851 protein-coding genes, 12 tRNA genes, 3 rRNA genes, 1 other RNA gene, 18 pseudogenes and 1 riboswitch (1 of these 886 cut by a window edge) are annotated in these 922746 nt (G+C 58.0%); of the genes and pseudogenes, 385 read left to right on the top strand and 500 right to left on the bottom strand.

Features of this window, described 5'->3' with window-relative positions; all coding sequences use genetic code 11:
- Window positions 1-26: 26 nt before the first annotated feature.
- The 3 genes from cysN to RGU44_RS15495 all read right to left on the bottom strand — a co-directional run bounded on the left by cysN (window position 27) and on the right by RGU44_RS15495 (window position 3748).
- Window positions 27-1922: a sulfate adenylyltransferase subunit CysN gene (gene cysN / locus RGU44_RS15485; RefSeq protein WP_322217966.1), complete on the bottom strand. Its 1896-nt coding sequence runs from the start codon at window positions 1920-1922 to the stop codon at window positions 27-29.
- 14 nt (window positions 1923-1936) lie between these two features.
- A complete protein-coding gene (gene cysD / locus RGU44_RS15490) occupies window positions 1937-2854 on the bottom strand; it encodes a sulfate adenylyltransferase subunit CysD (protein ID WP_219062283.1) in 918 nt (305 codons plus the stop codon).
- A 135-nt stretch (window positions 2855-2989) separates the two neighbouring features.
- Window positions 2990-3748 carry a Nif3-like dinuclear metal center hexameric protein gene (locus RGU44_RS15495; RefSeq protein WP_322181857.1) on the bottom strand — a complete coding sequence of 253 codons (759 nt, stop codon included), beginning with the start codon at window positions 3746-3748 and terminating at the stop codon, window positions 2990-2992.
- A 114-nt stretch (window positions 3749-3862) separates the two neighbouring features.
- On the opposite strand from RGU44_RS15495, the gene algW reads away from it, so the two are divergent.
- Complete coding sequence (gene algW / locus RGU44_RS15500; protein ID WP_322181860.1) at window positions 3863-5020, top strand: Do family serine endopeptidase AlgW; 1158 nt, start codon at window positions 3863-3865, stop codon at window positions 5018-5020.
- A 70-nt stretch (window positions 5021-5090) separates the two neighbouring features.
- Here the strand turns inward: algW and hisC are convergent, their stop codons facing one another.
- The 10 genes from hisC to RGU44_RS15550 form a co-directional block, all read right to left on the bottom strand.
- Window positions 5091-6134 carry a histidinol-phosphate transaminase gene (hisC, locus tag RGU44_RS15505; protein ID WP_322217968.1) on the bottom strand — a complete coding sequence of 348 codons (1044 nt, stop codon included), beginning with the start codon at window positions 6132-6134 and terminating at the stop codon, window positions 5091-5093.
- Window positions 6131-7465: a histidinol dehydrogenase gene (hisD, locus tag RGU44_RS15510; protein ID WP_322181864.1), complete on the bottom strand. Its 1335-nt coding sequence runs from the start codon at window positions 7463-7465 to the stop codon at window positions 6131-6133. The genes hisC and hisD overlap by 4 nt, the downstream gene beginning before the upstream one ends.
- 141 nt (window positions 7466-7606) lie before the next feature.
- A complete protein-coding gene (hisG, locus tag RGU44_RS15515; protein ID WP_322181866.1) occupies window positions 7607-8242 on the bottom strand; it encodes an ATP phosphoribosyltransferase in 636 nt (211 codons plus the stop codon).
- A gap of 107 nt (window positions 8243-8349) precedes the next feature.
- Complete coding sequence (gene murA / locus RGU44_RS15520; RefSeq protein ID WP_219062289.1) at window positions 8350-9615, bottom strand: UDP-N-acetylglucosamine 1-carboxyvinyltransferase; 1266 nt, start codon at window positions 9613-9615, stop codon at window positions 8350-8352.
- Window positions 9616-9637: 22 nt separating this feature from the next.
- Window positions 9638-9877, bottom strand: a complete 240-nt coding sequence (locus RGU44_RS15525) for a BolA family protein (RefSeq protein ID WP_219062290.1) — start codon at window positions 9875-9877, stop codon at window positions 9638-9640.
- 103 nt (window positions 9878-9980) lie between these two features.
- Window positions 9981-10295, bottom strand: coding sequence for an STAS domain-containing protein (locus RGU44_RS15530; protein ID WP_322217971.1), 315 nt, complete (start codon window positions 10293-10295; stop codon window positions 9981-9983).
- Complete coding sequence (locus tag RGU44_RS15535) at window positions 10288-10944, bottom strand: ABC transporter substrate-binding protein (RefSeq protein WP_322181871.1); 657 nt, start codon at window positions 10942-10944, stop codon at window positions 10288-10290. The genes RGU44_RS15530 and RGU44_RS15535 overlap by 8 nt, the downstream gene beginning before the upstream one ends.
- An 11-nt stretch (window positions 10945-10955) precedes the next feature.
- Window positions 10956-11423: an outer membrane lipid asymmetry maintenance protein MlaD gene (gene mlaD / locus RGU44_RS15540; protein ID WP_322181873.1), complete on the bottom strand. Its 468-nt coding sequence runs from the start codon at window positions 11421-11423 to the stop codon at window positions 10956-10958.
- On the bottom strand, window positions 11423-12220 hold the full coding sequence (gene mlaE / locus RGU44_RS15545; RefSeq protein WP_322181875.1) for a lipid asymmetry maintenance ABC transporter permease subunit MlaE: 798 nt from the start codon (window positions 12218-12220) through the stop codon (window positions 11423-11425). The genes mlaD and mlaE overlap by 1 nt, the downstream gene beginning before the upstream one ends.
- Complete coding sequence (locus tag RGU44_RS15550; RefSeq protein ID WP_322181877.1) at window positions 12220-13029, bottom strand: ABC transporter ATP-binding protein; 810 nt, start codon at window positions 13027-13029, stop codon at window positions 12220-12222. Before RGU44_RS15550 ends, mlaE begins: the two co-directional genes overlap by 1 nt.
- Window positions 13030-13345: 316 nt before the next feature.
- Between RGU44_RS15550 and RGU44_RS15555 the strand changes: the two genes are divergently transcribed.
- From RGU44_RS15555 to RGU44_RS15600, 10 genes are all read left to right on the top strand, one after another.
- Window positions 13346-14320 (top strand): KpsF/GutQ family sugar-phosphate isomerase, encoded by a 975-nt coding sequence (locus RGU44_RS15555; RefSeq protein WP_322217973.1) that lies wholly within the window; start codon window positions 13346-13348, stop codon window positions 14318-14320.
- Window positions 14320-14856, top strand: a complete 537-nt coding sequence (kdsC, locus tag RGU44_RS15560) for a 3-deoxy-manno-octulosonate-8-phosphatase KdsC (protein ID WP_322217976.1) — start codon at window positions 14320-14322, stop codon at window positions 14854-14856. The genes RGU44_RS15555 and kdsC overlap by 1 nt, the downstream gene beginning before the upstream one ends.
- 9 nt (window positions 14857-14865) lie before the next feature.
- Window positions 14866-15438: an LPS export ABC transporter periplasmic protein LptC gene (gene lptC, locus RGU44_RS15565; protein WP_322181883.1), complete on the top strand. Its 573-nt coding sequence runs from the start codon at window positions 14866-14868 to the stop codon at window positions 15436-15438.
- Window positions 15425-15967, top strand: a complete 543-nt coding sequence (lptA, locus tag RGU44_RS15570; RefSeq protein WP_322181885.1) for a lipopolysaccharide transport periplasmic protein LptA — start codon at window positions 15425-15427, stop codon at window positions 15965-15967. Before lptC ends, lptA begins: the two co-directional genes overlap by 14 nt.
- Window positions 15967-16692 (top strand): LPS export ABC transporter ATP-binding protein, encoded by a 726-nt coding sequence (gene lptB / locus RGU44_RS15575; RefSeq protein ID WP_219062300.1) that lies wholly within the window; start codon window positions 15967-15969, stop codon window positions 16690-16692. The genes lptA and lptB overlap by 1 nt, the downstream gene beginning before the upstream one ends.
- A 187-nt stretch (window positions 16693-16879) precedes the next feature.
- The gene (locus tag RGU44_RS15580) at window positions 16880-18376 is read left to right on the top strand and encodes an RNA polymerase factor sigma-54 (protein ID WP_322181888.1); all 1497 of its coding nucleotides are present in this window, start codon (window positions 16880-16882) and stop codon (window positions 18374-18376) included.
- Between the two features lie 80 nt (window positions 18377-18456).
- The gene (gene hpf, locus RGU44_RS15585; RefSeq protein ID WP_322181890.1) at window positions 18457-18765 is read left to right on the top strand and encodes a ribosome hibernation-promoting factor, HPF/YfiA family; all 309 of its coding nucleotides are present in this window, start codon (window positions 18457-18459) and stop codon (window positions 18763-18765) included.
- Window positions 18766-18777: 12 nt separating this feature from the next.
- The gene (ptsN, locus tag RGU44_RS15590) at window positions 18778-19239 is read left to right on the top strand and encodes a PTS IIA-like nitrogen regulatory protein PtsN (RefSeq protein ID WP_322181893.1); all 462 of its coding nucleotides are present in this window, start codon (window positions 18778-18780) and stop codon (window positions 19237-19239) included.
- A 2-nt stretch (window positions 19240-19241) separates the two neighbouring features.
- On the top strand, window positions 19242-20099 hold the full coding sequence (gene rapZ / locus RGU44_RS15595; RefSeq protein ID WP_322182860.1) for an RNase adapter RapZ: 858 nt from the start codon (window positions 19242-19244) through the stop codon (window positions 20097-20099).
- A 16-nt stretch (window positions 20100-20115) separates the two neighbouring features.
- Window positions 20116-20388 (top strand): HPr family phosphocarrier protein, encoded by a 273-nt coding sequence (locus RGU44_RS15600; protein ID WP_322181895.1) that lies wholly within the window; start codon window positions 20116-20118, stop codon window positions 20386-20388.
- Window positions 20389-20663: 275 nt separating this feature from the next.
- Here RGU44_RS15600 and pmbA read toward each other — a convergent pair whose 3' ends face one another.
- Window positions 20664-22010 (bottom strand): metalloprotease PmbA, encoded by a 1347-nt coding sequence (gene pmbA, locus RGU44_RS15605; RefSeq protein WP_322181899.1) that lies wholly within the window; start codon window positions 22008-22010, stop codon window positions 20664-20666.
- 107 nt (window positions 22011-22117) lie between these two features.
- Between pmbA and yjgA the strand changes: the two genes are divergently transcribed.
- Window positions 22118-22639 (top strand): ribosome biogenesis factor YjgA, encoded by a 522-nt coding sequence (yjgA, locus tag RGU44_RS15610; protein WP_322181902.1) that lies wholly within the window; start codon window positions 22118-22120, stop codon window positions 22637-22639.
- A 50-nt stretch (window positions 22640-22689) separates the two neighbouring features.
- Here yjgA and tldD read toward each other — a convergent pair whose 3' ends face one another.
- The 8 genes from tldD to mreB all read right to left on the bottom strand — a co-directional run bounded on the left by tldD (window position 22690) and on the right by mreB (window position 33985).
- A complete protein-coding gene (gene tldD / locus RGU44_RS15615; RefSeq protein ID WP_322217981.1) occupies window positions 22690-24129 on the bottom strand; it encodes a metalloprotease TldD in 1440 nt (479 codons plus the stop codon).
- 2 nt (window positions 24130-24131) lie between these two features.
- On the bottom strand, window positions 24132-24983 hold the full coding sequence (locus tag RGU44_RS15620) for a carbon-nitrogen hydrolase family protein (RefSeq protein WP_322217983.1): 852 nt from the start codon (window positions 24981-24983) through the stop codon (window positions 24132-24134).
- 45 nt (window positions 24984-25028) lie between these two features.
- Complete coding sequence (locus RGU44_RS15625) at window positions 25029-28844, bottom strand: YhdP family protein (RefSeq protein ID WP_322217986.1); 3816 nt, start codon at window positions 28842-28844, stop codon at window positions 25029-25031.
- 149 nt (window positions 28845-28993) lie between these two features.
- A complete protein-coding gene (rng, locus tag RGU44_RS15630; protein WP_322181910.1) occupies window positions 28994-30451 on the bottom strand; it encodes a ribonuclease G in 1458 nt (485 codons plus the stop codon).
- Window positions 30448-31059, bottom strand: a complete 612-nt coding sequence (locus RGU44_RS15635) for a Maf family protein (RefSeq protein ID WP_322217989.1) — start codon at window positions 31057-31059, stop codon at window positions 30448-30450. The genes rng and RGU44_RS15635 overlap by 4 nt, the downstream gene beginning before the upstream one ends.
- A 100-nt stretch (window positions 31060-31159) precedes the next feature.
- Window positions 31160-31651 carry a rod shape-determining protein MreD gene (gene mreD, locus RGU44_RS15640; RefSeq protein ID WP_219062313.1) on the bottom strand — a complete coding sequence of 164 codons (492 nt, stop codon included), beginning with the start codon at window positions 31649-31651 and terminating at the stop codon, window positions 31160-31162.
- Window positions 31651-32760, bottom strand: coding sequence for a rod shape-determining protein MreC (gene mreC / locus RGU44_RS15645; RefSeq protein WP_322278456.1), 1110 nt, complete (start codon window positions 32758-32760; stop codon window positions 31651-31653). The genes mreD and mreC overlap by 1 nt, the downstream gene beginning before the upstream one ends.
- Before the next feature lie 187 nt (window positions 32761-32947).
- Window positions 32948-33985 carry a rod shape-determining protein MreB gene (gene mreB / locus RGU44_RS15650; protein WP_020292894.1) on the bottom strand — a complete coding sequence of 346 codons (1038 nt, stop codon included), beginning with the start codon at window positions 33983-33985 and terminating at the stop codon, window positions 32948-32950.
- A gap of 209 nt (window positions 33986-34194) precedes the next feature.
- Between mreB and gatC the strand changes: the two genes are divergently transcribed.
- From gatC to RGU44_RS15680, 6 genes are all read left to right on the top strand, one after another.
- Complete coding sequence (gene gatC / locus RGU44_RS15655) at window positions 34195-34482, top strand: Asp-tRNA(Asn)/Glu-tRNA(Gln) amidotransferase subunit GatC (protein ID WP_219062314.1); 288 nt, start codon at window positions 34195-34197, stop codon at window positions 34480-34482.
- Between the two features lie 15 nt (window positions 34483-34497).
- Complete coding sequence (gatA, locus tag RGU44_RS15660) at window positions 34498-35949, top strand: Asp-tRNA(Asn)/Glu-tRNA(Gln) amidotransferase subunit GatA (protein ID WP_322181919.1); 1452 nt, start codon at window positions 34498-34500, stop codon at window positions 35947-35949.
- Between the two features lie 148 nt (window positions 35950-36097).
- On the top strand, window positions 36098-37543 hold the full coding sequence (gene gatB / locus RGU44_RS15665) for an Asp-tRNA(Asn)/Glu-tRNA(Gln) amidotransferase subunit GatB (protein WP_322217991.1): 1446 nt from the start codon (window positions 36098-36100) through the stop codon (window positions 37541-37543).
- Window positions 37544-37712: 169 nt separating this feature from the next.
- Window positions 37713-38084, top strand: a complete 372-nt coding sequence (locus RGU44_RS15670; RefSeq protein ID WP_322181923.1) for a septal ring lytic transglycosylase RlpA family protein — start codon at window positions 37713-37715, stop codon at window positions 38082-38084.
- 45 nt (window positions 38085-38129) lie between these two features.
- Window positions 38130-39191: a calcium/sodium antiporter gene (locus RGU44_RS15675; RefSeq protein WP_322182864.1), complete on the top strand. Its 1062-nt coding sequence runs from the start codon at window positions 38130-38132 to the stop codon at window positions 39189-39191.
- Between the two features lie 10 nt (window positions 39192-39201).
- The gene (locus tag RGU44_RS15680) at window positions 39202-39582 is read left to right on the top strand and encodes a carboxymuconolactone decarboxylase family protein (RefSeq protein ID WP_322217993.1); all 381 of its coding nucleotides are present in this window, start codon (window positions 39202-39204) and stop codon (window positions 39580-39582) included.
- On the opposite strand, the gene RGU44_RS15685 is transcribed toward RGU44_RS15680, so the two are convergent.
- The 4 genes from RGU44_RS15685 to ptsP all read right to left on the bottom strand — a co-directional run bounded on the left by RGU44_RS15685 (window position 39579) and on the right by ptsP (window position 46474).
- Entirely contained in the window at window positions 39579-40520 is a 942-nt protein-coding gene (locus tag RGU44_RS15685; RefSeq protein ID WP_322181927.1) for an AEC family transporter, read from the bottom strand. The genes RGU44_RS15680 and RGU44_RS15685 overlap by 4 nt on opposite strands.
- A gap of 358 nt (window positions 40521-40878) precedes the next feature.
- Complete coding sequence (locus RGU44_RS15690; protein WP_322217995.1) at window positions 40879-42618, bottom strand: PTS fructose-like transporter subunit IIB; 1740 nt, start codon at window positions 42616-42618, stop codon at window positions 40879-40881.
- A gap of 11 nt (window positions 42619-42629) precedes the next feature.
- Window positions 42630-43571 (bottom strand): 1-phosphofructokinase, encoded by a 942-nt coding sequence (gene pfkB, locus RGU44_RS15695; protein ID WP_322217999.1) that lies wholly within the window; start codon window positions 43569-43571, stop codon window positions 42630-42632.
- On the bottom strand, window positions 43571-46474 hold the full coding sequence (ptsP, locus tag RGU44_RS15700; RefSeq protein ID WP_322181933.1) for a phosphoenolpyruvate--protein phosphotransferase: 2904 nt from the start codon (window positions 46472-46474) through the stop codon (window positions 43571-43573). Before ptsP ends, pfkB begins: the two co-directional genes overlap by 1 nt.
- Window positions 46475-46834: 360 nt before the next feature.
- Here ptsP and cra point away from each other — a divergent pair, with 360 nt between their 5' ends.
- Together cra and RGU44_RS15710 are read left to right on the top strand one after the other, a co-directional pair.
- Window positions 46835-47830, top strand: coding sequence for a catabolite repressor/activator (gene cra, locus RGU44_RS15705; protein ID WP_322181935.1), 996 nt, complete (start codon window positions 46835-46837; stop codon window positions 47828-47830).
- Window positions 47827-48636, top strand: coding sequence for a TatD family hydrolase (locus tag RGU44_RS15710; protein ID WP_322182866.1), 810 nt, complete (start codon window positions 47827-47829; stop codon window positions 48634-48636). Before cra ends, RGU44_RS15710 begins: the two co-directional genes overlap by 4 nt.
- A gap of 6 nt (window positions 48637-48642) precedes the next feature.
- Here RGU44_RS15710 and RGU44_RS25120 read toward each other — a convergent pair whose 3' ends face one another.
- The 5 genes and pseudogenes from RGU44_RS25120 to RGU44_RS15730 all read right to left on the bottom strand — a co-directional run bounded on the left by RGU44_RS25120 (window position 48643) and on the right by RGU44_RS15730 (window position 54654).
- Window positions 48643-49572: a methyl-accepting chemotaxis protein gene (locus RGU44_RS25120; protein ID WP_416194651.1), complete on the bottom strand. Its 930-nt coding sequence runs from the start codon at window positions 49570-49572 to the stop codon at window positions 48643-48645.
- Window positions 49549-50640 (bottom strand): annotated as a pseudogene (locus RGU44_RS25125) (methyl-accepting chemotaxis protein); the annotation flags it as partial. The pseudogene RGU44_RS25125 and the gene RGU44_RS25120, both read right to left, overlap by 24 nt.
- A gap of 231 nt (window positions 50641-50871) precedes the next feature.
- The gene (gene ampE, locus RGU44_RS15720; protein ID WP_322181939.1) at window positions 50872-51708 is read right to left on the bottom strand and encodes a regulatory signaling modulator protein AmpE; all 837 of its coding nucleotides are present in this window, start codon (window positions 51706-51708) and stop codon (window positions 50872-50874) included.
- Between the two features lie 15 nt (window positions 51709-51723).
- Window positions 51724-52272: a 1,6-anhydro-N-acetylmuramyl-L-alanine amidase AmpD gene (ampD, locus tag RGU44_RS15725; RefSeq protein WP_322218004.1), complete on the bottom strand. Its 549-nt coding sequence runs from the start codon at window positions 52270-52272 to the stop codon at window positions 51724-51726.
- Window positions 52273-52419: 147 nt separating this feature from the next.
- Window positions 52420-54654: a DUF1631 domain-containing protein gene (locus RGU44_RS15730; RefSeq protein ID WP_322181944.1), complete on the bottom strand. Its 2235-nt coding sequence runs from the start codon at window positions 54652-54654 to the stop codon at window positions 52420-52422.
- Window positions 54655-54989: 335 nt separating this feature from the next.
- Between RGU44_RS15730 and nadC the strand changes: the two genes are divergently transcribed.
- Window positions 54990-55838, top strand: coding sequence for a carboxylating nicotinate-nucleotide diphosphorylase (gene nadC / locus RGU44_RS15735; RefSeq protein WP_322181946.1), 849 nt, complete (start codon window positions 54990-54992; stop codon window positions 55836-55838).
- Between the two features lie 53 nt (window positions 55839-55891).
- Here nadC and RGU44_RS15740 read toward each other — a convergent pair.
- Both RGU44_RS15740 and RGU44_RS15745 read right to left on the bottom strand, forming a co-directional pair.
- Window positions 55892-55968: transfer RNA gene (locus tag RGU44_RS15740), tRNA-Thr, on the bottom strand.
- A gap of 162 nt (window positions 55969-56130) precedes the next feature.
- Window positions 56131-56562, bottom strand: a complete 432-nt coding sequence (locus RGU44_RS15745) for a pilin (protein ID WP_322181948.1) — start codon at window positions 56560-56562, stop codon at window positions 56131-56133.
- A gap of 221 nt (window positions 56563-56783) precedes the next feature.
- Here RGU44_RS15745 and pilB point away from each other — a divergent pair, with 221 nt between their 5' ends.
- From pilB to yacG, 5 genes are read left to right on the top strand one after another with little or no spacing between them, the layout of a single operon-like run.
- Window positions 56784-58484: a type IV-A pilus assembly ATPase PilB gene (gene pilB / locus RGU44_RS15750; protein ID WP_322218007.1), complete on the top strand. Its 1701-nt coding sequence runs from the start codon at window positions 56784-56786 to the stop codon at window positions 58482-58484.
- Between the two features lie 2 nt (window positions 58485-58486).
- The gene (locus RGU44_RS15755; RefSeq protein ID WP_322218009.1) at window positions 58487-59704 is read left to right on the top strand and encodes a type II secretion system F family protein; all 1218 of its coding nucleotides are present in this window, start codon (window positions 58487-58489) and stop codon (window positions 59702-59704) included.
- Window positions 59705-59706: 2 nt separating this feature from the next.
- Complete coding sequence (locus RGU44_RS15760; protein WP_322218011.1) at window positions 59707-60579, top strand: A24 family peptidase; 873 nt, start codon at window positions 59707-59709, stop codon at window positions 60577-60579.
- Entirely contained in the window at window positions 60576-61199 is a 624-nt protein-coding gene (coaE, locus tag RGU44_RS15765; protein WP_322181956.1) for a dephospho-CoA kinase, read from the top strand. The genes RGU44_RS15760 and coaE overlap by 4 nt, the downstream gene beginning before the upstream one ends.
- On the top strand, window positions 61196-61399 hold the full coding sequence (gene yacG, locus RGU44_RS15770; protein ID WP_322181958.1) for a DNA gyrase inhibitor YacG: 204 nt from the start codon (window positions 61196-61198) through the stop codon (window positions 61397-61399). The genes coaE and yacG overlap by 4 nt, the downstream gene beginning before the upstream one ends.
- Before the next feature lie 26 nt (window positions 61400-61425).
- Here yacG and RGU44_RS15775 read toward each other — a convergent pair whose 3' ends face one another.
- The 3 genes from RGU44_RS15775 to RGU44_RS15785 form a co-directional block, all read right to left on the bottom strand.
- Entirely contained in the window at window positions 61426-62124 is a 699-nt protein-coding gene (locus tag RGU44_RS15775; RefSeq protein WP_322181961.1) for an energy-coupling factor ABC transporter permease, read from the bottom strand.
- A complete protein-coding gene (locus RGU44_RS15780; RefSeq protein WP_322181964.1) occupies window positions 62121-62582 on the bottom strand; it encodes a hypothetical protein in 462 nt (153 codons plus the stop codon). The genes RGU44_RS15775 and RGU44_RS15780 overlap by 4 nt, the downstream gene beginning before the upstream one ends.
- Before the next feature lie 103 nt (window positions 62583-62685).
- A complete protein-coding gene (locus RGU44_RS15785) occupies window positions 62686-63120 on the bottom strand; it encodes a DUF393 domain-containing protein (protein ID WP_322218013.1) in 435 nt (144 codons plus the stop codon).
- 407 nt (window positions 63121-63527) lie between these two features.
- Here RGU44_RS15785 and folE point away from each other — a divergent pair, with 407 nt between their 5' ends.
- Window positions 63528-64088 carry a GTP cyclohydrolase I FolE gene (gene folE, locus RGU44_RS15790; protein WP_322181968.1) on the top strand — a complete coding sequence of 187 codons (561 nt, stop codon included), beginning with the start codon at window positions 63528-63530 and terminating at the stop codon, window positions 64086-64088.
- A gap of 149 nt (window positions 64089-64237) precedes the next feature.
- Here the strand turns inward: folE and RGU44_RS15795 are convergent, their stop codons facing one another.
- Together RGU44_RS15795 and RGU44_RS15800 are read right to left on the bottom strand one after the other, a co-directional pair.
- Entirely contained in the window at window positions 64238-65584 is a 1347-nt protein-coding gene (locus RGU44_RS15795) for a glutamine synthetase family protein (protein ID WP_322218015.1), read from the bottom strand.
- A gap of 32 nt (window positions 65585-65616) precedes the next feature.
- Window positions 65617-66174 carry a helix-turn-helix domain-containing protein gene (locus RGU44_RS15800; protein WP_322181972.1) on the bottom strand — a complete coding sequence of 186 codons (558 nt, stop codon included), beginning with the start codon at window positions 66172-66174 and terminating at the stop codon, window positions 65617-65619.
- A gap of 291 nt (window positions 66175-66465) precedes the next feature.
- Here RGU44_RS15800 and RGU44_RS15805 point away from each other — a divergent pair, with 291 nt between their 5' ends.
- From RGU44_RS15805 to RGU44_RS15815, 3 genes are all read left to right on the top strand, one after another.
- Window positions 66466-67095, top strand: coding sequence for a DUF1780 domain-containing protein (locus tag RGU44_RS15805; RefSeq protein WP_322181974.1), 630 nt, complete (start codon window positions 66466-66468; stop codon window positions 67093-67095).
- Window positions 67092-67601 carry an MOSC domain-containing protein gene (locus RGU44_RS15810; protein WP_322218017.1) on the top strand — a complete coding sequence of 170 codons (510 nt, stop codon included), beginning with the start codon at window positions 67092-67094 and terminating at the stop codon, window positions 67599-67601. The genes RGU44_RS15805 and RGU44_RS15810 overlap by 4 nt, the downstream gene beginning before the upstream one ends.
- Window positions 67602-67685: 84 nt before the next feature.
- The gene (locus RGU44_RS15815; protein ID WP_322181978.1) at window positions 67686-67859 is read left to right on the top strand and encodes a DUF3094 family protein; all 174 of its coding nucleotides are present in this window, start codon (window positions 67686-67688) and stop codon (window positions 67857-67859) included.
- 328 nt (window positions 67860-68187) lie between these two features.
- Here RGU44_RS15815 and RGU44_RS15820 read toward each other — a convergent pair.
- From RGU44_RS15820 to rluD, 7 genes are all read right to left on the bottom strand, one after another.
- A tRNA-Pro gene (locus RGU44_RS15820) sits at window positions 68188-68264 on the bottom strand.
- A gap of 101 nt (window positions 68265-68365) precedes the next feature.
- Window positions 68366-68441: transfer RNA gene (locus RGU44_RS15825), tRNA-Lys, on the bottom strand.
- Between the two features lie 5 nt (window positions 68442-68446).
- A tRNA-Pro gene (locus RGU44_RS15830) sits at window positions 68447-68523 on the bottom strand.
- A gap of 26 nt (window positions 68524-68549) precedes the next feature.
- A tRNA-Asn gene (locus tag RGU44_RS15835) sits at window positions 68550-68625 on the bottom strand.
- Window positions 68626-68907: 282 nt separating this feature from the next.
- Window positions 68908-71472 (bottom strand): ATP-dependent chaperone ClpB, encoded by a 2565-nt coding sequence (gene clpB, locus RGU44_RS15840; protein ID WP_322181981.1) that lies wholly within the window; start codon window positions 71470-71472, stop codon window positions 68908-68910.
- Window positions 71473-71623: 151 nt separating this feature from the next.
- Complete coding sequence (gene pgeF / locus RGU44_RS15845; RefSeq protein WP_322278458.1) at window positions 71624-72346, bottom strand: peptidoglycan editing factor PgeF; 723 nt, start codon at window positions 72344-72346, stop codon at window positions 71624-71626.
- Between the two features lie 8 nt (window positions 72347-72354).
- The gene (rluD, locus tag RGU44_RS15850; protein ID WP_219062582.1) at window positions 72355-73317 is read right to left on the bottom strand and encodes a 23S rRNA pseudouridine(1911/1915/1917) synthase RluD; all 963 of its coding nucleotides are present in this window, start codon (window positions 73315-73317) and stop codon (window positions 72355-72357) included.
- Between the two features lie 149 nt (window positions 73318-73466).
- Between rluD and RGU44_RS15855 the strand changes: the two genes are divergently transcribed.
- The 4 genes from RGU44_RS15855 to RGU44_RS15870 all read left to right on the top strand — a co-directional run bounded on the left by RGU44_RS15855 (window position 73467) and on the right by RGU44_RS15870 (window position 77787).
- Window positions 73467-74483: an outer membrane protein assembly factor BamD gene (locus tag RGU44_RS15855; protein WP_322218020.1), complete on the top strand. Its 1017-nt coding sequence runs from the start codon at window positions 73467-73469 to the stop codon at window positions 74481-74483.
- Window positions 74484-74601: 118 nt separating this feature from the next.
- Window positions 74602-74862 (top strand): PP0621 family protein, encoded by a 261-nt coding sequence (locus RGU44_RS15860; protein WP_322182870.1) that lies wholly within the window; start codon window positions 74602-74604, stop codon window positions 74860-74862.
- Window positions 74852-76441 carry a sensor histidine kinase gene (locus RGU44_RS15865; protein ID WP_322218022.1) on the top strand — a complete coding sequence of 530 codons (1590 nt, stop codon included), beginning with the start codon at window positions 74852-74854 and terminating at the stop codon, window positions 76439-76441. Before RGU44_RS15860 ends, RGU44_RS15865 begins: the two co-directional genes overlap by 11 nt.
- Before the next feature lie 2 nt (window positions 76442-76443).
- Entirely contained in the window at window positions 76444-77787 is a 1344-nt protein-coding gene (locus RGU44_RS15870; RefSeq protein WP_322218024.1) for a sigma-54 dependent transcriptional regulator, read from the top strand.
- 153 nt (window positions 77788-77940) lie between these two features.
- Here RGU44_RS15870 and thiO read toward each other — a convergent pair whose 3' ends face one another.
- Genes thiO through RGU44_RS15905 form a run of 7 tightly spaced genes read right to left on the bottom strand, consistent with a single transcriptional unit; the run spans window position 77941 to window position 84768 of the window.
- Complete coding sequence (thiO, locus tag RGU44_RS15875) at window positions 77941-79044, bottom strand: glycine oxidase ThiO (protein ID WP_322218027.1); 1104 nt, start codon at window positions 79042-79044, stop codon at window positions 77941-77943.
- A gap of 27 nt (window positions 79045-79071) precedes the next feature.
- Window positions 79072-79494 carry a type IV pilin protein gene (locus tag RGU44_RS15880; RefSeq protein ID WP_322218030.1) on the bottom strand — a complete coding sequence of 141 codons (423 nt, stop codon included), beginning with the start codon at window positions 79492-79494 and terminating at the stop codon, window positions 79072-79074.
- A 12-nt stretch (window positions 79495-79506) separates the two neighbouring features.
- Window positions 79507-82596, bottom strand: a complete 3090-nt coding sequence (locus RGU44_RS15885; protein ID WP_322218033.1) for a pilus assembly protein — start codon at window positions 82594-82596, stop codon at window positions 79507-79509.
- On the bottom strand, window positions 82571-83089 hold the full coding sequence (locus RGU44_RS15890) for a pilus assembly PilX family protein (RefSeq protein WP_322181997.1): 519 nt from the start codon (window positions 83087-83089) through the stop codon (window positions 82571-82573). Before RGU44_RS15890 ends, RGU44_RS15885 begins: the two co-directional genes overlap by 26 nt.
- Window positions 83090-83099: 10 nt before the next feature.
- Window positions 83100-83810 (bottom strand): PilW family protein, encoded by a 711-nt coding sequence (locus RGU44_RS15895; protein WP_322218036.1) that lies wholly within the window; start codon window positions 83808-83810, stop codon window positions 83100-83102.
- Window positions 83807-84301: a type IV pilus modification protein PilV gene (pilV, locus tag RGU44_RS15900; protein WP_322182001.1), complete on the bottom strand. Its 495-nt coding sequence runs from the start codon at window positions 84299-84301 to the stop codon at window positions 83807-83809. The genes RGU44_RS15895 and pilV overlap by 4 nt, the downstream gene beginning before the upstream one ends.
- The gene (locus RGU44_RS15905) at window positions 84301-84768 is read right to left on the bottom strand and encodes a GspH/FimT family pseudopilin (RefSeq protein ID WP_322182003.1); all 468 of its coding nucleotides are present in this window, start codon (window positions 84766-84768) and stop codon (window positions 84301-84303) included. Before RGU44_RS15905 ends, pilV begins: the two co-directional genes overlap by 1 nt.
- A 134-nt stretch (window positions 84769-84902) precedes the next feature.
- On the opposite strand from RGU44_RS15905, the pseudogene RGU44_RS15910 reads away from it, so the two are divergent.
- Window positions 84903-85474 (top strand): annotated as a pseudogene (locus RGU44_RS15910) (GspH/FimT family pseudopilin).
- Here RGU44_RS15910 and ispH read toward each other — a convergent pair.
- The 6 genes from ispH to murJ all read right to left on the bottom strand — a co-directional run bounded on the left by ispH (window position 85428) and on the right by murJ (window position 92880).
- Window positions 85428-86375 carry a 4-hydroxy-3-methylbut-2-enyl diphosphate reductase gene (ispH, locus tag RGU44_RS15915; RefSeq protein WP_322182007.1) on the bottom strand — a complete coding sequence of 316 codons (948 nt, stop codon included), beginning with the start codon at window positions 86373-86375 and terminating at the stop codon, window positions 85428-85430. The pseudogene RGU44_RS15910 and the gene ispH sit on opposite strands and share 47 nt — an antisense overlap.
- An 84-nt stretch (window positions 86376-86459) precedes the next feature.
- Window positions 86460-86912: a peptidylprolyl isomerase gene (locus RGU44_RS15920; protein WP_322182008.1), complete on the bottom strand. Its 453-nt coding sequence runs from the start codon at window positions 86910-86912 to the stop codon at window positions 86460-86462.
- The gene (gene lspA / locus RGU44_RS15925) at window positions 86905-87423 is read right to left on the bottom strand and encodes a signal peptidase II (protein WP_322182010.1); all 519 of its coding nucleotides are present in this window, start codon (window positions 87421-87423) and stop codon (window positions 86905-86907) included. The genes RGU44_RS15920 and lspA overlap by 8 nt, the downstream gene beginning before the upstream one ends.
- Window positions 87416-90247: an isoleucine--tRNA ligase gene (gene ileS / locus RGU44_RS15930; RefSeq protein WP_322218042.1), complete on the bottom strand. Its 2832-nt coding sequence runs from the start codon at window positions 90245-90247 to the stop codon at window positions 87416-87418. Before ileS ends, lspA begins: the two co-directional genes overlap by 8 nt.
- Before the next feature lie 35 nt (window positions 90248-90282).
- Window positions 90283-91209 carry a bifunctional riboflavin kinase/FAD synthetase gene (gene ribF, locus RGU44_RS15935; protein WP_322182014.1) on the bottom strand — a complete coding sequence of 309 codons (927 nt, stop codon included), beginning with the start codon at window positions 91207-91209 and terminating at the stop codon, window positions 90283-90285.
- Between the two features lie 132 nt (window positions 91210-91341).
- Window positions 91342-92880, bottom strand: a complete 1539-nt coding sequence (murJ, locus tag RGU44_RS15940; protein ID WP_322182016.1) for a murein biosynthesis integral membrane protein MurJ — start codon at window positions 92878-92880, stop codon at window positions 91342-91344.
- Window positions 92881-93129: 249 nt separating this feature from the next.
- Between murJ and rpsT the strand changes: the two genes are divergently transcribed.
- Complete coding sequence (gene rpsT / locus RGU44_RS15945) at window positions 93130-93408, top strand: 30S ribosomal protein S20 (RefSeq protein WP_219062599.1); 279 nt, start codon at window positions 93130-93132, stop codon at window positions 93406-93408.
- A gap of 164 nt (window positions 93409-93572) precedes the next feature.
- Here rpsT and RGU44_RS15950 read toward each other — a convergent pair whose 3' ends face one another.
- The 5 genes from RGU44_RS15950 to rplU form a co-directional block, all read right to left on the bottom strand.
- The gene (locus RGU44_RS15950; RefSeq protein ID WP_322182018.1) at window positions 93573-94040 is read right to left on the bottom strand and encodes a CreA family protein; all 468 of its coding nucleotides are present in this window, start codon (window positions 94038-94040) and stop codon (window positions 93573-93575) included.
- Window positions 94041-94081: 41 nt separating this feature from the next.
- The gene (gene proB / locus RGU44_RS15955; RefSeq protein WP_322182872.1) at window positions 94082-95200 is read right to left on the bottom strand and encodes a glutamate 5-kinase; all 1119 of its coding nucleotides are present in this window, start codon (window positions 95198-95200) and stop codon (window positions 94082-94084) included.
- 92 nt (window positions 95201-95292) lie between these two features.
- Entirely contained in the window at window positions 95293-96516 is a 1224-nt protein-coding gene (gene cgtA / locus RGU44_RS15960; protein WP_219062601.1) for an Obg family GTPase CgtA, read from the bottom strand.
- 208 nt (window positions 96517-96724) lie between these two features.
- Window positions 96725-97000 carry a 50S ribosomal protein L27 gene (gene rpmA, locus RGU44_RS15965; protein ID WP_048359284.1) on the bottom strand — a complete coding sequence of 92 codons (276 nt, stop codon included), beginning with the start codon at window positions 96998-97000 and terminating at the stop codon, window positions 96725-96727.
- 34 nt (window positions 97001-97034) lie between these two features.
- Window positions 97035-97346: a 50S ribosomal protein L21 gene (gene rplU, locus RGU44_RS15970; protein ID WP_219062603.1), complete on the bottom strand. Its 312-nt coding sequence runs from the start codon at window positions 97344-97346 to the stop codon at window positions 97035-97037.
- A 239-nt stretch (window positions 97347-97585) separates the two neighbouring features.
- On the opposite strand from rplU, the gene RGU44_RS15975 reads away from it, so the two are divergent.
- Both RGU44_RS15975 and RGU44_RS15980 read left to right on the top strand, forming a co-directional pair.
- Complete coding sequence (locus tag RGU44_RS15975) at window positions 97586-98554, top strand: polyprenyl synthetase family protein (RefSeq protein ID WP_322218045.1); 969 nt, start codon at window positions 97586-97588, stop codon at window positions 98552-98554.
- 199 nt (window positions 98555-98753) lie between these two features.
- Window positions 98754-98996, top strand: a complete 243-nt coding sequence (locus tag RGU44_RS15980; RefSeq protein ID WP_322218047.1) for a hypothetical protein — start codon at window positions 98754-98756, stop codon at window positions 98994-98996.
- An 89-nt stretch (window positions 98997-99085) separates the two neighbouring features.
- On the opposite strand, the gene RGU44_RS15985 is transcribed toward RGU44_RS15980, so the two are convergent.
- The 4 genes from RGU44_RS15985 to RGU44_RS16000 form a co-directional block, all read right to left on the bottom strand.
- The gene (locus tag RGU44_RS15985; RefSeq protein WP_322218050.1) at window positions 99086-99703 is read right to left on the bottom strand and encodes an FKBP-type peptidyl-prolyl cis-trans isomerase; all 618 of its coding nucleotides are present in this window, start codon (window positions 99701-99703) and stop codon (window positions 99086-99088) included.
- Window positions 99704-99846: 143 nt separating this feature from the next.
- Window positions 99847-100152: a DUF6482 family protein gene (locus RGU44_RS15990; protein ID WP_322182027.1), complete on the bottom strand. Its 306-nt coding sequence runs from the start codon at window positions 100150-100152 to the stop codon at window positions 99847-99849.
- A 366-nt stretch (window positions 100153-100518) separates the two neighbouring features.
- Window positions 100519-100848 carry a hypothetical protein gene (locus RGU44_RS15995; RefSeq protein ID WP_322182029.1) on the bottom strand — a complete coding sequence of 110 codons (330 nt, stop codon included), beginning with the start codon at window positions 100846-100848 and terminating at the stop codon, window positions 100519-100521.
- Between the two features lie 170 nt (window positions 100849-101018).
- Entirely contained in the window at window positions 101019-103469 is a 2451-nt protein-coding gene (locus tag RGU44_RS16000; protein ID WP_322182031.1) for a Lon protease family protein, read from the bottom strand.
- 281 nt (window positions 103470-103750) lie between these two features.
- On the opposite strand from RGU44_RS16000, the gene RGU44_RS16005 reads away from it, so the two are divergent.
- From RGU44_RS16005 to RGU44_RS16015, 3 genes are all read left to right on the top strand, one after another.
- A complete protein-coding gene (locus RGU44_RS16005; protein ID WP_322182032.1) occupies window positions 103751-104239 on the top strand; it encodes a DUF3015 domain-containing protein in 489 nt (162 codons plus the stop codon).
- Window positions 104240-104328: 89 nt separating this feature from the next.
- On the top strand, window positions 104329-106197 hold the full coding sequence (locus tag RGU44_RS16010) for a DUF4105 domain-containing protein (RefSeq protein ID WP_322218053.1): 1869 nt from the start codon (window positions 104329-104331) through the stop codon (window positions 106195-106197).
- 94 nt (window positions 106198-106291) lie between these two features.
- Window positions 106292-106789 carry a GreA/GreB family elongation factor gene (locus RGU44_RS16015; protein WP_322218055.1) on the top strand — a complete coding sequence of 166 codons (498 nt, stop codon included), beginning with the start codon at window positions 106292-106294 and terminating at the stop codon, window positions 106787-106789.
- Window positions 106790-106986: 197 nt separating this feature from the next.
- Here the strand turns inward: RGU44_RS16015 and ettA are convergent, their stop codons facing one another.
- Window positions 106987-108651: an energy-dependent translational throttle protein EttA gene (gene ettA / locus RGU44_RS16020; protein ID WP_322182038.1), complete on the bottom strand. Its 1665-nt coding sequence runs from the start codon at window positions 108649-108651 to the stop codon at window positions 106987-106989.
- A 385-nt stretch (window positions 108652-109036) separates the two neighbouring features.
- Here ettA and RGU44_RS16025 point away from each other — a divergent pair, with 385 nt between their 5' ends.
- The gene (locus RGU44_RS16025; protein ID WP_322218057.1) at window positions 109037-112894 is read left to right on the top strand and encodes an EAL and GGDEF domain-containing protein; all 3858 of its coding nucleotides are present in this window, start codon (window positions 109037-109039) and stop codon (window positions 112892-112894) included.
- A gap of 121 nt (window positions 112895-113015) precedes the next feature.
- Window positions 113016-114269, top strand: coding sequence for a serine hydroxymethyltransferase (gene glyA / locus RGU44_RS16030; protein ID WP_322182043.1), 1254 nt, complete (start codon window positions 113016-113018; stop codon window positions 114267-114269).
- Window positions 114270-114428: 159 nt separating this feature from the next.
- Here the strand turns inward: glyA (RGU44_RS16030) and yjiA are convergent, their stop codons facing one another.
- The 3 genes from yjiA to RGU44_RS16045 all read right to left on the bottom strand — a co-directional run bounded on the left by yjiA (window position 114429) and on the right by RGU44_RS16045 (window position 117814).
- The gene (gene yjiA / locus RGU44_RS16035; protein ID WP_322182046.1) at window positions 114429-115415 is read right to left on the bottom strand and encodes a GTPase; all 987 of its coding nucleotides are present in this window, start codon (window positions 115413-115415) and stop codon (window positions 114429-114431) included.
- 104 nt (window positions 115416-115519) lie between these two features.
- Window positions 115520-115717, bottom strand: coding sequence for a YbdD/YjiX family protein (locus RGU44_RS16040; RefSeq protein WP_219062619.1), 198 nt, complete (start codon window positions 115715-115717; stop codon window positions 115520-115522).
- Between the two features lie 27 nt (window positions 115718-115744).
- Window positions 115745-117814: a carbon starvation CstA family protein gene (locus RGU44_RS16045; protein WP_322218060.1), complete on the bottom strand. Its 2070-nt coding sequence runs from the start codon at window positions 117812-117814 to the stop codon at window positions 115745-115747.
- A 203-nt stretch (window positions 117815-118017) separates the two neighbouring features.
- On the opposite strand from RGU44_RS16045, the gene RGU44_RS16050 reads away from it, so the two are divergent.
- A complete protein-coding gene (locus RGU44_RS16050; protein ID WP_322182050.1) occupies window positions 118018-118386 on the top strand; it encodes a PilZ domain-containing protein in 369 nt (122 codons plus the stop codon).
- A 70-nt stretch (window positions 118387-118456) separates the two neighbouring features.
- Here RGU44_RS16050 and RGU44_RS16055 read toward each other — a convergent pair whose 3' ends face one another.
- The 5 genes and pseudogenes from RGU44_RS16055 to RGU44_RS25135 form a co-directional block, all read right to left on the bottom strand.
- Window positions 118457-119116 (bottom strand): DUF799 domain-containing protein, encoded by a 660-nt coding sequence (locus RGU44_RS16055; protein WP_322182053.1) that lies wholly within the window; start codon window positions 119114-119116, stop codon window positions 118457-118459.
- Between the two features lie 2 nt (window positions 119117-119118).
- Complete coding sequence (locus RGU44_RS16060) at window positions 119119-119484, bottom strand: DUF4810 domain-containing protein (protein ID WP_322182055.1); 366 nt, start codon at window positions 119482-119484, stop codon at window positions 119119-119121.
- 24 nt (window positions 119485-119508) lie between these two features.
- Window positions 119509-120141, bottom strand: a complete 633-nt coding sequence (locus tag RGU44_RS16065) for a CsgG/HfaB family protein (protein ID WP_416194652.1) — start codon at window positions 120139-120141, stop codon at window positions 119509-119511.
- 600 nt (window positions 120142-120741) lie between these two features.
- Window positions 120742-121617, bottom strand: a complete 876-nt coding sequence (locus RGU44_RS25130) for a methyl-accepting chemotaxis protein (protein ID WP_416194653.1) — start codon at window positions 121615-121617, stop codon at window positions 120742-120744.
- Window positions 121600-122688, bottom strand: a pseudogene (locus RGU44_RS25135) (methyl-accepting chemotaxis protein); the annotation flags it as partial. The gene RGU44_RS25130 and the pseudogene RGU44_RS25135, both read right to left, overlap by 18 nt.
- Before the next feature lie 295 nt (window positions 122689-122983).
- Between RGU44_RS25135 and RGU44_RS16075 the strand changes: the two are divergent.
- Entirely contained in the window at window positions 122984-123481 is a 498-nt protein-coding gene (locus RGU44_RS16075; RefSeq protein ID WP_322182061.1) for a TonB-dependent receptor domain-containing protein, read from the top strand.
- Window positions 123482-123709: 228 nt separating this feature from the next.
- Here RGU44_RS16075 and RGU44_RS16080 read toward each other — a convergent pair whose 3' ends face one another.
- The 3 genes from RGU44_RS16080 to RGU44_RS16095 all read right to left on the bottom strand — a co-directional run bounded on the left by RGU44_RS16080 (window position 123710) and on the right by RGU44_RS16095 (window position 127497).
- A complete protein-coding gene (locus tag RGU44_RS16080) occupies window positions 123710-123907 on the bottom strand; it encodes a hypothetical protein (protein ID WP_322183164.1) in 198 nt (65 codons plus the stop codon).
- A gap of 528 nt (window positions 123908-124435) precedes the next feature.
- Window positions 124436-125803, bottom strand: a complete 1368-nt coding sequence (radA, locus tag RGU44_RS16090) for a DNA repair protein RadA (protein ID WP_322182062.1) — start codon at window positions 125801-125803, stop codon at window positions 124436-124438.
- A 152-nt stretch (window positions 125804-125955) separates the two neighbouring features.
- Window positions 125956-127497, bottom strand: a complete 1542-nt coding sequence (locus tag RGU44_RS16095; RefSeq protein ID WP_322218068.1) for a catalase — start codon at window positions 127495-127497, stop codon at window positions 125956-125958.
- A 269-nt stretch (window positions 127498-127766) separates the two neighbouring features.
- On the opposite strand from RGU44_RS16095, the gene mscL reads away from it, so the two are divergent.
- On the top strand, window positions 127767-128216 hold the full coding sequence (gene mscL / locus RGU44_RS16100) for a large-conductance mechanosensitive channel protein MscL (protein WP_322182067.1): 450 nt from the start codon (window positions 127767-127769) through the stop codon (window positions 128214-128216).
- A 36-nt stretch (window positions 128217-128252) separates the two neighbouring features.
- Here mscL and RGU44_RS16105 read toward each other — a convergent pair whose 3' ends face one another.
- Window positions 128253-129029, bottom strand: a complete 777-nt coding sequence (locus RGU44_RS16105) for a ferredoxin--NADP reductase (RefSeq protein ID WP_322182069.1) — start codon at window positions 129027-129029, stop codon at window positions 128253-128255.
- Between the two features lie 382 nt (window positions 129030-129411).
- On the opposite strand from RGU44_RS16105, the gene RGU44_RS16110 reads away from it, so the two are divergent.
- Both RGU44_RS16110 and RGU44_RS16115 read left to right on the top strand, forming a co-directional pair.
- Entirely contained in the window at window positions 129412-129879 is a 468-nt protein-coding gene (locus RGU44_RS16110) for a helix-turn-helix transcriptional regulator (protein ID WP_322182071.1), read from the top strand.
- Between the two features lie 129 nt (window positions 129880-130008).
- Window positions 130009-131133, top strand: a complete 1125-nt coding sequence (locus RGU44_RS16115; protein ID WP_322182074.1) for a class I SAM-dependent methyltransferase — start codon at window positions 130009-130011, stop codon at window positions 131131-131133.
- Window positions 131134-131221: 88 nt separating this feature from the next.
- Here RGU44_RS16115 and RGU44_RS16120 read toward each other — a convergent pair whose 3' ends face one another.
- Genes RGU44_RS16120 through RGU44_RS16130 form a run of 3 tightly spaced genes read right to left on the bottom strand, consistent with a single transcriptional unit; the run spans window position 131222 to window position 133856 of the window.
- Window positions 131222-131389: a DUF2474 domain-containing protein gene (locus tag RGU44_RS16120; protein WP_322182076.1), complete on the bottom strand. Its 168-nt coding sequence runs from the start codon at window positions 131387-131389 to the stop codon at window positions 131222-131224.
- 16 nt (window positions 131390-131405) lie between these two features.
- Complete coding sequence (cydB, locus tag RGU44_RS16125) at window positions 131406-132413, bottom strand: cytochrome d ubiquinol oxidase subunit II (protein WP_322182078.1); 1008 nt, start codon at window positions 132411-132413, stop codon at window positions 131406-131408.
- A gap of 3 nt (window positions 132414-132416) precedes the next feature.
- Window positions 132417-133856, bottom strand: coding sequence for a cytochrome ubiquinol oxidase subunit I (locus RGU44_RS16130; RefSeq protein WP_322218072.1), 1440 nt, complete (start codon window positions 133854-133856; stop codon window positions 132417-132419).
- Window positions 133857-134193: 337 nt separating this feature from the next.
- On the opposite strand from RGU44_RS16130, the gene RGU44_RS16135 reads away from it, so the two are divergent.
- The gene (locus RGU44_RS16135) at window positions 134194-135441 is read left to right on the top strand and encodes an MFS transporter (RefSeq protein ID WP_322182082.1); all 1248 of its coding nucleotides are present in this window, start codon (window positions 134194-134196) and stop codon (window positions 135439-135441) included.
- 31 nt (window positions 135442-135472) lie between these two features.
- Here RGU44_RS16135 and RGU44_RS16140 read toward each other — a convergent pair whose 3' ends face one another.
- On the bottom strand, window positions 135473-136024 hold the full coding sequence (locus RGU44_RS16140) for a DJ-1 family glyoxalase III (protein WP_322182084.1): 552 nt from the start codon (window positions 136022-136024) through the stop codon (window positions 135473-135475).
- A 256-nt stretch (window positions 136025-136280) separates the two neighbouring features.
- On the opposite strand from RGU44_RS16140, the gene RGU44_RS16145 reads away from it, so the two are divergent.
- From RGU44_RS16145 to RGU44_RS16160, 4 genes and pseudogenes are all read left to right on the top strand, one after another.
- The gene (locus tag RGU44_RS16145) at window positions 136281-137576 is read left to right on the top strand and encodes an NCS2 family permease (protein ID WP_322182086.1); all 1296 of its coding nucleotides are present in this window, start codon (window positions 136281-136283) and stop codon (window positions 137574-137576) included.
- Window positions 137573-138658 carry a tRNA (uridine(54)-C5)-methyltransferase TrmA gene (trmA, locus tag RGU44_RS16150; protein ID WP_322182088.1) on the top strand — a complete coding sequence of 362 codons (1086 nt, stop codon included), beginning with the start codon at window positions 137573-137575 and terminating at the stop codon, window positions 138656-138658. The genes RGU44_RS16145 and trmA overlap by 4 nt, the downstream gene beginning before the upstream one ends.
- A gap of 179 nt (window positions 138659-138837) precedes the next feature.
- Window positions 138838-139059 (top strand): annotated as a pseudogene (locus RGU44_RS16155) (neutral zinc metallopeptidase); the annotation flags it as partial.
- A 4-nt stretch (window positions 139060-139063) separates the two neighbouring features.
- Window positions 139064-140047 (top strand): alpha/beta hydrolase, encoded by a 984-nt coding sequence (locus tag RGU44_RS16160; protein WP_322182090.1) that lies wholly within the window; start codon window positions 139064-139066, stop codon window positions 140045-140047.
- Between the two features lie 107 nt (window positions 140048-140154).
- Here RGU44_RS16160 and RGU44_RS16165 read toward each other — a convergent pair whose 3' ends face one another.
- The 3 genes from RGU44_RS16165 to RGU44_RS16175 form a co-directional block, all read right to left on the bottom strand.
- Window positions 140155-140748, bottom strand: coding sequence for an HAD family hydrolase (locus RGU44_RS16165; protein WP_322182092.1), 594 nt, complete (start codon window positions 140746-140748; stop codon window positions 140155-140157).
- Window positions 140745-141614 (bottom strand): acyl-CoA thioesterase II, encoded by an 870-nt coding sequence (tesB, locus tag RGU44_RS16170; protein WP_322218075.1) that lies wholly within the window; start codon window positions 141612-141614, stop codon window positions 140745-140747. Before tesB ends, RGU44_RS16165 begins: the two co-directional genes overlap by 4 nt.
- A gap of 150 nt (window positions 141615-141764) precedes the next feature.
- Complete coding sequence (locus RGU44_RS16175) at window positions 141765-142334, bottom strand: GNAT family N-acetyltransferase (protein WP_322218078.1); 570 nt, start codon at window positions 142332-142334, stop codon at window positions 141765-141767.
- A 132-nt stretch (window positions 142335-142466) separates the two neighbouring features.
- Here RGU44_RS16175 and RGU44_RS16180 point away from each other — a divergent pair, with 132 nt between their 5' ends.
- Entirely contained in the window at window positions 142467-143387 is a 921-nt protein-coding gene (locus tag RGU44_RS16180; protein ID WP_322182098.1) for a histone deacetylase, read from the top strand.
- Window positions 143388-143610: 223 nt separating this feature from the next.
- Complete coding sequence (locus RGU44_RS16185; protein ID WP_322182874.1) at window positions 143611-144855, top strand: TIGR03862 family flavoprotein; 1245 nt, start codon at window positions 143611-143613, stop codon at window positions 144853-144855.
- 39 nt (window positions 144856-144894) lie between these two features.
- Here RGU44_RS16185 and RGU44_RS16190 read toward each other — a convergent pair whose 3' ends face one another.
- Together RGU44_RS16190 and yedA are read right to left on the bottom strand one after the other, a co-directional pair.
- Entirely contained in the window at window positions 144895-146229 is a 1335-nt protein-coding gene (locus RGU44_RS16190; protein ID WP_322182100.1) for a DEAD/DEAH box helicase, read from the bottom strand.
- Between the two features lie 39 nt (window positions 146230-146268).
- Window positions 146269-147210, bottom strand: coding sequence for a drug/metabolite exporter YedA (gene yedA, locus RGU44_RS16195; protein WP_322182102.1), 942 nt, complete (start codon window positions 147208-147210; stop codon window positions 146269-146271).
- Window positions 147211-147371: 161 nt separating this feature from the next.
- On the opposite strand from yedA, the gene RGU44_RS16200 reads away from it, so the two are divergent.
- Complete coding sequence (locus RGU44_RS16200) at window positions 147372-147827, top strand: Lrp/AsnC family transcriptional regulator (protein WP_322182876.1); 456 nt, start codon at window positions 147372-147374, stop codon at window positions 147825-147827.
- 10 nt (window positions 147828-147837) lie between these two features.
- Here RGU44_RS16200 and RGU44_RS16205 read toward each other — a convergent pair whose 3' ends face one another.
- From RGU44_RS16205 to RGU44_RS16215, 3 genes are all read right to left on the bottom strand, one after another.
- Window positions 147838-148449 (bottom strand): 3'-5' exonuclease, encoded by a 612-nt coding sequence (locus tag RGU44_RS16205; RefSeq protein WP_322182104.1) that lies wholly within the window; start codon window positions 148447-148449, stop codon window positions 147838-147840.
- A gap of 55 nt (window positions 148450-148504) precedes the next feature.
- Window positions 148505-148984, bottom strand: a complete 480-nt coding sequence (locus RGU44_RS16210) for an NYN domain-containing protein (RefSeq protein WP_322182106.1) — start codon at window positions 148982-148984, stop codon at window positions 148505-148507.
- Window positions 148985-149111: 127 nt separating this feature from the next.
- Complete coding sequence (locus tag RGU44_RS16215; RefSeq protein ID WP_322218081.1) at window positions 149112-149921, bottom strand: DUF2076 domain-containing protein; 810 nt, start codon at window positions 149919-149921, stop codon at window positions 149112-149114.
- 209 nt (window positions 149922-150130) lie between these two features.
- On the opposite strand from RGU44_RS16215, the gene RGU44_RS16220 reads away from it, so the two are divergent.
- Together RGU44_RS16220 and RGU44_RS16225 are read left to right on the top strand one after the other, a co-directional pair.
- Window positions 150131-150793, top strand: a complete 663-nt coding sequence (locus tag RGU44_RS16220) for a YciC family protein (RefSeq protein ID WP_322182110.1) — start codon at window positions 150131-150133, stop codon at window positions 150791-150793.
- A gap of 100 nt (window positions 150794-150893) precedes the next feature.
- On the top strand, window positions 150894-151976 hold the full coding sequence (locus RGU44_RS16225; protein ID WP_322182112.1) for an endonuclease/exonuclease/phosphatase family protein: 1083 nt from the start codon (window positions 150894-150896) through the stop codon (window positions 151974-151976).
- A 150-nt stretch (window positions 151977-152126) separates the two neighbouring features.
- Here the strand turns inward: RGU44_RS16225 and RGU44_RS16230 are convergent, their stop codons facing one another.
- Together RGU44_RS16230 and RGU44_RS16235 are read right to left on the bottom strand one after the other, a co-directional pair.
- Complete coding sequence (locus tag RGU44_RS16230; RefSeq protein ID WP_322182114.1) at window positions 152127-152444, bottom strand: hypothetical protein; 318 nt, start codon at window positions 152442-152444, stop codon at window positions 152127-152129.
- 86 nt (window positions 152445-152530) lie between these two features.
- Complete coding sequence (locus RGU44_RS16235) at window positions 152531-153265, bottom strand: response regulator transcription factor (RefSeq protein WP_322218085.1); 735 nt, start codon at window positions 153263-153265, stop codon at window positions 152531-152533.
- Window positions 153266-153413: 148 nt separating this feature from the next.
- Between RGU44_RS16235 and RGU44_RS16240 the strand changes: the two genes are divergently transcribed.
- The 4 genes from RGU44_RS16240 to RGU44_RS16255 all read left to right on the top strand — a co-directional run bounded on the left by RGU44_RS16240 (window position 153414) and on the right by RGU44_RS16255 (window position 157500).
- Window positions 153414-154106, top strand: coding sequence for a response regulator transcription factor (locus RGU44_RS16240; RefSeq protein WP_322182118.1), 693 nt, complete (start codon window positions 153414-153416; stop codon window positions 154104-154106).
- Window positions 154084-155451 (top strand): sensor histidine kinase, encoded by a 1368-nt coding sequence (locus tag RGU44_RS16245; protein ID WP_322218088.1) that lies wholly within the window; start codon window positions 154084-154086, stop codon window positions 155449-155451. The genes RGU44_RS16240 and RGU44_RS16245 overlap by 23 nt, the downstream gene beginning before the upstream one ends.
- Before the next feature lie 395 nt (window positions 155452-155846).
- Window positions 155847-156050, top strand: a complete 204-nt coding sequence (locus RGU44_RS16250) for a co-regulatory protein PtrA N-terminal domain-containing protein (RefSeq protein ID WP_322182122.1) — start codon at window positions 155847-155849, stop codon at window positions 156048-156050.
- A gap of 709 nt (window positions 156051-156759) precedes the next feature.
- Window positions 156760-157500 (top strand): hypothetical protein, encoded by a 741-nt coding sequence (locus RGU44_RS16255; protein ID WP_322182877.1) that lies wholly within the window; start codon window positions 156760-156762, stop codon window positions 157498-157500.
- A gap of 102 nt (window positions 157501-157602) precedes the next feature.
- On the opposite strand, the gene hrpB is transcribed toward RGU44_RS16255, so the two are convergent.
- Entirely contained in the window at window positions 157603-160149 is a 2547-nt protein-coding gene (gene hrpB / locus RGU44_RS16260; RefSeq protein ID WP_322182124.1) for an ATP-dependent helicase HrpB, read from the bottom strand.
- A gap of 123 nt (window positions 160150-160272) precedes the next feature.
- Between hrpB and RGU44_RS16265 the strand changes: the two genes are divergently transcribed.
- Both RGU44_RS16265 and RGU44_RS16270 read left to right on the top strand, forming a co-directional pair.
- On the top strand, window positions 160273-160692 hold the full coding sequence (locus RGU44_RS16265) for a polyribonucleotide nucleotidyltransferase (protein ID WP_322218091.1): 420 nt from the start codon (window positions 160273-160275) through the stop codon (window positions 160690-160692).
- Window positions 160693-160706: 14 nt separating this feature from the next.
- Entirely contained in the window at window positions 160707-161600 is an 894-nt protein-coding gene (locus RGU44_RS16270; protein WP_322218094.1) for a cation diffusion facilitator family transporter, read from the top strand.
- Here RGU44_RS16270 and RGU44_RS16275 read toward each other — a convergent pair.
- On the bottom strand, window positions 161593-162312 hold the full coding sequence (locus RGU44_RS16275) for a DUF6515 family protein (RefSeq protein ID WP_322218097.1): 720 nt from the start codon (window positions 162310-162312) through the stop codon (window positions 161593-161595). The two genes, RGU44_RS16270 and RGU44_RS16275, sit on opposite strands and share 8 nt — an antisense overlap.
- Between RGU44_RS16275 and RGU44_RS16280 the strand changes: the two genes are divergently transcribed.
- The 3 genes from RGU44_RS16280 to RGU44_RS16290 all read left to right on the top strand — a co-directional run bounded on the left by RGU44_RS16280 (window position 162304) and on the right by RGU44_RS16290 (window position 164009).
- Window positions 162304-162732: a hypothetical protein gene (locus tag RGU44_RS16280; RefSeq protein WP_416152010.1), complete on the top strand. Its 429-nt coding sequence runs from the start codon at window positions 162304-162306 to the stop codon at window positions 162730-162732. The two genes, RGU44_RS16275 and RGU44_RS16280, sit on opposite strands and share 9 nt — an antisense overlap.
- A 522-nt stretch (window positions 162733-163254) precedes the next feature.
- Window positions 163255-163734 carry an Lrp/AsnC family transcriptional regulator gene (locus tag RGU44_RS16285; RefSeq protein WP_219062658.1) on the top strand — a complete coding sequence of 160 codons (480 nt, stop codon included), beginning with the start codon at window positions 163255-163257 and terminating at the stop codon, window positions 163732-163734.
- 74 nt (window positions 163735-163808) lie between these two features.
- A complete protein-coding gene (locus tag RGU44_RS16290; protein ID WP_219062813.1) occupies window positions 163809-164009 on the top strand; it encodes a DUF2788 domain-containing protein in 201 nt (66 codons plus the stop codon).
- Between the two features lie 30 nt (window positions 164010-164039).
- Here the strand turns inward: RGU44_RS16290 and RGU44_RS16295 are convergent, their stop codons facing one another.
- From RGU44_RS16295 to RGU44_RS16310, 4 genes and pseudogenes are all read right to left on the bottom strand, one after another.
- The gene (locus tag RGU44_RS16295) at window positions 164040-164606 is read right to left on the bottom strand and encodes an rRNA large subunit pseudouridine synthase E (protein WP_322182879.1); all 567 of its coding nucleotides are present in this window, start codon (window positions 164604-164606) and stop codon (window positions 164040-164042) included.
- Between the two features lie 140 nt (window positions 164607-164746).
- On the bottom strand, window positions 164747-166219 hold the full coding sequence (gene amn, locus RGU44_RS16300) for an AMP nucleosidase (protein WP_407074619.1): 1473 nt from the start codon (window positions 166217-166219) through the stop codon (window positions 164747-164749).
- A 101-nt stretch (window positions 166220-166320) separates the two neighbouring features.
- Window positions 166321-167970 (bottom strand): acyl-CoA dehydrogenase family protein, encoded by a 1650-nt coding sequence (locus RGU44_RS16305; RefSeq protein WP_322182135.1) that lies wholly within the window; start codon window positions 167968-167970, stop codon window positions 166321-166323.
- 173 nt (window positions 167971-168143) lie between these two features.
- A pseudogene (locus RGU44_RS16310) lies at window positions 168144-170096 on the bottom strand (7TM diverse intracellular signaling domain-containing protein); the annotation flags it as partial.
- 401 nt (window positions 170097-170497) lie between these two features.
- Here RGU44_RS16310 and RGU44_RS16315 point away from each other — a divergent pair.
- From RGU44_RS16315 to RGU44_RS16330, 4 genes are all read left to right on the top strand, one after another.
- On the top strand, window positions 170498-171295 hold the full coding sequence (locus RGU44_RS16315) for a hydroxymethylpyrimidine/phosphomethylpyrimidine kinase (protein ID WP_322182137.1): 798 nt from the start codon (window positions 170498-170500) through the stop codon (window positions 171293-171295).
- Between the two features lie 41 nt (window positions 171296-171336).
- Entirely contained in the window at window positions 171337-171963 is a 627-nt protein-coding gene (gene thiE, locus RGU44_RS16320; RefSeq protein ID WP_322182139.1) for a thiamine phosphate synthase, read from the top strand.
- 42 nt (window positions 171964-172005) lie between these two features.
- Window positions 172006-173289: a glutamate-1-semialdehyde 2,1-aminomutase gene (gene hemL / locus RGU44_RS16325; protein ID WP_322182142.1), complete on the top strand. Its 1284-nt coding sequence runs from the start codon at window positions 172006-172008 to the stop codon at window positions 173287-173289.
- Between the two features lie 286 nt (window positions 173290-173575).
- Entirely contained in the window at window positions 173576-174124 is a 549-nt protein-coding gene (locus RGU44_RS16330) for a tetratricopeptide repeat protein (RefSeq protein WP_322218100.1), read from the top strand.
- A 35-nt stretch (window positions 174125-174159) separates the two neighbouring features.
- Here RGU44_RS16330 and RGU44_RS16335 read toward each other — a convergent pair whose 3' ends face one another.
- On the bottom strand, window positions 174160-174486 hold the full coding sequence (locus RGU44_RS16335) for a DUF1820 family protein (protein ID WP_322182146.1): 327 nt from the start codon (window positions 174484-174486) through the stop codon (window positions 174160-174162).
- Between the two features lie 131 nt (window positions 174487-174617).
- Between RGU44_RS16335 and miaB the strand changes: the two genes are divergently transcribed.
- The 5 genes from miaB to lnt all read left to right on the top strand — a co-directional run bounded on the left by miaB (window position 174618) and on the right by lnt (window position 180081).
- A complete protein-coding gene (miaB, locus tag RGU44_RS16340) occupies window positions 174618-175946 on the top strand; it encodes a tRNA (N6-isopentenyl adenosine(37)-C2)-methylthiotransferase MiaB (protein ID WP_322182148.1) in 1329 nt (442 codons plus the stop codon).
- A gap of 244 nt (window positions 175947-176190) precedes the next feature.
- Window positions 176191-177213, top strand: a complete 1023-nt coding sequence (locus RGU44_RS16345) for a PhoH family protein (RefSeq protein WP_322218104.1) — start codon at window positions 176191-176193, stop codon at window positions 177211-177213.
- On the top strand, window positions 177206-177706 hold the full coding sequence (gene ybeY / locus RGU44_RS16350; RefSeq protein WP_322182152.1) for an rRNA maturation RNase YbeY: 501 nt from the start codon (window positions 177206-177208) through the stop codon (window positions 177704-177706). The genes RGU44_RS16345 and ybeY overlap by 8 nt, the downstream gene beginning before the upstream one ends.
- Window positions 177707-177711: 5 nt before the next feature.
- Entirely contained in the window at window positions 177712-178551 is an 840-nt protein-coding gene (locus RGU44_RS16355) for an HlyC/CorC family transporter (RefSeq protein WP_219062670.1), read from the top strand.
- 9 nt (window positions 178552-178560) lie between these two features.
- Window positions 178561-180081: an apolipoprotein N-acyltransferase gene (gene lnt, locus RGU44_RS16360; RefSeq protein WP_322182155.1), complete on the top strand. Its 1521-nt coding sequence runs from the start codon at window positions 178561-178563 to the stop codon at window positions 180079-180081.
- Between the two features lie 97 nt (window positions 180082-180178).
- On the opposite strand, the gene RGU44_RS16365 is transcribed toward lnt, so the two are convergent.
- Together RGU44_RS16365 and RGU44_RS16370 are read right to left on the bottom strand one after the other, a co-directional pair.
- Complete coding sequence (locus tag RGU44_RS16365) at window positions 180179-180940, bottom strand: YdcF family protein (RefSeq protein ID WP_322182157.1); 762 nt, start codon at window positions 180938-180940, stop codon at window positions 180179-180181.
- A 114-nt stretch (window positions 180941-181054) separates the two neighbouring features.
- Window positions 181055-181402 (bottom strand): hypothetical protein, encoded by a 348-nt coding sequence (locus RGU44_RS16370; RefSeq protein WP_322182159.1) that lies wholly within the window; start codon window positions 181400-181402, stop codon window positions 181055-181057.
- A gap of 292 nt (window positions 181403-181694) precedes the next feature.
- On the opposite strand from RGU44_RS16370, the gene leuS reads away from it, so the two are divergent.
- The 5 genes from leuS (at window position 181695) to RGU44_RS16395 (ending at window position 187759) form a co-directional block, all read left to right on the top strand.
- Window positions 181695-184301 (top strand): leucine--tRNA ligase, encoded by a 2607-nt coding sequence (leuS, locus tag RGU44_RS16375; protein ID WP_322182161.1) that lies wholly within the window; start codon window positions 181695-181697, stop codon window positions 184299-184301.
- Window positions 184302-184390: 89 nt separating this feature from the next.
- Window positions 184391-184996: an LPS assembly lipoprotein LptE gene (gene lptE, locus RGU44_RS16380; protein ID WP_322182163.1), complete on the top strand. Its 606-nt coding sequence runs from the start codon at window positions 184391-184393 to the stop codon at window positions 184994-184996.
- A gap of 42 nt (window positions 184997-185038) precedes the next feature.
- The gene (gene holA / locus RGU44_RS16385; protein WP_322182165.1) at window positions 185039-186076 is read left to right on the top strand and encodes a DNA polymerase III subunit delta; all 1038 of its coding nucleotides are present in this window, start codon (window positions 185039-185041) and stop codon (window positions 186074-186076) included.
- A gap of 112 nt (window positions 186077-186188) precedes the next feature.
- A complete protein-coding gene (arfA, locus tag RGU44_RS16390) occupies window positions 186189-186344 on the top strand; it encodes an alternative ribosome rescue factor ArfA (protein WP_219062677.1) in 156 nt (51 codons plus the stop codon).
- Window positions 186345-186427: 83 nt separating this feature from the next.
- Window positions 186428-187759 (top strand): lytic murein transglycosylase, encoded by a 1332-nt coding sequence (locus RGU44_RS16395; RefSeq protein WP_322218110.1) that lies wholly within the window; start codon window positions 186428-186430, stop codon window positions 187757-187759.
- A 119-nt stretch (window positions 187760-187878) separates the two neighbouring features.
- Here the strand turns inward: RGU44_RS16395 and lipA are convergent, their stop codons facing one another.
- The 12 genes from lipA to RGU44_RS16455 form a co-directional block, all read right to left on the bottom strand.
- On the bottom strand, window positions 187879-188898 hold the full coding sequence (gene lipA / locus RGU44_RS16400) for a lipoyl synthase (protein WP_322182170.1): 1020 nt from the start codon (window positions 188896-188898) through the stop codon (window positions 187879-187881).
- Between the two features lie 2 nt (window positions 188899-188900).
- Complete coding sequence (gene lipB, locus RGU44_RS16405; protein WP_322182172.1) at window positions 188901-189548, bottom strand: lipoyl(octanoyl) transferase LipB; 648 nt, start codon at window positions 189546-189548, stop codon at window positions 188901-188903.
- Window positions 189548-189823, bottom strand: a complete 276-nt coding sequence (locus RGU44_RS16410) for a DUF493 domain-containing protein (RefSeq protein ID WP_219062680.1) — start codon at window positions 189821-189823, stop codon at window positions 189548-189550. Before RGU44_RS16410 ends, lipB begins: the two co-directional genes overlap by 1 nt.
- 80 nt (window positions 189824-189903) lie before the next feature.
- Complete coding sequence (locus tag RGU44_RS16415; protein ID WP_322182175.1) at window positions 189904-191064, bottom strand: D-alanyl-D-alanine carboxypeptidase family protein; 1161 nt, start codon at window positions 191062-191064, stop codon at window positions 189904-189906.
- Window positions 191065-191298: 234 nt separating this feature from the next.
- Complete coding sequence (locus tag RGU44_RS16420; protein WP_322218111.1) at window positions 191299-192303, bottom strand: septal ring lytic transglycosylase RlpA family protein; 1005 nt, start codon at window positions 192301-192303, stop codon at window positions 191299-191301.
- Window positions 192303-193313 carry a lytic murein transglycosylase B gene (gene mltB / locus RGU44_RS16425; RefSeq protein WP_322182177.1) on the bottom strand — a complete coding sequence of 337 codons (1011 nt, stop codon included), beginning with the start codon at window positions 193311-193313 and terminating at the stop codon, window positions 192303-192305. The genes RGU44_RS16420 and mltB overlap by 1 nt, the downstream gene beginning before the upstream one ends.
- 17 nt (window positions 193314-193330) lie before the next feature.
- Window positions 193331-194434 carry a rod shape-determining protein RodA gene (gene rodA, locus RGU44_RS16430; RefSeq protein WP_322182881.1) on the bottom strand — a complete coding sequence of 368 codons (1104 nt, stop codon included), beginning with the start codon at window positions 194432-194434 and terminating at the stop codon, window positions 193331-193333.
- A 31-nt stretch (window positions 194435-194465) separates the two neighbouring features.
- Complete coding sequence (mrdA, locus tag RGU44_RS16435; protein ID WP_322182179.1) at window positions 194466-196361, bottom strand: penicillin-binding protein 2; 1896 nt, start codon at window positions 196359-196361, stop codon at window positions 194466-194468.
- Between the two features lie 19 nt (window positions 196362-196380).
- The gene (gene rlmH / locus RGU44_RS16440; protein WP_322182181.1) at window positions 196381-196848 is read right to left on the bottom strand and encodes a 23S rRNA (pseudouridine(1915)-N(3))-methyltransferase RlmH; all 468 of its coding nucleotides are present in this window, start codon (window positions 196846-196848) and stop codon (window positions 196381-196383) included.
- Between the two features lie 9 nt (window positions 196849-196857).
- Window positions 196858-197289 (bottom strand): ribosome silencing factor, encoded by a 432-nt coding sequence (rsfS, locus tag RGU44_RS16445; RefSeq protein WP_257604395.1) that lies wholly within the window; start codon window positions 197287-197289, stop codon window positions 196858-196860.
- 58 nt (window positions 197290-197347) lie between these two features.
- Window positions 197348-198007, bottom strand: a complete 660-nt coding sequence (nadD, locus tag RGU44_RS16450) for a nicotinate-nucleotide adenylyltransferase (protein WP_219062819.1) — start codon at window positions 198005-198007, stop codon at window positions 197348-197350.
- A gap of 49 nt (window positions 198008-198056) precedes the next feature.
- Window positions 198057-199328 (bottom strand): glutamate-5-semialdehyde dehydrogenase, encoded by a 1272-nt coding sequence (locus RGU44_RS16455; RefSeq protein ID WP_322182184.1) that lies wholly within the window; start codon window positions 199326-199328, stop codon window positions 198057-198059.
- 279 nt (window positions 199329-199607) lie between these two features.
- Between RGU44_RS16455 and RGU44_RS16460 the strand changes: the two genes are divergently transcribed.
- Window positions 199608-200291: a DNA-3-methyladenine glycosylase gene (locus RGU44_RS16460; protein WP_322182186.1), complete on the top strand. Its 684-nt coding sequence runs from the start codon at window positions 199608-199610 to the stop codon at window positions 200289-200291.
- 3 nt (window positions 200292-200294) lie between these two features.
- Window positions 200295-201635, top strand: coding sequence for a bifunctional DedA family/phosphatase PAP2 family protein (locus RGU44_RS16465; RefSeq protein WP_322218117.1), 1341 nt, complete (start codon window positions 200295-200297; stop codon window positions 201633-201635).
- 4 nt (window positions 201636-201639) lie between these two features.
- Here RGU44_RS16465 and RGU44_RS16470 read toward each other — a convergent pair whose 3' ends face one another.
- The 3 genes from RGU44_RS16470 to RGU44_RS16480 are packed head-to-tail and all read right to left on the bottom strand — an operon-like array spanning window position 201640 to window position 203316.
- The gene (locus RGU44_RS16470; RefSeq protein ID WP_322182190.1) at window positions 201640-202230 is read right to left on the bottom strand and encodes an LON peptidase substrate-binding domain-containing protein; all 591 of its coding nucleotides are present in this window, start codon (window positions 202228-202230) and stop codon (window positions 201640-201642) included.
- A gap of 10 nt (window positions 202231-202240) precedes the next feature.
- Window positions 202241-202957: an LrgB family protein gene (locus tag RGU44_RS16475; protein ID WP_322182192.1), complete on the bottom strand. Its 717-nt coding sequence runs from the start codon at window positions 202955-202957 to the stop codon at window positions 202241-202243.
- The gene (locus RGU44_RS16480) at window positions 202954-203316 is read right to left on the bottom strand and encodes a CidA/LrgA family protein (RefSeq protein ID WP_219062691.1); all 363 of its coding nucleotides are present in this window, start codon (window positions 203314-203316) and stop codon (window positions 202954-202956) included. Before RGU44_RS16480 ends, RGU44_RS16475 begins: the two co-directional genes overlap by 4 nt.
- 205 nt (window positions 203317-203521) lie before the next feature.
- On the opposite strand from RGU44_RS16480, the gene RGU44_RS16485 reads away from it, so the two are divergent.
- The 3 genes from RGU44_RS16485 to RGU44_RS16495 all read left to right on the top strand — a co-directional run bounded on the left by RGU44_RS16485 (window position 203522) and on the right by RGU44_RS16495 (window position 206529).
- Window positions 203522-203977: a MaoC family dehydratase gene (locus tag RGU44_RS16485; RefSeq protein ID WP_322182195.1), complete on the top strand. Its 456-nt coding sequence runs from the start codon at window positions 203522-203524 to the stop codon at window positions 203975-203977.
- A gap of 149 nt (window positions 203978-204126) precedes the next feature.
- Window positions 204127-205860 carry a C13 family peptidase gene (locus RGU44_RS16490; RefSeq protein ID WP_322218121.1) on the top strand — a complete coding sequence of 578 codons (1734 nt, stop codon included), beginning with the start codon at window positions 204127-204129 and terminating at the stop codon, window positions 205858-205860.
- Between the two features lie 27 nt (window positions 205861-205887).
- The gene (locus tag RGU44_RS16495; RefSeq protein ID WP_322218124.1) at window positions 205888-206529 is read left to right on the top strand and encodes an oxidoreductase; all 642 of its coding nucleotides are present in this window, start codon (window positions 205888-205890) and stop codon (window positions 206527-206529) included.
- Window positions 206530-206556: 27 nt separating this feature from the next.
- Here RGU44_RS16495 and RGU44_RS16500 read toward each other — a convergent pair whose 3' ends face one another.
- The 4 genes from RGU44_RS16500 to RGU44_RS16515 all read right to left on the bottom strand — a co-directional run bounded on the left by RGU44_RS16500 (window position 206557) and on the right by RGU44_RS16515 (window position 210855).
- Window positions 206557-206844 (bottom strand): YceK/YidQ family lipoprotein, encoded by a 288-nt coding sequence (locus RGU44_RS16500; protein WP_322182202.1) that lies wholly within the window; start codon window positions 206842-206844, stop codon window positions 206557-206559.
- Window positions 206837-207466, bottom strand: coding sequence for a flavin prenyltransferase UbiX (gene ubiX, locus RGU44_RS16505; RefSeq protein ID WP_322182205.1), 630 nt, complete (start codon window positions 207464-207466; stop codon window positions 206837-206839). The genes RGU44_RS16500 and ubiX overlap by 8 nt, the downstream gene beginning before the upstream one ends.
- Complete coding sequence (mpl, locus tag RGU44_RS16510) at window positions 207463-208812, bottom strand: UDP-N-acetylmuramate:L-alanyl-gamma-D-glutamyl-meso-diaminopimelate ligase (protein ID WP_322182207.1); 1350 nt, start codon at window positions 208810-208812, stop codon at window positions 207463-207465. Before mpl ends, ubiX begins: the two co-directional genes overlap by 4 nt.
- A gap of 138 nt (window positions 208813-208950) precedes the next feature.
- A complete protein-coding gene (locus tag RGU44_RS16515) occupies window positions 208951-210855 on the bottom strand; it encodes a sigma-54-dependent Fis family transcriptional regulator (protein ID WP_322182209.1) in 1905 nt (634 codons plus the stop codon).
- 299 nt (window positions 210856-211154) lie between these two features.
- On the opposite strand from RGU44_RS16515, the gene RGU44_RS16520 reads away from it, so the two are divergent.
- The 12 genes from RGU44_RS16520 (at window position 211155) to RGU44_RS16575 (ending at window position 222909) form a co-directional block, all read left to right on the top strand.
- A complete protein-coding gene (locus RGU44_RS16520) occupies window positions 211155-212675 on the top strand; it encodes an aldehyde dehydrogenase family protein (protein WP_322182211.1) in 1521 nt (506 codons plus the stop codon).
- A gap of 134 nt (window positions 212676-212809) precedes the next feature.
- Window positions 212810-214180: an ethanolamine permease gene (eat, locus tag RGU44_RS16525; RefSeq protein ID WP_322182215.1), complete on the top strand. Its 1371-nt coding sequence runs from the start codon at window positions 212810-212812 to the stop codon at window positions 214178-214180.
- Between the two features lie 102 nt (window positions 214181-214282).
- Window positions 214283-215677 carry an ethanolamine ammonia-lyase subunit EutB gene (locus RGU44_RS16530; protein ID WP_322182218.1) on the top strand — a complete coding sequence of 465 codons (1395 nt, stop codon included), beginning with the start codon at window positions 214283-214285 and terminating at the stop codon, window positions 215675-215677.
- Window positions 215678-215688: 11 nt separating this feature from the next.
- Window positions 215689-216549 (top strand): ethanolamine ammonia-lyase subunit EutC, encoded by an 861-nt coding sequence (eutC, locus tag RGU44_RS16535; protein ID WP_322278459.1) that lies wholly within the window; start codon window positions 215689-215691, stop codon window positions 216547-216549.
- Window positions 216550-216653: 104 nt separating this feature from the next.
- Window positions 216654-217112 carry a GNAT family N-acetyltransferase gene (locus RGU44_RS16540; RefSeq protein WP_322182886.1) on the top strand — a complete coding sequence of 153 codons (459 nt, stop codon included), beginning with the start codon at window positions 216654-216656 and terminating at the stop codon, window positions 217110-217112.
- A gap of 245 nt (window positions 217113-217357) precedes the next feature.
- Window positions 217358-218005: a DedA family protein gene (locus RGU44_RS16545; RefSeq protein ID WP_322182220.1), complete on the top strand. Its 648-nt coding sequence runs from the start codon at window positions 217358-217360 to the stop codon at window positions 218003-218005.
- A gap of 6 nt (window positions 218006-218011) precedes the next feature.
- Window positions 218012-218824 (top strand): M90 family metallopeptidase, encoded by an 813-nt coding sequence (locus RGU44_RS16550; RefSeq protein WP_322182222.1) that lies wholly within the window; start codon window positions 218012-218014, stop codon window positions 218822-218824.
- 115 nt (window positions 218825-218939) lie between these two features.
- Entirely contained in the window at window positions 218940-219467 is a 528-nt protein-coding gene (gene ppa / locus RGU44_RS16555; protein ID WP_219062705.1) for an inorganic diphosphatase, read from the top strand.
- 238 nt (window positions 219468-219705) lie between these two features.
- Window positions 219706-220437: a helix-turn-helix transcriptional regulator gene (locus RGU44_RS16560; RefSeq protein ID WP_322218131.1), complete on the top strand. Its 732-nt coding sequence runs from the start codon at window positions 219706-219708 to the stop codon at window positions 220435-220437.
- A gap of 435 nt (window positions 220438-220872) precedes the next feature.
- Window positions 220873-222117, top strand: coding sequence for a tyrosine-type recombinase/integrase (locus RGU44_RS16565; RefSeq protein WP_322218132.1), 1245 nt, complete (start codon window positions 220873-220875; stop codon window positions 222115-222117).
- A 69-nt stretch (window positions 222118-222186) separates the two neighbouring features.
- Window positions 222187-222441 (top strand): hypothetical protein, encoded by a 255-nt coding sequence (locus tag RGU44_RS16570; protein ID WP_322218134.1) that lies wholly within the window; start codon window positions 222187-222189, stop codon window positions 222439-222441.
- 81 nt (window positions 222442-222522) lie between these two features.
- Window positions 222523-222909: a hypothetical protein gene (locus tag RGU44_RS16575; protein WP_322218135.1), complete on the top strand. Its 387-nt coding sequence runs from the start codon at window positions 222523-222525 to the stop codon at window positions 222907-222909.
- A 116-nt stretch (window positions 222910-223025) separates the two neighbouring features.
- Here the strand turns inward: RGU44_RS16575 and RGU44_RS16580 are convergent, their stop codons facing one another.
- Entirely contained in the window at window positions 223026-224459 is a 1434-nt protein-coding gene (locus RGU44_RS16580) for a YfjI family protein (RefSeq protein ID WP_322218138.1), read from the bottom strand.
- Entirely contained in the window at window positions 224456-224752 is a 297-nt protein-coding gene (locus RGU44_RS16585) for a helix-turn-helix transcriptional regulator (RefSeq protein WP_322218141.1), read from the bottom strand. Before RGU44_RS16585 ends, RGU44_RS16580 begins: the two co-directional genes overlap by 4 nt.
- 466 nt (window positions 224753-225218) lie before the next feature.
- On the opposite strand from RGU44_RS16585, the gene RGU44_RS16590 reads away from it, so the two are divergent.
- Window positions 225219-225554 (top strand): hypothetical protein, encoded by a 336-nt coding sequence (locus RGU44_RS16590; RefSeq protein ID WP_322218144.1) that lies wholly within the window; start codon window positions 225219-225221, stop codon window positions 225552-225554.
- Between the two features lie 139 nt (window positions 225555-225693).
- A complete protein-coding gene (locus tag RGU44_RS16595) occupies window positions 225694-226662 on the top strand; it encodes a DUF932 domain-containing protein (RefSeq protein WP_322218146.1) in 969 nt (322 codons plus the stop codon).
- 110 nt (window positions 226663-226772) lie between these two features.
- Here the strand turns inward: RGU44_RS16595 and RGU44_RS16600 are convergent, their stop codons facing one another.
- Both RGU44_RS16600 and RGU44_RS16605 read right to left on the bottom strand, forming a co-directional pair.
- On the bottom strand, window positions 226773-227018 hold the full coding sequence (locus RGU44_RS16600) for a hypothetical protein (protein ID WP_322218147.1): 246 nt from the start codon (window positions 227016-227018) through the stop codon (window positions 226773-226775).
- Between the two features lie 38 nt (window positions 227019-227056).
- Window positions 227057-227404, bottom strand: a complete 348-nt coding sequence (locus RGU44_RS16605) for a helix-turn-helix transcriptional regulator (RefSeq protein ID WP_322218150.1) — start codon at window positions 227402-227404, stop codon at window positions 227057-227059.
- Window positions 227405-227672: 268 nt separating this feature from the next.
- Between RGU44_RS16605 and RGU44_RS16610 the strand changes: the two genes are divergently transcribed.
- The 4 genes from RGU44_RS16610 (at window position 227673) to RGU44_RS16625 (ending at window position 230942) form a co-directional block, all read left to right on the top strand.
- Entirely contained in the window at window positions 227673-228104 is a 432-nt protein-coding gene (locus RGU44_RS16610) for a DUF4339 domain-containing protein (protein WP_322218153.1), read from the top strand.
- Window positions 228105-228658: 554 nt separating this feature from the next.
- A complete protein-coding gene (locus tag RGU44_RS16615; protein WP_322218154.1) occupies window positions 228659-229777 on the top strand; it encodes a GTPase in 1119 nt (372 codons plus the stop codon).
- A 112-nt stretch (window positions 229778-229889) separates the two neighbouring features.
- Complete coding sequence (locus RGU44_RS16620) at window positions 229890-230351, top strand: hypothetical protein (protein WP_322218156.1); 462 nt, start codon at window positions 229890-229892, stop codon at window positions 230349-230351.
- A 444-nt stretch (window positions 230352-230795) separates the two neighbouring features.
- Window positions 230796-230942 carry a hypothetical protein gene (locus tag RGU44_RS16625; protein WP_322218159.1) on the top strand — a complete coding sequence of 49 codons (147 nt, stop codon included), beginning with the start codon at window positions 230796-230798 and terminating at the stop codon, window positions 230940-230942.
- Between the two features lie 207 nt (window positions 230943-231149).
- On the opposite strand, the gene RGU44_RS25140 is transcribed toward RGU44_RS16625, so the two are convergent.
- From RGU44_RS25140 to RGU44_RS16645, 5 genes and pseudogenes are all read right to left on the bottom strand, one after another.
- Window positions 231150-231527 carry a pYEATS domain-containing protein gene (locus tag RGU44_RS25140; RefSeq protein ID WP_416194654.1) on the bottom strand — a complete coding sequence of 126 codons (378 nt, stop codon included), beginning with the start codon at window positions 231525-231527 and terminating at the stop codon, window positions 231150-231152.
- 1143 nt (window positions 231528-232670) lie between these two features.
- Window positions 232671-233843, bottom strand: a complete 1173-nt coding sequence (locus RGU44_RS16630) for a PAS domain-containing sensor histidine kinase (RefSeq protein WP_322218162.1) — start codon at window positions 233841-233843, stop codon at window positions 232671-232673.
- 127 nt (window positions 233844-233970) lie between these two features.
- On the bottom strand, window positions 233971-234309 hold the full coding sequence (locus tag RGU44_RS16635; protein WP_322178697.1) for a hypothetical protein: 339 nt from the start codon (window positions 234307-234309) through the stop codon (window positions 233971-233973).
- A gap of 61 nt (window positions 234310-234370) precedes the next feature.
- Window positions 234371-234783: pseudogene (locus RGU44_RS16640) on the bottom strand (YSC84-related protein); the annotation flags it as partial.
- Between the two features lie 419 nt (window positions 234784-235202).
- Window positions 235203-235385 (bottom strand): annotated as a pseudogene (locus RGU44_RS16645) (transposase); the annotation flags it as partial.
- Window positions 235386-235524: 139 nt separating this feature from the next.
- Between RGU44_RS16645 and RGU44_RS16650 the strand changes: the two are divergent.
- The gene (locus tag RGU44_RS16650) at window positions 235525-244203 is read left to right on the top strand and encodes a GH36-type glycosyl hydrolase domain-containing protein (protein ID WP_322218165.1); all 8679 of its coding nucleotides are present in this window, start codon (window positions 235525-235527) and stop codon (window positions 244201-244203) included.
- Window positions 244204-244456: 253 nt separating this feature from the next.
- On the opposite strand, the gene RGU44_RS16655 is transcribed toward RGU44_RS16650, so the two are convergent.
- A complete protein-coding gene (locus RGU44_RS16655) occupies window positions 244457-244612 on the bottom strand; it encodes a hypothetical protein (protein WP_322178695.1) in 156 nt (51 codons plus the stop codon).
- Between the two features lie 73 nt (window positions 244613-244685).
- On the opposite strand from RGU44_RS16655, the gene RGU44_RS16660 reads away from it, so the two are divergent.
- The 3 genes and pseudogenes from RGU44_RS16660 to RGU44_RS16670 form a co-directional block, all read left to right on the top strand.
- Window positions 244686-245825, top strand: a complete 1140-nt coding sequence (locus tag RGU44_RS16660) for a glutathione-independent formaldehyde dehydrogenase (protein WP_322218168.1) — start codon at window positions 244686-244688, stop codon at window positions 245823-245825.
- Window positions 245826-245958: 133 nt separating this feature from the next.
- Window positions 245959-247062 carry an alpha/beta hydrolase gene (locus RGU44_RS16665; protein WP_322218172.1) on the top strand — a complete coding sequence of 368 codons (1104 nt, stop codon included), beginning with the start codon at window positions 245959-245961 and terminating at the stop codon, window positions 247060-247062.
- A 140-nt stretch (window positions 247063-247202) separates the two neighbouring features.
- Window positions 247203-247732 (top strand): annotated as a pseudogene (locus tag RGU44_RS16670) (transposase); the annotation flags it as partial.
- A gap of 400 nt (window positions 247733-248132) precedes the next feature.
- Here the strand turns inward: RGU44_RS16670 and RGU44_RS16675 are convergent.
- The 8 genes from RGU44_RS16675 to RGU44_RS16710 all read right to left on the bottom strand — a co-directional run bounded on the left by RGU44_RS16675 (window position 248133) and on the right by RGU44_RS16710 (window position 258697).
- Entirely contained in the window at window positions 248133-248795 is a 663-nt protein-coding gene (locus tag RGU44_RS16675) for an inovirus Gp2 family protein (protein ID WP_322218175.1), read from the bottom strand.
- Between the two features lie 491 nt (window positions 248796-249286).
- Window positions 249287-250462, bottom strand: a complete 1176-nt coding sequence (locus RGU44_RS16680) for a GIY-YIG nuclease family protein (RefSeq protein WP_322218178.1) — start codon at window positions 250460-250462, stop codon at window positions 249287-249289.
- Entirely contained in the window at window positions 250455-252569 is a 2115-nt protein-coding gene (locus tag RGU44_RS16685; protein ID WP_322218181.1) for a DEAD/DEAH box helicase, read from the bottom strand. The genes RGU44_RS16680 and RGU44_RS16685 overlap by 8 nt, the downstream gene beginning before the upstream one ends.
- Complete coding sequence (locus RGU44_RS16690) at window positions 252566-253627, bottom strand: PDDEXK nuclease domain-containing protein (protein WP_322218184.1); 1062 nt, start codon at window positions 253625-253627, stop codon at window positions 252566-252568. The genes RGU44_RS16685 and RGU44_RS16690 overlap by 4 nt, the downstream gene beginning before the upstream one ends.
- On the bottom strand, window positions 253624-256473 hold the full coding sequence (locus RGU44_RS16695; protein ID WP_322218187.1) for a class I SAM-dependent DNA methyltransferase: 2850 nt from the start codon (window positions 256471-256473) through the stop codon (window positions 253624-253626). The genes RGU44_RS16690 and RGU44_RS16695 overlap by 4 nt, the downstream gene beginning before the upstream one ends.
- 1028 nt (window positions 256474-257501) lie before the next feature.
- Window positions 257502-257771, bottom strand: a complete 270-nt coding sequence (locus RGU44_RS16700) for a hypothetical protein (protein ID WP_322182230.1) — start codon at window positions 257769-257771, stop codon at window positions 257502-257504.
- Window positions 257772-257797: 26 nt separating this feature from the next.
- A complete protein-coding gene (locus tag RGU44_RS16705) occupies window positions 257798-258322 on the bottom strand; it encodes a HipA N-terminal domain-containing protein (protein ID WP_322218189.1) in 525 nt (174 codons plus the stop codon).
- Window positions 258323-258430: 108 nt separating this feature from the next.
- Window positions 258431-258697: a helix-turn-helix transcriptional regulator gene (locus RGU44_RS16710; protein WP_322182234.1), complete on the bottom strand. Its 267-nt coding sequence runs from the start codon at window positions 258695-258697 to the stop codon at window positions 258431-258433.
- A 320-nt stretch (window positions 258698-259017) separates the two neighbouring features.
- Here RGU44_RS16710 and RGU44_RS16715 point away from each other — a divergent pair, with 320 nt between their 5' ends.
- From RGU44_RS16715 to RGU44_RS16795, 17 genes are all read left to right on the top strand, one after another.
- Window positions 259018-260766, top strand: coding sequence for a PAS domain-containing sensor histidine kinase (locus RGU44_RS16715; protein WP_322218192.1), 1749 nt, complete (start codon window positions 259018-259020; stop codon window positions 260764-260766).
- On the top strand, window positions 260751-261164 hold the full coding sequence (locus RGU44_RS16720; protein WP_322182238.1) for a response regulator: 414 nt from the start codon (window positions 260751-260753) through the stop codon (window positions 261162-261164). The genes RGU44_RS16715 and RGU44_RS16720 overlap by 16 nt, the downstream gene beginning before the upstream one ends.
- The gene (locus RGU44_RS16725) at window positions 261161-263308 is read left to right on the top strand and encodes an EAL domain-containing protein (protein WP_322182240.1); all 2148 of its coding nucleotides are present in this window, start codon (window positions 261161-261163) and stop codon (window positions 263306-263308) included. The genes RGU44_RS16720 and RGU44_RS16725 overlap by 4 nt, the downstream gene beginning before the upstream one ends.
- Before the next feature lie 307 nt (window positions 263309-263615).
- Entirely contained in the window at window positions 263616-264764 is a 1149-nt protein-coding gene (ssuD, locus tag RGU44_RS16730) for an FMNH2-dependent alkanesulfonate monooxygenase (protein WP_322218195.1), read from the top strand.
- Window positions 264761-265606, top strand: coding sequence for an amidohydrolase family protein (locus RGU44_RS16735; protein WP_322182244.1), 846 nt, complete (start codon window positions 264761-264763; stop codon window positions 265604-265606). The genes ssuD and RGU44_RS16735 overlap by 4 nt, the downstream gene beginning before the upstream one ends.
- Before the next feature lie 103 nt (window positions 265607-265709).
- Window positions 265710-266882, top strand: a complete 1173-nt coding sequence (locus tag RGU44_RS16740; RefSeq protein WP_322218198.1) for an acyl-CoA dehydrogenase family protein — start codon at window positions 265710-265712, stop codon at window positions 266880-266882.
- Window positions 266883-267139: 257 nt separating this feature from the next.
- On the top strand, window positions 267140-268567 hold the full coding sequence (locus RGU44_RS16745) for an LLM class flavin-dependent oxidoreductase (RefSeq protein ID WP_322182246.1): 1428 nt from the start codon (window positions 267140-267142) through the stop codon (window positions 268565-268567).
- 31 nt (window positions 268568-268598) lie between these two features.
- The gene (locus RGU44_RS16750) at window positions 268599-269840 is read left to right on the top strand and encodes an acyl-CoA dehydrogenase family protein (RefSeq protein WP_322182248.1); all 1242 of its coding nucleotides are present in this window, start codon (window positions 268599-268601) and stop codon (window positions 269838-269840) included.
- 299 nt (window positions 269841-270139) lie between these two features.
- Complete coding sequence (locus RGU44_RS16755; RefSeq protein ID WP_322182250.1) at window positions 270140-270742, top strand: OmpW/AlkL family protein; 603 nt, start codon at window positions 270140-270142, stop codon at window positions 270740-270742.
- Between the two features lie 11 nt (window positions 270743-270753).
- Window positions 270754-272001, top strand: a complete 1248-nt coding sequence (locus RGU44_RS16760; protein WP_322182252.1) for an SfnB family sulfur acquisition oxidoreductase — start codon at window positions 270754-270756, stop codon at window positions 271999-272001.
- A 183-nt stretch (window positions 272002-272184) separates the two neighbouring features.
- Window positions 272185-272427, top strand: coding sequence for an exodeoxyribonuclease VII small subunit (locus RGU44_RS16765; RefSeq protein WP_322182254.1), 243 nt, complete (start codon window positions 272185-272187; stop codon window positions 272425-272427).
- A complete protein-coding gene (locus tag RGU44_RS16770) occupies window positions 272424-273311 on the top strand; it encodes a farnesyl diphosphate synthase (RefSeq protein ID WP_322182256.1) in 888 nt (295 codons plus the stop codon). The genes RGU44_RS16765 and RGU44_RS16770 overlap by 4 nt, the downstream gene beginning before the upstream one ends.
- Before the next feature lie 152 nt (window positions 273312-273463).
- Complete coding sequence (gene dxs, locus RGU44_RS16775) at window positions 273464-275371, top strand: 1-deoxy-D-xylulose-5-phosphate synthase (protein ID WP_322182258.1); 1908 nt, start codon at window positions 273464-273466, stop codon at window positions 275369-275371.
- Between the two features lie 70 nt (window positions 275372-275441).
- Window positions 275442-277325, top strand: a complete 1884-nt coding sequence (locus RGU44_RS16780) for a TonB-dependent receptor domain-containing protein (protein ID WP_322218201.1) — start codon at window positions 275442-275444, stop codon at window positions 277323-277325.
- A 182-nt stretch (window positions 277326-277507) separates the two neighbouring features.
- Window positions 277508-277993, top strand: coding sequence for an Hcp family type VI secretion system effector (locus RGU44_RS16785; RefSeq protein ID WP_322218204.1), 486 nt, complete (start codon window positions 277508-277510; stop codon window positions 277991-277993).
- On the top strand, window positions 277990-279462 hold the full coding sequence (locus tag RGU44_RS16790; RefSeq protein WP_322218207.1) for a hypothetical protein: 1473 nt from the start codon (window positions 277990-277992) through the stop codon (window positions 279460-279462). The genes RGU44_RS16785 and RGU44_RS16790 overlap by 4 nt, the downstream gene beginning before the upstream one ends.
- Window positions 279459-279845 (top strand): hypothetical protein, encoded by a 387-nt coding sequence (locus tag RGU44_RS16795; RefSeq protein WP_322218210.1) that lies wholly within the window; start codon window positions 279459-279461, stop codon window positions 279843-279845. The genes RGU44_RS16790 and RGU44_RS16795 overlap by 4 nt, the downstream gene beginning before the upstream one ends.
- A gap of 590 nt (window positions 279846-280435) precedes the next feature.
- Here the strand turns inward: RGU44_RS16795 and RGU44_RS16800 are convergent.
- From RGU44_RS16800 to nrdR, 11 genes are all read right to left on the bottom strand, one after another.
- Entirely contained in the window at window positions 280436-281248 is an 813-nt protein-coding gene (locus RGU44_RS16800; protein ID WP_322182268.1) for a cobalamin-binding protein, read from the bottom strand.
- Entirely contained in the window at window positions 281248-281667 is a 420-nt protein-coding gene (locus RGU44_RS16805) for an MFS transporter (protein WP_322182270.1), read from the bottom strand. Before RGU44_RS16805 ends, RGU44_RS16800 begins: the two co-directional genes overlap by 1 nt.
- Window positions 281664-282281 carry a GTP cyclohydrolase II gene (gene ribA, locus RGU44_RS16810; protein ID WP_322182272.1) on the bottom strand — a complete coding sequence of 206 codons (618 nt, stop codon included), beginning with the start codon at window positions 282279-282281 and terminating at the stop codon, window positions 281664-281666. Before ribA ends, RGU44_RS16805 begins: the two co-directional genes overlap by 4 nt.
- 140 nt (window positions 282282-282421) lie before the next feature.
- On the bottom strand, window positions 282422-282925 hold the full coding sequence (locus RGU44_RS16815) for a phosphatidylglycerophosphatase A (RefSeq protein ID WP_322182274.1): 504 nt from the start codon (window positions 282923-282925) through the stop codon (window positions 282422-282424).
- Window positions 282922-283887: a thiamine-phosphate kinase gene (gene thiL, locus RGU44_RS16820; RefSeq protein ID WP_322218214.1), complete on the bottom strand. Its 966-nt coding sequence runs from the start codon at window positions 283885-283887 to the stop codon at window positions 282922-282924. Before thiL ends, RGU44_RS16815 begins: the two co-directional genes overlap by 4 nt.
- 72 nt (window positions 283888-283959) lie before the next feature.
- Window positions 283960-284457: a transcription antitermination factor NusB gene (nusB, locus tag RGU44_RS16825; protein ID WP_322182278.1), complete on the bottom strand. Its 498-nt coding sequence runs from the start codon at window positions 284455-284457 to the stop codon at window positions 283960-283962.
- Window positions 284454-284930, bottom strand: coding sequence for a 6,7-dimethyl-8-ribityllumazine synthase (gene ribE / locus RGU44_RS16830; RefSeq protein ID WP_322182280.1), 477 nt, complete (start codon window positions 284928-284930; stop codon window positions 284454-284456). Before ribE ends, nusB begins: the two co-directional genes overlap by 4 nt.
- A 133-nt stretch (window positions 284931-285063) precedes the next feature.
- Window positions 285064-286155: a bifunctional 3,4-dihydroxy-2-butanone-4-phosphate synthase/GTP cyclohydrolase II gene (ribBA, locus tag RGU44_RS16835; RefSeq protein WP_322182282.1), complete on the bottom strand. Its 1092-nt coding sequence runs from the start codon at window positions 286153-286155 to the stop codon at window positions 285064-285066.
- A gap of 18 nt (window positions 286156-286173) precedes the next feature.
- Window positions 286174-286842 (bottom strand): riboflavin synthase, encoded by a 669-nt coding sequence (locus RGU44_RS16840; RefSeq protein WP_322182284.1) that lies wholly within the window; start codon window positions 286840-286842, stop codon window positions 286174-286176.
- 46 nt (window positions 286843-286888) lie between these two features.
- Window positions 286889-287989 carry a bifunctional diaminohydroxyphosphoribosylaminopyrimidine deaminase/5-amino-6-(5-phosphoribosylamino)uracil reductase RibD gene (ribD, locus tag RGU44_RS16845; protein ID WP_322278460.1) on the bottom strand — a complete coding sequence of 367 codons (1101 nt, stop codon included), beginning with the start codon at window positions 287987-287989 and terminating at the stop codon, window positions 286889-286891.
- A gap of 41 nt (window positions 287990-288030) precedes the next feature.
- Window positions 288031-288495: a transcriptional regulator NrdR gene (gene nrdR, locus RGU44_RS16850; protein ID WP_322182286.1), complete on the bottom strand. Its 465-nt coding sequence runs from the start codon at window positions 288493-288495 to the stop codon at window positions 288031-288033.
- Window positions 288496-288722: 227 nt separating this feature from the next.
- Here nrdR and RGU44_RS16855 point away from each other — a divergent pair, with 227 nt between their 5' ends.
- The 3 genes from RGU44_RS16855 to trxA (RGU44_RS16865) all read left to right on the top strand — a co-directional run bounded on the left by RGU44_RS16855 (window position 288723) and on the right by trxA (RGU44_RS16865) (window position 290774).
- On the top strand, window positions 288723-289172 hold the full coding sequence (locus RGU44_RS16855; protein ID WP_322218217.1) for a hypothetical protein: 450 nt from the start codon (window positions 288723-288725) through the stop codon (window positions 289170-289172).
- Window positions 289169-289831, top strand: a complete 663-nt coding sequence (locus RGU44_RS16860) for a class I SAM-dependent methyltransferase (RefSeq protein WP_322218219.1) — start codon at window positions 289169-289171, stop codon at window positions 289829-289831. Before RGU44_RS16855 ends, RGU44_RS16860 begins: the two co-directional genes overlap by 4 nt.
- A gap of 70 nt (window positions 289832-289901) precedes the next feature.
- The gene (gene trxA, locus RGU44_RS16865; protein WP_322182292.1) at window positions 289902-290774 is read left to right on the top strand and encodes a thioredoxin; all 873 of its coding nucleotides are present in this window, start codon (window positions 289902-289904) and stop codon (window positions 290772-290774) included.
- Here the strand turns inward: trxA (RGU44_RS16865) and RGU44_RS16870 are convergent.
- Window positions 290771-291112 (bottom strand): hypothetical protein, encoded by a 342-nt coding sequence (locus RGU44_RS16870; RefSeq protein ID WP_322182294.1) that lies wholly within the window; start codon window positions 291110-291112, stop codon window positions 290771-290773. The genes trxA (RGU44_RS16865) and RGU44_RS16870 overlap by 4 nt on opposite strands.
- Window positions 291113-291255: 143 nt before the next feature.
- Between RGU44_RS16870 and RGU44_RS16875 the strand changes: the two genes are divergently transcribed.
- From RGU44_RS16875 to RGU44_RS16895, 5 genes are all read left to right on the top strand, one after another.
- Entirely contained in the window at window positions 291256-291855 is a 600-nt protein-coding gene (locus RGU44_RS16875) for a DUF2796 domain-containing protein (RefSeq protein ID WP_322218222.1), read from the top strand.
- A 24-nt stretch (window positions 291856-291879) separates the two neighbouring features.
- The gene (locus RGU44_RS16880; protein WP_219062753.1) at window positions 291880-292590 is read left to right on the top strand and encodes an ABC transporter ATP-binding protein; all 711 of its coding nucleotides are present in this window, start codon (window positions 291880-291882) and stop codon (window positions 292588-292590) included.
- Between the two features lies 1 nt (window position 292591).
- Window positions 292592-293857 carry an ABC transporter permease gene (locus RGU44_RS16885; RefSeq protein WP_322182300.1) on the top strand — a complete coding sequence of 422 codons (1266 nt, stop codon included), beginning with the start codon at window positions 292592-292594 and terminating at the stop codon, window positions 293855-293857.
- Between the two features lie 11 nt (window positions 293858-293868).
- Entirely contained in the window at window positions 293869-294405 is a 537-nt protein-coding gene (locus RGU44_RS16890; RefSeq protein ID WP_322182302.1) for a DUF3299 domain-containing protein, read from the top strand.
- 104 nt (window positions 294406-294509) lie between these two features.
- Complete coding sequence (locus RGU44_RS16895; protein WP_322182304.1) at window positions 294510-295178, top strand: OmpW/AlkL family protein; 669 nt, start codon at window positions 294510-294512, stop codon at window positions 295176-295178.
- 61 nt (window positions 295179-295239) lie between these two features.
- On the opposite strand, the gene RGU44_RS16900 is transcribed toward RGU44_RS16895, so the two are convergent.
- Together RGU44_RS16900 and RGU44_RS16905 are read right to left on the bottom strand one after the other, a co-directional pair.
- Window positions 295240-296169, bottom strand: coding sequence for an NAD-dependent epimerase/dehydratase family protein (locus RGU44_RS16900; protein WP_322182307.1), 930 nt, complete (start codon window positions 296167-296169; stop codon window positions 295240-295242).
- On the bottom strand, window positions 296162-297046 hold the full coding sequence (locus RGU44_RS16905) for a sugar nucleotide-binding protein (protein WP_322182309.1): 885 nt from the start codon (window positions 297044-297046) through the stop codon (window positions 296162-296164). The genes RGU44_RS16900 and RGU44_RS16905 overlap by 8 nt, the downstream gene beginning before the upstream one ends.
- 200 nt (window positions 297047-297246) lie before the next feature.
- On the opposite strand from RGU44_RS16905, the gene RGU44_RS16910 reads away from it, so the two are divergent.
- Entirely contained in the window at window positions 297247-301560 is a 4314-nt protein-coding gene (locus RGU44_RS16910) for a DEAD/DEAH box helicase (RefSeq protein ID WP_322218226.1), read from the top strand.
- A gap of 9 nt (window positions 301561-301569) precedes the next feature.
- Here RGU44_RS16910 and RGU44_RS16915 read toward each other — a convergent pair whose 3' ends face one another.
- Window positions 301570-303759: a mechanosensitive ion channel family protein gene (locus RGU44_RS16915; protein WP_322218228.1), complete on the bottom strand. Its 2190-nt coding sequence runs from the start codon at window positions 303757-303759 to the stop codon at window positions 301570-301572.
- Window positions 303760-304006: 247 nt separating this feature from the next.
- On the opposite strand from RGU44_RS16915, the gene moaA reads away from it, so the two are divergent.
- Genes moaA through mobA form a run of 3 tightly spaced genes read left to right on the top strand, consistent with a single transcriptional unit; the run spans window position 304007 to window position 306607 of the window.
- The gene (gene moaA / locus RGU44_RS16920; RefSeq protein WP_322182313.1) at window positions 304007-305005 is read left to right on the top strand and encodes a GTP 3',8-cyclase MoaA; all 999 of its coding nucleotides are present in this window, start codon (window positions 304007-304009) and stop codon (window positions 305003-305005) included.
- Window positions 305006-305055: 50 nt separating this feature from the next.
- Window positions 305056-305955: a bestrophin family protein gene (locus tag RGU44_RS16925; RefSeq protein ID WP_322182316.1), complete on the top strand. Its 900-nt coding sequence runs from the start codon at window positions 305056-305058 to the stop codon at window positions 305953-305955.
- Window positions 305956-306013: 58 nt separating this feature from the next.
- On the top strand, window positions 306014-306607 hold the full coding sequence (gene mobA / locus RGU44_RS16930) for a molybdenum cofactor guanylyltransferase MobA (protein ID WP_322182318.1): 594 nt from the start codon (window positions 306014-306016) through the stop codon (window positions 306605-306607).
- A 20-nt stretch (window positions 306608-306627) separates the two neighbouring features.
- Here mobA and RGU44_RS16935 read toward each other — a convergent pair whose 3' ends face one another.
- Window positions 306628-307878: an aspartate aminotransferase family protein gene (locus RGU44_RS16935; RefSeq protein ID WP_322218231.1), complete on the bottom strand. Its 1251-nt coding sequence runs from the start codon at window positions 307876-307878 to the stop codon at window positions 306628-306630.
- 151 nt (window positions 307879-308029) lie between these two features.
- The gene (locus tag RGU44_RS16940) at window positions 308030-308860 is read right to left on the bottom strand and encodes an IclR family transcriptional regulator (protein ID WP_322218234.1); all 831 of its coding nucleotides are present in this window, start codon (window positions 308858-308860) and stop codon (window positions 308030-308032) included.
- A 242-nt stretch (window positions 308861-309102) separates the two neighbouring features.
- Between RGU44_RS16940 and RGU44_RS16945 the strand changes: the two genes are divergently transcribed.
- The 7 genes from RGU44_RS16945 to RGU44_RS16975 are packed head-to-tail and all read left to right on the top strand — an operon-like array spanning window position 309103 to window position 315682.
- Window positions 309103-310131, top strand: coding sequence for an ABC transporter ATP-binding protein (locus tag RGU44_RS16945; RefSeq protein ID WP_322182324.1), 1029 nt, complete (start codon window positions 309103-309105; stop codon window positions 310129-310131).
- A complete protein-coding gene (locus tag RGU44_RS16950; RefSeq protein WP_322182326.1) occupies window positions 310128-311000 on the top strand; it encodes an ABC transporter permease in 873 nt (290 codons plus the stop codon). Before RGU44_RS16945 ends, RGU44_RS16950 begins: the two co-directional genes overlap by 4 nt.
- A gap of 3 nt (window positions 311001-311003) precedes the next feature.
- A complete protein-coding gene (locus RGU44_RS16955) occupies window positions 311004-311798 on the top strand; it encodes an ABC transporter permease (RefSeq protein WP_322182328.1) in 795 nt (264 codons plus the stop codon).
- A 14-nt stretch (window positions 311799-311812) separates the two neighbouring features.
- The gene (locus RGU44_RS16960) at window positions 311813-312103 is read left to right on the top strand and encodes a (2Fe-2S)-binding protein (protein WP_322218237.1); all 291 of its coding nucleotides are present in this window, start codon (window positions 311813-311815) and stop codon (window positions 312101-312103) included.
- Window positions 312100-313461: an FAD/NAD(P)-binding oxidoreductase gene (locus RGU44_RS16965; protein WP_322218240.1), complete on the top strand. Its 1362-nt coding sequence runs from the start codon at window positions 312100-312102 to the stop codon at window positions 313459-313461. The genes RGU44_RS16960 and RGU44_RS16965 overlap by 4 nt, the downstream gene beginning before the upstream one ends.
- Window positions 313458-314642 carry an FAD-dependent oxidoreductase gene (locus tag RGU44_RS16970; protein WP_322218242.1) on the top strand — a complete coding sequence of 395 codons (1185 nt, stop codon included), beginning with the start codon at window positions 313458-313460 and terminating at the stop codon, window positions 314640-314642. The genes RGU44_RS16965 and RGU44_RS16970 overlap by 4 nt, the downstream gene beginning before the upstream one ends.
- Window positions 314639-315682 carry an ABC transporter substrate-binding protein gene (locus RGU44_RS16975; protein WP_322182339.1) on the top strand — a complete coding sequence of 348 codons (1044 nt, stop codon included), beginning with the start codon at window positions 314639-314641 and terminating at the stop codon, window positions 315680-315682. The genes RGU44_RS16970 and RGU44_RS16975 overlap by 4 nt, the downstream gene beginning before the upstream one ends.
- Window positions 315683-315935: 253 nt before the next feature.
- On the opposite strand, the gene RGU44_RS16980 is transcribed toward RGU44_RS16975, so the two are convergent.
- The 3 genes from RGU44_RS16980 to RGU44_RS16990 all read right to left on the bottom strand — a co-directional run bounded on the left by RGU44_RS16980 (window position 315936) and on the right by RGU44_RS16990 (window position 318702).
- A complete protein-coding gene (locus RGU44_RS16980) occupies window positions 315936-316424 on the bottom strand; it encodes a hypothetical protein (protein WP_322182341.1) in 489 nt (162 codons plus the stop codon).
- Window positions 316425-316761: 337 nt separating this feature from the next.
- Window positions 316762-317295, bottom strand: a complete 534-nt coding sequence (locus RGU44_RS16985) for a single-stranded DNA-binding protein (protein WP_219062767.1) — start codon at window positions 317293-317295, stop codon at window positions 316762-316764.
- Between the two features lie 9 nt (window positions 317296-317304).
- The gene (locus RGU44_RS16990) at window positions 317305-318702 is read right to left on the bottom strand and encodes an MFS transporter (protein WP_322182345.1); all 1398 of its coding nucleotides are present in this window, start codon (window positions 318700-318702) and stop codon (window positions 317305-317307) included.
- Between the two features lie 129 nt (window positions 318703-318831).
- On the opposite strand from RGU44_RS16990, the gene uvrA reads away from it, so the two are divergent.
- Complete coding sequence (gene uvrA / locus RGU44_RS16995; RefSeq protein ID WP_322182348.1) at window positions 318832-321675, top strand: excinuclease ABC subunit UvrA; 2844 nt, start codon at window positions 318832-318834, stop codon at window positions 321673-321675.
- A 72-nt stretch (window positions 321676-321747) separates the two neighbouring features.
- Here the strand turns inward: uvrA and bfr are convergent, their stop codons facing one another.
- The 56 genes from bfr to tyrS all read right to left on the bottom strand — a co-directional run bounded on the left by bfr (window position 321748) and on the right by tyrS (window position 365269).
- The gene (gene bfr / locus RGU44_RS17000) at window positions 321748-322212 is read right to left on the bottom strand and encodes a bacterioferritin (RefSeq protein WP_322182350.1); all 465 of its coding nucleotides are present in this window, start codon (window positions 322210-322212) and stop codon (window positions 321748-321750) included.
- Between the two features lie 155 nt (window positions 322213-322367).
- A complete protein-coding gene (locus RGU44_RS17005; RefSeq protein ID WP_322218246.1) occupies window positions 322368-323822 on the bottom strand; it encodes a catalase in 1455 nt (484 codons plus the stop codon).
- Window positions 323823-323992: 170 nt separating this feature from the next.
- Window positions 323993-324379: a 50S ribosomal protein L17 gene (rplQ, locus tag RGU44_RS17010; protein WP_219062771.1), complete on the bottom strand. Its 387-nt coding sequence runs from the start codon at window positions 324377-324379 to the stop codon at window positions 323993-323995.
- Between the two features lie 42 nt (window positions 324380-324421).
- Window positions 324422-325423, bottom strand: a complete 1002-nt coding sequence (locus RGU44_RS17015; protein WP_003176403.1) for a DNA-directed RNA polymerase subunit alpha — start codon at window positions 325421-325423, stop codon at window positions 324422-324424.
- A 22-nt stretch (window positions 325424-325445) separates the two neighbouring features.
- Window positions 325446-326066 carry a 30S ribosomal protein S4 gene (rpsD, locus tag RGU44_RS17020; RefSeq protein WP_322166322.1) on the bottom strand — a complete coding sequence of 207 codons (621 nt, stop codon included), beginning with the start codon at window positions 326064-326066 and terminating at the stop codon, window positions 325446-325448.
- Between the two features lie 18 nt (window positions 326067-326084).
- Entirely contained in the window at window positions 326085-326474 is a 390-nt protein-coding gene (rpsK, locus tag RGU44_RS17025; protein ID WP_002555466.1) for a 30S ribosomal protein S11, read from the bottom strand.
- A 30-nt stretch (window positions 326475-326504) separates the two neighbouring features.
- Window positions 326505-326861 carry a 30S ribosomal protein S13 gene (rpsM, locus tag RGU44_RS17030; RefSeq protein ID WP_002555467.1) on the bottom strand — a complete coding sequence of 119 codons (357 nt, stop codon included), beginning with the start codon at window positions 326859-326861 and terminating at the stop codon, window positions 326505-326507.
- A 131-nt stretch (window positions 326862-326992) separates the two neighbouring features.
- The gene (gene rpmJ, locus RGU44_RS17035; protein WP_002555468.1) at window positions 326993-327109 is read right to left on the bottom strand and encodes a 50S ribosomal protein L36; all 117 of its coding nucleotides are present in this window, start codon (window positions 327107-327109) and stop codon (window positions 326993-326995) included.
- A 28-nt stretch (window positions 327110-327137) separates the two neighbouring features.
- Window positions 327138-328466, bottom strand: a complete 1329-nt coding sequence (gene secY / locus RGU44_RS17040; protein WP_219062775.1) for a preprotein translocase subunit SecY — start codon at window positions 328464-328466, stop codon at window positions 327138-327140.
- The gene (gene rplO / locus RGU44_RS17045) at window positions 328467-328901 is read right to left on the bottom strand and encodes a 50S ribosomal protein L15 (protein WP_002555470.1); all 435 of its coding nucleotides are present in this window, start codon (window positions 328899-328901) and stop codon (window positions 328467-328469) included.
- Between the two features lie 3 nt (window positions 328902-328904).
- On the bottom strand, window positions 328905-329081 hold the full coding sequence (gene rpmD / locus RGU44_RS17050) for a 50S ribosomal protein L30 (protein WP_003186033.1): 177 nt from the start codon (window positions 329079-329081) through the stop codon (window positions 328905-328907).
- A gap of 2 nt (window positions 329082-329083) precedes the next feature.
- Complete coding sequence (gene rpsE, locus RGU44_RS17055) at window positions 329084-329584, bottom strand: 30S ribosomal protein S5 (RefSeq protein ID WP_003186035.1); 501 nt, start codon at window positions 329582-329584, stop codon at window positions 329084-329086.
- Window positions 329585-329587: 3 nt separating this feature from the next.
- Window positions 329588-329938, bottom strand: a complete 351-nt coding sequence (rplR, locus tag RGU44_RS17060; RefSeq protein ID WP_219062777.1) for a 50S ribosomal protein L18 — start codon at window positions 329936-329938, stop codon at window positions 329588-329590.
- A 10-nt stretch (window positions 329939-329948) separates the two neighbouring features.
- Window positions 329949-330482: a 50S ribosomal protein L6 gene (gene rplF, locus RGU44_RS17065; RefSeq protein WP_219062778.1), complete on the bottom strand. Its 534-nt coding sequence runs from the start codon at window positions 330480-330482 to the stop codon at window positions 329949-329951.
- A 12-nt stretch (window positions 330483-330494) separates the two neighbouring features.
- Window positions 330495-330887, bottom strand: coding sequence for a 30S ribosomal protein S8 (gene rpsH / locus RGU44_RS17070; RefSeq protein ID WP_065833640.1), 393 nt, complete (start codon window positions 330885-330887; stop codon window positions 330495-330497).
- Between the two features lie 214 nt (window positions 330888-331101).
- Window positions 331102-331407, bottom strand: coding sequence for a 30S ribosomal protein S14 (gene rpsN / locus RGU44_RS17075; RefSeq protein WP_219062780.1), 306 nt, complete (start codon window positions 331405-331407; stop codon window positions 331102-331104).
- A gap of 13 nt (window positions 331408-331420) precedes the next feature.
- On the bottom strand, window positions 331421-331960 hold the full coding sequence (rplE, locus tag RGU44_RS17080) for a 50S ribosomal protein L5 (RefSeq protein WP_219062782.1): 540 nt from the start codon (window positions 331958-331960) through the stop codon (window positions 331421-331423).
- Between the two features lie 20 nt (window positions 331961-331980).
- Window positions 331981-332295 (bottom strand): 50S ribosomal protein L24, encoded by a 315-nt coding sequence (gene rplX, locus RGU44_RS17085; RefSeq protein ID WP_219062783.1) that lies wholly within the window; start codon window positions 332293-332295, stop codon window positions 331981-331983.
- Between the two features lie 11 nt (window positions 332296-332306).
- On the bottom strand, window positions 332307-332675 hold the full coding sequence (gene rplN / locus RGU44_RS17090) for a 50S ribosomal protein L14 (protein ID WP_002555479.1): 369 nt from the start codon (window positions 332673-332675) through the stop codon (window positions 332307-332309).
- 23 nt (window positions 332676-332698) lie between these two features.
- The gene (gene rpsQ, locus RGU44_RS17095) at window positions 332699-332965 is read right to left on the bottom strand and encodes a 30S ribosomal protein S17 (RefSeq protein ID WP_003444370.1); all 267 of its coding nucleotides are present in this window, start codon (window positions 332963-332965) and stop codon (window positions 332699-332701) included.
- A 2-nt stretch (window positions 332966-332967) separates the two neighbouring features.
- The gene (rpmC, locus tag RGU44_RS17100; protein WP_002555481.1) at window positions 332968-333159 is read right to left on the bottom strand and encodes a 50S ribosomal protein L29; all 192 of its coding nucleotides are present in this window, start codon (window positions 333157-333159) and stop codon (window positions 332968-332970) included.
- Window positions 333159-333572 (bottom strand): 50S ribosomal protein L16, encoded by a 414-nt coding sequence (gene rplP, locus RGU44_RS17105; protein WP_095080428.1) that lies wholly within the window; start codon window positions 333570-333572, stop codon window positions 333159-333161. The genes rpmC and rplP overlap by 1 nt, the downstream gene beginning before the upstream one ends.
- A 12-nt stretch (window positions 333573-333584) precedes the next feature.
- Window positions 333585-334271, bottom strand: a complete 687-nt coding sequence (rpsC, locus tag RGU44_RS17110; RefSeq protein WP_003176422.1) for a 30S ribosomal protein S3 — start codon at window positions 334269-334271, stop codon at window positions 333585-333587.
- Window positions 334272-334284: 13 nt separating this feature from the next.
- The gene (rplV, locus tag RGU44_RS17115; protein WP_002555485.1) at window positions 334285-334617 is read right to left on the bottom strand and encodes a 50S ribosomal protein L22; all 333 of its coding nucleotides are present in this window, start codon (window positions 334615-334617) and stop codon (window positions 334285-334287) included.
- A 13-nt stretch (window positions 334618-334630) separates the two neighbouring features.
- Complete coding sequence (gene rpsS, locus RGU44_RS17120) at window positions 334631-334906, bottom strand: 30S ribosomal protein S19 (RefSeq protein ID WP_002555486.1); 276 nt, start codon at window positions 334904-334906, stop codon at window positions 334631-334633.
- A gap of 16 nt (window positions 334907-334922) precedes the next feature.
- Window positions 334923-335747, bottom strand: a complete 825-nt coding sequence (gene rplB / locus RGU44_RS17125) for a 50S ribosomal protein L2 (protein WP_322182370.1) — start codon at window positions 335745-335747, stop codon at window positions 334923-334925.
- 14 nt (window positions 335748-335761) lie between these two features.
- A complete protein-coding gene (rplW, locus tag RGU44_RS17130; RefSeq protein ID WP_017129879.1) occupies window positions 335762-336061 on the bottom strand; it encodes a 50S ribosomal protein L23 in 300 nt (99 codons plus the stop codon).
- Complete coding sequence (rplD, locus tag RGU44_RS17135) at window positions 336058-336660, bottom strand: 50S ribosomal protein L4 (protein WP_219062785.1); 603 nt, start codon at window positions 336658-336660, stop codon at window positions 336058-336060. The genes rplW and rplD overlap by 4 nt, the downstream gene beginning before the upstream one ends.
- Before the next feature lie 12 nt (window positions 336661-336672).
- Entirely contained in the window at window positions 336673-337308 is a 636-nt protein-coding gene (rplC, locus tag RGU44_RS17140; protein WP_219062787.1) for a 50S ribosomal protein L3, read from the bottom strand.
- 81 nt (window positions 337309-337389) lie between these two features.
- Window positions 337390-337701: a 30S ribosomal protein S10 gene (gene rpsJ / locus RGU44_RS17145; RefSeq protein WP_003186070.1), complete on the bottom strand. Its 312-nt coding sequence runs from the start codon at window positions 337699-337701 to the stop codon at window positions 337390-337392.
- A gap of 140 nt (window positions 337702-337841) precedes the next feature.
- A complete protein-coding gene (gene tuf / locus RGU44_RS17150; protein WP_219062788.1) occupies window positions 337842-339035 on the bottom strand; it encodes an elongation factor Tu in 1194 nt (397 codons plus the stop codon).
- A gap of 31 nt (window positions 339036-339066) precedes the next feature.
- Entirely contained in the window at window positions 339067-341169 is a 2103-nt protein-coding gene (gene fusA / locus RGU44_RS17155; protein WP_322182373.1) for an elongation factor G, read from the bottom strand.
- Between the two features lie 30 nt (window positions 341170-341199).
- Window positions 341200-341670, bottom strand: coding sequence for a 30S ribosomal protein S7 (gene rpsG / locus RGU44_RS17160; RefSeq protein WP_003400433.1), 471 nt, complete (start codon window positions 341668-341670; stop codon window positions 341200-341202).
- A gap of 124 nt (window positions 341671-341794) precedes the next feature.
- Complete coding sequence (rpsL, locus tag RGU44_RS17165; RefSeq protein WP_003186084.1) at window positions 341795-342166, bottom strand: 30S ribosomal protein S12; 372 nt, start codon at window positions 342164-342166, stop codon at window positions 341795-341797.
- A gap of 201 nt (window positions 342167-342367) precedes the next feature.
- Window positions 342368-346567 carry a DNA-directed RNA polymerase subunit beta' gene (gene rpoC, locus RGU44_RS17170; RefSeq protein WP_219062790.1) on the bottom strand — a complete coding sequence of 1400 codons (4200 nt, stop codon included), beginning with the start codon at window positions 346565-346567 and terminating at the stop codon, window positions 342368-342370.
- Between the two features lie 64 nt (window positions 346568-346631).
- Complete coding sequence (gene rpoB, locus RGU44_RS17175) at window positions 346632-350705, bottom strand: DNA-directed RNA polymerase subunit beta (protein ID WP_322182396.1); 4074 nt, start codon at window positions 350703-350705, stop codon at window positions 346632-346634.
- Between the two features lie 221 nt (window positions 350706-350926).
- The gene (gene rplL / locus RGU44_RS17180; RefSeq protein ID WP_219062792.1) at window positions 350927-351292 is read right to left on the bottom strand and encodes a 50S ribosomal protein L7/L12; all 366 of its coding nucleotides are present in this window, start codon (window positions 351290-351292) and stop codon (window positions 350927-350929) included.
- A gap of 77 nt (window positions 351293-351369) precedes the next feature.
- Window positions 351370-351870, bottom strand: a complete 501-nt coding sequence (rplJ, locus tag RGU44_RS17185) for a 50S ribosomal protein L10 (RefSeq protein ID WP_219062794.1) — start codon at window positions 351868-351870, stop codon at window positions 351370-351372.
- Window positions 351871-352064: 194 nt separating this feature from the next.
- Window positions 352065-352760, bottom strand: a complete 696-nt coding sequence (gene rplA, locus RGU44_RS17190) for a 50S ribosomal protein L1 (RefSeq protein ID WP_219062796.1) — start codon at window positions 352758-352760, stop codon at window positions 352065-352067.
- Complete coding sequence (rplK, locus tag RGU44_RS17195; RefSeq protein WP_219062797.1) at window positions 352760-353191, bottom strand: 50S ribosomal protein L11; 432 nt, start codon at window positions 353189-353191, stop codon at window positions 352760-352762. Before rplK ends, rplA begins: the two co-directional genes overlap by 1 nt.
- Window positions 353192-353308: 117 nt before the next feature.
- A complete protein-coding gene (gene nusG, locus RGU44_RS17200) occupies window positions 353309-353842 on the bottom strand; it encodes a transcription termination/antitermination protein NusG (RefSeq protein ID WP_219062798.1) in 534 nt (177 codons plus the stop codon).
- 9 nt (window positions 353843-353851) lie between these two features.
- On the bottom strand, window positions 353852-354220 hold the full coding sequence (gene secE / locus RGU44_RS17205) for a preprotein translocase subunit SecE (RefSeq protein WP_219062800.1): 369 nt from the start codon (window positions 354218-354220) through the stop codon (window positions 353852-353854).
- A 47-nt stretch (window positions 354221-354267) separates the two neighbouring features.
- A tRNA-Trp gene (locus tag RGU44_RS17210) sits at window positions 354268-354343 on the bottom strand.
- Between the two features lie 54 nt (window positions 354344-354397).
- On the bottom strand, window positions 354398-355591 hold the full coding sequence (gene tuf / locus RGU44_RS17215) for an elongation factor Tu (protein ID WP_322218254.1): 1194 nt from the start codon (window positions 355589-355591) through the stop codon (window positions 354398-354400).
- A 76-nt stretch (window positions 355592-355667) separates the two neighbouring features.
- Window positions 355668-355743: transfer RNA gene (locus RGU44_RS17220), tRNA-Thr, on the bottom strand.
- Between the two features lie 26 nt (window positions 355744-355769).
- Window positions 355770-355843: transfer RNA gene (locus tag RGU44_RS17225), tRNA-Gly, on the bottom strand.
- 25 nt (window positions 355844-355868) lie between these two features.
- Window positions 355869-355953 (bottom strand) — tRNA-Tyr (locus tag RGU44_RS17230).
- A 142-nt stretch (window positions 355954-356095) separates the two neighbouring features.
- Window positions 356096-356536 carry a hypothetical protein gene (locus RGU44_RS17235; RefSeq protein WP_322182402.1) on the bottom strand — a complete coding sequence of 147 codons (441 nt, stop codon included), beginning with the start codon at window positions 356534-356536 and terminating at the stop codon, window positions 356096-356098.
- A gap of 7 nt (window positions 356537-356543) precedes the next feature.
- Entirely contained in the window at window positions 356544-357293 is a 750-nt protein-coding gene (locus RGU44_RS17240; RefSeq protein WP_322182404.1) for a pantothenate kinase, read from the bottom strand.
- Entirely contained in the window at window positions 357283-358242 is a 960-nt protein-coding gene (gene birA / locus RGU44_RS17245; RefSeq protein WP_322182894.1) for a bifunctional biotin--[acetyl-CoA-carboxylase] ligase/biotin operon repressor BirA, read from the bottom strand. Before birA ends, RGU44_RS17240 begins: the two co-directional genes overlap by 11 nt.
- A 132-nt stretch (window positions 358243-358374) precedes the next feature.
- Window positions 358375-358490 (bottom strand): 5S ribosomal RNA (rrf, locus tag RGU44_RS17250).
- Window positions 358491-358636: 146 nt separating this feature from the next.
- A 23S ribosomal RNA gene (locus RGU44_RS17255) occupies window positions 358637-361527 on the bottom strand.
- A gap of 236 nt (window positions 361528-361763) precedes the next feature.
- Window positions 361764-361839: transfer RNA gene (locus RGU44_RS17260), tRNA-Ala, on the bottom strand.
- 30 nt (window positions 361840-361869) lie between these two features.
- Window positions 361870-361946 (bottom strand) — tRNA-Ile (locus RGU44_RS17265).
- An 83-nt stretch (window positions 361947-362029) separates the two neighbouring features.
- Window positions 362030-363568: ribosomal RNA gene (locus RGU44_RS17270) — 16S ribosomal RNA — on the bottom strand.
- Together the 16S, 23S and 5S rRNA genes with 2 tRNA genes alongside form the textbook arrangement of a ribosomal RNA operon.
- 501 nt (window positions 363569-364069) lie before the next feature.
- Window positions 364070-365269, bottom strand: a complete 1200-nt coding sequence (gene tyrS / locus RGU44_RS17275; protein ID WP_322182406.1) for a tyrosine--tRNA ligase — start codon at window positions 365267-365269, stop codon at window positions 364070-364072.
- Window positions 365270-365479: 210 nt separating this feature from the next.
- Here tyrS and RGU44_RS17280 point away from each other — a divergent pair, with 210 nt between their 5' ends.
- Together RGU44_RS17280 and RGU44_RS17285 are read left to right on the top strand one after the other, a co-directional pair.
- On the top strand, window positions 365480-366910 hold the full coding sequence (locus RGU44_RS17280; RefSeq protein WP_322182408.1) for a peptidoglycan DD-metalloendopeptidase family protein: 1431 nt from the start codon (window positions 365480-365482) through the stop codon (window positions 366908-366910).
- A gap of 3 nt (window positions 366911-366913) precedes the next feature.
- Window positions 366914-368017, top strand: coding sequence for an anhydro-N-acetylmuramic acid kinase (locus RGU44_RS17285; protein WP_322182410.1), 1104 nt, complete (start codon window positions 366914-366916; stop codon window positions 368015-368017).
- Between the two features lie 55 nt (window positions 368018-368072).
- Here RGU44_RS17285 and erpA read toward each other — a convergent pair whose 3' ends face one another.
- On the bottom strand, window positions 368073-368423 hold the full coding sequence (gene erpA, locus RGU44_RS17290; RefSeq protein ID WP_219064335.1) for an iron-sulfur cluster insertion protein ErpA: 351 nt from the start codon (window positions 368421-368423) through the stop codon (window positions 368073-368075).
- Between the two features lie 83 nt (window positions 368424-368506).
- Window positions 368507-369541, bottom strand: a complete 1035-nt coding sequence (argC, locus tag RGU44_RS17295) for an N-acetyl-gamma-glutamyl-phosphate reductase (RefSeq protein ID WP_322218257.1) — start codon at window positions 369539-369541, stop codon at window positions 368507-368509.
- A gap of 136 nt (window positions 369542-369677) precedes the next feature.
- Between argC and hemJ the strand changes: the two genes are divergently transcribed.
- From hemJ to coq7, 6 genes are all read left to right on the top strand, one after another.
- Window positions 369678-370106 (top strand): protoporphyrinogen oxidase HemJ, encoded by a 429-nt coding sequence (gene hemJ, locus RGU44_RS17300; RefSeq protein WP_322182414.1) that lies wholly within the window; start codon window positions 369678-369680, stop codon window positions 370104-370106.
- A gap of 29 nt (window positions 370107-370135) precedes the next feature.
- Complete coding sequence (locus tag RGU44_RS17305) at window positions 370136-371104, top strand: nitronate monooxygenase family protein (RefSeq protein ID WP_322182416.1); 969 nt, start codon at window positions 370136-370138, stop codon at window positions 371102-371104.
- An 87-nt stretch (window positions 371105-371191) separates the two neighbouring features.
- Window positions 371192-372088, top strand: coding sequence for a DUF805 domain-containing protein (locus RGU44_RS17310; protein ID WP_322218259.1), 897 nt, complete (start codon window positions 371192-371194; stop codon window positions 372086-372088).
- 78 nt (window positions 372089-372166) lie between these two features.
- Window positions 372167-372955, top strand: a complete 789-nt coding sequence (locus tag RGU44_RS17315) for an SDR family oxidoreductase (protein WP_322182420.1) — start codon at window positions 372167-372169, stop codon at window positions 372953-372955.
- A 63-nt stretch (window positions 372956-373018) separates the two neighbouring features.
- Window positions 373019-373357, top strand: a complete 339-nt coding sequence (locus RGU44_RS17320) for a histidine triad nucleotide-binding protein (protein ID WP_219064341.1) — start codon at window positions 373019-373021, stop codon at window positions 373355-373357.
- A gap of 124 nt (window positions 373358-373481) precedes the next feature.
- Window positions 373482-374129, top strand: a complete 648-nt coding sequence (gene coq7 / locus RGU44_RS17325) for a 2-polyprenyl-3-methyl-6-methoxy-1,4-benzoquinone monooxygenase (RefSeq protein ID WP_322182423.1) — start codon at window positions 373482-373484, stop codon at window positions 374127-374129.
- An 80-nt stretch (window positions 374130-374209) separates the two neighbouring features.
- On the opposite strand, the gene speD is transcribed toward coq7, so the two are convergent.
- Both speD and RGU44_RS17335 read right to left on the bottom strand, forming a co-directional pair.
- A complete protein-coding gene (gene speD, locus RGU44_RS17330) occupies window positions 374210-375004 on the bottom strand; it encodes an adenosylmethionine decarboxylase (RefSeq protein ID WP_322182425.1) in 795 nt (264 codons plus the stop codon).
- A 253-nt stretch (window positions 375005-375257) separates the two neighbouring features.
- Window positions 375258-375680: an OsmC family protein gene (locus tag RGU44_RS17335; RefSeq protein WP_322182427.1), complete on the bottom strand. Its 423-nt coding sequence runs from the start codon at window positions 375678-375680 to the stop codon at window positions 375258-375260.
- A 207-nt stretch (window positions 375681-375887) separates the two neighbouring features.
- Between RGU44_RS17335 and crp the strand changes: the two genes are divergently transcribed.
- Complete coding sequence (gene crp, locus RGU44_RS17340) at window positions 375888-376532, top strand: cAMP-activated global transcriptional regulator CRP (RefSeq protein ID WP_322182429.1); 645 nt, start codon at window positions 375888-375890, stop codon at window positions 376530-376532.
- 14 nt (window positions 376533-376546) lie between these two features.
- Here the strand turns inward: crp and RGU44_RS17345 are convergent, their stop codons facing one another.
- From RGU44_RS17345 to RGU44_RS17415, 15 genes are all read right to left on the bottom strand, one after another.
- Window positions 376547-377242, bottom strand: coding sequence for a lipoyl protein ligase domain-containing protein (locus RGU44_RS17345; RefSeq protein WP_322182431.1), 696 nt, complete (start codon window positions 377240-377242; stop codon window positions 376547-376549).
- Window positions 377243-377280: 38 nt separating this feature from the next.
- Complete coding sequence (gene trpC / locus RGU44_RS17350) at window positions 377281-378105, bottom strand: indole-3-glycerol phosphate synthase TrpC (protein WP_322182433.1); 825 nt, start codon at window positions 378103-378105, stop codon at window positions 377281-377283.
- Entirely contained in the window at window positions 378102-379151 is a 1050-nt protein-coding gene (gene trpD / locus RGU44_RS17355; RefSeq protein ID WP_322182435.1) for an anthranilate phosphoribosyltransferase, read from the bottom strand. The genes trpC and trpD overlap by 4 nt, the downstream gene beginning before the upstream one ends.
- 21 nt (window positions 379152-379172) lie before the next feature.
- Entirely contained in the window at window positions 379173-379772 is a 600-nt protein-coding gene (locus tag RGU44_RS17360) for an aminodeoxychorismate/anthranilate synthase component II (protein WP_322182437.1), read from the bottom strand.
- 333 nt (window positions 379773-380105) lie between these two features.
- Entirely contained in the window at window positions 380106-381428 is a 1323-nt protein-coding gene (locus RGU44_RS17365; protein ID WP_322182439.1) for a nitrate/sulfonate/bicarbonate ABC transporter ATP-binding protein, read from the bottom strand.
- Window positions 381429-381442: 14 nt separating this feature from the next.
- On the bottom strand, window positions 381443-383185 hold the full coding sequence (locus tag RGU44_RS17370; protein ID WP_322182442.1) for an ABC transporter permease subunit: 1743 nt from the start codon (window positions 383183-383185) through the stop codon (window positions 381443-381445).
- A gap of 651 nt (window positions 383186-383836) precedes the next feature.
- Complete coding sequence (gene trpE / locus RGU44_RS17375; RefSeq protein ID WP_322182444.1) at window positions 383837-385318, bottom strand: anthranilate synthase component I; 1482 nt, start codon at window positions 385316-385318, stop codon at window positions 383837-383839.
- A gap of 71 nt (window positions 385319-385389) precedes the next feature.
- Window positions 385390-386208 (bottom strand): phosphoglycolate phosphatase, encoded by an 819-nt coding sequence (locus RGU44_RS17380; protein ID WP_322182446.1) that lies wholly within the window; start codon window positions 386206-386208, stop codon window positions 385390-385392.
- A complete protein-coding gene (rpe, locus tag RGU44_RS17385) occupies window positions 386205-386879 on the bottom strand; it encodes a ribulose-phosphate 3-epimerase (RefSeq protein WP_322182448.1) in 675 nt (224 codons plus the stop codon). The genes RGU44_RS17380 and rpe overlap by 4 nt, the downstream gene beginning before the upstream one ends.
- A 133-nt stretch (window positions 386880-387012) precedes the next feature.
- Window positions 387013-387837 carry an ABC transporter permease gene (locus tag RGU44_RS17390; RefSeq protein WP_322182450.1) on the bottom strand — a complete coding sequence of 275 codons (825 nt, stop codon included), beginning with the start codon at window positions 387835-387837 and terminating at the stop codon, window positions 387013-387015.
- An 11-nt stretch (window positions 387838-387848) separates the two neighbouring features.
- A complete protein-coding gene (locus tag RGU44_RS17395) occupies window positions 387849-389096 on the bottom strand; it encodes an ABC transporter permease (protein WP_322182452.1) in 1248 nt (415 codons plus the stop codon).
- Window positions 389097-389192: 96 nt separating this feature from the next.
- On the bottom strand, window positions 389193-390227 hold the full coding sequence (locus RGU44_RS17400; protein ID WP_322182454.1) for an ABC transporter substrate-binding protein: 1035 nt from the start codon (window positions 390225-390227) through the stop codon (window positions 389193-389195).
- 66 nt (window positions 390228-390293) lie between these two features.
- Window positions 390294-391418, bottom strand: coding sequence for an ABC transporter ATP-binding protein (locus RGU44_RS17405; RefSeq protein WP_322218263.1), 1125 nt, complete (start codon window positions 391416-391418; stop codon window positions 390294-390296).
- Between the two features lie 217 nt (window positions 391419-391635).
- Window positions 391636-392265, bottom strand: a complete 630-nt coding sequence (locus RGU44_RS17410; RefSeq protein ID WP_219064357.1) for a response regulator transcription factor — start codon at window positions 392263-392265, stop codon at window positions 391636-391638.
- A gap of 32 nt (window positions 392266-392297) precedes the next feature.
- The gene (locus RGU44_RS17415) at window positions 392298-394721 is read right to left on the bottom strand and encodes a PAS domain S-box protein (RefSeq protein WP_330200947.1); all 2424 of its coding nucleotides are present in this window, start codon (window positions 394719-394721) and stop codon (window positions 392298-392300) included.
- Between the two features lie 121 nt (window positions 394722-394842).
- On the opposite strand from RGU44_RS17415, the gene RGU44_RS17420 reads away from it, so the two are divergent.
- Window positions 394843-395826 carry an alpha/beta hydrolase family protein gene (locus RGU44_RS17420; protein WP_322218266.1) on the top strand — a complete coding sequence of 328 codons (984 nt, stop codon included), beginning with the start codon at window positions 394843-394845 and terminating at the stop codon, window positions 395824-395826.
- Window positions 395827-396028: 202 nt separating this feature from the next.
- Here RGU44_RS17420 and RGU44_RS17425 read toward each other — a convergent pair whose 3' ends face one another.
- From RGU44_RS17425 to RGU44_RS17435, 3 genes are read right to left on the bottom strand one after another with little or no spacing between them, the layout of a single operon-like run.
- Complete coding sequence (locus RGU44_RS17425; protein ID WP_322218269.1) at window positions 396029-396796, bottom strand: DnaJ domain-containing protein; 768 nt, start codon at window positions 396794-396796, stop codon at window positions 396029-396031.
- Entirely contained in the window at window positions 396797-397480 is a 684-nt protein-coding gene (gene murU / locus RGU44_RS17430) for an N-acetylmuramate alpha-1-phosphate uridylyltransferase MurU (protein ID WP_322182465.1), read from the bottom strand.
- A gap of 19 nt (window positions 397481-397499) precedes the next feature.
- Window positions 397500-398525, bottom strand: a complete 1026-nt coding sequence (locus tag RGU44_RS17435; RefSeq protein ID WP_322218272.1) for an aminoglycoside phosphotransferase family protein — start codon at window positions 398523-398525, stop codon at window positions 397500-397502.
- A gap of 128 nt (window positions 398526-398653) precedes the next feature.
- On the opposite strand from RGU44_RS17435, the gene RGU44_RS17440 reads away from it, so the two are divergent.
- From RGU44_RS17440 to RGU44_RS17490, 11 genes are all read left to right on the top strand, one after another.
- Window positions 398654-401452, top strand: a complete 2799-nt coding sequence (locus RGU44_RS17440) for an LPS-assembly protein LptD (RefSeq protein WP_322218275.1) — start codon at window positions 398654-398656, stop codon at window positions 401450-401452.
- The gene (gene surA, locus RGU44_RS17445; protein WP_322182471.1) at window positions 401433-402773 is read left to right on the top strand and encodes a peptidylprolyl isomerase SurA; all 1341 of its coding nucleotides are present in this window, start codon (window positions 401433-401435) and stop codon (window positions 402771-402773) included. Before RGU44_RS17440 ends, surA begins: the two co-directional genes overlap by 20 nt.
- On the top strand, window positions 402770-403759 hold the full coding sequence (pdxA, locus tag RGU44_RS17450) for a 4-hydroxythreonine-4-phosphate dehydrogenase PdxA (RefSeq protein WP_322182473.1): 990 nt from the start codon (window positions 402770-402772) through the stop codon (window positions 403757-403759). The genes surA and pdxA overlap by 4 nt, the downstream gene beginning before the upstream one ends.
- Window positions 403756-404562 carry a 16S rRNA (adenine(1518)-N(6)/adenine(1519)-N(6))-dimethyltransferase RsmA gene (gene rsmA / locus RGU44_RS17455; RefSeq protein ID WP_219064366.1) on the top strand — a complete coding sequence of 269 codons (807 nt, stop codon included), beginning with the start codon at window positions 403756-403758 and terminating at the stop codon, window positions 404560-404562. Before pdxA ends, rsmA begins: the two co-directional genes overlap by 4 nt.
- A 142-nt stretch (window positions 404563-404704) precedes the next feature.
- On the top strand, window positions 404705-405085 hold the full coding sequence (gene apaG / locus RGU44_RS17460; protein ID WP_322182477.1) for a Co2+/Mg2+ efflux protein ApaG: 381 nt from the start codon (window positions 404705-404707) through the stop codon (window positions 405083-405085).
- Window positions 405085-405966, top strand: a complete 882-nt coding sequence (locus tag RGU44_RS17465) for a symmetrical bis(5'-nucleosyl)-tetraphosphatase (RefSeq protein WP_322182479.1) — start codon at window positions 405085-405087, stop codon at window positions 405964-405966. The genes apaG and RGU44_RS17465 overlap by 1 nt, the downstream gene beginning before the upstream one ends.
- 37 nt (window positions 405967-406003) lie before the next feature.
- A complete protein-coding gene (glpE, locus tag RGU44_RS17470) occupies window positions 406004-406333 on the top strand; it encodes a thiosulfate sulfurtransferase GlpE (RefSeq protein ID WP_322182481.1) in 330 nt (109 codons plus the stop codon).
- Between the two features lie 285 nt (window positions 406334-406618).
- Window positions 406619-408541, top strand: a complete 1923-nt coding sequence (locus RGU44_RS17475; protein WP_322182483.1) for a PrkA family serine protein kinase — start codon at window positions 406619-406621, stop codon at window positions 408539-408541.
- Window positions 408542-408732: 191 nt separating this feature from the next.
- A complete protein-coding gene (locus RGU44_RS17480; protein ID WP_322182485.1) occupies window positions 408733-410004 on the top strand; it encodes a YeaH/YhbH family protein in 1272 nt (423 codons plus the stop codon).
- A complete protein-coding gene (locus tag RGU44_RS17485; protein WP_322218280.1) occupies window positions 410001-411563 on the top strand; it encodes a SpoVR family protein in 1563 nt (520 codons plus the stop codon). Before RGU44_RS17480 ends, RGU44_RS17485 begins: the two co-directional genes overlap by 4 nt.
- Before the next feature lie 78 nt (window positions 411564-411641).
- Window positions 411642-412871: a multifunctional CCA addition/repair protein gene (locus RGU44_RS17490; RefSeq protein ID WP_322218283.1), complete on the top strand. Its 1230-nt coding sequence runs from the start codon at window positions 411642-411644 to the stop codon at window positions 412869-412871.
- 30 nt (window positions 412872-412901) lie between these two features.
- Here RGU44_RS17490 and folK read toward each other — a convergent pair whose 3' ends face one another.
- Complete coding sequence (gene folK / locus RGU44_RS17495) at window positions 412902-413435, bottom strand: 2-amino-4-hydroxy-6-hydroxymethyldihydropteridine diphosphokinase (RefSeq protein ID WP_322218286.1); 534 nt, start codon at window positions 413433-413435, stop codon at window positions 412902-412904.
- On the bottom strand, window positions 413426-413779 hold the full coding sequence (gene folB / locus RGU44_RS17500) for a dihydroneopterin aldolase (RefSeq protein WP_322182494.1): 354 nt from the start codon (window positions 413777-413779) through the stop codon (window positions 413426-413428). Before folB ends, folK begins: the two co-directional genes overlap by 10 nt.
- 74 nt (window positions 413780-413853) lie before the next feature.
- Between folB and plsY the strand changes: the two genes are divergently transcribed.
- A complete protein-coding gene (gene plsY, locus RGU44_RS17505; protein WP_322182496.1) occupies window positions 413854-414423 on the top strand; it encodes a glycerol-3-phosphate 1-O-acyltransferase PlsY in 570 nt (189 codons plus the stop codon).
- A 34-nt stretch (window positions 414424-414457) separates the two neighbouring features.
- On the opposite strand, the gene tsaD is transcribed toward plsY, so the two are convergent.
- Window positions 414458-415483, bottom strand: a complete 1026-nt coding sequence (tsaD, locus tag RGU44_RS17510) for a tRNA (adenosine(37)-N6)-threonylcarbamoyltransferase complex transferase subunit TsaD (protein ID WP_322182498.1) — start codon at window positions 415481-415483, stop codon at window positions 414458-414460.
- A gap of 187 nt (window positions 415484-415670) precedes the next feature.
- Here tsaD and rpsU point away from each other — a divergent pair, with 187 nt between their 5' ends.
- The 6 genes from rpsU to RGU44_RS17540 all read left to right on the top strand — a co-directional run bounded on the left by rpsU (window position 415671) and on the right by RGU44_RS17540 (window position 425251).
- The gene (rpsU, locus tag RGU44_RS17515) at window positions 415671-415886 is read left to right on the top strand and encodes a 30S ribosomal protein S21 (RefSeq protein WP_002551877.1); all 216 of its coding nucleotides are present in this window, start codon (window positions 415671-415673) and stop codon (window positions 415884-415886) included.
- A 365-nt stretch (window positions 415887-416251) separates the two neighbouring features.
- The gene (dnaG, locus tag RGU44_RS17520) at window positions 416252-418201 is read left to right on the top strand and encodes a DNA primase (protein ID WP_322218289.1); all 1950 of its coding nucleotides are present in this window, start codon (window positions 416252-416254) and stop codon (window positions 418199-418201) included.
- A 67-nt stretch (window positions 418202-418268) separates the two neighbouring features.
- Entirely contained in the window at window positions 418269-420122 is a 1854-nt protein-coding gene (rpoD, locus tag RGU44_RS17525; protein WP_322218292.1) for an RNA polymerase sigma factor RpoD, read from the top strand.
- Window positions 420123-420251: 129 nt separating this feature from the next.
- Window positions 420252-423995 (top strand): bifunctional diguanylate cyclase/phosphodiesterase, encoded by a 3744-nt coding sequence (locus RGU44_RS17530; protein WP_322218295.1) that lies wholly within the window; start codon window positions 420252-420254, stop codon window positions 423993-423995.
- Between the two features lie 15 nt (window positions 423996-424010).
- Window positions 424011-424087, top strand: a tRNA-Ile gene (locus RGU44_RS17535).
- Window positions 424088-424192: 105 nt separating this feature from the next.
- A complete protein-coding gene (locus RGU44_RS17540; RefSeq protein ID WP_322218298.1) occupies window positions 424193-425251 on the top strand; it encodes a site-specific integrase in 1059 nt (352 codons plus the stop codon).
- Window positions 425252-425525: 274 nt separating this feature from the next.
- On the opposite strand, the gene RGU44_RS17545 is transcribed toward RGU44_RS17540, so the two are convergent.
- A protein-coding gene (locus tag RGU44_RS17545) for an IS3-like element ISPpu4 family transposase (RefSeq protein ID WP_250690811.1) occupies window positions 425526-427078 on the bottom strand; the annotation gives its coding sequence in 2 pieces (ribosomal slippage) (window positions 425526-426616 and window positions 426616-427078; 1554 coding nt in all).
- Window positions 427079-427284: 206 nt separating this feature from the next.
- On the opposite strand from RGU44_RS17545, the pseudogene RGU44_RS17550 reads away from it, so the two are divergent.
- Window positions 427285-427530 (top strand): annotated as a pseudogene (locus tag RGU44_RS17550) (serine recombinase); the annotation flags it as partial.
- Here the strand turns inward: RGU44_RS17550 and RGU44_RS25145 are convergent.
- Window positions 427530-427707: pseudogene (locus RGU44_RS25145) on the bottom strand (site-specific integrase); the annotation flags it as partial. The pseudogenes RGU44_RS17550 and RGU44_RS25145 overlap by 1 nt on opposite strands.
- Before the next feature lie 551 nt (window positions 427708-428258).
- Here RGU44_RS25145 and RGU44_RS17555 point away from each other — a divergent pair.
- Window positions 428259-429251, top strand: coding sequence for a retron St85 family effector protein (locus RGU44_RS17555; protein ID WP_322218300.1), 993 nt, complete (start codon window positions 428259-428261; stop codon window positions 429249-429251).
- The gene (locus RGU44_RS17560) at window positions 429248-430186 is read left to right on the top strand and encodes a retron St85 family RNA-directed DNA polymerase (protein ID WP_322218303.1); all 939 of its coding nucleotides are present in this window, start codon (window positions 429248-429250) and stop codon (window positions 430184-430186) included. The genes RGU44_RS17555 and RGU44_RS17560 overlap by 4 nt, the downstream gene beginning before the upstream one ends.
- Before the next feature lie 92 nt (window positions 430187-430278).
- On the opposite strand, the gene RGU44_RS17565 is transcribed toward RGU44_RS17560, so the two are convergent.
- Window positions 430279-431202 carry a phage integrase N-terminal domain-containing protein gene (locus RGU44_RS17565; RefSeq protein WP_322218306.1) on the bottom strand — a complete coding sequence of 308 codons (924 nt, stop codon included), beginning with the start codon at window positions 431200-431202 and terminating at the stop codon, window positions 430279-430281.
- 1004 nt (window positions 431203-432206) lie between these two features.
- Between RGU44_RS17565 and RGU44_RS17570 the strand changes: the two genes are divergently transcribed.
- The 3 genes from RGU44_RS17570 to RGU44_RS17580 are packed head-to-tail and all read left to right on the top strand — an operon-like array spanning window position 432207 to window position 433469.
- Window positions 432207-432530 (top strand): hypothetical protein, encoded by a 324-nt coding sequence (locus tag RGU44_RS17570; protein ID WP_322218309.1) that lies wholly within the window; start codon window positions 432207-432209, stop codon window positions 432528-432530.
- Window positions 432531-432590: 60 nt separating this feature from the next.
- Window positions 432591-432875 carry a hypothetical protein gene (locus RGU44_RS17575; RefSeq protein WP_322218312.1) on the top strand — a complete coding sequence of 95 codons (285 nt, stop codon included), beginning with the start codon at window positions 432591-432593 and terminating at the stop codon, window positions 432873-432875.
- Window positions 432876-432917: 42 nt separating this feature from the next.
- Entirely contained in the window at window positions 432918-433469 is a 552-nt protein-coding gene (locus RGU44_RS17580) for a hypothetical protein (protein ID WP_322218315.1), read from the top strand.
- 394 nt (window positions 433470-433863) lie between these two features.
- Here RGU44_RS17580 and trfA read toward each other — a convergent pair whose 3' ends face one another.
- Together trfA and RGU44_RS17590 are read right to left on the bottom strand one after the other, a co-directional pair.
- The gene (gene trfA / locus RGU44_RS17585) at window positions 433864-434715 is read right to left on the bottom strand and encodes a plasmid replication initiator TrfA (RefSeq protein ID WP_322218318.1); all 852 of its coding nucleotides are present in this window, start codon (window positions 434713-434715) and stop codon (window positions 433864-433866) included.
- A complete protein-coding gene (locus RGU44_RS17590; RefSeq protein WP_322218321.1) occupies window positions 434708-434935 on the bottom strand; it encodes a hypothetical protein in 228 nt (75 codons plus the stop codon). The genes trfA and RGU44_RS17590 overlap by 8 nt, the downstream gene beginning before the upstream one ends.
- A gap of 152 nt (window positions 434936-435087) precedes the next feature.
- Here RGU44_RS17590 and RGU44_RS17595 point away from each other — a divergent pair.
- Window positions 435088-436640 (top strand): IS3-like element ISPpu4 family transposase gene (locus tag RGU44_RS17595; protein ID WP_250690811.1). Its coding sequence is split into 2 segments (ribosomal slippage): window positions 435088-435550 and window positions 435550-436640, totalling 1554 coding nucleotides; the frame shifts between segments, so codons are not numbered across the junction.
- Window positions 436641-436829: 189 nt separating this feature from the next.
- Window positions 436830-437348, top strand: a complete 519-nt coding sequence (locus RGU44_RS17600; protein WP_322218324.1) for a hypothetical protein — start codon at window positions 436830-436832, stop codon at window positions 437346-437348.
- A gap of 577 nt (window positions 437349-437925) precedes the next feature.
- Here RGU44_RS17600 and RGU44_RS17605 read toward each other — a convergent pair.
- The 8 genes and pseudogenes from RGU44_RS17605 to RGU44_RS17635 form a co-directional block, all read right to left on the bottom strand.
- The gene (locus tag RGU44_RS17605; protein WP_322218326.1) at window positions 437926-438702 is read right to left on the bottom strand and encodes a hypothetical protein; all 777 of its coding nucleotides are present in this window, start codon (window positions 438700-438702) and stop codon (window positions 437926-437928) included.
- 50 nt (window positions 438703-438752) lie between these two features.
- Window positions 438753-440435 carry an AAA family ATPase gene (locus tag RGU44_RS17610; RefSeq protein WP_322278462.1) on the bottom strand — a complete coding sequence of 561 codons (1683 nt, stop codon included), beginning with the start codon at window positions 440433-440435 and terminating at the stop codon, window positions 438753-438755.
- A 490-nt stretch (window positions 440436-440925) separates the two neighbouring features.
- Window positions 440926-442164: an HD-GYP domain-containing protein gene (locus RGU44_RS17615; RefSeq protein ID WP_322278464.1), complete on the bottom strand. Its 1239-nt coding sequence runs from the start codon at window positions 442162-442164 to the stop codon at window positions 440926-440928.
- Window positions 442165-442253: 89 nt separating this feature from the next.
- Window positions 442254-443933 (bottom strand): methyl-accepting chemotaxis protein, encoded by a 1680-nt coding sequence (locus tag RGU44_RS17620; RefSeq protein WP_416152020.1) that lies wholly within the window; start codon window positions 443931-443933, stop codon window positions 442254-442256.
- A gap of 33 nt (window positions 443934-443966) precedes the next feature.
- Window positions 443967-444671, bottom strand: coding sequence for a methyl-accepting chemotaxis protein (locus tag RGU44_RS25150; protein WP_416152021.1), 705 nt, complete (start codon window positions 444669-444671; stop codon window positions 443967-443969).
- 153 nt (window positions 444672-444824) lie between these two features.
- Window positions 444825-445541, bottom strand: a pseudogene (locus RGU44_RS25155) (HAMP domain-containing protein); the annotation flags it as partial.
- A 405-nt stretch (window positions 445542-445946) separates the two neighbouring features.
- Window positions 445947-446261 carry a cupredoxin family copper-binding protein gene (locus RGU44_RS17630; RefSeq protein WP_322218329.1) on the bottom strand — a complete coding sequence of 105 codons (315 nt, stop codon included), beginning with the start codon at window positions 446259-446261 and terminating at the stop codon, window positions 445947-445949.
- A gap of 13 nt (window positions 446262-446274) precedes the next feature.
- Window positions 446275-447245: pseudogene (locus RGU44_RS17635) on the bottom strand (metallophosphoesterase family protein).
- 162 nt (window positions 447246-447407) lie between these two features.
- On the opposite strand from RGU44_RS17635, the gene RGU44_RS17640 reads away from it, so the two are divergent.
- The gene (locus RGU44_RS17640; RefSeq protein ID WP_322182551.1) at window positions 447408-447920 is read left to right on the top strand and encodes a sigma-70 family RNA polymerase sigma factor; all 513 of its coding nucleotides are present in this window, start codon (window positions 447408-447410) and stop codon (window positions 447918-447920) included.
- The gene (locus RGU44_RS17645; protein ID WP_322218332.1) at window positions 447913-448668 is read left to right on the top strand and encodes an anti-sigma factor; all 756 of its coding nucleotides are present in this window, start codon (window positions 447913-447915) and stop codon (window positions 448666-448668) included. Before RGU44_RS17640 ends, RGU44_RS17645 begins: the two co-directional genes overlap by 8 nt.
- A 16-nt stretch (window positions 448669-448684) precedes the next feature.
- On the opposite strand, the gene cysC is transcribed toward RGU44_RS17645, so the two are convergent.
- Together cysC and RGU44_RS17655 are read right to left on the bottom strand one after the other, a co-directional pair.
- Window positions 448685-449293: an adenylyl-sulfate kinase gene (gene cysC, locus RGU44_RS17650; RefSeq protein ID WP_322182556.1), complete on the bottom strand. Its 609-nt coding sequence runs from the start codon at window positions 449291-449293 to the stop codon at window positions 448685-448687.
- Window positions 449294-449334: 41 nt separating this feature from the next.
- Window positions 449335-450663, bottom strand: a complete 1329-nt coding sequence (locus RGU44_RS17655) for an MFS transporter (RefSeq protein WP_322182558.1) — start codon at window positions 450661-450663, stop codon at window positions 449335-449337.
- Window positions 450664-450839: 176 nt separating this feature from the next.
- On the opposite strand from RGU44_RS17655, the gene RGU44_RS17660 reads away from it, so the two are divergent.
- The 10 genes from RGU44_RS17660 (at window position 450840) to RGU44_RS17705 (ending at window position 461730) form a co-directional block, all read left to right on the top strand.
- Window positions 450840-451301: an Lrp/AsnC family transcriptional regulator gene (locus tag RGU44_RS17660; protein ID WP_322278466.1), complete on the top strand. Its 462-nt coding sequence runs from the start codon at window positions 450840-450842 to the stop codon at window positions 451299-451301.
- 178 nt (window positions 451302-451479) lie between these two features.
- Window positions 451480-453159, top strand: a complete 1680-nt coding sequence (locus RGU44_RS17665; protein ID WP_322182560.1) for a flavin monoamine oxidase family protein — start codon at window positions 451480-451482, stop codon at window positions 453157-453159.
- 15 nt (window positions 453160-453174) lie between these two features.
- A complete protein-coding gene (locus RGU44_RS17670) occupies window positions 453175-453975 on the top strand; it encodes a carbon-nitrogen hydrolase family protein (protein ID WP_322182563.1) in 801 nt (266 codons plus the stop codon).
- A gap of 97 nt (window positions 453976-454072) precedes the next feature.
- Window positions 454073-456478: a pyrroloquinoline quinone biosynthesis protein PqqF gene (gene pqqF, locus RGU44_RS17675; RefSeq protein ID WP_322218335.1), complete on the top strand. Its 2406-nt coding sequence runs from the start codon at window positions 454073-454075 to the stop codon at window positions 456476-456478.
- A gap of 155 nt (window positions 456479-456633) precedes the next feature.
- On the top strand, window positions 456634-456705 hold the full coding sequence (pqqA, locus tag RGU44_RS17680; protein WP_008365141.1) for a pyrroloquinoline quinone precursor peptide PqqA: 72 nt from the start codon (window positions 456634-456636) through the stop codon (window positions 456703-456705).
- Window positions 456706-456798: 93 nt separating this feature from the next.
- A complete protein-coding gene (gene pqqB, locus RGU44_RS17685) occupies window positions 456799-457710 on the top strand; it encodes a pyrroloquinoline quinone biosynthesis protein PqqB (RefSeq protein ID WP_322182567.1) in 912 nt (303 codons plus the stop codon).
- Window positions 457711-457718: 8 nt separating this feature from the next.
- On the top strand, window positions 457719-458474 hold the full coding sequence (pqqC, locus tag RGU44_RS17690; RefSeq protein ID WP_322182569.1) for a pyrroloquinoline-quinone synthase PqqC: 756 nt from the start codon (window positions 457719-457721) through the stop codon (window positions 458472-458474).
- Window positions 458471-458746 (top strand): pyrroloquinoline quinone biosynthesis peptide chaperone PqqD, encoded by a 276-nt coding sequence (gene pqqD, locus RGU44_RS17695; RefSeq protein ID WP_322182571.1) that lies wholly within the window; start codon window positions 458471-458473, stop codon window positions 458744-458746. Before pqqC ends, pqqD begins: the two co-directional genes overlap by 4 nt.
- Entirely contained in the window at window positions 458718-459890 is a 1173-nt protein-coding gene (pqqE, locus tag RGU44_RS17700) for a pyrroloquinoline quinone biosynthesis protein PqqE (protein ID WP_374029324.1), read from the top strand. The genes pqqD and pqqE overlap by 29 nt, the downstream gene beginning before the upstream one ends.
- Window positions 459856-461730: a S9 family peptidase gene (locus tag RGU44_RS17705; protein ID WP_322218338.1), complete on the top strand. Its 1875-nt coding sequence runs from the start codon at window positions 459856-459858 to the stop codon at window positions 461728-461730. The genes pqqE and RGU44_RS17705 overlap by 35 nt, the downstream gene beginning before the upstream one ends.
- Here the strand turns inward: RGU44_RS17705 and RGU44_RS17710 are convergent.
- Window positions 461700-462308: an aminotransferase class III-fold pyridoxal phosphate-dependent enzyme gene (locus RGU44_RS17710; RefSeq protein WP_322218341.1), complete on the bottom strand. Its 609-nt coding sequence runs from the start codon at window positions 462306-462308 to the stop codon at window positions 461700-461702. The genes RGU44_RS17705 and RGU44_RS17710 overlap by 31 nt on opposite strands.
- Window positions 462305-463003, bottom strand: a complete 699-nt coding sequence (locus RGU44_RS17715; protein ID WP_322182577.1) for an MOSC domain-containing protein — start codon at window positions 463001-463003, stop codon at window positions 462305-462307. The genes RGU44_RS17710 and RGU44_RS17715 overlap by 4 nt, the downstream gene beginning before the upstream one ends.
- A 102-nt stretch (window positions 463004-463105) precedes the next feature.
- Between RGU44_RS17715 and RGU44_RS17720 the strand changes: the two genes are divergently transcribed.
- Window positions 463106-464023 carry a LysR family transcriptional regulator gene (locus tag RGU44_RS17720; RefSeq protein WP_322182579.1) on the top strand — a complete coding sequence of 306 codons (918 nt, stop codon included), beginning with the start codon at window positions 463106-463108 and terminating at the stop codon, window positions 464021-464023.
- A 276-nt stretch (window positions 464024-464299) separates the two neighbouring features.
- Here RGU44_RS17720 and RGU44_RS17725 read toward each other — a convergent pair whose 3' ends face one another.
- The 10 genes from RGU44_RS17725 to bioB all read right to left on the bottom strand — a co-directional run bounded on the left by RGU44_RS17725 (window position 464300) and on the right by bioB (window position 476784).
- Entirely contained in the window at window positions 464300-466078 is a 1779-nt protein-coding gene (locus tag RGU44_RS17725; RefSeq protein ID WP_322218345.1) for an acyl-CoA dehydrogenase C-terminal domain-containing protein, read from the bottom strand.
- Between the two features lie 148 nt (window positions 466079-466226).
- Window positions 466227-468023 carry an acyl-CoA dehydrogenase C-terminal domain-containing protein gene (locus RGU44_RS17730; RefSeq protein WP_322218347.1) on the bottom strand — a complete coding sequence of 599 codons (1797 nt, stop codon included), beginning with the start codon at window positions 468021-468023 and terminating at the stop codon, window positions 466227-466229.
- Window positions 468024-468112: 89 nt separating this feature from the next.
- Complete coding sequence (locus RGU44_RS17735) at window positions 468113-469402, bottom strand: GGDEF domain-containing protein (protein WP_322218349.1); 1290 nt, start codon at window positions 469400-469402, stop codon at window positions 468113-468115.
- A 193-nt stretch (window positions 469403-469595) separates the two neighbouring features.
- The gene (locus tag RGU44_RS17740; protein ID WP_219064565.1) at window positions 469596-471401 is read right to left on the bottom strand and encodes a phenylacyl-CoA dehydrogenase; all 1806 of its coding nucleotides are present in this window, start codon (window positions 471399-471401) and stop codon (window positions 469596-469598) included.
- A 321-nt stretch (window positions 471402-471722) separates the two neighbouring features.
- A complete protein-coding gene (locus RGU44_RS17745; protein WP_322218352.1) occupies window positions 471723-472019 on the bottom strand; it encodes a pyrroloquinoline quinone biosynthesis protein PqqE in 297 nt (98 codons plus the stop codon).
- Window positions 472020-472218: 199 nt separating this feature from the next.
- The gene (gene bioD / locus RGU44_RS17750; protein WP_322182591.1) at window positions 472219-472899 is read right to left on the bottom strand and encodes a dethiobiotin synthase; all 681 of its coding nucleotides are present in this window, start codon (window positions 472897-472899) and stop codon (window positions 472219-472221) included.
- A gap of 15 nt (window positions 472900-472914) precedes the next feature.
- Window positions 472915-473739, bottom strand: coding sequence for a malonyl-ACP O-methyltransferase BioC (gene bioC, locus RGU44_RS17755; RefSeq protein ID WP_322182593.1), 825 nt, complete (start codon window positions 473737-473739; stop codon window positions 472915-472917).
- A complete protein-coding gene (locus RGU44_RS17760; protein ID WP_322218355.1) occupies window positions 473732-474478 on the bottom strand; it encodes an alpha/beta fold hydrolase in 747 nt (248 codons plus the stop codon). Before RGU44_RS17760 ends, bioC begins: the two co-directional genes overlap by 8 nt.
- Window positions 474471-475661: an 8-amino-7-oxononanoate synthase gene (gene bioF, locus RGU44_RS17765; protein ID WP_322218358.1), complete on the bottom strand. Its 1191-nt coding sequence runs from the start codon at window positions 475659-475661 to the stop codon at window positions 474471-474473. The genes RGU44_RS17760 and bioF overlap by 8 nt, the downstream gene beginning before the upstream one ends.
- Before the next feature lie 64 nt (window positions 475662-475725).
- Window positions 475726-476784 carry a biotin synthase BioB gene (gene bioB, locus RGU44_RS17770; protein WP_219064559.1) on the bottom strand — a complete coding sequence of 353 codons (1059 nt, stop codon included), beginning with the start codon at window positions 476782-476784 and terminating at the stop codon, window positions 475726-475728.
- A 102-nt stretch (window positions 476785-476886) separates the two neighbouring features.
- On the opposite strand from bioB, the gene RGU44_RS17775 reads away from it, so the two are divergent.
- From RGU44_RS17775 to rarD, 5 genes are all read left to right on the top strand, one after another.
- Window positions 476887-477621, top strand: a complete 735-nt coding sequence (locus RGU44_RS17775; RefSeq protein ID WP_322182599.1) for a ComF family protein — start codon at window positions 476887-476889, stop codon at window positions 477619-477621.
- 80 nt (window positions 477622-477701) lie between these two features.
- Window positions 477702-478466: a TOBE domain-containing protein gene (locus RGU44_RS17780; RefSeq protein WP_322218361.1), complete on the top strand. Its 765-nt coding sequence runs from the start codon at window positions 477702-477704 to the stop codon at window positions 478464-478466.
- Between the two features lie 81 nt (window positions 478467-478547).
- Window positions 478548-480455 (top strand): PhoX family phosphatase, encoded by a 1908-nt coding sequence (locus tag RGU44_RS17785; protein ID WP_322182603.1) that lies wholly within the window; start codon window positions 478548-478550, stop codon window positions 480453-480455.
- Window positions 480456-480560: 105 nt separating this feature from the next.
- Complete coding sequence (locus tag RGU44_RS17790) at window positions 480561-481535, top strand: serine/threonine protein kinase (RefSeq protein WP_322182605.1); 975 nt, start codon at window positions 480561-480563, stop codon at window positions 481533-481535.
- 97 nt (window positions 481536-481632) lie between these two features.
- Window positions 481633-482514: an EamA family transporter RarD gene (rarD, locus tag RGU44_RS17795; RefSeq protein WP_322182607.1), complete on the top strand. Its 882-nt coding sequence runs from the start codon at window positions 481633-481635 to the stop codon at window positions 482512-482514.
- A gap of 236 nt (window positions 482515-482750) precedes the next feature.
- On the opposite strand, the gene RGU44_RS17800 is transcribed toward rarD, so the two are convergent.
- Window positions 482751-483269, bottom strand: coding sequence for a glycine cleavage system protein R (locus RGU44_RS17800; RefSeq protein ID WP_322182609.1), 519 nt, complete (start codon window positions 483267-483269; stop codon window positions 482751-482753).
- A 479-nt stretch (window positions 483270-483748) separates the two neighbouring features.
- Here RGU44_RS17800 and RGU44_RS17805 point away from each other — a divergent pair, with 479 nt between their 5' ends.
- Entirely contained in the window at window positions 483749-485926 is a 2178-nt protein-coding gene (locus RGU44_RS17805; protein ID WP_322218365.1) for a malate synthase G, read from the top strand.
- A 115-nt stretch (window positions 485927-486041) separates the two neighbouring features.
- Here RGU44_RS17805 and RGU44_RS17810 read toward each other — a convergent pair whose 3' ends face one another.
- On the bottom strand, window positions 486042-486488 hold the full coding sequence (locus RGU44_RS17810; RefSeq protein ID WP_322218368.1) for a response regulator: 447 nt from the start codon (window positions 486486-486488) through the stop codon (window positions 486042-486044).
- Between the two features lie 262 nt (window positions 486489-486750).
- Between RGU44_RS17810 and RGU44_RS17815 the strand changes: the two genes are divergently transcribed.
- From RGU44_RS17815 to RGU44_RS17825, 3 genes are all read left to right on the top strand, one after another.
- Complete coding sequence (locus RGU44_RS17815; protein ID WP_322218371.1) at window positions 486751-488685, top strand: putative nucleotidyltransferase substrate binding domain-containing protein; 1935 nt, start codon at window positions 486751-486753, stop codon at window positions 488683-488685.
- A 2-nt stretch (window positions 488686-488687) separates the two neighbouring features.
- Window positions 488688-489395: a 3'-5' exonuclease gene (locus RGU44_RS17820; protein WP_322182907.1), complete on the top strand. Its 708-nt coding sequence runs from the start codon at window positions 488688-488690 to the stop codon at window positions 489393-489395.
- Between the two features lie 220 nt (window positions 489396-489615).
- Window positions 489616-490245: a glutathione S-transferase gene (locus tag RGU44_RS17825; RefSeq protein ID WP_322218374.1), complete on the top strand. Its 630-nt coding sequence runs from the start codon at window positions 489616-489618 to the stop codon at window positions 490243-490245.
- Between the two features lie 65 nt (window positions 490246-490310).
- Here the strand turns inward: RGU44_RS17825 and RGU44_RS17830 are convergent, their stop codons facing one another.
- Together RGU44_RS17830 and RGU44_RS17835 are read right to left on the bottom strand one after the other, a co-directional pair.
- Window positions 490311-490808, bottom strand: coding sequence for an ATP-dependent zinc protease (locus tag RGU44_RS17830; RefSeq protein WP_322182620.1), 498 nt, complete (start codon window positions 490806-490808; stop codon window positions 490311-490313).
- 138 nt (window positions 490809-490946) lie between these two features.
- Complete coding sequence (locus RGU44_RS17835) at window positions 490947-491492, bottom strand: DUF2780 domain-containing protein (RefSeq protein WP_322218377.1); 546 nt, start codon at window positions 491490-491492, stop codon at window positions 490947-490949.
- A 172-nt stretch (window positions 491493-491664) separates the two neighbouring features.
- Here RGU44_RS17835 and RGU44_RS17840 point away from each other — a divergent pair, with 172 nt between their 5' ends.
- Both RGU44_RS17840 and RGU44_RS17845 read left to right on the top strand, forming a co-directional pair.
- Window positions 491665-492303, top strand: coding sequence for a sigma-70 family RNA polymerase sigma factor (locus RGU44_RS17840; RefSeq protein ID WP_416194644.1), 639 nt, complete (start codon window positions 491665-491667; stop codon window positions 492301-492303).
- Window positions 492300-492974, top strand: a complete 675-nt coding sequence (locus tag RGU44_RS17845; RefSeq protein ID WP_322218380.1) for an anti-sigma factor domain-containing protein — start codon at window positions 492300-492302, stop codon at window positions 492972-492974. The genes RGU44_RS17840 and RGU44_RS17845 overlap by 4 nt, the downstream gene beginning before the upstream one ends.
- Window positions 492975-493051: 77 nt before the next feature.
- On the opposite strand, the gene fdhA is transcribed toward RGU44_RS17845, so the two are convergent.
- From fdhA to RGU44_RS17885, 8 genes are all read right to left on the bottom strand, one after another.
- On the bottom strand, window positions 493052-494251 hold the full coding sequence (gene fdhA, locus RGU44_RS17850; protein ID WP_219064051.1) for a formaldehyde dehydrogenase, glutathione-independent: 1200 nt from the start codon (window positions 494249-494251) through the stop codon (window positions 493052-493054).
- Window positions 494252-494330: 79 nt separating this feature from the next.
- Window positions 494331-495188, bottom strand: a complete 858-nt coding sequence (gene purU, locus RGU44_RS17855; RefSeq protein ID WP_322182628.1) for a formyltetrahydrofolate deformylase — start codon at window positions 495186-495188, stop codon at window positions 494331-494333.
- Window positions 495189-495275: 87 nt separating this feature from the next.
- Window positions 495276-495908 (bottom strand): sarcosine oxidase subunit gamma, encoded by a 633-nt coding sequence (locus RGU44_RS17860; protein WP_322182630.1) that lies wholly within the window; start codon window positions 495906-495908, stop codon window positions 495276-495278.
- Between the two features lie 62 nt (window positions 495909-495970).
- A complete protein-coding gene (locus tag RGU44_RS17865; RefSeq protein WP_322218383.1) occupies window positions 495971-498988 on the bottom strand; it encodes a sarcosine oxidase subunit alpha in 3018 nt (1005 codons plus the stop codon).
- Window positions 498985-499299, bottom strand: coding sequence for a sarcosine oxidase subunit delta (locus RGU44_RS17870; RefSeq protein ID WP_219064047.1), 315 nt, complete (start codon window positions 499297-499299; stop codon window positions 498985-498987). Before RGU44_RS17870 ends, RGU44_RS17865 begins: the two co-directional genes overlap by 4 nt.
- A gap of 22 nt (window positions 499300-499321) precedes the next feature.
- Complete coding sequence (locus tag RGU44_RS17875; RefSeq protein ID WP_219064046.1) at window positions 499322-500572, bottom strand: sarcosine oxidase subunit beta family protein; 1251 nt, start codon at window positions 500570-500572, stop codon at window positions 499322-499324.
- Window positions 500573-500587: 15 nt separating this feature from the next.
- A complete protein-coding gene (gene glyA, locus RGU44_RS17880; RefSeq protein WP_322182635.1) occupies window positions 500588-501841 on the bottom strand; it encodes a serine hydroxymethyltransferase in 1254 nt (417 codons plus the stop codon).
- 260 nt (window positions 501842-502101) lie between these two features.
- Window positions 502102-502845, bottom strand: a complete 744-nt coding sequence (locus tag RGU44_RS17885; RefSeq protein ID WP_322182637.1) for a TraX family protein — start codon at window positions 502843-502845, stop codon at window positions 502102-502104.
- 105 nt (window positions 502846-502950) lie between these two features.
- On the opposite strand from RGU44_RS17885, the gene RGU44_RS17890 reads away from it, so the two are divergent.
- Window positions 502951-503994 (top strand): low specificity L-threonine aldolase, encoded by a 1044-nt coding sequence (locus tag RGU44_RS17890; RefSeq protein WP_322182639.1) that lies wholly within the window; start codon window positions 502951-502953, stop codon window positions 503992-503994.
- Between the two features lie 112 nt (window positions 503995-504106).
- Here the strand turns inward: RGU44_RS17890 and RGU44_RS17895 are convergent, their stop codons facing one another.
- On the bottom strand, window positions 504107-504409 hold the full coding sequence (locus RGU44_RS17895) for a cell division protein ZapA (protein WP_219064042.1): 303 nt from the start codon (window positions 504407-504409) through the stop codon (window positions 504107-504109).
- Window positions 504406-504639 (bottom strand): hypothetical protein, encoded by a 234-nt coding sequence (locus RGU44_RS17900; RefSeq protein ID WP_322218385.1) that lies wholly within the window; start codon window positions 504637-504639, stop codon window positions 504406-504408. The genes RGU44_RS17895 and RGU44_RS17900 overlap by 4 nt, the downstream gene beginning before the upstream one ends.
- A 333-nt stretch (window positions 504640-504972) precedes the next feature.
- Here RGU44_RS17900 and RGU44_RS25160 point away from each other — a divergent pair.
- Both RGU44_RS25160 and RGU44_RS25165 read left to right on the top strand, forming a co-directional pair.
- A pseudogene (locus RGU44_RS25160) lies at window positions 504973-505728 on the top strand (MCP four helix bundle domain-containing protein); the annotation flags it as partial.
- Window positions 505720-506583 (top strand): methyl-accepting chemotaxis protein, encoded by an 864-nt coding sequence (locus RGU44_RS25165; protein WP_416194655.1) that lies wholly within the window; start codon window positions 505720-505722, stop codon window positions 506581-506583. The pseudogene RGU44_RS25160 and the gene RGU44_RS25165, both read left to right, overlap by 9 nt.
- Before the next feature lie 71 nt (window positions 506584-506654).
- On the opposite strand, the gene gbcB is transcribed toward RGU44_RS25165, so the two are convergent.
- Window positions 506655-507755: a glycine-betaine demethylase subunit GbcB gene (gene gbcB / locus RGU44_RS17910; protein WP_322182646.1), complete on the bottom strand. Its 1101-nt coding sequence runs from the start codon at window positions 507753-507755 to the stop codon at window positions 506655-506657.
- Window positions 507756-508093: 338 nt separating this feature from the next.
- On the opposite strand from gbcB, the gene gbcA reads away from it, so the two are divergent.
- Together gbcA and RGU44_RS17920 are read left to right on the top strand one after the other, a co-directional pair.
- A complete protein-coding gene (gbcA, locus tag RGU44_RS17915; protein WP_322182648.1) occupies window positions 508094-509392 on the top strand; it encodes a glycine-betaine demethylase subunit GbcA in 1299 nt (432 codons plus the stop codon).
- Between the two features lie 675 nt (window positions 509393-510067).
- Window positions 510068-510625: an RBBP9/YdeN family alpha/beta hydrolase gene (locus RGU44_RS17920; protein WP_322182650.1), complete on the top strand. Its 558-nt coding sequence runs from the start codon at window positions 510068-510070 to the stop codon at window positions 510623-510625.
- Window positions 510626-510725: 100 nt separating this feature from the next.
- Here RGU44_RS17920 and RGU44_RS17925 read toward each other — a convergent pair whose 3' ends face one another.
- The 6 genes from RGU44_RS17925 to RGU44_RS17950 form a co-directional block, all read right to left on the bottom strand.
- On the bottom strand, window positions 510726-511529 hold the full coding sequence (locus RGU44_RS17925; protein ID WP_322182652.1) for an electron transfer flavoprotein subunit beta: 804 nt from the start codon (window positions 511527-511529) through the stop codon (window positions 510726-510728).
- Window positions 511519-512739, bottom strand: a complete 1221-nt coding sequence (locus tag RGU44_RS17930) for an electron transfer flavoprotein subunit alpha/FixB family protein (RefSeq protein WP_322218389.1) — start codon at window positions 512737-512739, stop codon at window positions 511519-511521. The genes RGU44_RS17925 and RGU44_RS17930 overlap by 11 nt, the downstream gene beginning before the upstream one ends.
- Window positions 512739-514700, bottom strand: coding sequence for a dimethylglycine demethylation protein DgcB (gene dgcB / locus RGU44_RS17935; protein ID WP_322182657.1), 1962 nt, complete (start codon window positions 514698-514700; stop codon window positions 512739-512741). The genes RGU44_RS17930 and dgcB overlap by 1 nt, the downstream gene beginning before the upstream one ends.
- A gap of 161 nt (window positions 514701-514861) precedes the next feature.
- Window positions 514862-516922: a dimethylglycine demethylation protein DgcA gene (dgcA, locus tag RGU44_RS17940; RefSeq protein ID WP_322182660.1), complete on the bottom strand. Its 2061-nt coding sequence runs from the start codon at window positions 516920-516922 to the stop codon at window positions 514862-514864.
- 15 nt (window positions 516923-516937) lie between these two features.
- A complete protein-coding gene (locus tag RGU44_RS17945; protein WP_219064030.1) occupies window positions 516938-517468 on the bottom strand; it encodes a DUF5943 domain-containing protein in 531 nt (176 codons plus the stop codon).
- A gap of 84 nt (window positions 517469-517552) precedes the next feature.
- Entirely contained in the window at window positions 517553-518530 is a 978-nt protein-coding gene (locus RGU44_RS17950; RefSeq protein ID WP_322218392.1) for a dipeptidase, read from the bottom strand.
- 240 nt (window positions 518531-518770) lie between these two features.
- Here RGU44_RS17950 and RGU44_RS17955 point away from each other — a divergent pair, with 240 nt between their 5' ends.
- Window positions 518771-519163: a lysozyme inhibitor LprI family protein gene (locus tag RGU44_RS17955; RefSeq protein ID WP_322182665.1), complete on the top strand. Its 393-nt coding sequence runs from the start codon at window positions 518771-518773 to the stop codon at window positions 519161-519163.
- Window positions 519164-519182: 19 nt separating this feature from the next.
- On the opposite strand, the gene RGU44_RS17960 is transcribed toward RGU44_RS17955, so the two are convergent.
- The gene (locus RGU44_RS17960) at window positions 519183-520127 is read right to left on the bottom strand and encodes a GlxA family transcriptional regulator (protein ID WP_322182911.1); all 945 of its coding nucleotides are present in this window, start codon (window positions 520125-520127) and stop codon (window positions 519183-519185) included.
- A 189-nt stretch (window positions 520128-520316) separates the two neighbouring features.
- Between RGU44_RS17960 and choX (RGU44_RS17965) the strand changes: the two genes are divergently transcribed.
- The 5 genes from choX (RGU44_RS17965) (at window position 520317) to RGU44_RS17985 (ending at window position 525062) form a co-directional block, all read left to right on the top strand.
- A complete protein-coding gene (gene choX, locus RGU44_RS17965) occupies window positions 520317-521264 on the top strand; it encodes a choline ABC transporter substrate-binding protein (protein WP_322182667.1) in 948 nt (315 codons plus the stop codon).
- Window positions 521265-521347: 83 nt separating this feature from the next.
- A complete protein-coding gene (locus RGU44_RS17970) occupies window positions 521348-522235 on the top strand; it encodes a 3-keto-5-aminohexanoate cleavage protein (protein WP_322182669.1) in 888 nt (295 codons plus the stop codon).
- Window positions 522236-522376: 141 nt separating this feature from the next.
- Entirely contained in the window at window positions 522377-523342 is a 966-nt protein-coding gene (locus RGU44_RS17975; RefSeq protein WP_322182671.1) for an L-carnitine dehydrogenase, read from the top strand.
- Between the two features lie 48 nt (window positions 523343-523390).
- Complete coding sequence (locus RGU44_RS17980; protein WP_322218396.1) at window positions 523391-523861, top strand: thioesterase family protein; 471 nt, start codon at window positions 523391-523393, stop codon at window positions 523859-523861.
- Window positions 523862-523901: 40 nt separating this feature from the next.
- Complete coding sequence (locus RGU44_RS17985) at window positions 523902-525062, top strand: gamma-butyrobetaine dioxygenase (protein WP_322278470.1); 1161 nt, start codon at window positions 523902-523904, stop codon at window positions 525060-525062.
- A 74-nt stretch (window positions 525063-525136) separates the two neighbouring features.
- On the opposite strand, the gene fba is transcribed toward RGU44_RS17985, so the two are convergent.
- The 6 genes from fba to tkt all read right to left on the bottom strand — a co-directional run bounded on the left by fba (window position 525137) and on the right by tkt (window position 531394).
- Entirely contained in the window at window positions 525137-526201 is a 1065-nt protein-coding gene (fba, locus tag RGU44_RS17990) for a class II fructose-bisphosphate aldolase (RefSeq protein ID WP_219064023.1), read from the bottom strand.
- Window positions 526202-526332: 131 nt separating this feature from the next.
- Window positions 526333-526656, bottom strand: a complete 324-nt coding sequence (locus RGU44_RS17995; protein ID WP_219064022.1) for an MliC family protein — start codon at window positions 526654-526656, stop codon at window positions 526333-526335.
- 109 nt (window positions 526657-526765) lie between these two features.
- Window positions 526766-526990 (bottom strand): hypothetical protein, encoded by a 225-nt coding sequence (locus RGU44_RS18000; RefSeq protein ID WP_322176832.1) that lies wholly within the window; start codon window positions 526988-526990, stop codon window positions 526766-526768.
- 28 nt (window positions 526991-527018) lie between these two features.
- Complete coding sequence (locus RGU44_RS18005) at window positions 527019-528182, bottom strand: phosphoglycerate kinase (protein ID WP_322218399.1); 1164 nt, start codon at window positions 528180-528182, stop codon at window positions 527019-527021.
- Window positions 528183-528197: 15 nt separating this feature from the next.
- A complete protein-coding gene (gene epd / locus RGU44_RS18010; RefSeq protein WP_322176834.1) occupies window positions 528198-529247 on the bottom strand; it encodes an erythrose-4-phosphate dehydrogenase in 1050 nt (349 codons plus the stop codon).
- A gap of 149 nt (window positions 529248-529396) precedes the next feature.
- Window positions 529397-531394, bottom strand: a complete 1998-nt coding sequence (gene tkt, locus RGU44_RS18015) for a transketolase (RefSeq protein ID WP_322218401.1) — start codon at window positions 531392-531394, stop codon at window positions 529397-529399.
- A 278-nt stretch (window positions 531395-531672) separates the two neighbouring features.
- On the opposite strand from tkt, the gene RGU44_RS18020 reads away from it, so the two are divergent.
- From RGU44_RS18020 to RGU44_RS18035, 4 genes are all read left to right on the top strand, one after another.
- Complete coding sequence (locus tag RGU44_RS18020; RefSeq protein WP_322218404.1) at window positions 531673-532668, top strand: metalloregulator ArsR/SmtB family transcription factor; 996 nt, start codon at window positions 531673-531675, stop codon at window positions 532666-532668.
- Between the two features lie 19 nt (window positions 532669-532687).
- Window positions 532688-533878 (top strand): methionine adenosyltransferase, encoded by a 1191-nt coding sequence (gene metK / locus RGU44_RS18025; RefSeq protein ID WP_219064016.1) that lies wholly within the window; start codon window positions 532688-532690, stop codon window positions 533876-533878.
- Between the two features lie 180 nt (window positions 533879-534058).
- Window positions 534059-535741, top strand: coding sequence for an NAD-dependent DNA ligase LigB (gene ligB, locus RGU44_RS18030; RefSeq protein WP_322218406.1), 1683 nt, complete (start codon window positions 534059-534061; stop codon window positions 535739-535741).
- Window positions 535742-535812: 71 nt separating this feature from the next.
- The gene (locus RGU44_RS18035) at window positions 535813-536226 is read left to right on the top strand and encodes a DUF1090 domain-containing protein (protein WP_322176838.1); all 414 of its coding nucleotides are present in this window, start codon (window positions 535813-535815) and stop codon (window positions 536224-536226) included.
- A gap of 33 nt (window positions 536227-536259) precedes the next feature.
- Here the strand turns inward: RGU44_RS18035 and RGU44_RS18040 are convergent, their stop codons facing one another.
- The 3 genes from RGU44_RS18040 to RGU44_RS18050 form a co-directional block, all read right to left on the bottom strand.
- The gene (locus RGU44_RS18040) at window positions 536260-536709 is read right to left on the bottom strand and encodes a c-type cytochrome (RefSeq protein WP_219064013.1); all 450 of its coding nucleotides are present in this window, start codon (window positions 536707-536709) and stop codon (window positions 536260-536262) included.
- Window positions 536710-536797: 88 nt separating this feature from the next.
- Complete coding sequence (locus tag RGU44_RS18045) at window positions 536798-537184, bottom strand: MAPEG family protein (protein WP_322176839.1); 387 nt, start codon at window positions 537182-537184, stop codon at window positions 536798-536800.
- A gap of 10 nt (window positions 537185-537194) precedes the next feature.
- Window positions 537195-538034 (bottom strand): DMT family transporter, encoded by an 840-nt coding sequence (locus tag RGU44_RS18050; protein ID WP_322176840.1) that lies wholly within the window; start codon window positions 538032-538034, stop codon window positions 537195-537197.
- Between the two features lie 249 nt (window positions 538035-538283).
- On the opposite strand from RGU44_RS18050, the gene RGU44_RS18055 reads away from it, so the two are divergent.
- On the top strand, window positions 538284-539447 hold the full coding sequence (locus tag RGU44_RS18055) for an MFS transporter (protein WP_322218409.1): 1164 nt from the start codon (window positions 538284-538286) through the stop codon (window positions 539445-539447).
- A gap of 24 nt (window positions 539448-539471) precedes the next feature.
- Here the strand turns inward: RGU44_RS18055 and RGU44_RS18060 are convergent, their stop codons facing one another.
- Window positions 539472-539873 (bottom strand): acyl-CoA thioesterase, encoded by a 402-nt coding sequence (locus RGU44_RS18060; protein ID WP_322176842.1) that lies wholly within the window; start codon window positions 539871-539873, stop codon window positions 539472-539474.
- A 217-nt stretch (window positions 539874-540090) separates the two neighbouring features.
- A riboswitch (S-adenosyl-L-homocysteine riboswitch) is annotated at window positions 540091-540210 on the top strand.
- Between the two features lie 21 nt (window positions 540211-540231).
- On the opposite strand from RGU44_RS18060, the gene ahcY reads away from it, so the two are divergent.
- The 4 genes from ahcY to RGU44_RS18080 all read left to right on the top strand — a co-directional run bounded on the left by ahcY (window position 540232) and on the right by RGU44_RS18080 (window position 545836).
- Window positions 540232-541641, top strand: a complete 1410-nt coding sequence (ahcY, locus tag RGU44_RS18065; protein WP_322176843.1) for an adenosylhomocysteinase — start codon at window positions 540232-540234, stop codon at window positions 541639-541641.
- A gap of 173 nt (window positions 541642-541814) precedes the next feature.
- Window positions 541815-542660, top strand: a complete 846-nt coding sequence (gene metF / locus RGU44_RS18070) for a methylenetetrahydrofolate reductase [NAD(P)H] (RefSeq protein WP_322176844.1) — start codon at window positions 541815-541817, stop codon at window positions 542658-542660.
- A gap of 235 nt (window positions 542661-542895) precedes the next feature.
- Complete coding sequence (locus tag RGU44_RS18075) at window positions 542896-543726, top strand: substrate-binding periplasmic protein (RefSeq protein WP_322218411.1); 831 nt, start codon at window positions 542896-542898, stop codon at window positions 543724-543726.
- A 223-nt stretch (window positions 543727-543949) separates the two neighbouring features.
- Window positions 543950-545836: a DEAD/DEAH box helicase gene (locus tag RGU44_RS18080; protein ID WP_322218414.1), complete on the top strand. Its 1887-nt coding sequence runs from the start codon at window positions 543950-543952 to the stop codon at window positions 545834-545836.
- A gap of 122 nt (window positions 545837-545958) precedes the next feature.
- Here RGU44_RS18080 and RGU44_RS18085 read toward each other — a convergent pair whose 3' ends face one another.
- Window positions 545959-546540, bottom strand: a complete 582-nt coding sequence (locus RGU44_RS18085; RefSeq protein WP_219064003.1) for a YceI family protein — start codon at window positions 546538-546540, stop codon at window positions 545959-545961.
- A gap of 26 nt (window positions 546541-546566) precedes the next feature.
- Window positions 546567-547115: a cytochrome b gene (locus RGU44_RS18090; protein WP_322218416.1), complete on the bottom strand. Its 549-nt coding sequence runs from the start codon at window positions 547113-547115 to the stop codon at window positions 546567-546569.
- Window positions 547116-547413: 298 nt separating this feature from the next.
- On the opposite strand from RGU44_RS18090, the gene RGU44_RS18095 reads away from it, so the two are divergent.
- Both RGU44_RS18095 and RGU44_RS18100 read left to right on the top strand, forming a co-directional pair.
- Window positions 547414-548820, top strand: coding sequence for an adenosylmethionine--8-amino-7-oxononanoate transaminase (locus RGU44_RS18095; RefSeq protein ID WP_322176848.1), 1407 nt, complete (start codon window positions 547414-547416; stop codon window positions 548818-548820).
- A 61-nt stretch (window positions 548821-548881) separates the two neighbouring features.
- Complete coding sequence (locus tag RGU44_RS18100) at window positions 548882-549601, top strand: 16S rRNA (uracil(1498)-N(3))-methyltransferase (protein ID WP_322176849.1); 720 nt, start codon at window positions 548882-548884, stop codon at window positions 549599-549601.
- Window positions 549602-549759: 158 nt separating this feature from the next.
- Here the strand turns inward: RGU44_RS18100 and trhA are convergent, their stop codons facing one another.
- Window positions 549760-550377: a PAQR family membrane homeostasis protein TrhA gene (gene trhA, locus RGU44_RS18105; RefSeq protein ID WP_322176850.1), complete on the bottom strand. Its 618-nt coding sequence runs from the start codon at window positions 550375-550377 to the stop codon at window positions 549760-549762.
- Between the two features lie 190 nt (window positions 550378-550567).
- Here trhA and RGU44_RS18110 point away from each other — a divergent pair, with 190 nt between their 5' ends.
- Window positions 550568-551494 carry a LysR substrate-binding domain-containing protein gene (locus RGU44_RS18110; RefSeq protein ID WP_322176851.1) on the top strand — a complete coding sequence of 309 codons (927 nt, stop codon included), beginning with the start codon at window positions 550568-550570 and terminating at the stop codon, window positions 551492-551494.
- Window positions 551495-551555: 61 nt separating this feature from the next.
- On the opposite strand, the gene madM is transcribed toward RGU44_RS18110, so the two are convergent.
- The 17 genes and pseudogenes from madM to pilG form a co-directional block, all read right to left on the bottom strand.
- Entirely contained in the window at window positions 551556-552323 is a 768-nt protein-coding gene (gene madM / locus RGU44_RS18115; RefSeq protein WP_322176852.1) for a malonate transporter subunit MadM, read from the bottom strand.
- Between the two features lies 1 nt (window position 552324).
- Window positions 552325-552741 carry a malonate transporter subunit MadL gene (gene madL, locus RGU44_RS18120; protein ID WP_322176853.1) on the bottom strand — a complete coding sequence of 139 codons (417 nt, stop codon included), beginning with the start codon at window positions 552739-552741 and terminating at the stop codon, window positions 552325-552327.
- A 64-nt stretch (window positions 552742-552805) separates the two neighbouring features.
- Complete coding sequence (gene mdcH / locus RGU44_RS18125; RefSeq protein ID WP_322218420.1) at window positions 552806-553741, bottom strand: malonate decarboxylase subunit epsilon; 936 nt, start codon at window positions 553739-553741, stop codon at window positions 552806-552808.
- The gene (locus RGU44_RS18130; RefSeq protein ID WP_322176855.1) at window positions 553738-554382 is read right to left on the bottom strand and encodes a malonate decarboxylase holo-ACP synthase; all 645 of its coding nucleotides are present in this window, start codon (window positions 554380-554382) and stop codon (window positions 553738-553740) included. Before RGU44_RS18130 ends, mdcH begins: the two co-directional genes overlap by 4 nt.
- The gene (gene mdcE / locus RGU44_RS18135) at window positions 554383-555186 is read right to left on the bottom strand and encodes a biotin-independent malonate decarboxylase subunit gamma (protein WP_322278471.1); all 804 of its coding nucleotides are present in this window, start codon (window positions 555184-555186) and stop codon (window positions 554383-554385) included. It abuts the gene before it with no gap.
- Window positions 555187-555200: 14 nt separating this feature from the next.
- The gene (locus RGU44_RS18140; RefSeq protein WP_322176856.1) at window positions 555201-556052 is read right to left on the bottom strand and encodes a biotin-independent malonate decarboxylase subunit beta; all 852 of its coding nucleotides are present in this window, start codon (window positions 556050-556052) and stop codon (window positions 555201-555203) included.
- On the bottom strand, window positions 556045-556344 hold the full coding sequence (locus tag RGU44_RS18145) for a malonate decarboxylase subunit delta (protein ID WP_219063991.1): 300 nt from the start codon (window positions 556342-556344) through the stop codon (window positions 556045-556047). Before RGU44_RS18145 ends, RGU44_RS18140 begins: the two co-directional genes overlap by 8 nt.
- Before the next feature lie 2 nt (window positions 556345-556346).
- On the bottom strand, window positions 556347-557222 hold the full coding sequence (locus RGU44_RS18150) for a triphosphoribosyl-dephospho-CoA synthase (RefSeq protein WP_322218422.1): 876 nt from the start codon (window positions 557220-557222) through the stop codon (window positions 556347-556349).
- On the bottom strand, window positions 557222-558898 hold the full coding sequence (gene mdcA, locus RGU44_RS18155; protein ID WP_322218424.1) for a malonate decarboxylase subunit alpha: 1677 nt from the start codon (window positions 558896-558898) through the stop codon (window positions 557222-557224). The genes RGU44_RS18150 and mdcA overlap by 1 nt, the downstream gene beginning before the upstream one ends.
- A gap of 293 nt (window positions 558899-559191) precedes the next feature.
- Window positions 559192-560340 (bottom strand): Fic family protein, encoded by a 1149-nt coding sequence (locus RGU44_RS18160; RefSeq protein WP_322218426.1) that lies wholly within the window; start codon window positions 560338-560340, stop codon window positions 559192-559194.
- A 111-nt stretch (window positions 560341-560451) separates the two neighbouring features.
- Entirely contained in the window at window positions 560452-560916 is a 465-nt protein-coding gene (locus RGU44_RS18165; RefSeq protein ID WP_219063987.1) for a chemotaxis protein CheW, read from the bottom strand.
- Window positions 560909-563239 (bottom strand): annotated as a pseudogene (locus RGU44_RS25170) (response regulator); the annotation flags it as partial. The gene RGU44_RS18165 and the pseudogene RGU44_RS25170, both read right to left, overlap by 8 nt.
- A gap of 80 nt (window positions 563240-563319) precedes the next feature.
- Window positions 563320-566953: pseudogene (locus tag RGU44_RS25175) on the bottom strand (Hpt domain-containing protein); the annotation flags it as partial.
- A gap of 49 nt (window positions 566954-567002) precedes the next feature.
- Window positions 567003-569033: a methyl-accepting chemotaxis protein gene (locus RGU44_RS18175; RefSeq protein WP_322176861.1), complete on the bottom strand. Its 2031-nt coding sequence runs from the start codon at window positions 569031-569033 to the stop codon at window positions 567003-567005.
- A gap of 79 nt (window positions 569034-569112) precedes the next feature.
- The gene (locus RGU44_RS18180; RefSeq protein WP_322218430.1) at window positions 569113-569652 is read right to left on the bottom strand and encodes a chemotaxis protein CheW; all 540 of its coding nucleotides are present in this window, start codon (window positions 569650-569652) and stop codon (window positions 569113-569115) included.
- Between the two features lie 12 nt (window positions 569653-569664).
- Window positions 569665-570030, bottom strand: coding sequence for a twitching motility response regulator PilH (gene pilH, locus RGU44_RS18185; RefSeq protein WP_322176863.1), 366 nt, complete (start codon window positions 570028-570030; stop codon window positions 569665-569667).
- A gap of 51 nt (window positions 570031-570081) precedes the next feature.
- Window positions 570082-570492: a twitching motility response regulator PilG gene (pilG, locus tag RGU44_RS18190; RefSeq protein WP_219063982.1), complete on the bottom strand. Its 411-nt coding sequence runs from the start codon at window positions 570490-570492 to the stop codon at window positions 570082-570084.
- A 260-nt stretch (window positions 570493-570752) separates the two neighbouring features.
- Between pilG and gshB the strand changes: the two genes are divergently transcribed.
- The 7 genes from gshB to RGU44_RS18225 all read left to right on the top strand — a co-directional run bounded on the left by gshB (window position 570753) and on the right by RGU44_RS18225 (window position 576716).
- Window positions 570753-571706 carry a glutathione synthase gene (gshB, locus tag RGU44_RS18195; RefSeq protein WP_322176864.1) on the top strand — a complete coding sequence of 318 codons (954 nt, stop codon included), beginning with the start codon at window positions 570753-570755 and terminating at the stop codon, window positions 571704-571706.
- Window positions 571707-571837: 131 nt separating this feature from the next.
- A complete protein-coding gene (locus tag RGU44_RS18200) occupies window positions 571838-572740 on the top strand; it encodes an energy transducer TonB (protein ID WP_407074604.1) in 903 nt (300 codons plus the stop codon).
- 64 nt (window positions 572741-572804) lie between these two features.
- A complete protein-coding gene (locus RGU44_RS18205) occupies window positions 572805-573374 on the top strand; it encodes a YqgE/AlgH family protein (RefSeq protein ID WP_322176865.1) in 570 nt (189 codons plus the stop codon).
- Window positions 573374-573811 carry a Holliday junction resolvase RuvX gene (ruvX, locus tag RGU44_RS18210; protein WP_219063978.1) on the top strand — a complete coding sequence of 146 codons (438 nt, stop codon included), beginning with the start codon at window positions 573374-573376 and terminating at the stop codon, window positions 573809-573811. Before RGU44_RS18205 ends, ruvX begins: the two co-directional genes overlap by 1 nt.
- 94 nt (window positions 573812-573905) lie before the next feature.
- On the top strand, window positions 573906-574421 hold the full coding sequence (gene pyrR / locus RGU44_RS18215; RefSeq protein ID WP_322176866.1) for a bifunctional pyr operon transcriptional regulator/uracil phosphoribosyltransferase PyrR: 516 nt from the start codon (window positions 573906-573908) through the stop codon (window positions 574419-574421).
- A gap of 22 nt (window positions 574422-574443) precedes the next feature.
- Window positions 574444-575448 carry an aspartate carbamoyltransferase catalytic subunit gene (locus tag RGU44_RS18220; protein WP_219063976.1) on the top strand — a complete coding sequence of 335 codons (1005 nt, stop codon included), beginning with the start codon at window positions 574444-574446 and terminating at the stop codon, window positions 575446-575448.
- Complete coding sequence (locus tag RGU44_RS18225; protein WP_322218434.1) at window positions 575445-576716, top strand: dihydroorotase; 1272 nt, start codon at window positions 575445-575447, stop codon at window positions 576714-576716. Before RGU44_RS18220 ends, RGU44_RS18225 begins: the two co-directional genes overlap by 4 nt.
- Window positions 576717-576773: 57 nt before the next feature.
- Here RGU44_RS18225 and RGU44_RS18230 read toward each other — a convergent pair whose 3' ends face one another.
- Window positions 576774-577193 (bottom strand): TM2 domain-containing protein, encoded by a 420-nt coding sequence (locus RGU44_RS18230; protein ID WP_322218436.1) that lies wholly within the window; start codon window positions 577191-577193, stop codon window positions 576774-576776.
- Between the two features lie 250 nt (window positions 577194-577443).
- On the opposite strand from RGU44_RS18230, the gene RGU44_RS18235 reads away from it, so the two are divergent.
- Window positions 577444-578127, top strand: a complete 684-nt coding sequence (locus tag RGU44_RS18235) for a C40 family peptidase (protein WP_322218438.1) — start codon at window positions 577444-577446, stop codon at window positions 578125-578127.
- A gap of 81 nt (window positions 578128-578208) precedes the next feature.
- On the opposite strand, the gene RGU44_RS18240 is transcribed toward RGU44_RS18235, so the two are convergent.
- Window positions 578209-579243 (bottom strand): type IV pilus twitching motility protein PilT, encoded by a 1035-nt coding sequence (locus tag RGU44_RS18240; RefSeq protein ID WP_322176874.1) that lies wholly within the window; start codon window positions 579241-579243, stop codon window positions 578209-578211.
- A 55-nt stretch (window positions 579244-579298) separates the two neighbouring features.
- Between RGU44_RS18240 and RGU44_RS18245 the strand changes: the two genes are divergently transcribed.
- From RGU44_RS18245 to RGU44_RS18285, 9 genes are all read left to right on the top strand, one after another.
- Window positions 579299-579985 (top strand): YggS family pyridoxal phosphate-dependent enzyme, encoded by a 687-nt coding sequence (locus RGU44_RS18245; protein ID WP_322218441.1) that lies wholly within the window; start codon window positions 579299-579301, stop codon window positions 579983-579985.
- A gap of 27 nt (window positions 579986-580012) precedes the next feature.
- Window positions 580013-580831 (top strand): pyrroline-5-carboxylate reductase, encoded by an 819-nt coding sequence (gene proC / locus RGU44_RS18250; protein WP_322176876.1) that lies wholly within the window; start codon window positions 580013-580015, stop codon window positions 580829-580831.
- 27 nt (window positions 580832-580858) lie between these two features.
- Window positions 580859-581449 (top strand): YggT family protein, encoded by a 591-nt coding sequence (locus tag RGU44_RS18255; RefSeq protein ID WP_322176877.1) that lies wholly within the window; start codon window positions 580859-580861, stop codon window positions 581447-581449.
- Window positions 581450-581551: 102 nt separating this feature from the next.
- Window positions 581552-582691, top strand: coding sequence for a homoserine O-succinyltransferase MetX (gene metX / locus RGU44_RS18260; RefSeq protein WP_322218443.1), 1140 nt, complete (start codon window positions 581552-581554; stop codon window positions 582689-582691).
- 7 nt (window positions 582692-582698) lie between these two features.
- The gene (gene metW, locus RGU44_RS18265; RefSeq protein WP_322176879.1) at window positions 582699-583319 is read left to right on the top strand and encodes a methionine biosynthesis protein MetW; all 621 of its coding nucleotides are present in this window, start codon (window positions 582699-582701) and stop codon (window positions 583317-583319) included.
- Between the two features lie 23 nt (window positions 583320-583342).
- The gene (locus RGU44_RS18270; RefSeq protein ID WP_322176880.1) at window positions 583343-583777 is read left to right on the top strand and encodes a DUF4426 domain-containing protein; all 435 of its coding nucleotides are present in this window, start codon (window positions 583343-583345) and stop codon (window positions 583775-583777) included.
- A complete protein-coding gene (rdgB, locus tag RGU44_RS18275; protein WP_322176881.1) occupies window positions 583774-584370 on the top strand; it encodes an RdgB/HAM1 family non-canonical purine NTP pyrophosphatase in 597 nt (198 codons plus the stop codon). Before RGU44_RS18270 ends, rdgB begins: the two co-directional genes overlap by 4 nt.
- On the top strand, window positions 584367-585596 hold the full coding sequence (hemW, locus tag RGU44_RS18280; protein WP_322218446.1) for a radical SAM family heme chaperone HemW: 1230 nt from the start codon (window positions 584367-584369) through the stop codon (window positions 585594-585596). The genes rdgB and hemW overlap by 4 nt, the downstream gene beginning before the upstream one ends.
- Window positions 585597-585605: 9 nt before the next feature.
- The gene (locus RGU44_RS18285) at window positions 585606-585929 is read left to right on the top strand and encodes a DUF3392 domain-containing protein (RefSeq protein WP_322176883.1); all 324 of its coding nucleotides are present in this window, start codon (window positions 585606-585608) and stop codon (window positions 585927-585929) included.
- A 76-nt stretch (window positions 585930-586005) separates the two neighbouring features.
- On the opposite strand, the gene trmB is transcribed toward RGU44_RS18285, so the two are convergent.
- From trmB to RGU44_RS18305, 4 genes are all read right to left on the bottom strand, one after another.
- Window positions 586006-586653, bottom strand: coding sequence for a tRNA (guanosine(46)-N7)-methyltransferase TrmB (gene trmB / locus RGU44_RS18290; RefSeq protein ID WP_322278472.1), 648 nt, complete (start codon window positions 586651-586653; stop codon window positions 586006-586008).
- Between the two features lie 97 nt (window positions 586654-586750).
- The gene (locus tag RGU44_RS18295; protein WP_219062850.1) at window positions 586751-587545 is read right to left on the bottom strand and encodes a thiazole synthase; all 795 of its coding nucleotides are present in this window, start codon (window positions 587543-587545) and stop codon (window positions 586751-586753) included.
- A 78-nt stretch (window positions 587546-587623) separates the two neighbouring features.
- The gene (gene thiS, locus RGU44_RS18300; protein ID WP_322182924.1) at window positions 587624-587824 is read right to left on the bottom strand and encodes a sulfur carrier protein ThiS; all 201 of its coding nucleotides are present in this window, start codon (window positions 587822-587824) and stop codon (window positions 587624-587626) included.
- A gap of 114 nt (window positions 587825-587938) precedes the next feature.
- Entirely contained in the window at window positions 587939-588316 is a 378-nt protein-coding gene (locus tag RGU44_RS18305; RefSeq protein ID WP_322176884.1) for a DUF423 domain-containing protein, read from the bottom strand.
- Window positions 588317-588397: 81 nt separating this feature from the next.
- Here RGU44_RS18305 and mtgA point away from each other — a divergent pair, with 81 nt between their 5' ends.
- Window positions 588398-589108: a monofunctional biosynthetic peptidoglycan transglycosylase gene (gene mtgA / locus RGU44_RS18310; protein ID WP_322278473.1), complete on the top strand. Its 711-nt coding sequence runs from the start codon at window positions 588398-588400 to the stop codon at window positions 589106-589108.
- Window positions 589109-589211: 103 nt separating this feature from the next.
- On the opposite strand, the gene rpoH is transcribed toward mtgA, so the two are convergent.
- The 4 genes from rpoH to ftsY all read right to left on the bottom strand — a co-directional run bounded on the left by rpoH (window position 589212) and on the right by ftsY (window position 593297).
- Window positions 589212-590069, bottom strand: coding sequence for an RNA polymerase sigma factor RpoH (gene rpoH, locus RGU44_RS18315; RefSeq protein WP_219062854.1), 858 nt, complete (start codon window positions 590067-590069; stop codon window positions 589212-589214).
- A 113-nt stretch (window positions 590070-590182) separates the two neighbouring features.
- Window positions 590183-591211, bottom strand: a complete 1029-nt coding sequence (ftsX, locus tag RGU44_RS18320) for a permease-like cell division protein FtsX (protein ID WP_322176885.1) — start codon at window positions 591209-591211, stop codon at window positions 590183-590185.
- Window positions 591208-591876 carry a cell division ATP-binding protein FtsE gene (ftsE, locus tag RGU44_RS18325; protein ID WP_219062857.1) on the bottom strand — a complete coding sequence of 223 codons (669 nt, stop codon included), beginning with the start codon at window positions 591874-591876 and terminating at the stop codon, window positions 591208-591210. Before ftsE ends, ftsX begins: the two co-directional genes overlap by 4 nt.
- Entirely contained in the window at window positions 591873-593297 is a 1425-nt protein-coding gene (gene ftsY, locus RGU44_RS18330) for a signal recognition particle-docking protein FtsY (protein ID WP_322218450.1), read from the bottom strand. Before ftsY ends, ftsE begins: the two co-directional genes overlap by 4 nt.
- A gap of 288 nt (window positions 593298-593585) precedes the next feature.
- Here ftsY and RGU44_RS18335 point away from each other — a divergent pair, with 288 nt between their 5' ends.
- From RGU44_RS18335 to RGU44_RS18360, 6 genes are all read left to right on the top strand, one after another.
- Window positions 593586-594941 carry a pitrilysin family protein gene (locus RGU44_RS18335; protein ID WP_322176887.1) on the top strand — a complete coding sequence of 452 codons (1356 nt, stop codon included), beginning with the start codon at window positions 593586-593588 and terminating at the stop codon, window positions 594939-594941.
- Window positions 594934-596445, top strand: a complete 1512-nt coding sequence (locus tag RGU44_RS18340) for a pitrilysin family protein (RefSeq protein WP_322218452.1) — start codon at window positions 594934-594936, stop codon at window positions 596443-596445. Before RGU44_RS18335 ends, RGU44_RS18340 begins: the two co-directional genes overlap by 8 nt.
- The gene (rsmD, locus tag RGU44_RS18345) at window positions 596445-597044 is read left to right on the top strand and encodes a 16S rRNA (guanine(966)-N(2))-methyltransferase RsmD (RefSeq protein ID WP_322218454.1); all 600 of its coding nucleotides are present in this window, start codon (window positions 596445-596447) and stop codon (window positions 597042-597044) included. Before RGU44_RS18340 ends, rsmD begins: the two co-directional genes overlap by 1 nt.
- Window positions 597045-597240: 196 nt before the next feature.
- Window positions 597241-598272 carry a hydrolase gene (locus tag RGU44_RS18350; RefSeq protein ID WP_322218456.1) on the top strand — a complete coding sequence of 344 codons (1032 nt, stop codon included), beginning with the start codon at window positions 597241-597243 and terminating at the stop codon, window positions 598270-598272.
- Between the two features lie 82 nt (window positions 598273-598354).
- On the top strand, window positions 598355-599083 hold the full coding sequence (locus RGU44_RS18355; protein ID WP_322176891.1) for an AzlC family ABC transporter permease: 729 nt from the start codon (window positions 598355-598357) through the stop codon (window positions 599081-599083).
- Complete coding sequence (locus RGU44_RS18360; RefSeq protein ID WP_322176892.1) at window positions 599080-599403, top strand: AzlD domain-containing protein; 324 nt, start codon at window positions 599080-599082, stop codon at window positions 599401-599403. The genes RGU44_RS18355 and RGU44_RS18360 overlap by 4 nt, the downstream gene beginning before the upstream one ends.
- A 29-nt stretch (window positions 599404-599432) precedes the next feature.
- Here RGU44_RS18360 and RGU44_RS18365 read toward each other — a convergent pair whose 3' ends face one another.
- Complete coding sequence (locus tag RGU44_RS18365; protein ID WP_322218458.1) at window positions 599433-600287, bottom strand: sulfurtransferase; 855 nt, start codon at window positions 600285-600287, stop codon at window positions 599433-599435.
- A gap of 50 nt (window positions 600288-600337) precedes the next feature.
- Window positions 600338-601009 (bottom strand): TetR/AcrR family transcriptional regulator, encoded by a 672-nt coding sequence (locus RGU44_RS18370; RefSeq protein ID WP_322218460.1) that lies wholly within the window; start codon window positions 601007-601009, stop codon window positions 600338-600340.
- A 194-nt stretch (window positions 601010-601203) separates the two neighbouring features.
- Here RGU44_RS18370 and RGU44_RS18375 point away from each other — a divergent pair, with 194 nt between their 5' ends.
- The 6 genes from RGU44_RS18375 to ggt all read left to right on the top strand — a co-directional run bounded on the left by RGU44_RS18375 (window position 601204) and on the right by ggt (window position 607612).
- On the top strand, window positions 601204-602634 hold the full coding sequence (locus tag RGU44_RS18375; protein WP_322176895.1) for a coniferyl aldehyde dehydrogenase: 1431 nt from the start codon (window positions 601204-601206) through the stop codon (window positions 602632-602634).
- 54 nt (window positions 602635-602688) lie between these two features.
- Window positions 602689-603234, top strand: coding sequence for a twin-arginine translocation pathway signal protein (locus tag RGU44_RS18380; protein ID WP_322218463.1), 546 nt, complete (start codon window positions 602689-602691; stop codon window positions 603232-603234).
- Window positions 603235-603282: 48 nt separating this feature from the next.
- Window positions 603283-604878 (top strand): GMC family oxidoreductase, encoded by a 1596-nt coding sequence (locus RGU44_RS18385; protein WP_322218465.1) that lies wholly within the window; start codon window positions 603283-603285, stop codon window positions 604876-604878.
- 149 nt (window positions 604879-605027) lie between these two features.
- Window positions 605028-605507: a pantetheine-phosphate adenylyltransferase gene (gene coaD / locus RGU44_RS18390; protein WP_322218467.1), complete on the top strand. Its 480-nt coding sequence runs from the start codon at window positions 605028-605030 to the stop codon at window positions 605505-605507.
- 82 nt (window positions 605508-605589) lie between these two features.
- Window positions 605590-605841 (top strand): YfhL family 4Fe-4S dicluster ferredoxin, encoded by a 252-nt coding sequence (locus RGU44_RS18395; RefSeq protein WP_219062877.1) that lies wholly within the window; start codon window positions 605590-605592, stop codon window positions 605839-605841.
- 64 nt (window positions 605842-605905) lie between these two features.
- Entirely contained in the window at window positions 605906-607612 is a 1707-nt protein-coding gene (gene ggt, locus RGU44_RS18400) for a gamma-glutamyltransferase (RefSeq protein ID WP_322176899.1), read from the top strand.
- 18 nt (window positions 607613-607630) lie between these two features.
- Here ggt and RGU44_RS18405 read toward each other — a convergent pair whose 3' ends face one another.
- The 3 genes from RGU44_RS18405 to RGU44_RS18415 form a co-directional block, all read right to left on the bottom strand.
- The gene (locus RGU44_RS18405; protein ID WP_322176900.1) at window positions 607631-607969 is read right to left on the bottom strand and encodes a multidrug transporter; all 339 of its coding nucleotides are present in this window, start codon (window positions 607967-607969) and stop codon (window positions 607631-607633) included.
- Window positions 607970-608096: 127 nt separating this feature from the next.
- Window positions 608097-608909: a bifunctional DNA-formamidopyrimidine glycosylase/DNA-(apurinic or apyrimidinic site) lyase gene (gene mutM, locus RGU44_RS18410; protein ID WP_322218470.1), complete on the bottom strand. Its 813-nt coding sequence runs from the start codon at window positions 608907-608909 to the stop codon at window positions 608097-608099.
- Between the two features lie 32 nt (window positions 608910-608941).
- Entirely contained in the window at window positions 608942-609754 is an 813-nt protein-coding gene (locus RGU44_RS18415) for an HDOD domain-containing protein (RefSeq protein ID WP_322182928.1), read from the bottom strand.
- 216 nt (window positions 609755-609970) lie between these two features.
- On the opposite strand from RGU44_RS18415, the gene RGU44_RS18420 reads away from it, so the two are divergent.
- Window positions 609971-611167, top strand: coding sequence for a class I SAM-dependent rRNA methyltransferase (locus RGU44_RS18420; RefSeq protein ID WP_322176902.1), 1197 nt, complete (start codon window positions 609971-609973; stop codon window positions 611165-611167).
- A gap of 287 nt (window positions 611168-611454) precedes the next feature.
- A complete protein-coding gene (ilvD, locus tag RGU44_RS18425; RefSeq protein WP_322218473.1) occupies window positions 611455-613302 on the top strand; it encodes a dihydroxy-acid dehydratase in 1848 nt (615 codons plus the stop codon).
- A gap of 69 nt (window positions 613303-613371) precedes the next feature.
- Here the strand turns inward: ilvD and RGU44_RS18430 are convergent, their stop codons facing one another.
- Together RGU44_RS18430 and RGU44_RS18435 are read right to left on the bottom strand one after the other, a co-directional pair.
- On the bottom strand, window positions 613372-614439 hold the full coding sequence (locus tag RGU44_RS18430; protein WP_322176905.1) for a haloacid dehalogenase-like hydrolase: 1068 nt from the start codon (window positions 614437-614439) through the stop codon (window positions 613372-613374).
- A 159-nt stretch (window positions 614440-614598) separates the two neighbouring features.
- Window positions 614599-615111: a dihydrofolate reductase gene (locus RGU44_RS18435; protein WP_322176906.1), complete on the bottom strand. Its 513-nt coding sequence runs from the start codon at window positions 615109-615111 to the stop codon at window positions 614599-614601.
- A gap of 87 nt (window positions 615112-615198) precedes the next feature.
- On the opposite strand from RGU44_RS18435, the gene RGU44_RS18440 reads away from it, so the two are divergent.
- The 3 genes from RGU44_RS18440 to RGU44_RS18450 all read left to right on the top strand — a co-directional run bounded on the left by RGU44_RS18440 (window position 615199) and on the right by RGU44_RS18450 (window position 618486).
- A complete protein-coding gene (locus tag RGU44_RS18440) occupies window positions 615199-616578 on the top strand; it encodes a DUF2868 domain-containing protein (protein WP_322176907.1) in 1380 nt (459 codons plus the stop codon).
- Window positions 616571-617944 carry a DUF3482 domain-containing protein gene (locus RGU44_RS18445; RefSeq protein WP_322218476.1) on the top strand — a complete coding sequence of 458 codons (1374 nt, stop codon included), beginning with the start codon at window positions 616571-616573 and terminating at the stop codon, window positions 617942-617944. Before RGU44_RS18440 ends, RGU44_RS18445 begins: the two co-directional genes overlap by 8 nt.
- Before the next feature lie 107 nt (window positions 617945-618051).
- A complete protein-coding gene (locus RGU44_RS18450) occupies window positions 618052-618486 on the top strand; it encodes a YkgJ family cysteine cluster protein (protein ID WP_219062893.1) in 435 nt (144 codons plus the stop codon).
- Window positions 618487-618528: 42 nt separating this feature from the next.
- On the opposite strand, the gene RGU44_RS18455 is transcribed toward RGU44_RS18450, so the two are convergent.
- Entirely contained in the window at window positions 618529-620463 is a 1935-nt protein-coding gene (locus RGU44_RS18455) for an ATP-dependent DNA helicase RecQ (protein ID WP_322218479.1), read from the bottom strand.
- A 236-nt stretch (window positions 620464-620699) separates the two neighbouring features.
- Between RGU44_RS18455 and RGU44_RS18460 the strand changes: the two genes are divergently transcribed.
- Window positions 620700-620951: a hypothetical protein gene (locus RGU44_RS18460; protein WP_322176910.1), complete on the top strand. Its 252-nt coding sequence runs from the start codon at window positions 620700-620702 to the stop codon at window positions 620949-620951.
- A gap of 50 nt (window positions 620952-621001) precedes the next feature.
- Window positions 621002-621775 carry a hypothetical protein gene (locus RGU44_RS18465; protein WP_322176911.1) on the top strand — a complete coding sequence of 258 codons (774 nt, stop codon included), beginning with the start codon at window positions 621002-621004 and terminating at the stop codon, window positions 621773-621775.
- Window positions 621776-621860: 85 nt separating this feature from the next.
- On the opposite strand, the gene RGU44_RS18470 is transcribed toward RGU44_RS18465, so the two are convergent.
- The 3 genes from RGU44_RS18470 to RGU44_RS18480 form a co-directional block, all read right to left on the bottom strand.
- The gene (locus tag RGU44_RS18470) at window positions 621861-623405 is read right to left on the bottom strand and encodes a phosphoenolpyruvate carboxykinase (protein WP_322218482.1); all 1545 of its coding nucleotides are present in this window, start codon (window positions 623403-623405) and stop codon (window positions 621861-621863) included.
- A 180-nt stretch (window positions 623406-623585) separates the two neighbouring features.
- Window positions 623586-624488, bottom strand: coding sequence for an Hsp33 family molecular chaperone HslO (gene hslO / locus RGU44_RS18475; RefSeq protein ID WP_322176913.1), 903 nt, complete (start codon window positions 624486-624488; stop codon window positions 623586-623588).
- Window positions 624489-624668: 180 nt separating this feature from the next.
- Window positions 624669-625076 (bottom strand): RNA-binding S4 domain-containing protein, encoded by a 408-nt coding sequence (locus RGU44_RS18480; RefSeq protein ID WP_322176914.1) that lies wholly within the window; start codon window positions 625074-625076, stop codon window positions 624669-624671.
- 120 nt (window positions 625077-625196) lie between these two features.
- Here RGU44_RS18480 and RGU44_RS18485 point away from each other — a divergent pair, with 120 nt between their 5' ends.
- The 3 genes from RGU44_RS18485 to rimK are packed head-to-tail and all read left to right on the top strand — an operon-like array spanning window position 625197 to window position 627380.
- Complete coding sequence (locus RGU44_RS18485; RefSeq protein WP_322176915.1) at window positions 625197-625979, top strand: EAL domain-containing protein; 783 nt, start codon at window positions 625197-625199, stop codon at window positions 625977-625979.
- A 16-nt stretch (window positions 625980-625995) separates the two neighbouring features.
- The gene (locus RGU44_RS18490; RefSeq protein WP_219062902.1) at window positions 625996-626478 is read left to right on the top strand and encodes an ATP-dependent zinc protease; all 483 of its coding nucleotides are present in this window, start codon (window positions 625996-625998) and stop codon (window positions 626476-626478) included.
- Complete coding sequence (rimK, locus tag RGU44_RS18495) at window positions 626475-627380, top strand: 30S ribosomal protein S6--L-glutamate ligase (protein WP_219062904.1); 906 nt, start codon at window positions 626475-626477, stop codon at window positions 627378-627380. Before RGU44_RS18490 ends, rimK begins: the two co-directional genes overlap by 4 nt.
- A 129-nt stretch (window positions 627381-627509) precedes the next feature.
- Here the strand turns inward: rimK and RGU44_RS18500 are convergent, their stop codons facing one another.
- Window positions 627510-628823 carry an ATP-binding protein gene (locus RGU44_RS18500; protein WP_322176916.1) on the bottom strand — a complete coding sequence of 438 codons (1314 nt, stop codon included), beginning with the start codon at window positions 628821-628823 and terminating at the stop codon, window positions 627510-627512.
- Between the two features lie 170 nt (window positions 628824-628993).
- Entirely contained in the window at window positions 628994-629734 is a 741-nt protein-coding gene (ompR, locus tag RGU44_RS18505; protein ID WP_219062907.1) for a two-component system response regulator OmpR, read from the bottom strand.
- A 232-nt stretch (window positions 629735-629966) separates the two neighbouring features.
- On the opposite strand from ompR, the gene RGU44_RS18510 reads away from it, so the two are divergent.
- The 3 genes from RGU44_RS18510 (at window position 629967) to gshA (ending at window position 634463) form a co-directional block, all read left to right on the top strand.
- Entirely contained in the window at window positions 629967-632294 is a 2328-nt protein-coding gene (locus tag RGU44_RS18510) for a Tex family protein (RefSeq protein ID WP_322218486.1), read from the top strand.
- Window positions 632294-632677: a PaaI family thioesterase gene (locus tag RGU44_RS18515; protein WP_322176918.1), complete on the top strand. Its 384-nt coding sequence runs from the start codon at window positions 632294-632296 to the stop codon at window positions 632675-632677. The genes RGU44_RS18510 and RGU44_RS18515 overlap by 1 nt, the downstream gene beginning before the upstream one ends.
- Window positions 632678-632876: 199 nt before the next feature.
- Window positions 632877-634463, top strand: coding sequence for a glutamate--cysteine ligase (gshA, locus tag RGU44_RS18520; protein WP_322218489.1), 1587 nt, complete (start codon window positions 632877-632879; stop codon window positions 634461-634463).
- 57 nt (window positions 634464-634520) lie between these two features.
- Here the strand turns inward: gshA and argA are convergent, their stop codons facing one another.
- Both argA and argE read right to left on the bottom strand, forming a co-directional pair.
- Entirely contained in the window at window positions 634521-635819 is a 1299-nt protein-coding gene (gene argA / locus RGU44_RS18525) for an amino-acid N-acetyltransferase (protein ID WP_322176920.1), read from the bottom strand.
- Window positions 635820-635965: 146 nt separating this feature from the next.
- A complete protein-coding gene (argE, locus tag RGU44_RS18530) occupies window positions 635966-637114 on the bottom strand; it encodes an acetylornithine deacetylase (RefSeq protein WP_322176921.1) in 1149 nt (382 codons plus the stop codon).
- A 142-nt stretch (window positions 637115-637256) separates the two neighbouring features.
- Between argE and RGU44_RS18535 the strand changes: the two genes are divergently transcribed.
- Entirely contained in the window at window positions 637257-638624 is a 1368-nt protein-coding gene (locus RGU44_RS18535) for an inorganic triphosphatase (protein ID WP_322176922.1), read from the top strand.
- Between the two features lie 99 nt (window positions 638625-638723).
- On the opposite strand, the gene RGU44_RS18540 is transcribed toward RGU44_RS18535, so the two are convergent.
- A complete protein-coding gene (locus tag RGU44_RS18540; protein ID WP_322176923.1) occupies window positions 638724-639194 on the bottom strand; it encodes an Lrp/AsnC family transcriptional regulator in 471 nt (156 codons plus the stop codon).
- A 128-nt stretch (window positions 639195-639322) separates the two neighbouring features.
- On the opposite strand from RGU44_RS18540, the gene RGU44_RS18545 reads away from it, so the two are divergent.
- From RGU44_RS18545 to RGU44_RS18565, 5 genes are all read left to right on the top strand, one after another.
- Window positions 639323-639670: a hypothetical protein gene (locus RGU44_RS18545; protein WP_322176924.1), complete on the top strand. Its 348-nt coding sequence runs from the start codon at window positions 639323-639325 to the stop codon at window positions 639668-639670.
- Window positions 639671-639787: 117 nt separating this feature from the next.
- Window positions 639788-641572 carry a GspE/PulE family protein gene (locus tag RGU44_RS18550; RefSeq protein WP_322176925.1) on the top strand — a complete coding sequence of 595 codons (1785 nt, stop codon included), beginning with the start codon at window positions 639788-639790 and terminating at the stop codon, window positions 641570-641572.
- A 194-nt stretch (window positions 641573-641766) separates the two neighbouring features.
- Window positions 641767-642687, top strand: coding sequence for an SPFH domain-containing protein (locus tag RGU44_RS18555; protein ID WP_219062944.1), 921 nt, complete (start codon window positions 641767-641769; stop codon window positions 642685-642687).
- A 13-nt stretch (window positions 642688-642700) separates the two neighbouring features.
- Window positions 642701-643150, top strand: a complete 450-nt coding sequence (locus RGU44_RS18560) for an NfeD family protein (protein WP_322278474.1) — start codon at window positions 642701-642703, stop codon at window positions 643148-643150.
- 71 nt (window positions 643151-643221) lie between these two features.
- Window positions 643222-643542 carry a DUF2388 domain-containing protein gene (locus tag RGU44_RS18565; RefSeq protein ID WP_322176926.1) on the top strand — a complete coding sequence of 107 codons (321 nt, stop codon included), beginning with the start codon at window positions 643222-643224 and terminating at the stop codon, window positions 643540-643542.
- A gap of 66 nt (window positions 643543-643608) precedes the next feature.
- Here the strand turns inward: RGU44_RS18565 and gcvP are convergent, their stop codons facing one another.
- From gcvP to RGU44_RS18610, 9 genes are all read right to left on the bottom strand, one after another.
- On the bottom strand, window positions 643609-646482 hold the full coding sequence (gene gcvP / locus RGU44_RS18570; protein WP_322218492.1) for an aminomethyl-transferring glycine dehydrogenase: 2874 nt from the start codon (window positions 646480-646482) through the stop codon (window positions 643609-643611).
- A gap of 125 nt (window positions 646483-646607) precedes the next feature.
- A complete protein-coding gene (gene gcvH / locus RGU44_RS18575) occupies window positions 646608-646991 on the bottom strand; it encodes a glycine cleavage system protein GcvH (protein WP_322176928.1) in 384 nt (127 codons plus the stop codon).
- Between the two features lie 46 nt (window positions 646992-647037).
- Window positions 647038-648120: a glycine cleavage system aminomethyltransferase GcvT gene (gene gcvT, locus RGU44_RS18580; RefSeq protein WP_322176929.1), complete on the bottom strand. Its 1083-nt coding sequence runs from the start codon at window positions 648118-648120 to the stop codon at window positions 647038-647040.
- A 155-nt stretch (window positions 648121-648275) separates the two neighbouring features.
- Window positions 648276-649892, bottom strand: coding sequence for an iron ABC transporter permease (locus RGU44_RS18585; protein ID WP_322218494.1), 1617 nt, complete (start codon window positions 649890-649892; stop codon window positions 648276-648278).
- 123 nt (window positions 649893-650015) lie between these two features.
- Window positions 650016-651017 carry an extracellular solute-binding protein gene (locus RGU44_RS18590; RefSeq protein ID WP_322218497.1) on the bottom strand — a complete coding sequence of 334 codons (1002 nt, stop codon included), beginning with the start codon at window positions 651015-651017 and terminating at the stop codon, window positions 650016-650018.
- 104 nt (window positions 651018-651121) lie between these two features.
- Window positions 651122-652342, bottom strand: a complete 1221-nt coding sequence (locus tag RGU44_RS18595) for a 2-octaprenyl-3-methyl-6-methoxy-1,4-benzoquinol hydroxylase (protein WP_322218500.1) — start codon at window positions 652340-652342, stop codon at window positions 651122-651124.
- Between the two features lie 52 nt (window positions 652343-652394).
- Window positions 652395-653582 (bottom strand): 2-octaprenyl-6-methoxyphenyl hydroxylase, encoded by a 1188-nt coding sequence (ubiH, locus tag RGU44_RS18600; RefSeq protein ID WP_322218503.1) that lies wholly within the window; start codon window positions 653580-653582, stop codon window positions 652395-652397.
- Window positions 653579-654913 (bottom strand): Xaa-Pro aminopeptidase, encoded by a 1335-nt coding sequence (pepP, locus tag RGU44_RS18605; RefSeq protein WP_322176934.1) that lies wholly within the window; start codon window positions 654911-654913, stop codon window positions 653579-653581. The genes ubiH and pepP overlap by 4 nt, the downstream gene beginning before the upstream one ends.
- 84 nt (window positions 654914-654997) lie before the next feature.
- The gene (locus tag RGU44_RS18610) at window positions 654998-655552 is read right to left on the bottom strand and encodes a YecA family protein (RefSeq protein ID WP_322176935.1); all 555 of its coding nucleotides are present in this window, start codon (window positions 655550-655552) and stop codon (window positions 654998-655000) included.
- A 180-nt stretch (window positions 655553-655732) separates the two neighbouring features.
- Here RGU44_RS18610 and RGU44_RS18615 point away from each other — a divergent pair, with 180 nt between their 5' ends.
- The 4 genes from RGU44_RS18615 to RGU44_RS18630 all read left to right on the top strand — a co-directional run bounded on the left by RGU44_RS18615 (window position 655733) and on the right by RGU44_RS18630 (window position 657152).
- Window positions 655733-655942, top strand: a complete 210-nt coding sequence (locus RGU44_RS18615) for a TIGR02449 family protein (protein WP_322182934.1) — start codon at window positions 655733-655735, stop codon at window positions 655940-655942.
- A complete protein-coding gene (locus RGU44_RS18620; RefSeq protein ID WP_219062964.1) occupies window positions 655939-656256 on the top strand; it encodes a cell division protein ZapA in 318 nt (105 codons plus the stop codon). Before RGU44_RS18615 ends, RGU44_RS18620 begins: the two co-directional genes overlap by 4 nt.
- 32 nt (window positions 656257-656288) lie before the next feature.
- Window positions 656289-656467: non-coding RNA, 6S RNA (gene ssrS, locus RGU44_RS18625), on the top strand.
- An 88-nt stretch (window positions 656468-656555) separates the two neighbouring features.
- Entirely contained in the window at window positions 656556-657152 is a 597-nt protein-coding gene (locus tag RGU44_RS18630; RefSeq protein WP_322176936.1) for a 5-formyltetrahydrofolate cyclo-ligase, read from the top strand.
- Between the two features lie 35 nt (window positions 657153-657187).
- On the opposite strand, the gene RGU44_RS18635 is transcribed toward RGU44_RS18630, so the two are convergent.
- Window positions 657188-657340: a hypothetical protein gene (locus tag RGU44_RS18635; protein ID WP_322176937.1), complete on the bottom strand. Its 153-nt coding sequence runs from the start codon at window positions 657338-657340 to the stop codon at window positions 657188-657190.
- A 194-nt stretch (window positions 657341-657534) separates the two neighbouring features.
- Here RGU44_RS18635 and RGU44_RS18640 point away from each other — a divergent pair, with 194 nt between their 5' ends.
- The 4 genes from RGU44_RS18640 to RGU44_RS18655 all read left to right on the top strand — a co-directional run bounded on the left by RGU44_RS18640 (window position 657535) and on the right by RGU44_RS18655 (window position 662932).
- A complete protein-coding gene (locus tag RGU44_RS18640; RefSeq protein ID WP_322218507.1) occupies window positions 657535-657984 on the top strand; it encodes an EVE domain-containing protein in 450 nt (149 codons plus the stop codon).
- 141 nt (window positions 657985-658125) lie between these two features.
- The gene (locus RGU44_RS18645; RefSeq protein ID WP_322176939.1) at window positions 658126-659091 is read left to right on the top strand and encodes an HlyD family secretion protein; all 966 of its coding nucleotides are present in this window, start codon (window positions 658126-658128) and stop codon (window positions 659089-659091) included.
- Window positions 659088-661814: a ribosome-associated ATPase/putative transporter RbbA gene (gene rbbA, locus RGU44_RS18650; protein ID WP_322218510.1), complete on the top strand. Its 2727-nt coding sequence runs from the start codon at window positions 659088-659090 to the stop codon at window positions 661812-661814. Before RGU44_RS18645 ends, rbbA begins: the two co-directional genes overlap by 4 nt.
- Window positions 661814-662932: an ABC transporter permease gene (locus RGU44_RS18655; RefSeq protein ID WP_322218513.1), complete on the top strand. Its 1119-nt coding sequence runs from the start codon at window positions 661814-661816 to the stop codon at window positions 662930-662932. The genes rbbA and RGU44_RS18655 overlap by 1 nt, the downstream gene beginning before the upstream one ends.
- A gap of 19 nt (window positions 662933-662951) precedes the next feature.
- Here the strand turns inward: RGU44_RS18655 and RGU44_RS18660 are convergent, their stop codons facing one another.
- Window positions 662952-663368, bottom strand: coding sequence for a flagellar basal body-associated protein FliL (locus RGU44_RS18660; protein WP_322176942.1), 417 nt, complete (start codon window positions 663366-663368; stop codon window positions 662952-662954).
- A gap of 142 nt (window positions 663369-663510) precedes the next feature.
- Between RGU44_RS18660 and RGU44_RS18665 the strand changes: the two genes are divergently transcribed.
- Window positions 663511-664488, top strand: coding sequence for an NADPH:quinone oxidoreductase family protein (locus RGU44_RS18665; RefSeq protein ID WP_322218515.1), 978 nt, complete (start codon window positions 663511-663513; stop codon window positions 664486-664488).
- A gap of 36 nt (window positions 664489-664524) precedes the next feature.
- Here the strand turns inward: RGU44_RS18665 and RGU44_RS18670 are convergent, their stop codons facing one another.
- A complete protein-coding gene (locus tag RGU44_RS18670; RefSeq protein WP_407074610.1) occupies window positions 664525-665196 on the bottom strand; it encodes a gamma-glutamylcyclotransferase in 672 nt (223 codons plus the stop codon).
- A gap of 375 nt (window positions 665197-665571) precedes the next feature.
- Between RGU44_RS18670 and RGU44_RS18675 the strand changes: the two genes are divergently transcribed.
- Window positions 665572-666060 (top strand): sn-glycerol-3-phosphate transporter, encoded by a 489-nt coding sequence (locus RGU44_RS18675; protein WP_322176944.1) that lies wholly within the window; start codon window positions 665572-665574, stop codon window positions 666058-666060.
- Between the two features lie 18 nt (window positions 666061-666078).
- On the opposite strand, the gene RGU44_RS18680 is transcribed toward RGU44_RS18675, so the two are convergent.
- The 4 genes from RGU44_RS18680 to trxA (RGU44_RS18695) form a co-directional block, all read right to left on the bottom strand.
- Complete coding sequence (locus RGU44_RS18680) at window positions 666079-667047, bottom strand: CDP-6-deoxy-delta-3,4-glucoseen reductase (protein WP_322176945.1); 969 nt, start codon at window positions 667045-667047, stop codon at window positions 666079-666081.
- Complete coding sequence (gene ubiD, locus RGU44_RS18685) at window positions 667047-668513, bottom strand: 4-hydroxy-3-polyprenylbenzoate decarboxylase (protein WP_322176946.1); 1467 nt, start codon at window positions 668511-668513, stop codon at window positions 667047-667049. The genes RGU44_RS18680 and ubiD overlap by 1 nt, the downstream gene beginning before the upstream one ends.
- Window positions 668514-668665: 152 nt before the next feature.
- Window positions 668666-669925, bottom strand: a complete 1260-nt coding sequence (rho, locus tag RGU44_RS18690; RefSeq protein WP_219062987.1) for a transcription termination factor Rho — start codon at window positions 669923-669925, stop codon at window positions 668666-668668.
- A gap of 229 nt (window positions 669926-670154) precedes the next feature.
- Window positions 670155-670484, bottom strand: coding sequence for a thioredoxin TrxA (gene trxA, locus RGU44_RS18695; protein WP_219062988.1), 330 nt, complete (start codon window positions 670482-670484; stop codon window positions 670155-670157).
- Window positions 670485-670776: 292 nt separating this feature from the next.
- Between trxA (RGU44_RS18695) and ppx the strand changes: the two genes are divergently transcribed.
- Window positions 670777-672279 carry an exopolyphosphatase gene (gene ppx, locus RGU44_RS18700; RefSeq protein ID WP_322176947.1) on the top strand — a complete coding sequence of 501 codons (1503 nt, stop codon included), beginning with the start codon at window positions 670777-670779 and terminating at the stop codon, window positions 672277-672279.
- Here ppx and ppk1 read toward each other — a convergent pair.
- Together ppk1 and hemB are read right to left on the bottom strand one after the other, a co-directional pair.
- Window positions 672266-674479, bottom strand: coding sequence for a polyphosphate kinase 1 (ppk1, locus tag RGU44_RS18705; protein ID WP_322176948.1), 2214 nt, complete (start codon window positions 674477-674479; stop codon window positions 672266-672268). The two genes, ppx and ppk1, sit on opposite strands and share 14 nt — an antisense overlap.
- 18 nt (window positions 674480-674497) lie before the next feature.
- A complete protein-coding gene (hemB, locus tag RGU44_RS18710; protein WP_322176949.1) occupies window positions 674498-675508 on the bottom strand; it encodes a porphobilinogen synthase in 1011 nt (336 codons plus the stop codon).
- A gap of 207 nt (window positions 675509-675715) precedes the next feature.
- Between hemB and RGU44_RS18715 the strand changes: the two genes are divergently transcribed.
- Complete coding sequence (locus RGU44_RS18715) at window positions 675716-676336, top strand: DedA family protein (protein WP_322176950.1); 621 nt, start codon at window positions 675716-675718, stop codon at window positions 676334-676336.
- Here the strand turns inward: RGU44_RS18715 and RGU44_RS18720 are convergent.
- Window positions 676314-677552 carry a sterol desaturase family protein gene (locus RGU44_RS18720; RefSeq protein ID WP_322176951.1) on the bottom strand — a complete coding sequence of 413 codons (1239 nt, stop codon included), beginning with the start codon at window positions 677550-677552 and terminating at the stop codon, window positions 676314-676316. The genes RGU44_RS18715 and RGU44_RS18720 overlap by 23 nt on opposite strands.
- A 173-nt stretch (window positions 677553-677725) precedes the next feature.
- On the opposite strand from RGU44_RS18720, the gene elbB reads away from it, so the two are divergent.
- Entirely contained in the window at window positions 677726-678394 is a 669-nt protein-coding gene (elbB, locus tag RGU44_RS18725) for an isoprenoid biosynthesis glyoxalase ElbB (RefSeq protein WP_322176952.1), read from the top strand.
- Window positions 678395-678418: 24 nt separating this feature from the next.
- Here elbB and RGU44_RS18730 read toward each other — a convergent pair whose 3' ends face one another.
- The 4 genes from RGU44_RS18730 to RGU44_RS18745 form a co-directional block, all read right to left on the bottom strand.
- Complete coding sequence (locus tag RGU44_RS18730) at window positions 678419-678877, bottom strand: YaiI/YqxD family protein (RefSeq protein ID WP_322176953.1); 459 nt, start codon at window positions 678875-678877, stop codon at window positions 678419-678421.
- A gap of 9 nt (window positions 678878-678886) precedes the next feature.
- Window positions 678887-680782, bottom strand: coding sequence for a cytochrome c/FTR1 family iron permease (locus RGU44_RS18735; protein WP_322176954.1), 1896 nt, complete (start codon window positions 680780-680782; stop codon window positions 678887-678889).
- 226 nt (window positions 680783-681008) lie between these two features.
- Complete coding sequence (locus tag RGU44_RS18740; protein ID WP_322218520.1) at window positions 681009-681641, bottom strand: LysE family transporter; 633 nt, start codon at window positions 681639-681641, stop codon at window positions 681009-681011.
- 109 nt (window positions 681642-681750) lie between these two features.
- The gene (locus RGU44_RS18745) at window positions 681751-683661 is read right to left on the bottom strand and encodes an ATP-binding cassette domain-containing protein (protein ID WP_322176956.1); all 1911 of its coding nucleotides are present in this window, start codon (window positions 683659-683661) and stop codon (window positions 681751-681753) included.
- A 46-nt stretch (window positions 683662-683707) separates the two neighbouring features.
- On the opposite strand from RGU44_RS18745, the gene RGU44_RS18750 reads away from it, so the two are divergent.
- Complete coding sequence (locus RGU44_RS18750; RefSeq protein ID WP_322278477.1) at window positions 683708-684172, top strand: TIGR02444 family protein; 465 nt, start codon at window positions 683708-683710, stop codon at window positions 684170-684172.
- Here RGU44_RS18750 and RGU44_RS18755 read toward each other — a convergent pair.
- Complete coding sequence (locus RGU44_RS18755; protein WP_322218523.1) at window positions 684169-685047, bottom strand: AlgP family protein; 879 nt, start codon at window positions 685045-685047, stop codon at window positions 684169-684171. The genes RGU44_RS18750 and RGU44_RS18755 overlap by 4 nt on opposite strands.
- Before the next feature lie 214 nt (window positions 685048-685261).
- Here RGU44_RS18755 and RGU44_RS18760 point away from each other — a divergent pair, with 214 nt between their 5' ends.
- On the top strand, window positions 685262-685939 hold the full coding sequence (locus RGU44_RS18760; RefSeq protein ID WP_322176959.1) for an FKBP-type peptidyl-prolyl cis-trans isomerase: 678 nt from the start codon (window positions 685262-685264) through the stop codon (window positions 685937-685939).
- 54 nt (window positions 685940-685993) lie between these two features.
- Here the strand turns inward: RGU44_RS18760 and rsd are convergent, their stop codons facing one another.
- From rsd to RGU44_RS18800, 8 genes are all read right to left on the bottom strand, one after another.
- Window positions 685994-686467 (bottom strand): sigma D regulator, encoded by a 474-nt coding sequence (gene rsd / locus RGU44_RS18765; protein WP_322176960.1) that lies wholly within the window; start codon window positions 686465-686467, stop codon window positions 685994-685996.
- Window positions 686468-686674: 207 nt separating this feature from the next.
- Complete coding sequence (locus tag RGU44_RS18770; RefSeq protein WP_322218526.1) at window positions 686675-687190, bottom strand: disulfide bond formation protein B; 516 nt, start codon at window positions 687188-687190, stop codon at window positions 686675-686677.
- 209 nt (window positions 687191-687399) lie between these two features.
- Complete coding sequence (locus RGU44_RS18775; protein WP_322218529.1) at window positions 687400-688638, bottom strand: heme biosynthesis protein HemY; 1239 nt, start codon at window positions 688636-688638, stop codon at window positions 687400-687402.
- A complete protein-coding gene (locus tag RGU44_RS18780; protein WP_322182938.1) occupies window positions 688635-689693 on the bottom strand; it encodes a uroporphyrinogen-III C-methyltransferase in 1059 nt (352 codons plus the stop codon). The genes RGU44_RS18775 and RGU44_RS18780 overlap by 4 nt, the downstream gene beginning before the upstream one ends.
- 134 nt (window positions 689694-689827) lie before the next feature.
- Complete coding sequence (locus RGU44_RS18785) at window positions 689828-690595, bottom strand: uroporphyrinogen-III synthase (RefSeq protein ID WP_322176963.1); 768 nt, start codon at window positions 690593-690595, stop codon at window positions 689828-689830.
- Window positions 690592-691533, bottom strand: coding sequence for a hydroxymethylbilane synthase (hemC, locus tag RGU44_RS18790; RefSeq protein ID WP_322218532.1), 942 nt, complete (start codon window positions 691531-691533; stop codon window positions 690592-690594). The genes RGU44_RS18785 and hemC overlap by 4 nt, the downstream gene beginning before the upstream one ends.
- Before the next feature lie 163 nt (window positions 691534-691696).
- Window positions 691697-692443 carry a LytTR family DNA-binding domain-containing protein gene (locus RGU44_RS18795; RefSeq protein WP_322176965.1) on the bottom strand — a complete coding sequence of 249 codons (747 nt, stop codon included), beginning with the start codon at window positions 692441-692443 and terminating at the stop codon, window positions 691697-691699.
- Window positions 692440-693522, bottom strand: coding sequence for a sensor histidine kinase (locus RGU44_RS18800; RefSeq protein ID WP_322218535.1), 1083 nt, complete (start codon window positions 693520-693522; stop codon window positions 692440-692442). The genes RGU44_RS18795 and RGU44_RS18800 overlap by 4 nt, the downstream gene beginning before the upstream one ends.
- Window positions 693523-693667: 145 nt before the next feature.
- Here RGU44_RS18800 and argH point away from each other — a divergent pair, with 145 nt between their 5' ends.
- From argH to RGU44_RS18820, 4 genes are all read left to right on the top strand, one after another.
- On the top strand, window positions 693668-695062 hold the full coding sequence (gene argH, locus RGU44_RS18805) for an argininosuccinate lyase (RefSeq protein ID WP_322176967.1): 1395 nt from the start codon (window positions 693668-693670) through the stop codon (window positions 695060-695062).
- Between the two features lie 69 nt (window positions 695063-695131).
- Window positions 695132-695416, top strand: a complete 285-nt coding sequence (locus RGU44_RS18810) for a hypothetical protein (protein WP_322176968.1) — start codon at window positions 695132-695134, stop codon at window positions 695414-695416.
- A gap of 209 nt (window positions 695417-695625) precedes the next feature.
- Complete coding sequence (locus RGU44_RS18815) at window positions 695626-695871, top strand: TIGR02647 family protein (protein ID WP_322176969.1); 246 nt, start codon at window positions 695626-695628, stop codon at window positions 695869-695871.
- A gap of 204 nt (window positions 695872-696075) precedes the next feature.
- On the top strand, window positions 696076-698925 hold the full coding sequence (locus tag RGU44_RS18820; protein ID WP_322218539.1) for a class I adenylate cyclase: 2850 nt from the start codon (window positions 696076-696078) through the stop codon (window positions 698923-698925).
- 60 nt (window positions 698926-698985) lie between these two features.
- Here the strand turns inward: RGU44_RS18820 and rnk are convergent, their stop codons facing one another.
- The 3 genes from rnk to cyaY form a co-directional block, all read right to left on the bottom strand.
- A complete protein-coding gene (gene rnk, locus RGU44_RS18825; RefSeq protein WP_322176971.1) occupies window positions 698986-699396 on the bottom strand; it encodes a nucleoside diphosphate kinase regulator in 411 nt (136 codons plus the stop codon).
- A 151-nt stretch (window positions 699397-699547) separates the two neighbouring features.
- Window positions 699548-699784 carry a DUF1289 domain-containing protein gene (locus RGU44_RS18830; protein ID WP_322176972.1) on the bottom strand — a complete coding sequence of 79 codons (237 nt, stop codon included), beginning with the start codon at window positions 699782-699784 and terminating at the stop codon, window positions 699548-699550.
- 2 nt (window positions 699785-699786) lie between these two features.
- Window positions 699787-700119 carry an iron donor protein CyaY gene (cyaY, locus tag RGU44_RS18835; protein ID WP_322218542.1) on the bottom strand — a complete coding sequence of 111 codons (333 nt, stop codon included), beginning with the start codon at window positions 700117-700119 and terminating at the stop codon, window positions 699787-699789.
- Window positions 700120-700361: 242 nt separating this feature from the next.
- Here cyaY and lptM point away from each other — a divergent pair, with 242 nt between their 5' ends.
- From lptM to RGU44_RS18865, 6 genes are read left to right on the top strand one after another with little or no spacing between them, the layout of a single operon-like run.
- Window positions 700362-700523, top strand: a complete 162-nt coding sequence (gene lptM, locus RGU44_RS18840; RefSeq protein WP_219063018.1) for an LPS translocon maturation chaperone LptM — start codon at window positions 700362-700364, stop codon at window positions 700521-700523.
- Between the two features lie 9 nt (window positions 700524-700532).
- On the top strand, window positions 700533-701780 hold the full coding sequence (lysA, locus tag RGU44_RS18845; protein WP_322176974.1) for a diaminopimelate decarboxylase: 1248 nt from the start codon (window positions 700533-700535) through the stop codon (window positions 701778-701780).
- A gap of 4 nt (window positions 701781-701784) precedes the next feature.
- Window positions 701785-702615, top strand: a complete 831-nt coding sequence (gene dapF, locus RGU44_RS18850) for a diaminopimelate epimerase (RefSeq protein WP_322176975.1) — start codon at window positions 701785-701787, stop codon at window positions 702613-702615.
- A 13-nt stretch (window positions 702616-702628) separates the two neighbouring features.
- Entirely contained in the window at window positions 702629-703366 is a 738-nt protein-coding gene (locus tag RGU44_RS18855) for a DUF484 family protein (protein WP_322176976.1), read from the top strand.
- A gap of 2 nt (window positions 703367-703368) precedes the next feature.
- Window positions 703369-704271 carry a tyrosine recombinase XerC gene (xerC, locus tag RGU44_RS18860; protein WP_322176977.1) on the top strand — a complete coding sequence of 301 codons (903 nt, stop codon included), beginning with the start codon at window positions 703369-703371 and terminating at the stop codon, window positions 704269-704271.
- Window positions 704264-704956 (top strand): HAD family hydrolase, encoded by a 693-nt coding sequence (locus tag RGU44_RS18865; RefSeq protein ID WP_322218545.1) that lies wholly within the window; start codon window positions 704264-704266, stop codon window positions 704954-704956. Before xerC ends, RGU44_RS18865 begins: the two co-directional genes overlap by 8 nt.
- Before the next feature lie 67 nt (window positions 704957-705023).
- On the opposite strand, the gene RGU44_RS18870 is transcribed toward RGU44_RS18865, so the two are convergent.
- The 4 genes from RGU44_RS18870 to glnK all read right to left on the bottom strand — a co-directional run bounded on the left by RGU44_RS18870 (window position 705024) and on the right by glnK (window position 707768).
- Window positions 705024-705350, bottom strand: coding sequence for a hypothetical protein (locus RGU44_RS18870; RefSeq protein WP_219063024.1), 327 nt, complete (start codon window positions 705348-705350; stop codon window positions 705024-705026).
- A gap of 100 nt (window positions 705351-705450) precedes the next feature.
- Entirely contained in the window at window positions 705451-705876 is a 426-nt protein-coding gene (locus RGU44_RS18875) for a secondary thiamine-phosphate synthase enzyme YjbQ (protein WP_322218548.1), read from the bottom strand.
- 178 nt (window positions 705877-706054) lie between these two features.
- Window positions 706055-707395: an ammonium transporter gene (locus RGU44_RS18880; protein ID WP_322176980.1), complete on the bottom strand. Its 1341-nt coding sequence runs from the start codon at window positions 707393-707395 to the stop codon at window positions 706055-706057.
- Window positions 707396-707429: 34 nt separating this feature from the next.
- Window positions 707430-707768 carry a P-II family nitrogen regulator gene (gene glnK / locus RGU44_RS18885; RefSeq protein WP_002555808.1) on the bottom strand — a complete coding sequence of 113 codons (339 nt, stop codon included), beginning with the start codon at window positions 707766-707768 and terminating at the stop codon, window positions 707430-707432.
- 419 nt (window positions 707769-708187) lie between these two features.
- Here glnK and RGU44_RS18890 point away from each other — a divergent pair, with 419 nt between their 5' ends.
- A complete protein-coding gene (locus tag RGU44_RS18890) occupies window positions 708188-708448 on the top strand; it encodes an accessory factor UbiK family protein (RefSeq protein WP_322176981.1) in 261 nt (86 codons plus the stop codon).
- Window positions 708449-708632: 184 nt separating this feature from the next.
- Complete coding sequence (locus RGU44_RS18895; protein ID WP_322176982.1) at window positions 708633-710126, top strand: YifB family Mg chelatase-like AAA ATPase; 1494 nt, start codon at window positions 708633-708635, stop codon at window positions 710124-710126.
- A gap of 188 nt (window positions 710127-710314) precedes the next feature.
- Here RGU44_RS18895 and RGU44_RS18900 read toward each other — a convergent pair whose 3' ends face one another.
- Together RGU44_RS18900 and RGU44_RS18905 are read right to left on the bottom strand one after the other, a co-directional pair.
- A complete protein-coding gene (locus RGU44_RS18900; protein ID WP_322218551.1) occupies window positions 710315-712291 on the bottom strand; it encodes a methyl-accepting chemotaxis protein in 1977 nt (658 codons plus the stop codon).
- A gap of 191 nt (window positions 712292-712482) precedes the next feature.
- Entirely contained in the window at window positions 712483-713403 is a 921-nt protein-coding gene (locus RGU44_RS18905; RefSeq protein ID WP_322176984.1) for a LysR substrate-binding domain-containing protein, read from the bottom strand.
- Window positions 713404-713583: 180 nt separating this feature from the next.
- On the opposite strand from RGU44_RS18905, the gene RGU44_RS18910 reads away from it, so the two are divergent.
- Window positions 713584-714966, top strand: coding sequence for a NorM family multidrug efflux MATE transporter (locus RGU44_RS18910; RefSeq protein WP_322278478.1), 1383 nt, complete (start codon window positions 713584-713586; stop codon window positions 714964-714966).
- 18 nt (window positions 714967-714984) lie between these two features.
- Here RGU44_RS18910 and RGU44_RS18915 read toward each other — a convergent pair whose 3' ends face one another.
- Window positions 714985-716658, bottom strand: a complete 1674-nt coding sequence (locus RGU44_RS18915) for a bifunctional diguanylate cyclase/phosphodiesterase (RefSeq protein WP_322218553.1) — start codon at window positions 716656-716658, stop codon at window positions 714985-714987.
- Window positions 716659-716861: 203 nt separating this feature from the next.
- Here RGU44_RS18915 and rep point away from each other — a divergent pair, with 203 nt between their 5' ends.
- Both rep and RGU44_RS18925 read left to right on the top strand, forming a co-directional pair.
- On the top strand, window positions 716862-718871 hold the full coding sequence (rep, locus tag RGU44_RS18920) for a DNA helicase Rep (RefSeq protein WP_322176986.1): 2010 nt from the start codon (window positions 716862-716864) through the stop codon (window positions 718869-718871).
- 44 nt (window positions 718872-718915) lie between these two features.
- Entirely contained in the window at window positions 718916-719488 is a 573-nt protein-coding gene (locus RGU44_RS18925; RefSeq protein ID WP_219063034.1) for a xanthine phosphoribosyltransferase, read from the top strand.
- Between the two features lie 20 nt (window positions 719489-719508).
- Here RGU44_RS18925 and RGU44_RS18930 read toward each other — a convergent pair whose 3' ends face one another.
- The 6 genes from RGU44_RS18930 to dadA form a co-directional block, all read right to left on the bottom strand.
- Window positions 719509-721440: an acetyl-CoA hydrolase/transferase C-terminal domain-containing protein gene (locus RGU44_RS18930; protein WP_322218556.1), complete on the bottom strand. Its 1932-nt coding sequence runs from the start codon at window positions 721438-721440 to the stop codon at window positions 719509-719511.
- 133 nt (window positions 721441-721573) lie between these two features.
- Window positions 721574-722002 (bottom strand): c-type cytochrome, encoded by a 429-nt coding sequence (locus tag RGU44_RS18935; protein ID WP_322176988.1) that lies wholly within the window; start codon window positions 722000-722002, stop codon window positions 721574-721576.
- Window positions 722003-722191: 189 nt separating this feature from the next.
- Window positions 722192-722740 carry a cupin domain-containing protein gene (locus RGU44_RS18940; RefSeq protein WP_219063036.1) on the bottom strand — a complete coding sequence of 183 codons (549 nt, stop codon included), beginning with the start codon at window positions 722738-722740 and terminating at the stop codon, window positions 722192-722194.
- A gap of 160 nt (window positions 722741-722900) precedes the next feature.
- Window positions 722901-723974, bottom strand: coding sequence for an alanine racemase (gene alr / locus RGU44_RS18945; protein ID WP_322176989.1), 1074 nt, complete (start codon window positions 723972-723974; stop codon window positions 722901-722903).
- Between the two features lie 78 nt (window positions 723975-724052).
- Window positions 724053-724406, bottom strand: coding sequence for a RidA family protein (locus RGU44_RS18950; RefSeq protein ID WP_219063038.1), 354 nt, complete (start codon window positions 724404-724406; stop codon window positions 724053-724055).
- Complete coding sequence (dadA, locus tag RGU44_RS18955) at window positions 724378-725679, bottom strand: D-amino acid dehydrogenase (protein WP_219063039.1); 1302 nt, start codon at window positions 725677-725679, stop codon at window positions 724378-724380. Before dadA ends, RGU44_RS18950 begins: the two co-directional genes overlap by 29 nt.
- A 156-nt stretch (window positions 725680-725835) precedes the next feature.
- Here dadA and dadR point away from each other — a divergent pair, with 156 nt between their 5' ends.
- Window positions 725836-726324 carry a transcriptional regulator DadR gene (dadR, locus tag RGU44_RS18960; RefSeq protein ID WP_219063040.1) on the top strand — a complete coding sequence of 163 codons (489 nt, stop codon included), beginning with the start codon at window positions 725836-725838 and terminating at the stop codon, window positions 726322-726324.
- 3 nt (window positions 726325-726327) lie between these two features.
- On the opposite strand, the gene RGU44_RS18965 is transcribed toward dadR, so the two are convergent.
- The gene (locus tag RGU44_RS18965) at window positions 726328-726681 is read right to left on the bottom strand and encodes a YkgJ family cysteine cluster protein (protein ID WP_219063041.1); all 354 of its coding nucleotides are present in this window, start codon (window positions 726679-726681) and stop codon (window positions 726328-726330) included.
- A 149-nt stretch (window positions 726682-726830) separates the two neighbouring features.
- Between RGU44_RS18965 and RGU44_RS18970 the strand changes: the two genes are divergently transcribed.
- A complete protein-coding gene (locus RGU44_RS18970) occupies window positions 726831-728144 on the top strand; it encodes an FAD-binding oxidoreductase (RefSeq protein WP_322176990.1) in 1314 nt (437 codons plus the stop codon).
- Between the two features lie 14 nt (window positions 728145-728158).
- On the opposite strand, the gene RGU44_RS18975 is transcribed toward RGU44_RS18970, so the two are convergent.
- Window positions 728159-728392, bottom strand: coding sequence for a DUF1127 domain-containing protein (locus RGU44_RS18975; protein ID WP_322176991.1), 234 nt, complete (start codon window positions 728390-728392; stop codon window positions 728159-728161).
- A 177-nt stretch (window positions 728393-728569) separates the two neighbouring features.
- Between RGU44_RS18975 and RGU44_RS18980 the strand changes: the two genes are divergently transcribed.
- The gene (locus RGU44_RS18980) at window positions 728570-730003 is read left to right on the top strand and encodes a PLP-dependent aminotransferase family protein (protein ID WP_322176992.1); all 1434 of its coding nucleotides are present in this window, start codon (window positions 728570-728572) and stop codon (window positions 730001-730003) included.
- A 38-nt stretch (window positions 730004-730041) separates the two neighbouring features.
- Here RGU44_RS18980 and RGU44_RS18985 read toward each other — a convergent pair whose 3' ends face one another.
- Entirely contained in the window at window positions 730042-731187 is a 1146-nt protein-coding gene (locus tag RGU44_RS18985; RefSeq protein WP_219063045.1) for an MFS transporter, read from the bottom strand.
- Between the two features lie 174 nt (window positions 731188-731361).
- Window positions 731362-732855: an aldehyde dehydrogenase gene (locus RGU44_RS18990; RefSeq protein ID WP_322218559.1), complete on the bottom strand. Its 1494-nt coding sequence runs from the start codon at window positions 732853-732855 to the stop codon at window positions 731362-731364.
- 169 nt (window positions 732856-733024) lie between these two features.
- On the opposite strand from RGU44_RS18990, the gene RGU44_RS18995 reads away from it, so the two are divergent.
- Entirely contained in the window at window positions 733025-733387 is a 363-nt protein-coding gene (locus RGU44_RS18995) for a cupin domain-containing protein (RefSeq protein WP_322218562.1), read from the top strand.
- Between the two features lie 80 nt (window positions 733388-733467).
- Here the strand turns inward: RGU44_RS18995 and rpmG are convergent, their stop codons facing one another.
- Together rpmG and rpmB are read right to left on the bottom strand one after the other, a co-directional pair.
- On the bottom strand, window positions 733468-733623 hold the full coding sequence (rpmG, locus tag RGU44_RS19000) for a 50S ribosomal protein L33 (RefSeq protein WP_219063048.1): 156 nt from the start codon (window positions 733621-733623) through the stop codon (window positions 733468-733470).
- Between the two features lie 11 nt (window positions 733624-733634).
- Window positions 733635-733871: a 50S ribosomal protein L28 gene (rpmB, locus tag RGU44_RS19005; protein ID WP_219063049.1), complete on the bottom strand. Its 237-nt coding sequence runs from the start codon at window positions 733869-733871 to the stop codon at window positions 733635-733637.
- A 364-nt stretch (window positions 733872-734235) separates the two neighbouring features.
- On the opposite strand from rpmB, the gene RGU44_RS19010 reads away from it, so the two are divergent.
- Entirely contained in the window at window positions 734236-735834 is a 1599-nt protein-coding gene (locus RGU44_RS19010) for an ABC transporter substrate-binding protein (RefSeq protein ID WP_322218565.1), read from the top strand.
- A 79-nt stretch (window positions 735835-735913) separates the two neighbouring features.
- Here the strand turns inward: RGU44_RS19010 and radC are convergent, their stop codons facing one another.
- Window positions 735914-736588: a RadC family protein gene (gene radC / locus RGU44_RS19015; RefSeq protein WP_322176996.1), complete on the bottom strand. Its 675-nt coding sequence runs from the start codon at window positions 736586-736588 to the stop codon at window positions 735914-735916.
- Window positions 736589-736720: 132 nt separating this feature from the next.
- Between radC and coaBC the strand changes: the two genes are divergently transcribed.
- From coaBC to argB, 4 genes are all read left to right on the top strand, one after another.
- A complete protein-coding gene (gene coaBC / locus RGU44_RS19020) occupies window positions 736721-737929 on the top strand; it encodes a bifunctional phosphopantothenoylcysteine decarboxylase/phosphopantothenate--cysteine ligase CoaBC (protein WP_322176997.1) in 1209 nt (402 codons plus the stop codon).
- A 6-nt stretch (window positions 737930-737935) separates the two neighbouring features.
- A complete protein-coding gene (dut, locus tag RGU44_RS19025; RefSeq protein WP_322176998.1) occupies window positions 737936-738391 on the top strand; it encodes a dUTP diphosphatase in 456 nt (151 codons plus the stop codon).
- Between the two features lie 1309 nt (window positions 738392-739700).
- Window positions 739701-741098 carry a phosphomannomutase/phosphoglucomutase gene (gene algC / locus RGU44_RS19030; protein WP_322182942.1) on the top strand — a complete coding sequence of 466 codons (1398 nt, stop codon included), beginning with the start codon at window positions 739701-739703 and terminating at the stop codon, window positions 741096-741098.
- 29 nt (window positions 741099-741127) lie between these two features.
- Window positions 741128-742033, top strand: coding sequence for an acetylglutamate kinase (gene argB, locus RGU44_RS19035; protein WP_219063054.1), 906 nt, complete (start codon window positions 741128-741130; stop codon window positions 742031-742033).
- 75 nt (window positions 742034-742108) lie between these two features.
- Here argB and RGU44_RS19040 read toward each other — a convergent pair whose 3' ends face one another.
- Window positions 742109-742699 carry a DUF4124 domain-containing protein gene (locus tag RGU44_RS19040; RefSeq protein WP_322176999.1) on the bottom strand — a complete coding sequence of 197 codons (591 nt, stop codon included), beginning with the start codon at window positions 742697-742699 and terminating at the stop codon, window positions 742109-742111.
- 13 nt (window positions 742700-742712) lie between these two features.
- The gene (gene pyrE / locus RGU44_RS19045; RefSeq protein ID WP_322177000.1) at window positions 742713-743354 is read right to left on the bottom strand and encodes an orotate phosphoribosyltransferase; all 642 of its coding nucleotides are present in this window, start codon (window positions 743352-743354) and stop codon (window positions 742713-742715) included.
- An 82-nt stretch (window positions 743355-743436) separates the two neighbouring features.
- Here pyrE and RGU44_RS19050 point away from each other — a divergent pair, with 82 nt between their 5' ends.
- A complete protein-coding gene (locus tag RGU44_RS19050; RefSeq protein ID WP_322177001.1) occupies window positions 743437-744216 on the top strand; it encodes an exodeoxyribonuclease III in 780 nt (259 codons plus the stop codon).
- A 62-nt stretch (window positions 744217-744278) separates the two neighbouring features.
- Here the strand turns inward: RGU44_RS19050 and RGU44_RS19055 are convergent, their stop codons facing one another.
- Entirely contained in the window at window positions 744279-744647 is a 369-nt protein-coding gene (locus RGU44_RS19055; RefSeq protein ID WP_322177002.1) for a DUF4870 domain-containing protein, read from the bottom strand.
- A gap of 48 nt (window positions 744648-744695) precedes the next feature.
- The gene (gene rph, locus RGU44_RS19060; RefSeq protein WP_322177003.1) at window positions 744696-745418 is read right to left on the bottom strand and encodes a ribonuclease PH; all 723 of its coding nucleotides are present in this window, start codon (window positions 745416-745418) and stop codon (window positions 744696-744698) included.
- Between the two features lie 289 nt (window positions 745419-745707).
- Here rph and RGU44_RS19065 point away from each other — a divergent pair, with 289 nt between their 5' ends.
- The 6 genes from RGU44_RS19065 to RGU44_RS19090 all read left to right on the top strand — a co-directional run bounded on the left by RGU44_RS19065 (window position 745708) and on the right by RGU44_RS19090 (window position 750992).
- Window positions 745708-746571 (top strand): YicC/YloC family endoribonuclease, encoded by an 864-nt coding sequence (locus RGU44_RS19065; protein ID WP_322177004.1) that lies wholly within the window; start codon window positions 745708-745710, stop codon window positions 746569-746571.
- A gap of 12 nt (window positions 746572-746583) precedes the next feature.
- Entirely contained in the window at window positions 746584-747204 is a 621-nt protein-coding gene (gene gmk, locus RGU44_RS19070) for a guanylate kinase (RefSeq protein ID WP_322177005.1), read from the top strand.
- A gap of 155 nt (window positions 747205-747359) precedes the next feature.
- Window positions 747360-747623: a DNA-directed RNA polymerase subunit omega gene (rpoZ, locus tag RGU44_RS19075; protein ID WP_322177006.1), complete on the top strand. Its 264-nt coding sequence runs from the start codon at window positions 747360-747362 to the stop codon at window positions 747621-747623.
- 60 nt (window positions 747624-747683) lie between these two features.
- Window positions 747684-749792: a bifunctional GTP diphosphokinase/guanosine-3',5'-bis pyrophosphate 3'-pyrophosphohydrolase gene (spoT, locus tag RGU44_RS19080; protein WP_219063063.1), complete on the top strand. Its 2109-nt coding sequence runs from the start codon at window positions 747684-747686 to the stop codon at window positions 749790-749792.
- Window positions 749793-749817: 25 nt separating this feature from the next.
- Window positions 749818-750198, top strand: a complete 381-nt coding sequence (locus tag RGU44_RS19085; protein WP_003229509.1) for a RidA family protein — start codon at window positions 749818-749820, stop codon at window positions 750196-750198.
- A 56-nt stretch (window positions 750199-750254) separates the two neighbouring features.
- Complete coding sequence (locus RGU44_RS19090; protein WP_322177007.1) at window positions 750255-750992, top strand: hypothetical protein; 738 nt, start codon at window positions 750255-750257, stop codon at window positions 750990-750992.
- Between the two features lie 90 nt (window positions 750993-751082).
- Here the strand turns inward: RGU44_RS19090 and RGU44_RS19095 are convergent, their stop codons facing one another.
- Window positions 751083-751940 (bottom strand): SDR family oxidoreductase, encoded by an 858-nt coding sequence (locus tag RGU44_RS19095; RefSeq protein WP_322218568.1) that lies wholly within the window; start codon window positions 751938-751940, stop codon window positions 751083-751085.
- Between the two features lie 227 nt (window positions 751941-752167).
- Here RGU44_RS19095 and exbB point away from each other — a divergent pair, with 227 nt between their 5' ends.
- From exbB to RGU44_RS19125, 6 genes are all read left to right on the top strand, one after another.
- Complete coding sequence (gene exbB, locus RGU44_RS19100; protein ID WP_322177009.1) at window positions 752168-753124, top strand: tonB-system energizer ExbB; 957 nt, start codon at window positions 752168-752170, stop codon at window positions 753122-753124.
- 3 nt (window positions 753125-753127) lie between these two features.
- Window positions 753128-753556 (top strand): TonB system transport protein ExbD, encoded by a 429-nt coding sequence (gene exbD / locus RGU44_RS19105; RefSeq protein WP_322177010.1) that lies wholly within the window; start codon window positions 753128-753130, stop codon window positions 753554-753556.
- The gene (locus RGU44_RS19110; protein WP_322218571.1) at window positions 753553-754296 is read left to right on the top strand and encodes an energy transducer TonB; all 744 of its coding nucleotides are present in this window, start codon (window positions 753553-753555) and stop codon (window positions 754294-754296) included. Before exbD ends, RGU44_RS19110 begins: the two co-directional genes overlap by 4 nt.
- A 93-nt stretch (window positions 754297-754389) precedes the next feature.
- Window positions 754390-755313 (top strand): hydrogen peroxide-inducible genes activator, encoded by a 924-nt coding sequence (locus RGU44_RS19115; RefSeq protein WP_322177012.1) that lies wholly within the window; start codon window positions 754390-754392, stop codon window positions 755311-755313.
- Between the two features lie 8 nt (window positions 755314-755321).
- Entirely contained in the window at window positions 755322-757397 is a 2076-nt protein-coding gene (recG, locus tag RGU44_RS19120; RefSeq protein WP_322177013.1) for an ATP-dependent DNA helicase RecG, read from the top strand.
- A gap of 76 nt (window positions 757398-757473) precedes the next feature.
- Entirely contained in the window at window positions 757474-758868 is a 1395-nt protein-coding gene (locus RGU44_RS19125) for an aminoacyl-tRNA deacylase and HDOD domain-containing protein (protein WP_322218575.1), read from the top strand.
- A gap of 76 nt (window positions 758869-758944) precedes the next feature.
- On the opposite strand, the gene RGU44_RS19130 is transcribed toward RGU44_RS19125, so the two are convergent.
- The 4 genes from RGU44_RS19130 to RGU44_RS19145 form a co-directional block, all read right to left on the bottom strand.
- On the bottom strand, window positions 758945-759322 hold the full coding sequence (locus RGU44_RS19130) for a helicase (protein WP_322218578.1): 378 nt from the start codon (window positions 759320-759322) through the stop codon (window positions 758945-758947).
- Window positions 759323-759566: 244 nt separating this feature from the next.
- On the bottom strand, window positions 759567-759842 hold the full coding sequence (locus RGU44_RS19135) for an HU family DNA-binding protein (RefSeq protein ID WP_219063073.1): 276 nt from the start codon (window positions 759840-759842) through the stop codon (window positions 759567-759569).
- A gap of 189 nt (window positions 759843-760031) precedes the next feature.
- Window positions 760032-761180 carry an NAD(P)/FAD-dependent oxidoreductase gene (locus tag RGU44_RS19140; protein WP_322218581.1) on the bottom strand — a complete coding sequence of 383 codons (1149 nt, stop codon included), beginning with the start codon at window positions 761178-761180 and terminating at the stop codon, window positions 760032-760034.
- 40 nt (window positions 761181-761220) lie between these two features.
- Complete coding sequence (locus RGU44_RS19145; protein WP_017528588.1) at window positions 761221-761388, bottom strand: rubredoxin; 168 nt, start codon at window positions 761386-761388, stop codon at window positions 761221-761223.
- A gap of 203 nt (window positions 761389-761591) precedes the next feature.
- Here RGU44_RS19145 and RGU44_RS19150 point away from each other — a divergent pair, with 203 nt between their 5' ends.
- Window positions 761592-762167 (top strand): chorismate--pyruvate lyase family protein, encoded by a 576-nt coding sequence (locus RGU44_RS19150; protein ID WP_322218584.1) that lies wholly within the window; start codon window positions 761592-761594, stop codon window positions 762165-762167.
- Window positions 762167-763057, top strand: a complete 891-nt coding sequence (gene ubiA, locus RGU44_RS19155; RefSeq protein ID WP_322218587.1) for a 4-hydroxybenzoate octaprenyltransferase — start codon at window positions 762167-762169, stop codon at window positions 763055-763057. Before RGU44_RS19150 ends, ubiA begins: the two co-directional genes overlap by 1 nt.
- A gap of 42 nt (window positions 763058-763099) precedes the next feature.
- On the opposite strand, the gene RGU44_RS19160 is transcribed toward ubiA, so the two are convergent.
- Complete coding sequence (locus RGU44_RS19160; RefSeq protein ID WP_322218590.1) at window positions 763100-763477, bottom strand: hypothetical protein; 378 nt, start codon at window positions 763475-763477, stop codon at window positions 763100-763102.
- A 150-nt stretch (window positions 763478-763627) separates the two neighbouring features.
- Between RGU44_RS19160 and phoB the strand changes: the two genes are divergently transcribed.
- The 3 genes from phoB (at window position 763628) to RGU44_RS19175 (ending at window position 767136) form a co-directional block, all read left to right on the top strand.
- Window positions 763628-764317: a phosphate regulon transcriptional regulator PhoB gene (phoB, locus tag RGU44_RS19165; RefSeq protein ID WP_219063077.1), complete on the top strand. Its 690-nt coding sequence runs from the start codon at window positions 763628-763630 to the stop codon at window positions 764315-764317.
- 107 nt (window positions 764318-764424) lie between these two features.
- The gene (gene phoR, locus RGU44_RS19170) at window positions 764425-765690 is read left to right on the top strand and encodes a phosphate regulon sensor histidine kinase PhoR (protein WP_322182947.1); all 1266 of its coding nucleotides are present in this window, start codon (window positions 764425-764427) and stop codon (window positions 765688-765690) included.
- Between the two features lie 105 nt (window positions 765691-765795).
- The gene (locus RGU44_RS19175; RefSeq protein ID WP_322177021.1) at window positions 765796-767136 is read left to right on the top strand and encodes a hemolysin family protein; all 1341 of its coding nucleotides are present in this window, start codon (window positions 765796-765798) and stop codon (window positions 767134-767136) included.
- 96 nt (window positions 767137-767232) lie between these two features.
- Here RGU44_RS19175 and RGU44_RS19180 read toward each other — a convergent pair whose 3' ends face one another.
- The 8 genes from RGU44_RS19180 to RGU44_RS19215 all read right to left on the bottom strand — a co-directional run bounded on the left by RGU44_RS19180 (window position 767233) and on the right by RGU44_RS19215 (window position 777702).
- Window positions 767233-768129, bottom strand: coding sequence for a peptidoglycan DD-metalloendopeptidase family protein (locus RGU44_RS19180; protein WP_322182949.1), 897 nt, complete (start codon window positions 768127-768129; stop codon window positions 767233-767235).
- Between the two features lie 160 nt (window positions 768130-768289).
- The gene (locus tag RGU44_RS19185; RefSeq protein ID WP_322218593.1) at window positions 768290-769201 is read right to left on the bottom strand and encodes a response regulator; all 912 of its coding nucleotides are present in this window, start codon (window positions 769199-769201) and stop codon (window positions 768290-768292) included.
- Between the two features lie 158 nt (window positions 769202-769359).
- Window positions 769360-770121: a phosphate signaling complex protein PhoU gene (gene phoU / locus RGU44_RS19190; protein WP_322177023.1), complete on the bottom strand. Its 762-nt coding sequence runs from the start codon at window positions 770119-770121 to the stop codon at window positions 769360-769362.
- Between the two features lie 70 nt (window positions 770122-770191).
- The gene (gene pstB, locus RGU44_RS19195) at window positions 770192-771025 is read right to left on the bottom strand and encodes a phosphate ABC transporter ATP-binding protein PstB (protein WP_219063106.1); all 834 of its coding nucleotides are present in this window, start codon (window positions 771023-771025) and stop codon (window positions 770192-770194) included.
- A 73-nt stretch (window positions 771026-771098) separates the two neighbouring features.
- A complete protein-coding gene (pstA, locus tag RGU44_RS19200; protein WP_322278480.1) occupies window positions 771099-772715 on the bottom strand; it encodes a phosphate ABC transporter permease PstA in 1617 nt (538 codons plus the stop codon).
- A gap of 69 nt (window positions 772716-772784) precedes the next feature.
- The gene (locus RGU44_RS19205; RefSeq protein ID WP_322218596.1) at window positions 772785-775070 is read right to left on the bottom strand and encodes an ABC transporter permease subunit; all 2286 of its coding nucleotides are present in this window, start codon (window positions 775068-775070) and stop codon (window positions 772785-772787) included.
- Window positions 775071-775242: 172 nt separating this feature from the next.
- Entirely contained in the window at window positions 775243-776232 is a 990-nt protein-coding gene (locus RGU44_RS19210) for a phosphate ABC transporter substrate-binding protein PstS family protein (RefSeq protein WP_219063083.1), read from the bottom strand.
- Between the two features lie 180 nt (window positions 776233-776412).
- Window positions 776413-777702 carry an MFS transporter gene (locus RGU44_RS19215; RefSeq protein WP_322218599.1) on the bottom strand — a complete coding sequence of 430 codons (1290 nt, stop codon included), beginning with the start codon at window positions 777700-777702 and terminating at the stop codon, window positions 776413-776415.
- A gap of 442 nt (window positions 777703-778144) precedes the next feature.
- On the opposite strand from RGU44_RS19215, the gene RGU44_RS19220 reads away from it, so the two are divergent.
- Entirely contained in the window at window positions 778145-778546 is a 402-nt protein-coding gene (locus RGU44_RS19220; protein WP_322177026.1) for an acyl-CoA thioesterase, read from the top strand.
- 83 nt (window positions 778547-778629) lie between these two features.
- Window positions 778630-779550, top strand: coding sequence for a D-hexose-6-phosphate mutarotase (locus RGU44_RS19225; RefSeq protein WP_322177027.1), 921 nt, complete (start codon window positions 778630-778632; stop codon window positions 779548-779550).
- Window positions 779551-779553: 3 nt separating this feature from the next.
- Here the strand turns inward: RGU44_RS19225 and RGU44_RS19230 are convergent, their stop codons facing one another.
- The 4 genes from RGU44_RS19230 to purE all read right to left on the bottom strand — a co-directional run bounded on the left by RGU44_RS19230 (window position 779554) and on the right by purE (window position 782100).
- A complete protein-coding gene (locus RGU44_RS19230) occupies window positions 779554-780087 on the bottom strand; it encodes a DUF3299 domain-containing protein (RefSeq protein WP_322177028.1) in 534 nt (177 codons plus the stop codon).
- A 74-nt stretch (window positions 780088-780161) separates the two neighbouring features.
- Window positions 780162-780407: a GlsB/YeaQ/YmgE family stress response membrane protein gene (locus tag RGU44_RS19235; protein WP_322177029.1), complete on the bottom strand. Its 246-nt coding sequence runs from the start codon at window positions 780405-780407 to the stop codon at window positions 780162-780164.
- A 109-nt stretch (window positions 780408-780516) separates the two neighbouring features.
- Window positions 780517-781599 carry a 5-(carboxyamino)imidazole ribonucleotide synthase gene (locus RGU44_RS19240; protein ID WP_322218602.1) on the bottom strand — a complete coding sequence of 361 codons (1083 nt, stop codon included), beginning with the start codon at window positions 781597-781599 and terminating at the stop codon, window positions 780517-780519.
- Between the two features lie 9 nt (window positions 781600-781608).
- Window positions 781609-782100 (bottom strand): 5-(carboxyamino)imidazole ribonucleotide mutase, encoded by a 492-nt coding sequence (gene purE / locus RGU44_RS19245; protein ID WP_219063090.1) that lies wholly within the window; start codon window positions 782098-782100, stop codon window positions 781609-781611.
- 400 nt (window positions 782101-782500) lie between these two features.
- On the opposite strand from purE, the gene RGU44_RS19250 reads away from it, so the two are divergent.
- The gene (locus RGU44_RS19250) at window positions 782501-783142 is read left to right on the top strand and encodes a hypothetical protein (RefSeq protein ID WP_322177031.1); all 642 of its coding nucleotides are present in this window, start codon (window positions 782501-782503) and stop codon (window positions 783140-783142) included.
- Between the two features lie 4 nt (window positions 783143-783146).
- On the opposite strand, the gene RGU44_RS19255 is transcribed toward RGU44_RS19250, so the two are convergent.
- Complete coding sequence (locus RGU44_RS19255; protein WP_322177032.1) at window positions 783147-784058, bottom strand: LysR substrate-binding domain-containing protein; 912 nt, start codon at window positions 784056-784058, stop codon at window positions 783147-783149.
- 225 nt (window positions 784059-784283) lie between these two features.
- Between RGU44_RS19255 and aspA the strand changes: the two genes are divergently transcribed.
- The 5 genes from aspA to RGU44_RS19280 all read left to right on the top strand — a co-directional run bounded on the left by aspA (window position 784284) and on the right by RGU44_RS19280 (window position 790298).
- Window positions 784284-785708 carry an aspartate ammonia-lyase gene (gene aspA / locus RGU44_RS19260; RefSeq protein ID WP_322177033.1) on the top strand — a complete coding sequence of 475 codons (1425 nt, stop codon included), beginning with the start codon at window positions 784284-784286 and terminating at the stop codon, window positions 785706-785708.
- Window positions 785709-785873: 165 nt separating this feature from the next.
- Window positions 785874-786878: an asparaginase gene (locus RGU44_RS19265; protein WP_322177034.1), complete on the top strand. Its 1005-nt coding sequence runs from the start codon at window positions 785874-785876 to the stop codon at window positions 786876-786878.
- Between the two features lie 95 nt (window positions 786879-786973).
- The gene (locus RGU44_RS19270; RefSeq protein WP_322218605.1) at window positions 786974-787972 is read left to right on the top strand and encodes an AraC family transcriptional regulator; all 999 of its coding nucleotides are present in this window, start codon (window positions 786974-786976) and stop codon (window positions 787970-787972) included.
- 169 nt (window positions 787973-788141) lie between these two features.
- On the top strand, window positions 788142-789170 hold the full coding sequence (locus RGU44_RS19275) for a histone deacetylase family protein (RefSeq protein ID WP_322218608.1): 1029 nt from the start codon (window positions 788142-788144) through the stop codon (window positions 789168-789170).
- A 27-nt stretch (window positions 789171-789197) separates the two neighbouring features.
- Window positions 789198-790298, top strand: a complete 1101-nt coding sequence (locus tag RGU44_RS19280) for a polyamine ABC transporter substrate-binding protein (protein WP_322177037.1) — start codon at window positions 789198-789200, stop codon at window positions 790296-790298.
- An 88-nt stretch (window positions 790299-790386) separates the two neighbouring features.
- On the opposite strand, the gene RGU44_RS19285 is transcribed toward RGU44_RS19280, so the two are convergent.
- A complete protein-coding gene (locus RGU44_RS19285; RefSeq protein ID WP_322218611.1) occupies window positions 790387-791946 on the bottom strand; it encodes a PLP-dependent aminotransferase family protein in 1560 nt (519 codons plus the stop codon).
- 90 nt (window positions 791947-792036) lie between these two features.
- Between RGU44_RS19285 and RGU44_RS19290 the strand changes: the two genes are divergently transcribed.
- The 3 genes from RGU44_RS19290 to RGU44_RS19300 are packed head-to-tail and all read left to right on the top strand — an operon-like array spanning window position 792037 to window position 793807.
- Window positions 792037-792660, top strand: a complete 624-nt coding sequence (locus RGU44_RS19290; RefSeq protein ID WP_322177039.1) for an FMN-binding negative transcriptional regulator — start codon at window positions 792037-792039, stop codon at window positions 792658-792660.
- 10 nt (window positions 792661-792670) lie between these two features.
- On the top strand, window positions 792671-793117 hold the full coding sequence (locus tag RGU44_RS19295) for a GNAT family N-acetyltransferase (RefSeq protein ID WP_322177040.1): 447 nt from the start codon (window positions 792671-792673) through the stop codon (window positions 793115-793117).
- Window positions 793118-793132: 15 nt separating this feature from the next.
- Window positions 793133-793807 carry a GNAT family protein gene (locus tag RGU44_RS19300; RefSeq protein ID WP_322218614.1) on the top strand — a complete coding sequence of 225 codons (675 nt, stop codon included), beginning with the start codon at window positions 793133-793135 and terminating at the stop codon, window positions 793805-793807.
- Window positions 793808-793913: 106 nt separating this feature from the next.
- On the opposite strand, the gene oadA is transcribed toward RGU44_RS19300, so the two are convergent.
- Together oadA and RGU44_RS19310 are read right to left on the bottom strand one after the other, a co-directional pair.
- Window positions 793914-795734 (bottom strand): sodium-extruding oxaloacetate decarboxylase subunit alpha, encoded by a 1821-nt coding sequence (gene oadA, locus RGU44_RS19305; RefSeq protein WP_322218616.1) that lies wholly within the window; start codon window positions 795732-795734, stop codon window positions 793914-793916.
- Window positions 795735-795745: 11 nt separating this feature from the next.
- Window positions 795746-797161 (bottom strand): acetyl-CoA carboxylase biotin carboxylase subunit, encoded by a 1416-nt coding sequence (locus tag RGU44_RS19310; protein ID WP_219064594.1) that lies wholly within the window; start codon window positions 797159-797161, stop codon window positions 795746-795748.
- Between the two features lie 191 nt (window positions 797162-797352).
- On the opposite strand from RGU44_RS19310, the gene RGU44_RS19315 reads away from it, so the two are divergent.
- On the top strand, window positions 797353-798315 hold the full coding sequence (locus tag RGU44_RS19315) for a LysR family transcriptional regulator (protein WP_322218617.1): 963 nt from the start codon (window positions 797353-797355) through the stop codon (window positions 798313-798315).
- On the opposite strand, the gene RGU44_RS25180 is transcribed toward RGU44_RS19315, so the two are convergent.
- The 3 genes from RGU44_RS25180 to RGU44_RS19330 form a co-directional block, all read right to left on the bottom strand.
- Entirely contained in the window at window positions 798257-798418 is a 162-nt protein-coding gene (locus RGU44_RS25180) for a PA3496 family putative envelope integrity protein (protein WP_407074662.1), read from the bottom strand. The two genes, RGU44_RS19315 and RGU44_RS25180, sit on opposite strands and share 59 nt — an antisense overlap.
- A gap of 223 nt (window positions 798419-798641) precedes the next feature.
- Window positions 798642-799508 carry a transcriptional regulator HexR gene (hexR, locus tag RGU44_RS19325; RefSeq protein ID WP_322182953.1) on the bottom strand — a complete coding sequence of 289 codons (867 nt, stop codon included), beginning with the start codon at window positions 799506-799508 and terminating at the stop codon, window positions 798642-798644.
- 203 nt (window positions 799509-799711) lie between these two features.
- Complete coding sequence (locus RGU44_RS19330; protein ID WP_322218619.1) at window positions 799712-802597, bottom strand: EAL domain-containing protein; 2886 nt, start codon at window positions 802595-802597, stop codon at window positions 799712-799714.
- A 244-nt stretch (window positions 802598-802841) separates the two neighbouring features.
- Here RGU44_RS19330 and uvrD point away from each other — a divergent pair, with 244 nt between their 5' ends.
- From uvrD to RGU44_RS19345, 3 genes are all read left to right on the top strand, one after another.
- Window positions 802842-805025, top strand: coding sequence for a DNA helicase II (gene uvrD, locus RGU44_RS19335; protein WP_322218621.1), 2184 nt, complete (start codon window positions 802842-802844; stop codon window positions 805023-805025).
- 177 nt (window positions 805026-805202) lie between these two features.
- Entirely contained in the window at window positions 805203-806057 is an 855-nt protein-coding gene (locus RGU44_RS19340) for a Tim44 domain-containing protein (protein ID WP_322177046.1), read from the top strand.
- Window positions 806058-806200: 143 nt separating this feature from the next.
- Window positions 806201-806608 (top strand): SMI1/KNR4 family protein, encoded by a 408-nt coding sequence (locus RGU44_RS19345; RefSeq protein ID WP_322218623.1) that lies wholly within the window; start codon window positions 806201-806203, stop codon window positions 806606-806608.
- Window positions 806609-806654: 46 nt separating this feature from the next.
- Here RGU44_RS19345 and RGU44_RS19350 read toward each other — a convergent pair whose 3' ends face one another.
- Window positions 806655-808418 (bottom strand): cation:proton antiporter, encoded by a 1764-nt coding sequence (locus RGU44_RS19350; RefSeq protein WP_322218626.1) that lies wholly within the window; start codon window positions 808416-808418, stop codon window positions 806655-806657.
- Between the two features lie 239 nt (window positions 808419-808657).
- Between RGU44_RS19350 and RGU44_RS19355 the strand changes: the two genes are divergently transcribed.
- Together RGU44_RS19355 and RGU44_RS19360 are read left to right on the top strand one after the other, a co-directional pair.
- Window positions 808658-809143, top strand: coding sequence for an acyl-CoA thioesterase (locus RGU44_RS19355; protein ID WP_322177048.1), 486 nt, complete (start codon window positions 808658-808660; stop codon window positions 809141-809143).
- A 143-nt stretch (window positions 809144-809286) separates the two neighbouring features.
- Window positions 809287-809679 carry a DUF3301 domain-containing protein gene (locus tag RGU44_RS19360; protein ID WP_322177049.1) on the top strand — a complete coding sequence of 131 codons (393 nt, stop codon included), beginning with the start codon at window positions 809287-809289 and terminating at the stop codon, window positions 809677-809679.
- A gap of 40 nt (window positions 809680-809719) precedes the next feature.
- On the opposite strand, the gene RGU44_RS19365 is transcribed toward RGU44_RS19360, so the two are convergent.
- Window positions 809720-810682 carry a CobW-like GTP-binding protein gene (locus RGU44_RS19365; RefSeq protein WP_322177050.1) on the bottom strand — a complete coding sequence of 321 codons (963 nt, stop codon included), beginning with the start codon at window positions 810680-810682 and terminating at the stop codon, window positions 809720-809722.
- Window positions 810683-810721: 39 nt separating this feature from the next.
- Between RGU44_RS19365 and RGU44_RS19370 the strand changes: the two genes are divergently transcribed.
- Window positions 810722-811078, top strand: a complete 357-nt coding sequence (locus tag RGU44_RS19370; protein ID WP_322177051.1) for an NADH:ubiquinone oxidoreductase — start codon at window positions 810722-810724, stop codon at window positions 811076-811078.
- Here the strand turns inward: RGU44_RS19370 and zigA are convergent.
- Entirely contained in the window at window positions 811075-812283 is a 1209-nt protein-coding gene (gene zigA / locus RGU44_RS19375) for a zinc metallochaperone GTPase ZigA (RefSeq protein WP_322218629.1), read from the bottom strand. The genes RGU44_RS19370 and zigA overlap by 4 nt on opposite strands.
- A 100-nt stretch (window positions 812284-812383) precedes the next feature.
- On the opposite strand from zigA, the gene folE2 reads away from it, so the two are divergent.
- Window positions 812384-813289 carry a GTP cyclohydrolase FolE2 gene (gene folE2, locus RGU44_RS19380; RefSeq protein ID WP_322177053.1) on the top strand — a complete coding sequence of 302 codons (906 nt, stop codon included), beginning with the start codon at window positions 812384-812386 and terminating at the stop codon, window positions 813287-813289.
- Here the strand turns inward: folE2 and RGU44_RS19385 are convergent.
- Window positions 813273-813794, bottom strand: coding sequence for a DUF3617 domain-containing protein (locus tag RGU44_RS19385; RefSeq protein ID WP_322177054.1), 522 nt, complete (start codon window positions 813792-813794; stop codon window positions 813273-813275). The genes folE2 and RGU44_RS19385 overlap by 17 nt on opposite strands.
- Before the next feature lie 160 nt (window positions 813795-813954).
- Between RGU44_RS19385 and cls the strand changes: the two genes are divergently transcribed.
- Entirely contained in the window at window positions 813955-815394 is a 1440-nt protein-coding gene (gene cls, locus RGU44_RS19390; RefSeq protein WP_322218632.1) for a cardiolipin synthase, read from the top strand.
- A gap of 58 nt (window positions 815395-815452) precedes the next feature.
- Here the strand turns inward: cls and cfaB are convergent, their stop codons facing one another.
- The 5 genes from cfaB to RGU44_RS19415 all read right to left on the bottom strand — a co-directional run bounded on the left by cfaB (window position 815453) and on the right by RGU44_RS19415 (window position 822945).
- On the bottom strand, window positions 815453-816637 hold the full coding sequence (gene cfaB / locus RGU44_RS19395) for a C17 cyclopropane fatty acid synthase CfaB (protein ID WP_322218634.1): 1185 nt from the start codon (window positions 816635-816637) through the stop codon (window positions 815453-815455).
- Window positions 816638-816915: 278 nt separating this feature from the next.
- On the bottom strand, window positions 816916-818838 hold the full coding sequence (locus RGU44_RS19400) for a cation-translocating P-type ATPase (protein WP_322218636.1): 1923 nt from the start codon (window positions 818836-818838) through the stop codon (window positions 816916-816918).
- The gene (locus tag RGU44_RS19405; protein ID WP_322218639.1) at window positions 818835-819893 is read right to left on the bottom strand and encodes a protease modulator HflK; all 1059 of its coding nucleotides are present in this window, start codon (window positions 819891-819893) and stop codon (window positions 818835-818837) included. Before RGU44_RS19405 ends, RGU44_RS19400 begins: the two co-directional genes overlap by 4 nt.
- Window positions 819890-820939 (bottom strand): protease modulator HflC, encoded by a 1050-nt coding sequence (locus RGU44_RS19410; protein WP_322177058.1) that lies wholly within the window; start codon window positions 820937-820939, stop codon window positions 819890-819892. Before RGU44_RS19410 ends, RGU44_RS19405 begins: the two co-directional genes overlap by 4 nt.
- A gap of 11 nt (window positions 820940-820950) precedes the next feature.
- The gene (locus tag RGU44_RS19415) at window positions 820951-822945 is read right to left on the bottom strand and encodes a protease modulator HflK (protein ID WP_322218642.1); all 1995 of its coding nucleotides are present in this window, start codon (window positions 822943-822945) and stop codon (window positions 820951-820953) included.
- A 553-nt stretch (window positions 822946-823498) separates the two neighbouring features.
- On the opposite strand from RGU44_RS19415, the gene RGU44_RS19420 reads away from it, so the two are divergent.
- The 11 genes and pseudogenes from RGU44_RS19420 to RGU44_RS19475 all read left to right on the top strand — a co-directional run bounded on the left by RGU44_RS19420 (window position 823499) and on the right by RGU44_RS19475 (window position 837430).
- Complete coding sequence (locus tag RGU44_RS19420) at window positions 823499-825118, top strand: glucan biosynthesis protein D (protein ID WP_322177060.1); 1620 nt, start codon at window positions 823499-823501, stop codon at window positions 825116-825118.
- A gap of 162 nt (window positions 825119-825280) precedes the next feature.
- Window positions 825281-826833, top strand: a protein-coding gene (locus RGU44_RS19425; protein ID WP_250690811.1) for an IS3-like element ISPpu4 family transposase whose coding sequence is annotated in 2 segments (ribosomal slippage) — window positions 825281-825743 and window positions 825743-826833 — 1554 coding nt in all. Because the reading frame shifts where the segments join, the coding sequence is not laid out codon by codon here.
- 332 nt (window positions 826834-827165) lie between these two features.
- A pseudogene (locus tag RGU44_RS19430) lies at window positions 827166-828472 on the top strand (hypothetical protein).
- Window positions 828473-828480: 8 nt separating this feature from the next.
- The gene (locus tag RGU44_RS19440; protein ID WP_322177062.1) at window positions 828481-829779 is read left to right on the top strand and encodes a hypothetical protein; all 1299 of its coding nucleotides are present in this window, start codon (window positions 828481-828483) and stop codon (window positions 829777-829779) included.
- 515 nt (window positions 829780-830294) lie between these two features.
- Window positions 830295-832412, top strand: coding sequence for a type VI secretion system tip protein TssI/VgrG (gene tssI, locus RGU44_RS19445; RefSeq protein WP_322218651.1), 2118 nt, complete (start codon window positions 830295-830297; stop codon window positions 832410-832412).
- A 39-nt stretch (window positions 832413-832451) separates the two neighbouring features.
- Window positions 832452-832928, top strand: coding sequence for a DUF4123 domain-containing protein (locus RGU44_RS19450; protein ID WP_322218654.1), 477 nt, complete (start codon window positions 832452-832454; stop codon window positions 832926-832928).
- An 87-nt stretch (window positions 832929-833015) separates the two neighbouring features.
- Window positions 833016-833261 (top strand): hypothetical protein, encoded by a 246-nt coding sequence (locus RGU44_RS19455; protein ID WP_322218657.1) that lies wholly within the window; start codon window positions 833016-833018, stop codon window positions 833259-833261.
- Window positions 833258-833779: a DUF3304 domain-containing protein gene (locus tag RGU44_RS19460; RefSeq protein ID WP_322218660.1), complete on the top strand. Its 522-nt coding sequence runs from the start codon at window positions 833258-833260 to the stop codon at window positions 833777-833779. Before RGU44_RS19455 ends, RGU44_RS19460 begins: the two co-directional genes overlap by 4 nt.
- Window positions 833764-834321 carry a DUF3304 domain-containing protein gene (locus RGU44_RS19465; RefSeq protein WP_322218663.1) on the top strand — a complete coding sequence of 186 codons (558 nt, stop codon included), beginning with the start codon at window positions 833764-833766 and terminating at the stop codon, window positions 834319-834321. Before RGU44_RS19460 ends, RGU44_RS19465 begins: the two co-directional genes overlap by 16 nt.
- Entirely contained in the window at window positions 834306-834863 is a 558-nt protein-coding gene (locus RGU44_RS19470) for a DUF3304 domain-containing protein (RefSeq protein WP_322218666.1), read from the top strand. Before RGU44_RS19465 ends, RGU44_RS19470 begins: the two co-directional genes overlap by 16 nt.
- Complete coding sequence (locus tag RGU44_RS19475; protein WP_322218669.1) at window positions 834848-837430, top strand: DUF2235 domain-containing protein; 2583 nt, start codon at window positions 834848-834850, stop codon at window positions 837428-837430. Before RGU44_RS19470 ends, RGU44_RS19475 begins: the two co-directional genes overlap by 16 nt.
- Window positions 837431-837654: 224 nt before the next feature.
- Here the strand turns inward: RGU44_RS19475 and RGU44_RS19480 are convergent, their stop codons facing one another.
- The 37 genes and pseudogenes from RGU44_RS19480 to rpmH all read right to left on the bottom strand — a co-directional run bounded on the left by RGU44_RS19480 (window position 837655) and on the right by rpmH (window position 879015).
- Window positions 837655-838536, bottom strand: coding sequence for a serine/threonine-protein kinase (locus RGU44_RS19480; protein ID WP_416194645.1), 882 nt, complete (start codon window positions 838534-838536; stop codon window positions 837655-837657).
- Window positions 838533-839249, bottom strand: a complete 717-nt coding sequence (locus tag RGU44_RS19485) for a PP2C family serine/threonine-protein phosphatase (protein WP_322218672.1) — start codon at window positions 839247-839249, stop codon at window positions 838533-838535. Before RGU44_RS19485 ends, RGU44_RS19480 begins: the two co-directional genes overlap by 4 nt.
- Window positions 839249-842746, bottom strand: coding sequence for a type VI secretion system membrane subunit TssM (tssM, locus tag RGU44_RS19490; RefSeq protein WP_322218674.1), 3498 nt, complete (start codon window positions 842744-842746; stop codon window positions 839249-839251). Before tssM ends, RGU44_RS19485 begins: the two co-directional genes overlap by 1 nt.
- Window positions 842743-843639 carry a type IVB secretion system protein IcmH/DotU gene (gene icmH, locus RGU44_RS19495; protein WP_322177071.1) on the bottom strand — a complete coding sequence of 299 codons (897 nt, stop codon included), beginning with the start codon at window positions 843637-843639 and terminating at the stop codon, window positions 842743-842745. The genes tssM and icmH overlap by 4 nt, the downstream gene beginning before the upstream one ends.
- Complete coding sequence (gene tssK / locus RGU44_RS19500; RefSeq protein ID WP_322177072.1) at window positions 843636-844967, bottom strand: type VI secretion system baseplate subunit TssK; 1332 nt, start codon at window positions 844965-844967, stop codon at window positions 843636-843638. Before tssK ends, icmH begins: the two co-directional genes overlap by 4 nt.
- Window positions 844968-844969: 2 nt before the next feature.
- Window positions 844970-845470 carry a type VI secretion system lipoprotein TssJ gene (tssJ, locus tag RGU44_RS19505; protein WP_322177073.1) on the bottom strand — a complete coding sequence of 167 codons (501 nt, stop codon included), beginning with the start codon at window positions 845468-845470 and terminating at the stop codon, window positions 844970-844972.
- 5 nt (window positions 845471-845475) lie between these two features.
- The gene (gene tagH, locus RGU44_RS19510; RefSeq protein WP_322177074.1) at window positions 845476-846654 is read right to left on the bottom strand and encodes a type VI secretion system-associated FHA domain protein TagH; all 1179 of its coding nucleotides are present in this window, start codon (window positions 846652-846654) and stop codon (window positions 845476-845478) included.
- A gap of 19 nt (window positions 846655-846673) precedes the next feature.
- Window positions 846674-846814, bottom strand: coding sequence for a type VI secretion protein (locus RGU44_RS19515; RefSeq protein ID WP_322218678.1), 141 nt, complete (start codon window positions 846812-846814; stop codon window positions 846674-846676).
- A gap of 79 nt (window positions 846815-846893) precedes the next feature.
- Window positions 846894-848411: pseudogene (locus RGU44_RS19520) on the bottom strand (sigma-54 interaction domain-containing protein).
- Window positions 848412-848421: 10 nt separating this feature from the next.
- The gene (gene tssH / locus RGU44_RS19525; protein WP_407074613.1) at window positions 848422-851034 is read right to left on the bottom strand and encodes a type VI secretion system ATPase TssH; all 2613 of its coding nucleotides are present in this window, start codon (window positions 851032-851034) and stop codon (window positions 848422-848424) included.
- A gap of 12 nt (window positions 851035-851046) precedes the next feature.
- A complete protein-coding gene (gene tssG / locus RGU44_RS19530) occupies window positions 851047-852054 on the bottom strand; it encodes a type VI secretion system baseplate subunit TssG (RefSeq protein ID WP_322177077.1) in 1008 nt (335 codons plus the stop codon).
- A complete protein-coding gene (gene tssF / locus RGU44_RS19535; protein ID WP_322218680.1) occupies window positions 852018-853808 on the bottom strand; it encodes a type VI secretion system baseplate subunit TssF in 1791 nt (596 codons plus the stop codon). Before tssF ends, tssG begins: the two co-directional genes overlap by 37 nt.
- 120 nt (window positions 853809-853928) lie before the next feature.
- The gene (gene tssE / locus RGU44_RS19540) at window positions 853929-854336 is read right to left on the bottom strand and encodes a type VI secretion system baseplate subunit TssE (RefSeq protein WP_322218682.1); all 408 of its coding nucleotides are present in this window, start codon (window positions 854334-854336) and stop codon (window positions 853929-853931) included.
- A gap of 13 nt (window positions 854337-854349) precedes the next feature.
- Window positions 854350-855825: pseudogene (gene tssC / locus RGU44_RS19545) on the bottom strand (type VI secretion system contractile sheath large subunit).
- A 28-nt stretch (window positions 855826-855853) separates the two neighbouring features.
- Window positions 855854-856360, bottom strand: coding sequence for a type VI secretion system contractile sheath small subunit (gene tssB / locus RGU44_RS19550; RefSeq protein WP_322218684.1), 507 nt, complete (start codon window positions 856358-856360; stop codon window positions 855854-855856).
- A 32-nt stretch (window positions 856361-856392) separates the two neighbouring features.
- A complete protein-coding gene (gene tssA, locus RGU44_RS19555) occupies window positions 856393-857949 on the bottom strand; it encodes a type VI secretion system protein TssA (protein WP_322218688.1) in 1557 nt (518 codons plus the stop codon).
- Between the two features lie 776 nt (window positions 857950-858725).
- A complete protein-coding gene (gene glmS / locus RGU44_RS19560; protein WP_322177101.1) occupies window positions 858726-860561 on the bottom strand; it encodes a glutamine--fructose-6-phosphate transaminase (isomerizing) in 1836 nt (611 codons plus the stop codon).
- A 9-nt stretch (window positions 860562-860570) separates the two neighbouring features.
- Window positions 860571-861338 (bottom strand): DeoR/GlpR family DNA-binding transcription regulator, encoded by a 768-nt coding sequence (locus RGU44_RS19565; protein ID WP_322177102.1) that lies wholly within the window; start codon window positions 861336-861338, stop codon window positions 860571-860573.
- A gap of 196 nt (window positions 861339-861534) precedes the next feature.
- Window positions 861535-862896: a bifunctional UDP-N-acetylglucosamine diphosphorylase/glucosamine-1-phosphate N-acetyltransferase GlmU gene (glmU, locus tag RGU44_RS19570; protein WP_322218691.1), complete on the bottom strand. Its 1362-nt coding sequence runs from the start codon at window positions 862894-862896 to the stop codon at window positions 861535-861537.
- A 112-nt stretch (window positions 862897-863008) separates the two neighbouring features.
- Window positions 863009-863434: a F0F1 ATP synthase subunit epsilon gene (locus RGU44_RS19575; protein ID WP_219063395.1), complete on the bottom strand. Its 426-nt coding sequence runs from the start codon at window positions 863432-863434 to the stop codon at window positions 863009-863011.
- 44 nt (window positions 863435-863478) lie between these two features.
- Window positions 863479-864858, bottom strand: coding sequence for a F0F1 ATP synthase subunit beta (gene atpD / locus RGU44_RS19580; RefSeq protein ID WP_322177104.1), 1380 nt, complete (start codon window positions 864856-864858; stop codon window positions 863479-863481).
- A gap of 28 nt (window positions 864859-864886) precedes the next feature.
- Window positions 864887-865747 (bottom strand): F0F1 ATP synthase subunit gamma, encoded by an 861-nt coding sequence (gene atpG / locus RGU44_RS19585; protein WP_219063393.1) that lies wholly within the window; start codon window positions 865745-865747, stop codon window positions 864887-864889.
- Between the two features lie 50 nt (window positions 865748-865797).
- Window positions 865798-867342 carry a F0F1 ATP synthase subunit alpha gene (atpA, locus tag RGU44_RS19590; RefSeq protein ID WP_322177106.1) on the bottom strand — a complete coding sequence of 515 codons (1545 nt, stop codon included), beginning with the start codon at window positions 867340-867342 and terminating at the stop codon, window positions 865798-865800.
- Between the two features lie 21 nt (window positions 867343-867363).
- Complete coding sequence (locus tag RGU44_RS19595) at window positions 867364-867900, bottom strand: F0F1 ATP synthase subunit delta (RefSeq protein ID WP_322177107.1); 537 nt, start codon at window positions 867898-867900, stop codon at window positions 867364-867366.
- Window positions 867901-867912: 12 nt separating this feature from the next.
- Entirely contained in the window at window positions 867913-868383 is a 471-nt protein-coding gene (locus RGU44_RS19600; protein ID WP_322177108.1) for a F0F1 ATP synthase subunit B, read from the bottom strand.
- A 58-nt stretch (window positions 868384-868441) separates the two neighbouring features.
- Window positions 868442-868699 (bottom strand): F0F1 ATP synthase subunit C, encoded by a 258-nt coding sequence (gene atpE / locus RGU44_RS19605; protein ID WP_019694395.1) that lies wholly within the window; start codon window positions 868697-868699, stop codon window positions 868442-868444.
- 135 nt (window positions 868700-868834) lie between these two features.
- Window positions 868835-869704, bottom strand: a complete 870-nt coding sequence (gene atpB / locus RGU44_RS19610) for a F0F1 ATP synthase subunit A (protein ID WP_322218696.1) — start codon at window positions 869702-869704, stop codon at window positions 868835-868837.
- 16 nt (window positions 869705-869720) lie between these two features.
- A complete protein-coding gene (locus RGU44_RS19615) occupies window positions 869721-870128 on the bottom strand; it encodes a F0F1 ATP synthase subunit I (protein ID WP_219063388.1) in 408 nt (135 codons plus the stop codon).
- Window positions 870129-870274: 146 nt separating this feature from the next.
- A complete protein-coding gene (locus tag RGU44_RS19620; protein WP_322177110.1) occupies window positions 870275-871156 on the bottom strand; it encodes a ParB/RepB/Spo0J family partition protein in 882 nt (293 codons plus the stop codon).
- Window positions 871157-871165: 9 nt separating this feature from the next.
- Window positions 871166-871957, bottom strand: a complete 792-nt coding sequence (locus RGU44_RS19625) for a ParA family protein (RefSeq protein WP_219063386.1) — start codon at window positions 871955-871957, stop codon at window positions 871166-871168.
- Between the two features lie 18 nt (window positions 871958-871975).
- Window positions 871976-872611, bottom strand: coding sequence for a 16S rRNA (guanine(527)-N(7))-methyltransferase RsmG (gene rsmG / locus RGU44_RS19630; protein ID WP_322278481.1), 636 nt, complete (start codon window positions 872609-872611; stop codon window positions 871976-871978).
- A 5-nt stretch (window positions 872612-872616) separates the two neighbouring features.
- The gene (mnmG, locus tag RGU44_RS19635; protein ID WP_322177111.1) at window positions 872617-874509 is read right to left on the bottom strand and encodes a tRNA uridine-5-carboxymethylaminomethyl(34) synthesis enzyme MnmG; all 1893 of its coding nucleotides are present in this window, start codon (window positions 874507-874509) and stop codon (window positions 872617-872619) included.
- A gap of 580 nt (window positions 874510-875089) precedes the next feature.
- A complete protein-coding gene (gene mnmE / locus RGU44_RS19640; protein ID WP_322177112.1) occupies window positions 875090-876460 on the bottom strand; it encodes a tRNA uridine-5-carboxymethylaminomethyl(34) synthesis GTPase MnmE in 1371 nt (456 codons plus the stop codon).
- A 79-nt stretch (window positions 876461-876539) separates the two neighbouring features.
- Window positions 876540-878222, bottom strand: coding sequence for a membrane protein insertase YidC (gene yidC / locus RGU44_RS19645; RefSeq protein WP_322177113.1), 1683 nt, complete (start codon window positions 878220-878222; stop codon window positions 876540-876542).
- A gap of 2 nt (window positions 878223-878224) precedes the next feature.
- A complete protein-coding gene (gene yidD / locus RGU44_RS19650; RefSeq protein WP_219063382.1) occupies window positions 878225-878470 on the bottom strand; it encodes a membrane protein insertion efficiency factor YidD in 246 nt (81 codons plus the stop codon).
- Complete coding sequence (gene rnpA, locus RGU44_RS19655; RefSeq protein ID WP_322177114.1) at window positions 878463-878864, bottom strand: ribonuclease P protein component; 402 nt, start codon at window positions 878862-878864, stop codon at window positions 878463-878465. Before rnpA ends, yidD begins: the two co-directional genes overlap by 8 nt.
- Window positions 878865-878880: 16 nt before the next feature.
- Complete coding sequence (gene rpmH / locus RGU44_RS19660; protein WP_002551315.1) at window positions 878881-879015, bottom strand: 50S ribosomal protein L34; 135 nt, start codon at window positions 879013-879015, stop codon at window positions 878881-878883.
- A gap of 593 nt (window positions 879016-879608) precedes the next feature.
- Here rpmH and dnaA point away from each other — a divergent pair.
- The 4 genes from dnaA to gyrB are packed head-to-tail and all read left to right on the top strand — an operon-like array spanning window position 879609 to window position 885809.
- Window positions 879609-881117: a chromosomal replication initiator protein DnaA gene (gene dnaA / locus RGU44_RS19665; protein WP_322177115.1), complete on the top strand. Its 1509-nt coding sequence runs from the start codon at window positions 879609-879611 to the stop codon at window positions 881115-881117.
- A 38-nt stretch (window positions 881118-881155) separates the two neighbouring features.
- Window positions 881156-882259, top strand: coding sequence for a DNA polymerase III subunit beta (gene dnaN / locus RGU44_RS19670; protein ID WP_322177116.1), 1104 nt, complete (start codon window positions 881156-881158; stop codon window positions 882257-882259).
- A gap of 24 nt (window positions 882260-882283) precedes the next feature.
- The gene (recF, locus tag RGU44_RS19675) at window positions 882284-883387 is read left to right on the top strand and encodes a DNA replication/repair protein RecF (protein WP_219063378.1); all 1104 of its coding nucleotides are present in this window, start codon (window positions 882284-882286) and stop codon (window positions 883385-883387) included.
- Between the two features lie 4 nt (window positions 883388-883391).
- Complete coding sequence (gene gyrB / locus RGU44_RS19680; RefSeq protein WP_322177117.1) at window positions 883392-885809, top strand: DNA topoisomerase (ATP-hydrolyzing) subunit B; 2418 nt, start codon at window positions 883392-883394, stop codon at window positions 885807-885809.
- A gap of 382 nt (window positions 885810-886191) precedes the next feature.
- On the opposite strand, the gene RGU44_RS19685 is transcribed toward gyrB, so the two are convergent.
- The 3 genes from RGU44_RS19685 to RGU44_RS19695 form a co-directional block, all read right to left on the bottom strand.
- Window positions 886192-886368, bottom strand: coding sequence for a hypothetical protein (locus tag RGU44_RS19685; RefSeq protein WP_322218702.1), 177 nt, complete (start codon window positions 886366-886368; stop codon window positions 886192-886194).
- A 129-nt stretch (window positions 886369-886497) separates the two neighbouring features.
- On the bottom strand, window positions 886498-886908 hold the full coding sequence (locus RGU44_RS19690) for a DUF4440 domain-containing protein (RefSeq protein ID WP_322177120.1): 411 nt from the start codon (window positions 886906-886908) through the stop codon (window positions 886498-886500).
- The gene (locus tag RGU44_RS19695) at window positions 886889-888256 is read right to left on the bottom strand and encodes an MFS transporter (protein ID WP_322218704.1); all 1368 of its coding nucleotides are present in this window, start codon (window positions 888254-888256) and stop codon (window positions 886889-886891) included. Before RGU44_RS19695 ends, RGU44_RS19690 begins: the two co-directional genes overlap by 20 nt.
- Before the next feature lie 105 nt (window positions 888257-888361).
- Here RGU44_RS19695 and RGU44_RS19700 point away from each other — a divergent pair, with 105 nt between their 5' ends.
- Window positions 888362-889249: a LysR family transcriptional regulator gene (locus RGU44_RS19700; RefSeq protein ID WP_322218705.1), complete on the top strand. Its 888-nt coding sequence runs from the start codon at window positions 888362-888364 to the stop codon at window positions 889247-889249.
- 181 nt (window positions 889250-889430) lie between these two features.
- Here RGU44_RS19700 and RGU44_RS19705 read toward each other — a convergent pair whose 3' ends face one another.
- The 6 genes from RGU44_RS19705 to glyQ all read right to left on the bottom strand — a co-directional run bounded on the left by RGU44_RS19705 (window position 889431) and on the right by glyQ (window position 895827).
- On the bottom strand, window positions 889431-889706 hold the full coding sequence (locus RGU44_RS19705) for a type II toxin-antitoxin system MqsA family antitoxin (protein ID WP_322278482.1): 276 nt from the start codon (window positions 889704-889706) through the stop codon (window positions 889431-889433).
- On the bottom strand, window positions 889601-890878 hold the full coding sequence (locus tag RGU44_RS19710; protein ID WP_322182963.1) for a divalent metal cation transporter: 1278 nt from the start codon (window positions 890876-890878) through the stop codon (window positions 889601-889603). Before RGU44_RS19710 ends, RGU44_RS19705 begins: the two co-directional genes overlap by 106 nt.
- A gap of 591 nt (window positions 890879-891469) precedes the next feature.
- On the bottom strand, window positions 891470-892240 hold the full coding sequence (locus RGU44_RS19715; RefSeq protein WP_322218707.1) for a lysophospholipid acyltransferase family protein: 771 nt from the start codon (window positions 892238-892240) through the stop codon (window positions 891470-891472).
- A gap of 31 nt (window positions 892241-892271) precedes the next feature.
- A complete protein-coding gene (gmhB, locus tag RGU44_RS19720; RefSeq protein WP_322218709.1) occupies window positions 892272-892811 on the bottom strand; it encodes a D-glycero-beta-D-manno-heptose 1,7-bisphosphate 7-phosphatase in 540 nt (179 codons plus the stop codon).
- Window positions 892812-892828: 17 nt separating this feature from the next.
- Complete coding sequence (glyS, locus tag RGU44_RS19725; protein ID WP_322218712.1) at window positions 892829-894883, bottom strand: glycine--tRNA ligase subunit beta; 2055 nt, start codon at window positions 894881-894883, stop codon at window positions 892829-892831.
- On the bottom strand, window positions 894880-895827 hold the full coding sequence (gene glyQ, locus RGU44_RS19730) for a glycine--tRNA ligase subunit alpha (protein WP_219063354.1): 948 nt from the start codon (window positions 895825-895827) through the stop codon (window positions 894880-894882). Before glyQ ends, glyS begins: the two co-directional genes overlap by 4 nt.
- Window positions 895828-895906: 79 nt before the next feature.
- On the opposite strand from glyQ, the gene RGU44_RS19735 reads away from it, so the two are divergent.
- Complete coding sequence (locus RGU44_RS19735) at window positions 895907-896458, top strand: DNA-3-methyladenine glycosylase I (RefSeq protein WP_322177127.1); 552 nt, start codon at window positions 895907-895909, stop codon at window positions 896456-896458.
- A 38-nt stretch (window positions 896459-896496) separates the two neighbouring features.
- Window positions 896497-897384 (top strand): lysophospholipid acyltransferase, encoded by an 888-nt coding sequence (locus RGU44_RS19740; RefSeq protein ID WP_322218715.1) that lies wholly within the window; start codon window positions 896497-896499, stop codon window positions 897382-897384.
- Window positions 897385-897505: 121 nt separating this feature from the next.
- Here RGU44_RS19740 and trkA read toward each other — a convergent pair whose 3' ends face one another.
- The 4 genes from trkA to def all read right to left on the bottom strand — a co-directional run bounded on the left by trkA (window position 897506) and on the right by def (window position 901995).
- Window positions 897506-898879 (bottom strand): Trk system potassium transporter TrkA, encoded by a 1374-nt coding sequence (trkA, locus tag RGU44_RS19745; protein WP_322177129.1) that lies wholly within the window; start codon window positions 898877-898879, stop codon window positions 897506-897508.
- A 178-nt stretch (window positions 898880-899057) separates the two neighbouring features.
- A complete protein-coding gene (rsmB, locus tag RGU44_RS19750; RefSeq protein ID WP_322177130.1) occupies window positions 899058-900377 on the bottom strand; it encodes a 16S rRNA (cytosine(967)-C(5))-methyltransferase RsmB in 1320 nt (439 codons plus the stop codon).
- Window positions 900374-901348, bottom strand: coding sequence for a methionyl-tRNA formyltransferase (fmt, locus tag RGU44_RS19755; RefSeq protein WP_322218717.1), 975 nt, complete (start codon window positions 901346-901348; stop codon window positions 900374-900376). The genes rsmB and fmt overlap by 4 nt, the downstream gene beginning before the upstream one ends.
- Window positions 901349-901488: 140 nt before the next feature.
- A complete protein-coding gene (gene def / locus RGU44_RS19760; protein ID WP_322177132.1) occupies window positions 901489-901995 on the bottom strand; it encodes a peptide deformylase in 507 nt (168 codons plus the stop codon).
- Window positions 901996-902136: 141 nt separating this feature from the next.
- On the opposite strand from def, the gene RGU44_RS19765 reads away from it, so the two are divergent.
- The 3 genes from RGU44_RS19765 (at window position 902137) to RGU44_RS19775 (ending at window position 905004) form a co-directional block, all read left to right on the top strand.
- A complete protein-coding gene (locus RGU44_RS19765; RefSeq protein ID WP_322177133.1) occupies window positions 902137-903162 on the top strand; it encodes a LysM domain-containing protein in 1026 nt (341 codons plus the stop codon).
- 121 nt (window positions 903163-903283) lie between these two features.
- Complete coding sequence (dprA, locus tag RGU44_RS19770) at window positions 903284-904408, top strand: DNA-processing protein DprA (RefSeq protein WP_322218720.1); 1125 nt, start codon at window positions 903284-903286, stop codon at window positions 904406-904408.
- A gap of 38 nt (window positions 904409-904446) precedes the next feature.
- Window positions 904447-905004, top strand: a complete 558-nt coding sequence (locus tag RGU44_RS19775) for an L-threonylcarbamoyladenylate synthase (RefSeq protein ID WP_322177135.1) — start codon at window positions 904447-904449, stop codon at window positions 905002-905004.
- Window positions 905005-905014: 10 nt separating this feature from the next.
- Here the strand turns inward: RGU44_RS19775 and RGU44_RS19780 are convergent, their stop codons facing one another.
- Complete coding sequence (locus tag RGU44_RS19780; RefSeq protein WP_322177136.1) at window positions 905015-905989, bottom strand: NADPH:quinone reductase; 975 nt, start codon at window positions 905987-905989, stop codon at window positions 905015-905017.
- A gap of 182 nt (window positions 905990-906171) precedes the next feature.
- Here RGU44_RS19780 and hemF point away from each other — a divergent pair, with 182 nt between their 5' ends.
- Together hemF and aroE are read left to right on the top strand one after the other, a co-directional pair.
- The gene (hemF, locus tag RGU44_RS19785) at window positions 906172-907086 is read left to right on the top strand and encodes an oxygen-dependent coproporphyrinogen oxidase (RefSeq protein WP_322177137.1); all 915 of its coding nucleotides are present in this window, start codon (window positions 906172-906174) and stop codon (window positions 907084-907086) included.
- Window positions 907087-907112: 26 nt separating this feature from the next.
- Window positions 907113-907937 carry a shikimate dehydrogenase gene (gene aroE / locus RGU44_RS19790; RefSeq protein ID WP_322177138.1) on the top strand — a complete coding sequence of 275 codons (825 nt, stop codon included), beginning with the start codon at window positions 907113-907115 and terminating at the stop codon, window positions 907935-907937.
- 25 nt (window positions 907938-907962) lie between these two features.
- On the opposite strand, the gene RGU44_RS19795 is transcribed toward aroE, so the two are convergent.
- The 3 genes from RGU44_RS19795 to betC form a co-directional block, all read right to left on the bottom strand.
- The gene (locus RGU44_RS19795) at window positions 907963-909531 is read right to left on the bottom strand and encodes a SulP family inorganic anion transporter (protein ID WP_322177139.1); all 1569 of its coding nucleotides are present in this window, start codon (window positions 909529-909531) and stop codon (window positions 907963-907965) included.
- A 140-nt stretch (window positions 909532-909671) separates the two neighbouring features.
- Window positions 909672-910592: a choline ABC transporter substrate-binding protein gene (choX, locus tag RGU44_RS19800; RefSeq protein ID WP_322177140.1), complete on the bottom strand. Its 921-nt coding sequence runs from the start codon at window positions 910590-910592 to the stop codon at window positions 909672-909674.
- Window positions 910593-910628: 36 nt separating this feature from the next.
- Window positions 910629-912134: a choline-sulfatase gene (gene betC / locus RGU44_RS19805; protein WP_322177141.1), complete on the bottom strand. Its 1506-nt coding sequence runs from the start codon at window positions 912132-912134 to the stop codon at window positions 910629-910631.
- 114 nt (window positions 912135-912248) lie between these two features.
- Between betC and RGU44_RS19810 the strand changes: the two genes are divergently transcribed.
- The gene (locus RGU44_RS19810; protein ID WP_322177142.1) at window positions 912249-913199 is read left to right on the top strand and encodes a choline sulfate utilization transcriptional regulator; all 951 of its coding nucleotides are present in this window, start codon (window positions 912249-912251) and stop codon (window positions 913197-913199) included.
- A gap of 25 nt (window positions 913200-913224) precedes the next feature.
- Here the strand turns inward: RGU44_RS19810 and RGU44_RS19815 are convergent, their stop codons facing one another.
- On the bottom strand, window positions 913225-913878 hold the full coding sequence (locus RGU44_RS19815) for an NAD(P)-binding oxidoreductase (RefSeq protein WP_322177143.1): 654 nt from the start codon (window positions 913876-913878) through the stop codon (window positions 913225-913227).
- A gap of 101 nt (window positions 913879-913979) precedes the next feature.
- Here RGU44_RS19815 and RGU44_RS19820 point away from each other — a divergent pair, with 101 nt between their 5' ends.
- Complete coding sequence (locus tag RGU44_RS19820) at window positions 913980-914312, top strand: DOPA 4,5-dioxygenase family protein (protein WP_322177144.1); 333 nt, start codon at window positions 913980-913982, stop codon at window positions 914310-914312.
- Between the two features lie 74 nt (window positions 914313-914386).
- On the opposite strand, the gene RGU44_RS19825 is transcribed toward RGU44_RS19820, so the two are convergent.
- From RGU44_RS19825 to trpB, 3 genes are all read right to left on the bottom strand, one after another.
- The gene (locus RGU44_RS19825) at window positions 914387-914851 is read right to left on the bottom strand and encodes an anti-virulence regulator CigR family protein (RefSeq protein WP_322177145.1); all 465 of its coding nucleotides are present in this window, start codon (window positions 914849-914851) and stop codon (window positions 914387-914389) included.
- Between the two features lie 121 nt (window positions 914852-914972).
- Complete coding sequence (trpA, locus tag RGU44_RS19830) at window positions 914973-915785, bottom strand: tryptophan synthase subunit alpha (protein WP_322177146.1); 813 nt, start codon at window positions 915783-915785, stop codon at window positions 914973-914975.
- Window positions 915782-917011, bottom strand: a complete 1230-nt coding sequence (gene trpB, locus RGU44_RS19835; protein ID WP_322177147.1) for a tryptophan synthase subunit beta — start codon at window positions 917009-917011, stop codon at window positions 915782-915784. Before trpB ends, trpA begins: the two co-directional genes overlap by 4 nt.
- Window positions 917012-917135: 124 nt before the next feature.
- Here trpB and RGU44_RS19840 point away from each other — a divergent pair, with 124 nt between their 5' ends.
- The gene (locus RGU44_RS19840; protein WP_219063332.1) at window positions 917136-918035 is read left to right on the top strand and encodes a LysR family transcriptional regulator; all 900 of its coding nucleotides are present in this window, start codon (window positions 917136-917138) and stop codon (window positions 918033-918035) included.
- Here RGU44_RS19840 and RGU44_RS19845 read toward each other — a convergent pair whose 3' ends face one another.
- Window positions 918036-918362: a DUF883 family protein gene (locus tag RGU44_RS19845; RefSeq protein WP_322177148.1), complete on the bottom strand. Its 327-nt coding sequence runs from the start codon at window positions 918360-918362 to the stop codon at window positions 918036-918038.
- A 155-nt stretch (window positions 918363-918517) separates the two neighbouring features.
- On the opposite strand from RGU44_RS19845, the gene RGU44_RS19850 reads away from it, so the two are divergent.
- Both RGU44_RS19850 and RGU44_RS19855 read left to right on the top strand, forming a co-directional pair.
- On the top strand, window positions 918518-918733 hold the full coding sequence (locus RGU44_RS19850) for a dodecin (protein ID WP_322177149.1): 216 nt from the start codon (window positions 918518-918520) through the stop codon (window positions 918731-918733).
- A 137-nt stretch (window positions 918734-918870) separates the two neighbouring features.
- A complete protein-coding gene (locus tag RGU44_RS19855; RefSeq protein WP_322177150.1) occupies window positions 918871-919095 on the top strand; it encodes a DUF1161 domain-containing protein in 225 nt (74 codons plus the stop codon).
- 91 nt (window positions 919096-919186) lie between these two features.
- Here RGU44_RS19855 and RGU44_RS19860 read toward each other — a convergent pair whose 3' ends face one another.
- Window positions 919187-920188 (bottom strand): LLM class flavin-dependent oxidoreductase, encoded by a 1002-nt coding sequence (locus RGU44_RS19860; RefSeq protein ID WP_322218725.1) that lies wholly within the window; start codon window positions 920186-920188, stop codon window positions 919187-919189.
- Between the two features lie 238 nt (window positions 920189-920426).
- Here RGU44_RS19860 and RGU44_RS19865 point away from each other — a divergent pair, with 238 nt between their 5' ends.
- Window positions 920427-920858 carry an OsmC family protein gene (locus tag RGU44_RS19865; RefSeq protein WP_322177152.1) on the top strand — a complete coding sequence of 144 codons (432 nt, stop codon included), beginning with the start codon at window positions 920427-920429 and terminating at the stop codon, window positions 920856-920858.
- A 174-nt stretch (window positions 920859-921032) separates the two neighbouring features.
- A complete protein-coding gene (locus tag RGU44_RS19870) occupies window positions 921033-921266 on the top strand; it encodes a DUF1161 domain-containing protein (RefSeq protein WP_219063326.1) in 234 nt (77 codons plus the stop codon).
- Here RGU44_RS19870 and RGU44_RS19875 read toward each other — a convergent pair whose 3' ends face one another.
- The gene (locus RGU44_RS19875) at window positions 921267-921677 is read right to left on the bottom strand and encodes a hypothetical protein (protein ID WP_322177153.1); all 411 of its coding nucleotides are present in this window, start codon (window positions 921675-921677) and stop codon (window positions 921267-921269) included.
- Between the two features lie 95 nt (window positions 921678-921772).
- Between RGU44_RS19875 and RGU44_RS19880 the strand changes: the two genes are divergently transcribed.
- Window positions 921773-922746, top strand: the 5' portion of a protein-coding gene (locus RGU44_RS19880; RefSeq protein WP_322177154.1) for an aminopeptidase. It continues 91 nt past the right edge of the window; 974 of the gene's 1065 nt are visible here — the first part of the coding sequence; the start codon lies at window positions 921773-921775; the stop codon falls past the right edge of the window.

Consider the following 922746-nt stretch of genomic DNA (forward strand, 5'->3'; position numbering starts at 1 on the left):
AGGGTCTTTTTGTCAGCGGACAGCGATCAGATCGCGCCGCGGCTGCGCAGGAGTTCCAGGACTTGCTTGACGCTGTCGTCGAGTGACAGCGATTGAGTGTCGATCACCAGATCGGCATTCAATGGCACGTCATACGCGAAGGACTCACCCGGGATGTTGTCGCCATTGGCGGCATACAGACCCTGCGGATCACGCTCGCGGCAGACCGCTGGCGAAGCCTGGACGTAAACGGTGATCAGACGATCATCACCGATCAGCGACTTAGCCTGTTCGCGACCTTCGGCGTCCGGCGCAACGAATGCTGCCAGTGTCAGCAGGCCCGCTTCGTTGAACTGGCGTGCGACATGCGCGGCACGTCTCCAGTTTTCGGTACGCCCGGCACGGTCCTGCGGCAAACCTTTGTTCAGGTCATGGCGCAGGTTCTGGCCGTCAAGCACGTAAACCGCACGCCCCATGTCGAACAGCTTGCGCTCCACGGCATAGGCCAGAGTGCTTTTGCCAGCGCCGGACAAGCCGCTGAACAATACGGTGGCAGGCTGCTGGCCGAAACGGCGCGCACGCTCTTCAGTGGCAACGTGAGCCTTGTAGTCATGATGGCTACCACCGACAACGACTGGGCGAGCGATGATCATGCCCGCGGCAACGGTGCCGTTGGTCAACCGATCAATAACAATGAAAGAACCCGTGGTGCGGTTGCTGTCATAGCCATCCAGCGCAATCGCGCTGTCGAGACTGATCTTGACCCGACCGATTTCGTTCAGTTGCAACGCGCTGGCCGGGCCTTCGGCCAAGGTGTTGACGTCGACCCTGTAGGCGATGCTGGCAACAGAACCCTGCACGTAGCTGGTGGCGCGCTTGATGTCGTACTTCTTGCCCGGCAGCATTGGCTCTTCAGCCATCCAGACCATCATCGCGTCGAAGCTGTCAGTGATCTGCGGAATGCTGTCGGCATGCACCAGCAAGTCGCCACGGGAGATGTCGACTTCGTCTTCCATGGTCAGGGTCACGGCCTGGCCTGGACCGGCGTGTTCCAGTTCGCCATCAAAGGTGACGATGGATTTAACCCGACTGGTCTTGCCGGACGGCAACACGATGATTTCATCGCCTTTGTGCACGATGCCGCTGGCCAGGGTGCCGGCGAAACCACGGAAGTTCAGGTTCGGACGGTTAACGTACTGCACCGGGAAACGCAGGTCGGTGAAGTTACGATCCGCCGCAAACTCTACGGTCTCGAGAATTTCCATCAGCGTCTGGCCGGTGTACCACGGCGAACGCTCGCTGTGATTGACCACGTTGTCGCCCTTCAGCGCGGACATCGGGACGAAATGCATGGTGGTCGGCTTGAGCGCGATGCCATCGGCAAACTTCAGGTAATCGGCCTTGATCGACTCGAAAACCCCTTCATCGAAGTTCTTCAGGTCCATCTTGTTGATGGCGACGACGATGTGCTTGATGCCCAACAGCGACGCGATGAAGCTGTGGCGGCGGGTCTGGGTCTGCACGCCGTAACGGGCGTCCACCAGAATGATCGCCAGGTCACAAGTCGACGCACCAGTGGCCATGTTGCGGGTGTACTGCTCATGGCCTGGGGTATCGGCAATGATGAATTTGCGTTTGGCGGTGGAGAAGTAGCGATACGCGACATCGATGGTGATGCCCTGCTCACGCTCGGCCTGCAGGCCGTCTACCAGCAATGCCAGGTCGATATCGTCGCCGGTGGTGCCGACTTTTTTCGAGTCGCGGGTAATGGCTTCCAGGTGATCTTCGTAGATCATCTTGGAGTCATGCAACAGGCGGCCGATCAGCGTGCTCTTGCCGTCGTCGACGTTACCGCAGGTGAGGAAGCGCAGCAGTTCCTTGCGTTCGTGCTGGCCCAGATAGGCGAGGATGTCCTCGCTGATCAATTCTGATTGATGCGACATGTGAGACACCCTGTTTAGAAATAGCCCTGACGTTTCTTGTCTTCCATGGAACCGGCGCCATCGTGATCGATGACTCGGCCCTGGCGTTCGGACGTTCGCGTCAGGAGCATTTCCTGAATGATATCCGTGAGGCTGGTCGCCTCGGACTCAACCGCGCCCGTTAACGGGTAGTCGCCGAGTGTACGGAAACGCACTTTCTTCTTGACGATACGCGCCTTGTCCTCATCGCTGAGGTGGTTCAGGAGACGCTCGTCGTCGATCATGACCAGGGTGCCATTCATCTCGATCACATCACGCTCGGCCGCAAAATACAGCGGTACGATCGGGATGCCTTCGAGGTAGATGTACTGCCAGATATCCAGCTCGGTCCAGTTCGACAGCGGGAATACCCGGATCGACTCGCCCTTGTTGACCTTGCCGTTGTACACGTTCCACAGCTCGGGACGCTGGTTCTTCGGGTCCCAACGATGCTTGCTGTCACGGAAGGAATACACACGCTCTTTGGCGCGAGACTTCTCTTCATCGCGGCGAGCACCACCAAACGCGGCATCGAAGCCGTATTTGTCGAGGGCCTGTTTGAGGCCTTCGGTCTTCATGATATCGGTGTGTTTGGAGCTGCCGTGAGTCAGAGGGCTGATGCCCTGCGCCACGCCGTCCGGATTGACGTGCACGATCAGATCCAGGCCCAGTTCTTCGACCATACGATCGCGGAAGCTGTACATTTCCTTGAACTTCCACCGGGTATCGACATGCATCACCGGAAACGGCAATTTTCCCGGGAAGAACGCTTTACGCGCCAAGTGCAGCATTACGGCGGAATCTTTACCGACGGAGTACAGCATCACCGGGTTATCAAACTCGGCGGCGACCTCGCGGATGATGTGGATGCTTTCCGCCTCCAGCTGTTTCAGATGCGTCAGTTTGTCGACCATAGCTACTCACGAAAACGTACGGATGGACGGCCAGCGGGCCGTGTTCGAGCCGGGCACTCTAGCACAGCGCCTGCTTCTATTCAGGGGGCCAGCTAGATCGAAACGTTCTATGAATAGATCGCCTCGTTTGGGTCTTCAAATCGGATTAGGACAATCGATGAACAGATGCTCCAGTGCAAAGCGTCGCGCCAAATAATCCCCCAGCGCTTGAACACCATAGCGCTCGGTGGCGTGGTGACCGGCGGCGATAAAACTGATGTCGTTTTCCCGCGCGCTATGAAACGTCTGCTCCGATGCCTCGCCACTGAGGTACAGATCGACACCGGCCAGCACACCCTGATCGATATAACCCTGACCACCCCCGGAGCACCACCCGACCCGACGAATCATTTTGCTGCCTTCGATCAGCAACGGCTCTCGACCCAGCGCGTCCTGCACTCGCCGGGCGAAGTCACGGGGCGTCACAGGCTCGGCCAACGAACCCACCAGCCCGACGATGCGCGGATTGTCCGGATCCAGGGGGCCTTCGACGGTGATGTCCAGCTGGCGAGCCAGTTGCACGTTATTCCCGACTTCGGGGTGCAGGTCCAGCGGCAGGTGGTAAGCCAACAAGCTAATGTCATGCTTGAGCAACGTTTTCAGGCGACGCTGCTTGATGCCCGTGACGCAAGGATTCTCGCCCTTCCAGAAGTAGCCATGATGCACCAGGATCAAATCAGCCTGAGCCTCGACCGCGGCATCGAGCAAGGCCTGACTGGCAGTGACACCGCTGACGATCCTCATCACTTGCGGACGGCCCTCGACTTGTAATCCGTTGGGGCAATAATCCTGGATCCGCGAGCTGCTCAGATAGCGGTCCGCTTCCTCGACCAGGGTGCTCAGGGCAACAGCCATAAAAGACTCCTAAATATGCAGTTCAGCGCTGCTCGGTACTCGTATAATGCCCGCCATTATGGCGCAGCTCAGGCAAAAAGCTGCTGCGCTTGGCAATCATCAGGACTTTGCTCAATGCTCAAGGCACTGCGTTTCTTCGGCTGGCCATTGCTGGCTGGCGTGCTCATCGCTCTGCTGGTTATTCAGCGCTACCCGCAATGGGTGGGGTTGCCTAGCCAAGACGTCAATCTACAACAGGCGCCGCAGTCGTCTACGGTACAGAAGGGGCCGGTGTCCTATGCCGATGCGGTTATCATCGCGGCACCTGCCGTGGCCAACCTGTACACGACCAAAGTGGTCAACAAGTCGAATCACCCACTGTTCGAAGACCCGCAATTTAGACGCTTCTTCGGCGACAACCTGCCCAAACAGCGGCGTATGGAGTCGAGCCTCGGCTCAGCCGTAATCATGAGCCCGGAAGGCTACCTGCTGACCAACAACCACGTGACCGCTGGCGCTGATCAGATCGTGGTGGCACTCAAGGATGGTCGTGAAACATTGGCCCGGGTGATCGGCAGCGACCCCGAGACCGATCTGGCAGTCCTGAAAATAGACCTGAAGAATCTGCCCGCGATCACCATCGCCCTCTCGGACAACATCCGTATCGGCGACGTCGCGCTGGCAATCGGCAACCCGTTTGGGGTCGGCCAGACCGTGACCATGGGCATCATCAGTGCCACTGGGCGCAATCAACTGGGCCTCAATACGTACGAAGACTTCATCCAGACCGATGCGGCGATTAACCCCGGCAACTCCGGCGGGGCGTTGGTGGATGCCGCCGGTAATCTGACCGGGATCAACACGGCGATTTTCTCCAAGTCCGGCGGTTCGCAAGGCATAGGCTTTGCGATCCCGACCAAACTGGCGCTGGAGGTGATGAAAGCAATCATTGAGCACGGCCAGGTGATTCGCGGCTGGCTAGGGATCGAAGTTCAACCACTGACCCAGGACCTGGCCGAGTCTTTCGGCTTGAAAGACCGCCCAGGCATTGTGGTGGCCGGCATTTTCCAGGACGGCCCGGCGCAAAAAGCGGGTCTGCAACTCGGCGACGTGATCCTGAGCATCAACGGCGAACCTGCCGGCGATGGTCGGCGTTCGATGAATCAGGTAGCGCGCACCAAGCCAAGCGACAAAATCGACATTGAGGTAATGCGCAACGGTAAGGATATCAAGCTGACCGCTGAAGTCGGCTTGCGTCCGCCGCCGCTGACGAAGCCAGCAACAGAAGAATAACGCGGTAAATCAACTAGACCGTGGGAGCGAATGAGTTCGCTTCCACGGCTTTTCTAGCAAACCTTATAAATCAGAGCTCGCCCAACCCCTCGAGCAACGCCTGATTCTGCTCTGGCGTACCAATGCTGATCCGCAGGAACTGCGCGATGCGTTCTTGTTTAAAGTGCCGAACGATAACGCCCTGCTCCCTCAACCTGGCCGCCAGCCCCGCTGCGTCATGCTTCGGGTGACGCGCGAAGATGAAGTTGGCCGCTGAAGGCAATACGTCGAAACCCTTGCCCTTCAACTGCTCGACCAACGCGTCACGACTGTCGATAACTGCCTTGCAGGTGGCGTCGAAATACTCACGGTCTTCAAACGCAGCGGCCGCACCGACAATCGCCAAGCGATCCAGTGGATAAGAGTTGAAGCTGTTCTTGACCCGCTCCAACGCCTCGATCAGATCCGGATGCCCCACCGCCAAGCCCACCCGCAGCCCAGCCAGCGAACGCGACTTGGATAGGGTTTGCGTGACCAGCAGGTTCGGGTAACGGTCCACCAGACTGATCGCGGTTTGGCCACCAAAGTCGATGTATGCCTCGTCCACCACCACTACCGATTCGGTATTGGCCTTGAGCAACTGCTCAATGGCGTCCAGCGCCAGCAGGCAACCGGTTGGCGCATTCGGATTAGGGAAAATGACGCCGCTGTTAGGCTGCGCGTAATCCTCAAGACGAATCTGGAAGTGCTCGTCCAGCGGCACTGCGGTGAAATCGATCCCGTATAAACCGCAATACACCGGATAGAAGCTGTAGCTGATATCCGGAAAAAGCAGGGGTAGATCGTGCTTGAAAAACGCGTTGAAGGCGTGAGCAAGCACTTCATCGGAGCCATTGCCGAGGAACACTTGATTACCCTGCACGCCGTAATACCTGGCAACCGCCTGCTTAAGCAGGTCGCTGTTCGGGTCCGGGTACAGGCGCAGGTCGTCGGACAGCTCGGCGCGCATCGCCGCCAATGCTTTTGGCGATGGCCCGTACGGATTTTCGTTGGTGTTGAGCTTGGTCAGCTTCGGCTGCTCACCCGGCACGTAAGGCACCAGACCGCTAACGAAAGGACTCCAGAATTTGCTCATGCTTTTTTTTCCTGTTCTTTGCTGTCGACGATCCGGTATTCGGCGCTACGGGCATGGGCGGTCAGGGACTCACCGCGCGCCAACACCGAGGCCGTTTTGCCCAACTCGGAAGCACCTTGTTCCGAGCAATAAATGATCGACGAACGTTTCTGGAAGTCATACACCCCCAGCGGTGACGAGAAACGCGCGGTGCCGGAGGTCGGCAATACGTGGTTCGGACCGGCGCAGTAATCGCCCAGCGCTTCGCTGGTGTGACGCCCCATGAAGATCGCACCCGCATGGCGAATCTGCGGCAACCAGGCTTCAGGATCGGCCACCGACAACTCAAGGTGTTCCGGGGCAATACGGTTGGCCACTTCAATGGCCTGCTGCATGTCGGCCACTTTGATCAGGGCGCCACGGCTGGTGATCGAGGTCTTGATGATCTCGGCGCGCTCCATGGTCGGCATTAACCTGGCGATACTCGCCGCCACTTTGTCGAGGAACTCGGCATCCGGGCTGACCAGAATCGCCTGAGCGTCTTCGTCGTGCTCGGCTTGGGAGAACAGGTCCATGGCGATCCAGTCCGGATCTGTCAGGCCATCGCACACCACCAGAATTTCTGAAGGACCGGCGATCATGTCGATGCCGACCTGGCCGAAGACGTGACGCTTGGCGGTGGCAACATAGATGTTGCCAGGGCCGACGACTTTATCGACCTTGGGTACGCTTTCGGTGCCATAGGCCAGCGCGGCCACTGCCTGAGCGCCGCCGATGGTGAACACGCGATCAACACCCGCAATGCAGGCCGCCGCGAGGACCAGCTCATTGATTTCGCCACGAGGCGTCGGTACGACCATGACCACTTCGGCCACGCCAGCCACTTTGGCCGGAATCGCATTCATCAATACCGATGACGGATAAGACGCCTTGCCACCGGGCACATACAGACCTGCACGGTCCAAAGGCGTGACCTTCTGGCCCAGCACCGTGCCGTCGGCTTCGGTGTAGGTCCAGGAGTCCTGTTTTTGCTTTTCGTGGTAGATGCGCACGCGGTCGGCGGCTTTTTCCAGCGCTTCGCGTTGCGCAGCAGTGATGCGGGTCAGGGCCAGCTCCAGGCGCTCGCGGGGCAGAATCAGCTCTGCCATGGTGGCCACTTCAAGCCCGTCGAAACGCTGAGTGAATTCCACCAGCGCCGCGTCACCACGCTCACGCACAGCCTTGATGATGTCGAGTACACGCTCATTAACTGAGTCGTCAGACACACTTTCCCAGCTCAGCAGATGATCCAGATGGCGTGCAAAGTCTGAGTCAGCAGCATCAAGTCGGCGTATTGCAGTGGAAGCGGTCATAGCGAAGCCTCAATAATTGGCGATTTGCTCAGGTGCCGGGTGGGCGTGATCGCCCTAAGCTACCAAGCCATCCGCGCGGGCACCTGAGAAATTTGGCTATGACACGGATAGATGGGCGCGACTTAACGTCGCGCAGGTGGATCAGCCGCGGTGTCGCGACTCAACTGCTTTACGCAGCGTATCGATCAGCGCCTGAATGCGCGCATGTTGCATCTTCATCGAAGCCTTGTTCACCACCAGACGCGAACTGATAGTTGCAATCAGCTCCTGGGGTTCGAGGCCGTTGGCACGCAGCGTGTTGCCGGTGTCGACAACGTCGATGATTTTGTCGGCCAAACCGATCAGGGGAGCGAGTTCCATCGAGCCATAGAGCTTGATGATATCGACCTGACGGCCTTGCTCGGCGTAGTAACGCTTGGCAACGTTGACGAACTTGGTCGCCACACGCAGACGGCCTTTTGGCTCAATCGCGCCAATGGCACCGGCAGTCATCAGACGGCACTGGGCAATTTGCAGGTCCAGTGGCTCGTAGAGGCCCTGGCCGCCGTATTCCATCAGCACATCTTTACCGGCAACGCCCAGGTCGGCGGCGCCATGTTCGACATACGTTGGCACATCGGTGGCGCGCACGATCAGCAGGCGTACATCTGCCTGAGTCGTGGGGATAATCAGCTTGCGGCTTTTGTCCGGATTCTCGGTCGGCACAATGCCTGCTTCAGCGAGAAGCGGCAGGGTGTCGTCAAGAATGCGGCCCTTGGACAGTGCGATGGTTAACATGGGAAACGTAGGTCCTTAGCAATCGGGCACATCCGTGTGCCTCACGTGTCCTGCGCTGAACGAATTCAGGTCCAGGACATTAGTGCAGAACGATCAGTACGCAGGCCCTAGCCCGGAACGCGACGGATCTTGGCGCCGAGCATCTGCAGTTTTTCTTCGATGCATTCATAACCACGGTCAATGTGGTAAATGCGATCGATCAACGTGTCGCCCTGAGCAACCAATGCTGCGATCACCAAGCTGGCCGAAGCACGCAGGTCGGTCGCCATGACGGGCGCGCCTTTGAGTAGATCAACACCGGTCACGACCGCGGTATTACCTTCAACCAGGATCTGTGCGCCCATGCGTTGCATCTCATAGACGTGCATGAAACGGTTTTCGAAGACCGTTTCAATCACGGCACCGGTGCCTTCGGCGATAGCGTTCAGCGCAACGAACTGCGCCTGCATATCGGTCGGGAACGCCGGGTAGGGTGCGGTGCGCAGGTTCACGGCTTTAGGCCGCTTGCCGTGCATGTTCAGTTCGATCCAGTCAGCGCCAGTAGTGACTTCAGCGCCCGCTTCCTGGAGCTTGAGCAACACAGCTTCCAGAATGGTTGGATCGGTGTCCTTGAGCTTGACGCGACCGCCAGTGGCCGCCGCCGCTACCAGGTAAGTGCCGGTCTCGATGCGGTCAGGCATCACTTTATAGGTGGCACCGTGCAAGCGCTTAACGCCATCGATGGTGATGGTGTCAGTGCCCGCGCCGGTGATGTTCGCACCCATGGCGATCAGGCAGTTGGCCAGGTCGACCACTTCCGGTTCACGGGCAGCGTTCTGCAACACGCTACGGCCGTTGGCCAGACTGGCTGCCATCATGATGTTTTCGGTACCGGTCACGCTGACGGTATCAAAGAAGAAGTTCGCTCCACGCAGGCCGCCTTCTGGCGCCTTCGCTTTGATGTAGCCGCCTTCGACGTCGATGGTCGCGCCCATGGCTTCAAGGCCACGGATGTGCAAATCGACCGGACGCGAGCCGATGGCGCAACCACCAGGCAACGCCACTTCTGCTTCGCCGAAACGAGCAACCATCGGACCCAGCACCAGAATCGAAGCACGCATGGTTTTCACCAATTCGTACGGGGCGATCAGGGTCTTGATGGTGCGCGCGTCGATTTCAACGCTAAGCTTTTCGTCGATCACAGGCTCAATGCCCATGCGCCCGAACAGCTCGATCATGGTGGTGATGTCGTGCAGGTGCGGCAGGTTGCACACTGTCACCGGCCCATCGGCCAGCAACGTTGCAGCAAGAATCGGCAGGGCAGAGTTCTTTGCCCCGGAAATGCGGATTTCGCCATCAAGACGAACGCCGCCAGTAATAATCAGTTTATCCATTAGAATCTCGACGCCAATTGGCTCAGGTGCGCTCGGCCCATGCAGCGCGGCTGAAAAATTTCATAGTGATCGCATGGATGCTGCCATCGGCGATCCAGGGGTTCAAATGGGCATAGATCTGCTGCTGACGCTTGACTGGGCTAAGGGTCGCCATCTCGTCACTGATCACATTCAGCTGAAAATTGCAGCCTTCACCTTCAACTTCTACCTGGATTTCCGGCAGCTTTCCTTCAAGGAAGCTTTTAACTTCTACGGCCTGCATGCTTAACCTCGATCGGCGCCCTACGCGCGCGGGTCGGCCATCATACAAAAAAGCCCCCTCGCTGCGAACCCCGGAATGACAGACTCGGACGGAAAGCTTTCTTTTATGACGGCTGATTCGGTTCCAGCAACTCAATCAAGCCGGACACTTGGGCAATTTGGCGCATATCTTCCGGCAGCGACTGAACGCTGACAGCTTTTCCGGCAACGTCGGCATCGCGCATGAACGCGAGCAGCAAAGCCAGGCCGACACTGCTGGATTTTTCCACTGCGGAACAGTCCAGAATCAACGCCGGCGCGGTGCAGGCCTTGATCAGGGCCTGACCTTGCTTGCGCAAGGCCGGCCCGGTGCGGAAGTCGAGCACGCCACTCAGGTACAACTCACCTGCAGCGCCAAGACGAACACCTGATTCACTCATTGACAGGTTTCTCGGCCGCTTGATCGATGGTGCTCTTGGCCTTGGCAACTTCGCCCGCCCAACCGTTGATGGTTTTATCAAGGTCATTGCCATTGTGCTGCATGGCGTCAGCAAACTGATCACGGAACAGCTTGCCAATGTTGATGCCGTTGATAATGACGTTACGCACTTTCCACTCGCCGTTGATTTTCTCGAGTGTGTAGGACACGGGATACAGGGCGCCGTTGTTGCCCTTGACCTGCATATCGACGCTGGTGCGGGTGTCATTTTCTTCTTTGGCTGCGGCGACTGTAATGCCCTGATTGTTGTATTCGAGCAGTGCGTTGCCATAGAACTGCATCAGACTCCGCTTGAAATTATCCTGAAAACGCAGCATTTGTTCAGGTGTCGCTTTGCGAGAGTACTTGACCGTCATGATGCTTTTCGAGATGCCCTCGGCATCCACTACTGGGCCGACGATGCGATTCAATGCATCGTAAAAGGCGCTCGGATTGGTTTTGTATTGCTCTTTATGAGCCGCCAGATCGCTCAGCAACTCCTTGGTCGTGCGATCCACCAGATCATGGGCGGACGGCGCGGCCACAGCATTCGCAACCAATGGAAGCGCAGCCAGCAATACAAGCAGGCCACGGCGCAAGATCGATATCATGGAAAAGCTCCTCATTTGGCGTCTTTACTCACAGTATTGAGCAGGAATTTACCGATCAGATCCTCCAGCACCAGCGACGACTGGGTATCGTGGATCGTGCCGCCGTCTTTGAGCAGCGCCTCTTCCCCGCCCACGCTGAGACCGATGTACTTCTCGCCCAGCAAACCGGCGGTAAGAATGGAAGCCGTGGAGTCCGATGGCAGGTTATTCACCCGTTTTTCAACCTCCATTGTCACCCGACCGGTAAAACTGTCGCGATCCAGATCGATAGCAGTGACCTTGCCGATTGTAACGCCCGCCAAGGTCACCTTGGCTCTGACAGTCAAACCGGCAATATTGTCGAAGTAGGCATAAAGTTTATAGCTGTCGTTGGTCGCGCTTACGCTCAAACCACTGACCCGCAAGGCCAGCAACAGCAAAGCCAAGATCCCGGCCAGCAGGAATAGGCCGACACCGGTTTCCAGGGTGCGGTTTTGCATCAAAAGTCTCCAAACATCAGGGCAGTCAGAATAAAGTCCAGGCCTAATATGGCCAACGAGGCATACACCACTGTTTTAGTGGTGGCACGACTGATCCCTTCCGAAGTGGGCTCACAGTCGTAACCCTGAAACACGGCAATCCAGGTAACCACAAAAGCAAAGATTACGCTTTTAATAACACCATTGAGCACGTCATCCCTGAAGGACACGCTGTTTTGCATATTTGACCAGAATGAGCCTTCGTAAACGCCCAGCCAGTCGATCGCAACCCAGGAGCCACACCAGATTCCGACCACACTGAAGATCATCGCCAACAACGGCAGAGAGATGAAACCAGCCCACAGACGCGGCGCAACGATGTACTTGAGTGGATCGACGCCAATCATTTCCAGACTGGACAATTGCTCAGTGGATTTCATGTTGCCGATTTCAGCGGTCAACGCGGAACCCGCGCGCCCGGCGAACAGCAGAGCCGCAACCACAGGCCCCAACTCACGCAACAGGGTCAACGCAACCATCTGCCCGACGGCCTGCTCCGAGCCATATTTAGTCAGGATGTTGAAGCCTTGAAGCGCCAACACCATGCCAATGAAACCCCCCGAGACCACAATGATCAGCAGGGACATGACGCCGATTGAATGCAGCTGCCTGACCAGCAGTTGAAAGCTGCCGCCAATGCCGCCTCGGCCGAACAACACATGAACCAGAAATATGCCCGAGCGCCCCAGCACCGTAATGCTATCGATCGCAGCGTGCCCGAATAGACGAATCCGCTCCAGTAGTGACTTTCTGCGCATCAGCGCTTCCCCAAAAGTTCGTCGCGATAATCCGGTGCCGGATAGTGAAATGGCACAGGGCCATCAGGTTCGCCGGTCATGAATTGGTGAATACGAGGGTTGTCCGAGTTCATCAGCTCCTCAGGGGTCCCCTGCCCCAATACCTCGCCATCGCCCACTACATACAGGTAGTCCGCGATACTCGCTGTTTCGGCAAGGTCGTGGGACACCACAATACTGGTGATCCCCAACGCATCGTTGAGCAACCGAATCAAGCGCACCAGCACCCCCATGGCAATAGGGTCCTGGCCCACGAAGGGTTCGTCGTACATCAGGATTTGCGGGTCAAGGGCAATCGCCCGAGCCAATGCCACACGGCGCTTCATGCCGCCGGACAACTCGTCGGGCGTCAGCTCGATGGCACCGCGCAGTCCGACCGCTTGCAATTTGAGCAAGACGATGTCGCGGATCATTTCTTCCGGCAAATCGGTGTGCACGCGAAGCGGAAAAGCCACGTTTTCGAACACATCGAGGTCCGTGAACAAGGCGCCACTCTGAAACAGCACGCCCATTTGCTTGCGTGCGTCGAACAGGTCGCTGCGCGACAATTTCGGCAGATTCTGGCCGTTGACCCACACTTCGCCTTTGCTGGGACGCAACTGCGCACCCATCAAACGCAGCAAGGTCGTTTTGCCACAGCCGGAAGGTCCCATGATGCCGGTGACCTTGCCCCGAGGAATACGAATATCAACATTATTGAAAATGCTGCGCGTCCCGCGCATGAAGGTGACACCCTTCAGCTCGACCGCGTAGGCGTTATCGGCACTCATCTAAACTCCTTGCGATGCAGCCTCACACTCTGACGCCAGGTCCGTGCCGCAAGACACGCGCAGTGGCTGTCCGGGGGGCAGAACCGGCGGCGAACTATACCACCGCCCGCGCGCGCGGCCCACGGTAGAAGCCTCTTTCGTTAAGGTGCGAGACAGATAATTCGAACAATTGCAAAACGTCCTACAAAGGACACAATCAGTCTGCGTATACCTGACCTGATTTACGGCGCACAACAAAGTAGGACGATCAAGCGTGAGGGATTGAGCCATTACCGCTATAATCGCCGCCTTTTCATCAGGCTGACCGATTTTTGACATGAGCCAATCCTGCGACCTGATTCAAACAGCACAACGCACCATCCGCCTCGAAATAGAAGCCGTAGAAGGCTTGCTGGCCCATATCGACGCAGATTTCGTACGCGCTTGCGAGATGATTCTGGCCGGTACAGGCCGTGTCGTAGTGGTCGGCATGGGCAAGTCCGGGCACATCGGCAACAAGATTGCCGCCACCCTGGCAAGCACGGGCACCACCGCGTTCTTCGTCCACCCGGCTGAAGCGAGCCATGGCGACATGGGCATGATCACCCGCGACGACATCATTCTGGCGATTTCCAACTCGGGTTCGACCGCCGAAATCGTCACCTTGCTGCCACTGATCAAACGCTTGGGCATCAAGATGATCAGCCTGACCGGCAACCCTGATTCGCCGCTGGCCAAGGCCGCAGAAATCAATCTCAACGTTTACGTCACGCAAGAGGCCTGCCCACTGAACCTGGCCCCTACGTCCTCGACTACCGCCGCACTGGTGATGGGCGACGCACTGGCGGTCGCCCTGCTCGAAGCGCGCGGGTTCACGGCGGAAGACTTTGCCTTCTCCCACCCTGGCGGCGCGCTTGGCAGACGTTTGTTGCTCAAAGTCGAACACGTCATGCATACCGGTGAAAATTTGCCAAAGGTTCAACGCGGCACGCTGCTGCGTGATGCGCTGATGGAAATGACCCACAAGGGCTTGGGCATGACTGCCGTTGTGGAGGCCGATGGCCGCCTCGCCGGGATATTTACCGACGGCGATTTGCGCAGAACCCTGGACCGCAGCATCGATATTCGTCAGGCGAGCATCGACGAAGTGATGACACTCCATGGCAAGACTGCTCGCCCCGAGATGCTTGCAGCCGAGGCGTTGAAAATCATGGAAGACCACAAAATTGGAGCCTTGATCGTGGTCGACAAGAACGACCACCCTATTGGCGCCTTCAACCTGCAAGACCTGCTGCGCGCGGGGGTTATGTAATGAGCGAAGCGACGATGCAGGATCTGCTGCAACGCGGCAAGAACATCAAACTGGCCATTTTCGACGTCGATGGCGTGCTGACGGACGGACGCCTGTACTTTCTCGAAGACGGCAGTGAGTTCAAAACGTTTAATACACTCGACGGCCAAGGCATAAAAATGCTGATTGCCTCGGGCGTGCACACCGCTATCATCAGCGGGCGTCGCACACCGGTGGTCGAACGCCGCGCGCAGAATCTGGGCATCCAGCACTTGTATCAAGGCCGCGAAGATAAACTGGTCGTTCTTGACGAACTACTTGCCCAACTCAATCTAAGCTATGAACAGGTCGCGTACTTGGGTGACGACCTGCCAGACTTGCCTGTCATTCGGCGCGTTGGCCTTGGCATGGCGGTCGCCAATGCGGCCAGTTTTGTTCGCCAACATGCCCACGGCATTACTCAGGCTCGCGGCGGCGAAGGCGCGGCGCGCGAATTTTGCGAGTTGATCCTTAACGCTCAAGGCAGCCTTGAAGCGGCCCACGCCGCCTACTTATAGAAGTCATTTATGCTGAGTAAAAAGATTCGCCGGTTTTTGATTCTGGGCGTGCTTGCGCTGATGCTGGCGGCCGCAGGCTACTGGAACATCAGCCCTGAAACCTTTCTGGAGCAGCGGGCTGCACCCGTTGACCCGGCCGCCATCGACTTTTATGCGATGAATGCTCACAGCCTGCAGTTCCTGCCGGACGGCAAGCTTCAATACGACATGACCGCCGACAAGGTCGAACATGTGCAGATTTCCGACATCACCCTGCTGACCAATCCAGATCTGCAACTGTATCGCGGCGCCCTCTTTCCCTGGCATGTCCAGAGCAAGAAGGGAGAAGTGTCTCCCGGCGGCACCGAGGTCGAGCTCATCGATTCAGTACGTATCGCACGCACTGACGAAAAAAACCGGACAACGATTATTACCAGCAGTCGAATGACTGTATTCCCACAGAAGCAATATGCGCAGACCGAGCAAGCCGTTAGAATCGACGGTTTCGGCGGCGTATCCACTGGCACGGGTATGAAAGCGTATTTGAACGACGGCAGGATGCACCTGCTGTCCAACGTAAGAGGACAGTATGAGGCTCGTTAAAACCCTCCCTTTTTTGCTCGGTTTGGGCGCAGCACTGGGAAGCGTGAGCGCCTGGGCTTTGCCGACGGACCGCGATCAGCCTATTCATATTCAGTCTGACGATGCGCAACTCGATGACAAGCAGGGCATTGCCACCTACAAAGGCAATGTCATCATCACCCAAGGCTCCATGAAGATCACGGGCAACACCGTGACCATCACCCGGACGCCAACAGGTGAAGTCGACGTATTTACCGCCGTTGGCAATCTTGCTTACTACGAACAGAAACCTGCCGTCGACAAGCCTATCGTTCAAGCGTACGGCGTGACCATCCAGTACTTCGCCGCCCTTGACCGGATCATCCTGATCGACAAGGCCAAGGTCATCAACGACGGCAATACGTCCGAAGGCGAGAAAATCGTCTATGACACGACGAAACAAATCGTCAATGCCGGCCGCGCCAACGGAGCCAAGGTGACGGCACCACGTCCGCGGATCGACATGGTCATCCAGCCGAAAAACAAACCCGCACCGCAGAAGGCTCCGTAATGGCGACGCTTAAAGCCCAGCATCTGGCTAAAAGCTATAAGGGTCGCCAGGTTGTGCGCGATGTCAGTCTCTCGATCGAGAGCGGGCAAATCGTGGGGCTGCTTGGCCCTAACGGTGCTGGCAAAACCACCTGTTTCTACATGATCGTAGGTTTGGTCCAGGCCGATCAGGGTCGCGTCTTGATCGACGATCAAGACGTCAGCCATCAACCCATGCACGGTCGCGCACGCGCCGGGATCGGCTATCTGCCGCAGGAAGCCTCGATTTTTCGCAAACTGTCGGTTGCCGATAACATCATGGCGATCCTCGAGACCCGCAAGGAACTCGACCGTACAGCGCGTCGCAAGGAGCTGGAAAGCCTGCTGCAGGAGTTCCACATCAGCCACATACGCGACAACCTGGGCATGAGCCTGTCCGGCGGTGAACGCCGTCGTGTGGAAATCGCTCGCGCCCTGGCGACTTCGCCAAAATTCATCTTGCTCGATGAACCGTTTGCCGGTGTCGACCCCATTTCCGTCGGCGATATCAAGCAAATCATTTATCACTTGAAAGCCAAGGGCATCGGCGTACTGATCACCGATCACAACGTACGTGACACCCTGGATATTTGTGAAACCGCTTACATCGTCAACGACGGGCAACTGATCGCTGAGGGTGATTCAGAAACCATTCTGGCTAACCAACTGGTTAAAGAGGTTTACCTCGGCCATGAATTCCGCCTGTAAGCTCTGCGGTGTTTCGCTCTTCATCGGCGACGGACGCTAGGGTGCAGTGCTGACAAGAACATTAATTGTCATCACACTCTAGGCAAACACTTAGGTTTCAGGCATATAATTTGCTTAAGTTGGCGCTTCGGCGCCCTGTAGTGGATGGCGCATGTGCGCCGGCGAAATAAGGTGTTAAGCCCCTGCCATGAAACCATCGCTAGTCCTGAGAATGGGCCAGCAGCTGACGATGACACCGCAGCTGCAACAGGCCATCCGCCTCCTCCAATTGTCGACCCTGGACCTTCAACAGGAAATCCAGGAAGCGTTGGAGTCGAACCCTATGCTGGAACGCCAGGAAGAAGGCGACGACTTCGACAATGCCGATCCGTTGGCCGACAACATAGAGAAACCCAATCCTGACGTACAGGAACCTACCTACCAGGAGCCCGCCCCGACGGTGGACAACCTGGAAGAAGGCGACTGGAACGACCGCATCCCCAACGAGCTGCCCGTTGATACCGCTTGGGATGACGTGTATCAGACCAGTGCCAGCAGCCTGCCCAGCAGCAACAACGACGATGACGAATGGGACTTCACCACTCGCACATCGGCCGGCGAGAGCCTGCAAAGCCATCTGTTGTGGCAATTGAATCTGGCCCCCATGTCCGATACTGATCGGTTGATCGCCGTCACGCTGATCGACTGCATCAACAATCAGGGCTACCTGGACGAGTCGCTTGAGGAAATCCTCGATGCCTTCGACCCGGAAATGGATGTCGAACTGGATGAAATCGAAGCAGTACTGCACCGTATCCAGCAATTCGAACCCGCGGGTATCGGCGCTCGCAACCTGAGCGAATGCCTGTCACTGCAATTGCGTCAGCTCCCCGCGAAGACTCGCTGGCTGGCCGAGGCACAACGCTTGGTCGGAGACTTCATCGACCTGCTTGGCAGCCGCGACTACGCTCAGCTGATGCGGCGCATGAAGCTCAAGGAAGACGAACTGCGCCAGGTCATTGAACTGGTGCAGAGCCTCAACCCGCGCCCAGGCTCGCAGATCGAGTCGAGCGAGGCCGAATACGTTGTGCCCGACGTGATCGTGCGCAAAGACAACGAGCGCTGGCTGGTAGAGCTCAATCAAGAGTCCGTGCCCCGTCTGCGGGTCAACCCCCAATACGCAGGGTTCGTCCGCAGGGCCGACACCAGCGCTGACAACACCTTCATGCGCAATCAGTTGCAAGAGGCACGCTGGTTCATCAAGAGCCTGCAGAGCCGCAACGAAACGCTGATGAAAGTGGCCACGCAGATCGTCGAGCACCAGCGCGGCTTTCTTGAGTATGGCGACGAAGCCATGAAACCCTTGGTTCTGCATGACATCGCCGAAGCGGTAGGCATGCACGAATCGACGATTTCACGTGTGACCACGCAAAAATTCATGCATACCCCGCGCGGTATTTACGAACTGAAATATTTCTTTTCCAGTCACGTAAGCACCTCAGAGGGCGGAGAGTGTTCGTCCACGGCCATTCGCGCGATCATCAAAAAACTGGTAGCTGCGGAAAATCAGAAAAAGCCGTTGAGTGACAGCAAGATCGCTGGTTTACTGGAGGCACAAGGCATTCAGGTAGCTCGACGCACGGTCGCTAAATACCGCGAATCACTTGGGATAGCACCTTCAAGCGAACGCAAGCGATTGATGTAAGGGTGGCCGTACGCCGTAGCGTTCCAGTGGTAGGCATTCAAGCCTGCCTCTTTATGTACTGGCAACGAAGGAGACGCTGTATGCAAGTCAACATCAGTGGACACCAATTGGAAGTGACCAAGCCCCTGCGCGAATACATCGAGCTCAAATTCAAGAAGCTCGAAGGGCACTTTGACAAGATTACCAATGTGCAGGTAACGATGGCAGTCGAGAAACTGAAACAGAAAATCGAAGCCACACTGCACATCCACGGTGGAGAGGTGGTCGCTAACGCAGAACATGACGACATGTATGCGGCAATCGACCTACTCACTGACAAGCTGGACCGACAATTGCTCAAGCATAAGGAAAAGCAGCAGAACATCCTGAAAGGTGCGACTGCTCGCTAACACCCACAACCCATGATCCGACTTGAAAATATCCTGACTGCCGGCCGTTCACTCGTGAACGTGCCGAGCAGCAGTAAAAAAAATGTTCTTGAGCAAGTTGCCAAACTGATCGGCCGTGAAACGGAGCTTGATTCGGACTTGGTACTCACGAGCCTTATTGCCCGCGAAAAACTCGGCTCGACCGGTTTCGGCAATGGCATCGCCATCCCGCATTGCCGGCTGGCGGGCTGCCCAATGCCCATCAGCGCCCTCCTGCACCTCGACACCCCCGTAGATTTTGACGCCATCGACGGCAGGCCTGTAGACCTGCTTTTTGTCCTTCTAGTCCCGGAAGCCGCCACCGACGAACACCTGGAGCTGCTGCGTCAGATAGCCAGCATGCTCGACCGCGCCGATGTGCGCGACCGCCTACGCAGCGCCCAAAGCGATGAAGCGCTTTATCAAGTGGTGCTGGACGTGCAGAACGGCCATTAATGATGCGCATGATCATCGTCAGCGGCCGATCCGGCTCCGGCAAGAGCACAGCACTGGATGTACTGGAAGACAACGGCTTCTATTGCATCGACAACCTGCCTGCAGGCCTGCTCCCGGAGCTGGCTGAACGTGCCCTGATTCATACCGAACTGGCTCAGCCGCTGGTCGCCGTGTCCATCGACGCGCGCAATCTGCCGAGCCATCTGTCGCGTTTTCCCGAATTACTGGAAGAGGTCCGCAGCCGCCACATCCAATGCGATGTGCTGTACCTCGACGCCGATGAAGAGACCCTGCTAAAACGATTCTCTGAAACCCGTCGTCGCCACCCCCTGAGCAGCACCAACCGCTCGCTTGCCGAAGCGATACGTGACGAGAGCAACCTGCTTGGGCCGATCATCGATCTGGCCGATCTGAAAATCAACACCACGCACCTGAACCTCTATCAACTACGTGACATGCTCAAACTGCGCCTGCTGAACAAGCCGGAGCCAGGCACCGCGTTTCTGGTTGAGTCGTTTGGTTTCAAACGTGGCATGCCAGTAGATGCTGATCTGGTATTCGATGTGCGCTGCCTGCCCAATCCCTACTGGAAGCCGGAGTTGCGCGAACTGTCCGGGCTCGACCAGCCCGTAGCCGATTATTTGGCGGCACAGCCGGATGTAGAAGAGATGTTCCAGGACATCTACGCGTACCTGAACAAATGGTTGCCACGCTTTGCAGCCAGCAACCGCGCCTACGTGACTATTGCCATTGGCTGCACCGGCGGGCACCACCGCTCTGTCTACCTGACCGAGCGCCTGGGTCAGGTCTTGCAACAATCCCTCAAGAACGTTCAGGTCCGCCACCGCGACCTCAGCTGAAAGGACCCTCATCGCGATGCCCGTTCGTCAAATCACTATCATCAACAAGCTTGGCTTGCACGCGCGCGCCGCCGCTAAATTCGTCGGCGTCGCCGGAAGATTCCCCTGCCAGATCAGAGTAGGTCGCGCGCCCGACAGCATGGTCGACGGCAAAAGCATCATGGCCGTGATGATGCTGGCAGCAGGAAAAGGCACCGATATCCACCTGCATACTGAAGGCGAAGACGAACAGGCAGCACTCGAAGACTTGATTGAGCTGATCAACAATCGGTTTGATGAAGGCGAGTGACAGCAGGCGACGGACCGTATTGACTCATTCGCGGGCAGGCCTGGAGCTATTAAAAAAATCTATGTGATTGGAATACGAGAGGTGAGCTTTCGTAAATCTGTAGACCCCGGGTCAAACCCAAACCTGCCGGAAGCCCGTGCCGGGCTTATTCGCAGACAAGTCAGCGCCTACCTCGACCGAGTTTACTGTGTGACAGTGCCGCGTATTGAGGCCGCTCGTACATTAAGATTAAGGCGCTTCGTGCAGCGAGCATGAAGCGCCTTTTTTAATGCAGATCAGCTACCCGCAACCGTCATGCGCTCGATCAACACAGAGCCTGTGCGGATATTGCTGCGCAGTTCGAGATCGCTGCCGACGGCGACGATTTGTTTGAACATGTCGCGCAGGTTGCCGGCGATGGTGACTTCCTGAACCGGGAACTGGATTTCGCCGTTCTCGACCCAAAAGCCTGCCGCTCCACGAGAGTAGTCGCCGGTGACCATATTCAAACCACTGCCCATCAACTCAGTGACCAGCAAGCCGCGACCCATGCGGCGCAGCAGCGCTGCCTGATCTTCCACACCGTGGGTGACGAACAGGTTATGCACGCCGCCTGAGTTGGCTGTACTCGGCAAACCTAGCTTGCGGCCTGAGTAAGTACCCAGAACGTAGGACACTAAATCGCCATTCTCCACAAATGGTTTGGCATAGGTTGCCAAGCCATCACCGTCGAACGCCGAGCTCCCCATGGCGCGCATCAGGTGCGGCCGTTCGTCGAGAGTCAGCCATTCAGGAAACAGGCGCTGCCCCATCGCTCCTTCCAGAAAGGATGATTTGCGATACAGATTGCCGCCGGAAATGGCGGACAAAAGATGGCCAAACAAGCTGCCCGCCAATTCCGCAGCGAACAACACCGGAACTTCACACGTCGGTACCGGGCGCGCACCCAAGCGGCTGGCCGCACGCTGTGCCGCGCGACGGCCAATGCTTTGTGCGTCCGCCAACAACTCGCCCTGGCGACTCACGTCGTACCAGTAGTCGCGCTGCATCTGCCCTTCGCCCTCGGCGATCATCACGCAGCTCAAGCTGTGGCGTGTCGAGGCAGAGCCGCCAACAAAACCGTGGCTATTGCCATACACGCGACACCCTTGATGGGTGTTGAGCGTGGTGCCGTCGGCATTTTTGATCCGGCTGTCGGCATCGAACGCCGCCGCCTCACAGATCAAGGCACGCTCAATGGCTTGTTCCGGGGTGATATCCCACGCGTGGAATAGATCAAAGTCTGGCTGTTCTTTAGCCATCAGCGCAGCGTCGGCGAGGCCGGAGCATTCATCTTCGGAGGTGTGTTTGGCAATCGCCAACGCCGCCGCTACGGTTTCGCGAATAGCGTCAGCGCCACTGGCGGAGGTACTGGCCGAGCCTTTGCGCTGACCGACATACAAGGTGATACCAAAGCCCTGATCGCGATTGAACTCGACAGTTTCCACTTCACGCTGGCGAACCGTGGTCGACAAGCCCTGCTCCAGGGACACCGCCACTTCACAGGCGCTTGCGCCCTGACGCTTGGCTTCGGCAATGATTTGCTCGACCTGTTCTTGCAGTGCAGGCAAGGCTTGCGGGCCTACGCTTTGAGCTGTACTCATGACTTTCTCCATCAAATTCTGCTTTCGGCACAAGCCGAATACCGACCGGGCCGGACAAGTGGCCCCTGACTGGTTATCATGGCGGCGTTTATTAGCGGACTGCCCCCATGGTTGATTCTTACGACGACTCCCTCGATGAGGGTAAAAGCAAAACTCAGGTCAAACGCGAGCTTCATGCTCTGGTTGACCTTGGCGAGCGCCTGACAACACTCAAGCCTGACTTGCTGGCGAAACTGCCCTTGACCGACGCGCTGCGCCGGGCCTTGGCCGAAGCGCCCAAGCACACCGCAAACATTGCGCGTAAACGGCATATCCTGTTCATCGGCAAGCTGATGCGCGATCAAGACCTGGACGCCATTTTGGTGTTGCTTGATCAACTTGATGCCTCCACTCGCCAATACAACGAACGTTTTCACGGTCTGGAACGCTGGCGTGATCGCTTGATCACAGGCACCGACGACGTACTCGAGAAGTTTGTCGGCGACTATCCGGAAGCAGATCGTCAGCAACTGCGTTCGCTTATACGCCAGGCCCAGCATGAACTTGCCCAAAGCAAGCCACCTGCCGCCAGCCGCAAACTGTTCAAGTACATCCGCGACCTGGACGACATAAAGCGCGGCCTGCGCTAGTGTTCAAGCACCGAATGAGTCGCACCCTGCGATTCATTCGGCGCAGTCTTTCAGGACCCCGTACCGCCTACCGTGATCGCATCGATCTTCAAGGTCGGCTGACCGACACCTACTGGCACTGACTGACCGTCTTTGCCGCAGGTGCCCACGCCGCTGTCCAACGCCAGGTCGTTACCGACCATCGACACTCGACTCATGGCTTCAGGCCCATTACCGATCAAGGTCGCACCTTTGACTGGCGCAGTGATTTTACCGTCTTCGATCAAATAGGTCTCACTGGTCGAAAACACGAATTTGCCGCTGGTGATATCAACCTGACCGCCGCCGAGGTTGGCGCAGTAGATACCCCTCTTCACCGACGCGATGATTTCCTCCGGGTCGCTTTGCCCGGCCAGCATGTAAGTGTTGGTCATGCGGGGCATTGGCAGGTGCGCATAGGACTCGCGACGACCGTTACCGGTACGTGCCACGCCCATCAACCGAGCGTTGAGCTTGTCCTGCATGTAACCCTTGAGCACGCCGTTTTCGATCAGCGTGGTGCAGTGGGTCGGCGTGCCTTCATCGTCCACCGTCAACGAGCCTCGACGACCGGCCAGCGTGCCATCATCGACGATAGTGCACAGCTTGGACGCCACCATTTCACCCATTCGCCCGCTATATGCCGAGCTGCCTTTGCGGTTGAAATCGCCTTCCAGACCATGGCCAACCGCTTCGTGCAGCAGTACGCCGGACCAACCGGAACCGAGCACCACCGGCAACGTGCCAGCAGGTGCGGGGATCGCTTCAAGATTCACCAGTGCCTGACGCAACGCTTCACGGGCATAACCCATGGCACGGTCATCCGTGAGGAAGTACCGGTAATCGGTACGCCCGCCACCGCCATGGCCACCTCGTTCGCGTCTGCCATTCTGCTCGACGATGACGCTGACATTAAAACGCACCAACGGACGCACATCCGCCGCCAGGCTGCCATCGGTGGACGCGATCAGAATCCGCTCCCAAACCCCGGCCATGCTGACCGTGACCTGCTGAATACGTGCATCCAATGCTCGCGTGGCAACGTCGATGCGCTTGAGCAGTTCGACCTTTTCCGCGCGCGTCATCACGTCCAGAGGGTTGTCCGGCGCATACAACTGGGCCACGTCCTGCGTGGTGAATGCTTGCACCTGACCTTCCTGCCCGGCGCGGGAAATCGAACGCGCAGCACGTGCGGCAAGGCTCAGTGCCTCAGGGGTAATCGCATTGCTGTAGGCAAATCCGGTTTTCTCACCCGATTGCGCCCGTACACCGACGCCCTGATCGAGGTTGAAACTGCCTTCCTTGACGATGCCGTCTTCCAACGACCAGGACTCGGAAATCTGCCCCTGGAAATACAGGTCAGCCGCATCGATCCCTGGGCCAGCCAGCTCGCCCAGTACCGACTGCAAGCTGTCGAGGCTCAGGCCGCCAGGCGCTAAAAGGTGTTCGCTGACAGAGGACAAGTCGCTCATATTCACTCCGAGGTGTGCGCAGGCCGCAATGCGTCCCGCGAAAAAAATCGCCGGTGATCAGACACCGGCATCCGCGCCCGTATGGACGCCTGTTCATCGCTATCACGTTCGGCCAGCAGCACCGCTTCGCCCTGGGCCTGCTCAGCCAGTACGCGCCCCCAAGGGTCGATGATCGCAGCATGCCCGTAGGTTTCCCTTGGACCGGGGTGCAGTCCCCCTTGCGCCGCCGCCAGCACATAGCACTGGGTCTCTATCGCACGCGCCCGGATCAGGATGTCCCAATGCGCGGCACCGGTGACAGCAGTGAAGGCCGACGGTGCAGTGATCAATTGCGCACCCGCTTCACGCAGCGCGCTATACAACTCAGGGAAGCGCAGGTCGTAACACACGCTCAAACCCAGGCGCCCCACCGGCGTATCGGCGACCACCACATTGTCACCATGGGCGTAATCATCCGACTCCCGATAACGCCCACGGTTGTCGGCAACGTCCACATCGAACAAATGCAGTTTGTCATAGCGTGCCACTTGCTCGCCGTGTTCATCGATCAGCAATGAACACGCGGTGACTTTACCCCGCGGCCGATCAGCCGGTGGTAGCGGTAACGTGCCAGCCACTATCCATAATTTGAGGTCGCGAGCGGCCAGTTTCAACCATGGCAGGATCGGACCCTGGCCTTGAGCCTCGGCGCGACCGATATCGGCAACGTCGCGACGGCCCATGGCGGCAAAATTTTCCGGGAGCACCGCCAGGCGCGCTCCAGACTCGGCAGCCTGTTCAAGCAGGCGGCGAGCGTGAGTCAGATTGACCAGGACATCGCTCTGGCTGACCATTTGAACTACAGCAAAAGACATGGCGCGCTCCGGACAAGACGTGCCACCACTGTACTCCATGGCGCGCTATTGAGGTTTTTCAAAGGGTTTGTCGAACGTGATCTTCGGCTCTTTCCAAGGGCCTTCAACGCGGTACTGCACACTGGCGAATCGCGCCACGCGGTCACCCAGCAGTTTGTCGACCAGGAACAAGGCCCCACCAATGGCCGGCGCGCCGACGAGTAACGCCGCAATCGGCAAGTTATTGGTCACCGGCAATGTCACCAGTAGCTTGGCATCGACCCGGTCGTTGACCATGTCCAGCGTGCCCTCAAGTTCAATATTGCTCGACGGTCCGGTCAGGGTGATCGGGTTACGGGTCACGTACACCCCATCACTGGAGACCAGCAGCCCTTTGACCCGGTCGTAACTCAAGCCCTTGCCAAGCAAGTCCGAGAAGTCCAGGCGCAAACGACGACCTATGGAGTTGAAGTTGAGCAGACCGAACACCCTCAGGGCTTGGGCGCCCCCCTCCACTTCAACGAACTGGCCGGAGCGCAACGTGGCATCCAGGCTGCCCGAGTAGCGCTTGATCCCAATCCAGGCAGGCGAACCGGGCCAACGGCCGTCGGCGTTCAGCTCGAACGTATCGCTGGTCACGGTGGGTGCAAAACCCCAAGCCTTCAGTACATCCGCAATATTCTTGCCGCCGACACGGCCCTTGTACCAGCTGCTGGTCGATCCCGGCGCGCCTTCCCAGCCACCGTCGCCCTGTAACAACATCCCCTTGAGCCCCATACTCAAATCGGAAAGCCGCACGCCCGCAGCGGTTGGCCTGGTTTTGAGCGACCACGCTCCGATCAACTGATCACCCTGGAACAACTGAGAGACCTTGATATCCATCGCCGGAATCTGCCGTGGATCGACATCGACCAGTGGGTCCTTGCCATTCTCTACCGCCGCTGCATTGGGATCAGGCGCAGGCAAACGCACGTAGAGAAGGTCAATGCCAATAGGGGCGGCTTTTGCATCGGGCAGGCTGGCCGTGCCCTTGAGCAAGGCGCTGTCGACCGCCAAAGACCAGGAGGCGTCTTTTCGATTGAGCTGCACATCGACCTGATCAAGCGTGGTGCCCAGCGCATTCAATTTTCCAATCTGCAGGTTTGCGCTACGCAGTAACTGCTTGGCGCTGCCCCCGGGATCATTACCAGCGTAGCGTTCGACGATGGTTTTCCATGGCGCAATGTCCAACTCGGACAGTGCCCCGCGCACTCTTAAACCTTTAGGGTCAGGCAGAACCGCAGCGTCCGTGCCGAGAAAAAGCTCGCCCCGGCCTTCTGCGATATTGCCGCCTGGCGCCACGAATGCCAGATTGGCCAAAGCATCGTAAGTGGCCCAGTAACGCCGGTCAGCGCCGCGCAAGGTCATGCGAAACTCGCTCTCTCGCACGTCATCAGCCGTTTTGCCAAAGGGTGCAGGAAGATCGACAGCCAAACCTTTTAGGTTTGAGTTGACCCGCAGTTGACTGTCGGCCCCGTCAAGGGTGATCTGCACCTGGTACGGCAAGTCACCGGACACCGGCAACGGCTGAGTATCGCCGAGCCAATCGGTGAGTTTCTTCAGTGCAACCTGACCATTGGCGACGACTCGGGTGGTGATCGCCCCCGGTTTTCCTTCCGCATAAATCTGCGCGGTGATCGGCCGCTCAAACGCTTGAGCGCGTATGCCGCTGCCGCTCAAGCCCTTGGCGTTGTCGAAACGGAATGCCCCCTTGAGCTGAGTCAACTCCAGCGGCGGCTCGCTCAGCTTCAAGCGTGCAGCGGCGGTATTGAAGTCCACTGCAATCTTCTGCCCTTCGCCTTTAGCCAGGGGAATGTCCAACTTCAGCTTGCCCTGCAACGAACCGTCGCCTTGCCAGCCCGCAAACATATCCGCCGTGCCGATGGGGGCCTCCTGAAGAATCTTCAGGCCATCACCCAAACCACCGACGAAATCACCGTCGACCAGCAAGTGACTGACTTGCCCGTTAGTCACATGCGGAATATTGACCTGGACATTGCTGACCTGGGTATCCAGAAGCCTGCCCTTGCTGGCTTTGATGCGGACTCCGCTGTCCTCGACGAATACATCCCCGTCCACGCCATTGAGCTGTGGCCAGCCCGGCTGGAACGCCAGCGAGGCGTCGTGCACCTTGAAAAACAGACTGATGCTGCGCGCAGCGGCTGTTGCATCGCTTCTGAGCGAGCCTTGATACTGGAAGAACCCCTGATCCACCGCGCCTCCCAGGATCGCGGTGCGCAGCCATCCGTCCAGCGCCGGGCTGAGCACGGCTGGCAGGTACTTGGCAGTGTAACGACCGTCACCCTCGACCATGCCGACCCGAAGATCCATGTAGTCTTCCTGGGTGCTATCGAAATGCAGGCGAATCAGAAAGTCGCTGGCGATTTTTCCTTCGTCGCCCACCACTTGGATGTATGGGGCAATCAGGGTAAAGCCTTGCTCATCCAGCTTCCAGGTCAGCCGGGCATTGGCCTTTCGGTATTGCCAGGGATGAGTGAATATCGGGTACAAATGCAGCATGAAGTCATCCGTAGCCAGGCGCAGTTCGCCTTGCCCCAGATCACCGCTGATACTGCCGCTGACATTCCCGGCCGCCGGTGCGCCGTGATAGGCATTGAAGCCGACCTTGTCCAGATTGGCCGCAAAGCTTAGACGTTTGTCGCCCTCGGCTTGTGGCCGGTAATCGAGCAGCACGTTGCGCAATCCACCCGTGACTTTCAGGTTGTCGAGCACCGTCATCAGCGCGTCCGGTAATGGCGCCAGGGAATCGAGTATCGGGGTGATCGGCGTCAGGTCCAGGCGATCGGCCTGCACATGCCAAAGCTCTTCAACGTCCGGGGTCGCGTCCTGCTGCTTGAGCTGAATGCGGCTTTCCCAACGTTTGTCGCCAAGGTTCATGGCCAATGACTCAAGCGACAGGCTGAAACCACTGTTACTGCGCTGGAACCAGGCGTTGAGTGCCAGATTATCGATTTTCGTCGCCTTGCGAGCGGCATAGACCCCTTTCAACAGCGGGGCATTGACTCGCGCCACAGCACTTTGCAGCGTGCCTTTGCCCCAGGTCAGCCAGAACTCACCGCCAGCCTTGAGTGTGGAGACCGTCCATTGCCGGGTCAGGCTGGCCGGCAACCAGCGCGCCCAGTCACTCTGCGGCAGGCTCAAGTAGACATCGGCCTCGCCATCACGCCAGTTTTCCGCCTGCACCCGCGAGCGCAGGTTGAGCGCCATCGGCTGACCATCAGGCAAAGTCATACGCGCGTCCAGGCGCTGACTGCTGCTCCCGGTGCGCAAACTGAAGCTGACGTACGTGAGGGTCGAAGGCGCCTGTTCGTATGGCTGAAAGGTGATCTGGCTGTCGAGCAACGACAGCTCTGCAACCGCCTGCATCTGGGTCAACAACTGTTCCGGGTCGAAGGGCTTATCGTCCTTGACCGGCAAACCCTGAAGCGCCCAATGGCCATCCTTGTCTTCTTTGAGACTCAGTTGCAGGCCATTGAATTCCAGGTGAGCGATGCGCACTTCACGGGCCAACAGGCTGGCCCAGATGTCAGGCACCGCCCGCACATTGTCCAGCCGCAGGGCACTGGCGCCCTCGCCCACCATCACATCGTGAGCCAGCAGTGTTGGGGTAAAACCGTGCCAGCGACCTTCGAGGCTGCCAATACTCAACGGCATATTCAGCGCCGCGCGGGCCTCGGTTTCAACTTCACCACGGTACTCGGCCACCAACGGCACTAGCTGTCGGCCGAGGCTGACATACAGCGCCGTCAAGACTAACCCCAAAGCGCACACGCCCAGACTCCAGCGAGTCAAGGCGGCAAGAAAACGCGTCAGACGCTCCATGTCAGCTGGCCCTCAGGGCTGAAGGCTGCGCGTGCAGGCGACGCGGCCGTGCAGTCATCGATAGGGTCAGGAATTGCTCATTTGCCACGCAGAGTTCTCATTAGAAGGCTTCCTGCCATTAGTACTGAAGCTGACGGATTGTTGGTGAGTTAGAGCAACACCACGTCATATTGTTCTTGGGAATACATGGTCTCGACCTGAAAACGAATGGTACGACCGATAAAACCTTCCAGCTCGGCAACGTTACCCGACTCTTCATCGAGCAAACGGTCCACGACTTTCTGATTGGCTAATACACGATAGCCTTCCGCTTGATAAGCGCGGGCTTCACGCAATATTTCGCGAAAAATTTCATAACAGACCGTCTCGGGCGTCTTCAACTTGCCGCGCCCCTGGCAACTACTGCAAGGCTCGCACAGCACTTGTTCAAGGCTTTCGCGGGTGCGCTTGCGGGTCATCTGCACCAGGCCCAACTCGGTAATACCGATGATGTTGGTTTTGGCGTGATCACGCTCCAGTTGTTTCTCCAACGTACGCAGGACCTGGCGTTGGTGCTCGCCATCCTCCATGTCGATGAAGTCGATGATGATGATCCCGCCCAGATTGCGCAGGCGCAATTGACGGGCAATCGCGGTGGCCGCTTCCAGGTTGGTCTTGAAGATGGTCTCTTCGAGGTTTCGATGACCGACGAACGCCCCGGTGTTCACGTCAATGGTGCTCATCGCTTCAGCTGGATCGATGACCAGATACCCGCCGGATTTGAGTGGCACTTTGCGGTCTAGGGCTTTCTGGATTTCATCTTCGACACCGTACAGGTCGAAAATGGGTCTCTCCCCCGGGTAATGCTCCAGGCGATCCGCGATTTCCGGCATCAGCTCGGCGACAAATTGGGTGGTCCGCTGGAAGGTCTCGCGCGAATCGATACGGATCTTCTCGATGCGCGGGCTGACCAAATCCCGCAGGGTGCGCAGGGCCAGGCCCAGGTCTTCATAAATAACGCTGGGGGCTCCCACGGTCTTGATCTGCTCGCCGATCTGATCCCAGAGACGGCGCAGGTAGCGGATATCCATCAGGATTTCATCCGCACCAGCGCCTTCAGCTGCCGTGCGCAGGATGAAACCGCCGGCCTCCTTGATACCTTCCAGCGCAACGCAATCGGTGACCACCTTTTTAAGGCGCTCGCGCTCGGCTTCGTCTTCGATTTTCAAGGAGATCCCGACGTGGGAGGTTTTGGGCATGTACACCAGATAGCGCGACGGGATCGACAATTGCGTGGTCAGACGCGCACCTTTGCTGCCAATCGGGTCTTTGGTGACCTGCACTACCAAGCTCTGGCCTTCATGCACCAGCGCACTGATGCTTTCAACGGCCGGACCTTCGCGCATTGAAATTTCCGACGCATGAATGAACGCTGCGCGGTCCAGGCCGATGTTGATGAAGGCCGCTTGCATGCCGGGTAGAACCCGTACGACTTTGCCTTTATAAATGTTGCCGACGATGCCGCGACGCTGGGTCCGCTCAACGTGAACTTCCTGCAGCACACCGTTCTCAACCACGGCCACACGCGACTCCATCGGCGTGATGTTGATCAGAATCTCTTCACTCATGGTTTATTACCTTCCAGGCGTTGCCAACAGGGTATGCCGAAACGGCCAAGAAGTTCTGCGGTTTCGCACAACGGCAATCCGACCACCGCCGAATAACTGCCGTGCAGATCGGCGACAAAAATAGCCGCCAGCCCCTGAATCGCGTAACCGCCTGCTTTGTCGTGTGGCTCGCCGCTGGCCCAGTAAGCCTTGGCTTCCTCAACCTGAATCGAGCGAAAGCGCACCAGACTGCGGACCACACGGGTTTCACAACGCTGGTTGTTGATCACAGCAATGGCAGTCAGCACTTCGTGTTCATGGCTGGACAAGGCGCTCAATATCGCCAGGGCATCGGCTTCGTCGACCGGCTTGCCGAGGATTTTTCCATTGAGCACCACGGCGGTGTCAGCACCGATCACACAAGGGTTGGAGCCCCCTTCGCTGACTGCCAGCAACGCCAGACCGGCCTCGGCTTTGCCTCGCGCAAGCCGTTCGACGTAGACCATCGGGGCCTCGTCGGGCAAAGGGGTTTCATCGATCTGTGCACTGAGCGAAGTAAACGGCACGCCTATCTGCGTCAGCAGTTCACGGCGACGGGGTGAGCCCGAAGCCAGATAGAGCGGGGGCATAAGGACATCTCCCTGTCAGTGATCGTGGGCGTTGCCACTCTGCAATACGCGCTACGCAAAACATGTCACGGGGCGAAACGTCAGGCGAATGTGAATCCGCCTAATTGATACTCAAGCGGTTACGCAACCCTCGCAGGCCATAACTCACCCACGGCCACAATAACGCGCTGACCAGCGCTGGCAACACCAGTGCAAGCGTCGGCTGACGATTGCCGGTCAAGGCGCTGAGCCAGAGCTGAGCCAACTGCGCCAGACCGAAAATCACCAGAATCACCAGACTTTGTTGCCACATCGGGAACATACGCAAGCGCTGCTGCAACGACAACACAAGGAAGGTAATCAGGGTCAGGATCAGCGCGTTCTGCCCCAGCAACGTGCCATACAGCACGTCCTCGGCCAGACCGAGCAGCCAGGCGGTGGTCATACCGATTTTGTGCGGTAACGCCAATGCCCAGAAAGCCAATAGCAGTGCCAGCCATAGCGGGCGAAAGATTTCCATGAACTGCGGCAATGGTGAAACGCTCAGCAGTAAACCTACCGCGAACGTGAACCAGACCACCCAGCCGTTTTTTGCACGGGCGAGATTAACCATTATTGCCTCTCCCGAGGGGTAGCAGGCGCGGCGACCGCTGGCTTGGACGTAGCGGGCTTGGCGACCGGTTTCGACACAGCGGTTGCCGGTGAATGAGTGGCAGACGCTGCAGGCGCGTGGGCAGGCGCAGCGGACGCAGGATTTGCATGCGTAGCCGCCGGGATCGTCGGCGCAGTAGCGGGTGCATGGGCCGCAGCGGGATTGGCTGGGGTTGCGGCAGGGTCGGCTGCTTGCCGATCAATCGCTTCCTGGGCTTGCGCCGCATCGGCGGCGCGCTGCTCAGGCGAGCGGCTATCACTGAACACCAGCAACAGGTAACGACTGCGATTCAGCGCAGCGGTCGGCACCGCACGCACGATGGCGAACGGCTGACCGGAGTCATGGATCACTTCTTTGACCGTCGCCACCGGATAACCTGCCGGGAAGCGCTGACCGAGGCCGGAACTCACCAGCAAATCGCCTTCCTTGATATCAGCGGTGTCGGCGACGTGGCGTAATTCCAGGCGCTCCGGGTTACCGGTGCCGCTGGCAATGGCACGCAGACCGTTACGATTGACCTGCACAGGAATGCTGTGGGTCGTGTCTGTCAGCAGCAGGACCCGTGAGGTGTAGGGCATCAGTTCGACCACCTGCCCCATCAAGCCACGGGCATCGAGTACCGGCTGACCGAGGACCACCCCATCGCGCTCGCCTTTGTTGATGATGATGCGATGCGTGAAGGGGTTGGGGTCCATGCCGATCAACTCGGCCACTTCGACCTTTTCATTGACCAGTGCGGAAGAGTTGAGCAACTCGCGCAGACGTACGTTCTGCTCGGTCAAGGCCGCCAGTTTTTGCAGGCGCCCTTGCAGGAGCAAGGCTTCGGTCTTGAGCTTTTCGTTTTCGGCGATCAGTTCGGTACGACTGCCGAACTGGCTGGCGACACCCTGGTACAAGCGCTGTGGTAGATCAGCGACCCAGTACGACTGCATCAACACCAGTGACATCTGACTGCGAACGGGCTTGAGCACCGTAAAGCGGGCATCCACCACCATCAGCGCAACCGACAACACCACCAGCACCAACAGGCGCACGCCCAGAGAGGGACCTTTTGCGAAAAGCGGTTTAATAGGCCGCTCCTCCCAGGCATGTTTTTGCTGGGTTGAGCTTCAACGGGTTGTGCTTATTCGGCATGGAACCGGCCTGGACGCAGATTGAGAAGTTGAACACCAAATGTTGGCGTCAGCCCAACGCATACAGGTAGCACTACTGAGTGCTACCTGTAAACGGGGCCACGTGGAGAGTCGTCCGGCGAACTTATTCGCTGGAGAGCAGATCCATGGTGTGCTTATCCATCATTTCCAGGGCACGACCACCGCCACGAGCAACGCAGGTCAGCGGGTCTTCGGCAACGATCACCGGCAAACCGGTTTCCTGAGCCAGCAGTTTGTCCAGGTCACGCAGCAACGCGCCACCACCCGTGAGCACCAGACCGCGTTCGGCGATGTCCGAAGCCAGTTCCGGCGGCGATTGTTCCAGGGCGCTTTTCACCGCCTGAACGATAGTCGCCAAGGACTCCTGCAGTGCTTCAAGCACTTCGTTGGAGTTCAGGGTGAAGGCACGTGGAACGCCTTCGGCCAAGTTACGACCACGTACGTCGACTTCACGTACTTCACCGCCCGGGTAGGCCGTACCAATCTCCTGCTTGATGCGTTCTGCAGTCGACTCACCGATCAGGCTGCCGTAGTTACGGCGCACATAGGTGATGATCGCTTCGTCGAAACGGTCGCCGCCCACGCGCACGGATTCGGCATACACCACACCGTTGAGGGAGATCAGCGCGATTTCAGTGGTACCACCACCGATATCGACCACCATCGAACCGCGAGCTTCTTCAACCGGCAGACCTGCACCGATTGCCGCAGCCATTGGCTCTTCGATCAGAAACACTTCGCGAGCGCCCGCACCCAGAGCTGATTCACGGATCGCCCGGCGCTCCACCTGGGTGGATTTGCACGGTACGCAGATCAGCACACGAGGGCTAGGCTGCAGAAAGCTGTTTTCGTGAACCTTGTTGATGAAGTACTGCAGCATTTTTTCGCACACACTGAAATCGGCGATAACACCGTCTTTCATTGGGCGAATAGCTGCAATATTGCCTGGAGTCCGGCCCAGCATACGCTTGGCCTCCATCCCGACAGCAACGACGCTCTTCTGATTACCGTGGGTGCGAATGGCCACAACCGACGGTTCATTCAGAACAATACCGCGCTCTCGCACGTAAATAAGGGTGTTGGCAGTGCCCAGGTCGATAGACAGATCGCTGGAAAACATGCCACGCAGTTTCTTGAACATGGGAAAGGGACCCTAGGCAACGCGTGGGTAAAAAAGTGCGGCAAACTCTAACAACGACAGGGATTTTGGGCAAGGAGCCAATATGTTAAATTGGCTGTTTTTCCGAGCACGACCCTAGACGTTCGCGGCCTTATGACCGTAGAAATGCGATAGTGTTCCGACAATCTACCACACGGATGACATCCGTTTGCTTTCCACTGGAGAATCCCATGGCGCTTGAACGCTCCGACGTGGAAAAAATCGCTCATTTGGCTCGACTTGGCCTCAATGACGCCGATATTCCGCGTACTACCGAAGCACTTAATAGTATCCTCGAACTGGTCAGCCAGATGCAGGCCGTCGATACCAGCGGTATAGAGCCCCTTGCGCACCCGCTGGAGGCCTCTCAACGTCTGCGTGCGGACGTCGTGACCGAGCGAAATAATCGCGAGACTTACCAAGCCATCGCACCAGCGGTCGAAAAAGGCCTGTATCTGGTTCCGAAAGTCATCGAGTAAGGGAAAGAGCCTGCAATGCATCAATTGACTCTGGCCGAGATCGCCCGCGGACTCGCCGACAAAAAGTTTTCTTCCGAAGAATTGACCCGGGTTCTGCTGGCGCGTATCGCCCAGCTCGACCCGCAGCTCAATAGCTTCATCACACAGACCGAAGCGCTGGCGATCAGCCAGGCGCAAGCTGCCGATGCTCGCCGCGCAGCCGGTGAGAGCGGCCCGCTGCTGGGCGCGCCACTGGCGCATAAAGACTTGTTCTGCACTGAGGGCGTACGCACCAGCTGCGGCTCGAAGATGCTCGACAACTTTACATCACCGTATGACGCAACCGTAGTTGCCAAGCTCGCGGCTGCCGGCACGGTCACGCTGGGCAAGACCAACATGGACGAATTCGCCATGGGTTCTGCCAATGAATCGAGCTACTACGGCCCGGTGAAAAACCCGTGGAACCTCGAATACGTTCCCGGCGGTTCGTCCGGTGGTTCGGCAGCCGCCGTTGCCGCTCGTCTGATACCTGCTGCAACGGGCACTGACACCGGCGGATCGATTCGCCAACCGGCAGCGCTGACCAACCTTACCGGCCTGAAACCGACGTACGGTCGCGTTTCGCGCTGGGGCATGATCGCTTATGCCTCCAGCCTCGATCAGGCCGGCCCGCTTGCGCGTAACGCGGAAGACTGTGCCCTGCTCCTGCAAGGCATGGCCGGTTTCGATCCAAAGGACTCGACCAGCATCGACGAGCCTGTGCCGGATTATTCCGCCTGCCTCAATGGCTCGCTGCAAGGCCTGCGCATCGGCATCCCGAAAGAATACTTCGGCGCGGGTCTCGACCCGCGCATCGCCGAGCTGGTACTTGAAAGCGTCAAGGAGCTGGAAAAGCTCGGTGCCGTGGTCAAGGACGTCAGCCTGCCGAACCTGCAACACGGGATCCCGGCCTATTACGTGATCGCCCCGGCGGAAGCATCCTCCAACCTCTCGCGCTTCGACGGTGTGCGGTTTGGCTATCGCTGCGAAGACCCGAAAGACCTGACCGATCTGTACAAGCGCTCACGCGCCGAAGGCTTCGGCCCGGAAGTTCAGCGGCGGATCCTGGTCGGTGCTTACGTACTGTCGGCCGGTTACTACGACGCTTATTACCTGCAAGCGCAGAAAGTCCGGCGCCTGATCAAGAACGACTTCATGAACGCGTTCGCTGAAGTCGACGTGATCCTCGGCCCGACCACGCCTAACCCGGCCTGGAAAATCGGCGCCAAGAACAACGACCCGATTTCTGCCTATCTGGAAGATTTCTACACCATTACCGCCAACCTCGCGGGCCTGCCGGGCTTGTCCATGCCTGCCGGTTTCGTCGAGGGCCTGCCGGTCGGCGTGCAACTGCTCGCCCCGTACTTCCAGGAAGGCCGCCTGCTCAACGTCGCGCATCAGTACCAGCAAGTCACTGACTGGCACACCCGCGCCCCCCAGGGATTTTGAAAGCTGCTGCGCTCGGTAATACTGCGTTGAAAACTGGCTCGCAATGCTCATTGACTAAAGTCAACTCCGCTTGCTCGCCAGTTTCCGCCTTGTCTTGCCGTCGCTCGCTACACTTTCAAATCTCCCTGGCATTTTTTGAGGAATGAACATGCAATGGGAAGTTGTGATCGGGCTGGAAATTCACACCCAGCTCGCCACCCAATCGAAGATTTTCTCCGGCAGCAGCACCACATTCGGTTCTGAGCCCAACACCCAGGCCAGCTTGATCGACCTGGGCATGCCAGGCGTGTTGCCGGTGCTGAACGAAGAAGCGGTGCGCATGGCGGTCAAGTTCGGTCTGGCGATTGATGCCGAGATCGGTCAGCACAATGTGTTCTCGCGCAAGAACTACTTCTACCCGGACTTGCCCAAGGGCTACCAGATCAGCCAGATGGAGCTGCCAATCGTCGGCAAAGGCCACCTGGATATCACGCTGGAAGACGGCACGGTCAAACGGGTCGGCATTACCCGCGCGCACCTGGAAGAAGATGCGGGCAAAAGCCTGCATGAAGACTTCAGCGGCATGACCGGGATTGACCTCAACCGCGCTGGCACGCCATTGCTGGAAATCGTGTCCGAGCCGGACATGCGCACCGCCAAGGAGGCCGTGGCTTACGTCAAGGCGATCCACGCGCTGGTTCGTTACCTGGGCATCTGCGATGGCAACATGGCCGAAGGTTCGCTGCGCTGCGACTGTAACGTGTCGATCCGGCCAATGGGTCAGGTCGAATACGGCACGCGTTGCGAGATCAAGAACGTCAACTCGTTCCGCTTCATCGAGAAGGCGATCAACACCGAAGTACAACGCCAGATCGAGCTGATCGAAGACGGCGGCCGGGTCATCCAGCAAACCCGCCTATACGACCCAGCCAAAGACGAAACCCGCTCCATGCGTAGCAAGGAGGAAGCCAACGACTACCGTTACTTCCCCGATCCGGACCTGCTGCCCGTGGTGATCGAAGACGCGTTCCTGGTTGAAGTGCGCGCCACCCTGCCTGAGCTGCCGCCGCAAAAGCGCGAGCGCTTCCAGGCGCAATTCGGTCTGTCGGCCTATGACGCAAGCGTGCTGGCGTCGAGCCGCGAGCAAGCCGATTACTTCGAAAAAGTAGTCACCATCGGCGGCGACGCCAAGCTGGCGGCCAACTGGGTCATGGTCGAACTGGGTAGCCTGTTGAACAAACTGGGCCTGGAAATCGAGCAAGCACCGGTCAGTGCCGAGCAGTTGGGCGGCATGTTGCTGCGCATAACCGACAACACCATCTCCGGCAAAATCGCCAAAATGGTGTTCGAGGCCATGGCCAACGGTGAAGGCAGCGCTGACGAGGTCATTGCCCAACGCGGTCTGAAACAAGTCACCGACAGTGGCGCCATTGAGTCGATGCTGGACGAGATGCTGGCCGCCAACGCCGAACAGGTCGAACAGTACCGTGCCGCCGATGAAGCCAAACGCGGCAAAATGTTCGGTTTCTTCGTTGGTCAGGCAATGAAGGTATCCAAGGGCAAAGCCAACCCACAACAAGTGAACGAATTGCTCAAAAGCAAGCTCGAAGGCTGATACATCGGCCCAGGGTAGTAACTGACTTGTCTGCGAAGGCCATACGGCGCGGAGTATCTGACCGACCGCGCTGCCTGGTCTTCACAGCGGGACGCGTAGTTGCGCGTCAACTCCTGTATCAGGGGATTTGTGCCGACCCAAACCTGCTCAACATGAAGGACCAAAATCCATGTGGCGGCTCTTCAGCGCTTGTGCACTGCTTACTCTACTGGCCGGTTGCGCCAGCCATAACATCGACCCACGCGGTTACAACGAAGTCGGCGGCGCCAGCTATTACGGCGCCAAACATCAAGGCAAACGTACCGCCAGTGGTGAACGCTTCGATCAAAACGCCCTGACCGCCGCCCATCGCGAGCTGCCTTTCGGCACGCGGGTGTTGGTCACCGATCTGGACAACGACAAGACCGTCGTAGTACGTATCAACGACCGAGGCCCGCATGTCCGTGGGCGCTTGATTGATTTGTCACGCAAAGCCGCTGCACAACTGGGTATGCTGCACAGCGGCGTAACGCGAGTGCGCGTGCAAACCTTGAGCGACTGAAGGGTGATCTGAATTCTCGAGCTATCGACGCTTCCGCTGCCAAGCCTGCTTCAGCTGTTTGGTGGCTTGCTCCTGCTGGTGATCGGTGCCGAGCTGTCGGTACGCGCTGCTGTGCGTCTGGCCGCCAGCCTTAAGGTCCGCCCGCTCATCATTGGCCTGACCGTGGTCGCACTGGGCAGTAGCGCCCCGCAAATGGCGGTCAGCCTGCAAGCAGCCTTTTCCGACAGCCCGGACATCGCCGTGGGCAGCGTGATCGGCAGCAATATCTTCAATATCCTGGTAACCCTTGGTTTCTCGGCGCTAATCATTCCGCTACGGGTGGCCAGACAGTTGGTGCGCGTGGATATTCCACTGATGATCGGCGCCAGCCTGTTGGTCTTCGGCCTCTCGTACAATGGTGAGCTCAGCCCGCTGGATGGCTCGATCCTGCTGATTACCCTTTTGATTTATCTGTTGATCCTGCTGCGTCGATCCGCGCATGGCAGCAGCCACAGTCATCTTCAGAAAAATACCCTGACAGAGGCACTGCACAAGAAAGCTCCATGGTTCAGCAGTCTGGTGGTAATGGCCTGCGGTCTGGCCTTGCTGGTGGTCGGCGGACGCTTATTGGTGGAAGCCGCCGTGGTGATCGCCCAGGACCTGGGCCTCTCCGAACGGATAATCGGACTGACCGTGATCGCCGTCAGCACCTCGCTGCCGGCATTGACCACCTCGTTGATCGCCGCGTGGCGTGGCGAGCGGGACATTGCCGCCGGCAACGTGATTGGCAGCAATCTGTTCAACCTGCTGGGGGTGCTCGGCCTGACCGCCTTGATCGCGCCGGCCCCTCTATCGGTCTCGCCCAACGCGCTGAGTTTCGATATACCGGTCATGCTGGCTGTCGCGACACTCTGCCTGCCAGTGTTCTATTCAGGTCTGCGGGTAACCCGCGCTGAAGGCTTGCTGCTCCTGGCCCTGTATGGCGCCTATGGGCTGCATATTATTTCGTTCACCACCGGCATGCCGCTGGCTGACACCCTTGAAAAACTGATGATTCATTTCGTGCTACCCCTGCTTGCCGCCTTGCTTGCGCTCAGTACAGTTCGAGCCTGGCGGCGCCAACATTGAGGAGATTGCCATGACTGACAGCAATAACAGCGGCGTAAACATGCGCCGCCAGGTAATGGGTGATGCATTCGTCGACCGGGCGCTGAACAACGCCACCGACTTCACCCAACCGCTGCAGGATTTCGTCAACGAACATGCGTGGGGCAGCGTCTGGAACCGCGAAGGTCTGCCGCTGAAAACCCGCAGCATGATCACCCTTGCTGCCCTTACCGCGCTCAAATGCCCGCAAGAACTCAAAGGCCATGTGCGCGGCGCGTTGAACAATGGCTGTACGGTCGAAGAGATTCGCGAAGCGCTGCTGCATTGCGCGGTGTACGCCGGCGTACCGGCGGCGATCGATGCGTTTCGTGCAGCGCAGGAAGTGATCGACACCTACCAGAAAGCGGACTAGATCCAACCGCCCCATTGCAGAATGAAAATGCCGAGGTTAGTCGTCACCGCTGCCGCCAGGGTGGTGATGACGATGATCGCCGCAGCCAGCTCATGATTGCCATTGGCCGCACGCGCCATGACAAAGCTGGCCGCAGCGGTCGGGCTGCCGAAGTACAGGAACAGAATCCCCAGCTCCGCCCCGCGAAAACCACACAGCCAGGCGCCCAAGGTACAGAACACCGGCAGCCAGACCATCTTCACCAGACTGGCGCTGACTGCCATGTCACCACTCTTGCGCAATGCCGCCAGTGACAAGGTGCCGCCGATGCAGATCAATGCCAGCGGCAAGGTCATCTGCGCCAGGTACTTGCCGGACGTTTCCAGCCAACCCGGTAAGCCGATGTTGAAATAGGCAAAAGGCGCGGCTGCCAGCACGCTGATGATCAAGGGGTTGCACAGGATGCTTTTGAATACGCTCCACGGATCGGACTTGATCACCGGGCTGTAGACTGCCAATACGATGGTCGACAGCGTGTTGTAAAACAGGATCACCAGCGCAGCGAGAATCGCCCCCAGAGAAATGCCATAGTCGCCGTACATGCTGGCAGCCAGGGCCAGGCCGATGACGCCGTTGTTCCCGCGAAAGGCGCCCTGGGTATAAATCCCGCGATCCTCATGTGGGCAACGCCAGATCGCCCACCCCCAGGACAAGGCAAAACTCAGCAACGTCGCCACGACAAAATAAGCGAGCAGCCTGGGCTGCAAGGCCGCATGCAGATCCGCATGAATAATGCCGAGAAACAACAGCGCAGGCATGGTGACGTTGAACACCAGCGCGGAAGCTGTATGGATAAAGCTGTCGTTGATCCAGCCCACCCGCTTGAGCAACACGCCCAGAAACAGCATGGCAAACACGGGCGCGGTGATGTTCAGGGTTTCAAAAAATATACCCAGCATGCGGTTCAAACCCTGACCTGTCGTTAGGTGGCTAATGATAGGCCAGCCAGGATTCTAAAGCCGCAGGGAATTTGCGTTTTGTAGAGCGCCCCCGTCCCTTTTCTGAGGCGTACTGGCAATCCACCACGCGAGGGTAGTGGAAGTGGAAGTGGAATCGTGCAATAGGCCCATGGACGTAGGAGCTGACTTGTCTGCGAAAAGGGCGGGACGACCTTCATGCGGGGGTGAATCCAGCCATTTTACGACTGCTGCGTAGCCGATTCGCAAACAAGTCAGCGCCTACATGGGATCATTTTATTTTTTAAAAATTACTTATCAATCAATTTGTTATAGGTTTTTTGATAGGAGGCTCGGTCCGTCAGACCACCGGCACCCCTTCCATTTCCACCCCTTCCGGCCGCTTCAAAACCGCATACGCTACCCCCGTCAGTAAACTCCCTGCGACGATGGCGACTAAATACAACAGCGCATGGTTGATCGCGTTGGGGATCAGCATGACGAACAGGCCGCCGTGAGGCGCCATCAGTTTGCAGCCGAAAAACATCGACAAAGCACCGGTCAACGCGCCGCCAGCGACACTCGCGGGAATCACCCGCAACGGGTCCTTGGCCGCAAAAGGAATCGCGCCTTCGGAGATGAAGCACAACCCCAACACCAGCGCAGCTTTACCGGCCTCGCGTTCACTCTGTGCAAACTTGTGCCGCGCGATAAAGCTGGCGATCCCCATGCCAATCGGCGGCACCATGCCCGCTGCCATCGCGGCGGCCATCGGGGCATAACTCTGCGACGCCAACAGCCCGACCGAGAATGCGTAAGACGCCTTGTTGATCGGCCCGCCCAGGTCGACGCACATCATCGCGCCAAGCAACACACCGAGCAGGATCGCGTTGGTCGTGCCCATGCTGTCGAGGAAATGCGTCAACGCCTCGAGCATGCCCGCCACCGGCTTGCCGACCACGTAGATCATCACCAGCCCGGTGAACAGACTCGACAGCAGCGGGATGATCAAAATCGGCTTGAGCGCCTCGACACTGGCGGGCAATCGCGCATAACGATTGATCGCCCATGCGCTGTAACCGGCCAGGAAGCCGGCGATGATCCCGCCAATAAAACCGGCGCCCAGGGTGCTGGCGAGCAACCCGCCGATCATCCCCGGCGCCAGGCCCGGACGGTCGGCGATGGAATAGGCGATGTAACCGGCGAGCAACGGCACCATCAGTTTGAACGCAGCGTCTCCACCGATCTGCATCAGCGCGGCAGCCAGGGTGCCCTGTTCCTTGAACGCGGTGATGCCGAAAACGAACGACAGCGCAATCAATAAGCCCCCCGCCACCACCATCGGCAGCATGAACGACACGCCCGTCAGCAGGTGTTTATAGACCCCGCTTTTCTCTTGTCTCGGGGCGACTTGACCGGCGGCGGCCGAGGACTCGACCTGCCCGTCAGCCAAAGCTTTTTTCAGCGTGGCCTCAGCCTGTTTGAGGGCAATGCCGGTGCCGCAACGATAAATGCGCTTACCGGCGAAACGCTCGGTGTTGACCTCGATGTCTGCGGCAAGCAACACCACATCGGCGTCGGCAATGGCTTGGGCACTGAGCGGGTTACGCGCGCCGACCGAGCCCTGGGTTTCGACCTGCAGGTCGTAGCCGAGGCGCTTGGCCGCTTGCTGGATGGCTTCGGCGGCCATAAAGGTATGGGCAACCCCGGTCGGGCAAGCAGTGACCGCGACCAGCTTTGGCTTTGCGCCAGTACTTGCGACCGTTTGCAGTGGCGCCGTTTGCGGGGCGACATAGACCGTCGCCTGCTCGGCTGCCATGCGCAAAAAGCTTTCGACATCCTGCAACGCTTGGGCCGGTGACGTCTGAAACAGACGCTTGCCGACAAACCGGCTCAGGTCCAGCGGACCGGTATTGACGACCAATACCCAATCCGCCGCCGCTACGGCCTCGGGCGATAAACGATTGCCGGGCGTGTGCGGATCATGGATTTCAACGTTGGTGCTCCAACCCTGACGCTGCGCTGCCGCGTCCAGCAACCGGGCGCTGAGCACGCTGCTGACCTTGCCGTTCGGGCAGGCCGTAACAATGGCTAACTTCATCACAATCCCTCTTATTGTTCTGTCAGGGCGCGCACGCTGACGCCTTTTTCCAGCAGCTTCAGGTGTGCGACATCGCTGATGCCAAAGCCAATCTGTGTCACCGCCATCGCCGCAATGGCGGTGGCCGTGCGCAAAATCTGTTGCGGCGGATGGCCGCCGAGCAACCCGTGAACCATCCCGGCCAACAGCGAATCACCGGCACCCACGGTGCTGGCAACCACCACCTTGGGCGGCAAGGCTTGCAGGGCCACACCGGTACTGAACCAGTGCACACCCTCCGACCCTTGGGAAATCACCACATGTTCGACGCCCTGTGCCCGCAAGCGGCTCGCCACCTCAGCCTGTGCCGCGATGGAAATGATCGGCGCATCCAGAGCGTCGGCCAGCTCTTCGGTATTGGGTTTGATCAGCCACGGGCCCGCCGACAATCCAACCCGCAATGCCTCGCCACTGGTATCCAGCGCCACTTTCAAGCCCAGTGCTTTCAGGCGCAGTAGCAGCGCGTGCAACCATTCAGGACTGACGCCACGCGGCAAACTGCCCGCGACCACCACCACATCGAAGTCGGGAGCGATCTGTTCAAGACGGGCCATCAGCGCCTGCTGCGCGTCTTCGCTGACGAACGGACCTGGACCATTCAGATCGGTAATGCGTCCACTGCTTTCCGCCAGTTTGATGTTGCTGCGGGTTTCCCCGGCCACGCGAATGAACTCGTCGGTGAACTGTCGATGCGCAAACAGCGATTCGAACGCCTGCTGGTTATCGACACCAAGAAAGCCCGCCACCGTCAGGTCATGCCCGAGGTCAGCCAGCACTTGCGCAACATTCAGGCCCTTGCCTGCCGCATGGCTGAGCATGGCGTTGCTGCGATTGACCTGGCCGACCTGCAACTGATCCAACTGCACAGTCAGGTCCAGCGCCGGGTTCAGGGTCAGGGTCAGAATTTTCGCCATTACATGACCTCCATGAACATGGCTTCCACCATTGTGCGCACTTCGCCAGCAGTCCCCAGGGTCAGCGCCTGCTGCGCCAACTGCTGCGTCGTACGCAGGTTCAACTCGCGCACGCAGGCCTTGACCTCGCCAATGCTGCGCGCGCCAACACTCAGCTCATCCACGCCCAGGCCGACCAGGATCGGCACCGCCAACGGGTCCGCCGCCAACTCGCCACACACCCCCACCCATTTGCCATGGGCGTGGGCGGCACGCACGGTGATGTCGATCAATTGCAAGACGGCCGGGTGCAAACCATCGGCCTGCCCGGACAACGTCGGATGACCCCGGTCGATGGCCAGGGTGTATTGGGTCAGGTCATTGGTGCCCACGCTGAAGAAGTCCACCTCACGGGCCAGCACCGGGGCCAAGAGTGCCGCCGACGGTACCTCGATCATGATGCCCAACTGCAAATCCGCGACCGGGATCTCTTCGCGCAAACGCAACGTCATGTCCCGCGCCTGGCGCCATTCTTCGACGGTGCCAACCATGGGAAACATGATTCGCAGCGGGCGATTGTCTGCTGCGCGCAACAAGGCGCGCAGCTGGCTTTCCATGATGTGGGGGCGTTGCAAGGTCAGACGAATCCCGCGCACACCGAGGAAAGGGTTCTCCTCTTTATCGATCGGCCAGTACGGCAGGGGCTTGTCGCCACCCACATCCAGAGTCCGGACAACCAAAGGCCGCCCGGCGAGCGCATCAAGCACACGGCGGTATTCGGCTTCTTGGGTCGCTTCGTCCGGCGCCTGGGTGTGGGCCATGAAAATCAGTTCAGTGCGCAACAAGCCAATGCCCTCGGCACCCTGCTCGACCGCAATGGCCGTGCTCGCGCTGTCGCCGATATTGGCGAACACGTCGACGGCATGCCCGTCCCGGGTCAACGCAGGCTCCAGACGCAACGCCGCCGCAGCCTGCAAACGTTGGTCGCGGGTATCACGTTCTTGCGTGGCACGCTGCAAGGCCGCCGAATCCGGTGCGACACTCAGACGTCCCCGCTGACCATCCAGCAGCAGCAACGTGCCCGGCGCGATCAGCAGCACCGCATCACCCGCCCCCACCAGCGCCGGAATGCCCAAGGCACGGGCGACAATCGCACTGTGCGCCGTCGCGCCGCCCCGGGCTGTCAGAATACCCGCCACTCGTGCCGGATCCAGGCGCGCCACGTCCGATGGCCCCACTTCCTCCATCACCAGAATGTAGGGTTGTTCAGGCTCGACTATGGTCTCGACACCACACAGCTGAGCCAGCACCCGACGTCCGATGTCACGCAGGTCCGCAGCGCGCTCGGCCAGCAGGGCGTCCTGCAACAGCTCCTGTTGCCGTGCGGCGGCGTCAATCACGCCAATCCAAGCCGCTTCCGCGCTTTCGCCCTGCTCCAGGCGGCTGCCGACTTCATCGGTCAGGCCGGGGTCATCGAGCATTTCCTGGTGGGTGGTGAAAATCTCGCGAATGGCTTGCGCCTGACTGTGCTGGATCAGCCTTTCAAGATCCTGGCGAACCTCGCCCAGCGCCTGCTGCAAACGCTCACGTTCGACAGAGAAGGACTCTCCGCGTAGCGGATAATCGAAGGTCTGTGGCACCTGAATGTGCGCCGGCCCCATGGCGATACCGGGGGCCGCTGCGATGGCCTGAATCAGGCTGCCCTCGGCCGGTGCAACCAGACTCGGGCCCCATGCCTCAGCCTCAGATACGGTGGTGATTACAACATCAACTTCAACGGCCAGGGCTTCCTGTGGCAACGCCTCGACGTCTTCGCCCAGACCTTCTCGCACAGCGGCGAGTATCGCGGGTAAGGCATCGGCGGCGATGCTCGGTTCAGCAATAAACTCCAGCACCTGACCACGGCGCGCACCCAGGCTGAGCAGCTTGCTCAGGCTCTTGACCGAGACGGCGGCTTCACTACTGTCGACGATGCGCACCCGAATCTCGCCTTCAAAACCTTTAGCCAATTGCGCGAGGTTTTTCGCCGGGCGTGCATGCAAGCCATGGGCGTTAGCCAGTGCAATACGCTCACTCGGCCAATCCTGCGGCAGTTCACCCCCCAATACCGCGAGCACCGCACGGCTGCTGGTGGCGTGGCCCAACTCGTGGCCACGGCCTTCGATCAGCAGCGCACATAGACGCTCAAGCAATGCCTGATGGGCCTCGCCCAGGCTGGCGAGACAGAACAAGCCATTGAGTGGCTGACCCAGAAAGCGAATCGGTTTATCTGGCGTGACAAACGCCAACCCTGGACGCTTGACCGTCTGCTCGCTGTGCAGCCACCACAAACCATCGCCTAGAGGCAGCGCTTCAACCTGTTGCAGTACGGCCGCGAAGCCATTACTGACGCAATCGGCCTTGCGCAACAGCCGCGCGCCACGCCATACCAGCTCTTCAAAGTCATCCGCCGACACGCCAAGGCTGATCATCTGCGCATCGAGCGCCAACTCCTGCGGCGCACCCTGAAGTAATTTCAGCAACGCCTCGGGGCTCTTCGCCCGACGCAACGCTTCGCCCAGATCGGTTTCGCCCAATGCACGCGTGAGCAATTGCAGTAAACGCAGATGCTCGTCGGATTTCGCAGCTATACCTATGGCCAGATAAACCATCTGCCCATCGCCCCAGTCCACGCCCTCGGGGAACTGCAGCAAGCGCACGCCTGTGGCGAAGACCAGGTCACGGGTTTCGGGAGTACCGTGGGGAATGGCGATGCCCTGGCCCAGAAAAGTCGAGCCTTGTGCTTCACGGCCCTGTAAACCCTCAAGGTAGCCCTCGGCGACCAGTCCATCGGCAGCCAGCTTATCGGCAAGCAGGTGCAATGCGGCGGACTTATCCACAGCCGTCTGGGCCATGGATATTTGCTCTACGGTGAGTTCGAGCATGCCTTTCTCCTTTGTAGCGCCGTTGGGCGCTTGCTTCTTGTTTTAGGAACCGATGAACAAGAACGGGTTGAATTGAACGACAGCTTAGGCGATGAAGGGATAACTGTCTGACAGTCCCGTGTTGTAGATTACGGCAGAAAATTTGCCTTGCTGAATCGTTTAATCTATCAAGTCCGGCACGTTACTCGATAATCTGCTGCCGTTGAAGTCCAACCGTCAGATGGCAGGCGGAAGTTTTTTCAAAGCCCCACGAAAAAGCAGGGAGCTTCATGAGGAGTGATTGACGCAGAACATTCACCAGGCAACATAGAATTTCCACACAGATCGGCGCGCACACAAACAACGAAAGGAACTCTCGGCTTGAAACTCACTGATATTGCCCGTCTGGCCGGTGTATCCGTTACGACCGCCAGCTATGTGATCAACGGCAAGGCCGAACAGCAGCGCATCAGCAGCGCTACGGTCGAGCGCGTGCGCAAGGTGGTCGAGGAGCATGACTTCCGCCCCAATCCGCAGGCCGCCGGTTTGCGCAGCCGCCACACCCGCACCCTCGGTTTTATCCTGCCTGACCTGGAAAACCCCAGCTACGCCTGCATCGCCAAAGCGTTAGAGCAAGGCGCCCGCGCCCACGGCTATCAACTGCTGATCGCCAGCTCCGATGATGCGCCTGTCAGTGAATTGCAATTGTTACAGCTGTTTCGCGCCCGACGCTGCGATGCCCTGTTCGTCGCCAGCTGCCTGCCAGACAGCGATGACAGCTACGGCGAGCTACAGAAAGCCGGATTGCCGATCATCGCCATCGACCGGGAAATGGACGCCACGCGCTTTTGCTCAGTGGTCAGTGACGACCATGAAGCCAGCCTGCAACTTACCCGCAGCTTGCTCAAGCCGCTGCCACGACACATTGCGCTGATCGGTGCGCGCCCTGAGCTCAGTATCAGCCGCGCTCGCGCCTCCGGCTTTCAACACGCGCTCGAAGGTTTCGAGGGCGCAGTGATACTCGAACAGGGCGAGGCCTTCAGCCGTGCCTGCGGTCGGCGTCTGGCCGGCGATTTGCTCGAACGGCTCGGGCATTTACCCGATGCGTTGGTCACCACTTCATACGTGCTGTTGCAGGGTGTTTTCGACCTGCTGCAAAGCCACGCGCTCAACCCTGCACACTTGCACCTGGGCACGTTCGGCGACACGCAGTTGCTGGATTTTTTACCCCTGCCGGTCAACGCCATGGCCCAGCAGCATTACCTGATCGCAGAGAAAGCACTGGCCCTGGCGCTGGCGGCCATCGAGAAGGATGACTACCAACCTGGCGTCCACGCCATCGCGCGGACCTTCAAGCAGCGGATTCGCGAGGCCTGAGCATGGCGCTGATCGACACCCACACCCACCTGGACTTCCCGGATTTCGACGCAGATCGTCAGACAGTCCTGGCCAATTGTCGGGCCATGGGTGTGCAACGGTTGGTGGTGCTGGGCGTGTATCAGCGCAACTGGCAGCGCGTGTGGGATCTGGTGCAAAGCGATGCGGGACTGTACGCCGCGTTCGGCCTGCATCCTGTGTTCCTCGATGAGCATCGTCCGGAGCATTTGACGGAGCTAGGCGACTGGCTGACACGGCTGAAGGGCCATAGGCAAGTCTGTGCAGTCGGTGAAATCGGCCTGGATTATTACCTGGAAGCCCTGGACCGCGAACGTCAGCAAGTGCTTTTCGAGGCGCAACTGCAACTCGCAGACGACTTCAAACTGCCCGTCCTGCTGCATGTGCGGCGCAGCCATGCACAGGTGATTGCCACGCTCAAACGCTACACACTGCAACGCAGCGGGATCATCCACGCCTTTGCCGGCAGTCGGGAAGAAGCCCGGGAATACATCAAGCTGGGGTTCAAACTTGGCCTGGGCGGTGCCGCGACCTGGCCGCAAGCACTGCGCATGCACAGGGTCATCGCCGACCTGCCGCTGGACAGTGTGGTGCTGGAAACCGACGCGCCGGACATGCCCCCGTCGATGTACCCGAACCAACGTAACAGCCCGGAGCACCTGCCCGATATTTGCCGGGTGGTCGCAGACTTGATGGGCGTGCGCGCCGACGATCTGGCCGATGCCAGCACCCGTAATGCATGCGAATTGTTCAACTGGGAGTCAGTGGCGACTCCCATTGCTGGCTGAATACCCTCAGACCCGAAACGCGCTAATCAGCTGCTTCAACTCCACCACCTGCGCAGACAGTTGACGGCTGGCGTGTTCAGTCTGATTCGCCCCCTCCGCCGTACGCTCGCCAGCACGGTTGATCTCGACGATGTTTCGATCAATATCGTGGGCGACCGCTGTCTGCTGCTCAACGGCAGTCGCAATCTGCTGGTTCTGATCGACGATCATGCCCACTGCGCCAAGGATATTTTCCAGCGCCCGCTGGACCTTTTCCGATTGGCCCACCGTGCCGTTGGCCACCTCATGACTGACGCCCATGGCCTTGACGGCCGCGCCAACGCCACCTTGCAACCTGGCGATCATTTGTTCAATTTCTTCGGTGGACTGTTGCGTGCGCTTGGCGAGGGTGCGCACCTCATCGGCGACCACCGCAAACCCTCGGCCTTGCTCACCCGCACGCGCAGCCTCGATGGCCGCGTTGAGCGCCAGCAGGTTGGTTTGTTCTGCGATGCTTTTGATCACGTCCAGCACACGACTGATCGATGCGCTGTCGCTGGCCAACTGATTGATCACCAGTACCGACTGATCAATCTCACTGGCGAGCCGGGCGATGCTGCCCTGCTGTGATTCGACCAAGCCACGACCACTCACGGTTTCCTGATTGACACTGTGCGCACTGCTCACTGCCGCTGCCGCACTGCGCGCCACTTCCAGCGCGGTCGCCGACATCTGATTCATCGCGGTGGCAACCTGCTCGATCTGGCTGCGCTGCCCCGCCACCGCCTGATTACTGACTGCCGATACAGACTCGACCTGACTGGCCTGACGTTCGACCTCGACAACGGTTTGGCCCACCCGCTCGATCAAGTCATGAATTTTCATCACGGTGCCATTAAACACCATGCCCAGCTCACCCAACTCGTCGCGGCTGTCAGCCTTGAAACTGGCGGTCATGTCGCCCGCCGCAACTTTGTCCATCACAGCGCCCAGTCGTTTCAACGTCGTCCGGGTCGACGCATAGAAGCCGCCGTACAGGTAAAAGATCAGGAAAAAGACCACCGCCAGTGCCGTCACCAGCAACATCATGTGCGAGCGGTTCTGCACCAGTCGCCCTTGCAGTTCCTGGTTGAGAAACACCAGGGTTGCATCATTCAGTTGATAGGTTTGCGCCATCAGCCCGGTGGTGCGCTGATAAAATTTCTGCCACGGCATATCCAGCGTGTCGGCCGAAACCACCTGTTCTTCGAACAGCTCACTGCTTTGCTTGAGTGTTCCCAGGCTGGCTTTGGCTAACGCCTCAAGTGCCCTGCGCACGGCCGGGCTGGCGTCCATGGCATCTTGCAGTTTCAAACCGTAATCGGCCTGAAGTTTTTCCAGATTCTGCAACAGCTCATCGAAGCGGGTGCTGGCCGATGAGTTAAGCACGCCCTGGCCCAACGAATACGAGCCCATGGCGCGACCATCGCCAATCATCTGCGTAACCATCGGGGTCACACTGGTGACCAGTTCGATCAGTTGCCGCACATCGCTGCTGTCGTCCTGGCCGAGTCCGGCCTGGCTGGCAATGACTTTACTGAAGGTCTGAGCCTTGTTCCGCAGTTTCTCCATCAAGGCACTTTTGTTTTGCAACGAAGATTCTCCCCGTTGCGCCTTGAAGTCGGCGATCAATTCGTCCCGTTTGGTGTTGAAAGCCGCGACCTGAGCGACGTCTGTCGTCAGCGGCGTCAGGCTCTGCAGGGTGTTGAGCAGTGTGGTTTCAAGGGCGCTGATCTGCGCCTCGAGTTCAGCGGCTTGCACGGACTGGCCAAGAATGGCGTTGATCTCGACCAGATCGGTCAGGGTTTCCAGGTCCCGGCGCAGGGACAGACTAGTGCCCAGCAGCTCAAGGCTTTCCAGCTCGGTGCGGGTACCGACCAGCTCGTGATACGCATCACGCACCAGATAAAAGTTGGTGACGAGCATGGGCAGGAAAAACAGGATGCTGATGAGGGTGAACTTCATCGCAAAGCTCAGACGGTTCATCAACGCGATAGCCGGGTACAAAAGGCTCTTCACAAGAAGTCTCCCTTTTCTTTTATTTTTATTGGGTGCCGCGAATCATCCAAATAGCGCAAAGCCACTATTTAGCGATAGAACCTGTATACCTGATATCGACTGGGGGTTTTGTAACTAAAGGTAAACGCGACAGACGCCGCGGGCAGGCGGCGTCGAAGACGGGGGTAATCGTTTACAGGGAATGTCGGCGGTCGTTGATCAGACCAGCAACGTCCACAAGGCAAAGCCTGCATACCAGACTACCGCTGAACGCAGCAGCAGTTCCCAGAGCGCATCAAGGCTGGCGACGCCGTCGGCGCCCACCACCGGCGCGGGTATTTCGCCCGCAACCCGACCGATTTTCGTGACCAACTGGGCAGCACTGATGTTCCAGTTGAGCAGCTCATGCAGCATCACTCGGGTGACGGCGACAAAGTTGCCGACCAACGCAAAACTGGCGGCCAACAAACGCACCGGCACCCAATCGAAAGCATGCCGCAACTGCCCGGCGCGCTCGACCAGTGCCGGGGTTTTCCCATGTTCAGCGGCCAGAGCCAACAGCCGATAACTCAGGGCCGCAGCCGGGCCAAGCAGGAAATACCAGAAGATCACCGCAAAGAAGCTTTGATAGGCCTGCCACAGCAAATAACTCTGAACGCCTTCGAGCAGTTGCTCGCTGTTATCGGCGACCACCCTCATGTCACGCTCCGCTACATGGCTGCCAGCCTGCTCGTCGCCTCTGCGCCAGGCATCGCGAAAGGGCCCCAATGCGGCCAACAGATCGCCACGCCCCAAGCTGTAAATCAACACCAGCAGGTGCACCGGAAACGCCAGCCAGCCATACGCCACCGACTGCAGCACAATCAACACCAGCCCCAGCAGCAACACCGGCAATAGCACCATCAACGCCAGGATCAGCCAAGGCCGAGTGCTCATGCCTGGGCCGGCTTCCATTTTGGCCAACTCCCGCAGCCACACACCGTCACGCTGAACGCGCTGGCGCAGGGCCGAAAACTTCTCTATCCAGACTGCCAGCAGCAACACCAGAAAACTCATTACCCGTCCCTCACTTCAATCCTGCAAAGCAGCTCGATAACGCGCCCAGTCGAAACAGGGGCCCGGATCGGTCTTGCGCCCCGGGGCAATATCGCTATGGCCGCAGATTCGCTGCGTGGTGATACCCAAAAACGTCGCCTGCAACTGCCGGGTCAACTCGATCAGCGCAGCATACTGGGCGTCGGTAAACGGCACATCATCGGTGCCCTCCAGCTCGATCCCGATAGAAAAATCATTGCACGTCTCACGCCCTTCAAAGCTGGACACACCGGCATGCCAGGCGCGGTCCAGACAGGAGACAAACTGAGTGACCACCCCGTCTCGCTCGATCAAAAAATGCGCCGACACGCGTAAATCAGCAATACCTGCAAAATAGGGGTGTTCTGTGACATCCAGTTGATTCTGAAAGAAGGCCTGGACTTTACCGGTCTTGAACTGAGCGGGCGGCAAACTGATGTTGTGGATCACCAGCAGAGAAATGTCAGCGACGGGTCGCGCATTGAAATTGGGCGACGGGCAGTGATGCGCGCCGTGGCACCAACCGCTTGCGGAGTCCAGCTGCATGAAAGGTTCCCTGAACAGACGAATCGATGAGCACAAGTATGCCCTCGATAAGGGGAAGTGGGGCAGCAATATTCAGTGTCTGAAAATACTTTCACCCATGAATTTGCTGCCACTGCCTGCACAGTGGGCCTGTGTCAGGCAGGCAGGTTAATCGCGCTTGAGCCGACGCAGATTGCTGATTACCGATTCCAGCGCTCGATCAAACAGCAACGCATCGTCCAGCAGGCGGATGGCGCCACGACGAAACTCCACAGCCAAGCCCATGCGGGTCTTTTCCAGGACTTTCATGCCTCTGCGGTTAACGAAAATATAACGGCCCGTGGGCTCAATGATGGTCGCCAGCTTGCAACGCATTGCCTGATCGTCATCTTCTTGCATTTCCACCCAGCAGCCCACCCGCAGTGTGTCGACCTGAAGCAGGGCGACATCGTCATCCGCCAAGCGAACCAAGGGCTCGCCTACCGGTTGTTCACCGGCGGCAATCAGGACGATTTCCTCAACCACCTGAACCATTTCAGACGCTGGCTCAGAGGCTGCCAGGTTGTCTTCTTGATGGTCCTGCTGACGTGCGAAGTGGTGAAAGGCCTGCACATGCAAGGCTTCCAGTTGACTGAAAAACTCGCCGGTGGCAAACGGATCAAACGCGGCACTGGTCAGACCATCACGTAACGACTTGAGTAAACCGGGGACCAGATCCAGTAATCGCTGGCGAGCATCGGCTTCCGAATGCAGCTCGACGCTCCAGATCAGATCGTCCATGGCAGCCAGGCCCGCACTCCACTCCGTTGACTGTTCACCGTGCTTCAGGCAGGTCAACAACAGCACCTTGCTCCAGGCTTCCTCCAGCAGGCGCACCACCGCCTCAGGCAATGTCTTGCCCAGCAGACGCTGGTTCAGTTCCTGCTGCACGCGCTGGCGAGCCAACTCGGCCCTGGCGCGACCCTCTTCAGCATCGCGAGTACGCTGTTCCAATAATTCACTGCGCCGACGTTCATCGTTGGTGAACGTCAGAAAGTCCGCGAGCAATTCCGAAAAAATCGCCGGGTCATCAACGAAGTCATTCAGCAGCCGTTGCACGATGTGTTCGACACGCAGGTACAGGCTGTCGCGCAGATTATCGTCACGCCCGCCCCAGCCCAGCGCGGCTGAAGCGATTTCGTTGAGCAGCCGCCGCGCCGGATGGGTGCCGCGGCTGAAAAAACTTTTGTCGAGTACCGCGACCTTGAGCATCGGGATTTGTAGCCGCCCGATCAAAACCTTGAGCGAATCCGGCAAATTGCGGTCATCAAGGATGAACTCGAAGAGCATCGCGATCAGGTTGATCACGTCCTCATCGACCAAGGCCACCACGCGAAACTTGCCACTTCTCATACTGACCCGGGCCAACAACTGATCCAGCTGATTGCGCAGATCGAAATCATCCTGCGCTTCCGGGGTCGGCACGTACTGCTGCAGATGCGACAACAGGCGCAACAGGTCTTGACTGGAAATCGGCTTGGTTTCGGTGCTGGCTTCATTCGGGGGTGTGACGCGGCCACGCACGAGCAAGAGTAACTCCTGCAATGCCGCAAACACCTCTTGCACGTCCTGCTCGAATTTCTGACTGACGCGTGCCGAAACGTCCTCTTCAGCGCCCTGAGACAAACGTCCGCTGGGTGCCGAACGATCAGCGGCACGACGCACAGGCGCGGCTTTGAGTTCAGGAAGAATGCCGTTGTCGATCAACAACTGGTTGGCTTCGGCGTACAGCTGATCAGCATCGGCCAGCACGTACTTTTCAAACAGCTTGAAGATGATCAGTTTGACCTTGATTTCCACGCCAAGGCTGCGCCCTGCCTGCAAAAAGAAATCGCACAACAAGGTCGGCCCCATGGGGTTGGTTTCGTCGCTCAAACGCTTGGGGATGAGGGTGTTCAAACGCGTGGTCAACTGGCCCAAGGCAAAGCCATCGCGGCTCAGCACTTTGGAGACCATCGCCTCCACGGCCACCGTCCTTTCCAGATCGTCGTTGTGCACCAATGCCAGCTTGTCGAAGGACACGGGCGGCGCAACGACCGGTTCGTTCACCTCGTATTGCCCCAGACGCAGGAAGGCCTCAAAAAACTTGTCGAGAAAACCGCGTTCAATGCTTTTGCGCTTGAGGCGCAGGTCGCGCATGGCCTCGAAGAAAATATTCTGTTCTGCGTTGTTGTGCGCTCGATCCGCCATTTCGAACAACGTGTCGTCAGCGTTATCGAACAAGGTTTGCAGCGCGTCTTTGAGTTGCTGTGCGGCTTTATCACGGACTTGCAAGAGTACGACGGGCAACCTGGCCAGCGACGAACTCGCCGTTTGCTCAGGGGTCACCTTATTCAACGGCACCACTTTTCCGTCGTTTTGCATGCAAGCTTCCTCTTGAATACAGTCAAAACCCCTCTACAGACAAGACGTGTAAGCCCCGTCCGTAAAGCGATTTCCTTTAAATTCGATTTTCGTCAAAGTCATGACGTCAATTGCAAGGCGGAGTATCTTGCAAAAGATGTCTGTTGCGCCAGTGAACTCTTCGCCCCGCATAAAATGACCTGCGCTGGGTAGACCTTCAAAAACGCCATCTATCGCACCGCCGTCGATAAAACCGACCAACTGCACGCCAAGGCTTTAGACAAGGGGCGTGTCACGGGGTGGGTTGCGGCGGTGGGGTGCCTTATACTCCGGCCACTTAGAAAGTGGAGCCCGCTATGCCAAATCTACGCCTCGCCCACCTGACTGCCGAAATCGAAGCCAACGTGCGCCGTGCGTTGCTTGAGGACGTTGGCAGTGGCGATATCACCGCCCAATTGATCCCTGCAGAACGCCTCGCCAAAGCCACCATCATCACTCGCGACGCGGCGGTGATCAGTGGCTCTGCGTGGGTGGATGCGGTTTTTCGTCAGCTGGACCCTCGCGTTGCCGTGCACTGGCAGGTCACCGATGGTGATCGGGTCAAGCCCAACCAAGCGTTGTTCCACCTCGAAGGCCCCGCGCGTTCATTGCTCACCGGCGAACGCAGCGCGCTGAACTTTCTACAAATGCTGTCGGGCGTTGCGACGTGCGCACAGTTCTACGCGGACAAAGTCGCCGACACCCAGGTGAAGCTGCTGGACACCCGTAAAACCCTGCCGGGCCTGCGCCTGGCGCAAAAGTACGCCGTCACCTGCGGCGGCTGCCATAACCACCGCATTGGCCTGTTCGATGCCTTCCTGATCAAGGAAAACCATATCGCGGCCTGCGGCGGCATTGCCCAAGCCGTCAGCGCAGCCCGTAAAATCGCCCCCGGCAAGCCGGTGGAAGTCGAAGTCGAAAGCCTCGACGAACTCAACCAGGCCCTCGCTGCCGGCGCTGACATCATCATGCTCGACGAACTGAGCCTGGACGACATGCGCGAAGCCGTCCGCCTCACCGCCGGCCGCGCCAAACTCGAAGCCAGCGGCGGCATCAACGACACCACCCTGCTGCCGATTGCCGAAACCGGCGTCGACTACATCTCCATTGGGGCGCTGACCAAAGACGTAAAAGCCGTGGACCTGTCGATGCGCTTGAGCCTCTGACGTTTCGCCAGGCATGAAAAAGCCCGATCAGTTGATCGGGCTTTTTTTGACGCTGGTGCCGAAAATAGGAATCGAACCTACGACCTTCGCGTTACGAGTGCGCTGCTCTACCGGACTGAGCTATTTCGGCGATGGGGTGAGGCTAGCATCGAGTCGCAAAGCAGGCAATCCGCAGGTTGCAGATAAGATGCGGTATGACCAGAGCTATGTGGGAAGTGACTAAAATCAAAAAGCCCCTGCGAAGAACAGAGGCTTTTTGAATAGATCAAATCTACACGCTCTTCTGGAGTTTTTAGACGCCAGTCTGGGCCTTAGTACACCCACCGGACGTTACACCCACCCAGGTAATTTTGTTTGCGTCGCCCACGTTTGGAGTCCAAGTAACCACACAGGAATTCACGAGCGGAGTACCTGTGACCACAATTGCTGCAGTAGCTGCGGTCAAAGTCAGGCTAGTGAGGTTAGTAGTAGCAGTCGGCAAACCAGGATAACCAACTTGAGTAAGCAATTTGGCTGCTGTATCACAACTTGCAAGGGTGCTGTTATTAATCTGCAAGCACTCAGCAATGGCGGCCTTGACCGGCGCAATAATTGTGTTGTTCTCAGCGAATCTAGCACGAGTGACATAATTCTGATATTGCGGAATCGCGATGGCCGCCAGAATCCCGATAATCGCTACGACGATCATCAACTCGATAAGTGTAAAACCTTTTTGTGCATTCATCGATACTTCTCCACGCGTCAAATAGATGTGCCGTACTCTGTACGAAGCATAGGACGTGCCAATTCCAATGGTCCCATGTAACCGACTTTTCAACGCAGCATTCCCCAACAGCCCTCTCAAGACAAGCAGAAACTGACAATTTTGGTCACTTTCTCGCCTGACATTTGGCAGCACAGCCCGACTGCGCTATAAACCTCCCACTGTCTGTGTCTGGTGGTTTTATGACTGATGTTGTCCTTACCGGTTTGGCCAAGCAATTAGTGCTGACCAACCTGCTAAACGAAAAAGCGGCGCAACAGGCGTATCAACAAGCCCAACGTGGCAAGGTTTCGCTGGTCAGCTACCTGGTGCAAAACAAGCTGGTGAAAAGCCTGGTGCTTGCCGAGATCGCTTCCGAGCAATTTGGGGTGCCGTTCCTGGACCTGAGCAGCCTGGACAAAGACAGCCTGCCAAAAGGCCTGGTCAGCGAAAAGCTGATTCGGCAGCACAATGTCTTGCCGTTGTGGCGTCGCGGTAATAAATTGTTCATCGGGATATCAGACCCCACTAACCACCAGGCCATCACCGATATACAGTTCAATACCGGGCTGACCACCGAAGCCATTCTGGTGGAAGACAACAAGCTCACCGACGCCATCGACAGATTTTTCGACAGCCAATCCTCCGGGATGGGTGATCTCGCCGATGTCGATCTCGAAGGATTGGACGTCGGGCTCGCTGACGATAAAAAGCAGGACGCGATCGCAGGACAAGATGCCGACGACGCGCCAGTGGTGCGCTTCGTCAATAAGATGCTGCTGGACGCCATCAAGCTGGGCTCATCGGACTTGCACTTCGAACCTTACGAAAAGTCTTACCGGGTCAGGCTGCGCACCGACGGCATTTTGCATGAAGTCGCCAAACCACCGATCCAGCTGGCCGGCCGAATCGCGGCGCGCTTGAAGGTGATGGCCGGGCTGGATATTTCCGAGCGGCGCAGGCCGCAGGATGGCCGGATCAAGCTGCGTATCTCAAAAACCAAATCGATCGATTTTCGGGTCAACACCCTGCCGACCCTCTGGGGCGAAAAGGTGGTGATGCGGATCCTCGACTCGTCCAGCGCGCAAATGGGCATTGATGCCCTAGGCTATGAGCCCGAGCAAAAAGCGCTGTACCTGGAGGCGCTGAAACAACCGCAAGGGATGATTCTGGTGACCGGCCCCACGGGCTCGGGTAAAACCGTTTCGCTGTACACCGGCCTGAACATCCTCAATACCGAAGACATCAACATTTCCACCGCGGAAGACCCGGTAGAAATCAACCTGGAAGGCATCAATCAGGTCAACGTCAACCCAAAACAAGGGATGGATTTCGCCCAGGCATTACGTGCGTTTCTGCGTCAGGACCCGGACGTGATCATGGTCGGCGAGATCCGCGACCTGGAGACAGCCGAAATTGCGATCAAGGCTTCGCAAACCGGGCACATGGTCATGTCCACGCTGCACACTAACAGTGCGGCGGAAACCCTGACCCGCCTGCATCATATGGGCGTCGCGGGGTTTAATATAGCGACCGCGATCAACTTGATCATCGCTCAACGTCTGGCGCGCAAGCTCTGCCCCCACTGCAAAAAAGAAATTGATATTCCGCGTGAAACTCTGATCAAGGAGGGGTTCCCAGAGGACCGTATCGGCAGTTTCAAGATTTATGCACCGGTCGGTTGCGAACACTGCAATGGCGGTTACAAAGGCCGTATCGGGATTTACGAAGTGGTGAAAAACACCCCTGCCCTGGCACGGATCATCATGGAGGAAGGCAACTCCATGGATATCGCGATCCAGATGCGTAAAGATGGCTTTAACGACCTACGCACCTCCGGCCTGATGAAGGCCATGCAGGGCATCACCAGCCTTGAAGAAATCAACCGCGTGACCAAGGACTAGACATGGCAACAACAGCAGTTAAGGTCAGTGTTTACGCTTGGGAAGGTATCGACAGGAAAGGCACCAAACTGAAGGGCGAATTGAGTGGGCACAACCCTGCGCTGATAAGGGCCCAGCTACGTAAACAAGGCATTACTCCGAGTAAAGTGCGCAAAAAATCCACGTCGTTTTTTAGTGCTGGAAAAAAAGTAAAATCACTGGATATCGTACTGTTTACCCGACAGATGGCGACCATGATGAAAGCGGGGGTTCCGCTGCTGCAGTCTTTCGACATCATCGGTGAAGGGTTCGATAACCCCAATATGCGAAAGCTGGTGGAGGGGGTTAAACAGGAGGTGGCTGCGGGTAATAGTTTTGCCTCGGCGTTGCGCAAAAAGCCACAATATTTCGACGATCTGTACTGCAGTCTGGTGGACGCCGGAGAGCAAGCGGGCGCGCTAGAAACTTTATTGGAAAGGGTTGCGACCTATAAAGAGAAAACCGAAGCGCTGAAAGCCAAAATTAAAAAAGCCATGACCTACCCCCTCGCGGTATTGGTCGTAGCCTTTATTGTGTCAGCGATTCTTCTGATAAAAGTGGTGCCGCAGTTTCAGATGGTGTTTGCTGGCTTCGGTGCAGAATTACCGGCATTCACCCTGATGGTGATAGGCCTGTCCCAGATACTGCAGGACTGGTGGTGGATCGTCATTGCCGCTGTTGTCGCAGGCATATTCGGCTTCAAATATGCCCATAAACATTCGCAACGGTTTCGCGACGGGCTGGACAGAGGCCTGCTGAAAATACCAATCATTGGGCCCCTTATTTATAAATCGTCGATCGCTCGATACGCTCGCACGCTGTCCACTACATTTGCCGCTGGCGTGCCCTTGGTTGAGGCGCTGGAGTCAGTCGCAGGCGCGACAGGCAATGTTGTATTCAAGAATGCAGTCAATAAAGTAAAGCAGGATGTGTCCACTGGCATGCAGCTGAATTTTTCCATGCGCAGCACAGGTGTTTTCCCCACCTTGGCGATTCAGATGACGGCCATCGGTGAAGAATCAGGCTCTTTGGACGGAATGCTCGACAAGGTTGCGACCTATTACGAAGACGAAGTCGACAACATGGTCGATAGCCTGACCAGCCTGATGGAGCCATTCATCATGGTGATCCTTGGCGTCGTCGTTGGCGGCCTGGTCGTCGCCATGTACCTTCCCATCTTCAAGCTCGGCTCTGTGGTCTAAACATGCCCCTCCTCGACTTCCTGGCCTGCTCACCGCTGGCCTTTGTTTTATCCACCCTGATCCTGGGCCTTCTGATCGGTAGTTTCCTCAACGTCGTCATCTACCGCTTGCCCAAAATGCTCGAACGCGAGTGGAAAATTCAGGCGCGGGAGGTATTGGCGTTACCCCCCGAGCCCATCGGCGAAACGTTCAACCTGATGCTGCCCCACTCCCAGTGCCCGCAGTGCGCGCACACGATTCGTGCCTGGGAAAACCTGCCAGTGATCAGCTATCTGTGTCTGCGCGGTAAATGCTCTGGCTGCAAGGCGCCGATCAGCAAGCGTTACCCTTTGGTTGAGCTGGCCTGCGGTGTGCTCTCGGGGTTTATCGCCTGGCATTTCGGCTTTGGCTGGCCAGCGGCGGCGATGCTGGTGTTGAGCTGGGGTTTGTTGGCGATGAGTCTGATCGATGCGGATCACCAACTACTGCCTGATGCACTGGTGCTGCCGCTGTTGTGGCTGGGTTTGATCGTGAATACCTTCGGCCTGTTCACCAGCCTGCATGACGCTTTGTGGGGCGCAGTGGCCGGGTACATGAGCCTGTGGCTGGTGTTTTGGCTGTTCAAGCTGGTCACGGGCAAGGAAGGCATGGGTTACGGTGACTTCAAGTTGCTGGCGATGCTCGGCGCCTGGGGGGGCTGGCAGATTCTGCCGTTGACGATTCTCCTGTCGTCGCTGGTGGGTGCGGTGCTGGGCCTGATTATGCTGCGGCTGCGCAATGCCAAGACCAGCACACCGATCCCCTTTGGTCCCTATCTGGCGATTGCAGGGTGGATTGCTTTGCTCTGGGGTGGTCAAATAACCGCCTCCTACATGCAGTTTGCCGGTTTCAAATGACCAACCCTGCTTTCAAACCCTGGATTCTCGGCCTTACCGGCGGCATCGGTAGCGGCAAAAGCGCTGCGGCGCAGCACTTTATCGACCTCGGCGTTCATTTAGTGGATGCTGACAATGCCGCACGCTGGGTGGTTGAACCTGGGCGTCCAGCCTTGGCGAAGATCGTCGAGCATTTCGGCCCTCAGGTGCTGCAGGCCAGTGGTGAACTGGATCGTAGCGCGTTGCGCGGCCTGATCTTTCAGGACCCCGAGCAGCGCCGCTGGCTGGAAACGTTGCTCCATCCGCTGATAGGTCAGGAGATCATCAGTTACCTGGCACGCGCCGAATCGCCCTATGCGATTCTGGTGTCCCCGCTGCTGGTGGAGTCCGGTCAGTACAAGATGACTCAACGCGTGCTGGTCATTGATGCCCCGGAGCAGTTGCAGATCCAGCGCACGATGCAGCGCGACAGTACCAGCGAGGAACAGGTGCAGGCCATTCTCAAGGCTCAAGCCAGCCGCGAGCAGCGCCTGCGTCACGCCGATGATGTGCTGATCAACGACCGCGATCCCGCGTGGCTGAAGAGCGAAGTCGAGCGCCTGCATCACTTTTATTTAACCTTGCGTGGAGGCCAACCATGAGCAAACCTTTGACCATCGACTGCCCAACCTGCGGCGCGCCCGTGGAATGGGGCGCTGTCAGCCCGTTTCGTCCCTTCTGCTCTGATCGCTGCAAGCTGATCGACCTGGGCGCCTGGGCTGCCGGAGAAAATACGATCCCTGTCAGCCCGGATGCCGAAGACGAACTGTTTTCCGGCGACTTGCCGTCACACGACCATTGATCAAACGCGACAGCTGATAACCTCAATCAGCTGTCGCCTTTGCGCGGCCCGTCATCGTTCCACGGCGCTTGCAGGTAACGGGTTCGATTGAACGTTTCGAGCCATTCGGGGCAAAAAACCACCAGTGCACTGATCACTATGCCGTTGATAAACGCCTCGGGGAAAATGATCAACCACAGGTAGCCGATAAAATCCTCCAGCCACTCCGGCATGGCGAACAGGCCGTCCCACCACAACACACCTAGTCCCAGCAGCAGGCAGAGCAAGGCCGACAATGCCGCGGCAAAAAAGCCCGAGCAAAAGATGTACACGAAAGGGTTTTTCGGTTGGGCCCGCTCCACCACTACCGCGCAGGCTTCAGTCACAAGCACCGGCAGCACAACCAGGAGCATGCCGTTCACCCCCAGAGCCGCAAGATCCTGCCGCCCCAGCGCCAACAAGCCCAGCTGCGCCGCCAGCCCACCGACAATTGCCAGCGGCCAATCGAGCAGCAAGGTCACCGCAGTCATGCCAATGAAGTGGTACGACACACCGGTATCAAAATCACGCCGCACCAGCCATAGCAGAAACAACGCGAAGACGGTCCCGAACAGCAGGTGTTGACGCCGGCTGTCGGTAAACAGTTCAACCCACGGCGAACGCCACACCGCCCACAACAGCACGGGCAGATAAAGCAGCCAGCCAACAGTCATGGTTTCCGTGGACAGGACCTGTGCGCTGATCATGGTTGATCAAGCGCCTTACGCAATTCATCGGCCGTGCTGAATTGCTGTTCTTTGACCAGCTGCCCGTTATGCAGTTGCAGCCACAGCACTTTGTCGGGGTCACCGGCATAACGCGGCACGACCCGGGCATCGCGATCAAGCATGACCCGGTAGGAGTAAGCGCGCATGGCCGGCACCGCGAACAGCTTGGCGACCAACGCGGGCATCTTCTCGATATCGGCAACGAATACGGTATTGCGCGCTTCCAGGTAGCCCTTGGGCTTGCCCTGCAAAGCGGCGTTCACCAGCTTGGCGGCGCCCATGCTCCGAGCGACCAGCAAGGTTTGCGCCTGGTCATTCAAGGTGTAGGCCTGATCGAACTGATCCAGCAGCGTCCATGGGGCCACCTGCTCGCCGACTTCAAGCGCCTGCGCACCCAGTGGCAAAAGGCAGAGCATTAATACTGACCAAAATTTCACCCGACGCTCTCCTCTGGTACCGGTTTAATTCTTGCTCGCAGTCTACACCGACGCCGGGGCGCTAAACTCAACGTAATCGTAGACCTGAACGCAGACATACGGCTCAATCAGGTATTTTGCATTTACCTGTGGAGTTGCAGCGTCTGGAGCCTTCAGGGTGAGGTAACCATGCAAGATGTGGCCGCAATACGCTGAATAACGTGTAGCCGATCAAAAGTACCGGTCGCAACAGAGGCCAAGCCAAGGGCGCAGCCCATCGTCCAAGGCCTGCTGCGCGCCAGCTCCATAAGGTGGCGTCAATACCTGTCAGCCAGGTGCCGTTGGCAGTGCGCGCATGAAGCCGATCGCGCAACGCTTTTACATCTCGATCAAGGCCTCCCGCGTCGAACTCAGGCACGCTGATATCAATCAGTATCAACCGGGTCGGATCGGCATGACGCCGTAGCCAGGCAATCTCTCGAGCGCACAACGGGCAATCTCCATCGACATAGAGCGCCAGTGGCAGAGTGGGTGACCCGCAAAATGCTTTAGTCCTCATTACAGCTCTCCTCATCCGTACCAACAGGCCGTCAGGCAATAATTCACAGGCGTACACCGTGACAGTCACACCGCAAAATGTTGTACGCGGCCGTCTAAAAATTATCAACATGTACAAGTTTATCCGCTATTTTCGAGAGATTAACGTCAAATAATTGTACAAGTAGTTATTTTTCGTATAAGTTTTTATCCGGAGGGCAGTTGGCAACGTGTCGTACTGGTCAGGTACCCAGCACTGCGCCACTGCCCTCTTCCTGTCATCGACCTTAAGCGAACATCCCGATGACTGCGGTGCCAAGCCCAGCTTCATTCCTCTGTTGCCCCGATACCTCCGAGTCCAGCCCCCTTCATGAATTTTCGGCATTTAAAGACCCTTACCAAAGGCCGAGCCTGCGAGGACGACATTCAATGAATGACCAACTGCCTAATCAGTACCGTGAGATTCTCTCGGGCATTGGCGAAAATCCTGAGAGAGAAGGCTTGCGCGATACCCCAAAGCGTGCCGCCAAGGCCATGCAATACCTGTGTAACGGCTATGGAAAAAGCCTTGAGAGCGTGGTCAACGGCGCACTCTTCAGCTCTTCAAGCGATGAAATGGTGATTGTCCAGGACATCGAGCTCTACTCGCTGTGCGAGCACCATTTGCTGCCTTTCATCGGCAAGGCACACGTGGCCTACATTCCCACCGGCAAGGTCCTGGGACTCTCGAAAATCGCACGCATCGTCGATATGTATGCCCGGCGTTTGCAGATTCAGGAAAACCTTACCCGACAGATTGCCGAGGCCATTCAAGAGGTCACCCGTGCCGCCGGTGTGGCGGTGGTGATCGAGGCCAAGCATATGTGCATGATGATGCGAGGGGTGGAGAAGCAGAACTCGGTGATGAACACATCGGTCATGCTGGGCGCATTCCGTGAGTCCAGCACGACCCGTCAAGAATTCCTGCAACTGATCGGACGGCACAAGTAAGTACTCACACCGAGTCTCTGCACGTGCCCCGTCATATTGCTTTGGTTGAAGAGTTGATGGTGGTGTTCGCTGACAAGTCATCCGCTAAAACCTGCCGTCTTTCAGGCGACAGAGTTACCCGTCAGCGCACAACAACCATCAGCCGTCGTTTACAGGTACCAGCGGTATTCCCGCGCGTTGATTTCTTGCATGAAGGCCAAGTGGTCCTGGCGTTTATTTTCGCAGTAGACGTCGACAAACTCCGCGCCCAGGCCCTCGCGGATCCGTGGTTCGTCTTGCATGGCACGCACTGCGTCGAGTATTTCCAGAGGAAAGTCGATGCCGCTGCTGCGGTCTTCGTTGAGTGGCGCGATGGGTTCATGGCCGTTGGCCAAGCCGTTCTCCAGCCCGATCAGGATCGCCGCCAGAACCAGATAAGGATTGGCGTCGGCGCTGGCCAGACGATATTCGATTCGCAGGTTCTGCGGGTCCGACTCGGGAATCCGCACACAGGCATCGCGATCCTCAAAACCCCAACTGGCCCGCGTCGCTGCGTTCACTGTGCCGCCCAGACGGCGAAAGGCATTCTGGTTAGGTGCGAAGATCGGCATGCAATGGGGTAGCAGCTCCAGACAACCGGCCACCGCATGACGCAGCGCTTGTTGTTGGTTGGCTGCCAGCAGGTTATTGCCCTTATCATCGTAGAGGCTGACATGTACGTGCATGCCACTGCCCGGGTGCTGCAAATACGGCTTGGCCATGAAGCTGGCGCGGTAACCGTGCTTGAGGGCGACACCGCGAGTGCTGCGGCAAAACAAAGCGGCCCAGTCGGCGGCACGCAGGCCGTCATCAAGGTGACCAAAGTTGATCTCGAATTGACCCGGGCCTAGCTCGGCCGTGATCACCGTGGTATCGATGCCCTGGGCCCGCGCCGTCTCGACCATGTCATCGAGCACCGGAGCAAAACGCGACAAGCGTTCGATGTGCATATTCGGCTGATCATCGGCATCGTCCGTCAACAGATCGCGTGGGAACTGTGGCTGTCCGTCGCGCAGCTGTTTATCGAACAAATAGAACTCCAGCTCGAAGGCCACCACAGGGTGAATACCCTTGCTGCGCAGGCGATCCAGCACCTGTGCCAGGACTTCACGCGGTTCGAACTCGATAGGCGCCTCGGTACCATCGGAGGTAATCAACATCTGCCCCAAGGGTTGTGCTTCCCAGCTCACTGGCTTGAGTGTGCCGGGCACCAGACGGCGACGGGCATCCGGGTCGCCGTCGTTGAAGCAGTAGTCGCCAATCTTGAACAGCCCGCCCTGGACACCCAGCAGCACGCAGTTCTGCGGCAGTTTAAGGGCACTGCCCGCGGCGACTTTCTCAAGCATATCCAGCGGATAGCGCTTGCCGTAAAAATGCCCGGGAATGTCCAGGGAAATCAGGTCGACGTAACGCACCTCGGGGTAGCGTTGGCGAAAAGCACGAACCTCAGCCAGCAGATCAGAGCACTCAGCATCCATCGTTGTTCTTCCTTTGATTTTTGTCGGTGTTATCAGGTGTAAACCCAGAGAACCCGGGTGAGCTGATCGGTGAGGTTGCCGTAGCGACAATGGGCATGGCTGGCCAGTTGAAAACTGTCGCCGGGGTACAAGGTGACCGGCGCCTCGTCATCCTTCAGCCACAGCGTCAACTCGCCTTCCAGAACATAGCCGCCCTGCTCGGAGCTATCGCTCAAGTGCCGCTCGCCACTGCTGGCACCAGCCTCCAGTTGGCTTTCGAGCATGGAGAAGGCGGCCTTCATCTTCGGCGAAACCAAAATGTCGGTAATCCCGTTGGCGTAATACAGCGTGCGTCGCTCATCCGGCCGGGTAACCCAAGGCAACTCCTTGAGTTTTGGCAAACTGTAAAAATAGGTGGTCGGTACCCCAAAGGTTTCACTGATCGCCGTCAAGTCAGCCACGGTGGGCCGTGACAAGCCACGCTCGACTTGCGAGAGAAAGCCGACAGAACGACCGATTTTGTCTGCGAGTTCCTTCAGGGTGTATTTCTTGTGCTTGCGTAAATCGTGAATAAGGATCGCCAAGGCAGCGATTTCTTCTTGCTTGTTCATGCCGGACGCTCCAAAGGATGAGCGTAATAGCTGGCAATGTGCTGGGTCGATTGCTGAAACATACAGGCGCCTGTGAAATTATTATTTAATAATTTCATGAAAAACTATCATTTAAATTTCACGGACGCAACTTTCCATTCCAACCACTCAAACAACCTCTTCGAATCCAAGTCCTGAAGACGGATGAGCCTCAATCTTTACCGTAAGCCTAACGCCGCAGGCAGGGGCTACTCGGTAAAAAGTCTGAGAGACTCTATTTTTCAGGACTCAAATGAACGCTAAGCTTGGCTCATGGATGACTCAGATTATTTACGCCTGCTTACGGTCCAGGCCGAACAAGCCAACGCGTTCCTCTCCAATGCGCGTAAGTGGGAGCGTGAGCGTTGGGTTTGCCAGCGTTTGCTGCAAGGCCTGAACATCACGCACCGCAATGAAGACTTCACCCCGGCCGGGCAAGAACCGCCAGACGTGCTGTTTCGCGATGCGAGTTTCGAAGTGTTCTTTGTTCTCGATGAAGGCCGTCGGTTGAACGACGAGTGGCGCGAAGAATTACAGCGGCGGCGCAGTGCGTTTTCGTTAAGCCAATTGGTGCGGCGCGAGGCGAAACCCAAGCGCATTGCGGCCCATGAGCTGTTGCAGCGCCTCGCACCCACCTTGCGTAAAAAAGCACACAACTACCGCGAACGCGGGCTGGACCTGGGCGAACTGGACATCATTGCTTTCGCCAGCCTCAAGCGTGAAGTGCTCGATCTGAACAGTCATTTCCCGCCGCCCACTGAATACCTGCGCCAAGGCTGGCGCTCGTTATCCTTGGTCGGACCAACCTTCGCCCGCGTACTGTTCGCACACCCGGATGCACCGGATTTCCTGCGAACCAATCTAGGTCGCAGTGTCGTTTTCGATGTTGGAATCAGCTTATGAACCCGTTACAGACCAGCCCACTGCAAGCACTGTTGGCGGATGTCCCTCAACAGGGCCTGGTCCGCTGGATTGGCGTGCGCCCCGAATCCCGTGTCGACATGATTGAGCTTGAAGCGGTGGAAGCACGCCGCGAGGCTGGCCTGACGGGCGATCATTCGCGGCCAGGCCCGCGTAACGCACGGCAAGTGACGCTGATCCAGTGGGAACATCTGGCGGTGGTCAGCTCGTTAATGAGCCGCACGGAGAAACACCCCATCGTGCCCCAAGACCTGCGACGCAATCTGGTGATCAGCGGCATCAATCTGTTCAGCCTCAAGGGACGGCGCTTCAAAGTCGGCCAGGCGATTCTGGAAACCACCGGCTGGTGCCAACCCTGCGCCCGGCTCGAGCAACGCTTGGGACACGGCACCTTTCAAGCCTTACGCGGCCATGGCGGAATCACCGCACGGGTGCTGCAAAGCGGAATTATTCGCCTGGACGACACCCTGTGCGTCGAACCCCTTTAGATCATTCATGCCTGACGCTCAGAGAGTCCGGTTTTCACGACTAGACTCCCACTCATGTGTTTTCGCCGACCGAATGAGGCTCAAATGACCAGCCGCCTGAATCCTGAAGATCAACAACGTGTCGAAGAGTATCTGCAAACACCCGTGCACACCGTCGAGCGCAGGCCTTTCAAGCCTTGGCTGCTCCTTGCGGTGGTACTGATCGTGGTGATTGGTCTGGGCCTGTTGAGCCGCTTGTTGAGTTATCTGACGCTATGAGCTGCCCTTTCGCAGAGAAGTCAGCCCTATCAAAATCAGAAAAGCGCTGATCCCTTGTGAATACCGTCTTGACCCTCACCGCGCAAGCGCAAGTTGCGGGTCAAACCCAGCCCCGCCGGAAGCTCGTGCCGGGCTTATTCGCAGACAAGTCAGCTCCTACATGCAGATCAAAAGCCCCAGCCTCTGCCCGCTAGGCCGTAGATACCCTGCTTACCCCTCAAATCAAAGGCATAAAAAAAGGCGTCCCGAAGGACGCCTTTTTTATTTGGCTTCGATGCGCATGGCATCTGGCCTTGATCTTCAACTCATGTACAGCCTGAGTAGAATATGGTCGGGGTAAGGGGATTCGAACTCCTGACATCCTGCTCCCAAAGCAGGCGCGCTACCGGACTGCGCTATACCCCGGTTGAAACTTTAAAGACACCTCAACAAGCTGTCTTGCGACCTGATACTCATGGCATCAGATCTATAAGATTCGGCTTCAAGGGTTACCTTGAAGCCAAAAATGGTGGGTCGTGTGGGATTCGAACCTACGACCAATTGGTTAAAAGCCAACTGCTCTACCAACTGAGCTAACGACCCAAAAATGGTCGGGGTAAGGGGATTCGAACTCCTGACATCCTGCTCCCAAAGCAGGCGCGCTACCGGACTGCGCTATACCCCGATAATACAGCTACATCTTGATGAAAATGGCTCCACGACCTGGACTCGAACCAGGGACCCAATGATTAACAGTCATTTGCTCTACCAACTGAGCTATCGCGGAACTATGCATTTCAGACGTAACTTCTACAACTACAGCGCTGAATTAACTGCTTATTTCAGCCTCAATGACCCGTTTGCATCGCTACGTTCGCGTCTCTGAGGCGCGCTATTCTACAATTTTAAAAAAGACTGTCAACCCTTAAAACTGCATTTAAGACAATGATTTGCGATTTTTTTCGGATCGCCGCGCTTACACCTGATATCTCGGTTTCTTGCCCCTTATGCCGCGCTGATAAAAAGACCCTCACGAGGAGGGTCCTTCTATATAGAGGTAATGAACGAATCAGCCGAAAGTAATCTCGTCGCCAACCACAGTACCGGTCACGGTGGCGCCAGGCAGGAAGCGCCCGGACAAAATCAACTGCGCCAACGGGTTTTCGATCCAGCGCTGTATTGCACGCTTCAGAGGCCGTGCGCCGTACACCGGGTCGTAACCCACCGCGATCAGTTTATCCAGTGCCTCGGCGCTCAACTCCAGCTTCAGCTCGCGCTCAGCCAGACGACCACGCAAACGGCCGAGCTGAATGTTGGCGATGCCAGCAATCTGATCGCGCGCCAATGGCTCGAACACCACGACTTCATCGATACGGTTGATGAACTCTGGACGGAAGTGCGAACTGACCGCGTCCATCACCGCCGCACGCTGTGCCTCGCGATCACCGACCAACTCCTGGATCTGCACCGAGCCCAGGTTGGAAGTCATCACGATCACGGTATTGCGGAAATCCACCGTGCGCCCGTGGCTGTCGGTCAGACGACCATCCTCAAGCACCTGCAGTAGCACGTTGAACACGTCCGGGTGAGCCTTTTCCACTTCATCCAGCAAGATCACTGAATAAGGCTTCCGTCGCACAGCTTCGGTAAGGTAACCGCCCTCTTCATAACCCACGTAGCCCGGCGGCGCACCGATCAGGCGGGCCACGGAGTGCTTCTCCATGAACTCGGACATGTCGATACGCACCATCGCCTCTTCGGTATCGAACAGGAACTCAGCCAGCGCCTTGCACAGCTCCGTCTTGCCGACGCCGGTAGGGCCGAGAAACAGGAACGAACCGCTCGGACGATCCGGGTCGGACAACCCGGCACGCGAGCGCCGCACTGCGTTGGATACCGCGACCACGGCTTCGTCCTGGCCAATCACACGTTGGTGCAACAGGCTTTCCATCTTCAGCAGCTTGTCGCGTTCGCCTTCGAGCATTTTCGAGACCGGGATCCCGGTCCACTTGGACACGACTTCTGCAATCTCTTCTTCGGTCACTTTGCTGCGCAGCAACTGGTTTTCGCTTTTGCCGTGCTGATCGACCATCTGCAGGCTGCGTTCCAGATCAGGAATGATCCCGTACTGCAACTCTGCCATCCGATTCAGATCACCACGACGACGGGCCGCTTCCAACTCCTGACGCGACTGTTCGATTTTCTGCTGAATTTGCGCCGAACCTTGAACCTCGGCTTTTTCCGAGGTCCAGATCTCTTCGAGATCGGCGTACTCACGCTCAAGCCGGGCGATTTCCTCCTGAAGTTTCTCCAGACGCTTGATTGCGGCTTCGTCGTCTTCTTTTTTCAGGGCCTGGGATTCGACCTTGAGTTGAATCAGGCGCCGCTCAAGACGGTCGAGCACTTCCGGCTTGGAGTCGATTTCCATCCGAATGCGGCTGGCCGCTTCGTCGATCAAGTCGATGGCCTTGTCCGGCAATTGACGATCAGTGATATAGCGATGACTCAGCTTGGCCGCCGCAATGATCGCGCCGTCAGTAATAGCAACCTTGTGGTGAACCTCGTAGCGCTCTTTCAAGCCACGCAGGATCGCGATGGTGTCTTCTTCGCTTGGCTCATCCACCAGCACTTTCTGGAAGCGCCGTTCAAGGGCTGCGTCCTTCTCTATATATTGGCGGTATTCGTTGAGCGTGGTCGCGCCGACGCAGTGCAGCTCGCCGCGAGCCAGCGCAGGCTTGAGCATGTTGCCCGCATCCATCGCGCCTTCACCTTTACCGGCGCCGACCATGGTGTGCAGTTCATCAATGAACAGGATGATCTGACCTTCCTGCTTCGACAGCTCGTTCAGCAGCGCTTTCAACCGCTCTTCGAATTCACCACGGAACTTGGCGCCGGCAATCAGCGCGCCCATGTCCAGCGACAGCACGCGCTTGCCTTTAAGGCCATCCGGCACTTCACCGTTGACGATCCGCTGGGCCAGGCCCTCGACAATCGCGGTTTTACCCACGCCAGGCTCACCGATCAGTACCGGGTTGTTCTTGGTCCGGCGCTGCAGTACCTGAATGGTTCGACGAATTTCGTCATCACGACCGATCACAGGGTCGAGCTTGCCTTCTTCGGCGCGCTTGGTGAGATCGATGGTGTATTTATCCAGCGCCTGACGCGACTCCTCGACGTTGGCATCATTGACCGCCGCACCGCCACGCAGATTGGTAATGGCATTTTCAAGGGCCTTTTTACTAACGCCCTGGCCCAGCAAGAGCTTGCCAAGCTTGTTGTTCTCGTCCATTGCCGCCAGCAGCACCAACTCGCTGGAGATGAACTGGTCGCCCTTCTGCTGCGCCAGGCGATCAGCCTGATTGAGCAGACGCGCCAAATCCTGCGACATATTCACGTCACCGGTAGGATTCTGGATTTTCGGCAGTTGGTCGAGCTCTTTGCTCAACGCCTTGCGCAGGCTGTTGATGTCAAAGCCGACCTGCATCAGCAGCGGCCTGATTGTACCGCCCTGCTGTTCAAGCAGCGCCTGCATCAAGTGCGCAGGCTCGATGCCCGAATGATCTAACCCCACAGCCAAGGACTGAGCATCAGATAAAGCCAACTGCAATTTGCTGGTTAACTGGTCTATACGCATTAGTTACCTTCCTTATTAAGCAGGCCGGAGCGATGGACACACCTATGAAGAAAACCTGCTGGATTGCCCATTAGATGCGGTCGATTTTGCAGGATTCAAGCGCTGTTTAATTGACGTAAGTCAGCAATTATGATGAGTAAGCGTAGTCGACTCAGTCAATCCAGACCAGAGAGGCGAAACGACCGGTGCGAGCGCTTCGGCGATAGGAATAAAAGCGTGGATCATTGACCGTGCAGAAGCCGCCGCCATACACCGCCGTCACACCACATGCCGCCAGACGCAGACGCGCCAGGGCATAGATATCGGCCATGAAGCGACCGGCATTGAGGCTTGGCACAAATGCCTGGGCAGTTTCAGGATGAGTGCTTATAAAAGCCTCACGAACTTCCGGTCCGACTTCGAATGCTTGCGGACCAATGGCCGGGCCGAGCCAGACAAGAATATCGCTCGCTGGCACCGCCAAATGATCGACCGTCGCTTCCAGTACGCCAGCAGCCAACCCACGCCAACCGGCATGGGCCGCTGCGACACGACTGCCCGCACGATCACAAAACAGCGCCGGCAAGCAGTCCGCGGTCATGATGGCGCACGCAACACCGGGAGTCATCGTCCAGCTAGCATCAGCTTCGACAACACGAAGAGGATCGGCTTGAGCAACGACGACACCGTGCACTTGGCGTAGCCAGGCAGGCTGGACATTCAGGCTGGATGTCAGACGCTGGCGATTGGCAGCCACCGACTCAGGGCGATCATCGACGTGATCACCCAGATTGAAGCTGTCGAACGACGCCTGACTGACGCCGCCCACACGGGTAGTGACGCACGACTTGACCCCTGCCGGCGCAGGCCAGTCAGGGATCAGCCAGTCCGTCACGAACGTGTTCACCCGATGAACGCCTCGCGATCCTGCTTCAGCAGCGACAACAGCCAGACAAAATCGTCTGGCAGCGGCGATTCCCACTTCATTCGCTTACCGGTCGTCGGATGATCCAGCTCCAGGAAACGCGCATGCAGCGCCTGACGCGGGAAATGTTTCAACGATTCGACCATGGTCACGCTGGCAGCAGGCGGAATACGGAAGCGACCACCGTAGGCGGGATCACCGACCAACGGGAAGTTGATGTGCGCCATGTGCACGCGAATCTGGTGAGTACGACCGGTTTCCAGCTTGACCCTTACATGGGTGTGGGAACGGAAACGCTCAAGCACCCGGTAATGACTCACCGCCTGCTTACCACCCTCCATGACCGCCATGCGCTGACGCTGCTGGCCGTGACGGCCGATCGGTGCGTCGATCTTGCCACCTGCGGTGACAACACCAATGACGATGCATTCATAGATCCGGCTGACGCTGCGATTCTGCAACTGCGTCACCAACTGGGTCTGCGCCTGGATTGTCTTGGCCACCACCATCAGACCAGTGGTGTCCTTGTCCAGACGGTGCACGATGCCAGCGCGCGGAACATTGACGATGTCCGGAAAGTGGTGCAGTAGAGCGTTAAGCAGCGTGCCATCGGCATGACCCACTGCGGGGTGAACCACCAAACCGGAAGGTTTGTTGATCACCATGATTTGATCGTCCTCGTAGACGATATCGAGCTCAATATCCTGCGCCACCCATTCACCTTGGGCTTCCTGCTCTGCGGACAGTTGCAGAACAGCGCCGCCATGAACGATGTCACGTGGGCGCAAAACGCCTCCGTCCACAGTCAGGCAGCCGTCTTTTATCCAGGCGGAAAGGCGCGAGCGCGAGTGCTCAGCGAATAATTGTGCGGCGACTTGATCGAGGCGTTGACCGCCCAATTCGGACGGCACCTCTGCGCGGAGTTCTATATTCTCGGACATGCTCAGACTAGGCTGCGGCGTAGCCTTTGGTTTCGGCTGCGCGCTTGTGGTTAAATACGGCGTCTTTTGCCCCGGGGTTTCACGGGGTGCCCATCATAACAGGACGGCCCCGCCCAAGACAGCGGGCCGTCATAGGGACGCTAGCCGCCATGCAAGTGAAACACCTGCTGCTGATCGCCATCCTCGCACTCACCGCTGCTTGTTCATCGAAAGAAGTCATCGACGAAAATCTGAGCGAAGTCGAGCTGTACCAGCAGGCGCAGGCCGACCTGGACAACAACAACTACAACAGTGCAAGCAACAAGCTTAAGGCACTGGAGTCGCGTTATCCCTTTGGACGCTATGCCGATCAGGCACAGCTGGAGCTGATCTACGCCAACTATAAAAACGGTGAGCCGGAGGCTGCGAAGTCTGCCGCTGAACGTTTTATTCGTTTGCACCCACAGCACCCCAACGTCGACTACGCCTACTACCTGAAGGGTCTGACCTCCTTCGACCAGGACGTTGGCCTGCTGGCTCGCTTCCTGCCGCTGGACATGACCAAGCGTGACCCGGGCGCTGCCCGCGACTCCTACAACGAGTTCGCCCAGCTCACCAGCCGCTACCCCAACAGCCGTTATGCGCCGGATGCCAAGCAGCGCATGATCTACCTGCGCAACCTGCTGGCTGCCTATGAGATCCACGTCGCGGACTACTACCTGACCCGTCACGCTTACGTTGCAGCCGCCAACCGTGGTCGCTACGTGGTCGAGAACTTCCAGGAAACGCCGTCCGTCGGCGATGGCTTGGCAGTGATGATCGAGTCCTATCAGCATATGCACCTGGACGAACTGGCTGCCAGCAGCCTGGAAGTCCTCAAGCTGAACTACCCGAACCATCCAAGCCTGGTCGATGGTCAGTTCGTGCCGCAGATCGCCGACGAAGACAACCGCTCATGGCTGTCGAAGGTAACCCTAGGCCTGATCAACACCAATACGCCGTTGCCGCCAGGTGAAACTCGCGCCAACCAGGACGTGCTCAAACAGTACCAAGATTCCAAGGACGCTATTCCTTCGGAACTGCTGCCTGCCAATCAGGACGAGGTCGACGAGCAGAATCATCAAGCGGAAGGCAACAGCAAAGACCGCTCGTGGTTCAGCTACATGACGTTGGGTATTTTCGACTGATTCAGTCGTATTGAAAAAAGAGACCTTCGGGTCTCTTTTTTTATTGGGCATTTCTCCACTGTGCGCCCGACAGCTCCTTGGCTACACTGCCGAATCTTCAATCAGAAAGCTGGTAGACATGGGTATCTTCGTACGCTTAATTTTATTGATCGCCTTAATCGCGGCGGCGATGCACTTCTTCAAACGAATAGGTAAACACCCTGCGCCCTCCAAACAGGCAGAATCGCCTGAAATCGCAGCCGAGCCCATGGTCCGCTGCGCCCACTGCGGCGTCCATTTGCCCCGTGACCGTGCGTTGAGCCTGGAATCGAACGCGGGGAAACAGTGGTACTGCAGCCAGACACACCTGGAACAAGGCCCAGGCTCTCGTGACCGCTGAGACACTCTCACTGAGCGGCAATCAGGCCCAGCGTATCCTGCGGCTTTATCACCTTTATCGTTTGGTCATCGGCATCACGCTGGTCCTGATGATCTCCAGCAATCTGGATGATGACCTGCTGGAGCTGGCCAACCCGATCCTGTTCAGGACAGGTTGCTGGCTGTATCTGGTTTTCAATATCCTGGTCGTCGTGCTGCTGGACAGACCGAACAATGCTGTACAGACATTCAGCTTGGCGCTGGCCGATGTCGTGATGCTTTCGGCGTTGTTTTACGCAGGCGGTGGCGCACCCAGCGGCATCGGCAACCTGCTGATTGCATCGGTCGCCATCAGCAACATATTGCTGCGAGGGCGCACTGGGTTGTTGATTGCCGCGGTTGCAGCCATCGGCATCATTTACCTGACCTTCTATCTCAGCTTCAATCGACCGTCGGCGTACAACCACTATCTCCAGGCTGGCTCGCTGGGCGCCATGTGCTTTGCCGCCGCGTTATTGGTACAGGCATTGACCCATCGCCTGCACCTTAGCGAGTCGCTGGCAAAAGAACGCGCGGCAGATGTCGACAACCTCGAAGAACTCAACGCGTTGATCCTGCAACGCATGCGCACCGGCATTCTGGTGCTCGACGCCCAACGCAAGGTGCTGCTGGCCAATCACGGCGCCCTGACCCTACTGGGCCAGGAACACCTGATCGGCAAAACCATCGACGACTATTGCCCACCGCTGGTCGACCGGCTACAGCAATGGCAGATCAACCCGATGTTGCGTCCGCAGAGTGTGGCGACGTCCCTCGGACCGGTGCTGCAACCGAGCTTCATCGCCCTCAATCGCGACGAACGGCGTCACACCCTGATCTTTCTCGAGGACCTGTCGCAGATATCCCAACAGGCCCAGCAACTCAAGCTCGCCGCATTAGGCCGCCTGACCGCCGGTATCGCCCACGAAATTCGTAATCCACTGGGCGCCATCAGCCATGCCGCCCAACTGCTCAAAGAATCAGAGGACCTGACGGCGCCTGACCTGCGCCTGGGTCAGATCATCCACGATCAATCCCGGCGGATGAATCTGGTGATTGAAAACGTCCTGCAACTGTCTCGCCGACGCCAGGCCGAACCGCAGCGGCTCGATGTCAGGCACTGGCTGGAGCCGTTTCTCAGCGATTTTCGCAGTGCCGCCACGACCAACCAGCAGTTGCATGTCGACATTGGCATTGGGACCCTGACGACGCGCATGGACCCCGAGCAACTGACGCAGGTGCTGACCAACTTGCTGCAGAACGCATTACGGTATAGCGCCAAGGTCAATGAACAGGCGCAGGTCTGGCTAAAACTGTGTCACGATCCGATCAGCGACTTGCCGATCCTGGAAGTGCTCGATGACGGCCCAGGCGTGGCCAGCGAGCATCTGACAAAGATTTTCGAACCCTTCTTCACCACGGAAAACAAAGGCACCGGGCTGGGCCTTTATATTTCCCGCGAGCTGTGCGAAAGCAATCAAGCACATCTGGATTACAGTCCCCGGGAAGGTGGCGGGAGCTGTTTCCGCATCACCTTCGCCCATCCGCTCAAACTGAGTTGAACATGAGCACACGGCAAAAAATCCTGATCGTCGACGATGAACCGGATATCCGCGAACTTCTGGAGATCACGCTGGGGCGGATGAAGCTCGACACCCGCAGCGCGCGCAACGTCAAAGAAGCGCGTGACTGGCTGCTGCGCGAGCCTTTCGACCTGTGCCTGACGGACATGCGCATGCCCGATGGCAATGGCCTGGAGCTGGTGCAGCACATCCAGCAACGTCATCCGCAGGTGCCAGTGGCGATGATTACAGCGTATGGCAGCCTCGACACCGCTATCAATGCACTAAAAGCCGGGGCCTTCGACTTTTTGACTAAACCGGTGGACCTCACCCTACTCCGCGAACTGGTGACCAGCGCCCTGCGCCTGCACCCCCCGACCACAACTGACAGCAGCAGCATCGACAACCGCTTGCTGGGCAACTCGCCGCCCATGCGTGCACTGCGCAACCAGATCAGCAAACTGGCCCGCAGTCAGGCTCCGATCTACATCAGTGGCGAATCGGGCAGCGGCAAAGAGCTAGTGGCACGCTTGATTCACGAGCAAGGTCCGCGCATCAGCCAACCCTTTATTCCGGTCAACTGCGGCGCCATTCCTTCTGAACTCATGGAAAGCGAGTTCTTCGGCCATCGTAAAGGTAGCTTCAGCGGTGCGGTCGAGGACAAGCCCGGATTGTTTCAGGCTGCCAACGGCGGGACGCTGTTCCTTGATGAAGTCGCAGACCTGCCGTTGGCCATGCAGGTCAAGTTACTGCGCGTGATCCAGGAAAAAGCCGTGCGCTGCGTGGGTGGACAGCAAGAGTTGGTGGTGGACGTGCGCATTCTCTGCGCGACCCACAAAGACCTGAGCGCCGAAGTCGCTGCCGGGCGTTTCCGCCAGGATTTGTATTACCGCCTGAACGTCATCGAACTGCGCGTACCGTCCTTGCGCGAGCGCCGGGAAGACATCGGCCAACTCGCCGATAACGTCCTCCGACGCCTGTCCGACGGCTCGGGACAGCCTGAGGCGAAGCTCAACGCACACGCGCTGGATACCCTGAAAAACTATCGATTCCCAGGCAATGTGCGCGAGCTTGAAAACATACTCGAACGCGCCTACACCCTGTGCGACAACGACCAGATCGACGCCAGCGACCTGCGCCTGGCCGACTCACCCGGCGCCCACGACCCCGACGGCCCCAACCTGGCCGAGATCGACAACCTGGAAGACTACCTGGAAAGCGTCGAACGCAAACTCATCCTCCAGGCCCTGGAAGAAACCCGCTGGAACCGCACCGCCGCCGCCCAACGCCTGAACCTGACGTTTCGGTCCATGCGCTATCGGCTGAAAAAGTTGGGGCTGGATTGACGGATACCACGCGGTCACGGCGCAAACTGGGTCCCTGTAGGGGCTGCCGAAGGCTGCGATTGGCCGCCAAACGGCAGCTCCCCTAATTAACATAAAGGTCGTTCCGACCTTATCGCAGCCTTCGGCAGCGCCTACATGAGGCAGCCAAGCATCTCAGCCCACCAATCTTCCATCCGGCGCATACGGCGCGGCATCGATAATCGGCTTGCGCTCGGACAACAGGTCCGCCAGCAGTTGGCAAGACGCTGGCGCCAGCACCAGGCCGTTGCGGAAATGCCCGCAGTTCAGCCACAACCCGTCAAAGCCAGGCACAGGCCCGATATAGGGGATGCCTTCAGGCGAGCCAGGCCGCAGCCCGGCCCAATGCCCCACAACCTCGGCGTCCGCCAGCGCAGGGATCAGCTCAACGGCCGAGGCCTTCAGGCTCTCCAATGCGCTGTCCGTGGTGGTTTTGTCGAAGCCCTCATATTCCAGCGTGCTGCCGACCAGTATGTGCCCGTCACGTCGCGGAATCGCGTAGCGACCCTTGGCAAGGATCATCCGCGGCAGGAAGTCCGAGGCGCACTTGTACAGGATCATCTGGCCCTTGACCGGCTCGACCGGCAGCTCCAGGCCAAGGGTCTTCAGCAGTTCACCACTCCAGGCACCCGCCGCCAGCACCACGCGATCCCCGAGCACATCACCGGCCGCCGTGCGGACGCCAAGCACCTTGTCGCCCTCGCGGATAAAGCCACTGACTTCACACTGCTCATGAAGCGTGACGTTGGGCAGCGCCAGCAACGCCGCTTTCAGCGATTTCACCAAGCGGGGGTTACGCACATTGGCGACGTTAGCCATGTAGATAGCGCGAGAATATCCCTCGCCCAGCACCGGCACCGCAGCGTAAGCCGCCGAAATATCCACCGCACTCAACGGCCGGTTCTCCCGAACCGCCCACTCCAGCGCTTCTTTTTCATCATCCAGATCGAGCCAATACAGACCGGTCGTGTGCACCTCGGGATCGATGTCCGTGGCCGCAAACAAACGCTCGGCCAATTGCGGATAAAAATCCTGCGACCAATGCGCCAATGCGGTCACCGCCGGGCTATAGCGCCAAGGGTAAAGCGGCGAAACAATACCGCCACCGGCCCAAGACGATTCCTGACCGACATCGGCACGATCAAGCAAAACAACGCTTTCCACCTCGGCTGCCAGAGTAAACGCGGTCAACAGACCGATCACCCCACCGCCGACGATTACTACTTGCTGCTTGGACATCTTGGACTCGATGTAAAAAGGAAAAGGTTAACGGCTCCAGCACAGCAGGGTCGTAGCCCCACTCGTCAGGTTAAGATTGCTGCGCGCACCGGTATTGTTGATAACAAAACTGCCACATTTGTCGCCGTTCATCATCGCAGCTGCGACCGGGGCAGCGGTCAGCGTGAAATCTTGTGCGTTGCGGACAGCGGCAACAGTGTAATAAGTGTTTCCTGCGGAGATCACGAGGGCTGCTGCAGGCGGACCGGTGACATCGGAATATTGCCCATTACGCGAATAAAATCGCTCAAGATTCTGTGCCTGTTCGGAGAGCAATCCGGCGATTTCTGAGCGATGGGTTTTCTTCACGTACTCCGTGTAGCTGGGGTAGGCGATAGCCGCCAGAATGCCGACTATCGCCACGACGATCATGAGTTCTATCAGGGTGAAGCCCTTACTCTGCCTTCGCATAAAGCCTCTTGATTACTGAATTTGTCGCCACATGACGCGCCGATTGAAAACACCGCCAAGCTCCGTCTGTGGCGTTGGAAGCATCAGGTTTTGAGTGCCCGATGAGTTGCTGACAGCTCCCGACAGGTTAGGCACCCCCCCACTGAACATGATGCCACTGGTAATCGAGTCACTGCTATCAACCACTCGATCACCCGTGGTATCCAGCACAGCATAATTGAGCATGGCGCCACTGACTGCATCGATATCCACGAATCGCCCTGAACCTGAGCTTGAACAGGGGTCCGCTGTATCGATGATCGCAGTGGTGAAGAACAACCTGCCAAAGCTTAATTGAGCCTGATAGAGCACCCGCTCACCGGCCAAAACACCACTCACCACCAACGGTAGGTAGAACCCTTTCTGGGTTGTGTAGTCCACCGGGGTCTGGCTGGTGGTGAAGTACTGACTGCCCGTCACTGTGGCCCCTGTAAACGACTGAGCTTGAAGTTGGCTTTCGCCATAGCGGGCACTGGCACCATCGTTGTCCAAGACCGCGTAGAAAGCCTGGCGAGCCGTGCTGGTTTTATCGGCGACCTCACTGAGTTTCCCAGTCCCGAAATACACAAGGTACCCAAGAGAAGGCAGGTTACCAATCACCGGCTGGGCCGTAATCGGTTGACTCGTACCTCCCGGCGCGATGAACAACGGCGTGTTGGAGAACGAGATCCCGCTGGCTGGCGCACTACTGGTAAAGTCGAACTTCCACATCTGGCCTTTCAAGTCACCACCATAAGCGTACTGCACTACGCTCTGGGCATTGACCCGCAACTTCACCGAGCTCAGGCCATTACCGCCAGTGCTATCGACAATGATTTTCCTGATCAGCGAACCGTCGCGGATATCCACCACATATAACGCCGCTACGCCGGTACTACTGCCATAACCGTTACCAATGAACGCCGCCCAGCGTCCGTCTGCTAGCTGCGCAACTTCAGGCTTGGCATAGGCATAACCCAAGTCATTAAAATCATTGGCTGTATTGGCGATATCGGGAGCACGAATCTCCCACAATGCGCTGATCGAGTTGCCAGCAGTGCCATCGTATAGTTGAATCGCATAGAACGCCTTGCCGCCAGCCCCTACGCCGCCTATAGCGAGGGTTTTCCAGGCGGTACCGAGCTGAGCATCGACAATAGATATCTGGCCGTCGGCGAGGAACTTGTGGGTCACACCATTGATGTAGGCGGGGTCTGCGACATAATGCAAATTGTTCAGCACGCTCGACGGCATATAGGCGTAACGTCGAGTGCCGTTGCTGGGGTCGATCACATTGACCAAACCGTCGTTGGCATTGACCACCAGACTCGGGCTCATGCCTACAACTTTCTTATCCAGGAAAGCCGAATAACTGGTATCACCGGTGCTGTCCGAGGCGGTGGCGTCGCTCGGAGACGCATACATAAGCCGTGAGTTGATAATATCGCCCAACAGCACCGTACGCACTTTGAAGCCACTCTTGTTAGTGCCCTTGCTCCACTCGATCAAGTCGCTGCCGTTAGTCCCCGTCGGTAAATTGAGGGTGGCTTGCTGGGCAATAGAGAAGTTGCTGTAGGCCAAGGTAATTGCGGCATTGGAGGTGGTATTCCACGACTGATAGGTCGGACTGATGCCTGGGACAATCGTCGTGTCGGTCGTCCAGCTAGGCGTTGTACTGACCGAACCATCGGTGTTGAAGTTGAATGCCTTGATCGTGCCACGCCAATCAGCGGAGTCATAAACCGACGTGTAGGTCTGGGAGGTGCTGGACAAGTTCGACGAACTGACTGCCCCGCCGCCACCCGAGCCCGCCTTGGAGGTGATGTCGTTCAACGCTGAAGAAAGCGCCGCGTTCAAACCTGCGCTGTCAGTGGCTTGATAGTAAGTGCCATGTCCATAACGCGCCGCATCAGACAGCATTTGGTTTGCTGCCGTAAAACCTACCGTGTAGGTAGACAGGTTCTGCGTGGGGTAATCCACCGAATCCCAGCTCTTCCCGGCAGCATCATTGCCGGTGGAGCGCAGGTCAATGTCATACGCGAACTTGGCAATGTCATCCAGGTACAGCGTGTCACCTTCATTATCGCCACTCAGATTAGCGCCGTCATTCGCACTATTACCGTCCCAGTTGGGCAGCCTGCTTCCGCCCAACGGATCGTTGGTTGGAAACGTGCGGTCATAGGTCGGTAGGCCGTCGGTGATTACCACTCCGTAGTTTTTCTGGCAGCGATATTGAATGGGGCTGGTATAGGTACTCGGTGTCGAATTGTAATAGGGCGTCATGCCACGGAAGTAACGAGTGATCTCGTAGTAGGTTTCGGCCAATGGCGTGTTGGCGATAGCACCCAAGCCTTTGATCGCGGAGATCAGTGCATTGTAGTTGGTATCTGCCTGGGTTTGAGTGACAGAGCCGGTGACCACCGACAAGTCACTGATTGACCGGGAGATATTACCGCCTGGGCCCGAATCACTATAGTTGGGTGGATTGAAGGTAGCCAGACCAATACGCAAGTTGCGGTTGCTGGTGACGAGCGCAGAGGACACGTTACGTGCAACGTTGATCCGGTAGTCATTGGGGATCGAACCGTCTGTGTAGTCTTTCGTCAAGGTGGTCATCAACCCAATCAGATAGGCAATGTACCGTGTTGAAATACGAGTGTTACCACTGCCCACTGGGTCCGGCAGCTTGAGGCAGTACACGCTGGCGCTACCGCTAATCGATAGTTTAAATCCGTCATAACCCGTCGTGCAGGTACCCTGATTCAAGGTACTGAGGAATTGGTTTTCACTGGTCATGTCCAGCGCGACGAGGCTGCTGCAGTTGCTGTTCGAACTGCAGTTATAGACTTGTGTTTGAGTCGCAGTCTGATCAAAGCCTGTCGCCCGAATCAGGTTATTCATACTTCCTGAGTTATCCACTAACAGAATCACGTTTGGCGCCACTGCCCCCGCGCTCAGCAGCGGCGAGTCCGAGGGGCTGAACGCATAGGCGGGAGTGGCCAGGAACAGACCTAAAAACACGCCAGTAAGAAAATAACCGAATCGCGACCGAGACACGTTAAGCCCCACTTCTTTTCTTGACATAAATACTCTCAAGTACGGTCCGCGAATTGCCTTGAATGCCCACGCCGGTTAGCCGGAAAAAGGTCCAATGAGTATTAACGTCCAAGCCCCCCGTGTAGATGTTGGCTGGCGCTCCTACCGTCGTCCCCACTGATTGTATTGAGTAAAAGCCATGGCCCGTCGCCACCCAGGTCACCCCTGAAACGCTGCTTGCTCCCGCTGCCACAACAGTATTCGAGTCCGAGGGTGGTACACACAAGGGGGGGACGCATACGGCTTTGGCGTAAGTACTGACTTGCACCAGCGTTTCGGCCATGCGCAAGGCAGACTCGGCGAACTGGAATGATTCGTTGCGCAGCTTCACGCTCCCGGACATTTTTTCTTGCAGGGTGGCATTCTGCATTGACGAGATACCAATCAGGGTCAATAGCAGCAAAAACACCAAACTGACCACCAGCGCCATGCCCTGCTCCCCCCCATTGAGTCGGACAGGGATGCGATCAAAATTTTTCATATTGAACCCCTTACCTGAGCCTGTTACGCAAGGCAGCCACTACGTTGAACGTCTGATTCCTGACCTTGTTGGTCGGGTCGGTCAGTGTCATGGTCAGTCGCACACTGCGGATCAATGCGGGATTGCTCGGGTTGGTGGAGTAACTGGTCGCCACTGTGTCCGATGCCGAATTGGCGATACCGAAAGAAACGCTGAAGGCACTGACATTGTTCACCAGTGCCGATTGATTACTGGTCGGACCGAGAAATATCTGGTTGTTCTTGTAGGTGTAAACCAGCTTCCTGATTGGTATTGCTATCTGGCCACTAACCGGAGCTTTAACGCCAGTGTAGGCGGTGGAAGAGGTCAGGCAATCCGAGACAATGCTCCAGGTTGGAGCGCCGCCATTTGAGCCAACGTCAGCCGTGACCAAAGTCAAAATCTGATTGGCATTGTCCCAGCTGATCGGGGTCAAGGATGCAGCTGCAAAATCATTGGCGGTACTTGAGTCCTTTATCGTCGACGACGACAAACAGCCGAACATGCCTACCATACGAATTTCCTGGAGCATTTTGCTGAAGACGAAACGCGCATCCTCCTGCATGCCGGCTGAGACAGTCTGATTTACAAAAGTGGTTTTGGTCGACAGGAATATTTGCGTGATACCCAGCACAACGATCAACCCGAGAGTCAGGGCCACCATAATTTCAATCAGGCCAAAGCCCTTGGACAGTTTCTTCATAACCCGCTCCACACGGTCGAGGCAGCACTGACCAAGGTGAATGTTTGCAGGGTACCGACAACATTGGCCGCCCGTGAGTCATTCCAAGTGATGGTGATGGTGACTACACCGGCCGCTACGGAAATAGACCCGTCCGCCCCAGTGCCAGCGAAGTTTTTCACATTGGTAGCAAAGTCGAACCAGTCCTGGTTTCGTATTGCGCCACTGGTGAACGACGTCGGGGCCGAGGCCAGAGACGCTAGCGCATAGTCCGCTGCGGGATTCGAACAGGGGTTTTGCAGAGCGTTCGAACATGGATTGGCACGAATCCGATCCATCATGTCGTATGCAATGAAACTCGCCTGACTGCTCATCGTCGAACTGTCGGTATATTTCAAAGAATTGAGTTGCAGTGCCGCGGCTCCGAGCAGTCCGATAGCCAGAATTAGCACCGAGACCAGCACTTCAATCAGGCCGATCCCGGTCTGGGTGCGCCTATTCCCATAAACCATTAACAACTTCCGCCCAAAACGATTCGTCCATTCAAGCAAACATTCACTGTTTTGCTGATCGTACCTAACAAGTAGGCAATTGCCAGATTAGCCCCTGGCGCAGCCTGACCACCCAAGTTATTGAAGTCGATAACGGCAGGGCTGTTAGGGACAGTCAGCGTCGCGCCGCTAGTCATGGCCGGCACGATACGCAAGGCTTTGGTGGTGTCCGAAACGAGGAAGACACTCAACTCGGTATTCCATGCAGAGCCTGAGACACTCGGCGTGATGCGAGTACTTACCCCACGATTGATCGCCTCCAGCCGCGCATAGTTGAGTGCGCGCTGCAAGTCGCTGACCTCGGTATCGGCCTTTGAACTCTGGATCGAACTCTGAAAGCTCGGCACAGCAATCGCCGCCAGTATCCCGATGAGCGACACAGTGACTAACAATTCAATCAGGCTAAAGCCCTTGGAGCGGTGGCGCATTAGGTGTCTCCTTGAGGACCTGACTATAAGGCAGCACTGCGACGCGAAAATCTACAGCTAGATGTAAGGTTATTTAACAGGGATGAATGCCCGGATGACGCTCGACACCCCATTTCCAGGAAGGAAGCCACCACATGAAGCAAGCAGGTTTTAGCCTCGTCCAACTACTGACAGGCATCACGCTGATCGCGATTGTCGCCCAGTTTGCCGTTCCGGGGTTTGTTCAGTTGATTGAAGCCCAGCGTCGTGATGACGCAGCCCGGCAGTTGGCCAGCGGAATGCGTTCAGCGCGCACCGAAGCGATCATGCGCAATCAAGTGGTGTTGATCCACGCGATAGACGATGACTGGAGTCTGGGCTGGAGGATTATTGTCGACCACAACGGTGCCGGCGCGGGAGACGACAGTAACCCGGTGCTGGTGGAGCGGGCGAGCAGTGGAAAAATCCCGATTGTCGGCAATGCCCCGGTGAAGCGTTTCGTGCGGTTCAACGGCTTGGGGGCACCGCTGCATGCCAGTGGCGGCTTTTTGGCCGGGACGCTTCATGTTTGCGACGCGAAACAATCCACCAGTGACTACCAGGTGGTGCTATCGAAAACCGGGCGGGTCAGTCTCAGAAACAACAAAACCGAAAACAAGCTTTGCCGCCCGGTATAAGCCTCAAAGCAACGACTTCACCCGCAGTTCCTTGGGCATTGAGAACGTGACGTTCTCTTCGCGGCCAACCAGCTCATCAGCGCCGGTTGCACCCCAGGCGTGTAGCTGCTGAATCACGCCGCGCACCAGCACTTCCGGGGCCGAGGCGCCAGCGGTGATGCCGATCCGCGCTACCCCGTCAAACCAGCTGCGTTGCAGGTCTTCCGCGCCGTCGATCAGGTAGGCCGGAGTGGACATGCGTTCCGCCAGCTCGCGCAGGCGGTTGGAGTTGGAGCTGTTCGGGCTACCGACCACTAACACCACGTCGCATTCATCGGCCAGTTGCTTGACCGCGTCCTGGCGGTTTTGCGTGGCGTAGCAGATGTCGTCCTTGCGTGGACCGCCAATGCTCGGGAAGCGCGTGCGCAGGGCATCAATGACGCGACTGGTGTCGTCCATGGACAGCGTCGTCTGGGTCACGAACGCCAGGCTTTCCGGGTTGCGCACCTGCAGGTTGACGACGTCTTCTTCGTCTTCGACCAGGTAGATCATCCCGCCATTGCTGACGTCGTATTGGCCCATGGTGCCTTCGACTTCAGGGTGTCCGGCATGGCCGATCAGAATGCACTCGCGACCGTCACGGCTGTAGCGTGCAACTTCGATGTGCACTTTGGTCACCAGCGGGCACGTGGCGTCGAACACTTTCAAGCCACGACCAGAGGCCTCGGTGCGCACGGCCTGGGACACGCCGTGGGCGCTGAAAATCACGATGACGTCGTCCGGCACCTGATCCAGCTCTTCGACGAAGATCGCGCCACGTGCGCGCAGGTCTTCGACGACGAATTTGTTGTGAACCACTTCATGGCGCACGTAAATCGGCGGGCCAAACACTTCAAGGGCGCGATTGACGATTTCGATCGCACGGTCAACACCCGCGCAGAAGCCGCGTGGGTTGGCGAGTTTGATTTGCATGCGGTGCCTCGTGTCTACGCGCAGGAAAACAGGACGTCCAACCCCGCCCGACCGAAGCCATGCACGGGGTTGGGCTCTAGAAGATCAGAGCGCTTTGACCTCGAAGATTTCCACTTCGAAACTCAGCGTCTTGCCAGCCAACGGGTGATTGAAGTCGATGGTCACTTGAGCATCGTCGAACGCTTTGACCACGCCCGGCAGCTCAGTATTGGCCGCGTCGTTGAAGATCACCAGCAGGCCTTCGGACAGCTCCATGTTCTGGAACTGCGAACGCGGGATGATCTGCACGTTTTGCGGATTAGGCTGACCGAAAGCGTTTTCCGGCAACACTTCGACGGTGCGTTTGTCACCCGCCTTGAAGCCGAACAATGCTATTTCAAAACCCGGCAACAGGTTACCGTCGCCGACCTTGAAGGTCGCAGGAGCCTTGTCGAAGGTACTGTCGACGGTGTCGCCGTTCTCCAGGCGCAGGGCGAAATGCAAGGTGACTTCCGTGTTCTGGCCGATGCGTTGCTCAACCAATAACTGCTCAGTCATGAACGGGTTCTCCGGACTTTTTACTTTTGAACATATCCAGCGCCAACATGACCGCGCCGACGGTAATCGCGCTATCGGCAATGTTGAACGCCGGGAAATACCAGCGATTCTGCCAATGCACCAGAATGAAATCGATCACATGCCCCAACACAATGCGGTCATAGAGGTTGCCAAGTGCGCCCCCCAATACCAGCGCCAGCGCCACGGCCAACCAGGTTTCACTTGAACCCAGGCGTTTGAGCCAGACCACCAGCACCGAACTGACCACTACCGCGATCAACGCGAACAACCAACGCTGCCAGCCGGAGCTGTCAGCGAGGAAGCTGAACGCAGCGCCAGTGTTGTAGGCCAGGGTCCAGCTGAAGTAATCAGGGATCACGACAATTTGCTGATACAAGGTCAGCCCATGCTCGAAATAGAACTTGCTGGCCTGGTCAATGACCAGTACCAGCACGCTCAACCAGAGCCAGCTCAGACGGCCGATACGGCTCGCCGTGCCCGCATTAGGCATAGTGACGCACCTCGCCCTTGCCGCTGATATTGTCTACACAACGACCGCAGATTTCCGGATGCTCTGGATCGACACCCACGTCTTCGCGGTGGTGCCAGCAACGGGCGCACTTCGCGTGCCCGGACTTGACCACTTTGAGCTTCAGACCGCTGACTTCGGTGACTACGGCATCGGCCGGAGCATCGAGCAGAGGGGCGACAGTGGCCGTGGAGGTGATCAGCACGAAGCGCAATTCATTGCTCAGCTTAGACAGGTCGGCGACCAGCGAGTCTTCAGCGTACAAGATGACTTCAGCCTGCAGGTTGCCACCAATCGCTTTGGCTGCACGCAGGTTTTCCATCTCTTTGTTGACCGCGACTTTGACCGCCATGATCCGCTCCCAGTAGGCGCGGTCCAGCTCGAAACCTTCTGGCAACTCGCTGAGGCCTTCGTACCAAGTGTTGAGCATCACAGATTCGTTGCGCTCGCCCGGCAGGTACTGCCACAGCTCGTCGGCGGTGAAGGCCAGGATCGGAGCGATCCAGCGCACCAGCGCTTCAGAGATGTGGAACAGCGCGGTCTGGCAAGAGCGACGCGCAGTGCTGTCGGCCGCCGTGGTGTATTGACGATCCTTGATGATGTCCAGGTAGAAACCGCCCAGTTCCTGCACGCAGAAATTGTGCACCTTGGAGTAGACGTTCCAGAACCGGTATTCGCCGTAATGCTCTTGCAGCTCGCGTTGCAGCAGCGCGGCACGGTCAACCGCCCAACGATCCAGCGCCAGCATTTCTTCGGCCGGCAGGATGTCGGTGGCCGGGTTGAAGCCGGTCAGGTTGGAAAGCAGGAAGCGCGCAGTGTTACGGATACGCCGGTAGGCGTCCGCGCTGCGTTGCAGGATCTGGTCGGAAACCGCCATTTCGCCCGAGTAGTCGGTGGCTGACACCCATAGACGCATGATATCGGCGCCCAGGGAGTCGTTGACCTTCTGCGGCGCGACGACGTTATTCAGCGACTTGGACATCTTGCGACCGTTCTCGTCGACGACGAAACCGTGGGTCAACAATTCGCGGTACGGCGCGTGGTTGTCGATGGCGCAACCGGTCAACAGCGACGAGTGAAACCAGCCACGGTGTTGATCCGAACCTTCCAGGTACAGGTCAGCGCGCGGACCGGTTTCGTGGCCCATCGGATGCGAGCCACGCAGGACGTGCCAGTGCGTGGTGCCGGAGTCGAACCAGACGTCCAGGGTGTCGGAGATCTTGTCGTACTTCGACGCTTCGTCACCGAGCAGCTCGGACGCGTCCATTTTGAACCAGGCTTCAATGCCTTCCTGTTCGACGCGCTGGGCAACTTCTTCCATCAGCTCGACGGTACGCGGGTGCAGCTCGCCGCTTTCCTTGTTCAGGAAGAACGGGATCGGCACGCCCCAGTTACGTTGACGCGAGATACACCAGTCCGGGCGGTTGGCGATCATCGAATGCAGACGCGCCTGACCCCAGGCCGGGATGAACGCGGTCTCTTCAATGGCTTTGACGGCACGCTCACGCAAGGTAGCGCCCGTGACCGGCTGCTTGTCCATGCCCACGAACCACTGCGCCGTCGCGCGGTAGATCAGCGGCGTCTTGTGACGCCAGCAGTGCATGTAGCTGTGAGAGATGGTTTCGGTATGCAGCAAGCTGCCGACTTCCGCCAGCTTGTCGACGATGTTCTGGTTGGCCTTGAAGATGAACTGGCCACCGAAAAACTCCAGCGAGTCGACATACACACCGTTGCTCTGCACCGGGCTGATGATGTCGTCGTTGGTCATGCCGTAACTTTTGCTGATCACAAAGTCGTCGACGCCATAGGCGGGCGAGCAGTGAACCACACCGGTACCGGCGCTCAGTTCGACGTAGTCAGCCAGGTACACCGGCGACAGGCGATCATAGAACGGGTGACGGAAGTTGATCAGCTCCAGCGCCTGGCCTTGAGCGGTGGCGATCACTGAACCTTGCAGGTTGTAGCGTGCAAGGCAGGACTCGACCAGTTCTTCGGCCAGCACCAGCAGTTTGTCGCCGACATCGACCAGCGCGTAGGTGAACTCCGGGTGGACGTTCAGCGCTTGGTTGGCCGGGATGGTCCACGGCGTAGTGGTCCAGATCACGACGGAGGTCGGTTTGCTCAGCGCAGTCAGACCGAAAGCCGCCGCCAGCTTTGCTTCATCAGCAATCGGGAATGCGACGTCGATGGTCGCGGATTTTTTGTCGGCGTATTCGACTTCAGCTTCAGCCAGTGCCGAGCCACAGTCAAAACACCAGTTGACCGGTTTCAAGCCCTTGAACACGAAACCGCCCTTGACCATTTCAGCCAGCGCGCGGATTTCCCCGGCTTCGTTGGCAAAGTCCATGGTGCGGTAAGGGTTACTCCAGTCGCCCAACACGCCAAGCCGGATGAATTCGGCTTTTTGCCCTTCAATCTGCTCGGCAGCGTAGGCACGGCACAGCTCACGCGTCTTGTCCGCAGGCAAGTTCTTGCCGTGGGTGACTTCGACTTTGTGCTCGATTGGCAGACCGTGGCAGTCCCAACCCGGAACATAAGGCGCGTCGAAACCCGAAAGGGTTTTCGAGCGGATGATCATGTCCTTGAGAATCTTGTTGACGGCGTGACCGATGTGAATATTGCCGTTGGCATAGGGAGGACCGTCGTGCAGAACGAACTTTGGACGATCCTTGCCAATTTCGCGCAGCTTCTGGTACAGGCCAATGCTGTCCCAGCGCTGCAGAGTTTGCGGCTCGCGCTGGGGCAGGCCGGCCTTCATTGGGAAGGCGGTGTCCGGAAGGTTTAGCGTGGCTTTATAGTCGGTCATTTAAGGCTCTTAATTAGCGATTAGCGCTACTTATGTTACTGGCGCCAATGGGCACGGGCGGCGGCGACATCCGCATTGATCGCCGTCTTCAGCGCCTCCAGAGAGGCGAAACGCTGCTCATCACGCAGCTTTTGGTGGAAAGCCACCGTCAAACGCCGGCCATAGAGATCACCGGTAAAATCCAGAATATGTATTTCCAGGTGGGCACTGCCATCACCTGACACGGTCGGACGTACGCCAATATTGGCGACACCCGGCCATGTTTTGCCATCAATTTCCGTGCTGACCAGATAAACCCCGGTCAACGGCACACGACGACGTTTGAGCTGTACGTTGGCGGTGGGCGTACCCAACTGCCGAGCCAGTTTCTGGCCGTGCAAGACCCGCCCGGCAATCTGAAACGGGCGCCCCAGCAAACGTTCGGCCTGGACGAAATCCGCCGCAGCCAAGGCATCACGAACCTTGGTGCTGCTGACCCGAACCCCGTCTATTTCAACAGTCTGCGCCGCTTCTACGGTGAACCCTTGGGCCGCGCCCGCTTGCTGCAGAAAATCGAAATCGCCGAGCCGATCACACCCGAAACGGAAATCGTCGCCGACTTCCAGATGCTGTACGCCCAGGCCGCCGACCAGAATCGTATCGACGAACTCGGCGGCACTGAGTTTCCTCAGGCGCTGATTGAACGCCAGGCATAACACCAGGTCGACACCCTCACCTGCCAACAACTCGAGTTTGTCACGCAAACGTGTCAGGCGCGCTGGCGCAGTGTCGGGGGCAAAAAATTCACGCGGTTGCGGTTCAAAAATCACCACGCAGCTGGGCACGCCCAACTCGACCGCTCGCTCACGCAAGCGCGCCAGAATAGCCTGGTGGCCACGGTGAACACCGTCAAAGTTGCCAATAGTGGCGACACAGCCCCGATGCTGGGGGCGCAGATTGTGGAGGCCTCGAACCAGCTGCATAACACGCTTCTTGCTCATAAAGTGGCCGATTATAACCACACACAGCCCTGGACGACAGGCAACAGTCCGAGGCAAAACGCAAGCAGTCGGCCTTCAGCCCGAAAAACCGACGATTGCCCCTCCTCTCACCCCCTACATAATCGCCTTGCGAGCGAAGTCCTTCAGGCGAAAACCTAGCAACAGCAACGCACCGAAATAGACCGCGACACCCGCCGTCACCAACGCCCCCAGACGAATAAGGCGCTCAAGCATGTGCCCTTCGTCCCACGCTGGCATGACGTGCATCAGGCCGAGCAACACGCCGGACATCAACAACACCGCGACGACCAGCTTGAATAGAAATTTCGTCCAGCCTGGCTGCGGCTGAAACAGCGCCTGCTTGCGCAACTGCCAAAACAGCAGCCCGGCATTGATGCAGGCGCCCACGCTGATCGCCAGTGCCAGCCCGGCGTGCTGCAGCGGGCCAATGAACGCGAGGTTGAGCAGTTGAGTGACGATAAGCGTGAAGATCGCGATTTTCACCGGGGTGCGAATATTTTGTTGCGCATAAAACCCCGGCGCCAGGACCTTGATCACAATGATGCCCAGCAGCCCCACCGAATAGGCGATCAAGGCACGCTGAGTCATGACGGCGTCCAGCGCATCGAATTTGCCGTACTGAAACAGCGAAACCGTGAGCGGCTCGGCCAGAATCCCCAGCGCCAGGGTGCACGGCAAGACCAGCACGAAGCACAGGCGCAGGCCCCAATCGAGTATCCGCGAATACTCTTGACGGTCTTTGCTGGCGTAGGTTTTCGACAGGACCGGCAGCAGGATGGTACCCAGCGCCACGCCGAGGACGCCGGAAGGCAACTCCATCAGGCGGTCGGCGTAATACATCCAGGACACAGAGCCGGCAACCAGAAACGAGGCAAAAATCGTGTTGATGATCAGGGATATCTGACTGACGGAAACACCCAGAATCGCTGGCAACATCTGCTTCATAACGCGCCAGACACCGCTGTCGCGCAGGTTCAGACGCGGCAGGACCAACATGCCGATTTTTTTCAGGTGTGGCAGCTGATACAGCAATTGCAGAAGCCCGCCGGCCAGCACTGCCCACCCCAACACCATGACCGGCGGATCGAAATACGGCGTCAGGAACAGCGCAAACCCGATCATAGCGACGTTAAGCAGGGTTGGAACGAAGGCCGGTACTGCAAAGCGGTTCCATGTATTGAGGATCGCTCCCGCGAGCGATGACAGGGAAATGAGCAATATATAAGGAAAGGTCACTCGCAACAGGTCAGTGGTGAGCGCGAATTTTTCCGGCGTATCGGCGAAGCCGGGGGCGGTTACCCAGATCACCCAAGGTGCCGCGACGATCCCCAGCAGCGTAACCAGCGCCAGCACCAGGGTCAGCAAGCCACTGACGTAGGCAACCAGCGTGCGCGCCGCCTCCTCGCCTCGCTGGCTTTTATATTCGGCCAGAATCGGCACGAAGGCTTGAGAGAAAGCGCCTTCGGCGAAGATCCGGCGCAACAGGTTGGGCAGCTTGAAGGCGATAAAAAAGGCATCCGTCGCCATTCCAGCACCGAAAGCACGCGCAATAATCGTGTCCCGCACAAAGCCCAATACGCGGGAAAGCATCGTAATAGAGCTGACGGCGGCTAATGATCGAAGTAGGTTCATTGAAAGAGTTGTGCGCCTTGGCTAAAGGACGGGCCCTTAAGCTGCCCGTTTATGCGATACTCCGCGCCGCAGCAGCACAGAGCCAAAGTCCGCGAGTTTACAGGTCGTACGCTGGAAATAAATAACCCGGCGATATACCAGGACCACTCAGCGGAGCGCATCATCTGCCCTTGACAAGACATCAACTCGTCGGCATGATTCGCGGCCTTATTTGTTTGCTATTTCACAAGTCTTTCGAGGAGCTCGACGGTGGCCAACACACCTTCCGCCAAAAAACGTGCAAAACAGGCTGAGAAGCGTCGCAGCCACAACGCCAGCATGCGTTCCATGGTTCGTACCTACATCAAGAATGTAGTTAAAGCCATTGACGCAAAAGACGCTGAAAAAGCGCAAGCTGCTTATGTTCTGGCTGTGCCAATCATCGACCGTATGGCCGATAAAGGCATCATCCACAAGAACAAAGCTGCTCGTCATAAGAGTCGCCTGAACGGCCACGTCAAGGCTCTGAACCTTGCTGTAGCTGCGTAAGCGATAAGCTTGTTAAAAAACCGACCCCAGGGTCGGTTTTTTATTGTCTGCGATTTGATCAGCACACCGAACATTTGCAGGCGTGACCGGAACGCGCAGACTAGCCTTCGCAGACAAAACTACACGCCTCGATCCCTCTTACAGGACGAACGCCAGGCGCACCCTCAAGGCGCGCTGTGTGTCCACGGCAAAATCGGAATGGCTGTCACCGCGTTCTGCGGGCTGCCTTCGATGATTCGGTCGCTATAGACCAAATACACCAGCGTATTGCGCTTTTTGTCGAAGAAGCGAACGACCTGCATGGTTTTGAAAACCAGCGAGGTGCGCTCTTTGAAAACCTCTTCGCCATCCCTCAACGGTTCCTGGAAGCGAATCGCCCCCACCTGCCGGCACGCAATGGAGGCTTCGGCGCGATCTTCTGCCAGACCCAGACCACCTTTCAACCCACCGGTCTTGGCGCGGGACAGGTAGCACGTCACACCTTCGACTTTCGGATCGTCGAATGCCTCGACCACGATTCGATCATTGGGCCCGACAAACTTGAACACCGTCGACACCTGACCGATCTCTTCGGCCGAAGCCATCAAGGGCAACGCCAACAGCACGCCCAACACACCTTTTAAAACTCGCATCACACCTTCCTGCTTCTTAATAGGGGCCGGATCGCAACCGTTCACACCAGAATCAGGTTATCCCGATGCACCAACTCCGGCTCAGCCATATAGCCCAATACACGGACGATGGCCTCGGATGATTGGCCGATGATTTTTTGAGCCTCCAGCGCACTGTAGTTGCTCAAGCCTCGGGCAATCTCACGACCGTCCGGCGCCACGCACACCACCATTTCACCGCGACGGAAGCTGCCCTGCACCAACTTGACGCCCACCGGCAGCAAGCTTTTATTGCCTTGTGCCAAAGCGACCACCGCACCTGCATCGAGCACCAGGGTGCCGCGCGTTTGCAGATGCCCGGCCAGCCACTGTTTACGCGCTGCCAGCATTTCCCGCTCAGGTGACAGCAGTGTGCCCAGCCGCTCGCCCGCTTTAAGCCTCGCCAGCACGCGCTCGATACGCCCACCAACGATAACGGTGTGCGCCCCGGAACGCGCAGCCAGACGCGCCGCGCGCAGTTTGGTCTGCATGCCACCACGACCCAACGCGCCGCCGGTACTGCCCGCAACAGCGTCCAGTGCCGGATCATCGGCACGCGCTTCGTGAATCAGTTTCGCATCAGGATTGTTGCGCGGATCAGCATCGAACATGCCGTCGCGATCAGTGAGGATCACCAACAGATCAGCTTCAACCAGGTTCGCCACGAGCGCCGCCAGCGTGTCGTTGTCACCGAAACGGATCTCGTCAGTGACCACCGTGTCGTTTTCGTTGATCACCGGGACCACGCCCAGCTCGACCAAGGTGCGCAACGTGCTGCGTGCATTCAGATAGCGTTTACGGTCAGACAGGTCGTCGTGAGTCAACAGGATCTGCGCGGTATGGCGACCATGCTCGGCGAAACTCGACTCCCACGCCTGCACCAGGCCCATCTGACCGATGGCCGCAGCGGCTTGCAACTCGTGCATGGCCGTGGGTCGCGCCGTCCAGCCCAAACGACTCATGCCTGCCGCGACAGCACCGGAAGAAACCAGTACCAGTTCGACGCCCGCCTCGTGCAACGCCACCATTTGCTCGACCCAGACACCCATTGCCGCCCGATCCAGGCCCTTGCCATCAGCGGTCAGCAAGGCACTGCCGATTTTCACGACCCAGCGCTGGGCACCCGTCACTTTGCTGCGCATCATCTTCCAACCTTAGCCAGAGAATTTTGGTTAATACAAATCCGAGATACTAAAACGCCGCTATTAAGCGGCGTTTAGTTTACTGCACCCGATCAGTCACGGACGTAAATGATTTCCGGACCATCTTCATCGTCCTCTTCATCATCGCCCCAAACATCTTCTTCGGCATCATGCACGCTCTTCACGCCGCTACGGCGCAGAGCACGCTGATCGTCCAGCGCTTGCAGCTGCGCACGCGCCTCGTCTTCGATGTTCTGATCCAGCTCGGCCAGCTCACGGGCGAACGCCGGATCTTCAGCGATACGCAGGTTACGCTCTTCGAGGTAACGCATGATGTCGCGGCTAAGCTGCTCGGTGCCTTGCTTGGAGATCGCTGAAATGACGTAGACCGGACCGGTCCACTCCAAACGATCCACGATTTCCTTGACCCGCTCTTCGTGCTCCTCTTCGAGGATCTGGTCGCACTTGTTGAGTACCAGCCAGCGATCACGCTCAGCCAGTGACGGGCTGAACTTGATCAGCTCGTTGACGATGACTTCAGCCGCGTCCGGTGCACTGGTGTCATCCAGCGGCGCCATGTCGACGAGGTGCAGCAGCAAACGCGTACGCGCCAAATGCTTGAGAAAACGAATCCCCAGACCGGCACCGTCGGAAGCACCTTCGATCAAGCCTGGAATATCGGCTACCACGAAGCTCTTCCAGCGATCGACGCTGACCACACCCAGGTTCGGAATCAACGTGGTAAACGGATAATCCGCCACTTTCGGTTTGGCCGCAGACACAGAACGAATAAAGGTACTTTTGCCCGCGTTTGGCAGGCCCAGCAGACCGACGTCCGCCAACACTTTCAATTCCAGCTTGAGATCACGCTGATCGCCGAACTTGCCTGGCGTGGTCTGACGTGGCGCACGGTTGGTGCTGGATTTGAAACGGGTGTTGCCCAGGCCGTGCCAGCCACCGCTGGCCACCAGCAAGCGCTGACCAGCCTTGGTCAGGTCACCAATGATTTCCTGAGTAGCCGCATCGATCACCGTGGTGCCGACCGGCACACGCAGCACCATCTCTTCGCCTTTCTTACCGGTGCAGTCAGCACTGCCGCCGTTGGAACCGCGCTCAGCATCGAAGTGCCGGGTGTAACGGTAGTCGACCAAGGTGTTCAGGTTTTCGTCGGCGATCATGTAGATCGAGCCGCCATCACCGCCGTCGCCGCCGTTAGGGCCACCGTTCTCGATGAACTTTTCCCGACGGAAGCTCATGCAACCGTTGCCGCCATCACCTGCTTTTACTCGAATCGAAACTTCATCTACAAACTTCATAACGCACGCCTCCCGCCACAGGGACGAGCTGAAAAACACAAAGACATAAGACTCTTGCAAAAATGAGCGTTGCGATACCGATCAGAAACCAGCAGCCCCAGGGGCCCACATCACAACAGCCCGCACAAACAGTTTTGCGAGAGACTCACCTACATCTACAAACAAAAAAGCCCCGTCGCTAGACAGGGCTTTTCCAGCAACTACGTGATTATGCCGCGACGACTACAGTCTTCGGGACAATGCTCACATAACGGCGACCGAAGGCGCCTTTAACCTGGAACTTGATCACGCCTTCCACTTTCGCGAACAGGGTGTGATCTTTGCCCATACCAACGCCGTAGCCAGCGTGGAATTGGGTGCCGCGCTGACGCACGATGATGTTGCCCGGAATGATTGCCTGGCCGCCATACATCTTGACGCCAAGACGCTTGGCCTCTGAGTCGCGACCGTTACGGGTACTACCACCAGCTTTTTTGTGTGCCATGAGTTCAATACTCCAAATAGTGGATTAGGCTGAATTAAGCCTGAATACCGGTGATTTTGATCTCGGTGTACCACTGGCGGTGGCCCATACGCTTCATGTGGTGCTTACGACGACGGAACTTGATGATGCGAATCTTGTCGTGGCGACCTTGGGAGATCACTTCAGCGACTACAGTGGCGCCAGGAACGACTGGAGCGCCGATGCTGACGTCGTCGCCGTTGCCGATCAACAGAACACGATCAAAAGTCACTGATTCGCCGGTAGCGATTTCCAGCTTTTCGATCTTCAGGTATTCGCCCGGGGCGACTTTGTACTGCTTGCCACCGGTAACAATTACTGCGTACATGGTATTTCTCCGTTAATCCTGCTCACCCAGCTCTTTATAAGTAGAGTATTGGCTGGCATGGCTGCATTGGGCTGGAACGGCCCGTTGCAATTGCGTAAGGCAGGTGCTGCCCAGGAAAGTTAGGGTGCGCGATTGTACGCAAGGCGCAAAAGCGATGCAAGTGCCTAATCAGGATACCTTGACAGGGTCAGGCCCTAGACCTAGCATGCCGCGCAACCCTTTTGGAGCGCCTGTCGCTGATGCAACCCCAAGCTTTCTACCGCACGGTGGCGGACGACTTTAGTGCCGTTGACGTCATTATCAAAAAGCAGCTGGCGTCACGCGTGCCGTTGGTGTCGAAAATCGGCGACTACATTACCTCGGCCGGCGGTAAACGCCTGCGTCCTTTATTGGTACTGTTGTGCGGCAAAGCGCTGGGGCGCGAAGGCGATGACCTGCGTCTGCTGGCGGCTACCATCGAGTTCCTGCACACCGCCACCCTGCTGCACGACGACGTGGTCGACATGTCCGGTATGCGCCGTGGCCGCTCCACCGCCAACGCCTTGTGGGGCAACGCCCCCAGCGTATTGGTCGGCGACTTCCTGTACTCGCGTTCTTTCGAGATGATGGTTGAACTGGGCTCGATGCCCGTGATGAAAATCCTCTCCAAAGCCACGCGCGTCATCGCAGAAGGCGAAGTGCTGCAGTTGTCGAAAATTCGCGACGCCAGCACCACTGAAGAAACCTATATGGAAGTGATTCGCGGCAAGACAGCCATGCTGTTCGAAGCCTCGACTCATAGCGCTGCAGCCTTGTGCGGCGCCACCCACGAGCAAAGTGAAGCCCTGCGCACGTTCGGCGATCACTTGGGCGTGGCCTTCCAGCTGGTCGACGATCTGCTGGATTATCGCGGCGATGCCGAAACCCTGGGCAAAAATGTGGGTGATGATCTGGCAGAAGGCAAACCTACCCTTCCGCTGATCTACACCATGCGCGAAGGCACGCCAGAACAGGCTGCACTGGTGCGCCAGGCTATCCAGAAAGGTGGCCTGGAGGACCTGGAAAGCATTCGCGAAGCCGTCGAAAACGCGGGCGCCCTGGATTACACCGCACAACTGGCCCGTGATTACGTCGCCAAGGCCATTGCTTGCCTTGAAGTGCTGCCAGCGAGCGAATACCGCGATGCGTTGATCGAGCTGAGTGAGTTCGCGGTAGCGCGCACGCACTGAGACACAGCGGCACCCCATTTACAGACACGTCAGCTCCAGAATCGCGTACACCGCGACAGGTGCACCCGGCACAGATTATGTGCGAGAACTGACGTGTCTGCGAATGCGACCTCGCTCCCCCGCCAATCAAATATCCAATAGTCCCTTGCTATTATATTAATAAGAATTATTCTCATCTAAACCCAGAAGGAGATGAGACATGACTTATTTGATTGATGCCTGGCTGGACCGCCCACACCCTTACCTGCGAATCATCCATCGTGAAACCGGAGAGGTTTGCACGGTGCTGGAAGAGGACGCGCTGGACGAACTGCGTGATCAGGGGGATCTGGACGTTACAGGACTGTGTTCGAGCGAACCCTGCGTACTGAAGGAGATGGTGCGAAATCTGTTTTTATTTTGCTACGCGCGGGCGCTACGCCCTGCCGGTGAACTGCACTGAACATGCGCGCTGAACGCAACATGCCTGCCTGTCATGATTGAACGGATCAGGACGATCCGTTCAACCATCATCTGCTTACAACGCGACGGTTACAGAACGTCCAGCAGCTCGACGTCAAATACCAGAACGCTGTGCGGAGGAATGCCGCCGACGCCTTGTGCGCCGTAAGCCAGTTCGCTCGGAACGTGCAGACGCCATTTGCTACCGGCGTTCATCAGTTGCAAGGCTTCAGTCCAGCAGGCAATCACGCCACCAACCGGGAATTCAGCAGGCTCGCCGCGATCGTAAGAGCTGTCGAACACCGTACCGTCGATCAGCGTGCCGTGGTAGTGGGTGCGAACCTGATCTTCGCGCGATGGCTTGGCGCCTTCACCGGCGTTCAGGATTTCGAATTGCAGACCTGAAGCCAAGGTTGTAACGCCCTCACGCTTGGCATTCTCAGCCAGGTAAGCCAGGCCAGCACCCGCAGCTTGTTCAGCCTTGGCCGCTGCTTCTGCCTGCATGATTTCGCGGATGACTTTGAAGCTGGCAGACATTTCGTCCTGACCTACACGGCTTTCTTTACCGTGGAAGGCGTCATTCAGGCCCGCCAGGATCGCGTCCAGGCTGATGCCCGGTGGCGGGTTATCACGCAGCTGGTCACCCAACTGACGACCAATGCCGTAGCTGACGCGGGTTTCGTCGGTGGACAAGTTAACTTCGGACATAACACTGCTCCGCTGAGGGGGCGCCTGGAAAAGACCGGACGTGGGCACGCTGAGCGGCTAATCCACGGCTCGCCTGAAGACGCCCCGAACCAAAAGGGCAAGCAGCCTAGCACAGATGAGCAAGCGCTCCCTACCCGCAGGTATCACCACGCAGAGTGGAAGGCTATCGGCACACTCAGGGGTTGTTCGTCGACATTGTGCAGACCGCACATTTCGTCGTGAACCACGGCGTGCACCAGATTGAACGGCACCTTTGGCAAGGTGTGCAGCAGATCCCGAGCATGCTCCACGGAGCGTAAGTGCAAGGTTTTGCCGTTCAAGTCATTGAGCGGGTACGCCACGCCACGTACGCGGGCCTCCAGTAAATAGATGCCCCCTTCCATAGAGATCAGATTCAATTCATCCACAAGCCCTGCATGGGCAAAAGCGGTCAGTTCCTGGAGATTCATGAGAAGGCCCTGTCAAACTGTACCGATGAGTCAGAAGTATAAGTCTTGTACAGGACGGCGAAATCACAACCTGGAAATGACACCGCCCGTCCATTACCTCTCCGAAGAACGCAAAGGCCAGACGTCTGATGGTGGATGGTCAAAACTCTTAGCACTTTCATCGTCCCAGCCAAGCTATTCACACATGCTTAAAAAATCGTGGCCGTTTGTGCAAAATGGTTGATAGGTACTGTAAGAAAGATTCACTCGAGCAAAACTATAACCAAGGATATAGAAGCAGGGAGCGCCCCGGGGGGCTCCCTGACACACGTTAAAAACAACAGCACCCGACGAGAACGTGTAACGAACCTCGTCAGCGCCGCGAACTCAAACCGGGGACATTCGCTGACAACGCGAACCTTCTCCGTTTATGCGACGCAACTCGCCTTGCAGGTGTACCTGCCAAATGGGGACGTCTTCGGCCACCTGATAGCCGTGCAACGTCAGGCTTTCGGCAATGGCCATCAATACCGATTCAGCGGCCAGTGGCCCATGGAAAGGCCCTTGAGCCTTGAGTGCGGAGGGTTGCTCGTCAGACATGCCGGCGGCGAACAGTAACGTCCACATACCGTTATCTCCTGAGAGCGGGCGAATCACACATTCGATACGGGTGACCAGACCCAGACATTGGCGGGTAAGACAGAGGCTGCGCGACATGGCGAGCTCCTCGATAGATACAGTGTTCGCCCCTCGAACCGCAGGAAGGAGCGCGTCAGTCCTTTTGACAACTGTGATATGTGCCAGAGTAGAACAAAAGCAGAATTCGAAAAGCACCCGCAGTGACTGGGCGCCGAATGGTCATGCCACCACTGCGGCGCCCTGCCCTTTCAATCCGCTTTTTTTGCCAAGGCCTTGAGTTCCGGCTGCAACTGCGCCGGCTCTTTCCCCAGCTCCTTGAGCTCTTCATCACTGAGCATCTCGGCAATGTCCCGCAAACGCTCAACCACACGGGCGTTAACGCTGCCTTCCGGGAACTGACCGTCTTCATCTGGCGCACCGGCAGGCTCGCCAACCAACAGGCTCAGCGCCTCATCGGCCTGACGCACCGCGTACACATGGAACTGCCCGGCACGCACGGCTTGCAGCACACGCTCGTCGAGCATCAGGGTGGCCACGTTCGCCTGCGGAATGATTGCGCCCTGCTCGCCAGTCAAGCCACGCGCTTCGCAGAGACGGAAGAAGCCTTCGATTTTTTCGTTGACCCCGCCCACCGCCTGCACTTCACCAAACTGATTGATTGATCCGGTAATGGCGAAACACTGCTTAAGCGGTGTTTTCGACAGTGCCGAAATCAAGGTGCACGCTTCGCCCAGTGACGCACTGTCGCCATCCACATAACCGTAGGATTGCTCCAGAGCGATGCTCGCGGAAATCGCCAGCGGGAATTCCTGCGCGTAGCGGCTGCCCAGATAGCCCGTGAGAATCATCACCCCCTTGGAGTGGATAGGCTGACCCAGGTTGACCTCGCGTTCGATATCGACAATACCGCTGCCTCCGGGATAAACCGTCGCCGAAATCCGCGCAGGTACGCCAAACGCCGAGTCGCCGACTTCCAGCACCGTCAGCCCGTTGCACTTGCCCACGGCCGCACCGGCGGTGTCGATCAGGATGATGCCCGCGAGCATGTCGTCGAGAATCCGCGCCGACACCCGGCCCGTGCGCGTGGCCTTGGCCTTGAGCGCGCGCTCGATGTGCCCGGCATCGGTCTTGTCGTCACTGGCCAGTTGGCGAATGAAATCCGCCTCGCTGACCAATTGGAACAGGTCTCCGATGCGCGCCGATAACCGGCCCTGATGCTCAGCCAGGCGGGCGCTGTACGTGGCCAGGCGGGCGACAGCGTCAGCGGTCAACGGCGCCATGCCTTCTTCGGAGGTGCGGGTTTTGAGCAACTGGGCGAACTGCTCCAGCGTCTCGTCGCCCATCGGGATGTCTTCATCGAAATCCACCAGTACCCGGAACATCTCCTGAAAATCCGGATCGGCGTCTTGCAACGCGTAATACAGTGAACGCGCACCAATGATGATGACTTTGACCTGGAGCGGAATCACTTGCGGGGTCAAAGTCACCGTCGCCAGACGACCCAACTCGCCCAGAGGCGATTCCATTTTCAACTTGCGCGATTGCAAGGCGCGCTTGAGCGCATCCCAGACAAACGGCTCGCTGAGCATTTTTTCGGCTTCGAGCACCAGAAAACCACCGTTGGCCCGATGCAGTGCACCGGGGCGCAGTTGACGGTAGGTGGTGTATAGAGCGCCTTGATCGGTGCTGTATTCGATGCGCCCGAACAGGTTGTCGTAGGTGGGATGCGGTTCGAAAATCACCGGCGCGCCCGAATTGACCGGATGGTCGACCACTAAACTCGGGCAGTATTGTTCTTCGAGCAGCTTGCGCGCCTCGGCGTCGGTCTTGCTATCGTCGACCAACTGCTCGACCACGGTTTTCAGCAGGTAGACCTGCACCCCTTGCAGGTAAGCGCAGACCCCGGCGTTCTCGTCGTACTTCTCGGACAACGGCGCCAGCAACGGCTGCAAGGCCAGGGTGATGGTTTCTTCATTCAACTGACGCATCTGGTTGCTGGATTCACGCTTCCATTGCGGCAGGCTGGCCAGCTCCTCGTTGAGGCGCTCTTCCAGACCGGAAATGTCGGTATGAAAACGCTCACGGTCCACTTCAGGCAACTGCGAAAATTCGGCCTCGTCCAGCGCCTTGCCTTCGCTCATCGGCGTAAAGGCAATGTTGGTGCTGTCGCGGTAAAGGGCGACTTCTTTTTCCAGGGCCAAACGCTCGATAACGTCCAGCGCTCGGTCATAACGTTGATTGAATGCGCGGTCGATGGCGCTTTTTTTCTGTTGGTACGACGGGTGTTCGAACACCGCCGGGAAGGTCGCCAGCAGGTTATCGATCAGGCCATTGATATCCGCAATGAACGCACCCGCGCTGCCAGGAGGCAACTCCAGTGCGCGCGGCTCGCGCGGTTCATCGAAATTATTGACGTAAACCCAGTCCGACGGCGTCTCCATGCGCTTGCCTTCGGCTTTGAGGTAGCGCTTGACGAAGGAGAAGCGGCCGGTACCGGGCTCGCCCATCACAAATACGTTGTAACCGGGGCGCGGCATGGCCACGCCAAACTGTAAGGCTTCGACTGCTCGCTCTTGGCCGAGCACACCGCGAAAGGGTTCCAGATCATTGGTTGTCGTGAAGCTGAACTGTTCAGCGGAGAAAGGACGTGTCAGCGCTTCAGGCGCAAGACGCAAGCTGGCAGCAACAGGATCGGGCATCGGACATCCTTACATCGAGCGGGGCAGATAGCGGCATTCTGGCGCTCGCTGTACCCCGCTGGCAAGGCACGGTGCGGCCGATTTTTTTGCACGTAAAAGCTTCACTCTCCTTAATGGGAGAAAAGTCTCCAACCCTATAACAATTTGCAATAAATCACGGAACCCCTGGATCGGACCTAAACTCAAACTTGCGCAGCCAGTCATAACAACTCTGGCTTGCCCTGGCGCAATGACCGGCCAGGAACCTTGACCCTTGGTTGATCACAAAAGAGACTAAAGCTATGAAACGGATTCTTCTTGGTACTCTCTTCACCGTCGCATCCCTCAACGCCATGGCCCAAGCGCCAGGTGGCCCGGATTGCGGCTGGGGCAATATGCTGTTTGAAGGCCAGCGTGGAACTCCAGCCCACTTTCTGGCTTCCACCACCAACGGCACATCGGGTAACGCCACCTTCGGCATGACCTCCGGTACAAACGGCTGCTCCACCAACGCTGCCTTGACCTACGGCGGTAAATCCTGGCTTTCCATGAACGGCATGATGGACGAGCTTTCCAAAGACATGGCCATGGGTCAGGGCGAAGCGCTGACCACGTACGCGGTCGTGTTGGGCGTTGCACCACAAGACCGTGCGCATTTTGCCGCAGTCACCCACGAGCACTTCCAGCAGATTTTCAGCAAAGCAGATACAACGGCCGAAGATGTCCACAACAACACCCTCGCGGTGTTGAAAAACGACCCTCTTCTGGCGAAATACGCAACTCAGGCTTAAGCTCGCACCGCCTGCCCCCGCCTCAGGGGGCAGGCCCCTGTTTACGACCCCGAACATTGATTGCCCTGCCTCCTGACTAGTTGCCCTCTATGCTCAAACGCCTTGGTTATGTGGCGCTCTGTATCTGCGCCCCGCTGTATGCCTCGCCGCATATCGACAATGATCGCTTGCAGCAACTGGCAAATACGCAGTTCTGGATATCCCTGGGGCACTATGAAACGGCCAAGCTGGGTGGCTGGCGCAGCTATGTAGATGACCCCAAATTTTTTCTTGCTGCCAACGGTGCCCACGATCCTGCAGCGGAACTGAGCGCCACGCTCGATGCGATTTATGCCCCCGTCAGCAGCTTCGACACCCTGGCTCAAAATAACCACGCCCAATGCGTTTACCCGGCACGGACCCGCTGGCTGCGTGACCAATTGCAGCTGAGCGACCTGCCCGCCGTAGACTGCAAAGAATTCAAGCAATGGTTCAAGGACGTGGCACCCGACAGCGCCGTGTTGATCTTTCCGGCCGCTTACTTGAACAGCCCTTCCTCCATGTTCGGTCACACCCTGTTGCGCATCGACCAGGCTGACGTGCAGACCAATCACACCGCCCTGCTCAGCTATGCAATTAACTTTGGCGCGTACATCGAAGGCATGGACAACAGTATTCTGTACGCGTGGAAAGGCTTGATGGGCGGTTATCCAGGCCTCTTCGCACTGGTGCCTTACCAGGAAAAACTGTCCGAATACCGCAGTCTGGAAAACCGTGACCTTTGGGAATACCGGCTGAACCTGACCCACGAAGAAACCGGGCGGATGGTCGAGCATGTCTGGGAGCTCAAGCAGATTCGCTTCAGCTATTTTTTCTTCGACGAAAACTGCTCGTATCGCTTGTTGGAGCTGCTACAAGTCGCACGACCCGGCCTGAACCTGACCCAGCACTTCCCGCTGACAGCGATCCCGACCGACACCGTACGCGCCGTGAAAGACGCAGGTCTGGTGGAGAGAACCGACTATCGCCCGTCCCGCGAGCGAGAGTTGCTCAGCCGCGCCGCGCCCCTTGAGAGTGAAGAACAGCAATGGGTGCTCAAGGTCAGCGCCGATCAGAAGCAATTGCAAAACAGCGATTATCTGACCCTGTCCAAAGAACGCCGCGCGTTGATTCAGGACGCCGCCTACCGCCTCGAACGCTATCGCGCAAATGGTCTGGAACGCGATACAGAACGCTCACAGCGCAGTTTCGAGCTGCTGCGTGCGATCAACCAGAATCCCCCGCCACCACTGGACATCGCACGCCCCGGTTTAACGGAAGACGGCCATGAGTCTCGTACCTGGCAATTGGGCGCGGGCAGCCGTGATGACAAGGCGTTCGCCGAATATGGCCTGCGCATGGCGTATCACGACCTGAACGACAATGCCTATGGTTTCCCGCTGGGCGCGCAGATCGAGATTCTCCAGCTAAAATTACGTCAATACGAAGGGAATCACTGGCAGGTCCAACAGTTCGATCTGGCAACCATTCGCTCGCTGACTCCACGCAACGCCCTGCTCCAACCCTGGTCCTGGCAAGTCTCCGGCGGACTGGAACGGGTGCTGGGTAAACATGCCGATGAAACCCTGGTCAGCCACGTCAACGGTGGCGGCGGCGGCACTTGGCAACTGACCGACGACATGCTCGGTTTCGCATTGGGCACCGTGCGCATCGAACACAACGCCGACTTCGCGGCCCTGGTTTCGCCTGCTGCAGGCTTCAACACTGGCCTGCTGTGGCGCAACCCGCTGGGCAACCTGAGCCTGGAAGCCAAGGGAGATTACTTCACCAATGGCGAAGTACGCCGCAGCATCAGCCTGAACCAGCAATGGGAACTGTCACGTAACCTCGGTCTGCGCCTGAGCGCCCAACGCGAGTACAGTCAACTGGCTTCGCCGGTCAACGAAGTGATGCTGGAAATGAAGTGGTATCACTATTGATCTTCAGCGTCTTCACGAACGCTTTCGCGGATAAATTCGCGGGTAATGCGACGCGACCATCACCGTTCTAAAGCCCACTAAAGGGAGAAAAGCCATGAGCCGCGCCTTCGTCAATGAAGATCAAGCCGCCGAGCAAGCCGACCAACCGGTGGAACGACGAGTCAGCGAGCAGCCCAACTACGTGACCGCCCGCGGCCTCGTGCAGTTACAGACGCATGTGGCCGAGTTGCAAGCGCAGTACAGCGAACAATCGGCCCTGGGAGATCAAGCTGACAAACAACGTCAGGCCGACATCGAGCGCGATCTGCGCTACTTCAACCAGCGCCTGCAAAGCGCCCAAGTGGTCGTACCGGCCCTCTCGACTGACAAGGTATACATAGGTAGCTGGGTGACGTTCGCCGATGAGAGCGGCGCAGAGCAACGGGTGCAGTTGGTGGGTGAGGACCAGGCCGATGCGGCCAGCGCCTTGATCAACTGGGGCTCACCGCTGGGCCGAGCGTTGCTGGGCGCGCAACCGGGCGATGAGGTGCTATGGAAGCGCCCTGCGGGGGATCAGTTGATTGAGGTGATCAGGATAGAGGCGGAGGCTTGATTTATTGCGATCACTTCGTGATCGTTCGCAGACAAGTCAGCTCCCACGGCCTAGCGGTCAGACGCGGAGGCCGTGTGGGCAATGCTTTTAGGAACTGACTTGTCTGCGAAGACGGCATCTCAGACACAAGCGATATGCCTGAACTAAACCCCACATGAAAACGGAGCCCGAAGGCTCCGTTTTCATGGCAGATCAAATCACGCCAGTTTCTTGTGACGTACCCGGTGCGGCTGGGCCGCGGCTTCGCCGAGGCGTTTTTTACGGTCAGCCTCGTACTCGGTGTAGTTACCTTCGAAGAACACGGCTTGCGAGTCATCTTCGTACGCGAGGATGTGCGTCGCTACCCGGTCCAGGAACCACCGATCGTGGGAGATCACAATGGCAGCGCCCGGGAAGTCGAGCAACGCTTCTTCCAGCGAACGCAGGGTTTCCACGTCGAGGTCGTTTGACGGTTCGTCGAGCAGCAGCACGTTGCCGCCCTCTTTGAGTGTCAATGCCAGGTGCAAGCGACCGCGCTCACCGCCAGAGAGGTCCTTGACGAACTTCTGCTGATCGCCACCTTTGAAGTTGAAGCGGCCAACGTAGGTGCGCGACGGGATTTCATAGTTGCCGATGCGGATCACATCGGAACCATCGGAAACCGCCTGGAACACCGATTTGCTGCCGTCCAGATCGTCGCGGCTCTGATCCACGCACGCCAGCTGCACGGTTTCACCGACTTCAATCGTGCCGGAGTCCGGTTGTTCCTTGCCCATCAGCATGCGGAACAAGGTCGACTTACCTGCACCGTTACCACCAATAACCCCGACGATAGCGCCTTTAGGCATGGAGAACGACATGTTGTCGATCAGCACGCGATCGCCATAGCCTTTGGAAACGTTCTTGAACTCGATGACCTTGTCGCCCAGACGTGGACCGGCGGGGATGTAGATCTCGTTGGTTTCGCTGCGCTTCTGGAATTCCTGCGATTGCATTTCTTCGAAGCGTTGCAGACGGGCCTTGGATTTCGATTGGCGCGCCTTGGCACCTTTGCGAACCCACTCCAACTCGTCTTTCATGGCCTTTTCATGAGCCGACTGCTGCTTGGATTCCTGGGCCAGACGATCGGACTTGGCTTCAAGCCAACCCGAATAGTTGCCCTCGTAAGGAATACCGGCACCGCGGTCGAGCTCAAGAATCCAGCCAGCGACGTTATCCAGGAAGTACCGGTCGTGCGTGATCGCAACCACTGTGCCCGGGAAGTCGTGGAGGAAATGCTCCAGCCAGGCGACGGAATCGGCGTCCAGGTGGTTGGTCGGTTCGTCGAGCAACAGCATATCCGGCGCGGACAGCAGCAGACGGCAAAGGGCCACACGACGCTTTTCACCACCGGACAGGAATTCGATCTTCGCGTCCCAGGCCGGTAGACGCAGCGCATCGGCGGCGACTTCCAATTGACGGTCCAGGTTATGACCGTCGCTGGCTTGCAGGATGGACTCAAGCTTGGCCTGTTCGGCAGCCAGCTTGTCGAAGTCGGCATCCGGCTCGGCGTATTCGGCATACACCTGATCAAGGCGCGCCTGTGCATTTTTGATCACGCTGACCGCTTCTTCGACCACTTCACGCACGGTCTTGGTCGGGTCCAGCTGTGGTTCTTGCGGCAGATAGCCAATGTTGAGCTCAGGCATTGGCCGAGCTTCACCGTCGAACTCAGAGTCGACACCGGCCATGATTTTCAACAGTGTGGATTTACCCGAACCGTTCAAGCCCAGCACACCGATCTTGGCGCCAGGGAAAAACGACAGGGAGATATTTTTCAAAATTTCCCGCTTCGGCGGCACAACTTTGCTCAGCCGATGCATGGTGAAGACGTATTGAGCCATGGAAAGAAAACCCGGTATCTGTAACTGTGATAAAGCGCGGGCTTAGAGCGCGCCTCGGAAATAGCGGTGCAATTTTATTTATCTCCGGCGCTTGCCGCCAGAGAGATTGACCCTTTGATTGAAAATGCGCCGACCGGACATCGATTGCCGACATCACGTTATCTGGATATGGATCAATGCTTGCAGGCAGTGAAATCACTATCGTTAGAAACGGCCTAAACCGCACATCAAGCAAAGCTACCCGAATGCATCCGTCAGGGCAAACCATCCGGCCTAATGGGACTGGCACTTAGCCACGCATCAAGGCATGCTAGCCGCCCTTTGGGCGCCCGGTTTATAGTGCATCTCGCATTCGCCGCTTCAGTCCCGTCGTCAGGATTAGAGTTTGTCCACATCACTCCCCCCTGTTCCCCTGCGCACCTCTAGAGGCGCACCCACCGCGCATTTTCGCGGCTCATTAAAAGCTGCGCTCGCAGCCTTGGTGTTGCTGATGGTTGTGCTGCTGTTCTGGCAACTGATGGATCAGTTCCAGCAGACCCAGGACCGCCAGCGTCAGCGTAGCCTCGACTACAGCGCACAACTGGCCGATCGTTTGGGCCTGAACATGGCGCTCAGTGCACAAAGCGCACTCAACGTCCTGGATAATACGAAAGCGCAAACCCAAACCGCCGCACAACAAGCGCTGATGCTGGACACCCTGCGCCAGACCCTGCCGTCATTGCACAGCGCTGTCTGGTTGAATGCCGAAGGCGAAGTGCTTAAAGACAGCGCCCGCAGCGATGCAGGCTCATCCAGCGACGCACCCATCCTCGCGCAATTGATGCAGCGCGGTCAGGCGTATCCTTATTATTTCGGCAACGCGCCGGATGGCTCACGCGTCTATTTGTTGGTGCGCCAGCCTGGCGAAACGACAAAAGGCTACTGGGTACTGCGCCTCGCGCCCAACGTGCTGACGAAACTTACTCACCAGACAACTCAGGATTTCCAGCCCATGTGGCTGCTGGAAAACAGCATCACCCAAACAGTGATCCATCGTGATGCCGCTGGCATGGACAGCCCGGAAGACGCCAGCCGTGATGGTATCCAGAATGTGTTGCTGTCACGGTTGACCCATAGCGACTGGCAATTACGTGGCTTGTTCGATGCCAGCAAGGCACGTCAAGAATTGCTGCCAGCGCTGATCGGCAAATGCCTGATCGGGCTGTTGTGTTCCCTGTTGCCGCTGCTGGCCCTTGCCGGTCTGCGCCGTCGTCAACGGCAAATGCTTGAGAGCAAACGTCGTTATCAGGACATTTTCGACGGCACCGGCGTCGCGCTCTGCGTGCTCGACCTGTCAGGGCTTCATGGCTATTTGAGTAAGCTGCAAGTACACAGCAGCGATGATCTGGACCGTGTGCTAAAGACACAACCGCAGCTGTGCCCGGAACTGCTACAGCAACTGCACATTACCGAGGTCAATCAGGTCGCACTCGATCTGCTGAAAATCGAATCTGGCGCCGAGGCGTGGCAGCACCTGATAGAGGGGTGCCCGAGCACCCAACAAGGGATTGGCCTGCAGCTGATTCACGCGGTGCTCACCCGGCAGAGTCAACTCGAACTGGAAATCCGCCTGGCCAGCCCACAAGGCGACGATCAGTACCTGTGGCTGGTGATGCGATTGCCTGAACCGGCCGACTATAAGGCGGTGATCCTCAGCATCAGCGACATCAGCAGCCGCAAGCGCGTCGAACTGTCGTTGGTCGAGCGCGAAGGTTTCTGGTCCAATGTGGTGCGTACCGTACCGGATCATCTGTACGTGCAGGACGTCATCAGCCAGCGAATGATTTACAGCAACCACCATCTTGGTGAAACGCTGGGCTACGACAAGGCCGAGCTACAGAAGATGGGCGAGTACTTCTGGGAGATCCTGCTACACCCGGACGACGCCGAACACTATCAGTCCATGCGCCAACTGCAGCGGCAAACCGGGCATGCCGAGCTGCTGCAATGCCAGCTACGGTTTCGTGATCACAATAACCACTGGTGTCGCTTCGATATACGCGAGCAAGCATTGGTGCGCGACAAGAACGGGGTTGTGACGCGCATCATCGGCGTTGCAAAGGACATTACCGAACAGCTCGAAGCCAGCGAGTCCCTGCGTGACAGCGAACAGCGCTACCGGATGCTCGCGGAAAGCATCAGCGATGTAATTTTTTCCACCGACAGTGCGCTGAAACCCAATTACGTCAGCCCGTCGGCGCAGACAGTCCTGGGCTACAGCGCTGAATGGATTCTTGAGAACGGGTGGCAACCGACCATCGCCAACCCGCAGCAATTGACCAAGATGAATGCGCTGCTTGAGCACGTCGCCAAGGCCCTGGGCAAACCCGACGAGTTGGCGAAACTGCGCGCGGGCCTGCCGACCCAGCTGTTCCTCTTCGACTGCCTGCGAGCCGATGGACGCAAGATCCCGATCGAGCTGCGCCTGATTCTGGTGTGGGATGAGCACGGAGCCTTCGAAGGCATCCTGGGTGTCGGGCGCGACATCAGCCAGCAACGTCGTGCCGAGAAAGACCTGCGTATGGCCGCCACGGTATTCGAACATTCCACGTCGGCGATCCTGATCACCGACCCGGCTGGCTACATCGTGCAGGCCAACGAAGCGTTCAGTCGCGTCAGCGGTTATGACGCGTCACAAGTACTCGATCAACTGCCCACCCTGCTGACCGTCGATGATCAGCAGGAAGCGCACTTGCGTTACATCATCAAGCAACTGCACCAACGCAGCAGTTGGGAAGGCGAAGTCTGGCTCAAGCGTCGCAGTGGCGAGCATTACCCGGCGTGGGTCGGCATCACTGCGGTGCTTGACGACGAGGGCGATCTTGCCAGCTATGTGTGCTTCTTCAACGACATCAGCGAGCGCAAGGCCAGTGAACAACGCATCCATCGGTTGGCCTATTACGACGCCCTGACGCACCTGCCCAACCGCACCCTGTTCCAGGACCGTCTGCACACTGCACTTCAGCAAGCCGAGCGCCAGCAGGCGTGGGTGGTGCTGATGTTCCTCGACCTGGACCGTTTCAAGCCTATCAACGACTCCCTCGGCCACGCCGCTGGCGATCGCATGCTCCAGGAAATGGCATCGCGACTGCTGGGTTGTGTTGACGACGACGACACCGTGGCGCGCATGGGGGGGGACGAGTTCACCCTGCTGCTGCAACCGCGGGCCACCCGGCAGATCGCCCTGAACCGTGCGATCAATGTTGCTGAACAGATCCTCGGCAGCCTGGTGAAACCGTTCGTCCTCGAAGGTCGTGAGTTTTTTGTGACCGCCAGTATCGGCATCGCGCTCAGCCCGCAAGATGGCAACGAGCTGAGCCAGCTGATGAAAAACGCCGACACGGCCATGTACCACGCAAAAGAACGCGGCAAAAACAACTTCCAGTTTTATCAAGCCGACATGAACGCCACGGCCCTTGAGCGACTGGAGCTCGAAAGCGATTTGCGTCACGCCCTCGAGCAAAAAGAGTTCACGCTGTATTACCAACCGCAGTTCAGTGGTGACGGTAAGCGCCTGACAGGTGCCGAAGCCCTGCTGCGCTGGAACCACCCCCGACGCGGTCTGGTACCGCCGGGCGACTTCATTCCGGTGCTTGAAGAACTCGGACTGGTCGTGGAAGTCGGAGATTGGGTACTGACCCAGACATGCCGTCAGCTCAAGAGCTGGCACCAGGCCAAGGTCCGCGTGCCCAAAGTATCAGTCAACATTTCCGCACGGCAGTTCTCCGACGGTCAGTTGGGCACGCGCATTGCCGACATTCTCAAAGACACCGGCCTGCCGCCGGCCTGTCTCGAGCTGGAGCTGACCGAAAGCATCCTGATGCGTGAAGTCAACGTGGCCATGCTGATCCTAGACGGTTTAAAACGTCTGGGCCTGAGCATCGCGGTGGACGACTTCGGCACGGGCTATTCATCGCTGAACTACCTTAAGCAATTCCCGATTGATGTGCTGAAAATCGACCGGACGTTCGTCGACGGCCTGCCATCGGGTGAGCAGGACGCGCAGATCGCTCGCGCCATCATCGCCATGGCCCACAGCCTCAACCTGTCGGTCATCGCCGAGGGCGTGGAGACCCATGAACAGCTGGAGTTCCTGCGCGAACACGGTTGCGACGAAGTTCAGGGCTACCTGTTCGGCCGCCCAATGCCACCTAATCGCTTCGAAGCGCAATTCAGCAATGATGCGTTGTTCATGTTTGATTGATGGTGGCGGTGATCCTCGTGAAAACCGCTTGTCTCCGACATGACTGCCTTTCATATGCCAGATAAAAGCCGATGGGTTAGAATGCCCTCCTTTTCTACTGCCCCGATCCTTGAGGACCGCCATGTTCAGCCGTGATTTGACTCTCGCCAAGTACGACTCCGATCTCTTTGCCGCCATGGAGCAAGAAGCTCAGCGCCAAGAAGAGCACATCGAGCTGATCGCTTCGGAAAACTACACCAGCCCTGCCGTGATGGAAGCTCAAGGCTCGGTCCTGACCAACAAGTACGCTGAAGGCTACCCAGGCAAGCGTTACTACGGCGGCTGCGAATACGTCGACGTGGTTGAGCAACTGGCTATTGATCGCGCTAAACAGCTGTTCGGTGCCGATTACGCGAACGTTCAACCACACGCGGGCTCCCAAGCCAACAGCGCGGTCTACCTGGCGTTGCTGCAAGCGGGCGACACCATTCTGGGCATGAGCCTGGCCCACGGTGGTCACCTGACTCACGGCGCCAGCGTCAGCTCGTCCGGCAAGCTGTACAACGCCGTACAGTACGGCATCGACGGCAACGGCCTGATAGACTACGACGAAGTCGAGCGTCTGGCGGTTGAACACAAGCCAAAAATGATCGTGGCGGGTTTCTCCGCGTACTCGCAAATCCTGGACTTCCCGCGCTTCCGCGCAATCGCTGACAAAGTCGGCGCTTACCTGTTCGTCGACATGGCGCACGTGGCCGGTCTGGTTGCTGCAGGCGTGTACCCGAACCCGGTTCCATTCGCTGACGTGGTCACCACCACGACTCACAAAACCCTGCGCGGTCCACGTGGCGGTCTGATTCTGGCCAAAGCCAACGCCGACATCGAGAAGAAGCTGAACTCGGCCGTCTTCCCAGGCTCCCAGGGCGGTCCGCTGGAACACGTAATCGCAGCCAAGGCCGTCTGCTTCAAAGAAGCCTTGCAGCCTGAGTTCAAGACTTACCAGCAACAAGTGGTCAAGAACGCCAAGACCATGGCCAGCGTGTTCATCGAGCGCGGCTTCGACGTAGTGTCTGGCGGTACCGAAAACCACCTGTTCCTGCTGTCGCTGATCAAACAGGACATCTCCGGCAAAGACGCTGACGCTGCCTTGGGTCGCGCGTTCATCACCGTGAACAAGAACTCAGTGCCGAATGACCCACGCTCCCCGTTCGTGACCTCCGGCCTGCGCTTCGGCACCCCAGCCGTGACCACTCGCGGCTTCAAAGAAGCAGAATGCAAGGAACTCGCTGGCTGGATCTGCGACATCCTGGCTGACCTGAACAATGAGGCCGTGATCGACGCCGTACGTGAAAAAGTCAAAACCATCTGCGCTAAATTGCCGGTATACGGCGCTTAATCGCCCCGTATTACTGGCGACATAAAAAAACCGGCTCTTAGAGCCGGTTTTTTTTGCAGAATCCCCAGTGTTTGGCCTGTCGCATTCGCGCCCACAAATTCTGCGATCCATCCCGACCTCGTGACGACTTAACCGGAAATAGCTGACACTCCGCAGCCGTTAAGCCATCTCAACTCGCGCAAACCCCGTACGGATTTTCTCTTCCGGCAAGTCATCGGCAATGAACACAATCACACTTTCGCGCTTTTCGTCTTCAGCCCACTCCGTGTCCCAGTCAAAGCCATACAACTTCAGCACGCCTTGAAACACCATGCGTCGGGGTTCGTTGGCGATGTTGAGGACGCCTTTGTAGCGCAGCAGTTGTTTGCCGTGGTCTTCCAGCAGTTCATTCATGAACTCGCTGAGCTTGTCGATATCCAGCGGTTTGTCGGTGCGCAGAACGAGGCTGGTGATGCGGTCAATGTTGCCTGCGCTGCTCACTGGTTTCAGCGGACGCAGCATCATGCCGCCGCCAACGTCAGCGTTGAGGTTGAAACCGCGCACGTCCAGCAATTCAGCCAGATCAATATTGCCGTGTTCAACCACTCGAATCGGAGCGCGACGGTTGATCCGGGTCAGCCGTTCGCTCAGGGCATTAAAAGCGGCGTCATCCACCAAATCGCGCTTGCTCACCAACAGGCGATCAGCGAAACCGATTTGCGCCTGGGCGATGGTTTGGGTCAGGTGCTGCTCGGCATGGGCCGCGTCGACCAAGGTGATGATGCCGTCGAGGAGGTAGCGCTCGCGCAACTCCTCGTCAATGAAGAAGGTTTGCGCCACCGGTGCCGGATCAGCCAGCCCGGTGCATTCAATCACCAGACGGTCAAAGGCAATCTCACCGCTGTCGAGCCGCTCAAGCAGCAAGTACAAAGCCTTGGTCAAATCGGTGTGAATGGTGCAGCACACGCAGCCATTGGACAGGGTCATGACCTGTACGGGCTCGGTGCCAAGCAATTGGGTGTCGATCCCGGCATCGCTGAATTCGTTCTCGATGACGGCGATTTTCAGGCCGTGTTCAGCCTTGAGCAAATGACGCAGCAAGGTGGTTTTGCCGGCGCCGAGAAAGCCACTGAGTACAGTGACCGGAATGGGTTGCGAAACAGTCATGCGTACTCCTGCGTTTAAATGCGCTTCATAACCAGACCCCATAAACGAAAACGCGCCACGACTGGCGTGGCGCGCGGGATCAGAGATGACTATCCATCAGAGGCTCAGCAGCATTTCGGGCCACCTTTGCCGCCGTAACGAGCCTCCTGGCGTTCACGAAAGAACGCTTCGTAGGTCATCACCGGCTTGTCCGGGTGCCTGATCTGCATATGCTCGACGTAATTATCGTAGTCAGGCATCCCCACCATCAGGCGCGCGGCCTGGCCGAGGTATTTCCCGAGGCGACTCAGGTCATTGAACATGTGCAATTCCTCCGTTGAAGCCCGGGTTCATAGTGCGTTCGGCAGCGCCTGGAAAGGCGCCTCTTTGTCCGTACGCCCTTTGGTGCCCCATGCTGCCACACCGACCTTGATCGCATAGAACAGGATCGCGAACACCACCACCATGAACAGCGCGGTCAGGGTAGCGTTGGTGTAGGCGTTGAAAATCACGTGCTGCATCTGATCAATGCTGTTAGCCGGAGCCAACACCTGACCCGCGTCCAGGGCTGTACGGTACTTGGTCGCCAGTGCCAGAAAACCAACCGCAGGGCTCGGGTCGAACAGCTTGATGTAGCCGGCGGTGGTGGTGCAGATCAGCAGCCACACCGCTGGCAGCATGGTGACCCAAATGTAGCGTTGGCGCTTCATTTTGATCAGCACAACAGTAGCGAGCATCAGCGCGATACCGGCCAGCATCTGGTTGGAGATACCGAACAATGGCCACAAGGTGTTGATCCCGCCCAATGGGTCGATCACGCCTTGATAGAGCAAGTAGCCCCACATCGCGACGCAGCCTGCGGTGGCGATCAGGTTGGCAGGCCATGAATCCGTGCGCTTGAGCGACGGCACAAAAGTACCCAGCAAATCCTGGAGCATGAAACGACCGGCTCGGGTCCCCGCATCCACGGCGGTGAGAATGAACAGCGCCTCGAACAAAATCGCGAAGTGGTACCAGAACGCCATGGTGTCTTTGCCCGGCAGTACCTGGTGCAGGATCTGCGCGATACCGACCGCCAGGGTCGGCGCACCGCCAGCACGGGCCAGCACAGTGGTTTCACCGATGTCTTTAGCCACCGCAATCAGCGCGTCCGGGGTAATGGCAAAGCCCCAACTGCTGACGGTTTGCGCAACCGTGACCGCGTCGCTGCCGACAATCGCTGCAGGGCTGTTCATCGCGAAATACACGCCCGGATCAATCACCGAAGCCGCCACCATGGCCATGATCGCCACGAAGGACTCCATGAGCATCGCGCCGTAGCCGATGTAACGGGAGTGGGCTTCACTGTCGAGCAGCTTCGGCGTGGTACCCGACGCAATCAACGCGTGGAACCCGGACACCGCACCGCAGGCAATGGTAATGAACAGGAAGGGAAACAGCGCGCCTTTCCAGACCGGACCGGTGCCGTCGGTAAACTGAGTCAGCGCAGGCATTTTCAACTCAGGCGCAATGATCAGGATGCCAATCGCCAAGGCGAGGATGGTGCCGATTTTCAGGAACGTCGACAGGTAATCCCGGGGTGCCAGCAACAGCCAGACCGGCAGTACCGCCGCGACGAAGCCATAACCGACCAGCATCCAGGTGATTTGTATGCCGGTGAAGGTGAAGGCCTTGGCCCAGACCGGGTCCGCAGCAATCTGCCCGCCGGTCCAGATCGACGCCAGCAGCAGAATCACACCCACCAATGAGATCTCGCCAATGCGACCCGGACGGATGTAGCGCATGTAGACACCCATGAACATCGCAATCGGGATCGTCGCCAGCACCGTGAACATACCCCACGGGCTACCCGCCAGCGCTTTAACCACGATCAGTGCCAACACCGCGAGGATGATGATCATGATCAGGAAGCAACCGAACAAGGCGATAGTGCCGGGCACACGGCCCATTTCTTCACGCACCATCTCGCCCAGGGAGCGACCGTTGCGCCGGGTGGACAGGAACAGAATCATGAAATCCTGCACCGCACCGGCGAACACCACACCGGCAATCAGCCAGAGCGTACCGGGCAGATACCCCATCTGCGCCGCAAGCACCGGGCCGACCAGAGGACCGGCGCCAGCGATGGCGGCAAAGTGGTGACCAAAAAGAATATGTTTGTTGGTCGGCACATAGTCCAGACCATCGTTATTGAGGACCGCAGGGGTGGCGCGATTAGGGTCCAGCTGCATCACGTTGGTGGCGATGAACAGGCTGTAATAACGGTAAGCAACCAGATAAATCGCGATAGACGCGACCACGATCCAGAGTGCATTGATGGCTTCACCGCGACGTAAAGCCACGACCCCCAAGGCAAACGCCCCAACAACTGCAAGGATCAGCCAGGGCACATGACGCAGCAGGCTAGTATTGGTTTTCATTTTTTTTATTTTCCAGCGAGTGATCTAGGAACAGACCTCCGAGTTTAGACTCAACAGCGCGAAAGGCCACCCCCCGAACAGGGTCCTGCGCGGGTTTTCGGCGACGAAAGACCAAGAACGGGTCGCAATCAACCTGCGGGGAAAATGTCGGCAGGTACAGGTCGGTTTATGAAGCTATAGTCAGCGCTTCAGAGGGTGAAACCATGACCGAATCCAACGCAGAGCGTCGACGCTTCAAACGCATCGCCTTCGACGCCAAAACCGAACTCAGCCAAGGCCCGAACCGCTGGCCGGTTCGGCTGCTTGACCTGTCCCTCAAAGGCCTGCTCATCCAACGCCCAACCCCATGGCTCGGCAACCCGGATCAACCCTTCGCCGTCGACATCCACCTGAGCGAAGACGTCGATGTGCGCATGGACGTCCAACTGACCCACGAAGACAATCAACAACTGGGGTTTGTTTGTTTGCATATCGGGCTGGAGTCGATCAGCCACCTGCGCCGTTTGATCGAACTGAACCTGGGGGATATGCAGGAGCTGGAGAGAGAGATAAAGGCGTTGGTTGAGGGTTGAGGTACCACTTCAAAGCACCTCAACTCCTCGCTGATGATTAGCACCCACCGAGGCGGGCCCCATCCCTTTTTCAGTCGGTGCCAAACTTCGGCGAACGCGGCCCGTATAGGAGACCTGCGTTGTGCCCAGCGGACAATAGGCGCTGGCTTGTAATGCCAGCAATGGGATGGCTGGCGTCCGTCGAGCTGTTGATAATCTGTTTCACCGCAGCCGTGATCAACATACCGACTAGTCCGCCGCCGCTATTATTATTGCCTTCATCGCTCGACGCAGTTGCAGTCCCGGTCCAAAGCGTCGTTCCGGTTTTTAGGTCCACAAGCTTCGCGGTCGCCGTTACGACCGTCTGACTGCTGATCACTATATAGCTAGTGCCATACTTGATGACGGAGATATACAGGGCTGCGTCAGCACCAAAAATCTCCCTCAGCTTGGCAGGCGCCACTTGATGAATATCATTTGGTGTGGTCAGGCCATTATGCCGGAACGTTTCATCCACCAGCGCCACCGGCATCACATAATACCCAGCCTCGGCCAACGGATACGTGATCTGCGACAGCATGCTGTAGGTGGCCTTTACATCCGGCGACTCATTCAGCGGTGGCAATACCACAATGCTACTCGGCCGGCTCTGCTTGAATGCCGAGTAATCAATTGTTTTCTGGGGCGCACAGCCAGCGACCACGGCCACGACCCATAAACCGATACACAACTTGAGAAATCGCGACATCACGTCTAGCTTCCTTTCTTAGCATTCTTCAGCAAAAAATCCATGTACGTTGCCGATTCCGGGAACAGTACTTTCTCGGTCCGAAACTCTTGCACCATCTGATCATCTTTACCGACGCTCAGGTACAGCAGCCCCAACTGCGCGTGATAACCAGGCGGCGCCAAACTGTTGGTCGAACGGATCTTTTGTATGTCCCGTTCCAATGCTTCAATCTGGGCTTCTTTAGGGTCCCCTTCAAAGTATTGATACACCTGCGGCTGGTAGCTTTCCCACTGGTATAACGTTTTCGGTGCCGGCACGCATCCCGCCAACAAACCACTGCCCATTACCCCGGCAACCATCACGCCCCACGACACAAACACCTTGCCCATAACTTTCATCCTTGTTGTTGCCCGTTACTGGTTTCCTGGTTTCCAGGCGCCATTGTCGAGTGCATTGACCAGGTTGTTCACTGCCTCACGCATAGCAAGATCGAGAACCTTTCCGTTGAGAGTCGAGTCATAGCTGGCGGTGCTGCCGAAGCCAATAATCTCGCGGTTCGACAGCTCATACTCACCCGCGCCCTGGCTGGAGAACACCACCTCAGACGTAGAAACATTGACGATATTCAGCGCGACCTTGGCGTAAGCCACCTGCGACTTGCCACGCCCGAGGAGACCGAAGAGTTGGCGGTCGCCCGTTTCCTTACGGCCAAACTCAGTGACATCCCCGGTCACGACATAATCAGCGCCCTTGAGCCGCTGCGCTTGGCCCTTGATCAGGGCTTCTTGCTGGATTTCGCCCATGTTGTCGCGATCAAGCACATTGAAGTGATTGGTCTGCTGCATATGAGTAATCAGGATGGTCTTGGCCTGCCCTCCGAGGCGATCAACACCGTCGGAAAAAATCCCGCGCATATAGCTCGAACGGTTATCGAACTTACCGACCGCAATCGGCGTGCGCATACTGCTGTAGGCGCGGCTGGCGCTTTCAACCTTCAGAACCGGCAAAGCCCTAGCGCTTTCCGTGACGGAACAACCCGCCAACATACCGAGCGCTACAGGGAGTGCTCCCAGCAACAACAGCCGTGTTGTTTTGCTCACTTAAATCTCCTTGAAAAGGCCCACGCTGAGCGCTGCTCAGCCAGCCAAGGCGGGCGAACCGGACGCCGATGGTTTTATCGCCCAACAGGGACAGGTTTACTTTCTGGACAAACAGGCCAAAAAACAAACGAGAGCCTTTTAATCTTATTGACGATTACAACGTCATTTAGTTTGTTTGGTAAGCGTGCCGAGGGAGGCCTCTTTGACGAAGTAACAAACTTCCGTATCGCCTAACAGGCTCAGGCTGTTCCTTGCCATCACAACGTAGACAATCTCCCCTGCACGCACACAATCACGTAATACAGAGACCTGACTTATTCAAATGCCTTGGGAGGTAATCTATATAACCGATATCCTCTTCCGCCCCATGGAAAGAGCCACAATCCGTCTAGCCACCATAGATATCAAAGTGCCACACATGGTAGCTCGACGGATTTGTGACGTCAATTTATCAGTCACTGGACAAACTTGATTGCCTGCACACCTTGGCTAAGAAGGGTGACAGCCTGCACCTGGCAGGCCTTGAATCCGCGTAACGGCCTGGTCTCAGGTGCGAAAATGGCTGACCATGACCTGCAGCTCGTTGCCCAAGCGCGCCAGTTCGACGCTTGAGGCCGCCGTTTCCTCGCTGGCGCCAGCAGTTTGCTCGGAGATGTCGCGCACGTTGAGTACGCTGCGATTGATCTCCTCGGCCACGGCGCTCTGCTGCTCGGCGGCGGCGGCAATTTGCTGGTTCATCGACTGGATCGTCGACACCGTGCGCGTGATACTTTCCAGAGATGTGACGGCGCGACGGGTCAATTCGACGCTGCTGTCCGTGAGGACACGGCTGCTTTCCATTACGGTCGACACTTCCTGTGTACCGCTTTGCAGGCTAGTGATTAGCCCTTCGATTTCTTCGGTGGATTTCTGAGTGCGCTGAGCCAGGCTTCGGACTTCGTCTGCAACGACAGCGAAACCCCGTCCAGCCTCTCCCGCTCGCGCGGCTTCAATGGCGGCATTGAGCGCCAACAGATTGGTTTGTTGAGCCACGGCCTTGATCACATCGAGTACGCCGCCGATTTTTTCGCTTTCCTCCTTCAGATGATTCATCGCTTTGTTAGAGTTATCGACCTCGACGGCCAACAGTTCGATTTGATCTATAGCCTCACCAATAACTTTTTCACCTGCTCGCGCCTCTTTATCAGCGGCGGCGGCGGCGGCATTTGAGGCTTCTTCGGCGTTACGTGACACTTCTTGTACGGTGGCGGTCATTTCGTTCATGGCGGTCGCGACTTGATCGGTTTCGACTCGCTGGCTGTTCACACCCGCACTGGTCTGCTCGGTAACGGCGGACAACTCTTCCGCCGCACTGGCAATCTGGGTGACACCCTTGCTGATGCCACCGATCAGCTCGCGCAAACTCACCGTCATACCCTGCATGCTGCGCTGTAACTGGCCAAGTTCGTCACGCCGCTCGGTCTTGATGTCGTGACTAAGATCACCCGCAGCGATGCGTTCTGCGGCTTTCAGGGTTTCCAGCAGCGGATGGACTATCTGTGCCGTGATGACCCATGCCGCGAGAATGCCCAGGGCCAACGCCAGCAGCGTGCTGATCACCAGCAATTGGCGAGCACTTTGCGCCTCGCTGTCGCGCGCCTGACTCTGGCTGTCGATGAGTTTCTGGCTAAGCGCCTCGAGACTGACGCCAGAAACAGCCATCTGATCAAGCGTTTCCAGGCTGGTGTGTACCTGTGCAGCATAGTTCTGCACATCCTTGCGGTACTGTTGCAGCACGAGTTCCGCTTGCATCAGGCGGGTTTGTTCGCGAGGTGCAGTCGCGTCGCGGACCTTGATCAGTTCGGCTGTGACCTGATCAATAGTCGCCAGAGTTCCTTGCTCTTTGCTCGGATCATTGGTGTAGATGAAGCTGTACACCACTATGCGGGCCTGCTGGATATGCACGGCGAGTTGGCCGATGGCCTGAAACTGGCTCAAGCGCAGAGTGTCATTTTGATCTTCAACCGCAGGGGCGCTGACAAGGTCCTGGGTGGCTTCATTTAGCGCCTCGGTAATTTCTGCAGCGCTCTGCACCAACTTCGCGAGCGCTGATTCACGGTCTTTAAAGGTTCGCTCAAGCGTGCTGAAGCGGGTCCGGTAGTCCTCAACGATGCGGCCTTGCTCCTCGATAAGTTGCAGGTCCACAGGATTACTCACCACGCCGCTCAGAGACCGTTGATTGTCCTGGATACGTTCCAGCACGCCTGACACTGCGGCGCTGTTTTGTTCGTTGCGCTCAGCCAGATAGCGCAGGCGGTTAACGCGTAAATCTTTAGTCAGGGCGCTTAGGTTCGCAATGGCGCTGATCTTGTTACCGCGGTCGACCATGTTATTGGCGCTGTGCCAGCCGGTCAGCGCGATCAATAAGGTCAGTAACACCAAGAGGCCGAAGCCCAAGGCAAGCTTGGCCTTTACACCGACATGACCCAAGGCCTGACTAAAACGTTTGAACATTGCATTTCCTCAAAGTGCTGCGAACTGACGGCCATAGGCTGCTGATATGACCACTATCGGCAATGTCTAAGTGGAACTGTAGGGTATGAGGGCGAGACTTTAGTCTGCTTGTGCACGTGTGCCATAAGACACTACGGGGCAACAGAATGAGTGCGGCATAGCCTGTGCCGAGCAAGCGATTGCGACAAAGTGTCGACAGACACTCGATCGCTGATTTCTGATGATTTCGATCGCAATAAATCAGCTTCAGTGCTGGATACGCTGTCTCAGCAGACGCCTGGCATGGTGATCTCCGATGTACAGGGCAACCCGTTTTCGCAGGACATCAACTTGCCTGGCCTATGTCGATGCCACTTATCAATCCAAGTTAACCCTGACGTTGGCCAATAACCCCGATGCCGATGCAAACGGTAATATTCTTGTCACCCCAGGCAACAAGATCCCTGGCATTTCGCCCCTACAGTTCAAGTTGGGCGGCGACTATAAGATGACGTCTGCATGGACCCTGGGTGGAGACGTGATAGCCAACAGCGGCCAGTATTATGTGGGTGACGATTCAAACAAAAATGCCAGGTTGGGCGGGTATACGGTTTTCAATGTCCACAGCGCCTACCAGCTTACCGACAACATCAGACTGTTCGCCAAACTTGATAACGCGCTTAATCGGCAATATGCCACCCATGGTGGATTCGCCGCCGTTGGCGACATCCCCTCCCTTGGGCTATCAAACCCCCAATCAACCACCCCAGCGGCGCCTCGCTCGATGTTTGCAGGCTTCAACATCAAGTTCTGAGGCCTTCAAAACGGGGAGCAGTGTTTAGAGCGGGCAGCTAACGAAAATCGCCCGTTCTGTGGGTGAGGTCGAACACAGCACAGAGCGTCGAGCAATATGTCGAAGGTAAGGTAAGGTAAGGTAAGGTAAGGTCTGCAAAGTAAGTTAGACGCGGGTCATAGGGGCAGCTAAAGAGACGCAGAGCAATTCCCCCCCTCACACCGCGCCCCATTTTCAATCCGGTTTTTTTCAACCCACCGGTGTCTCGGTTCTTGACCGAGGGCGGGGGGTCGATACCAATGTGGCATCGACGATGGTGCCTTGATCCCATCCGCCCTGAGCTGGCTGAATGGCGGCGAACGGCTTGTACCACAGTAAGTGATTGTCTCGCAGGTCGATCACCACACCGGTGCCGCCGACTTGGGGTGTGGGAACACTGGTGGGCACCACACTTTAAAAATCCGGTCACTGGATTACCGAGGCGGGGCCGGGTCAGCTGTTCGCGATCAGCTTCGGAGAGCTGATCGGCACCTTTGATTTCGATGTCTTTGATGGTGAAGCAGCGAGTCTCGGCAGGGGCTGTCGGCGCGCTGGGAGTACTTGGCTTGCCGGGGAGCTCTCGAAGGCCCTCAAGACGCCTGCATTGTTTTTCCAATAAACGGTCTGACGCTCACGAATCAGGTCCGGCTCTCCTGGTGTGGGTCCGAGAGCTGCCAATGCAGGGCTCAACGTACTCAAAAAAAACAACAATACAGCCATCCACAACCTCATCCCGACGGTGAGTCTCCACATGTTCGTTCCCTCGAGACAGCATTTAATGTCAATATGACACTAATGGTAATTCGCCAGCTTTATGGCGTCAATTTGTTGTTTCGAGTCGATTCACACATTTCAGTAAGCGATTACCTTTCAAGCAACCTGCCGAAAAAAAAGCCAACCCGTAGGGCTGGCTTTCGATTTCAAACGGCGATTACGTTATTCGAACAGCGCATCCAGCGCCTGTTCCAGACGGCTCACGGCAATGATCTGCAACCCCGGAGGCGCTTCCTTGGGGGCGTTGCCTTTGGGGACGATGGCGCGTTTGAAGCCGTGTTTAGCCGCTTCTTTCAACCGTTCCTGACCGCTGGGCACCGGGCGGACTTCGCCGGAGAGGCCAACTTCACCGAACACCAGCAAGTCGTGGGGCAGCGGGCGGTTGCGCAGGCTGGACATGACAGCGGCCATCAAGGCGAGGTCGGAGGCGGTTTCCAGTACTTTCACCCCGCCGACCACGTTGAGGAATACGTCCTGATCATGGGTAGGAATCCCGCCGTGGCGATGCAGGACGGCCAGCAGCATGGCCAGACGGTTCTGATCCAGACCAAGGGTGACCCTGCGTGGATTGGCCAAGTGACTGTCGTCGACCAGCGCCTGAACTTCCACCAGCATTGGTCGGGTGCCTTCCCACGTCGCCATGACGACACTGCCGGGAACTTCTTCTTGAGCGCGGGTCAGAAAAATCGCTGAAGGATTGGAGACCTCTTTCAAGCCCTTATCGGTCATGCCGAACACGCCCAGTTCGTTGACCGCGCCGAAACGGTTTTTCACGGCGCGCAACAAACGCAGACGCCCGTCGGATTCGCCTTCGAAATACAGCACGGTGTCGACCATATGTTCAAGCACGCGAGGACCGGCCAATGAGCCTTCTTTAGTGACATGCCCAACCAGGAAAATCGCGGTACCGCTCTGTTTCGCGTACCGCACCAACAGCGCCGCGCTCTCGCGCACTTGCGACACGCCGCCCGGCGCCGATTGCAGTTGTTCGGTGAAGATGGTCTGGATCGAGTCGATCACCATGACTTTGGGCTGCTCGATGCGGGCCGTGGCGATGATGGTTTCGATGCAGGTTTCGGTCATGACCCGCAGCTTGTCCTGGGGCAAACCCAAGCGTCGGGCGCGCATGGCGACCTGTTGCTGCGACTCTTCGCCGGTGACATAAAGCGCGGGCATCCGCTCGGCGATGGCGCACAGGGTTTGCAGGAGAATGGTGGATTTGCCAATGCCAGGGTCGCCGCCAATCAGCACCACCGACCCATCGACCAGGCCACCGCCCAGCACACGATCTAGCTCGGCAGAGTTGGTGGAGAACCGGGGGACTTCCTGGACGCTGACTTCAGCCAGGGTCCTGATTTGCGCTTGCTGCCCGGTCCAGCCAGAGCGACCGCTCGGAGGGGTTGCGGCACCGCTTCCCAGGAGGGTCTCGACCAGGGTGTTCCAGGCACCACATTCGCCGCACTGGCCCGCCCACTTTGGAAAAGTCGCACCGCACTCGGTACAGCCGAACATGCGCTTAGCCTTGGCCATAACCACCCCAGTCTTAAAAGGGGGCAATCATAACGCAGGTTTGCGCGCCTGAGCGGGTGCGAAACATGAGTACGCTCATGGGATTCCTTTGCGCGCATCGCTCCCGCCCAAGCTGCACCGGAGCAGAAGTGACGCGACGCGACCCGCCTGAATCAGTCCGTCAGTTTTTTCGCCAGCGCTCTTACCCGAACGAGATCGCCCATCGCAACCTTGGTGACGCCGGTGCCGTATTCCGGATCTGCCTTGTAAAGGAACGAAAGGATGATGTGCTTGCTTTCATCGTCGGAGGAAGATAATGAGCCGCCGAAATTCTCAATCAGATCGGCCCGCTCTTTTTTGCTGTAGGAACGGTACAGCTCTCCCGCTTGCTTGAAGTTCTGCTCACGCTGGATTTTCGCTTGCTGGGTTGTACCTGCCAACGGCAGTTGACTGTAACGGGCATCGGCCTGCTCTTCACGCGGGTTAAGGCGACTCGGCTGACAGTTGACACCCGACGTGCTGTGACCAGCGTTCATCGCACCGTCCTGATTACCGTTATTAACCGGCACTTTTGGCGCATTGACCGGCAGTTGCTGCGCGTTTGCACCCAAGCGGTACAACTGCGTGTCGGAATACGAGAAGACCCGTCCTTGCAGCAGGCGGTCTTCGGACGGCTCAATGCCCGGCACCAGATTGGAAGGCGCCATGGTGACCTGCTCGGTTTCCTGGAAAACGTTGCCCGGGTTCTTGTTCAAGACCATCTGCCCGACCTTGCGCTGAGGAACGTCTGGCCAGATTTTGGTGGCATCCAGCGGGTCAAAATCGAACGCCGCCAACGCTTCAGGCTTAAGCACCTGCACATACAGGTCCCATTTCGGAAAGTTGCCTTGGTTGATATGGGTCACCAAGTCGTTGGTCATGTGGCTGTAATCACGGCCTTGCACTTCAGCCACCTGCTTCGAGTTGAGGTTATTTATGCCTTGCAAACTCTTCCACTGGAATTTCACGTAGTGAACCTGGCCCCTGGCATTCACCAGTTTGTAGGCATGCACACCGTTACCGTCCATTTCACGGTAGCTGGCTGGCGTACCGTTATTGGAGTACAGCTCGGTCAACGTGCGGGTGGCCTCCGGGACATGGGAGAAGAAATCAAACCGACGAGAGTCGTCGTCAAGGTTGGTCCTCGGGTCCGGCTTGAACGCATGCACCATGTCCGGGAACTTGATGGCATCGCGAATAAAGAAAGTCGGAAAGTTATTGCCTACCAAATCCCAATTGCCTTCACGGGTATAGAACTTGGTCGCGAAACCTCGCGGATCGCGCAAGGTCTCAGGGGAATGATTGCCATGCACCACGGCGGAAAATCGCACAAACACCGGGGTCGTCTCACCCGCTGCGAAAACGTGGGCTTTGCTCAAGTCGCTCAGGTCGTCCGTTACCGTGAACTGACCATGGGCCCCTGTGCCGCGAGCATGCACGACACGCTCGGGGATACGCTCGCGATCGAACCGCTGAAGCTTCTGGATCAACTGCACGTCTTGCAGCAAGACCGGGCCGTGCTCGCCCGCGGTTTGCGAGTTTTGATTGTCACCGACGAGCGCCCCGTTATCGCGGGTCAGGTTTGCGGCTTGCACTGAAACGGAAAGCAGGCTGACCGTCAAAAGGCTCAGAAGTCTTCGGCGGGAAACAATTCCGAGCGCGAGGGTGGCGTTCATGCTTAAAGTCCTTTTATTAAGATTTTTAGGCGCATTCAACTGCGCCCTTCAATCCTAAAAGCAATCGCCGCTTTTTTTCGCAAAACTCACCCTATGAAACACATCTGAAAACTTGTTTATTTTCAAAAAGATAGCTTGATACAGAATCCATCTGAAAACCCTGGTAAAACTAATCAGGCAATTTTCGGTCGATTGCCAAGTCGCAGGGCGCGATGCGTATAGCTGAATTACACTGCGTTAACCCACTCATCTGTAACAAGGAACAACCTATGAGCGTACTAAGCGAGTTCAAGGCATTCGCCGTCAAAGGCAACGTGGTCGACATGGCGGTCGGGATTATCATTGGCGCGGCCTTCGGAAAAATCGTTTCGTCGTTCGTCGGCGATGTTGTCATGCCACCTATTGGGCTGTTGATCGGCGGAGTGGATTTCAGCGATCTGACCGCTACCCTCCGACCTGCAGAAGGCACTCTGCCGGCCGTGGTCGTGTCTTACGGCAAGTTTATCCAGTCGATTATCGACTTTGTGATCGTGGCGTTCGCCATCTTCATGGGCGTCAAGGCCATCAATCGCCTCAAACGCGAAGAGGCTGTCGCGCCAACGCTGCCGGCCACCCCTAGCCCGGAAGAAGTGCTATTGAGCGAGATCCGTGACTTGTTGAAAGTGCAGAACGGCAGACCGCTGGAAAGTGTGATTGCCGATCCAACCCGGCTGGGTTGATGCACCACTGATCGTTCCCCGCGTGGGAGCGGCCACTTACCAATAATTTTCCACCGCCACCTGCCCCGGGCGGCGGCTCAGACTGAGTTGCATGTCGCGCAGTTTGAGCATCTGGCGGGTGTCGTCGATCATTTGCGGGTTACCACACAGCATGACTCGCGAGTGCTCGGGGGTCATTTTCAGCCCCGCCGCCCGCTCCAGCTCGCCGCTTTCAATAAGCTGAGTAATGCGTCCGCCCAATGCGCCGGGGTAATGCTCGCGGGTGACGGTCGGCAAAAACAGTAACTTGCCGGCGTAGTCGGCCAGATAGTCCCGCTCGGTGAGTCCGGCGATCAGTTGCTGATAGGCCAGCTCGCGGGCTTCACGCACGCTATAGACCAGAATGATGCGCTCGAATTTTTCCCACACCTCAAAGTCCTGCAGGATCGACAGGAACGGCGCAATGCCAGTGCCCGTGGATAACATCCACAGGTCACGCCCGTCGACGAAGCGGTCCAGGGTCAAGAAGCCGAATGCCTGACGATCGATCAGCAACGTGTCGCCTTCACGCAGGCGGCTCAGTTCGCTGGTGAATTCGCCGTCCGGTACCACGATGGAAAAGAACTCGAGAAATTCATCGTGGGGCGACGACACCATCGAATACGCCCGCCAGACAATGCTGCCATCGGCCTTGGTCACGCCCAGCCGTGCAAACTGACCGGCCCGAAAGCGAAAACCGGGATCGCGGGTGGTACGCAAGGTGAACAGATTCGAGGTCAATGGCGTGACGTTGAGCAGCGTCTGGTGGGTGTATTTCTCTGCGCTGGCAGTCATGGGCGCTCCTGGCTCCTGCAATTAAAAAGAGGAGCGCCCAGTGTCCCGCAAAGCGACGTCGATAAACACCGGCGGTTTGTAGTGGCATTTAGAAGAAAAGAGCGTGTTGACCATAAGCAAATGCTCTAAATACAAAAACGTATAACACCACGCCGAATCATTCCAATCTGGACTTAACAGGGCCCGTTTTTTTCGAGAGTCGTGGCCTCCTCCCGCACAAGCAGGGGGTCTATGGCAAAGTGAACCAAAAAATATCGTTCATTTGAATAGCGTGTAACGGCCAAGCCATTCACCCGATGACTTGATGCCCCCTACTGACCTCCCAGTGCAGGAAATCCCTCCTACACTGGGAATCGTATGTATCGAGTATGGAAGCTCAATCATGAACAGCTTGAACCCGGATCAACTAGAGACATTGATGGCCACTGTGGAAGAATCCGTTTGGGAAAATGCCTTTTCCTCTCGGTTAAGGCGGGGCGAAGTCCACTCTATTCAGGACCTTCGTGGCGTCAAAAAAAGACTGACACAGACACGTAATCACGAAACGACTTCATCCACAGAGTGCTACAAGAAAGTCGAACAAACTTTATGGCTGTGCCACCTGCTACGGACCTTCATGACAGAACGGTTGTTGACCCAAACCCCGCCCTCCATCAGTCCATCGCTGTCGATCCGGGAAACTGAAATACTCAAATGGTCTGCCAAAGGCAAAACGGCAGATGACATCAGTACCATCCTCAAGTTGAAAACACGCACGATCAATTTTCATATCGCCAACGCGATTAAAAAAATGGGTGCGACCAACAAAACCTCGGCCGTGGTGCAGGCTGCCTTGAACGGCATTCTCTGAGCGTTTTTTTAGCCCCTCGGAAATCCAGCAGATGTCCGGGTGCAAAAACACGTAAAATCGACGGCTTCTGCGCGCGTCTTGACATCAGAGACGTGCGCAATAGTCTCCGAAAACAGAGTTCCCCTGCCCATGCCCCTGCTTAACAGCCCTTTCGCTCAGCTCGATCTCATCCGCCAGCCTGACCAACAGAACGAGCCGTTGCAGGCGTTCGACGCAGCCGATGAATACCTGCTCAGTCATGTGGCGGAGCAGGGCCTGACTCCAGACAGCCGCGTGCTGGTGCTCAACGACAGCTTTGGCGCGCTGGCAGCCAGCCTCGCCAGCCACGCGCAGGTGATGAGTAGCAGCGACTCCTTTCTCGCCGCGCTAGCACTGGAAAAAAACCTCGTGCGCAACGGCCAGGCCTTTGATGCAGTGCCGATGATTCCGGCCAGTGACATGTTCACCGGACCGTTCGATTGGGTACTGATCCGTGTCCCGAAGACCCTGGCCTTGCTCGAAGAACAACTGATTCGCTTGCAGGGGCAACTGGCACCCGGCGCGCAGGTGATTGCAGCTGCGATGATCAAGCATCTGCCGCGCGCGGCGGGCGATTTGCTGGAGCAATACATCGGACCGGTGCAGGCGTCATTGGCGGTGAAAAAAGCGCGCTTGCTGTTTGCCACCCCGCACATCAAAGGCGTGCAGCCCTCACCCTACCCGAGCCGTTACACACTTGAAGACCCGGTCATCGAACTGGTGAATCACGCCAACGTATTCTGTCGCGAAGGACTGGATATCGGCACCCGGGCGTTTCTACCGCACCTGCCGAAAAACCTCGGCTCGGCACGTGTAGCGGACCTGGGCTGCGGCAACGGAGTGCTGGCCATTGCCAGCGCACTGGCCAATCCGCAAGCGCATTACACGCTGGTGGATGAGTCGTTCATGGCCGTGCAGTCAGCCACTGAAAACTGGCGGACCGCATTGGGTGAGCGCGAGGTTATTGTGCGGGCCGGCGACGGGCTGGCCGGTCAGGAAGCTGACTCGCTGGACGTGGTGCTGTGCAATCCGCCCTTCCATCAACAACAGGTGGTCGGTGATTTCCTCGCCTGGCGTATGTTCCAGCAAGCGCGCGATGCGTTGGTGGTCGGCGGCGCACTGTACATCGTCGGTAACCGCCATTTGGGCTACCACAGCAAACTGGCGCGACTGTTTCGCGGCGTCGAGCAAGTGGCCACAACCCCGAAGTTCGTGGTGCTTAAAGCGCGCAAGTAAAGGCACCGCCGCGATGGCGGTGCTTCAGGCAAACCGCGGCGGGACGCGTAGTTGCAAGCGCGCTCCTGCCAGGAACTTGCGCAAGCCCTCAGTGCGTGGTCAGCCCTGCCGCGTTCATGAACAGCCGCATACCGTAAGCGACTATCCCCAACGCCAGCACACTGCCGGCGTAGATCCCAACCAGCCAGGCTACGCGCTGCCAGACCGGCTTTTTCAGCGCCGGGTCCGGTTCATGGGAAGATTCTTCAGCAGACATCGTCATCCCCTCCTCACTAGTGATAGCCGTCTTCGTGGGTGACCTTGCCACGGAACACGTAGTAGCTCCAGAAGGTGTAGCCCAGGATGAACGGGATGATGAACAGCGTGCCCACCAGCATGAAGCCCTGGCTTTGTGGCGGCGCGGCGGCCTCCCAGATAGTGATCGACGGCGGCACGATGTGCGGCCACAGGCTGATGCCCAACCCGCTGTAGCCGAGGAAGATCAACACCAGCGTCAGCAAAAACGGCGTGTAGTGAGCATTGCGTGCCACGGCACGCAGCAGACCATACATCGTCACCAGTACCAGAATCGGCACCGGCAGGAACCAGAACAGGTTCGGCAGGCTGAACCAGCGGGTGGCAATTTCAGGGTGGGTCAGCGGCGTCCAGATGCTGACGATAGCGGTCACCGCCAATACCACCAAGGCTAACGGCCGAGCCAGATCGTGCATCTGCTTTTGCAGCTTGCCTTCGGTTTTCATGATCAGCCAGGTGCAGCCCAATAGCGCATAAGCGACGATCAGGGCGACGCCACAGAACATCGTGAACGGCGTCAGCCAGTCCAGTGCCCCCCCGGCGAACTGGCGATTGACCACTGGAATACCATCGATGAACGCCCCCAGCGCTACGCCCTGGAAGAAGGTCGCGGTCAACGAGCCGCCGATGAACGCTTTGTCCCACAAGTGGCGCTTATCATCTTTGGCCTTGAAGCGGAACTCGAAGGCTACCCCGCGAAAGATCAAACCGATCAGCATCAGGATCAGCGGCAGGTACAGCGCCGACAACACCACCGAATAGGCCAGCGGGAAGGCGCCAAACAATGCTGCGCCCCCCAGGACCAGCCAGGTTTCGTTACCGTCCCACACGGGGGCCACGGTGTTCATCATCACATCGCGCTCGGAATCGTCCTTGATGAAGGGGAAAAGAATCCCGATCCCCAGGTCGAAGCCGTCCATGACCACATACATCATGATCCCGAAGATGATGATCACAGCCCAGATAAGCGGAAGATCAATACCCATGACTCAATTCCCCTTGCTCAGGCTGTGAGTGTCATCACCGTCGGAGCCGTCTTCGGCAGCGGAGAGAGGACGTGCAGGCGTGCGTTGCTGGCCCGGACCACCGGGGTTCTGTTCCTTGCCTTCGTTGCTGACCGGGCCTTTGCGCACCAGGCGCATCATGTAGCCCAGACCAACGCCGAACAGCGTGAAGTAGACCACCACGAACAATCCCAGGGTCAGGCTCATCTGCCCGAAACTGTGCCCGGAAGACGCATCGGCGGTGCGCATCAGGCCGTAGACGACCCACGGTTGACGGCCGATTTCAGTGGTAAACCAGCCCGCCAACATCGCAATCAGACCCGACGGGCCCATCCACAAGGCGAGGTACAGGAATGCCCGCGAGTGATAAAGCTTGCCGCGCATGCGCAGCCACAGGCTCCACAAACCGGTAAAGATCATCAGGAAGCCCAACCCGACCATGACCCGGAACGACCAGAACACGATGGTCGAGTTAGGCCGGTCTTCAGGTTTGAAGTCCTTCAACGCGGGCACTTGCTCGGTCAGCGTGTGGGTCAGGATCAAGCTGCCCAAGTAGGGGACTTCCACGGCGAAACGGGTTTTTTCAGCCTTCATGTCCGGCCAGCCGAACAGGATCAGCGGGGTCGGCTCATTGCCGACATTTTCCCAGTGACCTTCAATCGCGGCGATTTTAGCCGGCTGGTACTTGAGCGTATTGAGGCCGTGGAAGTCGCCGATCACTGCCTGAACAGGCGCCACCAGCAACGCCATCCACATCGCCATGGAGAGCATGGTGCGAATTTGCGGGGTGTCGCGACCGCGCAATAAATGCCAGGCCGCCGAGGAACCCACAAAAAACGCCGTCGCCACAAATGCCGCCGTGGCCATGTGTGCCAGACGGTAGGGGAACGACGGGTTGAAAATCACCGCGAACCAGTCCACCGGAATCACTTGGCCATTGACGATTTCAAAGCCCTGCGGGGTCTGCATCCAGCTGTTGGACGCGAGAATCCAGAACGTCGAGATCAGCGTGCCGATGGCAACCATGACCGTGGCGAAGAAGTGCAGGTTGCGCCCGACCTTGTTCCAGCCGAACAACATCACCCCGAGGAAGCCTGCTTCAAGGAAGAATGCGGTGAGCACTTCATACGTCAGCAGCGGCCCGGTGATCGACCCGGCGAAGTCAGAGAACCGACTCCAGTTGGTACCGAATTGGTAAGCCATGACCAACCCGGAGACCACGCCCATGCCGAAGTTGACGGCAAACACCTTGGACCAGAAGTGGTATAGATCACGGTACACATCGTTCTGCGTTTTCAGCCACAACCCCTCAAGCACCGCCAAGTAACTTGCCAGACCGATAGTGATGGCAGGAAACAGGATGTGGAATGAGATGGTGAATGCGAACTGAATTCGGGCGAGATCGAGTGCCTCTAAACCGAACATAGGACTTCCTCTAATCAAGTGGTACCGGCTACTGACCCGAGGTCAGCAGCGACTGCCCCCACGGATATGGAGTGCTGCGGGGTGAGATTGTTCTGTTTTACTTCACAACGCGGGGATTCGTGCAGCCGACGAGCATGCAAAGCCAGCAAATGCTTTGACGCAGATCAACCATTGATCAAAGAGTAGCCCTGTTTTGGATGGCGAACTGTGTGGTCGATTGTCGCGTGGCGAGTTGCCCCACGTTCGCAACACCGGATTGCTGTGTGCCCGCAGTGGCAAACAAATGTTACAAAGCACGTGATAATCTCTCGCATTCACCGCCGAGGCCGCCTTTCCAATGCCTGATCAAGCACCTGCGTTGCTGCGTCATCATCGACCCTTCCTGGCTTTCTGGTTTGCGCGAATTTTCACCGCCAGCGGCTTTCAGATGTTGACCGTGGCCATCGGCTGGAACCTCTACCAACTGACCGGCAACGTTTTGGATCTGGGCCTGGTGGGCCTGGCCCAATTCATCCCCCGGGTGATTTTCATGCTGCACACCGGGCATGTGGCTGACCGTTATGACCGACGCAAGGTCTCTGCGATCTGCCAGGCGGCCCAGGCCTTGATCGCCCTGGCACTGGTGATCGGCAGCACCACCAACAGCGTCACCCCGGAAATGATCTTCATCCTTTCGTTTTTGCTCGGTGCCGCCCGCTCTTTCGAAATGCCGACCACCCAAGCGCTGTTGCCCTCCATCGTGCCCACCTCGCTGTTTCCGCGGGCGGTGGCGGCAGCACAGTCAGCGCAACAGTCGGCGACCATTGTCGCGCCGGCGCTGGGCGGCTTTCTGTTTGCGTTCGGTAGCACCTGGGTCTACGGCCCGACGGTGCTGCTGTATGTCATTGCCTGCGCGCTGATGCTCAATCTGCCTGCGCGGCAGACGCCATTGAACAAAGCCAAGGCCACCCTGGACTCGCTGCTGGCCGGGATTCGTTATATTCGCAGCCGTCCGGACATCCTCGGCGCAATTTCGCTGGACCTGTTCGCGGTCTTGCTCGGGGGCGCCACGGCACTGCTGCCGGTATTCGCCAAAGACATTTTACTGACCGGCCCTTGGGGGCTTGGTCTGCTGCGCTCGGCTCCCGCAGTGGGTGCACTGCTGATGTCGTTGTGGCTGGCGCGCTTCTCGGTCGAGCGCAACGTGGGGCGGGTGATGTTCACCGCTGTGGGCATCTTCGGCGTCGCCACCATTGCCTTCGGCCTGTCGACCTCGTTCTGGTTTTCCCTGGCGGTGCTGGTCGTACTCGGCGCGGCGGACATGATCAGCATGGTGATTCGCGCCTCGTTCGTGCAGCTCGAAACACCGGACGAAATGCGCGGCCGGGTCAGTGCAGTGAATGGCTTGTTCATCGGCGCGTCCAACCAGCTCGGTGAGTTCGAGTCCGGCCTCACTGCCCACTGGATGGGGACTGTGCCTGCCGTGGTACTCGGCGGCATCGGTACACTTGCCGTCACAGGGACCTGGATCAAACTCTTCCCTAGCCTGGCCAGGCGCGACCGAATGCGCGATCTGGTGATGGAGCAAGAGAAACAGCCAGCCTGACAGATCGCGTTGTCTTACACGACGGGCGACATTAGATAAGCAGCAACTTACCCATGGCCGCCCGCTTACCTTTACCGCACAGCTGTTCCACCAGCGTGAGTGCAAACGCCAACGCTGCACCAGAACCTTGCGCGGTGATGCAATTGCCATCGACCACCACCGGTTGATCGACGTACGTACACCCCGACAACCGATCACTGAATCCCGGATGACAGGTCATGCGCCGTTGTTTGAGCACGCCGTACACCTGCAGTGCCACGGCAGGTGCTTCACCGATAGCGGCGTAAAACCGTCCTGCTTTCGCCTGTTCATTCACCCGCTGGGCCAACGGCTGATGATCAGCCAAGCGCTGTGCGCCTGGCATGCCACCGGGCAAGACGATCAGGTCGAAGCTTTGCGCCAGCACATCGACCAGCATCGCATCAGCGGTCAACCGCGTGCCACGCGCGCCCGTCAACATGCGTCGGGACTCGACGCTGGCGACCAGCACTTCAATCTCGGCGCGGCGCAGCACATCGATCAGGGTCACACTTTGCAGATCGTCGATGCCGTCGGCGACGGTGATCAGGGCTCTTAACGTCATACACGAATCCTTTGCAGTGATGCGTTGAGTCTAGTCAGCTTTATATGGCCCGACAGCTTCGAGCGTCGATAACGTGCAGGGCCGAAATCCGGCCTGCTTTCCACAAAGCATCTGCTCGCCCCCATCCACACACGCTGCTGTTATGATGCGCGGCTTTTTCCGACCTACAGAAAATGTACAGGCCAGTGGCACAGTCTGTGCTTTGCTGCTTTAGTCGATTCATTCAAGGCGCAGGACGCGTCACGGGGAGCCAGGCATGCTGGAAAGGCTGTTTCAACTCAAAGCACACAACACCAATGTGCGCACCGAGATTCTTGCGGGCGTTACCACCTTCCTCGCCATGGCCTACATCCTGTTCGTCAACCCGAGCATTCTCGGCGAAACCGGTATGGACAAGGGTGCGGTGTTTGTCGCCACCTGCCTGGCAGCCGCCATCGGTTCGGCCGTGATGGGCCTGATCGCCAACTACCCGATTGCGCTGGCGCCGGGCATGGGCCTCAACGCCTTCTTTACCTACACCGTGGTTCTGCACATGGGCCACACCTGGCAAGTGGCGCTGGGTGCGGTGTTCATCTCGGCGGTGATGTTTTTCCTGCTGTCGATCTTCAAGATTCGCGAATGGATCATCAACAGCATTCCGCTGGCGCTGCGCTCGGCGATTGCGGCCGGTATCGGTTTGTTCCTGGCGCTGATCGCCCTGCACAACGCCGGTATCGTGGTCGGCAGCCCGGTCACCATGGTGGGCATGGGCGATCTGAAACAGCCGGCACCGATCCTCGCCACCCTGGGCTTTTTCCTGATCGTCGCGCTGGAAGCCCTGCGCGTGCGTGGTGCGGTGTTGATCGGCATTCTGGCCGTGACCATCGCGTCCATCGCGCTCGGCTTCTCCCCGTTCGGCGGCGTGATGTCGATGCCGCCATCGCTGGCACCGACCTTCTTGCAACTGGACATCCGGGGCGCACTGGATATCGGTCTGTTCAGCGTGATTTTCGCCTTCCTGTTCGTCGATCTGTTCGACAACTCCGGCACCCTGATCGGCGTCGCAAAACGCGCGGGTCTGATGGGCAAGGACGGCTACATGCCGAAAATGGGCCGCGCCCTGATCGCCGACAGCACCGCCGCCATGGCCGGTTCGCTGCTGGGCACCTCGACCACCACCAGTTACATCGAATCGGCAGCCGGCGTGAGTGCGGGCGGACGTACCGGCCTGACCGCCGTAGTGGTCGGGATCCTGTTTCTGCTGGCGTTGTTCTTCGCACCGTTGGCCGGTAGCGTTCCAGCATTCGCCACGGCACCCGCCCTGCTGTTTGTTGCGGTGTTGATGATGTCGGGCCTGGCTGAAATCGACTGGGACGACATCACTGTTGCCGCACCGGTGGTGATTACCGCCCTGGCGATGCCGTTCACCTACTCCATCGCCAACGGCATCGCCTTTGGTTTTATCTCCTGGACGGCTATCAAGCTGTTGTCCGGGCGCCGGCACGAACTGAATTCGGCGCTGGTGATTCTGTCCATCCTGTTCGTGATCAAGTTGGGTTGGTTTAACGCATGAGTGTCCCTTTCGACCCTACGAGCTACAGCCATCAGCTCGCAGAAAAAACCACGCGCCTGCGTGAATTGCTGGCACCGTTCGATGCACCCGAGCCGCAGGTATTCGACTCGCCGCGCGAGCACTATCGCCTGCGCGCCGAGTTCCGTTTGTGGCGCGAGAATCAGCAGCGCTTCTATGCGATGTTTGTCCCCGGCAACAACCACACGCCGATTCTGGTCGACGACTTCCCTATCGCCAGCCAGCGCATCAATGACTTGATGCCGCTGCTGCGTGCACGATGGGAAGCCAGCGCGACCTTGAACTTCAAGCTGTTCCAGGTGGATTTCCTGACCACGCTGGCAGACGATGCGATTATCACCCTCTGCTATCACCGGCCACTGGATGACGACTGGCAGGCGGTTGCGGAACAGCTCGCGGCCGACCTTAATGTGTGCGTGATCGGCCGTTCAAAGGGCCAGCGCATCGTCATCGGTCGGGACTATGCGATCGAAGAGCTTCAGGTAGCCGGGCGCACCTTCAGCTATCGGCAACCGGAAGGCTCCTTCACCCAGCCCAACGGCGCGGTGAATCAGAAGATGCTCAATTGGGCATTCGATGCCCTCGGCCAGCGCGACGACGACTTGCTGGAGCTGTATTGCGGCAACGGCAACTTCACCCTGCCCCTGGCGACTCGCGTGCGCAAAGTACTGGCGACAGAGATCAGCAAGACCTCGGTCAACGCCGCCCTGAGCAACCTTGCCGACAACGGCGTGGACAACGTGACCCTGGTTCGCCTGTCTGCCGAAGAGCTGACCGAAGCATTGAATGAAGTTCGCCCGTTCCGCCGTTTGTGGGGCGTCGACTTGAAGAGCTACGAATTTGGAAGCATCTTCGTCGATCCGCCTCGCGCCGGCATGGACCCGGACACCTGCGAACTCAGCCGGCGTTTCGAGCGCATCCTGTATATTTCCTGCAACCCGGAGACCCTTGCGGCGAACATCGCGCAACTGCATGACACCCACCGCATCGAACGCTGCGCACTGTTCGACCAGTTTCCCTATACACACCATATGGAATCAGGGGTGATGTTGGTTCGGCGATAACCGCCGACGGGGGCGCCGTAGCGATAAAGTCTGCACGCGCCCCAGTCTTCAGAACTATTTGCACTAACCCCCCCTCTATATCCGCAACAAGTCTCTGTTATGTGTAACCCTTGCCCCAGGCTTAAAATGAGGTGCATGCGCTTCAGACTGATGGTCCGACAGGGATTTGAGCCTAGGACGCACAAAAGCGTTTGAATTGGTGGGTGCCGGATGATATTGAAGAAGCGCTTAACGCAGCCAACACCATTGGCGATGATCACTTGCAACAACAGGGTCAAGGCCGCGTAGTACCCGATTCGTTTACTCACGGCTCCTCTGCACAGCGCGTGCGCTGGTTCAAAACAGGTTTCGCTCAGGGCCAACTCAATCAGTGCGACACTTTCGCCGCAAAGAGCCTTTAATCACATGATAAAACCGCTATTGGTCTTGTTGTTGAGCACCCTCCTAAGCCTTACGGCGAATGCAGCGGATACCGCGGTGAAAGCCCTCAGCCCCCAGCGACTGGCCATCAATGGCGGTCTAGCGACTGTCGGCCTGAGCAAAGACTGGAAAACGCCACAACCCAATACCCGACGCGCCGTGATCGTCATTCACGGTCGCTTGCGCAACGCGCAAACCTACCTGCGTAGCGCTGAACGAGCGGCCTATCGGTCCGGGTATCGCAGCACTACCCTGCTGATCGCTCCGCAGTTCCTGGATCGAAAAGACATCGTCAAACACCAACTGCCGGATTCGATACTGCGCTGGCACAAAGACGACTGGATGGAGGGTGACGCGGCCATCGGGCCGGTGCCGGTGAGCTCCTTTACCGTCATTGACGAGATTCTGACAAAGCTGAGTGATCGCAAACTGTTCCCTGCCTTGCAGGAAGTGGTTATCGCCGGGCATTCGGGTGGCGCGCAGGTGGTTCAGCGCTACGTATTGATTGGCAAGGGCGGGGCCGCTCTGGAGAAAGCCGGGGTCACCCTGCGTTACGTGGTCGCCAACCCGTCGTCATACGCGTATTTCGACGCACAGCGGCCTGGACCGGTGGACAAGGCGTCTTGCCCGGGGTTCGATACCTGGAAATACGGGATGAACAAGTTGCCGCCTTACGCTGGCAAGCAAACCGTCGAGCAGATCGAACAGAATTATGTGAAGCGTGACGTCACTTACCTGCTGGGTCAGCTCGATACCGACATCGATCACCCGGCACTGGATAGAACCTGCGCCGCCGAAGCCCAGGGCGCCTACCGCCTGATTCGTGGTCACAACTTCTTCAATTATCTGCAGCAGCGCCACCCTGAAGGGCTGAACCAGCGGTTAATTGAAGTGCCTGGCGTAGGCCATGACGGCGACGCGATCTTCACCTCGCCTGAAGGGCAGGCCGCATTGTTCAGGCCGCAGTGAGCGACTCAACAGACGTCGGTTCGCAGCGGGACGCGTAGTTACACGTCAGCGCCAACATAATGTTCTATTTCAAATGGTTGTTGGTTGCTTGATAGATAGATGCTGGCTTAAAACGCCAGCATCTCGCGCAATGCAAAGCAATCGCTGGCGTACCAGTCGGTCAGTTCCGGCCATGGATTTTCGGGCAGGTTGACCAATATGGTATGGGTGCCTGCCGCACGACCACAATCGAGGTCGAAGCGGTAGTCGCCGACCATTACCATCTGTGATGGGTCGACATTCCACGCCTGAGCCAGTTTCAGCAGCCCTCCGGGATCAGGTTTTGGCGGTGCTTCGTCGCGCCCGAGAACGTCATCGACGGCAAAACAATCCGCCAGGCCAATCGCTCCGAGCGTTACATGCGCCAACTCGCGGGCATTGCGAGTGAGGATGCCCAGCCGATATCCGCGCGCCGCCAACTCACGCACCAGCTCGACAGCGCCAGCTGCAGGCTGCGACGCCAGTGCCAGCTCACGTTCGTGCTCCAGCAGCCAGGCATGCTTGGCCGCTGAAATCTCGGGCGGCAGCGCGGCCAGATGGCTGAGAATGTCATCCTGCTGCGGAATCTCCAGGGCGCGCTTGATCGCCGGAAAATCGTGCACGGCCAAGGTCAGGGTGCCATCCATGTCGAACACCCAATGCCGAACCTCCGCCAGGCTCATGCCCAATCCTTGCGATGACGGATCAAGCCTTCCTGGGTAACAGAGGCCACTAACTTGCCTGCGCGGGTGTACACGTTGCCACGCGAGAAACCACGGGAATTACCGGCCCAAGGGCTGTCCATCACGTACAGCAACCAGTCATCGGCGCGCAGATCGGCGTGAAACCAAAGGGAGTGATCAAGGCTGGCAACCTGCATATCTTTCTGCCAGACCGACTTGCCGTGAGGCTGCAACGCCGTCGTCAGCAGATTGAAATCCGAGGCGTACGCCAACATATACTTATGCAGCGCTGGAACATCCGGCAGCGGGCCGTCGGCGCGAAACCAAACGTATTTGATCGGCTCTGTCGGCTTAGGGTTGTAAGGATCAATGTCAGTTACCGGGCGGAACTCGATCGGCTTGGGGCACAGCAGTTTTTCACGCATGTGATCCGAGAGCAGGTGCGCACGCTGGCGGGTCAATTCAAGTTCCGAGGGCAGGTTTTCTGGCCCGACGACGTCCGGCATCGTGGACTGGTGCTCATAACCTTCTTCGTCGTACTGGAACGATGCGCTGCACGTGAAAATCGGTTGCCCCTTCTGGATCGCCGTGACCCGGCGGGTGCTGAAGCTGCCGCCATCGCGCACCCGGTCGACCTGATACACCACAGGCAGGGTGACGTCGCCGGGACGCAGGAAATAGCCGTGCAGCGAATGCACGTGGCGCTCGTCTTCGACCGTCTGACTGGCTGCCGACAGGGATTGGCCCAGCACTTGCCCGCCGAACAACTGGCGAAAGCCAAGGTCCTGACTACGCCCACGAAAGAGGTTCTCCTCAATGGGTTCCAGGGTTAGCAGTTCAACCAGATCATCCAGCACTTGGCTCATTCAGGGACTCCTCTCACAAAAACAATGCTGCGCCTTCAAGACTGCGGCGGGCGACGTATTCAGGCAGAGACCGAGGGTATCCCTAAGGGTTTATTCCGGTCTGCACGGCCAATGGCCAAATGATACAGAATTTGTCGACGCCAGCCTTACTCATCCCTTCAGGGTTTGCAGCCATTGTTGCCGAGTGATTCGATACAACACATGAGGTTTCAACAGATCGCCGTCAGCCAGTTTTGGATGCTCGAAGTCATCCGACAGATCATGCTGCATGCCAATGGCCTGCATGACTTTCTGTGACGCGAGATTGTTCTGCGCAGTGAAAGACACAATCTGATCCAGATCCAGCCGCTCGAAACCGCAACGCAGAGCGGTCCAGGCGGCCTCGATGGCAAAACCCAAACCCCAATGTTCCCGCGCCAGACGCCAGCTGATCTCGACAGCCGGAGTGAAGTGAGCGTCAAAACTCACCACTTCCAATCCGGTAAAGCCGATAAATGCCCCTGTGTCCTGGCGTACCAATGCCCACAGGCCAAAACCCAGCTCGGCGAAATGCCCACGCATTCGTCCGATCTGGGCCGCGCTTTCCAGCCGACTCATGGGTGTTGGAAAATAACGCATCACCTGCGGGTCGGCACACATCGCCGCGAACGCCGGCAAATCGTCATCTCGCCACTGCCGCATCAGCAGCCGGGCACTGTTGAGTTCGAGTATCCGCTCCATCGGGTTGCTCCTATCACCATCCGGTAAATGACTTGCCGAAGTAGTACACCGCTCAGCAACCCTCAATCAAGGTGCTGGGCGGGCATGGACAATGCTGGCAACATTCAGTTTCGACCCCTGACCGGAAGTAAAATGCCCCTGCCACTCATCTACCACGATGATTACAGCCCGGATTTCCCGGCTGAGCATCGCTTTCCGATGGATAAATTCCGTTTGCTGCGCGACCACCTGATTGAAAGCGGCCTGACCACCGACGCTCAACTGTTGCGCCCGGACGTCTGCCCGAGCGATGTTCTGGCCCTGGCCCATGATCCGGCGTACATCCAGCGCTACATGAGCGGTGACCTGTCCCGCGAAGACCAGCGCCGCCTCGGCCTGCCGTGGAGCGAGGCCCTGGCGCAGCGCACAGTGCGTGCGGTGGGCGGCTCGCTGCTGGCGGCCGAGCAGGCGCTGCAACACGGCATGGCGTGCCACCTGGCGGGCGGCACGCACCATGCGCACTATGACCACCCCGCCGGCTTCTGCATTTTTAACGATCTGGCAGTGATCAGCCACTATCTGCTGGAAAGCGGTCGAGTCGGACGCATATTGATCTTCGATTGTGACGTGCATCAGGGCGACGGCACCGCACGCATCCTCGCCAACACGCCCGATGCGATTACCGTTTCCCTGCATTGCGAAAAAAACTTCCCGGCGCGCAAGGCCGAAAGTGACTGGGACATCCCGCTGCCCATGGGCATGGGCGATGACGATTACCTGAAAGTGGTCGACGATTTATTGAACTACTTGCTGCCGTTCTATCAGCCGGACCTGGTGCTGTATGACGCCGGGGTCGACGTGCACAAGGACGATGCCCTGGGTTATCTGCAACTTACCGACGCCGGGGTGGCAGCTCGCGATGAAGCCGTGCTGCGCCATTGCCTGCACCGGGACATTCCGGTGATGGGCGTGATCGGCGGAGGCTACAGCAAGGACCGCAAGGCGCTGGCGCGACGGCACGGGATTCTGCACCACAGTGCGCAAAAGGTATGGCTGTCGGCCGGATTGAACTGAGTCTTTACCGCTGCCGTCCCGCCTTAACTGTCCACAATGGCTGTGGAACTGCCTGTGGATAACCTGAGCGAAAGCCTCTCAAGGCCTTATTCTGCGTGGCCTGGCGACAGCTGTATGTTTTTTGAACAAGAGTTTTCCACAGGCTGATCCTGCGCACAGCCCTGAACAGAGCGTCTGTCCTCCGGTAGAATGCACGGCTTACTTCGCCGACCCGCAGTGCGCCATGACCCACGTCCCTCCAGCTGTTGCTCATTCAGTCGCGATCATTGGCGGCGGCCCTGCGGGATTGATCGCGGCCGAGGTCTTGAGCCAGGCCGGAATCAAGGTCGACCTGTACGATGCCATGCCCTCGGTAGGTCGCAAGTTCCTGCTGGCAGGTGTTGGCGGAATGAACATCACCCACTCCGAACCCTACCCGGCGTTTCTCTCCCGTTATGCCGAACGCGCGCCCTTCATCGCGCCGTTACTGCGCAGCTTTGGCGCCGATTCGTTGCGCAACTGGATTCACGAACTGGGCATCGAGACTTTTGTCGGCAGTTCGGGCCGGGTGTTCCCCACGGACATGAAAGCGGCGCCGCTATTGCGGGCCTGGCTCAAGCGCCTGCGCGAATCAGGCGTCACCCTGCATACCCGCCATCGCTGGCTGGGCTGGAACGCCCAAGGTGAGTTGCGCATGGCTCACGCTGACAGCGAACAAACGATAAAACCCGACGCGGTCCTGTTGGCGTTGGGCGGCGCCAGTTGGGCGCGGCTCGGTTCGGATGGCGCCTGGCTGCCCTGGCTGGAACAACGGGGTATCGGCATCACAGCCCTGCAACCGAGCAACTGCGGGTTTGAGGTAGCGGACTGGAGCGAACTGATGCGCAGTAAATTTGCAGGCGCCCCGCTGAAGAACATCGCCATCGGCCTGCAAGGACAAACGCCTCGCTTGGGCGAATGTGTACTGACCGAGTCCGGCGTCGAGGGCAGCCTGATTTATGCGTTGTCGGCGCACATCCGTGAGCAGATCAATCAACAGGGCTCGGCGACCGTAAACATTGACCTTCTGCCAGGCAAGGAGATTGGAAAAGTCCAGGCAGCGCTGGCCAAACCACGCGGCTCGCGCTCAATGTCCAAGCACCTGCACAGTCAGTTGGGGATAGATGGGGTCAAGGCGGCGTTATTGCGCGAACTAGCGCCAGCTGAGTCGTTCGCCGATCCGGCGCTACTGGCCAAGGCGCTGAAGGCTTTGCCGCTGACACTGGTCAAAGCACGACCGCTGGATGAAGCCATCAGCACCGCAGGCGGCGTGCCGTTCGAAGCGCTGACGGAAAACCTGATGTTCAAACAGCTACCGGGCGTGTTCTGCGCCGGAGAAATGCTCGACTGGGAAGCACCCACCGGTGGCTACCTGCTGACTGCGTGTTTCGCCAGTGGCCGTGCGGCGGGGTTGGGCATGCTGGAATGGCTTCACAGCAACGCCCTGTAGCCGCGCGCTTGCCCGCTATGGTGGGCAGCTCGCTCTACATCAAGGCTTTTTCTTGCGTGGCCCAGTATTGAACACAGGGACTTTGCGCACCGCCTTGACCATCGGCACGTCAGCGGCTGTTTCGCCGCTGTCGACCCATTTGCCCAGGTTACGTTTGCCACCGCCTGACACTTTAGGTTTTTTCGGCTTCTTCGGTTTTTTCAGAATCTGGCCGCTGGCGTCGGTGGTCGGCACGCGATGCTCCGGCTCGAAATCCTGTTCTTCATGACGCTCCAGAGTCTGGCGGGTCAAGGTTTCGATGGCAGACAGCAGCTCCACTTCGTCGGCGCAGACAAACGAAATCGCTTCGCCAGTCAAACCCGCACGCCCGGTACGACCGATCCGGTGGATGTAGTCCTCGGCCACAATCGGCAGGTCGAAGTTGATCACGGTCGGTAAATCGTCGATGTCCAAACCGCGTGCGGCAACGTCGGTAGCGACCAGAATCTGGACCTCGCGGGCCTTGAAACGGTCAAGCGCACGCTGACGGGTTGCCTGCGGTTTGTCACCATGAATACCATCGGCGTTGATGCCCAAGCCTTGCAAGCGCTCGACCAGTTGATCAACACCCACGCGGGTCTTGGCGAATACCAGCACCTGACTCCAGTGCTGCTTTTTCAGCAGATGGATGAACAGTTCGGTCTTGCGCTTTTTGTCTACCGGGATCACCCACTGCTTGACCGAACTCGCCGCGACGTTGCGCGGGCTGACTTCAATGGTCAGTGGATCATCAAGCATCTGCCCGGCCAGTTGGCGGATTGCGTCGGAGAAGGTCGCGGAGAACAGCAAGGTCTGACGACGCTTGGGCAGGGCCGCATAGATATCACGCAGCTCTTCGGAAAAACCGAGGTCGAGCATACGGTCAGCTTCATCGAGAACCAGGATTTGCAATTGATTAAACTTCAGCGCTTTCTGCCGATAGAGATCCAGCAGGCGACCTGGGGTTGCCACCAGTACATCGACCCCGCTGCGCAGCTTCATCATCTGCGGATTGATGCTGACGCCGCCGTACACCGCGTAAGTTTTTAGCGGCAGGTTTTCGTTGTACTGCTCAATGTTTTCATGAACCTGTTCCGCCAGTTCGCGGGTCGGCACCAATATCAGTGCGCGCACCGAGTTGGCCGCCACTTTTGGGCCTTCCATCGTCAGGCGTTGCAGCAACGGCAGGGCAAAGCCTGCGGTCTTGCCGGTGCCGGTCTGGGCGGCGGCCATCAAGTCGCGGCCGGCCAGCACCGGAGGAATCGCCTGTGCCTGCACAGGCGTCGGAGTCTGGTAGCCGAGGGCCGTAACGGCACGCAACAAGGGTTCGATCAGGCCGAGAGTGGCGAATGTCATGGGGATACCGTAGGGAAAATTCAGCGCAAGGCGCGCAGTTTACCCTGTCCGCACCGATCCAGCCTGTTCCTGTTTTTGTTCCGGCTGTTGTTCCAGGGCAGGTTGCTTGCGCCACTGTGGCAAACCGATCAGCACCACCGCGCTGATGATGACTGCCATCGCCATGCACTCTTCGACGCCGATGTGTTCACCCGCGAACAAAGTACCCAGCAGCACCGCCACGGCTGGGTTGACGTACGCATAGCTGGTCGCGGCCGCCGGGCGCACGTTTTTCAGCAGGTACATGTACGCGCTGAACGCCACGATCGAGCCGAACACCACCAGGTACGCCAAGGCGCCCCAGCCTGCTGCGCTCGGCATTGTGTGCAGATGCTCACCGCTCAAGGCGCTGCCGATCAACAGCACCACACCGGCGACGATCATTTCCGCCCCGCTGGCGATGGGACCGACGGGCAACGGCAGGCTTTTACTCCAGACCGAACCGAACGCCCAAGAGGCTGCCGCGAAAATCACCAGCGCAGCGCCATACGGGCTGGACTGCAGATTGGACCCCATATTAAGCAGGCCGATACCGATCAAGCCCAGGAAGATTCCGGCCCATTCCAGACGGGTGTTGCGATGCCCCCATAACAGACCAAACAGCAGTGTGAACAAGGGCACAACCGCCACAGACAGGGCCGCGACACTGGACGTCACGCCCAAATGTTCGGCCACCGTGATCCCTCCGTTGCCACAGGCGAGCAGCAAAAAGCCGATCATCCCCGCCGCCTTCCATTGCGTCCAGGTCGGTGCAGGGGTCCCGCGAAAGCGCATGAAGGCATAGAGCAGGCACCCGGCAATCAGAAAGCGCACCCCGGCCATCATCAATGGCGGCCAGGACTCGATGCCGATGCGAATCACCAGGTAGGTCGATCCCCAAATCACATACAAAGCAAAGAAAGCGCCAATCAGGAGCAATGGAAAGCGGCGTGAGTTCGACATACCAGGCTCTTAAGTCAGTTTTTATGATGACTTATCTTATGAAAGTGGCAGCGTAAAAATAAGCAGTAAACCCTGTTTATTCACAGCCAATACTTTTCAAAGAACGGATGTTTGGCTTATAAACAGTACTTTCGAAAGTTGGCCAAAGGTGCGTGATGACCCTGGATAAATACGATCGAGTCTTGCTCGATGCGCTGCTGAAAAACGGTCGCGCTTCTTTTGCGCAATTGGCGCGCCTGGTCAACCTGTCGGCCCCCGCAGTGGCCGAACGCGTGGCCAAGCTGGAGGCCTGCGGCGTCATCACCGGCTATGAGGCGAAAGTGGACATGGCCAAGGTCGGCCTGCCGATTCAATGCGTGATCGAGTTGCGCCTGGCCAGCCATGGTAATCAGCAGGCCTACGATGATCTGGTGCGGATTCCCGAGCTGACCCAATGCCACCGCGTCACGGGGGACCCGTGCGTGATCATGCAGGCGGCTGTCGGTTCGATGCCGGAATTGGAGGACCTGATCAACCGGGTGGCACAGTTCGGTTTCAGCAAAACCTCAATCGTGCTGTCGACAGCGATTGATCGGCGCATGCCGCTGGGCCATCTGGACGGTAACGGGAAAGCCTGAAAGGCCGCGCTTAAAAACCGCGCTGACGCTTCAGGGCTTCGCTGATTTTAGCTGCGGGGACTTTCTGCAAGGTGCACAGGAACTGATGGGACACCCCGGCGATGCCATGAGTCTGCCGCAGTTCATTGGCCAGGTGCGCCGTGAGGTTGGCCGCCATCTCCGCATCGGCCATGGCCCTGTGCGCCTTGCCCGTGTGCGGTAGCTTGGCCCACGTAGTCAGGGTGCCCAGTTTGTGGTTCGGTGCACCCGGCATCAAGCGGCGCGCCAACAGCATCGAACAGGCAAAGCTTTGTTCGCGACTGCGTTGAATGCGCGACAGTTCGTAGTCCCAGAACTTCTGGTCGAATGAGGCGTTATGCGCCACCAGCGGCGTGGTGCCGACAAAATCTGCCACTTCATTCATGACCTGAGTCGCCGACGGTGCCGTGCGCAGCATGCTGTTGCTGATGCCGGTCAGCCCTTCGATAAACGCGGGGATACGCACCCCGGCATTCATCAGGCTTTGGTAACGCTCGACAATGCGCCCCTGCTCCATGATCACCACGGCAATCTCGGTGGCCCGACAGCTGTTGTTGGGGGAAATGCCGGTGGTTTCAAAGTCGATGACTGCAATGCGTTCCAAACGTGATCCAACCCGTCAAAAATTTCAAAAACAAAAAAGTCAGTGTTTCAGCCGATCAGTTTTTCAACAGCAGCGCGCCTTCGATCGGCACATAACGGCTGGCGGCGCGAATCAGTGAGTTGGCGGTCAACCCTGGCACGCCATAGGCGATGGCCTCAACCCCGTGTTTGCTGATGATACGCTCAAGCAGCAGATCGAAGTCGCCATCACCCGACGCCAACACCACCTCATCGACATGCGGCGCGGCGTCCATGATATCGATGGTGATACCTACGTCCCAATCGCCCTTGGCCGAGCCGTCGCTGCGCTGGATGTAAGGTTTGAGTTTCACGGTAAAACCCAGATTGCGCAGAATCTGCTGGAACTGCTGCTGTTTGCTGTCACCCCGATCAATGGCGTAGGCATACGCCTCGACAATCTGCCCGCGCTGGCTGATATCGGCCCACAGGGCGGCGTAGTTGAAGTGGCAACCATAAGCCTGGCGCACGGTGTAATAGAGGTTCTGTACATCGGCGAACACCGCAATTTTCTTCACCGGAAATCCTCATGGCGCAGGCGTGCGCAAGCTGGCAGCAACGACCCGGGAATTGGGTCGGTGCTCAGTATGCCAGCTTGGGGGATATTTGAAGAGAAGGGGTGTTACCCCTGTAGACGTACTTCAATCAGACGAACGAGTCGTCATCGTCGGAAAACGAACCGCCGTCATCATTGCCGTAGTCGGTATCGGCGAAGCCACCCTGGTCGTTGCCATAGCCACTGTTGTCGGTCACGCGCTGATTGTCGTTACCCCAGTCATTATTGCTGCTGTTGTCATTGGCCTGGCTTGGCTCTTCCTTGATCACCTCGACCACTTCTTGCGGTTGCTGGTTGTTATGGAACAGGCTACTGATGCCTTGTGCCAACATCACACCACCCGCTACACCGGCTGCCGTCTTCAATGCGCCACCGAGAAATCCACTGCCGATAGGCGCGGCAGGTGCTTGTGGTTGAAACTGGCCTTGAGGCGGGGCAGCGTAATTGCCTTGTGGAGCGTTGTATGGTGGTGGGCTTGCCGAAGGTGCTGGTTCGCGCCAGCCACCGGAAGAAGGCTGCGCGGCTGCCGGACGAGGTTGCGAGAACGATTGTGGCTGGGCTTGAGGCTGGGCATCGCGCGAGCCACCAAAGATGCTCGACAGGAAACCGCCGCCGCTTGGCGCCGGAGCCGCCGCCTGAGCTTGCGCTTGCGCTTGTTGCAGTTGGGCCTGCAGTTGCTTGACCTGCTCGGCGAGCTGTTTGCCGTGCTCATCGAGTTGTTTGATCGCCGCTTCTTGCACCAGGATCGCCTGCGCCATGTAGTACGGGGCGGCTGGCTGCTGGTTCAGGTGCTCCTTGATCCGTGCTTCAGCCTGGGCATCCCGGGGGGCTGAATCCGCTTCGGCTTGTCTCACTTTCGAGAACAGGCCATCGATCAGGGTTTGTTCTTCGCTGTTCATGGCGACCTCGTTAGATTGCCGTTAAAAAACATCGCCCAGTCAGATTGACCAGACGTAATCAAGATAATGGGGTTGATCGACGCCGTTTCAATAGAGGCTTCAAAAAGTTGCCTCACCCGTGGATAGGTCTCTGGGTAAAGTGCGCGGTTGGCCCGCCATCGGCCATACGCTAAAGTGTGGCACCGCTTTTTGCCTTGCGATCCCGATCAATGAATCCGCTGACCGTTCTACAAGACTCGCTGTATTTTTTTCGGCGCAACCTGACCAGCATCCTGATGCTGTGCCTGCCGCTGGTGGTGGTCGAGGCATTGAGTAAACAAATGCTCAGCAATGCACTGGCCGCTGACGCCTCGCCTGCTTACGAATTACTCGTTGGCCTGCTGTTCTACCCGCTGTATACCGGCGCGCTGATTCTGTTCCTGGACGCCCGCACGCGCAGCGAACAACCGCGTAAACGCGATTTGATGGCCATGGCGTTGCGGCTGTGGCCGACCTTTGCCGTACTGTCGGCCTTGAGCACGCTGCTGATCATGTTTGGCTTGTCGATGTTCGTCATTCCCGGCATCTGGGTGATGGTCAAACTGGTGTTCTCCGAGTACCTGCTGGTCTTGCGCGGGATGACGCCACTGGCGGCCATGCGCGAGAGCATCAAGATGACCCAAGGTCATTTTCTGCGGATCCTGGCCTGCGTGCTGTGCGTCTACGTGCCCTTGTCGGTACTTGAAGGGGTCAGCCTGTTCATCCTGCCAGAACCGCTGAGCATGCCGGTTTCCTTGATCATCGACAGCACCAGCAGCTTTTTGCAGTTATTTACCAGCGTCGTGATGTTCCGCTTGTTCATGCTGATCGACGACGCCCCGGAAAAGGTTTGACCTGCCAAGCCTCTGCCCCTTTGGCAACACCTCAGCTATGCTCAGGCTCATCTTGCAACGCGATTCAGTCATTGAACGTTCTGCGTTCTAAGTTGAGCCGATGACCCGTTTATTGCGCTACATCTTGATTGGCCTGTTGGCGATTGGCTTGATGTGCCTGCTGATCTACAACCTGACCTGGCATCCCGCAGCACGCGAGCTGCTGCAGGCCAGTTGTAAAAACCCGGCACCGGTATTGGTGCCCGGCCAAGCACTGAAAGTCATGACCTGGAATATCCAATACCTGGCCGGCAAGCGTTATGTGTTCTGGTACAACATGGCCGATGGCAGCGGCCCGGATGATCGCCCTACGCAGGAAGACACTGCCTACAACCTCGATGAAGTGGTTCGAGTGATCCGCGATGAACAGCCGGACATTATCCTCCTGCAAGAGGTGAACGACGGCGCCAAAAGCACTCACTACGACAACCAGCTGACGTTGCTGCAAGAGCGGCTCAGTGACCTGTTCCCCTGCAGTTCGGAGGCGTTTTACTGGAAGGCCGACTTCATTCCGAGCCCGCATATCTTTGGCAGCGTCGGGATGAAACTGGCCACCCTGAGTCGCTACGAAATCGAACACGCTGAACGCATCCAGCTACCGCAACCCTCGACCCATCCGATTCAGCGCCAGTTCCAGCCCAAACGCGCCCTGCTCGTGAGTTACCTGCCACTGCGCGATGGCGGACAACTGGCAGTGATCAATACGCACCTGGACACCTTCACTCCGAACGACGACACGCTGCAGCGCCAGATAGAGGCGACCGGCAAACTGCTGGATACATTCGAGAGTCGCGGCACGCCTTGGTTGATCGGGGGCGATTTCAATCTGTTGCCCCTCGGACAATACCAACGGCTGGCCCCGGAACTGCGCAGTGAATACATGCCAGACAGTGCATTGCACAGCCTGTGGGACAAGTACCCGATGATCCCGAGCAACACTGAAGTCGGCGGTGTTGATCGCGGCAAGTGGTTGACCCACTTCCCCAACGACCCGCGCATCAGTGGCCCGGACCGGACCGTGGATTACTTTTTCTACAGCCCGCGACTCAAGCGCATAGACGCTCAGGTGCGCGGGGACGACACCCTGTTGATCTCTGATCACTTCCCGGTGATAGCGCGGTTCCTGCTGCCGATGCTGCCTTAAGACCGCATCGCCCACTTCGCGGGTAGCCCGCGCGGTCGTGCCCAGCAAAGAGTTCGAATAGCTTCCTGTTAACCGGGCACCAGGAAATGTTCGTAGCCAAGGACAGGCGCCTGCCTTGCCGATCCAGATCTGAGCAGAGCAGAGCCATCCTCAGAGTTGCCCTATAGCGCCAATGGAGACCAACTCGAAAAATCTATACTTTTCTTTGGCCGCCGCTTTTCTGGCTAGCTGCTCGGCATCAAAACGACTCAACGTATTGGCATCGTGAATGAACAGGCTCTCTTCGCCTTCGAACTCCCGTGTCACCCGAAGGGTAACGCGAAGCCCGGTGGAAGCTCTTTTTTTAGGCTTCGGTACTGCTGCGGGCGGTGAGACCTGTCTTTGCTCTGGTTCCTCTGGTGCAGCTTCGGCTTTGATATCAAGCCCCAAAGCGTTTCGCATTTCTTGCTCAGTCAGTCCTGTATTCATTACGACATCTTTTTGGGGGAGTTAAGTGCCACTTTATAGACACGAGAGGAGATTGACGCAATGCCCTTTGACGGCATTGTGCAACTCTAACTATTACCCATCTTTTCTGCCCCCGTTTCGATGCTGTCATCACGAGGAGATTTAACGTCTACCTCAAGACGATACCCTGCACTTGGCACGGTCTGTATCAACGAACTGGCAAAACCTTCGTCGAGTTTGCAGCGCAAGCGATAAATATGCTTATCGATCACATTGTCGTTAGGGTCAAACTCGTAATCCCAGGCGCTCTCCAGAAGCATGCTGCGGGTCACGATCTCACCGCTGTGGCGCATCAGCTTTTCCAATATCAAGGTTTCCCGATAGGCTAATGCGATGGTACGCCCCTGGCGAGTTGCCTGGCGTGTAGCACAATCAAGATGGAGTTCCCCCGCCCGGAGTGTTCGCGAAGGGCCAGGAACCTGACCCCGTGTCCGCAGCAAGGCGTCCACTCGGGCCAGCACTTCAATAAAGGCATAGGGCTTGGCAAGATAGTCATCGCATCCGGCCTGCAGACCTTCGACCCGTTGAGCGGTCGAGGCCAGCGCGCTTAGCATCAGTATCGGCGTGTGCAACTGCCGGCGGCGTAATTCACGCACAAGCGCCAAGCCATCCATTCCCGGCAACTTGCGATCGACGACAAGCACGTCATACAACTCCTCGAGCGCCATCGCCAAGCCTTGTCGGCCTTCTTCGGCGACATCGACGATATGGCCGCTTTCACTCAAGCCGCGTAACAGATAAGCCGACGCGCGAGCATCGTCTTCAATTACCAGGATGCGCACACGCAGCCCTCCGATAGCGAACCTAAACTTTCTTTCATGTTCACGCGACCTGTGCGTTTACTTCGGTTTGGCACACTATGCCACTGAAAGGGTCGAGGGCCAGCGCCACGCCCCATCTGTCCGCCCAACCGAGGCCTGTGCAACGCTCATGACCCATGTTCTAGTCGTCGAGGACGACCCCACCACTGCCCGCGAAATCGAAGCAGCCTTGCAGGATCATGGCTTTGACGTGACCTGCTCCAACAACGGTCGCGACGGCCTGTTAAAAGCCATTGGCGACACGTTCGACATTATCGTCTTGGATCGTATGCTTCCCGGTGCCCTGGATGGACTAGGCATGCTCACCGCCTTGCGCGCATCAGGTGTCGCGACGCCGGTGCTGATTCTCAGTGCGCTGAGCGCACTCGACGAACGGGTTCGCGGCTTGCGTGCTGGCGGTGATGATTACCTGACCAAGCCATTCGAGTTCATCGAGTTGACCGCACGTCTGGATGCCCTGAGCCGACGGCGTATCGCGCAACCGGACCAAGAGCGGGAAAGTCGTCTACGGGTCGCCAATCTTGATCTTGATCTGTTACGTCGCACCGTGCGCCGAGGTGATAGGCAGATAGACCTCTTACCCCGGGAGTATGCCCTGCTTGAATACCTGGTTCAGCATGCAGGCCAAGTGGTGACCCGCACGATGATGTTCGAAGCCGTCTGGAATTACAGCTACGACGAGCGCACCAACGTGATTGAAGTACATATCGGGCGCTTGCGCCGCAAGATCGATGCCGAAGGCGAAGAACAGATGATCCATACCATTCGCGGAGCCGGCTATGTTCTCCGCTCACCTGCGTGAAATACCGCGCACCATCAGCTTTCGTACCGCGCTGATGTTTCTGGCGCTGTTCGGCTGTTCGTTCCTTGCCCTGTTTGGCTACATATATTGGCAGACGACCGGCTATTTGAAGTCAGAAGTTGACGCATCGCTGTACCACCAGATCGACATCCGCAGCCGACAAGCGCCTGCATTGCGACAACAGGAAATCCGTCAGCATACCGAACAGGACACAGAGAGTCGTACCCCACACGCCTTATTCAGCGCCGATGATCAGCTGATAGCGGGTGCGATCCAGACGTTACCCGATTTCAAGCGTTACGACAGACCCTATCAGGTCGTATGGCATAAACAGAACGAACACAGTCGTCCCATTCGCTTCATGGTTCACCAACTGGAAAACGGGCAAAAACTGCTGGTGGCTCAAGACATCTACGATATTCATGAATTCGACGAGCTGTTGATTAATGCGTTGATCTCTGGGGGCGCGCTGCTGGTGGTGGTCGGCCTGCTCGGAGCGATCACTCTTGGCTATTCCGCCAGACGCCGGCTGGACGCCCTTAGTCGTTCGATAGAACGGATCATAGAGGGTGATCTCAGCAAGCGTTTGCCGACTCGCGGTAACCGGGATGACATTGACCGTACAGCCAGCGTCGTCAACGGTATGCTCGATGAACTCGAACGTCTGATGAGTGAAGTCAAAGGTGTCTGTGACGACATCGCCCACGATCTGCGCACTCCACTCACCCGCCTGATCGCCGGACTGGAACGCGCCCAGCGACGCAGCCTGAGCAAGGATGAATATGCGACAGCCATTGACTCGGCCATTGAAGAGGCCATGGGTCTTTTGCAGACATTTCGAGCGCTGCTGCGCATCTCCGAAATTGAAAGCAGTGCCCGACGCAGCAACTTCGCCATGGTCGACCTGAACCGGATCGCGGCAGATGCCACGGAACTGTTCGAGCCGCTGGCCGAAGAGCGAGGCATGACTCTGGAACTGGTTCCCAGCAAAAAACCGGCAAATCTGTCAGGGGATCCTCAGTTGCTGTTCGATGCCGCCTGTAACCTGCTCGACAACGCCATCAAGTTCTCACCCGATGGCGGCCGCGTTCAGGTCATCGTGGTTGCTGACGCGACCCATAGCGGAATCCGCGTCAAAGACAATGGGCCTGGCATTCCGCAGGCTGAGCGCGAAGCCGTGTTCCGTCGACTATACCGTTCCGAGTCCAGCCGCCACATGGCGGGCAATGGACTCGGCTTAAGCATGGTGTCTGCGGTTGCCCGCCTGCATGACATGACATTACAGGTGCAGGACGCGCAGCCGGGGTGCCAGATCGACCTGGTGGGTAAAGCGCTGTCAGTTTGAGAGCGCGGTATCGCCAGCGTCGGTATTTTGGCTGCTGACCACGGTCAGTGGCATGCCCGGACCCATATTGCGCCATCGGCTTCTGCCATGGCGCTGACGGAAACACCCAATCACTCGGTCTGCTCGCTCGACAGCACACGTTTTTTGTTCACGTGGGCAATAGCCTAATAACCTTTTTCAATTTCGTATTGATAAGCCAGTTTCAGGCAACCCTGAACTTGATGCTCACGGTGATCCCCTATCTGCATGGACATCGAACCTATAAAACAATCCTGTCGAAAAGTTTATGCACCGGGGAACAGCCTGAAAGGTTGCCCGCTTTAGAATGAGCGCAAGCCTGAAGCTTATGCCAGTCACCTTCGAACTGGCATTACCTTAACCGTGGAGATTCCCCAATGAAAACCCTTAAAGCTCTTTTGATCGTCAGCCTGATGAGTGCCTCCGTAGCGGCGTTGGCTGAAGGTGGTGGAGACCGCGTAGTAGCACGGATGGACGCCGCTCGTGAGGTCTCAATGACGCACTACCAGCAGGCCAAACATGACCAGGCCGTAGTGATTGCACAGAAAGCGGTCAACCACGATGTTGAACGTTCCAACTAACAATGAACCGCCCATTCATTCAACGGGGTCGCCATGCGCTTGAAGTGTCATGGGATTCAGTGGGCCGCCGTATAGAACCTGAGGTGAATCGAGGACTTGCTCGCCATATGGCGGCAGGACTCGACGTGGTAACGGCGATAGACGTATCGGGCCCCAGGCGTAGTCCAACCGGCCCGGATTGCACGTTCAAATGGACGAGCGTCATCCCGGTTATGCGCGGCAAGACAGAATGGCAGCGCTGAACCATAAGATCAGTTTCATGTCACCACGGAACATCATTCCGTTACCTGAATCATATTCAAAGCGGAGCAGTTTCCGCGATGGCGCGCGTTACGCGAATGATCATCAACGTGTCAAAATCTACAATCCATTTACCCAAGAAACTCTATTAAAGCCCTCTTCACCTGAGCTAACTACTCACGGGGGCTTCATCAACAAACACAGACACTCAGGCGTACTTCTTACATCAGAGAGACTCACTTAATGAATTAACTCTGGTTTGGCTTTGACGGAACGTTGACCTTCCACAGCGTACATTGCGCCCGCCTGTACTTCGCGCTACCGCTTGTTCGTTGCCCCCTAACATAGACATGGCGTCCGCAGTGGATATAGGTTGATCCGGGGCGAACGGCGGCTTTTTAAAACGCTGTACTTCATAGTTCTAATCCGATTTCAGGAGCACATCCCCCCTATGAGCACCCCTCTCCATCTGAACAAGTTGCCGGAAATAACCCTGGCGTTCTGGGTGATGAAAATCTGTGCCACCACCCTCGGCGAGACCGCTGGCGATTTACTGTCGATGACACTGAATGTGGGGTATGCGATCAGCTCGCTGATTCTGATAAGCGCCTTCCTGATTACACTTGGCTTGCAGCTGTTTTCGAAGAGCTATAAGCCGGTGTTGTACTGGATCGTTATTCTCTCCACCAGTACCGCAGGCACCACCATGTCGGACTTTATGGATCGCACCCTGGGCCTGGGCTATGCGTCCGGCTCGCTGATTCTGATCAGCCTGTTGATCGCGATTTTTGCCGTCTGGCGATTGAGCGAAAAAAGCCTGTCGGTGAACAACATCCACACCACTAAAGGCGAGCTGTTCTATTGGGCGGCCATTCTGATTTCCAACACGCTGGGGACAGCGTTAGGCGATTACCTGGCGGATGACTCCGGCCTGGGCTTTGCCGGCGGCGCACTGCTGATCGGGACGGCAATTGCCGCAGTGGTGTTGGCCAAGTTCTACACGCGGATTTCCACCGTGCTGCTCTTCTGGTTGGCGTTTGTCCTGACCCGACCGTTCGGCGCGACACTCGGTGACTTCCTGACCAAGTCTCATGAAAAAGGTGGTCTGGATTTTGGCACCGTTGGTTCATCGTTAGTACTGGCCGGTGTATTGGTCGTACTGGTGTTCTTCGCCGCCAAGGCCCGCAGCGCCGAAGAAGTGTACGGCTAAACGGTTTATGGAGCAGTGCGAAAATGAAGCCCCGTGTCGAAAAAACGCACAACATAATGTGGTCACTTTTCCAGCACATTTGAGGACGTGTTCGGAGAGCCCCTAGGGCTTACGCGGCTTGATCCGCGCTGTAGCTTCAGCCACCAGAGGGTCTTCGGGCCAGTAGTGTTTCGGGTAACGCCCCTTGAGGTCTTTTTTTACCTCTAGATAGGTGCTGCGCCAGAAGCTGGCCAGGTCCTGAGTCACCTGCACCGGGCGGCGGGCAGGTGACAGCAGGTGCAGTTTGATAATTTGTCGGCCGCCCGCAATGCGCGGGGTTTCAGCCAAGCCGAACAGCTCTTGCAAACGCACCGCCAGAATCGGTGGATGTTCGCTGTAATCCAGACGCACTGAAGAACCGGACGGCACGCTCAGGTGATGCGGCGCCAGCTCATCCAGGCGTTGCGGTAACGGCCACGGCAGCACGTTGTGCAGGATCGACGATAGGTCCAGGTTGGCGAAATGACTGAGGCGCGACACCTTGCCCAGGTAAGGCTGCAACCAGTTCTCCAGGCTCGCGAGCAACGCCGCATCACGCACATCCGGCCATTCGCTATCGGCCTGTTTGTCCAGATCCAGCTGACGCAGCAACGCCACCCGCGCCTGCCATTGGCGCAGCTCGGGGGTCCACGGCAACAGTTCCAGCCCTTTACGCCGAATCAGTGCCAATAACGCCTGGCTGCGGGCGGATTCGTCGAGGCCGGTCAGTGGCTCGCGACTGAGGATCAGTTCGCCCACCTTGCGCTGACGCTCGGCACGGAACACTCCTTCTCGCTCGTCCCACTCCAGATGATCGAGGGCAATCACTTGTTCTGCGAGTACTGAGTCGAACAGTGCCGGATCAAATTCCGCCGCCAGATAAATACGTTCTTCGCGCTGGCCCTGGCGACTACCGAGGTCGGCGACCACCAGCCAGGGTTGTTTCATCAAGGCATCGGCTTCCGCGAACAACGCGGCGCGGCCGTTGGCCAGGCGATATTCAGCGCCACCGGCACGCCGCTGTTGGGCCACGCGATCCGGATAGGCCAGCGCCAGCAAGGCGCCCAACCAGCGTGGGTGATCCGGATCGCTGACCGGGGTGTTCGCCGCTCCGCGCTGCTGCCGCTGCAAAAGACTTCGGTACTGCCGCGCCAGTTGTTTTGCCCGCTGCACCCCGCCTTGAGCGCCACGCGCCGCACGCTCGGTGCCGGCCAGCAAGGTCAGGCGGGAGTGCAGGTCCGCACCGCCGCCACGCAAGATGTCACGCTCGCCGAGCAAGGCCGCGACGTCACAGGCCAGTTCGCCCAGACCCAACGCCTGACCGCGCAACAGTAAATGCGCGATGCGTGGATGCGCGGGCAGCTCAGCCATGGCCTGGCCGTGCCCGGTGAGTTTCCAGTCTTCACCCGATTTCCGGGTCAGCGCGCCCAACCGGCCGAGCAGGTCCTGAGCTTGCGCATAGGCCGCCGCCGGTGGCTGGTCGAGCCACACCAATTGCGCCGGCGTAACGCCCCAGCGCGCCAGTTGCAAGGCAAGCCCTGCCAGATCCGCCTGAAGAATTTCTGCCGTGCCATAGGCGGCCAATTGATCGTGCTGGGCTTCGGACCACAGCCGATAACACACGCCCGGCTCCAGTCGCCCCGCCCGCCCAGCGCGCTGGGTGGCACTGGCGCGGGAGATGCGCTGAGTGTCGAGACGCGTCATGCCGCTGCCGGGATCGAAACGCGGCACGCGCGCCAATCCCGCATCGATCACCACCCGCACCCCATCAATGGTCAGACTGGTCTCGGCGATATTGGTCGCCAGCACCACTTTGCGTGTGCCGCTCGGCGCGGGCTCGATAGCCGCGCGCTGGGCATTCAAGTCCAGCTCGCCGTGCAACGGACACAGCAAAATATCGTGGCGCTCGCCAAGAACCTCGGCCAATTGTTGATTGACCCTACGAATCTCGGCCTGCCCCGGCAGGAACACCAGCACGCTGCCCGACTCATCACCCAGCGCATCGAGTACGGTTTGCACCACCCTAGGCTCGATAAATTCACCGACCTGAAAGGTTCGCCCCCAGCGCATCGCCACCGGAAACATGCGCCCGTCACTGCGGACAACAGGCGCATCGCCCAGCAGACTGGACAGCCGTTCACCTTCCAGCGTCGCCGACATCAACAGAATCTTTAGCGGTTGCTCGTCCCGGAACAGCCCCCGTCCATTCAGACTCAAGGCCAGTGCGAGGTCGGCATCCAGGCTGCGCTCGTGGAACTCATCGAAGATCAGCAGGCCGACGCCTTCCAGCGCCGGATCGTCCTGCAAGCGACGGGTGAGAATACCTTCCGTGACCACTTCGATTCGGGTCGTGGGACCAACTTTGCTTTCCAGGCGGATCCGATAGCCGACGGTTTCACCGACTTTTTCGCCCAACTCCCAGGCCAACCGCTCAGCCGCCGCTCGCGCTGCCAACCGCCGCGGCTCAAGCATCAGGATGGTCTGCCCGGCGAGCCACGGCTCTTGCAACAGCGCCAGGGGCACACGCGTGGTTTTACCGGCACCGGGCGGTGCTTCGAGCACCGCTTCGTGGCGCGCCGCCAGGGCATCGCGCAAGGCAGGCAGGACAGCATCGATTGGCAGAGAAATCATGGCAGCTCCAGAACAGGCTACCGATTATACGGGGCCGGCGTCATCGCACGAAGGGCGACTGCAATAGTCTTAGCCATGAAGCATTTGCCTTGTATAGTTACCCCCATCATTCAGGAGATCTTTATGCGCATTCCTTCCCGCATTATCGGCGGCGTTCTGGTCGCTGCCTTACTGACCCAAATGACCGCCTGCGGCAGCATTTTCTTCCCCGACCGCCGTGGACAAATCGACGGCAAGGTCGACCCCCTGGTGATCGGTCTTGATGCAATCGGCCTGTTGTTCTACATCATTCCCGGTTTGATCGCCTTTGGCGTCGACTTTGCCACCGGTGCTATCTATTTGCCCGGCGGCAGCACCGCCCAGGTCAGCCCTGAAAAGCTGCAACCGGCGATCAAGGCTGACGGCAGCGTCGATAACAGCAAACTGCAAGCAATCCTCGAAAAAGAGCTGGGCCGCAGCCTGCCGCTCAATGACCCACGCCTGATCCAGCACCGTGGCAGCGCGCAACAGTTGGCGATGTACGGCCTGCAACCGTCCGCCTGATTTAGGAAAGCACCATGACCACCCTCCCCGAACACGCGCGCCTGTTGCGTCTGGCGACCCGTGCTTCACTGGCTGTCGCGAGCATCCTGATCGTCACCAAAGGCATTGCCTGGTGGCTGAGTGGCTCGATCAGCCTGCTGGCCGGGTTGACCGACTCGGCGCTCGATGGCGTGGCGTCGTTCCTCAATCTGCTGGCGGTGCATTATGCGTTGCGTCCGGCCGATGACGATCACCGGTACGGCCACGGCAAGGCGGAAGCACTGTCAGGCATTGCCCAGGCGCTGTTCATCGCCACGAGTGCGATGCTGATCGCCTATCAAGCGGTCGAACGGATTCTCCACCCGGAGCCGTTGGGGGCGCCGGGGTTGGGGATTGCGGTGATGGTGTTGTCGATAGTGCTGACGGTGGCACTGCTAATGCTGCAGTACAAGGTCATCCGCGAAACCGGCTCGACCGCCATCCGCGCCGACTCCCTGCATTACCGTTCCGACCTGCTGCTGAACGCCAGTATCCTGCTGGCGCTGATCCTTGCCCTGTTCGGCTGGCAACAACTGGACGCGTATTTTGGTCTGACAATCGCCGTGTACATTTTGTGGAGCGCGGTCCAGATCGCTCGCGAAACCGTGTCGGTGCTCATGGATCAAGAACTACCGCCGGATGTCAGCCAGAGCATGCTGGACATGGCGTGCAGCGTGCCCGGCGTACTGGGCGCCCATGACATACGCACCCGGATATCGGGCAATCATTGGTTCGTTCAGTTGCACCTGGAACTGCCAGGGCATTTGACCCTGTCCGTCGCCCACGCTCTGTGTGACCAAGCAGCCGATGCCATCCAGGAAGCGTTCCCGAAGGCCGAAGTGCTGGTGCACGCCGACCCGCGAGAAGTGCTCGAACCCAGCGTTAGTTGACGCTGTAACCGCGCCCTGCAAGGCAAGCAGCCATCGAACGGCGGTAGATGTCCGCAACCGAGGCCGGAGGCGCATAGGCTGCGGCTGCCGGGTCAAAGCCGCTTTGGTTCACGCCCCACATATGGCACTCGTACATATCCTGCTGTTGCTGCTCGGGACCCTGACCGTTGGCGGGGTAAGCCACGGGATCATAGCCATTGGTTTGCACCTGCTGCGGTGGCGGACCTGGGGCATAGATGGGCTCGATACCCTGCGGCGGAGTGGCGACAACATAGTCCTGAGTCTCCGCCTGATACACGTAATAGGTACCCGCAGCCAGGAAGAACAACGTGCTGCCCAGCCAGACCTCTTGCGAAAACGACGGCAAGCTGCGCACATGAATCCCGTAGGGCGGCGTCACTATCACGTAGCGCGGGCCTTGTGGGCGATACCAGTAACCACCGGAATAAAAGTAATCCTGTCCACGCCAGCCAATACGCGAATGGCTGCTTGGCATACGGTCTATCTCATACCCGGGACGGTACTGCGGGCCTGAGCCCCAACCGTTGCCATGCCCATCGGGCCGGCCTTGCCAATGGTCATTACCAGGTCGCCCGTCGCCACCGCCAGGGCGCGGCGAGTTGCCGCTCTGCCAGTGTTGATTCTGGTTTGAATTGCCCTGACGAGGATTGTCCTGGTAATAACCCTGACGCGGTTGCTGGGTTTGCCGCACCTCGTCGGGGCGACTCTGGATGGGCAGGCGCTGTTGCTGCTCACGTTGTTGATCCTGCTGACGCTGTTGGTCTTGCTGCTGGCGCTGTTGTTGCTGTACTTGCTGCTGCCGCTGTTGGTCTTGCTGCTGGCGCTGTTGTTGCTGTACCTGCTGCTGACGCTGTTGGTCTTGCTGCTGGCGCTGTTGTTGCTGTACTTGCTGCTGACGTTGTTGGTCTTGCTGCTGGCGCTGTTGCTGCTGTACCTGCTGCTGACGTTGCTGGTCTTGCTGCTGGCGCTGTTGCTGCTGTACCTGCTGCTGACGTTGTTGGTCTTGCTGCTGGCGCTGCTCTTGCCCGAATTCTGGGCGGCCCTGGCCCGAATTGCCCGGACGCTCATGATTCTCGCCGTTACGGCCGTTATCGTTTTGGTTCGGCCCTGAATCATTTCGTTCGTCCGCCAGCACCTGAGCGTTGACACTCAAACACAGCAAACTTACACCTGCCAAACGCCAGATGCGCGATTTCATGCTTTCCTCACTATGGTGCAAATGCCCATTGATAAAACTGCTTTTTGGATGCGCCAGAAGCAGCACTTTAACAGCCCATTCGACATGTGGCGGACGCTTTTAGCTAAAGGTCGCGCACATAAAAAAAGGGAGCCAGTGATGGCCCCCTTCGGGAATTTCGTCCGTGCTCAACGCTTTTGACGCTGGCTCACCTCACGCCGTCTTCTGGACAGTGTGTAGCCCGGGGGCCTGCCCAACCCTGTGGGGTTGGCGGCCGCGGCTGACCTGATTCGGAGAGCCGCGCTGGACGCTATGTCCGGGCAGTGATTCTGGTGTTAAGAATAGGCTTGAGGCAGCAGCAGAGGATTGCGAATATTGCTCAATAAAACATGACTTGCGCAATTTTTAACTTCAGATAGATAATTCAGCGCAATAGATATTATAAAGGGGCATTTAGTGAGCAAACTCGACAGATATGACCTGAACATATTGGCTGAGCTGCAACGTGACGCGCGCATCTCCAACCAAGAACTGGCCGAACGCATCGGCTTGTCGCCATCACCGTGCTCACGACGGGTCAAACAGCTGGAAGACGACGGCTATATTTCCCGCCAGGTTGCGCTGCTAGACCGCAAAAAGCTGGGCCTGAACCTGACCGCCTATGTGCTGATCGGCATGGATCGACACACGCCCGAGCGTTTCGAGCATTTCGAGCAGCAGATTCGCACCCTGCCTCAGGTACTCGAATGCAGTCTGGTGACCGGGATGGACGCTGACTATCAGCTGAAAGTCGTAGTGCCAGACATGGATCATTATCAGAAACTGCTGCTGGGCCATCTGACCCGTATCGACGGCGTCACCAGCGTGCGCTCGAGCTTTGTACTCAATCAGGTGCTGGCCAGTACGGAACTACCGTTGACGCACCTGCGCGGTTAAGCCTCACGCAGCGCCCCGGACTTTCCCGTATAATCGTCGCCCCATTGCCATCCGGTTGGAGATTAATGATGGATATCGATCCTGCGCTATTTGAAGAGTGGATGATGACGATCCTGGTCACCATCCTCGTCGGCTTCATGGGTTTCATCGTCTGGGATCTGGCGAAGAAGTCCAAGGCTGGCAAGTTCGGCACCTTTATTCTGTTCTTCGCACTCGGACTGGGTATCTTCGCCTTTGTGGTCAAAAGCGTTGTGATCGCGTTTATTGAAGCCTGACCGGACAGTCGATCAGCAACAAACCACGCCTCAGAGCGACGCCGGCACTTCCCGCCACTGCCCTTGATCCAGCCCTTCTATAGTCCAGTCGCCGATGCGCACGCGCACCAGCCGCAGGGTTGGCAAGCCGACTGCCGCAGTCATGCGCCGAACCTGACGGTTGCGACCTTCCTTGATCACCAACTCCAGCCAACTGGTCGGTATGCTCTGGCGAAAGCGCACCGGCGGATTGCGCGGCCAAAGCTCAGGCTCGTCCAACTGCCGCGCTTGTGCAGGCAAGGTCGGGCCATCGTTCAGTTCGACACCCTCACGCAAACGCTGCAACTGCTCAGCCGTCGGCTCGCCTTCGACCTGGACCCAGTAGGTCTTCGGCAGCTTGTGTTTGGGATCGGCAATACGCGCCTGTAGCTGACCGTCGTTGGTCAGCAGCAACAAGCCTTCGCTGTCACGGTCCAGTCGCCCAGCCGGGTACACGCCCGGGATCGCAATGAAGTCCTTGAGTGTCGCCCGCCCTTCTCCGTCGCTGAATTGCGTCAGCACATCAAACGGTTTGTTGAACAGGATCAGTTTGGGTTCGGCGGGCGGGGCTTTGGCCACGCGCCGGGTACTCCCTGAGTTGTTGGCGGCAGGACGGCGGGACACTGGGCGTTGGGTGCGGGACATGACGATTCAATATTCGAAAACAGAAAGGGCCACTTTAGTGGCCCTTTCTGTAAATGACTAACCTAACCGATCAATTAACGGAACGGCGGCTCATCGAAGCTGCGCAGTTTGCGTGAGTGCAGCGAGTTGAGTTCGGTGCGCAGCAGGTCCAGGGCGGCGATACCGATTTTCAAATGCTGACTGACCGCACGCTCGTAGAAAGCGTTGGCTGCACCCGGCAGTTTGATTTCACTGTGCAGCGGCTTGTCCGACACACACAGCAGCGTGCCGTAGGGCACCCGCAAGCGATAACCCTGGGCGGCAATCGTGCCGCTTTCCATGTCGACCGCAACCGCCCGTGAGAGGTTGATCAGCGGACGTTCCTGCGCCCAGCGCAATTCCCAATTGCGGTCGTCGTAGGTCAGCACGGTGCCGGTCCGCAAACGCTTCTTCAGTTCATCGCCGCGCTCGCCAGTGACTTGTGCTGCCGCTTCCTGCAACGCGACCTGCACTTCAGCCAGTGCCGGAATCGGGATATTCGGCGGCACGACCCGGTCGAGAATACCGTCGCGGCGCATATACGCATGAGCCAGCACGTAGTCGCCGATGGTTTGCGATTGGCGCAAGCCGCCGCAGTGACCGATCATCAACCAGCAATGCGGGCGCAGTACGGCCAAGTGGTCAGTGATGTTTTTCGCGTTGGACGGGCCGACGCCGATGTTGACCAGGGTTACGCCATGACCGTCGGTCGCTATCAAGTGATAGGCCGGCATCTGGTAGCGGTGCCAGACCACGCCCGCGACGATGGCCTGCGCCTCGCCGTGATCCATGCCTTTGTCGACAACCACGTTGCCTGGCAAGACCATGCGCACGAAGCGCGGGTCATCGCGCAGTTTTTCCAGGCCATGGACGATGAACTGATCGACATAGCGGTGGTAGTTGGTCAACAGAATCCACGGCTGCACATGACGCCAGTCGCTGCCGGTGTAATGCACCAGTCGGCGCAGGGAAAAGTCCACCCGCGCGGCATCGAACAGCGCCAGGGGCAACGGGTCGGTGTTGGCCCAATCGTACAGACCGTCGGCAATACCATCGGTCGCAGCGGACAAGTCAGTACTCGGGAATACCCGCGCCAGCGCCGCAGCGGTAACGCCGGAGCCGGCCAGCTCATCGCCCTGCTCGACCACGTACGGATAAGGAATGTTCTGCTCGCTGACGCCCACTTCCACCGTGATGGTGAAGTCGTTCATCAACGGCACCAATTGCTCGAGCAAATAGTTACGAAACGCCGACGGATGGGTCACGGTGACACTGTAGGTGCCCGGCAACTGGACCTTGGCGTAGGCCCGAGTCGTCAGTGGCACTTCGCCCTGGCACAGATACGTCAGGCGCAATTCCGGGTAGTGGAACAGTTCACGCTCAGCCGCATCCGGCTCGACCCGATCTTTGAGATAGCGCTTGAGCGCCTGACTCAGCGCCCTGGTTGCGCGCTCATGCAGTACAGCAAGCCGGTCCACGGCTTGCTCGGCGGTTTCAACGACAATAAAAGCTTCGGTCACGGTACGCATCCTGTCTGATCTTGCAGACTTGTATCTTGCCTGCATCGTCGGACTAAGGCACTAAGGGCTTTGATGGACAACACGCAAAACCCTGTAGCGGCTACGCTGGATCACCCCACCTGCGGCGACGACCTTGCCACCAGCGCCTCGACATCAATCCCTCGCGGCAACGTGCCATACACCCGGCCCGAGGCTGCCAGTCGACTGGCGATGAACCCGTCGCTGACGCTGGCATTGCCGGCTTCCAGCAAGAGCTTGGCTTGCAGCCCTATGGCGATGTCTTCAGTCAGTTGTCGTGCGCGGTACTGGATGTCAGCGGTGTCCTTGAACGCCGCTTTAAGGTGCTCGATGTGCGCAGCCAACCGTTTGTCGCCGTGGCCATCGCCCAGCTCGTCAAACAACGCATCCAGCACACCGGGTTCTTTGGACAGCGCACGCAGGACGTCCAGGCATTGCACATTGCCAGAGCCTTCCCATGTCGAGTTGACCGGCGCCTCACGGTACAGGCGCGGCAAAATGCTCTCTTCGACATAACCGGCACCGCCCATGCATTCGGCTGCTTCGTTGATCATTGCCGGGGCGCGCTTGCAGATCCAGTATTTGCCCACGGCCGTGACCAATCGGGCGAAGCGTCCTTCTTGCGAGTCTTGCAGATGGTCCAGCGCGCGCCCCATACGCATCGTCAACGCCAGCGCCGCTTCGCTTTCCAGCGCCAGATCGGCCAGGACGTTTTGCATCAACGGCTGCTCGCTGAGCACACGCCCGCCGACGCTGCGATGCGCGCAGTGATGTGCCGCCTGAGTCAGGGCCTGACGCATCAGGGCGCTAGAGCCGACCATGCAATCGAAACGGGTCATGGCCACCATCTCGATAATGGTCGGCACGCCGCGCCCTTCTTCACCGACCATCCAGGCGAGCGCGCCTCGGAACTCGACCTCGCTGGAGGCGTTGGACCAGTTGCCCAGTTTGTTCTTCAGGCGCTGGACGTAGAACTGGTTACGACTGTCGTCAGGACGATGGCGCGGCAGCAAGAAGCAGGTCAGTCCTTTATCGGTCTGTGCCAACGTCAGAAACGCATCGCACATCGGCGCCGAACAGAACCACTTATGCCCAACCAACTCATACGCCTGGCCCGGCCCAGTCACACCGACCGGATAAGCCCGCGTGGTGTTGGCGCGCACGTCGGTGCCACCCTGTTTCTCGGTCATCGCCATGCCGATAGTCACACCCGCCTTGTGGCTGATGCCTACATTGCGTGGGTCATATTCGGTGGCAAGGATTTTTGGCAACCAGATCTCAGCCAGATCAGGCTGGATTTTCAGCGCTGGCACACTGGCAAACGTCATGGTCAACGGACAACCACTGCCAGCTTCAGCCTGACTGTGCAGGTAGCTCATGGCCGCACGTGCGACGTGGGCCCCTGGTTGCGGATCAGTCCAGGGCAGAGACGGCAATCCATGCTCGACCGCCGTGCGCATCAGTTCGTGATAAGCCGGATGAAACTCCACCAGATCGATGCGATGCCCGTAGCGGTCATGACTGACGAACACCGGCTTGTTCTGATTGGCAAGGAACCCGGCCGCCATCAACGGCCCTCCGGCCAGCGCGCCGTAGGTGTCGATCCTCGACTGCGCCCAACCGGCATCGTAACGCTGCGACCACTCTTGCAGGGGCAGGTCGATGCGGTACAAATTGATGCCGTCCAGTGAAGGCGGCTGGTTGGTGACCTCATGGGTCTCGGCGAACTGATGCAGGTTCATTCCTGAGCGCTCCTGTCTTCGCGGACGTGCCAAAGGACACGCCCATGAAACTCAGTGAATCACGCACACAACCCTATAAAAAGTGACATATCCGACTAAATGCCGGCGCTTTCACCCTGCAATTCATCTCAACTTGCTCACCACTGGCCGTGAATAACTGCTGATCCGCACTGCGGCGCCTCTACTTCGCGCTGAAGTTCAACCCGGAGCCTGAAGCAGCTGCCCCGCCCCGGCTCGGACTCATGACTCAAACGGCCGCCCATCCGCTCGACCAATTGCCGGCAGATCGCCAGGCCAATGCCCAAGCCACCGTATTCGCGGGTTATGGAGCCATCGACTTGGAAAAAAGTCTGATACAAGGTCGCCTCATCCAGCCGATGAAAACCAATGCCGGTGTCGATCACTTCAATCAACAAGCTCAGGGTTGCCACATCGTCAGACTGACCCGTCACCCGAACCATGATCGCCCCAGTCTTGGTGAATTTTATCGCGTTATCCAGCAGGCACCCGACGCATTGCTGCAATTTGCCGACATCGCCGAGCACGTTATCAGGCAGCTGCTCATCCAGTTCAATGGCGAAATCCAGGTGCCTATCCTCTGCCAGGCTGGCGTACTGGCCATGCACGCTGGAGAGCAATTGACGCAAACTGAAGGGGCTATTTACCGCGCAAAGCCTGCCGGCCTGCAATTCAGTCAACGTCAAAATCCCATTGATCATACCCATCATGTCTTGGGCAGAGTCGGCAGCGGTCTGTTGATAGAACGTCAGTTCGCTGTCCATCGGTACCGTTTGCATCAATTCCAACGAACCGATCACCCCATTCATTGGCGTACGCAGCTCATGGGTGAGCGTGGCAAGAAACTCGTCCTTCAACCGGTTACTGGTGGCCAACTGCTGATTCAAACGTTCAAGGCTTTGCCCCGCTTCAAAGAGGGTCTGCGCCTGTTGATCCCGCATCATGTTGATTCGGTCAGCCAAGGCCAGCGACAGCAGCGCCACTTCCAGTACCGAGCCGATCTGACTGGAATACATGGTCAGGAAGTTATTGGGCAAATAGCCGAGCAGCATGAACGCATTGATCAGGCCTCCGGTGAGAAACACCGACCAGGCAATGACGAAGTAGCGCGCAACACGCAACCCGTGCAGCCAGGCAGTGATGCCGGTGGCGACCATCACCAGGGTAAACAGCAGCACCAATGCCGTTGCCAGTCGCAGCGCCAAACCGTAGCCGGTAGCCACCGCCAGGACCATGACCACCGAGGCAAAAGCTATCATCAACACGAGCAAGCGATCAAGCCAGCGGCCCCAGACGGGCGTCTGTAAAAAGTGCCGAGAGAACTGACTGGCGAATAACACCGACGCGCCCACCAGAAACGGGGTTGCCGCATTCGCCCACCACGGATTGTTCGGCCACAAGAACTCGATGCCCGCGCCATTCACCGAAATCTGATACAGCCCGAACGAGGCGATATAAAGGATGTAGTACAGGTAACTGGTGTCGCGCACGCTGAGGTAGATGAACAGGTTGTAGACCAACATCCCCAGCAACATGCCGTAAATCAGACCCAACACATAGATGCGCGCAGGTTGCGCTGCGATATAGGCGTGGCTGGACCAGAGGGCGAGTGGCGCCTGGATCGAGCCTTGGCTGGTCAGGCGCAGGTACACCGTCTGCACTTGATTGGCCGGCAGGTCGAGTGCAAAGAGGTAGTTATTCTGTTCAATCTGGCGACTGGAGAAAGGCAGCATATCCCCAGTCTGCCAAGCCACCCGAAAGCGACCGGAAGCGTCGGCGGTGAAGAGGTCGACGTGGTCCATGGGTGGATAGGCCAGCTCCAGCAGCCAATCCCGCTGAACGTCTGGACGTTTGGGGCGAAACTGCAGGTCCAGCTTCAGCCAGAACGCCGAACGTGAATAGCCCGCATTGAGGGTGTCGGCATCCAGCCCACGAAAGAGCGCAGCCGTGGCCGGAGCGCTGACCTCATCGATGGTCGCCTCGCCCGTTACATCTTCGAACACCTGCACCGCCCGCCCTAAAGGCAAGGTACCGGTATCCTCGTCAAACTCAATGGCGCTGGCAAAAAGAGGCACCCAGGCGACCAGCATTATCAGCAAATAGCGCATACAACCCCAGCATGGCCTGTCCGGCTGATCGCAAAGCCCCCTCTCCCTGTGAGACACCGTCAACCTGCAGGTCCTGTTATTAGTATTGAACACGTCAAGGCACGGCTTCATACCCGCGGTCCATTGTGCGTGAGACGGTGTTTTTTGCAAATGTGCTTAGTCGTCCGCAACTGAAGGCACTGTTGCCTCGGTGAGGCTGGCGTGAGCATAGCGGTGAATGACCATGAGGCACCACTCTTTTAATTAAACAAAAGGCTCTATTCCGGGCCTTTCAGGAGAATACGCGCGCAACCGTCGACGTATTCGAGCCATTCAAACAAGCGACGGTCCGGTTCAGCTGTATGAAAAATCCGACACCGGCTAGCGGCTCCGGAAAAAGTTTGGTGGTAAGCTCGCGCACCATGAATACCTATAGCTCCCGCCCCGTTGTCCTCTGTCTCTCCGGCCACGATCCTAGTGGTGGTGCCGGCCTGCAGGCAGATATCGAAGCCCTTCTCGCTCAAGGCTGCCATGCCGCACCGGCAATCACCGCCCTGACCGTGCAAGACACCGTCAATGTCAGCAATTTCCGGGTCCTGGACCGCGAGTGGGTGTTGGCACAAGCCAACGCCGTGCTCAACGACTCGACCGTGGCCGCCGTCAAGCTGGGCATGCTCGGCTCGCTGGAGATGGTCGACACCGTTGTCGAACTGCTCCTGGCGCATCCGCATTTACCCCTGGTCTGCGACCCGGTGCTGCGTGCCGGCGGTGGCGGTCGTCTGGGCAAGGACGAAGTCGGTTACGCCATGCGCGAACGACTGCTGCCACTGGCCACCATCGCGACCCCAAACTTGCCTGAAGCGCGCATCCTTGCCGAACTGCCCGAAGGCACCGCCGATGAATGCGCGGAAAAGCTTCTGCCCTTTTGCCAGCACCTGCTGATCACTGGCGGTCACGGTGACGAAGAACTTATCCACAACCGCCTGTACATCCGCAACGGCGAAACCCGTACGTTCACCTGCCAACGCCTGCCCGGCAGCTACCACGGTTCTGGCTGCACATTGGCCAGTGCACTGGCCGGACGCCTGGCATTGGGGGAACATCTGGTGAGCGCCGTGCAAACGGCGCTCACCTATACTTGGCGTACGTTGCGCGATGCCGAGCAGTTGGGCAAAGGCCAATACGTGCCGCGACGTCTGCCCCTTGATTTCTGCTCGTAAGACCCTGTTTGCCCGTAATGCCGCGCCATGAGGTTTGACCGATGAAACTACGTGGCTTGTACGCCATTACCGACAGCCAACTGCTGGCTGGCAAGTTCCTGTCTTACGTCGAGGCCGCCCTTGAGGGCGGCGTCACTCTGTTGCAGTACCGCGACAAAAGCACCGACGAAACCCGTCGTTTGCGCGAAGCCGACACCCTGCTCAGGCTGTGCGAGCGCTACAACACCAAACTCATCATCAACGATGATGCCGAGCTGGCTGCGCGCCTCGGCGTCGGCGTGCATTTGGGCCAGACTGACGGCTCGATGCCGGTTGCACGTGCCCTGTTACGGCACAAAGCGATCATCGGCGCGACCTGCCATGGCCAACTGGAGCTGGCTGAAAAAGCCAAAGCCGACGGCGCCAGCTACGTCGCGTTCGGGCGTTTCTTCAATTCCAACACCAAACCCGGCGCGCCCACTGCAACCCTTGATCTGCTGGACCAGGCTCGCGCCCGCCTCCATCTGCCGATTGCGGTCATTGGCGGAATCACCCTGGAGAATGCCGCGCCACTGGTGGCCCACGGTGCCGACCTGCTGGCGGTGGTCCACGGCCTGTTCGGCGCGGACAACACCCAGGAAGTCACCCGACGCGCCCGCGCATTCAACGCTTTGTTCAAAACCGCCTGACGCCGATTCAGACCTTTTTCCGATTCAAATAGAGACCCGACCATGTCCCGTTCTGAAATCCTGTTCGCCAACGCCCAAAAACACATCCCTGGCGGTGTCAACTCGCCGGTTCGTGCCTTCAAAAGCGTGGGCGGCACGCCGTTGTTCTTCAAGCACGCTGTCGGCGCCTACGTGACCGACGAAGACGATAAGCGTTATGTTGATTACGTCGGCTCCTGGGGCCCGATGATTCTCGGCCACAGCCACCCGGACGTGCTTGATGCCGTGCGCAAGCAACTGGAACACGGCTTGTCCTACGGTGCCCCAACGGCCATGGAAACCGAGATGGCCGATCTGGTCTGCGCCATCGTGCCGTCGATGGAAATGGTGCGCATGGTCAGCTCCGGCACCGAAGCGACCATGAGCGCGATTCGTCTGGCCCGAGGTTTCACTGGCCGCGACAGCATCATCAAATTTGAAGGCTGTTACCACGGTCACTCCGACAGCCTGCTGGTCAAGGCCGGCTCCGGCGCGCTGACCCAAGGCGTTCCAAGCTCGGCGGGCGTCCCCGCTGCGTTCGCCAAACACACGCTGACCGCCCCCTTCAACGATATCGACGCGGTCGAGCAACTGCTCAACGAAGTCGGCCAGGAAGTGGCGTGCATCATCGTCGAGCCGGTCGCCGGCAACATGAACTGCGTACCGCCAGCGCCGGGTTTCCTCGAAGGCTTGCGCAGGCTCTGCGACAAACATGGCGTGGTCCTGATTTTCGACGAAGTGATGACCGGGTTCCGTGTTGCACTGGGCGGCGCGCAAGCGTTTTACGGCGTGAAGCCGGACCTGAGCACCTTCGGCAAGATCATCGGTGGCGGTATGCCGGTCGGCTGTTTTGGCGGCAAACGCGAAATCATGTCGCACATCGCGCCGCTGGGCCCGGTCTATCAGGCGGGCACTCTGTCAGGCAACCCGCTGGCCATGGCTGCAGGTCTGGCGACTTTGCGCCTGATCAGCCGTCCAGGCTTCCATGACGAACTCAGCAGCTTCACCAGCCGCCTGCTCGATGGCCTGCAACAACGCGCCAACGCTGCAGGCATTCCGTTCGTGACCACTCAGGCGGGCGGCATGTTTGGCCTGTACTTCAGCGGTGCTGACGACATCGTCACCTTCAAGGACGTGATGACCAGCGATGCCGAGCGCTTCAAGCGCTTCTTCCACCTGATGCTCGAAGGCGGTGTATACCTGGCACCGAGCGCATTCGAGGCCGGCTTCACCTCCATCGCCCACGGCGACACTGAACTGCAACTGACCCTCGATGCTGCTGAAAAAGCGTTTGCCGCATTGAAATAATGCCTCAGCCAATCTCCTGTAGGAGCTGCCAAAACGCGGTTTTCTGGAAGAATCTTGATACCGGTTTTCGACCGTTTCACGGTCGATCGGGGGCAAGCGCGCTCCTACAAGGGGATTTATGGGGGCTTGATCGGCCTTTTCCCTCGCAAAATCAGGCACATCAAGCCCGCGCAGCAGAAAAGCTGTAAAGACTTTGTAAGGTTGGCCCTGCTTATTTCATAATGTGCCGCCAGCACGTTCCGCTGGACGGGTACGCCCGCACCTTTTCAGAGGCAAGTCGATTCCCATGAACCGCACCGGCCGGGCCCTTGCTTTGGGCTGCCTGTTGCTTCTTCATCCCCTGCTGGCGAATGCAGGCGGCAACTCGTTGTTAATCCCAGCGGTGGGTCGTTGCACCCTCAATACCCAGCCAGATAATCTGCCTGAGGCGTTGGCGGCATGCCAAAAAGCTGCGCAAGCCGGGGATGCACAAGCACAATTCGAGTTGGGCGAGTTTTACTACGACGGCAAAAACGCACCGCGTGATCTCACCCAGGCACTGAACTACTTTGAGCAGGCCTCGCTGCAAGGCCATGCCCAGGCGCAATACCGGCTGGGTTTGATGTTTTATCGGGGCGAAGGCGTACAAGCCAATAACATTCAGGCTTATATCGTGCTGAAGATGGCGGCGGTCAATGGTGCCGAGGACGCGCTGGATACGGCCGATGAAGTATCTGCACAGATGCAGCGCGATGAGCTGGAAATCGCAACCCAGGTACTGGGACAGATTTTCCGCAATTACCTGCTGGAGTTGCAATCAGCGGAAGGTCGTACGCCGTTCGCGCCATTGCCCTGAGTCACTGATTCAATCCTTGAACCCTGAACCGCCTCTTACTTGTCCGGCATCGGCATCGGGAATGGCATTACATTGCTGGTGCCCCGGGCCTCGCTGATCTTCGCCGTGCCCATGCGCTCGACCTCATCAATGCGCACAATCGAATGCATCGGCACGAAACTGCGCACCACACCTTCGAACTGAGCCTTGAGTTTCTCTTCGCTCGGGTCCACGACCACGGTCGTGCGCTCGCCAAAGACGAACTCTTCCACCTCCAGAAAACCCCACAAATCGCTTTGATAGATTTGCTTGGCGTACATTTCGAACACCTGGCCCTGGTTGAGGAAAATCACCTTGTAAATTGGAGCATCACGTTTGGTCATAACGGCAGGTAACAATCGGGGGATATAAAAGAGGGCGCAAACTATAGCATGTCCACTGGACAGGCAACGCTAGGAACCGAAGGCCGGCGCCACTATAATGTGCGGTTCTTCGAATCACCTGATGATCACGCATGGCCAAGAAGCTTTATATCGAAACCCACGGTTGCCAAATGAACGAGTACGACAGCTCGCGCATGGTCGATCTGCTGGGCGAACATCAAGCCCTGGAAGTCACTGCTCGCGCAGAAGATGCCGACGTCATCCTGCTCAATACCTGCTCGATCCGCGAACGTGCCCAGGACCGGGTTTACTCCCAGCTAGGCCGTTGGCGCGAACTGAAACTGGCCAAACCGGACATGGTGATCGCCGTCGGCGGTTGCGTGGCCAGCCAGGAAGGCGCAGCGATTCGTGATCGCGCGCCCTACGTGGATGTGGTCTTCGGCCCACAGACCCTGCACCGTTTGCCGGAAATGATCGACGCCGCGCGCACCACACGCCTGCCTCAGGTCGATGTGTCGTTCCCGGAAATCGAAAAATTCGACCACCTGCCCGAGCCTCGCGTCGATGGACCGAGTGCCTATGTGTCGGTAATGGAAGGTTGCAGCAAATACTGCACCTTCTGCGTGGTGCCCTACACCCGAGGCGAAGAAGTCAGCCGTCCGTTCGATGGGGTTGTTGCCGAAGTCATGCACCTGGCCGAAAACGGCGTGCGAGAAGTGACGCTTCTGGGGCAGAACGTCAACGGCTATCGTGGCGCGATGCACGACGGGCGCGTGGCCGATCTGGCCGAGTTGATCCGAGTGGTCGCGGCAATCGACGGCATCGACCGTATTCGCTACACCACCTCGCACCCGCTGGAATTTTCCGACAGCCTGATCCTGGCCCACGCTGAAGTGCCCGAGCTGGTCAAACACCTGCACTTGCCGGTGCAATCGGGCTCCGACAGGATTTTGTCGGCGATGAAGCGCAATCACACCACCCTCGAATACAAATCCAAGCTGCGCAAATTGCGGGCCGCGGTACCGGGCATCAGCATCAGTTCGGACTTCATCGTCGGCTTCCCTGGCGAGACCGAAAAAGATTTCGAGCAGACCATGAAGCTGATCGAAGACGTGGGTTTCGACTTTTCGTTTTCCTTCGTCTACAGCCCACGACCGGGTACGCCTGCGGCCGACTTGAAAGATGAAACCCCTGAAACGCTGAAAAAACAGCGCCTGGCAGCCTTGCAGCATCGCCTGAATCAGCAGGGTTTCGAGATCAGCCGACAGATGGTGGGCAGTACTCAGCGAATCCTGGTGACCGATTACTCGAAAAAAGACCCTGGCGAGTTGCAGGGTCGCACCGAGAATAATCGAATCGTCAACTTCCGCTGCGACAATCCCAAGCTGATCGGTCAGTTCGCCGACGTCTATATCGACGACGCACAGCCGCACTCGCTACGGGGGTCATTGTTGCAATAAGCCGACGCACACAACTTTGTAGGCGCTGGCTTGCCTGCGACAAGGTCGGTACGACCTTCCGGCGGTGGTGAGTTCAACGAATCTGCGACTGCTTCGCAGCTGATCGCGGGCAAGCCCGGTCCTATAGTTTTGCGGTGCGCGTTAATCGACCCAACCACCATTAGTAAGTCAGAGCTTTCGTACCTAAGTGAGTGGGGTTATCCTTGATCCCATCTCCATTGCCATAGGGCGGCTAAAAACGACCTTGAACGCACCCATAGCACCTCATCGTTTCATCCTCGAACCTTTTGAGGCCCATCGCTTCGCAAATCTGTGCGGGCAGCTCGACGAGCATTTGCGCTTGATCGAACAACGCCTGGATATCGAAATCCGCAATCGCGGTAATCAATTCGAATTGATTGGCGAACTTAAACACACCACTTCTGCCGAAAACCTGCTGCGCCGTCTGTACCGGGAAACCCAAGGTACGGATCTGTCGCCAGACATGGTTCACCTGTTCCTCCAGGAATCGGGCGTAGACGAACTGGACAACCACCCTGCTGCCGAAGTCGGCGTAGCCTTGCGCACGAAAAAGGGCATGATTCGCCCGCGCGGCTTGAATCAGCAGCGTTACGTCAAAGAGATTCTGAGCAACGACATCAACTTCGGCATCGGCCCTGCAGGTACAGGCAAGACTTATCTTGCGGTTGCCTGCGCGGTGGACGCACTGGAGCGCGAGCAGATTCGACGCATCCTGCTGGTGCGCCCGGCGGTCGAAGCGGGCGAAAAGCTCGGCTTCCTGCCCGGCGATCTGGCACAGAAAATCGACCCGTACCTGCGCCCGTTGTATGACGCGCTGTATGAAATGCTCGGTTTCGAATACGTCGCCAAGCTGATCGAACGTCAGGTGATCGAAGTTGCGCCGCTGGCCTACATGCGCGGTCGCACGCTCAATAACTGCTTCATCATTCTCGACGAAAGCCAGAACACCACCGTCGAACAGATGAAGATGTTCCTGACCCGCATCGGCTTCGGCTCCACGGCCGTCATCACCGGCGACATCACTCAGGTCGACTTGCCCAAGGGCACCAAGTCGGGTCTGAACCATGTCATCGATGTGTTGAAAGACGTGCCGGGCATCAGCTTCACCCACTTCAAGCCCAAGGATGTGGTACGCCACCCGTTGGTGCAGCGCATTGTCGAGGCCTATGAGCGCTTCGAAGATCGCTTCAGCGACGAGCCGCCGGCCAGAGCCTCCTCCAACAGGGGCAATCGCCGCGATGCTTGAGCTGGACCTGCAACTTGCCAGTGAAGCGCCTGCCCCTAACGAAAACCAGTTCCGCCAATGGTGTGAACTGGCATTACGTCAACGCAGCGCTGATTCGGAGCTGACCATTCGCCTGGTCGACGAAGCTGAAGGCCGCGAACTCAATCACACCTGGCGCCACAAGGACTACGCGACCAACGTGTTGTCCTTTCCCGCCGATGTGCCTGACGAGTTCCTGGATATTCCGCTGCTCGGCGATCTGGTGATTTGTGTACCTGTGGTGGTTCGCGAAGCGGCCGAACAGGGCAAGACACTCGACGCCCACTGGGCGCATCTCGTCATTCACGGCTGCCTGCATCTGCTGGGTTACGACCACATAGACGATGCCGAAGCCGAAGAAATGGAAGCACTGGAACGAACGTTGCTTGAGGAACTGGGCTACCCCGATCCTTACGCCGACGACGAAACCACTGACCATCATCATCCAGAGACAACCAGCAAGGACCACGAGTAAGGGCTATGAGCGAAGACCGATCGAGCACCGGGCAAAAGTCATGGCTGGGGAAAATCACCCAAGCTTTTGCCCACGAGCCGAAAAACCGCCAGGAGCTGCTTGAACTCCTGCGCGAAGCCCACCAGAACAAGCTATTGGACAGCGAAGCGCTGGCCATCGTCGAAGGCGCCATTCAAGTGGCTGACCTGCAAGTGCGCGACATCATGGTGCCGCGTTCGCAGATGATCAGCATCAAGGCGACCCAGACCCCTCGTGAGTTTCTCCCAGCCGTCATCGACGCCGCGCACTCGCGCTATCCGGTGATCGGCGAAAGCCACGATGACGTTCTCGGGGTGTTGCTCGCCAAGGACTTGCTGCCGCTGATCCTCAAGGAAAACGGCGAAAACGAAAGCATCACCAACCTGCTGCGCCCGGCGACGTTCGTGCCTGAGTCCAAGCGTCTGAACGTGCTGCTGCGTGAGTTCCGCGCCAACCACAACCACATGGCCATCGTCATCGACGAATACGGCGGCGTGGCCGGTCTGGTGACCATCGAAGACGTGTTGGAACAGATCGTCGGCGATATCGAGGACGAACACGATGTCGAGGAAGACAGCTATATCAAACCGCTGCCCAGCGGCGACTTCCTGGTCAAGGCCCTGACCCCCATCGACAGCTTCAACGAGTTCTTCGACAGCGAGTTCTCCGACGATGAATTCGATACGGTTGGCGGTCTGGTGATGAGTGCGTTCGGTCACTTGCCAAAGCGCAATGAAACCACGGAAATCGGTGCGTATCGCTTCCGTATCCTCAATGCCGACAGCCGTCGCATCCACTTGTTACGCTTGAGTCCCATCTCCCGCTAAGGAATGTAAATGCGCTGGATCACCCGCCCCGGCTGGCCCGGTAACCTGCTGGCCATGGCGGCCGGCGCGATTACCACCCTGGCCCTGGCGCCTTTTGATATCTGGCCATTGGCCCTCGTATCACTGGTCGTTTTTTACCTTGGTTTGCGTGAAGTGAATCCCCGCCAGGCCTTGGGCCGTGGCTGGTGCTATGGCTTCGGCTTGTTCGGCGCAGGCACCAGCTGGATCTACGTCAGCATCCACACCTATGGCGAAGCGTCGGCGCTGCTGGCCGGTTTTCTGATGCTGGCGTTCATCGCAGCCATCGCCCTGTTCTTCGCCCTGCCCGCCTGGATCTGGACGCGCTGGATTCGGCGCAATGAAGCGCCGCTGGCCGATGCCCTGGCCTTCGCCGCGCTGTGGCTGGCCCAGGAAGCCTTTCGCGGCTGGTTCCTGACCGGATTCCCTTGGCTTTACTCCGGCTACAGCCAGCTTGACGGCCCTCTGTCCGGCCTTGCCCCGATGGGCGGTATGTGGCTGGTCTCCTTTACCCTGGCGCTGACCGCCGCCCTGCTGTGCAACCTGCCACGGCTGCGGGCGCGCAAAGCGTTTCTCGGTGCTGGCGTGCTGCTGTTATTGGCACCATGGGCACTGAGCCTTGCCCTGAAAAACCACGAATGGACCTCACCGGCGGGCCCACCATTGAGCGTTGCAGCGATTCAGGGCAACGTTGAACAAAGCATGAAGTGGGACCCGGCGCAGTTAAACGCACAATTGGCCCTCTACCGCGACATGACGTTCCGTTCCAGACGTGCGGACCTGATCATCTGGCCAGAGACTGCGATTCCGGTGCTGAAGGAGTCGGCGGAAGGCTTCCTTACAATGCTGGGCAGATTTGCGGCTGATCGCGACTCTGCACTGATCACCGGCGTGCCGCTTCGCCAGCGAGGCGGACACGGCGAGTACCACTACTACAACGCGATCACCGTGGCCGGCGAGGGTGACGGTACGTACCTGAAGCAGAAGCTGGTGCCGTTTGGTGAATATGTACCCTTGCAGGACCTTCTGCGCGGACTGATCACCTTCTTCAATCTGCCGATGTCGGACTTTGCTCGCGGACCAAGCGATCAGGCGCTGCTGCAAGCCAAGGGCTACCAAATCGCACCGTACATCTGCTACGAAGTGGTCTACCCCGAGTTCGCCGCTGGCCTGGCCGCCCAAAGCGAATTGCTGCTGACCGTCAGTAATGACACGTGGTTCGGCACCTCAATCGGCCCACTGCAGCATTTGCAGATGGCGCAGATGCGAGCACTTGAGGCTGGGCGCTGGATGATCCGCGCCACCAACAACGGCGTGAGTGGACTAATCAACCCGTTCGGCAAGATCACCGCGACCATCCCGCAGTTCCAGCAGGGGATTTTGTATGGCGACGTAGTGCCGATGCACGAACTGACGCCCTACCTGCGCTGGCGTTCGTGGCCGTTGACGATTTTCTGTGTATTCCTGTTTGGCTGGGCCTTGTTGGCCGGTCGGATTGCCAAGACAGTCTAACGCTCTACGGTGCTCCCACAGCCGAACTGCGCTGTGGGAGTAGATTCATCCGCGAAGGCGTCGTCATGGCCAGGCCGGACCAGAAGCACATCCAGCCCTACCGATACACCAACGGATACATCAACAAACCCACCGCCTCATTGAGCAACAACCCACTCTGCCAAACCGCTTTGCTCTCTGGCAGCCAGCCTTTGAACGGCCGGGCATTGTCTACGCCAACAAACCCCACTGGCGCACTGATCACCGTAAAACCAGCCTGTTCGAAACTCCAGCGCGCCCTTGGCATGTGCCAGGCCTGGGTCACCAGCACCACCCGTTTGATCCCCAACGGTTGCAACACCGCAGCGGTCATCGTGGCGTTTTCCCACGTGGTCCGGCTGAGCCCTTCTTGCCAGCGCACCGTAACGCCAAAGTCATTTTGCAACGAGTCCGCCATGATCGCCGCTTCACTTGGCGGTTCGTCGTAGTGCAGGCCGCCGGTGGTCAAAATCGGCAGCCCTGAGTCTTTCGACAAACGTGCAGCAAAGCGCATGCGTTCAAGTGCCAGGCCGGTAGGGATGTCGCTGCCCCACGTAAGGTCTTTGCGCTCACGCCCGGAACCCAACACAACAATGGCATCGGCCTGTTGCCCAAGGGTCGCCCATTGGGCTTGCGCCAACGGTGGCTCTTGCTCAAGCCCGCGCGCCGCCCACTCCACGGCAATCGGCAGGCTCATCACCCACAACCCGACAAAACCCAGAACGAAGAACAGCCCGGCGAGGCGCGGGCGAGAACGACGAAACCACCAGGCAAGCAAAAGCAGGAGCAAAAGAATGCCCGGCGGCAGGAGCAATTGTTTGAGCAAGTATCGAATAGGCATTGAGCATCTCCAGAGATGCTCAAAGCCTAGAAGGAATAACGCTAAGCAACAATGCTTATCAAGCAGGCCCGCAGCCTGCGCAGGCTAACGTGTAACGGTTGCTGACTATCACAATCACCTGAAAGACAACGATTTAACCTTTGTCGAAACCTTGTCGCGCTTTTTATCCTTCAACCAGATGACCTCGGCTGAACGACGCGGCGTCGAAATCGACCCTTCAAGCTCCGGTGCAGGAGAAGAACTCCTCCACACATCATCAGCCTTAAAACCAAAAGCGCCCGAGTCCAGATAGGCTTCGATCAACTCGAATTCAGCAAGACTCAGACCACGTAATTCCAGATCAACAGGTACTTCATCACGAAGCCAAACTGCTGTTTTGGCCACATCCAGAGCGATCCCCAGACGATTAATCAAGCGGTCGTATAGCTCGGGTTTTACTGCTGTTTGCTGCAACTCTGCCATCCGCTCACCTCATTGAAGATAAAACATGCACCCTCATTCAACAGCTTAGCGCTGCTCTCCGATTCAGCCCGGTGCCGCGACCAACGGCCTCGGAGGGCACCGACGAAGCAATCAGGGTTTCCCTCGATAGTCGGCGCTCATGTATGCTACGGCGCTTCCTGTAATTCCACTTCCCGCTCTCTTGAGCCCGAACGCACCGCACAGGCAGTCTCAATCTTCCGGCAAGCGGTGCCGACCGATTCAGAGTTGCAACGAAGAGGTTAAGGTCACCCCTTTTTAGTAAAAAGTAGCCATGCACGAACTCTATCAGCCCCGCGAAATCGAAGCCGCCGCCCAAACCTTTTGGGACGAGCAAAAATCCTTTGAAGTCAGTGAACAGCCAGGCAAAGATACTTTTTATTGCCTGTCGATGTTCCCTTACCCCAGCGGCAAGCTGCACATGGGTCATGTGCGCAACTACACCATCGGTGACGTGATCGCCCGCTACCAGCGCATGCAGGGCAAAAATGTCTTGCAACCCATGGGTTGGGACGCGTTCGGCATGCCGGCGGAAAACGCCGCGATGAAAAACAACGTGGCCCCGGCCAAGTGGACCTACGAAAACATCGCCTACATGAAAACCCAGCTGCGAAGCCTGGGCCTAGGCGTTGACTGGTCGCGTGAAATCACCACCTGCAAACCCGATTACTACCGCTGGGAACAATGGCTGTTCACTCGCCTGTTCGAAAAAGGCGTGATCTACCGCAAGAACGGCACCGTCAACTGGGACCCGGTGGACCAGACCGTACTGGCCAACGAGCAAGTGATCGATGGCCGCGGCTGGCGTTCCGGTGCGCTGATCGAGAAGCGCGAAATCCCGATGTACTACTTCAAAATCACTGCGTACGCGGAAGAGTTGCTGGAAGGACTCGACGAGTTGCCGGGCTGGCCTGAGCAAGTCAAAACCATGCAGCGCAACTGGATTGGCAAATCCCGTGGCATGGAAGTGCAATTCCCGTATCACCAGGCTTCGATTGGTGAAGCAGGCGCACTGAAGGTGTTTACGACCCGTCCGGACACCCTGATGGGCGCGACCTATGTCGCTGTTGCAGCAGAACACCCCTTGGCGACCCTGGCGGCGAAAGGTAATCCTGAGCTGCAAGCGTTCATCCACGAATGCAAAAGTGGCAGTGTCGCGGAAGCGGACATCGCCACCCAGGCGAAAAAAGGTTTGCCGACCTCGCTATTCGTCGAACACCCACTGACTGGCGAAAAATTGCCGGTGTGGGTCGCCAACTACGTATTGATGCATTACGGCGATGGCGCCGTAATGGCCGTCCCGGCTCACGACGCGCGCGATTTCGAGTTCGCCACCCAGTACAACCTGCCGATCAAGGCTGTTGTGCGCACCAGCGCTGGCGATGAAACGCCTGCACCGTGGCAGGACGCGTATGGCGAACACGGCGAACTGATCAACTCCGGCATTTTCGACGGGCTGGATTTCGCAGGCGCCTTCGACGCCATTGAAGTCGCCCTGCAGAAAAAGAACCTCGGTCAATCGCGCACACAGTTCCGCCTGCGCGACTGGGGCATCAGCCGTCAGCGCTACTGGGGCTGCCCGATCCCGATCGTGCATTGCGATACCTGCGGTGACGTACCGGTCCCCGAAGACCAGTTGCCGGTTGTATTGCCAGAAGACGTAGTGCCCGATGGCGCCGGTTCGCCGTTGGCGCGCATGCCTGAGTTCTACGAATGCACCTGCCCTAAATGCGGTGCACCGGCAAAACGCGAAACCGACACCATGGACACCTTCGTCGAGTCCTCGTGGTATTACGCTCGCTATGCCTCGCCACACTATGAAGGTGGCATGGTCGACCTGGAAGCAGCCAACCACTGGTTGCCGGTGGATCAGTACATCGGCGGCATCGAACACGCGATCCTGCACCTGCTGTATGCGCGCTTCTTCCACAAGTTGATGCGCGATGAAGGCCTCGTCAGCTCTAACGAACCGTTCAAAAACCTGCTGACCCAAGGCATGGTCATCGCCGAAACGTACTATCGACTTGAGGCCAACGGCAGCAAGACCTGGTTCAACCCGGCCGATGTCGAGCTCGTGCGTGACAGCAAAGCCAAGATCATCGGCGCCACACTGATCAGCGACGGCCAGCCAGTCGAAATCGGCGGCACCGAGAAGATGGCCAAGTCGAAGAACAATGGCGTCGATCCGCAGTCGATGATCGATCAGTACGGCGCCGATACCTGCCGTCTGTTCATGATGTTTGCCTCGCCACCCGACATGAGCCTGGAATGGTCCGACTCGGGCGTCGAAGGTTCACACCGGTTCTTGCGTCGGGTCTGGCGTCTGGCGCAGGCCCATGTCAGCCTGGGTTCAACGGTCAAACTTGCCATCGCCGCCTTAAGCGACGAGCAGAAAGTCATTCGCCGCGCGATTCACCTGGCCATCAAAAACGCCAGTCAGGACGTCGGCCAGCACCAAAAATTCAACACGGCCATCGCTCAGGTGATGACGTTGATGAACGTGCTGGAAAAAGCCCCGCACACGACCGAACAGGACCGCGCACTGCTCCAAGAAGGTCTGGAAACCGTCGCCCTGCTGCTGGCCCCGATCACCCCGCACATCAGCCATGAACTGTGGGGCCACTTGGGTCACAGCGGCGCAATCATAGACGCTGGCTGGCCGGTACTGGATCAGACTGCGCTGGTGCAGGACAGCCTGCTATTGGTCATACAGGTCAACGGCAAGCTGCGTGGACAGATCGAAATGCCTGCCAGTGCTACTCGAGAAGAAGTCGAAGCAGCGGCGCGCATCAATGAAAACGTGCTGCGTTTCACCGAAGGCCTGACGATCCGCAAAGTGATCGTGGTCCCTGGCAAGCTGGTCAATATCGTCGCAAGCTAATGGCATCAAGCGCCCGGTATCGATCGGGCGCTGAACACAACTTTCAGGGGACGCAACGTCGGCCCCTACGGATTCAAGGGGAGCATCAAATGATCAAACGCAATTTGCTGGTGATGGGTCTCGCCCTGTTACTGGGCGCCTGTGGTTTCCAGCTGCGTGGCACGGGTACTAACCAGCTGACGATCAAAGAGATCGATCTGTCTGCGCGTAACGCTTACGGCGAAATCGTGACTCAGTTGCGTCAGACGCTGGAAGGCAGCGGCGTGAGGATTCATTCGGGTGCCCCGTACAAACTGATTCTGGTTGATGAAAACGAATCGCAGCGCTCCCTCAGCTACACCGGCGCGTCAGGTTCGGCCGAATATGAAATGACCACCCAGCTCAACTATCAGATCCATGGCGCTCACGATCTGTCGCTGCTGGACGGCAAACTGCAAGTGCAGAAAGTCTACGTGCATGACGGCAACAACTTGATGGGCTCTGATCAGGAAATGGCGCAGGTTCGTAAAGAGATGCGCAACCAGCTCGTCCAGAACATGATGGTTCGTCTGCAACTGCTGACGCCTACCCAATTGGAGCAACTGCAGCAGACCGCAGACAACAAAGCAAAAGCAGATGCTGATGCCCTGGAAGCTGCGCAGAGGATCGAAAACGAGACACCTCGACAGTCACCTATTGAAATCCCTTCCCGATAAATGCCGCGGGGCCGGTTCGCTGGCTCCGGCATCTTCTGACCTATGAAGCTCACTCCAGCCCAACTCGGCAAACACCTCCAGGGCAACCTTGCCCCGGTGTATGTCGTCAGCGGCGATGATCCGTTGCTGTGCCAGGACGCGGCAGACGCCATCCGCGCAGCCGTACGCCTGCAAGGCTTTGACGAACGCCAAGTGTTCAGCGCCGATGCCAGTTTTGATTGGGGCACGCTGTTGCAGGCGGGCGCCAGCATGTCATTGTTCGCGCAAAAGCGTCTGCTGGAACTCCGCTTGCCTTCGGGCAAGCCCGGTGACAAAGGCGCGGCGGCGTTGATCGAGTATTGCTCGCGCCCGGCCGAAGATACGATCCTGTTGATCAGCCTGCCAAAACTCGACGGTAGCGCGCAAAAAACCAAGTGGGGCAAGGCACTGGTTGAGGGTCCACACACGCAGTTCGTGCAAATCTGGCCGGTGGATGCCAGCCAGTTGCCGCAGTGGATTCGCCAGCGCCTGTCACAGGCCGGCTTGACGGCCAGCCAGGATGCGATCGAACTGATCGCCGCCAGGGTCGAAGGCAACTTGCTGGCCGCGGCTCAGGAAATCGAAAAGCTCAAACTGATGGCCGACGGTGGTCAGATAACCGTCGAAACCGTGCAAGGGGCTGTGGCCGACAGTGCACGTTTCGATGTTTTCGGTTTGACCGATGCCATTCTCAACGGCGAAGCCGCCCATGCGCTGCGCATGCTTGAAGGCCTGCGTGGCGAAGGGGTGGAAACGCCGGTGATTCTTTGGGCACTGTGTCGCGAACTGCGGGTGCTGGCCAACCTGGCGTTGCAGTTCAGCCAGGGCATCCCACTGGACAAGGCCTTCAGCCAGGCCCGCCCGCCGATCTGGGACAAGCGCAAGCCGCTGATGAGCAAAGCCCTGCAACGCTACTCCGCAGAGCGCTGGGGCCAACTGCTGATGGATGCTCAACGCATCGACGCACAAATCAAGGGCCAGGCCGCCGGTTCTGCCTGGAGCAGCTTGAGCCGACTGGCATTGTTGATGGCCGGACAGCGGCTGAATTTGCCTGCTGAGTAAATCCAGATCCCTGCAGGCGCTGGCTTGCGCGATAGCAGACATCTATTAGACAGATCCCTCCGTCAAGCGGATGATTTGCATCGATTCAACCCCCACTGAGAGAGTATCCGCCATGAGCAAGCCGTCCAGGCCCAACAAGGCCAAGTCCATCATCGCCCAGCCGTTGTTCCGCAGTCGTCAGGAACCCGCCGGCAAGGGCAAAGGCAGCTACCGCCGCGAAGCCTTCCAGTCTAAAAGCTGGGAGGCTTCTTACTTTCTGGCCGCCTGAACCGTAGCCAGCCTTGCCAAGGCCCCTTCGAACGTACAGGCATGATAAGGTCTGCGTTTGTCGGTAATACCCTGGACCCAAGCATGCCCTCTAGTTTTTCCCGTCGTTGGCATTTTCGCCAACTGATCACCGCCTCCAGCTTCATCCTGTTAGTCGCCTGCGCGGAAAAACCGACCGCAGCAGACGCCACGCCTCTTCAAGTCGCTAACACCCCTGCGGCCGCCGCTTTGCCTGCGAGCCCGCCCGCCAATCCGCCTGGCGATAGCGAGTTCGATTTTCAGCCCACCATGAGCTTCAGCGATTGGGAAGCCGGTTTCCGAAGCGAAGCGTTGAAGGCTGGCATCCGGGCCGATATTTTCGACAGAGCCTTTGCCGGCGTCGTGCCGGACATGACCGTGGTCAAATTTGACCGCAGTCAGCCCGAGTTCACTCGCCCTGTCTGGGAATACCTGGACGGCGCCATGTCTGCGGTGCGCGTGCGCAAAGGTCAGGCCTTACTCACGCAATACGCCGATGTGTTGCAAAGCATCGAGCAACGCTATGGCGTAGACCGCCAGGCACTTGTCGCGATCTGGGGCATGGAAAGCAGCTTTGGCCAGTTCCAGGGCACACAATCGGTGATTCGCTCGCTTGCGACGCTGGCCTACGAAGGCCGTCGTCCAGGCTTTGCGCAAAGCCAGTTGCTGGCGGCGCTGGAAATTCTTCAGCACGGCGATATCGCACCCGAAAACATGCTCGGTTCGTGGGCGGGTGCCATGGGCCAGACGCAGTTCATCCCCACCACGTATAACACCTATGCCGTGGACTTCGATGGCGACGGTCGTCGCGATATATGGAATACCCCGGCCGACGCCCTGGCCTCGACAGCTCACTACCTGCAAAGCTCGGGCTGGCAAAAAGGTCAGCCATGGGGGTTTGAAGTCAAACTGACGCAAGGCTTTGACTACGCGCTGGCCGATGCCTCAACACGCAAAACCGTAGCCGAATGGCAGCAGATGGGGCTGAAGCTACCGAGCGGCAGCGCCCTGCCCACCAACGTCGCGCAACTACAGGCCGCCCTGCTATTGCCAGCGGGTTACAGAGGCCCGGCATTTCTGGTGCTGGATAACTTCCGCACGATCCTCAAGTACAACAACTCGTCGTCCTACGCCATGGCCATCGGCCTGCTGTCCGAGCGCTTCAACGGCGGCGGCTATGTACTGGGCGATTGGCCGCGCGGAGACCTTCCTCTGAGCCGCTCTGAGCGCATTGAGCTGCAAACCCTGCTGTCATCACGGCAGTACGACGCCGGCGCGTCTGACGGCATCATCGGTGCCAATACGCGCAAAGCAATCCGTAGCGCGCAACAGTCGTTCGGCTGGCCGGCCGACGGTTACCCGACTCATGAGCTGCTGGACAACCTGCGCAAGCCGTAACGCACGGCGGCAGCGGATGTATTCGCGTAAGTCTCAGCGGTAGCCACATAAAAAAACGGGTCGGACATCACTGTCCGACCCGTTTTGCTTTCAGGCTAACGCATCGAAGGCTATTCGCCTCAGATCATGGCCTTGATAGCGGCACCCGCTTGCTCATCGGCATGGTACGAAGAACGCACCAGAGGGCCTGAGGCGACGTTCTTGAAGCCCATTTTGTAGCCTTCTTCAGCAAACCAGGCGAAGACATCGGGGTGCACGAAGCGCTCCACTGGCAAGTGGCTGCGCGACGGTTGCAGGTACTGGCCTAGAGTCAGCATGTCGATATTGTGTTCACGCATACGCTGCATGACTTCGATGACTTCCTCGTTGGTTTCGCCCAGACCCAGCATCAAGCCGGATTTGGTCGGTACGTGCGGGACCATCTCCTTGAAGCGTTGCAGCAAGGTCAGCGACCACTGGTAATCCGACCCCGGACGCGCAGCCTTGTACAGGCGCGGCACGGTTTCCAGGTTGTGGTTGAACACATCTGGCGGCTCTGCAGCCGTGATTTCCAGCGCGATGTCCATGCGCCCACGGTAGTCCGGGACCAGGGTCTCTAGCTTGACGTTTGGCGACAACAGGCGAATTTCACGAATGCAATCGGCAAAGTGCTGGGCACCGCCGTCACGCAGGTCATCCCGGTCAACCGAGGTGATCACCACGTACTTGAGGCGCAGATCGGCGATGGCAACGGCCAGGTTTTTCGGCTCGTCGACGTCCAGGGCTTTCGGTCGGCCGTGGCCAACGTCACAGAACGGGCAACGACGGGTGCAGATATCACCCATGATCATGAAGGTCGCGGTGCCACCGGAGAAGCATTCGCCCAGGTTCGGGCAGGATGCCTCTTCGCATACGCTGTGCAGCTTGTGCTTACGCAGCAGTTGTTTGACGCGGTCTACTTCGGGAGAAACCGGGATACGTACACGAATCCAGTCGGGCTTTTTCGGCAAGTCGACGGTCGGAATGATCTTCACCGGAATCCGCGCGACTTTTTCCGCGCCGCGCAGCTTCACGCCGGCTTCCACTTTCGGACGGGCCGCATGCTCAGCGATGTCGAGCGTCGGGATCAGGGTTGGCGCAGTGTCAGTCGCAATAGTCATAGTCAGTCGATTCCGCCCGTTAGGGTCGTCTGCTCAGCATAGTCGAGGTGTTTGACGAGCTGCGCACGCAGCCGGGCACTTACCTCGGCAAATTCAATCGGGCCTGCATGATCGCGTAGCTGGGTCATTGCCAGCCCCGCATACCCGCAGGGATTAATCCGTCGAAACGGCTCAAGGTCCATGTCCACATTCAGCGCCAGGCCGTGGAATGAGCAACCGTTGCGAATCCGCAGGCCGAGGGAGGCGATTTTCGCTCCATCGACATAGACACCCGGCGCATCCGCTTTCGCTACCGCTGTTACGCCGTAGCTGGCCAACAGTGCAATCAGGCTGTGCTCGATCCGGGTGACCAGTTCGCGCACCCCGAACCCCAGACGCCGTACATCCAGCATCAGGTAGGCGACCAGTTGGCCGGGCCCATGATAGGTCACTTGACCACCACGATCGACCTGTACCACCGGAATATCACCCGGCAGCAACAAGTGTTCGGCTTTGCCTGACTGACCTTGGGTAAACACAGGAGGGTGCTGCACCAGCCAGACCTCGTCACCCACCTCGCGAGCACGCTCGTCGGTGAAACGTTGCATGGCGTGCCAGGCCGGCTCGTAAGCGACCAGACCCAGGTCACGGAAGCCCAGGCTGCCGGACATCAGAGCACCATGTGCACGAAACCCGTAGCGCGCAATGCACTATTGATATCGCGCAATTGTTCTTCGCCAGTCGCGGTGATGTGCAGCTGTACGGTGGTGTATTTGCCATTGCTGCTTTGACGCTCGGCGAGCGTGGCGATATCGAGCGTGGCGTGCTTGGCCAACGTCTCGATCACAAGGGCAGTGAAACCTACGCCGGTATCGCCGATCACCTTGATCGGGTAGTCGAGGCAGGGAAATTCGATTTTATGCGACTTTACGTCGGTATCAGTCATGGCAGTAACGGCCTCGTAAGCCGTGACGAGCGGCACGCACCGCGCTCTGGGTCAGAGCCGGTGCACGCCGGTCGGCAATATCAGTTGAACAAACCGTAGAAGAACAGGCGGATGCTGTCCCACACGCGACGGAAGATTCCACCCTGGTCGACAGCGTCGAGGGCGATAAGGTCGGAAGTGTGCACGATTTTGTCGTCCATTTTCACTTCAACTTTACCGATCACGTCGCCCTTGGCGATAGGTGCAACCAGCTGTGGATTCATAGTCATGCTTGCGGCCAGCTTTTTCAATTGGCCTTTAGGCAATGTCATGGTCAGGTCATCAGCCAGACCGGCTTTGACTTGATGCTCGACGCCTTTCCAGACAGCTGCCTGAGCCAGCTCGGTGCCCTTCTGATAGAACGTCTGGGTTTCGAAGAAGCGGAAACCGTAAGTCAGCAGCTTTTGAGTCTCGGCAGCACGAGCCTGTTCACTGTTGGTGCCAAACACCACGGCGATCAGACGCATACCATCACGTACTGCCGAAGACACCATGCAGTAACCCGCTTCGTCGGTGTGACCGGTTTTCAGACCATCAACGGTCTTGTCACGCCACAACAGCAGGTTGCGGTTAGGCTGTTTGATGCCGTTCCAGAAGAACTCTTTCTGCGAGTAGATCGCATAGTGAGCAGGGTCTTCATGGATGATCGCGCGTGCCAGCACGGCCATGTCATGAGCCGACGAGTAATGCTCCGGGTTTGGCAGACCGGTCGGGTTCATGAAGTGGCTGTTGGACATGCCGAGGTCGCCGGCGGTTTTGTTCATCATGTCGGCGAAAGCATCTTCGCTGCCGGCAATATGCTCGGAAAGCGCGACGCTGGCGTCGTTGCCCGACTGGATGATGATGCCGTGCAGCAGATCGCTGACGGTCACCTGGGTGCCCACTTTGATGAACATCCGCGAACCGCCGGTGCGCCAGGCGTTCTCGCTGACGGTCACTGGATCGTTTTCGCCGATCTGGCCGCGACGGATTTCCAGGGTCGCAATGTAAGCCGTCATCAGCTTGGTCAGGCTTGCGGGTGCCAAACGCTGGTCGCCGTTATTCTCGACCAGAACGTTACCGCTGGAGGCGTCCATGAGCACGTAGGCTTTGGCGGCCAGTTGCGGCGGCGATGGCATCATCTGTTCAGCCGCCCAAGCGGCAGGGGCGATGATAAGCGGAACTAGCAGGCACAGGCGTTTTGCAAAGGTGGTGATGTTCATCCGTCTCTCGAAATTGCTAATGGGCAAACATGCCCTCGCGGGCAAAGCTAATCTGACTGGCGAAAAAATGACGTTTTCATCCGGTCTGCGACGCCAGGCATTACCCCTGGCTTACAAAACAGCCTGATTGATCAGACTGCCCTGTGAACAGTTGCATGTATCGCTTGCTCTGTCGGCAAGTCACCGTCGGCCAAACAACTGCACATCAACCCTGAACCAACCCGGGTTGAATTATTAATCCGACGTCACCACGCTCGGCTGGCCAAGATTGGCCGACCGGACGCTGGCTTGTAATTGCTGGGCTTCACCCTGAGTGTCTATCGGCCCCATCCGCACCCGATACAGCGTTTGCTGACTGCGTACTGTCGAGCTGACGAACACTGGAGTTTGCACCATCCCGCTCAACTTCGACCTCAGGAGTTCCGCAGCGTCCGGGTTGGCGAAAGCGCCCACCTGGAGATACAGCCCAGAGGCTTGTGCGGAAGCGTTTTTTTTTGCATCAATTTGCATGGCTGGAACTGCCACAGCATGCTGCTGGGGCGGTGGCGTATATTGCTCGACCGTTCCAGTGGAAGCCGTAAAGGCAGGCGGCGCAGCCTGGGCGATGACTTGCGGTTGTTCAAGCATCAGCGGCGCTGGACGTCCGCGCTGCGCCCACCATTCCTGGGGGTCGATACCTTCAACCTTGACCCGCGCAGTACCGATTTCGGCGTAACCGAGCTTTTTAGCGGCCGCGTAGGACAGGTCGATAATCCGGTCGGAATAGAACGGCCCACGGTCATTGACCCGCAGGATCACGCTCTTGTTATTGTCCAGGTTGGTCACGCGAACATAGCTGGGCAACGGTAACGTCTTGTGGGCGGCACTCATGCCGTACAGGTCGTACTTTTCACCGTTGGCTGTGTCCTGGCCGTGGAACTTGGTGCCATACCAGGACGCGGTTCCCGACGCTACGTAGCGCTTGGAGTCAGACAGCGGGAAATAAGTCTTGCCCAATACGGTGTAGGGGTTGGCCTTGTAGGGGCCGTTATGCAGGGTCGGCACTGCGTCCGGAATCCGCGAGACATCGACATCCCACCATGGCGCACCATCTTTATGCGCACGGTTGATATCCAGACCTGGGGCCGAACGCACAGCCGTACTCTGTGGCGAGCGGCTGGTCGAACAGCTGGCCACCAGGATGGTCAAGGCTGCGAAGGCCAGGAACTTTAGTGGTTTGCGAATCGGCAATGCCCGCATTACTTGACGCCCCGTGCTTGGACCAGCAGTTCAGACAGTTGATGCACGGCCATGGCGTACATCACACTGCGGTTGTAGCGCGTGATTGCATAAAAATTCTTCAGGCCCATCCAGTATTCAGGGCCATTTTCACCATCGAGCCGGAAAGCGGTCACCGGCATATCATCGCGCAGCGCATCATGACTCGACCACCCCAACGCTCGCAACTCCCCAACATTCTTTACCGGATCGATTCCAGGGCTCAAACCTTCGTCGGCATGCTCACCGCGCACCGTCGCCAGGCTCACAACCGGCTCGCCCGCGACCCAACCGTGACGTTTGAAATAGCTGGCAACGCTACCGATCGCATCGTCCGGATCGGTCCAGATATTGATGTGGCCATCACCGTCGAAATCCACGGCATACGCCCGAAAGCTGCTGGGCATGAACTGCGGCAATCCCATAGCACCGGCGTACGAGCCTTTAAGCGTCAGGGGGTCGACTTGCTCTTCACGGGCCAGCATCAGGAACTCGCGCAGCTCCTTGCGGAAGAAGTCGGCACGCGGCGGATAGTCGAAGCCCAACGTCGACAAGGCGTCTATTACGCGGTAGTTGCCGGTATTGCGACCATAAAACGTTTCCACGCCGATGATCGAAACGATGACTTGTGCCGGTACGCCGTACTCCTGCTCGGCACGTGCAAGGACCGCTTCGTGTTGACGCCAGAAGTCCACGCCACGCGCAATACGCGCATCAGTGACGAAAATCGGCCGGTAGTCCTTCCATTGTTTTACCCGTTCGGCCGGACGAGAAATTGCGTCGAGAATGGCCTGTTTACGTTCTGCTTCGCGAAAAACAGCCATGAGCTGTTCACCGGCAAACCCATAGTCGCGGGTCATTTCACCGACGAACTCAGCCACTTGCGGCGAGCCGTCGTAATCGCCTGCGGCCGCCTCCTGCACTGAACCAAGGATGCCCACCAGGCCGACCAACGGAGCATATCGAGCAGCCCAGCTACGCATTACTTGCATTGAGTTGTTCACCTTAATCAAACCTGTGCGATCCACTTACGATGGGTATGGACCGACATCAAAACCCCAAACGCTGACAACAGTGTTACCAGCGAGGTTCCGCCATAGCTAATGAATGGCAATGGGACACCTACAACCGGCAACAGGCCACTGACCATACCGATGTTGACGAAAACGTAAACAAAAAACGTCATTGTCAGGCTACCGGCCAACAATTTGCCAAACAGCGTCTGAGCTTGAGCGGTGATCACCAGCCCTCGACCGATCAACAGAACATAGATCAGCAACAGGGCGCAAATACCCACCAAGCCAAACTCTTCACCCAACACAGCAATAATAAAGTCGGTGTGGCTTTCCGGCAAAAAGTCCAGGTGCGACTGCGTACCCAGCAACCAGCCCTTGCCAAATACGCCGCCCGAACCAATTGCCGCCTTGGACTGAATGATGTTCCAGCCAGTGCCCAGCGGGTCACTTTCCGGGTCGAGGAACGTCAGGATTCGTTGTTTCTGGTAGTCGTGCATGAAGAAAAACCACATGCCGACCGCCACCGGCACGGCTGCGGTGAGCACACCAATGATCCAGCGCCAGCGCAGGCCGGCCATGAACAGTACAAACGTACCCGACGCCAGGATCAGCAAAGAAGTGCCCAGGTCCGGCTGGCGCACGATAAGGATGAACGGAAGACCGATCAGCCCCAGGCTCAAGGCCACGTGCTTCAAGTGCGGCGGCAACGTGTGCTTGGCCAGGTACCAGGCGATGGTCGCCGGCATGATGATTTTCATGAATTCGGAAGGCTGGAAGCGAATGACGCCGGGGATGTTGATCCAGCGGGTCGCGCCCATGGCGTTGTGGCCCATGACGTCCACCACCACCAGCAGCATCAGCCCCACTACGTAGGCGGCCGGTACCCAGCGCGCCATGAAACGCGGCTCGAGCTGCGCGATGATGAACATCGACACCAGGCCGATACCAAAGGAGGTCGCCTGCTTGATCAGCAGATCCCAATTCTTGCCACTGGCCGAATACAGCACGAACAAACTGCCGGCGGCCAGGGTCAGCAACAGGATCAGCAGCGGCCCATCGATATGAATGCGCTGGAGGAAACTGGCGCGACGGCGCATCACGTCCTCGCTGGAAAGGATGCGGTCGAAATTACTCTTCACGGGCCGAAGCCTCCGCATTTGAGGTGCTGGCGTACTCAGGTTTGAGCAAACCGTCCGGGCCAAGCAACCAGGCATCCATCACCTGGCGGACCACGGGGGCCGCGACGCCAGAACCGGACTCGCCGTTCTCCACCATCACTGCCACGACTATTTTCGGGTTATCCGCCGGGGCGAAGCCGACGAACAGGGCATGGTCACGGTGACGCTCCTGAATCTTGGAGCGGTCATACTTCTCACCCTGCTTGATTGCCACCACTTGAGCGGTACCGCTTTTGCCGGCAATTCGGTATTGCGAACCGATCGCAGCCTTGCGCGCAGTACCACGGGCGCCGTGCATCACTTGTTGCATGCCGTGATTGACCTTGTTCCAGTCCGAGGCGTCACGCAGCACGATGTCCGGCATCGGGTTTGCGTCTACCGGCGGCAAGCCCTCGATGGTTTTTGCCAGGTGCGGACGATTCCACTTGCCCTTGTTGGCCACCAGTGCGGTCGCTTGCGCCAGTTGCAGCGGGGTCGCCTGCATATAGCCCTGACCGATACCGAGGATCAGCGTCTCGCCAGGAAACCAGGCCTGACGCCGGGTAATCCGCTTCCAGTCTCGCGACGGCATCAAGCCTGGCGACTCTTCGAACATGTCCAGCGACACCTTCTGCCCGATCCCGAACTTGTTCAGGTACGACGACAGCCGGTCGATGCCGAGCTTGTGCGCCAGGTCGTAAAAGTAGGTGTCGTTGGAGCGCATGATCGCCGTGTCCAGATCGACCCAGCCATCGCCCGTGCGGTTCCAGTTGCGATATTTGTGGTCGTAGTTCGGCAATTGGTAATAGCCCGGGTCAAACACCCGAGTGGATGCCGTGACGACGCCACTGTCTAGCCCGGCGATAGCAACAGCCGGTTTGATCGTCGAACCCGGCGGGTACAAGCCACGCAGAATACGGTTGAACAAGGGCCGGTCAATGGAGTCCCGCAGCTCGGCATAGGCTTTAAAACTGATGCCAGTGACAAACAGGTTAGGGTCGAAACTCGGCTGACTGACCATCGCCAGCACTTCGCCAGTACGCGGATCAAGCGCGACCACCGCACCGCGACGCCCGGCCAATGCAATTTCGGCGGCTTCCTGCAGTTTGATGTCGAGGCTCAGGACGATGTCTTTGCCTGGCGAAGGATCGGTGCGCTTGAGCACACGCAATACTCGCCCGCGGGCGTTGGTTTCAACTTCTTCGTAGCCCACCTGACCATGCAGCTCCGGCTCGTAGAAACGCTCGATGCCGGTTTTGCCGATATGGTGGGTGCCGCTGTAATTGACCGGGTCGAGCACCTTGAGCTCTTTCTCGTTGATCCGCCCCATGTAACCCACCGAGTGCGCGAAGTGCGCACCCTGCGGATAGTGGCGAACCAGCTGCGCAACCACCTCAACGCCGGGCAGACGGAACTGGTTGACGGCAACGCGGGCAATTTGCTCTTCAGTCAGCTCAAACAGAATGGGCACCGGCTCGAATGGCCGTCGCCCCTGCTTCATGCGCTTCTCGAACAGCACCCGATCATCAGGCGTCAATTCCAGCACGCTGACAATGACGTCCAGCACCTGTTCCCAGTCGCCAGAACGCTCGCGGGTCATGCTCAAGCTGAAACTGGCCCGATTATCGGCGACGACCACCCCATTGCGGTCGTAGATCAACCCACGGGGTGGCGGAATCGGCTGAACATGAACCCGGTTGTTCTCCGACAGGGTCGAGTGATACTCGTACTGGATGACCTGCAGGAAATACAGCCGCGCAATCAGCACGCACACCAACACCACCACCGCCACAGCCCCGACCACGACTCTGCCGCGCACTAGGCGGGCATCTTTCTCATGGTCCTTGAGGCGAATCGGCTGGGACATTTAGGGCGTGTTCACACGACTACTTGTGATAAGGGTGCCCGGACAGAACAGTCCAGGCGCGATACATCTGCTCACCAATGAGGATGCGCACGAGTGGATGCGGCAAGGTCAGCGGGGACAACGACCAGCGTTGTTCGCTACGCGCGCAAACCTCCGGCGCCAGCCCTTCCGGGCCACCGACCATGAGATTCACCGTGCGCGAATCCAGACGCCAGCGATTGAGTTCGACCGCCAATTGCTCGGTGCTCCACGGTTTACCGTGCACTTCGAGGGTGACGATACGCTCGCCCGGCTGCACTTTTGCCAGCATGGCTTCGCCTTCCTGACGGATGAAGCGCGCCACGTCGGCATTCTTGCCCCGGGTATTGAGCGGAATTTCCACCAGTTCGAGCGCCAGTTCGGATGGCATACGCTTGGCGTATTCATGCCAACCTTCTTCCACCCACTTTGGCATGCGCGAACCGACAGCGATCAAACGCAGACGCACAGCAACCCCTTACTCTTTGTCAGACGGCGTGTTGTCGAATGACATTTTGTCGGCTGCCATTGGGTCAAACGGGTTCGCATCGTGGCTGCCATGGCTTGCACGGCTTTGCTCGGCACCATGCCACAGACGCTCAAGGTCGTAGAACTGACGGGCGCTGGCGGTCATTACGTGCACGATGATGTCGCCCAGGTCCAACAGAACCCAATCGCTGTCGCCCTTGCCTTCTTCACCCAGTGGCTTGAAGCCCTGAGCCTTGACCTTGTCGCGCACGTTCTCGACCATCGAGGCGATGTGGCGGTTGGAGGTACCTGTGGCGATGAGCATGTAATCAGTGATGCTGGTCTTGTCGCGCACGTCGATCGCCAGGATGTCCTGGGCCTTGATGTCTTCCAGTGCAGCCGTTGCCAGCTTGATCAGGATTTCGCTATTTTGCTTCGTCATAAAAAACTCATTCAGCTCGTGTGTATGAGGACCTGAAACGCCATCTAGAGAGGCTGTTTCAAAGGGTCCCCTGAGTGTTCGGCGCATGGTACAGCCCGTGCGCGTCGATATAGGCCAGTACCGCGTCTGGCACCAGAAAACGTACCGACTTCCCGCTGGCCAGCAGTTGGCGGATCTGGGTGGCAGACACCGATAACGGCGTCTGCCAGACGAATGTAATGTGTCCACCCGGCCCTTTCAGGGCCTTCGGATCGCTGACTGCGCGCCCCGCCAGCAAGTTACGCATGGCGTCAGGCGACTCGCTGTCGGCGTCCGGGCGTTGCAGCACCACGATATGGCAGTGCTCCAGCAGTTCTTCCCAGCGATGCCAGGTCGGTAGCCCGCAAAAGGCATCCCAACCCAATAACAGGAATAACTGGTCATCTGCGGCCAACTCGGCCCGCATCAGTTCCAGGGTGTCGATGGTGTACGACGGTTTGTCCCGTTGCAGCTCTCGGTCATCCACCGTCAAAGGAGGCACACCGGCCACCGCGCACTTGACCATCGCTAGTCGGTGCTGCGCACTGACGCTTGGCATGTCGCGATGAGGCGGCCTGGCACTGGGTGTCAGGCGTAACTCATCAAGCCCCAGCAACTCGGCGACTTCCAGCGCACTGCGCAAATGGCCGATGTGCACGGGGTCGAACGTGCCGCCCAGCATACCGATACGTCTGGGCAGGCCTGGCGTCTGTGGCACCTGCGCAGCGGGTTTTTCGGGATCGGCCAAGTCAGACAGGCTCCTGGCCACGCAACTGACCATCGCCGACCACGATGTACTTCTCGCAGGTCAAACCTTCCAGACCGACCGGACCGCGGGCGTGCAGCTTATCAGTAGAAATGCCGATCTCGGCACCCAATCCGTATTCAAAGCCATCAGCGAAGCAGGTCGGGGCGTTAATCATCACCGAACTGGAGTCCACTTCGGCCAGGAAACGCCGAGCCTGGCCCTGATGATCAGTGACGATGGCATCGGTATGGTGCGACCCATAGCGGTTGATATGTTCGATGGCCTGATCCAGATCCGCCACCACAAGGATCGACAAAATCGGCGCAAGGTATTCGGTGTTCCAGTCTTCTTCGGTTGCTGGCAGGGCATCAATCAGCTCGCGGGTGCGTTCGCAACCGCGCAGCTCGACACCTTTTTCGCGAAATTGCGCGGCCATTGGCGGCAAAAACTCGGCAGCAACAGCCTGATCCACCAACAAGGTTTCCATCGCGCCGCAGATGCCGTAACGGTAGGTTTTGGCGTTGAAACTGATGCGCTGAGCCTTGGGCAGATCGGCGTGGGCACTGACATAAACGTGGCAGATGCCGTCCAGATGCTTGATCACCGGCACCCGTGCATCGCGACTGACCCGCTCAATAAGGCCTTTGCCGCCGCGTGGAACGATCACGTCGACGTACTCGGGCATGGTGATCAGCGCGCCGACTGCCGCACGATCCGTCACTTCAACCACTTGCACCACGGCCGCCGGCAAATTGGCAACCGCCAGGCCGCGCTGAATGCAGGCGGCGATGGCACGGTTGGAGTGAATGGCTTCAGAGCCACCACGCAGAATCGTGGCGTTACCCGACTTCAGGCACAGGCTCGCGGCATCGATCGTCACATTCGGACGCGACTCGTAAATAATCCCCACCACACCCAGCGGCACACGCATCTTGCCGACCTGAATGCCCGACGGCCGATAGCTCATGTCGCGAATCGCGCCAATCGGGTCCGGCAGGCTGATCACCTGGCGCAAACCTTCGATCATGCTATCGATGCGTGCCGGCGTCAGGGTCAGACGCTCGAGCATGTACGGCGACAGGCCGTTGGTCCGACCGGCCGCCAAGTCCAGCTCATTGGCGGCAGACAATTCGGTCCGGGCGTCATCGAGAGCGTCAGCGGTGGCTTGCAAGGCGCGGTTTTTCTGCGCGGTGCTGGCGCGGCCGATCACTCGCGAAGCTTCGCGGGCGGCGCGACCCAAACGGGTCATGTAGTCAAGAACGGACTCAGTCATGGTCTCAGAGGTCTTGGCGGAGAGGAAAGCGGCCGATTATAGCTGTCGAGCCCGTGTAACGACAGCGGTGGCAGGCGGATGGTCGATAACCCGAGCAAAGTCGGGATAAAAAGCCCTCTGGAGCACCCAAAACCTCACGCCGGCACCTGATATAACGCCTTCGCGAAGAGGCCCCGCAGCCATACTCATCAATACCCGGCACACCGTCATTCAGCTTTGATTAAGACAGTTGTTGTTATCATCGCCGCCCTGATTGCCATTCGACGACCGTAAGCACCGATGCCCACCCCCCTGCCGGACTCGTTTTTCCACCGAGATGCGCAGGTCCTCGCCCGGGCGTTACTGGGCAAAGTGATTCGTCATCGCGTGGGCAATGGCCCAGATGCGTTGTGGCTGTCGGCTCGGATCATCGAGACGGAAGCCTACTACTGCGCAGAAAAAGGCAGCCACGCGTCATTGGGCTACACCGAAAAACGCAAAGCGCTGTTTCTCGAGGGCGGGCACATCTATATGTACTATGCCCGCGGCGGCGATTCGCTGAACTTCAGCGCCGAAGGGCCGGGCAATGCCGTGCTGATCAAGTCCGCGTATCCGTGGGTCGACGAACTTTCCGACGGCAACAGTCTCGCGCACATGCTCTTGAACAACCCCGATGCCAAGGGAGCACTGCGTCCGCCCGAGCGTCTGTGTGCCGGTCAAACCCTGCTGTGCAGGGCCCTGGGGCTCAAAGTCCCGACTTGGGACGCCAAACGCTTCGACCTTGAGCACCTGTTCGTCGATGATGTCGGTGCCGAGCCCAAGCAGATTATCCAGACCACACGACTGGGCATCCCCGAGGGCCGCGACGAGCATCTGATGTACCGTTTCGTCGACGCCGCCTACGCCCGGTATTGCACGCGGAACCCGCTGCGACGCGGCCAGGTCGAAGGCCGCGATTACTTTTTACTCAAGCAAGGAAACTGAGACATGGGCCCATGGCTCGATGGCATTACCGGCTGGCTGAGCGCAAACCCCTCGTGGTTGGGTCTAGCGATTTTTTTGGTGGCGTTCCTTGAATGCGTGGCCATCGCCGGGATCATCGTGCCGGGCACCGTGCTTCTGTTCACTGTCGCGGTGCTGGCCGGCAGTGGTGCCTTGTCACTGGGCGAAACACTTTTACTGGGCTTTTGTGGCGGCTTGCTGGGTGACGGTCTGTCGTATTTTCTCGGCAGGCGCTTTCACCAGAACATCCGCCGCCTGCCCGGGCTGCGTCATCACCCGGAATGGATAGGCGGTGCGGAGCTCTACTTCCAGCGCTACGGCATTGCCAGCCTGCTGGTCGGACGCTTTATCGGGCCACTGCGACCCATGTTGCCCATGGTCGCAGGCATGTTCGACATGCCTTTCCCGCGTTTTGCTGCTGTCAGCGTGATCGCGGCCGCTGGCTGGTCCCTCGCGTACCTGCTGCCGGGCTGGGCCACCGGCGCGGCCATGCGCTTGCCACTGCCCGAGGGCTTCTGGTCACAGGCAGGGATGATCGGTGGTGGGTTGGCGGTGTTGCTCGGCGTCAGTATCCACAGCAGCTTTGGCGGGAAGCGCTATGCAACCCCGCTGATCGCCGTGTTGAGCCTTGTCATGCTCGCTGGGGTATTTCTTGGCTGGCCCTACCTGACGCACTTCGATCAGGGCTTGATGGCATTGGTGCAGGAACATCGCAGTGAAGCGGCTGATCAGTTCGTGGTGATGATCACTCGGCTGGGCGACTTCAAAACCCAAGTGGCCGTCGTCAGCCTGTCGTTGGTGCTGTTGCTGGCAACCCGGCAATGGAAACAGGCGATGTTTGCTGGCGCAGTGACCGTGGGCTCGGCACTGGCCAATACAGGAATGAAAGGGTTCTTCGCCCGCACGCGTCCCGACGTACTGATCGACCCGCTCACCACTTACAGCATGCCCAGCGGGCACAGTTCGGGGTCATTCGCGCTGTTTATGGCGTTGGCAGTATTGGCGGGACGCGGTCAGCCGGTACGTTTGCGCCTGACCTGGTTATTGCTGGGCGGTATTCCGGCGCTGTCGATTGCCATGTCGCGGGTCTATCTGGGGGTGCATTGGCCGTCTGATGTGCTGGCCGGGGCCCTGCTCGCGTTCTGCCTCTGCGCAGCCAGCCTGTCCTTCATACAGCGTAAAACACCGCTTGAGCCCATGCCCGTAAGGGTGTGGTGGCTGATCCTGCCAGCGCTGGTCACCTTGTACGGTTACTTCGCCCTGCATTCACTGTCCCACGCGGCGCTGCGTTATCAGTACCTGGCCCCCACGGGCGCGATTAACTAACGCGTCAGGCCTGCACGTCACCCTGTATTTCATCGAGCAGGTCCTGAATCGCGTCCAGGCGCTCCTGAGCATCGTTGAGTTCCAGTAACTCGACCTTGTCTTCTTCGGTGAAGGGCAGCAGATAAGCCAGCTGATTGGCCAGCGATTGCTGCCCGCTGGCCGTAACGCCCATGTTCAACGCGGCAACCATCGGGTGCTCGGCCAAGGCGGCAAGCAAGGCCACCAGATCGGCGTCCGCTTCCTGCAACGGGCGCTCCGGCAGTTCATCCAGCCACTCAACGTCAGCCATAATCAGCTGGTCACGCTGCACCTGAGTGCTGACCACGCGGAAACGGCGCCCACCTTCCACGCGAATCCCCAGCAAGCCGTTGTCCTGCTGCTGAAAATCCCGCACCAACGCTTCGCAACCTACCAGCGCATAGCCCTCTGGCGCCTGCCCGACTTCTTCGCCGTCAAGAATGCATACCACGCCAAAGCCTTCGCCCTGCTTCATCCCGCGGCTAACCATGTCCAGATAGCGTGCCTCGAACAGCTGCAAATCGAGCATGCACCCCGGGAACAGCACTGCGTTGAGAGGAAATAATGGCAACACCATGGAAGCCTCCTTAAACGACCAGCGTAACGGCCAATGGCAGGAATACCGCCGTGCCGACGCCCATCAAACTCATTGCCAGGGCGGCGAACGCACCGCACTCCTCACTTTCCTGCAACGCCACCGAGGTGCCGACGGCATGCGCGGCCAAACCGAGGGCCATGCCGCGCGCAGCCTGATTCTCCACCCCAAGAAGGGACAGCAGACCAGGGCCAAAAATCGCGCCGATCACCCCGGTAATCAACACGAACACCGCCGCCAGTGGTGCGACGCCACCAATCTGTTCGGCCACCAACATGGCAATCGGCGACGTCACTGATTTGGGCGCCATGGTCATCAAGATCATGTGGTCGGCACCGAACAGCCAGCCCAGCGTCACACCCAGGGATGTCGCCAGCACTCCGCCCACGATTAGCGTAGTAAAGGTCGGCCAGAACAGCTGGCGAATACGTCGCAGGTTCAGATAAAGCGGGACCGCCAGTGCAACCGTCGCAGGCCCCAACAAAATACTGAGGATTTCCGTGCTTTTGCGGTACTCGGCATAGTTCAAACCGCAGCTGACCAGAATGCCGACCACCAGCAACATCGAGATAAGCACCGGCTGCAAAAATATCCAGCGGGTTTTTTCGTAAGCGGCCAGCATCAACTGGTACGCCCCCAGCGTAATCGCAATGCCGAACAGTGGATGATGGATCACCGCGTTCCAGGCGCCATTCCAATCCATGTTCATGAGGACTCCCCGCGTCGCGACTGGCGCAGAACCAGCTTCTGCATCAGCCAGCCGACGAACGCCAAGGACAGCAGCAACGACAGCACTAACGATCCGACGATGGCCCAGAAATCGGCGGCAATCTCGGCAGCGTAGACCATCACCCCCACGGCGGGCGGCACCAACAGCAGCGGCAGATAACGCAACAAGCTGCTGGCGGCCAGACTCAATGGCTCACTGACTTCGCCGCGCGTCATCAGAAAAATCAGTAACAACACCAGACCGATGATCGGCCCGGGCAGTATTGGCAAGAACAGGTGATTGAGCGCGGTGCCCACCAATTGGAACAACACCAGCCATGTCAGACCCCGTAGCAACATAAGAAACTCCAGCAAATTCGCGACGCCATTATAGGCACGCTGCGGTAACGGCTGATAAATCAGCATTCGCCAAAGGCATACATCCTTGACCATCCCTAAAGCCCATGCTGATCTTAGGCCTTGGCACGGTGAAAAATCCGACGCCTATAAACACTGAGCGCGACAGCCATACCCACAAAAACCAATGACAACAAGGAGAGTATCTATGCCCTTTGTACCCGTTGCAGAGCTGAAGAACTATGAAGGCAAGGAACTGGGACGTTCCGAGTGGTTCACTATCGACCAAGAGCGCATCAACTTGTTTGCCGAAGCCACCGGCGACTTCCAGTTCATCCACGTCAACCCTGAAAAAGCCGCGAAAACCCCCTTCGGCAGTACCATCGCCCACGGTTTTCTGTCGCTATCGCTGATCCCGAAGTTGATGGAAGACCTGCTGGTAGTGCCCGAAGGGCTGAAAATGGTGATCAACTATGGCCTGGACAGCGTGCGTTTTATCCAACCGGTAAAAGTGAACTCACGGGTTCGGCTCAACGTAACCATGACTCAAGTCACCGAAAAGAAACCAGGCCAATGGCTGCTCAAAGCCACGGCAACGCTGGAAATAGAGGGCCAGGACAAGCCGGCCTTCGTCGCTGAACCCCTGTCGTTGTGCTTCGTGTAAGACCACTAAAAAGCGAAACAGCTGTTACCGGCTGTTTCGTTGCCTCTATAAAGCAACCACATAGCTGCGTCATACTGCCCGCGGCTGTGTGAAAGCGACTGTTCAGGGACGTCTTCAACACGCTTGGATTTTTATCTTCAGGATCGACCATGCGCGCGTTCGCCCCTCTTGCCCCTCTGGCACTCATTCTTTTACTCGCGGCTTGCGGCGAGGGCGAACCACTGTCGCCCCCAGACGCACGTCTGCCCGACGGCGGCCGTTACCGCGGCGATGTCGTCAATGGCCTGCTGCAAGGTAAGGGCCGAGTCGACTATCCCAACGGCAGCTGGTACGCAGGTCAGTTCCAGAAGGGGCTGTGGCAGGGTGCCGGCGAATGGCACGCCAGTAATGGCGACGTCTACCGCGGCCAATTCCAGAACGGTCTGTTTCACGGTTTAGGCACGTTGACCACCAGCACCGGCAATTATGTCGGCGGCTTCAAGCTGGGCCGACGCGAGGGTGAAGGCACGCTCAAAGAGCCAGGCATGGCCTATAGGGGCGAATTCAAGGCTGACCAATACGACGGCCTCGGTCACCTCGAACTTGATGACGGCAGCCAATATCAAGGCCTGTTCGCGCACGGCAAACCCAATGGCGAAGGCCAGCGCAGCGACGCCAGTGGCAATCAATTCAGCGGCAAATTCGTCAACGGTCAACTGGAAGGCAACGGCAGCTTCAACAGCGCCGAGGGTGATCAATACGTCGGCGGTTTCCGCAACAACCAACTGCAAGGCAAAGGCCGCTACGAAAACAGCGACGGCGATGTCTGGATTGGGCAGTTCAAGGACGGCGCGCTCAACGGTAAGGGCGAACTGATCGGTGCAGATGGCAGCCATTATCAGGGTCAGTTCAGCAACTGGCGCTTCAACGGCGAGGGTGTACTGCACCTGGTCGATGGCAGCACCTATCAAGGTCCGTTCGCCGACGACACCTATCAAGGCAAAGGCACCTTGACCCTGGCAGATGGCAGCGTTCAAAGCGGCACCTGGACCAACGGTCTGCGTGTGCGTGACGCGCAAGGCAATCTGTTGCCCGATGCACTTGAGGTCGGCTTGCTCGCCCAAGGCCCCCTGTTGGAAAAAGCCCTGGCCGCAGTGCCCGCCTCCACTCCCGCTGTCGAATTGTACAGCCTGGTCGTGGGTGGTGACGGCAAGCAGAGCGTATTCATGCGCGAAGCAGATTACGTGAACAACCTGCTGGCCACGCGCTTCGGCGCCTACGGGCAGATCAGCCTGGTCAATCATCGCGATCACATGAACGACCGGGCACTGGCGACCCGCGAAAGTATCAGCCGCGCGGTTCAGACCCTGGCGCAACGCAGCGGGCCGGAAGACCTGGTGTTCATCTACCTGACCAGCCACGGCACTCAAGAACATGAACTGGTGCTTGATCAACCACGGATGGAACTGGCCGACCTGCCCGCCGATGAGCTGGCCGTCGTCCTCGCACCGTTAAAAGACCGCGACAAAATTATCGTGATCTCCGCCTGTTATTCCGGTGGTTTCATTCCGGTGCTCAAAGACGAAAAAACCGTAGTGATCACCGCCTCGCGTGCAGACAGGGTGTCTTTTGGCTGCTCGGAAGAGGACGATTTCACTTACTTTGGCGAAGCCATGTTCGCAAAGGCATTGGTTGAAACAGACAACCTGCAACAAGCGTTCAACGACGCCAAATCGTACGTGGCGGCCCGCGAAATAACCGAAAGCTTTGAGGCATCGGAGCCGCAGATCTGGGCGCCCAAAGGGGTTCTTGCGCACTGGCAGCAGTTGCGCAAGAGCCAGGCGCAGAGGGCCCTGAACACATCGTTGAGCAGCAAGGAAGCGAAGACCACGGGCAACCGCTAGACTGCGTTGTAAAAAGGGAGAAACACTATGTACCTGACCCCTCAGCACATCCTGCTTGCCGGAGCCACCGGCCTGACCGGTGAACATTTGCTTGATCGCTTGCTCAGCGAACCGACGGTCAGCCGCGTACTGGCACCGACCCGTAAACCCCTGAACAAGCACCCTCGCCTGGAAAATCCGGTGGGTGAACTCAATGCACTGCTGCCAACGTTAAGCGGGCGGGTCGACATCGCCTTTTGCTGCCTGGGCACCACGATCAAGCAGGCTGGCTCGCAGGAAGCGTTTCGCGCGGTCGATCTGGATATGGTGGTGGCCTTCGGCAAGCGAGCTCGCGAACTCGGAGCGCGGCATCTGGTGGTGATCAGCGCAGTCAATGCCGATCGGCGATCCAGCGTTTTCTACAACAGGATCAAGGGCGAAATGGAATATGCACTCAAAACTCAGGATTGGCCGCAACTGACCATCGTCCGACCATCACTGTTGCTTGGCGAACGCACCGAACAGCGTCTGGCCGAACAACTGGCAGGCCCATTGGCAAAACTGATTCCCGGCAAATACCGTGGCATAGAAGCCTGCTGCCTGGCCCGAGCGCTTTGGCGCCTGGCGCTGGAAGACCAGGACGGGGTGCGGATCGTCGAAGCAGAAGAGTTGAACAAACTGGGCAAGTGAGCCCGACAGCACGTCAGGTTCAGACGTCTACAAGCCGCCCGTCGCCTGAAACCCCACGCCCAGCACGGTCAGCAGCGACAGCGGTAAAAGCAGGGTGTCGAGCAACGCGCTGGCGGGCAGGTCCACGCCTGGATAGCTCGGTGCCTCGGCACCGAAACGATCCATCTCGCAGCAACCACCCTGTATCGCATACCAATCCAGACGCGCACCCGAATACACAACGGGGGCCCCAGGTTTGGCGGCATCAAGCGTTCGAGCCGTGGCACACCCAGTCAGCTGTAGCACCAACAGGGTCAACAGCAGGCGCTTATTCATCTGCACTCAGGTGATGCTCGCCCCAGCGCGGCAACATGTCTTGAGGGATATTCAGCACATTGAGAATCCGCGCGACAACAAAGTCGATCAGATCATCAATGGTTTGCGGCTGATGATAGAAACCCGGTGACGCCGGCAGAATCACCGCACCCATGTTCGACAGTTTGAGCATGTTCTCCAGATGGATACTGGAAAACGGCGCCTCACGCGGCACCAGAATCAATTGGCGACGCTCCTTCAACGTCACATCCGCCGCACGCTCGATCAGGTTGTTGCAGGCCCCGGTCGCAATCGCCGACAAGGTGCCCGTGGAACAGGGCACCACCACCATCGCGCTGGGCGAACCCGAGCCAGAGGCCACGGGCGACATCCAGTCTTCCTTGCCATACACCCGAATCTGTCCCGCCGCTGCGCCGGTGTACTCGGTCAGAAACGCTTGCATCATCAGGGTTTTCGGCGGCAGCGAGACATCGGTCTCGGTGGCCAACACCAACTGGGCCGCCTTGGAAATCAGGAAGTGCACTTCCCTGTCTTCACGCACCAGACAGTCGAGCAGGCGCAACCCATACTGCGCGCCAGAAGCACCGGTCATCGCCAGGGTGACGCGTTCCGGGCCACTCATTTCAACGCCTCAGCCAACTTTCCGTGCAAGCCGCCGAAGCCGCCGTTACTCATAATGACGACCTGTGTACCCGGTTTAGCCAGGTTTTTCACCTGGGCGATGATCGCCTCAAGGGAGTCGCAAACCACCGAAGGCACCGTGCACAATGCAGCAGTGGCGGCCAGGTCCCAGCCCAGATTGGCCGGCGCGTACCAGATCGCCTGATCAGCCTGACGCACACTTTCCGGCAAGCCGTCGCGGTGCGCACCGAGCTTCATGGAATTGGAGCGCGGCTCGATAATCGCGATCACCGGCGCATCGCCAACGTGTTTGCGCAGGCCATCAAGGGTGGTGGCAATCGCAGTCGGATGATGAGCAAAGTCATCATAGATAGTGATGCCGTTGACCTCCGCGACCTTTTCCATGCGGCGTTTGACGCTTTTGAACAAGCCCAGCGCTTCGATACCTTGCTTCGGCACCACGCCAACATGCCGCGCGGCCGCCAGAGTGGCCAACGCGTTGGCTACGTTATGCTGACCGGTCATGTCCCACTCGACCACGCCCTGAACTACGCCTTCAAAGGTGACTTCGAAACGCGAGCCGTCATCGCTGAGCAGACGCGCCTGCCATTGACCGCCCTCACCGGTGGTTTGTACCGGCGTCCAGCAGCCCATTTGAATCACTCGCAGCAACGCCGGCTCGGTGGTCGGATGGATCACCAGGCCTTCGCTTGGGATAGTTCGCACCAAGTGGTGGAACTGCCGTTCGATGGCTGGCAGATCGGGGAAGATGTCGGCGTGATCGAACTCCAGGTTGTTCAGAATCGCAGTACGCGGACGGTAATGGACAAATTTTGAGCGCTTGTCGAAGAAGGCGCTGTCGTACTCGTCAGCCTCGACGACAAAAAACGGGGTCTCGCCCACACGCGCCGACACGGCAAAATTCTGCGGTACACCGCCGATCAAGAAACCGGGGCTCATGCCAGCATGTTCCAGCACCCAGGCGAGCATGCTGCTGGTCGTCGTCTTGCCATGCGTTCCGGCAACGGCCAATACCCAGCGCCCTTGCAGCACGTGATCGGCCAGCCATTGCGGGCCGGAAACATAAGGCAGGCCTTTGTTCAGCACGTACTCTACCGCCGGGTTGCCTCGCGACAGCGCGTTGCCAATAACCACCAGATCCGGCGCAGGGTCAAGCTGTGCCGCGTCGTAGCCTTGGGTCAACTCAATGCCCTGAGCCTGCAACTGCGTGCTCATCGGCGGGTAGACATTGGCGTCCGAACCGGTGACCCGATGGCCCAACTCTTTGGCGAGTACCGCCAGCGAACCCATGAAAGTACCGCAAATACCGAGAATATGAATATGCATGATCGACCTCGTAAACTATGGGCGCAGGTTAGCGTAGAGGGCGACAAATCACACCTCGAGTTTAAAATCCGGATTTGTTGCTCCCACAGCCGTACAAGGAGCTGACTTGTCTGCGAAACGATCGACCCGCTGTTTGGCCTAACGCGCGATCCCGTGCTTGCGCAATTTCCGGTACAGCGTATTTCGGCTGACCCCCAACTGTTCGGCGGTGTGGGTCATGTGCCAGCGCTGGGCGTCCAGGGCTGACAGCAGGGCGATGCGCTCGGCGTCGTCCAGCGGGTGTTCGCCCATCAGTGCAAGAGCCGGCGCGGATGCGCTTTGCCGAATGGCGAGCGGCAATTCATCGAAGCCAATGTGCTGGTCATCGCACAGTGCCGCCAAGGTGCGCAGGACATTGCGCAATTGCCGCAGGTTGCCCGGCCAGGCGAAGTCCAGCAGCGCCTGGCGGGCGTCCGCGTCGAGGATCACGGTCTCGCCGCCCGCCTCTTCTTCCAGAAGAAAATCCAGCAACTGCGATTTGTCGCTGCGCTCGCGCAACGGCGGCAACGCGATCTCCAGGCCGTTCAAACGGTAATAAAGATCTTCGCGAAAGCTGGCATCGGCCACGCGCTCCAGCAAGTTGCGGTGAGTCGCGCTGATGATCCGTACATTTACCGCTTGCGGCTCACCCCCCAAGGGCACCACCAAACGGTCTTCCAGCACCCGCAACAGCCGGGTTTGCAGCGCCAGCGGCATGTCACCGATTTCATCGAGAAACAACGTACCGCCATCGGCCTGTTGCAGCTTGCCGCGCATGCCTTCCTTGCGCGCACCGGTAAAGCTGCCACCGCGATAGCCGAACAGTTCACTTTCGATCAGGCTTTCGGGAATCGCCGCACAATTAAGCGCGATGAACGGTTTATCGCCGCGCACGCTGGCTTGATGCACTGCTTTGGCAAAAGCTTCTTTGCCGGAACCTGTTTCGCCATTAATCAGCAAAGGCACATCGCGTTCGAAAACCCGCAGTGCGCGACGGAAATCATTCTGCAGCGCTGCATCGCCCAGGCAGATCCCACTCAAGCGCGGCGGCGCCCCCGTCGGGCTGACCGGCAACGCTGTCGGCACGCTATGCGGTTGGCTGCGCAGTCGTGCAAATAAGCGTCGGCCTTCGCGGGTACGCAACGGCCAACTGGCACTGGCCTCAACACTGGCACGGCCGAGCAACTCATCCAGTGAGCAATCGAACACGCTCTCGACTGATTGCCCGAGCAAACCACCGCGCCCGAGGCCCAGCAGGTTCAAGGCACTCTGATTGACCGCACTGACCCGCCCCTCATCATCGAACGCCAGCAACCCCTCGCTGAACAAACCGGCGGACTCGACCTGCACGTGAAAACGCAACAGCCACTGATTGTCGAAGTGGCGCAGGAAATAGCAGCTCTCGATCATCTTTGCCGACAAATTGACCAGGGCCATGGTGTGGAACTGGCTTTGCCGGGACACGTCATGGCGTGCAGACGAGACGTCCAGCACCGCCAGCAAGTCGCCATGAGGGTCGAAAACCGGACTGGCCGAGCAGGTCAGCCCGGTGTGGCGTCCGCGAAAATGCTCCTCCTGATGAATGGTCAGGGACTGGCGTTCGACCAGGCAGGTGCCGATGCCGTTAGTGCCTTCACAGGCTTCGCTCCAGTCGGCGCCCAACCAGAGCCCGGCGCGTTCGAATATCTTGCGTTCAGTAGGGGCGGTCACGCAGTTGAGGATCACCCCACGCGCATCAGTCAATAAAATTGCATGCCCGGCACCCGACAACTGCTGGTGCAGGCTGGTCATTTCGCCACCGGCAATGCTCAGCACTTGCTGCATGCGCTCACGGCTTTCCAGCAAACGGTCGTGCTCAAGGACAGTCGGCGCAATGGCCAGTGCGGGGTCGAGATGATAGTCCTCAAGACAACGCAACCAGGACCGCGCAATGGAAGGATCGCTGCCCGGCCCGCGCAACTGCGCTTTGCCTTGGGTGACCGTCAGCACTTGTCGAGCGTGCCGTGTCAGGTGATTGCTGTGCACTTTTTATTATTCTCCTTTTTTGCGGTGCTTTTGCGGAGGTGCAGCCCAGCATCCTCCTCGCGACACGGCATTGCAATGTCGACCAAACCGATGAGTCACGCGCTGTACCGATAGCGGTACAAAGTGTCACATCCTCCGTATCGGATACGCGACAACACTGGCGCTTTGCCCTCACGAAAACCGCCGAAAGCCTTATAAACCGTGCCGTACAGGGCGCTGGCCCGACCTTTGCTCTACGCTTAAGGTAAGCGCTACAGCGCGTCTTCCCCTATAAACACAAAAGTCAGGAGACACTCACCATGCGTTACGCCCATCCCGGTACTGAAGGCTCTATCGTCACCTTCAAAAATCGTTACGGTAACTACATCGGTGGCGAGTTTGTGCCGCCGGTCAAAGGCCAATATTTCGAAAACACGTCGCCGATCACCGGCAAGCTGATCGCTGAATTCCCACGCTCCAGCGCCGAAGATATCGAAAAAGCCCTGGATGCCGCCCATGCCGCTGCCGCTGCATGGGGCGCAACCTCGGTGCAGGCGCGTTCGCTGGTGCTGCTGAAGATCGCCGACCGCATCGAAGCAAACTTGGAGCTGCTGGCCGTCACTGAAACCTGGGACAACGGCAAAGCCGTTCGTGAAACCCTGAATGCCGACATCCCGCTGGCCGCCGATCACTTCCGCTACTTCGCTGGCTGTTTGCGCGCTCAGGAAGGCAGCGCTGCCGAAATCGACGGCAACACCGTGGCTTATCACATCCATGAGCCGCTGGGTGTGGTCGGGCAAATCATCCCGTGGAACTTCCCACTGCTGATGGCGGCCTGGAAACTCGCGCCGGCCTTGGCTGCAGGTAACTGCGTAGTGCTCAAACCTGCCGAACAAACCCCACTGGGTATCAGCGTGCTGATGGAGTTGATCGGTGATCTGCTGCCACCCGGCGTATTGAACGTGGTGCAGGGTTATGGCCGCGAGGCTGGCGAAGCGCTGGCCAGCAGCAAACGCATCGCCAAAATCGCCTTTACCGGCTCGACGCCCGTGGGCTCGCACATCATGAAACTGGCGGCGGAAAACATCATTCCGTCCACCGTGGAGCTGGGTGGCAAGTCGCCGAACATCTTCTTCGAAGACATCATGCAAGCCGAGCCCGAGTTCATCGATAAAGCTGCTGAAGGCTTGGTGCTGGCGTTCTTCAATCAGGGCGAAGTCTGCACCTGCCCGTCGCGGGCACTGGTGCAAGAGTCGATTTACCCGGAGTTCATCAAAGCAGTGATGAAAAAGGTCGGGCAGATCAAACGCGGCGACCCGCTGGACACCGACTGCATGGTCGGCGCTCAGGCGTCGGAGCAGCAATTCGACAAGATTCTCTCGTACCTGGAAATCGCCAAGGGCGAAGGCGCCGAGCTGCTGACTGGAGGCCAGGTGGAAAAGCTCAGCGGCGACCTGTCCACCGGTTACTACATCCAGCCGACCCTGCTCAAAGGCAATAATCAGATGCGGGTGTTCCAGGAAGAAATTTTCGGCCCAGTGGTCAGCATCACCACGTTCAAGGACGAAGCCGAAGCCGTGGCCATCGCCAACGATACCCAGTTCGGTCTGGGCGCTGGCGTATGGACCCGTGACATCAACCGCGCCTACCGAGTCGGCCGTGCCCTCAAGGCTGGCCGCGTGTGGACCAACTGCTACCACCTGTATCCGGCGCACGCGGCATTCGGCGGCTACAAAAAATCCGGCGTCGGCCGCGAAACCCACAAAGTGGCTCTTGAGCACTATCAACAGACAAAAAACCTGTTGGTGAGCTACGACACCAATCCGCTGGGTTTCTTCTAACCCCTTAGCCTCTCGTCAGACCTTCTCCCCGTGCCAGTTGCGGCGTAATCCGCAACTGGCACGGGGGTTGCGTGCGTGCTGTACCCATTACTGAAAGTCCATCAATCGAACAATAAAAATACACGCGAGGACTTATGACTTCTACAACACAGCTCAAACCGACACTCGGGACCCTGCATTTATGGGGCATCGCTGTTGGCCTGGTGATCTCCGGCGAATACTTTGGCTGGAGTTACGGCTGGGGCGCGGCGGGTACGCTGGGTTTCCTGATCACCACGTTGATCGTGGCTACGATGTACACCTGTTTCATCTTCAGCTTCACTGAATTGACCACCGCCATTCCTCACGCGGGCGGCCCCTTTGCCTACAGTCGACGGGCCTTCGGTGAAAAAGCCGGACTGATTGCCGGGATCGCCACGCTGATCGAGTTCGTCTTCGCCCCACCCGCCATTGCCATGGCAATCGGCGCTTACCTGAACGTGCAGTTCCCGGAACTGGACCCGAAACACGCGGCGGTTGGCGCCTATTTCGTGTTCATGACCCTGAATATCCTTGGCGTCAGCATCGCGGCCACCTTTGAACTGGTGGTGACTGTTTTGGCGGTTGCCGAGCTGTTGGTGTTCATGGGCGTGGTTGCGCCGGGCTTCAGCTTCAGTAACTTCGCGCTCAACGGCTGGTCCGGCTCCGACACGTTTACCATTGCGTCTGTGCCCGGTATTTTCGCCGCCATTCCTTTTGCGATCTGGTTTTTCCTCGCCATCGAAGGCGCGGCCATGGCTGCTGAAGAAGCCAAAGACCCGAAACGGACAATCCCCAAGGCCTATGTCAGCGGCATTCTGACCCTGGTGTTCCTGGCCATCGGGGTGATGGTGATGGCAGGCGGCGTGGGCGACTGGCGGCAACTGTCGAACATCAACGATCCGCTGCCGCAGGCGATGAAAGCGGTGGTCGGCACGAACTCCAGCTGGATGCACATGCTGGTGTGGATTGGCCTGTTCGGCCTGGTAGCAAGCTTTCACGGGATCATCCTTGGCTACTCGCGGCAGTTCTTCGCCCTGGCTCGCGCCGGTTACTTGCCCAAAGGCCTGGCCAAACTCTCGCGCTTCCAGACACCGCACCGCGCCATTCTGGCAGGCGGCGTGGTCGGCATTGCCGCAATCTACAGCGACGGCCTGGTCAACCTGCAAGGCATGACCCTGACCGCTGCCATGATCACCATGTCGGTGTTCGGCGCCATCGTGATGTACATCATCAGCATGCTTAGCCTGTTCAAACTGCGCAAAACCGAACCGCTGCTGGAACGCACTTTCCGCGCGCCCGGTTACCCGATCGTGCCCGGCATCGCCCTGCTGCTGGCGCTGGTGTGCCTGGTGGCAATGGCCTGGTTCAACGCGCTTATCGGCTTGATCTTCCTTGGCTTCATGGTTGTAGGCTTCATCTACTTCCAACTGACCGCCAAGCAGCGTTCCGATGCGCCGGCTGATGCGATGCTCACCGGTATATAAGTTGCACCTGTGCCGGGCTTGCGTCCGGCACAGGCCCTATTAAGGTGCAGGCCCGGCGCTTTAGAGTGATCAGGTCCGTAGAACCACAGGAGGACTCCGTCCATGGCTGCTTTTGCCCATACCGTCGGCGCCCAGACCTACCGTTTCGACAGCCTCAAGGACGTCATGGCCAAGGCCAGCCCCGCGCGCTCCGGCGATTTCCTCGCGGGCGTTGCGGCGCTCAATGATGGCGAGCGTGTGGCCGCGCAGATGGCACTGGCCGACATCCCGCTCAAGCACTTCCTTGAAGAAGCCCTGATCCCTTACGAAGACGATGAAGTCACCCGACTGATCATCGACACCCACGATAAACAGGCGTTTGCCGTCGTCAGCCACCTCACGGTCGGCGGCCTGCGCGACTGGCTGCTCAGCGATCACGCCAACGAAGACAGCCTGCGCGCCCTCGCCCCCGGCCTGACCCCGGAAATGGCGGCGGCCGTGTCGAAGATCATGCGCGTGCAGGATCTGGTGCTGGTGGCGCAGAAAATTCGTGTCGTCACCCGTTTTCGCGGGACGATGGGCTTGCGCGGACGTCTGTCGACACGACTGCAACCCAATCACCCCACTGACGAACCGGCCGGGATTGCCGCGAGCATCCTCGACGGGCTGCTGTACGGCAATGGCGATGCCATGATCGGCATCAACCCGGCCACCGACAGCACGTCATCGATCTGCACACTCTTGGAAATGCTCGACGCGATCATCCAGCGCTATGACATCCCGACTCAAGCCTGCGTGCTGACCCATGTCACCACCTCGATCGAAGTGATCAATCGCGGCGTGCCGCTGGATCTGGTGTTCCAGTCCATCGCCGGCACCGAAGCGGCCAACGCCAGTTTCGGCATCAATTTGAATCTACTGCAGGAAGGTTATGAAGCGGGCCTGAGCCTCAACCGCGGGACCCTCGGGCACAACCTGATGTATTTCGAAACCGGCCAAGGCAGCGCCTTGTCGGCCAACGCCCACCACGGCATCGATCAGCAGACCTGCGAAACCCGCGCCTACGCCGTGGCCCGACATTTCAATCCGTTCCTGGTGAACACCGTGGTCGGCTTTATCGGCCCCGAATACCTGTACAACGGCAAACAGATCATCCGTGCCGGTCTTGAAGATCACTTCTGCGGCAAGTTGCTCGGCGTGCCAATGGGCTGTGACATCTGCTACACCAACCATGCAGAAGCCGATCAAGACGACATGGACACCCTGCTAACGTTGCTGGGGGTGGCCGGGATCAACTTCATCATGGGCATCCCCGGCTCCGACGACATCATGCTCAACTACCAGACCACCTCGTTTCACGATGCCCTGTATGCCCGGCAGACCTTGGGCCTGAGGCCCGCCCCGGAATTCGAGGCATGGCTGGCAAACATGGGCATCTTTACCCAGACCGATGGCCGCGTGCGTTTCGGCGACAACCTGCCGCCGGCCTTCCGCCACGCCCTGGCACATTTAGGATGAGTGAGCTGCCCATGGCCGAGCTACCCATAAATGGACTGCCTGAAGAGCAGGCCGCTTTACCCACCGACAGCCAGAACCCGTGGCTGGAGCTACGCCGCCTTACGCCCGCGCGGATCGCCCTAGGGCGCACCGGCACCAGCCTGCCCACCCGTGCGCAGCTGGATTTTCAGTACGCACATGCTCAAGCCCGCGATGCCGTGCACTTGCCATTCGATCACGCAGGGCTCCGCGCCCAAATGGCCGAACGCGGGCGCGACACCCTGCTGCTGCACAGCGCGGCGCTCGACCGTCACAGCTACCTGCAACGCCCTGACCTGGGCCGACGCTTAAACGAAGCCTCCGCTCAACAGCTGCGCGACTATGCCCTGGCCCACCCCGGCGGCGTCGATCTGGCCGTGGTGATCGCCGACGGCCTGTCAGCGCTGGCCGTCCATCGACATGCCCTGCCGTTTCTGGCGCGGATGGAAGAACAGACTTTGTCCGAAGGCTGGTCACTGTCTCCGGTGATTCTGGTAGAGCAGGGCCGAGTGGCGGTGGCCGACGAAATCGGCGAGCTGCTCGGGGCAAAAATGGTAGTGATCCTGATCGGCGAACGCCCTGGGCTCAGCTCGCCGGACAGCCTGGGCCTGTATTTCACCTATGGCCCGAAAGTCGGCCTGACCGATGCCTATCGCAACTGCATTTCCAATGTTCGCCTGGAGGGTTTGAGCTACGGCATGGCCGCTCACCGCCTGCTTTACTTGATGCGTGAAGCCTGTCGACGCCAGCTTTCAGGGGTCAATCTAAAGGATGAAGCCCAACTTCACACCCTGGAATCGGATGCACCACTCCCGGTGAGCAGTAACTTCCTGCTGGCGAAGCCCAAAGACTGACGGTCATTGGATTGCGCTTTCTAAATGCTTTAGGCAGCATCGAAAACGACTGGCTGAGCGACCCGTTCGCTGTCATCCCCCATTGTGAAGTTGAGGCCCAACGTATGCGGATCATTCAAGCCACCCTGGAGCACCTGGACCTGCTGAGCCCGCTATTCGTCAAATACCGCGAATTTTACGGCGAGCTGCCTTTCCCCGACTCCTCCCGCGCCTTTCTGGAAAAGCGTCTGCGCCGCAAAGAGTCGGTGATTTACCTGGCATTGCCCGATGACGACGACAGCAAGCTGCTTGGCTTCTGCCAGCTTTACCCAAGTTTCTCGTCGCTGTCGCTCAAGCGCGTGTGGATTCTCAACGACATCTACGTCGCCGAAGAGGCTCGCCGCCAGTTGGTCGCCGACCATCTGATCAAGAAAGCAAAAAAAATGGCCAAGGAAACCCACGCGGTGCGCATGCGCGTTTCCACCAACAGCAACAATGACGTGGCGCAGAAAGTCTACGAGTCCATTGGATTCAAAGAAGATACGCAGTTCAAGAACTACGTATTGCCTATCAACGAGGATTGACTCACGCCCATTTACCGACAGGAAATCGCCCACAGATCCGGCGGGCGATTGCCTACGAACAAACTGATACGGTCTGACCGGTCGGCAACCGCTCCTCCTCCCCGCTTAAAAAACATTCTATTGACATACTTCGCGACAAACTGATCGGGCATTAGAGGGTTGCCCCCCTATAATGCTGCCCATATCGCCTCAGCATTCCCCTTAGCACACGACCCAGAATCTGGTCATTTACACAGGTGCCGTACATGGACTTCAACCCGATCGACATTATTTTGCATCTCGACGTATACCTCGACATGCTCGTAACCAACTACGGCGTCTGGATCTACGCGATCCTGTTTCTCGTCATCTTCTGCGAGACAGGGTTAGTGGTCATGCCATTCCTGCCCGGTGACTCATTACTGTTCATCGCTGGCGCGGTTGCCGCCGGTGGTGGCATGGACCCGGTCCTGCTCGCTGGCCTGCTGATGCTGGCGGCAATTCTCGGTGACAGCACTAACTACGTGATCGGCCGAACAGCAGGCGAAAAACTGTTCAGCAACCCGAACTCGAAAATTTTCCGGCGCGACTACCTGCAACAAACTCATGACTTCTATGATCGCCATGGCGGCAAAACCGTAACGCTGGCGCGCTTCCTGCCCATTATCCGCACCTTTGCCCCCTTTGTTGCAGGCGTGGCCAAGATGCCCTACCCGCGGTTTTTCGGTTTTAGCGTACTGGGCACTGTCGCCTGGGTTGGCGGGCTGGTCACCCTGGGTTACTTCTTCGGCAACGTACCGTTCATCAAGAAGAACCTGTCGTTGCTCGTAGTCGCTATCATTCTGCTATCACTGATGCCGATGATCATCGGCCTGGTACGTGGCCGTCTGGCCCGTTCAGCTGCTGCGCGCTGATACTTGATGTGGTCGCTTGGCTCATGGCACAGGCAGCGGATACTCGACCAGCATCCGGTCGATCAACAGGTCTGGAATCGCGTCCGGCAACGGCTGGCGATTCTCGACGGGTTAAATGCCGAGGAGGATCAGCGCCTGCGCGAACGCAGCGTGCTGTTCCTTCAGGACAAGCACTTGACCGCCCTGCCCGGCGTAGAACTGGACGACGAGCAACGTCTGTTTCTCGCCGCTCAGGCACAATTGCCGCTGCTCAACCTTGATGAGTTGAACTGGTATCAGGGCTTCCATGAGCTGGTGCTGTACCCGGACGACTTCATCAGCCCGCAACGTCATCGCGACAGCAACGGCGTCGAGCATGAATGGAACGGCAAACACAGCGGCGAGGCCTGGTCCCAGGGGCCGGTAATCCTGGCATGGCCGGGGGTGTTGTCCAGCGGGGGCTGGCACGCCTACAACCTGGTTATCCATGAACTGGCGCATAAACTCGACATGCTCGATGGCGCCGCCAATGGGGTGCCGCCGCTGCACAGCGACATGCGCGGCAGCGACTGGGCCAGCGTCATGCAAACGGCTTATGACGACCTGAACCGACAACTGGAACACCACCCGCACGCCCAACCGACCATCGATCCGTACGCCGCAGAAAACCCCGCAGAATTCTTCGCCGTCACCAGCGAGTACTTCTTCAGCGCACCGAACCTGTTGATCGCAGCCTATCCAGCCGTCTATGAACAGCTAAAAGCCTTCTACCGACAAGACCCCCTGGCACGCCTGCGGCAACTTCGCCATGACCATCCCGCCTACAAGACCCACTACTAAGGTCTAGGGGCCAATCGCCATGCGTGGCAACCGGCTCTGAGTATGCCTATAATCGCCACCACTTTTTGGTCGATTCGACCAAAGCCTGACTGGTCAACTACGGGGGCAACGCCCAATGAGCTACAGCAAGATTCCGGCTGGTAAAGACCTGCCGAACGACATCTACGTCGCGATCGAAATTCCGGCCAACCACGCGCCGATCAAATACGAAATCGACAAAGAAACCGATTGCCTGTTCGTTGACCGTTTCATGGCCACCCCCATGTTCTACCCGGCCAACTACGGTTTCATTCCTAACACCCTGGCTGACGACGGTGACCCCCTCGACGTGCTGGTCGTAACCCCTTACCCGGTTACGCCAGGCTCGGTTATCCGCGCCCGTCCGGTCGGCATCCTGCACATGACAGACGACGGCGGCGGCGATGCCAAAGTCATCGCAGTCCCGCACGACAAACTGTCCCAGCTGTACGTCGACGTCAAAGAATACACCGACCTGCCTCCCCTGCTGCTTGAGCAAATCAAGCACTTCTTCGAGAACTACAAAGATCTCGAAAAAGGCAAATGGGTGAAGATCGAAGGTTGGGGTGATGCAGAAGCAGCCCGCACTGAAATCATGAAGTCGGTTGCTGCCTTCAAAGGCTGATCGACGACGGTTGCTGCGTCAGTAGCACCGTGAAAGAGCCTTGGCTTCTTGATGTGAAGCCAGGGCTTTTTTTCGCCTCGAACTTCTGTTGTTTACCTGTCACGAAACACTGATGGAAACCCCCTACAAAGCACCGCCACGCCTGTAGTACGCGCACTCATTTGGTGATTTGACGCACCGCTCATTTGAACACCTCGTTTATTTAAACAAGCTCGTGACCTCCGTAAACTCGGTGCTTATGAAGACATCAGGTGATCGCTTACGCGCCCTCCTTCGGGAGTGCCATCTCTCAGCCACGGACTTTGCCGCCAATCGCAAAGTGACGCCGCAGCACGTGAACAACTGGTTCAAGCGAGGCATCCCCATGGCCCGACTGGTGGAAGTGGCTGAATTATTGACCGTCAACCCCCAGTGGCTGCGCTCGGGTGATGGGTCCAAACACCCGAGAGAACGCACCGAGAACACCTATAACAACAGCACTTCAGTTGCCATCCGGGCCGACGCCCCCCAGTCCTCCGAAGACGTAAGCGTGCCATTGCTCAAGGAAATCGCATCCACCCTCGGCCCTGGACGAACCGTCGTCGCCGAAGCCCCCGACCAAAAAGTCCGCCTATCACTGCACACCCTGCAAGCCATGAACATCGACCCCAGCAACGCCGTGTGTGCCGCGATCATCGGCAACAGCATGGCCGAGACAATCCAGGACGGCTCGATCATCGGCATAGACCGCGGAACGACACAAGTCATCGACGGCGAAATGTACGCCCTCGAACATGACGGCATGCTCCGCGTGAAATACCTCTATCGCTTGCCCTGCGGCGCCATGCGCCTACGCAGCCATAACAGCGCCGAATACCCGGACGAGTTTTTTAGCGCCGAACAAATCAAGAAACAGAATATTCGGGTCATGGGCTGGGTATTTTGGTGGTCAACATTAAACACCCGTCGACGAACGGCATCGTTTCGGTAATCACGCTAAACAGCGTGTTCACGATTGAGCGAGAAACTACCTCCTCGATCACGCTCCAGGCGCAGAACGAGAATGATCTATCCAAACGCTGGGCATCAGGCACTAACCCAAGTATCCTACGCGCCTCGTTTTAGACGCCCCGAACGATACGTTCGCGTCGCCCCCCATTCAGTCGCCCCCGTTGCGGGTCGCACATTTTGAAGGCGGTTGCGGTTTACCAAAAATAAACCAAAACCGTCCCCGAGAAGCCGGCCACAAGCCGGCTTTTTTATTGTCCGAAATAATCCTATCCCATCCGGGAATCCTGCCGATAGCCTAGCTATGACGGGCGTTTCAAGCATCACCCTGTCCGATGGTGTTCAACGCCATTCGACGTCATCCGAAGATGAAGTGGGGGGACAGGTGGGGGGACAAAAGGGACGACAGGGAAATTCAATGGGTAAGCTGAATCCGAAACAAGTAGAAAATCTGACCGAACCCGGCACCTACGAAGATGGTGATGGGCTTCGCTTGGTCGTCAAACCTACCGGGCGTAAATCCTGGCTACTTCGCTTCCAATTGGCAGGCCGTCGTAGGGAGATGGGCTTGGGCTCATTTCCTGAAGTGAGTCTCAAGAAAGCCAGACAAGAAGCCAGTGCTAAACGAAGCCAGTTGAGCGATGGTGTAGACCCCTTAGCCGCTCGCGACATTGAACGCGTTGCGCAACGCGAAGCTCAGCGAGCCAGTGAAGCAAAGCAGCTGAAGTTCGAGACACTCGCAAAAGATTACTGCGAAGCCCACGGGGGCAGTTGGTCAGAGAAGTGGCGAAAAGGCTGGCTGCGGAAGCTGGAGCTGTATGCGTTTACTCACATTGGCAAGCTCTCAGCCGAGGAGATCGGGACGCCCCAGGTGCTCAAGGTGCTGCAACCAATCTGGGCCACTAAGACCAGAACCGCCGATGAAGTACGTGGGCAAATTGAACAGGTTCTGGATGCAGCCAAGGCACGCAACCTACGAGAGGGTGAAAACCCGGCTCGCTGGCGTGGGCACTTAGACAATCTGTTGAGTCGTGCTGAAAAAAAGAAAGCTCGGAAGCGCGAGCACTTTGAAGCTTTACGGTGGCAGGACGTACCGGCACTGATGGTCAAGCTCCGCGCAAACAGCACGCCAGCGTCGTGGGCTGCTCAACTACTGATCATGACCAGCGCACGCGCACACATGGTGAGATTTGCTCGTTGGGACGAGTTTGATCTGGAGGCTGGCACTTGGTCTCTGCCATATGAACGTATGAAAATGCGAGTGGCCTTTGTCGTCCCGCTTACCGATGAGGTGGTGAAACTGGTTCAAACCATTCCACAGGTTGCAGGAAGCCCCTATCTATTCCCAGGCCAGGGCAAGACCGGGGTGATGCACGCAAACGCCATACGCACGCTCTTACATGGAATGGAATACGAACACATCACTCGACACGGCTTTCGCTCGTCATTTCGTGATTGGGCAAGTGAATGCACGCACTATCCACGTGAGGTTTGTGAAATGGCGTTAGCGCATGACGAACGTGATCAGACTGAGGGCGCGTACTCTCGCTCCGATTTTCTCGACAAGCGACGGGCACTCATGACCGATTGGGCTAAGTTTATATGCTCGGAGCTACTAAACTCTGAACAAGCATACCAGCCAAATACCATTACTAGGGAATAGCAAGCCATATCAGCGCAGATTCAGGCATGAATCCAACAACCTCAAAAAAACCAAAACCCAGAGAAGACAATGTCCGAATACGTGATCCGTGAAGCGAAAACTCCAGATTTGACAAAATTTACCGTCTTACTAAACGATATACAAATCGACGGAAACATTCACAATCTTCTTAGCAAGCTTAGCGATCTAAATGAAAGAGTCTTCGGAGAAGATAATACCAACATTCAGTTCAAGGATATTGCTGACCGCATAGACTCCGGAAAAATAGATAGAATGCATACAGTCGACACTCGCTCCTACTTTAATCCCGAAATTAAAGAGTAAAATACAGAACTGACAAACTCCATTATACTAGCCAATACTTACACTTACATAGCAATAAAGCTTAAAGAAAACAACAGCATTATGATGGCTTGGAATGCCGTTTCAGAGGCGCGCCATCATGTCGGATATTGTTATGGTATTTGTGATTCTTTAGTACGAACCACTGCTGAGCGCGCAAGTAAAGGCGGCCAAGCAAACGCAAAGAAAAAAAGCGATTTCAAAAAAAATGTCATACACGCTTTGCAATCCCTCCCACCCCAAAAAAGCTGCAAAACACCAAGTGTGATTGCAAAAAAAATAGCTCAAAACTTAATTAACTCACCTCATCAGCTAAAGGGCACGCAAGCCGAGATCATGATTAGTTTAATATCTAAAATATGGAACATGATCGAAGAGGACAAAGAGGTAAAATCAGCATTTAACGTCCAACCATCGAAGGACCAAAAAAGCTCACTCAGCCACACCTAAAGAGGACCTCCTACAGAACAACACACATCAACCACAGAAGTCACCTTGCCGCGAAGCGCCACCTACAGGGCGCCCCCTAACTGAACTTCTGAAATTTAACATGATAAAGCCAAGTTTCAGAAGGTCTTACACAGCTCTACGTATTGAGTTCCATTTCCACTGAAAAACCTTACTCTATTTTGCATATGCAACCTCTCCAAAGCCTTGTCCAGACGTTTTTTACCCCTCAGCTTGTTGGGACCATATTGAAGGATACGATTTCTACTTAGTCGGCAGTCACTTCTTTCCCTATCTAATAGCAGCCACTCCTCTAACGCCATCGCATCTAGCTCTTCTTCCGTCTTGGGTAAAAATAGATAATAGAATTCATCAGAGCACCAAAGGCAAAAATCCACTGCAAACTTAAGCGTATCACACGACACACTCCCCCCAAACCCTTCAAAACAATGTAAGAGAGCGGCCACTCTAGCAATATTATCCGCTAGCTTTGAGGCGTGATCCCCCATTTGATGGAATCGCCCTTCAACTTTAATGTTAGACTCAATAGCGTTATACACGTCCAACCACATTTCGCCAGCTTCCGGCGAGAAGCTAATAATTTTTCGCTTTCGACAAGACACCTCCAATAAGTCCGAGCTCAGCTCAAGAAACTCAGCCAATCGTGCAGAAAACTTATTGCGACATCCCCAAGAAACAGTTTCATTTTTAAGAAACCTAGTACCTTGCGTCGATCTTGGGTTGCAAACTAAAAATCTAGCCCAGAGACCTGAACCACGCGACTTCTCCCCAGCCCTCTTGATATACTCATCGAACGCACTTCTTTGCGACATTATCGATACAGTTAGACGCGCCCCAACAACCTCATAACTTTCAGCCGTTTTTCTATCAACAGTTATGGAGTCCCCACTCCAAATGGCATTATGCTTAGACAAGTCGGTTAACGCCCGACCGTTGAGCACCCCTCCCCCCTCACTCGACACTAATCCAGCCGACGGAAAATTCTGATGAATCCCTAGAAATAGAGCTTCAGAGGTAGAATCCTCGTATAAAATCTTAAGTTGCTTTGGTTTTGACGGCCGAGCCTTTCCATGCTCAATCAATCGACGCTCAGCATCTTCTGAACACTCTTCATCACGAGTGAGTTTTGCTATTTCCTTAAGTCTTACTTTATACTTTACATCCCATATTTTCGAGTTGGATTCCCATTCCTTTAACTCGGACTGATATTCAAGGCCTTTCCTTTTTTGGAAATCCCGAATCGCCCCAAAGAAATTATTTTCTGCCGTTGACTTCCGCTCCCCCGAATCCGCAATAGACAACAGCATTAGCGACGTCGGAACGCATTGCCCGTTTGGCTTACGGACATCAAAAAGCCCCTGAACACCGATGGCAATCGTAGCCAGGGCCCCGAAAAAAATTAGCGATCGTGGAGCCTGGATGTTGTTTTCAGCCTCATCTATAGCAGCCTTCAAGATCGGAAAGCATGCAAATGACGGGAAAGGCTCTCCAGTTTTCCGCAGCACTTGTCCCCGATAACGGTCAGAGCTCATTGCTCTCCCCTCCGTAAAACCTCTACGCCAGCTACTACTCTTGAATCAATCCAACGGCAGATATCCGACTCGATCCAACCAATAGCGCCCCTAGCGCCTATCGAGAGCTTTATAGGACGTGGAAACGCGGGGTTATATCGTGGCGAACATGGATTCATCCAGTCATAGACCGTCGACCGCCCCACCCCTAGGCGATCTTGCAGTTTCTTCAAACGCAAGACCCGAATGACCGCCTTACCATCACCCTCCCGGCCCAAAAACTTACGAGCTTTGTCAACGTCAATTACACGCATCGCACCACACTCCTGCTACAAGTTCGAGATGACGTAATGCTATCTAGATGTTTTTTTCATTTGAACGCACCCGCATTCATTATTTCTTACCGCAAGCGCTACCCTTGAAATGAAACAAAAAATATGACAGACAAAACCTCAGAAAATTGCCTTTATTCACCCGGCAATCACCTTTCCCTCTGCTATTTCCGCTATTCGTAGCGGAAATAGCAGAGGACTGATGCCTGTGATCCAAAAAATTGCTGCTACACCCTTACCGTTTTTCACGTCATGAGACCCAGCGCCATCGAACCATACTCAAAATAATCTCAGTCATACATCACGCCCCTGCATCCATCCGCATTAAGCATCACATCCCAGACTCAGTAGCTCACCACTCAGGTAGGTCGCATACGCGACCTGCTTGATGGGCTCTATGCCCGTGCAATGACTTCACATCCCAACTCTCTCGGCAGGAAACCTGTACATGACCACTCAATGCCCACGCTGTCACTCCACCGCTGTCATCACCAAGGATTTAGCCAGGAAAGTCAGCGCCCTCATCGGGACCGTCGGTGGCGCCGCCCAAGGAGTCACCGGCGCCATAGCCGGTGCCGAGGTGGGCGCTGTCATCGGACTCATTGCCGGCCCCGCTGGTAGCGCGGCAGGCGGGATCGCCGGGGCCATCCTCGGCGGATTAGCCGGTGCGGCGACCGGCTGCATCGCGGGCGCCAAACTCGGCGAAGTCATCGATGAGCGGGTTTTGGACAATTACACTTGTCTCGACTGCGGACTGTCGTTTAGCGACCGTCATTCCGCTTGAACTGCTCATCTCCCGCTTGACGCTGACACTGCCCATCTGATCCATCGCTACCCCCCTCACGGTCAACACCCCGCACGCCGACTGATCCCTGCTGAGCACTCAGCGGCTTCGCCGTGCGCAAATGAAAAGGAAGCTCTCCATGGCACACCTCGTTGAACAAATGGCTTACGTCGGTACAACGCCCTGGCATGGCCTGGGCAATCAGCTCTCGCCCAAACAACCACTGGAAGTCTGGCAACAAGAAGCCGGCATGAACTGGCAGATCCAGGAGTCACCTGTGCGCTTCATGGCTGATTCGGTCGGCCATCTCGGCACCATCCATTCGTTTCCCGAACAGAAGGTGCTCTACCGTTCGGATAATAAGGAAGCCCTGTCAGTCGTCTCGCAACGCTACCAAGTGGTCCAGCCGCGTGAGGTCCTAGAGTTTTACCGGGATCTGACCGAGCGTTCGGGTTATGAGCTGGAAACCGCCGGCGTGCTGAAGGGCGGGCGCAAACTCTGGGCGCTGGCGCGGACCGGACAGTCGACCGCCCTCAAAGGCAATGACGTGGTGAATGGCTATTTGCTGCTGGCAACTTCCTGTGACGGTACGTTGGCTACCACGGCAACACCGACCACCATTCGCGTGGTCTGCAACAACACCCTGACGATTGCGGTCAATGGCGCCAGCCAGGCGATCAAGGTCCCGCACAGCACCCGTTTCAATCCACAAGCCGTTAAACAGCAGTTGGGCATCACCGTTTCCCAGTGGGACGACTTCATGTACCGCATGCGCACACTCGCCGCACGTCCAGTGAAAGCCCATGAAGCAAAGGACTATCTACTGAGCGTGCTGTGTGAAGCCCAAACGGGTAACCCAGAGCGGACCGGCACCTCGAATGAACGAGCCTTAACCAAGGTACTGAGTATGTATGACGGTCATGGTCGAGGGGCGGAACTGGAAGCGGCCAAGGGCACGGCTTGGGGCTTGCTCAACGCGGTCACCGAGTATGTCGACCACGAGCGCCGCGCTCGCAGCAACGAATACCGCATGGACACCGCCTGGTTCGGCCAAGGTGCCGCCATCAAACAACGAGCGCTCAACACCGCCCTGCAACTGGTGACCTGAAGAGTTCACAGCATAAAGGGAGGCTCATGCCTCCCTCGTGCAACGCGTTATCTCAGTGGTTAACCCTTTCACGGAGCTCCACCATGCCCCTACGCTGCCTGATCCGCGAGTCAAAGGCTGTACTGTCCAAGGAGGCCGCCAACGCGGCAGTCTTGCTCATCGGAACCATTGATAGTTTTCTGCTCGGCGTTCGCCAGGCACACATCCAGGATTCTGGAATCGACTCGGAAATCAAACATGAAAACCTGCTCATGCAGTTGCTTGACCTGATCGGCGAGAGCGTTTCCAGCGCGACATCTGGCTACACCGCCATGACGGCCTTTGCCATGGATGTGCAGAAATATCAGTTCAGCCACTATGACTATCTCTGCTTACGCTGTGGGGCCAAGTTCGATCATGCCTTTCCTAGGCGTTCGGCCAGGCGCTCAACCAGATCGAGGATCAGCTGTCGATCATCATGACTCAGAGGGGTTAATAACCGACTGATCCGGTTGGCCTGGTCGCCCGGACGCGAACTCGCCTCGGTCAACAGTTCTGCCGCCTCGCAGTCAAAAATCCCTGCGAACTCCAGCAAGCGCCCAATGTTGGGAATCACGATACCGCGCTCAATGCGGGAAACGGCTTCGTTGCCGATTCCCAGACGCTCGGCCACTTCCTCCTGCGTCAAGCCACTGCGAATGCGTTGCTTGGCAATCGCACGGCCCACAACACCCGCCAAATACTTCTGATCAGTCTCTTTCACAACGCCCCCCATCTCGACCTAGATGGTTGGGCATCGCCTCATTGACATGAAGAACTCAAAAGGTTGAAAATCACCCTTAAAGGTTGCTTGTCATTCATTTATACCCACAGTAAAAAAAAGGAATTTTTCATGCTGGAAATGAAAGGCAGTTACCAATGGTTTTACGAAGAAAAAGGCGAACGTAAAAGAGGGATGGATACGCAGCAGATCATCTGCGCTCATTCAGAACGGCAAGCTGATCTATGGCGGCTTGGTCTGGAGGAACGGAATGCCAGGCTGGGTACGGATCGAAAAGATGGAACTAGGACACCACCTGGCAGTGCTCTCACCACCGCCACTAACAGGAGCTGGTGTCAGCAACACCCTCGCCTGGCTGCTGGCTTTCGCACCTATCATCGGTTATCTGCTGGAGGCGTTTGTCGCCAGCCTGATGGGTAACAGTGGGGCGCAATTGAATCACGCCTTGGCAGACAACCGTTACTGGTACGTCAGCCTGATCCTGAACATCTCATTGTCTCTATTCGATGAAATGCGCCTGAAGCAAACTGGGCACGACACCAGCCGCTTCAAGAGCTGGGCATTTATCGTACCGGTCTATCTGTACCAACGCGCCAAGATGCTGAATCAAAAACTTGGCGTACTTTATCGTGTGGATAGCCGGTTGGGCACTTACGTTGTTTGTCTGACGCCAGCAAACTAAATGTAGTTTTCGATACAGCCATCTAAACTATTATTATCTCCCTTAAGGATCTCGAATGAAACTTCTAACCAACGCCTCATTGCTCGCCGCGTTCGCGCTGATTTCTGCGTGTGGCCGGAGCGAAACCTCACCCATTGAAGTATCTCTTGGCCAGAGCATGGGCCTCCCTGACGTTTACTTACAAGCCATTACTGACAAAGTAACAATTAAAGGCCTTAAGATAAATCGAGGAAGTTGCATGGGTATGGGCCCAAGTCTGCCAACAGACTTAGTGTTTGGTGAGCGGCGAACAATATCGGCATATGGATGTACTGTGAAAGAAGTCTCAGTTGAAACTGACCATGGAAACTTCACGTATTCTTTCTAGTTTTTTAATATACAGTAAAAAATTCAACCAATGTGCCGACATCCAAGGCAATAGATCAAAAGTTATAACCTAGCGACTTTACTCGCTTAAAAATCAGGTGCTGCCGAAAAGCTCAGGGACTTTACTGGGCATAAGAGAGCACCTCCGCCACAGTTCATCGATATCTAATCGAAAAGGCTTGCAAACCATGCGCAGCGATACTGCAACAATAACGGACGCTCTCGAGGACGCGATTCTCAACGTAATAGAAGGCGTAGGAAACATCAACATCATCGTTGCAGGAAAAACCGGCGTTGGAAAAAGCACGCTGATCAACTGCGTATTCCGTGGCGAGCTTGCAAAAACTGGCTCTGGTAAACCGGTGACGCAACAAATTGAAGAAATCACGAAGGAAGGCCATCCGCTAACCATCATCGATAGCAAAGGCCTGGAGCTTAAGGACTTCCAAAAAATCTCCGCCGACCTTGAGTTTTTCATCAAAAAACGCTCCATCAGCGGTGACGAAAACAAGCATATTCATGCGGCATGGCTGTGTATTCAGGAAAGTAGCAATCGAGTCGAAGATGCTGAAATAGAGTTGTGCAATATGCTCAAAAAACTGTCGATACCGGTCATTGTGGTGATTACCCAGAGCATGTTTGGCAAGGAAAATGATTTTATCACCAAGGTCAAGAAAGACCTTAACGCTGCGACTGCATTCGTACAGGTAAGAGCACTCGCTGGGGAGTTTGAGGATGACGACGGTGAACTTTATAAATTTAAAGAAAAAAACATCAACGCTTTGATTACCGAGACAGCGGGGCTAATACCTGAAGCAAAAAAGCGCGCATTTGCTAACGCCCTTAACTCGCGGCATCAATCGTCGATGAAAATTAAGATTGAACAGGCCGGAAAAGAAGTTTTGGCCGCTAGCACGCTTGCAGCAGTAGCCGCTGCCTCGCCGATTCCGTTCTCCGATGCCATTTTGCTGGTTCCGATTCAGGTAGGAATGCTGGCAAAAGTTGGCGTCACGTTCGGTATGGATGTCAGCACCAGCGCTTTGACAACGTTGGTAATGTCCGCTGTTGGTTCAGGTGCAGTAACCGTGGTGGGGAGAGTGCTAGTAACCGGACTCCTGAAAATGATTCCGGGAGTAGGAACTGTCGTTGGCGGTGCTATTGCAGCAACGACTGCAGCTGCATTGACGAAAGCATTGGGTGCTGCCTACATCGCCGTACTGACTGATTTCTGCGAAAAAAACCCAGGCAAAGATCTCGATATAGCTTTGATCGGTGCAGAACTGAAGAGAAAGATGAGTTTCTCTTGACCGTAAGGGATCCCCGTCCATGACCGCTGGAAAATCAGCTCAATAGGTTGATTTTCCAGCCCTCCTTTCCAACCACCACAACTCCACCTACTAGCCAGAAGGAAACGTCTGCATGAACAAGAAATTTTTATTGGCCTTAGTCCTTGGCGGGATGACAATCAATACCGCATGGGCTGGAACTTACGAATGGACATCGGGCTGGGCTCAAGGTAATACAGAGAGCTCGGTCGATGACGGCAATGGCAATACGCTGAACATCACCTGTCCTGGTGAAGATGAGGACGAAGGCGACGTCAGAGCTTACGCGAGCATTGCAGGCAAAGAGTACTCATCCAAAGATACTTCAGGCGCAGACTTCGACGTGATCGTTGACGGCATCCACTACAGCAACCCCTTTGAAACCAACTGCGACGCCTGCTCCTCCATCTTTCCAGCGTTCTGGAAAGCGCTGCGTAATGCCAACAATCTGCAAATCAGCGCCGCAGGCAGAACCGTTAAATTGCCCACCAAAAATATGAAAAAGGTACTGCTTCCCCTCGATAATAAGGAAAATACTTGCCGTTCCACATGGTAACAGTCGCCCATGAACTTCATCGCACGCCGTCAGGTAGATAACTTCGCCGTACGCTTGCCGATGCCGGTGTCGAGCGCCGCAGTTTGCTCAGAGTTCAGTTGCAGTCCCATACAGCTCAATCCATTCCTTTGCACATAAAGAGGGAGGCAGTCGTAGGAGCTGCGGAGCACCACGAAAGCATCTAAACCTTGCACCTAACCGAGCTTCTAGCAGACCAAACTCCACTCACGTCCTAGTAGAACCCCGCAACTGCGCCCCGGCATCCTTCTTCAGCAACTCATACACCACCGTCAGGAAAAAATCCCGCGTCGCCTCGTCGCCATCAAAACGATCGAGCAACAGGATATCATCCGGGCCGGCTTAATCGAACAGCGGACGGCCAAAGCCAATCAGATCCGTGGGCTTGTCGCCGAGTGCGGTCTCGTTGCACCGAAGGAATTGCTGATGCTGCGTCGCGCAATACCATACTGGCTAGAAGATGCGGATAACGGTTTGACGGCACGCTTTCGTCGTCTACTGGATGGTTTGTGGGACTACCTTCGTACGCTGGATGGGCGCATATGCAAGCTTGACGGCGAGATCACTGCGTGACGGTGCAACGCCCTTTGAAAAACACCGTGCAGAGAATCAGATGCGGCCATTGATGTGAATTAACAAGAATTGGCTCTTTGCAGATCCACTGCACAGCGGAAAACTGACGGAAAAATAAGAGTTAGGTCCAGCACGGCTCAAAAAGCACGGTCCGTATGCCGATCTGAAGGACGTCCTCTCGCACAGCATGTCGTTTTTCAATTCAGTTCAACGCGTTTTTATAATCTCAGGCGCAGACTCGATCACTGCGAGGTTGCATTCTAATTCGACCCCGGTCTTAGGCAACCAAACGCCCACCGTGAATCCACCCCATGCTTGTAGACGCAGCTGAGCACGATTTCCTCGAAACGTGACTTTGATTGCCGACGGCGAGAATGTTGGATGAAGTAGGAACCACGCAAAATCGCCGATCCCGATCATCGCCGACCGTTCGGCTTCCAACGTAAGTATGATCGTGACCCAATCACGGGTTTCCGTCGGTTCAAATGTCGCAGTCAGATGAAATCCGTCGAGACTTGACTGCCCGCCAAACCTACCCAGGTTCGGATCATCGTCAGGACCCAAAATTCGGCCGAGCGATGGCATCTGCGATAGTTGATACTCAGGTTCTACGACAGAGGAAAGAAAAGTGTCGTCATCCGATAATGGTTGAAAGGAGTTAGGACCTCCTCCGATTATCTCGATATTGCCGGCACTCACCTACCCTTCAAATATTATCGCGGTGTGACTCTGCCGCAGTCTTCCGGACACATCCCGTTTCGGAACAAGGAGCTTATCACTTTTTAAGACATCAAGATCGCGTGCTAACCAAGTGAATGTCAACCCCGCCCCACGCTGAAGTGGAAGCTCTCGATGCCAGCGGCTATAAAGGCGGTCGAATTTGTTCACAGTAGCCGGCTGGAACCGCGCCTTACTCTCTCTGAAATATTCAGCGATGCCTACTACCACCTCTGCGAATAACTGGTTGGTGTAACTGTAGTAGGGCGAGCCTGCAACTTGCGCTTTGGAAAGATAAGCTACCGCGGCTGCGACGGCTTCGTCCTGTAATTTCTGCGCATCCCGGGTCTCAACAGCAGATATTTTGGCTGCAGTAATTACATAGTAAGCCCGAACTACAAATGCGTCGAAAGTCCAGCCAGCCCGCTCTACAAGTTTTTCTACCCCCCCGGTGTCAGAATAGTTGGCACCTCTGCGAATTTTCCTGAAAAGTCATATCGGGGGCGGAAAGAGATTGGCCGTGGCCATGTCGGGCGCGTAATGGGAAGATCAGAACATGCTTCTTCTCAGAAGCATCGTAACGTCATTGCCATTCAAGCTTCGGCATCGACGACGACCAACGTCGCCGCTGGGGATCTTCCTCTTTTGGCCGCTCTCAGCCCGTCATCATCGACGAGGCTGGGTCGAGGCTTTGTGAAAACGTTTAAAACAGGTTTGACGGTCAGACCTGGAACGAAAATCGCGTTCCTATGCAAATTGCAGATCTAGCTGATTAACCAAACGCTTGCAGATTTTACGTAGCAACGCAGACTTCAAAACGATGGATGCGTTTCCACAGAGCCTGGCCCCAAAAGAGACCGTTGTGCCAGTGTGTACGACGTGCGCTGGCCTCGGTAGCTATATGGAATGGGTCCGCTATAGGTGCGTGAGAAAGTCACACAAAGGTCACGCACGCTTAATCCCCCTCCTCAGCGCTCTGCCCACCGAAACAATCCACGTTTCTGTATCAAGCTAATTGGCGGATCGAGGAAACGTGGCAGTGAGCGTCGTTCCGCTTCCGATCGAAGACGTCACTGTCACATCACCGTGATGCGCTCTTGCGATCTCTCGAACAATGAATAGACCAAGCCCGAGACTGTGCAGCTCAGCATTGTCATGACTGCCGCGAATCATCGGCTCGAACAGGTTGTCGAGCAGCGCCGGGCGTATTGGCGTGCCAACGTTGTGCACGACAATACTTACTGCGTGGTCCTCACAGAGCGACGAGACGGTTACCCCACCATCCGCAGAGCCGTAGGAGATTGCATTGGCAACGAGGTTGCCTATGAGCTGATAGAGCCGGTCACTGTCCGCGGTGAATTCGCAGTGTCCAACACGCAAATGGGACAGCTCATGTCCGGGGAAGGTCCGTCTTAACTCGTCCAAGCATCCCGCCACAAGTTCGTGCAGGTCGACCGGCTTGGGGGAAACCGCGATACCTCGTCCAACTTGAGTCAAAGTGAAGTCAAGAAGGTCTGCGACCAAACGCTGTGCCCTCTGCGCCGAGTGAGTGATATGACCGAGTACTTGCCTCTGTTTGGCATCAAGCTCCCCGCGGCCCAGCATATCCGTTGCCATTATTATCGCCGACAGCGGGTTTCGCAGATCGTGGCTGACGATACCAATCATCTGTTCGGCGAAAAGGGCCCTGTCTTCTGCCGCAGCGTAGGTAATACGCAATTTGTCCTGGGCAGCATTCTGAGCGCGTTGAGCCTTGAGGTGTTTTGCCAGATGCCTTTCGGCGACCATCCGCGCATTGAGTAGGTCACGTTCGTATCGATGTCGCTCTTCGGCCCTGAACAATGACAACTCGTGAAAAATACCGGTGGAGTGCTCACACCTGATTACGCTGAAAATCATCGGGGTCGCACAGCCATTATGATGAACGAGGTCGAATTTCACATCAGCGACCTCCCCCTGAATTTGCATTAGGGATACCCAGTTCTGATAGAAGCTTCTCCCCGTGAGCCTCATAAGGCTCTGAATCTGACGACCGAGTAGTTCCTCTCGGCTGTAACCGATCCAGTGACAGAAGGTGAGGTTAACCCGTTTAATCTGACCGTCTTCTGCGGTGAGCAGCAATCCACGATCCGCATCATCGAAGAGCATTTCGGAATCTGGCAGCGATTCGTTATCTGCTTGCATTTTTTCCTGCTCACAAAGAAGGGGCTGAATTACTGGAAGTAACTATAGTCACCACACTAGGAATGGACCATTCCCTGAGCACTTTTCCGTGTACGGGCGGTGTCCGTGCGCCTGGACTGAGTGGCGGCTAACTTAACTGAGCAATCAAAACCACATTGGTGTAGATCAAGCTGCCATCACTGGTCCGATGCCCGACCAAATGGAACTGGCCGCGTTGGTCGTCGCTCAAATAGACGCGTAATTGGCAATCTGATAGGGGGCCGTATCCCTCAGGCATGATCAAGTCCATTGACTTCATATCGACATCGACCATGACTTCTGACTCATGGCCATTCTGCAGGCGTTCTTCGGCCTGCTCCAGACGCAAATGGACAGGGCCTTCGATGTTAAAATGGACGTCCCCCACCGGGGTGGACTTTTGGTCGTCGCTAATTTTGCACCAGCCTTCGATCGTCAGGGTACTCATGGCAAAACCTCTGATGTAGATTGTTAGACTCTGTAACCCTAGCTTGTTTTTAATTTCATATCTAAACGTTCAATTCAAGGCACGCAACCCAAACGGCCGGTTTTCCGTGTTTTATCAGGGAAATCTTCGTTCCTTCGATGCTGACCCCGGCCATTAATCCTTGTTGGACGAATGTGAACGAGCAGGTATCGTCCTTCAGCGTCGAGCGGGACAGATTCTTAGCGCCCCTTCGTCAACCACAACAACGGTTGGTCCTACACCGATTTCCCAGCCCTTGGTTTTGCGTAAACAATTCACGGCTTTTTCGATCATCAGGAAAGTTGCATAGTCATACGACCGGACACCTGCCTGCAGCTCCCATGACCCGGTTCTGGCGTTGTAATAACCCTTTACTTTCGAGCCCTTAAATAATTCGCCTTGGCGATAGCTGCCACCAAACGCAAAGCCCGCCTTGATGATTTTCGCGATGACGATCGATAGGAAGAACTCCACTGACTGAGTCATTTTGTACTCCGATGCGGCGGACCGGATGTTACCAACGGTCAGTGCCAGCGCCAGACAGGATCCGTATCTACTGGAAGTTCTCCGGCTCACCCTAAAATGTGGGAGTTACAGGCTCCGATGGACCAGAAACACCATGAACACTACGACCCGCAGAATGTGAGTGAGTCCACCCATTAAGTATAGCCGTGGCCAGTGCCAGCGGATATTCGGATGCGCCAATGAAACCAACGGTGATCCCATGATTGTCATTCCACATATCTAGACGTAAAGCTCATCACGGAATCGTCGTCAGAGGCTGCTTTTGGCCGCTGGTTGCCTGTCGTGAGCGGCCGGTTCGGGTCACCACCTGCCTTCCGTGACAGGCAGGAGTCGGTCAATAGCGAGCGATTCTTGTAGACTGAGTTCCAGTCTCCAAAGGTTCTTAGCAAGGCTCGCGAGGGACAGCCCACGCGCATTCGGTAGAGCATCCCCTCAACCGTCACTCGCAGATCAGGCTTATGGTAAATGGCTTGTTGAAGCAGAATTTTTTCCAGCGTCGACCAAAGCTCGTTACTGAGCATCAATCGGGACATTGCAAACTCGCAGGGTTGTCGGCGTAGGAACCTTAATTCTGCGGTTTTGCTCTTCTTTCTCAGCCTCCCTAGCGCGAAACGTCAACAGCCCCTAGGCTGAATGATCTCTTTGACGGCTCAGCCTGAGGTCAGGGGATCAATGAATACTCAGCGGATTCTCTCCTTTTTTCGGTTGCGTCGACTTGAAACAGGGTTTCGTCTGTGGCGAGACTCGACTCGCAAGTTCGAGTACGAGCCTGCCTTGCGCGCCGAGTTGTTCAGCGCCGAGCAGATGGCCAACCATGGCACTCAACTGGCCCGCGAACACATCTTGAGTCCGCGCTCGGCGGCGGACCCGCTACTGGCGCGACTGAGCGATAACGAAGCCCTGCTGGTCAGCAGCTGTGAAACCCTGACCACAGCGACGTTGTCCAGTCGACGCGTCATGCCCGCCGCAGAATGGTTGCTCGACAACTTCTATCTGATCGAGGAACAAATTCGAATCGCGCAAAGGCACCTACCCAAGGGCTACAGCCGTGAATTGCCGCGGCTGGCGAATGGCCCATCGACCGGGCTGCCGAGGATCTACGACACCGCGCTGGAGATTATTTCACACGGCGATGGCCGGGTTGACAGCGAGATCCTGGACCGTTTTGTTGCGGCCTATCAGGCAGTAACGCCGCTCACACTCGGCGAATTGTGGGCGATCCCCATCATGCTGCGGCTGGCGTTGATCGAGAATCTGCGCCGCGTTGCTTCGCGGGTCATGGCGAAATGGAATGATCGTTGTCTGGCCGACGACTGGGCCGACCGGATGACCGAAACTGTCGAGTCCGACCCGAAGAATGTCGTGCTCAGTGTGGCCGATATGGCACGCTCGAAGCCACCGATGACCAGTTCATTCGTCGCCGAGCTGGTGCGGCGACTACAGGGGCAGAGTTCGGCACTGGCACTGCCGTTGACCTGGGTCGAGCAAAACCTGGCTGAGGCAGGACAAACCATCGAGCACATGGTGCAAATGGATGCGCAGCAACAGGCGGCCGACCAGGTTTCCATCGGCAATAGCATCGGTAGCCTGCGCCTGCTGTCGACGACAGACTGGCGCGAATTCGTCGAGAGCTTGAGTATCGTCGAGCAAGTGCTGCGCGAAGATCCATCGGGGGTCTATGTCAGCATGGACTTCGCGACGCGTGACAATTACCGCCATGTCGTTGAGCGCCTTGCGAGAAATAGTACGCACTCCGAGAAAAACGTGGCGCGGGCAGCGATCAAGTTGGCACAGGCCAACGCCGGGGCTGATCACGTCGGAGCTGTTACCAGTCACGTGGGTTTCTACTTGATCGGCAAGGGACTGCCTGCGTTGGAGCAACATCTCGGCGCACACTGCACCTTGGGTGAACGATACCAACGGCTGCTGGGCCGCTCGCCGCTATCCTTTTACCTCGGTTTGAACACGGTGCTGATGTTCCTGTTCGCTGTACCGTTCTTCGCCGCGGCGCAGGCCAACGGCTGGCATGGGCTACTGTTGGTATTGCTCACAATTCCCGCGCTGCTGACTACCAGCCGCTTGGCGCTGGCTCTGGTGAACTGGCTGGTGACCCTCTCTGTGCCGCCGAGCATGCTGCCGCGCCTGGACTTTAGCGCGGGCATCCCCGCCAAGGCGCGCACGCTGGTGGTAGTTCCGACGCTCATAGCCCGTGCGAAGGACATCGAGGAGCTGACCGAGGGGCTGGAGGTGCGCTTCCTGGCCAACCGCGACGAGCACTTGCATTTCGCCCTGCTTACCGACTTCATGGATGCCTCGACCGAAGTTCTGGAGCAGGACGCAGCCTTGTTGGCGCTGGCTCGTGAGCGCATCGATGCGTTGAACCGAAAATATCCCGACAGCAATCACTTTTTCCTGTTCCATCGCGCGCGATACTGGAATTCGGCTGAGCAGGTGTGGATGGGCCACGAGCGCAAGCGTGGCAAGCTTGCCGAACTCAATGCACTGCTGCGCGGCACCGGGCAGGAGCGCTTTGCGCTGATTGTCGGCAACCTCGCAGGGCTACAGCAGGTGCGTTACGTCATCACCCTCGACACCGATACCCAGCTGCCGCGGGATACGGCACGACAGTTCATTGGCGCCATGGAGCATCCACTCAACTGTGCCGTCTACGATCCGCAGCAGCGTCGCATCAGCGCCGGCTACGCGATCCTGCAACCACGGGTGGGCATCAGCCTGCCCAGCACGGCACGATCCGCCTATACCTGCCTGTTCGGTAGCGAGGCAGGGATCGATCCCTATACGCGCGCCGTCTCGGACGTCTATCAGGATCTGTTCCAGCAAGGCTCGTTTATCGGCAAGGGCATCTATGCGGTGGATGCGTTCGAGCAGGCCGTCGCCGGTTGCTTCCCCGACAACCGCATTCTCAGCCATGACCTGATCGAAGGCTGCTACGCCCGCACGAGCCTGCTCAGCGATGTGCAGTTGTTCGAGGAGTACCCCTCGAGCTACAGCGCTGACAGCCAGCGCCGACATCGCTGGATTCGCGGCGACTGGCAGCTATTGCCCTGGATTCTGCCGCAGGTGCCAACCCAGTGCGCCGGCTTCGAAGCCAATCGCCTGTGCGCGCTAGCGCGCTGGAAGATATTCGACAACCTGCGCCGCAGCCTGGAGCCCGCGGCACTGCTGGCGATGCTGCTGGCAGGCTGGTTCGGCCTGGCGCAGCCGGCCGGCTGGACCCTGACGATCCTCGCCCTGCTACTGATCCCACCGCTGCTTCCGCCGATACAGGCGATGTTCCAGAAGCCCCACGACGTGCCACTCGACCAGCACCTGGCGGTGGTGCTGCGCGCCGCCGGCCAGGATGTCCTGCGCACGGCACTGACCCTTGCCTGGCTGCCGTGCGAGGCGCTGGGCAGCCTGGATGCAATCGCCAGCACGCTGTGGCGGATGCTGGTCAGCCATCGCCGATTGCTGCAGTGGAACCCCTCTTGCGAAGTAGAGCGCACCAGTGCCCACGACCTGCCGGAACTCTACCGGCTGATGTGGGCAAGTCCGCTGCTGAGTGGGCTAGTGATCCTGGCGTTGCTCCCTAGCCCCGGCGCATTAGCGCTCGCCGCTCCGCTGGTGTTGCTTTGGATGGCATCGCCGGCCATCGCTTGGTGGCTGAGCAAGCCGGCCTCCCGCGCGGCATTCACCCCGACGAACGTCGAACTGCGCTTTCTGCGGAACTTGTCGCGCCGGACCTGGGCTTTCTTCGACAGCCACGTCAGCCAGCAACACAACTGGCTTCCTCCGGATAATATCCAAGAAGAGTCCACCGCCGTCATCGCCCACCGAACCTCGCCAACCAACATGGGCATGTCCCTGCTGGCGCATCTGGCCGCTTATGACTTCGGCTATCTGAGTGCCGGGCGACTGCTGGAGCGCCTAGACCAGTCGTTCGCGGTCATGAGCCGACTGGAACGGCATCGCAACCATTTCTACAACTGGTACGACACCCTGTCGTTGCAACCCCTGCACCCGCGCTATGTCTCGACGGTGGACAGCGGCAATCTAGCCGGGTTGCTTCTGACCCTGCGCCCCGGCCTGCTTGCATTGGCCGACGATCCGCTATTCGACGCGCGCCAGTTGGCAGGCCTGAGCGATACCCTTCATGTACTGCGCGACACACTCCCGGCCGCTGCGCTCGACAGCCGCGAGATGCACGCGTTGCAGGCCGATCTGCGCGCGGCGCTGGCCACTGTGCCGCAATCGCTGCCAGACGCAGCGGACTGCATGCACGGGTTACTCGATCGCGCCGTGGCGCTGGCCGCCGTGCTAAATGCCACACCGGAGAGCGACGTCGCCTTCTGGCTGGCGGCGCTGATCACCCAATGCGGCGACCAGCAGGCCGAGCTGTATCGTTTCATGCTCCCATCGACCATGAATGGCGCGGGAGGTGATGCTGTTACGCCGCTGCCGACCTGGCGCCACTTGGCGCAGCTCGATGCCGATCTGTGGCCCCAGGCCCTGCGTGGGCAGGTCGCCGAAGTGCAGCGTGATGCCAGTCAGCGTATCGCCACCGCCACACGGCTGGCGAAGCTGGCCGGGGACCTGGCGACGATGGATTTCAGCTTTCTGTACGACACACGCTGTAACCTGTTCGCGATCGGCTTCAACGTCGACGAGCATCTGCGGGATGCGGGTTACTACGACCTGCTGGCCTCGGAGGCGCGCCTCACCAACTTCGTGACCATCGCCCTGGGCCAGTCGCCACAGCAAAGCTGGTTCACACTCGGCCGACTACTCACCAGCAACGGCGGCGTGCCGGTATTGCTGTCCTGGTCTGGGTCGATGTTCGAGTACCTGATGCCGCTGCTGGTGATGCCGAGCCCCGAGGGTACCCTACTAGACCAGACCTGCCGTGCGGCGGTGGCCCGGCAGATCGAATACGGCCGCCAGCTGGGGCTGCCGTGGGGCGTATCCGAATCGGGCTACAACACGCGGGACATCAACTTCAATTACCAGTACCGCGCCTTCGGGGTACCGGGACTGGGGCTCCAGCGAGGGCTAGGCGAGGACATGGTGGTGGCGCCCTATGCCTCGGCGCTAGCGTTGATGGTGGCTCCGCAGGCTGCCTGCCGGAATCTACAGCGGCTCGCCACCCAAGGCTTGGCTGGACGCTACGGCCTGCACGAGGCCATCGACTACACCCCGGCACGCTTGCCGCGCGGACATGACTCCGTGGTGGTCCGCTCTTTCATGGCGCATCACCAGGGCATGAGCCTGCTGGCACTTGCCAGCGTACTGCTGGACCGGCCGATGCAGCGACGTTTCGAGTCCGAACCGCAGTTCCGGGCCAACGCCTTGCTGTTGCAGGAGCGGATACCGAAAACGGCAGCCGAGTACCTGCATGCTTCCGGCCTTACCACCCCCGATGTGGGGACACAGGCGGCGACAGCCCAGCTGCGCATCTTCACTGACCCCGACCGTCGCCGGCCCGCTGTGAAACTGCTGTCCAACGGCCGCTATCATGTGATGGTGAGCAGTGCCGGTAGTGGATACAGTCGTTGCCGTGAACTGGCGGTGACCCGTTGGCACGAGGACATCACCTGCGACAACTGGGGCATGTTCTGCTATCTGCGTGATGTCGCCAGTGGCACCTTCTGGTCCAGTGCCCATCAGCCAACACTGAGGCGCCTGGAAAGTTACGAGGCGATCTTCTCAGAGGCGCGCGCTGAGTTCCGCATACGCGAACGTGACTTCGATACTCATACCGAGATCGTGGTATCGCCGGAGGACGACATCGAGCTGCGGCGCATCCATGTTACTAACCGTGCACGGGTGCGACGCACAATCGAGCTCACCAGCTACGCCGAGGTGGTGCTGGCTCCCGCGATCAGCGATGCGATACATCCGGCCTTCAGCAATTTGTTCGTGCAGACCGAGCTGCTGCAGCCGCTGCAGGCGATCCTTTGCACGCGCCGGTCGCGCTCCAGCGAGGAAGTAGCGCCCTGGATGTGTCATCTGCTGGCGGTGCACCAGGTCGATATCGACTCGATCTCTTACGAAACGGACCGCCGGCGCTTCATCGGTCGCGGCCGCAGTATCGTCCAGCCAGCGGCGATGGACGCCACGACCGACGATCAGGGTCTGCTCTCCAACAGCGCCGGGGCAGTGCTCGATCCGATCGTGGCGATCCGCTGCCGTATCACCCTCGATCCCGACCAGTCGGCGACGATCGATCTGGTGACCGGCGTCAGCGACAGTCGCGAAGGCTGCCTGCAACTGATCGACAAATATCGCGACCGCCATCTGGCCGACCGTGTGTTCGACCTGGCGTGGACCCATAGTCAGGTGTTACGCCGCCAGTTCAATATCTCGCAGGTCGATGCGCAGCTGTATGAACACCTGGCCACCTCGGTCATCTACGCGAATGCCGCCTATCGGGCAGAGGCTGGCGTGCTGGCCGCCAATCAGCGGAACCAGTCCGGCTTGTGGGGGCATGGTGTCTCCGGTGACCTACCGATCGTGCTGCTGCAGATCCATGCGGTAGAAAATATCGAGCTGGTCCGCCAATCGGTGCAAGCGCATACCTACTGGCGGATGAAGGGCTTGGCGGTGGATCTGGTGATATGGAACGAGGATCGTGCCGGCTACCGGCAACACCTGCATGATCTGATCATGGGCCTGATTGCCTCGGGTATTGATGCCAGCCTGATCGACCGGCCGGGCGGTGTCTTCGTGCGCTTGGCTCAGCAGCTCTCGAACGAGGATCGGACTCTGATGCAGTCGGTCGCCCGCATCATCCTCAGCGACGACCATGGCAGCCTGGCCGAGCAGGTGCACCGGCGTCGCGTGGATCCGCCGCTGCCGCAGTTCGAACAGAACCTCCCGCGCCTGGTCGAAACGACCCCACCGCAGCCCGCCCCCGAGCAGGGAGAGCTGATCTTGTGTAATCCGTACGGCGGCTTTACGGCAGACGGCCGCGAATATTCGATAACGCTCATGCCGGGAGAGGCGACACCGGCGCCCTGGGTCAACGTGCTGGCCAACCCAGAGTTCGGCACGGTCATTTCCGAGAGCGGCAGCGCCTATACGTGGAGCGAGAACGCCCATGAGTTCCGGCTGACACCCTGGCAGAGCGATCCTGTCGGCGATGCCTGCGGCGAGGCGTTGTACCTGCGCGACGAGGTGACCGGGCATTACTGGTCGCCTACGCTGCTACCGCGGCGCGGCCATGGCGCGTACATGACCCGCCACGGCTTTGGTTACAGTGTTTTCGAGCACAACGAAGACGGCATCCACACCGAGCTGTGGGTCTACGTGGCGCTGGATGCGCCGATCAAGTTTTACCGGCTTAGGATACGCAATGACTCAGGGCGCCTGCGCCGCCTGTCCGCAACGGGTTATGTCGAATGGGTGCTGGGCGATTTGCGCGAGAAGTCGGCGATGCACGTGGTCACCGAGTTCGACCCGCTCAGCGGCGCCCTACTGGCGCACAACGCCTATTCGATCGAGTTTCCAGGCCGGGTGGCATTCTTCGATGTCGACTCGCCGAGTCTAAGTGTCACCGCCGATCGCAGCGAGTTTCTCGGCCGCAACGGCAACCTCGGGGCACCAGCAGCGATGACACAGGCGCGACTGTCTGGCCGCACCGGAGGTGGTCTTGACCCGTGCGGAGCGATCCAGGTCGGCCTCGAACTGGGCGCTGGTGGCAGCCACGAACTGGTGTTCCGTCTAGGCGCAGAGCGCGATGCCTCGACGGCGAGCGCCTTGCGCCTGCGCTACCGTGGCAGCATGGGGGCGGTCGAGGCACTCGACGCCGTGCAGGCCCACTGGCGTGAGACGCTGGGCCGGGTGCAGGTGGAAACGCCCGATCCGTCGATCGATGTACTGGTCAACGGCTGGTTGATGTATCAGGTCATTGTCTGCCGCTTCTGGGCTCGCAGCGGTTATTACCAGTCAGGCGGGGCGTTCGGCTTCCGTGATCAGTTGCAAGACGTCATGGCCATGCTCCACGCCGCCCCGCACGCCGCACGCCAGCATCTACTGCTCTGCGCCTCACGCCAGTTCCCCGAAGGCGATGTGCAGCACTGGTGGCATCCGCCGCTGGGGCGAGGCGTGCGTACACTGTGCTCTGACGATTACCTGTGGCTGGCCCTGGCAACCAGCCACTATGTGCGGGTCACTGCGGATCACAGCGTGCTCGACGAACCGGTGGGCTATATCGAAGGCCGCCCGCTGGACGCAGGCGAAGAGTCCTACTATGACCTGCCTACGTGCGCGCCGCTGGACGAAACGCTGTATCGGCACTGCGTGCGGGCCATCGAGCACAGCATGGGGCGCGACGTCCATGGCCTGCCACTGATCGGTGCCGGCGACTGGAACGATGGCATGAACAGGGTCGGCGAGCAGGGGCGTGGCGAAAGCGTGTGGCTGGGCTTTTTCCTGTACGAGGTATTGCAGCACTTTGCCAACACCGCACGCGGCTATGGTGACGAGCCGTTCGCCCGGCGCTGCGAGGAGCAGGCGGGCACGCTGCAGGACAGCTTAGAAGTGCATGGTTGGGATGGCGCATGGTACCGCCGGGCGTATTTCGACGACGGCACACCGCTAGGTTCGGCAAGCAACGACGAATGTCGGATCGACTCAATCTCACAGAGCTGGGCGGTACTTTCCGGCGCCGCGCCAGACGGACGGAGGCGCCAGGCTATGGACGAGCTTGATCGCCATCTGGTGCGCCGCGATGTCGGGTTGATCCAGTTGCTCGAGCCCCCCTTCGACCGCTCGGCCCTCGACCCCGGCTACATCAAGGGCTACGTGCCCGGCGTGCGAGAGAACGGTGGCCAGTATACCCATGCAGCTGTGTGGGCAACCATGGCATTCGCCGCACTGGGCGACAGTGTACGAGCGTGGGAGCTGCTGCGCATGATTAATCCGGTTACCCATGGCTGCAGCGCTGCGGCGATCGAGGTTTACAAAATCGAGCCGTATGTGGTGGCCGCTGATGTGTACGGGGTGTTTCCGCATGCCGGACGCGGCGGCTGGAGCTGGTATACCGGCTCAGCAGGCTGGATGTACAGGCTGATGGTGGAGTCCCTGCTGGGCCTGCAGCGCGAAGGCGAGCGACTCCGCATACGACCGGTGCTCCCGGCGCACTGGCCTAGCTTCACGTTGCATTACCGGTTTGGTGAAACCATTTACCATATCAGGGTGCGACAAACCGCCGTCGGCGAGGGCCTGTCGCAATTCAGTCTAGACGGCACGCTGCACAGCGGCGAGGACATTCCGCTGATCGACGATGGCCGCGATCATCAGGTAGAGATCAGGCATCCATCGGAAGTTTCCGAAACCTCAGTAACCAAATGAGCTGGTGCTGAATCATCTTCAGATCAGGCTAGTTGACTACTACAACCTGCGCTCAAAAACGGGGTTATGCCGAGATAAGGGAGAAGTTGGATCGAATCCAACTACGTCAGCTCAAAAAGCTAGAGTTGCTCATGACCCCCTTGGATGGCGCGATTCAAATTCTCAGCCAAGAACCAATTGATCAGGAAGCCGGCAGCTAAATCTTCGAGTATCTGTCTCCCCAAGGTTGCCGAGGTAGCGCAGATGCATGCAGTCATCCCTTAGCCATTGGCATTGCCATCAAGGACGACTGCTGATCCATCATCTTCATCATCCCTCCCATGCCCGCGGAGGCCAAAAACTCATCCTTTTCGACGCTAAGCATTTCAATTAACCGCTCGTCAGCCATTCGGCTCAACTGACTGAACATATGTTGCTTTTCCCTGACAGATAAGTGGTGAGCAGACGAAATATTCCTTTCGTTTTGCTAATGGGAGAACAACATGAAAGCTATCGTTTACAACGGCCCGCGTGACGTGAGCGTGCAAAATGTCCCGGATGCCAAAATCGAAAAACCTACTGATGCCTTGGTTCGAGTCACTGCCACCAACATCTGTGGTTCAGATCTGCACATGTACGAGGGTCGGACTTCGTTTGAGACTGGGCGCGTATTTGGACACGAGAATCTCGGTGAGGTGATTGAGGTCGGGGCCGGTGTTGATCGGGTAAAGGTGGGGGATCGCGTTTGTCTGCCGTTCAATATTGGCTGCGGGTTCTGCGAAAACTGCGAGAAGGGCCTGACGGGGTTTTGTCTGACCGCCAATCCTGGTAATGCGGGCGCTGCTTATGGATTCGCAGAAATGGGGCCATATCAAGGAGGGCAGGCTGAATTGCTTCGCGTACCCTACGCCGACTTCAACTGCCTGGTGCTGCCCGAAGACGCGCAAGAGCGTGAAGATGACTACGTGATGCTGTCTGACATCTTTCCTACCGGTTGGCATGCGACTGAATTAGCCGGCCTATTACCCGGTGAGAGCATCGCGATTTACGGTGCCGGCCCGGTCGGATTGATGGCTGCCCACTCCGCCATGATCAAAGGTGCCTCCCAAGTATTCGTGGTCGACAATCATCCAGATCGTCTGAAGCTGGCGGCTCAAATGGGTGCCACACCGATAAACTCCCTGGAGAAAGAAGCGGTTGATCAGATACTCAATCTGACTCATGGCAAAGGCACTGATCGTGGTTGCGAATGTGTGGGTTATCAGTGCTGCGACCGCCATGGGCATGAAGCCAATCACCTGACGATGAACAACCTCGTTGCCTCGACAAAGGCTACCGGTGGAATAGGAGTCGTTGGCGTATTCATACCGAAAGACCCTGGTGCAAAAAACGAACTCGCAAAGGAAGGCAAGATGGCCTTCGACTTCGGTGCATTCTGGTTCAAGGGGCAGCAAATTCGCACGGGCCAGGCCAACGTCAAAGTCTACAACCGCAGGTTGGCACAACTCATTCACCACGGGCGAGCTAACCCCGCGCAGATCATTTCTCACCGCTTGAAGCTCGCTGAAGGGCCAGACGCCTATAAGCACTTCGATGCGCGTGACAATGGCTGGACAAAGGTTGTGCTCAAACCGGCTGCTTGAGTGGATGAATCTGATGCCTTCGCTTGCTCCGAAAATACCGAGTAGGTCATAAACCGTGATAGCTAAGCACCGAAAAGGCCCGCCCGTGGCGCAGTGCGCGATTAAGGCGGGCTGTCGGTGTGAGGAAAAAATAATGATTACAAAACATCGCAAACTGGTCATTGCACTTTCAGCAATCGGAGTCGTTACCTTCTTGAGCTTGAGCGGATGTGTTCGAGACCCTGACAAACCTTCAGTTTCTCAGCTTGCTGTCAGCGGTACCAAAAGCATGCTGCGCACTGATTCGGACATGCACAAAGTGCTGAATAAATTTGCCAGCTTCGATGGCAAAGCAGTTGAGAAGATCACACCAACCGAAGCTCGCCAGCAACCGACCATGGCCGACGCCGTTAAAGGGGTACTGGCTGACCAGAAACGCGACAGCACGCCCACGACACTTGTGCCAGGCGTCACCACTCGCGAGATCCAAGTGCCGGGCGCTGCAGGCTCGATGCCCGCGACTGTGTATACACCAGACGGCACAGGGCCGTTTCCGGTAGTGTTGTACTTCCACGGAGGCGGGTGGGTTTTCGCCGACCGCAAAGTTTATGACGGCGGCGCACGAGGTCTAGCGAAGCAGGCTAACGCTGTCGTTGTTTCCGTGGACTATCGACTCGCCCCGGAGAACAAATTCCCCGCCGCACATGAAGATGCCCTAGCTGCTTACCGTTGGCTGACAACCAAAGCGTCTTCGGTGAATGGTGATCCGAAGCGTCTTGCGCTTGCTGGCGAGAGCGCAGGTGGGAACCTTGCCGTTGCGACGGCGGTAGCGGCTCATAAGGCGGGGTTGACTGCTCCGAAGCATGTGCTGTCGGTTTATCCCGTAGCCCAGTCAAACACCGACACTGAGTCGTATTTGAAGTACGCCGATGCTATTCCCCTCAACCGTCCGATGATGCTGTGGTTCATTTCGCAAGTCATTACCAGCCAAGCTGATGCCAAAGATCCGCGCATCGATCTTGTGCATGCCAATCTCCAAGGTCTGCCTCCGGTCACATTGATCAACGCCGAGATTGACCCGTTACGTGACGACGGTGCTCAGCTGGAACAGGCGCTGCGAAGCGCAGGTGTGAGCGTTGAACGCAGGCTCTATCCAGGAGTAACCCACGAGTTCTTTGGTACTGCAGCTGTGGTGCAAAAAGCCCAGGAAGCTCAGATCTATGCCGGCGAGCGTTTGAAGGTTGACTTGGAGAAGTAGTGCGTTAAAAAACTTCATTGATCGGCGCAAAGTCCACCTGACATAGGCAGCTTTGCGTTCGAGCAATTCAAATTAGAAAAGTGCTTTCGCCTCTGCGGATTTTCCTGAAAAGTCATATCGGGGGCGGAAAGAGATTCACCGTGGCGTACTATTCATCCGAACGAAGAGCCGCATTGCTCAAGATGTTGCTACCTCCGCTTAACCTGTCGATAGCCAAGGTTTCCCGGCGCGAAGGGGTGAGCGAAATGTCTTTGTACAACTGGCGCAAGCAGGTCAGTTCAGAAGGAAACGTAGTGCCCGAAAACAAGCAATTGGCCCAGAACTGGTCAGCCGAAAAGAAGTTTGCTGTTGTCCTTGAGGCCGCCGGTTTGTCCGAGATCGACCTGGGAGAGTATTGCCGACGCAAAGGCCTTTACCCGGAGCAAATCCTCGTCTGGCGGCAAGCGTTTATCAGCGGCCAGAAGTCTGAACAGGACCAGCAAAAAGACGACCGCGAACAAGCACGCAAAGACAAGAAACGCATCCAGGAACTTGAGCGTGAACTGCGCAGCAAAGACAAGGCGCTGGCCGAAGCCGCCGCGCTGTTGGTGCTGCGAAAAAAGCTCAATGCCTACTGGGGGTTCGACAACGAGGACAACTGACGCCCTTGCCAGACCGGCACTTGCTTGTGCACACACATGACAGGTAGCCCACTGAACGTGTGGCCGTAATGTATGCGCAAGAGTGCGGAAGGAGGGGTGGCGCTGGAGTCAGTGAATTGTTTCATAACGGATCAACCTGCTGGATTGGGTCATATCTATCTCAATAGGCTTTTTTTAACTGATCTACCTGGGGCTGGCACTGATCAGGGTCATAGCCTTGATTGTCAGCAAGGCTATGTGACTGCCCCATATAGACTTTTCGGTCTATATGGGAGCGTACTGATAGCGTCGATCAAATGCCCTCTGGCTTCATTTGAGGGCCAACGAGCACGCTCAAATCCGACTGACGCCACAGCCATGACTGCCATCCCCAAAGACTTTAGTAGCTGCTTTGCAGAGATAGCTGCTGCAGGTTAGCCGGGAGGGGGGCTATCCCCTACTGCAACCAAACACGTGGCTTCGATTGCCGTACACCTTGGTCGCGGCCTTGCAGAGGTAGCTCACGCGACGGAAGTACTGGTCCATCTCCGCTGGATCATCCTGAGAGAGGTGATATACAGCGTTGGCAGGGATATGCACCAAACCATTGGTATCGTCGACAGAGATCCTCAATGCACCGGCCCATGCAGCATGAATGCGGCTGTATGTATTCTCTTGTGCCGAGTGAAAGCGTCCCACGGTGTGGTACGCATCTTTGTTGAGCAGTAAGACGAAGTGGTAATGCGGGCGACCCTCCCGCCCAATCTCCCTGACCCAGCACCAGCGCACCTCTGTCTGATGAGCAGTACCGTTCAGGCGCACAGAGCGCTCCCGTGCTGATTGAATTCTGAAGGTCAAGGAATCAACAAACCTGGAGATGACGGTGCTATCTGATTCGGGTACTGAGTCGTCATCTGGGAAATGTAGGTCGAAACGTAGCGCGAACACCCGACGGTGAGCGCTAAGCGCTAACTGAGTGGTTTCATATACGCCTTCAAGGTATTTGGTAATGAAGGGGGTATGGGACGTCAGCACGGGTAGCCCTCGAAAGGTGCTCTCGTAGTGCAGGTGGAGATTGCTGTTGCCGGGGTGACGCTTGGGCTGATGTCCCATGGGGATGATCCACTGAGTGAGTTCATAAACTCAGTGGGCTGTGTAAATTTTTACGGTGGCAGATTTCAGCTGAGCGACTGATGCTGGATCCCGTCACTGGGGGACTGGGCTCATGGCACTCACCGAGCGGTAGGCGTGATGGGGATGGTTGGTTATTGATAATAGTTATGATTGAGTGAGCGGTGTATTGATTTGATGTATAAATAATACTAATACCGAAGCCTACTGATCCAGACTCGCAAGGGAGTGGAGCAACGAAGTGCCAGACAATGCGGCAAGAACGTGGCAGCTTCAGTGATTCAGATGCTCTGGAAATAAACTACTGCCTGAAGCCACCCGGTCAGGACGAACACCGACCGCATGACTGGGCGCAAGCTCAGCCCATCGACTGATCAAGCCGACGCCCAGAGAAGTTTCGGGATCAGACTAGATCAATGTCGCGCGTTTGCGCGCGACATTGATCTAGTCATCGCTCTGCCTCATCAGTGTCTTTAGCTGACCAGGCGAGCCGAGTGGGGATCGTAGACCACATCGGTAATCGACCCATCCCGAATGCGCTCGACCGCTTCGTTAATCACATGGAGCGGCACCAGGAACCACTCTCTCGGCTTGACCGGATGCCCGAAGCGGTCTTCGATGGTCAGGTCGAGCTGCACTGCGCCGAACAAGCGGTGGAAGATATTTTCTAGCCTGGTACGGTTCAAGTTGTGCAGCTTGTAGGTGGCGACCACCTCAACATCGGCTAATAGATAAGTAGCATCTTTTTCCGCGCCAGCGATGCGAGTCTCCACTTTGCCGCCGGTCACGCCGATCTTGTGGATCAGCTCGCGGTGCTCGGCGACGAATGGGTGGCTAGATAGGCTCCGCAGTACATAGATAGTCCCGCTCTCAATGTCGTCGGACTCTGGAGCATCGCCAAACAACGGCCCCATATCCGGGTCGGTCAGTCGGCGACCGGTGTCATCCTTATAAAGCGCCCGTTGTAGCGAGCGACGCAGCAGGTTGCTTTCCGTACCATTGGCGTAGATGACGCGCAGGCGCGCATCGCTTTCGCCATTAGGAGCCTTGATGGCTTCGCCGATTTCTGCCACGTAGGCCAACTGCCCGCCGACGATGAAGTAGTTCCCGGTTTCAATGCTGGCATCGCGACCAAAGCGCAGGGTTTTGCGAACGCCAGATTTCAGATCCCTCTCAGCTAGCTCGAACAGCGGTTGGAACTTGTCAAAATCCGCACACGGTGTACGGTCGGCGATTTCCTCAGCTGCACGCTTTTCAGTGCTGGAGCGTACATGACGCAGCACGGTGATATCGTCCTGGTCTGCAGGCTCATCGCCAACACCCAGCTGGGCCAGCAAGGCGTCCTCGTCTAGGTCATCCAAATCCAGCGCTACGGTGCCGGACAGCAGGCCGGGGCCATCCAGCTCAGCCAGTAGGGTATGCGCTTCCGGCAATTTGCGTAGCTGATCCAGGCGTACAGCGTATAAACGCTCAAAAATGTCGCGGCCATCACCATGCAGTGGCGCGCGACCATGGGCCTGATAAAAGCTCAGAATGTCCTCGAAGCCAGCGATGATGCGCTCTTCGCGTGGGGTTCGATTGGCTGTCTTGAGCGAGGGGGCTTCTACTCCCAGCGCGTCCAGCAGATCGTCATCGTTCATATCAGCCATTGGCGGATTCTCCCTGCGCCGCTTTGGCTTGGGCGCGGTAGCGTGCCAGCGCGGTAACGCCTTCAGCCATGCGTTTTTCCCAGGCATCTGCGGAGTTGATGTCAGGCAGACGACCACGTTCGTTCTTGAACTGCAGAGCACGCTTTGCCAGCTCACGAGCTTCGTCTTCGGGAATGCTTACCTTCTTGGCAGCAATGCTGGCCTGCACCTGGCGCAAGGATTTCTCATCCATCGCTTTCGCCAGCACCGCATAGGCAGCATCGAATGGGTTGATACGGTCGATCAGGTCAATGTCCAGTTCGCGTACGTTGACAAATTTGCGCACGCCATCCAGCAGCGCTGTACTGCCTTGTACTGAGTCACCACCGTTTGCATCGGCCTGCCCCAAGACCAACTTGGCCTGCTGTGTAATGTTCATGGCAGCGATGGCGTGCTGGCGGATGGCTTCCTGATCGACATCGCTCAAATCTGGGTAGCGCTCGCGTACGATCTTACCCATGCGCAACTGAGTCAGCTCTTCAGGCAGAGTATTTTCCTTATCAAACAGGCCGCGCTCCAGCACGGTTTTGTCCTGCAGGAAGTTGGTCACCACTTCGTTCAAGTCTTCTTTGCAGATACGCGTAGCTTCTGGGCTTTGAGGCGTTGTCAGGCCCTTGATCTCGACATGGTACTGGCCTGTGGTTTCATTCACGCCCAAGTTGGTGCCGCCTGGTTGGTAACCTTCAGGCCCATAAGTGAAACCCTCTTTCGGCCCTATATCTTTCGGGGTGAACTCATAGCGCGGGGCTAGCACCTGTTCCATCAGCAAGCTGGCGGAAATGGCCTTGAGCATATCGTTCACCGCCTCAGCAACAGTGGCTTGATCGGCTGCGGGTTCGGCGATCAGGTTGGTGAAGCGCGAGCGCTCCTTACCCTCGGCATCGCGTGTGGCACGGCCAATGATCTGCACGATTTCGGTCAGGCTCGAACGGTAGCCGATGGTCAGTGCATGCTCGCACCAAATCCAGTCGAAACCTTCTTTCGCCATGCCTATCGCGATGATCACATCCACGTGGTCGCGGTTATTCTTCTGCGCCGGGTCTTTCAATGCCTCGAGCACTTTGGAACGCCTAGCCAGATCGCTGTTATCCGCTAGGTCGGCCACTTTCAGTGTGCGACCGTCCTTGGCTTTGATGAGGTGAAATCCTGTTACGGGGTCGACACCCTGCCAGTCGCCCAGCGCGCTCATGATCTCATTTATCTCGCGCTCCTTGTCTTTGAGGCTTTCACGGGCAGCTGGATGTGGAATGTGGACGATGGTTTTCAGCGCAGGGTCCAACACCTTGGCGACCGCATCCACATACTTGCCGGTGTAGAAAAAGTAACCGATATCCAGCGATTTGAGCCAGCGGTAGCCGTTGAGTTGTTCGTAGTAGGTGTAAGTCACCGTATCGAACTTGGCTTCTTCCGACGGGGCAAGCACGGCCTCGCTGTCACCACGGAAATAGGAGCCAGTCATGGCAGCCAGGTGCACCTTGTCGCGGTTGATGAATGCGCTCAGCTGGCTGCCCAGTTTGTTGTCTGGGTTGGCGGAAACGTGGTGGAACTCGTCGATGGCAATCAGGCGGTTGTCGAAGGCTTCGATGCCTAACTCTTCCACGGCAAAGCGGAAGGTGGCATGGGTGCAGACCAGCACCTTGTCACTGCTGTCCAGGAAGGCGCGCACAGCGTCAACCTTGGACTTGGCCACACGTGGTTCGTCGATGCCTGGGGCATTGCACAGGTTCCACTGTGGGGCCACCTGCCAGTCCCAGTAGAAACCGTGTTGGCTCAGCGGCTCATCGGCAAAGCTGCTGCCAATGGAGCGTTCGGGCACCACGACGATGGCCTGCTGCAAGCCCTGGTTATGCAGCTTATCCAGCGCGATAAACATCAGGGCGCGGGACTTGCCCGATGCGGGGGGCGACTTGATCAGCAGGTACTGTTCGCCGCGCTTGGCATAGGCGCGCTCCTGCATCGTGCGCATGCCTAACTCATTGGCTTTGCTAGAAGCCCCTGTGTGCGCCGTGGTGATGGATACCGATGGCACCGTGTAGGTGTTGGTGGGGTTGTGGGTCTGTCCAGTCATTGCGAGTCGTCTTCTATGGATGCGTCATCACTTGCCAGCTCGCGCTCGATTTGTTCGATGCTGGGCAGGCTGGTTTGCAGCTCTGCCGGCAGGGACTCCACCAATTGGTATTCGGCCACACCGATGGGGCGGGCGTTATCACGCAGGGCGTATTCGGCCACTACCTTGTTCTTGCTCTTGCACAGCAGCAGGCCGATGGTGGGGCCGTCCTGTGGGTGCTTGAGCTGGGCATCCACAGCGGTAAGGTAAAAGCTCAATTGGCCCAGGTGCTCGGGCTTGAACTTGCCGGCTTTGAGTTCGATCACCACATAGCAGCGCAGCTTAAGGTGATAGAACAGCAGATCGATGAAGAACTCGTCACCACCCACATCCAGCAGCACTTGCTGGCCGACGAAGGCAAAGCCTGCGCCCAGTTCCAGCAGGAACTCGGTGACATGCTTGACCAGAGCATTTTCGATCTCACGCTCCTGCGCATCGAACGTAAGGCCAAGGAAGTCGAAACGGTAAGGATCTTTCAGCGACTCGCGTGCCAGGTCAGACTGCGGTTTGGGCAGGTGGTTCTCGAAGTTACTGACCGCCTTGCCACTACGCTCCAACAGACGGGCCTCGATCTGCATCACCAGAATATTGCGCGACCAGTTGTGCTCGATGGCCTTGGCTGCATACCAGCGGCGGGTTTCGGGGCCGGGTAGCTTGTCTAGCAGCACCAGATTGTGACCCCAAGGCAATTGTGCAGCAGCCTGTTGCACAAACTGCGCATCCGGCCAAGCCTCGGCAAAGGCACGCATGTACTTGAGGTTGCGTGGCGAAAACCCTTTCATATCGGGAAAGGCTGCGCGCAAATCCTGTGCCAAGCGCTCGATGACCTTAGCACCCCAACCCTGTTGTGCCTGCCGGGTCAAAATATCGTGACCGATCTGCCAGTAGAGCAGCACCAGTTCGCGGTTCACCGCCAGAGTGGCGCGCTGCTGGGCATTATGGATGCGGCCTTTGAGGTCGGTCAGCCAGTCACCGTAGCCTTCGGGCGGCATGCTCAGGCTAACAGGGGGGACGCTCATGCCTTTTTCCCTCGTGGCTTTTTCAGCGCGCCCTTCGCTGTGCATGTTGTCATCTTGGTGTAGAAGTCAAACAGCTTTTCCAGTCGCTCGGTGTCGTTTTTGAAACGGCGACCGATATAGATGCGCTCCAGTACTTCATCGTTGCGCTCGTGGGCGTGCCGTAGGTTGTCCGGCATTCGGCTAACGCCATCGTTGACCTCATAGAGATCGGCAATGGTGGCGGGGAAGTGGGCTTCGCGGGCTAGCAGGATGTCCCCGGCACAGCGAGTCAGATCGGCCTTGTTCTGCTCGGTGAGCAGTGGAACTGGGAAGGTGTTCCAGCCGAGGGTATTGGAGTAACGGTAGTCAGTTTTCATCTTCCCGCAGATGGTGGCAACCCAGACCAAATGCAGGCGGCTAGCGATGAGGGCCATGCACCAGCGCGGGGCATCATAAAAGGCGAATGCCTCTGTTACGATGGTCCCGCGTGGAAATAAAGATACGGGTAGATAATCACGCTGTTCCGAAGATGTTTTAGCTACAATCATTACAACTTCTTCACCGGTCTGACGCACCTCTCCGAATTTGTATGGTACATAGCCAAGCTTTTTCGTTGCAGCTCGATCACTTGACTGGCGTTTTTCTTGCACGCTCTCAAAACGGGTACGGAGCCAGGTGTTGGCAGAAGCACTCTCGCAATCGGCTTGGCGTACCCAGATACAGCGACGCTCGATACCATTAATGAATTCTTTCGTGCCTAATGCCGGACGAATAAATTTCGGTTGCACTTCATGTTGCTTAATCGCTGACGTTGCATCATCAAAGCTCATCAGCAGGTGGCCACCGTCATTCGGCATGCTGCCGAAGCTCATTTCCGCAAGGTCACTTATTGGGGCCGAGCTAGGCGCAACAATGACATTCTTGGCAGGAACCAGGTAAGGGTTGATATTTTCAACGTCTTTTACAGTGAGAGCTCCTTCCTTCTCTGCAACAAACAGCCTCCGACTTTTACTGGCCTGATTTGAAAGGCCAACAATCACCACCGTCACACCGGCATTCTTTGCAGCCAAATTTTTCCACTTGAACGACGTGTGCGCGAACGCTATTTCGTACCCTTCCGCCAAAATCAGCGGCCACAAAACCGGAACCTGCTGACCTTGGCAAATAGAGTTAGTTGCCACGAATGCAGTCGCAGTTTTTGTCTGTTTGCCGTAATCAACGGCCTTCATAAACCAACCAGCGACATAGTCCAGTGTTCCAAACGTGCTTGCGCGCTTTTCAAAGACAAACTTCAAGTCCGATTTACGACTTTCAGCTTCCTTCTTCAAACGCTCCTTTTGTTCGTTGCTCGCGTCCTTAGGCGGCTTGACGTTTGAGCCAGCGTACGGTGGATTGCCGCAGATGTATGTTTCGCCTCCTTCATTTTCGAAGTCTATCTCCGCCTGATTCAGCGGCGTGCCAAATAAATCATCAGCCAGTATCTTCACCCCTGTACCGGTTGGCGGGCAGATACTTAGCCAGTCCAAGCGTAGAGCATTGCCGCAAACAATCCAGTTCTGCGAGTCCAGTGGCAGAAACTCGGCTAGTGCATCTTGCTGGCCGCGATATAATACGTCGCACTGAAATTCGGCAATGATCAGCGCCAGACGGGCAATTTCTGCCGGAAAGTCTCGTAGCTCGATGCCGCGAAAACTGGTCAGCGGGATTTCCGATTTATTGTTGGCCTCGCCTCGACGGCGATTGATTTCCGCCTCAATCTCGCGCATTTGCTTGTAGGCGATGACCAGAAAGTTGCCGGAACCGCAGGCCGGATCAAAGACACGAATATGTGCCATGCGCTTGCGCAGGTTCAGCAGCTTGGTTTTGTTGTCGACAGCCGCATCCAGTTGCGCACGCAGGTCATCTAGGAACAGCGGGTTCAATACCTTGAGGATATTGGGCACGCTGGTGTAGTGCATGCCCAGTGCGCCGCGCTCTTCATCATCGGCGACGGCCTGGATCATGCTGCCAAAGATGTCCGGGTTGATTTTTTGCCAGTTCAGGTTCCCGGCGTGTAGCAGGTACGTGCGCGCCATGCGCGTAAAGCGCGGCACTTCGGTGCTACCTGAGAATAGGCCGCCGTTCACATAGGGAAAGCTGTTTGCCCAAGTGGGAAGGCGTGGCTGAGCGGTGGCGCGCTCGGCCAGTTTGATGTTCATGGCGCGGAAGATTTCCGACAGCACCTGGTGGGTGTTGGAGCCGTCGCGCTCGCTGAACTGCTCAACCGCCTTGGTGAACAGACCATCGCCACGGAAGATGTCGGTGTCTTCCGCAAAAAAACAGAACACCAGGCGCGCCATAAAGTGGTTCATGTCGGTGCGGCGCTCAGCTTTGGCCCAGTCCGGGTTCTCATCCAGTAGTTCGACGTATAGCTTGTTCAGGCGGCTGGTTGCGCGCACGTCGATGGGGTTGTCCTTGATCTCCTTGATGGTGGAGATGCCGGCCAGCGGCAGCAGGAAGCCGAAGTGGTTGGGAAAGTCCGGATAATCACAGGTGATGGTTTCACCCGTGATTAGCTCTTCGGCCTCCAGCGTTTGCCCGTCGGTAGCAAGAATGAATTTGGCTTTAGCTTTTGTAGTGGCCGGGCTGGCACGCAACGCCTCAAGCGTTTCACCCACGCTGCCAGGTTCGCATGCGGCGATATGAATGTTGCTGCGCAGTAGCACACCGCCAGGTACGTCGGAAGCGTTGTTGTTACCGGCACGCAAGCGCTTGAGAGCTGTTTCCTTATTGCCAAAAGCGGCCAGGAAGACAAACGGGAACTCCGCCGAGTCAAAGGGCTCAAGGGCTAGGTCCGATATGGCGGATTCAATTTCTACTGCATTCATGGTTTACCACTGTCCAGATCACTAATGAGCGAGTACGGCGACTGTAGTCGGTGACTTTGAGGATGGGACTACGCCACTGAAGACTTATGCCTTCGGCCGGTCACTGTTGGGTCTTGATAACTCCGACAGCCCCGAATGAGGTGGTATACCGTGTGGCGACAGCGGATCTACCGGTAGCGGCGAGGCCGCATTGCAGCTGGATCACGACCAACGAGTCTAAGGCAGGAGCCACCAGCAGTGACAGAAGAAAAACCAAACCAACATCCGAAGTCAGTTTTACCCCCTACACGGCGCTGCAGATTGTAAAGGAAGGCTCTTCCCTATAGTAAATATGCAGGTCCCGCTAAGCTTCAACTCACGGCATTGAGCGTCCAGAGCGCTCAAGAGATCATGTACAAAGGACGGTTGCGCAATGGCCCCTTCTTTAGGTTCTACTCTGCCCCTACTGCTGATTTGGCTTTCGTGCGTATCTGGGAGATGGTTTGACGGTAGGTGCCATAGTCGTTACTGGCTATCCTAGCTACAGATGAGCGAATGACCATCAGCTTAAGGGCTTCGACTCATTCACTCGGGATTGACGCACACATCCAAAAAAACGCATACCCACAGCAGGCGTTTATGCTTGAACATCGCCAAGACGGAGCCGCTGCACACGATGCCGCTGCTAGTATCGGCCAATGGGGCGTCAACGCCGAAAACTCACTCAACTCCGGAGTGGGGGGACAAATGGGGGGACAAAATACGAAGCCGCCACCTCGACCAGCAAAACAAGGTAAAAACTAAAAAATAACGCCGCCCACCAGCCGGCTTTTTAATGCCTGCGGGAAAGCCATTCTCATCTACGGGAAACCGCGACGGCCCTGCTAAAGCGCCCGCTCGGCTGGCGCTAAAAATTGAGGGTCGGTAGTGCCGGTGCAGTGCTTGCATATGCCAGACGGCGGAGTTAATTGCCGAGGAGAGTTCTGCAGTACAAAACCCTCTGCATCAGTATTGGATTAGCACGTTGCTTTCCCGATACCTGGTTTCCGTCATCGGTTTCTCGGCGCCAACAACTCAGAACGACCAACCTGCTCTCGGTTGCGTTCAGGTGCTCGAGGGTCTGAGAAGCCCGCCTCGGTGATGGCGGTATCCAGCCCCCGAAAGTGCGGGGCCGCTCTTGGGCTGCGTAGCGTCTCCATCCCCTCGTTCCAGGCATGCACCATGTGTTTGGCCACATCGCGCCAAGCGGGCTCGTTCTTTGCGGCCTCGATCACTTCCTTGCCCACGGCGACAGCAGACTCGCACAGTTGCTCGACCATTGCAGAGTACTGGCGCGCGGCAATACCTAAGCGGCCATTAGAAAAGGTCTCGAGCGTACGTACCGGCGTCCAGATTTGCCGACCGCCGACGGACAAACCTGGCGGGTTCGGTTGAAGCCCAGATAAGGCGTAGTGTCGTCCGAGCCTTTAATGATATGAAAACCGGTGCGCAGGGTGGGATTACCCAATGGCAAAGCGTCATGTGCAACATTCTGTGCGATGAACTTGGGCACAACGCCCGAAATGGCTGCACGTGCGTACTGACGTACCAGCGTCGCAAAATGCTCGGTCGTGTTTTCAGCGCTCAGCAGATGGCCTATTTCCAACGGCTCCATTTCGATGCCAGGCATGACGCCTTCAGGCGTCACCGTCACTCGGCCAATTCCCGCGCCGCCAATTACGGCCAACAGTGACAAGTCAGTGCCGTCAAGCAACGCACCAAACTCTTCGCGGATTCCCCCCAGCAAATACCCCTCAGGCAGGTTCTGCCGAAAAAACGGGAAAAGATCGCGAGGCCAGCGCCAGGGGGCTTCACGGACGGGCAACGTCAAGCTGACAAAATCCTCCGCAGTTGTACCTGGAAGGCATTTTCAAGACGTACTCATCACGCTCTCGATAGAGCTTGGCGACCGTTTTTCCGCTGACATGGACATCTAGAATCATGAATCAACCCCCCCTGAACGCTGCTCGGCCAGAATGGCCTCGACCGTACGTTCATGACCGGCCTTCACCAGCTTTAAGTCATACCCGGCGGCTTCCAATAAACGGACAAGAGCCGAGACGCTCATATCACCTTTAGCCATGGTTTCCATACGCACCACCGTCGAACGTGATACGCCGGCACGGCTGGCCAAGGCATCCTGACTCAAGCGAGCCTCACCTCGCGCCTGTTTCAGCATTTCGGACACATCAAACAGGGTGCTCATTTGTAGCCCTCAAGCATCAACTCGTGTGTTTCTAGTGAACGAATGCCATAACGTCATCAACCCATCTTTCCGACGGTTGCCGTAATTCCCACGCCAACTTGATGCGTATGCACACTTTTACGAAGGCCCACCCAGACCACCCGCTTATGAGTGGCAAAAAACGCAACACCTATCCGAATAAGTGCTACCAATCTCCTGCATCTGTTATCGTCAGCGGACTTCATCTCCTCCTCGCCAGCATTTCTAGCGGCAATCTGTGAGCATGCTCTGCGGCGCTGCCTTTTCGGTTCGCTGGTGTGATTGTTTACGGAAAGAATCCAATGGACGAGTGCAGTTCAGGCGATGGTGCACGACTGTTACGCGCCGAAGGTATAGTCGAGTCCCGTCGGCAGGAGACGTTGCTCAAGACTGGCGCCTTGCAGGACGCTATCTTTAATAGCGCCTATTTCTCCAGTATTGCCACTGACGAAAAGGGTGTGATCCAGATTTTCAACGTCGGCGCGGAGCGCATGCTCGGCTATGAGGCCCAGGATGTCGTCAACCTGATCACGCCGGCCGATATCTCTGACCCTGCAGAGTTGATCGCGCGCGCTGCCACGCTCAGCCTGGAATTGGACACACCTATCACTCCTGGCTTCGAGGCCCTTGTATTCAAAGCATCACGGGGCATCGAGGACATCTACGAGCTGACCTACATCCGTAAGGACGGCAGTCGTTTCTCGGCCATTGTCTCGGTGACTGCTCTGCGCGATGCCCAGGACGACATCATCGGTTATCTGTTGATCGGCACTGACAACACAGCACGCAAGCAGGAGGAAGCCGCCCAGGCATTGCTCGATCAGCGCTTGCGCGATCAGCAGTTCTACACGCGCTCCCTGATCGAATCCAATATCGATGCGTTGATGATGACCGATCCCCAAGGGATCATCTCCGACGTCAACCAACAAATGATGGCCCTCACCGGTCGTACCCGTGATGAGCTGATCGGCGCACCCTGCAAAAAATTCTTTACCGATCCGGTGCGCGCGGATGCAGCCATCAAACGCGTACTCAGTGAGCACAAGGTCAGCGACTATGAGCTGACGGTGCGCGCGCATAACGGCACGGAGACGGTAGTGTCTTACAACGCCGCCACGTTTCATGACCGCGACCGCAAGCTACAGGGGGTTTTCGCCGCAGCCCGTGACGTGACCGAGCGCAAACGCTTCGAGCGCACCTTGGAGGAAAAGAATATCGAGTTGGAACATGCCAACCGCATGAAGTCGGAATTTCTGGCCACCATGTCGCACGAATTACGCACGCCCCTGAACGCCATCATCGGTTTTTCCGAGGCGCTCAAGGATGGTCTGGCGGGTGAGATGAGCGCGACTCAGTTCGAATATGTCGGTGATATTTTCACCAGCGGCCAGCATTTGCTGTCTCTGATCAATGACATCCTCGACCTGTCCAAGGTTGAAGCCGGGATGATGGCCCTGGAACTGGAAGCGGTTGACCTGCAGAGTTTGCTGGGCAATAGCTTGTCAATCGTCAGGGAAAAGGCGGCGGCCCAGCGCATCCGTCTTGAGCTGGACACCGCTGAAGACTTCGGCGTACTCGTGCTGGACCCGCGCAAGACCAAGCAAATTGTCTACAACTTGCTGGCCAACGCGGTCAAGTTCAGTGCGAGCGGTGGCCGTGTCATCCTCTCGGCCCGCCGGGTTGATCGCGATGTGGTGGGAACACTGGCTGGCGAGTGGCCAGTGTACGGCTTCCCCCTCGCCGACAGCGAACATAAGCAATTCCTTGAACTCTGTGTGAGCGATACAGGCATCGGTATTTCCCAAGAGGACATGGCCAAGCTGTTCCAGGCGTTCAGCCAGATCGACAGCAGCCTGGCACGAAAATTCGAGGGCACGGGACTGGGGCTGGCGATGGTCAAGCAACTCGCCCAATTACACGGCGGCAGCGTGGCCGTTGCCAGTCTGGTTGGGGCCGGCGCACGCTTTGTGGTCTGGCTGCCATTACGTGATTCAGGACAAACCCCGCGACCGCAGGTAACAAGAGCGACAACGCCATGGCCCATGTACTGATCGTTGAAGACAATGCAGCCAACATGAAGCTGGCCCGGCTGCTGCTCAGCAATGCGGGCCATACCGTGTTGTGTGCGGTGGACGCGGAAACCGGCCTGACACTCGCGCGCGAGCAACAACCGGACTTGATCCTGATGGACATTCAGTTGCCCGGGATGGACGGGCTTGCCGCTACCGCCTTGCTCAAGCAGGACTCTGCCACGGCCAATATTCCCGTCATAGCGCTGACGGCGATGGCCATGAAGGAGGATAAGGAAAAGAGTCAGATCGCCGGCTGCGACGGTTACATCGCCAAGCCTCTGCGCTACCGGGAACTGTACGCTGCGATCGACACGTTGTTGACCAACCGCGCAGGGCCGAGCGCCCCTCACATGACTCCGCCCGAGCCAAACCCATGATCAGTTCATCTGCAACCGTATTGATCGTCGATGACGACCCCCAGGTACGCAAGCTGCTGGAATTGCTATTGCAGCACGAGGGCTATCGGACCCGCACCGCAGTGAGTGGCGAACAGGCGTTGGCAACGATCAAGTACGCCCAGCCAGACCTGATTCTGCTCGACGTCATGATGCCTGGGATGGATGGCTGTCAGGTCGCCAGCCATCTCAAGGCCAACGCCGAGACCTCAAGTATTCCAATCATCATGCTAACCGCGTTGAGCGACCGCAGCTCGCGCCTGGCTGCTCTGGAAGCCGGCGTCGAAGAGTTCCTGAGCAAGCCGGTGGACCGGGCCGAACTGTGGCTGCGTGTGAGAAATTTGCTGCGACTCAAAACGTTTGGCGACTTGCTTCGCAAACACAGCGCAAAACTGGAGGATCAGGTACAGCAACGCTCTGCAGATCTGCAGCAGTTTCGCGCGGCGATGGACGTCACTGCGGACGCGATCACACTTATCCATCGCAGCACCTTGCGCTTCGTCGAATTCAATGCGAGCGCCTGTGACATGCTCGGGTATAGCCGCGAAGAACTGTTGCAGATGTGCCCCGGTGAACTGGACGGCTCTTCCACGGCGGATTTGCAGGTGCTGTTTGACGATATTATCACCGGCCAAAATGCCAATGAATTGACCGAAACCCAATTGCGGTGCAAGAACGGCTCGCACGTGCAGGTCGAGATTCGCCGTCAGGCTTATCGCTCGGGAGAGGAATGGATCATCGTCGGGGTCGTGCGCGACATCACCGAGCGCAAAGAGGCCGATAAGCGCCTGCTGCATATGGCCCATTACGATGCCCTCACCGGCCTGCCCAACCGCACCCAGTTTTATGCCACCCTGCAAATCACCCTCGCTCAAGCCGCAGACAACGGATGGCAAGTGGCGGTCCTGTTCATTGATCTGGACCACTTCAAGAACGTCAATGAAACCTTCGGGCACGCCATCGGCGACGAACTGTTACGCCAGCTCAGTAATCGTCTGGTGCAATGCGTGAACATCAGGGACACCGTCGGACGGCTGGGCGGCGATGAGTTTGCGCTCATCCTGATGACGCAGGACGGCCAGAAAGGCGCGACCTCAATGGTCAACAAAGTCCGCGAGGAACTGCGTGTACCCTTCCATCTAAAGGGCCATGAAGTCTCGGTGACCGCAAGCATCGGGATTGCCCTCTACCCCGACGATGACGCCGCTCCTGATACCTTGATCAAATTCGCCGACACCGCCATGTATCGGGCCAAGCAAGCCGGTCGCGACAGCTATCGATTCTTTACCGCCGAAATGAACACTGAGGTATTGGCCCGCCTTGATCTGGAAACAGCCCTGCGCAAAGCCGTGGAGAATGAAGAGTTCGTCCTGCACTATCAGCCCAAAGTGCGCCTGAGCGACGGGCGCGTCTGCGGCCTGGAAGCCTTGTTGCGCTGGGAACGTCCCGGTCATGGTTTGATTTCACCCAATGCCTTTATTCCGGCCCTGGAAGAGACCGGGATGATCATCCAGGTCGGCAAATGGATAATTGCCACTGCCTGTCAGCAGATCGCCCAGTGGCAACGCTCGGGCATCGGCCCGGTTCAAGTGTCAGTAAACGTTTCGGCCCGCCAATTCAATGAGGGCGAGTTGTGGACCGATATCATCCGCGCCCTCACGGACAACCATGTTGCAGCCGATTTACTGGAACTGGAACTGACCGAAAGCTCACTCATGATCAATACCGAGCGCACCATCGTCAGCCTGCAAAAATTGCGCGGCCTGGGCATCAAGGTGTCCATCGATGACTTCGGCACCGGCTATTCGAGCCTGTCCTACCTGCGCCGGTTTCAAATCGATACGCTGAAAATCGATATCTCCTTTATTCGTGAAGTTACCGTCAACTCGGAAGACGCCGCCATCGTCCTGGCCATCATCCACCTGGCGCATAGCCTGAAACTGGATGTGATTGCCGAAGGCGTGGAAACCGTCGAGCAAATGGACTTCCTGCTACGCAACCACTGCGATCAGATCCAAGGCTATCTGTTCAGTCGTCCGCTGGGACTGCATGCCATCGATCAGTTACTGCGCGAGGATAAACGTCTGACATTGCTGGCCCCATGCAAAGTGCGCCAGCCGCTGTAAATTCAGCGTTACAGCCGATCCCTATCAAACAACCGAAGCCCCAACTGTTGCCACGCAAACAGTCATAAAGCACTTTGCACCCACAGCAACAGATCGCCCTCTCCGCTTCTACAACTAATCCTATATAAATCAGTAGGTTGCTCTTCTGGTACACCTTTTGCTCTTTCTTGGCTGTCGACGTTTTTCTCACAGACTTGCCCAAGCAAGCCCCGATAACAAAGCCGTACTTGCCCTGCGTTGCACGCCCCGTCGCTCCTCACCTTGCTCGAGGCCAGTGACGCCCACCCCTGCAACGAGGATTGTGTTCATGAGTCTCGATATTTTCTGGTTTCTACCCACCTCCGGCGACACCCGGTACCTGGGCAAGTCCGACAGCGGTCGCCCGGCCACCAACGAATACATGCGGCAGATCGCTGTGGCCGCCGAGAACCTTGGTTATGACGGTCTGTTGATCCCGACTGGCAGCAGTTGCCTCGACCCGTGGATCACCGCCGCCAGCCTGGTGCCCGTGACCCAGCGCATCAAACTGTTGGTTGCGCTGCGCACTTCGCTCGGCAACCCCACCGCGTCTGCGCGCCAGGCTGCGACCCTGGACCAGGCGTGCCACGGACGCCTGCTGCTCAACGTGGTGCCCGGTGGTGACGCCACCGAATTAGCCGCCGATGGCATTTTCCTCGATCACGATCAGCGCTACGAAGCCGCCGATGAATTCCTCACCGTCTGGCGCCAACTGCTCAGCGGCGAAACCGTGGATTTCGCTGGCAAGCATGTGCGGGTAGAAGGCGCGCAAAACTTCTTCCCTCCAGTCCAGCGCCCTCATCCGCCGCTGTATTTTGGAGGCTCCTCACCGGCCGCCCATGAACTGGCAGCCAAGCATGTCGACGCCTACCTGACGTGGGGCGAGCCGCCCGCCGCCGTGGCCGAGAAGATAGCCGACGTGCGTGCACGAGCCAAAAAATATGGCCGTACGGTGCATTTCGGCGTGCGCCTGCATGTGATCGTGCGCGAAACCAACGAGCAAGCCTGGGCCGCCGCCGAGGAACTGATCAGCCACCTCGACGACGACACCATCGCTGACGCGCAACAGAACTACGCGAAGATGGACTCCGAAGGCCAACGGCGCATGGCCGCCCTGCATGGCGGGCAACGCGACAAGCTGGAAGTGTCGCCTAACCTTTGGGCCGGTGTTGGCCTGGTCCGCGGTGGTGCGGGTACCGCACTGGTCGGCGATCCACAGACCGTCGCCGCACGCCTGCTGGAATACGCTTCCCTTGGCGTCGACCGCTTTGTCCTGTCTGGCTACCCCCATCTGGAAGAAGCCTTCCGCTTCGCTGAACTGGTGTTCCCGTTGCTGCCGGGCAAGCAGCCGGTCACCGTGAGCGATCAGGTATTGACCGGGGGTGCGTTCGACGTTCGCGCCGGCAAGAAACCAGCAAAAGATGAGGCCGCCGCATGAAAGTCATCGATATGCGCTGCCGGCCGGCGTACCTCCATGACTTCTTCGGTGCCACACCCGGCTCCCCGGAATACGCCACCGCACGTTGGCTCAATCGCCGAGTGGGCACTCGCGGCAACGATGAGCACTTCGCCCGCTCGCTGACGCCCGAGGGTTTCCTCGACGAAGTACGCGATGCTGGGCTGAGCAAGGCGGTGGTGGTCGGCCGTCACACCCCTAGCCAGCATCTGCCCAACGATCTGATCCACGTCATCGTTCAGGGCCATGACGAACTGCTCGGCATCGGCAGTATCGACCCCGCGCTGCAAGGCATCGACGGTGCTATTACCGAAATCGACCGTGCGATCAACCGGCTCGGACTGGTTGGCATCGACCTGGAGCCGGGCTTCGGGGCGCCTGCTCGTCATCCGGACGATGCGCTGTATTGGCCGATCTACGAACACCTGGACCAGCGCGGCATCCCCCTGTTCCTGATGAGCGGCCCGACCACCCCCGACCCGGCGTTCAACAACCCTGGGCACCTGGCAAAAGTCGCCCAGGCGTTCCCGCAACTGTCCATCGTCTGCTACCACGGCTACTGGCCGAACGTGCAGCAGGCCATCGGCGTCGCCTTCCGCTACCCGAACATTTATCTGGTGCCGGACATGTACCTGTTCCAGCCCGGCAGCGAAGCCTATGTCCAGGCGTCTAACGGTTTTCTTGCTGACCAGTTGCTGTTTGGCTCGTCCTACCCGTTCAGGCCGATTCGCCAGTCCATCGACGACGCCCAGGCCCTCGGTTTCAACGCATCAGCACTCGACAAGCTGCTTTATGGCAACGCCGCAAGGCTGTTCGGACTGTAACGCCGTCTGGATAAACGTCGGGTAAGCACCTGTCTATAAGGGGGGCTGCCCGGCGCATGAACCTCGGTGACGGCCTGCGCCCTAGCCAATCAAGGAGTCACCTGTGACCACCCCAAACGATCCCTTGCAGATCGCCCGTCGTCTGGCGGCCGGATTTGCCATGACCGCTGCCGAGCGTGACGAACGCGGCGGCACCCCCAAGGCCGAGCGCGACGCCCTGCGTGATAGCGGCTTGCTTGCCCTCAGCATTCCCCGCGAGTTCGGCGGCACGGGTGCCAGCTGGAGCGAAGCCCTGAATATCGTTCGCGAGTTCGCCAAAGTCGACAGCTCCATCGCTCATGTCTTTGGCTTCCAGCACCTGATGCTGGCCACCGTGCGTCTGTTCGCCAGGCCAGATCAATGGCAACCCTTGCTGGAACAGACCGCCCGCAAGAACTGGTTCTGGGGCAACGCCCTCAATCCTCTGGACACCCGCACGATAGCGACCCGTTTCGACGGCTGGCGCGAGTTCTCCGGCACCAAAAGTTTCTGTTCCGGCTCCAGCGACTCCGACATGCTGATCGCCTCGGCGCTGGATGAAAGCTCCAGTGGCAAGCTGCTGATTGCGACCATTCCCACCGACCGTGCCGGCATCACTCTGCATGGCGACTGGAACAACATGGGCCAACGCCAGACCGACAGCGGCAGCGCCAGCTTTGAACGCGTGCGGGTCGAGGATAACGAACTGCTCCTCGACCCGGGCCCGTTGAGTACGCACTTTTCCAGCCTGAGGCCATTGCTCGCGCAACTGACCTTCGTCAACCTGTTCCTGGGAATCTCCGAAGGCGCCTTCGAACAGGCTCGCGACTATACGGTTAATGAGGCGCGCCCCTGGTTCAAGGCCGATGTCAGTAAAGCCGTTGACGACCCGTACGTGCTGGCCCACTACGGGGAATTCTGGGCGGGGCTGGAGGCCGTTCGCGCACTGGCCGAACGGGCCAATACACGGTTCGACCACGCCTGGAATAAAGCCGAGGACCTGGAAGCCGAGGAACGCGCGCAACTGGCCCTCGCCATCGGCAGCGCCAAAGTCTACGCCACGAGAATCGGCCTGGACGTGTGCAACCGTTTGTTCGAAGTCACCGGCGCACGCGCGACCAACGCGTCGCGGCGCTTCGATCGCTACTGGCGCAACCTGCGCACGCAGACCCTGCACGACCCTGTGGACTATCGCATCCGCGAACTCGGCGAGTGGGCGTTGAAGCAGACCCCGCCTACTCCCAGTTTTTATTCCTGAGCCCTAACCTCGCAGGAAATTGATTGCCGGGCCGGGCTTGCTTCCCGGCCTCTCCGAGCACCGAACCGTACTGTTGGCTATTGCCCAATCAAACAGCAAAGTGTTGCCCGACCAACACTTGCAGGCTCTAAAAACAGCCAGAGCCCTTGTATTACCCGGCTTTCCTGACTCGGCACGGACTGTGCAATCTCGACAGAAACAATCATTCATGTGCCGCGTGCGCTTAATGAACCTATCGAGTAAGGAGTTAACCGACTATGGCATCTCGCATTATTCTCAATGCATTCGACATGACGTGCGTTAGCCACCAGGCCGCTGGCACTTGGCGTCACCCAGAAAGCCAAGCGTGGAAATACAAGGACCTCGACTACTGGGTCGACCTGGCGAAGTTGCTCGAGCGCGGTTATTTCGACTCGCTGTTCATCGCCGATGTCGTGGGTGTCTATGACGTTTATCGGGGCTCGGTGGAAACCTCGCTGATTGATGCCGATCAAGTGCCAGTGAACGACCCGTTCTTTCAGGTACCGGCCATGGCCACCGTGACCAAACACTTGGGTTTCGGTGTGACCTCCGCGCTGACCTACGAGCAGCCGTATGCCCTTGCGCGCAAGTTCTCCACCCTTGACCACCTGACCAAAGGCCGCGTGGCCTGGAACGTCGTGACCTCCTACTTGAACAGCGCGGCGGTCAATCTCGGCCTCAAGCAGCAGATCTCCCACGACGAACGCTATGACATCGCCGACGAGTTTCTGGATGTCACCTACAAACTGTGGGAGGGTTCCTGGGATGAAGACGCGGTGCTGCGCGACCGTGAGAAAGGCATCTTCACCGACCCGAGCAAGGTTCACCCCATCGGCCACAAAGGCAAGTATTTCGACGTGCCCGGCATCCACCTGTCCGAGCCGTCGCCGCAACGCACCCCGGTAATTTTCCAGGCCGGCGCTTCCACCCGTGGTCGCGCCTTTGCCGCCAAGCATGCCGAAGGCGTGTTCATCAGCCCGGCCACTCCAGAACAGGCGCGGGAGGTCTCCGATGACATCCGCAACCGCGCCGTAGAGGCAGGCCGGACACGCGATTCGCTGAAAATATTCACGCTGCTTACGGTGATCACTGCCGAAAGCGATGAGGCTGCGCAAGCCAAATACCAGGAATACCTGGGCTACAGCAATGGCGAAGGTATGTTGTCGTTCTACGGCGGCTGGACCGGCATCGACTTCTCCGAGTACGACCCGGATCAACCGCTGGAAGCCATCGACAACGACAGCATTCGCTCGGTACTGGAACTGCTCGCCACTGCCGACCCACACCGTAAATGGACACCGCGCGACATCATCAAGCACCGCAGCATTGGCGGCCTTGGCCCCGTACTGGTGGGTGGCCCGAAAACCGTGGCCGATGAACTGGAACGTTGGGTGGATGTCGGCGGTATCGACGGTTTCAACCTGGCCTATGCCATCACACCCGGATCGTTTGTGGACTTCGTCGAGTACATCGTCCCCGAATTGCAACGCCGGGGGCGTGTGCGCACCTCGTATGAGGGCAGCACCTTGCGAGAAAACCTGCTCGACAGCGACTCGGCGTACGCCGCGGCCGACCACCCTGCCGCTCAGTATCGAGGTGCGTTCAAGAACGGGGCAAACGCCACCGACCAGACCAAACCGTCCAAGTTTTCCAACCTGACCTGACGCGCAGTATCGTCCAAGAGGAGTTCAATCAATGTCTAGCCATCAACCGTTAAACCCGCTGTCGCTTGGTACCGATTACGAGCAGCTCGCTGCGCGCTTCAGGCCGATTTTCGCGCGTATTGCCGAAGGCGCGGTGGAGCGTGAACGCAACCGAGTGCTGCCCTTCGAGCAGATAAAATGGCTGAAAGAGGCCGGTTTCGGCGCTGTGCGCATCCCGGTTGAACACGGCGGAGCCGGTGCCTCGCTGCCACAACTGGTCCAGTTGCTGATCGAGCTGGCCGAGGCCGACTCCAATCTGCCGCAGGCGCTGCGTGGTCACCTGGCCTTTGTCGAGGACCGTCTTAACGCCCACGCCACAAGCGCCCAGGACGTCTGGTTCAAACGCTTCGTCGCCGGTGAACTGGTCGGCAACGCCTGGACCGAGGTGGGCGGCGTGAGGATCGGCCAGGTCATCACCCGCGTCAGCCGTCAGGGCGAGCAGTGGGTCGTGAATGGCACCAAGTACTACAGCACCGGCAGTCTCTTCGCCGACTGGATCGACCTGTATGCCCAGCGCGATGACAACGGTGCCGATGTGATCGCTGCTGTCAGGGTCCAGCAACCGGGCGTCCGTCAGAGCGACGACTGGGACGGCTTCGGTCAGCGCACCACCGGCAGCGGAACGTCGGTATTCGAGAACGCCGTGGTCGAAGAAGAGAACATCATCGACTTCTCCACCCGCTTCAAATACCAGACAGCCTTCTATCAACTGACGCTGCTGGCCGTGCTGGTGGGTTCCGGTCGCGCTGCCGTGCGCGACATCGCCGAGGAAGTGCGCACGCGTACGCGCATCTTCAGCACGGGCAACGCGTCGTCCGCCAGCGCAGATGCTCAGGTCCAACAAGTCGTGGGCAAGGCGTCGGCCCAGGTCTACGCCGCCGAAGCAGCTGCAATCCGGGCCGCGCACGCCTCGCAGCGGGCCTACGTCACCCGCTATGGCAAGGACGAGCAAGCGGAACGCGATGCCAACATCGCCGCAGAGCTGGAGTCTGCCCAGGCGCAGGTGGCGATCGCCGAGCTGGTGCTGCGCGCCACCAGCGACCTGTTCAATGCACTGGGCGCATCGGCCACCAGCACCACCAAGCAACTCGACCGGCACTGGCGCAATGCCCGCACAACGGCGTCGCACAATCCGCTGATCTACAAGGAGCGCATCATCGGCGACTGGGAGATCAACGGCACCGAGCCGCCTTATGTCTGGCAGATCGGAGGGGGCAGCAAACAGACTGCCTGATAAACCGGGTATCGCCCACTGACTACAAAGGCCAGCGCTTGCGCTGGCCTTTGTCTATTCCGCGCAGCAGAAAACGACTGTCTGGCCAGCAACAGAACTTCATCAGCACTGTCACTCGACAGACACTTTCGCGCAATCATATAGAAATAAAATCGTTTAAAAACAATAACTTAATATCTGGCATAAAGCCTGCAGAAGGTCTTGTGCTGCCCTGCATACCGGATGTACGGACGTGGTGGAGCAAACCCTATCGGCGTTTAAAACGCTGTCCGTTACACCTGGAATCAAGGAAGTGCTTTATGCAGTATCGCTGGCTAAAACGTACAACCCTCGGGGCCCTGCTATGTGTCGCGGCGCCACTGGTCTACGCAGAAAGCCCGTGGCAAGTGCGCGTAGGTATCAGCGACATCGTGCCTACCTCCGACCCCGGCAACATCACGCCCGGGACCATAGACATCAATAGTTCTATCGGTCCCACCTTCAACATCGCCTACTTCATCACCCCTAACTGGGCCATCGATGTACTGGGCGGCCTGCCGTTCAAACACGACATCAAGCTCAACGGAGAGAAGGTTGGCAGCACCCGCCACTTGCCGCCGATTGTTTCGCTGCAGTACCACTTCTTGCCCGGCGCCAAAGTACAGCCCTTCGTAGGCGTAGGCATCAATTACACCTACTTCTTCGACGAGCATCTGGACAACGGCGCCAAACTTGAACTCTCCGACTCATGGGGTGCGGCCTTTCAGGCCGGTGTGGATGTGGCCATCGACGAGCACTGGAGTCTGGGCGCTGACGTGCGCTACGCGAAGATCAACAGCGACGTAAAAATCGCTGGCACCAAGGTCGGCAGTGTCGACGTCGACCCCACCATCTACAGCCTTAACCTCGGCTACCGCTTCTAAAGGAAATCATCATGAGCTCATTACCTAAAGTCGATACTGCCAGCCCGAGCGATCCGTACCTGCAGATCCAATCCAAAACACCCGCCACTCGCCTGGAAAGCGAGGCCCAGGCCATCAATGCCGCCAAGCGCCTAGCCAGCCAGTTCGCTCAGGAAACCATCCAGCGCGACCGCGAACGCCGACTGCCATTCGCCGAGCTGGACGCTTATTCGCAAAGCGGCCTGTGGAGCATCGTCGTGCCCAAACAGTTCGGCGGTTTAGGGGCCAGTTACCGTACCGTGGCCAAAGTCTTCAAATTGATCGCGGCCGCCGACGCCTCGCTAGGCCAATTGCCACAGAACCATTTCGTCATTCTCGTCCACATCGCGCTGGACGGTACTGAGGAGCAGAAGCGCTTCTTCTTCGACCTCGCGCTGTCCGGTACTCGTTTCGGCAACGCCTTCTCCGAACGTGGCGGGCGCAACGTTGCAGAGTTCCAGACCAAAATCAGCGCAGAGGGCGACGACTTCATCGTCGAAGGGCAGAAGTTTTTCTCCACCGGGGCCTTACTGGCGCACTGGATTCCTATCGTCGCGGTCAATGATGAGGGTTTGCCGCATCTGGCCATCGTCCCGCGCGATACCTCGGGGCTCAAGGTGGTCAACGACTGGTCCAGCTTCGGCCTGCGGACCACCGCAAGCGGGACGGTGTTGATCGACAAGGTCCGCGTGCCGGCCAGTCATGTGATCCCGATCTGGCGCGCATTTGCCAACCCTACCGCTGCCGGGCCGATCTCCCAGTTTCTCCAGGCCGCCATCGACGCCGGTCTGGCCCGTAGCGCGCTGGAAGACACCCTGAAATATGTGCGCAGTTTCACTCGCCCCTGGATCGATTCAGGTCAGGAAAAGGCCACTGAAGACCCGTATATCCTGCAACAAATCGGCGACATCCAGGTGCGCCTGCGCGCCGCGGAAGCGGTCCTTGATCTGGCTGCCGACGCCATTGACCATGCCTTGCTCGATCCGAGCGAAGACAGCGTCGCAGTGGCCTCGATCCGCACCGCAGAAGCCAAGATACTCACCACCGAGGCCGCCATCCTGGCCAGCAACAAGTTATTTGAGCTGGCGGGCACCCGCGCCACGCTGGAGGAATACGGCCTCGACCGCCACTGGCGAAACGCACGCACCCATACCCTGCACGACCCCGTGCGCTGGAAATTCCACGCCATCGGCAACTATGTCCTGAACGAGATCAAGCCGCCGCGTCATCCCTGGCTGTAAGCCTTACACCTCGTCGGCACAGTCGCACTGGCGAGGTGTATCCCCCACGAAAAGGCCTCCCCGAGCAGACAAAGCGCGTCCCTTTGGCGTAGCGTTATGGCCTCTGAGCAGCGTCCTTGATTTGCCCCGAAGCCGTTGCTCTGCTAGTGTCGCGCCGGTTTAACGTCTACCGAGATAGCCGCCATGGCCCGCAAGAAAGCTGCACCGGATTTCGAACAGTCCCTCGCTGATCTGCAAACGCTGGTTGAGCGCCTGGAGAACGGCGAGCTGTCGTTGGAGGATTCGTTGACCGCCTTCGAACAAGGTATCCGCCTGACCCGCGACTGCCAGGGCGCCTTGGCGCAGGCCGAGCAGAAGGTGCAGGTATTGCTCGAACGCGACGGTGAACTGACTGAAGAGCCCTTCGACGAGGATCAGCCAGAATGATTTCCACCTATCAGGCCCGCAGTCAGGCCCGCGTCAATGCGGCGCTGGATGGCCTGTTCCAGGCACCAAGCCCCGAACTGACCCGACTGTATGCTGCCATGCGCTACAGCGTGATGAACGGCGGCAAGCGTGTCCGGCCGCTGCTCGCTTATGCTGCCTGCGAAGCCTTGGGCGCCAACCCGGAGCTTGCCAACGGCGCGGCCTGCGCGGTGGAACTGATCCACGCTTACTCGCTGGTGCATGACGATTTACCGGCGATGGACGACGACGATCTGCGTCGCGGCCAACCCACTACCCATAAAGCCTTCGATGAAGCCTGCGCGATTCTTGCCGGTGACGGTCTACAAAGCCTGGCATTCAGCGCATTACTCGACTCCGCGTTGTCGCCGCAAGATACCGAAACCCGCTTGAACATGGTCAGCACCCTGGCCCTGGCCGCAGGCCCGGCGGGCATGGTCGGTGGTCAGGCCATTGATTTGGGCTCCGTGGGCCTCAAGCTCGATCAGGCCGCCCTGGCCTTCATGCACCGGCATAAAACCGGTGCCTTGATCGAAGCCAGTGTAAAGCTCGGCGCTCTGGCCAGTGGCCGCGCCGAGAAAGCCGACCTCAAAGCCCTGCAAATTTATGCACAGGCCATTGGTCTGGCCTTTCAGGTGCAGGACGACATTCTCGACGTCGAAAGCGATACCGCCACCCTCGGTAAACGCCAGGGCGCCGATATTGCCCGCGACAAACCGACCTATCCGTCTCTGTTGGGCCTGGAAGCTGCCAAAGGCTACGCTCTGGAGCTACGTGATCAGGCGCTGCAGGCCCTGCGACCTTTCGACGCGTCGGCGGAGCCCTTGCGCGAACTTGCCCGCTATATCGTTGAGCGCCGTAGCTGAAATACACCGCAACAACAAGCTCACAGACAACCGTCAGATCTGAAAATCCACGAAATTAAAGCCACTGTCTGATCATCCTCTGCCGTGCTTCGTGGGCAGCTTGCGCTGCATCAGGTAAACTGCCGCCTCTTTTACTTATAACGATTCGCCTGATGCCCACGACGTTCAAAGAGATTCCCCGCGAGCGCCCCACTACGCCCCTGCTCGACCGCGCGGCAACGCCGGACGGCTTGCGTCGGTTGGGTGAGGCTGAGTTGGAAACCCTGGCTGATGAACTGCGCCAGGAGTTGCTCTACACCGTCGGCCAGACCGGCGGGCATTTTGGTGCCGGCCTGGGTGTCATCGAGCTGACTATCGCGCTGCACTACGTCTTCGATACCCCGGACGACCGCCTGGTCTGGGACGTGGGCCATCAGGCCTACCCACACAAAATTCTCACGGGCCGTCGGCACCGGATGGGCAGCCTGCGTCAGAAGGACGGCATCGCAGCCTTCCCGCGTCGCAGCGAGAGCGAGTACGACACCTTTGGTGTTGGCCACTCCAGCACGTCCATCAGCGCAGCGCTGGGCATGGCCCTGGCTTCCCGCCTGCAAGGCAGTTCGCGCAAGTCCATCGCCGTGATCGGTGACGGCGCCCTGACAGCCGGTATGGCCTTCGAGGCGCTGAACCATGCGCCGGAAGTGGCCGCCGACATGCTGGTGATCCTCAACGACAACGACATGTCGATCTCGCGCAACGTCGGCGGGCTGTCGAATTACCTGGCGAAAATCCTCTCGAGCCGCACTTACGCAAGCATGCGTGAAGGCAGCAAAAAAGTGCTGTCGCGCTTGCCTGGCGCGTGGGAAATCGCCCGTCGTACCGAAGAATATGCCAAAGGCATGCTGGTCCCCGGCACCTTGTTCGAAGAGCTAGGCTGGAACTACATCGGCCCGATCGACGGCCATGACCTGCCGACGCTGATCGCGACGCTGCGCAACATGCGTGACCTCAAAGGCCCACAGTTCCTGCACGTGGTCACCAAAAAAGGCAAAGGTTTCGCCCCGGCGGAAGCGGACCCGATTGGCTACCACGCGATTACCAAGCTCGAGCCTCTGGACGCCCCGGCCGTTGCACCGAAAAAAGCCAGCGGGCCGAAGTATTCCGGTGTGTTTGGCCAATGGCTGTGCGACATGGCCCAGGCCGACCCACGCCTGGTCGGCATAACGCCCGCCATGAAAGAAGGCTCGGACCTGGTCGAGTTCAGCGAACGCTACCCGGCGCGCTACTTCGACGTCGCCATCGCCGAGCAGCATGCGGTCACGCTGGCGGCGGGCATGGCCTGCGAAGGCGCCAAGCCGGTGGTGGCGATCTACTCCACCTTCCTGCAACGCGGCTACGACCAGTTGATCCATGACGTGGCCGTGCAGAACCTCGACGTGCTGTTCGCCATCGACCGCGCAGGTCTGGTGGGTGAAGACGGTCCGACCCACGCTGGCAGCTTCGATCTGTCTTACCTGCGCTGCATTCCCGGCATGCTGGTCATGACCCCCAGCGACGAGAATGAACTGCGCAAAATGCTCAGCACCGGTTTCCTGCATTCAGGCCCGGCGGCGGTGCGTTACCCACGCGGCACCGGCCCGAATGCGCTGATCGACAGCAGCCTTGAACCGCTGAAAATCGGCAAAGGCGTGGTGCGTCGCATCGGTCAGAACGTCGCGATACTGGTGTTTGGCGTGCAACTGGCCGAAGCCCTCAAGGTCGCCGAAACGCTGGATGCCACCGTCGTCGACATGCGTTTCGTCAAACCACTGGATGAAGCGCTGGTTCGAGAGATGGCGGCCAGTCATACCTTGCTGGTAACGATCGAAGAGAACGCGATCATGGGTGGCGCGGGCGCTGCGGTCAGCGAGTTTCTCGCCCGCGAAAACATCCTCAAGTCGGTGCTGCACCTGGGCTTGCCGGACAGCTACGTCGAGCACGCCAAGCCTGCGCAAATGCTGGCTGAATGCGGGCTGGATGCGCCGGGTATCGAAGCATCGATCCAACAGCGTCTGCACCTGATCGAACAGGCTTCACGCTAAGCCTGCCCCTCTGAAACGGCGCACACTCATTAACCCGGGTCGTGCGCCGGTTTTGCCTTATTCGACCTATATGACTCTGCGCCGCCTTGCCCTGACCCTTTCGTTATTGCCCGCCACGAACGCGCTGGCCGATACCCTTGAGCGCGATGCCGCGCTGAAACTGCCGGACATGCTGATCAGCGCCAACCGCCAGGTTGAAGAGCGCAGTACCAGCAGCGCCGCGAGCAGCGTATTCACCCGTGAAGACATCGAGCGCCTGCAACCCGGCAGCGTCAACGACCTGCTCAGCCGCGTGCCCGGCGTGCAAGTCGCACCGAGCGGCGGTCGCGGCAGCCTCCCGGGGATTTTCATTCGCGGGACCAAGTCGGCGCAGAGCCTGGTACTGGTCGACGGACAACGCATCGCCAATGCCACCTCGGCTGACAGCAATCTGCAGTTTCTCAGCGTCGATCAGATCGAGCGGGTGGAAGTGCTGCGCGGCTCACGCTCGGTGATCTATGGCGCAGACGCGATTGGCGGGGTGATTCAGATCTTTACCCGGCGTGGCGCTGAGCAGGGACTAAAGCCACGGTTAAAGATGGGCTACGGCAGCAATAATAGCTGGCAGCGCAGCATGGGACTGTCCGGGGGCGATCAGCAGACGCATTTCAACCTTGGCGTCAGCCTTGATGAAACCGCCGGGATCAACCGGTCGCAGGAGTCTTTCGCCAGCGACGGCGATGACGATGCCTATCGCAACAAGTCGCTGAGCCTGAACCTCAGCCATCAGCTCGATGACGATATCGAGATCGGCCTGAACCTGCTGGATAACCGCGGCAAGACCGAGTTCGACAACAGCTTCGGCCGCTATGACCCCGCCACGCAGAACAGCGTCGGGCAACAGCCGTACAGCAAGTTCGACCTGAGCAGCGTCAGTACCTATTTCGACGTGCGACTCAGCGAGCACTGGAAGTCCCGCCTGGAGCTGGGCCACAGCGAAAACCGCGACACGTCCCTCGACACGCTCAGCGACGACCGCAGCGTCTTCAATACCTACAGGGACTCGGCCAACTGGCAGAACACCCTGACGCTCAATGATCGGCACAGCCTGATACTGGGCACCGATTGGTACGAAGATCGGGTCAATAGCAGCACGGTATTCGATGAAGACAGCCGCTGGAATCGTGCCGCGTTTATCCAGCATCGTTATCAAAGCGAACATTTTTCAACGGAGCTCGGGCTCCGTCATGATCAGAACCAGCAGTTCGGCGGACAGAACACCTGGAGCGGCACGCTGACCGTGCCGATTAACCCCGACAACGACGTGCTGCTTTCGTACAGCGAAGGGTTTCGTGCGCCGACCTTTAACGACCTGTACTACCCCGACTTCAGCAACCCCAACCTGAAGCCCGAGCATTCAAAAAGCTATGAACTGCAATGGCGCAGCCGCCTGACCGAGACCAGCCGCCTGGAAGCATCGCTGTATCGCACCGACTTGCAGGACGCGATTGCGCTGGACGCCAACTACCGCCCGCAAAACCTTGCCTCGGCACGAATCAACGGCTTCGAAGCAGCGCTGCACCAAGAGCTGTTCGGCTGGCAAAGCAGCCTGGGGCTGGCGATTATCGACCCGCGCAACCGTGACACCGGCCACACCCTGAGCCGCCGTGCCCGACGCACGTTCAGCCTGGATATGGATCGTCAATTCGACCGGCTGGGCCTGGGCGCCACCTGGCAAGCCATCAGCCACAGCTACAACGACGAGAACAACCTGCAGCCCATCGGCGGTTACGCCCTGTTCGGCTTGCGCAGCAGTTGGGCGGCGAGTAATGAAGTCAAACTGGAACTGAAACTCGATAACGCTCTGGACAGACGCTACAGTCGAACGCTCTACAGCTTCGAAGGCAACAACTACGGCTATCGCGAAGAAGGCCGCACCTGGATGCTGGGCCTGACCTGGACACCGGAGTTGTAGCCACCCTCGGCCCCCAGCCGACTTGCCCTGGAAGTCTGGAGGCGCAACGAAACCAAAACCAACATAAGCCTGATGTTGTTCCGTGGCTCCCTCCTCCTTCTCTATATTCGGAAGCGTCCTACAGCCGGCCTATCCCCCTTGGCAATAGACTGTCCAGTCGACGAAAAAAAGGACTGGCACGTATGGCTAATCACGGTTACATGCCCCTGACAGGTAAGACTCAAGGACTGATTTCAGCGAGCTGCTCAACTCAGGATTCCATGGGCAACAAATATCAGCCAGACCATACCGACGAAATAATGGTGCTGTCTTACAACCACACCATGGCCAATATTGGAAATATCGACAGGCCAACCCACCACCCAATCATCATCACCAAAAACGTTGATAAATCGTCACCGTTACTCGCTCAAGCGCTCTCAAACAGAGAAGAAATAAACGGTACGATCAGTTTCTACCGCGTATCTCCCGCTGGCACCCAGGAAAAATTCTATTCAGTGTCGATCAGTGGCGGGATTATCGCTGACCTGACGCTTGATATGCCGCATGTCATTTTACAATCGGACGCAGAACCTCAAGAACACGTCGCTATTCGCTACCGTGAAATCACCTGGAGGCACCACTTGGCCGGGACCAGCGGTTATAGCTTTTGGGGTGAAGAGGGATGAACCCCAACCGTTATGACCTCTGGGATGTCCATCAAGCTGCGGGCCAAGTGCTGGCGCAAGCCCATAGCCTCAGCGCTCGCCACCTTAGCCACGGCATGCCGCGTGTGCACTTCAATAGAGAAGTGGCCTATTACGCAAAGCGCATTGTCGATGATGTCGAGCTCGGCCATAAAACCCCCGAACAAGGCATACAGGCACTGCTGCAAGAACGGAACGACCTGTCAAACCAGGCACAGGCCGTGGTACGCAACGGCCACGTTGCAATAAGCGATGCGGTCAAGCGCATCCCGGCATACAGACTCACCCAACCCGTATTACAACCCGACCCCGAGCGCTTATTGCGCTTTGTCCATGCTCAACACCTCAACACGCCTGATGAGAAGGCTCAGCGCACAACACAAGCGGCAGCCCCGCCACCTCCCGTCGAAACGTATAAGTTTTTCCCCCGAGAACAATGGCCAGAGCCCATCGAGCTACACGACCCAGGATTCTACATCGTCCCCAAGAGCACAACGGCGGAACAGCTGGAAGCGCAGCTGTTCACCTCACGCAACCCGGCCGTGATTGCCAAATTCAGGGCCCTTAACCCTGGGTTGGATCAGGTAAAAGCGGGGCAGATGATCGTGCTAAGCGATCCCGAAAATCCACGATGCACCCGCGAAGAAGCGCTGCTGATGGAAACGGCACGCAGGGTGAATCAGGCGTTGGCGGACCTTAGCCCGGAAGAGGCCGATTTCATGGCCCGCCACCGTGACGAAATCGAATCCTTCCTCACGCACGGCGCCACCGCGATCGGTGTCGGGACGGCGATTTTCGCCAAGAATCTGGCCGATGTGAAATTTCTGCTGCAGGAGATAGAGGCCTTGCATACGCGCACCTTTGAGCAACATGGACACCTGCGCTCAGCGGAGTTCTTTGCCGACCGCAAGCGTCTGTTTACACAACTCGATACCCAACTCACCTCGCTGACCAAAAAAAGCATCGGCTTCCCCGACCACCCGAAGCTGAAAAGCGCCTTGGGTATCTCCAGTCGCAGCCTGGTGCATCGTGCGGGGCGAGCGGGCGGATTCGGCCAGAATCCCGGCTATGCCACTCGCATTACCGCCGTGGCCAAGGCCTCCAAGTACGTCCAATACGGAGGCTGGGTCGGCACCGCTGTCGGCGGTGGCGCCTCGTACATGAAGGTTCAAGACGTGTGTAGAGCGGGTGATGCCGAGGCTTGTGAAAAGGTGAAATACACCGAAAGCGGAGGTTTTATCGGCGGGGGGCGGGTGGGGCAGCTTATAGGTTTAGCCTCAACCGCCCCCGCTGTTGCAGGGCTGTGTGTTGGATTAGGTGTGCCAACGGGCGGTGGATCCTTGCTCGTGTGCGGTATTGTGCTGGTCGGAGCAGCATCTTTTTCAGCAGGCTATATTGGTGGAAAAAGCGGTGAAAAGATGGCCGAAAAGATCTATGAGGCGGTTAAATGAGCCTGAACACCGCTGATATAGTATTTCTTGCTGTCGGATTAATAGATTTTGGAGGAGCTATTGTTTGCATTGGCGTTGCGCTACACATGGCCTACACCAAAATGGATGTTCTGCTGGATCATTTCAAGCACAGCCCCGCCGTCATAGCCCTAACTCCTCTCAGGCACGGTGGACCGTGGGGAAAGCTATTGATAGTCGGTGGAATCTCCGGTTTTGTCACATTTCCGGTTTTTTACATTAAGCGCGGCAGTATCAGCGCCGAAGACATAAATAACTTACCCGCACCTATTAAGTGTAAATTTATAGTATTGCAATGGTGCGTCATTGTTTTTTTATTGGTAATGCTTGGTCTCGCTGTCGTAGTCGAATTCGATATTGTTTAGCCTTTCAGGTACATGGCTGTTTGCCCTCAGCAAGGGTGGTGAACTAATAGGCGAAGCAATTTACGAGGTCACTCAATGAGCGTGAGTACCGCTGACAAAGTCTTCCTCTGTCTCGGTTTAATCGATTTTGGAGGTATCTTCGTTTGGATTGGCATTGCGCTGCATCTCGCGTACACCAAGATGGATCTGATGTTAGCCCATTTGAAAAACTGTCCCGCTGTTATGATTCGAGCCCCCTTTTAGGATGGAGGTCCTTCAGGGAGATTGTTTGTGCAGGGTGCAATAATGGGGCTAATGACCACGCCTCGTCTCTATCTCCGCGATGGAGGGGCTAGCGCGGAGGATCTAAAGAACTTTCCTGCCGACCTTAAACGCAAACTGATCATTTTGCATCGGACCGGCTGGGTACTGCTATTGGTGATGTGTGGGCTCGCAGCGGTAGCCAAATTCGGTCTTGTTTAACACTTCGGGTAAATGGTTGTTTATCGGCGCCGGGTTCGCTTAATCGAGTCGAGATCGCGGCACGGGTTGGGCTAGCAACCTACAACAACGATTGCGGCACAAAAACGGGACGGGATCTCCTGCGGGGATCAGCGCTTGGTTCCGTTGGTGTAGAGCGCCATGCTTTCGCAAAGCTTTTCGATGGCATCGAGCATCTGCCCGCTGGGTCGCTCCAGGCCGTTGTCCGGAATCTGTAACAGTTGCCCATGAGCAACGGCTGCGATCTGCGGCCACACGCGCCAGGCATCGAGCTGTGCGGTGCTGCTTGCCAGGATGACATCGGGATTGCGTTGCAACACCGACTCCAGGCTGATCTGCGGTGCCGCCAGCGGCAGGTCGGCGAACACGTTTTCACCCCCGCACACCTTCAGCGCATCGCTGATGATCTGCCCGCCGCCAACGGTGTACAGCGGGCGATCCCACACTTGGTAGAACACCCGCAACGGCACCTCTCGTCGGTAACGCTGACGCAGTGCGTTCAACCGGGTGCTGAACACCTGAGCCATTCGTTGTCCGGCTTCCGCGCGCCCCAACTGCGCCGCGACGTGCTCAAACTGAGCCGCCAACTGGTCGAGACTTTGCGGTTCGACGGTATAGGTCGGGATACCCAGGTGCGTTAATTGCGTGCGCTGGGCAACCCCGACACTGCCGGGCCAGAGCAACAACAAATCAGGCTTGAGGCTGAGCAGACGCTCCATTTCCAACTGGCCGTAGCGACCGACTGATGGCAGCCCGGCCACCTCGGGCGGACGTTCGCCGCCATCGAGCACGCCGACCAGCAGGTCGCTTGCGCCCAGTTCGACAACGATTTCAGTGAGTGATGGTGCGAGGCTGACCACACGTTCGACAGCCTGTGCCGGACTGACGAACGCCAGCAGCAGGCAAGCGAAGAGCCGGTTCATCAGCCCAATTGGCGGGGGATGCGATAGAGGTACAGCAGCACCACGCTGGAAAACGCCAGCAGGAACAACGGCACCGCCTCCAGCCCGACGAATACTGCCAAGGCGGAGATCCATGCCGGCAGGCCGGCAGCAAGAAATGCGGTGCGACGACGGGCGGCGAGTTCGATCCAGGCAGCAGGTTCTTCAGGGCTATTCAGGGATTTTTCTGTGGCGATCAAGGCGCGTTTGTAGGCGCCAAAGAAGCGCAAACTGACAAACATCGATGCGATGCCGGCAATAAAAATCGGCATTGCCAACACCGGAATAATGGCTTCGTTGCGGCCGAAAAACCCGTTGACCACCACCAGCGGCGCCAGCGTCAGGAACAGTTGCCACCACCAGGCCAGTGCCAGGCGACGACGCACATTACTGCGCGTCACGCGCGATCTGCCTCGTCCAGATGCTCGTTGCCCATCATGTGGCCGAGCTTGCCGGCCTTGGTCGCCAGGTAGACTTTGTTGTGCGGGTTATGCCCGGTGTGCAGCGGCACGCGCTCGGCAACGGTAATCCCCATGTCGGTCAAGGCTTTGACCTTACGCGGGTTGTTCGTCATCAAGCGCAGGGATTTGACACCCATGTGTTCGAGCATCGGCAGGCAGATCGCGTAATCACGCTGATCGGCGGCGAAGCCCAGACGTTCGTTGGCTTCAACGGTGTCGGCGCCGCCGTCCTGCAACTCATAGGCGCGGATTTTGTTCAGCAAACCAATGCCGCGGCCTTCCTGTCGCAGATACAGCAACACGCCGCGACCTTCAGCAGCAATGGCACGCAACGCAGCTTCCAGTTGCGAGCCGCAGTCGCAGCGCTGACTGAACAGGGCATCACCGGTCAGGCACTCGGAATGCAATCGGCCCAGCACTGGCTCGCCATCAGCCACATCACCGAGGCTGAGTACGAGGTGCTCACGCCCGGTTGCCTGCTCGAGAAAACCGTGCATGGTAAATTGCGCAAAAGGGGTGGGTAGCTTGGAAGCGGCAACAAAGACGACGGGCACCGTTGTGCTCCTGATCATATTGAGGACTGGAGATTCGCAGAGACAGCATTGTAACAGCAGCGTCTGACACACGCTTAGGCTGAATTATCACCTATCAAGATCGATAGACTCGATCAGTCATTCGCAGACGCCTGAGACGTTTAAGCGAATGCCCACATGAGCGCCTGCATCCCCAGCCAGGCAAAAACGCCGGCCAGCACATCGTCGAGCATGATTCCCACGCCGCCGTGTACGTTTTGATCGATCCAGCGAATCGGCCACGGCTTGAGAATGTCGAAGAAGCGGAACATCAAAAACCCCGCCAACAACCAGTACCATCCTTCCGGTACCAGCCAAAGGGTTATCCACATTCCGACCATTTCGTCCCAGACGATGCCTTCGTGGTCGTGCACACGCAGGTCATCGGCGACCTTGCCGCACAGCCAGAAGCCGAACAGCATGGTGATGCCCAGCATCAGCCAATAGCCCCAATCGGGCAGCATTTGCCACAGAGGAATGAACGGCAGGGCGACCAGGGAGCCCCAGGTACCTGGCGCCTTGGGCAGCGTACCGGAGCCGAAACCGAACGCCAGAAAATGCCAGGGATTGGTCCACACCGAGGGTGGAACCTGATCCGCAGGGACCTGCTTTGGATGATCTGTCACGGAGTCTCCCGAAAATGTTGATAGCCCCGTGTCGACGGAGTGACGTCCTGCCCAGCGCCATCGATCAAGGCCACACCCTGCCCCGCCACAACCCGACCGACCACATGCACCGAAAATCCGGCGGCGAGCAGCCCGGCCAGTTGCGACGCTGGCAGCGTAAACGCCAGGACATAATCATCGCCCCCGCTAAGCGCCGCGTTCCGAGCTGCTTCCAGCCCAAGAAACGTTGTGAGGGGGGCTGACAGAGGCAACGCATCGCGGTCGACCACCACACGCACGCCGGAGGCCAAGGCAATATGCCCACAATCGGCCAATAGCCCATCGGAGATATCCAGCGCCGCCGTGGCCTTGCCGCGCAAGGCCAGACCCAGCGCCAACTGTGGCTGCGGCGACCAGTATTGCGCCAGCAACGCGTGAGCGATAGAGGCCTCGGCACTGCGCTGGTTCAACACCAATGGCAAAGCTCCCGCCGCATCGCCCAGTGGACCACCGACACACAGTAGATCACCCGGTCGAGCGCCACTGCGGGTCAGCGCCTGACCCGCAGGAACGCGTCCAAACACGGTCATGGTCAGGCTCAATGGCCCACGGGTGGTGTCGCCACCCACCAGGCTCAGCGAGCAGCTCTGCGCCATCAGGTTCAGACCGTGCGCAAAGGCTTGCAGCCAGTCAGGATCGACGTCGGGCAGTGTCAGGGCGAGGGTGAATGCCAGTGGGGTTGCGCCCATGGCGGCCAGATCGCTGGCAGCCACCGCGAGGGCACGTTGACCTAGCAGGAAGGGATCGCAGGCCTCGGGGAAGTGCACCCCGACAACCAGGGTGTCGGTAGAAATCGCTAGCTGTTCGCCGGGCGGCACCGCCAGCAAAGCGCAGTCGTCGCCGATCCCCAATACGACTCCCTCACCCGTCTGCGCACACGGCGCAGCTGCGAAAAAATTGCGGATCAGCTCGAACTCACCCATAGGATGCAGGCGCCGGGGATCTGGAATAGAAAGGTACCAAGCAAGGCTCAGGCACTTCTCATCCAGAGCCTCTTAGCGCTTGTAAGCCTTCACTTCGGCTTCGCGCAAGCGAGGAGCCAGTTTGTCCAGAACGCCATTGACGAATTTGTGGCCGTCAGTGGAGCCGTAGACTTTCGCCAGCTCGATGCCTTCGTTGATCACAACGCGATACGGCACGTCGACACGCTTGAGCAGCTCGTAGGTGGACAGACGCAATATCGCCAGTTCAACCGGGTCAAGCTCTTCGAGGGTGATGTCCAGGCAAGGCACGAGAGCCGTATCGATCTCGGTCTTGTTGGACGGTACACCGTGCAGCAATTCACTGAAATACGTGGCATCGACATTAGTGAAATCGTTATCGACGCGAAACTGCGCCTCGATTTCATTGATCGAATGACCAGCCATGTGCCACTGATACAACGCCTGAGTCGCAAGCTGACGCGCTTCGCGACGCTTGGCGCTTTTGCTCTTGGCGACTGCAGGATCTTTTTCGTCGCGCGGGTTGAACTGGTCGCTTTCGTCGGAAATCATTTGGCCTCCAGCTGAGAAAGCAGGCTGACCATTTCGATAGCACACAGTGCAGCTTCGGCGCCTTTGTTACCGGCCTTGGTGCCGGAACGCTCGATGGCTTGCTCGATGGTGTCAACCGTCAACACGCCGAAAGATACCGGCACGCCAAACTCCATGGAAACCTGAGACAGGCCTTTGACGCATTCGCCTGCCACGTATTCGAAGTGCGGCGTACCGCCACGGATCACAGCGCCCAGGGCGATGATCGCGACGTATTCGCTGCGCTGAGCAACTTTTTGCACTACCAGCGGAATTTCGAAGGCACCCGGCGCGCGGATGATGGTGATGTCGCTTTCGCTCACGCCATGGCGAACCAGTGCATCAACGGCACCGCTCACCAGGCTTTCGACGACGAAGCTGTTGAAACGGCCAACCACCAGGGCGTAGCGGCCTTGGGGAGCGATGAAGGTACCTTCGATGGTCTTCAGGGTCATTCGGGTGAGTCTCGTCTTAAAGAGCAAGCACGCCCAATCGGCGCGCTTTGAGGGATTTTAGGCCACCAATTACAGACTGTCGGACAGAACGAGTGAAAGTCTTTCAGGCTTTCACACAGCGTCCAACCGGTCTTTATTCGGAGGGCACGTATTCTACAACTTCCAGATCGAAACCGGATATCGCATTGAACTTCATTGGCGAACTCATCAGGCGCATTTTACGCACGCCCAGGTCACGAAGAATCTGCGAACCGGCACCGACGATGCTGTACGTGGTCGGGGTTTTCACCGGCACGTTTTCGGCTGTGTCACGAATATGCGCGAGCAAGACGTCACCATTGAGCGGGTGACCCAGCAACAGCACCACGCCACTGCCCGCCTCGGCGACCGCGACCATTGCAGCCCGAAGGCTCCAGCGGCCGGGCTGCTTGACCATCAGCAAGTCGCGCAACGGGTCCATGTTGTGCACGCGAACCAGGGTCGGTTCTTCGGCGCAGATGTTGCCCAGGGTCAGCGCCATGTGCACGTCACCTTCGACCGAATCGCGGTAGGTCACCAGATTGAACTGGCCCAATTCGCTGTCCAAAGGCTGCTCGGCAATCCGCTGAACGGTACGTTCGTGGATCATCCGGTAATGAATCAGGTCGGCGATGGTGCCGATCTTGATCCCATGTTCGGCCGCAAAAGTTTCGAGTTCGGCGCGACGGGACATGGTGCCGTCGTCGTTCATCACTTCGCAGATCACGCCGCTCGGTTCGAAACCGGCCATGCGCGCCAGGTCGCAGGCAGCCTCGGTGTGGCCAGCTCGCGAGAGAGTGCCACCGGCCTGAGCCATCAGCGGGAAAATATGACCAGGACTGACGATATCCTCGGCCGTGGCATCTTTCGCGGCAGCAGCCTGCACCGTGCGGGCGCGGTCGGCAGCGGAGATACCCGTGGTAACGCCGGTAGCAGCCTCGATGGAGACCGTGAACTTGGTGCCAAAACCGGAGTTATTACGCGGCGACATCAACGGCAGCTTGAGGAGTTCGCAACGCTCACGGCTCATCGGCATGCAGATCAGGCCACGGGCATGCTTGGCCATGAAGTTGATGTGCTCGGCCTTGCAGCACTCGGCGGCCATGATCAGATCGCCTTCGTTCTCACGGTCTTCGTCATCCATGAGGATGACCATCTTGCCGAGGCGGATGTCTTCAACCAGTTCTTCAATGCTGTTGAGCGCCACAAGGCACCCCCTTTCGGTTCAGGATTTGAGGTAGCCATTGGCGGCTAGAAAGCTTTCGGTGATGCCGCCTGATGAGTCGCTCGGCTCTGCGGCCTTGTCTCCCAGCAACAGACGTTCCAGATAACGCGCCAGCAAGTCCACTTCAAGGTTGACCTTACGACCCGGCCGGTATTCGGCCATGATCGTTTCAGCCAGGGTGTGCGGGACAATCGTCAGTTCAAACTCAGCGCCATTGACCGCATTCACCGTCAGGCTGGTGCCGTCGACGGTGATCGAGCCTTTGTGCGAAATGTACTTGGCCAACTCACGCGGTGCGCGGATACGGAACTGGATAGCGCGCGCATTTTCTTCGCGGGACAGAACTTCACCGACACCGTCGACATGCCCGCTGACCAGGTGACCACCCAGCCGCGTGGTCGGCGTCAGGGCTTTCTCCAGATTGACCGGACTGCCGGTCTTCAGGTCGACGAAAGCGGTGCAATCGAGAGTTTCGCGGCTGACATCGGCCCAGAAGCCGTCACCGGGCAACTCGACGGCGGTCAGGCAGACGCCGTTCACCGCAATACTGTCGCCGAGTTTTACGTCGCTGAGGTCAAGCTTGCCAGTGGCCACATAAACGCGGATATCCCCGCCTTTGGGGGTCAGAGCGCGGATACTGCCGATCGATTCGATAATGCCGGTAAACATGTGGTCCTCCACGAGAACAAGGCCAGCGCTATGCGATGGCCGGAAATTATACGCTGCCAGCGGTCACGGGGATGGCAATCACTCGCCAATCGTCACCCACCGCGCGCATTTCGACGATTTTCAGCGCTGGCGCCTCACTCATCTGCGCCAACGGCAGATCGAGCAGCGGCCGAGCCGTTGAACCGAGGAACTTGCCCGCGATAAAAATCTGATACTCATCGACCAACCCCAGCCGCGTGAACGCGCCAGCCAATCGTGGGCCTGCTTCAACCAGCACTTCATTGACGCCACGAGCGGCCAGTTCGTGCATCAGCTTGCGCAAATCAACATGCCCTTCGCTGTTGGCCAACGCCAGCATTTCATGGCCCTGGTCGTGATAACGCTCACGCGCCTCAGCCGCCGCGCAGGTTACGACGAGCGTGTTGCCAGCCTGAAAGAATGGCGCGTCGAGGGGCACGCGCAAGCGCCCGTCGATCAACACCCGCAGCGGCGGCCGGGTGACGGCCAGCGCAGTCAGTTCGGCACCCAGGCCCAACTCATCCGGACGCACCGTCAGGCGCGCACCGTCTGCCAACACCGTGTCGGCGCCAGTCAGCACCACACTTGATTGCGCACGCAAGCGCTGCACCGCTGAACGCGCGGCAGGGCCGGTGATCCATTGGCTTTCGCCGCTGGCCATCGCCGTGCGCCCGTCGAGGCTCATCGCCATTTTGACCCGCACGTAAGGCAGGCCGTGTTCCATGCGTTTCAAGAAACCTTTGTTCAGCACCCGGGCTTCGCCTTCGAGCACGCCGCTCTGCACGGAAATCCCTGCCGCCATCAACCGCAGCAGGCCTTTGCCTGCAACTTCAGGATTAGGGTCCTGCATGGCCGCAACCACGCGCGCGACCCCGGCATTGACCAATGCATCGGCACACGGCGGAGTCCGCCCCTGATGGCTGCAAGGTTCGAGGGTGACGTAAGCGGTGGCGTCGCGGGCCTTGTCGCCCGCCTGTCGCAGCGCATGCACTTCGGCGTGCGGCTCACCGGCGCGAACATGCCAGCCCTCGCCGACGATCTGTCCATCGCGCACGATCACGCAACCCACGCGAGGGTTGGGGTGCGCGGAGTAAATGCCTTTGCGCGCCAATTCCAGTGCGCGCGCCATGTAATGGTGGTCCAGAGCGCTCTGCTCAGTCGATGGCAGGCTCACTCTTTCACCGGTTCGCGGGCCAGACGGTCGATTTCTTCGCGAAACTCATTGAGGTCCTGGAAGCGCCGGTAAACCGAGGCAAAGCGGATATACGCCACTTCGTCGAGCTTCTGCAGCTCAGACATCACCAGTTCACCGACCACCAGCGATTTGACCTCGCGCTCACCGGTCGCCCGCAGTTTGTGCTTGATCCGCGCCAATGCGGCTTCCAGACGTTCGACGCTGACCGGGCGCTTTTCCAGCGCCCGCTGCATGCCCGCGCGCAGTTTTTCTTCGTCGAAAGGCTGACGACTGCCGTCTTGTTTAATCAGGCGTGGCAGCACCAGTTCGGCGGTTTCGAAGGTGGTGAAACGCTCACCGCAGGCCAGGCATTCGCGACGGCGACGCACTTGCTCGCCCTCGGCGACGAGGCGCGAGTCGATGACCTTGGTGTCGTTGGCACCGCAAAAGGGACAGTGCATGGTGGCAGGCAACAAAAAAAGGGAGGCTCATGGTAGGGCGAGTCGTCATTTATTTCCAGCGCTGCAACTAATTGCGGCGTTCTCCTGGCGCATCCCATTGGCAAGACAATACTCAAGGTTTGCGGTATATAGTCGCGCGGCAGGCGGTGTGAAATTTATACGGCTGGGCAATACTGCACGACGCGCCTCGGTCGCCCCCTGATTTTTTTGTTCTGTTGGAGCTGTTCATGTCGCTACGACCGCTTGTTTTGCTCAGTCTTGTCGGCCTGCTGGTCGCCTGTAGCAGCGAGCCACCCAAACCTGTCGCGGCCAAATCACAACCGACGCAAGTGATTAAACCCGCTGCCAGTCTTGGCCCTTTACTGCCTTATCAACGGGAACTGAGTGGTCAACTGCTCGGCGTACCGGCTGGCGCGGAAGTCGAGCTGGCGCTGCTGTTGATTGATGAGCGCAGCCGCCCGCAACGTTTGCTGGCCAGCACCAAGCTGATCGGCAACAACCAGTCCCTGCCGTTCCAGCTGCGCTTCAACCCGGAATCCTTTCCGGCGGGTGCGCGCGTCGAGTTGCGCGGCCGTGCCAGTCAGTCCGGCCAGTTGACCCTGCACCTGCCCTCGGTGCGTATCAATGAAGCCATCACCCAGGCGATGGGCCCGTTGCAGTTCGTACCGGCGCCATGACCCCTCCACATGACCTGCAACGGGCGTTGAGCGAACTGCTCGGCGACGCGCAGCTGGTTGCCACTGAGCTGCCGGGCACTGCCTTGAAGCTCTGGCTGATTGATGCCGACAACATGGATCGCGCCTTCAGCCCGGAAGAAACCCGGCGCATTCTTGAAGATCCGCCGTATTGGAGTTTCTGCTGGGCCAGCGGTCTGGCATTGGCCCGTTTTCTCGCCGAACAACCGCAGTGGGTGGCGGGCAAACGCGTTCTGGATTTCGGTTCAGGCTCTGGCGTAGCCGCGATTGCAGCAGTAAAAGCTGGCGCGCTGGAGGTGGTGGCCTGCGACCTGGACCCACTGGCCCTCGCCGCGTGCCAAGCCAATGCCCGGCTGAATGACGTGCACCTGAGCTACTCGGCAGATTTTTTCGCCGAGACCGACCACTTCGACCTGATCCTGGTCGCCGACGTGCTGTATGACCGCGCCAACCTGCCATTACTGGATCAATTCCTCAGTCGTGGCCGCCAGGCATTAGTGGCCGACTCGCGGGTGCGCGACTTTCAGCACCCCGCTTATCTGCGATTAGCGATGCTTGAAGCCCACACCCTGCCCGACCTGGCCGAACCTGCGGAGTTTCGTAACGTCAGCCTTTATCACGCATGCCGCGACCCGGCCTGACGCGCACCGCTTTCGACAAAACGCCGCGACCTTTATAGTTGCCGCCATTGAACGACTTCCGAGACTAGCGATGAGCCAGGACACCCCGTACATCTTCGACGCAACCAGCGCCGACTTCGACCAACTGGTTATCCAGAAGTCATTCCTCACGCCGGTGCTGGTGGATTTTTGGGCTGAATGGTGCGCGCCGTGCAAAGCGATGATGCCGGTCCTCAAGCAAATCACCGAGGGTTACCGGGGTGAGTTGCTGCTGGCCAAGGTCGACTGCGACGCAGAACAGGACATCGTCGCCCGCTTCGGCATCCGCAGCCTACCAACCGTGGTGCTGTTCAAGGACGGCCAGCCGGTAGACGGCTTTTCCGGTGCGCAGCCGGAGTCGGCTATTCGGGCAATCCTGGAACCCCACGTAAACATGCCGCCACCTGCCCCGGCCGACCCGCTCAAACAAGCACAAACGCTGTTCGCTGAAGGCCGGATCGCCGACGCCGAGAGCGTGCTCGTAGCCTTGCTGGGCGAAGACAACACTAATGCGCTGGCGCTGATTCTGTACGCCCGCTGCCTGGCCGAACGCGGCGAACTGGCAGAAGCGCAGAGCGTGCTCGAGGCGGTCAAAGGTGACGCCCATAAAGCCGAGCTCGCTGGCGCACATGCACAACTGACCTTCCTGCGCGAAGCAGCCGACCTGCCCGACGTCGCCGACCTGAAGACCCGCCTGGCGCAGAATCCTCTGGATGATGAAGCCGCTTATCAACTGGCGATCCAGCAACTGTCCCGCCAGCAATACGATGCGGCACTGGATGGCCTGTTAAAGCTCTTCATCCGCAACCGCAACTACGCCGAAGGCCTGGCGCACAAAACCTTGCTTCAGGTGTTCGACCTGCTGGGCAACGATCACCCGCTGGTCACCACTTACCGTCGCAAGCTGTTTGCTGCACTGTATTAACTGACCCAACTATAGAGCGGTGCATCTGTGCCGCTCACAACGTTGACCTCGGCACTGTGACGCATGCGCACCATCAGGCGTTTTCCCGCTGCCGTGCTGCCCGTCAGGCCTTCCAACTGGTTGAGTAAGTCCGGCCCGCTCATTTGCCCGGCCTTGCGCAGTAATTCTTTGGCGATTTGCCAGACCGCGTCGTCTTGATTGACGGGCAACGCAGCCGCCTGCTCAGTCGCAGGTTTCATCGTCTGCAATTGCGCACCCAGCCGGGCCCAGTCGCCCTCATCCAATTCCAAGGTCAAGTCCACGGGCCACTCGCCGATGGTTCCACGGATACGCAGCATGGGTGTTGTTCCTCAATGTGTGGTTCGGTGCGAGCATTCGCACGAAGGTGAATTTACCATCGCATGCAATGTGTCAGCGCCTTAAAATTGTTATAAGATCACATAACATCTTTCCACATCCATGCCATGCCCGGAGATTCTTTATGCGCCGCCTGCTGCTCGCCCTGCCTTTTGCCCTGCTTCCACTGGCCATTGCTCATGCCGCCGAAGAAAAGGAGCATGCCAGTCTCGGCGCTCACGAGCACGGTGTCGCGCAGCTGGATATAGCACTCGACGGCAAGACGCTGGAATTCGAGCTGCGCAGTCCTTCGATGAACATCGTTGGCTTCGAACATCCTGCCAGCACCGATGCAGACAAAGCCAAGGTCGCCGAGGCCCGCGAACTGCTGTTGAAGTCGCAGGCGCTGTTCAATCTGCCATTGACGGCCAAGTGCGCAGTGATGACACAAAAACTGGAAAGCCCGCTGTTCGGCGACAAACCGGATGCCGACGATCATGATGACGACCATGAAGGCCATGATGATCACGCCAAGGGCGAAGGTGAAGAGCACCACCACGAGCACAGCGAGATCCATGCGCATTACCAATTCATGTGCGACACACCGTCCGCACTGAAGAAGCTCGACCTGACGCAACTCTTCAAGACCTTCCCCGCCACCCATAAAATTCAGGTACAACTGATCGCCCCGAGTGGTCAGCAGGGTGTTGAAGCAACGCCAGAAAACGCCACGCTGAAGTTCTGATAACCCCCGGTGGACACACCTCAAATGACCCAAGCACTTATCGAGTTGTCCGATCTTGGCTTTTCCTGGCCCGGTCACGCACCGTTGTTGGATATCCCTGCATTTCGTCTGGAGCCAGGTGAAACCTTGTTCCTGAAAGGCCCCAGTGGCAGTGGCAAAACCACCTTACTGGGGCTGTTGGGCGGCGTGCAGAAACCCAACCGAGGCAGCATTCGCCTGCTGGGTCAGGAGCTGACACAACTATCAGCCGGAGGCCGCGACCGTTTCCGGGTCGATCACACCGGGTATATTTTTCAGCAGTTCAACCTGCTGCCGTTCTTGTCAGTGCGTGAAAACGTCGAGTTGCCCTGCCGCTTCTCTAAGCTGCGCACCGCGCGCGCGACCCAGCGCCATGGCAGTGTCGATCAGGCCGCCGCAACGCTGCTTGCGCATTTGGGTTTGAAAGACCCGGCACTCCTGAGTCGCCGCGCAGACTCGTTATCCATCGGCCAGCAACAACGGGTCGCTGCGGCCCGGGCACTGATTGGCCAACCGGAATTAGTCATCGCCGACGAACCAACGTCCGCACTGGACGCCGATGCCCGCGAGGCGTTTATTCGCCTGCTGTTCGCCGAGTGCCGCGACGCCGGAGCCAGTCTGTTGTTCGTCAGCCATGACCAAAGCCTAGCACCGCTGTTCGACCGTAACCTGTCGCTGTCCGAACTCAATCGCGCCGCCATCGCCGCAGAGGTCTGAGATGTATTTGTTTCGCCTAGCCATGGCCAGTCTGGCTAACCGCCGATTCACGGCCTTTCTCACTGCATTCGCCATCGCCCTGTCAGTCTGTTTGTTGCTGGCCGTCGAGCGCGTGCGCACTGAAGCACGCGCCAGTTTTGCCAGCACCATCAGTGGCACCGACCTGATCGTCGGCGCCCGGTCTGGCTCGGTCAACCTGCTGCTGTATTCGGTGTTTCGCATCGGCAACGCCACCAACAATATCCGCTGGGACAGCTTCGAGCATTTCGCCAACGACCCTCACGTGAAGTGGGCGATCCCGATTTCCCTCGGTGACTCCCACCGCGGCTATCGTGTCATGGGCACCAACGAGTCCTACTTCGAGCACTACCAGTTCGGCCGCCAGCAACATCTGGAGCTGGCCGACGGTCGTCCGTTTGCCACTGACCCTTTCGAAGTGGTGTTGGGCGCCGAAGTCGCCGACGCCTTGAAGTACAAGCTGGGCGATAAGCTGATACTGGCTCACGGCGTCGCGGTCGTCAGTCTGGTCAAACACGACGACAAGCCGTTCACGGTGGTCGGGATTCTCAAACGCACCGGCACCCCGGTGGACCGCACGCTGCACATCAGCCTCGGCGGCATGGAAGCGATTCATGTCGACTGGCACAACGGCGTACCGGCCCACGGCGCCGGGCGCGTCAGCGCTGATCAGGCACGCAACATGGACCTGACGCCGACAGCGATCACTGCATTCATGCTTGGCCTCAACAGCAAAATCTCGACCTTCGCCGTGCAGCGCGATATCAATGAGTTCCGGGGTGAACCGATGCTGGCGATTCTGCCCGGCGTGGCCCTGCAGGAGCTCTGGAGCCTGATGGGCACCGCCGAAAAAGCGCTGTTCGTGATTTCGCTGTTCGTGGTGCTGACCGGGTTGATCGGGATGCTTACGGCAATCCTGACCAGCCTCAATGAAAGAAGGCGCGAAATGGCGATCCTGCGTTCGGTAGGCGCTCGCCCCTGGCATATCGCAAGCTTGTTGATTCTCGAAGCCTTCGCTCTGGCCTTGACTGGCGTGGTCAGCGGCCTGGTCCTGCTGTACGTTGGAATCGCGGGCGCTCAGGGTTACGTGCAGTCCAATTACGGCCTGTTCTTGCCGCTGTCGCTGCCCACTGAATACGAGTGGACCCTGCTCGGTGGTATCCTCTGCGCCGCGCTGTTGATGGGCACCGTGCCAGCTTGGCGCGCGTACCGCCAATCGTTGGCTGACGGCCTGTCGATTCGTTTATGAGGACATCTATCATGTCGCGCCCACTGCTTGCGCTGTTGCTGCTGATCGCGCCCTTACTGGTCACGACGCCACTCTTGGCTGCGCCGCCAAAGGACTTGACCTGGGCGCAGATGATTCCGCCAGACGCCCCGGTGATCGCCCCACAAACGGCGCCGATCCATAACTTGTCCGGCATGGCCGATGCGTTGTCTGCCGAAGCCGCGCCTGCTGCAAAGCAGCAATCGCCGTCCGCACCCGTGGTCAATTCACTGGACGGTCAACAGATCAGGTTGCCAGGTTATATCGTGCCACTGGAAGTCAGCGAAGAAGGTCGGGCCACCGAGTTTTTGCTGGTGCCCTACTTCGGGGCCTGCATCCACGTACCGCCACCGCCCTCTAATCAGATCGTCCATGTCACCAGTAAGGTCGGCGTAAAACTCGATGAGTTGTATCAGCCTTACTGGATCGAAGGCACGATGAAGGTCGAAGCCTCCACCAGCGAACTGGCCGATGCAGGCTACAAAATGGAGGCCGACAAGATTTACGTCTATGAGTTGCCTGAGTCCTGATATTTTTTTGCCTCATGGCAATTTCATTGCGCTGGGTCAAAAGGACCCATCCATGCACGCCCTATCATTAGCCATCGCCACAACTAATGTCTAATGGAGCAATCATGCACAAGTCACTGCTCAGCGCGTCCCTGTTCGCGCTAGCGCTCAGCGCACCTCTCGTCCACGCCCACGAAGCCGGTGACATCATCGTCCGTGCGGGTGCGGCAAGAGTTTCCCCAGATGACTCTAGCGGAAATCTGAAACTCGACGGTACTAAAATTTCGGGCACGAAAGCGACCGTAGACGGCGATACTCAGCTCGGTCTCGCAGTGGCTTACATGCTCACCAACCACTTCGGCCTTGAGTTGCTGGCGGCTACGCCGTTCAAACACACCGTTGCAGTTAAAGGCCTCGGCGCGCTGGATGGCAAGCTTGCAGACATCAAAGAATTGCCACCGACCTTGTCGTTGCAGTACTACCCGATGGAATCTACATCCAAGTTCCAGCCTTACGCTGGCATCGGCTTGAACTACACCATGTTCTTCGGCTCAGACTTGACCAGCGAACGCAAGGATCAAGGCTTCAGCAACCTGAAACTGAAAAATTCCGTCGGTTTGGCCGGTCAAATTGGCGCGGATTACATGCTGACAGACCACATTATGCTTAACGCCTCGGTCTGGTATATCGATATCAACACCACAGCAACCACAGACCTGGGTGCTAACCGCGTCAAGGTCAATGTTGACGTTGATCCATGGGTTTACATGGTTGGTGTCGGTTACAAGTTCTAACGCGCCCCGAAAGGCACGTATAAAAAAGGCACCTTCGCGGTGCCTTTTTTGCGTCAGCGAATTAACGCCCGAGCAAGCGCGCCAGACCGACGCTGAGTGGCGTTGGCTCAGGGAACTTGAAGCGTTCAAGCAAGCGTCGATTGTTGGCCCGTGAATGGCGGATATCACCGGAGCGCGCCGGCAGGTAGGTGATTGCAGGCAATTCACCCAGCACCTGCGACAAAGCCATCAACAACTGATTCAACGTGGTGGCCTGATTGAGGCCAACGTTGATTGCGCCTGCCTCGACATCCGGCAGTTCCAGCGCCTGCACCAGTATCGACGCCAGATCGCCGACATAGACAAAATCCCGGGTCTGTTCACCGTCGCCGAAAATCGCGATCGGCAGCCCTTTTTCAGCACGTTCGCAAAAAATGCTGATCACCCCGGAATAAGGCGAAGACGGATCCTGACGCGGACCAAAGATATTGAAAAAACGGAACACCACCGGTTCCAGACCATGCTGGCGACGGTAGAAATCCAGGTAGTACTCGCTCGACAGCTTGTCCGCCGCATAGGGCGTCAAGGGTGCCTTGGGCGTGTCTTCGAGAATTGACTCACCTTCGCCATTATTGCCATAAACAGCAGCACTGGAGGCGAACAACACACGTTTGATCCCCGCCTGCCGCATGGCCTCGCAAACGTTCAGGGTGCCGACAAAGTTACTTTGGTGCGTGCGCACCGGGTCGTCCACCGACGCTTGCACCGATGCCACCGCCGCGAGGTGCGCAACAGCCTGGCAGCCTATGGCAGCGCGCGCGACCAATGCCGCATCGGCGACATCGCCTTCGATCAATTCAACGCGCGGATTATCCAGCGGCAGGTTACTGCGTTTGCCGGTGGACAGGTCGTCCAGAACACGTACCGCATAACCCTTGTCGAGCAAGGCATCAACCAGGTGCGAGCCAATGAAGCCGGCGCCGCCGGTGACTAAGACAGGTGCATCAACCATGACGATAATAACGGTCCAGTAGGCTTGGCAGACCCGCACGCCAAGCACGAGGCTTGATGCCAAAGGTATGAAGGATTTTCTTGCAGGCCAGCACCCCGTGTTGCGGCTCTTCGCTGGCATCGGGACTCGCGGCGTGAGCCCGCGCGGTCGGAGCTTCGATGGCCAGTGGGTGCAACAACCTCGCTTCGGTCAGGATCGCCTGCCCCAACGCCAGTGGCGTGGTCGCTTCGTGGCCTGCGTAGTGATAGGTGCCCCACAGCGGCGCCGCACAATCGAGTTGTTTGAGCACGGAAATAATTACCCGCGCCGCATCATCGACCGGTGTCGGATTACCGCGACGGTCATCGGCCATCGGTATTTCTTCAGTCAACTCAGCCCGTGCAAGGAAACGTCCGAGCACACCATCCCGGCTGTCATCGAGCAACCAACCGAAACGCAGCAGCACATGTTGCGGGCAGGTCGCGCGCACGCTTTGTTCGATGCGCCACAACGCCTGACCGCGCTGACCCAATGGTATCGGTTCGTCTTTTTCGCTGTAGGCGGTTGCTCGCGAGCCATCGAATACTCGATAGCTGGACGGTTGCAACAGCACGATATTGTGGTGCTGGCACAGTTCGGCAAGGCGCTCGACAGAGCGTTCCTGGACAGCCAAACGTGCCTCGCTCACTGTCTCCGCCTGAAACCAGTCGAAGTAGTAAGCAAGATTGATCAAGGCATCGGGGCGGGTGTCGTCGAGCAGTTGCGTCAGGCTCGCAGCGTCCCAACCGGCTTCCGGTGGACGTGGCGCGAGGAAACCAATGTCTTCCTCGGCACCCAGACGAATCAGCGCCTGCCCGAGGGCATTCCCGCCGCCCAACAGCATAAGGCGCATTCGCATAGAGTCAGCAGGCTCGGTGTCAGAATCAGTTCAAAAAGAGTCAAAAAACGTCTGCAAACATAACACGTTGGAACCTATCCCCCAAGAGGTGCAAGGCCTGCCGGGGTTTGCAGCCGTGCCAGCCCAGACAAGTGATCCCGCAGATCGGGCCAATCCTGCGCCCTCTTGCATCTTGATCACACCGCCCGCATAAATCACTGATGACTCTTCTCAGCCTTCCGGACCCGGTTCTGGGCGCGTTCCACCCCGCCGTCAGTGCCTGGTTTCACAGCACATTCCCGGCGGTGACGGCCGCGCAGGCGCAGGCGTGGCCGCTGATCAAGGCGCGGCGTTCGACCTTGATCGCCGCGCCCACCGGCTCCGGCAAAACCCTGACCGCCTTCCTTGCGGTACTCGACGATCTGGTGCATCAGGGCCTGAAGCATGGCGGCGAGCTGCCAGACCAGACGTTTGTGGTCTACGTGTCGCCGCTCAAGGCGTTGTCCAATGACATCCAGATCAACCTGCAGAATCCGCTGACCGGCATCACCGAACAATTGGCGCGCATGGGCCTTCCCGAACTGCGCATCAGCACGGCCGTGCGCACCGGTGATACGCATCAAAAAGAACGCACGGCGATGCGCAAAACCGCGCCGCATATTCTGGTGACCACCCCCGAATCCCTGTATGTGTTGCTCGGTTCGGACTCAGGTCGGCGCATGCTCGCCAGCACCCGTACAGTGATCGTCGATGAAATCCACGCAATTGCCTCAAGCAAACGCGGCAGTCATCTGGCGTTGAGCCTGGAGCGATTACAGGCGCTGTGCCCCGAGCCGTTGCTGCGCATCGGTCTGTCCGCCACGCAAAAACCCATCGAACGCGTCTCACGCTTTCTAGTGGGCAGCGATCCAGTCGAACGGCCCTGCGCAATTATCGATATCGGTCACGCCCGCCCACGCGATTTGGGGATCGAGGTGCCACCTGTGCCACTGGGCGCGGTCATGGCCAACGATGTCTGGGAGTTGGTGTACGACCGCCTGGCGCAACTGGCCCGCGAGCATCGGACCACGCTAATTTTCGTCAACACCCGGCGCATGGCCCGGCACTTGAGTGAGCGTCTTAGCAAACACGCCGTCGCCGCACACCACGGGAGCATGGCGAAAGAACATCGACTGGACGCCGAACAACGCCTCAAGCGTGGCGACTTGCAGGTGCTGATTGCCACTGCATCGCTGGAGTTGGGCATCGATATCGGTGACGTCGATCTGGTCTGCCAGATTGCATCGCCACGCTCCATCTCGGGGTTCCTGCAACGGGTCGGCCGCTCCGGGCATCAGGTCGGCGGCACGCCAAAAGGCCGCTTGTTCGCCACGTCACGCGACGACTTGATCGAATGCACCGCACTGCTCGATTGCGTGCGGCGTGGCGAACTCGACACCGTGATCATCCCCCACGCGCCACTGGATGTGTTGGCGCAGCAGATCATCGCCGAAGTCAGTTGCCAGGAATGGCAGGAGCAAGCGCTGCTGGACATGATCCGCAAGGCCTCGCCCTACGCCACCCTTGATGACCAACATTATCAGGCGCTGCTGCGCATGCTCGCCGAAGGTTACAGCGGCCGTCAGGGCGTACGCAGTGCCTACCTGCACCGCGACGCGTTGACTCGCACCCTGCGCGGGCGACGTGGCAGCAAACTGACCGCTATCACCAGCGGCGGCACGATTCCGGACAACGCCGATTACAGCGTCATACTGGAACCGCAAGCCCTGAACATTGGCACGGTGAACGAAGACTTTGCCGTGGAAAGCATCGCTGGCGATATCTTCCAGCTGGGCAATACCTCATACCGCATCCTGCGCATTGAAACCGGTCGGGTGCGGGTCGAGGATGCGCAGGGCCAGCCACCGAACATCCCGTTCTGGCTCGGTGAAGCACCGGGGCGCAGTGCCGAGCTGTCGTTTGCCGTGGCGCGCCTGCAAGCGCAGATCGATGAGCTACTCAGCGCCAGCCCCGGCGATCTACAGCCGTGCATCGACTGGCTGATCGGTACCCTCGGACTCGATCTGGCCAGCGCCGGGCAAGTGGTCGATTACCTGGCGCGAGCCCGCCTGGCGTTGGGCGCCTTGCCGTCGCAAGACACCCTGATCATGGAGCGTTTCTTCGATGAGTCGGGAGGCACGCAACTGATCATCCACACGCCGTACGGCAGCCGCGTCAATCGCGCGTGGGGCCTGGCGTTGCGCAAACGCTTTTGCCGCACCTTCAATTTCGAGCTGCAAGCCGCCGCCAGCGAAGACGCTATCGTGCTGTCGTTATCGACCAGCCACAGCTTCGAGCTGGATGAGGTTTGGCGTTATCTGAACGCCAACAGTGCCGAGCATCTGCTGATTCAGGCCGTACTCGATGCGCCATTGTTTGGCGTGCGCTGGCGCTGGAACGCCAGCACCGCGCTGGCCCTGCCGCGCTACGTCGGAGGACACAAGGTCGCGCCGCAAATACAACGGATGAAAAGTGAAGACCTGATCGCGACCGTGTTTCCCGATCAGATCGCGTGCCTGGAGAATGTGGTCGGTGAACGTGAAATCCCCGATCACCCACTGATCGAACAAACCCTCGACGACTGCCTGCACGAGGCCATGGACTGCGAAGGCTGGCTGGCGCTGCTGCGGCGCATGGAACAGGGCCAGGTGCGGTTGATCAGCCTTGACCTCCCCGCGCCCTCGCCCCTCGCGGCGGAAATTCTCAGTGCTCGACCTTACGCCTTTCTTGACGATGCACCCTTGGAGGAGCGCCGCACGCAGGCGGTGCTCAACCGGCGCTGGAGCGACCCGCAATCAACCGATGACTTGGGCGCACTGGACGCTGACGCGATTGTTGCAGTGTGTGAGGAAGCATGGCCGCAGCCGCAAAACATTGATGAGATGCACGAGGCGTTGATGAGCCTGAGTTGCATCAGCGGTGCCGAAGCACGTCAACATCCACACTGGCTGGCGTGGCTGGAAACCCTGGCAACTTCCGGGCGCGCAACACGCCTGCAGGTCAGCCCCGAGCATGCGTTGTGGCTGACACTGGAACGTTTGACGTGCCTGCGCGCGGTTTATCCACAGGCAGAAATGCATCCGTCGTTGCAGGCGCTGCCCGGTTTCGATGACCGCTGGAACGAAGACGAGGCCACGCTGGAAGTCGTTCGGGCGCGCCTCGGTGGCTTAGGCCCGTTACCGCTGCATGAGATCGCCGAGCCCCTGGCCTTGCCCATCGCCAACGTGGCACAGGCGCTGGCTCGACTGGAAGGCGAAGGGTACGTGCTGCGCGGACGATTCAGCCCCGGCGCGACCGAGGATCAATGGTGCGAACGCCATCTACTGGCGCGCATTCATCGCTATACCGTCAAACGCTTGCGCCGGGAAATCGAACCGGTGTCGCTACAGGATTTTATGCGCTTTTTATTCGACTGGCAGCACCTGTCCAGCACCACCCGCAGCCAGGGAAAAGCCGCATTGCCCGAGATCGTGAATCAACTCGAAGGCTATTCGGCGGCTGCCAGCACCTGGGACAGTGACATTCTTCCGGCCCGACTCAAGGACTATTCGCTGACCTGGCTCGACGAGTTGTGCCGCTCGGGCAAAGTGGTGTGGACGCGATTGGCGCCGCGCAATAAAGCTGGCGCTGCAGCATTGCGCAGTACGCCTATCGTGCTGCTGCCCCGAAACCAGGTGAATCTGTGGAGTGAGCTGACCGAGCAGCCTTCGCCTGCAGCGTTATCCCTGCGAGCGCAGAAAGTTCACGCAGCATTGGTCAGTCATGGCGCACTGTTCTTCGATGAGCTGCTGCACGAAGCCCATCTACTGCGCACCGAACTGGAAACCGCATTACAGGAGTTAGTCGGTGCCGGGCTGGTGAACGCCGACAGCTTTGCCGGCCTGCGCGCCTTGATCACTCCCGCCAGCAAACGCTCTGCACACACCAGCCGCCGCAACCGTGGCGCGTTTATTGGGGGCATGGACGATGCCGGTCGCTGGGCCTTGCTCCGCCGTTCACCTACGCCAGCCCCCAGTGATAATAGCCCTCGACCGCAACAGACTGCCGCGCCGACCCTGGAACATATCGCCATGACCCTACTGCGCCGATACGGCGTGGTGTTCTGGCGCTTGCTGGAGCGCGAGGCCGATTGGTTGCCCAGCTGGCGCGAACTCTTGCGCACCTTCCATCGACTGGAAGCACGTGGCGAGATTCGAGGGGGGCGATTTGTCAGTGGCCTGGCGGGCGAGCAGTTCGCCTTGCCTGAAGCCATTCCGCTGCTACGGGAAATCCGCAAACGCCCGCTCGACGGTAGCCTGATAAGCCTGTGCGGGGCCGACCCACTGAATCTGGTCGGCACACTGTTACCCGGCAGCAAAGTCCCGACACTGGCCGGTAACCGCCTGATCTACCGCGATGGCATCCCGGCAGCAGCGATCATTTCCGGTAAACCACAGTATTGGTTGGAGCTGGATTCGGTGACGGCGGCACAGATAAGGGATCGGTTGTTGCACTAACCCAAGCGTCTAGGTCACCGCCGGACTCTCCGAGCCATCACCGTTGGTCACTGTCGGTTTGGGCGGCACAGGCGGTTCATCCGCATTGGCTTCAGCATGCGGGCTCATCACCACCTGTGGAAACGTCTGGGCGAAGCGCACATCTGGGGTTTTATCCACAAGCTTTTTCAACCGTTCGTTGAAGGCGCGACTCACGCTGTATTGGCCGCCCGACACAGTGCGAAATTGCGCGGTCAGCACAACGCCATTGAGGTCCATCCGATCCAGGCCAAACACTTCCAGCGGCCCTTGCAGATTGCCCTTGAGTAACAGGTCGTCGCTGATCGAACCCCCTGCCTCGCGAATCAACGCGGTGGCAGAGTCGATGTCGGAATCGTAGGTGAACTGGATGGCAAAAAAGGCATACGCAAACTGACGCGATTGGTTGGTCACGGCTTTGATCTGACCGAACGGCACCGAGTGCACGAATCCTTTGCCGTCGCGCAGGCGCAGGGTGCGGATGGTCAGGCTTTCCACCGTGCCGGAGTGGCCTGAGTCGAGCACCACCCAATCGCCGATGGAAATAGTGTCCTCAATGATGATGAACAGCCCAGTGATCACGTCCTGCACCAACTGCTGCGAACCGAAACCGATGGCCAGGCCAACCACCCCGGCACCGGCCAACAGCGGCGCGACGTTGATCCCTAGATTGGCCATCGTGGTGATCGAGCAAATCACCACCAGGATAATTTTTATCGCGTTGCGCAGCATTGGCAGAATGGTTTTTATCCGGGTGCTGGGCTGGTGCGCAGAGCGTTTGTTGAGCGGTGGTTTCAGGGCTTCCTGAATCGCCGTGTCGAGGACTACCCACAACAACCAGGTCACCAACAGAATCAGGCCAATGCTGCTGAGCGAGTCACTGATCACCCGGCCGACCGTGTTGCGTTGGGCGAACTCGAACAGCGAAAAACCCCAGATCCGCCCGAGCACCTCAATGAACGCGACCGCGAGCGCAATCCGCAGCACGGCATGACACAGACTCAGCAAGCGCTCTTTGTAGACATGCCTACCACGCTCGGCGGCATCGGCCGGTTTGAACAGGTGCTGGAACACCGTGCTCAAAAATACCGTGGCAATCAGCAATACAGTGGTCAGCAGGGCACAGCGCAGGGCTTTCTGGCTGTCTTCGCCAGCACCGATCAGATGGATCGCCGAAACCAGAATCATCAGCAGGATCGGCAAGTACCAGAGGCCGGAAAAAATCTTCAGCGATTCTTGCAGCGCCGGTTGGTGCAGGCGGCCACTCAAGGATCGATTACAAATCAGATGCGCCACCGGCCGACGCAGCTTGATCACCAGCATGCAGAACACCACCGAGGCGAACAGTCCGGTAAATACCGCAATGCTGCTGGTGACGTTACTGCCTAACTGCCGGGAAATCTGCGGGCTGGTCAACGCGTCGCTCAGGGCCGCGAGAAAACCGATCAGAAACAAAGGCCGTGGGCTGTATTGGCGAATGATCTGTACCGCAGCGCGTTTGTGCCCGGCATTGAACATCACGATCACGCACAACAACACCGAGGTCGAAACAATCCCGCTGCTGGTCGCATAGGCAAAACACAGCGCCAACGCACGCCCCACCGACGCCGACATGAAGTGACTGACATACAACGTCAGCGGCAGGCTGATCACCGCCGGAAGGGTGTAGGGCACCAAGTAGTTCAACAGCGCCTGGACCCGGTAGCGCTCAATAAGAACCCGATGCCGATTGAGGCGCGAGGCTATAAAGCGGCCCAGTGAAAACAGAATCGCGAACGCACCGATCCACACCGCCGACAACATCAGGAAGTCCCCGGCGATACTGACGTTCGAACGTGAGGAACGCTGATTGACCAGATTGTCTATCTCGTCGGCGGCTCGGCCCGCCCGCAAACGCCAGGAGTCGACCAGATCGTTATTCAGATCAAGTTGGCCTTGGACGTTATCAATACTGGAACTGATGGCGCCGAGCAAACCGCCTTGCACCAGAATTTCCGGAGGTATCGGGGCTGCAGGAGCCGGCGCGATGCTGGCAGGCGCCGCAGGGGCCACGGTCGCCGCAGGGGCAGGGGCAGGAGCAGCCGAGGCCGGCGCTACGGCAGGCGCATCAGCGGCCTGGAGGTTGAAAGTGCCCGCGCAAAACAGGATGCACAACAGCGTCACGGTCTTGAACTTCAACAAAGCGCGGCTCCCCCTTCCATTTGATTATCCAGTGAGTATGAAGCTTCTAGACACTGATCGACATTTACCCTGCAAGTTCGTTTTACTCGCAAAGTGAATCCACCTGCCGATAGAGCCGGTCGATCATGCAGTCACCAATAGCTATTGGATAAAAAATGGCCAGCCTTCTAGGCTCTGGATACTCAGACCCTGCACGACGAAGGTCAATCCAACATCGCGCTCTTGAGCCCAGAGCAACGAGGTGCAATTGTCAGACCGGATCTTGATGGACAGCTTTTCTCGCAAGGTCGATTACCTGCGAATATCAGTGACCGACCGTTGCGATTTTCGCTGCGTCTATTGCATGGCCGAAGACATGGAGTTCCTGCCGCGCCAACGCATTCTCACCCTCGAAGAGATATACCAACTGGCCGAGCGCTTCGTTGCGCTGGGCACGCGCAAGATTCGCCTGACCGGCGGCGAGCCATTGGTGCGACGCGGGGTGGTCGACTTGTGTCGGCAAATCGCCGCACTGCCCGACTTGCGCGAGCTGTGCATGACCACCAACGGCTCGCAACTGAGCGCGCTGGCGGGCCCCCTGTTCGACGCCGGGGTCAACCGGCTGAATATCAGCCTCGACAGTTTGAACCCCGAACGCTTTCGTGAGCTGACCCGCACCGGCGATCTGACAAAGGTCATTGCCGGAATCGACGCAGCGAACGCGGCGGGCTTTCGGCGCACCAAGCTCAACTGCGTGGTCATGAAAGGCCGCAACGATCACGAGATCAACGACCTGGTCAGCTTTGCCATCGACCGTCAGCTCGATATCAGCTTCATCGAAGAAATGCCGCTGGGCACCATCCTTGAGCACAGCCGCGCAGAATCGTTCTTTTCCAGTGATCAGGTCCGCGAACTCATCGCCGAACGCTACACCTTGATCGACTCGACGGAATCGACCCAAGGCCCTTCGCGTTATTGGCGCCTGGCTGAAGCACCTGATATTCGTCTGGGCTTCATCTCGCCACACAGTCATAATTTCTGCGCGACCTGCAACCGTGTGCGCTTGACCGTGGAAGGCCGCTTGCTGCTGTGCCTGGGTAACGAACACTCGGTCGACCTCAAGGCCGTGTTGCGCGCTCATCCGGGGCAGCCGGAGAAGCTGGAAAAGGCCATTATCGACTCGATGCAGATCAAGCCCTACCGCCACAACTTCGACATCAATGACGAAGTTCAAGTTGTGCGTTTCATGAACATGACCGGAGGCTAGCGGGTCCTGTCTGTTCTCAATCGCTTCAATTGCTCCAGGACCCTCAGTCCATGATTGTCAGACCCAAACCGAACCTGCTGCAGATCCTGACGTCACTTAAAGGGTCCATCGCAAAGCACATCGTTGTTCGCAGCTTGCTGGTCACCCTGTTGGCCTCGGCCATCGTATGGGTCGAAACGCTGCACCCCGCCTATTTTTCCCGCGTCAGTGCCACGCCCTTCACGCTGCTCGGGCTCTCGCTGTCGATTTTCATGAGTTTCCGCAACACCATGTGCTACGACCGCTGGTACGAGGGGCGCAAGTTGTGGGGGGAAATGATCATGGACATGCGCTCAATGATCCGCGAAACCCAGGTCATTAAGGACCTCGCCGAACGCGGGAGTATTCTGCGTAATCTGTGCGGCTTCTCCCATGCCCTGAACGCCCACCTGCGCGGGGAAGACGAGTTGGCTGAGGCCCGCCCCTGGCTGGACTTCGCGCCAGCGCCCAGCACCCCGAATATCAGTGAACGCATCCTGCGTCACGTTGGCCAACAATGTTCTGATCTGGCCGTGGCTGGCAACATCAGTGAATGGCGCTACACCCTGATGGAAACCCGCCTGAGCAACCTGACACGCACCCTCACCGCGTGTGACCGGATCAAAACCACACCGCTGCCCTTTCCCTACACACTGCTCCTGCACCGGACGATTTATCTGTTCTGCATCCTGCTGCCCTTCGCCATGGCCGAGCCTCTGGGCTGGATGACACCTGTTTTCACCGCGATCGTCAGCTACACCTTCTTCGGGCTCGACGCCATTGGCGATGAACTGGAGGACCCATTTGGTCGCAACGAACACAACCTGCCTACCGATTTTATTGTGCGAACCATTGAGCGTGAAGTGCTGGACGCGCTGGGTGAGACCGATCTACCGCCCGTGCTCGAACCTGTGGATTACGTACTGAGCTGACTGGCGCCTTGGCACTGTCCATGGGATCGTCGCCGTATCAATTTTTTGAGTGCTGCGCATGAACGCTTCATCGAATGACCACGCAGAGCAAGGTGTGCCCTGCTCGATTCTGCTGCTGGCCGGTGGACGCGGGCAGCGCATGGGCGGGCAGGATAAAGGGCTTATCCTGTGGAACGACCGGCCCTTGATCGCTTATGTGCACGACGTTGTCAGGCCGCTGACCGATGACTTGATCATCTCCTGCAACCGCAATCAGGATCGCTATCAGGCATTTGCGGATCAGTTAGTGGGCGATGAACAGCACGACTTTCCAGGACCGCTGGCCGGGGTCCTGGCGGGGCTTTCGGTGGCGCACCATGCCTGGGTGCTGGTTCTGGCGTGTGATGCGCCGAGGATTGATCGCCCGCTGATCGAGCAGCTATTGAGCCGTGCAGGCCTGACGTCTTCACCGTTGATGGTGCGACAGGCCGGGCAATGGCAACCTATGTTCAGTGTGATCCCCACGTCCTTGCTGCCTGAGTTGCGCAAGCGCTGGGACCAAGGGGAACGTAGTTTGATGCGGGTGTTATTGGCACATGATTTACAGGCGCTTGACTGTGCGCCCGATGATCTGCGGCTGACCAACTTTAACACCCCGGACTTGCTGACCTGACCGCCTGCGGGCAGCGAACATCAACCCAGCTCGGCCAAACACTTTTCCAAGATATCCAACCCTTCATTGAGCACATCAAGCTCGGTGGTCAGCGGCGGGAGCAGGCGGATGATATGCCGGGCCTTGCCGCTGGGCATCAGCAGCAGTCCATTGTTTCTGGCGGTTTCAAGGAGCGTGGCCAACTGGGCTGTTGCGGGCTTTCCTTCCGGTGTGATCAGCTCGATCCCGCGCATGGCGCCGACCCCGGTCAGACGCCCAAGGAAGGGCGACAATTTGCTGTCAAGCCAACCCTGATAACGACTCATGATCGCGTGTTCTTGTGCTTCGCCCCACGAGGACAGATTGGCGTCAGTCATCTGGTCCAGGGTGGCCAGGCCCGCAGCACACGCCATTGGATTGCCCGAATACGTGCCGCCCAACCCGCCTTTGGGCAATGCATCCATCAAAGCCTTTTTACCAACTACCGCGCCGAGCGGCATACCGCCAGCGATGCTTTTCCCCAACAGAAGCAAGTCTGGCTCGATGCCCAGCCGGGAGAATGCAAAGCGCTGGCCGGTGCGTCCAAACCCTGACTGGATCTCATCGATGATCAGCAGAATGCCTTTTTCATCGCAGAACGCACGCAAGGCTTTGGCAAACTCGACGTCCAACGCAAGGAAGCCGCCTTCGCCCTGGACCGGCTCCAGAATGAAACAGGCTACCTCTTCAACGTCGATTTCGACGCTGAACAATCGATCCATGGCGCTCAACGCTTCTGCGGCGGTGACCCCGTTATCCTTGCTCGGGTAAGGCAAGTGATACACCGGCCCCGGCAGCACGCCGACCTTTTGTTTGTAAGGTGCTACTTTGCCGTTGAGGTTCAGGGTCGCCAGCGTTCGCCCATGAAATCCGCCATCGAAGGCGATAACCGCCGTGCGTCCTGTGTAAGCACGAACAATCTTCAGCGCATTTTCTGCAGCCTCGGCACCGCTGTTGGTCAGCATGCCGACGACCGGATAACTGACTGGAATGAACGCCGCGAGCCGTACCATGAATTGTTTGTAAGGCGCGTGGGGTACAGCGTTGAAGCAGTAATGCGTCAGCTTGGTCGCTTGCTCGCGGATGGCGTCGACGATACGCGCGTTGCAATGCCCCAGGTTCAACACACCAATGCCACCGACAAAGTCGATGTAGCGCTTGCCGTCGTCATCCCACACCTCGGCGTTCTTGCCGTGATCCAGGGTGATGGGGTGGACCCTGGATATCGAACCGCTGATTGATGCGCTGCTCATACAGAAAATGCCCCGTAGAAAATTCCTCGGCCATATAAGCGAGGAATGCTTACGCGTCACAAGCGAAATAAAATCGCGGGGTTATTCCTGATTTTCGGGATGTGCCGTGGCGACCCAAGACCTGCGGCCTTCACGAGGATCCGCGAACGGGTCAGCCACCGAATACTTGCGAAGGACTGCGCAGGGTCGGGTCGAACGGGTTGATCTTCGGCCCGATGGCTGCTGCCTCGCGCTTGAGCAACTCCACGACCGTTGGCAACCGGTCCGGCCCCAACCGCTCGCTGAGTGTCGCCACGCTGAGCGCGGCCACGGCATGCCCATCGCGGTTCAGAATGGGCACGGCCAGACCGGCCATGCCGGGCAACGCCCCGGTGTTGCGAGCCGCATAACCCAGGCGACGAACACTCTCCACCTCCGAACGCAGGAACACCTCGTCATACAGGTGGAAGTCCTTGAGCCTGGGCAGGTTGTAGCGGATCACAGTCTCGCGCTCTTCTTCAGGCAGATACGCCAGAATCGCCAGGCTGCCCTGACCCACTCCCAAGGCCACGCGCCCGCCAATGTCACCGGTAAACGTGCGAATCGGATACGGCCCTTCGCTGCGATCCAGACAGATCGCATCGAAGCCACTGCGCGCCAGCAAAAATAGCGAATCGCCCAACGAAGCACTGAGCCGGAGCATGGAGGGCCTGACCAGATCACGCAGGTTGCCGGTATTCCCCGCGCGGGCGGCCAAGGCAAAGAACTCCAGACTCAGGCGGTAGCGCTTGCTGCGCCTATCCTGCTCGACCATGCCTTCTTCCATAAGGCTGCGCAGCAGACGATGCGTGGTCGGTTGCGACAAGCCGACCTGCTGCGCCAATTGGGTCACCCGCTCACCACCGTCCGGGGCCGTGCCGAGCATACGCAGCACGGCGAAGAGCCTTGAGACGCCACCGACGCCCACTTCTTTCACCTCTTCATTCCGATCAGTAGAATTCATTTATCAAAATCCTTCATAGAAATCTGCTCACTGAATGAAAGTGAAAAAATACTCCTTTCAGTGAAATTCGCTCTTTCGTCCATCCTAGGCTTCGTCCTAATCTGAGTCCACAGGGGCGAATCGAACAATATTTGGCAGCCGACTCAGATCGAGCGCCAGCGCACCCGCAGCATCCCTTCGCATCTGCCCATTACAAAAAAGCGTGTTTCGACGCGCCCTATAAATACAGGTGGAACGCAGACATGGCTTTTCTCCAGCTCGAAGGTCTCAGCAAACGCTACGGTGCAATCGACGCCGTCGTCGCCACACATCTGGCGGTGGAAAAAGGCGAATTCGTTTCTCTGCTCGGCCCTTCCGGTTGCGGCAAGACCACCACCCTGCAAATGATCGCGGGTTTCGTCGACGCCACCGCCGGGCGCATCGTCCTGGACGGCCGCGACATCACCGACGCCAAACCGAGCAGCCGTGGCTTGGGGGTCGTGTTCCAGAGCTATGCACTGTTCCCGCACATGACCGTGCGCGACAACGTTGCATTCGGCCTGCGCATGCGCAAAGTCCCGGCGGCGGATATCGCCCGGCGGGTGGCCACGGTATTGGACTTGGTGCGCCTGGCCCCACATACCGAACGCTATCCCCGAGAACTGTCCGGTGGTCAGCGCCAGCGCGTGGCCCTGGCCCGCGCTCTGGTAATCGAGCCACCGGTGTTGTTGCTCGATGAACCGCTGTCCAACCTCGACGCCAACCTGCGTGAAGAGATGCAGTTCGAAATCCGCCGCATTCAGTGCGAAGTCGGGATCACCACCTTGATGGTGACCCATGATCAAGCCGAAGCACTGTCGATCAGTGATCGCGTGGTGGTGATGCAGGCCGGGCGAGTGACCCAGATCGACGAGCCGTACAAGCTCTATGAACACCCTCGCACGCGTTTCATTTCCGGCTTTGTCGGCAAGGCCAACATGCTCGCAGGCGACTTCGATGACGCAGGTTGCCCGCAAGTACGCCATAGCAGCGGCGACGGCGCACTGACCCTGAGCCTGCGCCCGGAAAAAATCGACATGCTGGACGCCGGCAACGGCCGTCTGCAGGGGCGCGTCCTGGTCCGCTACTTTCTGGGCAGCCAATGGCTGTATCGCATTGAAACCGCCTTGGGCGAATTGACCGTAGTGCGCCGCAACGACGGCAGCGCGCCGCTGGTCGAAGGCACCGCCGTCGGGCTCGACTGGCAGGCCGAACTGTTGCGCGTACTGGCTGCCGACGAGGTGCATGCATGAGCACCCTCGCGGCCATGCGCCGGGGCGGACGCGGCTATTTGTTGTCGACACCCGCGATGGCGCTGTTCGTGTGCCTGTTGATCCTGCCGCTGTGCCTGACACTGGTGCTGTCATTCAACGTTTTTGATTACCAGCTCGGCGTAAAAAACGACGCCTACACCCTCTCCCACTACATCGACCTGTTCAGCGATTCGTACTTCTACGAGATCTTCTTTCGCACGTTCTGGATCAGCGCGCTGGTGACCCTGCTGTGTGTGCTGATTGGCGTGCCCGAGGCCTATATTCTCAGCCGCATGGGCACCCCGTGGCGCTCGATTTTTCTGATCCTGATCCTGACCCCCCTCCTTATTTCAGTGGTGGTACGGGCTTTCGGCTGGAGCCTGTTGCTCGGTGCCGATGGCTTGGTCAATCAGGCCATTCAAGCGCTCGGCGGGCGTCCGGTGAAACTGCTCTATACGCCGTTCGCAGTGGTCATCGCCCTGGTGCATGTGATGCTGCCCTTCATGATCATTCCGATCTGGACCTCGCTGCAAAAACTCGACCCGGCCGCCGAACAGGCGGCGCTGTCCCTCGGTGCCAGTCAGGCCAAGGTCATGCGTTTGGTGGTGTTGCCCCAGGTGATGCCCGGCGTGCTTTCGGGGACCCTGATCGTGTTTGGCCTGTCGGCCAGTTCGTTCGCCATCCCCGGCCTGCTCGGCGGACGACGGCTGAAAATGGTTGCCACAGTGGTCTATGACCAATACCTCTCGGAGCTGAACTGGCCCATGGGCGCGACCATCGCCGTGGTGCTGCTGTTAGCCAACCTGCTGATCATGCTGAGCTGGAACCGCATGGTCGAAGGTCGCTATAAAAAAACGTTGGGGGAATAAGGCATGTCTAAAAATGGTCCTCTGTCTCTGGGATTTCATACGCTGGTGGTGCTGTTCATGATGGCGCCGCTGGTGGTGGTATGCCTGGTGGCCTTCACTCCAGAGAACACCCTGAGCCTGCCGACTTCCGGTTTCTCTCTGCGCTGGTTCAGGGCGGTATTCGAACGCGCAGACTTTATCCACGCGTTCTACAACAGCCTGATCCTGGCCTTCGTCGCCGCGACTCTGGCGACCTTGATTGCGGTACCAGCCGCGCTGGCGATCACCCGCTATAAATTCCCCGGCCGCGATTTTTTCAACGGACTGTTCCTCTCGCCGATCATCATTCCGCACTTGGTACTGGGCGTGGCGATGCTGCGTCTGTTCGCACTGATGGGGGTCAACGGCAGCTTCTTCTGGCTGATGCTGGCTCACGTTGTGATCATCACCCCGTACGTGTTGCGCCTGGTGATCGCCGCAGCCATCGGGATTGATCGTAGCGCCGAGCAGGCCGCCGAATCCCTTGGCGCCAGCCGCCTTACCCTGTTTCGTCAGATCACCTTGCCGATGATTCTGCCGGGGGTAGCTGGCGGCTGGCTGCTGGCGTTCATCAACAGTTTCGACGAGGTCACCCTGTCGATCTTCGTCAGCTCACCCGCGACCCAAACGCTGCCGGTGCGCATGTATGTGTACGCCACCGAATCCATCGACCCAATGATGGCAGCTGTCTCGGCGCTGGTCATCGCCCTGACCGCAGGCACCATGATTCTGCTCGACAGGGTCTATGGCCTGGACCGGGTTCTGGTCGGTAAACATTGAGGGGGGGCACTGAGATGGCGTTGTTCAAACGACTGGCCGAACTTGATCGTCCACGCCTGGCTTTTACCCTCGACGGTCAGCCGGCCAATGGCTTGCAGGGAGACACCCTGTTGACCGCCGTATTGATCTGTGCCGAGCACGTGCGCGGCAGCGACTTCAGTGCCGAACCGCGCGCGGGCTTCTGCATGATGGGTGCGTGCCAGGATTGCTGGGTACGCCTGGGCGACGGCCGCCGCGTGCGCGCCTGCTCAACCTTGCTCGAAGCAGGCCAAGACGTCAGCCGTGAACCAGGGCGCAGGCCATGAGCGAACATAAGGTGGTCATTGTCGGTGCCGGCCCGGCAGGGATTCGGGCCGCGCAAACCCTGCTGGCCCATGGGGTCAAGCCTTGCCTGGTGGACGAAGCCCCGCGCGGTGGCGGGCAGATTTATCGGCGCCAACCCGCGAATTTTCAGCGTTCGGCACAGCAAGTGTACGGCTTCGAGGCCTCGAAAGCCGACGCGGTCCATCGCACCATGGATGAGCTGGCAGCGCAGATCGACTACCGCCCTGAAACACTGGTGTGGAATGCCGAAAACGGCCGCCTGGATACCCTGCACAATGGACACGCCAGCGGATTGGAGTACTCACGAATCATCGTCGCCACTGGCGCCACCGACCGCGTTCTACCGGTGCCGGGCTGGACCTTGCCGGGGGTATACACCCTGGGCGCCGCACAGATCGCCTTGAAATATCAGGGCTGCGCCATCGGTGAGCGAGTGGCCTTTTGTGGCAGCGGCCCCCTGCTGTATCTGGTCGCGTATCAATACGCCAAGGCTGGCGCCAAGGTCGTGGCAGTGCTCGACAGCGCCCCCTTCAGCGCCCAATGCCAAGCATTGCCTGCTTTGATCGGTCAGCCCGGCACCTTGGCCAAGGGCCTGTATTACCGCAGTTGGTTGACCGCTCACGGTATCCCGGTGCATCAGGGCGCAACACTTGAACGCATTGACGGCGAACAACGGGTCAGTGCTGCGCTCTGGCACAAAGGTAAGCGCCAACAACGCCTGGGGTGTGATGCCATCGCGTTCGCCCACGCGTTGCGCAGCGAGACGCAACTGGCCGATCTACTGGCCTGCGAATTCCTCTGGAGCGCATTGAACCGTGCCTGGTTGCCACGTCGCGACAGTGCCGGGCGCAGCAGTGTTGAAGGGGTATACCTGGCGGGCGACGGTGCCGGCATCATGGGCGCTGACGCCGCAGAAATGGCCGGAGAGCGTGCCGCCCTGGCGCTGCTCGAAGACAGCGGACACAACGTCGACAGCGCGCGCGGTACACATCTGGAACACAAACTCGCGGCCATCGAACGCTTTCGGCATGGTCTGGAAACAGCGTTCCCCTTCCCAACACATTGGGCCGCTGAAGCGCCCGATGAATTGATCCTGTGTCGCTGCGAAGAGGTCTCGGTCGGCGACGTGCGGACAGTGGTCGATGAGGGTCATTGGGAACTCAACCGGGTCAAGGCCCATTGCAGGGTTGGTATGGGCCGGTGTCAGGGCCGAATGTGCGGCGCGGCAGCGGCAGAAATCGTCGCCCAACGCAGCGGCCGGGCGCTGGACAGTATCGGTCGGCTGCGCGGTCAGGCACCGATCAAGCCGTTACCGTTCGGCGTGGAGATCGAGCCATGAGCGCAGTGATCGAAACCGATGTGGTGATTCTCGGCGGCGGCATTGTCGGTGCGTCGGCAGCCTTGATGCTCGTCCGCATGGGCAAGCGCGTGGCACTGCTGGAGCGTGACTTTTGTGGCTCACATTCCAGTGGTGTGAACTACGGCGGTGTGCGCCGTCAGGGTCGACCGCTGAGCCAATTGCCATTGTCCCAACGCGCCCACCAGATCTGGGGCCGCTTGCATGAACTGATCGGCATCGACGGGGAGTACGTGCGCTCAGGGCATCTCAAGCTCGCCCGCAGCCATGAAGACATGGCCGCGCTGCAGGCCTACGCCGAGGACAGCCAAGGCTTTGGCCTCGGCCTGCAACTGCTCGACCGTGCCGAGTTGCGAGCACGCTTCCCCTGGGTCGGCGATGTGGCAGTCGGTGCCTCGCTGTGCCCCGATGACGGCCACGCCAACCCACGACTCGTCTCTCCGGCCTTTGCCCGCGCCGCGCAACGCTTGGGCGCGCAAGTGTTCGAGCAGGCCAACGTCATCGACGTCGCGCACGATGGGCAGATGTTTCAGGTGCGTAGCGCCAAGGGTTTAACGGTCCGCGCACCATGGCTGCTCAACTGTGCGGGTGCGTGGGCTGGCACCCTCGCCGCCAAGTTCGGCGAACCGGTGTCGATGCAGTCAGGGCATCCGGCGATGCTCGTCACCGAGCCATTGCCCATGGTCATGGATGTGAGTACCGGCGTGGAAGGCGGCGGGATTTATGCGCGCCAGGTCGCACGCGGGAATTGCGTACTGGGCGGCGGCCAGGGGTTCGCGTTAGGCCCGGAGTCGGCTCGCCCTGGACAGGCCGCCGTGCTGGATATCCTGCGCAACGCCGCCGAGCTGTACCCCTTTTTGACAGGCGCTCAGGCGATTCGTACCTGGAGTGGCACCGAAGGTTATCTGCCCGATCGCGAACCGGTGATCGGCGCCAGCACCACTCAACCCGGCTTGCTGCATGGCTTCGGCTTTGCCGGTGCCGGTTTCCAAATCGGCCCGGCAGTGGGTGAAGCCTTGGCCGAGTTGGTCTGTACCGGCGGCACAACACAACCCATCACAGCGTTTTCCATCAGCCGCTTTCAACCCGCCGCGTTTACGCCAAACCGGTCGCTGCACGCGGGGACCGTCATTCAATTGCCTAGAGGAAGGTCACTTCAATGAAGAACGTCAAACGTATCGCCCTGTCTTGTCTACCCTTGGCCAGCCTGCTGCTCACGGCACCGGCGCATGCCGAACCGACGCTGTATCTGGGCATGAACGGCGGCACCATGGAACGCGTCTATGCCGACAAGGTTTTGCCGGCTTTTGAGAAGGCCAATAACGTCAAGGTGGTGATCGTACCCGGCACCTCTTCTGACATTCTGGCCAAGGTCCAGGCCAGCAAGGACAACCCGCAACTACACGTCATGTTCCTCGACGACGGCATCATGTACCGCGCCATCTCCATGGGCCTGTGCGGCAAGCTGCAGCCAAGCGCGGCGCTGGCAGACATTCCGGCCAAGGCTCGGATCAAGGAAGAAGCCGCAGCAGTAACCCTGGGCGTCACCGGCCTCGCCTACAACACACGAATGTTCAAGGAGAAAGGCTGGAGCGCTCCCACCTCGTGGATGGACATGGCCGACAGTCGTTACAAGGACAAAGTAGTCTTCCAGTCCCTGGCTTCGTCGACCTATGGCCTGCACGGCTTCTTGATGTTCAACCGTATCCAGGGCGGCAGCGAAACCAACGTCGAACCGGGCTTCAAGGCCTGGCCGAAAACCGTCGGCCCCAACGTACTGGAATACATCGCCAGCTCAGCGAAGATTTCCGAAATGGTGCAAACCGACGAAGCCGCCCTCTTCCCCCTGACACCGACCCAGGTCTCCACCCTGAAACTGCTCGGCGTGCCGGTTGAATACGCACAACCCAAAGAAGGTGCGGTGGTACTCAACGTCGCCGAATGCACCATCGCCAACAACAACCAGCCCGAGCTCGCGCAAAAACTCGCCGCCTACCTCCTGAGCCCGGAAGCGCAGGCCCCGGCACTGGAAGAAGGCGACCAAATCCCCTCCAACCCAAAAACCCCAACCACCGATAAAACCCGCAGCCAGGTCGCAGCGATGAACGCATACCTGGAGACGGCCATCTCGATTGATTGGGATCAGGTTAATCAGCAACGCCCGGAATGGAATGCGCGCTGGAGCCGGACGATCGAGCGGTAGAGAGCAACACCATGTAAGAGCGCGCTTGCAACTATGCGTCCCGCCGCGATCGGCTAACAGAGTCGGAAAAGTAGTGGATTCACTATCGCACCGGGCAGAGCCGATTTATCACGAGCAAGCGCGCGCCTACACGTCACTAAGTTCTATATAACCTCACTTCCGATGACAGCGGGATCATCCTCACCTAATAACTCAACATACTCATAGAACACTCAGCCGGAGAAAAACCATTACTCATCACTGCGCCTCGTATTCAACCCGCTCCTTGTACGGCACGTATAGCCGCCTTGAGTTCCCGTTCTGAACATACGTAGAATCTGTCACCCTTCTGATAAAGTATTTTTGTCGTCAACACGGCAACTGATGTGTCAGACATCTCAAGCCGATAATGTTTGTCGAAGTATAATTTTGGTGAAAGCAGACTCTGGTTGGCCCATTCGTCCAGCAGGGCGGCACACACCATACATAGAATGCCAGCCTCAATCATGGACCCACGATTGAGGCTGATCAGATGCGAAATCATTGTGCTGAGCTTTGAATCAAAAATGATAGCGGTAGGGCTTACAAAGAAGCCTGTCAAACCAAAAGCAATAATTACAAAGCCGATAGCGTACAAAAAACGCCACGGACAACAGGCACGATCAAAATAGTCAAGGTAGTTCCGTTCAAAACCCTTTACTTCAAAATATCCTGGAAACTCAGAAACACGAACCTTAATTAGGCCACCTCTTGCCCACTCCATTTCCAACCGCCGCCTAAAAAAAGAAAATCATAGCAAATGGCTGGTTTATAGCGGCACATCTAATTATTAAAAATAATTTCCAGGAGTATTCCCACATGAACCATCCATCAATCCATGTTGACATAATTAGCAATTAACAACTTGTGCAGTAAGTGGCGCAGTACTTTAAGTAACCGTATAACTCAGTCATCCAGAAAACCAAACCGAAACCTATTCGAGTAGGGCGGCTCCCACCGGTAGATGGAGGTCAATGAATCGCAGACATGGGCTACGCACAAACCAAAAGGCCCGTAGCGTTGGACGCTACGGGCCTTTTTTACAGCTGAGGAGCTATATCCTAAAACGGAATATCGTCATCAAAGCTGTCGAAATCCGGAGCCGGTTGCGGTGCGGCCTGCTGCTGTGGCGCAGGACGCGATTCGCGTTGTGGCTGGGATTGCGGTTGGGACTGCTGCGGACGCGACTGTTGAGGGCGCGGCGCGGAGTTGGACATGCCGCCTTGACCCTGTGGAGCGCCTTCGCCTTGTGGACGGCCGCCCAGCAGTTGCATGGTGCCTTGCATGTCGACGACGATTTCAGTGGTGTAGCGCTTGATACCGTCTTTTTCCCACTCGCGGGTTTGCAGCTTGCCTTCGATGTACACCTGCGAACCTTTGCGCAGGTATTCGCCGGCGATTTCAGCAACCTTGCCGAACATCGAAACACGGTGCCATTCAGTCTTTTCGACCTTCTGACCGGTTTGTTTATCGGTCCACTGTTCGCTGGTCGCCAGACTCAGGTTGGTCACGGCGTTACCGTTAGGCAAGTAGCGAACTTCGGGATCCTGGCCGCATGTACCGACCAATATGACTTTGTTAACCCCACGGGCCATAACGTTCTCCTAGGCTTCGCACGCTGTCGGCGCCGGGTCGTTGACCAAGCGCTCAAGGGACGTGCGATCCAATAGTTCGGTGTCTAATTTGATATAGATGGCAGCTTCATCAGCCACCACCACTGCATCTGTTACTCCGGTGACGGCCATCAAACGCTCAATCAGGCCGGCTTCGCGCTGTGCTTCTGGCGTCAACGGCACACGCAGGCTCGTCACGTACGGTGGTTCGCGCATAGTAACAGCAAAGGCGAGCCATATGGCACACAGGCCAGCCCCGCCGAGGAACACAATGCTCAATCCACCGTGCTGAAATAACCAGCCGCCAAGAATGCCGCCAGCCGCCGAACCGAGGAACTGGCTGGTGGAGTAAACCCCCATCGCCGTGCCTTTTCCGCCTGCCGGTGACACTTTACTGATCAACGACGGCAACGAGGCCTCAAGCAAGTTGAACGCGGTGAAGAACACCACCGTCCCGATCACCAAAGCCCGCAACGTATCGCCGAATGCCCAGAAGAATAGCTCAGTCAGCAGCAGCACGCTGACCGCCCCGAGCAATACACGTTTCATCTGGCGCTTCTTTTCACCATAAATGATGAACGGGATCATCGCAAAGAACGAAATCAGCAACGCGGTCAGGTAGACCCACCAGTGCTGTTCCTTGGGCAAACCGGCTTTTTCGACCAACGCCAGAGGCAAGGCAACGAAGCTGGACATGAGCATCGCGTGCAACACAAAGATACCTAAATCCAGGCGCAGCAAGTCGGGATGACGCAAGGTCGGGCCCAACGCCTGACGTGCAACGCCCGATTCGCGATGCTGCAGTGGTCCGGTCGACTTCGGCACCATGAAGGCGACGATCAGAATCCCTACCAGCGCCATCCCGCCCGTGGCCAGAAACAGCCCCGACAGGCCGAACGCGCGGGTCAGCAAGGGGCCGACGACCATGGCAACCGCAAAGGAGAGACCGATGGTCATGCCGATCATGGCCATCGCTTTGGTGCGGTGCTGTTCGCGGGTAAGGTCCGAGAGCAACGCCATCACCGCCGCCGAGATGGCGCCAGCCCCTTGCAGGATCCGTCCGGCGATCACGCCCCAGATCGAGTCCGCATTGGCCGCCAGCAAGCTGCCAAGAGCAAAGATGATCAAGCCCAGATAAATTACTGGCCGCCGACCGATCCGGTCGGAAATCATCCCGAATGGAATCTGCAGCACCGCTTGGGTCAGGCCATAAGCGCCGATAGCCAGACCGATGAGCGCAGGAGACGCGCCCGCCAGGTCCATGCCATAGGTGGCCAGCACCGGCAAAACCATAAACATGCCAAGCATACGGAAGGCGAACACCAGCGCCAGACCGCTTGCTGCGCGGGTCTCGCTGCCACTCATGCGTTCGCTAAGGGGATCGTGCATGGAAAAACCTCGTGTGAACCGGCAGCGATTCTACCAGTCCCATCGATGTAGAGCACATACGCGACGCTTTGCCGCGTAATGGTATGGAGCCGTATACTCCCGTGTTTAAGCCCGCCAAGCGAGGCCGCAGTGGACAAGATCCTGATACGTGGGGCGCGAACCCACAACCTGAAGAACATTGACCTGACCCTGCCACGCGACAAATTGATCGTCATTACCGGTCTTTCCGGTTCTGGTAAATCGTCGCTAGCCTTCGATACGCTTTACGCCGAAGGGCAGCGGCGCTATGTCGAGTCGCTTTCCGCGTACGCTCGGCAGTTTCTGTCGATGATGGAAAAGCCGGACGTCGATACGATCGAAGGGCTGTCGCCGGCGATTTCTATCGAACAGAAATCCACGTCGCACAACCCGCGTTCGACGGTGGGCACGATCACCGAAATCTACGATTACCTGCGCCTGCTGTATGCGCGTGTCGGCCAGCCTCGCTGCCCGGACCACGATATTCCGCTGGAAGCGCAGACCGTCAGCCAGATGGTCGACCTGGTACTGGCGCAACCTGAAGGCAGCAAACTGATGCTCCTGGCGCCTGTGGTTCGCGAGCGCAAAGGCGAGCACCTGGCGATCTTCGAAGAGCTGCGCGCTCAAGGCTTCGTCCGCGCACGGGTCAACGGCAGGCTATGTGAACTCGATGAACTGCCCAAGCTGGATAAACAGAAGAAGCACTCCATCGACGTGGTGGTTGACCGGTTCAAGGTTCGTGAAGACATGCAGCAGCGTCTGGCCGAGTCCTTCGAAACCGCGCTGAAACTGGCTGACGGTATCGCCTGGGTCGCGCCGATGGATGACGAGCCGGGCGAGGAAATGATTTTCTCCGCACGGTTTGCCTGCCCGATCTGTGGACACGCCATCAGCGAGCTGGAGCCCAAGCTGTTCTCCTTCAATAACCCGGCTGGCGCGTGCCCGACCTGCGACGGCCTGGGTGTGAAGCAGTTTTTCGACATCAAGCGTCTGGTCAATGGCGAGTTGACGCTGGCCGAAGGCGCGATTCGTGGCTGGGACCGGCGCAACGTCTATTACTTCCAGATGCTCGGCTCTCTCGCGAGCCACTACGGGTTCAGCCTCGAAGTGCCGTTCAACGAGTTGCCCGCCGATCAGCAGAAAATCCTCCTGAATGGCAGCGGCACGCAGAACGTCGACTTCCGCTATCTCAATGATCGCGGCGACATCGTCAAGCGTGCGCATCCGTTCGAAGGCATCGTGCCCAATCTCGAGCGGCGCTATCGCGAGACCGAGTCGGCCACAGTGCGCGAAGAGCTGGCCAAGTTCCTCAGCACTCAGCCCTGCCCGGATTGCCGTGGCACCCGTCTGCGTCGTGAGGCGCGGCATGTCTGGGTAGGCGAAAAAACCCTGCCGGCCGTGACCAGTCTGCCCATCGGCGATGCTACCGAGTATTTCAGCACGCTGAAGCTAACCGGACGGCGCGGTGAAATTGCCGACAAGATCCTCAAGGAAATTCGCGAGCGCCTGCAGTTCCTGGTCAACGTCGGCCTGGATTATCTGTCCCTGGACCGCAGTGCAGATACCTTGTCTGGCGGTGAAGCCCAACGTATTCGCTTGGCCAGCCAGATCGGCGCGGGCCTCGTCGGGGTCCTGTATATCCTAGACGAACCGTCCATTGGCTTGCATCAACGGGACAACGACCGGCTGCTGGGCACGCTCAAGCATCTGCGTGACATCGGCAATACGGTGATCGTGGTCGAGCATGACGAAGATGCTATTCGCCTGGCTGACTACGTGGTGGACATCGGCCCTGGTGCCGGTATTCATGGCGGGCACATCGTTGCGCAAGGCACGCCGGCCGAAGTCATGGCGCATCCTGATTCACTGACCGGCAAATACCTGTCAGGCCGGGTGAAGATTGAAGTACCGGCCAAGCGCACGCCACGCGACAAGAAGCTGAACCTGACCCTCAAGGGCGCGCGTGGCAACAACTTGCGCAATGTCGATCTGGAAATCCCGATCGGTCTGCTGACCTGCGTGACCGGTGTTTCCGGCTCGGGCAAGTCGACGCTGATCAACAACACACTGTTCCCGCTCAGCGCCACGGCCCTGAATGGCGCAACCACGCTAGAAGCCGCGGCGCACGACAGCATCGATGGCCTTCAGCACCTGGATAAAGTCGTCGATATCGACCAAAGCCCCATCGGTCGAACCCCGCGCTCCAATCCGGCAACGTATACCGGGTTGTTCACACCTATTCGCGAGTTGTTTTCCGGTGTTCCAGAGTCGCGCTCACGCGGGTACGGCCCGGGACGTTTCTCGTTCAACGTGAAGGGCGGCCGTTGTGAGGCGTGCCAGGGCGATGGTCTGATCAAGGTCGAGATGCACTTTCTGCCGGACATCTACGTGCCTTGCGATGTGTGCAAGAGCAAGCGCTATAACCGCGAAACGCTGGAAATCAAATACAAGAGCAAGAACATCCACGAAGTGCTGGAGATGACCATCGAGGAAGCTCGGGTGTTCTTCGATGCCGTACCTGCACTGGCGCGCAAACTGCAAACGCTGATGGATGTTGGGCTGTCGTACATCAAGCTGGGGCAGTCCGCGACCACGCTGTCGGGCGGCGAGGCGCAGCGGGTCAAGCTGTCACGCGAGTTGTCCAAGCGTGATACGGGCAAGACGCTGTACATCCTCGATGAGCCGACCACCGGTTTGCACTTCGCCGATATTCAGCAGTTGCTCGACGTGCTGCATCGTCTGCGCGATCACGGGAATACCGTAGTGGTGATCGAGCACAACCTGGATGTGATCAAGACCGCTGACTGGTTGGTGGACCTGGGTCCGGAAGGCGGTTCCAAGGGCGGCCAGATCATCGCCTGCGGTACCCCGGAGGAAGTCGCAGAGATGAAGCAGTCTTACACCGGCCACTACCTCAAACCGCTGCTGCTTCGGGATAAAGCCGACGCAGTCTAGCCGGTGCGCTAACGAAAAAGCCCTGCCGCATTTTTTCTGCGGCAGGGCTTTTTTATGGCTGTGGTGCGGGAATCAGAACTGCGATTGCAGGTAATTCTCCAGACCGATCAACTTGATCAGGCCGAACTGCTGTTCCAGCCAGTACGTGTGATCTTCTTCGGTATCGGCCAACTGAATGCGCAGGATTTCGCGGGTTACGTAATCCTTGTGCAGCTCGCAGAGCTCAATTCCCTTGCAAAGCGCGGCACGCACCTTGTACTCAAGGCGCAAATCGCTGGCGAGCATCTCAGGGACCGTGGTGCCTATGTCCAGATCATCGGGACGCATGCGCGGCGTGCCTTCGAGCATCAGGATCCGGCGCATCAAGGCATCGGCGTGCTGGGTCTCTTCTTCCATTTCGTGGTTGATACGCTCGTAGAGCTTGCTGAAGCCCCAGTCCTCGTACATCCGCGAATGAATAAAATATTGATCGCGGGCTGACAGCTCCCCCGTCAGCAGCGTATTGAGGTAATCGATTACATCCGGGTGACCTTGCATCGCCCTCATCTCCCTGCTTGAAAGGCCGTAGTTTGAACCAACCCGCCGGGGAGGTCACTTCACAAAAAGCCAGAAAATGTGAAAACACGGCGAAAGCCGAACAATCAAATGCGAAAAGCCGCCCCCTTGAGGGCGGTTCTGTATATCGCTTCAACTTAGACCTGGTTCAGTTGCACACCAAGGGCTTTGGCGACGCCTTCGCCGTACGCAGGATCGGCCTTGTAGAAGTATTGCAGCTGACGTTGCACGACATCAGCCGTCACACCGGCCATCGCGCCGGCGATGTTGCCGATCAAGAGTGCTTTCTGTGCATCGTCCATCAGGTTGAAGAGCGCACCCGCGTGGCTGAAGTAGTCACCGTCCTGACGATGATCGTAACGTGTGGCCTCACCGCTCAGCGCCAACCCGGGCTCAGCATAACGCGGGGCCTGCTTAGGGGCGTCAGCGTAGCTGTTGGGTTCGTAGTTAGGCGTTCCACCACCATTGCTGCCAAAGCTCATGGCGCCATCACGCTGATAGCTGTTAACCGGGCTCTTTGGCGCATTGATCGGCAATTGCTGGTGGTTGGTACCGACCCGATAGCGCTGTGCGTCAGCGTAAGCAAAGACACGCCCTTGCAGCATGCGATCAGGCGACAAACCAACACCAGGCACCCTATTACTTGGCGCAAACGCGGCCTGTTCGACTTCGGCGAAGTAGTTCTGCGGGTTACGGTTCAGCTCCAATTCGCCGACCTCAATCAGCGGGTACTCTTTCTGCGACCAGGTTTTGGTCACGTCAAACGGGTTCTCGTGATGGGCGGCCACCTGAGTCTCAGTCATGATCTGGATGCACACCCGCCATTTCGGGAAGTCACCCTTCTCGATCGCGGAGAACAGATCGCGCTGGGAGTAATCCGGGTCAGTACCTGCCAGGCGCGCGGCATCAGCAGGTGCCAGGTTCTTGATACCTTGCTTAGTCTTGTAGTGCCATTTGACCCAATGACGCTCACCCGTCGCGCTGATCAGGCTGTATGTGTGACTGCCGAAGCCGTGCATGTGACGGTAGCCATCCGGAATGCCACGGTCCGAAAACAGGATCGTGACCTGGTGCAGCGCCTCGGGCGAGTGCGACCAGAAGTCCCACATCATTTGCGCGCTTTTCAGGTTGGATTGGGGCAACCGTTTTTGGGTGTGAATGAAGTCAGGGAATTTAAGTGGGTCACGGATAAAGAAAACGGGCGTGTTGTTCCCGACGATGTCCCAGTTGCCTTCTTCGGTATAGAACTTGATCGAAAAACCACGCGGGTCGCGCTCGGTGTCTGCCGAACCACGCTCACCACCGACGGTAGAGAAGCGCATGAAAATTGGAGTCTGCTTGCCCACGGACTCAAACAATTTAGCGCTGGTGTACTGAGTGATGTCGCGATTGACCGTGAAAGTACCGTGAGCACCCGAGCCTTTCGCGTGCACGCGGCGCTCCGGGATATTCTCGCGATTGAAGTGTGCAAGTTTCTCGATCAGGTGAAAATCGTCGAGTAACAGTGGGCCACGCGGGCCTGCGGACCGGGAGTTTTGGTTATCAGCGACAGGAGCGCCACTGGCAGTCGTAATCGTTTTATTCAGGCTCATACGAAATCTTCCTCTCTAACGTGTCCAACCGGCTAAACGGCTTGAGAGGAGTATTGGGCAATTTTGTTACGCCATCAAATTCATTAAATTATAAATATCGATAGATTTTACTAATCATTCAGACACAAAAAACCGGGCACTAGGCCCGGTTCTTTGTACAGACTGACGTCTTATTCAGCAGCTTCTACAACACCACCAACCGGACGATCAACCAGTTCGACGTACGCCATAGGCGCGTTGTCGCCAGTGCGGAAACCGCACTTGAGGATGCGCAGGTAGCCACCCTCACGGGTTGCATAACGCTTGCCCAGGTCGTTGAACAGCTTACCAACGATGGCTTTCGAACGAGTACGGTCGAAGGCCAGACGGCGGTTAGCCAAGCTGTCTGTCTTAGCCAGGGTGATCAGCGGCTCGGCAACGCGGCGCAGTTCCTTGGCTTTCGGCAGTGTAGTTTTGATCAGCTCGTGCTCAAACAGCGACACCGCCATGTTTTGAAACATGGCCTTGCGGTGTGAGCTGGTGCGGCTCAGGTGACGACCACTTTTACGATGACGCATGGTTCATTCCTTACCAAACACAACGTTCGGTGATTACGACGATCAGGCAGTCGCCTTGTCGTCCTTCTTAAGACTTGCAGGCGGCCAGTTGTCGAGGCGCATGCCGAGGGACAGACCACGGGAGGCCAGAACGTCCTTGATTTCAGTCAAGGATTTCTTACCCAGGTTCGGAGTCTTCAACAGTTCTACTTCGGTGCGCTGAATCAGGTCGCCGATGTAGTAAATGTTCTCCGCCTTAAGGCAGTTGGCCGAACGTACAGTCAGTTCCAGATCGTCAACCGGACGGAGAAGGATCGGATCGATCTCGTCTTCCTGTTCGATAACCACTGGCTCACTGTCACCTTTGAGATCGACGAACGCAGCCAACTGCTGTTGCAGAATAGTTGCAGCGCGGCGAATAGCCTCTTCAGGATCCAGGGTACCGTTGGTTTCCAGATCAATAACCAGCTTGTCCAGGTTAGTACGCTGCTCGACACGGGCGTTTTCCACCACGTATGCGATACGGCGAACCGGGCTGAACGAAGAGTCAAGCTGCAAGCGACCAATGCTGCGGCTTTCGTCTTCATCGCTCTGACGCGAATCGGCCGGTTCATAACCACGACCACGAGCTACGGTGAGCTTCATGTTCAAGGCGCCGTTAGACGCCAGGTTAGCGATTACGTGATCGGGATTAACGATCTCGACATCATGATCCAGCTGAATATCGGCAGCGGTAACCACCCCCGAACCCTTCTTCGACAAGGTCAGCGTAACTTCGTCTCGACCGTGCAGCTTGATAGCCAGACCTTTAAGGTTCAACAGGATTTCAATTACGTCTTCCTGTACACCTTCGATGGCGCTGTACTCATGGAGTACACCGTCAATCTCGGCCTCGACTACTGCACAGCCGGGCATTGAGGACAACAGGATGCGTCGCAACGCGTTGCCCAGGGTGTGGCCGAAACCACGCTCGAGAGGCTCGAGCGTGATCTTGGCGCGGGTTGGACTGACAACCTGCACATCAATATGGCGGGGTGTCAGGAACTCATTTACCGAAATCTGCATGGATGCACCTATTTTCTAGCCCTTACTTGGAGTAGAGCTCGACAATCAGGCTTTCGTTGATGTCGGCGGACAGATCACTGCGAGCTGGAACGTTTTTGAAGACGCCAGATTTTTTCTCAGTGTCTACTTCTACCCATTCTACGCGGCCACGTTGGGCACACAGATCGAGAGCTTGGACAATGCGCAGTTGGTTCTTTGCCTTCTCGCGAATAGCGACCACGTCACCAGGGCGAACCTGGTAGGACGGTACGTTAACGGTTTTGCCGTTAATGCTGACCGATTTATGCGATACCAGCTGACGGGATTCGGCACGAGTAGAGCCAAAACCCATACGGTATACAACGTTGTCCAAACGGCATTCGAGCAATTGCAGCAGGTTCTCACCAGTAGCGCCTTTCTTGCCGGCTGCTTCTTTGTAATAACCGCTGAATTGACGTTCGAGAACGCCGTAAATACGACGGACCTTCTGCTTTTCACGCAGTTGGGTGCCGTAATCGGATTGGCGACCGCGGCGTTGGCCGTGGATACCTGGGGCTGCTTCGATGTTGCACTTGGATTCGATAGCGCGGACGCCGCTCTTCAAGAAGAGATCGGTGCCTTCACGACGTGCAAGTTTGCATTTTGGACCAATGTAACGAGCCATTTCTTACAGTCTCCTGGATTACACGCGGCGCTTCTTCGGCGGACGGCACCCGTTGTGCGGGATTGGCGTCACGTCGGTGATACTGGCGATCTTGTAGCCACAGCCGTTCAAAGCACGGACAGCGGACTCACGACCTGGACCTGGACCCTTGACGTTAACGTCGAGGTTCTTCAGGCCGTATTCCAGCGCAGCTTGACCAGCACGTTCAGCAGCTACTTGAGCAGCGAACGGGGTGGACTTGCGAGAACCACGGAAACCCGAGCCGCCGGAGGTAGCCCAAGAAAGCGCGTTACCTTGACGATCGGTAATGGTGACGATTGTGTTGTTAAAAGACGCGTGGATGTGGGCGATGCCATCAACCACTGTCTTTTTAACTTTTTTACGAGGACGAGCAGCAGGTTTTGCCATGACTAAATTCCTGTCGTTGCGCTGGTGCGATTACTTGCGGATCGGCTTACGCGGACCTTTGCGAGTACGCGCGTTGGTCTTGGTACGCTGACCGCGTACTGGAAGACCACGACGATGGCGAAGACCGCGGTAGCAGCCCAAATCCATCAAGCGCTTGATTTTCATGTTGATTTCGCGACGCAGGTCACCTTCAGTGGTGAACTTTGCCACTTCGCCACGCAGCTGTTCAATCTGCTCGTCGCTCAGATCTTTGATCTTCACCGCTGGGTTAACCCCAGTGGTTGCACAAATTTTCTGTGCAGTGGTGCGACCAACACCATAGATGTAGGTCAACGAGATAACAGTATGCTTGTTATCTGGAATGTTAACGCCTGCAATACGGGCCATTCAGTGGGACTCCAATTGACAGCTACCTACGCCCCGGAAGCCAAGAAATAGGGCGCGAGATAATATCGCTGTAATAACAAATAATCAACCCAGCAGCGCACTAGCTGCTGGGCTTTAAGCACAAATCACACTCAGCCTTGGCGCTGCTTATGACGTGGTTCCGCGCTGCAAATTACTCGAACAACACCTTCGCGGCGAATAATCTTGCAGTTACGGCACAGCTTTTTCACCGATGCACGAACTTTCATCACCAACTCCTCGAACCTTATGGGTGCTTCAGCGCAGCATGCCGCTACCGTAGCCCTTCAGGTTGGCTTTCTTCATCAGGGATTCGTACTGGTGCGAAACGAGGTGCGATTGTACTTGGGACATGAAGTCCATCACAACCACTACGACGATCAGCAACGAAGTCCCGCCAAGGTAGAACGGTACGTTTGCCGCAACCACCAGAAACTGGGGAAGCAGACACACGGCCGTCATATAAAGAGCACCGAACATGGTCAAGCGGGTCAGAACGCCATCAATATAGCGCGCAGACTGCTCGCCTGGACGGATGCCCGGAATAAAGGCACCGGACTTCTTCAGGTTTTCCGCTACGTCTTTCGGATTGAACATCAACGCCGTATAGAAGAAGCAGAAGAAAATAATCCCTGCACTAAACAGCAGAATATTCAACGGCTGACCAGGAGCGATCGACTGCGAGAGGTCCTGCAACCAGCCCATACCTTCAGACTGGCCAAACCAGGCACCCAACGAAGCCGGAAACAGCAAAATGCTGCTCGCGAAAATAGCTGGAATTACACCGGCCATATTCACTTTCAGCGGTAAGTGGCTAGTCTGCGCAGCGAAGACCTTACGGCCCTGCTGACGCTTGGCGTAGTGAACGGCAATACGACGCTGACCACGCTCAATGAACACCACAAAACCGATAATCGCTACTGCCAGCAAACCGATGGCAACCAAGGCGAAAATGTTGATATCACCCTGACGTGCAGACTCGAAAGACTGCCCAATCGCTCTCGGAAGACCGGCGACGATACCCGAAAAAATCAACATCGAGATACCGTTACCAACACCGCGCTCGGTAATCTGCTCACCCAGCCACATCATGAACATCGCGCCAGCCACAAACGTGGATACCGCAACGAAATGGAAGCCAAAGTCACCAGTGAACGCAACGCCCTGCCCTGCCAGACCAATGGACATGCCAATAGCCTGAACAAGAGCGAGGACGACAGTGCCATAGCGGGTGTATTGACTGATCTTACGACGACCAGCCTCACCTTCCTTCTTCAACTGCTCCAACTGCGGGCTGACGGCGGTCATCAACTGCATGATGATCGATGCCGAAATGTACGGCATGATCCCCAGTGCAAAGATACTCATCCGTTCCAGCGCGCCGCCGGAAAACATGTTGAACAAGCTAAGAATGGTCCCCTCATTCTGTCGAAACAGGTCCGCCAGCCGGTCCGGGTTGATACCAGGAACTGGGATGTGCGCGCCTATCCGGTAGACGATAATCGCCAGGAGTAGAAAACGCAGTCGAGCCCAGAGCTCGGATAACCCGCCTTTGCTGAGCGCTGAGAGAGCACCTTGCTTAGCCATTTATTCCTCGAACTTGCCGCCAGCTGCTTCGATAGCCGCACGCGCACCTTTGGTGGCTGCGATACCTTTGATGGTGACAGCGCGAGTAACCTCACCGGACAACATGATTTTCACACGTTGTACGTTTTGGTTGATCACGTTGGCATCCTTCAGGGACTGCACGGTGACGATGTCGCCTTCCACTTTAGCCAGTTCGGACAAACGCACTTCTGCGCGATCCATAGCTTTCAGGGAAACGAAACCGAATTTCGGCAGACGACGATGCAACGGCTGTTGGCCGCCTTCAAAGCCCGGAGCAATAGTGCCACCGGAGCGGGAGGACTGACCTTTGTGGCCACGGCCACCGGTCTTACCCAAACCACTACCGATACCACGGCCCGGACGATGCTTTTCGCGACGGGAACCCGGCGCTGGACTCAGATCATTGAGTTTCATCGATTAACCCTCGACTCGCAGCATGTAGTAAGCCTTGTTGATCATCCCGCGATTCTCGGGAGTATCTAGCACTTCTACAGTGTGACCGATGCGACGCAGACCCAAACCCTTAACGCACAATTTGTGGTTAGGGATGCGACCGGTCATGCTTTTGATCAGCGTTACTTTAACGGTAGCCATGATCAGAAGATCTCCTTGACACTTTTACCGCGCTTGGCAGCAATAGATTCAGGAGATTGCATAGCTTTCAAACCTTTAAAAGTGGCGTGAACCACGTTTACCGGGTTAGTCGAGCCGTAGCACTTGGCCAGTACGTTCTGAACACCAGCAACTTCCAACACTGCGCGCATAGCGCCGCCAGCGATGATACCAGTACCTTCAGACGCAGGCTGCATGTACACCTTCGAAGCGCCATGAGCAGACTTCATTGCGTACTGCAGAGTGGTACCGTTAAGGTCCACCTGAATCATGTTGCGACGAGCAGCTTCCATTGCTTTCTGGATCGCAGCAGGCACTTCACGTGACTTGCCACGGCCGAAACCAACACGCCCTTTACCATCACCCACCACGGTCAACGCGGTGAAAGTGAAGATACGGCCGCCTTTAACGGTTTTAGCAACGCGGTTCACTTGAACCAGCTTCTCAATGTAGCCTTCGTCGCGTTTTTGGTCGTTATTTGACATAACTTAGAACTCCAGCCCGCCTTCACGAGCAGCATCAGCCAGCGCCTTGACGCGGCCGTGGTACTTGAAGCCAGAACGGTCAAAAGCCACTTGCGAGACGCCTACGGCTTTCGCACGCTCAGCGACCAGCTGGCCAACCTTAGTGGCCGCGTCGATGTTGCCAGTGGCTCCATCACGCAGTTCTTTGTCCAAAGTCGAGGCGCTCGCCAAGACTTTGCTGCCGTCGGCCGAGATGACCTGGGCATAAATGTGCTGCGAAGAGCGGAACACGCAGAGACGCACGACTTCTAGCTCGTGCATTTTCAAGCGTGCTTTGCGAGCGCGACGCAGTCGGGTAACTTTTTTGACGGTCATTTGCTATGCCCTACTTCTTCTTGGCTTCTTTACGGCGGACGACTTCGTCTGCGTAACGCACACCTTTGCCTTTGTACGGCTCAGGACGGCGGAAGTCGCGGATCTCAGCGGCCACTTGACCAACCAACTGCTTATCGATACCTCGGATGAAGATATCGGTCTGGTTGGGAGTCTCAGCGGTGATGCCATTCGGCAGGTCGTATTCCACTGGATGCGAAAAGCCGAGAGCCAGGGACAGCACTTTGTCTTTTGCTTGCGCTTTATAACCGACACCGACCAGCTGGAGCTTACGCTCGAAGCCTTGGCTTACGCCTTGGACCATGTTGTTAACCAGTGCACGAGTGGTGCCGGCCATTGCACGAGTCTGTTGATCGCCATTGCGAGCAGCGAAACGCAGCTCACCAGCTTCTTCAACAATCTCAATGGACGAATGGATGTTCAGATCTAGAGTGCCCTTGGCACCCTTCACCGAAAGCTGCTGGCCGACGAGTTTAACTTCGACGCCTGCTGGCAACTTAACGGGGTTCTTAGCTACGCGTGACATGCTTATCCCCCCTCAGAACACTGTGCAAAGAACTTCGCCGCCGACACCGGCAGCGCGCGCAGCACGATCCGTCATCACACCTTTGTTGGTGGAGACGATAGACACACCGAGACCGCCACGAACTTTTGGCAGATCATCGACGGACTTGTACTGACGCAGGCCTGGACGGCTAACGCGCTTCACTTCTTCGATGACTGGACGGCCTTCGAAGTACTTCAGCTCGATGGATAGCAGCGGTTTGATTTCGCTGCTGATCTGATAACCCGCAATGTAACCTTCGTCCTTGAGGACTTTGGCTACAGCTACCTTCAACGTGGAAGATGGCATGCTTACGACGGGCTTTTCAGCCATCTGGGCATTACGGATACGAGTTAGCATGTCCGCTAACGGGTCCTGCATACTCATGGGCTAGACGCTCCTGTTACAAAAATAATTAGCCTTGCGGCTACAGCTTGTCGCCGAGAAACTCCGGGCAAATGAAAGCACGGGCTCAGGCGAGCCGATCATTCTAGACACACCCCGGAAATGAATCAAGCCCCAAAAGGGGCTTGATTCAAAATCACGCTTCACACAGACCAATCTTTTACAAGATTGACCCGTGCGAGACGAGATGGACGCCTTACCAGCTAGCCTTGACCAGACCAGGAACGTCGCCACGCATTGCTGCTTCACGCAGCTTGTTACGGCCAAGGCCGAACTTGCGATAGACGCCGTGTGGACGGCCAGTGATGCGGCAGCGGTTACGCATGCGCGCAGCGCTTGCGTCACGTGGCTGCTTCTGCAGAGCTACTTGAGCTTCCCAACGTGCTTCTGGACTTGCGTTCAGATCAACGATGATAGCTTTCAGTTCTGCACGCTTCTTGGCGTACTTGGCAACCGTGAGCTGACGTTTCAGCTCGCGGTTTTTCATGCTCATCTTGGCCATTGTCCTACTCCAATCAGTTGCGGAACGGGAACTTGAAGGCACGCAGCAATGCGCGACCCTCGTCATCCGTACGAGCAGTGGTGGTCAGGGTAATGTCCAGACCGCGAAGAGCATCGATCTTGTCGTAATCGATTTCCGGGAAAATGATCTGCTCTTTAACGCCCATGCTGTAGTTACCACGACCATCGAAGGACTTGGCATTCAGGCCGCGAAAATCGCGAACCCGAGGCAGGGAGATCGACAGCAGACGATCCAGGAATTCGTACATACGATCGCGACGCAGAGTGACTTTAACGCCGATCGGCCAACCTTCACGGACTTTAAAGCCAGCGATGGATTTCCGAGCGTAAGTCACAACGACTTTCTGACCGGTGATCTTTTCCAGGTCAGCAACAGCGTGCTCGATGACTTTTTTGTCACCGACCGCTTCGCCAAGACCCATGTTAAGGGTGATCTTTGTAACGCGCGGAACTTCCATCACGTTCGAAAGCTTAAGTTCTTCCTTAAGTTTCGGAGCGATTTCCTTCCGGTAAATCTCTTTTAGTCGTGCCATGGTCTTCTACCTAGCAGTGTTCAAGCATCAACCGCTTTTTGGGTCGACTTGAAGACACGAATTTTCTTGCCGTCTTCAACTTTGAAACCAACGCGGTCAGCCTTGTTGGTTGCGCCGTTGAAAATGGCGACGTTAGAAGCGTGTAATGGCGCTTCTTTCTCGACGATACCGCCCTGAACGCCCGACGCCGGGTTAGGCTTGGTATGACGCTTAACCAGGTTGAGCCCACCAACGACCAGACGGTCGTCAACGAGAACCTTAAGCACCTTACCGCGCTTACCTTTGTCTTTGCCGGCGATCACGATGATCTCGTCGTCACGACGAATCTTTTGCATGTCGGATCTCCTTACAGCACTTCTGGGGCGAGCGAGACGATCTTCATGAACTTCTCAGTACGAAGTTCACGGGTCACTGGCCCAAAGATACGGGTGCCAATCGGCTCTTGCTTGTTGTTCAACAGAACAGCAGCGTTGCCGTCAAAGCGGATGATGGAGCCGTCAGCACGACGAACACCATGGCGAGTGCGGACTACTACTGCAGTCATCACTTGGCCTTTTTTCACCTTGCCGCGCGGAATTGCTTCCTTGACGGTCACTTTGATGATGTCACCGATACCAGCGTAACGACGATGGGAGCCACCCAGCACCTTGATGCACATAACGCGGCGTGCGCCGCTGTTATCGGCCACATCGAGCATGGATTGAGTCTGAATCATATAATTTCTCCGACCCCTAGTCCTTAGACTTCCACAGCGCGTTCGAGAATATCAACCAATGCCCAAGACTTGGTCTTGGCCAGCGGACGAGTTTCACGAATCGTGACTTTGTCGCCGATGTGGCACTGATTGGTTTCGTCGTGCGCGTGCAGCTTAGTCGAACGCTTAACATATTTACCGTAGATCGGGTGCTTTACGCGACGCTCGATCAGAACGGTGATGGTCTTGTCCATCTTGTCGCTGACAACACGGCCAGTCAGCGTACGGACGGTTTTTTCGGCTTCAGCCATGATCACTTACCTGCCTGCTGGTTAAGCACAGTCTTCACGCGAGCAATGTCACGTTTAACTTGCGAGAGCAGGTGAGACTGCCCCAACTGGCCAGTTGCTTTCTGCATACGCAGATTGAACTGGTCGCGCAGCAGGCCGAGCAATTGCTCGTTCAGCTGCTGTGCTGATTTTTCACGAAGTTCATTCGCTTTCATCACATCACCGTCCGTTTAACAAAGGAGGTGGCGAGTGGCAGCTTCGCAGCAGCCAGGGCGAAAGCCTCACGCGCCAGCTCTTCAGTAACACCCTCGATTTCATACAGGACTTTGCCTGGCTGAATCTGGGCAACCCAGTACTCAACGTTACCCTTACCTTTACCCATCCGAACTTCGAGTGGCTTTTTGGTTACAGGTTTGTCCGGGAATACACGGATCCAGATTTTGCCGCCACGTTTAACGTGACGGGTCAGTGCACGACGCGCTGACTCAATCTGACGAGCGGTGAGACGACCACGAGCAACAGACTTCAGCGCATATTCGCCGAAGCTGACTTTGCTACCGCGCTGAGCCAAGCCACGGTTGTGGCCTGTCATCTGCTTGCGGAACTTCGTACGCTTTGGTTGCAACATTTGGCGTACCCCTTACTTAGCAGCTTTTTTACGAGGCGCTGGTGCTTGTGGTTTCAGCTCTTCTTGGCGACCACCAATTACTTCGCCTTTGAAGATCCAAACCTTTACACCGATCACACCATAAGTGGTGTGAGCTTCGTAGTTGGCATAGTCGATGTCAGCACGCAGGGTGTGCAGTGGCACACGACCCTCGCGATACCATTCAGTACGTGCGATTTCAGCACCGCCGAGACGACCGCTCACTTGGATTTTGATGCCTTTGGCACCAATGCGCATGGCGTTCTGAACAGCGCGCTTCATAGCGCGACGGAACATTACGCGACGCTCCAGCTGCTGAGCTACGCTCTGCGCAACCAGCATACCGTCAAGCTCCGGCTTGCGGATCTCTTCGATATTGATGTGCACAGGCACACCCATTTGCTTGGTCAGGTCCTGACGCAGTTTCTCAACATCTTCACCTTTCTTGCCGATCACGATGCCGGGACGAGCGGTGTGGATGGTGATACGTGCAGTCTGAGCCGGACGATGGATATCGATACGGCTTACGGACGCGCTTTTTAGTTTGTCTTGGAGATACTCGCGCACCTTCAGATCAGCGAACAAATAGTCCGCATAAGTCCGACCGTCTGCGTACCAGACGGAGGTGTGCTCCTTGACGATTCCCAGGCGAATGCCAATGGGATGTACTTTCTGACCCATCTCTTCGACTCCGTTACTTGTCAGCAACCTTGACAGTGATATGGCAAGACCGCTTGACGATGCGATCAGCGCGGCCTTTGGCACGCGGCATGATTCGCTTCAGCGAACGCCCTTCGTTGACGAAAACGGTGGAGACCTTAAGGTCATCAACGTCTGCGCCTTCGTTATGCTCGGCGTTGGCTACGGCCGACTCCAGCACTTTCTTCAGGATCTCGGCGGCTTTCTTACTGCTGAAAGCCAACAGGTTGAGCGCTTCGCCCACCTTCTTCCCGCGGATCTGGTCGGCGACCAAGCGGGCTTTCTGGGCGGAGATTCGAGCGCCCGACAACTTAGCGGCTACTTCCATCGTTCCTTACCCCTTAACGCTTGGCTTTCTTGTCTGCCACGTGCCCACGATAAGTGCGGGTACCGGCAAACTCGCCTAGTTTATGGCCGACCATGTCTTCGTTCACAAGAACTGGGACATGTTGACGACCGTTATGCACAGCAATGGTCAAACCGACCATTTGCGGCAGAATCATAGAACGGCGCGACCAGGTCTTAACTGGTTTGCGATCATTCTTTTCCGCCGCCACTTCGATCTTCTTCAGTAGGTGAAGATCGATAAAAGGACCTTTTTTCAGAGAACGTGGCACTGTCGTATCCCTCTATTTACTTGCGACGACGGACGATCATTTTGTCGGTACGCTTATTACCACGAGTCTTCGCGCCCTTAGTCGGGAAGCCCCACGGCGATACCGGATGACGACCACCAGAGGTACGACCTTCACCACCACCATGTGGGTGGTCAACCGGGTTCATGGCAACACCACGAACGGTTGGGCGAACGCCACGCCAGCGTTTGGCACCAGCTTTACCCAGCGAACGCAGGCTGTGCTCGGAGTTCGAGACTTCGCCAAGCGTTGCACGGCATTCAGCCAATACTTTACGCATTTCACCAGAGCGCAGACGCAGGGTCACGTAGACACCATCACGCGCTACCAGCTGAGCAGAAGCACCAGCGGAACGAGCGATTTGCGCGCCTTTACCCGGCTTCAACTCGATGCCGTGTACGGTGCTACCCACTGGAATGTTGCGCAACTGAAGAGCGTTGCCCGGCTTGATCGGTGCCAAGGCACCTGCGATCAGCTGGTCGCCAGCACTAATGCCTTTAGGGGCAATAATGTAGCGGCGCTCGCCATCTGCGTACAACAGCAGGGCGATGTGAGCAGTACGGTTTGGATCGTATTCGATACGCTCAACGGTGGCACTGATGCCATCTTTGTCGTTACGACGGAAATCGACCAAACGATAATGCTGCTTATGACCACCACCGATGTGACGAGTGGTAATACGGCCATTGTTGTTACGACCACCAGTCTTCGATTTCTTCTCGAGCAGCGGTGCGTGAGGAGCGCCTTTATGCAGCTCCTGGTTGACCACCTTGACCACAAAACGGCGGCCAGGGGAAGTCGGTTTGCATTTAACGATTGCCATGATGCACCCCTTCCTTACTCAGCACTGCTGCTGAAATCGAGATCTTGGCCCGGTTGAAGGGAAATAATCGCCTTCTTCCAGTCATTACGCTTGCCCAGACCGCGAGCAGTACGTTTGCTCTTACCCAGAACATTCAGGGTAGTAACACGCTCTACTTTCACGCTGAACAGGCTTTCGACGGCCTTCTTGATTTCCAGCTTGGTTGCGTCAGTAGCAACCTTGAAAACGAACTGGCCTTTCTTGTCAGCCAGAACCGTAGCCTTCTCGGAAACGTGCGGGCCGAGTAGAACTTTAAATACGCGTTCCTGGTTCATCCCAGCAGCTCCTCGAATTTCTTCACGGCCGACACGGTGATCAACACCTTGTCGTATGCGATCAGACTAACTGGATCGGAACCCTGTACGTCACGAACATCAACGTGCGGCAGGTTACGAGCAGCCAGGTACAGGTTCTGATCAACAGCATCAGACACGATCAAGACATCAGTCAGACCCATGCCATTCAGCTTGTTCAGCAGGTCTTTGGTTTTCGGCGCTTCAACTACGAAGTCCTGAACCACGACCAGACGATCAGTACGTACCAGCTCAGCAAGGATGGAGCGCAATGCTGCGCGATACATCTTCTTGTTGAGTTTCTGGGAGTGATCCTGAGGACGAGCAGCAAAAGTGGTACCGCCGCCACGCCAGATTGGGCTACGGATAGTACCGGCACGAGCACGACCAGTACCTTTCTGACGCCATGGGCGCTTACCGCCACCGGAAACGTCTGAACGGGTCTTCTGGGCCTTGCTACCTTGACGGCCGCCGGCCATGTAGGCCACGACTGCTTGGTGAACCAGCGTCTCGTTGAACTCGCCGCCGAACGTCAGTTCGGAAACTTCGATCGCCTGAGCGTCATTTACATTTAATTGCATGTCAGCTTCCCCTTAACCGCGAGCCTTGGCTGCCGGACGTACAACCAGGTTGCCGCCAGTAGCGCCAGGAACAGCACCCTTGACCAACAACAGATTGCGTTCAGCGTCCACGCGCACCACTTCCAGGGACTGCACGGTCACGCGCTCAGCGCCCATATGACCGGACATTTTTTTGCCCTTGAATACACGACCAGGAGTCTGGCACTGGCCGATTGAGCCCGGGACGCGGTGGGATACGGAGTTGCCGTGAGTATTGTCTTGGCCACGGAAATTGTGGCGTTTGATCGTACCCTGGAAACCTTTACCTTTGGACTGACCGGTCACATCGACCATCTGACCAGCGGCGAAGATTTCTGCATTGATTACGTCGCCAGCCTGGTAGTCGCCTTCTTCAAGACGAAACTCCCAAACACCGCGACCAGCAGCAACGTTCGCTTTTGCGAAGTGACCTGCTTGAGCAGCAGTCACACGCGAAGCACGACGCACACCGACAGTGACTTGCACTGCACGATAGCCATCAGTTTCTTCGGTTTTGAACTGGGTGACGCGATTCGGCTCGATCTCAATGACCGTAACCGGAATGGAGACACCTTCTTCGGTGAAAATACGGGTCATACCGCATTTACGACCGACTACACCAATAGTCATGTTGTAAACCTCATGAGTGTACGGGGCTTTCACCCGCTATGGCCGCCCATTTCAGAGCGTTACACGACTAAGACCCGAGTCTTAGCCGAGGCTGATCTGTACTTCCACACCGGCCGCAAGATCAAGCTTCATAAGTGCGTCAACGGTTTTATCCGTTGGCTGGACGATGTCCAGAACGCGCTTGTGAGTACGGATCTCATACTGGTCGCGCGCGTCTTTGTTGACGTGCGGAGAAACCAGAACAGTGAACCGCTCTTTACGGGTAGGAAGTGGAATCGGACCACGCACCTGTGCACCAGTACGTTTCGCGGTTTCCACGATTTCCTGGGTGGATTGGTCGATCAGACGATGGTCAAAAGCCTTCAACCTGATACGGATTTGCTGATTTTGCATTGGATTTCAGACTCCCAGCTGCTATTCCCACCGGACGCAATACGCCCGTTAAAAGGAGGCGCAATTCTATAGACGGCCCAACCTAGTGTCAACCCAATAAAAAAGCCCCCGCAAGCGGGGGCCCTTTTATCAATCAACGCTTACGCGAGGATCTTGGCTACTACGCCAGCGCCGACGGTACGACCGCCTTCACGAATGGCGAAACGCAGACCTTCTTCCATCGCGATGGTTTTGATCAGGGTAACAGTCATTTGAATGTTATCACCTGGCATTACCATTTCAACGCCTTCTGGCAATTCGCAGTTACCGGTCACGTCAGTTGTACGGAAGTAGAACTGTGGACGGTAGCCTTTGAAGAACGGAGTATGACGGCCGCCTTCTTCTTTGCTCAGAACGTAAACTTCTGCGGTGAACGTGGTGTGCGGCTTAACCGAACCCGGCTTGACCAGAACCTGGCCACGCTCAACGTCTTCACGCTTGGTACCGCGCAACAGCACGCCGCAGTTCTCGCCAGCACGACCTTCGTCGAGCAGCTTACGGAACATTTCAACGCCGGTGCAGGTAGTGGTGACGGTGTCACGCAGACCAACGATCTCGATCGATTCCTGGATCTTGATGATCCCACGCTCGATACGACCTGTTACCACGGTGCCACGACCAGAGATCGAGAACACGTCTTCGATTGGCATCAGGAACGGCTTGTCGATCGCACGCACTGGATCTGGGATGTAGCTGTCCAGAGTCTCAAGCAGCTTAAGAACCGAAGTGGTACCCATTTCGTTATCGTCCAGACCTTCCAGCGCCATACGCGCGGAACCGATAATGATTGGAGTATCGTCACCTGGGAAGTCGTAAGTGCTCAGCAGATCGCGCACTTCCATCTCAACCAGTTCCAACAGCTCAGCGTCGTCTACCAAGTCAGCCTTGTTCAGGTAAACAACGATGTACGGAACACCTACCTGACGGGACAACAGGATGTGCTCGCGAGTCTGAGGCATAGGACCATCAGCTGCCGAGCAAACCAGGATAGCGCCGTCCATCTGCGCAGCACCGGTGATCATGTTCTTCACATAGTCAGCGTGACCTGGGCAGTCAACGTGAGCGTAGTGACGGATCTTGGTGTGGTATTCAACGTGAGCAGTGTTGATGGTGATACCACGAGCCTTTTCTTCCGGCGCGCTATCGATGCTGCCGAAATCAGCTGCTTTACCACCAAACGCTTCTGCAGCCACTCGAGTCAGAGCAGCAGTCAGAGTGGTTTTGCCATGGTCAACGTGACCAATGGTGCCAACGTTGACGTGCGGGAGGGTACGTTCAAATTTTTCTTTAGCCACGACAATTAACTCCTAGCCTAAAGGGGCTGAATCAGCCTTGTTTTTTAGTGACAGCTTCGACGATATGCGCCGGAGCTACATCGTATTTTTTGAATTCCATAGAGTAGCTCGCGCGACCCTGAGACATGGAACGGACGTCGGTCGCATAACCGAACATCTCACCCAACGGAACCTCGGCGCGAATCACTTTGCCGGAAACCGTATCTTCCATACCCAAGATCATGCCGCGACGACGATTCAAGTCGCCCATCACGTCACCCATATAGTCCTCAGGTGTAACAACCTCTACAGCCATGACCGGCTCAAGCAGAACACCACCACCTTTAGTGGCCAACTGCTTGGTCGCCATGGAAGCAGCCACCTTAAACGCCATCTCGTTGGAGTCGACGTCATGGTAAGAACCATCGAACACAGTAGCCTTCAGGCCGATCAGCGGATAGCCGGCAACAACGCCGTTCTTCATCTGCTCTTCGATACCCTTCTGGATAGCCGGGATGAATTCCTTAGGAACCACACCACCCACTACTTCGTTCACGAATTGCAGACCTTCCTGACCTTCGTCAGCAGGAGCAAAACGAATCCAGCAGTGGCCGAACTGACCACGACCGCCGGACTGGCGAACGAACTTGCCTTCGATCTCACAGGCCTTCGTGATTTTTTCACGATAGGAAACCTGTGGCTTACCGATGTTGGCTTCGACGTTGAACTCACGGCGCATCCGGTCTACCAGGATGTCCAGGTGCAACTCGCCCATGCCAGAGATGATCGTTTGACCAGTCTCTTCATCAGTTTTGACGCGGAAAGATGGATCTTCCTGAGCAAGTTTGCCCAGAGCGATACCCATTTTTTCCTGGTCATCCTTAGTCTTTGGCTCAACGGCAACCGAAATAACGGGTTCCGGGAAGTCCATACGAACGAGGATGATCGGCTTGTCGCTCGAGCAAAGGGTGTCACCGGTGGTGACGTCCTTCATACCAATCAAGGCCGCGATGTCACCAGCGCGTACTTCCTTGATCTCTTCACGAGTGTTCGCATGCATTTGCACCATACGACCAACGCGCTCTTTCTTGCCCTTGACCGAGTTGATCACGCCGTCGCCGGAGCTCAACACGCCCGAGTAAACGCGCACGAAAGTCAGAGTACCCACGAATGGGTCGGTAGCAATTTTGAAAGCCAGAGCCGAGAACGGTTCGTCGTCGTTTGCATGACGTTCCATAGCGACTTCTTCGTCATCCGGGTCAGAACCCTTGATGGCTGGAATGTCAGCTGGAGCCGGCAGGAAATCGATAACGGCGTCTAGAACCAGGGGAACGCCCTTGTTCTTGAACGAAGAACCGCAGACAGCAAGAACGATCTCACCAGCGATAGTACGCTGACGCAGAGCAGACTTGATCTCTTCGATGGTGAGCTCTTCACCTTCGAGGTACTTGTTCATCAACTCTTCAGTGGCTTCGGCCGCAGCCTCTACCATGTTGCCGCGCCACTCTTCAGCCAGCTCAAGCATGTCCGCCGGAATTGCTTCGCGGCGTGGAGCCATGCCCTTGTCAGCATCATCCCAGTAGACCGCTTCCATGTTGATCAGATCGATCTGACCCTGGAAGTTATCTTCAGCGCCAATAGCGAGCTGAATAGGGACTGGAGTGTGACCCAGGCGCTGCTTGATCTGAGCGACAACGCGCAGGAAGTTAGCACCCGCACGGTCCATCTTGTTTACGTAAACAAGACGCGGAACACCGTATTTGTTGGCTTGACGCCATACGGTTTCCGACTGAGGCTCAACACCCGAAGTGCCACAGAACACAACGACAGCGCCATCAAGTACGCGCAGCGAACGCTCTACTTCAATAGTGAAGTCAACGTGGCCAGGGGTGTCGATGATGTTGAAGCGATACTTGTCGAACTGCTTGGCAGAACCCGACCAGAAGGCCGTGGTTGCAGCGGAGGTGATAGTGATACCACGCTCCTGCTCCTGCACCATCCAGTCCATGGTCGCGGCGCCATCATGCACCTCGCCCATTTTGTGGTTTACGCCAGTGTAAAAAAGGACGCGCTCGGTGGTGGTGGTTTTACCAGCATCCACGTGAGCTACGATACCAATGTTACGGTAGCGGTTAATCGGAGTAGTACGAGCCATAAAGCCCTCGCAAAATTAGTGATGCCGAAATTAGAAGCGGTAGTGCGAGAAAGCCTTGTTGGCTTCAGCCATACGGTGCACGTCTTCACGCTTCTTAACTGCAGCACCTTTACCTTCAGCAGCGTCCATCAATTCGCCAGCCAAACGCAGAGCCATAGACTTTTCGCCACGCTTGCGCGCGAAGTCTACCAACCAGCGCATTGCCAGGGCGTTACGACGGGACGGACGAACTTCGACCGGAACCTGGTAAGTAGCACCGCCTACACGGCGCGACTTCACTTCGACCAGCGGAGCGATGGCGTCGAGAGCTTTCTCGAAGATTTCCAGGGGGTCGCTGTTCTTGCGTTCTTTAACCTTTTCCAGCGCGCCATAAACGATACGCTCGGCAACGGCTTTCTTGCCGCTTTCCATCACGTGGTTCATGAACTTGGCCAGAATCTGGCTGCCGTATTTTGGATCGTCAAGCACATCGCGCTTGGCTGCTACGCGTCTTCTTGGCATGGATAAGCCCTCAAACGGTCTTCAGGTTAGCTCGGGACCACAGCGCTCTTGCGAGGTGCGCCCGACCTTACTCTTATCGACTCAGAAAAATAGAAATCTGCAATTTATCGCAAAAAACGGCCGATTACTTCGGACGTTTGGTACCGTATTTCGAACGACCTTGGTTACGACCTTTAACGCCGGAAGTATCCAGGGAGCCGCGAACGGTGTGGTAACGAACACCTGGCAAGTCTTTTACACGACCGCCACGAATCAGTACGACGCTGTGCTCTTGCAGGTTGTGACCTTCACCACCGATGTACGAGGAAACCTCGAAACCGTTGGTCAGGCGCACACGGCATACTTTACGCAGTGCCGAGTTTGGTTTTTTCGGCGTAGTTGTATACACACGGGTGCATACGCCACGACGTTGCGGGCAGTTCTGCAGCGCAGGTACGTCGGATTTCTCGACGATACGCTTACGCGGCTGACGTACCAGCTGGTTGATAGTTGCCATCTACTAGCTCCACTGTTGTCTTGCGACGCTATTGTCTTACAAGAAAAGCAAAATGGCAGGACACGAGTCCCGCCAAATTTAGGGGTACAAGAGTCTAAAGAGGATCCTGCCCCCAGTCAAGACAAAGCCCCAACCTCCCCGACCATGAAGACAACAGCATAACGCCATTGCCTTTTGGCCGGGAGGGCCAGGGCTTCAATCTTAATTACCGCTTGAGTTCAACGCTTCGGTCAGTGCAGCTTCGACTTCACTGGCGCTAACACGCAACGGTTTGTCTGCTTCACGGCGACGTTTGCGCTCGCTGTGATAAGCCAGACCGGTACCGGCCGGGATCAAACGACCCACGACCACGTTTTCTTTCAGGCCGCGCAAGTAGTCGCGCTTGCCGGTTACAGCCGCTTCGGTCAGTACCCGCGTTGTCTCCTGGAAGGAGGCTGCGGAGATGAACGACTCGGTGGACAACGATGCCTTGGTGATACCCAGCAACACACGAGTGAACTTGGAAACGAATTTCTCGTCCGCGCTCAGGCGCTCGTTCTCGACCAGAACATGCGTCAACTCCATCTGGTCGCCCTTGATGAAGGTTGAATCGCCAGACTCGGCGATCTCAACTTTACGCAGCATCTGACGAAGAATCGTTTCGATGTGCTTATCGTTGATTTTCACGCCTTGCAGACGATAAACGTCTTGGATCTCGTTAACGATGTACTTGGCCAGCGCACTCACACCCAGCAGACGCAGGATATCGTGTGGATCGCTCGGGCCGTCGGAGATGACTTCACCGCGGTTCACTTGCTCGCCTTCGAAGACGTTCAGGTGACGCCACTTTGGAATCAGCTCTTCGTACAAGTCGCTGCCATCGTTCGGGGTAATGACCAGACGGCGCTTGCCTTTGGTCTCTTTACCGAACGCGATGGTGCCGCTGACCTCAGCCAGAATGGAGGCTTCTTTCGGACGACGCGCTTCGAACAAGTCGGCAACACGCGGCAGACCACCGGTGATGTCACGGGTTTTCGAAGTCTCTTGCGGGATACGGGCGATAACATCACCGATCGCAACCTGCACACCATCCGCAACACCGACCAGGGCGTTAGCCGGCAGGAAGTACTGAGCCGGTACGTCGGTACCTGGCAGCAGCAGATCCTTGCCATCCACACCGACCATCTTAACGGCAGGACGGATGTCCTTACCGGCAGCTGGACGGTCTTTGGCGTCGAGTACTTCGATGTTGGTCATACCGGTCAATTCGTCTGTCTGACGCTTGATCGTGATGCCTTCTTCCATGCCCACGTAGGTCACGGTACCTTTCATCTCGGTGACGATTGGGTGAGTGTGCGGATCCCACTTGGCCACGATTGCGCCAGCGTCGACCTTGTCGCCTTCCTTCACCGAAATCACAGCACCGTACGGCAGCTTGTAACGCTCACGCTCACGACCGTAGTCATCAGCAATAGCCAGTTCACCAGAACGAGACACTGCAACCAGGCAACCATCAACTCGCTCAACGTGCTTCAGGTTGTGCAGGCGGACAGTACCGCCATTCTTCACCTGAACGCTGTCAGCAGCAGAGGTCCGACTTGCCGCACCACCGATGTGGAACGTACGCATGGTCAGCTGAGTACCCGGCTCACCGATCGACTGCGCAGCGATTACGCCGACAGCTTCACCGATGTTCACCTGATGCCCGCGAGCCAGGTCACGACCGTAGCACTTGGCGCAGATACCGAAACGAGTTTCGCAGCTGATTGGCGAACGTACGATCACTTCATCGATGCTGTTCAGCTCGATGAACTCAACCCACTTCTCGTCAACCAGGGTGCCTGCAGGAACGATGACATCATCGGTACCCGGCTTGAACACGTCACGGGCGATAACTCGACCCAGTACGCGCTCACCCAATGGCTCAACGACGTCGCCGCCTTCAATGTGCGGCGTCATCAGCAGACCGTGCTCGGTACCGCAGTCGACTTCTGTAACCACCAGATCCTGAGCCACGTCTACCAGACGACGAGTCAGATAACCGGAGTTCGCAGTTTTCAACGCGGTATCCGCCAAACCTTTACGAGCACCGTGAGTGGAGATGAAGTACTGAAGTACGCTCAAACCTTCACGGAAGTTCGCAGTGATCGGCGTTTCGATGATCGAGCCATCCGGCTTGGCCATCAAGCCACGCATACCTGCGAGCTGACGAATCTGTGCAGCGGAACCCCGTGCGCCGGAGTCAGCCATCATGTACATCGAGTTGAAGGATTCCTGATCAACTTCGACGCCATGACGGTCGATGACTTTCTCTTTCGAGAGGTTCGACATCATCGCCTTGGAAACTTCGTCGTTGGCCTTGGACCAAAGGTCGATCACCTTGTTGTACTTCTCGCCCTGGGTTACCAGGCCTGAGGCGTACTGACTTTCGATCTCTTTAACTTCTTCGGTCGCAGCGTCGATGATGCGAGCTTTTTCATCAGGGATAACGAAGTCGTTAACACCAATGGAAACACCCGAAATAGTCGAGTAGGCAAAACCGGTATACATCAATTGGTCAGCGAAAATAACGGTCTCTTTCAAACCAACCACGCGGTAGCACTGGTTGATCAGTTTGGAGATCGCTTTTTTCTTCATCGGCTGGTTGACCACGTCGTACGACAGGCCGGCCGGAACCACCTGGAACAACAGCGCACGGCCGACGGTTGTGTCGACGATACGGGTGTTCTTGACGCTGCCACCATCACGATCATTGACGGTTTCGTGGATGCGGACTTTGACTTTGGCATGCAGCGCGGCTTCGCCGGCACGGAACACACGGTCAACTTCCTGCAGATCCGCGAACACACGACCTTCGCCCTTGGCGTTGATCGCTTCACGCGTCATGTAGTACAGACCCAATACAACGTCCTGCGACGGAACGATGATTGGCTCACCGTTGGCTGGCGACAGGATGTTGTTGGTCGACATCATCAGCGCACGCGCTTCGAGCTGGGCTTCCAGCGTCAGCGGTACGTGAACGGCCATTTGGTCGCCGTCGAAGTCGGCGTTGTACGCAGCACAGACCAACGGGTGAAGCTGAATAGCTTTACCTTCGATCAGAACCGGTTCAAACGCCTGGATACCCAGACGGTGAAGAGTCGGTGCACGGTTGAGGAGAACCGGGTGTTCGCGAATCACTTCAGCGAGAACGTCCCAAACCTCTGGCAACTCGCGCTCAACCATTTTCTTCGCGGCTTTGATGGTGGTGGCGAGGCCACGCATTTCCAACTTACCGAAAATGAACGGCTTGAACAGCTCGAGAGCCATTTTCTTTGGCAGACCGCACTGGTGCAGACGCAGAGCCGGGCCTACGGTAATTACCGAACGACCCGAGTAGTCAACACGCTTACCGAGCAAGTTCTGACGGAAACGACCTTGCTTACCCTTGATCATGTCAGCCAGGGACTTCAGAGGACGCTTGTTCGAACCAGTAATGGCACGGCCACGACGGCCGTTGTCGAGCAAGGCATCGACCGCTTCCTGCAACATACGCTTTTCGTTGCGCACGATGATGTCCGGTGCGGACAGATCAAGCAGGCGCTTCAAGCGGTTGTTACGGTTGATCACTCGACGATACAGATCGTTGAGGTCGGACGTCGCGAAACGACCACCGTCAAGCGGAACCAAAGGACGCAGATCTGGCGGCAGAACCGGCAGAACGGTCAGCACCATCCACTCAGGAAGGTTGCCGGAACCCTGGAAGGCTTCCATCAACTTCAAGCGCTTGGACAGCTTCTTGATTTTGGTTTCGGAGTTGGTTTGCGGAATTTCTTCGCGCAGACGGCCAATCTCGTGTTCCAAGTCGATAGCGTGCAGCAGTTCACGGACAGCTTCAGCACCCATACGGGCGTCGAAGTCATCGCCGAACTCTTCGAGTGCTTCAAAGTACTGCTCGTCGTTGAGCAGTTGACCCTTTTCAAGGGTGGTCATGCCTGGATCGATAACGACATAGCTCTCGAAATAGAGAACGCGTTCGATATCACGCAGGGTCATGTCCATCAGCAAGCCGATACGGGACGGCAGGGACTTCAGGAACCAGATGTGGGCAACTGGCGAGGCCAGTTCGATGTGAGCCATACGCTCGCGACGAACTTTTGCCAGCGCGACTTCTACGCCGCACTTCTCGCAGATCACACCACGATGCTTCAAGCGCTTGTACTTACCGCACAGGCACTCGTAATCCTTTACCGGGCCAAAGATCTTGGCGCAGAACAGGCCGTCACGCTCAGGTTTGAACGTACGGTAGTTGATGGTTTCCGGTTTTTTAACTTCACCGAACGACCACGAACGGATCATCTCAGGCGATGCCAATCCAATACGGATGGCGTCGAACTCTTCGACTTGACCCTGGTTTTTCAGCAAATTCAGTAGGTCTTTCAAGGCCTTTCCTCCTGGCGGAGCAGGGAGCAGGCAATACAGCCCTGCTCCCAATTCGCGTCACGTGTTATTCGGTTTCCAGATCGATATCGATACCGAGCGAACGAATTTCTTTGATCAACACGTTGAAGGACTCGGGCATGCCCGGCTCCATACGGTGATCGCCGTCCACGATGTTTTTGTACATCTTGGTCCGACCGTTCACATCGTCCGACTTCACTGTGAGCATTTCTTGCAGAGTGTAAGCCGCGCCGTATGCTTCCAGCGCCCACACTTCCATCTCCCCGAAACGCTGACCACCGAACTGAGCCTTACCACCCAGCGGCTGCTGGGTAACCAGGCTGTAAGAACCAGTGGAACGCGCGTGCATCTTGTCGTCCACCAAGTGGTTCAGCTTCAGCATGTACATGTAGCCAACTGTTACCGGGCGCTCGAATTTGTTGCCGGTACGACCGTCGAACAGCTGCATCTGGCCGCTTTCTGGCATATCAGCCAGTTTAAGCATTGCCTTGATTTCGCTTTCCTTGGCACCGTCGAACACCGGAGTTGCCATTGGCACGCCGTTGCGAAGGTTCTTCGCGAGATCCAGGATTTCCTTGTCGGTGAAGTCTTCCAGATTTTCCTGGCGACCGCCGATTTCGTTGTAGATCTCGTTGAGGAACTTGCGCAAGTCTGCGACTTTACGCTGCTCTTCAAGCATACGGTTGATCTTCTCACCCAAGCCCTTGGCAGCAAGGCCCAGGTGGGTTTCAAGGATCTGACCGACGTTCATACGCGAAGGTACGCCCAGCGGGTTGAGGACGATATCGACCGGTGTGCCATTGGCATCGTGCGGCATGTCTTCAACTGGCATGATCACGGAGACCACACCTTTGTTACCGTGACGACCAGCCATCTTGTCACCCGGCTGGATGCGACGGCGGATTGCCAGGTAAACCTTGACGATCTTCAGAACGCCAGGTGCCAGGTCATCGCCCTGCTGCAGCTTGCGTTTCTTGTCTTCGAACTTGTCATCCAAAAGACGGCGACGATCAACGATGTAAGCCTGAGCCTTCTCGAGCTGCTCGTTCAGAGCATCTTCAACCATGCGCAGTTTGAACCACTGACCATGCTCGAGACCGTCGAGAATTTCGTCGGTGATGTCCTGACCCTTCTTCAGACCTGCGCCGCCTTCAGCCGTACGGCCTACCAAAGCGGAACGCAGACGTTCGAACGTAGCGCCTTCGACGATACGGAACTCTTCGTTCAAGTCCTTACGGATTTCGTCGAGCTGGATCTTCTCGATGGACAGAGCACGAGCATCACGCTCAACACCGTCACGAGTGAAGACCTGAACGTCGATGACAGTGCCCTTGGTACCCGTAGGTACGCGCAGGGAAGTGTCCTTAACGTCGCTCGCCTTCTCACCGAAGATCGCACGCAACAGTTTTTCTTCTGGTGTCAGCTGGGTCTCGCCTTTCGGAGTGACCTTACCGACCAGAATGTCGCCAGCGCCGACTTCAGCACCGACATAAACGATACCGGCTTCATCAAGCTTGTTCAGTGCAGCTTCACCCACGTTCGGAATGTCTGCAGTGATCTCTTCAGGCCCAAGCTTGGTGTCACGAGCCACACAGGTCAGTTCCTGAATGTGGATCGTGGTGAAACGGTCTTCTTGAACAACACGCTCGGACAGGAGGATGGAGTCTTCGAAGTTGTAACCGTTCCACGCCATGAATGCGATGCGCATGTTCTGACCCAGAGCCAGCTCACCCATATCGGTGGACGGACCGTCAGCCATGATGTCGCTACGCTCAACCCGATCACCCTTGCTCACCAGCGGACGCTGGTTGATGCAGGTGTTCTGGTTGGAACGGGTGTATTTGGTCAGGTTGTAGATGTCTACACCAGCTTCACCGGTTTCAACTTCGTCATCAGCAACACGAACCACGATACGGCTGGCATCGACCGAGTCGATCACGCCGCCACGACGAGCCACGACGCAAACACCGGAGTCACGGGCAACGTTACGCTCCATCCCGGTGCCGACCAGCGGCTTGTCGGAACGCAGGGTCGGTACCGCCTGACGCTGCATGTTCGAACCCATCAACGCACGGTTGGCGTCGTCATGCTCGAGGAACGGGATCAGCGAGGCCGCTACCGAAACTACCTGCTTCGGCGAAACGTCCATCAGCGTCACGTCTTCAGGCGCCTTGACGGTGAATTCGTTGAGGTGACGTACCGCAACCAATTCGTCGATCAGGTGACCGGTGTCGTTCATCGTGGCCGAAGCCTGAGCGATAACGTGATCCGCTTCTTCGATAGCCGAGAGGAACACGATTTCGGTAGTCACCAGTGCGTCTTTAACCACACGGTACGGGCTTTCGAGGAAGCCGTACTGGTTGGTACGCGCATAGGCAGCCAAGGAGTTGATCAGACCAATGTTCGGACCTTCCGGCGTTTCAATCGGGCATACACGACCATAGTGAGTCGGGTGTACGTCACGAACTTCGAAGCCGGCACGTTCACGAGTCAAACCACCAGGGCCGAGTGCAGAGACACGACGCTTGTGGGTGATCTCGGACAGCGGGTTGTTCTGGTCCATGAACTGCGAAAGCTGGCTGGAACCGAAGAACTCTTTGACCGCGGCTGCGACTGGCTTGGCGTTGATCAGGTCTTGAGGCATCAGACCTTCGCTTTCCGCCATCGACAGACGCTCTTTGACCGCACGCTCTACACGTACCAGGCCAACGCGGAACTGGTTTTCGGCCATTTCGCCAACACAACGAACACGACGGTTACCCAAGTGGTCGATGTCATCGACGATGCCTTTCCCGTTACGGATATCAACCAGCGTCTTCAGGACGGCGACGATATCTTCTTTGCACAACACACCCGAACCTTCGATCTCGGTACGACCGATACGACGGTTGAACTTCATCCGACCGACTGCAGACAGGTCATAGCGCTCAGGGCTGAAGAACAGGTTGTTGAACAGCGTTTCGGCTGCATCTTTGGTCGGTGGCTCACCAGGACGCATCATGCGATAGATCTCGACCAGCGCTTCCAATTGGTTGCTGGTGGAGTCGATCTTCAGCGTGTCAGAGACAAACGGACCGCAATCGATATCGTTGGTGTACAACGTTTCGACACGGACAACCTGAGCCTTGGCGATTTTTGCCAGAATCTCGGTGTTCAGCTCCGTGTTGCATTCGGCAATGATTTCGCCGGTCGCTGGATGCACGATGATCTTGGCGGTAGTGCGACCCAGGACATAGTCCATAGGCACTTCCAGCTCTTTGATCCCGGCTTTTTCCATCTGGTTTACATGGCGAGCGGTGATCCGACGACCTTGTTCGACAATGACTTTGCCTTTGTCGTCCAAGATGTCAATAGCCGCAATTTCACCACGAAGACGCTGAGGAATCAGCTCCAGATTCAGGTTTTCACCCTGCACATGGAAAATGTTGGTGGTATAGAACGCATCGAGCACTTGCTCAGTCGTATAGCCCAGCGCGCGCAACAATACGGACGCAGGCAGCTTACGACGACGGTCGATACGAACGAACACGCAGTCTTTCGGGTCGAACTCGAAGTCCAGCCACGAGCCGCGGTATGGAATGATACGCGCGGAATAAAGCAGCTTACCGGAGCTGTGCGTCTTACCGCGGTCGTGGTCGAAGAACACGCCCGGGGAACGGTGCAACTGGGAAACGATTACGCGCTCGGTACCGTTGATTACGAAGGTACCGTTCTCAGTCATCAGGGGAATTTCACCCATGTAGACTTCTTGCTCTTTGATGTCCTTGATCGCTTTATTCGACGATTCTTTGTCGAAAATGATCAAACGGACCTTGACCCGCAAAGGCACAGCGTAAGTCACACCGCGCAGCACGCACTCTTTGACATCAAATGCCGGTTCGCCCAAGCGATAACCCACATACTCCAGCGCAGCATTGCCGGAGTAGCTGATGATCGGGAAAACGGATTTGAAGGCTGCATGCAGACCGACGTCGCGGAACTGATCTTTGGTAGCTCCCGCTTGCAGGAATTCGCGATACGAATCCAGCTGGATGGCCAGGAGATAAGGCACATCCATTACGTCCGGCAACTTGCTAAAGTCCTTGCGGATACGTTTTTTCTCAGTATATGAGTAAGCCATCAGCGTTCCCCAGCTTGGTCACCTGCTTGTTTGGCTTCTCCCGACGGGAGCAGCCAGAAAATCGTGCAAACCCCTTGGTTTGCACCACCCGCATCGGGTGGCTCTTACACGTTACAGATGCTGACCAGGCCAGCCATCTATAACGGAAAAAGGCCGGTGGCAAGAGCCACCAGCCATCAGCCTTTCGCTTAACGCTTGGGCTGGATACGCAAAGTCGATGCTTATTTCAGCTCGACTTTAGCGCCTGCTTCTTCCAGAACAGCTTTGGCTTTGTCAGCAGCATCTTTCGATACAGCTTCCAGAACGATGCCAGGAGCGCCGTCAACTACAGCTTTGGCTTCTTTCAAGCCCAGGCCAGTCAGTTCACGTACAGCCTTGATCACGTTAACTTTCTTCTCGCCAGTTTCGGTCAACATAACGTTGAATTCAGTCTGCTCTTCAACAACAGCGGCAGCAGCAGCTGGGCCGGCGGAAGCAGCGGCAGCAGAAACGCCGAATTTTTCTTCGAAAGCTTTGATCAGCTCAACAACCTGCAGAACGGACATTTCAGCTACGGCGTTGAGGATATCGTCTTGAGAGATAGACATGACTCTAATTCCTGATTTGGGGACGGCCTACGCGGCCATCGAAATAAACAAAAATACGCGAGAAGAAGTGCTCAGCCTTAAGCTGCGGCCGCTTCTTTTTGTTCGCGAACAGCCGCCAGAGTACGAGCCAACTTGCTGGTAGCGCCTTGAATCACGCTCATCAGCTGAGAAATAGCTTCGTTACGGGTCGGCAGAGTTGCCAGTACGTCGATCTGATTAGCTGCGAGGAACTTGCCCTCGAACGCAGCTGCCTTGATCTCGAACTTATCCTGACCTTTGGCGAATTCCTTGAACAAACGGGCAGCAGCGCCAGGGTGTTCGTTGGAGAACGCAACCAAGGTCGGGCCTGTGAACACGTCGTTGAGCACGTCATATTGAGTGCCTGCAACGGCGCGTCGCAGCAAGGTGTTACGTACAACACGTACGTAAACGCCTGCTTCACGGGCCTCTTTACGGAGTCCGGTCATAGCGCTTACTGTCACACCGCGGGCATCAGCCACGACAGCGGACAGAGCTACTTTGGCAGCCTCGTTGACTTCAGCGACGATGGCCTTCTTGTCTTCGAGTTTAATTGCCACGGGTTAACTCCTGCTTGTTACCGTTTCATCCAACCGAGGTCGGATGTCGTTTTGGTGTCTGATTCGGTAAGGAACCGGGAGCACCATCTGCGTAGGCTTGAGGTTTAAGACTTTCGCCGCCTACGGTCTTGGATAGCCCCCGCCAGGCAGGGACCCCAATCTTTCATAGGTGCAGTCGCCTGCACCCATTTGTCTTACGCGTCCAGCGAGCCTTGGTCGATGACCAGACCTGGGCCCATAGTGGTGCTCAGGGTAACGCGCTTGACATAAATACCTTTCGAAGAAGCTGGCTTGATACGCTTCAAATCAGCGATCAGCGCTTCAACGTTTTCCTTCAACTTGACAGCGTCGAAACCGACTTTGCCAACGGAAGTGTGGATGATGCCGTTTTTGTCGGTGCGATAACGAACCTGACCAGCCTTGGCGTTTTTAACCGCCGTGGCTACGTCTGGCGTCACAGTGCCGACTTTAGGGTTAGGCATCAGGCCACGTGGGCCGAGGATCTGACCCAACTGACCAACAACACGCATCGCGTCCGGGGAGGCGATAACAACGTCGAAGTTCAGGTTACCGGCTTTCATTTCGGCGGCCAGGTCGTCCATACCAACACGATCAGCGCCAGCAGCCAGAGCAGCTTCAGCAGCAGGGCCCTGGGTGAACACAGCAACGCGAACAGTTTTGCCAGTGCCGTGCGGAAGCACGGTTGCACTGCGAACAACCTGATCGGATTTACGCGGGTCAACACCAAGGTTAACCGCAACGTCAACAGATTCGCTGAACTTGACCGTCGACAGCTCGGTCAACAGAGCAGCTGCGTCTGCGAAGTTATAAGCTTTGCCCGGCTCAATTTTAGCCGCGATAGCTTTTTGGCGCTTAGTCAACTTAGCCATTACACACCCTCCACGTTAAGGCCCATGCTACGAGCAGAGCCAGCGATGGTACGCACAGCGGCGTCCATATCACTTGCTGTCAGATCCGCGTTTTTGGTTTTCGCGATTTCTTCCAGCTGAGCACGGGTCACGGTGCCAACCTTAACGGTGTTCGGACGAGCGGAACCGCTAGTCAGACCAGCAGCCTTCTTCAGCAGAACCGAAGCAGGTGTGGATTTGGTTTCGAAAGTGAAGCTACGGTCGCTGTAGACAGTGATGATCACTGGAGTCGGCAGACCTGCTTCAAGACCCTGAGTACGGGCGTTGAAAGCCTTGCAGAATTCCATGATGTTCACGCCATGCTGACCCAGAGCAGGACCAACAGGTGGGCTTGGGTTAGCCTGAGCGGCCTTCACTTGCAGCTTGATGTAAGCGGTAATTTTCTTGGCCATGAGGCACTCCAATTACGGGTTCAGACGCCTAAAAAGGCTCCCCGGTTACTTGCGCGTTTATCCCAGTGACGACAAAACCCCACAGCCTAGGGCTGCGGGGTTGGGATTTTCGTTCAGCTATGCCTTTTCGACCTGGCTGAACTCTAACTCTACCGGAGTAGAGCGACCGAAAATAAGCACAGCCACTTGGATCCGGCTTTTTTCGTAGTTAACTTCTTCAACCGTGCCGTTAAAATCAGCGAATGGACCGTCGGTGACACGAACAACTTCACCTGGCTCGAACAGTGTTTTTGGCTTCGGTTTGTCGCTACCATCAGCGACGCGACGCAGAATCGCTTCTGCCTCTTTATCAGTGATCGGTGCTGGCTTATCAGCAGTACCGCCTATGAAACCCATCACACGAGGAGTGTCCTTGACCAAGTGCCAAGTACCCTCATTCATATCCATCTGTACCAGCACATAGCCTGGAAAGAATTTGCGCTCGCTTTTGCGTTTCTGGCCATTACGCATTTCAACCACTTCTTCAGTGGGAACCAGAATTTCGCCGAAGCCTTCTTCCATGCCAGCCAGCTTCACACGCTCAAGCAGAGAGCGCATGACATGCTTCTCATAACCGGAGTAAGCATGCACTACGTACCAACGCTTAGCCACGGGACACCCTTAGCCGACAATCAAAGAAACAAGCCAACCGAGCAGGGAATCTAAACCCCACAACAGCAGCGCCATAACCAACACAACAGCCACAACAATCAATGTGGTCTGCGTAGTTTCTTGGCGAGTAGGCCAAACGACTTTACGAATCTCGGTACGAGCTTCCTTTGCCAACACGAAGAAAGCTTTACCTTTTCCTGTCTGCAAACCAACAAAGGCAGCAGCAGCAGCAATAGCAAGCAATACAAGCACGCGGTACAGGATCGGTTCCGCTGAGTAGTACTGATTGCCGACAACACCTACGACCACCAAAACGGCTACCAGGAGCCATTTAAGCAGGTCAAAGCGAGAGTCTTGGGCTTCAGCCTTGGGAGTCATCTACGAGGATCCTGTGAAAAGAAAGCCAGATTAACACCGAGTGAATCTGGCAGGTCAGGAGGGAATCGAACCCCCAACCTACGGTTTTGGAGACCGTCGCTCTGCCAATTGAGCTACTGACCTAAAAGCAAAATTAGGCCGACCATTATGCCGGCCCAACAAGAGTTTTTCAACAACTTACTCGATGATTTTAGCTACGACACCCGCGCCGACGGTACGACCGCCCTCACGAATAGCGAAACGAAGACCATCCTCCATCGCAATCGGCTGAATCAGGGTGACAACCATTTTCACGTTGTCACCAGGCATTACCATCTCAATGCCCTCTAGCAATTCACAGTTACCGGTCACATCCGTTGTACGGAAGTAAAACTGCGGACGGTAACCTTTGAAGAATGGCGTATGACGACCACCCTCTTCCTTGCTCAGAATATACACTTCACCTTCGAACCTGGTATGCGGCCTGACAGAGCCCGGCTTGGCCAAAACCTGACCTCGCTGAACATCATCACGTTTGGTGCCGCGCAACAGTACTCCGACATTCTCGCCCGCACGACCTTCATCGAGCAGCTTCCGAAACATTTCAACACCCGTACACGTCGTCTTTATGGTGGGAACGATACCGATAATCTCGATCTCTTCCTGCACCCTGACGATGCCACGCTCAACGCGACCCGTTACAACCGTACCGCGACCCGAGATCGAGAACACATCTTCGATCGGCATCAGGAACGGCTTGTCGACTGCACGCTCAGGCTCTGGAATATAACTGTCCAGAGTATCAACCAATTTACGGACGGCTGTCGTGCCCATTCCGCCTTCATCCTGACCATTCAACGCCATCAAAGCGGAACCAATCACGATCGGGGTTTCATCACCCGGAAAACCGTACGCACTCAGCAGATCCCGGACTTCCATTTCGACCAATTCAAGCAACTCTTGATCGTCAACCATGTCAGCCTTATTCAGGAAGACAACAATATATGGAACCCCAACCTGACGAGACAACAAAATGTGTTCACGAGTCTGCGGCATTGGACCATCAGCCGCAGAGCACACTAGGATCGCGCCATCCATCTGAGCAGCTCCGGTAATCATGTTTTTCACATAATCAGCGTGGCCAGGACAGTCAACATGAGCGTAGTGACGGATCGCAGAATCATATTCAACGTGCGACGTGTTGATTGTAATGCCGCGCGCCTTTTCTTCAGGAGCATTATCGATTTGAGAGAAGTCACGAGCAGAACCACCGAATGCTTCAGCGCATACTTTGGTCAGAGCTGCAGTCAAGGTCGTCTTTCCATGGTCAACGTGACCTATGGTACCAACGTTCAAGTGCGGCTTCTTGCGTTCGAACTTTTCTTTAGCCATCGACACCATCTCCAATAGAAGAATGAATCTTGACCGCTTAAAACAAAGGCAGATATTTTCATATCTGCCTTGGTAATGGAGCTCTTGAGCAGATTCGAACTGCTGACCTCACCCTTACCAAGGGTGTGCTCTACCAACTGAGCTACAAGAGCGAAACACATTGCACCAACAGCAAACTTGGAGCGGGTAGCGGGAATCGAACCCGCATCATCAGCTTGGAAGGCTGAGGTTCTACCGCTAAACTATACCCGCGGCGCTTGCTGCTAACGCTGAAATTTGGTGGAGGGGGAAGGATTCGAACCTTCGAAGTCGTAGACGTCAGATTTACAGTCTGATCCCTTTGGCCGCTCGGGAACCCCTCCTGAACGAGGCAGCATTTTCAACTCATGCTACCCTTCTGTCAACTATTTTCTCATTAAAAACCTGAGGTTACATTCGCTGACAACAACTCTACAGGTGACGCTGTTAACGCCACGCTGCGAAGCGGGCGCCATTCTATGCAAACTAATCCGTAGTTGCAATGCCCTCACAAGACATTATTTTGTTTTTTAGCTGTGAGAAGTCCTGAGTGAGTTCCTGAATCAGGCCCTCATCCACAAGCCGTCGACTCGACGGAGCAACCCTCAACCAATAACCAGCCGTAGAACCTGCCGCGGGAGACTGAAACTGCGACTGTATATCGAGGCTCGTTAACCGCTGCTCAACCAGGCGTGCATCCTCCTGACGAACAAAACCACCCAGATACAGGCACTTTTCCTCCGCCTCATGGGGAGCAGAAGGGTTTTCGCGCGCAGCATCAGACTCACTCAGCAGATGAATATCTTGCTGAGAACCTCGATACAACGACAAGGAAATAACCTCCTTGGCCCGCAGAGGTGCTTCCTGCTGATGCCATATGTAATAGAAGGCATTGAGCATCAATAGCAAAAGAAATAGCCAGCGCATAGCAACCTCAAGGCAATGGACAAGCCAGGGCCAGCCCCACGAAAACCAGATCAGGCATCATTCGCGCGTCCGGCAAAATCCCCCCAATCAAATCCGCATCGCCGCCCGTAACAAAAACGGTGAAATCGTCCTTCCAATGATCGCGAGCCATGCTCAATTGAGTCAGTACAAAACCTCGCGCCATCAACGAACACCCACGCTCCACCGCCTCAGCTGTCGAGCGTCCTGGGGCGAAGTTGATCAGTGCGCGCTCCGCAGCAGCATCGTCGTAGCGAATCCGTCGTGTATGTGTACGCAGCTGATTGCGCATCAAGGGCATACCCGGACAGATAAAACCTCCCAGGTGCTGCCCATCGGGTGCAACAAAATCGGACGTGATAGCAGTCCCCAGATCCAGCACCAAGCACGCGCCACCTGCCAGATGATACGCACCCACTATGGCAAGCCACCGATCCAGGCCTAGCAGCTCATATTCGTCATAACCATTTGTTACGCCGGCCATAAGCCTCGCAGGAGCGGCATACATGACGTCTATCGAAAAGGCCTTGACCAGAACAGCGACCAACTGGGCCGTTTCCTCGTTGCTGCGCACGCTTACCAATCTACAGCGAGCCAAGCGCAGACCCGGCACCTGATGAAGAGCCCGTAGCAGCGCCTCATCACAATCGACAATACCTCCCACGACTGCCGATGGAGCATCCTCGTGAATTACCCGCCATTTGATGAAGCTGTTACCGCAATCAAGTTCAAGAATCATCACGCAGCCTCAAACTGAGCTCACCACCACTAAAAGTTTTCTCCTGCGAACCCACCCTCAACCGCAGAGCACCTTGCGCATCAACCCCTAAAACCACACCCTCAACGCTACTGGCTCCCGCGAGCAGCGTAACGGCTCGCCCCTGCCATAAGTGCCCCTGCTCCCACTCAGCCTGAAAAGCGGGGAATCCATTTTGCCGATGAATACTTAAATAGCGCTCAAGCGTGCGATTCAGTCGCGCGATCAAGTCATTACGATCTGACAAGACGCCGGTTTCAAGTCGGACAGAAGTCCAAAGCTGATCGACTTCGGACGCCGCTTGCATATTTACGTTGATGCCTATGCCTATTACAACGTGACAGACATCAGCGGGATCTCCCACCAACTCTAATAGAACGCCTGCAATCTTGCGCTGCCCGACAAGAATGTCATTCGGCCATTTCAGGCCGGCATTCTCGACCCCCACTCCACGGAGGGTCTGCATCACCGCCAGCCCCACAAGCAGGCTCAAGCCCTCAAGCTGGCGCATACCGCCCTCAACTCTCAAGACCAGGCTGTAGTAGATATTCTCCGCAAATGGACTTACCCATTTACGCCCGCGTCGCCCTCTGCCGGCAGTTTGCCGCTCAGCGAGTACAAGCACTGGCATATCATGGCCGCGCTCAATTGCGCGTAGCGCCTCTGCATTGGTGGAGTCGATTGAATCGAAGGTCAGGATTGGCCACGCAGGAGAAGAACCCGCGATGGAGATTTCATCCCGATCCAGTAGCGATATCGGATCGGCCAAGCGGTAGCCTCGACCTCTTACTTTATGGATCTCAAGACTCAACTCCGCTTCGAGCTGCTGCAGCTGCTTCCATACAGCACTGCGACTGACTCCAAGAGCATGGCCCAGGGCTTGCCCCGAATGAAAATTGCCATCCTTAAGAAGCTTCAATAACGTCAGCATGCGGATATCGCCTAACAATGAGGCACGCATAATAGCCACCCGGCCCGCTAATGCATAGAAACGAAAATGTGTTTATCAACCGCACAAACAAAACCCCTGTTTGCGTAAGCAAACAGGGGTTTCGGAATTTAATCTTGACGATGACCTACTCTCACATGGGGAAACCCCACACTACCATCGGCGATGCATCGTTTCACTGCTGAGTTCGGGATGGGATCAGGTGGTTCCAATGCTCTATGGTCGTCAAGAAATTCGGCTGCCGGATCGTCGTGCTTGCGCGCAACGGGCCAACTAATGGGGATGTGATAGATCTGTGGGTTGTTGCCAATTTTCGGTTTGTGTCGTCTTCACACACCGCAATCTGCTCTTTCGACGCAAATTGCTTGGGTGTTATATGGTCAAGCCTCACGGGCAATTAGTATTGGTTAGCTCAACGCCTCACAGCGCTTACACACCCAACCTATCAACGTCGTAGTCTTCGACGGCCCTTCAGGGGACTCAAGGTCCCAGTGAGATCTCATCTTGAGGCTAGTTTCCCGCTTAGATGCTTTCAGCGGTTATCTATTCCGAACGTAGCTACCCGGCAATGCCACTGGCGTGACAACCGGAACACCAGAGGTTCGTCCACTCCGGTCCTCTCGTACTAGGAGCAGCCCCTCTCAAATCTCAAACGTCCACGGCAGATAGGGACCGAACTGTCTCACGACGTTCTAAACCCAGCTCGCGTACCACTTTAAATGGCGAACAGCCATACCCTTGGGACCGGCTTCAGCCCCAGGATGTGATGAGCCGACATCGAGGTGCCAAACACCGCCGTCGATATGAACTCTTGGGCGGTATCAGCCTGTTATCCCCGGAGTACCTTTTATCCGTTGAGCGATGGCCCTTCCATACAGAACCACCGGATCACTAAGACCTACTTTCGTACCTGCTCGACGTGTCTGTCTCGCAGTCAAGCGCGCTTTTGCCTTTATACTCTACGACCGATTTCCGACCGGTCTGAGCGCACCTTCGTACTCCTCCGTTACTCTTTAGGAGGAGACCGCCCCAGTCAAACTACCCACCATACACTGTCCTCGATCCGGATAACGGACCTGAGTTAGAACCTCAAAGTTGCCAGGGTGGTATTTCAAGGTTGGCTCCACGCAGACTGGCGTCCACGCTTCAAAGCCTCCCACCTATCCTACACAAGCAAATTCAAAGTCCAGTGCAAAGCTATAGTAAAGGTTCACGGGGTCTTTCCGTCTAGCCGCGGATACACTGCATCTTCACAGCGATTTCAATTTCACTGAGTCTCGGGTGGAGACAGCGCCGCCATCGTTACGCCATTCGTGCAGGTCGGAACTTACCCGACAAGGAATTTCGCTACCTTAGGACCGTTATAGTTACGGCCGCCGTTTACCGGGGCTTCGATCAAGAGCTTCGCGTTAGCTAACCCCATCAATTAACCTTCCGGCACCGGGCAGGCGTCACACCCTATACGTCCACTTTCGTGTTTGCAGAGTGCTGTGTTTTTAATAAACAGTCGCAGCGGCCTGGTATCTTCGACCGGCATGGGCTTACGCAGTAAATGCTTCACCCTCACCGGCGCACCTTCTCCCGAAGTTACGGTGCCATTTTGCCTAGTTCCTTCACCCGAGTTCTCTCAAGCGCCTTGGTATTCTCTACCCAACCACCTGTGTCGGTTTGGGGTACGGTTCCTGGTTACCTGAAGCTTAGAAGCTTTTCTTGGAAGCATGGCATCAACCACTTCGTGTGCCTAAGCACACTCGTCATCAGCTCTCGGCCTTAAGATCCCGGATTTACCTAAGATCTCAGCCTACCACCTTAAACTTGGACAACCAACGCCAAGCTGGCCTAGCCTTCTCCGTCCCTCCATCGCAATAACCAGAAGTACAGGAATATTAACCTGTTTTCCATCGACTACGCTTTTCAGCCTCGCCTTAGGGACCGACTAACCCTGCGTCGATTAACGTTGCGCAGGAAACCTTGGTCTTTCGGCGTGGGTGTTTTTCACACCCATTATCGTTACTCATGTCAGCATTCGCACTTCTGATACCTCCAGCAAGCTTCTCAACTCACCTTCACAGGCTTACAGAACGCTCCTCTACCGCATCACCTAAGTGATACCCGTAGCTTCGGTGTATGGTTTGAGCCCCGTTACATCTTCCGCGCAGGCCGACTCGACTAGTGAGCTATTACGCTTTCTTTAAAGGGTGGCTGCTTCTAAGCCAACCTCCTAGCTGTCTAAGCCTTCCCACATCGTTTCCCACTTAACCATAACTTTGGGACCTTAGCTGACGGTCTGGGTTGTTTCCCTTTTCACGACGGACGTTAGCACCCGCCGTGTGTCTCCCATGCTCGGCACTTGTAGGTATTCGGAGTTTGCATCGGGTTGGTAAATCGGGATGATCCCCTAGCCGAAACAGTGCTCTACCCCCTACAGTGATACATGAGGCGCTACCTAAATAGCTTTCGAGGAGAACCAGCTATCTCCGAGCTTGATTAGCCTTTCACTCCGATCCACAGGTCATCCGCTAACTTTTCAACGGTAGTCGGTTCGGTCCTCCAGTTAGTGTTACCCAACCTTCAACCTGCCCATGGATAGATCGCCCGGTTTCGGGTCTATTCCCAGCGACTAGACGCCCTATTAAGACTCGCTTTCGCTACGCCTCCCCTATTCGGTTAAGCTCGCCACTGAAAATAAGTCGCTGACCCATTATACAAAAGGTACGCAGTCACCCAACAAAGTGGGCTCCCACTGCTTGTACGCATACGGTTTCAGGATCTATTTCACTCCCCTCTCCGGGGTTCTTTTCGCCTTTCCCTCACGGTACTAGTTCACTATCGGTCAGTCAGTAGTATTTAGCCTTGGAGGATGGTCCCCCCATATTCAGACAAAGTTTCTCGTGCTCCGTCCTACTCGATTTCACTGCAAAGAGATTTTCGCGTACAGGGCTATCACCCACTATGGCCGTCCTTTCCAGAACGTTCCGCTAATCTCAATACAGCTTAAGGGCTGGTCCCCGTTCGCTCGCCACTACTAAGGGAATCTCGGTTGATTTCTTTTCCTCAGGGTACTTAGATGTTTCAGTTCCCCTGGTTCGCTCCATACACCTATGTATTCAGTGTAAGGTAACGGTCTTATGACCGCTGGGTTCCCCCATTCAGACATCTCCGGATCAAAGTCTGTTTGCCGACTCCCCGAAGCTTTTCGCAGGCTACCACGTCTTTCATCGCCTCTGACTGCCAAGGCATCCACCGTATGCGCTTCTTCACTTGACCATATAACCCCAAGCAATCTGGTTATACTATGAAGACGACATTCGCCGAAAATTCGCAATTTAACTCACAAATTTTACCTTAGCCCGTAACACCACCAGTGAAAGTGCTGCCCGGTCTAACTTTCTATCACATACCCAAATTTTTAAAGAACGATCTAATCAAAGACTAGAAATCAACATTCACCATCCAATCGATGGAATGCTCATTTCTAAACTCTACAATACAGAAGCAGTAAGTGGTGGAGCCAAACGGGATCGAACCGTTGACCTCCTGCGTGCAAGGCAGGCGCTCTCCCAGCTGAGCTATGGCCCCGTATCTCTACAGGCGTTTCCCACACAAAATTGGTGGGTCTGGGCAGATTCGAACTGCCGACCTCACCCTTATCAGGGGTGCGCTCTAACCAACTGAGCTACAGACCCAATTTCGGGCTGCTTCTAAATCGTCTTTTTCAATGAATCAAGCAATTCGTGTGGGAACTTATGAAGAAGCTGATGTCTTCGATTAAGGAGGTGATCCAGCCGCAGGTTCCCCTACGGCTACCTTGTTACGACTTCACCCCAGTCATGAATCACACCGTGGTAACCGTCCTCCCGAAGGTTAGACTAGCTACTTCTGGTGCAACCCACTCCCATGGTGTGACGGGCGGTGTGTACAAGGCCCGGGAACGTATTCACCGCGACATTCTGATTCGCGATTACTAGCGATTCCGACTTCACGCAGTCGAGTTGCAGACTGCGATCCGGACTACGATCGGTTTTCTGGGATTAGCTCCACCTCGCGGCTTGGCGACCCTCTGTACCGACCATTGTAGCACGTGTGTAGCCCAGGCCGTAAGGGCCATGATGACTTGACGTCATCCCCACCTTCCTCCGGTTTGTCACCGGCAGTCTCCTTAGAGTGCCCGCCATTACGCGCTGGTAACTAAGGACAAGGGTTGCGCTCGTTACGGGACTTAACCCAACATCTCACGACACGAGCTGACGACAGCCATGCAGCACCTGTCTCAATGCTCCCGAAGGCACTCCGCTATCTCTAGCAGATTCATTGGATGTCAAGGCCTGGTAAGGTTCTTCGCGTTGCTTCGAATTAAACCACATGCTCCACCGCTTGTGCGGGCCCCCGTCAATTCATTTGAGTTTTAACCTTGCGGCCGTACTCCCCAGGCGGTCAACTTAATGCGTTAGCTGCGCCACTAAGAGCTCAAGGCTCCCAACGGCTAGTTGACATCGTTTACGGCGTGGACTACCAGGGTATCTAATCCTGTTTGCTCCCCACGCTTTCGCACCTCAGTGTCAGTATCAGTCCAGGTGGTCGCCTTCGCCACTGGTGTTCCTTCCTATATCTACGCATTTCACCGCTACACAGGAAATTCCACCACCCTCTACCATACTCTAGCTCGACAGTTTTGAATGCAGTTCCCAGGTTGAGCCCGGGGATTTCACATCCAACTTAACGAACCACCTACGCGCGCTTTACGCCCAGTAATTCCGATTAACGCTTGCACCCTCTGTATTACCGCGGCTGCTGGCACAGAGTTAGCCGGTGCTTATTCTGTCGGTAACGTCAAAACACTAACGTATTAGGTTAATGCCCTTCCTCCCAACTTAAAGTGCTTTACAATCCGAAGACCTTCTTCACACACGCGGCATGGCTGGATCAGGCTTTCGCCCATTGTCCAATATTCCCCACTGCTGCCTCCCGTAGGAGTCTGGACCGTGTCTCAGTTCCAGTGTGACTGATCATCCTCTCAGACCAGTTACGGATCGTAGCCTTGGTGAGCCATTACCTCACCAACTAGCTAATCCGACCTAGGCTCATCTGATAGCGCAAGGCCCGAAGGTCCCCTGCTTTCTCCCGTAGGACGTATGCGGTATTAGCGTCCGTTTCCGAACGTTATCCCCCACTACCAGGCAGATTCCTAGGTATTACTCACCCGTCCGCCGCTCGCCACCAGGTACAAGTACCCGTGCTGCCGCTCGACTTGCATGTGTTAGGCCTGCCGCCAGCGTTCAATCTGAGCCATGATCAAACTCTTCAGTTCAAACATCTTTGGGTTTTGACAAAACCCTAAACTTAGCTCAGCAATCGTTGGTTACATCTTTGATTTCTCGCGGAGTAACTTGTGATGCTGATAATCAGTTGACTTCAGTCTTACAACACAAGCACCCACACGAATTGCTTGATTCAATTGTTAAAGAGCGGGTGGTTGAGATCTTTCGTCTCAGCCGAGGCGCGCATTCTACAGCAGCCCCTGTTGCTGTCAAGCGGTTATTTTAACAAGTTTCAAAGTTTCCTTTGCAACTTCAACCACTTGCGCTTCGATCAACTTCACGTCTCTCGTTAGCGGGAGGCGAATTCTACAGCGTTACACGCTGCTGTCAACACCTCTTTTCTACCGCTTTCGATCCAGAAGATCAAAACCCCTTCCTCGCCGCTTACTCTGGATAACTCTTTGATTTACAAGGAGTTTTCCGTTTCGCTTGCTCCGGAAGAGGTGCGAATTATAGGCTCGAAAAAACTTACGTCAAGGGTTAAATCAGGCCTATTCCAAATTAAGCGTAATTCGCCCAAAAGCCTTCTTCCCGGCCTGGCAAACATGGGTCGCGCCAACCTTGAACACGAATGCGCGATCCACAACCTCACCATCTATACGCACGCCACCGGATGCCAGAAGATCCCGAGCAACCGCGGAGTTCTTGACCAAGCCTGCTTTATTAAGGACCGCCGCGATTGGCATGTCGTCAGTGGCCGCAAGACTGATCTCTGGCAAGTCATCAGGCAGGTCGCCGTCTTTCATGCGGTTGCCCGCCGAACGATGCGCAGTTGCCGCTGCCTCTTCGCCATGGAATCGGGCAACGATCTCTTCAGCCAGCTTGATTTTGATATCTCGCGGATTCGCGCCCGCAGCGACATCAGCCTTGAAGCCATTGATCTCCTCCATAGAGAGGAAGCTCAGCAACTCGAAGTAGCGCCACATCAAGGCATCAGGGATTGAAACCAGCTTGCCGTACATAATGCCCGGCGCTTCCTGAATCCCTACATAGTTACCCAGGGATTTGGACATCTTCTTCACGCCATCCAGACCTTCTAATAAAGGCATGGTGAGAATGCACTGAGCTTCTTGCCCATAGGCGCGCTGCAGTTCGCGCCCCATCAGAAGGTTGAACTTCTGATCGGTACCGCCCAGTTCGACATCGGCACGCAACGCGACTGAATCGTAGCCCTGCACCAATGGGTACATGAATTCATGAATGGCGATCGGCTGATTGGTCGAGTAGCGCTTATGAAAGTCATCGCGCTCCAGCATCCGCGCCACTGTGTATTGTGACGACAGGCGAATAAAGTCAGCCGAACTCATTTGATCCATCCAGGTGGAGTTGAACGCCACCTCGGTCTTGGCCGGATCAAGAATCTTGAAAACCTGGGTTTTATAGGTCTCCGCGTTAGCCAGAACCTGTTCGCGCGTCAGCGGAGGCCGCGTCGCACTTTTACCACTAGGATCGCCAATCATGCCGGTGAAGTCGCCAATCAGGAAAATGACCTGATGACCAAGCTCCTGAAACTGACGCAGCTTATTAATAAGCACGGTATGACCCAAGTGCAGATCCGGGGCCGTAGGGTCAAACCCGGCCTTGATACGCAATGGCTGACCACGCTTAAGCTTTTCGACCAATTCGGACTCGACCAGGAGTTCATCCGCACCGCGCTTGATCAGCGCTAGCTGCTCTTCAACCGACTTCATAACAGCCCCGTAATGGCTCATCTAAATGGGACCCAACCATACAAGATCAGGGCCCGATTACAAGTTTTTGCCCAGCACTCTCCGCCGAATCAGAGACTGATGCGTTCGTAGGGTTGCTTCGAGCATGATTTGGTTATATTTTATACAGTTATTTCTTCATCATCATGTCATTCATCTTTTCCAATTCATCTTTTCAAAGTCAAATTACCTATGATCGACACACCGCCCAAGGCGCCTCCGCTTTATCCGAAGAGCCACCTGCTCGCTGCAAGCGGCATCGCCGCCCTGCTGAGCCTGGCGCTTCTGGTCTTCCCGTCCAGCGACGTTGAAGCCAAAAAAACCACCCTGAACCTTGATCTGGAAAGACCTGCAGATCAACTGACACAAGAACAAGACGCTTCAGAACCGATTCAGGCCACACCCGACGTCACTGCATCGCCATTTGCGCAGATCGAAAGTGGCGCTGACGACACTCAGGAAACGGCCACTGCACAACCTGTGAAGGCAGAGCCTGCCCCCACAATTGTTGCCAAGAACCCGACTCACAAAGAAGTTGTCGTCTCCAGGGGCGACACCTTATCGACCCTGTTTGAGAAAGTAGGTCTTCCTGCTGCAGCCGTGCATGAAGTACTGGCCAGCGACAAACAAGCCAAGCAATTCAGCCAGCTTAAGCACGGGCAGATTCTACAGTTCGAGCTATCCCCTCAAGGTCAGCTCAAACAACTGCACAGCAAGGTCAGCGACCTGGAAAGCATCAGCTTGTCCAAGTCCGACAAAGGCTATGCATTCAGCCGGGAAATCACCAAGCCGAACATACGCACTGCGTATGTTCATGGGGTTATCAACAGCTCGCTTTCCCAATCGGCTCAACGCGCAGGCCTGTCCCACAGTATGACCATGGACATGGCCAGTGTTTTTGGCTACGACATCGACTTCGCTCAGGATATTCGCCAGGGCGACGAGTTCGATGTGATCTACGAACAGAAAGTCATCAACGGTAAAACCATCAGCACCGGCAACATCCTGTCAGCGCGCTTTACCAACCGAGGCAAAACGTACACTGCCGTTCGCTACACCAACAAGCAAGGCAACAGCAGTTACTACACTGCTGACGGCAACAGCATGCGCAAGGCCTTCATCCGCACCCCGGTAGACTTTGCCCGCATCAGCTCGATGTTCTCCATGGGCCGCAAACACCCGATTCTGAATAAGATCCGCGCCCACAAAGGCGTCGATTACGCAGCGCCTCGCGGCACACCGATCAAAGCAACCGGTGATGGCAAGGTTCTATTGGCGGGTCGTCGTGGCGGCTACGGCAACACCGTAGTCATTAAGCATGGCAACACCTACCAAACCCTGTACGGGCATATGCAGGGTTTTGCCAAAGGCATACAAACCGGCAGCAATGTGAGGCAAGGCCAGGTCATCGGCTATATCGGCACAACCGGACTCTCGACCGGACCGCACTTGCACTATGAGTTCCAGGTCAATGGTGTCCATGTCGACCCACTGGGCCAGAAATTGCCAATGGCCGATCCAATCGCCAAAGCTGAAAAACAGCGTTTCATGCAACAAAGCCAGCCGCTAATGGCCCGCATGGACCAAGAGAAATCCACCCTGCTCGCTTCGAACAAGCGCTAAGCCATGGCCTTCTATATAGGTGTGATGTCCGGGACCAGTCTTGACGGGCTGGATATCGCCCTGATTGAACAGGACGACCGACCAAAACTGCTGGCGACCCACTACATACCGATGCCGGATGATCTGCGCGCCGAGCTTCTGGGTTTATGCGCCAGTGGCAACGATGAGCTTGCCCGGGCCGCTATCACCGAGCAGAAGTGGGTGCGTCTTGCCGCACAGGGTGTTCTGGCGCTGTTGAGCCAAGAGCAATTGTCTGCGGGCGAGATACGCGCCATCGGCAGTCATGGACAAACTATTCGTCATGAGCCCGCGCGCGGCTTCACCCTCCAGATTGGCAACCCCGCACTGCTCGCAGAGCTGACAGAGATCACCGTCGTCAGCGATTTCCGTCGCAGAGACGTAGCCGCAGGCGGGCAAGGTGCACCGCTGGTGCCAGCGTTTCATGAAGCCCTTTTCGACAATCCGCTTGGCGCGCCACAAAATCATCGTGCAGTTCTTAATATAGGTGGCTTCAGCAACCTGAGCCTGCTGGAAGCCGACAAGCCCGTGTCCGGTTTCGACTGCGGACCAGGAAATGTCTTGCTTGATGCCTGGATACAAACACAACGCAGCCTCAGCTTTGACCGCGACGGCGCTTGGGCGGCGAGCGGCAAGATTGAGCCAGCGCTGCTGAAATCGCTACTCAGTGATCCGTTTTTCCTGACCCAAGGCCCTAAAAGTACAGGCCGCGACGTCTTCAATCCTGGCTGGCTTCAGCATCATCTGTTCCAACTGCCAATGTTCGCCCCTGAAGACATTCAGGCAACCTTGCTTGAGCTGACTGCGCTGACCATTACCCAGTCGCTGCAAACTGCACAAACGCAAACTGATGAGCTGTTGGTCTGTGGTGGCGGCGCGCACAACTTGGCGCTGATGGCGAGGCTGACCGCGTTGCTGCCTGATACCAAGGTCAGCAGTACAGCGGCTTATGGCGTAGACCCTGACTGGGTCGAAGCGATGGCTTTCGCCTGGTTGGCGCACTGCTGCCTTGAAGGCGTACCCGCCAACCGACCTAGCGTCACCGGTGCTCGCGGCCTGCGCGTGCTAGGCGCCATCTACCCGGCATGACGCACACAGCAAAACGCCGCACATAAGCGCGGCGTTCTCTGACCAGCAAGCCAAATCAGACCGAGAATGACGAGCCGCAGCCACATGTGGTGGACGCATTCGGGTTCTTGATCACAAAGCGCGATCCTTCCAGCCCTTCCTGATAATCCACTTCTGCACCTGCCAGGTACTGGAAGCTCATCGGGTCGACCACCAGGCTGACACCCTCACGCTCGACGATGGTGTCGTCATCCGCCACGTCTTCATCGAAAGTGAAGCCGTACTGAAAACCTGAACAGCCGCCACCTGTAACAAATACGCGCAGTTTCAGGCGATCATTGCCCTCTTCATCGACCAGAGTCTTCACCTTGTGCGCTGCACCGTGAGTGAATACCAATGCCGTAGGGGTGAAGGTTTCGACGCTCATGCTGAATATCTCCCGGCGCTATATGCCGTCATAATGCGTAATGACTGGCATTATCCGCTTGACCTAGTAAATTGGTCAACTAATCAAGGCAGCATACCAGCATGGGAAAGGCCCAAACGCTCGTCCAGACCGAACAGAATATTCATATTCTGTACCGCTTGGCCTGATGCGCCCTTGACCAGATTGTCGATGACCGACAACACCACCACAAGATCGCCGCCTTGCGGACGATGCACGGCAATTCGACAAACGTTAGCGCCACGTACACTACGTGTTTCCGGATGGCTGCCAGCTGGCATCACATCGACGAACGGCTCATCGGCATAGCGTTTTTCGAAGAGCGCCTGCAAATCCACGGACTTATCCAGCACCGTGGCGTAGAGCGTCGAGTGAATGCCCCGAATCATCGGCGTCAGGTGTGGAACGAAGGTCAAGCCGACATCTCCGCCTGAGGCACGCCGCAGACCCTGCCTGATTTCAGGCAGGTGACGATGGCCTTTGACCGCGTACGCCTTAAAGCTTTCGCTGGTTTCAGAGTACAGCGAGCCGACACTGGCACCGCGCCCTGCACCACTGACGCCTGATTTACAGTCGGCGATCAACCGAGAGGCGTCAGCCAGGCCAGCTTCGAGCAACGGTAAAAAGCCCAACTGTGTCGCGGTAGGGTAGCAACCGGGCACGGCAATCAGGCGCGCTTGCTTAATCTGCTCGCGATTGACCTCGGGCAGCCCGTAGACCGCCTCCTTAAGCAATTCAGGCGCGCCATGCGGCTGGCCGTACCATTTGGCCCACTCGTCTGCGTCCTGCAGGCGGAAGTCTGCCGACAAGTCGATGACCTTGGTCCCGGCGTTCAACAGTTCTCCTGCCAACGCATGAGCAACACCATGCGGGGTGGCAAAGAACACCACATCGCAGGCACCCAGTGCTGCGATGTCTGGCACGCTGAAAGCCAGGCCATCGTAATGGCCTCGCAGGTTAGGGTACATATCGGCCACGGCCAGCCCTGCTTCGGAGCGAGAAGTGATGACCACCACCTCGGCTTGCGGATGCTGTGCCAACAGACGCAGCAGCTCGACCCCGGTGTAACCCGTGCCGCCGACGATACCGACCTTGACCATAAATCTGCCCCTTCAACGAACCTAGTGGAAAACCATTGATAATATGGGCGTATGGCCTGAGGAACAACCGCGAACGTGACGTATGGCCGGTCATACCACTACTATTTGGCCACCGTGAACTTGGGAATAACCAAAAATGCTTTTTCTATGGCTCAAAGCCCTCCACATCGTCTCGATGGTCTGCTGGTTTGCAGGTCTGTTTTATCTGCCGAGACTGTTCGTTTATCACTCAATGAGCGAGGACGTCGCGAGCCGGGAACGTTTCTGCATCATGGAGCGCAAGTTGTACCGAGGCATCATGGGGCCCGCAATGATTGCCACACTGGCGTTCGGGATCTGGCTGATCAGCCTCAACCCCAGCGGTTATTTCAGCCAGGCCTGGATGCACGCCAAGCTGACGTTGGTGGTTCTGCTAATTGGCTATCACCATGTCTGCGGCGCGCAAGTCAAACGCTTCGCGCGTGGCGAGAAGGGTCGCAGCCACGTCTACTATCGCTGGTTCAATGAAATTCCTGTATTGATCTTGCTGGCTATCGTCATTTTGGTTGTGGTCAAACCGTTCTAATCAATAGCTGAATGCGTGGAGTAATGCTCATGTCACTGCCCGCCTTGCTTGAACAGTCCTTGCGTCTGCCCCTCGTGGCCGCACCGATGTTTCTGATCTCCAATCCGCAATTGGTTCTGGCGTGCTGCCGCAATGGAGTGGTCGGGAGTTTTCCGGCACTTAACCAGCGCGAGAGCAGTGGTTTCAAAGCCTGGCTAGAGGAAATCGAAGTCGGGCTGGCAGCGCTTGTGAATCCGGCGCCCTACGCAGTCAACCTGATAGTGCACAACAGCAACCCACGTTTGCAGGCTGATCTGGCCATCTGCATCGAGCATAAAGTACCCATCGTGATCACCAGCCTCGGCGCCGTTAAGGAGCTGGTCGATGCGGTGCATGATTACGGTGGTTTGGTGTTTCATGACGTGACCACTCGCCGCCATGCGGAAAAAGCAGCAGAAGCCGGCGTAGACGGTCTGATCGCCGTCGCGGCTGGCGCCGGGGGGCATGCCGGAACCTGGAGTCCTTTTTCGCTAATTGCCGAGATCCGCCAGTTCTTCGATAAAACCTTGTTGCTGGCGGGCTGTTTAAACCACGGTCACGAGATTCTTGCCGCGCAGTTGCTTGGCGCGGACCTGGCCTACTTCGGTACACGCTTTATCGCAACCCGTGAGAGCCATGCCCCGGAGGCTTACAAAGAGATGCTGCTAACCTCCAAAGCCGCCGATATCGTCCATACCGCTGCGGTCTCCGGCGTGCCTGCCAGCTTCATGCGCAAAAGTCTGGAGAATGCAGGTTTTGACCTCGCGGCTCTGCAAGGCAAGGGTGAAGTCGACTTCGGCTCGAAGCTCAAACCCATCAGCGATGAAGCAAAAGCCTGGAAAACCGTATGGTCCGCTGGGCAAGGCGTTGGTGATATTGACGATATGCCCAGCGTCGACGAACTGATTGCGCGCCTGGATGCTGAATACCGTAAGGCGCAAACACGCTCAGCAGACCTGGCCAGACGCTGGCCGCACTGATTGCCCGCCAGCGGCCGCCTTTTCGGCCATTTTCAGGCTCAGCTGCGTTAGCCATAACTCTGTTTTACCCAGACAAGGAAGCCAAGCATGGCCGAAACCCACTTCAAAATTGTCTTCGAAGGGAAGCTGCGCACTGGCGTCGACATCGAGACCGCCAAACTGAATATGGCTGGCCTGTTCAAACGTGAACTATCAGCTGTCGAAAGACTGTTCAACGGCCAGCCCGTTGCGCTCAAGCGCGGGTTGTCGCAAGAGCAAGCCCTGCACTACCTGAGCGTATTGAATGATGCTGGCGTCGAAGCCCGGATCGAAGCGGATCCCGCTATCAGTTTGAGTCTGGAAGAGATCGACGAGCCCAAACCGTATAGAGCGCCTGAAGCACCATCGCACGGAGCATCGCCTTATGCTCCACCACGGGCTCAGGTGGGGGCCGCATGGCCAGCGTTTGGCGAACTTAAAGTGTTCACCGTTCAAGGCCGGATAGGTCGTTTACGCTATCTGGCCTGGACGCTGGTGCTCATGGTCGCCATCCTTGCCGTTACCGGCCTGTGCGCAGCGGTCCTGACCCGCTCACTGGTGGGCGGTGGATTGCTCATTGCCATCGCAGGGATCGGCTTTTTTATCGTCAGTGTGCAGATCGGCGTGCAGCGGCTGCACGATCTCGGCTGGTCCGGCTGGCTGTTGCTGATCAATCTCGTGCCGTTCGTAGGCAGCCTGTTTCCGATCCTGATGATGGTCATCCCGGGCAATACCGGCGCCAACCAGTACGGAGCCCCGCAACCTCCAAACACCAAGGCGGTAAAAGTCCTGGCCTCTTTGTGGCTCGCGATTATCGCCATCCTGATGATCGGCGCTTTCGTCGGAGGCATCTCCACGTTCGAAAGTGAGGTGCAAACCACCGCCAGCGAGTATGAAAATATCCTGCCTTACGACGATGATAACGACAGCGATACCGCGCAACCCGCCGACAGCCAGCGTCTGTAGACTATAAAGATGAATAACGCGCCCGCTTGAGCCCGACGCACACTGCCGTGGCTCGCGGTCGCTGCCTGGAGAATGTGCATGACCCGTTACGCTCTGATCACTGGTGCCTCCAGCGGCATCGGCCTGGCCATGGCCGAAGCCTTGGCGCGCCGTGGTCGCAGCCTGATTCTGGTGGCCCGTCAACGGGACCTGCTGGAAAGCATTGCCATTGAGTTGAACCAGCGTTTTGGTGTCGAGGTCCTGTTTCGAGGCTGCGACCTGGGGGAGCCGCTACGTCTTTCCGGCTTCTTGCTGGAACTTGAAGAAGGCGAACGACAGATTGATTTGCTGGTGAACTGCGCAGGCATCGGTACCTGCGGACCGTTTCTGGCCCAGGATTGGGGCCAGGAACAAGACTTGATCGAACTGAACATACTGGCGCTCACCCGCCTGTGTCATGCCCTCGGCAATACCATGGCGGTCCAGGGTGGCGGGCAGATACTCAATGTTGCCTCGGTAGCGGCCTTCAAGCCTGGTCCATGGATGAGCAGCTATCACGCCAGCAAGGCCTATGTGCTGCACTTTTCCGAAGGGCTGCGTGAGGAACTGAAAAAAACCGGTGTAAAAATTTCAGTCCTTTGCCCTGGCCCGACCCGCACCGAGTTTTTCCGTAATGCACATTTGGAAGTCGGCAAGCTGGAACACAGTAAAAGGATGATGAGCCCAGAGGAAGTCGCGCTTCATACAGTGCGAGCACTGGCGAAAAATCGCGCAGTGATCATTCCCGGCTGGCGCAATAAGCTGTTGGCGTTTACCCCGCGTCTAGGTCCGCGCTGGCTGACCCGGAAAATATCCGGCGCGATCAACAAGACGTACTGCCCGCGCTAAAGAACTGGGCGTGGCCCCCGCCCCTCAGTACACTCAAGCACTTATCAAAACGGAGAAATGGTTGTGGAGACTCTGTTCACCAAGATCATCAACAGAGAGATACCGGCAAAAATCATCTACGAAGATGATCAGGTGCTGGCCTTTCACGATATTGCCCCGCAAGCGCCGGTGCATTTTCTGGTCATTCCGAAAAAAGCGATCCGCACGCTTAACGACGTGACCGAAGATGACAAAGGGCTGCTCGGTCATGTCCTGTTCACTGCGCAACGTCTGGCCAAAGAACTGGGCTGCGACGACGGCTTCCGGGTGGTCATGAACTGCAATGAGCTAGGCGGACAGACCGTCTATCACATTCACATGCACGTACTGGGTCAGCGTCAGATGCATTGGCCGCCAGGCTGATTCAACGTTTCAACGACTTACGCCCGCTGAGATTGCCGGTGCAAACCCGGCGGGCTGATCCATCTCAAGCCGCGCCCGACTGATTCGGGTAAACTGGCCGCCGTGGATTTATCCGGAGGTGCCCATGGCTACCGAACGTCACTACTCCCCTGTTGACCGTCTTTTATTGCAAGCCGATGCTGCGATGCGCACGCTGCTGCCTTTCAGCGTGCAACCGTATCGACCATCACCCGCCATTGTTCAGTCCGAAACCAAGATGAGCGACGTCGATACCCGGCACGTTGCGGGCCTGATGCGCATCAACCATACCGGCGAGGTCTGCGCGCAAGCGCTGTATCAGGGCCAGGCGCTGACTGCCAAGTTACCGAAAGTGCGGGCAGCTATGGAACACGCTGCCGAAGAAGAGATTGACCATCTGGTCTGGTGCGAACAGCGCATCCGCCAATTGGGTAGCCACACCAGTGTGCTCAACCCACTGTTCTACGGTATTTCCTTCGGGATCGGTGCCGCTGCTGGCATGATCAGTGATCGGGTCAGCCTCGGTTTTGTGGCCGCGACCGAAGATCAAGTTTGCAAGCACCTGAACGATCATTTGCAGCAGCTGCCCGCCGAAGACGAAAAGTCCCGGGCCATTCTCGAGCAAATGCGCATCGATGAAGAACGCCACGCCGAAAGCGCGCTGGATGCTGGCGGATTTCGTTTTCCGGCACCGATCAAATTCGGCATGAGTCTGCTGGCCAAGGTCATGACCCAAAGCACGTATCGGATATAACCGCCGCGCCATGACGGCAGACACAAGAAAGGCGCCTCGATGGGCGCCTTTCTTCTTTGTACTGACGAATCCGGTAAATCTTAAACGTTGACGTTGCGTCCGTAGAAGATTTCCAGCATTTCGTGCTTCACGCGCTCGGTGACCTGATCACGCTGTTCGGTCGACAAGTCGCTGGTCGCATCACCGAACAGGTAGTCATCCAATTCGAAGTTCTTGAGCAGCATCTTGGTGTGGAACAGGTTCTCCTGGTAAACGTTCACGTCGGTCATCTGGTAACCGGCGCGCGTGTCTACAGAGAGGTAATTCTGGATCGAGTTTATCTCGTGATCGATGAAGTGTTTTTTACCTTCAACGTCACGGGTGAAACCACGCACGCGATAGTCGACGGTGACGATGTCGGAATCGAACTGGTGGATCAGGTAGTTGAGCGCCTTAAGCGGTGAAATCACCCCACAGGTCGACACATCGATGTCCACACGGAATGTCGCGATGCCATCGACCGGGTGAATTTCTGGGTAGGTGTGCACCGTGATGTGGCTCTTGTCGAGATGCGCCAGGATGGTCTCTGGCAGCGGCCCCGGGGACTCTTCGATCTGGCTGTCGGTAGGCGTCACCGGCTGCTCGGAGATCAGAATGGTCACACTAGCACCTTGCGGGTCATAATCCTGACGAGCGATGTTCAGGATATTGGCGCCAATGATATCGACAACCTCGGTGAGGATCTGCGTCAGGCGTTCGGCGTCGTACTCGTGATTGATGTACTCGACGTAAGCTTGCTGGTCCTGCGGAGTTTCCGCATAGCAGATGTCATAGATGTTGAAGCTCAAGGTCTTTGTCAGGTTATTGAACCCGTGGAGCTTGAGTTTGCTTTTCACCGTTAATAACTCTCTATATATGTGCGGCCCGGGCCGCGTGATCAAGCATGCCCGTCAGATGAGGCCGGCTCATCTGCGTAGGACGGTTAACACCTCTTCGCGGTGGCGATTTTGGTTGTCCGTTCGGGGGCGACTATAGCCTTGGTACAGCGGGTCGCACCCTGAAAAAGTGGCGCATTATGCCGACGTCGGCGCCTGTCGGCTAGCGGGTATCGCCAAGTGTGCGCCGCTTTTGTGAAAGTTGAGTGTCGTTTCAGCCCAGTTCGATGATTTCATAGTCATGGGTAATTTCCACACCGGCATTACCGAGCATGATAGAGGCCGAACAATACTTCTCGGCAGACAGCTCGATGGCGCGTTTGACCTGAGCCTCTTTCAAGCCTCGGCCCTTGACCAAGAAGTGCAGATGGATCTTGGTGAATACCTTCGGATCTTCGCTCGCACGTTCGGCTTCCAGAAACGCCTCGCAGCTTTCTACCGGCTGACGGGACTTCTTCAGGATACTGACCACGTCGAAGTTACTGCAACCGCCCAAGCCGAGCAGGAGCATTTCCATAGGACGCACGCCCAGATTGCGACCGCCGCTTTCCGGCGGGCCGTCCATTACCACCACATGACCGCTACCGGATTCACCGAGGAACATGGCTTCGCCAGCCCATTGGATGCGTGCCTTCATCGCCAAGACTCCACTGCTAAAAAAGGGTAGCCAGCTTAGCACAGGGCCACACTGTCACTGGATGCCCGGTTAAATGCCAAATCAAATTAAGTCCGTAGGAAATTTCCCAAAAAACAGCAAACTCTCCTGATAAGCTGCGACAAATCACCCGCACGGCCGATACCTATAAGGATGCCGTGTGGCGCAGTACTTTTTCGGGATACATGCATGGTTGCTATAACCCTTACACCCAAAATAAAAAACCTCGACAACCTTCTCGGCCATTGCCAGAAGCGCCGTTACTTAGCCAAACACACCATCATTTGCGCAGGTGATCGCTCTGAGTCGCTGTTCTTCATCATCAAAGGTTCTGTCACCATCCTGATCGAGAACGACGAGGGTCGGGAGATGATTGTCGCGTACCTGAATGCCGGCGATTTTTTTGGTGAGCTGGGCCTGTTTGACCGGATCGGACACGAGGTAGAGCGTAGCGCCTGGGTTCGCACCAAAACCGAGTGCGAAGTGGCTGAGATCAGTTACAGCAAATTCCGTGAAGTCACACAGCAAGAACCGGATATCCTCTACGCCATCGGTAGCCAGATGGCTGACCGGTTGCGCAATACCACGCGAAAAGTCGGCGACCTGGCGTTTCTCGACGTCACCGGAAGAGTCGCACGCAGCCTGCTGGATCTGTGTAAGCAACCCGATGCCATGACCCACCCCGACGGGATGCAGATCAAGATTACCCGCCAGGAAATCGGGCGCATTGTCGGATGTTCAAGGGAAATGGTCGGCCGCGTACTTAAGGCACTGCAAGAGCAGAACCTGGTGCATGTCAAAGGCAAAACCATGGTGGTGTTTGGTACGCGCTAAGCAAGCCGGGCAGCTCAAAATCCTGCAAGGATCTTTTGATAGCGCTCGGCTAGCCGGTCCAGCACATCAGCAGCCGGGAAGGCTTCATGCAGGGCAATGTGGCTGTGGGCGCGGACTCGTTGATCCTGCTCGCAGATCTGGTTGAAGCGGTTGACCGCAGCGACCATTTGCTCGCGCTCGTTATCCAGCAGCAGCGCGCCGTGGGCCAATACGACGGGGCGTTGCCCGCCCTGACTCTGCCGCCAACGCTGAGCCGTACCGACCATTTTCCGGCCGTCCAGGTTGACGTTGAAACGCCCGTCACAGAAGGCGCCGTCCACTTCCCCAAGTGAGGCAGCTCCGCCCAACTCGATCAGCACATCACAGATCGGCTGACACAGACGGTTATAGGCATTTTCGATCCGGTCGCGGTCATTGTCACCGCGCGGCTGGGCGTAAACCAATGCGATGTTGACCACCGCCGGTGATTGCGGGACCGGTTCGCCGCCGCTTTCACGCAGCAGTATTGGCCACCCGCTGACCGCCAATGCTTCGGTAGCCTGTTCAAAACCTGCGAGACGGCTCATCCGTCGCGGCATCACCAAGGCCCGATCAAGCGGTCGCCATAACAGCAAACCGTACTCGAACTCGCCGGCACACACAGCGGCGAGCAAATCCTGCTCGGCCTGCAGGCCTGCCTCGACGGATATATCGATGACTTTGTCTAACATGCTGGTTTCTCTGTAGGCGCTGCGTCAGGGCTATCCGCTTAATTACTGATCAATGGCCCACGCTCAGGGAAGAACAAACGTTGCAGTTCAGCCCCTGGGTGTTGCTTGCGCATGAACGCTTCACCCACCAGAAATGAGTAGACCCCGCTGACTTCCATCAGCTCGACATCCGCGCGATTAAAAATGCCGCTTTCGGTGATGACCAAGCGATCACTCGGAATCTGCGGCAGCAGGTCCAGCGTCGTTTCCAGGTTGACGTCAAAGGTGTGCAGGTTACGGTTGTTGATGCCCACCAACGGCGTATCCAGTGTTTTGAGGGCGCGTTCCAACTCAGCGGCATCATGCACTTCGACCAGCACATCGAGGCCCACGCTTTTGGCGACGGCAGCCAGCTCGGCCATCTTCGAATCGTCCAGCGCGGAAACGATCAGCAACACGCAGTCGGCGCCTAATGCGCGGGCTTCGACGATCTGATACGGATCGATCATGAAGTCTTTACGAATCACCGGCAGACTGCAGGCGGCACGCGCCTGTTGCAGGTAAGCATCGGCACCTTGAAAGAAATCAATGTCGGTCAGAACAGACAGACAGGTTGCCCCACCTGCTTGATAACTTTTGGCGATGTCAGCAGGGACAAAGTTTTCCCGGATCACGCCTTTGCTCGGCGATGCTTTTTTGATTTCGGCGATGACCGCAGGGTGCTTGCTCTTGGCCTGCTTGATCAATGCCTTGGCAAAACCGCGTGGCGCGTCGGCCAGCGCCGCTTGGCGCTCGAGCTCGGCAAGACTCACCATGGCACTGCGGGCAGCGACCTCCTCAACCTTGCGGGCGAGAATTTTTTCCAGAACCGTCGGCACACTCATCCTTCATTCTCCTGCTTGAATACCGCGGTAAAGGCACCCAACTCTTCCAGTTTTTCCCGGGCAAGGCCGGTGTGCAGCGCATCGTGGGCCAGTGCAACGCCCTCTTTCAGCGTAGACGCATGATCAGCAGCATAGAGTGCTGCGCCCGCATTGAGCACGATCATTTCGGCCGCTTTCTGCCCGTTTTCGGTCTTGCGTCGCCCCAAGGCATCGCGGATCAACTCCAGCGATGCAGCAGGGCTTTCCACGGCCAGGCCGATCAGGCTCTGGCTTTTTATCCCCACATCTTCCGGCTGTACCCAGTATTCAGTCACTTCGCCATTTTTCAGCTCGGCCACGAAGGTCGGTGCCGCGAGGCTGAACTCGTCCAGACCATCCTGGGAGTGCACCACCAATACGTGCTTGCTTCCGAGACGAAGCAAGACTTCGGCCAACGGCCGGCACAGCGCCTGACTGAACACCCCTACCACCTGATGGCGGACGCCGGCCGGATTCGTAAGCGGGCCAAGCATATTAAACAGGGTGCGCAATCCAAGGTCGCGACGCGGACCAGCGGCGTATTTCATTGCGCCGTGGTGGGACTGGGCAAACATGAAGCCGATGCCCACGCTTTCGATACAGCGGGCCACCTGCACAGGCGTCAGGTTCAAATAGATACCCGCCGCCTCAAGCAGATCGGCGCTGCCACTTTTGCCGGACACAGCCCGATTACCGTGCTTGGCAACCGTGCAACCAGCCGCCGCGACCACAAAGGACGATGCTGTGGAGACGTTAAAAATATTTGCGCCATCGCCGCCCGTGCCAACCACGTCGACCACGCCGTCGAGGGACTTGAGTTCGACTTTGCTGGCCAACTCACGCATGACCGAAACAGCACCGACGATTTCATCAATGCTTTCGCTTTTCATGCGCATGGCCATCATGAAGGCGCCTATCTGCGCTTCTGTGCACTGACCTGTCATGATTTCGCGCATGACGTCGCGCATTTCCTCGGTGCTCAAATCAAGCTGGTTGACGATGCGAGCCAGCGCGCCTTTGATATCCATAGCCATAACCTTGAAAGCCCCTTAACCCTGACGGCTGCCGCCAGTTTGCTTGAGGAAGTTGGCGAACAGCTCATGTCCCTGCTCGGTAAGAATCGACTCAGGGTGAAATTGCACCCCCTCGATATTTAGCGTTTTGTGCCGCAGGCCCATGATTTCATCGACCGAACCGTCTTCAAGCTCAGTCCAGGCGGTCAACTCCAGGCAATCGGGCAGGGTTTCGAGCTTGACGACCAGAGAATGATAACGGGTGACCGTCAACGGATGATTCAAGCCTTCGAATACGCCAAGGTCTTCATGAATCACCGGACTGGTCTTGCCATGCATCACTTGCCGCGCCCGCACTACATCGCCCCCAAATGCCTGACCAATAGACTGATGGCCCAGGCACACGCCCAGAATCGGCAACTTACCGGCAAAGTGCTTGATCACCTCCAGCGATACGCCTGCTTCAGTCGGGGTGCATGGGCCAGGGGAAATCACGATGCGCTCGGGGTTCAGGGCTTCGATCTCGGCAATGCTCAGCTCGTCGTTGCGGATCACTTTGACCTCGGCACCCAACTCACCCAAATATTGCACGACGTTATAAGTAAAGGAGTCGTAGTTATCAATCATCAGCAACATGTATTTAACCTCTTGAAATTACTGACTTTTAAAGCCGCCCTTGGATATTGCTCGCTTGTCGGACGCACACTGTCTGGTCACTGGGATTCATCCAGCTCAGGCACTCTGACAAGTCAATCGAAGGGCATATCGGTACAGGTCCGGCTGGCCGGAAGGGAGAACAGTCAGGCGCGCCAACGCCAACGGCCGAGAGCCTTGATAACGCGCACAAAAAGTTTGCTGAGGATTAACACTGGGGGAGGTCTCATGTATACGTTTGGGCACAGTAGCCTACCCACGCACACGGTGCAATATCGAGCCCTCCCCACGCTGCCATCTCATGCGCTGAACGTGTTACTGGCTGCCTTCGACATCTTCCAGACTGAACGTTTCAGTGTTGTCATTGTAGGAGAAAATTTCTGCGTATCGCCCCCAACTGATCACACTCTCCAGTGTTTCCTCCACAAAGGACCCACTGAGCGAATCTTCCAGTTCCTGCTCGAAGCGTACACGTGGCGCCCAGTGCCCGTGCCGTTCCTGCAATACCTGGCGGATACGTGCGGCCAATGGCACATGTTTGACCAGATGCTCGGCAAAAATGGTTTTTCGCTCCTGGGTGCCGTACTCGGCGAATAACTTGCCAGCCTCTGTGAGCGTGATTTCAGCGCCCTTGAGCTCAGCAAACCCCAGATGCTCCAGCATCTCTGCCACCGGGAACAAATCGTCGACTTCCAGCAATAGCCGTTCTGAAACATTCGGCAAACCGGCATGCCCATGATAGGGCTCGGCCGCCAACGCTTCGATCAGGCCCGCCATCAGGTTGGTGGAGACATCCGGCAGCGGACTGCCCATTTGCAGTTCGGCCTTGCCGGTGCTGGCATCAGCACTGCGCCGGTTGGTCATCAACGCATAAATATCATCAACCATCTTGCGAAAGGTTGGATCCAGCCGATTGCGCGGGTGAACGAACGGCACTTTGATTTCCGCCACGACCCGCCCAGGATTTGACGACAAGACCAGAACACGGTCGCACATCAATACCGCTTCTTCGATGTTGTGAGTCACGATCAAGATGGATTTTATCGGCAGTTGTTTCCCGCTCCACAGATCCAGCAAATCGCTTCGCAGTGTTTCTGCCGTCAATACATCCAGGGCAGAGAAAGGCTCGTCCATCAATAACAAGGTTGGGTTGACCACCAGGCCTCGGGCAAAGCCCACGCGTTGACGCATCCCGCCAGACAATTCGCGCGGATAGGCGTTCTCGAACCCATCAAGACCGATCAGGTCGATTGCATCCAGCGCACGCTTACGTGCTGCCTTGGGCTCTACCTGCAGGGCTTGAAGACCTGCCTCTACGTTTTCAAGTACGGTCAGCCATGGAAACAGCGCAAAGGTTTGAAAAACCATGGCCACACCTTCGGCGGGGCCCGTCAACAAGGAGCCGTTGTATCGAACCTCGCCAGACGAGGGTTGTATCAGGCCGGCGATGATGCGCAGCAGCGTCGACTTGCCCGACCCGGAGCGGCCCAGCATGCCCACAATTTCGCCTTCGCGTAGCGTCAGATCGACACCACTGAGAACCTGTAACTCATCCTTGCCCTTGCCAAAAGCCCGGCTCACATCATTGAGCGAGTAAATTTCGGGGGCGGCGCTAGCCTGCTCGGTATAGGTATTCATAACATCGACTCCTGTTAATTCAGGCGGAGTTTGTTTTCGGCAATGGCGTACATCGGCCGCCATACCAAGCGATTGAAAGCCACGACAAAGAGCGACATCACCACCACGCCGAGCGTGATTTTCGGAAAGTCACCGGCCGCAGTGGTCTGGGCAATGTAGGCGCCCAATCCATGCGCCACTACCTTGTCTTGTCCCCATGAAACGAATTCGGAAACGATACTGGCATTCCACGCCCCGCCCGAAGCAGTGATCGCCCCGGTTACGTAATACGGGAAAATGCCTGGCAGCATTACCTTGCGCCACCATAACCAGCCGCGGATGCGAAAATTGGCTGCAGCTTCCTTGAAGTCATTCGGGAAGGCACTGGCACCGGCAATTACGTTGAACAGGATGTACCACTGTGTACCCAGCACAATCAGCGGACTCAACCAGATATCGGGGTTTAACTGATAGCGCAAAATGACGATGACAAACACTGGAAACAATAAGTTTGCAGGGAAGGCAGCCAGGAACTGGGCTAACGGCTGGATTTTTTCCGCGAGGCGCGGACGTAAACCAATCATCACGCCAAGTGGCACCCAGATGACTGATGCGACGGCAATGAGCAGAATGACCCGCAACAGGGTAATCAGACCCAACCCGAGCACATGCCCGACCTCTGCAAGTGTCACCTCGCTGCTAACGTAACCCGCGATCCGGTACAGGATGTACAGCGTGAGCACCGCAATCACTCCCCCCCACACCCAGTCGATAGCCCGTGAGATGGCGGGATCAGGGGGTGTCGCCACGGTTTTCGATCGAGGCAAGCTCAGGCGCATATGGCCAATGCGGGTCATGGCCCGGGCAAAAGGCCGCAACAGGCGTTGAATAACCCGGGTCCGCTGAATCAGGTTCAGCACCCAGGATTCAGGCGCGCCAGCTTGGGAGGCGGTGTCTTCCATACGGAATTTGTCGGCCCATGCCACCAACGGCCGAAACAGGAACTGGTCATAGAGAAGGATGACCGCAATCATCGCCAGGATGACGTAGCCCACCGCATGCAGGTCGCGTTGTTCGATGGCAACCGCCAGATAGGAGCCTACACCTGGCAGCGTGATGGTCTTGTCGCCCACGGTGATGGCTTCCGAGGCAACCACAAAAAACCAGCCCCCGGACATGCTCATCATCATGTTCCAGACTAGCCCTGGTATGGCAAACGGAACGTCCAGCTTCCAGAATTTTTGCCAACCGGAAAGCTGTAGATTGCTGGACACCTCCACCAAGTCACTAGGCAGCATGCGCAGTGACTGATAGAAGCTGAACGTCATGTTCCAGGCCTGGCTGGTGAAGATGGCAAAAATGGCAGCGCATTCAGCGCCCAGTACGCGGCCTGGAAACAGCAACAGGAAAAACGTTACCGTAAACGAGATGTAGCCCAGAACGGGCACCGATTGCAGGATATCCAGCACCGGCACCAACAGCTTCTCTGCACGCCGACTTTTGGCAGCCAACGTACCGTAAACCAGCGTAAATATCAGGGACGCAACCATCGCTGCAAGCATGCGCAATGTGGTGCGTACCGCATATTCGGGCAGGTTACCCGGATCAAGCGAAATAGCCTCGCTCTGCAAGGTTGAAATCGGTGCCCAGGTCTGTTGTGCGCCAATCGAAAAAAACAGCAAAAAACCGATAACCAACGGCATGGCTACCAGATCCCAACGGTTGGGAAGCAGCCGCTTTGCGGTTACCGGGATGTAATGACGGAATACCTTATTCATGTTCACTGATTCCAGCAGCTATCTGAGCATGGTCCCTGACCACAAGGTCAGTGTCTTCCAGAGCGCAGCATCCGAAACTGCGCAACAGGCAGTCACAGCACACTCTAATGAGGGGAAACGAAACAACTGAGAGAGGCCACGCAAGCGAACGCTACACGGTAGATGCAGGGAAGGTGGCCAAGTCATTCAGTGATTCAGACCGCTGAATAATCCCGCGCACCCATTACATTCCGTTTGGCGTCCCACTGCGTGACCCACCGAGAATGGGCAGGATCCATGGCTGGAGTCTCCTTGCGCGGGTTTAAGATTGGCATTCGGGAGGAATAGCGAAATGGCACCCTAGGGGTGACGCCATCAAGACAAGACTTTTCCGCGGAGGATTATACGCATCAAAATGTTACAATTGCGCACAGCCAACGTAACTTTTGGTGCGTTAACAGCCCTGCTCTACGCAGAGTTTTTTGTTAAGGCATAACCCTACAGTGATTATCTGGTTTCCCGCCGCCGCGCCATCCATACAAAGCTGACGAGGCATGGCAGTCTACCTGGGCGAACAGTGCGTTATCACGCGTGCAAAGCACCATTGGCCAGCTTACGAAGCGAGATTGCTCACGAGCACGAAGACGGTGTGTTTGACACACCGCCCTCACCTCAGGAAAGCGGTTCTTGCTCAGCCAGCGCCACCGCACGGAACATGGCGCGGCGCTTGTTCAGGGTCTCTTCCCATTCCAGCGCGGGCACAGAGTCAGCGACGATACCGCCACCGGCCTGCACGTGCAGCTCACCGTTCTTGATCACTGCGGTACGGATCGCAATCGCGGTGTCCATGTTGCCGTTCCAGGCCAGGTACCCCACTGCGCCACCATAGACACCACGCTTGACCGGTTCCAGCTCGTCAATAATTTCCATGGCGCGGATTTTCGGCGCGCCAGACAAAGTGCCCGCCGGCAGAATCGCACGCAGGGCATCCATCGCCGTCAGGCCGCTTTTCAACTGGCCAGTGACGTTGGAAACAATGTGCATCACGTTGGAGTAACGCTCGATGACCATTTTTTCCGTGAGTTTGACCGAGCCGATTTCAGACACGCGACCGGTGTCGTTGCGCCCCAGATCGATCAACATCAAGTGCTCGGCGACCTCTTTGTGATCGGAAAGCAGGTCTTTTTCCAGCGCCAGATCTTCTTCTTCGTTTGCGCCGCGCGGACGGGTACCGGCAATCGGGCGCACGGTGATCAGGTTGTCTTCGACCCGCACCAATACTTCCGGCGAACTGCCCACGACATGGAAGTCGCCAAAGTTGAAGAAATACATATAAGGCGTCGGGTTGAAACAACGCAGCGCACGGTACAAGTCGATGGGGGCGGCCTTGAAGTCGATCGACATGCGTTGCGACGGAACGACCTGCATCACGTCACCGGCAAGGATGTACTCCTTGATGGTGTCCACTGCGCGCTCGTAATCGTCTTGAGTGAAACTGGAGCGGAATATCGGATCAGGCGCCTGCGGCCGGGTCAGATCAAGACCGCGACGTGGGGTAATCGGCTGACGAAGTTTTCCCATCAGCTCGTCCAGACGCGCCAGGCCACTTTCGTAGGCGCCGGCTTCAGCCGGGTCGACCAGCACGATCGCGTGCATCTTGCCGGCGAGGTTGTCGAACACCACCACCGCATCCGACACCATCAGCAGGATATCCGGCACGCCCAGCGGGTCCGGGTTCGGACATTTACCCAGGCGCTTCTCGACATAACGCACGCAGTCGTAACCGAAGTAACCCACCAGCCCGCCGTTGAAACGCGGTAACCCGGCAATGGTCGGCACGTTGTAGCGCGCCTTGAATTCTTCGACGAACGCCAACGGGTCTTCCGACTCCAGGCGCTCGATCTCGACGCCGTCCCGGGTCACGCTGATCTGCTGTTCGTGAACACGCATCACGGTGCGGCATGGCAGGCCAATGATCGAGTAGCGGCCCCATTTCTCGCCGCCCTGCACCGACTCCAGCAAATAAGAGTTCGGCTGGTCGGCCAGTTTCAGGTAGATCGACAGCGGTGTGTCGAAGTCGGCAAGGGTTTCGTAGGCAAGCGGGATACGGTTGTAACCGGCAGCAGCCAAACGCAGAAATTCTTCGCGGGTCATGATCAGCCTCGTGGCTTGAGGGTAAAACGGTCAGGTATGCAAACGCGCCGGTGGACCGGCCAGAGTCAAAGTCAGGCGCGCCAACGCCAGCGGGCCAGGGCCTTGATGACTTTCATCCAGAGCTTGCGGGTGACCACCACGATGGAATCTCTTTGAGGGGGGGATTTGACGTCGGCCAACGTTAGCGCAGCGGCAGAATCTAAGCAACCGGGGAGCAGCATACGCAGGTCATCAATAACCAGCGACGGCGATTCCTCGGCAATCGGCCGGCCATGGTTGTAGCCATAGCTGAGCGCCACACTGGCAACGCCTGCCGCTTTTGCTGCCAGCACATCGTTGCGCGAGTCACCGACAAATAGCGACTGGGATGCCGGAACACCGGCCATTTTCATCACAAAAAACAGCGCAGCCGGATCAGGCTTCTGTTGCGGCAACGTATCGCCGCCGATGATCCAGCGGAAAAACCGTCCCAGCTTCAGCTCATCCAGCAGCGGCGCGACGAAGCGCTCCGGTTTGTTGGTGATAAGGGCCATTTCAACGCCCTGTTTCTGCATCCACTTCAAGGTTTCGCGCACCCCGGGGTACACCTGCGTCAGCGCGTGACTGCCCGCGTATACCTCCATGAAAATCGCCAGGGCCTCTTCGGTCAACGCCTCATCAACGGCGCTGTGATCGATGTCGCTGGCCAAGGCGCGACGCACCAATACGCGCACCCCGTTGCCGACCCAGAGCCGTACAGCCTCGACACCCGCGGGCGGGCGCCCGAGTTTGAGCAGCATTTTATCCACGGCCGCTCCAAGGTCCGGCACCGAATCGATCAATGTGCCATCCAGATCGAACATCACCAGCTTGGGCAAGCGGCCCGGAAACAGCTGCTCAAACCCGCTCATGGGCGAGCCAACGCCAGTTCGGCACGCATTTTCTGGATGACCTCTTGGTAGTCCGGCGCGTTGAAGATAGCGGAGCCCGCGACAAAGGTGTCGGCACCGGCGGCAGCGATCTCACGAATGTTGTTCACATTGACCCCGCCGTCGATCTCCAGACGAATGTCATAGCCGGAGGCTTCTATCAGCGCCCGCGCTTCACGCAGTTTGTTCAGGGTGCCGGGAATGAACTTCTGCCCGCCAAAACCGGGGTTCACGCTCATCAGCAAGATCATGTCGACCTTGTCCATCACATACTCAAGCACGTTCAGCGGCGTGGCCGGGTTGAACACCAGACCGGCCTTGCAGCCGCCTTCACGGATCAACTGCAGTGAGCGGTCGACGTGCTGCGTGGCTTCAGGGTGGAAGGTGATGTACGTGGCGCCAGCGTCGATGAAGTCGCCGATCATGCGGTCAACCGGGCTGACCATCAAATGAACATCGATGGGCGCAGTGATCCCGTACTTGCGCAATGCCGTGCAGACCATCGGGCCGATGGTCAGGTTAGGTACGTAGTGATTGTCCATGACATCGAAGTGAACAATGTCCGCGCCAGCGGCAAGAACATTGTCGACTTCCTGGCCCAGGCGGGCGAAGTCGGCGGAAAGAATTGAAGGAGCAATAACGAAGGGCTGCATGACGCACCTTTGAGCAGAATCTCGGTGGCGCGCATTGTACCTTAATCGGGCCGGGTGCAACTCTCCACAGATCCGAGCCAGACCCCGATCCCGCAGAACCGGGGTCAGCCTCGGATATTTCCTGCCAGATCGATCAAGCCACTTGAGTTCGCAACTTCTCGCTACGTCCGCGCAACCATTCCAGTACCAGCAACAGCACCACCGAGAACGCGATCAGCATAGTGGCCGCAGCGGCGATGGTCGGGCTGAGGTTTTCGCGAATACCGCTGAACATCTGCCGGGGCAGCGTGGCCTGTTGCGGGCCAGCGAGGAACAAGGTCACGACCACTTCATCGAACGAGGTGGCGAACGCAAACAACGCACCCGATACCACACCTGGCGCGATCAGCGGCAAGGTCACCCGGCGGAACGCAGTCAGTGGGGATGCCCCGAGGCTGGCGGCAGCACGAACCAGATTGTGGTTGAAGCCCTGCAAGGTCGCCGACACCGTGATGATCACGAAGGGCACACCCAACACCGCATGCACCAGAATCAGCGATATGTAACTGTTGCCCAACCCCAGCGGGGCGAAGAACAGGTAGCTGGCGACACCGACAATGACCACCGGAACGACCATTGGCGAAATCACCAGGGCCATGACCAACGCCTTGCCCGGGAAGTTGCCACGCGTCAGGCCAATCGCTGCCAGCGTACCGAAGCCCATTGCCAATACCGTGGCCGCAGGCGCAACGATCATGCTGTTCTTCAGCGAGCGCATCCATTCAGCTGAGGAGAAGAAGTCCTGGTACCAGTGCATGGAAAACCCTTGCAGCGGGTAGACCAGAAAGCTCCCTGAGTTGAACGACAGCGGAATGATCACCAGCACCGGCAGGACCAGAAACAAAAGCACCAGCCCGCAGAGAATACGCAGGGCGTAGTACCAGACCCGCTCGATAGGAGACGTGTAAGGGCTCAGCATGTTGATTCTCCTCAGCTCAGGCGCATGCGGCTGGCGCCGACTAGCCAGTTATAAATCAGGTAAAGCACGATGGTTGCCATCAACAGCAAACCGCCCAAAGCCGTGGCCATGCCCCAGTTGATACTGGTGTTGGTGTAGAAGGCGACGAAGTAGCTGACCATCTGATCGTTCGGGCTGCCGAGCAACGCCGGCGTGATGTAGTAGCCAATCGACAAAATGAACACCAACAGACAACCTGCACCGACACCCGCATAGGTCTGGGGGAAATACACGCGCCAGAAGCTGGCGAATGGATGGCAGCCCAGGGAAATCGCCGCCCGCATGTACGTCGGGGAAATCCCCTTCATCACGCTGTAAATCGGCAGGATCATGAACGGCAGCATGATGTGCACCATCGAGATGTAAACGCCGACCCGGTTGAACACCAGCTCCAGCGGTTTATCAATGATGCCCATCGCCATCAAGGCACTGTTGATCAAGCCACTCGATTGGAGCAATACAATCCACGCGGCAACCCGCACCAGAATCGAGGTCCAGAATGGCAGCAGCACCATAATCATCAGCAGGTTGCTTTGCCGGGAAGGCAGATTCGCCAGCAGGTACGCCAACGGGTAAGCCAGTACCAGGCAGATCGCGGTGATGACCAGACCCATCCAGAACGTGCGGGCGAAAATATCCACGTAAATTGCTTGATCAGGGGTCGCGGGCGCCACTTCACCGAGGTCATCGATGCGGTGGTCGACTGCGGCCAGCAAGTAATAAGGAGTAACGCTACTGGTGTTACGGCGGATCGCTTGCCAATAGGCAGGATCGCCCCAGCGCTCATCGACAGCTTCGAGCGCTTCTTTATAAGAAGTCGGTTCAGTCTTGAACGGCAATGCGCGGGCGGTTTTCGTCAGCAGGCTGCGATAACCGGCCAGTTCCATATTCAGGCGCTTGGACAAATCGCCAAGGGTCTGATTCTTGCGGGTTTCAGCCAGGTCCACGCTCAGTGCCTGGTAAGCAGCCTCGGACGGAAGACTCTTGCCGTCCCATTGGGCCACCGCTGCAACCGTACGCGGTAAGGCGCCGACCACTTCAGGGTTACCGACGCTCTTGTAGAGCAGCGCAATAATCGGCACCAGAAATACCAGCAGCAAAAACAGCACCAGAGGAGCGATCAATGCCTGAGCCTTCCAGCGATTGACCCGTTCAGCACGAGCCAGACGCTGTTTCAGGGTGGGGCTGGCGCCTTCTGTAAGGGGCACTGTGATGGCCATAGCGAACTCCGAAAATCTTTGAACGATGGATGCGCCCCTCCTCCCTATCTACAGCAGAAGAGGGAGCGCACCTGGATCTAACTCAACGTAAAACGGTTACTTGGCCGCCCACGCGTTGAAGCGCTGCTCCAGTTGCTCGCCGTTGTCAGCCCAGAAGCTCACGTCGATCTGCACCTGGTCCTTGATGTTTTCCGGGGTGGTCGGCATATCTTTCAGGATGCCTTTGTCCAACAGCGGTACGGCTTGGGTGTTAGCTGGGCCGTAAGCGATGTTTTCCGAGTAGGTCTTCTGCTGTTCTGGCTTGACCGAGAAGGCGATGAATTTCTTCGCTGCTTCGGCGTTTTTCGAGCCTTTTGGGATGGCCCATGCGTCGAAGTCGTAGATGCCGCCGTTCCAGACTACTTTCAGGTTGCTTTCTTTTTGCACAGCGGCAATACGGCCGTTGTAGGCGGAGCTCATCACGACGTCACCGGAGGCCAGGAACTGTGGCGGTTGTGCGCCCGCTTCCCACCACTGAATGCTCGGCTTGAGTTCGTCGAGCTTTTTGAATGCACGGTCTTGACCGCCTTTACCCGCCAGCACTTTGTAAACATCTTTAGGGGCTACGCCGTCAGCCATCAAGGCGAATTCCAAGGTGTACTTGGCGCCTTTACGCAGACCACGCTTGCCCGGGAATTTTTTCACGTCCCAGAAATCAGCCCAGCTGGTTGGGGCGGTTTTCAGTTTGTCGGCGTTGTAGGCCAGCACGGTGGACCATACGAAGAAGCCAACGCCGCAGGTCTGGATAGCGCCTTTGACATAGTCTTCCGACTTGCCAAGCATCGCAGGATCGATCTCTTCGAACATCCCTTCATCGCAACCACGGGACAGCTCGGGCGATTCGACTTCTACCAGGTCCCAAGAGACGCTCTTGGTGTCGACCATGGTTTTGACTTTGGCCATTTCGCCGTTGTACTCACCCGCAACCACCTTACCGTTGCCAGCTTTTTCCCACGGTGCGTAGAACGCTTTTTCCTGAGCTGCCTTGTTGACGCCGCCGAAGGATATAACGGTCAGATCTGCCGCCGCCATGGCGTTTGCCGCGCACATCATGCCGAGCGTAATAGCGGTGAACTTCAAAGATTTAAGCATTTATTGTTCTCTCCACAGTGCAGTGTTGGGTATGCGTGGGGCGATTGATTCGCCTCTGACTGTTAATTAATGCGCTTCCAGCAAGGGATCGAGCGCGCGAACGTGTTCGACCTGCCATCCAATTGGCACAACGTCGCCCACCGTCAACCCCGGATCCAGCTCGGCGATTGGCTGTTTGACGAAGAAGTCTGTTTTTCCTGCAACTTCCAGACGCACACGAACGTGGTCACCCAGATAAATGAATTCAGCGACGCGGCCAGAGAAACGGTTCACACAGCTTTCACTGTGGCCGTTCACACGAACGCGCTCAGGGCGAATCGACAAGGTCACCGGGTCACCGATCTTGCCAACATTGACTGCCAGCGCCTCGACCTTCTCGCCACGGGCCAATGCCACGACACACCGATCACCTGTGCGGCTGACCAGGTTGCCGTTAAGACGGTTGTTTTCGCCGATGAAGTTGGCGACAAACGTGTTTTTCGGTTCTTCGTAGAGCGTGCGCGGAGGCGCAATCTGCTGAATCTCGCCCTGATGGAATACCGCCACCCGGTCAGACATGGTCAGGGCTTCACCCTGGTCATGGGTCACGTACACCACGGTAACGCCGAGGCGTTCGTGCAGGTGCTTGATCTCAATCTGCATGTGCTCACGCAGTTGTTTGTCCAGCGCACCCAAGGGTTCATCCATCAACACCAGCTGTGGTTCGAACACCAGCGCCCGAGCCAACGCCACACGCTGTTGTTGACCGCCAGAAAGCTGCGCCGGGTAACGATGAGCGAAGGTGTCGAGCTGAACCATGCTCAGCACACGCTTGACCCGCTCGCTGACGTCGGTCTTGTTCAAGCCGCGGACTGTCAGCGGAAACGCCAGGTTTTCCGAGACGGTCATGTGCGGGAACAAGGCGTAGTTCTGGAACACCATGCCGATGTCACGCTTGTGCGGCGGCACGTTGTTGATCGCCCGGCCAGCCAACAGGATTTCGCCAGCGGTTGGCGTTTCGAAACCGGCCAGCATCATCAAGCTGGTGGTCTTGCCAGAACCGGAAGGCCCCAGCAGGGTGAGGAACTCGCCTTTGCGAATTTCCAGGTTGAGGTTTTTGACGATCAGTGCTTCGCCGTCGTAGCTCTTTTGCACACCACGGAAGCTGACCAGAACTTCACTCGCCCCAGCACTTGAATCGACGTCGCTCATTACCCACACCTTTGTTTTGTCTGCCGTGGATTAATCCTAGATCAGACCATTGGCCGCGCAAATCGGGGGGCAAGAGAGATTGCTGTAGGGATTGCCCTACAGTGATGGCGCGATTAGGCATGAGGTGTCGTAACCGGGTCGCGTCGACACCTTTCACGACACGTCAGGGCCTGCAAAATATGAGATTTAACCGTGTCGCTTTCAGACATGCGCCTGATTAGAGCAACTTGTGCTCCATTGCATATTTCACCAGATCGGCCAGCGAAGTGACGTGGAGCTTCTGCATCAGTCGCGCTTTGTGTGTGCTGATGGTTTTGCTGCTCAAGGCCAGTTGCTGGGCAATGTCGTTGACGTTCGCCCCCTGTGCCAGGCGCTCGAACACTGAAAACTCGCGCTCGGACAGTAGCGAGTGAAGCGGACGGTTATCGGTCAGGCCGACTTCAAACACCATGCGGTCCGCCAGATCCGGGTCGATGTAACGCCCACCGGCAGCCACCCGCCGAATCGCCGTCAGCAACAACGCCGGATCACTGTCCTTGGTGGCATAGCCGGCAGCGCCGATCTTCAATGCACGGGCGGCCATCTGCGCCTCGTCGTGCATGGACAACACCAGAATCGCCGGCGGGTTGTTCAGGGCACGAATTCGCGGGATCGCTTCCAGGCCATTTACGCCTGGCATGGAAATATCCAGGAGCACCACTTCGCACTCGACATGACGCAAGGTTTCCAGCAGTTGCTCACCGTTGCTGGCCTCGCCCACCACCGCCAGATCCTTCGCCAGCCCGATCAGCTGCTTGATGCCTTCACGGACAATGGTGTGGTCTTCTGCTACCAATACACGAATCACGTTTCACGCTCCTGCCCAGCAGCTTTCAATAATTAATCGGCAAGTGGAATGTACACACGCAAGGTTGTGCCTTCACCGGACTCACTGTCCAGCAGCAATCTGCCACCCAGCATCAACACCCGTTCGCGCATGCCCACCAGACCGAACGAGGTTGGCCTGCCCTGCTCGGGCACAAAACCGCAACCGTCGTCGGCGATGGTCATGCACAACATGCCGTCATCCAGCGTCAGACTCAGCTCGACAGTATGCGCCTGGGCGTGACGCATCACGTTGGTCAATGCTTCCTGAAGAATCCGAAACAAGCCGATGGCCTTGGCATCGCTGAGCATGGGCAGGTTATCGGGGACCTCTACCAGACACGGAATCTGGGTGCGCGCCTCAAAACGCCGGGCCTGCCATTCAATGGCCGACGCAATGCCGGCATCCAGAATCGGCGGGCGCAGCGCCGTGGCGACATCACGCACCAGTTGAAAGAGCTGCGAGATCAGGCGCTTCATGCTGTTCAGCCGCTCGTGCAGGCCCGGATCAAGGTCGGCGTAAGCCAGCTCACACATCGACGTTTCCAGCTTGAGTACGGTCAGCATCTGCCCCAGCTCGTCATGCACCTCGCGGGCGATGCGGGCTTTCTCTTCTTCACGCACACTTTCCAGGTGCGCTGACAGTTCGCGCAGTTGTTCACGGGAACCGGCCAGCTCCAGTTCTATACGCTTGCTTTCACTGATGTCCCAGACGATCCCGTCCCAGACCACGCGATCATCCTCCAGACGCCGGGCGATGGCCTTGATCTCCGCCCAGCGCTCCTCACCATTGCGGGTCAGGATGCGTCCCTGCCATGACCAGTCGCTATTGCCGTCCAGAGAGCGATCCTGAATGACGTGATAGCCCGCGCGATCATCCGGGTGCACCAGATTGCGCAGTCCCATTTCTTTATGACGCAAGGTTGCGGGCGAATAGCCGACCAGGCTTTCACTGCCTTCACTGATATAGGCGAACTCCGGCGCATCGCCTGCGTTCGCCCGCTCCAGACGGAACACCAGACCCGGCACGTTGGCCGCGATCCCTTGCAGGCGCGCTTCACTTTCTTGCAACGCGGCCAATGCCCTACGCCGATCAGTCACGTCGGTTAGGTAAACCACAAGGTATTCAGCATCGCGAAAGCGCAGAAAACTCAAGGACACATCGGTGGGCAACATACTGCCATTCGCGCAGACACAGTTTGTCTCGAAACTTTGTGGGCTGTCCTCCGCGGAACGGGCGCGCCGCCACAGATTCAACCAGCGGTCCATGTGCAGGCTTGGTTCGAAGTCGATCAGTGGCCGATCCACCACCCCGCCCACGCCATACCCCAGCATGGCCTCGGCGGCGCGGTTGGCATAGCGCACATGACTGTCCCAATTGACCCAGAGAATGCCAACCGTGCTTTGATCGATAGAGAACTGCGTCAGCCGCAACGCCGCCTCACTGGCTTGGCGCAAAGCAATGTCTTCACGCGCAGCCAACAGGCTGTGTTCCAGCTCCTGTTGCTGACGGCGCTGCCAGATCACAATCGCAAAACAGGCCAGTCCCATCACCGCAAACAACAGACTGAGGTTTTGCCAGAAACCCGGTGACTCAGTCAGCCGTGGGTATTTGGGCTGCAACCAACGTGCGTGCAACTGCTCAAGGTCTCTGGCGGGGATCGCGTGCAGCGCGGCACTGACGATGTCGGCCAGCTCTGGCAAGTTTTTTCGCGACGCCACGCGTAACAGCTGCGGCAAGCCGATGTCGCCCACCACCGCCAAATCGGCAAAATCCGGTTCGATGGACAAACGGCTGAGCTGCGCCTCGTCAATCACGGCGTATTTGGCCTGCTGACTCAACAATAACTGCAACGCCTGGCGCTCCAGAGGCACCCCTTGCAGATTGAGGTGCGTGTAAGTCCCGCGCAAATAATCGGCGACTGCACTGGGCATGCGCACGGCAACGCGGACACTGCTGTCGAGTTTCTCCAGATCGACTGCTCCCGCCCCTTGGCGCTCGCCGACCACCAGATTCGGCACGCGCATGTAAGGGTCGGAAAACAACCATAGACGCAAACCAGCAGGCGTTTGTGTCAGCCCCGGCGCCAGATCGACAGCCCCCTCGCCCACGGCCTTCTCCAGCGCGGCCTGATCCGGAAAATTGCGCCAGAGCAGTTCGACCTGCAGGGTATTGGCCAGCGAATTCATCAGGTCGACATTGGCCCCCGACAATTGCTGCAGGCGCCGATCAAACTGTGCATAGGGCGCCTGCAGAACCAGACCCACCCTTAACGGGCCGTGCTGATCAAGCCAGGCGCGCTGCTCCACGCTCAACGTCGCGGCAGAGGATGCTGGCGCTGGCTCGGCCGACGCCACGAACGGCACGCCCACCAAAGGCAGAGCAATCAAGGCCCCCCATGCACAAGCGAGAACCCAACATCGCAGTGATCGAATCATGAGCGTTTCATTCCGTGGCTTCCTGAATTGTGTCCCGCATTGCATTACTACCCTGAGCACGCCTGACAAATGCTGATCAACCCATTAGGCTGCGAGGATTGTTTCTGGCTTGGAATATCCGATGTCCTACACCTTTAGCGCAACGTTTCCCGCCTTATGCCTGTCGCTGATACTACCTTGTGCCTTGCCGGTAATGGCCGCTGATCCAGCGTCGGACAAACCGGCAGCCGAAGCCGTACCTGCAGAACGCCAACTGTTGCTGGACCGCAGCCAGGAGGACACCCTCGCCCTCCAACGCCAACTGCCGCAACAGGAACAACAAGAGTTGCAGGCCGACAGCGGTAGCTTCCTCGCCCTGTGGAAACCCGCCAACGTCGCTCAACCCAAGGGCGCAGTGATCATCATCCCGGGGGCTGGCGAATCGGCGGACTGGCCACAGGCGGTAGGGCCCCTGCGGCGCAAATTTCCCGATGCTGGCTGGGACAGCTTGAGCCTGACCCTGCCAGATACGGCCAACGGTGGCAGCTTGCCACGCATCGAAGAAACCGTGGCTGTCGTAGATCAAACTGCAGCGGACAAGGACGCCAAAACCGGCGAGTCCTCAAAAAAAGCCGACCCCGCGAGCACTGCCGAAGCCGACGCAGCTGACAAAGTGGCGCGCGCAGCTGCCGCTGAAGAGCACGCCAAGGCTGAGGCCGAGCGCATTTTCGCCCGCATTGAAAGCGCCATCGCCTACGCGCAACAGCAAAAAGCCCGCAGCATTGTATTAGTCGGGCATGGCAGCGGCGCCTATTGGGCCGCCCGCTACTTGAGCGAGCGACCGTCGCCAAACATCCAGAAACTGGTCATGGTATCGGCGCAAGAGCCATCCGACACCAAGCCGTCCCTGGATGAACTGGCGACAACGCTGAACGTAAAAACGGCGGACTTCGTCTACAAGGACTTGCCGCAATACCGCCAGGCGGCACTGCAACGCCTGCAAGCGAGCAAACGCACGAAAAACAAAGGCTACACGCAGGTCGCGCTGACGGCATTGCCGGGCAACAACACCGCCGAACAGGAGCAACTGTTCCGGCGCATTCGTGGCTGGCTGGAGGCCAAGTAATGTAAGAACCCCCGCCACGCCTTTCGAGGCTGGGCTGTCGCGCAGCAAACCGGGGGCGCGTCTGACCTGCAGGACCGTCATGCGGCGCTGAGTCCAGCTATTTTGCGACTGCTGCGCAGTCGATTCGCAGACAAGTCAGCGCCTACAGGGTCAACTGTGGGAGTGAATTCATTCACGAAAGCGATCCACCTGACACCTCTGATCAGCGAAAATCCCGCCGCTCGCGAATCAGCATATAGGCTTGATGCAGATCACGGGTTTTCTCGGTGGCTTCGCGCACCTGCAAAAGGCTGGCCCCTGTACCCGCCACTTTATCCGGGTGGTGGCGGCTGAGCAGACGTCGATAAGCGCGCTTGATCTGCGCCGGCTCTGCGTCCGCTGCCACGCCCAGCAACTGCAGTGCCTCTTGATAGTCATCACCGCTACGGGTTAATGGCTTTTTGTGCGGATCGTACTCGCCGGCCAATGCCTGAACGCTTGGCGCTGCCCAGCCCAACCACTTGCCCCACAGCACAATCAGCTCAGTTTCGACCCGTGACACCTTGCCGTCGGCCCAGGCCATGCGCCAGCACGCTCGCAGCAATCCTTCGGCGGCATGCGGCTGGGTCTTCATGCGGCCCAGGTGCCCACGCAAGCGGTCGCGCCCTTCCTTGCCGCGATTGAAGGCCAGAATCGCTCGACGCTGCGCCGGCTCACTCAGGCCCAATCGACGCATTTCCACGCGAGCCTGCTGAATATGCCCATCAACCACTCGCCCATCACTCTTGGCCAAACGACCGAGCAGAATGAACAGCAACTCATCGTCACGCGGGACCTTGCGCCCACCCAGGCGCTGACGCAGATGTGCCCAGCTGTGCAACTCCAGACGCCGATCAAGCGCCTGTCCGAGCAACGCCCCCAGCAGCGCGCCCGGAATGCTGGCGATAGCAAAACCGGCGCCAGCGCCAATCAACGTGCCTGGCCACAGCATTTAGCGACTCACCGCAAGCAACTGCTCGACTTCAGCCAAGCGCTCATGGGTACCGACATCGACCCAGCGCCCCGTGAAATGCTCGCCCGTGACCTGCCCTTGCGCCATGGCTTCGCGCAACAACGGCGCCAGCTTGAAGGCACCGGCCACGCAACCGTCGAACAGGCGTGGATGGAGGATGGCCACGCCACTGTAGGTCAGCCGCGGTGCGGTTTGGCTGGCAACCTCATGGCTATCCAGGACATGCCCATCCACCAGCGCAAAATCGCCTGCAGGGTGATGCGCAGGGTTATCGACCAGCACCAGATGCGCCAGCCCGGGGATAGGTCGATGCAAACGGGTGAAATCGTAATCCGTCCAGATATCGCCGTTCACCACCAAAAACGACTCGTCGCCCAGCAGCGGCAGGGCACGGAATATCCCGCCACCGGTTTCCAGCGGCTCGCCTTCGGCGGAATAACGGATGCTCAAACCCAAGCGCTGCCCGTCACCGAGATAATCCACGATCTGCTGACCCAGCCAGGCATGGTTGATCACCACCTCTGTGAATCCCGCTGCGAGCAGCGCCCGCAGGTGATATTCGATCAGGGGCACATCGCCCGCACGCACCAGAGGCTTCGGCGTGTGCAAGGTCAAAGGCCGCATGCGCTCGCCTTTACCTGCGGCGAGAATCATCGCTTTCATGCGCTTACTACCTTCATCTTCATACAACAGCTCCAACAGGTTGACGCAGGCTTGCCAGCAACTCAGCCAGCTCAGCCAGCTCCGGGCGCCGCGCCAATACGGTATCTATATAGGCGAAGAAACGCGGCACGTCGGCCAGGTAGCGAGGCTTGCCGTCACGGTGGCAAATACGCGCAAAAATACCGATAACTTTCAAATGTCGCTGCACGCCCATCAGATCACTGGCCCGCAGAAAATCTTCAAACTCCGTCTGCACCGGGATGCCCAGCTTGCCGGCTGCTTGCCAATACGTCAGTAACCAGCAGCGCACACGCTCCTCGGGCCAGCTCAAGAATGCATCCTTGAACAGGCAGGTCACGTCATAGGTCACCGGCCCATACACCGCATCCTGAAAATCCAGCACGCCAGGGTTCGGCTCGCTGTGCATCAAGTTGCGCGGCATATAGTCGCGATGCACCAACACGTTGGGTTGCTCCAGCGCGCTGTCGATCAACAGATCGCTGACCCGCTGCCACGCCCCCAGCTGTGCGGGGCTCATCTCGACGCCCAGATGACGACGTACATACCACTCGGGGAAGAGTTCCAGCTCGCGGCGCAACAGCGCGACGTCATAGCTCGGCAACGGTGCGTCCATCGGCAACTGCTGATAGGCCAGCAACGCGTCGAACGCATCGGCGAACAGCGCGTCGGCATTCTCGGTATTGATCACGTCGAGGTAGGTCTTGCGACCCAAGTCGTTGAGCAGAAGAAAGCCTCGCGTCAGGTCTTCGGCATAAATTTTCGGAACATTAATTCCTGATTTAGCCAATAAATGAGCGATATCCACGAAGGGTTTGCAGTTTTCCTGGGGTGGAGGCGCATCCATCACAATAAAAGTTCGACCTTCGCCCTCCCAACGGAAATATCGCCGAAAACTGGCATCACTGTTGGCGGCGGTCAACGTGGCCGGGGGTACAGCGCCCCAGCCTTGAGCTGCGAACAGCGTGTGTAACTGATCATTGAGCCAAACTTTCAGGTGTTGCAGGCGTACATCTTGATCTGGCATTGCTAGGGTCTCCGACGGCGCTAGCCGTCAAGCGGGTCATGCTTTATTATCCGACATCTTTTTCAGCCCATCGAGAGGCGTGCGGCCCCCCGCCGGCAGATGGCACGCAGGAAGCCCGGACTAATAAGATGGCATTGAAATCCCCCGCGTTCCGTAAAAAATTTCCGTTGCTCGTAACCGGCAGTTTGCTGGCGATGCAACCTCTAGCCACTCAATTCGTGGTTGCCGCGGAACAGTATGACTGCTCAGTCTCTGCTTCGGGCACCTGGGATTGCGCGCCGAAAGCCAACGCTGCTCAACTGCCGCCGCGGCCCGTGCATAGCACGGACGCTGTCAGTTCGACCGGCCAAGGCCCTTCGGACAGCGGTTCCCGTGGCGGCGAAAAAGCCACCCCCACACTGGTCACCGAAGCCAAAGGCCGAGGCCTGAAGTCGCGCAGTGCTGACTACAGCCACCTGGATTGGGTTCCGCGGGAGAAACTTACCCCGGCTCAATTGGCCGAAACAGGCCCCTATTGTTCAGGTGCCTACGTCGAGCCGATCCGTCCTGGCATGAATGACAAGACGAAGATGAGCGACGCGCCGATGTTCGTCGGTGCCAAGGCCTCTCGTTATCAACAGGAAGAACAGGTCGCGACCCTGGCCGGTGACGTCGTATTGCGTCAAGGTGGCCTACAGGCGGAGTCTGAGGAAGCCAGCCTTTATCAGACAGAAAACCGTGGCGAACTGAACGGCAATGTCCGTCTTCGCCAGAACGGCGCCCTGATCGTGGGTGACCACGCCGAGATGCAGCTCGATACCGGCGAAGCCAAAGTCGACAACGCCGAATACGTGATGCACAAGTCCAATGTCCGTGGGAGCGCGCTGTACGCCAAGCGTGCCGAGAACGCGATCATTCGACTCAAGGACGGCACTTACACCACCTGCGAACCGAGCAGCAACGCATGGGAAATCAAGGGTAATAACATCACCTTGAACCCGGCCACGGGTTTCGGTACCGCGACCAACGCGACGCTGCGGGTCAAAGACATACCGATTTTCTACACCCCGTACATTTATTTCCCGATCGATGATCGTCGTCAGTCTGGTTTCCTGCCTCCGTCTATCAGCAGCAACAGCAAGACGGGCCTGATGCTGGTTACGCCGTATTACTTCAACCTGGCACCGAACTACGATGCCACGTTGTACCCGCGCTACATGGGTAAACGCGGTTTGTTGATGGAAGGTGAGTTCCGCTACCTGACCAAAACATCCGAGGGCCAAGTAGGCGCCGCGTACCTCAACGATAAAGACAATGATCGCCAACTGCAGACGGACTACAAAGACACGCGCTGGATGATCAACTGGCAGCACAAGGGCGGTCTGGATTCGCGTCTGATGAGTCAGGTCGACTACACCGACATCAGCGATCCGTACTACTTCCAGGATTTGCAGACCGATCAGATTGGTATCAAGAACACTGACTACATCAATCAGCAAGGTTCCCTGACCTGGCGCGGCGATACCTACACCGCACGGTTCAACATGCAGGCCTTCAAGCTGGCGACCGTTGCGGATATCACACCGTACAATCGCCTGCCGCAACTCACCATCAATGGTGCGCTGCCGTATCATCCGGGCGGGTTGAACTTCGCTTACGAGACCGAAGCTGTACGTTTTGACCGGAATCTGGAGACAGGTAATTTTGTCGACCAGGATGGCGGAATCAGTCCACGCCTCGATACCAACGTAGCCGGCCTCGCGCGTGCCAACGGCGATCGCCTGAATCTTGCGCCTGCTGTCAGCTTGCCGCTGAACTGGACGTATGGCTTTATCAAGCCGTCGCTCAAATATGTTTATACCAAGTACGATCTGAGTCTTGATAGCCAAGGTAAAGACTATCTATTGTCGAACGCGAACCTCACATCGCCTACCCAGGAGACGTTCAACAGCTCGCAAGATCGTGCCATACCGATTGCCAGCATCGACAGCGGCCTGTACTTCGACAGGGACACCCAGTGGTTCGGCAAAAATTACCGCCAGACATTGGAACCACGCCTGTTCTACCTCTACGTGCCGGATAAAGACCAGAACGACATCCCGGTTTTCGACACCGCCGAAACCACGTTCAACTATGCATCGCTGTTCCGCGACAATCGTTTCGTGGGCTCCGACCGTATTGGTGACGAGAACAAGCTGTCCTTGGGCATCACCAACCGCTGGATTGAAGACAATGGCTTCGAACGCCAACGCTTCAGCATCGGTCAAGCGATGTACTTCAAGGATCGCAAGGTACAACTGCCAGGCATTGATTACCGTACGCGTGCCGATGCTCTGGCCAACGTATCGCCTTATGCACTGGAATACGAATACCGCTTCAACCGCGACTGGCGCGCGACGTCCGATTTCAACTGGGATCCGGACAGCCGCAGCACCCGTTCTGGCAGCGCGATGATGCACTACCAGCCTGAAGACAGCCCAGGCAAGATCATCAACGCCGGTTACCGCTACCGTAATGACCTGGTACGTTATGACCAGAGCACCGGTAAGTGGAACGTTGGTGGTGGCGATTACGGCACCCCAGGCCAACCGGGCTATGTGAAGGATTACTACAAAATCCAGCAACACGACTTCTCGGTGATCTGGCCAATCGTGCCGCAATGGAGCGCGATCAGCCGCTGGCAGTTCGACTACAACCGCAACCGTACCCTCGAAGCCTTTGGTGGCTTTGAATATGACAACTGCTGCTGGAAGCTGCGTCTGATCAACCGTTACTGGGTTAACTATGACGAGTTCAGCCAACAAGCGCCTCAGAACGAAAAAGGCGACCACGGCATTTTCTTACAAGTTGTGTTGAAGGGACTGGGCGGTGTTACTGGCGCCAAAGTTGAATCCTTCCTCGACAAAGGCATTCAGGGTTATCAAGAACGTGAAGACAAAGCTTTCTAACTGTCTGCGCCCGCTCATGTTGGGCGCGCTACTCCTGGGCACCGCAGCGCATGCTGCGGTGCAGCCCCTCGACAAGGTCGTGGCCATCGTCGATAACGACGTGATCATGCAAAGCCAGCTGGACCAGCGGGTCCGTGAGGTACAGCAAACCATTGCCAAACGTGGCTCTGGTGTGCCGCCTGCGAGCGTCCTGGACCAGCAAGTGCTCGAGCGCCTGATCGTGGAGAATATCCAGCTACAAATCGGTGATCGCTCCGGCATCCGGATCACCGATGAAGAGCTGAACCAGGCCATCGGGACCATTGCCCAACGCAACAACATGAGCCTGGATCAATTCCGCGCCGCGTTGGCTCATGACGGCTTGTCCTATAACGACGCTCGCGAACAGGTCCGCCGGGAAATGATCATCAGCCGGGTGCGTCAGCGCCGGGTTCAGGAGCGTATCCAGGTATCGGAACAGGAAGTGAAGAACTTCCTGGCTTCCGATATGGGCAAGATGCAAATGTCCGAGGAATACCACCTCGCCAACATCCTGATCGCCACTCCCGACAGCGCGTCTTCGTCGGCGATCCAGGCGGCGGCCAGCGACGCCAAGGATGTTTACGATCAACTCAAGCGCGGCGCTGACTTCGGCCAGATGGCGATTGCCAAGTCCAAAAGCGAAAACGCATTGGACGGCGGTGATATGGGCTGGCGCAAAGCCGCTCAGTTGCCACCACCGTTCGGCGAAATGCTGGGCTCCATGCCGGTTGGCGATGTAACACCGCCAGCACGCACACCCGGTGGTTTCATTATCCTGAAGCTGTTGGAAAAGCGCGGCGGCCAGGGTAAATCGCTGATGCGTGATGAAGTGCACGTACGCCACATCCTGATCAAACCGAGCGAAATCCGCAGCGAAGAAGAAACGCATCGTCTGGCCGAGCGCTTGTATGAGCGCATCAAGAATGGCGACGACTTTGGTGAGCTGGCAAAAAGCTTCTCCGAAGACCCGGGCTCTGCACTCAATGGTGGCGACCTGAACTGGGTAGATCCAAACTCCCTGGTTCCTGAGTTCCGCGAAGTCATGGCCAATACTCAAGCCGGCGAATTGTCCAAACCGTTCAAAACGCCTTACGGCTGGCATGTTCTTGAAGTCCTTGGCCGCCGCGCCACCGACAGCACGGATCAAGCCCGTGACCAGCAGGCACTGACGGTGCTGCGCAACCGTAAATACGATGAAGAGCTGCAAACCTGGCTGCGTCAGATTCGCGACGAAGCCTACGTTGAGATCAAGCTCCCAGGCGCTGAGCAGACCGGCCAAGCTGGTCAGGCTGTGCAGTGAAGCCACAGCGCTTTGCTCTGACACCCGGCGAGCCGGCCGGTATAGGTCCCGACCTGTGCCTGCTGCTCGCCTCGCAACCTCAGCCGCACCCCCTGATTGCCATTACCAGCCGTGACCTGCTCCTGGAGCGGGCCGCGTTGCTGGGTGTGGCCGTCAATCTGCTGCCGGTGACCCCCGATGCCTGGCCAGACTTGCCCGCCCCGGCTGGCAGCCTGTACGTCTGGGACACGCCCTTGCAGGCGCCTGTGACCGCAGGCCAACTGGACAAAGCCAATGCTGCCTTTGTGCTGCAGACGCTGACCCGCGCCGGACAGGGCTGCATTGATGGCGACTTTGCCGGGATGATTACCGCACCGGTGCATAAGGGCGTCATCAACGAATCAGGCATCGTCTTTTCAGGCCACACCGAATTCCTCGCCGAGCTGACACACACCGAACAGGTCGTGATGATGCTCGCCACCGGCGACTTGCGCGTAGCACTGGTGACCACTCACCTGCCGCTGCGTGAGGTGGCCGATGCGATCACGCCGGAGCGACTGGAGCGAGTTACGCGTATCCTCCACGCCGATCTGGTCAACAAGTTTGGCATTGCCCAGCCACGCATTCTGGTCTGCGGGCTCAACCCGCATGCCGGCGAAGGCGGACACCTGGGCCGCGAAGAAATCGACATCATTGAACCTACTCTGGAGCGTCTGCGCAGTGAGGGCCTTGATTTGCGCGGCCCACTGCCTGCCGACACTCTGTTTACCCCCAAATATCTGGAGCACTGCGATGCAGTGCTGGCGATGTACCACGACCAGGGCCTTCCCGTACTGAAGTACAAAGGTTTCGGTGCCGCCGTCAACGTGACGCTGGGCTTGCCGATCATCCGCACATCAGTGGATCACGGCACCGCACTGGATCTGGCCGGCAGCGGCAAGATCGACACCGGCAGCCTGAAGGTCGCCCTGGAAACCGCCTACCAGATGGCCGAGACGCATTCATGACCGAGCAATTCCAACACCGGGCGCGCAAGCGTTTCGGGCAAAACTTCCTGCACGACGCGGGTGTGATCGATAAAATCCTGCGTGCGATTCGCGCCCGCCCGGAAGATCGCCTGCTGGAAATCGGCCCGGGCCAAGGCGCCCTGACCGAAGGCCTGCTCAACAGCGGCGCACAACTGGATGTGGTTGAGCTGGACAAGGACCTGATCCCGATCCTCATGCATCAGTTTGGCAACAAGCCCAACTTCCATCTGCATCAGGGCGACGCACTGAAGTTCGACTTCACCAGTCTGAACCCGGCGCCGAACAGCCTGAGAGTCGTTGGCAACCTGCCGTACAACATCTCCACGCCGCTGATCTTCCATCTGCTGCAGAACGCCAATCTGATCCGCGACATGCACTTCATGCTGCAAAAAGAAGTGGTCCAGCGTCTCGCCGCAGGCCCTGGCGGTGGTGATTATGGTCGTCTGTCGATCATGGTTCAGTACCACTGCCGCGTCGAACACCTGTTCAACGTTGGGCCTGGTGCGTTCAATCCGCCACCTAAAGTCGACTCGGCCATTGTGCGTCTGGTGCCACACGACGTCCTGCCGCACCCGGCCAAGGATCATCGCTTACTCGAACGCGTCGTACGTGAAGCCTTCAATCAGCGCCGCAAGACCCTGCGCAATACACTCAAGGCTTTGCTCAGCAGCGAAGAGATTACAGCTGCTGGCGTCGATGGCAGCCTGCGTCCAGAACAACTGGACCTTGCAGCCTTTGTCCGCCTGGCGGACAAACTAAGCGAACAACCCATCGCAGAGTAAAGTGTCCGGGTATCCAGGAGGTAAAAACGCCATTGCGGGCACACAGCCCGCAGAGGGTTGGTTTTTTACCTCCCAAATACCCTAGACTGGATTTCACCGGTATTGTCCGCCTTTCTCCGCTTTTGCTTTCAAGGCCTCTTGCATGTCCGATCCCCGTTATCAGGTCGACGTCAGCGTCGTCACTCGCTTCCTCGTAGAACAGTCGCAACCCGAGCAGAACCGTTTCGCGTTCGCGTACACCGTCACGGTGCACAACAGTGGCGAACTGCCCGCAAAACTGCTCTCCCGGCACTGGGTCATCACCGACGGTGATGGTCATGTCGAGGAAGTTCGGGGGGATGGCGTGGTTGGCCAACAGCCCCTGATCAAGGCCGGGCAAAGCCATACCTACAGCAGCGGCACGGTCATGATGACGAAAGTCGGCAACATGCAAGGCAGTTATCAAATGCTGGCCGAAGACGGCAAACGTTTCGAGGCAGTCATTGCACCCTTTCGCCTGGCGGTGCCCGGAGTCCTGCACTGATGGCGGTGTATGCCGTCGGTGACGTGCAAGGCTGCCTGGAACCCCTGCAATGCCTCCTCGAACATGTCGCCTTCGACCCGAGTAAAGACCGCCTGTGGCTGGTGGGGGATCTGGTCAATCGCGGCCCGCAATCACTCGAAACCCTGCGTTTCCTGTTCGGCATTCGCAACGCGCTGGTCTGCGTGCTGGGCAACCATGATCTGCACTTGCTTGCGGCATCGCGCAATATCGAGCGCCTCAGGAAAAGCGATACCCTGCGCGAAGTGCTTGAGGCACCTGATTGCGCCGACCTGCTTGACTGGCTACGCCAGCAAAAGCTCATGCATTACGACGCCGAACGCAATATCGCCATGGTGCATGCCGGCATCCCACCCCAGTGGACGCTGAAAAAAGCGCTCAAATGCGCCAGCGAAGTCGAAGAAGCACTGCGTGACGACAACCTGCTCGACCCTTTCCTCGATGGCATGTACGGCAACGAACCTGCCAAGTGGGACAAAGACCTGCGCGGCGTGACGCGACTACGGGTGATCACCAACTACTTCACACGCATGCGTTTCTGCACCAGCGACGGCAAGCTCGACCTCAAAGGCAAGGAAGGTGCAGACACCGCCCCGCCCGGTTATGCCCCATGGTTCAGTTACAAGGATCGTAAAACCAGTGACGTGAAGATTATCTTCGGCCATTGGGCGGCCCTTGAAGGCAAGTGCACCGATCCCAACGTGATTGCGCTCGACACGGGCTGTGTCTGGGGCAGCGCCATGACCTTGCTCAACGTTGATAGCGGTGAACTGCACCGATGCGATTGCGACAACAAGGGCCTGGCACGCGCCAATCCTGCCTCAATTGCGGGTGCCGGGTCACAAACCACCAGCCAGCGTTAGCATCCACTTTTCAGCCAAACCCCAAGGAGCCCAGTCCATGACCGAGTTCAAGCGCATCCCTCCCGCGCAAGCCCATTCGCTGCGCGAACAAGGCGCCGTATTGGTCGACGTACGCGACCCTCAGGCGTTTGACGCCCAACACATCCCTGGCTCGCAGCGCCTGGATAACCACTCCATCGCCGACTTTATCGCCAAGGCCGATCTGGACAAACCCTTGGTGGTCGTCTGCTATCACGGCAACTCCAGCCAAAGCGCAGCAGCCTATCTCGTGGGGCAGGGTTTTTCGGACGTTTACAGCCTGGATGGCGGTTTCGAGTTATGGCGCAACACCTATCCCGACGAAACAGCGCAAAGCACCCCGGAATAATTTTTTTATACCGCCCGATCCCGCGCCCCATGCGGGCTTGGGCCTCGAACTGATAAACGGTCAGACAGACTTATTGCTCATCCCTTCTTTCTCTTTCTGATTCCGAACTATCCTTAGCCGTAGGCCATCCAAATCAGGGGAGAGCCGGTACACCGGCGCGCGGGTCATCGGTAGTAACTTTATGGTGTTCTGGGGGGTAAACAGCAGCTGGATTTCAGCTGTATGCCAGCATCGACATCGACTGACGATCCGCCGCCGGCTCCACGTATCGAGCGAGGTGACGTCATGAGTATTTTTAGCCACTTCCAACAACGCTTTGAATCGACACGCCAGGAAGAGCTCTCGTTACAGGAGTATCTAGATCTCTGCAAAAGTGACCGTAGTGCCTATGCCTCAGCCGCAGAACGTCTTCTGCTGGCTATAGGCGAGCCTGAGTTGCTGGATACCTCGGCCAACTCGCGGTTATCCAGGATTTTCTCCAACAAGGTGATCCGCCGCTACCCGGCGTTCGAAGACTTCCATGGCATGGAAGAATGCATCGATCAGATCGTCTCGTACTTCCGGCATGCCGCGCAGGGCCTTGAGGAGAAGAAACAAATCCTCTATCTGCTCGGCCCCGTGGGTGGCGGTAAATCATCGCTGGCTGAAAAACTCAAACAGCTGATCGAGAAAGTGCCCTTCTACGCCATCAAAGGCTCCCCCGTTTTCGAGTCACCGCTGGGTCTGTTCAATGCGACTGAAGACGGCGCGATTCTCGAGGAAGACTTTGGAATTCCTCGGCGTTACCTGAACACCATCATGTCGCCTTGGGCGACCAAGCGTCTGGCCGAGTTCGGGGGCGACATCAGTCAGTTCCGGGTGGTCAAGCTGTACCCGTCCATCCTCAACCAGATCGCCGTGGCGAAAACCGAACCAGGGGACGAGAACAACCAGGACATTTCTGCGCTGGTGGGCAAGGTTGATATCCGCAAACTGGAAGAATTCCCTCAGAACGACGCTGATGCCTATAGCTACTCCGGGGCACTCTGCCGGGCCAACCAGGGCCTGATGGAATTCGTCGAAATGTTCAAGGCGCCGATCAAGGTCTTGCACCCATTACTGACCGCCACTCAGGAAGGTAACTACAACAGCACCGAAGGCCTGGGCTCGATCCCGTTCACTGGCATCCTGCTGGCCCACTCCAACGAATCGGAATGGCACAGCTTCCGCAACAACAAAAACAACGAAGCTTTCATCGACCGAATCTACATCGTCAAAGTGCCGTACTGCTTGCGGGTCAGCGATGAGATCAAAATCTACGACAAGCTGCTTTTCAACAGCTCCCTGGCCAACGCCCACTGCGCGCCGGACACTCTGAAAATGCTGGCGCAGTTCACCGTGCTGTCGCGCCTTAAAGAGCCCGAAAACTCGAACATCTACTCGAAGATGCGGGTGTACGACGGTGAGAACCTCAAAGACACCGACCCAAAAGCCAAGTCCATTCAGGAGTACCGTGACAACGCCGGTGTCGATGAAGGGATGAACGGCCTGTCGACGCGCTTCGCGTTCAAGATTCTGTCGAAAGTCTTCAACTTCGACCCGCATGAAATCGCCGCTAACCCGGTTCACCTGCTGTACGTGCTCGAACAACAGATCGAGCAGGAGCAATTCCCGGCGGAAACCCGCGAACGTTATCTGCGGTTCATCAAAGAGTACCTGGCGCCGCGCTACATCGAGTTCATCGGCAAGGAAATCCAGACTGCCTACCTGGAGTCCTACAGCGAATACGGTCAGAACATTTTCGACCGCTACGTGCTCTACGCAGACTTCTGGATTCAGGATCAGGAATACCGGGATCCGGAAACCGGCGAAATCCTCAATCGTGTCGCGCTGAACGAGGAACTGGAAAAAATCGAAAAACCTGCAGGCATCAGCAATCCAAAGGATTTCCGCAACGAAATCGTCAACTTCGTATTGCGTGCGCGGGCCAACAACAACGGCAAAAATCCAACGTGGCTCAGCTACGAGAAGCTGCGGGTGGTTATCGAGAAGAAAATGTTCTCGAACACCGAGGATTTGCTGCCGGTCATCAGCTTCAACGCCAAAGCTAGCAAAGAGGATCAACAAAAACACAACGACTTCGTCACACGGATGGTCGAACGCGGTTACACCGACAAACAGGTACGACTGCTGTCCGAGTGGTATCTGCGGGTTAGAAAATCACAATAACCCGCTGCCGGTTACACCGGTTGTCGTTAGCCGAGAGCCTGTGTCAGCGTTTTCTGCTACACAGGCTCCAAGAGGTTGTTTTAGAAATCGACAGCGAGGCTCAGGCAGAGCAAGAGTGGCGCACGCCCGTCACATTGTTCTAAACGTCATGCCAGCCCGCCATTTTTCAAGACAGCTTCGAAGGAGCAGTCATGAGTTATGTGATCGACCGACGTCTCAATGGCAAGAACAAAAGCACGGTAAACCGCCAGCGCTTCCTGCGGCGTTACCGTGACCACATCAAAAAAGCCGTCGAAGAGGCGGTCAGCCGCCGATCCATCACCGACATGGAGCACGGTGAACAGATCAGTATTCCCGGTCGCGATATCGACGAACCGGTACTTCATCATGGTCGCGGCGGCAAACAGACCGTCGTTCATCCCGGCAACAAGGAGTTCACCACGGGTGAGCATATCGCCCGCCCACAAGGAGGCGGTGGCGGTAAAGGCGCGGGCAAGGCCAGCAATTCAGGCGAAGGCATGGATGAGTTTGTCTTCCAGATTACTCAGGAAGAGTTTCTGGAGTTCATGTTCGAGGACCTTGAACTGCCCAACCTGGTCAAGCGTAACCTGATGGGCACCGACACCTTCAAAACCGTTCGCGCGGGGATCAGCAACGAGGGCAACCCTTCACGGATAAACATCATCCGTACCTTGCGTTCAGCCCATGCACGGCGCATTGCATTGTCCGGCAGCAGCCGCGCGAAACTGCGTGAAGCCGTTAGTGAACTGGAGCGCATGAAGCGCGAAGAACCCGACAATTTCGGCGACATTCAGGAGCTTGAGAGCGAAATTGAGCGACTTAATGCCCGTATTCGTCGAGTGCCCTACCTGGACACGTTCGACCTCAAGTACAACCTGCTGGTCAAGCAACCCAACCCAAGCTCCAAGGCGGTGATGTTCTGCCTGATGGACGTTTCCGGCTCCATGACCCAAGCAACCAAGGACATCGCCAAGCGTTTCTTTATCCTGCTGTACCTGTTCCTCAAGCGTAACTACGACAAAATTGAAGTCGTGTTCATTCGCCATCACACCAGCGCCCGCGAAGTCGACGAGGAGGAGTTTTTCTACTCCCGGGAAACCGGCGGCACCATCGTTTCCAGCGCGCTGAAACTGATGCAGGAGATCATGGCCGCGCGTTACCCGACCAACGAGTGGAACATTTACGCGGCACAGGCTTCGGACGGCGACAACTGGAACGATGACTCACCGATCTGCCGCGACATCTTGATCAAGCAGATCATGCCCTTCGTGCAGTACTACACTTACGTGGAAATCACCCCGCGCGAGCATCAAGCGCTGTGGTTTGAATACGAGCGTATCAGTGAAGCGTTCTCCGATACGTTTGCCCAGCAGCAGCTGGTCTCTGCCGGTGATATCTATCCGGTATTCCGTGAACTCTTCCAGCGCAGGTTAGTGACATGACCGCTAGAGAGCAGAAGCGCCAACCCCTGTCCACGGGTTCAGAGTGGACATTCGAGCTGATCCAGGCCTACGACCGGGAGATTGGTCGTATCGCCAAGCGTTATGCCCTGGATACCTATCCCAATCAGATCGAGGTAATCACCGCCGAGCAGATGATGGATGCCTACGCGTCTGTCGGCATGCCGCTGGGTTATCACCATTGGTCCTACGGCAAGCACTTCCTCAGCACCGAGAAATCCTACAGCCGTGGCCAGATGGGGCTGGCCTATGAAATCGTCATCAACTCCGATCCTTGCATCGCTTACCTGATGGAAGAGAACACCATCTGCATGCAGGCGCTGGTCGTGGCGCATGCCTGCTATGGGCATAACAGCTTCTTCAAGGGCAATTACCTGTTTCGCACCTGGACGGACGCCAGTTCGATCATCGATTACCTGGTGTTCGCCAAGCAGTACATCATGCAGTGTGAAGAGCGGCATGGTATCGACGCGGTAGAAGACTTGCTCGACTCCTGCCACGCACTGATGAACTACGGCGTTGACCGTTACAAACGCCCTTACCCTATTTCCGCCGAGGAAGAACGCCGTCGGCAGAAAGACCGTGAAGAACACCTGCAGAAGCAGATCAACGATCTGTGGCGGACCATTCCGAAAGGCGCGGACAAGAACAGCGACAAAGACAACGCTCGCTTCCCCTCCGAGCCACAGGAAAACATCCTGTACTTCATCGAGAAACATGCGCCACTGCTGGAGCCCTGGCAGCGGGAAGTGGTGCGGATCGTGCGCAAGATCGCGCAGTACTTCTATCCGCAACGTCAGACCCAGGTGATGAACGAAGGCTGGGCGACCTTTTGGCACTACACCTTGATGAACGATCTCTACGATGAAGGCCTGGTGACCGACGGCTTCATGATGGAGTTCCTGACATCACACACCAGCGTCATCTACCAGCCGGGCTTCGATAGCCCGTATTACAACGGTATCAACCCCTACACCTTGGGGTTCGCCATGTACCGGGATATCCGGCGGATTTGCGAGCACCCCACCGATGAAGACCGCCACTGGTTCCCGGACATCGCTGGCAGCGATTGGCTGGCCACCATCAAGTTCGCCATGAGCAGCTTCAAGGATGAGAGTTTTATCCTGCAGTACCTGTCGCCCAAGGTGATTCGCGACCTGAAACTGTTCAGCATCATGGACGACGATCAAAAGGACGACCTGCTCGTTCCCGCCATCCATGACGAACCGGGGTACAAAACCATTCGGGAAACACTGGCCGCCCAGTACAACCTGGGCAACCGCGAACCGAACGTGCAGATTTTCAGCATCGACCGCCGCGGTGATCGCTCTCTGACCCTGCGCCATCAACAACACGACCGCAAACCGCTGGGAGACTCCACTGAGGAAGTGCTCAAACACCTGCACCGCTTGTGGGGCTTTGATATTCGTCTTGAGACATTGCAGGGCGATCAGATCATGAAAACCCATCATGTCCCACCCAAAGGAGAGCATGCCGACAGTGAATATCCCCGGCTCGACTTGGCCGTCGTCCACCTATAAACGGTTGTAAGTGTTTTCTGTTTTAACCTCCGTGAGTGCGTCGCAAGGGTTATCCTGTCGCGCTTACGGAGGTTTTTTATGCAGATATATAAAGTGGGCGGCGCAGTACGTGATCGCCTCTTGGGCAAGACCGTCGCCGATACCGACTGGGTCGTGGTGGGCGCAACCGCCGATGAAATGCTCAGCCAGGGTTTCCGCCCGGTCGGTGCGGATTTCCCGGTATTTCTGCACCCGAAAACAGGGGAGGAATATGCCCTTGCCCGAACGGAACGCAAGAGCGGCCCAGGCTATGGCGGGTTCATCTTCCATGCGGATCCCGAGGTCAGTCTCGAAGAAGATTTGATTCGTCGAGACCTCACGATCAATGCCATTGCGGAAGATGCGCAGGGTCGGTTGACTGATCCCTACCACGGCCAAGAAGATCTTAAAGCCCGAATTTTACGACATGTATCACCGGCGTTCGCCGAAGATCCTCTGCGCGTACTGCGTGTCGCCCGCTTCGCCGCACGCTATGCATCGGATGGTTTTACCATCGCGCCAGAGACGATGACGCTGATGCAGCAGCTCAGTGAATCCGGCGAACTGGAGGCTCTGACTCCCGAGCGCAGCTGGAAGGAAATCTCCCGCGCCCTGATGGAAAATCAGCCCCAGGTTTTCATCCAGGTCCTGCGCGAGTGCGGGGCACTGAAGGTGCTATTTCCGGAAGTCGATGCATTGTTCGGCGTACCGCAGCCCGCAGCCCACCATCCAGAAATCGACACGGGCCAGCACGTGCTCAGCGTCCTTGAGCAGGCCGCGATCCATCATCAGCCGCTGAGCGTGCGCTGGGCATGCCTGCTGCATGATTTGGGGAAAGGCCTGACACCGGAAAGCGAATGGACCCGGCACATCGCTCACGAGCACACAGGCCTGCGCCTGATCAAAGCCGTGAATGCGCGCTTCAAGGTTCCTCGGGATTGTCAGGAGCTGGCGATGCTGGTCGGCCAGTACCACACCCATGGACACCGAGCGCTGGAGCTAAAAGCATCGACGCTGTTTGAGCTGATGCAAAGCTTCGACATTTACCGTCGACCACAACGTTTCGAGGAGTTTATCGCAGGGTGCGAGATGGATGCCCGAGGCCGCCTAGGCTTCGAGCAGCGCGATTACCCTCAGGCCGAGTATCTGCGAGGCGCCGCCAACGCTGCACGAGCCGTGGCTGTGCAGCCGTTGCGCGATCAGGGCTATGAAGGGCCCGAGCTGGGCGAAGCGTTGAAGCAGGAGCGTTTGAAGGCGGTGCAAGCTTACAAGGCAACGTATAGCGCTTGAGACCCGCGATGTCAGGGCCAGACCTGTGTATTACCAGGGATGCGTATTTAACAGGACCTCAGGCGTCAACGGCATCCCGCGCCACTCAAACGCTACTGGCGCCAGCACCTGATCAATCTGCGCGTCCCGCCACAAATCCTTGAAGGTTTTGCTCACACCGGGATGCAGCCGCTCTGGCGCTATCAGCGACAACGGCCAAAGCACGAAGGCATTTTTCAGGATTTCCGCGCGGGGCAGAATCAAGCCATCGAAATTACCGACCTGCTCGCCGTAGAGCAGCACGTCGATATCCAACGGCAAGCCCCGGCGCTCCGGAGCATAGCGACCGTTATCCGCCTCGATGAATTTCAAACGGCGGTCCAGCTCCATCAGCGGCAGGTCGGTATACCCCGTGACCACCAGATTGAAGAATGGCCCGCTTTTGATCCCCACCGACTGACTTTCGAATACCGGTGAACAGGTCATTTGCTGCAAAAATCCATCAAGCGCTTCAAGCCCTGCGCTCAGGTGCTTTTCGCGCTCGATATTGCTGCCGAGGCCGAGGAATATCTGGGTTAGCGACATCCGCGCTCGATCTCCACGCCCACGCCAGTAGCCGCCGCAACGGCGCCTGGCTTGGTCAGTTTGAGGTGCAGCCAGGGAATCTGGAACTCACTCATCAACACCTCAGCCAGGCGCTCGGCAAACGTTTCGACCAACTGAAATTTGGCGTCTTCGGCAAATGCCTGAATTCGTGCCGAGACGCTAGCGTAGTCGAGCGCCTTGCTCAGGTCATCGTCTGCCGCAGCGGGCCGATTGTCCCAGGCAAAACTCAGGTCCAGACGCAGGCACTGGCGAATGCCACGCTCCCAGTCATAGGCGCCGATAACCGTATCGACTTCCAGACCCTCGATAAAAACTCTGTCCAAGCACTTTTCTCCGCTGCACGACAAGGGCGCGATGCGCCGTTAGAATCAGGGCGTCCTCGCCCGGAATAGTTAGCATGTTTTGGTTACTGGCGACCCTCGCCTACCTGCTTGGCTCACTGTCCTTCGCCATTTTGCTTAGCCGCCTCACTGGCAGCCCCGACCCGCGCGCCAGCGGTTCCGGCAATGCTGGCGCAACCAATATGTTGCGTCTGGCGGGCAAAAAACTCGCCGTTCTAACCCTGATCGGCGACGTTTGTAAAAGTCTGCTCCCCGTCCTGGCTGCCAGACTGCTCGACCTTGATCCTCAACAGCAAGCCTGGATAGGCCTCTGTGCAGTCCTGGGGCATTTGTTTCCAGTGTACTTTCGCTTTCGTGGCGGCAAGGGTGTTGCCACAGCGGCAGGCATGCTGCTGGGCCTGTTCCCACCCGCCGCAGCGCTGGCTGTCTGCGCCTGGCTGCTGGTGTTCTACCTGACCCGCACCAGCTCACTCGCGGCGTTGATCGCCACCCCGCTGACCCTGCCATTACTGGCGTGGCAGGAGCCTCAAGCGCTACTGCCGATGAGCATCCTCACCTTATTGATCGTGTGGCGCCATCGCAGCAATTTACGCGACCTGTTTGCCGGGCGCGAACGGCATTTTTGAATCACGGCCATGAGCCAGACTCAGGTTGACGCCGTTACAGCCCCGACAACTGCTCCATCGGCCAGCGGGCCTGCACACTGATGCTCAAATCCTCTTTCTGCCCCGCCAAAAGACGCTGACAACCGGCAAACGCAATCATCGCGCCGTTGTCGGTGCAGAACTCGGGCCGCGCATAAAAAACATTGCCATGCAGTTCGCCGAGCATTTTTTCCAGCGACAGGCGCAACGCTGTATTGGCACTGACGCCGCCAGCGATGACCAGACGCTTGAGGCCGGTCTGCTTGAGGGCGCGCTTGCACTTGATGGTCAAAGTCTCTACCACCGCATGCTGGAAGGCCAGAGAGATGTCGCAACGGGTTTGCTCACCGTCGTCTCCAGCGCTTTGGCACTGATGCCAGGTGTTCAAGGCGAAGGTTTTAAGGCCGCTGAAGCTGAACTCCAGGCCTGGCCGGTCGGTCATTGGCCGCGGAAAGACGAAACGCCCTGCCACGCCCCGGCTCGCGAGTCGCGCGATCTCAGGGCCGCCCGGATAATGCAGGCCCATCATCTTCGCAGTTTTGTCGAACGCCTCACCGGCGGCATCATCCAGCGTCTCGCCCAGCACTTGATAAAGACCGATGCCATCGACCCGAACCAGCTGCGTGTGGCCGCCGGAAACCAACAAAGCGACGAACGGGAACTCTGGCGGCTGCTCTTCGAGCATTGGCGCCAGGAGATGCCCTTCCATGTGATGCACGCCCAAGGCTGGAATGCCCCAGGCAAAGGCCAGCGCCTGAGCGCAGGAAGCGCCCACCAGCAACGCCCCGACCAAACCCGGACCCGCGGTGTACGCAATGGCGTCGATTTCGGTGGCGACACAGTCCGCTTCAGCCAGCACCTGGCGGATCAGCGGCAGCATACGCTTGACGTGGTCACGCGAAGCCAGCTCAGGTACAACCCCGCCGTACGCGCGATGCAGGTCGATCTGGCTGAACAATGCGTCGGCCAGCAGGCCGCGTTCACTGTCATAAAGTGCGACACCGGTTTCGTCGCAGGAGGTTTCTAATCCCAGTACTAGCATGGGTTTGCGCCTTATTCGAAGGCGCGCATAATAGTCGCCACTCCAGCCCCCGACTAGCGGTTTTCGATCAGAGGCTTTGCATTCCTCTCAATGAGGGGTTAACATCCGCAACCCTTAAAAACCGACGAACTTATGTGCAGTTTTTGCACGAGTCGTTGACCCCGGTAATGAATGAAGGTAGCTCTGGATGCCAGCCGTCAAAGTTAAAGAGAACGAACCCTTCGACGTAGCTCTGCGTCGTTTCAAGCGCTCCTGCGAAAAAGCCGGTGTTCTGGCTGAAGTTCGTAGCCGCGAATTTTACGAGAAGCCGACTTCGGAGCGTAAACGCAAAGCAGCAGCTGCTGTTAAGCGTCACGCGAAGAAAGTACAGCGCGAACAGCGCCGTGCCGTCCGTCTGTATTAATTTACAGACGTCCGTCGCAAGTTTCTGCCACGCCCGGCCTCAAAGCCGGGCTGCCGGCAGTTGCACATCAAGCCTCAAGATTCATTGACAGAGGCTGTCTAAGCCGCAGGTGCACGTCAACTGCGTCTCAGACAAATCCCGTCAAGGCACGTCTAGTCTGATTCAGGCTGCGTTGATCGCGTCTACACTGACGAACGAATCAAGGCACACGACGAGCACGCCTCGCTGATCTTCGAAAGAAGCTCAATCAAGGCAGCGTCTCCCCATGTCAGTTTAGTGAACACAATGGTCCGCAAAGGCCAATTGTAGTTACGTTTTAGTTTCGCCACGATTTTGCTGGCGGGCCGCCTGATGATGAGAACGCCATGGCCGGGCTAATTCCCCAGAGCTTTATTGACGACCTTCTGAACCGCACCGACATCGTCGATGTTGTCAGTTCACGTCTGCAATTGAAGAAAACCGGGAAGAATTACAGCGCCTGCTGCCCATTCCACAAAGAAAAAACCCCTTCGTTCAGCGTCAGCCCGGACAAACAGTTCTATTACTGCTTTGGTTGCGGCGCGGGCGGCAATGCCCTCGGTTTCATCATGGACCACGACAACCTGGATTTTCCCCAGGCCGTCGAGGAACTGGCCAAAGCCGCTGGCATGGAAGTCCCGCACGAACAGGGTGTCAAAGGTCAAAAGCCACGCCAGCCGACCGACTCACCGCTGTATCCGCTCCTGACGGCAGCCGCCGAGTTTTATCGTCAAGCCCTTAAAAGCCATCCGACGCGCAAATCCGCAGTGGACTACCTGAAAGGCCGCGGCCTGTCCGGCGAGATCGCGCGCGATTTCGGCCTGGGATTTGCTCCACCCGGCTGGGACAACCTGTACAAGCATTTGAGCAGTGACACACTGCAGCAGAAGGCCATGATCGACGCTGGCCTGCTGATTGAAAATGCCGAGACCGGCAAGCGCTATGACCGTTTCCGCGACCGCGTAATGTTCCCAATCCGCGACAGTCGTGGCCGGGTCATTGCGTTTGGCGGTCGAGTCTTGGGTGACGACAAACCCAAATACCTGAACTCACCGGAAACACCGGTATTTCACAAGGGACAGGAACTCTACGGCCTGTTCGAAGCGCGCAAGTACAACCGCAACCTCGATGAAATCATCGTGGTTGAAGGCTACATGGACGTCATCGCCCTCGCCCAACAAGGCTTGCGCAATGCCGTCGCCACGCTGGGAACGGCGACCAGCGAAGAGCACCTTAAGCGACTCTTCAGGGTAGTGCCCAACGTGCTGTTCTGCTTCGACGGTGACCAGGCAGGCCGCAATGCCGCCTGGCGCGCACTGGAAGCGGCACTGTCGAGCCTTCAGGATGGACGTCGCGCGCGCTTCCTGTTCCTGCCTGAAGGCGAAGACCCGGATACGCTGGTCCGCTCGGAAGGAACTGACGCATTCAAGGCGCGGATCAACCAGCATGCGCAGCCGCTGGCCGATTATTTCTTTGAGCAACTGACTAAAGAAGCCGACCCGCGCTCGCTGGAGGGAAAGGCCCACATGGCGACCCTGGCCGCACCGCTGATCGACAAGGTACCGGGCGCCAATTTACGCACACTCATGCGTCAGCGCTTGAGTGAAATTACCGGTCTCAACAGTGAAGCCGTTCATCAGTTGGTGCAGAGCGCACCCGCAGAAGCGCCACCCAGTTATGACCCGAACATAGATTACGACGCCATTCCCGACTACGCTGATTATCAGCCTCACAATGCCTACGAAGCACAGCCGGAATGGACGCCAAAGAAAGCCGGCGGTCAAAAGAAGTGGGATAAAAAGCCCTGGGACAAGAAAGGCAAACGGCCTGACTTCGAGCCTCGCGGCCCACGCACACCTGCGACGGTGGAACCACCGACACTGACCGCGCTCAGAACACTTCTGCACCACCCGCAACTGGCAGCGAAAGTCGAAGATGCCAGCCAACTGGCCGCAGAAGACCATATTTACGCGCAGCTACTGGTTTCTCTGCTTGAAGCACTGCAGAAAAACCCCACATTGCGTTCACTTCAACTGATTGCGCGCTGGCATGGCACCGAACAAGGCCGATTGTTACGCGCATTAGCAGAGAAAGAATGGCTGATTGAGGCCGACAACCTTGAACAACAGTTTTTCGACACTATAACTAGCTTATCCGCCCGCCAACGCGAGCGTAGCCTGGAACATCTGATCAGGAAAGAACGTCAAACAGGGTTGAGTGCGGAAGAGAAAGTCCAGCTGCTCAACCTGTTAAAACGCAAAGTTCCTGCACAAACCCCGACCTCAACTGGCGCGTGAGGTCATAGCTCGGGTATAATCCTCGGCTTGTTTTTTGCCCGCCAAGACCTTCAGTGGATAGGGTGTTATGTCCGGAAAAGCGCAACAGCAGTCTCGTATCAAAGAGTTGATCACCCTGGGTCGTGAGCAGAAGTATCTGACTTACGCAGAGGTCAACGACCACCTGCCGGAGGATATTTCAGATCCGGAACAGGTGGAAGACATCATCCGCATGATTAATGACATGGGGATTCCCGTACACGAGAGCGCGCCGGATGCGGACGCCCTTATGTTGGCCGACGCCGATACCGACGAGGCAGCCGCTGAAGAAGCGGCCGCAGCGTTGGCAGCGGTCGAGACCGACATCGGTCGCACGACTGACCCAGTGCGCATGTACATGCGCGAAATGGGTACCGTTGAGCTTCTGACCCGTGAAGGCGAAATTGAAATCGCCAAACGTATCGAAGAGGGCATCCGTGAGGTGATGGGCGCAATCGCGCACTTCCCTGGCACGGTTGACCATATTCTCTCCGAATACACACGAGTCACGACCGAAGGTGGGCGTCTTTCCGATGTTCTGAGCGGTTACATCGACCCGGATGACGGCATTGCGCCGCCAGCCGAAGTGCCGCCGCCTGTCGATCCGAAAACAGCGAAAGCTGCCGAAGGTGATGACGAAGAGGAAGAGAAGGACGAAACCGCAACCGACGACGAAGAAGAAGTCGAAAGCGGTCCGGATCCTATCGTTGCTCAGCAGCGCTTCGGTGCAGTTTCCGATCAAATGGAAATTGCCCGCAAGGCATTGAAAAAGCACGGCCGTGGCAGCAAGCAGGCAACCGCCGAGCTGATTGCACTGGCACTGCTGTTCATGCCGATCAAACTGGTTCCTAAACAGTTTGAAGGCCTGGTCGAGCGGGTTCGTAGTGCACTTGATCGCTTGCGCGCTCAGGAACGCGCCATCATGCAGCTGTGTGTACGTGATGCACGTATGCCACGCGCCGATTTCCTTCGCCTGTTCCCTGGCCATGAAGTCGACGAGAGCTGGACCGATGCGCTGGCTAAAGGCAAAGGCAAATATGCGGAAGCCATTGGTCGCCTGCAACCGGATATCCAGCGTTGCCAGCAAAAGCTGATCGCACTCGAAACCGAAACAGGTTTGAAGATTTCCGAAATCAAGGACATCAACCGTCGCATGTCGATCGGTGAGGCCAAAGCCCGCCGCGCGAAGAAAGAGATGGTTGAAGCCAACTTGCGTCTGGTGATCTCCATCGCCAAGAAGTACACCAACCGTGGCCTGCAGTTCCTCGATCTGATCCAGGAAGGCAACATCGGCTTGATGAAAGCGGTGGACAAGTTCGAATATCGTCGTGGTTACAAGTTCTCGACTTATGCCACCTGGTGGATCCGTCAAGCGATTACCCGCTCGATTGCCGACCAGGCACGCACCATCCGTATTCCGGTGCACATGATCGAGACGATCAACAAGCTCAACCGTATTTCCCGGCAGATGCTGCAGGAAATGGGTCGCGAACCGACCCCGGAAGAGCTGGGCGAACGCATGGAAATGCCTGAGGACAAAATCCGCAAGGTATTGAAGATCGCTAAAGAGCCGATCTCCATGGAAACCCCGATCGGTGACGACGAAGATTCGCACTTGGGTGACTTCATCGAAGACTCGACTATGCAGTCGCCAATCGATGTCGCCACGGTCGAAAGCCTCAAGGAAGCGACGCGCGAAGTGCTCTCGGGCTTGACCGCTCGCGAAGCCAAGGTTCTGCGCATGCGCTTCGGCATCGACATGAATACTGACCATACGCTGGAAGAGGTCGGTAAGCAGTTTGACGTAACCCGCGAGCGGATTCGTCAGATCGAAGCCAAGGCGCTACGCAAGTTGCGTCACCCGACGAGAAGCGAACACCTGCGTTCGTTCCTCGACGAGTAATACGTAGACCCGATACAACAAAACCCCCGGCCTTGCTGGGGGTTTTGCATTGTGCAGAATTAAGTTTGCCCACCCCCTGCGGCGCCCGACTACACTCGGATTACACCCTTTTGCCTAATTGAGGCTGCCATGCCACGACTGTCGGCCATTATTTTCTTTTACATGATCGGCGCAACAGTAACGGCCAACGCCTTGACCCTGTCTGATGAGGAACATACCTGGCTTAGTTCACACAAAGAGCTCCGCCTCGGCGTAGACGCCACATGGCCGCCTTTTGAGTTTCGCGATGAAAACGGACGTTATCAAGGGCTTGCGGCGGACTACGTCACACTTATCGAGCAGCGGCTCGCCGTCTCATTGCAACCGATCGAGCCAGTCGGATGGAATGAGGTTTTAAACAAAGCCAAACGAGGTGAAATAGATTTACTGCCAGGGATAATGTCCACGCCGGAGCGCCAGAGCTATCTATCGTTTACCCGCCCTTACCTGGATTTCCCGATTGTTATTCTTGCCCATGAAGGCAGCGTACACCCGCACAACCTGCAAGAGCTTTACGGCCTTAAAGTTGCCGTCGTCGATAACTATGCGCCTCACGAACTCCTGCGCACCCATCATCCCGATCTAAACCTGGTCGCGCTGCCCGACGTCGGCTCAGCCCTGCAGGCCTTGGCCGCAGACCAGGTAGATGCCGTCGTGAGCGATCTGGCGTCCAGCGTCTGGAGCATGCGTCAACTCAAGCTTGGGGGTATCTACGTAAGCGGTGAGACACCGTATCGCTATCAACTGGCGATGGCCGTTCCGCATGATCAACCCCTGTTGGCCGGTATCCTGGATAAAGCTCTGGCCGACCTGAGTCCATCAGAAATCAGCAGCATTCAGGAGCGTTGGGTGGGCAGCGTGCTTGATCACCCCAGGTTCTGGCAGAACTTCCTGCGCTACGGGCTTCCCGGGCTGTTGTTGCTGTCAACCGTGCTCATCGTGGTCATTCGCATCAATCGCAGACTGAGCTCGGAAATATCGCGGCGAGTGAATCTGGAACAAGAGCTACGCAGTAGCGAATACCACTATCGCGGGCTGGTCGAGAGCCTCTCGGCCATCGCCTGGGAAGCAAGCATGAGCGATTACACCTACAGCTATGTCTCCCCCCACGCGGAAGAACTGCTCGGCTACCCACTGGCCGATTGGCTCAAGCCCGGGTTCTGGCGGAGCATCGTGCACCCGGCAGACATCGAAGAGGCCGAGCGATTTTGCAATCAGGAGACCTGTTTACGCAGGGACCACAACCTCGACTATCGCGTCATCAGAGCCGACGGCCAGACCCTCTGGGTACGGAATATTGTCAGCTTGATCGAGCATGGCCACGAACCGGTAATGCGCGGCCTGATGATCGACATCAGCGAAACCAAGCAAACCGAAACCGCTCTACGCCTCTCTGAAGAGAAGTTCGCCTCGGTGTTCAGGCAATGCCCGGACATCCTGGTGATCGCCCGCCTGTCCGACGGCTGCCTGCTCGAGGCCAACAAAGCGTTTGAAGAACAAGTCGGTATCACTGCCGGGGAGGTCATCGGCAAAACTGCAACCCAGCTCAATATCTGGGGCGTGCCCGGCATTGGTCCAAGCCTGCTGATGCGCCTGCAGGGCGGCAGTATCCGCAATCTGGAAATGCCCTTTCGCCGCCTGGACGGACGTCTGTTCACCGGTCTGATATCCGCCGAGCCATTTGACCTCGACTCGACACCGGCTCTCGTGGTCGTAGTACGCGACATCAGTCCACTCAAAGAAGCGCAACAACAACTGCAAATATCCGAGGAGAAATTCGCCAAAGCTTTCCACTCCTCGCCCGATGGCTTGCTCATCACCCGCCAAAGCGATGGCCTGCTGATTGAAGTCAATGAAGGCTTCAGCCGGATCACCGGCTACAACAGCGCACTGTCTTTGGATCGCTCGACCCTTGATCTGGGGATTTGGGTCGATCTGAACGAGCGCGCTCAAATGATCGAACAGCTCAATCGCGACGGTTTCGTTCGCGATTTCAGCAGCCATATTCGCCGCAGGGATGGTCAGGTCAGGCTGTGTGAAGTGTCCGCGAGGCCATTGCCGATCGGCGGTGAAGACTGCCTTCTGACTATCGCCCGCGACATCACCGAACGCCATCAAATGCAGGAGAAACTGCAACTCGCCGCCACCGTATTCGAGAGCACGGCCGAGGGCGTATTGATCACCGACATCCAACAGAACATCAGCGCCGTAAACCGCGCGTTCACTGAAATCACCGGTTACAGCGAAGAGGAGGCCATCGGCCAGACCCCACGCCTGCTCGCGTCAGGCCAGCATGACAGCGCCTTCTATGCCGCCATGTGGTACCAGCTGACGGACGAAGGGCATTGGCAGGGTGAAATCAGCAATCGGCGCAAGAACGGCGAGCTTTATCCAAGCTGGCTGACGATTAGCGCAGTGCGTAACCCCGAGCAGATCATCACCCATTTTGTCGCGGTGTTCGCCGATATTTCCAGCCTCAAACATGCACAGGCACGCCTCGATTATCAGGCTCACCACGACCCCCTGACCGGCCTGCCAAACCGCACGTTGTTCGAGAGTCGCCTGCAAGCAGCGCTCAGCCATAGCGAGGAAGTCTGTGGCCAGGGCGCGGTGCTTTTCCTCGACCTGGACCGCTTCAAACACATCAACGACAGCCTTGGGCACCCGGTGGGTGATCTGCTGCTCAAAGGCATCGCGTTGCGCCTCAAAGAGCAACTGCGCGACGTGGACACCGTCGCACGCCTGGGAGGCGATGAGTTCATCATCCTGCTGCCCGGCCTCCTGCATCCCGGCGACGCCGAAACCGTCGCGAACAAACTACTGGCGTGCTTCGGCGCGCCGTTCCAGGCAGGCGAACACGAGTTTTTTATCAGCGCGAGCATCGGCACCAGCCTCTTCCCAGCAGACGGCAGCGATGTCGCCACACTGGTCAAAAATGCCGACGCCGCGATGTACCGCTCCAAAGCCAAAGGGCGCAACCGGGTCGAAAGTTATACCCGCGACCTCACCGCACAAGCCAGCGAGCGAATTGCGCTGGAACATGAGCTCAGGCGCGCCATGGAGCGCAACGAACTGAGCCTTAGCTACCAACCGAAACTGTGCCTGCTGTCAAAGCGGCTGGTGGGTGCTGAAGCCCTGATTCGCTGGCGTCATCCAACACTTGGCGACGTGCCCCCGGAGCACTTTATCCCCCTTGCCGAAGAAAACGGCATGATCCTGCAGATCGGCGACTGGGTTCTGGAAAGCGCCTGCCGCCAGATGTGTGAGTGGAACAAAAGCTACAAACCGTTCGGACCGCTCTCGGTTAACCTGGCCGGCATGCAGCTGCGCCAACCCAACCTGCTGCAACGCATCGAGCAACTGCTCAAAGAGTTCGACCTCCAGCCCGGCTGCCTGCAACTGGAAATCACCGAAAACTTCATCATGAGCCAAGCCGAAGACGCACTCGCCGTGCTGCACAAACTGAAAAAGCTCGGCGTCCAGCTCGCCATCGACGACTTTGGCACCGGCTACTCATCCCTCAGCTACCTCAAACGCCTGCCACTGGACATCCTGAAGATCGACCAATCCTTCGTCCGCGGCCTACCCGACGACCCACACGACGCCGCCATCGTCCGCGCCATCATCGCCCTGGGACGCAGCATGCAACTAACCGTCATCGCCGAAGGCGTAGAAACCCTCGAGCAGCAGGAATTCCTTGCACAGGAAGGCTGCGAACAAATCCAGGGCTTCATCGTCAGCCTGCCCCTGCGCGCCGAAGAATTCTGTACGAGGTTTCTTCTTATGAACGTTTCGGATTTTTCGGATAGCACAGCAGGGAAACCATCGTTATAATCCGCGACCTACTGAGGGCCTATAGCTCAGTTGGTTAGAGCAGGGGACTCATAATCCCTTGGTCGTAGGTTCGAGTCCTACTGGGCCCACCATATGAATCAAGGCCTGCAGCTCAGCTGCTGGTTTTGACACCGCAATCAGATGTTCCCGAGGTACAGTTTCGGTACAGTCCGTACCGATCTTCCCTTGGAGAACGTATGGCAACTCTCGTAAAAACCCCCTCAGGAACATGGAAAGCGGTCATCCGTAAAAATGGCTGGCCGACCGTTTCCAAAACCTTCCGCACCAAACGTGATGCTGAAGACTGGTCGCGCCGAGCCGAAGATGAAATGGTCAGGGGCGTCTACATCCAACGCAGTGGTGCCGAACGAATGACGCTTGAGGCCGCCTTGAAGCGTTATCTGAGTGATGTCACGCCAACGAAGAAACCGACCACCCAGCGCGGCGAAATCAGCAAAGCCAAAAAGCTCATCGAGCATTTGGGAAAATATTCGCTCGCCGCATTGTCCGCTGAAATCATTGCCGGCTATCGTGACAAACGGCTGAGCGAATCCGGCAATAAGGGAAACATCAGCAACAACACAGTCCGTCTGGAACTAGCGCTACTCAGCCATCTTTTTACCGTGGCGATCCAAGAATGGGGAGTGGGTCTGACATTCAACCCCGTGCTAAACATTCGTAAACCCAGCCCTGGTGAAGGCCGAGATCGCAGGCTGTCGCCTGATGAAGAGCATCGGCTAATCAATGCTGTGAACGCTCACAGCAATCCAATGCTTGGATGGATCGTGCGCATAGCGCTGGAAACTGGTATGAGGGCTTCTGAGATTTCAACCTTGCGACGACACCAAGTCGACCTAGAAAGGCGCGTCTTGCGGCTCAAAGACACGAAAAATGACTCATCTCGAACCGTACCTCTGAACCGATTCGCTACCGAGACTATCAAGTCTGCGATGAACAATCCCATCCACCCCATCGATTGTGATTTGGTGTTTTTTGGTGAGCCTGGCCGAGACAAGAAACGTCGCCCATACGCATTTACAAAAATATGGGGAACTTTGAAGACCAAACTTAAAATGCCAGATTTTCGTTTTCACGATCTGCGACATGAAGCAGTAAGCCGGCTAGTTGAAGCCGGGCTGTCGGATCAAGAGGTTTCAGCCATAAGCGGCCATAAATCAATGCAAATGCTCAGGAGGTATACGCATTTGCGCGCTGAGGACTTGGTTGCCAGGCTAGACGAGCTTCGCCAGCGTTAACCTTAGTTAGAACCAATGTTTGTGCATGTACAAGTTTTTGGGCAAAGCAAATAGCAGGAAAACGGAGGGTGCCCATATTTTTTCAAGCCTGCTGGCTTGGCTTAAGCGCCCTCTCCGCAACACGCTTTAGAAGAGTTTATCGAGGCGGCTTACTGCCTAACCACGCCCCCAGTAGGTATAAGTGAGCGCTTGCAGCCTGCGGTTGTCACCACGGTGTAAAAATAAACGCCCACCCGGCGGCGTTTTGCAAGGTAGTTGTCGCGTCAGCTGTGTTTTATGCGGCTATTTTCAGTGTCGGTAACTCCCTTTCCGGATTGAGTGTGACCGCGCCGATGGGCTGCCAATTGCGTGTCGCACCTGACCAGCGATGTGGATGTTGATTACGAGCTTGCTGATACAGGGCATGACGCTTGGCCAAGATCTCTTGATCATCTCCTCGATGACGCTGCGCCGGGGTCACGAAGCGGATGCGGCTGTGGCGGTGTTGGTGGTTGTACCAGCGGATAAAATCGCGCACCCAGCTGCGTGCCGCGTCCAAATCTGCAAAACCACCAGGAGGCCATTGCGGGCAATATTTCAGGGTTCTAAACAGCGATTCTGAGTAGGGATTATCGTTACTCACCCGTGGTCGTCCGCGTGACGGGGTGATGCCGAGTTCGTACAGTTTGCTCAGCAACGTCACCGATTTCATCGGTGCACCGTTGTCCGAGTGCAGCACTAGGGGCCGTCCGGCGCAGCGTTCGGTGAGCACGGTGCGCTGCATCAGTTCGGCCGCCAGCTCGCCACTTTCTTGCTCGTAAACTTCCCAGCCCACGGCCTTTCGGCTGTAGATGTCCTCGATCAAATACAGATAGTAGTACTTCCCACGCACTGGCGATGGCAAGTAGGTGATGTCCCAAGACCAGACCTTATTGGCTGTGGTTGCGCTGTGAGTTGTCGGCGCAGCATGCTTGTGCGGTGCATGGCTGCGGCCACGTCGGTGCTGCTGATCAGCTTCCTTCAGGACGCGGTAAAAGGTTGCCTCTGAGGCCAGATAACGACCTTGATCGGCCAGTATCGGGACGATCTGGCTGGGCGGCAGGCTGACGAATGGCGGACTGTTGCAGACCTCTAAAATAGCGCAACGCTCCTGTTCACTCAGGGCATTAAGTGGTCGCGGACGTGACGTGGTGGTGCGCACGTCGGCCTGCATCACAGGCGTCAGCGCCCAGCGTTGCAGGCTGCGCAGCGACAGCCCGATCTCCGCGCTGGCAATAGTTTTGCGTGCACCAGAAGCAACGGCTTGGTTAAAACGTTCAACGAGTTGTTGCCGTTCTGGCAGCGAGGTCAGACGTCCTCGCTGTCGTTTCCCCAGAAGGCATTCATCTTTTTTCGCAGCACCAGAATCGCGGCGGTTTCTGCGAGCGCCTTGTCCTTGCGCCGCAGTTCACGCTCCAACTCGGCGATGCGTTTTTTGTCGGCGCGCGCCTGTTCTCGCTCGGCCTGGCGCTGTGCCTGGGCTGTTAGCTGGCCACTGATGCAGGCCTGTCGCCAAGCGCCGATTTGCTCGGGGTACAAACCCTTGCTGCGACAGTATTCGCTAAGCTCGATCTCGCTCAACGTGGCCGTGTGCAACACCGCTGCGAACTTGGCTTCAGCCGACCAGTTATCGGCACTGCTTTTATCTCCGGGCACCACTGCGCCTCCTGCTTTGAGCTTGGTTCGCCAAGCATACAGGGTGGCTTGAGAGATGCCTTCTTGACGCGACAACTCGGCCACGGACATGTTTTGAGGCGGCAGCAATTTGTTGATAAGGGCCGCTTTACGCTCAGGTGAATAGCTCGACATTACAGCTCTCTTTGGCGCCCCCGATCTATCGTTTTGATAAATCAGCTCAGGCGACAACTAGCCTGACACCGGGGGCCCGTGGCGCTATCCCAGTCTTTGGGCTTGCAGAAAAAGGACTGGGGGATCACTTGCATGAAGGTTGGAGGCTGCAACGGAGCGTGATTCGGCGTCACTGGATAAAAATACCAGGTCAGTGCGAGTGAGTGATAGACCGACACTCCCACTTGACGGTGGAGGACTGGCGGAAGCTCAAGGTTGCGCCCGGCTCCAAGGGCGCATGGTTGCACTCGATCTGCAAACTAGTCACTAGGGAATGGAGGACACCAATGGTGACGAGTTCACGGGGTGGATGCTGGGTACCATTAGCTCGATGCTGGCGGAAATGATTGCGGCCATTGCCCACAAGGACTACGAGTAGCGGCGAGCGCTGGGCTCGAGGAATCGCAAAGGCTATTGGATGCTCACCGGCAGACAGCACCGTCGAGCGTAAGTGTACCGGGTCTGGTACGGCCTTCGGTACCGCACGCCGGATTTCTTCATGGCCGGAACCGCATTCTCTTCCAGTTCGGCCCCTCACCGACCCAGCGCCCAAGTGTGCGCGGATTCTGGAAAACCTCGGCGTTAGCCAGGTGGATCTACGTCGTCCTCTTTCGGCGGCGCCTGCTTCTAGGAGTAAGTTCAGCCGGCGAGGGGGCGACTTGAGTCTTCTTCTTCGGTCTCATCGTTGAGCGCGGACAGCTGGGGGCTCTGGATGTTGCTGAGCGTCTTATTGCCCGGCCGTACCTATATAGCAGGAGGTTTGATGCCAGCCGTAGGTAGTGAATGGAGGTTTTGCGCCTAAGGATCGTCAACTGTCGTCAGCGCCAATGAAGCTGTTGGCAATGTTTCTTTTCTACTCTGCGCGGCATTCGGTTTCGGGCGAATCCTAGATCTCGATAACCTAGCTTGACAATAGGCCTAGCCAGCAGTATATGATGCGCTCCTCTTTACGCGTTTTGGAGCGCAAGCTCTAGTCCGGTGTATAGCCAGACTCTAATTTATTGATTGGTATTAGTTGCGACGAAGGCTCGCGTGGGCTTCACTCGTCGCACTCGTACCTCGCACTCCTCGCAAAGCCCACGCGAGCCTTCGCCGCTATATCTTTGGTAAAGAGAACCTCCTAGAGGCGCAATTTAGCGCCATGGATTTGGGACCACTGACAGTGACATTGAAGTTCGATGACAAGAGGCTTGAGTCTCTGGCTCAGGTTTCGCTAGAAAACTCTCGCATCGTACTTACTCAACCCATCCTTTTTCTTTGCGGCGGCCAAGTCGACATTACATCGTTTGAGCCGCTATCCGTGCGTGGCGCGCTTGTTGAGTATCTGCACTCAGCTAAATGCCATTTAGCGGAAAGCATTACCCTGGCGGAAGATTTCAAGGACTGGATCCATGACTCTGTGTATAGGGATCTACTAGCCTTTGAAAGCGATATTGCCCACATCTCATCACTCATAATCATTATTCTTGAGAGTGCAGGCGCACTGGCTGAGTTAGGACTATTTGTGAAAAATAGGGCGCTCAGAAATAAAATACTTGTCTTCGTAAGTCAGGAGCATTACGAAGAGAGCTCTTTCGTTCGACTTGGGCCATTAAGATATTTACAGGGAATTAAAGAGAGTAGTGTTTGTGCCTACCCATGGGATCAAAAAGATCTTAGAAGAAGCCTTTCTACATCCTTGAAAGAGATGAGGGAAGACATATTAAACGCAGTATCAGGGCAGGATGGCTCTGAAGCGTTTAATAAAGAGAATGAAGGGCATGTTTCTTTTGTCGTCTATGAGATCATAAAAACGTTTAGAGCATTAAAGCTGTTGGAGATTGAAGCCTATCTTGAAGCTTTAGGTCTAAGCGTCTCAAGAGATAAGCTTAAGAGGCTTATATTTCTTCTTGGGAAATTTAAATTGATAGGCAGCTCAAAACGCGGTCACGTAGACTATTACTATGCCCTAATTGATGCGGTGAAAGTCGAGTTTGCGGGAAAGTTTGATCAGACTAGAGCAAAAATTGCAGCGCAACAGTTCTATGCTACCAATGATGGTGAATCAAAGAGGATGCATGTCATTCAGTCTGCATACGCTGTGGCCACTCCAACACCAACTCCCGCTGTCCTGGCTGTAGGGGCAGAAAAATGAATATATTGGCAAGCCTTTCAAGTAAGCTTTTAATCAGCTCTGCAGAGTTAATAGGGTTTGTGAATACAGCACCTTATAGATATAAAGTTTACCCGATCCCGAAGAGGAGCGGACGAGGCGTTCGAATTATTGCTCAGCCCACTGATGTGCTGAAAGTCATGCAGCGCATGGTCCTCGAGAGCTTTTTGGTAGGTTTGCCGATTCACCATTGCGCAACTGCTTATCGGGATGGAGTAGGTATTAGAGAAAATGCAAGCGAGCATTTGAACAGCAAATATCTTCTAAAAATGGATTTTTCCGATTTTTTCCCATCTATTGGGCCAACGGATCTTATTTCACATATAAAAAAACATAAAGGGGAAATATCAAGGGAAGATGCTTATGCAGTTAAAAAGCTTTTCTTCTGGGCCAGAAAGAAAGATCCAGTGCATAAACTTAGCATAGGGGCTCCATCATCACCGTTTATTTCAAATACTTTGATGTATGAGTTTGATTGCAGACTTTTTGAGGAGTGTGCTCGTTTAGAGGTGAGTTATACGCGGTATGCTGACGACCTGACCTTTACAACAAATACTCAAGGGGTTCTTTTTGAGTTTCCAAGCTTGGTGGCCAAGATTTGCCGAGAAATCGATTACCCTACCCTTAGGATAAATGCTGAAAAGACAGTGTTTTCATCTAAGGGTAGAAATCGACATGTCACAGGTTTAGTGCTCACTAATGATGACCAAATATCTTTGGGGCACGATAAGAAAAGATATATCAGGTCGCTGATATATAGATACACACTCGGAGGCATGTCTAGTGATGAGGTTTACTCATTGAAAGGAGTGCTTGCATTTGCAAAACATGTAGAGCCGGGTTTTTATCAATCTGCTGTCCGTAAGTATGGGGAAGAGGTCGTAAGCTCGATTATGAGTTTTCAGCTCGTTAAGTAATCAAAGCGAGGTAAGGTGAGTACCTGAAAGTAAATATTTTCATATATCTAGGTGCCATTTGATCATGGTTTTTCCATGGCGCTATCTTAGTATTAACGCCCCAAATAATGAGTCGAAACGGACTCTCGGGAATGCCCGAGTTCTTCCGATACCTCAAGCCGTGCAGTTCGATCCAACTCCCGATTAAGCTCTGCTAAAGAGCCTCCGCGCACGGGAGAATCTACACCGGCATAGTGTTTGTAACGATCGTTGGCATAGTTGTGGCGCAATCCATGAGAAGTGACCCCGGCTGTGGCCTTGGTGATGCCAACGTTTCTGAGTACTCGGCTGTAATGACCCAGCGCCTGCTTTAGGGATAGCTCTGGCGCTGCGGTGCTTGCGGTAGGGCGGCCGGCGAATGTTTTCGCTCGGTCCAGCAGTTCGCGCTTTTTTTCGCTGTCGATCGGTACTGTTCGGTCCCGCCCGCCCTTAGTGCCGATGCTGATTGCCAGGTAGGCGCCCTTGTCGGCCAGATGAGGGCGCAACATGACGGATTCTTTGACCCGGAGTCCGAACGTCGCTTGTAGCTCGATTTGTAGCGCCACTCGCTCATCAATGAGTTGTAGCTCGGCCAGCTTGGCCTCTAGGCTGACGCCGTTGGCCGACCAGGATTTATCGGCGGTGTTGATAGAGCTGCGCGAGGCTTCGCCATTCTGAAAGTAGCTGGCAGTGCCCTCGACCATGCCCTCCTTTCCGATCCAAGCAGAGAACGTGCGTAGCGTCGACAGGTTGTTTTGCAATGTCGAGGCTGCCAAACCCTTGGCTAGCCAGTGCCTAGTCAAGGCCTCAACATGACGCCCTTTGAGCTGCTGAGCATCATTAAGTTTGTAACCCAGCGTCCGCAAATCGGTGAACGCGCTGAACAACACAGCTGCGCGTTTCTCCATGGTTTCAAAACTGGCCTTGGTTCCATCAGTCGCTTTGATACCATTATGTTTTTTGAGAACGGTTGCCAGAGACGATTTCCAGCCAGCCATTGATCACCTCATGCGAAATGTTTGCGCGGTTTTGGCGTACTTGAAAGCGGACTTGCTGCTGATGAACACGGTTTCCCGCATCTAAAAACACCCCGAGGGGGCGGACAACCGCGTAGCGGTTCCGGCCAGCCTGCCAGGCTGGTGTGCATCGATGGCAATTGCCAGCACAGTGGTGGGTAATAGGTTGAGGTGCGAGCAAGCTCAAACAAACCTGTGCCTTTACCCACACCGCGCGCTACAGCCTTCAATGCGGTATCGCAGATTTCCGCAACGTGCGCCCCATGACTGCCACCGTCCTGGACGTTACGTGATGCGTTCATGTGTGACAGACGCCGTAAGCCCCCGTCACGACCGACGACCTCCGCTGGCCGACCACACCTCAGGCGGAAAGCGCTATGCGCTTCATTCGATCTCAACCAACACTTCCCTCCGACCACCGAGATCTCATGGTTGGATTTGGCACCCTGTTTCACCCATTGAAAGAAGTGTGCAGTCAACGAGTCGAGGGCAGAGGTACAAACACCCTCGATCTGTAAGCGCCACCCCCCCTGAATGGCAAGGGGGGTGGCGGCATGACCTGGGTCCTTCCCACGAATGGCGTGGAGTGGCTGACCAGGCGGCGGTCCCAGATGAAGAGGACAAACCCTTAGCACGTGACCCAACGGGTTTCGCCGTAACCGGCTCATCAGACGTGCGAAAAATTGTGTTCACCAGACATAATCATTTTTACATATCGTGGTTTTTAATGCTGTGAGGTAGATCTAATTCTGAAAAATAAAGGTTTTGTGCTGATGTTTGCACGCACTCTCTTTTTTTGCTTCGCGAAAAAAGAGAGTGCTTATGGCTCTTATCGATCACGCATTTATAGGGTCGGTTACCCCCTGATGTGTTCGAGTGAATCGGCTGCGAAGGCTCGCAATTAATCGAGGTGCCAAAAAGGGCGCTGGTGACACACCGCATTTAGTAAAACGATGGCATCTCCCCAACACATCTGGAGATGACCCTTGACTCAAAAAATCCGCGTTTTTTGCTTGGTTTTTGCACCTTGGCGTTTTGCTGTTGTGGCGGTCAGTGCTTTCGTCTTTGCCCTTACCGCCGGAGGAGCTTGGTTTCCGATGGCCACGGTGGGCAGCCGTACGCTCGATATGCTGTTCAGTGCCCAAGTGGTTTCGTTCGAGCTGCTGGTCGGCGCGACGATTTTTCTTTATGTAGGTGTGCGTAATGGACAGCCTGCCTGGAGGCACAAAGTCGTTTTTTTCAATGCGGCGATTCTCGGAAGCTATGTCGGCAACGAATTGCTGCCGCTGCTAGTTGGGGGAGGCTGGTGACACAGTCGAACTGGTCTGAAGCTACAGGCTCACCCAGGAACAATGACGAGGAAAGCCAGTATGTTTACCCCCTGCCACACGATTACCAGTGACATGGTGTTCGACCTCGACGCGCAACTGAACAGTCTCGACGCCGTGGCACATGTCGCGGTTGGACGCATGGATAACCCCGTCTTAGTCGCGATTGCGCAGGGTTTCCTTGCCCCCGTTGCACTAAACCATCCAACCCTCAACTCGTTTGTCGAAGCTGAGCTGATCGCAGCTCGGCTCAACAACCTGCAGGGGATTAGTGATCGCCAACGCATCGCAATCCTACGGAGCTTAGCCAGCGTAGTTGGGAACTGATGTGGCACCTTTCTCAAAATAATCTGAACTGACAGGGACCCTATGAAGAAGTATATCGCTGTGTTGGCCGTTTTCACGCTATCTATAGCTGGGTGTGATAACTACAAAGCCGACTTTGCAAACGCCATCTCTCAGGACTTGGAAGCTACGGGACACCTCTGCCTAGGAATAAAGAAGTGGCCGATCGAGGTGACCGCCTTCGATATGAGAATGAAGTCGCGCAAAGCGCTAACGTTCAGCTATTTGGAAGTAGAGGGACTGGTGAATAGCAAGGATACGGTGATTATGGCTGGCGGTTTGAGGATCCCAACCGCTCTCTACACCCCAAGCAAGAAGGCCAAACCCTTTATGATCGGACGTGATATTTGTTGGGGAAAAAAGGTGCTCGCTGAGGTGGTTAAGTGGGATGGTCCTACGAGTAACGGCGACTACAAGGAAGCGGTAGTCCAATACACTTATCAGGTGGTGCCGATGAATTGGGTAGTCAACTCTGGCATTACGTACCACTACCCTGAGATGAACCTGATTCATCAAGGACCTCAGAGCGCTGAGGCCACAATAAAACTAACAAGTGCAGGATGGGAGGCAAAATAGGCTCAACATCAATCTAAGCGGCGTGAAGGCTGATAAAGGTTGCTCGTGCGTAGTACGACCAGTCATGCATCTCTATGTAGCGTCGCTTCGAGTGTTTTCAGGATGATAAAAGAACGGTGTCCGTATGATGTGGATACCGCCACGAAGATCGGTTTTTGATTAAATAATGATTAATTATGATTAAAAACAGATTAGTCGTAACAGGTATCTAGCCCCAGAGCGCCGAAAATGGTGACTGTTGAAGGATCTTAACTCAATCTTTCGGGGGGGCAGGAACGGTATACCCAGGGGCGAAAGAACGGTAATTTTGGGGGCGGTGAACGGCATTCGCAGGGGGCACGAACGGCACGTGGGGGCAGGGGAGACAGGTATAGAGGGGGTGTTGGGACGGTGCTTATCTCTCCGCATTATCGTTCCTGCTAAGGTGACGTTTCTGAAAAGCCCCACCGCTTTTATTGATACAGATGAGGCTGTCGCGAACCTCATAATTGAAGTTCAGTCCGTATTTTTCGCTAGCGATCCGTATTGACTCTAATGACCGGAGCAAATCCTTTTTGAAATCCCTTGCGACCTTTGCCGCACTGCCGCATAGGCCATGCAGGGTTTCCACGCGCACTGGGAAGGGATTTGCATGGCTGGAATAGTATCCCTGCAACCACTGCGCTAACGGTTTTCCAGCCAGTTCGTGGCGGACTTTCCAATTGATTCTGGTGTATTGGTCATAACCGAAGAGGGCACTTAAGCTAGGATTAAGTCTTATGACGAATTTTTTGGTTTTCTCATCCCGAGCCAGCTCGTTTATTAGTCTGCCCTCATAATTATATTTTGATGATTTAAGGTTGAGTGCAGTAGCCTCTAGCCTGCTTAGGCTACGGCTCAGCTGTAGTCGATTTTTACCTGTGTCGGTAATGCCAAGAGTTTTCAGCAGTTGGTATGCGGTGGTGTGGCACTCTGACCATCGGCCGCCCCGACGAGCAACTAATAACAACGCTAGCCATACATCAAGGTCGCCCTGATTGAGTTGGGGGCCTGTATAAGTGATTTTTGTACCGGCTGTTGTACAAATTTCTACCTTTTCCAGAAAGCGCTGGCTGCCCCTTACCCCGGCGAAAAGTGCGGAGCGGAGTAAACTGTTTGGGACGGCACGCATTAAGTCAGTCCAATCCTCCGGACGCGTATCACCCAGGATGCAATCGGGGTTGCCTTTTACAAGCATCATCCGATGTTTCAAGCTCTGGTTACCCATTCGCGATAATTCCGGCCAGCTCCGAGGTGCGGAAATAACTTCGGCGACCAAGCTTTACGCGGGTAGCGTTGATTGCACCCGAGAACTCGCCCTCTTGGCTTAAACTCCAAGCAAGGCCTCCGGGTTGGCGATGAAGAAGCTCTGCCAACTGTTCTAAGGTTACGAGTGGTCCAAAACGTTCAAGGATCTGTAATTCAATTTTTTCTTGGCAAGAAAGCATAGGAGAAAGCTCCGTGAGTGGATGTCTTCTCTAATAGTCTTGAGCGATGCCCCTTTTTTCATACGTTTTCATCCGGGCCCCCGGTGTCAGGCTAGTTGTCGCCTGAGCTGATTTATCAAAACGATAGATCGGGGGCGCCAAAGAGAGCTGTAATGTCGAGCTATTCACCTGAGCGTAAAGCGGCCCTTATCAACAAATTGCTGCCGCCTCAAAACATGTCCGTGGCCGAGTTGTCGCGTCAAGAAGGCATCTCTCAAGCCACCCTGTATGCTTGGCGAACCAAGCTCAAAGCAGGAGGCGCAGTGGTGCCCGGAGATAAAAGCAGTGCCGATAACTGGTCGGCTGAAGCCAAGTTCGCAGCGGTGTTGCACACGGCCACGTTGAGCGAGATCGAGCTTAGCGAATACTGTCGCAGCAAGGGTTTGTACCCCGAGCAAATCGGCGCTTGGCGACAGGCCTGCATCAGTGGCCAGCTAACAGCCCAGGCACAGCGCCAGGCCGAGCGAGAACAGGCGCGCGCCGACAAAAAACGCATCGCCGAGTTGGAGCGTGAACTGCGGCGCAAGGACAAGGCGCTCGCAGAAACCGCCGCGATTCTGGTGCTGCGAAAAAAGATGAATGCCTTCTGGGGAAACGACAGCGAGGACGTCTGACCTCGCTGCCAGAACGGCAACAACTCGTTGAACGTTTTAACCAAGCCGTTGCTTCTGGTGCACGCAAAACTATTGCCAGCGCGGAGATCGGGCTGTCGCTGCGCAGCCTGCAACGCTGGGCGCTGACGCCTGTGATGCAGGCCGACGTGCGCACCACCACGTCACGTCCGCGACCACTTAATGCCCTGAGTGAACAGGAGCGTTGCGCTATTTTAGAGGTCTGCAACAGTCCGCCATTCGTCAGCCTGCCGCCCAGCCAGATCGTCCCGATACTGGCCGATCAAGGTCGTTATCTGGCCTCAGAGGCAACCTTTTACCGCGTCCTGAAGGAAGCTGATCAGCAGCACCGACGTGGCCGCAGCCATGCACCGCACAAGCATGCTGCGCCGACAACTCACAGCGCAACCACAGCCAATAAGGTCTGGTCTTGGGACATCACCTACTTGCCATCGCCAGTGCGTGGGAAGTACTACTATCTGTATTTGATCGAGGACATCTACAGCCGAAAGGCCGTGGGCTGGGAAGTTTACGAGCAAGAAAGTGGCGAGCTGGCGGCCGAACTGATGCAGCGCACCGTGCTCACCGAACGCTGCGCCGGACGGCCCCTAGTGCTGCACTCGGACAACGGTGCACCGATGAAATCGGTGACGTTGCTGAGCAAACTGTACGAACTCGGCATCACCCCGTCACGCGGACGACCACGGGTGAGTAACGATAATCCCTACTCAGAATCGCTGTTTAGAACCCTGAAATATTGCCCGCAATGGCCTCCTGGTGGTTTTGCAGATTTGGACGCGGCACGCAGCTGGGTGCGCGATTTTATCCGCTGGTACAACCACCAACACCGCCACAGCCGCATCCGCTTCGTGACCCCGGCGCAGCGTCATCGAGGAGATGATCAAGAGATCTTGGCCAAGCGTCATGCCCTGTATCAGCAAGCTCGTAATCAACATCCACATCGCTGGTCAGGTGCGACACGCAATTGGCAGCCCATCGGCGCGGTCACACTCAATCCGGAAAGGGAGTTACCGACACTGAAAATAGCCGCATAAAACACAGCTGACGCGACAACTACCTTGCAAAACGCCGCGGGGGAAAAGCAGAGAACCTGAGAACACTCAACTCAGCGCTTAAAAATCGAATTGACACTATAAGAAAATCAAGTATTTTCAACTTCCGAACCAAGTCAGATTCGAAAAATCTGCCTTTTGCATGACAACCGCATAAAAGAGACTCCTCCTATGGATTATTCAAAATACTTTCACACCGAATATGACGAGACTGCTCCCATTGGGAAAATTGGGCGCGGCGCTCACTATTCGGTACTTAGTGCTCTGCAAGCTCGCGATGAGCACCTGAACGTTCTCGACACCCCAAAAATTCAACGGATTGGGCTCATTTGGGATGAAGACCACGACACTCGTATTATTGAAGTGTTGGAAGATGCTTTAGTTTCGGGAATTTTATCTCCTGTTAAGTTTATCGGCGAACGTAAGGGCGGAGTTACGATCATAGTCGATGAAGATAACCCTCAGGCAAAAACTCCCGAGTTTCACAGAAAGTGGGAAAGCATTTGCTCGAGCGTTGACGGTGATTTCTGGTCGTTCAATATTAAAACTATCGTAACCGACACTGGCTATATCATTCATACGTCAAACCAATTGATCAGAACCTATCTGACTAACATCAACAATCTCTGGTCTATTGGCCTTCATGATTATTACTACGCAAGCCTAGTTCCGAAGATGGACTTCGAATGACAACAAAATGACAGCTTGAGTACCGAAAGCCTTAAGGTATATTGACTAAACGGGGGTTCAAATCCCCCGTCTCCGTAATTGCCGCGCCCGGTAAATTAAAAGGCGCCAGCGAGATAATGGCTATCCCCCTCCCCCACGCAGGCAGATATGCCCTTGGATTAGGTCTATCACCTCGATGGTTTCGACGAAGGCTGAATATCGTTTGACAGTGACTCGACTTGAGGCAAGCCACTTCGCGAAGGTACAACAGCGGTTGTTGTGCCCAGCTTCAACAGAGCTAACCAGTTAACCAAGAGTTAATTGAGTAGTTTAGTCGGCTAACTCTTGTTTAACCGCCCTGAAGGCCCCTGCCCCCCGACTCTCAGCCGTCTTAACTGGCCAGTTCGAGCGGTTAACCCTGCCAGCTTGGTCTCAATTACACCGTCGCGCCCCCCAGCTTCGCTCTCCAGGTGGAGCTGGCTGTGAGCATCGCCAAATCCCATCTTTACCTCTTGCCACACATAGAGGCTTTTGCCTGGCTGAGCGTTGTGCTTGAGCATTGTCAGGAATCAGAAACTAAAAACAGCAACCAAATAATCTACCTTTTTCCAAAATAACACCCAAAAACACACGCAACCTCCACCTCAGTTAGCTTTAATATACCTTTACACAATGCTTGACCCCATGAATTCACAGCGCCGACTCTATCGTACAAATAAACTTTATCGTCAACGCACCTTCTCAGAAAGTCATCAACCCCACTATACTTCTCAGCTTCAACCTTAAGCACCTCAAGCTCTGCCAATGTTTTATTTATAAACGAAATCCAATCCACATTAATCTTAATATGATGATCGATCCTCTCTTGCTGCTCATCATCGAGCTCCTCTCGATCATACTCCAGCTCGAACCTAGGCACACCAGACATAAAATCTATCGACGTATAGAGATCTAGTTTATCCAAAAGATGCCAATCGAAATAAGGATGTAGCAGTTTAATCTCAGCCCCATGCTTATTTGCATCATTTCGTTTTCTGTTGCAATCCCCGCACGAAGGCATTAAGTTCAAGCTAAAAACCGAAAACTCCGGATACGATGCTTGTGGGAGATAGTGCTCGATTGTTCTCGCTCCATCACCACCACAAAATGGGCAGCTTAGCAGAGCGTTATAATTTATACCGTCGATCCACTTCAATCCTGCTGCTTCAGGCCTCGAAGTGTAGGCCAAGCCAAGAGCATGCTCTTGATCTTGCGAAATAGTAATAGGGACGATGCCAGGCGAAGCTTTATTGACGACGTAACTGCGATATGCTCGCCCCAGATCAGCCTTAATCGAATCTAAAACAGTATAATGCGCAACAATAGCATCAAGCATTGATCGGTCGCGCACGCGCTTATATATTAGAGACTGCAAAGCGACTCTCCTTAATCTCGCATAAATTCTCTAATTTTCACAAGCATATCCATACTTAAAAAACCTCTATACCGATCAATAACCTGCTCAACACTTAGCCCAGATTCGGAAATTTGTTTAGCGATACGATCTGTAAATGATTGAACCAAGCTATCCCCAAACACTGCGTTAGATATCGAGCTCACATTCGCCCCCAAGGTATGCAAGTATACTTTCTCAGTACTTACCTCATTTTCCTCACCCAACTTGAAGACATTCACACAATGCGATGGGACCTCTCTAACAACATATGCAGAGTGCGTCGCTATCACTGCGACAGAACGAGTAGCATCTAAAACAAGATACAGTAAATTCATGAACTCAGTGATGAGATTTGGATGTAAATGAGTCTCCGGCTCGTCTATGAGAATTAGCATTCCCTCACTAGCCGTAGTTAAAAAATGCGTGGCAAATCGGAGATACATTTTCTGACCGCTGCTTAACGGTGTAGTCAGCGCGGCCCCTATACGAAACGAGAGATCCCTTGAGACATCAATAAGACCAATAATCTCTAGCTTCCGAAGCTCCCCCCCTCGGATCGCTCCTATAGGAACCCAGTGGTGACCTTTTTCATCTATGACTTTAGAGGCATTCTGAAGATTTGGCTTAACGGGAATCATCAGTTGCGCTGCGGGAATTATTTTTTGAATTATCTTTTTGAGCAAAACAAACCTGTCTGATTGACCAATTGCCTCCTCATCTCTAATTATATCCGCCAGAAACTGCGTAAGAGCGCCCTCATCTTCAAGCCCCATATCAAAATAGCGATAATCAAAACATCCTTGCACACTTGCCTTGCGAGGCAATGCGTTATAAGGGTCTGTTGAGTATACGTTCAAACGACTATAAGCAGGGAGATTTTGCCAATCACCTTGAAATTCATCTACGCCTCCTTGAACAACATCACCACTCGCATCATACAATGAGGTTGCTATACCGTTAGGTGCAAGTGAATTGACTCTCTTCAAACATCCCTGCACTAAGCTTTTAAGGTAGCTAGTCTTTCCTACTCCATTAGTTCCTATCAGACAATGTACTCGATCAGACATTATATCTATATCAGAATAAGTAAAATCTACCGAGTGAGCGCCATCAAAACCGTTAAGTTTAGCCGTGTACAAAAATTTTATTCGAGCGTCTTCCGGTGGCTCTAGAAAATTTGATGAATAGAACCCAAACCTAAAAGACTTATATGCGGACGCATCCCTAAGCACGGCTGTAGCAAATTGCTCGCACTCAATTATTTTCTCAAAGACATCTGAAGCTATTTCGCCATCATGATGAAGATAATTAATCTCCTTCAGAGCACCTAAAAGTTCTTCATACTCTACACGGGGCAAGGCGGCCGCTAATTCTCGGTAACTTTTCACTGAGGAAAAAACAGACACAAACCCTGGAAAAATAACGTTTGCTGCTTTTGGCTTTTCCGTCTTATTTTGAACTGCCGTACGATACTTTATCCAAGCATCAACGCTATTTACCGGAGAGTCTTCAATAAATGGCAAGATTTTTATTGAGAAGTCAGAGACCAGTCCGTCTACTTTAATTCGCAGACAGGCATTAAAATTATACCCAAAATCATTCCAGTTGATATTGGTGGCAAAAATCGCCCCACAATCTGGCTCGAGCATTCCAGGAGCAACCGTATATAGCATCAGCTTCAACTATAAAACTCCCTAATTTCCAAAAAACCAAAAATTCACTCTCTGCGCAGATCACCCTGCGGACAAACCTTTCTTATTTCTCTAACCAAGCTGCAAGCTTTTCAATCTCTCAAATCGCGGAATGCAGGCTCGTAAGCTCTCGGAAGCCTTGCCAAAGGAAGCTGCGAGTGCACCTAGATGCTAGCCTCCTTAGCTTTTGAAAAGGTACAGCAGCGGTACAGTGCCCAGCTTCACCCACCGAGCGAAAACTAGCCATACCTATATGCAATCAACCAGTTAACTCTATTGTACCCTTCACCTACCTAGCCTAAGCTTTGGTGGCCTCGGTGCATCAGTCGGCGACTCATAATCCCTTGGTCGTAGGTTCGAGTCCTACTGGGCCCACCATACAAAAAGCCGCGCATTGCGCGGCTTTTGTGTTTTTGGACACCATTGGGCTTGGCCCAGGATCGATCCCTGCCACGCCTCATTACAGGCCTTTCTACTTGGGGTCGAAATGTGATGTCTTACTGGCCTCCAGGCCTGACCAAAGTTCGTCGATGCCTTTGAAGCCCCAATCTTCAACTTTCTCGCGACTGATAATTCTGTCCTCCACCGCCCGCTTGGCCAGATCCACTATGGTTTGCTCAATGGGCATTCTGGATCGAGCCGAAAAGAACACCTTCACTTTCGGCGTCAGCAGCGACTTGTCATGCTGCTCAATGACCACACCGATGCGTCCGCTTTCCAGGCGAACCAAGGTGCCGACCGGATAGATGCCGATGCATTTGACAAATGCCTGGAATATTTTCTTGTCGAAATGGCCGTTCCATTCGGCCATTTTTCGAATTGAGTCCGCAGGGCACCAGCCTTTTTTATACGGGCGATCAGACGTTATCGCGTCATAGACATCACAGACGGCTCCCATCCGGGCAAACAGACTGATCTGCTCGCCCGCGAGCCGATGAGGGTAACCACTGCCATCGTATTTTTCGTGATGGTGAAGACACACATCCAGTACCAGAGAACTGAAGTGTCGGCTCCCCAGCAACATCTCTGCGCCAGCCTCGGGGTGGCCGCGCATGGTATCGAACTCGGTATCACTGAGTTTGCTGGGCTTGTTGAGTATGGCAATGGGTATAGCCAACTTACCCACGTCATGCAGCAATCCCGCCATCCCGGCTTCCTTGACCTGATCGGCCGGGAAACCCAGCTGGCGGGCTAACGCAATCATCAACCCGCAAACAGCGACCGAATGCATGTACGTGTATTCGTCGGACTGTTTCAAGCGCGCCACACTGATCAGCGCATGAGAATTACGCAGTAACGAGTTGGATATGTCCTCAACCAGTCCGCCTATGCCTTCCAGCTCGACAGCACGGCCCATGCGCAAATCACTGAACATCTCGACAACGGCTGCCTTGGAGCGAGAACACAGCTTCAGCGCCTGTGATATTTCCTCCTGCATGGAGACTTGAGGCAGCGTAAAGCCATCTGTTACCTGCGCAGGCGTTTGAGTCGCTGTATCGCTTGTCTCAGATACTTGAGCCGCGCCTGTGTCGCTCCCCTTGTCCGTATCAATCCACAACTCGGAGAGATTGGATGCGAGAATCCGCTGCAATTCGCTTTCACTTTTGAGCAGAAAGCTGGGTTTCCAGAAAGAGTGGTCTACCCATGAGCCGCAGAACTTATGAATGTACATCCCGAGGCAGAGCTCGGTAACTGCAATACGTCTAAGCACGATGAACACCGGCCTGTAATGAAACGTGGGCACTACCGATCTACGGAATGTCAATTAAGCCGGTCCCTGAAAGGTCCCCGGTCATCCGTTTAAACAGTAAATCTCGACACCAGTCTGTTCAGGTCTGCCGCGAGCCTGGAAAGCTCACCACTGGCCACCGATGTCTGGCTGGCCGCCGATGAACTCTGGATGGAGAGGTTGCGAATACTGACGAGGTTCTGATCCACTGATCGCGCCACGTGAGCCTGTTCTTCCGAGGCTGTCGCGATCAACAGGTTCCGTTCATTAATATCGGAAATGGCCGCCGCTATTTCCGATATGGCAACCCCGGCTTCATGGGCAATCGAAAGCGTGGCCGTCGCGTCTCCGCTGCTTTGTTTCATCGATTGCACCGCTTTATGCGACCCGGCCTGTATGACCTGGATCATTTGCTCGATCTCGTGGGTAGACGCTTGAGTACGATGCGCAAGCGCCCTGACTTCATCGGCTACGACAGCAAATCCACGGCCTTGCTCGCCCGCACGTGCGGCCTCAATGGCGGCATTCAATGCCAGCAGGTTGGTTTGCTCCGCGATTGAACGAATGACATCAAGTACCTTGGCAATGTCCTGAGCCTGCCGGGCCAGATCTTCCACTTCAGTACTGGTTTGATCGACACTCGAATTGAGCTTCTCAATCGAGCCAATGGTCTGACTAACTCTTTCCTGCCCGGTTTTAGCCGAGCGCTCGGACGCCTGCGTCGAGTGCGATGCCGAAACGGCATTGCGCGCGACCTCCTCCACGGCGGCTGTCATTTCATTAACAGCGGTCGCCGCTTGCTCGGTTTCCATACTTTGTTGCTGGATGCCGGCGGTCGACTCCTTCGTGACCGCGCTCATCTCTTCTGCGGCGGAGGCCAGTTGGCTGGAGGAGTCAGAGATATGCTGGATCGTAGTTTTAAGACTTAGAAGCATCGCCGCCGTCGCAGTTTGAAGGTCCGTCAGTTCATCTGAACCCGTGACCTCTACGGTGGCCCTCAGGTCCCCTGCGGCGACTTGCTTAGTGGCACCCAGCAGCGCCAGAACAGGCACAGTAATGCTGCGAGTAAACGCAACCGCCACCAGGACCGTGATAATAACCGCGACAACGACAAACATGATGGTCAGCGTCAATCCACTGTCAAAACTTTCACGTGCACTTTGGCCCGACAGCTCAGCGCCGTCTTCATTCAGACGGATCAAGTCCTCAACTGAGGACTGCAACGCTTTTGCCGAAGGACTGGTGATGTCGCGGATGAACACTGTGAGTTCAGCAACAGGCTTCGTTTTACTGAGTTCCATGAGTTCGTCAATTTTGGCTTCGTATGCCGCGACGTTGCGGCTGACTTGTTTATATTTATCCCCTTCTTTGGGACTGGAAACAAGCGGAGCATACGCGTCGGAAAGCTGTGTCAACGTCGCTTTCAACGCGTTCAACTTTTCTCGTGAACTGGCACTTTGGCGGTCGTCATCCATAACGAAACGCCGTGCATCAAGACGATAAAGCAGGCCGGCAGCTTCGATCCTTGAGGCCTGGCGCACACTGGGTAACCAGTCGGTTTGAAGATCAAGCGCTGATGTATTAATGGCGTTCATTTTATAGAGTTCTGTGCCACCAAGCCCTACCAGGAGGAGACAGATAATGCCAAAACTGAGGAGTGCTCTTGTAGTCAGTCTGATATTTCTTAGCGTCATGATAAGTACCTTATTGTTGTTAGGTGACGCACTTACACGGTAATTCCACCGTGACATCGTTGATGTGAATATTGTGTCAAACACAGCCCATCAAAGTTTAAACTGACTCACGATTTGTCCTAGCCGCCTGGCATCTTCACCGGCAGCCTTACCACGGGCCAGTGTGCTTTCAGACAGCTTGGCAGTCCGCCCCGCCACGTCGGCCACATTACTGATGCGTTGGTTGATTTCGTCACTGACTGTCGATTGTTCGCGTGCGGCCTCGGCGATCTGCAAACTCATCTCCGAAACGGATGCCACCAGCGTGCTGATACTGATTAGAGCTTGCCCCGCTGACTCAACCTGCGCGACACCTTTTTCGGCATATCCACAACTGTCTTCCATGACCTTTACTGCTTGCCTGGACGTATTTTGCAGCCGCTCTATCATGCCTTGAATTTCTTGGGTTGAAGCCTGCGTTCGACTCGCCAGCGTCCGCACCTCATCGGCGACCACAGCAAAACCGCGCCCTTGTTCGCCCGCACGCGCAGCTTCAATGGCGGCGTTGAGCGCCAGTAGGTTGGTCTGTTCGGCAATAGTGCGGATAACCTCCAGAACCCCACCAATGGATCGCGAGTGCGTTTCCAGGGCTTGAATGACCTCGGCCGCTCCCCGCACCTCATGGGCCAACGTGTGGATGTCAGCAATTGTCTGGTTGATCACACCAATTGCCACCTGCGCTTGGCGGTCGGCATCGCCAGTTTGTGCGGAGCTGGCCTTGGCATTGGATGCAACCCCTTGAACAGTGGCGGCCATCTGATTGACAGCCGTGGCCACCTGTTCAATTTCGACGCGCAATACTTCAGCGCTTTGCTCGGCAGCCTGTGCGTCATCGACCAGTTGGTTAGAGGAGTGACCCAAGGTATTACCGACTTCAGCCACGGTCGATATTTGCAGACGCAGCCCAACCACAAACTTATTGAAGTCAGCGACCACTTCACCGATTTCGTCGTCATTGTCCTGATGTAAGGTATGGCTAAGGTCGCCTGTTCCTGCACTCAAATCCCGCAATGAACGCGACAAGTGATTTAGCGGTGGCAGCACGCGGCGACTGATCAGCCATAGCGTGCCAAGCATCAACACCAACACCAGTGCCCAGGCCAACAAATTGTTAACTTTAAGAGACCCTCGCACTGTGTCGGTTATGCTCAGGTTGGCTCTGTAGTTTTCAGCCAAGGGTCCGTGAAGGGCCGCAAAGCTGCGGATAACCTCATCCGAATGCCTGTCAAACGCCTCCATTACTTTATCGCCAGCGACTTTGCCTGAAACGCTGTACGCCTGAAACATTTGTTCGCCGACGTTATCAAGCCGCTCCATCGGCTCTCGCGCAGCCTCCAGTTCGCGACTCAGTTCCGGAACCAGACGTTTCAGCTCAATCAGCTTCTCGAGAGCCTGCTGGAAATGCTGGTGGCCTTCGCTGGCCGCTTCTCGGTCGCCGGTCAAACTGGCGTCGGTATAGAACTGCTGCACCTGCGCCGTGTGATAACGCAGTTCTTGCGCGCCTTCCTGAGCCTCGCTGAGTTTCTCCAGTTGGCTGCCCAAATCGTCTAGCCGATTGACTTGGTAGGACGTCCACAATGAGAGACCCAGCGCGACAAGGATGAGTACGGTCGCGCTACCGAGCATCAAGCGTGCGATGTTGAACTTCAAAACATTAATCCTTCGTGCAAGTAGAGGTGGAATGACAACGCCAAGCCTGCAAAGAGTGTCATATTATTTAAATACTCAAGCCCGCTTATATTGAAACAAACGTGCACTACGTCGTACGAATAAAAAGTAGCCGTGAAGAAAGTGCCCATTTTCTTTTTTCTGCTCCGCCTGCAGCAAAGCTATACAAAAACAAAAACTTGTACAAGTGCTGCACAGAAACAAATGACACATTTCGTAACTGATTAGGCAGCTAAGGACAGCGCAAGAAGCCGACGCTACTGCCGGACCTGACTCATTCACGCCATGAAAGCCGCGCATTGCGCGGCTTTCTGCGTTTCAGAGGGTTCACAGTGACGGCCTTGCCATCTAGCACCTACCCCCCTATTGAGTCACCCTGACGCTCCCGATCATTTGTGGATGCAAGACGCAGAAGTACTCAAATGTGCCGGGTATCAAGAACGTGTAGGAAAAAGAGTCCCCGGTATCCAGTGCCCCTGATCGGAACACCTTATTCACTTCAGCGACCGTGTGGGGCACCTGATCATCATTCACCCAGGTCACTTTTGTGCCAACCGCAACCGTTAGCTCCTTCGGCGAATACATGAACTCTTTTATGTCGATTTGTATGTCTTGCGCCCACGTTGATGCCGAGGTAAACAAACCGCTCAGGGCAAGTATCTGCGCATATTTTTTCATAGGGTTACGTTCATTAAACAAGCGTTGAGTTGATCAATGCCAACGGGTGATCGCCCTGTGTCGCCTTGACGTCGGTGATCCCCAGATAATTACGCAACTGATCCGCAGGCACGGTCATAGGACCGGGGGCGGGGGCAGTGCCTGGAGCCGGTTGAGGGTATGACGTAGAGCGCGCAGTGTGGAACGTGATGTTTCCCTCGACCTTCTGAATGATTTGATGAATGTGGCCATTGAGGACCGTCACCGAGCCATATTTTCGAAGCATTGCGATCGCCTGATCACCGTCTTCGGTTCCCACCCCCAAGGCTGATAGATAGTCCACAGGGGGATGTGTGTGAACACAACGACAGGCGTGCTGGTTGCTACCGCGCGTAAATCATCTGCCAACCATTGCAACTGATCAGCACCAAGAGTCGCTTCACGACCTGGCTGAAAATCAAAGACATTCACCAGGCCAATGAAATGCACACCATGGTCATCGAAGCTGTACCACCCGTTGCCTTTTGTGCCTTTGCCATAGCGAGCCAGATACGCTTTGCCACCACCTTCATCAAGCGTGTCGTGCTCGCCCGGTACATAGTGCACAGTCGACGGCAAGCGCTTCAGCACCTGATCGGCGGTGTCGAACTCTTCCTCTTTAGAGAGATGGGTAATATCACCTGTGTGCAAAATGAGTGAGGGCTTTTTCGGCAGGGCGACGACCTTGTCGATTGCCAGTTGTAATGTTTTGAGCGGCTCGGGGTTCGCTTCTTTGTTGAACCCGATATGCGTGTCGCTAATCTGTACAAAGTGAAAATCACTGGCCAGTCCCCCTCCGTTCAATACCGTCCCGGCATCATCCAATGCAAATGCACGCGGAATGCCACCGCTCATCACCCATAGCACCCCCGCGCCCGCCCACGCCGAGCATTTCAAGAGTTCTCTTCGGCTAAGACCGTGGCGTTCATCGGTCACGTCTTCAGGTGTGTTCGGACCCGTTTTCATAAAGACTCCTCAAGAAGGTGTGGTTTGTAGTGAACAGGCTGTCAGGGTCTATAACTAGCGAAGGGGCATCTTTATTCCACGATCAAAAATATTGCGGCATGAGGGAATAAAACCGGCCGAATGAGAGTTGATAACGAGATGAGACTGAGCCACGCAGCCGATATGAAGCGTTTTGATGAGCTGTTAGCACCCCACATGGACGCGGCTTACAACCTCGCCCGGTGGCTCACCGCCAACGAAAGTGCTGCACATGATGTTGTGCAGGAAAGCGCTTTAAAGGCGTTTAAATTCCTTCATCGTTTTGAAGACGGGAATGCCAAGGCGTGGCTACTGACCATTGTCCGCAATGAAAGCTATAACTGGCTCAAGGCCTCGGCAGGCCACCGATGGGTCGCGATAGGTGAAGGCATATCAGAAGATGATATGGCGCTCAGTCATGCGCTGACGCCGGAGATTGATGCCATACGCGCGGAGGATATCGTGCTCCTTCAGCAGGCGCTTAAGGCCTTGCCACCGGTGTTCCGTGAGGTGATTGTTTTAAAGGCATTGGAAGACATGCCTTACAAGGATATTGCGAAGGTGACTGACGTACCGTTGGGAACGGTCATGTCGAGGTTGGCACGTGCGCGAGCCATGCTCAAAACTGAATTTATGAAGTTGTACCGCCATGAATGATATGAACTGTGGTCTGTGCCATACGCTGATGCACGGCTATCTGGACAACGAGCTGGAAACGCCAGTGCAGGAACGGCTTACCGAGCATCTGGTGGGCTGCTCCGAATGTACGCGGCGGCTTGGTGAAATGAAACGACTGACAAGCGCCGTAAAGGCACACGCCCCCTACTACAGAGCGCCCGTGTCGCTTATCGAAAGCATACGCTCCAGCCTTCAATCGCCGCCCTCTTCCAAGACAAATGCCTGGAAGATGATATGCAACTGGGGCGCCCCCGTTTTGTCGGCCGCAGTATTTTCGGCAGCACTATTCCTCTATGCACAAACCCCGTCCAGTGACGACATCTGGGCGGATGAAGCCGTCTCAAGCCATGTACGCTCACTCATGGGCGAGCATTTAATGGATATCGCTTCCTCCGACAAACACACCGTCAAACCCTGGTTTACTGGCAAGCTTGATTTTTCACCGCCCGTGTATGACTTCTCCGCCCAGGGATTCCCTCTCCTTGGTGGACGCTTGGACTATCTGCAGCATCAGACCGCAGCCGCACTCTCCTACCGCCATGACAAACACATCATCAACACATTTGTTGTCCCGACGACACAAGCAGACAGTGGACTGCAAAGCCAATCAAAACGTGGCTATAACATCGTGTCCTGGCGCCAGAACCACATGCGTTTCATCATCGTCTCCGATCTGGACAAACAACAACTGGAAGTCTTGGGCCAACTGACTCGAAAGGGCCTGTAGGTTTAGCGGCTGAGGATCAGCTCCGTGACGGTTTACGAAGGGGGATATGACCTGTCACGTAGTTAACCAGCTTCTCCAGACTCGCAGCGATCGATTCATTACCCGTGTCCAGGGTCAGCTCAGGATGTTCCGGCGCTTCATACGGCGCGCTGACACCGGTGAATTCAAGCAGCTCGCCAGCATGCGCTTTCTTGTACAGCCCTTTGGGGTCGCGGGCCTCGCACGTCGCCAGGTCGGCTGCGACATGAACTTCGTGAAACATCTGCCCGATCGAATCACGCGCACGCGCACGGTCCTCTCGGTAAGGGGAAATGAACGCGGTGATGCAAATCAAGCCCGCGTCGGCAAACAAGCCCGCAGCCTCCCCCACTCGCCGTATGTTCTCGGTTCTGTCTTGGGCGCTGAAACCGAGATTGGCATTCAGGCCTCTGCGCACGTTGTCACCGTCAAGCACATAGCAGGAGTACCCCATCTCCGTCAGGGCGAACTCCAGCGCCATGGACAAAGAGGATTTACCCGAAGCGGAGAGCCCGGTCAGCCACAATACCGCGCCGCTATGGCCGTAATGCGCGTTGCGGTCCGACGCAGTCAGCGAGTGCGGTACGGCGGTCAGGTTGTTATTCATCGTCCGAATCCTGTGGAGCACAAGAGCTACGAGTCACGGCATTACAGCGCGCGGGCATGATTGGCCGGTAATTGTTCCTGGTTGCCTGGAAACTGGACCAGGGCGAACAAACTGATGCACAAAGCTGCCAACAAATACCACGCGGGCACCATTGGGTTGCCGGTTACGCCAATCAGCCAAGCGACAATAAAGGGACAAAAAGCGCCAAAAGTTGTCGTACCCAAGCTGTAGATCATTGAGACACCGGTCGCCCGATGATGACGAGGGAAAGCTTCCAATATCATCACGGTGGTTGCAGCGTTACCGCACAGTACCAAGGCCGAATAGCCGCCAATAACCAGTAATGAATAGACTTGTCCGATCCCTCTGGTCAATAGAAAGAAAGCCGGATACACCAGCACGATGCTACTGATGATCGTCGCGTACTGGATCGGCTTACGCAGGCGTTGCCTGTCGGCGACGCGTGCCAGCAGCGGCACGCCGATAAAAATCAGCGTACTTGAAAGGCAGGCTGAGAGCAGACTGACCATCGGTAGCATATGTAACGTGCCGACCAGATAGATAGGCATGTAATACACCATGAGATAGATACCCGCCGTGGGCGCGGCCATCAACAGTATCCCCAACCCTAGCGTACGGGCATGCTGCGCCAGCATGGCCTTCACCGATGACCGATGAGGGCTTTTCATGGGAGTATTTTCCATGTTGCGACGGATATACCAACCGACTGGCCCGATCAGCATTCCCAAAATGAACGGGATGCGCCAACCCCATTGATGCAACGCCTCAGGGGTCATTATCGCCGTTGTGCACGCCCCGACCAGCGCACCCGCCAGTGCCGCCGCCGCCTGGCTGGCCGAGCGCCAACTGACCACATAACAGCGGCGTCCCTTGGCGGCCAGCTCCATCAGCACAACAGAGGAGACGCCAATCTCGCCCCCAGCTGCGAACCCCTGTAACAACCGACCACAAACAATAAGCAGCATGGACGCCACGCCTATGGAGTTATAGGTCGGCGCAAATGCAATCATGCCGGTGGCCAGCGTCATCAACACGATGGACAAGGTGAGCCCTGCCTTGCGTCCTTTGCGGTCTGCCAGATTGCCGATAAACAACGCGCCAATTGGCCGCATCGCGAACCCGGCACCAAAGGTGAGCAGTGCCATTAGTAGCGATGCAAGTGCGCTGTCAGAAGGGAAGAACAACTTGCCAATGATCACTGCGGAAAAACTGTAAACAGTGAAGTCATAGGTCACCAGACCATTGCCAATGGAAGCCGCCCACACGATGCGCTTTTTGTGCGCACGGGTACGTGCCAGCAACTTCATCGCTGGCGAGGGAGCAGGTAAAAGAGCAGCGGAGCCTTGCATTTATTCTGAACCTTGGGCGGTACTGAAAATCAGGACATTCTCATTTCGGCGTCTCGATACAAGGGAACGCAAATCAATATCAAACTGCCATAAAACAGGATCATAACCAAGTATCGCTGCGGCGGCTAATTGCGCTCGGAGCAGGTAACATGCTCGCTGCACTGAAGGAGATGACCTTGCCCGATAGCCGCCCACCCGCCCTTGACGAAATCGACCGCCAATTGATTGCAGCCCTGCAGATCAACGCGCGCGAAAGCGTCGCGATGCTTGCCCGACATTTGGGGATTGCCAGAACGACGGTGACGTCACGCCTAGCCCGCCTGGAAAAAGCCAAGGTCATCACCGGTTATGGTGTGCGCCTGAGTCAACGCGTGGTTGATGGCGGGTTGCAAGCGTATGTCGGCATTACCGTGCAGCCGCGTTCGGGCAAAGAAGTCGTACGTCGCCTCAGCACCATGGCTCAAGTGCAGCAGCTGTGTGCGGTAAGCGGAGAGTTCGATTACGTGGCGTGGCTGCGCACTGACTCCCCTGAGCAGCTGGATCAGTTGCTGGATTTGATTGGCAGCGTCGATGGGGTGGAGAAGACCACAACCTCGATCATCCTCAGTAGCAAGATTGATCGCGGGCAGCCCGTTTAGCGTCTGATGCAACGACAAGCGTCTTCGTGCCCACAAAATCAGGGGCATCTGACAATATGACCATTTATTTCGTCATATTGAAGCATAAAACTGCAAAACGACGACACATTGCGTCTTATTAACGTGCTGACTCTTATCTAGACTGATTCTTTTGCACCCTAGTCGAACAAGGTCAGTCATGAATAATAATCGCCATCCTGCAGACGGTAAAAAACCGATCACTATTTTCGGCCCGGATTTTCCTTTCGCCTTCGACGACTGGATCGAGCATCCGGCCGGATTAGGCAGTATTCCGGCCGAGAACCACGGCAAGGAAGTGGCGATTGTCGGCGCTGGCATCGCAGGCCTGGTCGCTGCCTATGAGCTGATGAAGCTCGGCCTCAAGCCCGTGGTGTACGAAGCCTCGAAGATGGGCGGCCGTTTACGCTCGCAGGCGTTTGAAGGCACTGAAGGAATCATCGCCGAGTTGGGTGGGATGCGTTTCCCGGTGTCGTCCACGGCGTTTTATCACTATGTCGACAAGCTCGGCCTCGAATCAAAACCCTTCCCTAACCCGCTGACCCCCGCGTCCGGCAGCACGGTGATCGACCTGGAAGGCACCACGTATTACGCACAACAATTGTCGGATCTTCCTGCACTGTTTCAGGAAGTAGCCGACGCCTGGGCCGATGCACTGGAAGCCGGCTCGCAATTCGCCGACATCCAGCAAGCCATCCGTGACCGCGATGTGCCGCGCCTGAAAGAGCTGTGGAACACTCTCGTGCCCCTGTGGGATGACCGCACGTTTTACGATTTCGTCGCCACATCCAAAGCCTTCGCCAAACTGTCCTTCACCCACCGCGAAGTGTTTGGCCAAGTGGGCTTCGGTACCGGCGGCTGGGACTCGGACTTCCCCAACTCGATGCTGGAAATTTTCCGCGTCGTCATGACCAACTGCGACGATCACCAACACCTGATCGTCGGCGGTGTAGAACAAGTGCCACTGGGCATCTGGCGCCATGTGCCGGAACGTTGCGCTCATTGGCCAGCAGGCACCAGCCTCTCGTCGTTGCACCACGGAGCAGCGCGTACCGGGGTCAAACGGATTGCTCGCGCTGACGATGGCCGCTTTGCCGTTACCGACAACTGGGGCGACACCCGCCACTACGCAGCGGTGCTGACCACCTGCCAAAGCTGGCTGCTGACCACCCAGATCGAATGCGAAGAGTCGTTGTTCTCGCAGAAGATGTGGATGGCACTCGACCGCACGCGCTACATGCAATCGTCAAAAACATTCGTCATGGTCGACCGCCCGTTCTGGAAGGACAAAGACCCGGAAACCGGTCGCGACCTGATGAGCATGACCCTCACCGACCGACTCACTCGCGGCACGTATCTGTTTGATAACGGCGACGACAAGCCGGGGGTGATTTGCCTGTCCTATTCGTGGATGAGCGACGCGCTGAAGATGCTCCCACAGCCCATCGAAAAGCGGGTGAAGCTGGCCCTGGACGCGCTGAAAAAAATCTATCCGAAGGTGGACATCGCCGCGCGCATTATTGGCGACCCGATCACGGTGTCGTGGGAAGCGGACCCACATTTCCTAGGGGCTTTCAAAGGCGCATTACCGGGACACTACCGCTACAATCAGCGCATGTACGCGCACTTCATGCAGCAGGACATGCCCAGCGAACAACGCGGAATTTTCATCGCCGGGGACGACGTGTCGTGGACACCTGCCTGGGTTGAAGGCGCAGTGCAGACGTCATTGAATGCGGTGTGGGGCATCATGAATCACTTCGGCGGCAGCACCCACCCAGAGAATCCGGGCCCAGGTGATGTCTTCGACGAAATCGGGCCTATCGCGCTCGCTGATTGAGAGGGAGACACGGACATGCGCATCGCCCTGTATCAATGCCCGCCGCTGCCGCTGGATGTCAGCGGCAACGTGCATCGCCTGGCGCAACAGGCGTCTCAAGCCGCAGCACAAGGGGCAGACCTGTTGGTCTGCCCGGAGATGTTCCTGACCGGTTACAACATCGGAGCGGCCGCAGCATTTTCGCTGGCCGAAACCCGTGACGGTCACTCGGCCGAGCAGGTGGCGGCCATCGCTCAGGCAGAGGGAATTGCCATTTTGTATGGCTACCCCGAACGCGCCAGCGATGCGCAGATTTACAACGCCGTACAGCTGATTGACGCCCAGGGCAGGAGCGTCTGTCATTACCGTAAGACCCATCTTTACGGTGAGTTGGATAAGTCGATGTTCGCCGTCGGTGGCGATGATTTCCCGGTGGTTGAATTGAATGGCTGGCGCCTCGGCCTGCTGATTTGCTACGACTTGGAGTTCCCGGAAAATGCGCGGCGCCTGGCCTTGGCCGGCGCTGATCTGATTCTGGTGCCGACCGCGAACATGGTGCCCTACGATTTCATTGCCGAGGTCACTGTTCGCGCCCGCGCGTTCGAAAACCAGTGCTATGTGGCCTACGCCAATTACTGCGGCAGCGAAGGCGATATCCACTACTGCGGACTGAGCAGCATCGCTGCACCCGATGGCAGCCGAATCGCTCAAGCAGCACGGGATGAAACGTTGATCATTGGCACGCTGGATCGGCAGTTGATGGAAGACTCGCGCGCGATCAACAGCTACTTCAAGGACCGACGGCCGGCGCTGTATGCAGGACTGAGCAAAGGCTGAACCGTTCGTGTCGCGCTCTTTGCGAAAGCAATACCGACCCAAACCCCGGCATATCCGCTAGCATGACAATCCTCTCGCTGAAACGCCGGAAGATGGCATGCCCGCGCTGAATTCCCACACTGTCGAACACCTCACGTTGCCGAACGGGCTGCGGGTTGTGCTGTGTCATGCCCCGCGCCTGAAACGCTGCGCGGCAGCCTTGCGAGTGGCGGCTGGCAGTCATGACGTACCTGCGATGTGGCCAGGCCTGGCGCACTTTCTTGAGCATCTGTTTTTCCTCGGTACCGAGCAGTTTCCAGCCGAAGAGAATCTGATGGCCTTCGTCCAGCGCCATGGTGGACAGGTCAATGCCAGCACCCGAGAGCGCACCACGGACTTCTTCTTCGAACTACCGCAGCCTGTGTTTGCCCAAGGGCTGGAGCGCTTGTGTGAAATGCTCGCTCATCCGCGCATGACCCCGGCCGCTCAACTGCGCGAGCGTGAAGTGCTGCATGCCGAGTTCATCGCGTGGTCTCGGGATGCCGAGGTCCGTTATCAAACAGACTTGATCCAACCCCTTTCAGCGCGACATCCACTGCGCGCGTTTCATGCCGGTAATCGCTACAGCCTGCCGGTACCACGTCGGGCTTTTCAGCAGGCCTTGCACGACTTTTATCAGCGCTTCTATCAGGCCGGGCAGATGACCTTGAGCCTGACCGGTCCGCAACCGCTGGCCGAGTTGAAAGCCCTGGCCACGGCGTATGGCAGCTGCATCGGCGCAGGGGAAAAGACTGAACAGTCCAAGTCAGCGCCATTGATGAGCGGAGCGCCCCGCCCGCAGCCCATTGCCGATCCGCGTCGGCTGCATCTGGTTTTTGCGTGCGAAGACTTACCGGAGTCCAGCCCCGACGCGGTGGCGTTTTTCTGTACCTGGCTGGCCGCCGCACACCCTGGCAGTTTGCTGTTCGAACTGCGTGAACGCGGCTTGATCGAATCGCTCAGCGCCGCACCGCTGTATCAGGTCGATCAACAACTGTTGCTCAATATCGAGTGCGTATTGACTGTCGACGGCATTGGACAGCGCAGGCAGATCACCGCGTTGTTCTTTGACTGGCTGGCGTTCTTCAAGGCCCAAGACGACTGGTCGACCCTGCGTGAAGAATACGCGCTGCTGCAACAACGCCGCTTGGCGGTGGGTAGTGCCCTCGATCTGGCACGGCATTTTAGTGAGCACCTTGAGCGGGCGGATTGGCTGTTGCCCCTAAACGCCCTGCTCACCCAATTGCAGCCCTCGCGGGTGTTGCATCCGCTGGCTGACGCCGCTGTGGATAACTCGAGCACCGGACAGGTTGCGTGGCGCTTACCTGAACCCAATCCATTCCTGCGCCCCGCCACGCCGCCGGTCTTGAGCGTGCCAGCGGCGGCGTCCATGCACTTCAGCGATGCCCTGCCCTGCGACGCCGGCGAAGGGGCGATTTTCCTGCGCTGGCGACTGGACGCGGCGCATCCCGACCTCTGGCAGATGCTCAACGACAGCCTGAAAACCCTCTGTGATACCGCGCAACAAGGGGGGGTCAGCCTTGGATTCAGTGCGTACGGCCATTTTTGGCAACTCAAGCTAAGCGGCTTGTCTGCACCGATGCCAGCCATCCTCCGTCACGCCTTGCACTTACTGACGGCACCCGACAGCAACACCTTGGCACAATATGGTCAAGCCAGCACCGAGCCCCCCCAGATTCCGATCCGACAGTTGCTCAAGCGCTTGCCGGATGCCTGCCAAGGCCCTGTTGTGTGCGTTCACGCCAACAATTTACCGGCCCTGTGGTCAACCGCGCAGTGGATGGGTTTCGCTGTCGGTCTGTCAGACGATGGCCGCGCCACGCTGAATGCCGAGCTGAAGCTGATGCCCGGCACGCTCGATGACCAGCCCTTGAAAGCGCCGCTCCCTCGGCCGGGTAAACACTGGCACACAGAGCCGTCGGAATCATCTGAAAATGCAGTGCTACTGTTCTGCCCCGCGCCGAGCCAAAACCTGTTTGACGAAGCCGCCTGGCGCGTATTGGCGCACCTCGGCCAAGCGCCCTTCTATCAACGCCTGCGAGTCGAACTGCAACTGGGCTATACCGTATTCAGCGGCTTTCGGCAGGTAGCCGGGCAAGCGGGATGGCTGTTGGGTGTGCAGTCGCCCAGCGCCACGGCAGCCGACATCATCAATCATCTGCAGGAGTTCATCAGCCGCTTGCCGACGTTGATCTACGAAGCGAATCTGCCGCTACAGCAGCAAGCATTGGCCGCGCAGTTCGAGACAGCCGCCATGGACCTCCTGCAAGCCAGCGAATGGCTCTGGCAGGCGCACCTTGCCGGGCATGACGAAGAGTATCCGCGCCATTTGCAAACGGCTCTTTTATGCATCAATCAGCAACAATTACTGCGCGCCGCTGATCAGCTAGTGAATGCGACCGACGGCTGGCTATGCCTGGCTAACCGCTTGAGCCCGAGCCTTCCCTGGCAAGCGGACGGGTGACTATCCTCCATTCTGCAATTGGCTATGTTGAAAATTGCGGCGTATACAGGGACAAGAGTTTAGTAACATAGCTACCTAAGCATCTGAACGTCTCCCTGCGAAGGTGGACTAAAGATGTAGTTATCCCTGCTGTACCTACTCTAAAGGAGTCTTTTATGTGGACTAAACCTGCTTACACTGATCTGCGGATCGGCTTCGAAGTCACCATGTACTTCGCAAGCCGTTGATGTCGACGCGGTCTAACGCCTCGGCTCGCCGGGGCGTTTTTGTTTATAGCGTCATTGAAACCCAAATTTCGAACCTCGCGTGGTGGAGCTGATATGTACATCCAGATTCTAGGTTCCGCCGCGGGTGGTGGCTTCCCTCAGTGGAACTGCAACTGCACCAACTGCGCGGGTTTTCGCGACGGTAGCCTGCGGGCTGTGGCTCGCACTCAATCCTCCATCGCCCTGTCGGACGACGGCGTGCATTGGGTGTTGTGCAACGCCTCACCAGATATCCGCGCACAACTCCAAAGCTTCGCGCCCATGCAGCCGGGCCGTGCCCTGCGTGACACCGGCATCAACGCCATCGTGTTGATGGACAGCCAGATCGACCACACCACTGGCCTGCTCAGCCTGCGCGAAGGCTGCCCGCATCAGGTCTGGTGCACCGACATGGTTCATGAGGACCTGAGCACCGGCTTCCCGCTGTTCCCCATGCTGACCCACTGGAACGGCGGCCTGAACTGGAATCGCATTGAGCTTGAGGGCAGCTTTGTCATCCCCGCCTGCCCGAATCTGCGTTTCACCCCGTTCCCGCTGCGCAGTGCCGCCCCCCCCTATTCGCCACACCGCTTCGACCCGCATCCAGGCGACAACATTGGCCTGATCGTTGAAGACCTGAAAACCGGTGGCAAGCTGTTCTATGCGCCAGGCCTGGGCAAAGTCGATGAAGCATTGATCCAGAAAATGCGTGCCGCCGACTGCCTGTTGGTGGACGGGACGATGTGGGAAGACGACGAAATGCTGCGCCGTGGCGTCGGCACCCGCACCGGTCGCGAGATGGGCCACCTGTCACAGAATGGCCCCGGCGGCATGCTCGAAGTGCTCGAGCAACTGCCGGAACAGCGCAAAGTGCTTATCCACATCAACAACACCAACCCGATCCTCGACGAAGACTCCCCAGAGCGCGCCGAGCTGGCACGGCGTAATGTCGAAGTTGCCTACGACGGCATGAGTATCGAGCTTTAGGAGCCCACATGAGCGACGCCACTGCGCTGTCCCCCGCTGAATTCGAACAGGCCCTGCGCGCCAAGGGTGCGTATTACCATATCCATCACCCGTTCCACGTGGCGATGTACGAAGGCCGTGCGACCCGTGAGCAGATTCAGGGCTGGGTCGCCAACCGCTTCTATTACCAGGTGAACATCCCGCTCAAGGATGCCGCGATTCTGGCCAACTGCCCGGACCGTGAAGTGCGCCGCGAGTGGATTCAGCGTTTACTCGATCACGACGGCGCGCCGGGTGAAGACGGTGGCATCGAAGCCTGGCTGCGTCTGGGTCAGGCGGTGGGGCTGGACCCGGATCAGTTGCGCTCGCAGGAATTGGTCCTGCCCGGCGTGCGTTTCGCCGTCGATGCCTACGTCAACTTCGCCCGCCGTGCCAATTGGCAGGAAGCCGCCAGCAGCTCGCTGACCGAATTGTTCGCGCCGCAGATCCACCAGTCGCGCCTGGACAGCTGGCCGCAGCACTATCCGTGGATCGACCCCACCGGTTACGAGTATTTCCGTACCCGTCTGGGTCAGGCCCGACGTGACGTGGAGCATGGGATGGCGATCACCTTGCAGCACTACACCACGTTCGAAGGCCAGCAGCGCATGCTGGAAATTTTGCAGTTCAAACTGGACATACTGTGGAGCATGCTTGATGCCATGAGCATGGCCTATGAGCTGAACCGCCCGCCCTACCACAGCGTCACCGACCAGCGCGTCTGGCACAAGGGGATAGCCTTATGAGCTTCGATCAACACCTGACGCCACGCTGGCGCCAAGGCTATCGTTTCCAGTATGAGCCTGCGCAAAAAGGTCATGTGCTGCTGTACCCGGAAGGCATGATCAAACTCAATGAAAGCGCCGGCGCCATTGGCGGCCTGATCGATGGCGAGCGCAGCGTCGTGGTGATTATCGAGATGCTGGGCCAACAGTTCCCAGGCTTTCCCGAACTCGGCGCAGACGTCGAGCAGTTTATGGAGGTCGCTCGTGCTGAACACTGGATCGAACTCATCTGAGTTGACGCAGCAACTACCGCCCAAGCCTGAAACCGGTTTGCCTTTATGGCTACTGGCCGAGCTGACGTATCGCTGCCCGCTGCAATGCCCGTACTGCTCCAACCCGCTGGATTTCGCCGCGCAAGGGCAAGAGCTGACCACCGAAGAGTGGTTCAAGGTGTTCCGTGAAGCACGGGAGATGGGCGCGGCGCAGATCGGTTTTTCCGGCGGCGAACCGCTGGTGCGTCAGGACCTGGCAGAACTGATTGCCGAAGCACGTCGGCTGGGTTTCTACACCAACCTGATCACCTCCGGCATAGGTTTGACCGAACAGAAGATCGCTGACTTCAAAAAAGCCGGGCTGGACCATATCCAGATCAGCTTCCAGGCCAGCGACGAGCAGGTGAACAACCTGCTGGCCGGCTCGAAAAAAGCCTTTGCGCAGAAGCTGGAAATGGCCCGCGCAGTGAAAGCCCACGGCTACCCGATGGTGCTGAATTTTGTCACCCACCGGCACAACATCGACAAGATCGACCGCATCATCGAGCTGTGCATCGCACTCGAAGCGGACTTCGTCGAGCTTGCCACTTGCCAGTTCTATGGCTGGGCGCAACTCAACCGTGTTGGCCTGTTGCCGACCCGTGAGCAACTGGTGCGTGCCGAGCGCGTCACCAACGAATACCGGGCCAAACTGGCCGCAGAAAATCACCCGTGCAAACTGATTTTCGTCACACCGGATTACTACGAAGAGCGCCCAAAAGCCTGCATGAATGGCTGGGGCAGCATCTTCCTCACCGTGACCCCGGACGGTACCGCCCTGCCGTGCCATGGTGCGCGGCAGATGCCGGTGCAGTTTCCCAATGTGCGCGATCACAGCATGCAGCACATCTGGTACGACTCGTTCGGCTTCAATCGTTTCCGTGGTTATGACTGGATGCCCGAGCCCTGCCGTTCTTGCGACGAGAAGGAAAAGGACTTCGGTGGATGCCGTTGCCAGGCCTTTATGCTGACCGGCGATGCCAGCAATGCCGACCCGGTCTGCAGTAAATCGGAGCATCACGGGATGATTATTCAGGCCCGCGAAGAAGCCGAGTATGCTACTCAGACCATTGAGCAGCTGGCTTTCCGCAATGAACGCAACTCACGCCTCATCATCAAATCCTGAGCTTTTAAGTGCCGCGCAGGCAGTGGCGGCGGGCGTTGATTTCGCAGAACTGGCGGTCAGCCCGGCCGGCCTGTTCTGGAACGAATACCGCCCTGAAGATGCCGCCTGTCGCGTCTGGCGCTGGCATCAGGGCCAGACGCAATGCCTGACGCCTGACGGTTTCAGTGTGCGCAGTCGGGTCTATGAATATGGCGGTGGTTCGTTCTGCTTGAGCGACGACGCCGTACTGTTCGTCAATGAGGCTGATCAGCAAATATATCGCCAACGGTTCGATGACAGCGTCCCTGAGCTGTTGAGCCGTGGCAACAAACGTTATGGCGATTTGCGATTTGCCAACGGTCAGATTCTGGCCGTGGAAGAAGATCACGACACCCATCGTTTGGTCGCCCTCGATATCGCGGACGGTCAACGCCATCTGCTGGCTGAAGGCGCTGATTTCTATGCTGCGCCGACCCTTGGTCCCATCGGTAAGCGCCTGGCCTGGATCGAGTGGCAACGCCCGCATCAGCCATGGACCTCGACCCGGTTGATGTGCGCAGAACGCCAGACCGATGGCCATTGGGGACGAGCACACTGTGTTGCCGGGGATGTCACCGAGGAGTCTCTGCAACAACCGCGCTTCGATGCCCAGGACCGCCTGTTTTGCCTGACTGATCGCGATGGATTCTGGCAGCCGTGGGGCGAGACGCCCACCGGCCTCGCGGCGCGTCCTGCTGCCAGGGCTGATCACTCCCCCGCGCCGTGGCAATTGGGCGGCAGCACCTGGCTGCCGCTGGATAACGGCGATTATCTGGCGAGCTGGTCCGAAGAGGGTTTTGGCCGACTGGGTATGTGTCATGCCGACGGCACGCTGGAGGATTTCACTGGCGATTACAGCCGCTTCCGCAGCCTGGCCGTAGATGAGCAGTTTATCTACTGCATCGCGGCCTCGGCGATCAGCCCTTCAGCCGTTCTGGCCATCCAGCGCAAGGACCATCGCGTGCAGGTGCTGGCCGGTGGTGTTGCGCCGCTGCCCGCCGAGCGCATCAGCCGCCCTCAAGCGCTGCGCTACCCAAGCAGCACCAGCGAGGCTCATGGCTTTTTCTACCCGGCCATGACCGGTGAGCAAAAACCACCCTTGGTGGTGTTCATTCATGGCGGCCCGACGTCGGCCTGTTATCCGGTCCTTGATCCGCGTATCCAATACTGGAGTCAGCGCGGATTCGCCGTCGCCGACCTCAACTACCGTGGCAGTACCGGTTATGGTCGCGCCTATCGGCAAAGCCTGCATTTGAACTGGGGCGAAGCCGACGTCGACGACGCCTGTGCTGTGGTCGCATACCTCGCCGAACGGTCGATGATCAACCCTGATCAGGCCTTCATTCGAGGCGGCAGTGCGGGCGGCTACACCACCCTGTGTGCGCTGGCGTTCCGTCGGGTGTTTCGCGCAGGGGCGAGTTTGTACGGCGTCAGTGATCCGATTGCGCTAGGCCTTGTGACTCACAAATTCGAGGCGGATTATCTGGATTGGCTGATCGGCGATCCCGAGAAAGACATAGAGCGCTACCAGGCCCGTACCCCGCTACTGCACGCCAGCGAGATCAGCGTGCCGGTGATCTTCTTTCAGGGCGAACTGGATACGGTGGTGGTGCCCGCGCAGACCCGCGACATGCTTAAGGCCTTGCTGGACAATAATATCCGCGCCGAAGCCCACTTCTACCTCGACGAGCGCCACGGTTTTCGCAAGGCGGCGAACCAGGCCCATGCGCTGGAAGAGGAATGGCGGTTTTATCGCGATGTCATCGACAGCTGCGACACGGTGCAGGCCCCTCAAGCCGCAACAACATCCCGGCGCTCGTGACTTGAAGCGGTCGAGCGGGCCAATACCGCCGCCACCGGCCTGCTGCCTTCCACCGCGCAGCCCAGGACGATGATGTCGGCGCGGATCCCGCAACATGTTTCACACAGCAGCGTTTCGCGACGGCCCATACCCGTCAGGGTTTCATCGAGAATCAACAGGATCTTCAACTCGCGACACAGCTGGGCGACACCCTGAAAGTACGCACGGGTCGCGGCCAGGCTTTCGTGGCCGCCGCGAATCGGCTCCAAAATGATCGCAACAGTCTGCGCATCGACAGCGGCATGCAGCGCCGCCAGATCATTGAATGGAACGTTGATCGCATTCGGTCTGCTGCTGCCCGACGAAATGATCCCGAAGGCACCGCGGCGATGCTCCTGACCCCAAGTGCTTGTCAGCCTGATTGCCACCTCCCGGGCCTCGGCGGCAGTCTCGACGATAAGCACCTGATCGCTGGCCGTACTGCAGCGCAAGCGCTCACCCAGACTGAGTCCCGCGTACGCATCAGCGCTTTCCGGTTCCAGCTCGATACCCGCGTCATTCTGTTCCAGACGGCCAAACAACAGCTTGAACACGTTCATGCCCGCAACCCCACCAGCGGAAGCCCCAGCAGGCGGTCGGTCCAGTCTTCGACCTGCCCGGTGCGTAAGCGCTTGAGCGCAATATCACGCCAGCGCGAAGCGAGTGCGGGGCAATCCACCAGTTTTTTCAGACCCGCACGCTCCAGCGGCTCCGTGTAGAAACTGCGCAAGGCCCACGCCACGGTCAAGCCGGGGTAGCTGCGCTGAACCAGCTCGAAAGGATCGCTCGCACTGACGAACCCGGGTTTGAGCACCCGGTAAAACCAGCCACAGCGACCACTGTCTTGCGCCTGTTGTGGCATGTCTTGCAGACCCCAGCGCTGGCTCAAGCGATAACACGGCGAGCGCGGCTGACTGATCTGCAGCAGCGCCGTGCCCCAGCGGAACATGTCGCCCAGGCAGGCGTGCTCTTCGGTCAAGCCAAGGGTGGAGAGGTTTTCGCCAAACGCCGGGGCGCTCCAGTCGATGTGCGGATAAAGCGTGCGCCAGTAGGCATAGTGTTCGGCGGGATAATGATGCAGCGCGCGTTCTGGCCCGGTATGAAAGCGCGGATCGCCATGCTCATCACATCCCAGGCCTTGTGGCCAGAGCCAAGTTCGGCGTTCGAGCCGCTGTTTATCGATATCAATGACCAATCCATGACCAAGGTTTTTTGCTTTCCCTATGTAAACGCCTTCGACATACACGCTATTCATCGAAATTTCTGGCCCTGTAAGCCTCGTGGAATGGGCGTAGACTAGGCTTCCTAGGGGCTCACAGCCATTTCGATTTCCCAGCATTTTCGATAAGATTTACTTATGGATTTTCGGCAGCTGCGGTATTTTGTCGCTGTATATGAAGAAGGCCACGTCGGACGGGCCGCGGAGCGACTTTCACTGTCGCAGCCGGCGCTTTCGCAGCAGATTCGTCAGCTCGAACACACCCTTGATGTCAGCCTGTTCGAACGCAGCAGCAAGCGTCTGGTGCCGACCCTGGCCGCACATACGCTTTACAATCACGCCCTGCCTTTGCTCGACGGCATGCAACGCGCCCGCGATGCACTGCGTAACTTCAAAGGGCAGTCGGCACATACCTTGGCGATTGGCGTGCTGCAAACGGTGCTGGGCCTGGTGCCACAGTTGCTCGAGCGCGTACGCAAGGCGCAGCCGCATTTGGTGGTGCACATCTACGAGCTGTCCGGACTGGAGATCGAACGGCGCCTGCTCAATGGGGCGCTGGACATCGGCATCAGCTTTCTGCCTGCGCATCAACCCGGCTTGCACAGCTTGTTGCTCTATGAAGACGAGTTACAGTTGGTCATCCCCGCCAACCACCCGCTGCGCGAGTTCAAGAAGGTATCGCTAAGTCAGGCGGCGGAACTGCCGATGCTGTTGCTGGGCGAAGAGTATCAGGTGCGGCAAATCTGGCAGGCACAACTGGCTAACCTGGGACGCAGGCCGCATGTGCAGGCGGAACTCAATAGCATGTCAGGCATACTCGACAGCCTGCTCAATACCACGTTGGCGACGGTATTACCGGGGCGCGTGCAGCAAACTCAGGAAAACCCGGGGCTGCTTTGGAAACCGCTGACAGAACCGCGGGTGCCGCTCAAGGTTGGATTGGTTTTCCGCGATGCGCAACGTCAACAGCCGACGCTGGAACTGCTGCGTTCATTGATGGAGGAAGTGGTCAATGGACGTCCGGGCCTGCCGGTGTCGCTGGATGAGCTGAGCTGAGCTGAGCTGAGCTGACATCTATCAGGCGAGTGACGCTAAATCGCGCACAAAAAGAAAACCCCGCCGAAGCGGGGCTTTGCAGACTGTTTCCCTGACATCCTTTTCGCCCCGCCATCCTGGCAGGAATCCTTACGTGTCCGTGTTGTGTTTTATGCGCTTCCTGCGCTACGTCCATGTGAAGTAGATTAGCTTTGGATCCATACAAACGATAGGGGCAAACAGCAGCACGTCATGTAAGCAAATGCTTACAATGCGTCAGATCTGTCCGACCCAAAATCAGAACTGCGAAGCATCCAGCAGGAACAGCGTTTCACTGCCAGCCTTGACCGACGCGCTCAAGGACTGAATACGCGGCAGCAGACGGGCGAAGTAGAAACGCGCAGTTCCCAGTTTGCTGGCGTAGAAATCTTCCCGGGTTTCTTTACCGAACGCCGCCTTGGCCATCAAGGCCCACATGTAGGCGTAGGCGGTGTAGCCGAAAGCGTGCAGGTACTCGACCGACGCGGCACCGATTTCGTTGGGGTTGTCTTTGGATTGCTCCAGTACCCAATGCGTCAGCTCGTCGAGGGTATCGAGTGCAGCGTTCAACGGCTTGGTGAATTCGGCCAGCTCGCTGCCGGCACCGGCGGTGAACTGACGAATTTCGTCAGCGAAGAGCGTGTAGTACGCACCGCCGTTGCCCACGATTTTGCGCCCGACCAGGTCCAGCGCCTGGATACCGTTAGTACCCTCGTAGATCTGGGTGATCCGCACGTCGCGGACCAGTTGCTCCTGGCCCCACTCACGAATGAAGCCGTGGCCGCCGAACACTTGCTGACCGTGCACTGTGGTTTCCAGCCCGAGATCGGTCAGGAACGCCTTCGCCACTGGCGTCAGCAACGCCACCAGATCATCGGCACGTTTACGCGCTGCAGCGTCTTCGCTGAACTTGGCGATATCCAGTTGCATGGCCACGTAAGTGGAGAACGCACGACCGCCTTCGTTGGAGGCTTTCATGGTCAACAGCATGCGGCGCACATCGGGGTGAACAATGATCGGATCGGCGATTTTATCCTTGGCTTTAGCGCCGGTCGGCGAGCGACTTTGTAGGCGGTCGCGGGCATATTCGATAGCGTTCTGGTACGAACGCTCGCCAGAGGCCAGGCCCTGGATACCGACACCCAGACGCTCGTAGTTCATCATGGTGAACATGGCCGCCAGGCCTTTGTTAGGTTCGCCCACGAGGTAACCGACCGCCGCATCGAAGTTCATCACACAGGTAGCGGACGCCTGAATACCCATTTTGTGTTCGATGGAGCCACAGCTGACCGGGTTACGCTCACCCAGAGTCCCGTCGGCATTGACCATGAACTTGGGCACCAGGAACAGCGAGATGCCTTTCGGGCCTGCTGGCGCATCTGGCAGCTTGGCCAGGACCAAATGGATGATGTTTTCAGTCAGGTCGTGCTCGCCGCCCGTGATGAATATCTTGGTGCCGCTGATTGTGTAGGAGCCGTCGGCCTGAGGATCGGCTTTGGTGCGAATAATCCCCAGATCGGTACCGGCATGGGACTCGGTCAGGCACATGGAACCGGCCCAGACCCCAGAGTACATATTCGGCAGATAAGTGGCCTTGAGCGCTTCGCTGGCATGGGTGTTGATCGAGACACACGCACCGGATGTCAGCATCGGATACAAACCGAACGCCAGGCTTGAGGAATTGATCATTTCTTCGACCTGAGCCGACACTACTTTGGGCATGCCCATGCCGCCGAACGCCGGGTCACCACCGACACCGACCCAACCACCGTCAGCGTACGTCTGATAAGCCTCGGGGAATCCGGCCGGAGTGGTCACGACGCCGTCATTCCAGTGGCAGCCCTCTTCATCGCCACTCCGACTGAGCGGCGCGATGCTTTTGCTGGTGACTTTACCCGCCTCTTCGAGAATGGCCTCTACCGTGTCGGCGTCCACTGTTTCGGCCAACGCCGGCAGCTGAGCCCAAAGCGTGGCAACCTCGAAAACTTCATTAAGGACGAAGCGCATATCACGCAGGGGCGCTTTGTAGTCAGCCATGGCAAACCTCGCAAAAAATTGAGCCGGTATAACGGAGACATCAAGTGTAACCGAACACCATTTGCGACACATAGGGTCAAAGCATGACCAATTTGTAATTTTTGGTCATGCTTATTGAGGCGATGCCGCGCTCACGACCGGCTAGGGATTACAAGGCGAACAGCTGCGCGGGCAACTGCATCAGGCAATCACTGCCCGCCTCGATGGCCGCTTGGTGGGCACCGGTGCGCGGCAACAAACGCTTGAAGTAGAACGAGCAGGTCGCCAGCTTGGCCTGGCAATAATCCGCCTCGCCGCTGCCGTCCTCCAGCTGAGTCTGAGCCACCAGTGCCATGCGCAACCACAGGTACCCAAGAATGATATAGCCGCTGTACATCAGGTAATCCTGCGCAGCTGCGCCCACTTCGTCCGGATTTTTCATGGCCGCCATGCCGATGTGGGTGGTCAGTTCGCTCCACTGTTTGTTTAATCCACTCAACTGCGCAACGAAGCCCTTGAGCTGTGGATGCCCGGCATTGGCTTCGCAAAATGTGTGGACGATTTTGGTGAAGCCACGCAGCAGTTTTCCTTGGCTGCCCAATACTTTGCGGCCGAGCAAATCGAGGGCCTGAATGCCGTTGGTGCCTTCATAAATGGGTGCAATCCGACAGTCGCGCACCAACTGCTCCATGCCCCACTCACGAATATAGCCGTGGCCGCCGAAGACCTGCATGCCATGGTTGGTCACTTCCAGGCCGGTCTCGGTCATGAACGCTTTGCAGATCGGCGTGAGGAACGCCAACAGGTTTTCCGCCTCCTCGCGCTGACCCGCGTCGCTGCTCATGTGTGCGGTATCGAGCAACTGGGCAGTCATGTACGTCAGTGCGCGATTGCCTTCGTTGAAGGCTTTCATTGTCAGCAACATGCGGCGAACATCAGGGTGGACAATGATCGGATCAGCGACCTTATCCGGCGCTTTGGGGCCGGTCAGCGCACGCATCTGTAAACGTTCATTGGCGTATTTTATCGCACCCTGGAAGCTGGCTTCGCCCAGGCACAAGCCCTGCATCCCCGTGCCCAGGCGTGCGTGGTTCATCATGGTGAACATGCAGTTGAGGCCCTTGTTGGCCTCGCCGATCAGGTAACCGGTGGCGCTGTCGAAGTTGAGCACGCAGGTGGCCGACGCCTTGATCCCCATCTTGTGTTCGATCGAACCACACGACACGCCGTTGCGCTGGCCCGCGTCGCCTGCGGCGTCCGGCAAGAACTTGGGCACAATGAACAGCGAGATGCCTTTGGTGCCCGCCGGTGCATCCGGCAGTTTCGCCAGTACCAGGTGCACGATATTCTGGCTCATGTCGTGTTCGCCAGCGGAGATAAAAATCTTGCTGCCGGACACGGCGTAGCTGCCATCCGCTTGCGGTACGGCCCGGGTTTTGATGATGCCCAGGTCGGTACCGCAGTGGGCTTCAGTCAGGCACATAGTCCCGGTCCATTGACCTTCAGTCAGCTTGCTCAGGTAGGTCTGTTTCTGCACGTCAGTGCCGTGGGTATGGATCGCCGACATCGCGCCATGGGTCAAGCCGGGGTACATCCCCCAGGACGTATTACTCGACCCGATCATTTCGCTGATGACCAATCCCAGAGACAATGGCAGCCCCTGCCCGCCATAAGCCGGATCCGCTGCCAGGCCGTGCCAGCCGCCCTCGACGTATTGGGCAAACGCTTCCTTGAAGCCCTTGGGTGTGGTGACCACGCCCTGATCGAAATGACAGCCTTCTTCATCGCCAGACCGGTTCAGCGGCGACAGCACCTGTTCGCAGAATTTGGCCCCTTCTTCAAGGATTGCGCTGACCATATCCGGGCTCGCGTCGTCAGCTCCGAGCCTTGCGTAATGAGCTGGAAAGTCAAAAACGTAGTCGATCAGAAAGCGCATGTCGCGCAGGGGAGCTTTATAGTCAGGCATGGTTTTTTCTCCGGCAGCAGATGCGTCAACCTACTGCGCAGACCTGACCCGAACAACCACACTAGAGACGCTGAATGCGCCGTCATCACTCAACCGCCAGCGCCAGCCATCCGCACTGCGCCGCTGCGGCTCTGGCCGTGGAACATCACGCAATTGCGCCCTGCACCTTTGGCACTGTAGAGCGCCTGGTCGGCAGACTTGAGGACTTCCTCGGCAGTTCGGTGGTCCACTTGCCGTTCGGCGACACCGATACTGACGGTCACCGAAACGCTGCTTGCCTGGGCACTGCTTCTGCGTTGACGACCCTGTTGATCGTCTTGTGGACGATCCTGATTGCGTAGATGAATGTTGTATGTGGCGATGGCTTCGCGGATCGCCTCCAGGTGGGGCATGCATTCTTCCAACGTCTTGCCCGCGAACACCACGGCAAATTCTTCACCGCCATAGCGGTAAGCACGACCACCGCCAGTGACTTTCGACAACTTGCTGGCCACCAGACGCAGCACCTGATCGCCGACGTCATGCCCATGGGTGTCGTTGAATTTCTTGAAGTGATCGACGTCGGTCATCGCCAACACATAATTACGCCCCAGGCGCTGCATGCGCTCATTAAGCGCACGACGACCAGGCAGTCCGGTGAGCTCATCGCGAAAGGCCATTTGATAAGCCTCATGTGCAACGGCCGCAGCAATCATCAGCATCACCTGGCTGCACATGACATTCAGGGTGAACGGCAGAATGAATGTTTTTGGCAGCGCCCAGAACAACCCCACCAAACCCACTATCTGAGCAGCGTGCAACGGACGCGGTTTGCGTAGGTATTGCACCGTCAACAAGACGAAGCTCGCAAAAAATACCGGGTACGCCAACTGAATCAGGCTCATCCAGTTGCCATGCAGGGCCGGCCAGCGGATCACCGCCAGCCAGCTCAGCAGCGCCTGTGGATAACTTTGCTCCAACGCCAGGGCGACACTACCAACCGCGAACAATACGGCAAAGCGGGCCACCAGATCGCGGAACAAATGGGTGCGCTCCTCCCATGCAGCGAACACACCGAACAACAGCGGCAGCAACAGGCAGCACAGGTGAAAGACCACGGCAGCGTCTTCACGCACCTTGCCATTGTCTCGGTAATAATCGGTCTGGGTGTCGAGCAGGAAGTAGGCGGTGTAGACCGTGATCATCAGAAACAGCTCGCGCTGACGCCGATAGACCCCGCAGTAAGCACCACCCAATAACAGAACCAGGGTTGGCAGCACGTTGAACAGCGAAGTGAAGAAGACGTTGAGGTCCTTCACGTACGCAGCAGCAAGCCCCGCAACCAACAGCAACAACGATGGCAGGAAATGACTAAAACGTACGGGAGAAAAACGCGGCAAGGGGGATGACTCCTACCCGGCGTAACAATAGAAATATCGACAGATGGCATTGTGCCTGCACTGCCTGCGTTAAGCACTCAAATGGCTCAAAAACATGCTCAAGTCTTTGTTAGCGGCCACATCGGGGAAATCTGAACGTAAAAAAGCCGCTTCCCCCATAGGAGAAGCGGCTTTTCAGAGGCTGCGCGAGGGTTTAGTAACCCAGAGCGAAGTTTTCTTCTTTCATGTCCATCAGGTTGTTTGCACCCGACAGCATGGTCACAACGTGTGTACGGGTACGCGGCAGAATGCGCTGGAAGTAGAAACGTGCTGTTTGCAGCTTGGCTGTGTAGAACGCTTCTTCGCTGGTACCGGCAGCGAGCTTTTCCGCCGCCAGACGTGCCATGTCAGCCCAGAAATAAGCCAGGCATGCATAACCGGAATACATCAGGTAATCCACCGACGCAGCACCGACTTCTTCGCGATCTTTCATGGCCGCCATACCGACCTTCATGGTCAGCTCGCCCCATTCTTTGTTCAGCGCAGCCAACGGCTCGACGAACTCTTTGACTGCTTCGTTGCCTTCGTTGGTCTGGCAGAACTTGTGGACGATCTTGGTGAAGCCCTTGAGCGCTTCGCCTTGGGTCATCAACACTTTACGGCCGAGCAGGTCCAACGCCTGAATACCGGTGGTGCCTTCGTACAGCATGGAAATACGGCTGTCGCGAACGTTCTGCTCCATGCCCCACTCGGCGATGAAGCCGTGGCCACCATAGATCTGCACACCATGGTTAGCAGACTCGAAGCCCACTTCTGTCATGAAGGCCTTGGCAATCGGGGTCATGAACGCCAACAGGGCGTCTGCTTGTTTCTTCTGTTCAGCGTCCTGGCCGTACTTGACGATGTCGACCAGCTTGGCAGTGAAGTACACCATCGCACGGTTGCCTTCGGCGAAGGCTTTCATGGTCAACAGCATGCGACGTACATCAGGGTGCACGATGATCGGGTCGGCGGCTTTTTCCGGCGCTTTCGGGCCAGTCAAAGAACGCATTTGCAGGCGATCACGCGCATATTTCAGGCCGCCCTGGAAGCCGATCTCGGCGTGAGCCAAGCCTTGCAACGCAGTGCCCAAACGCGCGGTGTTCATAAAGGTGAACATGCAGTTCAGGCCTTTGTTCGCCTGGCCGATCAGGAAACCGGTGGCCGCGTCGAAGTTCATCACGCAGGTCGCGTTACCGTGGATGCCCATTTTGTGTTCGAGGGAGCCACAGTTCACGGCGTTGCGAGCGCCGATGCTGCCGTCAGCGTTTGGCAGAAACTTCGGCACGATGAACAGCGAGATACCTTTGGTGCCAGCCGGTGCGTCCGGCAGACGTGCCAGCACGATATGGACGATGTTGTCGGCCATGTCGTGTTCGCCAGCAGAAATGAAGATTTTGGTGCCCGTAACTTTGTAGGAACCGTCAGCCTGAGGTTCGGCTTTGGTGCGCAACATGCCCAAATCGGTACCGCAGTGCGATTCGGTCAGACACATGGTGCCGGTCCATTCGCCGGAAACCAGCTTGGTCAGGTAAGCCTGCTGCTGTTCTTCGGTGCCGTGCTCGGAAATGGTGTTCATCGCGCCATGAGACAGGCCTGGGTACATCCCCCACGACCAGTTGGCTTCGCCAACCATTTCACTGACTGCCAGACCCAGCGACTCAGGCAGGCCTTGGCCGCCATGCTCGACGTCATGAGCCAGGCTTGGCCAGCCGCCTTCCACGAATTGTTGATAAGCCTGCTTGAAACCCGACGGGGTTTTCACGCCGGACTCGCTCCAGGTGCACCCTTCGGTGTCGCCGACACGATTCAGCGGAGCCAACACCTGCTCACAAAACTTGGCGCCTTCCTCAAGAATGGCGTCAACCATGTCTGGAGTAGCGTCCTGGCAAGCCGGCAGGCTTTGATAATGCGCTTCATAACCGAGCAGTTCGTCACGAACGAAGCGAATATCACGCAAGGGGGCCTTGTAGTCAGGCATAGCGATAAACCTCTGCTGATGAATCCTGGAATGAATGACCGATCGGTCGCTGTGGGGATTTCCCCAACCACCTGACAATCTCAAGTTGCCTAGCGGTCAAACAGTTGTTTGAAACATACGTTTACGACCAAACCTTGTCAAGCTTAGCAAGCGAGCCATTCATCGCCGATGGGCTGTACATCCCGCGCGCAAAGGTCCGCAGCCGCAGACAAGCACGCTCAAGACGACTATGCCGAGCAGTCTCGAAAAAGAAATTTTAGTTGAGCGTAAAAGAGGTAGGGGTGTATCGCGGTGCGCGGGCGCGCACCGAAAGGACTGAATTCAAGCGTGGGTATCGATCAGCGTGCCAAGCACTTCATCGGAAGCCTTGGCAACCTTGACCCCGAGTTCTGCCTGGATCTTGCCCATGGACAGTTCCACCGCACTGGAGGCCAGGTCGGTTTTCCGGCTGCGATCAACCGAATGCAGGCGGTCAGCCTGGTAGTTGGACGACTGGTTATTCGCGGAGGTTTCGACCCCGTTTTGGGCGATCTGGCTGGCCGCTTGATCGACACGCGCCTGCCCGCCCTGAATGCTGCTCAGGCCCGAGTAGAAAGCAGTGTTTCCGGAGATTTCCATACGACGGTCCCTCAGTTCATAAAGCGAACCCGGTCATTGAAGCAGACTGAAACCTAAAAGGCCCGACAAAAAGACTAATAGCAATTGGCCGCACGATAGTCAAAGTACTTTTGACGCAGCACTGTCGCGCAGCAAACCCGGTCAATTGTAGGCGCTGCCGAAGGCTGCGATAGACGGCGTGAGCCCCTCAGGTCGCCCCTTAATCCAGCAACTCCAGATGAAGAAATTCCGCCACGGCCTCAGCCGTCGGTTTTTTCAGCCGAGGCACGCGTCCCAGGCACGGCGCTGGCAAGCGTTCGGCCAGGGTGGCGAGGTTTTCTTCCAGGCGAGCCGTCTTGCCATCGATAATGTTGGCGACCCAGCCCGCCAGCTGCAGGCCGTCCCGGGCGATGGCTTCGGCGGTCAACAGTGCGTGGTTGATGCAACCCAGACGCACCCCGACTACCAAAATCACGGGCAATTGCAGTGCCTTTGCGAGATCGGACAGATTACTCTGGTCGGCGAGCGGCACGCGCCAGCCCCCAGCCCCTTCAATCAGGGTGAAGTCTGCACCCTTGCTCAATAGATAGCGCATGGGTTCCAGCAGAGATTGTACGGTCAATGCCACGCCCGCTTCGCGCGCCGCCAAATGGGGAGCGATGGCCGGCTCGAATGCCACCGGGTTCACCTCTTCATAGGTCAGCGCCACTGAGCACTCCGCCAGCAGTGCCTGTGCATCGGCGTTGCGCAGGCCCTCGGGGCTAACAACGCAATCCGACGCTACCGGTTTGCCCGCTGCCGTGCTCAACCCTGATTGGCGGGCGGCATACAGCAGCCCGGCGGCAATAGTGGTTTTACCGATGTCAGTGTCGGTACCCGCGATGAAGTATGAACTGTTCATCTCAGTGCCTTACGTTCAAGGTTTTTCCAACACCGCGTAGACCACTTGGTAAGTGGCCGGCAGCCCTTCACTCTGGCGAAAATGCTCATACGCGTCGATCAATCCCAGTATGCGCGCGCGTCCGGTCAAACCACCGGGTCGGCCAGGGTTGAGGTTGTGCGCGCCGAGGGCTTTCAGCTCATGAGTCAGGCTGCGCACGTCCGGGTAATGCAGGACATGGGGCTGCACTTCGAGGCTTCGCACCCGCAAGCCACTGGCCGCGCACAGCTGTTGATAGTCGTCGAGCGGGCGGAAATGGTTAACGTGCACCAGGCCGTCCACCGCCTGCCAGCTTTCGCGCAGCTCATATAAGGTGCCGACACACAGGCTAGCAAACGCCAACACGCCCCCCGGTTGCAGCACACGCCGCGCTTCGCTGAGCACCGCAGCAAAGTCCGCGCACCACTGCACCGCAAGGCTGGAAAAAATCAGCCCACAGCTTTGATCCACCAACGGCAGGCGCTCGGCATCACCGGCGACAAAGTGCTGCGCCCCGCCCGATGGACGCGCATGACGCAACATGCCTTCGGCGATATCCAGCGCGAGGCCTTCGCTCTGGGTGAAATGTTCAGCCAGCGCGCGACTGAAATAACCAGTGCCGCTGCCCAGGTCCAGCCAGCGCGATGGGTTCAGCGGAGGCGGCAAGCGTGCGAGCAGTTCGCTGCCCACGGCGCGCTGCAATTCGGCGACGCTGTCGTAGCTGGCCGCTGCACGGGAAAAGGACGCGGCAACCTGACGCTTGTCGGGCAAGGCACCGGACAGGGTGGTGTTTGGTTGTTTGAAACAGGATAAATCAGTCATCACCCGACTCATGCAAAAAGGCCTGAATTGCCGCAGCCACTCCGTGGGGATTTTCCAAGATGAACGCATGACTGGCCTCTTCGATCAGGCCAACCTCGACATCAGGCAGCAGGGTCAGCACATCACTGGCAGCCTCTGCCGGTACCAGCGCATCAAGGCCCGCGAACAGGTGCAGTTGCGGACCACGATAGGCCTGTAAGGCAAGCCGGGTATCGAGCTGCCCCAGCAACTTCAAGCCATTGAGCAGCACGTCAGCCGGGGTGTGGGGTGCACCGGCATACAGCAGGCGCGCCAGACCGCGCGGGTCTTCGGCACCTTGCACGCACAACAGGCTGAAGCGCTTGAGCGTGCCCAAGGGATCGGCGCTGCACCCTGCAAGAAACGCATCGAAGTCCTCGGGCGGCATCGCGCTGGGCCAGGCGTCACGCGATACAAAACAGGTGTTGCTGGCAAACGTCAGCAAACCACAGCAACGATCGCCGCGGCGCGCAGCCAGTTCCGCTGCCAACATGCCACCGAGCGACCAGCCGCCAAGCCATGCGTTGTCCGGCAACGTGGCGTCCAGTTCATCGAGCAGCTCACTCAGCTCGACGTTTCCGAAAGCGGACACGTCGAACTCGGGTAGCGGCTCTACTTCAACCCGCAAATGTTCGTCCAGACCGCGTAAAGCAGCAGCCAACGGCTCCAGCGGCGAGATCCCGAGACCCCAGCCCGATAGCAAAACAAGACGATCACGCATGGCCTGCTTCCACCGATTCGCATGTGTCGAGCAGCGGGTAACACTGCGCCAATGCACTTAACAATAGCTGCACTTGCGCCTGGCTGTGAGCCGCGGACAAGGTCACGCGCAAACGTGCACTGCCGGCAGGCACGGTAGGCGGGCGAATCGCGGTCACCAACAGGCCGCGCTCACGCAGCATCTGCGACAGGCGCAAGGCGCGGCCACTGTCGCCAATCAGGATCGGCTGGATCGGAGTGAAGCTGTCCATCAGTTGCAGGCCGATCTGCTCGGCACCGCTACGGAACTGCTGAATCAAACGCGTCAGATGCTCCCGACGCCAATGCTCAGTGCGCAACAGCTCAAGGCTTTTCAGCGTGGCGCAGGCCAGCGCAGGCGGTTGGCTGGTGGTGTAAATGTAGGGCCGGGCGAACTGGATCAGGGTTTCGATCAAATCGTCACTGCCCGCGACAAATGCCCCGGCCGTGCCGAACGCTTTGCCGAGCGTGCCGACCAATACCGGCACGTCCTCCAGGCTCAAGCCGAAGTGCTCGACGATCCCCGCCCCGGTGGCGCCCAACGGGCCAAACCCATGGGCGTCGTCAACCATCAACCAGGCGCCTTTGGCCTTCGCCGCTTGCGCCAACGCTGGCAGATCGGCCAGGTCGCCGTCCATGCTGAACACGCCATCAGTGACCACCAGCGTATTACCGCTGGCTTTCTCCAGGCGCGCGGCAAGGCTGCTCCCGTCGTTGTGCAGGTAACGTGAAAACCGCGCACCGCTGAGTAAGCCGGCATCGAGCAAAGAGGCGTGGTTAAGGCGATCTTCCAACACCGTATCGCCCTGCCCGATCAGCGCCGTCACGGCACCCAGGTTGGCCATGTAGCCATTGGAAAACAGCAAGGCACGAGGACGACCGGTCAGGTCGGCAAGGGCTTCTTCGAGTTCATGGTGCGGGCTGCTGTGGCCGATCACCAAATGCGAAGCACCACCGCCCACGCCCCAGCGTTCAGCACCTGCTCGCCAGGCGGCGACCACATCAGGGTGATTGGCCAGGCCCAGATAATCGTTGCTGCAAAAGGCCAACAAGGGCTGACCATCGACCACCACTTCAGGGCCTTGTGGGCTTTGTAACAGAGGGCGGTGGCGATACAACTGTTCAGCGCGACGAGCAGCCAGACGCGTGCGGAGATCGAAAGACATGCAGGCTCCGACGTTTAATGGGGAGAATCAGGCCGAGCCAGCGAAACCGGCTCGGCGACGTTGATCAGACCGACGCGGCGTCGTAGAACAGCTCGCTGCTTTTTTGCTCGACCAGCGCTTGCTCGATGGCCGCCTGATGCACTTCGTCCGCGTGCCCTTCGCGCGCTTCAGGAAGGATGCCCAGACGCGAGAACAGCTGCATGTCCTTGTCCGCCTGAGGGTTGGCGGTGGTCAGCAATTTGTCGCCGTAGAAAATCGAGTTGGCACCCGCGAAGAAGGCCAGGGCCTGCATCTGCTCGTTCATCGCTTCGCGGCCAGCGGACAAGCGCACGTGAGACTGAGGCATGAGGATGCGCGCCACGGCCAGCATCCGGATGAAATCGAACGGGTCGATGTCATCGGCGTTTTCCAGCGGCGTGCCAGCAACTTTGACCAGCATATTGATGGGCACCGATTCTGGATGCTCAGGCAGGTTAGCCAACTGAATCAGCAGCCCTGCACGGTCGTCCAGGGTCTCGCCCATGCCGAGAATGCCACCGGAGCAGATTTTCATCCCGGACTCACGCACATAGGCCAGCGTCTCCAGACGCTCGCCGTAGGTACGGGTGGTGATGATGCTGCCGTAGAACTCCGGCGAGGTGTCCAGGTTGTGGTTGTAGTAATCCAGACCGGCGGTGGCCAGCGCTTGGGTTTGATCTTGGTCGAGACGCCCCAGGGTCATGCAGGTTTCCAGGCCCATGGCTTTCACGCCTTTGACCATCTCCAGCACGTACGGCATGTCTTTAGCCGATGGATGCTTCCAGGCCGCGCCCATGCAGAAGCGCGTCGAGCCGATGGCCTTGGCGCGTGCGGCCTCTTCCAGGACTTTCTGCACTTCCATCAATTTTTCTTTTTCCAGCCCGGTGTTGTAGTGGCCGGACTGCGGACAGTATTTGCAATCTTCCGGGCAGGCGCCCGTCTTGATCGAGAGCAGGGTCGATACCTGCACGCGGTTGGCATCGAAATGAGCGCGGTGCACGGTCTGCGCCTGAAACAACAGGTCATTGAAAGGCTGTACGAACAGCGCTTTGACCTCGGCTAAAGTCCAGTCGTGACGCAGAGTGGCGGTGATGCTGGCGCTCATTGGGCGGCTCCTCGTTTGTTCTTTGGCTATTGCCTGTGCGGCGGGTCAAAACCGAAAGCCCACAGGCGCAACACGGATGTTCGGCATATTTAAGGAAGAGCCATGCGCTGTCAACCACCGAGCACGTTTCAGGTTTACATCTGGTTAAAAAGTAAACAATCGTGTTTGCTGTGCGACGAAACCACAGACGCGATTTTCCCCATCTGCACCGGCTGTGAAACCGATCTACCCTGGCTCGGCGATCAATGCGAGCGCTGCGCCCTGCCCATGCCGATGGCTGGCCTGACATGCGGCCAATGCCTGCGGCACCCGCCGGCCTTCAGTGAAGTGGTGGTGCCCTGGCGTTATGACTTCCCCATCGACAGCCTGGTCACACGGTTCAAGCATCAGGGTAAATGGCCCATGGGTCGCTTGCTCGCTGAATTGCTTGGGCAATCGCTGCACTATCGCTTCGCCGAAGGCCTGCCACGCCCGGATTGCCTGCTGCCAGTGCCGTTGGCCAGCAAGCGCCTGCGCCAGCGCGGCTACAATCAAGCCGCGATGCTGGCCCGCTGGCTCGGTGCTCAAGTAGACATTCCGATGGACGAGCGCCTGTTGCTCCGGGTACTGGAAACGCCGGCTCAGCAAGGACTCGACGCTAAAGCCCGCAAACAAAATCTGCGCAAGGCCTTTGCATTGGCTGACAGCGCTCAGATAAAGGACCGTCATTTCGCGGTGGTCGATGACGTACTGACCACCGGCGCTACCGCCAATGCCCTTGCCCGGCTATTGATGGATGCCGGCGCCTGCAGGGTCGATGTCTATTGCCTGGCGCGCACGCCCAAGCCTGAGGATTGAGTGGACATACCTCATGCAAGCGCGTGGGACGACGCCATGAATTGCCTTACACTTCAAGCCTCACACTAAAGTCCGCCACCATGCCCCTGCCCCTCCTCCTGACCCAACACATGGTCCGCCGCCCGCAGCGTATTGCCCTGCTGCAGCACATCGCCGAGCAAGGTTCGATCACCCGCGCAGCGAAAAGCGCCGGCATGAGTTACAAGGCGGCGTGGGACGCCATTGACGAGCTGAACAACCTCGCGAAAGAACCCTTGGTTGTGCGCAGCGTCGGCGGACGTGGCGGTGGCGGCGCGCAGTTGTCGGTAGAGGGCCTGCGCGTGCTGCGTCTCTATCAGCGCTTGCAGGCGTTGCAGTCTCAGGTACTGGAAGCGACTGAGGAAACCGCTGATCTGGATTTGCTCAGCCGTTTGATGCTGCGCACCAGCGCGCGCAATCAACTGCACGGTCGCATCGAAACCATCACTCGCCAGGGCCATAACGACCGGGTGCGCCTGCAACTGGCTGACGACCTGTTCATCGATGCGCAAATCACCCATGAAAGCACCCTGAGGCTCGAACTGAAGATTGGCACCGACGTCGTGGCACTGATCAAGGCCGGATGGCTGGAGCTGCTCGGCGACGGACAGCCCGTAACATCCGGCCACAATTGCTTGACGGGAAAGATTGAAGACATTCTCGACGCAGAAGACGGGCCCAGTGAGGTTCGTATCTCATTGCCCAGCGGACAGACACTTTGCTCTTTGGCCGAGCCCACGCAGCTCTCCGCACTGCGACTGGAAAAAGGCGCCTCAGTTCGCGCGCAGTTCGCACCGTCCTGCGTGCTGCTGGGTACGCCGTTGTAACGACCGCTGAACCTCGAAACCGACACATAAACGTCATGTGGGCTTACTAAGGTGACTGCCAAACCAAGCAGGGAGCCCGTCATGAGCCTATTAGAAGACAACCAGCCCACCGACCTTGAACAGCTGATAGGTCTGAGTCGACGTCGCTTCATCGGTGCGGGCGCCCTGTGCGGTGCGGCGATGTTTCTGGGCGGCAACCTGCTGAGCCGCAGCGCATTGGCCACCAGCGTCAGCGCAGCATCGAGCACGCTCCTCGGCTTCGCCAGTATCCCCGCCTCCACCCAGGACAGCATCAGCCTGCCGCCCGGTTATAAAGCTTCGGTCCTGATCAGTTGGGGCCAGCCACTGCACACCGATGGCCCCGCGTTCGACCCCAGCGGCAAAGGCAGCGCCAAGGCGCAAGAAGCCCAGTTCGGCGACAACAACGATGGCATGAGTCTGTTTCCGTTTCCCGGCAAGGAAAACGATCACCGCGCGTTGATGGCGATCAACAATGAATACACTCACTATCGCTACCTGTTCGATCACGGCCAAGACCCACAATCCGCCGACGACGTGCACAAGGCCCTGGCCAGTGAAGGCGTGTCGGTCATCGAAGTGCGGCGCGAGGGCGAGCAATGGCGATTCGTTCAGGGTTCGCCTTATAACCGGCGTATTCACGGTAATTCGCCGATCCGCCTGAGCGGCCCCGCAGCGGGTCATGCCTGGCTGAAAACGGCGGCTGACAGCAGCGGCGAACACGTGCTTGGCACTTTCCAGAACTGCGCCAACGGTAAAACACCCTGGGGCACGTACCTGACCTGTGAAGAAAACTTCACCGATTGTTTCGGCAGCAGCAATCCCGAACAGGTGTTCGACGCCGGGCTCAAACGCTACGGTGTCGTGGCCGCCAGCAAAGACATCAACTGGCACCCACACGACCCTCGCTTCGACCTGGCAAAGACCCCCAACGAGATCAACCGGCATGGCTGGGTGGTCGAGATAGACCCGTTCGATCCGGCATCGACGCCGATCAAACGCACCGCGCTGGGCCGTTTCAAGCATGAAAACGCCGCACTAACCGAAACCAGGGATGGCCGCGCGGTGGTGTACATGGGCGACGATGAGCGTGGCGAGTTCATTTACAAGTTCATCAGCCGCGACAGGATCGATCACCAGAACCCCAAAGCCAATCGCGACCTGCTCGACCACGGCACCTTGTATGCGGCGCGCTTCGATGGCGGCGACAGCAACCCCGATCACCCTAGAGGACAGGGTCAGTGGATCGAACTGACTCATGGCAAGAATGGCATCGATACGGCCAGTGGTTTCGCCAACCAGGCTGAAGTACTCATCCATGCGCGCCTGGCAGCCAGCGTGGTGAACGCCACGCGCATGGACCGTCCGGAGTGGATCGTGGTCAGCCCAAAGGATGGCCAGGTGTATTGCACGCTGACCAATAACGCAAAACGCGGCGATGACGGCCAGCCAGTCGGAGGTCCAAATCCGCGGGCAAAAAATCAGTATGGGCAAATCCTGCGCTGGCATGAAAGCGCTGGCAATCCGGCCGCTATGACGTTCGCCTGGGACTTGTTCCTGATCGCTGGCAACCCGAGCGTCCACGCCGGTACACCGAAAGGCGGCTCAAGTAACATCACCCCGGCAAACATGTTCAACAGCCCGGATGGGCTTGGGTTCGATGACGCCGGGCGGTTGTGGATTCTGACCGATGGCGATGTGAGCAACACCGGAGACTTTGCCGGCATGGGCAACAACCAAATGCTGTGCGCCGACCCGGACAGCGGCGAGATCCGCCGTTTCATGGTCGGCCCGGTGGGCTGCGAAGTCACCGGCATCAGCTTCGCCCCGGACCAGCGAGCCTTGTTCGTCGGTATCCAGCATCCCGGTGAAAACGGCGGTTCGACCTTCCCGGAACACCTGCCCAACGGCAAACCGCGCTCCTCGGTGATGGTCATCACACGGGACGACGGAGGGATCGTCGGTGCCTGAATCGCGGGCAAGCGCGCCCCTGCACCATCGCCGTCGCCGCAAACCATCCGCGTTGCGCTACCATGACTGGCCCGACGCGGCAGCCTGCTGCGCGCAGGAGTAAGCATGGCCCACCCGTTTGCAACACTCACGCCCGATCTGGTACTCGACGCTGTCGAAAGCATTGGTTTTCTCAGCGACGCCCGCATTCTGGCGCTGAACAGTTATGAGAACCGCGTCTATCAAGTCGGCATCGAAGACGGCCAGCCGCTGATCGCCAAGTTCTATCGACCACACCGCTGGACCAACGAAGCCATCCTCGAAGAACACAGCTTTACCTTCGAACTGGCAGCGGTGGATATTCCCGTGGTGGCGCCGATGGTGCACAACGGCAAAACCCTGCACGAACATGCCGGCTTCCGTTTCACCTTGTTTCCGCGCCGTGGCGGGCGGGCGCCGGAGCCGGGCAACCTGGATCAACTGTATCGCCTGGGCCAACTGCTCGGCCGTATCCATGCCGTGGGTGCAACCAAGCCCTTCGAGCACCGCGAAGCTTTGGGCGTGAAGAATTTCGGCCACGATTCGCTGACGTATCTGCTGGAAAACAACTGCGTCCCACGCAGCCTGCTGCCGGCTTATGAGTCCGTCGCCCGCGACCTGCTCAAGCGCGTCGAAGACGTGTACGCCGCCACGCCACACACCAACATCCGCATGCACGGCGATTGCCACCCTGGCAACATGATGTGTCGCGATGAGATGTTCCACATCGTCGACCTCGATGACTGCCGCATGGGTCCAGCGGCGCAGGACATCTGGATGATGCTGGCCGGGGATCGCCAGGAGCGCCTGAGCCAACTCTCGGAACTGATGGACGGCTACGGCGAATTCCATGACTTCAACCCCCGTGAACTGGCGTTGATCGAGCCGTTGCGTGCGCTGCGTCTGATGCACTACAGCGCATGGCTGGCGCGGCGCTGGGACGATCCGGCCTTCCCGCACAGCTTCCCTTGGTTTGGCACCGAACGTTATTGGGGTGACCAGATCCTCGCTTTGCGCGAACAAATGTCGGCGCTCAATGAAGAGCCGTTGAAGCTGTTCTGACTCGCCGGACCTTTAACCTGAAGAACGGGTACCACACCCTCCAAGTGGCGCCCGGTGACGGCAGACACCCTAATAATTAGCTGCCTAAGGAACATGCATGCAAGTCGCCAACCCGCGTCGCGGGTATATTCTGGGCCTTATCGCCTACATCACCTGGGGACTGTTTCCGCTTTATTTCAAAGCCATCGCGGCCGTCCCCTCCATTGAAATCATTGTTCACCGCGTGCTCTGGTCCGCGCTGTGCGGCTCGCTGTTGCTGCTGGTCTGGAAGCACCCTGGGTGGTGGCGTGAGTTGCGCGACAACCCTCGCCGTCTGGCGATTCTGGCGCTCAGCGGCTCCCTGATCGCGGCCAACTGGCTGACGTATGTGTGGGCGGTGAATAACGGACGCATGGTTGAAGCCAGCCTCGGTTATTACATCAATCCGCTGGTGAACGTGTTGCTCGGCATGTTGCTCTTGGGCGAACGTCTGCGGCCCCTGCAATGGCTGGCCGTCGGCTTGGCCGCCGTCGGGGTCGCGCAGCAGGTCTGGCAGGTCGGCAGTCTGCCGTGGGTGTCGTTGGTGCTGGCACTGACCTTCGGTTTCTACGGACTGATCCGCAAAAAAGCGCCCGTGGCGGCATTGCCGGGCCTGGTGGTGGAAACCTGGTTACTGGTCCCTCTGGCGATTGGCTGGTTGTTGCTCAATCCAATGGCGGTCAGCGCTCAAGCCAGTTTCTGGACGACCTCTCAGGCCTGGTGGCTGGCGGCCGCAGGACCGATCACGGTCATGCCGCTGATCTGCTTCAACGCAGCGGCGCGTCATTTGCCGTACACCACGCTGGGCTTCCTGCAATACATCGCGCCCACTCTGGTCCTGTCGCTGGCGGTTCTGGTGTATGGCGAGCACTTGGCGGCCAGTACGCTGCTGACGTTTGCGTTTATCTGGGCTGGACTGGCGGTGTACAGCGTTGATATATGGCTGCGTTCACGCCGCTGAAACTGATCGAAAAACGTACAAATCCCTGCACGCCACGACAGCCGTGGCTTGCAGCGATCTCTCCAGAGGTTATCCACAGCCTCATTCAACTTATTTGTGCACAAGCCATTGAAACTGTTGGTTTTTTGATCAGTTCCAGCAAAGCCTTGATGGCTATGGGCCGCAGCGCTGTCTCCCCAGGTTATCCACAGGCAGGTGCACGTATAACTTGGATAACCTTTTTTGCCCTCTGTGCGTCAAACCTCTGCTCGAAGCACCAACTCGACCATCAAATCATCCGCCAGATTCTCCAGACGTTTCTGCAGCACATCCAGGGACAAGGTCAGCGGCACAGCCAGAATTGCCTCGGCGTGAAACAGCGGCTCGCTGCTCATCGGTGCCGGCCTGACATCGGTTATCAATCGTTCGAGGTTAACGCCCTGTTCAGCGAGCAAGCGCGTGATGTCACGCACGATGCCGGGGCGATCATTGCCAACCAACTCCATCGCGATCGGCTTCCAGGTGCAGGACTGCTCTATTCCACCTTGTGCAATCAATACCTGAATGCCGTGCGCCGACAGGCCCTGTAAGGCAACCACCAGCTCATCGTAGCCTTCTGCAGACACAGCCACTCTTAATATTCCGGCAAATTGCCCGGCCATCCGAGACATACGGCTTTCCAGCCAGTTGCCGCCATGCTCGGCGATACATTGGGCGATCCGCTCAACCTGGCCTGGCTGATCAGGCGCAAAAACAGTGAGTACGAGATGATCCACGGTCGGTTCCTCTTATTCTGCATGGGCCCAGGCCCCGATAAATCAGGGTTTTCAGAGCTGTCGGACAAGTATAGGCAACGCCTGCGGATGCGCTTTGGTCATCAAGGGATCATCGGTTTATTTAAAGGGCAGATCGTGTGCCGGTTTTAGAATCACCTGGAACAATCCTGAGGCTTTTTTAGAATATTCTGTCCCTCGGAGTGACCCGCACAAGACTACGGGTCGTTCAATGACGTATTTAGTCTGATTTTCACAACCGCAACTCATCATGTAGTATGCCGCAGCGAGCACTACATAACATTGGATTGATGTCTGCCAAGGCGCGTTTACAAACCCGTAGTTCCTTGCTGCACACGGTTGTGCGAGCAGCATGGGTCGAGCCCAGCCGCCAGCGATGGCATGTTCTGGCGCACGGGGTTTGATGAGCACGCCAAGGACTTTATTAGAAAGCTGAATAGCTGAGCAGAGTGAGGCAAGCAATGACTGAACACGTTCAAGTCGGTGGCCTGCAGGTCGCCCAAGTCCTGTTCGACTTCGTGAATAACGAAGCCATCCCTGGAACCGGCCTCGACGCCGCGAAGTTCTGGGTCGGTGCAGAGAAAATCATCAATGAACTCGCGCCGAAGAACAAAGCCCTACTCGCCAAGCGTGATGACTTCCAGGCGCAGATCGATGCCTGGCACCAGTCCCGCAAGGGCGTTGCGCACGACGCTGCGGCTTATAAAGCCTTCCTGCAAGAAATAGGTTATCTGCTGCCAGAAGCGGCGGACTTCCAGTTGACGACGCAAAACGTCGACGATGAAATTGCCCGCATGGCCGGCCCGCAACTCGTTGTGCCGGTAATGAACGCACGCTTTGCCCTCAACGCCTCGAATGCGCGTTGGGGTTCGCTGTACGACGCTTTGTACGGCACCGATGCCATCAGCGAAGCGGACGGTGCGGAAAAAGGCAAAGGCTACAACAAGGTCCGTGGCGACAAGGTCATTGCCTTCGCTCGTGCCTTCCTCGACGAAGCCGCGCCCCTGGCTGCTGGCTCGCACGTCGACTCAACCGGCTATAAAATCGTTGACGGCAAACTGGTCATCGCTCTCAAGGGCGGCAGCAACAGCGGCCTCAAAGACGACGCGCAACTGATCGGCTATCGCGGTCAGGCTGAGGCACCGACCGCCATCTTGCTCAAGCACAACGGTCTGCATTTCGAAATTCAGATCGACGCCACCAGCCCTGTCGGCCAAACCGACGCAGCCGGCGTCAAAGACGTGCTGATGGAAGCCGCGCTGACCACCATCATGGACTGCGAAGACTCGATCGCCGCCGTCGACGCTGATGACAAAGTGGTGGTGTACCGCAACTGGCTGGGCCTGATGAAAGGTGATCTGGCCGAACAGGTGTCCAAGGGCGGCGAGACATTCACCCGTACCATGAACCCCGACCGCACCTACACTGCACCGAATGGCGGCGACGTGAGCCTGCACGGTCGTTCGCTGTTGTTCGTGCGGAACGTGGGTCACCTGATGACCATCGACGCCATTCTTGATAAAGACGGCAACGAAGTTCCGGAAGGTATTCTTGACGGTCTGATGACCAGCCTTGCTGCGATCCACAGCCTCAACGGCAAAAGCACGCTGAAAAACAGCCGCACCGGTTCGGTCTATATCGTCAAACCGAAAATGCACGGCCCCGAAGAAGCGGCGTTCACCAACGAGCTGTTCGGGCGCATCGAAGACGTCCTGAACCTGCCACGCAACACGCTCAAAGTCGGGATCATGGACGAAGAGCGTCGGACCACGGTCAACCTCAAGGCCTGTATCAAGGCTGCCAGTGAGCGCGTGGTGTTCATCAACACCGGCTTCCTCGACCGCACCGGCGACGAAATCCACACCTCCATGGAAGCAGGCCCAGTCGTGCGTAAAGCACAGATGAAAGCCGAGAAATGGATTGCTGCCTACGAAAACTGGAACGTCGATATCGGTTTGAGCTGCGGCCTGCAAGGTCGTGCGCAAATCGGTAAAGGCATGTGGGCCATGCCTGACCTGATGGCGGCGATGCTCGAACAGAAAATCGCTCACCCTCTGGCCGGCGCCAACACCGCTTGGGTACCTTCGCCGACCGCTGCTGCGCTGCATGCGCTGCATTACCACAAGGTTGACGTGTTTGCCCGCCAGGCCGAACTGGCCAAACGCGGTCGCGCCTCGATAGATGACATCCTGACCATCCCGTTGGCGCCAAACACCAACTGGACGGCCGATGAGATCCAGAACGAACTGGACAACAACGCCCAAGGCATCCTTGGTTATGTCGTGCGCTGGATCGATCAAGGCGTCGGTTGCTCGAAAGTGCCGGACATCAACGACATCGGCCTGATGGAAGACCGTGCCACGCTGCGTATCTCCAGCCAACACATCGCCAACTGGTTGCGCCATGGCGTCGTCAGCGAAGCGCAGGTGCTGGAAACCCTCAAGCGTATGGCACCCGTGGTCGACCGGCAGAATGCCAACGACCCGCTGTATCGCCCGCTGGCCCCGGATTTCGATAGCAATATCGCGTTCCAGGCCGCAGTAGAACTGGTGATCGAAGGGACTAAACAACCCAACGGTTACACCGAGCCGGTGTTGCATCGCCGTCGTCGTGAGTTCAAGGCAAAAAACGGGCTGTAAGCTGCAAAATGCGGTGTGTCTAATACACCGCATTCGCTTCCCACAGGGAATCGCGATTTTCTGTGGGAGCGAATTAACTCGCGAATAGCTGTACTCGCTCTACCTGACACCCCTCTCACTCCATCCCCAACTCACGCTTGACCAACGCCAGCAACTGCTTGGTATTGATCGGTTTGAGCAAAAAATCCACCACACTCAAGTGCATCGCCGCGATGGCGTCTTTCACGTTGGCGTCGCCGGAAACAATGATGATCGGCAGCGCCGCACGCTCGGACTCACGCACCTGACGAATCAAGTCCAGCCCACTGCACGGCGCCATCTTCAGATCGGTGATCAACAAACCGATGGATTCACGGGTGTTCAGCCGGTTCAACGCCATATTGCCACTGGCCGCTGTGAGACACCTGATGCCATTGAGGCTGAGAATCTCGGCCAATACCTCACGGGCGTCTTTATTATCATCGACGATCAGCACCCGCTGTTGCGCAGGCTCATCAGGCGCTTGCATCACCTGATTGAGGGCCTCGCGCTCTTCATCGCTCAAAATATCGAGGTCAGGCATACACTCTCATTCCTATCCAAAGCCCTGCTCAGACAGCGGATTGCCCTGATTTCGCGGTACGTCTCGTCGGCTTTTTACGTCCATGCTCACCTGCGAAACACACGATAACCACTGCGCCAATTTATGCGAACCCCGTTGGATTAAGTTAAGCATTTTTCAGCGATCCTAGACTTACGTCCAATGGGCACTGCCCTGCAAGCGGCCGACCATGAACCTCTAAAACCCATTCGATAAAAATCGACAAAAAAGTGCGGTAGTGGTCATGAGCAAAGCGGATGCTTTCACCCAGGCAGGCAAAACGGCGGTGTTGCAGAACATTCAGGGCACGATTCAGTTCTTGCAAAAATTCCCCCCGTTCAATCAGATGGAAAACGCTCACCTCGCGTATCTGGTCGAACAGTGCCAACTGCGTTTTTACGCGACGGGCGAAAGCATCATCAAGCCCAGTGAGGGACCGGTAGAGCACTTTTACATCGTCAAGCAAGGTCGCGTGGTCGGCGAACGCCCTCATGCAGTCAAGAGTGGCACCGAAACTACGTTCGAGATCACCACCGGGGAATGCTTCCCCTTGGCGGCGTTGCTGGGCGAGCGGGCTACCCGCACCGAGCATCTGGCGGCCGAAGACACCTTTTGCCTGCAACTGAACAAGCTCGCCTTCATCAAGCTGTTTGCCCTCTCCAACACCTTCCGTGATTTCGCCTTGCGCGGGGTCAGCAGCCTGCTCGACCAAGTCAATCAACAGGTTCAACAGCGCGCCGTGGAGACCCTCGGCATGCAGTATTCGTTGAACACGCGGCTCGGCGAATTGGCCATGCGTCATCCCGTAACGTGCAGCCATGACACGCCTTTGCGGGCGGCAGTCAAGCTGATGCACGATCAGCAAGTGGGCAGCATCGTGATTGTCGACGAGCGCAAGACACCGCTGGGCATCTTTACCCTGCGTGATTTGCGCCAAGTGGTGGCCGATGGCGTTGAGGACTTGGGCCTACCCATCGAACAGCGAATGACTCAGTCGCCATTTTTTCTCAGCCCCGATGCCACCGCCTTCGATGCCGCCATCGCTATGACCGAACGGCATATCGCCCACGTTTGCCTGGTCAAGGACAAGCGCTTGTGCGGCGTGGTGTCCGAGCGCGACTTGTTCTCTTTGCAACGCGTGGACCTGGTGCATTTGGCACGGACCATCCGCACCGCCCCACGCATTGAAAGCCTGGTCAACCTGCGCGGGGAAATCGTGCAATTGGTCGACCGCATGCTTGCCCACGGAGCCTCGTCGACCCAGATTACCCAGATTATCACCCTGCTCAACGACCACACGGTGTCCAGGGTCATCGAGCTGACGCTGGCAGAAAAAGGCGACCCCGGCATCGCGTTCACCTGGCTGTGCTTCGGCAGTGAAGGCCGTCGCGAACAGACGCTGCTCACCGACCAGGACAACGGCATCCTGTTCGAAGCCCGCGACGCCGCACACGCGGCTGATATCCGTGGGAAGTTATTGCCTCTGGCGCAACAGATCAACCAAAGCCTGGCGCAGTGCGGATTTACCCTGTGCAAGGGCAACATCATGGCCGGCAACCCGGACCTGTGCCTGTCCCGCGCGGAATGGTCACGGCGCTTCAGCGCGTTCATTCGCGAGGCTACACCTGAAAACCTGCTGGCCTCGACGATTTATTTCGACTTGCGGGTGGTGTGGGGCAATGAGCAAGGCGCCGATCAACTGCGCCAGGAAATTCTTGATCAAATTGCCGACAACCGCCTGTTCCAGCGCATGATGGCCGAAAATGCGCTTCGTCATCAGCCGCCCGTGGGGCGCTTCCGTGACTTCGTGCTCGCGCGCAAAGGCGGTGAAAAAGCCACGCTTGACCTTAAAGTCCAGGGTCTGACCCCCTTTGTCGACGGCGCCCGCCTATTGGCCTTGTCCAATGGCATCGAAGCCAGCAACACCTTGGAACGCTTTCGTCAATTGGTCGCCAAAGGTGTGATCGAACCGCTCGACGGTGCCGCCTATGAAGAGGCCTATCACTTCATTCAGCAAACCCGCATGCAGCAACATCAAATGCAAAGCCGGCAAAATCAGCCGTACTCCAACCGGGTCGACCCGGACATTCTCAACCACCTGGACCGACGAATTCTGCGTGAGTCGCTGCGCCAGGCCCAACGCCTGCAAAGCAGCCTGACGCTGCGTTATCAGCTATGAATCTGAATCTATTCGGTTGGCTACGCCCGCACGCCCCTCACTTGAACGCACACCAACAGCAACGGCTGGAGCAGCTACTGCCCTGTGCCGCGCTCAACAAGAGTCCGCTGCGCCAACAACGCTGGGTGGTCCTGGACCTGGAAACCACGGGATTGAACCTGAACCGTGATCAAGTGCTGTCGATTGGCGCGGTGGTGATCGAGGACGGTGCCATCGACCTTTCTCAACAGTTCGAGCGGACCTTGCTGCGCTCGGATCACAAGGTCAGCCCCAGCGTGTTGATTCACGGTCTGGGCCCCAGCGCCATTGCCGCCGGCTGCGACCCGGCTGATGCCCTTCTGGACCTGATGGAGTTCGTCGGCAGTAGCCCGATAATGGCGTTTCATGCGGCGTTTGACCGGCACATGCTCGGCCGCGCCTTGAAAGACAGCCTCGGTTATCGCTTGCAGCACAGCTTTTTCGATGTCGCCGAGATGGCGCCGATGCTTTGCCCTCAGGCGCACATTCGTAAGGGTGGGCTGGACGCCTGGACCGCGTTCTTCGGCCTGCAAGCCGGCGAACGTCATCACGCCAGCGCCGACGCATTGGTCACCGCCGAGCTGGCGCTGATTCTGTTCAGCTACGCCCGCCGCCAACAAATCGACAGCCCGGCAAGCCTCGACCAACAATTGAGCCACTGGCGCAAACGCCAGGAAACTCATTCGTTTTAAGTGCCGCTGGTATTCAGTCCAAAGCCCCCAAAGTGAGCTGATTGGCGTGGTGACGCCGATCTGCGCGACAGTGGGTGGAACATGTTGTCTTGGGTCGGGATGGAGTGCCGATACGCCTTAGTGTTAGTGCGCGGGGGATTGTTGGCGCGTTGACGGATCGTCATTGCGGACAATCCACACGCTGATTAGTCTAGGCTCCTGTCTCATCCGAGGAATTCCCATGTCCGTTCCCAGCATGACCTTGTTCTACAACCTGGCATCGCCCTTTGCGCGCAAAGTGCTGATCCTGCTGCACGAGACCGGGCAACTTGATCGAGTGGCGTTGCTGCCGACGCAGGTCAGCCCTGTCAGTCCGGACGCAGCGCTCAATCAGGGCAATCCGGCTGGCAAGTTGCCGGCGCTGCGTTTGGCTGACGGCAATGTGATTCATGACAGCCGGGTGATTCTCGAATACCTCGACACCCAGCATGTCGGCAATCCACTGATTCCGCGTGAAGGCTCGGCGCGCTGGAGACGTTTGACCCTGGCATCTCTGGCCGACGCGCTGCTCGATGCGGCGCTGCTGATTCGGTATGAAACCGCCCTGCGGCCGCCGGAGAAACACTGGGACCTGTGGCTGGACAATCAAGCCGAAAAAATCCGGCGCTCGCTGGCGTATTTCGAACAGAACGCAATCGCCGAACTCAGCTCGCATTTCGACATCGCCGCCATCAGCGTTGCTGCCGCCCTGGGCTATCTGGATTTTCGTCAACCTGATCTGGACTGGCGCAACAGCTGCCCACAGCTGGCCAACTGGTTTGCCGACGTCAGCCAGCGGCCATCAATGCAGAGCACGCAGCCGCCGGTTTAAGGTTTTATGTGCAGAGACGGGCGACGCCTGCCACGCCGTCTTCGCGAAAGGGTCTCAGCCGCAGATCAGCAATCAGGTTTGTCTGCGGTATAACGACGCGCCGGATTGACTGCGGCACCGAATTCACGAAGGGCCTTGGCACCGATCAGCAGCGGATAATTGAAGCTGCTGCGGTCGGTCAGGTTGACCTCGACCGTGCGCTTGACCTTGCCCAGGCACAGTTCCAGATCGACGACCGGGCGTTTGCTCGGATCGGCGCTTTCTTCGTCATCTTCCTCGGAGCGGGTCTTGATCTTGCTGATCCGCGCGACCTTGTGCTCGTAGACCTTGTCGCTGGCACCTTTGGTCGCGAGGCGGAAGCGCACCCAGTCTGCGCCATCCCGTTTGAACATCTCGATGTCCTTGGCCGACAGCGACGCAGTCAGGGCGCCCGTGTCCATTTTCGCCTGGAGGGTTTCACCGATTTCCGGTACCCCGATGTATTCGTAGCGACCGTACAACGTTGGCTCAGCGGCCATCACAGGGAGGGCCAGCAGAGACAACAGGGCCAGGATTGATTTCACGTAGGGATTCCTCTAAATGGATGAAGCCTGTTCGCAGTAATTACGTGCCGCCAGCATAGATACCCGCACGTGAAACATTCGTAAACAGAGACAACGTACGCACCGTCGCCTTGCACGACGATGCGTCAAACGGGTGACTCAGCTACCGACATTCCACAGGCTACCCAAGCTTTGCAGCGCTGAACCGCTGGCGCCTTGCTGACCCAGGTATTGCAGGATCAACGGGGCGAACTGGCCCACCATACTGCTGTCCATGCCCAGCGCACCGAACGCCGAGTTGACGTCCGCCATGCTCTTGACGTTGCCCAGCGCGCCGGTCACCGCCGAACCACCCGAGTTTCCCATCAGACCGCCCAAACTGCCCAAACTGCCCAACGCGCCAGCACCGGACAATTGATCCAGACCCGGGACAGACTTGGTCAGCTGTGAATAGTCGTTGCCGCTCAATTTATTCTTGGCCAGGCCCAATAACGCGCCGGTACCGCCGACGGCTTGTTCAGAGGTCACGTTGAGCGTTCCCAAGGTACTGAGCAAATCGGTCGTTTGAGGCGTAGGCGCGACGTTCTGATTGCCCCCGGCAGCTCCTGAAACCACGTTGGCCGCATCACTCAGATTGAAAGCGAAGACCGAGTTCGCCGCCAAAGTCATTAGCGTAGCCAGTGCAAAACCGCGTGAAACCTTCATACAAACAACCTCGTCAGCCATGGAGTCCGGCGAATTGCCGGCATAAAACTGAACCGTTGGACCACAACATAAGCCTGATTGTTCCCTTGCGCCGTCCGGTTAAAACACCCTTGAGCCGGGCTGCCTGATTGGGCATCCCCGCTTCTCCATCGACAAGAAAGAGAGCTCCTGGGTGGATGGAACAGCGGCTCAATCTGGACTACCCTGCCATGGACTTGGCAAACTGCACAGCGCACCTCTTCACCTTGTCTGGAGAACCACTATTTCCTCTGACGACGCCGATGAACTCCGGCAACTGCTGGCTGAATGCACACTCGGTAACCGGCAAGCTTTTGAAAATCTCTATCGACGGGTTTCAAAACGCCTGTTCGCTGTCGCCCTGCGTTGCATGAACCGTAGTGATCTGGCCGAAGAAGTGTTGCAGGAAAGCTTTGTGCGCATCTGGCACAACGCCTCGCGTTACGACGGCAATCTGTCGGCACCGATGACGTGGATGATCAGCATCACCCGCAATCAGGCCATTGACCAGTTGCGCAAACACCGTGAAGTACCGCTCACCGAAGAACAAGCAGACATACTCTTCGACGACAGCCCGAGTGCCCACGAACAACTCGACAGTCAACGTGAAGCACAGGCGTTGCAGCACTGCCTGGATATGCTTGAAGGCATGCAGCGCACATCGATCGTCACTGCTTATTTCCAGGGGGTGTCCTATGCCGATCTGGCCATGCAATCGGCGGCGCCGCTCGGTTCAGTAAAGTCCTGGATTCGCCGAGGCATGGAGCGCCTGCGCAGGTGCCTTGAATCATGAATTACCAACAACCTGCTCTACGCCGCGCCCTCGCCGCCGACTATGCCATTGGCTTGATGTCGCTTACCGCGCGCCGCCGATTCGAACACCTGCTGCTGGACGATCCAGGCTTGCGCGCCGAACTGGCGCAGTGGCAGACCACCCTTGCCACGCTCACCGCCCCACTGCCAGAACACCCAGTGCCCGACCACGTCTGGCACGCCATCGAGGCCCGGATCGACCCGCAAAAACTGCACATCCCGGCCAAACGTCCGTTCTGGAACTGGCTGCGCGTGACCGCCGTCGCCTGCTCACTCGTCGTCGCAATCATCGCGGGCGTCCTCTACAACCGCGACACCCTCAACTACAGCGCCACACTGATGGCGGTCAATCAGCAACCCGCGATCAGTGTTCAGGCCTACAGCCACTATCTGAACGTCGCGCCCCTGGCCCTGCCTTCCGTCGAAACGGGGCGCAGCCTGGAGCTGTGGGCCATCCCGGCAGATGGAAAACCGGTCTCCCTCGGCCTGTTGCCCGCACACGGCAAAGGCCGGATCATCCTGAGCGAAAGCCAACAAAAACTGCTCGTTGCACCTGTCACTCTGGCCGTCAGCCTGGAACCCGAAGGCGGCTCACCCACCGGACAACCTACTGGGCCGGTGTTGTACAAAGGGGCATTGGCGGGGCTTTGATCAGAACACGCTGTGGGGTCTGAATTCATAAATAGAAAGGGCGACATAAAGTCGCCCTTTCTATTTATGAAACAAACTTAAGCAGCACTGAACAACTTGTGCGGATCAATCACAAACTTCTTCGGTACGCCGGCATCGAACTCGCCGTAACCGCGAGGAGCTTCGTCGAGGCTGATGACTTCGACGCCGACGATGTCTGCGATTTTGATCCGGTCCCACATGATGGCTTGCATCAGTTGGCGGTTGTATTTCATGACAGGGGTTTGGCCGGTGTGGAAACTGTGGGATTTAGCCCAGCCCAGACCCAGGCGGATGCTCAAGCTGCCCATTTTCGCGGCAGCGTCGACTGCGCCTGGATCTTCGGTGACGTACAGGCCCGGAATACCGATTTTGCCTGCAACGCGGACCACACCCATCAGTGAGTTCAGAACCGTAGCCGGTGCTTCGTGTTTCACACCGTCATGACCGTGACCACGGGCTTCGAAGCCTACGGCGTCGATAGCACAGTCCACTTCCGGTTCGCCCAGCAGCGCAGCGATTTGCTCGTGCAGTGGTGTGTCCAGCGACAGGTCGGCGACTTCGAAGCCTTGAGCCTTGGCGTGAATCAAGCGAACCGGGTTGACGTCGCCGATGATCACTACCGCAGCGCCGAGCAAGCGCGCAGAAGCAGCAGCGGCCAGACCCACAGGGCCCGCGCCCGCAACATACACTGTGCTGCCTGGGCCAACACCTGCCGTCACTGCGCCGTGATAACCGGTCGGCAGAATGTCGGAGAGACAGGTCAGGTCGCGGATTTTTTCCATCGCCGCGTCGCGGTCCGGGAGTTTCAGCAGGTTGAAGTCGGCATACGGTACCAACACATATTCAGCCTGGCCGCCGACCCAGTCACCCATGTCGACATAACCGTAAGCACCGCCCGGACGCGCCGGGTTGACGGTCAGGCACACGCCGGTGTTTTGCTCTTTACAGCTGCGGCAACGACCGCACGCCACGTTGAACGGCACGGAAACCAGATCACCGACCTTGAGGTTTTCAACATCGCGACCGGCTTCGATCACTTCGCCGGTGATTTCATGGCCCAGTACCAGACCGGTCTGTGCCGTGGTACGACCGCGCACCATGTGTTGGTCCGAGCCGCAGATGTTGGTCGACACCACACGCAGGATCACACCGTGATCAATGCGTTTGCCTTGTGGGTTTTGCATTTTCGGGAAAGGAATTGTTTGTACTTCGACCTTGCCGCCGCCGAGATACACCACACCACGATTACCAGACATGCTTTCACCTCGCTGTTATTTTTTTAATGGAGCGTTGAATTGATGTTGTCTGTGGTGCCGTCTTCGCAGCACCTCGGTACTAAAGAACCACCGTGCGATTCGCGTTCAAGAACACGCGCCGCTCGATGTGATAACCCACTGCCCTCGCCAACGTCTGGGCCTCGACATCCCGGCCTTTGGCGATCAGGTCTTCGGGGTAGTGGCTGTGATCGACCGCTTCGACGCCCTGGGCAATGATCGGGCCTTCGTCGAGGTCGTTGTTGATGTAATGCGCCGTTGCACCGACCAGTTTCACGCCCTTGTTGTAAGCCTGATGGTAGGGTTTTGCGCCCTTGAAGCCGGGCAGCAATGAGTGATGAATGTTGATCGCCCAACCGTCGAGACGACGGCACAGCTCGGGTGACAACACCTGCATGTAGCGGGCAAGAATCACCAGTTCGGCACCGGACTCCTGAATCACTTGCCAGACCTGACGCTCCTGCGCTGGCTTGTCATTGGGGTCGAGGGCGAAGTGGTAATAAGGAACCTCATGCCAGCGCGCCAGCGGTTCCAGATCCGGGTGGTTGGAGATCACCGCCACCACGTCCATGGACAACTGGCCGATGCGTTGGCGATAGAGCAGATCGTTCAGGCAGTGATCGGCCTTGGAGACCATGATCACCACTTTGGGCCGATAGTTGGGCGCAGTCAGCTCGAAGACCATACCGAAGGCTGCACCGCGTGCGGCCAGGCCCACCCGGAAAGCTTGTTCATCGAAACCCTCCGGCTGACGAAACTCGACGCGGATAAAGAACCGGCTCGACAGTCGATCATCGAAGGAATGGTGCTCGGTGACGTAACAGCTCTGCTCGAACAAATAGCGAGTCACCGCGTCCACCGTGCCTAAAACGCTCGGACAGTCGGCAGTCAGAATCCATGTATCGGGGGCGCGGCTCATCTGGCGGTGACTCCTTGTTGGTACTGTTGAAACCTCTTTGCAGGGACCGACGCTTTCGCGGACAAGTCCGCTCCTACAGGAATTGCGTCAGGCCTTGATGCTCAACCCGTACTCAGCGCTGGCGTCTTGCAACCACAGCCACCAGTAGTCGGAGAACGAGCGGCGGATCAGCAATTCCCAGGTCTCTTCACCCGTGCGGCGAATCACCAATTGCGACTTGGCGAACACCGTGCCGATGGCTTTACCCACCGGGAAGTTGTTCGGGTGCACATCGTAGCTGGTGGATTTCATCAGCAGTTCGCGAACCTTGGGCCCGGTCAGTTCCAGCAGAGTTTGCCCGCCGCTGACGTTGACCACGGCGATGTGCAGCCCATCCAGTGCTGCACGCAGACGCTGTTCGGTCGCCAGCTCTTCGCCACTCGGGACGATCAGCAGCCATTCATCCGGGCCCAGCCATTGCAGTGAGCTGTCGCCGTTGGCAACGACAGTCAGCGCAACCGGCAATTCCATGCCCAGCGCCTTGGCGACACCGGCCACGAACGCCGGGTCTTTGCCGTCGCCACGCAGGGTCAGATGGCCCAGCAGCTTCTTCTCGCGCAAGGTCACGCCAGGGTTGTTGCGGCCTTTGCCAACCAGGCTATTGAGGTCGGCGTGGAACAGCGGCGACTCGGCCTTTTCGCCGGTCGTTGGCCGCTGTTGGTAAACGTTGGCTATGGTCATAGAGCACCTGTCCTGAATTCTGTTGTGTTGCCGAAACACCAATGTGTAGGAGCGGTGAATCGCTAGACGTTCTGCTGCTCACCCTTCGGATCGAAGAACACCGAAGACACGATTTCGGCCTCGATCACGGTGCCATCGACCAACGGTGCGAACACCCGTTCGCCCATGCGTTTCAGGCCGCCTTTGACCACGCCCAGCGCGAACGAATAACCCAGTGAGCCGTTGGTGTAACTGGAGGTCACGTGCCCGACCATGCTCATCGGAATCGACTGTTTGGTGTCGAATACCAACTGCGCCCCTTCAGGCAGCCATTTGGTCGGATCGATCGGTTTCAGACCAACCAGCTGCTTACGTTGATCACGCACACAGTCTTCGCGGTTCATGCCACGCCAGCCGAGCCACGAGAACGGTTTGGTCCGGCCAACACACCAGCCCATGTTCAGGTCGTCAGGGGTCATCGAGCCATCGGTGTCCTGACCGACAATAATGAAACCCTTCTCGGCCCGCAGGACGTGCATGGTTTCAGTGCCGTACGGCGTCAGGTTGTACTGCTTGCCCGCTGCGACGATTTTTTCCAGCACACCCATGGCGTAGTCAGCCTGGATGTTGACCTCGTACGACAGCTCACCGGTAAAGGAGATACGGAACACCCGAGCCGGCACACCACCCACCAGACCTTCTTTCCAGGTCATGAACGGGAAAGCGTCCTTGCCCAGGTCGATGGCCGTGACTTCGCTGAGCAGCTTGCGGCTGTTAGGGCCGGATAAGGTCAGGGTTGCCCAATGGTCAGTGACGGACGTGAAGTACACCTTCAGGTCTGGCCATTCGGTCTGTTGATAGATTTCCAGCCATTGCAGCACGCGTGCAGCGCCACCGGTGGTGGTGGTCATCAGGAAGTGGTTATCGGCGATACAGGCGGTCACGCCATCGTCGAAGACCATCCCGTCTTCTTTACACATCAGGCCGTAACGCGCCTTGCCCACATCGAGCTTGGTCCAGGCGTTGCTGTAGATACGGTTGAGAAACTCACGTGCATCCGGACCTTGAATGTCGATTTTGCCCAGTGTGGAGGCATCGAGCAGGCCAACGCTGGCACGCACGGCTTTGCATTCACGGCTGACGGCAGCGTGCAGGTCTTCGCCATTTTTCGGGAAGTACCAAGGTCGCTTCCACTGGCCGACGTCTTCAAACTCGGCACCGTTCTTAACGTGCCAGGCATGCAGCGCGGTGAAGCGCACCGGCTCGAAAATGTGCCCGCAATGACGACCCGCTACAGCGCCGAAGGTAACGGGCGTGTAGTTCGGGCGGAACATGGTGGTGCCCATGTCGGTGATCGACATCTTCAGCGAACGGGCGGCAATCGCCAGACCGTTGACGTTGCCGAGCTTGCCTTGATCGGTGCCGAAGCCCAGCGCTGTGTAGCGTTTGACGTGCTCGACCGACTCGAAGCCCTCGCGGGTCGCCAGTTCGATGGCGGCAGCGGTGACGTCGTTCTGCAGGTCGACGAATTGCTTCGGCGCCCGTGCGGTGGCTTTTTCATGCGGCACCTGGAACAGTGCCAGAGTCGCTTCTTCATGGCGGGTCAGTGCTTTTGGCAAGGCGCCTTCGACCACCCTAAAGCCTGCTTCGTTGGCTGCGCGAGCGCCGCCCTCGAAACCATCGGCCAAGGCATCAGCCAGTCCGTACACACCGTTTATGCCACCGACGCAGACGCGCTTTTGCGGCGCTTCGCCCGGTACGAAACCGAGGATGTCTTCACGCCAGATCGGCTTGCCGCCCAAGTGGGACGCCAAATGCACGATAGGGCTATAGCCGCCAGAGCTGCCTACCAGATCGCAATCGAGCCATTCGCCGGGGCTGGTAACGCGATGGCCTTTGACGTCGATGGCCGCAATGCGGGCAGCGGTTACATGCTTGCTGCCACGCGCTTCGACAACGGCGCTGGAGGTCAGGATACGAATCCCTTTGGCCCGTGCTTCTTCAACCAGTGCGCCACGCGGATTGCTCCGGGCATCAGCGATTGCCACCACTTGCAGGCTGGCATCGAGCCAGTCCAGCGCTACGCGGTAGGCATGATCGTTGTTGGTCGACAGCACCAGTTTTTTGCCAGGCGCCACACCATAACGGCGGACGTAGGTGGAAATGGACCCCGCGAGCATGTTGCCCGGCACATCGTTGTTGCCATACACCAGCGGACGTTCGTGAGTACCGGTCGCCAACACCACGCGCTTGGCGCGAACCCGGTGCATACGCTGACGCACTTGACCAATCGGCGCGCGGTCACCGAGGTGATCGGCCAGACGCTCGTGAATGGTCAGGAAATTATGATCGTGATAGCCGTTCACCGTCGCCCGTGGCAGCAAGGTCACTTCCGGCATTTTTTTCAGCTCGGCCAGCACGGTGGCAACCCACTCGGCCGCCGGTTTGCCATCCAGGCTTTCACGGCTGTCCAGCAGACTGCCGCCAAACTCTTCCTGCTCATCCGCCAGAATCACCCGCGCACCGCTGCGACCGGCAGCCAGGGCTGCGGCCAGGCCAGCAGGGCCGGCGCCGACGATCAGCACGTCGCAGTGCTGGTTCATCGCGTCATAGCTGTCCGGGTCGTTCTCGGTAGGCGAGCGACCAAGGCCCGCCGCCTTACGGATGTACTTCTCGTAGGTCATCCAGAACGATTGTGGGTACATGAAGGTTTTGTAGTAGAAGCCCGGCGGCATCAGCTTGCCACCGACCTTGCCAAGAATCCCCATCACGTCGGTGTTTACGCTCGGCCAGCCGTTGGTGCTGGTAGCGACCAGACCTTGATACAGCGCTTGTTGCGTGGCTCGCACGTTAGGAATCTGGGTCGCTTCAGTGGCACCGATCTGCAACACCGCGTTCGGCTCTTCGGAACCTGCCGCGAAAATCCCGCGAGGACGCGAATACTTGAAGCTGCGGCCAATGATGTCGACGCCATTGGCCAGCAATGCTGCGGCCAGGCTGTCGCCTTCAAAACCTTGATACTGCTGACCGTTGAAGGTGAAATTCAGCACCTTGCTACGGTCGATACGGCCGCCGTTGGGCAGTCGATTATTCTGGCTCATACCTTGTCTCCCGCACGCGTACTGGCGGCTTTAGCCGTGAATTGCGGCTTGGCGCCAATCGGGTAGGTTTCGAGAATCTCGTACGTCACGGTGTCACGCGTGGCGTTGAAGTACTGACGGCAACCGGCAGCGTGATTCCACAGTTCATGGTGCAGCCCACGCGGGTTGTCGCGGAAGAACATGTAATCGCCCCACTGCTCATCGGTGCAGGCGTTCGGGTCCAGCGGACGCGGGATATGAGCCTGGCCCGACGCGTGGAATTCCTCTTCGGAGCGCAGTTCGCCACAGTGAGGACAGAAGATGTGCAACATAGGTATTTCTCCTGTAGTGGGCTTAGTGAGCTACGGCCGCGGCGCCGTGTTCGTCGATCAGCGCACCGTTGTGGAAACGGTCGATGGAGAATGGCTTGGCCAAGGGGTGCATTTCACCTTTGGCGAGACTGGCGGCAAATACGTTGCCCGAGCCCGGCGTGGCCTTGAAGCCACCGGTGCCCCAACCGCAGTTAAAGAACATATTCGGCACGGGCGTTTTGGAAATGATCGGGCAGGCGTCCGGCGTGGTGTCGACGATGCCGCCCCACTGACGGTTCATGCGCACCCGGGACAGGACCGGAAACATCTCGACGATGGCTTGAATAGTATGCTCAATCACCGGGTACGAACCGCGCTGGCCGTAACCGTTGTAGCCGTCGATACCGGCACCAATCACCAGGTCGCCTTTGTCCGACTGGCTGATGTATCCGTGAACCGCGTTGGACATGATCACGCTGTCGATAATCGGTTTGATCGGCTCGGACACCAGCGCTTGCAGCGGATGGGATTCAATCGGCAAGCGGAAGCCGGCCAGTTTCGCCATGTGCCCGGAGTTACCGGCCGTCACCACGCCGACGCGCTTGGCGCCGATGAAGCCTTTGTTGGTCTCGACGCCGATGCACACGCCGTTTTCCTTACGGAAACCGATCACTTCGGTCTGTTGAATCAGGTCGACGCCCAAGGCGTCGGCGGCACGCGCAAAACCCCAGGCCACGGCATCGTGACGAGCTACGCCGCCACGGCGCTGAACCGTCGCGCCAATGATCGGGTAACGGGTGTTTTTAGAGCAATCCAGGTACGGGATTTCTTCCGCGACCTGTTTGGCATTGAGCAACTCGCCATCCACGCCATTGAGGCGGTTGGCGCTGACCCGGCGTTCCGAGTCACGAATGTCTTGCAGGGTGTGGCACAGGTTGTACACGCCGCGTTGAGAGAACATCACGTTGTAGTTGATGTCCTGCGACAGGCCTTCCCACAGTTTCATCGCGTGTTCGTACAGGTGCGCCGACTCATCCCAGAGGTAGTTGGAGCGCACGATGGTGGTGTTGCGTGCGGTATTACCGCCGCCCAGCCAGCCTTTCTCGACCACGGCCACGTTGGTGATGCCGTGCTCCTTGGCCAGGTAATACGCAGTCGCCAAACCATGACCGCCGCCGCCGACGATGACCACGTCGTAGACTTTTTTCGGGGTCGGCGTGCGCCACATGCGCTGCCAGTTTTCGTGGTGGCTGAGAGAGTGCTTGAAGAGGCCGAAGCCTGAGTAATGCTGCATGGGGCTACTCCTGACTCAGCGATAAACCGGGAAATCGGCGCACAGTGCCGCAACCTGGCTGGCGACATTGGCCTCGACATCTGCATCGCCGAGGTTGTCGAGAATGTCACAGACCCAGCCGGCCAGTTCGACACATTGTGGAACTTTGAAACCACGCGTGGTGACGGCCGGAGTGCCGATACGCAGACCCGAAGTCACGAACGGCGATTGTGGATCGTTCGGTACGGAGTTCTTGTTCACGGTGATGTGCGCACGACCCAAGGCGGCGTCGGCGTCTTTACCGGTGAGGCCCTGACGGATCAGGCTGACCAGGAACAGGTGGCAGTCGGTACCGCCGGACACCACGTCGTAACCACGGTCGATGAACACCTTCGCCATCGCCTTTGCGTTATCGATCACTTGTTGCTGATAGACCTTGAACCCTGGCTCCAGCGCTTCCTTGAAACACACGGCCTTGGCCGCGATAACGTGCATCAACGGGCCGCCCTGACCACCGGGGAATACTGCAGAGTTGAGTTTCTTCTCGATCTCTTCGTTGGCTTTGGCCAGGATCAGGCCGCCACGTGGACCGCGCAGGGTTTTATGGGTCGTGGTGGTCACCACGTCGGCGTACGGCAGCGGGTTCGGGTACAGGCCAGCAGCGACCAGACCGGCCACGTGGGCCATATCAACAAACAGATAGGCGCCCACTTTGTCGGCGATGGCGCGGAAGCGTGGGAAATCCAGGGTTTTCGAGTAGGCCGAGAAACCGGCAATGATCATTTTTGGCTTGCATTCAACGGCGATGCGCTCGACTTCGTCGTAATCGATCAAGCCGGTGGCGGTGTCGATGCCATATTGCACAGCGTTGTACAGTTTGCCGGAGAAGCTGACTTTGGCGCCGTGGGTCAGGTGACCGCCGTGGGCCAGGCTCATGCCCAGCACGGTGTCGCCCGCTTGCAGCAGGGCCAGATAGACAGCGGCGTTGGCCTGGCTGCCGGAGTGCGGCTGGACGTTCGCGTAATCGGCGCCGAACAGCTGTTTGGCGCGATCAATGGCCAACTGCTCGACCTTGTCCACATGCTCGCAACCACCGTAGTAGCGCTTGCCCGGATAGCCTTCTGCGTATTTATTGGTCAGGCCGCTGCCCTGGGCTTCCATCACGCGTTTGCTGGTGTAGTTTTCCGAAGCGATCAGCTCGATGTGGTCTTCCTGGCGTTGCTCTTCAGCATTCATCGCCGCCAACAGTACATCGTCATAGCCTTGGATTTTGTCTTGCTTGCTGAACATCGCGGTTCTCCCAGCGGCGGCGCTGCGCCTGACTTATCGATAGGGCGTGTAGAGTGCCCTTTGGATGCGATGTTAGGTCCGACGCAGAGAGGCCAAATGCCTATGGGCGCCACGCAAAGGTGCGTTTACGACATGGCTTGGCGCGCAGAGATAATTGGTAGCTGGGAAAGGCCCTGTTATGGGGCTTGGCGGGAGGTTTATGTTGTCTCAACCGACGCCTTCGCGAAAGAAGCCGGCGCGATCTGACCGATAGAACGCATTCACCCCGCCACCCAAAACCTGACCCCGACCAACAGCAAAAAATGCACGGGGTAGATCGCATACGCCCAGCGCCGCATTGGCCAGACCGCGACAGTCAGCCGGGTCTTCAGCAGTGCCAATCCGACCAGCGGCGCCATCAGGCACACCGCAATGCCCTGTATCGACACACTGTCGCCCCACCGCGCCGCCGCGAACATCTCTGGCCAGGCGTTGCTCGCCAGACACACCAGCCCCGGCAATAGTGCCCCGTACCATGGCCCGCGCAGCACCCACAAAAATGCCAGCGGCAGCGCGACGCCAAAAAAGCCGAACATCAGCTGCGCCTGGAAAACCGCCGCCACCAGCAACACCACGCCCGCCAGACACAACGCCCACGGCGTACGGTCGCGCCAACCCTGCGCCAGCAACAGCCCCAACCCCAGCGTCGGCAACACGTTCAAGGTGTCTGCGTGAAGCATGAACAACCGGTAAGGCAGCTCCGCCAGCCCGGCGAACACCAGCAGCCAGGCCAGATAGCGCCATTGAACGCCCTCAACCTGTCCAGCCCCGCCACGCGCCAGATTGGCGGCGATTGCCAAGCAAAACCACGGAAACGCAAATCGCCCCGGCACATACAGGAAGTCCACCGACCAGCCGACGTAACGCAGGTGATCGAGCACCATGCTCAGCATCGCCAGCCACTTGAGCAGGTCCAGCGCAGCGTCTCGCCCGGTGGTTATCGGATGCTTCAGCAACGACCTCATAAGGCTCCATGCACGTGATGAAAAAAGCGGGAAACAGAACAACGCATGACCCGCGCCAACAATCATGGTTAAAGTGCGACCTTATTCGATCACAGGGAATCGGCCATGACAGATAAAAGCCAGCAGTTTGCCAGCGACAACTATTCCGGGATCTGCCCCGAAGCCTGGGCCGCCATGGAACAGGCAAACCACGGCCATCAGCGCGCCTATGGTGACGATGAGTGGACCGCTCGCGCCTCTGATCATTTTCGCAAACTGTTCGAAACCGACTGCGAAGTCTTTTTCGCCTTCAACGGTACCGCAGCCAACTCTCTGGCGCTGTCGTCGTTGTGCCAGAGTTACCACAGCGTTATCTGCTCGGAAACCGCCCACGTCGAAACCGATGAATGCGGCGCACCGGAGTTTTTCTCCAACGGCTCCAAGCTGCTGACCGCCCGCAGCGAAAACGGCAAGCTGACCCCAGAATCGATTCGTGAAGTCGCACTCAAACGTCAGGACATTCACTACCCAAAACCTCGGGTCGTGACCCTGACTCAGGCGACGGAAGTCGGCAGTGTCTATCAGCCCGAAGAGCTCAAGGCCATCAGCGCCACCTGCAAGGAACTGGGCCTCAATCTGCACATGGACGGCGCGCGTTTCGCCAATGCCTGCGCCTACCTCAATTGCTCCCCGGCAGAACTGACTTGGAAATCCGGGATCGATGTGCTGTGCTTCGGCGGCACTAAAAATGGCATGGCGGTGGGCGAGGCGATTCTGTTCTTCAACCATAAACTGGCTGAAGACTTTGACTACCGCTGCAAACAGGCTGGGCAACTGGCCTCGAAAATGCGCTTTCTCTCAGCGCCGTGGGTCGGGCTGCTGGAGAACGATGCCTGGCTCAAACATGCACGCCACGCCAACCACTGCGCGCAATTGCTCAGCGAACTGGTGAAGGACATCCCTGGCGTAGAGCTGATGTTCCCGGTGCAGGCCAACGGCGTATTCCTGCAACTGTCGGAACCGGCGATCAAGGCGTTGACCCATAAAGGCTGGCGCTTCTATACCTTTATCGGCAACGGCGGCGCGCGCTTCATGTGCTCATGGGACACCGAAGAAGACCGCGTGCGCGAGTTGGCAGCGGATATCCGAACGGTGATGCAGGCGGGATAAAGCCGGTCTTCTGGATGGGATACTGCGCGGTCGCGTAGCAAATACGGCACTTGCAGGAGCGCGCTTGCCCGCGCGCCTGCAAAATAATCGTTTTTGTATTTGCCAGCTCAATTCAACCCTGAGCCAGGGTCTTGGAGATGACTTCAACCGTGGCGCTGACCTGCTCTTGATAACGGTTGAGGTCCATCTTGTGCTGGCGTTTGAGTTCTACCTGCTGCGAACACAGGTTCAACGCCGCCAATACCAGCAATTTATCGCCGATCAGGCTTGGGTATTTCTTTTTGGTGTCAGCCAGGGCGGCCTTGAGCATGACCGCCGCATCCAGCAAGGCCTGCTCTTCCCCCAGGGGGGCCTTGATCGAATAGTCGTTGCCCAGAATAGAGACGACCTTCACTGCATGACTATCGCTACTCATGCGCTGACAGGGTTGACGCTAGTGGCACGCTGAACCAATGCCTGAATACGGGCAGCGGTAGCGCCCTGTTTTTCTTCCTGCTCCAGCAGACTCAATTGCAGGCTGTCGTTGTCATCCTTGACCTGGACCAGCTCGGCACTCAATTGCGCGTTCGCGGCGTGAAGGGTCTGATTCTGCTGCACAAGGTCACTGACCAGTTGTTCCAATTGACTCAGGGATGTTTCCAACATTTTGATTTCTCGAGCAAATTTCAAAGGGCGCACACGATAAAGAAAAGTCACTGCACACGCCAGGCTTATCAAGGCGTTCACGCCTTTGATTCCTCGCCGATGCGCTTCTTTTCAAGAGTTGCCGATGTAAACGCATAGGAATGTTACTGACTGCATTTTCCTTGTGGGGTTCCTGCTGCTCGTCGGACCAAGCCGTCTGCGACAAATACGGACAAGTTCGCCAGCAATGCTCAAGACTTTAGTCTTATGTCCGATAGGTGATGCAAGCCACACTTTTTTGCCTTACCCGCATGGAACGCGCCCTCATCGGAACCCCTTATGTCCCTTCGCAATATGAACATCGCTCCCCGTGCGTTTCTCGGGTTTGCCCTGATTGGCAGCCTGATGCTAATCCTTGGCATCTTCGCCCTGACGCAGATGAGCAAGATCCGTGCGGCTGGCATGGCGATCGAGCAGAACAGCTTGCCCAGCATCAAGGCCCTTGATGAGTTCACCCAACTGACACTGCGTCTGCGCGTCCTGTCTTACCGCTTGCTGATCAATCGCGAGCCCGACGTTCAACAGAAAACCATTGAGTTGTTTCAGCTAAGAAACGAGCAGATTCGCGCCGCACAAAACATCTACGAGAAGCTGATCGTCCGTTCGGAGGAACGTACTGCGTATGACCAATACGTGCAAAAGCTCGCCGAGTACCGCCAGCTTGAAGAGAGAATCAAGACGCTGTCGCGCAACAACCAGGTTGATGAACTGCGTTCAATACTCAACGCGGACCTGCTGAGCAACTCGGAACAAATGAATGCCGTACTGAGCAAACTGGTCGATATCAATACCCGTCAGTTGAGCGAAAGCAACAAAGAAACGAGCGACCAGTACAGCATGGCATTCGATCTTCTGGTCGGGATCCTGATTGTCTCTACCCTCCTCACCGTCCTCTTCGCCTGGCTCCTGACCACCAGCATCACCCTGCCCATCTCCCAGGCCTTGGCCGCCGCCGAAGACATCGCCGAGGGTAATCTGACACGCCCGATCAAAGTCAATGGCAGTGATGAAGCCGGCCGCCTGCTGGCTGCCATGGAAAAAATGCAGGGAAAACTGCGCGATACCCTGCAACGGATTTCCGGCTCGGCCACTCAGCTCGCATCCGCAGCCGAAGAACTGAACGCCGTCACCGACGAAAGCGCGCGCGGACTCTCGCAACAGAACAAGGAAATCGAGCAGGCCGCAACGGCCGTCAATCAAATGACCAGCGCCGTGGAAGAAGTCGCGCGCAATGCCGTGAGCACTTCCGATGCCTCGAAAAGCGCGACCACCTCAGCGGGCGATGGCCGGGAACTGGTGATGGAAACGGTCGGTGCTATCGAGCGGATGAGCGGTGACGTGCAAAGCACCGCCGAGCTGATTGGTAATCTGGCCAACGAGTCGCGGGATATCGGCAAGGTACTTGATGTGATTCGTGGTCTGGCGGATCAGACCAACTTGCTGGCCCTCAACGCGGCCATTGAAGCGGCACGTGCCGGTGAAGCGGGTCGTGGGTTCGCGGTGGTTGCCGACGAAGTTCGCGCCCTGGCGCATCGCACCCAACAGTCGACCAGCGAAATCGAGCGGATGGTAGGCAGCATTCAGGGTGGCACCGAACAGGCTGTCAACTCGATGCGCAACAGCACCGAGCGGGCTGAATCGACGCTGAACATCGCCAAAGGCGCGGGCATGGCGCTGGATACCATCAATCAGGCCATCGTGCAGATCAACGAGCGCAATCTGGTAATCGCCAGCGCCGCCGAGGAGCAGGCACAAGTCGCCCGCGAAGTGGACCGTAATCTGGTGAACATCCGTGACCTGTCGGTGCAATCGGCGACGGGTGCCAATCAGACCAGCGCCGCCAGCAACGAATTGTCTCGCCTGGCGGTCGACCTAAACAGCATGGTTGCGCGGTTTAGTCTGTAAACGCTACACCATCATCGGCAGGCGTCAGCTTGTTGGCGAACGGCCTGATGCGGTGTGCCTGACACACCGCATCAGTAATCGATCCGCACATCACCTTTAGGCACACTGCAGCACGACAGGATATAACCCTCGGCCACGTCTTCATCGGTGATGCCGCCGTTGTGCTCCATCTCTACTTCCCCGCCCAGCTTCAACACCTTGCAGGTCCCGCAGATGCCCATGCCGCAGGCTTTTGGAATCATCAGGCCAAGCTTGGCGGCAGCAGCGTGTACGGTTTCGCCCGGACCGACGCGGATGCTCTTGCCGGTCGAAATGAACTCCACTTGATGCAGGTCCGCCAGATCGATCTCAGGGGCGTCGGCCGCTTGCTCGGCTTGTTCCACCGCATCGGCGCGGGCTTCAGGCGGCGTCGCGCCGAACGACTCTTCATGGTACTGATCCATGTTGAAGCCATTGGCTTCGAGCAGGCGTTTGATGGCGTTCATGTAAGGCGTCGGTCCGCAGCAGAACACCTCGCGCTCAAGAAAATCCGGCACCATCAATTCGAGCATTTTCTGGTTCAGGTAACCGCGATAACCGGCCCATGGTTCGCCGAGGCCATGCTTCTCGCACACCAGGTGCAGGCTGAAGTTGTCGATTCGCGACGCCATGTGCTCCAGCTCGCGGTGGTAAATGATGTCTTTGGGCGAGCGGGCGCTGTGGACAAAAACCATGTCGACATTGGCGTTAGTGTCGTAAAACCAGCGCGCCATGGACATGACTGGCGTGATACCGACACCGCCGCTGAGGTAGAGAATTTTCGGGTTGGGGAAATCGATGGCGTTGAACAAACCCACCGGCCCGTGCACCGCCAGCTCCTGGCCTTCATGCAGAGTGTCGTGCAGCCAGTTCGAGACCTTGCCGCCGGGCACACGCTTGATGGTGATAGAGAAGCTGTACGGCACGGAGGGCGAGCTGGAGATGGTGTACGAGCGCATCACTGACTCGCCGTCGATTTCCAGCTCCAGGGTGACGAACTGACCCGGCTTGAAAAAGAACAAAATCGGCTGGTCGGCCATGAAACAGAAGGTGCGCACGTCCCAGGTTTCCTGGATCACCTTGACGACACGAACCAGGTGGCGGCCATTGGCCCAGGTCTGGGTATTTACCGGGCTGAGGAAACTGTTAGACATGCTCATCTCCACGGCCGACTGTCGGCCTTATGTTGAGGATTCTGCGTAAGCCGCAGATTGCCCACTTGCCTATCTGCGACATTGACGTACTTATCGCGACCAGCCCCTAACGACCGGGGTTCACGCGTCGGAAACGGATTCGGCCATGTCGCCCATGGATAAGGTTCGGTCAGCGCCGGACCCCACACTCGGCTCTAAGTATCCATGCCCGCTTTGCAATGAAAAGCGTAACCATGAGCATGAACGGCAAAAGAACCGTCGCCTTACGTGCAACTGACCTAAAGAACCTTATTAGCCACATTCGCCGACCGTTGAAACCGGTCATGAGGACTTGAAAGATGGACGTCACCGCAACCTTGAGCTTGGGCGATCCGCTGGAACCTGCACGTAAGGCCACCGCCGAAATGCTGCAGAACCGCGAACGCACGTTTTCGCTGCCGCAGCCTTTCTACAGTGACGAGCGGCTGTTTGAAATCGACATGCAGGAAATCTTTCAAAAAGAGTGGCTGGTCGCGGGCATGACCTGCGAGATTCCGACCAAGGGCAATTACCTGACCCTGCAAATCGGCAAGAACCCTATCATCGTCCTTCGGGGTCCTGACGGTCAGATCAACGCGTTTCACAACGTCTGCCGCCATCGTGGCTCGCGTCTGTGCACCGGGGAAAAAGGCAAGGTCGCCAAGCTGGTGTGCCCGTATCACCAGTGGACCTACGAGCTGAACGGTCGCCTGTTATTCGCGGGCAGCGAGATGGGCGCCGACTTCGATATGAAGCAGTACGGCCTCAAGCCGGTGAACGTAAAAACCGCAGGGGGTTACATCTTCATCAGCCTGGCGGAAAACCCACCAGCCATCGATGAGTTCCTGGCGACGCTCACTCATTACATGGAACCGTACGACATGGAGAACACCAAGGTGGCGGTGCAAACCACCTTGATGGAAAAAGCCAACTGGAAGCTGGTGCTGGAAAACAACCGCGAGTGTTACCACTGCAATGCATCGCACCCGGAACTGTTGAAAACCCTGCTGGAATGGGACGACGTCACCGACCCGCGTGCCGACCAGGCCTTCAAGGATCACGTGGCCGCGTCTGCCGCTGCCTGGGAAGCCGAGAAGATTCCCTACGCTCACGCCAGCTTCGGCCTGCGTAACCGCATCGTGCGCATGCCGCTGCTCAAAGGCACGGTGTCGATGACCATGGATGGTAAGCAAGGCTGCAAGAAACTCATGGGCCGGATCAAAAACCCGGACCTGGGCTCGATGCGCATTCTGCACTTGCCGCATTCCTGGAACCACTGCATGGGCGATCACATCATCGTCTTCACCGTGTGGCCGATCAGCGCACAGGAAACCATGGTCAGCACCAAATGGCTGGTGCACAAGGATGCGGTTGAAGGCGTCGATTACGACCCGGCCAATATGCGCAAGGTGTGGGACGCTACCAACGACCAGGACCGTCGTCTGGCAGAAGAAAACCAGCGAGGGATCAACTCCACGGCTTATCAGCCAGGCCCGTACTCCAAGACGTACGAGTTCGGCGTGGTCAACTTCATCGACTGGTACAGCGAACGCCTGCTGAGCAACCTCGGCGCAGAGCCGGCAACGTACCTGAAGGGTGTGCCAGTCAGTCACGAGTAAGGGGAGATGGCGCGGTGTGTCCGTCACACTGCGCCGTCAATGAACTCGCGCCTACAGGTGATTAATTTTTAACCAATACCTGCCAACACCAACCCCGCCGCCCTTCCTGGCCTTCCGCCAACAACTTATCCACAGACCCACCCACAGCAATTGTGGGCAAGTCGAATTTTGCCTGTGGAAAAACCCAAGAAAAACCGTGACTTATCAGGAAGTACCCTTTCAGGGCACTATTGATTGTTTTTTGATCATGTCGCGCAAAGCCACGTCGATAGTGGCCTGCAAAGGACCGTGAACATGTTATCCACAGAAGCGCCAACAGAGATTGTGGGCAAGTATTTTGATACCGCGCCAGCTTGCTTGCGAAAGCTATTTAACGAACACGCCTTATTCAATCAGCTGCTTAATTAAATTGCAGGAGCGAGCTTGCTCGCGATAGATCGCGAGGCGGTCCGAAGACACTGAACTCAGTTTCAGTCTGAAAATGCATTCACTGGTTTACGACCGCTGTACGGCAGCACGCCTCCTCCAAGAGCTACTTACACGAAGTCCCTGGCTGTTTTTGTGCTGTTTTTCCTGACTCGGCGTATGTTGTTGTCGAGTTTCATCGGTGTGCTGGTGTTTTTTGCAGCCAATGGCTCTTTGCTGGCGTGTGAATGATCGTGAAGGAGAAGAACGATGACAGTCAGGGTTTTGATCTTGCCGGGCCTGTTCAATTCGGGTGAAGCACATTGGCAGTCACAGTGGGAGCGGCAGTTTTCAGGCCTGCACAGGGTCGAGCAGCAAGACTGGGAAACGCCAAACGCGAAGGATTGGGTGGAGCGCTTAAATCAGGAAATTGCTGCTGCCGACAGGGAGGTCGTGCTGGTGGCCCACAGCCTGGCTTGTACCTTGATCACCCGCTGGGCGCAGCAGTATCCCGAGGCGCACAAGGTTCGTGGCGCATTGCTGGTGGCTCCGAGTGATACCGAGGCGGATAGCTATCCGTCAGGCACATCGGGATTTGTGCCGATGTCGACGCAATGCCTGCCTTTTCCAACGATCATGGTGGCGAGTACGGATGATCCGTATGTCACCCAGGAGCGGGCCAAGGCTTTCAGCCAGGCCTGGGGCAGTGAACTGGTCCGGGTGGAAAATGCCGGCCATATCAACGGCCAAACCGGGTATGGGCCCTGGCCCGAGGGCGTTGAGTTGCTGTTCAAACTCACGGGAGATCCGCAGTTCCAGCTTAAGTAGCTCGGGCCATGCAGGCCAGACATTCGCCCCCCCGGCTGCAACGCCGGGGCGTGATATCCGGAGTAATCATCCAGAAGTCGCAGTGGTACTTCCTGCGCACCTACCGCACCACGCCTTCCTCAATCAACAACTTCAAAATCGCCTCGGCGCCTTCTTTGGCGCCGAGGCCTTTGAGTACTTGCCCACCGCCACCGCTGGCCTTGGCTGTTGCGGCTTTCATGCGGTCGGCGCCGCTTTTGCCTTTGATCACTTTCAGACGTTTTGGCCTTGGTTTGGCGGGTTGCAGTGATGACGCTGCGAGCAGTTCGTCCACCACCACTTCAACCTGATCAGCCGCAAGCACGCCGCGCTGTGCAGGCCCGTAGGCACTCTGCCGGGACTTGGGCGCGGCGTTATCCACAGTCGCGAGAAACGGCAGGCGGACCTTCAGACGACGACGTTGACCGCGTGGCAGCGCTTGCAGCACATGGGCCACGCCGTTATCCAGCGATTCGACCTGCGCCAATCCGACCACCAGCGGCCAGCCCAGTTTTTCCGCCAACAGAAACGGCAACATGCCCGAGCCTTCACCGGTTTCCGCCTGGCTGCCGGTGAGCACAACTTGAACATTGGCTTCGCGCAGATAATCGATCAGCGCTGGCAAGGCATCCGCGCCTGGGGGCTGCTCCAGTACATGCAGTTCGTCCAGGCCCATGCCCAAGTAAGCCCGCAGCGCAGGCTCGTCGACATTGCCCGCGTGCAGCACGTGCAAGTTGTCCCCAGCCAGTTGCAGGCCCAGTTCGACAGCGCGCGCATCTTGTTCGGCGCGGCGTGGACGGCCGGACGTCGGGTGCGCACCGATGGACACCAGGCTGATGATGTGAATTGCACTGTTATCCACAGGGGCCTTCGAATTATGCAGCATCGCGTTCCCCCTCATTGCGGTAAGCCTCAACGGCAACAATCAGTGCCTTGAGTATGTCCGCGCTTTCACCGATCACCGACAGGTCAGCACGTTTGATCATGTCGCACCCCGGATCGAGGTTGATCGCCACCACCTTGTCGCAGGCACCAATGCCTTGCAGATGCTGGATCGCGCCGGAGATACCGACAGCCACATACACCCGAGCTGTGACCCAAGTACCACTGGCGCCGACCTGACGATCACGCGCCATGTAGCCATCGTCCACCGCCACACGGGATGCGCCTTCGGTGGCGCCCAATGCCGCTGCAGTTCGATGAAACAAATCCCAATCTTTCACACCATTGCCACCCGAGAAGATGAACTCCGCTTCAGCCATGGGAACGGCTGCCGGGTCCACCGCCACTGCGCCGAGGTCTTCGATACGCGACAGACTGCGAGCGACGGCTGTGGATAACTCCACCGGCAAGGCTTCGTGAAGGGTTTCACTGACTGGCTCGGCGCATTCGACGGCGGCCAGAATCAAGCGAGCCAATGGACGGGCCAAGTCTTCACGCCCCGCACCCGCGCGGCCGATGCACTGCTCGTCAGTCACCTGCCAGACCCGTGTTGCCGGACGTTCGCCCAGGCTTGCGGCAAAACGTCGACCCAGCTCACCGCCACCGCTGCGGCTGTCAGGCAGCAGCCAATGACGCGGATTGAACTGGTTATCCACAGCCCGTAGACCCTGAACACGCTGTTCCGGTGAATAACCGCTGAACTCGCTGCCGTCGAGCAGCAACAGACGGTCGACGCCGGCGGTGGCAAACGCAGTTTCCTTGTGCTCGCCGAATACCACGGCCAGCACTGCACCGTCGTTGCCGGCCAATTGACGAGCCTGGCCCAACACGTCGCGGTCGTGACTGCTCAAGCGGCCGCCGACCATGTCCGGTGCGACGCAAATGTAGAACGCCGGTTGCGCGATGACATGCAGCGGCAACTGCACGTCGGCCGCAGCAGAACGTTTGACTGCACCGCCCTGCTGCGCGCCGCTGCGGTCGATCCGCTTGATACCATTAGGGCCAATGAAACCCACGTTGTGCACATCTTTGCGCACGATGCCGTTGGGCCCCATCCAGCGGGTTTGCGCGGGTTGCATGGCCGCGTGCAGCGGGTGCAGGCGGTTACGGGCGATCCATTCGGCGCGGGGGTCGCGGCGGATAATGTCGCTCATCAATTCACCTCCGCAGGTTGGCGTTTAACAGGTGTCGGTTTGCTGGTGACGACGTCTTCCAGCAACGCATCGGCGACCAGTTCAGCAATGTCTTTGATCAGTGGCCGAGGCTCGACCACCCCTTCAAGCATCGCCGTACATTGCGGGCAACCCACAGCCACCAGCTCGGCGCCGGTTTCGCGGATGTCTTCCATGCGCATGTCGGGAATCCGCTGCTTGCCAGGAATGTCGGTGATCGGCGCGCCGCCACCTCCGCCGCAGCAACGGGAGCGAAAACCGGAACGCTGCATTTCCTTGATCTCGATACCCAGTGCGCGCAATACCTCACGCGGCGCCTCGTATTCGCCGTTGTAACGACCGAGGTAGCACGGGTCGTGATACGTCACGCTGGAGCCTTTGTGTTGGCCAAGGTTCAACGCGCCCGCCTGGATCAACTCGGCCATGTAGGTGCTGTGGTGCTGCACTTGATAGTTGCCATCAAAAGCACCGTACTCGTTTTTCAGCACATGGAAGCTGTGCGGATCGCAGGTGACAATACGCTTGAAAGCGTACTTGGACAGGGTCTGGATGTTGCGTTTGGCAAGCATCTGAAACGTCGCTTCATCGCCCAAACGGCGAGCCACGTCGCCACTGTCGCGCTCTTCGAGACCCAACACCGCGAAGTCGACATTGGCGGCTTTCAGTACTTTGACGAAGGCGCGCAAGGTCCGCTGATTACGCATGTCGAACGCGCCGTCGCCGACCCAGAACAGCACGTCGGCGGTCTTCTTCTCGCTTAGCAGATTGAGGTTCAGGTCGGCCGCCCAGTTCATCCGGCCACCCGGCGCAAAGCCGCCTGGGTTGTCCGTGGCGATCAGGTTGTCCAGCACTTCGGCGCCCTTGTTCGGCGTCGCACCTTTTTCCAGGGTCAGGAAACGGCGCATGTCGACGATGGCGTCAACGTGCTCGATCATCATCGGGCATTCTTCGACGCAGGCGCGGCAGGTGGTGCAAGACCACAGGGTTTCGGCGTCCACCAGACCGTTGACGATCGGTTGATGGGCATTGCCGCCGTGTTCGCCGATCGGTTTGCCCCTGCCGTCAAGAGATGGATACGGGCTCCCCGCGAACTTGGCATCGGTGCCGCCAGCCAAGCCGACCACCATGTCTTGAATCAGTTTTTTCGGGTTCAGCGGCTGGCCGGCAGCGAACGCCGGGCAGGCGGCTTCGCATTTGCCGCACTGCACACAGGCGTCGAAGCCCAGCAGTTGGTTCCAGGTGAAATCCTCGGGCTTTTCCACGCCCAAAGGTGCGCTGCGGTCACTCAAGTCCAGCGGTTTCAAACCGGTGGAACGGCCGCCACCAAAGCGCTCGGCGCGACGGTGCCAGGCCAGGTGCAAAGCGCCGGCAAAGGCGTGCTTCATCGGCCCGCCCCAAGTCATGCCGAAGAACATTTCCGTCAAGCTCAAGGCCACGGCCACGCCCAGCAGCACGACGAGAACCCAACCGCCAAAGTGCTCCGGCAGGATGCCCGCCACTGGCAGGGTCACCAGAAAGAAGCTGACGGAAAAGGCCATCAGGCTTTTCGGCAGGCGCATCCATGGACCTTTCGACAGCCGCGCAGGCGGATTGAGCCGGCGCAGTGCCATGAAAATTGCGCCGACAAACATGATCGCCGACGCCAACAGCAAGGCGTAGCCGAGGATCCGGTTATGCAAGCCGAAGCCGTGTACCAGGATCGCCAGTACGGCCGCCAAGACAAAACCGCCCGCCGTCGCAACGTGGGTGTTGGCGATGTATTTATCCCGTGCCACGACGTGGTGCAGATCGACCATATAGCGCTTGGGCATGGCCAGCAGACCGCCGAGCAAGTCGACCTTGGCCGCCCGGCCTTGGCGCCACAGCAGCATCCGCCGCACTGCGCCCAACACGGCCAGGGCCAGGGCGACGAACAACAGGATGGGAAGAAGGGTGTTCAACATGTGGAGCTCCCACCGGGAAAGCGGAGAAACGCATTTACCGTAGGAGTGAACGTGTTCGCGATAAGGCCGGGGCGGCCTTCAGGCGTTCATCAAATGAACAAATCCTTTTTGGCCGCTCCGCGCCCAATCGCGAACACGTTCACTCCTACAGAGGTATTGATTTAAAAATCCTTACACAACCGCAATGCGTCGTAGATCGCCGCATGGATGTTGCGCTGGGCCACGCAGTCGCCGATGCGGAACAGCAAGTAACCTTCGCCCGGCTGACTCAGCGAAGGTTGCGGCTGGATAGCGAACAACGCTTCGATGTCGATCTGGCCCTTGTTACGCGAGGCCTCTTTCAGCGCGTAGTAGATTTCTTCGTCTGGACGCACGCCGTTCTCGATCACCACTTGGTCGATCACCCGCTCCTCTTTGGCGCCGGTGTACTCGTTCTCCAGCACCGCGACCAACTTGTCACCCTCGCGATAGACCTTCTCCAGCATCAGGTCGCCGGTCATGATCACTTCTTTGGGGTACATGCTGCGGTAGTAAGTCGGGAACGATGTTCCGCCAATGGCCACGCCCGGTTTGATGTCGTCAGTGACAATCTCGACCTGACTGCCTTTGTCCGCGAGGAAGTCGGCAACCGACATCCCGGTGAACTCACAGATGGTGTCGTAGACCAGCACGTTCTTGCCCGGCGCAACTTTGCCGTCGAGGATGTCCCAACTGCTGACCACCAGGCCTTCATCCGCGCCCCAATGTTCATTCTGTTCCAGGAACGGGTGACCGCCGTTTGCCAGCACGACCACGTCCGGACGCAAGTCCAGGATGGTTGCAGGGTCGGCCGCAGTCCCCAGACGCACGTCGACTTTCAAGCGCGCCAATTCCAGCTGGAACCAGCGGGTGATACCGGCGATCTGATCGCGCTGCGGCGCTTTCGATGCGGTAGTGATCTGCCCGCCGAGCACGTCTTTTTTCTCGAACAACGTCACATCATGCCCACGCTCGGCAGCCACGCGTGCGGCTTCCAGGCCTGCAGGACCTGCACCGACCACCACCACTTTGCGTTTCACGCCGGTGGATTTTTCGATGATGTGCGGCACGCCCATGTACTCACGGGAGGTCGCGGCGTTCTGGATGCATAGCACATCCAGCCCTTGGTACTGACGGTCGATGCAGTAGTTGGCACCCACGCATTGCTTGATCTGATCGACCTGGCCCATTTTGATCTTGGCGATCAGGTGCGGGTCCGCGATGTGCGCACGGGTCATGCCGACCATGTCGACGTAGCCGCCTTCCAGAATCCGTGTCGCCTGGTTCGGGTCCTTGATGTTCTGCGCGTGCAGGACCGGGGCCTTGACCACTTCTTTGATACCGGCGGCCAAATGCAGGAACGGCTCCGGTGGATAACTCATGTTGGGGATAACGTTGGCCAGGGTGTTGTGGGTGTCACACCCCGAACCGACCACACCGATAAAGTCGAGCATGCCGGTGTCGTCGTAGTACTTGGCGATCTGCTTCATGTCCTCATGGCTCAGGCCATCGGGATGGAATTCATCGCCGCACAGACGAATGCCGACGCAGAAATCCGGACCGACTTCCTTGCGCACAGCCTTGAGCACTTCCAGACCGAAACGCATGCGGTTTTCGAAACTGCCGCCCCACTCATCGGTGCGTTTGTTAACCCGAGGGCTCCAGAACTGATCGATCATGTGCTGGTGCACGGCGGACAGTTCGACGCCATCCAGGCCACCGGCCTTGGCCCGCCCGGCAGCGCTGGCGTAGTTGCCGATCACGCGCCAGATTTCTTCCGGCTCGATGGTTTTGCAGGTCGCGCGGTGTACCGGCTCACGAATGCCGGACGGTGACAGCAGGGTCGGCCAATGGTCGCCGTCCCAGCGCGAACGACGACCCATGTGAGTAATCTGAATCATGATCTTGGCGCCATGCTTGTGCATGGCATCCGCCAGGTTCTGGAAATGCGGGATGATCTTGTCGGTGGCCAGGTTGACCGATTTCCACCAGCCTTGCGGGCTGTCGATGGCCACGCTGGAGGACCCGCCACAAATGGCCAGGCCGATGCCGCCCTTGGCTTTCTCCTCGTAATACTTCACGTACCGGTCAGTGGTCATGCCGCCATCGGTGGCATAAACCTCGGCGTGTGCGGTACTGAGTACGCGGTTGCGGATGGTCAGTTTGCCGATCTGGATAGGCTGGAACATTGCTTCGAAAGCCATGACGGAAACCTCGACTTACAACGGTTTGACGATGAACAGGCCATCGTCGTGGCCTTCTTCAGAACCACCGTAAACCTGCTCGGCCACAGTGCGGATCGGACTGCCTTTGGCGGCCAGGATTTGATCCATGGCACCCGCGAACCAGCCGGTGAACATATAATCGACCTTGCGCCCGACCTTGCCGTACACATAGACGAAGCACGAGTGCTCCAGGCGGATGCTGGCGGTGCCTTTTTCCAGGTCAATGGCTTCGATCTTGAACAGCCCCCAGCCGCGTTGCGACAAACGCTTCATGTAGTGTTCGAACACCGCGACGCCTTCCAGGCCGTGGCATTCAGCTTCTTTCTCGCACCAGTGCCAGGCCGATTTGTAACCCGCCTTGTAGAGAATTTCGGCGTAGGCGTCAGCGCCCAACACTTCTTCGATGCCCATGTGGTTGTTGACGAAAAAGTGACGTGGCACGTAGAGCATCGGCAACGCATCAGACGTCCAGACACCGGTTTCGCTGTCGACTTCGATAGGCAGTTGCGGGGCGATTTTAGCCATGGGGTAACACTCCAGAAATTCGGGTTGCGCCCACTGCGCGGATGGCAGTGGGGTCAGCTATTCAATGCAGATACGGTGTGAGCGTTACTCGCCCCAAACATTCTTGAGGACGCTTACCCAGTTCTCGCCCATGATTTTGCGCACGACGCGCTCGGGGTGGCCGCGTTTGAGCAGGGTTTCGGTCAGGTTGGGGAACTCACCCACGGTACGAATACCCAGCGGGTTGATGATCTTGCCGAAGCTGGTCAGACGCCGCGCGTAGCCCTTGTCGTGGGTCAGGTATTCGAAGAAGTCCTGACCGTGACCCTGTGTGAAGTCAGTGCCGATACCGATGGCGTCTTCACCGACAATGTTCATCACATATTCGATGGCTTCGGCGTAGTCGTCGATGGTCGAATCGATACCCTTGGCGAGGAACGGCGCAAACATGGTCACGCCGACAAAACCGCCATGGTCAGCGATGAACTTCAGTTCTTCATCGGACTTGTTGCGCGGATGTTCTTTCAAGCCGGACGGCAGGCAATGCGAGTAGCAGACCGGTTTTTTCGATTCGAGGATGACTTCTTCGGAGGTTTTTGAACCCACGTGAGACAGGTCGCACATGACACCGACGCGGTTCATTTCGGCAACGATCTCGCGACCGAAGCCCGACAGGCCGCCGTCACGTTCGTAACAGCCGGTGCCGACCAGGTTTTGCGTGTTGTAGCACATCTGCACAATGCCAACGCCGAGCTGCTTGAAGATCTCGACGTAGCCAATCTGGTCTTCATAAGCGTGGGCGTTCTGGAAACCGAAGAGGATGCCGGTCTTGCCTTGTTCTTTAGCCTTGCGGATATCCGCCGTGGTACGCACGGGGATGACCAGGTCACTGTTTTCACGCATCAGCTTCTGGCTGGTGCAGATGCTGTTGATGGTCGCCTGGAAACCTTCCCACACCGACACGGTGCAGTTGGCTGCGGTCAGGCCGCCTTTGCGCATGTCTTCGAACAGCTCACGGTTCCACTTGGCAATGATCAGCCCGTCAATAACGATGCTGTCGGCGTGCAATTCGGCTGGGCTCATCAGGCTGTCCCCTCTGGGTGATTCATGCGCCGAATCGTCTGCCGGCGCTTTGGGGCCAGCATATGCCTGAGGGTTGAGCGAGCCGGGTGCAAAAACGACAGGGGGTTTGCCGAAAGCGTCAAGAAACGACAAAGGGTAAGCGCCGTCTACATAGATAGACCATTGGGCCTCTATTCTTTACGCGGCGGCTGGGGGAAAATCCTTGGCGATTGCTCTGAACAACCGGCGAGGATGTTGCAAATGAGGTCAATGTTATTGGTGCTGGCAGTGCTGGCAACCGGTGCTCAAGCCGAAGACAGCACCCCCTGCGACAACGTGGAAACCACCCAGCAGAGCTTCGAGTGCTCAGCCTTCAACAAAACCACCTCCCAGCACGAGCTGGACAGCGCTTATAAAGACCTGGTCGACCGGATCAGCTCTCAGTACGCCAACCACCCGGCGCAGCTGAACGACTACCTCGCCAAAATAAAAAATGCCCAACAAATCTGGACCAAACTGCGCGAGGCTGACTGCGCGGTACAAACCTTCCTGAGCGAAAAAGGCAGCCAGACCCTAGAAATCGGGCAAAACGATTGCTTCTCGCAGATGAGCGATCAACGGTCGGAGTATTTGCAGTCGATCGGGATGGAGTGAAGCAGCGCCTGATAGTGATTCACGCATTCGTCCGCTGTCGATCCTCTCTCGGGCAGCGCGCAAACCGCGCGCGGTAACTGCGAGTGAAATACGATGGCGATTCAAAGCCGCAGGCCAGGCTGACTTCCAGCACACTCATGTCGGTCTGGCGCAGCAGTTGCCGCGCCTTCTCCAGGCGCAGCCCGAGATAGAAATTGCTCGGTGTGTCTTTCAAATGCAGGCGAAAAAGGCGCTCCAGCTGGCGGCGGGTGACCTGGATGCCTTCTGCCAGGTCCAGGGTGCTGAGCGGTGGCTCAGTGTGCTGCTCCATTTCGCCAATCACCTGCACCAGCTTTTTGTTGTTGATACCGTAACGCGTGGCGATCTGCATGCGTTGGTGGTCTTTGCGTGGGCGAATCCGGCCGAGCACGAACTGTTCCGAGACCTGAATCGCCAGTTCCGGCCCGTGGGCCTGGCCGATCAGGTCGAGCATCATGTCGATGGACGCCGTGCCGCCTGCGGACGTGATGCGGCGACGGTCGATTTCAAACAACTCCTGAGTCACTGCCAGCTGTGGATAAGACTCCTTGAACGCCCCCAGCGCCTCCCAATGCAGGGTCAGACGATGGCCGTCGAGCAGGCCTGCCTGCGCCAGGATAAAACTGCCGGTGTCGATGCCACCAAGGGTCACGCCTTCGTGGTCGAGTCGACGCAGCCAGTGCTCCAGTGCCGGGGTGCAGAATTTCAGCGGCTCAAAGCCAGCCACCACCCACAACGTCGTGCCTTTCTTCAGCGGCTCCAGCGCGGCATCGGCGTTGACCGACATGCCATTACTGGCAACCACCGCCCCGCCATCGACACTCAGCACATGCCAGCGATACAGCTCGCCACCGAAGCGATTGGCGACGCGCAGCGGCTCGACGGCCGAGACGAAGCCCATCACCGAGAACCCTGGCATGAGCAAAAAGTAATAGTCCTGGGACATCGGCGGTACTCGCGGGGTCAGCATCACTCACCACATACGCCAGTTGAATGAGGACAGCAAGAGAACAAGTCGCTACTGTGCAAGAGCGCGTCGCCGCTGTGCGTTTTCCAGGGGCTGCGGCTGCGTAACGTTGCATCACGGCGCGCAGACGTCGGAACCCCACAATAACGACTGCCGAGGGAATCCATCATGAAACGACTGATCAGCTGTTGTTTGCTGGCACTCACCGGAACCACCTTCATCGCCAACAGCGCCAGTGCAGCTGAAGCGGCAACCTGTCAGAACGTACGCCTGGGCGTGGTCAACTGGACCGACGTTATGGCTACCAGCGCCATGACCCAGGTTCTGCTCGATGGCCTGGGCTACAAGACCAAACAGACCAGCGCCTCACAGCAAATCATCTTCGCCGGTATCCGCGATCAGCGCCTGGACATGTTCCTCGGCTACTGGGACCCGTTGATGACCCAGACCATCACCCCGTTCGTGGAAAAAAATCAGGTGCGCATCCTGCCTGAACCCAGCCTCAAAGACGCTCGCGCGACCCTCGCCGTTCCAACCTACCTCGCCGACAAGGGCCTGAAAACCTTTGCCGACATCGCCAAGTTCAAGAAAGAACTGGGCGGCAAAATCTACGGCATCGAGCCCGGATCGGGCGCCAACACCCAGATCAAGGAAATGATCGCCAAGAACCAGTTTGGCCTCGGCGACTTCCAGTTGGTGGAATCAGGCGAAGCCGGAATGTTGTCGGCAGTCACCCGGGCGGTCAATCGCAACGAAGCCATCGTGTTCTTCGGGTGGGCGCCGCACCCAATGAACGTCAACCAGAAAATGACCTACCTCACCGGCAGTGATAACGCCCTCGGCCCGAATGAAGGCGAGGCCAAAGTCTGGACCGTTACCGCACCGGATTACGCCCAGCGTTGCCCGAACGTCGACAAGCTGCTGACCAACCTGAGTTTCACCGCTGAAGACGAGAGTCGGATGATGCAGCCGTTGCTCAACCACAAAGACGCGCTTGAATCAGCCCGGCAATGGCTCAAAGACCATCCGCAAGACCTCAAGCGCTGGCTCGCTGGGGTGAAAACCTTTGACGGCAAAGACGCCGCTGAAAACCTGAAACTTAGCAGCAACCCGTAGCGTATCCGAACCACCGATCCGCAGCCTGAACAGGCTGCGGAAGGGATCACCACACTCTAAAAACCGCCTGTAAGGAACCTGAAATGAACCATGACGTCATCATCACCTGCGCACTGACCGGTGCTGGCGACACTACCGGGAAGAGCCATCTGGTCCCGGTCACTCCCAAACAAATCGCTGCCGCCGCCGTTGAAGCCGCCAAAGCCGGGGCGACCGTGGTCCATTGCCATGTACGCAACCCTGACACCGGCAAGTTCAGCCGCGACGTGGCCCTGTACCGTGAAGTGATGGAGCGCATTCGCGAAGCCGACGTCGACATCATCGTCAACCTCACCGCCGGCATGGGTGGCGACCTAGAGATTGGCGCAGGCGAGAACCCGATGGAGTTCGGTCCGAACACCGACCTGATCGGCCCGCTGAGTCGCTTGGCACACGTCGAAGCACTGCTGCCGGAAATCTGCACCCTCGATTGCGGCACCCTGAACTTTGGCGATGGCGACACCATCTACGTGTCCACCCCGGCCCAACTGCGCGCTGGCGCCAAACGCATTCAAGAGCTGGGCGTGAAAGCCGAGCTGGAAATTTTCGACACCGGTCACCTGTGGTTCGCCAAGCAGATGATCAAGGAAGGTCTGCTCGACGACCCACTGTTCCAGCTGTGCATGGGCATCCCGTGGGGCGCGCCTGCTGACACCACAACCATGAAAGCCATGGTCGATAACCTGCCGGAAAACGCCGTGTGGGCAGCCTTTGGTATCGGCCGCATGCAGATGCCGATGGCAGCCCAGGCCGTGCTGCTCGGCGGCAACGTGCGTGTGGGTCTGGAAGACAACATCTGGCTTGATCGCGGCGTGCTGGCCAGCAATGGCGCACTGGTCGAACGCGCCTCGGAAATCCTCAGCCGCTTGGGCGCCCGGGTTCTGACCCCTGCTGAAGGCCGGGTCAAGATGGGCCTCAAGAAACGCGGCTAACGACACCCCGAACTGTAGGAGCTGACTTGTCACTACGCGTCCCGCTGCGAAGACCATTCAGCGCGGTGTATCTGATAGACCGTGTCGTCTGGCATTCGCAGACAAGCCAGCTACAAAAGCGACTTTTTTCAGGAATTTTCGATGACTTTTATCACTGACATCAAAATCTTCGCCGCGCTCGGTAGCGGTGTTATCGGCAGCGGTTGGGTTTCCCGCGCACTGGCTCACGGCCTGGACGTGATCGCCTGGGACCCGGCGCCCGGCGCTGAGGAGGCCCTGCGCAAACGCGTGGCCAATGCCTGGTCCGCCCTGGAAAAACAGGGCCTAGCCCCTGGGGCGTCGCAAAGTCGCCTGCGCTTTGTCGCGACGATTGAAGAATGCGTGCGTGACGCCGACTTTATTCAAGAAAGCGCCCCCGAGCGTCTCGACCTGAAGCTGGACCTGCACAGCAAGATCAGCGCCGCAGCCAAGCCCAATGCCTTGATCGGCTCCAGCACCTCGGGGCTGTTGCCCAGCGAATTTTACGAAAGCGCCATCCACCCGGAACGCTGCGTGGTTGGTCACCCATTCAACCCGGTCTACCTGCTGCCACTGGTTGAAGTGGTCGGTGGCAAACACACGGCCCCCGAGGCCGTACAAGCGGCGATCAAGGTGTATGAATCCCTGGGCATGCGGCCGCTGCATGTGCGTAAGGAAGTGCCGGGCTTTATCGCCGACCGTCTGCTTGAAGCGCTGTGGCGCGAGGCCTTGCACCTGGTCAACGACGGGGTGGCCACCACCGGCGAAATCGACGATGCGATCCGCTTTGGCGCAGGCCTGCGCTGGTCGTTCATGGGCACCTTCCTCACCTACACCCTGGCAGGTGGCGATGCTGGCATGCGCCACTTCATGGCGCAATTCGGCCCGGCGCTGCAACTGCCGTGGACTTATTTGCCGGCCCCCGAACTGACCGACAAGCTGATCGACGATGTGGTCGACGGCACCACCGACCAGCTCGGCAGCCACAGTATTTCAGCCCTGGAACGCTATCGCGATGACTGCCTGCTGGCCGTACTTGACGCGGTGAAAACCACTAAAGCCAAGCATGGAATGGCGTTTAGCGAGTAGCCCGCTCCTACAGGGAATTCATTCCAGATAAAAATTGATGAGACTGCCATGCCAACACTCACCACCTACACAACCCCAGTCCTCGCCGACTGGGTCGATTACAACGGGCATCTGCGCGATGCGTTCTATCTGCTGATTTTCAGCTACGCCACGGACGCTTTCATGGACCATTTGGGCCTGGACAGCGACAACCGCGAAGCCAGCGGTCACTCGTTGTTCACCCTCGAATGCCATCTCAATTATCTGCATGAAGTGAAGCAGGGTGAAGAGGTCGAAGTCCGCACTCAAGTCATCGGCCACGACCGTAAACGCGTGCACCTCTACCACAGCCTGCACACACCCGGCAGCGACGAACCCTTGGCCGCCAACGAACAAATGCTGTTGCACGTCGACCTGGCGGGCCCACGCTCGGCACCGTTCAGCGAGCCGGTATTGAACACCCTGCTGGCCTTGGTCGAAACCCAAAAAGACCTGCCGCGGCCCGCCTACATCGGCCGCGTGATTGGTTTGCCCGTCTGACCCTCTGCCGCCACCTACGACAATAGAAAAGGAGATCGCCATTAACACTCCCGCCGTCGCCGACTTTCGCAATTACCCGTTGATCAGCGCGTTGACCGCCGTACAACCCTTGGCGGACAGGTTGCACGTGCAATGGGCCGATGGGCGGCTCAGCCCCTTTCATCATCAATGGCTGCGGGATAACTGCCCGTGCCCTGAATGCGTGTACAGCGTGACCCGTGAGCAGGTGCTGGAAATCGTCGATGTCGCTGAAGACCTGGTGCCCAACACCAGTCTGATCGACGCCCAGGGTTGCCTGTGGGTGGAATGGCAGGACGGCCATCAAAGCCGCTTCGATCCTGGCTGGCTGCGTGCCCATGCTTACGACGAGGCGTCGCGCGCCGAGCGGTTCGAGGCCACACCGAAAAGCCAACTGTGGACCGCCAACCTGCAACTGCCGGTGTTCGAATATCACGCGATCATGGAGGACCCGAAGGCGCTGCTTCAGTGGCTGCTGGCGCTGCGTGATATCGGCCTGACGCAGGTGCGCGGCGTGCCCACGGAACCTGGCTCATTGGCGCAAATCGCCAAGCGGATTTCGTTTATCCGCGAGAGTAATTTCGGCGTGCTGTTCAATGTGCAATCAAAAGCCGATGCCGACAGCAACGCCTACACCGCCTTCAACCTACCGTTACACAGCGACCTACCAACCCGCGAGCTGCAACCGGGGTTGCAATTTCTGCATTGTCTGGTGAATGACGCGGTGGGCGGCGAAAGTGTGTTCGTCGACGGCTTCGCGATTGCCAATGCCCTGCGCCATGAAGACCCGGAAGCGTTTCGCAGCCTGTGCGAGACTCCGCTGGAGTTTCGCAACAAGGATCGCCACAGCGACTACCGGTGCCTCGCGCCGATCATTGCATTGGACACCTTGGGCCAGGTCCGTGAAATCCGCATGGCAAACTTCCTGCGCGGCCCGTTCGATGCACCCGCAGAGCAGATGCCCGCACTGTATCGGGCCTATCGACGCTTTATCGCCATGACCCGCGAAGCGCGCTTTCGAGTGAGTGCGCGGCTGAGCCCCGGCGACATGTGGTGCTTCGACAATCGCCGCACCCTTCACGCCCGTAATGCGTTCGACCCGGCAACCGGGGCGCGGCACTTCCAGGGTTGCTACATAGACCGCGATGAACTGCTGTCGCGCATTCGGGTATTGCAACGGTAGATGCAGCGCTGCTACAGGTAACTTGAGGTATAAAAAAACCCGCATCGCTGCGGGTTTTTTCAATCAACTCAAACTCAGTTGACCTTGGCGTTCAACTCGCCTTTGGCATAACGCAGGTACATTTTTTCCAGCGACATCGGCTTGATCTTCGATGCCTGACCAGCAGTACCGAACGCTTCGTAACGCGCGATGCAGATGTCACGCATGGCAACGATGGTTTCGCCGAAGAATTTACGTGGGTCAAATTCGCTCGGGTTGGTGGCCATCAGGCGACGCATCGCACCGGTGGACGCCAGACGCAGGTCGGTGTCGATGTTGACCTTGCGCACGCCGTACTTGATGCCTTCGACGATTTCTTCGACGGGTACACCGTAGGTCTCTTTAATGTCGCCGCCGTATTGGTTGATGATTTTCAACCATTCTTGCGGGACCGAAGACGAACCGTGCATCACCAAGTGGGTGTTGGGGATGCGCTTGTGGATTTCTTTGATGCGTTCAATCGCCAAGGTGTCGCCGGTAGGCGGCTTGGTGAACTTGTACGCGCCGTGGCTGGTACCGATGGCGATAGCCAGGGCATCGACCTGAGTCCTTTTGACGAAGTCAGCGGCTTCTTCCGGGTCGGTCAACAGTTGGCTGTGATCAAGCACGCCTTCTGCACCCACGCCGTCTTCTTCGCCAGCCATACCGGTTTCCAGGGAACCCAGGCAACCCAACTCGCCTTCGACCGATACGCCGCAGGCATGCGCCATGGCCACGGTTTGCTGAGTTACGCGTACGTTGTACTCGTAATCAGTCGGGGTCTTGCCGTCTTCGGCAAGGGAGCCATCCATCATGACCGAGCTGAAACCCAACTGGATCGAGCGCTGGCAGATATCAGGGCTGGTGCCGTGATCCTGGTGCATGACCACCGGGATGTGCGGGAATTCTTCGATGGCGGCGAGGATCAAGTGACGCAGGAACGGAGCACCGGCGTATTTGCGGGCGCCGGCCGAAGCCTGAACGATCACCGGGGAATCGGTCTTGTCGGCCGCTTCCATAATGGCGCGCATCTGTTCCAGGTTGTTGACGTTGAAAGCTGGGACGCCGTAGCCGAACTCGGCTGCGTGGTCCAACATCTGGCGCATGCTGATAAGTGCCATTTTAGGTTTCTCTCCCGGTTGGGTCGTTAATCGTGCAAGCCTGCCTTAACGGCGGCTGCTATTCAAATTTTGCGCATCGGACAATGGCCGAGCGCGCTCAACAGGCAGTCGCAAACATACTCAGCGCCGAACTAGGGAGCCTTGCAAGCGCGACCGATCAAATCATTGGTGGCGACCCAGTACACCAGGCCTTCCTCACCCTTTATGTGAAACGCCAAGACACCGTCGCTGTACAACTCCCCGGAAGCGCCAGGCTCAGGCTTCAAACGATAGACCTGATCTTTGCCACCCAGGCGAACATCGACTTGAGTCTTGGTACTGTCGGTGAAATGCCATAGCACTTCGGCCTGACTGTCACACACCCAACGGGTCCACGCGCTCTGTTGTTCCGGTGCATTCATACTGGCGCATCCGCCCAGCACTGCAAATGTCGCAAGGGCGATTAAGCCTTTCATTACTTCTCCTGGCCACCCCATGAAGCTCGGCAAGTGCCAATCACTTCGGTCGATCAGGGGCGGTTTTGTTCCTGATTGCATCATCGTAGGCTCAATCGCACCCCAAGCCTCAAGGACAGCCTGCCTTTACCTCAGCAGGCATGACCTCATACTTGTCCAGTACATCCGGGCCGCCGCGCTTATAGATGATCGGCACGGTTTCCGCCTGCCAGTCAGCTTCGTAACAGCTTGCCCGAGGTGCCTTGGGCGCGGCTTTTGCGTCTTCAGCGCCGGGCTCACTGGCACACCCGGCCATCAGACCGGCAATGACAAACAGTGGTAACCGCTTGACCATGTAAATCCCCTTCACCCACACCGGACGCTCAGGCCTTGGCCCGCTGCTCCAATACTTCAACCGCGGGCAGGACTTTGCCTTCGACGAACTCAAGGAAAGCGCCGCCACCGGTAGAAATGTAGGAGATTTTATCCGCTACGCCATATTTATCGATGGCCGCCAGCGTATCGCCACCGCCCGCAATGGAAAATGCATCGCTAGCCGCAATAGCCTTGGCCAACGTCTTGGTGCCTTCGCCGAATTGATCGAACTCGAACACGCCAACCGGACCGTTCCACAGGATAGTCTTCGACGATTTCAACAAGTCGGCGAAGTGCGCTGCAGTTTGCGGACCGATATCCAGAATCATGTCGTCGTCAGCCACGTCAGCGATCAGTTTGACCGTCGCTACAGCGTTTTCGGCGAATTCCTTGGCCACTACCACATCCACCGGCAGCGGCACGCTGACTTTGGCGGCGATGGCGCGGGCGGTGTCCAGCAGATCAGGCTCGTACAGCGATTTGCCGACATTGTGCCCGGCCGCTGCGAGGAAGGTGTTGGCGATGCCGCCACCGACGATCAACTGGTTGCAGATCTGGCTCAGGCTGTTAAGCACATCCAGTTTAGTGGAGACCTTGGAGCCCGCGACGATAGCCGCCATTGGCTGGGCCGGAGCGCCAAGGGCTTTGCCCAATGCATCCAGCTCGGCAGCCAGCAACGGGCCGGCACACGCGACTTTGGCGAACTTGCTGACGCCGTGGGTCGAGCCCTCGGCGCGGTGAGCTGTACCGAAAGCGTCCATCACGAATACATCGCACAGGGCAGCGTATTTTTGCGCCAGCTCGTCGGTGTTTTTCTTCTCGCCCTTATTGAAGCGCACGTTCTCGAATAGCACGATGTCGCCCGCCTTGATCTCGACACCGTTCAGGTAGTCGGCAATCAGCGGTACGTCACGACCCAACGCCTTGCTCAGGTAGTCGGCAACGGGTTTGAGGCTGTTTTCAGCGGAGAACTCGCCCTCGGTCGGACGGCCCAAATGCGAGCAGACCATGACGGCGGCGCCCTTTTCCAGCGCCAGTTTGATGGTCGGCAGCGAAGCAAGAATCCGCGCATCGCTGGTTACCACACCGTCCTTGATCGGGACGTTAAGGTCTTCACGGATCAATACACGCTTACCTTGCAGATCGAGGTCGGTCATCTTCAACACGGTCATGAGGCTGTCCCTGGTTTACTGTTGTGTGTGAGCAACGCGCAGATAGTGATCGGCGACGTCGAGCATTCGATTGGCAAAACCCCATTCGTTGTCGAACCAGGCCAGCAGGTTCACCAGCCGTGGGCCGGAAACGCGTGTCTGACTGGCATCGACAATCGCCGAATGAGGGTCATGATTGAAATCACAGCTGGCATGCGGCAGTTCGGTATACGCCAACAACCCTTTGAGCGGGCCGCTGGTGGCGGCGTCGCGAAGTATCCGGTTGATCTCGGCGGCATCGGTATCACGCGCTGTCTGCAGGGTGATATCGAGGCAAGAGACGTTAACCGTTGGCACACGCACTGCTTTGGCCTGAATTCGCCCGGCAAGTTCCGGCAAAAGCCGTTCGATGCCGCGCGCCAGACCAGTGGACACCGGAATAATCGACTGAAAGGCCGAACGCGTACGGCGCAGGTCTTCGTGATGATAGGCGTCGATCACCGGTTGGTCGTTCATCGCCGAGTGGATGGTGGTGATGGAAATGTATTCCAGGCCGATGGCCTGATCGAGCAAACGCAACAGCGGCACACTGCAATTAGTGGTGCAGGAAGCATTTGACACCAGCAATTCGGTGCCCGTCAGTTTGTCCTGATTGATGCCATACACGATGGTGGCATCAACATCCGCTTCGCTGGCCATCGGTTGCGAGAACAACACGCGGGGGGCGCCTGCGTCGAGAAAGCGCTGGCCATCTTCCCGTGTGTTGTAAGCACCCGAGCATTCAAGCACCAGATCGACGCCTAGCCCAGCCCAATCGATCCCTTCAGGGGTTGCGCTGCGCAGCACCTTGATGCCGTGCTCGTTGATGTACAAGTAGTCGTCTTCGACCCGCACTTCGCCAGGAAAGCGACCGTGGGTTGAGTCAAAGCGCGTGAGGTATTCGAGACTGGCTATGTCTGCCAGATCGTTCAATGCAACCACTTCAAACCCGGCTTTCGCCCCTCGCTCACACAGCGCGCGCAAGACGCAACGACCGATACGGCCGTAGCCGTTGAGAGCAACTTTATACAGGCGTGGCTGAGGCATGGGGTTCTCGCTGGCAGGTGTTAAAACCTGTAGGAGCGCGCTTGCCCGCGATAAGGCCGGAACGGCCTTCCGATGCAAGACAACATCGTGTGACTGCTGCGCAGCCAATCGCGGGCAAGCGCGCTCCTACAAGGGGAACGCATTACTACTTAGTCTTCAAGCAGCTCTTCAGCCGTACCCAGGATGTTTTCCAGGGTGAAACCGAACTCTTCGAACAAGGCCGGCGCAGGTGCCGACTCGCCGAAGGTGGTCATGCCGATGACCCGACCTTCCAGACCAACGTATTTGTACCAGTAGTCCGCGTGAGCGGCTTCGATGGCGATACGCGCGCTGACTTGCAACGGCAGAACCGTTTGCTTGTACATCGCATCCTGGGCATCGAAGACGCTGGTGCACGGCATGGAAACCACGCGCACGTTACGGCCTTGTGCAGTCAGTTTCTCGTAAGCCAGTACCGCCAGGCCCACTTCGGAACCGGTGGAGATCAGGATCAGCTCAGGCTCACCCACACAGTCGCGCAGCACGTAACCGCCACGGGCGATTTCCGCCACTTGAATGGCATTGCGGGATTGGTGAGTCAGGTTCTGACGAGAGAACACCAGGGCCGATGGACCGTCGTTACGCTCAATCGCGTATTTCCAGGCCACTGCCGACTCCACGGCATCTGCCGGGCGCCAGGTATCGAGGTTCGGCGTGCCACGCAGGCTGGCCAGTTGCTCGATCGGCTGGTGCGTCGGACCGTCTTCGCCCAGACCGATGGAGTCGTGGGTGTAGACGAACAGCACGCGTTTTTTCATCAGCGAAGCCATGCGCACTGCGTTGCGCGCGTATTCCATGAAAATCAGGAAGGTCGCGCCGTACGGTACGAAACCACCATGCAGGGCGATACCGTTCATGATCGCGCTCATGCCGAATTCGCGAACGCCGTAATGCAGGTAGTTACCGCTGAAATCTTCAGCCGTGAGGCTCTTGCAGCCTTTCCAGATAGTCAGGTTGGAGCCTGCCAGGTCAGCCGAACCGCCAAGGAACTCAGGCAGCAGTGGACCGAAGGCATTCAATGCGTTCTGGCTGGCTTTACGGCTGGCGATGGTTTCGCCCTTGGCATCGACTTCGGCGATGTAGGCATCGGCCTTTTCGGCAAAATCAGCCGGCAGCTCGCCACTCATGCGACGGATCAATTCGTTGGCCAGTTCCGGGTGTTCGGCGGAGTAGGCAGCAAAACGTTGATCCCACTCGGCTTCTACAGCAAGACCCGCTTCCTTGGCGTCCCACTCGGCGTAGATATCCGCCGGAATTTCAAAAGGGCCGTAATTCCATTTCAGCGCGGCACGGGTCAGCGCAATTTCCGCGTCGCCCAGTGGAGCGCCGTGGCAGTCTTCCTTGCCTTGCTTGTTTGGCGAGCCGAAACCAATGGTGGTCTTGCAGCAGATCAGCGTGGGTTGCGCGCTTTTACGTGCTGTCTCGATGGCGATCTTGATTTCTTCGGCATCGTGGCCGTCGACATTACGGATCACTTGCCAGTTGTAGGCTTCGAAACGCTTCGGCGTATCGTCGGTGAACCAGCCTTCGACTTCGCCATCGATGGAAATGCCGTTGTCATCGTAGAACGCGATCAGTTTGCCCAGACCCAAGGTACCGGCCAGCGAGCCGACTTCGTGGGAAATGCCTTCCATCATGCAGCCATCACCCAGGAACACGTAGGTGTGGTGATCGACGATATTGTGGCCCGGACGGTTGAACTGCTCGGCCAGCACTTTTTCAGCGATGGCAAAACCGACGGCATTGGCCAAGCCCTGCCCCAAAGGACCGGTGGTTGTCTCGACGCCAGGGGTGTAGCCATATTCAGGGTGACCCGGCGTACGGCTGTGCAACTGACGGAAATTTTTCAGGTCGTCGATGGACAGGTCGTAACCGGTCAGGTGCAGCAGCGAGTAAACCAGCATCGAGCCGTGGCCGTTGGACATGATGAAGCGGTCACGGTCGGCGAACGATGGATTGCTCGGGTTGTGTTTGAGGTAATCACGCCAAAGCACCTCGGCGATATCCGCCATGCCCATAGGGGCACCGGGATGGCCGCTGTTGGCTTTTTGCACGGCATCCATGCTGAGGGCACGAATGGCGTTGGCACGCTCACGACGGCTGGGCATCGCTGATCTCCTGGAACTGAAAGGATGGGATCGGAAAAAAGGTGAGCATTTTCCCTCAGGCATTGCTTCGGGGCAATGACAGATAGTCGTTGGAAGGCCTTTTTCCTGCGCTGTCCTCGTTATTACACGGCCAAACCGGATATTCCTCAGACACAAACCTGTCTGGCGCGTTCACTCGGTGCCGAATGCGCATGACGGACACCACCCATCGACCAATATCAAAACTTTTTGATATTGGTCTTGCGAGACGAACAATCGCTCTCTAGACTGCCAGCCCTATGAACCTTCGCGTGCCTGCAATCCGCCATGATGACAGCGACGATCTGGCTGCCTTGTGCAAAGCCGGAGGCGATCCGCTGCGACTCAATGTGCTGCGCGCGCTGGCCAACGATTCGTTCGGGGTCCTGGAACTGGCGCAGATTTTCGCCATCGGTCAATCCGGCATGAGCCACCATTTAAAGGTGCTGTCTCAGGCCGAGCTGGTAGCGACGCGCCGCGAAGGCAATGCGATTTTTTACCGTCGCGCCCTGCCCCATACCGAACAACCGGGCGGCAGGCTGCACGCGGCACTGCTCGACGAAGTCGATAACCTGGCCTTGCCCGGCGATGTCCAGGCGCGCATTGGTCTGGTGCACCGGCAACGGGCGACCGCCAGTCAGGACTTCTTCGCGCGGGTCGCGGAAAAATTTCGTGCCCAGCAGGACTTGATCGCCGGTCTGGCGCAATATCGCGAGAGCCTGCTATCACTTCTGGACACGCTGAGTTTCAGCCACGACGCCACTGCGGTGGAAGTCGGCCCGGGCGATGGTGGTTTTCTACCGGAACTGGCGCGGCGCTTTTGCCACGTCACCGCGCTCGACAACAGCCCAGCGATGCTGGAACTGGCCCGCCAGGTCTGCGAGCGCGAAGCGCTGGGCAATGTCGAGCTGCAACTGGCCGACGCCTTGAACAACGTCACGGTGCGCGCCGACTGCGTTGTATTGAATATGGTGCTTCACCATTTTGCTGCACCGGCCGAAGCACTTAAACAGCTGGCCCACCTGGTGCAACCAGGCGGTAGTCTGTTGGTGACAGAGTTGTGTAGCCACGACCAGAGCTGGGCCAAGGAGGCCTGCGGCGATCTCTGGTTGGGTTTTGAACAGGATGATCTGGCCCGTTGGGCCACTGCTGCGGGACTCGTTCCCGGGGAAAGCCTCTATATAGGGCTACGTAATGGTTTCCAGATCCAGGTTCGCCACTTTCAGCGACCGGCTGGCAACACTCACCATCGGTAAATTCAGGAAACCCGTCGATATGAGCGAATACTCACTTTTCACCTCCGAATCCGTGTCCGAAGGACATCCGGACAAAATCGCCGACCAGATTTCCGATGCGGTTCTGGACGCCATTATTGCCGAAGACAAGTTTGCCCGCGTCGCCTGCGAAACGCTGGTCAAAACCGGCGTAGCGATCATCGCGGGTGAAGTGACCACGTCGGCCTGGGTCGACCTGGAAGACATCGTCCGTAACGTTATTCTAGATATCGGCTACAACAGCTCCGACGTCGGCTTTGACGGCGCGACGTGCGGCGTGATGAACATCATCGGCAAGCAGTCGGTGGACATCGCCCAAGGCGTTGACCGCAGCAAGCCTGAAGATCAGGGCGCTGGCGATCAGGGCCTGATGTTCGGCTACGCCAGCAACGAAACCGACGTGCTGATGCCTGCGCCGATCACCTTCTCCCACGCACTGGTAAAGCGTCAGGCCGAAGCCCGCAAATCCGGCCTGCTGCCATGGCTGCGCCCGGATGCCAAATCCCAGGTTACTTGCCGTTATGAACACGGCAAGGTCGTGGGCATCGACGCGATCGTGCTCTCCACCCAGCACAATCCTGAAGTGTCCTACAAAGACCTGCGCGAAGGCGTGATGGAGCTGATCGTCAAACACGTGCTACCAGCCGAGCTGCTGCACAAAGACACTCAGTTCCACATCAACCCTACCGGCAACTTCATTATCGGTGGCCCCGTGGGCGACTGCGGCCTGACCGGTCGCAAGATCATCGTCGACACCTACGGCGGCATGGCCCGTCACGGCGGTGGCGCGTTCTCCGGCAAGGATCCATCTAAGGTTGACCGTTCCGCAGCGTACGCGGGTCGTTATGTGGCGAAGAACATCGTCGCCGCAGGCTTGGCTGAGCGTTGCGAGATTCAGGTGTCCTACGCCATCGGCGTTGCACAACCGACCTCGATTTCGTTGAACACGTTCGGCACCGGCAAGTTGCCAGACTCGAAGATTATCGCCCTGGTGCGTGAACACTTCGACCTGCGCCCTTACGCAATCACCACCATGCTCGACCTGCTGCACCCGATGTACCAGGCCACTGCTGCCTACGGCCACTTCGGTCGTACGCCAGTAGAAATGACTGTTGGCGATGACACCTTCACCGCCTTCACCTGGGAGCGCACCGACCGCGCCGACGCCCTGCGCATCGCTGCCGGTTTGTAATAGCACCAGCGTTTCAGGTTAGAAAAAGCCCCCGTCGACGTTGGTCGGCGGGGGCTTTTTTGTGTCCGCTGGAAATCCCTCCGCCATCGCGGGCACTGCAAAATCCTGTAACCAGTCAATGCTCTTCCCCCCCAACCTAGCAACTAGCCTCATAAGCAAACCCCAAGCAAGGATGCTTCGATGCTGTCCGTTCTGCGTGTATTGACCAGTGCTGTTTTCGCGCTCGCCTCGTTAACCGTCAACGCCGACACCTGCCCCGACTGGCCGCCCGCCAAGGTCCGCACCGAAATAGTTGCTCTGCAACAACACATTGCCCAATGGGATGACAGCTATCACCGCCAGGGAGTTTCTCTGATCGCGGATGAGCTTTATGACCAGTCTCGCGCACGCCTGTCGCTGTGGCGTGGGTGCTTTGCTCAGAAGGCGCCTGACGACAATCCGCTGAAAACAGCGGCCGGTCCGCTCGTTCATCCCATACCCCATACCGGGCTGAGCAAACTGCGCAACGAACGCGCAGTCCAAGCCTGGCTCAAGGACCGTGAGGACGTGTGGATTCAGCCCAAGGTCGACGGAGTCGCGGTCACGCTGGTGTATGAAAGCGGCCAGTTGAAGCAGGTCATTAGCCGAGGCGATGGGCTCACAGGACAGGACTGGACCCACAACGCACGCCAGTTACCCGCCATCGCGCAGCACCTGCCCTGGCGGGAAAGTCTGGTGCTGCAAGGCGAGTTGTACTGGCGGCTGGCAGACCACGTGCAAGCCGACGGCGGCAGCCTGAACGCGCGCAGCAAGGTCGCCGGGTTGCTGGCACGCAAGACCATTACCCCGGACGAGGCGGCAAATGTAGGCCTGTTCGTCTGGGACTGGCCAAGCGGGCCGGAGCACCTGACCGAACGCCTCGACGGATTGAGTGCCATGGGGTTCACCGACAGTGCGCTCTATAGCAAGCCCCTGCAAAACTTCGCTCAAGCGCAGCAATGGCGCGAGCACTGGTACCGCAATGCGCTGCCCTTCGCCACCGATGGAGTGGTCATGCGCCAGAGCCAGCGACCCTCTGCACAACGTTGGCAAGCCAAGGCGCCCTACTGGATCGCAGCCTGGAAATACCCCTACGCCCAAGTGATCGCGAACGTGCGCAAGGTCAACTTCAACATCGGGCGCAGCGGCCGAATCACGCCGGTTCTGGACGTGGACCCGGTGCGTCTGGATGATCGGAACGTCAAGCGGATCAATGTCGGGTCCCTGGTACGCTGGCAAAAAATGGACATCCGCCCCGGCGACCAGATCGCAATCAGTCTGGCAGGATTGACCATCCCACGCCTGGACAGCGTGGTGTCACGCAGCGTTGAACGGGCTGAGTTCAACGTGCCGCAGGCGAGCGACTACCACGCCCTCAGTTGCTGGCAGCCGAGCCCGGGATGCGAAAGCCAGTTTCAGGCGCGCCTGGTTTGGCTCGGCGGCAAGCAAGGGCTGGCAATGCCCGGAGTGGGACCTGGCACGTGGGATGCGTTGCTCAGGGCCGGAAAGATTAACGGCCTGCTCGATTGGATGACCCTTGATGCCGTGCAGCTTGCTAACATTGCCGGCCTCGCCGAGCGCAGCAGCGCTAAACTGCTTGGCAGTTTTCAACAGGCTCGACAGCAACCGTTTCATCGCTGGGTGAAAGCGCTCGGGTTACCGCCGACCGCTGGCGTTGACCTCGGTAGCCAGTGGAGTGAACTGGCGGCCAAGAGTGTCGAACAGTGGATAAGCGAGCCGGGAATCGGTCCAGGAAGGGCCGCACAGCTCAATGCGTTTTTTCAAAATCCGCAGGTACAGGCATTGAGTGAGCAATTGCGGGTGCAAGGGATAGAAGGTTTTTAGGTCAATATCATTTTTCAGGGACAGGCGAGTCTTCGTTCGCTTATCGCGTCACTATTTTCAAGGGAGCCCCCATGAAGTGCTTGTCACCGCTGACCCTGTTCACGGCATGCAGCCTGCTGGCAGCACCGCTGTTCGCCGCCGAGGAAGCCCCCCAACTGACGGGCTGCGCGGCCAAGCGCCAGGACATCAGCGCCCGGATCGAACTCGCCAAGGCCAACGGCAACAGCGACCAGCAAGCCGGGCTGGAAAATGCCTTGAGTGAGGTATCGACCACCTGCGCCGACGCCTCCTTGCTCAAGCAACTTGAACAGAAAGTGCTGGAGGCCAAACGCGACGTCAGCCGGCGCCAGTCAGACCTGACCAAAGCGATGAGCAAAGGCGACCCGGACAAGATCAACACGCGCAAAGACAAACTCGCCGAGTCGCGTAAAGAACTGCATGACGCTCAAGTGGAGCTGGAGAAGGTCGAGCCGAACTATGATTGATACACCGCAAAGCAGTGTGTCAATCACTGCACATCAATGATCGCGAAACTCTTTATGGCATGCCTCGCACGCATCTTCGACCTTCTGCACCGCAGGGCTCAGGGTGCTGGCCTTGAAGGGCTTGGCATTGGTGGCGAGCACCAGTTCCCCGGTGGCCGATTCGAGTGACCGGGCCAGTTCCTGGAAATGTGCCTGTTTTTGCCAGACATCATCCTTGGCGCTGGTATGGTCGGCTTCCTTGACCACGGGGAAATGCTTCCACGGCTCGTGGGCCAGGCTGTCGAGCTTGATCGCGCCGTCGGTGAAGCGCTGGCCGTCGAACGTCACGCGGCCACGCAGCATGCCGCCCAAGTCTTCGCTGGTTTTGAGCATCTCTTTGAAGATCGCCTTGCGCTGACCCAAAGGCGAGTTTGGATCAACGCCGCCACAGGCACTCAGGGTCAGGCAGGCCAGCAATACCACGGAAAGTCTTTTCAAGGTCATGATCACTACAGGCTGGTGGAAACGGCGGCCAGTATCCTCGGCTCATCGCAAAAGACCAAGCGTACCGTTGCCGCAGCAGGAACTTCTCTTAGGCGGAAACGATGAACAACGTCACGATAACCCCCATGCCAATTGCCCAGGCCAGGGAGCGCAAAACTGCCAGGTCCGCCAGGTAAAAAATGATGTACAGCAGACGACTGGTGATAAACAGCACCGCCAGCACATCAATGGTGACCGCTTGGGCGTTACCGACGATGTCGGCAATGATCACTGCGGCGGCAAACGCTGGCGTCACCTCAAAGCTATTGAGTTGCGCTGCATGCGCACGCTTGGCAAACCCTTCAAGATTGTCGAGAAAGGTGCGCGGGTCATGGTTCTCCCGCAGGCCGAACTTGCCGCCACTGAACTTGGCCACGCCGATACATAGGTAAGGCAGGCATATCGCGATCAATATGCACCAGAAAGCAGGAGTCATAAGCAAATCCTTATAGTTTCAGCTTCATTAGAAGCATGCCGAGCAACACTAGCCCACACGCTAAGAGCCTGGGCCGACCAAAAGGTTCTTTCAGGTAGCGCATGCCGAACAACACCACCAGCACCACACTGATTTCGCGCAAGGCCGCAGCCTCTGCCACCGACCCCAGCTGCATGGCCCATAGCACCAGAGCGTAGCTGAACAACACACACAACCCGACGCCTAGCCCAAGGCGCCACTGCTCGCACCAAAACAGGGTAAACGCCTGACGCTTGTTGCATATCGCCAACAATGGAAACGGCCAGGCACTGATCAGCGTCAGCCATACCAGATAGTCCAGTGGCTGCGCGCCGATCCTGAGTGCCTGGCCGTCGATCCACGTGTAGCAGCCGATGCATAGGCCGATCAACCCAACCACCGGCAGCATCGACCAAGGCAAACGCTCGCCGCCACCACCCTGCCACAACAGGCAGACCATGCCGCACGGGATCAATAAAATGCCGAGAATTTGTTGTGTGCTCAATTGTTCGCCAGCAAACATCAGCGTCAACCCCAACACCACCAGGGGTGAAAGCCCGCGCATCAACGGATAGACCAGGCCCAGATCGCCCACTCGGTACGCCCTGATCAGCAGGCCACGATAAACCAGTTCGAAAGCGGCCGAGGCCAGCATCCACGGCCAGACTTCAGCAGGCGGCGGTGTCACGAAAGTAAGCGCCAATACGGCGAAAACCAGAGCGACCCCATCCATGCTGGCGATGACCAATAGCCGTTCGCCACTGAATTTGATCAGGGTATTCCAGGTCGCATGCAGGAGGGCTGCAATCAACACCAAAGCCGTCGCCAGCACTGGCCGCTTCCTTGTTCAAAAGGGTCGTTATCCGGGAAGTTACCGCCGGGAGCAATTGATTCGCCATCTACCAGCAGCTGGATATACTGACACCGATTACGTCACACCCCCGTTGCGCACCCTAACTATTCCAATAATTTTGCTTCTACGGACTCAGCCTTTACCGGATCGAGTTCAGTCGCTCGCCTGCGCACGCCTGATCGGGACGTCAAGACTATCGACATATCCCTTAAGACGGAGCCTCTACACATGCCACTCGCTTTGCTTGCACTCGCCGTTGCCGCTTTCGGTATCGGCACCACCGAATTCGTGATCATGGGCTTGCTGCCCGAGGTCGCCAATGATCTGAGCGTCAGCATTCCTGACGCCGGCCTGCTGATCACCGGCTACGCGTTGGGCGTGGTGTTTGGCGCGCCGATCCTCGCCATTGCTACCGCGAACATGCCGCGCAAAGCCACATTGCTGGGCATGACACTGATGTTCATCCTCGGCAATGTCCTCTGCGCGCTGGCGCCGACCTATGCCACGCTGATGGCCGCACGGGTGATTACCGCCCTGTGCCACGGTGCGTTCTTTGGCATTGGCTCCGTGGTGGCGGCAGGGTTGGTCGCGCCGAACAAACGCGCGCAGGCCATCGCGCTGATGTTCACCGGATTGACCCTGGCGAATGTATTGGGCGTGCCGCTGGGCACCGCGCTCGGGCAATACGCAGGCTGGCGTTCAACCTTCTGGGCAGTGGCCGTAATTGGTGTGATCGCGGTGATTGCGCAAATGGTCTGGCTGCCCAAGGAGATCCCTATGGAAAAGGGCAATCTGGTCACCGAATTCCGCGTATTGGGCAAACCCAATGTATTACTGGCGCTGGCGATGAGCGTCCTGGCGTCGACCAGTCTGTTCAGCGTATTCACCTACATCGCCCCGATTCTGCGCGACGTTACCGGTGTCACCCCGCACGGCGTGACCTTCATGCTGCTGTTGTTCGGCCTGGGCCTGACCGGCGGCAGCATGCTCGGAGGCCGACTGGCCGACAGTCGTTTGCTGCCTGCGCTGCTAGGAATGTCGATTGCCGTCGTACTGATCGTGGCCTTGTTCAGCCAGACCAGCCATTCGGTCATTCCCGCTGCCATTACCCTGCTGCTGTGGGGCGTGGTGGCGTTCGCGTTGTGCCCGATTCTGCAGTTGCTGATCATCGACCAAGCCAGCGATGCGCCGAATCTGGGTTCAACCCTCAATCAAAGCGCTTTCAACCTCGGCAACGCGGCCGGTGCCTGGATCGGCGGCCTGGTGGTTGCCAGCGGCGCCGACCTTGCCGACCTGCCGTGGACGGGCGCAGCCGTCGGGGTATTGACCGTACTGACTGCGCTGTTCTACCTCTATTTGCAGCGGCGTCAGGCGCAAATGGTCAACGTCTGATACTCAGCCGGGTCTACGACATCCTCAATGAGTGTCGCTGTCCTTGAACTGGTCCTTCACGTAGGTGATTTCGGTCTTGCCGTGCGGGGCTGGCAGGCCGTCTTCACCGAGGTTGACGAAGACCAGCTTTTCCACTGTAAGGATGCTTTTGCGCGTAATTTTGTTGCGCACCTGACAGGTCAGGGTAATCGAGGTCCGACCAAATTCGGTCGCGGTGATGCCCAGCTCAATGATGTCGCCCTGCCGCGAGGCGCTGACGAAGTTGATCTCGGAAATGTACTTGGTGACCACCCGTTGATTGCCCAGCTGGACGATGGCGTAGATCGCGGCTTCTTCGTCGATCCAGCGCAACAGACTGCCACCAAACAGCGTGCCGTTGGGGTTGAGGTCTTCGGGTTTAACCCACTTGCGGGTGTGGAAATTCATGCTCACTCCTGACCGTATTGCCAATTGATGGCGCTAATAATGGCAGACCCGGCGCGTTACCTCTATCGGGCATCGGCTTACGTAGCGATTAGTTTTTTGCAGGGTTATGCGATGGAAAGGTCTTGGGCTACGCCTCGAGCACGGCTATAATCGCCGAGCTTCAAAAACGGTCACCGTCGGCTCGATTGTCTAAACAGCCCATGACCGTTCCCGCCACCTGTCCGAGGGGCGCTGCAGCAGGCTTGTCCTGTCAGGCTCGGATGGGGCGTTGCTTGATCGGCTGATCTTACTGAATCAGTCCGGACGGGCCTTAAACGCACAACGGCGCCCATTCGCACACTACGAATGGAGACTCTAAATGAGTGCTGTAATCACGCCTGCAGATTTTAACGACTACAAAGTCGCCGACATGTCCCTGGCTGCCTGGGGCCGTCGCGAAACCATCATCGCCGAATCCGAAATGCCTGCCCTGATGGGTCTGCGCCGCAAATATGCTGGCGAGCAACCGCTCAAGGGCGCGAAGATTCTCGGTTGCATCCACATGACCATCCAGACGGCCGTGCTGATCGAAACCCTGGTTGCTCTGGGTGCCGAAGTACGCTGGTCGTCCTGCAACATTTTCTCGACTCAAGACCAGGCTGCTGCTGCTATCGCGGCTGCCGGCATCGCGGTTTACGCCTGGAAAGGCGAGACCGAAGAAGAGTACGAGTGGTGCATCGAGCAAACCATCCTTAAAGATGGCCAGCCTTGGGACGCCAACATGATCCTCGACGACGGCGGCGACCTGACCGAGATCATCCACAAGAAATACCCGGCGATGCTGAACAAGATCCACGGCGTTACCGAAGAAACCACCACCGGCGTACACCGCCTGCTGGACATGCTGGCCAAGGGCGAGCTGAAAATCCCGGCCATCAACGTCAATGACTCGGTGACCAAGAGCAAGAACGACAACAAGTACGGCTGCCGTCATAGCCTGAACGATGCGATCAAGCGCGGTACCGACCACCTGCTGTCCGGCAAGCAAGCGCTGGTCATTGGCTACGGCGACGTGGGCAAGGGCTCTTCGCAGTCGCTGCGCCAGGAAGGCATGATCGTCAAGGTTTCCGAAGTTGACCCAATCTGCGCGATGCAAGCGTGCATGGACGGTTTCGAACTGGTTTCGCCGTTCATCGACGGGATCAACGACGGCACTGCCGCCAGCATCGACACTGCACTGCTGGGCAAGATCGACCTGATCGTGACCACCACAGGTAACGTCAATGTCTGCGACTCGAACATGCTCAAGGCCCTGAAGAAACGCGCGGTCGTGTGCAACATCGGTCACTTCGACAATGAAATCGACACCGCTTTCATGCGCAAGCACTGGGCATGGGAAGAAGTGAAGCCACAGGTGCACAAGGTTCACCGCACCGGCGCTGGCACCTTCGATCCGCACAACGATGACTACCTGATCCTGCTGGCCGAAGGCCGTCTGGTAAACCTGGGTAACGCTACCGGTCACCCGAGCCGGATCATGGACGGTTCGTTCGCTAACCAGGTACTGGCGCAGATCTTCCTGTTCGACCAGAAGTACGCCAACCTGGCACCGGCACAGAAAGCCGAGCGTTTGACGGTTGAAGTACTGCCGAAAAAACTCGACGAAGAAGTGGCGCTGGAAATGGTCCGTGGTTTCGGTGGCGTGGTCACTCAGTTGACCAAGCAACAAGCCGACTACATCGGCGTGACCGTTGAAGGTCCGTTCAAGCCGCACGCCTACCGCTACTGATTGATCAGGTAGCCCGCTCCCCATAGGAGCGGGCTTGGTCTGGGCCGCATCCGGATGATCGGCCGCGTAGCGGTCGTCGCGATCAGACACGCGAACCGATGTGGTTTCAGCATTTTGAAGGTCGTTCCGACCTTATCGCGGGCTTGCCCGCTCCTACAATGAGATCGGCGTCCATGTCTAACGACCGTCGCTTCAGCTTCGAATTCTTCCCGACGAAGACCGATGCAGGGCATGAAAAACTGCTCACCACGGCCCGTCACCTGGCCAGCTACAACCCTGATTTTTTCTCCTGCACCTACGGTGCCGGTGGCTCGACCCGCGACCGCACGATCAGCACCGTGCTGCAGCTGGAAAGCGAAGTCAAAGTCCCTGCGGCCCCGCATTTGTCCTGCGTGGGCGACAGCAAGGCTGACCTGCGCGCACTGCTAACGCAGTACAAAGACGCCGGGATCAAACGCATCGTCGCCCTGCGCGGTGACCTGCCCTCAGGCATGGGCATGGCCAGCGGTGAGCTGCGCCACGCCAACGATCTGGTGAGCTTCATTCGTGAAGAGACCGGCAGTCACTTCCATATCGAGGTCGCCGCCTACCCGGAGATGCATCCGCAGGCACGCAACTTCGAAGACGATCTGCAAAACTTCGTGCGCAAGGCCAAGGCCGGTGCCGACAGCGCTATCACCCAATACTTCTTCAACGCCGACAGCTACTTCTACTTCGTCGAGCGTGTGCGGAGGATGGGCGTGAACATTCCTATCGTGCCGGGCATCATGCCGATCACTAACTACAGCAAGCTCGCGCGCTTCTCTGACGCCTGCGGTGCAGAAATCCCGCGCTGGGTCCGCAAGCAGCTGGAAGCTTACGGCGATGACGTGCAAAGCATCCAGGCGTTCGGCGAACAGGTCATCACACAAATGTGCGAGCGCCTGTTGCAAGGTGGCGCACCAGGGCTGCATTTCTATACCCTTAACCAGGCAGAACCCAGCCTGGCGATCTGGAATAACCTCAAGCTTCCACGTTAAAAACCAATCTAACGTGATCATCTTGCGCGTGTAACATCCAGCACGTTGAATCAGCCGGATCTCGCCTCATCGAGACTCGGCTGACACCTTGGACTACGTGACTACTTCCAGCGATGCTTCGCATGGCTGCTGTTGGCAAGATGATGCAACGCCGACATGAACAGAAGTGATCCATTAGCCGCAGAGGTCCGATCCGGCGCTTCTATTTAGGCAACGTCCGTCGTAATCTCAGGCGATGTCTCACATTGTCCGACTCCTGACTGCCCTGGTCCTCACTTGTCTTAGCTTCACTGCTTTAGGCGAAAAACTGCGCATCGTCACCGAACCCTGGGCACCTTACGTGTACATGGAGGATGGTCAGGCACGCGGGCTGGACTACGAAACAACGTCGATCATCTTCCAGCGCCTGGGCATCGAAGTGGAGTGGCATTTCCTGCCCTGGAAGCGTTGCCTGGCGATGCTTGAACAGGGCCAGGCCGACGGCGCACTGGATATTTTCCAGAACGCCGAGCGCACTGATTCATTGCTGTACCCCAGCGAACCTCTGTCCGATGTCGAGTTCGTGCTGTTCTACGCCAACGCCCGTCCCCACCCGTTTCAAAGCCTGGAAGACCTGCGCGGCCTGACCGTAGGGGTTTCGCCGGGCTATCTTTACAGCCCGGAATTTAGGGATTCACCGCTGTTCGCCCGTGAAGAAGCGCCCACCCATGAAGCCAATTTCGGCAAGCTTCTGCGCGGGCGGATCGATCTGGTGATTACCGACCGCCGTGTCGGCCAGTATCTGCTTGATGAATTGAAGGTTCGCGAGCAAATCAGCCAGTTGCCAACCGTCATCAGCCGTGAGCCGCAATACCTTGCTCTGCGCAAAAATGTGGGCATGGACCTGCTGGTGCAGCGCTTTGGTGCCGAGCTCAAACGCTTCAAACGCGAACCGGCGTACGCCGAGTTGAGTGCCCGCTATGCTGGCGAGGCGACGCCAACGGCTACCACGTTGCTCACCACGCCACTGCAGCCGGCGTCTGCGCCTGAAAAAACCGTTGAGCAGCAGGAAAGCAGCGCGTTGTGATTGCTCTGTTATACTCCGGCATTCCCGCCAGGCTTACGCCCGGACGCTCGGCCTTGCATAAGGCATCTCGATCACGTCAGTCGCGACTTTTCTTTCCCGCGCCGATATGCCGAGACGCACGTCAAGACCCAGCAGGACCGGACGGGATTGCGTCCTCTAAACGCCATTCACGCCAGGCAAGACCTTCTCAATGGGCCCAGCCCTAACTAAAACAGGATTACTCATGTCCTTTGCTTCCCTCGGTCTCTCCGAGGCTTTAGTCCGCGCCATCGAGGCAGCGGGCTATACCGAGCCTACTCCGGTGCAACAGCGGGCCATTCCCGCCGTGTTGCAAGGTCGCGACCTTATGGTTGCGGCGCAGACAGGTACTGGTAAAACCGGCGGCTTCGCCCTTCCGATTCTGGAACGGTTGTTCCCCAACGGTCATCCGGACAAATCCCAGCGTCACGGCCCGCGCCAACCGCGCGTTTTGGTCCTGACCCCAACCCGCGAGCTCGCGGCGCAAGTACACGATAGCTTCAAGGTGTATGCCCGGGATCTGAAGTTCGTCAGCGCCGTTATTTTTGGCGGTGTCGGCACGAACCCGCAAGTCCAGGCCATGGCTAGAGGCGTTGACGTGTTGGTGGCCTGCCCAGGCCGTCTACTCGATCTGGCCGGTCAAGGCAGCGTCGATTTGTCCCGCGTTGAAATTCTGGTGCTCGATGAAGCCGACCGGATGCTCGACATGGGCTTCGTGCATGATGTGAAGAAAGTCTTGGCTCGCCTGCCAGCCAAGCGCCAGAACCTGCTGTTCTCGGCGACCTTCTCCAACGACATCACGGCCTTGGCAGGCAAGCTGCTGCACAACCCGGAACGCATCGAAGTCACGCCGCCGAACACCACGGTCGAGCGTATCGAACAGCGCGTATTCCGTCTGTCTTCGAGCCATAAACGCTCGTTGCTGGCGCATTTGATTACCGCAGGTGCCTGGGAACAGGTGCTGGTTTTCACCCGGACCAAGCACGGTGCAAACCGTCTGGCTGAGTACCTGGACAAGCACGGCCTCACGGCGGTGGCGATCCACGGTAACAAGAGCCAGAACGCCCGAACCAAAGCACTGGCTGACTTCAAGGCTGGCCAGGTGCGGATCATGGTCGCCACCGATATCGCCGCGCGCGGTCTCGATATCGACCAGCTGCCCCACGTCGTCAACTTCGAACTGCCGAACGTCGACGAAGACTACGTGCACCGTATCGGCCGTACAGGCCGTGCGGGCCGTAGCGGCGAAGCGATTTCGCTGGTCGCGCCGGACGAAGAGAAGCTGCTCAAAAGCATTGAGCGCATGACCAAACAGAAAATCGCCGATGGCGACCTGATGGGCTTCGATATCACAACGGTTGAAGCAGAGAAGCCAGAAGTACGTGAGCGTCCGGATGTGCGTAACCCACGCGCACCCCGTGGCCCTCGCGGCGATGGCCCGACCGGCAGTGGCGGTGGTGGCGGCCGTAAGGATAAAGGCAAGGACAAGGGTCAGGAAAAGCCGGCAGCCGCCGCACGTCCTGAGCGTCCAGCCCAGAAGCCGCGCGAGGGCACACCTGCCCGCGAGCAGCGTCAGGCAACCCCGCGTGCCGACCGTGCCCCGGACGAGTTCCTGGACGACGAAGTGGATAACTTCGGCAACCGCGCTGACTACGTGAGCCCGTACCCGAATAAAGGCCAGAGTCGTGGTCGTCGTCCGGGCGCTCCGGCACCTGCGGCTACCGCAGGCGGTACAGCACCTGCTGCTCGCGCGCCAAGCTCGGGTCGCCCAAGCGGTCCTCGCACCGGCGCTGGCTCGACCACGGGTACACCGCCTGCCGCCCGTTCTGGTCCACGTAACGGCGCGCCACGCGATGGCCAGGCCCGTCGTGACGACGCGCCACGCAATCGTCGCCCTGCCGCCGCTCGCGATGATCAGCCCGCACGTCAGGAACCTGTGGTCAAAGGTCCTCGCGAAGGTGCACCGCAGCCGAAGATCGTGCACAAAGAGTCAAAAAGCGATCGCTTCCCGTCGGCTGATCAACTCGACCAACTGCCAAGCCGTCCACGTGGCGAGAAACCCGCATTGCTGACCCGCAACCGCGAAGGTTAAAGCCAGACACGCTGCATAAAAAAACGCCCCGACCGGGGCGTTTTTTTTGGTCTGGATATCATGCGACTCCAGACATAAAAACGCCGACCCAAAGGTCGGCGTTTTTATGTTGCGAGCAAACCTTACTTGGCTTGAACGCCTTCAAACGAGAAGATCAGCTCAAGTTCCTGGGTTTTAGGGCCCAGATCTTTCTGAATCGCGAAGTCCTTCAGCTTGATAGTGGTGGTGCCTTCAAAGGCTGCACGGTAGCCGCCCCATGGATCTTTGCCTTCGCCCAGGAAATGCGCAGCGATCACGACTGGCTTGGTCACGCCGTGCAGTGTCAGGTTACCGGTCACGTCAGCCGTGTCGGTGCCAGTCGACTTGACCGAAGTCGATACGAATTTGGCTTCCGGGAATTTTGCTACGTCCAGGAAATCAGGGGTGCGGATGTGCTTGTCACGTTCAGCATGGTTAGTGTCGACGCTGGCAGTTTTCAGCGTGACATTAATCTTGCTGGCTTCCGGGTTCTTCGCGTCGAAGCTGAAGGTGCCGTCCCAGTCCTTGAACGTGCCGTAGATGTAGCTGAAGCCCAAATGGCTGATCTTGAAGTTAACGAAGGCGTGCTGGCCTTCCTTATCGACTTTGTAATCAGCGGCCATCACTTGCCCGGCGGACAACAGAGCAGTACCCAGAGCCAGAGCGGCGAGCGTCTTCTTCAACATGCGTTTATTTCCGTTTAGGTTGAACATTAGTCGCGACCCAACATGCGCGTAAGGGTCGCATCGCGATCAATAAAGTGGTGTTTCAATGCGGCCAGGGCGTGAAATCCAGCGAAAATCACCAATGCCCAGGCCAGGTACTCATGAACAGCGCCCGCGACGTCTGCCTGATCGGGGATGCTGGAAATCAACGCCGGCACCTCGAACAGATCAAACACCGGAATCCCCACACCGTCGGCGGTGGAAATGAGGTAACCGGCAAACATCACGGCAAACAAACCGACATAAAGAAACAGATGTCCGAACTTAGCCCCCCATTGGACGAGCCGACTCTGAGCGGACAGTGCAGGAGGTGGCGGGCTGATGAAGCGCCAGACCACCCTGACCACCATCACAGCGAACAAGGTAAGACCGATGCTCTTGTGCAGGTCAGGAGCCGCTTTGCGCCAGGTATCGTAGTAGTCGAGGTCGACCATCCACAGACCCAGTGCGAACAAACCAAAGACAACAAGCGCCACACCCCAGTGCAGCAAGATGCTGACCAGACCGTAACGAGAGGAGGAGTTGCGTAGCTGCATCACAGTTACCTTCAAAAGTGGGTCTCAGACTAACTTTTTATCTATCGAATGAAAGCGCAAAATTTCGCTTTGAAATATCGAGAAATACGATCATAGGCTGACTCCTTTCAGCCGGATGCCAGCATCCCGTTAATGCCCGACCGACAATACTGCACCGTGACAATCGGACATTCGATCCCGATGAGTGGCACCACATTGTCATTCTGCGTCACAAGAGGTTGTTCCGCAGCCACGCATTGCATAGGCTTGCGCGATTGTTTGCCCTCGCGCCATGCGAGTTGCCACCCGGAGATTGCCAATGGGCCTGAATAACCAGTGGATGCAACGCGACCTTGCGGTGCTGTGGCATCCGTGCACCCAGATGAAAGACCACGAAAGCCTGCCGCTGATCCCGATCAAGAGCGGCAAAGGCGTCTGGCTAGAAGATTTTGAAGGCAAGCGTTACCTGGATGCCGTGAGCTCCTGGTGGGTCAACGTGTTCGGTCACTCGAACCCGCGCATCAATCAACGGATCAAAGATCAGGTCGACCAGCTGGAGCACGTGATTCTTGCCGGTTTCAGCCACCAACCGGTGATCGAACTGTCCGAGCGTCTGATCAAGATGACGCCCGAGGGCCTGACCCGCTGCTTCTACGCAGATAATGGTTCGTCCTGCATCGAAGTCGCGCTGAAAATGAGCTTTCACTACTGGCTCAACCGCGGCCAGCCGAATAAAAAGCGCTTCGTCACCCTGACCAACAGCTACCACGGCGAAACCATGGCGGCGATGTCGGTGGGCGACGTGCCGCTGTTTACCGAGACGTACAAAGCGCTGCTGCTCGACACCATCAAGGTGCCGAGCCCGGACTGCTACCACCGGCCTGAAGGCATGGGCTGGGAAGAACACTCGCGCAACATGTTCGCCGCCATGGAGCAGACCCTGGCTGAGAACCACGACACTGTCGCGGCGGTGATTGTCGAGCCGTTGATTCAGGGCGCGGGCGGCATGCGCATGTATCACCCGGTGTACCTCAAGCTGTTGCGCGAGGCCTGTGATCGGTATGGCGTGCATTTGATTCACGACGAAATCGCCGTCGGCTTCGGGCGCACCGGAACGATGTTCGCGTGCGAACAGGCTGGCATCCGTCCGGACTTCCTCTGCCTGTCCAAAGCCCTGACCGGTGGTTATCTGCCCTTGGCGGCGTGCATCACCACCGATGACGTGTACAACGCGTTCTACGATGACTACTCGACCCTGCGCGCCTTCCTCCATTCGCACAGCTACACTGGCAATCCGCTGGCGTGTGCGGCGGCACTGGCGACGCTGGACATCTTCGAGCAAGACAACGTCATCGAGAACAACAAGGCCCTGGCGCAACGCATGGCCAGCGCCACCGCGCATCTGGTCGATCACCCCCATGTCGCCGAAGTCCGTCAAACCGGCATGGCGCTGGCCATCGAGATGGTGCAGGACAAAGCCACTAAAGCCGCTTACCCCTGGCAAGAACGACGCGGTTTGAAGGTGTTCCAGCATGCCCTCGAACGGGGTGCCCTGCTGCGGCCGCTCGGCAGCGTGGTGTATTTCCTGCCGCCATATGTCATCACCCCGGAAGAAATCGACTTTCTTGCCGAAGTGGCCACCGAAGGCATCGACATCGCGACCCGCACCAGCATCAGCGTTGCGGTGCATGAAAACTTTCATCCAGACTTTCGAGATCCAGGCTGATCCCTTGTGGAAGCGCACTTGCCCGCTCCTACAAGGACCTAAACACTTTCAGAGAACGAACATGAGACTGTCCCGCTTTTTTATCGATGCGCCCTTGAGCCTCGGCGAGCACGAGCTGCCAGAAGCCCAGGCGCACTACATCGGTCGCGTATTACGCATGGCCGAAGGTGACGCGCTGCAAGTATTCGACGGCTCGGGCAGCGAGTTTCGCGGCACATTGCTCGAAGTGGGCAAGAAGCGCGTGCGGGTGCAGCTGAATGAACAGTTTGCCGGGCAAATCGAATCGCCGTTGCGGATTCATTTGGGGCAGGGGCTGTCACGCGGCGAGCGTATGGACTGGGCGATTCAGAAGGCGACCGAACTGGGCGTCAGCGAAATCACGCCCATCGTCAGTGAGCGTTGTGAAGTTCGCCTCAAAGATGAGCGTGCAGAAAAGCGCCAGGCCCACTGGCAACAGATTGCAATCAGCGCGTGCGAGCAATGCGGGCGCTCTGTGGTGCCGGTGATTCATGCGCCCATGGTGCTGGCTGACTGGATCAAGAAGACCGAAGCCGACCTGAAGCTGGTATTGCACCCGGTCGCAGAACCGCTGACCAGCCACAACAAACCCGGCACCCTGGCCTTTTTGATCGGCCCGGAAGGCGGGCTTAATGATGCCGAAGTCGATCAGGCCCAGGATGCGGGCTTCCACGCCGCCCGCCTCGGCCCGCGCGTACTGCGCACAGAAACCGCACCCGTGGTCGCATTGAGCGTGGCGCAGCAATTGTGGGGTGATTTCTAAACTGTCGTACCACACCATCCGTAGGAGCTGACTTGTCTGCAATCCAGTGCGGAGCGCTGGCCAAGATGGTGAGTTCACCACCGCTGGAAGGTCCTTCGGGTCGAGCGCGACCCAGGCTTATCGCAGACAAGGGGGACCAAGCGCCTACGGGTTATGTGTCAAAGCACATAAAACATGATTGCCACAAAGTGCAGCAAACTGCCGGCGATCACGAACAAGTGCCAGATACCGTGCCAATGCCGGAAGCGGCTATCGAAAGCAAAAAAGATAATCCCCACGGTATAAAACACCCCGCCGGCCGCCAGCCAAGTGAAGCCCGCCGTTCCCAGCGCAGCCATCAGTGGCTTGACTGCCACCAGCACGATCCAGCCCATCACCGCGTAGATCACGAGGGACATCACGCGCGCCTCGGAGCGTGGCTTGATCTCCTGCAACATGCCGATCACCGCCAGTCCCCAGACAACCCCGAACAGTGTCCAGCCCCATGGCCCACGCAACGTCACCAGGCAGAACGGGGTGTAGCTGCCCGCGATCAGCAGATAGATCGACAGATGATCAACCTTTTGCATGATCACCTTCGCCCGTCCCCGGACGCTGTGATACACGGTCGATACGCTATACAGCAGCAACAAGGTCACGCCGTAGATCGCCGTGCTGACGATCTTCCATACATCGCCGTCCATGCTTGCCAGCACCAGCATCCAGACCGCACCGACAAAAGCCAGCACCGCGCCGACCAGATGCGTCCAGGCGTTGAAGCGTTCTCCGTGATACATGTTCGCAAACCTCCAAAAACACCGACTGCGCAAGGCTCAGGGTTCTACGCGAAAAGTGCAATGCCCCACGCGGGCCCACGCGATATTTTTAAAGCCCTAAATGCTGAAATCGCTTGCAGCCAGCACGCGCTGAGTTAGGCACAATCCACCTGCTCACATTATTGAAGAGCTACGAATAAGAGTCCCTGCCATGCTGATCGACGAAGAACTGACCCTCAAGAAGCTGGAGATCTTCCTGGCTTTTATGCGCACCGGCAATCTCGCGCGGGCCGCAGTGGAGCTGCAGACCAGCAATGTCAGCGTGCATCGGGCTATCCATTCACTGGAGAGCGCCCTGCGCTGCCCACTGTTCAAGCACGAAGGTCGCAACCTGACGCCGCTCGAAAGCGCTTACGTGCTGGAAGAGCGCGCGCAGAAATTGATTCAGGACGTGGTCGCCACAGTGGAGTTGACCCGTCAGGCCGCCGGCTTTTCAGCCGCACGGTTCAAGTTGGGCTCGCTGTACTCGTTGACCATCAAGACAGTGCCGCAGCTGATCATGGGCCTGAAACTGCGTCGCAGTGAGCTGAACATCGATTTGATCATGGGCTCCAACATCGACCTGTTCTACAAACTGAAGAACATGGAAGTGGACGCGATTCTGGTATCGCTCAATGAAAGCGTCAACGATCTTGACTGCGAACACCTGCCGCTGTTTTCCGATGATATTTTCCTCGCCGCGCCCGCAGAGTCACCGTTTTCACAGCAAAGCGAAGTGGATTTGAGCGATCTGCGCGAAGCGACATTCATTACCCTGGCACAGGGTTTCGCGACGCATCAGGACGGGGTTCGAGTGTTCCAGCAGGCGGGCTTCGAGCCAAAGGTGGCGATGCAGGTCAACGACATTTTCACCCTGCTGAGCATGGTCAGCTCCGGGGTCGGTTATGCGTTGCTGCCAGGACGAGTGGCCGCCGTTTATGAGAATAGGGTGCGCTTGATTCCGTTGCAGGCACGCTATCGGATGCAGCAGCATATTGGTGTCGTGTTCCTCAAATCGAAGGAACGCGACCCAAACCTGCTGGCGTTTGTGGCCGAATGCCGGATGTACGCCAACCGGCATTCGCAGCCTGAGACTTGAAAAGCTTCGTAGCGGGACGCGTAGGTATAAGTGACTATGCGTCCCGCTGCGAATGGCGTTGTTACGCCCCCATAATCCCGCGCACGATGAAGTACAACACCGACGGCCCCAACAGGCAGCCCAACCCGGTGTGGAAGGTCGCGGTCAGGGCGCCGTAAGGCACCAGCCGACGGTCCGTCGCCGCCAGGCCTGCGGTCACGCCGCTGACCGTGCCGGCCAAACCACCGAACACCATCGCCGAGCGCGGGTTATCCAGGCCCATCCAGCGTGCAGCCATCGGTGTGCCGACCATCACAAAAATCGCTTTGATCAAGCCTGTCGCGATGGACAGCGCCACCACATCCGAACTCGCGCCAATCGCTGCGCCGGTTACCGGCCCGACGATGTAAGTCACCGCACCTGCGCCGATGGTGGTCATGCTGACCGCATCACGATAACCGAACATCCAGGCGATGCTCGCGCCAACAATGAACGGCAGTGTGGTGCCCAATAGCAAGGCAACGACCCCTATCAATCCGGCCTTGCGCGCCTCACTGGCTTGCACTTCGAACGCTGTAGCGACAATGGCGAAGTCACGCAACATGGCACCGCCCATCAAGCCGATGCCCGAAAACAGCGTGAGGTCCGCCAAGCCTTTTTGTCCGCCCGTCATGGTACCGCCGACCCACGCCAGTACCAGCCCGATAACGATGGCAATGGCCGAGCCGTGAATGCGCCCGAACGTCAGTCTTCTTGAGATCACCACCGAAATCCACATCACCACGCCGATAAAGGCGAACGCAGTGACCAGGCCGTTATTTGCCAAACCTTTTTCCATGAGCGCCCACATATCAACGCCCCCCTACCGACGTCACACCGGGAATAAGCGTCGGCTCTTCGTCCGGCAAAGGTTCGCCCTTATGAGTTCGACTGATCAGCGCAATGGCACAAGCACAAACCACCACCGAGCCAATGGCCGCCAATACCGCAACCGGTCCACCGTGCAAGGCTGCGACCACGTTCTGTTGCGCGGCCATGGCGACCACGACAGGAATGTACATGGCACCCCAGAAACCCACGCCCAAGTCGCATTCCTTGGTCATACCGCCGCGGTTGTGCATCCACAGACGGGCGCAGATCAACAGGATCATGGCAATGCCAACCCCGCCCACATTGGATTTAACGCCCAGCAGCATGCCGAGCATATCGCCAAGAATGACGCCTGCCAGGGTGCAGATAGCCAGTAAGGCCACACCGTAAATAATCATTATTTTTATCCTCACATTGCGTTGCCGAAGTTGTTGTTTTTATCCTTCGCAGCTGGCGTACGGTCTAGGGGTTGCGGGTTTCCTCCTCTCGCAGCAGCGCACTCAGCGTATCCAGGCGAGCCCCTTGAAAGGCGACTGCCGCTCCTTGTTCGAACACTTTTCTGGCCAGGCACGTCAACACGGTGCCTGGCGGTAACTCGATCTGTAGACGCACGCCGCGCTCATACGCGGTTTGCACGGTGCTGCGCCAATCAATCACCCGGCACATGTTGAACGCCAGGTCGTCGCGTAATTTATCGGCGGTCAGCACCAACCGCGCAGTACTGCCGCTGAGATAGCGCAAGGTCGGGGCCTGCACAGACACTTTGGCAAAAGCCTCCGCCAACGTTACAGCGGGTTGCTCCAACAAGGCGCAATGAGATGGCACACTGACCGCCAGGCGCTTGACCGCCGAAGCACCGATTTTTTTTGCTCGCTCGGCGACCTCTGCCATCGCGCCATCGCTGCCCGCGATCACCAACTGGTTATCCGCATTGATATTGGCAAGATAAACCGGCGTGTCCGGGCCGTGAACCTGCCCGATCAACGCTTCGACAGCAGGTTGATCCAGCCCCATGATTGCAGTCATGCCGTAACCATGAGGGTAAGCGCCCTGCATCAGCTCACCGCGCAGGGCCACCAGACGCACGGCATCGCCAAACGCCAGCGAACCGGCAATCACCGCCGCTGGATAAGCGCCGATGGACAAGCCTGCTACGTAATCGGGGGGGCTTGCGCGCTCGATCAGCACGCGGGCACACGCCACACCCGCAATCAACAAACACAACTGCACGGCGCGGCTATCGGCCAGGGCTTCGACCGAATCGAGTGCCAGTACCTCTTCACCCAGTTCGTCGCTGGCCTGGCGCAGGCAATCGCGGACCAACGTTTCGTCCGGCAAACGATGCAGCATGTGCGGCTGTTGCGCGCCCTGGCCGGGAAACACCATAAGGCTGCTCATGCGGCGTGCTCAATCAATCGCCAAGGATCGCTGAGCAGACACGCGCCCTCAGAAGTTTTAAGCAGGACTTTGCGCGCTGGGCCAGCCCACTCGCGCAAGGCCATACCGCCGCCAGGGACTTGTAATTGCAGATCGATCCGGCAGCCCGTTCGCGTCATCGTCGCATCCAATACGCGGACCAGCTCGGCCGCCTGCTCGCGGCTGAAGAACTGTGGCGTGCGCAAAATCAAATCAAGGTCACTGTCACGATGCAGCGCAGCCAACCCGCTGGCCAGTTCAAAACCGGCACTGCCGCTGACGCCCCACACTAACCCCAGGTCTTCCATCAGCGGCCGAACCTGCGCCAGTGCTCGTAGCGCAGGCCAGTCGCGACCCTCTTGACTCTCCACATGAATGAGTTGCTCCGGCTGCACCTGGCGCTGGACATCTGCGCACTTGATCAGCGTGGCGTAGCGCTGTTCGCGCTGCTGACCACGAACACCGACCGCGATCTTATCCGCTGAGCACACCGCGCGACGCACCACCACTGGATGGCCAAGGCTCAACGCCTCGGCGACCCAGCTCGGCGCATCGTCAGCCAGCGCGTGCACAGGCAACCCCCAGAGCAAGTCGTGGGGCAGCACAGCAACGGAGGCGTTCATTTACCACTGCGCCCGGAGTAATTCACGCACCTTGGCAGACGCCGCACGGTTGCTCGCACCCAGGCGGCTGGCCAGGTCCGTGCCGGTCGCTTGCACATCCTTGATCGCCAGTGTCAGGCACGCCTGAACATGATCAATGTCTTGCGCCGTCGGTTGCTCAATCTGGCTGACGGACAGACTTTCCCACAGCAACCCGAGGGTCGCGTAACTGTCGATGTCGTAGGCCATTGGCGGCACGCTGGCGGCCAGTTTTTCCAGCTCCTCAACGGTGCGCAAGGTGACCCGGGCGGCTGAAGCCTTGCCCATGGCATGCACCATGACGCCCGGGTCACGCAGGGCAATCAGACGGTTGGCCTGATAACCATGAGCCAGAAAGGCACCGGACATGGCCTTGCCCACCAGTAAAGCAATCACCGGATGCCCGGCCAGACGCGCGCGCGCATAGCTGTCCACCGCACCGGCGAGGGCTTGATGAATGCCCAGCGCTTCTTCGCGCCGACCGTACGCCTGGCTCGGCACATCGACAATGACGATCAAGGCGCGCTTGTGCTCACTGCGCTGATCCAGCGTTATCGCGTCATCCACCGCCTTGGCCAATCCCCACCCTTCAAGCAGCCCGACTTCGCCGTTGCGCGCCCGAGGGAAACGGTTTTCAGGGTCAGCGACCACCGCCAGAAAACGTACCGGCTGATCGCCCAGCATGCCGTCGGCCACCTTGAGCGATGCAGGCAAACCCACAACTTCAGTCGCCCCGCCACTCAACGCCAAAAACCAGTGCAACCCGCGTTGCGAATACTCGCTCATGGTTACGTACTCGCTCATGGCCGTTCTCCTTGATAAAGGGTGCGCACCGTCTGTGGATCGATTTGGGGTGCTGTATCCAGCTGCGCCAGGCGCTGCAGAAACAGTGCGTATTGACCGCTGCGTTGCTGTTCAGGCAAACCCTGCTTGAGCCAGGTATCGACCTGACGCTGAATGCTCGTCACATCATCAATCGAGAAACCATCTGCCAAGCCGCTGGCGAAGCGCTGCTCACCCCCGGTCAGGCTCCAGATGAAAGGTCGGTTGCGCGAGTCGTACTCTTCGATGCCTGCTTCCTGCTCAATCACCTGTGGTCCGTTCAAACCCAGACGGGCCTCGCGAGTCACCAATATATAGCTGCATAGACCGGCAGCGATGGACATCCCGCCGAAGCAGCCAACGCTCCCGGCAATCACACCAATCACCGGCTGGTACTGGCGCAAATCGACAATCGCCGCGTGGATATCAGCAATCGCCGCCAGCCCAAGATTGGCCTCTTGCAGGCGCACACCGCCGGTTTCCAGGAGCAACACGGCGGCGGTTGGAATGCCGTTACGGTTGTCCTCGGCGGCCAGTTCCAGCGCACCCGCAATCTTCGCCCCGCCGACTTCGCCGAGGCTACCGCCCTGAAACGCGCCTTCAATGGCGGCGACCACCACCGGCAGGCCGCCGATAGAACCTTTGGCGATCACCACGCCATCATCGGCCTGCGGCACAACGCCTTGCTTGGCCAGCCAAGGCGACATCATCCGGGCGAAAGGGTCGAGCAACTCACGGAAGCTCCCGGCATCCAGTATGGCGCGGGCACGTTGGCGAGCATTGAGTTCGACGAAGCTGTGCTGACGCAATAAACGCGCGTTGTCAGTCATGACCTATCTCCTCGAAACCTTGCTCCAGACGCAACCGCACCACACCCGGCGTCGCGCCGAAATCATGAATATCGATGGCCAGCGCGGGCGGCAATTGCCCGTCGAACATGCGCTCGAACAAGTGCTGCCAACGGGCGGCACTGCCGTTGACCGATGTCACCACCTGTATCGATAGCTTGCCCGGCTGACCCGGCTCAAGCAGGGCTTCCAGATCACCCGAACCGACACAACCCACCAACGCACGCCTCAGGGGCGGCTGCCCGGCAGGGAATTCAAAAGACAGGGTTTCCATGATCAAAAAATCCTCGATTGATCGCCGAGCCCAGGCTCAAGGCTATCGATAAACAGGCACGCGGCGAGCAGGTCCGCAGCGCCACCCGGCGATGCGTTCAGGCTCAACAGCTGTTGATCCAGTTCATGCAGGCAACGCCGACCGCCGAGGCTGGCGCTGCCGCCAGCATCCAGGACCCGTTGCGCGCCGAGTTGCATGGCTTCAAGTCCCGGCTGGCCAGCGCGGTACAGCACACAGGTGTCGGCCAGGGTGGTCATGATCGCCAGCAGCGCATCGAGTCGAGCGCTCTGTTCGCCGTGCCCGGCGGCGCGGCTGCGTTGCAACTGCGGCAGGCCATGTTGGATCACGGCTGGAAAGCCCAGCTGCGCCTGCTCCCGAGCGCCGCGTGCGCCATAACGCTGGGCGACTCTGGCACCGTGGCTGTTCTGCAACGGCGAATGGCGGTCATCGATCAATGCCAGTTTCGCTGCCCGCAGGCTCATGCCCGCCGCCGTGCAATGGCCAGGCTCCAGGGCCACCGCCGTCACCAACAGACCCAAAGCCCAAATAGCCCCACGATGGGTGTTCACGCCACCGGTGGTGTTGAGCATCACCACTTCACCTTCGCGACCGATCCGGCCCACGGCCTCGCGCAGTGGCTGGCCAACGACGCCAAACTCAAGGGCGGCTTCGGCCATGTGCTTGAACGCTGGCCACAACGACAGCGCAGAAGCGTGCATCAAGCCCAGGTGCAGATCCTGATGCGCGCCGCTACCGCGACGGTCGACCAACGCCGGTTTCGGCGACAGGTCTGCTTCATCGATCAGCGCATCCACGGCCAGGTCAGCCAAACGGTCGGCCAACGAAACAACGACAGGTTGCAGGTTGAGTGCGCGCATCACCAGCTCCTGAATTGGGCGGGCGGGTTGTACAGGCCGCCGGACCACTCGACCAGATCGGCGACGCTTTTCGCGGCCAGCAATTCGCGGCTGGCGTCGGTGCGGCGGATGCCCAAATCTTCAGGTAAGGCGATCAAGCCTTCGCGGCGCATGCGCGCTGTATCTTTAGGGTTGTGACGCATGCCGATGGCCGTCACGCCTGCGACCGCAGCGATCATCGCCTGACGCTCTTCCAGAGTCCGCGCCTTGTACAGATAGGCGATGCCTTCTTCGGTGAGCAAGTGGGTCACGTCATCGCCGTAAATCATGATCGGCGCCAGTGGCATACCGCTCTTCTTCGCCACATCGATCGCGTCCAGGGTTTCGACGAACGTCGGTTTACCGCCTTCCTGGAAGGTCTCGACCATCTGCACCACCAGCTTCTTGCCGCGCTCAAGGTAGGCGGCCGGACCGTCACCGGTCTGCTGGCGCATGTCCAGCCAGGCCGGGGTCGCATGACGACGGCCGTGCGGGTCATGGCCCATGTTCGGTGCGCCGCCGAAACCGGCCAGGCGCCCACGGGTCACGGTCGAGGAATGGCCATCGCCATCCACCTGCAACGTTGCGCCGATAAACAGATCAACCGCGTACTGACCGGCCAATTGGCAAATCATCCGGTTGGAGCGCAGCGAGCCGTCACGGCCGGTGAAGAACACGTCCGGTCGCGCAGCGATGTAATTTTCCATGCCCAACTCAGTGCCGAAGCAATGAATGCTTTCGACCCAGCCACTTTCGATGGCTGGAATCAGCGTTGGGTGCGGGTTGAGGGTCCAGTTGCGGCAGATTTTACCTTTCAGGCCCAGAGACTCGCCGTAGGTGGGCAAAATCAGCTCAATGGCGGCCGTATTGAAACCGATGCCGTGGTTCAGCGACTGCACATTGTGTTTTTCATAAATGCCGCGAATCGCCATCATCGCCATCAACACGTGCACAGGCTTGATGTGGCGCGGGTCACGGGTGAACAGCGGCTCGATGTAAAACGGCTGATCCGCCACCACCACGAAGTCGACCCAGGACGCTGGAATATCGACCCGAGGCAGGTCACTGACATCATCCACCAACTGATTGACCTGGAAGATCACGATGCCATCGCTGAACGCCGCCGGTTCGACCAGTGCCGGCGTGTCTTCAGTGCTGGGGCCGGTGTAAATGTTACCGGCACGATCCGCCATGAAGCCGGCCGCCAACACCACGTTGGGGATCAGATCGACCACCAGCCGTGAGTACAATTCGATGTAGGTATGGATGGCGCCGATTTCCAACAAGCCATCTTCCAGCAACTGGCTGATGCGCAGGCTTTGCGTGCCGGCGAAGGAAAAGTCCAGCTTGCGGGCGATCCCGCGTTCAAACAGATCCAAATGCTCGGACCGGCCGACGCTGGGCATGATCATGTGCAGATCGTGCAGCTTGGCCGGATCGACCTTGGCCAGGGAACGGGAAAGAAAATCTGCCTGCTTCTGGTTGTTGCCTTCAAGCACCACACGGTCGCCGGGGGCCAACAAGGCTTCCAGCGCGGCGACGATATTCTCGGTCGGCAATACCACGCCATCGGCGAGAGACCGCACCTGCTCGAGTCGCCGCTGCTTTTCGCTGCGCCGACGCGACCAGCGCGGATCGGGTGTATTTATTGTTGTCATGCTCACTCCACGCGTTTTCGCTGTCGTGAGCCACCTTATGAGGGAATGGTGAAGCGCATCAATCAAGCAAGGGATGAAATCATTACGGCTGGAGTAATGATTTCAGCCAGACGCTGATCCTCTGTAGGAGCTGACTTGTCTGCGATCCAGCGCGAAGCGTTGGAAAAAGTAGTGAATTCACCGCCGCCGGAAGGCCGTGCCGGCCTTTTCGCGGGCAAGCGCGCTCCTACAGTTTGCTGCGCGACAGCGCGGCGTCGAAGACAGGGCGGAATCTCCTACATGGACCCTGTAAATCAAACCGCCCAGTTGATCTGATACCGAGTGCTGCGCCCGCCGCCTGGGAGTTTCTCCAGACAGCCTTTGTCCAACAGATCACGGAGATGCCGGGTGGCGGTGGCTTTACTCACTTTCGCAACGGTCTGGTACTGCGCAGCGCTAATACCCGCGTCGAAACCTGCGCCAGGTTTATCAACCAACACATCCCCGTCGAGTAAACGGTTGAGCACTTTAATTTGCTCGGCAGAGAGGCCGTGCTCGCGGTACTGCTGCCAATAGCGCGCCTTGGCCAGGACTCGGTCAATGCGCTTTATGGCCTGCTCCAGCGTATGCAGCAACGTGTGCAGAAACCACTCCAGCCATGGCGTGATATCCAGCGTAGCCTTCTGACTGGCTTCGAGAATGCTGTAATAGGATTGACGCGCACTGAGGATGCTTGCCGACATCGCATAAAAGCGAATGGACTGATCTTCGCCTTGAGCCAAAGCAAGGTCGGTGATTGCGCGCGTCAGACGACCATTGCCATCGTCAAACGGGTGCACCGTCACGAACCAGAAATGCGCGATGCCCGCTCGCAACAACGGGTCGAGACTGGCGTCTGTACGACTACTGTTGAACCACGCAAGGAAACGAGTGAGCTGTACGTCCAGCCCTGCTCGCGGTGGCGCCTCAAAGTGCACGGTAGGCCGATCCAGCCTTCCAGACACCACTTGCATCGCCTCTTCGCCGCGCAAGGTGCCGACGCGGATACCACGCATCAGCACCGTTTCTTCCGCAGGAAAGAGCAACGTATGCCAGTGCAACAACCGCTCAAGGGTCAAGGGCGACAGGTGTTGCCGGGTGGCATCAAGCATCAGCTCAGCCAAACCCTCGCTGCGTTGACTGACACGCTGATCCCCCGTTAACCCCAGGCGACGCGCCAGAGAAGAGCGCACAGATCCTGCATTCAGCTGCTCACCCTCAATGGCCGATGAGGTAATGATGTTCTGCAGCAACGTATCCAGTTCGGTCTGCGCGCTGGCATCTACCCCTGCCGCACCGATCATTCCCAGCAACCGCCCCTGAGCCTGCGAGCACCCCCGTAACAACGGCGCGAGTCGATCAGCCCGCCACGTGAAATGCGGCCAGTCGGATTGCTGCCATATCCAGTCGGTGGGTTCGTTCATGGGTCGTCCTGAAACGTGTGAGCCGAATAAAAGCGTTATTCGGCTCATTAGGTGAGCCGATTGTGCGATTTATTCGGCTCATCGTCTATATCGCAGGCACGCCCACACCGTCTAAACCAACCCCGCCGCCACCAACAATTCCTCCAGGCCCACCAGGTCCGGGATTTTCGCGACGGTGTCGCCGACTTGCACCGCCGCCAGTTCCAGTTCGGCCAAGGGCACGTCGACGTAGCTGAGTTGGCTGTCGAGTTTGCAGGAGCGAGGAATGCCCTGGGTCAGCAGCGCAATGAACTCAAGGTCGGCGCGGCCACCCAGGGCGTTGAGAACGACGATACGGGCCCGGCCGCCGACGCGGGTGCGGCTGCCGCAGGTGGCTTCGAAGCTGAGCAGCGGCAAGGTGCGGTTACGCCAGTAAATCGGTCCCAGGTACCAGATGGGCGCATCGGGCTCGGCGTTGCTGTCCTGATAGTCGATCAGCTCAGCCACGGCGACGTTGGGCACCAGCAGGTTGCGGTCGCCCAAGGGCAGCAGCAACCCCGTCAGGGTGGTCAGTTGGCTGGGGGTTGCGCTAGACATGTACCGGACTCCATTGGGCGATGCTTTCCAGCAATACTGACTCCTGATACGGCTTGCTCAGGTAGTCGTTAACACCAATAGCCATGGCGTGGTCGCGGTGTTTTTGTCCGGAGCGGGACGTGATCATGATGATCGGCAGGTCTTTGAGCCGGTCGTCATTGCGAATTTTGCTGGCGACTTCGAAGCCGTCCATGCGCGGCATTTCGATGTCCAGCAGCAGAATGTCGGGGGTGTGTTCCTGCAACAGCGCCATGGCATCGATTCCGTCTTTGGCCGTCAGCACACTCATGCCGTTGCGCTCAAGCAGACGGCTGGTGACCTTGCGCACCGTCACCGAGTCGTCCACCACCATCACCAACAACGGACGGGCTTGTGTGACCTCAATGAACTTCGGTGCTCTTTGGCCCGCGGCATGCTGCGCTTGCAGACGACCATACAAGGCGCGGATATGCGCTGGCAGATCGAGAATGAACACCACGCGCCCATCGCCAAGAATGGTCGCGCCGGAAATGCCCTGCACCCCGGCGAATTGCGCACCGAGGCTTTTCACCACGATTTCCCGCGAGCCCGCCAGCGCATCCACCTGCACGGCCACCCAATGGTCGTGCACATGCACCAACAGCACGGGCAACGGCTGGGTCTGGCCGAGCAGTTTGGGGGGCAGGCCATTGTTCAACAGCTCGCCGAGGTAGCGCAGCTCGTAGCTTCGCTCGGCGAAGTGGTAGCGTGGTGGATCGGACAGGTAACAGGTTTCCAGCTCGCCGGGCATCACCCGCACGATGCCTTCGACCGTATTGAGCGGCACCGCGTATTGCTCTTCCCCGCACTGCACCATCAACGCCCGGTTGACCGACACGGTGAACGGTAAACGGATTTGAAAGCACGTGCCCTGCCCCGGCGTCGAGTCAATGACCATTGAGCCGCCAAGCTGTTTGACCTCGGCGTGCACCACGTCCATGCCCACGCCGCGACCGGAGATCTGGGTGACTTTTTCGGCCGTGGAAAACCCGGCCTGGAGGATAAACTGGAGCAACTCGTAATCACTCAGTTCGGCATCCGCTTCCATCAAACCACGCTTTATGGCTTTGCGGCGCACGGCCCCGAGATCAATACCGCCGCCATCGTCACGCATCTCGATGACGATATCGCCGCCTTCGTGAACCATGCTCAGGCTGATCCGCCCCTCTTGCGGCTTGCCTACGGCTCGGCGTTCTTCGGCACTTTCCAGACCGTGATCGATGGCATTACGCAGCATATGCTCCAGCGGCGCGACCATGCGTTCCAGCACGCTACGGTCCATTTCACCTTCTGCGTCACCCACGTCGAAGCGAACCTGTTTATCCAGCTCGCCGGAGACCTGACGCACGATCCGCCGCAACCGTGGGAGCAGGCGTTCGAACGGCACCATGCGCGTGCGCATCAGGCTTTCCTGCAACTCCGTATTGACCCGCGCCTGTTGTGACAACAGCGCTTGCGCGTCGTGATTTCGGGTGTCGAGGGTTTCTTTAAGGTCGAGCAGGTCGGATGCAGACTCGAACAAGGCCCGCGAAAGTTGCTGCAACTGCGAATGACGGTCCATCTCCAGCGGATCGAATTCTTCATAGCCCAATCGCTCGGCTTGCACCTGCTCGCGGCTGAGAATTCGCCCCTGGGTTTCGATGTCCAGACGCCGCAACTGGTCGCGCATGCGCTCGATGGTGGTTTCCATCTCAACCAAAGTGACATGGGCATCGCTGACTTGCTGTTCGATACGCTCCCGGAAGATCGACGTTTCACCCGCCAGATTGACCAGGCTTTCCAGCTGTTCGGCCGCCACCTTGACCGTTTCCGGTGGGGTGCGCTCAGCCTCGGCTTCGGCCGTCGAAGACACTGCCACCGCGCTGGAGGGTGCAGCCTCGCGCGGCGCATCGTCCAGTGTCGCTTTGGCGGTGAGCGACCCCAAGCCGTTTGGGCTGCTGAAACGATGGATGCTCTCGATCAACAACGTGGCGCTGGGCAGCGGATGCCGCGCACGCACGGCGTCAAGCATGCCAGCCAACAGGTCGTGCCCGCTTTGCAACAGGCTGATCAGCAGTGGATTACTGTGCAACAACCCGGCTGACAGGCCTTCATAGAGAAATTCAAGTTCATGGGCCAGGTCGCCAATCGGGGCGATTTCCACCATCCGTGCGCCGCCCTTGAGGGTGTGCAGATCACGCAGCAGGTTTTCCACCTCAACCGTGTTTTGCGGCTCGTCCTGCCAGCGGGTCAAGGCGCCGCCGGAGCTTTCGACAATGTCGAAGCCTTCCTCAAGGAAGATCTCCAGCAATTCAGGGTCGCGCTCTTCGAGGATATCGACCGCTGATCTGACGGGTTTCGGCTCGACGTCAGGGCGTGAACCTTGGCCAGTGCCCTGGCGAAAATCACGGATATATTCAATCAACTCAGCCGGACTGCTGAGCGGCTGATGGTCTTGCAATTGCTCCAGCAGGATCGCCAGAAGGTCGTGGCTTTGCAGCAGCAAGTCAGCCAATGCGGACGAGTGACAGTAGCGGCGGTCGATCAAGCCTTCGTATAGGGATTCCAGCTCATGACCCAGATCGCCCACGGGGCCGATTTCAGCCATGCGCGCGCCGCCCTTGAGGGTGTGCAAATCGCGTTGCAGCGAGGACAGCGGCAACGGGTTGTCAGGATCGGACAACCAACGGTGCAATGCCTGCCCGGCGCTGTCGAGAATATCCACCGCCTCTTCGAGGAAGATTTCCACGATCTCGTCATCGAGGCCGCTTAGCGGTGCATCGGTCTCTCCGGGCTCCTGCACTGCGGACTGAATAGCGTGTTCAACCGACTGTTCAATCGCGAGTTGCTCGGTCGCTGCATTCAGTTCGGTGATGCTCAGCGAGCGGCTACCGTCGCTTTTGATCAGGCCCATGGCGCCAGGGTCGAGGGCTTGATCGAGCAATTCGCGCAAGGCCCGAATGCGCTCCGGGCTGGCATCCACCTCTTGGCCTGCCGCCACTTGGTCAAGCATGTCGATCAGGGCTTCGTGCGCCCTTTCAACCTCATGAAAGAAGCGCTCGCTGACCGCCAGGCTGCTTTCTTCAACCGCGCCATACAGGTCCAGCAGTGCCTCACACAGCTCATCCACCTGCGGCAGATCGGCCATGTGCGCGCCATGACCCAAGGTGGTCAACTCGTCGAGCAGAGCGCTTAATTCCTGGCGCTCGCCGGGATGCTGCTGCCAGCGCTGCAACAGGCTTTCGGCATCGAGCAGAATGTCCATGCCCTCGGCCAGAAAGGTCGCGATCAATTGCGGATTGCGCTTGATGCGCAGGCCGTTGCTCGGTGCGCTAAGGGCAGCCGCCAGGCGGATGTCCAGCAGCGAATGCGCCTCGTCGATCAGCGCCGCTGCGCCCACGATGGTAGCCAGCGGGTCACTGTCGAGCTGGAGCAGGCCCTGTCGAAACAAGGGTTCGGCGGCCTTCAGTAGCTGAATTTCTGCCTGCCTCAGCGGAATCAGATTGGATTTAAACTCGAGGATCAACTGATCCAGGGGTCTGGCCAACTCGGCTATGGGCAGCACGCCCGCCATGTAAGCGCTGCCTTTGAGCGTGTGCAGGGCGCGCTGCAGGTCGTCGCTGATGGGCGGTGACACCGCTTCGGTGGCGCTGTCGAGAAAGCGATTGAGCGTGTCGAGATGGCTTCGCGCTTCCTGACGGAAAATCTCCAGCAGATGCGGGTCCAACGCCTCATCGTTGGCATTGACGGTATGAGCCATGACCGCAGCGATGAGCACCTCTTCGCCCTTGGCCAGCGCGTGGGCACATGCAGCCAACAGGTCGACATCATCACGCTGATGCTGGGCATTGTCGGCGAATTCGCGAATAACCTCAGGCAATAAGGCCAGCACGTCAGCCAGTAAACGCCGAACGCGCTGATCGGGTTTGACGCTGTTCTCCATGATCCGGTTGAGCAGGTTCTCCGCGGACCAGGCCAACTCGCCGAGGATCAACGCACGGACCATCCGCCCGCTGCCTTTTAGGGTATGAAATGCCCGGCGGACTTCGGTCAGCGCGGCGGTATCACGAGGGTCATCGAACCATTGTGGCAAGTGCTCGTGCAGCGCCACCAACACCTCATCGGTCTCTTCGAGAAACACCTCAAGCAACTCGTCGTCCACCCGCTCTTCATCGGCGGGCGGCGGCAACAGGCTGGTTGGCACATAGAGGGCCGGCGGATTAACGGCCGAAACCGGGCTGGCAAGCACTTGGGCGATGGTCTGCGTCGGGCTGACCAGTTCCTGACGGGGCTGCAACTCAAGCAACTCGTCCTGACTGATCACCTCATCGAGCAGCGGCACCTCGACAACGGCGTCCGGTATCGGCGAATACCCGAGTCCCTCCAGACTGGACTGAGCCCGGTCGAGCACTTGCTCACCCGGCGCTTCATGATCCTGGCCCAAACGCTCCAGGTAATACTCAATACTGGTGAGGGCGTCTGCCAGACCATCGAGCTGACCCCAGGTTGGTGGCGTGTTGTCCTCCAGCAAATGCTCCTGGATGTATTCGTTGCAAACCGCGAGCAGGCTGGCTGCTCGCGCCAGCGGAATCATCGCCAGTGCCCCGCGTACCTGCACCAGCAGCGCGGGCAAAGGCTCGAGCCGATGCCGATCCCAAGGGCCGTCGATATAATCGATGATCATGTCCTTGGCCTGCTGCAGCCCGATACGCGCCTCCTTGATCACCAACTGATGGATCTGGGTCAGGTCTGTCGTTGGCAAGCGGCTGTTTTCACGGTGCGTCTGCTCCACGGTGCCGACCATCCCGGCCAGGGTCGCTTCGACGTACAAGAGTGCGCCAGCGACATCCATCAACGCAGAGTCATCGGCTTCACGTTGGCCCTGGGCCAAACCCTGAACAACCGCCAATTGATCGATGATGACTTTACGTGGCTGACCGAAGCCAAGGACGGCCAAGGTATCCGCGACCTGTTGCAGCGGCGGCAGCAGGCTGTTGAGTTCACCAACGTGCTTGCGGTCGCTGCGCACGAAGACGTCCAGGCGATCTTTGACCCTGACCAGCTCCTCGCATAGCGCGACCACCACCGAGCGCATCGCATCGCGATCCGGGCCCGCCAGCCGCGCACGCTCTTCGTCGACCAGCGCGGTATCGGGCAGGGACTCGGCGAGGCCGTATTGATCTTTGAGCAGCAACATAGGTGGCGCCTGGCTGTCGGATTTGGCGATGTAAAACAACAGGCTCTTGAGCAACTCATCTGGCGCCGGCTGATTGATTGCGCTGATACCCTGCTCGAGCAAGCGCTTGAGTTCCTTGTCAGACTCTTTGAGCAGACCGCGCAACGCCGGGCTATTGGTGAACTGGCCGTCAGCCATGGTTGCGACCAGCGCCGACGCAATCTGCCACAACAGACCGAGCGGCGCGTCTTTGCACAATGCCTCAAGGCGGCTAAACACTTTGGCCATGTGACCGAGGTTGGTCTGCACCTCCTGCTCACGCAGTAAACCAACCAACGCCGCTTGGAGCATTTGCCGCCACTTGCGCAGCAGCGCCGCCAAGTCAGGGCTGTCTAGCTTGGCCAATGCCTGCGCGTCGAGTTCGGGAACACAGAGCAGTTGCGGGGCAAACAGACTGGTTTCCGACAGCAAGCTCTCGCCTCGGGCGCTGCGCAAATCATTCAGCAGCGGCAGCACCACAAGCGGCAAATCGCGTCTGGCGGTATGGATGCGGTCGAGGTAAACCGGCATCTGCACCATAGCCTGCGTCAGCAAATACACGGCTTCGGCCTGTTGCGCCACGCGACGTTGCTGCAACGCCAGCGCCAGTTGCTCGATTTCTTCGGCGAGCAGCGCCGCGCCATAGAATTCGATCATTTGCAGGCTGCCATGCACCTGGTGCACACAGCTCAGGCACTCAACCATTGAGGCCGGGTCCTGTGGGTGTGCGACAAACGCTTCGAGGGCTTGGCGGGCCTGTTTGAGCGTTTCGGCAATTTCGCCCTTGACCCATTCGAGGGCCACGTAGTCGTGCCGATCAGCCATAACAACTCCAGTCATTACCTATTATTTACCCGGGTGTTCAACCAGGGCCTTACGACGGTGGCAAGGTAAAACCAGACACCGAACGCCGCATCTCGCTGGCCATTTTCGCCAGGTTGCCGATACTTTCCGCCGTGGCCGTGGTGCCAGACGTCGTTTGTGTCGTGGTCTGGTGAATCACGCTCATGGTCCGGGAAATCTGCCCCGCAGAGGACGCCTGCTGCTGCGCAGCGTTGGTGATGCTCTGAATCAACGCCGCGAGGGTTTTCGAAACACCCTCGATTTCCTCCAGTGCCACCCCGGCATCGTGCGCCAGTCGGGCGCCGCGCACCACTTCGCTGGTCGTCTGCTCCATGGAGATGACCGCCTCGTTGGTGTCGTTCTGAATGGCCCGAACCAGGGTCTCAATCTGCTTGGTGGCCGACGAAGAGCGCTCTGCCAGCCGTTGCACTTCGTCGGCAACCACCGCAAAGCCACGTCCGGCATCCCCGGCCATCGAGGCTTGTATCGCCGCATTGAGGGCCAGAATGTTGGTCTGATCGGCAATATCATCGATCAAGCTGACAATATCGCCGATTTCCTGGGAAGACTCGCCCAAACGTTTGATCCGCTTGGAGGTGTCCTGAATCTGCTCACGGATGTTGTCCATACCGTTGATGGTGTTATGCACCACCTCGTTACCTTTATTGGCAATGGCCACCGAACGCTCCGCCACCGCCGACGACTCCGACGCATTGGCCGAGACCTCATCGATGGAAATCGCCATGTTATTGATCGCGGTCGAGGCAGCCGCAATCTGCAACGCCTGATGCTCGGACGCCGCCGCCAACTGCATGGCCGTGGTCTGAGTATCTGCAACCGCTGACGCGACTTGCTCCGCAGTCAGGTTGATCGTGGCCACCAGGTCGCGCAACTGGTCGATGGAGTAATTGATCGAGTCGGCAATTGCCCCGGTGAAGTCTTCGGTCACGGACGCGGCGACTCTCAGATCACCGTCGGCGAGGTTTTCGATCTCATCGAGCAGACGCATGATCGCGTGCTGATTGCGCTCGTTCTTCTCGGCGGTTTCGCGCAACTGCCGGTTGGTTTCGCGCACCATCACGATGCCGATCAAAATGATCGACATCAAGGCCAGCAGGCCCAGCAGGTAGCCGCCGATGCTGTGCATCGAACGCCCACTGGCCAGGTGCTCAAAATGATCGGCCAGCACCGACGCTTCATCGAGCAGGGTTTGCGAGGTGGTGAAGATAGTGCTGGCCGATTCACGCACTTGAAGCAGCTCGGGCGAAGTTTCGAGAATTTCATCCACGGAGCCTGAAACGAACTGGAACAGCTCGGCAATTTCGGTCAGGCGCACACGGGAATCGTGGTCCTGGACCTGGGTGATATTCATCACCGGATTGCCTTCAATCATGCCATTGAGCACCCGGCCAAACAGGCTTGCGTCGCGACCGAACGCATCGGCGGCCTGCACCGCGGTGTCATCCCCGGACAGTACAGTGTTGACCGAACCGAGAATTCGCTCAGCCAACAGCGACTGACGCTGCGCCACCGCCACCTGACTGGCCGGCGCATGATTTTGCAGAAGGCTGTCGACGACTTTTTCGTACTCGACCTGCAACTGCGGAATGGTTTCGGCCAGGGTTGCCGCCACTTGATGCAGGGACAGAACGGTCTGTTCACTGGCGACAATCACGTCGGTGCTCTTGCGCAGACTCTCCCAGTCCTTCTGCACGGCCTGCATTTCCTGACTCACGGCTGACGGCGCCGACGGCAACCCCGTGGCCTTGTCACCTTTTTTCAGGAAACCCCAGCGCAGATCAAAATCGTTGCGTGCGTCGGCCAACAGCTTGAACGCAGGCGCCTTGCCCGCGGCGGCTTCGGAGGCGTTTTTGGCGATTCGCTGAGACAACACGCGCAGCTCGCCTGCGTGGCCGATGTACTGTTTATCGTAATTCGACTGCGTGTTGAGGTAGGCGAAGTTAGCGAACAGCAACATGATAAAAATGATCAGGGCGACAAACAGCGCGGCGATCTGCGACCGACTGCGCTCACCCTCCAATGACCTACCTGTCTTGCTCATTATTCAGGGCCCCGCCTGGCCAGCAACATCTATTCATCCCGGAAATAAAAAAGGGCCCGTCGAGGCCCGCCGAAAAACGTTACAGCGCGACATCCATGAAGCCCGGTGATTGCGCCAGCGCATGCGGGCTGAAGACCAACCAGGCCTGTTCACGTAAGAACTGCCCCTGAATGAACGGCGCGACCCCCGCTTCGAACGCCACAAGTGGCTCAGGCATCAGGCTGCGTTGATTGAAATGCTGCACACCCAATACTTCATCGACCATCAGCCCGGCGAACACATCTTGATAGTCGACCACCAGCACCCGCCGCTGCTTGCGCACAGGCGACAACTCATGATCAAAAAACGCACACAAATCCATGATCGGCAGCAACCGCCCCCGCAGGTTGGCCACACCCTTGACCCAAGGCTTTACCCCAGGCAATACGGAGTAACGCGGCTCATGCAGGATCTCGCTGATCTCCCCCATGGGCGCCACGTAACACTGCTCGCCCATGCGAAAACCGATCCCGCTCCAGTCTTGCAGTCGCGTCTCCTGCAAAGGCAGACCGGCCGCGAGAGAGCGACAGCGCTGATCGATTTCAAGGAGCAACTGGAAGGCGGTTTGCGACTCAGCCATGAGTGCGGACCGTCAGCCGGCCAATACCGCATTCAGGGTTTTCATCAGGGTTTCTTCGTCCACCGGCTTGGTCAGGTAATCACGCGCGCCCTGGCGCTTGCCCCAGACTTTATCGGTTTCCTGATCCTTGGTCGTGATGATGATCACCGGAATCATGTTGGTGTCAGCGTCTTTAGTCAGCTGGCGCGTGGCCTGGAAACCATTGAGACCGGGCATCACGATATCCATGAGCACCGCGTCGGGTTTTTCCTGACGGGCCAGGGCAACGCCATCAGCGCCGTTTTCGGCTTTCAAGACGTGATGACCGTGCTTTTCCAGCATGCCGGTCAACTTGTACATTTCAGTCGGCGAATCATCAACGATCAGAATTCGAGCCATGGTATTCCCCATACGCAATGGATGCTCTCGACCCGCCAGGGTCACAGGGCATCAAGATACTTGTTGTTCTACTGCAACGAACTCCGGCACATGGGCCTTGATCGCGTTCAGTAGTTCTTCCTTGCTGAAAGGCTTGGTCAGAAACTGGTCTGAGCCGACTATCCGGCCCTTGGCCTTGTCGAACAGGCCATCCCTGGAGGACAGCATGATCACCGGCGTTGACTTGAATGCCCGGTTATTCTTGATCAGTGCACAGGTCTGATAGCCATCCAGGCGCGGCATCATGATGTCGACGAAAATGATTCGCGGGTGATTGTCGGCGATCTTCGCCAGCGCATCGAACCCGTCTATCGCGGTGATGACTTCGCAACCGACGTTCTTCAATAACGTCTCTGCGGTGCGGCGAATCGTCTTCGAATCGTCGATGATCATCACTTTCAAAGCTGTGGAATGCTGTTCCATGTTTGCTCTACCATCGCCGCGGCGAGTCGATTTGCTGCGTTGTGCCCGGCGTCTTCAGGCTGACATGGAGCTACCATGAGCCCCCAGCCCCTTAATTAACGGGGCCCAAGGCCAAGTGCCGAGCCTTTTTAGCACACTCTCCAGACGCAATCCATAAAGCCCGACGCTGCGCGCTTGCCTCTTGACCCAGCGCATGCACGGCGCCACCCTGACGCCTATTTTCAGGCCCAAGCGGCCCTTACCGACAGAGGATATTGCCCATGAGCGTTCGCCTAGGGATTGTCATGGACCCCATCGAGGACATCTCCTATAAAAAGGACAGCTCGCTGGCCATGCTCCTTGCCGCCCAGGATCGCGGTTGGTCGCTGTTCTATATGGAACAGCACGATTTGTACCAAAACGCCGGCCAGGCACGCGCCCGAATGAAACCACTGAAAGTCTTCGCCGACCCCGAGCACTGGTTCGAACTGGGAGCCGAAATCGACAGCGGCCTGGACGACCTCGACGTGATCCTGATGCGTAAGGATCCGCCGTTCAACATGGAGTTCGTGTACTCCACGTACCTGCTCGAACAGGCCGAACGCGCCGGCGTGCTGGTGGTCAACCGCCCACAGAGCCTACGTGACTGCAACGAGAAGCTATTTGCCACGCTGTTCCCGCAATGCACGCCGCCGACCCTGGTCAGCCGCCGTATGGACATCTTGCGCGAATTCGCCGAACTGCATGGCGATGTGATTCTCAAACCGCTGGACGGCATGGGCGGCACATCCATCTTCCGCCACCGCGAGGGCGATCCAAACCTGTCGGTGACCCTCGAAATCCTGACGGCCAATGGCACGCAGCAGATTATGGCCCAAGGCTACCTGCCAGCGATCAAGGACGGCGACAAACGCATCCTGATGATTGACGGCGAGCCCGTGCCTTACTGCCTCGCACGCATCCCGGCCGCTGGCGAAACCCGTGGCAACCTGGCTGCCGGTGGTCGTGGCGAAGCCCGCCCCTTGACCCCGCATGACCGCTGGATCGCGGCCGAAGTCGGCCCGACACTGCGTGAAAGAGGCCTCCTGTTCGTAGGCATCGACATCATCGGCGAGCACCTCACCGAAATCAACGTCACCAGCCCGACGTGCATTCGTGAAATCGACAATGCCTTCGGCACCAACATTGCGTCCATGCTGATGGATGCCATCGAGAAGAAGCTCAAGGCCAGGTAAACGCTACCCCCGGCCTGATCCCCGTGCGGGTTGCACAGGAATGAGGCCGATCCGGCCTGCTCCAGACCAGCGCACACCGCAGTATTTGCGACAGTGCGCTATCATGCGCGGCTTGTGAAAATGTTGGACTGATGATGAACGCTTTGGCCGACGATCTGCCCCCTGAACTCGCCCGTGCTGGCGTGCGCCCGGCTGATCGGCTTGGGTTTACCCTGATGATTGCAGCGCTGATCCACGTAGCACTGATCCTCGGTGTGGGCTTCGCTTACGTCAAACCGCCAGACATCAGCAAAACCCTGGAAATCACCCTCGCCACCTTCAAAAGCGAAGCCCCGCCGAAAAAAGCCGATTTTCTCGCCCAGGATAATCAGCAGGGCAGCGGCACGCTGGACAAGAAGGCGATCCCCAAGACGACCGAGCTGGCGCCATTTCAGGACACCAAGATCAACAAGGTGACGCCACCCCCTGCCGCCAAGCCGGTGGAAAAGCAGGTAGCACCGAAAACGGCGGTCGCGACCACTGCGCAGAAAACCCAGAAAACCGTGACCAAGCGCGAAGAGATCAAGCAAGAACCCGCCGTCAAGGCCGCGCCGACCTTTGACAGCTCGCAGCTGACCAGCGAAATTTCCAGCCTGGAAGCCGAGCTCTCCAACGAACAACAGCTGTACGCCAAGCGCCCTAAGATCCATCGCCTCAGCGCTGCGTCGACCATGCGCGACAAAGGCGCCTGGTATAAAGAAGACTGGCGTAAAAAAATCGAACGGATAGGCAATCTCAACTATCCGGAAGAAGCGCGGCGCAACCAGGTGTACGGTAATTTGCGGATGATGGTGTCGATCAACCGCGATGGTTCCCTGTTCGAAATATTAGTGCTGGAGTCGTCTGGCCAGCCGCTGCTCGATCAAGCTGCGCAACGTATTGTGCGATTGGCGGCGCCTTTTGCGCCGTTCACCGGCGATCTGGCTGACATCGACCGACTGGAGATCATTCGCACCTGGCGTTTCGCCCGTGGCGATAAGCTGTCCAGCAACTGAAGACCTGAACACCTATCACATTAGCCAGTTGTCAGGCCCGTCGGGCAGCGCCACACTAGGGCTCATGAAAAACGTCCCCGCAAGCTACCTCAAGCATCACTTCCTGATTGCCATGCCGCACATGGCCGATCCGAACTTTGCGCACACCTTGACCTACATCGTCGAGCACAACGCAAATGGCGCCATGGGCCTGGTGATCAACCGTCCACAGGGCCTGACGCTGGCGGACATTCTTGAGCAACTGCGCCCGGAAACCGAACCGCCATTGCGCTGCCAGCACATCCCGATTCATACCGGTGGCCCAGTGCAAACCGATCGCGGCTTTGTCCTGCACCCGAGCGGACCGCAGTTTCAGGCAACGGTCGAACTCGGCGGCCTCGCGCTGTCGACGTCTCAGGATGTGCTGTTCTCTATCGCTGACGGCTACGGCCCGGATCAACATGTGATCACCCTCGGGTATGCGGGCTGGGAAGCCGGGCAACTGGACGCCGAGCTGGCCGCCAACATCTGGCTGACCTGCCCGTTCGATCCGGCCATCCTGTTCGATATCCCGAGTGAGCATCGCCTCCACGCGGCGGCGGCCGGCCTGGGCGTCAATCTCAGCTTGCTGACCAGTCAGGCGGGCCACGCCTGATGGCTTTACGTCTTTTGCTGGGCTTCGATTACGGCACCAAACAGATCGGCGTTGCCGTTGGTCAGGTGATTACCGGCCAGGCCCGCGAGCTGTGCATCTTGAAAGCGCAGAACGGTATCCCGGACTGGGACAAGGTCGAAGCATTGATCCGAGAATGGAAGCCCGACGCCATTGTCGTCGGCCTGCCGCTAAACATGGACGGCACGCCGAGCGACATGAGTGCCCGTGCTGAAAAATTCTCGCGTCGACTCAACGGCCGCTACAACCTGCCGGTGTATACCCACGACGAGCGCCTGACCACCTTTGAAGCCAAGGGCGAGCGTCTGTCCCGTGGCGGGCAGAAAGGCAGCTATCGCGACAACCCGGTGGATGCCATTGCTGCCGCGCTGTTGTTACAGGGCTGGCTGGATGCCAACGGCGCCCTGTTTGACGCGTGATCGCTTTATCGATCTCTTTATTGAAAGAATAGACATCCAGTTTTCAGCCTGAGCAACCTGCGTGAAAGACGCTCAGGCCCCTGAAGGAGCAACCATGAGTCTGCCCAATCCCGCCGCACTGATCAGCCAGATGGCCATTGATCTGAAGGCCTATCTGAGCCAGCGCAACATCACTGAACCGCGTTATATCGGCATTCGCACGGGCGGCATCTGGGTCGCACAGGCGTTGCTTGAAGCGCTGGGCAGCCAGTCGCCGTTGGGCACACTGGACGTGTCCTTCTACCGCGACGATTTCAGCCAGAGCGGCCTGCACCCGCAAGTGCGTCCCTCCGCCCTGCCGTTCGAGATCGAAGGCCAGCACTTGGTACTGATCGATGACGTGCTGATGAGCGGCCGGACCATCCGCGCTGCGCTCAACGAACTGTTCGATTACGGCCGTCCGGCCAGCGTGACCCTGGTCTGCCTGCTCGATCTTAACGCCGGGGAACTGCCGATTAGCCCCGACGTGGTCGGCGCCACCCTGTCGCTGGCGCCCGATGAGCGGGTAAAATTGCTCGGCCCCGCGCCGCTCGCACTTGAATACCAGAACCTCTCTGCCGCCGCCCTCTAGCCCCTAATAAAGAGTCCTTGCGATGACGCCTATCGACGCCAAGCGCCCACTGCAGCTCAATCATCAGGGCCAGCTGCGCCACTTTCTCTCGCTCGACGGTTTGCCCCGCGAGTTACTCACCGAAATTCTCGACACCGCCGATTCCTTTCTGGAAGTCGGCGCCCGGGCGGTAAAGAAAGTCCCGCTGCTGCGCGGCAAGACGGTGTGCAACGTGTTCTTCGAGAACTCGACCCGCACCCGCACCACATTCGAACTGGCTGCCCAACGGCTGTCGGCCGACGTGATCACCCTGAATGTCTCGACCTCGTCCACCAGCAAGGGCGAAACGCTGTTCGACACCCTGCGCAACCTTGAAGCGATGGCCGCCGACATGTTCGTCGTACGTCATGGCGACTCGGGCGCCGCGCACTTCATCGCCGAACATGTCTGCCCGGAGGTCGCGATCATCAACGGTGGCGACGGCCGCCATGCGCACCCGACCCAGGGCATGCTCGACATGCTCACCATTCGTCGGCACAAAGGCGGTTTCGAAAACCTCTCCGTGGCCATCGTTGGCGACATCCTGCACTCGCGGGTAGCGCGCTCGAACATGATTGCGCTCAAAGCCCTCGGCTGCCCGGACATCCGCGTGGTCGCGCCGAAAACGTTGTTGCCGGTAGGCGTCGAGCAGTACGGGGTCAAGGTCTACACCGACCTGGCTGCCGGCCTCAAAGACGTCGACGTGGTGATCATGCTGCGCCTGCAGCGCGAACGCATGCAGGGCGGTCTGTTGCCCAGCGAAGGTGAGTTCTATCGCCTGTTCGGCCTGACCACCGCTCGTCTGGCTGGCGCCAAACCGGATGTCATTGTCATGCACCCAGGCCCGATCAACCGCGGCGTCGAGATCGAGTCGGCAGTGGCCGACGGCGCCCATTCGGTAATCCTCAACCAGGTCACCTACGGCATCGCAATCCGCATGGCCGTGCTGTCCATGGCCATGAGCGGGCAAACCGCACAACGTCAATTCGAGCAGGAGAACGCCCAGTGAAGCTCAGCATCCTCGGCGCCCGCGTCATCGACCCCACCAGCGGTCTGGACAACGTCATTGATTTGCACCTGGAAGCCGGCAAAATTATCGCCCTCGGCGAGGCACCAGCAGGTTTCGTTGCCAGCCAGACGATCGAGGCCAAGGGTCTGGTCGCCGCACCCGGCCTGGTCGACCTCAACGTAGCCCTGCGCGAGCCGGGTTACAGCCGCAAAGGCTCCATCGCCAGCGAAACCAGGGCTGCAGCAGCCGGTGGCGTCACCAGCCTGTGCTGCCCGCCACGGACTAAACCCGTGCTCGATACCTCCGCCGTGGCCGAGCTGATCATCGACCGCGCCCGCGAAGCCGGCAATTGCAAAGTGTTCCCCATCGGCGCCTTCAGCAAGGGTCTGGAAGGCGAGCAACTGGCCGAGCTGATTGCCTTGCGCGATGCGGGCTGCATCGCCTTCGGTAATGGTCTGGACAGTTTTCGCAATACCCGGACGTTGTGTCGGGCACTGGAATACGCCGCGACCTTCGACCTGACGGTGATTTTCCATTCTCAGGACCGCGATCTGGCTGAAGGGGGCTTGGCCCATGAAGGCCCTACCGCCAGCTTCCTCGGCTTGCCCGGCATTCCCGAGACTGCCGAAACCGTGGCCTTGGCTCGGGATCTGCTGCTGGTGGAACAAAGCGGCGTGCGCGCGCACTTCAGCCAATTGACCAGTGCACGCGGTGTGGAACTGATCGCTCAGGCGCAGGCCCGTGGACTGCCGGTAACCGCCGACGTGGCGATGTATCAGCTTATCCTCACCGATGAAGCGCTGATCGACTTCTCCAGCCTGTACCACGTCCAGCCGCCGCTGCGCACCCGCGCCGACCGCGATGGCCTGCGTGAAGCCGTGAAGTCCGGGGTGGTTCAAGCCATCTCCAGCCATCACCAACCCCATGAGCGCGACGCCAAGCTGGCCCCGTTCGGCGCGACCGAGCCGGGCATCAGTAGCGTTGAGCTGCTATTGCCGCTGGCGATGACGTTGGTCGCAGACGGCCTGCTCGACCTCCCTACCCTGCTGGCACGCCTCAGCGCGGGCCCTGCAGCAGCCTTGCGCCTGCCTGCCGGTCAATTGCGTGTCGGTGCGCCAGCGGATCTGGTGCTGTTCGACCCGACGGCTTCTACTGTTGTTGGCGAGAAATGGCTGTCCAAAGGCGAAAACTGCCCGTTCCTTGGCCACTGCCTGCCAGGGGCCGTGCGGTATACTCTGGTGGATGGACGGATCAGCTATAACAGCTGATTAATCGCTCGCCAACACGACTGTGCACGCAGTCGCGTTGGCGAGGATTCCCTGACCCTACCCCCGTCGCGCATTCTCGATAGAAATCTGGTCATTCAGGGTCCAGAAGTCATACAACACGCCCAGCAGAAAAAATCCGCCGGTGAATAGATAGATGATCCCGGTGATCCATTTGCCTTGGTACATCCGGTGCACGCCGAACACGCCAAGGAATGTCAGCAAGATCCAGGCGACGCTGTAGTCGATGGAACCCGCGTTAAAACGCAGGTCGGCTTCGCGGTCCATGCTCGGGATCAAAAACAGGTCGATCAGCCAACCGATACCCAGCAGACCCAACGTAAAAAACCAGATAGTTCCGGTGACTGGCTTGCCGTAATAGAAGCGATGCGATCCGGTAAAACCAACAATCCATAGCAGGTAACCAAGAATCTTGCTGTGGGTGTCCTGAGGTTGGATGTCCTGACGATAGCTGTTCATTCACTGCCTCTTTTAAGCTGATAGAAAAAAATATCTGTAAATTTTGTGACTTTAATGTGGAGCTCCGACGTATGGCACAAACCTTAAAAGCTTGGCGCAACCCCTTGTAATTAAGGGCTTTGCCAAAATCCATGTGACACATTACCGCAATAATGGGCACGTTCGTTCCGCATTTGTTTCGACCAGCGGGGTCAGAACGACGCAAAAAGCTGTTATAAAGTTGCGCGCTGACCAATAAGAGCCCTGCCTAATGCGTCCAATTTTCAAGACATGGCTAACTATTTGCCTGCTTATGCCGCTGGCCGCCCACGCCACCAACCGTGAGCAACAGTTACCGCCAAGCTTCACTGGTTTCACCGCAAAATCCCATTCTTCACCAACACCCGTAGCCACCGCTTCCATCGAACCAACAGCTCCAACCCGGACAAGTCACCGTCCCGCTCACGGAAAATCCGTGAGCAAAACCGCTGCAAAAACCAAGAACAAAGGCAAAACCGGCACCGTCGCACAAATGCCGGTCAAACAGAGCAGCGCGGTGTTAAGCCGGGCAGTGAATGTGCTTGGTACTCCTTATCGTTGGGGCGGCAGCAGCCCAAGTAAAGGGTTCGATTGCAGCGGTCTGGTCAAATACGCTTTCCGCGATGTGAACGAAGCCGATTTACCGCGCACCTCGAATGCCATGGCTGCAGGCCACGGGCAGAAAGTTGAACGCAAGGATTTGAAACCGGGAGACTTGTTGTTCTTCACTATAAAGAGCAGCAAGGTCAATCATGTTGCCATTTACCTGGGCAATGACCGCTTCATCCATGCCCCTCGTCGCGGCAAAGCAGTGTCGATCGATACGCTGAAGAAGCCTTATTGGGACGACCATTACGTGCTCGCCAAGCGGGTCCTGCCAAAGAACGATCCCGTCCTGCGCATCTCTCAGCGTTGACGGTATAGCCTGCGTTCGCGCAGGCAATGCGCCGGAGTGTCCTTCGGCGCATCCTTCCCTCCCCCCGCAAATAGCCCGCGCTTAGAAGTTGTCTGGTGTCTTGGCCTTCTCCCTAGCACCTTCGCGGGTGATCAGGCCTCTGGTCACCAACTCTTTCAAGCTCATGTCCAGCGTCTGCATGCCCAACGAACCTCCCGTCTGGATCGATGAGTACATCTGCGCGACCTTGTCCTCGCGAATAAGGTTACGGATCGCCGGTGTACCAATCATGATTTCGTGTGCGGCGACCCGCCCGCCACCGACTTTCTTGACCAGCGTTTGCGAGATAACGGCCTGCAACGACTCGGACAGCATCGAGCGCACCATCGATTTCTCTTGCGCCGGGAACACATCGACAACCCGGTCGATGGTTTTCGCCGCCGACGTGGTGTGCAGCGTGCCGAACACCAAATGTCCGGTTTCCGCAGCGGTCAGCGCCAGGCGGATGGTTTCAAGGTCACGCATTTCACCCACCAGAATGATGTCCGGGTCTTCCCGCAAGGCCGAACGCAAGGCCTCAGAGAAGCCCAACGTGTCTCGATGGACTTCGCGCTGGTTGACCAGGCACTTCTTCGACTCGTGGACGAACTCGATCGGGTCTTCAATCGTCAGAATGTGGTGATGCTTGTTACTGTTCAGGTAATCGATCATCGCCGCCAGGGTGGTGGACTTCCCTGAACCGGTCGGGCCGGTAACCAATACCAGCCCGCGCGGCACGTCGGTAATCTTGCGAAACACTTCTCCCATGCCGAGATCGTCCATGGTCAGGACTTTCGACGGAATAGTCCGAAACACCGCACCGGCACCCCGATTCTGGTTGAAAGCGTTCACCCGGAACCGCGCAATACCAGGCACCTCGAAGGAAAAGTCAGTCTCCAAAAACTCCTCGAAGTCCTTGCGCTGCTTGTCGTTCATGATGTCGTAGATCAGTTCCTGAACCTGTTTGTGGTCCAGCGCCGGCAGGTTGATCCGCCGTACATCGCCATCGACTCGAATCATCGGTGGCAGCCCGGCGGAGAGATGCAAGTCCGACGCGCCCTGCTTGGCACTGAAAGCCAGCAGCTCGGTAATATCCATAGGGCTCCCCAATCACATAGAATGCCGCAGACCTTAGCCCTGCTGGCGCAAATCAATGTCCACGATAGCAGACAACGTTTCCCAAGTTGATGAGCGAATTCGCGCAGCAGCCCTTGCGGCGCAACGCGACCCATCGACCATCCACTTGCTGGCCGTAAGCAAGACCAAACCTGCCGCTGCTTTGCGCGAGGCGTTTGCCGCCGGACTGCGTGACTTCGGCGAAAACTACTTGCAGGAAGCCTTGAGCAAACAGCTTGAATTAGGTGACCTGCCCTTGTGTTGGCATTTCATCGGCCCCATTCAGTCAAACAAGACTCGCGCTATCGCCGAGCACTTTGCCTGGGTGCACTCTGTGGATCGCTTGAAAATCGCTCAACGCCTGTCCGAGCAACGCCCCGCAGAGCTCCCGCCGCTCAACATCTGCATTCAGGTCAACGTCAGTGGCGAAGCGAGCAAGTCTGGTTGCACGCCGGCCGACCTGCCCGCCTTGGCCGCCGCGATCAGCGCATTGCCGCGCTTGAAGTTGCGCGGGCTGATGGCGATTCCCGAACCCACCGATGACAGCGCGGAACAAAACGCTGCTTTTGCGACGGTACGCCGCCTGCAAGACAGCCTGAACCTGCCGCTGGACACACTGTCCATGGGCATGAGCCACGACCTGGAAGCCGCCATTGCACAAGGCGCAACCTGGGTTCGAATCGGAACGGCTCTTTTTGGTGCCCGCGATTACGGCCAGCCATAAATCCATTTTGCTAACAGGAACTCAGTCATGAGCAACACTCGTATTGCCTTTATCGGTGCCGGAAACATGGCCACCAGCCTGATCGGCGGGTTGCGCGCCCAAGGCGTGGACGCGGCACTGATTCGTGCCAGCGATCCCGGCGCCGAGCAACGCGCCAAAGTCGCCGCCGAGCATGGCATTGAGCTGTTCGCCGATAACGCCCAGGCCATCGAAGGCGCGGACGTCGTGCTGATCGCGGTAAAGCCACAAATGATGAAGGCCGTGTGCGAAGCATTGCGCCCAAGCCTCAAGCCCGGCCAACTGGTCGTGTCCATCGCCGCCGGTATCACCTGCGCCAGCATGAACAAGTGGCTGGGTGAACACCCGATCGTGCGCTGCATGCCCAATACTCCGGCACTCCTGCGCCAGGGCGTGAGCGGCCTGTACGCCACCGCCAGTGTTTCCAGCGAACAACGCGAGCAGGCCGGGCAACTCCTGTCGGCCGTCGGCATTGTGCTGTGGCTGGACGATGAAAAGCAGCTGGACGCTGTCACCGCAGTGTCCGGCAGTGGTCCGGCGTATTTTTTCCTGTTGATCGAAGCCATGACCGCCGCAGGCGAAAAACTCGGCCTGCCGCGCGAGACCGCTGCTCAACTAACCCTGCAGACAGCCTTGGGCGCGGCACTGATGGCCACTGGCAGCGATGTTGATGCCGCTGAGCTGCGCCGCCGTGTAACCTCCCCTGCGGGTACCACGGAAGCGGCTATCAAATCTTTCCAGGCTGGCGGCTTCGAAGCCCTGGTCGAAACAGCACTCACTGCTGCCGCGCATCGTTCGGCAGAAATGGCCGAACAGCTGGGCCAGTAACTTTTTAGGCCATTGAGGAGCAGACCGATGATCGGACTGAACACCGCTGCAATTTATGTTCTGCAAACCGTCGGCAGCTTATACCTGCTGATCATTCTGCTGCGCTTCGTGCTGCAACTGGTTCGCGCAGACTTCTACAACCCTCTGAGCCAGTTCGCCGTGCGTGCCACCCAGCCGCTGCTCAAACCACTGCGGCGGATCATTCCGAGCATGTTCGGGCTGGACATGTCCTCGCTGGTTCTGGCGATCATCGTGCAGTTTTTGCTGTTCGCCCTGATCTTCCTGCTGGCTGTAGGGTACATAAACAACCCGCTGCTGCTGTTGGTCTGGTCGCTGATTGCGGTCACCTCACTGTTCCTGAAGATTTTCTTCTACGCCCTGATCATCAGCGTGATCCTGTCCTGGGTCGCACCGGGCAGCCATAATCCAGGGGCAGAACTGGTCAACCAGATTTGCGAGCCTGCTCTGGCGCCGTTCCGCAAGATTCTGCCGAACCTGGGCGGCCTGGATATTTCGCCGATCCTGGCGTTCATGGCACTCAAGCTGCTGGACATGCTGGTGATCAACAACCTCGCCGCCATGACCTATATGCCTGAAGCCCTGCGTCTGCTGATCTAAGCCTCACTCCGCCACATGCAGGCACCGGCAGGTCCGGTGTTTGCTTGCTGCTAAGGGCCGCGGTCTTTAGACTTACGCCTCATTTATGCGAGAGCAGGGTCGATGCCCACGGTCTTTCCCCACGATTCTGTTGGTCTGGTCACGCCGCAACTGGTGCATTTCAGCGAGCCGCTAGCGTTGGCGTGCGGTCGTTCGCTGCCTGCCTACGACCTGATTTACGAAACCTACGGCGAGCTCAATGCTGCCGCCAGCAACGCCGTGCTGATCTGCCATGCACTCTCCGGGCACCATCATGCGGCCGGCTTCCATCGCGTCGATGAGCGCAAGCCCGGTTGGTGGGACAGCTGCATCGGTCCCGGCAAGCCTATCGACACCAACACGTTCTTTGTCGTCAGCCTGAACAACCTTGGCGGCTGCAATGGCTCGACCGGCCCCAGCAGCATCAATCCCGAGACCGGCAAGCCTTTCGGCGCCGATTTCCCGGTGCTGACCGTGGAAGACTGGGTCAACAGTCAGGCACGCCTGGCCGACACCCTGGGCATCCAGCAATGGGCGGCCGTGGTCGGTGGCAGCCTGGGCGGCATGCAGGCGTTGCAGTGGACCATCAGCTACCCGGACCGGGTCCGCCACTGCCTGGCCATCGCATCGGCGCCCAAGTTGTCGGCGCAGAACATCGCCTTCAATGAAGTGGCGCGACAGGCGATCCTGTCCGACCCGGACTTTCATGGCGGTTATTTCCAGGAATACGGTGTGATCCCCAAGCGCGGCCTGATGCTGGCGCGCATGGTCGGGCACATCACGTACCTGTCCGATGACTCGATGGGCGAGAAATTCGGGCGTGGCCTGAAGAGCGAAAAACTCAACTACGACTTCCACAGCGTCGAGTTCCAGGTTGAAAGCTACCTGCGCTATCAGGGCGAAGAGTTCTCCGGGCGCTTCGATGCCAACACCTACCTGCTGATGACCAAGGCGCTGGACTACTTCGACCCGGCCGCCAATCACGGCGACAACCTGGCACTGACCTTTGCCGGGGCCAAGGCTGATTTCTGCGTGATCTCCTTCACCACCGACTGGCGCTTCTCGCCAGCCCGTTCGCGGGAGCTGGTGGATGCGCTGATGGCGGCGAAAAAGAACGTCTGCTACCTGGAAATCGATGCTCCGCAAGGCCATGACGCCTTTCTGATTCCGATCCCGCGCTACTTGCAGGCCTTCACCAGCTACATGAACCGAATTGCACTCTGAGGACACCATGAGAGCCGACCTGGAAATTATCCAAGACTGGATCCCTGCCGGCAGCCGGGTGCTCGACCTCGGCTGCGGCGATGGCGAACTGCTGGCCTGGCTGCGCGATCACAAGCAAGTCACGGGTTACGGCCTGGAAAACGACGCCGATAACATCGCTCACTGCGTCGCCAAGGGCGTTAACGTCATCGAGCAGGATCTGGACAAAGGTCTCGGCAACTTCGCCAGCAACAGCTTCGATGTCGTAGTCATGACCCAGGCCCTGCAAGCCGTGCACTACCCCGACCGGATTCTCGACGAGATGCTGCGGGTCGGTCGCCAGTGCATCATCACCTTCCCCAACTTCGGTCACTGGCGCTGCCGTTGGTACCTGGCCAGCAAGGGCCGGATGCCGGTGTCGGACTTTCTGCCGTATACCTGGTACAACACGCCGAACATCCACTTCTGTACGTTCGGCGACTTCGAAGAGCTGTGCCGTGGCCGCAAAGCGCGCGTCATCAACCGGCTGGCCGTCGATCAGCAACATCGACATGGCTGGGCCAGCAAGCTATGGCCTAATCTGTTAGGTGAGATCGGGATCTACCGCGTCAGCAGCCCTGGCCTGCAAGATCACCGGATCGCGATTTGAATCACTGCCCAAGGAGAACGATCATGCGTCGCTTAGCTCTGTTTCTATGTGCTCTATGCCTGGCCCTGCCGGCCATGGCCGCGGATTACGCCAAGCCCGAACGCCTGGAAAAATTTGGCGATGTGACGGTGCACTACAGCGCCTTCACGTCCAGCTTCCTGCAGCCTGACATTGCCAAGGCCTCCGGCCTCGTGCGCAGCAAGAATCAGGGGGTCATGAACATCGCCGTGCTCAAGGCCGACAAGCCCAGTGCCGCCAGCGTCACCGGCACGGTCAAAGACCTGACCGGTCGCAGCACCACCCTGACGTTCAAGCAAATCACCGATCAGGGCGCGGTGTATTACATTGCGCAATTCCCGATCGTGCAGCAAGAAACCCTCACTTTCACTATCAATGTTCAGGCTGGTGGCGCGACCAACAGCTTCAGCTTTAACCAGGAACTGTTTCCAGGCGAATGATGACGTTCACGCAACTTGTTCTGGCCAGCCATAACGCTGGCAAGCTGAAAGAACTCCAGGCCATGCTTGGTGACTCCGTGCACCTGCGTTCCATCGGTGAGTTCAGCAGTGTCGAGCCGGAAGAGACCGGCCTGTCATTCGTCGAAAACGCGATCCTCAAGGCGCGCAATGCCGCCCGGATTTCCGGACTGCCGGCGCTGGCCGACGACTCCGGGTTGGCCGTGGACTTTCTGGGTGGTGCGCCAGGCATTTATTCGGCCCGGTACGCCGACGGCCAGGGCGATGCGGCGAACAACGCCAAGCTGCTGGAGGCGTTGAAGGATGTACCCGCCGACCAGCGTGGCGCGCAATTCGTCTGTGTTCTGGCACTGGTGCGGCACGCAGATGATCCGCTGCCGATCATCTGCGAAGGCCTGTGGCACGGGCGCATCCTGAGCGCTGCAAGCGGTGCACACGGTTTCGGCTACGACCCTTTGTTCTGGGTGCCCGAGCGTGACTGTTCGAGCGCAGAGCTCAGCCCCGTGGAAAAAAACCAGCTTAGCCACCGCGCCCGCGCCATGGCGTTGCTGCGTCAGCGCTTGAGCCTGCAATGACACCGGATACGCCCGTACAACCGCTGTTTCTGGGTGAGACCGGTTTTTCCTCGGCCACCCCTTCCACCCAAAGCCCGAGGGCAGGCCTGCCACACCTGCCGCCCTTGGCCCTGTACATCCACATCCCTTGGTGCGTGCGCAAATGCCCGTACTGCGACTTCAACTCGCACACGGCCAGCCCGGTCTTGCCCGAGCAGGAATACGTCGACGCATTGCTGGCGGACCTTGATCAGGACCTGCTGCACGTTCATGGCCGCGAGCTGAGCTCGATTTTCTTCGGCGGCGGCACGCCCAGCCTGTTCAGCGCCAACGCGCTGGGGCGCCTGCTCAAGGGTGTGGAACAGCGCATCCGTTTTGCCAGCGACATCGAAATAACCCTTGAAGCCAACCCCGGCACCTTTGAACAAGCCAAATTCAGCGCGTATCGCGGGCTTGGCATCAATCGGCTGTCGATTGGTATTCAGAGTTTCCAGGAAGAGAAGCTCAAAGCGCTGGGCCGCATCCACAATGGCGATGAAGCCATTCGCGCAGCCGACATGGCGCGCCAGGCTGGTTTCGATAACTTCAACTTGGACTTGATGCACGGTTTGCCGGATCAGTCGCAGGAAGACGCACTAAACGATTTGCGCCAGGCCATCGCGTTAGCGCCGACGCATCTGTCGTGGTACCAACTGACGCTGGAACCGAACACGGTGTTCTGGAACCAGCCGCCGAGCCTGCCGGAGGACGACATCCTGTGGGACATTCAAGAAGCCGGACAGGCGTTGCTCGCCGAGCACGGTTATGCGCAATACGAAGTGTCGGCCTACGCCCAACCCGGCAGACCTGCGCGGCATAACCTCAATTACTGGAGCTTCGGCGACTTCATCGGCATCGGTGCCGGCGCGCATGGCAAGCTCAGCCATCCCGACGGGCGCATCGTACGCACCTGGAAGACCCGCCTGCCCAAGGATTATCTGAACCCGAACAAGGCGTTCAAGGCTGGCGAAAAGCTGCTCAGCAACGAAGAAATGCCCTTCGAATTCCTGATGAATGCCCTGCGCCTGACAAATGGCGTCGACGCGGAGCTATTTCGCGAGCGCACCGGTCTAAGCCTCGACACCCTGGCCAGCGCCCGGCAACAGGCCGAGCAGCGCGGCCTTCTGGACGCCGATCCGACACGTCTGGTCGCCAGCGCCCGGGGCCAGTTGTTCCTCAATGACTTGCTGCACTATTTTTTGACCTAAGGACTTTGCATGGACCTTGTACTCGACCTGCTCGCCACCGTCTCGCGCTGGAGCCGCAGCAACCTTTCCGAAATCGCCCTGGCGTTGGTCGGTTGTCTATTGGTGTTGTTTGGTGCCGACATCAAAGGCTGGCTGGAAGGACGTATCGGTGGCTTGGCGGGCGCGTTGCGCGTACCCGTCATGGCCCTTTTGTGCACAATCGGCAGCGGCGCGGCACTGATCTACGCCACCCCATGGGTTATCCGCGGGCTGAGCCAGTTCAACAACTACAGCCTTGCGCCTGTGCTGTTGGTGGTGTTGATCTTGATTGGGGTTGTAGCGGATCGCCGCTAAAGAACACCTATAGGAGCGCGCTTGCCCGCGATAAGGTCGGCACGACCTTCAGGATGCAAACGCGCTTCTACAAGTTTTACGCCAGTTTCTCGAACTTCAAATCCCACACGCCATGCCCAAGCCGCTCACCGCGACGTTCGAACTTGGTGATCGGGCGCTCGGTTGGGCGAGGTACGCATTTTCCGTCTTCGGCCTGGTTGCGATAGCCCGGCGCGACGTTCATCACTTCCAGCATGTACTCGGCATAGGGTTCCCAATCGGTGGCCATGTGCAGAATGCCGCCGACCTTGAGCTTGCTGCGCACCAACTCGGCGAACTCCGGCTGAACGATACGGCGCTTGTGGTGACGGCTTTTGTGCCACGGGTCCGGGAAGAACAGCATCAAACGGTCGAGGCTGTTGTCGGCAATGCAACGGTTGAGCACTTCGATGGCATCGCAATCGTAGACGCGCACGTTTGTCAGCCCCTGGGTCAGCACGCCATTCAGCAGCGCGCCCACACCCGGGTGATGCACTTCGACGCCAATGAAATCGTGCTCGGGCGAGGCTGCCGCCATTTCCAGCAGCGAATGGCCCATGCCGAAGCCGATTTCCAGGGTACGTGGCGCCGAGCGACCGAATACCTGATCAAAATCCACGGGCGCATCAGCCAGCGGCAAGACGAACAGCGGCCGGCCTTGATCGAGGCCGCGTTGCTGGCCTTCGGTCATACGTCCGGCGCGCATCACAAAACTCTTGATGCGACGGTGTTGGCGCTCTTCGCCCTGTTCGGGAACAGACGGCTCTGGGTTGGAAACGTGCGAATCAGTCATCAACGGGCTCTTACTTGATCAGACCATCCAGCGGCGAGGAGGCGCTGGCATAGAGTTTCTTGGGCATACGGCCAGCGAGATACGCCAGACGACCGGCGACAATCGCGTGCTTCATGGCTTCGGCCATCATCACCGGATTTTGCGCATGGGCGATGGCCGAGTTCATCAGCACCGCCTCACAGCCCAATTCCATGGCGATGGTGGCATCGGAAGCAGTACCGACGCCCGCATCGACCAGAACCGGCACTTTGGCTTCTTCGAGGATAATCTGCAGGTTGTAGGGATTGCAGATGCCCAGACCGGTGCCGATCAGACCTGCCAGCGGCATGACCGCGATGCAGCCGATTTCCGCCAGTTGGCGCGCAATAATCGGGTCGTCACTGGTGTAGACCATGACGTCGAAACCATCTTTGACCAGAATCTCGGCGGCCTTGAGGGTTTCGATCACGTTCGGGAACAGGGTTTTCTGGTCGGCCAACACTTCCAGCTTGACCAGGTTTTTACCGTCGAGCAGCTCACGGGCCAGACGGCAGGTGCGCACCGCTTCGATAGCGTCGAAACAACCGGCGGTGTTCGGCAGGATGGTGTAGCGATCCGGCGGCAGGATGTCGAGCAGGTTCGGCTCACCCGGGTTCTGCCCAAGGTTGGTCCGACGCACGGCGACGGTGACAATTTCGGCACCCGAGGCTTCAATGGCCAGGCGCGTGGACTCCATGTCCGGGTACTTGCCCGTGCCAACTAGCAGGCGCGACTGGAAAGTACGACCGGCCAGAGTGAAAGGCTTGTCGGTGCGAACGTTGCTCATCGGAAATCCTCTTTAAGGTTGAGGTTCTTGCAGATTTGAATCGAAAGACTGACGACCCGCTGGATCGACTGAAGCGGCCTAGCCGCCACCGATGGCGTGCACCACTTCGACCTGGTCGCCTTCGCGCAGGGCCGTGGAAACGTGCTGGCTGCGCGGGACAATATCCTGATTGAGCTCGACCGCCACTCGACGCCCGGTCAGGTCCAGACGGATAAGTAACCCCGCGACGGTTTCACCGTCGGGCAGTTCAAAGGATTCACCGTTCAACTGAATGTGCATGCGATAAGCAGCCATCATTTTAAGGGCCAGCATTCTAGCCCGATCATTACGTATGACCAAGGCAAAGCCACGCCATTCGTCTCAAGTGGAGCCTAGGGGTCAGGCTCGAATATGTTAGACCGTGCCCAGGCGCCATGCCGCCAGGCCCAGCAGCAGCCAGCCCATCAGGAAGGCCAGCCCACCAAACGGAGTGATGATCCCAAGCCGGGTGACACCGGTCAGGGTCAACAGGTACAGGCTGCCAGAGAACAACACAATACCGACGACAAACGAGATCCCCGCCCACGTCATCAAACGGCCAGGGATCTGCACGGCAAGCAATGCAACGGCTAATAAGGCCAAGGTGTGGACCAGCTGGTACATCACACCTGTATGGAAAATCGCCAGATACTCCGCGCTCAGGCGATTTTTCAGGCCGTGAGCGGCAAACGCACCCAGGGCTACGCCGGTAAAACCGAAAAAGGCAGCAAGCATCAAGAAGCCACGAAACATCTCAAACTCCAGTCAACGATCATTCAATTGCGCAGGGTCTGTATAATGGCCCGCTCGACTGCTCCGGCCAAGCCATCTCTTATGCTGCGTTTCCTCTTCAACCGTGTCGTCAAAGCCCTGTTCTGGTTCGCAGCAGCCAGCGTTGTGCTGGTATTGATCTTTCGTTGGGTGCCGCCACCCGGTACCGCGCTGATGGTCGAGCGCAAGATCGAGTCCTGGACCGACGGCCAGCCTATCGACCTGCAACGCACCTGGCAGCCCTGGGACAAAATCTCCAACGACCTGAAAGTGGCGGTGATCGCGGGTGAAGACCAGAAATTCGCCGAGCACTGGGGGTTCGATGTCGACGCGATTCAGGCTGCGCTGGCCCATAACGAACTCGGTGGCTCGGTACGCGGCGCCAGTACGCTGAGCCAGCAGGTATCGAAGAACCTGTTCCTGTGGTCGGGCCGTAGCTGGCTGCGTAAAGGGCTGGAGGCCTGGTTCACCGGGTTGATCGAGGTGTTCTGGTCCAAGCAGCGGATTCTTGAGGTTTACCTCAATAGCGTCGAGTGGGACGACGGCGTGTTTGGCGCCGAAGCGGCTGCGCGGCATCACTTCGGTGTGAGCGCTGGCGGGCTCTCGATGCAGCAGGCCAGCTACCTCGCCGCCGTGCTGCCCAATCCCCGCCAGTGGAGCGCCAGCCACCCCAGTAGCTACGTGGCGCGCCGTGCCGGCTGGATTCGTCAGCAAATGCGTCAGTTGGGTGGGGATGAGTATCTGGTGGGCTTGAACCACAGCCGGAAGTTTTAATTCAGCATCGTTGGTGTCTGGACTGACGCCTTCGCGCTTATCTGACACAACAAAAAACGCCCTGATCACATGATCGGGGCGTTTTTTTGTGTCGAGCAGCTGTTTACGCAGCGATCGACAATTTGAGCTTGTTCATCGCGCTCTTTTCCAGCTGACGAATACGCTCGGCGGAGACGTTGTACTTCTGCGCCAGGTCATGCAACGTGGCCTTCTCCTCAGACAACCAGCGCTGATAAAGAATGTCACGGCTACGGTCATCAAGGACATCCAGCGCCTGGTGCAGATTGGCAGTGGAGTTGTCGGTCCAGTCGGAATCTTCCAACTGCCGGGCCGGGTCGTAACGGTGGTCTTCCAGGTAATTGGCAGGCGACTGGAAGGCGCTGTCATCGTCCGCTTCGGCAGCCGGATCGAATGCCATGTCGTGGCCCGTCAGGCGGCTTTCCATTTCGCGCACTTCGCGCGGCTCTACACCGAGGCTTTCCGCCACACGATGGACTTCTTCATTGTTCAGCCACGCCAGACGTTTTTTCTGGCTGCGCAGATTGAAGAACAGCTTGCGCTGCGCCTTGGTCGTGGCGACTTTGACGATGCGCCAGTTGCGCAGAATGAATTCATGAATTTCAGCTTTGATCCAGTGCACAGCGAACGACACCAGGCGCACACCCATTTCCGGGTTGAAGCGTTTGACGGCCTTCATCAGGCCAACGTTACCTTCCTGGATCAGGTCAGCCTGTGCCAGGCCATAACCGGAATAACTGCGTGCGATATGCACCACAAAACGCAGGTGGGCGAGCACCATCTGCCGAGCCGCCCCTAGATCCTGCTCATAATAGAGACTCTCGGCCAGTTCACGCTCCTGCTCGGGCGTCAGCAATGGAATGCTGTTGACCGTGTGCACGTAGGCCTCCAGGTTTGCGCCTGGGGCCGCTAATGCATAAACAGGTTGCAAAGAAGTGGTCATACGAAAAAAACCTCCGACTCACATAACTCGTGCAGTTCAGCACTGCGAAATTGACCGGGAACCACTAGACAAGTTCCCTAAACCGCTGAAAACGTCAATATTAAAAAATAATTCTAACGAGGCGCCAGCTCTCTCAAGTGGCGTGCTACTGCAATCCAAGCACCGATATACCCTAACAATACCGCTCCAAGCAAGAGCGAAAAGCCATCAGCAAGCGGCACACCCGCCAAAGAGAAGTCGCTCCCGTACAGACCCGCCAACCCAACTACGGCATCGTTGAGCCAGTCTAGACCAAAAGCGAGCACGCCCCAGGACAGAAAACCGGCCCCCAGGCCATACAGCGCGCCCATATACAGAAAAGGCCGACGCACGTAGGCGTCAGTACCGCCTACCAGTTTGATCACCTCGATCTCGACGCGGCGGTTCTCGATATGCAGACGTATCGTGTTACCAATTACCAGCAGCAGCGCGAGCACCAGCAGGACGGTCAGACCAAAAACAAAACGGTCGCCCAGCTTGAGGATCGCAGCCAGACGCTCAACCCATACTAGATCAAGCTGAGCCTGCTGCACCTTCGGCAACTCTGCCAGACGCGTGCGCAGTGCTTCCAAAGCAGGCTTATCCACTTCATTCGGCGTCACCAGTACAACGCCCGGAAGCGGGTTCTGTGGCAACTCCTTCAACGCTTCGCCAAGCCCGGATTGCTGCTGAAACTCAACCAGAGCCTGATCCTTGCTGATGTATTCGGCCTCTGCCACGCCGGGCATCCGCTTGATCTGCTCGCTCAGGGCGTTGCCCTCACTGGCGCTGGCGTTCAGCTCCAGGTAAAGCGAAATCTGTGCTGCACGCTGCCACGAACCGCCCAATCGCTCGACGTTGTTCAACAGCAGCGATAAACCCATGGGCAGGCTCAAGGCGATGGCCATCACCAGACAGGTAAAGAAGCTGCCAATCGGCTGTTTGCCCAAACGGCGCACGCTGTCGAGCACGCTGGAGCGGTGCGCTTCCAGCCAGGCATGCAGCAAGGTGCTGAAGTCTGGACCGTCATCGTCGTCACCAGGCTTTTTCTTTTTCTGCGGTTGCGGTTCGGCCGCCTTGGGCGCGACACGCTCCGACACTTTAGGGCTGCGTGTCGCGCTCATACGGCCTCCCCGTCGCCAATCAAGCGACCACGCTGGAGCGTCAGCATGCGATGACGCATGCGCGCAATCAACGCCAGGTCATGGCTGGCGATCAGCACACTGGTGCCCAAACGGTTGATATCTTCGAATACACCCATGATTTCCGCTGCCAGACGTGGGTCAAGGTTACCGGTGGGTTCATCCGCCAGCAGTAACGCCGGACGGTGGACGATGGCCCGAGCGATGCCGACCCGCTGTTGCTGGCCTGTGGATAAGTCACCGGGGTACAGATCGGTTTTATCCGAGAGCGCCACGCGCTCCAGGGCCGAATCGACGCGCTTGGTGATTTCCGCCTTGGACAAGCCAAGAATCTGCAGTGGCAAGGCGATGTTATTGAACACCGTACGATCGAACAGTAGCTGGTGATTCTGGAACACCACGCCTATCTGACGACGCAGAAACGGGATTTGCGAGGTACTGATCTGGCCCAGATCCTGACCGGCCAGCAACAATTTGCCGGTGGTCGGGCGTTCCATGGCCAGGAGCAAGCGCAACAGGGTGCTTTTACCGGCGCCAGAATGGCCGGTGACAAACAAAAACTCGCCACGACGTACTCGAAAGCTCAGCTCATGCAAGCCGACGTGTCCGTTCGGATAGCGTTTACCGACCTGTTCGAAACGAATCATGTGCGCTCCCGCTCGGCGAACAGAGCTTGAACAAAGGGTTCAGCTTCAAAAGTACGCAAATCGTCGATGCCTTCACCCACGCCGATATACCGAATCGGCAGACCAAACTGCTTGGCCAGGGCGAAGATCACACCCCCTTTGGCGGTACCGTCGAGTTTGGTCAGGGCCAGACCGGTCAAGGTCACGGTCTGATTGAACTGCTTGGCCTGATTGATTGCGTTCTGCCCAGTGCCCGCGTCCAGCACCAACAGCACTTCATGCGGCGCGTCGGCGTCGAGCTTGCCGATGACCCGGCGAACTTTTTTCAGTTCTTCCATCAGGTTGTCTTTGGTGTGGAGCCGACCCGCGGTGTCGGCGATCAGCACATCAATGCCGCGAGCCTTGGCCGCCTGCACCGCGTCAAAGATCACCGAAGCCGAATCTGCGCCGGTGTGCTGGGCGATGACTGGAATGTGATTGCGCTCACCCCAGACCTGCAGCTGCTCCACCGCTGCCGCGCGGAAGGTGTCACCGGCGGCGAGCATGACTTTTTTACCTTCGAGCTGGAGCTTTTTCGCCAGCTTGCCGATGGTCGTTGTTTTGCCTGCGCCATTGACGCCCACCACTAGGATCACGAACGGCTTGTTCTGCCCGGCGATGACCAATGGCTTCTCGACGGGCTTGAGCAAGGCCGTCAGTTCAGCCTGCAACGACTTATACAGAGCGTCGCTGTCGGTCAGCTGCTTGCGCGCGACCTTCTGGGTCAGGCTTTGAATAATCACCGCTGTCGCATCGACGCCCACATCGGCGGTCAGCAGCCGGGTTTCGATCTCTTCGAGCAGGTCATCGTCGATCAGCTTCTTGCCGAGGAACAGGCTGGCCATGCCCTCGCCCAGACTGGCGCTGGTTTTCGACAAACCTTGCTTGAGACGAGCGAAAAAGCCGGCTTTACTGGCTTCTGTGGCTGTCGGGGTGACCGGAGCAGGCACGGAAACGGGAGCAGGAGCAACTTCAGCCACTCGCGCGACCGACTGGGGTGCCGGTGCCGAAACGGGCACTGGCACGACAATCAGCTCAGGGGCAATCGGCTCAGGCACAGCCACAGCCACAGGCGCCAGCTCGGCGGGCATCGGCTGCACATCCGGCACGCTGTGCGCCGGAATCGGCGGCGTCACGTGAGGCTCAAGCTCATCGATCAGCGCCACGGACTCTTCGGCCACCGGTAATATCAGCCAAGGCTGAGGCTCTGGAGCCGATTGCGGCGCGAGTTGTGGCTCAACAGCGACTGGCGCGTGGTCGATGACCACCTCAGGCGCTGCTGTGGGTAGGTTTTGTGGCTGCTCGGCAACGGTTTCCTGCGGCTTTTTGCGCAGCCATCCGAACAGGCCTTTTTTCTCTGCAGCCGGAGCTGGGGTCTTCTTGTCGTCGTTGGAACCAAACATGGAGGACGGCTATCTCAAGGTAGCGACGCGCCAAAGCGGCGCCTCAGGAAAATTCTGTCAATGCAAAACAGACTGCTTTTGACCCGGCTTGTTCATCCGCAGCCCCGAAATTGTAGGCGTTCACCGGTACAAAAACGTCATTTCAGCCCGTTTCAACCGTGCCAGACCAGGACCAATAGTTCATGTAACCATTCTAGCCGTGGCCGCCGGCCACACGGACCCGTATCCTAACACCCCCGCGCCCGCCGACGCTAAGTTCAAGCAGGCCGCCTAACAGGTTCAAAACGAATGAATGCTCTAGCCCGCCGTGCCGCAGGCCTGCTACTCAGCACAGTGTGTCTGCCACTGTCAGCATTGGCTGCAGACCCGCAACCTACTCACGAATTCACCCTGGACAATGGCCTGAAAATCATCGTCCGCGAAGACCATCGCGCGCCCGTAGTGGTTTCGCAGGTCTGGTACAAAGTCGGTTCCAGCTATGAAACCCCTGGCCAGACCGGTTTGTCCCATGCCCTGGAACACATGATGTTCAAAGGCAGCAAAAACGTGGGGCCAGGCCAGGCTTCACTGATTTTGCGTGATCTGGGCGCTGAAGAAAACGCGTTCACCAGCGACGACTACACCGCGTATTACCAGGTTTTGGCCCGTGATCGCCTGGGAGTAGCCTTCGAGCTGGAAGCCGATCGCATGGCCAGCCTGCTTCTGCCCCCTGAAGAATTCAGCCGCGAAATTGAAGTCATCAAGGAAGAACGCCGCCTGCGCACTGACGACAAGCCCAGCGCCAAAGCCTATGAGCGCTTCCAGGCCATGGCCTACCCCGCCAGCGGTTACCACACGCCGACCATCGGCTGGATGGCAGACCTGGACCGGATGAAGGTTGAGGAGCTTCGTCATTGGTACGAAGCCTGGTACGTGCCGAACAACGCCACCTTGGTGGTGGTCGGCGACGTGCAGCCCGACGACGTAAAAGCCCTGGCGCAACGTTATTTCGGGCCGATCCAGCGGCGCGACGTACCACCGTCGAAAGCCCCGCTGGAGCTGGCTGAGCCCGGCGAACGCAAAATCACCCTGCACGTACAGACTCAATTGCCGAGCCTTATGTACGGTTTCAACGTACCCAGCCTGTCCACCGCTGCGGATCCACGCTCGGTCAATGCGCTGCGCCTGATTTCCGCCCTGCTTGACGGCGGCTACAGCGCACGCATTCCGACCCGTCTGGAGCGAGGCGAAGAGCTGGTTTCAGGCGCCTCGTCGAGTTACGACGCCTACAGCCGTGGCGATAGCCTGTTCATGCTCAGCGCAACCCCTAACACGCAGAAGAAAAAAAACCTGGCCGATGTTGAAGCCGGTATCTGGCGCCTGTTGAATGAGCTGAAAACCACGCCGCCGTCCAATGAAGAGTTGGAACGGGTTCGGGCGCAAGTGATTGCCAGCCTGGTCTACCAGCGCGATTCGATTACCAGCCAGGCCAGCACGATCGGCGAACTGGAAACCGTCGGCTTGTCGTGGAAGCTGATGGACGAAGAACTGGACGCACTTAAAAGCGTGACCCCGGCCGATATCCAGAAAGCCGCCCGCACCTATTTCATCCGCGAACGTCTCAGCGTTGCGCACGTTTTGCCCGAGGAGACTGCACATGAGTGAGCACAAGGGTCCACGTTATGGGCTACTTGGCCTGGGAGCCTTGGGGCTGGTGGTCATGCTCGGCGCCTTTATCGCTCCCCAGGCCGAGGCTGAAAGCATCGCACCTGACAGCACCACGCTGAAGGACACCGTCCAGGCTCTCCCTGACAACAACCTGCAATCGCTCAAAGAACTCGACGGCAAACCGCCAGCACGGCGCGCCTTGAACATCCAGACCTGGAAAACCGCCGAAGGCGCCAAGGTGATGTTCGTCGAAGCGCGTGAATTGCCTATGTTCAACCTACGCCTGACCTACGCCGCTGGCAGCAGCCAGGATCGAGGCACCCCCGGCATCGCCGTACTGACCAACGCCATGCTCAATGAAGGCGTGGCCGGGAAGAATGTGGGCGCCATCGCCGAGGGCTTCGAAGGCTTGGGCGCTGATTTCAGCAACGGCGCTTACCGCGACATGGCCGTGACCTCCCTGCGCAGCCTGAGCGCCGTGGACAAGCGCGAGCCGGCGCTGAAGCTATTTGCCCAAGTCGTCGGTAAACCGACATTCCCTGCCGACTCACTGGCGCGGATCAAGAACCAGTTGCTGGCCGGCTTCGAATACCAGAAACAAAACCCCGGCAAACTCGCGGGCAATGAGTTGTTCAAGCGTCTCTATGGCGACCACCCTTATGCGCACCCGAGCGAAGGGACGGCCAAAAGCATTTCACCTATTAGCATCGCGCAGCTCAAGGCCTTCCACGCCAAAGCCTATGCCGCAGGCAATGCGGTGATCGCATTGGTCGGCGACCTGTCCCGATCCGAAGCAGAAGCGATTGCTGCCCAGGTTTCCTCTGCCCTGCCTAAAGGCCCGGCGCTGCCGAAAATCGAACAACCGGTCGATCCTAAAGCCGGTGAAACCCACATCGAGTTCGCGTCCAAGCAAACGCACTTGATGCTCGCGCAACTGGGGATCGAACGTAACGACCCGGATTTCGTCGCGCTGACACTCGGCAACTCGGTACTCGGCGGTGGCGGCTTCGGCAGTCGTTTGATGACGGAAGTGCGGGAAAAACGTGGCCTGACCTATGGCGTTTCATCGGGTTTCACCCCGATGCAGGTGCCAGGCCCGTTCATGATCACCCTGCAAACCCGCGCCGAACTCAGCGAAAATACCCTGAAGCTGGTTCAGGACATCGTGCGTGACTTCCTCATCACAGGCCCGACCCAGAAAGAACTGGACGACGCCAAGCGTGAATTGTCCGGCAGCTTCCCCCTGTCCACGGCCAGCAACGCCGATATCGTTGGTCAGCTAGGTGCGATTGGTTTCTACGACCTGCCGCTGACGTACCTGGAAGACTTTATGCAACAGGCGCAAAACGTGACGGTCGAGCAAGTCAAAGCTGCCATGAACAAGCACCTGAGCGCGGATAAGATGGTGATCGTCACCGCGGGCCCGACGGTGCCGCAAAAGCCGTTGCCACCCCCTACTGACAAACCTACTCAGCAACCTCTCGGGGTCCCGGAGCACTAATGGCCAATCCAAGACCAAAGGGCCATAACGGCCTGGGTCAACTGCGCATCATCGGTGGCGAATGGGGTAGCCGTCGCCTGACCTTCCCCGACGCTCCAGGCCTGCGTCCAACGCCGGACCGCGTGCGCGAAACGCTGTTTAACTGGCTCGCAACGCACATCGAAGGCGCGCGCGTACTCGACGTATTCACCGGCAGCGGCGCGCTTTACCTGGAAGCCCTGTCGCGCGGCGCGGGCATGGCCCTGGCGCTGGACAATAACGCAGAGGCCCTCGCCAGCCTGCGACGGAACCTGGACATGCTCGGGTGCACGGTTGGCCAGGTATCACATACCGACAGCCTGCGTTATCTGGAAACCCAGACGCCTGCCCAGTTCGATCTGGTCTTTCTCGACCCGCCCTTCCACCAGAACCTGCTGCCTGCCGCCTGCGCCCTTCTTGAAGAGCGTCATTGGCTGGCTGACAACGCCTGGATTTACACGGAAAGCGAAATCCCGCCGTCGTCTGTCGGTTTGCCAGGCAACTGGCGCCTGCACCGGGAGAAGAAAGCCGGGCAGGTGTATTACGCGCTATGGCAGCGGAGTACCGAGGTAGACGCCTGATCGCGGTGCCAGCCATATGCATTCACTCCCGCAGAACCCGCAAGGTCTGCGTGGGGTGGATTCATTGGCGAAGGCGTCATGAGTGACACACAGTAGGCTTCAACCCTACCGCTGAAGAAAAACTCCGGCACGCCTGTCCGCAGTTGTGGCAACGTAGCGTTTATGCAGTAAACGTGAATTGCCGACGAGTTCGAACGTGCCTATCCAACTTGCTACGACCACGCTTCCAGACCCGTTCATTCCCGCTTTAGGACTGGCTAACCCGCACCTGCAAACGCTGTGGGGCCCCTTGTGGCGAAAAAAAGCAAAGCTTGAACGCCCGCGTGAACGTATTTGGTTGGCCGACGGCGACTTTCTGGATCTGGACTGGCACGGCCCGCATGAGGCAGACACGCCTTTGGTCCTGGTGTTGCACGGTCTGACCGGCTCGTCGAACTCGCCTTACGTGGTGGGTTTGCAGCAGGCTCTGGCCCTCCAAGGCTGGGCCAGCGTGGCGTTGAACTGGCGTGGTTGCTCTGGCGAACCCAATCTTTTGCCACGCAGCTACCACTCCGGCGCCAGTGAAGACCTCGCCAGCGTCATTGCCCATCTGCGCACCCTGCGACCCTTGGCGCCGTTGTATGCGGTGGGCTATTCGCTGGGCGGCAATGTGCTGCTCAAGCACTTGGGCGAAGTGGGCAGCAACAGCTTGCTGCAAGGAGCCGTTGCCGTGTCGGTGCCGTTCCGTCTGGACCAGTGTGCCGACCGCATTGGCCAAGGCTTCTCCAAGGTATACCAAGCACATTTCATGCGTGAAATGCTGGTGTACATCAAAGACAAGCAGCGGCGCTTTCAGCACGAAGGACTCAGCGAAGGCCTCGCGGAACTGGCGGCACTCGGCTCGCTGGAGAACATGCGCACCTTCTGGGATTTTGATGGCCGGGTCACCGCGCCCTTGAATGGTTTTGCCGACGCCGAGGATTATTACCGTCGCGCTTCCAGCCGGTACTTCCTGGGTGAGATTCGTACGCCCACGCTGATCATCCACGCCGCCGACGATCCTTTCGTATTCCCCCACAGCCTGCCAGAAGCCGACGAGCTGTCGTCCAGCACCCACTTCGAACTGCAAGCCCGAGGCGGTCACGTCGGGTTCGTTGACGGGTCGCTGAAAAACCCGAGCTATTACCTAGAGCGGCGCATTCCACTGTGGTTGAGCACTGCCCATCGTTCGGCCACCGCTTTGGGGTGAGTGACAGACTTCAGCGACATTGCACAATCCTTCAAGACAGTCTCTCCCTGACTATTTAAGATGCGGACTCAAGGAGAGACTCATGTCCCGCTATCAGCTTTATACCCGTGGCATACGCGACAGCGTGCCCATGTTGGTCGGCATCGCACCCTTCGGCATTATTTTCGGCACGCTGGCAGGCGCGGGCGGTTTGTCGTTGTGGCAAGCGCTCGGCATGTCGATGTTCGTGTACGCCGGCTCCGCGCAATTTATCGTCGTCAGTCTGATGGGCGCTGGCGCCAGTGCGGTGGTGATTCTGCTGACCACCTTTATCGTCAATCTGCGCCATGTGCTGTACAGCGCCACGCTGCAACCCCAGGTGAGTGCACTGCCTCAACGCTGGCGGGTGCTGCTGGCGTTCTGGCTGACCGACGAGACGTTCGCCGTGGTTCAACGCTTTTATATCGTGCACGGGCGTTCGCCGCTTGGGCATTGGTATTGGGTCGGTGTCGCCAGCGCGTTGTATGCCTGCTGGGTCAGCAGTTCGGTGGTGGGCGTGCTGTTTGGCCAGGCGGTGCCTGATCTGGCGGGCTGGGGGCTGGAGTTCGCCATGCTCGCGACCTTTATCGGAATCGTCGTGCCTTTACTGCGCAATCAACCGCAAATCGCGGCGGCACTCGCCGCTGGCGCGGTGGCCTTGATGACGCATACCTGGCCTTACAAACTGGGCCTGATGGCGGCGGCATTCAGCGGGATCGCCGTGGGCGTCTTGCTTGAGCGTCGACGCTCTGGCGCCAGCGACGAAGCGTCGAGTCACGAGGTGCGATCATGAGTTACTGGTGGCTGATTGGCGGCATGACCGCTATTACGTTCCTGATGCGCTACAGCCTGTTCGCCTGGCCGCATTTGCGCTTTCCGCCCGTGGTACGCCAAGGGCTGCACTATGTGCCCACGGCCGTGCTGACCGCGATTGTGGTGCCGGGCATGCTGCTGCCCGATGGCGAGCATTGGCAATTGAACGCAAGTAACGCCTACTTGCTGGCCGGCCTCGCAGCCATCGCCATCGCCGCCTTCAGCCGCAACCTGCTGGCGACCATTGGCGGCGGCTTGCTGGTGTTCTTCCTGCTGCGCTGGGCGCTGGGGCAGATTTAGGGTTGAGACCGGTGTGTTTCTGGCTGACCTCAGGCGCCAGTGGCGACAGCGCGATTCGGATCGGTGATCCATTCGCTCCACGACCCGGCGTACAGCGAACCCAGTGGATACCCCGCCAGGCACAGCGCGAACAGGTTATGGCAGGCCGTGACGCCTGAGCCGCAGTAGGCCACCAGATGATTTGGCGAACGATCACCCAGCGTTGCCGCAAAGCGTTGTTTGAGCTGGTCTGCTGGCAGAAAGCGGCCGTCGGCACCCAGGTTTTCGTTGAACGCAACACACTGCGCACCCGGAATATGGCCGGCGACCGGATCGATCGGCTCCACCTCACCACGGAAACGCGGCGCGGCGCGGGCATCGAGCAGCGTCATGTCTGGTTGGCCCAGACGCGCTTGCAGCGCCTGGGCGCTGAGCAGCAACGAATCATCCGGCTCACCGGTGAAGGTCCCTTTCTTGTTTTGCGGCGCGTCCAGACTCAACGGCAAACCCGCCGCGTGCCAGGCTTTGAGGCCGCCATCCAGCAAGTACACGCCGTCACGCTTGCCCAGCCACGCCAGCAACCACCATCCACGAGCAGCAAACGCGCCGGGGCCGTCGTCGTACAGCACAATATCGCTGTCCTGACTGATGCCCCACTCCTGCAATCGCTGAATCAGCACGTCCGGTTTTGGCAACGGATGACGGCCTGTCACGCCCTTGATCACCTTGTCGCTGAAATCACGCTCCAGATCAGCGAACCTGGCGCCCGCGATATGCCCTTCGGCATAACTGCGCTGGCCATAGTCAGGGTCTTCCAGGGCAAAGCGACAATCGAGAATCACTAGCCCTGGGTGCTGTTGGCGAGCGGCCAGTTGTTCCGGGCTGATCAGTTGCGCGATGGACATGGCAAGTTCCTGTGAGAAAAATTCAGATCAATGTTATGACAAAAAAAACGTCAGGGCGTTTCCTCTAACGCCCGCCCCAACGGCACATAAAATTCTTCACACAGCGCATTCACCGCGTCCCGTGCCTCTGGCGTGACGTAACCCAGTTCCAGCATCAGCACCTGGTACACGCCTCGGCGCATGGCGTCTTCACTGAGTCGCGTGGCGTCTTCCAGCGTGGTGCACAAAAACCGCACCCACGACGTAAGGATAATCCACACATTGAGGGTCAACGACTCAATCTGCACCTTATCCATGCGCAAGATACCGGCCTCGACGAAGCCACTGTAGATGGCCATGCCCTGAATCAGACAGTGCTGGGAAAACCGTCGGTAACGCGCAGCCAGTTCTGGATCGGCGTCGAGCAGATGCTCCAGATCGCGATGCAGGAAACGGTAGCGCCACATGCCGTCGAGCAGCTCCATCAAATAGAAACGCTTGTCCTCGACACTCGGCAGACGCCCCTTGGGCGGACGCAGAAAGCTGTCCACCAAGGCTTCGTACTCGGTGAACAGCTCGGCGATGATCGCCTGCTTATTGGGGAAGTGGTAATACAGATTGCCCGGCGACATTTCCATGTGCGCAGCAATGTGGTTGGTGCTGACGCTGCGCTCACCCTGCTGATTGAACAGCTCCAGGCTGTTTTGCACGATACGTTCGCGGGTTTTGATGCGTGGTGCCATGTTCAGCTCGACCGCTTAAACGTGTGGAGAATATGCCGCATCTTAGCGCAGGCAATGTCAGGTATACCGCCTTCGCATTGCCCCCCATTTTGAGGGAGCGACTTCATTCGCGAAGAAGACCGCTCGGTTCTGGATTTGACTTTATAGAGCAATGACTCTAAAAGTACAGCATAACGCTAATACGAGCCACGACCATGCCCGCCGAAATCGCCTGTCAGCAAGAGTCCGAGCAAGCCTTCAATGAGCTTGAGCAGCTGTTCAACAATCAGCGACGGGCCTTCGCGGCCAATCCTATGCCGCTCGCCGGCCAGCGTCTGCAATGGCTCAAGACCTTGCGCACGCTATTGAGCGATGAACGGCAGGCGTTGGTCGACGCCATCAACAGCGATTTTAGCCACCGCAGCGCCGATGAAACCCTGCTGGCTGAGTTGATGCCAAGCCTGTTGGGCATCCAGTACGCCAGCAAACATCTGAAAAAATGGATGAAGCCTTCGCGCCGACACGTTGGTATGGCGTTTCAACCGGCGTCGGCCAAAGTGATCTATCAACCATTGGGCGTGGTCGGGGTGATCGTGCCGTGGAATTACCCGCTATTTCTCGCCATCGGCCCACTGGTCGGCGCACTGTCTGCGGGTAATCGGGTGATGCTCAAGCTCAGCGAATCGACGCCAACCACCGGTCAGTTGCTCAAGCGCCTGTTCGCCCAAGTGTTCCCTGAAGATTTGGTCACGGTTGTGCTGGGTGAAGCCGAGGTCGGCATGGCCTTCTCGACATTGCCTTTTGATCATTTATTGTTCACCGGGGCCAGCAGCATCGGTAAGCACGTAATGCGCGCCGCAGCCGAGAACCTGACCCCGGTCACCCTGGAGCTGGGCGGAAAATCCCCGGCCATCGTGTCCAGCGATGTGCCGCTCGAGGACGCCGCCGAACGCATCGCTTTCGGCAAAACCCTGAATGCCGGACAAACCTGCGTCGCGCCCGACTACGTGTTAGTGCCCGAAGACCGGGTCGACGGGTTTGTCGACGCCTACCGAAAAGCGGTACAGAAGTTTTATCCGACACTGATCGACAACCCGGACTACACCGCGATCATCAACGACCGACAGTTGGCCCGACTCAATCGCTACCTCGACGACGCCAGCAGCAAAGGCGCGCGAGTGATTCCGCTGTTCGAGCAGGGCCAGGGACGGCGCATGCCGTTCAGTCTGCTGCTGAATGTCAGTGATGACATGACCGTGATGCAGGACGAAATCTTCGGCCCGCTGCTGCCCATTGTTCCCTACAGCCGCATTGATCAGGCGTTTGCCTACATCAATCAGCGCCCGCGCCCATTGGCGTTGTACTACTTTGGCTACAACAAGGCCGAGCAGCAGCGCGTACTGGAACAGACCCACTCCGGCGGCGTGTGCCTGAACGACACGCTAATGCATGTCGCCCAGGATGACATGCCGTTCGGCGGCGTCGGCCCCTCCGGCATGGGCCACTACCATGGCCATGAAGGCTTTCTGACCTTCAGCAAGGCCAAGGGTGTCTTCATCAAGCAACGCTTCAATGCAGCCCGGTTGATTTACCCGCCGTACGGCAAGGCGATCCAGCGGCTGGTCTACAAGCTGTTCATTCGTTAGCCCTGACTGACAACCGCCGTCCAACAAATCCATAAGAACAGGGCCACAAAAACAATGAACAACAGCCTGTCTGAAAGCCCCAACCTATCACGTCGGGGCGTGCTGAAAATCGGCCTGTGCGCCAGCGCCTTCCTGTCCTCTGCCGGGCTCGCGGCGAGCCTGAGCGGTTGCTCGGCCAACACGCCTGCCAGCGGCTTTGCCGTATTACGCAGCAGTGATCTGCCATTCCTGCGCGCACTGATTCCAGTGATGCTCAAAGGCAGTCTGGGTGAGATTGCGCTACCGAACGCCATCGCGGGCACCCTGCAAAGCATCGACGCCAGCCTTGATCGACTGTCGCCGGAGATGCTCAAACTGACGCAGCAACTGTTCGATGTACTGGCGCTGCCCGTCACCCGAGGTCCATTGACCGGTGTCTGGGGCGGCTGGGAAAATGCCAGCCCGTTGCAGATGACGGCCTTCCTCAATCGCTGGGAAAACAGCGCATTGAGCCTGTTACGCATGGGCCATGGCGCCTTGCTGAAGCTGGTGACGATGGCTTGGTACAGCCGCCCGGAATCGTGGGCGCATTGCGGTTATCCCGGCCCGCCGACTGTTTGAACCACACATGCCCCACCCCCCCAATAAAAATAAATAGATCGAGGCCCTATGCCGGTTCCTGATGTGTTTCGAGAAGGCCTTGCCCGTGGCTGGAAAACCTACAGCGGCGCGCAATTGACCCATGACCTGACGCTGGAGGCGGATGTCGCGATCATCGGCAGCGGCGCTGGCGGTGGCACCACGGCAGAAATCCTCAGCGCGGCTGGCTATAAGGTATTGCTGATCGAAGAAGGCCCGTTGAAAACCAGCAGCGACTTCAAGATGCTCGAAGATCAGGCTTATTCCAGCCTTTATCAGGAAGGCATCGGCCGCATGAGCAAGGATGGCGCGATTACCATCCTCCAGGGACGAGCCGTCGGCGGCACCACGCTGATCAACTGGACGTCGAGCTTTCGCACCCCCGAACCAACCCTGGAACACTGGGCCAAAGAACACGCGGTCAAAGGCCACAGCGCAGCCGAAATGGCGCCGTGGTTCGCCAAAATGGAACAGCGTCTGGGCGTTACCCCGTGGGTCATGCCACCCAACGCCAACAACGATGTGATCCGCAACGGATGCGAGCAGTTGGGTTACAGCTGGAAAGTCATCCCGCGCAATGTACGCGGCTGCTGGAACCTAGGGTATTGCGGCATGGGCTGCCCGACCAATGCCAAACAATCGATGCTGGTCACGACCATCCCCGCGACTCTGGATAAGGGCGGCGAGCTGCTGTACCTGGCCCGCGCAGAACGGCTGGTGATCAAAGGTGACAAGGTTGTCGGCCTGCAATGCGTGGGCATGGATGAGCGCTGTGTGGCGCCCAACGGTCGCAGTATCACAGTCAAGGCAAAGCACTACGTACTGGCCGGTGGCGGTATCAACAGCCCTGCCTTACTGATGCGCTCCGACGCCCCGGACCCGGACAAGCGCGTGGGCAAGCGCACGTTTCTGCACCTGACGAGTTTTTCCGCAGCGTTGTTCGACCGGGTGATTAATCCGTTTTACGGCGCACCGCAGTCGATTTATTCCGACCATTTCCAATGGACCGACGGTGCCACAGGGCAGATGTCTTACAAGCTCGAAGTACCGCCCCTGCAACCGGCGCTGGCCAGCACGCTGCTCGGCGGCTTCGGCCAGGAAAACGCAGAGCGCATGGCCCAACTGCCTAATACCCACATGATGCTGGCCTTGATGCGTGACGGTTTTCACCCGGGCAGCCCGGGCGGCAGCGTGGAACTGCGCGGCGACGGCACGCCAGTGCTCGATTATCAGGTGTCGTCTTACGCCTGGGATGGCATTCGCCGGGCTTATCACAGCATGGCCGAGATCCAGTTTGCTGGCGGAGCTAAGGCGGTGATGCCGGTACACGAAGACGCTGGCTACGTGAAAAGCCTGGCCGAGGCACGATCAGTCATCGACGGTTTGAGCATGGAAACGTACCGCACCCGACTGGGCAGCGCCCATGTGATGGGCGGTTGTGCCATGGGTGAAGAGCCAAAAACCGCTGTATGCGATAGCCTTGGCCGGCATCATCAGTTGAGCAATCTGTCGATCCATGACGGCTCGTTATTTCCCACCAGTATCGGTGCCAACCCGCAACTTTCGGTCTATGGACTGACCGCGCAACTGGCGACTTTGCTGGGTGAAAGGCTAAGATCTGCTTAGATGCGTAGCACCGGAAGGCGCTGTAAAAGCGGCGGAAACGCCTCATTTGCCAAAGCAATAATGCCCCTGCTATCCATAAGCCGACTTGGCCCACCGGGATTGCTGCGCTACCATCCGACTCCCCAACGGACTCCGACCAGGACGACGCGATGAACCGAGTGTTGTACCCAGGCACCTTCGACCCTATCACCAAGGGCCATGGCGATCTGGTCGAACGCGCCTCGCGCCTGTTCGACCAAGTGGTCATCGCGGTTGCTGCCAGCCCGAAGAAAAACCCGCTGTTTCCCCTGGAACAGCGCGTGGCGCTGGCCCGAGAGGTCACTAAACACCTGCCCAATGTCGAGGTGGTAGGTTTCTCCACCTTGCTGGCGCACTTCGCCAAAGAGCAGCACGCCAACGTGTTCCTGCGCGGGTTGCGGGCGGTATCGGATTTCGAATACGAGTTCCAGCTGGCCAACATGAACCGCCAATTGGCCCCGGACGTGGAAAGCCTGTTCCTTACACCGTCCGAGCGTTATTCGTTCATTTCCTCAACGCTGGTCCGTGAAATCGCGGCACTGGGCGGCGATATCACCAAGTTTGTACACCCGACGGTAGCTGAGGCGTTGACCGAACGGTTCAAACGCTAAGGTGCATCGGACGAACTAATGCGGCACAATTCGCCGCATTAGTTTTCATATGCCCCGGCGCTGCCCGTGGCAGGAGTGCTTCATGTCCCTGATCATCACCGACGACTGCATCAATTGCGACGTCTGCGAACCCGAGTGCCCGAACGAGGCAATTTCTCAAGGTGAGGAGATCTACGTGATCAATCCGAACCTGTGCACCGAATGCGTTGGCCATTACGACGAACCGCAGTGCCAGCAAGTCTGCCCCGTGGATTGCATCCCGCTGGATGAAACCCACGTCGAGAGCAAAGACGAACTGATGGCCAAATACCTGATTTTGACCCACAAAGCCTAGCCCCTTCGACGCTCCTGCACTCGCCAGCCGGGCTGCACTGCCTGTCGACAAAAGCGAGTTCCGGATGACCCGTACGCTGAATCGTCTCCCCTCCCTGCTCGGCGCCCTGCTCCTGCTGTGCGCCCTTGCCGCTCAGGCCAAGGCACCGCAACAGGCCGCCATCGCCAGCCCCCATCCGCAAGCCACAGCCGCCGGTCGAGAAATATTGTTCATCGGCGGCAACGCGTTCGACGCTGCCGTGGCGGTCAGTGCCGCGCTGGCGGTGGTCGAGCCTTATGCTTCCGGGCTGGGCGGTGGCGGGTTCTTCCTGCTGCGGCAAAGCGCTGAGCCGATTCGCTATCAGTTCCTTGATGCCCGCGAACGCGCACCACTCCAGGCCAACCAGAGCATGTATCGCCGCGACGGCAAGGTACAACCCACGCTGTCGCTCAACGGCCCACTGGCCGCCGCCATTCCGGGCTTGCCAGCGGCGCTGGTCGAACTGGCCGAGCATTACGGTAAACTGCCGCTGAAAACCTCGCTGGCCCCGGCCATCCGCTTGGCGTATCAGGGGTTTGCCGTCGATCCTGTTTACCGGGAGCGCGCTGGCTGGCGTTTGTCCGCCTTGCGCGACGACCCGGAGAGCACCCGGCTGTTTCTGCGCCACGGGAACATCCCGGCGCTGGGCGAGATCATCAAACAACCGGAACTGGGGCTGACCCTTGATCGTTTTGCCGACAAGGGGCGCGCCGGTTTCTACGAAGGCCTGACCGGTCAGGCGCTGGTCAAAGGGGTCAGGTCCGCTGGCGGCATCTGGACAGACGACGATCTGCAGCGCTATCGAGTGGTTGCCCGCGCGCCGCTACGCTTCCCATTAGCGGATAATCGCGAGTTGATCAGCGCCCCGCCACCCTCCGCAGGCGGCATCGCGCTGGCCCAGAGCCTGACGATGTTGCAGCAGTTGCCGTGGCGTGAGGCCGACAAGGTGCAGCGTGCCCACTACGTGGTCGAAGTCCTGCGCCGGGCTTACCGCGACCGAGGCTTGCTGGGCGATCCGGATTTCGTCAGCAACCCATTGGCCCATGTACTTGATCGCGACTACCTAAAGCAGCTGGCTCGCGACATCGACCCACACGACGCGACGCCCAGCGCCAGCCTGCCGCCTGCGCCTAAATGGCGTGAGGGCGATCACACCACTCATTTCGCCATCCTCGACAGCGAGGGCAATGCGGTCGCTGCGACGCTTTCGGTGAATCTGCCGTTCGGGTCAGCCTTCAGCGTGCCCGGTACTGGCGTGGTATTGAATAACGAAATGGACGACTTTGCCGCCGACCCGCAAGGCAGCAACGCTTACGGTCTGGCCGGCAGCCAAGCGAACGCCATCGCGGCGGGCAAGCGGCCGCTGTCGAGCATGAGCCCAAGCTTTATTGAAAGTCCAACCGAGTTCAGCGCCTTCGGCACACCGGGCGGCAGCCGTATTCCGAGCATGGTGCTGCTGTCGATCCTGCAATACCTGGACGGACAACCCGTTGCGACATGGCCTGCCGTGCCGCGCTATCACCACCAGTATTTGCCGGATGTTATCGAGTACGAACCCGACGCCTTTTCTCCAGAGCAACTGACTGAGCTGCAAGCACGCGGCTACAGCCTCAAGGACACCAAGCGCGCCTATGGCAATCAGCAGGTGCTGTTCTGGAACAAGGACAACGCCAAGGTCGAAGCCGCGAGCGATCCTCGCGGGCTTGGGATTCCAGCAGTGTTCGACCCGACAGTCAGGCAAGCCGCGCCTTAGCGTTTATCGCGACGCCGGTTATTCGCGTTTGTTGTAGCCATCGCCCGTACAACCCAGGCAGCGGACGAACGCGGACTTACCAGGGTCCACCACCAACGCCTTGCCCGCGTCGCCAATGCCACCGCCAGTTGCGGTAAACGGCAGCGCCACCACGAACAGTACGGCACCCACCAGAGTTGCCGCGATCAGCAAAGGCCGGGCAATCAACAGGTCGCCGATCATGGCGTAGGCCGGCGGCGCTTCGAGGGAGTAGGTTGGATCTCCGCTCCCGTGTGACTCTGCTTGAGCCTGTGCAGGCAGCACCTGCAATCCGAACAGCAAGGCCAAGGCAACAGCGAGGGTACGAAACGGACTCATGGCGTGATCCTTCAAGCTCAACGGTAGTAATGATCGTCACTATAAACAGCGGCGCTGGTTACGCAAGGTTTGCAGCTGTCAGATGCCATTTCAGGCAGGCGCGGGCAAGGCCGCGATTACAGGATATCTATGTCTGGCAACGCGGGCAGTACACGCTGGTACGTTGACCGAGTTTTACTTCGCGCAACTCGGTACCGCAGACTTTGCACGGCTGATGGCCGCGACCGTAAACGAACAGCTCCTGCTGAAAGTAGCCGGGCTGACCATCGCCGCCGATAAAATCCTTGAGGGTGGTGCCGCCGCGCTCGATGGCGTGGATAAGAATGCGCTTGATCTCGATCGCCAGCTTCATATAACGCGCCCGGGAGATGCTCTTAGCCTCGCGACGCGGGTCGATACCGGCGGCAAACAAGGCTTCAGTCGCGTAAATATTACCGACTCCGACCACCACCGCGTTGTCCATGATGAAAGGTTTGACCGCCATTAAGCGTCCCCGGGAACGTTCGAACAGACGTTCCCCATCGAACAGCTCGGTCAACGGCTCCGGCCCGAGACGAATCAGCAATTCGTGATTGAGCGGGTCAAGGCTCCAGAGCATCGCACCAAAACGGCGCGGGTCGGTGTAGCGCAGGGCCATGCCCGACTCCAGCTCGATATCCACATGCTCATGCTTGGCCGCAGGCAATCCGGCGTCGACCAGACGCAAATTACCCGACATGCCCAAATGACTGATCAACGTTCCGACCTCGGCATTGATCAACAGGTACTTGGCGCGACGCGCCACCGATACAATCCGCTGCCCGGACAGGCGCACGTCCAGGTCCTCGGGGATCGGCCAGCGCAAACGCCGGTCACGAACGATCACGCGACTGACGCGCTGACCTTCCAGATACGGCGCGATGCCCCGGCGGGTGGTTTCGACTTCAGGTAATTCAGGCATTGGCGACCCGGACAAAGGAACGAGTGATCGGGCTAGCGGACGCCCAACTCGTGAATGGATTCTTTGAGGTTCTCAAAGTCGTAATCGGAAAGCCCCACGTAATCCAGAATCAGATGACCGATGCTGTTCCACTCATGGTCTTCACCCTGATTGCCCAGCACCCGATAGGACGCACAGACATGTTCGGCCATTTTCAGGATCGCCAGCAAGTTCTTCAGTTGGCTGTTGTGACCCGACTCGTCCTGGAAGATCGCCAACGCATTGTGATGGTTGGCAATAGCGTTGCTGACATGCTCCGGCAAACGCCAGGACTTGGCGGTGAAATAACCGACCACGGCATGGTTGGTATTGAATGTATGGTTCTCTGTGTCCACCACACGACAGGTCGGGCTCGCCTTGGCGTAAGCGTCTTCCAACACACTCATGTAGTTGGGGAAGCGCTTGAGCATCAGCGGAATGCCACAGTCATGGAACAGCCCCAGCGCATAGGCCTCGTCCACCGCCTGTGAGCCGGTGCGTTTGGCCAGCGTCAGGCTGGTCATCGCCACATCCTGCGCGGAGTCCCAGAAACGGTTGAGGGTAACGATGGTTTCGTCGGTCATCTCGCCCTTGATCGACTGCGCGTTGATCAGGTTGATGATCGAGGCACTGCCCAGCAGATTTACCGCGCGCTCAATCGAGGCGATTTTATTGGTCAGGCCGTAATACGGTGAATTAACGATTTTCAACAATGCGCCGGACAAGCCCGGATCCTGCGCGATCAACCGGGCAATCGCCCCCAGGTCCGGATCAGGCATGTATTGCTCCATCTGCAAATCCACCATGATCTGCGGCTGTGGCGGCACACTGATGCCTTGCAAGGCCTGCTGAATCTGCTCGGTGGTTAGCGCTTGGGACATAAATACACACTCAGGACTAGGCGGCAATTTTAACCTTTGTGGAGGGGCATCCGACAACACTCAGAACGATGCAATAGACTCCGCCAGTGGTTTATTCCAGTGATCCGGGCCCCGAGCGTGGATGACGCGTTATAATCTCGCTCTTTTTTCCGGAGCGACGTCATGTCCCTGCCTAGCTTGCGCCTCAAAGCCAATGCCGACCGTCGCTTGCGCGCCGGCCACTTGTGGGTCTACAGCAACGAAATCGATGTAGCCGCCACCCCGCTCAACGGCTTTGCTGCGGGCGATCAAGCCATTCTGGAAGCTGCCGGCGGCAAGCCGTTGGGCATTGTGGCAATGAGCCCCAACAACCTGATCTGCGCACGCCTGCTGTCCCGCGACATCAAAGTGCCGCTGGATAAATCGTTGCTGGTACACCGCCTGAACGTCGCGCTGTCGTTGCGCGAACGCCTGTTCGACAAGCCTTATTACCGCCTGGTGTTCGGCGACTCCGACCTGCTGCCGGGTCTGGTGGTCGATCGTTTTGGCGACATCCTAGTGGTGCAACTGGCTTCCGCCACCATGGAAAACCACAAGGACGACCTGCTCGCGGCCTTGATTCAAGTAATCAAGCCGAGCGGTATCCTGTTCAAGAACGACTCCGCCGCACGCGATGCCGAAGGCCTCAACCGTTACGTCGAGACCGCCTTCGGCCTAGTGCCTGAGTGGGTTGCGCTGGAAGAGAACGGGGTGAAATTCGAAGCGCCGGTCATGGCCGGACAGAAAACCGGCTGGTTCTATGACCACCGCATGAACCGCGCGCGCATGGCACCGTACGTCAAAGGCAAACGCGTCCTGGACCTGTTCAGCTACATCGGCGGCTGGGGCGTGCAAGCGGCCGCTTTCGGTGCCAGCGATGTCACCTGCGTCGACGCATCTTCCTTCGCGCTGGACGGCGTTGAACGTAACGCGGCACTCAACGGTTTCACCGACAAAGTGGCGTGCATCGAAGGCGACGTGTTCGAAGCATTGAAGGAGCTGAAAAACGGCGAAGAGCGTTTCGACGTGATCGTTGCTGATCCACCGGCCTTCATCAAACGCAAAAAAGACCTGAAAAACGGCGAAGGAGCTTACCGCCGTCTCAACGAACAGGCCATGCGCCTGCTCAGCAAAGACGGGATTCTGATCAGCGCTTCCTGCTCGATGCACCTGCCGGAGGACGACCTGCAAAACATCCTCCTGACCAGCGCCCGCCATCTGGACCGCAACATGCAGTTGCTGGAACGCGGCGGCCAAGGCCCGGACCACCCGGTGCACCCGGCGATTGCCGAAACGCGCTATATCAAAAGCATGACCTGCCGGTTGCTGCCAAACAGCTGATCACTGCTTCTCGGCCAATCGCGGGCAAGCCCGCTCCTACTGTAGGAGCGGGCTTGCCCGCGATTAAGGTCGGAACGACCTTCGGCATTCCTTCCTGGCGCCGCAGGTGTAGAATCGCCTTTATTCATCGCCAGTCATCCCCGGCGGGTTTATGAGCTCAGGCCGAGCGCGCGGCGATCCCGTGGCGTCATCGGTTCACCGCAGCATCCGGTCACTGCCGGGTGTCTGTGTCGTCAATAGAAGCTCTCTCCCTTTCCTGATACCTGATTTGCCGCCAGGAGCGCTCCATGCCTGATTACCGCTCGAAAACGTCTACCCACGGCCGCAATATGGCCGGTGCTCGCGCTTTGTGGCGCGCCACCGGGATGAAAGACGCCGACTTCAAAAAACCGATCATTGCCATCGCCAACTCGTTCACCCAGTTCGTGCCCGGCCATGTGCACCTCAAAGACATGGGCCAACTGGTCGCTCGCGAAATCGAACGCGCCGGTGGCGTGGCCAAGGAATTCAACACCATTGCCGTGGATGACGGCATCGCCATGGGTCACGACGGCATGCTGTATTCGCTGCCGAGCCGCGAGATCATCGCCGACTCCGTGGAATACATGATCAACGCCCACTGCGCCGACGCCATCGTCTGCATTTCCAACTGCGACAAAATCACCCCCGGTATGTTGATGGCCGCCTTGCGCCTGAATATCCCGGTGATCTTCGTGTCCGGCGGCCCGATGGAAGCTGGCAAGACCAAACTGGCCAGCCACGGTCTGGACCTGGTCGACGCGATGGTGATCGCCGCTGACTCCGAAGCCAGCGATGAAAAAGTCGCCGAATACGAGCGCAGTGCGTGCCCGACATGCGGCTCTTGCTCCGGCATGTTCACCGCCAACTCGATGAACTGCCTGACAGAAGCCCTGGGCCTTGCGCTGCCGGGCAACGGTTCGCAACTGGCGACCCACAGCGACCGCGAGCAACTGTTCCTGCAGGCTGGCCGCACCATCGTCGACCTGTGCCGCCAGTACTACACCGAGAACGATGAGTCGGTACTGCCACGTAATATCGCCAACTTCAAAGCCTTCGAAAACGCCATGACCCTGGACATCGCCATGGGTGGCTCGACCAATACCATCCTGCATTTGCTGGCGTCGGCACAGGAAGGTGAAATCGATTTCGACTTGAAGGACATCGACCGTCTGTCACGCAAAGTGCCGCAACTGTGCAAGGTCGCGCCGAATATCCAGAAGTACCACATGGAAGACGTGCACCGTGCCGGCGGGATTTTCAGCATCCTCGGCGAACTGGCTCGCGGTGGCCTGCTGCACACCGATCTGCCGACCGTCCACAGCAAGACCATGGCCGAAGGCATCGCCAAATGGGACATCACCCAGACTGACGACGAAGCGGTACACACCTTCTTCAAGGCTGGTCCTGCGGGCATTCCGACCCAGACTGCATTCAGTCAGTCGACTCGTTGGGAAACCCTGGATGACGACCGTGAGAACGGCTGTATCCGCAGCGTGGAACACGCGTATTCGCAAGAAGGCGGCCTGGCCGTGCTGTACGGCAACATCGCGCTGGACGGCTGCGTGGTGAAAACCGCAGGTGTCGATGAGTCGATCCATGTCTTTGAAGGCAACGCGAAGATCTTCGAAAGCCAGGACAGCGCCGTACGCGGCATCCTCGCCGACGAAGTGAAAGCCGGCGACATCGTGATCATCCGTTACGAAGGTCCGAAAGGCGGCCCGGGCATGCAGGAAATGCTCTACCCGACGTCGTACCTGAAATCCAAAGGTCTGGGCAAAGCCTGCGCCTTGCTCACCGACGGTCGCTTCTCCGGCGGCACCTCGGGCTTGTCCATCGGCCACGCATCGCCAGAAGCAGCAGCAGGCGGCGCGATTGGTCTGGTACGCGATGGCGATAAAGTGTTGATCGACATTCCGAACCGCTCGATCAATCTATTGATCAGCGATGAAGAAATGGCCGGACGCCGTGCCGAGCAAGATGCCAAAGGCTGGAAGCCGGTCGAGAAGCGCCCGCGCAAAGTGACCACTGCTCTGAAGGCCTACGCCCTGCTGGCGACCAGCGCCGACAAAGGTGCAGTGCGTGACAAGGCGATGCTTGATAAGTTGATGCCGTAAGACCGTCATCGCGGACAAGCCCGCTCCTACAGTAGGAGCGGGCTTGTCCGCGATGCAGTCACCTCGGTTTTACTGAATCTCCTCCGGTTTCACGATCACCCAATTCTTGTCCGCCGTGACGGCCAGGCCTTCTTTGGCTTGGGCAGCCGCGTTTGTGGTCATCATGCCGTTGAGCTGAGTCATGTACTTGTCTTTGCGGTTGACCCACAAATGGACACCGCCCTTACTGACGTCGACGCTGTGAAACAGCATGTAGCCGTCACTGGTTGGGGTGTCGCCACCCACCAGCACCGGTTTTTTCCACTGGTCGATGTACGTCAGGATTGCCGCTTGTTTACCTGCCATCCAGGTTGCAGGCGTCCACAGGTACGGCGTCAGCTCCAGACCCAGGTTGCTCTTCTCATCGTATTTGCCCGCTGTGATCTGCTTGCGCGCAGTCGTCAGTTCGCCTGTCGTGCGATTTTTCAGTAGCGTGGTCACGCCAATCACATTCTGCGGTTTGACGTTGTAGCCGTACTTGGGATCAGCCGCGACCATGCGCACCAACTCCTCTGAAGCAGCGGTCATCACGTAGACCTCGATGCCGTTCTCCATCAGCTTGTTGTACAGCTCGGCCTGCCCGGTGAAAACCTTGGGTGGCTGGACGTCGATATTTTTGACCGTATCGCCATCGTAATACGTGCTCGGCACCGGTTTGCCCGACGCCATCAGCTCATCGACGTAACCTTTGAGTTCCGCGAGCGTGAACCCGGAGAACACCTGAGCCACCCATGGGTAGCACACCATGTCGTCGATTTCACACAGACGGTAGTAGTAGCTGAACAGGCTTTCCTTGTGGTCGGCCGTGTCCTTGAACGGGATCAATTTAAGAGAGGGATCGAGGCTTTCGCGGGTGATCAGGCCCTTGTTTTCCATGAACGGCAGCAGCGACTCTTCCAGATCGTAGCGGTAGCTGGTGTTGTCCATGTCGAACACGGCGAAGTTACCCTTGTTGGCGTTGGCTTCGATCATGGCATTGAGCTGCTTGGCCGCAGGTGCGGGCCAATGGGTCAATTCGGTGGCAAACGTCTGGCTGGCGAGCGCTACGCTCAGTCCCAACGTCAGCACGGCGGCAAACAGTTTTGGCGCGAGATTCATAACGGGGTCCCTCCTCAAGGTTGAAGACTGACCGTAGCAAAATCTCGTGACATCTCTAGCGCATCAACGACCGCCCGTGTCGTGAAGACGTCATGCTGATAACGATTCGCGACACGCGCGTCAAAAACGACAAGGCCCACAAGGGATCTGTGCCTGGGTTTACATTTTTTCCCACACTTCAAAGCTGTAAGCCGGCTTGTCGTCCTGCGCCGGGTTAGGGGTGTTGGACACCAGCCTCCACTGCGCGGTATCGAACTCGGGGAACCAGGCATCGCCTTCAGGGCTGAGCGCCACGCGGGTCAGATACAGGCGGTCTGCCTGCGCCAGGCCTTGCGCATACAACTGCGCCCCGCCAATCAGCATCACTTCATCGACGCCCTGCTCCCGCGCCCATTGCTCGGCACGAACCACAGCGGCGTCGAGTGAGGTAAACACTTCCGCGCCTTCGAGCTGCAGATCGGCCTGGCGACTGACCACCAGGTTCAACCGCCCCGGCAAGGGCCTGCCCAGCGAATCCCAGGTCTTGCGGCCCATGATGATCGGCTTGCCGAGGGTCGTCGCCTTGAAGTATTTGAAGTCCCCCGGCAAATGCCAGGGCATGGAATTGTCGACACCGATCACACGGTTTTCACCGAGGGCGGCAATCAGGCTGAGGGGGAGATGAGTTTTCATGGGCGCGAGGATAGCAGAAGCGAGTGTTTGCCCCGAGCCCGGCCACAGAGGTTATGCTCACGGCTGACTTTATCGACGAGACGCCGCGTGACTGCTCTGACCCCTCTGGATAGCCTCTGGCTGACTGAAGCCGTGCGCCTGCGCGAAGAACACGCGGGCCCTCTGGAAGACCTGGAGGCCAATCGCCGCGCGCGCACCACCGCAGGCGACTTGCCGACACGCATTCAGAACCGCGCCCTATGGCTGGCCGAGCGCGATGGTTTGCTAAACGCTCTGCATCACTGGAAACAAGGCGCGCGACTGGCATTGATTGTCCTGGCCATTATGGTGGTGATCACCGGGGCCGGCCTGGCATTTGCGGCACTGGGCAACGGGCAAGCGCCGGTCAATGTGTTCTGGGCCTTGGGCAGTCTGCTGGGGCTCAACCTGATCCTGCTGCTCAGTTGGGCGCTAAGCATGCTGTTCGCCGGGGAAAGCACGGCCAGCCTTGGTCGGCTGTGGTTATGGCTGAGTGAAAAGCTCGCCCGCGATGCCCAGGCGGCGCAACTGGCGCCCGCGCTGGTCTTATTGTTGCAACGTCAACGGCTGAACCGTTGGGCGTTGGGCATGGTGGTCAACGGCGCGTGGCTGCTGGCGCTGCTCAGCGCGCTGGTGATTCTGCTGATGCTGATGGCGACCCGGCGCTATGGGTTTGTCTGGGAAACCACTATTTTGCGGGGGGATACGTTCGTCACCGTCACCCAGGCCCTCGGCGCGCTGCCCGCGTTGCTGGGGTTTAGCGTACCGACTGAAACCATGATCCGCGCCAGCGGCGACACGGCATTGAGCATCGAAAGCGCGCGCCAGGCGTGGGCGGGCTGGTTGGTCGGCGTATTGCTGGTCTATGGGATCGTCCCACGCCTGCTGTTGGCCCTGGTCTGCCTGTGGCATTGGCGACGTGGCCGTGCCGCCCTCAGCCTCGATCTGAACATGCCCGGTTACAGCCAGCTTCGCGAACGCCTGATGCCCAGCAGTGAGCGCCTGGGTATCAGCGATGCCGCGCCCGAGCAACTGCACAGCACGCAATCAGGCACGGTAGCGCTCGACAGCGACGGCGCGTTGCTGGTCGCCATCGAGCTCGACGATCAGCGCCCATGGCCGCCGAGTCTGCCGAAGAGCGTCATAGACGCGGGGATTCTCGACAGCCGCGAATCCCGACAAAAGCTGCTCGATCAACTGACCCGCTTTCCACCTGCGCGTCTGACCATCGCGTGCGACCCGCGCCGCTCGCCGGACCGTGGCAGCCTGGCGCTGATTGCAGAACTGGCCCGTTGTGCCGGGGCAACGCGGATCTGGCTGCTGCAAGCACCGCCCGGCCAGGCACTGGACGCAGAGCGCTTGGGCGACTGGCATTCAGCCCTGCAAAAGCTCGACATCACTTACGCCGACAGCGCGCCGCTGAAGTGGCTGGAGACCGGCCATGACTAAAGCGCTCAAGCTGGCGGTGGTTGGCCACACCAATGTCGGCAAAACCTCGTTGCTGCGCACCCTGACCCGCGATGTCGGTTTCGGTGACGTCTCACACCGCCCCAGCACCACGCGGCACGTGGAAGGCGCTCGGTTGTCGGTAGACGGCGAGGCCCTGCTGGAGCTTTACGACACGCCCGGCCTGGAAGATGCCATCGCCCTGCTCGACTATCTAGAGCGCCTGGACCGTCCCGGCGAGCGTCTGGATGGACCGGCACGCTTGGCGCGTTTTCTCGACGGCAGCGAAGCTCGCCAGCGCTTCGAGCAGGAAGCCAAGGTGCTGCGCCAGTTGCTGGCCTCGGATGCCGGCTTGTATGTGATCGACGCACGCGAACCGGTGCTGGCCAAATACCGTGATGAATTGGCGGTGCTGGCCAGTTGCGGCAAACCTCTGCTGCCGGTGCTGAATTTTGTCAGCAGTGCCGAACACCGCGAAGCGGACTGGCGCGAAGCCCTGGCGCGTCTGGGCCTGCATGCGCTGGTGCGATTCGACAGCGTTGCGCCACCGGAAGATGGCGAGCGTCGACTGTACGAAAGCCTCGCCCTGCTGCTGGAAAATTCCCGTGAGCAACTGCAACGGCTGATTATCGACCAGCAAGCGCAACGTCTGGCGCGCCAGCAAAGCGCGGCTCGCCTGATCGCTGAACTGCTGCTGGATTGTGCCGCTTGCCGTCGCAGCGTGGCCACCGGATCAGGTCAGGAACAAATCGCCATCGACGCGCTGCGCAAGGCCATTCGCCTGCGCGAACAACGCTGCGTCGAAGCCCTGCTCAAGCTGTACGCCTTCCGCCCGCAAGATGCTGCCGCCACTGACCTGCCGCTGCTGGACGGGCGTTGGGGCGACGATTTATTCAACCCGGAAACCCTCAAGCTGCTGGGCGTACGCCTGGGCGGAGGGATCGCCGCGGGCGCCGCAGCCGGAGCTGGTGTGGATTTGCTGGTGGGCGGGATTACTTTGGGCGCCGCAGCATTGGTCGGGGCGATTGCCGGTGGCGCGCTGCAAACAGCCCGCAGCTACGGCTCACGCCTGCTTGGCAAGCTCAAGGGCCAGCGCGAGCTGACGGTCGACGACGCAGTGTTGCGCCTCCTCGCCCTGCGCCAACGGCAATTACTCCAGGCCCTTGACGTACGCGGTCATGCCGCCATGGATAGGATCACCCTGAGCGCCCCGCAGGACAAAGCCTGGCGTGAAGGGAAACTCCCCGACAGCCTGCAAAAAGCCCGCGCCCACCCGCAATGGTCATCCCTCAACCCGCATCCGCGCCTGACCCAGGCCGAGCGGCAGGAGCAGATTGAAGCGCTGGCCAAGTTGCTGACAGACGCCTGATACCATCCACTTGAACGGTGCCGACAGTCGTATAGGTAATTTTTACTTACGCGAATTCCGCCAGCCCCGGTATCATCCCGCGCCCGATACACCCGGAACCTGAGCACATGAAGCCCAACCTGATCGCCGCCGCAGAAATCGACCGAATCGATACCTGGGCCAAATACTCCAGCACCATGTGCGGTGGCTGCGTATCCAGCTGTTGCACCTTGCCGGTGGAAGTGAAGATCAAGGATTTGATCCGCATCGGCATCGTCGACGAATTCGAGCGCGGCGAACCGGCGAAGAACATTGCCAAGCGCCTGCAAAAGGAAGGGATCGTCGAGCGCTATAACCAGAAGTCGGAAATATTCACCCTGCAGCGCATGAGCAACAACGATTGCCTGTACCTGGATCGCAAAAGCCGACTGTGCACGATCTACGAAAAACGTCCCGACACCTGCCGCAACCATCCAAAGATCGGTCCGCGACCAGGGTATTGTGCCTACGTGCCAAAAACTCCTGAGCGTAAGGTCGCCGACAACACACTGTACATTTTTTGACCTGATCGTCTTTCCCGGTCAGATGGCCTGCGTCTGATACGTCTACCCGGCCATCGCCCCTTGTGCCCACGCTCGCACCTGCGCGTAAGGGTAATTCTCGAGCGCGGCAAAACCCTTGATGCCGCGTGCTTTGAGTTTGGTGAACAGCGGCACGCTGATCCCACAGAGAAACCGGGTCAGGCATTCGGCACTGGGGGCGCTGCCACTGTAGTCCTGGTGCCTGTGCACGAACTCGTCGCATAGCCCATGAAAACTGTCTCCAACCAAGGCCGGCAATGCCGGCGGCTCAGGCAAGCGAGCGATATGGCCGTGGCACACTGAACAGTGTCCGCACTGTTCAGGCGCCTGATAATCGCCAAAATAAAGAGCCAGGCGATAACTCAAGCACTGCTCGGTCGCAAACAGGTCGAGCATGGCGTGGATACGGGCGATTTCCGTGACTTCGTGCTGCTTGAAATAGTCGTGCAGCTCAAGGGCTAGCGCTTGAGGGTCGAAGTCGCAGATGAGCAGGCTATACACCTCGGTCATCTGCTTGCTTTCCAGCTCGATCCAGCCTTTCTCCTGGAAATAATCCAGTGCGGTAACCACCCTGCTCCGTTCGGCCTGGTGCTGCTGATACAACGCCTCGAAACTTACCGTCGCCCACGTCCGCGCCCGACTCGAGGTCTCGATAATCGCCTCGACGAACTGCTTCCGCTCGCCTTCGAAGCGCTGCAATAACACCTCGGGTTCGATCAGAAACTTGAAACGGTATTCAGCAAAATAAGAAAAACGCGGCGCGATAATCTCGCGCAATTCCAGTTGCACCAACAAGGTTTTCAGCGGCAGTTGACGGATATTGCTTTGATCGGCCAAGGGCCCCAGGAGCAATTCCCATTGCCCGTCCACGCTCGCCGTCAGCAGCTCATCGAGGACGTTACGAATGCCCGCGTACTCCGGCGTATCGCCGTAAACAAAGTTCTCCAGCACGTTAAGGCTGTCGCGGTTGGCCAACACCAGACAGTCAGACGGCTGACCGTCACGCCCCGCCCGGCCAATCTCCTGGCTGTAATTCTCGATCGATTTCGGCAGATCGAAATGCACGACATTGCGGATATCGCTCTTGTCGATGCCCATCCCGAAAGCGATGGTTGCCACGATGCAGTTCAACCGCCCCGCCATGAATTGCTGCTGGATCGACTCACGTTGATCATGGGGCAAACCGGCGTGATACGCGCTGGCCGCAATGCCGTTCTGGCTCAGGTGCGCGGCGATCTGTTCGGCAGTCTTCTGCAGGGTCACGTAAACGATGGTCGGCTGACCGCCCCGCTCGCCTAACCACTCCACCAGCCGCCGACGTTTGTCGCGGCCACTCACCGGCTCCACCAGCAGATTGAGATTGGGACGGTAGAAACCGGTGGTCACCACATTGTCCGGCGCGATGGCGAACTTGGCCTGCATGTCGGCGATCACCTGGGGCGTGGCTGTCGCGGTCAGCAACAATGCCTGCGGAATCTTGAACTGACGCTGGTAGTCCGGCAGCTTGAGGTAGTCCGGGCGAAAGTTATGGCCCCACTCGGAAATGCAGTGCGCTTCGTCCACCACCAACAACGAAATCGGCACCTGCGCGATGAAATGACGAAAACGCTCGTTTTTCAGGCGCTCCACGGAAATCATCAGAATTTTCAATTCACCTGAGCGGGCACGCGCCATCACCTGCGCCACCTCATCGCGACTTTGCGCCGAATCGATACTCGCCGCCGCAATGCCATGGCGCTGTAAAAACGCCAGCTGATCCTGGATCAACGCCAGCAAGGGCGACACCACCAGTGTCAGGTGCGGTAACAACAACGCCGGCAACTGATAGCACAACGACTTGCCCGAGCCCGTCGGAAAAATAGCCGCCGCCGAACGCCCCGCCAGCACCGCCACAATCGCCGCTTCCTGCCCAGGACGAAACTGTGGATAGCCGAAAACCTGTTCAAGACTTTTATACATAAGCTGCCACTCCATTGACCGCCGGGAAGGTGTTAGACCTTAACGCGAAGCGGTTGATTGCACACGCATGAGGGCGCACCTGGATCGTCTCGGGAAATTTCATCCTATTCTCTTGGTAAGCAGTGCTGGCAAACTGATATCAGTCGGTTTAACCTTCCCGCAAGAACATTGCAGGGGTCAGGCTGTCGTCGAAAAGCAGAGCACACCGTGCTAGACGGCTCGCCCAACAAGCGAAAATGGATATCATGAAACAACCGGATGATGACGGCCTCACGCGTATTCAACGCTTAAGCCCTGAGCACTTCGATGTCGTACTCGGTGCCCACCCCGGCAAGCGTAAAGCCGCAGACCCTCCAGCACCCAAATCCTTTACCCGACTGGCGATGTATCTCATCATTCTGGTGATCGGCACCTACCTGCTCGCCACCCAACTTCACACCAGCAAAACGAGCGTTAACGCAGCACCGGCCAAGGTCGTTCACGAGTAGCCGTCGCCGCGAACATCTGCGCCACACCCACGGAACGACGAACGGATGCCATGAAACGCCATAATCAGGACGATTTCACCCCTCACGACGACTTCAGTGCCGACTATAACGACGCCCCGCCCGGGCTTCGTCGTAAAAAGAACATCACCGCCTCGACCCTGTACCGAAACGTCTTCGCCCTGCTCGCCTTATTCACAGTCGTTATCTACCTTCTGACCCACCGCTCTGACTTCGGCCTACCACTCACCGCTAGGTCAGTCGACGTTCAGGTCCCCATTGCGCAGCCGCCAACGGCACCTGACGACATCGCGTCAGTCACCCCCACCTTTCAAACCATCAACGTCCCAGCCCGCGCCCCGCAAGCCCTCACCGACTGCATCAAGCCCGGGAACGTCATCGACGCAAGCGTTGTCACCTGTCGCTACGGCGAATTCCCACAACCTAGCCAGAAACAGCATGCGCAAGGCATGGTCTCTGCCGAGTACCTGGCGCAATACGAGACCGACAAAATCAACCGTCGAAACCGTCCCGGCCGCAACATCGATCAAGGCATCAACCAGGCATGGGTCCACCAATGGGACGGACGCGGCAGCTATCTCGCTCAATGGACAACCTACGGCAACCGCATCGACGGCAGCAGCGTCTGCGGCAACCATCGACGCGGTTCAATCGAATATCGGGAATGTCGCAAGGGCGCAAAGGTGTACTTCAAAGAGGAATGCAGAGCGTGGAGCAAGCGCTGGGAGAGTGGTCGAGCGGACTTGAGCAAGGCGATGGAGGAACGGTATTGCAGTGCGGCTAACGGGTTTAGCCCTATGGGGTGAACCCTGCTATAGGCGAAATCCTGAAAACTCAGTCAAAAAAAACCGCCCCTAAAGGCGGTTTTTTATTCATCCAGCAACCATCACATCAAAGCTGAGGACCGGCATTTTTGATCGCGTCTGAAACATCAAACTTCTTGAAGTTCTCAACGAACAAACCTGCAAGTGCTTTAGCCGATTCGTCGTAGGCCGCTTTGTCTGCCCAGGTGTTGCGTGGGTTGAGCAATGCGGTGTCTACGCCTGGGACCAACTTCGGTACGTCGAGGTTGATGATGCCCAGGTGTTCGGTTTCTACGCCGATCAGTGCGCCACTCTGGATGGCTGCGATGACGCCACGGGTGGTCGGGATGTTGAAGCGTTTGCCAACGCCGTAGCCGCCGCCGGTCCAGCCGGTGTTGACCAGATAGACCTTCGAGCCGAAGCCGCGGATGCGCTTGATCAACAGTTCAGCGTATTCGCCAGCTGGGCGCGGGAAGAACGGTGCGCCGAAGCAGGTAGAGAAGGTCGACTTGATGCCGCTGCCCGAACCCATTTCAGTGGAACCAACCAGTGCGGTGTAACCCGACAGGAAGTGGTAGGCCGCTTGTTCTTCGCTGAGGATCGACACTGGCGGCAGAACGCCGGTCAGGTCGCAGGTCAGGAAGATCACTGCGTTTGGCTCGCCACCGAGGTTCAGCGGTGCGCGTTTTTCGATCAGTTCACGCGGGTAAGCGGCGCGGCTGTTCTGGGTCAGGCTGTCGTCGGCGTAGTCGGCTTTCTTGGTGACTGGGTCGAGTACGACGTTTTCCAGCACGGCGCCGTGCTGGATGGCTTTCCAGATAACCGGCTCGTTCTTCTCGGAGAGGTCGATGCACTTGGCATAGCAACCGCCTTCGATGTTGAACACAACGCCAACGCCCCAGCCGTGCTCGTCGTCGCCGATCAGGTAACGGCTTTCGTCAGCGGACAGGGTGGTTTTACCGGTGCCGGACAGGCCGAAGAACAACGTTACGTCACCCTCTTCGCCCATGTTGGCAGCACAATGCATCGGCAGAACGTCGACTGCTGGCAGCAGGAAGTTTTGTACCGAGAACAGGGCTTTTTTCATTTCGCCGGCATAACGCATGCCCGCGAGCAGGACTTTCTTGGCCGCGAAGTTGATCATCACGGTGCCGTCGGAGTTGGTGCCATCACGCTCAGGCTCACAGACGAAGGCCGGGGCATTGATGACCTGCCATTCGGTGTGGCCGGACGGGTTGTACTGTTCAGGGTTGATGAACAGGCTCCGGCCGAACAGGTTGTGCCATGCTGTCTCGGTGGTCATTTTGACCGCGAGGTAGTGCGCGGGGTCAGAACCTACATGAACGTGGGACACAAAACGCTCGCGCTCGCCCAGATAGGCTTCAACGCGGTTCCACAGGGCATCGAACTTGTCGGCCGGGAACTTGCGATTGATCGGGCCCCAGGCGATGGCAGCCTGAGTGGTTGGCTCTTCAACGATGTAACGATCAATCGGCGAACGGCCGGTACGGTGACCGGTTTGCACGACCAGCGCGCCAGTATCGGCAAGTACGCCTTCACCGCGATTCAGGGCTTCTTTAACCAGATCATCGATGCACAGATCGGTGTAAACGGCGTTATTAGCTTGCGTCATGAGGTTCCCCGTCGGCCACTGGCCGAGTGCTCCAAACGTTTTGTAGTAGAAATTCCCACACTACTACAGCGGAAAAAGTGGGCAGGATTATGCCAGAAACACCGAAAATAAGGTAGGACCCTCCTGTCAGAACAGCTGCGAAGCGTCCCGTACGGCGTTTCAAGGCGTATTAGCCTATGTTTAATGGCGCGTATCAGATGGCGAATCCACGCCCCCGCCAGAGAACAACTGCGCAACATCAGTGGCATCGAACAAATAGCGTTGATTGCAGAACTGACAGTCGATTTCGATGCTGCCGTTATGCTCGATCACCAGTTGTTGCGCGTCTTCCAGGCCCAGACTGACCAGGGCATTGCCCGAGCGCTCTCGCGAGCAGCTGCAGCGGAACTGTATCGGCTGAATATCGAACATGCGTACCGCGTCTTCGTTGAAGAGGCGATGCAGCACGGTTTCATTGTCCAGGCTGAGTAACTCTTCGCCGGTCAGGGTGCTGGCCAGCGTCGTGACATGCTGCCAACTGGCGGCGCGGTCTTCCGGGTCGGTCAGGCGGTCGGCGGGCAGTTGCTGCAACAGCAAGCCACGGGCGCGCGTGCCGTCGGCGTTGAGCCAGAAACGCGTTTGCAATTGTTCCGACAGGGCAAAGTACGACGTCAGGCTTTCCGACAGGTCAGCGCCGTCCAAAGCAACGACACCTTGATAGCGCTTACCCTGACGAGGATCGACGGTCAGGGTCAGGGTGCCGTCGGGCATCAAGTCTCGCAGTCCCGCGTCAGGGGCTATCTGCTCAGCGTCGTAACGCGCAATGCCGCGTATTTCACGGTCGCTGGAGCATTCCACCATTAGCAACGACACCGGCCCGCTAGAGTTCGCCTGAAGTACCAGCAACCCGTCGAATTTAAGGGTGCCTACCAGCAAAGCCGCAGCCGCGAGCAGCTCACCGAGCAACTGGGCGACCGGCTCGGGGTAGTCATGTTTGGCCAGCACCCCAGCGTAACTACGCTCCAGCGCGACCAGCTCGCCGCGCACATCGCTTTCTTCAAAAATGAAACGCTGGGTGTAATCGTTGTCCGGAAAATCAGGCATAAGAAAAGGTATCTAAAGTGATGACAAAATAAGGAAAAGCGCTGACTAAACGCTATTTAGCACCTGATAACCGGGTGCTGTAAGCCATGCCGACGGAAGGCATTTTATGAACAATCCCGAATTCTTCCAAGACAGATCGAATGCCGTCGGGATGACGGCGTTTTAAAGGTGACGCCGGGTTCAATCGTCACTGCCCGTGTCGCGAAACTGATGAAGCTGCCGACGCTGCTTCTTGGTCGGTCGCCCTTCAGTGCTGATGCCTAAACCGCCCGCTTTGCGCATGGCCGCAGCGTTTTCACGCTTGGCGATGCTTTCGGCTGTCTCGGCATAAAGCGCCTGCGCTTCTGGCGCACCACGGCGTGTGGTCGATAATGCCTGAACCACCACCGTGCGCTCATCAAAACCTGCACGAATCTGAAACTCGTCGCCGATGCGCGGCTCCTTGCCGGGCTTGCAGCGCTCTCCCCGCCAATGGACCTTGCCGCTTTCTATAGCCGCCTTGGCCAAGGCGCGAGTTTTGAAGAATCTCGCCGCCCAAAGCCATTTGTCCAGGCGAACTTTGTCGTCCTCTTCTGGTTTTTGTGCCATCAGAATTCCTCAATCGTGCAATAGTCGGAACTGTACTACGTCACGTCGAGCAGGCGGCAAACCAATCCCTGGATTAATATGCCGCCTATGTTGAAGGTCCCTTTCGCACCGGAGTGCTACGTGACTGATTTCCCAAGCTCGTTGACCTCTCCTAAAGTGGGTTGCCAAGGATGCCAAAGCAGCCCCGCCCTGGATTTTACCTTTGCGTTTGCCTATCAACCGATTGTCGATCTACGCGACCGCTCGGTGTTCGCCCATGAAGCACTGGTGCGTGGCACCAACGGCGAAGGGGCGTTGTCGATCCTCAGCCAGGTCAACGAGCAGAATCGCTACCGTTTCGACCAACGTTGCCGCACACAGGCGATTCAGGGGGCCGCACAGCTCGGCATGAAAGAAAATCTGTCGATCAACTTTATGCCCAGTGCTGTCTATCGTCCCGAGCTGTGTATCCGCAGCACACTGGAAGCAGCCAAGGAACATGATTTCCCGCTAAACCGGCTGATTTTCGAGACCCTGGAAAGCGATCATTTAGATAACAATCGCCATTTGACCAATATTCTGCGTGAATACCGCGAATTCGGCTTCAAGACAGCCATCGACGATTTTGGCGCGGGGTATTCCGGGCTTAATTTGCTGGCCGACTTTCAGCCAGATCTGATCAAACTCGACATGGCGCTGATCCGCGATATCGATCACGATCGCGTTCGGCAGATTATCGTTCGTGGGGTTGTCACAATCTGTGAAGAGTTAGGCGTTACAGTCATCGCCGAAGGCATCGAAACGCCTGGGGAGCGAGACTTTCTGGCTGACTGCGGGATTTTCCTGATGCAAGGCTTCTGGTTCGCCAAACCTGCATTTAAAGCCTTGGCCCAGATAGATCCTGGTGCTTGGCGGACTGTTTGAGGCGTACGGAATCGTTTTGAAAACATTTGATCATTTAACGGTCGTTGGCCTTCGCGAGTGGGTGGCGCTGCCTGATTTAGGGGTGGCTGGCCTGCGCGCGAAAATCGATACCGGGGCGAGCACGTCAAGCCTGCACGCGACCGAGATCGAGCCGTTCGAACGCGATGGGGAAAAGTGGGTGCGCTTCAACGCGCACCTCGGCACGGTGGTGCAACTGCGCCATCGCCGTTGCGAAGCGCAACTGGTCGCGATGAAAACCATAAAAAGCTCCAATGGCCAGGCACAGGTCCGCTACGTCATCCGCACCACCCTGGCGTTGGGTGATCGGGTCTGGCCGGTGGAGTTCACACTGGCCTGCCGTAAAGCCATGCGCTATCGGCTGCTGCTCGGCTCAAACGCTTTGATCGACGGCCAGTTGGTAGTCAATCCAGGCATTACATACGTTCAGGACAAGCCGGCATTCCCGGCCTCTACTACCTCTACCAAAGGTGCTGCATGAAGATCGCTGTGCTGTCGCGTAACCCGCGTCTGTATTCCACCCGTCGCCTGGTCGAAGCGGGCATCGAGCGTGGCCATGAGATGGTGGTGATCGACACCTTGCGCGCTTATATGAACATCGCCAGTCATAAGCCGCAGATCCACTACCGCGGCAAGCCGCTGGAAGGTTTTGATGCGGTGATCCCGCGGATTGGTGCTTCGGTGACGTTCTATGGCTGCGCCGTGCTGCGTCAGTTTGAAATGATGGACGTCTTCCCGCTCAACGAGTCGGTCGCTATCGCGCGCTCCAGGGACAAGCTTCGCTCGCTGCAATTGCTTTCCCGCCGTGGCGTCGGCCTGCCGGTCACCGGTTTCGCGCACTCCCCGGACGACATCCCCGACCTGATCCAGATGGTCAACGGCGCCCCCTTGGTGATCAAGGTGCTGGAAGGGACTCAAGGCATTGGTGTGGTGCTGTGCGAAACGGCCACTGCCGCCGAATCGGTGATCGAGGCTTTCATGGGCCTGAAGCAGGACATCATGGTTCAGGAGTACATCAAGGAAGCCGGCGGTGCGGATATTCGCTGCTTCGTGGTCGGCGACAAGGTCATCGCCTCAATGAAGCGTCAGGCAAAACCGGGGGAGTTTCGCTCGAACCTGCACCGTGGCGGCAGCGCCAGCCTGATCAAAATCACACCCGAAGAGCGCATGACGGCCATCCGCGCCGCCAAGGTCATGGGGCTGAGCGTGGCGGGCGTGGATATCCTGCGCTCCAATCACGGACCGTTGGTGATGGAAGTGAACTCGTCACCGGGCCTTGAGGGTATCGAAACCACCACCAACAAGGACGTTGCCGGGATGATCATTGAATACCTGGAGAAAAACAGCGGCCCGAACATGACACGGACCAAAGGCAAGGGCTGACAGAACGGATAAAACACAAGACCTGTCCGGAGTGTCAGGTCTTGTTGAGCAGGAAGAGTAACAAAGAGTCTTCGCGAGTGAATTCGCTTCCACAATGGATGGATCGGGAGCGAAGTCAGCGCATAACGTTTAAACCGCATCCCTCGGCAACATCAGCCCCAATGGCAAGCGCACTCGCGCTTCCAGGCCGCCCCCAGAACGATTTCGCAGCTCGACATTGCCACCATGCATGGCCGCAATACGCTTGACGATGGCCAGGCCCAGACCGGTGCCTTTGCCGCTACGCGCACGGTCGCCACGGATGAAGGGGTTGAAGATACCCTCCAGCTCCGACGGATCGATCCCGGCGCCCCGGTCGAGCACACTCAGCACCACATAGGGTGCATTGGCGTCACCTGACACATAAGCAGCGACTTCAATGCCGTTACCGGCATGGTGCATGGCGTTGCCGATCAGGTTGTTCAGCAAGCGCTTCATCGAAACCCGACGCAACGGGAAAGGTGGAATCGGCTCCAGACACAACCGAATCTGCTCGGTCGGATGGTTGAACGGCGCCACCACTTCACGCACCAGATCGCTCAGGTCGACGTCTTCGACTTCCTCATCACGCCCGTCGCGAATAAACGCCAGGAATTGATCAAGGATTGCATCCATGTCTTCGATATCGCGGACCATGCCATCGGTCAGTTCATTCTCTTGCGTCATCAACTCAAGGGACAAACGCAAGCGGGTCAAGGGGGTTCGCAAGTCGTGGGAGACCCCCGCCAACATCAATTCCCGCTCCTGCCCGGCCTGCTCGACATCCTCGGCCATCTGGTTGAAGGCGCGGTATACCTCGGCCATTTCGCTGGGCGTGTCGCTGATCGGCAATCGCACACTGCGCCCTTGCCCCAACTGACGGGCAGCAAAGACCAGACGCTTAAGCGGCTGATTAAGCTGTCGAACGAAGATCCACGCAGAGGCTGTGGACAACAAGCCAATGGCGAGGAACCAGCCCAGCACACTCCAGATTTTCTGGCCGCGCAGTGGGTGCGGGTACAACGGTACTTTCAGCCAACCGTCACCCAGGCTTGGGGCCCGCACCCACAAGGCTGGCGGCGCATGCACCCGCAGACGCACTTCGGTGTCCGCACCCAACTCGGCTTGCATCTGACGCTGATAAATCTCGCTGTACGGCCAATGTTGCTCGCCTTCGGGCACGCCGCCGCCGACCACCCGAATCAACCCGGCAGCCTCGGCAATCGCCGAGCGATCATGCTCATCCGCCGCCCAATAGGCGCGTAAGGTCAACGCAACACCGTGACTGTATTGCCTGTCGACCAGCACGTCCTCGTTCATCAATAGATAAACCAGGGTCAGTGCCTTGGAGAACAGCACGACAATCAACACCAGCCACAGAGTGCGAGAGAAGAAGCTTTGCGGGAACCAGAGCGGGGTTTTCATTGCAGTCGCTACACACTTTGCAGGCGCGAGCCAGGCTCGCAAAAATGGCGAAGCGCGATTGGTATCCGTCGCGTAAACGCCTCGACCCAAAACGTCGATAGCCCTGAACAGGGCTATCGAGTGTGTCAGTCAGGACTCAGCGGTCCTGGTTGGCGCCTACACAGCGCCAATCACTTGGTTCCGGCACCATCGGGAACAAACACATAACCCACGCCCCAGACAGTCTGGATGTAGCGCGGTTTGGAAGGGTCCGGCTCGATCAAGCGACGCAGTCGCGAAATCTGTACATCGATGGAACGCTCCAACGCATCCCACTCGCGTCCACGGGCCAGGTTCATCAACTTGTCGCGGGTCAACGGCTCGCGGGCATGCATCACCAACGCTTTGAGCACCGCGAATTCGCCAGTGGTCAGCATGTGCACTTCATCGCCACGCTTGAGCTCACGGGTTGCCAGCGACAGTTCATAGTCACCGAATGTCACGGACTCATCTTCACTGCCTGGCGCACCGGGAACAGGCACCGCCTGACGACGCAATACGGCTTTGACCCGTGCCACCAGTTCATCGGGGTTGAACGGCTTGGACAGGTAATCGTCAGCACCCAACTCCAGACCACGAATTCGGCTCAGCTCATCGCCTTTGGCGGTCAGCATGATGATAGGCACCTGATTGTTCGCAGCACGCAAGCGGCGGCAAGCGGACAGCCCGTCTTCACCCGGCAGCATCAAATCGAGGACAACGAGGTGGAAAACCTCGCGTGCGAGCAGGCGATCCATTTGCTCGACGTTGGCCACGGCGCGCGCGCGATAGCCTTTGCTGGTGAAAAAACGCTCTAACAGGCTGCTTAATCCTGGGTCGTCGTCAACGATGAGGATTTTTTCGCCTTCAGCAGGTTGTGCAGTACTGCTCATTAGATGCTCCTTTGATCTCGGTGCGCATTATGGCGTAGCTGCCGGTTTACGTACTGTGTGCATTGTTAGCAGATTTTTCCTGAGTCGCCAGCAACGGTTGTTGGTAGCCCTCGTGAAAGGGCGCAATCCCCCTATTCAGAGATCGCTGGGTATAATGCGCCGCCTTGAAGTCAGGTAGCGCCTGACAATGGCCAATCGCGTTTTATTTGCTCACAATTTGCCAGGTGGTTTTATGGACAGCATCAACAGCCGCATCGCCGAGGAACTCGGTGTCCGCCCACAGCAGGTCGCAGCGGCCGTCGCTCTGCTGGATGAAGGCTCAACCGTGCCGTTCATCTCCCGTTACCGTAAAGAAGTGACCGGCAGCCTTGATGACACCCAGTTACGCCACCTGGAAGAGCGCCTGCGCTACCTGCGCGAACTCGACGAGCGGCGCATCAGCATCCTTGCGAGCATCGAAGAGCAAGGCAAGCTGACCCCGGAGCTGGCGCGCGACATCAAACTCGCCGACACCAAAACACGCCTCGAAGATTTGTACCTACCCTACAAACAAAAGCGCCGCACCAAGGGCCAGATTGCCCTGGAAGCTGGCCTGGGCGAGTTGGCCGACGGTCTGTTCAACGACCCGACCCTGAACCCGGAAAGCGAGGCAGCACGGTTTGTCGACGCGGAAAAAGGCGTGGCCGATGTGAAAGCCGCCCTCGAAGGCGCCAAATACATCCTGATGGAGCGCTTCGCCGAAGACGCCAACCTCCTGGAGAAACTGCGCAGCTTCCTCAAACACGAGGCTGTTCTCAGCGCCCGCGTGGTAGCTGGCAAGGAAGAAGCCGGCGCCAAGTTCCGCGATTACTTCGAACACGACGAACCCCTGAAAAGCATGCCATCGCACCGCGCCCTGGCCATTTTTCGCGGTCGTAACGAAGGTTTTCTCAGCTCATCCCTGAAAGTTGGCCAAGAGCTGCCTGGCGCCATGCACCCGTGTGAAATGATGATCAGCGAGCGTTTCGGCCTGCAAAACCAGAATCGCCCCGCCGATAAATGGCTGGCCGAAGTGGTCCGCTGGACCTGGAAGGTCAAGCTCTACACCCATTTGGAAACCGACTTGTTTGGCGAACTGCGCGACGGCGCGGAAACCGAAGCGATCAATGTGTTCGCGCACAATCTGCATGATCTGCTGCTGGCGGCACCGGCTGGCCCTCGCGCCACCTTGGGCCTGGACCCTGGTCTGCGCACCGGGTGCAAAGTGGCGGTGGTCGACGCGACCGGCAAGCTGCTCGATTACGCGACGGTTTATCCGCACGTACCCAAGAATCAGTGGGACCAGACCATCGCCGTGTTGGCCGCACTGTGCGCCAAGCATTCGGTGGACCTGATCGCTATCGGCAACGGCACTGCCAGCCGCGAGACCGATAAACTGGCCGCCGAACTGATCAAAAAATACCCAGGTCTGAAAATGACCAAAGTGATGGTGTCCGAAGCCGGTGCCTCTGTGTACTCGGCTTCCGAGCTGGCTGCCAAGGAATTCCCGGAGCTGGACGTGACGATCCGTGGCGCGGTGTCGATTGCCCGCCGCCTGCAAGACCCGTTGGCCGAACTGGTGAAAATCGATCCGAAATCTATCGGTGTCGGTCAGTACCAGCACGACGTTTCGCAGCTGAAACTGGCGCGAGGCCTGGATGCGGTGGTCGAGGACTGCGTGAACGCTGTTGGCGTCGATGTGAATACCGCATCGGTTGCCTTGCTCGCCCGCATCTCTGGCCTGAACACCACGCTGGCGCAAAATATCGTCGCTCACCGCGATGAAAACGGCGCCTTCAAGACCCGTGCTTCGTTGAAGAAAGTCAGTCGCCTCGGCGAAAAGACTTACGAACAGGCTGCCGGCTTCCTGCGTGTAATGAACGGCGACAACCCACTGGATTCCTCGGCAGTTCACCCGGAAGCCTATCCGCTCGTAAAACGCATCGCCGCTGAAACAGACCGTGATATCCGTTCGTTGATTGGCGACGCTAGCTTCCTCAAGCGCCTTGATCCGAAAAAATACACCGATGAAACTTTCGGCCTGCCGACCGTCACCGACATTCTGCAAGAGCTGGAAAAACCGGGCCGCGACCCTCGCCCCGAGTTCAAGACAGCCGAGTTCCAAGACGGCGTCGAAGAGCTCAAGGACCTGGAGTTGGGGATGATCCTCGAAGGCGTGGTCACCAACGTGACCAACTTCGGCGCTTTCGTCGATATCGGCGTGCATCAGGACGGTCTGGTCCATATCTCCGCGCTGTCCGAGAAGTTCATCAAGGACCCGCGTGAAGCGGTCAAGGCCGGTGACGTGGTCAAGGTCAAGGTCATGGAAGTCGATATCCCGCGCAAACGCGTCGGCCTGTCGATGCGCATGAGCGACACCCCAGGCGAGAAAATCGACGGTGCCCGTGGCGCGCGTCCTGGGTCTGCTCCTCGCTCGCAACAACAAACCACGCCCCGCAAGGAAGCCCCGGTAGCCGCAGTACCGACCAATAACGCAATGGCTTCGTTGTTCGCCAACGCCAAACAGTTGAAGAAACGTTGATGGTCATCCCCGAAGGGCTGACCCAGAGCGCTTATTTCAAGATGCTCGGCTGCCAGCTGCAGCGCCTGGACGACGGCGTTGCCGAAGTCAGCCTGGCGCTGGAACCTCATCTGCGCAATCGCGGCAACGTGATGCATGGCGGTGCGATCTTCAGCCTGGTCGATATCGCCATGGGGCTGGCCTGTTCCAGCTCCCACGGTTTCGATCAGCAGAGCGTGACGGTCGAGTGCAAGATCAACTACGTCCGGGCTGTGTCCGAAGGCGAGGTGCTGTGCATCGCTAAGGTGTTGCATGCCGGGCGGCGCACGCTGGTTGTCGAGGCAGAAGTGCTGCAGGGCGACAAACTGGTCGCAAAAGCACAAGGGACGTTCGCAGTCATCTAGCTGTCGCACGTCGATTTGGGTTAATTTCGGCACTGCGAAAACAGTGTCGGAATTTTCTGTTCGGGCTGCGGCCAGACCAAGTAACGGGCATCGGCGTTTCAAACCAAAACCAGGCGACAACGCCAGTTCCTCTCTTCACCCTTGTAGACCGTCATTTCCACCCCCATATTGGGGCGACCGACGCGTGAAGGAATCCAACTTGAGCGAACTTCTCAACCGCCGCCTGGCTCTGCTTAGCGAGCGCACTAACCTCTCCCTGATGGAGCAGTGCCTGCACGGGATTGAGCGTGAATGCCTGCGCGTGACGGGCGAAGCACGCCTGGCGCAGACACCGCACCCGGAACAACTGGGCGCAGCGCTGACCCACGAGCAAATCACGACCGATTACTCCGAGTCGCTGCTTGAGTTCATCACGCCCGCGCTGCCGGACCCGGCCGAAACCCTGTCCAGCCTGGACAAGATCCATCGATTCGCCTACAGCAAGCTCGGCAACGAGTACCTGTGGAGCCCTTCGATGCCGTGTCCGCTGCCAGCCGAAGAAGATATCCCGATTGCTTACTACGGCACCTCGAATATCGGTCAGCTCAAGTACGTCTATCGCAAAGGCCTGGCCTTGCGGTACGGCAAGACCATGCAGTGCATCGCCGGCATTCACTACAACTTCTCCTTGCCGGAAAAAGTCTGGCCGCTGCTCAAGCAGGCCGAAGGCTTTGTCGGCACGGACCGCGACTATCAGTCGGCGTCCTATATCGCCCTGATTCGCAACTTCCGCCGTTACAGCTGGCTACTGATGTACCTGTTCGGCGCCTCGCCGGCACTGGATGCAAGCTTCTTGCGCGGTCGCTCGCATCAGTTGGAGCAATGGGACGCCGACACGCTGTACCTGCCCTACGCCACCAGCCTGCGCATGAGCGATCTGGGCTACCAGAGCAACGCCCAGGCCGGCTTGACCCCGTGCTACAACGACTTGACCAGCTACACCGACAGCCTGCGTAAAGCGGTGGCGACGCCGTATCCGCCGTATGTCGAGATCGGCACCCACAAGGATGGCGAGTGGATTCAGCTCAACACCAACATCCTGCAGATCGAAAACGAGTACTACTCCAACATTCGCCCTAAACGCGTGACCTACTCCGGCGAACGTCCGATTCAGGCGCTGGTGGCCCGTGGCGTGCAATACGTTGAGGTCCGCTGCCTGGACATCAACCCTTTCCTGCCTATGGGTATCGATTTGCAGCAAGCGCGCTTCATCGACGCGTTCGTGCTGTATTGCGCCCTGCAGGACAGCCCGCAACTGGCGAACAACGAATGTACCAACGCAGCCTCGAACTTCCTGACGGTGGTCAAGGCAGGTCGTCGTCCGGGTCTGGAATTGCGGCGTAACGACACCACGATCGACTTGAAAGCCTGGGCCACCGAGTTGCTGGAAAAAATCGCACCGTTGTCGCAGCTACTTGATCAGAGCCACGGCGGCGAAGAACACGTTAAAGCCCTGGCCGCGCAATTGGCCAAGGTCAACGATTCTTCACGGACACCTTCGGCACAAGTGCTGGCAAGCATGACTGAACACAAGGAAGGCTTCACCGCGTTCTCCTTCCGTCAGAGCCAGGTACACGCTGAGTACTTCCGCAGCGAACCGTTGAGCGCTGAAGAACAGTTGCACTTCGAAACCCTGGCCCGCAACTCAATTACCCAACAGGTCGAGCTGGAGCAAACCGAAGAGATTGTCGATTTCGATACGTTTGTCGGTTCGTATCAAGCAAGCATTTTGGCGATCAGTAACTGACGCCATCGCGGCAGGACGTGCAGTTACAAGCACGTTCCGCCGCGATGGACACAGCCCCTACAACGCCTTCTCGAAGATTTTCGAATTGCGCTGATAGTTGTAAAGCGATGCTCGTGCGCTGGGCAGGCGGTCGACGCTGCTCGGCTCAAACCCGCGCTCACGGAACCAATGCGCGGTGCGGGTGGTGAGGACGAACAGGGTCTTCAAGCCCTTCGCCCGGGCCCGGGCTTCAATCCTCTCCAACAGTTCATCGCCACGCCGGCCATGGCGGTATTCCGGACTGACGGCCAGGCAGGCCAACTCGCCAGCATCTGAATCGGCGATCTGGTACAGCGCGGCACAGGCAATGATCAGCCCTTCGCGCTCGACCACGCTGAATTGCTCGATCTCGCGCTCCAATACTTCGCGCGAACGGCGCACCAGAATCCCCTGCTCTTCCAGCGGAGTGATCAAATCCAGCAAACCGCCGACGTCTTCAATCGCCGCCTCACGCACCAGTTCAAACTGCTCTTGCGCGACCAGCGTGCCGCAACCGTCGCGGGTGAACAGCTCGGTCAACAAAGCACCGTCTTCGGCGTAACTGATGATATGGCTGCGACCGACACCGCCACGGCACGCTTGCGCCGCTGCATCGAGCAGTTCGGCCTGATAGTTGCTCCCCAGCCTTAGCATGTGCGCCGGGACTTGTTGTGGACGCAGCTCGCGCACCAACTTGCCCTGGTCATCCAGCAGGCCGCTCTCGGCACCGAACAGCAGCAATTTATCCGCGCCCAGGTCAATGGCGGCGCGGGTGGCGACGTCTTCGCAGGCGATGTTGAACGTCTCCCCCGTCGGCGAATACCCCAGCGGCGACAGCAACACGATGGAGCGCTCGTCGAGCAGGCGGTTGATGCCTTTGCGGTCGACCCGGCGCACTTCGCCTGTGTGGTGATAATCCACGCCTTCGACCACACCAATCGGCCGCGCAGTCACCAGATTGCCACCCGCCACGCGCAAGCGCGAACCCTGCATCGGTGAAGCGGCCATGTCCATGGACAGGCGTGCTTCGATAGCGACACGCAGGGAGCCTACCGCGTCGATGACGCATTCGAGGGTCGCCGCATCGGTGACCCGCAAATTACGATGGAATTGCGGTGTCAGGCCGCGCGCCGCCAGACGGCTTTCAATCTGCGGGCGAGAGCCGTACACCAGCACCAGTCGCACGCCGAGGCTGTGCAACAGCACCAGGTCATGGACGATATTGCCGAAATTCGGATGATCTATACCGTCGCCGGGCAGCATGACAACAAAGGTGCAATCGCGGTGGGCATTGATGTACGGCGAAGCGTGGCGAAGCCAGTTAACGTAGTCGGGCATAACTTGAAGAGCCTGTAAAAGATTGGACGAACGCGTAAGAACACACACAGCACTGTGGTGGTTATCGTCGGAACAGGCTTGGCAACACGCGCATTCTCCTTCTATTTAGAGCCCAACGGCTTCGAAATCACTTGAGCTGACCCGACTCATGCGGGGGTCAGGCAATAATGTTCAACCAACTGACGTAATAGACGCACCGTAGGCTGCAAGCGTGACATTTCAAGGTATTCGCCTGGCTGATGAGCACAGGCAATGTCACCAGGGCCCAAAACCAGGGTTTCGCAGCCCAGGCGCTGAAGATAAGGCGCTTCGGTGCCAAACGCTACTGCCTCGGCGCGATGCCCGGTCAGACGTTCGGCGACGCGCACCAATTCGGCATCGGCGGCCTGTTCGAACGGCGGCACTTCGGGAAACAGCGGCGCATAGTCTATTTGCACCTTATGCAGTTCTGCCAGCGGTTGCAGCTTCTGCCGAATCGCGGCACGCAACACCTGCGGGTCCATGCCCGGCAGGGGCCGCATGTCGAACTCCAGCGAGCATTGACCGCAAATCCGGTTCGGGTTGTCACCGCCATGAATGCACCCGAAGTTCAGGGTCGGCTGTGGCACGCTGAACTGCGGGTTGTGGTATTCGCCTTGCCATTGCTGACGCAGGCCCTTCAATTCGCTGATCGCCGCGTGCATCGCCTCCAGCGCGCTGTGACCCAGACTCGGGTCGGACGAATGGCCGCTGCGGCCGAGAATATTGATGCGCTCCATCATTACGCCCTTGTGCAGGCGAATCGGCTTGAGCCCGGTCGGCTCACCGATCACCGCCGCACGACCCAAAGGACGACCCGCTGCGGCCAACGCTCGAGCGCCGGCCATGGAGCTTTCTTCATCGCAGGTGGCGAGAATCAACAACGGTTGCTTGAACGGTTGATCGAGCAACGGCTGCACTGCTTCGATGACCAAGGCAAAGAAGCCTTTCATGTCGCAACTGCCCAGCCCTACCCAACGCCCATCGACCTCGGTCAGTTTGAGCGGATCGGTTTGCCACAGCGCGCCATCGAACGGCACGGTGTCGCTGTGCCCAGCCAATACCAGACCGCCCGGGCCGCTGCCGAAACTCGCCAACAGGTTGAACTTGCCGGGCGACACCTGCTGAATGTCACAGGCAAACCCCAGATCACCCAGCCAGGTCGCCAGCAGATCGATCACGGCGCGGTTGGATTGATCCAGCGCGGGCTGGGTGCAACTCACCGACGGCGCTGCAATCAACGCGGAAAACTGGTCTTTCATGGACGGCAAGGGCATGAGCAATCTCCTCGTTTGAGCACCATCATAGGGCTATCGGCCCCCATGAATAAACATGTCCTGTACACTGTTCGGCCTCAGCAGCCACGTATTTGCAGGCTGCGCTCCCGTTATTAGCGATTAGCGCTTGGATTCCCCGGCCATGCAGAAAGAAACCGAAATCAAACTCCGCGTCAGCCGCGAAACCCTCGCCGCCCTGCGCGACCACCCACTGCTGAAAAAGCGCAACAAAAGTGGCTGGGAACGCCTTGAGCTGTTCAATCAGTATTTCGACACGCCTGAACGCGACCTGGCAAATGCCAAAGTGGCCCTGCGCCTGCGCCGTGATGGCGACGCGATCATTCAGACGTTGAAGACTCGCGGGCAAAGCGTTGCTGGCCTGTCCGAGCGCAATGAATACAATTGGGATCTGCCCAAAGCCAAGCTCGACCTTAAAAAGCTCGATGGCGAATGCTGGCCGGAAGAGCTGGCCGAGCTGGATAAAAAGACCATCAAACCGGCGTTCACCACCGACTTCGTCCGCGAACGTGCGGAAATCGCCTGGGGTCGTGGCAAGGCTAAAGTCGTGATTGAAGCTGCTCTGGACCTAGGCCGGGTAGTTGCTGGCAAGCAGGAAGAAGAAATCTGCGAACTGGAGCTGGAACTGCGCGAAGGTGATCCTTCCGCGCTGCTGGAGCTGGCCGCTGAACTGGCTGCCACGCTGCCGTTGATGCCCTGCGACATCAGCAAAGCCGAGCGTGGCTATCGCCTGTTCGACGCCAATAGCTACTCACTGAGCCTACCGGCACCTGAACTGACCGCAGAAATGCCGCTGGACGACGCCTTCGCCGCGCTGGCCTGGCATTTGTTGGCCAGCAGCCAGCGTCTGGCTGAGCAGTACCGTTTCAACGGCCACTGGCGTTTGTTGCAGGATTGGGTGGCGTTGCTGTCCGAACTGCGCGCGTTGGTTGGCAGCCTGGGTCAGGCCGCGCCACGCACCTCGACCCACGAGTTGCGCGCATCGCTGGACGCCTTGCTCGAAGACTGGCGCCCGCTGGTCCAGGCCGGTCAAGACGACCCCGACGTCCGCACCGAAGCGCCCGCCCAGTTCATCGAAGAGCTTACCGACACCCGTTGGGGCCTGTTCTCCTTGAACACCTCGCGCTGGCTGCTGGCTCGCAGTTGGACCGCTGACCGCAACACCCGCGGCAACCGCCAGGGCGCGGCGCAACTGGCTAACTGGGTACCGCGCCTGCTGGCTGAAGAAGCGACTTCGCTGCAATTGGGTCGCTATCAGCAACAACCGGAAGACCTGGCGGAACAACTGCCGCGCATAGAACGCATTCAGGCCTGGCTGCATTTGGCCCGTGGCGTACTGGATTTGCCAGAGTTGGACCGCTTGTACGGCGAGCTGAACAAACTTGAGCAATTGGCGCTTGAGCCGATCAGCGACGAAATCCTCGACGCGCGCGTGCAACAGACCGTTGTGGTGTTCCAAAGCCGCGCATGGAAGACCTTGCTGCGGTTGTAATACCGACTTCACAAATGAATTCGCCCCACAAGGATTGCATGTTTTCCGGGGGAGCGAATTCAAATGCGAATGGCCTGACGCGGTCCACCTGGCACCCCGTCAGCCCAATATCGGCAAACTCGTGGTGGATTTGATCTCTGACAACGCCACCGTCGAGTTGACCTCCTGAATCCCCGGCACCAGCGATAACTTCTCAAAGAAGAACCGCTCATAAGCCTCGATATCCGCAGTCACAATGCGCAGCAAAAAGTCCACCGACCCCATCAGCACATAACACTCCAGCACCTCCGGAAAACCGCGAATGGCTTCGGTAAACTCCGTGAAGTTGGAGCGGCCATGGGCATTGAGTTTTACCTCGGCGAAAATTTGCGTATTGAGGCCGATTTTCTTGCGGTCCAGCAATGTGACCTGACGTCGGATTACCCCCTCATCCTTGAGACGCTGAATGCGCCGCCAACACGGCGATTGCGACAAGCCGACCTGTTCGGCAATTTGCGCGCTGGAGAGCGAAGCGTCTTCCTGCAGCAACGCCAGAATTTTCCGATCATAGAGGTCCAGCTCGCCTTGCATAAAAATCTCCTATTCACAGATAAACCTGCATTAACAAGTCGCAATAAGGCTAATCCAATCGATCATCGATAAGAAATTTCTTTTTCCGTATGCAAAAATCTCCCTCAGTAGAAACAGGAGAGGCCCGCATGCCAACGTTTGAATTTTCAAGTTCCGCGCCACTGCGCCCTGACGTCTGGTCCTCCAGCAATGCCCATACCCGTGCGTACTATCAAATCCTTGCCGAGGCAGAGCCCGACCTTTTATGCCGGGTGCTGAATCTGTTTGCGATGCAGTATTTGATTCCGCAACAGGTCAGCGTTTTGCAGCAAGATCAGATGCTGATGATTGACGTCCAGCTGGACGGATTAAGCTGGCACCGGGCGCAAGTCATTGGCGAAAAAATGCGTAACTTGATCAATATTTGTTCAGTCACCCTGGAACCCAATCCAATTCAGAACGTCTTACCGCAACAGGTAGTTCTGGCCGTCGGATAATGATTCGGTAAATTTTCGCAACCCTTCACCTCGCTCCGGGTAACACATGCGACGCGCCGGGGACTATTCTTGTCTTGCCATTAGCCGGTCAGAGCAGAACTGTCCCAAGGAGCCCGCATGTCCGTCCTCGCCTCAGTTACCCAAGACCGTTGGCTGGATCTCAACGATCTGCTACACGACTTGGTTGCTCAAGGGTTTACCGATCAAGAAAGTGCTGAATACGCGCTCACTCTGCGCCGTTCAGCTCTGAACATTCAATTGCACCCGCTGGAGTTCATCGCCGCCCAACATCTCGATGATTTAAAGCGGCCTGGCAAGAAGCTCGACCTGGAAAGCCTCACCCTCTGGCTCGCGCAGCAGGTCGGTCAGCCTTACCTGCGCATCGATCCGCTGAAGATCGACGTTGCGGCCATCACGCCGCTGATGTCGTACGCTTTTGCCCAACGACACAAGATCCTCGCGGTGGCCGTGGACCGCGAATCGGTGACCATCGCCAGTGCCCAGCCCTTCGTCAGCGCCTGGGAAGCAGACCTGACGCATGTACTGAAATTGCCGATCAAACGCGTAGTCGCCAATCCGGCAGACATCCAGCGTTTGGCCGTGGAGTTTTTCCGGCTGGCGAAGTCGGTCAGCGGTGCCAATGCCTCTGATCTGAAAATGAGCAATCTGGGCAATTTTGAACAGTTGCTCAAGCTCGGCGCCAGTGACCAGGAACCCGACGCCAACGACGCGCACATCGTCAACATCGTCGATTGGCTGTTCCAATATGCGTTCCAGCAGCGTGCCAGCGATATCCATATCGAGCCCCGCCGTGAACAGGGCACCGTGCGTTTTCGCATCGACGGCGTGCTGCACAACGTCTATCAATTTCCAGCCCAAGTCACCATGGCCATCGTCAGCCGCCTGAAAAGCCTGGGGCGAATGAACGTTGCCGAGAAACGCAAACCGCAGGATGGCCGGGTCAAGACCACCACGCCTGAGGGCGGCGAAGTCGAGCTGCGCCTGTCGACCTTGCCCACCGCATTCGGCGAAAAGATGGTGATGCGGATTTTCGACCCGGAAGTGCTGCTGAAAAACTTCGATCAACTGGGCTTTTCCGGCGATGACCTGCGCCGCTGGCAGGACATGACTCAGCAACCCAACGGCATCATTCTGGTCACGGGCCCAACCGGTTCGGGCAAGACCACGACGCTTTATACAACCCTGAAAAAGCTGGCGACCTCGGAGGTCAATCTCTGCACCATTGAAGACCCCATCGAGATGGTCGAGCCGGCGTTCAACCAGATGCAGGTCCAGCACAACATCGACCTGACGTTTGCCAGCGGCGTGCGCGCACTGATGCGTCAGGACCCGGACATCATCATGATCGGCGAAATTCGTGATCTGGAGACCGCAGAAATGGCGATCCAGGCCGCGCTGACCGGCCACCTCGTGCTGTCCACCCTGCACACCAACGACGCGCCGAGCGCCATTAGCCGCCTACTGGAACTGGGCGTGCCCCATTACCTGCTCAAGGCCACCCTCCTCGGCGTCATGGCCCAACGACTGGTGCGCACTCTCTGCCCGCACTGCAAAGCCCCCATCGAGCTGGAAGAAAGCGACTGGCAAACCCTGACCCGCCCGTGGCAAGCACCTGTCCCGAGCGGTGCTCAACGCGCTGTCGGCTGCGTAGAATGCCGTGACACCGGGTATCGCGGCCGCGCCGGAGTGTACGAAATCATGTTGATGTCCGACAGCGTCAAAGCCCTGATCAGCGCCGACCTCGACCTCACCGCCATACGCCGCCAAGCCTTCAAGGAAGGCATGCGCAGCTTGCGCTTGTCCGGCGCGCAGAAAATATCCGCCGGGCTGACCACGCTCGAAGAGGTGTTGCGGGTAACGCCGCAGAGTGAGCAGCGGTGATGGTTATCCTTGTCTGACACACTGTCATCGCGAATGAATTGGCTCCACACTGGACAGCACATGTCCTGTGGAAGCCAATGTATTCGGCACATTTTGTACAAATCTATTCTGAATTATATCGCCATCACCCTCGTATTTCTGCCTAAATGAGCCGTTCATCACCAGACAATCCATAACCAAAACAGGGAACCGTTATGCAAATCGGTAGTGTGCTTTTACTTTTCGTCGGGCTGGCGATTGCCATTGTGTTCATGGGTTTCAAGGTGGTGCCGCAAGGTTATCAATGGACGGTGGAACGCTTTGGCCGTTATACCAATACCCTGAAACCGGGCCTCAACATCATCGTGCCGGTGATGGACCGTATCGGGCGCAAGATCAATGTGATGGAAAGCGTGCTGGATATCCCGCCGCAGGAAGTCATCACCGCTGACAACGCCACGGTGCAGATTGATGCGGTGTGCTTCTTTCAGGTGGTCAACACCGCGCAGGCCGCGTACGAGGTGAATAACCTCGAGCACGCGATCCGTAACCTGCTGCAAACCAATATCCGTACGGTGCTCGGCTCCATGGAACTGGATGCCATGCTTAGTCAGCGCGACGGCATCAATGAAAAGCTGCTGCGCACTGTCGATGAAGCGACCGCGCCATGGGGAATAAAGATCACCCGGATCGAGATCAAGGACATCAGCCCGCCCGCCGATCTGATGGCTGCAATGTCCGGGCAGATGAAAGCGGAGCGGATCAAGCGCGCGCAGATTCTGGAAGCAGAAGGCCTTCGGGCATCGGCGATTCTCACCGCTGAAGGCAAGAAGCAGGCACAGATCCTCGAAGCCGAAGGCGGTCGTCAGGCGGCGTTCCTTGAATCCGAGGCGCGGGAGCGTCAAGCCGAAGCAGAGGCACGGGCCACCCAAGTGGTGTCCGAAGCGATTGCCAACGGCAACGTGCAGGCGATCAACTATTTTGTCGCACAGAAATACATCGATGCGCTGGGTAAACTCGCGTCAGCCAACAACAGCAAAGTGATCTTGATGCCACTCGAAGCCAGTCAAGTGATTGGTGCCGTGGGCGGTATCGGCGAGATCGTCAAAGCTACCTTCGACACTAAAAAGGGCTGAGGCGCGACCCATGATCTGGGACTACCTGCAACACCTGTCGTTCTGGGACTGGCTGGGGCTGGGCACGGTGTTGCTGATTCTTGAAGTGTTCGGCGCTGGCGGCTATTTGCTGTGGATCGGTGTCGCAGCGGCAGGCGTCGGGGTTATCAGCTTTTTGATCCCCGCGCTGCCATGGACCCTGCAATTTCTGTTGTTCGGTCTGCTTTCGGTCCTGACGGCGTTGTATTGGTGGCGGCGTCAACGCAACGTGGTTCGTCCTTCGGATCAACCGGGTCTGAACATGCGCGGGCAAGAACTGATCGGGCACACGTTTGTGGTCCAGAGTGCGATTGTCGGCGGACGCGGAAAGATCAAAGTGAATGATGGCGTGTGGATGGTAATCGGCCCCGACTTGCCGGTGGGCAGTCAGGTGCGGGTAGTCAGCCAGGAAGGCGCTATTTTGAGAGTTGAAGCTATATCCTGAGTCAGGTACGGAACTCCGACGAGGCTTCGACAATCCAATCTTTTAGAACAACCACGTCGGAGTCACCTATCATGCGCCTTAAGCTTGCAGTGTTTACATTGGCTTTGCTTTCACTCCCCGTCGGGTCAGCAATGGCAGACGGATTCTTGCGAGACGTGCTTTCATCAGGCGCCACAACAGCTTCCACGTACCTGACCTTCAGACATGACCGTAAGCTGATCGTTGCCGCTCAGGATGATGCGGGTAGCTTCGTCGCCAGCGAAGGTGGTATCCGCGGTCCGTTCCTGGAAGCTGCCATGGAACAGGTACGTACCGATAACCCAGGGCTCAAAGCCACGGACATGGAACTGGCGAACGCGATTCTGACAAAGAATCTGGTTGCCGCCGAATGATTCATGACTGACCGCTAGCGCACATTGAAATGCCGCTCATCGAGCGGCATTTTTTATGGCCACTACTTAGCGATATTCATCCACCGGCACGCAGGCGCAGAACAGATTCCGGTCACCGTAAACGTTGTCTACCCGGTTCACCGCGGGCCAATACTTGTGCAGCCGTGTATGCCGAGTGGGCGTGACGGCCTGGGCGATGCTGTACGGGCGTTCCCAGATGCCGGTGATGTCAGCCAGGGTATGCGGTGCACCCTTCAACGGATTGTTTTCGCCAGGCCAACTGCCGTTTTGCACCTCGGTGATTTCCGCGCGAATACTGAGCATCGCCTCGATAAAGCGATCCAGCTCTGCCTTGGACTCACTTTCAGTGGGCTCGATCATCAAGGTGCCGGGGACAGGGAATGACATGGTCGGCGCGTGAAAACCATAATCCATCAGGCGCTTGGCGACGTCCTCTTCGCTGATCCCCGTTTGCGCCTTGATCGGACGCAAATCAATGATGCACTCGTGCGCGACGCGGTCATTGCGGCCGCTGTAGAGCAGCGGGAACGCGCCACCCAATTGCTGCGCCAGATAATTCGCGCTGAGGATCGCCACTTCACTGGCATCCGCCAATTGCGGGCCCATCATCGCGATGTACATCCAACTGATCGGCAAAATGCTTGCGCTGCCCCAAGGCGCAGCGCTGACAGCCGTATTCTGCGGGTTCGGCCCTTCCAGTGGGACCACCGGGTGGTTGGCCACAAACGGCGCCAAATGGGCGCGCACGCCAATCGGCCCCATGCCTGGACCGCCACCGCCATGCGGGATACAGAACGTTTTGTGCAGGTTCATGTGCGACACATCGGCACCGATGTCTGCTGGCCGGGCCAGCCCGACCTGGGCGTTGAGGTTGGCGCCATCCATGTACACCTGGCCGCCATGGCTGTGAATAATCTCGCAGATATCGCGAATGCCTTCTTCATACACGCCATGGGTAGAGGGATAGGTGACCATCAGGCACGACAACTTGTCCCCCGCTTCTTGCGCCTTGGCTTTCAAGTCAGCAAGGTCAACGTTACCCGCCTTGTCGCACTCAACGATCACCACGTGCATACCGGCCATCTGAGCCGATGCCGGGTTGGTGCCATGCGCCGACGAAGGGATAAGGCAAATCTCACGCTTATCCTCATGACGGCTCAGGTGGTATTTGTGGATCGCCAGCAGCCCGGCATATTCGCCTTGCGCGCCGGAGTTGGGTTGCATGCAAACAGCGTCGAAACCGGTGATCGCGCACAGCCAGGCTTCGAGTTCGTCAATCATGGCGGTGTAACCGAGCGCCTGTTCACGTGGAACGAAAGGATGCAGATTGGCGAACTCGGGCCAGGTAATAGGGATCATTTCGCTGGTGGCGTTGAGTTTCATGGTGCACGAACCGAGGGGAATCATTGACTGGTCCAGCGCCAGGTCCTTGTTCTCCAGCTGCTTGAGGTAACGCAGCATCTCGGTTTCGCTGTGATGCATGCTGAACACCGGATGGGTCAGGTACGCCGAGGTGCGCAGCAACGCGCCGGGAATGCCTGATTCCAGAGTTTCCGCGTCCAGTTCGGCGATGTTAAGCCCATGATCGGCCCCCAGAAATATATCGAACAGGCGCTCTACGGTCGCCTCGCTGCAACGTTCATCCAGGCTCAGCCCCAGCTTGCCGTCCCCAAGAATGCGCAGGTTAATCTGTACATCCCTGGCGCTGTCGAGGATCGCGCTCTGGCTACCGCCGACATCCAGGGTCAAGGTGTCGAAGAACCGCCTGTTGATGCGCTGCAGCCCTTTGCGCGCTAAACCCGCAGCCAGAATGGTCGTCAGCCGGTGAACCCGCTGGGCGATGCGTTTGAGCCCTTCAGGCCCGTGATACACCGCATAGAAGCTGGCGATATTGGCCAGCAAGACTTGCGCGGTGCAGATATTGGAGTTGGCCTTCTCGCGGCGGATATGCTGTTCACGGGTTTGCAGGGCCATGCGCAAAGCCACGTTGCCACGCGCGTCTTTGGACACACCGATGATCCGCCCCGGCATTGCACGTTTGAACTCATCGCGACAGGCAAAATAGGCCGCGTGCGGGCCGCCATAGCCCATCGGTACGCCAAAACGTTGCGACGAACCAAATACCACGTCGGCGCCCATTTCTCCCGGCGGGGTCAGCAGCAACAGGCTAAGCAGGTCAGCCGACACGCAGGCCAGCGCTCGCTGGACATGCAGTTGCTCGATCAACGGGCGCAGGTCGCGAATTTCTCCGTGGGTATCCGGGTATTGCAGCAGCGCACCAAAGACCTTGTGCCTGGAGAGATTGTCCACCGAATCGATGATCAGTTCGAAGCCGAAACCTTGCGCCCGCGTCTGAACCACGGAAATAGTTTGCGGGTGGCAGTTTTCGTCGACGAAAAACAAGTTGCTTCTGGACTTGGCGACGCGCTTGGCCAGGGCCATGGCCTCGGCGGCAGCGGTGGCTTCGTCGAGCAAGGAGGCGTTGGCCAGTTCCAGACCCGTCAGGTCGATGGTCAGTTGCTGAAAATTCAACAGCGCTTCAAGGCGGCCTTGAGCGATCTCGGGCTGATAAGGCGTATAGGCGGTGTACCAGCCAGGATTTTCCAGGACGTTGCGCACAATCACGGTCGGCGTGAGGGTGCCGTGGTAGCCCATGCCGATCAGGCTGGTCCACACCTGATTCTGCTCGGCGTAGCCTTTGAGCTTGGCCAGCGCGGCGTCCTCGTCGAGCGCGGCAGGCAACTCCAGCGCCCGATTGAAGCGGATGGCCGGCGGCACCGTCTGCTCGATCAGTTCCGTTCGGCTGGTCACGCCAAGTGTTTCGAGCATAGCCTGCTGCTCCCTGGCATCCGGGCCAAGGTGGCGCCGCAGGAAGACATTCGGGTCTTGCAACTGGCTCAAGGACGGCAACTGGGACATGACGGCGCTCTCTTATAAGACAAAGCCTCGACAGGTCGAGGCTTATTGAGTCTAGGAAGAGATTGCCATTTGTGTAGAGAAACTATCTATACACTGTTCACGCGGCCCTTCTTTGCGCTAAATCGTTACTCGCCAATCGCGCTTTTATAAGCCGCTGCGTCCAGCAGTTTTTCCATCTCGGCGGTGTTGCCTGGCTTGACCTTGAAGATCCACGCCCCGTATGGGTCGCTGTTCAACAGCTCCGGGGAGCCACCCAGGCCTTCGTTGGTCGCAATCACTTCACCCGACACTGGCGAGTAAATATCCGACGCTGCTTTAACCGACTCGACCACGCCCGCTGTATCGCCAGCGGCAAACACTGTGCCGATTTCCGGCAGTTCGACGTACACGACATCACCCAAGGCTTCCTGAGCGTGGTCGGAGATACCAACGGTTACCGTGCCGTCAGTTTCAAGGCGAGCCCATTCGTGGCTTTCGGCAAAACGCAGATCAGCGGGGATATTGCTCATATAGTCATCCTCTACATCAGGTCAGCGGAAAAACCGCCAGAGAAATTTAGATCAAGGCTTTGCCATGACGTACGAAATTAGGTTGTACCACGCGAACCGGATACCACTTGCCGCGGATTTCCACCTCGGCCCGGTCAGCGGTCGCCATTGGCACACGCGCCAAGGCAATCGATTTGCTTAGCGTAGGCGAGAAACTACCACTGGTGATCTCTCCTTCGCCAACTTCTGCGATTCGGACGACCTGATGGGCGCGCAATACCCCGCGTTCCTCCAGCACCAGCCCGACCAGCTTGAGCTTCACGCCCGCAGCCCGCTCTTTTTCAACCGCGGTGCGCCCGATGAAATCACGCTCGGCAGGCTCCCAGGCGATGGTCCAGGCCATGTTGGCCGCCAACGGCGATACCTGCTCGTCTATATCCTGGCCATAAAGGTTCATCCCGGCCTCAAGGCGCAACGTATCGCGTGCGCCCAGGCCGATAGGCGAAATACCCGCGCCGACCAGATCGTTGAAAAACCCTGGGGCTTGAGCCGCGGGCAGAATGATTTCCAGGCCGTCTTCACCGGTGTAACCGGTACGGGCGATGAACCAGTCGCCTTCGCTGCGCCCTTCGAAGGGCTGCAGATGCTGGATCAATGCACCGCGTGCGCTGGTCACCAGTTCGGCGATTTTGTGTCGCGCGTGGGGGCCTTGAATCGCTAACATCGCGAGGTCGCTACGCTCGACCAGTTGGACCTCGAAGCCCGCCAGATGCGCGTGCATCCAGGCAAGGTCCTTGGCGCCAGTCGCCGCATTTACCACCAGACGATAACCGCTGTCGGTGAGATAGACGAGCATGTCGTCGATCACACCACCCTCGGTGTTGAGCATTGCGCTGTACAGCGCTCGGCCAGGCTCAAGCAGGCGACCGACGTCATTCGCCAGTAAATACTGGAGCCAGGCCTTGGCCTGACTGCCAGCGATGTCGATGACGGTCATATGAGAAACATCGAAAACCCCACAGTCGCGGCGCACTTGATGGTGCTCCTCGACTTGTGAGCCGTAATGCAACGGCATATCCCAACCACCAAAATCGACCATCTTGGCGCCAAGTGCGACGTGCAGGTCAAAGAGGGGCGTACGCTGTCCCATGGGTTTCTCCTTCCGGGCGTGGCGAAGGTGCGGAGAGGCGCGACACCGGGCAAAGCCTCTAAAACAGAGGCTTCCAGCAGGTTTCAACGACCCGACGAGTCTGACAGACCGCACCGATTGCGGCGCATTGTATCCGCATGGTGATGGGCCCGCACCTAGCCGATCTGACGGGCCGAACGCCGGATCAAACCGATGACCGGTAGCAACCCCACCAGAATCAGGGTCAGCGCGGGTAACGCGGCTCTCGCCCACTCGCCTTCACTGGTCATCTCGAAGATTCGTACCGCCAGGGTATCCCACCCAAATGGACGCATCAGCAAGGTTGCCGGCATCTCTTTCAGCACATCGACGAAGACCAGCAGCGCAGCGCTCAAGGCGCCGGGCACCAGTAATGGCAGGTAAACCTTGAAGAACAACCGTGGGCCGCTGACCCCCAGACTGCGCGCGGCTTCTGGAAGCGAAGGCCGGATGCGCGCCAGGCTATTTTCCAGCGGCCCATAGGCCACCGCAATGAACCGCACCAGATAGGCCAGCAGTAATGCCGCCAGACTCCCCAGCAGCAACGGCTTGCCAGCCCCGCCGAGCAAAGTCGACAGCGGGATGACCAACTCGCGATCCAGATAGCTGAACGCCAGCATGATCGACACGGCCAACACCGAACCCGGCAGCGCATAACCCAGATTCGCCAGGCTCACGCCAGAGCGGATCGCCCGGGTCGGCGCCAAACGGCGGGCGAAGGCCAGGATCAGCGCCACACTGACAGTGATCAGTGCTGCCATGCTGCCCAAATACAGGGTGTGCAGGATTAGCCCAGTGTAGCGCTCATCCAGATCGAAGCGGCCGCGCTGCCAGACCCACACGATCAATTGCAGCAGCGGAATCACAAACGCGCAGACAAACACCAAGCCGCACCAGGCACTGGCGGCCAGCGCTTTCAAACCGCGCAGGTGGTACAGCGCCTTGACCCTGGGGCGCTCGTTACTCGGGCGGCTTGCACCACGGGCACGGCGCTCGCCATACAGCACGACCATCACTGCCAGCAGCAACAGGCTCGCCAACTGCGCCGCGCTGGAGAGACTGAAGAAGCCGTACCAGGTTTTGTAGATGGCGGTGGTGAAGGTGTCAAAGTTGAACACGGCCACGGCACCGAAGTCCGCCAGCGTCTCCATCAGCGCCAACGCCACACCTGCGCCTATCGCGCGCCTCGCCATGGGCAACGCCACTCGCCAGAACGCCTGCCAGGGCGATTGGCCGAGCACTCGCGCCGCTTCCATCAAGCCCTTGCCCTGCGCAAGGAACGCCGTGCGCGCCAGCAGATACACATACGGGTAGAACACCAACACCAGGACGATGATCACCCCGCCGGTGGATCGCACGCGCGGCAGGCGCAGGCCGCTGCCAAACACGTCGCGCAGCAGGGTTTGCACCGGCCCGGCGAAATCCAGCAGGCCGACGAAGACGAACGCCAGCACATAGGCCGGAATCGCAAACGGCAACATCAATGCCCAATCCAGCCAGCGACGGCCGGGAAACTCGCACAAGCTGGTCAGCCACGCGAGGCTGACACCGAGCACGGTCACCCCGATACCGACGCCCACGATGAGCTGCAAAGTGTTGCCCAACAGGCGCGGCATCTGGGTTTCCCACAAATGCCCCCAGATTTGCTGATCGATGGTTTGCCAGGACAGCAGCAACACACTCACCGGCAACAGCACCAACGCCGCGATGGCAAAGACCAGCGGGTACCAACGGCGTTGTGCGGAATGGGCCACGGAGGGTTCTCAAAAGAGGGGAAATATGAAAAGTGCCATCGCGGGCAAGCGCGCCTACAGCAGATTGCGACCTGTAGGCGCGCGTTCGCCCGCGATCCAGGCGGCAGGGTATGCCTGGCTAACTCAATTCCAGCCAGCGCGATCCATCATGCGGATAGCTTCAGCCTGACGCTTGCCTGCCACTTCGACGGGGATAGTATCCGCCTTGAAGGCGCCCCAGCTGGCGACTTCTGCCGATGGCGCAACGGCTGGGTTAGCAGGGAACTCCTGATTGATGTCCGCAAAGATTTTCTGCGCTTGCGGCTTGGTCATCCACTCGACCAATGCCTTGGCCGCTTCAGGATGCGGTGCGTGCTGGGTCAAGCCGACGCCCGAAAGATTGACGTGAACGCCACGATCCGACTGATTGGGCCAGAACAACTTCACCGCCAGTTTCGGGTTCTGCTTGTGCAGACGACCGTAGTAGTAAGTGTTGACGATGCCGACATCACACTGCCCGGCGTTGATCGCTTCCAGCACAGCGATGTCATCGGAGAACACGTCGGTCGACAGGTTATTGACCCAACCCTTGAGGATATTTTCGGACTGCTCGGCACCGTGGGTTTCGATCAGGGTCGCCGTCAGCGATTGGTTGTAGACCTTCTTCGCCGTACGCAGGCACAGGCGCCCTTCCCAATTTTTGTCCGCCAGCGCTTCGTAGGTGGACAAGTCAGCCGGTTTTACCTGGTCGGTGGAGTAGGCGATGGTCCGCGCGCGCAGGCTCAGACCGGTCCAGCTGTGGGTGGACGAGCGGTATTGTTTAGGAATGTTGGCGTCGATCACGGGTGAGGTAAACGGCTGGAGAATGCCCATTTGCTCGGCTTGCCACAGGTTACCGGCGTCGACCGTGAGCAGCAGGTCCGCCGTGGCGTTCTTGCCCTCGGCCTTGATCCGTTGCATCAGCGGCGCTTCCTTGTCCGTGATGAACTTTATCTTGACCCCGGTTTCAGCGGTGTAAGCGTCGAATACCGGTTTGATCAGCTCATCGATACGCGATGAGTACACCACTACCTCATCGGCGGCCTGGGCGGCGCTGCCGAGCACTGTCAGTGCCAAGGCAGTCAGAATACGCTTGCTTACCTGCATGGGAGTGGTCTCGTGTCAGAAAATTGAGTCGAAATGGTAGTGAATCCCATTTGCCTTCTCAACCAAACTGACAGCGGAGCCGTTACCGGATGTTACGCCGCCCCCTACAACCGGGCCAGTTCAGGCAGGTCACCGGACAATCCCAACGCCTGACGCACGAACATCGCTTTGGCTTCCGGCAGGCTATCGACCCACTTCAGGCCGGTGTTGCGCAACCAGCGCAAGGGCAGTGGATCGGCCTGGAACAGGCGTTCCAAGCCTTCCATTGCCGCCATCAATGCCAGGTTGTGTGGCATGCGGCGGCGCTCAAAACGGCTGAGTACGCGAACATCGGCTAAGCGTTCGCCTCGGCTGGCGGCATGCAGCAACACTTCGGCCAACACTGCGGCATCCAGAAAGCCCAGATTGACGCCCTGCCCGGCCAGCGGGTGAATGGTGTGCGCCGCATCGCCAATCAATGCCAGGCCTTCGGCCACGTAGCGCTTGGCGTGCCGTTGACGCAATGGCACGCACACCCGCGGGTCAGCACTGAGCACGGTGCCGAGACGGCCTTCGAAGGCTTTTTCCAGGTCGCGGCAGAACTCATCATCGCCCAGCGCCATCAAGCGCTGCGCTTCGGTCGGGGTCACCGACCAGACAATCGAGCACCAATGCTCGCCTTCACGTTCCAACGGCAGGAACGCCAGCGGCCCCTCATCGGTAAAGCGCTGCCAAGCGGTGTGCTGATGCGAATCAGCGGTGCGCACGCTGGTGACAATGGCGTGGTGCAGGTAGTCCCACTCCCGGGTCGCGCACCCCGTGAGGCGGCGTACCGCCGAGTTAGCGCCATCAGCGGCGATCACCAGCGGCGCACGCAACACACGACCGTCGGCCAGCGTCAGCAGCCAATCGTCCCCGGAACGGCGCATCTGTTCGAGACACGCGTTGGCCAGCAGCCCGATGTCACTGTCATGCAAGCGCTCAAGCAGAGCATCTTGAACCACGCGGTTCTCGACGATATGCCCCAGCACGTCGGCGTGCACGCTGGCCGCCGAGAAATGAACCTGCCCGGTGCCGCTGCCGTCCCACACCTGCATCTCGCGATACGGGCTGGCGCGGCGTGCGGCGATGCCGTCCCACACGTTCAAACGATCAAGAATGCGCTGGCTCGCTGCGGACAAGGCACTGACCCGCGGCTCGAACGCTGACTGCGGATCGAAGGGCTTGACGCTCAGCGGACCGCCATCGAGCACCAGAATTTCCAGGCCACTGTCCTTTAACGCCAGCGCAAGTGCGCTACCGACCATTCCAGCCCCGACAATCAGCAGATCTGCGCGCGTTTCCATGCTTTAAATCGTTCTCGCTTGTGGCCTAAGCCGTGTTTTAAGAATCCGCGCGTCACACATCGGATCGAGTTCCCAACCCCATGGCCTGACGGGCAAACCAGCGTTTGGCCGGCGGTAACAGATCCAGTCCCAGCAGGCCCAGATTGCGTCCGGCACCGACCAAGGGCTGGGAGCTGCCGAACAGTCGCGTGACCTGATCGGAGAAGCCCACGGTCAATTGCTGATCCAGTCGCTGACGCTCGCGATAGGCCTGCAACGTGGCGAAATCGCCAGGCATGCTTTGGCTCGCCAGCAGCGCCTCCGCCAGCGCATCGGCATCGCGCAACGACAGGTTGAAACCCTGACCGGCAATCGGGTGCAGGCTGTGGGCGGCGTTGCCCAGTACCGCCAGATGCGGCCGCACTTGCTCTTCGGCCTCGACCAGCGTCAGCGGATAAATATGCCGCGCCCCGACCTGACGCAAAGCGCCCAGGCGATAACCGAACACGCCCTGCAGCTCGCTGAGAAAACTACGATCATCCAGACTGGCCAAGCGCTGCGCATCCATCCCCGCACGGGTCCAGACCAGCGCACAGCGGTTTTCCGGCAACGGCAGCAGCGCCATCGGGCCTTCTTCGGTGAAACGTTCGAAAGCCTGACCGCAATGGGCTTCGCTCGGGGTGATGTTGGCGATCAGCGCGCTCTGGTTATAAGGCCGCTGCCGGACGCCAATGCCTAATTGCTCGCGCAGGCTCGAGCGGCCGCCGTCGGCAAGAATCGCCAGGTCGCACTCCAGCTCGGTTTCATCATCCAGGGTCAGCCGATAACCATCCGTCAACGGCTGCATGCGCTTGACCTCGGCCGGGCAACGCCAACTGATCACGTCTTTGTCCAGGCCTTGCCACAGGCATTGGCCCAGCCAGGCGTTCTCCACGACGTAGCCCAGCGCCGGAACGCCCTCTTCGATCGCCGACAAACGTGCTGCGCCGAAACGCCCACGGTCGGACACCTGGATCTGCAGGATCGGTTCGGCACGGCGGCTGATCTGCTGCCACACGCCCAGGCGCTCGTAGATTCGCCGGGCGCCAAACGACAGCGCTGACGAACGTGCGTCGTAGCTCGGCTGATACGCATCACCCGGTGCAAAGGGTTCGATCAGAACGATCTTCCAGCCGCGTGCCTTGGCGCCCGCCTGAAGGGCCAGCGCCAGACTGGCACCCACCAGGCCGCCGCCCACAATGGCAAGATTGACCCGGCTCATGCTGCCTCGACACGTGCAGCGGCCATCAAGGCCTCAATCTCGGCGACGGTTTTTGGCACGCCACCAGAAAGAATTTCACAACCGTGTTTAGTCACCACAACGTCATCCTCGATCCGTACACCAATCCCACGCCATTTCTTCGCGACGGTCTGATTATCCGGGGCGATATAAATCCCCGGCTCCACGGTCAGCGTCATGCCAACTTCCAGCACACGCCATTCGCCGCCGACTTTATATTCGCCGACATCGTGCACGTCCATGCCCAGCCAATGACCGGCGCGGTGCATGTAAAACGCTTTATAGGCCTCGTTGACGATCAAATCGCCAACGTCGCCCACCAGCAGCCCGAGCTCGACCAACCCGGCCGTAATGACCTGCACCGTGGCTTCATGCGCTTGGTTCCAGTGCTTGTCTGGGCCGATGGCGGCAAATGCGGCGTCCTGCGCTTTGAGCACCAACTCGTAGATCGCTTTCTGCTCAGGCGAAAATTTACCGCTGACCGGGAACGTCCGCGTGATGTCGCTGGCGTAGCAGTCGATCTCACAGGCCGCGTCGATCAGCACCAGATCCCCATCCTTGAGCAATGCGTCGTTTCCCTGATAGTGCAGGATGCAGGCATTGCGGCCCGAGGCCACGATGGAACCATAGGCCGGCATCTTCGCCCCGCCCTTGCGGAACTCGTAATCCAGCTCGGCTTCCAGACTGAATTCATGCAAGCCGGCACGGCTGGCCTGCATCGCGCGCACATGGGCTCGCGCTGAGATCTCGGCGGCGCAGCGCATGACTTTGACTTCTGCCGCTGATTTATACAGACGCATGTCGTGCAGCAAATGATCCAGCGCAACAAATTCGTTCGGCGGCTGCGCACCCAGATGCGCTTTGGAGCGAATCACATTGATCCAGTCCATCAAATGACGATCGAATTCAGGGTTGCTGCCCATAGCCGAATACACCCGGTCACGCCCTTCGATCAGGCCCGGCAGGATGTCGTCGATATCATTGATCGGGAACGCGTCGTCGGCCCCAAAGTCACGCATTGCGCCTTCCTGCCCGGCACGCAGACCGTCCCACAGCTCGCGCGTAGGGTTGCGTTCACGGCAGAACAGCACGTACTCGCCGTACTCACGGCCAGGGATCAGCACAATCACGGCTTCCGGTTCGGGGAAGCCGCTGAGGTACTGGAAGTCGCTGTCCTGACGGTAGACATGCTCGACGTCGCGATTGCGGATAGCCACCGCAGAGGCTGGCAAAATGGCGATACTGTTGGGCACCATCTGCGCCATCAGGGCTTTACGTCGACGGGCGTATTCCGACTTCGGGATATGGATCATAAGGCAGGTGAGGTCCCCTTTTGGGCGCCGCCGGCGATGCGCCTGGATCACAGGCTCAACGCCGGGAGCGCCAATGATGAGTAATCAATGCAAAGAAGGTTTCGGCTCAGGCACGGCGGGCTTGTTGCATTCGGTGAACAGTAACAGGGGGGCGACGCGCAAGTACTCCATCACTTCCATGTAGTCGGTCTCGCCGTCTTCGGAGTCTTCCAGCGCGTCCTGCACTTGAGCGACAGCGGCCAAATCCTGCAACACTTCCATGGCTTCGGTGCTGATCTCATTGTCGCGAGCAGTCAGCCCGAAACCCGCGAGGAAGCCCTGGCACCATTCGCCCAGCGCGATGGCGCGTTCGCCAAGCGGCGCGTCATCGCTGGGGAGCAAGAGCACAACCGTCATGTCGTCGCTGGTGAGTTCACCCTTGACCATTTCCTGTAATCCGATCAACGCCTGACGTACGTTATCTTCAGGCGCGGCGCCCAGTACTTCGGTCGCATCGACCATCCAGCCGTCGACATCGAAGCCGGCACCGGCACAACTGCGGCCCAGAAGAAAGCCGTGCAACTCGGCCGGAGAGACGGAATGACCGCTGCTGTTGAGCAGGGTGGCAAAAGCTTTGTACGGGGAATTCTGAATAGGCATGGGTAACTAGGCGCCAAGCGGCGCAATGTCTAGAATGGAGGTCTTGTATCCTAGGGCGTGCGGTCATTTATTTCCAGCGATTGCACCCGCAGACTCGCCAAGACTGTCGAAGCCGCTGTTTTTAGCGTGTCAAAACGCCAGCTGCTGCGCCATTCATCAGAAAGTATTCAGTGGGACACAATGGAAGACACCGATTTGCAAGCGCTGATGGCTCGACTGGAGTTGCTGATTAAGCGTGTCGAGCAACTTAAAAGCCAAAATGGACTCTTAGTAGCTCAGGAAAAAACCTGGCGCGAGGAACGCGCTCACCTCATTGAGAAAAACGAAATCGCCCGTCACAAGGTTGAATCGATGATTTCGCGCCTCAAAGCCCTGGAGCAAGACTCATGAGTTCAAATAACAGCGTTACCGTTCAGATCCTCGACAAAGAATACTCGATCATCTGCCCTCAGGAAGAGCGCACCAATCTGGTCAGCGCGGCGCGTTATCTGGACGGCAAAATGCGCGAAATCCGCAGCAGCGGCAAAGTCATCGGGGCCGACCGCATCGCCGTGATGGCGGCACTGAACATCACTCATGACTTGCTGCACAAGCAGGCAGTGCCTGACGTTCAAGCCAGTGGCTCGACCCGCGAGCAAGTACGCGATCTGCTGGAAAGGGTTGATCTAGTGCTGGCCACCGATCCGGAACCCAGCCAAAAGTGATTCTTGCGTAACGTTTCGGGTATACTTGCGACCGCTCCCTGGAGTGCTTGCCAGTCGGTCATGTCCCTGAGCCGATACGCACAACCACGGGGGTTGCACGTTGGGGACGGTGTGCATGTCCGCTTGACGGAAAGCCTTAAGTCCTCCTGCAATCTCCACCTTGAACTTTCGGGTTCAAGGGCTACACCGACAGCGGTTCGTCGGGGAGTCTTTTATTTCTGTCCATTGCCCGTCTCGCTGACTGGCAATGGTCATCACGCGTACGCCGCCGTGCCGTACTCGCTTCTGGATCAGCGCAGATGACCAATCCCGCGCCTCTTTCACGCCAGCAACTGCGCACTCAGTTGCGCAAGGCCCGTCGCGCCTTGAACCCAAGCCAGCAACGCCAGGCCGCTCTCGGCTTATACCGGCAGTTGGCGCAACATCCTCTGTTTCGCCGCGCCAGACACATCGCCCTGTATCTCCCCAATGACGGTGAAATCGATCCGCGCCTGATATTGCGTGCGGCTCAACGACGCGGCAAGAAAACCTATCTGCCCGTGCTCAGCGCCTGGCCGCGAACCAAGATGGTTTTCCAGCAAGTGCGCCACGGCGAAAAATTCAGGCCCAATCGCTTCCGCATCCCGGAACCCCACATCAATGCGGCAAAGCAGCGCACGATCTGGGCCCTGGATTTGATTTTCTTGCCACTGGTTGGCTTTGATGACGTAGGCGGTCGGCTGGGCATGGGCGGCGGTTTTTACGACCGCAGCCTGGCCTATCAGGCGCGCAGAAAGGCTTGGCAGAAACCCGTGTTGCTTGGGCTCGCACATGAATGCCAGAAGGTGGAGCGATTGGCGCAAGCCAGTTGGGATGTGCCACTACAAGGCACCGTGACGGATAAGCGCTGGTATTGAATGGCTGATCCGCCCCACGCCAGGCATGGGAGCAATCAGTGTCGCTGCAATGGTTTTTTCTGCTGTTGTACGATTTCAACCGGAGCATCAGCGTTGTTTGCCCACAGGCTTTGCGCGTAACCCGTAGTCACCACACCCAAACCGAACAAGAAAGCCAATACCCACAATACATCCGGTTTGCGTTTCATCGACTGCCCCCCCTTAGGCAAATCAATACGATGTCCGCTACGGTTTTTATAGGCCGTGCAGCAGCGCGATGCTTAAAATCCCGGGCATTCTCCGACAACGCGAACTGACACGCAAATGCTGGCGTCAACCGACCGTCGGTTAGTCATGAAATCGTTCAACAACTTGACCATTACCCGATTCAGGAGCGCAACCCATGGCACACTGGCTGATGAAGTCCGAGCCGGAAGAACTGTCGATCAACGACCTCCAGCGTCTTGGCGAAACCCGCTGGGACGGGGTGAGGAATTACCAGGCACGGAACTTCCTGCGGGCCATGGCGCCAGGTGACACGTTCTTTTTCTATCATTCCAGCTGTGCGGAGCCGGGTATCGTCGGCATCGGACGCATTGTCGACGCTGCCTACCCTGACCCCACTGCGCTGGACCAGGGCGGCGCTTATTTCGACGCCAAATCCAGCGCCGCCAACAATCGCTGGAGCGCGGTGAATGTTGGCTTCGTCGAAGCGTTTCCGAAAGTCATTAAAATAGGTTATTTAAAGCAGCAGAGCGTGCTGGAACAGATGCCGCTGGTGCAAAAAGGTACCCGGCTCTCGGTCATGCCGGTGACGCCTGATGAGTGGGAAGCGATCCTGGCGTTACGCTGATCAAGCAGAACCCGGCAGTCACGACCACGCCACATGCAGCACACTCCCAAACGGCGTACGCTTCGCCGACTGTTTGACTGACATCAAGGGAGTAAACCCGGGGTCTGTCAGAATTGGATGTACTAAGAGCAGGATGCACCCATGCCAACGAATCGCCGTCGTTCCAGTCTTTTTGCTATCGCCCTGATCGTGTTATTGGTCGCTGCCGGTGGCTTTGGTTACTGGAAATCTACCCGTGATCGCCTGCCCGAAGGGCTATACATGGGCAATGGTCGGCTGGAGGCCACCGAAGTACAGATCGCCAGCAAGATTCCGGGGCGTCTGGCCGAAGTCCGTGTGGATGAAGGCGACAAGGTGATCAAGGGCCAACTCTTGGCGCGCATGGACACCCGCACCCTGGAAGCACAACGTGCCCAGGCCGAAGCCGAAGTACTGCGTGCGCGGGAAAACTACGCTGCCGCCCAGGCCAATGTGCAATTTCGCCAAAGCGAACAACTGCTGGCCAACCAGGAACTCAAGCGCGCCCAAACCATGTTTGAGCGCGGGTACGCCAGCCGCCAGCAGATTGACCAGTTGCAAGCAAAGCTCGACACCTCCAACGCAGCAGTCGTCTCTGCCCGTGCGCAAGTCGGCGCGGTGGGCGCAGCCATCGGTGCCGCTCAGGCACAGGTTGCACAGCTGACCAGCGAGATTGACGACAGCAGTTTGCGCGCCCCTCTGGACGGCATTATCCAGCTGCGCCTGGCCGAGCCGGGTGAAGTATTGGCCGCAGGCGGACGGGTGTTGCTGCTGATCGACCCCAATGATCGATACATGAATCTGTACCTGCCGACCTCGGTCACCGGCAAGCTGACCGTCGGCGACGATGCACGCATCCTGCTCGACGCACTGCCCCTCCAACCCTTGCCAGCCCGTATCAGTTTTGTCGCGGACAAGTCGCAATTTACCCCCAAAGAAGTTGAAACCAGGGATGAGCGACAAAAACTGGTGTTTCGGGTCAAGTTGCGCCTGACCGACGTCAGCGCCATCCCTCAAGCCAAGTCGGGCATGCCAGGTGCAGGTTACGTACGCACCGCCACAGTGGACTGGCCGGCTAACCTGCAATGAGCGATATGGCGCTGCAAGCCAAGGGTGTCAGCCACCGTTATGGCAAACGGCAAGCCCTGAGCGACATCAGCTTTAGCCTGCCCAGCGGCACCCGATGCGGGCTGATCGGCCCCGATGGTGCGGGCAAGTCCAGCCTGTTGGCGCTGATTGCCGGAGTGAAAAAGCTTCAGCAAGGCGATTTGCAGGTGCTCGGCGGCTCAATCGAGAAACGCAGCCATCGCAGCAGCCTCTATCCGCGCATTGCGTTCATGCCTCAAGGTTTGGGCAATAACCTGTACCCCGAGCTGTCCATCCGGGAAAACATTCATTTCTTTGCCACGCTGTTCGGCCTGTCCCGGGCCGAGAGCGATCAACGCATGCTCAACCTGCTGGCCGCGACGGACCTGACGAGTTTCGCTGACCGCCCGGCAGGCAAGCTGTCCGGCGGCATGAAACAGAAGCTGGGGCTGTGTTGCGCGCTGATCCATGAACCCGACCTGCTGATCCTCGACGAACCCACCACCGGCGTTGACCCGTTGTCACGTCGGCATTTCTGGGAGCTGGTCGAGCAGGTACGCAGCCAACGGCCGCAACTGACCCTGCTGGTGGCTACCGCCTACATGGAAGAGGCCGAGCAGTTCGAGCAGTGTCTGATGCTGGATCGCGGCAAGTTGATCGCCCAGGGTTTGAGCAGCGAGCTGGCAGGCGCCACGCCAAGCGGCAAACTCGACGAGGCGTTCACTCACTTCCAGAGCGACAAGCGCCGCAACAGCGAGCCGCTGGTGATTACACCGCGCGTGGGCGACAACAGCGAAATCGCCATTGAGGCCCACGAGCTGACATTGCGTTTCGGCGACTTTACCGCAGTGGACAAGGTCAGCTTTGCCATCGGCCGAGGTGAGATTTTCGGCTTCCTCGGTTCCAACGGTTGCGGCAAAACCACGACCATGAAGGTCCTCACCGGCTTGATCCCGGCCAGCGAAGGCAGCGCCACGCTGCTGGGCAAGGCCGTGGACGCCAAGGATCTGGAGACACGCAAGCAGGTCGGTTTCATGTCGCAGAGCTTCTCGCTGTATGGCGAACTCAGCGTGCAGCAGAATCTGGAGCTGCATGCGCGACTGTTCGATTTACCCAAAGACCAAAGCCGCGAACGGATCGCCGAGCTGATCCAGCGCTTCGACCTTGGCGACGTTGCCACGCAGCAGTCCGGCGACTTGCCTCTGGGCTTGCGTCAGCGTCTGTCATTGGCCGTTGCAGTGCTGCACCGCCCGCAGGTGTTGATCCTCGATGAGCCTACCTCGGGCGTCGACCCGGCCGCTCGGGATGACTTCTGGCGCTTGCTGATCGAACTGTCCCGCGAGCAAGGGGTGACGATCTTTCTTTCCACTCACTTCATGAATGAAGCCCAGCGCTGCGACCGTATCTCGTTGATGCACGCCGGTAAGGTGCTGGCCTGCGACACGCCCGCCGCGCTACAGAAGCAGTTCGGTGGCGAAACGCTGGAAGCTGCATTTGTCACCTGCCTGGAGCAAGCTCAGGGCAATATCGAAAAAGCTCCGTCCAACAGTGAAACCATCCAGGGTGTTGAACCCACGGCACCCAAGGCGACGAAACGAGGTTTCACCTTCGCACGTCTGATCGCCGTGGCCAGCCGTGAAGGCAAAGAGTTGCTGCGCGACAAGGTTCGCCTTGGGTTTGCGCTACTGGGCGCGATGTTCATGATGGTGATCTTCGGCTACGGCATTTCCCTGGATGTCGAGAACCTAGCCTTCGCGGTGTACGACCAGGACCAGACACCGCAAAGTCGCGCCTACCTGGAAGCATTCCGCAGCTCCCGGTATTTCGACGAACGTACGCCCATCACCGATTCGGTCCAGCTGCACAAACGCCTGCAACGCTCGGAGATAAAACTGGCACTGGAAATCCCGCCCGGCTTTGGCCGTGACCTGTATGCAGGGCGGCAACCCGCCGTCGCCGCATGGCTCGATGGCGGCATGCCGTTTCGCGCCGAAACCAGCCGCAACTATGTGGAGCAGGTGCATCAGGACAACATGGTGCAAATGGCGGCGCTGAGCAGTCGACCTCAAGGCCCCGATGCCGCCGCGAAGCTGGAAACGCGCTTTCGCTACAACCAGGATGTGGTCAGCGTGAACGCTATCGGGCCCGGTGTCATGGCGCTGATCCTGGCGTTTATCCCGGCAATGCTCACGGCGTTGGGCATCGTCCGCGAAAAGGAACTGGGCTCGATCACCAACTTCTACGCCACACCTCTGACCCGCCTGGAGTTCCTGCTGGGCAAACAGGTGCCCTATCTGGTGGTCAGCCTGATCAACCTGGCCCTGCTGGTGGCGATGAACCTGTGGCTGTTTGGCGTACCGTTCAAGGGCAGTGGCCTGACCCTGGCATTCGGCGGATTGCTGTACGTGCTGGCGACCACCAGCCTCGGCCTGCTCATCTCGGCCTTCACCCGCACGCAAATTGCCGCGATCCTCGGCACCATGATTCTGACTAGCCTGCCGACCATTCAGTTTTCCGGGCTGATCGTGCCGCGCTCATCCCTGGACGGCGTCGCAGCGGTCTCGGGCATGTTGTTCCCCGCAGGGTACTTCCTCGACATCGCCGTAGGCACCTTCACCAAAGCGCTGGACCTGCGTGAACTCTGGCCGCAGTGCCTGGCGCTGTTCGGGTTCTTTATTGCCTTCACCGGGCTGAGCCTGGCCATGTTGAAAAAGCAGGAGGCCTGATGAACAAACTTGCACACATCTGGCGTCTGGGCCTCAAGGAACTCACCAGCCTCGGGCACGACAGCGTATTGCTGCTGTTCCTGCTGTACGCCTTCACCGTGGCGATTTACATGCCGGCCGCCGGCTCCGTGATCGGCGTCCACAATGCCAGCGTGGCAATAGTCGATGAAGACCACAGCCATGTGTCCCGACAACTCAGCGAGGCGCTGCTGCCCCCAGAATTCCAGGTTCCGATGCCGTTGGCCTACAACCGGCTGGATCAGACCATGGACGGCGGTCAGTACACCTTCGTCATCAACGTACCGGCCAACTTTCAGGCCGATCTCCTGGCCGGTCGTCAGCCCACCGTGCAGGTCAACGTCGATGCCACCGCCATGAGCCAGGCGTTCATGGGTGCCGGTTACATTGCACGGATCTTCCAACGGGTGCTGCTCGAGTACAGCGGTCAGGACGCCGCCGCCCGCAACGTACCCGCGACTATGACCACGCGGGCGCTGTTCAACTCGAACCTGGAGGGCGGCTGGTTTCTAGCGGTGATTCAGATCGTCAACAACATCACCATTCTGGCGATCGTCCTGACCGGCACCGCGCTGCTGCGCGAACGCGAGCACGGCACCCTCGACCACTTGCTGGTCTTGCCGTTGACCGCGCTGGAAATCATGCTGGCGAAAATCGGCAGCAACGCGCTGGTTGTGGTGGTGTGTACCTGGCTTTCACTGGAAGTGATCGTCAAGGCCGCGCTGGGCGTGCCGCTGGCCGGGTCCATGAGCCTGTTCCTGATGGTCACGGCGTTTTATCTGTTCGCCAGTACCGCACTGGGGATATTCCTCGCTACCCTCGCCCGCTCGACACCGCAGTTCGGGTTGCTGGCGATTCCGGTGATCATCCCCATGCTCCTGCTTTCAGGCGGCAGCACCCCGCTGGACAGCATGCCGCAGTGGCTGCAATGGGTCATGCAGGCCTCGCCTTCCACCCATTTCGTCAGCCTCAGCGCCGCGATTCTGTTCCGCGACGCCGGGCTTGCAGTGGTCTGGCCCGACCTGTTGGCGCTGATCGCCATCGGCTTGCTGTTCTTCGTGGTTGCGCTGATGCGCTTCCGCAAAAGCCTGGCCTCATAGAGGCCAGAAACAGGCCCGATTACTGAACGATCAGATTGTTGAAGAGCAAGTCTTCGACAATCGGCTTACCTTCTTCATCATTCATGATCTGCTGGGTCTGTTTGAGCGCTTCCTGACGCAGCTTCTCCTTGGCCTCGACGTTGTTCATGGTCTCAGCGGTTTGCTGGGAGAACAACGCGACCAGCTGATTACGAATCAGCGGCTCGTTGCGCTTCACCGCCTTCTCGGCATCCCCGCCAGTAACCCGCAGCGCGATATCGGCCTTATAGACCCGCAGCTTCGGCCCGCCATCCAGGGCGTAGTTGCCGACAAACGCAGGCGTCAGCGTGACATAAGCCACTTTCGTCGCATCGCCCTCTTTACCTTCCTTGCTTTCTTGAGCCGATGCCGCCAGGGGCAGTGACAACGCCAACAACATGATCATCCACGCTTTCACAGTTCACTCCTTATCCGATTTGCTGTGTAGCTTACTTCAGCTTGAGCCAGCTTATGCCTGCTTATCAGGCCGGGGCATGCTGATTGACCCATAAACCCACCTATCTACACTTATCGGCTATAACTCCAAAAGGAATAGCCCGATGAAAGCCGTGCTGTGCAAAGCCTTCGGTCCCGCCGAAACGCTGGTACTGGAAGAAGTCCCCAACCCTGAAGCGAAGAAAAACGAAATCGTCATGGACGTGCATGCTGCCGGGGTAAATTTTCCGGACACGCTGATCATCGAGGGCAAATACCAGTTCAAGCCGCCCTTCCCCTTCTCACCGGGCGGCGAATCGGCAGGCGTGATTTCAGCGGTCGGTGAAAAAGTCAGCCATCTTAAAGTCGGCGACCGGGTCATGGCCCTGACCGGCTGGGGCAGCTTCGCCGAACACGTCGCAGTGCCCGCCTACAACGTGCTGCCGATGCCTGAAACGATGGACTTCACCACCGCAGCCGCGTTCAGCATGACCTACGGCACCTCGATGCACGCGCTGAAACAACGCGCCAACCTCCAACCCGGCGAAACCCTGCTGGTGCTCGGCGCCTCAGGCGGCGTCGGCCTGGCCGCCGTCGAAATCGGCAAAGCCATGGGCGCCAGAGTCATTGCCGCCGCCAGCAGCGCCGACAAACTCGCCGTCGCCAAAGCCGCTGGCGCCGATGAACTGATCAACTACAGCGAAACCAACCTCAAAGACGAAATCAAACGCCTCACCAACGGCCTGGGTGCCGACGTCATCTATGACCCGGTCGGCGGCGACCTGTTCGACCAGGCCATCCGCGCCATCGCCTGGAACGGTCGGTTGCTGGTAGTCGGGTTTGCCAGTGGACGGATTCCAGAATTACCGGTTAATTTGGCATTGTTAAAGGGGGCTTCGGTGGTTGGGGTGTTCTGGGGGTCATTTGCGCAAAGACAGCCTCAGGACAATGCCGCCAACTTCCAGCAGTTGTTTAACTGGTATGCGGAAGGAAAGTTGAAACCACTGGTGTCTCAGGTCTATCCGCTAGAAAAAGCGGCGGATGCGATTAATGCGCTGGGACAGCGGAAAGCCGTTGGGAAGGTGGTGGTGCGGGTTCGTTAATGCCCAATCCATAACAGCCGACTTGTCTGTGCGGCGTCAAACACAAGACGCGGACTGACACCGTTTCAGCCGCGCCTCTAGGTTCAAATCCGGCATGGCGTGGCTGCGCAGGGCGCTGACGGTTTGTTCGACGTAGTCGCGGGTCGTGCCGGAGCGGCCGCAGGCCGTGGCCAGCACTTGGCTCAGGACCGCGTCGGGCAGGTTGCCGGCGTAGCTGGGCAGGTGACGCTCAAGCACGAAACCCAATGCGCGGACCCGAGTGCCATCTTCGAGGCGGCAGCTGAGCCAATGGGGTCGGTAGGAGGGATAAGGCATCTCGCGCTGCCAGAGCGCCAATAAAGACTCTTGCAGACAGTCTTCGGGCAGGCGGTAGGCAAACCCGCTACATGAGCCGCCGCGATCCAGGCCAAACACCAGGCCGGGAAGTTCGGGCGTGCCACGATGTTCGTGGGACCACAGGTACAAACCACGATGATAACCGTGCACCCTACCGCGCTGCCGCTCCACGGCGGAGCATTCGGGGCGCCAGATCAAGGAGCCGTAGGCGAACAACCAGACAGGGCCACCCTGATGCAGCTTCATGGTGTTCTGCATTGAGTTCATCAGTTGTTCGAGGGTCAATTGCGGCCCCAGATCAATCACTGGTGGGTAACCGAGTTCCAGACCGGCATGAGCAGCCGTCATCAAACTATTGAATTCATTCCCCATTTCCTTCCCCCCTGGCCCTGCTACTGCCAGTTGTACCCGACCTTTGCGCCGCAGAACATCCCCGCTGGCATCGGGCGGGGAAACGCATCGACAACAACTTCGCCATCAGACGCTTAAATATCAGACTTTGTCGGAGGCTTGCCCGTCACGTTGCAGCGCCCACACGTCTGAAAATATTATGCAATAAATAATCCACCGCCCAGGCCCGCCAGCCTGAACCCACTCAAATGAGCAGATAAAAAGACCTGTCAGCTACTCCCATTGAGGAAAAAACAGGAACTTCCTATTCAAATCATGGACAATTTACCCTTTCAACCTATACGACCCGCGTATAAAGCCGCTTCATGGCAATACCGGCTGAGAGAGTTAGCAATAATGAGTACATCAGGAAAAAGCACGGTCTTGGCCGCGCTTTTGTTCATTTCGGCGACCTGCACGCAGGCTGCTGAAGAGTCGCAAGATAAAAAAGACGGCTTCTGGCTTGTTCAGGCCAGCGTCTACACCCGTCACTTTTCCTCCGACTCCGATCACAATGACCATCAACATCTGATTGGTCTGGAGCGCAACGAGGCCTCAGGTCTGGTCTATGGCGCGGCAAGCTTTCGCAACTCGTTCGACCAACAGTCGGCCTACGCCTATATCGGCAAGCGCTATGAGAGCGCCAATTATCCGGTCTATGTGAAGATCTCGGGCGGGCTGCTTTATGGATATCGTGGCGAATACCGCGACAAGATCCCTCTGAATCGCTTTGGCATCGCGCCAGCGATCATCCCGTCGGTGGGTGTTCACTTCGGCCCCGTCACCACCGAACTGGTTCTGCTGGGGACCTCGGCGACCATGATCAACGTCGGCGTACGCTTCTAAAGCCTACGCACAGACTTGCTACGCCCTTGGGGCGTAAGCAAAGACATCGGCACGCATCTGATGCGCATCCATGCCCGCTGATACCAAGGCGTCGAGGGTGGCGTAGATCATCGCCGGGGAGCCACTGCCGTAAACATACACCGACGACAAATCGCTGATGTCTTCGCACACGGCTTCATGGAGCATGCCGCAACGACCTTCCCAGCCGCACAAATCACTGACCACTTTATGCAGGTGCAGGTTAGGCAATTGCTTCCACTCGTCCCAATGGGACAGCTCATAGAAGTCTTCAGGCCGCCGCACGCCCCAGTACAGGTGCACCGGGTGTTTGAAACCCTTGGCACGGCAATGCTCGATCAGGCTGTGCATCTGCGCCATACCCGTACCCGCGGCAATCAGCACCAGTGGCCCCTCGGGCAATTCAGCGAGATGGGTATCGCCGTAGGGCATTTCGATGTGCACGATGCGATTACGCTGTAATTGTTCGATCAGGCTCTGTGCGCTGGCTTCGCGCACCAGCACATGCAACTCCAGATCGCGCCCGCAATGGGGGGCCGAGGCCATGGAAAAGGCTGATTTCTCGCCATTTTCGCGCTCGATCATCAAGTACTGCCCGGCGTGATAGCGCGGCGGCTTGCCAGCGGGAGCTCTCAAGCCGACCCGCCACACATCGCCACCGACTTCGACGCACTCACTCACCTGGCAGGCCAGTTTGCGCACCGGCAGTTCTCCGCGCGCCAGCACCCCGTCCCACATCACGATGCAGTCTTCCAGGGGCTCGGCCAGACAGGTGTAGATCTCGCCATGATTCAGCGTCACCCCTGCCTGCAATACGCGGCCTTCCACCAACAACGCGGCACAAATATGGCAGTTACCATTCCGGCAGCTTTGTGGGCATTCATAGCCAAGACGTGTCGCGGCGTCGAGTATCCCTTCGCCGGGCAACATCTCCAGTACCGCACCAGACGGCTGCAAGGTTACGCGCATCAATCTATTCCTAACTCGTTCCAGATATCGTCGATCCGGCGTGTCACCGCCTCATCCTTGACGATAACCCGACCCCACTCGCGCGTGGTCTCTCCCGGCCATTTGTGAGTTGCGTCCAGGCCCATCTTCGACCCCAATCCGGACACCGGCGACGCGAAGTCCAGATAGTCGATGGGTGTGTTATCGATCATCACAGTGTCACGCTTGGGGTCCATCCGCGTGGTGATAGCCCAGACCACGTCGTTCCAGTCACGGGCATTGATGTCGTCATCCGTGACGATAACGAATTTGGTGTACATGAACTGTCGCAGGAACGACCAAACCCCCAGCATTACGCGCTTGGCGTGGCCGGGATACTGTTTCTTCATGGTCACGATGGCCATGCGGTACGAGCAACCTTCAGGCGGCAAGTAAAAGTCCGTGATCTCCGGGAACTGCTTTTGCAGAATCGGCACGAAGACTTCGTTCAACGCCACACCGAGAATCGCCGGTTCATCAGGTGGCCGCCCGGTGTAGGTGCTGTGATAGATCGGTTTTATCCGGTGGGTAATGCGCTGGACGGTGAACACCGGGAAGCTGTCGACTTCGTTGTAGTAACCGGTATGGTCGCCGTAAGGGCCTTCGGCAGCCATTTCGCCGGGATGGATCACGCCTTCCAGGACGATTTCCGCACTGGCAGGCACTTGCAGGTCGTTGCCACGGCACTTGATCAGCTCGGTGCGATTACCCCGCAGCAAACCGGCAAAGGCGTATTCAGACAGGCTGTCAGGCACCGGCGTGACGGCACCGAGAATAGTCGCGGGGTCTGCACCCAGCGCCACCGCCACCGGGAACGGCTGGCCAGGGTGTTTATCGCACCACTCCTTGAAGTCCAGTGCACCACCACGGTGGCTGAGCCAGCGCATGATGACTTTGTTACGGCCAATGACTTGCTGACGATAGATACCGAGATTTTGCCGGTCCTTGTTCGGACCCTTGGTGACTGTCAGTCCCCACGTAATCAGCGGACCGACATCGCCCGGCCAGCAGGTTTGTACCGGCAGCATCCCGAGATCGACATCATCGCCTTCGATGACCACTTCCTGGCACGGTGCGTCTTTGACGACTTTAGGCGCCATGGCAATGATTTTTCGGAAGATCGGCAGCTTCGACCAGGCGTCTTTCAGGCCTTTAGGCGGCTCGGGTTCCTTGAGGAACGCCAACAGCTTGCCGATTTCACGCAGCTCGCTGACGGCTTCGGCGCCCATGCCCATCGCCACGCGCTGAGGCGTGCCGAACAGGTTGCCAAGCACCGGAATGTCGTAACCGATGGGCTTTTCGAAGAGCAGAGCCGGACCTTTGTTGCGCAGGGTCCGGTCGCAAATTTCAGTCATCTCAAGCACCGGCGAGACAGGCACCTGAATGCGTTTCAACTCTCCGCGCTGCTCAAGCTGCTGCACGAAATCCCGCAGATCCTTGAATTTCATTAACCAGGCCATTCATCAAATAGACGCACATCCTACCTGCTCTGAAGGTCGGCGGCAGCTCATCAACGCGCAATAGCTGCGCTTAACGGGGATTTTCAGCTAAAAAAAATGGTGCCCCGAGGGACACCATTCTTTTCACACGGTCCGACCTGTTATTTACGCTTCATCGACAGGAAGAACTCGTCGTTGGTCTTGGTCTGCTTCAGCTTATCGATCAGGAACTCGATAGCAGCGACTTCGTCCATCGGGTGCAGCAATTTGCGCAGAATCCACATCCGTTGCAGCTCGTCATCAGCGGTCAGCAACTCTTCGCGGCGGGTACCGGAACGGTTGATGTTGATCGCCGGGAACACACGCTTTTCAGCGATTTTGCGATCCAGAGGCAGTTCCATGTTGCCCGTGCCTTTGAATTCTTCGTAAATCACTTCATCCATCTTCGAGCCGGTTTCAACCAGCGCGGTGGCGATGATGGTCAGCGAGCCGCCTTCTTCGATGTTCCGTGCAGCACCGAAAAAACGTTTCGGTTTCTCCAGGGCGTGAGCATCGACACCACCGGTGAGCACTTTGCCGGAGCTTGGAATCACGGTGTTGTAGGCGCGAGCCAGACGGGTGATGGAGTCCAGCAGGATGACCACATCCTTTTTGTGCTCGACCAGACGCTTGGCCTTCTCGATCACCATTTCGGCGACCTGGACGTGCCGGGTTGGCGGCTCGTCGAATGTCGAGGCAACCACTTCGCCGCGCACAGTGCGCTGCATTTCGGTCACTTCTTCCGGACGCTCATCGATCAGCAGTACGATCAGATGCACTTCCGGATTGTTACGTGTGATGTTCGCCGCGATGTTCTGCAGCATGATGGTCTTGCCAGCCTTTGGCGGCGCAACGATCAAACCGCGCTGACCTTTACCGATCGGGGCGCAAAGATCGATCACCCGGCCAGTCAGGTCTTCAGTGGAACCGTTACCGATTTCCATCTTCATGCGAACTGTCGGGAACAACGGCGTCAGGTTTTCGAAAAGAATCTTGTTCTTCGCGTTTTCCGGACGGTCGTAGTTGATCGTGTCGACCTTGAGCAGCGCGAAATAACGCTCGCCCTCTTTAGGTGGACGGATTTTGCCGACGATGGTGTCGCCAGTGCGCAGGTTGAAACGGCGGATCTGGCTGGGAGAGACGTAGATATCGTCTGGACCGGCAAGATAGGAAGCGTCTGCAGAGCGGAGAAATCCGAAGCCGTCCTGGAGAATCTCCAACACACCATCACCGGAAATTTCCTCGCCGCTTTTGGCGTGCTTTTTCAGCAGGGAGAAAATCACATCCTGCTTGCGCGAACGGGCCATATTTTCTATGCCCATCTGTTCGGCCATTTCGAGCAGATCGGTAATCGGCTTTTGCTTGAGTTCAGTCAGGTTCATATAGGAATGACGTAATCATGTATGGGAGGGGAAATTAAGCTTTTGGCTTAATGAGGCCGCGCCGCAGAGAAAGCGACAGGATCGCGTACTAATTCGAAAGGAGAGCGTCGGCGACGGCTAGCAGGGGACAACGGAGAAACCATTGCGGGGCCGAATGTAACACCTGACTTTCAGGGCGTCTAGTCCCGCACAATGAAAAAGCCCCGCAATCTGCGGGGCTTTTGGTGTTTCAGATATTTGCGTCGAGAAACGCCATCAACTGCGACTTCGACAGCGCGCCCACCTTGGTGGCCTCTACGTTGCCGTTCTTGAACAGCATCAGTGTCGGGATACCGCGCACGCCATGCTTGGCTGGCGTTTCCTGATTTTCGTCGATGTTCAGCTTGGCGATGGTCAACTTACCCTTGTAAGTCTCGGCGATCTCGTCCAAAACAGGGGCAATCATCTTGCAAGGGCCACACCACTCCGCCCAGTAATCAACAAGTACAGGACCGGCAGCCTGGAGGACATCGGCGTCGAAGCTGGCATCGCTGACGTGTTTGATAAGGTCGCTACTCATGGAAAGTCTCCGAGGTCGTAGGCTAAAAACGTCGCTCATCATAGCGGGACTGGCCGCATTCAGGAAGTCAGGGGTGATTGAGTCTCGCTATGACGATGCATGAGCCTGGTTATGGCGATGAGCATCTCACCTCAATCGGGCTCCAATCCTTGGCCTTCCGCACGCAACTGAGCGGAGAGAAGCGAATTTATTCGCGAATGGCCTGACTCGGGTGGCTTGACGCGACGCTTCGCGTTGGCGCCAGAGGTGGATCGTGGCACGATGGCCGGGTTATCGACCGAGACCATTGATCATGCTGCAGTCCCCACCCAAGAATCTTTCTTTGATAGCCGCCATCGACCTGGGCTCAAACAGCTTTCATATGGTCGTGGCCAAAGCCAATCTTGGCGAAATCCGGATACTGGAGCGGCTGGGCGAGAAGGTTCAGCTGGCGGCCGGGATCACTGAAGAGCGCCTGCTCACTGAAGAATCCATGCAGCGCGGGCTCGATTGCCTCAAGCGCTTTGCCCAACTGATCAACGGCATGGAGCCTGGCTCGGTGCGGATCGTGGGCACCAATGCCCTGCGTGAAGCACGCAACCGCATCGAGTTCATCCGCCGCGCCGAAGAGATTCTTGGTCATCCCGTGGAAGTGATCTCCGGCCGCGAAGAAGCCCGCCTGATTTACCTTGGCGTGTCCCATACGCTGGCCGATACGCCTGGCAAACGCCTGGTGGCCGACATTGGTGGCGGCAGTACCGAATTCATCATCGGCCAGCGCTTCGAACCGCTGCTGCGCGAAAGCCTGCAGATGGGCTGCGTCAGCTACACCCAACGCTATTTCCGTGACGGCAAGATCACCCCGGCCCGTTATGCACAGGCCTATACGGCGGCGCGTCTGGAAATCATGAGCATCGAACACGCGCTGCATCGCCTGAGCTGGGATGAAGCCATCGGTTCGTCTGGGACCATCCGCGCCATTGGCCTGGCACTCAAAGCCGGCGGACATGGCACGGGTGAAGTCAACGCCGAAGGGCTGTCCTGGCTCAAACGCAAGATGTTCAAACTCGGCGATGTCGAGAAAATCGACTTTGAAGGCATCAAGCCTGACCGCCGGGCGATTTTCCCGGCAGGTCTGGCGATTCTCGAGGCGATTTTCGATGCGCTGGAACTCAGCCGCATGGATCACTGCGAAGGCGCCCTACGTGAAGGTGTGCTCTACGACCTGATGGGCCGCTACCATCATGAAGACGTCCGTGAACGCACCCTCAGCTCGCTGATGGAGCGTTACCACGTTGACCTTGAACAGGCCGCCCGTGTCGAGCACAAAGCCCTGCACGCCCTTGAGCAGGTCGCTGCGGCCTGGGACCTGGAAGACGATCTGTACAGCGAGCTGTTGAGCTGGGCCGCCAAGGTGCATGAAGTGGGGCTGGACATCGCCCACTATCACTACCACAAGCACGGCGCGTACCTGATCGAACACTCTGACCTGGCCGGTTTCTCCCGCGAAGATCAGCTCATGCTGGCCCTGCTGGTGCGTGGCCACCGCCGCAATATTCCCAAGGACAAGTTCGCCGAGTTCGGCGATGAAGGCATCAAGCTGATTCGCCTGTGCGTGTTGCTGCGCTTTGCGATCCTGTTCCATCACATTCGTGGCACCCAAGAGATGCCGCAAGTGACCTTGCACGCGAACGGTCAGAACCTGGACGCGCTGTTCCCGGACAACTGGCTGGAAAACAACCAACTGACTCAGGCCGACTTCGCGCAAGAAGCGGAGTGGTTGACCCGAGTCGGTATCGTCTTCAGCGTACGCTGAGGACCGGGTTGCTCAGGCGCTCAAGCAGAGTGGCCTGGGCGCTGCGTGGGTTCTGGTTGCCGGTTGGCGTGCTGCGGACGTAACGACCGTCCGAGTGCAGGATCCAGGCATGGGTGTTGTCGGTCAGGTAACTTTCCAGCTCCCTCTTGACCCGCAGGATCAACTTTTTGCCTTCCACCGGGAAGCAAGTCTCGACCCGCTTGTCGAGGTTGCGCTCCATCCAGTCAGCGCTGGACAGGTACATCTGCTCTTCACCGCCATTGAGGAAGTAGAAGACCCGCGTGTGCTCCAGGAAGCGACCGATGATCGAGCGCACATAGATGTTGTGCGAAACGCCGGCAATTCCAGGACGCAGGCAGCACATGCCCCGCACCACCAAATCGATACGCACGCCAGACTGACTGGCCTTGTACAACGCGCGAATGATCTTCGGATCAGTCAATGAGTTGAACTTGGCGATGATGTGCGCCGGCTTGCCATCGAGCGCGAACTGCGTCTCGCGGGCAATCATGTCGAGCATGCCTTTTTTCAGGGTGAACGGCGCATGCAGCAGCTTCTTCATGCGCAACGTTTTACCCATGCCGATCAACTGACTGAACAACTTGCCGACGTCCTCGCACAAGGCGTCATCGGAGGTCAGCAGGCTGTAGTCGGTATACAGGCGAGCATTGCCGGCGTGGTAGTTACCCGTCCCCAAGTGCGCATAACGGACGATTTCACCGGCTTCACGGCGCAGGATCAGCATCATCTTGGCGTGCGTTTTGAAGCCGACCACACCATAAATCACCACCGCACCGGCCGCTTGCAGACGGCTGGCCAGTTGCAGGTTGGATTCTTCATCGAAACGCGCACGCAACTCGATCACGACCGTAACTTCTTTGCCGTTACGCGCAGCATCGACCAGCGCATCGACGATTTCCGAGTTGGCGCCGCTGCGGTACAGGGTCTGCCGGACCGCCAACACATGCGGGTCTTTCGCTGCCTGACGCAGCAGGTCCACCACGGGGGTGAAGGACTCGAACGGGTGCAGCAGCAGAATGTCCTGCTTGCTGATCACGTTGAAAATGTTCTCGCTGTTCTGCAACAGCTTGGGGATCGCTGGAGTGAACGGCGTGTACTGAAGCTCAGGATGGCTGTCCAGGCTGGTGATACTGAACAGACGCGTGAGGTTGACCGGACCGTTGACGCGATACAGTTCGGTGTCGCTCAGGTTGAACTGTTTGAGCAAGTAGTCGGACAGGTGTTTCGGGCATGTATCAGCGACTTCCAGGCGCACTGCATCGCCATAACGACGCGAAAAAAGTTCGCCACGCAGAGCACGGGCCAAGTCTTCGACGTCCTCGGTATCGACCGCCAGGTCGGCGTTTCGGGTCAAACGGAACTGGTAGCAGCCCTTGACCTTCATGCCCTGGAACAGGTCATCGGCGTGAGCGTGGATCATCGATGACAGGAATACATAATTGTCCCCTGTCCCACCGATCTCTTCCGGAACCTTGATGATTCGCGGCAACAGACGCGGTGCCGGGATGATCGCCAGCCCTGAGTCGCGACCGAAGGCGTCAACGCCTTCCAGCTCGACGATAAAGTTCAGGCTCTTGTTCACCAGCAACGGAAACGGGTGCGTTGGGTCGAGCCCGATCGGGGTGATGATCGGCGCAATTTCGTCACGGAAATAGCGACGAACCCAAGCCTTGAGCTTCGCCGTCCAGTAACGACGACGAATGAAGCGAACCTGATGTTTTTCCAGCTCGGGCAGCAAAATGTCGTTGAGGATCGCGTATTGGCGATCAACATGACCATGCACCAGCTCGCTGATCCGTGCCAGCGCCTGATGGGGCTGCAAACCGTCTGCGCCCGCCTGTTCTCGAGCGAAAGTGATCTGCTTCTTCAGGCCGGCAACACGAATTTCGAAGAACTCATCAAGGTTACTGGAGAAGATCAACAGAAACTTCAGCCGCTCCAGTAATGGATAAGACTCGTCCAGCGCCTGTTCCAGTACCCGAATATTGAACTGCAATTGCGACAGCTCGCGATGGATGTACAGGCTGCTGTCGTCCAGGTTCGGGATGACGATGGCCTGTGCCACCGGTACGGGTAGCACTTCAGGGACGGGCAGCACTTCGATGCTTGGCTCAACCACCGGCTGAGCCTCCTGGACGGCGATCTGAACAGCTGCTTCGGTGAGTCCTTCGGTATTCATGGGTGTTCCTGATAGGGACTATTGCCCTTTTAACAGTTGAGCAGCACGAACGGCGAAATAAGTAAGAATGCCGTCAGCACCTGCACGTTTAAAAGCGGTAAGGGACTCAAGAATCACACCCTCACTCAACCAGCCATTCTGGATCGCGGCCATGTGCATCGCGTACTCACCGCTGACCTGATAGACGAAGGTCGGTACCTTGAATTCGTCTTTGACCCGGTACAGGATGTCCAGGTACGGCATACCCGGCTTGACCATCACCATATCAGCCCCTTCAGACAAGTCGGCCGCGACTTCGTGCAGCGCCTCGTTGCTGTTGGCCGGGTCCATTTGATAGGACGCCTTGTTGGCTTTACCCAGGTTCAGCGCCGACCCTACCGCATCGCGGAACGGCCCGTAGTAGGCGCTGGCATATTTCGCCGAGTACGCCATGATCCGCACATTCACGTGATCGGCAAGCTCAAGGGCTTCGCGGATCGCCTGAATGCGACCGTCCATCATGTCAGAAGGCGCAACTACTTGCGCGCCGGCAGCCGCATGGGACAGCGCTTGTTTAACCAGCGCATCGACGGTGATGTCGTTCTGCACATAGCCATCTGCGTCGAGAATGCCATCTTGACCGTGCGTGGTAAACGGATCGAGGGCAACGTCGGTAATCACACCCAACTCAGGGAAACGATCACGCAGCGCGCGAGTGGCTCGCTGAGCAATCCCCTCAGGGTTCCAGGCTTCAGCACCATCAAGGGATTTTTTCTCGGGTGCGGTCACCGGAAACAACGCCAACGCCGGAATGCCCAGCGCCACCCACTGCTCAGCTTCCTGCAACAACAAGTCGATGCTCAGACGCTCAACGCCCGGCATCGACGAAATCGTTTCACGACGGTTTTCACCATCGAGAACAAAAACCGGAAGGATCAGGTCGTCGACGGTCAATACGTTTTCACGGACCAGGCGACGGGAGAAATCATCACGACGATTACGGCGCAAACGGGTAAGAGGAAACAAGCGGTTGGCGGGGGTAAAGCTCACGGCAAGACTCCATAGCCCGCGCAGGCGGGCAAGCGTGACAGTTATAAGCCACCATTATGACCAATGTATGACATCTATGCGCAACGTGCGACGGTAGGACGCAACCATTGTCTCCGTAGGAATTCTTCACGTCGAGACACATATCCACACTTTCCTGAATGTCTTCTAAGCGTTAGGCTGCGCGTTCATTTCACCAGCACCCAGACAATGCTCCAACAATTTTTGCAGGACTTTGGCTACTTTGCCCTTTTCCTTGGAACCTTTTTTGAAGGTGAGACGATCCTTGTCCTCGCCGGCTTTCTTGCGTTCCGAGGTTACATGGATATCAACATGGTCGTGGTCGTGGCCTTCCTTGGAAGCTACGCCGGTGATCAGCTTTGGTATTTCCTGGGGCGTAAGCACGGCCGCAAGTTGCTGGCACGCAAACCGCGCTGGCAGTTATTGGGTGACAAGGCCCTGGAGCAAATTCGCAAACACCCGGATATCTGGGTGCTGAGTTTTCGCTTCGTCTATGGGCTGCGTACCGTGATGCCGGTGGCGATTGGCCTGTCCGGTTATCCGCCTGGGCGCTACCTGCTGCTCAATGGCCTGGGTGCCGGTGTCTGGGCCGCGGCACTGGGTGCGGCCGCTTATCACTTTGGCGCACTACTCGAAGGTCTGCTGGGTAACGTCAAAAAATATGAGCTTTGGGTGCTGGGCGCCCTGCTATTGCTTGGCGGCGTTCTGTGGCTACGTAGACGAATCAAAGCCGCACGCATTGCCAAAGAGCTGGAAATGACGTCCGCCAAAGTCGTCACCGTTGACGTCAAGAGTCAGCCAAACGAATGAAATGTCCGCGAGCGCAATACAGCCCCATTGCGCTCAGCAGCACGTAAGTCAGCAAGGTCACCCAGCCCAGCGGACTCACGGCCCAAAGCCCCAGCGCCTGCGCAAGCCCCATTAACGGCACGTTCAGCACCAGACGGGCGCACTCCAGCTTGATCGCCCCAGGCCGGTTCTCCAGCGCCACGCCGAGCACAAACAAACCAAGCGTGACCCAGACCCAGCCGAGCACCAGTGCCGGCGGGGCCAAGCTGTCGCCCACCCCCATCAGGTAGCTGCCCAACGCAGCATGGATAGCGAACTGCGCGGCGATGTAGACCTGCTGCGAACGGCTTAACGGCACCTCGAATTTGCGAAACTGGCTCAGGTCTGCCTTGCCCAGCGGGTACTTGGTCGCGACATCCGCCGGGCGCCAGCCGGTGCGCATAAACCAGATCCGCAGCGCATCCCACAGGCTCTCGGTACGCCGTGCGTCGGCGGCAAGTTGGGCGTAAAACTGCACGTTTGCCCATAATGGATTCCAGCTCGCCAGTGGCGTGGTGACACCGAAAATCGTTGGATCACTGTCCAGCTCTTCCTGGAAAGAACCCAATAATCTGTCCCAGACAATGAACACTCCGCCGTAGTTGCGATCCATGTAAACAGGGTTCTGCGCATGGTGAACACGATGATTGGACGGGGTCACGAACACCCATTCGAACCAGCCCAGCTTGGGAATGTGGCGGGTGTGCACCCAGAACTGATACAACAAATTGAGCGCCGCGACGCTGACGAACACCAGCAAGGGCACGCCCAGCACTGCCATCGGCAGGTAGAAAATCCAACTGAGCAGAAAGCCGGTACTGGTCTGACGCAGAGCCGTGGAGAGGTTGTACTCCTCACTCTGGTGATGGACTGAATGCGCCGCCCACAATACGTTGCGCTCGTGCCCCATGCGGTGCAGCCAGTAGTAACAGAAGTCATAGAGCACGAACGCAAACACCCACACCCATGGGCTGTCGGGCGAAAGCTGCTGCAGCGACAGATGCTCAAGGGCAAACGCGTAGGTCAGCACGCCGACGCCCTTGGTCAGCAAGCCGCTGGTAGTCGACAGCACGCCCGTGCTCAGGCTGTTGATCGAATCGGACAAGCGATACGTATTAACCTTGCGCCAACGATCAGCCAACAGCTCCACGGCAATCAGCACAAAGAAGAACGGCACGGCATACAGAATCAAATTCATGGGGTTGCCACTCAGGAGGCCTCTTGCCAAAGATTAGGCCCGGATTGGCCAAAACCCTATGGCAGCGAATGACAAATTAGTGGACATTTAACGACATTCTTGTCACAGCCTTTAAAGAAACGGCCAGCGTGCGAATCAGCCGATTCAGCGCCATGAACAGGAGCAAAAACGCGATGCAAAAGAGAGTGGCAGTGATTCTTTCCGGCTGCGGCGTCCAGGACGGAGCGGAGATCCATGAGAGCGTCCTCACCCTGCTGCGCCTGGACCAACGCGGCGTCGAGGTTCAATGTTTTGCCCCTGATATTGCGCAACACGATGTGATCAACCATCTGACCGGCGAAAAAATGTCCGAGTCGCGCAACGTCCTGATCGAGTCTGCACGTATTGCCCGTGGCGCGATCAAGGATATTCGCGAGGCCAATGCAGAGGATTTTGATGCGCTGATCATGCCGGGTGGATTTGGCGTGGCGAAAAACCTGTCCAATTTCGCCTTCGAAGGCGTCCATTGCAGCCTGCAGCCTGAGCTTCTGACGCTGGCCGAAGCCTTTGCCGAATCAGGGAAACCCATAGGGTTGATCTGCATTTCCCCCGCGTTGGCCGCGAAAATCTATGGGCCGGGCGTAACCTGCACCATCGGCAACGACCCGGACACCGCCAAGGCCATCTGCAAAATGGGCGGCATCCACAAAGAGTGCGCAGTCGACGAGATTGTCGAGGACACCGCACGCAAACTGGTCAGCACCCCGGCCTACATGACCGCCCAGTCGATCAGCGAATCGGCGGCCGGGATCAACAAACTGGTGGATCGGGTGATTGAGTTGACGCAGGAAAACGACGATTAACGGTGAACATCGCCCAATCCTGACTTAAGGGTATTCCCGCGCCAGCCGCGTCAGAATCCTGTCCAGCGCATTGGCGAACGCTTGTTTTTCACGGTCGCCATGGGGCGCTGGGCCACCGCTCATCTGGCCCTGATCACGCAGGTCAGTGAACAGGTTTCGCACCGCCAGACGATCCCCCATGTTCTGCGGGTCGAACTCGCGGCCCCGAGGGTCGAGTGCCGCAACGCTTTTTTTGATCAGCCGATCCGCCAACGGCACATCGCTGCAAATCACCAGTTCGCCCGGCACGGCATGCTCGACCAGGTAATCATCCGCCGCGTCTGGCCCGCTGGGCACCACGATCAATTTGACGCACGCGTACGTCGGTTTGACCTGGCTTTGCCCAGCCACCAGCAATACCTCGAAATGACGCTTCAAAGCGAACTTGATGACTTGGTCTTTAGCTGCCCGGGGGCAAGCGTCGGCATCGATCCAGACGCGCATACAGTTTTCCTAGACCGCCAGAATGCGGCGTTTCTCAGCCAAACGGCTACGGCCATACAACACGGCAATCGCTAACAAGGCAACTGCCTGTGCTGACAGCGAGTACGCGTCGGCATGAATACCCAGCCAATCGAACTCGAAGAACGGCACCGGACGCGTGCCGAAGACTCCAGCCTCTTGCAACGCCTTGACACCATGCCCGGCAAACACCACCGACAACCCGCACAGCAGCCCTGCGTTGATGCTGAAAAACAGCGCCAGTGGCAGCTTGGCCGAACCGCGCAAAATCACCCAAGCCAGACCGACCAACAACACCAGCGCCGTCGCGCCGCCAGCCAGCACGGCGTTATGACCCGCTGGACCGGCCTGCAGCCACAGGGTTTCGTAGAACAGGATGACCTCGAACAACTCGCGATAGACCGAGAAGAAGGCAAGGATTGCGAAGCCAAAACGGCCACCACCGCCCACCAGGCTGCTCTTGATGTAATCCTGCCAGGCGGCGGCATGACGGCGGTCATGCATCCATACCCCGAGCCACAACACCATGACGCTGGCAAACAATGCCGTGGCACCTTCAAGCAATTCACGCTGAGCGCCGCTGACATCAATCACATACGCGGCCACCGCCCACGTCGCGAGACCCGCGAGCAGGGCCAGCCCCCAACCCATGTTGACGCTGCGTACCGCCGACTCCTGGCCAGTGTTGCGCAGGAACGCCAGAATCGCCGCCAGCACCAGAATCGCTTCCAGACCTTCGCGCAGCAGAATCAGCAGACCCGAGATATAGCTCAGCGACAGACTCAGGCCATCGCTGCCGAGCAGATCCGCCGATTGTTTGAGCAGGGCTTTAGCCGCTTCCAGCTTCTGCGCTGCCTGCGCTACCGGCAGGCCATCCTGCAACGACTGACGGTAAGCCATCAGGGATTTTTCAGTGGCCTTGCGAACGTTGGGGTCGACGTTGTCCAGCGAGCTTTCAACCAGCTCAAACCCTTCCAGATAGGCCGCGACCGACAGGTCATACGCTTGCTCGTGATCGCCTGCACGGTACGCCGCCAGGCTCCTGTCCAGCGTCATGCGGGTGTATTCGAGCAGTTGCCCAGGGCCACGTTGTGCTTGCGGTGGCTGGGCGCGCTGGGCACGGAAGGTCGCGGCAACCTCAACACCTTGAGCCGCACTCACTTCTGCCGGCGTTTGCCGGGCCAGATCGGCCAAATTGAATACCGTGCCTTTGGCCGCAGCGGGATCAGCCGTGAAACTGGCGATATAGGTCGCCACGTCCCAACGCTGACGGTCGTCCAGTTGGTCGGCGAACGCGGGCATGTCCGTGCCTTGCACACCCAGGCCCAGCGTGTTGTAAACGTCATACAGACTTAAGTGGTCGAGTCGGGCCTTGTTACGCAGATTGGCGGGCGGCGGCGTCAAACCAATCCCGGCCGGACCATCACCCGCCCCGGCGTCACCATGGCACACCGAACAATGCTGGGCGTATAACGGCGCACCGCGGGCAGGATCGGGGGTGATTGCCGGGGCTTGGCTGACTTCGTACGTCACCGCCAGCTTCGCCGCCAGTAGTCGAGCCTGGCGCGCTACAGCCGCGCCCTCTTGATGCTCGCTCACGGCCTCGCGCAAGCTGCCAACGCCCTGCTCCAGCTCCGTGCGCTCCGCACGGGCAGGCAACGTGACAATCAAACCCTGCAAGACGGTCAGAAATTCCAACTGTTCGCGGTATTCAGATTCATCGATGACCTTTCCATCAGCAACGGTCGCGGGATAGTCCGCACCTATATAACCCAGCATGTGTAACGCCTGAGCGGCGCCATCAACAGGGTTAGCCAGCAACTCGAAGCTGCACAGGACAAACACGGGCAGCATCAGCCAAGCCCAAAAACGGGAGGGGAAAGACATCAAGGAATCCCAAATAAGAATGCGTTGTATTACATTGTATCAATATTTCTCGTTCGCATGCAGCTGCGTTTGGGATGGACGGTGCGACACCGCGCCGCACAGCCTCCTGAGCATGTCTGTGGGTGCGATGGTCTGTTCGCGAACGAGACTGCGCGCGCCCAACGCGCAATCTCTGCAGGAGCGAATTCATTCTCGATGACGGCAAGTCGGGCATCGACGATTTGAATCAAGCGGTACCGCGATGGATCGTGGCCAGAAATGCCGCTGCACCGACGAACAATCCAGCAAAGGTCCGGTTCATCCGGCGCTGCTGCTTAGGCGTGCGCAGCAGGCGCAACACTCGCGAAGCCAGCCCGGTATAACCGGCCATCACCGTCAGGTCGACCGCAACCATAGTGGCGCAGATGATCAGGTATTGGGCGAGGAGCGGCTGATGCGGGTCGATGAATTGCGGCAGGATCGCCAGCATGAACACCAGGGCCTTGGGGTTGCTGATATTCACCAGAAAGCCGCGCATGACCAGGCTCAAGGGCCGACCAATCGGGCGTACGGCGGCGTCATCGGCCATGTCGCTGGGCAGCGCGCGCCATTGTTTGATGGCCAGATAGACCAGATAGAGTACGCCAAACCATTTGATCAGGCTGAAGGCCAGTGCGGACGCTGCAAGGACTGCACCCACACCCGCCGCAACAATCGCAATCTGCAACACCAGCGCCAATTGCAGGCCCAGCACGTTCCAGTAACCGCGCCAGAAACCGTATTGCAACCCGCACGACATGGAGGCGATAGCGCCAGCCCCTGGAGACAGGCTGATAACCCAGCAGGCGGCAAAAAATGCCAGCCACGTTTCAAGCAACATCACACACCTCAGGCAAGACCGGAATGCCTTCTAAGCTAATGTTTGCGCCGAAAAATGACTATTTATTTTTAAGGCCTGCGTGCCAATGCAAAACATGCACGCGCATTGATCAGGACAAGGCTTCCAGCTCGGCCTGCATGCCTTCAAGCAGCTCGAGGGCTTCCATCCAGGCTTCTTCAAGCTCGGCTTCACGCACCTTCAGCTTGGCTTGATCGGCCAACAGGTCCCGCAGCTTGTCTTTGTTCGCCGCCTCGTAATTCGCACTGTCGGCCAATGCGGCTTCGACCTTGGTCAGCTTTTCATGCAACGTGCCGAGGTCGCGCTCAAGCTTGTCAGCCTCACGCTTGTGCGGTGCCAGCTGTTGACGCAAAGCGGCAGCCTGTTGGCGCTGGGCTTTCTTGTCGGTTTTATCGGCATTGACCGGCGTGTTGCTAACCGGTGCATTGCGCAGACGGTAGTCCACCAGCCAGCGCGCGTAATCTTCCAGGTCGCCATCGAAGGTCTGCACCAGCCCATCGGCCACCAACAAAAAATCGTCGGTGGTGCTTTTGAGCAAATGCCGGTCGTGGGAAACCACCAATACCGCGCCACTGAATTCCTGGAGGGCCATGGTCAAAGCCAGGCGCATTTCCAGATCCAAGTGGTTGGTCGGTTCGTCGAGCAGCAACAGGTTTGGCTTGCCCCAAGCGATCAAGGCCAACGCCAGACGCGCTTTTTCGCCGCCGGAGAAATTCAGTACCGGCTCGTCCAGACGCGGACCGCGGAAGTCGAAACCACCGAGGAAGTCGCGCAAGGTTTGCTCGCGCTCGGTCGGCGCAATACGTTGCAGGTGTAACAGCGGGCTGGCTTTGGAGTCGAGGGAGTCCAGCTGATGTTGAGCGAAGTAGCCAACGATCAGGTTTTCGCCACGCACCAATCGCCCGCTCAACGGCTCAAGCTCGCCCGCGAGGTTTTTGATCAGCGTCGATTTACCCGCCCCGTTAGGACCGAGCAAACCGATTCGCGCACCCGGCGTAAGCTGCAATTTGACCTTTTCCAGTACGGCCCTTTCGCCGTAGCCCAAACGCGCATCCGAAAGATCGAGCAGCGGGCTGGAAATTTTATCGGACTCACGGAAGGTAAAGTCGAACGGCGAATCGACGTGCGCCGCGGACAACTCTTCCATGCGCTCAAGGGCTTTGATCCGACTTTGAGCCTGACGGGCCTTGGTCGCCTGAGCCTTGAAGCGTGCAATGAATTTCTCCATGTGCGCGCGCTGCACTTGTTGCTTGTCGTAGGCTTGCTGCTGCTGGGCCAGACGCTCGGCACGGGCCCGCTCGAAGGCGCTGTAGCCCCCGCGGTAAAGAATGATTTTTTTCTGCTCGACGTGAGCGATGTGATCCACCACCGCATCAAGGAAATCCCTGTCGTGGGAGATCAGCAACAGGGTGCCGGTATAGCCCTTAAGCCAGTCTTCGAGCCAAAGAATGGCGTCGAGGTCCAAGTGGTTGGTCGGCTCATCGAGCAGCAACAGGTCCGACGGGCACATCAGCGCCTGCGCCAGGTTCAGACGCATCCGCCAGCCACCGGAGAAATCTCCGACCTGACGTTCTGTCTGTTCATTGGTAAAGCCCAGCCCGGCAAGCAACTTTCGCGCTCGTGCATCGGCAGTGTAGCCGTCGGCACTGTCCAGCTCGGCATGCAAGCGCGCTTGGGCGGCGCCATCATGCGCGGCTTCGGCGGCTGCCAGATCGCTCTGTACCTGGCGCAGGCGCAAGTCGCCGTCCAGAACATAGTCCACGGCCAGGCGATCGAGCGTGTCGACCTCCTGGCGCATGTGAGCAATGCGCCAATCGGCAGGCACAAGGCAATCGCCGCCGTCCGGGGTCAGTTCACCCCGCAGCAAAGCGAACAGGCTCGATTTGCCGGCGCCATTGGCGCCGATCAGGCCGGCTTTATGGCCGGGGTGCAGGGTCAGCTCAGCGTCTTCTAGCAGACGTTGCGGGCCACGCTGTAAAGTCAGGTTTTGAAGTCGAATCATAATGGCGGCGGAGTCTACCAGCTTCGTCCGAAACAAGTAGATGACTATGCCTTCTGATCTGTGGAGTTTCACCCTCATTCTTTATACCCGCCCGGGTGTGGAACAGGCATGCCTGCGCCTGCAAGCCAGCGGGGCCAACGTCTGCACCCTGCTGTGTGGTGCCTGGCTGGGGCAACGTGGAGTGGCTTGCACCGCCGACCGTTTGCGGGAAATCAGACAATTGGCCACGCCCTGGCACGATGAAGTGGTGCAACCACTCAGGGCATTACGCATCCGTTGGCGAGCAGCGGCGGTCAATGACGTCGAGTGGGGGAAGTTGCGCGAGCAGGTAAAGGGGCTGGAACTGGAGGCCGAGCGCGAATTGCTTTCGCGGCTTGAAGCACTGACGCAGGACTGGTCAGCAGGGACAACGAAAGATCTGATGGCGTGGCTGGAAGGTCTTGCTGGCGACGCTGCCCCCCAGAACCTCGACGCGCTGCACGTGCTGCGCGTCGAGGCGAACCAGCCTTAGGAAGCGCTGACAGGTGTGACGTTGCCAGTAGCTGGCGCTGCTGCAGGGGCAACGGCAGTCGGCGTGGTCGACGCTGACGGCGTTGCAGGTTTTGCAACAGGCTTGGCGGCTGGTTTCACTGCAGCAGGCTTGGCAACCACTTTGGCGGGAGCCTTGGCAGCTGGCGCTTTAGCCAGAGCAGGTTTGGCTGCCGGCTTGGCGGCGACCGCTTTAACAGGTGCCTTGACCGCAGGTTTGACGACCGGCTTGGCAGCAGGTTTAGCAGCGGTTGCAGCAACCGTTTTTTTCGCGGCAGGTTTGGCGGCAGCTTTTACGGCTGGCTTGGCGGCTACGACGGGCGCTTTAACAGCGGGTTTGGCAGGCGCCTTGACCGGAGCTTTTGCTGCCGCTTTTACAGGAGCCTTCGCGGCGGCTGTTTTAGCCGGAGCTTTGGCGGCTGCAGGTGCAGAGGCTTTTACGGCTACCGGTTTTGCATCACGCAGGCTCAAGGTTTTACCCACGGCCTCTTTGACACGACCAATGCCCTGAGCCAGCTTCAGGCTCTCTTGAGCATCGCGCTTGAGCTGCAGAATGTAAGTGCGGGTTTCGGACTGACGAGATTTCAGCGCATCGAGCAGCTCTTCAAGTTCAGACACACCCTGCTTGGCTTTGGCTTGCGCCTTGGCTTTACCGGCGGTAGCGGCATCCTGCAGTTTGATACGGGATTTGTGCAGTTTTTCTTGAGCTTTACCGCGTTGCTTTTCCAATTTGGCGAGCAATTTTTCAGCATCAGCCATCGCTTGGGAACAAGCAGTTTCAAGATGTTCGAGCAGGCTGCTCGAGAGCTGTTGGAGCAAATGCAATGGGGTGTTTACTGGCTTCTTTTGGGCCGACATGACTGACCTCCTGGCTGGCTTGATTGCGGCTCATACTAGACCTCTGCCTGCACCGCCGCTAGGCCATGTTGACAGTAACAATGGCCGTGCGGTTCACGACGGGATGAAAGTTGGTAGAGGAGCGTGTGACAACCTCATGAAATTCCTTTCATACCGAGCAACACCTTAGCGATTGCACTGGCATAATTGCCCTCTTCCCAGGCTGGAGAGCACCATGTCGCGTTACGTATTAATGTCTCTGTTTCTCTTGCTACCACTCGCTCACGCTGCTGAAACTGCCACCCCTGCCAATGACCATGACCTGGCCTACAGTCTGGGCGCGAGCCTTGGCGAGCGCCTGCGCCAGGAGGTTCCGAACCTGCAGCTTCCGGCACTGATCGAAGGACTGCAGCGGGCCTATGAAGGCAAGCCGCTCGCGCTTAAAGATGAACGCATTGAACAGATACTCAGAGACCATGATGCCTCCATGGCGCAGGCAGAAGACAGTCCGCCACCAGAGCCGCAAAGCGAAATTGCGATGAGTTCCGAGCAACGCTTCCTGGACAGCGAAAAAGCCAAGCCGGGCGTTCGTGTCTTGGAGGACGGGATTCTGCTGACAGAGCTGACACCTGGCAACGGTCCAAAACCGACGACTTCGGACCGAGTGCAAGTGCGCTATGTAGGTCGGTTGCCGGATGGGACCATCTTCGATCAAAACAGCCAACCGCAATGGTTCCGCCTTGATAGCGTGATTGCTGGCTGGACCAGCGCATTGCAAGGCATGCCGGTAGGTGCGAAATGGCGGCTGGTCATTCCTTCCGCGCAAGCCTATGGCGCAGAGGGCGCCGGGGATCTGATTGATCCTTACACGCCGCTGGTGTTCGATATTGAGCTATTGGGTGTCGCTCCGTAAGAGCGGGGTATCAGAAACCGGGGCGCAGGGCGCGCGCCCGGTAATGTCGAGACTTCAGGCTTGGGCCACGTCTTTTATTTCATGGGATGTATGCAGCACTTCGATCAGGCAGTCTTCGAGTTCGAAGCGTTCATGCAGTAGACCGCCCAGCTTCTTGAGCTCAACGGCAACGACTTCGCCATCGGTACAATCGCCTTTGTCGCAGCGATCATTGAACGCCAACGCCACTTCAGTGATGACATCCAGGCGCGGATAAATCTTTTCGGCTAACTCAAGGCCACGCTCATCGCCGAAGGCCTTGGCCTCATTGGTCAGCTGTTCGTAGACCTCGAAATGCCCCGCTGAAACGTAATCGACCAGAATTTCGCAGAATTTCTGCAATGATACGCGGTCATCCGCCAACGCCTCGGGCGTCCCGCCGAGAGCACCGTAGGCTCGAACCAGCTCGTGACGCTCCTGCAACCAGCGATCGATCAGCAGATTGACCCCGCCCCAACGCTCCTGAGCATTCTGACAACTTTCCAACATGATGATCTCTCTTCCCTTCAGGGTCATGCTGCTCTGTACCCGCCTCCAGACGTTCTAATAAATCTCGATGACAGAGACGGGTCTGATAAAGCCAGGTAGGCAGCATATTTCCAATGACGCGTGCGGCCAAGATTATGCCCGCACGCCAACCCCATCAAGGTACGCAGGAGATAAAGTTCATACAAGCGTTTAATATTTACCCGTATTTCAGGCTTCCTGTGCATCGTTCGCGCCGACGCCGACGCGCTGAAACAACGGGTAAGCCGCAAAAAAAATCATGCCGGCGAACGCCAAAAGGCTCCATTCGGCAACGCTCATACCCAGCAGCGACCAATGGATTTCAGTACAGCCGGCGGCGCATTCAAATGCCTGCGCAAGGAACAGGGGCATCGCCTCCTGCGAAGCGTTCTGCGCTTGCAGGCAGGCCGCCACGTCGCCCCGAAGCGGGCTTTGCAGTAAGACCTGGCTCCCCGCCGCCACCGCCCCCGAAAGGGCGCAGAGCAAGGCGATAAACGAGTACATCCGCCAACCGGCCTTATCAGGCGAATGTACAACCGCGACCAGGCAGACGACACCGAAAGTGATCAAAAAGGCGCGCTGCAGGATACACAGCGAGCAGGGCCGAAGCCCTACGCCATACTCCAGATATAACGCTACGCAAGTGACAAACACACTGACAATAAATGCCAAGAGGAACAGAGAACGCGAGCGGGCCAGGTGCATGGCTAATCCGTAACAGAGTGCGAGGGCCATTACGGTAGAGGAAAGCGCATAACCCTTTCAAGGCGAGGGCATAGCGATACTTCTGCAATGATGTAGGCATGTGCCGACGCAGTTGAACGGAATAAATACCGCTCTCTGCAAGATCATTCCTGCGCCCTACTGGGCGGCAGGACGCCTCCTACAAAATGGGGCGGACACACCCAACCAGCCTAGGCCCGACCCACTGCCGGAAGCGGACGTGCCAGCAAACGCTCGTCAAGCATGCCCAAACCTTCTTGAAACAGCTGATTACTGCGCTCGGTCTCCCCCAGTTGCGCCAACAAGCGAGCCAGTTCGGCGCAAGCCTCTGGGTTACGCTGCTGGCCGAGACTGCTTTCCAGATAGTCCCGCGCCTTGCCCCACAGACTGCTTTGCAGGCACAGACGACCCAGCGTCAATAACAGGCTTGGATCATTAGGGTGACTTTTGAGCCAACCTTCAGCTGTTTGCAGTTGTCGCGCGGGATCGCGGCCCCGCAACAATCCGTAAAGACGGGCCAGATGACTGTTGTAGTCGCGTTTGAGTGCTGTACGCAGCACCTCTTCCGCCTCGGCATCGGCGCCCAGCTGACGTAATTGCTCGGCATAGGCCAAGACCAGCGGCGGCTCCTGACGTTGTGCCGACGTGAGCTGTTGCCAGGCTTTGTTGAGCGACTGCAGACCCGCTTCGCCTTCCTCCCCGCGTTGCGCTGCAAGGGAGAGATTCTCACCCCAGGCACGGCGCTCAAGCTCCGCCAGCTCAGACGGCGGCAGCACTTTGTCCTTGCGCAGCTCGGGCATCAGTCGAATCAGTGCCGACCAATCCCCTCGCTGCTGATACAAACGCTGTAACTGGCGCAACACCTGGGCGTTATGCGGATGGCGGTCATGCATCGCTTGCAAGGTCACCAGTGCACCCTCGATGTCACTACGATCCTGCTGCAACTGCGCATGACTCAACGCAATCGCCAGCTCGGCTTGCGGCTGGCGCTCCAGCGCTCTCTCAAGCAGGTTGTCACAGTCCTCGTAACGGCCCAGTTCATTTGCCGCGCGTGCAGCGCCCAGGTAATACAACAGCGGCTGACGCTCAGCTTCGGCGGCACGCTGGAGGTGGCGCTGGGCACTGGCCCAACGGCCCTCGGCGAGGTCCATCTGACCTTGCTCGATCGCCAGTTGCACACGACGGCTGCGGTTATACCGCGACCACGGATTGACCACCCCACCCGATGCTGTCAGCAGATTGAACAAAGCCCGCAGCAGGAAAACCACCAGCCAGATCACCACCAGCAGCGCCAGCGTTGCCCACAGGCTCGATTCGTAACGGAAGTTTTGGTACGCGATCAACACGTAGCCTGAGTGCTCGGAGATAGCGACGCCAATCAACGCCGCGACAACAATCACCCCGAACAGGATCAGGTAGGCACGCTTCATGGACGGGCCTCCTGCTTGGCAGGTGCGGCAGGCTGCTCGACAGACGCATGACGACGCTCAAGGTAAGCCTGCACGGCGCTCAGGCTTTGCGCTAGATCGGGTGTCATCACCGATACCGGCTGAGTAATCAGGGCTTGAATGCGCTCGTCCAGGAACTTGCTTTGCGGGTTGTCCTGATTGAAATTACCGAGCAGCACACTGCGCGCTTCAGTCAGGGCCTGGGTATACACCTGCGGCTCGCCATTGAGGGCTGCCCACTGAGCTTGCTCCAGCGCCAGGGTCAAAGCCAGTCGAACCTGTGTCAGGCTCTGTCCGGCCAACAGTGGACGGATGTTCTTGTCCGCATTGAAGTCAATACGAATGTAGTGCGAGATTTTATCCCACCACTGCACCCAACGACTGGAGGTGTCACTGTCGGAGGTCAATCCCAGCAACGACCCGCCCTTGTCTTCATATTCGGGCGCCAACGCATTGAGCTGTGCGGCCTGATCACGCAAGGCCGCCAATTGCAGAAACAGGCCGGTGCGATCAGGTTGCTCCACGCTGCGCAACGCAGCCAGGCTTTTAGCCAACTGCTCGCGTGCGGCAAAGGAACCCGGGTCATCCTGTTCGCGAAGGATTTCATCCGCACCCTGCACCAGCGCCTGAGCACTGTTGATGTCTTGCAGCGCCGACAAGCGCAAACTCGCCAGACGTACCAGATGCTCGGCCTCGGCCAGTCGCCAGTCTTTTCGGCTGGCACCCAGCACGGTTTCCAGGCGCTGGCTCAGGCGCTGCTGATCGCCCTGAAGCTGGGCGACCAGCCGCCGACGATTTTCCAGTTCATCCGCTGCAGGCAACTGTGCAAGACGCATCGCCAACTGGAGCTCGTTCTCTTTGAGCGTCTGAGTCTGCGCGCCAATATCCTGCAATTGCCCCGACTGTTGCTGATGGCCCGCCAGCAGAATGCGCACCTGCCAGACACCCCACCCACCAGCAGCAACACCCGCAGCCCCCAGCAGTAACGCTAAAATCACCAAGCTATTGCCACGGCGCTTTGAAGGCTCGGTCGACATTGGCGCAGGCGCTTCAAGCCGCGGTTCAAGATTCTCTTTAGGCAAGACTGTTTCGCTCACGTATCCATCCTTTGCATTAGGGCGCAGTCACATCAATGACGACTCTATTCTGAAAGAGTTCGCCTTTGCTACGTCTAGAGGGCGGGCCCGGGGTGTTCCCGTAACGCCGCCAGCAAAGCCGCGGCATTAGCGCCACGACAATCAACAACTGTCCGGGCCCCGGCGGCATGAGCCAACTCGGCAACCCGGGGGCTCGGTACGAACAGCGGTAACCGGGCCACATCAGGCCAGGCATCGCCCGCCAATTCACGCAGGTGTTCAAACCCCTGCCCACTGCTGACCACCAGGCCGTTCAAGCGTTCCGCTGCGATGCGTCGTGGCAACTCCGAAACTGCATAATGCGGCAGATTACGTCGGTACAACGGCAGATAGTCGACACTAGCACCTAGATCGCGTAACCGCTCGGCCAGCAACTCCCGGCCACCTTCCCCACGCAGAATCAATACGCGCGCTCCCGGCAGCGCCAGCGCTTGCTGCAACTGCGGCAGCGCAAGCAAGGCTTCGCTGTCGTCGGCGCGCGCGGGATAAGTGACGTCCAGGCCATAGTCTTCAAGAATCTGCGCGGTCGCCGCGCCAACGCTGAACCATTGCTGTATCGGCGGTTGCGGCCAGAGCTCGTCGATCAACGCCAAACCCAGACGTGCGGCCGGCTTGCTGACCACGATCACCACGCGGTAAAGGTCCAGATCGAAAATGATCGAGCGCTGCGCCGGCGTAATCGCCAGCGGCTCGATGTCCAGCAACGGCAGGCTACTGCTATAAATGCCGGCCTCGGCCAGCACTGTCGCCAGCGCTGCCGATTCCTGCGCAGGACGGGTCAACAGCAGGCGCCAACCGGTCACTCTTCGCCTGCCTCGCCATACACCGCTTGCAGAATGGCTTGCGCGCCCTGGGCCAGCAACGCTTCAGCGACCTGCACACCCAGTGCCTGAGCCTCGGATTGCGGGCCTCGGGCTTCAGCGTTGAGCAGCAGACCTCCCGCAGGGTCGCCCACCAAACCACGCAACCAGACCTGCTCGCCTTCAAGTATGGCGTAACAGGCAATAGGAACCTGGCAACCGCCATTCAGGTGTTTGTTCAAGGCGCGCTCGGCGGTAACCCGCACAGCCGTGTCGGCATGATGCAGCGGTGCGAGCAAGGCATGAATTTCAGTGTCCGCGCTACGGCATTCGATGCCAACCGCACCCTGGCCACCAGCGGGCAAGCTGTCGTCGACGCTGATTGCCGAGGTGATGCGGTTTTCGAAACCAAGACGAATCAAACCGGCGGCGGCAAGGATGATCGCGTCGTACTCGCCGGCATCCAGTTTCGCCAGTCGGGTATTGACGTTACCCCGCAAGAAACGGATTTCCAGATCAGGTCGACGCGACAGTAATTGGGCCTGGCGACGCAGGCTCGACGTGCCGACGATGCTGCCCGCAGGCAACTGATCCAGGCTGGAGAACGTGTTGGACACAAAAGCGTCGCGTGGGTCTTCACGCTCGCAGATGCAGAACAAGCCAAGGCTTGGGGGGAAGTCCATGGGCACGTCTTTCATCGAGTGCACCGCGATGTCGGCTTCATGCTCAAGCAGGGCCGTTTCCAGCTCTTTGACGAACAAACCCTTGCCGCCAATTTTGGACAACGGCGAGTCGAGCAGTTTGTCGCCACGACTGACCATGGGCACCAGCGTCACGACCAGCCCTGGATGAAACTGCTCCAGACGGGCTTTAACGTATTCGGCCTGCCACAGGGCCAACGCACTTTTGCGGGTAGCAATGCGGATTTCGCGAGAGGACATGGGTAAATCCGTACTTGATAGATTTGACGGATAATAACAGCTCAGCCATTACCTCAGTAGGAGCGCGCTTGCCCGAGATGGCATCTGCAGGATCAACATTTAGGCACTCAACAAACCGCTACGGCCGGCAAGCGCACTCCTGCAAGGGCTTGCCCGCGCCGTTTTACAACTGTTGCATCATCTTGCGCACTCCGGCCACATGCCGACGGCTGACGATCAACGCATCACCATTGAGGCCCTTGAGAAACAGCTGGAAATGGCCCAAAGGCGTACGTTGCAAGCGCTCGATGCGATCACGGGCGACCAGTGCATTACGGTGGATACGCACGAAACGATCACCGAACTCATCCTCCAACGCCTTGAGTGGCTCGTCCAGCAGCACCTCGCCGCCTTCATGGCGCAGGGTCACGTACTTATGATCCGCGATGAAATAAATCACTTGGTTGAGCGGAATCAGTTCAATGCCTTTGCGGGTTCGCGCACTGATATGGCTCCGCGGGCCAGTGCCGCTTTCGGCTGCTGGCCGGGTCAATGCCGCCAGCTGCACCCGATTGGGTCGTTCGGCTTTTTTCAAAGCTTCGAGCAAATACTCGGCACGCACCGGTTTGACCAGATAACCCACGGCGCTAACCTTAAAGGCATCCAGGGCAAACTCGTCATGGGCGGTGCAAAACACCACCGCGGGCGGCGTCTCGCGCTCGCACAATCGAGCGGCGACTTGCAGACCATCCAGGCCGGGCATACGGATATCGAGTAACACGACATCAGGCTTGAGACTGTCGATCAACGCCAAGGCTTCTTCACCATTGGTGGCGCTGGGTTCGAGGACCCGATAGCCCTCGAGTTCGCTGACCAGGCGGCTTAGTCGCTCGCGGGCCAGGGGTTCGTCATCAACGATCAGGACATTCATATTGCTTTGGCTTCCTGCGTAAGTCTCGCACAAGGATAGCGTAGACAGGTGAAGTGACGACCGTCACGGCGCTCCACGCTCAGACTGGCGCGGGGACCAAAAAGTGCCGCAATGCGTGCACCAATGTTTACCAGCGCCTGATGAGTACCGTTAGAAGTCTGCCTTTTGGCGACTTCGTCATAGGGATTGCTGACACACAATATGAACTCTCCCTTTTTATAGGTTGCTTCAACCCTTACTACGCCGCCTTCGACCCGAGGAGCAATCCCGTAGATCAAGGCGTTTTCAAGCAGTGGTTGTAAGGTTAGCTGTGGAATCGGCAAGTCGTCTGGAATTGCACTCACTGCCCACTCCAACTGTAGACGTTCGCCAAGACGATATTGCTCAATTGATAAATAACGTTTCGCCAACTCCAGCTCATCATGCCATGTCACCAAACTCCCCGGCTTGGCAAGATTGGCACGAAACAGGTCGGAAAGATCCAGCACCGCTTGCTCGGCCTTGACCGGATCGCTGGCCACCAGACTAGCAATACTGTTGAGCGTATTGAACAGAAAGTGCGGACGAATGCGCGCCTGAAGCGATTCGATCCTGGCCCCCAATTCGGCCTGTTGCTGTTTGCGCCACTGACTCTGCAGATAAAAGTAACGCAGCATCAACGCAGACATAATCAAGGCAATCAACGAATACCGTAGATAACGCTCGACCATTGCGCCAACTGAAGCCGATCCATCCAGCTCACAATAGTCGGTCACCGCCGTGCACAGCAGGGTCAAGCCAACCACCAGCACGCAACACAAAAGACCTGCGACACCCGCACGCAGGCGCGCCAGCCAAGGCCGAAGCCCGCACAGCAAGGCTGCCGAGAGCAGCACGATCCATTGTACAAACAGCGAAATCAACGCCAGTCGCACCCAATCGAACATCGGGTACATGGGCTCGACCAACACCAGCACCATCACTAATAGTTCGGCCAGCACCACAAGCACCAATAATGCCTGAGGCAGGCACAGTTCGGGCAAGAAGAACTCTTTGCCGGGCGCTGGCGCTGCACCCGGGTTCAAACGGTTATTTCGCATTGGACCAGTCTCTGCGTCACGGGACCCAGCGGCAAGCCGGTCAAGGATAAAATAACAGCAACCCTGTTATTATCGCTGCGCCCATTTCAAAATCGGCCACGCCATATTTTTTTAAACAGCAGCCTGCAGACTAACGAGCGAACCCATGAGCACCGACAAGACCAATCAGTCCTGGGGCGGCCGCTTCAGTGAACCCGTCGACGCGTTCGTCGCCCGCTTCACCGCCTCCGTCACCTTCGATCAACGCCTCTATCGCCACGACATCCTGGGCTCCATCGCCCACGCGACCATGTTGGCCCACGTCGGCGTGTTGACCGACGCCGAGCGCGACACCATCATCGACGGCCTGAAAACCATTCAGTCCGAGATCGAAGCCGGCAATTTTGACTGGCGTATCGACCTGGAAGATGTGCACATGAACATCGAAGCGCGTCTGACCGACCGCATCGGTATCACCGGCAAAAAACTGCACACCGGACGTAGCCGTAACGACCAGGTCGCGACCGATATCCGCCTGTGGTTGCGCGACGAAATCGATGTGATCCTGGCCGAAATCACCCGCCTGCAAGAAGGTCTTCTGGGGCAAGCCGAGCGTGAAGCCGAGACCATCATGCCCGGCTTCACCCACCTGCAAACCGCACAGCCGGTGACCTTCGGCCACCATATGCTGGCCTGGTTCGAAATGCTCAGCCGTGACTACGAGCGTCTGGTCGACTGCCGCAAGCGCCTCAATCGCTTGCCATTGGGCAGCGCGGCGCTGGCCGGCACCACCTACCCGATTGATCGCGAACTGACCTGCACGCTGCTGGGCTTCGATGCTGTCGGCGGCAACTCGCTGGACAGCGTCTCCGATCGTGACTTCGCCATCGAGTTCTGCGCTGCGGCCAGCGTGGCGATGATGCACCTGTCGCGCTTCTCGGAAGAGTTGGTGCTGTGGACCAGCGCGCAGTTCCAATTCATTGATCTGCCTGATCGCTTCTGCACCGGCAGCTCGATCATGCCGCAAAAGAAAAACCCCGATGTGCCTGAACTGGTGCGCGGCAAAAGCGGCCGGGTCTTTGGTGCATTGATGGGCCTGCTGACTTTGATGAAGGGCCAGCCACTGGCCTACAACAAGGACAACCAGGAAGACAAGGAACCCTTGTTCGACGCCGCCGACACCCTGCGCGACTCACTGCGTGCGTTTGCCGACATGATCCCGGCGATCAAACCCAAGCACGCGATCATGCGTGAAGCGGCTTTGCGTGGCTTCTCCACCGCTACCGACCTTGCGGACTACCTGGTCCGTCGCGGCCTGCCGTTCCGTGATTGCCACGAAATCGTTGGGCATGCGGTGAAATACGGCGTGGAAAGCGGCAAGGACCTGGCCGAGATGAGCCTGGAAGAACTGCGCCGGTTCAGCGACCAGATCGATCAGGACGTGTTCGCGGTGCTGACCCTCGAAGGCTCGGTCAACGCCCGCAACCACATCGGCGGCACGGCTCCCGCCCAGGTCAAAGCGGCCGTGGTGCGTGGCAAGGCGCTGCTGGCAACCCGCTAAAATAAAAGCCTGCAGGAGCGCGGAGTTGCAAGCGCGCTCCTACACAGCCTTCTTTTTTCAGGAACATTTATGACCGATCAAATTGACAACAACGACGATGACGAAGAATTCGCTGAATCGACCCTGACTCAGGCCATCGAAAACCAGATCGAAAGCGACAATCCACCCGCTGCCAAAGCCACGTTCAACAAACTCACCCTGGTGGGTTACGAGCGTGCAGAAATCCTCCAGCTTATGGCCCACGTGCTGGCGGTTGAAATTGATGCGTTGCTTGAAGAGGACCGTCCTTTCAATACTGAGTGGTACGAACAGGCACTTCGCGCCCTGCCAGAGCTGCCGCCCGAAGCCAAATGACGACCGGCCAGAGATACATAGGCAAAAAAGCTACAGCCTGACTACACTGCAAAGGCCCCGCTGCCGCATAACCTCCGGGGCTGTCACGCCAAGCCGGCTTTATGGGTCCTCAAGAGCTCAATAAGCGCAGAACAGCTCGTTCCTGTGCCTTGACTCGAGACACTCCACAGACCTGCTGCCGCGTATTACTGGAAATGTCTGGAGTGCCTATGTCGTATACCCCTGATTTGGTTGCAGAACTGGAAATCCTCGCACTGTTCAATCTGGGCAATACCCTTGAGGGCCTGAAAGTCCATCACGTAGCCGCTCCCGCCGCGATTGCAGCAGTACAGCGACTCTTCGAAAAAGGGCTGATCACCCAACCCGATGGCGGTTATCTGACCAGTCTAGGGCTCGAAGCTGCCGAGCATACCCAATCGCTGTTGACCATCCTGAATGTAACCGAAACGGCCTGAAACGCTGCCTGGCTCGCGGGAGGTTTGGTTCTCCCTCATAACCAATTCGCGAGCCCTTCCTCATGCTCTTCATTTTCCCCGAAGTGCACTCGTTCAAATTTTGACGTCAAAATAAATAATCAGCTTAAAAGTACCTGATCACAGGCTGTAAACTGCTCATCGCCCTGAGCCCTCCTTTCGAGCCTCGCCCGCCGGTTATTTGCGATGACGCGTACGTATGAAATTCGTCCCGACCTGGATGAGGGGATCGACCGCAAGGTCCTCAACCAGTTGCGCGCCCGCTTTCTAACCCTCAACGATGGGCGGCTCGGCCGTGCAATGGAAGGTCTGTCAACCCGGCAACAGGCCGTGTTGACGCTGCTGCCGCTGTTCTTTCACGTCAATCACCCGCTGCTACCCGGTTACGTTTCCGGCAGCACGCCTGCCGGGGTGACGAGCTATGAACCTGATACCCTGGCACTGGCCGAAGCCCAACGACTGACCCGATCGTTCTCCTACAAGCCGCGCCACGGCAATCCGCCGCAGCCGATCCACGGCCTGTTCCTGATGGGCAGCCTTGGCACGTTGGCCCAGGCCGAGCAAAGCGACATGGATGTCTGGGTCTGTCACGACTCCGAGCTGGGCGAGGACGCGCTCACCGAACTGCGCAAAAAATGCCAGGCACTGGAAGCGTGGGCAGCGACCCAGGGCGCTGAAGCACACTTCTTTCTGATCGATCCAAAACGCTTCACCCTCGGTGAGCGCGACGCCCAACTCAGCTCGGAAGATTGCGGCACCACCCAGCACTATCTGCTGTTGGACGAGTTCTATCGCACCGCGATCTGGCTGGCAGGCCGCACACCCTTATGGTGGCTGGTGCCGGTCTACGACGAACAGCGGTACAGCGAGTACGTCCACACGCTGCTGTCCAAGCGCTTCATCCGGGCCGAAGAGATGCTCGACCTCGGTCATATGGCGCACATTCCACCTGGGGAGTTCATTGGCGCAGGCCTGTGGCAGCTGTTTAAAGGCATTGAGTCGCCTTACAAGTCGGTGCTCAAACTGTTGCTGATCGAGGTCTATGCCAGCGAACATCCGCACGGGCAGTGTCTGAGTTTGCGCTTCAAACAGGCGGTCTTCGCCAACAAGCTCGACCTCGACGAGCTGGACCCGTACATGGTTGTGTACCGACGCATAGAAGAGTACCTCAACGCCCGGAACGAACCGGAGCGTCTGGAACTGGTGCGGCGCAGCCTGTATTTGAAGGTCAACAAAAAGCTCACCGGCTCCGCACGCCAGCGTACCTCCCGTTGGCAGCACGTGCTGCTGGAGCGACTGGCCAAGGAATGGGGCTGGGACGAACGCCACCTGGCGCTGCTCGACAGTCGCAGCCAGTGGAAAGTCCGACAGGTCACCACTGAACGCCGCGCGCTGGTCAACGAGCTCAATTACAGCTACCGGTTTCTCACTCAGTTTGCCCGCACGCAACGGGCGGTCAGCGTGATCAACAAGCGCGACCTGAACGTGCTCGGCCGTCGTTTGTATGCCGCCTTCGAGCGCAAGGCCGGCAAGGTCGAGTTCATCAATCCGGGCATCGCCCCGGACCTGGCCGAAGACACACTGACACTGGTGCATTCGCCCAATCGCCGCGAGCCGGGAAAAACCCAGTGGGGCTTGTTTAACGGCAGCCTTGGCGCGCAGGAATGGGAGCATTTTTCACCGATCAAGCGCAGCCGGGAACTGCTTGAACTGCTGGTCTGGTGCCATCGCAACAACGTGATCGACACCACCACGCGCCTGGCGCTGCACCCAGGCAGCAGTGATTTGACCGAATTTGAGTTATTCAACCTGATCGGCAGCCTGCAGCAGGCCATAGAAATGCCCCTCGCCAGTGTCAGCGAAGAATCGCTGTTGCGCCCCAGCGTGCCCAGCGAAGTGCTGTTACTGATCAACGTCGGCATCGATCCGCTCAAACATCACCGGGACCTGAATATCCTGATGACCACCGAACGCACCGACTCGCTGAGCTATGCCGGCGTTCGGGAAAATCTGGTGCTGACCCTCGACCAGATCACCCTCAACAGCTGGAATGAAATACTGGTCAGCCGTTACGACGGGCCCCATGCGCTACTCGACTGCCTGAGCGAATTCCTCAGCAACCTGCCCGAAGGCCCGGAGCAACCGCATGTGCGCGTGCGCTGCTTCTGCCATAACCGCGCGACTGCCATTGCCCAGCGGGTCGAAGAGTTGGTCCACACCGCCCAATTGCTGCTCACCCGACGCCTCAATCACCGTTACCTGATCCAGGTTCAGCAGCACTACCACGTATTGGAAATGGTGCCCGGACACGTCAATCACGTGGCATTGCCCAGCTTGCCAGCGCTGCTTGATTACTTGAGCGAGGAGTTACCGAGCTACAGCCCGTTGCACCTGGACACGAACGCACTGGATGAGCATGACCTGACGCTGATCCTGCCCCATGGCCAGCCGGAATGCATTCAGGTGTTTTACCGGATCAACGAACCCCACGCAGACCTCTATGTGCTCGATGAGCACAACGCGTTATGGCATAAGCGTTTGCCGTACCACGATGAATCAAGCCTGCTGGTGCCGCTGCAACGCTTCTTCCAGTCGCTGGTGTATCGACGTGGCGCCCTGCTGCCGCTGGACAATCCGCTGAAGCCGTCCTCGCTGGAAACCCTGTACTACCAGGTGCTGCCCACCGGCGCAGGCCGCGCCCGGCGAGTAGAGCCCCGCGTGACGCCCGCCATCCCACTCGAAAAGCCGTTCTATGACGTGCAGGCAATCATTGACGAAGCGGCGCCAGGACAGGTGAATGTCACCTTGTACTGCAACCACCGAGAGTTTTCCGAACTGGAATATGGTGAGCAGTTATTCGCCGTGGTCGCCCAACAGATTCTCGAACAACGCAGCGAAACCGAGCGCTATCGCTGCTACATCACCGACCTTGATCTGTCCGGTTTACTGGGCGATGTATGCGGGCAAAGCATTCTGTTTCTACGCTACAAAGCGGATCTGGAAAGAGCGCTGAATAGCGCAATGGATGCAGCCTGAGCTGCGACCGCAGGGCAGGCACTCTACGTGTAGACGCGCGCTTGCCCGCGATCAGGGGCCTTACTGGTTGTACTCACCCGCCGCTTCCGGCTGATATTCCACTTCCAGCAACGTCAGCTTCAGCGTCTTGCCGCCGGGCGCGGGCCAGTCGATGTGTTGACCAACCTGCAAGCCCAGCAGTGCACAGCCGACCGGCGCCAGCACCGACACCGTGCCTTCGGCGCCTGCATCTTGCGGGTAGACCAGTGTCAGGTGGTAATCCTTGCCACTGCTTTCTTCGCGGCAATGCACACGTGAGTTCATGGTCACGACACCGGCAGGCACTTCTTCGTGACCGACCACTTGTTCGGCGCGATCCAACTCGGCTTGAAGCGCTTCAATGCCCGGCGTGCCCTCATCCAGGCTGTCGAGGAGACGCTCAAGACGTTGCACGTCGAGTCGGGTGAGGATGATTGAAGGTGCGGTGCTCATGATCCTGACAGGCTCCTTTTATTCTGCCTGATAAAAGCAAAACCCCGCCGATTCGGGCGGGGTTTTGACGGGCCTCAAGCAAATGAGGCATGCCCGGACACTATCACAGCCTAATAAATACACAAGCCGGCGAGGTTTAGCGGACAGCCACTCACGTTCGAGTGAGGCCTAGCCTGCGCTGCTCGGCCTCCGCGCAAATCTGCCGGCGCCGGTGATCATCAGCCGAGCGCCATTCGCGAATAGCTTCGACTGGACGCCAGCAACCCAGGCAAACCTTTTGCTCATCGAGCCGGCACACGCTGATGCAGGGCGACGGCACTGCCGGGCTGACATTGCTGAACAAGGGTTTCGCCGGTTTGACCGGCGCTGAAGCGGTGCTGTCGGCCACTGTCAGATCTCGTCGAACTCAAGTTCGACGCCGGCCTGATCCAGAGTGATGCGTGCGAGCATTTCGCTGAGCAACTCATCACTGGAGTCGCACACCCAACGCTTCTCCTCTTCGTCGTAGTCGAAATGGAAACCACCGGAACGCGCGGCCAGCCATAGCTGACGCAACGGTTCCTGGCGGCTGAAAATAAGCTGGGTCCCATTTTCAAACTTCACGCTCAGCACGCCGGCCGAGTTTTCCAGGTCCAGATCCAGATCGCTCTCATCGAAAATATCCTCCAGCGCTTGCTGGGTGGCATCGACCAAATCGTGAAAGCGGGCTTCAGTCAAACTCATTACGGGAACCTCAAAAAAGTGTCTACCGGTGACGCAGCGCCGCAAGATACGGTCGCATTCGGACAAATGCAAAGCATACCCGCCCAACAGCAGGCGGCAATGTCGATAATGCATCATCGCGCCGGGACAAATCATCAGGGCCTTGCCCGGAGCCCCGCCGGACGGGTAGGCGGCCGCATAGGCAAGGCGCTGGGTGGCCGGTATACTCGTGCGCAATTAATGCTTTTACAAAGGATTTCGCCATGAAGCGCCTGATCTCTTCCCTTGCTGCGCTCCTCGCGGTCGCTTGCCTCGTCTCTGCCTGTGGTCAGAAAGGGCCGCTGTACCTGCCCGACGACAGCAAATCCCCTGAAGACCAAGCAAAATCATCGCAATCGCAATCGCATAAGCACTCTACTTACTAGGGAACACCCATGGACGCCTTCAACTACCGCGACGGTGAACTGTTCGCGGAGGCTGTAGCGTTGTCTGCCATTGCCGAGCGTTTCGGCACGCCGACCTACGTCTACTCCCGCGCGCACATCGAAGCGCAATACCGTGCCTATGCCGATGCACTGGACGGTATGCCGCACCTTGTGTGCTTTGCGGTAAAAGCCAACTCCAACCTGGCTGTACTCAATGTCCTGGCGCGTTTAGGCGCTGGTTTCGACATCGTGTCCCGGGGTGAGCTGGAACGCGTGCTGGCCGCTGGCGGCGAACCCGGAAAAATCGTGTTCTCCGGCGTCGGCAAGACTCGCGAAGACATGCGTCGCGCCCTGGAAGTCGGCGTGCACTGCTTCAACGTCGAATCCACCGACGAGCTGGAGCGCCTGCAAGTGGTGGCCGCAGAGCTGGGCGTACGCGCGCCGATCTCCCTGCGCGTCAACCCGGATGTCGATGCGGGCACCCACCCGTACATCTCCACCGGGCTCAAAGAAAACAAGTTCGGCATCGCCATCGCCGACGCCGAAGACGTGTACATCCGAGCCGCGCAACTGCCGAACCTGGATATAGTCGGCGTCGATTGCCATATCGGCTCGCAACTGACCAGCCTGCCGCCGTTCCTTGATGCACTGGATCGCTTGCTGGCGCTGGTCGATCGCCTTGGCGATTGCGGCATTCACTTGCGCCATCTGGATCTTGGCGGCGGTTTGGGCGTGCGTTATCGCGACGAAGAACCCCCGCTGGCCAGCGACTACATCAAGGCTGTGCGTGAGCGTCTTGACGGTCGCGACCTGGCACTGGTGTTCGAGCCCGGTCGCTTCATCGTAGCCAATGCCGGCGTGCTCCTGACCCAGGTTGAATACCTCAAGCACACCGAACACAAAGATTTCGCCATCGTCGATGCGGCGATGAACGACCTGATTCGTCCAGCGTTGTATCAGGCCTGGATGGACGTGAGCGCCGTTCGCCCACGCGACGGCCAGCCACGCACTTACGACATCGTCGGACCGATCTGCGAAACCGGTGACTTCCTGGCCAAGGAGCGCCAACTGGTGCTGGCCGAGGGTGATTTGCTGGCGGTGCATTCGGCTGGGGCTTATGGTTTCGTCATGAGTTCCAACTACAACACCCGCGGCCGCGCCGCCGAAGTATTGGTCGATGGCGCCGAAGCGTTCGAAGTGCGCCGCCGCGAGACTGTGGCAGAGCTGTTTGCTGGCGAAAGCCTGCTGCCGGAGTAACCCCATGCTGCTGCGTTTTACCAAGATGCATGGTTTGGGCAACGACTTCATGGTTCTGGACCTGGTCAGCCAGCACGCGCACATTTTGCCCAAGCACGCCAAACAATGGGGTGATCGCCACACCGGGATCGGCTTCGACCAACTGCTGCTGGTCGAAGCGCCGAGCAACCCGGAGGTCGATTTCCGTTACCGGATTTTCAATTCCGACGGCTCCGAGGTCGAGCAGTGCGGCAACGGCGCGCGCTGCTTTGCCCGCTTCGTGCTGGACAAACGCCTGACCACCAAGCGCCAGATTCGCGTGGAAACCAAAAGCGGCATCATCGAACTGGACATACGCAGCGACGGCCAGATCAGCGTCAACATGGGCCCTCCACGCCTGATTCCAGAAGAGATTCCGTTTCAGGCCGACGAACAGGCGCCGAGCTATCCCGTCGAAGTCGATGGCCAAATCATTGAGCTTGCCGCAGTATCGATGGGCAATCCACACGCAGTTTTGCGTGTCGAAGACATCAATAATGCGCCCGTGCATGAGCTTGGGCCGAAGCTGGAGCATCACCCGCGCTTCCCGGCCCGGGTCAATGTCGGCTTCTTGCATGTGGTTGATCGCCAACGCGCGCAACTGCGCGTCTGGGAGCGTGGTGCAGGGGAAACCCAGGCCTGCGGTACCGGCGCTTGCGCGGCGGCGGTGGCTGCCATCAGTCAGGGCTGGATGGATTCGCCCCTGTTGATCGACCTGCCTGGCGGGCGCTTGTCCATTGAGTGGGAAGGCCCAGGCCATCCCGTGATGATGACGGGTCCTGCAGTGCGGGTTTACGAAGGACAGGTTCGTCTATGAGTGAGCAAATCCGATGACCGATCAGCCTCAGATTTCAGCCGAAAAGCCCAGCGAAGCACCTGCCGACAACGCAGCGCCAGCCCTTGAGGCGGAGGCTATCGCCGCTTACTTGCGTCATCACCCGGAGTTCTTTGTTGAACACGAAGAGCTCCTGCCAGCCTTGCGCATCCCGCACCAGCGCGGCGATACCGTATCGCTGGTCGAGCGCCAGCTCAAACTGTTACGCGACCGCAATATCGAGATGCGCCACCGCCTTTCGCAACTGATGGACGTGGCGCGCGACAATGATCGACTGTTCGACAAGACCCGTCGCCTGATCCTCGCGTTGATGGACGCCAGTAGCCTGGAAGAAGTGGTCATCGCCGTGGAAGACAGCCTCCGCGAAGAGTTTCAGGTGCCCTTCGTCAGCCTCATTCTGTTCAGCGACAACCCCATGCCCGTAGGCCGCTGGGTCAGCAGTGCCGACGCGCAGAAAGCCATCGGTGGCCTGATCTCGGGCGACAAGACTGTCTGCGGCGCACTGCGCGAGCACGAGCTGACCTTTTTGTTCGGCCGCGAACAAGGCGAACAAATCGGCTCAACCGCCGTCGTTGCCCTGATTCATCAAGGCCTGCATGGCGTTCTGGCCATCGGCAGCCGCGATCCGCAGTACTACAAAAGCTCCGTCGGCACGCTGTTTCTCAGCTATATCGCAGAAGTATTGGGCCGGGTGTTGCCGCGCTTCACCCAGTCACTACGCTCGGTTCGCTGACCATGGAAAGTCAACTTGACGCTTACTGCACGCACCTGCGCAGTGAGCGCCAAGTGTCCTCCCATACCTTGGAAGCCTACCGCCGTGACCTGGGCAAAGTCCTCGCGTTTTGCGAAAAACAGCAGCTAAGCAGTTGGTCGGCGCTGGATATTCAGCACCTGCGCAGCCTGATCGCCCGTCTGCATCAGCAAGGCCAGTCTTCGCGCAGCCTGGCGCGCCTGTTGTCAGCGGTTCGCGGCCTATACCGTTACTTGAACCGCGAAGGCCTGTGCGATCACGATCCAGCCAACGGTTTGTCGCCACCCAAGGGCGAGCGCCGCCTGCCGAAGACCCTTGATGCCGATCGCGCCCTGCAATTGCTCGACGGCGCGGTCGAGGACGACTTTCTGGCTCGTCGCGATCAAGCGATCCTGGAACTGTTCTACTCGTCGGGCCTGCGCCTGTCGGAACTGACCGGGCTCAATCTCGAACAACTCGATTTGAGTGACGGATTGATTCAAGTACTCGGCAAAGGCAGCAAGACCCGCGTTTTGCCAGTGGGCAAGAAGGCTCGTGAAGCCCTGGAAATATGGTTGCCGTTGCGCGCACTGGCCAATCCGGAGGACGATGCGGTATTCATCGGCCAGCAAGGGCGTCGCCTGGGTCCCCGGGCAATTCAGCTACGCGTGAAAGCGGCGGGCGAACGCGAACTGGGGCAAAATCTGCATCCACACATGCTTCGCCATTCGTTTGCCAGCCACTTGCTCGAGTCTTCACAGGATCTACGCGCGGTGCAGGAACTGCTCGGCCACGCCGACATCACCACCACGCAGATCTATACGCATCTGGACTTCCAGCATCTGGCCACGGTTTACGACAGCGCCCATCCCAGGGCCAAACGCAGCAAGGGCACCGATCATGATTAAACTGATTACCTTCGACCTCGATGACACCCTGTGGGACACCGCGCCGGTGATTGTCAGCGCCGAAGCCGTGCTGCGTGACTGGCTGGCCGAACACGCGCCGAATCTCGGCCCGGTGCCGGTGGAGCATCTGTGGGCCATACGCGCACGACTGGTCGAGGCCGACCCCACGCTCAAGCACCGAATCAGCGCGCTGCGTCGACGCGTGCTGTTTCATGCGCTGGAGGATGCTGGCTACGCACATGCCCACGCGCAGGAATTGGCCGACAAAAGCTTCGAAGTCTTCCTGCACGCACGGCATCAAATCGAGATATTCCCCGAGGCTCAGCCGACGCTGGAAATTCTCGCCAAAACCTACACCCTGGGGGTTGTGACTAACGGCAATGCCGACATCCGCCGCCTGGGGTTGGCTGATTATTTCGAGTTCGCCCTGTGTGCCGAAGAGCTGGGCATCGGCAAACCCGACCCGGCCCCGTTCCTTGAAGCGCTGAAGCGCGGCAAGGTCGATGCCAGCGCAGCCGTGCACATCGGCGACCACCCCGGCGACGATATCGCAGGGGCGCAGCAGGTTGGGTTTCGCGCCATCTGGTTCAATCCCACAGGCAAAGCTTGGGAAGCCGACAGGCAGCCTGACGCCGAGATTCAAAGCCTGATGCAATTGCCGGAATTGTTGGCGAGTTGGGGCTGAGAGCAATTTTCAGACAAGAAAAAGCCCGCGGCGACAGCGGGCTTTTTTTTGTTCGATAAACGACCGTTTAGATAGGTCGGCTACCGTACTTGTTGTCAGGCTTCTTCGGCGGATCGGCAACGACGTTGGGCTCCACCTCGACAACCTTGCCGCCTTTGGAGAGGAACTCTTCCATCGCACGGGCCAGAGCGTCGCGCTCTTTGTTCTTGGCTTCTACGCTCGGCAGTTCATCCACCGAGACAGCGGCCTTGGCTTTACCCTTGGTGGGAGTGACCGAGGCTTCGATGCTGTCATCAGCGTCGGCGCCATCGTCTTCGGCAGCAGCAGCAAGCTCCTCACCGTCCTCTTCACCTTCCAGATCGTCTACCATTTCATCGTTGTCATCGTCGCTCATGTTCTACCTCATGACTTGCGAAAGCAGATTAGTTATAGCCCAGCTACGCCCACTGTCGAAGGCTGCCGGAAAAAAATCAACGACCGCTGAAAATCAGTGGTCATGCCTCATCACCGTACAAGGTGGCGAGGACTCTGCGAGCACCGCTAACGTCACGATGCTCACTCAGATAAACACCTTGCCAGGTGCCCAGCGCCAATCGCCCCGCCGTGACCGGCAAACTCAACTGGCAGCCAAGCAAACTGGCCTTGAAGTGCGCCGGCAGGTCATCAGGGCCTTCGTCGTCATGTTCATATACGTCCATACTCTGGGGCACCAGACGATTGAAAAAACGCTCGAAGTCACGACGCACAGCCGAGTCGGCATTCTCGTTGATGGTCAACGAGGCCGAGGTATGCTGTAGCCACAGATGCAATAGACCGATCCGACAAGCGCGCAGCTCAGGCAGGCCTGCCAGTATCTCGTCGGTTACCAGATGAAACCCGCGAGGCTTTGCTCGCAGAGTAATCAGCGTCTGTTGCCACATACAGTTCTCCACGCTTCGGCGCGCATTCTAACGCGCTGGAAGAAAAAACAAAGCGCGTAATAGACCACCTTTTGTGTAAGCCGCCGCCCAAAAGCAAATAACCCTCTCTATCCTGTGTGTATCGACAAACTTCAGACAAAAAAATGCCCGGTCGCCCGGGCAATTTTTGTGTGTCGACTTACAGGTTGTAGCCACGTTCGTTGTGCAGCGCAAGGTCGAGGCCGACAGCTTCTTCCTCGTCAGTCACACGCAGACCCATGACCATGTCCAGGACCTTGAGAATGACGTAGGTCACAATCGCGGTGTAGATGATCGTGAAGCCTACGCCTTTGCACTGGATCCAGACCTGTGCCGCAATGTCGGTGGTTGCCGCATTGAAGCCACCCATCGAAGGTGCAGCGAATACACCGGTCAGGATCGCGCCGAGGATACCGCCGATACCGTGCACACCGAAAGCGTCCAGGGAGTCGTCATAGCCCAGCTTGCGTTTCAGGGTTGTAGCGCAGAAAAAGCAGACCACGCCAGCAGCCAGGCCGATCACCAGGGAGCCCATTGGCCCAACAGTACCGGCGGCAGGGGTAATGGCAACCAGACCGGCAACTACACCCGAAGCGATGCCCAGAGCACTTGGCTTACCGTGGGTCAGCCATTCAGCGAACATCCAGCCCAGTGCGGCAGCAGCGGTCGCAATCTGGGTCACGAGCATTGCCATACCGGCAGTGCCGTTGGCCGCAGCAGCGGAGCCGGCGTTGAAGCCGAACCAGCCTACCCAAAGCATTGCCGCGCCGATCAGGGTGTAACCCAGATTGTGCGGAGCCATTGGGGTGGTCGGAAAGCCTTTACGCTTGCCCAGTACCAGGCAGGCAACCAGGCCCGCTACACCGGCGTTGATGTGAACCACGGTGCCGCCAGCGAAGTCGAGAACGCCCCAATCACCCAACAGTGCGCCCGGACCACTCCAGACCATGTGCGCGATTGGCGCATAGACCAGCGTGAACCAGATACCCATGAAGACCAGCATGGCGGAGAATTTCATCCGTTCAGCGAATGCTCCGACGATCAACGCCGGGGTGATGATGGCGAAGGTCATCTGGTAGATGACGAACACCGCTTCAGGGAACAGCGCTGCCGGGCCAGTGATGCTCGATGGCGTCACGCCAGCGAGGAATGCCTTGCCCAGGCTGCCGAAGATGGAATTGAAGTTGACGACGCCCACCTCCATCCCCGTCGTATCGAATGCAATGCTGTAGCCGTAGATGACCCACAGAATACTGATCAGACCGGTAATCGCGAAGCACTGCATCATTACAGAAAGAATGTTTTTCGACCGAACCATACCGCCGTAGAACAGCGCCAGGCCGGGAATGGTCATGAACAGCACCAACGCCGTCGAGGTCATCATCCAGGAAGTGTCGCCGGAATTGAGGACAGGCGCAGCCACTGGGTCTGCCGCCATGGCCAGACCAGGGATTACAAGGGACAACAGGGCTCCTAGCCCTGCGAATTGACGCAGAGTCATATTGTTTTACTCCTGGGGCGTTGGGGTTGGCGGCTTAGATTGCGTCGGTATCGGTTTCGCCGGTACGGATGCGAATGGCCTGTTCCAGATTGACCACGAAGATCTTGCCGTCACCGATTTTGCCGGTGTTGGCAGCCTTGGTTATTGCCTCGATCACTCGATCAAGATCCTTGTCATCGATCGCAACATCGATTTTCACCTTGGGCAGGAAGTCGACTACGTATTCCGCCCCGCGATACAGCTCGGTGTGACCCTTTTGCCGACCGAAGCCTTTGACTTCAGTGACGGTGATGCCCTGCACGCCGATCTCCGACAGTGACTCGCGCACGTCATCCAATTTAAACGGCTTGATGATGGCAGTGACTAGCTTCATGAAACTTTCTCCCGAATTGGTGGACTTGCCCCAGGAAAACAAACCCGACTCAAGTCTAAGCGCAGTGCCTGGCTTTGTAACGTGTCGGTCGCCTTAACAGCCCCGATCAACCCCAGAAAACCGCTTCTGACGAAACACTTCCCCGCTTCGCCTGCCGCACTGCAATCGTCACAGCGACTGCATCAGTGCATGGGTCATATGCCACTAAGCAGAAAGCTTGCCATCTCGTGAATTCTCATTGAATACAGGGCCTTGGCCAACAATCACTTTCCCAGCCACCGATTGCGGTGATCAGGACGCACAACAACAGTGCGCATGCGCCCGTCCCCATGCGCGAAAAGCGTGCAGAAGGGGCGATCTGAATTGACTATAGATGCTGCGTGATATACTGCCGCCCATCTGTTTCCGGAACTCTGACCATGCTCGCGCCCAAAGCCTTCCTCGACGCCCTGAGTGGCCACGCCTCTCGCTTGTTCAACGGCGAAACGCCTGTCCCGCGCAACGAATTCGAAACCCAGTTCAAAGCCCTGCTGCAAAGCGGCTTCAGCAAGCTTGATTTAGTGAGCCGCGAAGAGTTCGACAGCCAGATGACCGTCCTCGCCCGCACCCGTGCCCGCCTTGAAGCGCTGGAAGCCAAAGTGACCGAGATGGAAGCGAAACTGACGCCACCGGCAGAGTAACAACCGCGCGACTTCTGGACGCTCACCGTCCAATCCCGGTGGGAGCGAATTCATTCGCGAAAAAAACTACGCGTCCCGATTGCTCCCATACAGGGCTATCCATTCACACCCTGTATCGATTCCTCGCCCCAGCTTCCCCCCGAATTCCCGCAGGATGCGGTTCTTCAGACATCAAGGAATGATCATGTCTCTCGCCATCGTGCTCAGTCGCGCTCAGGTGGGTGTGGAAGCGCCAGCCGTCACTGTCGAGTGCCATCTGGCCAACGGGCTTCCCGCGCTGACGCTGGTGGGCTTGCCTGAAGGCGCAGTCAGGGAAAGCAAGGATCGGGTCCGCAGTGCCATCCTCAATTCCGGCCTCGAATACCCTGCCCGCAGAATTACCCTCAACCTCGCGCCAGCCGACCTGCCCAAAGACGGTGGGCGTTTCGATCTGGCGATTGCCCTGGGTTTGCTCGCCGCCAGTGGGCAACTGCCTGCTCACGCGTTACAGGATGTCGAATGCCTGGGTGAATTGGCGCTCTCGGGCGCTATAAGGCCGATACAGGGCGTCTTGCCTGCCGCACTGGCTGCTCGTGCCGAGGGCCATACGTTGATCGTGCCCGCGGCCAATGCCGAAGAGGCGTGTCTGGCGTCCGGGTTGCGGGTGATTGCAGTCAATCATCTGCTGGAGCTGGTGGCACACTTCAATGGCCGGGCCCCGATTGTCCCCTACGAATCCAGCGGCCTGCTGCACCTGAGCAAACCCTATCCAGACTTGAGCGAGGTGCAAGGCCAGACCGCCGCCAAACGCGCATTGCTGGTGGCGGCGGCGGGCGCGCACAATCTGCTTTTCAGTGGGCCTCCCGGCACCGGTAAGACTCTCCTCGCCAGCCGTCTGCCAGGCCTGTTGCCGCCACTGGATGAACATGAAGCTCTGGAGGTCGCCGCAATTCAGTCGGTCGCCAGCCAGAGTCCTCTGACCAGTTGGCCACAGCGGCCCTTTCGGCAGCCCCACCATTCCGCCTCAGGTGCCGCGCTGGTGGGTGGCGGCAGTCGTCCGCAACCCGGCGAAATCACCCTTGCCCACCATGGCGTGCTGTTTCTCGATGAGCTGCCCGAGTTTGATCGCAAAGTGCTGGAGGTGCTGCGTGAGCCACTGGAGTCCGGGCACATCGTCATTGCCAGAGCCCGCGACCGGGTACGCTTCCCGGCGCGCTTTCAGTTGGTGGCCGCGATGAACCCCTGCCCTTGCGGCTATCTGGGCGAGCCCAGCGGTCGCTGTCGTTGTTCCACCGAGCAGATTCAGCGCTACCGCAACAAGCTTTCCGGCCCGCTGCTGGATCGCATCGACCTGCACCTGACCGTAGCCCGCGAAGCCACGGCACTCAACCCCACCCCGCAAACCGGCGACGACACCGCCAGCGCCGCCGCCCTCGTGGCCCAGGCCCGCGAGCGGCAACAACGGCGCCAAGGCTGCGCCAACGCCTTTCTCGACCTACCGGGCCTGCGCAAACACTGCTCGCTGTCCAGCGCCGACGAAAACTGGCTGGAAACCGCCTGCGAGCGTTTGACCCTGTCACTCAGGGCCGCACACCGCTTGTTGAAAGTGGCAAGAACGCTGGCTGATCTGGAACAGGTCGATGCGATTGGGCGCAGCCATCTGGCCGAGGCGTTGCAGTATCGGCCGTCGAGTAATTGATGGGGTCACACGCAGAATAAGAGCCGCGAAAAGGCCGGCACAGCCCTCCGGGGCTCGTGAGGCCAACCCTTTTCACGACCAGTGCACAGTCGATTACGCGGCCAAGCTTTTTAGCGAGAAACACTTCACAAAAGCTTGATCGGCAGCAGCGTATCTAAAAGAGGTTTTCGGTGAACGCAAACCTTGTATCACCGAAACCGATTGACCTCTTTGCGCAAATCCGCTGCCAGTTCGTCCAGTTCTTTCGCGGTGATAGCCAGGTGGGAGACGACTTCGCGCTGCTCGCTGTTGGCCATGGCGATGCTCTGCAGGTTGCTGCTAAGCAAGGTAGCGGTGCTGCTTTGTTCTTGGGTGGCGGTGGTGATGGCAGCGAATTGTTCGCCTGCGGAGCGGCTTTTTTCGTCGATCTGGGTCAGGGCGGCTGCGACTTTTGCGTTGAGTGAAAGGCCTTCCTGCATGAGCGCGTTGCCCTGTTCCATGGTGCTGATCGCGTTTCCGGTTTCTTGCTGAATGCTCACGATCATGCCTGAAATCTGGTCGGTCGCCTGACGGGTGCGCAAAGCCAGATTACGCACCTCATCCGCTACCACCGCGAAACCACGGCCTTGTTCGCCGGCACGGGCAGCTTCAATCGCGGCGTTGAGAGCCAGCAGGTTGGTCTGCTCGGCAATCGAGGTAATGACGCCGACGATCCCGCCGATTTCCTGAGAGCGCTGGCCCAAGGTGTCAATCACCGTGGCCGTGCCTTTGAGCGAGGACGCGATCTGCTCAAGAGATGCCGAAGCTTCATCCATTGAGGTGCGGCCAATGCGGGTCTGCTGAGCGTTCTCCTGCGCCAGGCGCTCGGTGCTGCCCATGTTGTCGGCGATGTTCAATGAGGTGGCGCTGAACTCTTCCACGGCGCCAGCCATGCTGGTGATCTCCCCGGACTGCTGCTCCATGCCTTCGTAGGCCCCCCCTGACAAGCCGGACAGCGTCTGAGCGCGGCCACTGACTTCCTGTGCCGCGCTGCGGATGTGCGCGACCATGTTCGACAAGGCTTCACCCATCTGATTGAAGCTGCGCGCCAATTGACCGATTTCATCGTGACTGGAAACATTCAGACGCGCGCTCAGGTCGCCCGCGCCCAGGGCTTCAGCCTGACGAACCAGATCCGACAGTGGTTGCAACTTGCGGCGTAACAGCCAGATCGCCGCGCCGACCGCGATCAGCATGGCCAGCAAGCTGCCGATTGCCAGTTGTGTGCCGACGCTCCAAGTCACGGCGCTGATTTCGGTTTTTGGCATGCTCGCAAACACTGCCCACGGGCCGCCCGCAAAGACCACGGCGACGGTATAGAAATCTTGCGTGCCGTCATTCCAGAAATGACCTGTGCCTGGGCGCTTGACGAAGTCGGCCAACGTTTGCGTTGCCTGATCCAGCGCCTTGACCCCGGCAGGCGCCACCAGCCAGTGATTCTGCTCATCCAGCAGGGCCAGAGAACCCGTCGTGCCGATGCGGAAATTCTTCAGGTTCTCGAATTGGGTATTTTGCGCGCCGGTGTAGTCAAAGCCGACGAACAAGGCGGCAATGATTTTGCCACTGCTGTCACGCACCGGGCTGTACTGAGTCATGTAGTAATGCTCGAACAACAGCGCCCGGCCGACGTACTCCTGACCTGCCATCAGGCGGTCATAGGCGGGGCTCTTGCGATCCAGCAAGGTGCCGATGGCCCGCGAGCCATCTTGCTTGCTCAGCGACGTACTCACACGAATAAAATCATCGCCGCTACGCACGAAAATCGTCGCCACACCGGCCGTCATTTGCTTGAAGTTGTCGACCTCGGTGAAGTCGTTATTCAGGACGTGGTCCCCCAACAACAGGCTTGGTGCCTGCACGCCCGCAACCGTCACGGGGTTGTCTGCCTGCAGGCTCAGGCCACCGCTAAACCGTTTCTCGAACAACCCACTCAAGCGCTGGGTGCTTTCACGCAGAGTGCTGTGAAACGTATTCAGTTGATCGGCCAGCAAACGTGCTTCGCTGGCCATGTGTTCTTCACGAATCGCGAGATTCGCGGCGTCCAGCGAGCGCAACGCGAATACGGTACTGCTGCTGATGACCACGGCCAGAATTACCGCCAGGGCGAGACCCAACTGCGAGGCGATACGAGCACGGGGTTCAGACATGGAAGCTCCTGGCCGAACAGCGGCATCGTTTTGATTTCGATGCCTTGCTCAGCAAAATTCAAAAATGGGGGTCCGTTGAACCTTTTTTAAAAGTCCGACTTATACGGATTCGGCCGACGTGAACAATACTTGAGCTCTGCACTCGGGGATACTGACGAATAACCGCTCAAAAGCCTGTGCCAGAGCTGTTTTCACGTCAGTATCTCAACCTTTGGCAAATCCATTGCGCACACCTCGCCTTGAAGAAACTCGCTGAGCCTGCGCAGACGTTCGCCGCCTGGCCGGGTCTTTGGCCACACCAGATAATAGTTTTCGCCGCTGGCCACGGCGGTGCGCCAAGGCAAGCTTAAACGCCCTTGCGCGACGTCCTCGGCGACCATCAACAAGTCCCCCATGGACACGCCATAGCCCCGCGCAGCCGCGATCATGCCAAGCTCCAGAGTGTCGAACACCTGGCCGCCCTTGAGCGAGATCTGCTCCGACAGGCCCATCCGCTGTAGCCAGTTGCGCCAATCGCGACGGTCGGGGGTCGGGTGCAACAGTTCGGCACTGGCCAACCGCGCGACATCCCAGGGCGGGTCCTGGAGCAACGTCGATGCACCCACAGGGATCAGCAGCTCAGGGAACAGGTAGGTGGCTTCCCAATCCGGCGGAAAATGCCCACGGCTGAGCAACACCGCGCAGTCAAACGGCTCCTGAGTGAAATCCACACTGTCGACATCCATCCAGGCGCTGGTCAATTGCACTTCATTACCAACCTGAAGATGGCGAAACCGGCTCAGGCGCGCCAGCAACCAGCGCATGGTCAGGGTCGAGGGTGCCTTCATGCGCAAAATGCCTTCCTCTGCACGCAAGATGCTGCACGCACGCTCCAACGCCGAAAAACCTTCACGCACTCCCGGCAGTAGCAGGCGCGCCGCCTCGGTCAATTGCAGGTTGCGGCCATTGCGCTGAAATAAACGACAGGCAAAGTGATCTTCAAGCGTGCGGATGTGGCGGCTGACGGCACTTTGGGTGATCGACAGCTCCTCGGCAGCGCGGGTGAACGAGCTGTGTCGGGCAGCGGCTTCAAATGCACGTAGCGCATAAAGGGGAGGAAGACTACGGGACATACACAACATTCCTACGCAATAGTTGCGCTACTTTACCCCCAACGACTACGCTCGATTCAGATGAGTTTTACTCATGCCAATCATCGGATTTATCCCTTTGTGCCCGCCGTGAGAAATGCCGAGAATCAGTTGCTCACAAAGCCCTGTAAGCCGAGCGCCACGCCTATGCAATCCGTCGCCATCCAAGCACCCTGGATCAAAGAGCTAAGGACCATCCTGCGCTTGGCCGGACCGCTGATCGCCTCGCAAATGGCGCATATGCTCATGGTGTTCACTGACACCGTAATGATGGGTCGCCTGGGACCCGATGCCTTGGCCGGTGGCGGGCTGGGCGCGGCCAGCTACAACCTGATTTCGTTCTTCTGCGTAGGCGTTATCGCTGCCGTCGGCACCCTGGTTTCGATCCGTCACGGTGCAGGTGACAACGTAGGCGCCACGCGGCTGACTCAGGCGGGACTCTGGCTGGCGTGGGGCATGGCACTAATCGCGGCCTTGGTGCTGTGGAACCTTGAGCCCGTTTTGCTCAAGCTTGGCCAGAATGAGGCGAACGTGCACATGGCCGGGCAATTCCTGATCACCCTGCCCTTGGCCCTGCCCGGCTTTCTGTCCTTTATGGCCTTGCGGGGCTTCACCAGCGCGTTGGGGCGGGCCGGCCCTGTGATGGTGATCAGTCTGGGCGGCGTGGCGGTGAACTTCGGGCTTAACTATGCACTCATTCATGGCCTGTTTGGCCTGCCGCATCTGGGCCTGATGGGCATCGGTCTGGTCACGGCGGTGGTTGCCAATGGCATGGCGCTGCTCCTGGCCCTGCATATCCGCCAACACCCAGCCTATGCGCCCTATCCCATTCGCCAGGGCCTGATGCGCCCCTCGCTGACTTATTTGCAAGAGCTGTGGCGCCTCGGCTTGCCGATTGGCGGTACCTACGCGGTCGAGGTTGGCCTGTTCACCTTCGCAGCGTTCTGCATGGGCGCGATGGGCAGTACGCAGATGGCCGCACACCAGATCGCCCTACAGTCGGTGTCGATGGCGTTCATGGTGCCCGTGGGGATTTCCTACGCGATGACCATGCGCATCGGCCAACACTACGGCGCGGGCAATCTGCTCCAGGCGCGACTGGCCGGACGCGTCGGCATTGCCTTCGGGGCGTTGATCATGCTCGGTTTCGCGCTGCTGTTCTGGCTGGCACCGTATCAAGTCGTCAGCCTGTTTCTCGACCTCGACAATCCGGCCTACCGCGACGTGATCGATCTAGCCGTGAAACTGTTGGCGATCGCCGCGTGGTTCGAACTGTTCGACGGCACGCAGACGCTGGCCATGGGCGCCATCAGGGGGTTCAAGGACGCCAGGACCACGTTTGTCATCGGCCTCGCCTGTTATTGGCTGGTCGGCGCGCCTGCGGCCTGGGCTTTCGGTTTTTATGCACAGGGCGGAGCGATGGGGGTCTGGTGGGGGTTGGCTCTGGGGCTGGCCTGTGCAGCGCTGGCACTGACAGTGGCATTCGAAAGGAAGACGTCACGCTTGCTGCGTCAGGCGCCAGTGCTTGCGTCGGTCATGAGTTGAGGGCCGAATCAGGTATGTCTACTGAACGTGCGCCTGCCCCAGGTTATGGCGCTGTCCATACGTCAGGTACTCAATCAACTCCGTGAATGGCAACGGCTTGCTGATCAGGTAACCCTGAATTTGATCGCAACCAAAACCACGCAACAGCGCCAGTTGTTCCGGGGTTTCCACACCTTCGGCGACCACTTCCAGGCTGAGGTTGTGCGCCAGGTTGATCATGGCATGCACCAGCTTGCGATTTTCTTCGCGCAACTCCATGCCGCCGACAAAGCTTTTGTCGACCTTGAGCAAGGCAATCGGCAGGCTGTTGAGGTGCACGAACGACGAGAAGCCGGTGCCAAAATCGTCCAGCGAAAAACGCACACCTAGCCGACCCAACGCATCCATCGTCTGTTTGACCAGATCGCTGCGGCGCATGACGGCGGTTTCGGTCAGTTCGAATTCCAGCCAACGGGCATCGACGCCCCGCTCGGCGATCAAGCGGCTCAGGGTCGACAGCAACTGACTGTCCTGAAACTGGCGGAACGACAGGTTGACCGCCATGTGCAGTGCCGGCAGCCCGAGTTCACGCAGCGCCTGCATGTCGCGCAGGGCGCGGGAAATGACCCAGTAACCCAAAGGCACGATCAAACCGCTTTGCTCGGCCAAGGGTACAAACTCGCTGGGTGGCAGCAACCCACGCTCGGCGTGGCGCCAGCGCACCAGGGCTTCGAGGCCAACGATACGCCCGTCGCTCAATGACAGGCGTGGCTGGTAATGCAGTTCCAGCTCATCGCGACGCAAGGCCCGGCGCAGTTCGCTTTCCAGATCGGCCAGGCTACGGGCATTGCGGTTGATGCGTTCGTTAAAAACATGAAAGGTGCAGCCCTGAGTGCCCTTGGCCTGCTGCATCGCGATATGAGCGTGCCACATCAACGGATCGGCACCGGCACCGGCCCGGGCATAGGAAATCCCCAGGCTGCAGCCTATCAGCAAGCTTTCACCATCGACCCAATAGGGCTCGGCCAAGGCTTCGGTAATGCGTTCGGCCATCCATTCGGCACGCTGCGGCGCACGGCGGATGTCGATCAACAACGCGAACTCGTCACTGCCCAGCCGCGCCAGTTGATCGCCTGCTTCCAACTGGCTCTTGAGCCGCGAGACCACTTGCAAGATCAATCGGTCGCCAGCCTGATGGCCCAGCGCGTCGTTGGCGTGACGGAAGTTGTCGAGATCCAGGTGCCCGAGCGCCAGTCCACGGCCTTCGTTTTCAGCCAAGCGTGTCGCCAATAAGGTCTGGAAGCCCTGGCGGTTGGCGATGCCGGTTAGCGGGTCTTGCTCGGCCAGACGTTGCAGAGTGTTTTCCAGCACGCCGCGCTCGCGCACATGGCGCAGGCAACGGCGTAGCGCATCAATGCTCAACGTGGCGAGCACCAGCCAATCGCTGACGCCAATCGGCGGTTCGAGCGGTTCGTGCTCAAGCAGCATCACCACCGGCAACTTACAGCGCCCGGGCGCTGGCTGGAGCTCAGGCGTCGTCAGCAGCACGGCATTTCGCGCGTCGTCGAACAGGCTGCCGACATCGCCCCAACTCGGCGCACAGACCAGCGCGGCCGCGTCTCCCAGAGGAGCCAGACACTCACGCAATAACGCCAGCCATTCCGGCTTTTGGGCCAGGAGCAACAAACGCAAGGGTTCGACAGGCGTAGACAAACTAGCTCCCTACTCGCAAAAAAAATCGTTGGTGGTTCCGCTCTACTTCAGACATATGGCGTAATCCACTGCGCATCCTGCGGGAAAGTAACAAAACCGGCAAATTTAGATCGCGTGCTACGTCACAGTGTCGGACGATGACCGCACAAATGCGTGAGCCTGTTAAAATGCCCACCCATTTCGCAAGCGACCCTTTTTCTGTCATGTCCCGACTCAATCCTCGGCAACAAGAAGCCGTGAACTACGTCGGCGGCCCTCTTTTGGTGCTCGCCGGTGCTGGCTCCGGCAAGACCAGCGTGATCACCCGCAAGATCGCGCACCTGATCCAGAACTGCGGCTTTCGCGCGCAACATATCGTCGCCATGACCTTTACCAACAAGGCCGCGCGGGAAATGAAAGAGCGCGTAGGCACCCTGCTCAAGGGTGGCGAGGGGCGTGGCTTGACGGTGTCGACCTTCCACAACCTGGGCCTGAACATCATCCGCAAGGAACATGCACGGCTGGGCTATAAACCAGGGTTCTCGATTTTCGACGAGACCGACGTGAAAGCCCTGATGACCGACATCATGCAAAAAGAATATTCGGGCGATGACGGCGTCGACGAAATCAAAAACATGATCGGCTCGTGGAAAAACGACCTGATCCTGCCGCCCGAGGCCCTGGAAAACGCGCGCAACCCCAAGGAACAGACCGCCGCCATTGTCTATACCCACTACCAGCGCACGCTCAAAGCCTACAACGCGGTGGATTTCGACGATTTGATCCTGATGCCCGTGAAGCTGTTCCAGGAACATGCCGACATCCTGGAGAAGTGGCAAAACAAGGTTCGCTACCTGTTGGTGGATGAATATCAGGACACCAACGCCAGTCAATACCTGCTGGTAAAGTTGCTGATCGGTATGCGCAATCAGTTCACCGTGGTGGGCGACGATGACCAGTCGATCTATGCCTGGCGTGGTGCGCGCCCGGAAAACCTGATGCTGCTCAAGGATGACTATCCGTCGCTCAAAGTGGTGATGCTCGAGCAGAACTATCGCTCCACCAGCCGTATCCTGCGCTGCGCCAACGTGCTGATCTCGAACAACCCCCACGCCTTCGAAAAGCAGCTGTGGAGTGATATGGGTCACGGCGATGAAGTCCGTGTCATCCGCTGCCGCAACGAAGACGCCGAAGCCGAACGCGTCGCGGTGGAACTCCTCACCCTGCACTTGCGCACCGACCGGCCCTACAGTGACTTCGCGATTCTCTATCGCGGTAACTATCAGGCCAAGCTGATCGAGCTGAAGCTGCAACACCACCAGATCCCCTACCGCCTGTCGGGTGGCAATAGCTTCTTCGGCCGTCAGGAAGTGAAAGACCTGATGGCCTACTTCCGCCTGCTGGTGAACCCGGACGACGACAACGCCTTCTTGCGCGTGATCAACGTGCCGCGTCGTGAAATAGGCTCGACCACCCTGGAAAAGCTCGGCAATTACTCCACCGAGCGCAAGATATCGATGTACGCCGCCACCGATGAAATCGGCCTGGGCGAGCATCTGGACAGCCGTTACACCGACCGCCTGCAACGCTTCAAACGCTGGATGGATGGCGTGCGCCAGCAATGCTCGCAAAACGACCCCATCGCCGCGCTACGCAGCATGGTCATGGACATCGACTACGAAAACTGGCTGCGACAGAACAGCTCCAGTGAAAAAGCCGCCGACTACCGGATGGCGAACGTCTGGTTCTTGATCGAAGCGCTGAAGAACACACTGGAGAAAGACGACGACGGCAAAATGACCATCGAAGAAGCCATCGGCAAGCTGGTCTTGCGCGACATGCTCGAGCGTCAGCAGGAAGAAGAAGACGGCGCCGAAGGCGTGCAAATGATGACCCTGCATGCCTCCAAAGGCCTGGAATTCCCCTATGTGTTCATCATGGGAATGGAGGAAGAAATCCTCCCGCACCGCTCCAGTATCGAAGCCGACACGATCGAGGAAGAGCGCCGCCTGGCGTATGTCGGGATTACCCGCGCGCGGGAAACACTGGCCTTCACCTTTGCCGCCAAGCGCAAGCAATATGGCGAGATCATCGATTGCGCACCCAGCCGCTTTCTCGATGAACTGCCGCCGGACGACCTCGCCTGGGAAGGCAACGACGACACACCGGTAGAAGTGAAAGCCGTTCGCGGTAACACGGCACTGGCCGATATTCGGGCCATGCTCAAACGCTGAATTGATTATTTATTGCGCACATGTGCGCTGCCCGAGGAATCACCGTGGAAGCACTGCACAAGAAAATTCGCGAAGAGGGCATCGTCCTTTCCGACCAGGTGTTAAAGGTCGACGCGTTTCTTAATCACCAGATCGACCCGGCCTTGATGCAGCTGATTGGCAACGAATTCGCCACGCTGTTCGCAGACTCGGGCATCACCAAGATCGTCACCATCGAGGCCTCGGGCATTGCCCCCGCGATCATGACCGGCCTGAAACTGGGCGTGCCGGTGATCTTTGCGCGCAAACACCAATCGCTGACCCTGACCGAAAACCTGCTGTCGGCGACCGTGTATTCGTTCACCAAGCAAGTCGAAAGCACCGTCGCCATTTCGCCTCGGCACCTGACCAGCAGCGACCGCGTCCTGATCATTGATGATTTTTTGGCCAACGGCAGGGCCTCGCAGGCGCTGATTTCGATCATTAAACAAGCCGGTGCCAGTGTTGCAGGGCTGGGCATTGTGATCGAGAAATCATTCCAGGGCGGGCGTGCCGAACTCGACGCTCAGGGCTATCGCGTCGAATCCCTCGCCCGGGTGAAATCGCTGGAGGGTGGGGTGGTGACTTTTCTCGATTGATTGATGGCGAAGGCGGTGCTTCAGGCGCTGGGAGCAGTCGCCTGCAACCCGGCCAGCACCAACCGCTGATACAGCTCTTCAAGCAGCCCCTGCGGCTGCAAAAGCCGCATGCGTTCAAGCTGCGCCGGGAAGGCTGTCGGCTCCGGTGCGTCGAGGGTGGCTTTGCCCAATTGCAGAATCTCGGTGAGCTTGAGTTTGCTTTTCAGCCAGTTCAAGGCTCGCAGCAGGTCCCGCTCTTCCGCGCTGAAATCACAACCCAGCGGATACTCCGGGAACAACTGCACATAACGCGCTTGCAACGCCTGCAAACGTTCGGGGGTGTTTTCGCTAAAGCGCGGATCGAGGCGGAAGTCGCGGGGCAATTTGCCGATCTTTTGCGCCTGCTCGATCAAGCCTTCCTGGAAGCGTGAGTCACTGATATTCAGCAGCGCCTCGATCACCTTGGCGTCGGTTTTGCCACGCAGATCGGCAATCCCGTATTCGGTGACAATAATGTCCCGCAGGTGCCTCGGAATCGTGACGTGACCGTACTCCCAAACGATATTGGAACTGACCTCCCCGCCCGACTCGCGCCAGCTACGCAGCATCAACAGTGAGCGAGCCCCTTCCAGTGCATGCGCCTGAGCGACAAAATTGTATTGGCCACCCACCCCGCTCAACACTCGGCCGTCTTCCAGTTGATCGGCCACAGCGGCGCCCAACAGCGTCACTTTAAACGCGCTGTTGAGGAATCGTGCGTCGCGCCGTTGCAAGCGCTTGAGCTCTTCATTGCCGTACAGCTCGTTGATGTAGCTGATGGCGGTCATGTTGAAGCGCTCACGCTGAGCCAGTGAAAACTCGCGCAAGCGTTGATAAAAACTGCGAGGCCCCAGGAAAAAACCCGCGTGGACCACGACGCCTTCGGCATGGGCCGACTCGTCGAGCGTGCCATCGTTGGCCTGCCGTTGCAGGGCCGCGTCGGAGTAAACCTTACGCCGCACGATGCCGGCGTCCACCAGCACCAATAAACCGTTCACGAACATTTCGCTGCAACCGTACAGCCCCTGAGCAAACGGCTGCACCCCGCCTTCGCGCTCGATCAACGCCTGCCATGACGTGGTCGCGTCCAGATCCGCGAGCAGCGCGCGGTAAGTGGCGTTATCCGCTTGCCGCGCCAAAAGCGCCGCTGTCAGCGCATCGCCCATCGAGCCAATGCCGATTTGCAAGGTGCCGCCGTCGCGCACCAGGGTGCTGGCGTGCAAGCCAATGAAATGGTCCTGAAACCCGACCGGCATGTTCGGGGTAGAGAACAGGGTGCTGTGTTCTTCCTCCTCGAGCATCAGATCAAAGACGTCAGTACTGAGCTCCGAGTCGCCGAGCATGTATGGCAAGTCTGCATGGATCTGGCCGAGCAACAGGATTGTTTCACCGGCCGCACGGCGTTTGGCGATCATCGGCAGCAAATCAAGAGTGATGTCCGAGTTGCAACTCAGGCTCACGCGACCCGGACGTTGCGGATCATGAGCGATCAACTGCGCCACCAGATTAAGGCCATTGGCGTTGATGTCACGCGCAGCATGACTGTAATTACTGCTGACATAATCCTGCTGCGCCGCGTGGCTGTTGAGCAGGCTGCCGGGCTGCATAAAGAACTGCTCGACACGAATATTCGGCGGCAGGCTGTCGCGGCGCAGGTCCTCAAGGAAATCCAGTTCGGGGTAATCACCGAACACCCGTGCGACGAAGGGCTCAAGAAAACGCGCCTGCAAACCCTCACCCAGCGGCGGGCGCCCGAGACAGAGGGCGGTGTAGATCGTCAGCTGTCGTTGCGGCAGGCCTTTGACCCGCGCATACAACGCGTTAACGAAGCGGTTGGGCTTGCCCAGCCCCAGCTGCAGGCCCATGTGAATGTGCGCAGGCAACTGCGCCAGTACTTGATCGACTGCTTGTTCAATGGAACACGACTGCGTCATCTCACCCTCCTGGCACATCCTTGATTTCAGGTTGGACCGAGCTTGCCGGGTGTTTGCTGCAAAGGACAGGACTTCGAATCATTCGCCCACAAAAAAGCCGACACGAAGTCGGCTGTTTTTGTCACAGGCTGAATTACTTCAGACCGGACATTTTCTGAATCGCGCTTTTCAGCTCTGCATCAGAGCAATCTGCGCAAGTGCCTTTTGGCGGCATCGAGTTGATCCCGGTGATGGCTTTAGCAAGAATGCCTTCAAGACCGCCCTGCGTTTTGGCACGGTTGCCCCAGTCAGCCGCGTCACCGATTTTCGGCGAACCCAGCAAACCGGTGCCGTGACATGCATTGCAATGGCCTGCGATGATCTCATCAGCGGACTTGGCACCACCCGCGCCGCCAGCCGAAGCTGCGACGTCCATACCGGCGCACTCTTTACCCTGCACACATACTTGACCCACTGGATCAAGCCGCTTGGCCAGATCGTCACTTGTCGTGGCCTGAGCACCGACAGCCCAAAAGACCAATACGGCAGCTTGAACTGCCAGCATTTTATTAATTAGGTTCACGCGTACACCCTCATGGTGGCTAGTCACGCCCGCGGCCACGGTTTTGCGGGCGGGCGGAAGTATACCGGTTAGCCCGCCACTCTGAAACAACCCTATAGTCGCAGGGGTATTTACCAGCTGTCAGGCCCTGCAAATAGGCACCTTGTGCTCTCATTTCTGAGACGCGGCGCCTGTAAATGAAGCATTCAATCAAAAATTCGCGGGTGTTGCCGCGCTGATCAGCCGCGCAGGCACATCGAACGGATTACGAAAACGGTGTGGCTTGGTACTCTCAAAGTAGTAACTGTCGCCGGCTTCGAGGATGAACGTCTCAACGCCAACCACCAGTTCCAGCCGACCTTCGAGCAGGGTTCCGGTTTCTTCGCCTTCATGAACGAGCATTGCATCCCCGGTATCGGAACCCGGAGGATAGATCTCATTGAGAAATGTGATCGCCCGGCCTGGATGGGCCTTACCGACCAGCTTCATGGTGACGGCGCCGTCCGAAATGTCGATCAACTCACTGGCTTTATAAACCACTTGAGTCAGATTTTCTTGCTCCAACTCTTCCGAAAAGAACTCAACCATGGACATCGGAATACCGCCGAGCACCTTTCTCAGGGAACTGATCGAGGGGCTGACGCTGTTTTTCTCGATCATGGAAATGGTGCTGTTGGTCACGCCCGCTCGCTTGGCGAGTTCACGCTGGGAGAGACCTTTAAGCTTTCGAATGGATTGCAGTCGTTCACCGACGTCCAATGCGGGAGTCCTCCTATTGATCAGTTATGGTCGTTATGAACGGTATGATGGCAACAGCGTTCAGTATTTACAACACTTCGACCCGTAACGTGTTCGCAAAAGGACTAGCGGCTTATTCATGGAGGCTGCAATTCTGCCGACAGCTGCCGACAGCCGTCTGTCAGACTCCGGAATAGAGCCTTGGCACGCGGCGCAGGTTACAAAATATCTGGTAAGGGATTGTACCGGCGTGCGCGGCAACATCGCTGGCCAGCACGTTTTTGCCCCATAACTCGACCTGGCTACCCAGCCCGGCGCGTGGCAAATCGGTCAAGTCCACGCACAGCATGTCCATCGACACCCGACCCAGCAACCGGCTCGGCTGGCCGTCAATCGAGACCGGAGTGCCGGTCGGTGCCTGACGGGGATAACCATCGGCGTACCCCATGGCCACCACTCCGACACGCATCGAGCGATCCGTGATGAAACCACCGCCATACCCAATCGGTTCGCCCGCCGGCAACTCGCGCACGCAAATTACTTTCGACTCCAGTGTCATCACCGGCTGCAAGCGCTCAGCCACGCTCTGTGGCTGATCAAAAGGCGTGGCGCCGTATAGCATGATGCCGGGGCGGACCCAGTCACTAGGGACCTTCGGCCAGCCCATGACCGCAGGAGAGTTGCGCAAACTGACCTCTGCGGACAATCCCTGACGGGCCGCGTTGAAGACCGCCACCTGCTCGTCACTCCGCGAGCAATCCAATTCATCAGCGCGGGCAAAATGGCTCATCAAGACGATTTTTGCCACTTTTCCGCTGCTCAACAGGCGCTTGTAAGCCGCGTGGTAATCGGCGGGGTGCAAGCCGACACGGTGCATGCCCGAGTCCAGCTTGAGCCAGACGTTCAGCGGCTTGCTGATGCTCGCTTGCTCGATGGCGTCGAGTTGCCAAAGCGAATGCACCACGAACCAGAGGTCATGCTCGACGATCAGTGCCAGCTCGCTCGCCTCGAAAAAACCTTCAAGCAGCAAAATCGGCCCGCCAATCCCCGCCTCACGGAGTTCCAGCGCTTCTTCGATGCAGGCCACGGCGAACCCGTCGGCCTCGGCTTCCAGAGCTTGCGCGCACCGCACCGCCCCATGACCGTAGGCATCGGCCTTGACGACCGCAAGCGCTTTGGCGCCAGCGGTTTCACGGGCCAATTGGTAGTTGTGACGCAGGGCTTGGAGATCGATCAAGGCGCGGGCAGGACGCATGGCGGCGGGCTTCTAGGCGTTATGAGAATAAAAAAGCCCGACACCCATTAACAGGCATCAGGCGAAGGTTCTTGCAGATTAAGGCAATGCCGCAACGACCGACAGCTCAACCAGGATTTCCGGTTCGCACAGCTTCGACTCGACCGTTGCCCGGGCTGGAGCAACGCCTTTTGGCAGCCATTTATCCCAGACGCTGTTCATGCCGGCGAAATCCGCGTCGATGTCTTTCAGGTAGATGGTCACCGACAGAATCCGGGTCTTGTCGGTACCGGCCAAGTCCAGCAGACGCTCGATGTTGGCCAGCGTCTCCCGGGTTTGCTGCTCGATCCCGGCAGCCATGTCATCACCCACTTGCCCGGACAGGTACACGGTGCTGTTGTGGACAACGAGCTGACTCATACGATCATTGGTGAGCTGGCGCAGGATTGCCATGTTTTACGATCTCCTGGGTTTTACCGTAGCGAGAAATATCAAGGCCTTCGGCACTGATCTGTGGTGTTTTAAAGGCCATCAAGTCGGCCAGCAAACGGCCTGAACCGCACGCCATGGTCCAGCCAAGTGTGCCGTGACCGGTATTCAGGAACAGGTTGCGGAATGGCGTGGCGCCGACAATCGGGGTGCCGTCCGGTGTGGTTGGGCGCAGGCCGGTCCAGAAAGTGGCCTCCGTCAAATCACCGCCCTGAGGATAAAGGTCGCCGACGATCATCTCCAGTGTTTCGCGCCGACGTGGATTGAGCGATAAGTCGAACCCGGCGATCTCGGCCATACCGCCCACACGAATGCGGTTGTCGAAACGGGTAATGGCGACCTTGTAGGTCTCGTCGAGAATAGTCGACGTCGGGGCCATGGCCGGATTGGTGATTGGCACAGTCAGGGAGTAACCCTTGAGTGGGTAGATCGGTGCGCGAATGCCCAACGGCTTGAGCAACTGCGGTGAATAGCTACCCAGCGCCAGCACGTAGCGATCAGCGGTTTCCAGCTTGCCGTCGATCCACACGCCATTGATGCGATCACCTGCGTAGTCGAGGCGCTCGATGGACTGACCGAAACGGAACTCGACGCCCAACTTGACCGCCATTTCCGCCAGGCGGGTGGTGAACAACTGGCAATCGCCCGTCTGGTCGTTCGGCAGACGCAACGCACCGGCCAAAATATTAGTCACGTTGGCCAACGCCGGCTCGACCCGGGCGATGCCCGCGCGATCAAGCAGTTCGTAAGGCACGCCAGACTGCTGCAGAACAGCGATGTCCTTGGCGGCATTATCCAATTGTTCCTGAGTACGGAACAATTGAGTGGTGCCCAAGCTGCGGCCTTCGTACGCGATACCGGTTTCGGCACGCAACTCATCGAGGCAATCGCGGCTGTACTCGGACAAACGCACCATGCGCTCTTTGTTCACCGCATACCGGCTGGCCGTGCAGTTACGCAGCATTTGCGCCATCCACAGGTACTGATCAATGTCTGCGGTGGCTTTGATCGCCAACGGGGCATGACGCTGCAACAACCATTTGATCGCCTTGAGCGGCACGCCAGGCGCGGCCCATGGCGATGCATAGCCTGGCGAAACCTGGCCGGCGTTGGCGAAACTGGTTTCCATCGCGGCCGCAGGTTGACGGTCGACCACGGTCACCTCGAATCCAGCTCGGGCCAGATAATAGGCGCTGGCCGTACCGATCACGCCACTGCCAAGGACCAGAACTCGCATGTTAAATCCCTCAATCGCGGATATCCGCTGACGTTTGTTGTACAGAGCCAAGATATGCGCAGTATAAAAAGCAATGACCAGTGCTTTTCACTATATAAACACCTATATTTGGCGAGAATTCTCGGCAAAAATGGCTTTAGTAGAGGGGGTTTACCCATGCGCACCCAGCACCAGTCAAAACGTGAGTTGGACAAGATTGACCGCAACATCCTGCGCATCCTTCAGGCGGACGGGCGGATCTCATTTACCGAGCTGGGAGAAAGGGTGGGATTGTCGACTACGCCCTGTACTGAGAGGGTCCGCAGGCTTGAGCGCGAAGGGATCATCATGGGCTACAACGCCCGACTCAATCCGCAAAGCCTCAAGGCCAGCCTGCTGGTGTTCGTCGAGATCAGCCTGGACTACAAGTCCGGCGACACCTTCGAAGAGTTCCGCCGCGCCGTGCTCAAACTGCCGCACGTGCTGGAGTGCCACCTAGTGTCCGGTGACTTCGATTACCTGGTGAAAGCGCGGATTTCAGAGATGGCTTCGTACCGCAAACTACTCGGCGATATCCTGCTCAAACTGCCGCATGTGCGCGAATCCAAGAGCTACATCGTCATGGAAGAAGTGAAAGAGAGTTTGAATTTGCCGATTCCGGAGTGACCTCTACACCAACACCTGTCGCGTAGTCGCGATGTATTCGTGGATCTGCTTTTCCGCCTTGGGATGGATCATCTCGACCGGCCGACGGCCATTGGGGCATGGCAGGGTCGGAGTGGTGCCGAACAACCGGCAGATCAGCGGACGCTCTTCATACACCGTGCAGCCATTTGGCCCCAGGTGCACACAGTTCAGCTCATCCATCGCCGCCTCTTGCTCTGCGGCGGTTTTGCGCGGCAAGCGCGCCATCTCTTCAGATGAGGTGGTGACCGGACCGCAGCAGTCGTGGCAGCCGGGCACGCACTCGAAAGACGGGATCTGCTGCCGAAGAAAGCGGATTTTCTGGCTGTTGCAGCTCATCGAGGCGTTTACCGAAAGAAAGACTAGGGCGTAATTTTGCCTCACTTGAGCCCCGGGTGACAGCGCCGCCCGACCGAACCTTGCTGGGCGGCGCAGCTCACGTCTATGCTGCATGACATTTTCAAAACACAAAAACCAGGATAAACCTCATGAACGCTCGCGTTCAGCAACCGCTCGCCAACGACCAGCATGCCGCTTCCTATTACGCCGCCAGCAGCCATCCGCAACCGGATCATCCGCCGCTGGCAGGCGAGTTGAGCGTCGATGTGTGCGTAGTCGGCGGTGGCTTTTCCGGGCTGAACACGGCCATCGAACTGGCAGAACGTGGCTTGAGCGTGGCGTTGCTGGAAGCGCGGAAAATCGGCTGGGGTGCCAGCGGGCGCAATGGCGGGCAACTTATTCGCGGCGTCGGCCATGGCCTCGATCAGTTCAACAACGTGATTGGCAGCGACGGCGTGCGCCAGATGAAACTCATGGGCCTGGAGGCGGTGGAAATCGTGCGCCAGCGCGTCGCCCGCTACCAGATCGACTGCGACCTGACATGGGGCTACTGCGACCTCGCCAACAAGCCGCGCGATCTCGACGGCTTAGCCGAAGATGCAGACGAATTGCGCAGCTTGGGCTATCGCCATGAACTGCGCCTGCTGCACGCGAACGAGATGCACAGTGTGGTCGGCTCGGACCGCTACGTCGGCGGCATGATCGACATGGGCTCGGGCCATCTGCACCCGCTGAACCTGGCATTGGGCGAAGCCGCCGCCGCTCGCTCGCTGGGCGTACAGATTTTCGAGCACTCAGCGGTGACGCGAATCGAGTACGGCCCGCGCGCGCGCGTGCACACCACTCAAGGTTCGGTGCGCGCCAATACGCTGGTGCTGGGCTGCAATGCCTACCTGAATGATCTGAACCCGGAACTCAGCGGCAAAGTGCTGCCCGCTGGCAGCTACATCATCGCCACCGAGTCGCTCAGCGAGGCGCAGGCCCATGAGTTGCTGCCACAGAACATGGCCGTCTGCGACCAACGGGTGACGGTGGATTATTACCGGCTTTCCGCAGACCGACGTCTGTTGTTCGGCGGTGCGTGTCATTACTCGGGGCGCGACCCGCAGGACATCGCGGCCTACATGCAGCCGAAAATGCTGGAGGTCTTTCCACAACTGGCCGGGACCAGGATCGACTATCAATGGGGCGGCATGATCGGCATCGGTGCCAACCGCCTGCCGCAGATCGGCAGGCTCAAGGACCAGCCCAACGTGTTTTACGCCCAAGCCTATTCCGGGCACGGGGTGAATGCCACGCACCTGGCCGGCAAGCTGTTGGCAGAAGCCATCAGCGGGCAACACAGCAGCGGCTTCGAGTTGTTTGCCAAGGTGCCGCACATGACCTTCCCTGGCGGCAAACACCTGCGCTCCCCGCTGCTGGCGCTGGGCATGCTCTGGCATCGGCTGAAAGCGCTGCGCTGACCGCCAGGCTTGGTTCAACCTCTCCAGAACGGCTTCAGGCCCTCGGCTCGGGCCTGCTCCAGGCTGATGCCAACGTCGCGCAACTGATTGGCATCCAGATCAAGCAGCGCTTTGCGGGTCACCCAGCGATGGCGGAACACGCCCCACCGGCTTAGCCCCGGTGGGCAGCCCGTCTGCACGCAAGGCGCTCGCCCCTCATGCAGCTCCTGGCTATGCAGCATCAGCCGTACATCGCTCAACCCGTTCATTTCCTGATCCCTCCATCACGCGTTCGTGTGATTTCATGATGACGGGCCGGGCAAATCCATTACAGATTCAAAAAAACCTTATTACTTCCATACAGACAACCCCATCGCGAGGCTGAATCCTGTATTTTGACGGAATCTGTACTGGTCAACTGAATCGATCGCCATCGAGAGTACGCCATGACGCTCTACGTCAATCTTGCCGCCCTGCTCGGCACTCGCATTGAAAACGGTTTTTATCGCCCTGGAGACCGGCTGCCCTCGGTCCGCGCACTGAGCCTGGAGCACGGCGTCAGCCTGAGTACCGTGCAACAGGCGTATCGCTTGCTGGAAGACAACGGGCTGGCATCGCCGAAACCTAAATCAGGTTATTTCGTCCCGTCCGGACGTACGATCCCCGCCCTGCCGGTGGTGGGACGACCGGCGCAACGGCCCGTCGAAATTTCCCAATGGGAACAAGTCCTCGAGCTGATCCGCAGTGTGCCCAATGCCAATGTGATCCAGCTCGGGCGCGGCATGCCAGACGTCAGCAGCCCGACCCTGAAACCCCTGCTGCGCGCGCTGGCCAAGATCAGTCGGCGCCAGGACATGCCAGGGCTGTATTACGACAACATCTACGGCACCCAAAGCCTGCGCGATCAGGTCGCGCGCCTGCTGCTGGATTCTGGGTGTCAGCTCTCGGCCAACGATCTGGTGATCACCACCGGCTGCCATGAAGCGTTGTCCACCAGCATCCGCGCCGTTTGCGAGCCGGGCGACATCGTGGCGGTGGACTCGCCAAGCTTTCACGGCGCCATGCAGACCCTCAAGGGCCTGGGCATGAAGGCCCTGGAAATCCCCACCGACCCCATTACCGGCATCAGCCTCGATGCGCTGGAACTGGCGCTGGAACAGTGGCCGATCAAAGCCATTCAACTGACCCCCAACTGCAACAACCCGCTGGGCTACATCATGCCCGAGGCGCGCAAGCGGGCCCTGCTGAGCCTCGCTCAACGCTTTGATGTGGCGATCATCGAAGACGATGTGTATGGCGATCTGGCCTACAACTATCCCCGACCGCGAACGATCAAATCCTTCGACGAAGACGGTCGCGTCCTCCTGTGCAGCTCGTTCTCGAAAACCCTGGCGCCAGGACTGCGCATTGGTTGGGTCGCGCCGGGGCGCTATCTGGAGCGGGTGCTGCACATGAAATACATCAGCACCGGCTCGACCGCCACTCAACCGCAACTGGCGATTGCCGAATTTCTAGAATCTGGGCACTACGAACCGCATTTGCGGCGGATGCGCGGGCAGTATCAGCGCGGTCGCGACCAGATGACCGATTGGGTTATGCGCTACTTTCCGGCAGGCACCCGTGTCAGTCGGCCCCAAGGCGGTTTTATGCTGTGGGTTGAGCTGGTTGAGGATTTCGACACCTTGCGCCTGAATCGCGCGTTGCTCGACCAAGGCGTACAGATCGCCGTGGGCAGCATTTTCTCGGCGTCCGGCAAGTACCGCAATTGCCTGCGGATGAACTACGCCGCCAAACCGACGGCGCAGATCGAGGACGCCGTGCGCAAAGTAGGCTCGACCATCACCCGCCTGCTGGCCGAGACGGAACCGGCCACCCACTGACGTTTGCCCCGCCATGCGGGGCTAGGGAAAAAAGGGCTCTAAGCCACGACCGGCTGCGCCCCGAACGCACCACGGCGCAGGGACAAAATCACCAGACCGAAGGAACCCGCGGCCATGAGCAATGGCAGGGCATGCCCACTGACCCATTGGCTGCCCGCGCCTGCCGCCAGTGGCCCGAGCAAGCAGCCGATCCCCCACAGCTGAGCGATGTGTGCGTTGGCACGAACCAGTGAATCATCGCGATAACGCTCGCCGATCAGAATCAACGACAAGGTGAACAACCCACCGGCGCTGGCACCGAACAACACCCACACTGGCCAGATCAGCACGGTATCAAGCAGCAGCGGAATCGCCAGACTCGACAGCATGAGTAACAGCGCACAGCCCGAAAACAGCGTGCGTCGAGAAACCCTGTCAGCCAGCGCACCAATCGGCAATTGCAGGAGCGCATCACCGACCACCACCGTGCTGACCATGAATAATGCGACTTCCGGGGTAAAGCCCTGGCGCAGGCAGTAGATCGGCAGCAAGGTCAGAATCATTGCCTCGAACGCCGCGAACAGTGCCACCGCCCAAGCAATCGCTGGCAGTCCTCGGCAAAAGCCAAACAGATCGCTGAAGGTCACGTTGCAGGCTTCAGCGCTGGGCGCGCCGGTACGCCCCAGCAGCAACAGCGGCGAACAGAGCAGCAGCACGACGCCAACCCAAAAACCGTAATCCGCTTCGGCGCCGATAATGCCCAGCAGCAGGGGGCCGGCCAGTTGGCTCAGGGCATAGCTGCTGCCATACAGCGCCACCAACCGGCCGCGCCAACGCTCGACCACCAGTTGATTGATCCAGCTTTCGCCAAGAATGAACACGATGGTCAGGATGACCCCGATCAACAGACGCAACCCTACCCAGACCCAATAGTTGGGCAACAAGGCCAGCAAACCGATGGACAACGCCCCGGCCCACAAGCACAGACGCATCAACAGTGGCGTCCCGAAGCGCGCGGCCAGGCGGCTGGCGAAACTCGCCCCGACCAGCACGCCAATCGCCGGCATCGCCGCCATCACTCCGATGGCAAAAGAACCGTAGCCCCAGCTTTCCAGGCGCAAGGACACCAACGGCATGCTCACGCCCAAGGCCAATCCGACACTCAAGACCGAGGCCAGAACAGCGAAATAAGTACCCCAACGCATTGCCCACGCTCCTGTGGATAACGTGTACCGACGATCAAAACAAAACAGCCGGGCTTCCTGATGTGGAGAGCCCGGCTGCTTTTCGGCTGTCTTGCACACCGCTTGCGCGAGTTTATTCGCGCCTACAGTGGATCAAAACCCTGAAGGAGCGAATTCATTCGCGACCTAGCCGGATTACAACTTGATCCAGGTCGCCTTCAGCTCGGTGTACTTGTCGAACGCATGCAGCGATTTATCGCGGCCGTTGCCCGACTGCTTGAACCCGCCAAACGGTGCGGTCATGTCGCCGCCATCGTACTGGTTGATCCACACGCTACCGGCACGCAGCGCCTTGGCCGTCAGATGAGCCTTGGACAGGTTAGCGGTCCACACAGCCGCCGCCAGGCCATAAGGCGTGTCGTTGGCGATCTGGATAGCTTCTTCCACGGTATCGAAGGCAATCACCGACAGCACTGGGCCGAAAATTTCTTCCTGAGCGATTTTCATCGCATTGCTGACGCCGTCAAAAATCGTCGGCTCAACATAAGTGCCGCCCGTTTCCTGCAGCGTGCGCTTGCCGCCTGCGACCAACGTGGCGCCATCGGCATGACCCGACTCGATGTAAGACAACACCGTGTTCAGCTGCTGGGTGTCGACCACCGCCCCCACATTGGTTTGCGGGTCCAGCGGATTACCTGGCTTCCAGGCCTTGAGTGCTTCGATCACCAGCGGCAGGAACGTGTCCTTGATCGACCGTTCGACCAGCAGACGCGAACCCGCAGTGCACACTTCGCCCTGGTTGAAGGCGATAGCGCCAGCAGCCGATTCGGCGGCGGCTTGCAGATCCGGTGCGTCGGCAAATACGATATTCGGGCTCTTGCCACCGGCTTCCAGCCAGATGCGCTTCATGTTCGACTCGCCGGAATAGATCAGCAATTGCTTGGCGGTTCTGGTCGAGCCGGTGAAGACCAGCGTATCGACATCCATGTGCAAGGCCAGCGCCCTGCCGACGGTATGACCATAGCCAGGCAGAACGTTGAGCACGCCCGCCGGGATACCGGCTTCAACCGCCAGTTGAGCGATGCGAATAGCGGTCAACGGAGATTTTTCCGACGGTTTGAGGATGACCGAGTTGCCAGTGGACAGCGCTGGACCGAGTTTCCAGCAGGCCATCATCAGCGGGAAGTTCCACGGCACGATGGCCGCCACAACACCGATGGGTTCGCGCGTCACCAGACCCAGTTGGTCATGGGGCGTGGCGGCCACTTCGTCGTAAATTTTGTCGATCGCTTCACCGCTCCAGCTCAGCGCCTGGGCGGCTCCAGGGACATCAATGCTCAACGAGTCGCTGATCGGCTTGCCCATGTCGAGGGTTTCGAGCAGGGCCAATTCTTCAGCGTTCTGTTTCAACAGACCGGCAAAACGGATCATCGCCGCCTTGCGTTTGACAGGGGCCAGACGTGACCACACGCCAGAGTTGAACGTAGCGCGGGCACTGTCGACAGCACGCTGGGCATCGGCAGCCTCGCAACTGGCAACCTGTGCCAGGACGCGGCCATCGACAGGGCTGATGCATTCGAAGGTGGCGCCAGAAACCGCAGCGGTGTATTCACCGTTGATGTAAGCACGGCCTTCGATCTTCAGATCTTTGGCACGCTGTTCCCAGTCAGCACGAGTCAGGGTGGTCATACGAGTGTCCTCCTGTTGTTTTTTGAATACGGATGGCATCAGCCAAGGGCAAACCCCACCCTAAACCAAGTGACTGGGAAATTTCCAATATATTTGACACTTCAGGCCAAACGGCGTTTTGTTGTTCATTTTATTCAACATGAAACGCGTTAGCGGGGAGCGAATCACGATGAACATCGAAAATATTGTCGACTTCAGCCAGGCCAACACCACGCCAGAACGCTACGTGCCCGCGCCAGAAAAAATCCTCAAGGGCAACCCGGAGCAAACCGTCTACAACCATTACAACAGCCCCTGCGGCCAACTCAGCGCCGGCGTTTGGGAAGGTGCAATCGGTCAATGGACGGTGAATTACACCGAACATGAGTATTGCGAAATCGTGCAGGGCGTATCGGTGCTACGCGACGAGGATGGCAACGCCAAAACCCTGCGTGCCGGTGATCGCTTTGTGATTCCTGCGGGCTTCAATGGCACCTGGGAAGTGCTGGAAGCCTGTCGCAAGGTGTATGTGGTGTTCGAACAAAAGGCCTGAGCAACAGCTGCCTTCACTGAAATTCAGGCACAAAAAAACCCGCCTTCTCAGGCGGGTTTTTTTGTAAGAAGCGAAATCAATTACTTGATTTTGGCTTCTTTGTAGATCACGTGCTTACGAGCAACCGGATCGAATTTTTTAATTTCGATTTTGTCCGGAGTGGTGCGTTTGTTCTTATCGGTGGTGTAGAAATGGCCTGTGTTAGCGCTCGACACCAAACGGATCAATTCACGCATGACTATCTCCCTTAGACCTTAGCGCCATTGGCGCGAATTTCGAGAAGAATGACATCAATGCCACGCTTGTCGATGATACGCATGCCTTTGGCAGATACGCGCAGACGCACAAAACGATTCTCGGACTCGACCCAGAAGCGGTGATGCTGCAGGTTCGGCAGGAAACGACGACGGGTTTTGTTGTTTGCGTGGGAAATGTTATTCCCGGTTACCGGACCCTTACCGGTAACTTGACATACTCTCGACATGCCTCAGCCCTCTAAAACCACATGCCCAACCCGGCATGGGTTGGCCGCTTAATCTCTCAGTCATTTGGCGCCAGGCGCCGCGTTTCTTTAGGGGTCTTACCGGCCACACCTACAAACGAAGGAACCGGGCCCCTAGAAAAGAGCGCTGCTTTATACCAGAAACACCGAGGTGCAACAACAGCGCATGCACATTACCTTGTTTTGGCAGACCGTGTTTTGCCTTCAGGCTCAACCCGTGCGGGCGCGGCAAGAAATATACCGCTCGTCGCACCAGACGGATTGTCCTGCGCCGATGCATAGTCTAGGGTAAGTCTCTCACCAGACTGCGCCCGCAGATGGGGCCCTCTCTGACAGGAATATCGCCATGCGTTTTACGCGTTTCGCAGCCCTTTCGCTCCTGCTCACGCCCTTTTTCAGCACATTGCCGGCTCAGGCTGCGACCACCCTCAGCGTCTGCACCGAAGCCAGCCCCGAAGGGTTTGATGTCGTGCAGTACAACTCGCTGACGACGACCAACGCCTCCGCCGACGTGCTCATGAACCGTTTGGTGGAGTTCGATGCGCAGAGCGGCAAACTGCTGCCCAGTCTGGCGGAAAGCTGGAGTGTCTCGGCGGATGGCCTGACCTACGACTTCAAACTACGCGCCGGGGTGAAGTTTCACCACACCGATTACTTCAATCCGACCCGTGACCTGACCGCAGAAGACGTGCAATTCAGCTTCCAGCGCATGCTCGACCCGGCCAACCCGTGGCATAAGGTCGCCCAAAGCGGCTTTCCGCATGCACAATCGATGCAGTTACCCACACTGATCAAGAATATAGAAGCACCTGACGCTCTCACCGTCCGCTTTACCCTCAACCACCCGGATTCGACCTTCCTGGCAACGCTGAGCATGGGCTTTGCGTCGATCTATTCCGCCGAATACACCGCGCAGCTACTGAAGGCGGGCACCCCGGAAAAGCTCAACAGCCAACCCATCGGTACCGGCCCATTCGTCTTCAAGCGCTTCCAAAAGGACGCTGTGGTGCGTTATGTCGCCAACCCGGACTACTTCAGCGGCAAGCCTGCCGTTGACGCGCTGGTGTATGCGATCACGCCGGACGCCAACGTGCGACTGCAGAAAATCCGCCAGAACGAGTGCCAGATCGCCCTTTCACCCAAACCTCTGGATATTCAGGCTGCCAGCAAAGACCCACAGCTGAAAATCGAAAAAACCGCAGCGTTCATGACCGCTTTTGTCGCGATCAACAGCCAGCACCCGCCGCTGGACAAGCCTGAAGTTCGCCAGGCGATCAACCTCGCTTTCGATAAAAACAGCTACCTCAAAGCGGTATTCGAAAACACCGCTGAAAACGCGACCGGGGTTTATCCGCCCAACACCTGGAGCTACGCCAAAGACCTTCCCGGCTATCAGCATAATCAGGCCAAAGCCCGTGAGTTGCTGGCCAAAGCCGGTATCAAGGAGGGCTTCAAAACCACGATCTGGACTCGCCCATCCGGCAGTTTGCTCAACCCTAACCCAAGTCTCGGCGCGCAATTGTTGCAGGCAGACCTGGCTGCAGTCGGGATCAAAGCCGAGATCAAGATCATCGAGTGGGGCGAGTTGATTCGTCGCGCCAAGGCTGGCGAGCATGACCTGCTGTTCATGGGCTGGGCAGGCGATAACGGCGATCCGGATAACTTCCTGACACCGCAGTTCTCCTGCGCCGCCGTGACCTCAGGAACCAACTTCGCCCGTTATTGCGACCAGGGCCTGGACAAACTGATCAGCGCAGGCAAAGCCACCAGCGATCAAGCCGAGCGCAGCGCCTTGTACCTCAAGGCTCAGACGCAAATCCAGCAACAGGCCTTGTGGCTGCCGCTGGCACACCCCACCGCTGCCGCACTGACGCGCAAAGACGTACAGGGTTATCAGGTGAGTCCATTCGGTCGCCAGGACTTTTCCCACGTCACATTGAAGTAGATACAGAACGAAAATAGCGCGCTGTACACTTTTCGTACGACCAACAGGCCGCGCACCCACCGTGCGCGGCCTGTGCTTCTCACATCAAGCCGGCTTCCACCATCGACAACGGGTCGCCATCACCGATGATGAAGTGATCGAGCACCTTCACGTCGATCATGTCCAGAGCGTCCTTGAGCAGGTGGGTCAGCTTGCAGTCATCCTCGCTGGGGTCGGGCACGCCGGACGGATGGTTGTGGCACAGGATCAACGCCGCCGCATTGTGCGCCAGGGCGCGCTTGACCACTTGCCGGGGATGGACCTCGGCGCAGCTGATCGACCCTCGAAACAACGCCTCGAACGCCAACACCCGATGCTTGGTGTCCAGAAACAGGCAGGCGAAAACCTCGTGCGGCTCGTGCCTGAGCTGCGCCTTGAGGTAATCGCGCACCCCTTGCGGGTTCTCCAGGCTTGAATCGCGCTTCAAACGTTCGGCCATATGCCGACGAGACATCTCCATCACCGCCTGCAACTGCGCGAACTTTGCGGGGCCCAGCCCCAACTCCAGACAGAAGGTTTGCAGGTCAGCCTCCAGCAACGATCTGAGGCTGCCGAATTGCTTCAGCAAATGTCGCGCAAGGTCCACGGCGCTTTTTCCGGTAACACCCGTGCGCAAAAAAATCGCCAACAGTTCGGCATCGGAAAGGCTCGCCGCCCCCTGCTCAAGAAGCTTCTCCCGCGGACGCTCGGCCGCAGGCCAATCACGAATACTCATAGCACCTCCATGTGTGTGGGGACCGCTGTTCCCGTGCGGTCGCTGTGCTATCTTAGCCCATCTTTTTTGCGCGGCGATCTGGCCTGGGGAGGCGTCATCGCCGTCGCGTTCACTCGACTAAAAGGCACGCCTATGCAGCGGCTGTATCGAAAACGCATTGTTCTCGGCGTCGGCGGCGGCATCGCCGCCTACAAGAGCGCCGAGCTGGTCCGTCGGTTACGCGATCAGGGCGCAGAAGTGCGTGTTGTCATGACCCGCGGCGGCAGTGAGTTCATCACGCCTCTGACCATGCAAGCCTTGTCCGGTAATCCGGTGCACATGGATTTGCTCGACCCGGCAGCAGAAGCCGCCATGGGCCATATCGAGCTGGCCAAGTGGGCCGACCTGGTGCTGATCGCCCCGGCCACCGCCGACCTGATCGCGCGCCTGGCCCAAGGCATCGCCAATGACCTATTGACCACCGTCGTGCTGGCCACTGACGCCTCTGTAGCGATTGCGCCAGCCATGAACCAGGCGATGTGGCGCGATCCAGCGACGCAGGCCAACACCCACCTGCTCGAAGAGCGCGGCATGCGCATGTTCGGTCCTGCATCGGGCAGCCAGGCCTGCGGTGATGTCGGCTTTGGCCGCATGCTCGAAGCGGACGAACTGGTGCAACGTGCCGCCGATTGTTTCCGGCGCGAGTCGCTGACCGGCAGGCACGTCCTGATCACCGCCGGCCCGACCCAGGAAAACATCGACCCGGTACGCTACATCACCAACCACAGCTCGGGGAAAATGGGGTTTGCCTTGGCCGAAGCGGCGGTTGAAGCTGGCGCACGGGTGACCTTGATCACCGGCCCGGTCAATCTGCCAACCCCGGACCGCGTCACCCGGATCGACGTGGTCAGTGCGCGCGACATGCTCGCCGCCTGCGAAGCCGCGATCCCCTGCGATCTGTTTATCGCCTCCGCAGCGGTGGCCGATTACCGTCCCGAAGTGGTCGCACCGCACAAGCTCAAGAAAGACCCCAGCAACGGTGACGGCCTGCTGTTGCAGATGGTCCGCAACCCGGACATTCTTGCCACCATTGCTGGCCGCCCGGACCGTCCATTCAGTGTCGGCTTCGCTGCCGAAACCGAACATCTGCTCGACTATGCTGCACGCAAGCTCAAGGACAAGAACCTGGACCTGATCGTCGCCAACGATGTGGCTAACCCCAGCATCGGTTTCAATAGCGAAGAGAATGCGTGCAGCGTGATTGACCGGGCACTGCACGAAACTTTTTTTGCCCAGACCAGCAAAGGCAAAATTGCCCGCCAGCTGATCACTTTTATCGCCGACCGTCTGAACCAGGTTTAATCACGCATGCATGCTTTACAAGCCAAGATCCTCGACCCCCGCATTGGTAGCGACTTCCCTCTTCCGGCCTACGCCACCGAGGGCTCCGCCGGTCTCGACCTGCGCGCGATGCTGCAAGAAGACACGATCATCGAACCGGGCCAGACCCTGCTGATCCCCACAGGGCTGTCGATTTACATTGGCGATCCCGGCCTCGCCGCGTTGATTCTGCCGCGTTCGGGCCTTGGCCATAAACACGGCATCGTGTTGGGCAATCTGGTCGGTTTGATCGACTCCGATTACCAGGGCGAGTTGATGGTGTCCTGTTGGAATCGCGGCCAGACCGCCTTCAAAATCTCAATCGGCGAACGCCTTGCTCAACTGGTGCTGGTGCCGGTCGTACAAGCGCACTTCGAGTTGGTCGAAGAGTTCGACGAAAGCCAGCGTGGTGCTGGCGGTTTTGGTCACTCAGGCAGCCACTGAAACACCGTCTAAAATGGCCACTTGAACCCTGACCCGGCCGTTTGGGCCCTAACGGGCACCAAACGGCTCAGGAAAGACCCTTTGCGATTCAGGATGAATACCGGGGAGAGGTGATGTGAAAGGCTTTAAGCGCACCGCCACAGCAAGCAACCACTCGCAACCCCCCGACAGTCCGTCATCGGCTGCCCGTCAGCCCATTCTTTCGCCCGGCCTTGTTTCGGCTGTCGCAGGGCTACTCACGGCCAGCGTGTTGTTGTGGCTGGCGTTATTCAGCCAGCCGCACCAGCAAACCCGGCTCAGCCAGGCTTGGGGTTCTAGCCAGGCCAGCGCCTTGGGCCTGGCACTCAAACAACTGAACGCCGAGACGCAAACCGCCGCGCTCGACGGCGCACTTGCTCAAGCACTGCAAAGCAAAGACCCGACCTCGATCAGCCAGGCTGAAAATCAGCTGCGCTATCACGACAGCGTGGTGGGCGCACGGCTCAACCCTCTCGGCCGGACCGACGTGGATGCACAAGCTCCCGTGCCGGTGAATTTTTCCACCCTGGACATGCTCAACAAAGCCGCACTCGGCCAGACGCCCTCCCCCGAAGCGCGCAAAGTCGGCGAGCGCTGGCTGGTCTATAGCGTTGCGCCGCTGCGGGCGAGCCCGGGCGCACCGATCACCGGCACGCTGTTGCTGGCGTTCGACCTGCAACGGGTGCTGAGCGCGCTGCCGGTTTTGCTCACTGATATTGGTCAGGTCCAGGTAACCCAAGAGTTCGGCGCCAGTCCCGGGCAAGTTCTGCTGCAACGCGGTCAGCCTGCAGCAGGTTCGTCACAGGCGTTCGACACCGGCCAACCCAACTGGAAACTCGACTTCACGCCGGGCCCGGCGCTCGATTCATCAGTGCCCTGGCTGTTTCTGGCGCTGGCGGCGCTGGTTGCGCTGGCCGGTGTTGTGCTTGGGCTGTACCTCAACGACAGCGCCTTGCAGCGGCGCATTTCGGCAGACGCCCGACAGCTGGACCAACTGCTTCAAGAACTCTCAGGCGGAAAAGCCGTCAAAGCTTTCGGATTAAGCCTGCCAGCCCTGAATGGGTTGGCCCAGAGCCTGGCCAGATTTTCGGTGCGTAATGCGCCATCGACCACGGTCCAAGACAAGAACCGCTTCAATAACGACTTAGCGACAAGCAGTGCCCCAGCGTCGACTCAGCCCAATGCCCCGCGTACTGAGTGGGTCGATCCGCTGTTTCAAGATACCGACATTCTCGATATCGACTTCCTCGACGAAAACCAGGACTTCCTGAGATTGGAGCACCCCCCAGTTATGAGCAGTACAGCATTGGTGGCACCTAAATTTCCTGACACCATCTTCCGCGCCTACGATATTCGTGGCGTCGTCGGTGACACCCTCTTCGCAGAAACGGCTTACTGGATTGGTCGCGCCATCGGCTCCGAGAGTCTGGCCAAGAATGAACCTAACGTCTCCGTAGGCCGCGATGGCCGCCTGTCCGGCCCGGAACTGGTACAGCAACTGATTCAGGGCCTGCACGACAGCGGCTGCCACGTCAGCGATGTCGGCCTGGTACCGACCCCTGCGCTCTATTACGCCGCCAACGTGCTTGCCGGTAAAACCGGTGTGATGCTGACCGGCAGCCACAACCCGCGAGACTACAACGGCTTCAAGATCGTCATTGCTGGCGACACCCTGGCCAATGAACAGATCCAGGCTTTGCACACGCGCCTGAAAACCAACGATCTGACCACCGGCAAAGGCAGCATCGAGAAAGTCGACATTCTTGATCGCTACTTCAAGCAAATCACCGAAGACGTTGTCCTCGCCCGACGCATGAAGGTCGTGGTCGACTGTGGAAACGGCGCGGCGGGCGTCATCGCTCCGCAACTGCTTGAAGCCCTGAACTGCGAAATCATCCCGCTGTTCTGCGACGTCGACGGCAACTTCCCGAACCACCACCCTGATCCAGGCAAACCGGAAAACCTCGTTGACCTGATCGCCAAGGTCAAGGAAACCGGTGCCGACCTGGGCCTGGCCTTCGACGGTGACGGTGACCGCGTAGGCGTCGTCACCAACACCGGCAACATCGTGTTCCCGGATCGCTTGTTGATGCTGTTCGCCAAAGATGTAGTGTCACGCAATCCCGGTGCCGATATCATTTTCGACGTCAAATGCACCCGCCGCCTGACCCCGTTGATCCGCGAATACGGCGGTCGTCCGGTGATGTGGAAGACCGGTCACTCGCTGATCAAAAAGAAGATGCGCGAAAGCGGTGCGCTGCTGGCAGGCGAAATGAGCGGGCACATCTTCTTCAAGGAACGCTGGTTCGGTTTCGACGACGGCATCTACAGCGCGGCACGCCTGCTGGAAATCCTCAGCCAGGAGAAAGGCACCGCTGAAGAAGTCTTCGCGACCTTCCCGAATGATATTTCCACACCGGAAATCAATATCGATGTGACGGACGTGACCAAGTTCAGCATCATTGAAGCGCTGCAACGCGATGCCCAATGGGGCGACGCACAGTTGACCAGCATTGATGGTGTGCGAGTGGACTACCCCAAAGGCTGGGGTCTGGTGCGTGCATCCAACACCACGCCGGTCTTGGTATTACGCTTCGAGGCCGATACTGAAGCCGAATTGCAGCGCATCAAGGACGTGTTCCACGCCCAGCTCAAGAACGTTGCGCCCGACCTCAAATTACCGTTTTGAATGAACCCTTGTTTTCACTGGAGCCCTGAATGACCCTCGAACACGATGCCGCTGCTAATGTAGCCAAAGTTTTGTCCGAAGCGCTGCCTTACATTCGCCGATTTGTCGGCAAGACGCTGGTGATCAAATACGGCGGCAACGCTATGGAGAGCGAGGAGCTGAAAACCGGCTTTGCGCGCGATATCGTGCTGATGAAAGCCGTCGGTATCAACCCGGTAGTGGTTCACGGCGGGGGCCCGCAAATCGGCGACCTGCTCAAGCGCCTGTCCATCGAAAGCCACTTCATCGACGGCATGCGCGTCACTGACGCACAAACCATGGACGTGGTGGAAATGGTCCTGGGCGGCCAGGTCAACAAGGACATCGTCAACCTGATCAACCGCCACGGCGGCAGCGCCATTGGCTTGACCGGCAAAGACGCTGAACTGATTCGCGCGCGAAAGCTCACGGTCACCCGGCAGACGCCAGACATGACCAAGCCGGAAATCATTGATATCGGCCAGGTCGGTGAAGTGGTCGGGGTTAACACCGACCTGCTGAACATGCTGGTCAAAGGCGACTTTATTCCGGTGATCGCGCCCATCGGCGTTGGCCCTAACGGTGAGTCGTACAACATCAACGCCGACCTGGTTGCAGGCAAAGTCGCCGAGGCCCTCAAGGCCGAAAAACTGATTTTGCTGACCAACATCGCCGGCTTGATGAATAAACAAGGCGAAGTCCTGACCGGACTGACCACCGAACAAGTCGATGGCCTGATCGCCGACGGCACCATCTACGGCGGCATGCTGCCCAAGATCCGGTGCGCACTGGAAGCGGTTCAGGGCGGAGTCAACAGCTCGCACATCATCGACGGGCGCGTGCCCAATGCCGTGCTGCTGGAGATCTTCACCGACAGCGGCGTCGGCACCCAGATCACCAATCGCAAGCGGCATTGATTGATCGATACGTCACGCACAACTGAAAGGCCCCGTCCGGTTCACACCGGACGGGGCCTTTTTTTTCAGAGCCTATCAATGCTGTAACTGCTGAACCCGCACTCGATCAACCGCAAAATCGGCCTCAGCCTGTTTGCGCGAACCCTGATAACGCTCGACTTCAGCCTTGAGGCTTTGCTGGTCGTCACGCAGGCTGTTCATCTGATCGAGTAACGGCTGCGGTACGGCACGACCGGCACGTTCCTGGGCCGCAGCCTGCCCCTGAAGAGTGCTCTGCTGAGAGATCAAGCCTTGCAGATTGCCCTGTGCCACGGCAATCAAGGCATCCAGCTCGGCGAGCTTGCGGGTCTTGGCACTGTCGACATCGCTCACGCTGCTGTACAAATGCAGCAGTTGAGCATTGGCGTCGGCCTTGGCCTTGTCGGTCTGCTGACGCTGGATTTCCTCTGCCGTGGGGGCTGGCGGCACGACCTGTATCACTCGGCCTCGCTCATTGAGCACCTGGTAACCTTTGCCGACATACTCCGGCGGCACGCCTTGACGGTCGAGAACGATCCCACCCTTGTTGTCGACGTAGCGATAGAGCAACACAGGCGTTTTATCAGCAGCCTGTACAGCCATCACATTCAACGCCAATAGCAGCCCCGCGGTGTTCAGCTTGAGCATAAATGCAGCATCCTCAAATTCCGTACTGCGTCCGATAAGCCTCGACCGCAGGCAAATATTGCTTGAGTTGTGGGTCATCGGCCAAAAATTGCAGCACCTGATTCAAGGACACGATGCTGATCACCGGGATACCGAAGTCACGTTCGACCTCCTGAATCGCCGACAGCTCACCATTGCCGCGTTCCTGACGATTCAGCGCGATCAACACACCGGCCGCTGTCGCGCCCTGGTCCTTGATGATCTGCATGACCTCACGAATGGCCGTACCGGCAGTGATCACATCGTCGATGATCAACACGTTGCCTTGCAATGGCGCGCCGACCAGGCTTCCGCCTTCGCCGTGAGCCTTGGCTTCCTTGCGATTGAAGCACCATGGCAGATCCAGCTGATGATGTTCAGCCAAGGCCACGGCCGTCGTGGCCGCCAGGGGAATGCCCTTGTAGGCCGGGCCGAACAGAACATCGAAAGAAATGCCGCTCTCAACCACCGCCTGGGCGTAGAAACGACCGAGCTGAGCCAGGGCAGAACCGCTGTTGAACAGGCCGGCATTGAAGAAATATGGACTGGTCCGTCCAGACTTCAAAGTGAACTCACCGAAGCGCAAAACACCGCGATCGATGGCAAAACGAATGAAGTCGCGCTGATATGCCTGCATGAAAAAAGCCCCAAATACCACGGATTTAGCTAATTAGGTAGAGCTCGGGTATCATACACGCACGTGATTTTTGGGGCCATTTATGCGGATCATCAGTGTGAACGTAAATGGCATTCAGGCTGCAGTCGAGCGTGGTTTGCTCAGTTGGCTACAAGCCCAGAATGCTGACGTCATCTGCCTACAGGACACCCGCGCCTCTGCCTTTGAACTGGACGACCCAGCCTTCCAACTGGATGGCTACTTCCTTTATGCCTGCGATGCTGAAGTCCCTGCCCAAGGCGGTGTGGCGCTCTACTCGCGGTTGCAACCAAAGGCTGTTATCAGCGGACTTGGCTTCGAAACAGCCGACCGTTACGGGCGCTATCTGCAAGCGGATTTCGACAAGGTCAGTATTGCGACCTTGCTGCTTCCTTCGGGAATGAACGGCGACGAAGACTTGAACCAGAAGTTCAAGCTTATGGACGATTTCGCGCGCTACCTGGATAAGCAACGACGCAAGCGTCGTGAATACATCTATTGCGGCTCGCTGTATGTCGCGCAACAGAAGCTAGATATCAAAAACTGGCGTGACAGCCAGCAATCTCCAGGCTTTCTTGCGCCAGAACGCGCATGGATGGACGAGATTGTCGGCACCATGGGCTATGTCGACGCCCTGCGTGAAGTCAGCCGTGAAGGCGATCAGTACAGCTGGTGGCCGGATAACGAACAAGCCGAAATGCTCAACCTCGGTTGGCGCTTCGACTATCAACTGCTGACCCCGGGTCTGCGCCGCTTCGTACGCAGCGCTCGCCTGCCACGTCAGCCACGCTTCTCGCAGCACGCTCCATTGATTGTGGATTACGACTGGACGTTGACCATCTGACGTCCAGCCGCCCACAAAAAAGCCGACTTCGTGTCGGCTTTTTTGCGGCCGCTGGTTTTGCGTTACTTGATCAAGCGCCAGGTAAACGGATACCGATAGGCAATCCCGTCGTTGGCCTTGACCCCGCCGATAATGGTCAACACCAGCGCGCCGACGCCGACCAGTACCAACAGCGGGAAGCCGATAATCACGACCATCAACAGGAAGCAGATCATTGCGGCAATCGCCACGGTGATCTGAAAATTCAGAGCTTCCTTGCCTTGGGCATCAATGAAAGGATCGGTCTCTTTCTTGATCTGCCAGAGAATCAATGGCCCCAGCAGATTGCCGAAAGGGAAGATCAGGCCGAAAAACGCCGCAAAGTGACAGAGCATCGCCCATTGACGAACCTCGGCACTGGGGGTCGGTAGCGGAAGCTGGCTGTCACTCATGATGCTTATCCTTAGCAGGTGTGATGGCTGAATCTATACCCGTGCCGATCAGTCGGCCAGCGCAGCTCGCTGCAGTTCGAACAGCTCGGCCATGCCGATGTTCGCCAATGCCAGCATCGCGTTCAGCTCTTCTGGCTGGAACGGCGCGCCTTCAGCGGTGCCCTGGACTTCGATAAAGCCGCCAGCACTGGTCATCACCACGTTGAGATCGGTCTCGGCAGCGGAGTCTTCCAGGTAGTCGAGGTCAAGTACTGGCTCACCCTGATACATACCCACCGACACCGCAGCAATCATCTGCTTGAGTGGATCGCCACCTTTGAGGCCGCCGCGCTTCTTGATGACTTTCAAGGCATCGACCAACGCAACCATGGCACCGGTAATGGACGCGGTACGCGTACCGCCATCGGCCTGGATCACATCGCAATCGACATACAGCGTCACTTCGCCCAGCTTGGACATGTCCAACGCTGATCGCAGGGAACGACCGATCAAACGTTGAATCTCCAGGGTACGCCCGCCTTGCTTGCCACGGCTCGCTTCACGCTGGTTACGATCACCAGTGGCGCGCGGCAGCATGCCGTACTCAGCCGTCAACCAGCCTTGGCCCTGACCTTTAAGGAAGCGCGGCACGCCGCTCTCGACGCTGACCGTGCAAATCACTTTGGTGTCACCAAACTCGACCAGTACAGAACCCTCGGCGTGTTTGGTGTAGTTGCGGGTGATGCGGATCGAGCGGAGCTGATCGGCAGCGCGGCCACTTGGACGTTTCATTTGGGAATACCTGTACTGAGACGGAAAACTGCCGGGCATTATAGAGGTCACAACCCGAGCTGGGCACCTCTAATAAAGTTGCCGGGCCGATTCGGAGCTGCCAACAGCATTGCAGCCTGCACAAGAGCGACGCTCGGTAACGCCTTATGGCGTCGCCAGTTTGGGAGCATGCACCGCACTGCGCTACAATCCTGCGCCTTCGAAGCCTGTCGGCTATTTGTGACATTTATTCGGGCAGTCCTGCGCCCACGACAGTCTTCTCACCGACTGAACCCACGAGGTATTTCCCATGGTGCACAGCATGACGGCCTTCGCCCGAGTAGAACGGGCCGGCACCCAAGGCACGCTGAGCTGGGAACTGCGCTCGGTCAATCATCGTTATCTTGAGCCGCACCTGCGCCTGCCGGAGTCCTTTCGCGACCTGGAAGGCGCGGTCCGCGAAGCTCTGCGTCAGGGCTTGTCGCGCGGCAAGGTGGAATGCACGTTGCGCTTCACCGAAGAAACCGCTGGCAAACCGCTGCAGGTTGATCTCGAGCGCGCCGCACAATTGGTCGCCGCAGCAGAGACCGTAGCCAGCCTGATCAAGCAACCGGCCCCTCTGAATCCGCTGGAAGTACTTGCCTGGCCCGGCGTATTGGTGGCCGATGCCAGCGATCCGCAGGCGCTCAATAACGATGCACTGGCCCTGTTCAGCGAGGCGTTGAGCGAACTGAAAGCCGGTCGCGGCCGTGAAGGTGCCGACCTGGCCAAACTTCTAGACGAACGGCTAGTCTCGATAAACGAAGAAGTCGCAACCCTGCGTACGCTGGTGCCTCAGATGCTTGCGACCCAGCGCCAAAAGGTAATGGATCGCTTTGCCGACATGAAGGCCGAGCTTGATCCTCAGCGCCTGGAACAGGAAATGGTCCTGCTCGCACAGAAAAGTGACGTCGCCGAAGAACTGGACCGTCTCAGCACCCACGTTACCGAGGTGCGTCGCGTCCTCAAGACGGGCGGACAAGCAGGTCGGCGCCTGGACTTCCTGATGCAGGAACTCAACCGCGAAGCCAATACATTGGGCTCCAAAGCCTTCGACCCGCGCAGCACTCAAGCGGCGGTCAACCTCAAGGTGTTGATCGAGCAGATGCGTGAACAAGTGCAGAATATTGAGTAAGGCTACCCCAACATGACCCACAGTACCGGCACCCTTTATATCGTTTCTGCACCTTCTGGCGCGGGCAAAACCAGCTTGGTAAAGGCCCTGATCGACGCCCAGCCGCAGATCCGTGTCTCGGTCTCGCACACCACGCGCGCCATACGTCCGGGCGAAGTCGACGGGGTGAACTATCACTTTGTCGACCGCGCCGAGTTCGTGCGGATGATCGAGCACGGCGATTTTCTCGAACAGGCCGAAGTCTTCGGCAATATGTACGGCACCTCGCAGAGCCGCCTGCAGCAAACGCTTGATGAAGGCCATGACCTGATTCTGGAAATCGACTGGCAAGGGGCTGAACAAGTCCGCAAATTGCTGCCGGACGCACGCTCGATTTTCATCCTGCCACCGACCCAGCAAGCGTTGCGTCAACGCCTGACCAACCGCGGCCAGGACAGCGACGAGATCATCGAAGGACGCATGCGTGAAGCCGTCAGCGAGATGAGCCATTATGTGGAATACGATTTCATTGTGATCAACGATGACTTCGCCACCGCCCTGGAAGACCTTAAAGCGATCTTCCGCGCCAACCAGTTAAAGCAGAAACCACAACAGCAGCGTTTCAGCGATTTGCTTCGTCAACTGCTGGCTTGAAATACCGCTTTCGGGCATTTTAAACGTGCGTAAGCAACGTATTGGGGTGCCCCTGAAAAATCAGCGCTTCCCTAAACGCTGGTGTTTTTTTAAACTGTTCAGTCCGCTCGCCCATCCGGGCACCGCGCATACTGCATTTGCTACGAGGAATACCCATGGCCCGCGTGACCGTTGAAGACTGCCTAGACCACGTCGTTAATCGCTTTGAGCTGGTCATGCTCTCTACCAAGCGTGCCCGTCAATTGGCGACCGGCGGTAAAGAACCGAAACTGCCTTGGGAAAATGACAAGCCTACCGTTATGGCTCTGCGTGAAATCGCAGCGGGCCTGATGAATTACGCAGTCATTGCAGAAGCTGAAATCGTTGAAGATGAGCCGTTGTTCGGTAACTTCGAGGACGAGTCCAACGAGGCCGTCTAAGTCTATGCCTGGTCGACGTAGTACGGCACAGGGCAAAAGCCATCGGCAGGGGGTAACACCTTGCCGAGCATAGACGCCCTCGCCGATCGTCTGTCGGCCTACCTCGGTAAAGACCAGGTCAATCTGGTCCGCCGAGCGTATTTCTATGCCGAACAAGCCCACGATGGCCAACGCCGTCGTAGCGGTGAAGCCTACGTCACGCACCCTCTAGCGGTCGCGAATATCCTTGCCGACATGCACATGGACCATCAAAGCCTGATGGCGGCCATGCTGCATGACGTGATTGAAGACACCGGAATTGCCAAGGAAGCGCTCTGTGCGCAGTTCGGCGAAACCGTAGCCGAATTGGTCGATGGGGTCAGCAAGCTGACTCAGATGAACTTCGAGACCAAGGCCGAGGCGCAAGCTGAAAACTTCCAGAAAATGGCCATGGCCATGGCGCGCGATATCCGCGTGATCCTGGTCAAGCTGGCTGACCGGCTGCACAACATGCGCACGCTGGAAGTCCTGTCCGGAGAAAAGCGCCGGCGGATCGCCAAGGAAACCCTGGAAATCTATGCGCCCATCGCCAATCGCCTGGGCATGCACAGCATTCGCATTGAGTTCGAAGACCTCGGGTTCAAGGCCATGTACCCAATGCGCTCCTCACGTATTGGCCAAGCGGTCAAACGGGCACGGGGCAATCGCAAAGAGCTGGTCAACAAGATCGAGGAGTCCCTGAGCCATTGCCTGGCCGTGGACGGTATCGAAGGCGAAGTCAGCGGTCGGCAGAAACACCTGTACGGCATCTACAAGAAGATGCGCGGCAAACGCCGGGCCTTCAACGAAATCATGGACGTTTACGCGTTCCGCATCATCGTCGACAAAGTCGACACCTGCTACCGCGTGCTGGGTGCTGTGCATAATTTGTACAAACCGCTGCCCGGGCGCTTCAAGGATTACATAGCGATTCCCAAGGCCAACGGCTACCAGTCCCTGCATACGACGCTGTTCGGTATGCATGGCGTGCCTATCGAAATCCAGATCCGCACCCGTGAAATGGAAGAGATGGCGAACAACGGGATCGCGGCGCATTGGCTGTACAAATCCAATGGCGACGAGCAGCAACAAGGCACGCATGCCCGCGCTCGTCAGTGGGTCAAAGGCGTGCTGGAAATGCAGCAGCGTGCCGGCAACTCGCTGGAATTCATCGAAAGCGTGAAGATCGACCTGTTCCCGGACGAGGTCTACGTGTTCACGCCCAAAGGCCGGATCATGGAGCTGCCCAAAGGCTCCACGGCGGTCGATTTCGCTTACGCAGTCCACACCGATGTCGGCAACAGCTGCATAGCCTGTCGGATCAATCGTCGCCTGGCACCGCTCTCCGAGCCGCTGCAAAGTGGCTCGACGGTTGAAATCGTCAGCGCGCCAGGTGCGCGTCCGAACCCGGCGTGGCTGAATTTCGTGGTCACCGGTAAAGCTCGCACGCATATTCGCCACGCCCTCAAGCTGCAACGCCGCTCTGAATCCATCAGCCTGGGCGAACGCCTGCTGAACAAGGTGCTCAACGGCTTCAATAGCACCCTGGAGAAGATTCCCGCCGACCGCGTGCAAATGATCCTTACCGAGTACCGCGTGGAGGTTATCGAAGACCTGCTCGAAGACATTGGCCTGGGCAACCGCATGGCCTATGTCGTCGCCCGCCGCTTGCTGACCAGCGAAGCCGAGCAACTGCCAAGCTCCGAAGGTCCATTGGCGATTCGCGGCACCGAAGGGTTGGTCCTCAGCTACGCCAAGTGCTGCACGCCGATCCCGGGCGACCCGATTGTCGGCCATCTGTCCGCAGGCAAGGGCATGGTTGTGCACCTGGACAACTGCCGCAACATCAGTGAAATCCGCCACAACCCGGAAAAATGCATCCAGCTGTCCTGGGCCAAGGATGTGACAGGCGAATTCAACGTCGAACTGCGCGTCGAGCTGGAACATCAGCGCGGCCTTATCGCCCTGCTGGCCAGCAGCGTGAATGCCGCGGACGGCAATATCGAAAAAATCAGCATGGACGAGCGCGATGGTCGCATCAGCGTGGTCCAACTGGTAGTCAGCGTGCACGACCGCGTGCACCTGGCCCGCGTGATCAGAAAACTGCGCGCCCTGACAGGGGTCATTCGCATCACCCGCATGCGCGCGTAGCCAACCACTTCATCAGGAGTTCTTCATGACCAAGACCGTTATCACCAGCGACAAAGCACCTGCAGCCATCGGCACTTACTCTCAGGCGATCAAAGCTGGCAATACCGTCTACATGTCCGGGCAGATCCCGCTGGACCCGAAAACCATGGAACTGGTCGAAGGCTTCGAAGCCCAGACCGTTCAGGTGTTCGAGAACCTGAAAGCCGTGGCTGAAGCAGCCGGAGGTTCGTTCAAGGACATCGTCAAACTGAACATCTTCCTGACTGACCTGAGCCACTTCGCCAAGGTCAACGAGATCATGGGCAAATACTTCGACCAGCCTTACCCGGCCCGCGCCGCCATTGGTGTTGCTGCGCTGCCAAAAGGCTCGCAGGTCGAAATGGACGCCATCCTCGTTATTGAATAACCTCCCCCGACGGAGCGCTGGCCGTTCCGCCCACCCTGCAAAGGAAGGACTCCGCTATGCGCTTTGCGCTTGCCCTCTCGCTGCTCGCCACGCTATTGAGCGGCTGTGCCAGCCACGCCGACCGTAACCCTGACGGCATCTGGATCAACCAGACCGCTATCGATGCCGCCTCCAAAGGTGGAAATCTGCGCCAGGCGCTGCTTGCCAACGGGCCTAACCTGGAATGGCACGTCGACACAAAAGCCAGGCAGGCCGCCTTCTCTAATGGCTTCGAGCTGAGTGAAGGCAAAATCGTCAGTGCCGCCGATGGCAAATGGCACGTCGATTTCTACGGTAACTTCTTCGAAGACCTGAGCCTCAAAGGCGACGAACTGGTTCAAGGCGTCAGCGACTCGAGCCCGGAACAACGCTTCGTGCAGCCTGAAAATCCCGCGCCTGCCGACGCACCGCCGGGCAGCAGTTTCGAGAAAGCCTTGTATAGCGCCTATATGGGCGGTCAATGGAAAATTGTCGACGGCGAAGGCGCTGGCGGCGTCGTTCAGTTCCAGCCTGACGGCAGCATTATTGGCTTGCCGGGCAATGATCGTTACGCCCTATGCCTGGCCGGTGATTGCGCAGCCATGAGCGGCGAACACGACAGCCTCTGGCTGGAAAAAGCCCAAAAAGGCAATGCCTGGATCTTTGTCCGCAAAGACAAGCAGATGGAAATACTCCAGGCCGTCAATCAGGCCAAGGCCGACGAAATGCCGGACCTGCGTCCTGGTGCACGTCACTGGTTGCTCGAGCGGAACTGAAGCCGCACGGTCTGCCCTTCGCTCCCACACCCCCCGTGGGAGCGAATTTATTGGCGATACAGGCCTGTCGGCGATGCAGGGTTCAGACCCCTATTTCTGCCCTTCAAGCACCGCAGCGTAGCCCTCGCGATAACTTGCATAACGCGGCACCCAGCCCAAGGCCCGGGCCCGGGCATTGCTGCAGCGCTTGCTGCCGGCGCGGCGCACGCTGGCCTCAGCCGACCACTCGGTAACCCCCAGATACTCACGCAGCCACGCAACCACCTCAGCCAAGGGCGCGGGCGCATCATCGACACCGATATAGCACTCATCCAGCGCAACGCCACGGGCATCCGCCTGTAGCAGGTACGCCAATAGCCCTGCGGCATCGTCGACATGAATGCGATTGCCATATAACGGCGGCTCGGCCACGACGCGATAACCTTGACGAACTTGCGTCAGCAACCACTCGCGGCCCGGCCCATAGATGCCCGTCAGGCGCACCACGCTGGCGGGGATGCCGCTGTGCAATGCCAAGTGCTCGGCCTCAAGCATCAGGCGACTGGAATACCCCGTCGCCTGGGTAGCCGATGACTCATCGACCCACTCTCCCTGCTGTTGCCCATACACACTACTGCTGGACACGAACACCAGACGCCTGGGCTTCTGCCCGTCTTGCTTGAGCCAGCTCAATACATTGCGCAGGCCATCCACATACGCTGCCCGGTAACCGGCCTCGTCATGATCGGTCGCAGCAGCGCTGTAGACCAGGTAATCAATCGGCGAGGTTGGCCAGGCGCTTGGGCAGTCAGCATCGAACAGGTCACCTGCGATGCCTGTTACCCCGGCAGGCAAGCGCGCAACAGACCGGCGCAAACCAGACACGGTCCAGCCCTGAGCAAGCAGTTGGCTGGCGAGACGGCCTCCAACATCACCACAACCAGCAATCAAAACAGACGGGGCAGACATGTCGGAGCTCCACAATAAAAAACGTGCGACAACGGCGCGGTAAACAGCCGAAAATGACGTTTGAATTTAATCAGAAACCTACGGGTTATAGGGAAAGATACCGCACCACTTGTTGTTAACAAGAATTATTTGCAATAATCGGGACCCGTTTGCTCTGCCCTTCCGGTCATATGCCTAGCGCGAAGTGGCAGAACGAAGCCCCCTTTTTCCTCTCAGGTCAGGCCAGCATGACACGTATCCAATCCCTCGCTTCGCCCACCAAGCTTGCCAGCCTGCCGCGCGCATGGCGCGGTATTGCTGCGTTGATGCTCAGCCTGATGCTGGCTCCCAGCGCGTTTGCCAATGAACCGGTCGCTGCTGCTTCGCCCGCCGTCCAGGCTGTCGCTGCCGCACCCGCCAATGGCATTGTCGACCCTGCCGCCGCCCCGGTTGTAGAGCAACGTGAAGACGCAGCCGTTGTCGATGACAACAGCCTCGGTATGGCCAACGACCTGTCGCCTTGGGGCATGTACCAGCATGCCGACATCATCGTGAAAGTCGTCCTGATTGGTCTCGCCATCGCCTCGATCATCACCTGGACAATCTGGATCGCCAAAGGCGTTGAGTTGTTGGGCGCCAAGCGGCGCCTGCGCGGCGAAATCGTCAACCTGAAAAAGGCCCGTACCCTCAAGGAAGCCAGCGACAGCGCCAGTAAAGAAGGGACGCTGGGCCACCTGTTAGTGCATGACGCCCTCGAAGAAATGCGCCTGTCGGCCAACAGCCGCGAGCGCGAAGGCATCAAGGAGCGGGTCAGCTTCCGCCTGGAACGTCTGGTTGCAGCCTGTGGCCGCAACATGAGCAACGGCACCGGCGTGCTCGCGACCATCGGTTCCACCGCGCCCTTCGTTGGCCTCTTTGGCACCGTATGGGGCATCATGAACAGCTTCATCGGCATCGCCAAAACCCAGACCACCAACCTTGCCGTGGTGGCCCCCGGTATTGCCGAAGCCTTGCTGGCTACCGCGCTTGGGCTGGTTGCCGCGATTCCGGCCGTGGTGATCTACAACGTTTTCGCCCGCTCCATCGCGGGTTACAAAGCCCAGGTTTCCGATGCCTCGGCACACGTTCTGCTGCTGGTCAGTCGTGACCTCGATCACCTGCCGGCCGAGCGTAGCCAGCAGCCTCACGTGGTTAAAGTGGGGTAAACCATGGGCCTGCATCTGAACGAAAACAGTGGCGACGATCTCGTCGAGAACCACGAAATCAACGTCACGCCGTTTATCGACGTCATGTTGGTGCTGCTGATCATTTTCATGGTGGCCGCCCCGTTGGCGACGGTCGATATCAAAGTCGACCTCCCCGCCTCCACCGCCAAGCCTGTTGCTCGGCCCGAGAAACCGCTGTTTCTCAGCGTCAAGACTGATCAGAGCCTATTCCTCGGCGAAGAAAAAATCAGTCGTGAACAGCTTGGCCAAGTGCTCGATGCCAAGACCAGGGGCAAGAAGGACACGACGATTTTCTTCCAGGCCGACAAGGGCGTGGACTACGGCGACCTGATGGAGGTGATGAACGCCTTGCGCGGTGCCGGTTACCTGAAAGTCGGCCTCGTGGGCCTCGAGACGGTTGGCAAGAAATGACGACTCTGCGCCAAAAACTGACGCGCTATAGCGGTAGTTTGTTGTTGGTGCTCGCCGTGCACGCCATCGCGATTATCGTCGCGATGCGCTGGTCGGCACCCCAGGCAATCGAACTGCCTCCTGCTGCGATGATGGTCGAACTGGCGCCGTTGCCAGCACCCGCGCCACCGCCGCCCAAGGTCGTGCAGCCGCCGCAACCACCGACGCCGGTGGAAACCCTGCCGTTGCCGAAACTCACTGAAGCGCCAAAGCCGGAAATTGCCATTCCAAAGCCGGTTATCAAGCCAAAAGCCAAACCACAGCCGCCCAAACCGCAGAAGAAACCGGAGCCGCCGCAAGAAAAGCCGGCCGAGGAGAAACCAGTGGATACGCCGCCGACCGACGCCAAGCCTGAAAAAGCCGCCGCGGCGCCGCAGCCATCCAGCACACCGTCGGACAGTCATGCGAAGCGCAACTGGCAATCCGATTTGCAGCAGCATCTGGCCAAGTACAAACGCTACCCCGAAGATGCGCGCCGTCGCGGCACCCAGGGGACGGTCAGTCTGCGCTTTGTCGTCGATGCCGACGGCAGGGTCCTGTCCTTCTCGCTGGCGGGCAACTCCGGCAGCACCGCGTTGGATCGAGCCACTCTTGAAATGATCCGACGTGCGCAACCGTTGCCCAAGCCGCCCGCTGAAGCACTGACTAATGGCGCAATGGAAATACTCGCCCCTTTCGTTTATTCCCTGGATAAACGCTGAAATCGTAATTTTGATTGACTGGAGTACAGCTGATAACGTGCGTCTATCGATTGCAGCCGCTATGCTGGGGTCGCTACCTCATGGACGCACGCTATGACCCTTACAGAATTGCGCTACATCGTTACGCTCGCCCAGGAACAACATTTCGGACACGCCGCCGAGCGCTGCCACGTCAGCCAGCCGACCCTCTCGGTGGGCGTGAAAAAGCTGGAAGATGAACTTGGCGTGCTGATTTTCGAGCGCAGCAAGAGTGCCGTTCGCCTGACCCCGGTCGGCGAAGGGATTGTCGCTCAAGCTCAAAAAGTGCTCGAACAGGCTCAAGGCATCCGCGAACTGGCTCAGGCTGGCAAGAACCAGCTGACCGCACCGCTCAAAGTCGGCGCGATCTACACCGTTGGCCCGTACCTGTTCCCGCACCTGATCCCGCAACTGCACCGGGTCGCCCCGCAAATGCCGTTGTACATCGAAGAAAACTTCACCCATATCCTGCGCGACAAACTGCGCAACGGTGAGTTGGACGCGATTATCATTGCGCTGCCATTCAATGAAGCCGATGTACTGACCCTGCCGCTGTACGACGAGCCGTTCTACGTACTGATGCCTGCGGACCACCCATGGACCCAGAAAGAGTCCATCGATGCCGCTGCGCTGAACGACAAGAGCCTGTTGCTGCTCGGCGAAGGTCACTGTTTCCGTGATCAGGTGCTCGAAGCGTGCCCGACACTGGCCAAAGGCAGCGAAGGCGTCAAGCACACCACCGTCGAATCCAGTTCGCTGGAAACCATTCGGCACATGGTTGCCTCAGGACTGGGCATCTCAATCCTGCCGATGTCAGCCGTCGACAGCCATCACTATGCACCTGGCATCATCGAAGTGCGTCCGCTGACCCCGCCCGCGCCGTTCCGCACCGTGGCGATCGCATGGCGCGCGAGCTTCCCTCGGCCCAAGGCGATCGAGATTCTCGCCGACTCCGTGCGCCTGTGCTCGGTGACCCGGCCTAAAGTAGAAGCGAGCTAAGTCGCAACATGAGCGAGTTGTCCCACGTCTCCGTCACGGCGCTTAAAGGCGTCGGCGCGGCCATGGCCGAGAAACTGGCCAAAGTAGGCCTCGAGAATCTTCAGGACGTCCTGTTCCACCTGCCCCTGCGCTATCAGGACCGGACCCGTGTCGTGCCCATCGGCGCATTGCGTCCGGGCCAGGACGCGGTGATAGAAGGGGTGGTCAGCGGCGCCGATGTGGTCATGGGCAAGCGCCGCAGCCTGCTGGTGCGCCTGGGCGACGGTACAGGCACGCTCAGCCTGCGCTTTTATCACTTCAGCAATGCGCAAAAAGAGGGCATGAAACGCGGTACCCACCTGCGCTGCTACGGTGAAGCCAGGCCCGGCGCGTCCGGGCTGGAAATTTATCACCCGGAATACCGCGCACTGACCGACGATGAGCACATCCCGGTTGAACAAACCCTCACGCCCATTTATCCAACCACCGAAGGCCTGACCCAGCAGCGTTTGCGCCAGCTGTGCCAGCAAAGCCTGGCGCTGCTGGGCCCCAAAAGCCTGCCCGACTGGCTGCCTGAAGAGCTGGCGCGCGACTATCAACTGGCGCCGCTGGATGAAGCCATTCGTTATTTGCACCATCCACCCGCGAACGCCGACCTGGAAGAGCTTGCCCTCGGCCATCACTGGGCCCAGCACCGCCTGGCATTCGAAGAGTTACTGACCCATCAACTGTCGCAACAACGCCTGCGTGAAAGCTTGCGCTCGCAGCGCGCCCCGGCATTGCCCAAAGCCACAAAGCTGCCACCACAGTTCCTCGCCAACCTTGGTTTTGCGCCCACTGGCGCGCAGCAACGGGTCGGCAACGAAGTCGCTTATGACCTGAGTCAGCCAGAACCCATGCTGCGCCTGATTCAGGGCGACGTCGGCGCGGGCAAAACCGTGGTCGCTGCTCTGGCGGCCTTGCAGGCACTGGAGGCGGGTTATCAGGTGGCGCTGATGGCGCCGACCGAAATTCTGGCTGAACAGCATTACGTCAACTTCAAACGCTGGCTCGAACCCCTGGGTATTGATGTCGCGTGGCTGGCAGGCAAGCTCAAGGGCAAAGCCCGGGCCGCCTCGCTGGAGCAGATTGCCAGCGGCACGCCCATGGTCGTGGGCACCCATGCGCTGTTCCAGGATGAAGTGCAGTTCAAGAATCTGGCGCTGGTGATCATCGATGAACAACACCGCTTCGGCGTGCAACAGCGCCTGGCCCTGCGCAAAAAGGGCGTCGGTGGCCTGATGTGTCCGCATCAGCTGATCATGACCGCGACGCCCATCCCGCGCACCCTGGCCATGAGTGCCTATGCCGACCTCGACACCTCGATCCTCGACGAGCTGCCGCCAGGACGCACACCGGTCAATACCGTATTGGTGGTCGACAGTCGCCGGGTTGAAGTCGTCGAACGCGTTCGCGCGGCCTGCGCCGAAGGGCGTCAGGCCTATTGGGTCTGCACCCTGATCGAAGAATCCGAAGAGCTCACCTGCCAAGCCGCCGAAACCTCATTCGAAGAGCTGACCAGCGCCTTGGGCGAATTGCGCGTGGGCTTGATCCATGGGCGCATGAAACCTGCGGAAAAAGCGGCCGTCATGGCCGAGTTCAAACAAGGCGCCCTGCAACTGTTGGTGGCAACCACCGTCATCGAAGTCGGCGTCGACGTGCCCAATGCCAGCCTGATGATTATCGAAAATCCCGAACGCCTGGGCCTGGCGCAACTGCACCAGTTACGCGGGCGCGTCGGTCGGGGCAGCGCCGCGAGTCATTGTGTATTGCTCTATCATCCCCCCCTGTCGCAGATTGGGCGGCAACGACTGGGCATCATGCGCGAGACCAATGATGGTTTCGTCATCGCTGAAAAAGATTTAGAACTGCGCGGTCCTGGCGAAATGCTCGGCACCCGACAGACTGGCCTGCTGCAATTCAAGGTCGCCGACCTGATGCGTGACGCAGACCTGTTGCCGGCCGTTCGAGACGCTGCACAAGCCTTGCTCGAACGCTGGCCCCAACATGTAAGCCCACTGTTGGAGCGCTGGTTACGCCATGGCCAGCAATATGGACAGGTATGAAGAGAGTGCGTCGATAACGACGCCGGATAACTAAGCTGGTTATACTCCCTAAACTGTAACAATCTGGATACACGTCATGACAGAAGTTGCCTTCGCCGATGCAACCCCGCCCGCTCCGTCTGTCATTCGGGCGCTGTTCGGCAAATTAGCCGTCAGCTACCGGGAAGTCATGGATGACACGAGCCTTCCTGCCTCGCAGAGAGTCCAGCCCATCCTCCTCGGCGACGCCATTGGCACGCTGCTGGTTCTGTTCCCGCAGAGTCATTTACTGGACCTCAACCGCCTCGCCGAGTTGACCGGACGCACGCTGACCGCCATTCCCCAGGAACGTCTTGATCACATGCTCGGTAAACACAACCAGAGCATGCTGCCTGGCTTACCTGCGCTGAACGGCTCACCGTGCCTGTATGAAGAGCGCTTGCTACAAGAGCCGACGCTACTGATCAATTCCGGCGAGCCGGGCCTGTTGCTGGAAATTTCCAGCGAGGCCTTCAAAGGTATGATGAGCAAAGCCAGCGCGGCAACTTTCGGCGAACCACTGAGCTTGATCCGGCCCAACCTTGACCGGCCAGACGATGACCGCGAGGAAATCATCAAGGCGATGCATGCCTTCACCGCCCGTCGCATTCAGCAACGCCTGGAAGAGACGCTGGAAATTCCACCGCTGGCCGAGACCGCGCAAAAAATCATCAAGTTGCGGGTCGATCCCAACGCCACGATTGACGACATCACCGGCGTAGTCGAGACCGACCCCGCGTTGGCGGCACAAGTGGTCAGCTGGGCTGCTTCGCCTTACTACGCATCGCCCGGCAAAATCCGCTCGGTGGAAGATGCCATCGTCCGCGTGCTTGGCTTCGACCTGGTGATCAACCTGGCCTTGGGCCTCGCACTGGGCAAAACCCTGAGCCTGCCCAAGGACCATCCGCAACACACCACGCCTTACTGGCAGCAGTCGATCTACACTGCGGCCGTGATCGAAGGCCTGACCCGCGCCATGCCTCGCGCGCAACGCCCGGAAGCCGGTCTGACGTACCTCGCCGGTTTGCTGCACAACTTCGGTTACCTGCTGCTGGCCCACGTCTTCCCGCCGCACTTCTCGCTGATCTGCCGCCATCTGGAGGTCAACCCGCACCTGTGCCACAGCTACGTCGAGCAACATCTGCTCGGCATCAGCCGCGAACAGATCGGTGCCTGGTTGATGCGCTACTGGGATATGCCTGAAGAGCTGGCCACGGCGCTGCGCTTCCAGCACGATCCGTCCTACGCTGGCGCTCATTGCGAGTACGCGAATCTGGTGTGCCTGTCGGTACGCTTGCTGCGTAAAAACGGCATCGGTTCAGGGCCGGAAGAGGACATCCCGGATGAACTGTTCGAACGCCTGGGCCTGCCACGCGAAAAAGCCGAAGAGTCCGTGAAAAAGGTACTGGACGCCGAAGTGCTGCTGCGCGAACTGGCGTCGCAATTCGCTTGATTAAACAGTCACACCCTGTAGGAGAGACCCCATTTGCTGCGCGACAGCGCGCGGGCAGCACCTCCTACAGGTGATTTCAGACGGCTTTCTTCTTCGGCTTGAGGAACTTGGTCAAGCCCTGAAACCAGATCACCAGGCCCGGATTACCCGTGATCTGGATGTCCTTGTCCTGAATCCCCTGCATAAATGCCAATTGCTTGTTTTTAGCCCGCATCGTGGCGAAACCGAACCCAGCATCCTTGAACGAAATCGAGAACGCTGGCTCGGCGACCACGCCTGGACGGCTGGTGAGACGCTGGCCGCTCACGACGAAATGGCGCGCGACCGTGCCGTCGAATGTCTGCAGCTGGAAGGTCAATTCCTTACCGGCCAATTGATTCTGAAAAGCGGGATTGTTGCGGCTGGCTTTGGCCATCATTCGGCCGAGCATCCACAGGAGAAAACGAAATTTCATGCACACAGCCTCAACAGGGGCGCCGCTCAGGTCAAAAGCGGCCAGCGGTGCAGTGTAGCGGTTTGCCGCCCCGACAACAGTAGTGAAATGTTACTTGATCGGCGAGGATCGCTACAGAAGTCGGATTGTTCGACAATTAAACGTCTGCGCACCACACATTTTTCAAAGCCAAAAAAAGGGCATCCAACCTGATTGGAATGCCCATTTTTGCTGCTGTTCGCTTCCCGCTGAAACCTCAAGCAGATTAAGGGTTAACGCTGTCTTTCAAAAATTTGCCAGGTTTGAAGGCTACGGTGTTACTCGCCTTGATTTTGACTGGCTCACCAGTTTGCGGGTTTTTGCCGGTGCGGGCACCGCGGTGACGCTGCAAGAAGGTGCCGAATCCCACCAGGGTGACGCTGTCTTTACGATGCAGTGCGCCAGTGATCTCTTCAAGCACCGCGTTGAGTACCTTGTTGGCTTGTTCTTTGGTGAGATCCGCTTTTTCAGCAATGGCGGCTGCGAGTTCTGGTTTACGCATATAAAGCCTCTTTGACGTTTTTTTGTTGTTATGTCCGTGCTGTTCTTCCCGAACAGCGACCAAGGCGCCGCAACAGCTCTACTATGCGGCAGACGAGAATGAGGATGGCATGCCATCGGGGCCCGCGCCAGCCTGTGCGCGACGTTTGTAGAAACAAAAATGGGGCTTATCCGACAGAACGACCTGTATTTACGCCAAGAGGGGCGGCAAGCCTTTGTTCAGTGCCATTTTTTCCATAACAGCGGTGCCGGTCAGGGCGTAACCCAGCAGGTTACCGTTGGCGTCCCGACACAGGGCTTTGATATCGGCACCCTGCCCTTCAACGGTCCACACCCCTTCCATGCCGCGCGGTACTGGCGAAACCACCAACGGACACACCGGCGTTTTGACGGTGATCGGCATAGGGCCATAACTGACAGCGGTCGGGTTGCCGGCAAGGGTTTGCGCCAGTGCGCGCGCGCAGCTCATCAACGGCATGACGTAGAGCAGATTCAAGCCATCAACTTCCGCGCAGTCGCCCAGGGCGAAAATATTGGCATGGGATGTCTGCAAATGACGATCAACCACAATCCCGCGACCGGTCTGCAAACCTGCCGCAGCAGCCAGATCGACACGTGGACGCAACCCAATGGCCGACACAACCACGTCACACGAAAGCACTTCTCCATCGGAAAGATGGGCCTCAAGCCCATGCTCGGTGCGTAGCAGGCGCGTCATCACCGGCCCTAGATGGAAGCGAGCCCCAAGCCCTTCCAACCCCGCTTGCACCGCAGCAGCGGCTACCGGGTGAAGCAAGGTGGGCATGACTTGCTCGCAAGGTGCGACCAGGTCCACTTCATAACCACCGAGGATCAGGTCGTTGGCAAACTCACAGCCAATCAAACCGGCGCCCAGCAGCAATACCCGATGTTTACCTGCGGCCGCAGCGCGAAACCGCGCGTAATCCTCAAGATCGTTGATCGGGAATATCGCGTCACTGGCATCACCTTCTACAGGAACACGCACGGTTTCAGCGCCCCAGGCGAGGATCAGGTCGCGGTAGTACACGACCTCTTCGCCGATCCACAGGCGCTTGTGTCCCGGATCGATGCCGCTGATACGCGTATGGGTGCGCACTTCTGCTTTCAATTGCTCAGCCATGGCGCCGGGTTCGGCCATGCTCAAGCCATCGGCTTCCTTGTTCTTCCCAAAACCGGTGGAGAGCATTGGTTTTGAGTAGGAACGCCCGTCATCCGCAGTAATCAGCAGCAGCGGCGTTTCGCCATCGAGCTTGCGAAATTCCCGGGCGAGATTGTAGCCCGCCAGGCCAGTGCCCACGATCACGACAGGTGCGTTCATTCGGTTCTCCTGATTGAGGTGTAAAAGGTCGAACGGCAGATCAGCCGATTTCGATCATTTCAAAATCCATTTTGCCCACACCACAGTCCGGACATAGCCAGTCCGCGGGCACATCTTCCCAGCGGGTTCCCGGCGCGATGCCATCGTCCGGCCAGCCGTCGGCCTCGTTATAGATCAAGCCACACACAATGCACTGCCACTTCTTCATCGGTAAATACTCTCGGTTCTCAGGCTGTCCTGGCCCAAGCGGTCGATGGGTAACTCGATTGCCGCCAGGCTCAGGGCGTTTTGTACTGATCGGTGCGCTCAGATGCAAGCGCGATCGACGCAACAGGGCGGTCCTCAGGGGTCAGGCCCAGCAATCAAACATGCTAAGCTCGCCACTTCGACTGTTGCCAATAATTACCCACCGTGTCCCACCAACGCCTTCTTCTTGTTGCCCCTGACTGGCTCCAGCAAAATCAGCTGATGGAGTTACCCGATTCTGTGACCCTCGATTGGCTATTCAATCAGGACTCGCTGACCCGCCGCCTAACTCGCCTTTCTGCCAATAGTTTCAGCGTGACCCCCCTGTTCGAGGGCTGGCAAACCTTGCGTGCGGACGAATGTGCAGCACTGGACTTGCCCGCTCAAAGCCTTGGCTGGGTGCGCGAGGTGTATTTGCGCGGCAATGCCCAAAAGTGGGTCTTTGCCCGTAGCGTCGCGGCACAAAGCGCCCTGCTGGAAGGCGGATTGAACATGGATGAGCTGGGCACGCGGTCACTGGGCGAGTTGCTGTTTTGCGACGCGGCGTTCGAGCGCGGCGCCCTCGAGGTGTGCCACTACCCCGGCGCGTGGCTGCCCGCTGATGATGCTGTCGAAGGCTTGTGGGGTCGACGCTCATGTTTCAGCCGTGGCGCCTTGAGCTTGTTGGTGGCTGAGGTCTTTCTGCCGAATCTGTGGCACGCGACTGAAGTCGCCGGGCCCGTTGTTACGGAGCATCATTGATGTACCTGAGCCTGCTTAAATCGCTGAACCGCCTGAATCCACGGGCCTGGAACTTTATCCAGCTGACCCGCATCGACAAGCCCATCGGCATTTACCTGCTGCTGTGGCCGACCCTGTGGGCGCTGTGGATCGCGGCCAAGGGCGTGCCGTCTTTGAGCAATCTGCTGATTTTCGTGATCGGCGTGATTCTGATGCGTGCCGCCGGTTGCGTGATCAATGACTTCGCCGACCGTAAAGTCGACGGCCACGTAAAACGCACCGAGCAGCGCCCGCTGGTCAGCGGCAAGGTCCGCTCGCGTGAAGCGCTGGTGTTGTTCGCGGTACTGGTGGGCTTGAGTTTTCTCCTGGTGTTGCTCACCAACTCGCTGACCGTCTGGCTGTCGTTCGGCGGCTTGGCACTGGCGGCGTGCTACCCCTTCATGAAACGCTACACCTACTACCCGCAGGTGGTGCTGGGCGCAGCGTTTTCGTGGGGCATGCCGATGGCGTTCACCGCCGAGACCGGCGACCTGCCGGCAGCGGCCTGGTTGCTGTACATCGCTAATCTGCTGTGGACTGTGGGCTACGACACCTACTACGCGATGACCGACCGCGAAGACGACCTGAGAATCGGGGTCAAATCCACAGCGGTGCTGTTCGGCGATGCCGACCGCGTGATCATTCTCAGTTTGCAGGGCCTGGCGCTGGGCTGTCTGCTGCTGGCCGGGTCACGCTTTGAGCTGGGCACGTGCTTCCACGCAGGTCTGCTGGTGGCCGCTGGGTGCTTTGTCTGGGAGTTCTGGTACACACGCAATCGTGAGCCGCAACGCTGTTTCAAAGCGTTTCTGCATAATCATTGGGCGGGGTTGGCCATTTTTGTCGGCATCGTCGCCGACTATGCACTGCGTTAACCGTCAGCGTTCAAGCAGACGGCTAACGCAACTGCCAGGCGCTTAATGCTTGGCGGCGTGCCACATGTCCATTTTGCCGTCGCCCATCATGTCTCCCGCCTTTTTGTCCATTTTGAAGGTGTAGAGCGGTTTGCCGTCATAGGCCCATTGCATCGTGCCATCATCGCGCTTGATCGTTGTCCACTCGCCAGCCGCTTTGCCGTCGGCAGGCGCCATCAGGGGTGGCCAGCTTTCAGCGCACGAGCCATTGCACATTGATTTACCGTTAGCGTCCTTGTCGAAGGTATACAGCGTCATTCCCTTCTGATCGACCATCATTCCGTTCTTGACCATGGCAGGGTCGGCAGCGAACGCCATCCCGGACGAAGCCAGTACCGCCGCGGTAAGCAAGCCAAGCAAGGTTTTCGAGATTTTAGCCATTTTAGATACATCCTCTTTTGTTTTAAGAGCGAACTCTAAGCTTAGACTCAAAATACGCAGGCATACTGGCCACTCCCAAGCTGTCACACGACTGCAATAATTCCGTTATCTAATGCGACTCAAGACAGTTAAATGACAAGAGGACAGAGCATGGCTGGCAGGAGCATTCTGATAGTTGACGACGAAGCGCCTATTCGCGAAATGATCGCCGTTGCGTTGGAAATGGCCGGCTACGATTGCATGGAAGCCGAAAACTCCCAGCAAGCCCATGCCATCATCGTTGACCGCAAACCGGACCTGATTTTGCTCGACTGGATGCTGCCTGGCACCTCGGGCATCGAATTGGCCCGCAGACTCAAGCGAGATGAGCTGACCGGCGACATCCCGATCATCATGCTCACCGCCAAAGGTGAAGAGGACAACAAGATCCAGGGCCTGGAAGTCGGTGCCGACGACTACATCACCAAGCCGTTCTCACCCCGCGAACTTGTCGCACGCCTCAAGGCGGTGTTACGCCGCGCCGGGCCGAGCGATGTCGAAGCACCAATTGAAGTGGGCGGCCTGTTACTCGATCCGATCAGTCACCGCGTCACCATCGACGGCAAGCCCGCAGAAATGGGCCCGACCGAATACCGTTTGCTGCAATTTTTCATGACCCACCAGGAACGCGCCTACACCCGTGGCCAATTGCTCGATCAGGTGTGGGGCGGCAATGTGTATGTCGAAGAGCGCACCGTAGACGTACATATCCGGCGTCTGCGAAAAGCCCTCGGCGACGCCTACGAGAATCTGGTTCAAACTGTTCGCGGCACGGGCTACCGTTTTTCCACCAAGAGCTGATCCCGCGCGTCTTAGCGCGTCGGCTGCTGACAGGCCTGATTGACCGCCCACTCGACAAGGATGCGTTTGAATTGAACCAAAACTGGCATGGCACCCTGATCCGTCACATGCTGCTATTGGTGACCGCCTGCTTGGTGATCGGTTTGGTCAGCGGTTATTACGGCTGGAGCCTGGCGATTGGGCTGGCGGTTTACCTGACATGGACACTCAAACAATTACTGCGCCTGCACCAGTGGCTACGCCAGCATAAACCCGACGAGCCGCCGCCTGACGGTTATGGCTTGTGGGGTGACGTGTTCGACAGCATTTATCAGCTGCAACGCCGTGACCAACGCGTTCGTGGCCGATTGCAAGCAGTGATCGACCGCGTTCAGGAGTCCACTGCGGCCCTCAAAGACGCAGTGATCATGCTCGACAGCGACGGCAACCTGGAATGGTGGAACCGCGCGGCGGAAACCTTGCTCGGCCTGAAAACCCCGCAAGACAGCGGTCAGCCTGTCACCAACCTGGTGCGTCATCCACGCTTCAAAGAATACTTCGAGCAGAACAATTACCTTGAGCCGCTGGAGATCCCCTCGCCGATCAATGATCGCGTGCGCGTGCAGCTGCTCATCACCCGCTATGGCAATAACGAACACCTGATGCTGGTCCGCGATGTGACCCGCCTTCATCAGCTTGAGCAGATGCGCAAAGACTTCGTCGCCAACGTATCTCATGAGCTACGCACGCCACTGACGGTGATCTGTGGCTATCTGGAAACCTTGCTCGATAACGTTGAAGAGATAAACCCGCGCTGGACTCGTGCTCTGCAGCAGATGCAACAGCAGGGCGCGCGTATGCAAACCCTACTCAATGACTTGCTGTTGCTGGCCAAACTAGAAGCCACCGACTATCCATCGGGCAACCAACCGGTCCTCGTACCAACGCTGTTGCAGACCATCAAAAATGACGCCCAGGCGTTGTCCGGGCAGCGCAACCAGCGCATCACTCTGGAAATCGACAGCACACTCGGACTCAAGGGCAGCGAGCCCGAACTGCGCAGTGCGTTTTCCAATCTGGTGTTCAATGCGGTGAAATACACCCCGGCCGAAGGCGCAATCCACATCCGCTGGTGGGGCGACGAGCAAGGCGCACACTTGCGCGTACAGGATTCAGGCCCCGGCATCGAGGCCAAGCATCTGCCGCGCCTGACCGAACGGTTCTACCGCGTCGACTCCAGCCGAGCCTCCAATACCGGTGGCACAGGGCTTGGCCTGGCCATCGTCAAGCACGTGCTGTTACGCCATCGAGGCACACTGGATATCAGCAGCGTGCTGGGCAAAGGCAGCAGTTTTACCTGCCATTTTGCCCCTGCCCAAGAGATCAAGCTCTGAGCAAACCCTAGGCAAGCTGGCCGGTAGCCGCTACATTGCGCTCTTATGCTCGCCACTTTGGCTGCGGCAACCCCCTCGATAATACGGAACCTTTAAAACTCCACCATGGACCCTTCCCCTAGTTATAACCTGGCCTCACTTTTTGCCGATTTCGGCATGATTCTTTTTGCAATGGTCCTGGTTCTGCTCAACGGCTTTTTCGTTGCCGCCGAGTTCGCCATGGTCAAGCTGCGCTCGACCAAGGTCGAATCCATCGCCGTTAAAAACGGCTGGCGCGGTCATATCCTGCGCACGGTCCACAGTCAGCTGGACGCCTATCTTTCAGCTTGCCAGTTGGGTATCACCCTCGCCTCCCTCGGCCTTGGCTGGGTCGGTGAGCCTGCGTTTGCCCACTTGTTGGCACCGCTGCTGGACATGGTCGGCGTACAGTCGCCGGAATTGATCAAGGGCATATCGTTCTTCAGTGCGTTTTTCATCATCTCTTACCTGCACATCGTCGTCGGCGAGCTGGCCCCCAAATCCTGGGCGATCCGCAAACCCGAGCTGTTGTCGTTATGGACGGCCGTGCCGCTGTATATGTTCTATTGGACCATGTACCCGGCGATTTACCTGCTCAACGCCAGCGCCAACGGCATCCTGCGCATCGCTGGCCAAGGCGAACCCGGCCCGCATCACGATCATCAATACAGCCGTGAAGAACTGAAGCTGATTCTGCATTCGAGCCGAGGCCAGGACCCGAGCGATCAAGGCATGCGCGTGCTGGCCTCCGCCGTCGAAATGGGCGAACTGGAGGTGGTCGATTGGGCCAATTCCCGCGAAGACCTGGTGACCCTCGACTGCAATGCACCGCTCAAGGAAATCCTGGCCCTGTTCCGCCGTCACAAATTCAGCCGCTACCCGGTCTACGATGCAGAGCGTGGCGAATTCGTCGGCCTGCTGCACATCAAGGACTTGTTGCTGGAACTGGCCGCGCTGGACCATATCCCCGCGTCGTTCAACCTCTCCGAGCTGACCCGGCCATTGGAGCGCGTATCCAAACACATGCCCCTGTCACGCCTGCTGGAGCAGTTCCGCAAGGGTGGCGCGCACTTCGCACTGGTTGAGGAGGCCGACGGCAAAGTCATCGGTTACCTGACCATGGAAGACGTGCTGGAAGTATTGGTCGGCGATATCCAAGACGAACACCGCAAGGCCGAACGCGGCATTCTTGCCTACCAACCCGGCAAGCTGCTGGTGCGGGGCGATACGCCGCTGTTCAAGATCGAGCGCCTGCTGGGTATCGATCTGGACCACATCGACGCGGAGACACTCGCCGGATTGATCTACGAGACCCTGAAGCGGGTGCCCGAAGAAGAGGAAGTGCTGGAAGTCGAAGGCCTGCGCATCATCATCAAGAAGATGAAAGGGCCGAAAATCGTCCTGGCCAAGGTGCTCAAGCTCGATTGACCTGGAAAGGCCCATTCGTTCCCACGTGATGACGCAATCTACTGTGCGGTCTGTGTGGGAACGAGTTCATTCGTGATAGGGGTGTTCCGGACCGCCTCAGTTCCCGCCTACCGCAAAATTCGGCAGGCTGTCGACGCGCTCCGCGAACCGATAGGGAATCGACTCCAGCCCCAGCCCACCGTTACGCTGCACCACGAAATGCAGATGGGGCCCGCTGCTGTTACCGGTATTGCCAGAACGCGCCAGCGCGCTGCCGACAACGACGCGCTGACCTTCCTTGACGCTCACCGAGCCACGCATCAGGTGTAAATAGACACCCATGGTGCCGTCGTCGTGCAGTATCCGGACAAAATTACCTGAAGGGTCCGCACCGTGGCCCGATTGACCATTCTCGGTTTTAACCACCGTCCCCGCCCGAGCGGCAATGATTGGCGTGCCTTCGGGCATGGCAATGTCCATCGCGTAACGGCTTTTAATACCAAAGTGGCTGAAGGCGCCATTGGGACCCTGGCTCAAGCGAAAAGGCCCGCCCTGCCAAGGCAGCGGGTAACTGTAACCCTGAGGCTGACGCCCAGGGTCGCCCAGCGAGTAGCGCAGCTTGGGCGTGTAACTCAGCGCCTTGCCCGCCTGCCGGGGACTGAGCACGGCCAGACGCACAGCGCTGCGGGCGGGAATGACACGGTGGATCGGCTGCCCCGTGGTGCCCAGCACATTCTTCAGCGCCGTGACCTGCAACTCCACCTCGACAGGCGCATACGAATCGTTGCGCACAAACAGGCTGTGCACGCCCTTGTCCTTTTTGATGTTCAGATGCACCTGTTTTTCAAGGTGCTCGACGATCCGCTCGCGAGGCACCACCACCGTAGCACCCGCCGTTGGCCTGTCGGTAAACGAGACCACGCCATTGGCATCGGTGAATTTATAGATGGTCACCGCCACCGACGATTGCGCGGTCAGCAACAGAGCACACAGGAGTAAGCAGCGCTCGAGCATCGTGATTGATATCTGGGTAGTGGGAGGCAGGGAGAGCGTAGCAGCGATTTGCCGCCATTTGGGGGTGGCGGTATCAATCAGTAGCAAAGAGGCAGGGAAATCAGACAAACCGCGTCAGCACCTTCGCAGGCAAGCCTGCGAAGGTGCTGACGCTCAGGGATCAACCCCCCGGTACGAAGTGCTTTTGCGCCGTGCCGCGGGCGATCAGGCGGGAGACGTAGTCGAGTTTCTGTGCGTCCTGGTCGACAAAGCGGAAGGTCAGTTGCAGCCAATCGCTGTCGGGTTTGGGTTCGTAGGCGACGATGGCGTGTAGGTAGCCGTTGAGACGGGCGACTTCGGCGTTCTCGCCTTGTTCAAGGTCGAGTACGGCGCTGTCGAGCACCTGTGGCAGGACGTCACCGCGACGCACCACCAGCAGCGCTTCCTTGAGGCTCAGCGCCTTGATCACGCATTGCTGGTTACCACTGGGCAACCGCAATTGGCCTTGACCGCGGCCGCCAAGGGCTGGCGCAGCAGCAGGCGCAGAGGCCCGGGCAGACGAGTTGATCAACGGCGCCGCTTTCGGCCCGGTAGCTGGCGCAGCGGCCGGCCTGACCACTTCCGCCTTGCCACCGGTCAGGGCGCTGAGGGAATCGTTACCGAACGCCGAGTTCATCTTGGTTGGCGCGCTGGCCAACAGGGTGTCGAGCTTGCCGACTCTGGCCAGCGCCTTCTTGACCTTGGTCAGCAGCTGCTCATTGGTGAACGGCTTGCCAATAAAGTCGGTGACACCGGCCTGGATCGCCTGGACCACGTTTTCCTTGTCACCACGGCTGGTGACCATGATGAACGGCAAGGCCTTGAGGTTGTCCTGCCCACGGCACCAGGTCAGCAGTTCCAGACCGGACATCTCCGGCATTTCCCAGTCGCATAACACCAGATCGAACGCCTGACGCTCCAGCAAGACCTGAGCCTTGCGACCGTTGACGGCGTCTTCGATGTGAATGCCGGGAAAGTAGTTACGTAAACCTTTTTTCACCAGATCGCGAATAAATGGCGCGTCATCCACCACCAGTACACTGACTTTACTCATTGATCTTTCCTTTAAAATCCCGACAAGCATAGCGCTGGTTGATGGCCAATTGCTAAACCGATTAACGACGCCAGGACTTTTCGTTCGCGGGCGGCTTGAACTCAAAGCCCGTAACGAAAACGCCCGACAATGAGCCGGGCGTTTTTTTGCAGGCAGTCTTATTTATCGTCAGGTTTGACCAGAACATTAGCGCTATCGTCAATGACGCCCTGCACTTCTTCCCTCATGCGCTTGAGGCCCATATGGCGGACGTCGGTACCGCGCACCAGATAGATGACCAGCTCCGAAATATTACGGGCATGGTCGCCGATACGTTCCAGCGAACGCAGCACCCAAATCACGCTCAACACCCGCGAGATAGAACGCGGGTCTTCCATCATGTACGTGACCAGCTCGCGCAGCGCGGTTTTGTATTCGCGGTCGATGGTCTTGTCGTACTGGGCCACGGACAGCGCCAGATCGGCATCGAAGCGAGCGAACGCATCAAGTGCATCACGGACCATGTTGCGCACCTGATCGCCGATATGCCGCACTTCAACGTAACCACGCGGCGATTCGCCTTCTTCACACAGCTGAATGGCGCGCTTGGCAATTTTGGTGGACTCATCACCGATGCGCTCCAGATCGATCACAGACTTGGAAATGCTGATGATCAAACGTAGGTCGGAGGCCGCTGGCTGACGACGCGCAAGAATACGCAGACATTCTTCATCAATGTTGCGTTCCATCTGGTTGATCTGGTCGTCGATGTCACGAACCTGCTGGGCCAGGCCCGAGTCGGCTTCGATCAACGAGGTCACCGCATCGTTGACCTGTTTCTCGACCAAGCCACCCATTGCCAGCAGATGGCTGCGCACTTCCTCCAGTTCGGCGTTGAACTGCTGGGAGATGTGATGAGTAAGGCTGTCTTTATCGATCATGCTTATTGTCCTTGGAACGTCCAGTTAACTACGAGACCGCAGCAGTACTTCAGGGCCAACGAGCCAGGCCCTAGCCGTAACGACCGGTGATGTAGTCTTCTGTCTGTTTTTTCGCCGGGTTGGTGAACAGCGTGTCGGTATCACCGAACTCGACCAGTTTGCCCATGTACATAAAGGCGGTGTAGTCGGAGACCCGCGCCGCCTGTTGCATGTTGTGGGTCACAATGACAATGGTGTACTTGGCTTTCAGCTCGTAGATCAGCTCTTCGACTTTCAGCGTCGAGATCGGATCAAGTGCCGAGCACGGCTCATCAAGCAGCAGGACTTCCGGCTCCACAGCGATGGTACGTGCGATCACCAAACGTTGCTGCTGACCACCGGACAGTCCCAGTGCCGACTCGTGCAGGCGGTCTTTGACCTCCTCCCACAGTGCCGCACCCTTGAGCGCCCACTCGACCGCTTCATCGAGCACACGTTTTTTGTTGATGCCCTGAATACGTAGCCCGTACACCACGTTTTCATAGATGGTTTTCGGGAACGGGTTGGGCTTCTGGAACACCATGCCGACGCGGCGACGCAGTTCAGCCACGTCTTCGCCCTTGCGATAGATGTCGTGGCCGTACAGGTTGATGGCGCCTTCCACACGGCAGCCATCAACCAGGTCGTTCATCCGGTTGAACGTGCGCAACAAGGTTGACTTGCCGCAGCCGGACGGGCCGATAAAGGCGGTCACGCGTTGTTTCGGGATGTTCATGCTGACGTCGAACAACGCCTGCTTGTCGCCGTAGAACAGGCTCAGACCCGGCACTTCGAGCGCAACGGTTTCATTCGCCAGATTCAGGCCTTGCTTATCGCGTCCCAGGGCGGACATGTTGATGCCATGGGTATGGGTTTCGTGCTGCATAGGGTTACTCCATACGCTAACAATTCGTTTCATCGAACCGCCCTCCTCGCATGAGTGGGCGGCGCTCTTCAAATCAGCTATCCAGCGCTTTGTACTTCTCGCGCAGGTGGTTACGAATGGCCACCGCAGACAGGTTGAGCAAGGCGATCACCAGTACCAGCAGCAGCGCCGTGGCGTACACCAGCGGCCGCGCGGCTTCGACGTTCGGGCTCTGGAAGCCGACGTCATAAATATGGAAGCCCAAGTGCATGATCTTCTGGTCAAGGTGCAGGTACGGGTAGTTGCCGTCCACCGGCAGCGACGGCGCCAGTTTCACTACACCCACCAGCATCAACGGCGCCACTTCACCGGCAGCACGGGCGACCGCCAGAATCATCCCGGTCATCATCGCCGGGCTGGCCATGGGCAGCACGATCTTCCATAGGGTTTCAGCCTTGGTTGCGCCGAGTGCCAGCGAGCCCTCGCGAACGGTACGCGGAATACGCGCCAAGCCTTCTTCGGTGGCAACGATCACCACGGGAACGGCCAGCAGTGCGAGGGTCAGAGACGCCCAGAGCAAGCCTGGCGTGCCGAAGGTCGGCGCTGGCAAGGCTTCAGGGAAGAACAGCCGATCCACCGAACCGCCGAGCACGTAAACAAAGAAACCCAGACCGAATACCCCGTACACAATCGCCGGCACCCCGGCCAGGTTATTCACCGCGATACGGATCAACCGGGTGACCGGGCCTTGCCGTGCGTACTCTCGCAGGTACACCGCAGCCAGAACGCCGAACGGAGTGACGATCATGGCCATGATCAAGGTCATCATCACAGTGCCGAAAATCGCCGGGAAGATCCCGCCTTCGGTGTTGGCTTCACGCGGGTCTTCGCTGAGGAACTCCCACAATTTCTTGAAGTAGAAACCAAGCTTGGTAAAAGTGCCCATGGCATTCGGTTGGTAAGCGTGAACCACTTTGCCAACGCTGATCACCACTTCGGTGCCGTTGGCATCGCGGGCTGTCAGGCTGTCGCGATTGAATGCCTCATGCAACGAGCCCAGTCGCCCTTCAATCGCCTGGTAACGAGCGTCCAGTTCGGCGCGCTCGCTGTCCATGTCCGCTTGAGCGGCAGCATCGAGCTTGCCGTCGAGTTCCAGTTTGCGTTTGTGCAGACGCAGACGCTCGATGCCATGGTTGATGGCACCAATGTCTTTTTTCTCGAGCCTGCCAAGCTCACTGGCCAGGGTTTCGACGCGCTTGATTCGCTCTTGAAGAATCGGCCAGGCTGCTTCACCTTCGGCGATGACTTTGCCGTCTTCCTTGAGGTTGACCAGGTAGCCGTAGTAGTTACCCCACTCACGTCGCTCCAGGGTCATCAGCTCGGCAGGTTTGCTCTGTTCCGTCAGCCATTCGCCGACAACCCAGGTGAAATCGCTTGGGTTGGTATCACGGTTGCCGACCTTGAACAGCTCGCGAGTCATGAACTCCGGACCCACATCGGGTACCGGCAAGCCCGCACCCTTGAGGCGAGCGCGAGGTACTTCCTCGGCCTGTACCACTTCACCGATCAATACATGGTTAGTCTGATTGGGCACGTTGTACTGCGCGCGCACCACATCAGCCGGCCAGAAGTGACCCAAGCCACGGACGGCGATCACTGTCAGCAAGCCCAGAGTCATGATCACCGCGATGGACACAGCGCCCGCGCTCATCCAGACGCCAGGGGCACCGCTCTTGAACCAACTCTTGAGGGAGTTCTGTTTCACAGACTTCTACCTTCCTTAGAGAGACGAATATTTCTTGCGCAGACGCTGACGAATCAGCTCCGCTAAGGTGTTCATCACGAAGGTGAACATCAGCAGCACCAGCGCTGCCAGGAACAGCACTCGATAATGGCTGCCGCCGACTTCGGACTCTGGCATCTCAACCGCGACGTTCGCCGCCAGAGTACGCATGCCTTCGAACAGGTTCATGTCCATGATCGGTGTATTACCGGTGGCCATCAGCACGATCATGGTCTCGCCGACAGCGCGGCCCATGCCGATCATCAAGGCCGAGAAAATGCCAGGGCTGGCGGTGAGGATCACCACCCGCGTCATGGTCTGCCATGGCGTCGCACCCAGGGCCAGCGAGCCCAGAGTCAGACCGCGCGGCACGCTGAATACGGCGTCTTCAGCGATGGAGTAGATGTTCGGAATCACTGCGAAACCCATGGCCAGCCCGACCACCAGTGCGTTGCGCTGATCATAGGTAATGCCCAGGTCGTTGGTGATCCACATGCGCATGTCGCCGCCGAAGAACCAGGTTTCCATATACGGGCTCATGCCCAACGACAACCAGCCCACCAGCAACACCACAGGTATCAGGATCGCGGCTTCCCAACCATCCGGCACTCGCAGCCGGAATGACTCAGGCAAGCGGCTCCAGATAAAGCCCGCCAACAGAATACCAATCGGTGTCAGCAGCAACAGGCTGAAGATCCCCGGCAAATGCCCTTCCAGATACGGCGCCAGAAACAGGCCAGCGAAAAAGCCGAGAATCACTGTCGGCATCGCTTCCATCAGTTCGATCACCGGCTTGACCTTGCGGCGCATGCCCGGGGCCATGAAGTAAGCGGTGTAGATCGCAGCGGCAATCGCCAGGGGCGCCGCCAGCAGCATCGCGTAGAACGCCGCTTTCAAGGTGCCGTAGGTCAATGGCGCGAGGCTCAGCTTGGGCTCGAAGTCAGTGCTCGACGCAGTGGACTGCCAGACGTACTTCGGTCCGTCGTAGTTTTCGTACCAGACCTTGCTCCACAGCGCGCTCCACGAAACTTCCGGGTGCGGGTTGCGCAGGTTCATTGGCAGCAACTTGCCGCCCTCTTCGACGATGACCTCGTCAGCACGTGGCGACAGTCCCATGACACCTGGGCCCTGAGCCACCTGATCGACCAACAGCGTGCGATGCGCGGTGCTATGGAACACCCCGAGCTTGCCGGAAGCGTCGAGGGCGACGAAGCCTTTACGGCGCTCTTCGCCGGTGATTTGTACGATCGGCGTGGTGCCCATCTGGAAGTCACGGATGTGCTCCAGGCGCAACTCGCCGTCGGTATCGCGGGCCATGAACCACTGAGCCAGACCGCCCGTGGTGCTGCCGATAATCAGCGACACACCGCCGACCAATTGCGTACTGGCGGAGACTTCAGCGTTACCGTCTTCCAGCAGTTTGTAGCGGCCGTTGAGGCTGCGATCACGCAAGCTGAAGACGTCGGCCTGAGCGCGACCGTTGATCACGTACAGCCACTGCTGGCGCGGATCGATAAAGATTGCCTTGACCACTTCGGTCATGTGCGGCAGTTCGATGCGGGTCAACTCGCTGGTGGTCTCCCCGGTCATCATGTTTTCTTCCTGGGACAAGGAGAGCACATGCAATTGCGAGCCGGTGGAACCCGCTACCATCAGGACTTTGTCGCTGGCGTTGAGGCTGACGTGCTCCAAGGGCCGGCCTTGTTCGTCCAGGCTCAGCGCCGCTTCGCCAAATGGATACGTGATGGTCGGACTGATGGTCTTGACGTTGCCCGGGTAGGTGATCAGGTAGTTGTGTTTGAACACCAGTGCCTGACCGTTGGACAGACCCAGCACCATCAACGGGCTGCCTGGCTGATCTTTACCGATAGCCGTCACAGTCGTGCCCGTCGGAATCGGCAAGGCGACATGCTTGAGCTCGGTCCCGTCGTCGATGCGGAAGAACAGCGCTTCACCCTTGTCGGATACTCGCAGGCCAACCTTGTTCTGCTCTTCGATGGCAATTATCAGTGGCTTGCCCGCATCCTGCATCCAGGCCGGATTGAGCGCCTTCTCGGTGGTCAGTTTCGCACCTTGGAACAAGGGCGCGACCACGTAAGCAAGATAGAAGAAAATCAGCGTAATAGCGGCCAGCACTGCCAGGCCACCGACCAGTACATACCACTGGGTCAGACGGTCTTTAAACGCGCGTATACGGCGTTTTCGCTTGAGCTCGGGCGTATTGAAGTCAATTCGCTCGGGAGGGGAATTTTGAGTCATGGTGGAATTGGCCAGATCATTCATGCGCTCACCCTAGCGGTCCTTTATTACAAAAACATGACAGTGCGGTGACGCAAAAAATCCGCAGCCCAAAAGTACTGGCAGCGGACTACGAAATTAGTAGCGGGACCCCGTTGAATCAGGTCCCGCTCAGGTATTGAGATCGGGGCAAAAAGTGCGTGCCCCGCGTCAACCCTTACTTAGCAGCGCCTTCCTGCAAGCCCAGGTCAGCCAGTGCTTTTGCAGCAACCTTGGCTGGCAACGGGATGTAACCGTCTTTGATCACGACTTCTTGACCCTGTTTAGACAGGACCATTTTCACGAACTCGGCTTCCAGCGGTGCCAGAGGCTTGTTCGGCGCTTTGTTCACGTAGATGAACAGGAAGCGCGACAGTGGGTATTTGCCGTTCAGTGCGTTTTCTTCGCTGTCTTCGATGAATTCAGTGCTGCCTTTCTTGGACAGGGCAACCGTCTTCACGCTGGACGTTTTGTAGCCGATACCTGAGTAACCGATGCCGTTCAACGAGCTGCTGATCGAGCTTACAACCGAAGCAGAACCTGGCTGTTCGTTAACGTTAGCGCGGAAGTCGCCTTTGCACAGGGCTTCTTCTTTGAAGTAGCCGTAAGTGCCGGATACCGAGTTACGACCGAACAGTTGGATCGGTTTGCCAGCCAGGTCGCCGGTCACGCCAACATCACCCCAGGTTTTGGCTTCGGCTTTGGCGCCACACAGACGGGTCGCGGAGAAGATCGCGTCCACTTGTTCCATGGTCAGGTGCTGAATCGGGTTGTCTTTATGTACAAAAATAGCCAAGGCATCGACCGCGACCGGGATTGCAGTTGGCTTGTAGCCGTACTTCTGCTCGAAAGCCGCCAATTCGGTGTCTTTCATTTTGCGGCTCATCGGGCCCAGGTTCGAGGTGCCCTCAGTCAACGCAGGTGGTGCGGTGGCCGAACCGGCTGCTTGAATCTGAATGTTCACGCTTGGGTATTCTTTTTTGTAAGCCTCAGCCCACAAGGTCATCAAGTTTGCCAGGGTATCGGAGCCGACACTGGACAGGTTACCCGAGACACCGGTGGTCTTGGTATAGCCTGGAATAGCTGGGTCAACAGCAGCAACCGCAGTGGCGGTGGCAACGCCTGCGGCGACGAAAGTCAGAGCCGCCATCAATCGCTTAAGTCTCATGCCTTGCTCCTAGCAAAATTGGATAGGTATTGGATCGACGCCAAGTATCTAAGGGCCGTGTGAACACTCTATGAAAGCAATGTGACAATTAGATGAAAGGCCATCATCGACTTTCAATGATAGCCGTTCAGTTCAGGAGGGGGCGGCGGCATTCGCCCAGCAGGCAAGGCGATTCAACACTCAGCGTTGCTTGCGCAACAAATGGATGCCAATCAGCATGCCCATGACGCAGAGGGCTGCCACGTACCAGGCCGGCCCCATTGGACTGGTCTTGAGCATGAGGGTCACCACCATCGGCGTCAGACCGCCAAATAACGCGTACGCCAGGTTGTACGAGAACGACAGTCCCGAGAACCGCACGGCTGCCGGAAAGGCCTGGACCATGACGAACGGCACCGCACCGATGACGCCGACAAACAACCCGGTGACGGCGTACAACGGAAACAGCCAGTCGGGGTGCGCCAAAAGGCTGTGATAGAACGTCCATGAACTGACAAGCAACGCCAGGCAACCGAGGATAAACACCCAGCCAGCGCCAAAGCGATCTGCCAGAGAACCCGCGCCGACACAGCCCAGGCTCAGGCAGACAATCGCCAGACTATTGGCCTTCAGCGCCGTCGCGGGGGAGAAGCCGTAAACCGTTTGCAATACCGTTGGGGTCATCAGGATCACGACGATAACGCCAGCCGACAACAGCCAGGTCAATAGCATCGATAACAGGATCGCCCCGCGATGGTCGCGCAACACGGCCTTGAGCGGCACCTCTTCGGCCAGCGCCTTGCGCAGCTGCAGCTCGGCGAAAACCGGCGTTTCATGCAGCCAGCGGCGCAGGTAAACAGACAGCAGACCAAATACGCCCCCAAGCAAAAACGGAATCCGCCATGCGTAATCGAGCATCTCCTCAGCGCTGTAGAGGCTATTGATCAGGGTGGCGACCAGCGAACCCAGCAAAATGCCCGAGGTCAGGCCGGCGGTCAGGGTGCCGCACGCGTAGCCAATGCTGCGCGGCGGCACATGCTCGGACACAAATACCCAGGCGCCAGGCACCTCACCGCCAATCGCCGCACCCTGAATAACCCGCATCAACAGCAGCAGAATCGGCGCCCACAGGCCAATCTGCGCGTACGTCGGCAACAAGCCCATGATCAGGGTCGGTACGGCCATCATGAAAATGCTCAGGGTGAACATTTTCTTGCGCCCCAAAAGGTCGCCGAAGTGCGCCATAACGATGCCACCCAGCGGTCGCGCCAGGTAACCGGCAGCAAAAATACCGAAGGTCTGCATCAGTCGCAGCCACTCAGGCATATCCGCAGGGAAAAACAACTTGCCGACCACAGTGGCAAAAAACACGAAAATGATGAAGTCGTAAAACTCCAACGCTCCGCCCAAGGCAGAAAGCGACAAGGTCTTATAGTCGCTGCGGGTCAGCGGGCGCGAGGGCTGCACGGTACTTGAGGACACAGTGGACATGGCAAGGGCTTCTCTTGGGATTGCTGAGCATCAGCAACGCTGGCTGAGGCTTGACGGCTTGCACACTTCCTCACTAAGGAAAACGCTGACATGGGCATCAAAATTGCCCTTATAGCGAAAAGTACAGAGTCGATCGGGTCCGGCACGATAGCAAATTCTCTAAAAAGCACACAGTCAGGCGCTTTACGCAGTCAAAATGAGAACCGAGTGGTCGTCGCATGGTCCATCGATCGATATACTCGCAGACCGTAAGAGACAATCCAGCGTACTCCGGGTTGCTGTGCGAAATCGCCGCTGAGCCCAATCCAGCCGCTTTCGCAGAGTTTCCCCTTAAGGCATCGCTGAAAGCGGATGAACGCAATTTGTTCATGAACATCGTTTTCACTGAGGCCTGTTAACCGCACCAAAACATTAAAGAGTCATGGGTCGAGGCACCCTAGGCATGATTGAACTCGAACAAGAAGATCCGATACCGCAGGGCGACCTTGCATTGCAAATTACTGCTTTGCCCCGCGAAACCAATGGTTTCGGCGATATTTTCGGCGGCTGGCTGGTCTCGCAAATGGACTTGGCGGGAACTGCCATGGCCAGTAAAGTCGCTGGCGGCCGCGTTGCGACCGTAGCCATTGATCGCATGGCATTCCTGATCCCGGTCGCAGTCGGCGCGCAATTGTCCTTCTATACCCAGGCCCTGGACATCGGCCGCAGCTCGATCCAGATGATGGTCGAAGTATGGAGCGATGACCCACTGTCCAGCGAATGGCGCAAAGTCACCGAAGCGGTGTTTGTGTTCGTCGCTATCGATGGTAGCGGCCGCACTCGCTCGGTACCGGCACGGCGATAAGCCTGGGTATCGGTCTGCTGGGGTAAACTCGTTGACTGTCGCACGGTCTACTTTTATCACTGTACTTGAGTGAGCACCCCCGCATGCCAACGCCCCATGTCGAATCCGTCAAACTCGGTGAGCTCAACTGCTGGCGCATCCGCCACGGTCAGGCCGAGTTACTCGTCGCCCAGCAAGGCGCGCACATCCTCAGCTACCAAGTGGACGGCGAGCCGCCACTGATCTGGCTAAACGACAAAGCTGTCTTCAAACAAGGCAAGCCGATCCGCGCCGGTATTCCGATTTGCTGGCCCTGGTTTGGCAATCTGGAGCGCAACCCTGCCAGCGTACAGGCGATGCGCAACAGCAGCGAACCGGCCAACGCCCACGGCGAAGTCCGGGTACTAGACTGGGAATTGCTGGGCATTGGCAATGATGGCGACGCGTTACTCGCCGAATTCGTATTGCCGCAGGCTGAAGGTCATTTGCCTGGTTGGCCGCATAACGTCGCCCTCAAACTGAGCATTCGTCTGGACGAGCAGTTGCATGTCAGCCTGCTCAGCTACAACGCTGGCACCGAAGACGTTACCTTCAGCCAGGCATTGCACAGTTATTTCGCGGTCAGCGATGCACGACAGGTCCACGTCGAAGGCCTGGACGGCTCGCGTTACCTGGACACATTGAAAAACTGGGAAGACGAGCATCGGCAGGACGGCGACCTGCATTTCACGGCCGAGACGGACCGCGTTTACCTGGACACACCGCACCATCTGAGCATCGTCGATCCGGGCTGGCAGCGACGGATTCAGATCATGACCAGCGGCTCGAAGTCAGCGGTGCTGTGGAATCCGTGGGTCGACAAGACCAGGACCTTAAGCGACATGGCCGAAGACGGCTGGCAGCACATGGTTTGTGTCGAGACCGCCAACGTCCTGTCCGATGTCGTCACGTTGGCGCCAGATGCCATGCACACCCTAAGTGTCAGCATCTGGGCCGAGCCGCTGGCGGCGTTGCCGGAAGCGTAACCGCTACAGGTCCGCTTCGACCACGACGCGGACCTTCGAAGCATCCAGCGCGTAGGCCGCATCGGCCATGTTATTGCTGACCGCCTCGACCTTCAGCGTGCCGATCACCCACAGCGGCGTGTAGATATCGTCCAGCTTCAGGCCTTTTGGATAACGCACCAGCACCAGTTGATTGGGTGGCGGCGGCGGCACATGGATGCATGCGCCCGGATATGGCACGAGGAAGAACAGGGTACTGCGGCCTTTCGCGTCTGTTTCCAGCGGCACGGGATAACCACCAAGACGGATATTTTTGCCATTCATGGCGGGTACGGTCTTGGCCGAGTACATCACGGCAGGCAAGCCTTTGCTCTGCTTCAAACCGCCTTTGCTATCGAACGTCCCCTGCGCTTCCGGGGAGTTGTGATCGATTTCAGGCATGGCCTCGAGGGCTTTCTGATCCGACTTGGGCATCAGCTCGAGCCAATCGGTTTCTGGCAGCTCGGCGCGGGCCAGCCCGGAAGCCAACAGCAGCGCTATAAGGAGGAGACGGCGCATGGGAGAGCTCGGCAATGTATGTGGTCTCACTAGCTCTCTGCGCAGCAATAACGCAGAGAGCCGATGAATAACTGTCAGTCTTTTTTGATCATGCCGTAAAGCACCAGCAGCACCACCGCACCCACCAATGCGCCGAGGAATCCCGCGCCCTGGCCTGCCTGATAAATGCCCAGCGCCTGACCCCCGTAGGTCGCAGCCAGCGAGCCCCCGATACCCAGCACAATGGTCATGATCCAACCCATGCTGTCATCGCCTGGCTTGAGGAAGCGAGCCAGCAAGCCCACGATCAAACCGATAAAAATGGTTCCGATAATACCCATGCCTTTTCCTCTGTATTAATTGGACGAACCAAGGCCTGATGACGGCATTAGCGTCCTGTCATCAGAGAACCGCTGGCAGGATTGGTTCCACATACGTCTATTGCAGCTATTACAGCTTGATCAGCGCTTCGACTTTTTTGATCTGCCGATCAAGGGTGGCGCGATCAGCACAGCGCAAGGTGGCGTGACCCACTTTGCGCCCAACCTTGAACGCCTTGCCGTAGTGATGCAGATGGCAGTCATCGATGGCGACGACCTTGTCCACAGCCGGCACTTCACCGATGAAGTTGAGCATGGCGCTTTCGCCGACCTTGGCAGTGGAGCCCAACGGCAAACCCGCCACCGCCCGCAGGTGGTTTTCGAACTGGCTGCACTCGGCGCCTTCGGTGGTCCAATGCCCCGAGTTATGCACACGGGGTGCAATCTCGTTGGCCTTCAAACCGCCATCGACTTCAAAGAACTCGAACCCCAGCACGCCGACGTAATCGAGTTGCTTGAGTACGCGACCGGCGTAATCCTCAGCCAGCGCTTGCAGCGGATGCGCGGTGCTGGCAATCGACAGACGCAAAACCCCATTTTCGTGGGTGTTGTGCACCAGCGGATAAAAGCGCGTTTCGCCATCGCGGCCGCGCACGGCAATCAGCGACACTTCACCCGTGAAGGGCACGAAACCTTCCAGCAAACAGGCAACACTGCCCAACTCAGCAAACGTGCCGACCACATCAGCCGCTGTACGCAGTACTTTCTGGCCCTTGCCGTCATAACCGAGGGTGCGGGTTTTCAGCACGGCAGGCAGACCAATGCTGGCCACTGCGGCGTCCAGATCGGCTTGCGACTGGATATCAGCGAAGGTAGGCGTTGGAATGCAGAGGTCCTTGAACATGCTCTTTTCGAACCAGCGATCACGGGCAATCCGCAGCGCTTCGGCACTTGGATAAACCGGCACGAACTGCGACAGGAACGCCACGGTTTCTGCTGGCACACTTTCGAATTCGAAGGTCACCAGATCGACTTCATCGGCCAACTGGCGCAGATGATCCTGATCGCCGTAATCGGCACGCAGATGTTCGCCCAACGCAGCGGCACAGGCATCCGGCGCCGGGTCGAGAAAAGCGAAACTCATGCCTAGCGGGGTCCCTGCCAGAGCCAACATGCGACCCAACTGGCCGCCACCGATTACACCGATCTTCATGGAAAAACCTCAGGCGTCGCGTGGGTCTGGATTGTCCAGGACGCTGTCTGTCTGCTCAGCGCGGAATTTCTTCAGCACTGCATGGAATTGCGGGTGCTTGGCGCCGAGGATACTGGCCGACAACAATGCGGCGTTGATTGCGCCCGCTTTGCCGATAGCCAAGGTCGCCACAGGAATCCCGGCAGGCATCTGCACGATAGAGAGCAGGGAATCAACGCCCGACAACATCGACGACTGTACGGGCACGCCCAGCACGGGCAGATGAGTCTTGGCCGCACACATGCCTGGCAAATGAGCCGCACCGCCAGCACCGGCAATGATCACTTCAATGCCACGGGCTTCAGCCTGTTCGGCGTACTGGAACAGCAAATCCGGCGTCCGGTGGGCTGACACCACTTTGACTTCGTAAGGGATGCCTAGCTTTTCCAGCATATCGGCGGTGTGGCTAAGGGTGGACCAATCGGACTTGGAGCCCATGATCACGCCAACCAGTGCGCTCATCGTCGTGCCTCTTCTATTGGACGCCCGCAGGCGCGTCAAAAAACAAACAAGCCACGCGGGAGAACCGGCGTGGCTTGCTGTACGAATTATGGCCGGTCGAACCGGCCAAAGGCCGCGCAGTATACCGTAAAGCACAGGGAAGACAGCCCCCTTGGTGACCATCTGTCCGCAGGGCCCTGGCGAGGTCTGCACACGGCACCCGCGACCGAAATCCTTCATGGCAAAAGGTCCTACATCTTCTGTACGCAACTTACTACTTTAGGTGACGCCAACAGCAACTAACAAATCGCAACCGTTTCGGCTTAGCTGCTTTCATGTCTGAAGAAAACACAGTTCCGGGCAGACCCCGTCATCCAGTACGGACATTAATCAACGAAAACTATCGCCATCGAGATCGCCCATGCTCATTCATTTAAGAACACTCGCTTTAACACTAAGCACCCTGCTTACGATCATCATTCCACCGGCTTCCGCTGATGAGAAATTCACGAAAACTCCGCTCTACTTCTATGTATTTCTGCACGACGATATCCCACAAGCTGAACGCGAAAATATCGCTAAAGACTACTTCTCGTGGCTGCGCAAGGACCTTGAAAGCTTCACCCGGCGCAGGGTGTACATAGACTTCATACAGAACGTCGCGCCCATAACCCAATACCCGTATCAAGGTGAAAACCTGACAAAAATACTGGACGGCTGGCAACGAGAAGTGAATGACTACATCGACAAAAACAATCTGCCCATGAACAGCAGAACCAAGTATTTGCTGTTAACACACGAAAAAATAAACGGGATGACTTTGGGTGTCGCCAGAGACAAGAGTTACGCAGGCATTGCATCGCTGGGCAGTTACTCTGCCGCCGCGCATGAAATAGGTCATCTGCTCGGCGGGACGCATGAGCACTCAGAAGTTTTATTCAAAGGCAGTTGGTGGTGTGAAACCAATATATTCCCGACCCGCATCAACGTAAGAGCGAACTGTTACCACTACAGCGACAAAAACAAAGAAGCCATCGCCGCTTATTTGAGCGAATCGCCTTAAGCACTCAAGACGCACCCTGTGCCGCACCGCCTTCCAGCTTGCGCCACAACAACCGCACGTTGGCCTTGCGCACCAACGCACAACGGTACAAACGAATTTCCAGCGGCACATGCCATTGTGGGCCACCACACACCACCAACTCACCCCGCGCCAGTTCAGCACGCACGCTGAGCTGCGGTACCCAGGCGATGCCCAGGCCTTCGAGCGCCATGCTTTTCAGGCTGTCCGCCATGGCTGTTTCGTAGACCGTAGTGAAGCGCAAGCTGCGCTGACGCAGCAGCAGGTTCACCGAGCGCCCCAGAAATGCTCCGGCGCTGTAGGCGAGCAACGGCACACTGGCATCGCCTTCAAGGTCGAATAACGGTTGGCCGTTGGCGTCTGCCGCGCAGATGGGCAACATCTCCGTATGCCCAAGGTGCAGCGAGGGGAAAATTTCAGCGTCCATCTGCAGCGCCGCATCCGGGTCGTAGAACGCCAGCATCAGATCGCAACCGCCCTCACGCAACGCATGTACCGCATCGCCAACGTTGGTCGCCACCAGCCGGGTGGCAATGTTCAGCCCTTCGTTACGCAGCTGGGCAATCCAGCGCGGGAAAAAACCCAAGGCCAAAGAGTGCGCCGCCGCGACTTGCATGACTTCGCCCTGCCCGCCCTCCAGGTGATGCAGATGACGCAGCACCTCGCCAAGCTGCTCGACGACGGTGCGCGCGGTTACCAGAAACAGTTGTCCGGCAGCTGTCAGCTCGATGGGCGTGCGCGAGCGATTGACCAACGTCAGGCCCAGTGCCGACTCAAGGCTGCGAATCCGGCGGCTGAAAGCAGGTTGCGTCACGAAGCGACGCTCAGCCGCCTGGGAAAAACTGCGGGTGGCGGCCAGGGCACTGAAGTCCTCCAGCCATTTACTTTCCAGGTTCATCACGTCCTCCAATCACGGCAGGGACGGACTTGCAACGACCCGCCCCGCACCTGCAAAAAAGCAACTACATCTTGTTCATACGCTCGTCACAATCGTAACGTCACATCGACATTATGCCGTTTGTGCATAGGCCAGCGCTTAACAGCATTAGCCCAAAATTGCCCACAAGCCTAGCATCAGCGGCGTTCCGGCATTATCCGTGCCTTTCTTGAGACTATCTCTATCATGTCCTCCGCTGCATCATTGCGCATCGAAAAAGACCTGCTTGGCGTCCTTGAAGTACCCGCTGAAGCGTACTACGGCATCCAGACCCTGCGGGCGGTGAACAACTTCCGTCTCTCCGGCGTTCCGATTTCGCATTACCCGAAGCTGGTCGTGGCCCTGGCCATGGTCAAGCAAGCCGCCGCTGACGCTAACCGCGAACTCGGTCACCTCAGCGAAGCCAAGCACGCTGCCATCAGCGAAGCCTGCGCCCGTTTGGTTCGCGGCGATTTCCACGAGCAGTTCGTGGTGGACATGATTCAAGGCGGCGCTGGCACTTCAACCAACATGAATGCCAACGAAGTCATCGCCAACATCGCGCTGGAGGCCATGGGCCACAGCAAGGGCGAGTACCAATACCTGCACCCGAACAATGACGTGAACATGGCGCAGTCGACCAACGACGCTTACCCGACGGCAATCCGTCTGGGCCTGCTGCTCGGTCACGACGCCCTGCTCGCCAGCCTCGACAGCCTGATTCAGGCATTCGCCGCCAAGGGCCAGGAATTCAACCACGTTCTGAAAATGGGCCGTACCCAGTTGCAGGACGCCGTGCCGATGACCCTCGGTCAAGAGTTCCGGGCCTTCGCCACCACCTTGAGCGAAGACCTCAATCGTCTGCGCAGCCTCGCTCCGGAACTGCTGACCGAAGTGAACCTGGGCGGCACCGCCATCGGCACCGGCATCAACGCCGACCCCCGCTACCAGCACCTGGCCGTATCGCGTCTGGCGCTCATCAGCGGTCAACCGCTGGTACCTGCCGCCGACCTGATCGAAGCCACGTCCGACATGGGCGCCTTCGTCCTGTTCTCCGGGATGCTCAAGCGTACTGCGGTCAAGCTGTCGAAAATCTGCAACGACCTGCGCCTGCTGTCCAGCGGCCCACGTACCGGCATCAATGAAATCAACCTGCCAGCACGTCAGCCAGGCAGCTCGATCATGCCCGGCAAGGTCAACCCGGTTATCCCGGAAGCGGTCAACCAAGTGGCTTTCCAGATCATCGGCAACGACCTGGCACTGACCATCGCCGCAGAAGGGGGTCAATTGCAGCTGAACGTGATGGAGCCGCTGATCGCTTACAAGATTTTCGACTCGATCCGCCTGCTGCAACGCGCCATGGATATGCTGCGCGAGCATTGCATCGTCGGCATCACCGCCAACGAAGCACGCTGCCGCGAACTGGTCGAGCACTCGATCGGCCTGGTCACCGCCCTGAACCCATACATCGGTTATGAAAACGCCACCCGTATCGCCCGCATCGCTCTGGAAAGCGGCCGTGGCGTACTGGAACTGGTGCGCGAAGAAGGCTTGCTCGACGACGCCATGCTCGCCGACATCCTGCGCCCGGAAAACATGATTGCGCCACGCTTGGTGCCATTGAAGGCCTGACCTTCAGCCCCAGGCAGCAACACGCTCACCAGGCTGAGAGACTAGACACCTCTCTCCCTTTTGAGGGCCCGAAGATCACTCTTCAGGCCCTTTTTTTTGCCAGCTTGTTTTTACTTTTCACTAGACACGCCATAGCCTTGGCCGATCACCCAAAGGAGAAGTGCCATGAATCGCGAAACCCCGCCACCCGCTCAGCAGGTCATGGTGCTCTACACCGGCGGCACCATCGGCATGCAGGCCAGCGCCAACGGGCTGGCTCCGGCTTCGGGATTCGAGGCGCGGATGGCCGAGCAACTGGCTGCCCAACCAGAACTGAAGGTACCGAACTGGCGGTTTCGCGAACTACTGCCGTTGATCGACAGCGCCAACATGACCCCCACCTACTGGCAGCGTCTGCGTGAAGCGGTGATCGAGGCCGTGGATGTCGATGGCTGCGACGCGGTATTGATCCTGCACGGCACTGACACCCTGGCCTACAGCGCGGCGGCGATGAGCTTTCAGTTGCTCGGGCTGAGCGCACCCGTGCTGTTCACCGGTTCGATGCTGCCCGCTGGCGTCGAGAACAGTGATGCCTGGGAAAACCTCAACGGCGCCCTGCTTGCCCTGGGCCAAGGCTTGGCGCCGGGCGTGCAGCTGTACTTCCATGGCGAGCTACTGGCACCGACCCGCTGCGCAAAAATTCGCAGCTTTGGTCGTCATCCGTTCGCCGCGTTGCAGCGCTCGCGGGAGGGTAAGTCGGCGCAGTCTGTGCCCGCTGCACTGGATTACCGTCAGCCGAAAAGCATCGCCAACGTCGCCGTGCTGCCCTTGTTTCCCGGCATCAGTGCGCAACATCTGGATGGTTTACTCGACAGCGGGATTCAGGCGCTGGTCCTGGAATGCTTCGGCAGCGGCACGGGCCCGAGCGACAACCCGGCATTCCTCGCCAGCCTGCAACGCGCCCGGCAACGCGGCATCTGCGTGGTTGCCATCACTCAGTGTCATGAAGGCGGCGTCGAACTGGACATCTACGAAGCCGGCAGTCGTCTGCGCGGGGTTGGCGTACTGTCCGGCGGCGGCATGACCCGCGAAGCCGCGTTCGGCAAACTCCATGCGTTGTTGGGCGCAGGGCTTGCGCAAGATGAAGTACGACGCCTGGTTGAGCTGGATGTGTGTGGGGAGTTGCGATAACCGTCAGGCCGCCTTCGCGGGCAAGCGCGCGCCCATTAGGGCGCGGCATACAACTTGCTCCACTCCCGGTTGTTACCCACCGCCGGAATTCGCTCATGCTGCATTCCCATCTCACCACCCTCAATGCCGTGTCGCTGGTACTCAGCACCTTCGAGGCTGAAGGTTTGTCCGGCGATGCGCTGCTGGCAGGCAGCGGGATCACTGCTGCGGACTTGGGCAGGCCCGATATTCGTATCGCCACCCACCAGGAAATGCAGGTCTGCGCCAATGCCGTTGCACTGCGCAAGGAAATCGGCCTGGAGTTGGGACGGCGCATGCACGTGTCATCCTATGGTGTCCTCGGTTACGCCCTGCTCACGAGTGCCACCTTAGGTGACGCCTTGCGCCTGGCGCTGATGTATCCGGCGCTCTTGGGAACACTGTTCGAACTGCGCCTGCATGACGATGGCGACCGCGTCTGGCTAAGCGCCAGCGATTACCGCGACAGTGAATCGCTGGCGGTTTTTAACGCCGAGCTGTGCCTGGCCTCGCTGAAAGTCATTTGCGATGACTTGCTCGGCAAGCCCCTGCCATTACTCAGCGCACGTTTCGCCCACGACGCCCCTGATTACACCGCCAGCTATCACGAAAGCTTTGCCTGCCCGTTGCAGTTCAACGCCCCCTTGTATGATCACGCCTTCGCCTTCGACAAACGCTGGCTTGAACAGCCGTTGCCGCTGGCAGACCCGATCACCCATCGCGACATGCACGCACGCTGTCGCCGGCAAAATATCGAGTTCACAGGTCGCCAGGCCTGGCTCGAACGCATCCGCCAATTGCTCGCCGCCCAACTTAGCTGCGCACCCGGCCTCGGCGGTCTGGCGCAACAGATGAACTGCTCGGAGCGCACGTTGCGCCGGCACTTGCAGGCACTGGGTAGCAGCTACCAACAATTGCTCGACGAGCTACGCTTCGAGCGAGCCAAGCACTTGCTGCATGAGGCCCGGTTACCCATCCACCGCATTGCCGAGGAACTGGGCTTCAGCGAGACCGCGAGCTTTCGTCACGCCTTCCTGCGCTGGAGCGGCGTCGCGCCCAGCCACTTCCGATTCTGATGCTGTTTGCACCCTCGCCTCGGTTTAGGGCGTGACGCCTCAATAAGAGGCGATATCCGGTCAGTGTTATTGGCCATATTTATCCCCTTTTGGCCGTTGCCGTCGTTCACTGATCCGCCGCGCACCGCAAGAATGAGGCACAGCCACAGCCCTAGGGGAGAATAAGAAGATGCTGACGATCTACTCGGATGATCATCACTTGCACCACGGTCGCTGCGAACTGATAGACGGGCAACTGATGCCCTGCTTTGAAATGCCCTCGCGCGCCGATCACATCCTGCAACGCGTACAGGCACGCCACCTTGGTCCGGTCGAGACGCCGCGTGACGCTGGTCTTGAACCGCTGAAGCGCATTCACAGTGAGGCGTACCTGACGTTTTTCCAGGGCGCATGGCAACGCTGGGCCGAGTTGAACCATGAAGGCGACTTGCTGCCCTTCACCTGGCCTGCGCGAACCTTGCGCGAAGTAATTCCTGCCAACCTGTTGGGTCAGTTGGGTTATTACAGCTTCGATGCCGGCGCACCGATTACCGCGGGCACCTGGCAAGCCGCCTATAGCGCAGCGCAAGTCGCTCTGACCGCTCAGGCCGCCGTCGAAAATGGCGCTCGTAGCGCGTTCGCATTGTGCCGACCACCCGGCCATCACGCCGCTGGCGATTTGATGGGCGGTTACTGCTACCTGAATAACGCCGCCATCGCCGCTCAGGCATTTCTCGATCAGGGCCGGCAGAAAGTGGCGATTCTCGATGTCGATTACCATCACGGCAACGGCACTCAATCGATCTTCTACTCACGCAACGATGTGCTCTTTACCTCGATCCACGGCCATCCTGAAGCCGAGTTTCCCTTCTTCCTCGGTTACGCCGACGAGCATGGCGAGGGGCCGGGCGAAGGTTTCAACTTCAACTACCCGCTGGCCGCTGGCAGCGACTGGGACCACTGGAGCGCTGCGCTGGAACAGGCCTGCAAGCAAATCGAGGCCTACGCCCCGGACGTGCTGGTGATTTCCCTCGGTGTCGACACGTTCAAGGACGATCCCATCTCGACGTTCAAGCTCGACAGCCCGGACTACCTGCGCATGGGTGAGCGCATCGCCCGTCTCGGCTTGCCGACGCTGTTCGTGATGGAGGGCGGTTATGCCGTCGAAGAAATCGGCATCAATGCCGTGAATGTGCTGGAAGGTTTCGAAAGCGCCTGACCCCACCGACTTATCAGGAAGATAACAATGAACAGACTCAAACGTCTTATTGCACCCGCCCTGTGTGCTTCCCTGCTCTGCGGCGCGGTCCAGGCCGAAGAGCAACGCACGCTGCGCGTTTACAACTGGTTCGACTACATCACCCCGCAGACGCTGGTGGACTTCCAGAAAGACACCAAGACCAAACTGATTTACGACATTTTCGACACCAACGAGGCGCTGGAAGCCAAGCTGCTGACCGGCAACTCCGGGTATGACGTGGTCGTACCGTCCAACGTGTTCCTGGCCAAGCAGATCGAGGCCGGGGTATTCCAGCCGCTGGACCGCAGCAAATTGCCGAACTGGCCGCACCTCGACCCCAAGCTGATGAAACTCCTGGAAGCCAACGACCCGGGCAATAAATTCGCGGTGCCCTACATGTACGGCACCATCCTGATCGGCTTCAACCCGGACAAGGTCAAGGCCGCGCTGGGTGACAATGCACCGGTCGACAGCTGGGACCTGATCTTCAAGGAAGAGAACATCAGCAAACTCAAACAGTGTGGCGTGGCCCTGCTCGACTCACCGTCTGAAATCATGCCGCTGGCCTTGCAGCACTTGGGCTTGCCGCCAAACAGCACCAAGCCGGCCGACTACGCCAAAGCCGAAGCACTGATGCTGAAGATCCGTCCGTATATCACCTACTTCCATTCATCGAAGTACATGGCGGATATCGCAAATGGCGACATCTGCGTGGCCGTCGGGTACTCGGGCAGCTTCTCGCAAGCGGCCAACCGCGCCAAAGAAGCCAAGAACGGCGTGGTCGTCGACATGCGCCTGCCTAAAGAAGGTGCCCCGATCTGGTTCGACATGCTCGCCATCCCTAAAGGCGCCAAAGACCCTGAAGACGCCTACACCTTCATCAACTACCTGCTGCAACCGAAGGTGATCGCGCCGATCAGTGATTTTGTCGGCTACCCGAACCCGAACAAGGACGCCACTGAGCTGGTCGATCCGGCGATTCGCAACAACCCGAATCTTTACCCGACCGAAGCGGCGATGAAAACCCTCTACACCCTGCAACCCCTGACGCACGATGCGGAGCGGGCGCGTACACGCGCCTGGACCAAGATCAAGTCGGGGACCTGATGCTGGAGCGGGCTTGCTCGTGATGCGGTATGGCTGACATACCGCATCACACCATTCGCATACAGGAAGCACGTAAGGCTTGTCGAACTTACGCCTTCCAGGCGTGCCGCAACTTGGCCAGCGCCTCGTGAATACCGGGTTCAGGCACCGCCGCAAACCCCAATACCAAGCCTGCCCGGTTATCCACGGGCGCGCTTGAGTCTGGCAACCAATAGTCGCTCAGCGGGTTGATTTCGACGCCTACACCTGCAGCCTTGGCCACCAGTTCACGCTCGCGCGCCAGGCTGTCCACGGGCACGGCGACATGCAGCCCCGCCACCACTTTGGGCATCGCCCCGCACCCAGGCACGTCTTCAGGCCAGCCTGCCAACAGCGCATCGCGACGACTCAGAGCCGCACGGCGCATGCGCCGGATGTGTCGCTGGAAATGCCCGGCAGCAATGAATTCAGCCATTACAGCCTGCGTACTGACTTCGGAGTGCCGCATGTCCAACGCCCGCCGTTGACCGAACGCACTCACCAATCCCAACGGCAGCACCAGATACCCCAAGCGCAACGCCGGAAAGGCGATCTTGCCAAAGGTGCCGACATACAAAACACGCCCGTGCCGATCCAGTGCCGCCAAGGGCGCCAGGGGCGCACCGCTATAACGGTACTCGCCGTCGTAATCGTCCTCGACGATCCAGCCTTGGGTGCGCTCGGCCCAGGCCAACAACTCCAGGCGCCGTGCCAGGCTCATCGTCACGCCCGTGGGGTATTGGTGCGACGGGGTGACGTAGGCCAGTGTGTAATCACCTTGCGACAGCGAAGTGCACTGCATGCCCTCGTTATCCACTGCGATACCGTGCAAGCGCGCACCGGCGATGGCAAACGCATGACCGGCCGCGCGGTAGCCGGGATTCTCCACCGCGACCGCATCACCCGGCGCCAACAGCAGCTGTGCACAAAGGCTGATCGCTTGCTGTGCGCCACTGGTGATCACTATTTGCTCAGCGCTGCAGTGCAGACCACGCGAACTGCGCAAATACGCTGAAATCAATTCACGCAGGCGCCAATCCCCGGACGGCTCGCCGTACCCCAGCGTCCCAAGATCCGGCTTTCGCCAGAAAGCCGCGTGTAACTTGCCCCAAACACCGAACGGGAACAGGTCAAACGCTGGCACACCGACCCGAAAGGCTCGCGGCGCATCGCCCTTTGGCTGGGGTAAATGATGCTGCTGCAGAAGGTTGAGCGCTGGGCTATGGATAACTTTATTGGGTAAAAAACCAGGCATTTCGGGTGTGTTTGTGGATAAACCTGTGGGTAAGCCTGTTAATAACCCTGTGGATGGTTTTGTGGATAAGTAATTTGATGTGCGCTTCGTTGCACTCGGCTTTGTCGGTAATTGCGCAACGTAAGTGCCATCCCCGATACGGCCTTCGATGAAACCCTCGGCGTAGAGCTGGTCATAGGCGCGCATCACGCTGTTGCGCGAAATGGACAGCGACGTCGCCAGGTCGCGAGTAGCCGGCAGACGCGTGCCACTGCTCAGACCACCGTCGAGAATCCGCTGGCGCAAGAGTTGATACAGCTGCCGGCTTAGCCCGCGACGACGATCAAGTTCGATACCCGCAGGGTTGAACGGAAAAGACAGCGCGCTGGCGGACATGACATTGGCCCTACTAAATTGACGTGGAATGGCTCTTACAACCAACCAATAGCCTGCCTAGGATTTAGCCATCAGCCAAGGAAAAGCTTTATGTACATACCTCGCGCATTCAACGAAGACGACCTTTCAACCCTTCATCAGCAAATCGAAGGCACGCGCTTGGGCATTCTCGTGACCCATGGCGCACGCGGTCTCCTGGCCAACCACATCCCGCTGTTGCTCAGCCCTGAGCAAGGGCCTTATGGAACCCTGCATGGGCACTTGGCCAAAGCCAACCCGCAATGGCAGGAGATGGAGAGCGGCACCGAGGCCTTGCTGATTTTCCCTGGCCCGGACGCTTACGTCAGTCCGTCGTTTTACCCGAGCAAGGCTGAACACGGCCAAGCGGTCCCGACCTGGAATTACCTCGCGGTCCACGCTTACGGGCCTGCCGAGGTGTTTCATGACGCCCATCGCCTGCGCGATCTGGTTCGCGCGCTGACAGAGAAGCATGAAGCAGGTCGCGCCAAACCCTGGACGCTGGAGGACGCACCTGCCGACTACATCGACAAGATGCTCGGCGCTATCGTCGGTTTTGCAGTGCCTATCAGCCGACTGGAAGGCAAACGCAAGCTCACCCAGAACCGCAACGCTCCCGATATTGCCGGCGTGCGTGATGGCCTTGCCGCGAGCTCCGCGCCCAATGACAACGAAATCGCCCGATTGATGCGCTAAGGAGAAACCTGTGACCGCTATTCAGATCCGCTCTGTCACCCCGAACGATCACACTGCATGGCTACCGCTGTGGAAGGCGTACCTGAAGTTTTACAACACTGAACTCGCCGACAGCGTCACTGAAAGCACCTGGCAGCGCATTCTCGACCCCAGCGAGCCGACCCATGCCGCGCTGGCCTGGAACGATGGCAAAGCCGTCGGCATGGTCCACTTCATCTACCATCGCTCCAACTGGAGCATCAAAAATGCCTGTTACCTGCAGGACTTGATCGTAGTGCCGGAGCAGCGCGGCACCGGCGTCGGACGACAGTTGATCGAATTCGTCTACACCACGGCGCGTGAAGCCGGTTGTGACAAGGTTCATTGGTTGACCCACGAAACCAATGCCAGGGCGATTCAGCTGTATGAACGCATCGCCGAACGTCCTGGCTTCATCCAATTTCGCAAAGCACTCTAGGACTGGAACCTGCTCATGCCCACCACTGAACTGCACTGGCAACCCGGGACGCTCCCGGACAAAAGCACGCTGCATGGCCGCTTCATCCGCCTGGAAAAACTCGACCCTGTGCGCCACGGCGACGATCTATGGACTGCACTCCAAGGCCCAACCTCGGACCCGGCGCTGTGGGACTATTTGCCCTATGGGCCGTTTTTTGAGCGAAGCGAATTCGATGCATGGCTGAGTCGCCACGCCGCCGACACTGATCCGTGGTTCTACAGCGTGGTCAATCAGCAGACAGGCATTGTCGACGGCTGCCTGAGCCTGATGTCCATCGTCCCCGCCCATGGCCGGATCGAAATCGGTCATGTCACGTTTGGCGCCGCCATGCAGCGCACGCCCAAGGGTACCGAGACAATTTACTTGTTGGCCAAGGCCGCGTTTGCTCTGGGCAATCGGCGCCTGGAGTGGAAATGTAACGACGATAATCAGCGCTCCAAACGAGCCGCTGAGCGCTTCGGCTTCACCTTTGAAGGCACGTTCCGTCAGCACATGGTCATCAAAGACCGGAACCGCGACACCACCTGGTACTCGATCACCGATAACGAATGGCTGGCACTCCAGGCAGCGTTTGAAAGCTGGCTGGCGGTGGATAACTTCCGGGATGGGCAGCAAGTGAGAACGCTGGAGAGCTTCCGGGAACGGTGAAAGCTCATTGCGGGCAAGTGAAACCAACCCGGTCAGTAAAAAAAGCCGAAAAAAAAGGGGAGCCACATGTGCTCCCCCCAGAGTAAACCGTTAAACGCGTATCGAATCAGCCCTCGATTTCGACCAGGATCTCAACCAGGATTTCGCCCGGGTTGACCCGGTCGCCTTTGGCCACGTGGATCGCGAAGACCTTGCCGGCGATGGAGGCTTGTACCTCGGTCTCCATTTTCATCGCTTCGCTGATCAGTACAGCCTGGCCGGCTTTGACGATGTCGCCTTCCTTGACCAGGACATCCACGATATTGCCCGGCATGGTGGTGCTGACATGGCCCGGCGAGCTGGCCTGCGCGCGCTTGCCGATACCGCCACCGACGAATTCGTTGAGGGGCTCGAACACCACTTCTTCCGGCATGCCGTCGATGGTCAGGTAGAAATGACGCTTGCCCTCGGCTTTGACGCCGACGCCAGTGATGTCGACGCGGTAGCTTTCGCCGTGCACATCGATCACGAACTCGGTCGGTACACCCTCGCCGCCCGCCCTGCTCACGCCACCCGCGTCAGGGATCGGCAGCAACACTTCAGGGGTCAGGGTGCCTGCTTCGCGCTCTTCGAGGAATTTGCGTCCAATGTCCGGGAACATGGCGTACGTCAGCACGTCTTCTTCAGACTTGGCCACCGCGCCGATTTCCAGACGCAGCCTGGCCATCTCCGGCTTGAGCAAGTCAGCTGGACGCACATCGATCAGCTCTTCGTTACCGATGGCCTGACGACGCAGCGCTTCATCCACCAGACCTGGCGCCTTGCCGTAGCCGCCTTGCAGGTAGAGCTTCACTTCGTTGGTGATGGTTTTGTAGCGCTCGCCAGCCAGCACGTTGAAAAACGCCTGAGTGCCGACGATCTGCGACGTCGGGGTCACCAGCGGCGGATAGCCGAGGTCTTTACGCACACGAGGGATTTCGGCGAGTACTTCGCCCATGCGGTTCAGCGCGCCCTGCTCTTTGAGCTGGTTGGCGAGGTTGGAAATCATCCCGCCTGGCACCTGATTGACCTGCACACGCGTGTCGACCGAGGTGAATTCGCTTTCGAACTGGTGATATTTCTTACGCACGGCGTAGAAGTACAAGCCGATTTCCTGCAACAGCTCCAGGCTCAAACCGGTGTCGAATTCGCTGCCCTTGAGCGCAGCAACCATCGACTCGGTACCCGGATGGCTAGTGCCCCACGCGAAGCTGGAGATCGCGGTGTCGATGTGATCGGCGCCGTTTTCAATCGCCTTGAGCTGACACATCGCGGCCAAGCCAGCGGTGTCGTGGGAGTGGATGAACACCGGCAGCGACAGCTCCGTCTTCAGCGCCTTGACCAGCTCGCCCGTGGCATACGGTGTCAGCAGGCCTGCCATGTCCTTGATCGCGACCGAGTCGCAGCCCATGGCTTCCATTTGTCTGGCCTGAGCCACGAAAGCGTCAATCGTGTGAACCGGGCTGGTGGTGTAAGCGATAGTGCCTTGGGCGTGCTTGCCCGCCGCCTTGACCGCTTCGATGGAGACACGCAGGTTGCGCACGTCGTTCATCGCATCAAAAATGCGGAACACGTCGATACCATTGACCGCCGCCTTGGCGACGAACGCACGCACCACATCATCGCTGTAGTGACGGTAGCCCAGCAGGTTCTGGCCGCGCAGGAGCATTTGCAGACGGGTGTTGGGCAACGCCGCGCGAAGCTGACGCAGACGCTCCCACGGGTCTTCCTTCAAAAAGCGAACGCAGGCGTCGAACGTGGCGCCGCCCCAGACTTCCAGCGACCAGTAGCCGACTTTGTCGAGCTTGTCGCAGATTGGCAGCATGTCTTCAGTACGCATGCGGGTTGCGAGCAGCGACTGGTGGGCATCACGCAGGATGGTGTCGGTTACAAAGATTTTTTTGCTCATTGTTGTATTCCTCACAGGCCTGCGTGGGCGGCAATGGCGGCGGCGATGGCCAAAGCCAGCTCTTCGGGTTTGCGCTTGATCGAGTAGTTGGTCAGTTCGGGATGGCTTTCAACAAAGCTGGTATTGAACTGACCGCTACGGAATTCCGGGTTACGCAGGATTTCCTGGTAGTACGCGGCGGTAGTCTTGACCCCTTGCAGACGCATGTCGTCCAGGGCGCGCAAGCCACGGTCCATGGCCTCTTCCCACGTCAGCGCCCAGACGATCAGCTTCAGGCACATCGAGTCGTAATACGGCGGGATGGTGTAGCCGGTGTAGATCGCCGTGTCGGTACGCACGCCAGGACCGCCGGGCGCGTAATAACGGGTGATCTTGCCGAAACTCGGCAGGAAATTGTTTTTCGGGTCTTCGGCATTGATCCGGAATTGCAGGGCGAAGCCACGGTGAATAATGTCTTCCTGCTTGACCGAGAGCGGCAGGCCGGAGGCGATGCGGATCTGCTCACGGACGATATCGATACCGGTGATTTCTTCGGTGATGGTGTGTTCCACCTGCACCCGAGTGTTCATCTCCATGAAGTACACCTCGCCCTCGGCGAGCAGGAACTCCACGGTGCCAGCGTTCTCATAACCCACAGCCTTGGCCGCGCGCACCGACAGGTCGCCGATGTAGGCGCGCTGTTCCGGGGTCAGTTGCGGGCTGGGGGCGATTTCGATCAGCTTCTGGTTACGGCGCTGGATCGAGCAATCGCGTTCGAACAGATGCACGACGTTGCCAAAGCTGTCACCGAGGATCTGCGCTTCGATGTGCTTGGGATTGACGATGCATTTTTCGAGAAACACTTCCGCAGAACCAAACGCCTTGGTCGCTTCCGAGATCACCCGAGGGAACGCCTGCTCCAGTTCTTCACGGCTGTTGCAGCGGCGGATACCCCGACCACCGCCGCCAGACGTGGCTTTGAGCATCACCGGGTAACCAATGCGCTCGCCTTCGACCAGCGCTTCAGCGATATCGGCGACGTTGCCTTCAGTGCCAGGTGTCACCGGTACACCGGCCTTGATCATGCTGCGGCGTGCTTCGGTCTTATCACCCATGCGACGGATGACTTCTGCCGACGGCCCGATGAATTTGATTCCACGTTCGGCGCAGATGTCCGCCAGTTCGGCGTTTTCCGAAAGGAAACCATAACCGGGATGCAAAGCATCACAACCGGTTTCTACCGCGAGATTAACCAGCTTGCGTGGGTTCAAATAACCGGCGAGTGGTTCAGCACCAATGCTGTGCGCTTCGTCAGCCCGTTTGACATGCAAGGCATGACGGTCGGCGTCGGAATAGACCGCAACCGAGCGAATGCCCATCTCGGCGCAGGCGCGCACGATCCGGACAGCAATTTCACCGCGGTTGGCGATCAGGATTTTTGTTATCACTGGCGTTTCCTCGACCGTTAGAACAGACGAACCGGCTGGGCCGGTCGGCGTGTAACCGCGTGTTACGTGCGGCCACATTGTGATAGCTACCCTATGCCTGAAGAAGGATTAACAAAAATCAATAAAAGTTGGGATATGCATAAGTAAAACCTTATAGTTGGTTTTTCAACCATCTTCAGAGGGGGTCAGCTATGCGTAAGTCATTGATGCGTATGACATTGCGTCAATTGCGGACGTTCAACGAAGTCTGTGATCTGAAGTCTTATAGCCGCGCCGCCGATGAAATGGCCCTCACACAACCGGCCGTCAGCCTACAAATTCGTCAGTTGGAAGAGCTGATTGGCCAGCCGCTGTTCGAGTATGTCGGCAAAAAACTGTACATGACGGAGGCCGCCGAAGCGCTACAAGCCGCCAGCAGAGACATTTTTGGGCGTCTGGAAAACCTGGATATGCAGCTGTCGGACATGCAGGGCTCGCTGCAAGGGCAACTCAAACTGGCCATCGAATCCAGCGCCAAATACTTCGTGCCGCATCTGTTTGCCGCGTTTAAGCGCCAGCACCCCGAAGTGATGCTGAACCTGACGGTGGTCAATCGCGCGCAGGTGATCAAGCGCCTGTCGGATAACCGTGATGATCTGGCGATTATGTCGATGGTGCCGCAGGACATGGGCCTGGAGTTCATGCCCTTCCTCAACAACCCGATCGTCGCGGTGGCGCCGTCGGATCATCCGCTGTGTCAGGTCGAGCAATTGACCCTGAAGGACCTTGAACCCTACCCCTTGCTGATCCGCGAAGCCGGTTCAGGCACGCGCAGAGCCTGCGAGGAGTATTTCAAGGAGAAGCGCGTGCACTTCACCCAAACCCTTGAGGTTTCTTCGGCTGAAGCTCAACGCGAATGCGTGGTGGCCGGTCTTGGCGTGGCGTTGTTGACTCGCCATGCTCTGAACCTAGAGCTGGCCACCGGGACGCTGCGCGAGCTTCCGGTGGCCGAATTGCCGCTGTACCGCAGCTGGTGCGTGGTGCAAGCCAAGGCCAAACGGCTGTCGCCGGTCGCGCATGCCTTTCTTGCATTCATCCGCACCGAACGCGCGCAGATCAGCCAGCTTGCTGAGCGTTTCGACGGGAGCCTTCCGAGGCCGTCTGCCACACATTAAGTGAGCCAAACTCGCCAATATCACCCACCTCGAAATAGTCGGAAAGCTTCTGCGCCAGTTTGCGCTGCTCAGAGTAGCTTTCGATCGCACGACGGAATTCCATGCGTCGCTGATCTTCCTGCTGTCGCCGGGTATTTTTGGACGTATTAGCGGAGGTAGCGCTGGTGGCGCGCTGCTGCTGCGAGTCATCGTAGTGCCGAGGCATATCCTGTCTCCCATTGCGTTTGCGGGAGCTTGAGCATGATCGCCGTCAATGACGGTTGCACGGCGATAAGATGACAGGACGATGAAGCTTTGCGCTGTTGCGAAGGCGAGACGCCCAGCAATCAGTCGTCGAGCGCCTTGACTGACTTGGGCGACAAGCGAAGGCTGCGCAGACTGCGTTTAACGCTTTTAAGATGGTTGACCAGACTCGGGCCACGCGCCATGGCGACGCCCATCGCCAGCACATCGATCACCACCAGGTGGGCAATACGCGAGGTCAGCGGCGTATAGATTTCGGTATCTTCGTGAACATCAATCGCCAGATTGATGCTCGCCAACTCTGCCAATGGCGTCTGGCTCGGACACAAGGTCACCAGCGTGGCACCACTTTCACGGACCAGATTTGCAGTGATCAGCAGGTCTTTGGAGCGTCCGGATTGGGAGATGCAGATCGCCACGTCGGTGGGCTTGAGTGTCACCGCCGACATGGCCTGCATGTGCGGGTCGGAGTACGCCGCAGCCGTCAGCAGCAAGCGGAAGAACTTGTGCTGCGCATCCGCCGCCACCGCGCCGGATGCGCCAAAACCGTAGAACTCTACGCGCTGGGCCGACGCCATCGCCGTCACCGCCAACTGCAACGCGTGGGGATCGAGATGCTCACGAACCTCCATCAACGTGTGCAGGGTGGTGTCGAAGATTTTCAGGCTGTAATCGGCAACCGAATCATCTTCGTGGATCGCGAACTGACCAAAGCTGGCACCAGCGGCCAGGCTTTGCGCCAGTTTGAGCTTCAAATCCTGAAAGCCGGTACAGCCAATGGCACGGCAAAAGCGGACGATGGTGGGCTCGCTGATACCCACGTTGTGCGCGAGGTCAGCCATGGAGCTGTGCATTACAGCCGCAGGGTCAAGCAGCACGTGGTCGGCAACCTTGAGTTCCGACTTACGCAGCAGATGGCGTGACTGGGCGATGTGGTGCAACAGGTTCAAAGGGCTGGACTCGGCTAGTAAGGCTTGGGCGGGATGTAGCATGCTTGTAGTTATACTACATGCCCTGCGGCCCGCCCAGCTAAACGAGCTCGGTTTGACGATCTGCAACCTTTCCGCCGCCCTCATCATGCCAGCGCGGGCATGCCTGCGAATCAGGCAAAGCAGTCCGTCAGGCACACCGAGTTGCGGCCTTCGCAGACACGTCAGCCCGGAGGGGACCACGTCTGCTGCCCATGCTCGCGCAACAACCGCGTCGCAGCCTCTGCATCCACCGGACGGCTGATAAGGTAGCCCTGCACTTCGTCGCACTCGTGAGCTTTGAGGAAGTTCAGTTGTGCCTCGTTTTCCACACCTTCGGCGACGACTTTCAATTCCAGGCTATGGGCCATGGCGATGATAGCGCGGGTGATGGCTGCGTCTTCGGTGCCTTCGCCCAAGCCACGAATGAACGCCTGGTCGATTTTCACGTAATCCACGGGGAAGCGTTTCAGGTAACTCAACGACGAATAGCCAGTGCCGAAGTCGTCGATGGCCAGTTTCACGCCCAACTCATGCAGCTGATGGAACGTTGCGATGATGTGCTCCACGCCGTCGAGCAGCTGACTCTCAGTCAATTCCAGCTCAAGGTAGCGCGGTGCCAAGCCGGTTTCCTCAAGCACTTGGCGGACCAGACTGACCAACTTGCCCTGACGCAATTGATGGACCGAAAGGTTGACTGACACCCTGATCGGCTCCAGCCCCTGGCGCTGCCATTCACACGCCTGCCAACAGGCCTGACGTAACACGAATTCACCAATCGGCCCGATCAGCGCGGTCTCTTCCGCCAGCCCGATAAAGTCCCCTGGCGGCACCATGCCCATCGTCGGGTGCAGCCAGCGCACCAGCGCCTCAGCCGCGTTCAAACGGCCGGTCGCCAGACACAGCTTGGGCTGGTAGAACACCTGCAGCTGATTCTCGTCGAGCGCCTTGCGCAGCTGATTTTCCAGTTGCAGACGCTCCAGCGTGCTGGCTTGCAGGTTCTCGGTATAGAACTGAAAATTATTGCCGCCCAGATGTTTGGCATGCTGCATGGCCATGTTCGACTGACTGACCAGCGCCGAGATCTCTCGGGCCGAGTCTGGCAACAGGCTGATGCCCACTGACGCGCTGACCACCAACTCATGCCCGGCCACCGAAAGAGGCTGCCGTAATTTGGCCAGCAGGCGGCTGGTGACCCGTGCCAGGCTGGACAGGTTGCCGTAGGCATCGAATAACACCGCAAACTCATCACCGGATAACCGCGCGATGGTGTCGGCCTCGGGCAATGCGCTGGTAAGACGCCGCGCCACTTGCCTCAACAGTTGATCGGCGACTTCGTGGCCCAGGCTGTCATTGAGCAGCTTGAAGCGATCCAGATTGATGTGCAGCAACGCCAGGCTTCTACCGCCCTGTCGCACGCGCTGGCTGGCTTCACGCAAGCGCTCCTTGAACAACGAGCGGTTGGCCAGGCCGGTCAACTCATCGTAGTGCTTCAAATAGCGCATACGTTCTTCGAATTCGCGCCTTGCCGACAGGTCGGCGAAGAAGCCGACAATGTGGCTTACATTACCCCGCACATCGCGCACTACGTTCAATTGGAGCCATTGCGGATACAGCTCGCCATTTTTGCGAGTCTCAACCAGTTCGCCCTGCCAGCTATCGGTTTGCTCCAGCGATTCATGGATCGCTTGAAAATGGCGCCGGGCATCGCGGCTGCACGCCAGCTCAGTGACCTTGCAGCCCTTCATGTCTTCCTGCGGGTAGCCGGTCACTCGGCTGAACGCCCGATTGACCGCCAGCAGGGTGTATTTCGGATCAAGAATGACAATGCCTTCGCTTGCGGCTTCGAAGACCGTGGCGGCCAAACGGCGCTGTTCTTCCAGCTGTTTACTGGCGCTGATGTCGCGGCGGGTACCGAGCATGCGAATCACCCGGCCATCGCTGCTGCGCTCCAAGGCGCGGCCACGGTCCTCGATCCAAACCCAGCGCCCGTCACCATGCCGGAAGCGATAGGCAACTTTATAGTCGTCCGTATGCCCCTTCAGATGGTCAATCATCGCGAGTTGCATCAACGGCAAGTCTTCGCGATGTATGCGTGGCTTAAGGTGGCTGAGCATGGCGGTCACGTGTTCCGGTTCCAGACCGAACAATGCTTTGATCTGCGTGTGGTGGACTTCATCGGTTTGCAAGTTCCAGTCCCACAGGCCCAGCTCACTGGCCTCAAGCGCCAGCGCCAGCCTCTCCTCACTCTTGCTCAGCGCCTGATTGGCCTCATCCAGCTCAAGGCTGCGCTGGACGACTCGGGCTTTGAGCCCGACCTGGGCCTCGCGCAATTCCCGCTCGGCCTTGCGTCGCTGTTCGATTTCCCGCGCCAACTCATGGTTGAGCTGCTCATCGTGGGCCTGTGCCTGCTGCAGATGCTCAATCAGCGCCTGATTCTGAAAGCGCTGAACCAACCCCTGACGGATCAAGCGATTAACCTGCAGGGCCACGACAATCAGCGCCACCAGTAATATCAGGCCAAGCCAGCCCCAGCCATGCTGCTCATCGCCATGCAAAAAAAGAAAGGTGATCGGGGGCAACAGGCACGACAAGGTAAAGGTCAGAAACGCCGGGATACTCACCGCGTAAGCAATACTGGCCGACAGCGTCGCGGCACCGATCAAGCCAAACACCCAGGCTTGCTGCTGAAAGCTATCCACCGGGACCAAGGCGATTGCCGCGCTGGCGAGGGTCAGGCCGCTGACGCCTGCACCCAGCAAAAACATCCCACGCCAGATCGGCTGCGCCTGGCGCAACAATGGCGCGGCGTTAAACGCCGCGACCTGGATGACGCGTAAACCCACCAGCGTCGTCAGCCACCCCAGCCAAACGCCGACCAGCAGATAGCGCTGCGGGCTCCAGAGCAACCAGGCGCAGACCAGACCGTTGAGTAACATGAACAGGGTGGGCAACAGCGAACCCTGGTAAAGCAAACGTGTGCGTTCCACCGCAAGCTGAGTGGCAAATTGCTCGCGGATAACTCGACCTGATGCGGTTGAGGCACCCGAGGAGCTGAGACTGGAGGTCATAGGCAGTGTTCTTATAATGGTGGAGCCCAAACGTCGACGGAGCATACACAAGCCGCTCGACAGACCAAACTCCCTTGACTCATAAAAACCGCAAAGAGGCCGCTCCACAGGGCTGTTTTCAAACCTCCCGGGCACGGCCTGCCATGCGTGCAGCCCTGACTTACCGGTCGTCATCGACAGGGCATTTATCGGCTTAAGCAAAGCTTGGTTTGCCCGACATAGCCCAGCACCCTAGAATGCGTCGATGCGCGATGATCTCTCCCTTCTGCTGAACTCCCTCAACGATGCCCAACGTCAGGCCGTAGCTGCCTCCGTGGGTCGTCAGTTGGTACTCGCCGGTGCTGGCTCCGGCAAAACCCGTGTGCTGGTGCATCGCATCGCCTGGTTGATCCAGGTCGAGCATGCCTCGCCACACTCGATCCTCTCGGTAACCTTCACCAACAAGGCTGCGGCCGAGATGCGTCACCGCATTGAACAGTTGATGGGGATCAACCCGGCTGGCATGTGGGTCGGTACCTTCCACGGCCTGGCGCACCGCTTGCTGCGGGCGCACTGGCAGGAAGCCGGACTGAACCAGAGCTTCCAGATCCTCGACAGTGATGACCAGCAACGCTTGGTCAAACGAGTGATCCGCGAACTGGGGCTGGACGAGCAGCGCTGGCCGGTACGTCAGGCGCAGTGGTTCATCAACGGACAGAAAGACGAAGGCCTGCGGCCCAAGCATATTCAGGCCAGCGGCGATCTGTTCCTGGCCACCATGAAATCGATCTACGAAGCCTACGAGGCCGCCTGCCAGCGCGCAGGGGTCATCGACTTCTCCGAGCTGCTACTGCGCGCCCTGGACCTGTGGCGCGACAATCCCGGCCTGCTGGCGTACTACCAGCGCCGCTTCCGGCATGTACTGGTCGACGAGTTCCAGGACACCAACGCCGTGCAATACGCCTGGCTACGGTTACTGGCCCAGGGCGGCGACAGCTTGATGGTGGTCGGCGATGACGATCAATCGATTTACGGCTGGCGCGGCGCCAAAATCGAGAACATTCATCAGTACTCGTCTGACTTCCCTGACGCCGAAACCATCCGTCTGGAGCAGAACTACCGCTCCACCGCCAGCATTCTCAAGGCCGCCAACGCCCTGATCGTCAACAACAGCGGGCGCCTGGGTAAAGAGCTGTGGACCGATGGCGGTGATGGCGAACCGATCAATCTGTTCGCCGCGTTCAACGAACACGACGAAGCGCGCTACGTGGTCCAAACCATCGAAAGCGCATTAAAGACCGGCCTGATGCGCAGCGACATCGCGATCCTCTACCGCTCCAACGCTCAATCGCGGGTGCTTGAAGAAGCGTTATTGCGCGAGCGGATTCCTTACCGGATCTATGGTGGTCAGCGCTTCTTCGAGCGCGCCGAGATCAAGAACGCCATGGCCTACCTACGCTTGCTCGACGGTCGCGGCAACGACGCCGCGCTGGAACGGGTGATCAACGTCCCGGCACGCGGCATCGGCGAAAAAACGGTCGAAGCCATTCGCGAACATGCCCGTCACGCCGACGTGTCGATGTGGGAAGCGATGCGCCAGCTGATCGCCAATAAAGGCCTGACTGGCCGCGCAGCCGGAGCGCTGGGTGGATTTGTCGAGCTGATCGAGAATCTGACCGCGAAAGTCATGGAGATGCCCCTGCATCTGATGACCCAAACCGTGATCGAGCAGTCCGGGTTGATCACCTACCACAAGGAAGAGAAAGGCGAAAAAGGCCAGGCTCGGGTAGAAAACCTTGAGGAATTGGTCAGCGCCGCGCGCAACTTCGAGAATGCCGAAGAAGACGCCGAGCTGTCACCGCTGGCCGGGTTCCTTGGCCATGCGTCGCTGGAGTCGGGCGATACTCAGGCCGATGAACATGAAGACAGCGTGCAATTGATGACGCTGCACAGCGCCAAGGGCCTGGAATTCCCCCACGTGTTCCTGGTGGGCATGGAAGAAGGCCTGTTCCCCCACAAGATGAGCCTAGAAGAGCCCGGGCGTCTTGAAGAAGAACGGCGACTGGCGTATGTCGGCATTACCCGCGCCATGCAGAAACTGGTGATGACGTATGCTGAAACCCGTCGCTTATATGGCAGCGAGACGCGCAATAAGATCTCGCGCTTCGTCCGGGAGATTCCGCCACCCCTGATTCAAGAGGTGCGCCTGTCCAACAGCGTCAGCCGTCCGTTCGGCGGCACGCAGAACATGGGCACAAGCAGCCTGTTCAATGGCACCGGCATCCCGGAAACCGAGTTCAGCCTCGGACAGCGGGTTCAGCATTCGGTGTTTGGCGAAGGAGTGATCCTCAATTTCGAAGGTGCCGGCGCTCAGGCACGGGTGCAAGTTAACTTCTCAGAAGGCAGCAAATGGCTGATGATGGGCTACGCCAAGCTGGAAGCGATCTGAGCCACTGAACATGTAGGATCAGCCTCAATATCTGAGGCTGCAGAGATATGCCCTACAGGCCACTCTTTGTGAGCCTGTTATAGGCCCAAGCAAAAGCCAGAAACATTTAGGCGCTAGCCATTGTCATTTCTCCTGTGCAACATGGCGCGCGTGCAATCCATAAATGGGAATTCCTTTATGCAACGTTTTCTAAGCATCGCTCTGGCGCTGTGCATCGGGCTCACAATGAGCCTCGAAGCCAACGCAGCGCGCTTCGGTGGCGGCAAGAGCTTCGGCTCGGCGCCCAGCCATCAATCCCGTCAAGCTGCGCCGGCCTCTCCGTCGGCTGCGCCTAACGCCGCTGGTCGCCCTGCTGCCGCTGCTGCTGGCGGTGCTTCTCGCTGGCTCGGCCCGTTGGCTGGCCTCGCGGCAGGCGGCCTGCTCGCCTCGATGTTCATGGGCGGCGGCTTCCAGGGCATGCAGTTCTTCGACATCCTGATCATCGCAGTCATCGGCTTCGTGATCTTCCGGTTCATCGCCGCGCGTCGACGCAAGCAACAAGAGCACATGTCCCCTGCCGGTCATGCGCCGTTCCAGCGTGAAACCCTCGAGCAACCGGCTCAGCCATCGGTTTTCGGCGGCTCGTCTGCAGCCCCGGTTGCAGCTCCGGTGATCAATGCACCGGCCTGGTTCAATGAACAACGCTTCCTCGAAGCCGCTCGCAGCCACTTCCAGTCGCTGCAACAGCACTGGGATGCCAACGAAATGGACAAGATTGCCGAATTCGTCACCCCACAAATGCTCCAGTTCCTCAAGAAGGAACGTGCAGACCTGGGTGATGGCTTCCAATCGACCTTCATCGACAACCTGACCGTGCAGCTTGATGGCCTGGATGATCGCTCGGATAAAACCGTGGCGACCTTGACCTTCTCCGGCGTGTCCAAAACTTCGCGCTTCGACCAAGGTGAAGTGTTCAGCGAAAGCTGGAACATGGAACGTCCGCAGGGTGACAACCAGCCTTGGCTGGTCGCCGGTATCCGCCAGAACGGCTGACGCTCGGCAGTGCTCGCAAGCGAATTGCACCGATAAGCAAAACCCCGGATAACCGGGGTTTTGTTTTTTTTTGGGCAACCGTTGTTTTGAGAAAACCTTACGCTACTGTATAACCCGCGCCATCAAGTTAGAGGATCCAGGCCGTGGAAGAAGTTATTGAAGAACTGCGTGAAAAAAACGAGCGGGTACCCGTACCCCTTGAGTTGCCCGAAGATGATGATCTGGTCGAGATCGAAGAACAGCTGTTCATCAACATTCCCTTCGTCTTCAAAGAGTTTTTGCTGACTGTCAGCGACGTGGTGTATGGCAGCCTGGAACCTGTGACCGTCATGGACCCGCAGTCCCATACCTACCTGCCCGAGGTTGCCGCAACGGCGTGGGATCTGGGCGTGCCTCGCGAGTTGATCCCGATCTGTCAGAACGGCGATGACTATTACTGCGTCGAAGAAGACGGCACTGTCGTGCTGTGGTCCGCGGAAGAAGAACTGGTGACCGAAGAAAGCTGGGAGTCAGTCTGGCACTGGGCCCGGGATGTCTGGCTGGAAAGCTGAGACGTGCAACTCAGCGCCGCACACTGCGGCGCTGAAAGGAGTCGCCTCAATGCTCGGGCGGCTCCTGATGGTTACCCAAGGTTTCCAGCAAAGCGATCTGCATCCGCGTATGTACACGGATGCACCAGCGCCACAACACCGCGGCAACGATAGTGGCCACCACCCCAATCACCAGCAGTAATTCGTTAGTCGGCAGGATGCTCGCCGACAGCGCAGCCAGCAGCAGGAAAATCACCAACATCGACAGCAAAGGGATCACTTCTGCGATCACCCGACGCACGCGTTCGGTGTGGCGTCCGGCCATGGCGGGCTTAACGCTCATCTCGGCCAACAACATCGAAAGCGCCTTGAGCTTGCGGTAGGCCGCGATCAAAAACGGCAGCGACACCAGCAACGAAACACCCCAGATCAACGCCTTGTGTTGGCTGTCATCGCGGGGCCAGTCGCTCAAATAACCGCCAATGCCCTCGGCGAAGTAACCGCCACAGAAGAAAATCGCCACCACCAGCGCCAGATTGACCCCGACCTGCAACAAAATCCTGCGGATCATCGACGCCAGCAACGCGCCCTGCCCCTGTGGCTGGATACTGCGCAGCCATTCCCCATACAGCCCGAAGACCCGCGCGATACGCTTAGGCATCATTGCCGCGAGCTTCATCGATAAAGGGTCCGCCGAGCGGATCAGGTAAGGCGTCAGCAAGGTGGTGATCACCGATACCGCCACTGCCACCGGATAGAGAAAATCGCTGGTGACCTGCAACGTCATGCCGAGGGCGGCGATGATGAAAGAGAACTCGCCGATTTGCGACAAACCCATGCCAACCCGCAAGGACGTGCGCCCATCATTCCCGGCGATAAAGGCACCCAGGCCACACGACAGCATCTTGCCCAGCACCACAGCGACACTGATCACGGCAATCGGCCAGGCGTAATCGAGAAGGATTTTCGGGTCGATCATCAAACCGATGGCAACGAAGAAAATTGCACTGAACATGTCGCGAACAGGTTCAATCAGCTGCTCTATTTTCAGCAACTGCCGCGATTCCGCCATGATCGCACCAATCAGAAAAGCGCCCAGCACCATGCTGTATTCAAGCTTGGCCACCAGTAGGCAAAATCCGAAACACAGACCGAGTACCGTCACCAAAAGCATTTCATTGCTTTCAAATCTAGCCACATACGCCAACAGGCGCGGGACCAGAAGAATACCGATCACCAGCGCTACAACCATAAACAGCGACAGCTTGCCGACGGTGGAAAATACCTCGCCGGAACTCACGGAGCCGCTGACCGCGATGCCGGACAGCAAGGCAATAATACCAATACCGAGAATGTCTTCGACGATCAGGATCCCAAAAATCAGCTGGGCAAAACGCTGATTTTTCATCTTCAGGTCGTTCAACGCTTTGACGATGATGGTGGTTGAAGAAATCGCCAGAATCGCCCCGAGAAACAGCGAGTCCATGGCGTTCCAGTTGAAGAAACGCCCGATTTCGTAGCCGATCCAGATCATCAGCACGATTTCCAGAAAAGCCGCGATAAAGGCCGTGGCACCGACCTTGAACAGCTTGCGCAGGCTGAATTCCAGGCCCAGACAGAACATCAGGAAAATAACACCCAGCTCGGCCAAGGTCTTGATTGTATCCTCGTCGTGGATCAGGCCGAACGGCGGTGTGTGCGGGCCGATAATGAAACCGGCAACGATATAGCCCAGGACCACGGGCTGTTTCAGACGATGAAAAAGGACCGTTACGACGCCGGCGACCAGCATGATTACCGCCAGGTCCTGGATAAAACTGATGGCATGCATGGCGTGAAACTCCTTTTTTATGCGCTGAAAAACCCGACTCCAATGTAGGAAGTACCCGCGACCAAGGCTTTTTGCAGGTTAACACCGCACCTCTACGGAGAAAGTCGGTGCAATATATGGAAACAGATGGGCGCTTCGGCGTGACGGCGGCGGGTCCGCCAGCGTCCGGATAACTGATCTACAAGAACGCGAGCACCAGCATAGGTGCACTTCTGACACACCCACCCTGTGAGCACGCTATGGAACCCGGAAACACCCAGCTGTCGATGACTGTATTGATGACCCCGGACATGGCCAACTTCTCTGGCAACGTGCATGGCGGCACCCTGCTCAAGTACCTCGATGAGGTCGCTTATGCCTGCGCCAGCCGTTATGCCGGGCGTTATGTGGTAACCCTGTCAGTGGACCAGGTGATCTTTCGTGAACCGATCCACGTTGGCGAGTTGGTGACCTTCCTTGCGTCAGTCAACTACACCGGCAATACCTCGATGGAAGTGGGGATCAAAGTCGTCACCGAGAACATCCGCGAACGTTCGGTGCGCCACACTAACAGCTGCTTTTTCACCATGGTGGCGATAGACGACGAGCGCAAACCCGCTGCCGTACCTCCACTGGAACCGGCCAACAGTGAAGACAAACGTCGCTTCCTCCAGGCCAAGCAACGGCGGCAAATTCGTCAGGAGCTAGAAAAACGCTATCAGGACATCAAGGACGAAGCGCCTTAAGCGCCCACCGGGTCCGCTCGACGCGCACGCATCGAGCGGACCGCAAGCAAAGAAAGCAACAGGGATGAAATTTAAGCTGCACGGTATGACTGTAAATCGTCAGACCCAGTTAAGCTGGACGTTCTTTGTTGGAGCACTTTTTCATGCTGACCTTGGGCAACCTTTTTGTGCTGATGCTGCTGGCCACGGGCGGCGCCTGGCTGTGGCATTCCCATGGTTTGCGCGAGCGAGCACTGGCGCGAGTCAAGCAACACTGTGCCAAACTCGACGTCGAGCTGCTGGACGGCAATGTCGCTCTACGGCGTATAACGTTCGCCCGCGATGCCAACGGCAGAAAGCGCCTGGCCCGTGTGTATAACTTCGAATTCACCGTCACCGGCGAGCAACGCCACCCCGGCACCATCACCATGTTCGGCGCACACACCGCACTCATTGAGCTGGCGCCCTACCCGTTCGAAATCAAAACTCCGCCACCCAGCGCCAATGTGATCGAGATGAGTCAATGGCGTCAGGAACACAATAAGCGGAAACAATGAGCCCGTCGGTATAACGGTTCCCCGTTGTGGATAACTCGCTTTAGAGCAAGCAGACAGCCAGTCCCGCTTGCAACGCGGCCTCGTCCTGAGGCGCGGTGAATATCAGTTCCAGCCGTGAATCGCGGCGCCATTCACTGTTTTGCCAATGAATGGCCGCACCATCCAGCGCATTACCGGACAACCAACCCGCGTTGCTGTGGATAACCAGCTTGGCCCGTCGCCAATCCAGGCTATTGAGCCACTGCTGCACGCGCATCAGCTCGAATTGCTGGCTCGGATGCCAGCGCCAACCAATACTCCAGCCTTCCGCCTGGCCTTGGCTCAAGCAGATCGGCTGACGCGGGTCGGTCCAGATCGCAGGCAATTGCGCCAAACCCTTGGGAGCAACAAAGTTATCCACAGCCGCAGAGGCTTGCGCACCAATGCCCGGCAACTCGGATAACGGCAAAGCCGCTTGTTCGGTCCAGTACAACGGACGGTCCGGCAAGCGCCGGGCCAGCGCCTCGCGGGCGACAACGTCGAGCAGTGCGGACTTGTTCATCACCAACAAACCGGCATCGCCCAAGGCTGCTTGCTGACTGTCAGGCAAAGGCTGACCGGCCACCATCGCGGTCGCATCAAGCACCAGCACACACGGCTGAACAGCCAGGACCCCTTCCCAAGGCGGCTCACGCAGCTGCTCCATCAGTTGCGCCGGGTGGCCCAACCCGGAGGGCTCGATCAGCAGTCGATCCGGCCGCGCCTTACGCAACAGGCGCCCCAGCCCAACTTGAAACGGCGCGCCATTGACGCAGCACAAGCAGCCACCGGCCACTTCGCCAAGTGCGATACCATCGTCAGCCGTGGTCAACAGCGCAGCATCCAGGCCGATCTGGCCGAACTCATTGATCAAGATCGCCCAGCGCTCGTTGGCAGGCTTTTGCGCCAACAATTGCTTGATCAGACTGGTCTTGCCCGCGCCCAACGGACCGGCGATGACATGGGTGGGGATGTTCTGCAGCATGGGGCCAATTCTTCAGAGTGATGGTTACAGGGACAATCAATGCGCGCGATCTGGCTGGCAACACTGTTGTTGATAACATCGAGCGAGGCATGGGCCGAGGCATGCGTCGTACACAGCCACGCCGAACGACTCGACGTCAAAGTCTGCCAGGAAAATCGCAACATCCCGGCGAAGCTGTTTCACGACGGTTTTTGCCAACCACAACTGGCCGGGCAGAAAACCGAAGTGGAATACGTCGATCAATGCCCCGCCGGCGCTTTCGGCGTGTGCAGCAATGCTCAAGTCGCCAATATGCCCTATCACCAGAACATTCACTATTACGGCGTCGCCAGCGATGCGCACTACCTTAAGCCGTTTTGTGAGGGGCAGAGCCAGGGCCAGTGGCTTGCCCCTTAAGGTGCCGCCTCGTCGTGCCATGGTCCGAACGGATCCGCCAACAGCGCCCAACTGTCTACGCCGCTGGTCATTTCCGCATCGGTCAGCAGGCAGCTGTCCAACTCATCGGTGAGCCGCGCGAAGTTGATGTGCTGCCCGATAAACACCAGTTCCTGACGGCAATCACCAGTCTCGGCGGTCCAGTTTTCCATGATCGCAGCGGTGCTTTCCGGGTCCTGCGGCCATTCCTGTTTGGGCACGAAGCGCCACCAGCGACCGGCAAAACCGTAACGCATCAAGCCGCCCGCCTGGGACCAACTGCCCGCGTCCTGATGCTTGCTCGCCAGCCAGAAAAAGCCTTTGGAGCGCAGCAATTTGCCGTTGATCCACTCACGGTTGATGAAGTCGAAAAAGCGCTGTGGATGAAAGGGTCGACGGGCACGGTAAGCCGTCGAGGCAATGCCGTACTCCTCGGTTTCGGGCGTATGTTCGCCGCGTAACTCCTTGAGCCAACCCGGCGCCTGCGAGGCGCGCTCGAAGTCGAAACGACCCGTGTTCAGCACTTTTTTCAGCGGAATTTGCCCCATCACCATAGGAATGATTTCCGCCTGGGGATTGAGCCGCTCAAGTATCGCGATCAGCTCCAGACGTTCGCTGGAACTGATCAGGTCGATTTTGCTGATCAGAATGACATCGGCAAATTCGACCTGCTCGATCAGTAAATCGGTGATCGAACGTTCGTCATCCTCGCCCAGGGTCTCACCACGAGTCGCCAGGCTCTCGGCGGCCTGGTAGTCGATCAGAAAATTGATGCCGTCGACCACGGTGACCATGGTGTCCAGGCGCGCCATGTCGGCCAGGCTTTTGCCTTGCTCATCACGGAAGGTGAACGTTTCAGCCACGGGCAACGGCTCGGAAATCCCGGTGGATTCGATCAATAAATAGTCAAAACGGCCGTCCCGCGCCAAACGACTGACCTCTTCGAGCAAGTCCTCGCGCAAGGTGCAGCAGATGCAGCCATTGCTCATTTCGATCAGTTTTTCTTCGGCACGGTTCAGGCTCACATCGCGCTGAACCTCGCTGCCATCGATGTTTATTTCGCTCATGTCATTAACGATCACGGCCACGCGCATGCTTTCGCGGTTGCGCAGCACGTAATTGAGCAACGTGCTTTTGCCAGCCCCGAGAAATCCGGACAACACAGTAACGGGTAGACGGTCAGGCATCAGGTGTTCCTCATCAGGTAGCGTACGCGCTCAAAAAAGGCATCGTCGACTTTGTAGTTATAATATAACATGACATTTCAACCCTGACGACGGACCTTCAATGAACGCGCTGACTCTGCCGGATATCGCCTCCCAAGCATCACGCCAAGCCTTACCACTGGATTGGGTCGGCATGTGCGGCATCGCCCTGCCAATTGTGTTTAATGGCCAGCGAGTGAACGCCACAGCGGATGCAGGCGTGAGCCTCGACGATGGGGAAGTGCGAGGCATCCATATGTCACGGTTGTACCTGGCGCTGGAGATGCTCGATGAAGAAGACCTCACACCCGCATTACTGCACCGGGTTCTTCAGCAATTTCTCGACTCGCACCACGGTCTGTCTGCCAGTGCCTCTGTGCGCATTCACAGCCATTTGCTGCTGAAACGCCCGGCATTGATCAGCCCGTTGGCCGGTTGGAAGTCTTATCCGGTAGGGATTTTTGCTCGGCTGGAGCATGGAGTGTTCCACGTGGAACTAACATTCGACGTCAGCTATTCCTCGACCTGCCCATGCTCTGCCGCCCTTGCCAGGCAGCTGATTCAGGCGCAATTCATCTCTGACTTCGCCAATCGGCCGCTGGAGCATGCGGATGTACTGACATGGCTCGGTACGAGCCAGGGCATTGTTGCCACCCCACACAGTCAGCGCAGCAGCGCCCAGCTTGATGTTCAGCTGGACGTGCACGTGAACGAACTTCCGCTAATCCAACTTATTGATCACGTCGAGACCGCCCTTGGCACTGCGGTGCAAACGGCGGTCAAACGCGCCGATGAGCAAGCGTTTGCCTTGGCCAACGGGCAGAATTTGATGTTCTGTGAAGATGCTGCGCGACGGCTCCATCTGGCACTGAGTCAGGTCCCGGACATCAAGGGTTTCAACCTGAAAGTCATTCACGCCGAAAGCCTGCATGCACACGATGCTGTCGCCCGGAGCCGCTGGCAGCGAGGAATCAAGTCCGCGGTTTAACCGTCCCGCACTGCTGACCCAGCCAAACGGCACGGGTGTCCATGCTGCCGTTTTGCTGAGCGCCTGTGGCGTTGAAGGTACCCACGACTTTAGTGCTGAACTCGCGATCACTGGCGAACTGGGCTACCCCTGTACCTTGCGCTTTGGGGCAGCTGAAGCGGAACTTCCACGTCTTGCCATTGCGGTCGGTGATCTGTTGGTTGCAACCAGATTTGGGGTCTGTCAGCGGGATATTGTCAGTCTTGACCTGGTCCTGAGTCAGGCAGACTCGCACGCCCTTCCCGCCCAGCGTCACGCCCTGCTTTTGCATCATCTGTTCCATCATCGCTCGCTGCTCGGGCGGCAGGTTGTTCAACTGGGCAAGCATCAGCTGCAGGTCAGGCAACGGCTGGCCGTCTACCTGCATATTGCTCGACGTCAGTTCCCACAACCCTGGCTGCAACATCTGCGCTTGAGCGATCGGTGCAGCCAGACAAAACAGCAAAGCCAAAACGCGTTTGTTCATCTGAAAAATTCCTGAATATGAAAATGACCGGATTAGCTCCAGCCTGACGATGAGCGTTAGACGACGCAAGCGCCTACCAGTTGCATGCCGAATAAAATAGCGACAATCCCGACGGGCTGTGGTCTGTTAGAGACCTAAAAAGTTTAAAGCAAGGTTGCACATGGATTACCACAGCCCGCACTTCTTCGGCTACTTGATCGCTTTCACTCATCTGCTAGGCCTGATTGCTGCCATCCATGCACTGCTTACCGTACGCACCGCCCAAGGCTCGATAGCCTGGGCCATGCCGCTGTTATTCATCCCCTACGTAGCCCTCATTCCTTATCTGGTCTTCGGCCGTAGCTCATTTGATGCTTACATCAAAGCCCGTCGCCAAGCTAACCGGGAGATGCACGCGGCCATCGGCGATCTGAATTGGCGGCCCTGGATCGAAGAAGCCGTCACCGCCCGGCGCAGTAGCGCTTATGCCTCACTACGGGCCATGCCCAAGCTCGGACGTATGCCGTGCCTGGCGAACAACGAGGTAAAGCTGCTGATCAATGGTGAAGCCACGTTCGCCGCGATCTTCGAGGCTATTCGCCACGCCAGACAAGCGATTCTGATTCAGTTTTTTATCATTCATGACGACGATCTGGGTCGACGCCTGCAAGCGTTGCTTCTGGAAAAGGCCGCCGAAGGTGTGGCCGTCCATGTCCTCTACGACGGGATCGGTAGCCACGCGTTACCCAATTCCTACAGCACCACCCTGCGCGACGGCGGGGTGCAGATCAAGGCCTTCGCCACCCGTAGCGGCTGGCTTAATCGCTTTCAGGTGAACTTCCGCAACCACCGCAAAATCGTGGTGGTGGATGGTCTGCGTGGCTTTGTTGGCGGGCACAATGTGGGCGATGAATACCTGGGCAAACAACCACCGCTAGCCCCTTGGCGCGACACCCATGTGCAGGTAATCGGTCCCGTGGTCGCCTGCTTGCAGGAATCGTTCGCCGAAGACTGGTTTTGGGCCACTCGGCAGTTACCACCCTTGATCCTGCCCGACACCTATCCCGAAAATGGCGTGCTCTGCCAAGTACTGGCCACAGGCCCGGCGGACGCTCAGGAAACCTGCTCACTGTTTTTCGTCGAAGCCATCCATTCCGCCATGGAACGGGTGTGGATCACCAGCCCCTATTTCATTCCCGATGAAGCCGTGTTTGCCGCGTTGCGCCTGGCGGTAATGCGCGGTGTCGATGTGCGAATTTTGTTGCCGTCGCGTCCAGACCATTACGTGGTCTACGCCGCCTCCAGCCTGTTCGCGTTCGAGGCCGTGCGCGCAGGGGTACGCATCTTTCGCTATGAGCCGGGCTTCTTGCATCAGAAGGTGGTGCTGGTGGACAGCGAGATCACCGCCATCGGCAGTGCAAACCTGGATAACCGTTCGTTCAGGCTGAATTTCGAACTGATGCTGTTGACGGTCGACAGTGACTTCGCCAGCGAAGTGGAGAAGATGCTCAATGACGACTTCGCCCTCGCCCATGAAATCGCCCTGGAGGAGAGAAAGCAAACGCATCGTCTGCAGCAGCTCGGCATGCGCATTGCGCGCCTGATCTCGCCCATTCTCTAAGCGCTGATGTCGTTCCGGGGTCACGAAACCCCGTAGCGACTGTCCCTGAATCACGCGATCAACGGTAGATATCAGCCCGCGTCATGGGCAAATCAAGGCTGCCGTCGGCATACGGTTTGACGGCCAGAATCTGATGCAGATTGATCCAGCCCTTGGCAAACGCATACGCACAGCCGGCCAGGTACAAACGCCAGATGCGTAAGATTTGCTCTGGAACCATGGTCGCAGCCTCCTCCAGCCGGCTTTCCAGACGCTCGCTCCAGTGTTCAAGTGTCCGAGCGTAATGCAGGCGCAGGCTTTCGACGTCGATGATCTCCAGACCCGCTTCACTGAGGTAAGCGCTGATCATCGACACGTGCGGCAACTCGCCATTCGGAAAGACATAACGCTCGATAAAATTGCCCGCGCCACGTCCCACTGGACGGCCATCGGTGTGCTTGGCGGTGATGCCATGGTTCATGACCAAGCCGCCTTCGCGGACCGCACCAAACAAGCGCTTGGCATACAGCTCCAGATTGGCGTGACCGACATGTTCGAACATGCCCACGCTGACGATTTTATCGAAGCGACCGTCCTGAGGCAGATCGCGGTAGTCCAGCAATTGCAGCTCAACCTGGTCCTGCAAGCCTTCCGCTTCGACCCGCTCACGGGCCAAGGCCAATTGCTCGCGACTCAGTGTGATGCCAAATACCTTTACCCCGTACTCGCGCGCAGCAAACCGCGACAGCCCGCCCCAACCGCACCCGACATCCAGCAGGTATTCACCCGGCTGCAAACGCAACTTGCGGCACAGGTGATGAAATTTGTCCTGCTGCGCTTGTTCGAGGGTCTCTGCGCCGGTCTTGAAATAGGCGCAAGAGTAGACCATCTCGCGGTCAAGCCAGAGCTGGTAAAACGCGTTGGACAGGTCGTAATGGTAAGAAATCGATGCCGCATCGGTGGCTTTATCGTGCTCTGAGCGCGCGGGCTGGTCGCTGTCATCCTCATCCAGCAGCGCTTGACTCAACTCATCGCAAACCCGGATAACTTCGCGGATTGACCCTAGCAACTCCAGTCGGCCCTCAACGAAGGCGCCACCGAGCAAGTCCAGGCTGGGATGAGTGAATTGCGACACCAGTTGCGGATCTTTCACCACAATGGTGACGCTGGGCGCCGGACCAAGATCAAGCTCATGGCCGTCCCACAGTTTCAGCCGCAGTGGCAGGTGCAAATTTTGCAGGGCTGATGGAAGTTGCGCGAGCATGTAGTAACCCCCTTATCCAGAAGCGCAGGAAAAGAGTAGTCCATCAGCAGCCCAAGCGATGGGGCTGCACAGCTATTGGCTTTATAGCTTCTGACGATGCCATGAAGCGTTGGGTCAACCGCCTTTAACCCGATGTTGCGAGCCAAACTCCAGCCTTCAATGGATTACCCACTGTAAGAATGACCCCTAATCTGTAACAGAGTTCTTCAAAGCTCAAGTTGATTTTTATACTTAACCGAGAGGTCTGGCTCGGCACTCTCGGCTAAAGGGTCAGATATTCAGGCCTGTGGCTTGATTTCCAGTTTCAACAACGGCTCCTGAAAACGCAGCAAACGACCTGCATTGCCAAGGACTAACAGGGTGCTGAGATTATGCAGCACGGCGGCAATCATCGCCCCTTCCGCACCCAGCAAACCGAAAGCGGCAAGGGCCACGATGGCCAGCGTCCAGCCCAGACCGATGATGACGTTGACGTGCAATGTCTGCCGGCATTGGCGGCTCAAGCGCACGCAGGTGCCCAAGCGACGCAGGTCACTGCCGATCAACACGATGTCAGCCGAAGCCAGCGCGATGTCCGCGCCGCCCGCGCCCATCGCAACCCCTACCACGCCGGCTTTGAGCGCCAGCGAATCGTTGATGCCATCGCCCACCACCATGGGCCGAAAGCCGCTCCTGATTTCACCCATGACCCGATTGAGTTTGTCTTCAGGCAACGCCTGGGCCTCGATATCACTGATACCCACTTCGCAGGCCAGGCTGTCGGCCACACTTTGACGGTCGCCGGTCAACAACAGTTGTCGACCCAGCCCCAGCTCACGCAACTCGGCGAGCGCCTGGCGGGCTTCCGGCTTGAGACTGTCGGCCAGCAACAACCAGGCGAGGAAAACACCGTCGACCGCGAGCCCGGCAATCGGGCCATCATGCGTCGGTACCGGTGACGTGCTAATGCCCAACGCATCGAACAGCTCAGGGCGGCCCAATGCGGCTTCGCCATGCTCGGTTCGCGCCACCACGCCCAAGCCCTGACGTTCACGAATGTCGGTCAGCGCCAACAACTGATCTTTGTCCACCAACCCAGCCAACGCGCGGCTGACCGGGTGACTGCTGGCCGAGCCGAGGCTGGCAGCCAATGGCAACACGTAGTTCTGCGGAGTCGATGCCGCTTCGACGGACTGCAAGCGCAAGCTGCCATAGGTCAGCGTGCCCGTCTTATCCACCACAAGAGAGGTCAGGTCCGCCAACTCTTCGAGAAAGGCCGAGCTACGAATCAAAATTCCATGCCGAGCTGCCACCGCGATCCCGGCAATCGCCGTCGCAGGGGCTGATAGCACCAGCGCGCAAGGGCACGCGGCGACCAGCACCGCCAGCATCGCTTGCGCGTCGTTGGTAATGAACCAGGTCACGGCCGCGATCATCAACACCAAGACCATGTAACTGCCGGCATAGCGCTCCAGCAGACGAGTAATCGGTGGCTTGGAGCGCTCGGCGCTTTGCATCAGCGCGATCACTTTTCCTAACGTTGATTCATTGCCAATACGCGTAACCTCGATCCGCAACAGGCCATCAAGGTTGATCGCGCCGCCGAACACGTCCATGCCGACCTTGGCCTCCAGGGGCACCGACTCGCCGGTGATCGGTGCTGTATCAAGACTGGCTTGCCCGGAGCGCACCACGCCATCGGCCGGGACCCGATCACCCGCCCGCACCTCAACCTGATCGCCGGCGACCAAGGTTGAGTTATCCACTTCTCGAACCGTGCCACCGGCGTCAATCAACCGCGCCTGGCTGCGGGTCAGCAGGCCCAGGGATTGAATGGCTTCCTGCGAACCGATGACGCTGCGCTCTTCCAGCACATGGCCGAAGATCATGATGATCGGCAACAAGGCGGCGGTCATCAGATCGCCGGTGGCCCAGGCACCTAGCATCGCCAGCGCGATCAACTGGTCGGTGATGCCGTGCAGACTTGGGTAACGCAGGCTGTGCCAACCGGCACTGACCACCGGCACCGCGACCAGCAACGACGCCACGCCCAGCAGTACCTGACTGACACCGGTCTGTTCGGGCGCAACAAAACGCCAGACCAGGCCCAGACCGAGCAAACCCAGGGCAAGCATCGCCAGGGTCAATTGTCGGGCCGCACTGCGTTGTTCAGAACCGGTCAGCATGCTGACCGCGGACTCAGTGGCTGCGTGGGCACTCATTGTTCTGCTCCCTGAATGATCAGGCGGGAATCGTCATGGGGGTCGACGGTGGTCACCGAGCCTGCCTGGCCGAGAATTTTTGGCAGACGCTCACGATAAATACGTAACAGCAGGCCCGGGTCGCTTTTGTCATGAATCGACTGCGTCAGACTGGTGACCGTTGCCGTGTCGGTCTGTGCTTTGGCCAGGCGTTCGGTGGCCTGGGCATGGGCCACTTGCAAGGTGCGGTCAGACTGTTGCGTCGCGGTCTGGGTGAGCTTTTCTGCGTCGGTACGTGCGTTGGCCACCGCCTGATCCGCTTTCTGACTGGCCGTAAGAACGGCGTTAAAAGCCGCGACCGCTGTCGTGGGCAGACTTGACTGCACATCGACCCGAGCGACTTCGATACCCAGCCCGACGCCGGTCGCGGCCAGATCGGCCAAGCGCTGGTTGATGCCATGAACCAGATCGCCACGCAAACGCTCACGGCGTTCAGCGGCCTTGCTGTCGGGGCTGACCATCTCTGGCCGGGCCACCAGAATCGTGTCCAGATCGCGGGCAGCGGTCAGCGCCACAGCACTGCGATTCACCAGTCGATCCAATGCAGGCAGAACATGCTCGCCCTGCAACACGAAGGCATACGGGTCCGTCACTTTGTAGTACGCCGTCACATCGAGTTGTACGACGCCAGCATCACCGGTCAACAAAAAGCCGGAGCCAGACAGCGCATCGCTCATCGGTGTGGCGAAACTGGCGACCCGATCAGCATCAAGGGCCAGCCTGGATCGCAGTAGCGTTTCGACCCGGCGCTCGATCACCCGGTCCGCAGAGGGCAACAACACCACCTGCTCGAAAGGTTGCGGCCATGCCGTGAGCAGTCCGGCGTTCTGGATGCGTTCCAGCGCCCCGAAACGCATGACCACGGCGCGATTCTGCGGATCGATCTGGCGCACATTCGACAGCGCCCAGCCTAGCGCGGCCAACACCGTGACGGCATACAAACCGAGAAACGCCAGACGGCTCGCCTGCAGCCAGGGGCTGTTGACGGGGGGGCGTTGAGGCGTAACGTCACTCATGGTTGCGATCCGCTTTTACCATCCAGCGTCGGCGGGCCGTCGACCAGCACGCGGAACGGCGCCGCGTCGGTGCGCAGGATCAGCTTGGTGCCCGGCGTCACTACCGTGCCCAAGGTGTCCAGCGAGCGCAGCAGGTTGTATAGCTGCGGCGAACCCGCGTAGGCACGGCCGTAGATTTGCGCCGCTTCGACGCGCGATTGCGCTTCGATGTCAGCAGCTTTGACCGTAGCGTCTGCTTCGACGATGCGCGCATCACGCTCGGCGGCCGCACGGATCTGCGCCGCTTCACGCTTGCCCACGGCCGTACGCTCGGTGGCAATGGTTTCCCGCTCGGCGCGCATCCGGTCTACCGTCGCATTCAGGGTCACGGACGGCAGGGTCAGACGCTCGATACCCACCTGCAAGACGCGGACGCCGTAAGTAGTGAGCAATTGCTGATCGATCTGTTGGCGCAACTGGTTTTCAAAGTCGGCGATCCGTACCTGGCTGGCGTCGGTATTGACCAGGCTGGCCAGATCGAAGCTGCTGGCCGTGGTTTCCAGCGCCGAGCCGACAAACGTGCGGATCTGCCGTGCGGCTTCGTCCGGCTGGTTCTGCACCGCGCGCATGAAGCGCTGCACGTTGTCCGGGTCGCCCTGAACCTGCCAGGCCACATAGGCCTGAACGATGATACGCAGGCCATCGCGGGTACCGACATCCTGCAAACCACTGGAGGTGGTGCGCAGGCGAAGATCCACCGGAATGGTCGCCTCGAACGGTGCCGGCCAGCGCCAGCTCAGACCCGGCTCGAGCAACACGCGGGAGGGGTTACCGAAGCGCGTGATAACGGTGGCTTCGCCCGAGCGTACTTGCACCAGGCTCGCGGCGGCCACGGCAAACGCGATGAGCAGCGCTGCCAATGCGGTTCGACGCCACGGAAACCCGGCTGCCGCAGAGGCATCGCCATGATGATGACCGTGGTGATGTCCCGCGTGGCCATGGTCGTGGCCAGCGTGATTCTGATGGTCTTGATGGCCGTGGTGATCATGGGAGTGAAACAGACTCAAGGGATGACTCCTTAATGAACGGCTTTACGCGGCGCCGTTGGGTCTGCCGGTAGCGTGAACGTGCGTAAATCAATGGTCGGCGCAGTGTCGCCGCCCAGTCGATGATCGAGAACCAGCAACTTGGCGTGGGCCAAACCCTGGCTCAGCTGGGTCAGGTATTGCTCCAGCAAAAATGCCTGACCGGCGTGGGCATACGCCTGGCGTTCAGCGCTAAAGCGCAAGTCCGCCCCCTGCGCCGTGGCCAGCACCTCGCGCGCACCGGCGGTGGCCTGGTCTTGCGCCACGCTGGCATTGAGTTGCGCCAGATTGGACTGCTCGCTGGCGGCACCGCGCTCTCGGGAAATCAACGCCTGAGCACTGATTTGTGCGGCTTGCACGCCATGGTAGGCATTGGCCGCACCGGCTGGCGGATGAATCGACTCGACCACGGTCGCGAGAATTTCCACGCCGCTGTCCAGCGTCCTCAGATCCGCTTGCACCGCATTACCAATATCGGCAGACAGCGTAGCGCGCTGCTCGCCGAGTAACTGATCGAGGGTACGCGAGGCAAAATCATGCACCAACACCCGGCTCGCCGTGCTGCGAATCAGCGTCGGCACGTCGGCACTGTTATAGGTCGCCGCCATCGCCGCCTGATCCGTCAGGCCAATGCGATAAACGAATCGCACGTCCATGTTGACGATCTGGAAGCTCTGCTTCTGCGCAGAGGACCCAGTGCCGGACGGGTCACCCGTGCTGCTGGCGATCACCTGAGAATTTTCATTGATATGGCTCGCATCCCACAAGCGATTGGCGCTCAGCGGAGCCGGGCCTTCGGCAGGCTCACGAACCTGTTCGGCAGCGTTGCCCTCGGTGACGCTGGTTGCCAGCTCATGCACCACGCCGTTTTCCACCGCCAGCACCCGACCGAATGGCCATGGCAAGCCCGCATGCAACCCAGGGCCGAACACCTCCACCGGCTTGCCAAAACGCTCGTAGATGCCGCGCCCCTGTATGGGAATTTCATGCACACCGGTCAGCGTCCAGCCGAGCGCCACCACCACTCCCATAACCGGCAAAAAGGCGCGGCGCATGTAGGTAAACGCCCAAATTTGACGCAGATCGATGCCGAATCGATTGTGCAGTTCATTCCGCAAAGCCAGCAACGGCTGCGGCGGCCAGCGCAGCAGGCCAGCCATAAAACTCTGGGCCAACAGGCGCGGCTCGATACGTTCGTTGCGCGGGCTGAACAAGGACGTCAATGCACGCAGCAGCAACTCCAGCGCCACCAGACCGGGTAATAGACCCATCAGCACGGCAAGCCGCGCCGGCCAGATGCGGTCGGGCGTCGAGAAGAACAGGCACAGCGCACTGAGCAGCAGGCAGGCAATCGCCACCCGCGTCAGTTGTGCCAATGACTCGGCTTCAGGCCATTCAGCCGTGAGCTCATGGCTCAACTGACGCTCCAGCACCAGCAGCCCGAAAGCCAGCAGGAGGCTGATCCCCCCCGCCACGTTGCCCGTCGGCCCAAGGCTCGAACCGACAAGGTTCAAGTTCCAGACCCTATTTACCGCAAACATCACCAACAGCGCCCAGCCGCCAAGCCACAACGTTGGCAAACCAACCTGGGTCAGCAGCGACGAGCCACTGCCGCTAATCCGGCCGAGCAAGCGCTCGTACCAGCCGGGTGCTTGTGCCGGAGCCGATTCTTCCTCTTCAGGGGGTTGCCCGACGACGCCCGCGCCCCGCTCCGCGACCAGGGTCTGCGCGCGCCAACGGGCACACCAGTAAGCCGACTGCAAACCCGCGACCACCAACCACAGGGCTGCAGCGTTGTTGACCAGCACTGCCGACCACAATGAAGTGGATGAAAAAAGCATGACAAACAACGCCAGGATAAAGGCCAACAACCCCAAGCCTGCCAGGCCATAAGCCAGCCGCAACAAACGTCGGGCGTGAAACTCGGCTCTTTGAAAGCGCGGCAAGCCATCAAGGCCCACACTTTCAACATCCAGATCAACCCGCATCGACACTCCAGACCTTGTTCAATAGTGAAGACAAACTGCCCATCAAAAACCGCCCTTTGCATCGACCCTGGCAGCGTGTTGCCGGGCAATGCTCCATGAACGTTACGATATAACAGAAATCTCGGGATTTTTGTCGACCGATTGCACCTTTTGCGGACACGCTGGCTTGACCTTCACGCGTCGCCCTAATCATATTTCGGTCATCATTCAATTGCTTAACGTGATCAGAATGGTTTTCCGCAGGCCGTCTACGCGTCCTCCGTTATCCAGAAGTTAGCCCATGAGTAACGATGACGCTGCCATTCCCTTGAGCAAATAATTGAGGGGCAACGGCTATGCCCTTGGCACCTCGAAACCGACTTTCTCAAGAAATATTCATCCATTAATATCGCCTCCTGATAAACCGATATCGATTTTTTCACCCATTTCGCGAACCAGCGGCCCACTTTGTTATCTAGTAATGGGCAGTTCCATGCGACCGAGGGCTTGATCGGGCGCATTTCCCACGCGTATGTGCAGGGCGGCACAGCATCACCTGAGAGGCGTCACCTTTATGAATCGCAGGAATCTTCTGAAAGCATCGTTGGCCCTGGCGGCCTATACCGGCTTGCCCGCTGCCGGGCTGTTTGCCGCACGCGCTATGGCAGCCACGGCCGACGGCGAGATCGAGCATTTCGATTTCGAGGCCCTGCAAGCTCATGCCAAGCAACTGGCCGGCAACCCCTTCGTCGATACCAGCCAACAATTGCCGCCGACCTTGGCGAAGATGACCCCACAGCAATTCAACGCCATCCAGTACGATCCCGCGCACTCACTGTGGAACGACATCAAGGGTCAACTGGATGTGCAGTTTTTCCATGTGGGCATGGGCTTCAAACAGCCCGTGCGCATGTACAGCGTCGACCCTCAAACCAAGGAGGCGCGCGAGGTGCACTTCCGCCCGCAGCTGTTCAACTACGAAAGCAGCGGCGTGGATAAGGCCCAGCTCAAGGGCGATCTGGGGTTTGCCGGCTTCAAGTTGTTCAAGGCACCGGAAATTGCGACTCACGACGTTTTGTCATTCCTCGGCGCCAGCTACTTTCGTGCCGTCGACAGCTCCGGGCAGTACGGCCTCTCCGCTCGCGGCCTGGCCATCGACACCTATGCCAAGCGCAAGGAAGAATTCCCCAACTTCACCAAGTTCTGGTTTGAAACACCGACCAAGGACCATACCCGCTTCGTCGTCTACGCCCTGCTGGACTCCCCCAGCGCGACAGGCGCCTATCGCTTCGACATCGATTGCCAGGCCAGTCAGGTGGTCATGGCCATCGACGCGCACATCAATGCGCGGCAAGCCATCGAGCAGTTGGGGATCGCGGCGATGACCAGCATGTTCAGCTGCGGCACCCATGAACGGCGAATGTGCGACACCATTCATCCCGAGATCCACGACTCCGACCGTCTGGCTATGTGGCGTGGCAACGGCGAGTGGATCTGCCGCCCGCTGAACAACCCGGCCACCCTGCAATTCAACGCCTTTGCCGACAAAGACCCCAAAGGCTTCGGCCTGGTACAGACCGATCACGAATTCTCCAGCTATCAGGACACGGTGGACTGGTACAGCCGCCGGCCGAGCCTGTGGGTCGAGCCGACTACCGCGTGGGGCGAAGGCTCTATCGACCTGCTGGAAATCCCCACCACCGGCGAGACGCTGGACAACATTGTGGCCTTCTGGACACCGAAAGCCCCCGTCACCGCAGGAACTTCGCTCAACTTCGGCTACAAACTCTACTGGAGCGCCCTGCCACCCGTTGGCACCCCGTTGGCCCGCGTGCACGCTACCCGCTCAGGCATGGGCGGCTTCATCGAAGGTTGGGCTCCAGGCGAGCATTACCCGGAAGTCTGGGCCCGTCGCTTTGCCGTCGACTTCACCGGCGGAGGTCTGGAAAGACTGGCCGAAGGCACAGGTATCGAACCAGTGATCACGGTATCCAGCGGCGAAGTGAAAGACTTCAATGTATTGCTGATCCCGGACATCAAAGGCTACCGCATAACGTTCGACTGGTACCCCAACAGCGACTCGGTCGCGCCGGTCGAACTGCGTCTGTTCATTCGCACCCATGACCGGACACTGAGTGAAACCTGGCTTTATCAGTATTTCCCTCCCGCAGCCGACAAACGCCGCTATAACTAAGTAACCAAGGGCGGGGTTTAAGGCTGGCGCGTGCAAAAGCGTCAGCCTTCTTTACAGGTATGTAAAGTTTTAGAGCCATAGAGCTCCCCCCCGGTGTCAGGCTAGTTGTCGCCTGAGCTGATTTATCAAAACGATAGATCGGGGGCGCCAAAGAGAGCTGTAATGTCGAGCTATTCACCTGAGCGTAAAGCGGCCCTTATCAACAAATTGCTGCCGCCTCAAAACATGTCCGTGGCCGAGTTGTCGCGTCAAGAAGGCATCTCTCAAGCCACCCTGTATGCTTGGCGAACCAAGCTCAAAGCAGGAGGCGCAGTGGTGCCCGGAGATAAAAGCAGTGCCGATAACTGGTCGGCTGAAGCCAAGTTCGCAGCGGTGTTGCACACGGCCACGTTGAGCGAGATCGAGCTTAGCGAATACTGTCGCAGCAAGGGTTTGTACCCCGAGCAAATCGGCGCTTGGCGACAGGCCTGCATCAGTGGCCAGCTAACAGCCCAGGCACAGCGCCAGGCCGAGCGAGAACAGGCGCGCGCCGACAAAAAACGCATCGCCGAGTTGGAGCGTGAACTGCGGCGCAAGGACAAGGCGCTCGCAGAAACCGCCGCGATTCTGGTGCTGCGAAAAAAGATGAATGCCTTCTGGGGAAACGACAGCGAGGACGTCTGACCTCGCTGCCAGAACGGCAACAACTCGTTGAACGTTTTAACCAAGCCGTTGCTTCTGGTGCACGCAAAACTATTGCCAGCGCGGAGATCGGGCTGTCGCTGCGCAGCCTGCAACGCTGGGCGCTGACGCCTGTGATGCAGGCCGACGTGCGCACCACCACGTCACGTCCGCGACCACTTAATGCCCTGAGTGAACAGGAGCGTTGCGCTATTTTAGAGGTCTGCAACAGTCCGCCATTCGTCAGCCTGCCGCCCAGCCAGATCGTCCCGATACTGGCCGATCAAGGTCGTTATCTGGCCTCAGAGGCAACCTTTTACCGCGTCCTGAAGGAAGCTGATCAGCAGCACCGACGTGGCCGCAGCCATGCACCGCACAAGCATGCTGCGCCGACAACTCACAGCGCAACCACAGCCAATAAGGTCTGGTCTTGGGACATCACCTACTTGCCATCGCCAGTGCGTGGGAAGTACTACTATCTGTATTTGATCGAGGACATCTACAGCCGAAAGGCCGTGGGCTGGGAAGTTTACGAGCAAGAAAGTGGCGAGCTGGCGGCCGAACTGATGCAGCGCACCGTGCTCACCGAACGCTGCGCCGGACGGCCCCTAGTGCTGCACTCGGACAACGGTGCACCGATGAAATCGGTGACGTTGCTGAGCAAACTGTACGAACTCGGCATCACCCCGTCACGCGGACGACCACGGGTGAGTAACGATAATCCCTACTCAGAATCGCTGTTTAGAACCCTGAAATATTGCCCGCAATGGCCTCCTGGTGGTTTTGCAGATTTGGACGCGGCACGCAGCTGGGTGCGCGATTTTATCCGCTGGTACAACCACCAACACCGCCACAGCCGCATCCGCTTCGTGACCCCGGCGCAGCGTCATCGAGGAGATGATCAAGAGATCTTGGCCAAGCGTCATGCCCTGTATCAGCAAGCTCGTAATCAACATCCACATCGCTGGTCAGGTGCGACACGCAATTGGCAGCCCATCGGCGCGGTCACACTCAATCCGGAAAGGGAGTTACCGACACTGAAAATAGCCGCATAAAACACAGCTGACGCGACAACTACCTTGCAAAACGCCGCTCCCCTGGTTCTGGCTTGTTGATGCACTAAAAAACCACGTCAATTTTTCATCACCTATATATTTCAATAACTTGGGATTACAAGAAATCACAGGCAAAGGTCTTCCGTTAAAAGATTGACGAATTGATTTGACAGCGTTCGCAAGTGACGTTGATATACCGCTAATTGCCTCTCACATCACGCCCTCCGTCCTCGATTGAACCCCCATTAGTGGCTGTTCTATAGGCGGTAGCTTTGCCGTGCGCGATGGCGAACAAACATCCTTTATCTACGCGCTTCAGAGGGCAGCAAAACATGATGTCGAACTCCCCTTCCGCCTCAACTGAAAAGCCTTCGATTCTTTCATTCAATAAATCGACATTGGTCATCTGGGTGGCCATCAGCCTGATCGTGGTCGAAACCTTCTCCGGCGCCCTACGCTATTACTTCGATATGGCGGGGATTTCGACGCTGCTGTACCTGCCTAAAATGGGGTGTGCCGTGCTCTTCGCGCTGGAGCTACTGACCTTCAAAACCTCGCGCCTATTCTGGATCGGGTTGTTGTTACTGCTGTTATCCAGTCAACTGGCCCTCCTCCACGGCGCCAGCCTGAACAATGTAGGTTTCAGCCTGTTCGCCATCAGCCCGTTCCTGTTCGCGATAGTCTGCAGCGAGCACCTGATCAATCAAAGAAGCCTGTTAGGCAAGTGTGTCGCCCTGTGCCTGGTCGCCTCGGTGGTCGGGGTTCTTCTGGATAAATACACCACGGTGCCCTGGAAGGGTTACACCTACCAACTCGGATCGATTGAGCTGAGTGCCAACCGTGCGTGGACTGCAGACGACGTCGATCGACTCGCCGGGTTTGCTCGTGTGTCCAACGTATTGTCGATCACGATTGCGATCTTCAGTCTTTATCTGCTGATGTTCATCCGCTCCCGGATGTTGTTCGCCACGGTGTGTGTCGTAGCGTTTTTCAGCATTCTCCTGACCACCAGCAAAACCCCAACCGTGGCCTTTCTATGCACCCTGGGGCTGCTGGCCCTCATTCGCTACCGCTGGACCAGCGCATGGATTTTCGTGATCGCCGTGTCGATGGGCGTGATTTTGCCCGCCATGGGGGTGCTACATGACTTTGACCCCAATGCGGCCAGCAGCAACAGTGGCGGAGGCCTGGCCTCGTTTTATGATCGCCTGGTCAATACCTGGCCACATCTGATCATCCTGATCGCCAATGAGGGCTGGAGCTGGCTGGGCGTGGGTTTGTGTCCCCTGTGCCCCATGCCGATATGCTCGGCACATCGGACAACACCGCCGTTTACCTGTGGGCTATTTTCGGCTTCGCGGGGGTGTTGCTGTACATGCTGCAACTGCCGCTACTGTTCCTGCTGCGTGATTACTCGACAACCCGTATGGACCGCGCGCTATTGGCCGTCACCTTTTGCATCTGTGTGATCAGTTGGACCACGGACATGTTCGAGGTCACCATGTCCAACCTGTTTCTGGGGCTGGCAATCGGTCACACACTCAACCGCACACTCAGCCCCCAAGACCACGCCAGCCCCGCACTGGCGCTCACGCCCCCCCTCGACACCCTGTCGTCAGCCCTGCCCGACCAGCGTTGAGAAGCCCAATGAAAACAAACCTTCGCCTCAGTATTTTCGTATGCCTTATGGGCCTGCTGCTCACCAACACAACCCGCGCCGAAGACGTCTTCATCGTGGGGGTTGGCACCCACTTGATGGAATCCCAAACCCTACAGAAACGCGCCCTGCAATCCGCTGCAGACGCTGGCATCACGTCCGTGCGCGACGATGCCTTCTGGTCGACCGCCGAACCTGCGCGCAATCAGCTGCGTATTCTTCCGTCGTGGGAAACGTACCTTAACGGCGCCAGAAACCTGCAGTTGAGCACCATGCTGATTTTTGGTTACGGCGCCGTTCCCTACGACGGTGCCAAGCCGCGCACGCCCAACGTCAAAGCCGCCTACCATAACTACATCGATTTCGTGAGCCGCCGGTTTGGGAGCAGAGTCGATTTTTACGAAGTCTGGAACGAGTGGGACATGGAAGGCACGAAAGACCCGGCGTTGAGCGCCGACTATGCCGCGCTGGCCAAAAGCGTCGTCCCATGGGTTCACAAAAACAATCCACATGCAAAAGTACTCGCCGGCGCCGTGACATCCAAAGGCATGCTCGACGGCTTCGTTGATCGCTTGATCGATGCCGGGACGCTGAACGAGGTGGACGGTCTGTCCCTGCACCCTTACGTGCATTGCATGAGCATGGCGCGCAACACCCCTGAAAGCTGGGCCAACTGGATGCGGGGCTACGAAGCCCAGGTGCGTGACCGTGCCAAAAAAGCGGTCCCGATTTACCTGACCGAAATGAGCTGGCCCAGCCACCAAGGCAACTGCGGGATCAGTGAAGCCAAACAATCGTCCTACCTTGCGCGCAGCTATTTCCTGGCGCGGACCATCCCCAATATCAAAGGGATGTGGTGGTATGACCTGCTCAACGACGGCCAGGACAAAGGCGAACAAGAACATAACTTCGGCCTGCTGCGACCGGACCTCCAGCCAAAACCCGCTTACAGCGTCCTCAAGGCCATCAGCCCGATACTGCGCGAATACACCTACGACGCCGACGCCAGCGTCCAGGCCGACGACGTCTACCTGCTCAACTTCCACAAAGGCCCGGAGCGCGTCGTCGTCGCCTGGACAGCCAGCCGATCACGGCAGAAAAACGTGCTCAGCAGCACCCAACTCAAAGGCAACGTTCAACTCATCGACACCGCAGAACCCGGCAAAGGCCTGCATGACAGCGGCGAGCCTTGGGCCTGCAATGCCTCCGGGTGCAGTGCGTCAGTGACCCTGAGCGACTTTCCGAAAATCATCCGATTGGGCACGCCAAGCGTGGTGTCCAAGCGCTGAGCGCTCAGCCGTTCGATTTGAGTTAATCCAGCTCCGCCAAAAATGCCCGGCAGACCGAAACGTCTGTGCGGGCATTTTTTTGGGTACGGAAAAATCCATTGAAGCTGGAGGGCATGGCGTTATTAACCCCTGCCGTCCTCCAGAAACACCCTTCGCAAACTGGCCCTGGCCGCCGTCCACTTGCTGGAAACAGCACAGGCTTTGGTCGAGTCAGCGCTGGTCAGGAATCAACCGGTTTCGGCCAGGAAGGGCTGAAGGGAGGCGAGTTAGAGCGTTGTGTCTAACGGATTCCACTGCATCGCTATCGAATGCCAGCGCCAACTTTATTGTTTCTATTCCATTCAAATATCCCCCCCGCCACCCCAAAACCGCCGTTCTCACGAACAGCGGTTTTTTTATGGGTCAACATTTCAGACCTTTCCTGCAACACGGCAAGGATTTGGCCTACAGACGATAAAAAACCTTTCACCGAACATGCCTTGGACAACTCTCCTTACAAAAGCCAGGACAGCGGAATGCCGACATTAGCTAATCAGCCAGACTTTAGCCTGACCATTGCCAGGCTAAAGCGGGATTACAACCTGCAGGTTCTTCAATTCACGGGGCAGGAAGGGTTAAACCAGCCATTTTGTTTCGATATTGAACTGGTCAGTGACCGCCCGGCGCTGGACCTGAATGACTATCTGCATAAGTCCGCGTTCCTCTCCCTCGGCGGTAAAAAGGGTTATGGCTTTCATGGCCTGATCCACGAGTTCGTTCAAGGCCAAACCCACTGGAAAGCCACCCATTACCACCTGAAACTGGTGCCACAGCTGTTTTACCTTGAGCACCGGACCAACCAGCGCATCTTTCAAAAAAAGACAGTGAAACAAATCATCGCCCAGGTGCTGGAAGAGCACGGCATCCTCTCGGATCGCTATCGCTATCGCTTCGAGCTGGATGCCCGACACTATGAGCCCCGGAACTATTGCACCCAGTACAAAGAGAGCGACTTGTATTTCGTACAACGCTTGTGCGAGGAAGAAGGCCTCAGTTTTCGCTTCGAACACAGTCAAAACAGCCACATCCTGGTCTTCGCTGACCACCAGGACCGGTTCAATCGTCTGCCTGAGTCCACGGTTTATGTACCCGACAACGGCATGAACGCGGAGACCGTGGCCGTTAAGTCGTTCAGCGTGGGGATCAAAGGCAGAACCTCGCGGGTCACCCGCCGTCACTACGACTTTGAAACATCGAGCCGTCCTCTGGAATCAGCCTCCAGAGGCGATGATCGCGAGGCGTGGGATCACTTTCAGGAGTTGGAAAACTTCACCTACCCCGCGTATTTCAAAACCGCAGACCACGGGCGGCAGGTTGCGCGTAAATCGCTGGAAAGACTCCAATTGAACGCGTGCGTGGCGCGCGGGGCAAGCGACCAGCCGATGCTGCTCAGCGGCCACTTGTTTGCCCTTGAGGACCATCCGCGCAAGGACTGGAACACTCACTGGCTGCTCAATCACCTCACTCACCGTGGCCGGGCTCCGCAAGTGATGGAAGCCCTTAACAGCACGGCCCCCGAAGCGAAGGACGGTTTTGTCCAGGGCTACCAGAACACCTTCACCGCCACCCCTGAGCACGTGATTTATCGACCGCCACTGGATCACCCCAAGCCCGTGGTACTGGTCAGCCAGACCGCCACGGTCTGCGGCCCCAAGGATGAAGAGATTTACTGCGACGAATACGGCCGGGTCAAAGTTCGTTTCCGGTGGGACCGGTCCGGCTCAACCGACGAACTCAGCAGCTGCTGGGTGCGCGTGGTCACTGGCTGGGCGGGCAGTGGCTACGGCAGCAGCGTCATTCCACGGGTCGGCATGGAAGTGGTGATCGGCTATGACGAAGGCGATCCCGACTCGCCGATGCTCACCGGTTACCTGTTCAACAAGGCCAACACCGTGCCTTACCCGCTGCCCGCCAATAAAACCCGCAGCGTATTCAAATCACTTTCCTATCCCGGCGGAGGGGGTGGAAATGAAGTTCACATTGAGGATCGCAAGGGCAAAGAACGCATCTACCTGCACGCCCAACGCGACTTCCTGACCCTCGCCCGCAACGACCACACCCTTGAGGTGGATAACGAACAGCACACCACCATCAAAGCCAACGCCTACAGCGAATACCACGCCGAAGAACACCACACCACCCATGGCCTGCGCAAAACCCAGCTCAACGCCGACGACTCGCTGAACATCGCGGGCAGCAGCTACACCCAGGTCGGGCAAGCCGCCGTCATCCGCGCCGGGCAGGATCTGCACCTGCAATCGGGTATCAACGTGGCCATCGATGCCCAGGGTTTTCTCACGCTCAAGGGCGCAGGCCAGCACCTGGTGTTCACCCCGGCCGGGATTTTCAGCAGCAGCCTGATCACCGTCGGCGGTGCCCCCATCCCCGGCACCCCGCCCGCGATTCAACGGCCACAACTGCCCGGCGAAAGCGCACAAGAAGCCGCCGGCCGATTGATGGCGCTGTCGCCGTCGTTGCCGGAATTTTCCTGGGAGCACGAACCGGAGCCCGTTGAGGTGCTGCCGGAGCCAGCGGTGTGTGAAAAGTGCTTCCAGGCGGCTCAAAAAAAACTCGAGGGCTTTGCGACCCGCTAATGCTCCAGTTCTTTTACCTACCAACTTCGGGACCCCACCATGGACTTTGAAATCCCCGCGTGTCTGCGCGACCTGAAACAACACGCCGACGCAGCAAGCCTCGACCACCTCGACATGATCATCAACGCCACGTTGCTGGATTACCCCTTGCTGCAACGGCTGGCCGAACTCGACCCGCCGCCCTTGCACACCCCGTTGCTTGAGGGCACGCCTGAACACGCACTGGCCGCACAAGGCCCTGTGCATGTTCGCGTGTTCTGGGCACATACGGCCCAAATGAACTGGCTGGGCGCGTTTGTCAGGGCGTTCGAACGCGAGTCCCGCGTGCTGTCGCTGTTAAGCCCCTGGCCGTTCGACGTGTTGAGTGAGCACCTGCGTTATTACACCCAGGCGCATTGGGACAAAGGCGCCAAGAGCGGCATCCTGCGTTACTACGACAACCGGTTGTTCAAGCACATCAGTGGCGTGTTTATCGAAGACGCGGCTCGCGATTTCCATGCCCCCGTCATCAGTTGACACTGGACCGACCGCGATCGCAAAGCGCAGATCATCGGTGGCTACAACCTCCCCTTTCACGAATTTACCCGCCCCCGTACGCCCTTGATGATGGACGCGTTTCAGGTCGAGTCCGTGTGCACCTGGAGTGCTGCCGAGCAATGGGAAGAAACCCACGGTCTGTGCAAACGGAACTACCGGGTCGGCAAGGAACAACTGGTCTCCCTGCTGTATTTGGGGCACCTCGCCGCCAGTGACCGCCGCCTTAAAGGCGAGGAACACCGGGCATTTATGATCGAGTGGCTGGCCCGACACCTGCCCGAAGACCTGCCGCAGAACGGTGGCTTGGCATGAGGCGCCCGTTCGCGCTTTGCCTGCTGACCTGCCTTGCGCTGCAAGCGTGCAGCCAATCACTGCCCGACCGACTGGGTGCGCCTATCGAGGGCTACAGCCATACCTCGGCGGCGATCAACTACTTCATGGTCAACGGCAACGGCGGGCCGAACATCGGCCCTTACGGCGGGGGCGGCAAGCAGAACTGCTGCGTGCGCCTGCCGCGCAAGTGGCATCCCGGCCTGACCGTGGTGGTGGAGTGGGAGAAGGATCCGAATGTTGGTGCCTCGAGGTATTGGACCGAACCTCGATTCTCCGACGCATGGTTCAAGCGAATGGACGAACACGAAACCAAATACACCCGCCATCGCGCCGTCGTGGAGGTGGCGCCGTATGAGCAACTCGGGTTGGTCAATGTGCACTTTCTGCCTTGCGATCAAGTCAAGGTGGCCGCCAGTCCTAGCTACCACGGTCGCCCAAATCACCCCTACAACTACCCAATGAAAATGGAAGTCCCTGCCGTATGTCCCGCACCCTAAACCCTGGCGCCTCACGCCGAAGGTCAGCACTTTGGGTGGCGGCTGCGCTGACCTGCCTTGCGCTTCAAGCGTGCAGCCAATCATTGCCCGACCGACTTGGCGCGCCTATCGAGGGCTACAGCCATACCTCGGCGGCGATCAACTACTTCATGGTCAACGGCAACGGCGGGCCGAACATCGGCCCTTACGGCGGGGGCGGCAAGCAGAACTGCTGCGTGCGCCTGCCGCGCAAGTGGCATCCCGGCCTGACCGTGGTGGTGGAGTGGGAGAAGGATCCGACGCCGCACGCCTACGGCAAATGGCCTGAACCCATGTTTTCTGATGCATGGCACGTCCGAATGAAGAAAGAGAAGCTCAACAACACCCGCCATCGCGCCGTCGTGGAGGTGGCGCCGTATGAGCAACTCGGGCTGGTCAATGTGCATTTTCTGCCTTGCGATCAAGTCAAGGTCGCCGCCAGTCCTAGCTACCACGGTCGCCCCAATCATCCCTACAACTACCCCCTCAAAATGGAAGTCCCTGCCGTATGTCCCGCACCCTAAACCCTGGCACCCCACGCCGAAGGCCAGCGCTTTGGGCGGCGACTGCGCTCGCCTGCCTTGCGCTGCAAGCGTGCAGCCAATCATTGCCCGACCGACTTGGCGCGCCTATCGAGGGCTACAGCCATACCTCGGCGGCGATCAATTACTTCATGGTCAACGGTAACGGCGGCCCGAACATCGGCCCTTACGGCGGGGGCGGCAAGCAGAACTGCTGCGTGAGCCTGCCGCGCAAGTGGCATCCCGGGCTGACCGTGGTGGTGGAGTGGGAGAAGGATCCGACGCCGCACGCCTATGGCAAATGGCCTGAGCGCCCGTTCAGCGACGCTTGGAACAAGCGAATGCAGGAACACGAGTCTAAAAACACCCGCCATCGCGCCGTCGTGGAGGTGGCGCCGTATGAAGAACTCGGCGTCATCGATGTTCATTTCTTGCCCTGCAACCAAGTTGCCGTTTCGGCTGTCGCCGTTACGCCCGGCAACGCCGGTTATCCCTTCAACTACCCGTCCAGAATGGAAGAGCCCTCGGTATGTCCAACACTTTGAATTCAGGCTCTCAACGCCCGGCCCCGGCGCCTTTAACGCCGACCCCGCCGTTCCCCAAAGAGGGGCTGCTGCCGCGCACGTCCGAGGATGTGGGGCTTAACTACCGCACACAATTTCGGCCCGAGCTTCTGGCCGGCTATGCGGCTGAACGCGCCGCCGAGGCGGCGGGTGAAACGTATACCGGCCCGCCGTGCATGAATGTGCTGAACATCTCCCTGTGTTTCGACGGCACCAACAACCACGAACCTTCAGACAAACTCGGTCAACCCCCGAGCACCAGCAACGTGGCGCGGCTTTACCACGCCAGCGTCGGTGCCGACTCAGGCACAGAGCAGAGCCGGGCGAACACAAACGGGTTTTACGCCTATTACATGCAAGGGGTCGGCACCGAGTTCAAGGAGATCGGCGAGTTCGAACCACGAGACCTGGGGCTGATCGGCGCGGTCGGCGGTGAGAACCGGATCAATTGGGGTATCACGCGCCTGCTGGATGCGGTGGGTCGGGCTTGCGGTGAACCACGTCTCAAACCTTCAGACGCCTATGAGTTGGTGCAGAAAATGGGCACCTCGTTCACTGAAGAGATGCTCGGCGCGACGTTGCTCAAGAGCGGTGACAGCCGTCGGCGAGAGGCCTTGCACGCGCCGTTGCTGGCGCTGCAAAAAAAGGTCGACTTTGTGCATGTGCGCAAGACCCAGCCGCGGATCATCGGCCTGCGCCTGTACGTGTATGGCTTTTCCCGGGGCGCCGCCGAAGCCCGGGCCTTTGCCACCTGGCTGGAAAGTTTGACCCAAGTCGAGGTCGAGGGTGAAACCTGTTACCTGTTTGCTGGCCTACCGATCTGCATTGCCTTCCTGGGCCTGTTCGACACCGTGGCCTCCACCGGCATGGCCTACGCGATGCCGTTCGCCGAGGGCCATATGGGGTGGGCCGATGACTCCATGCGCCTGTCGGACTCGGAGAAGTTTTTGGAGCGCTGCGTGCATCTGGTCGCCGCCCATGAGCAACGCACCTGTTTCCCGGTGGACTCGATTCGGCGCAAGAACGACCCCGATGACCCGAGTTGCCCTTCGACCTACCGCGCCAACACGGTCGAATACCTGTACCCCGGCATGCACTCCGATGTCGGTGGTGGGTATTCGCCGGGCGATCAGGGCAAGTCGCTGGGCGGTCCTCAGGACGTAATGTCGCAACTTCCGTTGCAGCATATGTACGCTGAAGCCTACGCAGTCGGCGCTCCGTTGCAGGCGCCATCGATTGCACTCAGCGACGAGCAAAAAGCGAAATGGCCTTGGCTGGAAATGGACGCTAAAACATTCAAAGCCTTCGCCATCTCCGAAACCCTCACCCTCCGCTTCAACACCTGGCTCGCCCACCACAAAACCGGCCCGCTGGAAGACGCCTTGGCCGGTGAACAGGCGCTGCTGACGGGGTGGCGGATCAATCGGTATGGCAGCTATCACTTCAGGACAACCTCCGCCTACCAGCATGTCAACGGCAAGGACATGACCCAGGAGGAATGGGATGCCCTTAAAGCGCTGCATGAGCGACAGCTGGCCGAGAACAAGGCCAGCCATGAGGGCCAACCGCTCAAGGAATTGTCAGGCAGCACGCTGGCAACGCATCAGGAATATCGGGCGCTCAAACAGGGTTATGAACAACGCGTCGGCGCGGCACAACCCATCGACTTTAATACCCATAAAGCCTTTGAACCCACGCTCGATCAGCGCCAGATGGACAGGGCCATGATCGAATTCGGTCGTGACTATGACCCGAGCAACTGGTCGCTGGCGTTGGCCGGTGACGCCATCAGTTGGGCGACCGTTCCTCATCTGCTGTTCGGGGGGTTGATATACCTGACCAACGAGCAGGATGAAGCCCAGGAATACCGTGACCTGCGCACCTTTGGTAACCAGGCTTACCTGGCGCTCTATGACTTAAAAACCGCCGAGCCCCTGACCGACACCGCTCGCACGCTCACCGACTTTTTCGACGAGCAGGTCCATGATTCACGCGCCTGGTTCATGAACTCAACGGCCTTGGGCGAGCGCGAAGTGTTCAGTGATTACTTCCGCTACCGCTGCATCTTTTTCGACAACGAATCCAACAAGTCCCTGTCGCCGGTGGCGAGGGCCGGGCAAGTGATTGGGGTCGGTATTGCGGTGGCCAGTGTCGGTTTGAGCATCAAGCGCCACGACCCGCGTTATCTGGTGGGTCTGCTGATTCCATCGCTGGGCATCCCCGTGTTTCGCGGCAAGGTGGGCTTTCCGCAAGTCAGCGCGTTTGATTCTGTCACGGGCATCGCCCTGCCGATGCTGGACAATCTCGACAACATTCGGGCGTTCAGCAAAGACCCTGGCGATATGCTGAAAATGGTGAAAGCCTTGCCCACACCGCCGCCCCTCAGCGCAGAAACCGCGACCACGCCTGAGTTGCAAAAACTGCTCAAGGCCACGGAAACGGCGAAGGCTTTGGCGAAGGTTAAGGACCTGCTCGACACGTTGCCCGATGAATCGAAGATGGGGTTGTTGGATCAGGTGAAGGGAGCATTGGGTAGCGGGGTAAGTTGATGACCGCTTCGCAGCGGGACGCGTAGTTGCAAGCCTGCTCCCATAATGGAACGCTCTCGTCCGTAGGAGCTGACTTGTCTGCGAATAAGCCCGGTACGGGCTTCCGGCAGGTTTGGGTTTAACTCACAATTTGCGCTTGCGCGGTGAGGGGCAAGACGGTATCTACAAGTAATGTTCTATTTCAAACGGTTATTGCTTGCTTGATAAGAGCAGGCTTGCCGGGGTTAGAACCAGCGCCAGGATTTGGCGGGGGGTGCGGCTCGAAAAGAATCGCATAATGCAGCGGCATCTATCGTGCGTTTTTTCGGGTTCAGCGCCAGCGCGGTTCGCAGGGCCGGCCAGCAGGTTTTGGGCAGGTGTTTGGGCTTTTTCAGTTTTCGGTCCAGTTTTTTCTTGCGGGCTTCGACGCCCGTCAGTCGCTGGAAAGGATGTTTGCCGCCCGCCAGTTCGAACAGCACACAGGCGACAGCGTAAACATCGGTGCTCATCGACAAGGGGCCGCCTTCGAGTAACTCGGGGGCCGCGTAGTTGGGTGTCCAGGCCTTGATGCGCTCTCGGCTCAGGGTCGGCAGCCCTGGAAGGACGCCGTCCATGGCCTGCCCGAGGCCAAAGTCGAACAGGCGCACGCCGTCTTCGGTGAGCATCACGTTGCTGGGCTTCAAGTCACCGTGCAGCACGCCTCGGCCATGGGCATGCGCCAGGGCGTCCAGCAATTCGATGGCGATATCGCGCAGTTCGATCCAGGGTACGCCGAGTGGCCGTTCGCACAGCAAGCGGTCCAGCGGCAGACCTTGCATCAGCTCCATGGTGATAAAGGCCCGCCCACAGGCCGAGTCCACGTCGAAATCAAACATCTGCATCACGCCGGGGTGGCGCAGGTGTCGGGTCAACGCGAACTCGCTGTACAGCAACGCGTTGGCATCCGGCGTTTCTGCGAACGCTTCGCCGAGGATTTTCACGGCTATCTCGGCGCCAGTTTCACCGAACTGCTCATGCAATAAATCCCGCGCCCGATAGACCGTGCCCATGCCACCGGCACCCAGCAAACGCTCAATGCGATAACGGCCAGCCAGCACGTCGGGCAGCGGTGGCAGGGGCTCGGTCATTGGCTGATCACCACGGCGGTCAGGTTGTCCCGAGCGCTGCCACACCGTACTTCGTCGAACAGCGTGTGCAGCGATTCAAGACTCATGGCTTCGCGCACCATTTCGTTGTCGAGGCCCTGATAAAACCCGTCACTGCACAGCAAAAACACATCGCCCGAACACACCTCCAACTCCAGCACTTCCAGCTTCAGCTGGTCGGTGGCACCTATGGCGCGGGTCAGTGCGCGGGCGTTGGGGGATTGGCTGGCTTGTTCGGGCGTCATTTTTTGCTCGTCGATCAGTTGCTCCAGCAGCGAGTGATCGCGGGTCAATTGATGCAGACGACCCTCGCGCAGCAGGTAGCAACGGCTGTCACCCGCCCAGACACAGGCGCCGCGTGTGCCGTCGATCAACAGTGCCACCACCGTACTGCCCATGATGCTGTCGCGGCGATCCGGGGTGATGGTCAACTCCTGACTCATTCGTCGATTGAGCCAGTGCAGACACTTGCGCACGGCAATCACACGCTCGTCGAAGCGGCCCTCCTCGGGCAGTTCGGCGAGGTGGGTGATAATCATCTGGCTGGCGACATCGCCACACTGATAACCGCCCATGCCATCGGCGACCGCCCACAATCCGTGCTGCGGACAGTCAAGAAACGCGTCCTCGTTGCGCGCCCGCACCTTGCCGGTGTCGGTACGCGCCACACTGCGCCAAGGGTTGGCCGGCCCCATCAGAGCTGCGCCGGCAGACGGAAGCTGCGTAAGCCTTCGACGTCGAACGGGTTCGGCGAGCGCTGACTGAGCAACAGGTAGTTGGCGCGCAGGCCACCCACATCGGCCTTGAGCACCATCACATCGCGGCCTTTCAGGTATTCGGTTTGCATCAGATCGAACAGGCGGAACAACGACCACGGGCCGGTATTTTTCTCGATGCCCACCGGGCGACCGACCATTTTTTCCAGCACCAGACTCGTGCGCCCGTCTTCGGCGTCGGTTGGCCAACTGAACGACATCGGCACGATAGGGCCGTGGAGGTAGTCCATCTGCTGATTGCCGAAACGGAATTCGGCACGGCTCACGGTTGGGTCCAGGGTGTAGGGCTCAAGCTTGAATTGCACCTGTGGCTCGTTCGAGTTCTGCGCAAAGAAGCTTTGACGGATGACCTGCACGTGGCCCATTTGCGCCAGGTACAGACGAGACATCGGCAAGCTGCGGCCGTCGATGCTGCGCAGACGGTAGTTGCCCGCGCTGCCACTGACGAAGGGCCGCATGTAGGTATCGAAGAATCGATCCGCAACGCCTTGGGCCTTGAAGAACTCGCGGAAATCGCTGATGGCGACGTCGCTGGTGCTGTGGGCATTGAACGGATAACGCTGATGCAGCGCCTTGCTGTAGAACGCGTGCAGTTCCGTCTGATAACGCTGATTCAGGTACTGATAGGTGTCGTCGAGCACCAGCATCCAGGTGTCTTCGGCCAACACGTCCAGCCAGCCACTGATGGGGCGTGGCAAACGGCTGGTTGCACCGCGCAGGCTATTCAGCGCATCACGCTGGCCGCTCATGCGCAGCTTCGCCATTTCGTAAGCCGCCTGTTCCGGCTGACTGGAACGCGCCAGGCTCGCGACCTGCAATTGCAGATCGTTGAGCGCTTGCAGGGTTGGCATCAGCTCTGCTGCCGGACCGTTGTTGGCGTCCAGCAGTTGATGCAACGGTTCGAAACGGCGCTGCATGGATTTCTTTGCAGTGTCCGGCAGACTTTTGGCGAGTGTGCCTTGCGCCTTACCGGCTGCCGCAGCGGCGACTTTGCCTATGGCGCCCAATTTGCCGCCCGCATCGCCGACCGCTTCGGCCAGTTGCTCGGTGCTTTCGCTGAGGTCCGGGAAACGGGTGTTGTCGCGTACTTCCACCAACAGTTGCAGCAGCGGTGAATTGGCGGCAGTCAGGCCAGCAAGTTGACTAGCACCCTCGCCCGCGCTGCTGAATGGCTGCAAACCCATTTGGCCGATGGCTTCGCCCCAATGGTTGGCGTAGTCACGGAAATACAGCTGCTCCAGTTCGACCATCAAGCGCCGCAAGTCCATGCCGCTGATGCCGGTGCTTTCACCCAGTACCCAGTTATCCCGCAGGATTTCGTTCACCAGACTCGCACCCTGGGTGGTGAAAAATTGCTGATAACCGCGTTGGGTATAGAAGCCAGGAATCAGGTAATCGGTGCCGCTGAACAACGCGCCTTGTGGGCCGAGGTGCTGGCTGAGGCGGTATTCCGGCAAGCTGTGGGCTTGTTCACGCAGGGCGCGATACACCACAGCGGATTGCGATTCGGCCCGCAGGACCTGACGTGCCTGGGCCACCAAACCGTCGTTAAGTGGATAGACAAATCCGTGTGTGAGCAGGCGACTGAAATGCTCGTTCAAGCCGTTCTGCACCGGGGCGTTGCCGATGTAGCGCAGCGACCAATCGGCTGCAACCCATTCCTTGAGCCAAGTCGAATCACGGCGCTCGGTGAGGTTGAGCATCAGGTAGGCGCGCAGGCTGCCCAACAGCCGTTCGCGGTCGTTCATGTTGGCGCGTACTTGCGCTTCAAGGGTGCGGGCGACGCGTGGCAACAGCTGTTCTTTCAATTCACGCTGGTAGGCATCGTCGAGCACCGGGTAACTCGGCTCGCCCTGATAAAGCCCGTTGCGTTCATGCAACTGCACATCACTGAGCGCAGGGAATACGCGACTTGCAGCGTAGCCCGTGTCCAACAGCTGAAGCGCCGCCATGGCGTCATCTTGAGGCCCCAACTCGGCGTGCTGTTTAGTCAGGTTTTGCGCGAACTCTCGCAGTTGTTCAAGACGGCTGTGGTTGGCAGAAAAGCCAAGGGCCCAGAGCAGACCGCATACTCCCAGCGCAGAAAATGCCGTCACGTACAACGCACGCTGACCCCAGTGGATACGGCGGCGCTCGCGCTTGTTGAGGCCCGCGAGTTCGGCTTCGGGGAAGATCACTCGGCTTAGCAGGTGATTGATGAAGCGGGCCGAGCCGGTGAATAGCGGAAATGCCGCGTCGCTTTTTCCTGCGCCCTTGAGCGGGACGCCTGACTGAGTGGCGCTGGTCAGATAGAAGCCACGAAGTCGGCTGGCACTTTGGTAGCGATTGCCGCCCAATGTGTCCTTCACGAACTCGCACAGGCCTGGGCCAATCGCGCCCAATTTATGCGGGAAATCGAGAATAACGGCACTTCTCTCAGGCACACGCTCCTGATGCATGCGCGTGATCACCTGGCTATTGAGGCGTTGCAGCAGTGCTTCAAATTCCTGGCGCAACACCTTGAGATCATTGCCGTTCTGATCATCGGCAAAGCTCGCACCCAACACCTGATCGCTCTCCTGTTTTGTGAGCTGATCGAAAAACACCTCGAAGCCCGCAATCTCATCCGCTTTGCTGAGCACCAGGTACACCGGCAGATCAACGCGTAGTTGCTGACGAATATCCTTCAGGCGGCTGCGCAATGTCGTTGAGAGACGCTTTAGTTCATCCGGCCCATCGCTTTTTTTGCGACCCAACAGCTCGGCTGGAACCGTAATGATGACCCCATTGAGTGGTCGGTTTCGGCGACGCATGCGCAGTAGATTGAGGAGGGTTTTCCAGGTGTGTTGGTCAGCATCGTCCTTCGAATCCAGAGCGGATCCACCGGTATCAATCAACACACCCTGTTCACCGAAGTACCATTCGTAAAACGTTGGGCTCGGCTCTGCCTTGGTGTCGACTTCGTTAAGTGGAAACTCCAGACCCGAGTGTTTCAGCAGGCTGCTCTTGCCGCTCTTCTCCGGGCCGATCAACAAATACCACGGCAAATCGTTGCGCCAGCGCTCGCTGCGTCCGCGATACAGGCTGGCGGTTTTCAGGGTTCGAAGCGCTTTTTTGAACAGTTTGCGCAGCCGCTTATCTTTATTCGCGATGTCCTGCTCAAGCTTCAGACGGGCGTTGCCAGCCTCGCTTCCTTCGGCTTCCTGTTTACGCTGTGTGCTCCGCCAGCTTTCAAAAACGACGAACAGACCCCATGCCAGAAACAGCGCGCTGATGCTCAGCAAACGAGCGCTCGCGTCTTCCCAGAACTTGTAATCGTCAACGGCCAGCAGCGGCCCCAGAAACCACACTGCAAGCGCGGCCAACAGGACCAGCAACAGCGTCCAGACCCACGTCTTTCCGAGGAAGGTCGCCAGCTTTTTAAAGAATATTTTCATCGTGCTTCCCTGCCCTGCAACGGCGTTTGAGTCGTTGCAGCATCAAGCTGACGGTAAGGTTCAAGAACAGTCTCGCGCTGTTCGCTCAGTACCCAGGCGAACCCGGAATACATGACCGCCAGACACATCAGGGTGAACAGGACGACCAACCACCACGGGACGATGCGCACCAGGTTTCGGCGCTTGTCCTGGAGGCCATGCCAATGGGGCGACAGCTCACGCGGAACGTCGCCGCGCAGGTGGCGAATGGTTCGGTAGAGGCCATCGCGGATGTCTTCCAATTCGGTCTTTTCCTGGCCATCGACGCCGTATTTACCCCTGAACCCCAACGCCATACATAGGTACATCAGTTCAAGCAGGTGCAAGTGCTTGACCGGGTTGACGCTGTAACGGGTCAATATCTCGAAGAACGCTTCACCCCCAGAGGTTTTCTGGTGAAACTCGTTCAGCAGGGTCGTCTTGGACCATGTACTGCCCTCGCCTGCCTTGGTTTGCAGCACCGCCTCATCGACAAAGGTACAGAGCACATAGGACGCGTCATTCAGCAGATGACGCTCGGCGCCGAGCTTTGCAGCATGTGCTTGATACCCCTTTAGGTCAGCCAACAACGTGCTGTGTAGGGTTTCGAGGCTGGCCTTCTTGTCCAGTTTTTTGAGCCCCGCAACGGCCGACAGCACATGAGCGGCTGCGGCGACCAGCGGGTTAATACTTGCGCTGTAGGTGTGGAGCGAATGGCTTTGGGCGGATTGGTTTTTTTGGGCTTCCAGATCCTGGGTCTGGGTCGAAGCTGTCGCACCCGTCAGAGGCTCTATGCCAGGGCCGGGGCCAGATGCACCGTTGAAAACAGTTAAGTCATCCGCGCCGAGTTGTTTATCTGTCGTTAGATCACTCATTTCTTGATCGCCCAAAAATCGAGTTCAAGGGCAGCGATTTCGCTAGACACATGGAACGCAAAACCACCGGACTTCTTCAGTTGCGCCGATTCCTCGGTGTCCAGATCAAGAATGAAATAGGCCTTGTCGGCATGAAACGCGAGTTCCCGGGGGGCGACGGGCAGCGGTCTGAGCTTGAAGCCCGGCAGGTGTAGATTGACCAGATTGCGGATGGTTTCAACCGTGCCGATCTTGAGCTGGGCAGGCAGGCGATTGCGCAGTTCTTCAGCCGTGCAATGGGCGCCGGCTACCAGCACGAAGGTCGAGCTGTCGAAATGTTGATGGTCGGCGATTATCGCGACCTGGACACCGTAATCGCGAGCTGTGATCGGCAGCGGCGTCGCATGTTCTTCAAGCACCATCGCCATCAATTGGCGGAAAACATTCAACAGCGCTTCAAAGCTCAGGCTCAGATCGCTGTGTCTATAGTTGAGCGTCACGGGTACGCGCCTGTTGGCGCTGGCGAAAGTCGATAACTCACCCACCACCGTCAGTAGCGTGCGGTACAACTCCTCGGGGTGGACGTGTTGCAGATCTTTGTAATGAAGCAGGATCAACTGCGTGCGATTCATCATCTGCATGAGCATAAAATCACCCACCTCAGAGCCACCCATCTTGCCGTTGGAGCTCAGGCGCTCGGCCAAGGCCGCACAACGGGTGTCCACCAACCGGATCACTTCGTCCAAACGTCTCAGCAAATACTTCGAAGCCTTGGAATGAATGACCGTCGGCGAGTAACTGTCATTCATCGTGACCCCGCCATCCTCCGTGCAATCAGTGATCTCTCCCACCTTCAGCGTTACAAAAACCTGATCGCTTTGTTGCTCGCCCAGCAGCAAACAAAAATTCGGTCGGCCGCAGTGCACCTGACTTTCAATGCCCTCCCCGGCATTTGAATTGGCAATCGACATGTCGTAGATGGTGTAGCGCGCCAGCACGTCTTTATCTGTCTCCTCTCGGGCTTCGATGTAGTTGCCTGTCATCAGCGGCAGCCCGAGGTAGACCGCGGTTTTGCCGATGTTGTGCGGCACTTGCACCATCAGCGGCTCGATAAGACCCTCCAGGTTAAACAAGCTTCCGTCGGGGAGAATGCCGCTTGCGCGACTGAGTACCAGCTTGCCGATTTTTAAAGGTTCTACCTCGATCTCCAGCTCAAGAAACCCCCACATGTAACGCCCCAGCAACTGGGTGCGGGTTTTCATCTGGTGGTCGTAATAACGGTCGTTGTGCTGGAAGTGCTGTGGGCGCAGAAGCATGCCTTCGCGCCAAATCACTTTATGGGCGTTCATGGTCAGTCTCCTGCCGTGGCGAGTGGATTAAGCGCGTTGTGGATACCGGCCTGATCCAGGCGCAGCTCGGCGTAGGTCCGCTCGGTCGGCGACAGCTGGATCACATAGCGCCATTTGGTTTCTGGCAGGTCACGGTAGGCCGCCAGCACGCCGACATAGCGGCTGCCACTGTCGACGCTGAGCTTGAGGTCGATGCTTTCGCCCGGCCGTAACTCCAGCTCTTCACCGGCCACCCAATCGGGCGCCAGCGATTCCTTGGGCCGTTCATACAAGCTGAAAAAATCGCCATTCTCGAACGCCACCGGGTTCTTCAACTCCAGCAAGCGCAGCACAATCGGCGAGGGTCGACCGTGGAGGTCGGGGTTGAGTTGGTCACTGGCCGTCAGCTTTAAATCCAGCTTGGTCAGTTTGGAATACGGCGACAGCGTCGAGCACCCCGCCAGGAGCAACAGGGTCGCCATGGCGGCCAGAGTTTTGAAACGGGACATATTCAAACTGGACATGCGCATCATCCTTGGTAATCGGTGTGAAGACTGTCGACCAGCCGGACCTGTTCTTCGTAGGCTTGGGCAAAGTCGCGCGCCAACAGGCGTTCGCTCCAGTCATCGTCCTGGCTCAATGCCTGGTGATAACGGCCATATGCGCGCCACTGGCTGCCGGCTGTGGCAAACAGCGGGTTGTGTCCATCACGCTCGAAACGCAGGGTCAGGTGCTGCGGCGCGAAATGCTCCAGGGTGCTGCGCAGGGCCGCGCGGCTGGCGCTGAGCAAAGCCACCTGGTGCGCTTGCAGGTCATGAAACGTCCGACTGATCGCCTGTTCCGCGCTTAACTGCGGCTTGCTGGCGAGCAGCAAACTGTTCACGGCTTCGCTGGCATTCACGGCATGCTTGAGCGGATTTTTGTGGGTGTACTGCCCAGTGGTCAGTGCCAGGCGCAGTTCGTTTTTCAGCTCGCTGCGGGTGCGCAAACTCTGCTGCAAGCCGCCCACACACTGCTTGAACAGTCGCGCAGTGTTGACCGCCAAGGCTTCTCTGCCCTCCGGGTCCAGATCATCGATGTCGATGCCTAGCGCCTGGGCAAATTGTTGCCAGAACGCTTCGCCCTGACGTGCTGGTGGTGGTGCCGGTGGCGGCTCGGGAATGGGCTCAGCAGCCGGCGCCACCAACGTCGGGGTCCGCACGTGCTCCCTCTCGATGGGCGCGTAGTCCGCGCACTGCTGCGGTTCTAGCACGGGCATGTTCGAGGCGACTGGTTGATCCACAGAAGCCATTGGCATCTCCCCGAAATAGGCATCCTCGGGAATGGTCATCCCGCTGCCCGACAGTGGTGTCGGAAGGCTGACCTCGGCGGCCGGCTCGACCAAATCGCGCAGCACCTGCGCCCGGATTTTGAACCGGCCCAAATGGTACTCACCACCGTCGACGATGCGCTGTTCATCCCCGTGCTTCATCCGCTCGCCACTGGTGTTGTCCCAGGTACCGTTGGTGCTGAGGTCGGTCAGGCAAAAATGGCTGCCGCAATAGCTGACCAGCGCATGTTGGCGAGACACTTGGCTAGTGGAGTCGATAATCACCCAGCCGGAGTGCCCTCTGCGGCCAATCGAACCGCCCGCCACCGTGAACACTTTGCGGTTCACCTGCGAAGGGTCCGACTGTTCGCTGTTTAGTATTTCCAGAACCAGTTCCATTGTGCTGCTCTCCTTGCGGTCACTTGCCGCGATTGACCACATGCGGGTCACCCAGGGGACGATAGGTGTCGTCGTTGAATTTGTAGTTGCCGCTACAGCCGCCAAGGGCACTTGAAACGAGCAGCGCCAGCAAGACAGCCGGCCAGTGACGAACAGACATCAGAGGGTCTCCATGAGTGAGTGCAGGCAGAGCTGCAAGGGAACGGGATGGGTGTGAAAACGGGATCGACATGCGCGGCTCAACTCCCCACATCGCAAGCGCGAATATTCAAACGAGCCATGCGATACAGCAGGGTGCGTCGTGGCAGTCCCAGTTGGCGGGCGGCGATGGTTTGATTGCCATCGGTCTTGCGCAGGCAATCGAGCAACAAGCCGCGTTCGATCTGGCTCAGGCGTGCGCGCAGGTTCAGCCCACTGTCAGCAGGCTCCAGCGCACGCCGCAGGGCAAAGTGCTCGGGCAGTAACTCGTCGCCTTCGCACAACAGGATGGCGCGCTCGACGAGCCCCTTCAGTTCACGGACATTGCCGGGGAAGGCGTAGCCACACAGGTGGTCGAGCGCGGCATCGGACCAGTCCAACTGATCGAGCTTGAGAAAGGTGCAGGCCTGACGGGCGAAATGCCGCGCGAGATCCAGCGCATCACCGCCACGGTCCCGAAGCGCTGGCAGCTCAATGGGAAATTGCGCCAGGCGGTAATACAGGTCTTCGCGAAAGCGACCATCGGCCACCCGTGCAATAAGATCGCAATGAGTCGCGGCGATGATGCGCACGTCGATTTTGTGCGTGTCGTTGGAACCCAACGGGCGGATCTCGCCTTCTTGCAGCACACGTAAAAGCTTGGCTTGCAGCGACAGGGGCATGTCGCCAATCTCATCGAGCAACAGGGTCCCGCCATCAGCGGCATCGAACAGGCCCATGCGGTCACGGTCAGCGCCGGTGAAGGCACCTTTGCGGTAACCGAACAGCTCGCTTTCCAGCAAGCTCTCAGGAAACGCCGCGCAATTCTGCACAATGAATGCCTTGGAGCTCCGCGACCCGCTGTCATGAATGGCGCGCGCCACGACCTCCTTGCCGGTACCGGTTTCGCCCATGAGCAGCACGGTATAAGGGTTATTCAGCACCTTGCCGATCAGCTTGCAGGTCTGGCGCATGGCAGGACTTTTACCGATCAGTCCGTAGCCACTGGCGACCGGCACCACGTCGACCGAAGAAGGCGGCGCGCCGGGTGATCGGCGCGATGGCTGCAGCAGGCGCATCTGCCCTAGGGCGAACGCACCCAGTTGACCCAGCGAATCGGCGAATCCCGCGAGTTCGCGATGATCACGGCTCGCGCAGACCAGCAATCCGCTGACGGCCTTGTGTTAATCGAGCAGGGGTACGCACAGCAGCGATTTCCAGGGCTTTGCGCCTGGTGGCAGAAAATCGGTCTCGTGCAGGCTGGCATTCAACTCACACAGGCTGACCACTTTGTTCTGGCACAACGCGTATTGCAGCAACTGCTCGCCATCGTAATCCGCAGGCAGGCTCGTGGCGGCTCTTGGCTGTAAAAGTCCCTGCCAATATTCGGCATTCAGAATGAGGCGGGTATGCGTGGCATCCAGCAGATACAACTGGCTGAGTTCACACGCGCTGAGCTCGGCGGACGCACGCACGAAATCGCCAAGCAACGTCGCCCCATCGTCAGCCCGGGACAGATGGGTAAACTGCGCCAACAGCGCCTGAGCGAAACGCAAGGGTTGCGGCACATGTGTGAACATCACGTCCACCTCACGCAAACTCGCACACGACAGCGCCTTGCTCATCGAGAGTGGCGTGCACCCGCTTGAGCGTTTCTCCAGCAGCCATGGCGTCGAGCAGCCGGTCGGCAATCAGTGGCAGCACGTGGGAATCGAGCAAGTAGTCGATCAGGCGCGCGCCGCTATCGCTCTGGGTGCAGCGCTCGGCAAGATGATCGACCAGCGCCTGGCAATGGCTGAAATCCAATCGGCGTCGCGTCAGACGCTCGGCCAGACGTTGCAGTTTGATCTCGATCAGTTCGCGCAATACCGGGCCACTGACCGGGTAGTAAGGCACCACTCGCATTCGCGCCAGCAGTGCCGGTTTGAAGTGCTGGCTGAGCACCGGGCGGATGGCTTCTTCCAGCGCTTCGGCAGTGGGACGATTACCGTTGCTGCAGAGCGCATTGATACGCTCGCTGGCCAGGTTCGAGGTCATCAGGATCAGCGTATTGCGAAAGTCGATTTCGCGCCCCTCGCCGTCATTGGCGATGCCCTTGTCGAAGATTTGGTAGAAGAGATTCAGGACGTCGGGATCGGCTTTTTCGACCTCGTCGAGCAGCACCACCGAGTACGGCTTCTGCCGAACCGCTTCGGTGAGCATGCCGCCTTCGCCATAACCGACATAGCCAGGTGGCGCACCGATCAACCGGGAAACGGTGTGCTTTTCCTGAAATTCGGACATGTTGATGGTGGTGAGAAAACGCTCGCCGCCGTACAGTAAGTCCGCCAGCACCAGCGCGGTTTCGGTTTTACCCACGCCGCTAGGACCGACCAACAGAAAGACCCCGACCGGCGCATCCGGTTTATTCAGCCCGGCCGCGGTAGCGCGCATCGAACGATCCAGTGCATGCACCGCCTGCTCTTGCCCCCGAATACGCGCGCGCAAATCGATGGCGAAGCTGGCAACCCTGGCATTGTGTTCGCGCGCCATTTGCGCCAGAGGCACGCCCGTCCAGGCGCTGATCACTTCGGCAACCTGTCGCGGGCACACCTCAAAACTCACCAGTCGTTCCAGCGCTTGCGCCTCAATCAGCGTGCGATGGGTTGCCTGCAATTCGGCTTCAAGGGCCAGCAGCCCGGCTGCTGCATCCTCAGTGGTTGCACCGACTTCATCGTTTTCAACGGAGCGCGCCTGGGCCACTTGCTGACGTAGCTCAAGTAGGCGTTCCGCGAGCTGCCGTTGTTCACCCCAACTTTTTTCCAGTGTTTGTTGTTCGCGCTCGGCTTCTTCAAGACGCTCTTCCAATACGCTCAATGCGTCTTGATCGATCAGCAGTCCTGCCTCGGCATCCCGACGCAACGCAATACGTTGGCGCCCTCCTTCGGCCAACTCGCTGCGCACCCGCTCCAGACATTCCGGCGCGGCGGCGAGGCTGATGCGCACCCTGGCACACGCGGTGTCGAGCACATCAACAGCCTTGTCCGGCAGCAGTCGACCCGAGAGATACCGCGCCGACAATTCGGCCGCTGCCACGACCGCATCGTCACGCAGATAGATGCCGTGGCTCTTTTCATAAATCGGTGCCAGGCCACGCAGAATAGTGATCGCCTCACTGACCGTAGGCTCATGCAGCTGCACTGGCTGGAAACGCCGCGCCAATGCCGGGTCTTTTTCAAAATATTTTTTATACTCGGCCCAGGTGGTCGCAGCGATGGTGCGTAACTCTCCCCGGGCCAGCGCCGGCTTGAGCAGGTTGGCGGCGTCCGAACCTCCCGCCTGGCCTCCCGCACCGATCAAGGTGTGGGCCTCATCAATAAACAGGGTGATCGGTTTGGGTGATGCTTTTACTTCATCGATCACGCCTTTCAAGCGCCGTTCGAACTCACCTTTGACGCTGGCACCGGCTTGCAGCAAGCCCATGTCCAGCGACAGCAATTCGACGCCCTTGAGCGCCTGCGGCACTTCGCCCCGCGCAATGCGCAAGGCCAGCCCCTCAACGATGGCGGTTTTGCCGACCCCCGCTTCACCCACCACAATGGGATTGTTTTTCCGCCGACGGGCCAGGATGTCGATCATCTGGCGGATAGCCCCATCGCGACACAGCACCGGATCTAGCTTCCCGTCGCGGGCTTGTTGAGTCAGGTTGTGAGTAAAACGTGCGAGCAGCGACTCACCTGTTACAGCGGGTTTACCGGCAGCGTCCGGCTCGGCTTTTTCTGACAACGCAAAGTCCCTCAGGCGATCACCGTCCAACGTGGCCAGCAGTGCCTGATAACGACTGCCGGCGTAACGCATCGGGTTACGCAGCAGCGCCAGAATCAACGCGGACTGGGCCACCTGGCTCTGGCCCAGTTCCAGATTGGCAACCAGTAAGGCGTCTTGCAGCCATTGCACCAACTCGGGCGCAAACACCGGATTGCGCGAAGCGCTGTGCTCGACTCGCGGTTGCAATGCAGCAGCCAGCTCACCGGCATCGACCTGTGCATCCAACAGTGCTCGCGCCAACAACCCCTGCGGTCGCTCAAGTAGCGCGAGCAGCAGGTCTTCGACCAGGATTTTGCTACCGCCACGAGCCACACAACGCTCGGCAGAACCTTCCAGGTCGCGGCGGGTTTCGGCGTCGAGCGCCTGAATTAGTTGTTGCAGGTCTACGTTGATCAAAATCAGGCGTCCTTAATGGATTTTGCTGCCGAGGGTGACGATGCCGTCGGCGCGTTCGCGTCCGAGCCAGCTGGTCCAGCCAAGACGACAGTCGTTCTGCGGGTCGAGGCGCAGCTCACGAATTTCTTCATGACGCAGTACCAGTCGAATGTCGTAATCAAGCGGGTCTCGCAGGGTGAAACGCACCAGCGCGCATAACGGCTGATAGCCCGTGCCAATGGGGAGAAAGTCGTGAAAGCTCTGCCAACTCAGTTCGCGGATGTGCACGCGAAACTTGCCGCCGCAATCGCGCACTCGCTCGCCCAGCACAAGGTCCTCGCCCAGCCGGCTATTGGCGGTTCCCAGACGATTACGCTGCTCTTCGAGAATCTGCACCGTGCGCTCGATGCACTGTTCAATAACCAGTTCGGCGTGCTTGAAGTAGTACCGCAGCACGGCCTCGATCAGCGCTGCCGAATGAGCACGCAGGCTGAGCAGGCCCAGGTAAGGCAGCAACCGTTTCCAGTTCAGCTCCCTGGCTTCGCGAATAGCCTCACCACCCAGCCCGATCAAGGCGAAAAGCTGTGCCGAAAACGGGTCCTGCGCTTTGCTTTCGAAACGCGCTTGATAGCGATATTTGCGCCAGATCGGTAGCAGCAAACGTTGCAAGCGATGATGAAAAAGGTCGAGGAAATCGCGCGTCGAATTGCCCTCTTCGCGGTCCCCTAGAGCTTGCTCGCCATAGAAGGCGGGCAGCGGCGAGCCCGCCCCCATCAGGCTGATCAAGTTAAGACGCAGGCGCGCCCGCATCACCCCGTGCTCTTCAAAAAACTGCACGCGGTCTATATCGCTGCCAGGAAAGCCAAAGCTTGGGTTGGCCTGAAATTCCAGCAGGTCATACAGCTGCTCGTCATTCATCGGGGCGTTGGATTGACGCAACCGCGCCATGATCTGCGGCACCGCCTGGAAGATCGAATACTCGCGTATGGCCTTGCTCAACCCGCTTAAAGCAGGGGCTGCAGACCCATTCGTGGTGTCCATTGGTACTCCTCACCCTGTGTGCTTTTCACGTGTAGTTCGTGGTACGAATTGAGGCTGGCATAGAGCGCGAAGAACTCGTTGAGCACCGAAGCGAAGAGGAACAAATCGCCTTCGCCGACGTAGCCCTGAGGGTCGATGATCAGTTCCGTGCGCAAACCGCGCAGAGGCAAGCCGCGATGTAGACGGTCAACGGGTTGATGGCTGATGGACTTCAGGGCGTTAAGACGGGTTTTGCTGGCATTACGAGCCTGTTGGTCGTAATAGCGCGGCAGGTCGTAGGTTTCGAGAATCACCTTGAGCGCGTTGACGTTGACAAGGGACACGTAGTTCAGCGACATGTTGCTGATCAACTTCCACAAGAAGTCGCTATTCAGGGGGGGTGGATAACTCGACGTCGGGCTGAGGATATTGCGAAAAGTCAGGGACTCACGCGCACCTGATGCCGCCACGCAGATATCCCCTTTCTTGAGCTGACGTGGCAAATTCTGATTGGTGCAGGTCAGTTCGATGGACACCGTGTCAGTACTGTCAGGGTCATGAAGGCCAAAACGCAGGAACGTGTCCAACCCCTCGTGCAGCAATGATTGACGCTGCCGAACGCTGTAATGCGGGCGGGCCTGTAACGCGTCGAAACTGGGGTCGTGCTCGAAGGACTCGAACGGCACGAACACCTTCGCATCAGCTTCACCCTTTTGACTGGCGCTCACGCTATCAACGGAAAACACACCGTAGTTCCCCCGATTCTTTTCATCGGGTAGCAACAGGTACTCGTCCTCCCTGCCATCAAACCTGATCGGCGACGCATGGTGCTTGAACAGATTGGCGATGGGCGTGCAATACAGCTTCACGTTATTCAGCGTCGGGCGCTGGCGCTGCATGCCGTTTTTATTGATGGTGAAACGCAGCAAGACACTCCGCGCGCGCTTGAGCGTGTCTTCAGGGATACGTCCGAGAACACCCAGCCCGGACAGGTCAACGAACAGAAACTTGTCCTGGAACGCAAAATATTCCTGCAAATAGCGGTAACCGCGAAAGGTGTTCAGCGGGTAAGGAATCAATGCCTCATCTTCGGCAAACCCGACGGGCTGGACGTTTTCACTTGGCAATAGGAATGACAACGTGTTGCCTAGATCCACACCTTTCATGTGCTCATGTTTAGCGTCCAACGGAATCACCTCAATGCTGTCCAGATGACGCAGCAGGCTGAGATGAAGCGTCTGGCTGATGTAGCGGTCACCGGCAAAGTGCAGACGAAGACGGCTTAGATCGAGCTCGCCAAGATGCCCGTCACACGTCATATCCAGCCGCAGCGTCAGCAGGGCGCCGTCGCCATTTTCCGAATAATTCAAAGCACCCAATTGCAGGGCCGATACCTCGGTGGCATAACACGTGCTGAAACCACACACCACACCATCAAGAGACTGACTTTCAACATGCATATTGCGTTCAGCCAAAAGTGCCGGACCCGCCTGCTTCAAGGGGTCGAACTGCAACATGCTGAACGCCGGCAACGGGCGCATGTAGTTCGGCCACAACAGGTACATCAACGAATGGGTCAGCTCGGGCAGCTCATCATCGAGTTTCTGTCGCAGACGCCCCGTAAGAAACGCAAAACCCTCAAGTAGACGTTCCACATCGGGATCACACCCGCTCTGCCCAAGAAAAGGCGCCAACGCAGGGTTACGTTCAGCGAAAGCACCGCCCAACTGACGCAGTGCGTTCAGTTCGCTTTGGTAGTACTGATTAAACGACACGGGCGATAACCTTCCTGCACGCACACTGCGTGGTTGATTTTTTCGGGTGCGACAGTGCCGCTTCAGATAAAAAATGTTCCACGTGGAACACACGCTTTCGCTGATAACAAGGGAGGCTTGCTACTTAACCGTGACCTGTCCGTTGCTGTTCAGGCGCGCGGCAAAACTCACCAGGCGCTTGATGCCATTTACTTCGAGCAAACCCTCGATGGTGAATGCCAGTCTTAAGGGGTCGTTCTCGTTCGGAAGAGAATGGACTTTCACATCGGCCAGACGCGGCTCATACGCGCTCACGAAACCCTCTATGGCCGAGCCGGCCTGACTCAAGGACTCATGCAGGCTCAAGCTCATATTGTTCAGGTCCGGCAGCCCGTAGTCGGAAAGCGTCTGTACGCTGCCTGCACGAGTACTGAGCATTTTTGCCAAGTGGGCAGCCACCGAGTCCATGGCGCAATCCTCGCGACTTGATTCACTTCGCTTACGCGTGTCGCCGCCAAGGCGCTCGAAAAGGCTGCCGTATGCCGTCATGACGTTGCTCCGCTTACTCTTTGTCCAACTTGCCAACCAGCGACAAGGTGAAATCCGCCCCCATGTATTTAAAGTGCGGGCGCACGTTCAAGCTGACGCGATACCAGCCAGGCTCGCCTTCAACGTCGCTGACGACGATTTTTGCGGAGCGCAGCGGACGGCGGCCACGGACTTCAGAACTAGGGTTTTCTTGGTCTGCGACGTACTGGCGAATCCATTTGTTCAACTCTTGCTCAAGGTCGGTACGTTCCTTCCAGGAGCCCAGTTGTTCGCGTTGCAGCACTTTGAGGTAGTGCGCCAGACGATTGATGATGAACATATAAGGCAGCTGGGTGCCCAGTTTGTAATTCAGCTCGGCAGTTTTGTCTTCTTCACTGTTGCCAAAAAACTTCGGTTTCTGCACCGAACTGGCCGAGAAGAACGCAGCGTTGTCACTGCCCTTGCGCATGGTCAGGGAAATAAAACCTTCTTCCGCCAACTCGTATTCACGACGGTCAGAGACCAATACTTCGGTTGGAATTTTGGTTTCGATTTCGCCCATGCTGTGGAAGTGATGCAGCGGTAAATCTTCAACCGCCCCTCCGCTCTGTGGGCCGATGATGTTCGGGCACCAGCGGAACTTGGCGAAGCTGTCGGTCAACTTGGTCGCGAACGTGTAGGCCGTGTTGCCCCACAAATAGTGTTCGTGACTGGTGGCGACATTTTCTTTTTAGACAAAGGTCTTCACCGGATTTTCTTCAGGGTCGTAAGGATTACGCAGCAGGAAGCGCGGCACAGTCAGGCCAACATAACGCGCATCTTCCTGTTGCCGGAAACTTTGCCATTTGGCGAATTGCGGACCTCCGAAGTGATCTTTCAGGTCTTTCAGATCAGGTAAGCCGGTAAAACTTTCCAGACCGAAAAACTTCGGGCCCGCAGCCGCAATAAACGGCGCGTGTGCCATACACGCAATGCTGGAAACATACTGCATGGTTTTGACGTCGGGCGAACTTGGCGAGAAGAAGTAGTTGGCGATGATTGCGCCTACGGGCTCGCCACCGAACTGACCGTATTCAGCGGTATAAACATGCTTGTAAAGGCCCGACTGCATAACTTCCGGCGAGTCTTCAAAATCGTCCAACAGATCTTGCTTGGAAACGTTAAGCACCTGGATCTTGATGTTTTCACGGAAGTTGGTGCGCTCAACCAACAACTGCAGACCACGCCATGAAGCTTCCAGCGCCTGGAATTCCGAGTGGTGCAGAATCTCGTCCATCTGGCAGCTGAGCTTGGCATCGATCTCGGCGATCATGCGGTCAACCATGGCTTTCTTTACAGGCTCGCCGTTGTTCTGCGGCTTGAGCAACTCTTCGATGAAGGCCGAGACACCGCGCTTGGCGATTGAGTAGGCATCATCGTTGGGGCTGAGTCTAGTCTCGGCAATGATGCGGTCGAGGATGCCGCCTTCGAGTAGTTCAGTACTTTTTTGCTGTGCAGCTTTAGTGCTCATAGAGATGGCTTCCTTTGCTGATGAGGTCTCAAGCGTCCGGCGTAGCGGCGGCATTCATGCTCAGTTCACCCAGAACACGGGCACGCGCTTCATCGTCGGCGAGTACACCTTCGATAGCCTTTCGGAAAGCTGGCGCATTACCCAGCGGACCTTTGAGGGCCACAAGCGCATCCCGCAGCTCCATCAGTTTTTTCAACTCTGGAATCTGCTCGATCAGGTTGGCCGGGCCGAAATCTTTCATCGAGCCGACCTTGAGGTTGATCGCCAGCTCATCGGTGCAGCCCTCATCCTGAAGACGATTGGGTACGCTCAGCGTCAGGCGCAGTTTTTGGTTGGCCAGCACGTCGTCAAAGTTGTTTTTGTCGATGCTGATCGGCTTGCGATCCTCGACTTTGCGTTCATCCGCTTGCTGGGTGAAATCACCCAGTACCAGCAGCTTCAGCGGCAGCTCGATTTCTTCTTGAGCATTGCCAAGCGCGGGTTTAAAGGTGACGTTGATGCGTTCTTTAGGGGCAACCGAGCCTTCTTTGGCCATGGCGTTTCTCCTTGCGGTTATGACCCGAGGGCCTAGGGAAGTACTACTTCAAGATCGAGGTGGCACAACCGGTGGTAAACATCTTCCTTGCGCTCTCGCACCACTTGGTTTTGCGGCAACAGTTCGCAGCAGCTATACAGGAGGTGCAGCACTTGCAGCGCAAGGTCGGGCTCCCAGGCATCAAGGCCGGCATCCCGTAATTGCTGATCGAGAGTCTCAAGCTGGGTCTTGGCCAGTTCGTACTTCTTGGCCTGGTAACACAGTCGAGCGAGGCTCAATTGCCAGAAAAAACGTACCCTTCCACCTTGAGCGCTCTGCAAGCCCTGCTTGAGAATCTGCACGGCAGCCTTGAGACCATCCCGGCGCAAAACGGGCAATACGTCTTGCAAGGCGTCTTCCCAGACGGCTTGAGTGTTATCGCTTTGCAGCGCGCCGGGCGCATCGACCACTTGCAGATGAACCAACACATGGGCGCTGATCCAGCTACGTGTAGCGTCATCCGCGAACGGCACACCGTCGTGAAAGCGCAGGTCGACTATTCCCGGCAAACGCTGCAGCAATAGCGAAAGCTGAACCTCGACCTCGCGCATGGCCAAATCGGCATTGAGCCGCTGCAGGCACTCCCACACCATGCGTTGGCCGTCGAACCAGAACGGAGAAACAGCAAGGCTGGCCTCCAGATCGACCAGTAAATCGGCGTACTGCCCTTGATCCAGGCGCTCCTGATAGCTTTTCAGCCTGTCCGCCGGCAGCCCGCGCAAGACGGTGATGTGTTCGGCGTTACGCTCCGGGAGCGCCTCAATCGTCAGCCACAACAGGGTCCGATTGAGGCGTAAGGCACGAAGGTCGGTGGCTTTCTGGCGTAGCCACCAGGCGCACAAAGGCCGTGCATTTTCCTGCTGCACGCGCAGGGCTTTTTGCGCGTCCTTTTCATTATCGATGGGCGAACCCGGGGTGAAGAGTTGAGTGGCCGCCTGTTTCACCTGGGCGAGCGCCGCGCCCATCGCCCCTGGCTCAGGCTGGTTATTCGCTGCGCGCTGCACCATGGCTGCCAGTCGTCGCCGGATCGGCAATAACAACGGGGCGTCATTGCCCAACTGCAGCGTCAGCAGGGCATCCAGGCCCTCAAGGTGTTCAACCAGACGCCTGAACAGGGACAATTGCTCTTTAATCGGCACGCTCTCTGCCAACACCTGCTCAAGACGCGGCAACAACCAATTGAAGGCGGCTACGCGGGTACGCGATTTGAGCGGGTGCAAGCACTCCCAGTGGTCTTTGCAAAGGTGATGAAGCAGGCCGAACCCCGCCAATAAGCCTGCAAACGAATTTTTTTGGTACAGTGCCCACGCCAGCCAAACCGCCACACGCAGGTCTTTGGAGTGATCACGCAAGATCAACTCGCTGTCATCAAGGATTTTTTGCCAGTCGATTCGGCTGTTCTCATGCAGCGAATGGGCCTTGCCCAGCTCACTTTCCACCGCCTCGTATTCGTTGGAAAAACGAATATCATCCCCGGCGAAGTGCTCCTTGGAGATGGGGGTCCTGGCAAGATCCAGGTAACGGGCAGACAACTCAAGCGAGTAAGTCATCCGAGGCACGCACTGTCTGCACAATACGGAACGCACATCAATGCATGAGTACCTAATGCAGGTGCGCTAAACCAACTCCATGCGGGCGTGCAGAGCACAATCCTTTTATCGCACACCATAATCAGCTACCTCGGACAATGGCGGCGATCTTAAGAGGAGACAGTCTCTGCGTATGTAGGAAAACGCCACCGCGCCTTACAGAAACGTCTGAGAGAATAGTGGCCGGTTTCCTACCTCAAACTTCGCACATTTAAGCTCGCAAAAGTTTGTAGGAAGTTTCCTTCATATAAGTCGGAAACTAGAGATTATTAAATGGCCTACATAGCATTTAATATTATATTCAGGCACTGTTTGTTCTAGCCGTAACAATAACTTTTATCACGAATACAACGTGATGCTATTAAACTGATCGATATTACGATGCACTTTCGTCTGGTACTTTTCTTTGTGCCGGTGGCATCGTGCACGTTTGGGTATGAGATGAGTGCTCGCGCTCAGTCCAGCCGCCCGCGCCCGAATGAAAATTCGGGCTATTGGGGCCAAATCTTGGCAAAGATGTGCGGGGAAGGCGTACTGCCCCCAAGGGAGCAACATCCGGAAGATGAGCGCTGATCAGAACAAGATCAGCGTTCTGCGACAGTCTTTCAATTGCAAACTAAGAGGTTGCTGTGAGCGCCAGGAGGGACGCCCGCGCGTCATTCCTCCTAGTGCGACAGTTTTTTACTCAGCGACAGTTTTTATTGTCTATAACCACGGTTTATCCACCTGTGGATAACTTATTCCACAGTCACTGATTTAGCGAGGTTGCGCGGCTGGTCGACGTCTGTGCCTTTGAGTACGGCCACGTAGTAGGACAGTAGTTGCAGCGGGATGGTGTAGAGAATCGGCGCCAGGGTGTCGACGATATGCGGCATGGCGATGACGTGGGTGCCTACGCCATTGCTCATACCGGCGTGCTCATCAGCGAAGACGATCAATTCACCGCCGCGTGCACGGACTTCTTGCAGGTTGGATTTGAGTTTTTCCAGCAACTCGTTGTTGGGTGCGACGGTCACGACCGGCATGTCGCTGTCGACCAGTGCCAACGGGCCGTGTTTGAGTTCGCCGGCAGGATAAGCTTCCGCGTGAATGTAAGAGATCTCTTTGAGCTTGAGCGCACCTTCCATGGCCACCGGGAACTGCGCGCCACGGCCAAGGAACAAGGTGTGGTGCTTCTCAGCAAACAGCTCTGCGACTTTTTCGACGGTGCTGTCCATGGCCAACGCTTCACCCAGACGGGTCGGCAGGCGGCGCAGCTCTTCAACCAGTTCAGCTTCAACGCCGTCCTCAAGAGTACCTTTGACCTGTCCAAGCGCCAGGGTCAGCAGCAGCAGGGCAACCAATTGCGTGGTGAAGGCTTTGGTGGAGGCAACGCCGATTTCCGGACCGGCCTGGGTCAGCAGGGTCAAGTCGGACTCACGCACCAGTGAGCTGATGCTCACGTTGCAAATGGCGAGGCTGCCAAGGAAGCCCAGTTCTTTCGCGTTACGCAAGGCCGCGAGGGTGTCCGCGGTTTCGCCCGACTGCGAGATCGACACGAACAGCGTGTCAGGCTGCACCACTACTTTGCGGTAGCGGAATTCGCTGGCCACTTCGACCTGGCACGGGATACCAGCCAAACCTTCTAACCAATAACGCGCCACCATACCGGCGTGGTAGCTGGTGCCGCAGGCGACGATTTGCACATTACGTACTTTGGCGAACAATTCAGCAGCTTGCGGACCGAACGCCTGCACCAACACTTGCTGTTGACCGAGTCGGCCTTCCAGGGTGCGCTGCACGACTTTAGGTTGTTCGTGGATTTCCTTGAGCATGAAGTGACGGAACTTGCCCTTATCCGCGGCTTCGGCGTCTTCACGATATTGCACGACTTCACGCTCGACTGGCAGACCATCCAGGGTCCAGATCTGCACGCTGTCACGATGGATTTCGGCGATATCGCCTTCCTCCAGGTACATGAAACGGTCAGTCACCTGCCGTAAAGCAAGCTGATCGGATGCCAGGAAGTTCTCGCCCAGACCCAGACCAATCACCAACGGGCTACCACTGCGGGCGGCGAGTAAGCGGTCAGGCTGTTTGGCACTGATCACGGCCAGACCGTAAGCACCGTGCAATTCCTTGACAGCGGCTTTCAGCGCGACGGTCAGGTCGCCACAGTCTTTGAGCTTGTGGTGCAGGAGGTGGACGATGACTTCGGTGTCGGTGTCCGACGTGAAGACGTAACCCAGCCCTTTCAAGCGCTCGCGCAGCTCTTCGTGGTTCTCGATAATGCCGTTGTGCACGACCGCCACCTCATCAGCGGAGAAATGCGGGTGGGCATTACGCTCGCACGGGGCGCCATGGGTTGCCCAGCGGGTGTGAGCGATACCCAAACGGCCAACCAACGGCTCGCCAGCAAGGGCTTGCTCCAACTCAACAACCTTGCCCGAACGACGGCAACGTTCCAGCTTCCCGGCATTGCTGAAAATAGCGACGCCTGCGCTGTCGTAGCCACGGTACTCAAGGCGTTTCAGGCCTTCGAGCAAAATGGCAGTAATATTGCGCTCAGCAACGGCGCCGACGATTCCACACATGGTTCTCTCCTAGCAAACGGCGGCGCAAATCAAGGTTATGCCCCGGGCTTGAATCTGTTCGCGTACCTCGGTGGGTAAACGATCATCGGTAATAAGGGTATGGATGCTGCTCCAGGGCAGCTCCAGGTTAGGAATTTTGCGACCTATTTTATCGGCTTCGACCATCACGACGACTTCGCGCGCGACCTCCGCCATGACTCTGCTCAAACCCAACAGCTCGTTGAACGTCGTAGTCCCGCGGCTCAAATCAATACCATCGGCACCAATGAACAACTGATCAAAATCGTATGAGCGCAACACCTGCTCAGCGACCTGTCCCTGGAAGGATTCGGAATGAGGATCCCATGTGCCACCCGTCATGAGTAACACCGGTTCATGTTCAAGTTCGCTCAGGGCTATCGCAACGTGCAGCGAGTTAGTCATCACCACCAGGCCAGGTTGTCGGCCCAACTCAGGAATCAACGCTGCGGCGGTACTGCCACTGTCGACGATGATGCGCGCATGCTCGCTAATGCATGATGCCGCAGCGCGAGCGATGGCTTGCTTGTACTTCGACACGGGCTGGCAACTATCGCCTATCAGCTCCTGCGGCATGGTGACGGCACCGCCATAACGACGCAACAGCAAACCATTGTTTTCAAGCGCGCCAAGATCCTTTCGAATCGTCACCTCCGAGATCTCGAAGCGTTTCGCCAATTCGTCGACACTGACTTCGCCCTGCTCGTTGAGCAAGGCCAGAATATTGTGACGACGCTGGGGGGTATTACGTTTCGACATGACAGCTTAAGTTTCGATTCGAAAGAAAACGAAAGCAATAAAAACCTATTAGCGTATTTCCGTCAAGCTGAAAAATACAGTGGATAACATTTCACCTGTGGATAACTGTAAGCGCTGGCTTATCTGCGAACCAGGCAAGGTGGTCCTTCAGGCACACCGAGTTGCGGCCTTAGCAAACAAGCCAGCTCCTACAGGGTTATTTGATTTTTACCGGTCGCTTCCACCCATCAATATTGCGCTGACGTGCACGGCCGATTGCCAACTGTTTTTCAGCAACGTCTTGAGTGATGGTGGAGCCCGCCGCCGTGGTGGCGCCGGATGAGATATCCACAGGTGCAACCAAGGAGTTATTGGAACCGATGAATACGTCCTCCCCCAACACGGTCCTGTGTTTGTTCGCGCCGTCGTAGTTGCAGGTAATGGTGCCAGCGCCGATGTTGGTTCGCGCCCCGACTTCGGCATCGCCAAGGTAAGTCAAATGCCCGACCTTCGCGGCTTCACCCAAATGCGCGTTCTTCAGCTCGACAAAGTTACCCACATGCGCGCGCGCATCCAGCACGCTGCCTGGGCGAAGACGAGCAAACGGACCGACATCGCTGCCCTCCCCCAAGACTGCCCCATCGATATGGCTGTTGGCTTTGATGATCGAGCCTTTGCGCAGGGTGCTGTTTTTGATCACACAATTCGGGCCAATGACCACATCGTCTTCGATGACGACACGCCCTTCGAGGATCACATTGATATCAATCAGAACGTCGCGACCCACGCTGACGTCGCCTCGCACGTCGAAACGTGCGGGATCGCGCAAGGTCACCCCCAGAGACATGAGCCGCCGAGCCTCCCGTTGCTGGTAATGACGCTCCAGCTCGGCCAGTTGCTTGCGATCATTAGCACCCTGGACTTCCATGGCATCCAGAGGCTGCTCAGTGGCAACCACCAGGCCATCGTTCACGGCCATGGCAATGACGTCGGTCAGGTAATACTCGCCCTGCGCATTGTTATTCGACAGGCGACCCAGCCAGTCTGCCAGTCGCTTGCCAGGCACCGCGAGAATACCGGTATTGCCTTCAGTGATGGCTTTCTGCGCCTCGGTCGCATCCTTATGCTCGATGATCGCACTGACTCGCTGTTGTTCATCACGCACGATGCGACCATAGCCAGTGGGATCGGCAAGATTGACCGTCAGCAAGCCCAACTGCTCGGCGCTGACCTTTTTCAGCAGGCGTTGCAAGGTTTCTACTTCGATCAACGGTACGTCGCCATAAAGGATCAGCACGTTCTCGGCAGTCAACTCAGGCAGCGCCTGAGCAACGGCGTGGCCGGTGCCCAGCTGCTTATCCTGCAAAATAAAGTTCAAGTCATCTGCGGCCAAACGTTCACGAACGATATCGGCGCCGTGACCGATCACCACATGGATGCTCTGTGGATTAAGTTGACGGGCGCTGTGGATAACATGGCCGAGCATGGAATCCCCGGCCACCGGATGAAGAACCTTGGGCAGCGCGGAACGCATGCGAGTGCCCTGGCCTGCGGCGAGAATAACGATATCGAGTGACATGACTGGCTACCAATCCTGGGGGTCAGCGACTGTGACCGGGGGTGATTTTCAAAAAAAGAAAAAGGGTAGCCGAGGCTACCCTTTTTCTCAATCGCGCAGAAAGCAGACGGGATTAACCGCCAAACTTTTTGCGAATTTGCTGAATCGTGCGCAGCTGAGCTGCAGCCTCGGCCAGACGTGCGGCCGCAGAGCCATAATCGAAATCTGCGCCTCTTTCATGCAGCGCCTTCTCAGCAGCCTTAACAGCCAGCTGAGCGGAGGCTTCGTCCAGGTCGGCAGCACGTTGCACGGTGTCGGCAAGTACCTTGACCATGTTCGGCTGAACCTCGAGGAAACCGCCTGAGATGTAGTACACCTCAGCTTCCCCGCCCTGTTTGATCAAGCGGATCGGACCTGGCTTCAGATCAGTGATCAGCGGCGCGTGGCCTGGAGCGATACCAATATCACCCAGGTTGCCGTGCGCAATCACCATCTCGACCAGACCGGAGAAAATTTCTCCTTCCGCGCTAACGATATCGCAATGGACTGTCATAGCCATTTGCTTGCCTCAACCTGATTAGCGCCCGTTGCCGGGCGCCGGGATTACAGTTTTTTGGCTTTCTCGATCGCTTCTTCGATGCCGCCTACCATGTAGAACGCTTGTTCTGGCAGGTGGTCGTAGTCACCGTTGAGGATGCCTTTGAAGCCAGCAATGGTGTCTTTCAGGGAAACGTATTTACCCGATGCACCGGTGAAGACTTCAGCCACGAAGAACGGCTGCGACAAGAAGCGCTGGATCTTACGAGCACGGTTTACCAACTGCTTGTCAACTTCCGACAGCTCGTCCATACCCAGGATCGCAATGATGTCCTTCAGTTCTTTGTAACGCTGCAACACGTACTGAACGCCACGAGCGGTGTCGTAGTGATCCTGGCCGATAACGTTCGGGTCCAGCTGGCGCGAAGTCGAGTCCAGTGGATCGACCGCTGGGTAGATACCCAGAGAGGCGATGTCACGGGACAGTACGACGGTGGCGTCCAAGTGGGCGAAGGTGGTCGCAGGCGACGGGTCAGTCAAGTCATCCGCAGGTACGTATACCGCTTGGATCGAGGTGATCGAACCGTTTTTGGTGGAAGTGATGCGCTCTTGCAGCGTGCCCATCTCTTCAGCCAGAGTCGGCTGGTAACCTACTGCGGAAGGCATACGGCCCAGCAGTGCGGATACTTCAGTACCGGCCAGGGTGTAACGATAGATATTGTCGACGAACAACAGAACGTCGTTACCTTCGTCACGGAACTTCTCGGCCATGGTCAGGCCGGTCAGTGCTACGCGCAGACGGTTACCCGGCGGCTCGTTCATCTGACCGTATACCAGCGCCACTTTGTCGAGAACGCTGGAGTCCTTCATCTCGTGGTAAAAGTCGTTACCCTCACGGGTACGCTCGCCCACACCAGCGAACACGGAATAACCGCTGTGTTCCATGGCGATGTTACGGATCAGTTCCATCATGTTTACGGTTTTGCCTACACCGGCACCACCGAACAAACCGACTTTACCGCCTTTGGCGAACGGGCAGATCAGGTCGATAACCTTGATGCCGGTTTCCAGCAGGTCGTTGCCGCCTGCCTGTTCCGCGAAGGTTGGCGCAGGACGGTGAATGCCCCAGCGCTCTTCGGTGTCGATCGGGCCAGCTTCGTCGATCGGGTTGCCCAGAACGTCCATGATCCGGCCCAAGGTCGCTTTACCGACAGGTACGGAGATGGCTGCGCCAGTGTCTTTGACTTCCAGACCGCGCTTCAAGCCTTCGGTGGAACCCATCGCAATGGTGCGGACCACGCCGTCGCCCAGCTGCTGCTGAACTTCAAGGGTGGTCCCGGCCGCGCTTTGTACCAACAGCGCGTTGTAGATGCTCGGTACGTTTTCGCGTGGGAATTCCACGTCGATCACGGCGCCGATGATTTGAACGATACGTCCGCTACTCATTAGCTGGATCCTCTGAATATTTGAACCGTTAAACCGCGGCAGCGCCGCCGACGATTTCCGAGATCTCTTGGGTGATCGCAGCCTGACGCGCCTTGTTGTAGACCAGTTGCAAATCGCTGATCAAATCACCGGCGTTATCAGTGGCGTTCTTCATTGCGATCATCCGCGCGGCTTGTTCAGCTGCGCTGTTCTCGACCACCGCCTGGTACACCTGCGACTCCACGTAGCGCACCATCAGGCCGTCAAGCAGCTCTTTGGCGTCGGGTTCGTAGAGATAGTCCCAGTGGTGCTTGAGTCCTTGATCCGGGGTTGCCACCAGCGGAATCAACTGCTCCACCGTTGGCTGTTGCGTCATGGTGTTGATGAACTTGTTGGATACCACGGACAGGCGATCAATACGGCCATCCAGATAGGCATCCAGCATCACCTTGACGCTGCCGATCAAGTCATTGATCGACGGCTCTTCGCCCAAGTGGCTGATCGCAGCGACGACGTTACCGCCGAAGTTGCGGAAGAATGCCGCACCTTTGCTGCCGACCACACACAGATCGATCTCTACGCCGTTTTCACGGTTTACCGCCATGTCCTTGACCAAAGCCTTGAACAGGTTGGTATTCAAGCCGCCACACAGACCACGGTCACTGCTCACAACGACATAACCAACACGCTTTACTTCGCGATCGATCATGAACGGGTGGCGGTATTCCGGGTTGGCGTTGGCCAGATGTCCGATTACCTGGCGGATGCGCTCCGCGTAAGGACGGCTAGCGGACATACGCATTTGAGCCTTGCGCATTTTGCTGACCGCCACTTTTTCCATGGCGCTGGTGATCTTTTGCGTGCTTTTGATGCTCGCAATCTTACTGCGAATCTCTTTTGCGCCTGCCATGTAACACCTATCAGGTTAGCAAGCGGGAGCCTCTCGGCCCCCGCTGCGGCTTACCAGGTTTGGGTGGCCTTGAACTTCTCGATACCGGCTTTGAGGCCAGCGTCGATTTCGTCATTGAAGTCACCCTTCACGTTGATCTTCGCCATCAAATCGGCGAGATCGCGGTTGAAGTAAGCAATCAGAGCCTGCTCGAAGCTGCCGATTTTTGGAATCTCGATGTCCACCAGGAAGCCACGTTCAGCGGCATACAGGGACAACGACATATCAGCGATAGACATCGGCGCGTATTGCTTTTGCTTCATCAGCTCGGTAACGCGCTGACCATGCTCAAGCTGCTTGCGAGTGGCTTCGTCCAGGTCAGAAGCGAACTGGGCGAATGCCGCCAATTCACGGTACTGAGCCAGAGCGGTACGGATACCACCGGAAAGCTTCTTGATGATCTTGGTCTGAGCGGCACCACCCACACGGGATACCGAAACACCGGCGTTCACAGCAGGACGAATCCCGGAGTTGAACATGGCCGATTCCAGGAAGATCTGACCGTCGGTGATCGAAATCACGTTGGTCGGAACGAACGCGGAAACGTCGCCAGCCTGGGTTTCGATGATCGGCAGTGCGGTCAAGGAACCGGTTTTGCCGGTTACTGCACCGTTAGTGAACTTCTCTACGTATTCTACGGAAACACGCGATGCGCGTTCCAACAGACGGGAGTGGAGATAGAACACGTCACCTGGGTAAGCTTCACGGCCTGGTGGACGACGAAGCAGCAGGGAAATCTGGCGGTAAGCCACTGCTTGCTTGGACAGATCGTCATAAACGATCAGCGCGTCTTCACCGCGGTCACGGAAGTATTCGCCCATGGTGCAGCCGGAGTACGGAGCAAGGAACTGCAACGCAGCAGATTCGGAAGCACTGGCAGCAACGACGATGGTGTTAGCCAACGCGCCGTTCTCTTCGAGTTTGCGAACCACGTTGGCGATGGTCGATTGTTTCTGACCAATTGCCACGTAGACGCAGAAGATGCCGCTGTTTTTCTGATTGATGATCGCATCGATCGCCAGAGCGGTTTTACCGATCTGACGGTCGCCGATGATCAGCTCGCGCTGGCCACGGCCGACAGGGATCATGGCATCTACAGCCTTGTAGCCAGTCTGCACAGGCTGATCTACCGACTTACGCCAGATCACACCCGGAGCAACCTTCTCGACAGCGTCGGTGAGGACGTTGTTCAGAGGGCCTTTGCCGTCAACTGGGTTACCCAGTGCGTCGACTACGCGACCCAGCAGTTCCGGACCAACCGGAACTTCGAGGATGCGGCCTGTGCACTTGGCGCTCATGCCTTCAGCCAGAGTCGTGTAAGCGCCCAATACCACAGCACCTACAGAGTCTTGCTCAAGGTTAAGCGCCATACCGAAGACGCCGCCCGGAAACTCGATCATCTCGCCGTACATGACGTCGGCCAGACCGTGAATCCGCACGATGCCGTCAGATACGCTGACGACAGTGCCTTCGTTACGGGCTTGGGAGGTTACATCGAGCTTGTCGATGCGACCCTTGATAATTTCACTTATTTCGGAAGGATTGAGTTGCTGCATTGCTCTGCTGCCCCTTCAAACTCAAGATTTCAATGCTTCGGCCAGTTGCGCGAGTTTGCCACGAACTGAGCCATCGATAACCAGGTCGCCGGCGCGGATGATGACACCACCTATAAGGGTGGCATCCTCCGCAGCGTGCAGGCGCACTTCCCGGCCGAGCCGTGCACTGAGAACCTTGGCGAGTTTGTCTTGCTGTTCTTCGTTCAATGCAAAAGCACTGGTGACGTCCACATCAACCGATTTTTCCTGCTCAGCCTTGTACAGGTCGAACAGTGCGGCGATCTCCGGCAATAGCGGGAGACGGTCGTTTTCGGCAACGATATGAATGAAGTTCTGTACTTTTACATCAAACTTGTCGCCACACACTTCGATAAAAGTGGTGGCCTTATCTGCGCTCGTCAGTCGCGGGGCCTTGAGTACGCGCTGCATTGTGTCGTTTTGCGACACAGCTGCAGCCAAGCCGAGCATGGCTGACCAATTGGCCAGTTGCTGGTGGGCCTGGGCGTGCTCAAAGGCTGCCTTAGCGTAAGGTCGGGCCAACGTGGTCAGTTCTGCCATGATCGCCCTCGCTTAAATTTCAGCAGCCAGTTTATTAACCAGCTCCGCGTGCGCGTTTTGATCGATTGTGGCACCCAGGATCTTCTCGGCACCGTTGACTGCCAGGCTGCCCAATTGGGCGCGTAGCGCGTCTTTGACGCCGTTCAGTTCCTGCTCGATCTCGGTCCGAGCCTGAGCCTTCACACGGTCAGCTTCGACAACAGCCTGTTCACGGGCTTCATCGATAATCTGATTACCGCGTTTCTTTGCTTGCTCAATGATTTCAGCTGCCTGAGCTTTAGCATCGCGCAGTTGCTGACCCACTTTATCTTGGGCCAACTCCAGGTCACGAGTTGCTCGGCTAGCAGCGTCCAATCCATCCGCGATCTTCTTCTGACGTTCGTGCAAAGCCGCGATGACCGGAGGCCATACGAACTTCATGCAGAACAGTACAAAAATGAAGAACGCAACGGACTGGCCAATCAGGGTTGCATTAATGTTCACGCCAACACCTCGCTCGTTCGTTGTCCATCACACTTGCTCAACTCGAAAAACCGAGTAATTAGTGAGCCAGTTGACCAACGAAGGGGTTCGCAAAGGTGAAGAACAGAGCGATACCAACACCGATCATGGTCACGGCGTCGAGCAGACCAGCGACGATGAACATTTTAACTTGAAGCATTGGGACCATCTCTGGTTGGCGAGCTGCGCCTTCCAGGAATTTACCGCCCAACAGGCCGAAACCAATTGCGGTACCCAGTGCGCCCAGGCCGATCAACAGTGCAACAGCGATAGCGGTTAGACCAACTACAGTTTCCATCTTTCCTCCCGACTTTTACGTCGTATTGGTTAGGTTTTTAGATTAAAGCGGTAAAGCAAAATCGTTTTTACAGCAGCCCTTCCGGGCACCCTCTCACCAACGCAAGAGGGTCATCAGACACGCGCCAGGCGAGTCTTAATGGTTCTCTTCGTGAGCCATCGAAAGGTAGACGATGGTCAGCATCATGAAGATGAACGCTTGCAGGGTGATGATCAGGATGTGGAAAACTGCCCACGCCCATTGCAGCACAACACCCAGGCCACTGAGCCAGAGCAGACCGCTGCCGAACATAACCGCGATCAGGATGAAGACCAGCTCGCCAGCGTACATGTTGCCGAACAGTCGCAGTGCCAACGAAATCGGTTTGGCAATCAGCGTCACGAATTCAAGCAGGAAGTTCACCGGAATCAACAACGCCTGAACAAAAATGTTCTTGCTGCCGAATGGGTGCAGGGTCATTTCGCCGACGAAACCGCCGATGCCCTTGATCTTGATGCTGTAAAAAATGATCAGCGCGAACACCGACAAGGCCATGCCCAGGGTCGCGTTAGGATCTGTCGTCGATACCGCACGGAACGGAATGTGCGAGTCGCCAGTGATCAGGACAGCCAGTTTCGGAATCCAGTCGACCGGTACAAGGTCGACGGCGTTCATCATGAACACCCAGACGAAAATGGTCAGTGCCAATGGCGCAATGACAGGGCTACGACCGTGGAAACTGTCTTTTACGCTGCCATCAACGAATTCCACCAGGACCTCGACGAAGTTCTGCAGGGCGCCCGGCTGACCAGAGGTCGCCTTTTTAGCCGCCATGCGGAAAATCAATACGAAGATCAAACCCAATGCTACCGACCAGCCGAGGGTATCGACGTGGAAAGCCCAGAAGCCCATTTCTTTGGCTTGAGCTGCGGAGTGGGCAAAGCCCCAACCGCCGGTTGGCAATTGACCAAAGGTCAGGTTCTGCAAGTGGTGCTGGATATAGCCCGAAGCGGTTTCTGCTGCCATGGTTGCCTCAAACGCCCTAAGGTCTCGAAAGTCTTGTTCTCATAAGCAGGGGAGCAAACCAGCTGACCGACTGGGTCAACATGAACACGCCGAATACAGCCAGCGGCGCCAGTGGCTTCACACCTACAAAGGTCAGCGCAAAAAACGCTGCCGTCAAAATCAGTTTGCCAGCCTCGCCGGCATAAAAAGACCGGACTATGGCTTGCGCTGCTCTAGCACCGGAAAACCGGAACGCCTTATGAGCAAAATACAAATTGGGCAGCCAAGCTATCAAACCTCCGCAAAGGCCTGAGTACCCAGCTACGACTCCGTGCCACTGCCACAGCGCCAAAGCTGCCAGCAGCAGGACTACACATTGAGCCAGCAGTACCGGAAAAACCGCCAAGCGATGGAACGGCAGGCGGTTTTGCGTGCGGCTTTCCATCACAACTGCTCCTCGAATGCCGGCCGCCAAAATCAATAACTTGGCATCATTTGTGCCGACAAAATGCGCGCAGAGTATAGGGGCGCTTTACCCCCTATTCAACTGTTAGGTAGTGATTTCCGACTACATGCTACAAAGCAATTGTTTCAGCGAATGTGAGCAAGGACACCCTGCAACTCATCCAGTGAATTATAGCGAATCACTAACTGTCCTTTTCCCTTCTGACCGTGGCGAATCTGCACCGCAGAGCCTAGGCGCTCGGCCAGGCGCTGTTCCAGGCGACTAATATCGGGGTCGGATTTGACCGGTTCAGAGGACCCGGCAGAGGCTGGTTTGCCACTCAACCACTGGCGAACCAATGCTTCAGTCTGGCGCACAGTAAGGCCGCGTGCGACAACATGTCGCGCCCCTTCAACCTGCTGTTCTTCGGGCAAACCGAGCAATGCACGCGCATGGCCCATTTCCAGGTCGCCGTGGGACAGCATGGTTTTGATGACTTCAGGCAAAGAAATCAAACGCAGCAGGTTGGCCACAGTAACGCGCGACTTACCCACCGCATCCGCGACTTGCTGCTGAGTTAGTTGGAATTCCTGCTGGAGACGCTGTAAAGCGACCGCCTCCTCGACAGGATTGAGGTCTTCGCGCTGAATGTTCTCGATCAATGCCATGGCGATAGCCGTTTCATCGGGCACATCGCGGACCATGGCTGGAATAGTTTCCAGCCCTGCCTGCTGGGCGGCACGCCAGCGACGTTCACCTGCAATGATTTCAAAGCGCTTGTCGGCAATCGGACGCACCACGATTGGCTGCATGACGCCTTGGGCTTTGATCGACAGAGCAAGCTCTTCAAGCGCCTGGGGGTCCATGTCGCGGCGTGGCTGGTATTTACCGCGCTGGATCAGGTCCAGTGGCAAATGCTGCAGTTCACGTTGATCGGCCTGAACAGCCTGTTCTTCCAGCGCACTGACGGTCGGACTGCTTAGGAGCGCGTCCAGCCCACGTCCGAGACCTCGTTTCTTAACGGCCATGCGGATTCCTTAATTTGCCTGAGCGGTGCGCGAGTTGCGACGTTGACGGCGAACCATCTCACCAGCCAAGGCAAGGTAGGCCAAGGCGCCACGCGATGTTTTGTCATACGTCAGCGCCGGCATGCCAAAACTCGGTGCTTCAGCCAGACGGATATTACGTGGGATGACCGTGTCGTAGAGCTGTTCCCCGAAATGCTCTTTGAGCTGATCGGAAACATCGTTGATCAAACTCAGTCGCGGGTCGTACATGGTGCGCAGCAAGCCTTCGATCTTTAGCTGCGGGTTGAGCAGCTCGGCGATGCGCTTGATGTTATCCACAAGGTCGCTCAGCCCTTCGAGCGCAAAGTACTCACACTGCATGGGGATAATGACCCCGTCAGCGGCAACCAGAGCGTTCAAGGTAAGCATCGACAACGACGGAGGACAGTCGATGAGGATGTAATCGTAATTCTCGCGAATAGGCGCCAGAGCGTTGCGCAGACGACTTTCCTTCAACTGCATGTCCAGCAGAACCACTTCGGCCGCCGTCAGATCACGGTTGGCTGGCAGCAACTGATACCCGCCGTGTTCGGAGAACTGCATGGCCTGGGCCAGATCGCATTCGCCGATCAGTAGGTCATAAACCGAATACTCAAGCGCGTGTTTATCCACACCGCTGCCCATCGTGGCGTTGCCCTGCGGGTCGAGATCGATCAACAACACACGGCGCTTGGTCGCGACCAGTGACGCTGCGAGGTTGATACAGGTGGTGGTTTTACCCACACCACCTTTTTGGTTCGCTATCGCGAATACCTTAGCCATTCTTGCTTGTGTTCCCAATCATGCCGTGCGGCGCAGTATCAGCAGATGACGTTGGCCCTGGCAACCTGGAACGGTCAAGGCTTGTGCGCTATCGAGGTGAAAATCTGTCGGCAATGCTACCAGCTCATCGGCGGGATGCAGCCCTTTCATCGCCAACCATCGCGTATCCGTGTCGCCCAGGTGCCGGGTCCACTCAGTAAAGTCTTCCAGACTGCTGAACGCTCGGGAAACGATTCCGGTGAAGGGTAGCTCAGGTTTGAACGCTTCCACACGGCTGTGGATAACTTCCAGGTTATCCAGCTTCAGCTCGAGTTTCACTTGAGTCAAAAAACGGGTTTTTTTGCCGTTGCTGTCGAGCACTGTGACTTTCATTTCAGGAAATAGGATCGCCAACGGAATACCGGGCATTCCGCCACCGCTGCCTACATCAAGCCAGCGATCGCCGGCGATGAAGGGCACTACGCTGAGGCTGTCGAGCAAATGCCGCGAGACCATTTCATCCGGGTCGCGTACAGCCGTGAGGTTGTAAGCCTTGTTCCACTTGATCAACAGCGCCAGATAAGCCAGTAACTGGCTGTGTTGGCTGTCGCTCAAGTCGACACCGAGTTGCTGGGCACCTCGGGATAACTCTTCGGCATGTTGCGGGGTGACCATAGAACTCAAGCGCTTTGCTCCAACTGACGGCCCGCGCCGCGTTTTTTCAAATGGATCATCAACAGCGAGATCGCCGCCGGGGTGACGCCAGGAATCCGCGAGGCCTGCCCGAGGGTCTCCGGACGAGTTATCCCCAGCTTGCTCTGGATTTCCTTCGACAGGCCGGAAATACCAACGTAGTCGATGTCTTCTGGCAATTTGGTGTCTTCGCTGGCGCGCAGCCGGGCGATTTCGTCCTGCTGACGGTCGATATAACCGGCGTATTTGGTCTTGATTTCAACCTGCTCGGCGACCTGTGGATCGCTACACCCATCACCGGTAATCGCTACCAGACTGGCGTAATCGATTTCCGGACGTGTCAGCAGGTTGAGCAAATTGTATTCGTGGGTCAGCGGCGTGCCGAAATGCGCGGAGATAGCATCTCCCTGCTCAGTGCCGGGACGTACCCACGTGCTTTTCAGGCGCTGTTCTTCCAGCTCGATGCTTTCACGTTTGGTGCAGAAAGCCGCCCAACGCGCATCGTCGACCAGTCCCAGCTCACGGCCTTTCTCGGTCAGGCGCAAGTCAGCGTTGTCTTCACGCAGGATCAACCGGTATTCGGCTCGAGACGTGAACATCCGATAGGGTTCTTGCGTTCCCAAGGTAATCAGGTCGTCGACCAGTACACCGATGTACGCCTCGTCGCGCCGCGGGCACCAGCTGTCTTTGCCTTGGGCGCGGAGTGCGGCATTGGCACCCGCAAGCAAACCTTGGGCAGCGGCTTCTTCGTAGCCTGTCGTACCGTTGATCTGCCCTGCGAAAAACAGGCCGCCAATTACTTTCGTTTCCAGACTGTATTTCAAATCACGAGGATCGAAATAATCGTATTCGATGGCGTAGCCAGGACGAACGATATGGGCGTTTTCCATCCCGCGAATAGACCGCACGATCTGCAACTGAACATCGAAAGGCAGTGAAGTGGAGATGCCGTTCGGATAGAGCTCGTGGGTGGTCAGTCCTTCGGGTTCGATGAAGACCTGATGACTTTCCTTGTCGGCAAAGCGGTGAATCTTATCTTCAATCGATGGGCAATAACGTGGACCAATACCCTCGATCACCCCGGAATACATGGGCGAGCGATCAAGGTTGGCCGCGATGATTTCATGCGTCCGGGCGTTGGTATGGGTGATCCAGCAGCTGACTTGCGCAGGATGCTGCTCTTTGGACCCCATGAACGACATGACGGGAATAGGCGTATCGCCTGGTTGCTCGGTCATCACCGAGAAATCCACCGAACGGCCATCGATGCGTGGCGGCGTACCGGTTTTCAAGCGACCTACCCGTAACGGTAACTCACGTAACCGTTGAGCCAAGGCAATTGATGGCGGATCGCCCGCACGCCCACCGGAATAGTTCTGCATCCCGATGTGGATAAGTCCACCGAGAAAGGTCCCTGTCGTCAAAACAACCGAGTCGGCCAGGAAACGCAGACCCATCTGTGTCACTACACCGTGAACTTGATCTTGTTCAACGATCAGGTCATCGCAGGCTTGCTGAAATATCCACAGGTTGGGCTGATTCTCGAGGATTTCGCGAACAGCCGCCTTGTACAGCACGCGGTCGGCTTGAGCGCGAGTAGCGCGAACGGCTGGACCTTTACGGCTGTTCAACACACGGAACTGGATGCCGCCTTTGTCGGTGGCAATCGCCATGGCGCCGCCAAGGGCATCGATTTCCTTGACCAAGTGGCTTTTGCCGATGCCGCCAATTGCGGGGTTGCAGCTCATCTGGCCGAGGGTTTCCACGTTGTGCGTGAGCAGCAGGGTTTTGGCACCCATGCGTGCCGACGCCAGTGCGGCCTCGGTACCGGCATGACCGCCGCCGATGACGATCACTTCAAAACGGGAAGGGAATTGCACCACGCACCTCGTGCCTGCTCTTGAGAAATAGGAATGGGAAATCAGGGCAGTCGGCAAGTATAGGGACTTCCCCCCCACGAAGGAACCTTCGTGCACAAAATTTAACCAGCTGTGGATGACTGGCAGATATAGAAATTAAAAAGAAAGAAATTTATAAATCTTTGTTTTTATGTTTATTTCTACTGAGCTACATTTCTGTGGATAAAATCTTACAGGCCTTTATATTCAATATGTACAGCGATTCAAAAGTCTGTGGTCATGTGCCTGTGAGGCCCTTGGATAAGTGGTTTAAGCCTGTGGATTAAACAGGTACTTGTCCACAGGGCGCTTTATCCTCTGTTTTTAGGCCTACTTATCAACCGAGCTGAGGGGCAGTTATTCACAGAGCTTAATCCACAAAAAAGCAGGCTGCTTGTTAAAAAAAAGGTACAGGTAGGCAACCGAGGCCAGAGTATTTCTGTTCAGTTGGATAAATGAGCGGCGGGGTTGGTTGTTGGAACGGGCTTGCCAGCGATCCTTTGATGCGTGGTGTCAGTACACAGCTATCGCGGGCAAGCGCATTCCTGTGAAGCAGGGAGTGTTATTTACCGATACAGAAACTGGAAAAAATTCGCCCCAGCAGGTCGTCTGAGCTGAAAGCGCCAGTAATCTCGCCCAGGGCCTGTTGTGCCTGACGCAAATCTTCAGCGAGGAGCTCACCGGCACCGGCAAGGGTCAATTGAGCACGGCCGTGCTCAAGCGACGTGCTGGCATGACGTAATGCTTCCAGATGTCGCCTGCGAGCGCTGAAGCTGCTTTCAGAGGTTTGCTCGTAGCCCATGCACTCTTTTAAATGGTTGCGCAGCAGTTCCAGACCTTCACCAGCGGCCATTGCGCTCAGGCTGATCGTCACGTGGCCATCGATGTTGCGCTCCAGGATGACGGGATCACCGCTCAAGTCAGCTTTGTTACGAATCAGCGTGACCTTCGCCGGATCTGGCCGCTGTTCAAGAAACTCAGGCCATAAGGCAAACGGGTCATTCGCTTCAGGTGCAGTCGCATCCACGACCAGCAAGACCCTATCAGCCTCACCAATCGCCTTTAACGCCCGTTCCACGCCAATTTTCTCGACCTTGTCGTCGGTATCACGCAACCCGGCTGTATCGACCACATGCAACGGCATGCCATCGATGTGGATATGTTCGCGCAAGATATCCCGGGTAGTTCCCGCTATCTCGGTAACAATGGCTGCTTCTCTGCCGGCCAACGCGTTCAACAAGCTCGATTTGCCAGCGTTGGGTCTGCCCGCAATAACGACCGTCATGCCGTCACGCAGCAGCGCACCTTGCCCGGCCTCACGCAAGACTGTGGATAACTCTTCGCGCACCGAATCGAGCATGCTCAACACATGGCCATCGGCAAGAAAGTCGATTTCCTCTTCGGGGAAGTCGATAGCAGCCTCGACATAGATCCGCAGATTGATCAGTTTTTCCGTCAAGTTATCCACACGCCGGGAAAAGGCGCCTTGCAAAGAACGCAGCGCATTACGTGCCGCTTGAGCGGAACTGGCTTCGATCAAGTCTGCTATCGCTTCAGCCTGCGCCAGATCGAGCTTGTCATTGAGAAACGCGCGTTCGCTGAATTCCCCAGGTCGAGCTAGCCGGCTGCCCAATTGCAGGCAGCGCTGCAGCAACATATCCAGCACGATGGGACCGCCGTGTCCCTGAAGTTCGAGCACGTCTTCGCCAGTGAATGAGTTCGGACCAGGAAAATACAGAGCAATGCCTTCATCGATCACCTGCCCCGTCTCATCGCTGAACGGGCCGTAATGGGCATAACGCGGTGTTGGCTCACGACCGATGATTGCTTGCGCTGCACTGCTTGCCAATGGGCCCGATATGCGCACGATGCCCACACCACCTCGGCCTTGGGCGGTTGCAATCGCAGCTATGGTTTCACGAGGGACGTTCATGGCCAGGCTCTCTAGGCAAATAGCGGATAGCAAAACGCCCCACGAGGGGGCGCTTTGCATGACTTACTAACAGGTTAGATCAAGCTTCCGCTTTCTTGGTAGCGGCTTCGATCTTACGTGTGATGTACCACTGCTGCGAGATCGACAGGCAGTTGTTGACTACCCAGTACAGCACCAGACCTGCAGGGAACCAGAGGAAGAAGAAGGTGAAGATGATTGGCATCAGCTTCATTACTTTTGCTTGCATCGGGTCCGGCGGAGTCGGGTTCAGACGCTGCTGGATAAACATCGTCGCGCCCATGACGATAGGCAGGATGAAGAATGGATCCTTGATCGAAAGGTCAGTGATCCAAAGCATGAATGGAGCCTGACGCATTTCCACGCTTTCCAGGAGAACCCAGTACAGCGAGAGGAAGACCGGCATTTGCACAAGAATCGGCAAGCAACCACCCAACGGGTTGATCTTCTCTTTCTTGTACAGCTCCATCATAGCTTGCGACATTTTCTGCCGGTCATCGCCATGCTGTTCTTTCAACGCCGCGAGTTTCGGTGCGACGGCACGCATGCGGGCCATGGATTTGTAGCTGGCTGCCGACAGAGGGAAGAAAATCCCTTTGATCAGCATGGTCAGCAGGATAATTGAGAAACCCCAGTTACTGACCAGGCTGTGGATATGTTGCAGCAGCCAGAAGATCGGTTGGGCAATGAACCAGAGAATGCCGTAATCGACAGTCAGTTCCAGACCTGGGGATAACTCTTTGAGCACCGCTTGGCTTTTTGGACCCGCGTACAGAGTGGCACTGGTTTGAGCGGTTGCACCGCTAGCAACGGTCAAAACAGGGCCAGTGAAGCCGATGATGTAGTTGCCTTGGCTGTCTTTACGCGTCTGCATGACATTGCTGTCGTTCTTGTTCGGAATCCAGGCAGTCACGAAGTAGTGCTGCAACCAGGCTACCCAGCCACCTTGAACGGTTTCTTTTAGCGCGGCTTTGTCGATGTCTTTCATCGACACTTTTTTGTAGGGTTCAGCAGGTGTACCCAATGCGGCGCCCAAATAAGTCGCCGTACCGGTCGCGGTGGTCGAAGACGGATCGCCACTCGAGTCACGCTTGAGTTGTGCAAACAGATTACCAGCCCATGGCTGACCGCTCTGGTTGTCGATCAGGTAGGTGACACCCAGATCGTACAGGCCGCGCTTGAAGGTAAAGCGCTTGATGTAATTGACGCCGGCATCTGTGAACTTCAGGTCAACGACCAGTTCATTCTGACCATCGGCCAGTTGATAAGTCTTTTGTACGCTGGTGTAAACAGGCCGACCTGATGCACGAGCATCCGGACCGTTGGTACCTGTCAGCCCGCTTTGTGCCAGATAAGTCCGCTCGCCGCCGTTATCGAACAGCTGGAACGCAATCTCCGGATGGTCTTGGCGTCGTGGATAAAGGGGCAACCGCAACTGTGCGACATCACCACCTACCGGGTCGATCTCCAGATTGAGCACATCCGTTTTTACCTGGATGAGATCTTTACTGATGGCGACTTGTGTTTCAGTCGGAGCAGCGGCGTCAGTGTTGGCGCTCGGAACATCGGCACTTGCAGAAGCATTCGAACCAGTCGCCGTATCCGGTATACCCGAAGCGGTGGTACTGGCAGCAACACTCTGAGTCGGCAGGGCAGCCTGACCATAGTCCTGGTTCCATTTCAGGACCCCGGCATAAGTCACGATTGCCAGGGCGACGATCAGGATCGTGCGTTTTATATCCATGATTACTCGGCCATCGAAGAGGAACGGGAGGTAGGAACGGGTGGAACCGGGTCAAAACCACCGGCATTCCACGGATGACAGCGACCTAAACGACGAAAGGCCAGCCAGCCACCGCGTAGAAGGCCATGATTTTCGATGGCTTCATACGCGTAGCAGGAACAACTGGGGTAGAAACGACAGTGGCTGGCCATTAGCGGGCTAATGGCATAGCGATAGAACTGGATCGGAACGAGTGCCAGTTTACGCATCTGGACTGTCTACCCCTACAGTTTCGGTTTTAACTTCTGGAGCTGGTCGGCTGCGTGCCAAACGTTTCCAGAGTTTGCCGAAATGCTGAATCAATTCGGGGTTTTCTATCTCACCCAAACCTTTGCGCGCGACGATTACGATATCCCAGCCGACCAAATCATCTTGGTGCAGGCGAAAGGACTCGCGCATTAGGCGTTTCAAGCGATTGCGCTCAACGGAGAGCTTTACGCTCTTCTTACCGATCACTAACCCCAAACGGGGGTGATCCAAGTCGTTGTTGCGCGCAAGGAGCAAGAGATTTTTCCCCGGAACCTTGCCGGTGGGGGAGTCAAAGACTGCCTTGAAGTGTCGGGGTGTCAGAAGACGCTTTTCCCGACTGAAGTCTCGACTCACCACCTGTGCCGAGTTATCAAACTGCCAAACGCTTACGGCCCTTGGCGCGACGACGCGACAGGACTGCACGACCGTTTTTGGTGGCCATGCGAGCACGGAAACCGTGAGTGCGAGCGCGCTTGATGGTGCTGGGTTGGAAAGTACGTTTCATGGCGTGTTACCTGGTTCGTCCACAACGGGCCGGAATGGCCCCCGTTTTAAGAGACCGGGGATTCTAGAGAAAGCAAGCCTCTAGGTCAATTTCCAACCAGCGTTTCCTTCATTTACTTCTCAACAGCCTTTTTCTCAGGCGTGCCGTTTTTGTCTGAGAAACCAGGACCTACCCTGTGATCAAATATAGAAATAAAGAAAGAAAGTATTTAAAGCTCTTTTGTAATGCTTATAAAAGCTAGGGAAGGCATCTTCTGTGGATAACCGCCTCTAGCCCTTTAAAATCAATGTGTACAGAGGATGATAATACGGTTGAGAAACGGTGCTCTACCTGTGCTGCACTGTCGGATAAGCTGTGCATGGAATGGCCTCTTATCCACAGGCAGGTTATCCACAGAGTTCAGACCTGACTTATGCAATGGGCTGAAGCACGCTTATCCACAGAGCTTATGCGCACGCCGTTGGTCGCGTAATTTCTGGATAAGGCCTTGATTCATCGTGATCTCAGAGCAACCTACATGTGGATAAGTCGGGCGCTGATCGTTACAATGGCGGCTGTTTTTGCCTCACCGGCTTTCAACTTAGGGGATATCCGTGTCAGTGGAACTTTGGCAGCAGTGCGTGGAGCTTTTGCGCGATGAGCTGCCTGCCCAGCAATTCAACACTTGGATCCGTCCGCTACAGGTCGAAGCCGAAGGCGACGAGTTGCGTGTCTATGCACCGAACCGTTTCGTTCTCGATTGGGTCAACGAAAAATACCTGGGGCGCTTGCTTGAACTGCTCGGTGAGCATGGGCAAGGACTCGCGCCTGCGCTTTCCTTATTAATAGGCAGCAAACGCAGCTCTGCTCCGCGTGCAGCTCCCAATGCACCATTGGCTGCTGCGGCGTCCCATGCTGTTACGGTCAATCAGGTTGCCGCGTTGCCGGTTCAGCAGACCTCTTCGCCAGCGCCTAGCCAAACGATTGCGGTCAGCGATGAGCCTTCGCGTGCGAGCTTTGACCCCATGGCTGGCGCTAGCTCTCAGCTGGCGCCGGCGCGTGCCGAGCAGCGTACCGTTCAGGTCGAGGGCGCACTCAAGCACACCAGCTACTTGAACCGGACCTTTACCTTCGAGAATTTCGTCGAGGGTAAATCCAACCAGCTGGCCCGCGCGGCGGCCTGGCAGGTTGCGGATAACCCTAAGCATGGTTACAACCCATTGTTCCTTTATGGTGGGGTGGGTCTGGGTAAAACCCACTTGATGCATGCTGTGGGTAACCATCTATTAAAGAAGAACCCGAATGCCAAGGTTGTGTACCTGCATTCGGAGCGCTTTGTGGCTGACATGGTGAAAGCGCTGCAGCTCAATGCCATCAACGAGTTCAAGCGTTTTTATCGTTCAGTTGATGCGTTGCTGATCGATGACATTCAATTTTTCGCCCGCAAAGAGCGTTCCCAGGAAGAGTTTTTCCATACGTTCAACGCCTTGCTTGAAGGTGGTCAGCAGGTCATCTTGACCAGCGACCGTTACCCGAAAGAAATTGAAGGCCTTGAAGAACGGTTGAAATCTCGGTTTGGCTGGGGGTTGACGGTGGCCGTTGAGCCACCGGAGCTTGAGACCCGCGTGGCAATCTTGATGAAAAAAGCGGATCAGGCGAAAGTTGAACTGCCCCATGACGCTGCCTTTTTCATTGCGCAACGTATTCGTTCCAACGTACGAGAGCTCGAAGGTGCCCTGAAGCGGGTGATCGCTCACTCGCACTTTATGGGACGCGATATCACGATCGAATTGATTCGTGAATCGCTGAAAGATTTGTTGGCGTTGCAAGACAAATTGGTCAGTGTGGATAACATTCAGCGCACCGTGGCTGAGTACTACAAGATCAAAATTTCTGACCTGCTTTCCAAACGACGCTCACGTTCGGTTGCACGTCCTCGACAAGTCGCGATGGCGTTGTCCAAAGAATTGACCAACCACAGCTTGCCTGAGATTGGCGATGTGTTTGGCGGACGCGACCATACGACCGTTTTGCATGCATGCCGAAAAATCAACGAGCTTAAGGAATCCGACGCGGATATTCGCGAGGACTACAAGAACCTGCTGCGGACACTCACGACCTGATGACACCAGCGCAGCTTATTAAGGCAAGGGACTAGACCATGCACTTCACCATTCAACGCGAAGCCTTGTTGAAACCTCTGCAACTGGTCGCCGGCGTCGTTGAACGCCGACAGACCTTGCCAGTGTTATCCAACGTGCTATTGGTTGTAGAAGGCCAGCAGTTATCGCTGACGGGTACCGACTTGGAAGTCGAGCTGGTAGGCCGTGTTCAGTTGGAAGAGCCCGCCGAGCCAGGCGAGATCACTGTTCCTGCGCGCAAACTCATGGATATTTGCAAAAGTCTGCCCAATGATGCGTTGATCGATATCAAAGTCGATGAGCAGAAATTGGTGGTAAAAGCGGGACGCAGCCGTTTTACTTTGTCCACATTGCCTGCCAATGACTTCCCAACAGTGGAAGAAGGTCCTGGGTCGCTGACGTTCAATCTGGTGCAGAGCAAGTTGCGCCGTTTGATCGAGCGCACCAGCTTCGCCATGGCGCAGCAGGACGTTCGTTATTACCTCAACGGTATGTTGCTCGAAGTGCACGCTGGCGTGCTACGTGCCGTCGCAACTGATGGTCACCGTCTGGCAATGTGCTCCATGACGGCCGAGATCGAGCAAGTTGATCGTCATCAAGTGATCGTGCCGCGTAAGGGCATCCTTGAACTGGCGCGACTGCTGACTGAGCAGGATGGGATTGTGAGCATCGTCCTGGGCCAGCATCATATCCGTGCTACCACAGGCGAGTTCACCTTCACCTCGAAACTGGTCGATGGCAAGTTCCCTGATTACGAACGCGTTCTGCCTAAAGGTGGCGATAAGTTGGTATTGGGTGATCGTCAGGCATTGCGTGAAGCGTTCAGCCGCACGGCGATTCTGTCCAACGAAAAGTATCGTGGTATCCGTTTGCAGTTGGCCAATGGTCAATTGAAGATTCAGGCGAACAACCCTGAGCAGGAAGAGGCAGAAGAAGAAGTCGGCGTCGATTACAACGGCGGCCCACTGGAAATTGGTTTCAACGTGAGTTATCTGCTCGACGTGTTGGGCGTGATGACAACTGAGCAAGTGCGTCTGATTTTGTCTGACTCCAACAGCAGCGCGCTGGTGCAGGAATCGGATAACGATGATTCCGCTTACGTCGTTATGCCGATGCGTCTGTAACTCCCAATGTCCAGCAGAGCCTAGATGTCCCTCAGCCGCGTCTCTGTCACCGGGGTGCGCAATTTGCACCCGGTGACGCTCTCCCCTTCCCCCCGCATAAATATCCTTCACGGCGCGAATGGCAGTGGCAAAACCAGTGTACTGGAAGCCATTTATTTGCTCGGTCTTGCTCGCTCATTTCGCAGCGCACGATTGCTGCCCGTGATTCAGTACGAGCAACCCGCCTGCACGGTTTTTGGTCAGGTTGAACTCGCTCAAGGTGGGCACAGCAGTCTGGGTGTGTCGCGGGATCGCCAGGGGGAGTTTCAGATCCGTATCGACGGGCAGAATGCGCGAAGTGCAGCACAGCTAGCTGAAGCGTTACCTCTGCAACTGATTAACCCCGACAGCTTTCGACTCCTTGAAGGTGCTCCCAAGATCCGACGTCAGTTCCTCGATTGGGGAGTGTTCCACGTGGAACCTCGCTTTATGTCGACGTGGCAACGCTTGCAGAAGGCCCTGCGGCAGCGGAACTCATGGCTGCGGCATGGTACACTTGACGTCGCTTCACAAGCGGCTTGGGACCGGGAGTTATGCCTGGCCAGCGCTGACATCGATGAATATCGTCGAGCCTACATCAAGGCTCTAAAGCCAGTTTTTGAAAAAACCTTGAGCGAGTTGGTTGAACTTGAAGGTTTAACCCTGAGCTATTACCGCGGTTGGGACAAGGAGAAAGAGCTGAGTACAGTGCTCGCGTCTTCCCTACACCGCGACCAGCAAATGGGGCATACCCAGGCCGGACCGCAACGAGCTGATTTGCGCCTTAGATTGGGCGCTCATAATGCCGCTGAAATTTTATCTCGTGGCCAGCAGAAGTTAGTGGTCTGCGCTCTGCGCATTGCTCAAGGCCATTTGGTCAGCCAGGCACGGCGCGGCCAATGTATTTATCTGGTGGACGATTTGCCGTCTGAACTGGACGAGCATCATCGCCGCGCGCTTTGTCGCTTGTTAGAAGACTTACGCTGCCAAGTGTTTATCACCTGTGTAGACCATGAATTATTGAGGGAAGGCTGGCAGACGGAAACGCCAGTCGCTTTGTTCCACGTGGAACAAGGCCGTATCACCCAGACCCACGACCACCGGGAGTGAAGGCATGAGCGAAAATCAAACGTACGACTCCTCCAGCATTAAAGTGCTGAAAGGGCTAGATGCCGTACGCAAGCGTCCCGGTATGTATATCGGTGACACCGACGATGGCAGCGGTCTACACCACATGGTGTTCGAGGTGGTCGATAACTCGATCGACGAAGCTTTGGCTGGCCATTGCGACGAAATCAGCATCGTTATCCACCCTGATGAATCGATCACCGTCCGCGACAACGGTCGCGGTATTCCGGTAGACGTGCACAAAGAAGAAGGCATTTCGGCAGCTGAGGTCATCATGACCGTGCTGCATGCTGGCGGTAAGTTCGATGATAACTCTTACAAAGTATCTGGCGGCCTGCACGGTGTAGGCGTTTCAGTGGTAAACGCCCTTTCCGAATTGTTGCTGCTGACCGTACGTCGTAGCGGCAAGGTTTGGGAACAGACTTATATCCATGGTGTTCCACAGGAACCCATGCGTATCGTTGGCGAAAGTGATTCAACCGGTACCGAGATTCACTTCAAGCCATCCGACCTGACCTTCAAGAATATTCACTTCAGCTGGGATATCCTGGCCAAGCGTATTCGAGAACTCTCATTCCTCAACTCTGGCGTGGGCATCGTCCTCAAAGACGAGCGCAGCGGCAAAGAAGAGCTGTTCAAATACGAGGGCGGTTTGCGCGCGTTCGTTGAGTATCTGAACACTAACAAGACTCCAGTGAACCAGGTATTCCACTTCAACATCCAGCGCGACGATGGCATTGCTGTCGAGATTGCTTTGCAGTGGAACGATAGCTTCAACGAGAATCTGTTGTGCTTTACCAACAATATTCCTCAGCGTGACGGCGGTACTCACCTGGTAGGTTTTCGCTCGGCTCTGACGCGGAATCTGAACACTTACATCGAACAGGAAGGTCTGGCGAAGAAGCATAAAGTTGCCACCACCGGTGACGATGCACGTGAAGGTTTGACCGCAATTATTTCGGTCAAAGTGCCAGATCCAAAGTTTAGCTCGCAAACCAAAGACAAGTTGGTTTCGTCCGAAGTGAAAACTGCGGTCGAACAGGAAATGGGTAAACACTTCTCCGACTTCCTCCTGGAAAACCCGGGCGAAGCAAGAGCGGTTGTCGGCAAAATGATTGATGCTGCGCGCGCCCGTGAAGCGGCTCGTAAAGCCCGTGAGATGACTCGTCGTAAAGGTGCGCTGGATATCGCCGGTCTGCCAGGCAAGCTCGCTGACTGCCAGGAAAAAGACCCTGCCCTTTCCGAACTGTATCTTGTGGAAGGTGACTCTGCTGGTGGCTCCGCCAAGCAGGGACGCAACCGTAAGACTCAGGCGATCCTGCCGCTTAAAGGCAAGATCCTCAACGTAGAGAAAGCGCGTTTTGACAAGATGATCTCTTCGCAAGAAGTGGGCACCTTGATCACAGCGCTGGGCTGCGGTATTGGCCGCGATGAGTACAACATCGCCAAGCTGCGCTATCACAACATCATCATCATGACCGATGCTGACGTCGACGGTTCGCACATCCGTACGTTGCTGTTGACCTTTTTCTTCCGTCAACTGCCTGAGTTGATCGAGCGTGGCTACATCTACATCGCTCAACCGCCGTTGTACAAAGTGAAGAAAGGCAAGCAAGAGCAATACATCAAAGACGACGAGGCCATGGAAGAGTACATGACCCAGTCGGCTCTGGAAGATGCCAGCCTGCACCTCAATGAATCGGCTCCAGGGATCTCGGGTGAGGCGCTGGAGCGTCTGGTCAACGATTTCCGTATGGTCATGAAGACGCTCAAGCGCTTGTCGCGTTTGTATCCTCAGGAACTGACCGAGCATTTCGTTTACCTGCCGCCAATTTCGCTTGAGCAGCTTTCTGACCACGCGGGCATGCAGGCATGGTTGGCGCTGTTTGATGCGCGTTTGCGCGTCGGTGAGAAGTCAGGTCTGGTCTACAAAGCCAGCCTGCGTGAAGATCGTGAACGTAACGTCTGGCTGCCAGAGGTTGAATTGATCTCTCACGGGTTGTCCAATTACGTGACCTTCAACCGCGACTTCTTCGGCAGTAACGATTATAAAACCGTGACGGCTCTGGGCGCGCAAATAAGCACCTTGCTTGAAGAAGGCGCTTACGTACAACGCGGCGAACGCAAGAAGCCGGTCAATGAGTTCAAGGAAGCCCTTGCCTGGTTGATGGCGGAAAGCACCAAACGCCATACCATCCAGCGCTATAAAGGTCTGGGTGAAATGAACCCGGATCAACTTTGGGAAACCACCATGGACCCAAGCGTGCGTCGGATGCTCAAGGTCACGATTGAAGATGCCATTGGTGCTGACCAGATCTTCAACACCCTGATGGGCGACGCGGTAGAACCACGTCGTGACTTCATCGAACGAAATGCCCTGGCGGTGTCAAACCTCGATTTCTAAGGGGCTGTAGGTTCTCAAAATAAATGAGAATTCTCACAAATAGTTGAATCACGCTACACAAAAAAGCCAACGCTTATTCAGCGTTGGCTTTTTTGTATCTGCGCGTTTGATAGATTTTGGATAAGCGATTCAGCTTTATAACGTCGATGATTTTTATAAGAAAAGACAGAGAGGAATCCCTATCCAAAACGTTATTCGTTAACTCGACTGTCGGCGCTGATTGACAACTGACTCACCCTGCCGATTGCAATTTAATCTAGGGCGGGCTGCTGATTCCACATTTTATGACCCATGTGCTCTTGCTCGAAAGCTGAGTGGGAGCAGCTGAACACTTGGGGCTGTTTTCAGCCGGCAGGACAGCTGTTACTAGATCAATTCACGGTCAGCCGCAACAGTGTGGTGCCAGATCGGCCAGCACCTGGCTGACAGAGCGACGGCCCTCGGGCTGACTGGAGAAGGGCAAGTGCAAGCGTTCCTGCAGCAGTGCCTGCATTGGCAAGGCATAGGCCGCGTCATCGTCGCTCCTGGCGAAATAGTGCAGGTGGGCGCTTCGATTCAATGATGTCAGGTTTTGAAATGCGCGCCCGCTTCCAGCGCCGCGCACCCCGGTGCTATCGGGCTGACGGTGATTTCTTTGATAGAGGCTGAGAGCATTCGGCAATCAGTGATTGTGTAGTTCATACGAGAATCAGCTTTCCTGGCTTAGCGGCGTTTCATGCAGGTAGATCCATTGGGCGTTGCGGTGATGCAGGCCAATGATCGCCACCGAAACCCTTGAGCTTTCGCGCTGGTCGAGGCGATGGGTTTCCTTGTAGCGGATCGCCACGCTGTGGCCTTCCTGCCAGACCGTCTGCAGATCGCTGATGACGATCTCCAGGCCTGGCTTGGCGCCGACTGCACCCCTGAACATCTGTTCGATCGTCGCCCGGCTGACGATGGCAGCCGAGGTGGTGACCATGGTGAAGTGCTCGGCGAATGCCGACATCAGCGGCTCGAGCGCGGCCTGCCCGTTACCGTTTGCGTCGGTGAACAGGGTGTGGATCAACTCGTGCACGTGATGAATGCTGTGGTGTGCCTGTTCAACTATTTTGTTGTGCATGACAGTCCTTTTGAGTGTTCAACTGACTCAGTTGAAAGAGTGGAAACAGGCCCACCAGTGCGGCGATGGCGAAAGTCGCGTGGTAGGCCTGGGTGGTATCGAAATGCTTCAAGAGCAGGTTGAAAACCATCAGGAAGAGGGCGGCGCCGATGCTGAATGACATCTGTCGGTTGATGTTCCAGATGACACTGGCCTTGTGGGTGTCGCCGCCCTCAAAGTCCATCAATGACGTGGTTTGTGCGGTGTTGGCACCGATGCCGCCGCCGACCCCCATCAAGCTGTAGGCGATGACAATCACCAAAAGGTCTGAGGGATCGTTCACCAGTAACAAGGTGGCGATGCCGGCGCTGTGCAACAGCATGCCGAGGGCAAACAGCCGCTTGGCGCCCATCCGGTTATAGACCCGGCCACAGATTAGCATCGCGATGAATGCGCCGATGGCGTACAGGATCATGAACATCCCTGTCAGTCGGGCGCTGAAGTGCAGGGTATTTTGCAGGAAGAAGATGCTCATCAAGTTGACCCCCGTGAACACACCGGGAATCGCGTAATAGATAAAGATGGAGGTGCTGAGTTTTTTGCTTTTGAGCAGGCTCAGTTCAATGATCGGATTTTTGCAGGTGCGGTAGTGCAGCCCGTACAGCACGACGAACGTAACGCCGGCCATGACGAAGAAGGCAGCCACCAGTGCCGGAGAGTCGCCGCCATACAACGACATACCCATCAGCAGGCTGCCGAGTGCAGCGCTAACCAGCAGCAAGCCCTTGATGTCCGGTCTAGGCAAACTCGTCGGTCGCGCTTCGTTGATCCAGAACCAGGACAGCAACGCCGCGATCAGCGAGAACGGAATGTTGCTGTAGAACACCCAGCGCCAGGAGCTGCTGTCGACGATGACGCCGCCGATCGTCGGTGAAATGGCTGGCGCTATCAGGGCAACGGCCATGACCAACGTGGATATTTTCGCGCGCTGCTCACCCTTGAACAGGTTGAACGTCAACGCCTGGCCGACAGGAATCAACAGGCCGCCGCCAATCCCCTGGACGAAGCGCCAGATCACCAGCTCGTTGAAACTGTTGGCCAGCCCACACATCCACACGGAGGCTGTGAACACGATCATCGAGGCGGTGAGGATTTCCCGATTGCCAAAACGACCGGCCAGCCAGGTGCTGACCGGGATGATCAGTGTCAGCCCCAGAATATAAGCGTTAGCCACCCAGGCAACGTCTGAAGTACTTACGTGCAGCGCCGCCGATATACTCGGTAATGCGACCGCCGACATAAAGATGTTAATGCAGTCTATAAAAAAGCCGATCAGGAATATTAGTGCAACTTTGTAGCGATAGGTCATGTTGTTTCCCCTTTGCCGCAAAGCATAGGGGCGGTCGACTTGAACTGTCGATACGACTATCCTTGAAACAATGTTTGACGGGATTTAACAGTGAGCCCTATTGCTATGCACACTCATCTTAATCGGGTCCAGACATTCCTGGCCGTGGTCGATTTTGGTTCTTACACCAAGGCTGCCAATTACCTGAGCATCAGCAAAGCCATGGCCAGCCTGCATGTCAAGGCGCTGGAGGACGTGCTGTCAGCGACGTTGTTGATTAGAAATACCCGAAATCTATCCCTCACCGAAATCGGTCAGGACTTTTATGAAGCATTCAAAGGTATTGTCGCGGACATCGATAACGCCTTCGATAATGTATTAAAAGGGCATAATCGGGTGTCCGGCAAGTTGCGCTTCAGTTCCACCAGTGAATACGGCGAGGCTTATATTCTTTCGTTGATACCGCAATTTATAGAGCGCTATCCGGAAATAAAACTCTGTTATAACTTTAACGCGTCACTCAATGATCTGGTGGCGGAAAAGTTAGACCTCGTTATCCGTTTAGGCAGTTTGGCGGACTCGGCTTTCAAGAGCCGTAAACTGGCGGATTATGAAATTGTCCTAGTGGCGACCGAGACGTTTCTTGCGCGTCACCCGGTGCAAACTCCTCAGGACCTGAATTCGGTGCCGTGGATCGCCAACAGCAACCTGCAGGCACCGACCCAGTGGACGTTGCGCCATCCGCACTTGGGGACTGTCGAGATCAACGGGATCAATCAGTTTGAATCCAATTCTTCCACGGCTATCCGCTCCATGACGTTGTCGTCGCTGGGCGTCTCGGTGCTACCCGCGTGGGTGGTCAAGGACGACATTGTCAGCGAGCGGTTGATTCGCCTGTTGCCCGATTATTCGTTGCCCTCGCAATCCGTCAACGTGGTGTTTCCCAACAGCCCGCATTTGCCCCACAAATCGAGGGCGTTCATTGATTTCCTGTTGCTGCATCTGGCGCAGTAAGTACCAAATAAAAGCCCCTGAATGAGAGATTCAGGGGCTTTCGTTTAACCGGATTTCCGATCATTGTGCGAATAAGCAAGAAAATCGCTCCGTTTTAGGACGCTGCGATTGCTCGAAAGTGTTTTCACACAACCTCGGCATGAAGCAGCCGCTTGAAAGCGTCTACGAAACTAAGGGCGATTCAAAAGCCAGGATCAGTAATGGCCACGTTGACAAATTTCGAGAAAGCACACATTTCGTTCATGACACTATTCGACTCCACTGCGTTCAAAACACACTCAGCGCAAGCTGGGCAAAAATCGCCCGTCACACCAGCACAACGCTTAGCGTTGGCTTTTTTATAACGAAAATTTAACCGGGGATGAACATTCCAACGGCTGCCGCTCCCATGACTGCCGTTGCTATCCAGCCGAGGATGAGCAGAGGTCGGCTTGCTGTAAAAGCACCCATTACAGATTTCTTCGAAACCAGGAGGAGAATGACAACCATCAGGGGCACGGCGACCAGACCGTTGATGACAGCGCTCCAGAACAACGCCTTCATTGGACTTATTGGCGAATACTGGATGCCGAGTCCGGCAAGTACGCTGATGGAGATGATGGCGTAGAACCCACGCGCATCATTCACTTTTCGTTCGAGGCCCTTCCTCCAGCCCATGGCTTCGGAAAGAGCATAGGCTCCAGAGCCCGCCAACACAGGCACGCCGATCATGCCGACACCGAGAATGCCAAGCGCGAAGAGCATGTAGGCAAAGTCACCGGCGAGCGGTCGCAGAGCACTTGCTGCCTGCGCTGCCGTGTTGATGTCGGTAACGCCAGACACGTGGAGCGTAACGGCGGTCGCAAGAATGATGAAGTAGGCGGTGAGATTGGAGTAGAGCATGCCGCTCCAGGTATCCCATTGGATGCGTCGGAGTTCCGGTGCGGCGGAGGGCGCATCGCGCAGGAGTGGCATGCTGCTTGAGTGTGCTTCCATGTCCTCAACTTCTTCTGAGGCCTGCCAGAAAAAAAGGTATGGACTGATGGTCGTGCCGAAAACCCCGACGACCATGGCAGCAGTGCTCGAGTCCAGGGTGATTTGGGGCCAGAACGTGTGTGTTGCGACCTGCCCCCAGGGAACATGAACCGTAAACAATACGGCGGCGTAGGCCAATAGCGAGACCGTCAGCCACTTCAAGATGAAGACGTAACGGTGATAAGGAACGAACAGCTGCAGCAGGATCGTCACGGACACAAAAAAAGCAGTCATGAGGTGCCGGTTGACGCCAGAAACCAGTTCCGCAACCTCGCCCATGGCAGCGACATCTGCGGCAATATTCAGGGTGTTGGCCACGAGCAGTAGACACAAAACGCACGGAAGTACGATTGGCGGGAACGCATCCTTGATATTGGCAGCGAGTCCTTTCCCTGTAACTCGGCCGATGTTCGCACACATCGATTGAATGGCGGCCATCAAAGGATAGGCCACGGGCATCGTCCACAGCATATCAAGGCCAAATTGCGCGCCAGCCTGGGAGTACGTAGCAATACCACTTGGGTCGTCGTCCGCCACACCGGTAATGAGGCCCGGCCCGATTCGCGACAACGGGTGCTCCTTCAGCCGCTTCCAAAGAACCCCACAGGTACGCATCAGTCGCACGACTTACTCCTGGGCTGCCCTGTGCAATAACCTTTTAATGTCGAGAATGAAGCACTGAGATGTGTTCATTTCCTGTACCGGGGCACCGTAAGAATAATCACTCAGTGGGTTATAACGATCAAAAAATGAATGGGTTGAAAGCCCCGGATAAAAAGTCAGACAAGCCCACGGCAGATCACCTAACGCACTCATATTCCTCCCCTGCAACCCAAGGTAAAACACGGTTACTTCATGACATTATTGGCGGAACTCAAAGAAACCATACACTAAGCAATGGCATTGTCAAATCACTGACTAAGGCAGTGGAAAAACAAAATAAAGTCAAGTATTTGACTACTTGTAAGAGAATAATAGATGTTTTTTGATCAATCATTACCTCATTCTCAACAGGCATGGCCTGAGTGAAATACGATGTAATCGGTCATAAAAAAGCCGGCCTCATGGGCCGGCTTCGTCACAATCCTGAAAACTTATGCACTTTTTTTGCTCATTAATCAGCTTAAGAAATAAGTATATAAATTAATAAGTTGGCGCGATTTTTTTAAAGGATTGCAAAAATGGTGCACAGGTTATCCACAGATCCTAAACAACCGCATTCTCTTCGCTCGGTGCTGGTGCAACCACTGACCCCATAGCGAGTTGCGTTGCTTCATTCCAGGCCGCGACCCGGTCATTAAGCGCTGCGATGGCGCGTGGGCCCGTGCCCTCGGCATACATAGGTTCGCCAATAACTAACTCAATGGTGCCCGGCTTTTTCGCCCAACCTTCTTTTGGCCAGTACTTGCCTGCGTTGTGTGCAATGGGCAGCACCGGCAGGTTTGCATTCACGGCCAGCGCTGTGCCACCTCGGGAGAACTTGCCAATCTGCCCAAAAGGAACGCGAGTACCTTCCGGAAAGATCAACACCCATACGCCATCCTTGAGCAGTTCATGGCCTCTTTTGGCGACATGCTTGAGTGCCGCTTTTGGATTGTCACGATTGATCGCAATCGGCCGTAGCATCGCCATCGCCCAACCGAAGAACGGGACGTACAACAGCTCACGCTTGAGCACCTGGCTCAGAGGTTCGAAGTGCGCCGAGAGGAAGAAGGTTTCCCAGGTGCTCTGGTGATTGGACAGAATCACACAGGGCTGTAGCGGGATATTTTCCTGACCTTTTACTTCGACATGAATGTTCAAAAACACCCGCGTCAGCCACAACGCACAGCGGCACCAGTACACGTTGATAAAACGGTAGCGGGCGCGGAAAGGCAAAAACGGGGCGACAAAGAAACTCAGTGTGCACCACAGAAGAGAAGTGGTGCACAACAGCAGGTAAAAGAAGAAGGTTCTGATTGCCTGCATGATCGACATAGGAGCTTTTACCGTTGCGGGCGATGCCCGTCTATTTACAAGTGTGGATAAGTTCTGCGGCAACCGCCGCCAGATCGTCAAAAACCAGAGTGCCTGGGGGCAAAGGGTTCCCCATTGTTTTGAGACCTTTACCGGTCTTTACCAAAACTGGTTGAGAGTCGACGGCCAGCGCCGCCTCCAAGTCACCCTTACTATCGCCAACAAACCAGATGCCCGCCAGATCTACCGCGTAATGATGGGCAATCGCTTTGAGCATGCCCGGTTTTGGTTTGCGGCAATCGCAGCCTTCATCCGGACCGTGTGGACAAAAAACGATCAGGCCGACTTCACCACCCTGCTCTGCCACCAGATGGCGCAAGCGCGCGTGCATGGCTTCGAGTGAGGCGACATCGTAAAACCCGCGGGCAACGCCGGACTGGTTAGTGGCGACGGCCACCGTCCAGCCGGCCTTGCTCAGGCGTGCAATAGCCTCGATCGAGCCCGGAAGGGGAATCCACTCCTCCACCGACTTGATGTAAGCGTCGGAGTCATGATTGATTACCCCGTCCCGGTCCAGAATCAGCAGCTTCAAGCCTTGCCCCTTCAACATCATCCCAGCAGCGAAATGTCGGCAACGCCCAGGAACAGGCCGCGTAAGCGAGCCAGCAAGGCATAACGATTGGCGCGTACGCTGGCATCTTCAGCATTGACCATCACGGCTTCGAAGAACGCATCGACTGGCTCGCGCAACGCAGCCAAACGAGCCAGTGCTTCACTGTACTGACGCGCTGCGGCCATCGGTTGCACCGCTTGGTCCGCTTGCTGAATCGCCGAGTACAACGAAAACTCGTGCGCGTTATCGAAGTATTTAGGTTCGACGGTGCTGGCGATATTGCCTTGCGCCTTGCTCAACAGGTTCGACACACGCTTGTTCACCGCCGCCAACGCGGAAGCTTCAGGCAGCTTGCGGAAGGCTTGCACCGCTTGAACCCGCTGATCGAAATCAAGGGCTGAAGCCGGTTGCAGAGCCCGTACCGACAGATACGTAGCGACTTCGACACCTTCATCTTCGTAACGCGCACGCAGGCGGTCGAAGATGAACTCCAGCACTTGTTCGGCCAGGCCGGCAGGTTTGATCTTCGCACCGAACTGAGTCACGGCGAAGGTCACGGTCTGCACCAGATCGAGGTCCAGCTTCTTGTCGATCAGGATCCGCAGCACGCCCAACGCAGCGCGGCGCAGTGCATACGGGTCTTTGCTGCCGGTGGGCAACATGCCGATACCGAAGATGCCGACCAGCGTGTCGAGCTTGTCGGCCATGGCGACGGCTGCACCGGTCAGAGTGGTTGGCAGTTCGGCGCCAGCACCACGAGGCATGTATTGCTCGTTCAGTGCCAGTGCGACGTCTTCAGGCTCGCCGTCGGCCAAGGCGTAGTAATAACCGGCAACACCCTGCATTTCAGGGAATTCGCCGACCATCTCGGTCGCCAGATCGCACTTGGACAGCAAACCTGCACGTGCTGCGCGCTTGGCATCGCCACCAATGCGGGGGGCGATGAAGGCAGCCAGTTTCGATACGCGCTCGGCTTTATCGAAAACACTGCCTAACTGGGCCTGGAACACTACGTTTTGTAGGCGCAGATTGAAGGTTTCCAGCTTCTGCTTCTTGTCTTGCTTGAAGAAGAATTCGGCGTCGGTCAACCGTGGGCGAACCACTTTTTCGTTGCCGGAAATGATTTGCGCCGGGTCTTTGCTCTCAATGTTGGCCACGGTGATGAAGCGTGGCAGCAACTTACCGTCGGCATCCAGCAGGCAGAAATACTTCTGGTTGTCCTGCATGGTAATGATCAGTGCTTCTTGCGGCACGTCGAGGAAGCGTTCTTCGAACGAGCACACCAGCGGCACAGGCCATTCGACCAGCGCGGTGACTTCATCGAGCAGGCTTGGCGGCACAATCGCGGTGCCTTCCTGCAGTGTTGCCAGTTCGGCGACGCGCTTGCTGATCAGCTCACGACGCTCGGCGAAGTCAGCCAATACGTGGGCGCCACGCAAGTCTTGCAGGTAGTTGGCAGGCGAAGTGATGCGCACGCTTTCCGGGTGATGGAAACGGTGACCACGGGAGTCACGGCCTGCGGTCTGAGCAAGGATGGTGCAATCGACCACTTGATCGCCAAACAGCATGACCAGCCATTGGGTTGGACGCACGAACTCTTCTTTGCGCGCACCCCAGCGCATGCGCTTGGGGATCGGTAGGTCGTTCAGAGAGTCTTCAACGATGGTTGGTAGCAGACTCGTCGTCGGCTTGCCGACGATGTTCTGACTGAACCGCAACTTCGGCCCGCTCCGATCGATCTCGCTCAGTTCTACGCCGCACTTCTTGGCGAAGCCCAGTGCGGCTTGAGTCGGATTGCCTTCAGCATCGAAGGCGGCCTGGCGTGGTGGACCGTCGAGGTTGACGCTGCGATCCGCTTGTTGCGTAGCGAGTTGGGTAATCAGTACGGCCAGACGACGCGGCGCAGCGTAGACCTGTTTGGCGCTGTAGCTGAGGCCAGCGGCCTGCAAGCCTTTTTCGATGCCCGCGAGGAACGCGTCACCCAGAGCGCCAAGGGCTTTGGGTGGCAGTTCTTCGGTGCCCAATTCAACCAGGAAATCTCGAGCACTCATTGTGCAGCCTCCAGCTTAGCCAACACTTCATCACGTAAATCGGGGGGTGCCATCGGGAAGCCCAGCTTGGCTCGGGCTTGCAGATAGCTCTGCGCTACCGAACGGGCCAACGTCCGTACCCGCAGGATGTACTGCTGACGCGCGGTGACCGAAATCGCCCGACGTGCATCCAGCAGGTTGAAGGTGTGCGAGGCCTTGAGGACCATTTCGTAGCTTGGTAATGGCAGCTGGAGCTCAATCAGGCGACTGGCTTCGCTCTCATAGAAATCAAACAGTTCAAACAGTTTCTCAACGTTGGCGTGTTCGAAGTTGTAAGTCGATTGCTCGACCTCGTTCTGGTGGAACACATCGCCGTAGGTCACTTTGCCGAACGGGCCGTCGGTCCAGACCAGGTCATAGACCGAATCCACACCTTGCAGGTACATGGCCAGGCGTTCCAGACCGTAGGTGATTTCACCGGTCACCGGGTAGCACTCAATGCCGCCTGCTTGCTGGAAGTAGGTGAACTGGGTGACTTCCATGCCATTGAGCCAGACTTCCCATCCCAGACCCCAGGCGCCAAGCGTTGGCGATTCCCAGTTGTCTTCGACGAAACGAATGTCATGCACGAGTGGATCAAGGCCAACGTGCTTCAGGGAGCCGAGGTACAGCTCCTGGAAGTTGTCCGGGTTAGGCTTCAATACCACCTGGAATTGGTAGTAATGCTGCAAGCGGTTCGGGTTTTCGCCGTAGCGGCCATCAGTCGGGCGTCGGCTGGGCTGCACATAAGCGGCGTTCCAGGTTTCCGGGCCGATGGCGCGCAGAAACGTAGCGGTATGGAATGTGCCGGCGCCGACTTCCATATCGTAGGGCTGAAGCACCACACAACCTTGCTCGGCCCAGTATTGTTGAAGGGCGAGGATCAAGTCTTGGAAGGTACGCACGGCTGGCGTAGGCTGGCTCACGAAATTCACCTGTGCTGGGGCTGCGATTTAAAGAGCGGGAGTATACCCGATTCGGCCGCACCTCCACCCTTGGAGCCTTATGCCACGCTGCTTTTGGTGCAACGAAGATCCGCTATACATCGCTTATCACGATCAAGAGTGGGGCGTGCCGTTGCGCGATGCGCAGAAACTCTTCGAGTTGCTATTGCTCGAAGGGTTCCAGGCCGGTCTTTCCTGGATCACGATTTTAAAGAAACGCGCACGCTATCGTGAAGTCTTGTTCGGCTTCGATGTGCAGCGCGTGGCGCAGATGAGCGACGCTGAAATCGAAGCGCTGATGCTCGACCCCGGCATCATTCGCAACCGCCTCAAACTCAATGCCGCCCGGCGTAACGCGCAGGCCTGGCAAGCCCTGGAAGACCCGGTGGAATGGCTTTGGTCGTTTGTGGACGGGCAGCCAAAAATCAATCACTTCGAGGGTCGCAGCCAGGTTCCGGCCGTCACTCCTGAAGCTGAAGCGATGAGCAAAGCCCTGAAAAAAGCTGGCTTCACGTTTGTCGGACCCACGATTTGCTACGCCTTCATGCAGGCCGCAGGCATGGTCATGGATCACACCCTTGAGTGTGATCGATACGCCGTCTTGAGCCGCTGATGGTTACAATAGCGGCCTTGCGAATTCGGGAGTGATCTGTGGATAAGTTCAAAGGCGCCCTTTTGGTCGGGCTTTTGCGGCTATTTGCCCTGTTGCCATGGCGAGTGGTGCAGTGGGTCGGTACGTCCATCGGCTGGTTGATGTGGAAACTGCCCAACCGTTCGCGCGAAATAGCGCGTATCAACCTGTCCAAGTGTTTCCCTGAGCTGGACGCTGGCGAACGTGAGAGTCTGGTTGGCCGCAGTCTCATGGACATCGGCAAGACGTTCACCGAAAGCGCCTGCGCCTGGATCTGGCCCGCTCAGAAATCAATCGATCTGGTGCGTGAAGTCGAAGGGCTTGAAGTGCTGGAAGCCGCGCTGGCCTCAGGCAAGGGCGTGGTTGGCATCACCAGCCACTTGGGCAACTGGGAAGTGCTTAACCACTTCTATTGCAGCCAGTGCAAACCGATCATTTTTTACCGGCCGCCGAAACTCAAGGCGGTGGACGATCTGCTGCGCAAACAGCGTGTGCAACTGGGCAATCGCGTGGCGGCCTCGACCAAAGAAGGCATCCTCAGCGTTATCAAGGAAGTGCGCAAAGGCGGTTCAGTGGGTATTCCGGCAGATCCCGAGCCCGCTGAGTCTGCAGGTGTGTTCGTGCCCTTCTGCGCGACCCAGGCGTTGACCAGCAAGTTTGTGCCCAACATGTTGGCCGGAGGTAAAGCAGTGGGCGTTTTTCTGCATGCGATCCGTCTGGCCGATGGTTCCGGTTACAAGGTGATCCTCGAAGCGGCCCCCGAGGCGATGTACAGCACTGACACGCAAACGTCCGCGGCGGCCATGAGTCAGGTTGTCGAGAAGTACGTGCGGGCTTACCCCAGCCAGTACATGTGGACGATGAAGCGTTTCAAAAAGCGTCCACCGGGCGAAAAGCGCTGGTATTGAAGGCTGCCAGCTGTGGATAACTGCTGCAATTGAAGTTATCCACAGTCTTGGCAACCACTTTCCAGTGATTCGATCATGGGATTGTCCCGTACCGGCCTTTCCAATTGATCGGTGCCGCTGATTAAAAAAAGCTCAAGCCGACCTGAAACAGCCGCTCTACGTCGCGGATATATTTTTTATCCACAAGGAACAGAATCACGTGGTCGCCGGACTTGATCACCGTGATGTCGTGGGCGATCAGCACTTCTTCAGCGCGAATGATTGCGCCGATGGTAGTGCCTGGCGGCAGTGTGATGTCACGGATGGCGCGACCGATGACCTTGCTCGACCTGGCATCACCATGGGCGACGGCTTCAATGGCTTCGGCTGCACCACGACGCAATGAATGCACGCTGACAATGTCGCCACGGCGAACGTGAGTCAGCAAGGTGCCGATAGTCGCCAGTTGCGGGCTGATCGCGATATCGATCTCGCCGCCCTGTACCAGATCCACATACGCCGGGTTGTTGATGATGGTCATCACTTTGCGTGCGCCGAGGCGTTTGGCCAACAGCGAGGACATGATATTGGCCTCGTCATCGTTGGTCAGCGCCAGGAACAGATCGACTTCGGCGATGTTTTCTTCCAGCAGTAAATCCCGGTCCGACGCGCTGCCCAGCAGGACCACGGTGTTATCCAGGGTTTCCGAAAGGTGACGACAGCGGGCCGGGTTCATCTCGATGATCTTGACCTGATAGCGACTTTCGATGGCTTCGGCCAGCCGTTCACCGATATGCCCGCCGCCCGCGATGACGATGCGTTTGTAGCTTTCATCCAGGCGGCGCATCTCGCTCATGACGGCGCGGATGTTCGCTTTGGCCGCGATGAAAAACACCTCGTCATCCACTTCAATGACGGTATCGCCTTGGGGGGCTATCGGCCGGTCACGGCGGAAAATCGCGGCGACCCGGGTGTCGACGTTAGGCATGTGTTCGCGCAACTGACGCAGCTGTTGGCCGACCAGCGGCCCGCCGTAGTACGCCTTGACCGCCACCAACTGGGCCTTGCCGCCAGCAAAATCGATCACTTGCAGCGCGCCGGGGTATTCGATCAGGCGCTTGATGTAGTTGGTCACCACCTGTTCCGGACTGATCAGCACGTCCACGGGGATCGCGTCGTTATTGAACAGACCGGCACGGGTCAGGTAGGCCGCTTCGCGCACGCGGGCGATTTTGGTCGGGGTCTTGAACAGGGTGTAAGCAACCTGACAGGCGAGCATGTTGGTCTCGTCGCTGTTGGTCACCGCCACCAACATATCGGCATCATCCGCGCCGGCCTGACGCAGCACCGTGGGGAACGAACCGCGGCCCTGAACGGTACGGATATCAAGGCGATCGCCCAGATCACGCAAGCGATCGGCGTCGGTGTCGACCACGGTGATGTCATTCGCTTCACCGGCCAAATGTTCAGCCAGCGTACCGCCGACCTGTCCTGCGCCGAGGATGATGATTTTCATCGTTCACTCCTTGAAACGAGTTAGCACGGCAAACCCGATGCAGGAGCGCGCTTGCAGCTACGCGCCCCCGCCGTGATCGGCTGCGTATGCGTAGCAGTCGGGAAAATATTGGATTCACCACCGGAGGAAGGTCGTGCCGACCTTATCGCAGGCAAGCCAGCTCCTACAGGATCCGGCATTACACAGCCGCGATCTTGATCAGCTTGGCATAGTAGAAGCCATCGTGGCCGCCTTCCTGGGCAAGCAGCTGGCGACCGTGCGGTTGTTTCAGGCCGGGCGGCTGTTGCCCGAGCTGACCGGCGATGTCCAGTTCGCGCGCGCCGGGTGTGCGAGCCAGGAACGCCTCGATTACTTCGGTGTTTTCCATCGGCAGCGTCGAGCAGGTGGCGTACAGCAGGATGCCGCCGACTTCCAGCGTCGGCCAAAGCGCGTCGAGCAATTCGCCCTGGAGCGTGGCGAGCGCGGGAATGTCGTCAGCCTGACGCGTGAGCTTGATATCCGGGTGGCGACGGATCACGCCCGTCGCCGAACACGGCGCATCGAGCAGGATGCGTTGGAACGGTTTACGGTCCCACCATTGGCCTGTGTCACGGGCATCGGCAGCGATCAGCTCGGCGTTCAGGCCCAGGCGATCAAGGTTTTCCCGGACGCGGACCAGGCGTTTGGCCTCCAGATCCACCGCGACCACACCTGCAAGCAATGGCTGTACTTCCAGCAGATGGCAGGTTTTGCCGCCAGGGGCGCAGCACGCGTCGAGTACGCGTTGGCCGGGGACCAATTGCAGCAGGTCGGCAGCCAATTGCGCGGCTTCGTCCTGCACGCTGATCCAGCCTTCGGCGAAGCCAGGCAGGGTGCGCACATCGCACGGTTCGTTCAGCACAATACCGTCCTGGCTGAAGACGCAGGCGTGGGCTTCGATCCCGACGTTTTGCAGCATCTGCAGGTACGTATCGCGGCTGTGGTGACGGCGATTGACCCGCAGGATCATCGGCGGATGGGCATTGTTGGCCGCGCAGATCGCTTCCCACTGCTCTGGCCAATACGCCTTCAACGCTTTTTGTAGCCAGCGTGGGTGCGCAGTGCGGACCACGGGGTCATGTTCCAGCTCGGCCAGAAGTGCTTCGCTTTCCCGTTGGGCGCGACGCAGTACGGCATTCAGCAACGCCTTGGCCCAAGGCTTTTTCAGCTTGTCGGCGCACCCGACTGTTTCACCGATGGCGGCGTGGGCCGGGATGCGCGTGTAGAGCAACTGATAGAGGCCGACCAACAACAATGCCTCGACATCGGCATCGACGCTTTTGAAGGGCTTTTGCAGGAGTTTTGCCGCCAGTGCGGACAGTCGTGGCTGCCAGCGAGCAGTACCGAAGGCCAGGTCTTGAGTCAAACCGCGATCACGGACCTCGACTTTATCCAGCTGGGTGGGCAGCGAACTGTTCAGCGAGGCTTTGCCATTGAGGACGGCGGCCAATGCTTTGGCGGCAGCGAGACGCGGGTTCATTGGCCGTGCACCGTCTGCTCGGGCGCAATGACACCCAGCACCGTGCCAACAGCGAATTTCTCACGACGGCTGTTGAACAGGTCCGCGAAGTTCAGCGCTTTGCCCCCCGGCAATTGCAGGCGCGTCAGGCGCAAGGCCTGTTGGCCGCAGGCGACAATCAAGCCGTCCTTGCTGGCGCCGAGGATTTCACCCGGTGCGCCCTGCCCGTCGTCGAGACTGGCTGCCAGCACTTTCAGGGCTTCGCCATTGAGTGTGCTGTGGCAGATCGGCCAAGGATTGAACGCCCGCACCAGACGCTCCAGCTCAATAGCCGGACGGCTCCAGTCGACGCGCGCTTCGTCTTTGTTCAGCTTGTGAGCGTAGGTCGCTAGGGTGTCGTCTTGGACTTCACCCTGCAACGTGCCATCGGCCAGCCCGGCGATGGCTTGAATCACTGCGGGCGGGCCGAGCTCGGCGAGCCGGTCATGCAGGCTGCCACCGGTGTCCTCGGCAGTGATCGGGGTCGTGACTTTGAGCAGCATTGGCCCGGTGTCCAGGCCTGCTTCCATACGCATTACCGTTACGCCGCTCTCGGCATCGCCGGCTTCTATCGCACGCTGAATCGGTGCGGCACCACGCCAGCGTGGCAGCAGCGAAGCGTGGCTGTTGATGCAGCCCAGGCGGGGAATATCGAGCACCACTTGCGGCAGGATCAGGCCATAGGCGACCACCACCAGCAAGTCGGGCTTGAGCGCGGCCAGCTCAGCTTGAGCGTCAGCATCACGCAGGGTTGGCGGTTGCAATACGGCGATACCGTGCTGCTCAGCCAGCTGTTTGACCGGGCTCGGCATCAGCTTTTGCCCACGGCCAGCCGGGCGATCAGGCTGGGTGTAGACCGCAATCACTTGATGGGGGCTGGCGAGCAAAGCCTTGAGGTGTTCGGCGGCAAATTCCGGGGTGCCGGCGAAGACGATGCGCAGTGGCTCAGTCATGGGCTTCTCGATAAAGGAAATACACAGACGTGTAGGAGCGGGCTTGCCCGCGAAGGCCGCAACCCGGTGTGCCTGATGTGGACCATGTTGCCTGGTTCGCAGACAAGTCAGCGCCTACAGGTTGAAGGATTTGAGTCGGGTCAGGCGTTCTGCTTGTGCAGCTTTTCCAGCTTCTTCTTGATCCTGTCGCGCTTGAGGGTGGACAGGTAATCGACAAATAATTTGCCGTTCAGGTGATCGCATTCATGCTGGACACACACCGCCAGCAAACCCTCTGCGATCAGCTCATAGGGCTGACCGTCCCGGCCTAGAGCCCTGATTTTGACTTTCTGTGGGCGGTCGACGTTTTCATAGAAGCCTGGTACTGAGAGGCAGCCTTCTTGATACTGCTCCACCTCGTCGGTCAGGATGTCGAACTCGGGGTTGATGAACACCCGTGGATCGCTACGATCTTCGCTAAGGTCCATGACCACGACACGCTTGTGCACGTTGACCTGAGTTGCAGCCAAACCAATGCCTGGCGCTTCGTACATGGTTTCAAACATGTCGTCGACCAACTGGCGAATGCCGTCGTCTACCACTGCCACAGGTTTGGCGATGGTGCGCAGGCGCGAATCGGGAAATTCGAGGATGTTTAAAATAGCCATATACGTTAGAGCTGCACTTGTAGGGTAAAGTCCAAAATCGGCTGCCGGGTTTCGCCGGTTAGAGCTGGCAACCTTGCAAAACCTGAGCCTCTGGGGCTCTTAGTGTTTCACGCGAAGCCATATGATAAAGGGATTCACCGCATGAGGAAATCACTACTCGCCCTGCTGCTGTTGGCCTCTACCGGCCTTTGTCAGGCGCAAGTGCAGCTCAGGGAAGGACATCCACAGAATTACACCGTCGTCCAAGGTGACACGCTTTGGGACATTTCCGGCAAATTTTTGCGCGAGCCATGGAAGTGGAAGGAGATCTGGAAGGCCAATCCGCAGATCGCCAACCCTGACCTGATCTACCCGGGCGACTTATTGTCCCTGGTGTATGTCGATGGCCAGCCGCGGATGGTACTCAACCGTGGTGCTTCACGTGGCACCATCAAGCTGTCGCCCCGGATTCGTACCACGCCGATGGCCGAAGCGATCCCAAGCATTCCGCTGGCCGCGATCAATAGTTTTCTGCTCAACAACCGCATCATCGATGACCCCGCCGATTTCCAGAAAGCCCCGTACATCGTCGCCGGTAACGCCGAACGCGTGCTCAGCGGCATGGGTGACCGGATCTACGCGCGGGGCAAATTAGACCCTGAGCACACCGCCTATAACCTCTTCCGTCAGGGCAAAACCTACACGGACCCGTTGACCGGGCAGTTTCTCGGGATTAACGCCGATGACATCGGCAGCGGTGAAATCGTTGCCCACGAAGGCGATGTCGCGACCCTGGTGTTGCAGCGTTCGACCCAGGAAGTGCGTCTCGGCGACCGGCTATTCATCAGCGAAGAGCGGCCAATCAACTCGACTTTCATGCCCAGCTCACCTCAGACCGAAGTTAACGGCCTGATCATCGATGTGCCGCGCGGAGTGACCCAGATCGGTGAACTCGATGTGGTGACGCTGGATCGGGGTAAGAGCGATGGGCTGGCCGAAGGCAATGTGCTGGCTATTTACAAGACCGGCGAAGTCGTTCGTGATCGGGTGACGGGTGAGCAAGTGAAGGTCCCGGATGAGCGCGCGGGATTGGTGATGGTTTTTCGCACTTATGAAAAGCTCAGCTATGGTTTGGTACTGAATGCCACGCGTTCTTTAGCGGTCATGGACAAGGTGCGGAACCCGTAAAGCTATGTGTCGAAATAGGGTCATGTCTGTCCACCGGACATGAACTTATCAAATAGTTACTAACAGAGTTATCCACAGGTTGTCCGGCTGTTAACGGGGCGCTACAGATCAAGGAAGATCTATGCCGCTGTTCGATACTGCTGCGTCCTCACCTGCCGAACTTGAAGCGCGCTTACGTGTGCATCGTCTGCCTGAGGTGGGGCCAAAACGCTTTCATAAGCTAATCAATGCCTTTGGTTCGGCGTCGGCCGCACTCAGCGCTCCTGCCAGCGCCTGGCGTGCCTTGGGCTTGCCAAGCGCCAGCGCCGAAGCCCGGCGCAGCCCACAAGTCCGCGATGGCGCCAGTGCTGCTTTGGCTTGGCTTGAGCGTCCCGGTCAGCATTTACTGATGTGGGACGACCCCACCTACCCTGCACTGCTGGCTGAAATTGCCGATGCACCGCCGTTGCTGTTTGTGGCCGGTGACCCGAGCATTCTTGAGCGTCCGCAGTTGGGAATGGTCGGCAGTCGACGCGCTTCCAAGCCTGGACTGGATACGGCCACAGCCTTCGCCCGAAGCCTGGCGGGCGCCGGTTTTGTCATCACCAGCGGCCTCGCGCTGGGTATCGATGGTGCCGCGCATCAAGGTGCTTTGGACGTTGGTGGGCAGACAATTGGCGTCTTGGGCACGGGCATCGAAAATTTTTATCCACAGCGCCATCGTCAGTTGGCAGCGACCATGAGTGCCCAAGGCAGTGCCGTGGTTTCCGAGTTCCCTCTGGACGCCGGGCCGCAGGCGAGCAACTTCCCACGCCGCAATCGAATCATCAGTGGATTGTCGCTGGGTGTGTTGGTGGTCGAGGCCAGCGTCGCCAGCGGTTCGTTGATCACCGCACGGCTGGCAGCGGAACAGGGCCGCGAGGTGTACGCGATTCCAGGCTCGATTCATCACCCCGGTGCCCGCGGGTGTCATCAACTGATTCGTGACGGTGCGGTGCTGGTCGAAACCGTCGAACACATTCTTGAAACCCTGCGCGGTTGGCAGAACATTGCCAGCCCTGCGGCCGCCTCTATCGCGCCCTTGCCGGCAACAACCGCTGCCAGACATCCCCTGCTTGATTTGTTGCATGCTGCGCCACACACCAGCGAAGGGTTGGCACTGTCGAGCGGCTGGCCGTTGCCAAAAGTATTAGCAGCGTTGACCGAGCTGGAACTGGATGGGCGCATCAGCAGTGAGGCAGGACGATGGTTTGGCCGTGCGCGCTGAGGTTAAACTGCCCGTAGCGTTTACCCGGAGAGAGAACAATGGTCAGCAGTTGGCGTGTGCAGCAAGCCGCACGAGAGATTCGAGCCGGTGCGGTGATTGCCTACCCAACCGAGGCGGTATGGGGGCTGGGCTGTGATCCCTGGAATGAAGAGGCGGTGTATCGGTTGCTGGCAATCAAATCCCGTCCTGTGGACAAAGGCCTGATTCTGGTGGCCGACAACATCCGCCAGTTCGACTTTCTCATGGAGGACTTTCCTGAAGTCTGGATCGATCGTATGGCCAGCACTTGGCCAGGCCCCAATACCTGGCTGGTGCCGCATCAGAACCTGCTGCCCGAATGGATCACTGGTATTCACGACACGGTGGCATTGCGCGTCAGCGATCACCCGCAGGTGCGTGAACTGTGTTCGCTGGTCGGACCGCTGATCTCGACATCCGCCAACCCGCTCGGGCGTCCGGCTGCCCGGACGCGTATTCGGGTTGAGCAGTATTTCCGTGGGGACATCGACTGGGTGCTCGGCGGCCTGCTGGGTGGGCGCAAGCACCCCAGTCTGATCCGTGACCTGGTGACCGGCGAGGTTGTTCGTCCAGGCTAGGGTTTTGGGCTTATGGAATCAGAATCGTTGAGCCTGTGGTGCGCCGGGCGCTGAGCTCGGTTTGCGCCTTGGCTGCGTCTTTCAAGGCGTAGCGCTGGACGTCACCCACCTTGACCTTGCCGCTGGTAAGCATCGCGAACAGCTCGTCGGCCATGCGTTGCAGGTTTTCGGGGTTGGCGTAAGTAGCCAGTGTTGGGCGAGTGACGTACAGCGAGCCTTTCTGCGCGAGAATTCCCAGGTTAACCCCGGCCACGGGCCCTGATGCGTTGCCGAAGCTGACCAACAAACCGCGCGGCGCCACGCAATCGAGCGACGTCAGCCACGTGTCTTGCCCCACACCGTCGTATACCACCGGGCATTTCTTGCCGTCGGTTAATTCCAGAACCCGTTTGACCACGTCTTCTTTGCTGTAATCGATGGTCGCCCATGCACCGAGTGCCTTGGCATGAGCGGCTTTTTCCGGCGAACTGACAGTCCCGATCAGCTTCACACCCAGGGCCTTGGCCCATTGGCAAGCCAGCGAACCGACGCCGCCAGCAGCGGCATGGAACAGCACCGTTTCACCACTCTTCACCGCATACGTCTGACGCAGCAGATATTGCACGGTCAGGCCTTTAAGCATCACCGCTGCAGCGTCTTCGAAGCTGATTGACTCCGGCAACTTCACCAGATTCGCGGCGGGAATCACGTGGATGTCACTGTATGCACCCAGTGGACCAACGCCGTATGCCACGCGGTCGCCGACCTTGAACTGGCTGACTTCGCTGCCGACCGCTTCAACCACACCCGCCCCTTCGGTCCCCAGGCCTGACGGCATGGATGGCGCCGGATACAGCCCGCTGCGGAAATAGGTGTCGATGAAATTGAGGCCAATCGCCTTGTTGCGCACGCAGACCTGCTGTGGGCCCGGTTCGGCAGGTTCGAAGTCCACATACTCAAGGACTTCAGGGCCACCCACGGTGCTGAATTGGATACGCTTTGCCATCTGTTCATCTCCGGTGATGAGTGGAAACAAAAAATACGGAAAAAGACTACTACGAAAAGGGCCATCGAACGCTCTCCCTTGATCTTCGTCAACTGCGGCGGCCATAACGCCGGTGGTATGCTACGCGCCAATTTGCCACCCCCCGTAACCCCGGTGGCTCAGTGATGTTTCAAGGTGACCCGATGACTACCCGCACCGAGGCCGTTAAAGCCTACCTGCTTGACCTGCAAGACCGGATTTGCAACGCATTGGAAGCCGAAGATGGCAGCGCCCGCTTCGTCGAAGATGCCTGGACTCGCCCGGCTGGCGGCGGTGGGCGTACCCGAGTCATCGAGAATGGCGGAGTGATCGAAAAAGGCGGGGTTAACTTCTCCCACGTATTCGGCACCGGCCTGCCACCGTCAGCCAGCGCCCATCGGCCCGAGCTGGCCGGGCGAGGTTTTGAGGCGTTGGGCGTGTCGCTGGTGATCCACCCGCACAACCCGCATGTACCGACTTCACACGCCAACGTGCGTTTTTTCATCGCCGAAAAAGAAGGCGAAGAGCCGGTCTGGTGGTTCGGCGGCGGTTTCGACCTGACGCCGTATTACGGGGTAGAAGAAGACTGTGTGCATTGGCACCGTGTCGCCGAGCAGGCCTGTGCGCGGTTTGGGGCCGATGTCTATCCGCGTTACAAGGCATGGTGCGACACCTACTTCCACATCAAACATCGCAACGAACCACGCGGTATTGGCGGCTTGTTTTTCGATGACCTGAACGAGTGGGATTTCGACACCAGCTTCGCCTTCCTGCGCGCGATTGGCGATGCGTACATCGAGGCCTATCTGCCGATCGTCCAGCGCCGCAAGGCCACGGCGTATACCGCGCAACAGCGGGAGTTTCAGGAGTTTCGTCGCGGCCGTTACGTCGAGTTCAATCTGGTCTATGACCGTGGCACACTGTTCGGCCTGCAATCAGGTGGGCGTACCGAGTCGATCCTGATGTCACTGCCGCCGCACGTGCGCTGGGGCTATGACTGGAAAGCCGAGCCCGGCACCGAAGAAGCCCGTCTGACCGAGTATTTCTTGCAGGATCGCGATTGGTTGGCGCAGGCCTGATACCGGGTCAAAATTCAGGAATCCCCATGGACCGCTACGTCGTTTTCGGTAACCCCATTGGTCACAGCAAATCGCCGTTGATCCATCGTCTGTTCGCCGAGCAGACCGGTCAGCAGCTCGATTACAGCACCTTGCTGGCGCCGCTGGACGATTTCATCGGCTGCGCTCAGGCGTTCTTTGAGCACGGCCAGGGCGCCAACGTCACCGTGCCGTTCAAGGAGCAGGCCTTTCGCTTGGCCGACAGCCTGACCGAGCGCGCACAGCGTGCGGGTGCCGTGAACACGTTGCGTAAGGGGGCCGATGGTCGACTGCTCGGCGATAACACCGATGGCGCGGGGTTGGTGCGGGATTTGAAGGTAAATGCCGGCGTCAGCTTGCAGGGCAAACGCATCCTTCTGCTCGGCGCGGGTGGTGCGGTACGGGGTGCGCTGGAGCCGCTGCTGGCTGAAAAACCGCTGGCGGTGGTGATCGCCAATCGCACCGTGGAAAAAGCCGAGTTGCTGGCCCATCAATTCGCCGACCTGGGGCCGGTGTCCGCCGCTGGTTTCAGTTGGCTGGCAGAGCCGGTAGACCTGATCATCAATGCCACTTCCGCCAGCCTCGCGGGTGAGCTGCCGCCGATTTCGCCAAGCCTTATTCTGCCGGGTCACACCGTCTGCTACGACATGATGTACGGCAAAGAGCCGACGCCATTCTGCCGCTGGGCCACCGAGCACGGCGCGGCCCACGTGCTGGACGGTCTGGGCATGCTCGCCGAGCAGGCTGCGGAGGCGTTCTATCTATGGCGCGGCGTTCGCCCGGATACGGGGCCTGTGCTGGCTGAGTTACGACGGCAGTTGGCCAGCGCCTGATGCCTGGGCGCCCGCCCGGTCACCGTTAATCCTCGAACAGAATCGGGCATTTCTCTGGTCCTTCGAGCTTGCGCAGTTCCTCGATCACTTGGGGCCGGGCGCGCCTGAGGGTCAGGCTGCGGCCATGGGCACGCAGGCGGCGGGCTTCCTGATGGAGCATTTCAACGCCTGAATAATCGATGAAGTTGATGTGTTGCGCATCGATCACCACGCGCGGCCCCTTACTGCGTTGCAGAATGACTTGCAGGTAATGGCTGGCGCCGAAAAAGATCGAGCCGCCGACCCGCAGGATATCGTCGTCGCCATCGCGCCACTGCTGGACCCGTGGTTGTGAGGTGCGCTTGAGGTAGAAGAACAGCGACGCCAGCACGCCCGCGTAAATCGCCGTTTGCAGCTCCAGCAACAGGGTCGCCAGGCAGGTCAGTGCCATCACCAGGAACTCTGGATGACTGACGCGGAACAGCGAGCGAATGCCGCGATGGTCGACCAATCCCCAGCAGATCAACAGGATCGATGCTGCCATGCTCGGGATCGGGATGTGTGCGATCAACGACGCCCCGGCCACCGCGAACAACGCCACCCACAGCGCCGAAAATACCCCGGCCAATGGCGAGCGAGCGCCGCCTTCGTAACTCAGGCCTGATCGAGTAAAGGAGCCGGAGGACAGATAGCCCGAGAACAAGGCGCCCACCATGTTGGACAGGCCTTGGGCGCGAAGTTCTTGATTGGCGTTGAGCAATTGTTGCGAGCGTGCGGACAGCGAGCGGGCAATCGACAAGCTGGTGACCAGCCCGAGCATGCCTACTGCCACGGCACTGGGCAGGAGTTTCAGAGCCAGCTCCAGGTCCAGCGGTAATGCACTGAACGGCGGCAAATGCCCAACGAAGGCGCTGACCAACTTAACGTGGCCGAACATCGCGGGCCACAGCCAGACCAACACACTCCCGGCCACCAGGGTGATCAGCAGCGTCGGCCAACGGGGCACCAGGTATTTCAGAAACGCGCCCAGGCCCAGGGTTATGGCGCCTAGCATCAACGAGGGGTGGTCGATCTCGCCCCGATGCTCAAGCAGCGTCATCAGGCTTCGAAGCGCGGTAGTCTGGCCGCTGAGTTCCAGGCCGAACAAATTAGGCAGTTGCCCCAACGCAATCACCACGGCGGCGCCCAAGGTAAAGCCCAGCACCACCGAATGTGAAACGAAGTTCACCACAGCGCCAAAGCGCAGCAGCCCCAGCAGCCATTGAAAGATCCCGGCGAGAAAGGTTAGCAACAGGATCAGGGTGATGTAGTCCTGGCTGCCCGGAGCCGCCATGGGACTGATGCTGGCGTACAGCACGATAGAGATCGCCGCAGTGGGTCCGCAGATCAAGTGCCACGACGAGCCCCACAGGCAGGCGATCAGCACCGGAACGATGGCCGCGTACAGACCGTATTCAGGCGGCAAGCCGGCGATCAGGGCGTAAGCGATGGATTGCGGCAGCGCTAGAATCGCTCCGCTCAGCCCCACCACGGCATCACGACCGACGCTGGCGCGGGTCTGCCGGGGCAGCCATTCGAGGAACGGCAAAAATTTGTGGCGATTGAGCCAACCCATGAAACTCTCGGTAATTTTGCAGAGGCGTAAGGGTGAGGTTTTAGCGATGTGGGCGCAAGTGAAGGTGACCGCTGCGCGCTTCTACAGGGAAATGCGATCTACTGTAGAAGCGCGCTTGCCCGCGATAAGCCCAAAGGGCTTTAAAGCGTGGCTTTTACCGCCGTCAGTGCATCCTTCTCGTCGAGGGTTTTCACCCCGTCGAGCCATTTATCCAGGACTGCCGGGTTGGCTTTGATCCAGGCCTTGGCCGCTTCAGTGTTGGTGATTTTCTTGTTAACCACCTCGGCCATGATGCTGTTCTCCATTTCCTGGGTGAAGCTCAGGTTGGTCAGCAACTTGCCTACGTTCGGACAGGCCTGGCTGTAGCCCTTGCGGGTCAGGGTATAAACGCTGCCGGTGTCACCGAAATAAGCCTCGCCACCTTTGAGGTAGTGCATTTTCAGCTGCACGTTCATCGGGTGCGGGGTCCAGCCGAGGAACACCACGAAGCTTTGTTTCTTCACGTTGCGACTGACTTCAGCCAACATCGCCTGCTCACTGGACTCAACCAGTTTCCACTGGCCCAGGTCGAATTCGTTCTTTTTGATGATCGATTGCAGCGACAGGTTGGCCGGTGCGCCGGAGCCGATGCCATACAGCTTCTTGCCGAACTTGTCGGCAAACTTGTTCAGGTCGGCAAAGTTATGCACACCCGCGTCCCAGACATAGTCCGGCACGGCGAGGGTGAATTCGGTGCCGTCCAGGTTCTTGGCCAACTGTGTGACATCGCCATTGGCCACGAACTTGTCGTAAAAGCCTTGTTGCGCAGGCATCCAGTTGCCGAGGAAGACATCCACCTGGCCATCCTTGAGCCCACCGTATGCAATCGGTACCGCGAGCGTGTCGACCTTGGCCTTGTAACCCATGCCGTCCAGCAAGACGCTGGCGATGGCGTTGGTCGCGGCGATATCGCTCCAGCCCGGATCCGCCATTTTTACCGTGCTGCAACTCTGCTCGGCATAAGCGGAAACGCTGCCCAATGCCATGAAACCGACCGCAAGTGTTGTGGATAACTTCATCATGAGTGTGCCCCTTTGGTTTTTTTAGTCTTGGCAGGGTTAGGGTTGTGGATAACGTGCTTTGCGTTCCAAGTCATCAAGGTCGATGTGGTTACGCATGTATTGCTGACTGGCGTCTACCAGCGGCTGGTGATCCCAGCTCTTCAGCTTGCCGATGGCCAACGACTGCGCGACAAAGCGCCGCCGACGTTGACTGGCGAGCACTTGTTGGTGGATCGCCGGTATGTCCCACTTGGCCCGTGCTTCGGCCAGAAAATCAGCGAACAGTTGCTGATGCGCCGGTGACTGGCTCAGCTCTTCGCGTTCTTGCGGATCATTGTTCACATCAAACAGCAGGCAAGGGTCCTGTTCCGAATAGATGAATTTATAGGCGCCACGTCGAATCATCATCAACGGACCGATCGTGCCTTCGGCCATGTATTCGCCAAACACTTCGTCATGCCCCGGCTCACCCCGCAAATGGGGGACCAGTGAGCGACCGTCTAACGGCAGGCCGGCTTCCAGTTCGCCCTCGGCCAGCGCAACGAAGGTTGGCAGTAAGTCGGCGGTGGACACCGCAGCGCTGACCCGACCCGCCGTGAACTGCCCCGGCGCGTAGACCAGCAGTGGTACGCGGGCTGACATCTCGAACCAGTGCATTTTGTACCAGAGGCCGCGCTCGCCCAGCATGTCGCCGTGGTCGCCCGAGAACACGATAATGGTGTCGTCGGCCAGACCGGTGTCTTCGAGGGTTTGCAGGAGCTTGCCGACATTGCTATCGATGTAACTGCACGCCCCGAAATAGGCGCGGCGCGCATCGCGAATCTTATCCACAGGCATCGGCTTGTCCCACAGGTCGTAGACCTTGAGCAGACGTTGCGAGTGCGGGTCTTGCCCGGCTTGATCGGCATGCGGTCGCGGCAGCGGGATGTCTTCGTCGCGGTACATGTCCCAGAAGGTTTTCGGGATGGTGTACGGGTCGTGAGGGTGGGTCATGGACACGGTCAGGCAGAACGGCTGATCACCCTCTTCGCGGATGTGATCGAACAAATATTGCTGGGCCTTGAACACCACCTCTTCGTCGAAATCCAGCTGATTGGTGCGCACGCAGGGACCGGCTTGCAGCACCGACGACATGTTGTGATACCAGCTTGGCCGCACATCCGGCTCGTCCCAGTTCACTGACCAGCCATAGTCAGCCGGGTAAATGTCGCTGGTCAGGCGTTCTTCATAGCCGTGTAACTGGTCCGGCCCGCAAAAGTGCATCTTGCCGGACAGCGCGGTCTTATAGCCGAGGCGACGCAGGTAATGGGCATAGGTCGGTACATCGGCCGGGAAATCAGCGGCGTTGTCATAGGCGCCGATCTTGCTCGGCAGTTGGCCGCTGACCAGGGTGAAACGCGAGGGCGCGCACAGCGGACTGTTGCAATAGGCAGCATCGAATACCACGCCTTCGGCGGCGAGGTGGCTCAGATTGGGCATTTTGATAGGAGATGAGGCGTAAAACGGCAACATCGGCGCGGCCATTTGATCGGCCATGATGAAAAGAATGTTCTTGCGCTTCATGTATTCGCGGCATTCCATAGTGGATATTTATGCGAGAGTGCTGCGCTTGAGGATGCGACCCACAGGTTTAGTGGTAAAGCCCATGCAAAACAATACCTAGGATAAGCTCAGCTTATGTATGAAGCTCTTGGTGATCTTTCACTGGATCTGCTGCGTGCTTTTGAGGCCGCCGCGAGACAGCGCAGCTTTACCGCGGCGGCTGTTGAGCTGGGCACCACGCAGCCTGCCGTCAGCCAGCAAATAAAACGCCTGGAAGAACAGCTTGCTACACGGTTGTTCGACCGCATCTATCGGGGCATCGAGCTGACAGAGGCGGGCGAGGTGCTGTTCGGTTATGTGCAAGCCGGGTTGCAGTCCATCGAGGGCGGGCTAAATGCCGTCACCGCCCAGCGCCAACATGAGGTGCTGCAGGTCGCCACGGACTTTGCGTTTGCCGCCTATTGGTTGATGCCGCGTCTGCATCGGTTTCACCAGGCCAATCCGGATGTGGACGTCAGCTTGGTCACCAGTGAGCGTAGTTACAACATGTTGCGCGCCGATGTCGACGTCGCGGTGCTGTTCGGCGATGGGCGTTTCAAGCAGGGTGAAAGCCGTTGGTTGTTCAGCGAAGAAGTGTTCCCGGTGTGCAGCCCGCAATTGCTGGCCGGGCGTTCCCTGCCCTTGCCCACTGATGCGCTGCTGGAGCTTCCACTGCTGCACTTGCGGGGCGAAGGCAGCAGCAATTGGTTCGACTGGAGCGGCGTGTTTCGTGCGCTGAATATTCAGCAGGCACCTGCCCCCGGCCAATTGCGCTTCGACAATTACACCCTGCTGATCCAGGCTGCAATTGCCGGTCAGGGCGTGGCCATCGGTTGGCGGCATCTGGTCGATGCGCTGCTGGAGCAAGGGCTGCTCTGTCGCCCCATCGCCGCCACCGCCATCTCGGCCCACGGTTATTACGTCGTACTGCCCCAGCGAAAACGGCGAGTGCAACTGGTGCAGCAATTCGTCGACTGGCTGGCGACCGAGCAGGCGCAGAGTGGGGACTTGCTGGCGGGCAGGCCGTTGCCCTCGATTGCGGTGTGATCCGGCAGTCGTCTACACATTTCATTTAGCACACAAAATTCACGTGCTCTCGCACATGCAGGTTCAAGAGCAATTCATCCGCGATGCCTGCGGCCACTCGAGCCAGCCGCTCCAGGGGTTCGGCCAGGCCCGGTTCAAGGGTGTCGCTGATCTGGCTAAAGTGCTCGATGCTCAGCCCGAGTACGCCTTGGGGAGCGTTGACCAACGTCCAGTCCAGGTCACTGTCGCGCAATAACTCGACGATGGTTTCCGCCGCGTTTCGCTGTTGCTCGTCAGTTTCAGGCGCCTCGTCAAGCACGGCGAAGTTGCCCGCCAGCACCAGTCGCTTGATACCCATGCGTTGCATGCCTTGGATCAAGTTCTGGGTGGCGCTGATTTGATCTACTGGCCCCGGCGTTATCGCGGGTCGCGTTTCACCGCTGCCCACGGGCAATACGTGGGCGTCCAGCAGGCAAATGACCGCCGAGCAGCCAGCCACGCTTTGACTGACGCGCTCGGCGTCGAACAGGTTGCCGACTTTGGTGCGCAATCCCGGACGCGGCGCCAAGGCGTTCAAATCATCGAGAATGGCGATGACTTCATGCTGGCGCCGCAGGAATTCTGCCATCAAGGCGCTGCCAAAACTGCTGATGGCACCGTACAAAACCAGTTTCAGAACCGGAGTTTCGGCATTTTTCATAGCGAGTAATCCTTGTCTGTGGATAACGTCTCTCTAAGGTTCTGACCCTTTTTATCCCGCAGCAGTTCGCGTCCGCGCAGCGGTTATTTGGAGATTGAGCAATGCACGGTGTTGAGGGCTACCACGCCCACGTTTATTTCGACGAGCAGACCATCGATCAGGCCCGTGCATTGTGCGAAGAGGTTGCGCGGCGTTTTGGGGTAAAGATGGGGCGGATGCATGAAAAACCGGTAGGTCCGCACCCGAACTGGAGCTGCCAGCTGGCGTTTGATCACGCCCAGTTGGCGGATGTGGTGCTCTGGCTGGCGCTTAATCGCAAGGGGTTGGTGGTGTTGCTGCACCCGCTGACGGGCGATGACCTGGCGGACCACACGGAGCATGCGATCTGGATGGGGGCGGTTCGGGATCTGGACGTTTCGATGTTCAAGCGGTAAGAGGGTTAGTCAGCGTGACGAATCTGCAGGAGAAACCGGGACGCGCAGTCGGGTTGGCTCCTGCAGAGAATCAATCAGTTCAGCACGCCCTCAAGGATGGTGTAGATCACCCCGGTGGTCAGCGCGATCAACACTATGTCGGGGCCCACTCGACGCCATTCGTAACCGTCGTAACGCGGCAATTGCTCAATCGCGCGCGGGTCCAGGCGCTCGCCGTAGCCGTAGGGCAGTGGACGGCCGCGCTCAATACGGAAGCCTGGAGGCAGAGGTTGGCCACGACCGATGAATTCGCGGTGATCATGAAAGGACCGTCGCGCCTCGTCAAAATTTTCTGGCGGGCGACGTGGGCCATGATCGTCACGACGATCATTGCGCTCATCGTGGCCGCGATTTTCCTGGTTGCCATTGCCTTGGTGATTTTCGCCCTGACGGCCGCCATCCTGGCCGCCACGCTGATCGCGTTCATCAGCATGCAACAACGGGCTGGCACTGATCATCAAGATACCCAGGCCTGCAATCAAACGGGTTGGCAGTTTCATTTCTCGTTCCTCGAAATTCGGTCAGCAAAAAGGGGTTTAAGCCATCGGCTCTAAACCCCTTTCGCTTGTTACTTGGTGTGTCTGCCGAGGTTTAAATTCCTCGCTCACCCAATCTTTACTCTTACTTGACACGGGCCTTGCGCACGCCTTCGGCCAAGGCCGAGCACAGGCTCAACACGTCGTCGATTGCCTGCTTCGGTGACGCGGCGGTGGCGATCTTGTCCACCAGTGCCGAACCCACTACAACGCCGTCAGCCAGTCTGGCAATCGCGGCCGCCTGCTCTGGAGTACGGATACCGAAACCGACGCTGATTGGCAGATCGGTGTGGCGACGCAGACGTTCGATGGCGGTTTTAACTTGATCCGAGGTCGCGGAACCGGCCCCGGTGACACCCGCGACCGACACGTAGTAAACGAAGCCGGAGCTGCGTTCCAGCACGCGTGGCAGGCGCGCGTCATCGGTGGTCGGTGTGGTCAGGCGAATGAAATCGATGCCTGCGGCCTGGGCCGGGGTTGCCAGTTCGGTGTCATGCTCTGGTGGCAGGTCGACGATGATCAAACCGTCGACCCCGACTTCTTTGGCTTGAGCGACGAACGCTTCGACGCCAAAGCGGTGGATCGGGTTGTAGTAACCCATCAGCACGATCGGGGTGGTCTGGTCATTGACGCGGAATTCGCCAACCATTTTCAGGGTTTTCGCCAGTGTCTGCCCAGCGTCCAGTGCGCGCAGGGTCGCCAGCTGGATCGCCACGCCGTCGGCCATTGGATCGGTGAACGGCATGCCCAACTCAATCACATCGGCACCCGCTGCTGGCAGGCCTTTAAGAATGGCCAGCGATGCATCGTAGCCAGGGTCGCCGGCGGTGACGAAGGTCACCAGTGCCGCACGGCCTTCGGTTTTCAGCTCGGCAAAGCGTTGTTCCAGGCGGCTCATACCAGTTTCTCCTGAGTCTTGGCATCGGCGGCCATATGGTCCATCACGGTTTGCATGTCTTTATCGCCACGGCCCGAGAGGCAGACCACCATCAAGTGGTCATCGCGCAGGTTGCTTGCACGTTTCATGGCTTCGGCCAAGGCGTGCGCGGTCTCCAGAGCGGGGATGATGCCCTCCAGGAGGCAGCAGTGGTGGAAGGCTTCGAGGGCTTCGTCATCCGTGATGCTGACGTACTCAACGCGCTTCACTTCATGCAGGTAAGCGTGCTCAGGGCCAATGCCAGGGTAATCCAGGCCAGCTGAAATCGAGTGCGCGTCGGTGATCTGGCCGTCGGCATCCTGGAGCAGATAGGTGCGATTGCCGTGCAATACGCCGGGAACACCGCCGTTCAGGCTGGCGGCGTGCTTGCCGGTATGAACCCCGTGACCACCGGCTTCGACGCCGATGAGTTTGACGCTGGCATCATTGAGGAACGAGTGGAACAGGCCCATGGCGTTGGAACCGCCACCGACACATGCGATAAGGCTGTCTGGCAGGCGGCCCTCTTTTTCTTGCAGTTGTACTTTGGTTTCTTTGCCGATGATCGACTGAAAGTCGCGCACCATCGCCGGGTACGGGTGTGGACCAGCCACGGTACCGATCATGTAGAAGGTGTCGTCGACATTGGTCACCCAGTCGCGAAGGGCTTCGTTCATGGCGTCTTTCAGGGTGCCGGTGCCGGAGGTGACCGGGACGATTTCCGCGCCCAACAGCCTCATGCGGAACACGTTGGCCTGTTGACGCTCGATGTCGGTGGCGCCCATATAGATCACGCACGGCAGACCGAAGCGGGCAGCGACGGTGGCGGTAGCCACGCCATGCATGCCAGCACCGGTTTCAGCGATCAGGCGTTTCTTGCCCATGCGCTTGGCCAGCAACACCTGACCAATACAGTTGTTGATCTTGTGCGCGCCGGTGTGGTTCAGCTCTTCGCGCTTGAAGTAGATTTTCGCGCCGCCGCAATACTCGGTCAGGCGTTCCGCGAAATACAGCGGGTTTGGACGGCCGATGTAGTCGCGCTGGAAATAGGCCAGTTGCTCGATGAATTCAGGATCAATCTTGGCGGCTTCGTACTCGCGGTTCAGGTCGAGTACCAGTGGCATCAAGGTTTCAGCCACGTAGCGGCCGCCGAATGAGCCAAACAGGCCATTGGCATCAGGGCCGCTGCTGAAGTTAGTCTGGGTCATGGGACCTCCAGGTGGTTTGAAGAAAAGGATTAGCCAATCAGGCAATGAGCTCACTTTAACCAGCACGAGCATCAATGAAAACCGATAAGATCAACGCAACCTGTCAGGAAAACTCACAGATACCATGAGCCGCGATCTCCCTCCCCTCAACGCCCTGCGCGCTTTCGAAGCGGCGGCGCGCTTGAACAGCGTCAGTCAGGCTGCCGAGCAGCTGCACGTCACCCACGGGGCGGTCAGTCGCCAGCTTAAAGTGCTTGAAGAGCATCTGGGGCTGGCCTTGTTCGTCAAGGATGGGCGCGGCCTTAAACTCACAGATGCCGGCATTCGTTTGCGTGATGCCAGTGCCGAGGCGTTTGAGCGGTTGCGTACCGTGTGTGCGGAGCTGACCCACGATAAGGCTGATGCGCCTTTCGTTCTCGGCTGTTCGGGCAGCCTGCTGGCACGCTGGTTTATCCCGCGCCTGGGCCGACTGAATGCCGAACTGCCGGATCTTCGTCTGCACTTGTCGGCGGGCGAAGGCGATCTAGACCCGCGTCGACCGGGTCTGGACGCGTTGCTGATCTTCGCCGAGCCACCATGGCCTGCGGACATGCAGGTCTATGAACTGGCCAGCGAGCGTATTGGCCCGGTCCTCAGCCCACGGTTTGCGCGTTTCGAGCACCTGCGCCAGGCACCAGCTCAAGCGCTGCTGAGTGAGGCATTGCTGCAAACGACGTCGCGTCCGCAAGCCTGGCCTCTTTGGGCACAACAAAACGGCATCGAGCCTGCTGCCTTGCATTACGGGCAGGGTTTCGAGCATTTGTATTATTTGCTGGAGGCAGCCGTCGCCGGGCTGGGCATCGCCATTGCCCCGGAACCCCTGGTCGCCGATGATTTGCGCGCCGGACGCCTGGCTGCGCCTTGGGGTTTCAGTGAAACCCCGGCGCAGCTGGCGTTATGGGTACCTAAACGCGCCGCAGACGGGCGTGCTCAGCAGTTGGCGCAGTGGCTCAAGACTGAGCTTGAGCGTGCTGCCAGCGGCTGATCAGTGAGTGCGTTTGCACAATAGGTAAGCTGCCAGTAGACCGACAGCGCCTACGGCCACACCTGCGGTGGTCCACGGGTGTTCTTGAGCGTAATCACGGGTAGCGACACCGGTTTCGCGGGTCTTTTCCTTGACGTCTTCATACACATCACTGAGCAGGTGGCGTGAATGGCTCAGTGCGCTTTCGGCGTTGGCTTTCAAGGCTTTCAGGGTTTTGTGCGACTCTTCCGATGCGTCGGACTTAAGGCTCTCAAGGGACTTGAGAAGGCTTTCGATCTCGGCTTCCATGCTTTGCAACGAGGCTTTACGTAAAGAAGTGTTGGCCATGGTGGATCTCCTGCATTGATGAGAGGCGTGTGTTCTTTCCGACTGCGGGGTTTGAGGAAAGTGCGGTGCGTATTAACGTTTCAGATGATTTTCGCTCAGGGAGTAATGTGCAATTTCACTGCTACGCTCTTATCGACACCTTCAGGAGAACCGTCATGACTGATCACCATACCTACAAGAAAGTCGAGTTAGTCGGCTCATCGTCCACAACGATTGAAGACGCCATCAATAATGCAATCGCTGAAGCCAATAAGAGCATCAAGCACATGGAGTGGTTCGAAGTGCTGGAAACCCGAGGGCACATCAGAGAGGGCAAGGTTGCACACTATCAGGTCACCCTGAACGTCGGCTTCCGGATTGAGAATAGCTGACTGCGCTGAACTTTCGCACTGGCCGATTGCCATAATTTCCGCTACACACAAGAGAACCCGCTGTCTAGAAACGGTTGGCGCGGTCAAGGACTTGGGTTGTTTTTCAACCTGGTTAATTTAACGAGGGAGTGTGACCAATGAAGAAAATTCTACTGGCAGTTGGTTTGTTAAGCATTGCGGGAACTGCGATGGCAGCTGGCAAGTCCTGTGATGATTTGAAGTCGGAAATCGACGCGAAGATCAAGGCAAAGGGCGCCTCGACCTACACGTTGGAAGTCGTCGCCAAAGGCAGTGCGGCCGACGGGAAAGTAGTCGGTACCTGTGAACGCGGTACCAAGGAAATCGTGTACAAACGCGGCTGACTTATCGCTGTTTCATAAAAAACCGACGCACATGGCGTCGGTTTTTTATGTCCAGTGACGGGGTTTTCGCCACTCTTTTTTTGGGTGAGCCTCAGCCCAGCACGGTTTGCGCCAGAATCTCATACGAGCGCAGTCGATCCGTGTGTTCATACAGGTCGCAGGTGAAGATCAACTCATCGGCTTGGGTCTGTTCCAGCAGCACATCCAGTTTGGCGCGGATTTTCTGCGGGCCGCCGACCATCGCCAGGCCGAGGAAACTCGCGACCGCTTCGCGCTCATGGGGTAGCCATAGGGCGTCCATGGTGTCGACCGGTGGACGCTGCATCAGGCTTTGGCCGCGCATCAACGCCAGAATCCGCTGATAGACCGAGGTTGCCAGGTAATCCGCATGTTCGTCGGTATCGGCAGCCACCAATGGCACGCCGAGCATGACGTACGGTTTTTCCAAATAGGCCGAGGGCTTGAAATGATTGCGGTAGACGCGAATGGCTTCGTGCATGTAACGCGGCGCAAAGTGTGAGGCAAAGGCATACGGCAGACCGCGCTCCCCTGCCAGTTGCGCGCTGAACAAGCTGGAACCCAGCAACCAGACCGGAACGTTAGTGCCCGAACCCGGCACAGCGATCACTTTTTGATCAGGTGTGCGCGGTCCGAGATAGCGCAGAAGCTCGGTGACGTCTTCAGGAAAATCGTCGGCGCTGCCGGATCGCTCACGACGCAGGGCGCGAGCGGTCATTTGATCGGAGCCTGGTGCGCGGCCCAGGCCCAGGTCGATCCGCCCCGGGTACAGGCTGGCGAGGGTGCCGAACTGTTCTGCGATTATCAGCGGTGCATGGTTGGGCAGCATGACCCCGCCCGCCCCGACCCGAATCGTCGAGGTGCCACCGGCCAGATAGCCGAGCAACACCGCTGTCGCGGAGCTGGCGATGCCGTCCATGTTGTGGTGCTCAGCGACCCAGAAACGGTTGTAACCGAGTTTTTCAACATGCTGCGCCAAATCCAGCGAATTACGCAGAGACTGCGCCGGGCCGGCATCCTGGCGCACGGGCACCAGATCGAGGGTTGAGATTTTGATATCCGCTAAACGTTTCATAAGCCGCTAAATAGCCTCTGGAGTGCGTTGTGCAGGCTTGGCCTATGACGCCTGAGGATGACCAAAACCTACCCTGATTTATAAAGAATGTGGGCAGATATCTGAGATTCAATGGCTGGGCCGGAAAAGTCCTACTGAATTACTAGGTTTTACCGGCAGTTGAACTTTATCGAGACGGCCATCCTCAGAACCTTAGTCCCTGTGCGAACCCCCTCGCACACTGTCATGAGGAGAGACCATGAGCATTATCAAGAAAGCATCGGCACATTGGGAAGGCGATCTGAAGAGCGGTATTGGTAGCCTCTCCACCGAAACCAATGTCCTTAACAAAGCACCCTACGGCTTCAAGGCGCGCTTCGAAGGCGGCAAGGGCACCAATCCGGAGGAGCTGATTGGCGCGGCTCATGCGGGCTGTTTCTCTATGGCGCTGTCGATGATTCTCGGCGAAGCCAATCTGAAAGCCGACAGCATCGATACTGAAGCCCAAGTGACCCTGGAGCAATTGGCTGAAGGTTTTTCCATCACTGCCGTGCACCTGATCCTTAAAGCGAAGATCCCGGGCGCCACGCAGCAGCAGTTCGACGAACTGACCAGGAAAGCCAAAGAAGGCTGCCCGGTGTCCAAAGTGCTGAACGCGAAAATCACCCTGGACGCAACGCTGGTCAGCTAATCGACCTCGTTGCCACGACTAGGCCCGCACAGCTCAGCCTGTGCGGGCTGTTCACTCGCTCTGCCCTCCGTATTCAGCCGCTATTGACGTCACACGTGGCCGACGTAATGAAAGTCGAATGGATCGTTGCAGCGTTAGCGCAGTACTCTGTGCGCCGTATCGAAGGAGTCGAGTATGAAACGTTTCGTTTTAGCTGTTATCTGTACCGTATCGGCCACCAGCGTGTTGGCGGCAGTCAAACCCTGCGAAGAACTCAAGGCCGAGATCGAGTCCCGAATCCAGGCCAATAATGTGAGTTCCTACACCCTGGAAATCGTCAGCAATGACGAAGTGCATGACCAGAACATGGTCGTCGGCACATGCGAGGGCGGCAGCAAAAAAATCATCTACCAAAAGAACGACAAGTGATCACAGACAGGTGACCTCGCGGTCTTCGGCGACCATCTGGCGCTGGGCGTCATACAAACGGCCGCTGATGGTGATGCCAGCCGAGCGTCCTTCGAGACGATAACGTTGCCCTGGGGCGAAGTGGTCATAACGCAGGACGATGTAACACGTCCGTTGCGAGCTCTCGAACATTCCGCCAAACCCGCCGCCGTAGATCTCGTAGTCATACCGCATCTGCAACTCGTGGCTGCCGGGCGGCACCTGAAAGTAACGCCCGTCGTCCAGTCGCTTACCGTCGAGCTTGTCGGCCATCACCAGGTTCCCGGTGTAGGTGAACATCTCGACCCACGCCTGCTGCGGGTCAGCAGGCGGCATAGGGCTGGCGCACCCGGCGAGGGCAATCAGGGCAGATATCAATAATGGCTGGCGCATGGCAGGCTCCGTGATCGAACACGTGTTAATGATAGTTGCGTCAGGGGCGGACTGTCCGGCATAACGCTTATTCAATAAGAGATTAAGGCCGGAGCATGATTCGACACGACAGGCTGTTTCTCAGCCGTGGTTTTGCGCTACTGACGTTGTTCTTGCTTGGCGGCTGCTCCAGCATCGATTACTACAGCCAACTGGCCAGCGGTCAATGGCGCTTGCTGCATGCCCGTGAACCGGTGGCCGAGGTCATCGCCGACCCCAATAGCGCCCCGGCATTGCGCGAGCATCTGATCAAATCGCAGCAGGCTCGGGCTTTCGCCAGCCATCAACTGCACCTGCCGGATAACCCCAGCTACCGCCTGTATGTCGATATCGGCCGACCTTATGTGGTGTGGAATGTGTTCGCGACAGGGGCGTTCTCGCTGGACCCGGTCACCCATTGCTTTCCAGTCGCCGGGTGCGTCGCGTATCGCGGTTATTACAGCCAGGGCGCAGCCAGAGGCGAGGCCGCGTTGCAGCGTCAGGCAGGCATGGATGTCTACGTCAGTGGGGTAGAAACATATTCCACGCTGGGCTGGTTCGACGATCCCATTCTTAGCTCGATGCTCAGTCGGGGTGATGAGCGCATGGCCGCGTTGATTTTTCACGAGCTGGCGCATCAGCGTTTTTATGTGAAGGACGACACTGAGTTCAACGAGTCCTATGCCAACTTCGTCGAGCAGGAAGGCGCCCGCCAATGGCGGGCGGCACGAGGGTTGGCCCCGCAAAGCCTGGCGGCCTCGAAACAGAATGATCAGTTTATTCAGTTGGTTCTGGATACTCGGGAACGCTTGAAGGCACTGTACGATCAGCCACTCGCGGCCGAGATGATGCGTGAGCGCAAAGCGGCGGAGTTCGAGCGGTTGCGCCGTGATTATCGGCAGATGCGCGATACGCAGTGGGCAGGCGATAAACGCTTCGATCCCTGGATCAATGCGCCGATGAACAACGCCAAACTGCTGCCCTTTGGACTCTACGACCAGTGGGTGCCGGCATTTGCCGCGCTGTTCAAGCAGGTCAACGGTGACTGGCC

The sequence above is a fragment of the Pseudomonas sp. 5C2 genome (assembly GCF_034314155.1).
Lineage (GTDB): Bacteria > Pseudomonadota > Gammaproteobacteria > Pseudomonadales > Pseudomonadaceae > Aquipseudomonas.

Excerpts from the sequence above, each read along its gene's own strand:
- glyS (WP_322218712.1), bottom strand. The coding sequence starts at position 894,883 with ATGAGTGCTCGAGATTTCCTGGTTGAATTGGGCACCGAAGAACTGCCA.
- RGU44_RS19215 (WP_322218599.1), bottom strand. The coding sequence starts at position 777,702 with ATGTCCACTGTGTCCTCAAGTACCGTGCAGCCCTCGCGCCCGCTGACC.
- mdcE (WP_322278471.1), bottom strand. The coding sequence starts at position 555,186 with ATGAGCGAGTATTCGCAACGCGGGTTGCACTGGTTTTTGGCGTTGAGT.
- phoB (WP_219063077.1), top strand. The coding sequence starts at position 763,628 with ATGGCTGGCAGGAGCATTCTGATAGTTGACGACGAAGCGCCTATTCGC.
- ubiA (WP_322218587.1), top strand. The coding sequence starts at position 762,167 with ATGTACCTGAGCCTGCTTAAATCGCTGAACCGCCTGAATCCACGGGCC.
- RGU44_RS18000 (WP_322176832.1), bottom strand. The coding sequence starts at position 526,990 with ATGGTCAAGCGGTTACCACTGTTTGTCATTGCCGGTCTGATGGCCGGG.
- tagH (WP_322177074.1), bottom strand. The coding sequence starts at position 846,654 with ATGGAACTGGTTCTGGAAATACTAAACAGCGAACAGTCGGACCCTTCG.
- RGU44_RS17590 (WP_322218321.1), bottom strand. The coding sequence starts at position 434,935 with ATGCTTTCTTGCCAAGAAAAAATTGAATTACAGATCCTTGAACGTTTT.
- RGU44_RS16755 (WP_322182250.1), top strand. The coding sequence starts at position 270,140 with ATGCAGTATCGCTGGCTAAAACGTACAACCCTCGGGGCCCTGCTATGT.
- RGU44_RS16165 (WP_322182092.1), bottom strand. The coding sequence starts at position 140,748 with ATGAGCCTGGCGGAGGTTCGGCATTGGGTGTTCGACATGGATGGCACC.
- dnaG (WP_322218289.1), top strand. The coding sequence starts at position 416,252 with ATGGCCGGGCTAATTCCCCAGAGCTTTATTGACGACCTTCTGAACCGC.
- RGU44_RS16250 (WP_322182122.1), top strand. The coding sequence starts at position 155,847 with ATGAAAACCCTTAAAGCTCTTTTGATCGTCAGCCTGATGAGTGCCTCC.
- RGU44_RS17870 (WP_219064047.1), bottom strand. The coding sequence starts at position 499,299 with ATGTTGCACATCTTCTGTCCTCACTGTGGCGAACTGCGCTCCGAAGAG.
- RGU44_RS18740 (WP_322218520.1), bottom strand. The coding sequence starts at position 681,641 with ATGTTGCTTGAAACGTGGCTGGCATTTTTTGCCGCCTGCTGGGTTATC.
- metF (WP_322176844.1), top strand. The coding sequence starts at position 541,815 with ATGTCTAACGACCGTCGCTTCAGCTTCGAATTCTTCCCGACGAAGACC.
- RGU44_RS15530 (WP_322217971.1), bottom strand. The coding sequence starts at position 10,295 with ATGAGTGAATCAGGTGTTCGTCTTGGCGCTGCAGGTGAGTTGTACCTG.
- RGU44_RS19275 (WP_322218608.1), top strand. The coding sequence starts at position 788,142 with ATGCTGACGATCTACTCGGATGATCATCACTTGCACCACGGTCGCTGC.
- RGU44_RS17760 (WP_322218355.1), bottom strand. The coding sequence starts at position 474,478 with ATGCGTGATCGTCTTGTTTTGCTATCGGGCTGGGGTCTCGGGATCTCG.
- tuf (WP_322218254.1), bottom strand. The coding sequence starts at position 355,591 with ATGGCTAAAGAAAAGTTCGAACGCAAGAAGCCGCACTTGAACGTTGGT.
- RGU44_RS25180 (WP_407074662.1), bottom strand. The coding sequence starts at position 798,418 with ATGGAATTCCGTCGTGCGATCGAAAGCTACTCTGAGCAGCGCAAACTG.
- RGU44_RS19515 (WP_322218678.1), bottom strand. The coding sequence starts at position 846,814 with ATGTCTGTTCGTCACTGGCCGGCTGTCTTGCTGGCGCTGCTCGTTTCA.
- RGU44_RS18365 (WP_322218458.1), bottom strand. The coding sequence starts at position 600,287 with ATGTCCATCGCGCAACTGATCAGCCCGGAACAACTGGCCGCTCGCCAA.
- cyaY (WP_322218542.1), bottom strand. The coding sequence starts at position 700,119 with ATGAGTTTGACTGAAGCCCGCTTTCACGATTTGGTCGATGCCACCCAG.
- bioC (WP_322182593.1), bottom strand. The coding sequence starts at position 473,739 with ATGACTGATTTATCCTGTTTCAAACAACCAAACACCACCCTGTCCGGT.
- RGU44_RS16770 (WP_322182256.1), top strand. The coding sequence starts at position 272,424 with ATGATTTCCACCTATCAGGCCCGCAGTCAGGCCCGCGTCAATGCGGCG.
- RGU44_RS18680 (WP_322176945.1), bottom strand. The coding sequence starts at position 667,047 with ATGCGCGTAACCTTGCAGCCGTCTGGTGCGGTACTGGAGATGTTGCCC.
- pqqD (WP_322182571.1), top strand. The coding sequence starts at position 458,471 with ATGAGCTTCGATCAACACCTGACGCCACGCTGGCGCCAAGGCTATCGT.
- gcvH (WP_322176928.1), bottom strand. The coding sequence starts at position 646,991 with ATGAGCAATATCCCCGCTGATCTGCGTTTTGCCGAAAGCCACGAATGG.
- RGU44_RS16750 (WP_322182248.1), top strand. The coding sequence starts at position 268,599 with ATGTCTAGCCATCAACCGTTAAACCCGCTGTCGCTTGGTACCGATTAC.
- rpmA (WP_048359284.1), bottom strand. The coding sequence starts at position 97,000 with ATGGCACACAAAAAAGCTGGTGGTAGTACCCGTAACGGTCGCGACTCA.
- dut (WP_322176998.1), top strand. The coding sequence starts at position 737,936 with ATGCATGCTTTACAAGCCAAGATCCTCGACCCCCGCATTGGTAGCGAC.
- RGU44_RS17895 (WP_219064042.1), bottom strand. The coding sequence starts at position 504,409 with ATGAGTAGCGATAGTCATGCAGTGAAGGTCGTCTCTATTCTGGGCAAC.
- RGU44_RS16935 (WP_322218231.1), bottom strand. The coding sequence starts at position 307,878 with ATGAGCAGCGCATCAATCAGCGGTTCGATATCCAGGGTCCACCCCATC.
- RGU44_RS19690 (WP_322177120.1), bottom strand. The coding sequence starts at position 886,908 with ATGCACAACAAAATAGTTGAACAGGCACACCACAGCATTCATCACGTG.
- RGU44_RS19350 (WP_322218626.1), bottom strand. The coding sequence starts at position 808,418 with ATGCATGCCATCAGTTTTATCCAGGACCTGGCGGTAATCATGCTGGTC.
- RGU44_RS16885 (WP_322182300.1), top strand. The coding sequence starts at position 292,592 with ATGTATTTGTTTCGCCTAGCCATGGCCAGTCTGGCTAACCGCCGATTC.
- secE (WP_219062800.1), bottom strand. The coding sequence starts at position 354,220 with ATGACTCCCAAGGCTGAAGCCCAAGACTCTCGCTTTGACCTGCTTAAA.
- ptsP (WP_322181933.1), bottom strand. The coding sequence starts at position 46,474 with ATGCTCGAACTCACCGTAGAGCAAATATCCATGGCCCAGACGGCTGTG.
- lysA (WP_322176974.1), top strand. The coding sequence starts at position 700,533 with ATGGACGCCTTCAACTACCGCGACGGTGAACTGTTCGCGGAGGCTGTA.
- rplQ (WP_219062771.1), bottom strand. The coding sequence starts at position 324,379 with ATGCGTCATCGTAAAAGTGGTCGTCACCTGAGCCGCACCAGCTCACAC.
- dadR (WP_219063040.1), top strand. The coding sequence starts at position 725,836 with ATGCGCACCCAGCACCAGTCAAAACGTGAGTTGGACAAGATTGACCGC.
- RGU44_RS16955 (WP_322182328.1), top strand. The coding sequence starts at position 311,004 with ATGTCTAAAAATGGTCCTCTGTCTCTGGGATTTCATACGCTGGTGGTG.
- miaB (WP_322182148.1), top strand. The coding sequence starts at position 174,618 with ATGGCCAAGAAGCTTTATATCGAAACCCACGGTTGCCAAATGAACGAG.
- thiO (WP_322218027.1), bottom strand. The coding sequence starts at position 79,044 with ATGTCCAAGCAGCAAGTAGTAATCGTCGGCGGTGGGGTGATCGGTCTG.
- RGU44_RS16075 (WP_322182061.1), top strand. The coding sequence starts at position 122,984 with ATGTACAGGGCAACCCGTTTTCGCAGGACATCAACTTGCCTGGCCTAT.
- RGU44_RS15995 (WP_322182029.1), bottom strand. The coding sequence starts at position 100,848 with ATGTCGCGCAGCCTCTGTCTTACCCGCCAATGTCTGGGTCTGGTCACC.
- folE2 (WP_322177053.1), top strand. The coding sequence starts at position 812,384 with ATGAACGCGCTGACTCTGCCGGATATCGCCTCCCAAGCATCACGCCAA.
- RGU44_RS17540 (WP_322218298.1), top strand. The coding sequence starts at position 424,193 with ATGGCAACTCTCGTAAAAACCCCCTCAGGAACATGGAAAGCGGTCATC.
- atpD (WP_322177104.1), bottom strand. The coding sequence starts at position 864,858 with ATGAGTAGCGGACGTATCGTTCAAATCATCGGCGCCGTGATCGACGTG.
- RGU44_RS17335 (WP_322182427.1), bottom strand. The coding sequence starts at position 375,680 with ATGAAGGCACGCATCCAATGGGCTGGCGAAGCCATGTTCCTCGGTGAA.
- RGU44_RS16990 (WP_322182345.1), bottom strand. The coding sequence starts at position 318,702 with ATGCACGATCCCCTTAGCGAACGCATGAGTGGCAGCGAGACCCGCGCA.
- tldD (WP_322217981.1), bottom strand. The coding sequence starts at position 24,129 with ATGAGCGACTTGTCCTCTGTCAGCGAACACCTTTTAGCGCCTGGCGGC.
- RGU44_RS19405 (WP_322218639.1), bottom strand. The coding sequence starts at position 819,893 with ATGAGTGACGTTACGCCTCAACGCCCCCCCGTCAACAGCCCCTGGCTG.
- rimK (WP_219062904.1), top strand. The coding sequence starts at position 626,475 with ATGAAGATCGCTGTGCTGTCGCGTAACCCGCGTCTGTATTCCACCCGT.
- RGU44_RS17565 (WP_322218306.1), bottom strand. The coding sequence starts at position 431,202 with ATGGCTGGCTGGAAATCGTCTCTGGCAACCGTTCTCAAAAAACATAAT.
- RGU44_RS25165 (WP_416194655.1), top strand. The coding sequence starts at position 505,720 with ATGCAGGGAAAACTGCGCGATACCCTGCAACGGATTTCCGGCTCGGCC.
- aspA (WP_322177033.1), top strand. The coding sequence starts at position 784,284 with ATGTCCTCCGCTGCATCATTGCGCATCGAAAAAGACCTGCTTGGCGTC.
- cfaB (WP_322218634.1), bottom strand. The coding sequence starts at position 816,637 with ATGCTCGCGCAACTTCCATCAGCCCTGCAAAATTTGCACCTGCCACTG.
- ribF (WP_322182014.1), bottom strand. The coding sequence starts at position 91,209 with ATGCAGCTGGTTCGAGGCCTCCACAATCTGCGCCCCCAGCATCGGGGC.
- phoR (WP_322182947.1), top strand. The coding sequence starts at position 764,425 with ATGCTGCTATTGGTGACCGCCTGCTTGGTGATCGGTTTGGTCAGCGGT.
- rph (WP_322177003.1), bottom strand. The coding sequence starts at position 745,418 with ATGAAACGTCCAAGTGGCCGCGCTGCCGATCAGCTCCGCTCGATCCGC.
- RGU44_RS16065 (WP_416194652.1), bottom strand. The coding sequence starts at position 120,141 with ATGTTGGCGGGTTGTTCCGTCACGGAAAGCGCTAGGGCTTTGCCGGTT.
- RGU44_RS19370 (WP_322177051.1), top strand. The coding sequence starts at position 810,722 with ATGCGCGCGATCTGGCTGGCAACACTGTTGTTGATAACATCGAGCGAG.
- RGU44_RS19385 (WP_322177054.1), bottom strand. The coding sequence starts at position 813,794 with ATGAACAAACGCGTTTTGGCTTTGCTGTTTTGTCTGGCTGCACCGATC.
- RGU44_RS15555 (WP_322217973.1), top strand. The coding sequence starts at position 13,346 with ATGAGCCAATCCTGCGACCTGATTCAAACAGCACAACGCACCATCCGC.
- RGU44_RS16560 (WP_322218131.1), top strand. The coding sequence starts at position 219,706 with ATGAAGACATCAGGTGATCGCTTACGCGCCCTCCTTCGGGAGTGCCAT.
- gyrB (WP_322177117.1), top strand. The coding sequence starts at position 883,392 with ATGAGCGAAAATCAAACGTACGACTCCTCCAGCATTAAAGTGCTGAAA.
- RGU44_RS19140 (WP_322218581.1), bottom strand. The coding sequence starts at position 761,180 with ATGAACGCACCTGTCGTGATCGTGGGCACTGGCCTGGCGGGCTACAAT.
- hisG (WP_322181866.1), bottom strand. The coding sequence starts at position 8,242 with ATGTTAACCATCGCACTGTCCAAGGGCCGCATTCTTGACGACACCCTG.
- RGU44_RS16475 (WP_322182192.1), bottom strand. The coding sequence starts at position 202,957 with ATGAACATGGATTGGAATGGCGCCTGGAACGCGGTGATCCATCATCCA.
- tssE (WP_322218682.1), bottom strand. The coding sequence starts at position 854,336 with ATGACGGCATACGGCAGCCTTTTCGAGCGCCTTGGCGGCGACACGCGT.
- thiS (WP_322182924.1), bottom strand. The coding sequence starts at position 587,824 with ATGCACATTCAGTTGAACGGTGAATCCTTTGAACTGCCCGACGGTGAA.
- RGU44_RS19050 (WP_322177001.1), top strand. The coding sequence starts at position 743,437 with ATGCGGATCATCAGTGTGAACGTAAATGGCATTCAGGCTGCAGTCGAG.
- RGU44_RS16355 (WP_219062670.1), top strand. The coding sequence starts at position 177,712 with ATGAGCGAAGACCGATCGAGCACCGGGCAAAAGTCATGGCTGGGGAAA.
- pqqF (WP_322218335.1), top strand. The coding sequence starts at position 454,073 with ATGCCCGCGCTGAATTCCCACACTGTCGAACACCTCACGTTGCCGAAC.
- RGU44_RS16465 (WP_322218117.1), top strand. The coding sequence starts at position 200,295 with ATGGGCCCATGGCTCGATGGCATTACCGGCTGGCTGAGCGCAAACCCC.
- rplO (WP_002555470.1), bottom strand. The coding sequence starts at position 328,901 with ATGAAACTCAATGATCTGAGTCCAGCGCCGGGTTCCCGTCGCGAAAAG.
- RGU44_RS18295 (WP_219062850.1), bottom strand. The coding sequence starts at position 587,545 with ATGAGCAACGTTCGCACCGACAAGCCTTTCACTCTGGCCGGTCGTACT.
- rplA (WP_219062796.1), bottom strand. The coding sequence starts at position 352,760 with ATGGCTAAGTTGACTAAGCGCCAAAAAGCTATCGCGGCTAAAATTGAG.
- RGU44_RS18380 (WP_322218463.1), top strand. The coding sequence starts at position 602,689 with ATGAACAACAGCCTGTCTGAAAGCCCCAACCTATCACGTCGGGGCGTG.
- trpB (WP_322177147.1), bottom strand. The coding sequence starts at position 917,011 with ATGACCCAGACTAACTTCAGCAGCGGCCCTGATGCCAATGGCCTGTTT.
- RGU44_RS18655 (WP_322218513.1), top strand. The coding sequence starts at position 661,814 with ATGAACAAACTTGCACACATCTGGCGTCTGGGCCTCAAGGAACTCACC.
- RGU44_RS17710 (WP_322218341.1), bottom strand. The coding sequence starts at position 462,308 with ATGAACGTGTTCAAGCTGTTGTTTGGCCGTCTGGAACAGAATGACGCG.
- secY (WP_219062775.1), bottom strand. The coding sequence starts at position 328,466 with ATGGCTAAGCAAGGTGCTCTCTCAGCGCTCAGCAAAGGCGGGTTATCC.
- rplW (WP_017129879.1), bottom strand. The coding sequence starts at position 336,061 with ATGAACCAGGAACGCGTATTTAAAGTTCTACTCGGCCCGCACGTTTCC.
- mpl (WP_322182207.1), bottom strand. The coding sequence starts at position 208,812 with ATGCATATTCATATTCTCGGTATTTGCGGTACTTTCATGGGTTCGCTG.
- RGU44_RS16735 (WP_322182244.1), top strand. The coding sequence starts at position 264,761 with ATGAAAGTCATCGATATGCGCTGCCGGCCGGCGTACCTCCATGACTTC.
- RGU44_RS15990 (WP_322182027.1), bottom strand. The coding sequence starts at position 100,152 with ATGAATCTCCAGGAACTGACCGCTTTTGCCCATGCAGGGCTTGTGGAT.
- coaBC (WP_322176997.1), top strand. The coding sequence starts at position 736,721 with ATGCAGCGGCTGTATCGAAAACGCATTGTTCTCGGCGTCGGCGGCGGC.
- RGU44_RS19470 (WP_322218666.1), top strand. The coding sequence starts at position 834,306 with ATGTCCCGCACCCTAAACCCTGGCACCCCACGCCGAAGGCCAGCGCTT.
- RGU44_RS18595 (WP_322218500.1), bottom strand. The coding sequence starts at position 652,342 with ATGGAAACGCGCGCAGATCTGCTGATTGTCGGGGCTGGAATGGTCGGT.
- RGU44_RS15775 (WP_322181961.1), bottom strand. The coding sequence starts at position 62,124 with ATGATCAGCGCACAGGTCCTGTCCACGGAAACCATGACTGTTGGCTGG.
- RGU44_RS16095 (WP_322218068.1), bottom strand. The coding sequence starts at position 127,497 with ATGAACGCCACCCTCGCGCTCGGAATTGTTTCCCGCCGAAGACTTCTG.
- argA (WP_322176920.1), bottom strand. The coding sequence starts at position 635,819 with ATGCCCGACTACGTTAACTGGCTTCGCCACGCTTCGCCGTACATCAAT.
- RGU44_RS18590 (WP_322218497.1), bottom strand. The coding sequence starts at position 651,017 with ATGCAGGTAAGCAAGCGTATTCTGACTGCCTTGGCACTGACAGTGCTC.
- RGU44_RS18890 (WP_322176981.1), top strand. The coding sequence starts at position 708,188 with ATGCTCGCGCCCAAAGCCTTCCTCGACGCCCTGAGTGGCCACGCCTCT.
- rpsQ (WP_003444370.1), bottom strand. The coding sequence starts at position 332,965 with ATGGCTGAAGCCGAAAAAACCGTCCGTACGCTGACTGGCCGTGTTGTC.
- rplE (WP_219062782.1), bottom strand. The coding sequence starts at position 331,960 with ATGGCACGACTAAAAGAGATTTACCGGAAGGAAATCGCTCCGAAACTT.
- uvrD (WP_322218621.1), top strand. The coding sequence starts at position 802,842 with ATGCGCGATGATCTCTCCCTTCTGCTGAACTCCCTCAACGATGCCCAA.
- RGU44_RS16590 (WP_322218144.1), top strand. The coding sequence starts at position 225,219 with ATGACCACTCAATGCCCACGCTGTCACTCCACCGCTGTCATCACCAAG.
- RGU44_RS15985 (WP_322218050.1), bottom strand. The coding sequence starts at position 99,703 with ATGTCCGAAGTTAACTTGTCCACCGACGAAACCCGCGTCAGCTACGGC.
- RGU44_RS18900 (WP_322218551.1), bottom strand. The coding sequence starts at position 712,291 with ATGTCTGAACCCCGTGCTCGTATCGCCTCGCAGTTGGGTCTCGCCCTG.
- atpB (WP_322218696.1), bottom strand. The coding sequence starts at position 869,704 with ATGGCAGCAGAAACCGCTTCGGGCTATATCCAGCACCACTTGCAGAAC.
- rapZ (WP_322182860.1), top strand. The coding sequence starts at position 19,242 with ATGCGCATGATCATCGTCAGCGGCCGATCCGGCTCCGGCAAGAGCACA.
- RGU44_RS18745 (WP_322176956.1), bottom strand. The coding sequence starts at position 683,661 with ATGATTCGACTTCAAAACCTGACTTTACAGCGTGGCCCGCAACGTCTG.
- rpsJ (WP_003186070.1), bottom strand. The coding sequence starts at position 337,701 with ATGCAAAATCAGCAAATCCGTATCAGGTTGAAGGCTTTTGACCATCGT.
- RGU44_RS16635 (WP_322178697.1), bottom strand. The coding sequence starts at position 234,309 with ATGAGTACCCTGACGATCGAAGGCTGGTGCAAAATTAGCGACGACCAA.
- rpe (WP_322182448.1), bottom strand. The coding sequence starts at position 386,879 with ATGCAGCCCTTCGTTATTGCTCCTTCAATTCTTTCCGCCGACTTCGCC.
- RGU44_RS18820 (WP_322218539.1), top strand. The coding sequence starts at position 696,076 with ATGACGCGTACGTATGAAATTCGTCCCGACCTGGATGAGGGGATCGAC.
- RGU44_RS17390 (WP_322182450.1), bottom strand. The coding sequence starts at position 387,837 with ATGCTGAGCCCTTACACGTCTCCTATCGAGCGGGTCTGGTACTACGCC.
- mobA (WP_322182318.1), top strand. The coding sequence starts at position 306,014 with ATGAACGCTTCATCGAATGACCACGCAGAGCAAGGTGTGCCCTGCTCG.
- ybeY (WP_322182152.1), top strand. The coding sequence starts at position 177,206 with ATGCTTGAGCTGGACCTGCAACTTGCCAGTGAAGCGCCTGCCCCTAAC.
- tkt (WP_322218401.1), bottom strand. The coding sequence starts at position 531,394 with ATGCCCAGCCGTCGTGAGCGTGCCAACGCCATTCGTGCCCTCAGCATG.
- coaD (WP_322218467.1), top strand. The coding sequence starts at position 605,028 with ATGAACCGAGTGTTGTACCCAGGCACCTTCGACCCTATCACCAAGGGC.
- RGU44_RS16395 (WP_322218110.1), top strand. The coding sequence starts at position 186,428 with ATGCCCTCTAGTTTTTCCCGTCGTTGGCATTTTCGCCAACTGATCACC.
- RGU44_RS16000 (WP_322182031.1), bottom strand. The coding sequence starts at position 103,469 with ATGCCCGATCCTGTTGCTGCCAGCTTGCGTCTTGCGCCTGAAGCGCTG.
- pqqC (WP_322182569.1), top strand. The coding sequence starts at position 457,719 with ATGAGCGACGCCACTGCGCTGTCCCCCGCTGAATTCGAACAGGCCCTG.
- trkA (WP_322177129.1), bottom strand. The coding sequence starts at position 898,879 with ATGAAAATCATCATCCTCGGCGCAGGACAGGTCGGCGGTACGCTGGCT.
- algC (WP_322182942.1), top strand. The coding sequence starts at position 739,701 with ATGAGCAGTACAGCATTGGTGGCACCTAAATTTCCTGACACCATCTTC.
- RGU44_RS16680 (WP_322218178.1), bottom strand. The coding sequence starts at position 250,462 with ATGGCTGATATGAACGATGACGATCTGCTGGACGCGCTGGGAGTAGAA.
- RGU44_RS18080 (WP_322218414.1), top strand. The coding sequence starts at position 543,950 with ATGTCCTTTGCTTCCCTCGGTCTCTCCGAGGCTTTAGTCCGCGCCATC.
- rbbA (WP_322218510.1), top strand. The coding sequence starts at position 659,088 with ATGAGCGATATGGCGCTGCAAGCCAAGGGTGTCAGCCACCGTTATGGC.
- RGU44_RS16970 (WP_322218242.1), top strand. The coding sequence starts at position 313,458 with ATGAGCGCAGTGATCGAAACCGATGTGGTGATTCTCGGCGGCGGCATT.
- RGU44_RS18980 (WP_322176992.1), top strand. The coding sequence starts at position 728,570 with ATGACGCTCTACGTCAATCTTGCCGCCCTGCTCGGCACTCGCATTGAA.
- RGU44_RS16925 (WP_322182316.1), top strand. The coding sequence starts at position 305,056 with ATGATTGTCAGACCCAAACCGAACCTGCTGCAGATCCTGACGTCACTT.
- RGU44_RS16975 (WP_322182339.1), top strand. The coding sequence starts at position 314,639 with ATGAAGAACGTCAAACGTATCGCCCTGTCTTGTCTACCCTTGGCCAGC.
- rpsU (WP_002551877.1), top strand. The coding sequence starts at position 415,671 with ATGCCAGCCGTCAAAGTTAAAGAGAACGAACCCTTCGACGTAGCTCTG.
- RGU44_RS16710 (WP_322182234.1), bottom strand. The coding sequence starts at position 258,697 with ATGAGCACCCTGTTTGATGTGTCCGAAATGCTGAAACAGGCGCGAGGT.
- RGU44_RS17775 (WP_322182599.1), top strand. The coding sequence starts at position 476,887 with ATGCGCTGTCAACCACCGAGCACGTTTCAGGTTTACATCTGGTTAAAA.
- argH (WP_322176967.1), top strand. The coding sequence starts at position 693,668 with ATGAGCACCGACAAGACCAATCAGTCCTGGGGCGGCCGCTTCAGTGAA.
- rpsK (WP_002555466.1), bottom strand. The coding sequence starts at position 326,474 with ATGGCAAAACCTGCTGCTCGTCCTCGTAAAAAAGTTAAAAAGACAGTG.
- rodA (WP_322182881.1), bottom strand. The coding sequence starts at position 194,434 with ATGCGCCGTCGCGCCAGTTTCCTCCAGCGCATTCATATCGATGGGCCG.
- RGU44_RS18855 (WP_322176976.1), top strand. The coding sequence starts at position 702,629 with ATGACCGATCAGCCTCAGATTTCAGCCGAAAAGCCCAGCGAAGCACCT.
- RGU44_RS18385 (WP_322218465.1), top strand. The coding sequence starts at position 603,283 with ATGCCGGTTCCTGATGTGTTTCGAGAAGGCCTTGCCCGTGGCTGGAAA.
- RGU44_RS17435 (WP_322218272.1), bottom strand. The coding sequence starts at position 398,525 with ATGCCAGATCAAGATGTACGCCTGCAACACCTGAAAGTTTGGCTCAAT.
- RGU44_RS16230 (WP_322182114.1), bottom strand. The coding sequence starts at position 152,444 with ATGAATACAGGACTGACTGAGCAAGAAATGCGAAACGCTTTGGGGCTT.
- argB (WP_219063054.1), top strand. The coding sequence starts at position 741,128 with ATGACCCTCGAACACGATGCCGCTGCTAATGTAGCCAAAGTTTTGTCC.
- rsmD (WP_322218454.1), top strand. The coding sequence starts at position 596,445 with ATGGCCAATCCAAGACCAAAGGGCCATAACGGCCTGGGTCAACTGCGC.
- ribE (WP_322182280.1), bottom strand. The coding sequence starts at position 284,930 with ATGACCCTGAAGACCATCGAAGGTACCTTCATCGCTCCCCAAGGCCGC.
- madL (WP_322176853.1), bottom strand. The coding sequence starts at position 552,741 with ATGATTATTTACGGTGTGGCCTTACTGGCTATCTGCACCCTGGCAGGC.
- RGU44_RS15905 (WP_322182003.1), bottom strand. The coding sequence starts at position 84,768 with ATGCGCCACCGCTCCAAGGGCTTTAGCCTGATTGAATTGTTAGTCACT.
- RGU44_RS15670 (WP_322181923.1), top strand. The coding sequence starts at position 37,713 with ATGTGGCGGCTCTTCAGCGCTTGTGCACTGCTTACTCTACTGGCCGGT.
- RGU44_RS15495 (WP_322181857.1), bottom strand. The coding sequence starts at position 3,748 with ATGGCTGTTGCCCTGAGCACCCTGGTCGAGGAAGCGGACCGCTATCTG.
- tesB (WP_322218075.1), bottom strand. The coding sequence starts at position 141,614 with ATGAGCCAAGTGCTGGATGATCTGGTTGAACTGCTAACCCTGGAACCC.
- RGU44_RS16545 (WP_322182220.1), top strand. The coding sequence starts at position 217,358 with ATGGACTTCAACCCGATCGACATTATTTTGCATCTCGACGTATACCTC.
- RGU44_RS16480 (WP_219062691.1), bottom strand. The coding sequence starts at position 203,316 with ATGTTGCTACGGGGTCTGACATGGCTGGTGTTGTTCCAATTGGTGGGC.
- rpsM (WP_002555467.1), bottom strand. The coding sequence starts at position 326,861 with ATGGCCCGTATTGCAGGCGTTAACATTCCAGATAACAAGCATACTGTT.
- RGU44_RS17360 (WP_322182437.1), bottom strand. The coding sequence starts at position 379,772 with ATGTTGCTGATGATTGATAACTACGACTCCTTTACTTATAACGTCGTG.
- RGU44_RS17920 (WP_322182650.1), top strand. The coding sequence starts at position 510,068 with ATGACAGTCAGGGTTTTGATCTTGCCGGGCCTGTTCAATTCGGGTGAA.
- RGU44_RS16015 (WP_322218055.1), top strand. The coding sequence starts at position 106,292 with ATGAGCCGCGCCTTCGTCAATGAAGATCAAGCCGCCGAGCAAGCCGAC.
- RGU44_RS17805 (WP_322218365.1), top strand. The coding sequence starts at position 483,749 with ATGACTGAACACGTTCAAGTCGGTGGCCTGCAGGTCGCCCAAGTCCTG.
- trmA (WP_322182088.1), top strand. The coding sequence starts at position 137,573 with ATGAGTGTCCCTTTCGACCCTACGAGCTACAGCCATCAGCTCGCAGAA.
- RGU44_RS15580 (WP_322181888.1), top strand. The coding sequence starts at position 16,880 with ATGAAACCATCGCTAGTCCTGAGAATGGGCCAGCAGCTGACGATGACA.
- RGU44_RS19440 (WP_322177062.1), top strand. The coding sequence starts at position 828,481 with ATGAAAACAAACCTTCGCCTCAGTATTTTCGTATGCCTTATGGGCCTG.
- RGU44_RS16265 (WP_322218091.1), top strand. The coding sequence starts at position 160,273 with ATGCGCATTCCTTCCCGCATTATCGGCGGCGTTCTGGTCGCTGCCTTA.
- murU (WP_322182465.1), bottom strand. The coding sequence starts at position 397,480 with ATGAAAGCGATGATTCTCGCCGCAGGTAAAGGCGAGCGCATGCGGCCT.
- cysN (WP_322217966.1), bottom strand. The coding sequence starts at position 1,922 with ATGTCGCATCAATCAGAATTGATCAGCGAGGACATCCTCGCCTATCTG.
- RGU44_RS17970 (WP_322182669.1), top strand. The coding sequence starts at position 521,348 with ATGAACCATGACGTCATCATCACCTGCGCACTGACCGGTGCTGGCGAC.
- RGU44_RS17485 (WP_322218280.1), top strand. The coding sequence starts at position 410,001 with ATGACCGCTAGAGAGCAGAAGCGCCAACCCCTGTCCACGGGTTCAGAG.
- RGU44_RS16495 (WP_322218124.1), top strand. The coding sequence starts at position 205,888 with ATGTACCTGACCCCTCAGCACATCCTGCTTGCCGGAGCCACCGGCCTG.
- recG (WP_322177013.1), top strand. The coding sequence starts at position 755,322 with ATGAGCGAGTTGTCCCACGTCTCCGTCACGGCGCTTAAAGGCGTCGGC.
- RGU44_RS17380 (WP_322182446.1), bottom strand. The coding sequence starts at position 386,208 with ATGAGCGGGTTTGAGCAGCTGTTTCCGGGCCGCTTGCCCAAGCTGGTG.
- lptM (WP_219063018.1), top strand. The coding sequence starts at position 700,362 with ATGAAGCGCCTGATCTCTTCCCTTGCTGCGCTCCTCGCGGTCGCTTGC.
- RGU44_RS18005 (WP_322218399.1), bottom strand. The coding sequence starts at position 528,182 with ATGACCGTGTTGAAGATGACCGACCTCGATCTGCAAGGTAAGCGTGTA.
- RGU44_RS16875 (WP_322218222.1), top strand. The coding sequence starts at position 291,256 with ATGCGCCGCCTGCTGCTCGCCCTGCCTTTTGCCCTGCTTCCACTGGCC.
- RGU44_RS16940 (WP_322218234.1), bottom strand. The coding sequence starts at position 308,860 with ATGAATTCTACTGATCGGAATGAAGAGGTGAAAGAAGTGGGCGTCGGT.
- gatC (WP_219062314.1), top strand. The coding sequence starts at position 34,195 with ATGGCGCTTGAACGCTCCGACGTGGAAAAAATCGCTCATTTGGCTCGA.
- RGU44_RS16315 (WP_322182137.1), top strand. The coding sequence starts at position 170,498 with ATGAATACCTATAGCTCCCGCCCCGTTGTCCTCTGTCTCTCCGGCCAC.
- clpB (WP_322181981.1), bottom strand. The coding sequence starts at position 71,472 with ATGCGTATAGACCAGTTAACCAGCAAATTGCAGTTGGCTTTATCTGAT.
- RGU44_RS18450 (WP_219062893.1), top strand. The coding sequence starts at position 618,052 with ATGAAGCCCAACCTGATCGCCGCCGCAGAAATCGACCGAATCGATACC.
- RGU44_RS16550 (WP_322182222.1), top strand. The coding sequence starts at position 218,012 with ATGTGGTCGCTTGGCTCATGGCACAGGCAGCGGATACTCGACCAGCAT.
- RGU44_RS16010 (WP_322218053.1), top strand. The coding sequence starts at position 104,329 with ATGCTCAAACGCCTTGGTTATGTGGCGCTCTGTATCTGCGCCCCGCTG.
- RGU44_RS16660 (WP_322218168.1), top strand. The coding sequence starts at position 244,686 with ATGAAAGCTATCGTTTACAACGGCCCGCGTGACGTGAGCGTGCAAAAT.
- RGU44_RS19715 (WP_322218707.1), bottom strand. The coding sequence starts at position 892,240 with ATGTCGATCATGCAGGCAATCAGAACCTTCTTCTTTTACCTGCTGTTG.
- RGU44_RS18565 (WP_322176926.1), top strand. The coding sequence starts at position 643,222 with ATGCGCCTTAAGCTTGCAGTGTTTACATTGGCTTTGCTTTCACTCCCC.
- RGU44_RS18715 (WP_322176950.1), top strand. The coding sequence starts at position 675,716 with ATGCTCCAACAATTTTTGCAGGACTTTGGCTACTTTGCCCTTTTCCTT.
- rplF (WP_219062778.1), bottom strand. The coding sequence starts at position 330,482 with ATGTCACGCGTAGCTAAGAACCCCGTTAAGTTGCCAGCAGGCGTCGAA.
- lptA (WP_322181885.1), top strand. The coding sequence starts at position 15,425 with ATGAGGCTCGTTAAAACCCTCCCTTTTTTGCTCGGTTTGGGCGCAGCA.
- rplR (WP_219062777.1), bottom strand. The coding sequence starts at position 329,938 with ATGACCGTCAAAAAAGTTACCCGACTGCGTCGCGCTCGCAAAGCACGC.
- RGU44_RS19480 (WP_416194645.1), bottom strand. The coding sequence starts at position 838,536 with ATGACCGAGCCCCTGCCACCGCTGCCCGACGTGCTGGCTGGCCGTTAT.
- rpmD (WP_003186033.1), bottom strand. The coding sequence starts at position 329,081 with ATGGCTACCGTTAAAGTAACGCTGATCAAAAGCATGACCGGTCGCATC.
- RGU44_RS17945 (WP_219064030.1), bottom strand. The coding sequence starts at position 517,468 with ATGGCTAAAATCGCCCCGCAACTGCCTATCGAAGTCGACAGCGAAACC.
- coaE (WP_322181956.1), top strand. The coding sequence starts at position 60,576 with ATGACCAACCCTGCTTTCAAACCCTGGATTCTCGGCCTTACCGGCGGC.
- thiL (WP_322218214.1), bottom strand. The coding sequence starts at position 283,887 with ATGGGTGAGTTCGAGCTGATCCGCAATTTTTTCGCAGCTGCGCCGTGT.
- RGU44_RS19145 (WP_017528588.1), bottom strand. The coding sequence starts at position 761,388 with ATGAAGAAGTGGCAGTGCATTGTGTGTGGCTTGATCTATAACGAGGCC.
- pepP (WP_322176934.1), bottom strand. The coding sequence starts at position 654,913 with ATGATCCATATCCCGAAGTCGGAATACGCCCGTCGACGTAAAGCCCTG.
- trpE (WP_322182444.1), bottom strand. The coding sequence starts at position 385,318 with ATGACCCGCGAAGAATTTCTGCGTTTGGCTGCTGCCGGTTACAACCGT.
- rpoZ (WP_322177006.1), top strand. The coding sequence starts at position 747,360 with ATGGCCCGCGTGACCGTTGAAGACTGCCTAGACCACGTCGTTAATCGC.
- RGU44_RS18035 (WP_322176838.1), top strand. The coding sequence starts at position 535,813 with ATGAAGTGCTTGTCACCGCTGACCCTGTTCACGGCATGCAGCCTGCTG.
- RGU44_RS15620 (WP_322217983.1), bottom strand. The coding sequence starts at position 24,983 with ATGTCTTTTGCTGTAGTTCAAATGGTCAGCCAGAGCGATGTCCTGGTC.
- ompR (WP_219062907.1), bottom strand. The coding sequence starts at position 629,734 with ATGAGCAGTACTGCACAACCTGCTGAAGGCGAAAAAATCCTCATCGTT.
- erpA (WP_219064335.1), bottom strand. The coding sequence starts at position 368,423 with ATGAGCGTCGAAACCTTCACCCCTACGGCATTGGTATTCACTCACGGT.
- mltB (WP_322182177.1), bottom strand. The coding sequence starts at position 193,313 with ATGCAAGTAATGCGTAGCTGGGCTGCTCGATATGCTCCGTTGGTCGGC.
- pilG (WP_219063982.1), bottom strand. The coding sequence starts at position 570,492 with ATGGAACAGCATTCCACAGCTTTGAAAGTGATGATCATCGACGATTCG.
- RGU44_RS18870 (WP_219063024.1), bottom strand. The coding sequence starts at position 705,350 with ATGAGCGACGATGACAACGATGAAATGGTAGACGATCTGGAAGGTGAA.
- RGU44_RS16655 (WP_322178695.1), bottom strand. The coding sequence starts at position 244,612 with ATGTTCAGTCAGTTGAGCCGAATGGCTGACGAGCGGTTAATTGAAATG.
- rplD (WP_219062785.1), bottom strand. The coding sequence starts at position 336,660 with ATGCAATTAAATGTAAATGACGCTCAGGCGATCGAAGTTTCCGAACTG.
- RGU44_RS18180 (WP_322218430.1), bottom strand. The coding sequence starts at position 569,652 with ATGGCTGAGTCGCAAACCGCCTTCCAGTTGCTCCTTGAAATCGATCAG.
- def (WP_322177132.1), bottom strand. The coding sequence starts at position 901,995 with ATGGCTATTTTAAACATCCTCGAATTTCCCGATTCGCGCCTGCGCACC.
- hemW (WP_322218446.1), top strand. The coding sequence starts at position 584,367 with ATGACACCGGATACGCCCGTACAACCGCTGTTTCTGGGTGAGACCGGT.
- dapF (WP_322176975.1), top strand. The coding sequence starts at position 701,785 with ATGCTGCTGCGTTTTACCAAGATGCATGGTTTGGGCAACGACTTCATG.
- trxA (WP_219062988.1), bottom strand. The coding sequence starts at position 670,484 with ATGAGTAGCGACCTTATCAAACACGTCAGCGATGCCAGCTTCGACGCC.
- RGU44_RS17640 (WP_322182551.1), top strand. The coding sequence starts at position 447,408 with ATGAAGCGTTTTGATGAGCTGTTAGCACCCCACATGGACGCGGCTTAC.
- RGU44_RS17605 (WP_322218326.1), bottom strand. The coding sequence starts at position 438,702 with ATGCTTGATGCTATTGTTGCGCATTATACTGTTTTAGATTCGATTAAG.
- RGU44_RS16715 (WP_322218192.1), top strand. The coding sequence starts at position 259,018 with ATGGACGAGTGCAGTTCAGGCGATGGTGCACGACTGTTACGCGCCGAA.
- kdsC (WP_322217976.1), top strand. The coding sequence starts at position 14,320 with ATGAGCGAAGCGACGATGCAGGATCTGCTGCAACGCGGCAAGAACATC.
- RGU44_RS17285 (WP_322182410.1), top strand. The coding sequence starts at position 366,914 with ATGGCCTTCTATATAGGTGTGATGTCCGGGACCAGTCTTGACGGGCTG.
- rsfS (WP_257604395.1), bottom strand. The coding sequence starts at position 197,289 with ATGACGAAGCAAAATAGCGAAATCCTGATCAAGCTGGCAACGGCTGCA.
- RGU44_RS15745 (WP_322181948.1), bottom strand. The coding sequence starts at position 56,562 with ATGAATGCACAAAAAGGTTTTACACTTATCGAGTTGATGATCGTCGTA.
- RGU44_RS17975 (WP_322182671.1), top strand. The coding sequence starts at position 522,377 with ATGACTTTTATCACTGACATCAAAATCTTCGCCGCGCTCGGTAGCGGT.
- RGU44_RS18130 (WP_322176855.1), bottom strand. The coding sequence starts at position 554,382 with ATGAACGCCTCCGTTGCTGTGCTGCCCCACGACTTGCTCTGGGGGTTG.
- RGU44_RS16455 (WP_322182184.1), bottom strand. The coding sequence starts at position 199,328 with ATGACTGAGTCCGTTCTTGACTACATGACCCGTTTGGGTCGCGCCGCC.
- RGU44_RS16855 (WP_322218217.1), top strand. The coding sequence starts at position 288,723 with ATGTCGCTACGACCGCTTGTTTTGCTCAGTCTTGTCGGCCTGCTGGTC.
- tssM (WP_322218674.1), bottom strand. The coding sequence starts at position 842,746 with ATGAAAATATTCTTTAAAAAGCTGGCGACCTTCCTCGGAAAGACGTGG.
- RGU44_RS18335 (WP_322176887.1), top strand. The coding sequence starts at position 593,586 with ATGAATGCTCTAGCCCGCCGTGCCGCAGGCCTGCTACTCAGCACAGTG.
- RGU44_RS15535 (WP_322181871.1), bottom strand. The coding sequence starts at position 10,944 with ATGATATCGATCTTGCGCCGTGGCCTGCTTGTATTGCTGGCTGCGCTT.
- RGU44_RS17425 (WP_322218269.1), bottom strand. The coding sequence starts at position 396,796 with ATGCTGTGGCCAGGCACGTTGATTGGCGCTGGCGCCGGTTTTGCTATC.
- nrdR (WP_322182286.1), bottom strand. The coding sequence starts at position 288,495 with ATGCACTGTCCCTTTTGCGGTGCCAACGACACCAAGGTCATCGACTCG.
- RGU44_RS16580 (WP_322218138.1), bottom strand. The coding sequence starts at position 224,459 with ATGAGCTCTGACCGTTATCGGGGACAAGTGCTGCGGAAAACTGGAGAG.
- RGU44_RS17440 (WP_322218275.1), top strand. The coding sequence starts at position 398,654 with ATGGCATTGAAATCCCCCGCGTTCCGTAAAAAATTTCCGTTGCTCGTA.
- rplN (WP_002555479.1), bottom strand. The coding sequence starts at position 332,675 with ATGATTCAGACTCAATCCATGCTCGATGTGGCCGATAACAGCGGCGCA.
- zigA (WP_322218629.1), bottom strand. The coding sequence starts at position 812,283 with ATGCCTGACCGTCTACCCGTTACTGTGTTGTCCGGATTTCTCGGGGCT.
- RGU44_RS16190 (WP_322182100.1), bottom strand. The coding sequence starts at position 146,229 with ATGACATTCGCCACTCTCGGCCTGATCGAACCCTTGTTGCGTGCCGTT.
- folK (WP_322218286.1), bottom strand. The coding sequence starts at position 413,435 with ATGTCGCTAACCCAGATATTCCTCGGCCTCGGCAGCAATATCGAGCGC.
- RGU44_RS17465 (WP_322182479.1), top strand. The coding sequence starts at position 405,085 with ATGGCGGTGTATGCCGTCGGTGACGTGCAAGGCTGCCTGGAACCCCTG.
- arfA (WP_219062677.1), top strand. The coding sequence starts at position 186,189 with ATGAGCAAGCCGTCCAGGCCCAACAAGGCCAAGTCCATCATCGCCCAG.
- RGU44_RS15880 (WP_322218030.1), bottom strand. The coding sequence starts at position 79,494 with ATGCGAAGGCAGAGTAAGGGCTTCACCCTGATAGAACTCATGATCGTC.
- RGU44_RS15550 (WP_322181877.1), bottom strand. The coding sequence starts at position 13,029 with ATGAGTGCCGATAACGCCTACGCGGTCGAGCTGAAGGGTGTCACCTTC.
- RGU44_RS15600 (WP_322181895.1), top strand. The coding sequence starts at position 20,116 with ATGCCCGTTCGTCAAATCACTATCATCAACAAGCTTGGCTTGCACGCG.
- RGU44_RS16860 (WP_322218219.1), top strand. The coding sequence starts at position 289,169 with ATGACCCCTCCACATGACCTGCAACGGGCGTTGAGCGAACTGCTCGGC.
- dnaN (WP_322177116.1), top strand. The coding sequence starts at position 881,156 with ATGCACTTCACCATTCAACGCGAAGCCTTGTTGAAACCTCTGCAACTG.
- hemJ (WP_322182414.1), top strand. The coding sequence starts at position 369,678 with ATGCTTTTTCTATGGCTCAAAGCCCTCCACATCGTCTCGATGGTCTGC.
- RGU44_RS19250 (WP_322177031.1), top strand. The coding sequence starts at position 782,501 with ATGCTCATTCATTTAAGAACACTCGCTTTAACACTAAGCACCCTGCTT.
- mrdA (WP_322182179.1), bottom strand. The coding sequence starts at position 196,361 with ATGTCCCAGCCGATTCGCCTCAAGGACCATGAGAAAGATGCCCGCCTA.
- RGU44_RS16490 (WP_322218121.1), top strand. The coding sequence starts at position 204,127 with ATGCGCGCGTTCGCCCCTCTTGCCCCTCTGGCACTCATTCTTTTACTC.
- RGU44_RS18445 (WP_322218476.1), top strand. The coding sequence starts at position 616,571 with ATGACTAAAGCGCTCAAGCTGGCGGTGGTTGGCCACACCAATGTCGGC.
- RGU44_RS16130 (WP_322218072.1), bottom strand. The coding sequence starts at position 133,856 with ATGTTCGGTTTAGAGGCACTCGATCTCGCCCGAATTCAGTTCGCATTC.
- RGU44_RS15950 (WP_322182018.1), bottom strand. The coding sequence starts at position 94,040 with ATGCGAGTTTTAAAAGGTGTGTTGGGCGTGCTGTTGGCGTTGCCCTTG.
- RGU44_RS16980 (WP_322182341.1), bottom strand. The coding sequence starts at position 316,424 with ATGGAGTGGGCAAGAGGTGGCCTAATTAAGGTTCGTGTTTCTGAGTTT.
- RGU44_RS18145 (WP_219063991.1), bottom strand. The coding sequence starts at position 556,344 with ATGGAAACCCTGTCTTTTGAATTCCCTGCCGGGCAGCCGCCCCTGAGG.
- RGU44_RS17405 (WP_322218263.1), bottom strand. The coding sequence starts at position 391,418 with ATGAGCGACGTCGATTCAAGTGCTGGGGCGAGTGAAGTTCTGGTCAGC.
- RGU44_RS18370 (WP_322218460.1), bottom strand. The coding sequence starts at position 601,009 with ATGGCACCACGCATCAAAACCCGCGAACGTATCGTGCAAAACAGCCTG.
- RGU44_RS16160 (WP_322182090.1), top strand. The coding sequence starts at position 139,064 with ATGATAAAACCGCTATTGGTCTTGTTGTTGAGCACCCTCCTAAGCCTT.
- RGU44_RS19795 (WP_322177139.1), bottom strand. The coding sequence starts at position 909,531 with ATGGGTTGGCTCAATCGCCACAAATTTTTGCCGTTCCTCGAATGGCTG.
- eutC (WP_322278459.1), top strand. The coding sequence starts at position 215,689 with ATGGCCGAGCTACCCATAAATGGACTGCCTGAAGAGCAGGCCGCTTTA.
- RGU44_RS19775 (WP_322177135.1), top strand. The coding sequence starts at position 904,447 with ATGGTCAGCAGTTGGCGTGTGCAGCAAGCCGCACGAGAGATTCGAGCC.
- RGU44_RS17715 (WP_322182577.1), bottom strand. The coding sequence starts at position 463,003 with ATGAATAGCGTGTATGTCGAAGGCGTTTACATAGGGAAAGCAAAAAAC.
- RGU44_RS18140 (WP_322176856.1), bottom strand. The coding sequence starts at position 556,052 with ATGACTGACAACGCGCGTTTATTGCGTCAGCACAGCTTCGTCGAACTC.
- RGU44_RS17955 (WP_322182665.1), top strand. The coding sequence starts at position 518,771 with ATGAGGTCAATGTTATTGGTGCTGGCAGTGCTGGCAACCGGTGCTCAA.
- RGU44_RS17370 (WP_322182442.1), bottom strand. The coding sequence starts at position 383,185 with ATGAATAAGGTATTCCGTCATTACATCCCGGTAACCGCAAAGCGGCTG.
- RGU44_RS19575 (WP_219063395.1), bottom strand. The coding sequence starts at position 863,434 with ATGGCTATGACAGTCCATTGCGATATCGTTAGCGCGGAAGGAGAAATT.
- ettA (WP_322182038.1), bottom strand. The coding sequence starts at position 108,651 with ATGGCTCAATACGTCTTCACCATGCATCGGCTGAGCAAAGTTGTGCCG.
- RGU44_RS18110 (WP_322176851.1), top strand. The coding sequence starts at position 550,568 with ATGCTGATCGACGAAGAACTGACCCTCAAGAAGCTGGAGATCTTCCTG.
- RGU44_RS18510 (WP_322218486.1), top strand. The coding sequence starts at position 629,967 with ATGGACAGCATCAACAGCCGCATCGCCGAGGAACTCGGTGTCCGCCCA.
- rplV (WP_002555485.1), bottom strand. The coding sequence starts at position 334,617 with ATGGAAGTAGCCGCTAAGTTGTCGGGCGCTCGAATCTCCGCCCAGAAA.
- RGU44_RS17560 (WP_322218303.1), top strand. The coding sequence starts at position 429,248 with ATGAATATATTGGCAAGCCTTTCAAGTAAGCTTTTAATCAGCTCTGCA.
- RGU44_RS18620 (WP_219062964.1), top strand. The coding sequence starts at position 655,939 with ATGAGTTCAAATAACAGCGTTACCGTTCAGATCCTCGACAAAGAATAC.
- RGU44_RS16335 (WP_322182146.1), bottom strand. The coding sequence starts at position 174,486 with ATGACCAAACGTGATGCTCCAATTTACAAGGTGATTTTCCTCAACCAG.
- RGU44_RS19460 (WP_322218660.1), top strand. The coding sequence starts at position 833,258 with ATGAGGCGCCCGTTCGCGCTTTGCCTGCTGACCTGCCTTGCGCTGCAA.
- holA (WP_322182165.1), top strand. The coding sequence starts at position 185,039 with ATGAAGCTCACTCCAGCCCAACTCGGCAAACACCTCCAGGGCAACCTT.
- RGU44_RS18160 (WP_322218426.1), bottom strand. The coding sequence starts at position 560,340 with ATGAACGAACCCACCGACTGGATATGGCAGCAATCCGACTGGCCGCAT.
- lptE (WP_322182163.1), top strand. The coding sequence starts at position 184,391 with ATGATCAAACGCAATTTGCTGGTGATGGGTCTCGCCCTGTTACTGGGC.
- RGU44_RS17995 (WP_219064022.1), bottom strand. The coding sequence starts at position 526,656 with ATGAAAGGCTTAATCGCCCTTGCGACATTTGCAGTGCTGGGCGGATGC.
- RGU44_RS17475 (WP_322182483.1), top strand. The coding sequence starts at position 406,619 with ATGAGTATTTTTAGCCACTTCCAACAACGCTTTGAATCGACACGCCAG.
- RGU44_RS16060 (WP_322182055.1), bottom strand. The coding sequence starts at position 119,484 with ATGGGCAAGGTGTTTGTGTCGTGGGGCGTGATGGTTGCCGGGGTAATG.
- RGU44_RS18165 (WP_219063987.1), bottom strand. The coding sequence starts at position 560,916 with ATGTCTAGCGCAACCCCCAGCCAACTGACCACCCTGACGGGGTTGCTG.
- RGU44_RS16415 (WP_322182175.1), bottom strand. The coding sequence starts at position 191,064 with ATGAACATCACCACCTTTGCAAAACGCCTGTGCCTGCTAGTTCCGCTT.
- atpG (WP_219063393.1), bottom strand. The coding sequence starts at position 865,747 with ATGGCAGGCGCAAAAGAGATTCGCAGTAAGATTGCGAGCATCAAAAGC.
- RGU44_RS15685 (WP_322181927.1), bottom strand. The coding sequence starts at position 40,520 with ATGCTGGGTATATTTTTTGAAACCCTGAACATCACCGCGCCCGTGTTT.
- RGU44_RS19110 (WP_322218571.1), top strand. The coding sequence starts at position 753,553 with ATGACGACTCTGCGCCAAAAACTGACGCGCTATAGCGGTAGTTTGTTG.
- RGU44_RS16650 (WP_322218165.1), top strand. The coding sequence starts at position 235,525 with ATGAATACTCAGCGGATTCTCTCCTTTTTTCGGTTGCGTCGACTTGAA.
- RGU44_RS16880 (WP_219062753.1), top strand. The coding sequence starts at position 291,880 with ATGACCCAAGCACTTATCGAGTTGTCCGATCTTGGCTTTTCCTGGCCC.
- RGU44_RS17395 (WP_322182452.1), bottom strand. The coding sequence starts at position 389,096 with ATGGCCATCACAGTGCCCCTTACAGAAGGCGCCAGCCCCACCCTGAAA.
- trfA (WP_322218318.1), bottom strand. The coding sequence starts at position 434,715 with ATGGGTAACCAGAGCTTGAAACATCGGATGATGCTTGTAAAAGGCAAC.
- RGU44_RS19085 (WP_003229509.1), top strand. The coding sequence starts at position 749,818 with ATGACCAAGACCGTTATCACCAGCGACAAAGCACCTGCAGCCATCGGC.
- argC (WP_322218257.1), bottom strand. The coding sequence starts at position 369,541 with ATGGTCAAGGTCGGTATCGTCGGCGGCACGGGTTACACCGGGGTCGAG.
- rplU (WP_219062603.1), bottom strand. The coding sequence starts at position 97,346 with ATGTACGCAGTAATTGTTACCGGTGGCAAGCAGTACAAAGTCGCCCCG.
- RGU44_RS18610 (WP_322176935.1), bottom strand. The coding sequence starts at position 655,552 with ATGCCTATTCAGAATTCCCCGTACAAAGCTTTTGCCACCCTGCTCAAC.
- hslO (WP_322176913.1), bottom strand. The coding sequence starts at position 624,488 with ATGCCTGATTTTCCGGACAACGATTACACCCAGCGTTTCATTTTTGAA.
- RGU44_RS19010 (WP_322218565.1), top strand. The coding sequence starts at position 734,236 with ATGCGTTTTACGCGTTTCGCAGCCCTTTCGCTCCTGCTCACGCCCTTT.
- RGU44_RS19825 (WP_322177145.1), bottom strand. The coding sequence starts at position 914,851 with ATGAAACTGCCAACCCGTTTGATTGCAGGCCTGGGTATCTTGATGATC.
- RGU44_RS19400 (WP_322218636.1), bottom strand. The coding sequence starts at position 818,838 with ATGAGTGCCCACGCAGCCACTGAGTCCGCGGTCAGCATGCTGACCGGT.
- RGU44_RS18645 (WP_322176939.1), top strand. The coding sequence starts at position 658,126 with ATGCCAACGAATCGCCGTCGTTCCAGTCTTTTTGCTATCGCCCTGATC.
- RGU44_RS16225 (WP_322182112.1), top strand. The coding sequence starts at position 150,894 with ATGACCCGTTTATTGCGCTACATCTTGATTGGCCTGTTGGCGATTGGC.
- metK (WP_219064016.1), top strand. The coding sequence starts at position 532,688 with ATGAGCGAATACTCACTTTTCACCTCCGAATCCGTGTCCGAAGGACAT.
- RGU44_RS16615 (WP_322218154.1), top strand. The coding sequence starts at position 228,659 with ATGCGCAGCGATACTGCAACAATAACGGACGCTCTCGAGGACGCGATT.
- pstB (WP_219063106.1), bottom strand. The coding sequence starts at position 771,025 with ATGCAGCACGAAACCCATACCCATGGCATCAACATGTCCGCCCTGGGA.
- metX (WP_322218443.1), top strand. The coding sequence starts at position 581,552 with ATGCCCACGGTCTTTCCCCACGATTCTGTTGGTCTGGTCACGCCGCAA.
- RGU44_RS17950 (WP_322218392.1), bottom strand. The coding sequence starts at position 518,530 with ATGAGCCCAGCCGAATTGCACGCCGACAGCATCGTTATTGACGGGCTG.
- yidD (WP_219063382.1), bottom strand. The coding sequence starts at position 878,470 with ATGCGTAAACTGGCACTCGTTCCGATCCAGTTCTATCGCTATGCCATT.
- rplX (WP_219062783.1), bottom strand. The coding sequence starts at position 332,295 with ATGCAAAAGATTCGTCGTGACGACGAGATCATCGTGATCGCCGGCAAA.
- lspA (WP_322182010.1), bottom strand. The coding sequence starts at position 87,423 with ATGCCTAATGCGGGCACGGCGAGCCGTATCGGCCGTCTGAGCTGGCTC.
- RGU44_RS16700 (WP_322182230.1), bottom strand. The coding sequence starts at position 257,771 with ATGGTCGAGCAACTGTGCGAGTCTGCTGTCGCCGTGGGCAAGGAAGTG.
- RGU44_RS15690 (WP_322217995.1), bottom strand. The coding sequence starts at position 42,618 with ATGAAGTTAGCCATTGTTACGGCCTGCCCGAACGGCAAGGTCAGCAGC.
- madM (WP_322176852.1), bottom strand. The coding sequence starts at position 552,323 with ATGTGGGCGCTCATGGAAAAAGGTTTGGCAAATAACGGCCTGGTCACT.
- RGU44_RS17930 (WP_322218389.1), bottom strand. The coding sequence starts at position 512,739 with ATGAGCGACATTATCCGCCGCGACCCCCGCGCCGAATGGATCGCCCGT.
- RGU44_RS16370 (WP_322182159.1), bottom strand. The coding sequence starts at position 181,402 with ATGGCAGAGTTGCAGCAAACAGCAGTAAAACCCGAGCTATACGACCGC.
- RGU44_RS19695 (WP_322218704.1), bottom strand. The coding sequence starts at position 888,256 with ATGACCTATCGCTACAAAGTTGCACTAATATTCCTGATCGGCTTTTTT.
- RGU44_RS18770 (WP_322218526.1), bottom strand. The coding sequence starts at position 687,190 with ATGCACCTGGCCCGCTCGCGTTCTCTGTTCCTCTTGGCATTTATTGTC.
- choX (WP_322182667.1), top strand. The coding sequence starts at position 520,317 with ATGAAACGACTGATCAGCTGTTGTTTGCTGGCACTCACCGGAACCACC.
- RGU44_RS18545 (WP_322176924.1), top strand. The coding sequence starts at position 639,323 with ATGCCAACGTTTGAATTTTCAAGTTCCGCGCCACTGCGCCCTGACGTC.
- rpmJ (WP_002555468.1), bottom strand. The coding sequence starts at position 327,109 with ATGAAAGTTCGTGCATCGGTGAAAAAGCTGTGCCGTAACTGCAAGATT.
- atpA (WP_322177106.1), bottom strand. The coding sequence starts at position 867,342 with ATGCAGCAACTCAATCCTTCCGAAATAAGTGAAATTATCAAGGGTCGC.
- RGU44_RS18375 (WP_322176895.1), top strand. The coding sequence starts at position 601,204 with ATGCCCGCCGAAATCGCCTGTCAGCAAGAGTCCGAGCAAGCCTTCAAT.
- yacG (WP_322181958.1), top strand. The coding sequence starts at position 61,196 with ATGAGCAAACCTTTGACCATCGACTGCCCAACCTGCGGCGCGCCCGTG.
- betC (WP_322177141.1), bottom strand. The coding sequence starts at position 912,134 with ATGAAGCGCAAGAACATTCTTTTCATCATGGCCGATCAAATGGCCGCG.
- RGU44_RS18535 (WP_322176922.1), top strand. The coding sequence starts at position 637,257 with ATGCAGAAAGAAACCGAAATCAAACTCCGCGTCAGCCGCGAAACCCTC.
- RGU44_RS18730 (WP_322176953.1), bottom strand. The coding sequence starts at position 678,877 with ATGCGCGTCTGGATCGATGCCGACGCTTGCCCCCGGGCAGCTAAAGAC.
- ggt (WP_322176899.1), top strand. The coding sequence starts at position 605,906 with ATGACCCGTACGCTGAATCGTCTCCCCTCCCTGCTCGGCGCCCTGCTC.
- phoU (WP_322177023.1), bottom strand. The coding sequence starts at position 770,121 with ATGATCGATAAAGACAGCCTTACTCATCACATCTCCCAGCAGTTCAAC.
- hisC (WP_322217968.1), bottom strand. The coding sequence starts at position 6,134 with ATGAGCAAATTCTGGAGTCCTTTCGTTAGCGGTCTGGTGCCTTACGTG.
- RGU44_RS19595 (WP_322177107.1), bottom strand. The coding sequence starts at position 867,900 with ATGGCAGAACTGACCACGTTGGCCCGACCTTACGCTAAGGCAGCCTTT.
- rho (WP_219062987.1), bottom strand. The coding sequence starts at position 669,925 with ATGAACCTGACTGAACTCAAGCAAAAGCCGATTACCGATCTGCTCGAA.
- ftsE (WP_219062857.1), bottom strand. The coding sequence starts at position 591,876 with ATGATTCGTTTCGAACAGGTCGGTAAACGCTATCCGAACGGACACGTC.
- RGU44_RS19850 (WP_322177149.1), top strand. The coding sequence starts at position 918,518 with ATGACTGATCACCATACCTACAAGAAAGTCGAGTTAGTCGGCTCATCG.
- gmk (WP_322177005.1), top strand. The coding sequence starts at position 746,584 with ATGACCCACAGTACCGGCACCCTTTATATCGTTTCTGCACCTTCTGGC.
- rpsE (WP_003186035.1), bottom strand. The coding sequence starts at position 329,584 with ATGTCAAATAACGACCAAAAACGCGACGAAGGCTACATTGAGAAGCTG.
- trmB (WP_322278472.1), bottom strand. The coding sequence starts at position 586,653 with ATGCGCGCCGGACGTATGACCGAAGGCCAGCAACGCGGCCTCGATCAA.
- RGU44_RS16870 (WP_322182294.1), bottom strand. The coding sequence starts at position 291,112 with ATGCTGCGTATCCGTGGAACCATCGGCGAGTGGCCCGTGGACTTGACC.
- rplK (WP_219062797.1), bottom strand. The coding sequence starts at position 353,191 with ATGGCCAAGAAAATTACCGCTTACATCAAGCTGCAAGTGAAGGCCGCT.
- RGU44_RS19710 (WP_322182963.1), bottom strand. The coding sequence starts at position 890,878 with ATGCGTACCTGTGGGGTTCTTTGGAAGCGGCTGAAGGAGCACCCGTTG.
- RGU44_RS16330 (WP_322218100.1), top strand. The coding sequence starts at position 173,576 with ATGAACCGCACCGGCCGGGCCCTTGCTTTGGGCTGCCTGTTGCTTCTT.
- RGU44_RS18090 (WP_322218416.1), bottom strand. The coding sequence starts at position 547,115 with ATGCAGCTACGCAACTCCTCCTCTCGTTACGGTCTGGTCAGCATCTTG.
- RGU44_RS18965 (WP_219063041.1), bottom strand. The coding sequence starts at position 726,681 with ATGAGCTGCAACAGCCAGAAAATCCGCTTTCTTCGGCAGCAGATCCCG.
- RGU44_RS18630 (WP_322176936.1), top strand. The coding sequence starts at position 656,556 with ATGACCAATCCCGCGCCTCTTTCACGCCAGCAACTGCGCACTCAGTTG.
- RGU44_RS16625 (WP_322218159.1), top strand. The coding sequence starts at position 230,796 with ATGCTGCGTCGCGCAATACCATACTGGCTAGAAGATGCGGATAACGGT.
- RGU44_RS19465 (WP_322218663.1), top strand. The coding sequence starts at position 833,764 with ATGTCCCGCACCCTAAACCCTGGCGCCTCACGCCGAAGGTCAGCACTT.
- rluD (WP_219062582.1), bottom strand. The coding sequence starts at position 73,317 with ATGTCCGAGAATATAGAACTCCGCGCAGAGGTGCCGTCCGAATTGGGC.
- tssB (WP_322218684.1), bottom strand. The coding sequence starts at position 856,360 with ATGGCCAAAGAAGGCTCGGTTGCCCCTAAAGAACGCATCAACGTCACC.
- RGU44_RS19255 (WP_322177032.1), bottom strand. The coding sequence starts at position 784,058 with ATGAACCTGGAAAGTAAATGGCTGGAGGACTTCAGTGCCCTGGCCGCC.
- RGU44_RS16760 (WP_322182252.1), top strand. The coding sequence starts at position 270,754 with ATGAGCTCATTACCTAAAGTCGATACTGCCAGCCCGAGCGATCCGTAC.
- RGU44_RS18040 (WP_219064013.1), bottom strand. The coding sequence starts at position 536,709 with ATGACCTTGAAAAGACTTTCCGTGGTATTGCTGGCCTGCCTGACCCTG.
- RGU44_RS17860 (WP_322182630.1), bottom strand. The coding sequence starts at position 495,908 with ATGACCATAGCCAACGTTTACCAACAGCGGCCAACGACCGGCGAAAAG.
- ampE (WP_322181939.1), bottom strand. The coding sequence starts at position 51,708 with ATGAGTTTTCTGGTGTTGCTGCTGGCAGTCTGGATAGAGAAGTTTTCG.
- rplL (WP_219062792.1), bottom strand. The coding sequence starts at position 351,292 with ATGTCTATCTCTCAAGACGATATCCTCAACGCCGTAGCTGAAATGTCC.
- RGU44_RS19315 (WP_322218617.1), top strand. The coding sequence starts at position 797,353 with ATGCGTAAGTCATTGATGCGTATGACATTGCGTCAATTGCGGACGTTC.
- trpA (WP_322177146.1), bottom strand. The coding sequence starts at position 915,785 with ATGAGCCGCCTGGAACAACGCTTTGCCGAGCTGAAAACCGAAGGCCGT.
- RGU44_RS17005 (WP_322218246.1), bottom strand. The coding sequence starts at position 323,822 with ATGAGCCTGAATAAAACGATTACGACTGCCAGTGGCGCTCCTGTCGCT.
- tssA (WP_322218688.1), bottom strand. The coding sequence starts at position 857,949 with ATGACTTACTCGCTTGAGTTGTCTGCCCGTTACCTGGATCTTGCCAGG.
- rpoD (WP_322218292.1), top strand. The coding sequence starts at position 418,269 with ATGTCCGGAAAAGCGCAACAGCAGTCTCGTATCAAAGAGTTGATCACC.
- RGU44_RS18355 (WP_322176891.1), top strand. The coding sequence starts at position 598,355 with ATGTCCCGCTATCAGCTTTATACCCGTGGCATACGCGACAGCGTGCCC.
- RGU44_RS19415 (WP_322218642.1), bottom strand. The coding sequence starts at position 822,945 with ATGCGGGTTGATCTGGATGTTGAAAGTGTGGGCCTTGATGGCTTGCCG.
- glyA (WP_322182043.1), top strand. The coding sequence starts at position 113,016 with ATGTTCAGCCGTGATTTGACTCTCGCCAAGTACGACTCCGATCTCTTT.
- bfr (WP_322182350.1), bottom strand. The coding sequence starts at position 322,212 with ATGCAAGGTCACCCGGATGTAATCGATTACCTCAATACGCTGCTGACG.
- RGU44_RS18200 (WP_407074604.1), top strand. The coding sequence starts at position 571,838 with ATGATGAACGCTTTGGCCGACGATCTGCCCCCTGAACTCGCCCGTGCT.
- recF (WP_219063378.1), top strand. The coding sequence starts at position 882,284 with ATGTCCCTCAGCCGCGTCTCTGTCACCGGGGTGCGCAATTTGCACCCG.
- rpsL (WP_003186084.1), bottom strand. The coding sequence starts at position 342,166 with ATGGCAACTATCAACCAGCTGGTACGTCAGCCGCGTAAGCGTATCGTC.
- RGU44_RS19855 (WP_322177150.1), top strand. The coding sequence starts at position 918,871 with ATGAAGAAAATTCTACTGGCAGTTGGTTTGTTAAGCATTGCGGGAACT.
- ruvX (WP_219063978.1), top strand. The coding sequence starts at position 573,374 with ATGGCTTTACGTCTTTTGCTGGGCTTCGATTACGGCACCAAACAGATC.
- RGU44_RS19160 (WP_322218590.1), bottom strand. The coding sequence starts at position 763,477 with ATGGCTAAAATCTCGAAAACCTTGCTTGGCTTGCTTACCGCGGCGGTA.
- RGU44_RS19625 (WP_219063386.1), bottom strand. The coding sequence starts at position 871,957 with ATGGCTAAGGTATTCGCGATAGCGAACCAAAAAGGTGGTGTGGGTAAA.
- RGU44_RS17490 (WP_322218283.1), top strand. The coding sequence starts at position 411,642 with ATGCAGATATATAAAGTGGGCGGCGCAGTACGTGATCGCCTCTTGGGC.
- glyA (WP_322182635.1), bottom strand. The coding sequence starts at position 501,841 with ATGTTCAGCAAGCAAGACAAAATCCAAGGCTATGACGATGTACTGTTG.
- RGU44_RS16630 (WP_322218162.1), bottom strand. The coding sequence starts at position 233,843 with ATGCAAGCAGATAACGAATCGCTGCCAGATTCCGAAATGCTCTTCGAT.
- RGU44_RS19240 (WP_322218602.1), bottom strand. The coding sequence starts at position 781,599 with ATGAAGATCGGTGTAATCGGTGGCGGCCAGTTGGGTCGCATGTTGGCT.
- algW (WP_322181860.1), top strand. The coding sequence starts at position 3,863 with ATGCTCAAGGCACTGCGTTTCTTCGGCTGGCCATTGCTGGCTGGCGTG.
- amn (WP_407074619.1), bottom strand. The coding sequence starts at position 166,219 with ATGCGTACCGTGACCGAAGCTTTTATTGTCGTTGAAACCGCCGAGCAA.
- eat (WP_322182215.1), top strand. The coding sequence starts at position 212,810 with ATGACTTCTACAACACAGCTCAAACCGACACTCGGGACCCTGCATTTA.
- RGU44_RS18435 (WP_322176906.1), bottom strand. The coding sequence starts at position 615,111 with ATGAAAACTCATCTCCCCCTCAGCCTGATTGCCGCCCTCGGTGAAAAC.
- RGU44_RS16120 (WP_322182076.1), bottom strand. The coding sequence starts at position 131,389 with ATGTCTGCTGAAGAATCTTCCCATGAACCGGACCCGGCGCTGAAAAAG.
- RGU44_RS18460 (WP_322176910.1), top strand. The coding sequence starts at position 620,700 with ATGGATATCATGAAACAACCGGATGATGACGGCCTCACGCGTATTCAA.
- RGU44_RS19180 (WP_322182949.1), bottom strand. The coding sequence starts at position 768,129 with ATGCTCGAGCGCTGCTTACTCCTGTGTGCTCTGTTGCTGACCGCGCAA.
- RGU44_RS15980 (WP_322218047.1), top strand. The coding sequence starts at position 98,754 with ATGACTTATTTGATTGATGCCTGGCTGGACCGCCCACACCCTTACCTG.
- gatB (WP_322217991.1), top strand. The coding sequence starts at position 36,098 with ATGCAATGGGAAGTTGTGATCGGGCTGGAAATTCACACCCAGCTCGCC.
- RGU44_RS16950 (WP_322182326.1), top strand. The coding sequence starts at position 310,128 with ATGAGCACCCTCGCGGCCATGCGCCGGGGCGGACGCGGCTATTTGTTG.
- RGU44_RS19620 (WP_322177110.1), bottom strand. The coding sequence starts at position 871,156 with ATGGCCGTTAAGAAACGAGGTCTCGGACGTGGGCTGGACGCGCTCCTA.
- RGU44_RS17815 (WP_322218371.1), top strand. The coding sequence starts at position 486,751 with ATGAGCAAAGCGGATGCTTTCACCCAGGCAGGCAAAACGGCGGTGTTG.
- RGU44_RS17310 (WP_322218259.1), top strand. The coding sequence starts at position 371,192 with ATGGCCGAAACCCACTTCAAAATTGTCTTCGAAGGGAAGCTGCGCACT.
- RGU44_RS19090 (WP_322177007.1), top strand. The coding sequence starts at position 750,255 with ATGCGCTTTGCGCTTGCCCTCTCGCTGCTCGCCACGCTATTGAGCGGC.
- RGU44_RS16790 (WP_322218207.1), top strand. The coding sequence starts at position 277,990 with ATGAACCCCAACCGTTATGACCTCTGGGATGTCCATCAAGCTGCGGGC.
- gbcA (WP_322182648.1), top strand. The coding sequence starts at position 508,094 with ATGGACGTCACCGCAACCTTGAGCTTGGGCGATCCGCTGGAACCTGCA.
- RGU44_RS17575 (WP_322218312.1), top strand. The coding sequence starts at position 432,591 with ATGTTTACCCCCTGCCACACGATTACCAGTGACATGGTGTTCGACCTC.
- RGU44_RS15785 (WP_322218013.1), bottom strand. The coding sequence starts at position 63,120 with ATGAGGACTAAAGCATTTTGCGGGTCACCCACTCTGCCACTGGCGCTC.
- rsd (WP_322176960.1), bottom strand. The coding sequence starts at position 686,467 with ATGTTGGAAAGTTGTCAGAATGCTCAGGAGCGTTGGGGCGGGGTCAAT.
- ubiX (WP_322182205.1), bottom strand. The coding sequence starts at position 207,466 with ATGAGTGGCCCGGAACGCGTCACCCTGGCGATGACCGGTGCTTCTGGC.
- RGU44_RS19330 (WP_322218619.1), bottom strand. The coding sequence starts at position 802,597 with ATGACCTCCAGTCTCAGCTCCTCGGGTGCCTCAACCGCATCAGGTCGA.
- icmH (WP_322177071.1), bottom strand. The coding sequence starts at position 843,639 with ATGAGTGATCTAACGACAGATAAACAACTCGGCGCGGATGACTTAACT.
- RGU44_RS17015 (WP_003176403.1), bottom strand. The coding sequence starts at position 325,423 with ATGCAGATTTCGGTAAATGAGTTCCTGACACCCCGCCATATTGATGTG.
- RGU44_RS18750 (WP_322278477.1), top strand. The coding sequence starts at position 683,708 with ATGCCTTCTGATCTGTGGAGTTTCACCCTCATTCTTTATACCCGCCCG.
- yidC (WP_322177113.1), bottom strand. The coding sequence starts at position 878,222 with ATGGATATAAAACGCACGATCCTGATCGTCGCCCTGGCAATCGTGACT.
- apaG (WP_322182477.1), top strand. The coding sequence starts at position 404,705 with ATGTCCGATCCCCGTTATCAGGTCGACGTCAGCGTCGTCACTCGCTTC.
- RGU44_RS19230 (WP_322177028.1), bottom strand. The coding sequence starts at position 780,087 with ATGCGCCGTCTCCTCCTTATAGCGCTGCTGTTGGCTTCCGGGCTGGCC.
- RGU44_RS18045 (WP_322176839.1), bottom strand. The coding sequence starts at position 537,184 with ATGACTCCTGCTTTCTGGTGCATATTGATCGCGATATGCCTGCCTTAC.
- RGU44_RS19300 (WP_322218614.1), top strand. The coding sequence starts at position 793,133 with ATGCCCACCACTGAACTGCACTGGCAACCCGGGACGCTCCCGGACAAA.
- RGU44_RS16895 (WP_322182304.1), top strand. The coding sequence starts at position 294,510 with ATGCACAAGTCACTGCTCAGCGCGTCCCTGTTCGCGCTAGCGCTCAGC.
- RGU44_RS18455 (WP_322218479.1), bottom strand. The coding sequence starts at position 620,463 with ATGTATAAAAGTCTTGAACAGGTTTTCGGCTATCCACAGTTTCGTCCT.
- RGU44_RS18465 (WP_322176911.1), top strand. The coding sequence starts at position 621,002 with ATGAAACGCCATAATCAGGACGATTTCACCCCTCACGACGACTTCAGT.
- rpsN (WP_219062780.1), bottom strand. The coding sequence starts at position 331,407 with ATGGCCAAGATGAGCATGAAAAACCGCGAGCTGAAACGTCAGCTCACG.
- proC (WP_322176876.1), top strand. The coding sequence starts at position 580,013 with ATGAGCAACACTCGTATTGCCTTTATCGGTGCCGGAAACATGGCCACC.
- trpC (WP_322182433.1), bottom strand. The coding sequence starts at position 378,105 with ATGAGTGTGCCGACGGTTCTGGAAAAAATTCTCGCCCGCAAGGTTGAG.
- hemL (WP_322182142.1), top strand. The coding sequence starts at position 172,006 with ATGTCCCGTTCTGAAATCCTGTTCGCCAACGCCCAAAAACACATCCCT.
- RGU44_RS18430 (WP_322176905.1), bottom strand. The coding sequence starts at position 614,439 with ATGAATCTCGCGCCAAAACTGTTTGCCGCCGTGCTGACGTTGGGACTG.
- RGU44_RS16185 (WP_322182874.1), top strand. The coding sequence starts at position 143,611 with ATGACCCACGTCCCTCCAGCTGTTGCTCATTCAGTCGCGATCATTGGC.
- yjiA (WP_322182046.1), bottom strand. The coding sequence starts at position 115,415 with ATGACTGTTTCGCAACCCATTCCGGTCACTGTACTCAGTGGCTTTCTC.
- pfkB (WP_322217999.1), bottom strand. The coding sequence starts at position 43,571 with ATGGCGAAAATTCTGACCCTGACCCTGAACCCGGCGCTGGACCTGACT.
- RGU44_RS16965 (WP_322218240.1), top strand. The coding sequence starts at position 312,100 with ATGAGCGAACATAAGGTGGTCATTGTCGGTGCCGGCCCGGCAGGGATT.
- RGU44_RS16840 (WP_322182284.1), bottom strand. The coding sequence starts at position 286,842 with ATGTTTACCGGCATTATCGAATCGATCGGCAGTATCCGCGCTCTGACC.
- RGU44_RS19475 (WP_322218669.1), top strand. The coding sequence starts at position 834,848 with ATGTCCAACACTTTGAATTCAGGCTCTCAACGCCCGGCCCCGGCGCCT.
- mutM (WP_322218470.1), bottom strand. The coding sequence starts at position 608,909 with ATGCCTGAATTACCTGAAGTCGAAACCACCCGCCGGGGCATCGCGCCG.
- RGU44_RS19265 (WP_322177034.1), top strand. The coding sequence starts at position 785,874 with ATGAATCGCGAAACCCCGCCACCCGCTCAGCAGGTCATGGTGCTCTAC.
- tssJ (WP_322177073.1), bottom strand. The coding sequence starts at position 845,470 with ATGTCCAGTTTGAATATGTCCCGTTTCAAAACTCTGGCCGCCATGGCG.
- ampD (WP_322218004.1), bottom strand. The coding sequence starts at position 52,272 with ATGCAGCTGGACTCCGCAAGCGGTTGGTGCCACGGCGCGCATCACTGC.
- RGU44_RS18405 (WP_322176900.1), bottom strand. The coding sequence starts at position 607,969 with ATGAGTCCGTTTCGTACCCTCGCTGTTGCCTTGGCCTTGCTGTTCGGA.
- mdcH (WP_322218420.1), bottom strand. The coding sequence starts at position 553,741 with ATGAGCAGCCTTATGGTGTTTCCCGGCCAGGGCGCGCAACAGCCGCAC.
- RGU44_RS18880 (WP_322176980.1), bottom strand. The coding sequence starts at position 707,395 with ATGACTCTGCGTCAATTCGCAGGGCTAGGAGCCCTGTTGTCCCTTGTA.
- glpE (WP_322182481.1), top strand. The coding sequence starts at position 406,004 with ATGACCGAGTTCAAGCGCATCCCTCCCGCGCAAGCCCATTCGCTGCGC.
- RGU44_RS15730 (WP_322181944.1), bottom strand. The coding sequence starts at position 54,654 with ATGCAAAACGACGGAAAAGTGGTGCCGTTGAATAAGGTGACCCCTGAG.
- RGU44_RS18205 (WP_322176865.1), top strand. The coding sequence starts at position 572,805 with ATGAAAAACGTCCCCGCAAGCTACCTCAAGCATCACTTCCTGATTGCC.
- RGU44_RS15680 (WP_322217993.1), top strand. The coding sequence starts at position 39,202 with ATGACTGACAGCAATAACAGCGGCGTAAACATGCGCCGCCAGGTAATG.
- RGU44_RS15760 (WP_322218011.1), top strand. The coding sequence starts at position 59,707 with ATGCCCCTCCTCGACTTCCTGGCCTGCTCACCGCTGGCCTTTGTTTTA.
- gcvP (WP_322218492.1), bottom strand. The coding sequence starts at position 646,482 with ATGTCCCAGTTGCCGTCCTTGAGCCAGTTGCAAGACCCGAATGTCTTC.
- RGU44_RS18815 (WP_322176969.1), top strand. The coding sequence starts at position 695,626 with ATGTCGTATACCCCTGATTTGGTTGCAGAACTGGAAATCCTCGCACTG.
- RGU44_RS18615 (WP_322182934.1), top strand. The coding sequence starts at position 655,733 with ATGGAAGACACCGATTTGCAAGCGCTGATGGCTCGACTGGAGTTGCTG.
- RGU44_RS18675 (WP_322176944.1), top strand. The coding sequence starts at position 665,572 with ATGAGTACATCAGGAAAAAGCACGGTCTTGGCCGCGCTTTTGTTCATT.
- RGU44_RS17315 (WP_322182420.1), top strand. The coding sequence starts at position 372,167 with ATGACCCGTTACGCTCTGATCACTGGTGCCTCCAGCGGCATCGGCCTG.
- mdcA (WP_322218424.1), bottom strand. The coding sequence starts at position 558,898 with ATGACAACAATAAATACACCCGATCCGCGCTGGTCGCGTCGGCGCAGC.
- rpsG (WP_003400433.1), bottom strand. The coding sequence starts at position 341,670 with ATGCCAAGAAGACGCGTAGCAGCCAAGCGCGATGTGCTTGACGATCCA.
- RGU44_RS18150 (WP_322218422.1), bottom strand. The coding sequence starts at position 557,222 with ATGCGCGCACTCAACCTGCAACCTGTCGTTGTTTCGTTGGCCGACCGT.
- RGU44_RS15810 (WP_322218017.1), top strand. The coding sequence starts at position 67,092 with ATGAACCCGTTACAGACCAGCCCACTGCAAGCACTGTTGGCGGATGTC.
- RGU44_RS17790 (WP_322182605.1), top strand. The coding sequence starts at position 480,561 with ATGGCCCACCCGTTTGCAACACTCACGCCCGATCTGGTACTCGACGCT.
- bioF (WP_322218358.1), bottom strand. The coding sequence starts at position 475,661 with ATGTCTTTCGATCTCCGCACGCGTCTGGCTGCTCGTCGCGCTGAACAG.
- RGU44_RS19845 (WP_322177148.1), bottom strand. The coding sequence starts at position 918,362 with ATGGCCAACACTTCTTTACGTAAAGCCTCGTTGCAAAGCATGGAAGCC.
- thiE (WP_322182139.1), top strand. The coding sequence starts at position 171,337 with ATGAAACTACGTGGCTTGTACGCCATTACCGACAGCCAACTGCTGGCT.
- rplB (WP_322182370.1), bottom strand. The coding sequence starts at position 335,747 with ATGGCAATCGTTAAATGCAAACCGACTTCCCCTGGCCGCCGTTTTGTG.
- RGU44_RS19135 (WP_219063073.1), bottom strand. The coding sequence starts at position 759,842 with ATGCGTAAACCAGAACTCGCAGCCGCCATTGCTGAAAAAGCGGATCTC.
- RGU44_RS17480 (WP_322182485.1), top strand. The coding sequence starts at position 408,733 with ATGAGTTATGTGATCGACCGACGTCTCAATGGCAAGAACAAAAGCACG.
- elbB (WP_322176952.1), top strand. The coding sequence starts at position 677,726 with ATGCAAAAGAGAGTGGCAGTGATTCTTTCCGGCTGCGGCGTCCAGGAC.
- RGU44_RS18720 (WP_322176951.1), bottom strand. The coding sequence starts at position 677,552 with ATGAATTTGATTCTGTATGCCGTGCCGTTCTTCTTTGTGCTGATTGCC.
- RGU44_RS16365 (WP_322182157.1), bottom strand. The coding sequence starts at position 180,940 with ATGCCTATTCGATACTTGCTCAAACAATTGCTCCTGCCGCCGGGCATT.
- RGU44_RS16220 (WP_322182110.1), top strand. The coding sequence starts at position 150,131 with ATGAATCCGCTGACCGTTCTACAAGACTCGCTGTATTTTTTTCGGCGC.
- metW (WP_322176879.1), top strand. The coding sequence starts at position 582,699 with ATGAGAGCCGACCTGGAAATTATCCAAGACTGGATCCCTGCCGGCAGC.
- RGU44_RS18060 (WP_322176842.1), bottom strand. The coding sequence starts at position 539,873 with ATGAATTTCCACACCCGCAAGTGGGTTAAACCCGAAGACCTCAACCCC.
- purU (WP_322182628.1), bottom strand. The coding sequence starts at position 495,188 with ATGAGCCGCGCCCCCGATACATGGATTCTGACTGCCGACTGTCCGAGC.
- RGU44_RS16145 (WP_322182086.1), top strand. The coding sequence starts at position 136,281 with ATGCTGGAAAGGCTGTTTCAACTCAAAGCACACAACACCAATGTGCGC.
- RGU44_RS17620 (WP_416152020.1), bottom strand. The coding sequence starts at position 443,933 with ATGTCACGGTGGAATTACCGTGTAAGTGCGTCACCTAACAACAATAAG.
- hisD (WP_322181864.1), bottom strand. The coding sequence starts at position 7,465 with ATGACCGCTTCCACTGCAATACGCCGACTTGATGCTGCTGACTCAGAC.
- tsaD (WP_322182498.1), bottom strand. The coding sequence starts at position 415,483 with ATGCTAGTACTGGGATTAGAAACCTCCTGCGACGAAACCGGTGTCGCA.
- RGU44_RS19290 (WP_322177039.1), top strand. The coding sequence starts at position 792,037 with ATGTACATACCTCGCGCATTCAACGAAGACGACCTTTCAACCCTTCAT.
- RGU44_RS17655 (WP_322182558.1), bottom strand. The coding sequence starts at position 450,663 with ATGCAAGGCTCCGCTGCTCTTTTACCTGCTCCCTCGCCAGCGATGAAG.
- RGU44_RS16570 (WP_322218134.1), top strand. The coding sequence starts at position 222,187 with ATGTCCGAATACGTGATCCGTGAAGCGAAAACTCCAGATTTGACAAAA.
- ispH (WP_322182007.1), bottom strand. The coding sequence starts at position 86,375 with ATGCAAATCAAACTCGCCAACCCACGCGGCTTCTGCGCGGGTGTTGAC.
- glnK (WP_002555808.1), bottom strand. The coding sequence starts at position 707,768 with ATGAAGCTAGTCACTGCCATCATCAAGCCGTTTAAATTGGATGACGTG.
- RGU44_RS17665 (WP_322182560.1), top strand. The coding sequence starts at position 451,480 with ATGAATAATAATCGCCATCCTGCAGACGGTAAAAAACCGATCACTATT.
- RGU44_RS18075 (WP_322218411.1), top strand. The coding sequence starts at position 542,896 with ATGTCTCACATTGTCCGACTCCTGACTGCCCTGGTCCTCACTTGTCTT.
- RGU44_RS18235 (WP_322218438.1), top strand. The coding sequence starts at position 577,444 with ATGCGTCCAATTTTCAAGACATGGCTAACTATTTGCCTGCTTATGCCG.
- rpmB (WP_219063049.1), bottom strand. The coding sequence starts at position 733,871 with ATGTCGAGAGTATGTCAAGTTACCGGTAAGGGTCCGGTAACCGGGAAT.
- cydB (WP_322182078.1), bottom strand. The coding sequence starts at position 132,413 with ATGGGTATTGATCTTCCGCTTATCTGGGCTGTGATCATCATCTTCGGG.
- RGU44_RS19865 (WP_322177152.1), top strand. The coding sequence starts at position 920,427 with ATGAGCATTATCAAGAAAGCATCGGCACATTGGGAAGGCGATCTGAAG.
- hrpB (WP_322182124.1), bottom strand. The coding sequence starts at position 160,149 with ATGATTTCTCTGCCAATCGATGCTGTCCTGCCTGCCTTGCGCGATGCC.
- RGU44_RS17420 (WP_322218266.1), top strand. The coding sequence starts at position 394,843 with ATGTCCTACACCTTTAGCGCAACGTTTCCCGCCTTATGCCTGTCGCTG.
- RGU44_RS19485 (WP_322218672.1), bottom strand. The coding sequence starts at position 839,249 with ATGGGGCCGGCCAACCCTTGGCGCAGTGTGGCGCGTACCGACACCGGC.
- ssuD (WP_322218195.1), top strand. The coding sequence starts at position 263,616 with ATGAGTCTCGATATTTTCTGGTTTCTACCCACCTCCGGCGACACCCGG.
- RGU44_RS16540 (WP_322182886.1), top strand. The coding sequence starts at position 216,654 with ATGCGGATCATTCAAGCCACCCTGGAGCACCTGGACCTGCTGAGCCCG.
- RGU44_RS17900 (WP_322218385.1), bottom strand. The coding sequence starts at position 504,639 with ATGTTGGAAACATCCCTGAGTCAATTGGAACAACTGGTCAGTGACCTT.
- RGU44_RS18760 (WP_322176959.1), top strand. The coding sequence starts at position 685,262 with ATGTCGCGTTACGTATTAATGTCTCTGTTTCTCTTGCTACCACTCGCT.
- RGU44_RS18775 (WP_322218529.1), bottom strand. The coding sequence starts at position 688,638 with ATGAAGCGTGCCTACCTGATCCTGTTCGGGGTGATTGTTGTCGCGGCG.
- RGU44_RS18755 (WP_322218523.1), bottom strand. The coding sequence starts at position 685,047 with ATGTCGGCCCAAAAGAAGCCAGTAAACACCCCATTGCATTTGCTCCAA.
- RGU44_RS17980 (WP_322218396.1), top strand. The coding sequence starts at position 523,391 with ATGCCAACACTCACCACCTACACAACCCCAGTCCTCGCCGACTGGGTC.
- RGU44_RS16470 (WP_322182190.1), bottom strand. The coding sequence starts at position 202,230 with ATGGTGTTGCCATTATTTCCTCTCAACGCAGTGCTGTTCCCGGGGTGC.
- RGU44_RS16005 (WP_322182032.1), top strand. The coding sequence starts at position 103,751 with ATGAAACGGATTCTTCTTGGTACTCTCTTCACCGTCGCATCCCTCAAC.
- RGU44_RS19780 (WP_322177136.1), bottom strand. The coding sequence starts at position 905,989 with ATGGCAAAGCGTATCCAATTCAGCACCGTGGGTGGCCCTGAAGTCCTT.
- RGU44_RS17235 (WP_322182402.1), bottom strand. The coding sequence starts at position 356,536 with ATGCGCTGGCTATTTCTTTTGCTATTGATGCTCAATGCCTTCTATTAC.
- RGU44_RS19615 (WP_219063388.1), bottom strand. The coding sequence starts at position 870,128 with ATGGAAAGCCGCACGCAAAACCGCCTGCCGTTCCATCGCTTGGCGGTT.
- RGU44_RS15805 (WP_322181974.1), top strand. The coding sequence starts at position 66,466 with ATGGATGACTCAGATTATTTACGCCTGCTTACGGTCCAGGCCGAACAA.
- rpoH (WP_219062854.1), bottom strand. The coding sequence starts at position 590,069 with ATGACCACTTCTTTGCAACCTGTTTATGCATTAGCGGCCCCAGGCGCA.
- RGU44_RS19735 (WP_322177127.1), top strand. The coding sequence starts at position 895,907 with ATGCCACGCTGCTTTTGGTGCAACGAAGATCCGCTATACATCGCTTAT.
- rsmG (WP_322278481.1), bottom strand. The coding sequence starts at position 872,611 with ATGGTCACCCCGCAACATGCCGAAGAGTTATCCCGAGGTGCCCAGCAA.
- RGU44_RS16905 (WP_322182309.1), bottom strand. The coding sequence starts at position 297,046 with ATGCGAATGCGCCTTATGCTGTTGGGCGGCGGGAATGCCCTCGGGCAG.
- exbB (WP_322177009.1), top strand. The coding sequence starts at position 752,168 with ATGACACGTATCCAATCCCTCGCTTCGCCCACCAAGCTTGCCAGCCTG.
- tssI (WP_322218651.1), top strand. The coding sequence starts at position 830,295 with ATGCCGACATTAGCTAATCAGCCAGACTTTAGCCTGACCATTGCCAGG.
- RGU44_RS18895 (WP_322176982.1), top strand. The coding sequence starts at position 708,633 with ATGTCTCTCGCCATCGTGCTCAGTCGCGCTCAGGTGGGTGTGGAAGCG.
- ribD (WP_322278460.1), bottom strand. The coding sequence starts at position 287,989 with ATGGCGCGCGCACTGGAATTGGCGCGCAAAGGCATTTACTCCGCGCAC.
- nusB (WP_322182278.1), bottom strand. The coding sequence starts at position 284,457 with ATGATTTCCGACGAAAGCGACCAGTTCAACCCGCGCGACGAAAAAGAT.
- fmt (WP_322218717.1), bottom strand. The coding sequence starts at position 901,348 with ATGACTGAGCCACTGCGCATCGTCTTCGCCGGCACCCCGGAATTTGCC.
- rpsC (WP_003176422.1), bottom strand. The coding sequence starts at position 334,271 with ATGGGTCAGAAAGTACATCCCATTGGCATTCGCCTGGGAATCGTCAAG.
- RGU44_RS16045 (WP_322218060.1), bottom strand. The coding sequence starts at position 117,814 with ATGAAAACCAATACTAGCCTGCTGCGTCATGTGCCCTGGCTGATCCTT.
- RGU44_RS19355 (WP_322177048.1), top strand. The coding sequence starts at position 808,658 with ATGGAACCCGGAAACACCCAGCTGTCGATGACTGTATTGATGACCCCG.
- RGU44_RS19220 (WP_322177026.1), top strand. The coding sequence starts at position 778,145 with ATGATTGAACTCGAACAAGAAGATCCGATACCGCAGGGCGACCTTGCA.
- RGU44_RS15890 (WP_322181997.1), bottom strand. The coding sequence starts at position 83,089 with ATGAAAAATTTTGATCGCATCCCTGTCCGACTCAATGGGGGGGAGCAG.
- RGU44_RS16500 (WP_322182202.1), bottom strand. The coding sequence starts at position 206,844 with ATGAATAAGCGCCTGCTGTTGACCCTGTTGGTGCTACAGCTGACTGGG.
- RGU44_RS17555 (WP_322218300.1), top strand. The coding sequence starts at position 428,259 with ATGGATTTGGGACCACTGACAGTGACATTGAAGTTCGATGACAAGAGG.
- argE (WP_322176921.1), bottom strand. The coding sequence starts at position 637,114 with ATGCCCTTGCCGTCCATGAAAGACCAGTTTTCCGCGTTGATTGCAGCG.
- RGU44_RS17875 (WP_219064046.1), bottom strand. The coding sequence starts at position 500,572 with ATGCAGCATTACTCAGGCTTCGGCCTCTTCAAGCACTCTCTCAGCCAC.
- RGU44_RS17400 (WP_322182454.1), bottom strand. The coding sequence starts at position 390,227 with ATGCTTAAATCTTTGAAGTTCACCGCTATTACGCTCGGCATGATGTGC.
- RGU44_RS19340 (WP_322177046.1), top strand. The coding sequence starts at position 805,203 with ATGCAACGTTTTCTAAGCATCGCTCTGGCGCTGTGCATCGGGCTCACA.
- xerC (WP_322176977.1), top strand. The coding sequence starts at position 703,369 with ATGGAAAGTCAACTTGACGCTTACTGCACGCACCTGCGCAGTGAGCGC.
- cysD (WP_219062283.1), bottom strand. The coding sequence starts at position 2,854 with ATGGTCGACAAACTGACGCATCTGAAACAGCTGGAGGCGGAAAGCATC.
- RGU44_RS19455 (WP_322218657.1), top strand. The coding sequence starts at position 833,016 with ATGATGGACGCGTTTCAGGTCGAGTCCGTGTGCACCTGGAGTGCTGCC.
- trhA (WP_322176850.1), bottom strand. The coding sequence starts at position 550,377 with ATGTATCACGGAGAACGCTTCAACGCCTGGACGCATCTGGTCGGCGCG.
- RGU44_RS18975 (WP_322176991.1), bottom strand. The coding sequence starts at position 728,392 with ATGAACGGGTTGAGCGATGTACGGCTGATGCTGCATAGCCAGGAGCTG.
- RGU44_RS19815 (WP_322177143.1), bottom strand. The coding sequence starts at position 913,878 with ATGAAAAATGCCGAAACTCCGGTTCTGAAACTGGTTTTGTACGGTGCC.
- RGU44_RS25120 (WP_416194651.1), bottom strand. The coding sequence starts at position 49,572 with ATGACCGCCAGTTTCAAGGCTGACAGCCGCGACGAGTTGGGTGAGCTG.
- RGU44_RS16890 (WP_322182302.1), top strand. The coding sequence starts at position 293,869 with ATGTCGCGCCCACTGCTTGCGCTGTTGCTGCTGATCGCGCCCTTACTG.
- RGU44_RS16795 (WP_322218210.1), top strand. The coding sequence starts at position 279,459 with ATGAGCCTGAACACCGCTGATATAGTATTTCTTGCTGTCGGATTAATA.
- RGU44_RS17630 (WP_322218329.1), bottom strand. The coding sequence starts at position 446,261 with ATGAAAAAATATGCGCAGATACTTGCCCTGAGCGGTTTGTTTACCTCG.
- RGU44_RS16780 (WP_322218201.1), top strand. The coding sequence starts at position 275,442 with ATGACTCTGCGCCGCCTTGCCCTGACCCTTTCGTTATTGCCCGCCACG.
- pmbA (WP_322181899.1), bottom strand. The coding sequence starts at position 22,010 with ATGAGTACAGCTCAAAGCGTAGGCCCGCAAGCCTTGCCTGCACTGCAA.
- RGU44_RS16785 (WP_322218204.1), top strand. The coding sequence starts at position 277,508 with ATGGCTAATCACGGTTACATGCCCCTGACAGGTAAGACTCAAGGACTG.
- RGU44_RS19205 (WP_322218596.1), bottom strand. The coding sequence starts at position 775,070 with ATGAATGATCTGGCCAATTCCACCATGACTCAAAATTCCCCTCCCGAG.
- lptB (WP_219062300.1), top strand. The coding sequence starts at position 15,967 with ATGGCGACGCTTAAAGCCCAGCATCTGGCTAAAAGCTATAAGGGTCGC.
- gshB (WP_322176864.1), top strand. The coding sequence starts at position 570,753 with ATGAGCGTTCGCCTAGGGATTGTCATGGACCCCATCGAGGACATCTCC.
- dadA (WP_219063039.1), bottom strand. The coding sequence starts at position 725,679 with ATGCGAGTTCTGGTCCTTGGCAGTGGCGTGATCGGTACGGCCAGCGCC.
- RGU44_RS16140 (WP_322182084.1), bottom strand. The coding sequence starts at position 136,024 with ATGACGTTAAGAGCCCTGATCACCGTCGCCGACGGCATCGACGATCTG.
- RGU44_RS19285 (WP_322218611.1), bottom strand. The coding sequence starts at position 791,946 with ATGTCCGCCAGCGCGCTGTCTTTTCCGTTCAACCCTGCGGGTATCGAA.
- RGU44_RS16180 (WP_322182098.1), top strand. The coding sequence starts at position 142,467 with ATGCCCCTGCCACTCATCTACCACGATGATTACAGCCCGGATTTCCCG.
- RGU44_RS16485 (WP_322182195.1), top strand. The coding sequence starts at position 203,522 with ATGCCCTTTGTACCCGTTGCAGAGCTGAAGAACTATGAAGGCAAGGAA.
- RGU44_RS18810 (WP_322176968.1), top strand. The coding sequence starts at position 695,132 with ATGACCGATCAAATTGACAACAACGACGATGACGAAGAATTCGCTGAA.
- RGU44_RS16215 (WP_322218081.1), bottom strand. The coding sequence starts at position 149,921 with ATGAACAGCGAAGAACAAACCCTGATCGATGGCCTGTTCTCGAAAGTG.
- RGU44_RS15755 (WP_322218009.1), top strand. The coding sequence starts at position 58,487 with ATGGCAACAACAGCAGTTAAGGTCAGTGTTTACGCTTGGGAAGGTATC.
- cgtA (WP_219062601.1), bottom strand. The coding sequence starts at position 96,516 with ATGAAGTTTGTAGATGAAGTTTCGATTCGAGTAAAAGCAGGTGATGGC.
- RGU44_RS17530 (WP_322218295.1), top strand. The coding sequence starts at position 420,252 with ATGCCACGACTGTCGGCCATTATTTTCTTTTACATGATCGGCGCAACA.
- RGU44_RS18240 (WP_322176874.1), bottom strand. The coding sequence starts at position 579,243 with ATGGATATTACCGAGCTGCTGGCTTTCAGTGCCAAGCAGGGCGCGTCG.
- rnk (WP_322176971.1), bottom strand. The coding sequence starts at position 699,396 with ATGAGCACCGCACCTTCAATCATCCTCACCCGACTCGACGTGCAACGT.
- RGU44_RS19565 (WP_322177102.1), bottom strand. The coding sequence starts at position 861,338 with ATGTCGAAACGTAATACCCCCCAGCGTCGTCACAATATTCTGGCCTTG.
- rpsH (WP_065833640.1), bottom strand. The coding sequence starts at position 330,887 with ATGAGTATGCAGGACCCGTTAGCGGACATGCTAACTCGTATCCGTAAT.
- ppk1 (WP_322176948.1), bottom strand. The coding sequence starts at position 674,479 with ATGAATACCGAAGGACTCACCGAAGCAGCTGTTCAGATCGCCGTCCAG.
- RGU44_RS16460 (WP_322182186.1), top strand. The coding sequence starts at position 199,608 with ATGCCCACCCCCCTGCCGGACTCGTTTTTCCACCGAGATGCGCAGGTC.
- dxs (WP_322182258.1), top strand. The coding sequence starts at position 273,464 with ATGCCCACGACGTTCAAAGAGATTCCCCGCGAGCGCCCCACTACGCCC.
- rdgB (WP_322176881.1), top strand. The coding sequence starts at position 583,774 with ATGATGACGTTCACGCAACTTGTTCTGGCCAGCCATAACGCTGGCAAG.
- RGU44_RS18245 (WP_322218441.1), top strand. The coding sequence starts at position 579,299 with ATGTCCACGATAGCAGACAACGTTTCCCAAGTTGATGAGCGAATTCGC.
- rpsD (WP_322166322.1), bottom strand. The coding sequence starts at position 326,066 with ATGGCTCGTTACATTGGTCCAAAATGCAAACTTGCACGTCGTGAAGGC.
- ptsN (WP_322181893.1), top strand. The coding sequence starts at position 18,778 with ATGATCCGACTTGAAAATATCCTGACTGCCGGCCGTTCACTCGTGAAC.
- RGU44_RS18550 (WP_322176925.1), top strand. The coding sequence starts at position 639,788 with ATGTCCGTCCTCGCCTCAGTTACCCAAGACCGTTGGCTGGATCTCAAC.
- rpmC (WP_002555481.1), bottom strand. The coding sequence starts at position 333,159 with ATGAAAGCGAATGAACTTCGTGAAAAATCAGCACAGCAGCTGAACGAG.
- RGU44_RS18020 (WP_322218404.1), top strand. The coding sequence starts at position 531,673 with ATGAACCTTCGCGTGCCTGCAATCCGCCATGATGACAGCGACGATCTG.
- RGU44_RS16520 (WP_322182211.1), top strand. The coding sequence starts at position 211,155 with ATGCGTTACGCCCATCCCGGTACTGAAGGCTCTATCGTCACCTTCAAA.
- RGU44_RS15895 (WP_322218036.1), bottom strand. The coding sequence starts at position 83,810 with ATGAAGAAACTGTCCAAGGGCTTTGGCCTGATTGAAATTATGGTGGCC.
- rsmA (WP_219064366.1), top strand. The coding sequence starts at position 403,756 with ATGACCGAGCAATTCCAACACCGGGCGCGCAAGCGTTTCGGGCAAAAC.
- RGU44_RS18670 (WP_407074610.1), bottom strand. The coding sequence starts at position 665,196 with ATGGGGAATGAATTCAATAGTTTGATGACGGCTGCTCATGCCGGTCTG.
- RGU44_RS18270 (WP_322176880.1), top strand. The coding sequence starts at position 583,343 with ATGCGTCGCTTAGCTCTGTTTCTATGTGCTCTATGCCTGGCCCTGCCG.
- purE (WP_219063090.1), bottom strand. The coding sequence starts at position 782,100 with ATGAGCGCACTGGTTGGCGTGATCATGGGCTCCAAGTCCGATTGGTCC.
- RGU44_RS17705 (WP_322218338.1), top strand. The coding sequence starts at position 459,856 with ATGAACGCAACTCACGCCTCATCATCAAATCCTGAGCTTTTAAGTGCC.
- pyrR (WP_322176866.1), top strand. The coding sequence starts at position 573,906 with ATGAGTCTGCCCAATCCCGCCGCACTGATCAGCCAGATGGCCATTGAT.
- mtgA (WP_322278473.1), top strand. The coding sequence starts at position 588,398 with ATGCTGCGTTTCCTCTTCAACCGTGTCGTCAAAGCCCTGTTCTGGTTC.
- RGU44_RS19420 (WP_322177060.1), top strand. The coding sequence starts at position 823,499 with ATGAATCGCAGGAATCTTCTGAAAGCATCGTTGGCCCTGGCGGCCTAT.
- glmU (WP_322218691.1), bottom strand. The coding sequence starts at position 862,896 with ATGTCACTCGATATCGTTATTCTCGCCGCAGGCCAGGGCACTCGCATG.
- RGU44_RS19270 (WP_322218605.1), top strand. The coding sequence starts at position 786,974 with ATGCTGCATTCCCATCTCACCACCCTCAATGCCGTGTCGCTGGTACTC.
- RGU44_RS18735 (WP_322176954.1), bottom strand. The coding sequence starts at position 680,782 with ATGTCTTTCCCCTCCCGTTTTTGGGCTTGGCTGATGCTGCCCGTGTTT.
- RGU44_RS19040 (WP_322176999.1), bottom strand. The coding sequence starts at position 742,699 with ATGCTCAAGCTGAACACCGCGGGGCTGCTATTGGCGTTGAATGTGATG.
- RGU44_RS16530 (WP_322182218.1), top strand. The coding sequence starts at position 214,283 with ATGGCTGCTTTTGCCCATACCGTCGGCGCCCAGACCTACCGTTTCGAC.
- RGU44_RS18780 (WP_322182938.1), bottom strand. The coding sequence starts at position 689,693 with ATGTCGACCGAGCCTTCAAAGCGCCGTGGCAATAGCTTGGTGATTTTA.
- RGU44_RS17730 (WP_322218347.1), bottom strand. The coding sequence starts at position 468,023 with ATGCCTGACTATAAAGCTCCCCTGCGCGACATGCGCTTTCTGATCGAC.
- bioB (WP_219064559.1), bottom strand. The coding sequence starts at position 476,784 with ATGAGCGCCAGCATCACCGCCACTCTGCGTCACGACTGGACTTTAGCC.
- RGU44_RS16270 (WP_322218094.1), top strand. The coding sequence starts at position 160,707 with ATGACCACCCTCCCCGAACACGCGCGCCTGTTGCGTCTGGCGACCCGT.
- RGU44_RS19820 (WP_322177144.1), top strand. The coding sequence starts at position 913,980 with ATGCACGGTGTTGAGGGCTACCACGCCCACGTTTATTTCGACGAGCAG.
- RGU44_RS16685 (WP_322218181.1), bottom strand. The coding sequence starts at position 252,569 with ATGACTGGACAGACCCACAACCCCACCAACACCTACACGGTGCCATCG.
- RGU44_RS16175 (WP_322218078.1), bottom strand. The coding sequence starts at position 142,334 with ATGGAGCGGATACTCGAACTCAACAGTGCCCGGCTGCTGATGCGGCAG.
- RGU44_RS17645 (WP_322218332.1), top strand. The coding sequence starts at position 447,913 with ATGAATGATATGAACTGTGGTCTGTGCCATACGCTGATGCACGGCTAT.
- radC (WP_322176996.1), bottom strand. The coding sequence starts at position 736,588 with ATGAGTATTCGTGATTGGCCTGCGGCCGAGCGTCCGCGGGAGAAGCTT.
- bioD (WP_322182591.1), bottom strand. The coding sequence starts at position 472,899 with ATGAACAGTTCATACTTCATCGCGGGTACCGACACTGACATCGGTAAA.
- RGU44_RS18800 (WP_322218535.1), bottom strand. The coding sequence starts at position 693,522 with ATGCGAAATAACCGTTTGAACCCGGGTGCAGCGCCAGCGCCCGGCAAA.
- RGU44_RS18480 (WP_322176914.1), bottom strand. The coding sequence starts at position 625,076 with ATGGCACAAAAACCAGAAGAGGACGACAAAGTTCGCCTGGACAAATGG.
- RGU44_RS18640 (WP_322218507.1), top strand. The coding sequence starts at position 657,535 with ATGGCACACTGGCTGATGAAGTCCGAGCCGGAAGAACTGTCGATCAAC.
- RGU44_RS18635 (WP_322176937.1), bottom strand. The coding sequence starts at position 657,340 with ATGAAACGCAAACCGGATGTATTGTGGGTATTGGCTTTCTTGTTCGGT.
- RGU44_RS18500 (WP_322176916.1), bottom strand. The coding sequence starts at position 628,823 with ATGAAAACCCCGCTCTGGTTCCCGCAAAGCTTCTTCTCTCGCACTCTG.
- fba (WP_219064023.1), bottom strand. The coding sequence starts at position 526,201 with ATGGCACTTATCAGCATGCGCCAGATGTTGGACCACGCAGCCGAGTTC.
- hpf (WP_322181890.1), top strand. The coding sequence starts at position 18,457 with ATGCAAGTCAACATCAGTGGACACCAATTGGAAGTGACCAAGCCCCTG.
- epd (WP_322176834.1), bottom strand. The coding sequence starts at position 529,247 with ATGCCTCAGCCACGCCTGTATAAAGTTGCTCTCAACGGCTACGGCCGT.
- RGU44_RS17415 (WP_330200947.1), bottom strand. The coding sequence starts at position 394,721 with ATGATTCGATCACTGCGATGTTGGGTTCTCGCTTGTGCATGGGGGGCC.
- RGU44_RS16245 (WP_322218088.1), top strand. The coding sequence starts at position 154,084 with ATGTTCTCCGCTCACCTGCGTGAAATACCGCGCACCATCAGCTTTCGT.
- RGU44_RS16110 (WP_322182071.1), top strand. The coding sequence starts at position 129,412 with ATGAACAGCTTGAACCCGGATCAACTAGAGACATTGATGGCCACTGTG.
- RGU44_RS16040 (WP_219062619.1), bottom strand. The coding sequence starts at position 115,717 with ATGTTCAATGACCTGAGTCGCCTCGGGAAATACCTCGGCCAGGCCGCG.
- lnt (WP_322182155.1), top strand. The coding sequence starts at position 178,561 with ATGCGCTGGATCACCCGCCCCGGCTGGCCCGGTAACCTGCTGGCCATG.
- cysC (WP_322182556.1), bottom strand. The coding sequence starts at position 449,293 with ATGAATAACAACCTGACCGCCGTACCGCACTCGCTGACTGCGTCGGAC.
- rplP (WP_095080428.1), bottom strand. The coding sequence starts at position 333,572 with ATGTTGCAACCAAAGCGTACGAAGTTCCGCAAGCAGATGACAGGCCAC.
- pilV (WP_322182001.1), bottom strand. The coding sequence starts at position 84,301 with ATGGTTTATGGGAATAGGCGCACCCAGACCGGGATCGGCCTGATTGAA.
- RGU44_RS17890 (WP_322182639.1), top strand. The coding sequence starts at position 502,951 with ATGACAGATAAAAGCCAGCAGTTTGCCAGCGACAACTATTCCGGGATC.
- RGU44_RS18420 (WP_322176902.1), top strand. The coding sequence starts at position 609,971 with ATGTCCCTGCCTAGCTTGCGCCTCAAAGCCAATGCCGACCGTCGCTTG.
- RGU44_RS19875 (WP_322177153.1), bottom strand. The coding sequence starts at position 921,677 with ATGCGCCAGCCATTATTGATATCTGCCCTGATTGCCCTCGCCGGGTGC.
- ligB (WP_322218406.1), top strand. The coding sequence starts at position 534,059 with ATGCTGTCCGTTCTGCGTGTATTGACCAGTGCTGTTTTCGCGCTCGCC.
- RGU44_RS18305 (WP_322176884.1), bottom strand. The coding sequence starts at position 588,316 with ATGTTTCGTGGCTTCTTGATGCTTGCTGCCTTTTTCGGTTTTACCGGC.
- oadA (WP_322218616.1), bottom strand. The coding sequence starts at position 795,734 with ATGAGCAAAAAAATCTTTGTAACCGACACCATCCTGCGTGATGCCCAC.
- atpE (WP_019694395.1), bottom strand. The coding sequence starts at position 868,699 with ATGGAAACTGTAGTTGGTCTAACCGCTATCGCTGTTGCACTGTTGATC.
- rpmH (WP_002551315.1), bottom strand. The coding sequence starts at position 879,015 with ATGAAACGTACTTTCCAACCCAGCACCATCAAGCGCGCTCGCACTCAC.
- RGU44_RS19765 (WP_322177133.1), top strand. The coding sequence starts at position 902,137 with ATGAGGAAATCACTACTCGCCCTGCTGCTGTTGGCCTCTACCGGCCTT.
- RGU44_RS19280 (WP_322177037.1), top strand. The coding sequence starts at position 789,198 with ATGAACAGACTCAAACGTCTTATTGCACCCGCCCTGTGTGCTTCCCTG.
- nadC (WP_322181946.1), top strand. The coding sequence starts at position 54,990 with ATGCCAAATCTACGCCTCGCCCACCTGACTGCCGAAATCGAAGCCAAC.
- RGU44_RS18255 (WP_322176877.1), top strand. The coding sequence starts at position 580,859 with ATGATCGGACTGAACACCGCTGCAATTTATGTTCTGCAAACCGTCGGC.
- pyrE (WP_322177000.1), bottom strand. The coding sequence starts at position 743,354 with ATGCAGGCATATCAGCGCGACTTCATTCGTTTTGCCATCGATCGCGGT.
- RGU44_RS18515 (WP_322176918.1), top strand. The coding sequence starts at position 632,294 with ATGGTCATCCCCGAAGGGCTGACCCAGAGCGCTTATTTCAAGATGCTC.
- RGU44_RS19055 (WP_322177002.1), bottom strand. The coding sequence starts at position 744,647 with ATGAGTGACAGCCAGCTTCCGCTACCGACCCCCAGTGCCGAGGTTCGT.
- RGU44_RS18985 (WP_219063045.1), bottom strand. The coding sequence starts at position 731,187 with ATGCGTTGGGGTACTTATTTCGCTGTTCTGGCCTCGGTCTTGAGTGTC.
- lipA (WP_322182170.1), bottom strand. The coding sequence starts at position 188,898 with ATGACTATTGCGACTGACACTGCGCCAACCCTGATCCCGACGCTCGAC.
- rpmG (WP_219063048.1), bottom strand. The coding sequence starts at position 733,623 with ATGCGTGAATTGATCCGTTTGGTGTCGAGCGCTAACACAGGCCATTTC.
- RGU44_RS15975 (WP_322218045.1), top strand. The coding sequence starts at position 97,586 with ATGCAACCCCAAGCTTTCTACCGCACGGTGGCGGACGACTTTAGTGCC.
- RGU44_RS17740 (WP_219064565.1), bottom strand. The coding sequence starts at position 471,401 with ATGCCTGACTACAAGGCCCCCTTGCGTGATATTCGCTTCGTTCGTGAC.
- gcvT (WP_322176929.1), bottom strand. The coding sequence starts at position 648,120 with ATGGGACAGCGTACGCCCCTCTTTGACCTGCACGTCGCACTTGGCGCC.
- RGU44_RS16305 (WP_322182135.1), bottom strand. The coding sequence starts at position 167,970 with ATGAACCTGCATCAGTTCGCCGAGACCCATGAGGTCACCAACCAGCCG.
- exbD (WP_322177010.1), top strand. The coding sequence starts at position 753,128 with ATGGGCCTGCATCTGAACGAAAACAGTGGCGACGATCTCGTCGAGAAC.
- dprA (WP_322218720.1), top strand. The coding sequence starts at position 903,284 with ATGCCGCTGTTCGATACTGCTGCGTCCTCACCTGCCGAACTTGAAGCG.
- mreB (WP_020292894.1), bottom strand. The coding sequence starts at position 33,985 with ATGTTCAAGAAACTGCGTGGCATGTTTTCCAGCGATCTGTCTATCGAC.
- lipB (WP_322182172.1), bottom strand. The coding sequence starts at position 189,548 with ATGTCCGGCAGCCTGGGCTTCCGTGACCTGGGTCTGGTCGCTTACGAG.
- RGU44_RS16050 (WP_322182050.1), top strand. The coding sequence starts at position 118,018 with ATGACCGAATCCAACGCAGAGCGTCGACGCTTCAAACGCATCGCCTTC.
- RGU44_RS17240 (WP_322182404.1), bottom strand. The coding sequence starts at position 357,293 with ATGATTCTTGAACTTGATTGCGGTAACAGCTTCATCAAATGGCGGGTA.
- RGU44_RS16765 (WP_322182254.1), top strand. The coding sequence starts at position 272,185 with ATGGCCCGCAAGAAAGCTGCACCGGATTTCGAACAGTCCCTCGCTGAT.
- RGU44_RS17810 (WP_322218368.1), bottom strand. The coding sequence starts at position 486,488 with ATGCCTGACCTCGATATTTTGAGCGATGAAGAGCGCGAGGCCCTCAAT.
- dgcB (WP_322182657.1), bottom strand. The coding sequence starts at position 514,700 with ATGTTGAACACCCTTCTTCCCATCCTGTTGTTCGTCGCCCTGGCCCTG.
- dgcA (WP_322182660.1), bottom strand. The coding sequence starts at position 516,922 with ATGGCTTTCGAAGCAATGTTCCAGCCTATCCAGATCGGCAAACTGACC.
- RGU44_RS16985 (WP_219062767.1), bottom strand. The coding sequence starts at position 317,295 with ATGGCCCGTGGGGTTAACAAAGTCATATTGGTCGGTACATGCGGCCAG.
- RGU44_RS17365 (WP_322182439.1), bottom strand. The coding sequence starts at position 381,428 with ATGAATACCTATACCGAGCAGGCTAGCGCCGCCCCCGAAATTTACTCG.
- rpoB (WP_322182396.1), bottom strand. The coding sequence starts at position 350,705 with ATGGCTTACTCATATACTGAGAAAAAACGTATCCGCAAGGACTTTAGC.
- RGU44_RS16945 (WP_322182324.1), top strand. The coding sequence starts at position 309,103 with ATGGCTTTTCTCCAGCTCGAAGGTCTCAGCAAACGCTACGGTGCAATC.
- RGU44_RS16410 (WP_219062680.1), bottom strand. The coding sequence starts at position 189,823 with ATGACTGATACCGACGTAAAGTCGCATAAAATCGAATTTCCCTGCCTC.
- RGU44_RS15525 (WP_219062290.1), bottom strand. The coding sequence starts at position 9,877 with ATGCAGGCCGTAGAAGTTAAAAGCTTCCTTGAAGGAAAGCTGCCGGAA.
- RGU44_RS18795 (WP_322176965.1), bottom strand. The coding sequence starts at position 692,443 with ATGAATGTCCTGATCGTTGATGACGAACCCCTGGCCCGCGAGCGACTA.
- RGU44_RS17925 (WP_322182652.1), bottom strand. The coding sequence starts at position 511,529 with ATGCTGCATAATTCGAAGGCCCCTGTGGATAACAGTGCAATTCACATC.
- RGU44_RS18055 (WP_322218409.1), top strand. The coding sequence starts at position 538,284 with ATGCCACTCGCTTTGCTTGCACTCGCCGTTGCCGCTTTCGGTATCGGC.
- gbcB (WP_322182646.1), bottom strand. The coding sequence starts at position 507,755 with ATGTCTAACAGTTTCCTCAGCCCGGTAAATACCCAGACCTGGGCCAAT.
- hemF (WP_322177137.1), top strand. The coding sequence starts at position 906,172 with ATGACTACCCGCACCGAGGCCGTTAAAGCCTACCTGCTTGACCTGCAA.
- RGU44_RS17345 (WP_322182431.1), bottom strand. The coding sequence starts at position 377,242 with ATGTTAGACAAAGTCATCGATATATCCGTCGAGGCAGGCCTGCAGGCC.
- rng (WP_322181910.1), bottom strand. The coding sequence starts at position 30,451 with ATGAGTGAAGAGATTCTGATCAACATCACGCCGATGGAGTCGCGTGTG.
- murJ (WP_322182016.1), bottom strand. The coding sequence starts at position 92,880 with ATGAACCTACTTCGATCATTAGCCGCCGTCAGCTCTATTACGATGCTT.
- RGU44_RS15870 (WP_322218024.1), top strand. The coding sequence starts at position 76,444 with ATGAGCACACGGCAAAAAATCCTGATCGTCGACGATGAACCGGATATC.
- RGU44_RS19810 (WP_322177142.1), top strand. The coding sequence starts at position 912,249 with ATGTATGAAGCTCTTGGTGATCTTTCACTGGATCTGCTGCGTGCTTTT.
- trxA (WP_322182292.1), top strand. The coding sequence starts at position 289,902 with ATGAGCCAGGACACCCCGTACATCTTCGACGCAACCAGCGCCGACTTC.
- RGU44_RS17835 (WP_322218377.1), bottom strand. The coding sequence starts at position 491,492 with ATGAAGGTTTCACGCGGTTTTGCACTGGCTACGCTAATGACTTTGGCG.
- ileS (WP_322218042.1), bottom strand. The coding sequence starts at position 90,247 with ATGACCGACTATAAAGCCACGCTAAACCTTCCGGACACCGCCTTCCCA.
- RGU44_RS19365 (WP_322177050.1), bottom strand. The coding sequence starts at position 810,682 with ATGCTGCAGAACATCCCCACCCATGTCATCGCCGGTCCGTTGGGCGCG.
- RGU44_RS17720 (WP_322182579.1), top strand. The coding sequence starts at position 463,106 with ATGGATTTTCGGCAGCTGCGGTATTTTGTCGCTGTATATGAAGAAGGC.
- RGU44_RS17865 (WP_322218383.1), bottom strand. The coding sequence starts at position 498,988 with ATGAGCCAGAATAATCGACTGCCCAACGGCGGCCGTATCGACCGTAGC.
- cls (WP_322218632.1), top strand. The coding sequence starts at position 813,955 with ATGGATTACCACAGCCCGCACTTCTTCGGCTACTTGATCGCTTTCACT.
- RGU44_RS19185 (WP_322218593.1), bottom strand. The coding sequence starts at position 769,201 with ATGAGTAAAGTCAGTGTACTGGTGGTGGATGACGCGCCATTTATTCGC.
- RGU44_RS17600 (WP_322218324.1), top strand. The coding sequence starts at position 436,830 with ATGGATTATTCAAAATACTTTCACACCGAATATGACGAGACTGCTCCC.
- RGU44_RS18970 (WP_322176990.1), top strand. The coding sequence starts at position 726,831 with ATGAACGCTCGCGTTCAGCAACCGCTCGCCAACGACCAGCATGCCGCT.
- RGU44_RS16745 (WP_322182246.1), top strand. The coding sequence starts at position 267,140 with ATGGCATCTCGCATTATTCTCAATGCATTCGACATGACGTGCGTTAGC.
- RGU44_RS19840 (WP_219063332.1), top strand. The coding sequence starts at position 917,136 with ATGAGCCGCGATCTCCCTCCCCTCAACGCCCTGCGCGCTTTCGAAGCG.
- RGU44_RS15795 (WP_322218015.1), bottom strand. The coding sequence starts at position 65,584 with ATGGATGCTGAGTGCTCTGATCTGCTGGCTGAGGTTCGTGCTTTTCGC.
- RGU44_RS19225 (WP_322177027.1), top strand. The coding sequence starts at position 778,630 with ATGCCAACGCCCCATGTCGAATCCGTCAAACTCGGTGAGCTCAACTGC.
- tyrS (WP_322182406.1), bottom strand. The coding sequence starts at position 365,269 with ATGAAGTCGGTTGAAGAGCAGCTAGCGCTGATCAAGCGCGGTGCGGAT.
- hemC (WP_322218532.1), bottom strand. The coding sequence starts at position 691,533 with ATGTCCTCTCGCGAAATCCGCATTGCTACCCGCAAAAGTGCGTTGGCC.
- RGU44_RS17745 (WP_322218352.1), bottom strand. The coding sequence starts at position 472,019 with ATGGAAATCTCCGGAAACACTGCTTTCTACTCGGGCCTGAGCAGCATT.
- coq7 (WP_322182423.1), top strand. The coding sequence starts at position 373,482 with ATGGCTACCGAACGTCACTACTCCCCTGTTGACCGTCTTTTATTGCAA.
- pilB (WP_322218007.1), top strand. The coding sequence starts at position 56,784 with ATGACTGATGTTGTCCTTACCGGTTTGGCCAAGCAATTAGTGCTGACC.
- rsmB (WP_322177130.1), bottom strand. The coding sequence starts at position 900,377 with ATGAACCCGCGTCTCGCTGCCGCCAAAGCATTGGCCGCCGTCCTCAAT.
- alr (WP_322176989.1), bottom strand. The coding sequence starts at position 723,974 with ATGCGTCCTGCCCGCGCCTTGATCGATCTCCAAGCCCTGCGTCACAAC.
- RGU44_RS19175 (WP_322177021.1), top strand. The coding sequence starts at position 765,796 with ATGGACCCTTCCCCTAGTTATAACCTGGCCTCACTTTTTGCCGATTTC.
- RGU44_RS19095 (WP_322218568.1), bottom strand. The coding sequence starts at position 751,940 with ATGTCTGCCCCGTCTGTTTTGATTGCTGGTTGTGGTGATGTTGGAGGC.
- tssK (WP_322177072.1), bottom strand. The coding sequence starts at position 844,967 with ATGAACGCCCATAAAGTGATTTGGCGCGAAGGCATGCTTCTGCGCCCA.
- RGU44_RS17280 (WP_322182408.1), top strand. The coding sequence starts at position 365,480 with ATGATCGACACACCGCCCAAGGCGCCTCCGCTTTATCCGAAGAGCCAC.
- RGU44_RS25140 (WP_416194654.1), bottom strand. The coding sequence starts at position 231,527 with ATGCCATCGCTCGGCCGAATTTTGGGTCCTGACGATGATCCGAACCTG.
- mreD (WP_219062313.1), bottom strand. The coding sequence starts at position 31,651 with ATGGTTAATCTCGCCCGTGCAAAAAACGGCTGGGTGGTCTGGTTCACG.
- rplC (WP_219062787.1), bottom strand. The coding sequence starts at position 337,308 with ATGACTATTGGTGTAGTCGGTCGTAAATGCGGTATGACCCGTATTTTC.
- RGU44_RS16585 (WP_322218141.1), bottom strand. The coding sequence starts at position 224,752 with ATGCGTGTAATTGACGTTGACAAAGCTCGTAAGTTTTTGGGCCGGGAG.
- RGU44_RS15885 (WP_322218033.1), bottom strand. The coding sequence starts at position 82,596 with ATGTCAAGAAAAGAAGTGGGGCTTAACGTGTCTCGGTCGCGATTCGGT.
- RGU44_RS19065 (WP_322177004.1), top strand. The coding sequence starts at position 745,708 with ATGGTGCACAGCATGACGGCCTTCGCCCGAGTAGAACGGGCCGGCACC.
- murA (WP_219062289.1), bottom strand. The coding sequence starts at position 9,615 with ATGGATAAACTGATTATTACTGGCGGCGTTCGTCTTGATGGCGAAATC.
- ubiD (WP_322176946.1), bottom strand. The coding sequence starts at position 668,513 with ATGAAATTCAAGGATCTGCGGGATTTCGTGCAGCAGCTTGAGCAGCGC.
- RGU44_RS16565 (WP_322218132.1), top strand. The coding sequence starts at position 220,873 with ATGGGTAAGCTGAATCCGAAACAAGTAGAAAATCTGACCGAACCCGGC.
- RGU44_RS18095 (WP_322176848.1), top strand. The coding sequence starts at position 547,414 with ATGGGCCTGAATAACCAGTGGATGCAACGCGACCTTGCGGTGCTGTGG.
- RGU44_RS15625 (WP_322217986.1), bottom strand. The coding sequence starts at position 28,844 with ATGGAGCGTCTGACGCGTTTTCTTGCCGCCTTGACTCGCTGGAGTCTG.
- RGU44_RS18555 (WP_219062944.1), top strand. The coding sequence starts at position 641,767 with ATGCAAATCGGTAGTGTGCTTTTACTTTTCGTCGGGCTGGCGATTGCC.
- RGU44_RS18395 (WP_219062877.1), top strand. The coding sequence starts at position 605,590 with ATGTCCCTGATCATCACCGACGACTGCATCAATTGCGACGTCTGCGAA.
- RGU44_RS15855 (WP_322218020.1), top strand. The coding sequence starts at position 73,467 with ATGCAAGTGAAACACCTGCTGCTGATCGCCATCCTCGCACTCACCGCT.
- fdhA (WP_219064051.1), bottom strand. The coding sequence starts at position 494,251 with ATGTCTGGTAATCGTGGTGTGGTGTATCTCGGCGGCGGCAAGGTCGAA.
- ilvD (WP_322218473.1), top strand. The coding sequence starts at position 611,455 with ATGCCTGATTACCGCTCGAAAACGTCTACCCACGGCCGCAATATGGCC.
- RGU44_RS18665 (WP_322218515.1), top strand. The coding sequence starts at position 663,511 with ATGAAAGCCGTGCTGTGCAAAGCCTTCGGTCCCGCCGAAACGCTGGTA.
- birA (WP_322182894.1), bottom strand. The coding sequence starts at position 358,242 with ATGCTGACGTTATTGAAGCTTCTTAAGGATGGCAATTTTCATTCGGGG.
- RGU44_RS17825 (WP_322218374.1), top strand. The coding sequence starts at position 489,616 with ATGTCCGTTCCCAGCATGACCTTGTTCTACAACCTGGCATCGCCCTTT.
- RGU44_RS18865 (WP_322218545.1), top strand. The coding sequence starts at position 704,264 with ATGATTAAACTGATTACCTTCGACCTCGATGACACCCTGTGGGACACC.
- choX (WP_322177140.1), bottom strand. The coding sequence starts at position 910,592 with ATGATGAAGTTATCCACAACACTTGCGGTCGGTTTCATGGCATTGGGC.
- leuS (WP_322182161.1), top strand. The coding sequence starts at position 181,695 with ATGCACGAACTCTATCAGCCCCGCGAAATCGAAGCCGCCGCCCAAACC.
- RGU44_RS17960 (WP_322182911.1), bottom strand. The coding sequence starts at position 520,127 with ATGTCCCAGGACTATTACTTTTTGCTCATGCCAGGGTTCTCGGTGATG.
- RGU44_RS17580 (WP_322218315.1), top strand. The coding sequence starts at position 432,918 with ATGAAGAAGTATATCGCTGTGTTGGCCGTTTTCACGCTATCTATAGCT.
- RGU44_RS15860 (WP_322182870.1), top strand. The coding sequence starts at position 74,602 with ATGGGTATCTTCGTACGCTTAATTTTATTGATCGCCTTAATCGCGGCG.
- fusA (WP_322182373.1), bottom strand. The coding sequence starts at position 341,169 with ATGGCTCGTACTACTCCGATTAACCGCTACCGTAACATTGGTATCGTA.
- RGU44_RS18540 (WP_322176923.1), bottom strand. The coding sequence starts at position 639,194 with ATGCAAGGCGAGCTGGACCTCTATGATCGGAAAATTCTGGCGTTGCTG.
- RGU44_RS25150 (WP_416152021.1), bottom strand. The coding sequence starts at position 444,671 with ATGGCCGCCACTGTTCAAGGGGTTGCATCCAATGCCAAGGCCAGCTCC.
- lptC (WP_322181883.1), top strand. The coding sequence starts at position 14,866 with ATGCTGAGTAAAAAGATTCGCCGGTTTTTGATTCTGGGCGTGCTTGCG.
- mnmE (WP_322177112.1), bottom strand. The coding sequence starts at position 876,460 with ATGAACGTCCCTCGTGAAACCATAGCTGCGATTGCAACCGCCCAAGGC.
- plsY (WP_322182496.1), top strand. The coding sequence starts at position 413,854 with ATGTTTTGGTTACTGGCGACCCTCGCCTACCTGCTTGGCTCACTGTCC.
- RGU44_RS19360 (WP_322177049.1), top strand. The coding sequence starts at position 809,287 with ATGCTGACCTTGGGCAACCTTTTTGTGCTGATGCTGCTGGCCACGGGC.
- radA (WP_322182062.1), bottom strand. The coding sequence starts at position 125,803 with ATGGCCAAGGCTAAGCGCATGTTCGGCTGTACCGAGTGCGGTGCGACT.
- RGU44_RS16720 (WP_322182238.1), top strand. The coding sequence starts at position 260,751 with ATGGCCCATGTACTGATCGTTGAAGACAATGCAGCCAACATGAAGCTG.
- RGU44_RS16665 (WP_322218172.1), top strand. The coding sequence starts at position 245,959 with ATGATTACAAAACATCGCAAACTGGTCATTGCACTTTCAGCAATCGGA.
- RGU44_RS17780 (WP_322218361.1), top strand. The coding sequence starts at position 477,702 with ATGCCCCTGCCCCTCCTCCTGACCCAACACATGGTCCGCCGCCCGCAG.
- RGU44_RS19860 (WP_322218725.1), bottom strand. The coding sequence starts at position 920,188 with ATGAAACGTTTAGCGGATATCAAAATCTCAACCCTCGATCTGGTGCCC.
- RGU44_RS18875 (WP_322218548.1), bottom strand. The coding sequence starts at position 705,876 with ATGTGGCAACAGACGCTGATTACTCTGCGAGCAAAGCCTCGCGGGTTT.
- RGU44_RS16695 (WP_322218187.1), bottom strand. The coding sequence starts at position 256,473 with ATGAATGCAGTAGAAATTGAATCCGCCATATCGGACCTAGCCCTTGAG.
- RGU44_RS16610 (WP_322218153.1), top strand. The coding sequence starts at position 227,673 with ATGCCAGGCTGGGTACGGATCGAAAAGATGGAACTAGGACACCACCTG.
- RGU44_RS16105 (WP_322182069.1), bottom strand. The coding sequence starts at position 129,029 with ATGACTGCCAGCGCAGAGAAATACACCCACCAGACGCTGCTCAACGTC.
- trpD (WP_322182435.1), bottom strand. The coding sequence starts at position 379,151 with ATGGATATCAAAGGCGCGCTGGCTCGCATCGTCAACCAGCTTGATTTG.
- RGU44_RS16575 (WP_322218135.1), top strand. The coding sequence starts at position 222,523 with ATGATGGCTTGGAATGCCGTTTCAGAGGCGCGCCATCATGTCGGATAT.
- RGU44_RS18360 (WP_322176892.1), top strand. The coding sequence starts at position 599,080 with ATGAGTTACTGGTGGCTGATTGGCGGCATGACCGCTATTACGTTCCTG.
- RGU44_RS16115 (WP_322182074.1), top strand. The coding sequence starts at position 130,009 with ATGCCCCTGCTTAACAGCCCTTTCGCTCAGCTCGATCTCATCCGCCAG.
- RGU44_RS19130 (WP_322218578.1), bottom strand. The coding sequence starts at position 759,322 with ATGAAATTTCGTTTTCTCCTGTGGATGCTCGGCCGAATGATGGCCAAA.
- RGU44_RS18340 (WP_322218452.1), top strand. The coding sequence starts at position 594,934 with ATGAGTGAGCACAAGGGTCCACGTTATGGGCTACTTGGCCTGGGAGCC.
- RGU44_RS18230 (WP_322218436.1), bottom strand. The coding sequence starts at position 577,193 with ATGAACAGCTATCGTCAGGACATCCAACCTCAGGACACCCACAGCAAG.
- RGU44_RS16135 (WP_322182082.1), top strand. The coding sequence starts at position 134,194 with ATGCCTGATCAAGCACCTGCGTTGCTGCGTCATCATCGACCCTTCCTG.
- RGU44_RS16910 (WP_322218226.1), top strand. The coding sequence starts at position 297,247 with ATGACTCTTCTCAGCCTTCCGGACCCGGTTCTGGGCGCGTTCCACCCC.
- tssG (WP_322177077.1), bottom strand. The coding sequence starts at position 852,054 with ATGGACACCACGAATGGGTCTGCAGCCCCTGCTTTAAGCGGGTTGAGC.
- RGU44_RS15800 (WP_322181972.1), bottom strand. The coding sequence starts at position 66,174 with ATGAACAAGCAAGAAGAAATCGCTGCCTTGGCGATCCTTATTCACGAT.
- RGU44_RS19125 (WP_322218575.1), top strand. The coding sequence starts at position 757,474 with ATGACAGAAGTTGCCTTCGCCGATGCAACCCCGCCCGCTCCGTCTGTC.
- RGU44_RS15635 (WP_322217989.1), bottom strand. The coding sequence starts at position 31,059 with ATGCCCCCGCTCTATCTGGCTTCGGGCTCACCCCGTCGCCGTGAACTG.
- mlaD (WP_322181873.1), bottom strand. The coding sequence starts at position 11,423 with ATGCAAAACCGCACCCTGGAAACCGGTGTCGGCCTATTCCTGCTGGCC.
- RGU44_RS18905 (WP_322176984.1), bottom strand. The coding sequence starts at position 713,403 with ATGTCCCGTAGTCTTCCTCCCCTTTATGCGCTACGTGCATTTGAAGCC.
- RGU44_RS19450 (WP_322218654.1), top strand. The coding sequence starts at position 832,452 with ATGGACTTTGAAATCCCCGCGTGTCTGCGCGACCTGAAACAACACGCC.
- RGU44_RS18100 (WP_322176849.1), top strand. The coding sequence starts at position 548,882 with ATGAGACTGTCCCGCTTTTTTATCGATGCGCCCTTGAGCCTCGGCGAG.
- RGU44_RS16595 (WP_322218146.1), top strand. The coding sequence starts at position 225,694 with ATGGCACACCTCGTTGAACAAATGGCTTACGTCGGTACAACGCCCTGG.
- RGU44_RS17885 (WP_322182637.1), bottom strand. The coding sequence starts at position 502,845 with ATGAGGTCGTTGCTGAAGCATCCGATAACCACCGGGCGAGACGCTGCG.
- RGU44_RS17845 (WP_322218380.1), top strand. The coding sequence starts at position 492,300 with ATGAATTACCAACAACCTGCTCTACGCCGCGCCCTCGCCGCCGACTAT.
- RGU44_RS17785 (WP_322182603.1), top strand. The coding sequence starts at position 478,548 with ATGAGCCTATTAGAAGACAACCAGCCCACCGACCTTGAACAGCTGATA.
- rep (WP_322176986.1), top strand. The coding sequence starts at position 716,862 with ATGTCCCGACTCAATCCTCGGCAACAAGAAGCCGTGAACTACGTCGGC.
- RGU44_RS17670 (WP_322182563.1), top strand. The coding sequence starts at position 453,175 with ATGCGCATCGCCCTGTATCAATGCCCGCCGCTGCCGCTGGATGTCAGC.
- RGU44_RS16675 (WP_322218175.1), bottom strand. The coding sequence starts at position 248,795 with ATGGGACATCAGCCCAAGCGTCACCCCGGCAACAGCAATCTCCACCTG.
- mlaE (WP_322181875.1), bottom strand. The coding sequence starts at position 12,220 with ATGCGCAGAAAGTCACTACTGGAGCGGATTCGTCTATTCGGGCACGCT.
- RGU44_RS16800 (WP_322182268.1), bottom strand. The coding sequence starts at position 281,248 with ATGAACCGGCTCTTCGCTTGCCTGCTGCTGGCGTTCGTCAGTCCGGCA.
- RGU44_RS18950 (WP_219063038.1), bottom strand. The coding sequence starts at position 724,406 with ATGGCAATCCTGCGCCAGCTCACCAATGATCGTATGAGTCAGCTCGTT.
- RGU44_RS17610 (WP_322278462.1), bottom strand. The coding sequence starts at position 440,435 with ATGCTATATACGGTTGCTCCTGGAATGCTCGAGCCAGATTGTGGGGCG.
- RGU44_RS18930 (WP_322218556.1), bottom strand. The coding sequence starts at position 721,440 with ATGACGCAGTCGTGTTCCATTGAACAAGCAGTCGATCAAGTACTGGCG.
- pqqB (WP_322182567.1), top strand. The coding sequence starts at position 456,799 with ATGTACATCCAGATTCTAGGTTCCGCCGCGGGTGGTGGCTTCCCTCAG.
- folE (WP_322181968.1), top strand. The coding sequence starts at position 63,528 with ATGAATGACCAACTGCCTAATCAGTACCGTGAGATTCTCTCGGGCATT.
- RGU44_RS18470 (WP_322218482.1), bottom strand. The coding sequence starts at position 623,405 with ATGACGCAAGCTAATAACGCCGTTTACACCGATCTGTGCATCGATGAT.
- RGU44_RS16620 (WP_322218156.1), top strand. The coding sequence starts at position 229,890 with ATGAACAAGAAATTTTTATTGGCCTTAGTCCTTGGCGGGATGACAATC.
- pstA (WP_322278480.1), bottom strand. The coding sequence starts at position 772,715 with ATGAGCGCGGGCGCTGTGTCCATCGCGGTGATCATGACTCTGGGCTTG.
- RGU44_RS15815 (WP_322181978.1), top strand. The coding sequence starts at position 67,686 with ATGACCAGCCGCCTGAATCCTGAAGATCAACAACGTGTCGAAGAGTAT.
- RGU44_RS16690 (WP_322218184.1), bottom strand. The coding sequence starts at position 253,627 with ATGAGCGTCCCCCCTGTTAGCCTGAGCATGCCGCCCGAAGGCTACGGT.
- glmS (WP_322177101.1), bottom strand. The coding sequence starts at position 860,561 with ATGTGTGGAATCGTCGGCGCCGTTGCTGAGCGCAATATTACTGCCATT.
- pilH (WP_322176863.1), bottom strand. The coding sequence starts at position 570,030 with ATGGCTCGAATTCTGATCGTTGATGATTCGCCGACTGAAATGTACAAG.
- RGU44_RS16960 (WP_322218237.1), top strand. The coding sequence starts at position 311,813 with ATGGCGTTGTTCAAACGACTGGCCGAACTTGATCGTCCACGCCTGGCT.
- RGU44_RS18175 (WP_322176861.1), bottom strand. The coding sequence starts at position 569,033 with ATGAGCAAGACAGGTAGGTCATTGGAGGGTGAGCGCAGTCGGTCGCAG.
- ppa (WP_219062705.1), top strand. The coding sequence starts at position 218,940 with ATGAGCTACAGCAAGATTCCGGCTGGTAAAGACCTGCCGAACGACATC.
- ftsX (WP_322176885.1), bottom strand. The coding sequence starts at position 591,211 with ATGAGCGCGACACGCAGCCCTAAAGTGTCGGAGCGTGTCGCGCCCAAG.
- rarD (WP_322182607.1), top strand. The coding sequence starts at position 481,633 with ATGCAAGTCGCCAACCCGCGTCGCGGGTATATTCTGGGCCTTATCGCC.
- crp (WP_322182429.1), top strand. The coding sequence starts at position 375,888 with ATGGTTGCTATAACCCTTACACCCAAAATAAAAAACCTCGACAACCTT.
- ftsY (WP_322218450.1), bottom strand. The coding sequence starts at position 593,297 with ATGTTTGGTTCCAACGACGACAAGAAGACCCCAGCTCCGGCTGCAGAG.
- RGU44_RS18995 (WP_322218562.1), top strand. The coding sequence starts at position 733,025 with ATGAACATCGAAAATATTGTCGACTTCAGCCAGGCCAACACCACGCCA.
- RGU44_RS17305 (WP_322182416.1), top strand. The coding sequence starts at position 370,136 with ATGTCACTGCCCGCCTTGCTTGAACAGTCCTTGCGTCTGCCCCTCGTG.
- ahcY (WP_322176843.1), top strand. The coding sequence starts at position 540,232 with ATGAGTGCTGTAATCACGCCTGCAGATTTTAACGACTACAAAGTCGCC.
- RGU44_RS19115 (WP_322177012.1), top strand. The coding sequence starts at position 754,390 with ATGACCCTTACAGAATTGCGCTACATCGTTACGCTCGCCCAGGAACAA.
- aroE (WP_322177138.1), top strand. The coding sequence starts at position 907,113 with ATGGACCGCTACGTCGTTTTCGGTAACCCCATTGGTCACAGCAAATCG.
- RGU44_RS19210 (WP_219063083.1), bottom strand. The coding sequence starts at position 776,232 with ATGAGACTTAAGCGATTGATGGCGGCTCTGACTTTCGTCGCCGCAGGC.
- RGU44_RS17725 (WP_322218345.1), bottom strand. The coding sequence starts at position 466,078 with ATGGCTGACTACAAAGCGCCCCTGCGTGATATGCGCTTCGTCCTTAAT.
- RGU44_RS18220 (WP_219063976.1), top strand. The coding sequence starts at position 574,444 with ATGACGCCTATCGACGCCAAGCGCCCACTGCAGCTCAATCATCAGGGC.
- RGU44_RS18285 (WP_322176883.1), top strand. The coding sequence starts at position 585,606 with ATGGACCTTGTACTCGACCTGCTCGCCACCGTCTCGCGCTGGAGCCGC.
- proB (WP_322182872.1), bottom strand. The coding sequence starts at position 95,200 with ATGCGCAGCAAAGTGACGGGTGCCCAGCGCTGGGTCGTGAAAATCGGC.
- RGU44_RS18085 (WP_219064003.1), bottom strand. The coding sequence starts at position 546,540 with ATGTTGAAGAAGACGCTCGCCGCTCTGGCTCTGGGTACTGCTCTGTTG.
- RGU44_RS16420 (WP_322218111.1), bottom strand. The coding sequence starts at position 192,303 with ATGCGGGCATTGCCGATTCGCAAACCACTAAAGTTCCTGGCCTTCGCA.
- RGU44_RS19870 (WP_219063326.1), top strand. The coding sequence starts at position 921,033 with ATGAAACGTTTCGTTTTAGCTGTTATCTGTACCGTATCGGCCACCAGC.
- RGU44_RS16725 (WP_322182240.1), top strand. The coding sequence starts at position 261,161 with ATGATCAGTTCATCTGCAACCGTATTGATCGTCGATGACGACCCCCAG.
- ppx (WP_322176947.1), top strand. The coding sequence starts at position 670,777 with ATGCTGCAGTCCCCACCCAAGAATCTTTCTTTGATAGCCGCCATCGAC.
- RGU44_RS19700 (WP_322218705.1), top strand. The coding sequence starts at position 888,362 with ATGCACACTCATCTTAATCGGGTCCAGACATTCCTGGCCGTGGTCGAT.
- yjgA (WP_322181902.1), top strand. The coding sequence starts at position 22,118 with ATGGTTGATTCTTACGACGACTCCCTCGATGAGGGTAAAAGCAAAACT.
- gatA (WP_322181919.1), top strand. The coding sequence starts at position 34,498 with ATGCATCAATTGACTCTGGCCGAGATCGCCCGCGGACTCGCCGACAAA.
- RGU44_RS16240 (WP_322182118.1), top strand. The coding sequence starts at position 153,414 with ATGACCCATGTTCTAGTCGTCGAGGACGACCCCACCACTGCCCGCGAA.
- RGU44_RS25130 (WP_416194653.1), bottom strand. The coding sequence starts at position 121,617 with ATGCAGGGTATGACGGTGAGTTTGCGCGAGCTGATCGGTGGCATCAGC.
- yedA (WP_322182102.1), bottom strand. The coding sequence starts at position 147,210 with ATGTCGAACTCACGCCGCTTTCCATTGCTCCTGATTGGCGCTTTCTTT.
- RGU44_RS19235 (WP_322177029.1), bottom strand. The coding sequence starts at position 780,407 with ATGGGTATTATCGGAACCATTTTTATCGGTTTGATCGTGGGCTTGCTG.
- RGU44_RS15920 (WP_322182008.1), bottom strand. The coding sequence starts at position 86,912 with ATGACTGAGCAGTTATTGGTTGAGCAACGCATCGGCCAGAACACGGAA.
- mscL (WP_322182067.1), top strand. The coding sequence starts at position 127,767 with ATGAGCGTACTAAGCGAGTTCAAGGCATTCGCCGTCAAAGGCAACGTG.
- RGU44_RS16900 (WP_322182307.1), bottom strand. The coding sequence starts at position 296,169 with ATGGTTGATGCACCTGTCTTAGTCACCGGCGGCGCCGGCTTCATTGGC.
- RGU44_RS18990 (WP_322218559.1), bottom strand. The coding sequence starts at position 732,855 with ATGACCACCCTGACTCGTGCTGACTGGGAACAGCGTGCCAAAGATCTG.
- ubiH (WP_322218503.1), bottom strand. The coding sequence starts at position 653,582 with ATGAGCCGGGTCAATCTTGCCATTGTGGGCGGCGGCCTGGTGGGTGCC.